This is a genomic window from Labedella phragmitis, assembly GCF_004078635.1.
Lineage (GTDB): Bacteria > Actinomycetota > Actinomycetes > Actinomycetales > Microbacteriaceae > Labedella > Labedella phragmitis.
The window spans coordinates 276001-990466 of the sequence record NZ_RZNB01000001.1 but is presented as its reverse complement, the minus strand read 5'-3'; the positions used below and the strand labels follow the sequence as shown (position 1 = coordinate 990466).

Sequence of the window (714466 nt, the reverse complement as noted above, 5' to 3'; positions counted from 1 at the left end):
CGTCGAAGGGCTCGAGTCGATGTTGGGTCGTCTGGGATTCGAGCCTCTCGAGAGGCCCAGGGAACTGAGGGGGTGTTCCCTGGGCCTTTCGAAGGGCTCGAACCGACGGGGTTCGGATCAGACGCGGTAGCCGCGGTGACGACGGATGACGGAGAAGAACATTCCGAGGGTCTGCAGGACCGTGATGACACCGAGGATCGGCCAGCAGACCCAGAGGATGAGCGATTGCACGTCGGTCGACAGCTGGAACCACACGAAGGTGAGGGCCGCGACCGTCGCGAGCAGACCGATGAGCGGCACGAGGTAGGCGTTACCCGAACCGCGCTCGGCCTTCGCCTGCTCCGCCCAGTTGTCGACCTGCTTGCGGCTCGCGAACTTCGTCCACGCCCGCAGGAAGTGACCGATCCGGATCCACATGTAGATCTCGGCCGGAGCGACCAGGAGGGCGAACAGGATGTCCTTCCAGTTGCGCGACTTCATCGAGATGGCGACGCGGAGGTTCAGGATCACCGCGACGACCGGTGGGATGAGCCAGAGCGGGCTGAAGACGAACGCGTCGATCGAGAGCGATGCGACGAGCAGCAGCACGAACATGACACGCGTGATGATGTTGACGAGCATCGAGAAGTGCTCGAACCAGCGCAAGCGGAGGTTCGGGTGGAAGGGCTGTCCCTTCGTGTCACCGCGCTGGCCCGGCCACATGAGTTCGATGGCGCCGAAGTTCCACTTGACCTGCTGAGCGTCGAGCGAGCGGAGCGTGTGCATGCCACCGACGTTGGCTCGCGCCTGAGCACTGATCTTCGTCAGGTAGCCGGCGCTCTTGATCTGTAAGGAGAGGAGGGAGTCCTCGACCTCGCTGTCCTTCACCCACGGGGTCTGCTGGTGGCTGTCCTCCATGACCTCACGGAGTGCTGTCGTGGAGAAGATCGAGAACTGGCCCCCGAGCACCGCCATGTTGCGGCCCTTGAGCATGTTCGACATGTTGAAGGCCGCGAACTGCGCCCGCTGTCCCGCGATGAGGAATGGGGACATCGGACCGTGAACGTCCGTGTCGTCGATGCTGTAGATCGCGGAGATACCGCCGATGCGGGTGTCGGAGGAGATCTCGTCGACGAGGTTCTGCACGGCGGTCGGGTCCGCCGTCGTGTCGCCGTCGACTCCGAGGAGGTAGTCGTAACCCTCGACGAGGTCGTAGCCGTAGTTGAGCGCTCCGACCTTCTTGTCCGGGTTGACGCCGATGTCGTGGACGAAGATCTCCGTCTCCTGGTATTCGTCCGGACCCGTGCGGCGGACGTGCGGTCCGGCGTAGTGGCTCGCGAACTCGACGGTCGCGTCCGTCGTGTTGTTGACGATGACGTGGATGACGTCGGGGAGACGCGTCTGCTGGAGGAGCGAGTCGAGAACGCTCGCGATCGACTCCTCCTCGTTGTATGCGGGGATGATGCAGCCCACGGTGGGGCGATACGTGGGGAGGGCCTCGACACTCTCGATGAAGTCGCTCGCGAATTCATCGAGATCGGGTCGTGCCGAGGGCCCCCCGACGCGTGCGGATTCGGTTCCGCGGGAGGCACTCTGCGCCGAGGCACTCGGGGTTCGGGTCCCTGCGCTCATGGCCATGTCCTTCCGCTTCCGATGGTGATTGTTGCTAGGTGTCCCGCACGATCTCTCGTGCGTTCTGAGATCAGTGAACACCGGCGACCTCAGGCGTCCCGCGGGGTACCCGCTGGTTAAGCTCAGGTTTTCCTCAAGATCTGCGCACGGAAAACACCCCGTGCGGCTCGGTCGCCCGTTTCACGCCCGTTTTCGGGTGGTTCGGGGCCCTCCTCACCTCGTGCTTGTCGTCCGATGCCCACCGCGGATGCCAAGATAAGGCCATGCGCATAGGGAGAATCGCGACCACCGCCGTGGCGTCGCTGGCCGTCGTCCTCTCACTGAGCGCGTGCGGGACACCGCCGTGGGAGACGCGGTCCACGAGGACGCCGACCCCCGTGGCGACGACCCCGAACCCCGTCGAGACGGTCGAGACGGTCGTGAACGAGCTCGCCTCCGGCAGCGCCGAACGACAGCTGACGGCCGGCAACATCACACTCACCGTCGACTACTGGTCGACGCTCTCGATGGACCAGTGGACGGCCGACGCGAACAAGCCGCTGAGCTTCTCCGCCGTCGCCGCTCTCGAGGACGGCGACAACCGCATCTATCTGTCGAAGGTGTCGATCGTGACCGCGGTCCGCGGTGACGGCGCTCCCCTGCCCGCTCCGGCCCCCCTCGCCGACAATGCGAACGTCGCGCCCGGGTACTTCATCTCCGCCCCGTACAGCTACAGTCAGAGTTTCGTGCTGCCGGCCGTCGACGAGTCAGCGACCTCCGTCCAGCTCACGATCACCTACGAGCTGCTGCTCCAGACGACGCCGACGTCGTCCGAGTACGCGAAGCAGACCGCTACCGATACCCTGACGATCGCCATCGCGCCCTGACGCCGTACACTCCCGAGCGCTCCCGCGACCGCTCGCGAGTCAGTCGAGCGCCGTCCGCGATCGATCGATTCGGCGTGGCACGGCCTGCGTCTGGACCGCCGCCTCGACACGGTTGCCACCGGCTTCCCTCGCCCGGTCCAGAGCGTCGAGAGCCGCGTCCCGCAGCTTGTCGAAATCGAACGGGACCGTGAAGGTGTCGGAGACGCCGATCGAGGCACTCAGGCGGATGTCGTTCGTGCCCTCGACGCGGCCCTCCGTGATCTCGGCCAGTATCGCCTCGGCGATCTCGCGGGTCGCTTGCGGCTCGGACACCATCACGAGGACTCCGAAGTGCGAGGATTCCTGGCGTCCGAGGATCGACGACGTGGGCGTCACCTCGCGGAGGACGGTCGCGACCGTCTGGAGGGTGGCGTCCCCCGTGCCGCGCCCGAACGCCGTGTTGATCTCCTTGAGACCGTCGATGCGAATGAGAAGGAGCGCGACCGAACTGGACCGTCGTCGGGCGCGATCGATGCGATCCTTCGCGCCGTCGTCGAAGGTGTCGCTCGCGAGGACCCCGAGCGTGAACGAGCGGACGGCATTCCGAGCGAGAGGATTCGCTCCACCGCCGAGCGAACGCTCCACCTGGAGGCTCGTCATCGCGACCGATGAGGAGATCAGGAAGAGGATCGTGACGAAAGTCGCGAGATTGGTGCCGAAGTACGTGCGGAAGAGGTCGCTGTAGGGACCGTAGAGGAGGAAGACCGCGCAGCGCGCGAGGTAGAACCCGGCGACCACGAGCATCACGACGGCGAGGGACCGGGCGTTGACGCGGGAGCGCATCTGGCCCGTGAGGCCCTCGACGCCGGCGAGCAGGGCGAACAGTCCGACGCCCGCGAGCATCGCCCATCCCCCGGCCCACTCGCCGCCTTCCGGTCCACGGACGACGACGGCGGCGGCAACGGCGACCGTGACGACGACCACGACGACGAGCCACGGCTTCCTCCCGTTGTAGGCGCGGCACCCGGCCCACACGAAGCCGATCGCCGCGGTGATGGCCGCGTTGCCCACGGCCACGGTGACCCACAGTCCCGGGTTGATCGCGTCGAAGCCGTAGGCCAGGGCCGCGAGCATGCCGTTCGTGAACGCGACGGTCCAGAGCCTCGAGACGAGGTCGAGCCGTTGGATGGAGGTGTTCAGTATGAACGACGCCCCCGCGAGGATGGTGACGAGCGCGCTCATCACCATCAGGGTGCTGGTGTCAAGAAACATGACCGTCCCGTCCTTGTCTCACGGCCAGGGCGGCCGCGGTTCGACGCTCTTTCGGAAGGGTTACGGTGAACGTCGTCCCGGCCCCCTGTTCGCTCTCGACGGCGACGGACCCGCCGTGCTCCTCGATGATCTCGCGCGCGATGTTGAGGCCGAGCCCCGTGCCGTGGATCGACGTCTGCCGCACGGAATCCGTCCGGTAGAAGCGCTCGAAGAGGCGCTCCTGCTCGTCTGGACGCATGCCCCGACCCGTGTCGCGCACGGTGACTCTGACGTCCGCTCCGACATCCGTCACGGTCACGAGGACGGACCCGCCGTCGTTGTTGTACTTGATGGCGTTCGACACGAAGTTGTCCATGACCTGACGGAGCCGGAACGCGTCGCCCATGACGACGACATCGCCGCTCGAGCGGACGTCGAGCGTGATACCGCGCGCTCCGCCGGCGACGCGGGCCGCCTCGATCGATTGGGCGGCGATCTCCGTGATCTCGCACGGTGCGAAGTGCATGACGAACCGATGCGAGTCCCCGCTCACGGTCGCGAGGAGGTCGCTCACGATCTGGAGAAGCCGCTCGGAGTTGTCGAGCGCGATGCCGACGAGTCGGCGGGACTCGTCGTCGAGACCCGGACTGTCCACGACGAGATCGAGGTAGCCGAGGACGGATGTCAGTGGGGTGCGCAGTTCATGGGAGACGGACGCGACGAAGTCGTCGCGCGCCTCGACGGCGGCGAGTTCGGGCGTGACGTCGCGCGTGATGATGATGCAGCCCTGGCTCTCGCCGTCCTCGTCGAGGAGCTGGCGTGCGGAGACGGCGAGGGCGATGCGCCGCTCCCCCGGTCGGCCCTGCCAGATGATCTCGTTGTCGAACACCTCCCCGCGCATCGCGCGGCGGTACGGGCGTCGGCTCTCCGGGATCGGCGTCACGCGGTCGGGCAGGTACACGAGTTCCTGCACGAGGGCGTCGTTGAGGTCTCCGAACGGTTCCATGAGCGCTCGGTGCGCCTGGTTCACGAGCACGACGTTGCCGCGGTCGTCGTATCCGATGACGCCGAACGTCACGGCGTTGATGATCTCGTCGAGGGTCTCCTGCTGCCGTCGCACGCCGGCGACGGCGCCTTCGAGGAGGCGCGACTGCTGACGGAGCAGGACCCGGTGCGCCGCACCTCGGCGAGCGGCCTGGAAGGCGGCCGTCGCGAGGAACATGAAGGTGATCGGGAGCACGAACAGCGTCGGGACGTCCGAGACCGTGAGCGTCTCGCCGCGCCACCAGATCGACATCCACAGGAGCACCGAGCAGATCGCGGGTCCGAGGAGCGCGATCCACGCGGAGAAGTGGCTCGCGAGCCAGAAGATCGGGAACACGAAGAACAGGCTCGCGGCGACGGCGGGCTCGCCCTCGCGCACCAACATGATTGCGGCGATATCGAGGAGCGGGACGAGGGCGATCGTGTTGTGGGGTACTCGCGCCCATGGGACGGCGGCCGCGACGGCCGTCGCGAGGAACATGATCGCGAGGCCCGTGACGTACAACGCGTCGGTGACGGCGACCGGCGAGAACAGGTACGTCACGACCGTGAGCGCGAGGACGGACGTCGCCGCGAGCATCTGCATGCGGAAGACGCTGCGCTCGAGGCGCTGTGCCGCGGCATCGCCAACGCGCGCCATCACTCGAGCCATGGATCGAGAGTAGCAATGGGTCCGACGGGCGCCCCGCCGGACACGATCACGCTGCCGGCTGCTTGGCCGCGATGAGCTCCGCGATCTGCACGGCGTTGAGCGCGGCGCCCTTGCGCAGGTTGTCGTTCGAGATGAAGAGCGCGAGACCGCGGCCGCCGGGAACGCTCTGATCGGTGCGGATGCGTCCCACGAAGGAGGGATCGCTCCCCGCCGCCTGCAGCGGCGTGGGGACGTCCGACAGCTCGACCCCGGGCGCTGCGGCGAGTAGTTCCTCGGCGCGCTCCGGGCTGATCGGGGAGGCGAACTCGGCGTTGATGGACAACGAATGGCCCGTGAAGACGGGGACACGGACGCAGGTGCCGGCGACGAGCAGCTCGGGGAGCTCGAGGATCTTGCGGCTCTCGTTGCGGAGCTTCTTCTCCTCGTCCGTCTCGCGCCCCCCGTCGTCGACGATCGAGCCGGCAAGCGGGATGACGTCGAAGGCGATCGGCCGGACGTACGTGGTCGGCTCGGGCATCGACACCGCGGCACCGTCGTGCACGAGACCGAGCACGTCCTGCTCCGTCGCCGAGCGGACCTGGGAGGCGAGCTCCTCCGCACCGGCGAGTCCCGATCCGGACACCGCCTGATACGTGCTGACGATGAGCCGTTCGAGGCCGGCTTCGGCGTCGAGCACCTTGAGCACGGGCATGGCGGCCATCGTCGTGCAGTTCGGGTTGGCGATGATGCCCTTCCGCGCCTCGTCGATGGCGTGCGGGTTCACCTCGCTCACCACGAGGGGTACGTCGGGGTCCATCCGCCACGCACTCGAGTTGTCGATGACCGTGACGCCGGCCGCCGCGAAGCGCGGGGCGTGCGCTCGAGAGCCAGTGGCGCCGGCCGAGAAGAGGGCGATGTCGAGGCCCGAGGGATCCGCGGTCTCGACGTCTTCGACGACGACCTCGCGGCCGCCGAACTCGATCGTGCGACCGGCCGAGCGTGCCGTCGCGAAGAAGCGGATCTCCACGATCGGGAACTCCCGCTCGAGCAGAAGCCGACGCATGACCGTGCCGACCTGACCTGTGGCGCCCACGACTCCGACGCGCATTCCGTCACTCATGACTGTTCCTCTTCCCGTCTCGGCGCTCAACGACCGGTGCCCGCGTAGACCACGGCGTCGACGTCGCCGTCGAGACCGAAGGCGGTGTGTACGGCTCGCGCGGCTTCGGCGATCGTGTCCGCTCGCGTGACGACCGAGATCCGGATCTCGCTCGTCGAGATCATGTCGATGTTGATCCCGGCATCGTAGAGCGACTCGAACAGGCGGGCCGAGACGCCCGTGTTGGTGCGCATCCCCGCACCGACGAGAGCGAGCTTGCCGATCTGGTCGTCGTGCTGCAGCGAGGCGAACTGCACGTCGTCGCGTTCGTTCCGGAGAGCGGTCAGGACCGACTGCGCCTCCGACTTGGGCAGCGTGAAGGAGATGTCCGTGAGCCCTGTCGCTGCCGCCGAGACGTTCTGGACGATCATGTCGACGTTCGCATCGGCTCGCGCGATGATCTTGAAGATCTGGGCGGCCTTTCCGGGGACGTCGGGAACGCCGACCACGGTGATCTTGGCCTCGCTGAGGTCGATGGCGACCCCGGTGACGATGGGCTGTTCCACTGTCTCACCCTCTTTCGGGTTGATCACGAGGGTTCCCTCGTTATTGCTGAACGACGAGCGCACATGCAGCGTCACGCCGTGGCGTCGGGCGTACTCGACGGCGCGGATGTACAGGACCTTCGCGCCGGCGGCCGCGAGCTCGAGCATCTCCTCGCTCGTGATCGAGTCGATCTTGTGCGCTTTCGGGACGACGCGGGGATCCGAGGTGAAGATGCCGTCGACGTCGGTGTAGATCTCGCAGATGTCGGCGCCGAGGGCTGCGGCGAGGGCGACGGCCGTGGTGTCGGAACCGCCCCGTCCGAGCGTCGTGATGTCCATGGTGTCGCGGTTGAATCCCTGGAAGCCCGCGACGATCGCGATCGCCCCGGCGTCGAGCGCCTTCCGCACGCGGACGGGGGTCACGTCGACGATCCGCGCCGCACCGTGGTGCGCGTCGGTGATCATGCCGGCCTGGCTCCCTGTGAAGGACTGCGCCTCGTAGCCCATGCCCTTGATGGCCATGGCGAGGACCGCCATGGAGATGCGTTCGCCGGCGGAGAGCAGCATGTCGAGTTCGCGCGGCTCGGGGAGCGGCGTGACGAGGTGGGCGAGGTCGAGCAGCTCGTCGGTCGTGTCGCCCATCGCGGATACCGCGACGACGACGTCGTGACCGACCTTCCGCGTCTCGACGATGCGTCGTGCGACGCGCTTGACGCTCTCGGCGTCGGCGACGGACGACCCGCCGTATTTCTGCACGATGAGACTCACGGGATGACTCCTGGATGGGGTGACGGGCGAAGCCCGGTCACCATTCTAGGGTTCGCCGCATGACGGCCCGGCAATGTGACGAAAGGGGGTGTGTACCTCCGCAGAGTCAGTTCGAGACGATCGTGCGCCCCTCGAACGCGCGGCCGAGGGTCACTTCGTCCGCGTACTCGAGGTCGCCGCCGACGGGGAGACCGGACGCCAGCCGCGTGACCCGGATCTCGAGCGTCTGCAGGAGGCGGCTGAGGTACGTGGCCGTCGCCTCGCCCTCGAGGTTCGGGTCCGTCGCGATGATGACCTCCTGCACCGTGCCGTCGGCGAGACGCTGGAGCAGCTGCCGGATGCGGAGCTCGTCTGGACCGATCCCGTCGATGGGGCTGATCGCTCCGCCGAGCACGTGGTACAGCCCGCGGAACTCGCGAGTGCGCTCGATCGCGACGACGTCCTTCGCCTCCTCGACCACGCAGATGAGCGTCGGGGTGCGGCGCGGATCGCGGCAGATGGAGCACGTCTGCTGCTCGGCGACGTTTCCGCAGATCTCGCAGAAGTGGACCTTCTCCCGCAGCTCTGTGAGCAGCTCGGCGAGCCGGGACACGTCGAACGTCTCGGTCTGCAGGATGTGGAATGCGATGCGCTGGGCCGACTTCGGACCGATGCCCGGCAGGCGGCCGAACTCGTCGATGAGTTCTTGGACGATTCCCTCGTACATGGCCTACCCCTCGTCCGTCACGGTGTGAATCTCGAGGGGGGCGTGTACGGCTGCTCCTCGATGAATCGGGCGCCGAGGATCTCGCGTACGACGGCCTCGCCGTAACGCCCGTTCTGGCGATTGGACGGGTCGGGTGCGACGAACGGACGAACGGTTCGCGGAGCGGGTGCGGTCGTCTCACCCTCGGAGGGCGCGTCGGCCGGGCGGGTCGGAGCCGCCGTTCGCGGTTCGGGGATCTCGACGACGGGAGCGATCGTCGCGGCAGGCGCCACGCTCGGCGAGGCGCTCTGCTGCGGTTCCGTCGGGGACGGCGACGCGGCGGACGTCGCCTCATCCGAATCGGCGGCCGGACGGTCGGCGCCCGGGATGGCGACGACGTGCCAACCGGCGGCGTCCGTCGACGACGTGTGCGGCGGAGCAGCCGACACCGCTCCGGCGCTCGGACGGCTCGGGGCCGCTGAACCCGGAGGGGCCGGGTCGTCCGACGCGGTGTTCCGCGATGCGGTCGTCGGCGATCCCGGACGCTGGGTCGGCGTCGTTTGCGCGGCGTTTCGCTGCGACGACGACTGCGGAGCCGATCGCCCGGCGGCGGGCCCCACCGGACGCTGACCGGCGGCGGAGGGCCCGCGCGTCGGAGAGGAGCGGACGGGCCGTTCGTGGTCCTCGAGAGGCGGCGGAACGGAGTCGTCCGGCGGAGCGTCCTCGTCCGAGAGAGGGGGGACGTCGTCGTCGATGGGGGCGACGTTGGCAGGTGCCGGACCGGTCCTCCGATCCTGGCGAGGAGCAGGGCGACCACCCCTCGTCGTGCCCGCGACCGTGCTCGAGGCGGCGGTCGACCCGTTCGATCCGGTCCTCGACCCGCCCACGCCGTCGCTCGAGGTGTCGGGCTGGGGTGCGTCCTCGGTCACCGGCATCGCGCTCATCACCGCGGGAGCGGGCGCCGGGGGCGCCGAGACGGGGGCACCATCGACGCGCGCGATGTACTTCACGCGGATGCCCAGGACGTCGAGGATGGCCTGCCGGACGTACTCGCTCACGCCGTGGCCGGCGTTCAACTGCTTGAAGCTCTCGACGTCGTGCTGGCTCGGGAAGGTGAGCGTCAGCACGTCTCCCTCGAGGTTGCGCACGGTCGCCGTGACGGCGACCATCCACGCACCGCGCTTCACGGCCCCCACACGCTCGAGCACCTCGGGCCACGCGTCCTTGAGCTGCTGCAGCGAGACGGCTCCCGTGGGCGCGGTCACCGGTCGTGCGGGCGAAGCCTGCGGATCCGGAGCGCTGGGAGCGCGCTTCTCGATGTTCTCGGACCGGACCGCCGGCGTGGAGGGCGAGCCGCTCGATTCCGAGCGGCTCGCGGCCGGGGCGGTCGCCACGACCGCCGGCTCGGAGGAGGCGGGCCCGGCGACGACGGGCGTCGTCCGTGCCGGTGACGGTGCGACGGCCGACGCGTCGGACGCAACGGAGGGCGCGACCGGGCCGGACGGCGCGGTGGCGCGCTGAGCGTCCGCGCCGCTCGAGGACGCCGCGGACACGCCAACCGTCACGGGACCGCCGTCGACGCCGACGCGACGCTCGAGCCGCTCGACGCGCGCGAGCGCTCCGCGCGCCGTGGCGTCGGCCGCCGGCACGAGGATGCGCGCCATCATCAGTTCGAGGTGGAGGCGCGGCGACGTGGCGCCGGACATCTCCGTGAGCGCTCGACCCACGAGGTCGGCGGAGCGGGACAGTTCCGCCTGGCCGAACGCCGACGCCTGCCGCGACATGCGGTCGAGCTCGTCTTGCGGGATGCCCCGCATCACGGCCGCTGCGCCGTCCGACGTGGCCGCGACGACGATGAGGTCACGCAATCGCTCGAGGAGATCGTCGACGAAGCGGCGCGGATCCTGACCGGTCTGGATGACGCGGTCGACAGCACCGAACACCCCCCCGGCGTCGTTCGCCGCGAGGGCGTCGACGACCTCGTCGAGGAGCGCGGTGTGCGTGTACCCGAGCAGGGAAACGGCTCGTTCGTAGTCGACCGACGCGCCCTCCGACCCCGCCATGAGCTGATCGAGCAGTGACAGGGTGTCGCGAGCGGAACCTCCACCCGCTCGCACGACGAGCGGGAGCACACCCGGCTCGACGGCGACGCCCTCCGCCTCGCAGAGCTCGCCGACGTAATCGAGCATCTGTGCCGGCGGGATGAGCCGGAACGGATAGTGATGGGTGCGCGAGCGGATCGTGCCGATGACCTTGTCCGGCTCGGTGGTCGCGAAGATAAACTTGACGTGCTCCGGCGGCTCTTCGACGATCTTGAGCAGCGCGTTGAACCCCTGGGGCGTCACCATGTGCGCCTCGTCGAGGATGAAGATCTTGTAGCGATCGCGCGCCGGGGCGAAGATCGCCCGCTCGCGCAGGTCGCGCGCGTCGTCGACGCCGTTGTGGCTCGCAGCGTCGATCTCGACGACGTCGAGGGACCCGCCGCCGTCGCGCGAGAGCTCGACGCAACTGTCGCAGACACCGCACGGGGTGTCCGTTGGGCCCTCCGCACAGTTGAGGCAGCGGGCGAGGATGCGTGCAGAGGTGGTCTTGCCACACCCGCGCGGACCGCTGAACAGGTAGGCGTGGTTCACACGATTCGTGCGCAGTGCCGTGCGGAGCGGATCGGTCACTTGAGACTGGCCGATCATCTCGGCGAATGTCTCGGGCCGGTAGCGGCGATAGAGGGCGGTGACCACGGACTCCATGGTAGTCGCCACCCCCGACACCCGGTCCGGTCGTGGCACCTTCCCTCGACGGACGGGAGATCGCCTCGCCCTCGTTCGGCCGGGAGCCGCTGATCCTGCGGTCAGCCCACCGCCGACAGCGTCTGGATGGCGATCTCGAGCTCCTCGTCGGTGGGCACCACGAGCACGGCGACCTCCGAGTCGTCCGTCGAGATGACCGAGATCTCGCCTCGACTCACGGAGCGGTTCCGCTCATCGTCGACGCTGATGCCGAGCCGTTCGAGGCCGGCGAGGGACTCCGCCCGGATACGGTGGTCGTTCTCTCCGATGCCGGCCGTGAACGCGATCGCATCCACCCGCCCGAGCTGCGCGTAGTAGGCGCCGATGTAGTGACGCAGGCGGTGCACGTAGACGTCGAGGGTCTCGCGGGCATTCGTGTCTCCTGCGGCAGCGCGCTGACCGAGGTCGCGCATGTCCGACACCCCGGACAGGCCGAGGACACCGCTCCTCTTGTTGAGGAGGTCGTCGAGATCGTCCGCCGACATCCCCGCGCGCCGCATGAGGTGGAGGAGCACGGCGGGATCGATGTCGCCCGAGCGGGAGCCCATCACGAGACCCTCGAGCGGAGTCATCCCCATCGACGTCTCGACCGATCGTCCACCGGCGATGGCCGCGACGGAGGCGCCGTTGCCGAGGTGGAGCACGATCTGATTGAGGTCGGCGAGCGGTCGGCCGAGGAACTCGGCGACGTGCTCCGAGACGTACTTGTGCGATGTGCCGTGGAACCCGTAGCGCCGGATACGGTGCTTCGCCGCGAGCTCCCGATCGATCGCGTACATGTAGGCCGCCGGCGGGAGCGTCTGGTGGAACGCCGTGTCGAAGACCGCGACGTGCGGGATGTCCGAGAACGCCTTCTGCGCGGCGTCGATGCCCTGGACGGCTGCGGGGTTGTGGAGCGGTGCGAGGTCCGAGAGGTCCTCGATGTTGATCTTGACGAGGTCCGTGATGACTGTCGGCTCGAAGAAGCGACGCCCCCCGTGCACGACACGGTGTCCGACGGCCACTGGCCGGTTCTCGTCGAGGGACGGTCCGTGCTCCTCGAAGCTCGCGATCATCTCACCGAAGCCGGCCGTGTGATCGGGGATATCGACCTCGCGCTCCCAGACGGCGTCGGGATCGTCCCGGGTTTCGTCGCGGTGCTCCACACGACCGGTGCCCTGGCCGATGCGCTCGACGAGGCCCGAGGCGAGAGCCGCGCGGTCCTCCACGTCGATCAGCTGGTACTTGAAGGACGACGATCCCGAGTTGACGACGAGGACGGTGCTCACGACGCCGCCTCCACCGCTGCTCGCGCCCCGGCTTGGATGGCGGTGATCGCGACGGTGTTGACGATGTCCTGCACGGTCGCTCCCCTCGAGAGGTCGTTGATCGGCTTGTTGAGCCCCTGGAGCACCGGGCCGATGGCGACGGCTCCGGCGGAGCGCTGCACGGCCTTGTAGGTGTTGTTGCCCGTGTTGAGGTCGGGGAAGATGAACACGGTCGCGCGCCCCGCGACGTCCGAGCCCGGCATCTTCGTGGCCGCGACGGCGGCGTCGGCTGCGGCGTCGTACTGGATCGGACCCGCGACCCGGAGGTCCGGCCGGCGTTCACGGACGAGGGCCGTGGCCGCACGCACCTTCTCGACGTCGGCGCCCGATCCCGACTCCCCCGTGGAGTAGGAGAGCATCGCGATGCGCGGATCGATCCCGAACTGTGCCGCGGTGCCCGCTGACGAGATCGCGATGTCGGCGAGTTGCGACGAGTCGGGATCCGGCACGACGGCGCAGTCGCCGTAGACGAGCACGCGGTCCTCGAGAGCCATGAGGAAGACGCTCGAGACGACGTTCACGCCCGGCGTGGTCTTGATGATCTCGAAACCCGGCCGGATGGTGTGTGCCGTGGTGTGGATCGCGCCGGAGACCATGCCGTCGGCGAGCCCCATGTGCACCATGAGCGTTCCGAAGTACGACACGTCGGTCACGACGTCCTTGGCCTGATCGAGGGTGACTCCCTTGTGGGCGCGCACTCGCGCGTACTCCTCCGCGAACTTGAGGGCGAGCACCGGGTCGTGGGGCGAGAGGACCTCGGCGCCCGCGATGTCGAGGCCGAGCTCTATCGCCCGCGAGCGCACCTCGAAGGGCTCCCCGAGGATCGTGAGCCGCGCGACGTCGCGCGCGAGCAGCGTGTGGGCGGCGCGGAGGATACGGTCGTCCTCACCCTCCGGGAGGACGATGTGCCGGTCGGCGGCGCGCGCCTGCTCGAGCAGTCCGTACTCGAACATGAGCGGCGTCACGACGGACGTCCGGCTGACCTGGAGCCGGTCGACGAGAGTGGCCGTGTCGACGTGCTGCTCGAAGAGCGCGAGTGCCGCGTCGTACTTGCGCTGCGAGTCGGCGGCGAGGCGCCCTCGCGTCGAGGTGATCGCCACGATCGTGTCGTACGTGCCGAGCCCCGTACGGATGATCGGAAGGGTCTGCGGGAGGCCGTCGAGCAGGCGCTCGATCGGCTCGGGGAGATCGAAGCCGCCGTTGAGGACGATGCCGGCGATGGACGGGAAGGTGCCGGCGGCCTGCGCCATGAGCGCGGCGAGCAGGACCTCCGTGCGGTCGCCCGCGACGACGAGCACCGCGCCCTCCGTCAGACGCGGAAGCACGTTGACCATGCCCATGCCGGCGACGACCACGCCGAGCGCCTCGCGCTGAAGTAGAGCGGGGTCGCCCTTCAGGAGCTCGCCGTCGAGCGACGACATGATCGAGCCCATACTCGGGGCGACGAGGTACGGGTTCTCGGGGATCGCCCACACGGGGACGCCCGGCTTCGCGCCCTCGATGCCGGCGACGATCGCGGCGGTGTCCGTGTCGTCCGCGCGATTCGCGATCACCGCGAGGAGCGTCGCGTGCGCGTTGCGGAGCTCCCCGAGGGCCAGCTCGGCGATCTGCTTCATGTGCTCGGGGCTCCGCGACCTGCTCTGTCCGAGGCGCTCTCCGGATCCCTGGCCTTCGCGCCCGCCGAGCACGAGGAGGACCGGAGCACCGAGGTTCGTCGCGATGCGGGCGTTGAAGCCGAGCTCGGTCGGGCTGCCGACGTCGGTGTAGTCGGAGCCGAGGATCACGACGGCGTCGCACTTCGCTTCGACCGACTTGTAGCGTTGCACGATGCGCGAGAGGGCGAGCTCGGGACCGGCGTGCACGTCGTCGTAGCCGACGCCGATGCATTCGTCGTAATCGAGGTCGACACCGTCGTGCTGGAGCAGGAGTTCGAGGACGTAGTCCCGCTCCTCCACCGATCGCGAGATGGGGCGGAAGACACCGACACGCTTCACCTCGTGGGAGAGCAAGTCGAGGAGCCCGAGGGCGATCGTCGACTTCCCGGTGTGTCCCTCCGCCGATGTGATGTACACGCTCGTGGCCACGATCATCCTTCGGTTGTCCAAGGGGTCGTGTCCCACGCTACAGGAGCCGGGTGACACTCTTCTACGCTGTGTCGAAAAGCGGTCGGACGTGCATCGTTCCGCCCTCCGCATACGCCGGCGAGACGTGACCGTCGACATAAAAAAGGACCCCCCGCGCACCCGCCAGAGCCCGGTTACCCTTGCTGCGTTTCCGCCCTGGGGGAGTTGGCCTGGATGGCGCCACGCGGGGAGCCGACCACAATCCTACAGCGCCCGCCGAGTCGTCGCCACGCACCGCCTGGTTAGGGGCCGCGGTGGCGCCGGCCTGTCGCGCGACCCGGTAGGATGTTCAGGTCGCGGTTCGCCGCGTCCGTCAGGAGGATTCGCCTAGTGGCCTATGGCGCACGCTTGGAAAGCGTGTTGGGTGCAAGCCCTCGGGGGTTCGAATCCCCCATCCTCCGCCGAAGAACCACCTGCCGAAGAACCGCACGCGCACCAGGTGCGCTCACAACCACACCACCGGGGCTCGAATCGTGAGCGTGAGACCGAGCACTCCCCCCGACGCGCTCCGGCTCGCCGGGGTCGACGAGATCGGCGAACGCGTCTATCGCCAACTCCTGTCGGTCGACGTCGCGCACACAGACTCTCTCGCGATCGCGCTCGATTTCTCCCCCGACGTGGTCGCCGAGCGGCTGGCGATCCTGTCCGACGCAGGTCTCGCCGTACAAGTGGCGTCCGGCGGGTTCACGGCTGTCGACCCGCGCGCATCGCTGAGGTCTCTCGCAGACGGTCACGCGCGCCGGGTCGACGCCCTTCGCTCCGTCATCCCCGAGCTGGCAGAGGCGTTCGACCTCAATCGACGGGAGGGTGCGCGATCCTCGCGCACCCTCGTCATCACCGGTCCGGAGGCGATCGGCGACTGGTACGGTCGAGTGAGCCTCGGAGTCGAACGGGAGATGCTCGCGTTCGACAAGCCTCCGTACGTGGTCGGGGTGCAGGACCGGCTCCAAGGCCTCGCCCTCGCGAGGGACGTCGACTGGCGCAGCCTCTACGGGCGGGAGAGTTTCAACAGACCGGGGCGACTCGACGAGGTGCTTCAGGACATCGCGGGAGGCGAGCAGGCGCGGCTCACGGAGTCCGTCCCGGTGAAGCTCGCCCTCGCCGACCGCAAGCGTGCCATCCTGTCCCTCTCCCTCAACGAGCGGGAGCCCGAGGCGCTCGTGACGCGGTCCCCGCAACTCATCGACGCTCTCGTCGCGCTCTTCGAGCTTTACTGGGATACCGCAGAGCCCCTCGTGGGCGGCGGGAGCGCCGGCCCGCGGATCCGCACCCCCTCGACCGGTCGCCGGACGGGACGACCCCCGACGCCGGACGAACGCACGCTCCTCACGCTGCTGTCGGCCGACCTCAAGGACGAGGTCATCGCACGCGAGTTGGGCGTGTCCACACGCACGCTCCGGCGGAGGATGCAGGACGTCTTCACCGAGCTGGGCGCCATGAGCCGGTTCCATGCCGGTGTCGAGGCGGCGCGGCGAGGCTGGATCTAGTCCTCTCCACCGCGGTGCCGATGTGTCGAGCGCGTTTCCCCGCTGTTGCGGCTCTATGAACGGGGGCGTCCGGAATCGGACAGCGCCGTTATCGGACACGCGGTCGATTGACGCGGAACCCGTGGCATCGGTAGCAACGGAGGAGGGACTCTCCGGTTGCGCATCGTCACCGGGAGGACCCGTCCCCTCCCGATGTCTCAAAGGACCCTCAGTGAAACTCAGATCACCTCGGCCTGCCCCAGCGCATCGACGACCGGCGCGCATCCTCGCGGCCGCTCTCGCGCTCGGCGCCGTAACCGTCTCCCTCGCCCTCCCGTCGACGGCATTGGCTCTCGAGCCGATCGTCGCCCCGTCCTCGGCCACCGAATTCTCGACACCGGCGGGGGACGCGGGGACAGAGGAGACGAAGACCTACGTCGTCGTCCTGAGGGACCAGGCTGCCGCGGCTCGATCGGGTTCGCGCTTCGACGCCGCATCGAGACGTGTCGCCGACTACACCCGCGGGCTCGAGGAGACCCAGTCCCAGGTGGCGGAATCCGTCGGCGCGGACATCCTGATCGGATACACGCTGGCGACCAACGGCTTCGCCGCAGACCTCACCGACGCGCAACTCGAGAAGCTGCGCTCAGACACTCGCGTCGCGACCGTCGTCGAGAACGAGATCCTCAGCGTCTCCGACGCCGGCACGTCCACCGGCTACCTCGGACTCGAGGGCGACGACGGCGTCTGGTCCTCGCTCGGGGGGTCCGACGAGGCCGGGGCGGGCATCGTCGTCGGCATCATCGACACCGGCATCGCGCCGGAGAACCCCTCGTTCGCGGGCGAAGCCCTCCGCTCCACCGCCGGCGGGGACCCGTATCGCGATGGCGACGCCATCATCTTCGAGAAGACGGACGGGTCACAGTTCCGCGGCACGTGCGAGACGGGAGACCAGTTCACGGCCGACGACTGCTCCACCAAGCTGATCGGAGCGCGATACTTCGTGAACGGGTTCGGCGCCGACCGCATCGGCACCACCGCTACCGGCGAGTACCTCTCGCCTCGCGACGGAGCGTCGCACGGTTCCCACACGGCTTCGACCGCTGCCGGCAACGCGTCCGTCGACGCCGTCACCGCCGGGCCGGTCATCTCGGGCGTCGCGCCCGCCGCGAAGCTCGCCGTGTACAAGGCCTGCTGGGAGGGCCCGGACCCCGCGGCGACGACGGACGACGGTTGCGCGACGGCCGACCTGCTCGCGGCGATCGACGCCGCTGTCGCCGACAACGTGGACGTCATCAACTACTCCATCGGAGGCGGCGCGGCCGAGACGACGAACTCCCTCACGGATCAGGCCTTCATGCGGGCGGCCGAGGTCGGCATCTTCGTCGCGGCGGCCGCCGGCAATGCGGGGCCGAATGCCTCGACGCTGGACAACGCGTCGCCGTGGATCACGACGGTCGCTGCCTCCACCATTCCCGCACCGGAGGGCACGGTGCGCCTCGGCGACGGCACCGCATTCCTCGGTGCGACGACGACGGTGCCGAGCGCCGGCGTCGCCGGTCCGTTCGTGTCCGCAGCGGACGTCGCGCTCGCCGGTGCCACGTCCTCCGCACTGTGCGGCCCAGACTCCCTCGACCCGGCTCGAACAGCCGGAACGATCGTGCTCTGCGACCGCGGCGAGGTCGACAGGGTAGCGAAATCGGCCGAGGTTGCGCGAGCCGGCGGCATCGGTATGGTGCTCGTCAACACCTCGCCCGACTCGACGGACCTCGACGCGCACAGTGTCCCGACGATCCACGTCGACTCCGCCGCTCGCGACGCCCTCGTCGCCTACACCGCCACCGACGGAGCCACGGCGACGCTCGAGAACGGTAACACCGCGGGTGAAGCCCCCGCTCCGACTCCCCAGGTAGCGGGCTTCTCGAGTCGCGGCCCCGTGCTCGCGGACGGATCCGACCTGATCAAGCCCGACGTCGCCGCCCCCGGGGTGAACATCCTCGCGGCCACCGCCAACGCCGATGAAGCCGACCCGACATGGGGATACATGTCGGGAACCTCGATGGCTTCTCCACACGTCGCCGGCCTCGCTGCCCTCTACCTCGGGGAACACCCGACGGCGTCGCCGTCGGAGGTGAAGTCGGCCCTCATGACTACCGCGCGCGAAACACTCACCGACATTGGCGAACCGTTCGGTGACCCCTTCGGGCAGGGCAACGGCGAGGTGGTTCCCCGCGACTACCTGTCCCCCGGTCTTCTCTATCTCAACGACGTCACCGACTGGACCGCGTACCTGCAGGGCATTGGCGAAGAGCACGGCGTCGATCCGATCGACCCGTCGGATCTCAACCTCCCGTCCATCGGGATCGGTGGACTCGCCGGTTCTCAGACCGTGACCCGGACCGTCACCGCGACGGCGTCGGGCGAGTACACCGCGTCCGTCGAGGGGCTTTCGGGCGTGTCGGTGACGGTGTCGCCGAGCACACTCAGCTTCGATGCCGCGGGCGAGGAGCGCGAGTTCACAGTGACCTTCACCCGCACCGACGCCGAACTCTCGCGGTTCAGCACGGGATACCTCACGTGGGCGAACGATCGGTTCGCCGTGCGGAGTGCTCTCGCGATCCAGCCGGTGGCACTCGACGTGCCGACCGAGGTGGCCGGCACGGGCACGACCGGCGAGGTCGGGATCCCCGTGAGCGTCGGAGAGGCCGGTTCGATCCCGTTGAGCGCCGACGGTCTGGCCCGGGGCTCGCGCCAGACCGGTACAGGCACGGTCGGAGCCTCCTCCGACCGCTTCGCCATCACGATCCCGGCGGGGACGACGTTCGCGCGCTTCGACCTCGACGCCGCGGACGACTCGGCCGACCTCGACCTCGTGGTCTCCCGCCGGAACCAGAACGGCGGCTTCTCTCAGGTGGGGATGTCCGCGACGGGCAGCGCCGACGAGCGTGTGGACCTCGGCTCGGTGCCGGCGTCCGGCGGCACCTACCTCGTGGACGTGAGCTTCTACTCCGCCGCATCGGACGGGTCCACGTCCCTCGACTACACGCTCACGACGTTCGCCGTCGATCCCGCGGCGGCCGCCGGGGAGTTCACGACGGAACCCGGTACCCTCTCCGGGGCCGTGGGCGACACCCCGATCGTCCGCGCCGCGTGGTCGGGACTCGACGGCGGGACCTATCTCGGTGTCGTGCGCTTCGGTGACACCGGACTCACGACGATCGTGACCGTCGACGCCGGCGATGAGCCGGTCGCCGCTCCCGGGCTCGCGGCCCTGGAGGTCGGCCCCGAGTGGGTCGGTCTCGGCGGCGATCTGCGCGTTTCGGCGACCGGGCTCGTTGCGGGTGAACGCTACTCGGCGTCGATCGACGGCATCGGCGTGGTCAGGGTCGGCGTCGCTCCGCCGGGAGGAGCGATCGACTGGTTCGTCACCGTCCCGAACGACACGACTGCGGGGGCCCACGAGTTGACCCTCGCGGGAGGTGGAGCCGAACTCAGCGCGCCGTTCAACGTCACACCCGTCACGATTCAGAACGCGTGGGGCTACCCGACGGTCGCCTTCGACGGCACGCCGATGTCGCGACTCGCGATCACGTACTCCGGCCACGGCACGATTCACTACACGATCGAATCCGTGGCCTCCGGTGAACGTTTCGCGGATGAGACCCTGAGGGTCGGCGAGGTCACGGGCCTGCCGTCCCTCACGATCGACACGACCACTGTGGAGGTCGCGGCCGGCGAACTCGTTGGGGTCATCGCGGTGGTGTTCGAGGACGGGTCGGAGGGCCCGTCGTACACGACCGAGGTCTTCACGGCTGAGACCTCCGGTCCGAGCTCCCTTACGATCACGCCGACCATCGCGGACCCCGACGTCGTCGACGTCGCCGTGGACAACCGCACTGGCACGACCATCGTCGAGATGCTGCGCTACGTCGGCTGTGACGGCCGTCTCGTGGTCGCATCGGAGTTCTTCGACGGCGGGAACGCCACACGGACATGGGACCTCACCGGTTTCGTCAGCGTGGAGGTCTTCGATGAGGCCACGGCGACGACGATCGCCAGCTTCGAGAACACGGCCGACGGCCGCTGTGATACGGCGGGCATCTCCATCTCCCAGAACTATTGGGGCACGATGACCGTCGGCGACGAAACCGACGAGGAACGGCCTCTCACGCTCGAGGTGAGCAATCGGTACGCTCCGTACAGCGGCGGCTTCGACCTCGTGGTCGGCGAGGGCGAGCAACGCTTCGAACGGGACCCCTTCTTCTATGAGGCGATCCCCGTCGAGGAGATCACGGAACGCGGGCCCGTGATCAGCCGGTCGATGCCTGTGCGGGAGGAGACGCCGCTGTGGGCGGTGACCGGGTGGGAGGCGACAGTCCCGCCGGGCATCCACCTCATCGCGCAGACCTGGATCAACATCCCGGGTGTCAGCACGGAGGACCTGCGGCCGGGTGCCGAGGGGCCGACCGAACCCGGCGAACCCGGCGGACCCGGCGAACCGGGCGATCCCGACGAGCCCACACCGGGCCCGCAGCCGAGCGAGATCCCGGGTGACCCGGACGAACCGGACGCATCCGACAGCGATCCCCTCGCCTCGACCGGAGCGGCTGGCGCAGCAGCCCTGATGCTCGCCGCGGGCACGGCCATATCCCTCGGCGCGTTCGCTCTCCTGCGCGGGCGTCGCCGGAGAGGAGGCGCCTCCACCGTCGACTGACTACCCTCCGTCGTGCGGTGCTCCCGGCCCGGCAGCCGGGAGCACCGCATCACTCGGCGCAGCGCATCGTCTCACTCCGTCTCCTTGTCCTCCAAAAGGTGGATGGTGAACAGGCCTCACACTCGGGCAGACTGTACGCCGGGGAGAGGGGCACCATGCTGAAGACCGTGACGACGGGATCGTCGATCACCGTGCACGTGCGCCGCCGTCTGCTCGGCCAAGGCCTCGTGGCGGTCGCGTCCCTCACGGTCCCCATCCTGCTCGTGCTGTTCTGGCTCACCGTCCCGGACGGGCCCTGGATGTGGGTCGCCACCGCTGCCGCCGTCGTCCTCCTCCTCGTCGCGTACGGCGTCTACCAGTACTTCCGCGTCGCCGTCACCGTGACGCCCACCCACCTCATCGAGAAGACGTTCTTCGGCGGCGTCAATCGTGTCCCGGTCGAACGCGTCGCTCGTGCTGTTCTCCTCGACCTGCACCGGACGCTCGCCGCCGAACCGCGTCGCCAGCTCTTCGTCCTCGACGCCGACGGTCGGGTTCAGTTGCGCATGCGCGGCGACTACTGGTCGACGGCCTCGATCCACAAGGTCGCCGAACACCTCGTGACCGTTCCCGTCGAACACATCGAGAATGCGCTCACACTCGATGAGTTACAGCGAACCAACCCTCTGATGCTCTACTGGTTCGAGCGGCGCCCCACCCGACTCGGCTGATCCTCGATGCGACGAGCGAAGACGATCGACTCCCCCGGCACCGTTCCGCGGTCCTCGATCATCTCCGTGAAGCCCGTACGACGGTAGAACGCGATCGCGGACGCGTTCGACTCGCCCACGACGAGGTGCACCCCCGGCACTCCGCGCTCCCGCAGCTGCTCGGCGGCGGCCTCGACGAGCCGTCGCCCCATCCCGGCTCCGCGCACCGATTCCAGCAGATCGATGTGCAGGTGAGCGGGGAACTCCTCGACGCACGAGACGAGCATCCTCTCGGGGTCGGCGGCCGCCGACAGGAGCGACGGATCCGCCGCAGTCCTCGCGACACGCGCCGTCGACACGGACGGCCACCACTCCTCGACGAACCAGCGGGAGAACGCCACGGTGTCCGTCGTCCCGAGGAGATACCCCTCGACACGACCGGTGTCGTCGACCGCGACGACACCGAAGCCGGTCTCGTGCTCGACGTAGGGGGTCGCGTACACATCGGCGAGGACCTCGTCATCGACGTACTCCCCCGTCGCGTCATCACCACCGCGTCCCGTGAGCAGACAGATCCGGGCGACGGCCGCCCGATCACGCGGCTCGAGGGCCCGGATGCCGAGGGCGGTCATCGTCGTCGCCTCGTGCCGAAGATCCCCTCGACGACCCCGGTGAGGATCGTGCGGGTCGCCCGGGACCCGAGCACCTGCTCGAGCACGCTCGTCGATGACGTGCGGGACGACGGTCGTCGCGTCGGGGACGCGGTCTCCCTCATCGTTCGCTCGTACTCCCGTTGCGCCTTCTTCTCGGCGGCGGAGGTCGCCTTGTCGATCGCCGCCTTCTGCTTCGCGTACTCGGCCTGGGCCTTCGCGGCGGCCACGTCCTCCTCGGCGCGCCGGGCAGCGGCCGCAGCCGCCTCGAGCCGAGCGGTCAGCAGCTCTCTCGCGGACTCCCGATCGACGGCGGCGCCGTAGCGGGCCTGCAAGGGCGAGGCGGACACGGTGCTCTCGACGACGGCGGCCTCACTCGGGGACATGAGCGCCTCCGGAGCGCGCAGCCGCGTCCAGGCGACGGGAGTCGGTGCGCCGTCCTCGCTCATCACCGTCACGATGGCCTCGCCGGTCCCGAGACTCGTGAGGACCTCGGCGAGGTCGTACGACGACGTGGGATAGGTGGTCACGGTCGCGGCGAGCGCCTTGGCGTCCTCGGGCGTGAAGGCGCGCAACTGGTGCTGGATGCGCGAACCGAGCTGCGCGAGCACGTCCGACGGGACGTCCTTCGGCGTCTGCGTCACGAAGAACACCCCGACCCCCTTCGAGCGGATCAGGCGGACCGTACGCACGACCTGCGCGAGGAACTCCTTCGAGGCGTCGGCGAAGAGGAGGTGCGCCTCGTCGAAGAAGAAGACGAGCTTCGGCTTGTCGAGGTCGCCGACCTCCGGGAGATCGTTGAAGAGGTCGGCGAGCAGCCACATGAGGAACGTCGAGTAGAGCTCGGGCCGGTCGGCGACCCCGGGCACCTCGAGCAGGCTGACGATCCCGCGACCGTCGGGCGCCGTGCGGAGGAACTCCGCCGAGTCGATCTCGGGCTCGCCGAAGAACGTGTCGGCACCGCGGTCGGCGAACGCGATGAGTTCGCGGAGGATCACGCCGACCGTCGCGGACGAGAGCCCGCCGAGGCCACGGAGCTCCGCCTTGCCCTCGTCACTGACGAGGAAGGTCAGGACGGCGCGGAGGTCCGCGAGGTCGAGGAGCGGTAGCCCGGCGTCCTCCGAGTAGTGGAAGACGAGTCCGAGGCTCGACTCCTGGGTGTCGTTGAGCCCGAGCGCCTTCGAGAGCAGCAGCGGCCCGAAGCCCGCGACGGTGGCACGGATGGGGACACCCGTCCCGTGACCACCGAGCGAGAAGAACTCGGTCGGGAACGACTGCGGCGACCAGTCCTGTCCGATCCCGGCCGTCCGTTCGAGCAGCTTCGGGCTCGACGTCCCCGGGGTCGCGATGCCGGACAGATCGCCCTTGATGTCGGCCGCGAAGACCGGGACGCCCGCGGCGGAGAGCTGCTCCGCGAGCACTTGCAGCGTTCGGGTCTTCCCGGTACCCGTCGCTCCCGCGATGAGCCCGTGTCGGTTCGTCATCGCGAGCGGGATGCGCACCTGTACGTCCGGTACGGCCCGACCGTTGACGACCGCTCCGAGTTCGAGAGCTGCGCCTTCCGTCGCGTAGCCCGAGCGGATGCGGTCGAGATCCTCGGCCGTCAGCGGGCCGGAACCGCTCGCGCCGGTCGCGCGTGGCAGCGCGCTCACATCTGCCGCTGCCGCGGCGGCGGCCGCGAGAGCGAGTTCGGCATCCCTCGCCGCCTCCTCGGCGACGCGCGTCGCCTCGTCGGCGGCCGCCTTCGCCTTCTGTGCGACGGCGGCGAGCTCCTCGGCGCGCCGTCTCGGATCGGTACCGACGTCCGGTCGTGCTGCGTCGCCGCCGCTCCTCATGTCCGTCATCCTATGATCGCGTGAAGACGCGCGGCTCCGCGACGGCCCAGCGCTCGACGAGCTCCGTCCGGACCGTCACGCCCGAACCAGGACCGGTGGGGACGGCGAGGTAGCCGTCGTCGAGGACGAACGGCTCCGTCAGGTCCTCGGCGAAATAGCGACTCGACGCGCTCGTGTCGCCGGGGAGGGCGAAGCCCGGAAGTGCCGCGAGCGCGATGTTCATCGCCCGCCCGATCCCCGTCTCGAGCATGCCTCCGCACCACACGGGGACGTCGAGCGCGCGGCACGCGTCGTGGATGGACACCGCCTCGAGGTAACCGCCGACCCGGCCCGGCTTGATGTTGACGATGCTCGTCGCGCCACGCTGGATCGCGTCGATCGCGATGCCCGTCGACGTGATCGACTCGTCGAGGCACACGGGGGTGTCGATCGAGTCCGCGAGCAGGGCGTGCGCCGCGATGTCCTCCTCGACGAAGGGCTGCTCGATGAGGAGCAGCCCGTACTCGTCGAGTCGCCGTAGATGGTCGACGTGATCGAGTGTGTACGCGGTGTTCGCGTCGACCTGGAGGGGCAGCGTGCCGATGCGCTCCCGCACACGAGCGACGGGCTCGAGGTCCCACCCCGGCTTGATCTTGAGCTTGATGCGCCGATACCCGGCTTCGACGTAGCCGTCGACCTCCTCGAGGAGGGTCTCGATGTCGGGACTGATCCCGACGGAGACGCCGCACTCGACCCGGTCCCGGACGGCGCCGAGCCGCTCCCCGAAGGACGTGCCCGTCGAGCGCAGTTCCGCGTCGAGAACAGCCGCTTCGAGGGTCGCCTTCGCCATCCGGTGGCCGATGACGCCGGCGAAGAGCTCGTCGAGGCCGTCGGCCGTCACATCCGAAGCGGCGAGGAGGGCCGGGACGAGGAAGCGCTCGATGATCGCCGCGCAGCCTGCGACGTACTCCGAGCTGTAGTCGGGGGTCGTCCCCGCCACGCATTCTCCCCAGCCGTCGACGCCGTCGCCGACGACGTGCGCGAGCAGGACGTCGCGCTCCGTCTGCCGTCCGAAGCTCGTCTCGAAGGGACGCACGAGCGGCATCCCGATGGTGTGCAGTTCGACGCGTTCGATCCTCATCGTCGTTCCCTCTCTCTCGTCGCGGTCGGGCGGTCGAAGATGTAGCCGGTGCCCGTGAACTTGACGCTCGAGCCGGCGTCGAGCGCCTCCGCGAAGGACTCGCGACTGCTCTCGCGCAACCGTGCGGCGGCGGCGGGATCGTCGCCACGGAGGGCCTCGAAATCCGCAGGCAGGGCGACATCGTCCTCCCTGTCGTCGACGTCGCGAGGAACACCGTCGAGAGCGAGCTCGACCTCCGGTGCGTCGAGCCGCCACGACACCTCGAAGCGGTCGCTGCGGTCCGACCCGTTGATGGCGTCGTCGAGCACCCCGTAGAAGTCCGGGCGGAAGGCCGACACGTCCGCTCCGAGCTTCCAGAGGTTGAAGCGCGCGTTCCGCCTGATGAGCGGGTCGTAGGTCCAGCGCACCTCTCGCACTCCGTTGTCGAGACACAGCGCACGCTGGGCGAGTTTGAGGGCGAAGCCGACCCCGGTCGAGCGCGTGTGCGGATCCACGGCCGTCATGTGCGAGTGGACGTGCAGTCCGCCGTGCCAGCCGAGGAAGGAGAAGAGCGCGCCGAGCACGGCATCGCCCCGACGGGCGATGAGGACCGGGTTCCCCGCGTGCGCGAGGGCCTGGAGGGTCGACGCGTCGGCTCCGCGCCCCTCTCCCCACGTCGCCGAGAACACTCGCTCGGTCGCGAGTGCGCCGGCGGGGGTCAACGCCTCCTCCACAGAAACACCGGCGCGATCCGCCGCTCGCTCCGCTCGCGCTCGCGGGCTCATGGCCTCAGCCACGGGAGCGCCGTCCGAGCGGTTCCCGGCGGAGGAGCGGTCGCGCGAGGCCCGCGACGATGAGTGCGACACCGATCCCGACGAGCGCGCCGCCCCCGACGTCGGTGGCCCAGTGCGCGCCGAGCAGCAGTCGCGAACCCATCATCGCGACGAGGTAGAGCACGAGAACGACCCGGAGCGCGACCGAGCGGAAGGCGAGGAAGAGGACGGCGACGAGCACGGCCGCATTCGATGCGTGGCCGGAGGGGAATGACCCGAAGTCGCTCTGCACGAGCATGTCTTCGGGGCGATCCCGGGCGACGATCGACTTCAACACCCTGGTCAGCCCCCAGGTGAGCGCGGCCGCCACCACGATCACGGCGGCGGACCACGGCCGACGCGCGACGAGGAGCACGACGACGAGGGCCGCCGGGACGACGAGTGTCGCCACGAGCCCGCGGCCGAGGGCGTTGAATCCCTGCGCAACAGCGATGGTCGCTGGAGAGCGGATCGACGTCGCGACACCCGACCACCACGCGTCGACGACGTTGGGCTCGGGGAGCACACCCGCCGCGATGAGGACGCCCGCGACAGTGACGACCAGGATGAGCGCGACGCCGACACCGACCATGATGCGGACGGAGCGCGCGCGGGATGCCATCACCCCACGGTAGCGGCCGGATCTCGCCGACCACCACGCCCGCCGCGCGCGCCGATCAGTTCGAGAGCTCCGGCACGGTTCGCGGTCGCACGATGACCCAGATCGAGAAGGTCGCGATGAGCGCCGTCCCGAGCATGACCGATCCCATGGCCGTCGCGGAGATGCCGAGCACGCCGACGATCGGCGAGATCACGCCGGCGAGGCCGAAGTTGAGCGCGCCGAGCAGTGAAGCAGCGGTACCGGCCTCCTTCGCGTGGTTCGCGAGTCCCAGGACCTGCACCGCCGGGAACGAGAAGCCGCACGCGGTGATGTAGAAGAACAGCGGCACCAGGATGCCGATGAGCCCGGCGTCCGTCTGGGCGAGGAGGATGATCACCGTCGCCGAGGCAACGTGCACGGCCGTCGTGAACGCGAGGATCCACTGCGGACCGTATCGCCGCATGACGCGCGACGAGATCTGGACGCCCACGACGACCCCCACCGAGTTGACCGCGAAGAGCAGCCCGTACTGCTGGGCGTCGAGCCCGAAGTGCTGCTGGAACAGGAAGGACGACGACGCCAGGTAGGCGAACAGGCCGGAGAACGTCATGCCACCGATCAGGGCGACGCCGAGGTAGGCGCGGTCAGTGAAGAGGGCGTGGTAGCGCTGACCGATGGTGCTGTGACCAGCCTCGGCGCGCCGGGCGGGGGGGAGCGTTTCGACGATGAACACCGCGACCGCCGTCACGACGAGCGCGCCGTACACGGCGAGGAAGACGAAGAGCCCTTGCCAGTTGACGAAGCGCAGGAGCTGAGAGCCGATCACCGGGGCGAGGATCGGGGCGAGGCCGTTCACGAGGGCCAAACGCGACAGCATGCGGACGAGTGGTTTCCCGCCGAAGAGGTCGCGCACCATCGCCATCGCGACGACTCCACCGGCCGCCGCTCCCGCGCCCTGCATCACGCGGAAGACCCCGAGCCATACGATGTCCGGCGAGAAGATGACGCCGATCGACGCGGCGATGTGCACGCTCGTGGCGATGAGCAGCGGCAGGCGACGACCGACCTTGTCGCTCCAGGGGCCCATGAAGAGCTGACCGACCGCGAATCCGATCGTCGTGCCCGTGAGCGTGAGCTGGATGAGGGCGGCGCTCACGTCCAGTTCGTCCTCGAGGACCGGGAACGCGGGCAGGTAGAGGTCGATGGTGAACGGCCCGAGCGCCGTGAGGGCGCCGAGGACGAGGATGTAGACGACGCGCTGTCGACGGGACAGGGCATCGCCGGGATGAACGACGGTCGTCACGTCACGGCTTTCGAGCTGGGGATGGATGAGGAGCGGATGCAGCGGCTCGTCGCCTCGGGGCGCGGAGCGGGCCAGTGCTCGTGCACAAGCCTATCGAATCGTTTCGAACCGGCGTCACACCCTTGACGCGTCGAAAATGCGAAAACCGTGGAGCACAGGCGCTCGTCCGTGCTCCCCGGTTTCCTCGACCGCGCGGATTCAGTGCTGCTTGACGGCCTTCGCGAGAGCACGGTCGACGTCGGCGATGAGTTCATCGGCGTCCTCGAGGCCGACGGAGAGCCTCACGACGTTCTCGGGCACCGCGAGCTCCGTTCCCGCGACGGACGCATGCGTCATCGCGGAGGGGTAGTTCACGAGCGACTCGACACCGCCGAGCGACTCGGCGAGCTGGAAGACGCGGGTCTTCTCGGCGAATCGACGCGCGACCCGCTCGCCGCCGGCGACCGCGATCGAGAGCATCCCGCCGAAGCGCGACATCTGCGCCGCAGCGATCGCGTGCCCGGGGTGCGACGAGAGACCCGGGTAATAGACGGTCTCGACGCTCGGGTGTCCGTCGAGGAACTCCGCGAGCTTTCCGGCGTTCTCGGAGTGCCGCTGCATCCGGACGTCGAGCGTCTTCAGACCGCGCGTCGTGAGCCACGCCTCCATGGGCGCGGCGATGGCACCGGCGGCGAACTGCAGGAAGCGCACCTTCTCCTCGAGTTCGTCGTCGTTGAGGACGAGCCCTCCCCCGATCACGTCGGAGTGGCCGCCGATGTACTTCGTCATCGAGTGGACGACGACGTCGGCTCCGAGCCTGAGCGGTCGCTGGAGCGCCGGCGAGGCGAACGTGTTGTCGACGACCGCGAGGATCCCCGCGGCATGCGCGATCTCCGTGAGCTCCGCGATGTCGCTGATCTTCATGAGCGGGTTCGACGGCGTCTCGATCCAGAGCACCTTCGTCCGGGGCGTGACCGCCTTGCCGACGGCGCGCAGATCGGCGAGGTCGACGACCGTGTGCCCGATGCCCCAGTCGCCGAAGATCCGGTTGATGAGCCGGTAGGTGCCGCCGTAGACGTCGTTTCCGATGACGATGTGGTCGCCGGGTCGCACGACGGCACGCAGGAGCGCGTCCTCCGCCGCGAGTCCCGACGAGAAAGCGAGGCCGTGTCGGCCGCCCTCGAGCGCGGCGAGCTGGATCTCGAGCGCCGTGCGGGTGGGGTTCGCGCTCCGACCGTATTCATAGCCGCTGCGCAAGCCGCCGATGCCGTCCTGGACGAACGTCGACGACTGGAAGATGGGAGGGATGACGGCGCCCGTTGCGGCGTCGTGGTCCTGGCCGGCCCGGATCGCGAGTGTCGCGAAGGCGCCGGCGGACGTGGACTTGTGCTTCTTCGCCATGGGGTTCTCCTGACTCGAGTACCGACGCTCTACTCGCCGAGGAAGGCGAGGAGGTCGTGACGGGTGATGACGGCGTGCGGCTTGCCGTCGAGGGTGACGAGGAGCGCGTCGGACGTGGCGAGAGCCGCTCGCGCGGCGGCGACCGACTCACCGGATCCGATGATCGGCAGCGGATCCGCGACGACCGTCGAGACGGCATCGGACATCTTCGAGTCTCCCGAGAACACGTTCTCGAGCAGGGAGCGCTCGGAGACGGCGCCCATGACCTCGCCCATGACGACGGGCGGTTCCGCCGTGAGCACGGGCAGCTGCGAGACGCCGAACTCGCTCATGACGGAGATCGCGTCGCGCACCGTGTCGGTCGGGTGTGCGTGCAGGAGCGCCGGGATCGCGCCGTTCTTGCCCGACACGATGTCGGCGACGGTCGCGCCCTTGTCCTCTTCGAGGAAGCCGTAGGAGCGCATCCACTTGTCGTTGAAGATCTTGCCGAGGTAGCCGCGGCCTCCGTCCGGGAGCAGAACGACCACGACGGCGTCGGCCGGCAGCTCGCGCGCGGCGCGCAGAGCGGCGACGACGGCCATGCCGCTCGAGCCGCCGACGAGGAGCCCTTCCTCGCGGGCGAGGCGACGCGTCATGGCGAAGGACTCGGCGTCCGTGACGGGGATGACCTCGTCCACGACGGTGGGGTCGTAGGCGCCCGGCCAGAAGTCCTCGCCGACCCCCTCCACGAGATACGGGCGACCGGTGCCGCCCGAGTAGACGCTTCCTTCGGGGTCGGCGCCGATGATGCGCACGGCGTCGCCCGCGACCTCGCGGAGGTAGCGACCGGTGCCGGAGATCGTTCCGCCCGTGCCGACGCCCGCGACGAAGTGCGTGAGACGCCCGTCGGTGTCGCGCCAGATCTCGGGTCCGGTGGTCTCGTAGTGGCTGCGAGGACCGTTCGGGTTCGCATACTGATTGGGCTTGAAGGCTCCCGGGATCTCCGCAGTCAAGCGATCGGAGACGCTGTAGTACGACTCGGGGTGCTCGGGTGCGACGGCCGTCGGCGTCACGACGATGTCGGCGCCGTAGGCCGTGAGGACGTTGCGCTTGTCCTCGCCGACCTTGTCGGGGAGGACGAAGATGCAGTGGTAGCCCCGCTGCTGCGCGACGAGGGCGAGACCCACGCCCGTGTTGCCCGACGTCGGTTCGACGATCGTGCCGCCGGGCTTCAGGAGTCCCTCTTCCTCAGCGGCGTCGATGATTCGGCTCGCGATGCGGTCCTTCGCGGATCCGCCGGGGTTCATGTACTCGACCTTCGCGAGCACCGTGGCGGCGATGCCGTCGGTGACCGAGTTGAGTCGGACGAGGGGGGTGTCGCCGACGAGATCGAGAATGGTGGCTGCGTACTTCATACCGGTGTCCTTGCGTAGCTGTCTGTGAGGTGCCCTCACCCGGGCGGGGTCGTTCTCTACGTGACTAACGACAGCGGCAACAGGGGAAGGAGGACGACACCCCTCCACTCTAGACGAGTGACAGGACGATCGCCCGGGGTGACGTCGCGGTCCATTCGAGGGAATACACAGCGCGATCCAATAGGTTGGACGTCACGAGTACCCGTGATCGAGAGGCCCCCGTGACCCCCAATCAGCAGTCGCCGTCCGGCGCGAACCTGCCACCGTCGGTGAAGAAGCAGACCGTCAAGGAGCAGCGTGCCACGCAGCGCGCCGAGAAGGTCGAGGCTTACAAGAAGGAGCAGGCCCGCAAGGCGCGCAATCGCCGGATCGGGATCTGGTCCGCCGTGATCGGAAGCGTGGCGATCGTCGCGCTCGTCGTCACGACCATCGTGCTCACGGCTCCGCGCAGCGCCTCCTACACGGCGGGCAGCTCAGGAGCGGAGATCCAGGGCGTCGAGACCTTCGAGAACACAGCCGGACACGTCGAGGGCGCCGTGACGTACGCGCAGACCCCTCCGGCCGGTGGCGAGCACAACCCGTACTGGCTCAACTGCGGCGTCTACAGCGAGGTCGTCCCCAACGAGAACGCGGTGCACTCGATGGAGCACGGCGCCGTGTGGGTGACGTACGACCCGGACACGAGCGAGGAGGACCTCGCGACGCTCCGTGAGAAGCTGCCCTCGACCTACGTCATCCTCTCCCCGTTCGAGGACCTCCCGAGCCCCGTCGTCCTGAGCGCGTGGAACGCTCAGCTCCAGGTCGACTCCGTCGACGACTCGCGCATCGCCGAGTTCTTCGAGGAGTACTGGCGCAGCGACAAGGTGCCGGAGCCCGGCGCCTCCTGCTCCGGTGCCGTCGACGGCCCTGGGAAGGTGAGCTGACCGCATGACGATCGGCGACGGGACCGACGACTCGGATGTCGCGCCGGGGCAGGCCACAGCGGCCGCTTCCGGCTCGCGTCGCCGCTCCCCCGTCGCCGTCGCGATCATCGCGATCCTCGTCCTCGTCGCCGTCGCAGCCGTCGCTTTCTCGGTCGGTCGGCTGTCGACCCTCGGGGAGGCGACGCCGACCGACACGAGTGCCGAAGCCGGGTTCGCCCGCGATATGCAGACCCACCACAATCAGGGGGTCGAGCTCGCGCTCATCGTCCGCGATCTCACCGACGCGCAGGACGTCCGCACGCTCGCCTACGACATCACGACGACGCAGGCCACCCAATCGGGCATGATGTACGGCTGGTTGCAGGAATGGGGCCTGTCGCAAGCAGGCTCCGAGCCGTCGATGACGTGGATGACGCGGCCCGGTCTCGACGGGACCGGCCACGAGCACGGCGGAGACGGTGCGTCGGCGCACGAGCCGGGGGCGCCGATGCCGGGTCTCGCCACGAGCGACCAGATCGCCGAATTGAAGACGCTCTCCGGCGAAGACGCAGAGGTCTACTTCCTCCAGCTCATGATCGCGCACCACCGAGGAGCGGTCGAGATGGCCGAGGCCGTGCTCGATCGCAGCACGAACGAGACCGTCACGCGCTTCGCGAACGGCGTGGTCGCGAGCCAGGAGTCCGAGATCGACCTCATGGAGTCGATGCTCGCCGACCGCGGCGCGACCGACGAGCTCTGACCGCCCCTGCTCTCCTTGAGTTGTCGCATATCCGCGGTCCTGAGCCCTGATGACCGCTGATATGTGACAACTCGAGCGTCGACCCGTCGACCACTCACGGCGACTGTCGACGTGGCTCCACATAGTGGCCTCGGCTCCGAGCACCTCTCACGGGTAGCCTGCACTCTCATCGGATGCATCGACGACCGCTCCCCAACGATCCGCCGGACGTCTTCGTGGTGTCACAGGCCCTCGCCCTCGGCGCCAATTGGGATCGACTGAGTCGGTCCGACCTCTCGGCCCCATTCCACGGCGTCCGGGTGAGATACGCGTGGGACCCCGGCGACGAGGCGGAGGCCGAACTCGCCCATCGGGCGCGGCACTATGCGGCACGCATGCTGGAGGAGGAGTTCTTCGGTCACGAGACGGCAGCGCGGCTCTGGGGTCTTCCCCTCCCGCCGGATCAGGACGTCACGCCCGTACTCCATGTGACCGTACCGGCGCCGCTGCGCGCTCCTCGGTCACACCGCTCATGCCCCACGCTTGACGCGCATCCGCGGTCTGCCGGCCCCCAGACCGCGGAACTGCGCCATCCGCGCGATACCGATTCGTTCGATGGACGCGAATCCGCTATGAAACGGGGAGGGGACAGCTGATGTGTGACAAGTCAAGAAGAGAGGGGTCCGAGGGGGCGCCGTCGATCAGACGGCACCGGTGCGCTGCTCCGCGTGCATGCGCGCGTAGATGCCGCCGTGCGAGATCAGGTCCGCGTGGGCGCCGCGCTCCACGATGCGACCGGCGTCGACCACGAGGATGACGTCGGCGTCCACGACCGTGGACAGGCGGTGGGCGATCGCGATCGTCGTCCGCCCCGCCGATGCGGCCTCGAGCGCGTGTTGAACGACTCGCTCGGAGATCGAGTCGAGCGCACTCGTGGCCTCGTCGAGCACGAGGACGGCGGGGTCCTTGAGCAGGACCCGCGCGATCGCGATGCGCTGCTTCTCCCCGCCCGAGAGCCGGTAGCCGCGCTCCCCCACGATCGTGTCGTAGCCGTCGGGGAACGACACGATCGTCTGGTGGATGTTGGCGGCGATCGCGGCGGCCTGCAGTTCCTCGTCGGTCGCGTCCGGCTTCGCATAGCGGAGGTTCTCGGCGATGGACGCATGGAAGAGCGAGGTCTCCTGGCTCACGATCCCGATGTGGGAGACGAGCGAGTCCTGGGTGAGGTCGCGCACGTCGGCCCCCGCGAAGGAGACCGTCCCGCTCTCCGCGTCGTAGAAGCGAGGCACGAGGTACGACACGGTCGTCTTCCCCGCTCCGCTCGGCCCGACGAAGGCAGCGAACTGGCCGGGCTCGATGCGGAATGAGACGCCGTCGAGCGTCGGGCGCGAGTCGTCGGCCGCGTCGGGATAACGGAACGAGACATCCCGGAATTCGACGAGACCGAGCGGACCCGGCGCCTGCTCGACGGTGATCGCGTCGGGCTTGTCGGTGACGCGCGGGCGGAGGTCGAGGTACTCGAAGATGCGGGCGAACAGGGCGCCGGACGTCTGCACGTCGAGTCCCACGCGCATGAGCGCCATGAGTGGGAACAGCAGACGGGACTGGACCGTCGTGAACGCGACGATCGTTCCCGCCGTCACGCCGTCGTTCCCGCCTACGAGCAGCCAGCCCGAGACGAGGTACACGATCGCGGGGATCGAGGACAGGAAGATGTTGACCATCGCGAAGAACCACTGGCCGCTCATGGCCTGCCGGACCTGCAGCGTGATCTGCGTCGCGTTCGCCGTGCGATAGCGCTCGATCTCGCTCTCCTGGCGGTTGAAGCTCTTCGACAGCAGGATGCCCGATACGCCGAGCGTCTCCTGCGTGATCGCGGTCATGTCGGAGAGCGACTCCTGCGTCTGGGTCGCGATGCGCGCCCTCACCTGACCGACGCGTCGCTGCGCGGCGACGAGCGCGGGCATGAGGACCAGAGCGACGATCGTCAGCCGCCAGTCGATGAGCACCATGGCGACGATGGCGGCGAGCACGTTCACGGTGTTGCCGAGCACGCTCGAGACGGTGTTGGTGAGGACGCTCGCGACACCGCCGACGTCGTTCTGCAACCGCGACTGGATGATGCCCGTCTTCGTGTGGGTGAAGAAGCTCAGCTCCATCGATTGCAGCTTGGCGAACAGCTCGACGCGGAGGGCGCCCATCACACGATTACCGACCGTCGCCGTCAGGTAGCTCTGCCAGACCCCCAGACCGCTCGTCAGGATGAAGATCACGATCATGATGACCACGATGCGCGAGAGCGAGCCGAGATCGGGGCCGCCCGCGGCCGGGAAGAGCCCCACGTCGAAGGCCTGCTCGACGAGCAGTGGCGGGACGACCGAGAGTCCGGCGGCGAGGACAACGAGCACGGCTGTGACGACGAGCTGCGCGCGGTACGGTGCGAACAACCCGGTGATCCGCCGGAAGAGGTTGGGGATCCTCGGCGCTTCGGCGTTGAGCGCCCGCTGCATCGACTCGTCGCTCGCGCTCACGCGCGCTCTGGGCCCACCGTGCCCGCCGCCCCGCATCGTCATGACCTCACCCTACGACCGCACCCGGAGGCCTCCGGACGGTTGCGCCGAGGGCGTACGAGCGCCCTCGACGGCCCGCCAGGGACGCGGCGGGGACGACGGACGGCGGCGGACTCCCTTGTCCACCGCCGTCGTCCGAGGGCCCCGTCGGTCTCCGTCGATTCACACCGAGGGCGACCCGTGTTCCTACCCCTTGGTCGATCCCGCGAGCAGTCCGCGCACGAAGTACCGCTGCAGGCTGAAGAACACGATGAGCGGGACCAGGATCGAGATGAAGGCGCCGGCCGTGAGCAGGTGCCAGTCCTGACCTCGGCTTCCCGTGATCTCGGCGAGCAGCTTCGTCATCGGGGCGACGGAACCGTCCGCGAAGATCAACGCCACCAGAAGGTCGTTCCACACCCACAGGAACTGGAAGATCGCGAAGGACGCGATCGCCGGCATGGTGAGCGGGAGGACGATCCGGAAGAAGATCTGCCCGTGACCCGCGCCGTCGACGCGAGCCGCCTCGATCACCTCGGCGGGGATCTCCGCGATGAAGTTGTGCAGCAGGAAGATCGCGAGCGGCAGCGCGAAGATCGAGTGGGCGATCCAGACCTGTGCGTAGCCCGCCTGACCGAAGGCCGCGATCACGGGGAAACCGAAGATCTCCCCCCGCGAGAACAACTGGAGCAGCGGGACGAGGGCCATCTGGATCGGCACGATCTGCAGCGCGAACACGGCGATGAAGAGCATGTTCTTGCCGCGGAAGTCCATCCACGCGAAGGCGTAAGCCGCGAGCGACGCGATGACGAGCGGGATCGCCGTCGCCGGGAGCGTGATCGCGATCGAGTTGATGAACGCGCCGGCGAGCGTGAGCTGACTGTTACCCGACTGCAGCACCGTCGTGTAGTTGTCGATCGTGAAGCCCCAGTTGCTGAGGATCGTCCACCAACCGGTGGTGCGGACCTCATTGGCGGGGCGGAACGACGAGACGAAGAGACCGAAGGTCGGAATCGTCCACAGGATGGCGATCACGAGAGCGGCGATCGTGGCGCCGCGAGACGTCAGTCGGCGCTTGGTGCCCTTCGCGAATCCGCCGCTCTCGACGCGACGCTCGCCTCGAGCGAGCGTCTTCTTCTGGTCCTCGTCGACGGGAAGGTCGATGGGGGTGACGGCACTCATCAGCGGATCTCCCTCTGCTTCTTGATCTGCCGGGCGTTGTAGATGACGATCGGCATCACGAGGAGGAACAGCACGACCGCGAAGGCCGCGGACCGCCCCTGCTCGAAGTTCTTGAACTGGGTGTACATCTCGTTCGCGATGACCGAGGTGTTGTTCGCGCCGGCCGTCATGGTCCTGACGATGTCGAAGACCTTGAGCGAAGCGATCGAGATCGTCGTGAGGACGACCACGAGGGAGGAGCGGATGCCGGGGACCGTGACGTTGATGAATCGCTGCCACGCGTTCGTCCCGTCGAGTTCCGCGGCCTCCATCTGCTCGGCGGGGACGCCCTTGATGGCTGCCGAGAGGACGACCATGGCGAAACCTGTCTGCACCCAGATGAGCACGACGATGAGGGCGAGGGTGTTCCACGGGTCGGCCGAGAGGAAGGTCACCGGCTGACCGCCGAACCACACGACGATCTGGTTGAGCAGACCGATCTGCTCCTGGTCGGCCGGGCGGGCCGTGTAGACGAAGCGCCAGATGATCGACGCACCGACGAAGGAGATCGCCATCGGCATGAAGACGAGGATCTTGAAGTACTTCTCGCCGCGTGATTTGTCGATGAAGACGGCGTAGGCGAGTCCCGCGATGGTCGACACGACGGGGGCGATGAGCACCCACACGATCGTGTTGAGCACCGTGCGGATGGCCTGGGGCTGCGTGAAGATCCAGATGAAGTTGTCGAGACCGACGAAGCCGTCGCCGCGCGCGTTCTGGAAGGCCTGGATCGTGGTCTGGATCGTGGGGACGACGAGACCGATCGCGAGCAGGACGATCGCCGGGGCGAGGAAGCCGAAGAGCTGGAAGAGATAACCCGCTCCGGCCGACGACCGGTAGTCGAGCCAGAAGAACAGGAGCCCGAGCACGCCGGCCGCGATGATCGCGATCGTGTAGGACTCGAGCGCCGCGAGGATGAGGAGCGGGATGAGGACGCACGCCGCGAGTCGCAGAATCGTGTAGATCCTGCCGCGACGGGGTGCGATCTCGATGAAGAAGATCAGGATGCCGATCAGGACGACGAACGCCGCGATGATGACCGGGACTTGCGCGAGGGCCGGCAGGGTGCTCAGCCACGTGAGGAAGGACGACATGGACGCCTCTCGAGTGCGACGGTGGACTCAGTGCTCACCATACGCGGTGTAGCGGGTCGGGTGGGTGGTGCGGTGCAGAGGTGGGGAGAAGGGCCGCCGGGACGTTGTCGGTCCCGGCGGCCCCGCCCATCGGCCGACTATTCGGATGGCCAGCCGGCCTCGATCTGCTCGAGGACTACCGGCGTCTCGGTTCCGTTGATCCAGTCGATCATGCCCTTCCAGAAGGAACCGGCACCGACGGCGCTCGGCATCAGGTCGGACGCGTCGAAGCGGAACGTGGTCTCGGGGTCCTGGAGGATCTCGATGGCCTGCGTGAGGATTCCGCTCGAGGCGTTGGCGGGGTCGAGTCCGGTGTTGGCGGAGATGACACCACCGAGCTTGACGCGGCTGTTGGCCCACTCGGGCGTGGAGAGGTACTCGAGCACGGCCTGCGTGTCGGCGTCGTCGCTGAACGCGCCGACGATCTCACCACCACCGGTGACGGCCTGCGAGCCATCGATCGACGGCGTCAGGAAGGCCCAGACGTCGCCGTCCTCGGCGACCGTCGCACCGGCGTCGGTGATGAAGCCGTCGAAGAACGAGGCCTGGTGGTGCAGGGCGCACGTACCATCGGCGAGAACACCGGCGACATCACCGAACGGCGTCGTGTTGATCGAGGCCACGTCTCCGAGGCCCGCGTTCACGTACTCCGGGTTCTTGAGGATCTGGCCGACGGCGTCGAAGGCCTCGGCGATCTGCGGGTCCGTGAAGGGGATCTCGTTCGCGACCCACTGGTCGTAGACCTCGGGGCCCGCCTGACGGAGGACGAGGTCCTCGATCCAGTCCGTTCCCGGCCAACCGGTCGCCGCGTCCGAGCCGAAGCCGGCACACCACGGAGCGGTGCCCGTGGTCTCCTGAATGGTCGCGGTCAGGTCGACGAGCTCCTGGTACGTCGTGGGCACAGCCCACCCGTTCTCCTCGAACTGCGACGGCGAGTACCAGACGAAGCCCTTGACGCTCGCCATGAGCGGCGCGCCGTAGAAGGTGTCGTCTACGGTGCCGTACGCCTTCCAGTCCTCGGACCAGTACTCGTCGACGTTGTCCTCGACGGCTTGGGGAGCCGGCTTGAGGAAGTCGCGCGACGCGAGGTCCGCGAGCAGACCGGGCTGCGGGAAGATCGCGATGTCGGGGGCGTTTCCGCCCTGCGCGCGAACGGAAATCTGCGTCTCGAACTCCTTGGAGGCTTCGTAGACGATGTCGATGTCGTTCTCTTCCTCCCAGTCCTTCCAGGATTCTTCGAGAAGCTCGGCCTCGGTGTCGGCGATGGTGCCGTAGACGGTCACCTTGCCGTCGCCCTCGCCGCCTCCGCCGCCCGTGCCAGGGCCGCCGGGTCCGCCGGAACATGCCGTGAGGGCCAAGCCCATCACGCCGATCGCGGCGATGGGTGCGAGAACTCGCCCCCGTGAAGTGATTCGCATCAAGTGCCTCCTCGTTGAGTGTGTGCGCCACGACGCGTAGGGCCGCAGGCTCGGGTCGATCTCCGAACGGGTCGGGAACCGGTTCCATGCACACGCTATGGCACGGCAGACCATTGCACAACGTTCGAAGATCACAAAACGATATACCTGTGGATAAACGCTGAGAGCGCTCTCAGCGTGCTAGGGCGGCGACAGGATGGTGCGCTCGCGCGATTTCGGGAGAGCGCTCTCATTCGAACGCTCGCGCTACGATCGGGAACCGTTTCCATTCTGGGTCGAACGTGCGTTAGCCTCAGGTGCCGACCCAAAGGAGGGATGCACGACGATGAGCGGAATATCGGACGTTGCGCGCATCGCCGGGGTCTCCAAGTCCACGGCGAGCCGAGCGCTCACCGGCGGCGGATACGTCTCGGAGGCGACTCGTCAGCGCGTCCTCGACGCCGCCGCCCGCATCGGCTACGTCGCCTCCACCAATGCGGCGAGCCTCGTGACCGGCCGCACGAAGAACGTCGGCGTCATCATCCCGTTCGTGAACCGCTGGTACTTCGGCGAGGTCCTCGAGGGTGTGGAGGACGCGCTCCTCGCGTGCGACTACGATCTCACCCTGTACAACGTCCGACCGGGAAGCGCGAGTCGATCGCGCATCTTCGAACACTTCCTCGCACGCAAGAGGTTCGACGGCATCATCACGATCGGGCTCGATCTCTCCCCCGCCGAACTCGAGCGCTTGCGCTCGCTCGACCGACCCGTCGTGTCGCTCGGCGCCCAGGTCGAGGGCGCCAGCTCTGTGGCGATCGACGACGTCGCCGTGTCGCGGCTCGCGACGGAGCACCTCATCGGCCTCGGGCACACGCGAATCGTCCACATCGGCGGAGGCCGCTCGGAGGACCTCCACGGAACCGTCCACGGCCGACGATTGCGCGGCTATCTCGACGCGATGGAGGATGCTGGGCTCGGCGCGCAGACGCTCCACGTCCCGAGCGAGATGACGCTACCGGGCGGCTACGCCGCCGGCGTCCAGGTCGTTAGCAACCTGCGCTCGCGACCCACCGCCATCTCCGCCGCGTCGGACGAGGTCGCCGTCGGCGCGATCGTCGCCGCCCGGCGCACCGGGGTGCAGGTCCCGGCGGAGTTGAGCGTCGTCGGGGTAGACGGCCACGAGTACGCGGAGATGTTCTCCCTCACGACCGTCGAACAGTCGCCCCGAGAGCAGGGCGTCGCCGTCGTCGAACTCCTCATGGACGCCCTCGAGGGCCGACACGCATCCCCGACGACGCTCCTGCATCCCACGCGTCTCGTCGTCCGGAGCACGACGGCCCGACCGAGGGAGTGACGACGGCGACGCGTCAGGCGTCTCCCGTCCCGACGGCCTCGGCCTCCTCGATCGGGTCCGTCACGGGCGCGTCGACGCGGCCGAGCGAGCGTCGACCGAGCAGCAGGACGACGAGCGCGAGGACGGCCGAACCGGCCGCCGTGACATACGGAGCGGGCGTGCCGACGAGGCGGGCGAGCTCGGCGGCGGCGGGCGGGGCGACGGCGCCTCCGAGGAAGCGGACGGCCGAGTAGGCCGACGATGCGACCGAGCGCGGCAGGTCGGTCGCCTCCATGACCGCTTCCGTCAGCACGGTGTTGATGACGCCGAGCACGAGTCCGCCCACGACGACGCCGACGACGATCCCGGCGAGCGATCGGGTCAGGAGCGCGATCGCCACGAGGTCGGCCGCGAGGACGACGAACCCGGCGGCGAGCACGGTCGTCCGCCTCACTCGACGCGTGAGGACGGGCGCGAGGGCCACGCTCGTGATCGCGAGGGCGACGCCCCACCCGAAGAACACGAGCCCGAGGGTGAACGCGTCGTCGACCCCGAGCGCTTCGAGCGCGAACGGCGTGTAGGCGAGGAGCACGAAGAAGGCGATGTTGTAGAACAGCGCCGTGACCGCGAGCACGGCGAGGGCCGGGACGCGGAGGGCGCGGAACGGCGCCGAGAGCGGTTGCGGCGCCGGGCGCTCCCCCTCGGACCGGAGGAGGGTCGTGATCGCGATGAACCCGACCGCCATGAGGACCGCCGTTCCGAAGAAGGGACCGCGCCAACTGACGGAACCGAGCAGGCCGCCGACGAGGGGGCCGATCGCGATCCCGAGGCCGAGCGCCGCCTCGTACAGGACGATCGCGGCACCGGTGCCTCCCGACGTCGCGCCGACGATCGTCGCGAGAGCGGTCGAGATGAAGAGTGCGTTGCCGAGGCCCCAACCCGCACGAAAGCCGATGACGGCCTCGACGGAGTTCGAGGCGCCCGCGGCGACGGCGAAGACGACGATGAGCGCGAGCCCGAGGAGGAGCGTACGCTTCGCGCCGAGCCTGCTCGAGAGCCAGCTCGTGACGAGCATCGCGAGTCCCGTGATGAGCAGATAACTCGTGAAGAGCAGAGAGGTCTGCGTGGGAGTGGCCTGCAGATCCGCGGCGATCGCCGGCAGGATCGGGTCGACGAGACCGATGCCCATGAACGCCACGACGCACGCGAAGGCGACGGCCCAGACGCTCCGGGGCTGTCGGAGGAGCGACCCGGTGGCGGCGCCCCCCGTCACGCGATCTCTCCCTCGAACGCGGCGGAACCGTCGAGGGCGGCGCGTTCGTCGAGGATCTCCACGACGCGCTGCATGGCGGCGAGATCCCCGGCGTCGAGTCCGGAGAAGTGGGGCAGGAGCGCGCTCGCGAGGGTGTCCCGCCATTCCGCGAGCGCCGCGAGGCCCTTCGGCGTCGCGGCGATCAACCACGCCCGCTTGTCCTCGACGTCGACGATGCGCTTGATCCAGTCGAGGTCGTCGAGGTTCCGGACGATCTTGGTCATGGTCGGCTGGGTGACGCGGCTGAGGCGCGCGAGCTCCCCCAGGCGGACGGGTCCATAGGACGACAACGCACTCAGGGTGCGCCAGACGGCGGGCGATCGCTGATCGTCTGTCGCCGTGGCGGCGAGGCGCGTGAGTCGGTGGCCGCTCGAGACGAGCGCGCCCAACAGGGTCTTGAGGTCGGTGTTCTCTTCTGTACTCACGTGAATCCATTTTACATAGCCCGGCTATGCAATGGTGCAGTTCGACGAGAGAACGGCGGTGCCGCGCCCACGCGACACCACCGTTCTCATCGTTCTCAGCGCAACCAGAAGGTCGACGAGGGGTCGAGCTGGCTGCGATGCATACTCGGCGGGTGTGCCGAGCGGGCGTCGACCTGGACCGCTGTGGCCGTGAGGTGACCCGCACGGCTCATCGCGGAACCGAGGACGCGCCACGGGGTCCTGCTGTTCATGATGATGCTTCTTTCTTCTGCCCCGACCGGCCGGTCGGATTCGATCCCCGGCGGAGCGGGGAGGGAGGAGGCCCGGGAGGGCCGCAGAGCATCCTGAACGCGGGACCGTGTGCACGGACGAGCCGGTTAACGCACGGAAGGGCGTCGCCCCGTTTCGGGGGCGACGCCCTTCACGGATGCGGAATGCTCTGTTCGGATGCCTGGCATCCGGACGAGGAGTCCGCATCCATCAGCGTCGGAACCGACTCATCACGAGTCGATCGCCATCGCACCTCTGGAGATCCCCCGAAGGGGACGACTCACTTGAGGGTGACGGTGGCGCCGGCCTCTTCGAGGGCGGCCTTCGCCTTGTCAGCGGTCTCCTTGTTGGCGCCTTCGAGCACAGCCTTGGGGGCTCCGTCGACGACAGCCTTGGCCTCACCGAGGCCGAGCGAGGTGAGCTCGCGAACGGTCTTGATGACCTGGATCTTCTTGTCACCAGCAGCCTCGAGGATGACGTCGAAGGAGTCCTTCTCCTCAACCTCTTCGGCGGGCGCGCCACCGGCAGCAGCCGGACCGGCAACGGCGACGGGGGCGGCAGCGGTGACCTCGAAGGTCTCCTCGAACGCCTTGACGAACTCGCTCAGCTCGATGAGCGTGAGCTCCTTGAACTGCTCGAGCAGTTCCTCAGTTGACAGCTTTGCCATAGTTTCTTCTCCTTGTGTCGTTTACTCACCGCTTGTGAACCGCCCGGAGGACGATTACGCAGCGGACTCCTGCTTCTCGCGCAACGCGTCGACCGTGCGAACGGCCTTCGAGAGCGGTGCGTTGAACAGATATGCGGCTCCGAACAGCGAGGCCTTGAAGGCGCCGGCGAGCTTGCCGAGCAGGACTTCGCGGGACTCGAGGTCGGCGAGCTTGCCTACCTCTTCGGCGGTCAGCGGGTTACCGTCGAAGTAACCACCCTTGACCACCAGGGAGGGGTTCGCCTTGGCGAAGGCGCGCAGGCCCTTCGCGACGGCGACAGGGTCACCGTGCACGAAAGCGATCGCGGACGGACCGGCGAGTTCGTCGTCGAACGACGAGATGCCGGCGTTGTTCGCCGCGATCTTGGTCAGCGTGTTCTTCACCACGGCGTACGTTGCGTCCGCACGGATGTCCGTACGCAGCTGCTTGAGCTGCGCCACCGTGAGGCCGCGGTACTCGGTCAGCAGAACGGCGGTCGAGCTCTGGAACAGGTCCGTGAGTTCGGCAACCGAGGCTTCCTTGTTCGCCATGGCCACTCCTTGATTGTCATGTCACGCGTCACGGTAGTGACGCGCCCGATGACCGCCCGGCACATGAAAAAAGGCCCCGGCGCAAGCGCGCGGAGCCTGGAAGCACGAGAATCGTGAGATTCTGTGAGCAAGAACTTCGTCACACCTGCGCAGGTCGCCCCCGACAGGACGTGAGTCCCGTTCAGAGCCTTCGATCGACTGGCGCTTTCGCGCACGTCGATGACCGGCGGTCTTCGGTATGCCTCCACCGTAGCGCACGCGGGATCGAGTGACAACTCGGGCGTGTCGCGGCTTCCACGCGCAGGGTCGACTGTCGGCGGCCTCCTGCTGGCATCATGATCTCGACGCTCGCCGTGGCCGGCTACCGATCCATCCGCGATCTCGTGATCCCCCTCGGCGGCCTCGACGTCGTCACGGGCCCCAATGGTTCGGGCAAGTCGAGCATGTACCGGGCCCTACGGCTGCTCGCGAGCACGGCGGGTGGTGCTACGGCGGACGGAGGGCCGACGGGCACGGGAGTGGTCGGGGCATCGCTCGCGAGGGCGGGTCGGCATCGGCGCTCTGGGCCGGTCCCGAGCAGTTCTCGCACGCCGTGATCTCGGGCGACGCCCCCTCGAGGGCGTCAGGAGGGCCGGCTCCTCTCGGTCCGTCTCGGCTTCGGCGGCGACGAGCTCGGCTACCTCGTCGACCTCGGCATCCCCCGCCCCGGTTCCTCCGCCTTCTCGAACGACCCGGAGATCGGTTCTACGACCACCTGCGGACGGACTCGGAGGCACCCTCGCCGGGGCCACGGCCACGGCCACGACCACGACCCAGCTCGTCGTCACGCACCTTCGCGCGCTCGTCGACGCGATCGGCAGGTGTGCGGACGTCGCCGAGCACCGGCTCGAGAAGCGCCTCGGAGAGACCGCGTCGAGAGCCAGGGGATGCTCGACGCTCCCCCGTGGCACTGGCCGACACGCTGACGCATCCGGCGTGCCGGGCCGCCCGGTTCCTCAGACTCGTTCCGGTAGGTGAGCTGTCGCGGTCGACGCGGCGAGCGGCAACTCGACGCTGAAGCACGTTCTCCCCGGCTCGCTCTCGACGTGCACCGATCCGCCGTGCACCTCCGTCACGGCCTGGACGATGGCGAGCCCGAGGCCCGTGCTCCCGGTCGCGCGCGAGCGCGAGCTGTCGCCGCGAACGAAGCGCTCGAAGACCCGCTCACGGATCTCGGGGGCGATGCCGGGTCCGTCGTCGGTGACGGCGACCTCGAGCCGAGCGGGCGCTTCGGCCGCCGCCACCCCGTGCGGCACCGGTGCCAACCCGCCCGATGTTGCCGGGACACTCCGCAGCGTCGTCGTGACGCGGGTGCCCGGCGGCGTGTGCACACGCGCGTTCGCGAGCAGGTTCGCGACGACCTGGAAGAGGCGCGACGCGTCTCCCTGCACGATCGTCGGTTCGTCCTCCGGCGGCACCTCGACCGACCAGTCGTGATCGGGCGCCGACACGCGCGCGTCGTTGACGGCGTCCGTGACGAGCGACCGCACGTCGACGGGTTCGCTCTCGAGCGCGCGCCCCTCGTCGAGCCGGGCGAGGAGGAGGAGATCCTCGACGATCGTGGTCATGCGTCGCGCCTCCGACTCGATCCGACCGAGCGCGTAGGCGGCGTCCTCCGGAAGCTCCTCCGGGGACATCCTCGTGAGCTCGGCGTACCCCCGGATCGACGCGAGCGGTGTGCGGAGCTCATGACTCGCGTCGGAGACGAATCGCCGCACCTTGTCCTCGCTCGCCTGTCGCGCGGACAGCGCACCGGCCACGTGGCCGAGCATGCGGTTGAAGGCGGCACCGACGCGGCCCACCTCCGTGCGCTCGTCCGCATCGACGTCCGGAACACGGACCGACAGCGGAACGTCGCCGCGCTCGAGCGGGAGAGTCGACACGGCCGTCGCCGTCTGCGCGACCCGTTCGAGCGGTCGTACGCTCGCCCGCACGATCAGGTACGCGACCGCCGTCGCGAGGCCGATGCCCCCGACCGTGACCGCCACGACGATCCAGACGAGTTGCGACACCGTCTGCTCGAGCGCCGCCATCGGCAGGCCCACCACGAGGGTCGCGCCGCCCTCCGTCTCGACGGCGACCACGCGGTACCGCCCGAGCCCGTCGGCCCCGACATCGACCGTCGTCGGTACGCCGATGCGCGCCTGAGAGGCGAGCGCCGCGGCCGCACCGGCATCGATGTCCCTCCGTGCGCCCTGTTCGTCGAGGAAGCCGGCGTACGTCACGAGGCCACCCTCGATCTGCACGCCGAGCGTTCCGGCCGACTGGCCGAGAATGCCGATGATCTGCCCCGGCCCCGGCTCGTCGTCGGGCTCCCCCGGCGGTGGGTACGCGTGATACCCGCTCGGCGCCCTCGCCGCGCGCTCACTCGCGGACGCGAGCTCGGAGTCGAGGCGCTGCGTGAGGATGCCCCTGACGCTCACGATGCTCACGAATCCGATCACGAGGGCCGCGATCGCGATGAGCACGACCGTCGCCATCGTCAGTCGACGACGGAGCGACCAGCCGCCGAGCGGTGCGGCGTTCACGAGCCGGAGGCCTTGATCATGTAGCCGGCGCCGCGCACGGTGTGGATCATGGGTTCTCGTCCCGCGTCGATCTTCTTGCGCAGGTAGGAGATGTAGAGCTCGACGACGCTCGCCCGCCCGTCGAAGTCGTAGCTCCACACGCGGTCGAGGATCTGCGGCTTGCTGAGGACGCGCCGCGGATTGCGCATGAGGTAGCGCAAGAGCTCGAACTCCGTCGCCGTGAGCTCGATCTGCGTCCCGTCCCTGTACACCTCGTAGCTGTCCTCGTTGAGCTCCAGGTCGCCGACCGTGATGATGGGCGAGTTGGCCGCCGAAACCAAGGCCGTCCGACGAATGAGGCCACGCAAGCGCGCGACGACCTCCTCGAGGCTGAACGGCTTCGTGACGTAATCGTCCCCTCCGGCCGTCAGACCCGCGAGTCGGTCGTCGAGCGAGTCCTTCGCCGTGAGGAAGAGGACGGGGGTGTCGTCGTTCTGCGCCCGCAACCGGTGCAGGACCTCGAGGCCGTCGAGGCCCGGCATCATCACGTCGAGCACGAGGGCGTCCGGCCGGAACTCCCGCACGATCCCGAGAGCGGCCTGCCCGTCGGCCGCCGTGCGCACGTCCCAGCCCTCGTAACGCAACGCCATCCTGAGCAGGTCGGTGAGGCTCTGCTCGTCGTCGACCACGAGCACGCGGATGGGTGATCCGTCGGGCTTCGTGAGCGGGGCGGGGCGGGAGGGGGTACGGCCGGAGGGCGTCATGCTCCTCATTATCGACATCGACCTATGCGCGACCTATGGGTGGCGTCCGCGGCCGATGAGGAGTGGAGTGTCCTGACGCGTGACGAGCCGCGAGAATGGAGCGTCCGCCCGCCACCTTCTCCACCCCACCTTCGCCGAAGGAGCACCACCATGGGTTTCCTCTCCAGCCTCGCCCGCACGAAGAGCATCGAGGCGTCGATCGCCGACTCCCGATCCGAGGGACGCACCCTCACGCGCTCGTTGACGTGGTGGGACCTCGCCATCATGGGCGTGGCCGTGGCCGTGGGAGCCGGCATCTTCTCGGTGGGGGCGAACGCCGCAGCGAACTATGCCGGTCCCTCCATCTCGATCGGGTTCGTCCTCGCCGCCGTGACATGCGCGCTCGCGATCATGGCGTACGCCGAATTCGCGTCCTCCGTCCCCGTCGCGGGGTCCGCCTACACGTTCACGTACGCGACCCTCGGCGAGGGGCTCGCATGGATCATCGGCTGGGACCTCATCCTCGAGATGCTCACGGCCGCTGCGGTCATCGCGAGCTACTGGGGCGTCTACCTCGACCAGGTCTTCCGGATCTGGGGCTGGAACATCCCTCCGGAGATCCCGGTCCTCGGACTCGACGTCAACTGGGGCGCGTTCGTGATCGTCGCGATCTTCACGACGCTGCTCGCCCTCGGCACCAAGCTCTCCGCCCGGGTCAGCTCCGTCTTCACCGTCATCAAGGTCGCGACGGTCCTCTTCGTGATCGTCGTCGGCGCGTTCTTCGTGCGGCCGGAGAACTTCTCCCCGTTCATCCCGCCGGCGCAGCCCACGGAGGGCGGCGGCTCGGACGTCTGGGCCCAATCGCTCTTCTCGTTCCTGTCGGGAGCCGCTCCGGCGACCTACGGCGTCTTCGGGCTTCTCGCCGGCGCGTCGATCGTGTTCTTCGCCTTCATCGGCTTCGACGTCGTGGCCACGAGTGCCGAGGAGGTCAAGAATCCGCGCCGGAACCTCCCGCTCGGCATCTTCCTCGGCCTCGGGATCGTCACGGTCCTCTACATCGGGGTGAGCATCGTCCTCACGGGCATGGTGCCGTACACGGTACTCGCCGAGGCCGAGGACCCGTCGCTCGCCACGGCCTTCGTCGCGGTGGGTGCTGACTGGGCCGCCCAGGTCATCTCCGTCAGTATCCTGCTCGGGCTCACGACCGTCATCATGGTGCTCCTGCTCGGCCTCGCGCGCATCCTCTTCTCGATGAGTCGCGACGGACTGCTGCCGCGTTCGTGGAGCAAGACCTCCGCGACGCGGCACACACCGGTCCGCCTGCAGATCGGGGCCGGCGCCGTCGTCGCGCTGCTCGCGGGACTCACCGACGTGGGGATCCTCGAGGAGATGATCAACATCGGAACGCTCTCGGCCTTCGTCCTCGTGAGCATCTCGGTCATCGTGCTCCGGAAGAAGTACCCGAACCGCGATATCGCCTACCGGATGCCCTGGTCCCCCGTGCTCCCGACCATCTCGGCAGCCCTGTGTCTGTGGCTCATGCTCAACCTGACGACCCTCACCTGGGTGCGGTTCCTCGTGTGGCTCGTGATCGGCGCGGCGGTCTACCTCCTGTACGGGCGTCGGCACTCGCGACTCGCGCAGGCCGAGGCGTCGTGAGCGCCGCCGAGTCCCCGGCGCGGCGCGGTTAGGCTCGACGCGTGGACCTCCGCGATTCTCTCCGCCGGCTCGGCGACCCTCACAGCACCGAATTCGGTGTCGTGTCCTCCGTCGCACTCGGCGCGCTGTCCCTCATCGATCCGGCGGCGCTGACCCCGGGTCGGCGCGCGGCCTACAGAACGGCGCTCGCGGCCGTCACGGGAGCGATGACGTGGATGGCCGCGCGCTCGGAGTTCGCCTCGCTCGAGGCCCGCGTCGGCACGACCGTCGGCGCCACCGGGACCGTTCTCGGTCTCGCGGAAGCGGGAGAGGCCGTCGACGCCCGCATGCAGCGCGGACTGGTGCGGATGGGCATCCGCCGGCCGAGAGCGGTGATCGCGGCGACCTCCGTCGCCTTCGCCGCGGCGACCTTCCTCGCCGATCGTGCGTGGAGTCTCAGGGCGGTGCCGGATCCGGAGGCGCTCGGGTGGGAGGACCGGATGCTCCCGGATCCGGTCCGCGTCCTGACGTCAGCCCTCCTCGCGCGCACGGACGCATTCGGTGCGCCGGAGCTTCGCGCCCAGCTCGAGACCGCGCGCGAGCGAACCTTCACGGACGAACGCTTCCAGTCGCCCTCCTTCGTGCAGTTCGTCGTCGCCGACGACGCACCTCTCGCGGTGCCCGGCAACGCGGCCTTCCCCGTCACTGCGCGCTTCGCCGCGCCCGACGGAACCCTGTACGTCGTGACCCTCGCGATCGGCGAGGGCCGCCTCGCCTCCCTCGAGGTTGTCGAAGTGACCGACGACGGCGAGGAACCGACGAGCGAGATGGACCGGTGGCCGGAGGCGCACGAGGTCACCCTGCACGTCGAGACGCCGCACGGCACCGTCCCTCTCGGCTGACCCCTCGCTCGCTCACCCGGCATCGCCCGCCGTCGCGAGCGCTGCACCATCGCGTCGAGCACGCCACGCGCACGCGGGCACGCGCCGGGTGGACCCGCCTACTGGTTGCTGAACGCCGCGTCGAACGAGGCGTCGGGGCGTTTCCAGAGCAGCGAGCGGATGTAGCCGACGGCCTCCTTCGCGCCGTGGACGCGATCCATCCCGGCGTCCTCCCACTCGATCGAGATCGGGCCGTCGTAGCCGATCGCGTCGAGGGCCCGGAAGGCGTCCTCCCACGGCACGTCGCCGTGCCCCGTCGAGACGAAGTCCCAGCCGCGCCGCGGGTCGCCCCACGGCAGGTGGGAGCCGAGGATCCCGGGCCGACCCGTGTTCGGCCGGAGGCGGGTGTCCTTGCAGTCGACGTGGTAGATCCGGTCCTGGAAGTCCCAGATGAAGCCAACGGTGTCGACTCCCTGCCACATCATGTGCGACGGGTCCCAGTTGAAGCCGAACGCCTCACGGCGGCCGATGGCCTCGAGAGTGCGGACGCTCGTCCAGTGGTCGTAGGCGATCTCCGACGGGTGCACCTCGTGGGCGAAGCGCACTCCCTCGGCGTCGAAGACGTCGAGGATCGGGTTCCAGCGGTTCGCGAAGTCCTCGTAGCCCGCGTCGATGACATCGGCGCCGACGGGAGGGAACATCGCGACGTACGGCCAGATCTTCGACCCCGTGAAGCCCACGACCGTGTCGACACCGAGCTTCCGGGCCACGCGTGCCGACCGCTTCATGTCCTCGGCCGCGCGCTGCCGGACGCCCTCGGCGTCGCCGTCGCCCCAGATGTAGGGGCGGAGGATCGCCTGGTGTCGGAAGTCGATCGGATCGTCGCAGACGGCCTGGCCGCCGAGGTGGTTCGAGATCGCCCAGACCTTGAGTCCGTATCGGTCGAGGATCTCGAGCCGACTCGTCAGGTAGGCATCGTCCTCGTCCGCGCGCTCGAGGTCGAGATGGTCGCCGGAGGCGGCGATCTCGAGACCGTCGTAGCCCCACTCGGAGGCGAGGCGAGCGACCTCCTCGAACGGCAGGTCGGCCCACTGCCCGGTGAACAGAGTGACGGGATGGGCGGACTCGGTCATGGTGATCTCCTCGGTGAGTACGAGCCGGCCCGGCGGGGCCGAGCGGGGCAAGTGCCCGATCAGGGCAGGGGGACGTCGATCCAGGTGCCGGCGTCGGCGGCGTCGAGGACGGCTTCCGTCACCACCGCGGCGCGGAGCCCGTCGGAGAAGACCGGGAGCCCGTCGCGCTGCTCGCCCCGGACGGCCGCGTACGAGTCGGCGACGAACGCGTTGAACGCGTCCTGGTAGCCCTGCGCGTGACCCGACGGAACCGTGACGAGGCGAGCGGCGTCGGGCGAGAGCTGGTCGGCGTCCCGCGGCACCACCGTCGTCCCGACCCGGCGACCGAGCCACAGCGTCTCCGGCTGCTCCTGGTCGAAGACGAGCGACTCCGCCGCTCCAGCGATCTCGACGTGGAGGCGGTTCTTCCGTCCGGGAGCGACTTGCGACACGAGGACCGTGCCGATCGCGCCCGACGCGGTCTCGACGGTCGCCGCGACAGCGTCCTCGGTCGTGACGGCGCTGTGCTGCGCACGCTCCGAGAAGAAGGTCCGCGTGTTCGCAGCGACCCGTGTGACCCTGTCCCCCGTGACGAATTCGACGAGGTCGACGAGGTGCGATCCGATGTCGGCGAACGCGCGCGACCGGCCACCCGTCGCCGAATCGACGCGCCAGTTGTCGTCGGTCTGCTCGAGCAGCCAGTCCTGCAGGTACGACGCGGCGAACGTCAGCAGACGGCCGCTCCGACCGTCGGCGACGCGGGCTCGCGCCTCCCGCACCATCGGGTGGAAGCGGTACACGAACGGCACGCTCGCGACGACCCCAGCGGACGCCGCGGCCTCCGTCAGGCTCGTCGCATCGGCGATCGTGGTCGCGAGAGGCTTCTCGCACACCACGTGCTTGCCCTCTGCTATGACGCGTTCCGCCTGGTCGGCGTGCAGGGCGTTCGGCGTGCACACGTGCACGACGTCGACGAGGGGGTCATCGAGAAGCGCATCGATCGACGCGTAGCCGCGCTCGATGCCGAGCCGGTCCGCCGCGTCCGCTGCGCGAGCGGCCGACGACGACGACAGGCCGACGAGTCGGGCACCCGCCGATCGGGCGGCGCGCGAGTGGACGTCCGCCATGAATCCGCCACCGACGATGCCGATCCCGAGTCCCGTCGCGAAAGCCACGGTCAGAGCGTCCTCTCCGACGGGTCCCAGTCCTCGGGGAGCGGCGGCACGATCGCGACCGTGCTCCCGACGTCGACGGGTCGACCGCTCGAGCCCGCCTCGATGGTCGACTGCATGACGTCGAGGACGTGGAACGCGAGTTCGCCCGATGCCCGCTCCGGAACACCGGCGCGAATCGCCCGAGCGAGCTCGACGACACCCGTGCCGCGCGAGAAGGTCGAGCCCGTCGCCGGTACCGTGTGCGGCTCGGGCTCGTCGCCCTGGACCACGAGGTCGCCGTCGAAGGTGTTGGGGTCAGGAACGGTGAGCGTGCCGTCGACTCCCGCGACCTCGAACTGCGTGCGCTTGAGCTTGGAGTCGAAGCTGTAGACGGATTGCGCCGTCTGACCGCTCTCGAACTCGAGCAACGCGGCGACGTGGGTCGGCACGGTCACCTCGAACGTCTCGCCGGCCCGCGGGCCGGAGCCGATCGTCCGTGTCTCCTTGGCCTTCGACGTGACGGCCGACACCCGCTTCACGGGACCGAAGAACTGCACGAGGGCCGTGATGTAGTACGGGCCGATGTCGAAGAGCGGCCCGGCGCCCTCCTGGAACAGGAAGTCGGGGTTCGGGTGCCACGACTCGGGGCCGGGGCTCTGCATGAGCGTGAGCGCGGTGAGCGGCGTACCGATCGCTCCCGACTCGACGAGGCGACGGGACGACTGGATCCCGGCCCCGAGGAAGGTGTCGGGCGCCGTCGCGACCCGCAGCCCGGCGGCTTGGGCGGCTTCGAGCAGCGCGCGGCCGCTCTCGCGCTCGAGCGCGAAGGGCTTCTCGCTCCAGACGTTCTTGCCTGCCCGCAGGACCTGCATGGCGACCTCGACGTGGACACGCGGGATCGTGAGGTTCACGACGATCTCGATGCCGTCGTCCGCGAGGAGTTCGTCGACCGTTCCCGAACCCGGGACGCCGAAAGCCGCGGCCTGCGCTGTCGCCCGCTCGAGGTCGAGGTCGGCGATGAAGCGGACCTCCACGTCGGGGAAGACCGTCAGGTTCTCGAGGTACTGCGTGCTGATGACTCCGGCGCCGATGATGCCGACGCCGACGGGACCCGCGCTCATTCGGCGTCTCCCTCGGCGAGGGCGGTGAGGAAGGCGAGGCTCTCGGCGATCGCCTCGAACCGGTCGCCGTGCGAGTCGTCGAGTTCGACGACGTGGAGGGCGTTCGGCGCAGCTGCCACGATCTCGGCGATCGGCAGTCGACCCGAACCCACGGCGACCTGCTCCTTCACGTCGGTTCCTCCCGAGCCGTCCTTCACGTGGATCGCGACGACGCGATCTCCGAGGCGACCGAGCAGAGCGACCGGGTCCTCCCCGCCGACGACGACCCAGTAGGTGTCGATCTCGAGGACGACGGCGTCGTCGAGCAGAGCGGCGAAGAACTCGATGGCCGTCTCGCCGTCGATCTTCGCTTCGATCTCGTGGGCGTGGTTGTGGTAGCCGACGCGGACGCCGTGCCGGGCGGCGACCGAGGATGCGGCGTTCAGAGCCTCGGCCGTCGCACGGACGTCATCCGCCGTCTGCCATTTCTCCGCGGGGACATGGGGATCGATGACGGTCTCGATGCCGAGCGCTGCCGCCTTCGAGAAGACCTCGTCGAGCTCGGCCTCCCCCCGGCCGATGAACCCCTGGTGAGTCGTCGGTGCGCGGAGGCCGGAAGCGCGGAGCGCCTCACCCAAGGCTGGACCGAAGCCCACGAAACCGTAGGGCTCGATGAGCCCGTACCCGAGGTCGGCGATGCGCTGGAGGGTGGTGCCGAGGTCCTCGGCCGCTTGCTCGCGCACCGTGTAGAGCTGGACGGAAATGCTGGGGGAGGTCACTCGTTCTCCTCGTGATCGGATGTTCGCGTCGATGCGGGCGCACCGGTGCCCTGACCCCAACATGCCATGAGCTTTTGACGCCTGTCAATCAAAAGTCGACTCTGGTCGCACGTTAGTCGCGTGTGGTTTACTCAAAACATGGTCGAGTTCACTCGCCCCGCGTTGACGCGGGCCTCCGGCGTCGGTGAACTCCTGCAGCTCCTGCGCGACGGGGTTCCTCGCACGAAGGCCGAGATCGTCGAGCTCACCGGGCTCTCCCGCTCGACCGTCTCGAGCCGAGTCGAGACGCTCATCGGGATGGGACTCGTCGGTCCTGCCGGAGAAGCGGCGTCATCGGGCGGACGCCCGCCCGCTCGCATCGCGTTCCTCCCGTCCTCGCGCGTCGTGCTCGCGATAGACCTCGGAGCCACCCACGGCACGGTCGCGATCACCGACCTCGCTGGGACCCTGCTCGATCACACCACGGCGACGATCGACATCGCCGAGGGCCCCGGCCCCGTGCTCGATTGGGCGACGGAGACGGGTCTCGAACTGCTCGCGGCGAGCGGCCGCCCGGAATCGGACCTCATCGGCGTGGGCGTCGGCGTCCCGGGACCCGTCGAGCACGAGACGGGACGCCCCATCAACCCGCCGATCATGCCCGGCTGGGACCGCTTCGACATCCCGGCCCGCCTCCGAGCCGCTTTCGATGTACCCGTCCTCGTGGACAACGACGTCAACATCCTCGCCCTCGGGGAGCACGCGACCGTGTGGCCGGACGCGGACGATCTCGTCTTCGTGAAGGTCTCGACCGGAATCGGCGCCGGCATCGTGTCGAGCGGCATGCTGCAGCGCGGCGCGCAGGGTTCCGCCGGCGATCTCGGCCACGTCCACGTGCCGTGGCATCCCGGTACGGCGCGGGCGGCCGACGATGATCGCGATCTCGAGGGCATCGCGAGCGGACCGGCGATCGCCGCTCTCCTGCGCGAGCGGGGCCTGCCCGCCGAATCGAGCACCGATGTCGTCTCGCTCGTGCGGCAGGGCAACCGCGAGGCCCTCGACCTCGTTCGTCAGGCCGGTCGCGAGATCGGTGCGGTCCTCGCTTCGCTCGTGAACCTGCTCAATCCGTCCGTCATCGTCATCGGCGGCAGCATCGCGCGAGCGGGCGAGCAGCTCATCGCCGGGATCCGCGAGACGGTCTACCGGCGCTCGATCCCCTTGGCCACGCAGCACCTCACGATCGTGGAGTCCCGATCCGACGAGACGGCCGGCGTCACGGGCGCCGCGATCCTCGTGATCCAGGACGCCCTGTCGCCGGCATCGTCGACGTGGAGCGCCGTGGGGCCCGACCCGACGCCCGCGGCGGCCCGTGCCGATTGACGACGTCGCCGGTCCTCGAGACCGCATCACCAGTACCCGACCGGAACAGACCAGAACCACATCAGGAGGACACATGACCACGAACTCACCACCGCTTCGCGTCGGCGTCGTCGGGCTCGGCTGGGCCGGGCAGCAGCACATGGAGGCGTACGACGCCCTCGAGGGCGTCGAACTCGTCGCGATCGCCGGCATGGAGGAGGGCCCGCGGGCCGAACTCGCCCAGAAGTTCAACGTGCCGAACGCCTACGGGGACTGGAAGGACCTCGTCGCCGCCGGCGGACTCGACGCCGTGAGCGTCGCCGTCCCCACGTTCCTGCACGCGCCGATCACGATCGGAGCTCTCGAGGCCGGCCTGCACGTGTTGTGCGAGAAGCCGATCGCCCGCACGGCTCAGGAGGCGAACGGCATGGTCGCCGCCGCGCGAGCCGCCGGACGGGTCCTCGAGATCGCGTTCAACCACCGCCGTCGCGGCGACGTCGAGGCCCTCAAGGCCGCGATCGACGAGGGTACGATCGGTCGCCCGTACCACGCGCGCGCCACATGGTTGCGCCGCTCGGGCATTCCCGCCCTCGGCAGCTGGTTCACCAACCGCGAGATGGCGGGAGGCGGCCCGCTCATCGACCTCGGCGTGCACGTCCTCGACTATGCACTCCACCTCTTCGGCGAGCCCCGCGTCCTCGCCGTGTCCGCCGTGACCCACTCGGAGCTCGGGCCGCGGGGCCTCGGCGGCGCCGTCTCCGACAAGCAGCAGGTGGGCTCCGCCTACGAGGTCGAGGACCTCGCGAGCGTGCTCCTTCGCCTCGAGGGCGGTGGATCGCTCGTGCTCGAGACGAGCTGGGCCGCCTTCCGCTCGTCCGGCGACGAGTTCGGCATCACGCTCTACGGCACGGACGGCGGAGCGGACCTGCGCGTCGTCGACTACGCGCCCGTCGGCGAGCTCACCCTGTTCACCGGTCAGGCGGAGACCGAGACGGACGTCCGAGTCGAGGCCGACCCCGGGCGTGGCCACGCCGCCGTCGTCGACACGTTCCTCGAGCACGTCGCGGACGAGTCCTCGTGGGCGACGCACGACGGGTCTCTCGCCCTCGGTCGCGCGCGCATCATCGACGCGTGCTACGAGTCCGCCGCGAGGGGCGTCGAAGTGCGCCTCGACCACGACCTGCAGATCACCGATAAGGAGGAGACCCGATGACGATCCGCGTCCTCGTGTGGAACGAAGGGGTCCACGAGAGCACCCAGCCCGATATCGCCGCGATCTACCCCGCCGGCATCCACGGCGCGATCGCCGAGGGTCTCACGGAGGTGCTCGGCGACGACGTCGCCGTGCGCACCGCGACTCTCGCCGACCCCGAGCACGGCTTGAGCGAGGACACCCTCGCCCAGACCGACGTCCTGCTGTGGTGGGGCCACATCGCGCACGACCAGGTCGACGACGAGGTCGTCGCGCGCGTGCAGCGTCACGTCCTCTCCGGCATGGGCCTGCTCGTCCTGCACTCCGGGCACTTCTCGAAGATCTTCACGCGACTGCTCGGGACGACGTGCTCGCTGAACTGGCGCAACGAGGGCGAGCGGGAGCTCGTCTGGACGGTCGCGCCGACGCACCCGATCGCCGAGGGCGTCGAGCACCCCATCGTCATCGAGCACCAGGAGATGTACGGGGAGCTCTTCGACATCCCGACGCCGGACGACCTCGTCTTCATCAGCTCGTTCACGGGCGGCGAGGTCTTCCGATCGGGAGTGACGTTCACGCGTGGCCATGGCCGGATCTTCTACTTCAGCCCGGGCGACCAGGAGTACCCCGTGTACTTCCACCCGCAGATCCGCCGCGTCCTGGCGAACGGGGTGCGGTGGGCGAACCCGGCGGCGCGTCCCGCCGTCGACCGGTCGATCCCGGCCGTCGCCAACCCCGACCGGGAGTGGTACCTCTCGCGGTGATCCCCGTCCCGCCCGCCCCGCTCCTCCTCGACGGCGTCGCCGGGGCTGCGGGCGGGCGGCGCGCGGCCGGGCTGGCGTGTCGGTCGGAACGTCGGTGGAGCGGAGGCAGAATAGACGAGTGCCATGGACCTACCGCGAACGACTCGTCGCCGACTCGACGGATCGCGTCGCATGGTTGCGGGCGCGGTCGCGGGGCATCACGGCGACCGACGTCGCCAAGCTCTCGACGCCGCGGTCCATCGACGTCGCCGCGACGGCGAAGCTCTACGGCACCAATTTCGGCGGGAACGCCTACACCGATCACGGCCGCATGCGGGAGCCGGAGATCGCCCGCTGGGTAGCCGCGACCCACGGGATCCGCCCCTCGACCGCGCTCTACCACGCCGAGCAGGAGCGCCGTCACCTCGCGACGCCCGACGGACTCGCGGAGTCGACCGACGGCCGGCTGCTGTTGTGCGAGATCAAGACGACGGCGAAGGCCTGGCGATCGATCCCCCGCCACTACCTCCGGCAGGTGTGGTGGCAGCAGTACGTCCTCGGCGCCGAACGCACGCTCGTCGTCTGGGAGCAGCACGACGGCTTCGTCCCCGTCGACGACGAGCCGCGCTGCGCCTGGGTCGACCGCGACGAGCGGGAGATCCACGCGCTCGTCCACCTCGCCTCGGCACTCATCGACGAACTCCACCGCCGCACGACGCCGCCGGAGCAGCGCGCGGTCTGACCGCCCCCGCGGTGACCGACCATCGTCCGCCTCCGCCGTGCGGTCAGGACGTGGAGGACTCCTCCTCGACCAGTTCTCGGTACAGGTCGGCGATCCCGGTGAGGAATCCGGCGATGATCGCTTGTTCCTCGGCCGTGTAGGTCGCGGCGACGTCCCCCACCCCCGCGATCATCGGTGACAACTCCTCGAACGCGCGCCGAACCGATGCCGGTGCCGGCGTGACCGTGATCTTCCGCCGGTCTACGGGGTGCGGGTGCCGCTCGACGTGCCCGACGGCCACGAGCCGATCGATCACGTGGGTGGTCGCGGCCGTCGACATCTCGAGCCGCGTCGCGAGCTCGCTCGGCGTCATCGGCCCGCGCTCCATGAGGTGCTCCATCGCCGAGAGATCCGTGGTGTTGACGTCGAGGGCGGCGGCGAGACGACGCTCGAAGCGCTGCTCGAGCTGGAACACACGGCGGACGAGGAGCGGGATCGGCGAGGGCGGAGGGAACCCGTCCGGGAGATGCTCGGCGTAGCGGTCCCGGATGGGCGTGGCATGCGCGACGCCGCTCGTGCCGTCGCCCGGCTTGCGTCCATCCACCATGTCAGACATGCTAATACCTGCGATAGCTAAAGCTTTTGGTTATTAGATGTAATGAGGTAATCGATGTCGGCGATCGCGGGTTTCCTGACCGGACGCGTCACAGCGTGGGTCACTCTCGCGCTGTCCGTCGTGATCGTCGGACTGCTCTTCGCTCTCGTACCGGCGGGAGACTCCGACTCCTTCCCGGACGCGGGCCTCCCCTCGACGACCGAGTCTGCTCGCGTCTCCGATCTGCTCGACGACTTCCCCTCCGCCGACGGAACTGTGGGCATCCTCGTATGGTCGAAAGAGGATGGCGGCGAGTTGACGACGGACGACCTGGCGGCCGTCGGGGATCGAGCGACCGGCCTCGCGGATCTCTCCACGACCCCCCAGGCGGTCGTTCCGCAGCCGAGCGAGGACGGACTCGCCGCCATCGTCGCGGTCCCCCTCGACGCGGCGGACGTCGAGGGGGACCTGTCCGGAACCGCAACCGAGCTCCGCGACGTCGCGAGCGACGGCCTCTCCGACGGCCTCGAGGTGCGACTGACCGGCCCCGTCGGGTTCCAGGACGACATCTCGAACGCCTTCGCGGGAGCCGACTTCCGACTCCTGCTCGTCACCGTCATCGTCGTCGCGGTCCTCCTCATCGCGACCTACCGCAGCCCCGTGCTCTGGATCGTCCCGCTCGCGGTCGTCGGCACCGCGGACGGCCTCGCCCGCATCGTCGTGACGGCCCTCGCCGACGCCGTGGGCATCACGATCGACGCATCGATCGGCGGGATCCTCTCGGTCCTCGTCTTCGGGGCCGGGACGAACTACGCGCTCCTCCTCGTCGCCCGCTACCGCGAAGAGCTCCTCGTCGAGGAGGATCGCCACCGCGCCATGACGACGGCGGTCCGCAGCGCGGGGCCGGCGATCGCGGCGAGCGGCGGCACAGTCGCACTGAGCCTCCTGACACTGCTTCTCGCCTCCCTCGCGGGCAACCGGGCGCTCGGTTTCGCGTGCGCCATCGGCGTCGTCATCGCCATCGCCTTCGCCCTCGTCGTCCTGCCGGCGGCCCTCGTCGTGTGCGGCCGGGGACTCTTCTGGCCGTTCGTTCCGCGTATCCGAGACGGCGACCACGTCGGCGCTCCACCCGGCTTCTGGACGCACCTCGGGCGCGGCGTGCAGAAGCGCCCGGCGATCGTCGCCATCACGGCCGTCGCCGCGATCGGCGTGCTTCTCCTGGGACTCCGCGGGTACACGGTCGGCCTCTCGCAGACGGACCAGTTCCTCGGTGAACCCGATTCAGTCGTCGCCCAGGAGATCATCGACGAGTCCTTCTCGGCCGGACTCACGAGCGAGACGACCGTGCTGACGGACGACGAGAGCGTCGAGGACACCGTCACCGCCGTCGAGGACGTCGACGGGGTCGAATCGGTCCGTCCGGGTGAGAGCCACGACGGACGGACGGCGATCTCGGTGACGCTCGATGCGGAGCCCGAGAGCGAAGCGGCCTTCGCGACGATCCGTGCCCTGCGGGCCGACCTCTCCACAGCCGACGGCGTCACCGCTGACGCGCTCGTGGGCGGTTCAGACGCCACCGCGCTCGACACGAACGACGCAGCGGCCGCGGACCTCGCACTCATCGTCCCGATCATCCTCGCGATCGTCTTCGTGATCCTCGCGCTCCTGCTGCGCTCCGTCGTCGCTCCCGTGCTCCTCATCGCGAGCGTGCTCGCCACGTTCTTCGCGAGCCTCGGCGCGGGCAACTGGATATTCCTCAACGTCCTCGGTTTCCCCGCGTTCGACGCCAACGTCACCCTGTACGCGTTCCTGTTCCTCGTCGCCCTGGGCGTCGACTACAACATCTTCCTCACGACGCGGGCTCGCGAGGAGCGTGCGCGGTTCGGAACCCGCGAAGGCATGGTGCGCGCCCTCGCGTCGACCGGAGGCGTGATCACGAGTGCCGGCATCCTGCTCGCGGCGGTCTTCGCCGTGCTCGGCGTCCTCCCCGTCGTGGCGCTCACCCAAGTGGGAGTCATCGTGTGCATCGGTGTCCTCCTCGACACCCTCGTGGTGCGCACGGTGCTCGTCCCCGCCCTCGTCTTCCTGACGGGCGACGCCTTCTGGTGGCCGCGAAACACGCCCGAAATGCGAGAGTTCTCCGCGAGTTGACGCCGCCGTAACACCCCCGAATCATTGCCTGAGTTGACTGATGTCGACCTCGTCGGAGGTCGCCGATCGCCGTCGTGATCGGGTGGAGTTCGGGGAGAGTGCAGGCGATGCGGCTTGGTGTGAGGGATGCGTGGCAGGCCAGACCGACGGGAGGGCCGCTCGATGAGATCCCCGAGTCCATGACCGCGGCCGTGATCGATGCGACGGGCTCGCCCGCAGTTCTCCGGACCGCGACCGTACCGGTCCCCCACCGCAGTGGTTCGGAGTTCATCGTCCGGGTCGTCGCCGCCGGGGTGAATCCGATCGACGCCAAGACGCGAGCCGGCGGTGGCGTCGCCGCCGAGCTGCCCGGCTACCCCGCCGTGCTCGGCAACGACTTCAGCGGTGTCGTCGTGCGATCGCCGTACGAAGCGCATCCGCTCCAGCCGGGGACCGAGGTCTACGGGATGGTCCCCGTGCCGCGCTACTCCGGGTCGTACGGGCAGTACATCGCCGTCCCGAGCCTCAGCATCGCCCGGAAGCCGCCGACGCTCTCGCACGTCGAGGCCGCCGCCGTCCCGGTCGCCGCCCTCATGGCGTGGGGGATGGTCGTCGAACTCGCGAAAGCGCACGACGGTCAGCGCGTCCTCATCCACGCGGGGAGCGGAGGGGTCGGCCATTTCGCCGTCCAGTTCGCCAGGTACTTCGGTGCCCACGTCACCGCCACGGGGTCGACCCGCAACCTGGAGTGGTTGCGTGAACTCGGCGCGTCCGTCGCGATCGACTACACCACGACGCGCTTCGACGAGGTCGTCGGCGAAGTGGACGTGGTGATCGATCTCGTGGGCAACGTCCACGACGACACGGGCTCCCGGTCGCTCCGCGTTCTGCGCCGCGGCGGGCTCATCGTCAACGCCCCAACGGGCAGCTGGCCCACCATGTCGGCGGAGGCGGAGGCGGCCGGCGTGCGGGCGACGACCTACAAGGTCGCACCCGACGGCGACACCCTCTCGACGATCACGCGGCTGCTCGAATCCGGTGATGTGAAGGTGTTCGTCGATGGCGTCTTCGACCTCGACAAGGCTGCGGAGGCGCATACCGTCCTCGAGGACGGTCACACGCGCGGGAAGCTCGTCCTCAAGCTCGCCGACAGCTGAGCCGCACGGTACCTCTCCCCCGCATGTCCGGACGGACGATCCCGTTCAGGCGCGTGCGACGCGGGCCCGGCGTATGCGCCGGACGACGCGCCTCATCCGCCGGACCACCCGGCGTGCGGGGATAGCGATGGCTGCCGCGACGGTTCCGGAGATCGTGTGGTCGTCGTCACCGAGCATCCGCTTCCGCTCCCACGCCCGCCGCAGGCCCCACCCGATCCGGTTGAAGCGCTGTGGGAGGATGTCTGTCCGCGCGAGGTCCTCCCGCCGGACGAGGGACTCGAGCACGTCGATCCAGTCGTCGTGCGAGCGACCGTGCAGGTAGTTGTCGGCCCGCCACGCGGGGTCCGGGCCGGCGAACCGACCAGCGACGAGAGCGTCGGAATCGGCGAGGAGGCCGCTGTCCTCGAAGACGAGGTTGATGAGACGGGCGTTCACACCGAAGTCGGACGGCAGCAGGACGGGCACCTCCGCGGCGACGGCCTCGAGCGCCGCCGTCGAGCTGACCGTCACGAAGGCCTCGGCTCTCTCGAGGTGCTCCGACATCGCCCCGTCGGCGACCACGACGTTCGCAGGAACGGGACCATCGGCGAGCTCCCGGAGCTCCGGCGCCTCGAGCAGCGAGGCGTAGTCCCACTGCTCCGGGTGAGTCTGAGCTTCGCCCGCGCGCGCCCGCACCTTGATCACGACACGGGAGTCCGGTCGGGACCGAGCGAGTCTCACGAGCCACGACAGGAGGAGCAGCCGGTTCGCACGTGACGACGGCACCTTGGCCTGCGTCGCGAACACGATGGCATCGCGGCGGACACCGTCCTCCTCTCCCCGGGGAACCGCGTCGGGGATGAACGGGAACGTCGCGAGCCCGAAGCGCGTGCGCACCCCGAGCGATCGCGCGTTCGTCTCGAATTCGCGGACCTCACGCCGACTGTGCAGGACGACGAGGTCGGCCTGCTCCCGGTAGACGACGGCCTTGATCGCGGCGGGGATCGTGATGCCCGGGAGACCCGAAACGACGACCGGGCGCCATGCGCGCGAGACGACGCGGCGAACGATCACCCTGACCATCGGCCCGCGCACCGAGAGCAGGACGGCGTCCGGTCTGGTCGACCGGACGAGCGGGCCGATCTCGTCGAGAGTTACGTCCCGCGCATCGTCCGGCTCGAACCGGCTTCCCGCGAGGGCCGACGCGAGCTGCCGATCGCTCGGTCGCATCGGGTTGCGGACGACGACGAGCTCGGCGTCCCATTCCACCGGGAGCCTCGACGCGAGCGCCGCTCCCCACTTCACGTACGAATCCGTGTCGCCGATCACGAGCAGGGTGCGTCGGCGCGCCGATGCACCTCCCGCGCTCGTCGGCCCGGGGTGGTCGGCGCTCCTCACACGAGGACTCGACGGAGCTTCGCCATGGGTGCCTGCTCGCCCGGGAAGACGCGCTTGACGCCGTCGCCGAGAGCCTCCTCGACGGTGCGGATACCCTCGACGAGCTGGGCGAAGTCGCCGGGCTCGAGTGAGGCGGAGTGGTCCGACCCCCACATCGCACGGTCGAGCGTGATGTGGCGCTCCACGACGCAGGCGCCGAGCGCGACGGCGGCGAAGGAGATCTCGAGTCCCGGCTCGTGCCCCGAGTAGCCGATCGGCAGCGTCGGGTAGCGGTGGCCGAGCGTCCGGATGGTCCGAAGGTTCGCCTCCCCGGCGGGCAGCGGGTAGGTCGAGGTCGCGTGCAGGAGGACGAGGTTCTCCGGGTCGAATACGGCGACGGCAGCGTCGATCTGCTCCATCGTCGACATGCCGGTCGAGAGGATCACGGGCTTGCCCGTCGCGGCGAGCGCGCGCAGCATCCCCAGGTCCGTCACGGACGCCGACGCGACCTTGTGCGCCGGCACGGCGAGGTCCTCGAGGAACGCGACGGCGGGCTCGTCCCACGGCGACGCGAACCAGTCGAGGCCGCACAGGGTCGCGTAGTCGCCGATCTCGATGTACTGGTCACGGTCGAACTCGACCCGCCGCCGGTAGTCGAGGTACGTCATCGTGCCCCATGGCGTGTCGCGCGGGGTGCTCTTCATGTGCTCCGGCGTCGAGATGTCCGGCGTGCGCTTCTGGAACTTGACGGCTTGGGCGCCGGCCTCGGCAGCGACCTCGATGAGGTTCTTCGCGAGCTCGACCGAGCCGTTGTGGTTGAGACCGATCTCGCCGATCACGTAGACGGGGTGGCCGTCGCCGATCTCCGAGCGTCCGATGGTGATCGTCACGATGATCTCCGTTCTTCTGTGGGATGTCCCGCGGGTCGCGGGCGGTTCGCGGGCCGCCGAGGGGCGGCGATGACACGATCGGCGAGCTCGCGCACGGCGCCGTCGCCGCCGCGTGAGGCGAGGACGACGCGAGCAACGGCGAGCACGGCGGGGTGCGCGTCGGCGACCGCGATCGGCCAACCGACGAGGCGGAGGGCGGGGAGGTCCCCGAGGTCGTTGCCGACGTAGGCGACGTGGTCGAGGGCGATGCCGAGCCCGTCCGCCCAGGCGCCGAGCACGTCGCCCTTGTCACCGCGGGCGTCGTCTCCGTCGACACCGTGGATCACCTCGACGCCGAGCTTGGCCCCCCTGGCCACCACGACAGCGTTGCGCTCGGCGGAGAGGATGAGGACGGGGATCCCGGCATCGCGCAGCAGACGCACGCCGTGGCCGTCCGCCCGGTTCACGCGCACGATCTCACGTCCGTCGCCGTCCACGAAGGCCGAGTCGTCGGTGTGCACCCCGTCGAAGTCGGTCACGACGGCGTCGACCGGGATGGGCTCCGCTGTCCGTCGCCCTGACGTCTCCTCGTCGATGGCCGCAATAGCGCGAGCGAGTTCCAGGTCGGCGGGGGTGTCGATGTCGAGTCCGTGGCGCTCCGGAACGAGGTGCACGCCGACGCGACCGAAGAACCGGTGACCGGCCGATCGGAACCCTGCGGCGTCCATGACGTAGAAGGCTCCGGTCTCCCGGTATTCGGGAGCGCGGTCCTGACGACGAGGGCGCGACGAGCGGTCGTGGTTCACGCCGACGACGCCGACGGACGCATCCCCGTCTCGCCAGAGGAACGCGTGCGTGGCGATCGCGGAGAAGACGACGTCCGCTTGCCGTCCGACGACGCGCTCGACCGCTTCGTCGAGGTCGAGAGGGTCGATGAGCGGGGAGGTGGCCTGGATGAAGACGAGGACCACCGGTTCGTCGCCGTCCTCGGCGAGCACGTCGAGCGCGTGGAGCAGTGCGGACTCGGACGACGCGTCGTCTCCGGCCAGACCGATGGGGCGGTCGACGATCACCGCACCGGCCGCCGCTGCTGCTGCCGCGATAGCGGGGTCGTCGGTGGAGACGACGACCGTGTCGATGCTCCGGGCTCCGCGAGCGGCCGCGACCGCTCGTGCGACGAGGGGGACGCCTCCGACGGCGCGCAGGTTCTTGCGCGGGATGCCCTTCGATCCGCCACGGGCGGGGATGACGGCGACGACGTTCCGGCGCGACATCGCGCGCGGATCATCCGCGGATCGCGTCGGTCGCCCAGTGTCCATGGGCCGACGCTAAGCGCGTCGGGTAGACGTGAGATGGCCGCTCGGTGAACGCGCCCCTCCCCGCGGGCGACGATTGAGCGTCACCTCTCGGCCCGGTGACGGCGCGAGCTTCTCCGGTTGCCGACCCGATCGGCAACCGGAGAAGTCGCTTACGAGGAGTTGCTCCTCGGATCCGAGACGGCGGTGGACGCAACCCCCCGGTCCGTCCACCACGCCTCGGACATCTGGCCTCGCACGGCGTCTCGATGCGACGTCGGCGAGTCGATCCACGATGCCCCGATTCCGGCCGGAGCCACGGTCGACGGGCTTGAATTGGTCCCCTCTGTGGTCCTCACCGAGGACATTCGTCGGGTCGTCTCACCGGTCGAGGAGTCCCCGAGCGATCGCCGCGATCGCCGCTTCCTCACGCGTCGTCGCGCCGAGCTTGCGGTAGATGCTCGCGCGCTGCTTCTTCACCGTGTTCGGCGACACGACGAGCTGGCGCGCGATCGCCGACACGCTGAGTCCCGACACGAGCAGCGTGAGCACCTCACGCTCCCGAGCGGTTAGCTCCACGATGGACTCGAGCCGAGTGAACAGGGCCGGGACAGCGTCGAGTTCCTCGAGAAGAACCCGCGGCGCGAGCTCCGCATCCGCGGCGAGTACCGAGAGCGCTGTTCGATCAGGAGCGACGAGGAACAACCACGGAGTGCGCAAGCGGTTCCCGTCGAGGATCCTGAGCGCCTCGGAGAGGTCGTGGATCGCCGCACGTTCGCCCCCGAGCCGCAGGGACGCCGCGGCGCGGGCGAGCAGCAGCTCCGCGCGATCGCGCGGTCGCAACGAGGGAGAGGAGAGCGCGTCGCTCGCCGCGGCGACCGCCTCGAGGGCCTTGTCCTCGATGAGGGCGATCTGGGAGCGGGCGATGGCCGAAGCGGGATCCGACTTCTCGAACGACCGGATCGCTGACTTCGCGTGCGCGAGAGCGCCGACGGCGAGATAGAGCACGACGATCGATCGGTTGAGGGAGGACCGGACCGCCGGCGGGACCGCGATCCGATCGCGATCGAGGATCGTGTCGGCCACCGTCGCGATGCTCGTGAGCGACCGCCCCATCGCGGCGTCGACAAGCGCCCGCAGCGGGATGGAGTGCAGTCGCATCTCCGGGCCGGACGACGCGACGAGAGCGTCGGCCGCTCGCACGGTCGCCTCGAGATCGGGCGACTCCAGTAGGATGACGACCCCAGCGAGCTCGGCCCAGGACGATCGCGTGACGACTCCGGTCCGCCGCCGCGCCTCGAGGTGCCCCTCCGCGAGGGGGAGAGCTCCAGCGGCGGCGTGGGTCGCCGCGAGGACGCCGTGGATCGCCGACACCGACTCGGGCCGGATGCCGGGCACGGCGAGCGCCCGATCCGCCGTTCGGAGCGCGGAGCCGTGCTGCCCGGCGTCGAGGAACGTCAAGGCCGCCTGCAGAAGGGTCGACGCGAGCACGTCGGGCGTGTGGCTGCGGCGGTCGACGTCGACCCGCTCCGCCGCCGCGCTCACGTCCGTCGCCACCGAGAGGGCCGGAGCCCAGCGCCCGTCGTATCGCAAGGCGATGAGCCGGACCGCGAGCATCGCGAGCCGCTCGTCCCCCGAGACCTCGGTCATCCTCGAGCGGGCGAACTGCTCGGCGCTCGACAGGTAGGCGGAACCGACGGCGCGACCGTTCCCGACTCGCGCGTGGGCGATCCCGAGGAGCGTCGTGAGGAAGGGGAACCGGCGGAGCTTCGACGTCGCAACGGCGAGGAGCGGCTCGAACGCCGCCGGCATGTCGTCGGCGACGACCGAGAAGGACTCGCGCAGGATCCGCTCCGCGAGGGGCAATTGCTCCGTCCGGATGGCACGGGCCCAGGCGGCGCGCGCGTCACCCCTGCTCCAGAGGACCTCCGCAGCGGCCGCTTCCGCATTCGCCGTGCGGGCGCGTCCCGACGGGATGGCGCTGCGCTCCAGCACACGAGCGGTGATGGGCACGAAGTGGAATCGCGGCTCGGCGCCGTCCGACTCCCAGAACCCGAAGCCGAGCGAGCGGGCCCGGTCGAGCCAGTCGCGAGCCGCCTCGGGTGCGACGCCGCCGAGTCGCGCGGCTTCGACGGTCGTGACTCCGTCGAGGAGCGACGCGCGCTGCAGGAAGGACCAGAAGTCCGCCTCGTCCGGGCTGCCCGGCACTCCGGCCGACGTCACGAGCGCTTCCGCCACCCGGCTGATGACGAGATCCGTCTCCCGCGAGGTGCTCAACCGGTTCGTGCCGTCGAGCAGTTCGGCGACGAGTCGCGTGGCGAGCGGCATCCCACCCGCGATGGCGTGCACCTCCTGGGCCAGTTGCGCGTCGACCGTCAGAACCGATCGCACGATCACGAGGGCGCATTCGCGGGCTGTGAAGAGGAGGCGGCGCGGCTCGATCTCGGCGATGTCGAGCTCGCCGCCCTGCTCGCGCCTCTCGAAGGAACTGGTGCCCCTCGTCACGATCACGACGCGCAATCGGTCGGTGACCCGGAGCATGGCCCGGAAATCGTCCTCGACCGCCGTGTCGCCGAGGTCGTGAGCGTTGTCCACCACGATCGCGAAGGGGCCTTCGAGGTGCGACGCGAAGCGGACGAGGAGTCGACGGAGGTCGCCTCGAGTCGTCAGCTGCTCGGGAGTCGGGATCCAGCGCCCCGCGAGCGGGGCGTCGCCGGCGTCCTCCACCATCGCGAACAGCCGTGCCCAGAAGGACACCCGGTCGGCGGCATCGCCGTCGACGTCGATCCACACACCGGTGCTCCCGGCGCGAGCCGCCCACTGCGCGACGAGCATCGTCTTGCCGAACCCGGAACCCCCGCGCACGATCGTGACGGCGTGACCCGCGTCGAGATCCGCGACGAGATCGGGCCGCCGGATCGTCCACGACGGCTCGATCGGCGCACCGTACACCGAGCTGTCAGAACCTCGCCCATCCCCCGATGAGTCTTCGAATGACACGGTCTCCTGTGATTCCGCCACGTCCGCCCCCGTCTTCCGGCCGAGCGAGCGACGCCCGGACAGGAACACCCTGACGAAGCCGGTGCCCCTGACCAGCGGTTCGGACCATAAATGGTCCATCAGATGGTCCGCGCGGACACCCCGGTGACGACCCACCACCATGCCGGTCGGCGGGCGTCGAGCGGGACGGAGGCGCTACCGGACCCCCACGACGAGGGCCACCAGACCGAGCCCGAGTGACGCGGCGAGAGCGGCCGAGGCGAGCAGCCCGACGCCGTATGCCGCGGCGCTCCACCCCCGGCCCGCCAGCACGAGCCGAGCGATCTCCACACTCGCGGCCGAGAAGGTCGTGTAGCCGCCGAGAAGACCCGTGGCGAGTACCGCCACGAGCTCACCGGACACCAGGGATGCCGCCGCGAGCCCGGCGACGAGGCCGATCAGGAAGGATCCCGAGACGTTGACGACGACGGTGCCGAGCGGGATCCCGCGCGACCACCGTGCGGCGACCGCCGTGTCGACCGCGAGTCGGACCGCGGAACCGGCCCCGCCGGCGAGTGCCACGAGTACGAACGTCACCGCGGTCATCGACGCCCTCCGCTCGCGACCGTGTTTCCCATGACCATGCCGAGCACGGCTGCGGCGGCACCGATGATCACCGAGGCCAACGGATAGACGACGGCCTCGATCAGGGAGCCCTCACTCGCGAGAGCGACGGTGTCGGCGGCGAGGGCGCTGTAGGTGGTGAAGCCGCCGAGCACTCCCGTACCGAGGAGCAATCGGAGATTCTCGATACGACGCGAACGAGTCGACCGCGCCACGACCATCACGAGAAGGCCCAGGAGGAAGGAGCCGAGGGCGTTGGCGACGAAGACGCCGAGCGGCCAGGTCGCGTCGTACGGTACTGCCGCGAGCAACGCGGCCCTCGCCGCCGTGCCGAGCGTGCCGCCGACGAACACGACGCCGGCGGAGCGCCGATGCGGCCAGGTGATGCCGCGCGTCGGCGCCGGAGGAGAGTGATCGCCGGAAGGCTCCGTCACCCCTCCGCCCACGGCAGGTCGTCCCCCGCTCGGACCGGCGAGAGGGGGACGACGATGACGGGCTGTCGCTGTCGGTGGGCGAGATGCGCCGCAATGGATCCCGTGAAGAACTCCTGCAGCCCGGCTCGGAAGCCCGGCTCGCGCGTGCCGACGACGATCGATCCGACCTGCTCACGGTCGGCGATCGAACACAGTCCCGCCGAGGGCTCTCCCTCGCCCGTCACGACACGCCACGGCACCCCCGAGGTCGCGAGCACGGGTCGCACTTGCGCGTCGATCCACTCGGAATCGATCTCACTGTCGCCGTTGGCGTCGTAGGGCACGAAGGCCACGGATCCGTCTGCCCACAGGCCGGCGGTGTAGCGCGTCGCATCCACCCACGCGACGATGAGCTCCGCGCCGAAGGCCGCAGCATACTCGGCGGCCGTGCGGAGCACGGCATCCGGTTGCCCCGGGACGATGCCGACGAGGACGGGTCGGGACGAGGGTCGAACAGTCATGGCCTCAGCCTCCTCATGCGTGGAAATCGCGTCCCGCACACCTCCGCCGGAGCGGACCCGTGCGGTGCACGCTCAGCATATCCCCGTCGTCACTCGCGGACGATGAGCCGCGGCTCGACGAGGACGTGACCGGTTCCCGTGCGCGGAACGGAGGGGTCGACGGCCGTGCCGTGAGCCCCCATGAGGAGGTCGAGCGTCCCGACCGCCACGTCCTCCGGGCGCTGCTCGACGCTCGACAGCCCGAGCGCCTCCGACACCGGGGTGTTGTCGAAACCGATCACGAGCAGGTCGTGCACACCGGCGTCCATCGCCGCGAGGTGCGCCCCCACGGCGAGCGAATCGCTCGCGCATACGACTGCGTCGGGCACGGGGCCAGGCCCCCCGCCGGTCAGGACGCCCGCCATTGCGGCCCGGGCAGCCGTCAGATCGTCCTCGACGGCCCAGCGCAGCCCGTCGGGCGAGCGGCCGTGCGAGCGGAGGGCCCGAGCCCATCCGCGGGCGCGATCGTCGCCGGTTCCAGAGGGGCTCGGCCACCCCAGGAAGCCGATCGCGCGGCGACCGGCGGCGATCGCGTGCTTAGTGGCGGCGGCGGTGCCGGCCGCCCCGTCGACGTCGACCCACAAGTGCTGCGGGTCTCCCAGATCGTCGTCGCCCCACGGTCGGCCGAAGGTCGCGAACGGCACGTCGTGCTCGAGGAGCCACCCGGTCCGGGCGTCGCCGTGGAAGGTGGATGTGAGAACGAAGGCATCGACGTCCGCACCGTCGGTGAGGCGCCGGAACTGCTCGATCTCCTCGTCGGGAGTGCGCGCGGTGTAGAGGAGGATGCGCATCCCGCGTTCGGCCGCGTTCTCGGTGAGGGCATGCACGTACCGGTCGAGCACTGCTCCCGAGATACCGCCGGCGAACGGGTAGAGGCGGATGCCGATCGTCGAGCTACGGCGCGTGCGCAGGCGACGTGCCGAGGCATGCGGGCGGTAACCGAGATCCGAGATCGCGCGTTCGACGCGCTCCCGCGTCGCCGTGCGGACGATGTCCGGCGCGTTGAGGACATTCGACACCGTCTGACGGGACACGCCGGCGGCGAGCGCGACGTCGCTGACGGTCGGTTGTCTCGCCATCCCGTTCCTCCCCGTCGTTCCGCCTCGTCCGGCATCCTCGATCGGTGCGGGTTGAGCTCCTGGTCGCGTCATCGGCCATGTCCCGATCAACCGTCCGAGCGTACTCCTGCAGTCGATCTTGACATGTCAGACCAGCGCGATCTACGGTGAAGCGACGCCTTGATTTGATCGATCAAATAGGCGACTCTCAGCACCTCACAGCACGCGCTGGTCACGCGCACCGAACACCCTCGCCTCCGCGGGGCACTATCGAAGGAGATAGGACATGCAGTCACGACAGCACCGCCGGACCTGGGCGGCCGGGGCCCTCGCCGCCGTGGGAGCACTCACCCTCGCCGGTTGCGGCACGGGCTTCAGCGGTGGATCGTCCGACGAGGGCGGGAGCGGCGGGCTCACCTCGTCCGACGACTCGCTCTCCATCCTCATCGGCTCGAGCGGCGACGCCGAGACCACGGCCGTCGAGGACGCCGTCGCGGCGTGGTCGGAGGATTCCGGAATCGACGCCGAGGTGTCGGTCGCCAACGATCTCCCCCAGCAGCTCTCGCAGGGGTTCGCAGCGGGCGAGCCCGCGGACGTCTTCTACCTGTCGACGGACTACCTGGCGGGGTACGCGGGCAACGGCTCGCTCCTCGCCTACGGCGACGAGCTCTCGAACGCCGACGACTTCTACCCGTCGCTCGTTCAGAACTTCACCTACGAGGACGACTTCTACTGCGCACCGAAGGACTTCTCGACGCTCTCCCTCATCATCAACACGCGACTGTGGGAGGAAGCGGGCCTCACGGACGCCGACGTCCCCGCCACGTGGGACGAGCTCGCCGACGTGGCCGGCCGCCTCTCGACCGACGGTCGCGTCGGTCTCGGCATCGGAGCCGAATACCAGCGGGTCGGCGTCTTCCTGGCCCAGGCCGGCGGCGGACTCGTGAACGAGGACGGTACGGAGGCCATCGCCTCGAGCCCCGAGAACCTCGAGGCTCTCGAGTACGTCCAGCAGCTCATCACCGACGGCTCGCTCGCGTTCGCTCCCGCGCTCGGCGCCGGATGGGGCGGCGAGGCCTTCGGCAAGGAGCTCGCGGCCATGACGATCGAGGGCAACTGGATCACGGGAGGTCTCTCGGCCGACTATCCCGACACCGAGTACACGGTCGCGGAGCTTCCCGCCGGCCCCGCCGGTCAGGGAACGCTCCAGTTCACCAACTGCTGGGGGATCGCCGCCGACAGCCCCAACCAGGAGGGCGCCCTCGATCTCATCGAATACCTGACGAGTACCGCGTCGCAGCTCGCCTTCTCCGAGGCGTTCGGTCCGATGCCGTCGACCGAGTCCGCCGCTGCAGACTGGACCGAAGCGAACCCCGAGCTCGCCCCGTTCCTCGCGGGCGCCGACTACGCGCAGGGCATGCCGACCGCGGACGGCAGCATCGACGTGATCACCGACTTCAACGCGCAACTCGAGACCCTCGGCGACGCCGACATCGAGGCGCTCCTCGAATCGGTGCAGTCGAATCTCGAGGCCGTCGTCGGCTGACATGACCTCCTCGACACCCGCACCCGGCACAGGTGCCCGGGTTCGCCGCGAACGGACCCGGGCCACCGGGCTCCGCCGCGGCGACGCCGCCGCCGGCTGGCTGTTCACGGCCCCCGTGATCGTCATCCTCGGCGTCTTCCTCGCGGTCCCCGTCCTCATGGCGCTGTGGGTCAGCTTCTCCGACTGGGGCGGCCGCGGCAGCCCCTTCTCGGGCGACGTCGACTTCGTCGGCTTCGACAACTACACGGCGATCCTCGCCGGGGGCGGCCTCGCGGAGCGGGACTTCGGCATCGCACTGCGCAACAACGCCTGGTACGTCCTGCTCGTCGTCCCCCTCCAGACGGCGTTGTCCCTGTTCCTCGCCGTCCTCGTCAACCGGGCGATCTTGCGCGGACGTGGCTTCTTCCGCACGGCCTTCTACTTCCCGTCCGTCACGAGCTCCGTCGCCATCACGGTGCTGTGGCTCTTCCTGTTCTCCGCGACGGGCGTCGTCAACAAAGTGCTCGCCGCCGTCGGGATCGCCGGACCCAACTGGTTCAACGACCCGACGGGTGTCGTCCACAACCTCCTCGGGGTCATCGGCATCACCTCGGGACCGACGGCCCTCACGGACGCCGATCTCCTGGGCGTCTCGTTGTGGGACTGGCTCGCCGGTCCGTCCGTCGCGATGAGCGCCTTCGTCCTCATGGCGGTGTTCACGACGAGCGGCACGTTCATGCTCCTGTTCCTCGCCGCGCTCCAGAACCTCGGTGGAGACGTCACCGAGGCCGCCATGATGGACGGCGCGAACGGCTGGCAGCGGTTCTGGCGTGTCACGCTCCCCCGGCTCAAGCCGACGCTCTTCACCGTGCTGACGCTCGGCCTCATCGGCTGCTGGCAGGTGTTCGACCAGATCTACACCGGGACGCAGGGCGGTCCGAGCAAGACGACGCTCACACCGGCCTATCTCTCCTACACGGCGGCGTTCAATTCGCAGGACTGGGGTCAGGGTGCCGCGATCGCGTTCATCCTGTTCCTCATCATCGTCGCGTTCACGCTCATCCAGCGGTGGATCCTGCGCGACCGACCGGTCTCGAAGCGGCGGGCCGCCGCCTACCTCCCGAAAGCGACCAAGACGACCGACGGGATGACACGATGACGACCTCGACCCTCGCCGATCGCACGATCGGGGGCACGGACGGCGGGTCCCGTCCGACCCGTCGACGGCGGCCAACGGGCACGATCGCGGCGCAATCTGTCCTCTACGCGATCCTCGTGGTCCTCGCGGTCGTGTACATCTTCCCCTTCCTCGTCCAGGTGGCGACGTCGTTCAAGACCGACGCCGACGCCGCCGCGAATCCCGTCTCGCTCATCCCGGGCACGTGGTCCGCCGCAGCCTACGAGCGCTTGTTCGCCGGCTCGGACTTCCCGGTCTGGTTCGCGAACTCGGCGCTCGTGACCGTGTTCGTCACCCTCGGGCGGGTGTTCTTCGACTCGCTCGCCGGCTACGCGCTCGCCCGGCTCCAGTTCCGTGGCCGCAACGTTGTGTTCGCGGCGCTCGTGGCCGTGATGTCGGTGCCTCTCGTCGTGCTCCTCATCCCCAAGTTCCTCGTGATCAACCAGCTCGGCATGTACGACTCCTACGCGGGCATGATCCTGCCCCTGCTCGTGGACGCCGCCGGGGTGTTCATCATGAAGAACTTCTTCGAGTCGATCCCGACGAGCGTCGAGGAGCAAGCGCGCATCGACGGCGCCGGGACCTTCCGGGTGTTCTGGTCCGTGGTGCTCCCGATGGCGCGCCCGGCCCTCATCACGATCATCATCCTGTCGTTCCAGGGCTCCTGGAACGAGCTGTCGCACTTCATCGTCGCGACGCAATCGCCCGAGCTCACGACCCTCACGAAGGGTGTCGCGTCGCTCGCGTCGGGACAATTGAGCCAGGGCACGCAGTATCCGTTGAAACTCGCGGCCGCGGCGATCATGACGATCCCTGTGGCCGTGATGTTCTTCATCTTCCAACGACGCATCATGAACGCCAGCGAAGGGGCCGTGAAGGAATGACAGCAGAGCAGCAGGCGAACGACCGTACGCCCGACGCGGCGAGCGCCGTGGACGACGCGGCGAGCACGGTGCCCACGACGAGCATCGCGAGCGCGGGAAGCCCGGTGAGCACGGGGGACGCAGCGGGAAGCACTGTGCACCGCGGCGGCTCCCCGCGCGACCGTCCGATGCAACCACTCCTGCACGACTCCGTGGTGGTACTGCGGGCACCGACGCAGTCATGGTCGGCAGCCGACGGCGACATGGGCGCGTCGGCCATCCACGGCCTCTACCACGGCGACACGCGCGTGATCCGCGGCCTCCGGCTGCGCGTCGGCGAGAGCGCGCCGGAGGCGATCAGCGTCGCCCAGCGCGGAGCGACCGGCGCGACTTTCGTCGCTCTCACTCGGAGGATCGACGACCGCGGGGCCGATCCCCGCGTCCGGCTCGAGCGTCACCGCGATGTGTCGGCCGGCTCGCTCTCCGAGCGCGTCGCGCTCGTCTCCCGGGTCGACCACAAGATCGAGACGAGCATCACCCTCGAGATCACCCCGGATTTCGCCGCGATGCAGCAGGTCAAGGCGGGCACGTCAGCGAACTCCGCGTGGGACATCCGTGAGGAGCCGGATGGCGTGACGATCTCGAGCGGGCCGACGACCATCAGACTGAGCGCTCCCGGCGCTGTCGCCACGTCGACGGGCGACGGCGTCACCGTGGCCTGGTCGGTCACCCTCGCACCGCACGCGACGGAGTCACGGGCCCTCGAGGTCGCCGTCGAGGACACCTCGCTCGTCGTCGCGGCACCGCGTCGAGAGGTCGCCTGGCGTTCCCCTCTCGGCGTCGTGCCGGACAGCCGACTCGAGCGCTGGATCGATGCGGCGCTCACCGACCTCGACGCGTTGCGGCTCGCGCTTCCCGATCACCCCGACGACGAATTCCTCGCGGCGGGGGCTCCGTGGTTCTTCACCCTGTTCGGTCGCGATTCGATCTGGGCCGCGCGCTTCCTCCTCCCCGTGACGACGGACGTCGCGGCCTCAACGCTGCGCGTGCTCGCGCGGCTGCAGGGAGTCGCGCACGATCCGGAGTCCGCGGAGCAGCCCGGCAAGATCATGCACGAACTCCGCTCGGCGCCGCTCTCGATTCCCGGAGAACAAGTCACGCTGCCGCCGGTGTACTACGGCACGGTCGACGCGACGGCGCTCTGGGTCGCCCTCCTCGCCGACGCTCACGCCGCGGGGATGTCGGAGTCGGCCGTGACCGAGTTGCTTCCGGCACTCAGGGGATGCCTCGACTGGATCGTCCGGTGGGGCGACAGCGATGGCGACGGTTTCCTCGACTACGTCGACCTCACGGGTCACGGCCTCGCCAATCAGGGCTGGAAGGACTCGGGCGACTCGATCCAGTGGCGCGATGGGACCCTCGCGGCGGGGCCGATCGCCCTGTGCGAGGTGCAGGCCTACGCGTACGAGGCCGTCGTGGCCGGTGCTCGCCTCCTCGACGAACTGGGCGACGGCCGAGACGACACCGACGCTCTCCGTGTGTGGGCCGCCGACCTCAAGAACCGCTTCCGCGAGGCCTACTGGGTCGAGACCACGGAGGGCCGTTATCCCGCCGTCGCCCTCGACGCCGAGAAACGGCCGGTCGACTCCCTCACGAGCAACATCGGCCATCTCCTCGGCACGGGGATCCTGGATCCCGATGAGGAGGACGCAGTCGTCTCGCTGCTCGTCGCGCCGTCGATGGCCTCCGGATACGGTCTCCGGACCCTCTCGACGGAAGCGGCCGGGTACTGGCCCCTCAGCTATCACGGCGGCAGTGTGTGGACGCACGACACCGCCATCGCGATCGCCGGTCTCGTCCGCTCCGGTCACCTCGACGAGGCCCGGATCCTGTCCGAGGGGCTGCTCGCCGCGGCCGAGCGCTTCTCCTTCCGCATGCCCGAACTGCACTCGGGCGACGCACGCGCCGAATTCTCCGCACCCACGCCGTATCCCGCCGCGTGTCGCCCGCAGGCCTGGTCGGCCGCCGCGGTGTTCCCCGTGCTCTCAGCGCTGACCGCGGGTGACGACGCCTGACGCAGGGCGGTTTGACTCCCGGCAGTGCGATCAGGGTGACATGATCGGCTCCACGACCGCCGTCCGCGGCACGGCGGTGGAGCCGACGCTTCGGCGGGCCGATCCGCGCTACGGCTTCGTGGTGACGAAGTCGAGGAGCGACAACGTGGTCGGGTTGGGTCGGCCGGAGTAGAAGTAGACGCCGATCGTTCCGGGCGCCTGCAGAGCCGCCTTCGTGTCCGTCTTCGTGACCTGCCATGAGGTCGGCTCCGCCGAGCCCGTCCAGGCCTTCGCTCGGAGAGTCGTCGTGCCTGTCCCGGTGACCTGCAGCCTCACCGTGACGACCTTGCCAGCGGCGAAGGCGAGACTCGGCAGAGCGACCGAGGCGATCGTGACGCCCGTGACCTGAAGGTCGAGTCGGGCGGTCGTCGGATCGATCACGACGCGGGCGGTGTAGCGCTCGGAGCCGACGGATCTGCCGATCGCACTGACGTAGTGGGCCGACGTGCCGGCAGGCTGATCGAGACTGAACGACATGACGGTGTCCGTGTCGGTCGCCTTCACACCCGACAGGGTCTGCGTGCGCGACTCCGTCGGGCTCAACGCGAGACGACCGGTTCCCGACGCGACACTCGACCTCGAGTCGGCGGAGGACCACGCCCCACCGACGGAAGCGCTGCCCCAACCGGTGGTGACCGAGCGCTCGAAATCATCCCGTGCGATGACCGTGGGAACGGGAGTCGTCGCCTCGGTCACCGTGACCGACTTCGACGCGATGGCCGAACTGGCGCCGTCGTTGTCGACGACCCGGAGCGTCACCGTATAGGTCCCGGCCGCTGAGTAGGCATGGGGCGCCGTGCGCCCCGTTCCGGTCGCCCCGTCACCGAAGGTCCACGCATAGGACGCGACGGTGCCATCGGGATCGCTCGAAGCAGACCCGTCGACCGTGAGCTGCAGACCGGAGCCGCTCGCGGTGAACGAGGCGGTTGGCGCCGCGTTCGTCGGAGTGGACTGCGGAGCAGCGGCGAAGTGCGCTGCGACGGATTGCGGGGTGAGCACCGTCGGGTACAGGGCGACGTTGTCGATCGCGCCGTCGAGGAAGTCGCTCGTGGGTGCCGACGTCCATCCGCCGAGCGAGTTGCCGCCGACGTTCCAGTACCCGTCGAAGACGCCGGCGAGCGTGTCCTCGGTGCGCGAGCCCACGAGGACCCCGTCGACGAAGAGCTGGAGGCCCTTCGGCCCGAGCGTCGTCACGACGTGATGCCACCGCCCGTCGTTGTAGGACGCGGATGACGCGACGGTCTGGGCGCTGTCCGTCCAGACGCCGAAGATGATCTTGCCCGCGTCCGTCATGTAGACGTGGCGGTCGTGCGCGTTGTTCGTCGCCGCTCGCGTGTGCCCGAACCCGAGGATCTGGCCGCCCCGCGTACTCGTCGTGGAGACCCACGCCTCCGCCGTGTACGTGGTCGGAGCCGCGATGCTCTTCTCCTGCGACACGAACTGGCTTGCGCCGTCGAAATCGGCGGCTCTGCCCGTGGTCATGGACTCGATCCCGTCGATTCGTGCAGCCACGCTCGACACGTCGTTCGTGCCGGCCCAGTCACGGCCCGCCGCCCCGGACGACTCGTTGAAGGGATAGTACGAAGCGGGCTGATCGCCGAGGACGGCACGGTCGTAGTCGGTGAGCGGACCGGCGACGCCTGTTGTCGCCGTGTAGGTGACAGGCGCGCTCATCGTGGCGTTGCCGTCGGGATCGATCGATCGCACCTGGTACGTATACGTCGTTCCGGGAACGAGGCCGGCGTCGGCTCCCCGCACGGTGGGCTTCTGCCAGAAGGTCGAGCCGATCCAGGACGTCGAGAAGACCGGCTTCGCGGTGTTCCCATCGCGAATGATCTCGTACCGGAGACGAGAGCTGTCGCGATCGTCGTTCGCCGGCCAACTGAGCTTCACCCCCGTGCCCTGGAAGCCCTCGAGGGTCGGCGTGAATTTGGTGCCACTCAGGCGCGGAGGGTTCTTCTGCGGAGCCGCCGGCGGCGCCGCGAAGCGTGCGAGTCCGGTCTGCTTGACGCCGTTGACCGAACGGAACTCCCCGCCGTAGAGGACATAGCCGCCACCCGTCGTGACGTCCCACGGACCCTGGTTCGACCCTGTGAACAGTCCGGTGTCGAAGGCGGGGAACCAGTGGAGCAGGGAGGGTGCCGGCTGACCGGCATGGCTCCAAAAGGTGGTGTTCTTCGCGAGCACCTTCCCCGTCGCGGCGTTCGAGAACGCGAGGCCGCGGTACTGGCCCTCCGGCTCGACGTAGTCGCCGAATCCGCTGACATTGCTGCAGTCGTGGTGGTGGCTCGCGGTGTAGACGACGTCGCCGAGCGGCTGCACGGAGTAGTTGTCCCCGCGGCAGTCCTCGAGCCACTGGATGGCTCCGTCCGCAGCTCGCGCCTTGAACGTCCCCTCGAAGTTGCCCGTGCCGTAGGCCCACCCGGTGCCGTACACGGAGTCGCCGGCGGTCGCGAGGCTGTAGATGCCGGAGGATCCGGTCTTGCCCGTCGCCGGGTCTGTGATGTCCTCACCGTTGCGGATGACGCCGCCGACGGCCCACGGCTGCAGCGCCGCCGTGTCGGGAGCGACCGAGGCGAGCCCCAGGGCGTCCTTCCCCGCAGAGGTGAGGAAGCGCCCACCGAGGACGACGCGCGTTCCTCCGCCCGCTATGACGATGGCCTTGACCTCTCCACCCGTGAGCTTCGGGTCCCATGGGAGCAGTGCCCCGGTGCCGGGGGCAACGGCTGCGGCCTTGTAGCGCACCGTCTTCTGCGCCGCCGTGAACGTGCCGCCGAGATATACCGCGGAGGCCGAGGCCGCCACGGCGTTCACACCCCTGTTGAGGACGGGAGCGAACGAGGGCACGAGCGAACTCGATGCCACCTCGAAGGCTGCCGCATACGTCCGCGCCGCGCCGTTGACTCTCGTGAAGTCGCCGCCGGCGTAGAGGGTCTTGCCGTCCGGCGAGATCGCCAGCGAGCGGACGGGGGCGTTGAAGACGGGCGCGAACGGCAGGAGCTTCCCGGTCGTCACGTCGTACGCCAGCATGTGGTTCCGGGTGACGATATTCTGGCCGACTCCCGAACCCGCGGGTCGCGCCTTCGAGAACGCCCCGGCGACGTACACGGTGTTGCCGACGACGAGCTGATCCCAGACCACGCCACCGTTCGTCACATCACCCTTGGCCGCGGTGGTTCCGTCGCCGATCTGCGGCGTCGGGAGGACGTCCGCCGTCACCGTGGCGGGAGTGGTGGGATCGGTGGGGTCGACCGGTCGGGCTTCCGCGTTGGCCGCCCCCGCCGGCGCGAGCGTCGCCGCAACGAGAGCAGTCGCGGCGATCGTAGGACCGAGGAGGGCCAACGCAGCGCGAGCGCGGGACCGATATCGCCGCGCACGCCCCCCGACCTCACCGTCCGTTGCCGATTCGTCGGCCAAGAGTGTGCGCGTGCGAGATGTCGCCATCGAGCTGTTCCCCCCGGAATCATGATGCGGACTCATGAGAGTGACTCACATATCTCACCCATTCTGGGGGCCTGTGGAAGAAGACGGGTCCGAGGGCGTCCGATCCTGTGGAGAAACGGAACGGGCGGGCCGGAGATCCGGCCCGCCCGTTCGCGGTGCTAGGTGCTGCTGTGGTGCAGGAGACGCAGATCAGCCTTCGGCGATCGGCCCGAGGGTCGGGTCGTTGGCGTAGGCCTCGGCGGCGTTCTCCTTCGTCACGATGACCGGGGGAAGCAGGAAGGACGGAACGACCTTCGAGCCGTTGTCGTAGGACTCCTCGTCGTTGACGTCGACATCCTCGCCCTTCTGGAGCTGCTGAGCCATCTCGATCGCCTTCGCGACGAGGGCGCGGGTGTCCTTGTTGATGGTCGAGTACTGCTCGCCCGCCATGATCGACTTCACCGACTCGACCTCGGAGTCCTGACCGGTCACGACCGGGATGTCCTTACCGGCTCCCTTGACCGACGTGATGATGGCCCGCGCGAGGTTGTCGTTCGGGGAGAGGACGCCGTCGAGCTGCGTGTCGCCCGTGTAGGTGCTCGTGAGGAGCGAGTCCATACGGCTCTGCGCGTTCTCGGCCTCCCAGCCCTGCGTGGCGGTCTGCTGGATGTCCGTCTGACCGGAACCGACGACGACGTCGCCGCTGTCGATCGCGGGCTGGAGGACCTCCATGGCGCCGTCGAAGAAGACCGCCGAGTTGGCATCGTCCGGCGATCCGGAGAAGAGCTCGATCGTGTACGGACCATCACCCTTCGCGGCCATGCCGTCGAGCAGGGCCTGGCCCTGGAGACGACCGACCTCGGCGTTGTCGTACGCGACGTAGTAGTCGAGGTCCTCGGTGTTGAGGATGAGGCGGTCGTACGCGATGACGGTGGCGCCGGCTTCCTTCGCCGCGGCGACCTGCGTGCCGAGCTGCGAGCCGTCGGCCGCACCGATGATGATGACCTTCGCGCCCTTCGTCACCATCGACTGGATCTGCGACTGCTGGTCGGCGACCGTGCCGCTCGCTGCCGCGTACTGGACGTCGGACTCGAAGCCCGCGTCCGCGAGGCCCTCGGTGAAGAGGTCGCCCGCGAGGACCCAGTTCTCGGAGGTCTTCGCCGGGAGGGCGACACCGACGAGGGAGTCCGCTGCGAAGCCGGCTTCTTCGCCGCTTCCACCAGCCGTCTCGTCAGCGGTCCGGCTGGAGCAGCCGGCGAGGACGAGCGCAGCAGCCGAGGCCAGGGCCACGGTTGCGAGTGCTGTTCTGCGCATTGTTTTCACTTTCTCTTGGGATTCAGGGTGGGGATTGGACAGGTCTAGTTGTTGACGGTGACGGCGCCGGGCTTCGCCGTGTCGGGCGTTCCCGTCGTCGGCGTCGGGGTCTGATCCGAGGGTCCGCTGCGACGCTTCGGGCGGAAGATCCCGATGATCGAGAAACGGCCCTGCGAGCGGTTGTAGACGTCGATCGCCACGGCGAGGAGGAGCACGAGGCCCTTGACGATCTGCACGAGGTCGGCGCCGGCACCCACGAGCTGGAGGCCGTTATTGAGGAACGCCATGACGAGACCACCGATGATGGCGCCGATCACGGTTCCGACACCGCCGGCGACCGCGGTGCCGCCGATGAAGGCGGCAGCGATGGCGTCGAGCTCCCAGCCGTTACCGTCCTGACCGCCGGACGCACCGGCGCGAGCGATGAAGATCATGCCGGCGAGACCCGCGAGGATCGACATGTTCATCATGACGAAGAAGTTGACGCGCTTGGACTTGACGCCCGACAGCTCCGCCGCGTGCGAGTTCCCGCCGACGGCGTAGATGTGACGACCGATGATGGTGTTCCGGGTGAGGAACGAGTACGCGATGACGAGCGCGACCAGGATGAGGCCGGACACGGGGAAGCTCGTGCCGACGCGGCCGCCGGCGAAGAGGAATGCGGCGTACAGGACGACGGCACCGATGATGACGACTCGGGCGATCGACACCCACACGGGGGCCGTCTCCGAGCCCATCTCCGCCTGCGTGCGACGAGCGCGCCACTCGCGCCAGGCGAGGGCGACGACGGCCAGGAAGCCGAGGACGAGCGTCAGGTTGTTGTAACCGGTGTCCGGGCCGATCTCGGGGAGGTAGCCGGCACCGATGGCTGTGAAGCCCTCGGGAACGGGGACAGCGGTCGCCGCGCCGATGTACTGGTTACCGCCACGGAAGATGAGCATGCCCGCGAGCGTCACGATGAACGCAGGCACACCCACATAGGCGACCCAGAACCCCTGCCAGGCGCCGATGAGGGCACCGACGACGAGGCCGAGGACGATCGCGAGCGGCCAGGGAAGGTTGAAGTCCGCCATCGCCTTGGCGACGATGATGCCCGTGAACGCCGCGACCGAACCGACCGAGAGGTCGATGTGGCCGGCGATGATCACCATGACCATGCCGATCGCGAGGATCAGGATGTAGGAGTACTGGTTGACGACCGCGATGAGGTTGCCGGGCGTCAGGGTGAGGCCGTTGGTCCAGAACTGGAACACCAGGACGATGGCGACGAGACTCAGGAGGATGCCGGCCTGACGGGCGGTCGACGTCGTGCCGCCCCCGAAGATCTTCTTGACGTCGGAGAATCCGCTCATGCTGCTTCAGCTTTCTTGCTCGTGGAGGTCATGCTCTTCATGAGCATCTCCGGCTCGGCTTCCGCCGACGTGAACTCGTTGGTGATCTGGCCCTCGAAGATCGTGTAGATCCGGTCGGAGAGCCCGATGAGCTCGGGAAGCTCGGAGGAGATGACGATGACGCCCTTCCCCTGAGCGGCGAGCTGCTGGATGATGCCGTAGATCTCGAACTTGGCTCCGACGTCGATCCCGCGGGTCGGCTCGTCGAGGATGAGCAGATCGGGGTCCGTGAACATCCACTTCGCGAGGACGACCTTCTGCTGGTTCCCGCCGGAGAGCTTCGAGACGCCCTCGTCTACCGTCGGGGTCTTGATGCGGAGGCTCTTGCGGTACTCGTCCGCGATCGAGTGCTCCTTGAAGTCGTCGACGACCTGACCGCGTGAGATCTTGCCGAGCTTCGCCGACACGACGGAACGCTTGATGTCGTCGAGCAGGTTGAGACCGAGCGACTTGCGGTCCTCGCTCACGTAGGCGAGGCCGTGATCGATCGCCTCGCTCACGTTGCGGAGCTGAATCTCCTTGCCGTCCTTGAAGACCTGGCCGTCGACGAAGTTGCCGTAGGAGCGGCCGAAGATGCTCATCGCGAGCTCCGTGCGACCGGCGCCCATCAGTCCGGCGAAGCCGACGATCTCGCCCTTCCGCACGGTGAAGCTCTCGTTCTTGCAGACCAGGCGCTCGGTGACGAGCGGGTGCTGCACCGTCCAGTTGCGGACCTCGAAGAAGACCTCGCCGATGTGCGGGGTGCGGTCGGGGAAGCGCGACTGCAGGCTCCGTCCGACCATGCCGCGGATGATGCGGTCCTCGTTGACGTCGCCGCCACGGACGTCGAGCGTCTCGATGGTCTTGCCGTCGCGGATGATCGTGATCGAGTCCGCGATCTGCTCGATCTCGTTGAGCTTGTGGGAGATCATGATCGACGCGATGCCCTTGCCCTTGAGACCAACGATGAGGTCGAGCAGGTGCTGCGAGTCGTTCTCGTTGAGGGCGGCCGTCGGCTCGTCGAGGATGAGGAGCTTGACGTCCTTGTTCAGGGCCTTCGCGATCTCCACGAGCTGTTGCTTGCCGACGCCGATGTCCTTGATGAGCGTGTCGGGGTCGTCGCGCAGACCGACGCGGGCGAGCAGCTGGACGGCGCGCTTCTTCGCTTCCTTCCAGTTGATCACTCCCCCGCGGCCCGGCTCGTTGCCGAGGAAGATGTTCTCGGTGATCGAGAGCTCGGGGATGAGCGCGAGTTCTTGGTGGATGATGACGATGCCCGCGGCCTCGCTCGAGCGGATGTCGCGGAATCGGACTTCTTCGGCCTGGTAGACGATCTGGCCCTCGTAGGTGCCGAACGGGTAGACGCCCGACAGCACCTTCATGAGCGTCGACTTGCCGGCGCCGTTCTCGCCGCAGATCGCGTGCACTTCTCCGGCGCGCACCGCGATCGAGACGTCCGAGAGCGCTTTGACGCCGGGGAACTCCTTCGTGATGGATCGCATCTCGAGGATGACGGGTCGATCAACCATGCGACTGCACCTCCCGAACGAATCGGGTTTCGGCGCGACGGGTTCGCATTCACTGCCTCCACTTAGGACGTCGTTGTCGTGGCGGGCCGGTCGGTCCGTCAGAAACTCGGGCGAGGACCGATCTCTATGTGACCGTTCACATGCCCGCGATCACGATAGGCCCGAGTCGAGCCGGTGTCAACTGGCATCGCACGTGCTGCTCGCGACCGCGACCGGGTCGTGATCCGACGGCCGATCCTCAGCGCCATGCCGATGGCGGCGGCGCCGTCGACTCACGCACCATGAGCGTTGGTCGGATGAGCTCGAGTTCACCGAGCGTGCCCGAATCGATCGCGCCGATGACGATCTCGACCGACCGCCGACCGACGGCGGCGAAGTCCTGACGGACCGTCGTGAGCGGCGGCAGGTAGTGCGCGGCATCGGGGACGTCGTCGAACCCGATGACGCTCACGTCGTGCGGCACGGAGAGACCCTCGTCGCGGAAGGCGTGGAGGAGGCCGAGGGCCATGTGGTCGTTCGCGGCGAACACCGCGGAGAAGTCCCGTCTACGCACGAGTTCGAGGCCCGCTCGATACCCGAATTCCGCCGAGAGTTCGCCGAGGATGGGCGCCCGCACGGACAGGTCGTGCTCGCCGAGCTCGAACAGGAAGCCCTGCATGCGCTCGTCGGCCTCGATCCAGTCCTGCGGGCCGGCGACGTGGATGATCGATCGGTGGCCGAGTTCGATCAGATGCCGCGTCGCCATCCGGGCGCCTTCGTACTGGTCGACGGCGAAGCTGTGCGTCCGCCCGGGGCGCTTGTTGTGGATCGACGAGTCGAGCGTCACGAGCGGGAGATCGAGGGAGCTGTCCTCGATGGCCTCGAAGACGCTCACCTTGGGTGCCACGACGATGACGGCCTCGACCGCCTGGCTCTGCAGCCGCTCGAGTGCTTCCACGATCGACGCGGGCGTCGTCCCCGTGGTGACGACGGCCAGACTGTACCCCGCGGCGGCCGCCGCGACCTCCATCGCGTGCACCATCGTCTGCGGCCCGAAATGCGCGTGCTGATGCGTGGAGAGGACGCCGATCGTTCGCGAACGGCTCGTGACGAGCGCACGAGCCGCCTGGTTCGGCCGGAAGCCGCTCTCCTCGATCGCCTCGAGGACGCGCTGCTTGGTCTCCGGCCTGATCCGCTCGCTGTCATTGAGCACCCGGGACACCGTCTGGTACGAGACTCCCGCGAGTGCAGCGACGTCCCGGATGTTCGGAGCGCGCCCCTTTCCAGCTTCCGGCGGCATTGCGCTCCAAGAATCAGGGTCGATGTGTACGTTCACACGACGGCGGTCGCCCTCATTGTACGCATACGCCGGGCGCTCACCGAGAGCGCCGATGCCGTGCGCACGGCCACGACTCCAGGGCCGCCGTGGTAAGCTTCGAGGCAGTCTTAGTCGTTCTCTGGTTGATGAAACCTCCGGTTCACCGCATCGAGAATCCCTGACCCGCAGAGCATGCTCCGTACGGCACGTCCGTCCGGTCGAATCATCTCCCCGGAGCTCAGTCGATTCCCGCCTCGGGAGCCGGTCACCGAATCGTAAGGGGGTCTCGCATGGGGCGTGGCCGTCAGAAGGCAAAGCACACGAAGATCGCGCGGGAGCTGAAGTCCTACAGCCCCGACGTGAACTACGACGCGCTCGAACGCGAACTCACGGGTCATGCGCACGACCCGCACGTCGAGGACGAGATGTCCAAATGGTCCGAGTACGCCTCGGACGGTTTCACCGACGAGTCGAAGCGCGCCTAACTCCCCGGGCACGAGCTCGGGGAAGCCGCACGGCGTCGCGCGGAGGTCGCTTCTCGAGCACCGACGGCGTGAGCGGCTTGTTCGCGCCGACTTCGGAGCAGCGTCGGGACATGGCCGGGATCGTCGGCACGCGGCGTTCGCGGTGCCGATCGGAAGCCGCTGGTCAGCGCACCGTCGTCGCTCCGGACCGTCGGCGATTCCGCCACCATGTCCAGAAGCGGGCGAGCATCCGCTTGATGACTGCAGCGAGCCGTCGTGCCCAGGCGAATTCCGTTCCGAGCACGGCGAGCCCGAGGAAGACCACGAGCCACCCCGGTCCGGGAAGCGGGACCAGGGCGAGCCCGACGAGGGTGAGCGCGGCGCCGAGAAGCGCGACGATGGAGCGATAGAGGACGCGGAGCCGTGGGCGTCCGTGGATCCACGATCGCAGTCGGCCGAGCACCCTCCGCACCGGGTGGCGCGGATCTTCCCCTGCGGCGATGCCGACGGCGACCTCCGCGGCCGTTCCGTCGCTCGAGTCGCGACTGTCGGGGGCTGCCGTCCGATCAGGGGGATTCGTCCTGCTCGCCATGCGCTCACGATAGGGTCCATAGCTGGGCGACGGGTGCGAGCGATGCTCGGGCCTGCAGATGAACTCAGGATGGAGACGAACATGCGAGGAGTCGACGAGCCGGATCGGCGCGGAAGGACCGGCCTCGATCGGGTCGGACGCGACCTGACGGGAAATCCGAGCGTCCGGGTCGTCGACGTCGAGGTCCTGTCGAGCGATTGGCACGTGACGCGGGCTACGACGCTCGAGGTCCGGAACGACGACGGAACCTGGAGCACGCAGCGCCGGGAGACCTACGACCGGGGCAACGGGGCAACCGTCCTCCTGTACGACCGGGAACGCCGGACGGTCCTCCTCACGCGACAATTCCGCTTCCCCGCCTATGTCAACGCGCACCCGGATGGCATGCTCGTCGAGGCCGTCGCAGGGCTCCTCGATGAGGACGCGCCGGAGGTCGCCATCCGGCGGGAGGCGGAGGAGGAGACCGGGCTCGTCCTCGGCGAGGTCGAGCACGTCTTCGACGCGTACATGAGTCCCGGATCGGTCACCGAGCGCCTGCACTTCTACGCCGCGCCCTACACGGACCCCGGACGCGGAGGCACCCGTGCCGGTCTCGTGGCCGAGGGCGAGGACATCGAGGTGGTCGAGTTCGACATCGACGAGGCCGTCTCGGAGATCGGCCGCACGATCATCGACGCGAAGACGATCATGCTCCTGCAGTGGGCCGTGCTGACGGGGCCCTTCGCCCCCTGATCTTCCCCTGACCCCCCTGAAAATCCCTTCTGTGCACGAGATTTCGTGCACAGAAGGGATTTTCAGGGGGGTGAGAGGGGGGGTCAGGAGAGCTGGGTGCGCTCGACCCAGTCCAGGTACTCCTGCGTGACCGTTCCCGTGACGTACTCGCCGGTGAAGCAGCTCATCTCGAGCTCCGTGATCGACGACCCCTCGAGGATCGCCGACTGCATGTCGTCGACCTCCTGGTAGATGAGGTGGTCGGCGCCGAGCTCGCGAGCGATGTCCGGGATCTTGCGGCCGGCCGCGACGAGCTCACGCCTCGTCGGCATGTTGATGCCGTACACGTGGGGGTAGCGCACAGGCGGCGCGGCGGAGGTGAAGGTCACCTTGTTGGCACCGGCGGCGCGCGCCATGTCGACGATCTCCTTCGAGGTCGTGCCGCGCACGATCGAGTCGTCGACGATGAGGATGTTCTTCCCCTTGAATTCGCTCGACATCGCGTTGAGCTTCTGACGGACGCTCTTCTTGCGCTCCGACTGCCCCGGCATGATGAAGGTGCGACCGACGTATCGGTTCTTGTAGAAGCCCTCGCGGTACTCGACGCCGAGCTTCTGCGCGACCTGCATCGCGGCGGGACGCGACGAGTCCGGGATGGGCATGACGACGTCGATGTCCCCGGCCGGCGCGTAGCGCGCGATCGTGTCGGCGAGACGGTTGCCGAGCCGCAGTCGCGCCTCGTAGACGGAGATGCCGTTCATGACGGAGTCGGGACGGGCGAGGTAGACATACTCGAAGGAGCACGGGATGAGCCGCGGCTCCTTGGCGCACTGACGCGAGTAGAACTCGCCGCTCGTCGTGACGAAGACGGCCTCGCCGGGCGCCACCTCGCGGACGACCTCGTAGCCGCTCGCCTCGAGCACGAGCGACTCGGAAGCGACGATCCACTCGTCGCCGACGAGGCCGGCGGCCCGCCGACCGAGGACGAGCGGACGGATACCGAAGGGGTCACGGAAGGCGAGCAGTCCGTGACCGGCGATCATCGCGATCGCGGCGTAGGAGCCCTCGACGCGCTCGTGCACCTGCGACACGGCGGCGAACACCTGGTCGGGATCGAGGTCGAGCCCGGAGATCTGGCCCTGCAGCTCCGTCGCGAGGACGTTGAGGAGCATTTCGGTGTCGCTCGTCGAGTTCACGTGCCGTCGGTCGACGTGGAAGAGGTCGTTCGCGAGCTCGCGCGTGTTCGTGAGGTTGCCGTTGTGCACGAGCACGATGCCGTAGGGCGCGTTCACGTAGAACGGCTGCGCCTCGCTCTCGTTGGCGGCGTCGCCCTTCGTCGCGTAGCGGACGTGGCCGAGTCCGACGTTCCCGAGCAGCGAGCGCATGTCACGCGTGCGGAACGCCTCCCGCACCTGCCCTTTCGCCTTCTTGATGTGGAAGGTCGACCCGTCGGCCGTCGCGATGCCGGTGGAGTCCTGGCCGCGGTGCTGGAGGAGGAGGAGGCTGTCATAGACCTGCTGATTGACCGGCTCAGGCGAGACGATACCGACGATGCCGCACATGCTGGGCGCTGGCTCCTGGGGGTTCTGTGAAGTGTCCGAGTGGACGTTCCTAGTCTCGCACACGAGACGATGAGGGCGTCCCGGCCGAGCGTCGCCGATCAGCCCGCGTAGCTCCCGACGAGACGCACGGCGCCACCGTCGACGCCCTTGGCACCCTGCTCGAATCCGCCGAGGTCGCGCCTCGACATCGAGACCGTCCCGACCGGCCACGTGCGGATCCCGAGAGCGGTGAGCCGCTCCGCGACGAGACCTGCTCGCGCCGCATCGACCACGGCGAAGAAACCCACGCCGAGGTTCCAGGTCCCCTCGGAGCTCTCGAGAGTCGAGCCCGCGATGCCGCTGAGAGCACGGAACACCGGCGGCGGCGACCATGTCGAGCGCTCGACCTCGACCCACGAGCCGCGCGGAAGCACTCGCGCGAGGTTGGCGGCGATGCCGCCCCCCGTCACGTGGGAGAGGGAGTGCACGGCGCCGGCGGTGGATGGCCCCTCGAGAACCGTCAGCAACGGAGTCGTGTAGAGGCGAGTGGGCTCGAGGAGGACGTCGGCGACGATGCCGCCGAGGTCGTCGGAGTGGTCGGTGAGCGCGATGCCGGCCGACGAGAGGATGTGGCGGACGAGCGAGAATCCGTTGGAGTGGAGGCCCGACGACTCGAGCCCCAAGACCACGTCGCCGTCCTGGACCCGCTCGGCTCCGAGCACCGCGTCGGCCTCGACGACGCCGGTCGCGGCTCCCGCGACGTCGTAGTCGTCCGGCGCCATGAGTCCCGGATGCTCGGCCGTCTCGCCACCGACGAGGGCCGTGCCCGTCTCGGCGCAAGCCGTCGCGATCCCGGTGACGATCGACGCGACGCGCTCCGGCACCACCCGACCGCACGCGATGTAGTCGGTCATGAAGAGTGGCTTCGCCCCCACCACGACGATGTCGTCGACGACCATGCCGACGAGGTCCTGGCCGATCGTGTCGTGGCGGTCGATCGCCTGCGCGAGCGCGATCTTCGTGCCGACGCCGTCGGTCGAGGTGGCGAGCAGCGGCGAACGGTAGCGCGTGATCGCCGAGGCGTCGAAGAGACCGGCGAAGCCGCCGACGCCGCCGAGCACCTCGGGACCGTGCGTCGCGGAGACCGCCGACTTCATGAGTTCGACCGCGCGGTCACCCGCCGCGGTGTCGACGCCGGCGTCGCGATACGTGTCTGCTGAGCTCATGATCGTGGAGAGTCCTCGTTCGGCGTGGCGTCGGATGGGAGGTCGTCGGTCGTGTCGCGATCACCGGGGAGGTCGGGAGCCGCGGCCACGTCGATCCTATCGACGTCGACCTCGACGGCCCGGCGGGACAGCACCCTGTCGAGGACGATCGCGGCGAGCGCTCCGAGCGCGGCGCCGATCGGGACGAGGCACACGAGCAGGAAGCCGAAGACCTGGGTGAGACCGAAGGCCGTCCCGTCCTCCGTGACGGTCGGACCGCCGTCGGCCGGGCGGAAGGCGAAGGTGAGCACGAGCGCTGCGACCACACCGATGATCGCTCCGAGGGCGAGGAAGCCCCACACCTTCGGCGCCCGCCGGACCGTGACGCGCTCGCGGATCGGGTCCGCGTCCTGCGGATCGACCGGGGAGGGCTGTTCGAGACTCACGAGTCCATTGTCCCTCACGTCGGACGCCGGCACTCACGCTGTGGTGACCCCGGGCTTCCGCGTCCGCGCGGGATCGCCGTTCAGAGTGGGAGACGGAGCGGAAGCAGCATGCTGAGGTCGGCGCGCGAACCGGAGGCGTGAACGGAGCCGGCGGCACGGGCTTCTGACCAGCCGAGTGTCCCACGAGCGAGGGCGAGCCACGTCACGGCATCCATCTCGACGACATTGGGCGGCGTGCCGCGCGTATGCCGCGGGCCCTCCACGCACTGGACAGCCGCGAACGGGGGAACCCTCACCTCGACGGTGTGGCCGGGGGCGATGTCCGCGAGGTGCTGAAGCGTGTAGCGGACGGCCGTCGCCAGGACCGCCCGATCGGCGTCCCCCGCTTCGGCCTTCGCGATCGCCGCGAGGCCATCACCGTCAGCGATCCGTGCTCGAGCCATGACCAATAGGCTAGTGGCCGTGAAGATCCTCGTCCTCGGCTCCGGCGCGCGCGAGCACGCCATCGTCCTCTCGCTCCTCGCGGAGACGACCGACCACGACATCGTCGTCGCCCCCGGGAACGCGGGCATCGCAGCGTCCGTCCCGGTGGTCGCCCTCGATGCGAACGACCCCGTCGCCGTGGCAAACCACGCGATCGCCGAAGGCGTCGAGCTCGTGGTGATCGGACCGGAGGCCCCCCTCGTGGCCGGCGTGGCCGACGAGTTGCGCGAACAGGGCATCGCCGTCTTCGGGCCCGGTCGCGAGGCCGCGGAACTCGAGGGATCGAAGTCGTTCGCGAAGCACATCATGGAGGAGGCGGGGGTGCCGACGGGCCGGGCGGTGCGTGCCGGTACGTCCGCCGAGGTCGAATCGGCCCTCGACTACTTCGGACCGCCATACGTGGTGAAGGCCGACGGACTCGCAGCGGGCAAGGGCGTCATCGTCACCGACGACCGCGCGGCGGCCGTCGACCACGCTCAGTCGTTCCTCGGAGCCGGGAGCGTCCTCGTCGAGGAGTTCCTCGACGGCCAGGAGGTGTCCCTCTTCTTCGTGAGCGACGGCCACACGGTCGTCCCCCTCTCCCCCGCGCAGGACTTCAAGCGGGCGGGTGACGGCGACACCGGCCCCAACACGGGCGGGATGGGTGCGTACTCGCCGCTTCCCTGGCTCGACGAGGACTTCGGATCGGAGGACGATTTCGTCCGCGAGGTCACCGACACCATCGCGCGACCGGTCGTCCGGCAACTCGCCGATGAGCAGACGCCCTTCATCGGTCTGCTGTACGCGGGGCTCATCCTCACGAGCAAGCGGGACCGCGAGGGTGATCGCGGCATCCGTGTGATCGAGTTCAACGCGCGCTTCGGGGACCCCGAGACGCAGGTCGTCCTGCCGCGTCTCATCTCTCCGCTCTCTCAACTGCTCTACGCCGCAGCCACGGGCACTCTCGGATCGATCGAGCCGCCCGCGTTCTCACCCTCGGCGGCCGTGACGGTCGTCGTGGCGAGCGAGAACTACCCGGGCACGCCGGTGACGGGTCGCCCGATCACGGGTCTCGACGCGGCCTCCGCCGTAGAAGGCGTGCACATCGCACACGCCGCGACCGCCGACGGGGACGGCGGCCTGATCGCGACGGGCGGTCGCGTCCTCAGTGTCGTCGCGGTGGGAGACGACTTCGCCACTGCCCGCTCGCGGGCGTACGAAGCCGTCGACCTCATCGGACTCGAGGGCTCCCAGCACCGCACGGACATCGCGGCGCGTGTCGCCGATTGAGCGCCGGTTCGACCGTCAGCCGACCGTCGAACCGAAGACCGGCTGCGCCACGAGCGGCCGGATGCGCTCCTCGAAGCTCCCCTCCGTGAGATAGGTCTTCAGAGCGTCGCCGGTGAGGGCGTTGCCCACGGCGGCGAGGACCATCGACTGGTCGAGACTCAAGTAGGTGGGCGCGACACGTCGGCTCTCGACCTCCACCGCGTCGTAGAAGCCTCCGGCACCGTACATGCCGAGGTCCGCGTCGAGTCGTCCGAGGTTGTCGAGTGCGCCTCTCGCGTCATACGGCAAGGCCAGGAACGACGCGTGCGGAGTGACGACGGAGTCCGACGGGCCGTCGAGCTCGTCGGTGTGCGGCCGGGAGTGGGACGAGGCCGGGAGGTCGACGGCGTTCGTGACTCCCTCGCGGTTGCGGTCGTCGGACGACACCGCCGTCGACTCGATGCTGAGGGCGCTGATGCCGTACTGGCCGTACCCGCCCTCCGGGTCAGCCGACGGACTGAACCCCCAATAGCCTGTGGTCGTCTCGTGCAGACCGTGATGCTTCTGCGCCGCGACGGTGGCCGGATGGTTGACGCCCCACGAATCGGGACCCCACTCGGCCTCGGGGACGAGGAGATCGGGCATGAGGGCTTCGAACATGCTGCCGCCCCAACTCGGGACGATCCGCATCCCGCTGTAGTCGTAGGTGCTCTCGACCACCGAGACCCCCTCGTACTGCCTCCTGTCGCCGGACGGCGCTCGCATCCATCCGGTGCCGGATCCGTTGGCCGCCCCGGTGCGCGAGGGCGCGAAGTAGGAACTCGTCGGCAGCTGACCGTTCGCGATGCCCATGTACGTGGCGATGCGCGCCTCGCTCACTGCGGTTCCGTACGTGGAGCACGTCACGAACACACCGGTGGCCCGGTCCGTCCCGTCGGCCCGCTCGGAGCACTCGTGAGACGGCCGATCCGGCCAGAATCCGACGCGATTGAGTCCTGCTCCGCCCATCGCGGAGGAATCGAGGAACCAGCCGAAGTCCATGGAATCCGACAAGCGCTCGGCCTTGGCGCCGAGGGCCGGTTCGGCCACAGCGACGATGCGCAGGGCCGCCGCGAGCCAGCCGTTGTCGACACTCGAGACGAACGGCTCGATCGGCTCGTCACCTCCCGGCCAGGACGTGAGTTTCTCGCCCGACCGGGGCGAGTACCAGTTGTAGAACATGCCGCTCGCGTCGTGCCGCTCGAGGCTTGAGATCCCGGAGAGTGCGGCGTCGATCCGGGAACGGGCCTCGTCGGCCGGGATGACGCCGAGGTCGCGGACGACGACGGTCGACCAGAGGTACCCGGCGAGGTTCGTGGGCGAGGTGTAGGTGCTCGGATCATTCAGATCCGGCCCGATGTGGTCCGCGACGAGCCCCGTTCCCTCGTCGACCATCGCGCTCATCGAGGTCCACGTGTCGTTCGCGTAACGCCGGAGCGTCGCCTGGTCCTCGGCACTGAGGACCGAGCCGCCGACACCGGCGCCGGCACCGTCGGCGCCGGCCTCCGGCCCGTCGGCCGCTGGGGGCGCACCGTCGTCGTCGCTCGGCTGAGGCTCCTCGGGAGACCGCACGGGCGGAGGCGTCACCTCTGGGCGAGTCGACTCCGTCGGGGAAGGAAGCGGGGTCGTGGTGCGCTCGGATCGTGACGGCTCGAGTTCGGACAGATCATCGCTCGAAGCGGACGGTCCCGCTGATTCCGACGGGTCCGCGAGCGCATCGCCTCCCGATGACGGCACCGGTTCGTCTCGGTGCGGCCCCACGGTGGTCCCGCACGCGGAGAGCAGGACGGAGACCACTGCGGCCGACGCGATCACGGGGATGCGCCACCGCCGATCGACGGACTGGTGTGCGATGGCGCGACGAATCATCGAGAACGGCTCCCCCTGCGCGGGCATGGAACCGCGCAGGACGAGTCGATCACATTCGTTAGTCCCGGAACCCCCGGCGACCCCGTCTGGGGATAAGTCATCGGGGATTCCGGCACCGTCACCGGCCGGCGTCAGGGTTCCGTCGTTCCGAACACCTGTTGCGCCACGAGTGGCTTCACGATCCTCTCGAACGACCGGTCCACGAAGTAGTCCTTGATCGAATCGCCATCGAGCGCGTTGCCGATCGCCGCCATGATCATCGACTGGTCGAGACTCAGGTACCGCTCGGCGGCCGTCGCCGAGTCGGTCGAGACCGCATCGAAGAACCCACCGGGACCGTAGGCGTCGAGGTCGTTCTCGATGCCGTCGAGATTCTCGAGGACTCCGTCGGAATCGTACGGGAGGGCGAGGAACGACGCGTGCGGCGTCACGACACCCTCGCCGAAGGTCGGCTCGGGGTCGGTCGCCTCACGGCAGCCCTCGTAGCCGCGATCGACGTTCGTCGCGGGTTCGTCGCTCGCATAGCCGTCGGAGCTGATGCCGAGTCCCTCGACGCCGTACTCGCGATAGCCGCCGAAGGGATCGCTCGCGGGGCTGAAGCCCCAGTATCCGTAGTCGGCCTCCTCGAGACCGTGGTACTCCTGCGCAGCGACCGTCGCGGGGTGGTTGAGGCCCCACGAGCGCGGTCCCCACTGCGCCTCCGGCACGAAGAGATCGGGCATGAGCGCCTCGAACATGCTGCCGCCCCACGCGGGAACGAGGCGCTGGCCGCCGTACTCGTACGTCCCCTCGAAGACGCTCACGCCGTCGTACTCCCGTGTGACGCCCTCGGGCTTCTGCTCCTGCCACGCGAACGCGCAGCCCTCGGCTGGCATGGTGCGGAGCGTGCCGTAGTAGGCCTCCGGAGGGATCTGACCGTTGGCGATCCCGAGGTACGTCGCGATACGCGCCTCGCTCACAGTGGTGTCGTACCAGTGGCACGTGTAGAGGACATCCGCCGCATCCGCCGATGCGTCGCCGTAGTTGCCGGAGACGGTGCACGTGTCCCCGGGCCGGTCGACCCAGAAGCCGCCGCGATTGAGACCGGCACCGTCGGCGGCCTCGGTGTCGTGGAACCATCCGAAGTCCATGGAGTCGTAGAGCGCATCTGCTTGCTTCCGCAGCGACGGCTCGGCTTCCGAGACGACGCGCAAGGAGGCGGCGAGCCAGCCGTTGTCCACGGTGGAGAGGAACGGGTGGACGACGTCGCCGCTGTCCGGCCATGTCGTGAGCTTCTCCCCCGTCCCGGGCGAGTACCAGTTGTAGAACATGCCGCTCGGCTCGTGCCGCTCGATCTCCGAGAGCGTGCCCAGAGTCGTCCGGATGCGCTCTCGCGCCTCCTTCTTCGAGACGACGCCGAGGTCGCGGGCGACGACTGTGGACCAGAGGTAACCGCCGATGTTCGTGGGCGACGTGTACTCGCTCGCCGTCCCGAGCTCTCCGTCGATCTGGTCGGCGACGAGACCCGTCTCGTCATCGGCCATGGCCGCCATCGATGCCCAGGTGTCCTCGGCGTAGCGGAGGAGCGTTTCTTCCTGGGCTCCGGAGAGGCCGGATCCCCCGCCGTGCCCGTGCCCGTGGCCGCCGCCGTGGCCGTTCCCACCACCGTGGCCCTGGCCGCCGCCCGCCCACGCGGCCGTGCCCGCCGGAACGACGAGCAACGCCGCGAGCCCGACTGCGAGGAGTCCACTCACCGTCGGCGATGGCCGGAGTCCCCTCGCCCGTTTCGCGTTCGCCGACTCCGTCGGCGCTGCGGTAGCGCCACTTCCACTCCATCGAGCCATCGGAACTCCCTTGTTCGGACCCGGCGCACGCCAATTAGCTGTATGCGCATACATCTTCGTTCGCACCAGCATGACAGAATCCGGACGGAGTCCGGAACCCGAGAACGCGGCCTTCACACGGAACTCCCAACCTCGTGTGCACGAGCCTCCCGTCGACATGATGACGGTCCCGCCTCGAGAGGCGGGACCGTCATCGGAGGTCGCGTCGGAAGACGCCGTCGTCACTCGGCGGGCGTCACCGAGTACTCGGAGAACGCGACGGTCGTCGCCGTCGTCGCAGAGGCGGAGAGGTAGAACGTGAGGCCCACGGCGCCGGGCTGTTGCAGCGCCGGAGTCGCATCGGACGCCGTCACCTGCCACTCAGCCGGTTCCGCGGTCTCGGACGCGACCCAGGCCTTCGCCGACACGGCGGTCGCCGAACCGCTCGGAGCAAGCTCGACCGCGAGCGTCACGACGTCGCCGCGCTCGTACGCCACCTGCGACAGGTTGACGGCTCTGAGGGTCGTCCCGGATCGCTGCACCTGCAGCTGCAGGACGCCATCGGCCTGGACGCGGACGCGCGCGGTGTATTTGTCGCTCCCCACCTGGCGGGCGTTGAGCTGCACGTACTGACCGCCGCCGACCGGGAGTTGGTCGAGCGCGAACGAGACGCGGGACTCGGACGCGCCGACCGCCACCCCGTTGAGCATCGCCGTGCGCGTCTGCCCGGGTGTGTTGGCCATCCGCCCGGAGCCGTTCGCGACCGAGAAGCCCGAAGCCCCGCCTGCCACGGTCCACGACCCTCCGGTGGAGGCCGCACCCCATCCGCCGGTCTGCGACCGTGCGAAGTCGTCGGCCGCGACCGGCGTCGGACCAGCGGGCTCCTCGGGTTCCTCCGGCTCCGGTGCCACGACGGTGACGGTCTCCTGGGCGGTCGCCGAGGCGCCGTCGGCGTCGGTGACGGTGAGGACGACGTCGTACGTGCCGGCCGCCGAGAAGGTGTGCGTCGCCGTGACGCCGGAGGCCGTGTTGCTCTCCGTCTCGGCATCGCCGAACTCCCACGCGTACTGGAGCGTCGAGCCGTCGGGGTCCGTCGACGCGGCTGCGTCGAACGCGACCGTGAGGCCGGTCGCGCTCGCCGTGAACGATGCGGTCGGCGGGACGTTGACGGGCTCGGGCTCCGGGTCGACCGCCACGTCGCCGGCGATCGCGGCGGTATGGGCGGCCACCTCTGGCGCCGTCAACTGCGTGCGGTAGACGGCGACGTTGTCGATGGACCCGGTGAAGGAGTCGCTCGTCGGGCGGTCGGGCCAGCCGGAGAGCGAGTAGCCACCGATGGCCCAGAAGCCGGAGTACGACTGCGCGCTGTACGTGTCCGTGCGGGAATCGACGAGGTCGCCGTCGACGAAGAGCTGCTGTCCACCCTGCCCCAGGGTGGCGACGACGTGATGCCACGCTCCGTCGTTGTACCGCTCGTCGGAGTCGACCATGCGCACGGAACCGGGGTACACACCGAAGTGCAGTCGGCCGTCGTTGCCCATGTAGAGCAGCCGATCGCGGTTGCCGCCGTTGGCGTTCGACGCTCCGATGATCAGCCCGCCCGTCGTCGTGGTCGTCTTGATCCAGGCCTCGAGACTGACTGTGTTCGAGAGCGGCTCGACGGGTCCGGACGTGGTCCGGGCCGTGCCGCCGAATCGCGTCGCGGCTCCGGAGCCGTCGGTCTCGGCACCCGCGACAGCGCGCTCGACGGGCGAACCCTGGATCGTCTGCGTGGACGCTCCTGCCCAGTCCGCGGCCGTGAGGCCGGCCGGTTCGTTGAGGGGCCAGTAGTGGCTCGGGACGTCCGCGAGGATCGCGGCGTCGTACGACGTCGCGGGCACGGAGTCCGTCTCATCCGCGTCGGCCATCGTGAACGACACCGTGCCGCTCGAGGTCGCGTTGCCGAAGGGGTCGATCGTGCGCACGCGGTACGTGTGCGTCGAGCCGGGCTCGATCCCCTCGTCGAGGAACGAGAGGGTCGGTCGATCGTAGAACGACGACTCGGCCGTGACGGTATAGCGGGGTTCGGAGCGACCGTCGCGAATGAGCTCGTATGTGAGGGACGCGTTGTCGACGTCGGTGTTCGCGGGCCAGGAGACGCGTGCCGTGCCGTCACCGACCACCGACACCGTCGGGGTCATGGTCGATCCGGAAAGCTGGGGGCCCTTGGCGTTCGGTGCGACGTCGGAGGTGGCGAACCGGGCGAGACCCTGCTGCTTCGTGCCGTCGATCGAGGTGAACTCGCCGCCGTAGAGCACGAAGCCGCCTCCGGCCGTGACGTCCCACGGCCCCTGCGTGAGCCCCGTGTACGTTCCGGCGTCGAAGTCCGGGTACCAGTGCAGCACATTGGTGGCCGGGTTGCCGGCGAAGTTCCCGTAGGTCCAGCCCGCGGGCGGCTGATTGTGGATCGTCGTTCCGTAGCTCGACTTCGAGTAGGCGACGGCGCGGTGGTACGCGTTCGGGTCGTTCGGGAATCCGCCCGTGTTGTCGCACGCGTGATTGTGGCCGGCCGTGTAGACGACATCACCGACCGCCTCGACGGAATAGGTGTCGCCGTGGCAGTCGGCGAGCCACACGAGGGAACCGTCGCTCCACGACGCGCGGAAGGTGCCCTCGGTCGCCTGACCGCCCTGGCTGTGCTGGTAGCCGACGCCGTACACGCTGTCGCCGTCGGAGGACAGGTCCATGAACGATGACTTGGTGCCGCCGTTGCGGAGGATCGAGTTCATCTTCCAGGGCAGCGACGCCCCGGTGTCGGCGGTCACCGCACCGATCCCCAGTCCGGGGTTGTTCGAGCCGTTGAGGGTCGTGAAACTCCCGGCGAGGACGAGCTTCGATCCGTCGGGCGAGATCGCGATGGCCTTCGAGGTGCCGCCGACGACGGCGGGAGCCCACGGAAGGAGGGCGGCGTTGGAGGGCGCGAGCGCCGCCGCGCGGGCCCTCGTCTCCTTCTGGACCGTGCCGAAGACGCCCGTGATGTAGACGGAGTCCGCCGTGACCGCGACGGCCTCGACGGTCGCACTGATGGTCGGGCGGAACGAGGAGACGAGCGTCATCGACGGCAGGTCGAATGCGGCGAGGCGGTACCGGGTCTGGCCGCTCACGCTCGTGAACGAGCCGGCCACGTAGAGGCGCTTGCCGTCGGGCGAGGCGGCGAGCGAGCGGACCTGGGCGTTGAACGACGGTGCGATGTCGGTGAGGAGCGCTCCCGTATCGAGGTCGTACGCGAGGAAGTTCGACCGCGGCACTTCACCGGTTCCCGCCGGAGCGCCGAAGGGTCGGGCGCTCGAGAATTCGCCCGCGACGTAGACCGTGTCTCCGACGACGAGCTGGTCCCAGACGACGCCGTTGATCTGCGGCGTCGGCAAGACGTCGGCCGTGACGGTCTCCGGAGTCCGCGGCGACGCCGGGTCGACTGGAGCGGAGTCGGCGAAGGCCGCGCCCGTCGGCAGTAGAGCGGCTGCCGTGACGGCGAGTCCGGAGAGAAGCGCGACCGTGCGCGTGAGTCGGGGGGACCGCCGGGTCGGGAACGGTTCGGGTTGTCCTGCTCGGGTGCGCACTGTACTCCACTCGTTTCGACCGTGGCCACGCGCGCCCGGCGATCGACGTGGCGATCGAACCGAGGGGCGTGGACCCGAAGATGACTGATCCTCACATCGAGGCTGCCAGTCACCCGGCGTTCGCACCAACTCGTGCGTACCCCCAATAGGGGGGTCACGAGGGGATGGATGCGGGAGGACGAGCGCTCATCGACGCGATGAGCGAGCCCTCGACCACCGCTCTGACCGGGACACGGCGGCAGAGGCATCTCCGCGATAATGGTCGGGTGACCTCGACTCCCCACGAACTCCCCGGTTGGACGCACGTGTATTCGGGGAAGGTCCGCGATCTCTACCGCCCAGACCCCGCGTCGGGAATCCCGACCGCTCCCGAGGGAACGATGCTCGTCGTCGCGAGCGATCGCGTGAGCGCCTTCGACCACGTCCTCTCGCCCGGCATCCCCGGGAAGGGCGAACTGCTCACGACGCTCAGCCTGTGGTGGTTCGACGCGCTGTCGGACGTGCCGAACCACCTGCACGCGGATCACGCCATCGACGACGCGGCGGAATCGGGTGCTCGGAGTCTGATCCCGTCGGAGGTCGCCGGCCGGTCGATGCTCGTCCGCGCCCTCGACATGTTCCCGATCGAGTGCGTCGTCCGCGGCTACATCACGGGCACGGGGTGGCTCGAGTACCAGGAGAGCGGCACTGTCTGCGGCATTGCCCTCCCGTCGGGCCTTTCCAACGGCGATCGACTCCCCGAGCCGTTGTTCACGCCGGCCTTCAAGGCCGAGCTCGGCGAGCACGACGAGAACATCACCTTCGAACGCGTCGTCGAACTCGTGGGCCGGGAGGACGCCGAGGCGCTCAGGGCACTGTCGCTCTCCGTGTACGGGCGGGCGGCGGCGATCGCGGAATCGCGCGACCTGATCCTCGCGGACACGAAGTTCGAGTTCGGACGGGACGCCGCGTCCGGCGTCATCGCCCTCGCCGACGAGGTCCTCACGTCGGACTCGTCCCGCTACTGGGACGCCGCTGCCTGGAACTCCGGCACGACGCCGTCCGAGCGGATGGCGAGCTTCGACAAGCAGATCGTGCGCGACTGGCTCGCCGCCAACTGGGACAAGACCGGCACTCCTCCCGAGCTCCCAGAGGAGATCGCCGAGCGGACCGCGGCGCGCTACCGCGAGTTGCTCGAGCGGGTCACCGCAGCCTGACCCCTCAGCAGCCGGGATCGTCCGGGTTCTCGATGCAGTCGCCGTCGACGAGGACGGTCCTCGCCGTCCCGACGTAGGCGCCGATGGTCGCGCCCGTCGCGACGGTACCGGCGACCGTCGTCCAGGGCGCGCCGCCGAGGGAGTACTCGACTCGGTAGGAGATCTCGAGGGATACCGTGACCGTTCCTCGCTCGTCGTAGACGTGGGAGGTGGCGGTCTCGGTGAATCGCGGGACGCCGAGCTCGTCCCACGTCCGCCCGGCCGTCGCGACGGTGTCCGAGGAGCCATCGCCCCACGACCACGTGTACGAGGTCGGCGTGAAGCGCACGGAGATCGGTCGCTCGAGCAGCCTTCCCTCGGTCTCCTCGGAAGCGGCGCGGCCCGCCGCCGTGTCGGCGATGAAGTTGGCGGGAAGCCCCGTGAGCATCCAGCCGGACGGCTCCATCCGGATGACGGCGGCGCTCGGCGAGAAACTCGCGAGATCGGCCAGGGTGACTGGATGGTCGGGCGCCTCTTCCTCGGTGCACTCCGCCGCTACGGGACAGCCGTCGAGCACGTCTACGATCTGGCGCGGGTTGCCCCCGAGACCATCTCCTCCGATGCTCGGTTCGCTCGCTCCCGGTGCGACGCCGGCGGTTCCGTCGGAGGGGGCCGTCGGGCTCGAGCGGTCCGGTTGCGACCGCCCCGCGCCACCGCCCTCGCCCGTCAGATCGACCGAAGAACCATCCGTGTTCGAACAGAGACCCATTTCGAAACCGGTATCAACACAGGAGGACGCGGCATGAGCCGGCAATGCTGCGGACGTCCCGACCGCCAGAAGTAGTGTCAGACCGATTGCTGTCAGAGCTCGCACGAGGCGTCCACCGATGGTTCCGAGCCGGCAACGAGGAGTGGAGCAGAAGGGTCGACACGTTGAAGCGTGACCATCACGGCGAAGCGATCATCACGCTCCTTCGGCGTCACGTCGGTTCCCTGGGCGTCGAGCACGCGGACGCGGGAGACGTCACGGCAGACCTGCAGGACGACCTGGTTTTCGGACTCGTTGACGAGCTGTTGGGAATCGAATGACGTCGACCCCCTGGACCTCCAGGAATTCACCGCGAACACGTCATCGGCCGCAAGGCCCCGCAGGAAAGAGGGAGTGGCTAGGCCTTTTAGTTCCTCGAATTCTCCGTCGCCGTTGGCCAGCGCGAGATCGAGCGCCGCGCTGTAGCGGGTGTAGGCGTCGACGGCTTTCGCAAGAATCGCATCGTCCGGCTCGGTGGCCACCGGGGAAGGGACGGGTGACGATGCTGTGGGATGCGGCGTCGAGCAACCGACGGTGGTCGCGGCGAGAGCGAGGCAGACGCTGAGAGCGCGCAGCCGCTTCCGTCGTTCCATGTGATGTCCCCCCATCGCGGACACCCTACGGGAGCGGGAAGTTCCCGCGTCGAGCCCGTCCACAAGCGTGCGGTCCGCGGATGTCCGAGTCACCGGGATCAGCGCACCCACGGACCGACGGTGAGGAATGTCGCGGGCGGGGTGGCGGTTGTCGGGAGCATGGTCACTCCCGGGGCCTTCTACTTCACGGACCCCGAGGGCAACGGCGTCGAGCTCTACTGGGATCGCGCGCGAACGTCGTGGAGCTGGGTCCACGGCCGCGTCGAGATGGACACCCTCTACCTCGACCCCAACGCCTATCTGCGGGAGCACCTCACGGAGGAGGATGCAGCAGAGCCACCCGGCGGCGCCCAGGTCGGTCACGTCCACCTTTCCGTCGGTGACGTCGACACCGCGCGCGACTTCTACGTGTCGACGCTCGGCTTCGACGAGACGGCGGCCTTCGGCGGCTCAGCCGTGTTCGTGTCGGCGGGCGGCTACCACCACCACATGGCGATGAACGTCTGGAACTCCCGAGGCGCCGGTCCGCGGACGCCCGCGCTCGGACTCGGTCGCGTCGACATCGTCCTCCCGAGCACCGACGGCATCGGCGAGCTCGGCGAGCGCCTCGCGCATTACGGCGTGGCCACTCGCGACGACGGCGCTTCGGTGTCGTTCGACGACCCGTGGGCGAACCGAATCAGCGTCGCCCGCGCCTGAGTATCCGCGAGTCCGCGCAGGGGCGGAACCGGTGTCCGGTGGGTCAGGCGTCCGCGGGACTCCGGCGCAGCATGCGGTGGTAGCTGTCGAGGTCGACCGGTCCGGCCGCGAGGGATCCGCGGGGAGAGCCCGCCGGGCGGAGGCCGTCGAGCACGATGTCGAGCTGGCGCCGCCACTGGGTGATGTATTCGTCACCGTAACGACCGATGGACCCGAGCATCGTCGCGAGCAGGACGATGTCGATCGCCGTGACGTCCTTCCGCAGGTCGCCGTCGGCCTGGGCCTGCGCGACGAGCGCTGTCGTCGCGCCCGTGAATCGCATCGCCGGGCGGCGATCCGGGTCGATGATGCCGATGCGCGTCACGATCGTCGGCATCGCGGGGTCCGCGAGCAGCCAGAGGCCGAGTCGGTCCATGAAGTTGACGAGCGACTCCCACGCCGTGTCCTCGCCGCCGATCTCCGCGAGCAGCATGTCGACCTCGTCCATGGACCGCTCGAAGAGCGCCTGGACGAGCTCGTCGCGGCTCGCGAAGTTGCGGTACAACGTCGCGATGCCGACGTCGGCCCGGCGAGCGATCTCCTCGAGGGGAGCATCGATGCCCCGCTCCGCGATCACCGCTCGGGCCGCAACCAGCAGCTTCTCGTGGTTCTGAACTGCGTCCCGCCTCTTGGGCACGTGGAACCGGTCTCCTTTCGCCCCCTGAATGACGTCGCCCCCGACTGACAACCCAGTCTATTAGGCCCGGACGAAGGCACTTTTTTCTCCCTGTCCCCCATCCGCGTGACACGCCGTCGCCCGGATCCCGTCCCGCACCTCGGAAGGACCGGCCGGGAGTCAGCGCGACGCCGTCTCGATCCCGACGCGCACGGCGGGCGTGTCCGACGCGGCCCGGAGCGCCACATCGAGTCGTTCGAGGGGGTACCTCTCGGCGACGAGCCGCTCGAACGGGAATCGGTACCAGGCGTTGGAGATGAAGCCGACGGCCGCGGCGAGATGACGAGGGTCCGGGCGGTCGACGATCGTGATCGCGCCACCGGTGGCGGCTCCGGTCGAGATCACGACGGCGTCGTGGGAACGCACGGCGGCGTGCGGTCGAGCGGCCTCCTGGCCGCCATCGGTGTCGACGACCGCCGCGATGACGCGCCCGTCCGCCGCGGCGGCCGTCAGATCGCACACCGCCGAGACGGCACCGAACTTCACGGCACGCGATCGCCGCACGGCATCGGCCTCGACCATCACCACCCGGGCGCCCTCGTCGGCGAGCATCGCGGCGATCGTCAGCCCGACGAGTCCCGCTCCGACCACGACGACGCTCTCGCCGTCCACCTCCGTCGCCTCCGCGACGATCTCGAGAGCGGCAGCGGCGAGTGCCGTGGCGCACGGCACGGGAGCGAGGACGGCCGCCGGCACGATCTCAGGCACCGTGATGATCGCCGTCCCGGCGCGGACGAGGACGTGCGTCGCGAATCCCCCGCTCAGTTCCCACCCCCGCCGCAACCGGTCGGAGCCGTACTCCCGCGCGGTCGCGCAACCGCTCGGCGACCCCGCCCGGCAGGCGTCGCACTCCCCGCAGCCGATACGGCGCGACCAGACGACACGCATCCCCACGATGAGTCGGGCTCCGTCCGCCGTCTCCGCACCGTCGCCGATCGCGGCGACACGCCCTACCTGCTCGTGACCGAGGACGAGAGGAACGTTCGCCGTCCCGTCACCGCGGACGGTCGCGGCATCGACGGGGCAGACGGTGGCGAACTCGACCGCGACGAGGACATCGCCCGAGCCGAGGGACACTCCCGGAACCGCGATCGCGGCGTGCGGCGAACCGGGACCCTGCCAGACCATCGCGAGGGGGACGGGGCGCACGATGACGTCGCGGCGCTTCGGGCCGGCATCGTCCGGAGGCATGACGGGGGCAGCCGGACGTCGTGTCGCACGCATCGTTCCCCCCATCTCCCTCGTCGGCGAGCGGCGGTGCTCCAGCAGACGCCGCTCACGCTAGCCAGCGGGCCCCAACGGGTGGTGGACCGCCGGTGGACGGCGGGTGAACGTGCGGAAGCCGTCGCGGCCCGAGCGTCGGAGGCACCCGATAGGATGAGGGAGTTCCCGTCCCCCACACTCCAGGGAGTTCACCGGTGCCCACGATCGTCGTCGAGGTCATGCCGAAGGCCGAGTTGCTCGACCCACAAGGCAAGGCCGTCGCGGGAGCACTCACCCGCCTCGGTAACACCGACATCACGGGGGTGCGAGTCGGCAAGCGCTTCGAACTCACGACCGCAGGCCCCGTCGACGACGCGACGCTCGAGCAGGTGCGCGGCGTCGCCGTCGACCTCCTCTCGAACTCGGTCATCGAAGACGTCGTGGGCGTGAGCGTCGTCGACGGTCCCACCGTCTCCACCGAGTCGGCGCCGACCGAGACGGTCGCGCCGTGAGGATCGGCGTCATCACCTTCCCGGGGTCGCTCGACGACCGCGACGCGTTGCGCGCCGTCCGCCTCGCGGACGCCGAGCCCGTCGCCCTCTGGCACGGTTCGCACGATCTCGAGGGCGTCGACGCGCTCGTCCTGCCCGGCGGTTTCAGCTACGGCGACTACCTGCGTGCTGGAGCGATCGCGGCGCACGCACCGATCATGTCCGAGGTCATCGACGCTGCGGCCAAGGGCATGCCCGTGCTCGGTATCTGCAACGGCTTCCAGATGCTCACCGAAGCCCACCTCCTCCCGGGTGGACTCATCCGTAACGACGTCGGCACCTTCGTGCGCCGCGATCAGGCGCTGCACGTCGAGCAGACGAACACCGCGTGGACGAACGGCTTCACCGCGGGCCAGGAGATCGTCATCCCGCTGAAGAACGGCGAGGGCGGCTTCATCGCGTCGGACGACGAATTGGACCGCATCGAGGGCGAGGGCCGAGTGGTCTTCCGTTACCTCGGTGTCAACCCCAACGGCTCGCTCCGCGATATCGCGGGCGTCTCGAACGAGCGCGGCAACGTCGTCGGGCTCATGCCGCACCCCGAGCACGCGACGGAGCTGGGCTTCGGTCCCGACACGCGCGACGCGATGCGGTCGGGTACCGACGGGCTCACCTTCTTCACATCGGCTATCCAGGCACTGCAGGCCGTCTGAGTCGTTCGGGACGTGCGGATGCGACGAGTTCTCCCCCCGGTCACCGTCGCCGCCGTCGCCCTGGTCGCTCTGTCGGGCTGTGCCGGTGTGCCCGGTGTCCGCGACATCGGGATCGCCTCGCGAAGCTACAGCGGACTTCCCGACGGCATGGATCCGTTCACGGACGTGACCGTGGCTCCCACGATGGACCCTCCCCTCGTGTCCGTCGAACCCACCGACCTCGATCCCGCGCCCGAGACCGTCTCGCCCGAGGACCTCGATCCGACGGCGATTCCCGATACGGACTTCTCGCCGCGCGTCGCCTGGCTCTCCGACGAGACCCTCGCGATCGTGACGTTCGGCAGCTCCTCGTGCCCGGCCGCACCGGCGGCGCTCGATCTGATCGGCCCGGACGCACTCGACATCGCACTGAAGCGCACCGGCGGCGACGCGTGCACGGCGGACCTCGGGCCGACGACCTTCGAGATCGACGACCCGGAGGGTCTCGATCCATCGACGACGTACACGGTGACGTTCGACGGCCGATCGGCGAGCGTGCTCGAGCCGCTCTCCTGACCGTTCGACGGTTCCGTCGAACTCGCTCCACGTCGAAACCGTCGGGCGCGCACCTGCTCCGCAACCCACTCCGAGCATCCGGATTCCGGGAGATGATGAGGTCGTGAATCATGCGTCGACGGGATCCCCTGCGCATCCCGCGACCAGCGGCGATGCCCGCACTGCGGCGACCGCGCCGCGACCCGCGGGCGGCGGGCACCCCGGTGGGCGGCCCGGACATCCGGGCCAGGGAGGCCTCCCGGGCGGTCACCCCGGTGGACGACCGGGGCATCCTGGTGCTGCGGATGCGACACCCGTCGATCCTCGCGTGCTCGCCGCGACAGCGCGCTCGGCGGCCGTTGTGCCGATCCTCCTCGCGCTCGTGTCGGCCGCGGCCCTCGCCGTCTTCTTCGTGCTCGTCGGCCACGTGCTCGACGCCATCGTCTTCCGCGACGCACTGACGGGACCCGTCGTCACCGGACTGATCCTCCTCCCCCTCGTCGCGGTCGCCTGCACCCTCCTGTCGTCGCGCTTCTCGGCGCGAGCGACGAGCGCGACGGAACGCCGCTTGCGGGGGCTCGTCCTCGGCCACGTCTTCGGGCTCGGCGTGATGCGGCGCCCGGCGGCCGCGTCCGGACGACTGGTCTCGGCGGCGACGACCGACGTGGAGAAGGCCTCGGCGTACCGCGCCGGTTTCGTGGGCCCGATCGCGGGAACCATGGCGGGCCCCGTCCTCGTGATCGTGGTCATCGGTCTCGCGGTCGACGTCGTCTCCGCGCTCTGGCTCGCGATCGCGATTCCCGTCATCCCCCTCGTGGTGGGCGGCTTCCAACGCGCCTTCCGGACGGTGAGCGGGTCGTACCGCCGGAGCACGGCGATGCTCTCCGGCGCGTTCCTCGAGGCGGTGCAGGGCCTGTCGACCCTCGTGCTCCACCGTGCGGAGGGCCGCACGGGCCGCGATCTCGCCGCTCGCGGCGAGGACAACCGACGCCAGGTCATGCGCCTGCTGGCCGTGAACCAGCTCCTCATCCTCGTCGTCGACGCAGCCTTCTCGCTCGGGACGCTCGCGCTCGCGGCGACCCTCGCCGTCGTGCGGCTCCTCGACGGGACCCTCACGCCCGGAACGGCGGTCGCCCTCGTCCTCCTGTCGACGCTCCTCACCGGACCCGCGGACATCGTGGGTCAGTTCTTCTACATCGGCGCCACGGGGCGCGCGGCCGAGCGCGGCCTCTCCGGTGTCCTCGCGGAACGCCCCTCCCTCCCCGCCGGCAGCGCCGTGCGCGTCGACCGCCCGTCCGTCGGCGGCCTGCCGATCGAGCTCGACCGTGTCACGGCCGGTTATGGCGACGGCGCTCCGGCGCTCCGCGACCTCTCACTGTCGATCTCCGCCGGCGAGCACGTCGCCCTGGTCGGACCGAGCGGCGTCGGCAAGTCGACGGTCGCCGCGCTGTTGAGCCGCCACCTGCTGCCGGAGTCCGGAGCGGTCCGGGTCGGTCCTCTCGACACCCGTGACGCGTCGGGGGAATCCGTGCGGAGCCTCATCGCCGTCGTCGACCAGCAGACGACACTCTTCACCGGCTCCATCGCCGACAATCTGCGCGTCGCGAAGAGCGACGCAACCGATGCGGAACTGGTCGCAGCCGTCGACGCGGCCGGCCTCGGTGCCGACGTCGCGCGGATGCCGCTCGGCCTCGACACGCCCGTCGGCGAGCGCGGGCTCTCGCTCTCCGGGGGTCAGGCTCAACGCGTCGCGATCGCGCGGGCGCTCCTGCGCGACACCCCCATCGTGATCCTCGACGAACCCACTTCGCAGGTCGACCTCGCCTCCGAGGCCGCCATCATCGAGGCCCTCCGCACCCTGTCGCGGGACCGCACCGTCATCACCATCGCGCACCGCGCGAGCGCCATCCGCGACGTCGACCGCGTCATCGAGCTCGGGGCGTCCTCGTGAGCGCCGCCGCTCCCCGCCGTCGCGATCTCGCCGCGTGGCTGCTCCGTCACACCCGCGGTCTCCTGGCGCCGCTCCTCCTCGCGATCGTCCTGCGCATCGTCGGGCAGCTCGTCGGAATCGCCCTTCTCGTCGTGGCCGTCAGCGGCGTGATCCGGGCGACCGCCGCGGACACCGCGGGTGCCGTCGGATCGATCGTGCTGCCGACGGTCGGCCTCCTCGTCGGTCTCGCCCTCGTGAAGGCCGTGCTGCGCTATCTCGAGCAGTACTCGGGGCACTACGTCGCGTTCTCCGCCCTCGCGTCGCTGCGGCGTCTGTTCTTCGACCGTCTCGCCCCGCAGTCACCGGCCGCGACCGACGGGGCGGCGAGCGGTGACCTGAGCGCTCGTGCCACACGCGACATCGACCGCGTCGAGGTGTTCTTCGCCCACACCCTCCCTCCCGCCACCTCCGCCGTGGTCGTCCCCCTCGTCGCCGTCGTCTGGACGGCCGTCGTGGTCGACCCGGTCCTCGCGCTGGTGATGCTCCCGGTCCTCGTCCTCGTCGTCGCCGTCGTCCCATTCCTCTCCGGCCGGCGCACGTGGCGGGCCACCGAGGAACGCGCCCGTGCGAACGGCCGGATCGCCCAGCACGTCTCCGATTCGGTCGCCGGCGTGCGCGAGATCGTCGCGTTCGATCACACGACGGAACGACTCGCCGGGCTCGATCGACTCGGTCGGGAGGCGGCACGGTCCGCGGAGCGCGTCGGCACCGTCGCCGGGGTCCGGGCGGCCCTCGTCCAGGTCGTGCAGTTCGGCGGCCTCGTCGTGCTGCTGCTCGTCGGCGCCGCGCGTGGGGCCGAGGGCACCGTCGGCTGGCCGGAGGTCGCGACGGCGATCGCCGTGCTGATCGGGATCGCCGGCCCGGCTCGAGCCGTCGACGGCTTCGTCGCCGACCTCGACGCGTCGTTCGCGAGCGCCGCGCGGCTGTTCGAGGTGCTCGAGCGCTCCCCTGTCGTGTCCGACCCGGAACCGGCCGTTGCGGCGACCTCGCGAGACGGCGGCGCTCCCGACGGAGCCGCCGTCCGCTTCACGGATGTCGAGTTCACCTACCCCGGCTCGCTCGAGCCCACCGTCACGGGGGTGACGTGGAGCGTCCCGATCGGTGCGCACGTCGCGATCGTCGGTGTCTCCGGCAGCGGCAAGTCCACGCTCACCTCGCTGCTCGCCCGGGTCTGGGACCCGCAGTCCGGTTCAGTCCATCTCGACGGCGTCGACCTCCGCGACCTCCCGCTCGAGGACGTACGCAGCCGCGTCGCGATCGTGAATCAGCGACCGTTCGTCTTCGGGCGATCCATGCGGGAGAACCTCGTGCTCGGCGCGCCGGACGCGACGGACGAGGACGTCGCGTCGGCGCTGCACGTCGCGGCCCTCGACGAGGTCGTCGCCGCACTGCCGCAGGGCCTCGAGACGCCCCTCCGCGAGCGCGGTGCCCGCTTGTCCGGCGGACAGTTGCAGCGCCTCGCACTCGCCCGCGCCGTCATCACGGATCCGGAGGTCCTCGTGCTCGACGAGTCCACCGGAGCGCTCGATCCGGCGACGGAGCGCACCGTCCGCGAGCGACTCGCCGTCTGGGCGGGCGGGCGCCGGACCATCGTCGAGGTCACCCACCGCGTCGACCAGGTCATGGGCGTCGACCGTGTGCTCGTCCTCGACCGCGGCGCCGTCGTGGAAGACGGGGCGCCGGCGGATCTCGCCGGGGCGGACGGCCCGTTCGCCGCCCTGCTCGCGCGCGTCTGACGCGTCGCACCCGCCCCGTCCCGCTCGCCTCGTGCTCGGTCCTGTTCCTCCGTGCCCCGTGTGCGGACCGTGGGAGTTGCCGCAGAGAGGGGACGATCCGGTTGATCTCACCGCCCGACCGCGGAATCGTAGCTGCACGAACGAGAACGAACGACCAACGTCAGGAGACGAATCTTGCTCACCATGACCGAAACCGCCAGCACGCTCGTCCGGACCATCACCGACCAGTCCGTCGGAACGACGGAGGGCGGCTTGCGCATCAGCCAGGCCGACAGCACGACGGACTTCGCCGTCGACGTCGTTCCCGCCCCCGAGGCCGCCGACCAGATCATCGAGCGCGAGGGCGCCAGGGTCTTCCTCGAGGAGAACGCGGCGACCGCACTCTCGGACCGCATCCTCGACGCCCAGCTCGACGAGAACAACGCGGTGCGCTTCTCCCTCGGACTTCCGGCCTGACGTCACACCTCAGTCGGACGGACGACGCCCTCGCCTCGGTGATCCCGGAGCGGGGGCGTCGTCCGTGTCGGCGGCAGTAGGATTGGCGGGACAGCTCGTCATCGCACCAGCCCCCTTCCGCATCGCGAAGCCCGCCCGTACCGAGGAGCCCCAAGCGCCGTGAGCACCCCCGCGTCCCCCACCGCCGTCGCAGACACCGTCGAGAACGCGAAAGCCACGCCCGAGAAGGAGCAGCCGTACGGCGCCCTCGGACTGAAGCCCGACGAGTACGACCGCATCAAGGAGATCCTCGGTCGCCGCCCCACATCGGGCGAACTCGCGATGTACTCGGTGATGTGGAGCGAACACTGCTCCTACAAGTCGAGCAAGATCTACCTCCGGCAGTTCGGCCAGAAGGTCACGCCCGAGATGACGAAGAACCTCATGGTCGGCATGGGAGAGAACGCCGGCGTCGTCGACATCGGCGAAGGCTGGGCCGTCACCTTCAAGGTGGAGAGCCACAACCACCCCTCCTACATCGAACCCTTCCAGGGCGCCGCGACCGGCGTCGGCGGCATCGTGCGCGACATCATCTCGATGGGAGCGCGCCCGGTCGCCGTCATGGACCAGTTGCGCTTCGGCAAGATCGACGACCCCGACACGGCACGTGTCGTCCACGGCGTCGTGTCCGGTATCTCCTTCTACGGAAACTGCCTCGGACTCCCGAACATCGGCGGCGAGACCTACTTCGACCCGGTGTACCAGGGCAACCCGCTCGTCAACGCCCTTTCCGTCGGTGTCCTCCGCCACGAGGACCTGCATCTCGCGAACGCGTCCGGCGCGGGCAACAAGGTCGTGCTCTTCGGCGCCCGGACGGGCGGCGACGGCATCGGCGGGGCCTCCATCCTCGCGTCGGACTCGTTCGACAGCACGGGACCGACGAAGCGCCCCGCCGTCCAGGTCGGGGACCCCTTCGCCGAGAAGGTCCTCATCGAGTGCTGTCTCGAGCTCTACCGCGACGGCCTCGTCCAGGGCATCCAGGATCTCGGCGCCGCCGGCATCTCGTGCGCCACGAGCGAGCTCGCCTCGAACGGCGACGGCGGCATGCACGTCGAGCTCTCCCACGTCCTGCTGCGCGACCCCTCGCTCACTCCCGAGGAGATCCTCATGTCGGAGTCGCAGGAGCGCATGATGGCGGTCGTCGAGCCCGAGAAGCTCGACGAGTTCCTCGCCGTCACGGCGAAGTGGGACGTCGAGACGAGCGTGCTCGGCGAGGTCACCGAGACGGGCCGTCTCGTGATCGACTGGCACGGCGAGGAGATCGTCAACGTCGACCCGCGCACCGTCGCCGTCGACGGCCCCGTGTACGAGCGCCCCGTCGCGTACCCGACGTGGATCGACGCGCTCAACGCCGACACGGCCGCCGTCCTCCCCCGGCCCGAGTCGAGCGAGGACGTGCTCGCGCAGTTCCTCTCCCTCGTCGCGTCGCCCAATCTCGCGTCGAAGAACTGGATCACCGACCAGTACGACTACTACGTGCTCGGCAACACGGCACTCAGCTTCCCCGACGACGGCGGCATGATCCGCGTCGACGAGGAGTCCGGGCTCGGATTCGCGATCGCGACCGACGCGAACGGCCGCTACTGCCAGCTCGACCCCAGCCAGGGAGCGAAGCTCGCCCTCGCCGAGGCGTACCGCAACGTGGCCGTGTCCGGCGCCGTCCCCGCGGCCGTCACCGACTGCCTCAACTTCGGCTCTCCCGAGAACCCCGAGGTCATGTGGCAGTTCTCGCAAGCCGTCGAGGGCCTCTCCGACGCGTGCCTCGAACTCGGCATCCCCGTCACGGGCGGCAACGTGTCGTTCTACAACCAGACGGGCGACACCCCGATCTTCCCGACGCCCGTCGTCGGCGTCCTCGGCGTGATCGACGACGTCGCGCGCCGCGTTCCGTCCGGCTGGCAGGACGAGGGACACAACATCTACCTCCTCGGCACGACGCAGGAGGAGTTCGACGGTTCGGCGTGGGCAGCAACCGTTCACGGCCACCTCGGCGGCCGTCCGCCGGCCGTCGACCTCGACGCGGAGAAGGCCCTCGCCGGTCTCCTCCACGCCGCGTCGCAGCAGTCGCTGCTCGCGTCGGCGCACGACCTCTCGGACGGCGGGCTCGCCCAGGCGGTGGCCGAGAGCGTCATGCGTTTCGGCGTCGGCGCACGCGTCTGGCTCGGCGAGGTCATGCAGCGCGACGGCATCGACCTCACGACGGCCCTCTTCTCCGAGTCGACGGGTCGCGTCATCGTGTCCGTCCCGCGCGAGGACGACGTGCGCTTCCAGGCGTTGTGCGACGTGCGCGGCTACCCCGTGCTGCGCATCGGCGTGACGGACGGCACGGCGCTCGAGGTCCAGGACGTCTTCACGATCGAGGCCGAGGACCTGCGCACGCGGTCAGCCGCGACGCTGCCCGAGCACTTCGGCTCCGCCACCGTCTGATCGACGGATCATCACGGATCCCCGGGGGAATGCGATTCCCACCGGGGATTCGTCGTCTCGCGGCGCATCGCCGGTGCGCGACCGGAGGTCTATCGTTCCGCGACACGCTTGTCCACCCTCGCCCCCACGACCGACGACGCGACTAGCGTGTGCGAGTGGCTGAACAGACGGACAACACAGACGACACCCGCTTCACCGTGAGAACACCCTACGGCCGACGAGCGGTCGTGCTCTCCGTCGCGGCCGCCGTCGGTGGTTTCCTCTTCGGCTTCGACAGCTCCGTCATCAACGGCGCGGTCGACTCCATCGACGGGAACTTCGAGCTCGGCAGCGCGCTCACCGGTTTCATCGTGGCCGTCGCCCTCCTCGGCTGTGCACTCGGCGCGATCGTCGCCGGCGGGCTCTCCGACCGTTACGGCCGCCTGCGCGTCATGTTCATCGGCGCGATCATGTTCTTCGCGAGCTCCATCGGCTCGGCGCTCACCTTCAGCCCGTGGGATCTCGTCGTCTGGCGCATCGTCGGCGGTATCGGCATCGGTATCGCCTCCGTCGTCGCTCCCGCGTACATCGCCGAGATCGCGCCGCGTCAGATCCGCGGGAGCCTCGGCTCGCTCCAGCAGCTCGCCATCACGCTCGGCATCTTCGCGGCGCTCCTGAGCGACGCGGTCCTCGCCAACACGGCGGGCGGCGCGTCTGAGCAGCTCTGGTGGGGTCTCGAGGCCTGGCGCTGGATGTTCCTCGTCGGCGTCGTCCCCTCCATCGTGTACGGGGTCCTCGCCTTCACGATGCCGGAGTCGCCGCGTTACCTGCTGGCGAAGGGGCGCACGGACGAGGCACGGGCGATCTTCGCGCGCCTCGTGCCGGAGGACGATCTCGATCGTGCGGTGCGCGACATCCAGACCGCGATCGACGAGGACAAGAAGCACGCGAACGCGTCGCTCCGCGGTAAGGCATTCGGTCTGCAGCCCATCGTGTGGGTGGGCATCACCCTGTCGGTGTTCCAGCAGTTCGTGGGCATCAACGTGATCTTCTACTACTCGACGAGCCTCTGGAAGGCCGTCGGCTTCAGCGAGTCCGACTCGCTGCTCGTGAGCGTCATCACGTCCGTGACGAACGTGCTCGTGACGATCGTGGCGATCGTGCTCGTCGACCGCATCGGGCGGAAGCCCATCCTCCTGAGCGGCTCAGCCCTCATGACGCTCTCGCTCGCGGCGATGGCCCTCGCGTTCTCGTTCTCGGAGGGCTCGGGCGACGACGTGTCGCTCCCCGGGGCGTGGGGTCCTGTCGCGCTCGTCGCCGCGAACCTCTTCGTCGTCGGATTCGGCGCGTCGTGGGGTCCGCTCGTCTGGGTGCTGCTCGGGGAGATCTTCCCGACCCGGATCCGCGCGAAGGCCCTCGGTGTCGCCGCCGCAGCCCAGTGGATCGCTAACTTCCTCGTGACGGTCTCGTTCCCGCCGCTGTCCGACTTCTCCCTGCCGTTCACGTACGGCATGTACGCGGCGCTCGCGTTGCTCTCCGGCCTCTACGTGTGGCGGAAGATCCCCGAGACGAACGGCATGGAGCTCGAGCACGCCGAGACGCTCTTCGCCGACTCCGACAAGGCGAGGGCGAAGGCCAAGGCCGACAAGTCGCGTTCCTGAGCCGGTCGACGGGACTGCCGCTCCCCCGCGACCGGCGCAAGTCCCCGCGCGCGACGGCGGGGCATGCCTAGGGTGAAGGGATGCAGCCTCGCACGCCGCCGGACCCGGACGACTACGCCCCCCTGCGCGATTACGCCGTGATCGGCGACGGCCGGACGGCCGCCCTCATCCGCTCCGATGGTCGGATCGACTGGATGGGCGTGCCCGCTCTCGACGGCGTTCCCGTGTTCGCGTCGCTGCTCGACGAGACCGGCGGCGGCCGCGTCGAGTTGCGACCGGTCGGCGACTTCCGCTCGTCCCGTCGCTACGTGCGGGGGACGAACGTGCTCGAGACGACCTTCACGACCGACACGGGGACCGTGCGTGTCACCGACGCCCTGGTCACCGGGATCGCGGGGCCGCTGCCGTGGACCGAACTCTCCCGCCGGATCGAGGGGTTGTCGGGCACCGTCGACATGCGATGGGCGGTGCGCCCGGGGACCGCCCTGGGGACGGCGTCCCCATGGGTCGAGGATCTCCCGTCGAGAGCTCGTGACCCCGAGGCGGAGGAGGGGAACGTCGGTGGTGCGGCGTGCACGGTGCTCCACGTCGACGGCGCGTCCCTCGCCGTCTCCGGTGAGGGGCATGGCCCGCACGACCGGACGGGACCGGAACCCGGGCGGCAGGCCGGCGCGGATGGTGACGGCATGCCGACGGGGTCCTTCACGACCTCGGACGGGTCGACGCACGCACTGATCATCACGGGCACGCTCGACGAACCGCTCCACGTGGCGGAGCCCGGGGCGGCCGTCCGCCGCGTCGACCGCACGATCGAGGAGTGGCGGCAGTGGTCGCGCACGTTCGCGTACGACGGGCCATGGGCCGACTCCGTCCACCGCAGCGCCCTCGCGCTCAAGCTCCTCATCCACAGCCAGACGGGCGCGATCGCCGCGGCGGTGACGACGTCGCTCCCGGAGAGCCGCGGCGGCGGCAAGAACTGGGACTACCGGTTCGCGTGGGTGCGCGACCTCGCGTACACGACGCGAGCGCTCGTGCGTTTCGGGCTCCGCGAGGAGACGCATTCCGCGCTGTCCTGGATCCTGCGAGCCGTGAAGTCCGACGGCGCCCGCCTCCGCGTCTTCTTCGACCTCCGCGGCGAGGACCCTGAGGCACCCGTCGAGCACAACGCCCCCGGGTGGCGCGGTATGGGACCCGTCGTGTCGGGCAACCCCGCGGGATCGCAACTGCAGCTCGGCGTGTACGGCGACCTCATCGACATCGCGCGCCAGCACGTCGCGGGCGGGAATGTGCTCGACGTCCCCACCCGTCGGCTCCTCGCGCAGGTCGCCGACGTCACGTGCGACCTGTGGCGGCACCCGGACTCGGGGATGTGGGAGCTCCCGGACCTCCGCCGCCACACGTCGTCGATGATGGGTTGCTGGCAAGCGCTCGACGGCGCCGTCCACCTCGCGGACGCGGGTGGCCTCACGGGAAGCGTCGAGCGGTGGCGGACGGAGCGCGATCGCATCCACGCGTGGGTGTGGGAGAACTGCTGGTCCGAGGAGAGGCAGGCGTGGACGATGCACCCGGGTGGCGACGAGCTCGACACCTCCGTGCTCCTGCACGCGCCGAGCGGCTTCGACCGCGGTGAGCGCATGTCGTCGACCATCGACGCGATCCTCGCGGAGCTCGGGACGGACGGTCCGCCGTACCGCTATACGGGCATCGAATCCGAGGAGTTCCCCTTCGTGGCGTGCGGCTTCTGGGTCGCCTCCGCCCTCGCGTGCGTCGGTCGCGGCGACGAGGCGCACGCCTTCATGGAGCGGATGATCGCCCTCGCGAACGACGTCGGCCTCTACTCCGAGATGATCGACCCGGATACGGGCGAGTTCTGGGGCAACCTGCCGCAAGGGCTCAGCCACCTCGCGCTCATCAACGCCGCCATCACGATCGAGGAGACCACGAGATGACCATGCGCACCTTCCGCTCCACCGGGGCCGAGCTCGTCGAGAGCCTCTACTGGGACGCCGGTCGGCGGGCGATCTGCTGGGTGGACATCCCTGCCGGCAGGCTCCACGTGAGCCCGATCGATGGGCCGACCGACGGCTCCGCTGACACCGTCGTCGACCTCCCGCCCCCGGTGTCCGCCGTGCAGCCGCGGCGTGGGGGTGGGTTCGTGGTCGCGGGCGACCGCAATCGCGTCCTCCTCCTCGAGGAGCGGGGCGCGATCGAACGCGAGCTCGCCGTGCTGCCCCTCACCTCCGGGTCGGTCCGCGTGAACGAGAGCAAGGTGGACCCGTTCGGCGACTTCATCGTCGGCGGGGTGAACGAGGGCGGCGACGGCCCGATCGCGGAGATCCACCGCGTGTCCCCCGACGGCACGGTGTCGCTGCTCGCGAGCGGTTTCGGCACCACGAACGGCTTCGAGTGGAACGACGACGGCACCGAGATGATCCTCACGGACAGCGACCTCTCGACGGTCTTCCGAGCGCCGTACCCCCGCACCGGTCCTCTCGGCGAGCGCGCGCCGTACCTCGAGGGCCGCCCGTCCGACGGCATCGTCCGCGACGTGGACGGCTACCTCTGGAACGGCCTCTACGGCGAGGGCGTCGTCGTACGCTGGGCGCCAGACGGCTCGATCGATCGGACCGTCGAGGTGCCGGCACCCAACGTCACGAGCGTGACGCTCGGTGGCGACGACCTCCGCACCCTCGTCGTCGGCACGGCCCGGGAGAACGTGTCGCCGGAGGACCTCGAGAGGAGCCCGGACAGCGGCGGGATCTTCACGCTGCAGGTCGACGTCCCGGGTCGCCCGGTCTTCGCGTTCGCGGGCTGAGAAGAAGACGCGCAGGAGAGCCGTCAGGTTGACGCGTCGATCCTGGATGTGCAACCCCCTGCGATCCCGGCGCGACCGGAGGAGGGTTGATCCGGGCGCATCGGGCGTCCGCGGACAGGAGTCGAATGGACCTCGGAATCACCGGACGCGTCGCCCTCGTGACGGGCGGCGACTCGGGGATCGGTTGGCACACGGCCCAGACCCTGCTCGCCGAGGGCGCCATCGTCGTGATCTCCGACCGGGAGCAGGGACGTCTCGACGAAGCCGCGGCGGCCCTCGACGCAGCCGAGGGGCGACTCTTCGCGTTCGCCGCCGACGTCACGAGCGTCGACGAGCTCGCCGCGCTGCACACGAAGACCCGCAAAGTCGTCGGCGAGATCGACATCCTCGTCCAGTCCTCCGGCGTCACCGGGGCCCAGGGCCTCTTCCACGAGATCGACGACGCCGGCTGGGTCGACACGATCGAGACCGACCTGTTCGGACCGGTGCGGCTGGTGCGCGAGTTCCTTCCGGATCTCCGCTCGGGAGGGTGGGGGCGACTCGTCCTCATCGCGAGCGAGGACGCCGTGCAGCCGTACGACGACGAGCTGCCCTACTGCTCGGCGAAGGCCGGGATCCTCGCCCTGTCTAAGGGCCTCTCCCGCAGCTACGCGTCGGAGGGACTGCTCGTCAACGCGGTCTCGCCCGCGTTCATCCACACGCCCATGACCGACGCGATGATGGAGAAGCGCGCGGAGCAGCGCGGCACCGACGTGGACGAGGCGATCGCGTCGTTCCTCGAGGAGGAGCGTCCGTACCTGGAGCTCGGCCGTCGGGGCCGCCCGGAGGAGGTCGCGAGCGTCATCGCCTTCCTCTGCTCGGATCTCGCCTCGTTCGTGAACGGATCGAACTACCGCGTCGACGCCGGATCCGTCGCCACCATCTGACCCACCGTCCCACCGACCACCACCACCGAAAGACGCCGCGAACGTCGCGGCACGAAGGAGAAGAAGGAATGACCGACACTCTCGAACGCACGACCACCGCTCCCGCCGACGCCGGCGGCAAGAAGACACGCCGCCAGAACGCCGAGAAGGGCTTCGTCGCCTCGAAGGAACTCACGGACTGCATGCAGGCCGTGCTCGTCGACCTCATCGAACTGCACCTCCAGGGCAAGCAGGCCCACTGGAACGTCGTCGGCAAGAACTTCCGCGACCTGCACCTGCAGCTCGATGAGATCATCGACGCGGCGCGCGAGTTCAGCGACGAGGTGGCCGAGCGGCTGCGCGCGCTGCATGCCGTCCCGGACGGCCGCAGCGACACCGTCTCGGCGACGACGACGCTTCCCGAGTTCCCGCACGGCGAGATCGACACGGCCGAGACCGTCGACCTCGTCGTCCAGCGCCTCGAGGCCGTCGTCGGCACGATGCGCGAGGTGCACGACACCGTCGACGAGAACGACCCGACGAGCGCCGACATCCTGCACGGCATCATCGAGAAGCTCGAGCAGTACGCGTGGATGGTGGGCGCGGAGAACCGCGTCGCCACGCGCGTCAGCTAGCGGCTGCCGACCCGCGTGCGGGCTCCGTCCTCCGCCTCTCAGGGGTGGAGGACGGAACCCGCACATCTGTGTGTCGTCACTCCTTCGTGAGCGACGACTCCTTGTGAGCGGCCTGCTTGCCGGACTTCTCCGACTCGACGATCCAGTACGGGTCGTCCTTCGTGGGCTTGAACGTCTGCCCGTCGAATTCGAACTCGCTCACGCGCTTGCGCACTGTCGTGCCGTACGTCGTGCCTTGCGAGGTGTTCCACGAGATCCTGTCGCCTTCGGAGAGTGCCATGCGGCAACGGTACGGCGGCGGCCGGGCGCTCCGGAACCCGTTGCGGAACCCCGAGAGCGCCCCGGACGGGGGTTCGTGAGGGGGCGGACAGCATCGGGCTTCACGGCTAGGGTGAGTGTCAGGTTCACCGAGGGCGGAGGAAGCATGACCGAGCACTCGCTCCTGCTGAGCTCTCCTCCCGGCGACGTCGACGACGTGCACGGCTTCCTCGAAGGCGTCTGGTCGTCGAACCCCGGAGTGGTGCCCACCGATCGCATGGCGTTCGAGACGGCCGTCATCGAACTCGCCTCGAACGTCATCCAGCATGCCGACGACGGTGGTGGCGTGACATGGCATCTCACGGTGACCTGTTCTCCCGAGTCCCTCACGGCCACCCTGTACGACGGCGGGGTCAGCGCCGACCTCTCCCTCCACGACCGCTCTCTTCCTGACCCCCTGTCGGAGAGCGGGCGCGGACTGGCGTTCGTGCAGATGCTCGTCGACACCCTCGACTATCGCAACTCGGAGCGCGGCAACGAGTGGAGCATCTCGAAGAGGCGCAGTGACACGCACGATTGACTCTCCCCGTGTGAGCCGTTCGCCACTGACAGGGTCCCTCGACCGGTGGTTCGCCTCGCCGTCCGCACTCCTGCGGCAGACGCCCATCACCGTCATCTTCGTCGTCGCGACGATCGCGAGCATCGGCATGCCGACCCTCGTCGTCACGAGCGTCCCGGGGCTCGTGTCCGGTCTCCTCGTCATCGGGGTCGCGACAGCGCTCGCCGCTCTCGTCTCCAGGCGACCTCAACTCTCGCGCTATCTGAGTATCATCCCGGCCCTGGATTTCATCGCGATCGGCGTCCTGCGGTTCGCCACCGGCGAGAGCCGGTCGATCTTCGTGTCCCTCGTCGTGCTCCCGGTCGTGTGGTTCGCCGTGGAGGCGGGCAGACGCTACGTCGTCTATGCGTTCCTCGGCGTCTGCGTCGTGCTCCTCCTCCCCTTCGTCCTGGGCGGTGACGAAGCGATCCTCCTGAGGGAGATCATCCGCAGTGCCTTCAGCGCGGTGTCGTTCGGCATTGCCGCCGCCATCATCAACGAAGTGTCGAAACAGGCCCGGCTTCGCCTCGAGACCGTGCGGGAGCGTGAGCGGGAAGCCTCGAGCGAACTCTCGAAAGCGGCCGACGTGCAGCAGTCGCTGCTCCCCCCGCCCCTCGACGCCCTCAGCGGGTGGAGCATCGCGGGCGCGTGCGTGCCGTCGCGAGCGATCGGCGGCGACTTCTTCGACTGGTATCGGACCGATGAAGGGCTCGCGTTCACGATCGGCGACGTCATGGGGAAAGGGGCGGGCGCCGGGATCATCGCGGCCACCGTCCGCGCCGTCGTACGGAGCGCTCGCACCGAGATCGACCCGACGGTTGCACTCGAACGGGCCTCGAACATGCTCGCGACCGAACTCGGCGACGCCGTCGTGTTCGCGACCCTCTTCCATGCACGTCTCCGGACCGACGCCGCAGTGCTCGCCTACTCGGACGGCGGGCACGGTCTCGGAATCATCGTGAGGGCCGACGGATCGTGGGAGCGGCTCGTGTCGGACGGTCTCCCGGTCGGCATAGCGCTCGACGGGGGCTGGTCGACGCGCGAGGTGAGGCTGCAGACCGGCGACATGGTCGTCGTGTTCAGCGACGGCGTCCTCGACCTCTATGACGACGCGCTCGAGGCGATCGAAGCAATCGCCGCACTCGCCGCTGACGCGCCGCATCCGCACGCTCTCGTTGACTGGGTGGCGGGAGAAGCACGCAGACAGCACCTCCCCGACGACGTGACGATCGTCGCGATCCGCCGGGAGCAGGAGATCGCCGGCTCCGTTCCGAGCGACCACGCGCACGCCGCAGGCACGCGCTGACTCACACCGCGATCAGTCCTCGGCCGGCTCCGTGACAAGGTGTACGTAGGCGACGATCGCATCGAAGTCGAGGGAGTCGCCCGTGCTCTCCGCACCGGTGGCGCCCTCGCCGACGAGCATCTGCTCCTCGGTGATGGCGCTCGAGAGCGCGATGAGCGTGCGCGAGATGAGACGGATGTCGCCGACGAATCGCAGCCCCGCGCCGAGGGTGATGGTCTCGAGCATGTCGCCGACGCGCTCGTTGAGGCGACGCGTGAAGTCGAGGTAGCGCGTCGCGATGTCGCCGTTGCGCATCGCGAGCAGGCGGTACTCGGCGACGATGCGGTGCCAGTTCGCCTCCCCCCTGACGAACTGGATCATGGTGCGCACGACCTCCGCGACGTCCTCGCCGTTCGGAGCGCTCGTGGGGAAGACCTCCCGAGCGATGTCGGTCGCTCGCGCGAGCGTCTTGTCGACCTCGCGATCGGAGAGCGCGAAGAAGAGTTCCTCTTTCGACTCGAAGTTGGAGTAGAACGCCCCGCGTGAGAAGCCGGCGCGTTCGCAGATGGCCTCGACGGAGGCGGTGTGCACACCGACCTCGGCGAAGACCTCGAACGCCGCGTCCATGAGGCGTTCACGCGTGCGGCGACGGCGCTCCGAGTCGGCGGCCGGAGGCGACACATCGACGTCTGTGGACATCTGAGCCTTTCCTGTGCGGGATTGCGATACACCAGTGTATCGAATACATTCGTGTATCGGATACGCCGGTGTATCGAAATCCTATCCATCCCTTCTTCAGGAGACCGCGTGTCCTCACTGTTGTACTCGCTCGGGCGCTGGGCGTTCCGCATGCGCAAGACCGTCGTCGCGATCTGGATCATCATCCTCGCGCTCGCGGGCGGATCCGCCCTCCTCTTCCAGCAGGGCACGGAGACGAGCTTCTCGATCCCGGGCACGGAGTCGCAGGAGGCGCTCGACAGCCTCAGCGCGACCTTCCCCCAGGTGAGCGGCGCGACGGCGCAGATCGTCGTCGTCGCACCCGACGGCAAGACGGTCGAGGACGACGAGGTGACGGGCGCGATCGAGGACGCCGTGACCGAGATCGACGACCTCCCGGACGTCGACTCCGCCGTCTCCCCCTTCGACGAAAACGTCGACGGGGCGATCTCCGAGGACGAGCAGGCCGCGATCATCCGCATCCAGTTCGACGGGCAGCGCGGGGAGATCGGACAGTCGACGATCGACGGCGTCACCGACGCCGCCGCGACGCTCTCCGACGACCTGCCGGAGGGATCGCAGGCGGCTCTCGGCGGCGAGCTCTACAGCAACGCCATCCCCGCACTCAGCCTCGTGGAGCTCGTGGGCGTCGGCGTCGCACTCGTCGTGCTCATCGTCACGTTCGGCTCCTTCCTGGCCGCCGGCATGCCGCTGCTGACGGCCATCCTCGGCGTGGGGATCACGATCTCCCTCATCCTCGTCTCGACCGCGTTCGCCGACATCTCGTCGACGACGCCGATGCTCGCGCTCATGCTCGGCCTCGCCGTCGGCATCGACTACGCGCTCTTCATCATCTCGAGGCATCAGGACCAGATGAAACGGGGGATGGACCCCGAGGAGTCCACCGCCCAGTCCGTCGCGACCGCGGGCTCCGCCGTCATCTTCGCGGGCCTCACGGTCATCATCGCGCTCGTGGGCCTCGCCGTCGCCAACATCCCGTTCCTGACGGTGATGGGCGTCGCCGCCGCCGTCGGCGTGGGGATCGGCGTCATCATCTCCCTCACCCTCATCCCGGCCCTGCTCGGCTTCGCCGGCAAGCGCGTCGTCGCCAAGAAGTACCGCTCGATCACGAACGACAACCTCGCCCACGCGTCCACGACCGACGATCCGGCCGCCGGCAACCGCTTCTTCCGCGGCTGGGTGCGCGCCGCCACCCGCTGGCCGATCGTGACCATCGTCGTCGTGGTCGGAGCCGTCGCACTCCTCGCGCTGCCCGCGATGGGGCTGCGGCTCGCGCTGCCCGATGCCGGCGCGCTCCCCCAGGACGATCCCGCGCGTGTGAGCTACGACCTCGCGTCGGAGCACTTCGGCGAGGGCTTCAACGGTCCCCTCATCGTCACGGGCACGATCGTCGAGAGCACCGACCCGCTCGGCCTCATGGACGATCTCAAGTCGGAGCTCGAGGACCTCGACGGCGTCGCCGCCGTGCCGCTCGCGACGCCCAACATGACGGCCGACACCGGCATCATCCAGGTGGTGCCGGAGGGCGCCCCCGACTCGGAGGAGACCAAGGCGCTCGTCGCGGAGATCCGTGACATGCACGACTACTTCCTCGAGGAGTACGACGTCGACCTGTCGGTCACGGGCTTCACGGCCGTCGGCATCGACATCTCCGACCTGCTCGGCCGCGCCCTGCTGCCGTTCGGCATCCTCGTCGTCGGCCTCTCGCTCGTGCTGCTCACGATGGTGTTCCGCTCGATCTGGGTCCCCGTCACGGCGGCTCTCGGGTACCTGCTGTCGGTGCTGGCGTCGTTCGGCGTCGTCGCGCTCGTGTTCGAGAACGGCGTCGGCGCGGACCTGTTGCACGTCGCGAACACCGGGCCGGTGATCAGCTTCATGCCGATCATCCTCATGGGTGTGCTCTTCGGTCTCGCAATGGACTACGAGGTCTTCCTCGTCGCCCGCATGCGGGAGGACTACGTGCACTCGGGAGACGCCCGGCGCTCGATCACGACGGGCTTCCTCGGCTCCGCGAAGGTCGTCACGGCCGCGGCGGTCATCATGTTCGCGGTGTTCGCGGCCTTCGTTCCCGAGGGCGACACGAACATCAAGCCGATCGCGCTCGGACTCGCGACGGGTGTCTTCATCGACGCCTTCGTCGTGCGGATGACGCTCATCCCGGCGATCCTCGCGTTGCTCGGCGAGCGAGCGTGGTGGATCCCGAAGCGGCTCGACCGTGCCCTCCCCCGCTTCGACGTCGAGGGCGAGGGCATCCACAAGGAGCTCGCCCTCCGTGACTTCGGCGGCGACGACATCGCGATCGCCGCGCAAGGCGTCCGCGTCGCGACGGACGACGCGACCATCCTCGACGATCTCTCTCTCATCGTGCCCGTCGGCGGATCCGCCGTGGTCTCGGGGTCGTCGCCCCACGAGGTCTCGGCCGCGCTCCTGGCACTGACAGGTCGACTCGAGATCTCGGACGGCCGCCTCAAGGTCGCGGGGCTCCCGCTCCCGGTCCGCGCGAGCGGAGTCCGCTCCCGCACCGGCTACGTCGATCTCGCCCGGTCTGAGGACCCCGTCATCGCCTTGCGCCGCAGTCTCGCGGAGCGGCCGTCGGTGCTCGCGGTCGACGGCGTCGACGTCGTGACCGATAGCGCCGAGCGGGGACGCATTTGCGATCTCCTCCGCGCCACGGCGACGGCCGAGTCGCGCTCGGGAACGGGCACGGCCCTCCTGCTCGGGACGACCGGGGACACGAGCGACGTGCTCCCGACACCGGGCATCACCCACCGGCTCTCGGGCTCCGTCACCACGCCGCCGGCCCCATCGACAGACTCTCGACACGCAGGAACGCAGGTACGCGCATGAGCACCCCCGTGAGCATTCTCGAACGCGCCGGCAGCCACCGCCGCATCGGCTGGCCGTCCATCCTCGGCATCATCCTCGTCCCCCTCGTGGTCGCGGGAATCCTCGTCTGGGCCCTCTGGAACCCGGAGGAGCGCCTCCCCCAGGTGACGGCTGCCATCGTCAACAACGACGAGCCCGTCGAGCTCGACGGCCAGCAAGTGCCCCTCGGCCGTCAGCTCTCGGCCGGTCTCGTGGGCAACGACGACCCGAACTACGATTGGGTGATCACCGACGAGGACGACGCCGACGCCGGCCTCGCGGACGGCAGCTACGTCGCCGTCGTGACGATCCCGGAGAACTTCTCCGAGGCGGCGACCTCGGTCGGCGGCGAGCCGGACGACGCCGAGCAGGCGACGATCGACGTCACGACGTCCGACCGAACGCGTCTCGTCGACGACGCCCTCACGGCGACCATCACGTCCACGGCGGCGTCGCTCACGGGTCGTGAACTCACGACGTCGTACCTCGAGAACATCTACCTCGGCTTCAACACGCTCGGCGACCAGCTCGGCGAGGCCGCCGACGGCGCGCAGCAGACCGCGGACGGCGCCGACGAGCTCGCATCGGGTGCCGACGAGTTGGCCACCGGAACCGGTGAACTCGCGACGGGCGCCGACGCCCTTGCGACGGGGGCTGACGGTCTCGCCAGTGGGGCTAGCGGGCTTGCCGACGGTGCGAGCCAGTTGAACGGTGGCGCGCAGCAGCTGGCGGGTGGGCTCGGCGATCTCGCCGAGAGCACGTCCGGGTTCCCCGATGACCCGGACAAGGCGAAAAGTGACGCCGCCGGCATCGTGAGCCTCGCAGGCAACACCACCGCTCTCGCTGCCGGGGTCAAGCAGCAGACGCAAGCTCTTCAGCGTCTCGCCGCCGGTTGCATCGAGGCAGGCGGGGATGTCGAATTCTGCGGACAGCTTGGCGCGATCGTGAACGGGACGCCCGGGTCCACGCCGGCCAACCCCGGTCTTGTCGGATCGTCCGCCGGCCTGAGCGCGATCGCGGGCGGCGTGGAGGATCTATCTGCCACCCTCCCCGCACTCGTGTCCAGCCTCCCCGCACTCAAGTCCGGCATTGCGCAGCTCGCCGACGGCGGCGCGCAACTCGCCTCCGGAACGAGTGAGCTCTCGAGCGGCGCGAGCCAGCTGTCGTCCGGTGCGTCGCAGTACGCGGATGGTGTCCACCAGTTCTCCGACGGCGTCACGCAGCTCGCCGACGGCACGTCGACCCTCGCGGAGGGCTCCGGCCAGCTCGCGGACGGCGTCGGACAGCTCGCCGACGGTCTCGACCAGGCCGTCGAGTCGCTCCCGACGTACGACGAGTCGGAGCGCGAGAACCTCGCGTCCGTCGTCGCGGACCCGGTCGCGACCGAGGGCGGCGACGTCGACTTCGGGTCGAAGGGCGCCCCGTTCTACGCGGTGCTCGCCTTGTGGCTCGGCGCGTTCGCCTCGTTCGTCCTGCTGCGTGCGGTGCCGACGACCCTCGTGGGCTCGACGCGATCGTCGGTCGGCCTCGTGCTCCGCTCCTTCCTCCCCGCGGGAATCGCAGGAGCGATCCAGGGCGTGCTCGTCGCGGGCGTGCTCCAGTTGCAGCTCGAGTTCGGCGTCGCGGAATGGTTCGGCTTCGCGGGGCTGCTCGCCCTCGCCGGGGTGGCGTTCGCCGCGGTCATGCAGGCCCTCATCGCGGTCTTCGGCGGCGCGGGTCGCTTCATCGCCATGATCGTCGCCCTCGTGACGCTCGCGACGGGCATCGTCGCGACGGTGCCGGGGGCCCTCGACGCGGTCTTCGGCTTCCTCCCGGTCGCTCCGGCGCAAGAGGCCATCCGCGGGATCGTCGCCGACACGTCGGGACTCGCCCCCGCGATCCTCGCCCTCGTGCTCTGGACGCTCGGTGCGCTCATCGTCTCGACGATCCGCGTCGCGACCGAGCGGACCGTCCCGGCCCGGCGCTTCGCCCCCACCCCCGTACATTGATTTGGCGATGGTGCGCGTAACTACGCGCACCATCGCCGCATCAATGGGGGGAGAGGGGGAGGAGGGGGGCGCCGGTCGCCCGTTCGCTCTCCGCCCAGATCGCGGCGGCCGTCGCGCGGTCGCGGACGACGCCCGCGGGCGTCTCGCGGACCGGAGCGCCCTTGACGAGGTAGCGCGGCCCGAACGACTCGCCGCCGTCGGCAGCCGGGTCGATCGCCGCGCGCACCGTCGGCCAGGCGCCGCGATCCTTCCCCTGCGTGAAGGACGCCTGCAGGTTGTCGACGAAGCGCTGACCGACCCCCGGTTCGTTCACGCCGCGCACGATCGGCGTGCGGCCGGTGATGGAGTAGCCCGGGTGGGCGACGAGCGCGCGCGTGCCGCGGCCGGAGGCGCGCAGGCGTCGGTCGAGCTCGAGTCCGAACGACCAAGCCATGATCTTCGACTGCGCGTAGGCGCGCCAGCCCGTGTACCGCCGCTCGAGCTGCAGGTCGTCGACGTCGAGCCGGACGAGTCGCGTCGCGATGCTGCCGAGCGTCACGACTCGAGCGCCCGGTGTGCGCTCGAGCACATCGAGCACTCCCCCGACGAGGGCGAAATGCCCGAAATGGTTCGTCGCCCCGACGAGCTCGAGCCCGTCGGCCGTGACGGTGCGCCCCCTCGGCGGATGCACCGCGCCCGCGTTCGTGATGAGCACATCGAGCCGGTCGAGCCGCGAGAGCTCGCCCGCCGCCTCCCTCACAGAGGAGAGATCGGCGGTGTCGAGGCGAACGACGTCGACCTGGGCCCCGGTCACCGCCCGACGGATCGCCGCGCGCGCGTTCGCCGCCCGCTTCTCGTCACGGCAGGCGAGGACGACGCGGGCACCGGCGCGAGCGAGCTGCAGAGAGGTGAAGAAACCGAGCCCAGCATTCGCACCCGTGACCACCGCCGTCCTGCCTGCTTGCGAGGGGAGCCGCTCGGGATCCCAGCGCTCCGACGGCGCCACGCTCACGCCCGTTCCGACGCGATCTGTTCGTGGTGGTGGATGACCTCCGCCACCACGAACGAGAACCACTTCTCGGCGAACGCGGGGTCGAGCTCGCTCTCCTCGGCGAGCGCCCTGAGCCGCTCGACCTGCTGCGACTCGCGCGAGGGATCGGCAGCCGGGAGGCCGTGCGTCGCCTTCAGGTGCCCCACCTCCTGCGTGCACTTGAAGCGCTCCGCGAGGAGGTGCACGAGAGCAGCGTCGATGTTGTCGATGCTCTTGCGCAAGCGGGTGAGCTGGGCTGTGACGTCGCTATCCGGCATACCGAAACCCTATCCGCCGGGGCGGGCGCTCAGCCGAGCGAACGCTCCGGATGTGCGAGCACGTTCGTGAGGATCGGCCGCGTCGCGAGGAGGGAGAGCCGCACGAGGGCGAGACCGAGGACGAAGCAGATCGCGATGACCAGGAGCGAGAGCGGAGCCATGATGAGCGTCAGTCCCGCGAGCGGGAACACGAGCAGCGCACCGAGGAGCGCCGAGCCGATCGCCACGAACAGGAGCGGCAGCATGACCGAGCGCACGCGCGCGGTGTCCATCGTCGAGACGGGCATGCCGACGCGGTCGAGGCTCACGTAGAGGTCCCGCCGGTCGAGCACGGCCGCCGCCTGACCGACACCGACGGAGCATGCGACCATCACGAACGAGGCAACGAGCGTGATGAGCACTCCCGTGCGGATGTCCGCGATGAAGAGCGCCTCGGAGGTGGAGTGCGCGGAGAACGACTCGAGGAGCGCCGTCCCCGTCCCGGCCACGACGGCGACGAAGCTCGTCATCGCCACGCCGCCGACGAGGCGCCACGCGGCCTTCGGCGACTCGAGGATCCCGCGGGCGGAGATGAGCTGCTCGGCGGTCTTCGCCCGGCGCAATCGCACCTTCGCGAAGATCGACAACGCGAAAGGACCGACGAGACCGAGGACGGCGACGGAGGCCGCGAACGCGCCGACGAGGGCTCCGACGAGGATCGCGACGTCGGTGATGACGCCGAGGCTGCTGAGCGTCGCGTAGGCGACCGCGACGATGATCGCTCCGACGAGCAGGCGCACCCACGACGTGTGCGGTGCGCGCTGCTTGAGCCGGACACCGAGCGGGGAGACGACGACGGCGCGGAGACCGACGACCGAGCTCACGGCAGCGAGGAGGGCGACCCCCACCACGACGCCGAGGATCGCGAGCGGGCCCGTCCAGATGGCGGTGGGTCCGATGGGACCGCCGCCGAACGGGATGAGTCCGACGAGCGGCATGCTGACGAGGTAGAGCACGACTCCGGCGATCGCGCCGAGGAACGCGAGCGCCGTCGACTCGACGACGGTCACGAGGGTGACCGTCCCGGTCGTTGCGCCGAGGAGTCGGAGCGTCGCCAGACGGTCGTCGCGCCGCCGCGCGGACAGCCGGGCCGCCGCTCCGCCGAGCGTCGCGAGCGGGACGATGAGGAGCGCGATGGCGAGCAGGCTCAGCATCTGGAAAGCGGGAGCGTTCTCGTCCGTCCGCTGCCAGAACATGAGCACGCCGCCGAGCACGATGAGGAGGAGCGCGGTCGTGACGGCGAAAGCGACGATCGGCAGGGCGACGGTCGCGGGACTCGCGGCGCCCGGACGCGCGAGCATCCACGCGAGACGCGCGATGGGAGCGCGCCCGGTCGGCCGGGACGACGCCGACGTGGGCGTGGGCGCTGGAGGGGCCATGGTGCTCATCGTCCGGACTCCCATCCGGCGCCGCCGAACGCGGGGCCGTCGGTCGTCGGCACGTGGGCGATCGCGGTCGTCGTCGTCGAGGCGGCGGCCGGACCGGCGAAGGCGCCGGGCGCCGGCACGGTCGATCGCGAGGACGCCGCTCCCGCCGAATCGCTCACGACCTGGCCGTCCGTGAGTCGCACGATGCGGGAGCACCGGGCGGCGACCTTCTCGTCGTGGGTCACGACGACGAGCGTGTGCCCTTGACCTGTGGTCGACCGCAGGAGCGCGTCCATGACGTCGACGCTCGTCGCGGAGTCGAGCGCCCCCGTCGGCTCGTCGGCGAAGATGAGGGTCGCGCCGCCGACCTGAGCGCGCGCGATCGCGACGCGTTGCGCCTGACCGCCCGAGAGCTCGCCGATGCGGCGTGCCTCCAGGCCGCGGAGTCCGAGGGCCGCGAGCCATGCGGCCGCGCGCGCCTCGGCGTCCGCTCGCGGGTAGCCGGAGAGGAGCAACGGCAGCGCGGCGTTCTCGACGGCGGTGAGCTCTGGCACGAGCAGTCCCTGCTGGAAGACGAAGCCGAACGCCTCGCGACGGAGGCGCGAACGCTCACCGTCCGACAGGGTCGAGAGATCGACGGTGCCCGTGGGCCCGGCGAAGCGGACGAAGCCGCCGTCGGGACGGAGGATGCCGGAGAGGCAGTGGAGGAGGCTCGTCTTGCCGGAACCGGACGCGCCCATGATGGCGACGGACTCGCCCTCCTGGATCACGAGGTCGACGCCCGCGAGGGCCGTCGTCGAGCCGTACCGGAGGACGAGGGACGAGGCATGGAGGAGTGGAGTGTTCATGCTCTCCAGCCTCGCGTCGGCCGAGCGATCGCGCGTCGCCCCACCGGCGCATCCCCGTCATCCCCCGGAGTGATCCTGGGTTGTCACGAATCCGCGGTCATCCGTCGCGAACACCGCTGATTCGTGACAACCAGCGGAAGCTCGGGCATGAGTGCGGCCGGGGGTCGGGTGCCGGGTGCTGGGTGCCGGGTGCCGGGGGTCGGGGGTCGGGTGCCGGGAGCCGGTTGAGAGCGGGTCAGGCGCCGCGCGGACGCGGGAGCCGGATGCGCTGCTGCGCGAGCAGGATGCCGAGGAAGATCACGAGGCCGCCGATCGGCTGGTTCCAGGAGAGCCGCTCTCCCAGGAGCACGATGCCGAGGACGACGCCCACGACGGGCGTGATGTAGGTGACGCTCGACGCGGGCGTCGGACCCCAGGCGTCGAACACGTTCATGTTCCACATGTACGCGACTCCCGTGCCGAGCACCCCGAGCGCGAGGAGACTCAACACGATCCAGACGTCGAGCCGGACCGGCGACCACGCCACGACAGGGGTCAGGACGACCATGATGAGCGCCGCGATCGAGATGTAGAGGAACGCCGCGGTGATCGGCTGGAGGGCGTAGGGGCTGAGGAAGCGGCGCATGTACCCGAAGGTGAAGCCGTAGCAGGCGACGGCACCGAGGCACGCGAGCTGCCCGCCGAGGTCACCGACGAGCGCCCCGACCTGCCACGGCGCGACGATCACGATGACGCCGACGAAGCCGAGGACGACCCCGACGACGCGACCGGCGTCGAACTTCTCCACCCGGAAGAGCAAGGCGGCGAAGAGCGCCGTCATGAGCGGCGTGATCGCGTTGTAGATCGAGGCCAGGCTCGACGAGACGTACTGCTCGGCCCACGCGAAGAGCTGATGCGGGATGACGGCGTAGAAGATCGCGACGACCGTGAGGTGGCCGTAGACCTTCGGGGAGCGCGGAAGTCGGACGCGCATCACGAGCGCGATGACGGCGAGGGTGAGCGCACCAAAGACGAGGCGTGCCCACGCGACCTGACCGAACGAGACGCCGTCGAGGGCGACCTTCATGAAGAGGAAGCTCGATCCCCAGACGAGGCCGAGGGCGAGGAACTGCACGGTGACGATGACGCCGGCGCGGCGGCCGGAGACGGAGGGGGCTGTGGCTGTCGGGGAGGTGTTCGTGGTGCTCACGGGACGACGCTACCGGTCGGCGCCGTGCCGCACCGGCGGCATTCGGTCACGGAAGCGCCACTTCCCGCCGCGGCGGGAAGTGGCGTCGGGGCCGAGCCGGTCTTGCCGCAGCGTACCGCGGCGAGCGTCAGCGGATCGGAAGCGGGCGGGTGTCGGCGGCGAGGCGGCACTCGAGGGCGGCGCGCACGTCGGGCCACTCCTCGGACAGGATCGAGTAGACCGCGGTATCGCGCCAGGATCCGTCTGCGCGGACGCGGTCGTGGCGGAGGACGCCCTCGAAGACGGCGCCGAGCTTGGCGATCGCCGCGCGCGACCGGGCGTTCCGCGCGTCGGCCTGCAGCTTGACACGGTCGAAGCCGTGGGAGAACGCGAGACCGAGGACGAGCAGCTTGCTCTCGACGTTGACCGACGTCGCCCAGACGCGCGGGTCGTAGGCCGTCCACCCGACGTGGGCCCCGCGGTTCACGACGTCGAGGTCCGCGAGCGACGTCGTGCCGAGGACGACGCGAGGGTTCTCGGGCGTCGACACGGTCGAGACGAGGAACGGGATGCCCGACGTCCACGGGTAGTACGCCTCGGCGAAGTCGAGGAACGCGGGCAGATCCTCGGGAAGACCGGCGGGACCGCCGCCGTATCCACCCGCGAACACCTCGGGGTGCGCGATCGCCGCGTGCAGCTCGGGCAGGTCGGAGCGGGTGAGCGGGGAGAGGACGACCGAGCGACCGGTCAACGTCTGCGGTTCGGGGAGACGAGCGTTCACGGCGCCAGTCTCCCACGTGGCCACCGGGGGGCGAGGCGCCCACCCCGTCGTGCGGCGTCAGGAGAGCGGGACGGGCTCGTTCTGTGTGATGCAGTGGATGCCGCCTCCGCGCGCGAAGATCGGCCGGGCGTCGACCGCGACGACCTCGCGGCCCGGGTACGCCTCCGCGAGCAGTTCCGCCGCGACGGCATCGTTCGGGTCGCCGAACACGCACGCGATGACGCCGCCGTTCACGGGCGTGTGGTTGATGTAGCTGTAGTCGACGAATCCCTCGTCGTCGCGCAGTGCGACCGGTGCGGGGACGCGCACGATCCGATACGCCTTCCCGTCGGCGTCGACGGCGTCGCCGAGCACCTCCATGACGCCGCGCATGATGGCGGCGTCCGGGTGCTCCTCCGACCGCTGGTCGTGCACGAGGAGCGTGCCGGCATCCGCGAAGGCGGCGACGATGTCGACGTGGCCGCGGGTGCCGTAGGTCTGGGCGTCCCGGTACAGGCCGCGGTCGAGCCAGATCACCCGATCGACGCCGAGGGTGCGCGCGAACTCGCGCTCGATGTCCTCCTCCGTGAGCCCCGGGTTGCGGAACGGATCGAGCTGGACCGAGCGGGTCGCCAGCACGGTGCCCCGCCCGTCCACGTGGATGCCGCCGCCCTCGTTGACGATGGGCGACGAGACGACCGGCACGCCCGCGAGCTCCGCGACGCGGCGCGCGGTGTGCTGGTCCTCCTCCCATCGGATGTCCGGCTGCTGCCCCCAGCCGTTGAAGCGCCAGTCCACGGCGGCGACGGTCCCGTCGGCGGCATGCACGAAAGTGGGTCCGCTGTCCCGCAACCAGCCGTCGTCGATCGCCACCTCGGCGATCTCGACGGCCTCCGACAACGCGCGGCGGGCGTCCGGGACGAACGCGGTCGGGACGAGCATCGTCACGGGCTGGAAGTCGACGATCGCGTTCGCGACGCCCGTCCACGCCGCGACGGCCGCCTCCGCCTCGTCCGCCCCCTGGCCGAAGGTCTCGGCCGGCGCCGGCCAGCCCATCCACGTCCGGACCTGCTCACCCGCCTCGTGGGGCATCCGCCAGGCGCTCACGCATCCACCCGTTCGTCCGCCCCGATGACAGGGACGCCGTCGACGAGGGTCAGGAGGACGGCCGAGGCGGCGAAGTCGTCCGGGTCGCTGTCGAGCGGATCGACAGCGAAGGCCGTGAGGTCGGCCGGGGCGCCGATGGCGAGTGTGCCGCCGACCGCTCCGATCGACGCGAAGGCGTGTGTCGTGTACCCCTCGAGGGCCTGCAGCGCCGAGACCGCCTGGTCGGGAAGGACGGGGGCGACGTGCGGCTTGAGAGCGGGGCGGCGCAGGATCGCATCGGCGATGGAGGCGCGTGCATCGTACGGTGCGACGGGCCAGTCGCTCCCGAGGGCGACCGTGACACCCGCGGCGCGGAGGTCCCCGATCCGCCACGCGCGATCCGCCCGCTCCGGACCGAGCCGCACCGACCAGTTATCGGTCTGGTCCGCGCGCGTGTAGTGCGTGCAGTGCGTCGGCTGCATGCTCGCGGCGATACCCGCCTCCGCGAACACGGCGAGCACGTCGTCCGGCAGCGTCTCGACGTGCTCGACGCGATGCTGGACCCCGGTGCGCGGGAGGGCGGCGAGCGTCCGCACGACGACCTCGATGGCCTTGTCGCCGATCGCGTGCGTCGCGGTCGGGATCCCCCGGTCGTGCAGCTCGGCCACCCGCCCTGCGTACTCGGCGGGGTCGAGCCACAAGGAGGCCGTGGACTCGCCGCGCGTATCGGGTTCGCGCAACCACGCCGTCCCATTGTCGATCGTGCCGTCGATCATGAGCTTCACGCCCTCGATCGCCCACCGGCGGCCGCGGCGACCCTGCAGGGAGACGAAGGCGTCGAACTCGACGTCGGTCATCCCGGGCACGCACATGGGCGAGATGCGGAGGCGGATGGGCAGCTCACCGCGCGCCTCGACGGCCTCGAGCACCGCGATGGCGTCGTCGTCGTGCATGTCCATGACGTGACCGGCCGTGATGCCCGTCCCGGCCATCCCCTCCAGCACCGCGACGAGGTGCGCGACGCGCTCGTCGAACGATTCCGTCGGCTTGATCGACTCGACGAGGCGCATGGCCTCGTTCTCGAGCAGGAGACCCGTCGGGCTGCCAGAGGCGTCGACGACGATGCGGGAGGCGTCGGAGAACTCCCGTTCACCCGCGATGCCCGCGCGATTCAGGGCCGCACGCGAGACGATCGCCGAGTGCGCGTCGAAGAGCATGACGAACGCAGGTCGACCCCCGAGCGCGTCGTCGAGGACGCCACCGTGGGGTTCGGTCGTGCCGAAGACGTTCGGGTCGAGCCCCCAACCGGAGACCCAGTCGTCGGCACCGACGCCGGCAGCGGCCTCGGCGAGAGCGACCGCGACGGCGTCGAGGTCCTCGCATCCGCTCAGGTCCACACCGCGAGCGAGTTCGAGTCCGGAGATCGGGTGGAGGTGGGCGTCGACGAGCCCCGGCGTCACGGCGGCGTCACCGAGATCGATGACCCGGACTCCTCCGTCGGCCCACGTCTCGGCGACGTCCCGACCGCCGGCCGCCACCACGACGCCGTCGCGGATCGCGAGCGCCTCGACGTCGCCGAGTTCGGGATCGAGCGTGTGCACGACGCGAGCGACGACCACGAGGTCGGGCCGGGTCCCGCCCGAGATCGTGGTGGAGTGCTGCTCGGGCGCTGGGGTCACGGCGGTCTCCGTCGTCGTCTAGGTGCCTGAATATCCGCTTCGTGCACGTATTTTCGAGCACATAGGGGATTTTCAGGGGTGGAGGCGGGCGAGCGTGGCCGCTCTCGGGGCGGGCCGGAGCGACGGTGGGCGATCCTCACCCTCGGGAATGGCGGGCCGCCAGCTCGCCGTCGCTCCGAACCCCGGGTGACGATTACGATACATCCGCACGGGTTTGAATGCCAGAGTCGGTTGCGAAAAAGGCGTCGCACCACGGAATCCGTTGAATCGACCGGTCGCGGGCTGAGTCTCGCGCGACTCGCGGAGTCGCGTCCGGCGCCAGGGCCCGTCCCCGTCGGTTCGCGCCCCTGGCGGGAACCGACGTGTGGGCGACACCGAGGGCGAATCAGTCTGCCACCACCCATGTGGCGACGGCCGGGGCGTGCGGCCGCCGCCCGCGGTCATTCCGTCGCCGGCGCGGCAGTCGCGCGCTCTCCTGTCGCGCCTCCCGCTACAGACGCGGGCGTGAGGCACGTCGGCGAGCCGACCTCCACGCGTCCCACGCGGCGGGCCGGGACGCCCGTCCTCTCGTCGATCTCGAATGAGTCGATCGTTCCCGACCCCTGATTCGCGACGTGCAGGACGCCGCCGTCCTCGGCGTGGTGGCGAGGCACGGCTCCTCCGCTGTCGACGTCGCCGACGGCACGGAGCTCGCTCCCGTCGCCTCGGATCTGCAGCGTCGAGATCCGGTCGCTGCCGCGCACGCTCGTGTGCAGGTGCTCGCGCGATCCGACGACCGTGAGCTCGGCGGCCGAGTCGCCGTCCTGCGCTCCGTCCGAGGTCGCCTCGACGCCGGCGACCACCGAGAAGCGGCCGTCGTGGCCGGCCCGCAGCGTGAAGACCTCGATCGAGTACTCGGTCACCACATGCAGGTGTCCGCTCTCGTGCCATGCGAGGTGACGCGGGCCCACTCCGCGCGGCAGGGTCACCTCATGGTCGAGGACGAGGGGCGCCGTCGACGATGAGCCGCGGCGCCAGAACCGAACGAGGTCGAAGCCGAGGTCCGTCGTCGCGAGGCGACCGTCGGAGAGCCAGCGCGACGTGTGAGCGCGCGACTGCCGAGGGTCGACGTCGGTCGACGCTGGCTCGGTCGGGTCGGTCGCGGAGTCCGGAAGCAGCAGTCCACCGCGAGCGAGCGTCGCCGACGTCGGCACGACGTACGGATCGACAGCCGGCGCGAGCTCGACCGGCGTGCGGAAGAGGCTCCCGTCGGGCGCGAGCGCGAGCACGACGACACGGCCGTCGCCGTAGCACGACGCGATGAGCGCGTCACCGCGGGAGGCCACAGTGAGGTGGCACACGATCCCACCCACCTCGACGGGATCGCCGAGAGGCGTGAGCGTGCCGTCCGGCGATGCACGGAACGCCACGACGAAGCCGGAGAACTCCTCGGCAGCGTAGACGACGGGGAGGGTCGGGTGCTGCACGACCCACGACGGCGAGTCCGCCTCGACGTCAGCGATGGGCACGAGTCCGCCGGACTCCTCACGACCGAGCGCTCGGACCCCGACGCCGGTGCCGTCGCCGGCCCCGTCCGCCCCGGGGGTGTAGCTGCCGAGCCAGAAGGCCACCGCGTCGTCGTCCATCTCTTCAGTGTGCCAGCCCGCCGTGCCAGCATGGTGCCATGGTGAGCATCGATCGCTTCCGGGCAGCGTCAGCCCTCTTCGTCCAGGTCGTCGAGTCGGTGCCGCCGGAGGCATGGTCGAGCCCCGGTCTCGGAACGTGGGACGTCCGCGGTCTCGTCGGTCACACCGCACGAGCGCTCATCACAGTGAGCGAATACCTGGGACTCGACGAACCGGGCTCCGTCTCGATCGACACGGCGGCCGACTACTACGGCACGCTCTACCTCGTGTACACCAATCCGGAGGCGATCCAGCGCCGAGGTGTCGAGGTCGGGGAGTCGCTCGGCGACGATCCTGTCGCCCGCGTCCGCTTACTCCGCGACCGCGCGATCGCACTCGTCGAAGCGCAGCCGCCCGGCCGCGTCGTCTCGATCGGAGGGCTCGGCATTCTGCTCGAGGAGTACCTGCACACGCGCGTGTTCGAGCTCGTCGTGCACTCCATGGACATCGGCAGGGCGCTCGGCGTCCCGGTCACCGTTCCCGCCGATCTCGTTGAGGCCACGGCGACTCTCGCCGCCGGCATCGCCGCCCGCACCGGCAAGGGCGAGCAGCTCCTCATGGCCCTCACGGGACGCGCCGCGCTCCCCCCGGACTTCTCCGTCGTCTGACCCCATTAATTCGGCGATGGTGCGCGCGATTACGCGCACCATCGCCGAATTGATGTACTAGGGGAGGAGATTGTGTCGGACGACGACCTCGTCGCGGCCGGGCCCCACACCGATGACGGAGATCCGCGAGCCGCTCATCGACTCGAGCGCGAGGACGTAGTCCTGCGCGTTCTTCGGAAGCGACTCGAACGTCCGGCAACCGGTGATGTCCTGCTTCCAGCCCGGGAACTCCTCGTAGATGGGCTTCGCGTGGTGGAAGTCGGACTGCGAGACCGGGATCTCCTCGACCCGCACGCCGTCGACCTCGTAGGCGACGCAGACGGGGATGGTGTCGAGGTCATCGAGCACGTCGAGCTTCGTGAGCACGAAGTCGGTCACGCCGTTGATGCGCGCGGCGTACCGCGCGATGGGAGCGTCGTACCAGCCCACGCGGCGAGGACGCCCCGTCGTCGTGCCGAACTCGAAGCCCGTCGCGCGGAGGTAATCACCCGACTCGTCGAAGAGCTCGGTGGGGAACGGTCCCGCGCCGACGCGCGTCGTGTACGCCTTGACGATGCCGATCACGCGGTCGATTCGGTTGGGCGCGACGCCCGACCCGGTCGACGCCCCACCGGAGGTCGCGTTCGACGACGTGACGAAGGGGTACGTCCCGTGGTCGACGTCGAGCATCGTCGCCTGGCCGCCCTCGAAGAGGACGATCTCGTCGCGCTCGAGCGCCTCGTGGAGCTCGAGCGCCGTGTCCGCCACCATCGGTCGGAGCCGCTCCACGTAGGAGAGCAGGTCGTCGACGATCTCGTCGACGGCGATCGCGCGACGGTTGTAGATCTTGACGAGCATGTGGTTCTTGACGTCGAGCGCGCCCTCGACCTTCTGCCGCAGGATGTTCTCGTCGAAGAGGTCCTGCACGCGGATGCCGACGCGGTTGATCTTGTCGGCGTAGGCCGGGCCGATGCCGCGACCGGTCGTACCGATCTGGCGCTTGCCGAGGAAGCGCTCCGTGACCTTGTCGATCGTGCGGTGATAGTGCGTGATGATGTGCGCGTTCGCGCTCACCCGGAGCCGGGACACATCGACGCCGCGGGCCGTGAGTGCCTCGAGCTCGTGGAAGAGCACTTCGAGGTCGACGACGACACCGTTCGCGATCACCGGGGTGACGCCCGGAGTGAGGATTCCGGACGGCAGGAGGTGCAGCGCGTACTTCTCGTTGCCGACGACCACGGTGTGGCCGGCGTTGTTGCCGCCGTTGAACTTCACGACGTAGTCGATGCGACTTCCGAGGAGGTCCGTCGCCTTGCCTTTTCCTTCGTCGCCCCACTGGGCGCCGACGATCACGATTCCCGGCATGCTCGATGCCCTTTCCTTCGGCCGAGCGGGTGCTCGGTCAGTTCAGTGCGCGGCCGGTCAGTCCAGGCCGCGGATGACGAACGCCTCGGTGGAGGGCGACGGGTCGTCACGGTTCTCACCCAGCGACTCGATCCGCGCGACGGCCGTCTCGTCGGCGCCGCGGAGGAACTCGTCGAGGCGCGTCACCTCGTCCGTCTCGCCGATCGCCGCCGCCGCCTTGCGCAGGGCGTAGAGCGAACGGAGGACCCCGCGGTTCGGCTCGTGCGACCACGGGATAGGACCCTGTCCGCGCCAACCGGCCTTGCGGAGGGCGTCGAGTCCACGGTGGTAGCCGACCCGCGCGTACGCGTACGCCTGCAGGGCCGACGCGGGGTGGAAGCTGTGCTCCGCCAGCAGGGCCCACGCGAGCGAGGAGGTCGGATGAGCGCGGACGACCGCTTCGATGTCGTCGATCGTGGTCGCCGACGCGAGCGCCGCGACGACCTCCGGTTCAGCGGGGAGCCGCGTCTCGGGGGTCCCCAGCAGGTCGTGTCCAGTCACATGTTCCAGCCTACCGCTCGTGCCTCCGCATCACATCCGAGGTCGTGCCGCGAGGGCTACAGATGCGACTCGAGGGCGCCAGGTGCACCTGGCGCCCTCGAGCGGGTGTAGCACTTTGGTTACTGGAAGAGGTCCTTCTCGGCCAGCCAGTCGGTCGCGAGAGCGCCGGGCGAGGCCTTCTCGTCCCCCTGGTTGCGACCGTTGAGCTCGATGAGGTCCTCGGTCGTCAGTTCGGCTGACACGCTGTTGAGGATCTCGGCGACCTCGTCCGTGGCGGCGTCGGACGCGATGAGCGGGACCACGTTCTGCGGGAGGATCATGTTCTCCGGGTCCTCGAGCGTCACGAGATCGTTGTCCGCGATCGCCGGTGTCGTCGTGTAGATGTTGGCGATGTTGACGGTGCCGTCGAGGAGCGCCTGGACCGTGAGAGGTCCGCCCGAGTCGCTGATCGGCTCGAACTGGACGTTCGAGGGCGAGACGCCGTAGATCTCCTGCAGGCCGATGGGGCCGTAAGGGCGCTCGGCGAGCTCCGGGTTACCGCCGATGATGAGCGGCCCCTCGACCGTGACCAGGTCGGCGAGGCTCGTGAGACCGTACTGGTCGGCGAACTCCTTCGTGACGTTGTAACTGTCCTTGTCCTCGGCCTCGGCCTGGTCGAGGACCTCGTAGCCCTCGGGAAGGGCCTCGCCGAGCGCCGTGTAGACCTCGTCGCTCGTGACGGCCTCGCTCTGGTCGTCGTAGAACTGCAGGAGGTTGCCGGTGTAGTCGGGGACGAGGTCGATCGACCCGTCCTCGAGAGCGGCGACGTAGGCGTCGCGCTGGCCGATCTGCATCGTGCGCTCGACCGTGTAGTCGTTCGCCTCGAGGGCCTGGGCGTAGATCTCGGCGATGATCTCGGACTCGGCGAAACCGGCCGATCCGACCGCGATCGTCCGCGGGTCGTCGGAGCCCGCCTCGTCTCCACCGCCACCGCCGCCCGTGATGGGGTCGGAGCTGGAGCACGCGGCGAGCGTGAGCGCCGCGCCGGCTGCGAGCAGCCCGATCGTCAGTCGCTTGCGTCGATTCGTGAACATGGGACTTCCTTTACTGTGTGGGGTGAGAGGACGTGGGGGCGGCCGGGACGGGGTCCGGCCGGTCACCGGGCGGGCCCGGTGGAGCATCGCCGTCGAGCGAGCCGGCCGCGAGCTGTATGCGCTCGGCGCGACCGATGCCGCCGCGAGCGGCGGACGATCCCTGCAGGATCCGCACCCCGCGCGGGACGGCGAGCCGCTGGAGGAGCGCGAAGACGCCTTCGAGGACGAGGGCGAGCAGGGTGACGAGGATGGCGCCGGCGAACACCGGCTCGAAGCGGCGCAATGTCAGGTAGTCGAAGATGTAGCGCCCGAGCCCGCCGATCGGCAGGTAGGCCGCGATGGTCGCCGTGGCGACGACCTGCAGGACGGCCGAGCGCAGCCCGCCGACGATGATGGGGAGACCGAGCGGGATCTCCACGCGCGTGAGGATCTGCCACTCCGTCATGCCCATGGCGCGGGCGGCGTCGATCGTGCTGCGGTCGACGGACTCGACTCCCGCGTACGCGCCGGCGAGCAGCGGCGGGATCGCGAGGACGACGAGGACGATGATGACCGGCCCGAGTCCGATGCCGAGCCACAGCGCGAAGAGCACGAGGAGACCGAGCGTCGGCAGCGCCCGAAGCGCGCCCGTCGTGCTCACGACGAGGAACGACAGTCGACCGGTGTGCCCGATGTAGAGACCGAGCGACACCGCGATGAGCGCCGCGACGAGGACGGCGATTCCCGTGATACCGAGATGCTCGAGGAGACGGACGGGGATGCCGCGCGAACCCGACCAGTTGACCGGATCCGTGAGCCACGCGAGGGCGCCGAGGAGGGAGTTCACGCGACCGCCCGTCGTCCACGTCGTGCGCTCGGACGTGCGTCGCGAGCCCACGGCAGCAGCACGCGCCCGATGAGGACGAGGAACAGGTCGAACACGACGGCGATCACGATGACGCCGACGATCCCCGTGAGGATCTCCGTCGGGAACCGGCGGTTGAGCCCGTTGAGAAAGAAGTATCCGAGGCTCGAGACGCCGATGAGCGATCCGATCGACACGAGACTGACCGTGCTCGCCGAGACGACGCGTAGTCCCGACAGCAACACCGGCCCGGCGAGCGGAAGCTCGACGACGAAGAAGCGGCGGATGGGACCGTAACCCACGGCGACCGACGACTGCCGCACGTCGTTCGAGACGGCGTCGAACGCGTCGGCGGCGGTGCGCGCGAGCAGGGCGACGGCGTAGATCGTCATACCGACGATGACGTTGATCGGATCGAGGATGCGGGTGCCGAGGACGACCGGGAGGGACAGGAAGAGCGCGATGCCGGGGATCGTGTAGAGCAAACCGCTGACCGTGAGGACGATGCCGCGGGACGGACGGTAGCGGTGAGCGAGCCACCCCAGCGGCACGGCGATGAGGAAGCCGAGGATGATGGGCGGCACACTCAACGCGACGTGGTCGAGGGTGAGCCGCCAGATCTGCTCGAGATTGGCGAGGACCCACGTCATGACGATGCAGCCCCGTGGGAGCTGGCGATGCCGGGTTCGTCGCGCAGGATCCCGACGACGCGGCCCGTGCCGTCGACGAGCACACGCTCGCCGCGCGCGAGGTCGCCGTGCTCGGCGTCGACGTGAAGGGACCTCTTGCCGCGATCGGCTCCGATGAAGCTCGCGACGAACTCGTCCGCCGGGTTCGCGAGGATCTCCGCCGGGGTGCCCGCTTGCGCGATCACGCCGCCCGTGCGGAGGATGACGACCTGGTCGCCGAGGAGGAACGCCTCGTCGATGTCGTGCGTGACGAAGACGACGGTCTTCGAGAGCTCGCGCTGAATGCGCAGCAGTTCCTGCTGCAGTTCGTCGCGGACGAGCGGATCGACGGCGCCGAACGGCTCGTCCATGAGCAGGATGTTCGGGTCGACGGCGAGACCGCGCGCGACCCCGACGCGCTGCTGCTGGCCGCCCGAGAGCTGAGCGGGGTAGCGCTTCGCAAGGCCGCGGTCGAGCCCCACCGTGTCGAGGAGGCGGAGTGCCTGCTCGTGCGCGACGGACTTCTTGACGCCCTCGAGAATCGGGACCGTCGCGACGTTGTCGATCACCGTGCGGTGCGGGAGGAGCCCCGAGTTCTGCATGACGTAGCCGATGCGACGACGGAGCTTCACGGGCTCGAGGCCCGCGACGTCTTCGTCGTCGATGAGGATGCGGCCACCCGTCGGGTCGACCATGCGGTTGATCATGCGCAAGAGTGTGGTCTTGCCGCTGCCAGACGACCCCACGAGAACCGTGGTGGATCGGGACGGGATCGTGAGCGAGAAGTCGTCGACGGCCACGGAGCCGTCGGGGAATCTCTTAGAGACACCTTCGAAGGTGATCATGCGTACCGGGCTCCCCTCGTGTGGATCGACGTCCGGTTGTCTGTTGAGAGTAGGCGCTACCCCCGACACGGCGCCACGGGTCGTGTCAGGTGCCGTAACCTCCGCCACGTGCTTGGCATTCCACGTTCGGTGCTGTATTACGACCGGATTGCGTGAGTCCGGACCCACTCGTGCATGACGATCGCCGCTGCGGCGGACGCGTTGATGGACCGCGTCGACCCGAACTGGCGGATCTCGACGACGCGCTCGGACGCCGCGATGGCCTCGGCGGAGAGCCCGGGGCCTTCCTGCCCGAAGAGCAGGACGCACCGCTCGGGGAGCGGCTCCTCGTCGATCGGGCGTGAACCCGGGACGTTGTCGACGCCGATGATCGGGATGCCGCGCTCGGCGGCCCACGCGACGAGATCGGACACGTCGGCGTGGTGGAGGACGTGCTGGTACCGGTCCGTGACCATCGCCCCGCGCTTGTTCCACCGCCGACGCCCCACGATGTGCACGGTCTCGGCGAGGAACGCGTTCGCGCTCCGCACGATCGAGCCGATGTTCATGTCGTGCTGCCAGTTCTCGATCGCGACGTGGAACGGGTGCCGCCGCGCATCGAGATCCGCGACGATCGCGTCCATCGACCAGTACCGGTAGCGGTCGATGACGTTGCGGGAGTCGCCGTCCTCGAGGAGTTCCGGGTCGAAACGCGGGTCGTCCGGCCGGTCGCCCTGCCAGGGTCCGACGCCGTGCGTCGTGAGCTCCGGGCTCGGGTTCGCGTCGTCGACCGGCTTCTGCTCCACGACCTCAGCTTAGGACGCAGCGGTGAGGCCGGGACCCCGGCTCCGGTGCCGCGGGAGCTAGGCGCAGGGGATCAGGGCGTCCGTCGGCTCGGGGACCTCCGGCGTCTCGCCCCAGGTGAAGGTGACCTCGGCGTCGCCGCGGGGGTCCGCCGCGACGAGCCGGAGGGGAACGGCGGGACCCGTCGTCGCGACGACGAGGGAACCGATGGGCGATCCGGCGGATCCGATGACGAACTCGACGGAATCGGTGACGGCCTCGGGATCCGTCGCGGGCTCGAGGGTCACGCCGGCGGCCTCGCCGGCGGCCTCGCCGAGCATCGATTCGAGGAGGTCTGACGGGGAGAGAGCGGGGGCCCACGCGGTGACGCGCGGGTCGTCCGCGGCGACGCACACGAGACCATCGGAGGCCTCGGGGATACCGAGCAGCGCGGCGAACGGCGGGTTCCCCGTGAGGTAGGCGCGACCGTCGACGACGACGGCGGTGACGGCGACGTCCGCCGCCGCGATGTCGGCGCGGAAGCGCGACTCTGTGCCGGTGAGCGAGACCTGCAGGCGGCGCGTCGGACCGCCGCTGTCCTCGTCGGGCCGCTCCTGGAACGAGCCGACGGCCGTCACGGCGCCCGCATCGTCCATCCCGGAGAGGACCGCGTCGAGGGCGTCCTGACCGGACAGGTACTCGACGCCGTTGCGGTCGACGTCCGTGACGTCGACCTGCGAGAGGTCGACGTTCGTCGGGGTCGGCGCCGGGGTGGGTTCCGCCGCCGCTGTGCAGCCCGAGAGCCCGAGAGACGCAGCGAGGACGAACGCGGTGACGCTCAGGAGACGCCGATCACTCATCGGCGTCGGTCATGCACACGCTCGCGGCCCCCTGCTCGTCGAGCGCCTCCGCCGCGAGCGAGACGTCCCCGTCGAGGCTCGACGCGCGGACCACGAAGCACGACGCGTCGTCGTAGTACCCGAACGCGCGCGGCATCCAGATGTCGCGGCCGCGCACTGCTTGCGAGACGTCGAGGACGTCGGTGCCGTCGGTGCCGTCGCTCACGACGAAGACGTCGTACGGCACGTCCGGACCGTTCCACGACAGGGCGACACCGCCACTGCCCGCCGTGATGTCGAGTCCCGTCACGCGCGGCGGGCCCTCCGCGAGGGCCGTCATGATGATGAGCGTCACCGCGACACCCACGGCGATGAGCGTCGTGATCATCGAGACGATGAACGCGGGGTGCTTCCAGAGCTTGCGCGGGGCCGGAGGCGCCTCGGTGATCTCGGGCAGGACCGTCGCGCCCGAGACGAGGCCGCGCTTCACGGGCGCCGCAGCACCGACGGTGTCGGCGGACAACGCCGGTTGCCCCGGTTCCCAGCCGAGCCGCACGCCCGCGGCATCCGAGGTCGGCGGGCTCGACGGTGACGGCGGCGCCGCGGGAGCTCCCGCCGGAACGGCGGGTTGCCGCTCCGCGGCGGCCGCGACGGCAGGACCCGGCGAGGACGAACCACTCGGGGCGGAGAGCGTCGACGGGTGATCGGGCGACGGCGCCCACGTGGCCTCGGCCGCCGGGGGGATCGCCGATGCCGAGACGACGACCTCGCGCTCCGGGTCCCACCCGATCGTGTCGCCGTCGACGGCGGCCCCCGCGGACACCCCGGACGCAGCCTGCGACGAGTCGGGCGGTGACGTGTCGCCCGAGCCCCGGGCGTTCCGGCGGTCCCGGCGGAACGACGACGCGGTGCTGTCCATGCATCCCCTCGGCCGACGGGCGGCGACCTCGTGGTCGGCCATGACTGTCCCGGTCGGACGGCACGACCTAGCATAGTGGCGACGGCCCCGCTTACTCGGAGGGGACCGAAGGGGGACAACCGGGCATGAGCGACAGAGCGACGACGCCGACCCGGCGCGTCTCGCGCGCCCGCCGTCGGCTTCCGCTCGTCCTCACCCTCGTCGTCTCGCTCCTCCTCGCCGTCGTCCCGGGAACCGCCCTGGCGGCTCCCGCGATCGCTGCGACGAGCGGCGTGACCGTCGTCGACATCCCCTACCGGTCGACCGCCGACGTCGCGCCAGCCCAGGGCTGGACGATCGCCGATTGCGGCGCGATCACGGCCCCCGCCGGCATCGGGGTCGCGTGCGAACCGTCGAAGCTCACCTTCTCGGCTCCCGACTACGACCCGGAGCTCCCGCGCCAGGACGTCGCGGTGACCCTCACGACCGGCACGACGACCCTCGCCGTCGTCTACAGCGTGGGACTCGCCCCGCCGGAGCCGCCGGCGCTCGCGTCGACCGTGTACCCCGTGCCCTTCGCGCAGGGTTCCCGCGTCCTCGTCCCGCTCTCCGACCTGCGCGTCGCGTGCACCCTGTGCTCCGCCGAGGGCGAGACGCGCATCGAGGCCGTCGGCGTCTCCCCGCGACGCGCCGGGACGCTCGGCGTGACGTCGACGCACCTCGAGCTCGCCGCAGCTCCGGACTTCACGGGCGAGGCCGAGCTGAACGTGCGCGTCATGGACGACCTCGGGCACCCCTCGGAGACGGCGACGCTCACCGTCTCCGTGTACCCGACGGGACCGTCCACGCTCCTCGCACAGCACACGGTCGTCGAGGCGGAACGGGACGGCTCGACGACGATCGATCTCGCGTCCCTCGTCGCGTCGAGCGATCCCGACGAGACACCGATCGTCACCGGTTGCGGTGCCGCCGTCCGCGGCACCGCGGTCTGCGCGGGCGAGGGCACGGCGGAGTTCCGCGCGAGCGACGCACCCGTCGACCAGTTCTCGTTCACGGTCGTGACGGAGGACGGCGAGCACGCCGTGGGGAGCGTGACCGTCGTCGCCGCAGGCCTGGCCGACGCCCCGCTGCCTGGTCCTCTCACCGCGGACGCCGCTCCGGAATCACGCGTGATCGTGCCGTCCCGGATCCCCGTCGAGGACCCGCCGGCCCCCGAGCCGAGCCCCTTCGACGCGCTCATCGGGCTGCTCGACAGGGCGAGCGGATGACACGCAACGCCGCGATCCCTCTCCTCTTCGCCCTCGCCACCCCCACGGATGGAGCACCCTCCTCATGGCCCTTCGACTGAGCGTTCGGAACCCGCACTCCGGGACGGCGGGATCGTGGCTCCTCAAGGTCGACGAGTCGACGACCGTCGCCGAGATCGCCGAGTCCCTCAAGGTCGCGCCCGGCGAGCTCGTGCAGGCGTCGCCCGACGCGTCGCTCGCCGAGGCCGGCGTGCTGAACGGCGCCGTCCTCACGGGGACGGCGCTCCCCCAGGCCGACGCGCGCGACCTGCCGGCCGGGTGGCCGCGGCTCGAGGTCGTCGGCGGTCCGTTCGCGGGCGAGACGATCGCCTTGACCCCCGGGGTCCCGGTCTCGATCGGCAACGGGGCGACGGCCGACGTGAGGATCGCGGACCCCTGGCTCGGAGAGCGCGATGCCGTCATCACCCTCGACGCCGGCGACGAGAACCGGCGCGGCGCGCTCCTCGCGACGCTCACGACCTCGGCTCCCGTCTGGGTCAACGGCGAGGAACGGTCCGGCTCCGTCACGCTCGTCCCCGCCGACCTCGTGCAGCTCGGCAGCGGGCTCTTCCGCATCGGTGTCGGCCCGGCATCCGACGCCGACATCGCCCCGGACGGCCGGGGCATGCGCGCGTTCAACCGGCCGTCGCGCATCCAGCCGCAGCGGCCGCAGCCGATCGTCCAACTGCCCGGGGACAAGCCGGAGGAGACCGACGCCTCTCCCCTCCCGTGGCTCTCCGCGGTCATCCCCGTGATCCTCGGCGTCACGATGGCCGTGCTGTTCCAGCGGCCCGTCATGCTGCTCATGGCCGCGGCGTCGCCCGTCATGGTGATCGGCTCCTTCCTCACCAACCGCCGGCTGCAGAAGCGGAAGGGCGAACGCACCGAGGCGCAGTGGGTCCAGGACGTCAAGGACACGAAGACGCGGATCGAGACGCTCGTGAAGGACCAGCGCCTCGACTCCTGGTACCGGCGGCCCGACCCCGTGGTCGTCCGCGACATCGTCAACCGCCCCCTGTCCCGGTTGTGGGAGCGGCGCATCGCGGACCCCGACGCGCTCGAGGTGCGCATCGGCGTGACGGAGGTGGACCTCGACGTGCGCTTCGAGGGCGGCTCCCAGAAGGACCGCACGACGGAGCGCCGCGTCGGGGTCTCGCCCGCTCCCGTCGTCGCCGATCTCAAGGCCGGGGTCGTCGGTATCGCGGGACCGGACGACGTCACGCGCAGTACCCTCCGCGCGATGCTCACGTCGCTCGCGGCCCTCCGCTCCCCGCGCGACCTCCAGCTCGTGGTGCTGTGCGACGGCGACAGCGCGTCCGAGTGGGGCTGGGCGCAATGGCTCCCCCACCTCCAACTCGGGGAGAGCGTCGTCTCACTCATCGGCAACACCGACGACACGCGCCGGGAGCGCCTCCGCGAGGTCACCGCGATGCTCGAGGCGCGGATGCGTGCCGGGACCCGCGGCGCGTTCGACTCCCACGTCGTCGTCGTGATCGACGGCGCTCGCCGCTACCGCATGCTGCCCGGCATGGTCCAGCTGCTCGCATCCGGGTCGGCGTACGGCATCCACGTCGTCGCGATCGACTCCGACCGCTCGCGGCTCCCCGAGGAGTGCGCGACGGTCGTCGCGGTCGATCCCGGCGACCACACGCTCGCCCGCCTCGAGACCGACGACGTGTACTACCCGAGCGTCCTCCTCGACGGCGTCTCGCTCTCCTCGGCGGAGACGATCGCCCGGAACCTGTGCTCGATCGTGCACGTCAGCGGAGCGGGCGACGAAGGACTCCTCCCGACGAGCGTCCGCTACACGGAACTCCTCGGCGTCGACCTCGACGACCCGAGCGTGCTCGTGAACCGCTGGCGAATCGCGCCGCGTCAGACCTACGTCGTCGTCGGCGCCGGCGCCGAGGGCGAGTTCGCGCTCGACATCGTGCAGGACGGTCCGCACGCCCTCGTCGCGGGAACGACGGGGTCGGGCAAGTCGGAGTTCCTGCAGGCGCTCGTCGTGTCGCTCGCCCTCGCGAACCGGCCCGACGCGCTCAACTTCGTCCTCGTCGACTACAAGGGCGGCTCGGCCTTCGCGGACTGCGAGCGCCTCCCGCACACGGTCGGCATGGTCACGAATCTCGACGCGCGCGAGACGGAGCGCGCCCTCGCCTCCCTCGACGCCGAGCTGAAGCGGCGTGAGCGCGTCCTGCGCGATCTCGGCGCGAAGGACATCGACGCCGCGTGGTCGAAGGACGCCGACGCGGCGGCCCGGAACGGCCTCGCCCGCCTCATGATCGTCATCGACGAGTTCGCGGAGCTCAAGACCGAGCTGCCCGACTTCATCAACGGACTCGTGCGCATCGCGCGCGTCGGCCGTTCGCTCGGCGTCAACCTCGTGCTCGCGACGCAGCGGCCGTCTGGCGTCATCACGCCGGAGATGCAGTCGAACATCAACCTGCGCGTCGCGCTCCGCGTGACCGATCGCGGCGATTCGACCGACGTCCTCGGCAGCGGTGAGGCCGCGCTCATCAGCGCGTCGACGCCCGGTCGCGGGTTCGTCCGGACGGGTGCCGGCCTCGCGCCGGTGCCGTTCCAGACCGCTCGTGTCGCGGGTGTCCGGCCCGGCGTGCAGCGCGTCAGGAAGGTGCTGCCGCCGCACGCGGAACTCGATTGGCACACGCTCGGGTTCCCGCCGCGTTTCGCGACCGACGCCTCCGTTCCCTCGGCGATCCTCGACCAGGACGACACCGATCTGCGCGCACTCGTCAACCTCATCGGCGACGCGAGCGCGGCGATGGGCGTGAAGAAGAACCCGTCCCCGTGGCTCGTCCCGCTCCCGACGCAGCTCACGCTCGACCGTTTCACCTCGGAGGCGCGAGCGGACGGCGAGATCGTCCTCGGAACCGAGGACGTCCCGGCGCAGCAGACGCAGCGCACCCTCACGTGGAACGTCGCGACGGACTCGCACCTCATGTTCTTCGGCGGCGCACTCTCCGGGCGCACGACGGCGCTCCGCACCCTGCTCGCGCAAGCGGTGCAGACCTTCACGCCCGCCGACCTGCACCTCTACGTCGCCGACTACGGCAACGGCGCGCTGCTGCCGTTCGCCGACGCCCCCCACGCCGGGGCCGTGGTGACCGCTCTCGAGCAGGGCCGCCTCCCACGCCTCATGTCGCGACTCGTCGAGGAGCTCGGGATCCGGCAGAACACGCTGTCGCGCGCGGGCGTCGGCAACATCGTCGAGCAGCGCCGGCTCGTCGATCCCGCTGAGGCCCTGCCGTTCGCGCTCGTCGTCGTCGACGGCTGGGAACGGCTCGCCTCGACGCTCGGACCCGATGAGCTCGTCTCCTTCCGCGACCAGTTCATGCGGGTGCTGCGCGAGGGGCCGGCCGTCGGCATCCGCGTCGTCGTGACAGCCGACCGGAGCATCTCGGGAGACAAGATCGCGAGCTTCATCGACACGCAATACGTGCTGCCGATGCGCGACGTGAACGACTACCGGTCGGCGGGCATCATGATCCGCGAGGTGCCCCCGAACATGCCGCCCGGCCGTGTGCTGTTCGGAGCGAACGGCACGGAGGCGCAGCTCGCGCTCGTTTCGCGCGATTCGAGCGGCGAGGGGCAGACGGCGACGGTGCGCGCGATCGTCGACCACGTCACGCGTCACTTCGCCGGGTTCCCGGAGCTGGCCGAGCTCCCGCAGCCCTTCCACGTCGACCCGTTGCCCTCGTACGTCCCGCTCTCGTCGGCGTATGCGCTGCCGCGTGCCGTGGGCTCGAGCGCCGAACTCCCCGTCATCGGCGTCGGCGGGGACACGCTCTCGCGCTTCACGCTCGACTGGCCGGGGGACGGCGGCTTCATCGTCCTCGGAGATCGCGGGACGGGACGGTCGTCGGCACTCGCCGCGATCGTGCATCAGCTCGCCTGGTCGTCTGCTCCCGTCGCGGCCGTCGCGACGAAGGCGTCGGTGCTCACGGAGGTCGCGGCGGGGCATTCCGTCCCCGTGCTCTCGGACACGTCGGCCGGCCCCGAAGCGGTCGCGGCGGTGCTCGACACCGTGCCCGACCGCCCCATGACGGTCGTCGTCGACGACGCCGAGGCGCTCCGCGACTCCCCCCTCGAGCACGCGCTCATCGGAGCCAAGCGTGACCTCGTGTTCATCGTCTCGCTCTCGACCGAGTCGGTGTCGAGTGTGTTCGGCGGCCCGTACGTCGAAGCGAAGCGCGCCCGCAGAGGGCTCGTGCTCTCGCCGTCGAACGCGATGACCGGCACGCAGGCGTTCGCGACGCAGATCCCGAAGTTCATGCTCGGCAAGACCGCGGCGGGCGGCGGCGTGCTGTTCCGCGACGGCGTCTACACCCCGGTACAGGTCCCCGACATCCGCGCCTGACCCCCTCCCCCTCCTCAGTCGACGCCGTGCACACGCGTTCGCGCCGGAATCACGTATCGTTGTCGACGCCCGACTTCGAGTCGGGGTGGTCGAACCGCGGCGAGCGCCGCGTCGATCCGGGCTGGAAACCCCGTTGCTCCCCCTCCAGTCCCGATCGAAAGGTCCCCAATGTCCACGCTGCCTGTAGCGACGACCACCAGCCACCGCTGGTGGGTCCTCGTCAGCCTCTCCCTCACCCAGCTCGTCGTCGTTCTCGACGGCACGATCGTGAACGTCGCTCTCCCGCAAGCGCAAGTGAGCCTCGGCCTGACCGACACCGAGCGGCAGTGGGTCGTCACGGCCTACGCGCTCGCGTTCGGCGCGCTCCTGCTGCTCGGCGGTCGCATCGCCGACTACGCCGGCCGCAAGCGCACCTACCTCGTCGGCATGATCGGCTTCGGCCTCGCATCCGCATGGGGCGGCTTCGCCGGCGGCGCCGTCGACCTCATCGCCGCACGCGGACTGCAGGGAATCTTCGCCGCGCTCATGGCGCCCGCGGCCCTCGCGCTCCTCACCGTGACCTTCCCGAGCGGACGCGACCGCAACACCGCCTTCGCCGTCTTCGGGTCGGTCGCCGGTGCGGGAGCGGCCGTCGGTCTCGTGCTCGGCGGGGTCCTCACCGAGTTCGCCGATTGGCGCTGGTGCCTCTGGGTCAACGTGCCTATCGTTATCGTGACCGTCGTCGCCGGCGCCCTCCTGCTACGCGAGAGCCGCGCAGAGGGCGACAACCGCTACGACATCGCCGGCACCCTGACCGTCGCCGCAGGCCTCGCGAGCCTCGTCTACGGCTTCACCCTCGCCGAGAACGGCTGGGCGCGCCTCGACACGATCGGATTCATCGTCGCCGGTGTCCTCCTCCTCGCTCTTTTCGTGTGGATCGAGTCGCGCGTCGCGCAGCCGCTGCTGCCGCTCCGCGTCATCCTGCACCGCGTCCGCGGCGGCGCGTTCCTCATGCAGGCGGTCGCCGGGAGCGTCATGATCGGCGGCACCCTCTACCTCACGTTCCATTTGCAGATCGTGCTCGGATTCTCGCCGCTCCTCGCGGGCCTCGCGTCCCTGCCGCTCACGGTAGCGATCGCGGTCGTCGCTCCCATCGCGACGAAACTGCTCCCCGCCATCGGACCGCGCCCGCTCATGATCGCCGGTCCGCTCGTCGGCGCAGTCGGCCTCCTGCTCCTCAGCCGGATCACGCCGGACGGCGCGTACCTCACGGAGGTCCTGCCCGGGCTCGTCGTTCTCGGCGCCGGTATGGGGATGCTCTTCGTGCCGCTCCAGAACCTCGCGCTCACGGGCGTCGCGCCGCACGACGCGGGAGCCGCGAGCGCCACGGCCAACGCGACGATGCAGATCGGCGGCTCCCTCGGCCTCTCGATCTTCACGACGATCTACGCCGCGGCATCGGGACACGCGACGGGAGCCTCATCGCCCGCCGCGCTCGTCGACGGCTACTCGGCGGCGTTCGTCGCGGCCGCGGTCGGCCTGCTCGTCGCCGCGGTCGTCGCCGTCGTCTTCATCCGTGGCCGCAAGGAGGACCTGCTCCCGAGCGGCGAGCACGTCATGGTGCACGCCGGCTGACCCGGTCGCTCGTCAGCGGGCGGAACGGGCCCAGTCGTCCTCGAGGCTCCGGGGGCGCGCGACGATGCTCCCCGTCACGAGGATCGAGCAGACCGTCACGAGGAGGAAGACGAGCGGCGCCGTCCAGCCGCCCGTCACCTCGTGCAGGACGCCGAAGAGGAGCGGTCCGATCGCGCCCACGACGTAGCCGATGCCCTGCGTGAAGCCGCTGAGGGCCACGGATCCCGCGCCCGAGCGCGTCCTCAGATTGATGAGCACGAGTGTGAGGGGGAAGAGCAGCGGCCCTGCCCCCGCGAGCGCGACCCACAACCACGTGAGCGTGTGTGGGAGCAGCAGAAGCCCGAGATACCCGGAGACGTAGAACACGAGGCCGGCGCCGAGGAGCGGCCACACGGTCCGCAACCGCACCGCGAGCATGGGCACGATGATCGACGCGGGCAGGCCGACGGCCGCATACAGCGAGAGCAGGGAACCGGCCTCAGCCGGCGTCACGCCGGCATCCTCGATGAGGAGTTGCGGGAGCCACGCGAACAGCGCGTAGACGTTGAGCGATGTGGTCCCGAAGAGCACCGCCATGCCCCACGCGAGCGGCGAGCGCCACGTCCTCCCCGCGACCGTCGGGGGCACGATGGCGATCGACGCGGTGTCGTCGGTGGGCGCGGCGCGCTCGCGCCCACGGCGCTCGCGCAGCAGGAGTCCGACCCACGGAACGACGGCGGCGATCGCGAAGACCGACCAGAGCCCGAGCGACACCCGCCACCCCGCCGCGTCGGCGACCGGGACCGCGATGAGCGGGGGGACGAAGGTCATGAGCGAGAGCACGGTCGCGTAGAGCGACGTCATGAGCCCGATGCGGTCCGGGAAGTACTTCTTCACGACCGGCGGCAGGGCGACGTTCGCAACTCCCATGCCCGCGAACGCGAGAGCACTGCCGATCGCGAGCATCGGGAACGATGGAGCTGCGGCCCGCACGAAGTGCCCGAGCACGACGAGCACGAGCGGGACCACGAGCAGTGTCTCGAGCCGCACGCGGGCTTGGAGGACGGGTGCCAGCAGGCCGAAGACGGCGAAGCACAACGGCGGCAGAGTCCCGAGAAGTCCGAGACCGATCGAGTCGAGCGGGATGTCGTCGCCGATCTGGGCGACGATCGGAGAGAGAGCGGCGACCGCCGTGCGCAGATTGGCCGCCGCGAGGACGACACCCACAACGGCGAGCGTCCGCCCGGCCCAGAGCGGGGCAGCGGGAAGGGTCGTCACTCATCGAGTCTATGAGGGCCCCACCCCCGCACGGGGAACGTCCCCACGCGGAGGGGGGTGGTCGTCCGGCCGTCTAGACTCGGTCTCGCCGAGATCGCGAGCACCATCGACCGGGGGAAGATCACATGTCCGCGCGCTGCCAGTTCTGCGACGAGGAGCTGCGTCCGAACAGCATGTTCTGTGCGAACTGCGGCCAGCTCGTCGCCTCCGTGCCGCCTCCCTTCGGCGCTCACGTCGCCGGCGCCGCGCCCGCTCCCACCACCGCCGCACCCGCTCCGGCTTCCGAGAAGAAGAAGCGGCGGATCGGCCGAGTTCCGCTCCCCGGGACCTTCGGCGCCCCCGCACCGGACGAGGCGGCTCCGGCGGACCCGCCCGCTCCCCCGTCGCGATCGACGCCGACTCCCGCCCCCGCTCCGGCTGTCCCGTCCCCCGCCCCGACACCGAGCCCCGCGCCTCGCCCGGCCCCGACACCGCCCGGCCCGTCCTCCGTGCACGTGAAACTCAGCACGGGCTCCACCATCGCCATCATCGCACCCGCGATCGTGGGCCGGAACCCCGGCGTCGTGGCGACCGACGCGCGCATCGCGGGAGTGCAGATCGACGACCCCTCGCGCTCGGTGTCCCGGGCGCACATCCGGATCGAGCCGGCCGACGGCACCCTCGCCGTCGTCGACCTCGGCTCCGCCAACGGCACCGAGGTGGAACGCGGAGACAGCACAACACCCCTCGTGACGAACCGGGCGTTCCCGCTCGCCGTCGGCGATCGCGTCTGGATGGGCGCCGACTACTACTTCGACGTCATCGGGTTATGAGCGGCTGGCCCGTGGGCTGAAGCAGCCTCGTCGCGAGGATTCTGCAACCTCATTGACGGATCAGGCTCGTAGCGCTCACTTCACACCGTCGAGGAAGAAGTCGTTGAGGAGACCGACGTACTGGTCAGGCTGATCGAGATGGACGACGTGTTCCGAATCAACCCGCGCATACGTCCCGTCCACGAGCAATGACATGGCCTTGTCGGCCTCCTCCTGATCCATCGCTCCGTCGAGGAGCCCGTCGTCGGTGGTCGAGAAGTTGGCGTGGATGAGCAGCGTCGGCGCGGTAATCGCCTGCAACGCCTCGGCATGATCGAATGCCTCGTTCCAGGTTCCGTCGTAGAACGCTGCGCCGAAGCGGGGGTCGTACTCCTCGAGCCCTCTCATCAGCAGGCGCACCGTGTCATCCGAGATGAAGCTGAGCTCGACGGGCTCGCCGGGGTTCGCCTCACGATAGGAGGTGACGAAGTACGTGATCACCGCGGTCGAGCCGGGGAAGACGTTCTTGTCGAAGAACGCGGAGTTGTACTCGAGCCAGTACATGAGGAAGTCCTCGTTGCCGGCGTCACTCATGGCGACGTCGTAACTGCTCTTGAAGGCCTTGATCGCGACGGTGTTCTGGATCTCCGGGTACTCGGACGAGAAGAGCGGCGGGTCCTCGAGCGCGACCGCCCGGACGGCGTCGGGGCGGTTGGCCGCGAGCCAGGTCGTGAGAAGACCGCCGGACGAGTTGCCGCTCACGAAAGCCGGCTCCCCGATCTCCTGATCCATGAACGCGCCGAGGTCGGTGCCGATCTGATCGGCGGTCATCGCGTAGTCGTCCGGGTAGGTCGTCTCGCCGTGGCCCTGATAGTCGACCACGAAGACGTGGTAGCTCTCGGCGAGCTCCGGCATGACGCGGCTGTAGTCGAACCAGTCCATGAGCTGCGCATGCAGGAGCATCAGCGGCGGTCCGTTGTCCGGGCCCTCGACGTAGCTGAAGTTCACATCGTTCACCCGCGCGGTCTTCTCCTCGTAGCCGGCGTCCGCGACCTTCTGAATCCATGGATCCCTGTAGGTGTCGACGGAGTGCTTGACGACGCCGAATGTCACGACTGCGGCAAGCATGATCACGACGACGACGGCACCGATGGCCATCCACACCTTCTTCGTTCTCGATCGCGGTCGGGGCGAACGGCTCGTCTCTTCCGTCGATGTGGCCGACATGCCATCCTCACTTCCTTCTGGATCTCGGGACCGTTGCTGAGGCCGCGCCGCAGCAACGGGTTGAACTGACGTGTCTATTATTCATGAATAATCTTCGATCGTGAGTCCGCGTAGATTTACAGAGACCCCGGCAGACGGAGAGAACATGCCCCCCACACGCAGACCGCGGTCGGAGTCGGTGCCACGCGCCGAGACGATCGCGGAACGAATAGCCGAGCGAGCCCGGGAAGCAGGGCCTCGAGCACGTCTGGGCAGCCGTCAGGAACTACGCGAGGCCTACGGGGTGTCGATCGGCACACTGCACGAGGCGTTGCGCTTGTTGCAGTCGACCGGCGAGATCTCCGTGCGCACCGGGCCGGGGGGTGGCGTCTTCGCCGGGGAGAGCTCGGCGCTGTCCGACCTCGTTCGGTCCCTTCACCCGCTGAACATCGACGGGCCGTTGTATCCCCAGACGGCGCGGGTGCTCGAAGCCCTTCGCCCGCTCGTCTTCGCCGACGCGGTCGACGGAATGACCGCGGCCGGCGCGATGTCCCTCCGTCAGCGAGTGACAGCACTGACGGCAGCACGCGACGGTGACCTCCAGACGTTCGTCCGGTCGAGCCTCGAGGTATTCGCCACGATCGTGTCGATACCACCGGCCGGGATCCTCACCGCGGTCGCGGGGTCGATCCTGCGGACCCAGATGGACACGCTCCGCCATCTCTCGGGTCCCATCGATCCACAATGGCGGGCCGATGTGGACCGCCACCACGACGCCGTGTCGGACATGGTCGGCGCCCTCATCGAGCGAGACGCCGATGGCGCCCTCGGCCGCGCGAGCGACCCCGCATTCATGGGACTGTTCGCGGCGGTGGCCGCGCGAGCCACGCCATGAAGGCGATGCGCCCCGCTGCCGGTGCCGAGCCCGCGAGCGGAGCGACCGAACGTGCCACCTCCCGGACGCCCCCCAATGCGAGGCATGGGTACCTCTCCACCTTGTTGCCGTCGGAGGGCCACTTTAGGCTCGACCCAGTTGGAGATGCCGGATCGGCGGCGCAGGGGGACCAGCAGGTCGCCCGCGCATCACGACCGTCGGGTTCTCCGTCGTCATTCGAACACGAGGAGGATCGTCATGGCCGACATCAAGGTCACATCAGAATCGCTCGCCGGCGTCGCGAGCCAGTTGTCATCCGGCTCGCAGTCGATCGAGTCGCAGCTCCAGAATCTGAAGGGACTCGTCGACGGTCTCGTCGGCGGCGACTGGTCGGGAACGGCGTCGCAGAGCTTCAACGAGCTCTACAGCCAGTGGGACCAGTCCGCACTGCAGCTCAAGGAGTCGCTCCAGGGCATCAGCGAACTGCTCAACCAGGCCTCTCTCACCTACGAGGACTCGGAGCAGTCGATCTCCGGTCTCTTCCGAGGCTGATCGGCGGGTCCCGCCGTCACCTCGCGCTGGTCGTGGCGGCGGGATTCCCGCGTCCCCTCCCGGCGCGCAACCGCGCCCTCGACACCCACCGATTCCGTCTCTCGATCTGAGGATCCGCCATGGTGCAGTACCGCGTCCGCGCGAATTCGCTCGGCGAGGTGTCCACTCTCCTGGACACCGTCGTCGCGACCTTCGACAGCAACCTCGCCGAGGCGAGCGCAACGGTGTCGAGCGTCGCGGGGAGCACCTGGCAGGGTGAGGACGCCGACAAGTTCGTCGAGCTCTGGGGTCAGTGGCAGGACGGAGCGCTCATGGTGCGCGCCGCTCTCACGGGACTCTCCTCGCAACTGCGGATGGCGGAATCGGGCTACATCTCCACGGAGGTCGGCCTCTCCGGCGGTTTCGCGAACCGGCGTCAGTCGACGGTCTCGGCGGCGAACGGCTCGGCGGCGATGGCCCAGCGCGTGGCCGCGAACCGCCAGGGCGTCGAGGAGCGCGAGGAGGCCGAGGCGGACGCCGAGCTGCAGTCCTCCGGCTACGCGTCGTTCGTCACGGGCGGCTCGATCGCCGCCCGCCAGTCGAACGACAAGGGAGAACAGAAGAACGCCGACGCCACGAGCGACGGCGCCGAGACGAGCGAGGCCGCCGATGTCTGAGCAGCAGGTCGATCTGGCCTCCCTCGAGCAGCTCGTCACCCAGATGGAGACGCTCGTCACCTACTGCGAGGCCCTCCGGCAGGGTGCTGGCGGCTTCGCCTACATGCTTCCCGCCGATTGGCAGGGACCCGCGATGACGACGTTCCTCGCGAGCTTCGAGGCCTGGTCCGTCGGGGCCCAAAGTCTGCGTGACGGCGCCGACGGCCTGCACGAGCTCGCGAAAGCCGTCCACACCGCTTACTCGACGACCGTCGAGAGCCTCGACACCGCGTGGGCCGACACCCGCGCGAGCCTGGCCTAGGGAGACACCGTGTCCGTGTTCGTCCGTGTGACCCCGTCGCGCCTCGCCCTCGACGGCGACGACCTCTACCGCGTCGCGACACAGCTCGAATCCGCAGCGCGCGCCGCCCAGTCCGCCCTCGCGAGCACCGGCGGCATGGCCGGCAACGAGGACGCCGCGCAGGAGTTCATCGACGGGTACGGCGACGGCGCCACCAACACCCTCAACGCTGCCGGCTCGTACGCCCAGACGCTCCGCCGGCTCGACACGCTCCTCCAGGACACGGCGAACGCCTACACGGACGCCGGAACCGTGGGAACGCTCGTCGCCGTCCCCGCGCGGTCGCCGTCGAGCACGCCGGGGTCCGCCGAGACCTACTCCGTTCCGAGCGCGAAGGCGCCCGGCCCCACGACGCCGCTCGGCGAGTTCGGGGAGTTCGTCATGGACGCCCTCGCGCAGATCGGCGTCGTCCTCCCGGACGCCGACACGGGGAAGCTCGGCGATGCGGCATCGGCCTGGTCGTCCTTCGGCACCTCGATCACGAGCGCCGCGAACGAGCTCGACGGAACGCTCACGAACCTCGCGTCGATGGACATCCCTCAGGCGAACGACATTCGCACCTCGCGTGACCTCGTCGTCCAGAAGCTCCGCGACATCGCGAAGGCCGCCGACGGTCCCGACAGTCTGAGCGACTTCTGCACGAAGCAGAAGCAGGCGGTCGAGGCGATGTGGGAGGAGATCGGCTGGTTCCTCGGCCAGATGGCCGCCGAGATCGCGCTCGACCTCGGCCTCGGCGCGCTGCTCTCCGTCGCGACCGGCGGCCTCGCCGCTCCCGCGGTCGTCGCGAAGATCGCGACGACCGTCATGCGCTGGGTGATCAAGATCGCCCAGCTCGTGCAGAAGCTCGTCGCTCTCACACGCATGAACGCGCTTGCGGCGAAGCTGCTGCTGCGTGCCCTCGCGGAGGGCACGCAGAGCGCCGTCGCGACCGTCACGGTCCAGGCGGCCGTCAACCAGATCCGCGGACCCGAGCACGCGCAGAGCCTGTTGGCGGTCGGTCTCGGCTCGTTCGCGGGTGGTGGCATCGCCGGGCGCTTCGGCGACGGTGGCGCCCACGTCCTGCGCATCAACGCCCGCACGGGCGTCTCCCGTGTCGCGTCGAACGCCGCCGTCGGTGTCGGCGAGGGAGCGATCGACGGGCTCACCGACGGTGTCGTCCAGGCCGCGGTCCAGGGCGACATGTCGACCTTCGACCCGATCGCCTCCGGCGTGATGGGCTCGCTCATCGGAGGGGCCGCCCGCCCCACCGGCGGCGGAACGCGTCCCAATGCCCCGTCGACGGGCAGCGGCGGCGGCGCGAACACGACCTCCCCGGGTGTCGACGTGCCCTCCGCCGGCTCGCCCGACGCGCCGAGCACGCCCTCGTCGGTCGATGCGCCGAGCGCGCCGAGCGTCGAGGCGCCGACAGCCCCCACCACGGGTGGCGCAGCGCCGTCGAGCCCCGCTCCCGTAACGGGCGGCGGCACGAACACCGATGCTCCCGACGCCCCCGTGGTCGACGGCGCCGCCGACGCCTCGACTCCCGTCGACGCATCGACCTCGGTGGACATCCCGTCCGGCGACGCCCCGACGGGTGCCGGCGGCGACACGTCGTCGCCCTCCGGCGGCGGCGCGAGCGTCCCCGACGTCTCCGTGCCCGATGCACCGGCCCCCGGTGGCGGCGGATCGCCGGCGACGCCCGAGTCGAGCGTTCCGTCCGTTCCGGACTCGAGCACGCCGACGACCCCGGACACGAGCGCCCCCTCCACCCCCCCTCCACCCCGGACGTCACGCCCGACGCGAGCACGCCGACGACCCCGGACACGAGCGCCCCCTCCACCCCGGACGTCACACCCGACGCGAGCACGCCGACGACCCCGGACAGCTCCGCCCCGCCCGTGCCCGACGCGGGGTCGCCGTCGACCCCGGACGCCTCGACCCCTGATGCGGGCGCACCGTCGGTTCCCGACATGTCGAGCCCCGCCACCGGATCACCGTCGACCACCGACGCCTCGACTCCGGACGGCTCGACCCCGGCGGACGGAACGCCCGCGGGATCCGCTCCGGTCGGTGTCGGCGCCGCGGCCGCCTCCCAGGCACCGTCCTCGGCCACGACGAGCACTCCGGACGCCGACTCGAGCGCCTTCGAAGCTGCCGTCGCCGCCGACGCGGCCGCGGCCGATGCTGCCGCTGCGACGGACACTCCGGACGCGTCGTCGCCCGACGCCTCGACCCTTGAGGCGGACGCCACCGACGACCCGGACACGATCGACGCGGACGACGCGATGGCGGCCGGCGCGATCGCCGCCGGAGCGGTCGGCGTCGTCGGACTGCACGCGGGAGCGAGCGGAGGGAAGGCACCGACCGCTCCGTCCTCCTCGACCTCCGCGTCGGCACCCGGCTCGTCGTCGGCCCCCGCTGCCGCAGGCACCCCGGAGGCGAACTCGCCCGACGCCGAAACCCCCGACGCCGAAACCCCCGACGCCGACACTCCCGACGCCGACACCCCCGACGCCGACACCCTCGAGGCCGACACACCCGACCCCGCGCAGCCCGACACGGGCACCAACACGACCGACCGGACCACGGCGGAGATCGACGCGGCCCTCGCGGCGATCAACCCGAACTTCGACCCGTTCGACCCGACCAACGGCTACGCGACCAACTGCGGCAACACGTCGAGCATCCTGAACGACTTCCTCAACGGGAACCCGTCGCGTGAGGCCCCGACCGGCACGCTCACGGTCCCGGAGATGGAAGCCCTCACCGGTAACCCGCAGACGCCGATGACGCCGGACCAGATCGCGGACTCCCTCCGCGGCATGGGCGCCGGGTCCCACTGCGTCGTCGGGATCGACCGCTCGACGGGCGACGGCCACTGGTTCAACGCCTACTTCGACGGCACGACGGTCTGGTCGATCGACGCGCAGACGGGCACGCGGTCGCCCTGGCCGCCGAACGAGCCGAACGCGACCGTGTGGGACGCCTCCATCCGACCGGAGGACGTCGCCGATCCGAAGACACCGGACACCGACGTGCAGAGCGGTGACGCGTCGTCCTCGGGCGGCTCGATCCCGGCCGACGGCTCGTCGGCGCCCGCCACACCCGACTCGGACCCGTCGACGCCCGACGTCGCCGACGCGATTGCTCGCGACGGCGAGTCCCCGGCGTCACGGGGCGCGGCGCCCGACGCCGCCGATCCGCGCCCTCGGATCCCCGAGTACTCCGTCGAGTTCACCCCCAACATCGACCACGACCGCGTCGAGTTCGAGCGTCAACTCGACCTGCAGGAGACCGGACTCAACGAGTTGTCCATCGCCGAGTTCCTCGCCAACAGGGAGGCCTACCTCGAGCGGGCGGAGAACGGCGAAACGGGCCGCGATCCCGCTGCAGCCGCCCTCCAGCAGGAGGCCCGCGACATCGCCATCTCCGACTGGACGGCGGCGCGCACGGACGAACTCATGGCTTCCGGCCTGGACTTCGAGGAGGCGTACGACCGGGCGGACCGCGAGGCGAACGTCTGGGCGGCGACGCAAGCGGCGCTCCACTCGCCCGATCAGGTGGCGGGAGGCTTCGCCGACAGGATCACGGGTCTCGGAGACCTTCGCGTAAACTCGTCGATCGGCGCCCAGTGGAAGTACCGCATCGCGACCCTCGAGGCCGCCGTGCGGGCCGCCTCCGAGGGTATGACTCCGCAGGAGCTCTCGAACACCCTGCTCAATATCCGGCTGACGATCGCCTCGTGAGGATGCACATGGACGACCCCAAGGCACTCGTGCCCGGCCCCGCAGTGGACCCGGCGACGATCGATCGGTACGCGGGAGCGATCCCCGACGCCCTCCTGTCGGTGTGGCGGGAGCACGGTCTCGCGACGACGGCGAGCGGATTCGTCCGCCTCGTCGACCCCGCCTCCCTGCTCGATCTCGTGGCCGAGACGACGGAGCGGTTCGGGGACTCGATCCCTCTCTTCACGACGGCTCTCGGCGATATCGGAGTAGTGAAGGATGGGCACATCCAGATCCTCAAGTACCGGCACGGCCGTGTGAGCACCGTGACCAACCGGCCCGAATGGCTGTTCAAGATCATCGGCACGACCACCGGGCGGGAGGACTCCCGTCACCTCGACTGGGCGCCCTACCCGGAAGCGGTGGAGCGGCTCGGCGTCCCCGCACGCGACGAGTGCTTCGGGTTCACGCCCCTGCTCGTCCTCGGCGGGCCCGAAACGGCCGACGCCCTCCAGGTCGTGAAGTTCCGGGAACACGTGCTCCTCATCACGCAGTTCGCCGGCCCCCTCCCCTGACGATCATTCGAACGTCGACGACCACTCGAAACAGACAGGTGCCACTGTGACCGACGAGACCACGACGTCGCGGCTCTCCGCCGTCGCCGCCCGCTACTTCACGCAGCTCGCGCCCGACGCCGAGCTGCGCACCATCCCGCTCGAGGGCGAAGCGGGGGTGTGCGTCGTGCACGCGGCCCGCGGCGGCGGCAAGATCTACGTGGCGCCGGACGAGAGCGTGCTCTTCGTCGGATCCGCGATGGACTTCGACGCCGGACTCGCCGCGTTCCTCGCGGGGACGCGCACGCCACCGGAGAAGTTCATCCGTCCCACCGCGTGAGTTCGCACGGGGGGACCGACCGCCGTCCGCGTCAGGTGATCGTCAGAGCCCGGCCGGCCACTTCGGATCGAGGAGTCGCCCGAGCGTCTTGACGTACTCGGCGCTCGACCGGGGCGTGATCACGGGTACCCCGTTCAGGATCGCCGCCGTGACGACGGCCTCAGTCAACGCACGCATCGATGCCTCGTCGAGCAGCGGGTCGAGGATGAGCGATACGTCGCCCTTCCGCGCCGGATCGGTCTTCGGACCCCACAACCGCACGAAGCCCCGCTCGCGCTCCTCGCGGATGCGCGCTCGTACGGCCGATCCGTCGTGCAGAGCGAGCGAGAGCCCTCGCGCACCGTTGCCGGCCTTCATCGACATCCGCGCGCCCCACCCGAGCACGGGGATGCCGAGAGTGCGCCGCAGTCGCGCGCTGTCGTCGAAGACGATGACCGCGAGCACCTCGCTCCAGGCGATCCGCTCGACGAGGCCGAAGGAGACGCCGTCCCGCGAGACACGTGCGAACACGCCCTGGCCAGCGTCGAGGCGCCGCAGCCGCTTCCCGACGCTCACGATGGTCGGCAGGGTCACGAGCATCGCGACGAGACCGAAGAGCCCGAGCACGATGAGCAGTCGCGTGAAGCCGCCGCCGAAGATCACGAGGACGAGGCAGAGGAGGAGACTCACGACGCCGATCACGACGAGCACGGTCGCCGTCGCGCGATTGCGCGCGAGGTACCGAGCCGCGGAGGCCCTGTCGTAGACGGCGTCGTAGTGGTGGCCCCGATCGAAGGCCGCCGCCCAGTGCTGCAGCTCGGCGGGGACCGGTGCGCCCGTCACGATGCAGGACCGGCGGGGCCGGACGGAGCGGCGGGAGATCTCGGCCCCGGGGCAGCCGGGCCGCGACCTCCGGGCGGCGACGCCTTCGTATCGAGACCGGCGGTGAGCGCTGCGGAGAGAGCGTCGTACGAGGCACCCGTGAACGGGACGGGCTCCGAGTAGCTGAGCGTCTTCCCGCCCTGCCCCTCGTGGAGGGTGAGGGTCGCGAAGCCGAGCCTGTCGTCCGCGGCGGTCCAGAACTCGATCTCGACGTCGGCGTGCGACGGCTGCGGCGGGAGCGGAGTGAACCTCGACGGATCGCCCGTGCGGAGCCGAGCGAGCAGGTCATCGAAGAGGGCGCGGCCGCCCGACATGCTGCGGTAGTGGCGGCGACGGAGCCGAGTTCCCGTTCCCGCGAGCGACCACACGCGGCCGAAGCGCACGGCGGCGAACACGAAGCCGATCGCGAAGAGCGGCAGGACGATCGGCGCGGCGATGAGTCCGATCCGCTGACCCGCCACGTATCGGGCAGAGCCGCTGGCGTCCGCGGCGTTCGATTGGAGCACCGCGAAATTGACGAGCGTGTAGACGAGGGCGATGACGCACGCGAGCGCGAAAGCGAGGATCACGAGGGTCCTCGGCCACGACCGACCCCGGACGAACTGCTCCGGGCGACGTCTGAACTCCGGATCGTACGCGGCCATGACCCTGCTTCCCTCGGCGATCGGGACTCCGCGGCCCCGACGCCCGATTCTACGGGGACGCGTCACCCGGTGCAGCTAGGCTCGGAGTCGGACATCATCGACCGACGGAGGGGCCATGACCGACGTTCTCGCCGACCGCTGCGAACAGGTGCGCCAGACGGTGCTCGAGCTGACCCAGGCGGTCATCGAATCGCTCGGAGCACCCTCGAAGCTCAGCCGCATCATCCCGCTCCTGTCCCACCTCCGCTCCGTCGTGCACCTCGGTACCGAGGGGATCGACGACCCCGCCTACATCGCCTGGGTCCGCGGCGCCGAGGCGAACCTCGACCGTATGGAGGAGGCTGCGCTCGCCGGCGACGCGAAGGCGACGCACGCGGCGTTCTCGGACCAGCAGTCCGGAGTCGCCCTTCTCGGAACGGCCTGTGCGGGCAAGCCCGGCTGGTAACGCCGCCGTCGCCGCCCGTTCGACGACGACCGCCGGTCATACACTGGGAACGACCCGACCCGACGACCCCCAGGAGGATCGATGTCGAACCGCAGCGAGATCGAGTGCTGGCTCACCGACATGGACGGCGTGCTCGTCCACGAGAACCACGCCCTCCCCGGAGCGAGCGCGCTGCTGCAACAGTGGACCGATCTCGGGAACCCGTTCCTCGTCCTCACGAACAACTCGATCTTCACTCCGCGCGACCTGAGCGCCCGGCTGCGCGCCTCCGGGCTCATCGTGCCCGAGGAGTCCCTCTGGACCTCCGCACTCGCGACGGCCGACTTCTGCGCGAGCCAGGTGCCGGGCGGTTCCGCCTTCGTCATCGGCGAGGCGGGTCTCACGACAGCGCTGCACGAGGTCGGGTTCATCATGACGGAGACCGCACCGGACTACGTCGTGGTCGGGGAGACGCGCAACTACTCGTTCGACGCGATCACGAAGGCGATCCGCCTCATCCGCGACGGGTCCCGGTTCATCGTCACGAACCCCGACGCCACGGGTCCGAGCGCCGAGGGTGTCCTTCCCGCGACGGGCGCGATCGCCGCGCTCATCTCGAAGGCCACAGGGCGTGAGCCCTACGTCGTCGGGAAGCCGAACCCGATGATGTTCCGCTCGGCCCTCAACCGCATCGGTGCCCACTCCGAGAACACCGCGATGATCGGCGACCGCATGGACACCGACATCGTCGCGGGCATCGAGGCTGGCCTCCACACGATCCTCGTGATGACGGGGATCAGTGACGAGGCGGAGATCCGCAAGTACCCGTTCCGCCCGGACGAGATCCTGTCGGGCGTGCACGAGCTCCTCATCGACGGCCCCATCGAGACGGACACCCTCTGATACCTGAACACGTCCTTCGTGCGCGAGTTCTCGTTCGCGCACGAAGTGTTCAGGAGGGGGAGGTCAGTGGGCGGTGGCCACCGAGGCCGTGAGGGGCTCACCGGAGGAGCGGCTCGCGAAGCAGAAGTAGTCGCGATCTCCCGCCGCCCACTGTTCGCCGCTCACGGGATACGCGCCCTGCACCTGGAGGTCCGTGAACGGGGCAGCCGCGCCGAAGTCGACGACGCCGGGCGCACTGCACAACAGACCGATCTCGCTCGCGATGACGTCCTCCCCCGGGAACGGCAGGGCCGGGTCATCGGTGTACGGCGCCGTGAACACGAGCTGGGCGGCGTGGGGCTCAGCGCAATCGACGACGGTGAACTCCTCCGCCCACGGCGACTCGTACGGCTCGAGGCACTCGCCGCCGCGGAGCTCGTCCCACGCGTAGGTTCCGGCCGCGAGCGGTCCCGTCGCGGGCGCCTCGGGCGTCGGGGTGGGCGTCGGCGTCGGCGTCGGCGTCGCACTCGCCTCGGCCGCGGGAGATCCGCCGAGGATGAGGGGCAGGCGAGTGCCGAGGTAGAAGAGCGCGACGAGAGCGAGCACGATGACGACGCCGGCGCCCACGAGGCCCAGCAGTCGCGTGCGATCGGCGGGGTCGGAGGGAGCGCGTCTCGACGCGGTCCCTCCGCGTGGACGGTCCTCGTCGAGATCGGAGACGGCGCCGTCCGGGAAGACGGTGGTCGCTCCGCCCGCCGCGCCAGCCGACGACACGGGGACGTGTTCGACGCTGCCCGCTGCCGCACGGGCCGCGGAGACCGGGAGCCCCGTCGTGCCGAGGGACGCTCGATCCGCCCCCTCGACCTCGTCGTCGGGGTCGTCGGGATCCTCGTCGGCCGGAAGGGCGTCCATCGCCGCTGTCGCCGGGAAGCGGTCGTCGAGGTCGGGCCGCGACCACGCGGGCCGGTCGGCTTCGGCGGAGGACGGAGTGCTCGCCGGAGCGCTCGACGCGGCGGCGGCCGACGTGGGCCCCGATTCGTCGCGGGTCGCTTCCTGCAACGGAGTTCCGGCGGCCGGGGTCTTCGAGTCCCCCGCCCCGACGTCCGGAGTCGTACCCATCGCGACGGTAGCGGGGAATGCACCGTCCGGCCCGGTGCCGGGGTCGGGGGCCGCCGCCGGTGCGTCCGGGAGCGGAGGCTTCGGCGGGATCCCCGGAACGGCGGTCGTCGCGAGCCAGCCGATGCCGTCGGTGTCGACGGCTTCCGGCACCTTCCGTGGAGCCTCATCCGTCGGCGTCGGCGTGGTCGCGGCGCGGCTCGCCGAGGCGCGCTCGGTCTCCGCACGGTCGGCGTCGGCGGCGGCGCGGCGGGCGGCCTCGGCAGCGAGCCGCTCGCGCTCGAGTTTCGGGTCCGGCTCGTCGTTCGCGACGAGGGACCACGTGAACGCACCGAAGGCGATGTCGCCCGTCTCCGCGGCGTCGGTCGAGGCGGCGCCGACCGGGCGCTGTGCAGGATCCGGAGTGCTCGGGACGCCGTTCGTGTCGGAGGGCCGCGCACCGTGCGAGGTCGTCGCGTCCGATTCGTCGAGGTCGTCGATCCCCTCGGACGGCGCGAACGGCACGGGCTCCTCGACCCGCGTCGGAACCTCGATCCGCTCGGACGGCTCGACGTCGGACGGCTCGATCCGCTCGGAGGGCTCGAGCTCGGGCCGCTCGCCGTCGTTCGATCCGACGTGTTCCGACGCCTCGATCGGGTCGTCGTCTGATCCGCGGGCGCTGCTCGGCTCGGCGGGCATGGCTGGAGTGGGAAGCGGGGGACGCGGCGGCAGCCCCGGGATCACGATCGCGTTGGGATGAGCCGGCCGCGCCGAGCGCGGCGCGAGGTCGGGCGGTGACTCGTCGACGGCCGAGCCATCGGCGCGACGGTCGTCGACATCGTCGCCGTCGTCGGCTCGGGAAGCGGTCGCCGCGCCGTCCGGCTCGGCCCCGAAGCCCGGCCACTCGGCCGCCTGCTCGGCCGGCGAGGGTTCCTCGCGAACGGGCGGCGGCGCGTCCGCCTCTCGACGACCGCGTGGCGACACCGGTCCGACGGGTGGCTCGGACGCGCGGGGGTGGGTGAGCGGGGGCTCAACCATGGGCTCCGACACGGCCGACGAGGACGGCTCCGACACGGCCGGGGTCACGAGCGTCGGCGGCACGGCTGCATCGGAGCCGCGCGGTGCGGAGGAACCCTCGCTGTCGTCCACAGACGCTTCGGCCGGCACCTCGGTCGAATCGGTGTCTCCCGCCGCGGCGTCGACCGACTCGGCGCTCTGCGATTCGGCGCGCTGCGACTCGGCGTCCTCCTGCGCGGCTACGATCGGCAGTTCGGTCGTGTCCGGCGGCAAGGCCGCGAGTTGCGACGCGAGCCAGTCGGCACCGTCGTCGACGATCTCGATGCCCTCGGTCTCGGGGTCCGGTTCCTGTCGGCGCCCGCGACGCAGGCCCTCGTCGGCTTCATCGCCGTCCGAGGGAAAGCGCCCGCCCGTGCCGTCCGACATCTAGCTGAGTCCGAGGTCGTTCAGGTCGATGGCGGCCAGGTACCGGTAACCGGCGTCCTCGATGACCTCGCGCGCACCCGTGTTGCGGTCGACCACGACGGCGACACCGGCGATCTCGGCCCCGACGGCGCGCAGCGCCTCGATCGCCGCGAGCGGGGAACCGCCGGTGGTCGACGTGTCCTCGACCACGATGACGCGCTTGCCCGCGAGCTCGGGCCCTTCGACCTGGCGACCCCGTCCGTGGTCCTTCGGCTGCTTGCGCACGACGAAGGCGTCGTATGAGCGGCCGGCGGCGACGCCCTGGTGCAGGATCGCGGACGCGATCGGGTCGGCGCCCATCGTGAGCCCGCCGACGGCGGCGACGTCGGGGACGTCGGCGATGAGGTCGAGCATGACCTGGCCGATGAGCGGGGCGACGCGGTGGTCGAGGCTGACCCGTCGCATGTCGACGTAGTAGGTGGCCTTCTTACCGCTCGTGAGCGTGAAGTCGCCGTGGAAGACGGCGTCCTTCGTGATGAAGTCGATCAGTCGTTCGCGTGCATCGGTCACGGAAACCGAGTCTAGCGGGGCGTTTCCCCCGATTCGGAGCGGTTGCGCCACACACGCCGACGTGCGGGCCCCTTCGCTCTGTTGACCCTGGGAGCGACGGGACCCGCACGGCGGGGGCTTCGGTTCAGACGAGGTTGAAGGTGCGCTCGGGGACGCGGCGGTAGCCGTCGCGAGCGACCGTCACGATGGTTCCCGCGATGGCGGAAACGGAGACGAGACCGAGGGCGAGGAGGAAGACGGTCATGGAAGTGTCCTTTCCGGGAGGGAACCGTTCGTACGTTCTTATTAAGCGCCCGTCGACCGTCAACGACAAGCGAATAAAACTGCGCTCACTGTGTAGCATCTCTACATGGATGTCCGACGCCTCGACCTCCTCCGCGAACTCGCCGAGCGGGGCTCGATCCACGCCGTCGCGACGGCCACACACCGTACGCCGTCCGCCGTTTCGCAGCAGCTCAAACTGCTCGAGCGCGAAGCGGGGATGCCCCTCACCGAGCGGAGCGGACGCGGCATCGTCCTCACGGACGCCGGCCGATCCCTCGCGGCGAGCGCCATCGACGTCGCGGCGGCGATCGCGCGGGCACAAGCGACGTGGGACGAGTACATCGGGGATCCCACCGGGCACGTCTCGGTCGCGACCTTCCCGACCGCCGGCCAGACGTTCGTCCCGCCCGCCGTCGCCGCGCTCATGCGCCTGCCGGGTCTCACCGTGGAGCTCACCAACCGAGACGCCGACATGACGGACTTCCCGAGCCTCACCGCCGACTACGACATCGTCATCGCCTACTCCCTCCCCGGGCAGCGGTCGTGGAGCGGCCGGGGGCTCCGCAACATCTACCTCCTGAGCGAACCCCTCGACGTCGTCCTCCCCGTCGGGCATCGTCTCGCCGGCAAGAGCGAGCTCACGCCGGACGACCTCGTGGGCGAGCCGTGGATCGGCGTGCCCGAGCAGTTCGCCTTCGACCTCCTGCTCCACGAGCTCGAGGCGGTGACGGGAAGCGAGATCGAGGTCGTGCAGCGCATCTCGGACCATCTCATCAGCGAGGCGCTCGTCGCCCAGGGCATCGGCGTCGCCTTCGCGCCGCGGTTCACGGCATCCGGCCCCGAGAAGGGCATCGTGACGCGACCGCTCTCGGGCGTCGAGGCGTTCCGCCACGTCCTCATGCTCATGCGACCGGACAAGGCCGAGCGGCTCGCCGTGCGGACGGTCGCCGACACGATCCGAGAGCAGGCGGAGGCTCTCGCCGCGAGTCACACTCCTCCGGAGGAGCCGCCGCTCGTCGGTCCTCGCTGGCTGTGAGCACCCCGGAAGATGGCGGCGCCGCAGGCGCGAGGGCGTCGCTCCGGGGCGTCGGCGGCAGCCGGTAGCGTTGTGGCATGCGGATCGCCACCTGGAACGTCAACTCGATCAGAGCCCGATCGGCGCGCGTCGTCGACTGGCTCGTGAACGCGGACATCGACGTGCTCGGCATGCAGGAGATCAAGTGCCGTCCCCACCAGTTCCCGATCGAGGCTTTCGAGGCTGCGGGCTACGAGGTCCATCTCCACGGCCTGAACCAGTGGAACGGCGTCGCGTTCGCCTCACGCCTGCCGATGACCGACATCGTCACGAGCTTCGACGGCATGCCCGGATTCGGCAAGCCGGCGACGCCGGGCCCCGACGGCGTCGGCCCCGAGTTCGACGCGAAGGGCCTGCCGCTCGAGGCGCGCGTCATCGGCGGCACGGTCGACGGCATCCGTCTCTTCAGCCTCTACGCGCCGAACGGACGCGCGGTCGGCGATCCCCACTACGACTACAAGCTCGAGTGGTTCTCGCGCCTCGAGGCCGACGTACGGTCGTGGCTCGCCGCCGAACCCGGGTTGCCGCTCGCCCTCATGGGCGACTTCAACGTGGCGCCGCTCGACGAGGACATGGGAGACCCGAGCCACATCGTCGGACTGTCGACCCACATCTCCCCCGCCGAGCGGGCCGCGTTCGCGTCGCTCGAGAGTGCGGGCCTTGAGGATGTGGTCCGGCCGCTCGTTCCGACGGGCTACACGTTCTGGGATTACAAACAACTGCGGTTCCCGCGCAACGAGGGCATGCGGATCGACTTCATCCTCGGCTCCCCCGCGTTCGCCGAGCTCGTCACGGGCGCGTCCATCGAGCGCGAGCAGCGCAAGGGCGACGCTCCGAGCGACCACGTTCCCGTCGTCGTCGATCTCGACGTCGAGCCGGAGGACGACGACGACCGTCCCATGATCTTCGGCTGAGTGGTCGGCGACCGATCGGCCGCTACCTCATCCGGGGCGCATGGGAAAGCCCCCGCCGGCGGCCCCGGCGCTCCGTAGGGTCGGTCGGGTGATCCTCCTCTTCGGCACCCGGCTCAGCTCGACGATCGTCACGATCGTCTCCTTCGTCTGCCCGTTCTGTTCGAAGGACGTGGCGCAACGGGTCATCAAGCTCGTCAACAGTTTCACGCTCTTCTTCGTGCCGCTGTTCCCCGTGTCGACCCGGTACATGAACGAGTGCACGAACTGCGGTGGCCGAACGGCGATCTCCCGCGAGCAGGCGGACAACGCCGCGGCGTGGGCGGCGACGCGTCCCCTCGCCTGATCAGCCCTCCCCCAGCGCTCTCCTCGTCCCGGCGAACCCTGGGTGGTCACATCTCGGCGATGCGCATCCGCCGACCGTGGACGGGCGGCGGATGCGCGGCGGATCGGCGGCGGCGACGCTAGGCGAGCAGCGCGGCGATCACGACGATGACGGGCACGGACGCGAGCGTCGTCGCGAGCACCGTGTCGCGCGCGAGCACGACTCCGCGGTTGTAGCGGCTCGCGTAATTGAAGATGTTCTGCGCCGTCGGAAGCGCCGAGAGCGTCACGACGGCGAAGAGCTCCACTCCCGTGAGTCCGAAGCCGAGGTGCGCGACGAGCCACGCGACGACGGGCATGACGACGGCCTTGAGCACCGAGGCCACGACGATGCGGGAGCGGCCCTCCGACGCCGCGAACGGCCGCTGGCCGTAGAGGGACATCCCGAAGGCCATCAGGATGAGCGGTACCGCCGCTCCCCCGAGCAGTTCGAACGGCGCCATCACGGGCGCCGGCACGTCGATCCCGAGCAATGCGATGACGAGCCCCGTGAGCGAGGCGATGATGAGGGGGTTCCGCACCGGTTGGCTGAGGATGCCGCCGAGAGACGCGGAGCCGCGTGCCTCGATGTCGAGGAGCGCGAGCCCGATCGGCGCGAAGATCACGAGCTGGATGACGATGAGCGGAGCGACGTAGTGCGCGTCGCCGAGCACGTAGACGGCGACCGGCAGCCCGATGTTGTTCGCGTTGACGTAGCCGGACGCCATCGAGCCGATGGTCGCGCGACCGAGGGGATCCCGCCAGAAGAGGAGATTGATCGCGAGGTAGATCACCGCCATCGAGACGGCGGAGATCAGGGCGACGAGGAGCGGCACGGAGAAGACGTCCGCGACGTCGGCGCGCGCGAGCACCGTGAAGAGGAGGGCGGGGCCCGTGACGAAGAAGGCGATGCGGTTGAGGACGAACCCCGCCTCCGGGCCTCCGATGCCGAGCCGGGCGGCGACGTATCCCACGGCGATGACGAATCCGATGATCCCGAACCCGAGCAGCACGCCTCCCATCCCTCCAGCCTAGGGGGGCACCTGCGGACGTCCGCGACGACAGGGCCTCGCGACCGTGCCTCCCACGTGGAATGATGATCGCGGCGATGAGGCCACCCGCCCCTCGCCGAGCGCTCGGACCCGAGCATGACGACCCCCACGAGGAGCTGCGATGACCCCCCAGACCACTACCGCCGAACGACCCGTCGACATGGGTTCGACCACCCCGCCAGAGGGGATGGAGGCCCTCGCGCACGAGCGCGTCGTCATCTCCCACGGCGAGCGCTCGGGACTCACGATCATCGTCGCCGTGCACTCCACGCGGCTCGGTCCGGCACTCGGCGGCGCGCGCGTCTGGACGTACCCGACGTGGCGCGACGCGGTCGACGATGCGCTGCGACTCTCGGAAGGCATGACGCTCAAGAACGCCTGCGCGGGACTCGCGCACGGCGGAGGGAAGGCCGTCGTCCATGTTCCACTCGGCACCCGGCTCGATGGCGATCGGCGCCGCGCGGCCATGCTCGACCTCGGAGACGTCGTCGAGTCGCTCGGCGGACGCTACGTCACCGCCGAGGACGTCGGAACCTCGTCCGCGGACATGGCGATCGTCGCCGAACGGACGACGCACGTGACGGGCCTCCCGTCCGAACAGGGTGGCGTCGGCGAACCGAGCGAGGCGACCGCGACGGGTGTCGTGGCCTCCATCCGCTCGGTCGCCCGCTCGCTCTTCGGCTCAGCCGAGCTCTCCGGACGCCGCGCGACGATCTCCGGCCTCGGCCACGTCGGTTCGCTCGTCGCCCGCTCGCTCCGGTCGGAGGGCGTCGACTTGAGCGTCACGGACGTCGACCCCTCACGCCGCGCCCTCGCGGAGGAGCTCGGGGCGATGTGGGTCTCCCCCGGTTCGGAGCATCTCGTCGAGTCCGACTTCTTCGTCCCGTGCGGCGTGGGCGGCGCCCTCACCGACGACGTCATCTCGAGTCTCGCCGCGGTTGCCGTCGTCGGGGCGGCGAACAACCAGCTCGCGGAACGCTCGGGAGCCGAAGCGCTGGCCGCGCGTGGAATCGTCTGGGCGCCCGACTTCATCGTCAACGCCGGCGGGGTCCTCTACCTCGCGTGCGACGACACCGGGCGACCGGGACTCGCCGCCCATCTCGCCGGGATCGGCGACACCGTCGCCGAGGTCATCGATGCGGCAGCACGGGACGGCGTGACGACCCTCGTCGCGGCGGAGCGACTGGCCGCCACGCGGTTGTCGCGACCGGCTGTCGACCGGGACGTCTGAGCCGGGAGTCTCCGCGTCGCCCCGGCCGCGTCACGGCCGGGGCGCCTGAAGAGCGTGGGCGGGTACCTCCCCGCTCAGTCCCGCGCCGATCCTCAGACCGGGGCCACCACCCGGAAGCTGTCGAATCGGACACCGATCGGCCCGTTCGTGGCGCTCCCCGACAGGTAGCCGTTCACTCCCGTGACGCCGGCGGCTTGCAGGCCCGCCGTGGTGTCCGTCACCGTGAGTTGCCAGCCCGTCGGTTCGGCGCCTCCCACCTTCCAGGCCGAGGCGGAGATCGTCGTCGGCGAGGCACCCGTGACGCGGACTCGTACCGCGAGCCGGTCCCCGGCGGCATAGACGAGGCCCGGGACGTTGAGGGTCGCGAGCGCGGTCGTCCCCTGCATGATCTGGAGCCGGACGGCCCCTGTCGCGGAGATCACGACACGCGAGGTGTACGACAGGGTCCCGACCTGGCGGCCGACGACCGTGACCGTCGTCCCTCCGCCGTCGGCGACGGTGGAGAGACCGAGGATCGCCGTCACGTCGGAGTCCGTCGTGCTCACGTCCGCGAGTCGGGCCGTACGCGTCGCGCCGGGCGTGAGCGTCATGACGCCGGCACCATCGGTGACGGCGAAGCCCGTCTTCCCGCCGGCGACCGTCCAGGCGCCACCGACGTCGGCGGCTCCCCACCCGTCGACCGCGGTGCGCGAGAACGTGTCGTCCGCCAGGAACCCGGCCGGAGCGACCGTGACGTCGACCGTCGCGGTCGCCGTGGCACCGTCGTCGTCGGTCACCGTCACCGTCACGCGATACGTGCCCGCTGCGGCATACGTGTGCTCGGTCGTCGCTCCCGACGCGGTCTCGCCATCTCCGAAGGACCACGCGTAGTCGACGATGCTGCCGTCGCCGTCCGTCGACTCGGAGGCCGAGAGCGAGACGGTCATGTCGTCCACCTCGTTGTCGAGCACCGCGGTGGGGGCGACGTTCGGGATCGTCGATCCGACGCGATGGTGAGCGGCGATCTGCTCGGTCGAGAGGACCCGCGGGTAGACGGCGACGTTGTCGATCCGCCCCGCGAGCGCGTCGGACGGAGGGCGGTTCGCCCAACCGAGGAGGCTCGCCGAGCCGACGCGCCAGTAACCGCTGAGCGACGAGGTCCGCGCCGGCAGGTCGGAGGCCGCGGCCACGAGAGCTCCGTCGACGTAGAGCTGCAGCGCTCCGGCGGTGACGGTCGCGACCACGTGATGCCATGCGCCGTCGTTGTAGGAGGCAGACGAGCGCACGGCGCTGTTCACACCGCCTGTCGCACCCCAGTTGAGACGGCCGGAGCCGTCGAGGTAGGCGGCGAGATCGGTGCTGCCGCCCGTTCCCGTCGCGGTCGAGTACCCCGCGACGAGGCCGCCTCGCGTGGTCGACGTCGAGAACCAGGCCTCGACGGACGCGGTCGACGGTGCCGTCGCCTTCGTCGCCCCGTGACCCGACCCGGAGGTGACGCCCGGGAACGTCGCGCTCACGCCACCGCCGGTGACCTCGGCCCCTTCCGCTCCACGCGTGACCCCGGCGGTGAGCCGCAGATCGTTCACGACGCGCCAGTCGAACGCTGTCGTACCGCTGCGCTCCGAGAGGGGCCAGTAGGTCGACGGGACGTCACCGAGCACGACGCGGTCGTAACCGGTCGCGGCCGTCTCGACGCCCGTCGTCGCCACGAAGGCGACCGGGTCGCCGACGCTCGCGTTCCCGAAGGGGTCGATGCTCCTGATGCTGTACGTGTAGGCCTGGCCGACCACGAGACCGGTGTCGACCGCGTAGAGGGCCGGCTTCGTCCAGAAGTTGCTCGTCGCACGATTCACGGCGATCGGCGTCGCGACGCCGTCGCGCAGGACCTCGTACCGGAGGTCGCTGTTGTCGCGGTCGTAGTTCGCGTTCCATTTGATGCGGACGGCGCCGGAGCCGATCGCGGTCGTCGTCGGCACGAAGTCGGGGCCGGAGAGGCGAGGTCCGTCACGGTTCGGTGCGAGGTCCTTCGTCGCGAAACGCACGAGTCCCTGCTGTCCGCGCCCGTTCACCTGGGTGAACTCGCCGCCGTAGAGCACGTAGTCGCCCGCCGTCGTGACGTCCCACGGTCCCTGATTGGACCCCGTGAAGAGTCCCGTGTTCATGTCGGGGAACCAGTGCTGGAGCGTCGGGGCCGGTTGGCCCGTGAAGCTCGCGTAGGAACCGACCTTGTTGGCCGTGAGCGTTCCCGTCGCCGTGTTGGTGAACGCGAGACCTCGGTACCACTTGCTCGGAGCGACGCGATCGGGGAAACCGCCGGTCGAGAGGTTGCCGCAGTAGTGCGGGTGACCCGCGACGTACGCGAGGTCGCCCTTCGGCACGACGGCGTACGTGTCGCCGTGGCAGTCCTCCATCCACGTGATCGCTCCGTCCGTCCACGCGGCGCGGAACGCGCCCTCGAAGTTGCCGCCGGAGCCGTAGACGTAACCGGTGCCGTAGATGCCGGAGGCGTCGCCCGTGAGTGAGGTGATTCCGGCGTTGAGGCCGCCGTTGCGGACGACGGAGTTGACGGCGAACGGGAGCAGCTCGCCCGTCGTCGTGTCGAGGGACGCGAGCCCGTAGCCGGGGTTGGACGATCCGTTCACGGTCGTGAAGTTGCCACCGAGCACGATCCGCCCGCCGGTCGCGTCGAGGGCCAGTGCCCGGACGTCGCCGCCCGCCGGCGTCGGCGCGAACGGCAGGAGGGCGCCGTTCGCAGCGGAGAGCGCCGCGATGCCCGTGCGGGCCTGCTTCTGGGCGGAGCCGAAGATCCCGCCGATGTACACCGTCGCGTCGGTGGCGACGACCGCGTTGATCCGCGAGCTCACCGTGGGATTGAAAGCCGTGACGAGCGTGCCCGTCGCGATGTCGAAGGCGGCGACGCGGTAGCGCGTGCGCCCGTCGATGGAGGTGAAGGAGCCCGCGGCGTAGAGGCGCGTGCCGTCGGGGCTTGCCGCGAGCGAGAGGACTTGTGCGTTGAACGCGGGGGCGAAGGTGTCGAGGAGCGCGCCCGTCGTGAGGTCGTAGGCGAGGAAGTTCGAGCGCGGGACGGTGTTCTCGCCGGCCTTCGAACCGGCCGGCCTCGCCGTCGTGAAGGCACCACCGACGTAGACGACGTCGCCGACGACGACCTGGTCCCAGACGACGCCGTCGATCTGGGGCGCGGGCAGGGAATCGGACGAGACCGTCTCGGTCGTGCCCGTGACGGGCGGCGCGGTGTCGGCGGCCGCCGGTGCGGAGACGTCCGTGAGCGTCCCGAGGGTGAGGGCGGCGGCGAGGAGACCCACGACGGCCCGACGGGCGGTCGACGCTCTCGATCGACCGGGTCCTGGATCGGGTACGGAGGTGAGCGGTGGGACGGCGGACGCTACTGCGGTTCCGGGCGCGCGCGTAGGCATGACACAACCTCTTCTCCGCCCGTTGTTCGGGTTCGGGCGGCAGCCGAGGGGCTAAACATGACCATCCCTCAGCTTCTGCCCGAAGGCTAGAACTTCACACGCCCACCGTCAAGACCTCCGCCCCGAACGGGGGGGGGCTACGGGGTCGCAATATTACGTAGTCTTTCGCCCGGTCCGAGGCTCCACGGGCACGCGCCCTAGCGTGGATGCAGCACCACTCCGTTCCTCCGCACCCGACGAGAGCTTCCCGTGACCACGACAGCCCCCCGGCAGAACGCTCGCGACGTCAGCCGCGCCGTGTCGATCGACTTCGACGGGGTCGGTCGCGCGTTCGCTCCGGAGCGGGGTTCCGGTGCTGCCCGGCCCGTGCTGCGCGACATCGATCTGCACGTGGAACCGGGCGAGGTCGTGGCGATCCTCGGAACGAGCGGGTGCGGCAAGTCCACACTCTTGCGCATCACGGCGGGCCTCGACGCCGCGTCGGCGGGTCGCGTGCGGATCGACGGCTCGCCCGTCTCGGGCATCGACGCGCGCACGGCCGTCGGGTTCCAGGAGCCGCGACTGCTGCCGTGGCGGACCGTGCACGACAACGTCGCGCTCGGACTGCCGCGCGGGACGCCCCGCTCCGAGGGCGCCGTACGCGTCGAGAAGCTCATCGACCTCGTGGGCCTCGGCGAGTTCGCCGGGCACCGGCCGCGGGAGATCTCCGGCGGGATGGCGCAGCGCGCCTCGCTCGCGCGCGCTCTCGCCCGGAACCCCGGCGTCCTCCTCCTCGACGAGCCGTTCGGCGCGCTCGACGCCCTCACCCGGTTGAAGATGCAGGACCTGCTCCTCGACATCCTGTCTGCCGAGCCCACGACCGTTCTGCTCGTGACGCACGACGTCGACGAGGCGCTGCAGCTCGCCGATCGCGTCGTGCTGCTCGCTCGCGACGAGGGCGGAGAGCCGGGCGCGACCATCGCGCAACTGCTCACCGTTCCCGGGGCCCGGCCCCGCGACCGCGGGTCCTCGGAACTCGCCGAGCTGCGAGCGAGTCTTCTCGACGGTCTCGGGATCGACCGGCACGGCGACGGCCGGCAGCCTCTCGCCAGCGCGACCGCACCCCGATCCCTCTGATAGCCGGGGCGAGGACCGCCGCAGCTTTCAGCCACACCACAGCCAGCCCGACGCACCGACCACCAGGAGCACTCATGAGCACGATCCGACCCCGAACCCTGTCGGCCCTCACCGCCGTCGCCGCGGCGAGCGCCCTCGTGCTGAGCGGCTGCGCGGCCGGCGAGAACGCACCCGCCGACGATGCGTCGAGCGACGGCGGCCAGACGACCGGCGGCGAGCTCAACATCGACTTCGCGACCTACAACCCGCTGTCGCTCGTGATCAAGGAGAACGGCTGGCTCGAGGACGCCCTCGACGACCAGGACGTCACCGTCAACTGGGTGCAGTCGGCCGGATCGAACAAGGCCAACGAGAACCTCCGAGCCGGCGCGATCGACGTGGGGTCGACCGCCGGGTCGGCCGCCCTTCTCGCGCGGTCCAACGGCTCGCCCATCCAGACGATCGACATCTACTCGCAGCCCGAGTGGTCCGCCCTCGTCGTGGGTGCGGACTCGGACATCACCGATGTCGCCGACCTCGCGGGCAAGAAGGTCGCCGCCACGAAGGGCACGGACCCCTACTTCTTCCTCCTCCAGTCGCTCGAGGAGGCGGGAGTCGATCCCGCCGACGTGACGATCGAGAATCTGCAGCACGCCGATGGCGCGACGGCGCTCTCGAACGGCTCCGTCGATGCGTGGGCCGGCCTCGACCCGATCATGGCTGGAGCCGAGGAGGACGGCGCGAAGCTCGTCTACCGCAACGTCGACTTCAACAGCTACGGTTTCCTCAACGCGACGGAGGAGTTCCTCACCGAGAAGCCGGACGTCGCCCAGACCGTCGTGAACGCCTACGAGAAGGCGCGCGAGTGGGCGCAGGAGAACCCCGAGGAGACGGCGCAGATCCTCGCGGACGTCGCAGGACTGGACCTCGCCGTGGCCTCGACCGTGGTCGAGGAGCGCTCGAACCTCGACGTCGACAACGTCCCCGGCCAGGCGCAGCTCGACGTCCTCTCCGTCATCGGTCCGATCTTCGTCGAGTCGGGTGATGTGGCGTCGCAGGACGCCGTCGACGAGGCGCTCGATTCGCTCCTCGAGCCGACGTTCGCCGAGGCCGCCGACCCGTCCGCGATCGCCGACTGAGCCGACAGGACCGCACAGTACCGGCAGGACCGCGACGGCCCGGAAGGAGGAAACCGTGACATACCAGAGTGAGCGCGACGAGCGTGCCCCGGGAGTCGTGAGCGTGCAGGGCGCGTCCTACGACACCACGGAGGCGCGGCCCGGGCGCGCGTTCCTCGCGCGGGGAACGGGACGACTGACGTCGAAGACGTGGTTCGTCCTCGTGGCGGGCGCGATCCTCCCGATCCTCGCCCTCACGACGTGGACGCTCGTGAGCGCGAACGACCTCGTGCCGTCGTCGCGTCTCCCGTCCCCTGCCGACGTGTGGTTCGCCGGAGTCGACCTCGCCGAGCGCGGACTGCTCGCGTCGGACGTCGCGATCTCGGTGCAGCGCGTCCTCCTGGGCTTCGGGATCGGTGCGGCGCTCGGGCTGTCGGTCGGCGCGATCGTCGGCCTGTCGCGCATCGGCGACATCCTGCTGTCCCCGTCGCTCGCCGCACTGCGCGCCGTGCCGTCGCTCGCGTGGGTCCCGCTCCTCATCCTGTGGTTCAAGATCGGCGAGGACTCGAAGGTCATCCTCATCGCGATCGGCGCCTTCTTCCCCGTCTACACGACGGTGTCGGCGGCCCTCCGCCACGTCGACCGGCAGCTCGTCGAGGCGGGTCGGGCCTTCGGACTCGGCGGACCCCGCTTGTTCGCGACCGTGCAGCTCCCGGCCGTGATCCCCTCCGTCATATCGGGGCTCCGCCTCGCCCTCGCGCAGGCGTGGCTGTTCCTCGTGGCCGCCGAGCTGATCGCGTCGTCGATGGGGTTGGGATTCCGACTCGTCGATTCGCAGAACAACGGCCGCATCGACCGCATCTTCTTCGTCATCATCCTGCTCGCCGTGCTCGGGAAGCTCTCCGACTCCCTCGTCGGCCTCTTCGAACGCTGGATCAAGCGCCGCTGGACCTGACCCTGTGACATTGATGTGGCGATGGTGCGCGTGACTACGCGCACCATCGCCGAATCAATGTCCCCCCTGTGCTCGCGTTTTCGTGCCGACGGGGAGTTTCAGGGGCACGGGGAGGAAACGTGCGCAGCGGGAGCGATGTGCGCAGCGGGCATGCGCGAGAGGCAAAGAATCGCCTCGACTCCCCCGGATACGCTCGGCGAGAGGACGCTCGTCCTCGCTCAGCCCACGCACGCCCGAGGAGGGATCCATGACCATCGAACGCAGCACGCAGGCGATCATCGGCGAGCCCGAGGTCGTGGAGGACACCCGTGCGACGGGTGACCAGATCGTGGCGACGCCCGCGTGGCAGCGACTCAAGTCCGCCGCCACGGCGATCCGCGCCCACCAGATCGCGGACGGCTCCATCCCCGACGCCGAGGCGCACGACGCCGCTCGGAGCCACGTCGCCGACATCGTGGCCTCGGTCCGTGAACTCGCCCCGTTCTTCCCCGCCGACCGCTCCTACCTCGACGCCGTAGCGGTGGATTTCGAGCGCTGGGCCGATGCGGGGTTCGGCGTGCCGGACTTCCTCGACTCCCTCGTGGAGTTCCAACCGCAGATGTCGCGGCGCGACGGCGAACTCCACCTCGTCGTCTTCCCGATGTACACGCAGAACGGGTCGACGGACCGGCTCGTCGAGGCGGTCGTCGTCGAGGTGGTCTGGCCCGAGTTCGTCGGCGCCCTCGAAGCGGGCGACTACTCGAACGCGCTCTTCGTCCCCATCCGCTTCGTCGACTTCACCCCGGGCTACGACACCAATTCGGCCGTCCTCTTCCCCGAGACGGTCGCGATGCGGAGCATCCCGACGTTCACGTGGGGCGCGATCTTCGCCGATCGCGAAGCCGCGCGGTTCCGGCGCGTCGTGCGGAAGGCGGCGGAGATCACGAAGCTCGAGCTGCCCGCCGACGCTCAGGAACTCCTCGACGACCAGCGACTCGCCGAAGAGACGTTCGTGATGTGGGACCTCATCCACGACCGCACGCACATGCGCGGTGACCTGCCGTTCGACCCGTTCATGATCAAGCAGCGCATGCCGTTCTTCCTCTACTCGCTCGAGGAGCTGCGCTGCGACCTCACGGCGTTCCGCGAGTCGGTGCGGCTCGAGAAGGACCTGTCGAGCCGCGAGCGCAGCGAGCTCTCGGACGCCGAGGCGGAGACCCTCCGACACGCGCGTCTCGTGCAGTACGCCGTGATCTTCGACCGCATCTTCCGCTTCACCCTCACGGGGTCGCGCGTGCGGAACTACGACGGTCTCGGCGGCCAGTTGCTCTTCGCATGGCTGCACCAGCACCGCGTCCTGCACTGGACGGACACGTCGCTCGCGATCGACTGGGACGCCGTGCCCGACGTCGTCGTGCAGCTCGGCGACGCGATCGACGAGCTCTACTGGCGGTCGATCGACCGTCCGAAAGTCGCCCACTGGCTCGCCGCGTACGAGCTCGTCTCGGCCGTCGTCGAGCCCCACCCCGCCTCGGTGTGGAAGCGCGGATTGCCGGACGAGGTGCTGCTCGGGGCCCCGCGGGGCATGACCGATCTCGTCCTCGACGACGAGTTCCCGCTCTCGATGTTCTACGAGGCGCTGCAGAAGAAGATGGGGGACGTGATCGCGTCGACCGCCGGGATCACCGGGCGCGACTGATCCGGCTCCGCGCACCGGCCGTCGCCCTCCCGGGGCGGCGGCCGACCGCGTCATGCGCCATCGGCGCGGGCAGTCCCTGTGCCAGGATGAAGGCGATCCCGAGCCGGAAGAGACACCGATGTCGACAGAGCTGCCAGCCCCCCGCTTCCCCGACCCGCGCGACGCCCCGACCCTGCGTTGGGGGATCCTCGCCCCCGGAACGATCGCGAACGACTTCGTCGACTCGCTCCGCCGGCACACCGATCAGCGTGTCGTCGCGGCGGGATCCCGCACGCTCGAGCGGGCCCAGGAGTTCGCGAGGACACACGACATCGCGAACGCCTACGGGTCGTACGAGGAGCTCGTCGCCGATGCCGACGTCGACATCGTCTACATCGCGTCGCCGCACAGCCTGCACGAGGAGCACGCGCTCCTCGCGATCGGCGCCGGCAAGCACGTGCTCATCGAGAAGCCGATCGCGCCGACGGCCGACGCCGCTCGTCGCATCGTCGACGCGGCTCGAGCAGCGGGCGTCTTCGCGGCCGAGGCGATGTGGACGCGGTACAGGCCCCAGAGCGACGTCGTGCGACAACTCGTGGAGTCGGGCGCGATCGGCGATGTCCGGATCGTCTTCGCCGACTTCGGCGGCGCGGCGGATTTCGACCCGTCGAGCCGCCTCTTCGACCCGGCCCTCGCGGGCGGCGCCCTCCTCGACCTCGGCGTCTACGTCGTCGCCTGGTCGTCGTTCCTGCTCGGCGCTCCGGCCTCCGTCACGGCTCGCGGCGCGCTCGCCCCGACGGGGGTCGACGCGCAGGCCGCGCTCATCCTGAGCTCGCCGGACGGGGCGCAATCACTCCTGAGTGCGAGCATCAACGCGCCGACGCCCGCCGACTCGGTCGTCTCGGGGACGGCCGGCCGGATCGAGGTCGATTCCCCCTTTTGGAACGCCGACACCGTGCGGCTCTACGACGCGGGCGGTTCACTCGTCGGCTCGTGGACGGACGAGGCGGACCGCCCAGTCCGTCAGTCGCTGTGCTACCAGGCCGCTGCCGTCGCGCGGTACATCGACGCGGGACTCACGGAGTCCCCTCTTCACGACCTCGACGAGACGATCGCGATCATGGAGACGCTCGACGAGGCCGCTCGTCAGGTGCGGGAGAGCGTGTGATGCGCGGACGGGACGAGCGACCGGGGGCGGCATGGCATGCCGGGGAGTCGACGACGGATCGGGCACGGTTCGGGACAGGGTGCGCATGAACGGCACGACGAGGGTCGCCGTCGCGGGCGGCACGGGCACGGTCGGGCGTTTCGTCGTCCAGGCGCTGCTTCGCGACGGGCACGACGTCGTCGTGCTCACCCGATCGACGGGCGTCGATCTCGTATCCGGAGCAGGCCTCGCGGGCGCCCTGACCGGCGTCGACGCGGTCGTCGACGCCTCGTCGGTGCAGACCCAGTCGGCGCGGGAGTCCGAACGGTTCTTCGGCACCGTCACGAGGAATCTGCTCGACGCGGAGTCGCGTGCGGGCGTCCGCCACCACGTGACGCTCGGCATCGTCGGGAGCGATCGCGCTTCCCACGGCTACTACGCGGGCAAGGCTGTGCAGGAGCGCCTCGTGGAGGAGGGCGCCGTGCCCTGGACGATCCTGCGAGCGACGCAGTTCCACGAGTTCGCCCGACAGGTCCACGGGCAGGTCCGGCTCGGCCCCGTGGTCCTGGTGCCCGTGATGCGATCCCGACCCGTCGCGGCCCGCACGGTCGGCGACCGTCTCGCACGGCTCGCGGTCGCGGACCCCGCCGGTCGTGTCCCGGACCTCGCCGGGCCACGGGAGGAACGCCTGCCCGATCTCGTGCGCAGCCTCGCCGCCGCGACCGGGCTGCCCGGCCGTGTCGTCGCGGTTCCGCTGCCGGGCGGATTCGGACGCGCACTGCGTGACGGGACGATCCTCCCGGGCCGCGACGCCGTCATCGACGGCCCGACGTTCGACGAGTGGCTGCGCGGCGGCTGACGGCGCCGCCGTACGCCCGTCTCCGTCGCGCGGCGGAGGCGGTCGACGGAGCGACTTTATAGGCTCGATGCATGGCTGAGGATCGGGACGGACGACCGGGCTCGATCGAGCGCCCCGCAGCGGATGACGCCGGCCCTGCGGCCGCCGCCTCCCACGAACTCGATCCCGAGGACCCGTGGTGGCGTCGGCCGCCCGTCGACCGCACCGCTGTCCGCAACGACTCGGTCCTCGCGGTCGCCCTCTTCGTGGCGTGCGTCTTCAGCATCATGCTCTACCGGACGGCAGGCTTCTACGAGGATCCGGCACCGCTCGGCCTCAGCATTCTCTGGGCCGTCGCGATGACGCTCCCGCTCGCCCTTCGCCGACGGTTCCCGTGCTCCGTCGCCCTCGTCCTCTCCGCGGCGTTCATCGTCGGGCAGACCGCGCTCGTGCCCGAGCTGCTCATCTCGAACATCACGCTCTTCCTCGGGATCTACACCGTGGGAGCGTGGGTCACCGACCGCCGCCGGGCGTTCCTCACGCGCGCACTCATCGTGCTCGCGATGTTCACGTGGCTCGTCATCGCGATGTTCATCCAGGCCACCGACCCGGACTCGCTCGCCGGGTTCTCGCGTGCGGGTGCGTTCTCGCCTCTCGTCGCGTTCCTGCTCATCCAAGTGCTCACGAACCTCCTGTACTTCGGCGGCGCATGGTTCTTCGGTGATCGCGCCCTCGCAAGCTCTCGCGAACGCGCCCTGCTCGAGCGACGGACGCGGGAGTTGGAGCTCGAGCGCGAACTCACGGCGGCTCAAGCGGTCACCCTCGAGCGGGTGCGCATCGCTCGCGAACTGCACGACGTCGTCGCGCACCACGTCTCCGTGATGGGGGTGCAGGCGGGGGCCGCGCGCACGGTGATGTCCTCGGATCCCGCGGCGGCGAAGGACGCGCTCTCGAACGTGGAGATCAACGCGCGGAGCGCGATCACGGAACTGCACGGCCTGCTCTCGACGCTCCGCGATCCCGGCGGCGCGGCCGATCCCGCGGCGACGAGCGCGTCGACGCTCGGCCTCGAAGCGCTACCGACCCTCGTGGACGACTCCACCGCCGCCGGCCTGCCGACGACGCTCGACGTCATCGGCGACCCGCGGCGCGTGCCGGCGGGAGTCGGGCTCAACCTCTACCGGATCGCGCAGGAGTCGCTCACGAACGCGCGGAAGTACGGCGGGAGCGCCGCGACCGCCGACGTCCGCGTGCGCTACCTGCCTGACGCCGTCGAGCTCGAGGTCAGCAACACGTGTCGTGCCGCCGGGGGTCGCTCGAACCCCGGCGGTCTCGGGCACGTGGGGATGCGCGAGCGCGCTGCCGCGTCGGGGGGCACGATCGACATCGGCCGCACGGGCGACGGACGGTTCGTCGTGCGCGCGCGTGTACCGGTCGCAGCGGCCGAACGATCGGACGCCGCCGCACCGATGACGACCCCTGCAGCGGACGGCCTCGGCTCCGATCACGCCACGATCGACGCCGGTGCGGCGTCGGGAGATGGAGACACCCCATGACGACTCGCGTCCTGCTCGCCGACGACCACGAGATGGTCCGCGCCGGGTTCCGCATCATCCTCGGCGCCCAGCCCGACATCGAGATCGTCGGAGAGGCGTCCTCCGGCGCTCAAGCCGTCGAACGCGCCGCGGCCATCGACCCCGACGTCATCTGCATGGACGTCCAGATGCCCGGCATGGACGGACTCGAGGCGACCCGCCTCATCGTCGCCGACTCGTCCGTGCACGCGGCCGTGCTGATCCTCACGACCTTCGACCGCGACGACTACCTCTTCGAGGCGCTGCAGGCCGGCGCGAGCGGCTTCCTCCTCAAGAACTCGACGCCCGAACAGCTCGTCGACGCAGTACGCGTCGTCGCCGCGGGAGACGCCCTCCTCGCACCCGCGGTCACGCGACGCGTCATCGAGCGCTTCGGCACGACGCCGCCCTCCGCGACGGAGTCGGGCTCGATCGTCGTGCCCGCCGAGGTGCAGGAGCTCACGGAGCGCGAGTTCGAGGTGCTCGGTCTCGTCGCGCGCGGCCTCTCCAACGCGGAGATCGCCTCGCAGCTCTATGTCGGCGAGGCGACGGTCAAGAGCCACGTCTCGAAGGTGCTGCAGAAGCTCGGCGTGCGCGACCGCATCCAAGCGGTCGTGTACGCGTACGAGAACGGCATCACGGTCCCGGGCAACTGACGCGGTGAGGGGACCCGAACCGCTAGCGGAGCTCGGGAGGCAGATCGTCGCCCGTCGCGGCGGGCGCGGCGACGAGGAGCGACGCGGGGATCTCCGCCGAGGCGAGCGGACCCGTACCGTCTGGTCGGTACTGCGGCTCGTCGAAGACGACCTTCCACACCTGACCCTTGAGCCGCGGGATGCCGACGACGCCGTCGGGCCGGGAGTCACCGAGCGAGACGATGACCCCCGTCGGCTCGCCCTCCCAGTGGTCGCTCGTGCCGGGCGACGACTCGACGACGTGCACTTGGACCCCGACACCGAGGAGGCCGACGCCGTCCGTCGTCGTCCCGGCCGGCTGCTCGTCGCGTCTGCGTCTCCACACGCCTAGCATCATCGCACGCGCGACCGACTCCCCCCGTGCCGGCCGGCCGCGCGTCTCCTCCCCCGGGCGGACCCGCTTAACCCGCCGCTCGGCGGATGCCGGAGGGGCCGCCGCGACCATAACGTTGAGCCATCGACCAGGGAGGCCCTCCAGATGCTCACACTCACGGATGTGACCAAGACGTACGGCTCACGCCGCGCGCTCGACGCGGTCTCGTTCGACGTCGCGCCCGGGCGCATGACCGGCTTCGTCGGGGGGAACGGCGCGGGGAAGACGACCGCGATGCGCATCATCCTCGGGGTGCTGTCCTCCGACTCCGGCGACGTCACCCTCGACGGCCGCGCGCTCACGCCCGAGTCGCGCCGTCGCTTCGGCTACATGCCGGAGGAGCGCGGGCTCTACCCGAAGATGAAGATCGAGGAACAGCTCGTCTACCTCGCCCGCCTGCACGGCTTCACGGCGTCGGCGGCGCAGAAGAAGGCCGAACGCCTGCTCGAACGCCTCGGACTCGGCGAGCGCCGCGGCGATCTCGTCGAGAGCCTGTCCCTCGGCAACCAGCAGCGTGCGCAGATCGCGGCGTCGCTCGTGCACGAGCCCGACGTCCTCGTTCTCGACGAGCCGTTCTCGGGTCTCGACCCCATGGCCGTCGACACCGTCGTCGGTGTGCTGAGCGACTACGCCGCATCCGGCATCCCCGTGCTGTTCTCGAGCCATCAACTCGACATCGTGGAGCGTCTCTGCGACGACCTCGTCATCATCGCGGGGGGACAGATCCGCGCGAACGGACCGCGCGACGAGCTACGCGAGCGGCACTCGTCGCGACGCTACGAGCTCCACGTCGCGGGCGACGCCGGCTGGGTGCGGGACGTCCCCGGCGTCACCGTCGTCGACTTCCACGGAGGAGACGCCGTCTTCGAGGTCGACTCCGACGACACCGCCCAAGCGGTCCTCCGCGATGCTGTCGCTCGCGGCCCCGTCGTCTCGTACACGCGCCAGCGCCCGTCGCTGGCCCAGATCTTCAAGGAGGTCGTCGCATGACCACGACGAACACGACAGGCGCCGTCGTGCGCGACGGTGCGGCACCGGCGACGCCGAGCTTCCTTCAGAGCTCGTGGCTCGTCGCCGAACGCGAGGTGCGGATGAAGCTCCGCAGCAAGGCGTTCCTCATCTCGACGGGCATCCTCATGCTCTTCGTGCTCGGCGGGATCCTCATCGGCGGCCTCGTCGGCGGCAACGAGGAGGCGACGAAGGTCGCCGTGACGGCGGACAGCGCGTCGGCCGTCACGGGCCAGGAGGGACTCGACGTCACCGAGGTCGCCACTGCGAAGGACGCCGAGGCTCTCGTACGCTCGGGCGACGTCACGGCCGCGATCCTGCCGGACGACTCCACTCCGCTCGGCATCGTCGTCGTGGCCGACTCCGAGACACCGACAGGCCTGCTGCAGCAGCTCAGCATCACGCCTCCCGTGACCCTGCTCGACGGCGACACGCAGAACCCGTTCCTCGCCTACCTCGTCGCGATCGCGTTCGGCGTCGTGTTCTTCGCTTCCGCGATGACGTTCGGGTCGACGATCGCACAATCCGTCGTGGAGGAGAAGCAGACGCGTGTCGTCGAGATCCTCATGTCGGCCGTGCCCGTGCGAGCGCTGCTCGCCGGGAAGGTCCTCGGGAACTCGATCCTCGCGTTCGGCCAGATCGCGATGATCGCGGCCCTCGCGATCATCGGGCTCACGATCACGGGACAGAGCGAGCTGCTCTCACTGCTCGGCGCCCCCGTCCTGTGGTTCGTGGTCTTCTTCGTGCTCGGCTTCGTGCTGCTCGCTGCCCTCTTCGCGGCGACCGGGTCCATGGTGTCGCGCGTCGAGGACATCGGGTCGACGACGACGCCCGTGACGATGCTCGTGATGATCCCGTACTTCCTCGTGATCTTCTTCTACGACAACCCCGTCGTCCTCGGGATCATGTCGTACGTGCCGTTCTCGGCTCCCGTCGGCATGCCCGTCCGGCTGTTCCTCGGCGACGCGCAGTGGTGGGAGCCGCTGCTGTCGCTCGTGATCCTCGCCGTGACGGCGCTCGGCACGATCGCGCTCGGCTCGAAGATCTACGAGAACTCGCTGCTGAAGCTCGGCGGCACCGTGAAGTGGCGCGACGCCCTCACCCGCTGACTCTGAGGCATCAATTCGGCGATGGTGCGCGTACATACGCGCACCATCGCCGAATCAATGTTCCGGAGGGGTGGTTGGATGGGAGGGTGACCTCCGTGCTGCACGACCCCCGATTCCGCGCCTTCGCTTCCGACAACTACGCCGGCATCCACCCCGAGGTGCTCGCCGCGATCGCCGACGCGAACGGCGGCCACCAGATCGCCTACGGCGAGGACGCCTACACGGAACGCCTCCAGGAGGTCGTGCGCGACCACTTCGGTGCGCAGGCCGAGGCCTTCCCCGTCTTCAACGGCACCGGAGCGAACGTCACCGGACTGCAGTCGATGCTCCCGCGCTGGGGAGCGGTCGTCGCGGCCGCGACCGCCCACATCAACACGGACGAGAACGGCGCCCCCGAGCGTGTCGGCGGCCTCAAGATCCTCACGGTCGAGACGACCGACGGGAAGCTCACGCCCGAGCTCGTCGACCGGCAGGCGTGGGGCTGGGGCGACGAGCACCGCGCGCAGCCGCTCGTCGTCTCGATCACGCAGTCGACGGAGCTCGGCACGATCTACACTCCCGAGGAGATCCGAGCCCTCGCCGACCACGCGCACGAGCGCGGCATGCGCCTGCACATGGACGGATCACGGCTCTCGAACGCCGCAGCGTCGCTCGGGGTCCCGCTCTCCGCGATCACGACCGACGCCGGTGTCGACGTCCTCTCGTTCGGCGGCACGAAGAACGGCCTCCTGCTCGGCGAGCTCATCGTCGTGCTCGACCCAGCGGCGTCGGACGGCCTCGTCTTCCTGCGCAAGGTGAACATGCAGCTCGCGTCGAAGATGCGGTTCCTCTCGGCGCAGTTCATCGAGCTCTTGAGCGGCGACCTGTGGAAGCGATCCGCTGAGCACGCGAACGCCATGGCCGCACGCCTCCGCTCGGGTCTCGAGGCCGCGATCGCCGACGGGTCGGCTCCGGGCCTCCGGTTCACCCAGGCGACTCAGGCGAACGCGATCTTCGCGACGCTCCCCGCCGACGCGGCCGCTCGCCTGCACGAGTCGTTCCGCTTCTACGACTGGGACGCCGCTCGCGGCGAGGTGCGCTGGATGTGCTCGTGGGACACGACCGAGGAGGACGTCGACGCGTTCGTCGACGGCATCCGGGCGGAACTCGCCGCCTCGGCCTAGGCCGCACCGCCCTCCGAGCGCGTCCGGTCCGACGACGGACGCCGGGCGCGGGGCGCCGACGGGCGCACCCCTGCCCGCTCGAGCGCAGCGGCGATCCATCCCGCGAGCCGCATGACGCCCAGGTACGCCGCCACCCTCAGGACGAGCAGCGTCACCACGAGGGCCGGCGTCACGATCTCGGCGGGGATCACGACGAACGAGATCGCGAAGATCACGACGCCGCCCGCGACCGCACCGGCGTAGACTCCGAGCGCCCTCCCGCGTGGACGGACGAGCATCGCGACGACGTCCATCGCGAGCGCCGGGAGGACGAGGGCCGGGATCAGCAGGAGTCCGAGCACCGAGAAGGACATCGACAGCAGACCGGCGAGGAACGCCGTCAGGGTCGCCGCCCACGGCAATCCGGTCCACCGCAGCGCGACCATCGGCGAGAGCAGGTTGAGGGATCCGACCACGGCGTAGAGGGGCGCGCTCGCCACGGCCACCCACGTGCCGACGGGACCCAAGAGGATGATGAGGACGCCTCCGGCCGCCGCGATCGCCGCGCATTGCAGCAGGCTTCTCGTCGAGTATGTCGTCACCGTCGCGTCCTTCCGATCCGTCCGACCCGTCCGACGTGTGTGCACGCATCGGCCACGTCATTCTGCCAAGCGGAAGGCGAGAACACGGGGATCCGGCCTCCGTGTCGACGGTGACCGGCACGACGCGGCGCCGGCGGAGCGGTACTCCGCTCCGCCGGCGACGATGCACGACCGGAGCGGGGGGCGATCGCCCGGGTCGTACGCATCTGCGAAAGGGCCCGGCCGCAGTTCGGGTCTGCGCAGGGCCGTGGATCAGCTTACGATCCGGGCGAGAACCCTCCCGCGTTGTCACCCTCCGCTGTCATCCCGCCTCGCACGGGCTCCGACGATCAGAGCAGGTCGTGCTCGACGGCCGCGCGTGCGGCGTCCGCCCGGTTGTCGACGCCGAGCTTGCGGTAGACGCGCGCACGCTGCGTCTTGACGGTGTTCGGGGAGACGCCAGAGGCCTTCGCGACCTCCGCGACCGTCGCCCCCGCGACGAGTTGCGCGAGGACCTCCTGCTCCCGCGGCGTCAACCGCTCGATCCGCCCGGCGGCGCCGAAGACCACGGGCATCCTGTCGAGCGCATCGAGGAGGCCGGCGGGGATGGTTTCGTCCCCCACGATCCGGACGACGTCCGCGCGTTGCCTCGCGCCGAGCAGCAGCCACGGAGTGGTGAGCCCGCTCGCGTCGAGGAGCGCGAAGGCCGAGTTGGCCGGGCGGGCCGCGGCCTCCTCCTGTCCCGCGGCCGCGAGCGCCGCTGCCCGTACGAGCAGGGCGCCCGCGCGAGTGCGCGGTGACGCGCTCCCGTCCCCGAGGACGTTGCGCGTGAGGCCCGCCGCCTTGAGTGCGTCGCCGTCGTGCAGGGCGACCATCGCGTCGGCGAGCCACAGCAGAGGGCCGGGGCGCGACACGTTGCGCAGGACCTTCTGAGCCGTCCGCGTCGGCCTCCCGGCGAGTGACAACAGCCCGAGGAGCACGAACATCACGTCGCGGGTCGCGGTGGCCTGGCGCGGAGGAGCGTTCGCCATGAGTACCGTCTCCGCCCGCTCGATCGCCGAGTCGAGGCGCCCGTCCCCGACATCGTCCATCAGCCGGACGACGAGGTCGATCGGCCAGTACTCCCCGTTCGCGAGGTCGTGGTCGAGCTCGTCGACGAGAGCGCGTGCCGCCGCGAACTCGCCCCGCTCGATCGCGGCGAGGGCGACGGCGGTCGTCTCCCACACGTGATGGAAGGCGCTCTGCCGCGGCGGATGGGTCATCGCCTCCGCGAGGGTCTCCGTCGAGAGGAGCATCGATCCCTCGATCGCCTGAGCGGCGGCCGCGAGCGTGAGGGCGGGGTGGATGCCGCGGTCCTCCCCGAGATCGGGCGGTACCGGGACGGCGAGCATCCTCTGCGCCGCACCGACGCCGCCTCTGATGTCTCCCGCGAAGAGCAGCGTGTGAGCGACCTGCCAGAGGAAGTGGCGGCTGAGGCTGCTCAATCGGTCCTGCTCGTCCACGGACAAGCGGTCGAATCGCTCGAGGAATTCGCGCGCCGTCGGCACGGCCTTGTCGAACCGCCCCTGCATCCGCGTCGTCGCGCTGCGGACACCGATCATGACGGCGCGGTCGTCCGCGGAGGAACTCGCCTCGGACGCGCGCGCGAGCTGCTCGGCCAGTCGGAAGTGCAGCATCGCGGCCGCGTGGCCGCGGGAGGACTGCATGTGGAGGATCGCGATGAACAGCACGAGGAGGGGGTGTCGGCGCAGTCGCGCGAGCGGGATGCGCTTGAGGCGGCGGAGCAGCCCCGGTGTGTCATCGCGAGTGAGCACGAGGAACGAGCGCTTGCCGATCGCGGTCGCGAGGTCGAAGTCCTCGGCGTCGAGGGCGAGACCGAAAGCGCTCAAGGCATCACCGCGACGGGCGAAGAGCTGAGCGAAGCGTGCCGCGGTGCTCCGACGTGCTGGCGCGTCCATGTCGTGCACGAGCTCGCGGCGGGCGGCGAGCGAGACGATCGGCGCGAACGCGAAGCGCTCACCCTCGAACGTGTCGATCCACGAGCCGATTCCCCGATCCGCCGCCGCGTCGAGCAGCGTCACCACGATCTCCTCGGACCACCCGACGAGGTCGGCGGCCTCGGCGACGCGCATCGTCGCGAGCGCTGCGATCATGAGGGCCGCCGAAACGGCGCCGCTTCGCACGGGAGGCGGCGCCCCTGATGCGGCCGTCGCCAGGTCCTCCTCGACCAGCGAACCCACCTCCGCGATCCAGGGCTGCAGCAGTTCCCGCGCCTCCGGACCGCCCGCCGGGTCCTTCACGCTCGAGGCGGCGATCCTCGTCGCGAGACCCGCGACACCGCCCGCCAAGCGGTGAACGTTCTCCGGCGCGACTCGCGCCGCAGAGCGATACCCCACGAGTCGTGCGGTCTCCTCGACCGAGAATCTCAAATCGTCGCTCGTGAGTCGCGACTCCGTCACGTCGGAGGCCATGAGGGTCGGGCGGAAGCGGCGGCGGCGATCGGCGACGTAGAGGTGCGAGGCCGTGGCGAAGCGGACGACGGCGACGAGGTCCTCGGCGATCGCATCGAGGTCCACCGCCTCCGCCGTGTCGATGATGAGGACGAACGGTCCGGTGAGGCTCCGCGCGAACGCGGCGACGGCGGCGGACACGTCAGCGTCGCCGCCCAGGGGCCCATCCGGGACCACAGCTTCACGGAGAACCGCCGAGTCCGTCCGCGCCGCCGCTTGCGTGACGACCGCGAACACGTTGTTCCAGAACGACGCCCTGTCGCCGCGCCCGATCGATCCGTCGACCCACACGCCCGGACCGTCGTGCGTCGACGCCCAACTCGAGAGGAGCGTCGTCTTCCCGAAGCCGGCACCCGCGTCGATCGTCGTGATCATGGCGTCGTCGTCGAGCCGCTGCTCGAGGGCCGGACGGGGCACGAGGTCGGGTGCCACTCGGGGCACACCGAAAACTCCTGAGTGGCTCACATCATCCTCTTCGAATGCCGGACCGCAGTGAGATTACCCATCGGACCGGACGCCGTCCAGCGAACGGGTCCGCCGGACGACTCTTTCACGGACGCAGCAGCACCTTGATGGCTCGACGCTCGTCCATCGCGGCGTAGGCCTCCGCGACGTCGGAGAGCGGGAGCTCGAGGTCGAAGACGAGGCCCGGTTCGAGCGCTCCCGAGAGCACCTCCGGCAGCAGCTCCTCGATGTAGTTGCGCACGGGGGCGACGCCGCCGCGGACGCCGACGTTGGTGCTGAACATCCGACGCATCGGCAGTTCGGGACCCCCGTTCGGAACACCGACGAAGCCCACCTGGCCGCCCGGTCGCGCGGAACGCAGCGCCTGGTCCATCGATTCCTTCGTCCCGACGCACTCGAGCACATGATCGGCGCCGACGCCGTCGAAGAGCTCGTGGATCCGCTCGACGCCCTCGTCGCCCCGTTCCGCGACGACGTCGGTCGCTCCGAACCGACGCGCGAGAGCCTGCCGGTCGGCGTGGCGCGACATCGCGACGATACGCTCGGCGCCCAAACGCTTCGAGGCGAGGACGGCGCACAGGCCGACGGCGCCGTCGCCGACGACGACGACCGTCGAACCGGGACCGACACCGGCCGAGACGGCGGCGTGGTGTCCCGTCCCCATGACGTCGGCGAGCGTCAGCAGATGCGGGATGAGCGCGTCGTCGGGGCGCCCGGGGGTCGCGACGAGCGAGCCGTCGGCGTGCGGGACCCGGACGCGCTCGCCCTGGCCGCCGTCGGCGAAGGCGCCCGAGCGGTCGTCGGCACCCCACCAGCCGCCGTTCAGGCACGACGTGCTGAAGCCGTTCCGGCAGTTGATGCAGGTGGAGTCGCAGTCGTAGAACGGGGCGATCACGAAGTCGCCGACCGCGATCGTGGACACGTCGGGGCCGACCTCTTCGACGATGCCGACGAATTCGTGGCCGATGCGTCTCGGCTCGTTCGTCTCCGTGACCCCACGGTACGGCCAGAGGTCGGAGCCGCACACGCAGGACGCGGCGACACGCACGATCGCATCGCCTCCCGTCGAGAGGACGGGGTCCGGAACGGACTCGAAACGGACGTCGTGAGCGGCGTGGATGACGGCGGCATGCATACGCCGAGCCTACGACGCGTCCGTGTGGATTCGTCCCACGTGGCCGAACCGGCGTCCGTCCCGCGACTATCACGAGGCCTCCCGGTGGAGTCAAGCGCTGGGAGCGGCGGACAGACCCTGCTTAGCGTGGAGGATACCCGGCACGACCGCCGGGATGATCGATCCGATGGAGGTGCATCATGAGCGAACGCGGCAACACGACGCATAGCGCCCGGCTCGACGAGGAGCTGAAGCACGAGACGCAGAGCATCGTGCAGGGCCACGGCCCGAGCCATGTGGAGGAGTTCCGGCAGACGGAGCCGCTCCCCGACGACACCGACGACGCCGAGGTCCTCGAGGCGTCCGGCGTGGACGGGGGGTTCATCGACGCCGACGACCCGATCGTGCACCGCTCCCCCGCCGGCGCGGACGACGTCGACACCGACGTCGTCGACGAGGCGGAGGAGGAGCGGTGACGGACACGACGGACACCGTGGGCGGGAGCGATCTCGCCGGCCTGCTGCGATCGACAGAGCCGGTCTCGGTCGTGTACACGGACGCGTCCGGCGACCAGGAGAACCCCGGCCGCTTCGCGGAACTGCGAGCGCGCGGGATCGCCGCACGGCTCGAGGACCACGGTGCTCCGCACGCCGACATCGAGGCGGTCGAGGACCTCCTGTCGCGCACCACGGGTGCTCCGAGCCCTGTCTCACGCTTCCTCGTCGTGAGGGGCGGGGAGGTCCTCGTCGACGAGGTGCTCGCCGGCGAGCCGGTCGTGCCCGAACGCGTGGCATACGGGCCGGTTCCGGACATCACGCCGCTCGTGCGGCACCGGCCCGCCGACATCGCCTTCGTGGTCGCCGAGGTCCAGCGGGATTCCGCGACGATCTCGCTCCGCCGGACCGCTCGCGTCGGCGCGGTCTCCGAGGACCGCCTCGAGGGACGAGAGGACGCCGTCCACAAGTTCGGGGGCGGCGGCTGGTCGCATCTGCGCTACCAGCGGCACAGCGAGGAGGTGTGGCGCCAGAACGAGGCGGAGGTCGCGGAGCACATCGAGAAGCTCGTCGCCGAGCATGCGCCGGCGTTCGTGATCGTCGGCGGTGACGTCCGCGCCGTGCAGAAGCTCGAGGGCGAGCTGACGGAGCCGTCGGCCTCGCTCACGACGACCGTCGTCGCGAACATCGCGCCGGAGGGTTCCTCCGACGACGTCCTCGAGTCGGAGATCGACCGGCTGATCGGCGAGCACGTCGAGCGCGACCTCGCGGCGGCGCTCGATCTGCTCCGGGCCGGCGGGCCCGGAAGCCGCACGTCCGCGACGGGCGTCGGCGAGGTGGTCGCGGCCCTCCAGCAGTCGCAAGTGGAGATCCTCATCCTCGGCGCCCCGTCCGGGACCGACTCGACGGTGTTGGCCCTCGACGGCGCACCCTGGGTGGCGACGGCGCCGGAGGAGACGTTCGGTGCCGCCGTCCTCGCCCGCGCGCCGACCGACCTCGGCCTCACGCGCGCAGCACTCCTCACCGACGCCCGGGTCCTCGTGCTGACCGACGACGACCGACCGCGCGACGACGACCGATTGCGTGCCGAGAGCTACGCGGCGGAGGGCGCCGACCCGGACGTCGACGCCGCCCGGCCCTCCGACGTGCGCACCCCGGCGGCCGTGCTCCGCTGGGCGACGGGACCGGACACGCCGGCCTGACCACCAGACCAGACACCGACCGACGACAGACGACAGAAGGAGAATCATGACGAGCGACACGACGAACAGCGGGCCTCAGGACTCCGGCGACCTCGACGCGGAGGACGAACTCCTCCGCGAGCACGCGATCCAGACGGTCGCGACGGACGGCGTCGCGGGGGAGACCGTCCTTCCGGGCACTGGCGACGGCAACAACGGTCCGACGGGAGGCGCGCCGCGCGAACCGGAACCCGGATTCGCGGAGAACGACCTGGCGGGCGAGGAGATCGACCTCGACGAGACGGCGGGCTGAGCGACCACGTGGTAGGTGTCGAGACCGGCGGACGGCGAACGCGCGACCTGTCACGCTCACCGTCCGCCGTCAACCGCCTGGCTCCCGGGCCGCCGCCTTCGTACTCTGGGCGGAGTCGAGATCGCACTCGACCCGACACGAGGAGGACCCGATGGTTGCCGACACATCGCACGACGAGACCCAGGATGCCCCGATCATGGACGGCGCGAAGGAGGAGTGGGCCGCCAAGCGCGTCGAGGACGCCGAGAAGGGCCCCGGCGAGCACCTGGGTGGATCCGGCGGGCTGAGCGAGCACGTCGGCGAGGACGGTGACGGCGGAGCGCCCATCTACGAGAGCCGCTCGACGGACCACACGACGGACCACACGGACGTCCGCGACGCGGCGGTGGACGACCCGATCGAGGCGGCGAGCCTCGATCAGTCGCGGCCCGGCAGCGAGGACTCGGAACCGCACGAGCCGGCCCGGCCCGGTCCCGCCGTCGAGCACTCCACGGACGACGGCTCCCTCGAGGGTCCCGACGTCGAGACGCACACCGACCCCGACATCGACCCGGAGCCGCGCCAGTCCTGAGTTCTGCGCATCACTGCGCCGTACCCGGCACCCGTCGTCCACAGCGGACGGCGGGTGCCGCTGTTACGCGACGTTTCGGCTCCGCCGGGACCGACTGGAGCAACGCCGTAGCGTTGACGACGTGACGAACGCGACCTCCCCCGACCCCACCATCGCGAACCTCCTCGACGAGACGCGGGAGTTCCCCCCGCCCGCGGCGATCGCCGCCCGCGCCAACGTCGACGCCTCGTGGTCCGAGCGCGCCGCTGCCGATCCCGTCGGGTTCTGGGAGGAGCAGGCGCGTCGACTCGACTGGCACACGCCGTGGCACACCGCCACCGTGTGGGAACCGGTCCGGCTGCTCGACGACGGCTCGTTGAGCGTCCCGCGGACGGAGTGGTTCTCGGGCGGTACGCTCAACGTCGCCGTCAATTGCGTCGATCGGCATGTCGCGGCCGGGCGTGGCGAGAAGGTCGCCCTGCACTTCGAGGGCGAACCGGGCGATCGCCGCAGCATCACGTACGCGGAGCTCGAGCGCGAGGTCAAGAAGGCGGCGAACGCGCTCACGGCACTCGGCATCGGGCGGGGTGACCGCGTCGTCGTCTATCTCCCGGTCATCCCGGAGACGGTCATCGCGACCCTCGCGATCGCCCGCATCGGAGCCATCCACTCCCTCGTCTTCGGCGGCTTCTCGGCCGACGCGCTCGCCTTCCGTGTTCACGACACGGGAGCGAAGCTCCTCATCACGACGGACGGGCAGTTCCGTCGCGGCGCGGCCGTCGCGGTCAAGGAGAACGCCGACAGTGCGGTCGCCGACGCTCCCGCCATCGAGCACGTCCTCGTCGTGCGGCGAACGGGAGACGAGACGCCCGAGATCCCGTGGACCGACGGACGCGACGTCTGGTGGCACGACGCGGTCGGATCGGCTTCCGAGCAGCACGAGCCCGAGTTCTTCGACGCCGAGACGCCGCTCTTCATCATCTACACGTCGGGCACCACGGGTCGCCCGAAGGGCCTCGTGCACACGTCCGGCGGCTACCTCACGCAAGCGTCGTTCACCCACTGGGCGATCTTCGACGTGAAGCCGGACGACGTGCACTGGTGCACGGCCGACCTCGCCTGGGTCACGGCGCACACCTACGAGATCTACGGTCCGCTCTCCAACGGCGTGACGCAGGTGATCTACGAGGGTACGCCGCAGACGCCGCACCCCGGTCGGCATTTCGAGATCATCGAGCGCTACGGCGTCACCACGTACTACACGGCGCCCACCCTCGTGCGCACCCTCAGCTCGTGGTTCCCCGACGGCGTCCCCGAGCACTACGACCTCTCGAGCATCCGCCTCCTCGGCTCGGTCGGCGAGGCGATCAACCCCGAAGCGTGGATCTGGTTCCGCGACAACATCGGAGCGGGCACGGCACCGATCGTCGACACCTGGTGGCAATCGGAGACGGGAGCCGCGGTCATCGCGCCGCTCCCCGGGGCATCCACGCTCAAGCCCGGCTCCGCCACTCGAGCGCTCCCCGGCGTCGGGGTACGCATCGTCGACGAGAGCGGCGAGACGGTCCCGTTCGGCTCGGGCGGCTACCTCGTCGTCGACCGGCCGGGTCCGTCGCTCGCCCGCACCGTGTGGGGCGACCCCGAGCGCTACCGCGACGCCTACTGGACCCGCTTCTGGCAGCAGGGCTACTTCTTCTCGGGTGACGGCGCCAAGTGGGACGCGGACGGCGACATCTGGGTCCTCGGCCGCGTCGACGACGTCATGAACGTCTCGGGTCACCGCTTGTCCACGATCGAGATCGAGTCGGCGCTCGTGTCGCACCCCGAGGTCGCCGAGGCCGGCGTCGTGGGCGTCGCCGACGCGGTCACGGGGCACGCGATCGCCGCCTTCGTGATTCCCTCGACGCGCGACGCCGATCGCGTGGACGACGCCGCGTACTGGCGGTCGCGCTCGAGCGAGCTCGCCGAGCGTTTGCGCTCCCATGTCGCCGACGTCATCGGGCCGGTCGCCAAGCCACGGACGGTCCTCGTCGTACCGGACCTGCCGAAGACACGATCGGGCAAGATCATGCGCCGACTTCTCGTCGACATCGCCGACGGACGCCCTCTCGGTGACGTCACGAGCCTGCAGGACGACTCCGTCCCCTCGACCATCCGCACGATTTTCCATACACAGGAATAGAGATGGTGCCGAGTCGCGTTGCGACGACCGAGGACGACGAAGTCCGGTCATCGTCGGATCGACAGGAAGCACAGACCGTGAGCATCACCACCACATCCCCCGATCGCCTCGCCGACACGCGCGTTCCCATCAGCGACGTCATCGCCGCGCGGTGGAGTCCGCGATCCTTCGACGCGACCGCCGAGATCGACGAGACGGCGCTCCTGTCCGCCCTCGAAGCGGCCCGCTGGGCGGCGTCCGCCAGCAACACGCAGCCCTGGCGCTTCATCGTGGGTCGGCGCGGCAGCGAAACCTACCGCCTCATCTCGGAGAACCTGCTCGGCTTCAACGCCGCGTGGGCGTCCACGGCCGCGGCTCTCGTCGTCAACATCGCCGAAGCCGAGACGGCTGACGGCACGCCCTTGCGCTGGGCCGAGTACGACCTCGGTCAGGCGGCCGCGACCTTCGCGCTGCAAGCGCACAAGAACGGCCTGGTCACCCACCCCATGGGCGGATTCGACGTGGACGGCATCCGTCGGGCGTTCGGCCTCGACCAGCGCTTCGTCCCGGTGACCGTCACGGCCGTCGGCGTGATCGGCTCGCCGGAGGCGCTCGAATCCGAGGTGCTGCGCTCGCGCGAAACGGCCCCGCGCGTCCGCAAGTCCTTCGAGGAGGTCGTCCTCATCGACAACTGAGGTCCCACGCGGATCCGCTCCCCCGTTCCTCAGTGCCCGAGCGGATTCGTCCAGCAGGTTTCCAGCACGTGAAACCTGGGGACCGTCGATGCGGATCCGGAGCCGCGCCGCCATACTGGGAAGACGGCGCGGCGCGGATCCGATTCCATCGGGAATGACGGAGCACCCTCGCCGGTTCTGCTCTCGTATGCGCACGGGCACGGCCCGATCGACGCGACGACTCAGCATCAACGAAGCGCGGCGGCGGGACCGATCTCCCGCCCGGCCGCCCGACACGACGACGGACTCGAGGCACCAGATGACGGAACAGACCACTCTCCCCCCCAGATCCACGACGACGGAGGGCGGGCTCTCCGCTCGTGACCGCTCCGTCATCACCCTCCTGCTCGTCTCGGCATTCGTCGTCATCCTCAACGAGACCGTCATGGGCGTCGCCCTGCCGGTCCTCATGGAAGACCTCGGCATCGAGGCGCACGTCGGTCAGTGGCTCACCACGGCGTTCCTGCTCACGATGGCCGTGATCATCCCGATCACCGGGTTCCTCATCCAGCGCTTCACGACCCGGACACTCTTCGGCACCGCGATGACGCTCTTCAGCATCGGCACCCTCGCGGCGGCGCTCGCGCCGACCTTCGAGGTGCTGCTCCTCGGCCGCATCATCCAGGCGAGCGGCACGGCCGTCATGATGCCGCTCCTCATGACCACGGTCATGACGCTCGTCCCGCCGGCCAATCGCGGCCGCATGATGGGCAACATCTCGATCGTCATCTCCGTCGCGCCCGCCGTCGGCCCCACGATCTCGGGCATCATTCTCAACTCGTTCGACTGGCGCTTCATCTTCTGGCTCGTCCTCCCGATCGCCGTCGCGTCGCTCATCCTCGGCCTCAGCCGGATGAAGAACGTCGGTGAGCACACGGACTCGCGCATCGACGCGCTCTCCGTCGTGCTGTCGGTCGTCGGTTTCGGCGGCATCGTGTACGCGCTCAGCTCTCTCGGCGAGGGGGCGAGCGGCACGGCCCTCATGCCCGTGTGGGTCCCGTTCGTCGTCGGCGGTCTCGGCCTCGCCCTGTTCATCGGCCGTCAACTGCAACTGCAGCGCGCGGACGCAGCACTGCTCGACCTCCGCACGTTCCGGTCGGGCACCTTCTCGGTCACGGTCCTGCTCATGGCGGTCATGATGATGGCGCTCTTCGGCACGCTCATCCTCGTCCCGATCTACCTGCAGTCGGTCCTCGGTCTCGAGCCCGTCCAGGCGGGACTCCTGCTGCTCCCCGGCGGTCTGCTCATGGGGCTCGCCGCGCCCTTCGTCGGTCGAGCCTACGACCGCGTCGGCGCCCGCCCGCTGCTCGTGCCGGGAACGATCATCGTGGCGGCCGCCCTCTGGGCGCTCGCGTTCGGTGCGACGGAATCGACGCCGGCCTGGGTCATCCTCGCGGTCCACGTCGCGTTGTCCGCCGGTCTCGCGCTCACCTTCACGCCGCTGTTCACCTCGGGCCTCGGCGCGGTCGTTCCGAAGCTCTACTCGCACGGAAGCGCGATCGTCGGGACGGTCCAGCAGCTCGCCGGAGCCGCCGGCACGACGCTCTTCGTCTCGGTCATGACGGTCGGCACGACCGCACTCCTCGCCGACGGCGCGAGCCCCGTGATCGCGACGGCGGGCGGCGTGCACACGGCATTCCTCTACGGCGCGGTCATCTCGACGCTCGGCATCGTCGGCGCGTTCTTCGTGCGCGCGGTCCCCGCGGCCGACGGCGCTCCCGCTCCCGCCCACCACTAGGGTCCTGCTCCGCTCCACGTCCCGCGTCGACCCCTCCCCCCCCCCCCCCCCATTAATTTGGCGATGGTGCGCGTAGCTACGCGCACCATCGCCAAATTAGGGGGGGAAAGGGGGTCAGGCGGCGTGCGGCACGAGGGCCCTCACCGTCAGCACGTCGGCTGCGGGGTCGAGGTCGACCCGCACGATGTCGCCGTCGCGAATGCTCCCGTCGAGGATCGCCGTCGCGAGGCGATCGTCGATCTCGCTCTGCATCAGCCGACGCAGGGGACGAGCGCCGTAGATGGGGTCGTAGCCGCGTTCGGCGAGCCACGAGCGCGCATCCGGCGTGACAGCGAGCTCGAGCCGCCGCTCGGCGAGCCGGCCCTGCATCCGGTCGATGTAGAGCTCGACGATCTGCCCCAGCTCCTCCTGCGAGAGGGCCTGGAAGACGACGATGTCGTCGAGGCGGTTCACGAACTCCGGCTTGAACGCCTGGCGCACGAGGCCCTGCACCGCCGCCTCCTTCTGCTCGAAGGGGACCGTGGGGTCGACGAGGACCTGTGAGCCGAGGTTCGAGGTGAGGATGAGGATGGTGTTGCGGAAGTCGACCGTCCGGCCCTGGCCGTCGGTCAGCCGCCCGTCGTCCAGCACCTGCAGCAGGATGTCGAACACCTCGGGGTGGGCCTTCTCGACCTCGTCGAACAGGATCACCGAGTAGGGGCGGCGCCGCACCGCCTCGGTGAGCTGCCCGCCCTGCTCGTACCCGACGTAACCGGGAGGGGAGCCGACGAGCCGCGACACCGAGTGCTTCTCGCCGTACTCGGACATGTCGATGCGGATCATGGCCTTCTCGTCGTCGAAGAGCTGCTCGGCGAGCGCCTTCGCGAGCTCCGTCTTACCGACGCCGGTCGGTCCGAGGAAGAGGAACGAACCCGTCGGTCGGTTCGGGTCGGAGATCCCGGCCCGCGACCGCCGGACGGCGTCCGCGACCGATCGCACCGCGCGCTTCTGCCCGATGAGCCGCTTGCCGAGCTCCGCTTCGAGGTGCAGCAGCTTCTCGGTCTCGCCCTGCAGCAGCCGCCCGACGGGGATGCCCGTCCATGCAGCCACGACCTCGGCGATGTCGCTCTCGGTCACCTGGTCGCCGACCATGCGGTCTCCCGAGGGCTCCGCCTCGGCGCGCTCGGCGTCGACGATGGCCGTTTGTGTCGGGCGGATCTCCTCGTACTCGATCCGCGAGGCCTGCTGGTAGTCGCCGTCGCGCATCGCGCGGTCGAGCCGCACCTTCGCCTCGTCGAGGCGCGTCTTGAGGTCGCCGAGCTTGTTGAGCGAGGCACGCTCCTGCTCCCAGCGCGCCTGGAGTCCTGCGAGTTCCGATTCGCGCTCGGCGAGGTCCTCGCGCAGCTTCGCGAGCCGCTCCTTGGAGGCTTCGTCCTTCTCCCGCTTGAGCGCGAGCTCCTCGAGCTTCAAACGGTCGACGCTGCGGCGCAACTGGTCGATCTCGACGGGCGCGGAGTCGATCTCCATGCGGAGCCGGCTCGCCGCCTCGTCGATGAGGTCGATCGCCTTGTCCGGGAGCTGCCGAGCGGGGATGTAGCGGCTCGACAACGCCGCGGCGGCGACGAGGGCGGAGTCGGCGATCGCGACCTTGTGGTGCGCCTCGTAGCGCTCCTTGAGACCGCGGAGGATCGCGACGCTGTCCTCGACGCTCGGTTCGCCGACGAAGACCTGCTGGAAGCGCCGCTCCATGGCGGCGTCCTTCTCGACGTACTCGCGATACTCGTCGAGCGTCGTGGCGCCGATGAGCCGGAGCTCGCCGCGCGCGAGCATCGGCTTGAGCATGTTCGACGCCGCGACGGATCCCTCGCCCGCTCCGGCGCCCATGAGGATGTGGAGCTCGTCGACGAACGTGATGATCCGGCCCTCGGCCTCGTTGATCTCCTTGAGGACGGACTTCAGCCGCTCCTCGAACTGGCCGCGATACATCGCTCCCGCGACGAGGGCCGCCATGTCGAGCGCGACGATCTCCTTGCCCTTGAGCGACTCGGCGACGTCGCCCGCGACGATCCGCTGAGCGAGCCCCTCGACGACCGCGGTCTTTCCGACGCCCGGCTCGCCGATGAGCACGGGGTTGTTCTTGGTGCGCCGCGTGAGCACCTGGCTGACTCGACGGATCTCGGCGTCGCGACCGATCACGGGGTCGAGCTTGCCGTTCCGGGCGACCTCGGTGAGGTTCACGCCGAACTGCTCGAGGGCGCTCTTCTGCTCCTCCTGGGGAGGCTGCTGGCCCGGTTGCATGTGTCTGGTTTCTCCTTGACTGAAGTTGAGTCCAACTGACTCAAGTTTATCGCTTCACCGAGAGAAACGCCACGGGGTGCCCTCGGCATTCCCCGCAGCGGGCGTGAGAATGGATGAGTGCGCAGCATCGAACTGACCCTCGACGAGTCGACCGATGCGGCCGTGCGGGCGGAGTGGCGCACCCTCGCTGAGCACGGACTCCCGAGTCTCGCCTCGCACACGGCGGCGAGCAACGCGCCACACGTGACGGTCGCAGCGGGAGGGCGGCTCACCGCGGACACCGTCCCCGTCGAGGCGTTCGGGGTCCTCCCCCTCGCCGCTCGGTTCAGCGCCCTGTCGACGTTCGCGGCGGCGCGGGAGCGTTTCGTGCTCGTGCGCACGATCGTCGTGACCGCCGAGCTCCTGGCCCTCCACGCCGAGATCCTCGCGACGACGGCCGAGCCGGTGGAGACGAGCCGACCGGGGGCTTGGACCCCTCACGTCACGCTCGCGCGGCGGCTCACGGCCGAGCAGGTCGGAGTGGCCCACGCCCTCCTCGGATCCCCCGACGATGGCACGTTCACGGCAGCCCGCTTCTGGGACGGCGATACGAAGACGATCACGCCCCTCGCCCCCTGACGCGCGGGCCCGTCCGGGGTCAGATGTCGAAGAGGCTCCGCGGCACGGCACGGGGCGGCGCCCCGGCGAAGCGCGCGAGGCCGAGGCTCGCGACGTCGTCGTCCGGCGCGCGTCCCTCCGCGAGATCGGCGAGCACGAGCCCCATGACGGCGGAGAACTTGAACCCCGAACCGGAGTCGCCGCACGCGATCACCACTCCCCCGTCGAGCGTGTCGACGACGAACCGCCCGTCCGGCGACGCCGTCCACGAACACACCGCCGCGTCGAGCGCGTGCGGAGCGATCCCCGGGAAGTCCCGGCGAACCCGCTCGACGGTCTCACGCGTCCGCTCCTCGCTCGGAGTCCGATCGAGATCGTCCTCCGCCCAGTCCCGGATCGCCTCGTCGATCCCGATCTTGTAGCCGATCCCGGGTGTCGGCATCGCGTAGATCCCGGGCTCGCCCCCTCGCGGCGCGTCGATGAATCCCGGGAGCGCGTCCGTCACGTGCGGAGAAGCCGCGTCGCCGACGTGCACGACCTGCTCGAGCACCGGCAGCAGGGGTAGGTCGAGGCCGAGCCCCGCGAGGAGCGGAGCGGCGCCGGGGCCCGGTGCCAGCACGACGACATCGGCCGACAGCGTCGCGCCGTCGGAGAAGACGACGCGGGGCGATGCGCCGGAACGCTCGACCCGCACGACGGTGCGGCCGACGACGGCCACTCCGCCGTGGGCGTCGAAGAGGGCCCACTGGGCGGCGAGCGATTCGGAGGCGAGCACGGAACCGCCGTCGGGGGCCCAGACCGCGGCGCGGCCGTCCGGCCGGAGTCCGGGGAAGTAGCGGCCCACGTCGCCGCCATCGACGATCGTGTGATCGACGGCCTCGTCCGAGAGGGTGCCGACGAGTCGACCGAGTCCCGCGTCGTCCCGCCACAGCAGCCCGCGGCGGATGAAGACGCGACGACCCGAGCGCGCCTCGAGCCGCTCCATCGCGTCGAGGCCCCGCCTCATGAGCCGCACCTTCACGGGGTCCGGGTCGGCGAAACGCCACAGTCTCGTCGGGCCAGACGACGACGCGAGCGTGTTGCCCACACCGTAACGGTCGACGAGCGTGACGTCGTGGCCGCGAGCCTGCAACTCCGCGGCGGCGGGAAGCCCCCACGCCCCCGCTCCGACGACGATCGCTCTCATGTGCCCATCCTGCCGCCTCACCCCGGCCCCGACGGCTCGGCGCGCCTCGACGCGCTTCCCGTGGTCGAGGCCCTCGGCGTCGCTCGACGGTGGTAGCGTGCCGATGAAGGCGAGCCGCGCCTCGATCGTCCCCCGGAGGAACGGTGTCCGCCTGGTTCCTGCTCGCCGCCGCCATCGCCGTCGAGGTGACGGCGTCGTTGTCGCTCAAGGCGGCACTCGACGCCCCAGCGTTCTACGTCGTCGTCATCATCGGCTACATCGCGTCGTTCGTCCTCCTGGGCCTCGTGCTGCGCGCAGGGATCCCCCTGGGCGTCGCGTACGGCATCTGGGGAGCGCTCGGTGTCGCCGCGACGGCGCTGCTCGCCGCGGCACTCTTCGGTGAACCGCTCACGCCCGTGATGCTCGCGGGACTCGCACTCATCGTCGTCGGGGTGCTGTGCGTCGAACTCGGGTCCCAGCGGGCGCAGCGGAAGCGGGAGGCGTCGTGACCGCGTGGCTGTTCCTCGTGGGGGCGATCCTCACCGAGGTGACCGCGACGCTCTCGCTCCGGGCGGCGGTGGGCGAGCGCGACGAGTCCGCCGCCACCAGGAACCCCGGCCGACGCCGCCGCCGCCGGTGGTACGTCATCGTCGCCGTCGGTTACGTGTCGGCGTTCTCGCTGCTGTCGCTCTCGCTCGGCGCGGGCATGCCGCTCGGCATCGCCTACGGCGTCTGGGCGGCCGCGGGCGTCGCGATCACGGCGGTCGCGAGCGCCGTGATCTTCAAGGAGCCTTTCACGGTGCTCATGGCGACGGGCATCGCCCTCATCATGGGCGGCGTCCTCCTGGTGGAGCTCGGCGCTTCCCACTAACCCAAAGAGCTACACCCGCACGAGGGCGCCATCTACGGCAGGGGCGCTCGCCACCATCCTGCCGCCCTCGCACGTCCGGCCATCTGTGGGCACGCTGCACTCACATGAACTCGTCCCTCGCGGTCGGCGCCGTGCCGGACGTCGTGTACGCAGGATCGACGGCGCCACGAACGCACCGAGGGCGCCAGCCGAAGCTGGCGCCCTCATACGGGTGTAGCTGTTTGGTTACGTACGACGCTGACGCTTCTCCCGCACGCGCATGTTGACCTGGATCGGCGTGCCCTCGAAGCCGTAGATCTCGCGGAGCCGTCGCTGGATGTACCGGCGATAGCCGGGGTCGAGGAAGCCGGTCGTGAAGAGCACGAATGTCGGCGGCCGGCTCGAGGCCTGCGTGCCGAACAGGATGCGCGGCTGCTTCCCGCCGCGGAGCGGGTGCGGGTGCGATTGTGCGAGCTCCGCGAGGAACGCGTTGAACTTGCCGGTCGGCAGCCGCGTGTCCCACGACTCGAGGGCGAGCTCGAGCGCCGGGACGAGCTTCTCCATGTGGCGTCCTGTGCGAGCCGAGATGTTGACGCGCGGGGCCCACGAGACGTGCGCGAGGTCCTGCTCGATCTCGCGCTCGAGGTACCGTCGGCGCTCGTCGTCGAGGAGGTCCCACTTGTTGAACGCGAGGACGAGGGCGCGACCGGATTCGAGCACGAGGTCGATGATGCGCACGTCCTGCTCGCTGATCGGTTCGGTCACGTCGATGAGCACGACGGCGACCTCCGCCTTCTCGAGCGCGGCCGACGTACGGAGCGAGGCGTAGAAGTCCGCGCCCTGCTGCAGGTGAACGCGGCGGCGGATTCCAGCGGTGTCCACGAAGCGCCAGAACTTGCCGGCGATCTCGACCTGCTCGTCCACCGGATCGCGCGTCGTACCCGAGAGTTCATTGACGACGACGCGTTCTTCACCGGCGGCCTTGTTGAGGAGGCTCGACTTGCCGACGTTCGGGCGACCGAGGATCGCGACGCGACGCGGACCGCCGACCTCCTCCTTGGCGACGGCCGAGACCTCGGGGAGCGTCTTCATGAGCTCGTCGAGAAGGTCGGCGACACCCCGACCGTGCAGCGCGGAGACGGGTTTCGGCTCGCCGAGGCCGAGTGACCACAGCTCGGCGATGTTCGGCTCCTGGCGGACGTCGTCGACCTTGTTGGCGATGAGGAACGTCGGCTTCCCGGCGCGGCGCAGGAGCTTCACGACCTGCTCGTCGGTGCTCGTCGCTCCCACGTTGGCGTCGACGACGAAGAGGACGAAGTCCGACAGGTCGATCGCGACCTCGGCCTGAGCGGCGACGGACGCGTCGATGCCGCGCGCGTCGGGCTCCCAGCCGCCCGTGTCGACGAGGGTGAAGTGCCGTGCGTTCCACTCGGCACGGTACGAGACGCGGTCACGCGTCACTCCGGGGGTGTCCTCGACGACGGCTTCACGGCGGCCGAGGATCCTGTTGACGAGCGCCGACTTGCCGACGTTCGGCCGACCGACGATCGCCACGACGGGCAGCGCCGGAAGGTAGCGGATCGCGTCGGGGTCGTCGGAGACGGCATCGAGGACCGCGAGGTCCTCCTCGTCGAGCTCGTAGTCGGCGAGGCCGCTCCGGAGGGCGGCGGTGCGCTGCGCGGCGAGCTCCTCGTCGAGCCCTCCGAGCTTCTCGGCGAGACCGTCGTCGGTCGTGTCGGGCTCGTCGTAATCGTCAGCCATGGGAGGTCCTTGTCGTTTCGCGCGCGATCACCTCGAGCACGGCATCGACGGTCTGGTCGAAGTCGAGGTGGGTGGAGTCGACCGTCACGACGCCGTCCGCGGCGGTGAGGAAGTCCACCACGCGGGAGTCGGCCCGGTCACGGGAGCGGAGCTGCTCCCCGACGACAGCCGCCGACTCGGTCGTGAGCTCGGCGGAGCGTCTCGCCATTCTAACCTCTTCGTCCGCCGTCAGCAGGATCCGGGCCTCGGCGTCGGGCGCGACGACCGTCGTGATGTCGCGGCCCTCGACGACGATCCCCGCGTGCGGGGCCGCGTCGATCGTCGATCGGAAGATGCCCGTGACGAACGTGCGCACCTCCGGGACGCGAGCGATCGCGCTCACGACACCGGAGACGCGGGGCTCGCGGATGGCGTCGGTGACGTCCGTCTCGCCGACCATGACGACGGGCTCGCTCGGATCGATCGAGATGGAGTAGTCGAAGGCGTCGAGCGAGGAGAGGACGGCCTCGCTGTCCTCGGGAGCGACTCCTCGGTCGAGCACGAACCACGCGAGGGCGCGGTAGGCGGCCCCCGTGTCGAGGTAGTCGAACCCGAGTCGGCGGGCCGCCGCCTTGGAGACGCTCGACTTCCCGCTGCCGGCGGGACCGTCGATCGCCACGATGATGTCGGCCATACTGCTACACACTCGCAATCCGCCAGCCGCGTGCTTCGAGGTCGTCGACCGCGCGCTGCTGGACTTCGGGGAGGACACTGATCTCGGCGAGACCGATCTGCGCGCCGGGCGAATGCTCGAGCCGCAGGTCTTCCATGTTGACACCGATCTCGCCGAGCTCCGAGAGGAGCCGGCCGAGTTCGCCGGGGGTGTCGTCGACCATGACGACGATCTGGGCGAAGCGTCGGTCCTGACCGTGCTTGCCGGGCAGGCGGGCGACACCCGCGTTGCCCGCCGCCATCACATCGGCGATCTCGCGGCGAGAGCCCGGGGCGTCGGGGGACCGCAGCGCGTCGGCGACGTCGCGAAGGTCGTCGACGAGCCGATCGAGGACCTCGACGACGGGACCGCCGTTCGCGGCGAGGATCTGGACCCACAGCTCGGGCTGGCTCGACGCGATCCGGACCGTGTCGCGCAGCCCCTGACCGGTCAGACGCACCGCGGCGTCGGGAGCCCGCACGAGTTGCTTCGCGAGGGCGCTCGCGACGATCTGGGGCACGTGGGAGACGAGACCGACGCTCGCATCGTGCTCCTCCGGCGTCATCTCGATGGGGACGGCCCCGAGGTCGAGTGCGAGGTCCTCGATGAGGGCGAGAGCCTCGACGGGAGTCTCGTGATCGCGGCAGATCACCCACGGCCGGCCGAGGAAGAGATCGGCACGCGCGGAGATCGCTCCCCCACGTTCGCGACCCGCCATGGGGTGCGAACCGATGTAGCGCACGAGGTCGACGCCGCGTTCCTGCAACTCGTGGAGCGGCGCGAGCTTGATGCTCGCGACGTCGGTGACGACGGCGTTCGGGAAGCGCGCGAGCTCCGCCGCGACGACGTCGGCGACGACGTCGGGCGGCACGCATACGACGATCATCGCGGGGTCGTCGTCGTCGCGCTCCATGCGGCCGGCGCCGTAGTCGACCGCGAGACGCAATTGGCTCGGCGACGCGTCGGCGAGGATCGCGTCCACACCGTTCGCGCGTACGGCGAGGCCGATACTCGCCCCGAGGAGGCCTGCTCCCACGACGCGGATCTGGCCGGACAACCGCGGCGCTCGCTCGTCGAGGCCCTGGACGATCGTCATCGCGCGCTCCGCCCGCCGCGGGTGCGCGGAGCCTCGGGGGTCGCGGCGGACGCCGCCTCTCCCCCGCTGCGAGCGATCGTCAGGAGCGCGCCGAGCTCCTCGCGCGTCAGTTCGCGGACGGCGCCGGAGCGCAGCGTTCCGAGGTGGAGCGGACCGAACTGCCGGCGCACGAGGTCGATGACCGGGTGGCCGACGGCCGCGAGCATGCGGCGCACGATGCGGTTCTTGCCCGAGTGCAGCGTGAGCTCGACGAGAGACGACCCGTCCGATGCACCCGAGCCGGCCGCGAGCACGCGCGCGGCGTCCGCGGATGTCGTCCCGTCCTCGAGTTCGACACCGTTCTTGAGCCGCTGGATGGTCTGCGCCGAGACCGCACCCAAGACCTTCGCGACGTAGGTCTTCGAGACGCCGAACGACGGGTGCGCGAGGACGTGGGCGAGATCGCCGTCGTTCGTCAGCACGAGGAGGCCGGAGGTCTCCGCGTCGAGTCGGCCGACGTTGAAGAGCCGCTCCTCGAACGCATCGGTGTAGGTGCGGAGATCGGGGCGACCGCGCTCGTCGTTCATCGAGCTCACGATGCCGCGGGGCTTGTTGAGCATGAGGTAGCGCTTCGACGTGTCGAGCTGCACGGCCTGGCCGTCGACGGCGACGAGATCCGTCTCGGGGTCGATCCGTCGCCCGGGTTCGGTGACGAGCTCGCCGTTCACCGTCACACGGCCCTCGGCGATCATCTGCTCGGACACGCGACGCGACGCGACCCCGGCGGCCGCCATCACCTTCTGGAGCCGCACGCCCTCCGGCTCGGCGAACGGGTCACCGGACATCGACATCGAATCCCTCCTGTCCATCCGCGAGCAGCGGCGAGATGAGCGGCAGCTCGTCGAGGGAGTTGATCCCCAACTGATCGAGCAGCACCTCGGTCGTCCCGTAGTTGATCGCGCCCGTCTCACTGTCCGTGAAGAGCTCCGTGATGAGCCCGCGCCCGAGGAGCGTGCGGACGACGGAGTCGACGTTCACAGCGCGGATCGACGCGATCGCACTGCGCGAGATGGGCTGCTTGTAGGCGATAACGGCGAGAGTCTCGAGCGCCGCTTGCGACAGCCGCGACGGGTTCTGCTGGTTCACGTAGTCCGAGACGAGGGTGTCGTAGTCGGCGCGCACGTAGAAGCGCCATCCGCCGCCCACCTCGCGCAACTCGAAACCGCGCCGCACCGTGCCCTCCACCCCGTCGAAGTCACGCGCGAGCCGCTCGACGGCGTCGCGCACCTCCCCGACGGGCCGGCCGAGGGCCGTCGCGAGGCCGACGACGCTCTGCGGCTCGTCGGCGACCATGAGGAGCGCCTCGATGGCACGGTCGACATCGACGTCCGGCGGCGCGATCGCGACGGGCGCCTCGGTCTCCGCCGCCTCCGCGACCACGGCGTCGATCGTCGACTCCGGGATGGGCGTCCGCGTGGACTCATCCGTCATAATCAGCTCCCAGGTTGGCGAGGTTGTCGTCCGTCCAATTCTCCGCGGTCCAGCGCACGGTCAACTCCCCGAGGGGTTCGAGTTGCTCGAACGAGATGGACGCGTGGCGGTAGAGCTCCAGGACCGCGAGGAACCGCGCGATCACGACGCCCTTCTGATCCGCACCGGCGACGAGCTGCCGAAACGTCAACGTCTCGCCGTGCCGCAGCATCGCGACGACGTGCGCCGCTTGCTCGCGGATACTCACGAGCGGAGCGTGCAGGTGGTCGAGCCCGACGACGGGGATCTCGCGCGGCGTGAGGGCGAGCGTCGCGAGGGCCGCGAAGTCCTCGAGCGTGAGGGTCCAGACGAGTTCGACGGTGCGCTGCCGGTACTTCTCCTCGAGGCGGACCGACCGCGCGTGCCGCGTGGACTCCGCGTCGAAGCGCGACTGGAACCACATGGACGCCTCCTTGAAGGCGCGGTACTGCAGGAGCCGCGCGAAGAGGAGGTCGCGCGCTTCGAGGAGCGCGACGTCCTCGGCGTCGACGAGCTCGCCTTGCGGCAGCAGTCCGGCGATCTTCAGATCGAGGAGCGTCGCCGCGACGACGAGGAACTCCGACGTCTGGTCGAGATCGACGTCGTCGCCGAGAGCGCGGAGGTAGGACAGGAACTCGTCGGTCACGACCGAGAGCGCGATGTCCGTGATGTCGAGCTCGTGCTTCGTGATGAGCGAGAGCAGGAGGTCGAACGGACCCTCGAAGTTCGCGAGCTCGACTCGGAAGCCGTCCGATTCGATGCGCTCAGGCGACGGCGCCACGCGCCACCAGTTCCCTCGCGAGCTGCCGGTAGGCCTTCGCGGCGGGGTGTTCGGGAGCGAACGACGTGATCGGGGTGCCGGCGACGGACGCGTCGGGGAACTTGACGGTGCGCCCGATGACCGTCTCGAGGACGTCGTCACCGAACGCCTCGACGACCCGCTCGAGCACCTCGCGGGAGTGCAGGGTCCGCGAATCGAACATCGTCGCGAGGATGCCGTCGAGCTCGATCGCCGGGTTCAAGCGATCCCGCACCTTCTCGATCGTCTCGATGAGGAGCGCGACGCCGCGGAGAGCGAAGAACTCGCACTCGAGCGGGATGAGGACGCCGTGGCTCGCGGTGAGCGCGTTGACCGTGAGGAGGCCGAGGGACGGCTGGCAGTCGATGAGGACGACGTCGTAGTCGCCCGTGACCTGCCGGAGGACGCGGGCCAGGATCTGCTCGCGCGCGACCTCGTTCACGAGGTGGACCTCGGCGGCCGAGAGGTCGATGTTCGCGGGGATGATGTCGAGACCCGGGATGCGCGTCTGCTGGATGGCCTCGGACGCCGGCCGCTTCGGGTTGAGCAGCAGGTCGTAGATCGTGAGGCCCTCGTGCGTGCCGATGCCGAGACCGGCGGAGAGCGCGCCCTGCGGGTCGAAGTCGATGACGAGCACGCGACGACCGTATTCGGCGAGCGCGGCGGCGAGGCTGATCGTCGTCGTCGTCTTGCCGACGCCGCCCTTCTGGTTGCACAGCGAGACGATGCGGGCGGGACCGTGGCCCGCGAGCGGCGGCGGCGTGGGGAAGTCGTGGAGCGGACGACCGGTGGGCCCGAGCTTCGGCGTCGCCGACGAGTCGGTCGACGCGAAGAGGGCGGTGTCGTCAGCTCTGGCCACGGGCGGCTCGCTCCAATCGGTTCTGGTGCTTGGCTCTCGATTGTAGTCGTCGGAAGGCCACGGGCTCGGCGGGCGCGCGGGGGCGAACAGGTGCTCGGCTCTCCGCCATCCGCACGTCGTCCGATGGACGCCGGCTCAGCGGGCGCGCGGGTGCGCCGACGTGTAGACGTCGCGCAGCGAGTCCGCCGTCACGAGGGTGTAGATCTGCGTCGTGGCGACCGAGGAGTGCCCGAGGAGCTCCTGGACGACCCGGACGTCCGCTCCCCCCTGGAGCAAGTGCGTCGCGAACGAGTGGCGCAGGGTGTGCGGCGAGACATGGGCCGTGAGCCCGGCCCGCTCGGCGGCGGCCTGGAGCACGAGCCACGCGCTCTGTCGCGACAAGCGTGCGCCGCGCATCCCGAGGAACAAGGCGGGAGTCGCGGCCCCCACGGCCGACAGCACGGGGCGGCCGCGAACCAGGTATGCATCGATGGCCGTCCGTGCGAAGCGACCGAGCGGCACGATGCGCTGCTTGTCCCCCTTGCCCGTCAGCCGGACGATGTCCTCGTCGATGACGTCGTCGACGTTGAGGCCCACGACCTCCGAGACGCGCGCGCCCGTCGCGTAGAGGAGCTCGAGGAGCGCCCGGTCCCGCAGAGCGGCGACATCCTCCCCCTCGGTCGCCGCGAGGAGCCGCTCGACCTGTTCGATCGTGAGCGCCTTCGGCAGCCGACGGCCGAGCTTCGGCGGGCGGACGTCGCGGGCGACGTCGCCGTCGACGTCACGCTCCTCGAGCAGGAACCGGTGGAAGCCGCGGACCGACGACAGCACGCGCGCGAGGGACGACGGTCCGAGCGGCCGCTCCTCTCGCGTCGACAGAGCCCGTGCGTAGCCCGAGACGTGCTCCGCCGCGACGTCGCGCGGCTCGTCGACGCCCTCCCCCGCGAGCCACTGCACGTAGCCGGCGAGATCCCGGCGGTACGCCGACACGGTGTTGGCGGAGAGGCCGCGCTCGATCTGCACGTGCCGGAGGTACTCGTCGACGGCGCGCGCGAGCGTCACCGGGACGGACGGAGCTTCGGGTGGCGGTCCCACGGGCTGTCGGCGGGAGCGAGCGTCGCCCACGTGCGAGCGCGCGACGCGTGAGCCGCGAGCACCCCGATCGCGAGCGACGGGTTCTGCAGCCGGCGCGCGAGCACCGCGTCGACGACCTCGTCGAGGGCGACCCACGCGACCTCGATGTCGGCCTCCTCCTCGGCGCGCTCGAAGGAGCCGTGCGTCGCGCTCACGTCGCGCGCGAGGTAGATGCGGATGACCTCGTTGTTGCCGCCGGGGCTCGTCGCGAACTCCGAGAGGACGTGCCAGTCGCTCGCGCGCAGGTCGGCTTCCTCCTCGAGTTCCCGCTGAGCCGCCGTGAGCGGGTCCTCCCCCTCGACGTCGAGCAGTCCGGCGGGGAGCTCCCACTCCCTGAGCCCGACGGGGTGGCGGTACTGCCGGATGAGCAGGACGCGGTCGTCCTCGTCGAGGGCGAGCACCGCGACGGCTCCCGTGTGATCCATGTACTCACGGACGACGGGGCTGCCGTTGTAGTCGAAGGTGTCCCGGCGGATGTCCCAGACGAGGCCGTCGAACACCCGCTCGGACGCCGTCACGTCGACGGGGAACGGGGTGTCCTCGAGAGGCGAGTCGGTCATGGCGTTCCCTTCAGATGATCGAGGACGGGCGGCGGCCCGGCGTCCTCCGCGCGGCGACGACTCAGGCGTCGACGACGTCCTCGTCGAACAGCTGGCTCGCCTGGTGACGCTCGAGGGCTGCCCCGACGAGTCCCGCGAAGAGCGGGTGCGCGTGGTTCGGACGCGAGCGCAGCTCGGGGTGGGCCTGCGTTCCGACGTAGAACGGGTGCTCGGACCGGTCGAGCTCGACGTACTCGACGAGCCGGCCGTCCGGCGAGGTGCCCGAGAACCGGAGACCGGCATCCGCGATGCGCTCGCGGTACTCGTTGTTGACCTCGTAGCGGTGGCGGTGGCGCTCCGAGATCTCGTTCGCGCCGTAGAGCTCGGCGACGAGCGAGCCCTCGGCGAGCGCCGCCGGGTAGAGACCGAGACGCATCGTGCCGCCGAGGTCGCCGCCGGCGATGATCTCGACCTGCTCGGCCATCGTGGCGATGACGGGGAACGTCGTGTCCGGGTCGAACTCGGTCGAGCTCGCCCCGTCGAGTCCGGCTTCGGTGCGGGCGTACTCGATCACCATGCACTGGAGGCCGAGGCACAGTCCGAGCACGGGGATGTCGTTCTTCCGGGCGAACGTCAGCGCGCCGACCTTGCCTTCGATGCCGCGGATGCCGAAGCCCCCGGGGATGCAGATGCCGTCGACGGCGCTCAGCACGCGAGCGGCACCCTCCGGCGTCTCGCACTCGTCCGACGGCACCCACACGATCTTGACCTTCGTGTCGTGCGCGAACCCGCCGGCCTTGAGGGCCTCGGTGACGGAGAGGTAGGCGTCGGGGAGATCGATGTACTTGCCGACGAGACCGATCGTGACCTCGTGCTTGGGGTCGTGCACCGTGCGGAGCAGCCCCTCCCAGCCGGACCAGTCGACGGCGGACGCGTCGAGGCCGAGGGCGTCGATGATGTAGGCGTCGAGACCCTGGTCGTGCAGCATCGTGGGGATGTCGTAGATCGACGGCACGTCGACGGCGTTCACGACGGCGTCCTCGTCGACGTCGCACATGAGCGCGATCTTGCGCTTGTTCGACTCGGTGACGGGGCGGTCGCTGCGGAGCACGAGGGCATCGGGCTGGATGCCGATCGAGCGCAGCGTCGCGACGGAGTGCTGCGTCGGCTTCGTCTTCTGCTCACCTGATGCGCCCATGAACGGGACGAGCGACACGTGCACGAAGAAGACGTTCTTCCGGCCGAGTTCGTGACGCACCTGACGCGCCGACTCGATGAACGGCTGCGACTCGATGTCGCCGACGGTACCGCCGATCTCGGTGATGATGACGTCGGGCTGCGGGTCCTCCGAAGCCTGCAACCGCATGCGGCGCTTGATCTCGTCGGTGATGTGCGGGATGACCTGGACCGTGTCGCCGAGGTACTCGCCGCGGCGCTCCTTCGCGATGACGCTCGAGTAGATCTGACCCGTCGTGACGTTGGCCGCCTGGCTCAGGTCGATGTCGAGGAACCGCTCGTAGTGCCCGATGTCGAGATCGGTCTCCGCACCGTCATCGGTCACGAAGACCTCGCCGTGCTGGAACGGGTTCATCGTGCCCGGATCGACGTTGAGGTAGGGGTCGAGCTTCTGCATCACGACGTGCAGCCCTCGCGCGGTCAGCAGGTTGCCGAGGCTCGCGGCGGTGAGGCCCTTGCCGAGGGAGGAGACCACTCCGCCGGTCACGAAGATGTGCTTCGTCGTGCGGCCGGACCCCGCAGAACCGCCGGATCCCGAGGACCGGGAGGAGCCGCCTCGCGCGATCTCGACGGAGTCGTCGACCGATCGGGAAGGAGCGTCAGGAGAGGAAAAGGAACCCGCGTTATTAATGTCCGCCACGGGCTTCTATCCTAACACCTGGGAATCGTGCGCGGACAGAGCGAGGAGCTCCTCCGCGTGGGCGAGACCGGACTCGGAGTCCGGGAGACCGGAGAGCAGTCGTGCCATCTCGGAGACGCGCTCGTCGCCCTCGAGCCGCACGACACTCGACGACGTCACGGATCCGTCGCTCTGCTTGCGGACGCTCAAGTGGTTGTTCGCGAACGCGGCGACCTGTGCCAAGTGCGTCACCGCGATGACCTGCGACGATTCCGCGAGCCGCGCGAGGCGACGGCCGATCTCGATCGCCGCGGCGCCGCCGACGCCCGAGTCGACCTCGTCGAACACGAACGTGGGCACGGGATCCGTGCCGGCGATGACGACCTCGATCGCGAGCATCACGCGAGAGAGCTCTCCTCCCGATGCGCCGCGGGCGAGGGCACGCGGCTCCGCGCCGCTGTGGGGCCGGAGGAGGAATCGCACGTCGTCGCGCCCGCTCGTGGTGAAGTCGCCGTCCGACTGCACGTCGATCGTGAGCCGGGCGTCCGGCATCGCGAGCGCGGTGAGTTCGTCGCTCACCCGCTCACCGAGGTCGGCCGCCGCCGCGACGCGCGCAGCGCTGACCTCGCTCGCGAGCCGCTCGACGAGTTCCGCGTCCTCGGCGACCTGTCGAGTCAGCTCGTCGATGCGCTCGTCGTCGGAGTCGAGTTCGAGCAGGCGGGCGCTGCCCGAGTCGAGCACGGCGATCACGTCGTCGAGCGTCGGTCCGTATGCACGCATGAGTGCTGTGAGGGTCGCGCGGCGCTCGTTCACGATCTCGAGTTCCCGCGCCCCGTCGGCGTCGACCTCGGCCAGGTAGCTCGAGAGCTCGGCGGCGACGTCGGCCGCGAGGTAGCCGATGTCGGCGAGCTGCTCCCCGATCGCCGCGAGAGTCGGGTCCGCGCCGCTGACGTCGTCGACGAGTCGACGGGCCGCGCCGACGAGACCGACGACGTCGATTCCGTCGGGTTCCTCCGCCGACAGCGCCTCTCGGGCACCAGCGGCCGCGAGCCTGAGCGCCTCGAGGTTGCCGAGTCGCGTCGCGCGGACGGCGAGCTCCTCGTCCTCCCCCGGCTGCGGAGCGGCGACCTCGATCTCGGCGATCGTCTCGCGGAGCGTCGCCGCCTCCGTCGCGCGCGTCTCGCGCTCCGTCGTGATCGTCTCGAGCTCGGAGCGATTGGCGCGCCAGCGTGTGAAGGCATGCGTGTAGTCGGCGAGCAACCCGGCGAGGTTCGTTCCCGCGAACCGGTCCAGCGCCTCGCGCTGCGCCGTCGCGGACCTGAGCCGCAACTGCTCCGACTGGCCGTGCACGACGACGAGTCGCTCACCCAGCTCTGAGAGGATGCCGACGGGAGCCGCTCGACCGCCGACCGCGGCACGACTGCGTCCCTCCGCCGACACGGTGCGCCCGAGGGTGAGCTCAGCCCGGCCCTCGCCGAAGGGATCGACGTCACCGCCCGCCTCGCGGACACGCTCGGCGACGGGCCCGTCTTCGGGGACGACCCAGCGACCGTCGACGCTCGCGCGGTCCTGGCCCGAGCGGACGGTTCCGCTGTCGGCGCGACCTCCGAGCAGGAGGCCGAGCGCCGTCACGACCATGGTCTTGCCCGCGCCGGTCTCGCCGGTGATGGCGGTGAAACCCGGTCCGAGCGGAAGCGTGGCCTCGGCGATCACGCCGAGGTCACGGATCTCGATCTCCTCGATCACCCGTTCGGCCCCCTCCAGCCCTCGACCGGCAGATGGAACTTGTGCACGAGGCGATCCGTGAACGGCCCCTGGTGCAGGCGGGCGAGCCGTACGGGAACGCTCGATCGGCGGAAGACGACCCGCGCGCCCGGGGGCAGCTCGTGCGCCCGGCGACCATCGGCCCACAACACTCCCGAGCCCTGGTTCCGGGGGATGACCTCGACGGCGAGCGACGATTCGGGACCGACCACGAGCGGACGGGCGAAGAGTGCGTGTGCGCTGAGCGGGACCATCGTGATCGCCTCGACCGTCGGCCACACGATGGGCCCGCCGGCCGAGAAGTTGTACGCGGTCGATCCCGTCGGCGTCGACACGACGACCCCGTCGCACCCGAACGCCGAGAGCGGGCGGCCGTCGACCTCGATGACGACCTCGAGCATGCGCTCACGACTCGCCTTCTCGACCGTCGCCTCGTTGAGAGCCCAGGTCTCGTAGACGACATCACCGCCGTTCTTGACCCGGACGGAGAGCGTCATCCGCTCCTCGACGAGGTAATCGCCCTCGATCGCCCGGCGGACCGCCTCGGCCAGGTCGTCCCTCTCGCTCTCGGCGAGGAAGCCGACATGGCCGAGGTTGACGCCGAGGAGCGGGGCGGAGAATCCGCGCACGAGTTCGGCGGCACGCAGGATGGTGCCGTCTCCACCGAGAACGATCACGAGCTCGAGGTCCGCGGCGTCGATCTGCTCGCCGAGGATGGCGGTGTTGCCCGGGAGGACGCACGCAGCGGCGATGTCCTCCCACTCCTCCCGGCGGAGCACCGGGGTGGCCCCTCCCGCCGCGAGCTCTTCGATGACGGACACCGCTGCGTCGATCGAATCCCGCCGCCCCGTGTGGGACACGACGAGGATCGCGCGTTCTGGTCCGGTCATGAGTCTCCTGCTCCAGCGATCCGTCGGATCTCGTCCGTCCATTCTGACGGATGGCGACCCGAGTTCGGACTGAGATGGACGAGGTACTCGTGATTTCCGTGCAGTCCCGTGATGGGGGATGACAGGACCGCGACGGTGTGGAGACCGCTCTCCTCCGCGACGGCCAGCACTCGCTCGATGCTCTCCGCACGAGCCACGGCGTCGACGACGATCCCCTCCTTCACGAGGGTCCTGCCCACCTCGAACTGCGGTTTGACGAGGAGCACGAAGTCGGCGTCCGGGGACACCGACGCGCGCACGGGCGGGATGACGTGGGTGAGGGAGATGAAGGAGAGGTCGCCCACCACCAGCTCCGGAGCCCAGTCGGCACCACTCGTGGATGCGAGGAGTTCGGGCGTGAGTTCGCGTGCGTTGACCCCCTCGACGACCGCGACCCGCGGATCGGAGCGGACGGGGTTGACGAGCTGGCCGTGGCCGACGTCGAGGGCGATGACGGCCAGGGCGTCGCGGCGCAGCAGCACCTCGGTGAACCCGCCCGTCGAGGCGCCGACGTCGAGCGCGCGGACTCCGCGCGGGTCGATGCCGAACGCATCGAGAGCGTGCACGAGCTTCGCGGCGGCTCGGCTCACGTATCCATCGGTCACCTGAACCTCGACGAGGTCGCCGTCGTCGACCGAGAGCGACGGCTTCGTGACCACCTGTCCCGCCACACTCACGAGACCGTCGGCGATGAGACGCGCCGCGTGGCTGCGTGATCGGGCCAGCCCGCGCGCGGCGAGGGCGGCGTCCAGTCGGGAGGCGGTCATCCCGCGGTACGGTCGGCGCTGTCGAGCACGGCCTTCAACTCGGCGTGCAGAGCCGAGTAGGCCTCCGCGCGCTGCTCGAGCGGCTGGTCCTCGATGACGCGGAGCCGGGACACGAGTCCGTCACCGTCGGCGGGGATGATCGAGTCGCCCGGCTCGGGCGCTCGATCGGGGACTTCCTCCGGCGGGTTCGACACCACTCCAGGCTACAGTCCCGACTCCTCGTGCAGCCGAGGGGGAACGGTGAAGCCGAAGATCGCGCGCCCACTGGCCCAGATGACCGCGGAGGCCGCGCGCAACCGATCGATCGCGGAGTCGCCGTCCTGCACGACGACGACATCGGTGCCGGAGATCTTCACGACGGAGCGGCCGACCGTCGCGGTGGAGCGGTCAGAGCTGAAGGTCGTCGCCGGGTACGGCTCATGGAGCCCGCGCAGGTCTTCGAGGATGTAGGTGGGTCGCGAACTCGGGTCCGCCGCGAGAACGTGCTTCGCCCGATCGATGCCCGTGAGCACGAGGACCGAGTCCATGCCGGCGGCGTTCGCGCCCTTGATGTCCGTGTCGAGACGGTCGCCGATGAAGAGCGGCTTCTCGGCCGAGAATCGAGCCCTCGCCTCGTCGAAGATCGGGACCTCGGGTTTCCCCGCGACGATGGGCAACCGTCCGACCGCCGTGTGCACGGCCGACACGAGCGTCCCGTTGCCCGGGGCGATGCCTCGCGCTTGCGGGATAGTCCAGTCCGTGTTCGTCGCGATCCACGGCAGGTCGTTCGCCTCGCGACCGGTCTGGAGAGCGAAGGCCGCCTCCGCGAGCTGCGTCCAGCCGACCTCGGGAGCGAAGCCCTGCACGACCGCGGCGGGACCGTCTTCGGCGCTGCGCGTCACGACGAAACCGGCTTTTTCGACTTCGGACACGAGCCCCTCACCACCCACCACGAGAATGGTCGCTCCGGGAGCCGCGTGGTCTCGTAAGAGCCGCATCGCGGCCTGCGGGCTCGTGACGACGTCCGTCGCTGACGGACCGAGTCCCAGTTCCCGGAGGTGCGCCGCGACGGACTCGTCGGTGCGCGAGGCGTTGTTCGTGATGTAGCCGAGCCGCCGCGTCTCCCCGGCACGGTTGAGGCTGTCGACGGCGTGAGGGATCGCGTTCGGCCCCGCGTAGACGACGCCGTCGAGGTCGGCGAGGACCACGTCGACCCCGTCGAGCGGAGTGGAGTCAGTCTTCCTGCGGCCGAACAACGCCATCCTCGTCCTCTTCCTCTTCCTCTGGACCGTCATCCTCGGCACCGTCTTCCTCGACGCCGTCCTCCTGGGCGGCACCGTGGTCCGTCACCGCGGCATCAACCGGATCGCCACCATCGGCGTCCCGTGCGTCGATCTCGTCCGCGGGTGTGACAGCGGGGCCGGCCTCGATGTCGGCCACAGAGACGTCGTCATCACGGTCTTCGCCTGCATCCGAAGCGTCGTGGGCGTCGGCGGCACCGACGTCGGCGTCGGCGTGGGCGTCGGCGTCATGAGCATCGAAAGCGTCATCGCCACCGGCATAGACGTCGTCGGGATTATCGAGATCGTCGGCGAGGTCGCCACCTTCTTCGTCGATCTCGTCGAGGTCGTCGTCGTTGTCGACGTGGTCCGCCTCCGACTCCGGCCCCGTCCCGGCACCGTAACCACCGTCGGCGGTGTCGGCTCCGGCATCGGGATCCTGATCAGCCTCCTCGAACCCCTCGATCTCCTCCTCGACGATCTCGATCGTCTCGGATTCGTTCGGGTCGCCGAGCAGTTGCAGAGCGACGGCCGCACGCTTGCGCCACACAGCCGCATCCTCGACGCGACCGAGCTCACTGAGCACTTCGGCGTAGGCGTCGTAGAGTGCGGGGCTGTAGCTGAAGGCACGTTCCGGATCGAGCTGCGGGATCTCGAGCTCGCCGAGCGCCAACTCGGGGGAGCCGAGGTCGAGTCGCGCGCCCGACATCGCGATCGCGAGCGACACCTGTGTGGCCGGGGTGAGCGTCGAGCGCTCGACGGAACGACCGAGCTCGAGCGCCTTCTCGGGCCGGCCGACGCCGCGCTCACTGTCGACCATCAACGGGAGCTGTTCGTCCGAGCCGCTGATCCGACGGAAGGTCCGCAGCTCGCGGAGCGCGAGAGCATAGTCGCCGGTCTCGTACGCCGTGATCGCGAGAGTCTCGCGCACGACGGCGATGCGGCCCGCTCGGCGGGCGGCGCTCAACGCGTGGAGGTGGGCGAGCTCGGGGTCCTCGTCGATCAGGCGCGAGGCCATCACGAGGTGTTTCGCAACCCAATCGGCGTTGTCCTTCGACAGCGACTTCAGCTCGTTACGAGCGACCTTGTCGAGGTCCCGTGCTTGGACGTCCTCCGGAACCTCCGGGTCGTCGTGCCGCGGACGGACCGACCGGAGTTCGCGCTGGAGCTGCTCCTCCTCGGTGAGCTCACGCTCGAACCGGTCGTCGCGGAGCGGGCGGTCGTTACGCTCAGGTCGACCCCGCCCGGCGCCACCACGGTCGCCGTATGTCGGACGCCCGGCGTCACGACCGCCAGAGCGCGGACCACCACCGCCGCCCCGTTCGCCGTCGCGCGGAGGTCGTGGCGACCATTCCCGGCCGGCGCCCGAGGCCTCGCGTCGCGGTCCGCCGTCACGAGGAGGACGTGGCGACCATTCGCGGTCGGTGCGAGACGGACGGGATCCACCCTGGTCGCGGTCGGTGCGAGACGGACGGGATGCGCCGCTAGCGCGATCGTCGCGGTTGTACGCCGGCCGGTCCCCCCGACGGTCGCCCCCCTGATCGCGGCGGTCACGGCCGGCGGTACCCGGGCGTCCGCCGCGACGGTCACCGCCCTCGGAGGGGCCGCCTCCCTGACGATCAGTCGACCATGGCTGTCGCTCGCTCGACCCAGCGCCCCGAGACTCGCGGTCACCGCGGTCGGCTCCACCACGAGGGGTGGCGCCGGGACGGCCGCCATCTCGCGTGGACCGAGGAGCAGCCGACGGACGTCCGCCGCGGTCGGCGTATGGACGCCGGTCGCGATCACCCGCAGGGCGTCGGTCACGTTCGCCGGAAGGACGACGGTCGCGATCACCGCCAGGACGTCGGTCATGTTCGCCGGAAGGACGACGGTCGCGGTCGCGTGCGCCGCGACGGTCGCGATCGCTGAAGCCGCCGCGCTCACCGTCTCGAGGTGTGCGCCGGTCGTCGGGGCCGCCCTGGCGGCCCCGACGATCGGCGCCGCTCTGGTCGCGAGAGGCTCCATTCGGCCGTCGATCGCGTCCAGCGCCATCACGCGGGGACCTGGAGCGGCCATCCCGCTCGTCGTCGGTTTCGCTCATGTCGTTCCAGGATCCTTCTCGCTCGTGTAGCGCAATCGACCACGGCCGGGTCGCTCGCACGGACGTATTCGGCGGGCGTGCTCCCTCGAGCATGGTCTGTTAACGCAAAATGGCCACCCAACAATGGGTGGCCATTTCAACGAAGAAGTCCGGCGGTGTCCTACTCTCCCACAGGGTCCCCCCTGCAGTACCATCGGCGCAGAGAGTCTTAGCTTCCGGGTTCGGAATGTAACCGGGCGTTTCCCTCTCGCTATGGCCGCCGAAACACTATTGATGTATCAAAGTGAACGTACTAGCTGTTAGCTAGATCAGTTCTCGACCGTACATCGAGAACCACTCAGTGGACGCGGGCATCAGGCCACTCATACCAGCCTTACAACAGTATGAGTGTAGTGATTATCAAGTCATCGGCTTATTAGTACCGGTCAGCTCCGAGGGTCTTTAGTCCCCTCTTCCACGTCCGGCCTATCAACCCAGTAGTCTGGCTGGGAGCCTCTCACCCGAAGGTATGGAAATCTCATCTTGAGGCCGGCTTCCCGCTTAGATGCTTTCAGCGGTTATCCATCCCGAACGTAGCTAATCAGCGGTGCTCCTGGCGGAACAACTGACACACCAGAGGTTCGTCCAACCCGGTCCTCTCGTACTAGGGTCAGATCCTCTCAAATTTCCAACGCGCGCAGCGGATAGGGACCGAACTGTCTCACGACGTTCTAAACCCAGCTCGCGTACCGCTTTAATGGGCGAACAGCCCAACCCTTGGGACCTACTCCAGCCCCAGGATGCGACGAGCCGACATCGAGGTGCCAAACCATGCCGTCGATATGGACTCTTGGGCAAGATCAGCCTGTTATCCCCGAGGTACCTTTTATCCGTTGAGCGACAGCGCTTCCACAAGCCACTGCCGGATCACTAGTCCCGACTTTCGTCCCTGCTCGACTTGTCAGTCTCACAGTCAAGCTCCCTTGTGCACTTACACTCGACACCTGATTGCCAACCAGGTTGAGGGAACCTTTGGGCGCCTCCGTTACTTTTTGGGAGGCAACCGCCCCAGTTAAACTACCCATCAGGCACTGTCCCTGAACCGGATTACGGTTCTAAGTTAGACATCCAGAGTGACCAGAGTGGTATTTCAACAACGACTCCACCGACACTAGCGTGCCAGCTTCACAGTCTCCCACCTATCCTACACAAGCCACACCGAACACCAATACCAAACTGTAGTAAAGGTCACGGGGTCTTTCCGTCCTGCTGCGCGTAACGAGCATCTTTACTCGTAGTGCAATTTCGCCGAGTTCGCGGTTGAGACAGCTGGGAAGTCGTTACGCCATTCGTGCAGGTCGGAACTTACCCGACAAGGAATTTCGCTACCTTAGGATGGTTATAGTTACCACCGCCGTTTACTGGGGCTTAAATTCTGAGCTTCGCCGAAGCTAACCCTTCCTCTTAACCTTCCAGCACCGGGCAGGCGTCAGTCCGTATACATCGTCTTGCGACTTGGCACGGACCTGTGTTTTTAGTAAACAGTCGCTTCCCACTGGTCTCTGCGGCCATACAGCGCTTCCCGGAGTAAATCCGTTCACGCCTCAGGCCCCCCTTCTCCCGAAGTTACGGGGGCATTTTGCCGAGTTCCTTAACCACGATTCTCTCGATCTCCTTGGTATTCTCTACCTGACCACCTGTGTCGGTTTGGGGTACGGGCAGCTGGAACCTCGCGTCGATGCTTTTCTTGGCAGCATAGGATCATCGGATCTTGCACTTATCGTGCTCCCCTTAAGTTCTCAGCCTATGTGAGAGACGGATTTGCCTATCTCTCGGCCTACAACCTTGGCCTAGGACAACCATCGCCTAGGACCGACTACCTTCCTGCGTCACACCTGTTAATACGCTAACCGCACCAGACGGGTTCGAGCGTTAGACCGGATGCGTCATCCCCGAAGGGAATCAGTCGTCCGGGTTAGGACTCTTAGCACTACTGGATTGGCTTGGGCGGTTCTTCGCCGGTACGGGAATATCAACCCGTTGTCCATCGACTACGCCTGTCGGCCTCGCCTTAGGTCCCGACTTACCCAGGGCGGATTAACCTGGCCCTGGAACCCTTGGTCTTTCGGAGGACGGGTTTCTCACCCGTCTTTCGCTACTCATGCCTGCATTCTCACTCGTGTGGCGTCCACGGCTGGTTCACACCGCCGCTTCACTCGCCACACGACGCTCTCCTACCCATCAACACGGCTGGACCACGAAGGCCTACCACTAATGTCAATGCCACAACTTCGGTGGCGTGCTTGAGCCCCGTTACATTGTCGGCGCGGAATCACTTGACCAGTGAGCTATTACGCACTCTTTCAAGGGTGGCTGCTTCTAAGCCAACCTCCTGGTTGTCTGTGCAACTCCACATCCTTTCCCACTTAGCACGCGCTTTGGGACCTTAGTTGGTGGTCTGGGTTGTTTCCCTCTCGACAATGAAGCTTATCCCCCACTGTCTCACTGCTGCGCTCTCACTTACCGGCATTCGGAGTTTGGCTGACGTCAGTAACCTTTTGGGGCCCATCGGCCATCCAGTAGCTCTACCTCCGGCAAGAAACACGCAACGCTGCACCTAAATGCATTTCGGAGAGAACCAGCTATCACGAAGTTTGATTGGCCTTTCACCCCTATCCACAGCTCATCCCCTCAGTTTTCAACCTAAGTGGGTTCGGTCCTCCACGACGTCTTACCGTCGCTTCAACCTGGCCATGGATAGATCACTTCGCTTCGGGTCTAGGACATGCGACTGAATCGCCCTATTCAGACTCGCTTTCGCTACGGCTTCCCCTCACGGGTTAACCTCGCCACATATCGCTAACTCGCAGGCTCATTCTTCAAAAGGCACGCTGTCACCCCTACAAGGAGGCTCCAACGGTTTGTAAGCAAACGGTTTCAGGTACTATTTCACTCCCCTCCCGGGGTACTTTTCACCTTTCCCTCACGGTACTTGTCCGCTATCGGTCATCTGGGAGTATTTAGGCTTATCAGGTGGTCCTGACAGATTCACACGGGATTTCTCGGGCCCCGTGATACTTGGGATACTCTCCGCACGATTGCGACATTTCGACTACGGGGTTGGCACCCTCTATGACTGGCCTTTCAATACCATTCGTCTATATCGCGTTCTAATGCTGACCGCTTATCAGCGCGGTCTGGAAAGTCCCACAACCCCGAACATGCAACGCCTGATAGCTATCACACATGCTCGGTTTAGCCTGTTCCGATTTCGCTCGCCACTACTCTCGGAATCACTGTTGTTTTCTCTTCCTGTGGGTACTGAGATGTTTCACTTCCCCACGTTCCCTCTACCCGCCCTATATATTCAGGCGGGAGTCACTGGGTCACCTTGCGGGCCCAGCGGGGTTTCCCCATTCGGAAATCCTCGGATATAACGCTTGTTTATCAGCTCCCCGAGGCTTATCGCAGATTACTACGTCCTTCTTCGGCTCCAGATGCCAAGGCATCCACCGTTTGCTCTTAGAAACTTGAAATCACATGAGTTTGAATCGATTTCTCTAAAGAAATTGACCAATGATCTACGACCCTCCGAAGAGGGTCTTTGATCTTTGTGATCCAGAGTCGAAACTCTGAATCTAAGATGCTCGCGTCCACTGTGTAGTTCTCAAAGTACGGGCGGTGCCCTTCGTGCCGGCAAGTGATGCCGACGACAAAAGGCCCAGAGGTGCAGTCCGGATCTTGCGATCCTTCCCGGTCCCTCAGGACCCAACAGCGTGCATGTGAAGCGGTTCCGAGTTCGATCGTTTCCAACCGGCAAGCCGGCGTACTGAGATCTCGCTGTTCAGCGCTTCACCAATGTCAATGTTCCACCCATGAGCTTCCAGTCGAGGACATTCGCCTCGATGCTGGCTCTGGACTCGACCACCGGAGTGACCGAGTCAGATGCTCCTTAGAAAGGAGGTGATCCAGCCGCACCTTCCGGTACGGCTACCTTGTTACGACTTAGTCCTAATTACCGATCCCACCTTAGACAGCTCCCTCCAAAAGGTTGGGCCACTGGCTTCGGGTGTTACCGACTTTCATGACTTGACGGGCGGTGTGTACAAGGCCCGGGAACGTATTCACCGCAGCGTTGCTGATCTGCGATTACTAGCGACTCCGACTTCATGAGGTCGAGTTGCAGACCTCAATCCGAACTGAGACCGGCTTTTTGGGATTCGCTCCACCTTACGGTATTGCAGCCCTTTGTACCGGCCATTGTAGCATGCGTGAAGCCCAAGACATAAGGGGCATGATGATTTGACGTCATCCCCACCTTCCTCCGAGTTGACCCCGGCAGTCTTCCATGAGTTCCCACCATTACGTGCTGGCAACATAGAACGAGGGTTGCGCTCGTTGCGGGACTTAACCCAACATCTCACGACACGAGCTGACGACAACCATGCACCACCTGTATACCGACCTTGCGGGGCGACTATTTCTAGACGTTTCCGGTATATGTCAAGCCTTGGTAAGGTTCTTCGCGTTGCATCGAATTAATCCGCATGCTCCGCCGCTTGTGCGGGCCCCCGTCAATTCCTTTGAGTTTTAGCCTTGCGGCCGTACTCCCCAGGCGGGGAACTTAATGCGTTAGCTGCGACACGGAGACCGTGGAATGGTCCCCACATCTAGTTCCCAACGTTTACGGCGTGGACTACCAGGGTATCTAATCCTGTTCGCTCCCCACGCTTTCGCTCCTCAGCGTCAGTTACGGCCCAGAGATCTGCCTTCGCCATCGGTGTTCCTCCTGATATCTGCGCATTCCACCGCTACACCAGGAATTCCAATCTCCCCTACCGCACTCTAGTCTGCCCGTACCCACTGCAGGCGCGAGGTTGAGCCTCGCGTTTTCACAGCAGACGCGACAAACCGCCTACGAGCTCTTTACGCCCAATAATTCCGGACAACGCTTGCACCCTACGTATTACCGCGGCTGCTGGCACGTAGTTAGCCGGTGCTTTTTCTGCAGGTACCGTCACTTTCGCTTCTTCCCTGCTAAAAGAGGTTTACAACCCGAAGGCCGTCGTCCCTCACGCGGCGTTGCTGCATCAGGCTTTCGCCCATTGTGCAATATTCCCCACTGCTGCCTCCCGTAGGAGTCTGGGCCGTGTCTCAGTCCCAGTGTGGCCGGTCACCCTCTCAGGCCGGCTACCCGTCGTCGCCTTGGTGAGCCGTTACCTCACCAACTAGCTGATAGGCCGCGAGTCCATCCTTGACCGAAGTTCTTTCCAACCGCAGGAGATGCCTCCACGGTTCATATCCGGTATTAGACGTCGTTTCCAACGCTTATCCCAGAGTCAAGGGCAGGTTACTCACGTGTTACTCACCCGTTCGCCACTGATCCAGAGGAGCAAGCTCCTCTTTCACCGTTCGACTTGCATGTGTTAAGCACGCCGCCAGCGTTCGTCCTGAGCCAGGATCAAACTCTCCGTAAATGTTTATTTGCACGGACGCGAACGTCCGGCACATTTTGTGTACCGTCCCACCGGAATGGGTAGGAGCGATACGAGTTCGAAACTGACAGAACAAATCATTACTGACTTGCTTTGTTGTTCAATATTTTTCCAAAGGAATCTCACGACTCGCCGACCGAGGTCGACGACTGACTTGCGTCAGTGCAGTTCACTGTCCTCAACGAAGTTGAATCTGATGAACACAGTCACGAGGTTTTTGGCATTTGACATTGTGCACGCTGTTGAGTTCTCAAGGATCGGGCGCTCCCGACTGCTTGCCTTCCGGCAGCCGTTCGAGGCAACTTGCCTAACCTACCACTTCATTTCGCTGTGTCAAATTCGCTTCCGAATGACATGGAGACATTCGAGTGGGGCATTTGACTGCTCCGGGAGTGGATTTTTTATCTTAGTCATGTGAGGCGATCACTACAAGAGGATCAGCGTTTTAGACTTCGATGTGGCTGCTACATGGGGTCCGGATGCTGAGCTGGTCTGTGAGTTTTTCACTCACTCGCCGCTTCCCGCTTTCCGTTCCGCTCGGGGCAACAAGGAAGACATTACGTGGGTTCCGGGAGTCGTGCAAATTTCACCTGCATCCCGGGCGTGTCGCGCCTCGGTTCCGCGGAAACACGGGGAAGGGTGCCCGCCGACGGGATCAGGCACTCGAGGGCCCGGCCGCGATGACGCGCTCGTAGATCCCGATCATGCGCTCCGTCTGCATGCTCTGAAGAAGCGCCGTCCCCGCACCCTGCGGCACGCGACCCCCGTCACCCGACTGCAGTGCCTCCGCCACGTCGGCGATCGTGGCCGCGAGCGCGCGCACGGAACCATCCCTCGGCTGCCAGTACGACCCGTCGGGCAGCTCGGCCGCGATCGCCGGATCGCTCACGATCGAGCGGGTCCCGACGACGGTCGCCTCGAAGACGGTCATCCCCTGCGTCTCGAAACCGATCGACGTCTGCACGAGTGCATCCGCCTGCGCCATCGCCTCGAGTGATTCCCGGTACGGCACTCGGCCCACGAACACGACCTTGTCGCCCAACCCGTGGCGGGCGACGAACGACTCGGCCTTCCCGAGCAGCAGTCCGGCGCCGTACAAGCGGAACTCCGCGTCCGCACCGGAGAGACGCACGGCCTCGAGGAACTCCATGAGCCGCTTCTCCGCGCTCATCCGACCCATCCAGAGGAAGACGGGTCGCGCACGGTCGGCTGACGGGCGCACGACCGCGGCGGTCACCTCGTCGACGAGGTCGTCGTCGACGCCCGTCGATACGACCTCGATGCCGGGGCCGATCCCCCTGCGCTCGAGCAGCTCCGCGAAGTGTCGGCTCGGCGCGACGAGCGCCGAGGCCCTCTTCGCGTACTCGTCGAGGAAGCTCCAGGCGCTCGGTCGCAACTCCGACCGGCGGGGCCGAAGCACCAGGCGCTGCGCCCACAGCATCACGCGGACGGCGAGCCTCGGAGCTGGAACCACCTGCTCGATGCCGAACTCGACGTGATTGTGGAAGGAGTGGACGACGGGGATCCCGTGCCGCGCGGCGAACCGGTACCCGACGACGGCTTGCCAGAAGTCGGCCTGCACGTGAACGACGTCCACCCGAGGACGCGCCGCCATGGCGCGGTCGAGCGCCTTGTCCGTCCAGGGCCCGGGGAAGGACGCGGAGTACTCGCGGTCGAACGTGATGGGGATGGACGCCGTGTCCACATCGTGCGGGTCGGTGCGATGGGGTGCGTGCATGCGCGGCGCGCACACCGTCACGGTGTGGCCGGCCCGCTCGAGGAACCGCGTCTGGAGGCGGATCGAGACCTGCACTCCCCCGGCCGACTCGGCGTGCTGGTCACTCAGCATCAGGATGTGCATGATGCCTCCAGGCTACGGGGCAGGGATCACCGGCCCGTGGACGCCGGGCCGGATTCGTCCGCGCTCGTCGATCCCGCGTCGACGACGTCCTCGAGCGCCGCGACGAGGAGCTCCTGCACGTACCCGACCCAGTCGAAGAGACTGCGCGTGAGCAGCTCCTCCTCGGAGAGCGCCTCGGGGTCGGGCTCCTCGTCGAAAGCGGCGGCGTCGTCGACGACACCCAGCCGGGCGGCGAGGGTCAAGCGGAGATCGGTGAGGTGCCGCAGCCAGGACCAACCGTCCTCGACACTCAACGCGATCCCCTCCCGGCCATCCGGCAGGACGACGCCGACCGACCGTTCCGCCGTATCGGCGAGCGCAGCCTGCACACGCTCCGCCGTCTCGACCTTGCGAGCCGCGAGGTCGTGCTGCGTGTAGCGCCGGAACTCGTTCGACGCCGCGGCATCGTCACGGTAGGCGTCGGGGAACAAACGCGCGATGGCGGGATCGAGGAGCTGGGAGGGATTCCCGACATCCGCGAGGAGCGCGCAGAACTGCCGAGACAAGGACAAGAGAACCTCGAGTTCCGACTCGTCGAAGTGCGCGAGGACCCGGCCGTCCGTCGTCGCGAGGAAGGCGCTCACGCGTCGGCCTTCGCGATGCTCGCCCACAAGCCGTACCCGTGCATCGCCTCGACGTGCCGCTCCATCTCCTCGCGATTCCCGGTCGCGACGACCGCTCGACCATCGTTGTGCACGAGCAGCATGAGGCGCTCGGCCTCGCCACGGGAGAAGCCGAAGTAGCTCCGGAAGACGAAGGAGACGTAGGACATCAGGTTGACCGGGTCGTTCCAGACGATCGTGACCCACGGCGACGCGAGCGCCGACTCGTCGCGGAGTTCGGCGCTCCTCGAGAGGTCGGTGTCGGAGAGGGTGTGGGTCACCCCTCAAGCCTGTCACGGTGCCACCCCGGATGCACGTCGACGACCGGCCACTGCTCCGGGCGATCGCTCAGGTTGGATCCCTACCGTGGTTGCCGCAAGGGGAGTAATCCACCTCCGGCGTTTTCGTCAATACGGACCCATCGCCGGGTCCCGGAACGCCGGCCTCCGAACATCGCTCGAGAAGCGGCACGCCGCCGTCGCGAGCCGGGGGCGGATGAGACTTTGGTCCTCATTCGTCGACCCAACGGAGACCCCCCACGTGAACGTCACCCCTGCCGTCTGGCTGATCACCATCGCCGTCACCATCGCCTTCTTCGTGTACGAGTTCTTCGCGCACGTCCGCAAGCCGCACGAACCGAGCATCGGCGAGTCCGCCCGATGGTCGGCCTTCTACATCGGTCTCGCCCTCCTCTTCGGCGTCGGCATCGGCGTCGTCTCGGGCTGGGGGTTCGGCGGCGAGTACTTCGCCGGCTACCTCACCGAGAAGGCCCTCTCGATCGACAACCTGTTCGTCTTCCTGATCGTCGTGAGCGGATTCGCCGTGCCGAAGGCGTACCAGCAGAAGGTCCTGATGATCGGTATCGTCATCGCCCTCGTCCTCCGCGGCATCTTCATCGCCGTGGGGGCCACACTCATCGACAACTTCTCCTGGATCTTCTACATCTTCGGGGCTCTCCTCCTCGTGCTGGCCTACCGTCAGGCGTTCAGCAGCCACGAGAGCGACCCGGCCAACGGTCGCGCCGTGAAGCTCGCGCGACGCATCCTCCCGATCACGGACGCCTACCACCGCGACCGCATCGCGGTGAAGGTCGACGGCAAGCGGTTCTTCACACCGATGCTCCTCGTGATCATCGCGATCGGCGTCATCGACCTCGTCTTCGCCGTCGACTCGATCCCCGCGATCTACGGTCTCACCGAGGAGGCGTACATCGTCTTCACCGCGAACGCCTTCGCGCTCATGGGGCTGCGGCAGTTGTTCTTCCTCATCGGTGGGCTGCTCGAGCGTCTCGTCTACCTCGCTCAGGGCCTCGCGGTCATCCTCGCCTTCATCGGTGTGAAGCTCGTGCTCCACGCCATGCACGTCAACGAGTTGCCCTTCATCAACGGAGGCGAGCCGATGCTCTGGGCGCCCGAGATCCCGATCTGGTTCTCGTTGCTCTTCATCGGCGCGACGATCGCGGTCGCGACCGTCGCGAGCCTCGCCACGACGCGCGGTCAGGGTCACGCCGGTCCTCCCACGGGGGAGGATGAGCGCGAGATCGCCGAGGCGTCCATCGACCGCTAGCGCGTTCGAGCCGGAACCGGACGGGCCGAGGGCCGCACGATTCCGTGCGGCCCTCGGCCCGTTTCGTGTCCCGCGCGCGACGCCGACGGACGTTCAGCGGTCGTCGGGCGGCGGGGCCGTCGGTTCCCTCGGCGGATAGACGAACGTGACGAGGACCACCGAGATCATCATCAGGAGGAACCAGGCGACGAGTTTGGTGACCGGCACCATCTCCCACCCCGTCTCCTGGTGCGGGTAGATCCAGGCGCCGGCCGCCGTCGCGATGTTCTCGGCGAGCCAGATGAAGATCGCGACGAGCAGGAAGGCCAGCAGGATCGGCATCCGGAACGTGGAGCGGAACACACGGAAGTGCATGATCGTCCGCGCGTACAGGACGACGATGCCCGCGAGCAGGAGCCACCGGGCGTCCCACACGAAGTGGTGGGTGAAGAAGTTGACGTAGATGAGCCCCGCCACGAGCGCTGTGCCCCAGACGCGCGGATAGCGCGCGAAGCGTAGGTCGAACAACCGGTAGACCCGCACCATGTACGAGCCGACGGCCGCGTACATGAAACCGCTGAACAGCGGAACGGCACCGATGTGGAGGACGCCGCCCTCGTCGTAGCTCCAGGAGCCGACGTCGGTCTTGAACAGCTCCATGATCGTGCCGACCACGTGGAAGAGCACGATCACCCAGAGCTCTCGGCCGGACTCGAGCCGAGCCACGAGCATGAACACCTGGATCGCGAGGGCCGCAATCACGAGGGCGTCGTTGCGAGCGATCGCGGCGTCGTCCGGGTACCAGAGCCGCGCGGCGACGATCGCGACGAGGAGGAGAGCCCCGAAGACGCACGCCCACGCCTGCTTCGCCCCGAAGACGAGGAACTCGACGAGTCGGGCCCGAGCGCCATGCTCGGGCGCTTCAGCGAGGAGGCGATGCGCGAGCGCGTCGATGCGCTGCTCGAGCGGCGTGAATCTCGGCATGTCTCCCCCTGATGGCCGCGGTCGGCCTGATGACCGCGGTCAGATTATCGACCGACCGCACCCCGGATCGTCCTCCGCGAGGCGGATCCCACGAGGGACCGCTCAGCGGCGGCGGGACACCGTGACCGTGAAGGTGGCGTTCCGGGCGATCTGCTCCGTCGGGCCGACGTGGCGTTCGAGGGTATCCCGGTAGCGCAGACCAGAGTTCCACACCGTCCACAGTTCCCCTCCCGGGACGAGCACCCGACCGGCGGCGACGAAGAGCTTCTCCGCGATCCCTCCGTGCACCGCGTTGCCGATGTGGAACGGAGGGTTGAGGACGACGAGGTCGACCGAACCGTCCGCGAGCGCCGATGCCGCATCGTCCCTGACGACCTCGATCCGCTCGGCCACGCCGTTGGCCTCGGCGGTCGCACGCGTCGAATCGACGGCGGACGCCGACTGGTCGCTCGCGATCACCCGCAGTCCCGGTCGGGACCGCGCGAGCACGGTCGCGATGACGCCCGTGCCCGAGCCGAGGTCGAGTGCGACGCGGGCCTCCGGCGCCATGCGGGGCAACGACTCGAGGAGGAAGCGTGTGCCGACGTCCACGCGTGCACCCGCGAAGGCGGCGCCGAAGGACCGGATCTCGAGGTCGAGCGCGTCGTCGTGCGCGCGCACCGGCCAGGACCGTCCGGCGGCGTCGGCCCGCGGCGATCGGGCGACGAGAGCTCGCGACTTCTGACGCCCGAGGGTCGCGGAGACGTCCTCGAAGTACCGTGCGAGGACGTCGTTCATCCCGCGCGTCATGTGCTTGACGCGACCGCCGGCGAGGAGGACCACATCGGGTTCCGCGGTACGGGCGACGAGTCCCGCGATCTCGTCGAGGGCGTCGAGCGATCGCGGCAGTTGCGCGAGCACGACTCGAGCGCCACGCGTGAGCGCCACGTCGAGAGGGAGCGATCGCACCTCGCCGTCGAGCCCGGCCACCTGTGCGTTCCGCGCGAGCGCCAGCTCCCCCGACAGTGCGTCCTGATGAACCCGTACCGCTCGTGCCCCGTGCAGGGCGACGGCGCCGAGGGCTATCGCGCCGTAGTGGTCCCCGATGACGGCGACTTCACCCGGCCCGGCTTCGGCGAGCGCCGTCGCAGCCTCGTCGAGCAGCAGCCTGTCGGTCGCGTCGACGGCCACGAGGTCGGGCGCCTCCACGTCGGGGAAGCGTCGGAGCGCGTCGAAGTCGAAGGAGGGCATCCCCTCAGCGTAGGGGGCTCGCGCGGATGACGGTCGGCCGGCGCGAGCGGACGCACGGCAGGCGAGTTCGTCAGGCGGACGGGCGGGACGCGTCGAGCGAGTCCGAGAACGATTGCGCGCGGTCGACGAGCCGCGCGACGTACCCCGTGAATGCGACGATGTCGGCCTCGTCCCAGCCCGCGAGCAGTTCGTCCATCATGTCGTCGCCCGCGGCATAGAGCTCGTGCGCGAGTCGGCGGCCATCGTCGGTGAGTCCCACGTCGTGGGCGCGCGCGTCATGCGCGTCGCGATCGCGCACGACGAGCCCTCGCTGCTCGAGCTTCGCGACGGTCTTGCTCACGGTCGGAGCCCCTGTGCCGATGAGTTCGGCGAGGACGGATCCCCGCATGGGGCCGCGCGATCCGATCGTCCAGAGCACCCGCACCTCCATCGAGGAGAAGCCGTGGTCCCGGACCCGCGCCATGCGGCGTCCGAAGGCCGGGTCGGACCAGATGTTCTGCAGGCGCGTGAGCGACTCGACGAGCTCGGATCGGTAGTGCAGGTCCTCGCTCGATGTCATGGCGTCAACGGTACTCGTCCGGCCTGTCCCGTCCCGCTCGGTGGATTCGCGGGGGCCGACGTGCCCGCGAAGCTCCTCGCGTGGCTCGTGAGCGAGGAGAACCCGCACCTCTGCGGGCAGGTCGTCTTCGTGGACGGCGGGAGCGACGCCGTCACCCGCCACGACTCGCCCCGGTGATCCGCCGTCTCTGAGGGCGTCGGATCAGCCGTGCCCCTCGAGGAGGACGCCCGCGGCGGCGTCCACGAGCAGCACGACGTCGTCGTGTCCGTGGAGCGCCGTCGCGGGCAGGGCCTCGGTCGGGCCACTCGCGAGCACCTGGGCGACGATGTGCGCCTTGCCCGCCCCCGTCGCGATGACGACGATGGAGCGTGCACGGAGGATCGTCGCGATCCCCTGCGAGAGCGCCGATCGCGGCACCGCGTCGATGTCTCCGCCGAAGAACCGCGCGTTGTCCCGCCGGGTCGATCCACCGAGCGTCGCGACATGGGTCCGCTCGTCGAAGGACGTGCCGGGCGCGTTGAACGCGATGTGCCCGTCCGACCCGAGCCCGAGGAGCTGCACCCCCACTCCGCCCGAGCGCTCGATCGTCCGGTCGTAGGCGCGGCTCGCCTCCGCGAGGTCGACGGCGTCGGCGTCCGGACCGTGGACCCGGCCGGACGGGATCCCCATCGCGTCCGTGAATTCTCTCCGGATCACGGCGGCATAGCGCTGCGGGTGATCGGAGGGCAGACCGATGTACTCGTCGAGGAGGAACGCCTCGACGTCGCGGTAGGCGCTCGTCGCGTCGCCCCCATGGCGGCGGACGAGTTCGGCGTATGTCTCGAGCGGGGACGAGCCCGTCGCGAGGCCGATGACGCGCTCGCCCCGCTCGAGGACGGCGGCATCGACGAGATCGGCGGCCGCCCGGCCGACCGCGGCCGGGTCGACGAAGCGATGCACGGAGATCATTCGCGCACGGCCCCCTCGATCATCCCCGTGATGAAGTGCCTCTGGAGGAAGATGTACAGCACGACGACCGGCAGCGCGACGAGCACGGCGCCCGCGGCGAGCAGCGCCGTCCCTTGCGTGTACTGGCCCTGGAAGAACGCCAGACCGAGGGGCGCCGTCCGCACCGTGCCGCTCGGCGACATCACGAGCGGGATGAGGAACTCGTTCCACGTCCACATGAAGGTGAGCAGCACGAGGGTGAGGATCGCCGGTCGCCCGATCGGCACGAGGATCTGCCACAGAATGCGGAACGATCCGGCACCGTCGAGCCGCGCCGCCTCGATGATCGAGAGGCTCGCGGAGCGGAAGTACGCACGCATCCAGTAGGTTCCGAAGGCGATCGACATCGCGGCTTGCGGCAGCGCGACACCCCACACGGTGTTCGTGAGCCCGAGGGAGCGCATGTCGAAGAAGAGCGGCACGATGAAGGCCTCCGTCGGCACCATGATGCCGAGCAGGAAGAGCGCGAAGAGGAACCCGGAGCCGCGGAAGCGCATCACGCCGAAGGCGTAGCCCGCGAGGATCGAGCACGTGACGGCGATGACCACGACGATCGCCGCGACGATGACCGAGGACGTCATGTACTCGCCGAAGCGGCCGACCACCCACGCCTCCGCGAAGTTCTCGACGTGCAGCGCGAAGCCCTCGCGAGCGACCGACGCGCTCTCCGGCCCGAAGGCGAGCGAGACGATGACGCCGATCGGCCCGAGCACGACGAGCGCGAAGAAGACGAGGACCACGTAGTTGGTCGCGCGTTCGAGCGCCGAGACCTTCACGATCGGTCTCCGATGCGATTGACGACGGCCGTGATCACGAGAACGACGGCGGTGAGCACCACTCCGACGGCGGTGGCGAGGCCGACGTCGCCCGTTTCGAAGGCGCGACGGTAGATCTCGTAGCTCGGCACGGTCGTCGAGGTCCCGGGACCTCCGCGCGTCGTGACGTAGACGAGGTCGAAGGTCTTGAGCGCCGCGATGATCGTGAGGGTCAGGGCGACGGTGATCTCGCCGCGGACGGCCGGGAGCGTCACCGCGAGGAACTCACGGAACGCGCCGGCACCGTCGAGGCGAGCCGCCTCGTAGTGCTCACGCGGGATCTTCGTCATCCCCGCGAGCATGAGGACGATCACGAGCCCCGTCGCGACCCACGTGCCGACGAGACCGACGGCCGGGAGCGTGAAGGCGTAGTCGCCGAGCCACGGCCGCGCGAGGTGCCCGAGCCCGAGTGCCCGCAGTGTTCCGTTGAGCACGCCGTCGGGCGCGTAGATCTGGCGCCACGCGACGGCGACGACGACCATCGCGATGACCTGCGGCAGGAACAGGACCGTGCGGAAGAAGCCGAGACCCTTCACCTGCGCGCGGTTGAGCACGCCCGCGACGAGGAGACCGATCGCGAGAGGCAGGACGGAGAAGAAGAAGATGAGGACGAACGCGTGCCCGAAGGCCTCGAGGAGCCGCCCGTCCTGGAAGACCGTCACGTAGTTGTCGAGTCCGACGAACGTCGAGGCGCCGAGACCGTCCCATTCGAAGAGGGAGAACTGCGCCGCGCGACCGATCGGGAAGAGCAGGAACACCCCGTAGACGAGGAGGGCGGGCGCGAGGTACGCGTACGGCACCCACGCCCGGCCGGAGCGACGGGTGCTCCGGCCGGGCACGGCGGTCCTACTCATCGCCGGAGGTGAATCCCGCGTAATCGGTCTCGAGCTGCTCGGTGAACGCCGCGGGGTCGACACGACCGTCGATGAGGTCCTGGAGCGCCTGACCCAGGGTGTCGCCGAAGGTCGGAGTCGCGTAGTCGAGGTACGGGAGGAGCTCCCCCGACTCGGTCACCTCGCCGAACACGGTGTAGACGTCCGCGAGGACGCCGTCGCTCGGCGCGAGCTCGGCCGTGCGATTCACCGGCAGGTTGCCGGTCTCGGCGAGCACGTCCATGGCGTCATCGCTCGTGATGAAGTCGATGTACGCCGCGGCGACGTCGCTGTTCTCGGCGGCCGAGGTGATCGTGAACGGGAGACCGGTGCCGCCCGTCGTCGCGATCGTGCCGTCATCGCGCGAGGGGGCGAAGAAGCCGACGTCGTCGCCCATCGCGTCCTCGAGGTCCGCGGCGAGCCACGATCCGCCCATGAGGAAGGTGCCGTCACCCGATCCGAAGGCCTGCCATGCCGCGTCGTAGTCCGTGCCGTTGACGCCATCGTTGAAGTAGCCCGCGTCGACCCACTCCTGCAGCTCCGCCGCGGCGTCCTCGTTCTCCGCGCTCGTCCAACTCGCGCCGGCGTTGCCGAGGCCGAGGGCCGTGATGTCCGCGGGGTCGACGTGCTGGCCCTGGATGGGGCCGAAGACGTGTCCGGCCGGCCACTGGTCGATGTTGCCGAGCTGGAGCGCCGGCCCGTCGGCCGAGGCGGCCTCGAGAGCCGACGTGAAGTCCGACCAGGTCTCGGGGACCTCGAGGCCGAGATCCGCGAGCTTGCTCTTCGAGTAGAAGACGCCGACGACCTCTCCGACCTGGGGAAGGCCGTAGAGCTCACCCTCGCCGAAGACGGCACCCTCCTCGCCGTAGGTCGAGTACTGCAGCACGTTGTCCGAGTAGCGGTCCGTCCAGCCGTACTCCGCGGCGTAGTCGTCGAGCGGGCGCAACTGACCGGCCTCGACGAAGGCGCCCATCGAGTTACGACCGTTGTTGGCCTGCACGACGTCGGGGGCGTCGTTGTCTGTGAGCGCGAGGCGCAGAGTCGTCCCGAGGTCCTCGAAGGACTGCGAGTTCCGCTCGATCGTGATGTTCGGGTACTTCTCCTCGAACGCGGCGTTGAGCTGCTCCATCTGCTCGTTCTGCCCGCCGCGGACCTCCTGGTCCCAGACCGTGAGCGTCATGTCCTCGACGCCGCTGATGTCCGTGGAGATCTCTCCCGAATCGGTGTCCGAGGCCGAGCCGCCGCCGGTTCCCGGTGCGCAAGCGGCGAGAGCGACGACGAGCGTCCCCGCACCGATCCCTGACAGCAGCGTGCGATTTCGTCTATTCATTGCCGTGGTTCCCTTCCAAGCGGGTGGGTGGTGCGGTGAGGGGGCGATCGGGGTGCGGAATGGTCTCGATGACGTCGTCGGGCCACCGGAACGTCGCGTCAGCGCGGCGCACGATGTGGGAGACACCTGCGGGAACGGCGTCGTCGAGGAAACCGTAGCGGCGCACGAGGTCCGTATCGCCGACGGCACGCGTTCGGGACCACCAGTCGGCGATGTCACCCCAGCCCGGCGCGGCGAGCGACCCGCCGAACTGCTGGACGGCGAGGGCGGAGCAGAGCGCGGAGAACGCGAGCCGCTGCTCGAGCGGCCAGGAGCGCAGCGTCCCGAGCACGAACGAGGCCGCGAAGACGTCGCCGGCTCCCGTGGCGTCGAGGAGCGTGACCGGCACCGGGGGGACGACCGCCTCGACGCCCGACTCCGCGTCGATCGCGAGCGCCCCGTCCTCCCCGCACGTCACGACGACGAGCGGGACCCTCTCCGCGAGGACGCGGGCGGCCGCGAGGGGCGAATCGGTGCGCGTGTAGGCCATGGCCTCGACCTGGTTGGGCGTGAATGCGTAGCAGGAGCTCAACGGATCGAGGGTGGCGGGATCCCACACGCCCGTCGAGTCCCATCCGACGTCCGCGAAGACTTTCGTGCCCCGGGCCGCCGCGCGACGCCACCACTCCTCGTGCTCATCGCCCGCGGCCATGCCGCTCAGTTCCGCGAACGCCGCGGCGGAGGACACCGGTTCTGACAGCAGGTCGTCGGCGCCGAGCGGGCTGTCGTGGCCGTGCGTGATCATGCTGCGGTCGCCGTGCTCGGCGATCGAGACGGTGACGGCGGTGTGCCAGTCCTCGAGGCACCGGGAGCGGCTGAGGTCGATGCGCTCGTGCTGCTCGAGCACGCGCCAGCACCAACGGCCGTATGCGTCGTCGCCGAAGGTCGAGGCGAGGGCCGTGCGCAAGCCGAGGCGGCTCGCGGCGACGGCGAGGTTCGCCACGCCGCCGGGGCTCGAGCCCATTCCCGTCGCCCACACCTCGGTACCGGGAGCGGGCGGGGCGCTCAGCCCGGTGAGGACCATGTCGAAGAACATCGATCCCGCGAGCACGACGTCCACATCGTGATCAGCGTTGCTCGGAGCCATGGGGAGTCCTTCGTCGTCGAGTGGAGCTGTTGATTGAACATACTGGTTAATGATCGAAGTTGCGTCAAATCATGCTCGGAAGTGACTGATATGCTCGCCCCATGCTTACAGCGACGCGCCAGGCGAAGATCCTGGACTCCCTGCGCATGGAGGGGGAGGTGTCCGTCGAGTCGCTGGCCGGCCGCTTCGGCGTCTCCGCCTCCACCATTCGACGCGACCTCAATGCGCTGAGCGCAGACGGTTTGCTTCGTCGGGTCCGGGGCGGCGGCAACGTCGAGCCGGACCGCGTGCCGTTCAGCGATGTCGAGCGTGTGCGCAGCGCCGAGAAGGAGCTCGTCGCAGCGCGAGCCGCCGCGCTCGTCGAGGACGGCGACGTCGTACTCATCGACATCGGCACGACGACCGCCCTCCTCGCACGCCACCTCCGCGGCCGTCGCCTCACCGTCGTCACCTCGAGCCTCGCCGTCATCGATCAGCTGCGGGACGACGACGAGGTCGAGCTCATCGTGCTCGGGGGTGCCGTGCGCAAGAACTACCACTCGATGGTCGGCGTCCTGACCGAGCAGGCGCTCGCGCAGATCCGCGCATCCGTGTGCTTCCTCGGAACGAGCGGCATCCGCGCCGACGGGACGATCGCCGACACGACCGGAATGGAGGTCCCCGTCAAGAAGGCCATGATCGAATCGTCGAACCGCATCGTCGTGCTCGCCGATTCCTCGAAATTCCCCGGTGTGGGTCTCCTCAACGTCTGCGGTCCCGACCGCTACTCGACTGTCGTCACGAACGACGACGCCGACCCCGCCACACTCGACGTCCTCCGGTCCGCCGGAGTGGAGGTGCTCACAGCATGAAACTCACCATCATCGGCGGCGGCGGGTTCCGTGTCCCGCAGGTCTTCGAGGCCGTCGCCGCCGCCGGGGCTCCCGTCGTCATCGACGAGCTCTGCCTCTACGACACGTCGACCTCGCGGCTCGGCACCATCCGCGCCGTGATCGATCAGTTGTCGGAGTCGACGGCGCGGCGACCCGTCGTCAGCACGACGAACGATCTCGACGAGGCGCTCGCGGGCGCCAACTTCGTCTTCAGTGCCGTGCGCATCGGCGGCACCGAGGGCCGCATCCTCGACGAGCGCACAGCGCTCGACCTCGGCGTGCTCGGTCAGGAGACCGTGGGACCCGGCGGCCTCGCGTACGCTCTCCGGACGGTGCCGTTCATGGAACGGTTGGCGCGCCGCATCCGCGAGGTCGCTCCCGAGGCCTGGGTGATCAACTTCACGAACCCCGCCGGCATCGTCACGGAGGCGATGCGCTCCATCCTGGGCGATCGCGTCGTGGGCATCTGCGACACCCCGATCGGGCTCATGCGCCGCGCCGCCGCGGCCGTCGCGCCCCTGGCGGGAACGAGCGACGCTCCGCTCCGCTTCGACTACGTGGGGCTCAACCACCTCGGCTGGCTCCGGTCACTCGAGGTGGGCGGTGTCGACCGGCTGCCCGACCTGCTCGCCTCGGATTCGGCCCTCGCCGACATCGAGGAGGCCCGCCTCATGGGCTTCGACTGGGTCCGGGCCATCGGCGCCCTCCCCAACGAGTATCTGTACTACTACTACTTCACGCGCGAGGCGACGGAGCGCATCTCGGCGTCCGAGGCCACGCGCGGCCAGTTCCTCGACGTCCAGCAGCGCGCCTTCTTCGACGCTCCGGGCGACGATCCGCTCTCCTCCTGGCTGCGCACGCGCCACGAGCGCGAGTCGAGCTACATGGCGGAGAGCCGGCCGGAGGGCGAGGAGGGCGAGCGTCACGCGTCCGACGTCGACGCCGGCGGGTATCAACAGGTTGCGCTCGACCTCATGGCGGCGCTCGCGACGGGTCGATCGTCGACGATGATCCTCAACATCGCGAACGCCGGACTCGTCCCGGCGCTGCCGGACGACGCCGTGATCGAGGTCGGCTGCACCGTCGACGCCTCCGGCGTGCACCCGTGGCCGATCGCCGACGTGACGGGCGAGATGGCGGGGCTCATGACGACGGTCAAGTCGGCGGAGCGCCTGGTCATCGAGGCCACGCGGGCCGCGGGCGGCCGGTCCCGGGAACTCGCCTGGCGTGCCTTCGCCGCGCACCCCCTCGTCGACTCCGTCGGCGTCGCGAAGTCGCTCGTGCAAGACTACGGCGAGCGCTTCGACTCGATCGGTCGCCTGTTCGACGGACGCTGAGTCCGTCCTCGACCAGCCTGAGCTTGTCGAGGGATGTCGAACTCCCGAGAACTCGAGACGTGTCGACGAACTCAGCGGCCGTGGATTGTGTCTTTCACCGTCACGGCGTCAGGGTGGATGCTGCCGGTCAGTCGTCGGCGTCGACGTCGTCCGCGTCGACGGCCGATGCGTGCTCGGCGAGCGGCCTCCAGACGACGACCTCGGTGCGGCGCTGCGCACGCATGCCGTGCCGGAGCGGCACGACGTCGCCGTGGGCGCCGGCCGCGTAGACGAGTCGACCGGACGAGCGCAGCATCTGATCGGCGAGCGTCGCCTCGAGGTCTCGGACGCGCTTCGTGAGGTCTGAGACCTGATTCTCGAGCGCGAGGACCCGGGAGATCCCCTCGAGACTCACGCCCTCCGAGCTGAGCCGCGCGACCTCGCGGAGCTGCATGACGTCGCGCATCGAGTAACGGCGCGACTTGCCCGCCGTGCGCGTGGGGCTCACGAGCCCGATGCGGTCGTACTGACGAAGCGTCTGCGGGTGCATGCCCGCGAGTTCGGCGGCCACGGCGATCGCGAAGACCGGGGTCTCCTCATCCATCGAAGGTCACCGTCCTCCCGCGGCCGCCGGGCCGCCGATCCGTCGTGCGTTCGGTGCGCGGCCGATCAGCCGCGCGCGCGGCTGATGAGGTCGACACGAGGATTCTCGTGCGGCCCCACTTCCGCGAATCTGTTGAGTGCCTCGAGCGCCTCGGCGCTCAAGTGCGAGGGCACCGCCACCTGGACGACGGCGAGCAGGTCGCCCGTGCCCTTCGAGGTCGTGACGCCTTTGCCCTTCACGCGCAGGACGCGACCCGACGGCGTGCCCGGGGCGACCCGCAGCTTGACGGGTTCACCGCCCAGGGTGGGAACCTCGATCGTCGCGCCGAGAGTCGCCTCGACGAACGTGACCGGAACGGTCACGCGCAGGTTGAGGCCGTCGCGCTCGAAGACGGGGTGCTTGCGCACCGACACCGTGAGCACGATGTCGCCGGCCTCGCCGCCGTCTGGCGAGGGCTGTCCCTTGCCCCGCAAGCGGATCTTCTGCCCGTCGGAGACACCGGCGGGGATCTTCACCTTGATGGTGCGCCCCTCCGACGTCTGCAGGCTCACGGTGTCGCCTTGCGTCGCCGTGATGAAGTCGACGGTCGTGGATGCCGTGACGTCGCGCCCCTTGCTGGGGCCGCCGAAGCCGCGGAAGCCGCCGCTCGGCGAGCCGAAGCCCGCCTGACGGCCCCCGCCGGCACCGCCGAACATGCCGCCGAGGATGTCCTCGAAACCGGATTGCTGGTAGCTGTACTGCTGCCCCCGCGACCCGCCGCCGAACATCCCGCCGAAGACGTCCTCGAAGCCGCCGTTGCCCGCACCGCCGCCGCCGGGAGCCGTGAAGCGCGCGCCGGACCCCATGGCCCTGACCGCGTCGTACTCCTTGCGCTGCTCGGGGTCGTTGAGAACGGTGTACGCCTCGCTGATCTCCTTGAAGCGGGCCTCGGCCGCCGCGTCGCCCGGGTTCGAATCCGGGTGGTACGTCCGCGCGAGCTTCCGGTACGTCTTCTTGAGGTCGGCAGCCGAGACGTCCTTCGACACACCCAGGACTTTGTAGAAGTCCTTGTCGAACCAATCTTGACTTGCCATCTGTCCGTTATCCCTTAGTTCGCCGGCACCTGCACGACGACCTTGGCCGCGCGCAGGAGCGTCCCTCCAACGAAGTACCCCGTCTCGACGACGTCGAGGATCGACTCGGCGGTCGCCTCGGGACTCGGCTGCTGGAAGATCGCCTCGTGCATGGTCGGGTCGAACGGGTCGCCCGCCGCGCCGAAGGGGCGCAGGCCGAGTCGCTCGACGGCCGACCGGAGCTTCGCGGCGATCTGCGCGAACGGCGCGTCTCCCGCGAGGTCGCCGTGCTTCTCGGCGCGATCGAGGTCGTCGAGGATCGGCAGCAGGAGCTTCACGACGTCTCCCGTCGTGCGCTCGCGCTCGGTCTCGCGGTTGGCCTCGGTGCGCTTGCGGTAGTTCGCGTACTCGGCCGTGACCCGGAGGAGGTCCTCGAGGTGCTCGGACTCGGGACCGGCGGCAGCCGATCTGTCCGCGTCGCCCTCGGGCTCCGCCTCGCCCTCGGCCTCAGCGGCGTCGAGGATGTCCTGAACGGTCAGCTCCTCCTCGTCGACGGGCGCGCCGTCCGACTGGCCGGCGGTCTCCCCGTCCTGCGGCGCGGGGCCGGAGGCGGTCGCCTCCGGCCCCTCGCCGGCGGAGAAACCGTCGCCCTGGGGTTCGCTCTCGTGATCCTGTGGGTTTCGGTTCTCAGTCATTACTTCTTGTCGTCCTCGTCATCGACCACTTCGGCGTCCACCACGTCTTCGTCGTTCGACGCGTCGGCGGGCTGCTCTGCACCCTCGGCGGGAGCGGCCTGCTCCGCCTGGGACTGCGCGTAGATGGCCTCGCCGAGCTTCGTCTGGCTCGTGCTGAGCTTATCGAAGGCGGTCTTCACGGCGTCCTCGTCCTCGCCCGCGAGAGCGGACTTGAGCGCGTCGACGTCGCCTTGGACCTCGGACTTCACGTCCTCGGGGAGCTTGTCCTCGTTGTCCTTGATGAGCTTGTCGGTGCTGTACGCGAGCTGCTCGGCGCTGTTGCGCGTCTCGGCCTGCTCGCGGCGGCGCTTGTCCTCGGCCGCGTGCTCCTCGCCCTCACGGACCATGCGCTCGATGTCCTCCTTGGAGAGGGCCGAGCCGCCCGTGATGGTCATGGACTGCTCCTTGCCCGTGCCCTTGTCCTTAGCGGACACGTGCACAATGCCGTTCGCGTCGATGTCGAACGTGACCTCGACCTGCGGGATGCCGCGCGGCGCCGGCGCGATGCCGGTGAGCTCGAACGTCCCGAGGTTCTTGTTGTCACGCGTGAACTCGCGCTCGCCCTGGAAGACCTGGATCGCGACGGACGGCTGGTTGTCGTCGGCCGTCGTGAAGGTCTCCGAGCGCTTCGTCGGGATGGCGGTGTTGCGCTCGATGAGCTTCGTCATGATGCCGCCCTTCGTCTCGATACCGAGAGCGAGGGGGGTGACGTCGATGAGGAGGACGTCCTTGCGCTCACCCTTGAGGACACCGGCCTGCAAGGCGGCGCCGACGGCGACGACCTCGTCGGGGTTGACGCCCTTGTTGGGCTCCTGACCGCCGGTCTCCTGCTTCACGAGCTCGGAGACGGCGGGCATACGCGTGGATCCACCGACGAGCACGACGTGCGCGATGTCGCCGACCTTGATGCCGGCCTCGCGGATGACGTCCTGGAAGGGCTTCTTCGTGCGCTCGAGCAGGTCCTTCGTGAGGTCCTCGAACTTCGCGCGGCTGAGCGTCTCGTCGAGGTTCGCGGGGCCCGACTCGGTGAGCGAGAGGTAGGGCAGCGTGATGTTGGTCGACGTCTGCGAGCTCAGTTCCTTCTTCGCCTGCTCGGCGGCCTCCTTGAGGCGCTGCTTCGCGATCTTGTCGTTCGAGACGTCGACACCGGTCGACTCCTTGAAGCGGGTCGCGAGCCAGTCGACGATGCGCTGGTCCCAGTCGTCTCCACCGAGGCGGTTGTCACCGGCGGTCGAGCGGACCTGGATCGTGGAGAAGTCGTCGTCCTTGCCCACCTCGAGGAGGGAGACGTCGAAGGTTCCACCACCGAGGTCGAAGACGAGGATGAGCTCGTCCTCCTTGCCCTTGTCGAGGCCGTACGCGAGAGCGGCGGCCGTGGGCTCGTTGATGATGCGGAGCACGTTGAGGCCCGCGATCTCGCCGGCCTCCTTCGTGGCCTGACGCTCGGCGTCGTTGAAGTAGGCGGGGACGGTGATGACCGCGTCGGTGACCGTGTCGCCGAGGTACTGCTCGGCGTCGCGCTTGAGCTTCGCGAGGATGCGGGCGGACACCTCCTGCGGGGTGTACTTCTTGCCGTCGACGTCGAACGTCCAGTTCGTGCCCATGTGGCGCTTGACCGACGCGATCGTGCGGTCGACGTTCGTGACGGCCTGGCGCTTCGCGGTCTCGCCGACGAGCACCTCGCCGTCCTTCGTGAAGGCGACGACCGAGGGGGTCGTGCGGAGACCCTCGGCGTTCGCGATGACGGTGGGCTCGCCGCCCTCGAGGACGCTGACCACCGAGTTGGTGGTTCCGAGGTCGATTCCTACTGCTCGTGCCATGGTGTGTTTCTCCTTCTCGGGCGTTCCGCCCGTACGGGTGCCGCGCCTGGAGGAGCGGCCCGAAGTCGGGGTCGGCGCCGTCTCGGCTCGAGACTTGAGCGCCTGCGACTCAAGTTTACTCGGCATGGTTCGGTCGTCAAGTCGGGCGACTGAAAGTTGAGTGGGAAAGACTCAACCCGAATCGAGGAGGGGGGTTCTCCCCCTTCGAGCCGCGAGGTCCCGTCGGTAGGATGTGGGCATGTCCGACAACAACCAGCCGCCCGTCCCGCCGCAGGACCCGATCGTCCCCCCTCAGGACGGCACCGTCCCGCCGCGGCCGACCGACGCCCAGCCGTCGTTCGACGCCGCTCCCCCGGCCCCCGAGGCGCCGACGTTCGCTCCGTCGTCGTCGCCCTCGTACGGGGAGACCACTCCCCCGGCGCCCGGCGGACAGAACCCCTACGGCCAGGCGCCGCAGCCGCCCGCTCCCGGCGAGGTTCCGCAGCAGCCCGCGTACGATCCCGGACCGTACCAGCAGGCGCCGCAGTACGATCCCGGTGCCTACCCGCAGCAGAACCCGTACCCCCAGCAGGACGGGTACCCGCAGCAGACCGGTTACCCCCAGGACGGCGGTTACGGTGGCGGCTACACCGGCGCCCCCGGCTACGGCCAGGCGCCCGGCGGCTACAACCCCAACCTCGACCCGAACGCGAAGAGCCGCGTCGTCGCCGGCATCCTCGGCATCCTGCTCGGCGCGTTCGGCGTGCACCGCTTCTACCTCGGCTACACCGGCATCGGCATCGCGATGGTCTGCATCACGGTGATCTCGTTCGGCACGCTCGCGATCGTGTCGTCGATCTGGGGCCTCATCGAGGGCATCATGATCCTCACGCGCTCGCAGAGTTTCCAGACCGACGCGAGCGGACGACCGCTGCGCGACGGCTGAGCGCGGCCGCTACGTCGACGGCCACGAGGGAGCCCTCGTGGCCGTCGACGTATGTAAAGAGGACGGCGCGTATTTGCGCGAGGACCGCGCGCGACCGAACGCGTCGCCGCCCCGCTTGCTCGCCACCCGGCCGTTCACCGGTCGGCTACCGCTCAGGGATACGCTGAGCGCATGAGCGGCACGACAGAGCCCTCCGTCCCGGCCGCGCCGTTGGTGGAGTCCCCCGATCGCACCAACACCCGACGCGTCATCGCCTGGGGGCTGTGGGATTGGGGCTCGGCCTCGTTCAACGCCGTCGTGACGACCTTCGTCTTCACGGTCTACCTCACGACGGCCGAGGGATTCGGTGGAGAGACGCTCGTCTCCCAGTGGCTCGCCTGGACCCTGAGCGCCGCCGGCCTCGTCATCGCGGTCCTCGCACCCGTGACCGGGCAGCGCTCCGACACCTCGGGGCGACGGAAGTTCTGGCTCGGCGTCAACACCGCGCTCGTCGTGCTCGCGACGGCGCTCCTCTTCCTCGTCGCGCCCGACGCCGCGTTCCTGCCGCTCGGGCTCCTGCTGCTCGGGGCCGGCAACATCTTCTTCGAATTCGCCGGCGTCAACTACAACGCGATGCTCTCGCAGGTCGCGACCCCTCGGACGATCGGCCGGGTGTCGGGCTTCGGCTGGGGCATGGGCTACCTCGGCGGCATCGTGCTCCTCCTCATCGTCTACTTCGGCTTCATCTCCCCCGAGGTCGGCCTCTTCGGCGTGACGGGCGACGACGGCATGGACGTACGGGTCTCGATGCTCGTGTCCGCCGCCTGGTTCGGGCTCTTCGCACTGCCCGTCTTCTTCGCCGTTCCGGAGTACCAGGGCCGCGGAGCGCGCCGGGAGCGCGTCGGCTTCCTCGCCTCGTACGGCCGACTCGGCACGAGCATCGCGCGCCTGTGGCGGACGAACCGCCCGCTGCTCGGGTTCCTCGCGGCGAGCGCTGTCTTCCGCGACGGGCTCGCGGGGGTGTTCACCTTCGGGGGTGTGCTCGCGGCGGGAACGTTCGGCTTCTCCGCCGGGGAGGTCATCATCTTCGCGATTGCGGCGAACGTCGTGGCCGGGATCTCCACGATCACCGTCGGCCTTCTCGACGATCGCCTCGGCGCAAAGCCCGTCATCATCGTCGCCCTCATCGGCCTCGTCCTCGCCGGTCTCGCCGTCTTCGTCCTGCACGACGGCGGTCAGACGGTGTTCTGGATCTTCGGCCTCGCGCTGTGCCTCTTCGTCGGCCCCGCCCAGTCGGCGGCGCGCAGCTACCTCGCGCGCATGGTGCCGGCGGGCGAGGAGGGCGAGATCTTCGGCCTCTACGCGACGACGGGTCGTGCCGTGTCGTTCCTCGCACCGATGGCGTTCGGGATCTTCGTCGCGATCGGCGGTGCGCAGTACTGGGGCATCCTCGGCATCGTCACGGTGCTCGCGGTCGGGCTCGTCCTCCTCCTCTTCGTCCGCCCGCCTCGGACTGACCATTAATTTGGGGATGGTGCGCGTAACTACGCGCACCATCCTCAAATTAATGGGGCAGGGTGGTGAGTAGCATCGGAGGATGGCTGTCACCGACGAGGCGATCCTCAAGATCAAGGGGATGATCACGCGAGGCGAGCTCGGCCCCGGCGATCGGCTCCCCCCGGAGAAGGAACTGTCGGAACGGCTCGGGCTCTCACGCAGCTCCATGCGTGAGGCGGTCAAGGCCCTCGAGGTGATCCGCGTCCTCGACGTGCGTCGCGGCGACGGCACCTACGTGACGAGCCTCGAGCCCCGACTCCTCCTCGAGGCCATCTCGTTCGTCGTGGACCTGCACGATGACGACTCGGTCCTCGAGCTCTTCGCCGTCCGTCGCATCCTCGAACCGGAGGCCGTCGCCCTCGCGACCGCCCGCGCGACCCCCGAGTTGACCGAGCGCCTGTCCGCGCAGATCGAGTCCGTTGACGGATCGACGAGCGTCGAGGGACTCGTCGATCACGACCTGGAATTCCATCGCACGATCGCTGACGCGGCCGGGAACCGCTACCTCTCGAGCCTCATCGACAGCCTCTCGAGTTCGACCGTCCGCGCCCGCATCTGGCGCGGGCTGACGCAGGAGAACGCCGTGGAACGCACGCTCGCCGAGCACCGCGGCATCGTCGCGGCGCTCGAACGCGGCGACGCGGAACTCGCACGCGCCCTCACCCTCGTGCACGTCTCGGGCGTCGAGGCCTGGCTGCGTGAGTGGACGGAGACCGCGACGTCCTGAGCCCTCGCGGGAAGCCGTCGGGCCGCGGTCGTCAGGGTGAAGCCCGTCAAACCGCCGTGGACACGCGCTCGAACTCCGCGGCGGACGACTCCGAGACCGGGTGCACCATCATGTCGAGCAGCACCGGGACGTTCGCGGTGAGGTGGCGGATCCCGGCGAGCGCGAGCTGCTCGGCGGCCTCGACGCTGCGCACGCTCGCGACGAGCGACCGCGTGCCGCTTCCCGCGAGGACGGCGTCCATCCGCGTGACGAGCGCGAGCGGATCGGCCACGGCGTCCGCGAGCCGTCCGTAATACGGCGCGATGTAGGACGCTCCGATCGCGGCGGCGTACACCGCCTGCGCGACGCTGTAGACGGCGGTCACGAGGACCTTCGTCCCATCGGCGACGAGCGCGGCACCCGTCGCGAACCCGGCGGCCGTCGCGGGGACCTTCACGACGAGTCGGTCGCCGAGGCCGACGAGGGACTCCGCGTCCGCCCGCATCGCATGCTCGTCCGCCCCCACCGCTTGCAGGAAGATCTCTCGGGCCCCGGCCTCGATGAGGCGATCGAAGACCGTTTCCCGGTCGGCGCCCGTGAACCCGTCGCGGTGGAGGATCGACGGATTCGTCGTCACCCCGGCCACGAGTCCCGCCTGGACGAGAGGGATGACGACATCCAAGCGCGCACTGTCCGCATACAACTTCATGGCATTCCTTTCGGCGAGCGACTTCCAGCATGACGAGCGAAAGCTCACATGAGAAGATTGCGCTCGTATGAGCATGCGCTCGACGGGAGACAAGGGGGAGGCGAATGAGCGAGAACCTGCTCGACGCCGCCGTCGTCGCGCGCCGCTTCTACCTCGACCGGCAGCAGAAGAGCGAGATCGCCGCGGAACTCGGCCTCTCGCGATTCAAGGTGGCCCGATTGCTCGATGCCGCTCACGCCGCCGGCATCGTCCGCATCTCGATCGACGTGCCCGACGACATCGATGTCGGACTCTCCGACGCGCTCGTCGAACGGTTCGGTCTGCAACGCGCGATCGTGGTCCGCGCCGCGGATGCGACGGATCCGGGAAGGATCGCGTCGACCCCGCTTCACGCCGTAGGACTCGCTGCGGCACGATTCCTCGCCGCACACCTCCGGCCGCACGACATCGTCGGCCTCTCCTGGGGTGCGAGCGTTTCGCACGTCGTCGACGCGCTCGAGGGAGTCAGCGTCGCCGAGGTGGTCCAGCTCGTCGGCGGCGTGCGACCGGCGCCCCTCGGGGATCGGTCACCGGGGCGGCCCGCCCGCAGCGGTCTCGACCTCGTGGAGGAGTTCGCCCGCCGAACGCGAGCGACCGCGGTGCCGCTGCACAGTCCTCTCGTGCTCGGCTCGGCGAAGACCGCCGCGCTGCTGCGCGAGGACCCGAGCGTCGCCGACACGACTCGTCGTTTCGAGGCCGTGACGACGGCGGTCGTCGGCATCGGCTCGTGGGAACCGCCGTCGTCCTCTCTCCTGGACCTCGTCGCCGCCGACGATCGCCGCGAGCTCTGGCACGGGCGCGCGACGGCCGACGTGTGCGGCATCGTGCTCGACGCCTCGGGACGCGTGGTCCGCTCGTCTCTCGCGGATCGCACGATCGGCATCTCCCCTGAACGGCTCGGCGCCGTCCCGACCGTCGTGGCCGTCGCCGGCGGCGCCTCGAAGGCGACGGCGATCGCGAGCGTCCTGCGCAGCGGCCTCATCGACGTGCTCGTGACCGACGAGGCAGCCGCCCGCTCGATCCGCTGATCCTCCGACCGGCCCGCTGACAGCGGACGCGGACTAATGTAATGACAGGTTCAGGTGTCAGCGTCGGCGGACCGGCGCTTCCGCGAACCGTCCGCCGCCCGACCGAAAGGCCACCGATGTCCCCTCACGGCGATCCCACCGCCGCGCCCGCCTCGACGGACCGCTCCGGCGTACTCATCGTCGGCAGCGTCACGGCCGACCTGACGACGTTCTCCGGCCGACTCCCCGCTCGCGGCGAGACGATCCTCGGCGACGACTTCACGCTCGTGCTCGGCGGCAAGGGAGCGAACCAGGCCGTCGCAGCGGGTCTCGCGGGTGCGCCCGCCGTGATGGTCGCGTGTGTCGGCAGCGACCTCTTCCGCGACCTCGTGACCGAGGGGCTCGTCGACGCCGGCGTCGACACGACGTTCGTGCGTTCCGTGGAGGGGCCGACCGGGATCGCGCACATCCGCGTCGACGCCTCGGGCGAGAACGACATCGTCATGGTCCCGCTCGCCAACGCTTCGCTCGACGAGCACCACATCGACGAGGCCTTCGCGGCGTCGGCTTCGACGTGCTCCGTCCTCCTCACACAGCTCGAGACGCCCTACCGGCTGACTCACCACACGGTCTCCGCCGCGAAGCGACTCGGTCTCACGGCCGTCCTCGATCCGGCCCCGGCGCAGGCCCTCGACGACGCGATCTGGCCTCTTGTCGACATCGTGACGCCGAACGAGACCGAAGCCGCGATCCTCACCGGCATCTCGGTCGTCGACGACGCGACCGCGACCGCCGCCGGACGGTGGTTCCTCGACAGAGGAGTGACGCACGCGATCGTGACGCGAGCGGGCGACGGTGTCACGATCGTCTCGGACGACGGCGTGACCCACCTGCCGGCGATCCCGGTCACGCCGGTCGACACGACCGCGGCGGGCGACGCATTCGCCGGCTATCTCGGCGCCGCGCTCGCGGCCGGTTCCCCGCTCGAGGACGCCGTTCGCGTCGCGACAGCCGCCGGCGCGATCGCCGTCACACGCCGGGGAGCGTCGCCGAGCCTGCCCTCCCGCGCGGACGTCGACGCCCTGCTGTCCACGGCCGGCGCCACCACCGATGCTGCCGTCGACCCCGCCCGAATCGCCGCCGAGAACGGAGCACGGCCATGAGACGCACCGCCACGACCATCAACCCACAGCTCTCCCGCGTGATCTCGGAGACCGGCCACACCGACGGCATCGTCGTCACCGATGCCGGGCTGCCGATCCCGCCAGGGAGTGAACGCATCGACCTCGCGTACCGCCCCGGCGCCCCTGCCTTCCTCGACGTGCTCGACACCGTGCTCGCCGAGATGGTCATCGAGGGCGCGACGGTCTCCCGCGAGATCGCCGAGCGCAGTCCCGGCATGCTCGCCGCGCTGCGCGAACGGCTCGAGCCGCTCGGCGTCGAGATCGTGTTCGTGCCCCACATCGAGTTCAAGGAGCTGACCCGTTCGGCGCGCGCCTTCGTGCGGTCCGGCGAGTTCACGCCATACGCCAACGTCATCCTGACGGCCGGCGTGGCCTACTGAGGCGCGAGATGACCTCCGCCGCGACGACCATCGATTCCGAGGGCTTCGACGCCCCGGGAGCTCCGGCGCGCGCGGCCCGCTCGGCCACGCGGCCACGCCGCGCACGCGGAGCCCCCGTCACGGGCGCGATCGACCGCGAGGCCCCTGTGCCGATGTACCGGCAGCTCGGCGCCCGCATCATCGAGACGATCGAGCAGCGCGGGCTCGGCCCCGGCGATCTGCTCCCCGGGGAGCACCGCTTGTGCGAGGAGTTCGGGGTGTCGCGGACCGTCGTCCGGCAGGCGCTCGCGCAACTCGAGCACCAGGGCGTCATCGAGCGGGTCAAGGGCAAGGGCACGTTCGTCGCCCACCAGAAGACGCCGGAGAGCCTCGTCCACACCCTCGCCGGCCTGTACGAGGAGGTCGCCGCGCGTGGCGGCCACGTGCACAGCGAAGTGCGCCGCCAGGAGTTCGAACCGGCGGACGAGGACATCGCGGCGCAGTTGCGCGTCCCCGTCGGCGCCCGGGTCCTCGTGATCGAGCGACTGCGCTTCGTCGACGGGGAGCCGTGGTCGCTCAGCACGACGTGGCTGCCCGAGGCGATCGGCGTGCACGCCGAGTCGGCCGACCTCCGCGACCGATCCCTCTACGGCCTGCTGGCCGAACACGGCATCCGCGCCGTCGAGGGCGTTCGTTCGGCCGAGGCGACCATCGCGGACGAGACGCACGGCCGGCTCCTCAAGGTCGGGGTCGGCCAACCGCTGCTCGTGCTGCGGAGCGTCAGCATGGACGAGGACGGGCGGCCCATCGAGGTCTTCGTCGCGTACCACCGCGGCGACCGGAGCCGCTTCGAGTTCCAGCTGCGCGCGTCGGCGGGCGACGTGAGCACAGCGGAACTGCGTCACACCGGGCTGTGATCAGCCGGGGCGCTCCGCTCCGCCTGGTCGCTCCACTCCCCCGCGGTCTCATCCACACGGCGGATGTGCAACGTCGGGTGTCCGGAGTACGCTCGCGGGTGCTGCTCCGCGGCATGATCAGAACGGACCGACCCGTGGCTCTTCTCTCCATCTCCTTGCGCTACGCGAAGCCCTACACGCGCTTCGTCGCGGCCGTGTTCGTCTTCCAATTGCTCTCCACCATCGCGGCCCTGTACCTCCCGAGCCTCAACGCGGAGATCATCGACCGCGGAGTCGCCCGTGGCGACACCGATTTCATCTGGGCCACCGGCATGACGATGCTCACGGTGTGCGTCGTGCAGGTCGTCACGGCCGTCGGCGGTGTCTACTTCGGCGCGCGTACGGCCATGGCCGTCGGGCGCGACCTGCGGCGCGACGTCTACCGCAAGGTCGACGAGTTGAGCGCGCTCGAGATCGGCGGCTTCGGCACGGCGACCCTCATCACGCGCGGCACCAACGACGTTCAGCAAGTGCAGATGCTCGTGCTCATGACGCTCAACTTCATGGTCTCGGCCCCCATCATGTGCGTCGGCGGCATCATCATGGCGCTGCGGGAAGACGTCGGGCTCTCGTGGCTCGTGTGGGTCTCCGTGCCCGTGCTCTTCATCATCGTGAGTGTGCTCGTCGGCATCCTGCTCCCCCTCTTCCGCCTCATGCAGGACCGCATCGACGGCATCAACGGGGTCCTGCGCGAGCAGATCACCGGTATCCGCGTCATCCGCGCCTTCGTGCGTGAGCCGTACGAATCGGAGCGCTACCGCACGGCGAACGAGAGACTCACCCGCGTCTCGGTGCGCGTCGGCAACGTCTTCGTCCTCATGTTCCCCGTCATCATGATGGTGCTGCACCTCGCCACTGCCGCCGTGTTGTGGTTCGGCGGTCAGCGCGTCGAGGCCGGCGAGATGCAGGTCGGCTCGCTCACGGCATTCCTCCAGTACCTCCTCCAGATCCTCACCGCCGTCATGATGGGCGTCTTCATGGTCATGATGATCCCCCGAGCCGTCGTGTGCGCCGAGCGCATCCAGCAGGTCCTCGGCACCGAGACGGCGCTCACGGCACCGCGTGGGGACGCCAGGACGCCCACGGTCGGGCGCGTGGAGTTCCGCGACGTCACCTTCGGGTACCCGGGGGCGGAACGGCCCGTGCTCGAGAACCTCTCGTTCACGGCGGAACCGGGCAAGACCACGGCGATCGTGGGGTCGACGGGAGCGGGGAAGAGCACCCTCGTCACCCTCATCCCCCGGCTCATGGACCCGCAGTCGGGGTCGATCACGATCGACGACGTGCCCGTCTCGCAGCTCTCGCGCGAGCAGATCGCCTCGGTCGTCGGCCTCGTCCCGCAGAAGCCGTACCTCTTCTCCGGAACGGTCGCGTCCAACCTGCGGTTCGGTCGCGACGACGCGACGGACCCGGAGCTGTGGGAGGCGCTCGGCGTCGCTCAGGGTGCCGACTTCGTGAACGCGAAGCCCGAAGGACTCGACACCCCGATCTCGCAAGGCGGCACGAACGTCTCGGGCGGGCAGCGGCAGCGGCTCTGCATCGCGCGTGCCCTCGTCGCGAAGCCGCGCGTCTACCTCTTCGACGACTCCTTCTCCGCACTCGATGTCGCGACCGACGCGCGACTCCGGGCGTCGCTCGGCGAGGCGACGGGAGGCGCGACCGTCATCATCGTGGCCCAGCGTGTGTCCACCATCCGCGAGGCGGACCAGATCCTCGTCCTCGACGCCCGTCGCATCGTCGCACGGGGAACCCACGACGAGCTGCTCGAGTCGAGCGACACCTACCGCGAGATCGTCGAGTCGCAGTTGAGCGTGGAGGGGGTGGCCTGATGGTCCGCCGGAAGAAGACCGACGCCGAGACGGGCGTCACGGGAGCCGCGGCCACGGCCGTCGCCGACGAGGAGTTCCAGCCGACCGAGGCCGACGGCGACATGTTCGGCGGCACCCCGCCGCGCAAGGCACAGCAGTTCTGGCCGTCGGCGAAACGACTCTTCGGGCTGCTCGCGCCGGAGAAGGTGAAGATGTGGCTCGTCGTGGCCCTCGTCACCGTGTCCGTCGTCCTCACCGTGATCGCACCGAAGGTTCTCGGCCAGGCGATGGACGTCATCTTCAACGGCGTCATCGGGTCGCAACTGCCGGAGGGCGCCCCCCTCGATCAGGTCGTCGAGCAGGCGCGTTCGGACGGTCGCGGAGACTTCGCCGACCTGCTCGAGAAGGCGCAGATCGTACCGGGTCAGGGCATCGACTTCACCGAACTGGGTCGCCTGATCCTCATCGTGCTGTTCCTCTACATCATCGCGTCGACGCTCATGTGGGCGCAGGGCTTCATCCTCAACGCGCTCGTCATGCGCGTGGTCTTCCGGTTGCGGCAGGACATCGAGGCCAAGCTCAACCGGTTGCCGCTCAGCTACTTCGACACGCGACAGCGCGGCGACATCATGTCGCGCGTCACGAACGACGTCGACAACATCCAGCAAGCACTGCAGCAGGCGTTCTCGCAACTCGTGCAGTCGGTGCTCACGATCATCGGCATCGCGGCGATGATGTTCATCGTCTCGTGGCAGCTCGCGCTCATCGCCCTCATCTCGCTTCCGCTCTCCGCGATCATCGCCGGCGTCATCGGTGTGCGGTCGCAGAAGCTGTTCGCGGCGCAGTGGAAGAACACGGGATCGCTCAACGGCCACATCGAGGAGTCGTTCTCGGGCCTCGAGCTCGTTCGCGTGTTCGGTCGCGACCGCGAGATGCTCGCCGAGTTCCACGACCGCAACGAGAAGCTCTACCGGGCGTCGTTCGGCGCCCAGTTCGTCTCGGGCATCATCATGCCGGCGATGATGTTCGTGTCCTACCTCTCGTACGTGCTCATCGCCGTCGCAGGCGGCCTGCGCGTCGCGTCCGGTCAGCTCACGCTCGGCGACGCGACCGCTTTCATCCAGTACTCGCGCGAGTTCTCCCAGCCGGTCAGCCAGCTCGCGGGGATGGCGAACATGCTGCAGTCGGGTGTCGCGTCGGCCGAGCGCACCTTCGAGCTGCTCGATGCGGACGAAGAGACGCCCGAGTCACCGACCTCGACGCTCCCCGGTCGCACGAACGGGCACGTGGAGTTCGAGGGAGTGACCTTCCGCTACGCGGAGGACAACCCGCTCATCGAGGACCTCTCGTTCTCGGTGGAACCGGGTCAGACCGTCGCGATCGTCGGCCCCACGGGGGCCGGCAAGACCACGCTCGTCAACCTCGTGATGCGGTTCTACGAGTTGAACGGTGGGCGCATCCTCCTCGACGGCATCGACGTCACGACGCTGTCGCGCGCCGATCTGCGCTCGCAAGTCGGCATGGTGTTGCAGGACGCGTGGCTGTTCGAGGGCACCATCCGCGAGAACATCCGGTACGGCCGACTCGATGCGACGGACGACGAGGTCACCGAGGCGGCGAACGCCACAATGGTCGATCGCTTCGTCCGTCAGTTGCCCGACGGCTACGACACCGTCATCGACGCGGACGGCGGCACCATCTCCGCCGGGGAACGACAGCTGATCACGATCGCCCGCGCGTTCATCGCGCAACCGTCACTGCTCATCCTCGACGAAGCCACCTCGTCCGTCGACACACGTACGGAGCTCCTCGTCCAGCACGCGATGGCCGCCTTACGCACCGATCGCACGTCGTTCGTGATCGCGCACCGGTTGTCGACCATCCGTGACGCGGACACGATCCTCGTGATGGAGAACGGTCGCATCGTCGAGCAGGGCAACCATGAGCGCCTGCTGGAGCGCCGCGGCGCCTACTACACGCTCTACATGACGCAGTTCCGGGGCGGAGAGAGCGAGGAGCACCGGCCGGAAGTCACGGCGTCCTCGCCGGTCACGGTGTCACCCCTGGACGGCGACCGAAAGGCCTGACGACCGGAGACCGAGCTCGGCGTCGTCGCACCGGCCGATGGAGGATGCACGTTCGCCGGACGCGCCGATAGGCTGGTCGGCTCGACAGTCGAGCGGAATGACGAGGTCGCTCATGTCGGAACCATTGGGGCTTCACCGCGAGGCCAATCGCGCCAACTGGGACGATCGCGCCGCCGTCCACGCGCAGGAGGGCGGTCTCGGGTACGGCATCGACCGCTACGTCTCCGACCCGGGAGCGCTGTCCGACGTCGTGAGCTTTGATCGCGAGCGGCTCGGTGACGTCACAGGTCTCCGCACCGCGCACCTGCAGTGCCACATCGGCACGGACACTCTGTCGCTCGCCCGGCTCGGCGCTCGCGTGACAGGCCTCGATTTCTCCTCCGTCTCCATCGAGAAGGCACGCGACCTCGTCGCGCGCACGGGCGACGAGGTCGACTTCGTCGAGAGCGACGTCTACGCGGCGACGGACGTGCTCGATTCCGGGAGCTTCGACCTCGTCTACACGGGCATCGGTGCGCTCTGCTGGCTTCCGAGCATCGACCGCTGGGCCGTGACGGTCGCCGCGCTGCTGCGACCCGGCGGCCGGCTCTTCATCCGGGAGGCGCACCCGATCCTGTGGTCGATGAACGAGACGCTCGACGACGACCTGCACCTCCGCTTCCCCTACTTCGAGCCGGACGAGCCTCTCGAGTGGGACGACGACTCGACATACGTCGCGACGGAGCGCCCCCTCACCGCGACGACGACGTACGAGTGGAACCACGGACTCGGGGAGATCGTCACGGCGCTCCTCGACCACGGCCTCCAGATCACGGGGCTCGTCGAGCACCGGACCGTGCCGTGGGAGGCACTCCCCGGCCAGATGGTCGACGCCGGCGACGGCGAGTACCGGCTCGCGAGGCTCGACGGCGTCGCACCGCTCTCGTACACGCTGCAAGCGGTCAAGCCGGGGGAATGACGACGGCCCGCTTGTAGGCTCGCCGCGTGGACAAGGACGAACGGGCGCGGCGGGCCGCCGAGCAGGAGGAACGTGCGCGGGCCGCGATCGAGGCGATCATGAGCGGCGGCGACCTCGGTCGCGAGACGCAAGCGCTCTCGAACGAGTTCAGCGATCGTCAATGGGCGCGACTCACCGCCGCGATCCGCCGCATCCTGCGACGACCCGATGCGACCGACGGCCCGACCACGAACGTGTGACGACATGCGCTGTTGAGCCGGACGTCCGGTGGCATTCCGGAACACGGCTCCCTCGGCCCGCGCCACCTCCCGCGGCCGCGGGCCCTCATCGCGCACGAGGTCGTCGACACGATGCTCGTGTCGAATCCCGCGCGCTCCCTGGTCTCGTCGCGCTGACCGCTAAGCCGTCACGGTCACGCCGGGGCGAGGGCCTTGAGCGTCGGGTGCTCGAGGAGAACGCCGTCGGGGGCCGTCGCCATCCGGGCGATCTCCCGACCGAGCGCGATCGCGCGGACACGAGCGCCGATGAGGTAGCGGCGGGCGATGGCGACGTCGGACTCCGTGACGTCCCACTCGAAGCCGTCGCCCAGGTGGGCGATCTGTTCGGCGGGGAGCCGGTTCAGGAGCCGGTCGGCCTTGAGCGCGGTGGTCCAGACGCTGCACTCGTCGACGAGGATGTTCATGGTTCGGTGTCCTTTCGGGTTCTCACCTGAGAGACCCCGGGACCCGCGCGTCATGACGGCGCGGCTCCGGCTCCGGTCCGCCCCCTTTCAGGTTTCACGACCGGTCGGGGGGTGACGTTTGATCAGCGGCGACGGCCACGTAGGTCGACCCGGAGGGAGTGCGCTCGAGCAGCTCGTGGTCGACGAGGTAGCGGCGCAGCACGGCGACGTCGTCCGTGAACCGTTCGAGGCGCTCGTTGACGTCGCCCTCGGTGAGCTGGGCACCCGGCTCGAACGCCTCGCCGACGACCCACTCGAGGAGTTCGCGGCGCTCGCCGGCCGACGCGGGGTATTGCTCGATGCGCCCGTCGCGGAGGAAGCGGTCGACGCCCGTGGCCCGCTGGACGGGCTCCGCCGCGAGCATCGACCGGAACATCTCGCCGGACGCGACGAGGGCTCCCTCGTCCTCGCTCACGAGGCCGCTGTCGACGAGGTTCGCGAGCACACGACCGAGGCGGCGCTCACGCAGACCGGTCGCCTCCTCCGTGACGGGTTCGCCGAGGACGATGCGCGCGTAGACGCCCCGGGCCTCGTCGTTCGCGAGGATCCCGACGATGCGGCGCCACGCGTTCAGCTCGGAGTGGGCGCGTTGCCGGGCGCCCGGCGATGACGCGTTCTGACGACGTTCCGATCGGCTGAGCTCACTCACGCATCCACGCTAGTACCCCGGTCCGACACCGCGTGCGTCGTCGTCCCCTCGGCACGTGAAAACGGGGGTGGTGCGCGTCGAGACGCACACCACCCCCGCCCTCGGGTCTGACGGACGGCCTACTCGTAGAGGACGGCCGCGATCTCCTCGTCCTTCATGTTCTCCGCGTCGTAGAAGAAGTAACCGGTGTCGATGACCTCTTCGGGCGTGTCGCCGTTGATGGCGTCGTACGCCGCCTGGACGGTCTCCGCACCGATGCCGATGGGGTTCTGCGTGATCGCACCAGCCATGAGACCGTTCGTGATCGCGTCCATCTGGGCCTTGCCGGAGTCGAAGCCGATGACCGTGAGGTCGTCGCCGTTCATGCCGAGCTCGGTGAGCGCGTTCACGACGCCGACGGCCGAGCCCTCGTTCGTGCCGTAGATGCCCTTGAGGTCGGGGTGGGCCGCGATCATCGCCTTCGCGATGTCAGCCGACTTCAGGTGGTCGCCGTCGCCGTACTGGATGTCGACGATCTCGATGTCCGGGTACTCGGCCTCCATCTGCTCGACGAAACCGTCACGACGCTCGACACCCGTCGAGTTGATCTGGCTGTGGCCGACGATCGCGACCTCGCCCTCCTCGCCGATCAGCTCGGCCATGTGGTCGGCGGCGAGGGCGCCGGCGCCCAGGCTGTCGGTCTTGGCGATGCTGAGGGGCACGTCGGAGTCGCAACCGGCGTCGAACTGCACGACGGGGATCTCTGCGGCACCGGCGGCGTCGATGAGGGGGATGCAGGCCTCGGGGTCGAGGGCCGCGTAGGCGATCGCGTCTGGGCTCTTGTCGATGGCCGCCTGCAGCATCTGCAACTGCGCGTCGACCTCGGTCTCGGACGCGGGCCCCTCGAAGGTGATCTCGACGCCGAGCTCCTCGGCGCGCTCCTCGGCGCCCTGCTTCACGGCCTGCCAGAACTGGTGCTGGAAGCCCTTGGAGATCATCGCGATGTACGGCTTGTCGCCGCTGCCCGCGTCGCCACCGCTCCCGGCGCTGCCGCCCTGAGCGCATCCGGCGAGGGCGACCACCGCGATGGCTGCGGTCGCGAGGACCGACATTTTCCTAGCGTTCTTCATCGAAACTCCATTGTTCTCGGGTCCCAGCACCTCTGCTGGGCTCTTTACGGTATTCGGGGGTGAGGCGTTGTGGTGGGGTTGAGCCATGTAGATACAGGATCGTTACCTCGCCCGGATCGGCGCGGGTGTAACCGATTTCAGTATCGGACGGAATCCGGCCGCTCGGCGCCTCGCCGATCGGCCGTTCCGAGTGGGAGGGGTCAGGCTTCGCGACGCCGACGGAGCGAATCGGTGAAGACCGCCACGAGGATCACGATTCCGACCACGACGTTCTGCCACTCCGTCTGGATCGACAGGATGCGCAGGCCGTTGATGAGCACGCTCATGATGAGCGCGCCGATGAGTGTTCCGAGGATCGAACCACGCCCGCCGAGCAGCGACGTGCCGCCGATGATGACGGCCGCGATGGCCTGCAGTTCGTATCCCGTGCCCAGCTGCGGCTGCGCCGAGCCGAGCCGGGCGGCGATGACGACACCGGCGATGCCGGTGAAGATGCCCGCGACCGTGTAGATGAGGATCGTCCACTTGCGCGTGTTCACGCCGGAGAGACGCGTCGCCTCCTCGTTGGAGCCGATCGCGAACGTGTAGCGACCGAGGATCGTCTTGCTCAGGACGACGTACGCCACGATGGCGCACGCGAACAGGATGAGCACGGCGTTCGGGAGCCCCGGGATGAGCGTCCCGAGAGCGATGTCCTTGAACGCCTGCTCCGCGAAGTAGATGGGAGCGACGCCCGAGATCACGAGCGCGAGTCCCTGGGCGATGAGCATCATCGCGAGGGTCGCGATGAAGGGCGGCAGGCCGAGGAACGTGATGTTGAGGCCGTTGATGAGCCCCATGAGGGCACCCGTCGCGATGCCGCCGATCACACCGACGACGAGCGGGAGACCCATATCCGTGATGAAGACACCCGTCATGACCGCGCACAATGTCATGCCGGTACCGATCGACAGGTCGATTCCGCCCGTGATGATCACGAAGGTCGTGCCGACCGCGAGGATCCCGATGACGGCCGTCGAGAGGAGGATGCCCGAGATGTTGCTCACCGTGAAGAAGCTGCTGCTCGAGATCGAGAAGAAGATGATGAGCACGACGAGCGTCGCGAAGGCGAGGGACTGCTGCAGCTGGCTGCGCAGCACCTGACCGATCGGGCGACGCTCGGTGCCCCCGGGCGGATTGATCTGCTCGGGGTTCTTCGCCGACGCGGTGGGGGTGGGGGGCGTGGAGGTGGTCATCGGTGAGCTCTCTCTCCAGGGACGGCTGAGGTGGCGTTGGTCGCGCTCGAGGCGCGGGGTCGGGTGGCACTCATTCGTGGCCTCGCGTCGCGAGTTCCATGACGGAGTTCTGGGTGGCCTTCTCGTTGTCGAGGAAGCCCGTGATGCGCCCCGTCGCCATGACGGCGATGCGGTGCGAGAGGCGGAGTACCTCGGGCAGCTCCGAGGAGATCACGATGATCGACTTGCCGCGCGCCGCGAGATCGTTGAGGAGCGCGTAGATCTCATCCTTGGCACCGACGTCGATGCCGCGCGTCGGCTCGTCGAAGATGAGGATGTCGCAATCGCGTTCGAGCCACTTGGCGATGACGACCTTCTGCTGATTGCCGCCGGAGAGGAGCTTCGTGACCTGCTGGACGGACGGCGTCTTGATCTTCAACTGGTCGACGTAGCGCTTCGCGACGTTCTTCCCCTTCGCCGGTTGCACGAAGCCGAGCGGGTTCGTGAAGTTCGGAAGCGACGGCAGCAGGATGTTCTCGCTCACCGTCTGGCCCAGCAGGAGACCGAGCGCCTTCCGGTCCTCGGAGAGGTAGCCGATTCCGTGTCGCACGGCGTCCGTCGGTTTCGAGATCGAGACGACCTTGCCGTTGATCGTGATCGTGCCGCTCGACTTCGGGTCGGCGCCGATGATGGCGCGCGCCACCTCGGTGCGACCGGCACCCATGAGGCCGGCGAACCCGAGGATCTCGCCCCGCCGCAGCTCGAAGCTCACGTCGTTCACGACGTTGCGCGTGCTGAGGTTCTCGACCTTCAGGACGACGTCGTTGCCGTGCGTGTCGATCACGGCGGGCCGCGCGTTCTCGTCGATGTGACGACCGACCATCATCTCGATGATCGTCGGGACGTCGAAGGAGCCCTTCTCGAGGGTGCCGACGTAGCGGCCGTCGCGGATGACGGTGACACGGTCGGCGATGCGGCCCAGTTCCTCCATGCGGTGCGAGATGTAGATGATGCCGGTGCCGTCGGCCTTGAGGCCCTCGATGAGCCGGAAGAGCGTCTCGCTCTCGGAGGCGGTGAGCGAGGAGGTCGGCTCATCCATGATGAGGACTTTGGAGTCGACGGAGAGCGCCTTCGCGATCTCGACCATCTGTTGCTTCGCGACGGTGAGCTCGCCGACCTCCTGGCGGGGATCGAGGTCGATGCGCAGCCGCTTGAGAAGCTCCGCCGCCTTCTTGTTGAGCGCGCGCTCGCGGAGCACGAAACCACCGAGGCTGCGGGGCTCGCGGCCGATGTAGATGTTCTGCGCCACCGTGAGGTGGGGCATGAGGTTCATCTCCTGGTGGATGATCGAGATCCCGAGGGCCTGCGCGGCGCGCGGCCCGTCGATCTCGACCTCGTTCCCCTCGAAACGGATCGTGCCCTCGTCCTTCGTGTAGATGCCCGAGAGGATCTTCATGAGGCTCGACTTGCCGGCGCCGTTCTCGCCGACGAGCGCGAGGACCTCACCGCGATCGAGGCGGAACTGGACGTCTTTGAGTGCCTGGACGCCGGGGAAGCTCTTGCTGATGCCGTCGACGTCGAGCAGATGCGTGGTCACGATGCTCCCTGCTTCGTTGGAGAGATGCGAGTCCGGTCCGAAGACTCCGACGGGGTCACGCGACACGATCGCGCTCACTCGTCGGGGCCTCGGAGCCAAAGTTGTACCTAAATGTATCTAATGGGGTCGGAAAAGAATAGTGTGGGCGGGAACCACCGACGTTCCCCCGGATCAGTGACGATCCCCGAGAAAGGACCACCCCGTGCAGATCGGCGTCCACGCCCTCGTTTTCACCGGAACCTTCGACCGAGACGGCATCTCGCTCGCCGTCGAGAAGACCGCCGCGGCGGGCTTCGATCTCATCGAGTTCCCACTCATGGACCCCTTCGCGTTCGACCGCGAGCACGCCGCGAAGGAGCTCGCCGCGCACGGTATCGCGGCGACGGCCTCCCTCGGCCTCAGCGACGCGACCGACCTCACGAGCGACGACCCCGCCGTGCGCGCCGCCGGCGAGCGACTCCTCGAGGAGTGCCTCGACATCGTGCACGCCCTCGGGGCGACGAAGCTCTGCGGCGTCCTCTACAGCGCCATGAAGAAGTACGTGACCCCGCCGACGGCCGAGGGCCGTGCCGCGAGCGCCGCTGCGATCGGACGACTCGCCGAGAAGGCCGCCGACCTCGGCATCGACCTCTCGCTCGAGGTCGTCAACCGCTACGAGACGAACCTCATCAACACCGGTCGACAAGCGCTCGGGTTCCTCGACGAGATCGGCCGTGGCAACGTGTTCGTGCACCTCGACACGTACCACATGAACATCGAGGAGTCGGATCTCATCCAGCCCGTCCTCGACGTCGACCGTCGCCTCGGCTACGTCCACATCGGCGAATCGCACCGCGGCTACCTCGGCTCCGGCACGGTCGACTTCGACTCCTTCTTCCGGGGCCTCGCCCGCGTCGGATACGACGGACCCGTCGTCTTCGAATCGTTCTCCTCGACGGTCGTGAGCGCGACGCTCAGCAACACGCTCGGCGTGTGGCGCAACCTGTGGGACGACGGCGACGACCTGGCGGCGCACGCCAACCGCTTCATCCGCGACGGCCTGCGCACCGTCGAGACGATCGCGCTGCACTGAGAGCACCGCGGCGGTCACGAGCCGACCGCCGACGGGTGCCCGACGACACCCTTCCGAAGGATGGCGTTGCCGTACTTCCGCGTCTCCCCTGTGCGAACGACGAGGTAGGCGGGCGCTGCGACGTCGTAGAACTCGAAGCGCTCGACGAAGCGCACGTCCTCGTCGGTCGCGCCCGCCGCGGCGATGAGCTCGCGCTGCACGTCGAGGACGTCGCCGTCGGCAGAACGCATGAGGTCGAGGCCGGGAGCGTCGTCGAGGGGGACGACCGAGCGGATCGCGGCGAGGACCCGAGGGGATGCGAGGGTCGGCAGGTCGACGACCCTCGTGCCGATCCGGTGCGCGGGGAAGTGCGCGTCGGCGACGACGACGGAATCCGAGTGCCCCATGCTGTCGAGGTGGAGCAGCAGTTCGCCCGTCAGGACGGGATCGATTCCTTCGAGCACAATCACTCTCCTTCGAGCGGTCGGATGTTTCCGATGATAGATGGGGGGCGGGGCGGATTTCAGGGCGTTGCACGGCGGAAGATCACGATTAGACATCGGATGAGGCGCAAGCGGAGTGGAGGCTCCGCCTCCCTTCCCCGTGTGGTCCCTGTGCTTGTGCACGGGCCACGAGTTCTGCAGAACGGGAGGGCTGGAGGTTCCGCTCGTGTCGACGGGCGACGACGTCAGGCGAACGGAAGACCCGTCAAGCTCAGGGACCGTGGGGGAACACGAGACCGTCCTCCTCGAGTCGCGCCCACAGCCCATCGGGAACGGGAGCGAGGATGCGCTCGGCGTTCTGGCGGATCTGCTGCGGACGGCTCGCACCCACGACGACCGCGCGGACGAGCGGGTGACGGTGCACGAAGTGCAACGCGACCTGCGGCAGCGAGACGCCGAACTCGGCGCACACGGCCGCGATGGCCGTGACCCGCTCGAGGACGTCGGAGGGGACCGAGCCGTATTCGTAACGACCGTCGCGGCTCGGGTTCTCCTGCGCGAGCAGCCCCGAGTTGAAGACGGACGCGGCGACCACGCCGACGCCGTTGCGCTCGCACGCCGGGAAGACGTCGGACGCGGCGGGCTGCTCCGCGAGCGTGAACCGGCCCGCGACCATGAGGAGGTCGATCGCGCCGGTCTCGGCCGACGCCGTGAGCGCCTCGGTCGTCATCGCTCCGACGCCGACGGCCGTCACGGCACCCTCGTCACGCAAGCCGGCGAGAGCCGGGATCGCCGAATCGAGCCCCTCCCGGAGCGAGTGCCGCTCGGGGTCGTGCAGGTAGAGGACGTCGACGCGGTCGAGACCGAGCCGGTCGAGGGACTCCGCGACGCTCCGGCGGATGCCGTCGCCGGACAGGTCCCACTCGCGGCGGAGGTCCGTCGGCACGTGGAAGTCGTTGTCGAGGTCGAGCCCGCCGTCACCCTCGGGATCCGGCCGGAGCAGTCGTCCCACCTTCGTGGAGACGACGAAGGAGTCACGCGGCTTGGTGCGCAGAAAGGCGCCGAGTCGGCGCTCCGAGAGCCCGAGTCCGTAGTGCGGCGCGGTGTCGAAGGAGCGGACGCCAGCCTCCCACGCGGCGTCGAGGACGGCGAACGCCTCGTCGTCGGTGAGCGCCCGGAAGAGGTTGCCGACGTTCGCGGCCCCGTAGGTGAGGTCGCCGAAGGGCACACGCGTCGCCGCGTCGCGGAGGGCCGTCACCGGGCGATCACCTCGCGCGCATCGGCCATCGGCGAGAACGTGAACTCCTCGCGCGTGCTCGCGAGCATCTCGGCGCCGGCGCCGGGAGCGAGCGGAGGCCAGTAGGCGCCGTCGTGCACGTCGACGGGCGTCACGAAGTGCTCATGCAGGTGGTCGACGAACTCGATGACGCGTCCCGACGTGTCGCCCGAGAGGGCGACGGCGTCGAACATCGAGAGGTGCTGGACCGCCTCGCACAGGCCGACACCGCCGGCGTGGGGGCAGACGGGCACGCCGAAGCGGTGGGCGAGCAGCAGGATCGCGATGTTCTCGTTGACGCCGGCGACACGTGTCGCGTCGATCTGCAGCACCTCGAGCGCCTTCGCCTGCAGGAACTGCTTGAACATCACGCGGTTCGCGCCGTGCTCGCCGGTCGCGACCGGGATCGGCGCGACGCCGCGGGCGATCGCGGCGTGTCCCAGAACGTCGTCGGGATTCGTCGGCTCCTCGATCCACGCCACGTCGAATGGGGCGAGGGCATTGACCCACTCGATCGCGTCGGCGACGTCCCAGCGTTGGTTGGCGTCGATCGCGATGCGGATCTCGGGACCCACGGCCTCGCGTGCGAGACGCATGCGGCGGACGTCGTCCTCGAGGCTCGCGCCGACCTTGAGCTTGATCTGCGTGAAGCCGTCGGCGACGGCCTCCTTCGCGAGGCGCACGAGTTTCTCGTCGGAGTAGCCGAGCCAGCCGGGCGTCGTCGTGTAGGCGGGGTACCCGCTCGCGAGCAGGGCGGCCTCGCGCTCGGCGCGACCCGGTTCCGCCGCGCGGAAGATCTCGAGGGCGTCGGCCGGCGTGATCGCGTCGCTCAAGTAGCGGAAGTCGACGAGTTCGACGAGCTGCTCCGGCGTCATGCGGGCGAGAAGTTGCCAGAGCGGGAGTCCCGCCCGTTTCGCCTTGAGGTCCCAGAGCGCGTTCACGACGGCCCCGATCGCCATGTGCATGACGCCCTTCTCCGGGCCGAGCCAACGGAGCTGGGAGTCGTAGACGAACTCGCGCCACGTCGCACCCATGTTCTCGAGCAGGTCCTCGACGTCGCGTCCGATGAGGTGGTCGCGGAGGGCGTGGATCGCGGCGACCTGCACGTCGTTGCCGCGGCCGATCGTGAAGACGAAGCCGTGCCCCTCGAGTCCGTCGCCCGCATCGGTGGAGATCCGGAGGTACGCGGCCGAGTAGTCGGGGTCGGCGTTCATGGCGTCGGAGCCGTCGAGTTGTTGCGAGGTCGGGAAGCGGATGTCGCTCGTGTCGATGGCAGTGACGATGCTCACGGACGGTTCTCCTTCGTTGGATGCTGTGAGCATAAACATCGGATGTCTATAGTGTCAATTGCGCCGCTGGGGGACGGCAGGGCTGACCCGGGTCGTTTCTCCCCGCTAGAGTTCTGATGTTCCCTCGCGACAGCGACGTCCCCCTGGAAGGAATCGCACGATGAAGTTCGCCCGCCTCGGCCCCGTGGGCCAGGAGATCCCCGTCCTCCTCGACGGCGACGCCACCTTCGATCTCCGCTCGCTCACCGCCGACATCGACGGGGCCTTCCTGTCGGGCGAGGGCATCGCTCGCGCCGCGGAGGCCCGGGCGAACGGCCAGCTCCCGGAGATCGAGGACGCGGCGTCCCTCCGGATCGGCGCCCCGATCGTCCGCCCCAGCGCCGTCGTCTGCATCGGCATGAACTACGCCGCGCACGCCGCGGAGTCCGGCTCAGCGCCGCCCGAGGTCCCCGTCGTCTTCCTCAAGGTGCCGAACACGGTCGTCGGACCGAACGACCACGTGCACATCCCGCGACGCAGCGTGAAGACCGACTGGGAGGTGGAGCTCGGCATCGTCATCGGGGAGCGAGCGAGTTACCTGGACTCACCCGACGACAGCGTCGGCCACATCGCCGGGTTCGTGACCGCCAACGACCTCTCCGAGCGGACGTTCCAGCTCGAGGAGTCCGGCGGGCAGTGGTCCAAGGGCAAGATCGCGCCGGGCTTCAACCCGACGGGGCCGTGGCTCGTGACCCCCGAGGACGTCGACTACCAGAACCTGCGGCTGCGCAGCTGGGTGAACGGGGAACCGCGACAGGACTCCTCGACGGCGGACCAGATCTTCGGCGTCGACCACATCGTGTGGCACCTCAGCCAGTACATGACGCTCGAGCCCGGCGACCTCGTGCTCACGGGCACTCCCGAGGGAGTCGCCCTGTCCGGCCGGTTCCCCTACATCCAGCCGGGCGACGTCGTCGAGATCGAGATCGACGGTCTCGGCCGGCAGCGCCAGGAGTTCAGCGCCGCTCCCTGAGCGACGCCTTCCACCATCGACGTAAAGGACAACAGGGATCATGGGTGATTTCGACGGACTCGTGGCCGTGGTCACGGGCGGAGCATCCGGCATCGGTGCGGCGATCGCCGCCCGGCTCGCCGAGGGAGGGGCGCGCGTCGGCGTCCTCGACCTGGCCGACTCGAGCGACGAGCGGCACCTGTCGGTGCACGCCGACGTGTCGGACGACGCCTCGGTCCGCGCGGCGGTGCAGCGGGTGGTGGACGAGTTCGGGCGGCTCGACATCGTCGTGAACAACGCCGGGATCGGGGCCCAGGGCACCGTCGCGGACAACGACGACGCCGAGTGGGCGCGCGTGTTCGACATCAACGTCATCGGGATGGCGCGCGTGGCACGGGCCGCGCTCCCGCACCTGCGGGAGTCACCCTCGGCCGCGATCGTGAACACGTCGTCGATCGCCGCGACGGCCGGGCTGCCCCAGCGCGCCCTGTACAGCGCGTCGAAGGGCGCCGTACTCGCGCTCACTCGCGCGATGGCCGCCGACCACGTCCGCGAGGGCATCCGCGTCAATTGCGTGAATCCGGGCACCGCCGACACCCCGTGGGTCGGTCGCCTGCTCGACTCCGCTTCCGACCCACAGGCGGAGCGCGCGGCGCTCGAGGCGCGCCAGCCGCACGGCCGGCTCGTCTCCGCCGACGAGGTCGCCGACGCGGTGGCCTACCTCGCGAGTCCGCGGTCCGGTTCCACCACCGGTGTCGACCTCGCGGTCGACGGCGGCATGCAGACGCTTCGCCTCCGCCCCGCCCAGTGAGTCCCTCTCCCTCACCCTCCTGAGAATCCCTTCCGTGCTCGAAGCTCGTGCACCACGGGGTTTTTCAGGGAAGAGAAGGACGTACGGCGCTGCGGCTATCGAGGGATGCGCCGCGCCACCGCAGGGTGTCGGTGCTGCCGCGTAGAATCGGCCGAAGAAGGGGGCATCCATGACGCACATCGAAAACAGCGGTCGACGCGAACGATCCGTACTCACCGTACGACGGACATCCGAACTCGAGGGCGCACGGAGCACCGACGCGACGAGACGGGATCAGGACGCCTATGTTCGAGGGGAGATCGACGTCGATCAACTCGGCGAGAGAGTCAAGGCCCGTTACGGCATCGCGTGACTGACCCTCGCCCCTGGGAGGACGGCGACGCCGAGGCTCGATGGGACGGATATTTCGCGGAACCCGGATCACCGGTGCTTCGGAACCTCATCGGGGCGACCTCGGTTGAGGCACTACGTGATGCCGAGAACGACCTCGTTGAGTTTCGTCTGCTCGAAATGCATGAGCGCCCTGGCCTTGTGAAGCGAACGTTCGATCTCGCGCATCTCCAACGGATTCACCACCATCTGTTCCAGGACGTCTACGAGTGGGCGGGGCGGCTTCGGACCGTCGGACTGGCGAAAGGCGATGGAGAGTCGTTCATGCCGCCCGCGGACATCGTCCGTCCGGTCGGACATGTCGCCGCCCGCATCCGAGAGATCGATTTTCTCCGCTCAGTAGAAGGAGTCGACGTGGCCGCCGAAGTGGCCTATCTCTACGATTACCTCAACTTCGCTCACCCTTTCCGAGAGGGCAACGGCCGGGCGCAGCGTGAATTTTTCTCGGATCTCCTGGAGGTGTCGGGGCGGGGAATCGACTGGTCCGGCACTGACCGCGAGGAACTCCATGCGGCTTGCCATACCGCGAGGAACGAATCCGACCTGGAACCGCTCCGGATCATCTTCGCGCGGATAGTCCTCAACGGATCGAGCCATGGCTGAGCCGCGGATCGCGTCGATCGTCCGGTACCCGGTGAAGGGGCTGCCCGGCGTAGTCGCAGAGGGAGACGTCGCGCTCCGGCCCGGCAGCGGGCTGCGATGGGACCGGAGTCACGCAATCGAGAACGGGCGCGTGCGCGTCGAGTCGCCGGCCGCATGGAACTCGCGCGAGGCGTACTTCCACGTCGCACGCTACGAGGAGATCGTACGGTTCGGCGTCGCGCTCGACGCGGCCGAGGGTGACGCACCCGTCCTCACGCTGACCGCTCCGGACGGCCGCTCGGCGAGCGCTCCCGTCGACGAGGCCACCGATCACGCGTTCGCCGTGACCGCTCTGCTCCGGGGCGCTCTGGATGCCGGTCCCGCGGGCCCCGTCCGACTCATCCGCACGGGCGTCGCCGGGCTCTGGGACTGGCCCGACGCACACCTCTCGTTCATCAACCTCGCGACCGTCGCGGCGCTCGAGGGAGAGGCCGGAGCGACGGTCGACCCGCGTCGGTTCCGCGGCAACGTGCTGCTCGAGGGCCTGCCCGCGTGGGGCGAGCTCGACCTTCTCGGCCGTCGGGTGCGTGTCGGGGACGCGGTGCTCGAGTTCTTCCAGCCGACCGACCGCTGCCGCGCGACGACGATCGATCCCGTCGCCGGAGTGTCGAATCTCAACGTGCCCGCGCTGCTCGCGAGTCGCTACGGGCACATGTACTGCGGCGTCTACGCCCGCGTCGTCTCGGGCGGCACCGTCCGTGCGGGCGACGCCCTCGAGGTCGTCGGCGACACGGAGGTTCTCGAAGACACGACGTCGACGCCCTCCATCCTCGACGGCGAACCGGGCTGGCCGCGCACGGGCCGTGTCGTCGAGCGCGAGCAGTCGGGCGCCCGCTCCGTCAGCTACTGGGTCGCGGACCCGACCGGCCTCCTCGGCGACGCCCGGCCCGGTCAGCACCTCCGCGTCCATCTCGCCGGCGAGGATGCGCCGAATTGGCGCTCGTACACGATCTCGGCGACAGCTCCGGGACGTGCCCGCATCACGGTTCGCCGCGATGGGCGCATCTCCTCGGCGATGCACGAGCGACTCGAGCGAGGGGATCCCCTCGTGATCACCGGCCCCTTCGGTGACGTGACCCTCGACCGAGCGGACGAACGTGACGTCGTGCTCGTGAGCGCCGGGTCGGGCATCACTCCGACGGCCGCGATGCTCCGGGGTCTCGCGGATGCGCGCTCGTCACGTCGCGTCCGCGTCCTCCATGTCGAGCGGACGGCGGCGGACCTCGCGCTCTGGGAAGAGGTGGCGGAGTCGTGCTCTCGCCTTGCGGACGCGTCGCTCGGGTTGCACCTCACTCGGGCCGCCGCCACGGCCGCGCCGGACGCGTCGTACGTCGATGCCCGCACCGGGCGTCCGACGGCCCGCGACGTGCTCGCGACCATCGAGGGCCTCGACCCGGCGGCCGTCGACGCCTTCGTGTGCGGTCCCGCGCTGTTCACGGCGGAGGTCCGCTCCGCGCTCACGGGCGCGGGTGTCCCGGCTCGACACGTGCACGCCGAGGTGTTCTACTCCCCGACGACGGCCGAGCTCACGGCGCCGCGTGAACCCTCGACGACAGGGCCGCACCGCGTCCGTGCGGGTACGGCGGAGACGCAGTGGCGACCCCGGTCCGGTTCGATCCTCGACGCGATGGAGGGCGTCGGCCAGGACTGGCCGAGCGGATGCCGGGTCGGGGCGTGCGGCACGTGCGTCCGCGGACTCCGCAGCGGCACGGTCGAGTACCTCGTCGACCCCCTCGTGCCGCCGCCCGTCGGCTCCGTTCTCGTCTGCTGCTCCGCGCCGACGAGCGACGTCGAACTCGACGCCTGACGATCCGCTCGTCGCGGTTCCGAGGGGCCGGGGGCTAACCCCCGATCGGTCGGGGAGTGGGCCGGATTGGGGGCGGTCGTCCCTCGCGGGAGGCTGGAGTCATCCCCGTCGAGCCGCTCGTTTCCGGGATGATGGACGTGCTCCGTCGTCCCGAACAGGCATCCCGCTCGGCCGCCGTGAACCGAGGAGAACCGCCATGAGCACCGAAACGATCACCGACGCGGCACCACCCGCCCCACCCCACGACGGACATCCCGGTGAACGCCCGTTCACCACCTACGGCAGGCTGTGGCGAGCGGTCCCCCGGGAGCTCGGCTTCCTGCTGCCGAACCTTCCGATCGTCATCCTCGGCAACATCATTGCGGTCACGCTCTTCGCCCTGGGCGTCGGCACGATCGTCATCTACCTCGGAGTGTTCGTCCTCTTCGCCACCCTCTACGTCGCTCGTGCCTTCGGTTCGTTGGAGTTGATGCGGCTGAAGGCAGCGGGAATGCCGGAGATCGAGGCCCCGAGGTGGCCGAACCGGCCGGCCGAGGGATTCTGGCGCACCTTCTTCCGCCCCTTCGCCGACGCCCACTCATGGCTGCATCTGATCCACACCGCGATCGTCAATCCGATCGTCGGAACCCTCACGTGGGGTGTCACGATCAGCTGGGTATTCGGTGGCCTCGGCGGTGCGCTCGCATGGACGTTCCCGTGGTGGCTCGACTCCGACGAGCGGAACGAAGGGCTCAGCTCTGTCGTCTGGCCCGGGCTCACTCCTGCGCTCGGGGGGCAGGCGCTCGACATGGTGCTCAACGTCGTCGTGGGCGTGATCCTGCTCGTGACGCTGCCGTTCGTGCTCCGCGGACTCACCCTCGCCCACTACGGGATCGCGAAGCTCATGCTCGCGCGGTTCCGCAGCGAGGACCTCGAGGAGCGTGTCGCGGAGGTTCAGGCCACCCGGACCGCGGCCGCCGCGGCAGAGGGCGCCGCCCTCCGTCGCCTCGAGCGCGACATCCATGACGGACCGCAGCAGCGCCTCGTGCGCCTGCAGATGGACATCGCGGCCGCCGAGCGTCAGCTCGACACCGACCCCGAGCGTGCTCGCGCCCTCCTCGCGGAGGCCGCCGGCCAGTCGCGGGAGGCTCTCGACGAGTTGCGCGCCTTGTCTCGGGGCTTCGCGCCGCCCATCCTGCTCGACCGCGGACTCGTCGCGGCTCTCGATTCGCTCGCCTCGCGCAGCACCGTTCCGACGGAGGTACGCGCGTACCTGCCGGCCGAGATCGTCGTGCCCGACGAGGTGCAGCGGGCGGCGTACTTCGTCGCGAGCGAAGCGGCGGCGAACGTCGCCAAGCACGCCGGCGCCCGGCGGTCGTCCATCACCCTCGAGGTCGTTCCCGGCGCCGCCGGGAGCCGCTGGCTGCGACTCGTGATCGGGGACGACGGCCGCGGCGGCGCCCGACCGGTGGAGGGCCACGGTCTCGCGGGACTCGACGAACGGACCCGCGGCGTCGGCGGCCGCCTCGACGTGTGGAGCCCGACCGGCGGCCCCACGACCGTCACCGCCACCCTCCCCCTCCCCGCTTGACTCCCCCGAACCCCTGCCTGCCCCCCCCCCCCCCTGAAAATCCCTTCTGTGCACGAAAACTCGTGCACAGAAGGGATTTTCAGGTGTGGGAGGGTGGGGGTGTGAAGCGGGAACTGCGGGTCATCGTCGTCGACGACTCGGTGTTGCTGCGCGAGGGACTCGTGCGGCTCATCGACGAGGCCGGGCATCGTGTCGTCGGTGCGGCCGGGTCCGGCGACGAGTTGCACGCGCTGCTCGCCGACACGGAGGCGGACATCGTGCTGCTCGACGTCCGGATGCCGCCCACCTTCCGTGACGAAGGCGTCACCGCTGCATTGCGCGTCCGCGCCGAGCATCCGTCCGTCGGGATCCTGCTGCTGTCGCAGTACGTCGAGGGGCAGTACGCGCGCGAATTGCTCGGGAGCGGGAACGGCGGCGTCGGCTATCTGCTCAAGGACCGCGTCTCCTCGCTCAGCGAGCTCGAGTCGGCGATCGAACGAATCGCGGACGGCGGGACCGTGCTGGATCCCGAGGTCGTGTCGCAGCTCCTCGGTCGGCGCCGCGATCCGCTCGACTCGCTCACCGAGCGCGAACGCGACGTGCTCGAGCTCATGGCGCATGGCCGGACGAACCAGGCGATCGCCGCCGCCCTGTTCGTCGGTACAGGTGCCGTCGAGAAGCACGTCACGTCGATCTTCCAGAAGCTGGGCCTCGAGGACTCCGGAAGCGACCACCGCCGCGTCCTCGCGGTCATCGCCTACCTCCAGCGCTGACCCCCCTCTCCCCCCATCAATTTGGCGATGGTGCGCGTAACGACGCGCACCATCGCCAAATCAATGTCCTAGAGGGCGTTGCGGCGGGCGACCTCACCGAGCCACGCGAGGCTCGGCTTCGGGTGGCGCTCGAACGTCGAGCGGTCGACGCCGATGAGGCCGAACGTCGGACGGAACCCGGACGCCCACTCGTAGTTGTCGAGCGCGCTCCAGTGCAGGTACCCGCGCACGTCGATTCCGTCGGCCATCGCCGCGTGGAGGCCTCGGAGCGCGCCGTCGGTGTAGGCGACCCTGCGGGTGTCGTCACTCGTCGCGATCCCGTTCTCCGTCACGAGGACGGGGACGCCGCCGGTCAGTTCCCACGCGCTCCGCACGCCGAGCTCGAGCGCCGGAGGGAAGAACTCCCAGCCCGTGAGTGTCGTCTCGACGTCGTCGGAGACCGGCAGGGGCCCCTCCGGACCGATGTACGTCCGCGTGTACGCCTGCACGCCCACGAAATCATCGCCACGCGCGGCCTCGAGGTACCAGTCGTCGCGCGGGTACCCGTACTCACGGAGCTTCTCGTCCGCTCCCGGCTCGCCCGTGGAGTGGAACGCCTGCGTCGCGACCGTCCACCCCGACCGGATCTGTGGCAACTGCGACAGCACCGACCGCGCCCGGGTGTGGGAGTCGAGGAGAGCGTCCGCGACGCCGAGGTCGGGGTTCGGGAGACCGAACGCGACGAGGTTGGCCGCGTCCTCCCCTCCCGCGAGCATCGCGGCGATGTTCGGTTCGTTGATGGTGCACACGTACCGGACCCCATCGGAGACGATCGGGATGGCCGTCTCGACGAAGCGCTCGAACAGCTCGGGCGCTTCGGGGTTCCGCCAGAAGCCGGCTTCGAACATCCACCGAGGGACCGTGAAGTGGAGGAGCGAGACCACCGGCTCGAGATCGACCTCGATCGCCGCGTCGACCATCCGGCGGTAGTGGTCGATCGCCGCGCGCGAGATGAAACCGCGCTCCGGCTCGATGCGCGCCCACTCGATGCTGAAGCGGTACGACGTGAGACCGGCGTCGGCGAGGAGCTTCATGTCCTCGCGGTAGCGGTGGTAGTGGTCGACGGCGTCGCCGGACGGCTCGACGATCGTCGTGCCGGGCGCGTGCTCCTTGAGCCACCAGTCGTTCGAGACGTTGCCGCCCTCGACCTGGTGCGCGGCGGTGGCGGCACCCCAGAGGAAGCCGTCGGGGAACTGGAGGTACTGGGACATGGATGACTTTCGGTTGTCGGGCTCTGAGGGAAACAGGGTCAGTTGACGGCGAGCGAGGAGAAGAAGGAGTCGAGGGCCTCGAGGGTCGCCTCCGGCGCCTCGGCCTGGGGGGAGTGCGCGCCTCCGGGAATGACGACGTAGCGGGCGCCGAGGCGCTCCGCCATGTCCCGCTGCCAGTCGATCGGCCACTTGTCGTCGTGCTCGCCGTGGGCAACGAGCACCGGGACGGCGGTCTCGCGCAGCGCGTCGGTCGTGTCGTCCTCCGAACGCAGGATCGAGGCACCCTGGAGGAGGTTCTGATCGGCCGTCGCCGCTGCGCGATGTCGGAAGAACGCCTCGAAGGCGCCGATCTCCTCGTCGGTCGCGTCGACCTTCTCGGGGTTGTCCCGTTCCCAGAGGCCGATGCTGCCCGCTTGCGCGACCGTCTCGGTCGTCGCGTCGTGGCGACCGGGCCAGCCCTTCGGGCCGCTGCACAGGAGCGTGACGCTCGTGAACGCCGACGGGTCGCTGACGACGGCCGCCCGGGCGACCACTCCGCCGAGGCTGTGCCCGATGAGGTGCACGGGTGCGCCGCCGCCCACGAGGCGAGCGACCGCGACGGCGTCTCCCGCGAGCGCGTCGAGCGAGTAGTCGTCGTCGACGGGTTGTGCCGAGTCGGCCTGGCCGCGCTGGCTGTACGACCACGCGTCCCAACCGGTGTCGGCGAGGCGCGGGAGGATCTCGTGCGCGTCCTCCTTCGAGCCGGTGAAGCCGGGCACCCAGAGCACGACGCCGCGAGCGGCACCGGTCGGGTGCGCGCGCAGCGCGGTCAACCGCCCGACGGGCAGCTCGAGCGCGACCGCCTCGCTCCCCGGTCGCATCGGCAGCCCGCCGAAGTGCGGGATCGGCGTCCCACAGGGCGAGTCGCCCGACCTCTCCCCTTGGGTTGTCGCAGATCGGCGGTTCTCCGCAGAATCATCGCCGATCTGCGACAACCCGGGGAGGGAGGGGTCGCATGGAGAGGCCGGAGAATCCGGAAGCGCCGACATGTCCTCGGTCACGCGACGTCCCCCCGGAGACGGCGCGGGTTCGGCACGGCATCGAGCAGACGGACCGTGTAGTCGTCCTGCGGGTTCCGGAGCACGTCTGCCGTGACGCCGCGTTCGACGACCCGGCCGTCGTGGAGCACCATGATGTCGTCGGTCACGAGTCGCGCGCTCAGGAGGTCGTGGGTGATGTAGAGCAGGCTCACCCCCCATTTCTCACGCAGATCCTCGAGGAGCGCGAGCACACCGGCCCTCAACGACACGTCGAGCATCGAGACGGGCTCGTCGGCGATGAGGACCTGCGGGTCGCTCGCGAGAGCGCGCGCGATGACGACGCGCTGCCGCTGACCGCCGGACAACTGGTGCGGCAGCTTCTGGGCGAAGGTCTCGGTCGGCGTGAGGCCGACAGTCTCGAGCAGCTCGTGGAGTCGCGCTCGCGCCTCGTCGCCGCGGAGGTCCGTCATGTTGCGGATCGGCCGCGACAGCGTGTACTCGACGGTGTGCAGGGGGTTGAGCGCGGCGTACGGGTCCTGGAAGACCATCTGCACGTTGCTGCGCAGATCACGCAGCCCCTTCGCCCGCAGCCGTGTGACGTCGACGTCACCGAAGCGCACGGCTCCCTCCGTCGGCCGCTCGATCCCCGTGACGAGCTTCGCGAGCGTCGACTTGCCGCTTCCGGACGCGCCGACGAGGGCGAGCGACTGCCCGGGCTCGAGCGTGAACGAGACGTCGTCGAGTGCCCGGACCGGCTTCTCGCCGCGCCGCGGCGGCGGGTACACCTTCGAGACGTGATCGACCACGATCGCCGAGTCGGCGGAACGGACGCTGCGGGTCACGACGGTCGGTTCGCTCGTCGCGGACTCCGCTCGAGTCCTTCCGGACGCCGCGCGGGACTGCCGATCGGGGAAGCCCGGCAGCTCCACGACCTCGGCGCGCGGGTCGGCGTAGTGGCTGAGGAGCATGCGGGTGTACTCGTCCCGCGGCCGTTCGAGGATGTCGCGGCTCGAGCCGTCCTCGACGATGCGGCCCTCGTGCATGACGAGGACGCGCTGCGTCGCCTCGAGCACGATGCCGAGGTCGTGGCTGATGAGGATGGCCGTGAATCCCTCCGACTGCTGCAACGCCTGGATGGTGTCCATGACGGCGTGCTGCACGAGCACGTCGAGCGCCGTCGTCGGCTCGTCGAAGACCATGAGCTGCGGCTCGAGCGAGAGCGCGAGCGCGATGGAGACGCGCTGCCGCATCCCGCCGGAGAGCTCGCCGGGATAACTCGCGAGGACCGACGGGTCGAGCTCGACCTTGCGCACGAGCTCGGCGGCACGCGCCTCGCGGTCGGCCGCCGCGACGTGACCGTGCGCGCGGAAGATGTCCATGAAGTGGTTGCGGATGGTGCGCACGGGGTTGAGCGCGTTCATGCCGGACTGGAGCACCATGGCGAAGCCGCCCTGGCGCTGCCTGCGCAGCGCCTCGGTGTCGAGTTCGCGGATGTCGGAGCCGTCGAAGACGATGTTGCCGCCGTTCGTACGGGCCGGCGGCTTCTGAAGTCGCGTGAGCGCGAAACCGAGGGTCGACTTGCCCGAGCCCGATTCGCCGACGAGCCCGACGAACTCGCCGCGCCGGAGGCTGAAGCTCACGTGGTCGACCGCTTGCACGGGCGCGGCCCCGGGGCTCTCGTAGATGACGGAGAGGTCCCGCACGTCGAGGAGCACGTTGTCGGTTGCTGAGGTTGCCTGCACTGAGCCTGTCGAATGTGCCGAAGCACCGAGAGGCTCAGGGACCGTATTGTCGGTGGAGGTCACTTCTTGGCCTTCCCTTCGCGGAGGCGCGGATTGCTCACGGCGTCGACTCCGAAGTTGATGAGCGTGAGGCTGAGCGCGAGCAGCGCGATGCAGAGACCGGGGGCGAACAGGAGCGCCCACTGGCCGGTGAGGAGCGCGTTCGAGTTCTGCGCCCAGTAGAGCATCGTGCCCCAGCTGACGATGCTCGAGTCGCCGAGGCCGAGGAACTCGAGCCCCGCCTCGGCGAGGATCGCGGCCGTCGCCGCCCCGAAGAGGCTGCCGACGATGAGCGACGTCATGTTCGGGAGGATCTCGCGGAAGACGATGCGCGGGGCGCGCTCACCGGAGAACTGGGCAGCCGTCACGAAGTCGCGGCTGCGGAGCGACTGGGTCTGGCTGCGGAGCACGCGAGCACCCCACGCCCAGCCCGTCACGACGATCACGGCGATGATCATGAGGATGCCGCCGTTCTGCAGGTAGGCCGCGATGACGATCATGAGCGGGAGGCCCGGGATCACGAGGAAGAGGTTGACGATGAAGCCGACGACCTCGCTCGAGAGTCCTTTGAGGTAGCCCCAGCTGAGCCCGATCGCGACGGCGATGAGCGTCGAGAGCACACCGGCGGCGAGGCCGACGAGGATCGAGATCTGCGCGCCGAAGATGAGCTGGCTGAGCACGTCCTCCCCCGCCGCCGTCGTGCCGAGCCAGTGGGCGCCGTTCGCGTCGAGGTTGCGCTCGAAGGACGTGTCCTTCGGGTCGTATGGAGCGAGGAGCGGCGCGAAGACCGCGACGAGCACGAACAGCGCGAGGATGACGATGCCGACGCGCGCCTTGCCGTTCGACCACACCACTCCGAGCGTGCGGCCGAAGGAGCGCCACCGGCTCGGCGCCGCGACGGCCCCGTCCGCTGCGCCCTCGGCGGGGATTCTGACGTTCTGCGTTGAAGTCATCGGCGGGTCCTTGGGTCGAGTGCGCCGTACAGGATGTCGACGAGGAAGTTGGCGACGAGCACGCTCACCGTGATCATCAGGAAGAGGGCCTGCATGAGCGGGTAGTCCTGCCCGATCACCGCGTTGAACAGCAGGTACCCGATGCCCGGGTATCCGAACACCTGCTCGACGAGGATCGACCCGCCGACGACACCGCCGAGCGCGAGACCGAAGCCCGTGAGGTTGGGGAGGATCGCATTGCGGGCGGCGTAGCGGACGGCGACCGTGCCGCCACGGAGTCCGTTCGCCTCGGCGAAGGTCACGTAGTCGTCGCCGAGCGTGTTGATCATCGCGTTGCGCATGCCGATGATCCAGCCGCCGAGGCTCGTCACGAGGATCGTGAGCGCCGGGAGGGCAGCGTGGAGGAGCGCGTCCCCGATGAACGCCGGCGTGAACGCCGGGGTCGTCGTGGCCGAGTAGGCGCCCGTCGTCGGGAACCAGTGCAGCACGTAGCCGGCGAAGAAGAGCAGCAGGAGCGCGGTCCAGAAGTAAGGGAAGGTGCTCATGAAGCTGCCGCCGAGCGTCGGGAGCGCGTCGAGCCACGTGCCCCGCTTCCACGCGGCGGCGACGCCGATGAGCGTTCCGAGGATGAAGGCGACGATCGTGACGATGCCGACGAGGATGATCGTGTACGGCAGCGCCGTGCTCACCATGCTCGACACCGTCTGCGGGTAGAAGGTGTACGAGACGCCGAAGTCGAGCGTCACCACCTGGCGCAGGTACGAGACGTACTGCTCCCACAGGCTCCCGTCCGGGACACCCAGCTGGGCCTCGATCGCGGCGCGCGTCGCCTCGGTCACGGGGCCGTTCTGCGAGAGCTTCGCGATTGCGGCGTCCGCGGGGGAACCCGGCATGAGGCGCGGGAGGAAGAAGTTGAGCGTGACGGCCGCCCACAGCGTCAGGACGAAGAGGCCGAGCTTTCCGGCGATGTACTTCACTGGTCGTCTCCGTTCGCGAGCTTCAGGCGCGTGAAGATCATCAGCGGCGCGGAGTCGTAGTTCTGCGGGGCCATGTAGGGGTCCTCTTCGCTCGGCCAGCCCGTGAACTTGGCGTCGTTGAAGAGCCCCCACGAGCCGCCGTAGTACATCCCGATGACGGGCAGGTCGTCGTAGACGATGTTCTGCAGCGCGTGGCTCAGTTCGAGCTGCCTCTCGGGGTCGGGCGTCGCCTTGAGCTCGGCGAGCAGCTCGTCGGCCTCGGGGTTCCGGTAGCGGGCGAAGTTGTTCGCCGTCGTCTCGCCGACGGGCACGTAGAACTCGCTCGACAACAGGCTGTTGTACGCCTGGTAGACGTAGCCGCCGCCCATCCCGCCGAGTGCGACCTCGAAGTCGCCGTTGGAGATCGCCTGCTGGTAACCGGCGGGCTGCGGCAGGCTCAGCTTCACCTCGATGCCGACGCCGCGGAGCTGGCGCTGCACCTCCTGCGCCGCGCGGGTCCAGTCGGAGTAGCCGTTCGCGCTCGTGAGCGAGAAGGAGAACTGCTCGCCGTCAGCGCCGACGAGCCGGTCGCCCTCGAGCGTGTAGCCCGCCTGCTCGAACTCCGCGAGGGCGGCGTCCGTGTCCTGCTCGATCATGCCGCCGTCGGGGATGCTCGGGTCGAGCTGGTCCTCCTGGTTGGGGAGGATGAGGCCCGTCTGACCCGCCGGTTCCATGTAGCCCTCGGACGCGGAGTCGGCGATCGCTCCCCGCTCGAGAGCGAGGGAGATGCCGCGGCGCACGTGCACGTCGTCGAACGGCGCGACCTCGTGGTTGGGCATGAGCCCGATGATCCCGATCGGCGGGAACCAGAATCTGTTGCTGTCGCTCGCGGCTCCCCACGTGCCCTCGACGTCGGAGATGAAGGAGTACGCCCAGTCGTAGCCGCGTGTGACGGTGTCGAGCTGCGTGTTCGTGGCGGGGAGGATGAGGTGCTGGATCTCGATCGAGTCGGCCTGCCAGTAGTCCTCGTTCTTGTCCATCGAGTACTGCTGCTGGTTGTAGTTGCCGAGCGTGAAGGGGCCGGACCCGATGGGGTCCTCGTTGCGCCACGTGCTCGGGTCCTCGACGTCGGACCAGATGTGCTCCGGCACGATGTACGTCGCGCCGATGATCGTGAGCGCCGGGACGTCGTCGGTGAGGAGCTCGAACGTGATCGTGTCGCCCTCGACCTCGATCGACTCGATGTGTTGCCACGCGCCCTTGATGTCGATCGCCGGGAACTCCTCGAGCATCTCGAACGTGAAGGCGACGTCGTCGGCGGTGAGTGGCTCACCGTCGCTCCACTCGGCGTCGTCGCGGATCGTCATCTCGATCGTGTCGGCGTCGGGCAGGGACCACTCGGTCGCGAGCCACGGCGTCTGCTCGTTGTCGAGCGGATTGATCATGATGAGCGGCTCGTACATCCACCGCGACGCCGTGCGGGTGTTGGTGAGGTACGGGTTGAAGTTGCGGTCGAAGAGCGGGTTGCCGCGGTCGGCGTTGATGAGCATCGTGTCGTCGGGGATCGTCGGATCCGGTTGCGACGTGACCTGGATGCTGCAGCCGGTCGCCACGAGCATCGCGGCCGCGCCGACGGCCAGCGCCGAGAGCGCTCGCCGGGCACGGCGTCGGGGGGTCCGCTCGGGCCGAGCGGTGGGAGAAGTGAGTGACACGGTGTCGAATCCTCATGTCGTCGTCGTCACGAGGCAGTCCGGGGGCTGCGCTGCGCCGGACGGGGATCCGTCCGTGGATGACCCCACTGTATGCGCATACATCCTTTTCCGCAACCACCAAAGGGCTACACCCGCACGAGGGCGCCAATTGTGGATACCGCCCTCGACACCGAACTAGAGCCCTCACATCGCGACCCACGAACCGGTTGGGGGCGGTCGGTACCACTGACGACTCGCTCGAAGGCGCTCGCTTCGCAACGAGGGCGCCAGGTGCACGTGGCGCCCTCGTGCGGGTGTAGCACTTTCAGGGGGCGGTGCTCTCCCGGACGAGAACACTCACCGGCAGTCGGAGCGTCACGGGCGGCTGCGACGGGTCGCCGAGTCGGCCGGAGAGCACGTGTACCGCCGCGCGCCCGAGATCCTCCATCGGCTGACGCACCGTCGTGAGGCGAGGAACCGAGTGTCGCCCGGCGTCGATGCCGTCGAAGCCCGCCACGAGGACCCGACCGGGGACCGCGATCCCGTGCGCCTGCAACGCGTCGAGCACGCCGAGCGCCATCTGGTCGTTCGCGCAGACGATCGCATCGGGGATGTGACCGGAGGAGACGAGCGACGTGGCGACGTCGCGCGCCCGGTCGCGCGAGAACTCCGCGCTCACGACACTCACGCCCGGCCGTGTCTCGATCGGATGCGCGGCGATCGCGTCCTGGAAGCCCTCGTAGCGCTCGATGTCGTCGGGCGTCTCGATGCTGCCGCGGATGTAGAGCATGCCGTCTGCCTCGCGCGCGGCGAAGACGTGCTCGACGAGCGCGCGCATGCCGGCACGGTTGTCGACGCTCACATGGTCGAAGTCGTCGTCGCGACGAGGACCCGCGATCAGGACGACGGGGATCCGGCGCGCGATGTGCTCGAGCATCTCGTCCGGCACGCTCCCGGCGAGGACGGCGAGACCGTCGACCCGACCGGCGATGTCCGACACGATCGTGTGCGAATCGGCCCCGCGACCGACCCCGACGAGCAGGACGAAGCCGTTCCGCCACGCCTCGATCTCGGCGCCGCGGAGCACCTCGTCGAAGTAGAGGAGGTCGGAGCCGGCCGCGCCGTCGTCGTCCGACGCGTGGTCGCGCACGACGGGAACGGTTCCGCTCCGGTCGGGGACGAACGACGTCGTCTCGCGCATCGCGTCGAAGTCCGGAAAGAAGAGGCCGACGACACCCGTGCGGCGGGCAGCCAGACCGCGTGCGCTCGCGCTCGGGACGTAGCCGAGGGCGCGCACGGACGCGAGGACGCGCTCGCGTGTCGCCTCGCGGACGTCGGCGGGGCGGCGCAGAACGCGCGACACCGTCGCGATCGACACTCCCGCGTGCTCCGCGACGTCGTACACCGTCGGGGCCTTCGCGCTCATCGCACCGTCCCCCTCCGTCGCGTCCCGCTCATCCGCCTCATCCTAGAACGCGCTTCTCCCGTCCTGGCCCCCCTGAAAATCCCCTCCGTACTCGCAATTCGATGCACGTAGGGGATTTTCAGGCACCGAGGGGGTGGAGAGGGCGTACCAGATGAGGAGCATCGTCACGAGGAATCCCGTCAGGAAGTTAAGCCAGAGGAACCGCTTCCAGCCACGGTTCGCCGACTCCGCCGTCTCGTCCGTGACGTTCCAGAACGGCGCGACGTTCGCGACGTACGGCAGCACGAGGAGGGCGCCGAGCGGTCCCGGCCACGTCGTACCGAGGAGCAGCAGGCCCCCGATCACGTAGGCGAGGAGCGCGAAGCGTGCGGTGGCCCTCGCTCCGAGCACCGTGCCGATCGACGCGATCCCGCCGGCTCGATCGGCGATGACGTCCTGCACGGCACCGAAGGCGTGGCTCGCGATCCCCCACAGGAAGTAGCCGGCGAGCAGGGCGACGAGCGAGGGCTCGACGACGACGCCCGCGAGCGCCAGCCCGTACGCCGCCGGCGACACGAAGTGCGTGCTCGACGTGATCGAGTCGAGGAAGGGCACCTCCTTGAATCGCAGCCCTTTCGCGCTGTACGCGACGACGGCGAAGAGACTCACGGCGAGGACGAGCCATGACACCGGGGAGCCGAGCAGCACGAGCACGACGACGAACGGGATGTTCGTGACGAGCACCGCGATGATCGTCGTCCGGTGGAGGGTCCGGTCGAGCACGGCGCCCTCCACGCCGCCCTTCCGCGGATTGCGCAGATCCGACTCGTAATCGAAGATGTCGTTGATCCCGTACATCGCGAGGTTGTACGGGATCAGGAAGTAGATCGTTCCGAGCCAGAACGTGACGTCGAGCTCGCGCGTCGCAAGGTAGTACGCCGCGGCGAAGGGGAACGCCGTATTGATCCACGAGAGCGGCCTCGACGAGAGCAGGAGTTGTTCAAGCGTGCGCACGGGGCCTCCGACGGGACGGGCGGAGCAGGCTCCACAACGACGGCAGGACGACCGCCGCGAACACAGCGTAGGAGAAGTCCTCGATCGGGGCGATTCCGACGAAGACGCCCGACAAGTGCTCGGGCTCGTACGCCACGAGTCCGATGCCGATCATCACGTTGTCGAAGACGGCGGTGAGCGCGAGGACGACGAGGAGGGTGAGTCCGAGGCCGCGGAGGAAGCGGCGGCGATCGGATGCGCGGACCGTCGCGACGAGAGCGAGGGCGGCGGCCGGGACGAGGAACGCGAGGTTGAGGAGCGTGTACGTCATCGTCGTTCCTCCCTCGTGTCACGGCCGACGCGGGAGACCGCACCGAAGACGTTCATGGACAGGTAGCAGAGCAGGACGAGGAAGAAGATCTCCTCGACGGGGACCTCCGGCGCCACGAGCACGCCCGTCATGAACGGCGTCTGCCCGCGGAAGAAGATGCCGAGGCCGATGCCGAACAGGTCCCAGACGAGGAAGACAACGACGCCGGCCGCGAGCACGACCGCCGCGCGCCGTGCATCGGACCAGAAGAAGAGGCCGAACCTCCGGTCGAGCACGACCATGCCCGTGATCGACACGAGCAGGGCAGCGAGGTAGACGAGGCTCACTCGCGCCCCGTCGGGAGGGGGACGGGGAGCGCCTCCGTCGACGTGTCGCCGTTCAGCCGCTTGACCACGAGCTCGGCGCTGATGAGGCACATCGGGAGCCCGATGCCGGGGATCGTCGACCCGCCGGCGTAGACGAGGCCGTCGACCCGTTTGCTGACGTTGCCCGCGCGGAAGAGCGCAGACTGGGCGAGCGTGTGCGCCGGGCCGAGCATCGTTCCGCGCCACGCGTTGATCGACTCGACGAAGTCCGCCGGCCCCACGTCGTGGCGGGCCGTGATGCGCTCGGTGAGGTCCGGGATGTCCGCCCACTCGGCGATCTGGGCGATCGCACGATCGCCAGCGGCGCGGATCGTGTCGCTCGAACCACCCCCGAGGGTGGGGTCCGCCGGGATGGGGACGAGCACGAACAGGTTCTCGTGCCCCTCCGGGGCGACGTCGTCGGTCGCGCTCGGCTTGCAGACGTAGAGCGATGCCGGATCGGGAATGTGCGGAGACGATCCGCCGATCGCATCGAAGTTCGCGCGCCAGTCTGTCGTGAAGAAGAGGGTGTGGTGGAGGAGCTGCGGAAGCTCACCGCGGACACCGAGCGAGAGCAGTACGGCTCCCGGTCCCGGCGTCTTCTTGTCCCAGTAGGACTGCGGGTAGGTCCGCAGCGCGGGAGGAAGCAGTTTCGTCTCGGTGTGGTGGAGATCGGCTGCCGACACGACGACCGACACCTCCTCGACGTGTGTCGCGCCCGCGGCGTCGGTCCAATCGACGCCCGTGGTGCGGGCTCGGCGCCGCCCCACGGACTCCGTCCGGATGCGTCGGACGGTCGCGCCCGTCTCGATCCGCACACCGGCTTCACGGGCGAGGCCGGCGATCGCCTCGATCACACGGGCGAAGCCGCCGCGCGGGTAGTACACGCCGTCCTCGAGATCGAGGTGGCTCATGAGGTGGTACATGCTCGGCGTGGAATAGGGCGACGACCCGAGGAAGACCGCGGGGTAGCCGAGGATCTGACGCAATCGCGTGTCGGACACGACGGAGCCCGCCGCCGAGTCGAGGTCGGTGCCGAAGAGCTTCGCGAAGCGGGGCAATTCCCGGATCACGTCGGCGGCGAGGAGCGGCGTGAGCGATTCGAAGGTCGTGTAGAGGAAGCGCTTCTTCGCGAGCTCGTACACCTCGCCGGCGGAGTCGAGGTAGCGCTCGAGGCGCGCTCCCGATCCGGGCTCGATGGCCTCGAAGAGCGCGACGTTCTCGGCTCGCGTCGCGGCGATGTCGATGGGGTCGGCGTGGCCCTCCGAGAAGACGCGGTAGCCGGGCTCGAGCCGCACGAGATCGAGCTGCTCGGCCGACGACGTGCCCATGAGCCGGAAGAAGTGATCGAAGACCTCTGGCATGAGGAACCAGCTGGGACCGAGGTCGAAGCGGAAGCCGTCCCGTTCGAGCAGGCTCGCGCGGCCGCCGAGCTCGTCGTTCTTCTCGAGCAGGGTGACGTCACGGCCGCTGCGCGCGAGCAGGGCCGCCGTCGCGAGCCCGGAGATGCCGCCGCCGATCACGACCGTGCGCTCGGGCGCCCCGTGTCGCGGTCTCATCGGGTCCGCGCTCCCCTGGCTGCGTTCACGGCGATCCTCATCTTGACGGGGTTGGGGACGCGCACGCGCGTCGTGACGAGTTCGGAGGCCGACGTCGAACGGATGCGACGGGAGAGCTCCGCGAAGAGGTCGTGCGCGAGCACGACCGCGCGACGCGACGACGCCGGGAGACCCGCGATCGTCGCCGCCGACGCGGCGAGGTCGGCGTCGATGTCGTCGAGAAGCCGCGTCTTGTCGGCCTCCGAGAACGCGTCGACCCTGATGCCCGGGAAGTAGCTGCGCCCGAGTCCCGCGAAGTCGGCGGCGAGGTCGCGAAGGAAGTTGACCTTCTGGAAGGCGGCGCCGAGCCGCCGGGCGCCCTCCTCGAGCCGCGCCGTCTCCGCCGCGTTCTTCCGCTCGCCCACGAGGAACACCCGCAGGCACATGAGGCCGACGACCTCCGCCGAGCCGTAGACGTACGCGTCGAAGCTCTCGGGCGTGTGCTCGACATCTGTGATGTCCGCGCGCATCGAGGCGAAGAACGGCCGCGTCAGCGACGCGTCGATCCCGGCCCGGCGGGCGGTGAGCGCGAACGCATGCACGACGAGGTTGGCGCTGTAGCCGATCGCGATCGCGCGCTCCGTCTCCGTCTCGAGTTCGTCGAGGGTTCGCATGATCGATGCGTCGTCGAGGCCCGCGTCGCTCGCGGCGCCGTCGACGATCTCGTCGGCGATGCGCACGAGGGCGTAGATGCTCCGGACGTCTCGGCACACGGACGGTGACAGCAGTCGAGCGGCGAGGCCGAACGACGTGGAGTAGCGGCGGATCACGAGCGCGGCGGCCTCGACGGCGACCGCGTCGTACTGCCGTCCTCCCGTCACCGCGTGCGCTCCAGCACCGCGCGGACCACGGGAGCGAGCTCGTCGCGCGTCGAAGCGGGGACGGCGCCATCGGCGAGCGCCTCCCATGCACGATTCGCGTAGTCGGCGGCGAGCAGCTCCGCGAACGTGCGAGCGCCGCTCGCGGCGATCGCGTCGCGCAGACGCGCGGCGCCGTCGTCGTCGAGCGCCGGATCGCCGAAGAGCCCGCGCACGGTGTTCCATTCCGGGCGGGTCGCTGCGTGCGCGATGAGCACCGTCCGTTTCCCCTCCCGGAGGTCTCCGACCGAGCTCTTGCCCGTCACGCCCTCCTCGCCGAAGACGCCGAGGACGTCGTCGACGATCTGGTAGGCGATACCGATGTTCCGTCCGAAGACGCCGAGCGCGTCGATCGTGGGCAGCGACGCCCCGGCCAGCACTGCTCCGGCTTGGAGCGGCGCCTCGAAGGAGTACCACGCGGTCTTGAGGCGCTCCATCTCGACGATGTCGTCGACCGACGGCATCTCGACGTGGAGGGAGAAGTCGACATCGGCGTACTCCCCTGCGGCTGCGGCGGAGACGGCGTCGTCGAGGATTTCGATGAGTCGACCGCGCGTGAGTTCGTCGGCTCCCGCCTCGTCGACGAGCCGATAGGCACCGGCGAGTGCGAGATCACCCGCGACGACGGCGACGGACATGCCGCGGTGCTCGGCGAGCGGGAGCGGGATCCCGGCGGTGGTCGCGCGGTCGCGATAGCTCCCGGACACGTTGGGACGACCCCGGCGGACGAAGTCGCGGTCGATGACGTCGTCGTGCACGATGAGCGCGGTGTGCAGCAACTCGTACGCGGCGGCGACGCGGGCCGCGACGTCGATGTCCGTGCCTCCGAGGCTCTCGTAGGCCGCGAGCACCATGCGGGGTCGGAACCGCTTCCCGCCCGCGGTGTTGCGTCGGAGGCTCTCGATGATGTGGACGTAGCGCGACCCGAAACGACCGGCGCGCGCGGCGGCGACCTCGAACCAACCGTCGAGCACCTCGTCGACGCGGGGCAGTCGTCGGCCTGCGACGACCACGAGATCGTGGGAGTCCATTGCTCGACCATAACCGACGGGTCCCGATCGTTGAAAGTTTTTACTAGACCGTCTAAGTATGTTGACAAGAGCGAGACGGTGCCCTCGGGCCACGACATCCCGAGAGTGACGGAGAATAGAGGCATGACCGTGGAACGAGTAGTCCTGTTGAGCGAAGACGGCACCCCCATCGGCGTCGCGGACAAGGACACGGTGCACACCGACGCGACGCCCCTGCACCTCGCATTCTCCTGCCACGTCTCCGACCCCGACGGCCGTATCCTCGTGACGCGCCGGGCCCTCTCGAAGAAGACCTGGCCCGGCGTCTGGACCAACTCCTTCTGCGGGCACCCCGGACCCGGCGAGGACATGGACGCCGCGGTGCACCGACGCGCCCGCGCGGAACTCGGCATCGAGCTGGACTCGCTCACGCTCGCGCTCCCCGACTTCCGGTACCGCGCCGTCGACGCCGACGGCACCGTCGAGTACGAGATCTGCCCCGTGTACCGCGCGACGACGTCGAGCGCCGTGCTGCCCGAGCCCACCGAGGTCGTCGAGTGGTTCTGGGCCGAGCCGGCGTCTCTCGACACGGCGATCGCGGCGACGCCGTGGGCGTTCAGCCCGTGGCTGACCCTCCAGCTCCCCCTGCTCGCGACGGTCTGATCGAGCGTCCGAGGTCGACCACGACCATGACGGAATCCGTCCTCATCGGCCCGGTCGCCGCTCCGGAGCTGCACGTCATGACGTTCAACGTGCGTCGTCCCGTCGCGCAGTTGTCGTCGCGCAGCCCCGACCGCTGGGAGACCCGTCGGCCCGCCGTCGGTGCGCTCCTGCGCGCAGAGCGGCCGTCGCTCCTCGGCGTGCAGGAGGCGATGCCCGAGCAAGCGGCTTTCCTCCGCCGCGCGCTCGGTGGCGGATACCACTCGGTGGGGCGCGGGCGGAAGTCGGACGGCACGGGTGAAGGCTGCCCCATCATCTTCGACGCCGAGCGACTCGACCTCGAGGCCTGGACGCAACAGTCCCTCTCCGATAGCCCCGACACCCCGGGATCGACGAGTTGGGGCAGCCTCGTCCCGCGAATCCTCGTCGGCGCCGTGTTCCGGGACCGCGAGACCTCGTCACGCTTCCTCGCGGTCAACACCCACTTCGACCACCTCTCACGCCGCTCGCGATTGCGGTCGGCGGAGCGGATCCGCTCGCTCGTCGCGGCGCAGGGCCTCCCCGCGATCGTGACGGGTGATCTCAACACCGGCGAGCACACCGCGCCGATCCGCGCCCTGCTCGCTCCGGAAGACGACGACACCCCGACGCTCGAGGACGCGTGGTCGGTCGCGGGCGAGCGCCTCACGGCGGAGTGGGGCACGTTCCCGAACTATCGGGCGCCGCGCCACGACCGCAAGCGGATCGACTGGATCGCGACGTCGCCGCGCATCGAGGTCGTGCGAGCCGGCATCAACACTCGGCGACCGGCGGGCGTGTGGGCGTCCGATCACCTCCCCGTTCAGGCCGTGCTGCGGATCCCCGCCACCGAGGACACCGCGTGATCGAGAACTTCCTGCGGCGACCGCACGGCCGGACGGCCCTCGCGGCCGACGTCGTACGCGTCCTCGGTCTCCTGAGCGTCGTGGCCGCCGCGGTCTGGTGGAGCGCGACGGACGCCGGCGTGCTCGCCCTCGTGCTCCCGGCGCTCCTCCTCCCCCGCTTCATCGCCGCGCGGCCGCTCGTCGACCTCGTCTACGGCATCGTGCTGCTCGTGGCCGCCTGGAGCAACGTCTTCGATCTGTACACGAGCATCTCCTGGTGGGACCTCGCGGTCCACCTCGCATGCACGGGCGTCGTGGCCGCGATGCTCTTCCTCCTGCTCACGCGCGTGGAGATCATCACGGCACCCGCGTCCGGCCCCGCCGCGGCGGCCGTCCCGATCGTGCTGACCGCGCTCATCGGGCTCGCGGCGAGCGCCGTATGGGAGATGATCGAGTGGCTCGGTAAGGCGTTCGTGAGCGACGACATCTTCGTCGCCTACGACGACACGATCGCGGACATGGCGATCGGCGGGCTCGGGGCCCTGCTCGCGGGAGTCGCACTCGCGAGCATGCGTCGGCAGCCCTGGTCGGACAGCGTGCCGGCGCCCGAGGAGACGCGGGGCGCCGCCGTAGGCTGAGCGGATGACCCACCACGTCGCCATCGTCACCGGCGCGAACCACGGCATCGGTGCCGCGATCGCGGAACGCCTCGCAGCAGACGGCCTCGCCGTCGTCGTCACCTACCTGTCGGTCGACGAACCCGAACGCGAGGGGACGCCCGACCGCCTCCGCGAGAACCACCGCCTTGACGCGACGGCCGTGATGGAGCGCATCCATGCCGCCGGTGGCCGGGCGATCGCCATCTCGGCCGACCTCCTCGACACCGCCGTGATCCCCCGCCTGTTCGATGCTGCCGAGGAGGCGTTCGGCCCCGTCGACGTGCTCGTGAACAACGCGACGGGCTCCCTCAGCGACACGTTCCGGGCGGAGGAGCTCGATTGGGCGGGACGGGCGCTCTCACCCGTGACCGCCGAGTCCTTCGATCGCCAGTTCGGCGTGGATGCGCGCGCCGGCGCCCTCCTCATCGCCGAGTTCGCGCGGCGGCTCCAGCAGCGCGGCGGTTCGTGGGGCCGGATCATCTCGATGACATCGGGAGGCGAGAAGGGCTTCCCCCAGGAGGTGTCGTACGGGGCGGCGAAGGCCGCGATCGTCAACTACACGATGTCGGCGAGCCTCGAGCTCAGCCGCTTCGGCGTCACGGCGAACGCCCTCCACCCGCCCGTGACCGACACGGGCTGGGTGACCGACGAGGTGCGCGGCTTCGTCGCGCGGGACGACGCGTTCTTCGACGTCGCCGAACCTCACGAGGTCGCGGACGTCGCCTCCTTCCTCGTGTCCGACGCGGGCCGACGTGTCACCGGGAACGTCATCCGTATGGGGTGACGAGGACCGCGTCGCGACCGACCGACCGACGACCGACCGACCGACCGACCGACCGACCGACCGGGAATGCTGTCAGACGGTGAGCGACGTTCTCGTGAGCCGCTCGGAGAGCTCCCACACGCGCGCCGCCTCCTCGGGACTCCGGAGGGTGGGGTACAACCTCTGCTCCGCGGGAGCTCCGGACGTGCGCCCGAGGCCGCGCGGGCTCACGAGCGATCCCCCCGCCACGTCGGGAGACGTCGCCGCGAGCAGCGCGGGGAGCCCGGCGCTCGCGACGGTGCCCGCGAGGACACCGTGAGCGGAAAGCCACCGGATGGCGCGCACCTGTGGCGTGTCTCGGCCGCGACCGAGTTCGGGGCGCGCGGCGAGTAGATTCGTGGGCGCGACGCCGGGATGGGAGAGGACGCTCGTGATCCCCCAGCCGCCCGCAGTGCTGCGGCGGTCGAGCTCGAGCCCGAAGAGGCCGAACGCGATCTTCGACTGGCTGTACGCGCGCATGCCGTCGTAGCTCCGCTCCCAGTTGACGTCGTCCCAGTTGATGCGACCCGACCGCGCCGCGACGCTGATCTGCGACGTGACCCGGGCGCGTCCCGCCTGAAGCAGGGGGAGGAGCTCCGCGACGAGAGCGAAGTGCCCGAGGTGGTTCGTGCCGAACTGCACCTCGAATCCGTCCGCCGTCGTCTGGCGGCTCGGAGGCGTCATGACGCCGGCGTTGTTGATGAGGATGTGAATGGGGTCGCCCTCGCGCCGGAGCGTCTCGCCGAGAGCGGCGACGGACTCGAGCGACGAGAGGTCGAGGCCGCGCAGCACCACCGTCGCGGACGGCGCCGCAGCCCGGATCACGGCGAGCGCCGTCTCCCCCTTCAGGCGGTTCCGCACGGGCAGGACCAGCTCGGCTCCGGCCGCCGCGAGGCGCCCGGCCATGACGAGACCCATCCCGTCGCTCGCACCCGTGACGAGCACGCGTCTCCCGCTGAGGTCCGGGAGGGTGATGTCGATCGTTCTGCGTGGCATGGTGTCGCTCCTGACGTGTCGTGGTGGCTCTACGTTCGCTCCGACCGCCCGTGCGAGCCAGGGCCTGCCGATCCGCTGTTGCGGAGACCGCCCCGATCGGGGCCGATCGATCCCGAGGGGCGGATCGGGAGGCCGTGGCTCGGCGGGCGGCGAACACGGTAGACAGGGGTGAGGCACGAGAAGGAGGAACCGTGATCGATCGCACCGGACTGGCGGAGTTCCTCCGCGTGCGACGCGAGGCGCTGCAACCGGAAGACGTGGGGCTGCCGCGCGGTCCGCGACGGCGCACGGCGGGGTTGCGGCGCGAGGAGGTCGCGCAGTTGTGCCACATGTCGACGGACTACTACGCGCGCCTCGAACGGGAGCGCGGACCCCAACCCTCCGAGCAGATGCTCGCCTCGATCGCCCAAGGCCTCCACCTCTCCCACCAGGAACGCGACCACCTGTTCCACCTCGCCGGGCACACGCCGCCCCCGATCGGCGCGAACAGCGAGCACATCAGCCCCGGGCTCCTGCGTGTGCTCGACCGGCTCGAGGACACACCGGCGGAGATCGTCACGGAGCTCGGCGAGACGCTGCGGCAGTCGCGACTCGGGGCCGCCCTGCTCGGAGACAACGTGTCACGAGAGGGACCGGACCGCAGCCTCGGGTTCCGCTGGTTCACCGATCCGGACGTGCGGCACTTCTACGCCGTCGAGGAACACGCGTTCTTGAGCCGCCTTTACGCCTCGGGGCTGCGCGAGATCCTGGCGCGCCGCGGTCCCGGGTCGCGCGCCGCGCACCTCACCGATCTGCTGCTCGATCGCAGCGAGGAGTTCCGTGCCCTCTGGGCCGCGCACGAGGTGGGTGTCCGGCCGAAGGAGACGAAGCGTTTCGTGCATCCCGAGGTCGGAGCGCTCGAGCTGCACTGCCAGCGCCTCGTCGACCCCGACCAGTCGCACGCGTTGCTCGTGTACACGGCGGTGCCGGGAAGCGAGAGCCACGAGAAGCTGCGCCTGCTCTCCGTGCTCGGCACGCAGTCGCTCCGCTGACGGAGGAGAGACGCGGTCAGGCGATGCGCGTGCCCTCGTTGTGCTCCGCGAGCCACCAGGTCTTCCCGTCGTCGTCGGAGACGTAGCTCTCCCACGTGTACGACGACTCGGTGATGTTCGAGAAGTTCCAGCGGATCGCCTTGCCGTCGTTGCGGGTGCCGTCCTGGCGGATACCGTCCTTCCGATGGCCCGTCGCGAGGAGGTTGCAGTACTCGCCGCGCACGGGCTCGACGTAGGACACGCGCCAGAGTCCGATGTCGGCGTCGTACACGCGGAGGGCCGTGCCGATCGTCTCGGCGCCCTCGGCGGTCTCGCGCACGGACACGTCCTGCACGGCCCGACCGTCGAGGATGTAGGCGACGTGCCACGTGAACTCGCTCGGCGCCCAGGCGCCCGAGGTCTCGTCGAGCCGCGAGGCCGATACGCGCCAGGAGCCGACGAGTCTCCCGAAGCGGGCGATGCGCTTCGGGTGGGCGGCGGCGGGCTCGGCGGCCGTGAGGGCGGCGGCGAATCGTGTCTGCGCGTCGGTCATGGCGGCACCTCTTCCGGGGATCGCGGGTCGTGCACCGGCCGCCTTCGCCCGATGGGCTGATCCCAGGGTACCGGCGTGCGGTGGCAGCGGGCCATGCCCACACGCGCCCGGTTCGCAACCCTCGGTGGTCGCCGGTCCCTCGTGGCAGACTCGCCTCGATGTCCGATTCCCCGGAGACGAATCCCATCGTCATGTCGACGTCGAGCACCGAGTCCTCCACGCGGCGCTCGGCCTTCGTGCTCGCGATCCGCCGCGCCGTCCGGCCCGCTCGACTGCTGCACGCGGCGAAGACCGCTATCGCGGCGACGATCGCGTGGCTCCTCGGCGGGCTGCTCCCGGGCGACCTCGCGGACTACGCCTACTACGCGCCTCTCGGCGCCCTCATCAGCATGGCCCCGACCCTCATGGACTCGGTGCGCTCGAGTATCCAGACGGTGGCGGGTCTCGCGCTCGGGGTGCTCGTCGCCTGGGGGCTCATCGCGATCGCCGCCCCGCCGTTCGTCGCCGTGCCAGTCGCGATCCTCGTGGGTACCGTGCTCGCGGGACTGACCGTGCTCGGTCCGGGCAAGGACTACATCCCGATCGCCGCCCTCTTCGTGCTCATCATCGGCGGCGCGAACGCCAACGACTTCTCCATCGGTTACGTCGCGCAGATGGGGCTCGGCATGGTGATCGGCATCGTCGTGAACCTCGTCGTCATGCCGCCGCTCCGGGTCGACGACTCCGCCATCGCCCTGTCCGCACTGCGTCGCACGGGCGCTCGTACGCTCGAGGCCATGGCCCAGTCGCTCTCGACGGGCGGCGACGGCTCCGACTGGGAGCGTGAGCTGCTGACGTTCGAGTCGCGGCTCGCCGAGGCGGCGACCGCGGTGCGCGGCGCACGCGAGAGTCGGCGTGCCAATCCCCGAGCCCGACGGATGAATTACGACGTCGACGAGGACCTCGACGACCTCGCGGCGCTCCGACGCGCTCGCGTGCACCTCGAGGCGATGGGTGCCGTGCTCCGCGGATCGGAGCATGAACGTCCGCTCGGCGAGCTCGCGGGTGCCGAGACGCTCGCGCCCGCCGCCGAGTTGCTCGGCGGGCTCGGGCGCCTCATGGAGCTCTGGAACGAGGAGCGGGCCGGAGCGCCGACGCCGGAGAACGGCGACGGCGCCGAGTCACGTGACCCCGCAGAGGTCGAGCGTGAGCTGCGCGAACGGACGGAGTCCCCGGACGCTCAGCCTCTCGTGAGCGCCATCGCCGTGGCCGCTGGGCGGATGCGCGAGGACCTCGAGGAGCGGCGGTCGTCGCGCGTCACCGGATCGACACGAGCGGCGACGCGCGACGGACGGTCGGCCCCCTAGATCCCGGCGCCCTCGTCGAGCGACGGGTGCTGCACGACCAGGTCGTCATCCGGGTCGTCGTCAGCGTCGAGCGCCTCGGCCATGTCCGCGTCGAGCTCCGCGTTGATGCTCTCGTCGGACGACGGGCCGGCGCCGTGAGAGCCGTCCTCCCGGTCGGCTCCGTTGTGCGAGGGGTTCGCTGCTGTGGGGTCGCTCATCTCGGTTCCTCTCGTGGCGGCGAGCGGGATCCTCGCCGGTGGATCGAACCTAACGGTGTGCACGCCCCTCGTCGTACCCGTACCGCAGCCCCTCGCCGCGTGCTAACGCGGATCGCCGACGCCACCACACGATCGCAGGGCCTCTCGAAGCGTCTCGACCGCTCACGGAGCGCACGATCGGTCGCTGACTACAGCTCGCGGGAGCCGACGTCCGTCCGGTGGAAGTTCTGGAACGACCGCGACGCGGTCGGGCCGCGCTGCCCCTGGTAGCGCGACGAGTAGGCCGCGGACCCGTAGGGCTGCTCCGCCGGCGAGCTGAGACGGAAGAAGCACATCTGCCCGATCTTCATGCCCGGCCACAGCTTGATCGGCAGCGTCGCGACGTTGCTGAGCTCGAGCGTCACGTGCCCCTCGAAGCCCGGGTCGATGAAGCCCGCGGTCGAGTGCGTGAGGAGACCGAGGCGACCGAGGGAGCTCTTGCCCTCGAGACGCGCGGCGACGTCGTCCGGCAGCTTGACGCTCTCGAACGTCGAGCCGAGCACGAACTCGCCGGGGTGGAGGATGAACGGCTCGTCGGGCTTCGTCTCGATGAGGCGTGTGAGCTCCGGCTGGTCCTCCGCCGGGTCGATGAAGGGGTACTTGTGGTTGTCGAACAACCGGAAGAAGCGATCGAGGCGTACGTCGATGCTCGACGGCTGGATCATCTCCGGCTCGTACGGGTCGAGCGCGATGCGCCCGGTGGTCAGTTCGGCCCTGATGTCGCGATCGGAGAGAAGCACACGGTCAGTGTAGTGGCGGCGTGCGGCATGTGACGGCGGCGTTTGCTAGGCTGGCGGGGCGCCTTCGGGCGTACGCGGATGTAGTTCAATGGTAGAACTTCAGCTTCCCAAGCTGATAGCGCGGGTTCGATTCCCGTCATCCGCTCCAGTTCTCAGCCGGTTGGCGTCCACCGGTAGGCGCGTGTCGGGTTCTCCGGGTCGTGCACGTCGCCGTCGGGGTGGCGCACGAAGCCGTGGCGCTCGGCGAAGCGTTCGGATGCCGTGTTGCCGGGGACGATGTGGGCGTCGATCATCGTGACGCCGAGGCCGTCGGTCGCGACGCGGATGATCTCGCGAACGGCCTCCGAGGCGAGCCCGAGGCCCTCGCGGTCGCGGCGCACGACGTAGCCGATGTCGGCGTGACCGTTCGCGCCGCGGCGCAGATCGACCTCGCCGATCACCCGGCCGGTCGCGATCTCTTCTATCGCGAGGACGAGCCAGTCCCCCTCGGCGGGCGCGCGGTGCTGTGAGAGCTTCTTGAGAAGCGCCGTGCGGGTGTCGTCGCGGGAGCGCACCGGCCATGGGAGGTAGCGGACGGTGCGCTCGTCGCCGTGGAAGAGCGCGAGGTCGTCGAGGTCGGTCTCACGATGCTCGCGGAGGAGGAGTCGCGGGGTGCGGAGCGGGAGTTCCGGGGCCCAGTCGCGTCGGCGGCGGTCGTCCATCAGGGGCCCAGGGTATCGGGTGCCCCGCCCTTCGACAGGCTCAGGGACCGCGGGCGATCCGGGCCCCGCCCGCACGGCCGCTGAGCCTGCCGAAGCGCGGCGCGGCAGTCCGCTCAGCGGGTGATGTCGCGAATCGTGCCCTTCTCCAGTCGCAGCCGACGCGACGCGCGCCGTGCGACCGCCGAGTCGTGCGTCACGACGATGAGGGTGAGCCCGTCGTCGTTGAGCGCCTGCAGGAGGTCGAGGATCTCGTCGCGCATGCTCTCGTCGAGATTGCCCGTGGGCTCGTCCGCGAGCAGCACGCGGGGCCGCTTGGCGATGGCCCGCGCGATCGCGACGCGCTGCTGCTGCCCGCCCGACAACTCACCCGGACGGTGATCGGCGCGATCCGCGAGACCGACATGAGCGAGCGCGTCGGCCACGCGGACTCGGCGCTCAGCGGCGTCGAGCCCGAGCGGCTCGAGACCCATGTCGACGTTCTCGCTCGCCGTCAGCGTCGGGATGAGGTTGAAGCCCTGGAAGACGAAACCGATCTCGCGAGCGCGCACCGCCCCGAGGGCCGTGTTGCTCGCGCCGGCGAGGTCGGTGTCGCCGAGAGTCATCCGCCCGGACGTCGGTCGGTCGAGCGCGCCGAGCAACTGCAGCAGTGTGCTCTTACCACCACCGGTCGGGCCCTGGATGGTGACGAAGTCGCCGCCGCGGATCTCGAGGTCCACCCCCGTGAGCGGCTTCACGACCCGCTTCTTCTGCTGGTAGGTCTTCGCGACTCCCGCGAGGCGGTATATCGGCTGGGCGGCCGAATCGGTCGGGTCGATGTGGGGCCGGGTGATGGTCATGGTGCTCGCTCCTGTCGGGGAAGGGGATGGGGTGGCGGAGACGCGGGTCATGCGACGGACCGGAGGGCCTCGGCGGGGCTGAGTCGCGCCGCCCGCCAGCCGCCGAACGCTCCCGCGACGAGGCCGGCGGACACCGCGAGACCGACGGCAGCGACGAGGACCCACGGAGTGAGCGGAGCGCTCAACGTGATGTCGGTCGCCGTCTGAACGGTTGAGGCGAACCGCCCGCCGCCTGGACCACCTCCGGCACCGGCCTCCGTCGCTGCGGGAGCCGCGGAGATCGTCGGAGCGATGATGTTGATCGCGAGGATGCCGCCGAGACCGATCGCGAGACCGATCGCCCCGCCGATGAGCCCCTGCACCATGGACTCGCCTGCGACCTGGCGGATCACGCGGCCGTTCGACCAGCCGATGGCCTTCAGCGTCCCGAACTCGCGAGTACGCCGCGAGACGCCCGACATCGTGAACAGCACCGCGAGGACGACCGCGACGGCGAGCACGAGGATCGACAGCCACGTTCCGAGGTTCGTGATGAGCGACGTCGCGCTCGAGAGCGAGCCGGACACCGTCGAGGCGAGGTCGGACTGCGAGCTCACCGTCGCGTCGGGCACGGCCGATTCGATCTCACTCTGGACAGCGGCGATTCCGTCGGCCGTCGTCGCCTGCACGTAGACGGTGGAGACGACGTCCCCCACGCCCGCGAGCGACTGCGCGACGTCGAGGGGGATGTAGACGTTCGAGGCGGTGTCCGTCGAGCTGGAGCTCGACGAGACGAGCCCGACGATCTCCATCGCCGTGCCGCCGACGTCGACGGTCCCGCCGACGGCGAGGTCGTTCGACGTGGCGTAGGTCGCGTCCAGGACGGCGACGTTCTGACCGGCGTCATCGGCGTCGAGCGCCCGTCCGTCGGTCACGGACACGGACGACAGCGGACCCACCGTCTGCACGGCGGGGTCGATGCCCAGCACCGTGAAGGAGTCGACGTCGAAGGAACCGCCGCCGAATCCGCCGCCGCCCTGCGGAGCGTCGTCGGCGGGCGCGGAGCCGGCCTCGCCCGCAGCATTCGTCCCGCCATCGGCGGGCATCTCGGGGAGCTCACCGGAGAAGGTCGAGTTCGTGAGACTCAAGGCGCCGGTCGCCGAGGAGACACCATCGAGGGCGGAGATCGTGCCGACCGTCGCCGCATCGAGAGTGGTGCGCCCGCGATCGGTGCGAAGTTGCGACTGCGCGAGCGTCGTCGTGCCGTCTTCCGCCGTCGCGCCGCCGTCCTCGCCGAAGTCGAAGCGCGAGCCACCGTCCTCGCCCGGCTCCTGCTGGGCGCCGGCGACCGTGAGGTCGGTGCCCACGCCGTAGACCGATTCGAGGGCCTGCGTCTGCGCGTCGCGCACTCCCGCGGTGAGGGCGTTGACGATGATGACGAGCGCGATCGCGATCGCGAGCCCCGCCGCGACGATGGCCGTCTGTTTCGTGCGTCCGCTCAGTTCGCGGCGCAGATAGGTGAGGTACATGGGTCTCCTTCTCCGGTCGGTCCGACCGGTCGATGAGACGGTACGAGCGCGTCCTCTCGACGCGTCATGAGCCGACTAGGAGCTGGCTATGACCCGGCTGACGACTCGATCGGGGACTCGGCGTCGATCCTGGGTACCCCACTCCGCGGTCGCTGAGCCTGTCGACGTGCGCCGCGGCGGAGGAGCAGGGAACGCGCGGCTGACAGGCGGAACCGGAGGCTGCCCGCCCTGCAGCGGTCAGCCGCCGAGCTGGGTGAGGAGCGGGTCGCGGAGACCGACGCAGTCGTTCGTCCAGAACGGCTCCGCGTACACGAGCCGACCGCTCATCCAGTCCTCATGACCGTCGATCAGGGCGACGTGGAACGCCTGCTCCGGGATCCGCAGACTCGGACGCTCGAACCCGAGCGGCTCCGCGGCGGCGAAGCCCTGGCGCGAGTAGTACGCAGGATCGCCTTCGAGGAAGATCGCGGGCATCGCGAGCTCCTCGGCCGACGCGAACGCCCCGCCGAGCAGCGCCCCGCCGATGCCGCGCCGCTGGAAGCGCGGCGCCACCGCGAGCGGGCTCAGCACGAGCACGTCGACGAGCGCCGCACGCGCATCGAGCCACGAATGGCTGAGCATCACGTGCCCGACGACCTCGTCGCCCACCTCGGCGACGAGTTCGGCGCGAGCATACGAGGGACGCAACGCATCGACGAGACCGAGGACCTTCTCGCCGTCGTCCCCGAATGCCTCGAGGACGACGCGATCGATCGACTCGAAGTCGGCGTCCTGCGCGGCGCGGACGATCACATGCTGATCCACGCGACTACTTTACGGGTCCGATCCTGCGGTTCCCGCCTCCCGCGCCAGCTCATCGTCGCACCGCTCCACGGCCTTCCGATACGCGGGGAGCGATCGCGGGCATCCAGGTGCTCTGGGTAGCCTGGTGGCTCACGACGTTCCGCGGGTCGTTCGTGTTCGGGTACGTGCACTACGTGATCTTCGCAGCCGCCGGCGCCTTCTCCGCGGGCATCGAGGTCGCGATCGACCACGACACGCATCAGGCCGACCTCGAGGCGGCCGTCGCGGCCGCCACGACGACCGTCCCCGTCGCACTCTTCGTCCTCGGGATCTGGTTCCTCGCTCTCCGCGACACCCTGCCGAGCTGGGCGAACGCGGCCGTCGTGGCCCTCGCGGTCGGCATCGGGGCGAGCGCGCTCGGGCCCCTCAGCCTCGTCGTCGCGGCTGTCGCGATGGTCACGATCGTCGTGGTGCTGGAAGTGACGGAGAAGCGGCCGGCCGCGCGAGACGACTAGAGCGAGCCGAGCGCCGTCGCCGCCCCGAGGCCCAGCAGGTCGAGGTCGCTCGACACCGAGACGAAGTCCGCTCCGTGATCGACGAAGCGCGGAGCACGGTCCGGCCGGCCGGCGAAGGCGCCGAAACGGATCCCCGCCGCGCGACTCGCCGCCGCGACGCGGGAGAGCGGGTTCCCCTCGGAGTCGTCGTCGAGGAGCGCGTCGACCGTCGTCCCGAGGGACGCGGACAGGTCGAACGGACCGACGAACAGCATGTCGACGCCATCGAGCGCTGCGATCTCGTCGACCTCGGCGAGCGCGCCGGGGGTCTCGATCATGAGGGCGACGACGATGCCGCCGTTCGCCGCCGCCACGTCGTCCGCCGCACCGAACGGCGAGCGGATGGGGCCGAAGCTGCGGTGACCGAGCGGTGGGTAATAGGAGGCCCCGATCACGCGGCGGGCGTCCTCGACGCCATCCACCATCGGCACGATCACTCCGGCGGCGCCGGCATCGAGCGCACGACCGATGAGACCGAAGTCGGCGGCGCGCGGACGCACGAGGACGCGTGCTGCGCCGTCGCGGCCCGTCGCACTCGGACCGAGCAGGTCGAGCGCCGCGAGGATCGAGCGATCGTCCCACCGCCCGTGCTGCGCGTCGAGGCAGACCCACTCGAGGCCCGATCGGCCGAGCGTCTCGACGAGCGCGGGCGAGTCGATGAAGCTGAACGCTCCGTACTCCGGCGCCGTCGCCGTCACGATGTCGTCCCCACCGGATCGGCCGGGGCCGAGGCGAGCTCTCGCGCGCGGGCGAGACCCGCATCCGCCGCGTCGATGACGATCGACCCGAGATCGCGGTCCTCGAACACCTCGACGGCGTGATGCGTGACACCCCGGAGGCTCGTGATCCGTCGTCGCAGCTCCGCCGGTGAGCTCCTCGAGTCGGCGAGCAGCGCCCCGGCGCCCACGAGCACGGCACGCGCGATGCGTTCGGCGTCGTGCGGCCCGAAGCCCTGGTGCTCGGCGGCCGCCGCGAGCTTCTCGGCGAGCAGGAACGCGAAGGCCGGGCCGGAGCCGGACAGGACGGTGAGGGCGTCGAGTCCGTCCTCGTCGACGTCCATGACGTCGCCGAGTTCGGCGAACAGCTCGCGCACGATCCCGACGAGGGACGCGTCGGCACCACCCGCGACGATGCCGGCGAAACCCGCGTTCACGTGCGACGGCGTGTTCGGGAGCACGCGCACCACGTCCACCGTCCCGAGCAGGTCCCTGAGCCGGGCGAGGCGCACTCCCGCGAGCACCGACACGACGATGGTGCCGGGCTGGAGCGCCGCGCCGACCGCCGGGAGCACGTCGTCGACCATCCACGGCTTCACCGCGATGACGACGACGCGGGCCGCCGCCGCGGCCGATGCCGCCGCATCCGGGTCCTCCTCCACCGACAGCGCCGTCACGCCGTCCGCGCGCAGTTCGGCGGCACGAGCCGCCGTCAGGGACACGGTCGTCACGGCGGGGAAGGGCACCCCGGACCGGCGCCAGCCCGCGAGGAGCGTTCGCGCGAGCGAACCGGCTCCCACGACCGCGAGCGCGGGCGCCTCCGCGACCGTCACCCGCCCGCCGCCACTCGTCGACCCCGACTGACGACGGTCCGCCCCCTCGACTCGTCGGAGATCACGGAGATGTCCTCGAGAGGATTCCCCGACCAGACGACGAGGTCGCCGAGCGCGCCATCGCGGAGGCGACCGAGGTCGGTCCGCTGGAGGAGCGCGGCGTTGGCCGACGTGAGCGACCGGAGCACGTCGAGCGGACTCGACGCCTCGGCCTGCAGCCGGACGCCGACGAGCTGGTCCGAGGCGAGGTCGCCCATGAGGTCCGACCCGAAACCGACCGTGACCCCCGCGGCGAGGGCGTGCCCGACGGCGTACTTTCCCGCCTCGAGCACCTCCTTGTTCTTCGCAGCCGAGACGGGCGAGAGGCCGACCTCGTCACCGCGCCGATCCATCGCGTCGTAGGCGGCGAGCGTCGGCACGAGCACGGCGTTCCGCTCGGCCATCGCCGCTGCGGTCCCCGGGTCGAGGAGGTTTCCGTGCTCGATCGACCGGACACCGTTCTCGATCGAGTGCCGGATGGACTCGGGCGAATAGGAGTGGGCGGCGACATAGCTGCCGCGACGTGCGGCCTCGTCCGTGACCGCGCGGATCTCCTCGGCCGAGTACTGCGCCGGCCGCAGCGGATCGGTGAGCGAGGCGACCCCGCCGGACGTCATGACCTTGATCGCGTGCGCGCCGTGGTGGAAGCGCGACCGTACGGCGACGCGGAGGGCGTCGACGCCGTCGACGAGGTCGCACATGTGGCCGCCGTGGAAGCAGAGGTCGTCCTCCGCGCCACGGTGATCGCCGTGCCCGCCGGTCTGGCTGAGCGCCGCGCCCGTCCAGAAGTACCGCGGCGACGGGATGAGTCCGCGGTCGATCGCGGCCGACAGCCCGGCGTCGCCGCCCGCCACGTCGCGCACGGTCGTGAAGCCGCGCCGGAGGGCGTCCCGCAACCGGTGCGACGCCGCGAGCGCGAGGTAGCTCAGGTACGAGTTCTCGATGCGGCTCGTGATCATCGAGATCGCGTAGGCGTGGAAGTGGGCGTCGATGAGGCCGGGGGTGACGACGGCGCCGCGAGCGTCGATCGTGTCCTCCCCGGCGGTCACGTCGCCGATCTCGACGATGCTCCCGTCGACGATCCGGACCCCGCCGTCGACGAGCTCGGCGGACTCCCCGTCGAAGATCAGCGCGTTCAGGACGGTGAGGTCCCCGCTCATCGTGTACCCGCCGGAGCGGCACGGCGTTCGGCCGTCGCCGACTCGTCGATGTCGAATCCGCCCGGTCGCAGGACGACGCCGTACGACTCCGCCGCCGCCTCGCGCGAGACGAAGCCGTTGCGCACATCCGCCGCGACCGCGAGCGGGTCACGTTCGAACGCCGGCCCCCACCCGCCGCCGCCGCCCGTCGCGTTGACGAGCACGTCTCCCGGTTCGAGGTGGCTGTACTCGCCGGCGCCGCGGCGCTCGTCGGGTCGTCCGGGGTTGATGGTCATGCCGTTCGGCACACCCTCCTCGCCGCCCGCGACGGCCCACGGCGGGCTCGTCTTGTACATGAGGCCGATGCCGACGGAGGGCGCGGTGAACCGGTAGGCGCGGCTCACGCCGACGCCGCCGCGGTGCTTCCCGGCACCGCCCGAGTCGGGCCGGTAGCCGTAGTGGTCGATGATCATCGGCGACTTCGTCTCGAGCACCTCGACCGGGTTGTTGCGGCACCCCGGCTCGGAGAAGTGCATGATGCCGTCCTCCCCGTCGCCGTCGGCGTGGCCGCCGTAACCGACGGCCTCGTTCGTGGCCTCGAGCCACGAGTCGCCCGTGCGGGGGTTCACTCCGAGGCCCATCATCGAGTTGACGTCGCCTCCCGATGATGCCGGCATCCACTCGGGCATGCCTTGCGCGAGCGCCTTGAGCACGACCTCGCCGGCCAGCAATCCGGTCCAGAGCGTGAACGTCGGCATCGGCGGGACGGCGTGCATGACGCTACCCTCGCGGGTGATGACGCGGAGCGGCGCGAAATTCCCCGCCACGACGGGACTGTCCGGCGTCGTGAGCGACTTGAAGACGAGGCTGCAGAGCGCCTCCGTCTGTCCCGGCGGCAGGTTGATCGGGCCGACGACGCCGAACGCGCTGTCGCTCCAGTCGATGATGAACTCGTCGTCGGTGATCGTGACGACCGCGTCCATCGCGACGGGGGTCGACTTGTCGATTCCGTCGCTGTCCATGAAGTCGCGCGCGTGCCATGTCCCCTTCGGGAGCTTCGCGAGACCGATCCTCGCGAGCTTCTCGCCGTGCTCGTTGATCGCCTGCATGGCATCGGCGAGCGCTTCTACCCCGTACTTGTCCGCGATCTCGCGCGTTCGCGCTGCGCCGGCGTGAACCGCCGACACCTGCGCCTGCAGGTCGCCGATCGTCCGCTCCGGCATCCGGCTGTTGAAGCGGATGATGTTGAAGACGTCGTCGCACTGACGCCCCGCCTGGTAGAGCCGGGTGCCCGGGAAGAAGATGCCCTCCTGGTACATGTCGGTGGAGTCGAGCACGTAGCCCGCGTCCTTCTGCATGAGGTCGAGCACGTGGATGCGCACGGAGGCGTAGCCGATGAGCTCGCCGCCGCTCGCGTGGATCGGCGCGAAGACGAGCGTGTCGAGCGTGTGCGCCGACGACCAGTACGGGTAGTTGAGGAGGAACACGTCGCCCTCGCCCATCGCGTCGACCCCGAGGAACTCGATCGCCTTCTTGATGCCGTAGTCGTTGCCGCGGGTGAAGATCGCGATGCCGGGAGCGTCCGCGACCACGTCGCCGTTGACGTCGTGGATGCCGACGCCGTAATCGTGGATCTCGTAGACGACCGTGTTGTAGGCGGTTCGGCACAGGTTGTGCGCGACCTCGGCCGCCGCGGCGATCAGGCCGTGACGGATGACTTCGATCGTGATGGCGTCTCTCATCGGACGGCTCCTTCGAGTGCGGGGGAATCGGTCGACGGCAGGGGCTCGGTCTCAATCGCGATGACGAGTTCCCCGTACGTGCCGACGGTGAGCACGTCGCCGGCGTGCATGACCGTCGTCGCGGTGTGCTCGGTGATGACGGCGGGGCCGACGATGCGGTCGCCGGCGAGCAGCTGCTCGCGCGAGTAGAGGCCGTAGACGACCTGCTCGTCGTCGCCGAGGTGCACGACGCGGTCGCCGAGCCGCTCGGGGGTGCCATCGGTGCGAGCCGCCATCGTGGGGAGCGACGGCTTGTCGATCACGCCGATGCCACGGACGCGGAGCGTCGTGATCTCCACCGGGTCGCTCATGGTGTGGCCGTACTGTCGCTCGTGGAGTTCGGCGAACGACACCTCGACGGCGGCCGTGAAGCCTTCTCCGAACGGCGGGCACGCCACGGTCACGGCGTGCTCCTGGCCCATGTACCGCACGTCGATCGTCCGGACGAGGTGCTGCTCGGCGTCGCCGAAGCCGTCGGTGCTGAGCGCCGCGGTCGCGGACGATTCGAGCTCCGCGAAGGACGCGGCGATGACGTCGGCGTCGACCTCGAGCAGCGGGGTGATCGACGTGCGGGAGAAGTCGTGCTGCACGTCGGCCATGAGCATGCCGAGCGCCGAGAACGCTCCCTGACCCGGCGGCACGACGACCGTCGGGATGCCGAGCTCGCGAGCGACGTCGACCGCGACGAGTCCCCCGCCCCCGCCGAACGACAGGAGGGCGAAGTCCTTCGGGTCGAGGCCGAGCTCGACCGTGATCCCGCGGACGGCGCCGACGATCTTCGTCGTGGAGATGCGGAGCATTCCGCGGGCGAGGCCGCGCTCGGTCATCCCCAGCGGTTCGGCGATCGTCGTCAGCGCGTCGAGGGCACGCTGTTCGTCGAGGACGAGGGTGCCGCCGAGGGGCGTGTCCGAGCCGAGGTAACCGACGGCGAGCGCCGCGTCCGTGAACGTCGGGCGCGTGCCGCCGCGGCCGTACGACGCGGGGCCCGGCATCGCTCCGGCGCTCTGGGGGCCGACCTGGAGGGCGCCGGCCGCGTCGAGGTAACCGAGCGATCCGCCGCCCGCCCCGATCGTCTGGATGTTGAGGGACGGTGTCGTGATGGGCAGGCCCTCGAATTCGGCGCCCTGGTGCATGAGGGGCTCGTGATCGAGGACGAGCGACGCGTCGAGGCTCGTCCCTCCCATGTCGATCGTGATGAGGTTCGGGGAGCCGATGAGCTTCGAGAACGCTGCGGCGCCGATCACTCCGCCGGCCGGACCCGAGAGGATGAGGTTGACGGGCTGCTCCTTCGCGGCGGTCGCCGTCATCGCGCCTCCGCCCGAACGCGACATGAGGAAGCGGCCCTCGAATCCGTTCGACGCGAGCTCGCCCTGGAGAACGTCGAGATAACCGCGCACGATGGGCTTGATGTAGGCGTCGAGCACCGTCGTGCTCGTGCGCTCGTACTCCCGGTACTCGCGAGCGAGCTCGTGCGAGAGGGTGACGTCCACGCCAGGGGCGACCTCGGCGAGGATCTCGCGCATGCGCGACTCATGGTCCGAGTTGGCGTAGGAGTGCAGGAACGCGACGGCGACGGACGCGTACCCTCCCGCCGCGATCTCCGCGGCGACGCGGCGCGCGTCGTCCTCGTCGAGCGGCGTCGCGACGGTGCCGTCGAAGTAGCTCCTCTCGATCACCTCGAAGGTGTCGGCGCGCTCGACGAGCGCGGTCGGCTTGCGGTAGCGGATGTCGTACATCGCGGCCCGGTCGGTGCGGCCCAGCAGGTAGACGTCGCGGAAGCCCGCCGTCGACACGATCGCGGTGCGCGCCCCTGTGCGCGTGAGGAGGGCGTTGAGACCGAGGGTCGTGCCGTGGTTGAACATCACGATGTCCTCCATGGCGGCCTCGGCCTTGCGGAAGCCGTCGAGGACGCCCTCCGTCGGTGCCGACGGAGTCGTCGGCACCTTCTCGAAGCGCAGTTCGCCCGACGACGGCGTCAGCTTCACGACGTCGGTGAAAGTGCCTCCGACGTCGATCGCGACGCGGACTCGTTCTGACATGGTGGGTCCTTTCGAGGGGGAGATGCGGGTCAGCGACGCTTGATGCCGGCAGCGGCGAGGCCGACGGCCGCGAGGATGATGGCGCCCGTCACGAGGTCCTTGATCTGCGGGTTGAACCCGAGGATGTCGAAGCCGTTGCCGATGAGGGCGATGAGGAAGACGCCCGCGACGGAGCGCCACACGGCGCCGACGCCGCCGTAGATGCTCGTGCCGCCGAGGATGATCGCGGCGATCGCGTCGAACTCGAGCCCGGCACCGGCCTGCGGCTGTCCCGACGCGATGCGTGAGACACCGATGGCCGCAGCCATGCCGGCCGCGAGCCCGCTGAGGGCGAAGACCATGACACGCGTGCGGTCGACGCGCACACCGGACAACTGGGCGGCGTCGGGGTTGCCGCCGACGGCGAAGACGTGGCGGCCGAAGACCGTGCCCTTGAGCACGAACCACATGATCGCGACGAAGACGATGAGGATGACGACGGTGTAGAAGACGCCGCCGATGCGACCGCGGCCGAGTTCCGAGAAGCCGTCGAGCGAGACCTGGATGAGCGCCCCGCCCGTGATCAGCACGGCGATCGCCTGGAAGATGAGGCTCGACGCGAGCGTCGCGAGGAACGAGTGCACGCGGAGGACGGTCACGGCGAGGCCGTTGAACACACCGAGTGCGAGTCCGATGACGGGCGGTGCGAGCAGACCGAGCACGACGTTGCCGGTCTCCATGGCGACCCACGCGGCGGCGACGCTGCCGACGGCGTAGATCGCGGCCGTCGAGAGGTCGAACGAGCCGGAGATGATCACGAACGTGCCGGCGACGGCGATGAGGGCGAGGGGGGTGTTCTGGTTCACGATGTTGACGAGGTTCGCGAACGTGAAGAACGACGGGCTCGCGATCGCGAGCACGATGAGGAGCGCGGCGAGGAGGATCAGCACCGCGTAGTCGCGGAGGAACGCGAGGGCCTTGGCCGGCGTGATCCGCGGCGCTGTGGTGCGGGCGGTGGTGCTGGTCATGCGATGGCTCCGATTTCCTGTTCGACTGAGAAGAGATGGGCGAGCAGGTCGCTCACGCCGAAGACGGCGGGATCGACCTCTCCCGCGATGCGTCCGTTGCTCACCGTGTACGCCCGGCTGCTGAGTGCGAGCACCTCCTCGTGCTCGGACGAGATGAGGAGCACACCGACGCCGCGGTCGGCGAGGTCCGCGACGAGTTGGTAGATCGTCGCTTTCGCTCCGATGTCGACGCCGCGTGTGGGCTCGTCGAGGATCACGAAGGCCGGGTCGCCCACGAGCCACTTCGCGAGTAGCGCCTTCTGCTGGTTGCCGCCGGACAGACCGCCGATGTCGAGACCGATACGCGGCGGTCGCATGCTGAGCGCCTCGGCGAGCGCGCCGGCCTCCTTCTTCTCCGCGGCCGGCCGGATGACGCCGGCGGTCGCGAACCGGTCGAGGAAGGCCAAGGAGATGTTCTCGCGCACGCTGCGCTGGAGGATGAGGCCTTGCGCGTGACGGTCCTCCGGAACCATGACCAGTCCGCTCGCGATGGCACGACGCGTGGTCCACCGGCGGCACTTCTCGCCACGGAACGTGATCGACCCGGCCGTGATCGGATCGGCACCGGCGATCGCCCGCGCGATCTCCGACCGGCCGGATCCGACCAGGCCGAGCAGACCGACGATCTCTCCGGGACGCACGACGAGCGACGCCTCCTCGATGCCGGTCTCGGTCGTGATGCCGTCGACGACGAGAAGCGGCTCGGTCGAGGCGTCCGCGCGCGGTCGGCGCTCGGGGAACGTCACCGCGAGCTCACGACCGAGCATCGCCTGGACCATGGTCGCCTTGGTCTCGTTCGCCACGGGACCGGTCCGGACACGCTGACCGTCGCGCATGATCGTCACGGTGTCGGCGACCTCGAGCACGGCGTCGAGGAAGTGCGAGACGTAGACGATGCTCCTCCCCTGCTCACGCAGTTGCGCGATGAGCCGGTGGAGCCGCTCGGTCTCGTGCGCCGTGAGGGACGACGTCGGTTCGTCCATCACGATGACGCGAGCGTCACGAGCGAGCGCCCGCATGATCTCGACCTTCTGCTGGTCCGCGATCCGCAGGTCGCCGACCTTCGCCGATGCGTCGAGGTCGAAGTCCGCGAGGGCGCGGAGCGTCTCGAAACACTCCGCGACCCTGCGGTGGAGGACGCCGAGGGTGTTGGCCTCCACGCCGAGGAAGACGTTCTCGAGCACCGTGAGGTCGTCGACGAGCGAGAGCTCCTGCGCGATCATGACGACGCCCGACCGTTGGGCGCGGACCGGATCCCACTTCGAGACCTGCTCGCCGTCGACGCGCAGCTCGCCCGTGTCGGGGGCGTAGAGCCCCGCCACGATCTTGCCGAGCGTCGACTTCCCCGCGCCGTTCTCGCCGACGAGGGCGTGCACCTCACCGGTGCGCAGCTCGAGGTCGACGGTGTCGAGCGCCTGCGTTCCGCCGAAACGTTTCGAGACGCCGGAGAGTTCGACGAGGGGGGTACTGGTGTCCATGGGATCCGATCCGTCCTGAGGGGTGCGTGGAGTGGGGGCCTAGCCTTCCCACTCCCCGACGTAGTCGGGTGTCTCGTCGAGCGTCTCCTTGGTGGCATACGGCTCGATCTCGCCGACCTCGTCGGCGTTCACGTAGCTCTCGACGTCTGCGCCCGTGAGGGCGTTGTAGAGCTGCTCCATCGCGGCAGCGCCCATGGAGACGGGGAAGTTGATGTAGTCCGCCTTCCAGATGCCGTCGCGCACGTTCTGGATGGACTCGGTCGTCCCGCCGCCACCGGTGAGGTAGACGGTCGACGGGTCGATGCCCGCGTCCTCGAGTGCGATCTGCGCGCCCTTCGTCTGCTGGTCGGCGTTCGAGAGGATGACGTTCACGTCGGGGGTCGACTGGAGGACGTTCGTGATCGTCGTCGCGGACTGGTCGGGGTCGTAGTTGCCCTCCACCGTCGTGACGATCTCGATGTTGTCCTCGGCCTCGAGGACCTCGCGGTAGGACTCCTCGCGCGTCACGTCCAGGGGCGCGTTGAGCTGGCCGACGAGCAGGACGACCTTGCACGGGTCGAGGTCGGCGCAATACGTGACGACGTCCTCTGCCTGCTTCGCGGCCGCCTCGCCGGCGGGGACGGCGACCGTCGAGACGACGCCTTCCACTTGCGGCTCCATCTCGCTCAGGTCCGGACCGATGGGGTTGAGGACCGAGGTGACGGGGATGCCGTTGCCGAGCGGGAAGGCGGCGGCGAGGGCCGGACCGTCGAACGGAACCACGACGACGCCGTCGTACTTGTCCCCGACGCCCGCCGTCTCCATCTGACTGAGCTGGGTGTCGGCGTTGAACTGGCCGTCGAGCAGCGTGAGGTTGATGTCGGCGTCGAGTTCGTCGGCCATCTCCTGGACGCCCTTCGCGACGGCCTGGTTGTAGCCGTTCTGGCTCGACGACAGCAGCACGGCGATCTCGTAGCCGTCCTCGGATCCGGCTCCGGCGCTGCCGCCGTCCCCGCTGCACGCGGTGAGCGCCGTGGCGCCGAGGAGTACGACGGACGCCGTGACGGGGAGTCGCCACGAGCGAAGCTTTGACTGGTGCAACTGCTACCTCCATGTGGTCTTCAGCGGGATGCCGGGATGACTCTCGCCGTGGTGCTTGTCCAGTAATATGTCACACTTCGCATTACAGCGGTTTATCTCTTATGTAACGGACGCGTTTCGTCTGTCGGCCGATGCGTCGCGATGACCGGTAGGACGCGGCACGAATCGCACGGTCCGCCGGGGGACGCCGATAATGGAATCGACGACCGGGAGGACCGATGGCCGAGCAGGACACCGCCGGATCCGACGCTGCCGCGTGCTCCCCTTCGCACCCTCGGGAGTCGGTGTACCAGCGCGTCCTGGGCGCGGATTACGCGTCCCTCGACCCACGCCTGCAGCGGTACTTCGGTCCGATCCCGGCGGGGAGGGTGGGATCGGGATCCGGCGTCTACGGTGTCGCGGGATCGCGACATCGATTCCTCCGCCCCGTACTGGCCGTGATGGCGTGGCGGCACGTGCTCTTCCCCGAACTCGGGCACGATGTGCCGTTCCGGGTCACCAACACCCCGACCACGGGCGGCGGGCTCGGAGCCGTCCGCACCTTCGAGTTCGGCAGCCGCACCCGGATCATGCAGGATGCCATGATCGTCCGGCACGGTGTGCTCTACGACAGACTGGGCAAGCGCGGAGGGCTCGGCGTCGCGATCCGCCTCTCGGTCGTGTCCGGCGCCCTTCACATGACGTCCACCGGCCTCGCCCTGCACGTCGGCCGCGCGCGGATCCCGCTCCCGCCGTTCGCGACCATGCGCCTCCGCGAGCACGTCGAGGATGCCGACACGACCCGTCAGCACGTCGACGTCCGGATCGAGGCCCCGATCCTCGGCGAGCTCTTCCGGTACACCGGCTCCTTCACCTACGCGGTCACCCCGACGAGCTGAGCACGAGGGGCAGTTTCTGGGCTGGCCCGGTCGGCTACCTCGAGACCGCGTGATCCACGACGTAGAGCCGGGCGGCGCCGACCTCGACCCCCTCGAGGATCGCGACGAGGCGCTCGTTGCGTCGGTTCGGATGATCGAGCCACTCCTGGTAGGCGTCCGGGTCGGGCCAGAGCGCGGTGACGACCATCTCGCCCGAGCCGTCGACGGCGACGGAGATCTCCGACGCGACGGCGCGCGACTCGTCGAGCGAGAACTGCAGAATGTCTGCGTCACGATAGACCGCCAGGACGTCGGCCACGCGATCCGGTGCCGGGTAGAGAGACAGGATGCTGCGAATCACGCGCCCACCCCCTGCCCCCGCGCGCTCGAGAGCGACCCCCACGTCGACGATTCGCCGGCGGGAGAGCGCTTCTGCGGCACGCCCCACGGGTTGTCGTCGCGCAGCGCCGGCGGGAGGATCGCCTGCGGAGCGTCCTGGTAGGTCACGGGGCGGAGGAAGCGCGAGACGGCGGCCGTGCCGACGGACGTCCCCCCTCCCCCGACGGTCGCGGGGAACGGACCGCCGTGGGTCATCGCGGGCGTCACGGCGACGCCCGTCGGCCAGCCGTCGACGATCACGCGACCCGAGTGCGCCGCGATCGCCGCGGCGAGCGCCGCGTAGCCCGCCGGATCCTCGTCCGGGGCCGTCTGGATCGTGCCCGTGAGATTACCGGGGAAGAACTCGGCGACGAGCGCCGGCAGTTCGGCGGGGTCGTCGTAGTCGACGACGATGGAGAGCGGCCCGAACGCCTCATCGAGCACGCGCTCGCGCTCGCGCCGCAACGTCGCGACGTCGGTCCGGGCGAAGGTCGGGCGCACCCACACGTCTCCGTCGTCCTCCTCGCGCACCTCGCCGTCGACGAGCGACTCGACGCCGTTCGTCCCGAGGATCTCCTCGCGGCGCGTGCGGAAGCCCTCGGCGATTCCCGCGTAGAGCATCCGGTGCTCGCCGATACTCCCCGCCGACTCCGCGACCGGCACGTCGGCGCCGCGCGGCACGAAGAGGAAGCCGGATTTCGTGCACAATTGCCCGGCCGATCCGCTCACGCTCGCGACGAAGGCCTCGGAGAGGGCGTCGAGCCCCGCGTCGGCCGCGGCCGGCGTGACGAAGACGGGATTCACACTCCCGAGTTCCCCGAAGAAGGGGATGGGGTTCGGGCGGGACGACGCGATCGCGGCGAGGGCGATCCCGCCGCGCGTCGACCCGGTGAATGCGGCTGCAGCGATGCGTGGATCGCGGAGCGCCGTCACACCGACCTCGCGGCCGAAGATCACTGAGAGGGTTCCGACGGGGAGACCGGCGGTCGTGAGTGCGTCCGCGACGATGTCGCCCGTCCGCCTGGAGAGTTCCGGATGACCCTCGTGCGCCTTGACCACGACGGGCGAACCGGCCGCGAGGGCGGCTGCGGTGTCACCGCCGGCGACGGAGAAGGCGAACGGGAAGTTGCTCGCCGCGAAGTTGAGCACGGGGCCGACCGGCGCGAGGACGCGCCGCAGCTCGGGGCGCGGCCCGAGCACGAAGTCCGGGTCGGCGTCGTCGATGCGCACGTCGAGGAACGCCCCGTCGGCCACGACCTCTGCGAACAAGCGCAACTGCACGCTCGTCCGCTTCGACTCGCCCCGAAGACGGGCCTCGGCCAGTCCGGTCTCACGCATCGCGATCGGGACGAGTCGGTCGACCGCCGCGTCGAGCGCATCGGCTGCGGCGACGAGTGCCGCAGCACGTTCGCGGGGAGCCGTCGCGGCGAGGATCGGGGCGGCCTCGGCCGCGGTACCGATGATGCCGGCGAGTTCGTCCGGTGAGGTGTCGTTCATGGGTCCTCCAGGTGTGGCGATGATCAGAACTCGAAGCCCTGCGGGAACGGGTCGGACGGATCGAGCATGTACTGTCCGATGCCCGTCACCCAAGCGCGGCCCGTGATGGTCGGGACGACGGCGGGTATCCCCGCGATCTCGGTCTCGCGCACGAGCCGACCGATGAAGGTCGACCCGATGAACGAGTCGTTGCGGAAGTCCCGGTCGAGTGGCAGCTCGCCGCGGGCCCACAGCTCGGCCATGCGTGCGGACGTGCCGGTGCCGCAGGGCGACCGGTCGAACCAGCCCGGGTGGATCGCCATCGCATGGCGAGAGTGCACGGCGTCGGAGCCCGGCGCGATGAACTCCACGTGGTGGCAGTGGTCGACGCCGTCGATCGTGGGGTGGGCCGGCGGGTCCTTCTCGTTGATCGCCGCCATGATCGCGAGGCCGGCGGACAGGATCTCCTGCTGGTGCGAACGGTCGAAGGGGAGCCCGACGGCGTCGAGGTCGACCATCGCGTAGAAGTTGCCTCCGAACGCGAGACTGTACGGCACGGTGCCGAGCCCATCGACCTCGATCTCGGCGTCGAGGCGCACCGGGAACGACGGCACGTTCTCGATCGTCACCGAATCGGCGTGCCCGTCCGTCACCGCCACTCGGGCGGTCACGAGCCCCGCCGGGGTGTCGATGCGGATCTCGGTGACCGGCTCGACGACCTCGACCATACCCGTCTCGACGAGCACCGTCGCGACCCCGATCGTGCCGTGCCCGCACATCGGCAGGCAGCCCGAGACCTCGATGAAGAGGACACCGACGTCGGCGTCCGGTCGCGTGGGCGGCTGCAGGATCGCACCGCTCATCGCGGCATGGCCGCGCGGCTCGTTCACGAGCAGCTTCCGGATGTGGTCGAGGTGCTCGATGAAGTACAACCGGCGTTCGTTCATCGTCGCGCCGGGGATCACGCCGACGCCGCCTGTGACGACGCGCGTCGGCATGCCCTCGGTGTGCGAATCGACCGCCGTGTAGAGCCGGGACGACCGCATGTCAGACGAGCGCCGGCTGACGCGCGGCGAGGTAGTCGATCGCGCGCTGCATGTCGGCGCGGACCCCGGCCTCGTGCTCCGGCGTGAGCGGGCCGCGCGGGGGACGCGACGGTCCGCCGTATCGGCCGACCATCTCCATGCTGAGCTTGATCGCCTGCACGAATTCGGTGCGCGAGTCCCAGCGGAAGATCGCGACGAGGGCCTTGTACAGCTCACGCGCCTCGTCGATGCGACCGGAGCGCACGAGGTTGTAGATCTCGACGGACTCGGCGGGGAACGCGTTGGGGAAGCCAGCGAACCAGCCGACGGCTCCGTCGAGCAGCAGCTCGAACACGACGTCGTCCGCTCCCGCGATGATGTCGATGTCGCACAGCTCGGAGATCTCGAACGCGCGGCGGACGTCGCCGGAGAACTCCTTGATGGCGACGACGTTCTCGATCTGGGCGAGCTCGGCGACGAGGTCCGGCACGAGGTCGACCTTGGTGTCGATGGGGTTGTTGTAGGCCATGATCGGCAGGCCCACCTCGGAGATCGCGGTGTAGTGGTCGATGACTTGCGAACGGCTCGCGCGGTACATCGTCGGCGGCAGAGACAGGACGCCCTTCGCGCCGTCCTCCGCCGCGAGCTCCGCCCAGTGCTTCGCCTGGTGGGATCCGGGGCCGTGCACGCCGGCCACCACGATGCCGCGGTCGCCGACCGCCTCGACCGCCACCTGGATGACGCGACGGCGCTCGGCGTCGGTGAGCGACGAGTACTCGCCGAGCGAGCCGTTCGGGCCGACGCCGTCGCACCCGTTCGAGACGAGCCAATCGCAGTGCTCGGCGAAGCGGTCATAGTCGACGGCGAGGCCGGCGGGAGCGGAGGAGTCCTCCTTGTACGGGAGAGCTGTGGCGACGATGACGCCGCCGAGGATGCTTCGGGGTTCCATGGTGTTCGTGTCCTTTCGGGGTGTCACGGGGATTCGGGGCCGTCACCGAGCGACGCGAGATCGCCGAGCCGCTGGGGCGCGACGATCGGGCGGCGGTCGGTGCTGACCGAGTCGAGGAAGCGGTCCCCTGGTGAGGCCGCGACGAGCAGCTCCTCCACGGTCCGACCGCAGATGCGGCCCTGGCAGATGCCGAGGCCGGCGCGTGTGCTGAGCTTGAGCGAACGGAGCCCCTCGGCGTCCGTCGAGGCCGCCGTCGAGCAGAGCCGCCCGTAGCCCACCTCTTCGCAGCGGCAGACGATCGTGTCGTCGTGCAGCCAGTGGTGCCAACCGGAGCGGATGCCGTGCGCCGCGCTGATGCGCCCGGCGAAGTCGGAGAAGACGCGGCGACGGCGGACGGCGTTCCGGCTCGGAGTCCGGCCGGCGGCGGCGGCTCCGGCGACGGCGCCCTCCGCCATCGCGAGGTCGACACCGCCGATGCCCGTGATCTCCCCCGCGGCGAAGACGTGCGGCACGGTCGTCTCCTGGGAGTCGTCGACGACGACGAAGCGGCGCTCGTCGAGGGCACACCCCGCCGCGATCGCGAGCTCGAGTCGCGGGGTGAAGTCGTGGCTGACGCAGACGGCATCCACCGCGACGCGTCGCTCGGTGCCCGGGATCGGCCGCCAGTCGGTGTCGAGACGAGCGATCGTCACGGCTTCGACGCGATCGGTCCCGTGGGCGGCGACGACGGCGGCTCCCATCCGGTACGGGATGCGATGGCGGAGGAATCCGGAGACGTAGCCTACGAGTTCGCCGACCTTCGCGCGTGCTCCGAGCAACCGCCAGGGCTTCGGCGCCCACCCGCGGACGATCCGCCCGAGACGGTTCGCCTCGACGACCTCGATCACCCGCGCGCCCGACTCGGCCACCGATTCGGCGACGGGCAGCAGGAAGGGTCCGGCTCCCGCGACGACGACGCGCTCACCGACGCGCACGCGTTCGCCCTTCGCCAGGGCCTGAGCGGCCCCGCCCGTGAACACGCCGGGCAGCTCCCAGCCCGGGAACGGGAGGGTGCGGTCGTGGGCTCCGGTCGCGAGCACGATCGCCTCGGGTTCGAGGGCCGACATCGCGGCCCGGGCCGCATCGACCCGACCCGTCGCCACATTGACCGTGAAGCCGCTTCCCGCGGCCGCGGAGCGCTCGACCGACCACACCGCGGATCCGAGCAGCACCGTGCACGCCGCGTCCCCGACGACGCGGTCCCGCAGCCTCTCGTAGCGCGCGAAGCCGTGGTGCAGTCTCGCCTCGTGCTCGCCCGCGCGCTCCTCCGGCAGGTGACGCCAGTACTGGCCACCCGTCGCGTCGGAGGCGTCGAGGAGCGTGACCCGGGCGCCCGCGTCGAGGGCGGCTTCGGCCGCCGCGAGTCCGGCGGGACCGGCACCGATCACGAGCACGCCCACCGGGGTCCCGCCCGTCACGATCCCGCTCCGTCGCTCGTGGCCGTCGGCGGATCCTCGTCCTCGACGGGCACCGGAAGCGCGTCGTGCTGCGTGCGAAGCTCGTCGCCGTCGGCGGCGCGGCGCTGGCAGAGCCGGACGTCGCGCTCTCCGTTGACCTCGGCGATGCAGTCGAAGCACACACCGATTCCGCAGAAGACTCCGCGGGGCGATCCCGCGACCGACGTGGTCCGCCAGCTGAGGCGGCCCGAGCCGAGGAGCACTCCCGCGAGGGTCTGTCCCTCGAGCCCCCCATACCGCTCACCGTCGAGCGTCACCGTGATCTCGGCGGACGGGCGCGGGCGCACGGGGTCCTGCGAGGCGGGGATGCGGCGGGCGCTCATGCGGCGACCTCGGCGAGGAACGGGGCGAGCCCGGCGCGCGACACGGAGAACGGAGCGGCGTCGACGGGTGGGGTGCGGCCGGCGATGAGCGCAGCGAGCAGGGCCGCGGTGCCTGTCGCGAGCCCGATACCGGCGCCCTCCTGGCCGTTGGCGTGCCAGAGTCCCGGCAGCCGCGGGTCCTCGCCGATGACGGGGACGTGATCCGGCATGTAGGGACGGAAGCCGCTGTAGCTGCGCATGAGTGAAGCGGACGAGAGGAAGGGGAACAGGAGGATCGCCTTGCGCGCGAGTTCCGCCACGATCCTCGTGCTGAATTCGTCGCGGAAGCCGACCTGCTCGCGGGACGATCCGATCAGGACGGTGCCCGACGCCGTCGACTCGACGACGCTGCTCGTCTGGAGGTCGGCCGACGACGACTCGACGGCCCCCACGTAGTCGGCGTCGTACACCTTGTGGAAGACACGATGCGGCATCCGCGTCGTGACGAGCACCACGCCGCGACGGGGGCGGACGGGGATCGCGGCTCCGAGGACCTCGCTCACGGCCGCACCCCACGGACCCGCGGCGTTCACGACCGCGTCGGCGGGGAATGACCGCGTCACACCGTCACGGGATCGAACGTCCACCCCGGCGAGGGCTCCGGCCGAATCGAGCACGGCGCCGATGACCTCGTGCCCCGTGAGGACACGCGCTCCGGCGAGGCGGGCGGAGCGGAGGAAGGCCTCCGTCGCGACGACGGGTTGGATCTGCGCGTCCTCCGGGTAATGGATCGCGGCCGTCGTCGCGTCGGTCAGGTGGGGTTCGAGGCTCTTCGCCGTCGCGGCGTCCACGACGTCGGCGCGGACGCCGGCGGAGCGCTGCGCGGCGGCGAACGCCAGGAGCGGCGCGGCGCCCGCTGCCGTGGTCGAGACGACGAGCCCGCCCTTCGGCTCGAACTCGATGGCGGGGAAGCTCTCACCCAGTTCTTCTCGGAGCTCGCGGGCGACGGTCGGCCACAACGAGCGGGAGAACCGCGCGAGATCGAGCTCCGGTCCGGGGCCCTTGTCGCTCACGAGGATGTTGCCCTCCCCGCGTCCGGACGTGCCGGACGCGGCCGCCGACCGCTCGACCACCGTCACATCGTGACCGTCGCGGGCCAGCTCGCGCGTGATCGCTGCACCGATGATCCCGGCGCCGACCACGACGATCCGTCCCATGCGTGCACCTCCCCGATCAACGTGTGCGTCACAGTAATATGTCACACATCTTGTTTCACCGGTGTTACGGATCGGAGAATTCGCCGGCGGGCTGTCAGACGGTGGCTTCCGGCGCCTCCGGCCGACCCGCCCACCAGCCGATCACGTGGGCGATGTGGCGATGCATGAGCTTCTCCGCCTCGACTCCCTTGCCGTCGCGGAGCAGGCTCAAGAGCTCGAGGTGCTCGTTCGCCGACGCGGCGAGTTCCTCGGTCGCGAGGAGTCCGGCGAGCCCGGGGAGGCGCGTCTGCGATCGCAGTTCGGTGATGAGCTCGCCGAGCCTCGGGTTCTCGGTGAAGGCGGTGACCGCCGCGTGGAAGACCCCGTCCGCCTCGAGATACTCGGTGAGGCTGCCGCGTGCCGCGCTGTCCACGATCCGTTCGGCGAGAGCGTGGAGCTCCGGGTAGGCCTCCTCGGGGATGCGGCCGGCGAGCCGACGGGCGATGGGCGGCTCGAGGAGCTGCCGTACCTCGACGATGTCGTGGAGATCCTTGTCACTCACCCCCGTGACCCTGAAACCCTTGTTGCGCACCGTCTCGACGAATCCCCGCTTCTCGAGGTTGAGCATCGCCTCGCGCACGGGTGTCGCCGAGACGCCGAAGCGCGTGGCGAGGGTCGGGGCCGAGAACAGCTCGCCGGGCGGCATCTCGCCGGATCGGATGGCGGCGGCGAGCGCGGTCTCCACCCGCTCGCGCAGGCTCGAGGCCGGGGCGATCGGAGTGACCGTGAACTGAGAAGACATGGGGACCCATCGGCGCTGAGAGTGGACATGGACTCGACGGGGCCGGTTCGGTCGCGTCGGTGCACCGCGTCGCCGCAGTGCAATGCGACGTTGCACTTGGGGACGAAGGTACTTCATTCCGCCCCGTGTGACGAGCGTCTTCCCGATGTGCGTTGCGGCGAACGGCCGCGCGACGCAATCGGCTGCTCGGGCGTTGGGACGATATTCGAACCTCGCGACGCTGGACCTCGCGACGCTCGTCGGCATGGCTCTCCGGGGGGCAGGCCGTGGGATCGTCAGGCAGCGCGCGTCGGTCGCACCTGGAGGTCCCCGCCGCAGTTGGGGCAGGCCCGGCGCGGAAACCCATCGGCGCATCCGCTGCACCAGGTGCACTCGTACGAGCAGATGAAGGCGAGACCACCCTCGGGGGTCGGAGCGCCGCACGCTTCGCAGGTGTCGCGCATCTCGAGAGCCATACGTCGACGGTAGCGCCGGCCATTCCGAGAATCCGTCGAGATCGTGCCACGCACCGTCGCTCCACCGCCGAATGCCGCCTGCTGGGATACGCGTGTGGCGCGCCGCCCGAAGGCGACGCGCCACACGTGGTGTGGTCGGTCGGCTACGCCCGCGCGCGCTTCCGCGCGATCAGGACGACTGCGCCGGCGAGAAGCAGCAGGAGCGCGAGAGCCGCGATCGGAGCGGCCGTCGTTCCCGTGACGGCGAGACCGTCATCGGAACCGGATCCACTGCCGTCACCGGTTCCCGACCCGTCATCCGAGCCGCCATCGCCGTCTCCGTCGCCGGGAACCTCGTCCGCGACCACGGTGATGTCGGTCCAGCCGATCACCTCGTTGGCTGCATCCGTCACGGCGATGAGGTGTTCTCCGGCGGTCGCGTCGAGCGGGATCGTCGCCGAGACGGCACCGGTCGCCGACACCTGCTGCCAGTCGGCGATGAGCGTCGGCGCCGAGTACATCCACACCGCGACCCACTCGCCGGCACGCTCCGTGCCGACGAAGACCGAGACCTGCTGGCCCGGCTTCACGACGTCCGGAGACACCGAGATGGCGCCCTCGAGGTCGGCCGGCAGGTCCTCCGAATCGACGCCGACAGGCGCCTCGGTCGGCTTCTCCGGTTGAGGCTCCGGTTCCTCTTCGGCATTCACCGAGACGGGCACGCGGAACATCGTGCCGGACGGCTGTGCCGTGAGGAGGATCTCACTGTCCGCTGCGGCGTCGGCCGGAACGGTGACCGACAGCGATGCGGCGCCGTTCACGACCGTGACCGGCTCGAATGCGGCCTCCGAACCGACCCACTCCGCCGTCAGCGACGTGTTCTCGGGGCTGCCGAGCGAGGTGAGGTCGAGGGAGGACACGTCGAACGAGACGGTCGAACCCGGCTCCACGACGTCGGTCGGCGCGCCTGCGACCGACACGCTGTGGCGGTCGAACTCGGGCGAGAGACCCGGGTTCTCCTGGAGGTACGCGATCCATGCGTCGCGGTCGAGCAGACCCGAGTCGCGCGTCTCATCACCCTTCGCGAACGCCCGGAAGTTGTCGCCGCCCTGAAGCAGGAAGCTGAACGACCCGACGCGATAGTCCTCGGCTGCGACGATGGGCTCACCGTCGACCCAGATCCCCGTGACGCGGTCGCCCTGTGCGCGGGATGCATCGAAGGTGTACTCGACGTTGTCCGACAGGCCGAGCTTCAGGAACGGGCGCGACGGGACGTTGCCGTCCGCGTCCGTCTGCCATTGCTGCTCGAGTGCCTCCTTGAACTCGGCGCCCGTGAGCGTCGTGGTCCAGAGGTTGTTGAGGAACGGGAGCACCGCATTGGCTTCGGAGTAGGTGATGACGCCGTCCTCGCCGTAGAGCAGCTCGGCGCGCAATCCGCCCGAGTTGACGATGCCGATCTCGGCACCGCCGCGCTCCTCCGACTGGAGGATCGACTGCAGCGCGTCGGCCACGAGGTTACCCAGGGTGGACTCGCTCGCGCGGTCGTCGCGCTTCCCGCCCGTCCAGACCCCGTCGACGTACGAGCCGCCGCCGAAGGCGGTCGTGATGTCGGCGGTGACCGATCCGACCGGCTGGTTGCCGATCACTTCTGCGGCTGCGAGGGCCTCGTCCACGATCTTCTTGACTTCGGCGACACGCGGGTACTGGGCCACGAGGACGTCGTCCGCCACGGTCGTGCGCGGGACGTTGCGGGCCGTGTAGGACTCGACGTCACCCGTCTCCGGGTCGAGGGTGAGGACGACGTTGCCGACGTTCTCGCCGTAGCTGCCGGTCTGGAGGATCGGACGGGTCTCGCCCTCGACCCCGGGGATGGGGCCGTCCCACACGTACTGCTTGTGCGAGTGACCCGTGAAGATCACGTCGACGTCGGCGGAGGTCTCCGTGACGATGTCCGCGAAGACCCCGCCGTCGGCGACTTCCTCCTCGAGCGTGGCGCCGTCGGGTGTGCCCGCGCCGGCCCCCTCGTGGTACGCCGCGATGATGACGTCGGCCTCGTCGTTGGCGGCGTCACCGTCCGTCAGCTCACCCGTGACGCGGTTGACCGCCTCGACCGGGTCGCCGAACTCGACCTCGGACACGTTGTCGGGCGACACGAGCGTCGGGGTCTCCTCCGTGACGACACCGATGACAGCGACGGTCAGGCCCTCGACCTCGTGCAGCGAGTACTCGGGCAGTGCCGGAGTGGTCGTGCCCTTCTCGTAGACGTTGGCGCCGAGGTAGCTCCAGTCGGCCGACGGTTCGAGGCGATCGGTGATGTCGCTGAAGCCCTGGTCGAACTCGTGGTTGCCGACCGCGCTCGCGATGAGTTCGAGTGCGTTGAGCACGTCGATCGTGGGCTGGTCCTGCTGCGAGGACGACGCGAACACCGACGCTCCCACGTTGTCGCCTGTCGACACGAACAGCGAGCTCTCCTCGCCGCCCTCCGCACGGAGCTGCTCGACCGTCCCGGCGAACTTCACCGTGTTGGCGTCGATGCGGCCGTGGAAGTCGTTGGTGTCGATGAGGTTGAGGTCGACCGGCAGGGGCTCGACGGAGTAGCCGACGAGGATCGGGTCGTGGTCGCTCGAGCGGAAGACGCTCTGGTCGTAGAAGTTCGTCGCGTTGTAGTTGTAGCGGCTGTACTCCTTGGCGATCGACTCACCGGCGTTGATGTTCCAGATGTCGACGCCCGTGACCTTGCGGTCGGCCGCCGGCGAGGCGTAGACGTGGTCGAGCGACCCGCTCTGCCCGCTGAAGGAGTAGCTGTACTCGCCCGTCTTCGAGCCCTGGTCGACGTAGCCGGCGTCCATGATGACGACCGACGGGTCCTCCTGCGTGTAGGCGTTGAAGTCACCGATGAGGAAGACCTCGTCGGTGCCGAGCGCCGTCTGCAGGTCGTTCGAGAACGCGACGAGGGCGTTCGCCTGAGCGACGCGGGAGGCGTTGGAGCCGCCCTGGCCGTCGCCCTGGTCGGCGTCCGCTCCGGAGCCCGATCCCTTCGACTTGAAGTGGTTCACGATCGCGATGAACGTGCCGTCGGCGTCGGTGACCTCGAACTCCTGGGCGAGCGGCTGGCGCGCGTTGTTGAAAGCGGGGTCGAGCAGGACCCGCGAGTCACCCACGGGGCTGACGGCGTCCTTCTTGTAGATGAAGGCGTTGCGGATGACGTCCTGCGCGGCGACGGAGGGGAGCTCCGACGCGTCCGGCGAGGGCACGAATGCCCAGACGTCGTCACCGGCGGCCTCGTTGAGTGCGTCGACGAGGATCGAAAGCGACTCGTCACGGTCGGCACCGAACTTCACCGAGTTCTCGATCTCCTCGAGCGAGACGACCTCGGCACCGAGGGCGTTGATCGCCGCGACGATCTTGGCCTGCTGGCGCGCCAGGTCCTCGTCCTCGGCGGCGCCGCGGGCATCACAACCGGAATCGACGGTGACCGGGTCGCCGTCACGGTCGGCGTAGAAGGTGCAGCCGTTCAGCTCGTCGCCCGTGGTGGTGAAGTAGTTGAGCACGTTGAACCCGGCGATCTGGATGTCGCCGCCGACGCTCTTCGGTTCGGTCTCGCGCACGTCGCTGAACGTCGCGGGGAGTGTTTCGTCCGCGGTGAGCTGCGTCGTGGGCTGGAACTTCCACGCCGAGTTCCGGTAGTCGAGAACGACCGGCTGGGTGAATTCGACGGCGGAACCGACCGTGATGGCCGAGTTCTGCGTGAGGTACGGAAGCGGGATGTCCTTGTTCGCGTCGGCTCCGAGGAAGTTGATCGATGCTCCGTCGTCGAGCGTGACGGCGCGCGCAGCGTTGTCCGCCACGGCGCTCGCATACTCGGACGATCCCGGGCGGGCGATCTCCGTCGGCGTGATGAGCGGGGAGTCGCCGGAAGCGAGCCCGATCTCCGCGTACTGGTTGGTCGAGTACGTGTTGCTGACCGTGAAGCCGCCCTGCGGGTCGACGATCATGCCCTCGAGCGACTCACGCTGGCTTGCGCTCGTCGGGTAGGCGACGAGCGCGGGCGTCGGCGCCGTGACGGTCGCCTTGTCGAGCTTCGTGAGCCCGCCGACCGTGGGGACGACCACCTGCGTGAGCCCGTTGAACTCGGACGCCGTGCCGGTCACCTCGACGTAGTCGCCCAGGGCGACCGAACCGACCGTGGCCGCCGAGTAGACGAAGACGCCGTCTGACGCGGTGTGTGTAGCGAGGTCGATGGCACCCCCCGTTCCCGGTGTCTGGATGTAGTAACCGTTGAATCCACCGGTCGGGTAGGTCGCGGTGACGACGCCACGCGTGGTCACCGTCTTCCCCGAGAGCGGGGTCGCCTCCCCTGTACCCTGGATCTCCGCGATCGTGATCGGCTCCGCGGGGGTGCCTGGTTCCTCGGGCTCCGGCTCGGGCTCGGGCTCCTCAGGGACCTCGGGCGTCGTGCCCGCGGCGTTCGTGGGCGTCGGAGCTCCGGCGACGAAGTCGGCGGAGTTGACGTCGGTGTCCGCTCCGGCAGTGCGGGCGATGGAGGTCGTGACCGAGGCAGCCGGGGCGACCGTGGTCTCGAACGTGTTGGACGTGCCGTAGCCGAGGAGGTCGACGATCGCCGGGTCACCGACGATGGAGCCCGTCTTCGGCGCGACGAGGGCCGTCTCCTGGTTCGCGAGGAAGATCGTCCCGCCGCCCCCGCCGATGTTGAAGCTGCCGGGCGCGACGACGTCGGCGGTCGGGATCGTTCCGCCGTTGGTTCCGTTCGACGCGCTCTGCACGAGGTAGTGGCCGTTGGCGGGGATGCTCCCCGTGAGCGGTGCGACGCCCGTCGGGTTGGCGTCGCCACCGGCCGACCGGTATTGGAGCGACATGCCCTCGAGCGACACGGCCGCGTCGGTGGGGTTGTAGAGCTCCACGTACTTGTGCGTGTACGCAGCGCCGTTGCTACCCCCGTTGAGGTAGGCCTCACTGATGACGACACCGTTGCCGTCGACGGCGGCTGATGCCGGGGCCGCCACCCCGATGAGAGGAGCAGCGACGAGCGCGCCCCCGAGAAGCGTCGCGAAACCCGCCCTGACGGGTCTCGTGGCTGACTTGGACAAATGGATCTCCCTCGGATCACGACAGACGAACTCGGTCAGGCTACGTGGCACATCCGACGTTGAGAAGATCTGCAGGTTTCATCGAGGTGAACTCTGCCGAAGTGAGAGCGACGACCCCGGATCATGGCACGTCGACGGGGTGGTCAGACACTCCAGGCCTGCCCGGTCTCGGTCGACGAGAGCCGTTCGAGCAAGCCGGCGGCGGAGCGTTCCGGCGTGATGAGCGCACCCTCGTCGTGCAGGCGGCGAAAGCTCGCGGGGAGGCCGGTCGCGACCTCCCCGTCGGGCCGCGAGCGCAGCCACTCCTGCATCCCGGTGTCGACGACGCCGGGGCGGTAGACATTCACGGTGACGCCCGAGTCCGCGTACTCGGCCGCGAGGTTGCGGGCATGCGCCTCGAGTGCGGCCTTCGTCGTCGTGTACGCGTTCGCGCCGATCATCGCGTCGTTCCGCACGGCGACCCCGCTCGAGACGTCGACGATGCGACCCCACCCGGCGGCGAGCATCCCGGGCAGGACCCGGAAGGACAGCACGGCGGGCGCGACGACGTTGAGGCGGAGTGCGCGCTCGAACGCATCGAGGGGGACGTCGGTGCTGCGTCCGAGCGGGTCGACGATCGCGGCGTTGTTGATGAGGACGGCGACCGGTCCGCACGCCGCCTCGACCTCGTCGACGAGTCTGTCGCGGGCGCCGTCGTCGAGCAGGTCACGGACGAAAGCGGTGGCGAGTCCGCCGGCGGACTCGATCGCGGCGACCACCGCGTCCAGTTCGTCGGAGGATCGCGCGACCAGGGCGACGTGCGCTCCGCGAGCGGCCAGGCCCTCCGCGATCGCGCGCCCGATGCCGCGCCCGGCTCCCGTGACGAGGGCGACGCGTCCGGCGAATTCTGCGGTGTCGATGCTCATGCCTCGATTCTCCCGGAGCGAAAGAGATGGCCCCATCCGGACCGGATTGCGACCTCAGCCCGTCACGACGACGGCACCAAGGAGCGAGAGACCGCCGAGGACGACGGTGGAGACGCCGCCGACGGCGAGTCCACGACCGCCCGTCTTGACGAGCCGGGGGATGTCGATCCCCGTCCCGAGCCCGAACATGGCGGCGGCGAGCAGCCAAGTCGCGAGCACGGAGCCGGCCGCGACGACCCCGTCGGGCACGAGACCCGTCGACCGCACGAGCACGAGCGCGAGGAAGCCGACGACGAAGAGCGGGACGATGGGGGGCCGTGACCCCGTGCGAGCGGACCCCTCCGCTTCGACGCGCCGAGCGTCATCGGTCGCACCACGATCGCGGTCCGCTCGGCGACGCTCCCCCAGCGAGACGAGCGCGGCCATCGGCGCGAGCAGGACCACGCGACCCAGCTTGACCACGGTGGCGACGGCGAGCGCGACGGCGCCCGCCGTGCTCGCGGCCGCGACGACCTGCGCCACCTCGTGCACGGCGAGCCCCGCCCAGATGCCGAAGGTCTCCGGCGACAGGCCGAGCGCCGTGCCGACGAGCGGCAGCGCGACGATCGAGAGGGATCCGTACAGCGTCACCATGGCGACCGAGGTCGCCACCTCCTCGTCGTCAGCGTCCACGACCGTCTGCATGCCGGCGATGGCCGACGCGCCGCAGATGGAGAACCCCGCTGCCATGAGCATGGCTCCTGCACGGCTCAGGCCGAAGCGCACCCCGACGAACATCGTGACGACGAAGCTCACGGCGACGCACACGAGGATGAGGGCGAGCACCGGTAGCCCGAGGGCCCAGATCTCCGGCAACGACAGCTGGAGCCCGAGCACGACCACGCCGATGCGCAAGAGCCTCTTGGTGGCCACCTGGATGCCCGGCCGGATGACCGGGTGGAAGAGCCCGAGGTTCCGGACCAGCACCCCGAGCGCGAGCGCGATCACGAGAGCGCCCACCACGTTCTGCAGTCGACCGAGCACGACGGCGACCGTCACCACGAGCGCCATCACGGCGATTCCGGGAGCGAGCCGTGTGACGCTTCTCGCGAATGTCGTGGTCATGCATCCTCCTCAGGGCCGGCGGCGCGCCCCGCCGAATACACCGGCACGCCCCGCCGCCACACCGTCTCGACGATCGGGACCCCGGGCCTGTACGCGAGATGGACCACCGACGGCGCGTCGAGGACGACGAGATCCGGTCGCTTTCCGACCGCGAGCGAGCCGACGTCCTCACGGCGCAACGCCGCCGCCCCTCCCGCGGTGGCCGCCCAGACCGCCTCGGCCGGCGTCATCCGCATGTCACGGACGGCCACGGCGATACAGAAGGGCATGCTCGTCGTGTAGCTCGACCCCGGGTTGCAGTCGCACGCGAGAGCGACGGTCGCGCCGGCGTCGAGCAGCCGGCGCGCGTCGGGATACGTCGCTCGCGTGGAGAACTCGGCTCCCGGAAGCAGGGTCGCGACCGTCGACGAGCCGGCGAGCGCCTCGATGTCCTCGTCCGTCGCGAAGGTCACGTGATCGGCCGACGCCGCTCCGACCTCGACGGCGACGCGCACGCCGTCGCCGTGACCGAGCTGGTTGGCGTGGATTCGGGGCAGGAGCCCGCGCGAGATGCCCGCGGTGAGGATCTCCCTCGCCTGGTCGCCGTCGAATGCGCCGCGGTCGCAGAACACGTCGATCCACTTCGCATGCGGAGCGCACGCGTCGAGCATCTCGCCCGCGACGAGCGACACGTAATCGTCCGGGCGACCCGCGAACTCCGCCGGAACGACGTGGGCACCGAGGTACGTGGACTCGGCGGTGACGGAGCCGATCGCACGAAGGCTCCGCCGCTCGTCGTGCACCGTCAGTCCGTACCCCGATTTGCTTTCGATCGTGGTGATCCCGGAACGCAACGCCTCCGCCGCGAGCCGACGCGCGTGCGCGGTCAGCTGCCGGTCACTCGCCGCACGCGTCGCCGCGACGGTGCTGCGGATGCCGCCGGCACCGTACGGCTCCCCTGCCATGCGCGCGGCGAACTCGTCCGCGCGGTCCCCTCCGAACGCGAGATGGTTGTGGCTGTCGACGAACCCGGGCAGCACGGCGCGTCCGTCGACGTCGACGATCTCGTCCGCGAGCCCCTCGGGGACGTCGGCGGCCGCGCCGACCCACAGGACGCTCTCGGCGTCGAACGCGATCGCGGCGTCGCGCAGCGCGCCGAGGAGCCCGACGTCGTGCTCCGGGTCGTTGGTGATGAGCTCTCCGACGTTCGTGACGACCGTGACGGTCACGCGCTGATCTCCTCTGTCACTGCGGCGATCGATCTCCGGAGTTCTCCAGCGACGTCGGGCAGCGCGATGTGCCGCCCACCACTGACGACGATACGACCCCCCACGACGACGTCGCTCACATCGGCGGCCGTCGCCGCGAAGGCGACGGTCTCGAGCACCGAGTCGGGCGCATACCCGGCGGTGCGCACCGAGTCGAGCCGCACGGAGACGAAGTCCGCCACCATCCCGACGGCGAGTCGTCCCGCGTCGTCCCACCCGAGAGATCCGGCGCCGTCGAGCGTCGCGGCCGTGAGCAGCTCCGCCGCCGTGAAGTGGCCGCGGTTCCGGCTCACGAGTCTCTCGTCGAGCTCGACGCCCCTCGCCTCCTCGAACAGGTCGATGACGGCGTGGCTGTCACTTCCGAGAGTGAGCGGCACGCCGTGAGCGGCGAGCTCCACCGACGGGCCGACACCGTCTGCGAGATCCCGCTCCGTCGTGACGCAGAAGCACACGCTGGTGCGCTCGCGCGCGATCAGCTCGACGTCCTCGTCCGTGAGGTGCGTCGCGTGCACGGCCGTGGTCGAGCGGCCGAGCACCCCGTTCTCGGCCAGGTGTCGAGTGGGCGTGCGCCCGTACACACGCTCGCAGTCGGCGTTCTCCGCCGGCTGCTCCGACAGGTGCACGTGCAGGGGCGCCTCGTGCTCGCGCGCCCACGCCGCGACGACGGGGAGCTCGAGCCCGGGCACCGCGCGCACGGAGTGCACGGCGGCGCCGACGCGCACGGTCGCGCTCGTGAACCGCTCGCGCGCCGACGACGCGCGCACCGCCCACCGCTCGGCCGTGCCGTCCCCGAAGCGGCGCTGCTCGGCCGACAAGGGCACGTGGGTGGTGTCGGTGCCGAAGCCACCCGTGAGGTAACAGGTGTCGAGGAGCGTCAGGCGGATGCCGGCCTCGTCGGCGGCTCGCACGATCGCGTCGCCCATCGCGGCCGGATCGTCGTACGGGGCGCCGTCCGGGCGGTGGTGCACGTAGTGGAACTCGCCGACGGTCGTGATCCCCGCGAGCAGCATCTCGGCGAAGGTCGCGCGGGCGAGCCGATGGTAGCTCTCCGGATCGAGCCTCGTTGCGACGGCGTACATGCGCTCGCGCCACGTCCAGAAGCTCCCGCGGTCGGCTTGCGTCCGCCCGCGCAGCGCACGGTGGAAGGCGTGCGAATGGCCGTTCACGAGGCCGGGGAGGACGAGACCGTCGAGTCTCGAGACACCGTCAGGAGGCGAGTCGACACCGGACGTGACGGCCACGATCCGGTCGCCGTCGGTCTCGATGAGGACGCCCGGTTCCGCGCGCTCGCCGCCGAGCCAGGCGAACTCCGCCCACCAGGTCGTCATCGTGCCGCACTCGCGAGGGGGCGGGTGAGCAGATCCTGAAGCACCACGGCGAGCGCGGCGACGCCCTCCACACAGTCCGCCTCCGTCGCCTGCTCGAGAGCACTGTGGCTCACCCCTGTCGGGTTCCGCACGAAGAGCATCGCCGTCGGCACGGTCGCTGCGAGGATGCCGGCGTCGTGACCGGCCGCCGTGTGCATCACGGGCGAGTCCATCCCGGCATCGGCGAGCGCCCCAAGGAGCCGGCCGCGCAGCCCCGCGTCGAAATCCACGACTCCCGTCCACGACTCACGCTCGATCGTGAGCCGCACCCCGTGCTCCGCCGCGAGCGTCTCCGCTTCCGCCGTGGTCGCCGCGATCACGCGGTCGACGTCGTCCCGTGTCGCACCGCGCGCGTCGAGCCAGGCGTCGACGCGCGTGGGGATCGCGTTCGTGCCGTTCGGCTGCACTCTGATGCGGCCGAAGGTCGTGACGGCGTCGGTCTGCGCCGCGATGGCGCGGGCCGCCGACACGACTCCGGCGAACGGCAGCATGGGATCGCGGCGATCGGCGATGGCCGTGGTTCCGGCGTGGTTGCCTTCGCCGTCGAAGCGGAGGTGCCAGCGTCCGTGCGGCCAGATACTCGTCGCGACGCCGACTGGGGCGTCGCCGAGCGCGAGGTGCCGACCCTGTTCGACGTGGAGTTCGACGAACGCTCCGATGCGACGGGTCGCCTCGACATCCGCGCCCAGGCCCCGCGGGTCGATCCCCGCACCCGCGAGCGCCTCGGCGAGAGTGACGCCGTCGTCGTCGGCGAGCGCGAGCGCCTTCTCCGGCGCGACGGCACCGGTGAGGAGACGGGAGCCGAGGCACGCGAGGCCGAACCGGGATCCCTCCTCCTCGAAGAAGTTGACGATCGCGAGAGGGCGAGAGGGACGCACGCCCGACGCGATCATCGTGTCGAGGGCGAGGAAGGCGCTCACGACGCCGAGGGGGCCGTCGAATGCGCCTCCGCCCGGCACACTGTCGAGGTGGCTGCCCGTGACGATCGCGTCGTCCGACGGGCTCCCCCACCACGCCCATTGGTTGCCGTTGCGATCGACCTCGACGCCCATGCCGCGGCGTTCTGCCTCGGCGACGAACCATTCGCGCAACTCGAGGTCGACGCGCGTCCACGCGAATCTGTTGTAGCCGCCGGTCCGGCCGTCGCGGCCGACCGGCTCGAGCTCCGCCCAGGTCCGGTCGAACGCCCGGCGGGACCGCGTCAGGACGGACTCAGGACTTTCCCGCACGCGTCCGCCCCTCGTTCATGGGGATGCGCACGCCGCGCTCATGCGCCACATCGGCTGCACGGTCGTAGCCCGCGTCGGCGTGTCGGATGACGCCCATGCCCGGGTCGTTCACGAGCACACGGGAGAGCTTCTCCGCCGCGAGGGGCGTGCCGTCCGCGACGATGACCTGGCCAGCATGGATCGAGCGCCCCATCCCCACGCCGCCGCCGTGATGGATCGAGACCCAGCTCGCGCCCGATGCGACGTTGACCATGGCGTTGAGGAGCGGCCAGTCGGCGATCGCGTCCGAGCCGTCGAGCATCGCCTCCGTCTCACGGTAGGGCGACGCGACGGAACCCGAGTCGAGGTGATCCCGACCGATCGCGAGAGGGGCCGAGAGCTCTCCGGAGGCGACCATCTCGTTGAACCGGAGGCCGGCGAGGTGGCGTTCGCCGTAGCCGAGCCAGCAGATGCGCGCCGGCAGTCCCTGGAACGCGACGCGCTCACCCGCCATCGTGATCCACTTCCGCAACGACTCGTTCTCGGGGAAGAGCTCGAGGATCGCTCGGTCGGTCGCGGCGATGTCGGCCGGGTCGCCCGAGAGCGCCGCCCAGCGGAACGGGCCCTTGCCCTCCGCGAAGAGCGGGCGGATGTACGCGGGCACGAACCCGGGGAAGTCGAAGGCGCGCTCGTAACCCGCCGTCTTCGCCTCGCCGCGGATCGAGTTGCCGTAGTCGAAGACCTCGGCACCGGCATCCTGGAACCCCACCATCGCCTCGACGTGCTTCGCCATCGATGCTTGCGCACGACGCGTGAAATCCTCGGGATCGGCCGCGGCCTCCGTCGCCATGTCCTCGAACGCGGTTCCCACCGGGAGGTACGACAGGGGGTCGTGAGCGGAGGTCTGATCGGTCACGATGTCGATGGGCGCGCGGCGCGCGAGAAGCTCGGGCACCACGTCCGCCGCGTTGCCCAGCACTCCGATCGAGAGCCCGCGCTTCGCGTCGCGCGCCTCGACCGCGAGCTCGAGCGCCTCGTCGAGGCTCGACGCTGCGACGTCGAGGTAACGGTGTTCCACCCGGCGGTCGATGCGGGACTGGTCGCAATCGATGCAGATGGCGACGCCGTCGTTCATGGTGACAGCGAGCGGTTGAGCACCGCCCATGCCCCCGAGCCCGGCGGTGAGCGTGATGGTGCCGGCGAGCGTGCCGCCGAACCGCTTCGCGGCGACAGCGGCGAAGGTCTCGTACGTGCCCTGGAGGATGCCTTGCGTGCCGATGTAGATCCAAGAGCCCGCGGTCATCTGGCCGTACATCGTGAGCCCGAGGTGCTCGAGCCGACGGAACTCCTCCCAGTTCGCCCAGTCGCCGACGAGGTTGGAATTCGCGATGATGACTCGCGGGGACCACTCGTTCGTCCGGAAGACGCCGACCGGCTTGCCCGACTGGACCAGCAGCGTCTCGTCGTTCTCGAGCGTCGTGAGCGTGTCGATGATGGCGTCGTACGCATCCCAGCTCCGAGCGGCTCGGCCCGTACCGCCGTAGACGACGAGGTCGTCGGGGTGCTCGGCGACCTCGGGGTCGAGGTTGTTCATGAGCATCCGCATGGCCGCCTCTTGCGGCCACCCCTTGCAGGTGAGCTCGGGGCCACGGGGGGCGCGGACGGGGCGGGCGGTACCGGAATCCTTCGGCAGTGTCATCGCGGGACTTTCGTGTGGTCGTGGTTCGGGGTGGATCGATGCGGGCTCCGATGACGCGCGCGGGGACAGGAGATCCGGAGCCCGCGCGCGCCATGGAGAGTGTGGATCAGAGGAGGCCGTACTCCGTCAGGAACTCGGTCGCGACGCTCGCGCTGTCCTGCTTGTCGACCTGGACCTTCGCGAGGTACTCCGTGAGGTTCTCGGTCGTGAGCGCCTCGGACACACCGTTGAGCGCCTCCTCGACCTCGTCGGTCAGCTTCGATTCACGGATGATCGGCACGATGTTCTCGGCGAGATAGAGGCTCTTGGTGTCCTCGAGGACGACGAGTCCCTCGGTCTCGATGGCCGAGTCCGTCGAGAAGATGTTCGCGACATCGGCCTCACCACTCAGGAGGGCCTCGAGCGTGAGGGGTCCTCCTGCGTCGAGGGGCTTGAACTCACCGAACTCCACACCGTAGAGCTCCTTGAGTCCGATGAGCCCGACGTAGCGCTCCGCCCATTCGGGCCCGGCCGCGATGCTCAGCTCTCCGGCCACGGGCTCGAGGTCCTCGATCGTCTCGAGGCCGTACTGCTCGGCGGTCTCGGCTGTCACGCTCAGTGTGTCCTTGTCCTGAGCCTCGGACTGCGGAAGCGTCACGATGCCGTCGGGCATGACGTCCTGGAGCGCGTCGTACACGTCCTCCGGCGATGTGACGCCCTCCGGCGCCCCGCCATCGACGAGCGCCGAGAGCAGCGCTCCGTTGTATTCGGGGAGCAGGTCGATGGATCCGTCCTCGAGCGCTGCGAGGTAGAGCTCGCGCGCACCGATGTTGAACGTGCGTTCGACCTCGACGCCCGCCGCCTCGATCGCCTGCGCGTACATCTCGGCGAGCAGTTCGCTCTCCGGGAAGTTGGCGGAGCCGATGGCGATGGTCCCCGAGTCGGGCTGCGACGAGGCGCCCTCGTCCGACGCGAGCGGGTCGCCCGCACAACCGGAGAGGGCGACGCCGATGGCGCCGGCGAAGGCGATGGCGGCAAGGAACTTCTTCGACATGGAGCTGTGCCTTTCGATCGACGGTCTCACGCGGCGGTGCCGCTCGAGACCTCTGTGAGGGGGGACGGGTGTGCCACTCGCGCACGGCGGGTGACGGCGCGGCCAGAGACTCCTGGCGAGACCACGACGCGCTGAAGGAGCTCAGCGAGAAGATCGATGAGGATCGCGAGCGCCGCGACGAGGACGGCGCCGGCGACGACGCGGTCGTACTGATTGAGGGCGAGTCCGTCGACGAGCAGTCGGCCGAGCCCACCGAGGCCCACATACGCCGCGACGGTCGCCGTGGCGACCACCTGCAGCGCGGCGTTGCGCAGTCCGCTCATCATGAGCGGGAGCGCCATGGGCACCTCGACGGTGAAGACGGTCTGGAGCTCGCGCATACCCATTCCGCGCGCCGCATCGACGGCCGCCGGGTCGACGGCCCGCAGACCGGCGTACGTCGACGTGAGGATGGGCGGGATCGCGAGGATCACGAGGGCGATGAGCGCCGGGAACAGTCCGCCACCGATGAGCACGACGAGGAAGCTGATGAGGCCGAGGGTCGGAAGGGAGCGCCCCACGTTGCCGGCGTTGATCGCGACGAACGCGAGCCTGCCGGTGTGGCCGATGAACAGCCCGACGGGGATCGCGATGGCCGCCGCGATCACGAGGGCGAGGGCGGTGTAGAGGAGGTGCGTCCCGATGAGCTCCGGGATGCTCGTCACCGCGGAGTCCGTCCAGTTCTCGGGATCCAGGAGGTATGGAGTGTCGGTCGCGAGCCGCACGATCATGAGCGCCCCTTCACTCGGGTCCAGGGCGTCAACCGGCGCTGCACGAGGACGATGACGAGGTCGCACAGCACCGCGAGGAGTACGGAGAGCACGATGCCGACGATGATGGGGTCGAGGTAGCGCAGCTGGAGTCCACGCGTGAAGAGGGCGCCGAGCCCTCCGACGCCGATGAGGGCGCCGACGCTCACGAGGCTGATGTTCGCGACGGTCGCGACACGCAGGCCCGCGAGCATGACGGGAAGTGCGATGGGCAACTCGACCTCGAAGAACCGGCGGATCCTCCGGTACCCCATCGCGGACGCCGCCTGCGTGACGATCCCGTCGACGGAGCGGAGCCCGTCGGCGACGACGCGCACGAGCAGCGCCACCGTGTAGACGGTGAGGGCGACGATGATGTTGATCGGCGAGAGGATCTTCGTCCCGATGATGCCGGGGATGATGAGGAAGAGGGCGAGGGACGGGATCGAGTAGAGCAGGCCGCTCACATTGAGGAGCGGGTGGTAGAGCCAGCCGTACCGCACGGCGAGGAACCCGATCGGCAGGGCGATGAGCGCTCCCAGCACGATGGGCACGAGGGCGAGCATGATGTGCTGGCTGAGCGCGGCGAGGATCACATTCTCGTTCGCGATGACGTAGTCGATCATGCCGTCGGCTCCGCGCGACGTCGTCGGCGCTCGTCGAGCTGGCGGACGAGGCTCGTGTGACGGATGACCCCGACGGCCGCACCGTCGACGTCGACCTGGACGGCGATGCCGACCGGGGACGAGATCGCGAGATCGGTCACGAGTCGCAGCGAGTCGCCGCGAGTGAACGTCCCGCCGTGCGGGATCGGCGCTGAGGTGTCGCCGAGGCCGGGACCCGCCCAGCCGACCGGCCGGCCCGCGTCGTCGAGCACGAGGATCTCTCCGCCCGTTGACACGCTCGCGACGGAGTCGATCACGAGTTCGTCGGCGGAGTCGAACGACAGGCTCCGGAACCCCCGATCGCGGCCGACGAAGTCGGCCACGAAGTCGTTCGCGGGCTTCTCGAGCAGCTCTTGCGGTGAGCCGAACTGGGCGAGATGCCCGCCCTCGCGGAAGACCGCCACCATGTCGCCGAGCTTGATCGCCTCGTCGATGTCGTGCGTGACGAATGCGATGGTCTTGCCGAGTTCGGCCTGTAGCCGGAGAAACTCCGCTTGGAGACCCTCGCGCACGATCGGGTCGACGGCACTGAACGGCTCGTCCATGAGCATGACGGGCGGATCGGCGGCGAGAGCCCTCGCCACGCCGACGCGCTGCTGCTGTCCGCCGGAGAGCTGTACGGGGTATTTGTCGGCGAGGCTCTCCGAGAGACCGACGCGGCGGAGCAGGTCGATCGCCGTCGCCCGTGCTGCCTTCCTGCCCACTCCCGTGAGCCGCTGCACCGTTCCGATGTTCTCGACGATCGTCCGGTGCGGGAACAGCCCGGCGTGCTGGATGACGTAGCCGATCCCTCGGCGCAGGAGCGCCTCGTCCTGCGTCGTGACGGGTACGCCGTCGATGAGGATCTCGCCGCTCGTGGGCTCGACCATGCGGTTGATCATCCGCAGGGACGTCGTCTTCCCGCACCCGGACGGACCGACGAAGACGGTGATCTTGCCCGTCGGCAGCTCGAGGTGGAGATCGTCGACGGCCACGGTCCCGTCGGGGAAGACCTTGCTGACTCCGTCGAAGGTGATCACGACTGGGCTCCCGGGTTCACATGATCCGGATCGGATCGGGCTGAATAGGTTGATTCATAGTGGACCGCCCGTGAATAGGGGGTCAACTTTTTCGCGCTAGTTTTACGTGAACGAAACATCGACGAGAGACGGTGACGTCATGAGCCCATCGATTCCGCCCCCGCCCGCGACACCCGAGATCGTGCTCGACGGCACCCGCCTCACGGCCGCGGAACTCGCCGCGATCGCGCGCTCGCGGGCCTCCCCCCGCGTCGATCCGACCGCATGGGAGCGCGTCGCGGCCGCGCATGAGGGCCTCGTGAGGGCGCGACGCGACGGGGCCGTCTACGGGGCGAACACGGGTGTCGGCGCCAACCGCGGTGTGAGCATCGGCGACGCCTCGGACGCCGTGACGGCGTCCGCGCACGCGAAGCGGCTCCTCGGAAGCCACTGCGCGGCGGTCGGGCCCATCGAGAGCGACGACGTCGCCCGCGGCGCGATGGTCGTCCGACTCAACCAGATCCTCGCCGGCGGCTCCGGCGTGAGCTCGGCACTCGCCCGCGGGCTCGAGGACGCCATCCTCGCGGACTCGGTGCCGACGCTGCACGGGTGGGGAGCGATCGGGACGGCCGACCTCTCCGTACTCGCCGAACTCGCGTTGACCCTCACGGGTGACCGGCCGTGGGCGCAGCGTGGCATCGCTCGCGTCGCCCTCGCGGACTCGGACGCGCTCCCCTTCATGAGCTCGAGCGCCCTCACGATCGCGACGGCGGCGATCGCGGCCGCGGACGCCACTCGGCTCCTCCGCGCGAGCCTCGTGGTCGCCGCGCTGACGCACATCGCCCTCGACGGAGCAGCGGAGGCGTACGACGCAGCCGTGCACACCGCGGTCCGGAGACCCGGGCAGGCTGAGGTTGCGGCGATACTCGCCCGGCTGACGTCGGGGTCGCGGGGCGGGGCGCCCGCTCGATTGCAGGACCCGTTCGGGTTGCGCGTCGTTCCGCAGGTGCACGCCCCGGCGTCCGAGTCGCTCACGGCCCTCATCGCGCTCGTCGAGGCCGAGGCGAACGGCGCCGCCGAGAACCCGCTCGTCGGCCCTGACGCGGTCCTGCACCACGGCCAGTTCCACCTCGCCGCGCTCGCGGCGGCGCTCGACTCCGCCCGCACGAGCCTCTACCCCGTCCTCACGCTCTCCTCCGCTCGGCTCGGTCTTCTGCTGCGACCGGAGGTCAGCGGCTTGCGGCCGTTCCTGTCGTCCGTCGACGCCGGGAGTTCTGGACTCATGATCACCGAGTACGTCGTGCAGGACGTCCTCTCGACGCTGCGCACCGATGCCGCGCCCGTGAGCGGCGGAAGCGTGAGCATCTCCCTCGGACTCGAGGAGCATGCGAGCTTCGCCACCCAGGGCGCGCGTGCTCTCGGGCGGATGGTCGCCGCGGCGCCGACGGTCGTGGCGGTCGAGGCCGTCGCCGCGGTCAGGGCTCTTCGCAACGCACCGGAGAGAGTCGTCGGGACGCCCGTCGAGGGCGCATACGAGCAGCTCGCAGACGCCCTCGACCCGGAGGAGACCGATCGCCCGCTCGGTCCCGACATCGAGCGGGCCGTCGCGCTACTCGGCGGACTCGCCGATTTCGCTTGAGTCGCGCTGCAGAGCGCGGTAGTTCTCGATGACACTCACGTCGTCCATCGGACGCAGCTCGTCCGCGTAGCTCACGGACTTGCGGCGCATCACGCCGTTCCGGCCGATGGCGTACTGCCCCATGCGCCAGAGCGGCGGAGAGTACGCGTGGATCGAGACCGACCCGTCGACCGCTCCGCTCATCCGGTGGATGTGGTCGGGGCCGAACGTGAACACGCGGCCGGCCTCGACGACGCGCGAGACGGGCTCGCCTCCCATGCGCGGGTTCGCCTCGGTGACGGCGCCCTGAGCGACCGCGACGGCGCCGGAGGAGATGTCGTGGTCGTGCCATCCCGTGTCGTCGCTCGTGTCCCAGCACAGGAGCCACACGTCGATGTTGCTGTCGCGGTAGAGCGATGCGAAGTGCCGCTGTCCGCCGCCGTGCGCGACGTAGTCCTGCCACAGGTCGGGACGTTGGGCGAGCTCCTGCGCCCACACCTTCAGTTCGGACCTCGTGAGGATCCTGTCGGGGACGGAGGGGACCTGCTCGGCGGAGAGGACGGCGCTGCTCGGGGTCTTCGCAGCCGTCGACGTGGTCGCGGTGGTCGATTCGGAGATGGTCATCTGTGTGCTCCTGTCAGAAGGTGGAGTGGATTGGCGGAGAAGAGGGCGTGCGTGAACGCGTGCCCGAGGCCCGGATCGACGGGCCGCGCGTACGGCCGATCCGATCCGTGGACGAGCGGGTCGACGCCGACGACGCGGATCGTCGCATCGATCGCCCTCGTGTCGTACGAGGACGTCTCGTAGTACACGAGCGGATCGATCGAGCCGAATTCGCCTCCCCTGGCACCGAGACGCTCGTGGTGGAGCGGCGCGAGGCCGGCGAGGGCCACGAAGGCGATGCGGAGCCGCGGGTGTCGAGAACGGCCGGCCGCATGCCAGGCGAACCAGGAGGCCTGCTGCTGTGCGACGTAGGGGACGAGCGCTGGCCACCACCCGGGTGCATCACCGAGGGGCTGGGCCGGTCCGGGATGCACGAGCACGGGCTTCGCGGCCCGCTCGACGACGTCGAGCACGGGACCGAGCCGCTCGACGTCGGCGGGGCTCGTCATCGCCGTCGCCGGCAGCTGCAGGCCGACGATGCGCGGGTGGCGCAGGATCTCGCCGAGACCGTCGAGGTCGAAGTCCTCGACCGGGGTCGCAGCCCAGACGCGGAAGGGATCGCCGAGCAGGACGGCGGAGTCGTGCCAGATCGAGATGAGGTCTCGAGCCTCGTCGGCGGGGAGGTGCTCGATCCCGAGGGGGCTCGAGAGCGAGACCAGGACCTGATCCTTGCCCTCGGCGAGCTCGACGCGTCGACGCGCGTCGACGTCGTGGGCGACGGGGTCGACGGCGTATGGGGGCTCTCCGGCGAGAAGCAGCTCCCAGTCGCGGAGCATCGGCACGGCCGTCCTGCTGCGCAGCGCGTCGATGAAGGCCGCCGGCCACACGTGCTGATGGCAGTCGATTGTCACGCGGTGTCCTCTTGTCGAGCGCGACGCCGAATGCGTCGTCGTGTGAAGTGAACCGGTTCACAACACGTCGTGTCAAGTACGCGACGTTTCAGCCGTGTAAAACCTCCTGACGACGATCGGAGCAGGGGAGCCTATGCTTGTCGCGTGACAGCGGCGCGGCGGACCACCCTCCAGGATGTCGCGGACGCCGCAGGGCTCTCGAAGGCGGCGACATCATATGCTTTGCGCGGCATGCGCGGATCCCGTGAGACGCAGGAGCGGGTTCGCGCGGTCGCGGCGGCGCTCGGCTACACCGTGAATCCCGTCGCCAGAGCCCTCGCGAGCGGCCGCAGCGGGACGGTCGGCATCGCCGGATCCCTCGGAGACATGTGGCAGCAGGGGCTCACCGTCATGCTCTCGAGCGCGCTCCGCGACATCGGCCAATCCTCGTCGATCGCGGATATCGACGCGTCTCCCGAGCGGGAGTCCGCGGCGCTCACCGCGTTCGCGGCGCAACGTGTCGACGGCATCATCACTCTCCCCGCCGGACCGTCGGGGTCGTACTGGGCAACGGTCCCCGGCGACGTCCGGGTCGTCTCGATCGGCGACTCCCTCGCCGCCAGGCCGCGGTCGGCCAGCGTGCTGTTCGAGAACGAGTACGGCGTGTCGACAGCGCTCGGCCGCTTGGCCGACCTTGGTCACCGCTCCATCGGTGTCCTCGCTCCGGCGCTCCCGACGACGCCGGGTCGTCCCGCCGCACTCCTCGCGCAGACCGTCGGCCGCGCTCTCGGAGTGCGGGTCGTCGTGACGGCGTCGCCCGCGTCGGTCGCGGGCGCGGCGCAGACGGCCGGCGGCATCCTCCGATCCCAGCCGACCGTCACGGCACTGTTCTGCCTGAGCGACTCGATCGCGTTCGGCGCCTACAGGGCCGCGCGCGAGGCGGGCCTCGACGTCCCGACGGACCTCTCCATCCTCGGCTACGACGACAGCGAGCTCGCTTCGCTCGTGAGCCCCCCGCTCACCACGTTCGCCTGGGACGAGCAAGCGATCGTCGACACGGCCCTCGGCTTCCTCTCGAGCGACGACGGCGAATGGTCGCCTCGAACGACCACGTTCCGCCCGGATTTCGTCGAACGCGACTCGACCGCCCCTGCACCGGCGCGCACCTGATCACGGCGATCAGCCGGCTTCCCCGGAATCGCTTCCCCATCCGCTCGCGAGCAAGCGCGTGAGAGCGGCGATGTCGCGTCCGAACGGACGATCGACGACACCGTCCGCCACGACGGCGTCAGCCGCGGCGAGCGGGCCGTCCGGGTCGGTGTCCGCTCCCGAGAGCCGCACGGCGTGCACGACGGCGAGCAGCTCGGACGCGATCACATCCCGGACGAGCACGATGGCATGCGCCGCCTCGACGGCCGCTGCGACCGAGTGGCTCTGCACGTCCTCCTGGCCGAGTGAGGTCTCGCGAGCGCCTATGCTCACGGGGGCGGCGCGGCGGTGGAGCTCGTGCACGACTCCGACGGCGTGCTTGTGCACCACGACCATGCCGGCGTGCGCGCCGGGGTGAGCCGAGAGTTGCCGGGCGAGGCCCGTGACCCTGTCGTCGAGGAGGCGGTGCAGCCGCGCCACGGAGAGCTCGGCGAGGTGCACGAGCGCGACCCTCAGCGCGTCCAGGTCCGCCGCGAGCTCGAACCCGTCGAAGCCCGCCGTGCCCACGAAGCGGCCGCCGAGATACGCAGGCGAGTCGGTCACACCCGTCAGCGAGCGCTCGATCGCCGCGTCGAGAGCGTCGGTCGCCCTGACCAGGTGCGCGAGCGCGCTGCCCACGACGCGGAACGACAACGGCGCCTGCAGCGCTCGCGGCGCCGCGCCGTCGCGCACCCGGGACCTGATCGCCGCGAGGACACGCGCGAGTACGTCGTCGCCGCGTGCCACCTCGGGGGAGAACGTGTCGAGCGACGCCCCGATCACGCCGAGTGCCCCGGCCACGACGACCGTCGTCTGCTCGGCGACCATCCGGGCGTCCGCGGACCGCAGGGCCGCGAGGGCCGTCGTGACCGGGACGCCCTCCAGCATCGCCACCCCCTCCTTCGGTCCCAGAGCGAACGGGGCGAGACCGACGGCGGCGAGCGCGGTCGCCGCCGAGAACGAACCGCCGGCCGAGCCGGGGTCGAGCACCTCGCCGGAACCGGTGACTGCCCCTCCGAGGTGCGCGAGCGGGATGATCTCCCCCGCCGCGCCGATGCCCGATCGCGGGATCGCGGGGAGTATGTCGCGGTCGAGCATCTCGACGAGCCGATCGACGAGCTCGGCGGAGACGCCGACGTCGCCGAGGAGGAAGGTGCCGATCCGCGCGACGAGGACGGCTCGTGTCTCGCGCGCGCCGAGCCACTCGCCATGCCCAACGGCTCGCGCGAGCATGAGGTTCTCCTGATGCTGCGCCTGCTCCGCCGCCGTCAGACGGATCTCGCTCGCGGCCCCCATCCCCGTGGTGACGCCGTAGACCGGACCGCCGGACTCGAGTGCGGCGAGGACCTCGGCGCGACGCGAGCGCAGCGCCTCGCGCAGCTCATCACCGATCGTGAGGCGTGCGCCGTCAGCGACGGCGAGCAGCGCGCGACGGTCGAGGTCGTCCGCCGCGCGCACCACAACGTCGCCCATCGGGCTTACCGGTACCGCAGCATCGTGCCGACATCGGCCTGCTGCGCTCGATCGAGGATCAGATGCGCGAGTGCGACGTCGAGGATGGAGAGTCCCCGATGCCAGAGCAGGATGCGCTCATCATCGCTCTCGCGTCCGGGCTTCTGTCCGCTGACGATCTCGCCGAATTGCGCATAGAGCGTCTCCTCCGAGAGCCTCCCGGTGTCGACGTGGGCGCGGAGCGCACCGAACCGGCCGGAGCGCGCCTCACGCCAGTCGTCGACGACGACCTTGTCCATGACGTCGAGCAGATCGAGTTCCACCGCGCTGATGGTGCCGTAGGGCACGACGAATGCTCCAGCCTTGACGACATCGGTGCGCAGAAGCGGGCTCGGCTCGGTGAGCCGAGTCGCCTCCACCAGGATGTCGGCGTCGTCGAAGGCCTCGTCCGCGGTCTCGACGACCCGCACGGGAGTGTCGATCTCGGCCCTCAGCCGCTCAGCGAACGCCTCGCGAGACTCGGGCCGCTTGCTCGTCACTCGGATCTCGTCGAGGTCGAAGAGGCTGTCGAGCATCGTGACGTTCGAGAACGCCGTACCGCGGGCGCCGACGTGGCCGAGGATCTTCGAGCCTGGCCGCGCGAGGTGCTTCGCGCCGACCGCCGTCATCGCGCCGGTCCGCGCTTCCGTGATGAGCGTCGCATCCATGACAGCCAACGGGACGCCCGTGGTCGGGTCGAAGAGAGTCGCCATCGCGAGCTCGCTCGGCAGGCCGAGCGTGTAGTTGGGGACGAAGTCGCCGACAACCTTCACGCCGCTCACGCCGTGGTCGCCGAGCGACGACACGTGGCCGCGGAGCACGTTGAAGTGGCCGATGCCGCCGTTGTCGGGCATGAGGTGCATGCGCGGCTCGAAGACCGTCTCTCCGCGACCGTGCGCTGCCATGACGCCATCGATCGCCGCGATGATCTCCGAGCGGGTGAGCTCGAGGCTGTCAATGTCCGGACCGGAGAGGAACCGGAGCCAGATCTCGCGTTCGTGTGTACCGGCCATGGGAACTCCGTCTCTGCTCGCGGTGAAATCGACGCGTGCGAACCACGGCGCGCCACGCTGTGAATTATTCCATACACTATGTGTCGAGCATGTTTCATTTTATTCAGTTCGGGCGCGGTGATACGTTCTCGCCCTCGACGGCAGGGAGAATAGCTCCGTGAACGACCGACCGGCCATCGAGCGCACGCGAGCGTGGCTGCTCGGGCTCGTGCACGAGAACCGGCTCTCGCCGACCCAACGACGCACCATCCACTACATGCTGGATTCGCTCGCAGACGTCGCGTTCGCGTCGACCGTCGACGTGGCTGCCGCTGCCGGCGTCAGCCAGCCGACCGTCACCCGCCTCGCCACGGCGCTCGGCTTCAGCGGCTACCCCGAGTTCCGCAGTGCGCTGCGCGATGAGCTGTTCGACCCCACCGACTCGGACCAGGATGCGCCCGTGCTCTCGTCGTCGTCCGCGGCCCTCGCCTCGGAGCAGGACAACATCGCGAGCCTCGAGCACACCCTGTCCAGCGAGCGGATGACGAGGGCGGTCGACGTGCTCGCCGGAACGCAGCCGCTCGGAATCGTCGGCCTGCGCGCGTCGTCGGCCCTCGCCGAGTACTTCGGGTACTTCGCTCGCCGAGTACTCCCCGACGTGCACGTGCTCAACGAGGCGGCGACCCTCGACGACGGGATCCTGCAGCTGCACCGCAACGGCGCGAGCGCTGTGCTCGCCTTCGTGATGCCGCGTTACCCGTCCGCAACCGTGCGGGCCCTCGCGGATGCGAAACGGCTCGGGATGGCGACCGTTGCGATCGTGGACACGCCGCTCGTGTCGTTCGCCGACGACGTGGACTCCCTCCTCGTGGCGCCCGTCGGCACGGACCTCGTCTTCGACAGCCACGCCGCTTCCATCGTGCTCGCGATCTCGCTGCTCGACGCGATCGCCGGCCGCGACGCACGCCGCACGCAGGAGCGACTCGAGGAACACGAGGAGCTCGTCGAGCGCTGGGCGCACCCGGAGCGCTGACCCCTGCCCCGCCGGGTGCCCGGTCTCTCCGTCGGAAGCGGCGTCACGTCCTCGAGTACATGCGGCGGAGCGGAGCGGAGCATGATGCTGCTTTCCTCGCCTCACGCCAATGCCGATCGAGACGGTACGCGCACCCGATGACCCGCGATGCGCGCAGCCTGATCGCCTCCGGCTCATGGACGGGGTCCACCACACACCGCCGCGTCCCGAACGGCGTACGCGAACGTCCGCGCCGCCTGCCAGGCCTCCGGCATGACCTAGTGAACGGGCGCATGGCCTCCCCCTCCCCCTCCTCCGCAGCGACCCGCCGTCCCGCCGGTCGGTCGATCCCGACGCAGAAACCGACCATCCGCGCAGGCCTGGGCAGCGCAGGTCCGGTCGGCGAGACGGAAACTAGGGCGATCCGTCGTGGCGGGCACGTCGACGGGATCGACGGGACGCGCCCCAGAGAACTGAGCCGCCGAGGAGCAGGGCGGCCGCCACCGTGAGTGCCCACGCCGTCATGGTCGAGCCCGTGACGGCGAGGTCGCCGCCGGGGGTCTCGCTTCCCTCGCCGGAACCCGGAGGCTGCGGGTCGCCCGGGTCCGCGCCAGGCGGTGGCGTCCCGGGCGGTGGCGTCCCTGGCGGTGGGGACGGCGAGGGCGACGGCGACGGCGCTTGCAGTCGATTCGTGATCACGAGTTGGGTGTCGCTACCGAGTTCCGCGGTGAACGACTCCCCGAGCGTGTAGGACTGTGGCGGGCCGCCGTCGACGATCAACTCCGCCGTCGTCGTGACGGCCACTCCTTCGGCCGCCCCGGATGCCGATTCCGTGACGATGCAGTCGACGTTCCTGTCGATCACCGCGATCCCGCTGTCGCCCGCACCGCGTCCCGCCGGGATCGAGAACGGGCCGCCGATTCCGTCGGTGCACGCCACGTCGATCTCGGCCTCACCGGGCCGAAGCTCCTCGTCCGGGGTGGTGTTCTTCACGACGGAGAGCGTCCCGTACGGCTGATAACGGTTCACGAAGTGACACGTCGCATGGGGGTTCGACGGCGTCAAGGCGACGAGGACGCCTGCTCGCCGAAGGTCGACCTGGATCGAGTTCGGGCCGCAATCCGCCGACGCGAGCTGCCAGAACCCTCCGGCGTCCGGGGCGGGCAGTGTCTCGCGGATGAGGTAGCGCGACCCCGGCGCCGCCGAGACCCCCGTGATCGACGGGGACGCCGTGACCGGTTGTCCCGGGCTGGTCGTGACAGCGGCGGGCGCGCCGACCGCCTCGAGGTTCGCGTTCGGGGAGATCACCGAGAACTCGAACCGCCCGGTGCCGCCCTCCGACGTCTTCACGATGTCGATCGACCCCGAGGGAGTGAAGGAGTTCGTGAAGAGACAGGAGACGTCGCTTCCCGGAACGGCCGTATAGCTCGCCGTGGCCGAGGTGGGCTGATCGGACGGCGTGTTCACGACGGGCACGGACGCGCCGTTGCAGACGGCCGAGGTCATGCGCCATGTCCCGGGGCCGGTGCTGCTCGTGTCCGTGGGCATCGTCTCCGTCGCCGTGTACGCGCCGGACGGCGCGCCGTCCGAAGTGGCGAAGACCACCGGCGTACCGGGGGTGGTTGTCACGGCCGTGACGTCCTGCTCCACACCGGGACCGGCGATGGTGAAGGGGAAGCTCCCCACACCGCCGATCGTCTGCTTCCCTGTCGCGCCTTGATCGCCACGTGCCGCACATGGTCGGGGTAGTCGTGCGTCGCGTCCGCTTGAATCGGCATGAGAGCCCGAGCGATCGAATCCATATTCGATCACCACGTCGCGAGCTCGAGCGTGCGCTCGCACGTACGTGGACTTGCCCGACGCCGGCGGCCCGATGACGACGACGATCGACGCCCCCCCCCTAGCCGCTCATGACCCGGTTCTGACGCTTCGAGTTGCACGCCTTGCATGCCGGCCTGTAGTTCTCGAGCACGTCGGCTCCACCATGCGAGTAGGGCACGACGTGATCCTTCGTCGTCGCCACCCTCGTACAGCCCTTGAGGCGGAGGTGGCACTCACGGCCGTACGTCTCGAGCACCAGTTGAGCCACGCGCCGAGATGCGGGGCCGCCGCGCCTGCTAGCAGCCATGACGGTCGCCCTGCAATGATGAGCCAATGTCAGCTAATAGCACTCGTGCCGAGCGGTCCACGCTTCTCGCTCTATGGGCCTGCGCGGTCGCCGTGTGGGTGCTTACGCTGATTGTTTTCTTCTGGGTTGAACCCGGCACCTTGGGGCAGTTTCTATGCTTCGTCCTCATAGCGGTGGGCGGGCTCCCAGTCACGATCTTTCGCCAGTTCACGAAGCGCCCGCGCGACGAATAACGCCCTCAGTGCCGCTTGAGCGGCCCTCGAGGCACCAGGCGTGCACGTCCGCCCAGGTGTAGCGACCGATTGCCCCACTTTGATGAACTTCGGCCCCGGCCGGTCTTGCGGAGCTTGGCGAGCCGCTCGGTGGTGACCTGTAGCCAGTCGGCTACCTCCTCGGGTGTCGCGAGCATATTGGCGGCCATTTTCTGGCTCCTTCCCCCACCGGATCTTCACGTCGAGGTGCCGTCGGGCGTCTCGTGCTCGCAGGACGAGCCACGCGATGGTGAGCACGCCACCGGCGATCCATGCGAACTCCGGGGCATCGTCCCGGGGATCACTGGCCCCTCAGTTCACGGTGGCGGATCGACTGCGCAAGGCGCGCGAGCTCACGGGGCTCGATCAGGGCGAATTCGCCGCGCGTGCCGGCTTCGCGAGGACGACGGTCGTCAACTACGAGCTCGGGCACCGCGTGCCTCGCGCGCTTTACTTGCGCGCATGGGCGGACGCCTCAGGCGTCGAAGGCCCCGTCCGAGGACGGGGCCGAACCTTCTACTGTCTCAACCAGTGTGCGCCCGGAGGGATTCGAACCCCCAACCTTCTGTTCTGTAGTCCCTGACCTCGGCGCAGACGACGTACGAGCTATCTGGGCGGCTGAGGACGCAATGGCTGGCCGGGCAGCTTGATGTTCGTAGACCTGGGTGGTGGCGGCGGGGGTACGAGCCGTCGAGTAGAGCGCACCTTGCCCCGACTCGTTTTGCGCCACTCGATGGTCACCGTCTCGTCATCGGTCCCGTACCGACGCGCAGCAAAAGCCTTCACCTCATCACCCGGCGCAACTCGCTCGAACCGGTTGGGTTTTCCCCCGTCCGACCAATGCTGCGGAAGTTTCACCGTGACGTCGAATGCGTCACGGGGCTGCCGGTTCCTCAGCGTGTACGCATCACCGTCGAAGTGCTCGAAGTCCCATGTTTCGAGTAAGCCGAGCGCCCTGTCCGTCCGCCAGGATCGATATGCGCCGTACAAACCCCCAAGCACTGCTACCGCCCACGCAATCCACCCATACCACTCCATGCCGTCGAGTATGACGGTGCATGGGCGAGTCGACGGCGACACGCGAGGCCGAGCCCTGTATTGGGGGGCATGACGATGCGGAGGAGGGAACGGCCCGTCCGGTTGGATGGAACGGTGATAGCGCATTCATGGCGAGGGGCCATCGACGACTATCTTGACGCGCAACGTGCCGGGGCCTACCCGGCGACGACGGTGAATGCGCGTCGACAGCACCTCGAACACCTCGCCCGTCGTACCCATGTTGATCCCTTCGAGCTCACCCCGCGCGAGCTCATCGCGTACGCCGCAGCGCAGTCATGGATGCCCGAGACGCGGCGTAGTCGGCGCAATACACTGCTGTCGTTCTACAGGTGGGCGATCGCAGACGGCCGCGCCGTGACGAATCCCGCCGAGGCATTGCCCCGCGTCAAGGCGATCATCCCGCCGGCACGGCCGATCCCAACGCCTCTCTACGAGGCCGCTCTCCGAAAAGCAGACGAGCGGACTGGGCTAATGCTGCGCCTCGCGTACGACGCCGGCCTCCGGCGTGGCGAGATAGCCGTCGTCCACTCCGACGACCTGATGCAGGACCTCGACGGGTGGTCGCTACTCGTACATGGGAAGGGCGGGAAGCAACGCATCGTGCCGCTCACTCGCCGCCTCGCCCTCGATCTGCGAGCGGCTGGCTACGGCTACGTCTTCCCCGGCGCGATCGACGGGCACCTATCCCCGCGGCGCGTCAGCGAGCTCGCCGTCGATGTCCTGCCCACACCGTGGACCATCCACACTCTGCGCCACTCGTTTGGCACGAGGACGCACAACCTCGCCGGTGACACGTTTGTCGTGCAAGAGCTCCTAGGGCACGCCTCCCCGGCGACCACGAGACGCTACGTTCTGACGGATCGTAGCCGGCTTCGGGCGACCGTGGATGCGGCCGCCGGCTACTCGAGCTCGAGCCCGTATGGGCGAGAGTCGAGGTCGGCAGCCTCGTCCATTGGGAGTCGATAGGGTCCTCTGGCTGCTCGGTCAGACGCTCACGACGATGGCCACGATCGCCGCCCCGAGCGATGCCAGACCGATCGCGAGTGAGCTCCACGAGATGATGCGCGAGTGACGTTCGCTTTTCTCTGCGGCTTCCTGGGCACTCTTAGCAATCGCGAGGTTTTGCTCCATAGCCGTGAGCAGAGACGACAGCCGCTCTGCCGACTCTTCGGCGGCCGTGGCGGCGCGGCGCGCATGCGCGACCTGTTCTGAATGCCGCTGAGACTCCGCCGAAGCCCGGAGCACCGCGGGGTCCACTGGGTAGTAGGTCATGGCTCCATAGTGCAGCACCGGAACGCGCCGCCATAGCGTCTTAGTCGCCTACCGCTTGGCGTGCCGCCCCGCTGACGGCGTGTTCGCCGGCGCGGCGTAGGTGATGCCGAATCCGGCGAGCACGCCGAGCCCGACGAGGCACCAGTCGACCGGTGACATGGCCCCGTCAGCGAGAGCCGTCACGGCCGCCGTGAGGCCGCCAGCGAGCCCACCGCCGATCGCCTTCGATACCTTGTTGATCTGTTCCATTTCGGTATTCCTCCAATTGGTGTCGCGGGATGGTGTCCTCGAGCTCGCGCCGAATCTCGCGATCCGCGCCGCGGAGCTCTCCGATGTCGGATCGGAGCCCGCGAATGTCGCGGCCGTGGGTCTGCTGCACGTCCTCGAGACGTTCGACGGCGGCGTGCGTGGTCTTGCTCTGCGCGAGCACGGTGTCGAGGTCGTCACGCAGGTTGCTGCTGTGGTCGTTCTTCACTTGGTGTCGGATGGCGTTGACCTTGCCGTTGAGCAGAGCTCCGAGCACGAGGGTGACGACGCCGTTGACGAGGCCGATGAGAGCGACGAGTACGGCGTCGCTCATGAGCTACGAGGCGGCGCGGATGATCGCCTTGCGAGTGAACGCCGAGACGGTCTTGGGCTCGGGAAGCTTCTGCCCGTGCTGTTCCTCCCAGACGCCACGCCATGCGTCGTAGGACTCGCGGCTCGGGAATGAGTGCTTCCATCCGCCGCCGGCCACGGTGATCGTCTTGCCGTACTGAATGATGAGGGGCATTTCTTCGTCTTCCTTGTTGGGGGTGGTCGGGTTGCTCGGGGCGGGCGCTGACAGTGCCCCCCGCTCGATGTAGGCGGCGGGATCGACGGCGACGCCGTTGACACGCACCGTGAAGTGCAAATGCGGCCCCGTGGTCGCGGACCCGGTGCTACCGACGTGACCGATCGTCCGGCCCTCCTTGACGACGGCTCCGGGCTTGAACGCGGGCTTTTCTCTGAGGTGGCAACCGCCGAAGGTGTCGCCGTTGGGCCGGCGGCACGTGATCCACCATCCGCCTTTGTCCGTCCAGAACACGCTCTGGACCACGGCGTCCGCAATCGCGAGGAACGGCGTGCCGGCGCCCACGGGGTAGTCCTGGGCGGCGTGGAACGTGGACGCGCCCTCGGTCGGTGCCTCGCGAGGGCCGAAGCCGCTGCCGGCGAGCTCGCCGCTCGGTTTGCGGGGCGGGCTGGGGACGGGATGACGCATGGGGTGTCTCCTTCTCAGACGGGTTCGGCGTACTTGACCGTCAGCCGGGGCAGGGTGAACGGCAACGCCGTGGTGGTGTCGTGGAGCGCGACGATCTTGATCGACTCGCCGGGCAGCACGACGACGGTGGTGGATAGGGGCACTTCCATGCCGGACCCCGTGTAGGCGGTGTTTCGGGGAATGTCCTGGCCGTAGGCTCGGCCGTTGACCTCGGCCCTGAACGCGCGCGTGGTGCCCCCTGAGCGGCCCGTGAACCCGACGCGAGCCGAGATGTCGTAGACACCGGGGAACGGTGGGGTGATCGAGTCGTCACCGAAGGACCACCCGCCGTGGTTCACGAGGGGGCTTTCGGCCATGCGGAACATGCCCGTCTTGGGCGTCCAGACGTTCGGGTCCATTGAGGTCGTTGTCACCACGGCGTTGTCGAGGACGGGAACGCGGCCGGCGACCGGATACCAGCCGGCTTGACGCGCTCCGCCGGGGTTGGTGCTTGCGTTGTAGAGCGCGAAGTAGCGTTCCGTCCATCCGCGGTCCGTGCGGATGGCCGACGCGCCGCGCCGCTGCAACGCGAGCTGCGAGGCCGATGTCGTCGGCACGCCGAAGTGCGCGTCTCGAGCGGCCGCGGTGGCGGCCACGATCGCGTCCGGGTTGGTGGCCGCGGGGACGCCGGCGGCCCTGAGGGCGGCCTCGACGCCCTCAGCCAGCGCTTGCATGAATCCGGGGAGTCTGTACGCCTTGTCGGCGGGACCTGGATAGGGGATTCCAAAGAGGGGTGTGGGCATGGTCAGGCTGCTCCTGTAGCGGTGTGCTCGAGGTCGGAGAATGAAATGTTGGGGTCGATCTGCGAGAACGACGGGTTGACGTTGGTGATCCACGAGGCGACGGTCACCGGGTCTGGGTCCGGCGCGGCGACGGCCGGCGCGAACTTGAGGTCCGACGCATACCAGCCGCCATCGGAGTATCCGAACCGGCCGCCGATGAGCATGAACATGGGGCCGACGTAGCGGAGGCCGGCGTATTTGAGGCCGGTGAAGTACCACGTCATCCCGTTGCGCTGCGCGGGCGTCGTGAGCGTCGTGACCATCGCCGTCCCGAGCGCTTCGACGGTGGACGGGTCGCGGAGGTTCGCGGCGAGGGCCGGCAGCCCGATGCGGCCGTTCATCCCCCGGATGTTGGCGACGGTCGCGCCGTCCTCGGTGCTCGGGTCGGTGAGGAACGCGTCGAGTGCCGCGCCCGGCACGTTGCGGCTCCACCCGCTGGGCGCGGTGCGATCGCGGGTGTAGTACCAGAGTTGCGCGTCGAAGTCGAGACGGTTCTCGACCAGGCGGCCGGGGATGGTCTCGACGCCGGCGACGTACTCGGTGAGCTCGTGCTTTTCCACGAGGTAGTTGTTGTCGTAGCGCTCGAGGTGGTTGCGACTCACAGTGAATCGGATGCTGTTGATGCTCTTGCTGAACGTCGATACGAGGTCCGGGTTGCGCTGTTCCATCTCGAGGTACGCCGCCGGCACGACGTCGGTGCTTCCCGCGCCGACGAGGACGACGCGCCCACCCGTGTAGGTCAGCGCGAGAGCGCCGGCGGTGGACGGGTAGCCGCGCCCCACGCGGTCGGTGTCGGGGCGGTAGAACGGCGCGCCGGGTCCGGGGAGGTAGTACGCACGGCGGATGAGGTCGAGCGCGGTGTCTCCCATCGGCACGGGGGCGGAGCGGACGCTCGTGCCCGTGTAGCCGCCGCTCAGTCCGCCCGGTACGGCGGCACGAATGCGGGCGTCGGAGTTGTAGACGTCCTCGACGCGGTAGGACGGGTGTTGGAGCCGCCAGAAGTTCGGGCCGTAGAACTCCGTCATGCCTTCGCGATCCTCGACGGCGTCGGCGGGGTCAGGACCGGGGCCGGTCGGGACGATCTTGGCGAGGATGGCAAGCGGGTCCACCGCGAGCAGTGTGGTGGACCACAGATGCACGGTCTCGCCGTCCGGGCTGAGGATCGTAGCCTCGCGGGTGGCAATCTCATCGACGTCTCCGCGGTAGACGCATCGGTCGTCGTACCACACCGTGATCCGCTCGCCGTAGCGAGCCGGGTCGCTCGACCATGTGCCATCGGGGTCGAGCACGCGGAGGGTGAGCTTGGCCGGCGGCACGTCGTCGTACACGCTGTCGCGGCCCCAGTCGATGTAGAGGTCATCGAGGGCGGCCGGCTGTGACGCGTTCCACGACTGCGCGAGCTCAGTGCCGCCGATCGTCACGCGGATGCCGGCCATTAGCGGTTACCCCCGGCCGCCACGATCCCGTTCCGGCGATCGAGCCGGCGGAGCACGGATTCCATCTGGCGGGCCACCGCGTCGGGGTCGATTGCGCCCTCGACGGTGATGTTGTAGACGTTCTGCGCGGGGGCGCTCGAGCTCGAGCTCGAGCTCGAGCCGATACTCGACGGGGCTGGCATGGCCGCCGCGGTCGTCGTCATCGTCATGGGCTCGGCCGCGAGGGTGGCAGAGTAGCGCGCGGCGCTGGCGAGCATGGTGTCGGCGGTGGGAGTGGTTATCGCGCTGCGCGCCATGAGTTGCGACGAGTCGCGGCCGCCGCTTCCGCCGGTCCATCCGTCGCTCACGCCGATGAGCCGGCCGAACCAGTCGATGGCCTCGCGGATCCAGTTGATGACCGGTCCGAAGGTGTCGTCCGCCCACCTCCCGATCGACGCGAACCAGTCGCCCACGGCTTGCGCACCGGTCTCGATCGCGGCGCATAGCTCGTCCCAGTTGTTGATGACGACGATGATGATGGCGATGAGCAGCCCGATCGCGGCGACGATGAGCAGCACGATCCAGGTGACTGGGTTGGCCAACCATGCGGCGTTGCTAGCCCACTGTGCCGCCGTCTGGATCGCCTGGGCGGCCGCGTACACGCGCATCGCGCCGCTGATGAGCAGAACGCCGCCGGCGAGCACGCCGATGCCGGCGGCGAGGACGGTGACGAGCTCGCTGTTGTCGCTGATCCAGCCGGCGAAGTCCGCGAGGACGAGTGCACCCTCGGCCATGAGCGGAAGCAGTTGCTCTCCGAGCTTGGCTTGGGCGTCCTCGAACGCGGCGTTGGCGATCTGCTGGGAGCCGGCGGCGGTGTCCGCCTCGCGGGCGAACTGTCCCTGGGCGGCCGCTGTCTGCTCGGTGAGCAGCGCGAGGGTGGCTTGCGTCTCGGCGGCGCGGGCGGCGTCACCTGTGAGCCCGGAGAGGCCCATAGCTGCGACTCGGGCGCTCACGTCGGCGGCCTTGATCGATACGCCGTAGCGCTCGATGGGGTCGCGTTCGCCACGGAGCAACGAGGACAGTGCACCCACGGCGTCCGACGTCGTGCCGCCGAACATGGCCGCGAGGTCCGAACCGAGCCCGATGAGACTGTTGGTTTGGCCGCTCACCTCATCGAGGCTGAACCCCATGTTCTTGAGCTGAGCTCCGAGCACGGCGGACAGCTGCGAGTATTCGGCCCTCGCGAGTCCGACGTCGGCGGCGGACGTCTGGGCGTACTCGTGGACGCGGGCAGCGTACTGCCCGAATACCGAGTCCACCGCGCCCGTAGCTTGCTCGAGCGAGCTCGCCGCGTCGCCGGCGGCCATCGCCGCCGCGCCGATGCCGGCGAGGGCGACGGCCGAGCCTGCGGCGGCGCGGTCCAGGTTCTGTTGCATCCGGCCGGCGGAACCGTCCACCCGCTCGAGGGACGTGACTGCCGAGGTGGCGTCTCCGATGATGCGGATAGCCAGGATGGCGGTTCTACCCATTGGATTCCTCAGCAATCTTGTCGAGCAGGTGGACGGTGGTGGCGTAGTCCTCGAGGGTTGGGGTGGCCTCGCCGCGCCACGCCCACGGGGTGGTGTTCGTCTTGAGAGCGAGGGCTACCGAGAGGTAGTGGAACGTCCCCGCCTCGTACCTTTTCCCACGCCCTCCACCTCGAGCTCGCCCTCGTCGTCGGACCCGGGCTCGCCGTCGTCGTCCTTGACGGTCTCGACGTCGAGCGCGGCCGTGTCGCCCTTCGTGAACTGGTCCCACGTGAGCTCGATGTCACCGTTTCGGTGAGCGGCGGACCACGCGAGGAACGGCTCGAGCTTGAGGGCGTTGTCGGACAGCGGCCCCCAGCCCTTGTTCTTACGGAGCGTCTGCTCGAACTTGAGCCGGTCCTCGAGGGTCGGTTGGACGTCGAGCTTCTTGCCGTCGTGGAGGGTGATGCGGAGCTTGCGAGCGGTCATAGTCAGGTTCCTTTGATCTTGTCGAGTGCGGCGTCGGTGTACTGCTCGTAGAGCGGGACCCACCGGGATTCGGTGGCTTGTGCGCCGGCGCTGGCGAACGGGTTGTCTTTGATGTGGCGTCGGAACCAACCCCAGTGAATGGGGCCGGCGTATCGGACCGAGGTGTTATTGCCGACGCGGACAATGCCGGCGGTCTTGGTGCCGGCGGCGCGGATCGTGTTGGCGAGGCGGTTGGACCGCCGGGGGACTCGAGCTCGAGCCCCCTCGGCGGCCACGCCGGCAGCGGCGCGGTGGACGGTCTTGAGGTCGGTGAGGTCGTCGCCGGCCTCGCGGAGCCCCTTACGTAGTGCGCGGCCGCCGCGCACCTCGTAGACGGGGCCGGCCACTATGCGACTTCGCCGGGGGTGGGCTCTCCGACGATCGGGAACTCGGCGTCGGACGTGTTGCGCTTCTTGACGTCGCCGCCGATGTTCACGGGTCGAATGCGGACGGTTCCCGACCAATCGATGCCGCCGGCGTTATTCGGGGTGAACACGAACGGGAGCTCCTTGCCGCGGTTCGCGAAGCAGAACATCTCGAGGCTGTCGAACTCGTAGTTCTGCTGCAGCGTGAGGGCGAGCACGTAGGCGTACGTCTCTTCGCCGGCCTGCTCGGACCCGTCGAGCATGGGCGTCGGGTCTTCCGCCGACGTATCGACGGTGATGGCGCACTTGCTGAGCTCGCCGGCCCACTCGCGGGCGCTGGCCGTCTCCCCGATCTTGAGCGAGCCGGGGCCGAGGGTACGTGTGGACATGGGGTCTCCTAGTCGAGGGGGTGAGTGGTGAGCGTGTACGCCGGCAGGGCCGGCCCTTGCGTCGGCTGGAACTGTCCCGGCTCGGCGCTCTTGAGGTTGATGTGGCCGGCCACGAGCGCGTCGATGATGGTGTCGATGCGCTCCCACGCGGCGAGGTAGTTGTCGGGCGGGCCGGCGATGATGTGGAGTTCCCACGACGCCGTGGGGTCGCCCCACGAGCTTGAGAAGTCGAGCGTCGGGGGCGACACCACGACGACGCCGTGTCGTGCGCCTGACGGCACCTCGAGGGCGTTGAGGGTCGCTCGCGCGTCCTCGAGGCCGGCGGCCTCGAGCGCATTCGTGATGTCCGCCACGAGCTCGTGGGCGGCGGTGATCCGGTCGGACATCACAGCCCCATCACGAGGTACGGCCGCAACAGCGGGTAGGCGGCGGTCATGGGGTCGCGGTTGATGCGGAATGGCTGAGGGCCGGTGCCCTCGAGGCCGACGACGCCGTTGCGGCTCGCCTTCCGGTAGTACAGGTCCGCGCCTACCTCGAGCACGGCGCGCGCCACCACGTCGGCGGGCACCTTGAACGGGTTGTCCTCACCACCGATGAACTCGTGCACCATCGACGTCGCCGTGGCCGCCGAGGCAGCCGCGAAGTCGGCGTCCTCTCCGATGGCGTTGACGTACCACTCGAGGGTGGTGTCGGTGGCGTCGCGCGCCGTGCTGTCGGTCATTACGCGCCCGCGCCGATCTGGACCGGCACGAGGGCGTCGGGGAACTGCGACGCCGAGGCGAGGTAGCCGTACTTCGAGAACGCGGCCGTGAGGTTGAGCACGTTCTCGTCCTGCAACTGCCAGGGCGCGCCCGCGCTCTCCCACGTGGTGATCGCCACCGGGTCGTAGAACGACATCGTGCCGGCGGCCGCGCCGGGGAGCAGCTTGAACGCCACGCTGGCGAGGTTCCCCTCGATGTTCCGGAGGTCGAGCTCGCCCACCTGGTTGACGCCCTGCCCGTAGACGCGCATGAGGCTGTTGCCGTTGGTGTCCTCGAGGCGGAGCAGCTTCTTGAACACGTCCTTCGACACGAGGCTTCCCTCGAGGACATAGCCGCGGTCGTCGTAGAGCTCGGCGGCGTCCACGATGAGGTCGAGCCAGTCGTATGCGTCCGCGTCGACGGCGATGCTGAGCTTGTTGCCGGCGGTGATCTGCTTGGCGATCGCGGCCGCGAGCACGTCGCGGACGGCGCCCTCCGTCGCCTTGGCGTACTCGATGTCCATTGCCTTGAACGCCGTGCTGAGGTACGCGGCGTTGGCTCGGTCGATGACCTGGCGGGTGACTTCCGTGTATCCGCCGTAGGTGTCCACGCTGGTCGAGTCGCTCTCGAGCACGACCTTGCCCGTGGGGAGGTCGTCGCCTTCCTTCGCCTGCTTGCCGACCGTGATGCTGTTGGACTTCAGCTTCAGGTACTCCATCGTCATGCCCTTGGCCGGCAACGGCTCGACGGTGAACGTGTTCAGCACCTTGCGACGCTTCTCGATGAGCTTGATTGCGTCATCGATCCACGTGTTGCCCTGCTTGTTGTCCGCGGACGACGAGCCCGTGTAGGCGAGCTCCTGGTAGAACGTCTTCGCGTCCTCAGCGCCGGCTGCGAGGTCGATGACGAACGCACCGAACGACGCCCACGTGGGGCCGGTCGAGGGGCCGGCGGTGGCGAGGTGCGCGAGCCGCGTCTCGAGGGTGCGCTCGAACGTCTCGGTCTGCTGCTGGAACCGCTGGTCGAGGTCGTCGGCGGTGAGCGTGTCGGTCACTGTGGGGGTCTCCTGTTCGGTGGATGGTGCGGCGTAGGACGCGGCCACTTGGGTGACCGCGGCGTTTTGATAGGCGGGGATCGCGCACAGGCTCACCTCTACGAGCTCGGCGGCGTGCACGTGGTAGGTGTTGTGCTCGGCGTCGTACGTGAACGCGCCGTCCTCATCGAGCACCTGGATGCCGACCGACAGCCCGTCGCGGAGCCCGTTGGCGGCGTCCTCGAGGGCCTTGTCGCCGGCCTCGCCTGGCGGCAGCTTGAACGCGGCGTTGCGCGTGTCGCTTGAGAGCTCCGTCATGAACCCGACCGGCTGGCGCTGGTCGTGATCGATGAGCATTTTGACCCGCTTGAGCGGCTGGCGCGGGCGGAGTGCGCCCTCGTGCAGCACGATGCGGCGGTAGTCGTTCGTCGGGACGCCGAACTCGGTAATGACGCCGCGGATGGTGCGGCTCTCGCGGTCGAGTTGGATCGTGGGCGCAAGCGCCTCGAACGTGATGGGTCCGGTCACTGGGCGGGCTCCTTGGTCGGGGTCGAGGTGGGGGCGGTCGCGCGCCGGCCGGCGAGCTCGGCTCGCTGGGCGTCGGTGAGTGGGGCGTCTCCCTCGAGGGCACGCACCTCGTCGGGGGTGCGCCATCCCTTCACGGGGTCGAGGCTGATGGCGTGCGCCTCGTACCGGGATTTGGTGTCTGAGCGGAGCAGTGCGTCGAGCTTGAATCGGGCGACCTGTCGGCCGGGGAGGAGGTCGCTGAATGCTTCCTCGATCTCGCGGAGCGCTTTCATGAGGCCGAATCGGACGTATCCGATCCACTCTTGCTCGACGTTGCTGTAGGTCTCGGAACTTCCCTCGACGGCAACGAGCATGATCGACGCCGGCGCGCCGATGAGTCGGGCCATCTCGATCGTGCTGAACTGCTGCGTCTCGAGGAACTGCACGTCGGACGGCTTGAGCAGCAGCGGCGAGTACGTGAGGCCTTGTCCGAGGACGCGAAGCTTCTCGTTCGGGCCGAACGCGGCGTCGCTCTCGCGTTTGGAGCCGTCCGGGTTGCGTCCGTACCAAACGTGCTTGTACTTCTCGGCGGCCCCGGGCGGGAGCTCCTGATCGGTCGTGAGCACGCCGTCCGGGATGTTCGAATCGGAGAGCCAGAGCGCGCCGTAGTCGCGTGCGTCGAGCGCGCCGCGTACCTCGATCTGCGCGGCCTGGATCGGTCCGAGTCCGCGGTGGAGTCCGGGGATGCGAAGCAGCTTGAGATGGGCCATGCCACGCCGGTCGTACTGCTTGCCGCGGTAGTGGTAGGTGATCTTGTCGATGCCGAATCCGTCGCGCTCAACCTTGACCGTCACCTCGCTGGGGTTGACGGCGGTGAGGTTGACGACTTCGCCCTTGCGGCTCGAGCCGTCGTCGGCGCGGGTGATGAGCCAGAACGCGTTGCCGTCGATGTAGAGCGACACGGTGGTGTACTCGAGGAACGCCGATCGCGTCTCATCGATGTCCGGCTTCTCTACGAGCGTGGGGGTGGCCTCGAGGGTGACGCCGTTGCGCTCGACGGCAAGCGAGAGTTGAGAGACCGACGTGGCGTGAATCTGGACGCCGCGATACAGGGTTGAGAGGGTGAGGGCGCGTTCCGCCGTCACGTCGGTCTCTCGGAGTCGCCGGCTCGGCATGATGCCCGCCGGGGTCGTCGCCACGGGGGCCGGCTGCGGCGCGGCGTCGAGTCCGAGGACGGACTCGATTTGCGAGTTGAGGCGTGACCAGAACGACATACGGGAGAGCTTGAGGGGCGCTCTCCCGGCTTCCCAAACCTCGCGGTACGTTCGCGGCCACTGAGGGCCGTTCGGGGCCGCTGAGGGCCGGCTATGCGAGTTGCATTGCGCGCACGGGTGGCATGTGGTGGATGCCGTACGATCCGAGGTTGCCGGCCTCGAGGGCGCTGATCGATCCGACTGATGCGCGCCGGCCGAACAGCCACGTGCCGTCCCCGGTGAATCGCTTGGTGGCGAGCTCGGCCGCCCGGTCGAGCGCGGGGTGCGGCTTGTAGCGCCACGTCGGCTCGGTGGGGTGCGTGATGCCCGCGAACGTGTTCTGCGTGGCCGCCACGACGTCGCCGGCCCCGATCGGCACGAGGCGGAGTTCGGCGCGCTCTGCGGCGTCGTGGAGCGACGCGGAGGGGCCGTACTTGTCGATCGCGAACGCGGCCGCGGGGTACTTCGCTTGGAGCTCCTTGAGGCGGTCGAGAGCCCACGTGGTGCCGGGGCCGTGGCCGTCCTTCACCACGGCGGTGAGTGTGCCGGCCCCGTAGAGCTCGGTCGCGGTGATGGTGGTGTCCACGCCGTCAACGCCGTGGGCCGCTCCGAAGCAGATGGGACCGGGGGCCGGCGCGTCGCCGTTCCACTGCGCGGCCGTCCACGCGGGCGCGGGGATGACGCGCTCGGTGGCTCCGGTCCTGCGGTTGCCAAACGCGCGCGCGAACTCGCCGGGAGAGTCCGCGAACTGGGCGCGGAATCCTTCGAGGTCGGTGAGCTCGAGCAGGTAGCCGGCTCCGGGGTGACGCGCAAGCACGCGGTCGAGGTCGTCGGGGTCGTCGTCGGGCTCGAGGCCCCAGTCGAAGAATGCCGTTGAGGGGTCGGGGGTGTCCGACCGGGCTTCCTCGAGCAGCATGTTGAGTGCGGTGCTCTCGATCGTGCCTTCCGTCGAGAGCAACCAGTTTTGCGGCCGCTGTCCGGTCACCATGCGTCGCGTCGTCTGGGTCGGGCCGTAGCTCTGCCGCATGAGCGAGTATTGCGCCGCGGTGTGGAACCAGAGCTCATCCATCGTCGTCCGGTCGGACTGCTTGCCGTCGAGAGCGCCCTCGAGCGGCGGGAACGGTCGGATGGTCGAGCCGTTGACGAACCCGAGTGCCGCGGAGCCGTTGGACCGGCGTGTGTGAGGCGCAAGCGCTTTGATGTTGGATGCCTCCCAGGTGTCGGCCATCTCGAGGAACTTCTCTGTGGCGTGCCCTCCGCTCTGCGCGGTGTACCACGCCCGTCGCTTTGGTCCCATGAGCATGTTCTGAACGCCGGCGGCGAGGTCGAGGGTGGTCTTGCCGGCCTGGCGCTGCACAGTGATGAGCACGGTGGAGTAGACGAACAGCCCGAACGAATCCACCTCGAGGGCGACGTCGCACACGTAGCGTTGCCAGGGCAACAGCGGCTGGCCCATCTCGGCGGCCACCGCGGCGACCTTCGCACCGTGCGTCGCCCGGTCGTAGTTACGCGGGGTGACCTTCCGGGGCGGGGTCAAGTTGGGCGGGAGCAGCAAACGCATCGAGCAGCCTTCTCAGTTCGGGCGACAGGTGGGAATCATCGATCTGTTCCGTCTCGGGTGGCGCGAGTTGCTGCATCATCGCGAAGAGTTGCGCGGCCTCGTTCGCGATCGCGCGCCCCTTGTTGTTGCCCTTATCGATCGACTGGGCGAGCGAGATGCATAGCTGCTTGATGGTGCGTTTCGGGCCGGTGAGCGGGCCGGATTCGTCCTCGAGCTCGGCAATCGCGGCCCGCGTCTCGGCTTCCGTGGCTCCGACACCGAATCCGCCGTGAACCACACGAGAATCGGCCGTTTTTTCGAGGCCAGGGAGCTCGATTTCAGCGCTCATCAGGGCGTACCTTTTTTCTTTTCTGAGCCGGATTGGGGAGAGGGGGACGGTGGACGCGGGGCTTCCGCCGCGAGCTCGTCGGAAATTTGGGGGTCGTCATCGGCTCACCAATCCGGTTCCGACGAGCTCGAGCTCGAGGCGACCGGCATGGGGCGAGGCTCGATCACCGGCGCGCCGTAGGTCGCGTACCACCGGGCCACGTGCTGTTGCATGATGGGCGGCCTCATCGTGCGAGCTCGAGACTCGACCACCTCGCGGCCGGGGTCGATGATGATGATCTGCCACCCGAGCCGCTTGTAGTCCGCGAGGTCATCGGGGCGCGGGATGGCGTGGATGAGCCACACGGTGATGCGCTCCTTGAGACGGGTGGCCGCGTGTACGGCAGCCTGTCGAGCCTTGATGGCGACGTGTCGCACGTGCTCGGGGTAGGTGTGGGTGGCGTCCGGCTGCACGGGCATGAGTGCGCGCGCGATCGCGTCCATATCGATCACGACGTCGTGAGCTCGCGCGTGCTCGAGCACGTATGTGGACTTGCCCGATGCGGGCGGCCCGATGACGACGACGATGGACGCGCCGTAGCCGCCCATCACGCGGTTCTGACGCTTCGAGTTGCACGGCTTGCACGCCGGCCGGTAGTTCTCGAGGACGTCGGCGCCACCGTGCGAGTAGGGCACGACGTGATCCTTCGTCGTCGCGACCCGTGTGCATCCCTTGAGCCTGAGGTGACACTCGCGCCCGTACGTCTCGAGCACGAGTTGGGTCATGCGCTGCGAGGCGCGGCCGCCGCGGTTACCGGCCATTCGGTGCAGCCTCGAAGACGTGGTGGACGCTGAGTGCCCGCATTGGGATACTCAACAGACCCGACCCTTGGAGGCACCCATGACGAAGTACCTGGTCTCTTACGACCTGTCCAGACCGGGACAGGACTATTCGAAGCTCATTGAGCACATGAAGTCCTACGGCACGTGGGCTCATCCCCTCAAGAGCGTGTGGGTGATCGTGACCACTAAGACGGCCGTCGCGGTTCGCAACGATGCATCGGCGTACCTGGACGCGAACGACAAGATCCTCGTCGTGGAGCTTGGCCACCCTGCCGCCTGGCGCGGGTTGAGCGACGAATTGACCCAGTGGCTCAAGAACAACCTCTAGGGGCGACCGCACGCAACTCCGCTCGATCGTCACTTCGTCGCTCCCGGCGTTCTACTGGTGCGCGTCTGTAGGCACCATGCGTGAACGTCCTTCCACGCGTATCGCACCTCGCGGCCGATCTTGATGAAGTGAGGCCCGCGGCCGGTCTTGCGAAGCTTGGCGAGGCGTTCGGTGGTGACCTGGAGCCACGCGGCCACCTCGTCGGGCGTTGCGAGCGTGCTATTCGCCATCGTCGGCCCCCTTGCCCCACTGGATCATCACGTCGAGGTGTCGGCGGGCGTCACGAGCTCGTAGGACGAGCCACGCGACGGTAAACACGCCGCCGGCGATCCACGCGAGCTCCGGGGGCATCGCTTCGTGGTTCACTGGGCGGCCTCCGAGCTCTCTCGGCGGGCGAGGCGAGAAGCGTGCACGGCGTCCATATCGCGGGTTTCCCAGACGCTCAGCATCCGCCGGCCGGCGTCGAGCCAGGACAGCGCGAGCGCGATGTAGTCGGGGTTGCCGGCGAATGCGAGCGTGGCGACGAATGCGACCTGAGTGGCTGCTCGTAGGCGCTCCTCGTGGTCGGTCACGAGCTCGGCGCGGTCGGCGGCGTCGAGCATGTCGTGGCGCATCGCGTTGAGCTCTTCCGCGAGCTCGCGGGGCGTGCGGGTGTCCGGGGTGGTGGCGTACACGGTTCAAACTCCGATCGTGAGTGAGATGAGCGCGCTCACGAGCGCGGCGATGGTGACGAACAGGACCGAGACGGCCACCTGTGTCCTCATCGGCGCGTTCTGGACGCGAGTGGGCTGGTAGGTGGCTCGTTTGCGGGTCATGTGCTCCTGCTTCCCGGTCGTTACGGTGGGAGCATGTTTGGTGACCTCGCCCCGTCCGTGTCCGTCCTGCTGGCTTCCGTGGTGGGGGGTCTGTTGGCGCTCATCGTGAGCTTGTGGGTGTCGTGGGCGATCATCCGCGGCGCGGTGCTGTCGGCTCTCCGGAAGCACTCCGACGAGCAGCGCGCTCACGAGCGTGCCTCGAGGGGCGGGCAGCCCATCTCGCAGTGACGATCCGTCACCATGCGGTGCGTGCATCCGGTAGACGCGCTAGCGGCTCTAGGGGTCGCGCCGTAGGCGTCCGACTCTGCCTCGCGCCCGCGTTCAGGTACGTAAGTTTCTTCTCTAGATGAGTAGGGGTGGTTGGAGGACGGTTCGGGTGTCGCTCGCGACACCCCTCCCCTGTCGGAAGCGACACCCCCTGTCGGAAGCGACACCCCTGTGGAGAACTCGAGTCCCGGCAGCGGCTCGCGGGTCCGGTGAGCGCTCGATCGATCGCACGTCGGCGGGCACTTGAGCTCGAACCGATAGAGGTTCGGTCGTGCATGGTCGGGCGTACGGTGAGTACCGCCCTGATTGGCCAGCCGCTTGACCTCTCCGAGCTTCACGAGGACGTCAATGGCCTTCTGCACGTTGCGCGGCGTCACGCCGGCGTAGCGAGCGAGAGTGGCGACCGAGGGCCACGAGCCGCCGTCGCCGTCGTGATTCGCGATCCCGATGAGGACGAGCTTGGCCGTGCCGCTCGTCTGCGAGTGGTTGAGCGCGATCGCCATTGACTCGACGCTCACTCGTCGCCCTCGAGCTCGTCGGGGTTGAACAGGTAGTAGCCATTGCGGAGCACGATCGCCGGCTCGAGGCGCTCCTCGCGCACGGCCTTGCTGATTGCCTGTTTCGTCACTCCCCGCGCGGCAGCAAGCTGCGCCGTGGTGAGGTAGGGCCCGGTCGTAGTCACGTGCCTACGATAGACATGAATTACACGGTTGTCATTTGACTACGTATGGGCGTGTCGTACGAAGTTGTCGCTCTGCAACCAAATGTGGGACGATGACGCTATGACGATGATTAGCGCACGGGGCGTCGTCCCCGAGTTCACGGTGGCGGATCGGCTGCGGAAGGCGCGCGAGCTCACGGGGCTCGACCAGGCTGCGTTCGCGGCGAAGGCCGGTATGTCTCGACAGACAATCTCGAACTACGAATCGGGCTTCCGCGAGCCACGCCGGCTCTACCTGCTTGGGTGGGCTGAGGCGTCCGGCGTTGACGTAGGCCCCGTCCGAGGACGGGGCCGAACCTTCTACTGTCTCAACCAGTGTGCGCCCGGAGGGATTCGAACCCCCAACCTTCTGATCCGTAGTCAGATGCTCTATCCGTTGAGCTACGGGCGCAGTTGTCGGCTGTCGAGACGATTTCCCGCCCGCAGACCGAGATAGAGCCTATCAGGCACACGCGTCGGGACGCCAATCGAGGCGGGAGTCAAGGGGACGACCGGACACGATCCGCCGCGTGGGGCTTTCCGTGGACAACTCGAACGTGAGGAGCACTCGCTTCCCTAGGCTTCGACGCGAGTCGGCCGCCAGGCCGCCCCGACGATCGGAGACCACCACCCATGAAAGTGTCCACCTTCCGCAGGATCGCCTCCTCGGCGGCCCTCACCCTGGCCGTCACGGGCGCCGGCATCGTCGCCGCCTCCCCCGCCTCGGCACTCGACGCGTACCCCGACCTCCAGTCGACGTCCGACGCCTGGACCGAACCGCAGCGCACCGGCGAACGCACCCGCGCTCAAGCGGTCGCGTCCTCTCCCGTCATCCTTCCGAACGCTGTCGAGCGCGTGCTGCCGGCGATCTCACCCGCGGGCTCCAACGACTTCTCGTGCACCCCGTCGGCGGCGCATCCCGAGCCGGTCGTCCTCGTGCACGGCACGTTCGACAGTTCGCGGCGAAGCTGGTCGCAGCTCGCTCCCCAGCTCGCCGACCAGGGTTATTGCGTCTTCGCCCTCGACTACGGCGGGTACCGCAGCATCCCCACGAAGGGCATCCGCGACATCCCGACGAGCGCGGCGCAGTTGCAGATGTTCGTGTCGAGCGTGCGCCAGGCGACCGGTGCGGGCAGGGTCGACCTCGTCGGCTTCTCGCAGGGAGGGCTCATGGCCCGTTACTACCTCGGTCCCCTCGGCGGAGGGGCGGACGTGGATCAGCTGGTCGCTCTGGCCCCGTCGAGCCACGGCACGAGCACGGCGTCCTACTCGCTCCTCGACTCCCTCGATCAGGGCTACGGATGGACCGCCTTCGTGTGCGCCGCGTGCTCGCAGCAGCGAGCGGGGTCGAACTTCCTGACGACCATGGCGGCGTGGCCCGACACCGTTCCCGGTGTGCGCTACGAGGTCATCGCGAGCACCGTCGACCAGGTCGTCGTGCCCCACACGAGCGCCTTCCTCACGGGAGACGGTGTCGTCAACCGAACGGTGCAGGATGCGTGCCCAGGCAACGTCACGATCCACGACAGCCTGCCGTACGACGGCGTCGCGTCGCGACTCATCCTGAATGCACTCGACCCCACGACGGCGGTCACGCCGACCTGCTGACCACCCGGCGCCGCCTGGTCGCGGGTGTGTCCCCCGGGGAACACACCCGCGACCACGTCACTTGACCGCGCCGGCGGTCAGGCCCGTGACCAATCGTCGTTGCAGGAACACCGCCGCGGCGAAGACGGGGACGACACCGATGAGCGACGCCGCGGCGATCTTGCCGAAATCCTGCACCCGCTCACCGAGGAGCAGCGAGAGCACCACCGGCACGGTCTGCGCGTCCGGTCCCTGCGTGAGGAACGTCGCGAACAGGAACTCGTTGTAGTTGAGCACCGCCACAATCACGCCCACAGCAACGAGAGCGGGAGTCAGCAGCGGCGTCACGACGCTCACGAGCACCCGCCACTCCCCGGCGCCGTCGAGCTGAGCCGCCTCGTCGAGTTCGACCGGAAGCCGTCGGACGAACCCCTCCAGGAGCCAGATCGCGACGGCGGTGTTCGCGAACGCGTACACGACGGTGAGCCCGACGAGCGTGTTGTTGAGGCTCAGGACCCGCAACAGGGTGAAGAGCGGGACGATCGCCACGATCGGCGGCAGCAGCCACGGGCTCAGGACGAGACCGGCGAGTGATCGGCCCCCGGTACGGTGGCGCGCCATCGCCCACGCGGCGGGGAGCGCGAACACGAGCGTCAGGACGGCGCCGCCGAGCGACCCGATCACCGAGTTCAGCACGGCGCGGGGAAGACCCGTCTCCGTCAGCGCAGCAGTCCAGTTGCCCCAATCCGGCGGTGTCGGTACGAGCGATCCGGCGGAGATCTGCCCCTGACTCATGAGCGACACCGACACGAGGTAGGCGAGCGGGACGAGCGCCGCGAGCAACGACAGCACCACCCACACGCTCGCGGTCACCGATCGACCGCTCGTGCGACGCCGCCGTCCGCCGGATCGCCAGCGCGAGGTCGAGGTCGAGGTCGAGGTCGAGGTCGAGTGTGTCGTCGCTCGATTCGACGACCCGTCGCCGGACGCTGTGGGAGCGGACGGCGGCGGAACCGTGGCCGTCGATGCCGTGTGCGGGGCCGCAGCGAGGCGCAACGGGAACGCGTCAGTCATTGTGGAGCCTCCGGGTGATGGCCACGACGGGCAGCGTCACGATCGTGACGACGGCGGCGAGCAGGAGGGTGATGACGGCCGCTCGGCCGACGTCGAACTGCTGCAGGGCCGCTTGCCAGATCACATAGGCGGGCAGGGTCGTCGCTTGCCCTGGCCCGCCCGACGTCATGATGTAGACGAGGTCGAACACCTTGAAGGCGAGCACGAGGCGGATGAGGAAGGCCGCACCGATCGTGCCGGCGATCGCGGGGAGCGTGATGCTCGAGAAGAGCCGGAAGCCGTGAGCGCCGTCGAGTGCCGCGGCCTCCCCCACCTCCGTGTCCTGCCCGATGAGGGCGGCGAACACGAGGAGGACGATGAGCGGCGTCCACTCCCACACGTCGGCGAGGGCGATCCCGGCGAAGGCGAGGACGGGGTACGACAGCACCGACACGGGGTCGGCGCCGGGGAGGACGAACCGCAGCGCCGTGTCGACGAGTCCGCCCGACGGATTGAAGACGAGCTTCCAGAGGATGCCCACCACGACGGGCGGCGTGATCATCGGCAGGAGTAGGAGCGTGCGCGTGACCGAGCCTGCCCGCACCGATCGCCAGAGCGCGACCGCCGTCGTGACGCCGAGGACGACGCTCACGAGCGCGACGAGGACCGCGTAGACGACGCCGCGGACGAGGGACGCGACGACGTCGGCGTCCCCGAGCACGTCCTCGACCGTCGCCGTTCCGACGAGCTCCTGGAACGGCCGACCGAGGCTCGATTCGGTGACAGCGGCGAGGGCGATGAAGACGAGCGGGTACGCCCCGAGGACGACGAGCGTCAGGATCGCGGGCGTCACGAAGACGCGGCGCGGCCAGGTGGTGCGGGAGCGGCTGCGTTCTGCAGGACGATCCCGACTACCGGAATGTTCACTCCCTGAGCCTGTCGAAGGGCGCGTGGCCGACTCCGTCACCCGAAGAGGTCTTCCCACTCGGCCTGCACCCGGTCGAGGGTCTCCTGGGCCGTGCCGCCTTCGCCCGCCAGCAGCTTGGCGAGTTCATCGGTGAGGACCTGCGCGGCTTCCGTCGAGTTCTCGCCGGTCGGCCAGGCGAGCGCACCGTCGAGCGTCGCCCGGTTCGCCTCCTGGATCTCGGGGAACTCGGTGCCGTAGGTCTCGTCCTCGAGCGACAAGATGCGGTTCGGATCGATCCCCGTCGGCGGCAGCTCCGTCAGCAGCTTCGCGTTGACCTCGCTCGACGCGGCCCACTCGATGAACTCCTGGGCGAGCTCCGTCTTCTGCGTGTTCGCGGCGATGACCCAGCTGAACCCGGCGACGAGCGACGCGCGCGATGCGGTGTTGTCGCCACCCGTCGGGAGGAACGTGACACCCCACTGGTCGACGACCTCGGAGCCGCTCTCCGGGTCCTGCGACCGGACGCCGAGGTCGGTCCAGTTCTCGATGAAGCCGACCTTGCCCGCGAACCAGGCGCTGTTGCCGGCGCCGAAGTCGGTCTCGGCCGGAGTCGGCAGCGCGTAGTCGTTCACGTCCACGAGAGCCTGTGCCGCGGCGACCGCCTCCGGGGTGTTGATCGTGGGCTCGCCGCTCTCGTCGAGGAATTCCCCGCCGAAGCCCGCGAGCCGGTTGGCGAAGCTCGCACCGAGGATGAGAGGCGACTTCTGACCGAAGATCGCCGCGCCGTAGACGCCGTTGGCGCTCTCGTTCTCGGTGATGGTCTTCGTCTGCTCGAGGTACTCGTCCCACGTCGCGGGCGGAGCGTCGAAGCCGTTCCGCGCCAGGATCTCCGTGTTGTAGAAGAGGACGTGGGTGTCACCGTCGAACGGCAGTCCGTAGGTCTTGCCGTCGACCTGGCTGTACGGCTCCCAGATCGAGGGGATGAAGTCGTCGACGTCGATGTCGTCGTCGCCGTCGACCCACTCGGTGAGGTCCTGGATGGCGCCGTCGGCGGCGAGATCGCCGAGGGAGACGTACCAGGGCGCTGCGACGTCGATCGTGTTCGCTCCCGACTGCTGGTCGAGCGCGAGCTTCGACCCGATCTCGTCGTAGGGGACGATGACCGGATTGATCTTCGCCCCGGTCTTCTTCTCGAACTCCGTGGAGAGCCACTCGGAGGCGCCCTCGTGCGAGGAGATGAGGAGGACGGTCAGTTCCTCGCCGCTGAAGTCACCGTCGGCGTTCGCGCCGCTCGCCGCCCCTCCCGCGCACGCGGAGAGTGTCATTGCCACGGCGGCGGCTCCGGCGACGAACGCGGCGCCGCGGCTGCGGCGTCCGAACGGGGATCGGGTGCTGGTCATGGTGGTCTCCTGGTGTGCTGAGGGAGGGTGCTGGTAGCCCGACGACCGGGCGGCTCCTCGAAATGTAGGAGTGGTCGACACCCGACGGAAGGCCCGACGTAAGACGACGACACGGTGTGACGAAGTGTGTCCTCCGAACGTTTCGCCGTGTGTCGACGGCCCTTCCGGGGCGCCCGACGGCTTCGGTAGCGTCGGCGGACCACGGCCCCCCGGGGCGCCCGATCAGGAAGCGGAGCAGAGCCAGATGGCATCGCGCATCATCCTCAACGCGTTCGACATGAGCTGCGTCACCCACCAGGCCCCCGGCCTGTGGAAGCATCCCGACAACCAGGCGCACCGGTACAACTCGCTCGACTACTGGGTCGATCTCGCGAAGCTGCTCGAGCGCGGCACCTTCGACGCGCTCTTCATCGCCGACGTGGTCGGCGTCTACGACGTCTACCGGCACTCCGCCGCGACGGCGCTCGAGGACTCCGCGCAGATCCCCGTCGGCGATCCCATCGTGCAGGTCTCCGCCATGGCCCACGCCACCGAGCACCTCGGCTTCGGAGTCACCGTCGCCTCGACGTACGAGCTGCCCTACGCGCTGGCGCGCCGCTTCTCCACGCTCGACCACTTCACGAAGGGCCGGGTCGGCTGGAACGTCGTCACCTCGTATCTCGACTCGGCGGCCCGCAACCTCGGCCTCGGCACGCAGATCGGGCACGACGACCGCTACGGCATCGGCGACGAGTTCCTCGACGTCACCTACAAGCTGTGGGAGGGGTCGTGGGAGGACGACGCGGTCGTGATCGATCGTGAGCGCGGCGTCTACACGGACCCGACGAAGGTGCACCCGATCGGCCACGTCGGCGAGCACTTCCAGGTGCCGGGGGTCCACTTGTCGGAGCCGAGCCCCCAGCGCACACCGGTCATCTTCCAGGCGGGGGCGTCGTCGCGCGGTCGCGAGTTCGCCGCGAAGCACGGCGAGGCCATCTTCATCAACGGACTCAAGCCGGAGTTGACGCGACGCATCACCGACGACATCCGCGACCGCGCCGAACAGATCGGTCGTCCGCGCGACAGCGTCAAGATCCTCACCCTCGCGACGGTGATCGTGGCGGACACGGACGAGGAGGCGCAGCAGAAGTACGACTCCTACCGCCCGTACGTGAGTCTCGACGGCGCCCTCGCCCTCTACGGCGGCTGGTCGGGACTCGACCTCTCGCAGTACGACCCCGACGTCCCGCTCACGTACGTCGACACCGACGCCGCACGATCGGCCCTCGCGATCTTCACGCAGTACGACCCCGAGCGGAAGTGGACGCCACGCGACATCGCGCACTACGTCGGCATCGGGGGCATCGGTCCCGTGATCGTCGGCAGCGCGGCGACAGTCGCCGACGAGCTCGAGCGGTGGATCGAGGTGGGCGGCATCGACGGGTTCAACCTCGCCTACGTCGTGACCCCCGGCACCTTCGAGGACGTCGTCGAGCTCCTCATCCCCGAGCTGCGCCGCCGTGGCCGCGTGTGGGACGAGTACCCCGAGGGGACGCTGCGCGGCCGGCTCAACGGCACCGGCTCGCCCGACGTGCCGGCGTGGCACCCTGCGCATGCCTACCGCGGCGCGTTCGCCGACGGTCCCAGCGCGGCCGACGATACCGCCCCTTCCCTCTTCGGCTCGGCAGCCGACCTCGAACCGCAAGGAGCCTGACGTGACGGACACGACGACGCAGACGATCGACACGACCCGCTCCCCGTGGAGCGGCACCGCCTCACGCGAGGAACTCGCGCACTGGCGCGGCGTCGCCGAAAGCGTCGCGGCGACACTCGGCGAGGACGCCCTCGCCCGGGACCGCGCGAACCTCGACCCGACGACGGAGCTCGACCTCCTCCGCGACAGCGGCCTCGTGAACCTCCTCGACCCCGCGGAGTTCGGCGGCGGAGGCGGCCACTGGGAGTCGGCGTTCCTCGCCGTCCGCATCCTGTCACGGACGGACGCGTCGATCGCCCAGATCCTGGCATACCACTACATCAACTCGGGCAACATCGGCTTCAACACCGACGCGGCGAAGCGCGCCGACTGGTACCGGCGGACCGTCGAGGGGCGCTGGATCTGGGGCGACTCGGTCAACCCGACCGACCCGAACCTCGAGCTCGTTCCCGACGGCGACGGGTACCGTCTCAACGGGCTCAAGCGGTTCTCGACGGGGGCATCGGCGGGAGACGTCGTGCTCGTCAACGCGATCGTGAGGGGCGGAGAGCTCGACGGACGTTTCCTCTTCTTCGCGCTCGATCACGACCGTGACGGCGTGACGTACCTCGGCGACTGGGATGCGCTCGGACAGCGCCTCTCGGCAAGCGGCTCCGTGCGGTTCACCGACGTCGTCGTGACGCCCGACGACGTCCTCGGCATCGGAACGGATGAGCCGTTCTCGACCCTCATCACCCCGGGTATCCAACTCGCTTTCGGGAACCTCTACCTCGGGGTCGCGGAGGGGGCACTCGCGCAGGGACTCGACCTCACGCGTGCCCGACCGGCGGCCTGGTTCCTGAGCACGGCCGACACATACCGCGACGACCCGTTCGTGCAGCGCGTGGTCGGCGAGTTCGCGTCGAAGATCGCCGCGGTCGAGGCGCTCGCCGATCGCGCCGGTCGCGCGTTCGACGAGGTCATCGCGCTCGGCGACGACGTGACGGCGGAGATCCGTGGCGAGATCGCGATCGAGATCGCGAAGCTCAAGGTCGTCTCGACCGAGGTCGGCATCGAGGTCGCGAACCGCATCTTCGAGATCACGGGATCGAGCTCGGCGAAGTCGTCGACGGGCCTCGACCTGTTCTGGCGGAACGTGCGCACGCACTCCCTCCACGACCCCGTCGACTACAAGAAGCTCGAGGTGGGCGCGTACGTGCTCAACGGCGAACTCCAACCGATCTCGCTCTACACATAGGGACTCCCGATGACGCACACGACGACGACCAGCCCCACGGCTCCGAATCTTCTCGAAGGGCGCAGCAGCCCGAAGGCACTCGACGAGGTGCTCGCGCGGCTGCGGCCCGTGTTCGCGCGCATCGCCGACGGTGCCATCGCGCGTGAGCGGGAGCACGTGCTCCCGTTCGAGCCCGTGCGCTGGTTGGTCGACGCGGGCTTCGGACGCCTACGGGTACCGACCGACTTCGGCGGCGACGGCCTCACGATCCCCGAGCTGGCCGAGGTCCTCGTCGAGCTCGGCGCCGCCGACGCGAACCTCCCGCAGATCTTCCGCGGTCACATCGCGTTCGTCGAGGACCGACTGCAGGCGGTCCCCGGGGGCGAGCGCGACGCGTGGTTGCGGCGCTTCGCCGCCGGCGAGATCGTCGGCAACGCGTGGAGCGAGACGGGCAACGGCGCCCTCGGGTCGTCGCAGACGCGCCTCGAGCGACGGGGCGACCGCTGGGTGCTCAACGGCCGCAAGTTCTACACGACGGGCAGCATCTTCGCGGACTGGACCGACGTGACGGCCGACCGCGACGGCGAGTCCGTGACGGTGCTCGTGCGGACGCGGCAGCCGGGCGTCGCGATCTCGGACGACTGGGACGGATTCGGCCAGCAGCTCACGGGGACGGGCACCATCGTCTTCACCGATGCCGAGGTCGAGGACGCGCACGTCTCGCTCTTCGACGACAGGTTCCGCTACCAGACGGCGCTCTACCAGCTCGTCCTGCTCGCCGTGCTGGCGGGGATCGCGGCGGCCGCCGAACGGGATACGGCCCTTGCGATCCGTGAGCGGACGCGCGTCTACAGCCATGGGGTCGCGTCACTCGTGCGCGACGATGCGCAGATCCAGGCCGTCGTCGGCGAGATCTCGTCCGTCGCGTACACGGCCGTCGCCCTCGTGCGCGGTGTCGCGGAGGCCGTGCAGGCGGCCGCCGACACGACGCACCTGCGCGACAGCGAGGAGGACGTCGCTGCGAACGTGCTCGCGGAGATCCGTTCGGCTCAAGCGCAGGTCGTGCTCTCGGAATCGGTCCCGCGCGCCGCAACACTCGTCTTCAACACGCTCGGCGCCTCGGCGACGAGCCGAGCGAGAGGCCTCGACCGGCACTGGCGCAACGCCCGCACGGTGGCCTCGCACAACCCGGTGATCTACAAGGCGCGCATCGTGGGCGACTGGTCGATCAACGGCATGCCGCCGCCCTTCATCTGGAACATCGGCACCGCCCCCACGAACCCCTCTCCCTGACCCCCCCACCCCGAAGGGGCTACTGCCGTTCGAGGGCTACACGTACAAGGGGCGCCCTCGACACGAAACTGCAGCCCTCGAGCCGCAGTAGGGCCGACGGGCGCACGCTGAACGAGCGGACCAGAGGACGAACGCCCACCCTCGGACCGCGCTCCGAGACCGACCGGACGACGCGCTATCGATTCACGATCGGCGCGCGAGAAGCAACGGATCGCCCATGCTCGACCCCCGTAACGCACGCATCCACCACCTCACCCCTCGTTCTGGGGGCACCTCCGTGAATGCCGGGTCACGCGACTGACACACCGGCGAAACAAAGCCTCCATAGGTTGAGCACACAGCCTCCCTCCGGCCATCCCGGCCACCGAACGCACCGCCGTCGGCGCATCCATCGACGTCCGAGTGCGTCGTCCCGTCGTTCCATCGCGCCTTCGAAACGGAGAAGCCTTCGTGGTCAATCGTGTCGTGGCCGGAGCGAGCAGCGTCATCGTTGCCGCAACGGCCGTGTTCCTCTCCGCCCCAGCGGCAACCGCCGCTGAGGGCGTCCTCGACGCTCCATCCCTTCCCATCGTCCGCACCGACGGCGGCGTCGCCTTCCCCACGAGCTACCCGGTGCAACCGACCCTCACGGAGGTGCCTGCCGACGCCGCCGACGCCTCGATCGCTCGCGGCGCACTGCCCTTCGCCGACATCGCGCCGGCCCTCAACGACCTCATGGCGGAGAGCGACTACGTCTCCGCCCAGGTCATCGGGAAGTCGGAGCAGGGTCGAGACCTCTACCTCGTCACCGTGACCGCTCCGGAGTCCGCGACCGAGACCGCGCAGCAGACCGCCTGGCGGGACGCGATCAAGCACGCCCCCACCGCGGCAGCTCAAGACGCCGCGATCGCCGAGGGCTACAAGCTGCCGATCTGGTTCAACGCGAACATCCACGGCAACGAGTGGGAGGGCACCGACGCGACGATGAACTACATCGAGCAGCTCGTCGAGACCGCCGACGAGCCCGAGGTCGCCGACCTCCTCGACACCACGCGCCTCTACTTCACGGTCACGGCGAATCCCGACGGCCGCTTCAACGGCACTCGCGCCACCGCGAACGGCTACGACCCGAACCGCGACTTCATCACGAACGCGACCAACACGACGACGGCCCTCCGCGACATCACGGGCCTCATCCAGCCCACGTACTTCGTCGACATCCACGGCTACACCGGCATCCTCCAGGTCGAGCCGTGCGGTCCGCCCCACGGCGAGAACTACGAGTACGACCTCTTCCTGCCGCACGCCTACTCCGCCGCTCTCGCGGTCGAGGAAGCCGTCGCCGCCGCGGACATCCCCGGCAACACGTACGACGACGGCGCGGGCAACCCGACGACGGAGAACACCGGCAAGATCCTCATCCCCTATCGCGACATCCGCTCCGGCTGGGACGACTGGCCCCCGATCTTCGCGCCGCAGTACGTCGCCTACCAGGGCGCGATCACGAACACCGTCGAGCTCCCGCTCGGCCGCGTGAACAACAACCCGGCGCAGAACCAGTTCAACTCCGCCGTCGACACCGAGGTGGCCGAGGTCGTCATCGACTCGATCATCGACTACGTGGTCGAGAACCGCGACCCGCTGCTCGAGAACCAGATGGAGATCTTCGAGCGCGGCATCACGGGCGCCGAGCAGACCCCCATCCCCGCGGACGTCGCTCCCGAGGACCTCGAGCCCGGCGTCCCCACCGAGTGGACCGACATCTGGGACGAGACCGACATCTACAACGCGACGTTCCCGCGCGCCTACGTCATCCCCGTCGACGGCTCGCAGCGCTCGCGCTCCGACGCCGAGCAGCTCGTCGAGCAGCTCCTCGTCAACGACATCGAGGTGACGCGCGCCACCGCGCCCTTCACGGCGGGCGGCACGACCTACGGGGCCGGGACGTTCCTCGTGGACATGCACCAGCCGCTGCGTGGGCTCGCGAACGTGCTGCTCGCCGACGGCACCGACATCTCGGACCGGATCGACAGCATGTACGACATCTCCGCGTGGAGCCTCTCGCTCCTCTGGGGTGCCGACGTCGTCTCGGTAGGCAACACGACCGACCCGGCCCTCTCGGTCGCCGTCGAGCCGGTGACGACCGCCGACCTCGGGGGTTCCGTCGCCGAGGTCGGCCCCTACCTCTCGCTCGAGCCGAGCGGCACGGCCGAATGGCAGGCGATCACGGCGCTGCTCGATGCGGGGATCCCGCTCTCGCAGCTCGACGACGGCACGGTCGTCCTCGGGAAGGATGCGGCGAGTCGCGCCGCCGCCGAGGAGGCCGCCGAGCTCTTCGGCGTCGACTTCGCCGCGACCGACGGGCTGGCCCTCCGCGACGAATCCACGACGTCGCTGCGCTCGCTCCGCGTCGGATACACGACGACGGACGACCGCGACGCGCTCCTCAAGCTCGGATTCGACGAGCCCGTGCTCGTGAGCGCCGCGCTCATCACGTCGGGAGCCGTGGACCTCACCACTCTCGACGTGCTCTTCCTCGGCGGCAACCTGTCCTTCTCCCCGGCGCAGGCGAACGGTGCCGCGGCGCTCACAGCCTTCCTCGCGCGCGGCGGCGACGTCGTGGCGCGCGGAAGCGGCGGCGCGACGTTCGGTGCGACCAACGGGCTCGCGCAGCTCACGGCGACCACGGGCACGAGCGGCTCGAATGGCATCGTGCGCGTCGACACTCCCGAGGGCAGCCTCTTCGCGCCGAGCGCCCAGGACACGGCGTTCATCTACCCTGCGACGTGGTTCACGGGACTCGGCGAGGGCGTCACGGTCGAGCAGTCCTACGCGGCCGACCCGTTCGTGTCGGGCCACTGGGCGGCCTCCGCCGGTCGCGCGCAGGCCGACGCTGCCGGGAAGCCCTCGGCGGTCTCCGCCGAGACGGCTGCGGGCAACCGATACTTCCTGTTCGGCACCTCACCGACGTTCCGCAACCACCCGGTCGGAGCGTTCGGTGATATCGCCCGCGCGCTCTACTGGGCCGGCGGCCCGGGGACCGCGGTCGTGCCGCCGATCACCGAGGACGACCTGACGGACGAGACGAAGACCGGCGTGAGCGTGCCGGAGACGGCGACCGCCGGCGACACCATCACGGTGACCGTCGACGCATCATTCGCGGGCCAGGACCTCACGACGACGCTCTTCTCGGAGCCCGTCGGACTCGGTACGCGCACGGTCTCGGCCGAGGGCACCTTCGGGGTCGTCATCCCCGCCGACACGACGGCGGAGCTCCACCGCGTCGCCGTCGAGGACGCAGCCGGCGCCCTCATCGGCTGGGACGACATCACGATCCTCGCCCTCGAGGTCCCGGGCGAGGAGCCGGGCGAGCAGCCGGGCACGGACGAGCCCGGCACGACCGATCCCGACGGCGCCGGCCCGGCCGCTCCGGGTGACGACGTCGCAGTGACGGGTGCGAACGACCCGCTCCCGCTCATCGGCCTCGCGGGTGCGCTCCTCCTGCTCGGCGCGTGCCTCGTGGTCGCGAAGCGCATGCGGAACACCGCCGCGGAGTAACCGCACCGACGCACATGAGGGCGCCACCCGGATCGGGTGGCGCCCTCATCGTCGTTCCCGGCCCGATCTAGGCCGGGGCGGCGACCCCGACGACGTTGCCCGCCGGGTCCTCGAAGTGACCGACGATCACTCCGCCCTTCGCGTTGAGCGCCGGTCCGAGGAGTCGTCTCCCGCCGAGTCGCTCAGCGGTCGTGAGGGCGACGTCGACGTCCGTGACCCCGGCGTAGAACATCGCGCGGGAAGAGAAGGACGGACCACCACCGACCCCCGCCGGAACGGCTGCGGCGCCCGCTCCCGGCTCGATGAAGGAGTACGCGCCCGGGTCGGAGATCTCGTGTGCGACGGGGCCCCAGCGTCGGCATCCCAGCCGAACAGCTTTCTATAGAAGTGGCGCAGCGCATCCGGGTCGGGCCCGATGATGTCGACGTGCACGATCGGATTGCCCATGCGTTCCTCCTCGAACAGGTGAGTAGTCAATTACCCGACGCAGGGTGACCCGCCGCGGCAGTCGGTGACATCGACGCGACGACGGGGTGCGCGTCGAGCGCCGCGACCTGCCGTTTGAGTGCGACCTGGCGATACGACGCATCGATGAGCTCGGCGATGACGGTCCAATCGGTCCTCGGCGACTCATCGACGTCGATACCGATCCAGCCGGCGGGCCCGAAGTACGGCGGAACGAAGACGCGGGGCAGCTCGAGAAGCGCCCTCCGCTCCTCGACGTCGGGCTTCACGACCAGCGAATGCGGCCGGTCCATCGAGGAGCCGAGCGTGACGAAGATCACCGGGTGCACGCTCCCTCGCCGAGGGCGACAGTCCGGTACCCAGGGCGCTACGTCTACCTAGAGCCCTCGTGCGGGTGTAGCCCTTTGGGTCAGGCGCTCGCGAGCGAGTAACCCGCCTCGAGGATCGCGGCCTCGACGTCCGTCGACGCGAGGGGTCGGGTGCTGACGACATCGACGCGGGAGACGCCGCCGTTGTGCAGCTCGACGTCCACGCTCTGGACGCCGTCGATCGCGGAGATCTCCTCGGTGACCGCGTGCACGCAGTGTTCGCACGTCATACCCGAGACGAGGTACTGCTCGTGCACGGGCGAAGCGGAATCGGCGGTGGAGCTCATGATGCACCTCTTGGTTCGGGGGCACTCGAACGAGTACCCGGGTGGGGTATCCACGATACGCTGACGTCCGCCCCCGAGCAACGCCGCCCCCGAACGCGCCTGGCGCTCGGGGGCGGCGTCGTCCGCTGGTGATCAGAGGGTGGCGCTGCTCCGACGACGCGCGACCACGACGGCCGCCCCGAGCGCCAGGAGGAGGAACGCGAGCGCACCGGCCGACCAGATCACGGCCCCATCGGCACCCGTGACGGCGAGTCCGTCGCCGTCCTGCCCGCCGCCCGGCCCGGCAGCGAGCGTGAACTCGGCCCAGCCCAGCAGGTCGCCCCCGGCGTCGAGCACGGCGATGCGGTGCTCGCCCGCCTCGAGGCCCGACGGGAGCGTGACGGTCGCGCTGCCCTCTGCGTCGGCGTGCACCCACCCGAGCGCCGTGGGCGTCGAGTATACGTAGACGTAGTGCCACGCGTCCGGCTCGAGCCCGCCGAGCGTCGCGACTCGACCGGAGACCGTCACCGTGATGCGGTCCTGGAAGGCGTCGGGCAACTCGTCACCCGTCTCGGCCGGAGCGGCCGGCGTGAACGAAGGCGCTCCGGGGTCGGTCGGATCGGTGGGCGGATCCGTCGGGTCCGTCGGCGGGTCGGTCGGATCGGTGGGCGGATCCGTCGGGTCCGTGGGATCGGTCGGGTCCGTCGGCTCGGTCAGCCCGTCGATCGCCGCGCGGAGCCCGTCGAACGCACCGACGTACGTCTCGTACGATGCGCCGTCCTCGACCGCGCGCGCCGTCTCGATCGCAGCGACGAGGGCCGCGACGGATTCGGGCGTGTACGGCGCCGTGTCGATCGCCCCCGCTTCCGAGATGAGCCCCGGGAGCTGACGCACGACCTTCCACTCGAGTTGATCGGTCGCAGCGGTCAAGATCCGCAGCGCCGCGTCGACCTCGTCCTGGCGCACCTCCGGCGTCGCCGCCACGTCCTCGGCGGCCTCGAGTGCCCGGCGGAACGCGGCGAAGTCGATCGCGATGTACCGCTCCTCCTGCTCCACCACCGTCTGCGCGTCCGCGATGGCAGCCAGCAGCTCCGTGAGGTCCGCCGGCGTCACCTCGCCCTCGGCGGGCGCGAACTCGAACCAGTCCAGGTTGGAGACGTACTGGTACTGCTGCCCGGCAACGGGGTCGGAGTGCATCACGACGACCAGTGTGTGACGTCCGGAGACGGGCTTCTCGAGATCGACCGTCGTGGTCACGTAGTTGCCCCAGCCGCCGGTCTTCGGCAGCGCGACGTCAGCGACCCTGTTCGCCTCGGTCGGCTCGTCGAGGTAGAACTCGAGACGGGGGTTCGCGCCGACGCGCTCATCCCGGGTGGACGTGCGAACCGTGAGCGTGCTCTGTTCCCCGGCGCCGAAGTCCACGTCCGCGTAGGTCAGTCGACCGCCGTCGTACGTGCCACCGACGTTGCCCGACGGGCTCGCGCCCTCCGCCACGAGCGTCCCGCCGCTCGAGCCCGTGAAGCCCTCGGCCTCGATCCGTACCGGCTCGACCGGAGCGGCCTCGGTCGCCGCGAGGAGCGTGACCCGGTCGATCTCGATCGTTCCCGTGTCGAGTCGGAGGCTCAGGGTGGGATCCCATGCGGCGAGCTGCTCGACGGTCACGGCGGAGGTGAGGACACCCGAGCGGAGCTTCCGCCAGGAGCCGTCCTCCTCCATCCACGACGTGATCACGCCGTCGGCGACGACGGTCGCGAACCGGTCGCCGGGGTTCCACTGCACTCCTGTGAGCGAACCGGCACCGCTGTCCTTGCCCTGACCGTCGACCCAGAAGTCCATGCCGGTCTCGGCGCGCGTGTTGTTGAACCAGCTGTGCGCGCGGTTCGTGGGCCCGTCGGTGAGACCGATGAAGAGACTGTCCTCCGGAGCCTTCGTTCCGGCGAAGCTCTTCGGCTCGACGACGAGGGCGAAGTCATCCCCGCCACTCACCGGAAGGGCGACGTGGCTGAAGCGGCGCCCGTCGGCCTCGGCCGTGAGGGTGCCGGCTGCGGTGTCAACGGAGACGTCCGCGGAGGACTCGGTCACGTCGCCGAACACCGTGTACTCAGCCGAGCGATCCGTCGAGAAGTCGTCGTCGAACAGGACCTCGCCGTAGAGCGTGTCGCCGAGGCGCACCTCGTCCGACGGGTCGGCGATCGTGAGCGCCGCGGCCGCGCGGGTCAGCGTGCTGTAGGCGGACTGGAGCTGCTCGTCCGTCGCCTCCTCGTCCGCGAGCACGGCCTTCGCCGCGTCTCGCGCCGAACTGAACACCGCGAACGAGCCGGCCGTGTAGCCACCCTCCACGACGAGGTCGGCCTCCTCGACGAGGGCGGTGAGCTTGGCGCGCCACTGCTGGTCCACCGCGATCGTGAAGGTACCGAGTCCGGAGATGCCGTCGCCGCTCAGTTCCGTGGCGCGTACTCCGGAGAGCGCCGCATCCGTGAAGGCGAGGGCGAACTGAGCCCGCTGGGCGTCACCGAGCGAGCCGAGCAGTCGCAGATCGACCGTCTCGTCGTTCCGCTTCACGGCCGTCGCCCTGATCCCGTCCGGAAGTCCTGGCACCGCGAGGTCGCCGTCCGCGACGAGGTCGCGTCCCGCGGCTCCCGCGAACGTCGCACCGCTCAGCGTGAGCGCCACCGTCGTGTCGACCGTGCCGTCGGCGGACGCCGTCAGCGTCGTGTCCCCGGCCTGCAGCGCGGCACCGTCGAACGTGACCTTGAACGCGAATTCACGCGACCCGGTCGACGGCTTCCGACTGAACGCCGCATCGGCGATGCTCAGCTCGAGGTCGTCGATGCTGTCGAGTATGCCGTGGTCGTCGGCCTGGCCGACGAGGGACAGGGCGACGCCGCGGTCACCGGTGCGCTTCGCCACGAGGCTCAGCCCGGCGGGCAGGTTCGCAGCGGAGATCCCACCGTTCGCGGCGAGGTCGTCGCCGTTCTTGCCCGCGAACGTGCCATTGGTGATCGTCAGGGCGATCTCGTTCCCGATGGAACCGTCAGAAGCATCGGACTCGGAGAACAGCCGAGAGGAGACGGCGATCGCGCCCGTCTTGTCGTAGACCGAGCTCGGGAGCACGTCGCTCAGCGACGACGGCGCGACACCGTCGGCCGCCCAGTCGGACGCGTCGTCGCCCATCTCGAAGGCGAGTTCACCACCGGCCGTGAGCTGGTCGTACGTGATCCACGTGCGCTCGAAGTCCTGCCCGTTGAGGGCGGCCGACTGGATGTAGTAGTCGTCGGGCGAGACGCCGTTCGCGCTGATGTCGAACGAGCGGCCCGACTCGTAGCTGATGTGCACGTTCTCGAAGAACGGCGTGCCGATCTGGTATTCATCGGAGCCCGCCTGCACCGGGTAGAGGCCGAGCGCCGCGGCGACGAACGTCGCCGACATCGCACCGGTGTCGTTGTCCTGCGTGGGCAGGAAACCCTGAGGGGCGTTCTTGTAGACCTTCGTCTTGATCGGCGGCCGGAACTCCCCGCCGCTCGTCGGATACTCGCCCGTCGACCCGGTCGCGATATACCGGTTCCAGGTCTCCTTCGTGTAGAGGTCGCGCACCCACTTCTGCGTCTTCGACGGCGCACCAACGTAGTTGAAGAGGTACGGCACTTGCAGGTCGGTCTCGTTCGCGCTCGAGAACAGCATGCGTCCGCCGTCGTTCGGCGCCTGCTCTCCGAACATGAAGCTGAGCGCCGAGAGGGTCTCGTCCTCTCCGCCCATGAGGTCGATCATGCCGCCCATGTCGCTCGCGACCGTCCAGTTGTACTGCCACAGCGTCCCCTGGTAGACGTTGCCGGCTTCGAACGCCTCCGGATTCGCGTTCACCCAGTTGCCGTTCGCGTCCTTCGGGAACACGAGGCCGACGGTGTCGCCGTCGGCGACGGTCACGGCGTCGTCCTTGTAGAGGTTCGTCCAGTTCGCCGCGCGCAAGCGGAAGCTCTGCGCCTCGTCCGTCTTCCCGAGCGCGTCGGCGATCGTCGCGAGCGCCGTGTCGTCGTACGCTGCGCCGAGCGTGTCGTCGACCTCGTTCGCGATGTAGCCGCGCTTGACGTTGTCGGGGTTGCTGTAGCCGCCGGCCGACTGGGAGACGAGCGCCGGCCACGCATCCGCGAGCCCGCGCAGCTCCGCTCCCTTCGCGACGGCGTCCGCGATCACGACGACCGCACGCTCGAAGCGGACGGTCGGCACGGAGTGCACGGCGCCCGAGAGGGAGTTCTTGCCGCTCTTCGCGAACGTGCCGAAGAGATCGACGAGCGACTGCGCCTGGTCGCGGAAGACCTCGGGGTACCCGATCGCGAGGACCTCGAACTTGCGGAAGTCGTCCCACGTGCCCCAGCCGTCGTAGTGCGTGTAGCCGTCGGCCTCGTAGATCTCACCGTCGAGCCCGCGGTAGGTGCCGCTCGTGCTCGTCGCATTCACGGGCTGCCCGAAGAGGCGGTAGAGGTGCGTGTAGAACAGCTTCGCGAGGTCGCCGTCGGGGTCGCTCGTCTCCGAGGCGGAGACGGCGAGGCGCCCGAGGATCTCGTTCCAGTCGGCCTTCGTGTCCGCGCGGACGTCCTCGAAGGTGCGGTCGCCCATCTCGACGGCGAGATCGCTCTTCGCCTGAGCTGCGCTGATCGGCGAGACCGCGACCCGGAGGCCCACCTGCTGTCCGGCCGTCACGTCGAAGTCGAGGATCGCGCCGAGGTTGGTGCCGTCCTGGTGCGTCGCGGTCCCGAGGGTGCCGGAGGCTCCCCAGGTACGGGCGTTGGCGACGGCGGTCGTCGTCTCCGCGTAGTAGTACATCGCGTAGTCGTAGCCGTTGAAGTGGCCGCCGATCGTTCCCGAGAGGGCCACGCGACCGTCACCGAGCTTCGCGACGTCGAGCGACGCGTCGTTGCGGCGGGTGAAGTTGTTGCGCAGGTCGACGACGAGCGAGGCCTTTCCCGCCTGCGGGAAGGTGAAGCGGTCCTGGCCGGTACGGACGTCGGTCGTCGCCTCCGCGAGGATCGGGCCCTTGTCGGTCTCGAGCTCGACGCCGTAGTAGCCGGGCTCGGCCTCCTCGGCGTCGTGACTGTAGTCCTTCGCGTACGACGCCGTCGTCGGCACACTCGAGTAGGAAGTGTAGGTGGGGACGACGAGCAGGTCGCCGCCGCCACCCGAGCCGCCGACACCGTCGAGGTTCGTGTGCGTGAAGCCCGCGATCTGGTCCTCGGCGTAGTCGTAGCCGCTGTGCGAGCGGCCCGGGGTCGTCATCGGGTTGATCTTGACGATCGAGCTCGGCGCCGATGCTCCGGGCATGTCCTGGCCGAAGTCGTCCTCCGTCGACACGAAGGAGTTGACGAGTTCGGTGAAATCGGTGGCCGCGGCCGTCGACTCGACGGCGGTCGCGGCGCTGGCCGGCGCGATCCCGGAACCGAGGAGTGCGGCGAGCAGTCCTCCGGCGACGAGACGGAGGGAACGGGATGACGTCGACATGCGTGTGGGGTTCTCCGGGGGTGTTGTGAGCAGGGCACGGCGAGGGGGGCTTCCGCCCGAGGGCCGTCGGGGACCGGCGTGAGCCGGTCCCCGACGGTTCTGCGTCAGCGGTCGGTGACGCGGTTGCGACGGGCGATCAGCAGGGCGCCGCCGCCAGCCAGGAGGAGGGCGCCGAGTGCGACGGCTCCCCACGCACCGGCCGCATCCGAACCCGTCACGGCGAGGCCGTCGGGGTCGGAGGGGTCGGCGGCCGCGAGGACGAGGACGTCCCAGCCGACCAGCTCACCCTCGGCGTCGAGCACCGCGACGCGGTGGGAACCGGCCGTCAGTCCGGTCGGCAGGGTCGCGCTGGCGCCGCCGTCGGCATCGGCCTGCACCCAACCGAGTCCCTGGGGAGCCGAGTAGATGTAGACGTAGTACCAGTCACCGGCGGTGAGACCGTCGATGTTCACCGTGCGGCCCGAGACCGTCACCGTCACCTGGTCGCGCAGCGACTCCGGCAGGTCGTCACCCGATGCCACCGGCGGGGACGGGGTGAAGGAGGGCTGACCGGGGGTACCGGGCTCCGTCGGGGGGTCCGTCGGGTCCGTGGGCGGGTCCGTCGGGCCGTCGGCGGGTCCGTCGGCTCCGTCGGCGGGTCCGTCGGCTCCGTCGGCGGGTCCGTCGGCTCCGTCGGCGGGTCCGTCGGGTCCGTCGGCGGGTCCGTCGGGTCGGTCGGGGCGACGACCGTGACGATGCGCTCTTCGGTGGTCACGTTGCCGCGGCCGTCCTCGACCGTGTAGGTCAGCGTGTAGTCGCCAGCCGTCGACGTGTCGACGGTTCCGTCGACCTCGATCTTCTCCGTGAGGTCGCCGTCGACGTTGTCGGTCGCGGAGACACCCTCGAGGGGGTCGAACTCGGAGCCCTGAGCGATCTCGCCGTCGGCCGGCACCGTCAGCTCGGGCGCCGCGTCCTTGGTGAGGGTGACCTCGTCGACGACGCTGTTCACGGGCTTCTCGGCACCGTTCTGCTGGCTGCGGAGCGTGCGGACGGAGATCTCGTCGTCCGTGACGTCGAGCACGGTGTAGTTGCGCACCCTCTCCTGGTTCCAGACGGAGGCCCACCAAGCGTCGGGGTTCTCGGTGTCGTAGTACTTCGATCCGCTCGCGGAGTTCGCGGTCACGTACATGACCTCGCCGTCCTTCGCCTCGACCTTGACGGCGGCCGGGACCTCGTTCTCGTCGGCCTTCTGGCCGTTCTTGATGAGGTAGGTGCGGGCGTAGTTGTGGTCGTGACCCATGAGCACGAGGTCGATGCCGAGCTCGGAGATCTTCTCCGGCATCGTGCCGCGACGATCGATCACGTCGCCGTCGTCCTGGTGCGGTCCGACGGAGTAGAGGGAGTGGTGGAACGCCACGGCCTTCCACTTCGCCTTGTCGCCCTGCTCGGCGATGACCTTGTCCATCCACGCGTAGTGCGAGGAGTAGTCGCGGCTGTTCGAGTTGAGGTTGAGGAACAGGACGTCCTTGTAGATGAACCAGTAGTCGCCGCCCGACGAGGTGGCCGATCCGGCGCCCGCCGAGAGGTCCTCGTTCGGGAGGTTGAAGTGCTGCTCGTACGCCTTCGATCCGACGTCGTGGTTTCCGTTGTTCGCCACGAACGGGAGCTCCCGCAGGTGGTCGGACTGGAGGAAGAGCTCGTACTGCGACTCGTTCGAGGCGCTCTCCACCTGGTCGCCAGAGGAGTAGAGCAGTTCGGCGTCCGGGTAGCTCTGCGTGGCCACGTCGAGCGTGTCCTTCCAGCCGGCGGCATCGCGAGCCGCGTCGCCGGAGGCACCGAGCTGCGGGTCGCCGAAGAAGAAGAAGGAGAAGTCGCCAGAGAAGTCCTGCGTGCGGAACGTGTAGACGTCCGACCAGCCCTTCTCGTCACTGCCGACGCGGTACGCGTACTCGGTGTTCTCCTGGAGGCCGTCGAGCGTCGCGTCGCGGAAGAACTCGCCGCTCGTCGTGCCGCCGGTCTTCGTCGTCTCGATCGTGCGGGCCGACGCTGGGAACGCGCCGTCGACGACGTCGGACGCCTTCGCGAGCTGCGCGACCTGCGCGACGTCGACGTCCGAGTACCAGGCGAGCGTGCGCTCGGCCTCGGTTGCACCGACACCGAGCACGAGGTCGGAGATCTTCGCCTCGGTGGGCTCGGGGGTCGGCAGCACGGGTGCGAGCGAAGCGAAGTCGAGGTAGATGTCGCTGCTCGTCGCGCGGTCCTGGTAGAGCGCGATCGCGATCGTGTTCTCACCGGCCTGGAGGGCGTCGGCGGGGATCTCGAAGCTGCTCGTGACGGGGTCTCCGCCGCTGTTGCCCGCGTAGGTGAGGTTCTGGTTCGCGGCACCGTTCACGCGGTCGTCCGCGAAGCCCGCGACCTTCTCGCCGTTGACGTAGACGCGCACGGCGTCGTCGTAGGTGACGGTCGCCTTCAGCGCGTCGATCTGCGCGAGTTCTCCGGCCGAGACCTCGAACTCGTTGCGGAAGTGGTAGGTCTCGACCGTGTCGGTCGATCCCGTCTTCGCGTACTGGATGAGCGTCTTGGCGGTGAAACCGCCGCCGAGGTCGGCGGCGCCGCGCTTCGAGCCGAACGAACCGACGGCGCTCTTCCAGGCGGCGTCGTCGAAGTCGGCCGTGGTCCACGACAGCGAGCCGTTGCCCGACGGGTCCGTGCCGTTGTCGGAGTAGCTCCAGGCGTCGGCCGACGTGAGGTACGTCGCGGGCAGGGGCTCTGGGGCGAACTCGAAGTAGTCGAAGTTGCCGACGTAGGGGTGGCTGGCGTCCGCCGTCACGTGCATCACGACGATGAGCGTGTGGGTGCCGGAGACCGCCTTCGCGAGGTCGACGGTCGTCGTGCTGTACGACTGCCAGTTGCTCCCGGTGACGGGAAGGGCCGTCGTCGCGATCTTGTTGGCCTCGGTCTTCTCGTCGAGGTAGAAGTCGAGCGACGGGTTCGCGCCGACGCGACCGGAGTTGTTCACGTAGCGGACCGTGAGAGAGGACAGGGGCGCCGCACCGAAGTCGACGGCCGCGTAGGTGAGCTCGCCGCCGTCCCAGCTGCCGCCGACGTTGCCGAGCGAGGCGCCGGTCGAGTCGCTCGACGTCTCCTTCTTCAGGCCGTTGCCGTTGTCACCGGTGTAGTCCTCCGCCTGGAGACGGAAGGGTTCGGCGGCGATACCGACGGCGGCGGCGGCCACGGTCTGCGTGACCGCTCCGGCCGGCAGACTCGCCATGGCGAAGCCTCCGGCGGTGAGGGAGAGGAGGAGGAGACCGGCGACGCCGCGTCTCCCGTTCCTGATCGTGCGTGGCTCGGCCGCGGGGGCCGACGCCTCATGGGTGGTCAACAAGAAGTCACAAGCCAATCTTGAGTTCGACAGGGGATGGGGACGCCACACGGGTGCCCTAGGCAACCTTCGGGGCTGCTCGTGACGCGCTCGCGACCGTTCGGTGAACGACGCGTGTCCCGCCTGTGAAGCGTGACGCTCGACCGATCGGCGACCATCCGTTTCCACGCGATCCGGAGGGAGGCCGCTCGAACGACGTCAGTCGAGGCTCAGGACCACGCCCGTCACGCCGGCGCGGACGCTCGTGACTCCCACGGTGAAGGCGTCGAGCCCGCGCTCGACCGTCATGCTCTCATCGTCGGTCGGCTCACGCGCCGTCGCTCCGGGCCAGATCACGGCGGTCACGTTCTCCGTCGGCTCCGCCAACTGGCCACCGATGACGAGGACCTCCTGATGGAGGACCTTCCCCGTCTCGAAGTCGAACACGCCCACGACGCCCTCGCCGAGGCCGACGACGACGTCGGCATCCGCGTCGAGCGCAGCGGCGAGCGCGTTCCCGATCGGGTCGTCGCCCTCCACGGCGGCGGCGAACTCGACGAGCTCCGCTCCGCTGTCGTCGGCGAACGCGCGTGCGGCGGTCAGGAGCGTCTCCGAGGCCTCCGAGTCGTCGGGGACCACGACGGCGATGCGGTAGCCACGCAGCTCCGCGATCGCCGACGGTGCCGCCTCGATCGTGCGCCCGGGCGCGGGGACGACGCCGGCCTCGTCGCCGGACGGCGTCGAACCTCCCGCGACGCATCCGACGAGCGTCACGGCGAGCGCGGCGGCCGCGGCGAGAGCGCCGGCTCGGCGGAGGGGACGAGGAGAGGTCGGCACCGCGTCAGTGAACAGGGGGCCGGCGTCGGAGAGGTGACGTGCGGGTGACCGCGCGGTGAACGACTCGCCGACGTCGGAGCGAAGACGACGTGCGTTTCCCCGGCGTTGGCCACCCGTTCACCGTTCGACGACAGAGTGCCGTGGGGCTCGGGACGAACGACCGCGCTTCCAGTGAAGGAGAACAATGTCATCCCCCCGTCCTCGCCGTCGCCACCTCACGGGCCCCCTCGCCGCGGCGGTCGCCGTCGGCGCCCTGGCGCTCGGTCTCGGTGTACTCGGCACGGCGCCCGCGTCCGCCCACGGGATCTCCTCGGTGGTTTACGCGGACATCGCGGAGGGGGCCGAGCCGGGGCACCTCGATGTTGAGCTGCAGCTCGAGTACGACCTCTTCGTCGTCTCGGCGGCCGACTCGGAACAGGTCGACCCGCTCTTCCAGGACGGCACGGAGGCATGGGAGTACGGTGACGCCGCCGAGCAGGCGACGACGCTCGACGCCTACGCCGACACGGCACTCGCCTACGTGGTCGACCGGTTCAGGGTGTCGTCGGGCGGGGAGGTCTGCGCGCTCGTCCCGGACGGTGAATACGACATCACCGAGCAGCAGGGCGTCCCCTACGCGATCCTGTCCCTCGACGCGGAGTGCACGGAGGGCGAGGGGGAGATCACCGTCACGAGTTCGCTCTTCCCGGACGACGAACTGTACGTCCAGGGCACGGAGACCATCCTGAGCTACGACCTCGCCGGCGGGTCCGGCAGCGCCGTGATCGACGCGGACAATCCCGAGTTCTCGGTCGGTCAGAGCACGGGGGTCCGCCTCTGGGAGTTCTTCGTCCTCGGGGCCGAGCACCTGCTCTTCGGTGTCGACCACATCTTGTTCCTCCTCGCGCTCATCGCGGGGTCGCGCCGCTTGCGCGAGATCGTCCTCGCGGCGACCGCGTTCACGATCGCGCACTCGATCACGTTCATCCTCGCGGCGCTGCAGGTCTTCACGCTTCCGGCCGCTGTCATCGAGCCGATCATCGCCCTCTCCATCGCGATCGTGGCGGCGTGGCCGCTCGTGCGGTTGCGGCGCCGCCGCGGCGACGCGACGGAGGAGGAGACGGCGCCGCGTGGCCCGCTCGGGATGGACCGCGGCGGTTGGATCCGCCTGGCCATCGTCTTCGCGTTCGGCCTCATCCACGGCATGGGCTTCGCGTCCGCTCTCGGAATCGACGAGCCGTGGTCCTGGTCGCTGCTGTGGTCGCTGCTCGTCTTCAACGTCGGCATCGAGGCCGTCCAGGTCGCGATCATCCTGGTCGTCTTCCCGCTGCTCGCTCTGCTGCGTCGGCGGTCACCGCGCGCAGCCCTCTGGGTCGCGGCGATCGTGAGCGCCGGCGTCGCGGTCTTCGGCCTCGTCTGGTTCGTCCAGCGCATCTTCGGCTGGGAGTGAGTACGGCGGGCAGTGATCGAGGCGCCCACAATCTCTCGAGGTGCCCACCGCGGACTGATTGACGGAGCAGTCATCGGCGGGTGACAAGGGCTCCCGAATCCGGGCACCCGTGGTCAGCGAGCCTGCGGCCCCCCCGACGCCGCAAGGCAGAGCAAGAGAAATTTGCCGTAGGCACGTGCCAGTTCCTGTCGAGCAGGCTTGGGCGAGGTGTGCGCTCGCCACATGGACCACGTCACGTGGACAGCCCTCTCAGCGCTCCGAACATGATCGATCGTCGTGAAACGTACGGGATCATAATCGTTGCTGTAGTCCGCTTCATGCCTCGCGTTCTGCAAGTCGATAAAGGCTTCCGCCACCGCGAGAAGCTCCGCGGGCACTCCACTTCCGCCGCCGCGGAGCAGCCTCACAGCAGCGCGATCCTCCTTCTTGGACGGCTTCGGGGAAGCCGCCGCCACGACCCACCGCGATGCCTTCGCGACTCCTGCATGACTGAACCAGCGACTCACGTTGGCGACGTCATCCTCAGTTGCTTCGGGGACCGATTGGAGACTCGCATGACGCAGTATCTGGTGGAACAAGGCATAGTAGGCGGTCGAAGTTCCCCGGCGAAGGTCACTCAGAGCGGGCCGGCCAGCCCCGCTTCCGGTTGCAAGCCGATCGGCTGTGACGAGCATCTTCGACGCCCAGATGGGAGAGGTCATCGTCCGACGGACGTGTCGCTGTCATCGTCCGCTACCGCCGTTTCGCCATCCTCCGGCTCCTCCGACTCCGCCACATCTTCGATATCGACTGACTCACTCAGCGTCGATACGTCCACATATGCCGGCGGAGCCTCGGGCTCGTCTATCGTCGCCAGTTCATACTCCTGGCGCGCCCGCCGCTTCAAAGCCTGGGTCGAGGAGACATCCCAGCCCTGCCGAGACTGCGGAGCAGAAAGATAGAGCGTGATCTTCCATCCCTCCTCGCCAGCGGGAAAGGTACGGGGATCCAGGTGAACGTCGCGAATCTCCACCTCACCCTCCCGCGCACCAACAAGTGGCGCTCGAAGGGATGCGAGAAGTTCGGTCCTACTATCGCCAGTCATAGTCGATTGTCCCATCCGGGCACCCTAACCCGCATCAGCCCTTCAGCAGCATCTCTCCACAGACCAGATAGGTGAAGAGATGCTTCTGCAGTCGCGGACGCGCGATCAGCCCCCCCCCGATGGAGTAGCCGGCCTCGGTGATGGCGACCTCGACGGCGGCGGAGTCGAGGGGACGGTTGACGGTGACGTCCACGCGCGAGACGCCGCTGGCGTTGAGGTCCACCGCCACGCCCTGGACCCCGTCGAGGGCAGAGAGTTCCTCGGTCACTGCCGAGACGCAGTGGTCGCACGTCATTTCGGCGACGAGGTACTGCTCGTGGAGAGCCGCGGCGCAGGACTCGGTCGTCGGTTCATTTCGGGGTTGATCGGTCGGACGAGTGAATACCCGCCCGGGGTAGCCACGGATATGCCTAACTCCCGTCAGTGGCAACCGAGGGCACTGTTCGATCAATGCTCCTCAGTCACGATCGATCGCCACGGCAGCTTCAGCGAGCAGGGCCCGCGCCGCCATGCCGATGACGGCACTGTAGGTGGGGTAGGCGAAGCGGACGTTCGCGAGCGTCCCCACGTCGACGCCAGCGGCCATCGCCGTCGTGACCGACTGGACGACCTCGATCGCGTTCTCCCCCACCGCGTGGGCGCCGAGGATGAGTTCGCGGCGACGGTCCGCGATGAGCAGGAGGAACCCGCTCTCACGATCGTCGATCACGGCGCGGTCGACGTTCGAGAACGGCACGCGCGCGACAACGCAGGCCGGGTCCTGCTCGCGCGCCTGCTCCTCCGTGAGACCGACGCCCGCGTAGTCGGGGTCGGTGAACCCGCCGGCGGGCAGGAGGTGGTGCGGCGTCCGCCGGTTGGCCTCGAGCACGGCGTTCTCAGCCGCGGCCTCGCCCTCGAACTGCGCGGCCTGCACGAGCATGTCACGGCCGTTCGCGTCGCCGACGGAGAACACGTGCGGGACGCTCGTCCGGAAGTACCGGTCGGCGGGCACCGCGGAACGGACGACCTCGATGCCCGCGTTCTCGAGCCCCAGGTCCTCGACGTCGGCCGGCCACCCCGTCGCCATGATGACGGCGTCGACGTCGCGCGTGAGCGACTCCTCGCCCTGCTTCCAGGCGAGCGTCAGCGTCCCGTCATCGGCGCGTTCGATGCTTTCGACGGTGGAGATCCCCGTCCGGACGTCGACGCCCTGCTCGATGAAGGCCGCCGAGACGGCCTCGGAGATCGAGGCGTCCGACGCGATGAGGATGCGCGGGGCGACGTCGAGGAGCGTGACCTCGGAACCGAAGGCGTTGAAGACCGTCACGAGTTGCGCACCCGTGTTGCCCGCGCCGATGACGGCGACGCGCTTCGGCAGCTCGGACAGCGTGAGCACGTCCTCCGGGACCGTCGCGAGCTCGGCGCCGGGGACGGGCAAGCGGCGAGAGTGGCCGCCCACGCAGATGACGATCGACCCGGCAGAGACGCGTCGACCGCTGTCGAGGACGAGGGTCGAGTCGTCGACGAAGCGCGCTCGCCCCTCCTGGATCAGCGTCACGCCCGCCTCGGCGAAGCGCTCACTCTCGCGCTTGATCGAGCGCACGGCGTCGACGCGCTCGCCGACCCGCTCGACCGTGGCCGCCCAATCGATCGAGGGAGCACCTACCGTGATGCCGTAGTCGCCGGCCGCACGCGTCTCGCGCATGAGCCGGGCGGTCTTCGCGAGGACTCGCGTGGGCACGCACCCGGTGTTGACGCACGTCCCGCCCAGCCGCCCGGCCTCCAGGACGACGACCGATGCGCCGAGTTCGGCCGCGCGGAGAGCCGCGGCCGTGCCCGCTGGACCGGCGCCGATGACGGCGACGTCGTAGTGGTCTTCATCGGAGGGACGGGCGGGCGACTGTCGATCGGTCATGCGCCGATTCTCCTCCGTCCGAGCCGCGCCGTCGGAGGGGTTGCGGAGGACCACCGACCGGCGCGTTGTTTTGAGTCATTCACGATTACCCGCTAGCGTGGAGACATGCCCACCGACCTCGCCGACGACATCCGGGCCGCCGGCCTGCGGGTCACCCGCGGTCGTCTCGAGGTCCTCGAGCTGCTCGAGAACGCTCCTCACTCCGACGCCGAGAGCATCCACGGGCTCCTCCGCGACGTCGACCCCGACATCTCGATCCAGTCTGTGCACAACATCCTCTCCGCGCTGGCCGCGGCGGGCCTCGTGCGCCGGATCGAGCCCGCGAGGTCTCCGGCCCGCTACGAGCGCCGCCTCGGCGACAACCACCACCACGTCGTCTGCACCGAGTGCGGAGCGATCGAGGACGTCGATTGCGTCGTCGGTCACGCCCCCTGTCTGACGCCGTCGTCGACGAGCGGCTTCGCGATCGCGACGGCCGAGGTGAACTTCTGGGGCGTCTGCCCCGACTGCGCCATGGTTGCCGAGACTCCCGCCGCCTCCCCCGTCGCATGATGCGACCCCTCATCGTTTCCGACCCCATCACCATCCCCGACACCAGGAGTCCATCTGTGACGAACCACACCACCACCAATTCCGGAGCCCCGGTCGGTAGCGACCAGCACTCGCAGAGCGTGGGAGCGGACGGCGCCATCGCGCTGACCGACCACTACCTCGTCGAGAAGCTCGCGCAGTTCAACCGCGAGCGGGTCCCGGAGCGCGTCGTCCACGCGAAGGGCGGTGGAGCGTTCGGCACGTTCACGACCACGCACGACGTGAGCATGTACACGCGCGCCGCGCTCTTCCAGCCCGGCGTCGAGACCGAACTGCTCACGCGCTTCTCCTCCGTCGCCGGCGAACTCGGCAGCCCGGACACGTGGCGCGACCCGCGCGGCTTCGCGATCAAGTTCTACACGAGCGAGGGCAACTACGACCTCGTCGGCAACAACACCCCCGTCTTCTTCATCAAGGACGGCATCAAGTTCCCCGACTTCATCCGCTCGCAGAAGCGCCTCCCCGGCAGCCACCTGCGCGATCACAACATGCAGTGGGACTTCTGGACCCTGCAGCCCGAGTCGGCCCACCAGGTCACGTGGCTCATGGGCGACCGGGGCCTCCCGTCCTCGTGGCGCCACATGGACGGCTTCGGTTCGCACACCTACCAGTGGATCAACGCCGAGGGCGAGCGGTTCTGGGTGAAGTACCACTTCCGCACGGCGCAGGGACACGACACCCTCACGCAGGCGCAGGCCGACCAGATCGCGGGCGAGGACGCCGACTTCCACATCCGCGACCTGCACGAGGCGATCGACTCGGGAAACTTCCCGAGCTGGGACCTCTCCGTCCAGGTCATGCCCTACGCCGACGCCGCCGAGTACCGCTTCAACCCCTTCGACCTCACGAAGGTCTGGCCGAAGAGCGACTACCCGCTCATCCCGGTCGGCCGCATGACGCTCGACCGCAACCCGGGCAACTACTTCGCCGAGATCGAGCAGGCCACGTTCGCACCCTCGAACTTCGTTCCCGGCATCGCCGCGAGCCCCGACAAGATGCTGCAGGCGCGCATCTTCAGCTACGCCGACGCTCACCGCTACCGGGTCGGCACGAACCACGCCGAACTGCCCGTGAACCGCCCCCACACGGAGACGAACAGCTACTCGAAGGACGGCGCGATGCGGCACGGCTACCGGTCCCCGCAGGAGCCGGTGTACGCGCCCAACTCCTTCGGCGGCCCGCACGCCGACCCCGCGGCCCACGGTGACGACCGCGGCTGGCAGAACGACGGTGAGCTCATCCGTGCCGCCGCGACACTTCACCCGGAGGACGACGACTTCGTGCAGGCGCGCACGCTCGTCAACGAGGTCCTGGACGACGCGGCGCGCGACCGCCTCGTGTCGAACATCGCGGGCCACGTGTCGAAGGTCACGATCCCGGAGCTGCGCGAGCGCGTCCTGCTCTACTGGAGCAACGTCGACGTCGTGCTCGGCCGCCGTGTCGCCGAGGCCCTGCCGCCCATCGCGGAGCCGCGCACGTCCCTCGTGGGAGAACCGGCCCCCGTCTCCCGCTGACGCGCGCCTCCTCCCTCCCCTGAGATACAGCTTTCGAGCGTCGTTGCACCGGTATACCGGTGCAACGACGCTCGAAAGCTTTTTTCGGTGGGGATGGGGAGGGAGAGAGGGCGATGCGTCACACCGCAGGATCGGAGGGCGGCCGAGGCCGGCAGGGCGCGGCGCCTACCCGAAAGGTTCGCAGCCCCACCGGCCTCGGCGGCCGTTCGATCCTACGGGGTAACGAGGCGCGGACAGTGGAGCATCGTGCGCGGTCCGGAACGGTCCACGACGTGTTGCGACATCGGGGCGCCGCAGAGAGGACAGGCCGACGCCGTACTCGGCGCCAGCGGTGCCTCATCGTACGGGCCCACTGGGGGCGGGCCGATGTACGGGAAGAGCATCGCGTTCAGCCAGTTGGTGAAGCCCACCTCGCGGATGCTCGGACGGGGCGGCCGCTCGTCGCTCGATCTCCTTCGTGCCATAACCTTTAGTGTACTCAGGAAATCCGGGTAGAGTGACGATCATGGTCACATCGGATGCCGCTTTCGATCCAGAACCCGTCGACTCCACCGTCACCCCGGATCTCCTCGCGCTCGAGAATCAGGTCTGCTTCGCCCTGGTCGTCGCGTCGCGCAGCGTGTTGTCCCTGTATCGCCCGGTCCTCGAGCCACTCGGGCTCACGCATCCGCAGTACCTCGTGATGCTCGCGCTCTGGAGCCAGGACGAGCGGTCCGCGGGCGACCTCGCCACGACGCTCGCCCTTGAGCCGGCGACGCTCTCGCCCCTCCTCAAGCGACTCGAGACCGCCGGCCTCGTGAGCCGTCGACGGAGCGAGGCCGACGAACGCGTCCTCGTCGTCTCCCTCACCGAATCGGGTCGCGACCTGCGCCGCCAGGCGGAGTCCATCCCCCAGCAGATCGTCGCGCAGCTCGGCATGGCGATGGATGAACTCGCCTCCCTCCGCTCCTCGCTGCACGCCGTCACCGCCGCCGCAGCCGCCTCCCCAACCCCGTGAGGTGTCAGCTTTGGTCGCCTCGGGGGCCCTGGAAGCGACCAACGCCGACACCTCACGGCTCTGCGGAGGGCCGGTATACTCGGGGACGCGAAGGGGAGTAGCTCCGAGCGCGACGCCTCCACGGTCCGGTCGAACCGTTCCAGGAGACGAAGCGCAGCGGTCTGTCGACATACTGGAGCCGTTCACGACGATCGGCCCCCGGCAGCCCACCCGGGGACGGGCGAGCGAGACCTTCGGCCACAACGTCCACCGTGGCCGGTCCTCCCTCGCGATCACCGGCCGCCCGAGCGGAAGCATCGCCGTGACCGAACACCCCACCCCGACCCGCATCGATGAGAACGGCGCCGCCGTCTCGCCCACGAAGGCGCAGGTCCGCCGTTGGCGCCGCTACCTCGCCGACGAGCGCGCCGAGGCCGCCGTGTACCGAGATCTCGCCTCGCGCCGCGGCGGCGAGGAGAAGCAGATCCTGCTCGGACTCGTCGAGGCCGAGGAACGGCACCAGCAGCACTGGATCGAACTCCTCGGCTCCCGCATCGGGCGCCCGATCCCGAGCGACCTCCGGACCCGCGTCCTCACCTTCTTCGCCCGCCGTTACGGCTCGGTCTTCGTGCTCGCGCTCATGCAGCGGGCGGAGTCGCGATCGCCGTACGAGGACGACGTGGACGCTTCGCCCGCCATGGCTGCGGACGAGCGCATCCACGGCGAGGTCGTCCGCGGCCTCGCCGAGCGGGGGCGCTCGCGTCTCTCCGGAAGTTTCCGCGCCGCGGTCTTCGGTATGAACGACGGCCTCGTCTCGAACCTCGCCCTCGTCGTCGGGATGAGCGCGACCGGCGTCGGGACGTCGGTCGTCCTCGCCTCCGGAATCGCCGGGCTCCTCGCCGGCGCCCTCTCGATGGGCGCAGGTGAATACGTGTCGGTGCGGTCGCAGCGCGAGCTGCTCGAGGCGTCGACACCCGATCCGGACGCACGGACGGCGCTCCCTCATCTCGATGTCGAGGCCAACGAGCTCGCCCTCGTCTATCGGGCGCGCGGCATGACGGAGGAGGAGGCGTCGGAGCACGCCCGCGAGGTCCTCGACCGGATCGCCCACAGCGCCGACGGCCCGCCCACAGGGGCGATGAGCATCGGGCACGACGCCGAGCTCGCGGACGCCCATGAGTCGATCGGGACCGCGTGGAGCGCCGCCATCACGAGCTTCTTCCTCTTCGCCGCGGGCGCGATCATTCCCGTCCTGCCGTACCTCGTCGGGATGTCCGGGCTCCCGGCGGTCGCGGTCGCCGCCGCGCTCGTCGGCGTCGCGCTGCTGCTGACGGGAGCCTCCGTCGGCATCCTCTCGGGGGCGTCCCCCCTCGCCCGCGCGCTCCGCCAGCTCGCGATCGGATTCGGTGCGGCCGCCGTCACGTACGCGCTGGGACTCCTGTTCGGCACCGCGGTCGGCTAGCGCCGGACCCGCCACCGAGTCGGCGTCCGCGCGTCAGGCTTCCGGTTCGTAGCCGATGAGCCAGCGCAGACCGTAGCGGTCGACGACCTGTCCGTCGGTCGCTCCCCATGGGCGCATCTGCAGCGGGTCGACCGCGTCACCACCGAGCGCGAGCGCTTCGTACCATTCGTGCAGGACGCCCGGCGATGCGGTTCCGAGGAGCGAGAGCAGGAGGCCGCGCACCGCGACGGGATCCTCGCCGGTCGCCGCGTCCGCTCCCCCGAGCGAGACGACACCGTCGAGCGTGCCGTGCGCGATCGCGTCGGGGTCTCCGTCCTCCCGTCCGAACTCCGCGAAGGTGTGGAGGGTGAGCGGCCCGCCGAATACGTCGGCGTAGAAGCCGAGCGCCTCGCGCGCGGTCCCGGGGAACGTGAGGTACACGAGCGGCGCTGCCATGCGCCCACGCTAGTCCGTCACACTCCCCCGCAGCGAGCGCTGACGAGAACCAGTCGAGGCGACCAGGGTCAGATGTCGATGTCAGGCAACTCGGGCGGAAGCAACAACTCACCATCGGCGAGGATGCTCTCGACGATCGTGGTCGCCCGATCGGGGAGAACGTCGCCCGGGTAGAACTCTTCGTACAACTCCCCAACCGCTACGACGGTCGACAGGGAACACAACGCGAGAAGTCGGCGGATGTCCCCCGTATCGCGCCCTGGGCGGTTCGCGCGCAGCTTCATTGCCAGCATCGCCTCCTTCGACGCGACCTCGATGACGATTCCGTCCCGGTCGTAAAGCGTCTCCCACTCGACACGACGTCCCATCGTGGGGAGCGCATCGGCCCGAGTGACGGCGAAGTTCAGCCAGTTGTCGTCCCACCCGAAGCCGGCGGCGACCCGCGCCGCCGCAGCAGCGACCGCCTCGTCCGATCCCGGATTGACGTGCAGAGAGTCGAGATCCTGCGTCGTTCCGCGATCGAAGTAGCGCAGGGCGAGAGCGGCACCACCGACGATGCGAATTCCCGCCACCTCACCCGCACTGCGTAGTTCGAGGATGAGCTCGCGAAGCCCTCGCACGAGTGCTTCGCGATCCAACGCCGTGGCCACGTCAGACGCTCTCGAATGTCTGACGCCACGCGAGTACCCCGCGGCGCAGGAACTGTTCCGGCACCTCGGACGGTGGCGGCACGGGATCCGCGGGATCGACGTCGAGCACACGCGCATCGGGCAGCTGCCGCGATTCAGCTTCGACCCAGTCGGGCGTCGGAAGTCCCTCCTCCGTGAGGCGCCACGCCACGAGCGCCGCGAGTGCCGCATCCCACACACGGTCGCCTGTCGTTTCGGGCTCCGCGAGACCGAGTACACCTCGGACGAGGCCCTGTTCCGCAATCAGATCGTCATTCAGCTGAATCAGCGCACGCAGTGCGCGCTCCTTGTCCCCGCCGGCGAGCCGTCGTCGGATTTCGGCGGCAACGGCGGCGGCATCGTCGCGACGTGTCGGAGCCGAGTAGAGCCGATGGCCCGCTCCGCCGAGCAATCGAGCAATCGTCGCGAACTCCGCATCTCGTCCTCGCTCGGCACGCGAAACGCTCGCTTGATCCGAGCGGACGCGCTCAGCCAGCTCGACCTGCGTGAGCCGCCGACTCTTTCTCGCCGCCCGGACGAGTGCCCCTGTGTCGGTCATGTGGACCTCCAATATGACGCTGAGAACATAATAGCATCGGGGCCTGTGGCCCGAGTCACCGCGATACGGCGCGTCAGGCGCGGAAGGCGCCGCGGTGAGCCGCGGCCGGGTGCGTCGCGGGCAGGAGCGGACCGGCGCCCGGGAAGAGGCGCTCGCGCAGTGTCTGCTCCTCGTACGCGGTCCGGTACCGGCCCCGGCGCTGCAGCTCCGGAACGAGCAGCTCGACGATGTCCTCGAAGGTCCCGGGCGAGAGGTACTGCACGACGTTGAACCCGTCGACGCCCGTCCGCTCGACGATCTCCTCGAGCCGGTCCGCGACCTGTTCGGGCGTGCCCACGACGTGGAACTCGTCGCTCCACGGATCGCTCAGCGAGTCGATGATCGCCTTCGCCTTGCCGCCCTGCGCCTCGGCGAACTCCTTCTCGCGCGACTCGATGTGGCCGCGCCCGGAGAAGGTGACCCCCTCGTCCCCGGCGAGCGCCGCGACGTCGATGCCGGTCCCTCCGCCGAAGTGCACGAGGTAACCGTCGAGGTCGCGGTAGCCGAAGAGGTCCTCCGCCTTCCGCCGGGCCTCCGCCTCGGTCTCGCCGAGGACGATGTTGATCGACGTGAAGGCGCGGATCGCGTCGCGCCCCCGACCGAAGCCCTCCGCGCGGTCCCGCAGGTCGCGCACATCCGCCGCGACCCGGTCGAGCGTGCGCGACGAGACGAAGACGCCTTCGGCGTGCCGCGCGGCGAGGTTCTTGCCCGAGTCGGAACTGCCCGCCTGGTAGATGACGGGGGTGCGCTGCCGGCTGGGCTCACTCAAATGCGGGCCGTCGACGGAGAAGAACCGGCCCTCGTGGTGGATCTCGTGGACCTTCGTGGGATCCGTGTAGATGCGCCGTTCACGATCGAGCACGACGGCGTCGTCGTCCCACGATCCCTCCCACAGCTTGTACGAGACGTCGAGGAACTCCTCCGCGACCTCGTACCGCACGTCGTGCGTCACCTGCTCGCGGAGCCCGAAATTGCGTGCCGCATCGGGGAGATACCCGGTGACGACGTTCCAGGCGATCCGCCCCTTCGTGAGGTGGTCGAGCGTCGACAGGCGACGCGCGTTCCCGAACGGCGGCTCGTACGTCGTCGAGGCGGTCACCGCGAAACCGAGGTCCCGCGTGACCGCGGCCATCGCGGGGACGACGAGGTAGGGATCGTTGTTGGGGATCTGGATCCCGCGCTCGACCGCCGGATCGCGGCTGCCCCGGTAGACGTCGTACGTCCCCACCACGTCGGCGATGAACATCGCGTCGAACAGGCCGCGCTCGAGCAGTCGCGCCGTCTCGGTCCAGTAGTCGATGTCCGTGTAGCGATGGCGCTGGTTCTCGGGGTGCACCCACAAGCCGTGATTGATGTGGCTGGGGGTGTTCATCTCGAAACCGTTGAGGTGGATCAGGGAGCTCACCCGGAACACGCTATCGCGGGATCGAAACGGCGGTGACGACGGTGATGGGGAGTGACGTTCACGCGCCCGGCCCGGACTCCATCCGCCAGCCCGGGCCCGCCTTGAGCTGGAGCCGGAGGGCGGAAGCCGCGGCCTTCGCCTCCTCGATGGTCGGCGCCTCCACGTCGATCGCGACGGGGAGCTCGTCACCGAAACCGGCGACGGTCACGGACGCCCGCGCGTTCATCGGCAGCGGCACGGACGCACTCGCGGACCCGGCGCCCTCCACGTGGGACCGCACGGTCTTGGCGATCATCACGAGCGCCTCTGGAGCGGTCGAGACGACGTGGGCGACGATCGTGACGGAAGGCATGCGGCCACGGTAGCCGCGGCGACGGGGCGGCCGACCGGGGTTGCGGTCGTGGCCGTCGAGGTCACGCGGGCCCTGCGGTAGCGTCGAACGATCATGACCGAGGGACCGAACGACCGCCGGATCGACGCCGCGCTGCTCGATGAGAGGCTCGTGCGCGCACTCGTCGCCGAACAGTTCCCGGAGTGGGCCGGACTCCCGATCCGCCGTCTCGAGCGCGGGGGCAACGATCACCGCATGTTCCGCTTGGGACACGAGCTCGTGGTCCGCCTCCCGAGCGCGGACGACTACGTCCCACAGGTCGCGAAGGAGCAGGCGTGGCTGCCGCGCCTGCGATCGCAGGTCCCACTCCCCATCCCCGAGGTGCGGGGCGCAGGCGCCGCGAGTGCCCACTTCCCCGCCCCGTGGTCCGTCTACGACTGGATCGACGGCACGCCGCTCGCCGCCACACGTCCCGACGACCCCGTCGTGTTCGCCGCCGATCTCGCATCGTTCCTCGTCACCCTGCGCGTGGCGGAGACGACCGACGGCCCCATCCCCGGACTCCACAGCGCGTTCCGCGGCGGCCCGGTCACGCACTGGGATGCGGAGATGCACGACATCCTCGACCTCCGACGCGAACTCGACCTCGACGACGCGACGTGGGCGCGCGGTCGCGGGTGGGCGGTGTGGAAGGCGCTCATCATGATCACGAACGAGCCAACGGAGCAGCGCGCCCTCGCCCGTCACGTGCTCGACGAGCTGGCCGCCGGGGTGTGATCGCCGCGCGTCAGCGGGCCAATCGTTCGATGATCGTCCTCGCCGGGTCGAGTTCGTAGCGCTGGAGAGAGCTCGTCGACAAGAATCCCATGTGCGGTGTGACAATGGCGCGCGGGTGCGACCGCAGCGGATCGTCGGCAGCGGGAGGTTCGCCGTCGAGGACGTCGGCGGCGTAGCGCGAGACTCGGCCTGATTCGAGCGCGTCGAGGACCGCTGCGGAATCGACGATCTCGGCGCGGGAGGCGTTCACGAGCAGTGCACCCGGCCGCAGGCGTGCCATGGCTCGCTCGCCGATGAGCCGGCGGGTGTCCGCGGTCGCGGGAAGATGCAGGGACACCACGTCGGCGACATCGAGCAGCGTGTCGAAGGCCATCAACTCGACGCCGTTCTCCGATTCCGTCACGAACGGGTCCGTTGCGACGATGCGCTCGAACAGTGGTCGGGCGAGTCTGGCCGTCTCCCGCGCGATCCGCCCGAAGCCGACGAGGCCCAGCACCAGCCGGCCGACGTCCGGCGGAGTGACGGTCAGCTCGGAGGTCCAACCGCCGCCGCGGACCACGTCCACCCCGGCCTGCAACTCCCGCAAGGAGGTGAGGATCAGCGCGAGCGTGTGCGTCGCGACCTCCCGGGTCGCAACGCCGCCGAGCCCGACGACCTCGATGCCGCGCTCCGCCGCCGCGCGCTCGTCGACCATGTCGACCCCCGTCGAGGTCGTCGCGATGAGTCGCAGGGCAGGGAGCCGATCCATCTCCGCGGCCCCGAAAGGGGCAAGGCCGATGATGGCGGCGACCGCGTTCCGCCATCCCCCGCCCGACCGCGCGGAGCCACTGCTGAGCGGGAGCGCGCCCGTCAGCACGACGACCTCGAAGCCGTTCTGCTCGAGCAGCGCGACCCCCGCCCCGGGGTCGACGTCCCCGCTCTCGGTCATGACGACGACGGGACGCTCGTCGGTCTCGGCCGTCACGCGACGGGACCCGACGGACGGCCGAGATGCGTCGGAGCGAAGAGGGCGATGCGTTGCGGGAGCACCACGACCGACGGCCCCGGTGTCGCGAGCGCCTCGGCGAGGTCGTCGGCCAGCCGCTCGACCGTCGTGGACCGCGCGTAGACGCCGAAGGACGCGGCGAGCGCCACGAAGTCCGGCATCGCGAGGGACGTCGCGGTCGCGACTCCGAAGGCACTCGTCATGTACTCCTCGAGGATGCCGTAACCGCCGTCGGCCACGATGAGCCAGGTGACGTCGAGGCCGAGCTGCACGCTCGTCCCGAGCTCCGAGATGCCGTACATCGCCCCGCCGTCACCCGAGACGGCGAGCACCGCACGCGACCGGTCTGCGAAGGCCGCCCCGACCGCCGCGGGAAACGCGTAGCCGAGGCCACCCGCTCCTTGCGCCGTGGCGAATCTCCCGTCCCTCCCGTCCCAGGCCGACCAGGCCCAGTACGCGATCATCGTCATGTCCCAGAAGCTGTCGGCGTCGTCCGGCAGCGCGTCGCGGATGGCTGCGATGATGGCCCGTTCCGCCTCGAGGCCCTGCCCGTCGAGGCGGGCCTCGACCGTCGCGTGAAGGGCGGTGATCTCTCCCCTCCGCGTCGCTCGGCGCGTCACCTCGGTCGTCGACTCGAGGGCGTCTCCCATCCGCTCGAGAGCGTCGCGCGCATCGCCGTGGAGGGCGAGGACCGGATGATTGGCTCCGAGGACGTCGAGGTCGGCGTCGATCTGGATGATGGTCCCGCGCGGGCGCAGGGTGAAGTAGTTGCTCGACAATTCACCGAGTCCGCTGCCGACGACCAGGAGGACGTCCGCGTTCTCGAGGTACTCCGTCGTGGCGATGTCCTCGAGCCAGCTGCCGGCCGCGAGGGGGTGCGACGCCGCGATGGCGTCACGACCACTGAAGGTCGAGAAGACGGGCGCGTCGATGGCCTCGGCGACGTGCTCGAGTGCGATCCGTGCTCCCGAACGCGCCGCGCCCCCGCCCGCGAGCACGACGGGTCGCGTCGCGGCATCGAGGGCGCGTGCTGCCGCGATGATCGATTCGTCGCGCGCCCGGACGGCGCGCGGTTCCGACCGGACATCGACGACGACGGGTACGGTGTCGCCGACCTCGGCCAGAAGGATGTCCTGGGGGATCTCCACGAGGACCGGACCGCACGGCGCCGTCTCCGCGAGCTCCCACGCCGACCGGATCGCCGACGGTATCTGCACGGCCGTGCGCACGGTCCAGCTGCCCTTGACAACCTGTGCGAAGACCGCCGACTGGTCGTCGAGCTCATGGAGATGCCCGTGCCTCGCCCCACCGAGTCCGCTCACGGGAACCTGTGCGGACAGTGCCAGCACGGGGATGGAGGAACCGGCCGCCTCCATGAGCGCCGGCAGAGACGTGAGCGCGCCGGGACCGGTCGACAGCAGGAGGGGCGCGACGGTGCCACCGACCCGGGCGAGGCCGTCCGCCATGAAGCCGGCGTTGTTCTCCACGCGAGCGGGCAGCAGCTCGATTCCGCCGCGCCGCAACGCGTCGAAGAGTCCGAGCGCGTGCTGTCCCGGCGTCCCGACGAGACGCTCGACCCCGAGCGCCCGCAGCGTCTCGACGGCGACGTCCCCACCCGTCCGAGCCATGGCGGGGGTCATCTCCCCTCCCCGATATCGCCGATGGCCGCGTCGAGGTCGCCCGCGGCGACCCTGACCAGCACCGCGGTGAGGACGTCGAGACCGGCGAGCATGTCGGCGTCGGAGGTGAATTCCCGCTCGTTGTGGGAGATTCCGTCGACGCTCGGAACGAAGAGCATCACGGTCGGGACGATCTCCTTCATGTTGGTCGCGTCGTGCCCCGCGACGGTGGCGGAACGGCGGTGGCTGTAGCCGAGCCTCTCCGCTTCGGCAGCGGCCAGGAGAATCCCCTCTTCGAGGAACGGACCGCTCGACCATTCGACGACACCGCGGATCTCGATGTCGACCCGAGCGCGTTCCTCGATCGCGCGCATCTCCGACCGCAGCCGATCGACCGCCGTCTCGAGGAGCGACCGGTCCGGGGAACGCACGTCCACGAGCATCCGTACCTCGCGGGCGATGGCGACGGGCGAGTTCGGGTCGAGGTACATCTCGCTGACGGCCGTGTGCAGTTCCTCGGGTTCGAAGCCGTCGATGAGTCGACGCACCGCGACGATCAGCTCCGCGGCCCCGTAGAGGGCGTCGCGCCGGTCCGCCATCCGCGCCGCACCGGTGTGCGACTGCTCTCCGCGCACGACGACCTCGAGCTTGTGGGCCGTCCATGTCGTGGCGACGAGGCCGATGGTGGTTCCCGTGTCCTCGAGCTCTCGTCCTTGCTCGACGTGGATCTCGAGGTACGCAGCCACATCCAGGGGAGCGGCCTTTCCGCGTCCACCGATCGTGTCGAGCGCATCGGCCACCGACGTTCCGGTCGGATCGGTCGTCGCGAGTGCCACCTCGAGCGGAAGCCCTCCGGTGAACACGGCACTGCCCATCATGCTGGGCTTGAACCGACTGCCCTCCTCGTTGAACCAGTCGACAACGGCGAGGTTGAAGACGGCCGGACCCTCGGCTCCAGTGGCGGCCCGAACCGCGTGGGCACCGGCGAGCACGCCGTACGCCCCGTCGAATCGCCCGGCGAGCGGCTGACTGTCGAGGTGGGAACCCACGACGACGTAAGGGGCGCCCGGGATCCGCTCGATCAGTCCGAAGATGTTGCCGATGGCGTCGACCCGGACATCGAAGCCGTTGCGCTCGAGCCAGTCGGTGAACCACGCGCGGTTCTCGCCATCGGCGGCACTCGCCGCCTGGCGTTCGACACCTCCGCCCGGAGTGGCGCCGAAAGCCGACATGGTCGCGAAGTCGTCGAGGAACGCGTCCATCGCGGCGTCAGCTCCAATCCCGCTGGAGTTCCATCGTCGAGCAGTGCAGCCCGCCACCGTTCTTCAGCATCTCTCGGAACTCGATGGGGACCACCTCGACCCCGTGGCGACTGTTGAGCAGTTCCGCCGTACGTTCGAGGTGTGCCGGCATGATGACGCGCCGCCTGTCGAGGACCAGCAGGTTCGTCGACCACTCCTCGTCGGGGTGCACGTCGACCGTCTCGATGCCGAGGTCCCACAGCGCCGACATGTAGTCGTAGGGCGCGAGTCGCGGGTTCACGAGAGCCAGGTCGTCGTCGAGCATGACGGAGCACATGTCGAGGTGGATGAGATATCCGGGAAGGCTCACACGCTGCACCTCGATGCCGAACGGTTCGAGGATGCGCGCGAGTTGACGGCCGCCTTCGGGATTGCACCGCACCGAGGAGCCGTAGAAGGCGAGGTCGCGACGCACCTTCACGAAGCTCCCGCCCTCCGCGAGCCCCGATCCCGTGACGGTTCCGAGGATCGGCATGCCCGCTGCGGCGACCGTCGCCGCGATCGACTGCTCCTCTCCGCGACGCATGCGCGGCGCGAGCCGCCCGATCACGGCACCGCCCGGAACGGTGACGAGCGGGTCGCGGGTGTAGACGGCCTTCGTGTAGTCGGCGGGCAGCTCGGGTGCGAACACGATCTCGACACCCTCCGCCTCGAGAGCCGCGACGAAGCCCTCGTACTGCTCGGCGACGGCGTCGAGGTCGGGCAGGTCTGACCCCGTCCAGTACCAGCGGCGGTCGGGGTCGACGAAGGCGTCCATGTCCGCGTCGTAGGCGTCGGTACGGACGGCGCCGAGGCCGGCACTCGGACGACGCATCAGCACGGATCGCAAGCGACTCACCTCGTCGGCGGCTCCCCAGCGTCGACCCCATGTCCCTTCCAGCTCGCCGAGCTCGTGGAATGCGGGGTACGCCTCCGGCCCCATGAGGGCGTGGAAGCGCCCGTCGGCGACCTCTTTGGTGGAATCGATGATGTTGTTCACGCGCGTGCTGTCCTTCTGGTCTCGGGGGCGGGGGCCGTGGCTCCGGCGGAGCCTGCGGCGAGTCGGGTCACGATGGACGACCGGGCGTCCCAGTGCAGGGTGACGGGCTGCTCGACGCTCACGTCGAGCGGCCGGGCAGCGTCCTCTCGTGCGATCAGCTCGGTGCCGGAGGCGGTCGTGACGATGATCTTGCGGGAGTCGCCGGCGTAGACGATTCCGCTGACGCGGCCGTCCACGCGCGAGTGCGCCTCCGGGGCGCTTCCGACGGCGGTGATCCGGACCAGGGAGGGGCGCACCATGACGGCGACGCGTCCCGATCCGACGGCGGAGCCGTCGACGAGAGACGGCGGGGAGAAGACGACGCCGTCCGCGCCGTCGAGCGTTCCGTCGTCGCGGACGGACCCGCGGAAAAGGTTCGACTCTCCGACGAAGGCGGCCGCCGTGTCGTCGACGGGACGGTGGTAGAGGTCGTCGGGGGTAGCGAATTGCACGAGCCGACCTCGATCGAGGAGGGCGATCCGATCGCTCATGGTCAGGGCCTCCTCCTGGTCGTGCGTCACGTTGACGACCGTCAGGCCCAACTCGCGACTGAGTCGGCTGATCTCGAGCTGCAGCGCATCGCGCAGGTTGCGGTCGAGGGCACCGAGGGGTTCGTCCATCAGCAGCAGCCGCGGACGGCTGACGATCGCTCGAGCAAGAGCGACGCGCTGCTGCTGCCCCCCGGAGAGTTCGGTGATCCGACGACGACCGAAGGTCGGCAGGTGCACGGCCTCGAGGGCCTCGGCGACGCGCCGACGGCGCTCGGGGCCGCGCATCCCGCGCATCCGGAGCGGGTAGGCGACGTTCTGTTCCACGTTCAGGTGAGGGAAGAGCGCGTAGTTCTGGAACACCATCCCGATGTCGCGCCGATGGACGGGCACCGAGCGCAGCTCCTGACCGTCGACGAGCAGCGAGCCCTCATCGGCGTCCGCGAATCCCGCGATGATCCGTAGGAGTGTCGTCTTGCCGGAACCCGACGCGCCCAGGAGGGTCACGAACTCGCCCGCCCGGATGTCGAGGCTCACGGCGTCGACGGCCGGCGTGTCGCCATATCGCTTGGTGATGGAACGCACGTCGAGCGCTGCGCCCGGTGCTCTGTCGGTTGCTGTCGGACTCATAATCTCGAGCTCCTTCTGGCGAGTCGGGCACGGATGGGACCGACGGCGAAAACGGCGAGTGCGATGGCGAACGTCACGACGGTGACGATGAGCGACACGGCCGACACCGAGGGCTCGACGCCCGATCGGATCTGGCTGTACATCAGCACGGGGAGAGTTTGGAAGCGCGCGTCGCTCAGGAACGTCGCCACGACGACCTCGTCCCACGACGAGACGAAGGCGAGGAGGCCTCCCACGACCGTCGCGGGGGCGAGGAGCGGGAGCGTGACCGTCGCGAGCGTCGTGAGATGTCCGGCGCCGTGAACCCTCGCGGCCTCCTCGATGCGCGGGTCCAGCGTACGCAGGAGAGCGAGGACGTTGACGAACACGTACGGCAGTCCGAGCACGCCGTGTGCGAGCGCGAGGCCGAGCACGTTCCCTGTCAGGCCGAGCCGCGCGTACACGAGGTAGAAGCCGATGGCCCCGACCACGAGCGGAACGATCATCGGCAGGACCGAGATCGCGGTGAACACCGATGCGATCGCCCCGCGGGCGCGGGCGGCGCCGAGGGCGAGCGCCGCTCCGGCGACCATCGAGAAGAGGGCCGCGAGCAGGCCGACGGCGAACGAGTTGCCGAACGCGCGCGTCCAGCGGCGGTCCCCGAGGACGTCCTCGATCCACCGCAGGGAGAAGCCCTGCGGTGGGAACGAGACGGCGGAGCCGCTCGTGAACGCGGTCGCGCAGATCACGATCGTCGGAACGACGAGCAGCACGGCGATGACGATGCCGACGATGCGGACGGTGAGTCCGGTCTTCATCGGTCGCTCCTCTCGGTTGCGAGTCCCAGCACGCGGCCGAGACCCAGGAAGCGGGCCGCCACACCCAGGATGACCACGACGATCAGGAGCAGGATCACGGCCATGGCCGATCCGACCCCGGTGTTCAGGAGAGCATTGGTCTGCTCGACGATCGACTGACCGATCACGGGGTTGCCCGCGCCGCCGAGCAACTGGGGGGTCACGTAGTAGCCGAGCGTCAGGACGAACACGAGCAGGCTGCCGGCCGCGAGACCGGGCAGCGACAGCGGGAAGGTGACGCTCCAGAAAGCACGGGTGCGTGTCGCACCCAGACCGCGGGCGGCGATCGCGAGGTCCGGCGAGATCCCACGCAGCTGGGCGAAGATCGCGAGGATGGTGAACGGGACGAGGATGTGCGTCATACCGATGAGCGTCGCCGCCGGGGTCCGGATGAGCTGTAGGGGCTCGTCGATCACTCCGAGGAACTGCAGCGCCTCGTTGACGAGGCCCGTGTCGTTGAGGATCACCTGCCACGCGTAACTGCGGACCAGAAGACTCGTCCAGAACGACAGCATGAGGGCCGTGAGGAGTATCCGCGAGACCACGCGACCCGAGCGGGCCATGGCGTAGGCGTATGGGTAGCCGATCACGGCGGAGCAGAGCGTCACACCGACGGCGAGCACCGCGGTGTTGCCGAGCGACCGGATGAACGAGGCGGACGCGAGCGCGTCGGCGAAGTTGTCGAAACCCGCGTCGAGGCTGCGTTGCACGACCACGGCGAGCGGCACGACGAGCGCGAGGAGGACGAAGAGCAGGCCGAGGAGGCCGACGCTGATCCACCAGCGCCGGCCCCCTCCCTGGTTGGTCAGGACGCGACCCACTCGGAGACCGTCTCGAGCACATCGGCCCGGTTCTCGTTCCACCACTGCCAGTCGGCGACGATCGGGGCGTCGTCGCCGTCGCCCTCGTTCGCCGTGGGAACGTCGGCCGCGGCCTCGTCACTCACCTCGGCTGCGGGGTTGCCCGGACCGTAAGTGATGTAGTCCGCGATCTCGCCGGCGTGCTCGGTGGACGTGAGGTACGCGATGAGCGCCATGGCGGCGTCGACGTTCTGGCTGCCTTCGGGGATGGCGACGTAGTCGGCCGACTGGATCTGCTGGTTCCAGGACTGCGCGATCGGCTGCCCCTCGGAGGCGGCGAGGGTGACCCGGCCGTTGTAGCAGGCACCGACCGAGGCCTCACCGGACGTGACGAGGTCGATGCACTCGGACCCGCTCGTGATGAAGATCATGTCGTCCTTGACGGGCTCCATGATCTCGAGGGCGCGGTCGATGTCGAGGGGGTAGAGCTCGTCGCGGGCGACGCCGTCGGAGATGAGGGCCGCCTCGGCGAGACCGAAGAAGCCCTCGGCCGAGTTGATCGCCCGCTTGCCCGGGAAGGCCTCGGTGTCGAAGAAGTCCGCCCAGTCCTGCGGGGCGTCGGCCTCGCTGTACGCATCCGTGTTGTACGCGACGGTGGTCGAGTAGATGAACATGGGGACGCCCTTGGCGGTGACCTCCCAGTTCCCGTCGAACGCCGCGCAGTCGACGACGTCGCAGTCGATGTCGACCAGACCGTCGTTCGCCTCGGTGAGGTCGAAGTCGAGGCCGACCTCGACGACGTCCCACGTGACGTTGCCGCTCTCGATCATCTGGAGGAGCTTCGAGTTGTCCATGGAGGGGTCGAGGATCGCGTCGACCCCGGTCTCCTCCGAGAACGGGTCGAGCCATGCGGACGTGATGCTGTCGCCGCCGGCGCCGCCGTAACCGGCGAACGTGACCTCTCCGCTGATCTCGGAGCCCGACGCGGACTCACCGGAGCCGGAGTCGGAGTCGGACGAGCAGGCCGTGAGGGCGAGGGCGGCGGCGAGGGAGGACGCCGTCACGATGACCGCTTTGCGGTGTCGGATCATGGTGGACCTTTCGGGATGTCGGGAGATGCCGGTGAGGTGCGGGTGCCGACGGTGCGGCGGACCCGACGTCGGTCGTCGGTCGTCGGTCGTCGGGTGCAACGGGACAGTGTGCCCGGTCCGCCTATCCTGATTGAGGCCGGTCCCGCCGCGGAATTGGACGAATGGCCCGATTCGCGGCGTGGGGTTGGTCATTCCTCCAACGGGACGCTCGACTTGCGGACCATTGTTTCGGAGCCGTTACACATGGTGCCCCGAAGCGTTTCCCGGAGGTTTCGAGAGCCTGCATCCCGGATGGAAAGGAGAGCGCGTGAAAGTCGGTGAACTCCTCCGCGAGCGCGGACTGTCGCTCACGGTGGCCGTGCACGGCAACCTCGACGCGCCCATCGAATGGGTTCACGCGATAGACCGGTTCCCGGCGTCCGAGTTCATCTCCGCTGGCGATGTCGCCCTGACGTCCGGCCAATGGTGGCCAGCCGTGTCGGCGGACGCCTTCGTCCGGGACCTCGCCGATGCAGGGGTGCTCGCCCTCGGCTTCGGGCTCACGAGCACGGTGACCGACCTGCCGTCCCACCTCGTCTCCGCCTGCGAGCGCGCCGGTCTCACACTGTTCCTCGTGCCCGTCGAGGTCCCGTTCGTGCGCATCATCAAGTCCTTCGTCCAGGCGCAGCGCCGGGTGTGGGAGAGACCCCTCCGGCGTCACCTCGACTACTACGAGACCTTCGTCGCGGCTCTGCGGGAGGACCGGAGCCTCGGCTCGATGCTCGAGTCGTTGTCGGCCGGCCTCGCATCGCCCATCGGTCTCGTCGCCGACCGTGAGACCTTCGGCGTGCACTCCACCGACGACATGCACTCGATACCCCTGCTGAGCGAGGGTGTGCTCGACGCCGAGCTCTTCAGCGCCGTCGAGCCCGGCTCCTTCAGCGTCGAGCAACGCGCCGTGCTGTCCGTCGGCGTTCCCTTCATCGCCCTCGAGATCGAGCGGATCCGCTCGGTGCGGCGAGCGGTCGACGGCTACACGCGCGAGTTGTTCACGTGGCTGCGCAGCGGCGAGCAGGACGAGGTGTCGGTGCTCGCGCGGCTTCGATCCCTCGGGGTCGAGGAGGCCGAGGGGCTGGCCGTCGTGGCGATCTGGAACCCGGACCCGGAGGCGGTCCTCCTCGCGACGCGCCGCGCCGCCGGCCAGCGTGTGGCCGCGGCCCCTTTCGACGACGCCGTCCTCGTCTGCGTCTCCGGCGAGGACGTCGTCGACCGCCTGGTTCGCGGGCTCCCTCGGACAGCGTCGGCGGGAGTCGGATCCGCCGGCGGTCCCGGCCGTCTGCGTCTGTCCCTGATCCAGGCGGAGCACGCGCTGGGGGTAGCGCGGCGATCGGGACCGGGTAGCGTCGTCGGCGCCGACGAGCTCAACAGCCCGTCGACGGTGCTGTACTCGCAAGCGTCCGCACTCATGCGGGAGACGGCCACGGCCCTGCTCGCGCCACTCCGGGACTACGACACGGCGCGCGGCGGTCAGCTGATGCAGACGCTCGAGGTGTTCCTCCGGACGGGCGGACGGTGGAGCGTCGCTGCGAGCGAGCTCTACATCCACCCGAACACGCTGAGGCATCGCGTACAGGTCATCGAGCAGATCACGGGCAGGAGCCTCGACTCCACCCGCGACCGCACCGATTTCGACATCGCGATCGAACTCGCGGGTCAGAGCGGGTTGTGACGGGCGACGCTTTCAGAGAGTGCGTGCGAAGACGACGCTCGCGGCGAGGGCCGCGTCGTCGTCGCCCACCTCGAACTCGAGAGTGGCCGAACGGATTCCGGGCATCACGCGTAGTTGGTCCACAAGGCCGCTGACACCCGGCGAGGTCGCGAGGAGCGGCGTCCGCGTCGGCTCCGCGAGATGCACCAGAGTGATGACGTCCGCGAACCGCTGCAGGGAGGCGATCGGGTCGAGTTCCTCGTAGGCGAGATGGTAGACGTCGGCGACGAGGCCGACGCGATCGTCGTCGATCATCGACCGCAGCACGTCCGCATCGGCCAGCGAGTTCATGAGGAAGCTCTCCTCACGGCGGAGTCCCTCGAGCGCGAGGGACACCTCCGCCGGTGCATCGGCGAGGACCTCGGAGATGGAGTCCGCAGCGCGCTCGATGCCGCGCATCCGCGTCTCGTCGAGCGTCCAGGCGACCTTCCGACAGGCCGGGAGCGTGACGAGCTGGGACGCGCCGAGCTCGTGGGCGAGCTCGAGGGAGCCGAGCAGGTACCGCTGCGCCCGTCGGCGCGAATCGGCGTCGGGAGAGCCGAGCTCGTCTTCGCTGTTCCACGCCCAGCAGAGCGACGGAACGCTCAACTCCGCCTCGGTGAGCTCGTGCTTCAGACGATCGACGTCGACGCCGGGGGTCGCGTCCAGTTCGATCGCGTCGAATCCCGCGGCGCGGGCTCGGCGGAGAGCGGTGGGACGGTCCCCGAGGACCCATTCGCTCGCGCTGATCAGCATCGTGTCTCCTCGCCTGTGTTGCATCGTCCGTGCGCTGAAATCTTTACGAGTGTTCAGATTACGAGTACGCTCGGCGGTACGTCAACACCACTGATCGCCCTGCTCGAGGAGACCCATGCACACCCCGGAACCCGCCGACCTGCTCATCGTCGGAAGCGGCCTGATGGGCGCGGCGGTCGCCCGATGTGTGCGCGAACAACGGCCGGATGCGCGGATCGTGATGATCGCGGGCGGGCCGAACGTCGGTCCCATTGCCGGTCAGCACCTGCACGACGTCACGGATCCGGACGTGTGGGATCAGTACAACAAGCGGGTCGCCTCCGGGGTCCAAGCCTTCTACACCGGCGTCGCGCCGACCGCCGAGACTGGCGCCACAATGCGGGGAGTGACGCCCGGGATGTACCACCTCTCGTCTCTCGGCGAGGCGGCCGACGAGATGCCGAGCGCCTCCGTCGCCTGGAACGCCGGCGGCATGGGCATCCACTGGACTGCCGCAACACCGTTCCCGTGGGGCAGCGAGATCAACCCCCACATCGCGCCCGACGAGTGGGAACAGGACCTGAACCGGGCCGCCCAGCTACTCAGGGTGAACCCTGAGGCGTACCCGCAGACCGAGGCGGGTGCGGCCGTGGTGCGCGCCCTCGCCGCGCACTTCGACCCGCGCTCGGCACCAGGTCGCGGTGTGCAGGACATGCCGATGGCCGTCAACGCCGACGAGACCGGTCTCAAGATCCGGACGAGTCCCTTCGTCATCTTCCCTCCGATCGGCGCACCCGGGATCGACGGACGGTTCACGCTTGTCCCCGACACGATCGCGACGTCGATCCTTCACGAGAACGGCCGTGCCATCGGCGCGGAGTGCCGCGACATCGAGACGGGCGCGCTGTCTACAGTCCACGCCCGTCAGGTCGTGGTGTGTGCCGACACGGTCCGCACACCACAGCTCCTGTTCGCTTCGGGAATCCGGCCCGACGCCCTCGGCCGCTACCTCAATGAGCACTTCTTCCTCACCGGGATCGTCGACGCGGCACCCGATCGGCTCGGTTTCGACCTGACGACCCTCGAGCCGCCGACCGACCACGAGTGGGCGTCCGACTGCCTCTGGGTCCCTCACAGCGACGCGGAACAGCCGTTCCAAGTGCACCTCATGAATAAGGTCGTCGTCGACGACGAGAAGCGCCCGGTCGGCTACGGCGTCGGCATCGAGTACTACATCCGGACGGAGATCCAACGTGACAATCGGCTCGAGTTCTCCGACGACGAGGTCGACGCCACCGGGATGCCCCGGATCACCGTGCACTTCCGGTACTCCGATGCCGACCGCGCGAACCTCGAGCTCGCACGCGCCGACCAGGCGGCGGCAGCCCGACTCCTCGGCGACTTCGATCCGGAGACGCAGTCGGCGGTACTCGGCGCCGGCGGCTCCCTGCACCTCACGGGCACCGTGAGGATGGGGCGCGTCGACGACGGCACGAGCGTCTGCGATCTCGATTGCCGCGTCTGGGGGTTCGACAACCTGTTCGTCGCGGGGAACGGCGTCATCCCCACCGCCCTCGTGTGCAACTCGACACTCACGGGCATGACGACGGCGGTGCGCGCGGCGGCCGCCGTGGTGCGGGCGCTCGCATGACGAACGGCTCGCGTGGCCCCTATAAGTCCGGCGTCGAGTCCCGCCGGCGCCTCGTCGAGACGGCGATCCACGTCTTCGGGGAGCGCGGATACCGTGGCGGCTCGCTCCGGATGATCGCCGAGGCCGTCGACGCGCCCGCATCGCAGATCATCAATCTCTTCGGCAGCAAGGACGGCCTGCTCGTGGCGGTCCTCGACCGATGGGATGCGCTTCAGGTCGAGAACACGGAGTTGTCCGGGCTCCCCTACGTCGACGCCCTCCGCGCACGCATACGGTACAGCCACGAGAACCCCGCCTGGGTCGAATTCCTCATCACTCTGAGTGCCGAGGCGACGGCGCCCGGCCACCCGGCGCACGACTATTTCGTCGACCGGTACCGGCACATCACCGACCGCCTCCAGGAGGAGATCGCCCGGGCCGCCGAGACCGGTCAGATCTCGGCGTTGACCGGCCCCGAGGCCCGCGCCGAGGCCCACCGCCTCAGCGCCATGATGGACGGCCTCCAGTTGCAGTGGCTGCTCGACCGCGAGTTCGACCTCGTCGCCGCTTTCGACGGGTATCTCGATGCGCTCATCGCCCGTTGGCGCGGCGCCTGAGCGCCGACTCGCAAAACGGCATCACGTCTCTTCCGCACTCCACCCACCCCTCAGTCAGAAAGGTCCGTTATGGCCGTCGAAATCGGAATTCAGCTCTACTCGGTGCGCGACTCTCTCGCCGCCGACCCCGAAGGAACACTGAACGCGCTCGCCGACCTCGGCCTCACCCGCTTCGAAGGAGCCAACCATCGAGCGCTCACCGAGGACGGCATCGGTTTCGGCATCCCTGCCGATTTTCTCGCCAACCTCATGCGCGACCGCGGGGTGTCGATCATCGGTTGCCAGATCAATCCGCTGGATCTCGACCGGCTCCCGCAGGTCCTCGATTTCCAGGAGAGGATCGGCAACACCCGTATCGGTTGCGACCTCGAGTTCTACCCGTTCGGCGACGTCGACTACGTGAAGAGACGAGCGGAGTTCTTCAATGAGATCGGTCGAGTGAGCGCCGAACGCGGCATCGAGTTCTTCTACCACAACCACTTCCAGGAGTTCCAGCGCTTCGGCGATCGCACGGTCTACGACCTGCTCCTCGAGAACACGGACCCGGAACTCGTGAAGTTCGAGCTTGACACCTACTGGGCCTACCGCGGAGGCGCCGACCCTCTCCGGCTGTTCCGCGAGAACCCCGACCGGTTCATCATGATCCATCAGAAGGACTTCCCGTCCGGCCATGCACAGCCGCTGAATCTCTTCGACGGCGTCCTCGCCCCCGACGCGACGATCACCATGACGGAGTTCGACCAGGTCGTGACGCCTGACACGTTCACGGAGGTCGGAACCGGAATCCTTCCGATCCAGGAGATCATCGACGCCGTCGACGGGCTTCCGAACTTCCGATACGTGCTGATCGAACAGGACTACGCCCCGGGCGCTGAACTCGATTCCGTCGCGATCAGTTGCGAGGCGTTCAAGGGGTACTCGAACGTCTCCTGGTGAGCCGTCACTCGGGGAGCGGCACTCCCCCGGTCTGGCGCTCGGGACAGTACTGCGCGCCGCCCTTCGAGCCCGGGACGTCGAGGACCGTGCCGCCGCAGTCCGGGCACGGCTCGCCGGTCCGGCCGTGCACGGCCATCGCGGCGACCTTCGCTGCCTTGAGTTCGGCGGGAGGCACGTCGCGACGGGCTTCGACGGCGGAGCCGAGCACGTCGCGGATGGCCGCGTAGAGAGCCTCGCGTTCCTCCTCGTCGAGAGCGACCGCCTGCACGAGCGGCGACAACCGCGCCGCGAACAGGATCTCGTCCGAGTAGGCGTTGCCGATACCGGCGAGCGACTCCTGCTCCTGAAGCAGCGCCTTGAGCCGCTTGCGGCGGCCGACGACGATGCGGGCGAGCACTGCGGGCGTGAAGGCGTCGGACAACGGATCAGGGCCGAGCTTCGCGATCGCCGGCACGGTCGTCTCGTCGTCCACGACCGAGAGACCGAGGGAGAGCCAGTCGCCCGTATCCGTGACGGCGAGCTCCGCTCCGTCGTCGAAGAGGACGCGCGCGATGACGGGCGGCGCGTCGGGGCTGGAGGCGGCCGGGTCCTCGGGGCCGTCGGACCAGCGCGCCCAGCCGGCCCGGCCGAAACTCAGGAGCAGCAAGGGACCGTCGGTGTCGAGCACGAGGTGCTTCCCGAATCGACGGACGCCCGACACGGTGCGACCCTCGAGTTCCCGGAGCGGCCGTTCGCGCGTCTTGAGCGCACGGAACTCGACGAGGTCGACGGACGCGATGCGCCGCCCCACCGCGTGAGAGCGCAGGAAGGCGCCAAGCGCGTCAACCTCGGGAGACTCGGGCATGGCCTCATCCTGCCACCGGGCGATTCGCTTCTCGACCCGTGGAACGACGTGCGGCGTCGCGACGATGGTCTCGCCCGTCCCGTCGCCCTACACGGAGTCGGCGTGTGCAACCAAGCGGTCGAAGAGCTCGTCGAGTTCGGGGTCGACCTGCTGGAGCTCCGGGTGGGCGTCGTAGTGGGCCAGAATCCGGCGGGCACCCTCGTCGAAGGTGATCGTCGTGCCGAACTCCGGCGACAACTCGCGCACCCTCGTCGCGTCGAACACGACCGAGTGGGCCTTGTCGCCCAGCAGACCGGGGCCGAGGTCTGGCGCCGCCGTCGCGATCGTGTCGCTCGCGACGTGGACGAGGCTGGGGGCGTCCACCCCCGCCGCTTCGGCGAGCCAGCGGTAGATCTGATCCCACGTGGGCGCATGTGAGCCGGTGATCGTGAACGCCTCGCCGATCGCCGCGGGGTTGCCGAGGAGCCCCGTGAAGCCGACCGCGAAATCGTCGCTGTGGGTGAGCGTCCACAGGCTGCTGCCGTCGCCGTGCACGACGACGGGCCGGCCGGCGCGCATTCGCGCGATATCGGTCCAGCCGCCGAGCGTCGGCAGCAGCGTGTCGTCATAGGTGTGCGACGGACGCACGATGGTGACGGGCAGCTCGCGATCCCGGTGGGCCGCGACCAGCAGGTCTTCGCACGCGATCTTGTCCCGCGAATACTGCCAGAACGGGTTCCGCAGCGGAGTGGACTCGGTGATCGGCAGGCGACGCGGCGGCTTCTCGTAGGCCGAGGCCGAGCTGATGAAGATGTACTGACCGGCGCTCCCGCCGACCGTCGCGAGGGCCGTCTCGACGTGCGCGGGCACGAAAGAGAGGAAGTCGGCCACGACATCGAACGGGCGCTCTCCGACGACTGCGGCGACGGCGTCCGCGTCTCGCACATCGGCCCGGAGTTCGCGCACTCCTTCGGGAAGAGGACGGGTGCTCCGTCCGCGATTCAGGACCGACACGTCATGCCCGGCGGCCACCGCCGCGCGGACGCACGCGGTGCTGATCACGCCGGATCCGCCGATGAACAGGATGCGTCGTCGCAGAGTCATGCGATCGACCATAGCCGCGCCGACCACCCCGGACCAAGGGCCTCGACATGCATATGACGTGGCCCGGCAGACACAAGACGATCCGAATCGACAGGGCACGGCAGACAGCCGTTGACTCTCATCGGCACTGCGGAGACGGAGGGATTTGAACCCTCGGTCCCCATAAGGGGACTCCACCTTAGCAGGGTGGTGCACTCGGCCGGACTATGCGACGTCTCCATGTGCGACGGTCGAGCCGACGCACGGCCTCCAGCATAACGGACGCGCGGTGCACGCCCAACCACGGGAGTCCGGTCAGTTCTTGACGACGCAGCTCTCCTGCGCGGCCGACTGGCCCACGAGGCCGTCGATGACTCCCGACGCCGGGGGCGACGTCGTCGCTCCCGCGGACGGGGTCGTCGACGGGTCGGCCGACGGAGACGTGGACGGCGGCGTCTCGGTCTCCGGGTCGGCAGGCTCCTCTGTGCTCGTGTCCTCGACGCCGACGCGACGCGCATCGGGATCGGAGGAGAAGGACGCATCGGCGGCGATCGCCGCCATGAGCTGATCGGCCGTCTCCTTCTGAGGGACCACGCGGTTGGGATCGGACGGCGCCTCCCCCACCGGGTACTGCACGAGCTGGATGTTCTCCAGGTCGAGGTTCCTCACCGTGAGCGCCATCGAGATCATCGCGTTGATGTTCGCGAGGTTGCTCGAGAGCGACAGGCTCTCGGCGGCGACCTTCGCGATGCCGTAGAGCTTCGTGACGTCGCCCAGAGTGCCGTCGCTCTTGAGCTTCTTCACGAGCGACGACATGTACGTCTGCTGCAGCGCGATCCGCGAGAGGTCGCTGCCGTCGCCGACCGCCTTGCGGGTGCGCAGGAACTGCAGGGCCTGCTCGCCCTGGATAGTGCTGACGCCCTCATCGAGGTCGAGCCCCGAGAACCGGTCCTTGATGGGGTCGGCGAGGCAGACCTCGACGCCGCCGAGGGCGTTCGTCAACTGGATGACCGAGGCGAACGAGAACTGGGCCGCGTAGTCCACTTCGAGGCCCGTGAGCTCCTCGATGGTCTTCGCCGCACACCCGAGGCCGCCCTTCTCGCCGCCCTTCGCGAATGCCGTGTTGATCATGGCGGAGTACTGTTCAGCGTGCACCTCGCCCGTGTCCGGATCCGTGCACTCGGGGATCGGCACGAGCATGTCGCGCGGGAAACTCACGACGACGGCGCTCTGGTGGTCCGCCGCCACGTGCACGAGCATGTTGACGTCGTTGAGCGTGACATCGCGCTTGCCGTACGCGGAGGTGTTCTGGTTGGCGGAGTTGTCGGCGCCGATGACGAGCATGTTGAAGCCGCCCTCGAGTTCGCCGATCCCCGAGGGTGCGTCGGCGGTGTCCCCGCCCTGGCCGATGTCGACGGCGTTGCTCGCGATGCCGGCGCCGATCTCCCATGCCGCATAGGCGGCGACGGCCGCTCCGCTCACGAGCACGACGGCGAGGGTGAACGCGACGCCCCGGAGGACGGCGGCGACGGGACCCCGACGGCGCCCGCGAGCGTGTCGCGTCAGGGTCGGCTCGGGATTTCGGGTCGAACGGGCCATTCGTCGAGTTTAGGGGCCGTGCGCGCCGAGGCAGGTGAAGGCCCGCTCGACCTCAGTTATTGCCCTTCGAACACGTCCGGTCGTCCGCCGTCTGACCCTCGATCGAGTCGGGGAGTTCGACCGCCTCGTCGGCGGCGGGAGGCGGAGTGGTCGAGGGAGCACTCGCGTCCGCCGGCGGCGTGGTCTCCGGGGTCTCGGGCTCCACGGGGGTCTCCGTCTCGGCCGGGGCGTTCGGGTCGGTGACCGACCCCACTCCGGTCGTGCCCGTGATGCTCAACTTCTTGTCCGCCTTGATCGCGTCGAAGAGCTGCTCGGCGGCCGAATCGAGGGGCAGGACGCCCTGCTGTCCGCCGCTCGAGCCGTACGCGTTCGGGTACTGGAGGAAGGCGATCTGGTCGAGCGGGATGTCCTTGAGGGCCATCGCGACGGAGACCATCGTGTTGAGGTTCGCGAGGTTCGTCGAGAGCTGCATGTTGCCCGCGGCCGCCTTCGCGATGCCGAAGAGCTTCGTCGGGTCGCCGAGCGTCTCGGAGCTCTGCAGCGTGCGGACGAGGGACGACAGGAAGACCTGCTGGTTGCTGATCCGACCGAGGTCCGAACCGTCCCCGACTCCGTGCCGGGTGCGGAGGAACTGCAACGCCTCTTTGCCCTGCAGGGTGTGCGTGCCCGCGGCGAGGTAGGTCTGGGTGTAGTCGTCCTCGATCGGCTCGGCCACGCAGACCTCGACGCCGCCGACGGCGTTGGAGAGCGCGATGACGCCGTTGAACTGAACCTCGGCGGCGAAGGGGATCCGCAGGCCGGTGAGCGACTCGACCGTGAGAACGGTGCACGCGAGCCCGCCGTAGGAGAGCGTCGTGTTGATCTTCTGCGACGACATCGCGTCGAACGTGCCGCTGCCGTCAGGCTTCGGGCACTCGGGGATGGGGACGAAGAGATCCCGCGGGAAGGAGACGACGACGGCGCTCGTGTGGTCCTCGGAGATGTGGAGGAGCATCGTCACGTCGTTGAGGACGCCGGTCTCCTTGGAGGGGTCGCCGTACTCGGTCCCCTGGCCCTGCCGACTGTCGCTTCCCACGAGGAGCAGGTTCACGCCGCCCTCGATCGCGTCGATGCTCGGGATGTTCGGGTCCTGGCCGGCGAGGGTGACGGCGGGCTTCACGCTCGACACGACGTCCCAGAGCGCGTAGGCCGCGACGGTGCCGCCGCTCACGAGCAGCACGGCGAGGGCTCCGGCGACGAAGCGCAGGCCCGTCGCGAAGGGGTTGTGGCGCCGACGCCGCGCGTGTCGGCTGATGCTCGGGTCGGTGGCGACGCGGCGTGAGGACCGGGGGGTTTCGCTCACAAGGGTGCCTTTCAGGTCGCGCGACGGACGCGGGGTCGGGGGTGGAGAAGCGGGGGCTTCTGACGTCGTCGTCTCCGATGCGCTGGCCACGCGGTGCCGGGCGCCTCGCGTGCAGGGGTGGGCGGCGATCCGTCATCCGCGTCGCGGCGGCATGTCCCGTGGCCGGTGAATCTGTGGCGGAGGGCGTGGGATTCGAACCCACGAGACATTTCTGCCCACTGGTTTTCAAGACCAGCTCCATCGGCCGCTCGGACAGCCCTCCCGGAGAACGATCGTGCGGGCACGACCGGAGACCGAGTGTATCCGATGCGGTTCCCGCGATTCTGCCAGTGCGTTCTGGGAACGTGCTGGAACAGCCCCCGATCTGGGGGTGAATCGAGTCACTACCGCGCGATCAGATGCTCCCGCTCGGGGTGCTCGTCGAACCAGTCGGCGACGTACCAGCACATCGGGATCACGGTGCGTCCAGCCTTCTCCGCGTCGTCGACGGCGAAGGCCGTGAGCTCACCTGCGTAACCGTTGCCCCGGAACGGCGAGTTCGTGAAGGCCCGGGTGAACGCGACGGTGCGGCCGTCGTCGTTGTAATCGAGCGCACTCACGATGACGCCGTCGCGCCGCATGGTGTATCGGGAAGCGTCGCGTTCGTTCGCGAACTCGGTCGTGGCCATCCCCCTATTGTGCGCCCGTGCGAGCGGGTGCGGTCCACCTGCGACCCGCGGAGTCGCTCACTCGGTCGCTGAGTCTGTCGAAGCGTCGCACGTCGCGGTCGGCTCACCGCCCTTCGACAAGCTCGGGGACCGTACCGGCGGCGGTCAGAGGGAGTGGTGGCGGCCGATCGGGACGACGAGGGGGGTGCCCGTGACGGGATCGTCGATGACGCGCGACGCCATGCCGAAGACGGCCTCGACGGTCTCGGAGGTGACGACCTCACGCGGGGTGCCCGATGCGAAGATGCGGCCCTCCTTCACGGCGAAGAGGTGATCGGCGTAACGCGCCGCGAGATTGAGGTCGTGGAGCACGATGACGACGGTGGTGCCGCGGGCGCGATTGAGGTCGGTGACGAGGTCGAGCACGTCGACCTGGTGGGAGACGTCGAGGAACGTCGTCGGCTCGTCGAGGAGGAGGACGTCGGTCTGCTGCGCGAGGGCCATCGAGATCCAGACCCGCTGGCGCTGACCGCCGGACAACTCGTCGACGGGACGCTCCGCGAGTTCGAGCGACCCCGTCGCCTCGAGCGCCTCGGCGACCGCGGCATCGTCCGCCGCGGTCCAGCGCGAGAACAGTCCCTGATGGGGATACCGGCCACGACCCACGAGGTCGGCGACGACGATCCCCTCCGGCGCGATGGGCGTCTGGGGCAGGAGACCGAGCACGGTCGCGACCTTCTTCGTGGGCATCGCCGTGATGGGGGCGCCGTCGAGCAGGACCGATCCACTCGTGGGGGCGAGCAACCGCGCCATGGCGCGGAGCAGCGTCGACTTCCCGCACGCGTTGGCGCCGACGATGATGCTGATCCGGCCCGGCGGGACGACGAGGTCGAGGTCGTCGAGGACGACGCGGTCGCCGTACGCGATCGTCGCGCCGTCGACCTCGAGGGAATGGGACACGGTCACAGGGAGCCTCCCGAGCGGTTCGAACGGATCAGCAGGTAGAGGAGGTACGGAGCGCCGATGGCACCCGTGACGACACCGACGGGGAACGAGGTGCCGAAGGCGAACTGACCGAGCAGGTCCGCGGTGAGCACGAGGAGCCCGCCCACGAGACCGGCGGGGATCAGCAGCGAACGACCACCGCCCACGAGCCGCGCGGCGATCGGTCCCGAGAGGAACGCGACGAAGGCGATCGGGCCGGTGGTGGCCGTCGCGACGCCCGCGAGTGCCACGGCGACGACGACGAGCAGGAGCCGCGTCCGGTCGACGCGCACGCCGAGCGCCATCGCCGATTCGTCACCCAACTGGAGTGCCGTCAAACGACGCGTGAGCACGATGATGAGCGGCAGCAGCACGAGCAGGCTGAGCGCGAGCGGCGGGATGCCGTCCCAGAAGGCGCTGCCGAGGCTGCCGGTGAGCCACCGCAACGCCGCCTGCACCTCGAACGAGCTGGACTTGAGGAGGAGGTAGCTCACGACACTGTCGAGCATCGCGCCGACGCCGATCCCGATGAGGATGAGTCGCGCGCCCGAGAGCCCGTTGCGGTAGGCGAGCAGATAGATCGCGAGGGCCGCGCCGAGGCCGCTGACGACGGCGAGGATCGAGACGCCCGCTCCCCCCGCGCCGAGGATCGTGATCGCGAAGACGGCCGCTGCGCTCGCCCCTGAGGTGATGCCGATCACGTCCGGGCTCGCGAGCGCGTTGCGGAGCATCGTCTGGAACGTGACCCCCGCCAGCCCGAAGGCGACGCCCGCGAGGACACCCGTGATGGCGCGGGGCAAACGCAGCGTCCCCACGGTGAAGGACGCCCCGGGCACCTTCTCGCCGAACGCCACCCGGAGCACGTCGCCCGGAGGGTAGAAGGTGTTGCCGACCATCAGGGTCGTGACGAACATCGCGACGAGGGCCGCCGCGAGGGCGCCGATCACGAGCCGTCTGTGCCGCCCGCGTCGGCGGCGCGCGGCGCGAAGCGTCTCGGCGGCGGACGTGCCGACGGCCGGAGTGGACCCGGTCACCCCGACGGGTCGCGCGGCGACGAACTCTCGCGTCACGTCACAACTCCTTGATCTTCTGTCGGCGCACGACGGCGATGAACACGGGCGCACCGATGATCGCCGTGATGATGCCCACCTCGACGTCGCTCGGTCGCGTCACCACACGGCCGACCACATCCGCGAGCAGCAGGAGCACGGCGCCGAAACCGACCGAGTACGGCAGGATCCAGCGGTAGTCACTGCCCGTGAGGATGCGCGCGACGTGCGGCACGACGAGACCGATGAAGCCGATGGGCCCCGCGATCGCCGTGGCCGCGCCGCACAGCAGGACTCCTCCGAGCGCGGCGACGGCGCGCGCGACCTTGATGTTCCCGCCGAGCCCCGTCGCGAGCTCGTCGCCGAGAGCGAGAGCGTCGAGCGAGCGGGCGGACAGCAGCGACAGGATCGCGCCGACCGCGAGGAACGGGACGACCGTGGCCATCGACTCCCAGTTCGCGCCCCCGATCCCGCCGATCTGCCAGAAGCGGAAGACCTGGAGGGCGTCGACGCGCGGCAGCACGATCGCGCTGATGAGCGAACTGAGAGCGGCGGTCGTGGCCGCTCCGGCGAGGGCGAGCTTCAGGGGCGTCGCTCCGCCGCGACCGATCGATCCGACCGTGTAGACGAACACGGCGCTCGCGGCGGCTCCGGCGAGGGCGAGCCAGATGTACTGCGTGACGGTCGTCATACCGAAGAAGGCGATGCCGGAGACGACGAAGAGCGACGCCCCCGTGTTGACACCGAGGATGCCGGGGTCTGCGAGCGGATTGCGCGTGACCCCCTGCATGATGGCGCCCGCGAGACCGAGCGCCGCCCCGACGAGCAGACCGAGCACCGTGCGGGGCACGCGTGCTCGCACCGCCTCCTCGGCGAGGCCAGTGGCCGACTGGTCGGTGAAGGCGCTCACGACCTCCGTGAGCGAGACCTCACGCGACCCGATCGAGACCGACAGCACCACGACGACCACGAGCCCGACGAGGCAGGCGAGCAGTCCGAGCACCCGGCGACGACGACGGGACGCCGACCGGGCCCGCGAGGGTCTGGTCGGCGTCCCGACGACGACGGGTGCTGTGATCACTCGGCGTTCTCGGCGGCGTCCGCGAGCATCCCGACGAACTCGTCGAGCGACCACGGGATCGACAGGACCGTCGGCGAGAGGGCTGCGGCGATGGGGAGACTGTTGTTCATCACGACGACCGAACCGTTCGCAACGGCGGGGATCTGCGAGAGCAGCGGGTCCGCCTGCAGGGCCGGGAGCGTGGAGTCGTCGCCGTAGACGACCATGATGTCGACGTCGTCGAAGGTGTCGGCGTTCTCGGCGCTCACGCTGCCGAAGAACTCCTCGTTCTCCTCGGAGAGCTGCGCGAGGCTCTCGGGCGTCTCGAAACCGAAGTCCGCGAGGTACTTGTTGCGGGCATCGTCGGTCGAGTAGTAGCCGATGCTGCTGAGGTCGCCGGGGGTGAAGTACCCGACCATCGCGGTCTTGCCCTCGAGGGCCGGCTCGGCCGCGACGGCGTCAGCGATCTGCTTCTCGATGTCGGAGATGAGCGCGTCGGCCTCGTCGGCCATGCCGAGGGCCGCGCCGTCGAGCTCGGCCATCTCGCGCCACGTGGCACCCCACGGCACGTCGGGGTACGCGACCGTCGGAGCGATCTGCGAGAGGGTCTCGTAGTCCTCCTCCGTGAATCCGCCGTAGCCGCCGAGGATGACGTCGGGCGTCGTGTCGGCGACCGCCTCGAAGTCGAGCGCCGAGGTCTCGTCGAAGAGGACCGGGAGCTCGTCCGTGCCGCCGAGTTCGTCGAGCTTCTCGTACGTCCACGGGAGGATGCCGTCGCCGTCGTCGTCGCCGTAGGTCTGGGCCGGCATGCCGACGGGTACGACGCCGAGGGCGAGCGCGACGTCCTGGTTGGCCCACTGGACGGTGGCGACGCGCTCGGGCGCTTGCGTGATCTCCGTCTCTCCGAAGACGTGCTCGACCGTGACCGGGAAGCCGCTCCCTCTCGCTCCGCCGGAGGATCCGGACGAGGCGGTGTCGCTTCCGCTCGAGCACGCGGCGAGGCCGAGTGTGCCGACGGCCGCGAGGGCGACGAGGGAGAGGGTTCTGCGGGAAGCGCGCACGGAAGTCCTTCGAGACGTGGTGGGATTAGGCTTGCCTATCCTAAGCGCATCCTCGCCGTATCGAAAAGTGCATGCGGACGATCAACCTCCGCGACCGGGCGCGCGGCCGCACCCTCGCATCGCACCCCGCCGTCGCGGGTCGATCGCGGATGCGCCCCGACCCGCGCCCCCGAAGGCGCGGGTCGGGTTGACGCTCTGTTGCGCGCCTGGCGAGATCGACGAGGCGGACGAACCGGCGCCACCGGTCGCCCCCTCTCCGCGGCTGGTCGCCACGTACCCGAAACGCGTGACCTGCTCGGCGGAGAGTGTCGAAACATCGATCCCGAGGATGAGTCTCCCGCGGGCGTCCCCTGAGTACGCCACGTGACGGATAAATTCACCCCCCGGGTCACCCTCCCGTGCGGCTCATGCCCCCCGGACGGGTGACGATCACCGAAAATTCCCGGCGGTCGGCCGGCCACGACTTTCCGCTCGAGTGTCCGTCAGCGATCGACGCCTGCCTCCACAACGGGACCGGATTGTGCTAGTCCTGAGGGGGTCGACGGCGATACTCACGGTTGTGCCGTCGATGCGAGGTGAGGTCGATCGGTGGCGTTCACCTCGAGGAGGGGAGGTCGCGTGACAGCGAACGAAACCGAGCCACCGAGCCACGAAAGCCGCGGAACGCTCCGCGAGCGAGTGCTCGACGAGGTAGCCCGGAACGGCGCGCAAGCGGCCGCGGCCCTCATCGGGTCAGCGTGGGATCGCTACTCCGCCACCGCCCCGGCTGAACTCCTCGACGCCGTCCGAGCCCTTCCCGGCGAGATCCTGATCGACAATCCCGGCCTGATCGTGGCGGCGAACTATCTGCAGCAGCTCGTCGCCGAGACGGATCCGGATCGCGTCGAGCGGACCCAGCAGTTCTCGATCACTCCCGCGAGCGGGTCGACGCTCGCCCAACAGCTCGTGATCCTCACGGGAACGTCCGCGACACAACGCATGCGCGGCGACTTCGCGGATGCACGGGCATCTGCTGCGGACGCGCGACGACGGTTCGAGGCCGCCTCGGACGTCGAGACCGCGAAACTCCTGCAGCATCTCCCCCATCTGTTCGTGCAGTGGGGGAGATCGCTCGAGACCGCCGGTGACGGTCGAGGAGAGGCCCACCACGAGTACGAGGAGTCGTACCGGCTCGCCCTTCACACCGAGCAGCACCAAGCGGGGAGACGAGCCGCGGGACACCTCGCCTGGTATCTCGCCGAACGCGGGCGGCTGAGGGCGGCGCAGGACTGGTTGCGACGGGCTCGCGACACGGGCGAGGCTCAGGTGGGGTACGACGCGGTCATCCACCTCACCGCCGCCCTCATCCATACGGACGGGGGCGACCGCGGCGCCGCCGCCGTCGACCTCGCCAGGATGAGCGTCCACCCGATCGGCGACTATTGGGCGGCGGCCCTGTGGGTGAGGTCCACCCACGCCGCGACGGCAGAGGAACGCGCGCTCGTCGAGGCCGACCTGGAGGTCGAGCTCGCCCGGAGGCCGCCGGCCATCGCCGGAGGCGCGATGAACGCGCACTACCTGAGGGCCGCCGCTGTGAACCTCGGCCGTTTCGGCGTCGACGAGCGGGAATGGACCACTCCGGGCGATGCCGCGCTCAACGCCATCGCCGCGTACCGGCGGGGCGCCTTCCACGCCGTCATCGACATGACGCAGCATGCCATCGGACCGGAAGCGAGCCCGCGGATCCGCGCCGCTGCGCTCCTGCTTCACGCAGCGGCCGCGGCCGGGCTGAACCGGAGCAGTGCGGCTTCGGAGCACTTCGAGCGGGCGCGCGCGATCATCGATCGCGAGGGACTCTTCCGAACGTACGATCTGATCGACGTCGACGCCCTCGAGGATCTCGCCGGCAGCCGCGGGGTGCCCGTCTCAGCGTCCGTCGTCGGCGGCGGAGAGGCGGCACTCCTCTCGACCCTCAGCAAGAGGGAGCAGGAGGTCCTCGTCCAGCTCGTCTCCGACCGCTCGCTCGCCGTCATCGCGGGAGACCTCTTCGTGAGCCCGAACACACTCAAGACGACGGTGCGCCGGCTCTATCGGAAACTCGGGGTGAACTCCCGCCAAGAGGCGGCGGACATCGCGCACCGCGCGGGCCTGAGGCCACAGCCACCCCGGTAAGCGGTCCAGCGCCGGCGCAGGCCGGCGCGTCGCGGAAAGGCGCGTCAGCGTGCCACGGACGACTCCGGCGCTCCGGCGCCGAGGTGCTCCACGAGCGCTGCGGCGAGGCCGTCCTCGTCGACCGTGCCCGTGCGCGCGTTCGCTGCGGTCACGACCTCGTCAGGCGCCTGCCCCATCGCGACGGCCGTGCCGCCGCCCGCCACGGCCCACTCGAACATCTCGATGTCGTTGCGGCCGTCCCCCGCGACGAACACGTTGTCACGTGCGACGTCGAGGGCTTCGCGGACGTGCTCGAGCGCCGTCGACTTGTTGACTCCTTGCGGCGCGATGTCGAGCCAGGCCGTCCACCCGATCGAGTACGCGACCCGATGGAGTCCCATTCGCTCGACGCTCTCGAGGAACTCCTGCTCGCCCTGGTCGGGCGACACGACCACGACGCGGAGGACCGGCTCGTCCGAAAGCCGTTCGAACGGGACCTGCTCGGCGTTGTCGAGGTTCCAGTCGTCCATGCCCTCGGTGTACTTGCGGGACCCGTCCGGGAGCTCGACCATGTAGCGCCCGTCGTCGAGGTTCGTACGGATCGTCTCGAGCACCTCTGCCGCGTCGAACGTCTCGATGAGGTGACGGCGGTAGCCCGACGATTCGTCGGGGTCGCGCTTCAGCACAAGCGCACCGTTGGCGCACACGACATACTCCGGCTCGAGTCCCAGCATGTCGAGGACGGGCTTCGTCGAGTCCCAGCTGCGGCCCGTCGCGAGCGTGACGACGACGGCGTCGGACACGATCGAGCGCACCGCGTCGCGGACCACGTCCGACAGCGAACCGTCCTCCCCGAGGACCGTTCCGTCGATGTCGAGCGCGACGAGTCGCTTCGCACCGCTCATCGGACGGGCTTCGCGACGTCGAGGCCGCCGAGATAGGGGCGCAACACCTCGGGGATGATGACGGAGCCGTCCTCCTGCTGATGGGTCTCGAGGATCGCGACGAGCCAGCGCGTCGTCGCGAGGGTGCCGTTGAGCGTCGCGACGGGGCTCGTCTTGCCGTCCTCGCCGCGCGAGCGGATGCCGAGACGCCGAGCCTGGTACGTCGTGCAGTTCGAGGTGGAGGTGAGCTCGCGGTACGCGTCCTGCGTCGGCACCCACGCCTCGACGTCGAATTTCCGGGCGGCGCTCGAACCGAGATCGCCCGCTGCGGTGTCGATGACGCGGTACGACAGGCCGAGGTCCGTCATCATGCGCTCCTGATAGCCGAGCAGGCGTTCGTGCTCCGCCGCAGCGTCGTCCGGAGTGGTGTGCACGAACATCTCGAGCTTGTTGAACTGGTGCACGCGGATGATGCCGCGGGTGTCCTTGCCGTAGGAGCCGGCCTCGCGGCGGTAGCACGTCGACCAGCCGGCGTAGCGGAGGGCCCCGTCGGAGAGGTCGAGGATCTCGTCGGCATGGTAGCCCGCGAGCGCCACCTCGCTCGTGCCCGTGAGGTAGAGGTCGTCGTCCTGCAGGTAGTAGATCTCGTCCGAGTGGGCCCCGAGGAAGCCCGTGCCCGCCATGATCTCCGGCTTCACGAGCGTCGGAGTGATGAGCGGGATGAAGCCGGCCTCGAGGGCGCGATCGAGCGCGAGGTTCATGAGCGCGAGCTCGAGGCGCGCGCCGATGCCCTTGAGGAAGTAGAAGCGCGAGCCGGACACCTTCGTGCCGCGCGTCATGTCGATCGCGTCGAGGAGCTCACCGATCTCGAGGTGGTCGCGCGGTTCGAAGTCGAACGCCGGCTTGTCCCCCACCTCACGCAGGGTGACGAAGTCGTCCTCTCCTCCGGCCGGCACGCCGTCGAGCACGATGTTCTGGATCTGCGCGACGGCCGCGGCGTAACGCTCGTCGGCCTCGTTCTGCTCCTGCTGCGCCGCCTTCACCTGCTCGGAGAGGCCCTTCGCCTCGGCCACGAGAGCGGCCTTCTCCTCCTTGGGTGCTTGCGCGACGCGCTTGCCGTGGGCGTTCTGCTCGGCACGGAGCGTCTCGAACCGGGTGATGGCCGCGCGCTTGGCCGCGTCGGCCTCGAGCGCCTCCGAGACGACCTCGACGGAGGCTCCACGCGCCTCCTGCGAGCGTCGAACGAGGTCGGGGTTCTCACGCAAGAGCACTGGATCGATCACGCGGTCCAGTCTATGCGCCGGGTAGGTTGTCCTCATGGGTGCTGCGGGTTCTCGGTGGGCCGCGGTCGTCTACAACCCCGTGAAGATCGACGTCGATGCTCTGCGACCGATCGTGGAGCTCACGGCCGTCGCCGAGGGCTGGGGCGAGACGCGGTGGGTCGCGACGAGCGTCGAGGATCCGGGGGCCGGGCTCGCGCGGATTCTCGTGGAGGCCGGCGCCGGGCTCGTGATGGCCGCGGGTGGTGACGGCACGGTGCGTTCGGTTTCGGAAGCGCTCGTCGGGACGGGTGTCCCTCTCGGAATCCTGCCGTCGGGGACGGGCAATCTGCTCGCGCGCAATCTCGACCTCCCCCTGTCCGACGTCTCCCGCAGCGTCACGATCGCGTTCACGGGCGCCACTCGCGACATCGACATCGGCGAGGCGCGCATCGCGCGGGGCGACGGCTCCACGGATTCCCACGCGTTCCTCGTGATGGCCGGTGTCGGGATCGACGCGCAGATCATGGCGAACACGAATCCGGCGCTCAAGCGCGCCGTCGGCTGGCTCGCGTACGTCGACGCCGGTCTCCGGGCCATCCCGGTCTCGCGACCGTTCCGCGTGCGGTACCGCCTGCAGGGGCACAACGAGCACAGCGCGCACGTGTCCACCGTCATCGTCGGCAATTGCGGTCTGCTCCCGGGTGGGATCGAGCTGCTGCCGGGCGCTTCCGTCGACGACGGGCTCCTCGACATCGCGGTCCTGCAGCCGAAGGGCCTCGTGGGTTGGCTCCAGGTGTGGCGCCGCGTCTCCTGGCAGAACCGCGCGCTCCGCCGGTTCAGCATCGGCCGACAGATCATCGAGGCGAACCGGCGCGGGGGCGCCGGCAAGACCATCACGTACCTCCGCAGCGCCGGAGTGACGATCGGCCTCGACGACCCGAACGAGGTCGAGCTCGACGGCGACGACTTCGGTTCCGGGACGGCCGTCGCGTTCTCGACGCGACCGGGCGCCCTCGCCGTGCGCGTCCCGCTCCCCGTGGCGTGACCACCGCAGGGACCGGAGTCACGGTCGGGCCGGGCGTTGGGGCGACCACGTGAGCGCGAGGCCGGCTCCCGTCGCGACGGCGAGAGCGAGACCCGCAGCGAGGACGCCGGTGACGAGCCGCGGGATCCACGGCCTCGGCAGGGGGACGGGCGACCCCGTGCCCATCCCGCCAAACGATCCGTACGAGACGTACTGGTACCCGCTCTCGTCGACGAACACGAGTCCGTCGGGGTCGTCGATCGTCGTGCGGAAACCCGCTGCGTCGACGAACACGATGGAATAGCGCGGCAGCGGACCGTCGAGCGAGATCGAGTCGACGACGATCGTGCGGGCGACGATCTCCGGCGGTGTCAGCACGGGCGCCTCGTCGAGGGCCTCCGACTGGATGGCGATGCGCGTCGCGGCGGCGAGCCGGTCCTGCGCGTCCGCGAAGACGAGCACGATTCCGGCGCCGATGAGCACGACCGAGAGCACGGCGCCGACGACGCCGCCGATGAGCCGCCGCGCACCCGCGATCATCGTGATGCTCCCCGTCGGAACCGCACGGCCAGCACGGTCACCCCGACGAGGACCGAGAGGATCCCGAAGGCGATGAGGAGGGGGCCGACGGTCCACTCGACCTGCATGGCGACGAGGTCACGGGCCGCATCCCCGTCCTCGACGTCCGAAAGCCCGTGCGTGCCGCGACTCGTGAAATCCGAGTACACGACGTCGAGGGCGGAGCGGTACAAGCGCACTCCCATGGCGATGAGCGCGAACCCGCCGACGACGAGCACGACGACATGCGGATTCCACCGGGGACTCGGCTCGCGGCGTGAACGATCCCTCGGCCGACCGGTCGCGCCGTCCGGGACGGGCCGCTCGCCGCCAGCCGGTCCGTCGATATCGTCCATCGCCGCACCTCCCACCCTCGAGGGAGCGAGACGCGGGGCGGAGTCGCACTCCCGGATGTCCGTCGTCGACGACGTGCTGGCCACGACTCGCGAGGCATCTTCCGTCAGTATCCCTCAGGCCCTGCGGTGACGGAACTCCTCGCCAGGAGGTGGCGGAGTGTGCATCGCGGGGCGTCGACCGGCCCGTGGAGCACGGGGTCGGACGGGCGTGTGATGCGCCGCGGCGTCGAGTGTCAGGGCGATCCCGAGGACCACCCCGATGATCAGCGGCACGGTGACGAAGCGGGGTGACCACGGCCGCGGTCGCGGCGATTCGAACAGCCCCGTGCCAAACGCCCCGGCACGGATGAGGACGGCGTCGCCCTCCTGCACGATCGACACGCGCGGGGTGGTGTCGTTCACGAGAGCGTCGATGACTACCCACCGCCGGAACTCGGGGGTGTCGACGAGGTCGCGGTAGTACTCGACACCCGCCTGCTGCGACGTCGCCGAGCGGATCGTGGCTCCCACCGCGTCGATCCTCGCCCGGGCGTCGACCCAGACGAGGCCGACGCCGACGACGATGAGGACCACCGCGACGACGGAGAGGAACGACCGGCTGGAGATCCGGGTCACGATCGCGGTGAGCGCTCGCGCCGCGGACGAGGTGACCACGCTGCGGCCTGCAGCAGGACCACGAGGACGCCGAGGGCCGCTCCCGCCGCGATGGGCACGATCACGAGGCGCGGAGCCCACGGTCGCTGCAGCGGGAGGTAGGTGAAGATGCCGCCGAACGCGCCATACCGGGCGTCGCGGTAGTCCGCCTCCTGGTCGGTGAAGAGCACGGGTGTCGGCCCGTCGTTCGCGAGCGAGTCGGCCATCACGAGACGGGCGAGTCTGGCGGGCTCGCCCACGTCGTATCCCTCCTGCCCGCTGTAGAACTCGCGGAGCTCATCCACGACGCCGGTCGCGGCGGCCGCGCGCGAGCGGGCGTCGGTGGCCACGAGAGCGGCTCCGCCGAGGAGGAGGACGACCGCGAGGGAGGCCACCACGAGGAGGACGATCCGCCGGGACCTCACGGTGCGCCTCACGGTCGAGCGCCCGTCCCGTCGGTGTTCCCGTGAGACTCGTCGCCGCCACCGTCCGCGGCCGGGCCGCGCTCGTCCGCCCTCCCGACGGGACGCCAACGGACCGCGACGAAGATCACGACCGCGAGGATCGCCGCGAGCCCGACGACGAACAGGAGCGGACCGAGCGACCAGCCGAGCTGCATCGACACGAGTTCCGCCGTCGGGTCCGCGTCCTCGTCCGAGCCCGTGTCCCCGCCGCCGAAGATGAATCCCGTCTGGGCGAAGTCGACGTAGATCGTCTCGAGGGCGGCCCGGAACATCTGGAAGCCGGCGACCGCGAGGACCGCCCCGCCGATGACGAGCCCCAGGAGGTAGGGGTTCCGCCACGGCGCCGTCGGTGCGGCGTCCGTGTCCCTCGACTCCGTTCGGGGGTTCGACCGTGCCTCACCGGCGTCCGCGACCTTCGGCGCGCGCGCGAGGAAGTCCTCGGGCTCCTCCTCGGCGGGCGCGCCGGGAGGCGGCACCATGCGGGTCGGGCGCTCCGCGACGGGCGGGGGCAACGGGTCGTCGCTCCCCCACCTCGGCCTCGACTCGGGGGGAACCCCGCCCGGGGCCGCCGTTCCGCTCGCGTCCGGCGACTGGGAGGACGGCGGTGCGAAGAGGTCGAGGTCGGCATCCCGTCGTGCACGCGACCGCCGGGTCGACGGCACCGGCACCTCGTCCCGTGGGCCGCCGTGGACAGCCGGATCGTAGCCGCGCTGGAAGATCGGGTCGTGTCGCGGGTCGATGCCGCCCTGATCGGCCATGGGGTCCGTCCTTCTCCTCGCTACAGCACGTCGAGCCGGGGCGGGACGTCCGGCTCGCCGCTCACGATCGCGCGCAGCCAGTCGCGTGCGTCGATGAACACGTCGTCCGAGTATCGCGGGTCGAAACTCACACGCACACCGTCGGCTCGCGGGTAGGAGCCGAGGAAGATCACGCTCGGGCTGAAGCGCCGCACCCCGAGGAGCGCATCGGCGACGCGTTCGTCGAGGATGTGGCCGTCGGCGTCGATGATGAAGCGGTACCGGCCCAATTCGTCGCCGATGGGGCGCGACTCGAGCAGGCTCATGTTGACGCCGCGAGTGGAGAACTGCTCGAGCAGCTCGAGGAGCGCTCCGGCACGGTCGACGGGGAGTTCGGCGACGAGGCTCGTCTTGTCCGCACCCGTCGGTCGCGGCAGGTCGCGCGACGTCGACACGAGGACGAACCGCGTCACCGCGTTGGGATTGTCGATGATGCCGCGCGCGACGATCTCGAGGGCGTGGTGGTCGACGATCCCGGGAGGCGCGACGGCGGCGTCGGCGAGGCTGTTCTCGAGCAGACTCGCGGCAGCCTGGACGTTGCTCGATGCCGGAACGTGTGCGTGACCCGGGAGCGCACGATCGAGCCAGCCGCGGCACTGCGCGTACGCGACGGGGTGCGCGTTGACGACCTTCACGTCCTGGAGCCGCGTGCCGGGACGGACGACGAGGACGAAGTCGACGTGCACGAGGTATTCGCCGACGATGCGGAGCCCCGGCATCGTGGAGAGGGCGTCCTGGGCGACGGACACGCCGCCCTCGATCGAGTTCTCGATCGCGATCATCGCGGCCGTGCTGCGCCCCGTGATGACGTCGTCGAGGGCCTCGCCGACGTTGTTGACCGAGCGCCACTCCTGCCCGACGGCCTCCTCGACCTGCGCGAGCGCCGCCTCCGTGAACGTCCCGCGCGGCCCGAGGTAGCTGTACGTGCGGGTCGAGGGGACGGACGGTGTCGACATAGGGGAAGCCTACTGGCGACGATCCGCGGTGGGGGCGCGTTCCGACGCGAGCGCATGAGTCAAGAATTTAGCTAAAGCTAAATTAGCGTAGACTGCCCAGTATGTCAGACCTGATCAGGACGACTCGCGAACAGAAGGGCGTGCGCGCTCGTGATCTGGCGAAGCGCCTCGGCGTGACTGCCGGTGCCATTTCGCAGATGGAAGAGTCGGAGCGTTCCGAGACCATCAAGCTCCACACCCTGCGACGTGCGCTCGACGCCCTCGACGCCGCACCGGTCCTCACGACTCGGGACCTGCTCTGGACCGAGCGGGTGACACCGGCGGCGGTGGCGCGAGCCGTCGCTCGCGAACTCGAGGCGGGAAGAGAAGGCGTCGCCTTCCGCCTTGTCACGGACGGCGTTCGACAGCTCCGGTCGAATCAGACGGCGTTCTCTCGCGAGCAGCTGACCGAGCGTCCTCCGCGACTGCCGTCGAAACTCTGGGATACGTTCTTCGCCGCTCTGTATGCGCACGCACTCGGAGCGGAAGCGCCGGCGTGGGCGCGACCGAGGGCATTGGCTGAGCCCACTTACCTCTTCCCCCAGCCCTCACTCCAGCGACGAGCCGACGAGTCCACACCGAACTATCTGCGACGCGTCGGCGTCCTGATCGACGAACGTAGCCTCTCTCGTGCATGATCGCGATCTGCTCAATCGACTGATGTCCGATCTCGAGAGTCGTTTGCGCAATCGGGGTGTTGTCGGCTCAATGAAGATCGTCGGCGGCGCCGCCCTCGCGAAGCTCTACCCCGACGACGACGAGGTCCGGCCGACAGCAGACGTCGATGCCCTGTTCGAACCTGTCTCGGACGTCCTCATCGTCGCCGATGCGATGGCGCAGGACTATGCGCTTCGGCCCGACTGGTTGAACTCGGCTGCACGACCGTTCATGGCGCGTGGCCTCGCGGAATCGGCGGACGATTCCTTCCACGTCTATGCGGCTGAGCCGGAAGAACTCATCGCAATGAAGATGGCACGAGGCGCTCCTCAGGACATCGACGATCTGCGCATCCTCGCGCGACATCTCGGGATCACCTCTCCCGCGCGGCTCGTCCAGATCGCCTACACCGTGTACGGTGCCGATTCCGTTCATCTCCAGGACGGCGAGGACTCGTATCTCCTCTTCGCAGAGGACGTCCTGGGGACCTGACATCCGCCACGAGCGCGCGTTCCGAACGGAGCGCATGGCACGATCAGGTATGCGCCCACCGTCCCGATTCCGCCGCGCCATCGCGGCCGTCGGCGCTCTCGCGCTCGGAGGGTCGCTCGTGGCGTGCGGGTCGACGCCGCCGAGGTCCCGGAGGGCGACGGCCCTGTCGTCGCGTTCTACGGCGACTCGTACACGCTCGGCACCGGCGCGAGCGCTCCGTCGAAGCGCTGGTCGAGCATCGTGAGCGCGGAGCGCGGCTGGCGCGAGGTCAACCCGAGCGTCAACGGGCTCGGATTCGTCAACAACCGCAGCACGTACGGGGAGGGCAGCGGCGACCTGCCCGACATCGTCATCGGCGCGGATCCCGACATCGTCTTCGTCACGATGGGGCTCAACGACAACTTCAGTTACTCGTCTCGGGCCGATCGCATCCGGGAGCAGATCACGGCGGATCTCACCCGCCTGCACGACGCCATTCCCGACGCGCGCTTCGTCGTCGTCGAGCCGTTCTGGTACACCGACGATCGGCCGGAGTCCGTGGAGACGATCATCGGGTGGGTCGAGGCGGCCGCCGAGGAGATCGGTGCCGACTACGTCCCCGGCGCGAGCCGCTGGCTCGACGGTCACTATGCGGGTTCGGCGGACACCTGGATGGCCTCCGACGGCCTCCACCCGAACGACACGGGCTACGCCCACATGGCCGAGGAGATGGACGCGGCCCTCGCCGCCTTCAGCCCACCCCTCTGACCCCTCTCCCCCCTGAATATCCCCTTTGGGCACGCGATTTCGGGCACGGAAGGGATATTCAGGCGGGTCAGCGGGCGGCGGTGGAAGTCGCGAGGTGCGAGATGCTCGCGAACGGTGCGGGGTTTCAGTCCGAGGGGATCGTCGAAGCCGAACCCGTGACGACGAGTCCGCCGTCGACGGGGACGTCGACGAGCAGCACACTCGCTCGCGCGACGTGCCGGCCCTGGTGCACGACGAGCCGACCGGGAACCTCGATCGCGCCGAATTCGCGGACGTAGGCGCCGAGCGCCGCGGCCGCCGACCCCGTGGCGGGATCCTCAGTGATGGCCCCGACGGGGAAGAGGTTGCGCGTCTCGAACGTTCCGCGCTCGAGCTCGACGGCGGTCGTGACGGTTCCCGACCACCCCTGCTCGTCCATCAGCTCCCGCACCGAGGTCGGGTCGAAGACGAAACCGTCGAAGGTCGCGGCGTCCGCGAACACCAGGACCGGATGGCGGTTACCGGCGAACGCGACGCGCGGCGGCAGGTCCGATCGCAGGTCCGACCGGTCGACTCCGAGGAGCCGCAGCAACCTGTCGAGCACGTCCACCTCGATGGGCCCGACCCACGGAGCCACGCTCGTGAAGGACGCCCAGACGGCGCCGTCCCGCTCCCGCGTCTCGATGAGCACCTCGCCGACAGGGGTGTCGAAAGCGATCGCGCCCGTCCCGTCGCGTTCGGCGAGAGCGACGGCCGTCGCGACGGTCGCGTGTCCGCAGAAGGGGACCTCGGCGATCGGCGAGAAGTACCGGATGCGGTGCCTGCTCCCCTCGCTCGACACGCCCGATCCGATCACGAACGCCGTCTCCGCGTAACCGACCTCGGCGGCGATTGCCTGCATGTCGGCGTCACCGAGCGATTCGGCGTCGAGCACGACTCCGGCAGGATTGCCGCCCGTGGGATCGGCCGCGAAAGCGGAGAGTCGGAGCACGGTGCACCGGCGCACGACGCCGATCTGGAACGAGTGGCCCTCACGAGCGTCGAGGGCAAGCACTGGTTGCTCCGCGCTCCGCCCTGCCAGAATGACCCCATGACCGACCGTGCCGGAACACCCGCGACCGAATCAGACCTCGTCGACCTCGACGCTCTCCACGAGGCCTACTACGCCCTCAAACCCGACGTCTCCGTGCCCGAGCAGCGCGTGGTCTTCGGCACGAGCGGGCACCGCGGCTCTTCCCTCTCCACGTCCTTCAACGAGGACCACATCGCGGCGACGACGCAGGCGATCGTGGAGTATCGCGCAGCGCAGGGCATCACGGGGCCGCTCTTCATCGGCGCGGACACGCACGCCCTCAGCCGCCCAGCGCTCACGACGGCCCTCGAGGTCCTCGTCGGCAACGACGTGCGCGTCCTCACCGACCAGTACGACGACTTCGTTCCCACCCCGGCTCTCAGCCTCGCCATCATCACCTACAACAACGCGGGCAACGACGACGAGGCCGACGGCATCGTCGTGACGCCGAGCCACAACCCTCCCGCCGACGGCGGCTTCAAGTACAACCCGCCGCACGGCGGCCCGGCCGACTCGGACGCGACGTCGTGGATTGCGAACCGCGCGAACGAGCTCATCGCCGACGGGCTGCGCGACGTGAAGCTCGCCGAGCCGTCCGCTGTGGAGACCTACGACTTCCGGAAGGCCTACGTCGACGATCTCGCGAACATCATCGATTTCGACGTCATCAAGCAGGCCGGTCTCCACATCGGCGCCGACCCCCTCGGCGGCGCGAGCGTGCACTACTGGCAGGCCATCGCGGACACATACGGTCTCGATCTCACCGTCGTGAACCCCGACGTCGACCCGACCTGGCGCTTCATGACGCTCGACTGGGACGGCAAGATCCGCATGGACCCGTCCTCCGCGAACGCGATGGCGTCGGTGCTCGAGCACCGGTCGGAGTACGACATCCTCACGGGCAACGACGCGGATGCCGACCGGCATGGCATCGTCACCCCCGACGGCGGCCTCATGAACCCGAACCACTACCTCGCCGTCGCGATCGAATACCTCTACGCCAACCGCCCCGGGTGGAAGGACGACGCGGCGATCGGCAAGACCCTCGTGTCGTCGAGCATGATCGACCGGGTCGCCGAGTCGCTCGGACGTCGGCTCTGGGAGGTCCCCGTCGGCTTCAAGTGGTTCGTCCCCGGCCTCATCGACGGGTCCGTCGGCTTCGGTGGCGAGGAGAGCGCTGGAGCGAGCTTCCTCCGCTTCGACGGAACGGCGTGGACGACCGACAAGGACGGCATCCTGCTGTGCCTGCTGGCCTCGGAGATCACGGCCAAGACCGGCAAGACTCCGTCGCAGCTGTACGCGGAGCTCACGGAGCGCTTCGGCTCGCCCGCCTATGAGCGCGTCGACGCCGCCGCGTCGAAGGAGCAGAAGGCCAAGCTCGGCAAGCTCGACGGCGACGCGATCACCGCGACGGAACTGGCCGGCGAACCCATCATCGCGAAGCTCTCCGCCGCTCCCGGCAACGGCGCAGCGGTCGGCGGCCTCAAGGTCGTGACGGAGAACGCCTGGTTCGCCGCCCGCCCCTCCGGTACCGAGGACGTCTACAAGATCTACGCGGAGTCGTTCAAGGGCGCCGAGCACCTCCGTCAGGTGCAGGCCGAGGCCAAGCAGATCGTCGACGCCGCGATCGCCTGACCCCTCCCCCATCAATTTGGCGATGGTGCACGTAGTTACGCGCACCATCGCCAAATTGATGCCCCGGGGGTTAGGGGACCTGGTAGTACCAGACCGTCGAATTCGGGTGGTCGATCGTGATCGCCTCGTCGATGTCGCGGAAGTCGCGGTTCTCGTTGTGCCCGGCGACCTTGATCTGGAGTCCGTTCTCTCCCTGCACGATGTCGGAGACGATCATGACGTGGTCGGGATTCCCGTTGCCGTTCCAGTCGAAGAAGGCGATGTCGCCGAGCTTCAGCTGGTCGCGCTGGGAGTCGTCGAGTCGCGTGAGGTTCGGTCCCGAGTCGCTCGCGAGCCAGTCCTCGAGCGAGGGCGCGTAGACCCACGTCTTCGTGCCCTGCGCGTTGCGGTTCGACCAGGTGTCGTTCATCTTCCACCCGCGCGCGAGGAGGGTCTGCGAGACGAAGTTGGCGCAGTCACCGCCGCTCGGGTTGTAGTCGCCGAACTCGGGGTTGTAGTCCTGCCAGTGCGTGAGCGCATAGCCGAGCTGCTTGTCGACGGGCGTGAGAGTGGCGTAGGTGTACGTGTTCTGCCACAGCGACGGGAGCTGCTCCTCGCCCGCGAACACCTGGATCTCGACGGTCTTCGGCTGGAAGTCGGACGAGCGCGGCACGGCCGCCGTGACGCGCGTGTCGTCGACGACAGTGAGGGACGACGCCGGCGCTCCCCCGACGAGCACCCGGGTGACGCCCTCGAGGCCGAGTCCCGTGATCGCGATCTCGCCGCCACCGCTGACGGGCCCCTCGGGGGCGTCGACGTCGCCGACGACGCTCACCGACATGTCGACGGGATCGAACGACGGGACAGCCGCTGCCGCCGCCGGGTCGCCGGCGCATCCGCTCAGCAGGCACGTGGCGGCGACGACGGCGCCCGCCAGAAGAGCGGTCGCTCGACGACGGACGGAGGGCGCAGATGCTGTCACGACGATGCTTCCTTGTGGTGCGGGGGTCACTCCATGGTACGGGGATCGGCCGATGAGCTGCCGGACGCCGTCCCGTTCGTGTGGAACGCGCCGACCCCCTCGGCCGTCTCACGCCGTCGCATCGCCCACGTCGCCGTGAAGGGCACGCTCCCGGAAGGCCAGGAAGAGGGGGAGCGCGAACGCGAGCGCGACGAACGGAATCGCCAGCAGATAGAGCCAGACGCGGCGCATCCGGAGCCGACGCCCTTCGACGATCATGAAGACGACCGCTGCCACCGCGACGACGAGCAGATCCGTCGTGAGCGATGACACCGATGGACCGCTCCCGAACCAGTCACCGAGATAATCGCGGCTCTCGAGGATCGCGATGACGTTGTACGTCCACGTCCCGACGAACCCCACCCCCGCGAGGACGAGGTAGAGAACTGCTCGCGGCGTCCAGCGTCGCGTGGATGCCGCGGCCGCAGCCGGTGATGTCCGGGCGCTCATCGTCCCTCCTCCGATGCCGTCGGGGCGGCGGTAGCGCCACCGCTCGCAGCCGCGGAAGCGGGCACTGCGCGCTCCGGAGCGGTGGTCGAGCGACCATCGACACCTCCCCGAACGATCGCGACGACCGCTCCGGCGACGACCACGACCACGAGCGCCGCCCCCGCGGTGACCGTCGCCGCGTCGGGTGCGACGATCGACTGGCCGCGCAGCGCCTGCCAGAGCACGAGGCCGACCGTTCCCGCGAAGCCCACAGCTCCGACGAGGACGAGGCGGTACCGCACGGTCTCGCTCCGCAGCATGGCCACGCGCCGCGCGAGCAGCTCGAGCGCGATCACGAGGAGCGGGAGCACCTGCAGGGCGTGCATCCCGACGAAGTGCGGGATACGCAGATCGCCTCCCTCGGTGCTCCACCCCAGCAGGGGCAATCCGGCCCCGCCGTCTGCCACGCCGACGGCATGCGCTCCCGCGATCCCCCGGTAGTCGTTCAGCTGCGCAGCGGTCGGACCGGTCATGAGGAACGCGAGCGCCATGCCGACGAGGCCGATCACGAGGCCGGACCGGATCGCGAGGGCTCGTGCCCGGTCGCCGAGGGGCGATCGGAAGAGCACCACGGCGACCACGACGGTCACGAGCCACACGACGACGATCGACACCGCCATGAGCGTCCACACGAGGGCGGCGACGGGCGACGAGACGTTGAAGTGGCTCGTCGTGTTCGTGACGACGGCCCCCACGATGACGATCATCTCGAGCACGAGGGCGACGACGACCACACTCCCGAGCACGGAGAGGAGCCGACGGCGACGTGTCGCGAGTCCGATCATCCACGCGAGCGTCACGGAGTAGACGGAGAGCGAGACCGAGAACTTGAGCGGCTTCGCCCAAGCGGGCTGTCCGAGGATCTCGCGCGGATCGAGGAGCAGCGCAACGATGCAGACGGCGACGCCCACGGCGGACAGGATCGCGAGCACGAGGAGCGGACGGTGCAGGCGGCCCGCCGGGCGGGGCATCGTCGGGGGGCGGGTGGGCGGTGGGGTGCTGATCATGACGAGGTCTCCTGGTCTGACGACGGCGATGCGGGTGGCGAGGGGAAACGGCGCTCCCCCTCGGTCGCGTGCGCGATACGGCGCAGCGACTGGAAGACCACGTCACCGAGAGCTGTGCCCACGGCGGCGATGCGGGCTTGAGCGGCGGGATCCGATCGTTCCTCGAGCTCGTCGAAGTCCGCTCGCGCGACGATGGCTGCCGCTTCGGCGTAGCGCGCGAGCCACTTCTCGCTGAGAGGTTCCCCCACGACGGCGAACGTGTCGAGTGCTCGAGCGGCGATCGGGATCGCCGGGTGGAACCGACCGATGCCCTCCACGACGGCGAGAATGCGCTCGACCGCCTCCTCCGAGGGCTCCTCGGAGGTCGTTGCTCCCGCGAGGGGCACGGCCGCTTGCGCCACTCCGAACGCGTCGTTGAGCGGCATGCCGCCGTCGAGGGCTGCGGTGATCCGCTTGACGCCGGCGATGCTCACTCCGGCCCCCTCGACGAGTCCCCGGACGAGCCGGAGGCGGGCGGCGTGCGCGTCGCCGTACGTCGAGCGGTTCGGCCCGTCGACCTCTCCCGGCGCGAGGACGCCTTCGCGGATGTAGTACTTGATGGAGGCGATGCTGACGCCCGTCGTTCGACTCAATTCGGAGATGCGCACGTGGATAGCGTAGCTATCGGATAGCCGCGCTGTCTAGCCGCAGGTCCGATCCGTAGAATCGAGCTCACCGCTTGATCGACCCGAAGGACAGCCGCTATGTCGACGCCCATCGATCCGCCCCGCCAGCCGTACCCGGTGCCGCCGGCCGGCCAGAAGGGCGCAGCGGCGTGGGCGCTGGGCTTCCTCGCGTACGCCCCCATCCCGGTCGTCGCCCAGATCATGACGGGGCTCATCATGGCCGGCGTCTACCCCATCCATAAGAAGCGCGGGCCGATCGCTCATGCGAACGCTCGGAATGCGGCGAACTGGGGGCTGACCTACTCGGTACTCACGGTCGTCTTCTTCGGGATCGCCACCCTCTTCGCTGCGATCCTCACCAACGGGGGTACGACGACGGCGTCGGGCGAGACCACGCTCTTCCCCCTCATCCCGCTGGCGCTCTGGTGCCTCATGACGGTCGTCCACGTGATCGTGACGATCACGGGCACCGTGATCGCCTCGAAGGGAAGGGTCTTCCGAGTCCCCTTCGTGATCCGATTCATCTCCGACTAGAGCCGAGGTCTCCGGGATGCGAGCCGCCCCTCAGCCGTCGGACCGCAGCCGGTCGACCATGCCACGGAGGATGCGACGCGCCTCGACCTGATCGGCGGAGACGACATCCCTCCGAGCCGTCGGACCTCGATCGAAGGAACCGCGGCCGTCGTCGCCTCGAGGCGTTGAACGGCCCGTTCTGACGCACGTTCACCTTCGGCGACCCCGACGGCCACCACGTCACGATGCACGACAGCGCATGACCCAGCGAGAGCCTCCTGAGAGCGCTCTCTCCCACGGTAGGCTTCTGCGAAGACCCTCGATCCGCTGGAGCACCCATGAGCGACGACGCCCGCCGTTTCCCCGACCACTTCCTCTTCGGTGCAGCGACCGCGGCGTACCAGATCGAGGGCGCCGCCCACGAGGACGGTCGCACCGACTCGATCTGGGATGCCTTCAGCCGCGTTCCCGGCGCGGTCATCGACGGGCACAACGGCGACGTGGCGACCGACCACTACCACCGGTACCGTGACGATGTCGCGCTCATGAAGGACCTGGGGCTCCAGACCTACCGCTTCTCGACCTCGTGGTCCCGCGTCCGCCCCGACGGCGGCCCCGCGAACGCGAAGGGACTCGACTTCTACTCGCGGCTCGTCGACGAACTGCTCGGCGCCGGCATCAAGCCCTGGCTCACGCTCTACCACTGGGATCTCCCGCAAGCGCTCGAGGAGCGCGGCGGCTGGACCAACCGCGACACGTCCGAGCTGTTCCGCGACTACGCGATGACCGTGCACGAGGCCCTCGGCGACCGCGTCGGCGTGTGGACGACCCTCAACGAGCCGTGGTGCTCGTCGTTCCTCTCCTACACCGCGGGCGCGCACGCCCCCGGCCGTCAGTCCGTCGAGGACGGCCTCGCCGCCGCCCACCACCTCCTGCTCGGCCACGGCCTCGCGGTGCAATCCCTCCGCGCCGCCGACCCGTCGCTCGAGATCGGGATCACGCTCAACCTCACGGTCGCGAAGCCCGTCGACCCGACGAACGAGGGCGACCTCGACGCCGCTCGCCGCATCGACGGCCAGTTCAACCGCTTCTTCCTCGAGCCGATCTTCCACGGGGTGTACCCGCAGGACGTCGTCGCCGACGTCGCCGGCAACAACTTCGAGTCCTACGTGAAGGAGGGCGACCTCGAGATCATCTCCACCCCCATCGACGCCCTCGGTGTGAACTACTACCACGGCGAGCACGTGACCTCGACGCCCGTCGAGGTCGAGACGGGTGGCCAGGCGCCGACCGAGCGCCCCACCCGCTCGCCCTTCCCCGCCGCGGAGAACGTGCACTGGCACCCGCAGGACCTCGAGACCACGTCGATGGGCTGGGAGATCGAGCCCTGGCTCCTGCGCGACCTGCTGGTGCACGTCGACCGCGAGTACACCGGCCCGGCCGGCACGGCGATCTGGGTCACGGAGAACGGCGCGGCGTTCGACGACGAACTCGTCGACGGCGCCGTGCACGACGAAGGCCGCACGCGGTTCCTCGCCGGACACCTCGACGCGATCCTCGACACGATCGACGACGGCGTCGATGTGCGCGGCTACTTCTACTGGTCGCTGCTCGACAACTACGAGTGGGCCTGGGGCTACCACAAGCGTTTCGGCATCGTGCGCGTGGACTACGACACTCAGGAGCGCACCGTGAAGGACTCAGGGCTCGCGTATCGCGAGATCATCGCGGCACGGTCCCTGCCGGCGCAGGCGTAGCGGACGCGGCGGACCGACGATGCCGACCGTGACGGGCCACCCCGAGCGACACGCGCCGACGCTCGAAGCCGTCGCGGAGGCCGCCGGCGTGTCCCGTGCCACCGTGAGCCGCGTGGTCAATGGGTCGCCGAGCGTCCGCGGTGCGGTCGTCGAGGCCGTGCAGAAGGCGATCGCCGACCTCGGGTACGTTCCGAATCGCGCGGCACGGTCCCTCGCGTCGAGCCGCACCCACTCGATCGCCCTCCTCGTGCCGGAAGACGTGTCCCGGTTCTTCGGCGACCCGTACTTCGCGAGCTTCACGGGTGGCCTCGACCGGCGGCTCGCCGACACCGAGTACGTGCTCAACCTCGTCGTCGCGCGTGATGATCCGGGCCGGAAGGCCGTCCGTTACGTGCGCGGCGGCAACGTCGACGGCGCGATCGTCGTGTCGCACCACCGCGGCCACGACTTCCTGCGGCAGCTCGAGGGATCCGTCCCCATCGTCTACGGCGGGCGTCCGGACGTGGCCCTCTCCGCCGAGCCGGTCTTCGTGGACGTCGACAACGAGGCAGGTGGGCACCTCGCGACGCGACACCTCATCGAGAGTGGGCGCACGCGCATCGCGACGATCGCGGGGCCCGAGGACATGCCGGCGGCTCTCGACCGCCTCGCCGGATTCCGTCGTGCACTGCGCGAGGCCGGCCTGCCGGACGACGCCGTCGTGCACGCGAACTTCACGGCGTCGGGCGGCGCGGAGGCGATGCGGACGTTGCTCTCCCGCCATTCCGACCTCGACGCCGTCTTCTCGGCGTCCGACCTCATGGCGTCTGGCGCCCTGACGGCGCTCGCGAGCCGCGGGGTCGACGTCCCCGGCGATGTCGCGATCGTCGGCTACGACGACAGCCCGGCGGCGACGTGGGGCGAGATCGGATTGACGACGGTCCGGCAGCCGTCGGAGCTCATGGGGGCGACCGCCGTCGACGTGCTCCTTCGCCTGCTCGCGGGCGACGCCGATGTTCCTCACGAGAACATCGTGCAGACCGAGCTCGTGATCAGGGACTCGGCGTGACCAGGCGGCAGCGTGCCATGGGACTCATGGTCGTCGGCGCACTCGTGCTGCTCGTCGTCATTCTGGGGACGATCGCGCTGCCTCTGATGCTCGATGCCACCCTCGCGGCTGACTACTCGGTCTTACCCGCGGGCACCGAGGTGGTCATGACGAAGGAGCAATTCGAGCGCGGCCAGACGTTCCCGTTCTGGGGCTCGGCGTTCCTGACAGCGCTCCTCGCCCTCGCGGTCGCGATCTTCCTCGTGGCCCTGACGTGGTCGCGGGCGCAGAGAGGTGTGCCCACCGGCCCGCTTCCGTTCTGAGCGGGACGCGCGTGCGATCCTGGCAGGCCGACTCTCGGGAGGAGTTGCGAGTACAGCATCCCTCCCGAGGTGGAGAGTGATCAGCGTGCGTCGCTGCCCGCCTCGATGCGCTCGGCGATCACGACGACGTCATCGAGGCGCCCCTCGGCGACGTCCATGATGAAGTCATACGCCTCGTCGTTCGACCACACCAGTCGTCGACCGTTCACGCCCAGGAAGACGATGAGACCGGCGAGAGTGAGTCGCTTGTTGCCGTCCAGAAGTGGATGGTTCTTCGCGAGCGAATGCACGAGAGCGGCCGACTTCTCGGCGAGCGAGGGATAGGCGTCGGCACCGAGGACCGTCGTCCGAGCCCGCGCACATGCCGCCTCGAGGAGACCGGCGTCCCGGACCCTGACGTCGGGTCCGATCGCACGTCGCGCGATGCGCTCGAGGTCGCGGAGCGTGAGATAGATCACTGGGCGAGGCGCTCGAGCGCCTCGGCGTAGCGAGGCAGTTCCTCGTCGAGCACCCGGTCGATGAGGTCGTCGTGGCTGTGCCTCTCGACGTACTCACGAACCGCCTCCCGGGCGACGTCCTGCATCGAGCGGGATTCGAACTCCGCGCGTCGGCGTAGCGCGTCCGTCTCGGCGTCAGTGAGCCTCAAAGTCATCGCCATCCACTAATGGTATCAGTCCTGACACCACGACGGTGGGTCTACTGGTACGTGACGAGGTCGGGCTCCGGGGCGACGTCGCGCAGGGTCTGCTCCGGCGACAGCATCGGCAGGTCTTCGTCGTAGAAGTTCTTCCAGCCCCATGCCATCCCGGCGGGCGCGCCGTCGTGCAGCGCCCGCCACGTGGCCTGCTTGTCCGGCTGGCCGCCCTGACCGTCAACGTGGATCAGCAGTTCGAGCTGGGGGTGGGACATGTCGACGTCCTGACGATTCTGGATCATGTCGAGTCGGAACTGGTGCAGCACGAGCATCTTCGGCGGTAGTCCGTCGCGCTCGACGAGGTCCGCGAGCCATCGGGAGACGGCGTTGATCTCCTCGGCCGTGACCGAACCGATCTGCGTGAGGTGCTTCTCGTCCGGCTCCAAGCGCCACTCGGGGTCGAGCGCGAGCCCGACGTTCGGGCGCGCGAGCAGGCTCTCGTAGAGCTTCGCCTGCGTGAGGAAGTCGGTGCGGCCGGGCTGCAGGTCGATGACGACGTACACGCCCGCCTCGGCGGCCGCGTCGATGTAGGGGGTGAGCCGATCGGCCGGCAGCTCGTTCGAGTAGTTGCCGTCGTCGCCCTCCGCTCCCGCCGCGACCGTGGCGATGATCTCGAGCGTCGGCACGACCGTTCGATCGGTGAGCGCCTCGTAGGGAGCGGCCACCTTCCTCGCCCGATCGATGGTCTCGTCGACGCCCTGCTCACCGAGCACTCCGAGCACGGGGGCGTCGGGGGCTCCGTAGAGGGCGACGAACAGCCGGTCGGCGAAGAGGTGCTGACCGCCACCCGGCAGCTCCACGCCCGTCGCCGCCGCGCGCACCGACCAGGCGGGGTCGGGAAGTGTGGAGAAGGCCTCCCCGAGCAGGATGGTCGACGCGGCACCGGCCGCGGCCAGCGCGGCGATCGCGTCGGACGAGCGGAGAGGATCCGGCGACGCCGCGGGAAGTACGACCACGGGGACGCCGGCGGCACGAGCCGTGGCGAGCGCGGCGGCGTCGGCGGGCGCGTCGGTCGTGAGCGCCACGGTCGACTCGAGGGGCGCCGCGGGCTGGGGACGGGGGTCGAGGGGTGCTGCCGAGGCCGGCGCCGACGCCGCCGAGGGGTCCGACGCCGGATCCGGCAATCCCGCGATGCCGGCGATCGAGAGCGCGTCAGGGCCTGTCGCGACCTCGACGCCCGTGGCCTTTCCGAGAGCGGCCGGGTCGGCGTCGGTCGCGACGACATCGAGACCGGGAAAAGGCCCGCCGCCGAGGTTCCCGACCGCGATGACGGTACTCGCGCCGAGTCGATCGATCTCCTCGGCGACGGCCTCGTGGGAGGGCGTCGGCGCGTCCGCCGTCGACGCCGACGACGGCGTCTGTGCGTCGGTCGCCGACGCGTCCGGTGTCGGGGCGGCCCCCTGGGCGCCTCCGTCGTCCGGGGCGTCCATCGTGGCGGCGGTCTCGAGCAGGAGGGGGACGCCCAGGGTGACAGCGACCTGGGCCGAGAGGAACGTCGCGGTCTCATCGGCTGCCGGGGCGACGAGAACGGTCGGCGCGGATTCGAAGAGGAGTCTGCTCGCCTCGATGGCCCGGGCAGCGGGATCGGCGTCCGCGATGACCGTCGCACCCTGCGTCGGCTGCGTCGTCACGACCTCGGTGACGGCCTCCTCCGAGGCGTCGGTCGTGGTGCAACCGACGAGCGCGGCCACACCGAGAGAGGCGATGGAGGCGAGAAGGAACCGAGAGGTGACGCTGGAGGGCATCGATTCAGGCTAACCGATGCGACCGACCCCTCGTCCGGTCGCCGGCTCAGGCTGCGGCCGGGGTCGCGGCGTAGCGTCGCGCCCGCTCCACCTGACGCAGCGAGAAAGGAATCGCGATCGCGACCGCCGCCACGAGGACGATCGACAGCCCGAGCGGCACCGGCTCCGCGAGGCGCGGGATGTTCTGCGTCAGGAGGGCGGTGAAGAGGAAGACGTTCTGCGCGAGGTTCCACGCGGTGGCCTCGGCGGCGAGCGGCGCATAAGCGGTCGCGAGTTCGCTCTCCTCCTCCGACAACTCGATGTCACGACCGCCGAGCACGACTCGCCGGATCCGTCGATTTCGCTCACGGTCGCTCCCGAGCAGGTCGCGCGTGGGGCCGTAGAGGTTCATGGCGATCGTCGAGCACATGATGGTCGCGACGAGCGCCGCGAGGCTCACGGCGATGCTCACGGGGAACAGCACACGTTGCGCGTCGAGGAGCAGCAGCTCGTCCACGAGGACGGCCACGCCCACTCCCACGACGAGGACGATCGCGAACCAGAGCGCGACGTTGTCCGCGCGATGACGCGTGAGGACCTGGATCCAACCGTGTTCCGGCTCATCGATCCCGCGCGTCCTCGCGATCTCCTCTCGCCGTCGGACCCAGGTGGCGACGGCGAGGTTGAGCGCGATGTATCCGAGGCCGGCGACGGCCGACCCAGAAGCGGCACCGACGGAGACGGCATCCGTCGCGACCTGCGCGCCGAGCAACCCCGCCGCGAGCACGGCCACGACGATCGCCACGACGAGGAAGCGCCGATGATCACGGCTGCCGTCCGGCGTCGCCGGGTCCCACCAGTCTCCCGCGATGACGATCCCGGAGAACAGCCCGACCGCCCACACCACGACGACGGACACGAGCACGAGGGCACTCGCCGGGGGTCGCGCCTCGTCGCCGAGCGCGAACACCGTCGCGACGACCATCGCCGTTCCGAGCAGGGAGGAGACGGCGAAAGCCGTGACCCTCATCGGTCGTCCCCGGTCGTCCGTCGATCGTCCTCACCGCTGCGTGTCATCCATCGAGCCTAGCGAGAGCCCCTCGGGCCCTTCCCCCGGGGCGCCTCGGTCGCTCGCGTCTTCCCGTCACACGGCACCTCGACGTCAGATCCGACGGACAATGGAGGGGTGACGATCCACGACCTCTCCGAGACCCCTACGACCGGAGCCCCTCGCACCGACACGCTCGGCGATGAGGAGGCGCTTCGGCTGCGCGGCGACTTCCCCGCTCTGCACCAGTCCGTGAACGGGCACCCGCTCGTCTACCTCGACTCGGGGGCGACGTCGCAGAAGCCGTTCGTCGTGCTCGACGCGGAGCGCCGTTACCTCGAGACGACGAACGCCGCCGTGCACCGTGGCGCCCACGCGCTCGCGGCCGCAGCCACCGAACTGTTCGAGGAGGCGCGCGCGAGGGTCGCCGCCTTCGTCGGCGTCCGGGAGGACGAGATCGTCTGGACCTCGAACGCGACCGAGGGCATCAACCTCGTCGCCTACGCGTTCTCGAACGCGAGTGCCGGTCGCGGTGGCTCGGCTGCCGAGCGCTTCCGTCTGGGAGAGGGCGACGAGATCGTCGTCACCGAGGCGGAGCACCACTCGAACCTCGTGCCGTGGCAGGAACTCGCGTTCCGCACGGGCGCGACACTGCGCTTCGTGCCTGTCGACGACGAGGGTGTCATCACGGCGGAGGCCGCGTCCGAGGTCATCGGCGAGCGCACGCGCGTTCTCGCGTTCACCCATGTCTCGAATGTCACGGGGGCCGTGAGCCCCGTCGACGAGATCGTCCGCATGGCTCACGCGGTCGGGGCGCTCGTCGTGCTCGACGCGTGCCAGTCGGCGCCGCACCTCCCGCTCGATCTCGCCGCCCTCGACGTCGACTTCGCCGTCTTCTCGGGTCACAAGATGCTCGCGCCCACCGGCATCGGCGTCCTCTACGGCCGCAGCGGACTGTTGAACGCGATGCCCCCGTTCCTCACGGGCGGCTCGATGATCACGACCGTCACGATGGAGAGATCCGAGTACCTGCCCGCGCCGCAGCGGTTCGAGGCGGGAACGCAGCGCGTCTCGCAGGCGATCGCCCTCGCCGACGCCGTCCGCTATCTGCAGGCGGTCGGGATGGATCGGATCGCGGCGCACGAGCGTGCGCTCGGCGAACGCCTCCTCGCCGGGCTCGCGGACATCCCGGGGGTGCGCGTGCTCGGTCCGCTCGATGCCGCTCGCCGAACGGGGCTCGCCGCGATCGACGTCGACGGCGTCCACGCTCACGATGTCGGGCAGTACCTCGACGACCGGGGCGTCGCCGCTCGCGTCGGTCACCACTGCGCGCAGCCGCTCCACCGCCGCCTCGGTGTCACGGCCTCCACGCGCGCGAGCACGTACCTCTACAACACGACGGCAGACGTCGATGCGTTCCTCGAGGGCGTCGCGGGCGTCCGCTCCTTCTTCGGGGAGGCGTGATGGGCTCCCCAGAACTCGCGAACCTGTACCAGCAGGTCATCCTCGACCACTCGAAGCGGAAGAAGGGATTCGGCCTCGCCGAGGGCGGCGTCGCGGAGTCGCATCAACTGAATCCCACGTGCGGCGACGAGATCACGCTGCGCCTGCACCTCGCGGACGACGACACGATCGAGCGGATCTCGTGGGAGGGCGCCGGCTGCTCCATCTCGATGGCGTCGGCGTCGTTGCTCTCGGAGCTCGTCCCGGGGCTGACGCGCGACGAGGCCCGAGAGCGCATCGCGCTCTTCCGCGAGATGATGCGCTCGAAGGGTGCGGGTGTCGAGGACGACGAACCGCTCGGCGACGCCGCGGCGCTCGAGGGCGTCTCGCGCTACGTCGCCCGTGTGAAGTGCGCGATGCTCGGCTGGGTCGCGTTCGAGGACACGCTGTCGCTCTCCTCCTGAGGCGGCGGGGGAACGCCGTCCCGATCGCGGAGCCTGTCGGAGCGCGTCACGGGAGACCGCAGTCCCCACGTTTCAGGGACCGAGGACGGCGGATGCTTCTCGCGCGAGGAGCGCACGCTTCACGGGGATGCCCCACGCGAAGCCCGCGAGGCCGCCGGCGGAGTTGACGACGCGATGACACGGCACGAAGAGCGCCGGGGCGTTGCGGGCGCACGCACTCGCGGCGGCGCGGACGGCGCGGGGGTTGCCCGTGCGCGTCGCGAGTTCGGTATACGTGATCGGAACGCCCGCCGCGATCCGGCGCAGTTCCGCCCACGCGACGCTCTGCAGTTCCGTCCCGAAGTGCCGAACGGGCACCGTGTCGATCGCTCTCACCTCACCCGCGTAATAGGCCTCCACCGCGCTCACGTTCCGAGCGACGCCACGCGCGATCTCCGGCCGGTTCCGCACGGAGAGTCGCGCGAGCACCGCTTCCGCGGAATCCGTCCACCCGGATGAGAGCACCCGCCCGACCTCGTCCTCGAGCAGCGTGAACGCCCCATCGGGCGTGTCGATCGTGTGCACGACGGCTGTCGCGGTCATTCGATGTCCTTCCGTCGGGGTGGTGCGGGGCGGCGCGGCGGCGCATCCGCGGCCGCCCGCCAGAGATGCAGGGAGAAGTAGCTCCGCCACGGGGCGAAGGCGGCGGCGTCCGCGCCGAGCCCCCGGTCGGTGTCCGCGAAACCGAGGGCACGCGCGCCGGCACGGATCGCGACATCGCTCCGCACGAACACATCGGGGTGGCTCAGCGCCCGGAGGACCACGTAGTCGGCCGTCCAGGGGCCGATGCCGCGGATCGCGGTGAGGCGTTCGGTGACGTCGTCGCGCGTATCGGCGAGGCCGATGGCGAGCGAACCATCGGCGAGCGCTGCGGCGACGCGACGCACGGTGTCCGTCCGTGCAGCGGGTCCGCGGAGGACCTCGTGGGCGTGCTCCGCGATCGCCTGGGGCCGGGGGAACAACCGCCACGCGGTCCCTGTATCGCCGAGCGGCGCGATCGCCGCCGACACCTGCTCGCCGAGCGCCTCGACGAGCCGCGTGAGCTGCGTGCGCGCGGAGGAGACCGTCACTTGCTGGCCGAGGAGCGCGCGCATGAGCATCTCGCCCGCATCGAGCGCACCGGGCACGCGGATGCCGGGCACCCGCTCCACCGCGGAGCGCAGTCGTGCGTCTCGAGCGAGTACGTCGTCGACTGCGGCGGGGTCGGCGTCGAGATCGAGCAGGCGCCGGACCCGGCCGAGGAGGGCCGGCAGGTCGCCGAGGTTCTCGAAGCGCACGAGGGCGTCGATCCGCGGCCGGCCCGTGACGCGCTCGGGCGCGCTCAGGTCGACGAAGGCCGCGCCCTTGGGGAGGCGGACCGTGCGGGCGTACCGCCGGGCGGAGGAGAGCTCCATCCCCGGCACGGCGCGCGGCGTGAACCACCCGAAGAGGCCGTCGACGTCGAGCGGCGCGCGGTACGGCAGCAAGAGCCGGATCGATCCGGCCGCCTCTGACACGGCATTCCGCCCCGCGCTCGAGCGGGCTCGCAGAGCGGAGGGGGTGAGGCCGAAGACCTCGGAGACGGTGTCGTTGAACTGCCGGATGCTCGAGAAGCCGGCGGCGAACGCCACGTCCGCCATCGGCATGGTCGTCCCCGTGATGAGCGCCCGCGCGTTCTGAGCGCGCTGGGCGCGCGCGAGGGCGATGGGCCCGGCGCCGAGTTCGGCGACGAGGATGCGGTTGAGCTGCCGCGTCGAGTACCCGAGCAGGCGGGACAGACCGTCGACCCCCTCTCGCTCCACGACGCCGTCGGCGATGAGTCGCATGGCCCGGGCCGCTGCGTCCTCGCGCAGGTTCCATTCGGGGCTGCCGGGAGTCGCCTCGGGCAAGCACCGCTTGCACGCGCGGAAGCCGGCGAGGTGCGCGGCGGCGCTCGTGGGGTAGAAGGTGACGTTGGCGGCCTTGGGCGTGCGGGCGGGGCAGCTCGGGCGGCAGTAGATGCCCGTGGAGCGGACCGCGGTCACGAAGCGACCGTCGAACCGCGCGTCGCGCGACTCGATCACGCGATACCGCTCTCCGAAGTCCATGACCTCAGCCTGCCTCACACGAGTGTGCAGGGCTAGCGGAAATCGGACATCGCCTCTGAGCTCCTGCCACCGGCCACCGACTCACTCGGGAGCCGACCCTCCGTCGTCCTCGAGCGCTCGGTTTCGGAGATCCTGATTCTCATCCTCGAGATCGAGGACGCGCCGGATCCCGGCGATGTTGATTCCTTCGTCCCGCAGGTCGGCGACCCGGCGCAACCTCTCGAGGTCGTCGTCGCTGTACCGTCGCGTGCCGCCGGCTGTGCGCGACGGCTCCAGGAGCCCCTTGCTCTCGTACAGTCTCAGTGTGGCCTCGGGCACTCCGAGCAGGTCCGCCGCGACCGCGATGCCGTACACGGGGGCCGCCGGATCCCGATCCACCATTCGATACCCCTCCAGGACTTGCGTGGTTCTCGTTTCCGTCGTATAAAAAATCTGCAACCGAAAATACAGATAATCTCCATCATCAGCAAGGGAGCGGCCAGCTCCCGATCGCGTATCCGTACCGCACGGGCGCACCCGTGCACCGCATGAAAGGAGAATCCTCAATGGCACTGACCTTCGACCCGATGAGCCAACTGGATCGCTTCGCCGCGGCCGTCCTGGACTCCGTTCGGGCACCTCGATTCATGCCCGTCGATCTGTTCCGCGACGGTGACCGCTACGTCTTGAACGCCGATCTCCCGGGCATCGATCCCGGTTCGATCGATATCGACGTCGATGGCACCCAGCTGACCATCCGCGCCCAACGCACAGCCGACGGACGGGACGACGTCCGGTGGCTGGCTCGCGAACGTGGAGCCGGCTCATTCCTCCGCCAGTTCACGCTCGGCGACGGCGTGGATCTCGACGGCATCTCGGCGGCGTACGCGAACGGCGTCCTCTCGGTGATCATCCCGGTCGCCGAACGCGCGAAGCCGCGGAAGATCGCCGTCGAGACCGACGAGTCGGCGGCGCCGCAAGCGATCGACGCCTGACGCAGGCCGGCCCGGGGCCGCTCGGTCGACCGGCGCCCCGGGCCGGCCCCTTCTCCGCCACAGTCCTCCCCGTCCTCATGGCTAGCCACACGATCTCTATGACCACGATCACCACACAGACGAACACCCCTCGCGGACAGTCCTCCGCCCTGTCCCCTGCACGCAGCGCCTCCGGCAGTCTCCACCGATGGGCCCGGGAAGCGCTACGGCGCACGTTCACTCCCCCAACCACCCGATCGCGCGTGCGCGACGTTCTGACGGTGGTCGGTGGTTACGTCGTCGTGGTCGGACTCTCGGCCGTCCTGCTAACACTGTGGGCGCTGGTCGTGGCGCTCCTCGCCGGAATCCTGACGGTCGGTTCCCTCGATCTCTGACGACCTCAGCCGCGCTCCGGCGGAACGCCGCCGCCATCGCCACGACCCCCAGCCGGTGCCGAACCGGCTGTCGGAGTCGTGGTGGTGTCGACACGCACCGTGAGCGTGACCGTGTAGCCGGAGGACGGGTCTCCCGTAACGGTCGCGAGCTGTGACGCTCCCCCGTCGTCGCCGAAGACGTTGTCGGCGTCGAGGCTCACCTGCTGGAGGTTGCTCGTCGAGCCCGCGTACTCGTCGAGCACATACACATCGCGACACATGTCCGCGGGGAGCGCGACCTGCGATGTCGCGATCGCGTTCGCCGAGTCGGTGATCGAGTCGACGTCCGGGTACACCTCGAAGTGGATGTGGGGCCAGCGGCCCGTGTAACAAGCCGGGACGATCGAGGTGTACGTCACGGTGCCGTCGGCGCCAGCGACCTGGACGCCCCGGAGGTAGGTCTCGTTCTCGATCCCGTCCGAGTACATGGAGTACCCGCCTGCTGCGTCGCAGTGCCACACGTACACGGCGACGCCCTCGAAGGCCGCGTCCCCTCCGGCCATGTCGAGGATCGTGAGTGTGAGCGTCATCGGCACCCCGGCGGCCGTCGCTCCGCCGCCGATGCTCGAGCGGATGTCGCTCCGCACGATCCCGGAATCCGCGAGGACGTCCGGACCGTTCGACCCGTCTCCCGGGTACGGTCCTGCCGTCTCATCCGGAATCTCTCCGGCGGACGTCGTGCCCGACGTCGCCGATCCCGACGCCGATCCCGACGCCGTGGAGGCGGTCGACGATGCACCACCTCCCCCGGAGCACGCGGCCAGCGCGAGCGTGCCCGCTCCGAGGCCGAGAAATGCGAGCACGTTGCGGCGGGTCACGAGCGTTCCCACGTCGAAGCGCAATCCCTGGTCCACGACCTCCTCGTCCGGTCTGTCGAGGCTCCGCCCCTCGTATCGTGGTCCGTCGGGTGTCCGCTCCGGTTCCGGGATGCGCGCCATGAGGTCGTCCTTCCATCGTGCTCGTGTCCGTCCACCGAGTTTGGGCGAATCGGCTGTGGCGACTCCCTGCCGCGTCTAGCCGAACGCTATGGATCAACCGCGTCGAGGCCTTGCACCGGTTCGCGCACGGGTCGAGACTTGCCGAGGCGTCGTAGCTCCGGCCGCGCGCCGACCACGACGACAAGGAGCACGCATGCAGTACCGCACTCTCGGTGGCTCAGGAGCCGCCGTCTCCGAGCAGGCCCTCGGCACCATGACGTTCGGGGCGGAGGCCACGGAGGAGACGTCGCACGAGATCCTCGACGCCTACGTCGAGGCCGGTGGAACCTTCATCGACACCGCCGACGTCTACAGCGCCGGCGTCTCGGAGACGATCATCGGACATTGGCTGGCCGAGCACCCGACGGAGGCAGCCCAGCTCGTCATCGCGACGAAGGGCCGCTTCCCCATGGGCGACGGGCCGAATGACGTCGGCCTCTCGCGCCGCCACCTCCGCACCGCTCTCGACGCTTCGCTCTCGCGGCTCGGCGTCGACCACATCGACCTCTACCAGATGCACGCGTGGGACGCCCACACGCCCATCGAGGAGACGCTGCGCTTCCTCGACGACGCCGTGAGCGCCGGGAAGATCGGTTACTACGGCTTCTCGAACTACCTCGGCTGGCAGCTCACGAAGGCCGTGCACGTCGCGAAAGCGCACGGCTTCGCGGCCCCCGTCACGCTGCAGCCGCAGTACAACCTGCTCGTCCGCGACATCGAGCACGAGGTCGTGCCCGCAGCCCTCGACGCGAACATCGGACTGCTGCCCTGGTCGCCCCTCGGCGGCGGCTGGCTGAGCGGCAAGTACGAGCGCGACGTGCCCCCGACCGGTTCGACGCGACTCGGCGAGAATCCGACGCGCGGCATGGAGGCGTGGCAGGAGCGCAACGCCGACGAGCGCACGTGGAACGTCGTCGATGCCGTGAAGGAGATCGCGGACGGGCACGGCGTCTCGCCCTCGCAGGTCGCCCTGCGCTGGCTCGGCGACCGCCCGGCGGTCACAAGCGTCATCCTCGGCGCCCGCACGGTCGAGCAGCTCCGCGACAACATGGCCGCGACGGATCTCGTGCTCTCGGACGAGGAGACGCAGCGCCTCACCGACGCGAGCATTCCGCGGGTCGACGACTACCCGTACGGCACGGCGGGCGTCGCCCAACGCCACCGCGGCCTCTCGGGCGCCCACTGACCCCGGGTTGATCCACAGCACCGGTCGGGCACGGCGGGGAGCGCTCGCTCGATGAGGTCGACGACCTCCGCCGTGCTCGGTACGTGCGGCGAGTGAATGCCGTCGACGCCCGGCCCGCGGCCGTGGCCGAAGCCGCTCGCGGCGATGTCGTCGACGATCTGCATGCGGCTGCGCACCGCCTCGATGCTCGCCGCGCCGGCGTCGAGTCCACGGATCGCCTCGATGACGATGCCGAACTCGGAGTAGCAGAGGTGGGTGTGCATCACGGCTACTGGCCGCCTCCGCTGCCGCACTCGCCCGGGAAGCTGAACGGGCTAACCACAGCTCGAAACAACCCGTATGCTTGTACCCCTGGGGGGTACGCGCATGAGTGGGTATGTCGAGAACAAGAGCGATCTGACCGAGCGGCTCAATCCGGCCGAAGGACAGGTGCACGGGATCGTTCGCATGGTCGAGGACGACGTGTATTGCATCGATATCCTCACTCAAATTTCTGCCGCTACGAAAGCGCCCGAGAATGTGGCACTTCCACTCCCGAATGACCATCTCAGCCACTGCGTCGCGGAAGCCAGCGCCGAAGGCGGAGCGGTAGCTGAAAAGAAGCTCCATGAGGAGAGCGCTGCGATCGCGCGCCTCGTGCGGTCCTGACCGAAAGGAATAACACCATGTGCGCGACAGAACGAAACGATCTGGGACTGACAGACGCGAACTCGTCTTGCGTCTGCTGCGCGACGGATGCCGCTCCGGCGACATCGTCGGTCACTGCCGGCCCCGTGAGCGCCGAGGTCCTCGTCGACGGCATGACTTGTGGGCACTGTGTGCAGAGCGTCACCAAGGAGCTTGCGGGCATCGACGGTGTCAGCGGCGTGGACGTGAAGCTCAACGTCGGCGGTTCCTCGACGGTGACCGTCACGAGCACCGCTCCGATCACCGCTGATCAGATCAACGCCGCCGTCGCGGAGGCGGGATACACCGTTGCCACATCGCCCGCTTAGGCCCTCTCATCCACCTAGGGGCATTCTCGCGACCGACCGCGACCGGCGCGGACCGCCGCTGCGGATGCTGCCCACACCGTCTTTACACGTTCTCTCCATCAGTCGGACCGGTTTCCCGGTTCTGCACAGCACAGAAACCGACCGCGCCGTCAGCGGCGCTGGAAATCACCTGCACCCACTGAAAGAAGGAACACATCATGAACACGCGCAGAGTCGCTGTCGCATCAACCGCTCTCGCCACCGCTCTCGTCCTCGCCGGGTGCTCCAGCGCCGGGTCCGATGATGGGATGGCCGGCATGGACCATGGAAGCTCCTCCTCCCCCTCGGAGAGCGCCTCCTCGGCGGACGTCAACGACGCGGACACGATGTTCGCGTCCGCGATGGTCATGCATCACGAGCAGGCGATCGAGATGTCAGACGTTCTCCTGGAGAAGGAGGGCGTCAATGAGGAGGTCGCCGCTCTCGCGGAGAAGATCAAGGCAGCACAGGAGCCGGAGATCGAGAAGATGAACTCGTGGCTTGCCGACTGGGGCGTCGAGGGCATGGAGGGAATGGACCACGGGGGCATGATGTCCGAGGAGGACATGGCCGCGCTCGAAGCGGCGACCGGCGCCGAAGCCTCGACCCTGTTCCTCGAGCAGATGATCGAGCACCACCAGGGCGCGGTCAGCATGGCTCAAGGCGAAGTGGACAACGGCCAGAACGCTGACGCCGTCGAGTTCGCCGAGAAGATCGTCGCCGACCAGACCGAGGAGATCGTCATGATGCAGGAGCTCCTCGCGTCCCTGTAACAGACCCGCAGACCCGGTTCTCGGCTTTCCTCTCCGAAACGAGTCATCATCTCTCCGCCTCCGCGCGCCCTGCGCGCCACCACCGTTCTTACGGGCCCAGGAGTGATCACGGTGGACCCAACAGGTCAGCGCTCCTTCGTCACGGACGATCGCGGAATCAGCGTCACGTCCGACTTCGGAGCGACCTGGACACCCGTGTGGGATAGCTGATGAACTTTCGCCACGACTGACGTCGTCAGCAAGCCGGGACGGGGCCACCACATCATCTGCCGCCTCGATGTGGTGACCTCACAAGCCCTGTCGGGAACGTGTCTTCTCCTCGTACCCTCGTCGTGAGGCGGCAACCACACGACAGGAGAAGTGACAATGACGACCTTCATTGAGAACATGCTCAAGACCCACCCCGACGGCAGCAACGGTGTGGATACCGCGCTTCTCGCGGATTGCATCGCTGCATGCATCGAGTGCGAGGTCATCTGCACATCGTGCGCCGACGCCTGCCTCGCCGAAGACATGGTCGTGGACCTGCGCGAGTGCATCCGCCGCAACCTCGACTGCGCCGACGTCTGCGCCGCGACGGGAAAGGTCCTCGCCCGGCCCACCTCTGACACCGTCCTTATCCGGGCTCTTGTCGAAGTGTGCCGGGACGCGTGCGTCCGCTGCGCTGAAGAGTGCGAGAAGCACGCCGGCATGCACGAGCACTGTCGCGTATGCGCGGAGGCGTGCCGGCGCTGTGAACAGACGTGCAACGCCCTCCTCGCCGCCCTCTGACCGATAAGGGGGGTCCGCGAACGACGTTCGCCGGACACCAGGTCATTTTACCGGCAGCATTTGGGCCCTCGACCGTGATGATCATCCGGCGATGCTGAGCGTCAAGTCTTCTCAATCCCCGCCTACGGGCGGACTCGATGCCGGTGATCAGGACACGAGACGACGTACTAGGAGGGGACGGAACTACCGACCCCTTTTCACGGCCGTGCGCCCCACACTCCGACGAGCCGAAAGCATCACGCAGCGCCACCGAACGCCTAGGGCGTGTTGCTAAACGGCCATGCTCAGGACGATTTGGCGTGAATGGCTTCCAGCGTGGTCGTCTTCGATGCGGTGCATCCCGATCTTCGCGGAGATCCGCTCGGAGGCGCGATTGTCCGGGTGAATGATAGCGATCAGTTCCCGCGCCTCGACGTGTTCGATCACAAAGTCGCGGCATGCCGCAGCCGCCTCTGTCGCGATGCCGCCGCCTTGCGAGGCCGGGCTGACGTGATTTCCCACCTCGAGTTTGGTCAGCCCGTTGACGTCCTGCCATGTCAGGCCGCAGTCTCCGACGAAATCACCCGCGTGCGTCTCGATGATCCAGAGCCCAAAGCCGTGTTCGGCGTAGTTCCGTTGGTTCCATGCGATCCACGCAGCCGCCTGGTCGCGGGTCTTCGGCGCGGGGTAGTACCGCATGACCTCGGGATCGCCCAACAGCCGGGCCATCGCGTCCAGGTCGGACGGCACCATCTGTCGAAAGCGAAGTCTCGCCGTATCTCTTGGAAGCACCTCAGCACGATAGCGGACGCCCAAGGCGCCTCGATCTTACGTAGTGCCACTCTCGGTCGTGCTGAGCCAGTGGAGCGTCGCGGCAAGACAGAGACCGGCGTGGTAGTTCCGGCCGAGCTTGTCTGTCCTCATCGCGATGCCGCGCCACTGCTTGAGCTTGTTGAAGCATCTTTCGACCACGTTGCGGCCGCGGTAGCGGTCCCGCTGCTTGTCGCCGAACTCGATCGGCCGCCCGCGGCGTCTGCGGCGATGGGCGATCTGGTCGTCACGCTCGGGGATCGTCACCGCGATCCCGCGCTGGCGCAGCCACGCCCGGTTCGCCCTCGACGGGTAGCCCTTGTCTGCCATCACGCGGTCCGGACGCGTCCTCGGCCGACCCCGGCCGATGGGCACTCGGATCTGTTCAAGCGTCGCGGCCATCATGATCGTGTCGGCAGCCTGCCCCGGCGTCAGAATGAACGCGAGAGCGCGTCCCCTCCCATCACAGACGAGGTGGTTCTTCGTCGTCAAACCCCCACGGGAGCGACCGATCGCATGGTCAGGCGGCTCATCACCGAACTTCTTGTAGTTCGATCCCGCCCCCTGTGGTGCACGGGAGGGTCGCACCGTGCTGGTGCACGCGCACGATCGTGGAGTCGATCGAGGCCACCCAGTCGAGGTCCCCGGCTTGCTGCGCGAGCGACTGAGTCTTCTCCAGCACCCGCGCCCAGATACCTTGCTCGGCCCACCGATTGAAGTTCTTGTAGATCGTGTTCCAGTTCCCGAACCGCTCCGGCACGTCCCGCCATGGCGCGCCCGTCCGGAACCGCCACGCCGCCGCCTCGACCACCGTGAGCCGACCCACTGGAGGGCGGCCAGTGGTCTTCACCTCCGGGAACAACGGCTCGATCACAACCCACGCCTCATCCGAGATCACATCACGCGACACGACCCAAGACTCACCCGCGACAACCGAAGCGTGTTTCGCAACACGCCCTAGACCGCTGGCGCCTGAGCATGGCCGTTTAGCAACACGCACTAGACGGGACGGAGTTCTCGCGTGAGTCGCCAATCAATGCTCGTCGACGGCCCGTGGAGCGCCGGCTTCCTGTCCTCGCGAAATAGGCACAGGCTCATTCCAACTCAGGAGGATCTGCAGCTTCTCGGCCGAGGGCGACCCCACGTCGGCGGTGTAGGTGGAAAAGAACTGTCCGCCGGAGTCGGGGACATCGAACGTCTCGTAGTTGAGAGTCATTGTGCCCACGGTCTCGTGGAAGATGCGCTTGGCGCCGTGACCATGCTTGAACAGCCGGTAGCCGGCCCAGAACCGGGCGAAGTCCTCCGAGGCGACGGACAGCTCGCCGACGAGCCGTTCCAACGCCTCGTCGGGACGGCGGGGGTCGCGCGCGGCGCGGAGCGCTGCGACGGTCGGCGCGGCCACATCTTCCCAGTCCGGGTACTTCGTGCGTGTTGAGGAGTCGAGGAACAGCCAACGGGCGATATTGCGATCCGAGGGCGACATGGCGGCGAAGTCGGCGAGAAGGGTCGTCGCGGCGCGGTTCCACGCCAAGACCTCCATCCGCGGGCCTTGCAGGATCACCGGGATGGGGTCCATCGCTACGATCAGATCCCGGAGACTGCGGCGCACTCGCGTGGCTGGCGGCGCCTTTTTGCGGGCCTGCGCCGGTTCAGTGCGCACCAGAGCGCGCAGGTGATCGCGTTCGAGCGGGGTGAGTCCGAGGACATCTTCGATCGCAGTGAGGATCTGGTCGGAGACGTTGCCGATCCGACCCTGCTCAAGTCGGGCATAGTAGTCGACGCTCATGCCGGCCAAAGCGGCGACCTCTTCCCGGCGCAGACCTTTCCCGCGGCGGGCGGTCGCGGTCTCGGGAAGCCCCGTCGACGCCGGGTCGATTTGGGCGCGGCGTGACATCAGGAACTCGCGGAGGTCGTGAGATTCGGTCACACCACCAGTCTGCTCCTGAGCAGAGCCCGGCTCACGGGTCTAGCAGGTACTCGTGGTGCTAGGTGGACCAGTGCGGGCTAAGCCGGCACGGTCACCGGTCGGGGATGTTCAGCTTGTGAAGCACGCATTCAGTCCGACTACCGAAGGAAACCAACCATGTCCGAGAACCTGAACGGGGCCGTCGCGGTCATCACCGGCGCATCGAGCGGCATCGGCCGTGCGACCGCCCGCCGACTGTCCGCCGCTGGCGCCACCGTCGCCCTCATCGCCCGCCGCGAAGACCGCCTCCAGGAGCTCGCCACCCAGGTCCGGGCCGAAGGCGGCACCGCGCTGGTCATCGGCGCCGACCTCACCGACGCCGACTCCGCCCACACCGCGATCGAACGGGTCGTGACCGAACTCGGCCGCGTCGACACCCTCGTCAACGCCGCTGGCACCATGCTCAACGGCCCCTCCGACGAGTCGCCCCTGGAGGAGTGGGACCAGATGATCGACATCAATCTCCGCGGCCTGCTCTACGTCACCAAAGCCGCACTCCCCCATCTCCTCGAAGCCGCACAGAGCAACTCCCGCACCGTCGCCGACGTCGTCAACATCTCCTCCGTGTCGGGCCGGGTCGCCGCGGCCGGCGTCGCCGTCTACACCGCGACGAAGTTCGCCGTCACCTCGGCCACCGAGGCATGGCGTCAGGAGTACACCACCCGTAACGTCCGCTTCTCGGTCATCGAGCCGGGCCGCACCGAGAGCGAGCTGTTCGACCAGAAGGAAGGCGCCGCGGAGGGCTTCACCTCGATGTTCGGTGAGGTCGAGGCGCTGCACGCCGAGGACGTCGCTGAAGCCGCCGCGTTCATCGTGACCAGCCCCCGCCGGGTCGCGGTGAACGAGATCGTCATCCGCCCCACCGACCAGCCCTAATACTCCCGGAACCCGCACACGGCTGAAAGAAGCGACCATGCCGGACACCCATGCCACGGTGATGCGCGCGGTGAAGACCGTCAGCCTGGAATACCTCGACGTCGGCGAGATTCGCGGGGACGAGGTGCTAGTCAGGATCGAGTCGGCGGGAGCGCGGAGACAAGCCTGGGCAGGGCGCTGGGCTCTGGGATGACGTTGTTGTTGCCGTCGTAGTCGAACTTCTTCCCATTACCGGCGGCGTCTATGGAGGAGTTCGGCTGGAACTTCGTCCCGCCCGTGCCTGCGCGGCTCGTGCCCGTCGCGTAGGTGGCACTGGCCACCGCGCCCGTCGGAAGAGAGACGCTGGTGACGGTGCCGATTGCATCGTAGGAGTACGTCGTCGAGTTGCCCGGCGTCGGCCCGGAGGCGGACGCGTCAGTGGTCGTCGCGATGTAGCTGTTCGCCATCCACGCCGACCTGGATCGTAGACGCTCGCCATTCGCCGCGTCGATCCCTCCACGCCGAACCGGATTGCTTCGTGCCGTTCGGCGGTTGGCGGTCGGCGGTTGCGGTCGCAGTTCAGGGCAGGCGGGGAACGGAGTCGAGCAGGCGCCGCGTGTACGGGTGCCGCGGCTCGGTGAGCACCGAGCGCGTCTCGCCCTGCTCGACGATGATTCCGCCCTCGAGCACGGCGATGCGACGGCACAGCGCGGCCACGATCGTGAGGTCGTGGGAGACGAGCAGGAGCCCGATCCCCCGCTCCCGTGCGAGGCGCTGGAACAGCTCGATGACCTGCATCCGCACCGACGTGTCGAGGGCGCTCACGGGCTCATCAGCGAGGATCACGCGCGGCTCGGGTGCGAGGGCGCGCGCGATCGCGATGCGTTGACGCTGCCCTCCGGAGAACGCGTCAGGGTAGCGCTCGGCGGCATCGGCCGGGAGCCCGACCGACTCGAGGAGCTCGGTGACGCGAGCGGCCCGCTCGGTACGGCCGCCCGCGATCCCGAGGGAGCGCAGCGGCTCCGCGACGGAGTCCCCCACGCGCATGCGCGGGTCGAGGGAGGAGAAGGGGTCCTGGTAGACGGGCTGCACAGCCCGACGGAACGCCAGCATCGAGCGGGTGTCGCGACGGTCGAGCGCGTGTCCCTCGAAGCGGATCTCACCCGATGTGGGCGCGCCGAGCCCGAGCAGCAACCGGAGCAGCGAGGTCTTCCCGGCGCCCGACTCCCCGACGAGACCGACACTCTCACCCGGGACGAGTGCGAGCGAGACGTCGTGGAGCACCTCGGCCCCGCGACCGTAGGAGAAGCTCACGCGATCGGCGGCGAGGACGACCGGCGCGGCGTTCGCCTGCGCCTCACCGGGCGTCGCGGCGGTCATACTCGCCCTCCGTCGAGTGGCGCGGCGGGAAGCAGGTCGTCGAGTGCTCGCGAGGCGGCGACGAGCGTCCGGGTGTAGCCCTCCCGTGGCGCCGAGAGCAGCTGCCGCGTCTCCCCCGTCTCGACGACGCGCCCCGCCCGCATCACGACGACCCGGTCGGCGATGCCGGCGACGACGGGCAGGTCGTGACTGATGAACACGAGCGACATGCCACGCTCGGCGACCGACGACTGGATGAGCTCGAGTACTCCGGCCTGAACCGTCACGTCGAGCGCCGTCGTGGGCTCGTCTGCGATGAGGAGCCGCGGCTGAGCGGCGAGGGCGAGGGCGATCGCCACACGCTGGCGCTGACCGCCCGACACCTCGTGGATGAACGACCGGGCGATCCGCTCCGGTGCCGCGAGTTGCACCTCGGCGAGCGCGTCGAGCACGGCGCGACGGAGGGCGTCACCCCGGAGGCCGCGGTGACGCCGGAGCGGCCAGGCCAACTGGGCGCCGATGCGCATGAGCGGGTCGAGCGAGGCGAGCGGCTCCTGGAAGACCGCGCCGACGGTCGATCCGCGCACCCCGTCGAGGCGGCGTTGGCGGGCACCGATCACCTCGACGTCTCCCTCACCCGTCGCGAGTCGGATCGAACCCGTGGCTCGCAGGGGGTGCGCGAGCAGACGGAGCACGGCGAGCGCCGTGAGCGACTTCCCCGACCCGGACTCCCCGATCACGCCGAGCCGCTCGCCCTCGGCGACCTCGAACGAGACGTCGTCGACGAGCGGAGCCCCCGCGACGCCGTCGAGGTGCACGCCGAGGGAATCGACGGACAGCAAGGCGGTCATCGGATGCTCCGTCCCGCCGGATCGGCGACGTCGCGCAGACCGTCGGCCAGAAGGTTGACGCCGATGATCGTGGCGACGAGGAGGAGCCCGGGGAGGATCGCCGCCGACGGCGCGACGAGCACGGTGCTCTGCGCCTCCTGCAGCATGCGCCCCCACGACGCGTTCGGCGGCGGCGAGCCGAGGCCGACGTAGGAGAGCGAGGCCTCCGCGACCACCGCGCCGCCGAACTGCAGGGCGAGCGGCACGATGAGCGTCGGCCAGACGTTGGGGAGCACGTGCAGGCGGATGAGGCGGAGGGTGCCCGTGCCCGATGTACGTGATGCCTTCACGAACTCCTGCGCGAGGACGCGCGAGGCGGTCACGCGCGTGAGTCTCGCGATGACCGCCGAGCCCGCGAGTCCGATCGCGAGGATCGCGGAGTCGAGGGAGGCGCCACGCCACGCGACGACGAGCATCGCGAGCAGCAGCGTCGGGAAGGCGATCGCGATGTCGAGGAGGCTCGAGAGCGCGTCGTCGATCCAGCGGCCCGCCGTCGCGGCGACGAGGCCGACGACGACCCCCACGACCGCGGCGATCGCGACGGACCCGAGTCCCGTGAGCATCGCGAGGCGCGCGCCGATCATGAGTTGCGTGAAGAGGTCGCGGCCGAGCCGGTCCGTCCCCGCCCAGTGCTCGCCCGACGGCGGCTGCAGCCGACCGCCCGTCGTGTCGGACGGCTCGTACGGGAGCGCGAACAACGACAGGACCGCCACGGTGACGATGACGCCGAAGAGCACACCTCCGACGACGAGGTTGATCGACGTGCGACGGCGCGCGCGCCGCACGACGGGCTTCTGCTCAGCGGCGGTGGGAACGGAGACGGTCACGCGATCGCCCTCGCTCTCCGGTTGCCGGAGACGGACGCCCGCAACCGTGGATCGATGATCCGCTGCACGACGTCGGCGACGAAGCCGAGCAGCAGCACGAGAGTCGTCGAGACCAGCAGCACACCCTGCACGCTCGGAAAGTCCTGCTCCTGGATTGCCACGAGCAGCATGTCGCCGAGTCCCGGCAGCGCGAAGACCCGCTCGACGATGACCGCCCCGACGAACGTCGTCGACAGCTGGATCGCGAGGATCGAGATCACCGGCACGATGCCGTTGCGGATGCCGTGCCGCACGAACGCGCCTGCAAAGCTCTGACCGGTCGCCCGCGCCGCGCGCATGTACTGCTGACCGAGCACGTCGAGCGTCGCGCTCCGCACGTAGCGCGCGAGGTCGCTCCCCGAGACGATCGCGATCGTGAGCACGGGCAGGGTGAGTGAGAAGAGGGCCGCGCCGGGGTCCTCCCAGTCGCTACGCGGGAAGCCGCCGGCGGGGAAGATCCGCGCGTTCAGCGCGAGCGCCGTGACGAGCAGGATGCCGACCCAGAACACGGGCACCGCGCCGCCGAGCTGCGACACCGCCGAGAACGCCGTCCCGTACCAGGTGCGCGAGCGCCACGCGGCGATGAAACCCACCGGCACGGCGATGACGACGGAGAGGAGGAACGCGAGCACTGTGAGCGGCAGTGTCACGTTGAGCCGACGGAGGATCTCGTCGCCGACGGGCAGGTTGTTCGTGAACGACCTGCCCAGGTCGAGCCGTGTGAGCTGCAGCACGTAGTCGCCGAACTGCTCGAGGATCGGGCGGTCGACGCCGAGACGCGCGGCGGCGGCCGCGATCTCCTCGTCGGTCGCTCCGACACTGATGAGCGCGTAAACGGGATTGCCGAGCAACCGCAGCACGACGAACAGGATCACCACGGCCAGCGCGAACGCGAGCAGCAGCAATCCTGTCCGTCGGAGCAGATACCGGCCGATGGCCTACGCCTCCTGGATGTCGTACACGTAGAAGAGGGAGTTGAGCCCATTCTCGGGCACACCGGTGATGCCGTCGCGCACGATGCGCAGCTGCGGGTTGAGGTACAGCCAGACGCTCGCGGCGTCGTCGGAGATCTTCTGGTTCACCTGCGTGATGAGCTCCGTCTGCTGCTCCGTCGAGTCGGCCTGCTCGGCCTCGGCGAGCCAGCCCTGGACCTCGGCGTCGTCGTAGCCCCAGTAGAAGTCGGGGTTGCCGTAGAAGTTGATGTCACGATCGTTGACGTGGCCCTGCAGCGTCGCCTCGAAGTCGTGGTCCGTGTAGACCTTCTCGTACCACTCGTCGTCGGTGATGATGTTGATGTCGACCGTCACGCCGACCTTCGCGAGCTCCGTCTGGAGGAACTCCGCGACCGTCGAGTGGACGCCCGAGTCGGGGGTGTCGATCGTGAACGAGAAGCCGTCGGCGTAGCCCGCGTCGGCGAGCAGGTCGGCCGAGAGCTCGGGGTCGTACGGGTTGTTGTCCGCGAGGTCGAGGTACCACGGCTCCGACGGGGGGACCATCGAGCCGATGAGCTGGCCGCGGCCGTCCCAGATCGCGTCGAGCAGCTGTTCGCGGTCGATGGCCGAGTAGACCGCCTTCCGCACGTTCACGTCGTCGAAGGGAGCCACGCGGTCGTTGAACGCGAGCAGCTCCTTCGTCGTCGACGTGCCCTCGATGATCTCGTAGTCGCCCGATTCGAACTCGGCGAGGCTGTCGGGGTTCGACTGGCTCGTCACGAGGTCGACCGCGCCCGTGACGAGGGCGTTGTTGAGGGCCGTCGGGTCGGCGTAGTACTGGTAGACCACGCCGCCGTTGGCGGGCGCGTCGCCCCAGTAGTCGTCGTTCACCTCGAGGGTGATCGAGTCGCCCTTGCGGTAGTCGCCGAGGGAGTACGGACCGGTGCCGTCGGCCGCGGCCGTGAGGTCGCCCGCCTCCGGGTTGACGATCCAGACGTAGCCGAGGTTGTAGGTGAAGCTGATCGACTTGCTCGAGAGCGTCACTTCCACGGTCTTGTCGTCGACGGCCGTGACGGTGTCGATGACGCTCAGCTGGCTCTTGCGGGCCGCGATCGACTCCTCGCCGATGAAGCGCTCGAGGCTGTACTTCACGGCCTCCGCGGTGAGCGGCGCTCCCGAGTGGAACGTCGCGTCCTGCAGCGTGAACGTGTAGGTGAGGCCGTCCTCGGAGACCTCGGTCTCGGCCGCGAGGAGCGGCTCGACCTCGGCGTCGTCGGTGATCCTGAAGAGGCCCTCGTAGACGTTTCCGGTGAAGACCTCGGTGACGCCGGAGCTGCCGCCGAAGATCTGGTCGAGGTTCGTGGGTTCGTTCTGCGAGCCGACGATGATCTCGGCGTTCGCGTCGGGGGCGGCCCCGGTCGATCCGGCGCCTCCCGCGCAGCCCGCGAGGACGAGGAGGCTCGCGGTGGCGGCGGCGAGTGTGGCCGTGAGTCGGTTTCGGTGGTGGCGTGTGATCACGTCAGAGTCCTTTGCTGGGTGCGGGGACGCCGATCGCGTCCCCGGGGCGGCGGTGCCGCGGAGATGAGTGAGGAGGTGCGAGTGCGAACGGACGAATCCCGACGCCACAGCTGCGGACGAGAGTCCGTCAGATCGAGAAGCCGTCCGAGAAGCGCACTCGCTTCTCCCCCGCGCGGAGCGGGACCGGCAACCGGTTCTGCAGCGGCGGGAGCGGACAGTTCATCTGGTTGGAGAAACCGCACGGCGGCACGATGGCGCGATTGAAGTCGATCGTGATCGGGATGCTGTCTCCGGGGGCGAGGTCGCTCGTCGCTCCGGGGTGGTCGAGGAAGAGAAAGCGGCCGGCGCCGTAGCTCTCGCGACCGTTCGTCGTGTCGCCGAAGACGAGCTGCAGACTCGCGTGCCCGTCGTGATCGGTGTCGAACGCGGCGAAGCGGTACTCGACGCCGTCGAGGTCGAAGACGAGGTCACCCGAGACGGGGAGTCCGCGCGTGGCACCGGCGTCTCTGATGTGCTCGAAGGGCACGACGCGCTGCTCATCGACGAGTTCGAACCGGCCCTCGATGACCCACTCCGGCGCGTAGTCGTAGTACTCGATGCCCTCGAACGCCTGGTTCGCAGGAGAGTCGGCGCGCCAGATCCGGTAGCCCTCTTGCGGCTCGCCCGTGTCGATGTCGGTGCGCTGCAAGCGCGTGAGCACGGCGGAGTCGGGCTGGCCCTCGCGAGCGGTCGCGTCGTCGACGGCCGGGGCGCCTGCGGGGCTCCAGTGCGTGAGCACGAGCGCGAGGTTCCCGAGGGGCGCGGTCACGGCGTCGCGCCGCTTCTGCTGCCACGCCTCGTACTCGCCGATCGCGGTCTCGACCGTTGCGTTCATTCCCACACGCTCCACTTCATCAGAAACCAGACGCCGAGCGGTAACCTCATGTCGCTTTGTTGCATTCCCGATCCATCCAAATGGATCGACCCCATCCGGTGAGTTTTCGATCAGGCCTACGTCCTCGGAGCACGTCGACCTGGTGCGGGCGCGCTCCCACCCGCCCCATCGGGCGACCGGATCGGACCGCGATAGTAGGGTGCGGATCGGGTCCAACCGGAAGTGTGGAGACCGAAGGGAGCGCCGTGATCGCCGAACTGAACCGCCTGGTCGACCTCATCGAGGACCACCTGACCGACGACCTCGACGTGGCCGCGCTGTCGATGGGACTGGGCACGACGGAGTACCACCTCCGCCGCATGTTCTCGTCCCTCGCCGGCATGCCGCTTTCGGAGTACGTCCGCCGACGACGCATGAGTCTCGCCGCGCCGGACGTCCTCGGAGACGGTGATCTGCTGTCGATCGCGGTGCGCTTCGGCTACGGCTCGACCGAGGCCTTCGGTCGCGCGTTCCGATCGGTGCACGGTGCCGGACCGGGCGACGTGCGACGAGACGGCGGCCCCCTTCGCACGCAACCACAGCTCAGGTTCCGCCTGACCGTCGAAGGGAACACCACCATGGACACGCGCATCACCGACCGCCCCGCCTTTCGCCTCGTCGGCCACGCCGCACGAGTGCCGCTCATCCACGAGGGCGTCAATCCGCACATCCAGGCCCACATCGCCTCACTGCCCACGTCGGAGCACGCACGACTCAAGGGCCTCGGCGACACCGAGCCGTCGGGCCTGCTGCAGGTGAGCGCCGACGTCGACCCCGACTACGCCGAGGGCGGCGACTTGACCTACCTGCACGGCGTCGCCGTCACCGAGGCGGCGGACATCCCCGCCGATCTGGATGTGATCGAGGTACCGGCCGACACGTGGGCAGTGTTCCGCACGGAAGGCGACTACCCGGCGGCACTGCAGTCGGCGTGGGCCGCCACGGCGACCGATTGGTTTCCGTCGAACCCGTGGCGGCTCCGCCCCGGACCCTCGCTCGTCTCGATCCTCGACCGTGCAGAGGACTTCAGCACGGCGACGTGTGAGCTCTGGCTCCCTGTGGAACGCGCCTGATGCTCGCACTCGACAGGCTCAGCGACCGGCACCACGGTCCCTGAGGCCGTCGAAGGGCAGGCGACCGCCCGGGCGTCTCGCGCGTTCTCCTCTCAGGACGAGCCGAGGCGGTTCCCCATGACGGCGATGGCCGCCGGGTTCGAGTCGACGAGCACGTAGTGGCGGCCGAGCTCGGCGGCCGCCGCCCCCGACGTACCGCTACCGGCGAAGAAGTGGATCGAATCGCCCCCTTCCCGTCACGAGAGCATGCCGCGTCCTCCTCGGGGAGGAAGTGCGGAACCCCGGCGAACGAGCGGCCGTCATGCGTGAGGACGAATTGCCGTGCCGAAGCCCATCCGCGGCCTTCCGGGCGCGATTCCTGCAGCACGGTGGGAGGCATGACTCGTGACACTCCCCCGTTCGATCCCCGCCCACGAGCGGGGTGGGCCGACGTCGCGAAGGGTGTGTGCATCATCCTCGTCGTGCTGGCGTCACGGTCGCCGGCGCGGAAGCCTCTTGCTAGCGTCGGTCGGGAGGAAGGGCGGAAGCGCATGCGTCCATTGGTGCTGTCCGGCGGTCCCGCGGTCGGGAAGTCGACGTGCGGTCGCCGCCTGGCGGAGGAACACATACGAGGCGCCTTCATCGACGCAGACGACATCCGGCAGCTCGTCGTCGCCGGGGACGCGACACTGTGGAGTGGTGCAGAGGGTCGGGAGCAGCACGTCCTCGCCGCGCGCAACGTCGCTTCCCTCGCACGGAACTTCGTCGCCGCCGGTTTCGCCGTCACGATCGCCGACGTCGTGACCGCGGAGGCACTGGCCGCCTACCGCGCGGACCTACCCGGGTGCCTGGTGGTCCATCTCGCTGTCCCGCTGGAGGAAGCGCGCGTTCGCGCCGCGACGCGCACGGTCTACCTCACGGACGACGAGTTCGACCTCCTGCACGATCTCGTGTCCTCGCCGCCCGAGGTCGACGTCGTGCTGGACGTCACCGGTTTCACCATCGAGGAGCAGACCGACGCGATCCGAGCGGCATGGGCCTCTGCCGGTCCCGCGGCCGACTGAAACCGCCCGCGTACCCTACGCGCTCACCGCATCGGCAATGCGCCTCGCCGCCTCAGCAGGCGTGATCCGCGTCGTGTCGACGACCTCCGCCTCGTCCCGGAGCCAGGACTCGTAGGCCTCGGCGTACGGCTCGACGTACCGCATCCGGAACTCCGAGTACCCCATCACCGTGTCGTTCTCGATTCGGCCCCGGAGCGTGTCCTGGTCGGCGTGGAGCAGGAAATGGCGCACCGGGATGGAGTGGGCGGCGAGCCCGGCACTGATCTCGCGCCAGTAGGACTCGACGAGGACGGTCATCGGCATGACGAGTGTGCCGCCGGTGTAGTCGAGCACCCGCCGGGCCGTCTCGACGACGAGGGGGCGCCACGGCGCCCAGTGCTGGAAGTTGTCCGTCTCCGGCAGGCCGGGACGGATGTCCATCAGCGTCTCTCCGACCTTCTCCGCGTCGAACACCCGCGAGCCCGGAATCAGAGCCTGGACGAGCGCACTCGTCGTGGTCTTGCCGGCACCGTGGGTCCCGTTGAGCCAGATGATCACGGCACGAGGCTACCGCCGGGCTGTGAAGGACCGAGACAATGCCCTGGCTCACGCAGGGGACGGAGCAGAGGAAGCGCTACTCAACCGGTCTCCGTGAGAGCCACGTGCGACGAATCTCCGCACTCACATCGATGTCGAACCGTTCAGCGATCAAGAGGACGTGCGCGAGCACGTCGGCCAGTTCGGCTCGGAGATCAGCGCGCAGTTCGTGGTCGTCGCGCCCCTTGTCTCGCGCCTGACCCGAGCGAGCGAGGAAGGCCTGCGTGAGCTCGCCGACCTCCTCGTTGAGTTTGAGGAGCAACCATTCGTCGGTGCGATCGATTCCGTTCCGCTCCGCGTAGCTCACCGACAGCGACTCGACCTCGCGCCTCAGCTCATCGATCTGCATCCCGTCAGTGTGTCAGCGAGCACGGACATCGGGGCGGGACGGTCACGCGGGTCGCGGTTGCTGGAGTGAACCGACAAGAGGCGGATCGAACGCTGGCGCTGGTGAGCGGCAGCGGGCACGGTGGAGGAATGGAGACCACCGCTGTTCCACTCGCACTCGTCATCATCGCCGGCCCGCAGGCGTCGGGGAAGAGCGCTCTGGCGTCAGCCCTCGGCGTGGAGCTGCGCCGGCGAGGCGAACGCGTGGCGGTGGTCGAACTCGATCAGATCGCGGCGATGGCACTTCCCACGTTGCCGAGCTGGGAGGCAGCGCACCGCATCTTCGAGGTCACCGTGGGGCTCTGGGCACGAACCGACCTGACGTGCGTCATCGCGGAAGGCTCCGGCTCCGCAAACGAGGTGGCGCGCCTCCGAGCACAGGCGACGGACGACGCCGCCGTCATCGTGGTCGCGATCACGACGTCCTTCGATACCGCGTTCGCCCGGGCGCAGTCCGACCCCACGCGAGGGATATCGAAGGAGCACGCCTTTCTCAGCGACGTCTACCAGCACTGGACCGATGAGCTCGTCCGCATCGAGCCGGACCTGCTGATCGACACCGATCAGGTCACAGTCGACCAGGGCGTCCAGCGTGTTCACTCCGCGGCGGAGGCGGCACGGCATCGAGGAGACTGACGCCCACCTGCGGAGCCGATTGGACCCTCTTAGGTCGTCTCGGCGCCTCGGCCCGCGGCGTCGGCGATCGAGTCGATGGCCGAAGCGTTCCCGACGATGTCCGCCCCATCCGTCGCCGCCGGGGATCCCGCGGCCAGGGAATCGAGAAGCGCCCCGAGCTGATGGTCGTACGAGGTGCGGCCGGCGACCGTGAACGTGCGCGTCGGTTCGCCGCGAAGTGCCAGCGTGACCGAGTGGCCCAGGTGCGGCGCGATGAGGTTGTCGACGCGGAGCGTGCCGAGGCTCCCCTCGATCAGGAGTCCGTTGCCCTGGCGCTCCTCCGGGCCGAACGACGCGTAGAGGCGACCCTCGACGTCACCCGGGAAGAGCAACCGCGTTTCGATGGTCTCGTCGCCGCCGAGCGGGTTCCGCCGGGCTCGGGCATCGAGGACGCGGGGTTCCGAGCCCGCGAGCGTGCGCATCCAGTGCACGGCGTAGCACCCGGCGTGCAACAGCACGCCTCCCCCGGCAGCCGGGTCGTGGAGGATCGACCGCGGATCGAACGGCCGGGTGTCGCGGATCTCCGACGTCATCGACAGCAGGGAACCCAGGCGACCCGAACGGACGAGCGCGAGGACCTCCGCGAAGAGCGGGTGATGCCGATAGTGGAACGCCTCGACGAGCCGACCCGGCCCCGCTGCCGCCACCATCCGCGCCGCGTCCGTCGCGGACGTCGCCGCGGGCTTCTCGACGAGCACGTGCTTCCCCACGTCGAGTGCCGCGATGGCCCAGCGCGCATGGTCGCTGGCGGCGAGGGCGATGTAGACGAGGTCGACGCGATCGTCCTCGATGACCGCGTCGTAGTGCTCGACGGCCGTCTCGATGCCGTGCTCAACGGCGAACGACTCGGCGGCGCCGGGCCTCCGCGCGGCGACCGCGACGATCTCGGCATCCGAGCGTCGGGAAACGGGCCGGACCATCGCGTCCGCCGCGATCGTCGCCGCGCCGATGATACCGATCCGTACCGGTCGCCTGTCGCTCACCACGTCGCCTCCTCGCGTTGGTGACGTTACCAGCGCGCCGCCGCGACAGGTCCGAAGTCGTCGTCCGTTCCCTAGGACGCGCCGAGGCGGTCCCGCATGACGGCGATCGCCGCCGGGTTCGAGTCCACGAGTACGTAGTTGCGGCCGAGCTCGGCCGCGGCTGCACCGGTCGTGCCGCTGCCCGCGAAGAAGTCGAGCACCCAGTCGCCCTGTCGGCTCGACGCCTGGATGATGCGGCGGAGGACGCCGAGCGGCTTCTGCGTCGGGTAACCGGTCTTCTCGGACCCCGTCGGGGAGACGATCGTGTGCCACCAGACGTCCGTCGGGAGCTTGCCGCGCTCCGCCTTCTCCGGCGTCACGAGTCCCGGAGCCATGTACGGCTCACGGTCGACGGCCGTCGAGTCGAAGTGGTAGGCCGCGGGGTCCTTCACGTAGACGAGGATCGTGTCGTGCTTCGTGGGCCAGCGTGAGCGCGACTTCGCTCCGTAGTCGTATGCCCAGATGATCTCGTTGAGGAAGCAGTCGCGGCCGAAGAGCGCGTCGAGCAGGACCTTCGCGTAGTGGGCCTCGCGGTAGTCGAGGTGCAGGTAGAGGGTGCCGTCATCGGCGAGCAGCCGCCAGGCCTCGGTGAGGCGCGGTTCGAGGAACTCCCAGTAGTCGTCGAACGCGTCGTCGAAGACGCGCAGCTCGCCGCGGACGTGCCGATACGTCGCTCCCTTGAAGCCGGTGACGACGCGCGTACTGGGGTCGAGTGCGCCACGGCCGGGCGGAGTCTCGGGGGCATCGGTGTCGATCGGCGGGCCGGCCGGTTCGACCTCGGCCGGCTCGACGGCGGCCTCAGCGACGACGTCGTCGGTGTCCGCCTCAGGATCCGCCGGGAGGATCCGCTCGCTGCGGACGGACTGCCGCCGCTGCACCCGACCCGTGTTGAACGGTGGATCGAGGTAGACGATCGTGAACGCGCCGTCCGGAAGGGTCGCCGTCACCTCGAGATTGTCGCCCTCGATGATGGTGCTCGACTCGGGGAGTCGCCGCTCGTCGCCCGTCACGGAACGCGGTGGAGCCAGGCGTCCGACGCGAATTTCGACTCGGCGAGCTGCTCGGCGGCGGCGAACTCCGCCTCGGTGATGTGGCCCTCGCGCGCGCCCGTGAGGGAGCGGAACGACTGCAGCATGCGCTCGATGATCTCGGCGCGCGACAGTCCCGTCTGGCTCTTGAGCGGGTCGACGCGCTTCGCGGCGGACTTCGTGCCCTTGTCGCTCATCTTCTCGCGGCCGATGCGCAGCACCTTCGTCATGAGCTCGCCGTCGATGTCGTAGCTCATCGTCACGTGATGGAGCACGGCCCCGGAACCGAGGCGCTTCTGCGCGGCACCGCCGATCTTCCCCGCCGGGCTCGTGATGTCGTTGAGGCCCTGGTAGGTCGCGTCGATGCCGAGCGACTGCAGTGCCTGGAGCACCCACTCGTCGAGGAACGCATACGAGTCGGCGAAGGTCATGCCCTGCACGAGCTCGGCGGGCACGTAGAGGGAGTAGGTGATGACGTTGCCGGAGCCCATCATCATCGCGCCGCCGCCGGAGATGCGGCGCACGACGTCGAAGCCGTACCGTTCGGCGTTCTCGAGGTCGACCTCGTTCTTCACCGACTGGAAGCTGCCGATCACGACGGCTGACTCGTTCCACTCCCAGATGCGGAGCGTGGGGCCGCGGTGACCCTCGCCGACCTCGGCCGTGAGGACCTCGTCGAGCGCGAGGTGCATGCGTGGGGAGATGGCGCCGGAGTCGACGATCTCCCAGTCGAAGTCGCGCCAGTCGGCGGCGTTCGTGAGCGCGCGCCGGACGACGACTCCGACGGCCTCGGGGCTGAAGCCGAGGAGGGTCGCGCCTTCCGGCAGCGCCGCTCGCACGGCGGCCGCGATGCGCGACGAGTCGGACTCGGCCGGGAGCCCCTCGATGGCCGCGTTGATCGCGTCGAGGGCGTCGTCGGGTTCGAGGAAGAAGTCTCCAGCGATGCGGACGTTCGACAGCCGGTCATCGACGATGTCGAGATCGACGACGACGAGTTTTCCGCCCGGGACCTTGTACTCACCGTGCATGCGTCCAGACTATCCGCGCGCGGTCTACCCCCGGGCCCGCTCTCCGGTCCCTGAGCCTGTCGAAGGGCACTCGGTGCGGACGCCCGAGGACGCGGTTCCGCGACCGCGACGTGTTCAGTGGCCGATCGCCTCGCCGATCATCGGCCCGTAGTCCTCGGCGTCGACGGTCAGGAGCCGAGCGACGCCGTCGAGCGGCTCCCCGACGGACGGGACGCGCTTCCCGTTCGGGAGAAGGGCGTCCAGACCGGCGCCCAGACCGGGTTCGAGGAGGTCGACGGCCAACGAGAGGCGCCCGATGAGCGTCCACTCGGCGGCGTCACCGAGCCCCGCACGCGAGGCCGCAGCGGCGATCACCGTGCCGAGGTGCTCACCCGCCTCGCGCCAGATCCCTGCGGCGACGGCGTCGCCCTCCCTCGCGACATCGGCCACGTCCTTCGCGAACGACGCGACGACGGCGACCGGCGAGGTCGCCCCCGCGAGGAGTGCGGGGAAGTCGGCGACCGGGCCGAATCGTGCGACGAGCCGGTCGAGGAGGGGCGCCGATGCGCCTCGCCGACCGTCGGCCGAGCTGATGGCCGCGATGAGACCACGACGCCCGATCCACCACCCGGAGCCCTCGTCGCCGATCATGCCGCCGACACCGTCGACGCGAGCCGCTCCTGCCGGGCCGCGACCGAGGCCGACGATGCCCGTCCCGGCTGCGACCACGACCCCGTCATGGTCGCCGCGAGCACCCAGGAAGGCCGTGACCGCGTCATCCGCGACGACGACCCGCGTCGTGCCGAGGGTCTCGTGAAGCCGGCGCAGGACGTCGTGCACGTCGGAGACGTGGCCGTAGAGCCCGGTGCTCCCCACCGCTATGGCGCCCACGTGGTCCAGCCCGAGTCCCTCGGCGGACCGTTGCGCGATGTCGACGATCACGGTCAGGAGATCCGAGCCGTAGGCGAAGCCGTCGATCTCGACCTCCCGGCCCGGGACGTCCTCCGCAATGGTCCGGATGCGGGCCTGCGTCTGCCCGATGTCGATGGCGAGGTCGACCATGTCCTGCCGTTCGTCGAATGGCGCATCACGCCGCTGTGGCACGCTCACCGCGGCAGTCGGCCGTCCGCCGCTCGTGCGTCTTCTCGCTCGATGGCGTCGACGAACCACGAGGTGATCGAGGTGGGGTGGGTGATCGCCGTCCCCACGACGACGGAGTAGGCGCCCGCATCGAGAGCCGCCCGCGCCTCAGCGGGCGTGTGGATCCGTCCTTCGGCGAAGAGCGGGACGGTGAGGCGAGTGGAGAGCGCGTGCACGAGGTCGAGGTCGGGACCCGACGTGCGCGGTCGTTCCTCGGTGTACCCGGAGAGGGTCGTCCCGACGATGTCGGCGCCGGCGTCCTCCGCCGCGACGGCGTCGTCCACGCTGCCGGCGTCCGCCATCACGAGGACGTCCGTCCGTTGTTTGAGCTCCCGGATGGTCTGCTCGAGGGTGAGGCCGTCAGGACGCGCCCGACGCGTTCCGTCGATGGCGACGACGTCCGCGCCGGCGTCGACGACGGCGAGCGCGTGCTCGAGCGTCGGGGTGATGAAGACGCCGTCCGACCCGACCTTCCACAAGCCGATCTGCGGGACGGTGACGCGGCGAGCGATCGCCCGGATGTCGTCGAGACCTTGGGAGCGGATGGCGGCGGCGCCGCCGATGACGGCCGACTCGGCGATGCGCGCCATGGAGTCGGGGTCGCGCAGCGGCTCGCCGGGGTAGGCCTGGCACGAGACGACGAGGCGGCCGCGCAGAGTGTGGAGCATGTGGAGCTTTCTCTCGGTGATCTGATGTGGCGTCATTTGTCGTCCCGGGTGACGGCCAATTGGAACGTGTACCGGTCGGCCCGGTAGGTCGTGCGGGCGAATTCGATGAGGTGGCCTCGGCGTGAGGAGCTGACGCGTGTGACGGACAGTGCGGCGGAGCCGACCGCGACCTCCAGCAGGAGGCTGTCCTCCCTCGTCAGCGTGATGGCCTTGATCTCCTGTTCGGCGCGGTACACCTCGTGGCCGGCGAGGCGGAGCTGTTCGTAGAGCGACGCGCCGAGATTCAGCGATTCGGTCTCGAGCACCGTCGTCGGGAGGAAGACCTCCTCGAGCGCGATCGGCGTGTCATCCGCGAGGCGAAGTCGTCGGATCTGGGTCACAGCGTCCGAAGGCGTCAGGTTCAACGCCGTCGCGACGGCGTCAGGAGCGGCGATGCGCGCCACCTCGAGGACCCGCGACGAGGGCACCGATCCGCGACTGATCATGTCCTCGGTGAAGGACGTGAGCTTCGGCGTCTTCGAGAAGATGTCCGCTGAGCCCACATACGTCCCGGACCCGTGGACGTTGTACACGCGTCCCTCGTCGACGAGGACGGAGATCGCCTTCCGCACGGTCATCCGGCTCACCCCGTGGATGGCCATGAGCTCGCGCTCGGACGCGAGCGCGTCGTGCGGGGCGAGCGAACGGGCGATCGACTCCCGAATGCTGGCCGCGACCTGTTCGTACTTGTGCGCCATGAGTCCGTCCTTCCGAGGCCGTCCGCATCATCCCTTGACCGCGCCGGAGGACAGGCCACTGACAAGGTATCGCTGCGCGAAAATCGCGAAGAGCAGGGGCGGCAGTGTGGAGAGGACCGACGCCGCCGAGATGTCTCCCCATCGGATACCGGTACTCGTGATGAAGTTGGCCGCGCCGAGGGTGACGGGGGTCGCGCTGGACGTCGACAGCACGAGAGCGAACAGGTAGTCGTTCCAGCTGAAGATGAACACGAGGACCGACACCGCGACCATGGTGGGAGCCAGCAGGGGCAGGATGATCGACCCCAGGGTCCGGTAGATGCTCGCGCCGTCGACGGCGGCCGCCTCCTCGATCTCCTGCGGGATGTCGCGGAGTGCGGAGGAGAGCAGGATGATCGCGAGCGGCAGATTGAGGAAAGTGTTCGCCGCAATGAGGCCGGGGATCGTGTCCTGGAGGCCCAGGGTGGAGAACAGGATGAAGAACGGCACGACGAAGAAGATCGCCGGGAGCAGCCGGAGCCCCGACGCGCTGCTGATGATCCACCTGCCACCGAAGCCGAGTCGCACGACGGCGTAGGTCGCGGGGATGGCGATGACGAGCACGACGAGCACGGTTCCGACCGCGATCATCGCGGAGTTGAGGAAGAACCGGGGGAAGTCGTAGCCGGAGGCGTAGAGCACGTTGGCGTAATGATCGAGAGTGGGCGAGGCCGGCAGGGAGACCGGGTTCCTCGCGATCTCGCCGTCGGGCTTGAAGCTCACCAGGATCGCGTTGAGGAGCGGGACGTTCACGACGAGCGCGATGATGCCGGCGACGATCGTGAACACCCACGCCGTGGCGTGCCGACGCTTGGGCGTCCGCTCGGACGACGCGGAAGCGAGCGCTTCCGTCGGGTTCGGGGCCAGGGCGCTCACTTCTTGCCCTCCATTCCGGTCGAGGAGATGCGTCGGACGATGAACGGGACGAACGGCACGAGGCACACGAGGACGACGAGCGCTGCGGCCGCCGCCTTCCCGAAGTCGCCGGCCTCGAACGCCGTCTTGTAGATGAAGATGCTCAGCGTGGTCGTGCTCGTGCCCGGCCCGCCCGCGGTGAGCACGTAGATGACGTCGAAGGTCCGGATGGCATCGATCGCACGCAGGAAGAACGCCGCGAACAACACCGGTTTGAGCACCGGCACGACCACCGACGTCAACGATCGGACATAGCCGGCACCGTCCATCGCCGAGGCTTCGAGGAGCTCCTTGGGGAAGGACTGCAGACCCGCGTAGATGATCAGGAACGTGAACGGCGTCCACTGGAGCACGTCGAGGACGACGAGCAGCGGGATGACCGAATCCGGTGAGAACAGCGAGACGCTCACGCCGATGCTCTCGAGCAGCGCGGGAAGCGCTCCGATGTCGCCGTTGAGCAACAGCCGGAACATGATGCCGAGCAGGGCGGGCGCCACCATGATCGGCAGCAGCAGCAGGGTGAAGAAGAGCTTCTTGCCGGGGAACGCCCGATCCATCACGAGCGCGAAACCGAACCCCAGGACCATCTCGATCGCCACGACCACGGCCGAGAAGCCGATCGTGAAGCCGGCCGCCTTCGCGAACCCGTCGCTACGGAACAGGGACACGAAGTTGTCGACGCCGTTCAGCTCGTTCGCCTGATTGAGCAGCGTGCTGCTCTGGAACGCCGTGAGCGTGCCCGACGCGAGCGGGTAGATCACGAAGACGGCGGCGAAGAGGATGAGCGGCAGGCTGAGGACCGTCGCAGCGGTGGTGCGCTTGCGGCGCTCCCGTGCGATCGATCTCGTGCGTTCGACGGTGTGGGACATCTGGGGTCGACCTTCTCTTGCAGGGACGATGAACCGAGGGGCGGGCCGGCGACGACCCGCCCCTCCTGGCCCGATCAGCCGAGCAGCTCTTGCAGGTTGGCGTTCGCGGTCTCGAGCGCCTCGTCGACGTCCGTCTGACCGACCCACGCGCCGCTGAGGTCCTCGGCGATCTTGCTGTACGCCTGGAAGGTCTGCGGGAAGACGGGCTCGGAGAATCCGTTCTCCGCGATGGTCTGTGAGACCTGCTCGAACGCGGGGTTGATCGCAGTCTGAGCTTCGAGCACCTCGGGGACGGCGGGGATGCCGCCGGCCTCGGCGTACTGGGTCATCGCGTCGGCGGTGGCGAGGTACGAGAGGAACTTCTTCGCCGCCGCTTTGTTCTCGCTGTACTTGTTCAGCGAGACCGCGAGGGCATGGACGTGGGTCTTGCCACCGGGTACCGGTGCGATGGCGATCTTCCCCGCCACATCGGGAGACTGCTCCGGGTCGTTGAGCGCCGCGAAGGCCGCGGACCACTGGATGGCGAAGGCCGTGTCGCCCGACTGCAGAGCCGCCTGGGTCTCGGGGAACTCCGCTTGCGAGCTGTCGGGGGAGGTCCACTCGTTCTCGTAGATGTCGGCGTAGAGCTGGACGGCCTTCTTCGCCGCGTCACTCGTGAGCGCCGCTTCGCCGTCCTCTTCCCAGTTGCCGCCGTAGCCCCAGAGCACGTCGTTCCAGATCATCGTGTTGTAGAGGAGGTTCTTCGCCTGCAGGATCGTGCCGTACTCGGTCGGCGACGCCGGGTTCTCGCTCTGGGAGAAGTACGCGGCCGCGACCGTGAAGTCGTCGAGGTCCCACTCGTTCGGGTCCTTCGGGGCGCGGGCCTCACCGAGCACCGACTCGCTGATGCGCTCGTACTCGGCCTGGGCGGCGGGGTCGCTCAGCAACGCGTCGATGAGGTCCTTGCGGTACAGCAGGAAGTGGTTGCTCACGTCGAGGGGCAGCGCGTACAGCTCGTCCTCGTACGTGAGCCCTTCTGCCGCGACGGGGAAGTAGGCGGACGTGTCGATGTCCGTGAGGGGTTCGAGCGACGGCGCGAACTGGCCGATGTTGTAGGACGCGGTGAAGTAGATGTCGACGTCTGAGGACTTCGACGCCATGAGCGCCGCTTCCTTCGAGAACGTGTCCTGGCGCGACAGCAGGGTCAACTCGATGTCGATGCCGTCCTCCTCGCCCTGACCGGCGTTGTAAGCGTCGACGACCTCGGTCATCGCGTCGCCCTCCGGGCCCGGCCAGGCGACGAGCTTTACGGTGCCTTCGCCGGAGCCCTCGTCCCCGCCGGACCCCCCGGACCCTGCCGCGCATCCGGCCAAGAGCACAGCCGACATCATCATCGCGCCGAGCGCCATTGCTTTTCTACTCATGATTCCTCCAGTGGTACGGTCCAGTCGAGAACTCGACTCTCGCACCGATCCGGCGGAACAGCAGGAAAAGTTACGCACTCGAAACAATTGGTACGGTCCAGTGAGCGGTAGCGACGCTCAGCACCGATATTCCCTCCTCCGACGGACGGCGACGGTGAGGGCCGAGACGCCGCGTTCTCGCAGGAGGTACCCTGGCCCTTCGAACACATCGTGCAGTGCCCGCAGCCGACGGGGCCGTAGCGAGGTAGGCGTCATCCACAGGATCCGGAGACGATGGGGCGCCGGCTCCGATGCCTCTATCCTCCGTTTGTCGGATGAATGGGCAGCAACACAACCGCGCCGCTCGCTCCCGCGACCGTAGATGGCGTGAGCATCCGCCGGATAGGCTGACGACGTGAACCCAGCGCCGCCGATGTCATCCCGGCATGCTCCGCGCTGGATCCGAGTGCTCGACGTGGGTGGTTCGCACGTCACAGCGGCGATCCTCGTGACCGACGGCCGTGTCGCGCGGGTCGAGAACCGCGTCGATCGCGACATCGATCCGCACGCCGAGCGCATCGCGCTGCTCGACGACGTCACGGAACCGGCATACGAGCTCGCCCCGTCCGCTTCCGAAATCGTGGTCGCGATGCCCGGTCCCTTCGACGACGTCACCGGCATCGGCTCCTTCGACGGCGTCGCCAAGTTCGCATCGATCGCGGGACTCCCGCTCCATCACGAGTTCGCGCGCCGACTCGACCTGACTCCGGGCGACGTCGTCTTCCTCAACGACGCCGTCGCGTACGGGATCGGTGAGTGGGCGTTCGGGTCGGCGGAGCGCGCGCGGCGCTTCGTGTGCATCACCCTCGGAACGGGCGTGGGATCCGCCTTCCTCGACGACGGCGATCCCGTCACCGAGGGCTCGACGGTCCCCCGAGACGGCCACGCGTTCCGCATCACCGTCCACGGCGGTCCCCTCGAGGACACGATGTCGAGCCGCGCGATCATGAAGGCCTACGCCGAGCGGACCGGCGAGATCGCCACGGTCGCCGACATCGCCGCGGCCGCGCGCGCCGGCGATTCTGTCGCGAGCGCAGTACTCGACCACGCCGTCCACGCACTCGGAGTGGCCCTCGCACCCTGGCTCGCCCGCTTCGACACCGAAGAGCTCGTCATCGGCGGCTCGATCTCGCGATCGTGGGACCTCCTCGAGCCGTCGCTCCGACGCGGACTCGCGGACGGCGGCGGAACGCCAGCGCTGGTCCGGCGCTCCGAACTGCTCGCCGACGCTCCGCTCGTCGGCGCGGCCGCGTACTACCTCCGGTCGGAAGTCGACGTCGAGGACTCGTGACGACCCTGGATTGAGTACAGCAATCGCTGTACTGTGACAGCATGCCGACCGCCGAGACGACCGTCACGACCACCCACACCGCCGCGCTCGCACGGCTCGGCTACGCGCTGTCGGACGCGACCCGCACAGGCATCCTCCTCGCGCTCCGGAAATCGCCGGCCCGCCCGTCGGACCTCGCGGACGCCCTCGGCGTCTCGCGCCAAGTGATGTCCAACCAACTCGCGTGCCTCCGCGGGTGCGGACTCGTCGATGCGACGCGCGACGGGCGTCACACGCTCTACGTACTCACCGATCCGCACCTCGCGCCCGCCCTCGGCGAGCTCCTCGACGTCGTCCTGCACATCGATCCCGACTGCTGCTCCGGCGACGGGTGCACGTGCTCGTGACGTCCACATCGCCCCGGGCGGTCGGCGAGCGCCGCGAGGCGCTCGAACGCCGCATCCGCTGGATCGTGGCCGTGACGATCGGCTACAACCTCGTCGAGGCCGTCGTGGCGATCTCGGCCGGCACCGTCGCCTCCTCCGCGGCCCTCATCGGATTCGGACTCGACTCGACGATCGAGGTCCTCTCCGCCGCCGCCGTCGCGTGGCAGTTCACGCGACCCGATCCGGAGCGCTGGGAGAAGGGCACGCTGCGCGCGATCGCCGTCGCCTTCTTCGCACTCGCGGCCTACGTCACGTCGTCGTCGACCCTCGCGCTCGTCACACAGGCGGAGGTCGAGCACTCGAGGGTCGGCATCGTGATCACGGCACTCAGCGTCGTCATCATGCCGTTCCTCTCGTTCGCGGAACGACGAGCGGGCCGCGAACTGGGTTCGGCCACCGCCGTCGCCGACTCGAAGCAGACGCTCATCTGCACCTACCTGTCGGCAGCCGTCCTGATCGGGCTTGTCACCAACAGCCTGCTCGGCTGGTGGTGGGCGGATGCGGTCGCCGGTCTCGTCATCGCGGCCTTCGCGATCCGCGAGGGGATCGAGGCATGGCGCGGCGACGCCTGTGCGACCTCGGTCGGGATGCTGCTCGAGGACGAGCACGGCCACGACGAACACGGCCACGACGAACACAGCCACGACGAACACGGACATCAGCGCTGAGGCCCGGCGGCGGCGCGTCTGAGACGATGGCCTCTCGAACCCAGGAGGCCTGTTGTGAAGCTGTATTCGGACGTCCCGCGGCAACGGTGGGCGCAGATCCTCGGAGACGTCGTCGCCCTGGCCGTCCTGATCGGCGGCGTGATCGTCGCGTTGACGATCCACGGCGCCATCACCGCCCTCGACGCGATCGGGCGCAACGTACAGCAATCGGGGCAGGGCCTGTCGTCGACCATGAGCGACGTCGGCGAGGCCTTGTCCTCGACCCCGCTCATCGGCGAGGGCATCTCGGCCCCGTTCGACGCAGCGAGCGGAGCCGCCGCGGAACTCGCGACCGCCGGCGAGAACTGGCAGCTCGGCGTGCACACGCTCGCCGCCATCGTCGCATGGACGATCGTGGCCATCGTCGTCGCGATCCTCGCGTTCGGCTGGATCCGGCCGCGGCTCGTCGGAGCCGTCCGCCGCGGACGTCTCGCGCGCCTCGCGGGTTCCCCGAACGCCCTCGAACTGCTCGCGTTCCGCGCCCTCACCGAGCGCGAACCACGCGACGTCCTCGCCCTCGATCCGGCGGTCATGGACGCGTGGCGTCGCGGTGACCCCGGAGTCGTCCGCCGCCTCGCCGCGCTCGAACTCCGCTCCGCGGGAGTCCATTTCCCCCTGTGAAGTCGACGAGCGCCCACCGAGCAGGAGGGTGCGCTCGGCGCCGCCCGACCGCGCGATCCGCCTCCAGCCCCCTCAGTACTGGCCGAGCGAGAGCCCGCGCTGGAAGACGCGCTGCGTGAACATGAACAGGAGCGCCGTCGGGATCGAGACGATGAGCGCCGCCGTGAGCACGACCGTGTACGCGGAGCCGCCGCCCTCGGTGGACTGCAGTGCCGCGAGCAGCGGCATCACCGGCCGTGTCGCCGCGCTCTGCGTGAGCACGAGCGCGAGGAGCAGGTCGTTCCACACCCACGTCGCCTGCAGGATGAACACCACCACGAGGGCGCTGCGCGACATCGGCAGGTAGATGCGGGTGAAGATCCGCCAGGCGCTGGCTCCATCCACGACCGCGGCCTCGAAGACCGTCTCCGCGATGCCCGCGAAGAAATTGCGCATGACGAACGCGGAGAACGGCGTGCACACGACGGCGTAGACGAACGTCATGCCGACGAACGTGTCGAAGAGGCCGACCTGCGAGTAGGCGGCGAAGAGCGGGATCACCATGATCTGGAGCGGGAACACCGTCCCGCAGAAGATCACGAAGAACCAGAAGAAGCCGCGCTTCACCTTGAGCACGATGACGGCGAAGCCGACGCCGGCGCCGAGGATCACCGCGATGAATGGAGCGATCGTCGCGTAGAGGAAGGTCACGCCGAGCCCGGACGGCACGTCGGTCGTCGAGAACACCTCGCCGATGTTCGAGAGGAGCGCCGGCAGGTTGCCCGGCGACCACAACTCGGAACCCGAGTACTCCGAGGTGAGCTTGCTCGCGTTCGCGAGCAGCAGGTAGATGGGGAGCAGCCACAGGATGCCGAGCGCCCCGAGGACCACGTAGCGGAGGATGCGGGAGATCACTGACGCACCGCCTTCTTCACGGGATCACCGATCGCGAGTTGTCGCCGCAGGTAGATGATCGAGGCGGCGAGCGTGATGACGGTGAGGAAGAGGGCGACGGCGGCGCCGAGCCCGTACTCGCTGTTGAGGAACGTGTTGCGGTACATCGTCACGCCGAGGGTCTCGGACACGCGGTTCGGCCCTCCCTGCGTCATCGATTGCACGATGTCGAAGGTCTTGAGGCTGTTGACGATCGACAACCCCACGACGATCGTGGTCGACGGCCGCAGGAGCGGCCAGATCATGTGACGGAAGAGCCGCCAGCCCACCGCGCCGTCCACCTTCGCCGCTTCGAGCGGCTCCTTCGGGATCGACTGGAGCCCCACCGTGAAGAGGAGCGCGTTCACCCCGACGCCCTGCCACGCCGACGCGATGATCATCGCGAACGTGTTGAGGGGAGCGTCCTGCAACCAGCGCAGTTCGGAACCGGGCAGGTGCAACCACTCGAGCGCTTGCGACAGCGCTCCCCCGTTCTGCAGCACGAACGAGAACACGACGCCGACGGCGACGCCCGAGAGCGCATACGGCACGAGGAACGGCACCCGCAGCCACGCGCCACCCGGCAACCCGAAGGCGAGATAGGCGACGACGAGGCCGAGACCGACCGGGACCACGAGCGTGCCGACGACCCACAGCAGGGTGTTGACGATCGACGTGAGCACCGCGGGGTCGCGGAACATCCGCACGTAGTTGTCGAGACCGACGAAGTCCGGGTCGCCGAGTCCGTTGAAGTCCGTGAAGCTCAGATAGACGGTGTAGACGACGGGGAGGTGGAGGACGAGGACGACCGCCGCGACGCCCGGGGCCAGGAAGCCCCAGGCGGCGCGTTGGTAGTTCGTCGAGGAGCGGCGCGACATCCCGGTCGTCAGTTGCCGGCCCAGTACTCGTCGGCGACCTGCTGGATGCCTTCGAGGTACGGGGTCGGGTCGCCGGGGTTCGTCATGAACCCGGTGAACTGGTCGAGGGATGCGGTGAGGATCGGCGCGGGGGCCGCCTCGTACCAGCGCAGGTAGAACTCGTAGCTCGGGTCGGCGAACTCCGTCGCGATGGCCTGGAACTCCTCCGTCGACGCCTCGGCATTCGGGTTGTACGGGAGGTTTCCCTCCTGCTCGCTCCACGCGGTCTGCGCCTCGGACGACATCCACCACTCGGCGTACTCGAGTCCGACCTCCTTCTGCGGCGAGTTCTCGGCCGTGCAGGCCGGGGCGGTCTCGATGGCGACGGGTGTGGTCTCCTGCTCCGGGTTCACGTTCGGGATGGGGAAGACACCCCAGTCGGTGCCGCTCTCGAGGCCCACCGTCGTGAGCGTGCTCGCGTACCAGGTGCCGAACGGGATCATCGCGACCTCCTGGTCCTTCATCTGCGTCTCTGCGGCGACCTTCGAACCCGGGTCGGTGAAATAGCCCTTCTCCTTCATGTCGAGCCAGATGTTCATGACCTCGACGACCTCGGGATCGGTGAACTTCACGTCGCCCGTCGTGAGGCCCGTGTAGAGATCGAGATCGGTGCCGGCTGCGAGGATCTGGAACCAGACGAACGCCCACGGATTGCCGCCGGCGTTCCAGAACGGCGTGACGCCGTTGTCGACGAGCGTGTCGGAGACCGCCATGAGCTCGTCCCACGTAGTGGGCGCCGTGAGGCCGTACTCCTCGAAGGTGCGCTTGTCGTAGTACATGACCCAGTCGTCCACGCTGATGGGAGTGCAGTACTGCTCGCCGTCCACCGTGTAGAGGTCGCGGACCGACTCGGCGACGTCGCCGTTCTCGACGGCCTCCGTCCAGATGTCGGTCGTGGGCGCCACGAGGTCCTCGGCGACGAGTTCCTCGAGCTGCCCGCCCGTGTGCCACGTGAAGAGGCCCGGGCTCTTGTTGGTGCGGAAAGACTGTTTGACGAAGGCCTGGAAGGCCTCCTGGTCCGCGTAGGCGGACGTCTTCAACGCGATGTCGATGTCCTTCTTCGACTCCTTCGAGAACGAATCGAAGTCCCACGTCTTGTCGGTGATGAAGACGAGCTCGCCCGAGTCGGCGGCGGAGCCGCCGGTCGAGCACCCGGAGAGCGCGGCGGCGCCGAGCACGAGGACGGCCGCTGTCGCGGCGCTTCTGGAGAATCTCACGCTGAACTCCCTTGTTCGAGCAGATGGGGTGATGGCAGGTGCGGTGCATCCGGTCGGGGCCGGGTTGTTATCGTTACCAAACACACGCACAGTAACACGGGCCCTGAAGGGCCACAAGAGCGATTCCCGCCGGCCCGGCCCCGCCCCTTCGGTATACCGTGGCGCTATGACGACCTCGGAGCCCGGAGACGCGAAACGGCCCACCCGTCGCTCGTCGAATCCGACGGTGCACGACGTCGCGCTCGAGGCCGGCGTGAGCCCCATGACCGTGTCGCGCGTCCTCTCCGGCGGCAAGAACGTGCGGCTCGAAGTGCAGGAGCGCGTCGCCCGCGCGGTCGAGACGCTCGGCTACCACCGCAACGAGAACGCGCGCAGTCTCCGGCCGGGCCACCGCTCCGGGCTCGTCGGCGTGACCATCACGAACATCGCCAACCCCTACTACGCGGAGATGCTCCGAGGTGTCGAGGAGATCGCGTCGGCGCACGGTCGGCGCATCCTCGTCGGCAACTCGAACGAGGACGCCGACCTCGAGAAGCAGCTCGTCGCCGATTTCATCGGCCGACGCGTCGAGGGACTCATCGTCGTTCCCTCCAGTGCGGGTGACGCCGCCCACCTCCAGCTCGAACGACTCGGCGGCGTGCCGGTCGTGCTCGCCTCGCGCGCGGTCGGGGGCGTTTCGGCGGACACCGTATTGATCGACGACGTCGAGGGCGCTCGCACCGCGACGGCCGCGCTCCTCGCCGAGGGGCACCGCCGCGTCGCGTACCTCGGCCAGCGCTCGGTGTTCACGGGTCGCCGCCGACTCGAGGGCTTCACCGTCGCCCACGAAGCGCTCGAGCTGACGCCCGACGAGGAGCTCATCCGCGTCGGACAGCAGGACGTCGGCTCGGCCGAACGGGCGATGACCGAGCTCCTCGACCTGGCGGATCCCCCGACCGCCGTCTTCAGCGCGAACAACCGGAACACGGTCGGCGCGATCCGCGCGATCGTCGCACGGCGCCGCGCGACGGCCGGGACCGGGGCCGGTGGCGGCGGCGACGACATCCGCGTGGCCGGCTTCGACTCGTTCGACTTCGCCGACATCGCCCCCGTGCGACTCTCGATCGTCGACCACGACGCCGGCGACCTCGGGCGCCGCGCCGCCGCGATGCTCTTCGATCGGCTAGACGGCGGCGCACAGCCCGTCGAGCCGCGCGTCCTCGAACTCCCGGTCACCCTCCGCGACCTGTTCTGATCCCTCCGGCCCTCGAGCCCGCCGACCCTTCGACGGACTCAGGACCGTATCGAGCGCCGCGATCCAGATCGGTCTGGTGCGGTCACGCATCGACTGATATCGTTACCAACGCTTCGGGCCCGAGCGCCGACTACCACCCTCCGGCGACCACATCGACCCCGTCTCTTCAACGACGAAACAGGCGAAAGGGAGGCCATGGCTTCTCACCCATCCGCGCTCCGCCGCACGGCGGCGTACGACCCGCGACCGACGATCCCGCTCCCCGACGGACACGATGTCCGGCGCGGCGCCGACGCATGGGCGCGCATCGCGGCCGAAGCGGGCGACGGCGGATCGATCGCCGTCGACACGTACCCCGGCGTCGATCTCCCCGCCCTCCGGGCCGAGATCGAGCGGCACCTCCCGGACGCGACGATCTTCGACATCGAGGAGCTCGCGGCCCTCTCCCCCGAGCGCATCGACGCCCTCATCGACGGCAACCTCACCGACGACCGCGTCTTCGGCGTCATGAGTCACCACACGCTGCGCGACTTCTACGACCCGGCGGAACTCGACCGCGCTGCCGCTGACATCGAGGCCGCGAGCGGGCGCCGCATCGTCATCGGGTGGGGTGCGACGCTCGCGCCCGTGCCCTTCGACGTCGTCGTGCTCGCCGACCTGGCCCGCTGGGAGATCCAGCGCCGGCAGCGCGCCGGCGCACCGAACTGGCGGGCCCGCAACGGCGACGAGGACGCGATCCGGAAGGTCAAGCGCGGCTTCTTCGTCGAGTGGCGCGTCGCCGACCGGCACAAGCGCTCGCTCTTCGAGCGACTCGACTTCGTGCTCGACACGAACGACTCGGTTACCGAGGCCCGGCTCCTCACGGGCGACGGTTTCCGCGCGGCGCTCGAACTCGCCGTCACGCGCCCCTTCCGGGTCGTGCCCTTCTTCGATCCCGGCGTCTGGGGCGGGCAGTGGATGAAGGAGAACCTCGGCATCTCCGGCGAGGACAACCTCGCATGGGGCTTCGATTGCGTCCCGGAGGAGAACAGCCTGCTCATCGCGTCGGGAGAGGACACGGTCGAGATCCCCGCGATCGACCTCGTCTTCCGCCACCCGCGCGAGCTCCTCGGCGAGAAGACCTTCGCGCGCTTCGGCGCCGAGTTCCCCATCCGCTTCGACATGCTCGACACCGTCGGCGGCGGCAACCTCTCGCTCCAAGTGCACCCCCTCACCGACTACATCCAGAACACGTTCGGCATGCACTACACGCAGGACGAGAGCTACTACCTGCTCGACGCCTCCGACGATGCCGTCGTGTACCTGGGCGTGAAGACCGACGTGGACCGCGATGCGATGCTCGCCGACCTCCACGCGGCAGCGACGGGCTCCACCGGCTTCCCCGCCGAGACGTACGTCAACACGTTCCCGGCGCGGAAGCACGATCACTTCCTCATCCCCGCCGGCACCGTGCACTGCTCCGGCGCCGACTCGATGGTGCTCGAGATCTCCGCGACGCCCTACATCTTCACGTTCAAGATGCACGACTGGGGCCGCGTCGGCCTCGACGGTCGGCCCCGTCCCATCCACCTCGAGCACGCCGCCGCGAACATCCAGTGGGACCGCGACACCGAGTGGACGACGCACAATCTCGTCGACCGCGTCGAGCCGATCGGCGAGGGCCACGGCTGGGTCGAGGAGCGGACAGGACTGCACGAGTTCGAGTTCATCGACGTGCGGCGGCACTGGTTCACCGACGTGGTCCCGCACGACACGAACGGCACGGTCAACGTGCTCAACCTCGTCGAGGGGGACGAGGCGATCGTCGAGAGCCCCGTCGGCGCTTTCGAGCCCTGGGTCGTGCACTACGCCGAGACCTTCATCGTCCCCGCCGCGGTCGGCCCGTACACGATCCGGCCCCACGGCGAGAGCGTCGGACGGCGCCTCGCGACAGTGAAGGCCTTCGTCGCCGGTACGGGCACGACACCCGATTCCACCGCAACGCACGACACCACAGAAACGGAATGACATGAGCAAGGTAAAGGCACTCATCGCCGCTCGACCGTGGACCGACACGGGAGCACGCGCGGGCCTCTTCTCCGCTGCGGCCGCCGCGACCGAGGTCGTCGGTGGCGAGAACGTCCGCGTGATCCCGGAACAGCTCGTCCGCGCCGGGCGCGACGGCGCGCGCGAGCAGGCGATCCGCCTCGAGATCGGCGACATCCACCGCCCCATCTCGCTCGGATCCGCGGTGCAGCACGGCGGGATCGCCCTCGACGTCGAGGCCGGGACCGTCGACGACGCGACCGTCATCGACGTGAGCGGACTCACCCTCCGCACCGCGGACGGCGAGGACGTCGACGTCCGGGTCGAGGACGGCCCCCGCGGCGCCTACCGCCTCTTCGTGCCGGCCGTCGAGTCGGACACCGTCATGCGACTCGTCGTGCCGTCCCTCGACGCCGATACCGAGTTGACCTTCACCGTGCTCCCCGTTCGCGACTGGACGATCCACGTCGTGCACCACTCCCACTTCGACATCGGCTACACCGACCCGCAGGCGATCGTGCTCGCGCACCAGCGCTCGTTCCTCGACTCCGCGCTCGAACTGCTGCGCGACTCGGAGGGTGAGCTCGACGGCGAGCGCTTCCGCTGGGTCGTCGAGTCGATCTTCACGTTCGAGAGCTGGGCGCAGTCCCGGCCGCAGCACCTCGTCGACGAGTTCGTCGGCTACGTGCGAGAGGGGCGGGCAGAACTCACGGCACTCCCCTACAACCTCCACACCGATACGTGCTCGACCGACGAGCTCCACGAACTGCTGCGCACCGCACGACGGATCGCCGCGCAGTATGACATCCCGATCCCGTCCGCGATGCAGACCGACGTCCCCGGCACCGTCGTCGGCCTCCCAGACGCCCTCGCCGAGAACGACGTGAAGTACCTCGCCGTGGCCCACAACTGGGCGGGCCGCTCGATGCCACAGCTGAACGGCGGGCAGCTCCTCCCCCGGCTCTTCCGCTGGGCGGCGCCGTCCGGCAAGTCTGTTCTCGTGTGGCTCACCGACAGCCCGCACGGCATGGCGTACATGGAGGGGCCGCTGCTCGGGTTCCACCAGGACTACTCCGCCGTCGAGGACCACCTCCCCGTCTACCTCGAGTCGCTCGCCGCGAACCCGTACCCGTTCCCTCCCGGCGTCTTCGGCTGGCACGGCACGGCCCACGCGGTCGATCGCACGCCGTACCCGTGGGACGTCGTGCACCTGCGCACGCAGGGCTTCGTGGGGGACAACGCGCCGGCCCGCCGTCGCGCCGCCGACATCGCGCGCGAGTGGAACGAGACGTGGCTCTCGCCGTCCATCCGCATCTCCACCAACGCCGACTTCTTCGAGGACGCGGAGGCGCGCCTCGGCGACGAGATCCAGACCTTCGAGGGCGACTGGGGCGACTGGTGGGTCGAGGGAGTCGGATCGGCCGCCTATCCCATGACGCTCGTGCGAGACGCGCAGGCCAAGGTGACGGACGCGCAGACGGTGTCGGCCGTCCGCACGCTCCTCACGGGCGCCGACCTCCCGGGCGAAGCCGAGCAGTCCGAGGACGTGTACCGCACGATCTCGATGTTCAACGAGCACACGTGGGGCGCGGGCAACTCGTGGCGGTTCTCCGACCACGGCTTCGACTCGGGCGAGGTGCAGTGGCAGTGGAAGGTCGCGAACTCGATCGTCGCGCAGCAGAAGGCCGGCGAGTACCTCGAGCGCGCATCGGCGTTCCTCGGAGCGGACCTCGGGGTAGCGGACGGTGCGTGGGCGAGCTTCTACGCCGTCAACACGACGGCGATCGAACGCGACACCGCCGTGAGGATCTTCGTGCGGGAGAGCACGGTGCCGATGGCCACGTCGTTCACCCTCCACGACGGACGGACGGGCGAGTCCCTCCCCTACGTGGAGGAGGCGCAGAGCAACCACGAGCACCGCGAGGCGGGCCGGTTCGTCACGGCGCGGGTGCGATCCCTCCCTCCCGTCGGTCTCGTGCGCATCGATCTGCGCACGACGGACGGTGAGCCCGAGTCGGCGACAGCGGCATCGACGTCCGTCGCCGATCCGCTCGTGATCGAGAACGAGCACCTGCGGGTGCGTGTCGACCTCTCGATGTCGCGGATCGCGTCGATCGTCGAGCTCTCGACGGGCCGCGAACTCCTCAACCCGGATTCGCTCTTCGGCGGCAACGAGTACATCTACGACCTGTACACGAGCGCCGGCGGCTTCAATCACCAATCGAATAAGACGTCCACCTCCGACGAGCTCGAACTGCTCGGGGACCGGTGGCGCGCGCGTCCCGCCGCGCTCATCGAGCGCGAGTCGGACGCCGTGGAGGAGCGGCTCGTCTACGAGTACCCGGCGGCGGGAACCGAGTGGGTGCGCGTGACGCTGCGGCTGCGGCACGGCGAGCCGGCCCTCGTGATCGAGAACCGCGTCGCGAAGGACATGACGGACGCGAAGGAGAGCGCGTTCTTCGCGTTCCCGTTCGCGGGAGACGACCCGGTCGTGCGGTACGAGGTGAGCGGCGGCGTCACGGGCGACGGTCTCGAGCACGTCCCCGGAGCCCCGCAGCACATGCGCGCTGTCCGCGACTGGGTCACGGTGGAGTCGGCGGACGGCGCCGTCGCGTGGGTCACGAAGGACGTCCCGCTCGTCGAGCGTGGCGTGATCGCACTGCCGTACGCGCCGTTCCCCGCGAGCACGTCGCCGTACGAGCCGGGCACGATCCTCTCGTGGGTCCACAACAACGTGTGGGACACGAACTTCCCCGTCCGACAGGCGTTCGAGACGACGTTCTCCTACGCGATCGGCGTGAGCCCTGTGGGTTCCGGCGAGGCATCCACGTCGGTCGAAGAGGTTGCCGTCGCGGCGAGCGCCGCCCTCGTGCACCCGCCCGTCGTCGTGCAGGCGAACGCTCCCGCCGGGACCGGAGCGGAAGCCGTCGCGGAGCGATCGCTCCTCACGGTGAGTGACCCTCGCGTGAGACTCGTCGCGGCGCACGCGATCGGTGATCGACGTCTCCTCGTGCGGTTGCAGTCGTTCGTCGACGCTCCCGTCTCGGTGGGCGTCGAGGTGCCCGGCGGCATCACGTCCGCAATCCGCGCGACGTTCCTCGGCGAGGAGCGCGAACCGCTCGCGGTGAGCGGATCGACGGTGACGGTCGAGATCCCCCGGTTGAGCCCTGCGGCGGTGATCCTCACCCTGCCGTGACGACGTCCGGATCCCCTCCGCGGAACCGGGGACAGGGAGGGTGCGTGCGCGCGCACCCTCCCTGTTGCTAGGGTAGCGAAGGTAAGCCTCACCTAAGCACGCGCTGCACTGCGGACGCGTTCGAGGCGCTCTCCCTCACCCTCCCAGGAGTTCTCCATGCGTTCTCGTCATGTCTCCGCCGCTGCGGTCGCAGCGGCGGCCGTCCTTCTTCTCTCCGCGTGCGGCAGCGGCACGACCTCCGAATCCGAGGGCGCGGCGTCCACGGAGGGGTACCCGATCACGATCGAGCACGCCCTCGGCACCACGACGCTCACGGAGAAGCCCGAGCGCGTCGCGACGGTCCAGTGGGCGAACCACGAGGTCCCGCTCGCCCTCGGCGTCGTCCCCGTCGGCATGGCCGCCGCGAACTTCGGCGACGACGACGGCGACGGACTGCTGCCCTGGGTGAAGGAGAAGCTCGACGAGCTCGACGCGGAGACCCCCGTGCTGTTCGACGAGACCGACGGCATCGACTTCGAGGCCGTCGCCGACACGGACCCCGACGTGATCCTCGCCTCGTACTCGGGCCTCACGCAGGAGGACTACGACACCCTGACGGAGATCGCTCCCGTCGTGGCATACCCCGAGGCCCCGTGGGCCACGTCCTGGCGCGACGTCATCGAGTTCAACGCCAAAGGCATGGGCATGGAACAGGAAGGTGCGGAGCTCGTCGCGAGCATCGAGCAGGAGATCGAGGACTCCGTGGCGGAGCACCCGGAGCTCACCGGGAAGTCGACCATGTTCCTCACCCACGTCGACCCGTCCGACCTCAGCACCGTCAACTTCTACACCGCGAACGACACGCGTGCCGCCTTCTTCTCCGACCTCGGCATGACCACTCCCGCGAGCGTCGAGGAAGCGTCGGCGAGCGGCGAGTTCTCCGGCGAGGTCAGTGCCGAGCAGGTCGACGTCTTCGACGACGTCGAGATCATCGTGACCTACGGGGACGATGCGCTCGTCGACACCCTGGAGAGCGACCCCCTGCTCGCGCAGATGCCCGCCGTCGCCAACGGGGCCATCGTGTCGCTCGACGGAGCCGGACCCCTCGGCACCGCCGCGAACCCGACCCCCCTCGCGATCTCGTGGGTGCTCGACGACTACCTCGCCCTGCTCGCCGACGCAGCCGCCAAGGTCCAGTGACCCGGGCAGCAACCGAGAACGCGCGGGGCGTCGTCGTCGGACGGCGCCCCGCGCGCGTGCGGTTGCTCTGGTTCGGGATCGCGGTCGCCGTCGTGGCCCTCCTGGCGTTCGCCTCGGTCGTCATCGGCTCCCGTGACGTCAGCATCGCGGACGTCGTCGCGGCGATCGGCGGTTCCGTCGACAACACGAGTGAGGCCGCCGTCGCGAAGCGGCTGCCCCGCACCGTCCTCGCTCTCGTCGTCGGCCTCGCACTCGGCCTCGCGGGAGCGGTCATGCAGGGCGTCACTCGCAACCCTCTCGCCGACCCGGGGATCCTGGGCGTGAACATGGGTGCGTCCCTCGCGATCGTCGTGGGCATCGCGTGGTTCGGGCTGTCGACGGCGACGGGGTACCTCTGGGTGGCGACGGTCGGCGCCGGTGTCGCGGCCGTATTCGTCTACGCCATCGGCTCGCTCGGACGCGGTGGGGCCACGCCCCTCAAGCTCGCGCTCGCGGGCGCCGCGACCTCGGCCGCTCTCGCGTCCTTCGTCACCGCGATCTCCCTCCCACGCGGCGACATCTCGGGAACCGTGCGTTCGTGGCTCATCGGTGGCGTCGGAGGAGCCGGCTGGACGAGCATCGGCCAGATGGCCCCATTCCTCGCCGTCGGCGTCCTCGTCAGCCTCCTGTCGGCGCGACGTCTGAACTCGCTCGCGTTGGGGGACGAACTCGCGACGGGCCTCGGTGAACGCGTCGCCGTCACGCGCGCGGTCGCGGCCCTCGGAGCGGTCCTCCTCTGCGGGGCCGCCACCGCGATCGCCGGTCCGATCGCCTTCGTGGGGCTCGTCGTGCCCCACGCCTGCCGACTCCTCGTCGGCGTCGACCACCGATGGCTCCTGCCGTTCTCCGGTGTCGTCGGCGCAGGGCTCGTCGTCGCCTCCGACGTCCTCGGACGGATCGTCGCGCGGCCCGGCGAAGTCGATGTCGGCATCATCACCGCCATCCTCGGCGCGCCGGTGTTCATCGCGATCGTCCGCCGTCGGAAAGTCAGCTCGCTGTGACCGCGACGGCACCATCGCTCGACGCCGTCATCGCGAGCGTCTCGCGCTCGAAGGCCGTGCGGGCCAGGCGACGCGTCGTGGTCATCTCGATCCTCGCCGTGCTCATCATGGCCGTCGCTGCCATATCCCTCATGATCGGGAACACCGTCTACAGCGTGACCGACGTGGCCCGGGTGGTGCTCGGTCAGGACGTCGACGGGGCCTCCTTCACCGTGGGCAGGCTACGCCTTCCCCGCATGGTCCTCGCCATCGTCGTGGGCCTGAGCTTCGGGATCGCCGGGGTCACCTTCCAGACGATGCTCCGGAACCCGCTCGCGAGCCCCGACATCATCGGCATCTCCGCGGGCGCGAGCGCCGCGGCGGCTTTCGCGATCGTGGTCCTCGGGTTGAGCGGAACCGCCGTCTCCGTCTTCGCGATCACCGCGGGACTCCTCGTCACCCTGGTGATCTACGTCCTCTCACACCAGGCCGGGTCGGCCGGGACGAGGCTCATCCTGATCGGTATCGGCATCGCCGCGATGCTCGAGGCCGCCACGCAGTACGTCCTCTCCCAGGCCGGCCAGTGGGAGCTGCAAGCCGTCCTCCGTTGGCTGACGGGCAGCCTCAACGGAGCCTCGTGGGAGCAGACGCTCCCGGCACTCATCGCGCTCCTCGTCCTCGGCCCTGTGCTGCTCAGCCGTCGCCACGACCTGGATGCGATGAGACTCGGCGAGGATGCGGCCTCCGCGCTCGGCGTCCGGATCGAGCGGACGCGGCTCGTCGTCGTGATCGCCGCCGTCGGACTCATCGCCTTCGCGACGGCCGCGACGGGCCCCATCGCCTTCGTCGCCTTCCTCGCGGGGCCGATCGCGGCGCGCATCGTGGGCCCACACGGGTCGCTCCTCGTCCCGGCGGCGCTCGTCGGAGCACTCCTCGTGCTCTCGGGCGACGTCGTCGGTCAGAACGTCCTGAACCTGCGCTACCCGGTCGGCATCGTCACCGGGGTGCTCGGCGCGCCCTACCTCGTGTACCTCATCATCCGAACGAACCGCTCCGGAGAATCCCTGTGACGACCGCCCACGCTCTCACCGCCACCGATCTCACCGTCGGATACGGCGACACGACGATCATCAGCGACCTCGACCTCGACCTCGTCGCTGGGGCCATCACGGTCATCGTCGGACCGAACGCGTGCGGCAAGTCCACACTCCTCCGTTCGATGTCACGGCTCCTGCCACCGCGCAGCGGGCAGGTCGTCCTCGACGGCCGGTCCATCCACGGGATGCCCGCGAAGGAGCTCGCGCGGACGCTCGGACTTCTCCCCCAGTCGCCCATCGCACCAGAGGGCATCACCGTCGCGGACCTCGTCGGGCGGGGACGGCACCCCCACCAGGGCATGTTCACCCGCTGGTCGCGGGCCGACGATGTGGCCGTGGCGGAAGCGCTCATCGCCACCGACACCGCGGACCTCGCGGATCGCGCCGTCGACGAGCTGTCGGGCGGCCAGCGCCAGCGCGTATGGATCGCGATGGCCCTCGCACAGGACACCGACATCCTGCTCCTCGACGAGCCGACGACGTTCCTCGACGTCAGCCACCAGGTCGAGGTGCTCGATCTCCTCACCGACCTCAACCGGCGACGAGGAACGACGATCGTCATCGTGCTCCACGATCTCAACCTCGCCGTGCGCTACGCGGACCACCTCGTCGCGATGCGGGACGGGGAGGTGTACGCATCGGGTTCACCGGAGACGATCCTCACCCCGGAGCTGATCGAGAGCGTGTTCGGCATCTCCGCCGCCGTCATCACGGATCCGACCTCCGGAAAGCCGCTCATGCTCCCGATCGGCCGCCACCACATGGTCGACAGGGGCGGGCCGGATGCCGCCGACGGACCGGCGGGCCACCCCGCATCGGACTGACGAGACCCGCCGTCCTCGCGACCGACGCCCGTCCTCGTGTGGAAACATTGAGGAATCTCCGAAGGGACCCCACTCGATGTCGATCACCACTGACGCCCAGGCTCTCCTCCCCGATCTCGTCACGCTCCGTCGCGCGCTGCACGCCGCGCCCGAGGTCGGGCTCCAGCTGCCGAACACCCAAGCGGCGGTGCTCGCGGAGCTCGAGGGCCTCGGACTCGAGATCACGACGGGCACAGACACCACGTCGATCGTCGCGGTGCTCCGAGGGGCACACGAGGGACCGAACGTCCTCCTCCGCGGTGACATGGACGGCCTGCCCGTCCGGGAGGAGACGGGCCTCCCCTTCGCCTCGACGAACGGTGCGATGCACGCGTGCGGACACGACCTCCACACGTCGGGACTCGTCGGCGCCGCGCGCCTCCTCGCGTCACGCCGTGACGAGCTCCACGGCTCCGTCATCTTCATGTTCCAGCCCGGCGAGGAAGGTTACGGCGGCGCGAAGATCATGATCGACGAGGGCGTCCTCGACGCGGCGGGAGAGCGACCGGTCGCCGCCTACGGCATCCACGTGATCCCCGGCCCGAACGGCGTCTTCTCGATGCGGCCCGGCCCGGCGATGGCGTCGTCGAGCACGCTGCGCATCCGCATGATCGGCGAGGGCGGCCACGGTTCCCAGCCGTCGAGCGCGTTCGACCCGGTCCCCGCCCTCACCGAGACCGTGTCGGCGCTGCAGTCGATGGTCACGCGCCGCTTCAGCGTCTTCGACCCGGTGGTGCTCACCGTCACGCAGCTGTCGGCCGGCGAGGCGATCAACGTCATCCCGGACTCGGCGAGCCTCGGCGCGACCGTTCGGGCGCTCTCGGACAAGGCGCTCGAGACCCTCGCGACCGAAACCGAGCGGATCGCGTCCGGAATCGCGTCGGCCCACGGCTGCCGTGCCGAGGTCTGGTTCGAGACCATCTACCCCGTGACGGCGAACGACCCCGGCACGACCGCTGCGGCGATGATGACCCTGAGCGACGTCTTCGGTCCCGGCCGGGTCGAGACGATGCCGGAACCGCGGATGGGCAGCGAGGACTTCTCGTTCGTGCTGCACGAGGTGCCGGGAACGTTCATCTTCCTGCAGACGACCCCTCCGGAACTCGATCCCGCGACGGTCGCCTACAACCACTCGCCGCGGGTCCTCTTCGACGATTCGGTCCTCGGCGACCAGGCGGCGGCGCTCGCGGCCCTCGCTCTCTCGCACCTCGGGGCGAGCGCGGCCTGACCCGCCGGGGCGGACGCCCTCCAGCGCTCGGAAACGTCAAAACCCGCGGATTGCGGGCGCGAAGCGGTGACGAGTCATCGGATCCCACACCCCTCAGACGCGGGTGTCCCCCTCGACTTCTCGCGCTGGTAGTGTCTCTCGTCGTGACACCCGCTCTCACACCCCAGGACGATGCTGCGCGCCGTCACGATCCGGCCTTCCGTCCGTCTCCTCAGTACGAGGAGGCGTCGACGATGGGTGAACGCAGCGGAGACGCGGTGTGGATGGCGACGATGAAGGCCGACGCGCTGCTCGGGCACCTCTCGGACGAGTACCGGGTGCAGCTCGGGGCGCGCTTCGACTGGGAGGTCTCCGACGAGGACGTCCGCGTCGCGCAGGCGTCGCTCTCGGCGCAGCGAATCGACGCTCTCGTCCGCGGCCAACGCAAGTCGAGCGTCGCCTCGGTCTCGCCCGACGGCACCGGGCCGGCACTCGCCGGCGAATGGGACCTCACCTCGGACCTGCTCGCCCTCTGATACGCACGGCCGGCGGGCACCTCTCGCCGAATGGACGATGGGGCCGCTCAGGCCAGCCGGTAGTAGTCCGGTTCGATGTTCTCGCCACGGTCGAGCGCGTCGATCGCTGTCATGTCGTCCTCATCGAGGACGAAGTCGAACACGTCGAGGTTCTCGACGAGACGGCCCGGGTCCGCCGACTTCGGCACGGTGACGAGACCGGACTGCACGTGCCAGCGGAGCACGGCCTGCGCGACCGACACGTCGTGCTTCGCGGCGATGCTCGCGAGTCGCGGTTCGCCGAACACCCGGCCGCGCGCGAGCGGCGACCACGACTCGGTGACGACCCCGAGGGCATCGTGCACCGCGCGCTCTGCTGACCGGGTGTGGAAGGGGTGGACCTCGATCTGGTTCACGAGCGGCACCTCCCCGCCGAGTGCGACGAGGTCGTCGAGTTGCTCAGGCGAGAAGTTGGAGACGCCGATCGCGTGAGCGAGGCCCGCCTTCTTGGCCGCCTCGAGCCCCCGCCAGGCGTCGCGGTGCCGCCCACCCGCGCTGTACGGCCAGTGGATGAGGTAGAGATCGACGTGGTCGAGCCCGAGGCGCTCGAGCGACTGCTCCGCGGCGCGAACCGCCGCGACCTCGTCGTGCGCGTCGATCCAGAGTTTGGTCGTGACGAAGAGTTCGGAGCGGTCGATCCCCGAGCGTCGGATCCCCTCGCCGACGCCGAGCTCGTTGCCGTAGATCGCGGCCGTGTCGATCGATCGGTAGCCGAGCCCGATCGCGGTCGACACGATGCGGGCCGTGGTCTCGTCGTCCATGTCGAAGACGCCGAGACCGAGCAGCGGCATCCGAAGGATCGGGTGGACGGGGGCGACGATCGGGGCGGACATGGGACCTCCTCAGTTTTTTCGGACGAGCGTCCTAAAACAGATGTAGCACGCGGCCGCCTGTGACCGAGGGCGAGATGAGACATCGGCCGCGACATTAAACGCGCCGGTAACACGAGCCCACGCCCTGGAAACATGCAGAGTTTATTTTGGACCCATGTCCGATAACGTGCTGCTCGCGCCCACGGTCCCTGATGCCGCATCGGCCGACCCCGCTCCGCTCCTCAGCGTGCGTGATCTCACCGTCTCCTTCAGCACCGCGCGAGGGCGGCACACGGCCGTCTCGAACGCGAGCCTCGATCTCTCCGCGCACCGGACGCTCGCCGTCGTCGGCGAGTCCGGCTCGGGGAAATCCACCCTTGCGGCGGCGATCAACCGCTTGCTCGCACCCAACGCTCGCATCGACTCGGGCAGCATCCTCTTCGACGGGCGCGACCTCGTCACGGCGAACGCTCGAGAGCTCACGCGCGTGCGCGGGGCGGGCATCGGGCTCGTGCCCCAGGACCCCATGTCGAACCTCGACCCCGTCCACCGCGTCGGTGCGCAGATCGTCGAGGCGCTCGAAGCCCACGGCACGTCGTCGCGCGAGTCGAGGAAGCGGGCGATCGAACTCCTCGACCTCGTCGGGATCCCGGAGCCGAAGCGCCGGTTCCGCCAGTTCCCCCACGAGTTCAGCGGCGGGATGCGGCAGCGCGTGCTCATCGCCATCGGTCTCGCCTGCCGACCGAAACTGCTCATCGCCGACGAGCCGACGAGCGCCCTGGACGTGACGGTGCAGCGGAAGGTGCTCGACCGGCTCGACGAACTCACGGCGGAGATGGGCACCGCCCTCTTCATGATCACGCACGATCTCGCCCTCGCCGCCGAGCGGGCGAGCGAGGTCCTCGTGATGTTCCGCGGCACGATCGTGGAGCACGGTCCCGCGGCTCAGCTCCTCGGGGACCCGCAGCACGAGTACACGCGCAAGCTCCTCGATGCGGCGCCGGCCCTCGCTGTGCGCCGCGGCGTCCCGCGTGCCGTCACCCCGTACGCGGAATCCGGCGCGACGGGTGATCCGATCGTCACCCTCACCGACGTCGTGAAGGAGCACTCGGTGCGCGACTCGGCCTTCGGACGCCCGCGCACCTTCGCGGCCGTCGCCGGGTCGACCCTCGACATCCCGCGTGGGAGCACCGTCGCGATCGTGGGCGAGTCCGGATCCGGGAAGTCGTCGACGGCTCGGCTCGTTTTGGGGCTCGACGCACCGACCCGCGGCAGCGTCGTCTTCGACGGCCGTGACGTCGCGTCGCTCTCGAAGGTGGAGTTGACGGCATTCCGCCGCCGCGTGCAGCCGGTGTTCCAGAATCCGTTCGCATCGCTCGACTCGCTCTTCACGGTCGGCGCCACGATCGCCGAGCCGCTCGTGGTGCACGGCATCGGCACCGCTGCAGAGCGCGCCGAGCGAGTGCTCGCACTGCTCGAGGAGGTCGCCCTCCCCGCCGACACCGCGGACCGGTATCCGCACCAGTTGTCGGGCGGACAGCGGCAGCGCGTCGCGATCGCCCGCGCTCTCGCACTCCAGCCCGATGTACTCGTACTCGACGAGGCGGTGTCGGCCCTCGACGTCGTCGTGCAGGCGCAGATCCTCGACCTGCTCGCTCGCCTGCAACGCGAGCACCGCCTGACGTACCTCTTCATCAGTCACGACCTCGCGGTCGTCCGTCAGATCAGCGACTACGTCCATGTGATGTCGCGCGGCCGTATCGTCGAGTCGGGCACGCCCGACGAGCTCTTCGAGTCGCCTCGCGAGGAGTACACGCGCGAGTTGCTCGGAGCCATCCCGGGGGCGCGCCTCGCCGTGTGAGCGCTCCGGTCGGGTGCTTCAGGAAGCCGCCGTCTCCGTCCGCCGCGCACCGGTCGTCGCGCTCACGTGGAGCAGGTCGGCGTGCGGGACGTGCTCGCGGATCTCCTCCTCCACGCGGCCGACGATCGACTCGACCTCGTGGAACGGGGCATCGTCGACGCGCACGATGACGCTGCCGTGGACGCGGTGTCCGACCCAGCGCAAGCGGACGGCGTCGATCCCCCTCACACCGTCGACATGGCCTATCGCGTGTTCGGCGCTGTCGACCAGGTCGGGCTCGATGCCGTCCATGAGCCGGCGACCGACGCTCCGCACGGTCCCCCACAGCAGGACGACGATCGCGATGGAGATGAGGACCCCGACGATCGGATCGGCGAGCGGGAAGCCGAGCGCGACGCCGAGGGCTCCCACCACGACGGCGAGCGAGGTGAACCCGTCCGTTCGGGCGTGCACACCGTCGGCCACGAGCGCCGCCGAACCGATGCGCCTCCCCACCCGGATCCTGTAGATCGCGACGGCCTCGTTCCCGATGAACCCGATGACGCCCGCGACGGCGACCCAGCCGAGGTTCTGGATGGGCTGCGGGTCGATGATCCGCACGATCGACTGCCAGGCGGCGACGACCGCTGACAGCGCCACGACGATCACGATGAAGAGGCCGGCGAGGTCCTCCGCCCGCCCGAAGCCGGAGGGGTATCGTCGCGTCGCGGCCCGACGGCCGAGCACGAACGCGATCCACAGCGGCACGGCGGTCAGGGCGTCCGAGAAGTTGTGGACCGTGTCTGCGAGCAGCGCGACGGACCCGCTCACGAGCACGACGACGAACTGCAGGATCGTCGTCGCGAGCAGCACCCACAGGCTGATCTTCAGCGCGCGGACGCCCTGCACGCTCGACTCGAGAGCGTCGTCGACGGCATCCGAGGGGTCGTGCGTGTGCGGAACGAACAGCTCACGCAGGAACCCGCGCACGCCGTCGCCGTGCGAGTGCCCGTGCCCGTCGGCGTGTCCATGTCCATGTCCGTGATCGTGATCGTGATGATGGCGGTCGTCGCCGTGGCGATGCGGATCGATCACGCATCCACCTCCTCGCGGTGGTGGTGCGGTGTTCCGCCGAGCGCGTGTTCCGCCTGGAAGATCGCGTCGGTCACGAGCCGCCCTGCGTGCTCGTCGGTGAGGCGGTAGAACACGCGAGTGCCGTCTTGCCGCGTGCTCACCATGCGACCGAGCCGGAGCTTCGCGAGGTGCTGCGAGACGGCTGCGGGCGATTTGTCCACGATCCCGGCGATCGCGTTCACGGACAGCTCTCCGCTCTCCTTGAGGGCGAGGATGATGCGCACGCGCGTCGCGTCGGCGAGCATCGAGAACACCTCGACGGCGAGTTCGACGTACGGGCTCTCGGGCTTGCGACCGCACGCCTCATTATCTGCATCCATGCGCAGATATTAGTACGTCGATCGTCGACCGCGCTGCGAACGAGAACGTCACCACGCGGTCACTGAGCCTGTCGAAGCGGGGCGCGGAAGCCCGCGGTCACCACCCTTCGACGAGCTCAGCGACCGGTGGGCGTCCACCATGGGCACCGGCGTCCGTCTCCGAGCGGACGGACCGAGGGGCAGCGACTAGCGGCGCGCCTTCACGTCGAGGGCGTCGCGCAGGCCGTCACCGATGAAGTTGATCGCGAGCACGATCGAGACGATCGCGAGGCCCGGAGCCGCGGCGATCCACGGCTGGTAGAAGTTCTTCGCCCCCTCGGTGATCATCGCGCCCCACTCCGGCGTCGGAGGCAGCGCGCCGAGGCCGAGGAACGACAGTGACGCGACGAGCAGCACGATCTGGCCGAGGTCCATCGTCGCGTTCACGAGGGTCGGCGTCGAGGCGTGCGGGATGATGTGGCGGAACAGGATCCGGCTGCGGGACGCCCCGATCGCCACCGCCGACTCCACGTGTTCCCGCTCCTTGATCGAGAGCACCTGACCACGCATGAGCCGCGCGTAGATCGGCCACCACACGATGATGATCGCGACCCCGGCGTTGTCGAGCCCCGGGCCGAGCGCCGCTGCGACCGCCATCGCGAGGAGGATCGCCGGGAACGACATCGTGATGTCGGCGATGCGCATGATGATCGCGTCGACGAGACCGCCGACGTAGCCCGCGACGGCGCCGAGCACGCTGCCGACGAGCACCGACGCGACGATCGACACGAGCGCGATGGGCAACGAATACCGTGCGCCGTAGAGGGCGCGGCTGAGGACGTCGCGACCGAGCGCGTCCGTTCCGAACCAGTGCGCCGCGCTCGGAGGGGACAACCGCTGCCCGACCGAGGCGAGCGGATCGAACGGTGCGATCCACTGCACGGACACGACGAGGACGAGCCAGAACGCGACGATCACGTACCCGAACACCATCTGCGGCCTCATCCACGCCGAAGAGCGCACGGAGCGCAGCGCGGCGATCGACGTGGTGCCGAAACCGGCGATACCGGATGCTGCCGTCATGCGAGTCTCACTCTCGGGTCGATCGCGGCGTACACGAGGTCGGTCGCGAGGCTCGCGAGCAGGAAGATGACGCCGCCGAGGAGGGTGACGCCGTTGATGGCGGGGTAGTCGAGGCTTCGTGCGGCCTCCACGGCATACGAGCCGATCCCGTTCCACGAGAAGATCTGCTCGACGAGCACGGCACCCATCAGGAGCGAACCGAACGCGAAGCCGACGATCGTGACCACGGGAGTGAGGCTGTTGCGGAGCACGTGGCGTCGCATGACGGCGGACTCGGCGATGCCTTTCGCGCGCACCGTCCGGACGTAGTCGGAGTGAAGCTCGTCGAGCATCGCGGCACGCACGAGCCGGCTGATCGTTCCCATGAGTCCCCACGCGAGCACGAAGGCCGGGAGCAGGAGATGCGCCCAGGCGTCGACGAAGAGCGGGACGTTCCCGGAGAGGAGGGCGTCGATCGTGTAGAAGCCCGTGACGTGCGGAGGAGCCTCGACGCGCGCCGACAGCCGACCGGGCCCTGGCACGATCCCGAGTTGCGCGTAGAAGACGAAGAGGAAGAGCAGGCCCGTCCAGAAGACGGGGAGCGAGGAGCCGAGCAGGGCGAAGACGCGCGCCGCGTTGTCCGTGAAGGAGTCCTTCCGGCTCGCCGAGATCACCCCCAGGACCGTGCCGAAGACGGCGCCGATGACGAGGGCGAGGATCGTCAGCTCGAGCGTGGCTGGCAGGCGTTCGGCCAGATCGCTCGATACGGCTGCACGGGTCTGGAACGACGTGCCCATGTCACCCGTGAGCAGACGGCCGATGTAGCTGACGTACTGGACGACGACGTTCTGGTCGAGCCCCCAGCGCTCCCGAGCCGCTTGCACGACCTCGGGGTTGTTCATGCTGCGTTCGCCGACGATCGCCGCGATCGGGTCGGCCGGCATGAGGCGGGAGATCACGAACGCGATCGTCACGAGCCCGAGGAGCAGGAGCGGGACGATCGCGAGGCGACGGAGGACGAAGCGGGTCATGTGGTCTCCAGTGGGGACGGGGGAAGAGGCGGACGGAGCACTGAGGGGGTGCGCTCCGCCCGCCCGTCGATCAGCCGCTGAGGCCGAGCTGCCCGATCTCGAGGTTGCAGCACGGGCTGTATGCGACCCCGCTGATGTCGCTCGCGTAGGCGAGGATCAGTTGCGGGTTGACCATGGGGAGGACGAAGGCGTCGGCCGCCATCGACTCGGCGAGCGCCTGGTAGGTCGCGACGCGCTCATCGCCCGACTGGCTGAGCGCCTGGGCGAGCAGGTCCGTCTGCTCCTGCGACACCGAGCCGGTCCACGGGTTCACGAGGCCGCCCTGATCGATGTTGCCGAAGTACTGGATGTACTGGCTCGAGTCGGTGTGGTCTGGCGCGAAGTACACGGCCGTCACCGGGGTGCCCTCGCCGCCCATCGTGGAGGCCCACTGACTGAAGTCGGTGGGGTTGAGCTCGAGCGTGACGCCGATCTCCGCGAGGTCCTGCTGGATCGCCTGCATCTGCAGGTCGAGGTCGACGCCGTAGGCGACGAGCTTCGGGTAGGTCGCGCTGAGCGTGAAGCCGTCGGCGTACCCGGCCTCCTCGAGCAGCGCCTTCGCCCCGTCGAGGTCGTAGCTCGGCAGGGCGACCTCCTCGCTCCCCTCGAAGCCGTTCGGGATGGGCGAACCCTGGAGCTTGCCGTAGCCGGCGACGAGTGTGTCCACGAGGCCGTCGTAGTCGACGGCCATGCGGATCGCCTCGCGGACGCGCACGTCCTGGAGTGGTTCTCCGCCGGGCGCCGCCGGCAGCAGTGCGATGTAGGTGTAGTTGAAGGAGTCGACGATCTCGGTCGCGATGGCCTCGTTCCCCTCCAGCTGCGCGAGCGCGTCCGGCGAGATCTGCATCGCGATGTCGACGTCGCCCTGCTGCAACTGCTGGAGCTGCGAGCTCGAGTCGGTGACCTCCTTCATCTCGACGGAGGTGAACTCCGGCTCGTCGCCCCAGTACTCCTCGTTCGCGGCGAGCTCGACGGACTCTCCCGACGTGTAGTCGGTGAGCGTGTACGGGCCGCTGCCGGCGGAGTTCGCGAGGAACCAGCCCTCGGCGTCGTCGGTCGTCGCGGCGTCGGCCGCGGCGCTCGCTCCGTTCTCCTCGGCGACCTCGCTGTTGACGATGCCGAGGTACGGCGCGGCCACGATCGCGAGGAACGCGGAATTCGGGTTCTCGAACGAGACGACGACCGTCTCGGCGTCCGGCGTCTCGATGCCCGTGAGTCCCGCGAGCAGGAACGAGGCGGAGCCCTGCAGGTTGACGAGCCGCTCGAAGCTCCACTTCACGTCGGCGGCCTCGACGGGCGACCCGTCGGAGAAGACCGCGTCGGTGTCGAGGTGGAACGTGAATTCGGTGTTGTCGGCGTTGGCCTCCCACGACTCCGCGAGGCCGGGCAGGACCGTGGACGTGTCGGCCGGGTCGATCGTCACGAGCCGTTCGTACAGGGCGGTGTAGAGGATCTGGCAGGTGTCGCAGTAGCCGCGCTGCGGGTCGAGTGTCGTCAGGTCCATGGCCCGCGCGATCACGAGCGGACGATCGCCCGACGTGGCCGCGGGGACTCCACCGGCACAACCGGTCAGGGCGAGCGCGACGGCGACCGTCGCGGTCGCGACGGCCCTCCACCGGCGTCGGGTTCGCTGTGGTGCAGGGTTCACGGGTTACTCCTCGTCAGGTCGATCAGGTGCCGGTCGGGATGGAGCTGGTCGGGTGGAGCGGGGTGATGGAGCGAGGTGGCCGAGTGGGACGGTCGTCGTCAGCCGATGACGGAGCGCGTCTCCGCGAAGGCGTCGGCTGTGCGCTCGAGCGCCTCGGCGATGTCCGCTTCCGTGTGGGCCGTGGAGAGGAACCAGTTGTGGACGGGGTGCAGCAGCACCCCGCGGGCGGCCGCGGCGCCGGAGAACGCGAGCGCCGTCGCGTAGTCGGTGTCGCCGACGAACCGCAGGTACGGCATCACGGCGGGTCCGCTCTGCACGATCTCGAAGCCGTTCTCCTCCGCCTGCGCCTGCAGGCCCGTGCGGAACAGCGTGCCGACGTGGTCCATGTAGGCGGGCGTGTCGGTCTCGCGGAGCAGGCCGATGTTCGCGATCGCCGCGGCCATCGCCACACCCGAGTACCAGAACGACCCCGTCGCGTAGATGTCGGAGGCGGCCTGCGCGAGGGAGTCGATGCCCACGACGGCGGACAGCGCGTAGCCGTTCGCGATGGCCTTGCTGTACGCGATCAGGTCGGGGGCGACGCCGAGGGGCTCCCACGCGCTGCCCGTGACGAGGCGGAAGCCCGTTCGCACCTCGTCCATGATGAGGACGGCGCTGTTGCGGTCCGCGATCGCACGGACGGCCCGGGCGAACTCGACGTCGGCGAGGCGCTGGTCGTCGGCGGGCCCGTCGTGCTTGAACGGCGAGACGATGATCCCCGCGAGGTCGTCTCCGGCCTCGGCCGCCGCCGCCTCGAGCGACGTGATGTCGTTGAACTCGAAGTAGATGATGTTGGCGCGGTCCTCGGGGGTCGAGCCGAGCGGGTTCGGATTGAACCAGGCGTTGGCGCCGTGGTACGCCGTCGTGCCCTTGAGGATCTTGCGCTTCCCCGTCGCGGCACGGGCGATCGTGACCGCGAGGCTCGTCGCGTCGGTGCCGTTCTTGCCGAACATCGCCCAGTCGGCCGGGCCGACCGTGTCGACGAGCAGTTCCGCGAGCTCGACCATGCGGGGGGTGGGGCCTCCGAGGGCATCGCCCTCCGCGAGCTGCGCGGCGGCGGCCGCCTCGACGACGGGGTTCTTGTAGCCGGAGATCATCGGGCCGAAGCCGCACATGAAGTCGATGTACTCGTTGCCGTCGACGTCGGTGAGGCGGGCGCCGTCGCCCGAACGGTAGTACTGCGGGTAGGACGCGGGCAGCAGCGTCACGTTGAGGTGGCCGTACATGCCGCCGGGGATCACACGGGCGGCGCGTTCACGCAGGGCGGCATCGACGGGCTTGAGCAACGGCGTCATGGTCTCGATCGTCATGAGGGTCCTTCTCGCTGGGAGCCGGTCAGGGGGCGCGGCACTCCGCGTCGTCCGGTGCATCCAGTTTTTGGTACAGGCGTCCGAAATAGATTTCGATCCCGTTACGGGTAGGTTAAATAGGGCAAGCGTCCGAAAACACTTGCGACGATGGAGTCGCGTCGAACGCTGGCACAGGAGGGGAGGCACGCCGCATGCCGAAGATCGTGGACCATGACGAGCGCCGGGCGACCGTGCTCGAAGCGACGTGGCGGGTCATCAGCCAGCAGGGACTCGAGGCGGCGACCGTGCGCGAGATCGCGAAGGCCGCCGGCGTCTCGAACGGGGCACTCGCGCACTACTTCACGAATAAGGACGACGTGCTCATCCAGGCGCACAAGCTCGCCTATCAGCGCGTCTACGACCGCGTCGCGGAGCGGGCGGCGGGGCTCGACACGTTCGAACTGCTGAGCGAGATGCTGCACGAGGCGATGCCACTCGACGATGAGCGCCGGACCGAAGCGCTCATCGACCTCAGCTACATGGGGCGGGCGATCACGAACCCGGCGCTCGCCGAGGTGCGGGCGGACTCGATGGTCGTCGCACGCGGCTGGTGGACCGACGGCCTCACCGCCGCCCGCGACGCCGGAGCGCTCCGCGCCGACCTCGACATCACCCTCACCGTGAACGAACTGCTCGTCCTGATCGACGGCATCTCGGTCCAGGCCGTGCTCTACCCCGAGAACATGAGGCCGGATGTGCAGCGTTCGCTCGTCGACGCGTTCCTCGCCCGCATCCGCGCCTGATCGCAACCAGCGGCTGGCGGCGACCGAAACGTCACCCCCTGGTGCCGCTCCTCAGGGACCGTCGGCCGTCGGTGCCGGCGCTCAACGCGGCACGTGGGCGTCGAGCCAGGCGACGAGGTCGGCGACGATCTCCTCGCGGTTCGTCTCCTTGTAGATCTCGTGGCGCGCGCCCTCGTAGACGCGGAGGGTCACATCGGAGAGCCGTGACCGCTTCACGTACGCATGGCGCAGCAGCCGCATGCCGCGTGCCCCACCGAGGGGATCGTCCGAGCCGCCCTGGATGAGGACGGGCAGGTCGCGCGGCATCCGCCGCGGCGGCCGCCCCAGGAACGCGAACGCCTGGATCGCCGTCCACACGGGCTGCTGCGCGATGTCGAACGCCCGCGGATCCTCCGCGAAAGCCGCGCCGACCGCCGAATCACGCGACAACCACTCGAGCCCCGTGCTCCCGGGCGTCCGCCACTGCTTGTTGAGGTCGCCGGCATTGATGACGCCGGGCACCGCGAGGGATGTCCCCGACAGCACGAGCGCGGAGTACGGGTGCTCGCGTGTGACGATCTTCTGCGCCATGAGCGAGCCCCAACTGTGGCCGAGGAGCACGATCGGCACGTCGGGGTATGCGTCCGCGATCGCTCGACCGACGTGCAGGACCGAGCGGATCGCACCGCGCGTCGTGCCGTCGCCGAGACGTCCGAGCCCGAGGTGGTTCTCCCCCGTCGCGCCGTGTCCGCGGTGGTCGTCCGCGATCACGGTGAAGCCAGCGCCGTTGAGATCGGCGGCGAGCGCCGCATACCGACCGGCATGCTCCCCCGCGCCGTGCACGATGTGCACGATCCCGCGGGGATCCTCCACCGCCCACACGTAGTACCAGATGGTGACCCCGTCGCCGTCGACGAGGGTCCGCGTCTCGGGGGCCTCACTCACCCCCACACCCTACCCACGCCTCCCCCTCTCTCCCCCCTGAAAATCCCGCATGAGCACGAAAATTCGAGCACAAAGGGGATATTCAGGGGGGAGAGGGGGAGGCGGGAATAGTTAGCGAGGGTAATGAGTTACGCTAAGTAATATGCCTCGAACCATCGCCGAACAGAGTTCGGACCTGCGGATGGGCACGTTCCGGCTGGCTCGCCGACTGCGCGCGGAGAAGTCCGACGACGATCTCAGCGACGGCCAGTTCTCGGTCCTCGCCGCCCTCTTCACGCACGGTCCCCACACCCTCAGCTCCCTCGCGGAACGCGAACGCGTCTCCGCCCCCTCCATGAACCGCACCGTCGGTTTCCTCGAAGAACTCGGTTACCTCACACGTGTGACCGACACCGCGGACAAGCGACGCGTCACCATCACGCTCACCCCGAGCGGAACGGACACCGTGAAAGCCACCGTCAAGAAACGCGACGCCTGGCTGACGCACGCCCTCAAGGCGCTCAGCCCCGAAGACCGCGCGATCATCGCTGATGCCGCCGCCATCATGCAGAGGATGGCGGAACGATGAGCGCCATGTTCCGCTCGCTCTCCGTCCGCAACTACCGGCTCTGGTTCATCGGCGCACTCGTGTCGAACATCGGCAGCTGGATGCAGGCGACCACCCAGAACTGGGTCGTCCTCACCGACCTGACGGACAACGACGCCGTGGCCGTCGGCACGACGATGGCACTGCAGTTCGGTCCGCAGCTCCTTCTCGTGCCCATCACCGGACTCATCGCCGACCGCTTCGATCGCCGCAAGATCATCCTGGTCACGCAGTCGCTCCTGCTGCTACTGGGACTCGGCCTCGGCCTCCTCCTCATCCTCGGTCACGCCGAGCTCTGGCATCTCTACCTCTTCGCGCTCGCCCTCGGTCTCGTCAACGCCGTGGACGGGCCCGCCCGTCAGACGTTCGTCTCCGACCTCGTGGACGAGCACAACATGTCGAACGCGGTCGCACTCAACGCCGCGTCCTTCAATGCCGCACGCATGATCGGCCCGGCCGTGTCTGGCCTGCTCATCGTTCTCATCGGCGCCGGTTGGGTGTTCGTGCTCAACGCCGTGACGTTCGTCGCGATGATCATCGCGCTCGTGAACATCCGGACGTCGGAGCTGCGCCCGCGACCACGGGCCAACCGGTCGAAGGGACAGCTGGCTGAGGGCTTCCGCTACGTGCGCGGCCGCCCCGATCTTCTCGTCGTGTTCGCCGTCGTCTTCCTCATCGGGGCGTTCGGCATGAACTTCCCCATCTTCGCGTCGACGATGGCCGTGGAATTCGGTCGCGGCGCCGGCGAGTACGGTCTGCTGTCCTCGATCCTCGCGATCGGCTCCCTCACCGGCGCGCTGCTCGCGGCGCGTCGGGAACGCGCAAGACTGCGGGTCGTCATTCTCGCCTCGGCGGGCTTCGGCCTCGCGGCGATCACGTCGTCGCTCATGCCGACCTTCTGGACCTTCGGCGTCTCCCTCATCCTCATCGGCTTCGCGACCGTGACGATGCTGACGACAGCGAACGGCTACGTGCAGACGACGACGGAGCCGGCCGTGCGCGGGCGCGTGATGGCGCTCTACATGGCGATCCTCATGGGCGGCACGCCCGTCGGTGCGCCCATCGTCGGAGCCGTCGCAAACGCCTTCGGACCACGCTGGGCCCTCGTCGTGGGTGGCGTCGCGGGGATCATCGCGTCCGTGATCGCACTCACGTGGCTCGTCATCGCGAAGGACCTGCGCGTCCGGTTCTCGCGGCACGTACGTTTCGGCGTCGCGCTCGAGTACACGGGCAAGCAGCGGGCCCGGCCGACCGGGGTCGTTCCGGAGGACTTCTCGGAGCAGGTCGCCCTCACATCACCGATCCCGATCCCCCTCCCCGGGGCGACCACGCGTCACAACGTCGGTTCGAAGCGCACGCCGACGGGCTCCGTCCCGCAGCGCGCCCAGCGCCGCTGATCGCAAGACGACCCGCCGCCGCCCGCCCTACGCGTCCCGTTACGCCTCGAGCCGAGCGCCACAGATGATTCTGTGGCGCTCGGCTCAAAGGATGGTGCCGTCGGGTCGACGCGGCCTACCGGCGGCGGAAGATCCCGGTCAGTCGGTGATCGCGGCGCGGAGCTCCGCAGCGGCGGCCCCCACGTCGGCCGCGCCGTAGATGGCGCCGCCGGCGACGGCGACCCGCGCGCCGGCCTGCTGGACGGACGCGATCGTCGACGCGTTGATGCCGCCGGCGACCGAGAACGGCACGCCGGACGCCTCGCCGTCGCGCAACAGCGTGGAGAACGTGAAGCCCTCCTCGGCCTGCTCGTCGAGGCCCGCGTGCATCTCGACGAATTCGGCGCCGAGGGCGACGACCTCCTTCGCGCGCTTCGGCTTGTCGGCTACCCCGATGAGGTCGACGACGACGCCCTTGCCGTGCTTCCTGGCGGCGGTGACGGCTCCGATGATCGTGCTGTCGCCCGCGGAACCGAGGACGGTCACGAGGTCGGCGCCGGCGGCGAAGGTGATGTCCGCCTCGAGCTCACCGGCGTCCATCGTCTTGAGGTCGGCGAACACGATCTTGTCGGGGTGAGCAGCCTTGATCGCCGTGACGGCGGAGAGACCGGCGCTCTTGATGAGCGGGGTGCCGAGCTCGAGGATGTCGACGTGCGGCGCCGCGGCGGCGGCGAGTTCGAGGGCGGCTTCGGTCGTGAGGGTGTCCATGGCGAACTGCAGTTTCATGATGTTCCTATCCGTGTGATGAGGGGGAGAAGAGGTGGGCGTCATCCGACGTCTGAGTCACTCGAGGTTCGCGTGACGGGGCCAGAGATCGTCGGCGCTCGCGCCCGAGCGCTTCCAGAGGGCGTGGAAGAGGGCATCACCGAGAAGGACGACGATCTGCTCGAACAGGCTGCCCGCGTACTGAGCGGACGCCGCTCCCGAGCGGTCGCGCTTCTCGGCGGCCGGAACGACGACGACAGCGGTCGCGAGCGCCGCGAGTGGCGAATCGGAGACCGTGGTGATGACCGCGATCCGAGCCTCAGCACCGGCTGCCGTCTCCGCGGCACGCACGATGGCACCCGTCGTGCCGGAGCCGCTGGCCGTGAGGAGCACGTCGCCCGCCGTGATGGCGGGCGTCGTCACCTCGCCCACGACGTGCACGTCGAGACCGAGGTGCATGAGGCGCATCGCCGTCATCCGCAAGGCGAGACCCGACCGGCCCGCGCCGACCACGAAGACGCGATCGGCGGATGCGATGAGGTCGGCGACGGCCTCGAGCGGGTTCGGGGCGGCACCAGCGGCCGACTCGGTGAGCACCCGATCGACGAGGGTGTCGAGTTCGCGCCGGATCACGAGGAGGGCATCGGCGACGGACGTCTCGGGGGAAGTCATCTCTCCATCCTGCGCTCCGCGTCCCGGGCGGACGCTCCCCCGTTGGAACGGGTTCACCTACCCGAAAGAGTGGGATGGGTGGAGCGTATAGTCGGGTGATGATCGCCGACACCGTCCAGCTCGCCGCCGACCAGGCCGACCGTCACGCGGTGACGCTCGAGTCGATTCTCGCAGTGCTCCGCTCGCGACGTCTCGACGACCGCGCCGCGCGGACCATGGCCACGGACCTCGCCGCGGGAGCGCTCGTCGATTTGCGAACCGCGAGCGACGAGTTCCGGGACAGCCTCGTCGAGCCCGTCGTCGGAGCATTCGCCCGACTGCGGAACGATCTCAGGCCCCTCGTCCGCCACGGCGACCTCGACGTCCAGTTCGTCGAACCGCCTGCGACGGGCCGAGCGCTTCCCGGAGAGGTCGCGCATGCCGCGCGCGCCATCGTCCGGAGCGCCGTTCTGGCCTTCGTCGATCAGGGCGAGACGACCCGCGTCCGGATCCAGTGGGACTGCGACGGCCTCAACCTCCTCATCGACATCCGCGACGATGGGCGCGGCGAGCTGACGGCCCACGACGACTCGCTCCGGCCGATCGCCGAGCGGGTCGCGGCTCTCGGCGGTGAGCTCGGCGTCTCGTCGACCGCGGGGTGGGGTTCGGATCTCGCGATCCGTCTGCCGCTCGATCCGCCGGCGCTGCCCGAGTCGCTCGATAGCGTCGCGCTGAGCGCGCGCGAGCGCGAGGTGCTGCGCCTCGTCGCGTCGGGCGCTCGCAACCGCGCCATCGCGGGCGAGCTCGCGATCAGCGAGAACACGGTCAAGTTCCACGTGTCGAACCTGCTGCGAAAGGCCGGCGCGTCGTCACGATCCGAACTCGTGGCCCTCGCGACGCACTGATCCACCGGTCGGCTGTGCGGCGGCGCGTCTCGCTCGGGGCCACACCCGGTCAGCCCTTGCCCTGGCGGCGGTAGCGGAGCGGTGAGACGCCGTGGACGCGCTTGAACTGGCGCGCGAAGTAGAACGAATCGGGATACCCGACCGTTGCGGCCACCGTCGCGACCGGTTGATCCGTCGTGTCGAGGAGTTCTCGTGCCCGCGCCATCCGGACCTGCGTCTGATACTGACGCACGGGGAAGCCGAACCGGGCCTTGAACAGCGCGGAGAAGTGCGATGGGCTCACGCGGGCCATCGCGGCGAGGGCGGCGATCGACACCGGCTCGTCGACCGTCTCCCGGATGTACGCGGCCGCACGGTCGAGCACATCGTGCCGTGAGCCGGGAGCGCGGTCCGTCGCGAGCTGGGCCATGAGGTGCCACGCGGCGCCCGCCGCACCGAGCAGGCTCGCGGGTGACGTGTCGCGTTCCATCCACTCGAGGGCCTCTCCCACGAGGGCGACGGCGCGGTACACATCGGAGAGCGAACGGACCGGCGAGCGCGTCGTGATCCCGGCCGCCGTGAGGAACTCCGGCAGGTCACGGCCCTGTACGTGCATCCACCAGAGCGTCCACGGATCGTCCGGGTCGGCCCCGTACGCGTGGGGTCGTCCGGGCGGGAGCACGACCGCCTCGCCGGCGGACACGGTGAAGCGTCCGTCCTCCGTCTCGACCCAACCCCTGCCCCGCGTGCAGACGAAGACAACGGCCTGCGGGATCCCCGTCGCGCGCTCCCTCCCGTGGGATTCGGCCTCCGGGAAGTAGCCGCAATCGGTCACGACGAGGTGCGCCGTCCCGGGCCGCTGCAGCGCGTCCCGCACGAGCGGACGCGGGAGCACGAGCATACGCTGGCCGGGGAAGCCGTCGGGGATGGGCACGGGGCGATCATGCTCCCGGATCGTCGTTTTGTCCAGATTCCTCCGCGAATCCTGCTGTCGAGTCGCGCAGGAGCGCGCCTAACCTGAACGGGTGCTCGACGATCAGACAACGGTGTCGCCCTCGCGACTGACCCTTCCGCCCGTACCCGATTCCCTGGCGGACGCGGACGTGGCCGCCTGGAGCGAGCCGGTCACGATCGACACGTACCTCCCCGCCGAACCCGACGATTACCCGGCGTTCCTCGGCACGCGCGTCTACCAGGGCTCGTCCGGAGCCGTCTTCCCGCTCCCCTTCCACGAACGGATCGAGCAGGAGAAGAAGCCGCACGAGTGGCAGGCCGTGCACCTCGAGAACCGCTGGGTCCGCCTCATGATCCTCCCGGAGCTCGGCGGCCGCATCCACGTCGGGTACGACAAGGTCGCCGACTACGACTTCTTCTACCGCAACAACGTCATCAAGCCGGCTCTCGTCGGTCTCGCGGGCCCATGGGTGTCCGGCGGGGTCGAGTTCAACTGGCCGCAGCACCACCGGCCGGCGACGTTCCTCCCCGTCGATGTCGAGATCGAGCACGAGGACGACGGATCCGTCACCGTCTGGTGCAGCGACCACGATCCCATGAAGCGGATGAAGGGCATGCACGGCATCCGGCTGCGCCCCGACAGCACCGTCATCGAGGCGCGCGTCCGACTCGTCAACCGGACGGAGACGACGCAGACCTTCTTGTGGTGGGCGAACGTCGCCGCTGCGGTCAACGACGACTACCAGTCGTTCTTCCCGCCGGACGTTCATTTCGTCGCCGACCATGCCAAGCGCGCGATCGCGACCTTCCCGGCCGTCGACGGCGACTACTACGGAATCGACTACCCGGCGCGACGGACGCCGGAGCGGCCCGACGGCGATCGCCTCGACTGGTACCGCAACATCCCCGTGCCGACGTCGTACATGATCGTCGACACGGCCGAGGACTTCTTCGGCGGGTACGACCACGGTAAGGAGGCGGGTTTCGTCTACTGGGCCGATCACACGATCGCCCCCGGCAAGAAGCAGTGGACGTGGGGAGACGCCGAGTTCGGCCATGCATGGGACGCGAACCTCACGGACGGCGACGGACCGTACGTCGAGCTCATGGCGGGCGCCTACACCGACAACCAGCCCGACTTCTCGTACCTGACCCCCGGTGAGACGAAGAGCTTCAGCCAGTTCTGGTACCCGCTGCACGGGATCGGGCCCGCCCTGCACGCGACGCTCGACGCCGCGGTGCGCCTCGACGTGACCGCACGGGGCGACGAGGCCGAGTTGCGCGTCGGCGTCTCCGTGACGAGGGAACTGCCGGATGCGACGGTCGTCGTCCGCTCCGCATCGGGCCCACCACTCGTCGAGCACACCGCGACGTTGCGACCCGCCGAACCGCTCCTGCTCGACCGCGTCATCGCGGCTGCGACGACGGATCCGCTCACGATCGAGATCCGCGATGCCGACGGTCGGCTCATCCTCGTCTGGACCCAGCCGGCGCCCGAGGAGTCCCCCACTCCGCCGGCGGCCGCGACCGAGCCGCCCGCACCGGGCGACATCACGACGGTCGAGGAGCTCTTCCTCACCGGCCAGTACCTGCACCAGTACCGGCACGCGACCCGCTCGCCGGAGCCGTACTGGGCCGAGGCCTTGCTCCGCGACCCCGGCGACGTGCGCTCGTCGATCGCGCTCGCCGCCGTCCGCCACGACTCCGCTCGGTTCGCCGAGGCCGAGGCCCTACTGCGAAACGCCATCGCCCGGCTCGTGGATCGCGTGCCGAACCCGGCGGACGGCGAGGCGCACTACCGCCTCGGCCTGGCCCTCGTACGACTCGGCCGACCGGCAGAAGCGGTGCCCGCGCTCCGGAAGGCCATGTGGAACTCCGCCTGGCGGGCTCCCGCGGCGCTCGTACTCGCGCGCCTCCACTCCTCCGCCGGCGACCTCCCGCTCGCGCTCGAGCGACTCGACGAGGTCCTCGCCGTCGATGCGGAGAACCTGCAGGCCGGGGCGCTCCGGGCGGCCGTGCTCCGCGCCATCGGGCGCGCCGACGAGGCGGACGACGCACTTACGGCGATCCTGCGGGTCGATCCGCTCGACCAGTGGACCCGCCACCTCGCGGGCCGGACGACGTCCACGGACGGCCCCACCCTCCTCGACGTCGCCATCGAATACGCGTCGAGCGGCTTCCCCGACGATGCGCTCGACGTGTTCAGAGCGGCGGCGGAAGCGGCGGAGGAGACCGCGCTCGGACAAGTGCAGATCGCTCCGCTCGCGCACTACCACCGGGCCGCGCTGCTCGACAGGCTCGGTCGACACGCAGAGGCCGTCGAAGCCCGGGAGGAGGCCAGACACGCAGACGCACGCCACTGCCTTCCCTCACGACTCGAGGACGTCGCAGCGCTCGAGGCCGCGGTCGCCGCGGACACGAGCGACGCTCGCGCCTGGTCGCTCCTCGGGAGCTGGTACTACGCCGCGGGTCGCGCCGACGACGCCATCGCGGCGTGGAGCTCCTCGCTCGCCGCGCCATCGCGCGAGCCGCACGTGACGGCGTCGGCGCACCGGAACCTCGCGATCGCCGAACACAACGTCCGCGGCGACCTCGACGCCGCGCTCGCCCACTTCGACGCGGCGCGCGAGGCCGCCCCCGACGACGCGAAGCTCCTCTACGAGCACGACCAGCTCCTGGCACGCGTCGGGACGTCCGCCGGCGCACGCCTCGAGCGACTCGAGCGACGACTCGACCTCGTCGGTCGTCGCGACGACCTCTCCGTCGAGCTCGCCGGGCTGCTCACGTCCGTCGGCCGGTCGGACGAGGCGCTCGACCTCCTCTCCGTCCGCCGGTTCCAACCGTGGGAGGGCGGGGAGGGACGCGTACTCCGCGCCTGGGACGACGCGCTCCTCGCCCGCGCCGACCGCGCGATCGCGGACGGCGACGGGGACACGGCCGTGGCCGCCATCCAGGCTGCACTGCGGCCTCCGACGAGTCTCGGGGAGGCACGCCACCCGCTCGCGAACGTCGCCCGGCTCCACCTCGCTCTCGGCGACGCGCTCGCCCTGAGCGGGGAGGACGAGGGCGCCCGCGCTGCGTGGGAGACGGCGGCGGCATCCGTCGCCGACTTCACCGACATGAGCACGCGGACGTTCAGCCTCCACACCGTCAGCAGCATCACCGCCCTCCGGCGGCTCGGACGCGACGACCAGGCGGACGAGCTCACCGCGGGCTTCCGTGACTACATCGACGAACTGTCCGGCCGAGCCGGCACCATCGACTACTTCGCCACGTCCCTCCCGACGATGCTCCTCTTCCGCGACGATCCGGACGACGCACTCCGCGCCGAGGTCCGGGCGCTGCGGCGAGCGGTCGAGAGCCTCACCACCCCGACACACCCACAGCTCCAGCAGCATTGACGCCGCTGGCACCGAAGAGAATGAAGGACCAACGATGAACAGAACAACAGCAGGACGGCGACGTCGCGTCCTCGCCGCGGCGGGAGCGCTCGTCGCTCTCGTCGCGCTCAGCGCGTGCTCCTCCGGCATGGAGGAGGCCGGCTCCGGCGGCGGCGCCTCCGCCGGACCCAAGGACGGACCGCTCACGATCGCCTACCTGCAGAAGCAGGGCGACCAGCAGTACTTCGTCGACCAGGCGAACGGCGCGAAGGCGGCCGCGGAAGAGCTCGGGGACGTGACCATCAACGTCGTCGACCTCGGCACCGACTCCAATAAGGCCATCAGCGAACTCGACTCCGCGATCGCACAGGGAGTCGACGGCATCATCATCGTCGTCCCCGACCAGCAGATCGGCCCGCAGGTCATCGAGGCGGCCGACGCCGCGGGCATCCCGATCATGGCGTCGGACGACGTGATCGCGGGAGCCGACGGCACCGAGGCGCCGTTCGCCGGCTTCGACGGCACCGCGATGGGAACCGAGGTCGGTCAGGCCGCCGCGGATCTGTACCTCGAAGCGGGCTGGAGCGCCGCCGACACGCGCATCCTCTCCGGCTACAAGCAGGACCTGAGCGTCTGCCAGCAGCGCGTCGACGGTGCGGAGGCCGCGTTCTCCGAGGCCGTCGGCGAGGACATGCCGGAGCTCATCGAGATCGGGACCGACAACTCGGCGACCGACGCTCAGGACCAGGCCGGAGCGGTCATCACGGCGAACGCCGGGGTCGAGCACTGGGTCGTGTGGGGCTGCAACGACGAGAACGAGACCGGGATCGTGACGGCCCTCCAGAACTCCGGCGTGGCCGGTGACGACATCATCGGCGTCGGCCTCGGCGCCTACCTGACGTGCAAGGACTGGGCGGCCGGCCAGGACACGGGCAACAAGGCCGCGCTGTTCATCTCCGGCGCCGAGGTCGGCAAGGCCGCCGTGACCTCGATGGTCGCACTCCTCCGCGATGGCACTCCGCTGCCCCCCCAGTCGATCGCGAACACGGAGATCGTGGACGCGAGCAACTGGGAGGCCGAAGGCGTGGTCTGCACATAGTCGGCACCCCGCCGGGCGGCGACGCGAGTCGCCGCCCGGCTCCCTGCTCCCGAGCACCCATCAACGACGACGAGGAGAACGCATGAGCGACGAGCGGGCGGACATCGCGTTCGCAGCACGAGGGATCACGAAGAGCTTCGGCCCGGTCCGCGCGCTCCGCGGGGTCGAGCTCGAATTGCGGCGCGGCGAGGTCACGGCGCTCATGGGCGAGAACGGCGCCGGGAAGTCCACGCTCCTGAAGATCATCACGGGCGACTACCAACCGGAGGAGGGCGTCCTCGAACTCGACGGCCGCGCGGTGACGTTCGCCGGCCCGGGAGACTCCCGGGCGGCCGGTGTCCGGGTCATCGCGCAGGAGCCCGAGATCGTGCCCCACGTCTCGGTCGCGGAGAACATCTTCATCGGCGCGCTCGGAGGTGCTCGGTTCAACCGGTCCGAGCTCCTCGATCGCGCCGGCGAGGCCCTCGAACGCTGGGGGTTCGCACGGGTCATCCGGCCCGAGCTGATCGGCAGTTCCCTCTCCCCCGCTCAGCGACAGATCGTCGAGATCATGCGGGCGCTCGTCTCGGGGCCTGCCGTCATCTGCTTCGATGAGCCCACCTCCTCCCTCGGCGACGACGAGGTGGCCATCCTCTTCACCGTCATCCGCCGGCTCCGCTCGGAGGGTGTCGCGATCGGTTACGTGTCGCACCGGATGGCGGAGATCTTCCAGCTCGCCGACCGCATCACGGTGCTGCGGGACGGCGGCCTCGTCGGGACCGAGAAGGCCACGGACATCGACGACGACGGACTCGTGCGCATGATGGTCGGTCGCGATCTCAGCCAGTTCTTCCAGCGCGAGGCGATCCCGCCGGGCGACGTCGTCCTCGAACTGGACGGCGTGACGAACGACTTCGTCGACGGCATCAGCCTCACGGTCCGGGCCGGGGAGGTCGTCGGCGTCGCCGGGCTCGTCGGCGCCGGGCGCAGCGAGCTCATGAAGACGATCGTCGGCGACTTCCAGATCACTTCGGGGGAGCTGCGGGTCGGCGGCAAGCGCACGCGGTTCCGTAGTCCGGCGGACAGCGTGGCGGCGGGCATCGGTTTCGCTCCCGAGGAGCGGAAGGCGGAAGCACTGCTCCTGCAGCGGACCGTGCGCGACAACATGGCGCTCGCGATGCTGCGGAAGCTCTCGCGCTGGATCTTCGTGAAGTCCGCGGCGGAGAAGGCGCTCGCGGTCGAGTACATCGAGCGCATGCGCGTCCGCACGCCCTCGACCGAGCAGATCGTCGGCACGCTCTCGGGCGGCAATCAGCAGAAGGTCGTGCTCGCACGGTGGCTCGCCACGGGGCCGCGTGTCCTCCTGCTCGACGAACCGACGCGCGGCGTCGACGTCGGCGCCAAGTCGGAGATCTACACGATCATCGACGAGCTCGCCCGCTCCGGCGTCGCCGTGCTCGTGGTCTCGAGCGAACTGCCCGAGGTCATCGGCGTCTCCGACCGGATCTACGTGATGGCCCACGGCCACATCACCGGCGAGGTGCCCTCGCGGGGCGCCACTGAGGAGTCGATCCTCGCGCTCGCCATGGAAGAGGAGCCGACGTTCTCATGAGCACGACCCCCACATCACCCGAGCGGGACATCCCCGTACCTCCGCCGAGCACCGCCTCGACGCCGCACGAAAGGAGCACTCCGGTGCCCACCTCCACGACCAGGACCGCCGCCGCGGACTCGAAGGCCGCGAACCACCGGCCCGGTCCGCTGCGGCGCGCACTCTCCGCCGTCGGCGTGCAGAACGTCTCGCTGCTCATGGCGATCGCACTCGTCGTCGCGATCATCGGTTCGCAGAACCCGCTCTTCTTCACCGTCGCGAACCTCCGCGTCATCGGCACGGCGATCGCGATCTCCGGGTTGCTCGCGATCGTCCAGACGATCGTCATCATCCTCGGCGCGCTCGACATCTCCGTCGGGTCGATCGCGGGACTCACGTCGGTCACGTCCGCCATGATCTTCTCGGTGACGGGAGCCGCGGCGCTCGGCGTCGGCGGGGCGATCCTCATCGGGGTGGTCTGCGGCCTCGTGAACGGCTGCATCATCGTCTTCGGCCGCGTGAATCCGGTGATCGCGACCCTCGCGACACTCGCGGCCTACAAAGGCGTCGCCCAGCTCGTGTCGGACGGCCGCGCGCAGGGGTACACGGGCGCCGACCCGTTCTTCGTCTTCCTCGCCCGCGGTTCCATCGCCGGCGTCCCGACGCTCATCTGGGTGCTCATCCTCGTCGCGGTGCTCGCGCACATCGTGCTCCGCTACACGACCGTCGGTCGCAACATCTACGCGGTCGGCGGCAACGACGTCGCGTCGCGACTGGCCGGCATCGACATCAACCGGTACATCCTCGGCGTCTACATGGTGACGGGAGCCGTCGCCGCGATCGCTGGGCTCCTCATCACGGCGCGGACGGGCTCCGGTCAGCCCGTGTCGGGATCGGAGGGACTCGAACTCGAGGCCATCACAGCCGCCGCCCTCGGTGGAGCGGCGCTGAAGGGCGGCAAGGGCACCATTGCGGGAACGATCCTCGCGGTGATCCTCCTCGGCATCCTGACGAACGGTATGACGCTCCTCGGCGTCAACAGCTTCTGGCAGAACGTCGCGAAGGGCGCTCTGCTCGTCGTGGCCGTGATCATCCAGCAGCTCCGGTCGGGCGAGCGCCGGGTCGGATTGCCCGGCTAGTGCTCGAGGTCTCGGGCGGAGGCGTGCGACTGCGCCTCGATCCGGAGCACGGCGGGCGTATCGTGTCGCTCGTCGCCCTCGGTCGTGAATGGCTCACCGAGTCGTGGCCGGCCGCCCCCGGGGCGACGCGATTCGTCCACTCGGGCACGGGCGGCTGGGACGAGGCCCTGCCCACCATCGCACCCAGTGAGGGTCTCCCGGATCACGGCGACGTCTGGAACGTGCCGTGGTCGGTGTCGTCCGCGGGGAAGCACGAGATCGCGACCACCGTGCGCTCCGCCTCGAGCGGCATCGTGCTCGAGCGTCTCGTTCGACCGACGCCCGATGGTCTCGCGGTGCGGTATCGGGCCTCGACGACGGACCTCCGGCCGCGATCGTTCCTGTGGTCAGCCCACCCGCTGTTCTCGGCCGCCGACGGAGCGCACATCACGCTGCCCGGGGTCACCGAGGTGCTGCAGGAGTACCCTCGGGTCGACACCCACGCCCCGGTGCCGGGCGCGACAGCGATCGGCGGGGCCGGTGCCACTGTGGCACCGCGAGCGGTGAAGGCCTTCGTCGCGTCGCGGGCGCTCCGCTCGAATCCCGCAGGAGTCGGCGGCCCTCGATCCGTGCACGCGTCGATCGCCCTCCCCGACGGTCGGTCGCTCGGCATGACGTGGGATCCCGCCGAGATCCCCTGGCTCGGCGTCTACGCGGACTCCGGGGAGTTCTCGCGTGACCCCGTCCTCGCGCTCGAGCCGACGAGCACTCCCTCGGACTCGGCGGCGCAGGCGAGAGAACTCTGGACAGTCAGTGCTTCGTTACCGCGTGAGTGGTCCGTCCACCTGCACTGCTCGGAAGGACCGTCCGTCCCGGCCCGGTGACGCCGTGCACAGGTCACGCGATCCTGAGACCAAGAGGCCCTTCGACGAACTCAGAGACCGCGAAACCGCTGACGCAGCGATCGCCGACGCTCAGACCGCGGCGCGCAGTCCCTCGACGAGCGGGGTGGTCGGACGGCCGATGAGTCGGGCGAGGTCACCGCTCGTCTCCGCGAGCAGACCGTCCCTGATGTTGCCGTCGAGAGCGACGACGAATCCCGCGGTCCCCTCGTCGAGGCCCGCACCGGTGAGGATGGCGAGGTGCTCCTCCGTGCTCACGTTCTTCCACTCGACGGGCTTCCCCGTGATCTCGGTGATCGCAGCGGCGAGATCCGTGTAGGTCCACGCGACGTCCCCGGAGAGCTCGTAGACGGCGCCCTCGTGACCGTCGGTCACGAGCACCGCGGCGACGGCATCCGCATAGTCGGCGCGCGAAGCGCTCGCGACGCGGCCGTCCCCCGTGCTCGAGACGAGCACACCGGATGCGGCGGAGCGCGCGACGTCTGCGGCGTAGTTCTCCGTGTACCAGTTGTTGCGGAGGATCGTGCTCGCCACGTCCGCGCTTGCGAGGTACTCCTCCGTCGCCTTGTGCTCGGGGGCGAGGACGAGCGCCGACGTCGTAGCGTGGGGAGCGCTCGTGTAGACGACACGCGAGACGCCCGCCGCGACCGCCGCGTCGATCGCGTTCGTGTGCTGCTGGACGCGCTGCCCGACCTCGCTGCCGGAGACGAGCACGAGGCTGCCGGCGCCCGCGAAGGCGGCATCGAGGGAGGCTCGGTCCGAGTAGTCGGCGATGGCGGTGCGGACGCCCGTCGAGGCGACGCCCGCGAGCTTCTCGGCGCTGCGGCCGATGGCGACGATGTCGCCGGGTGCGACGCCGCGAGCGAGCAGGGAGTCGACGACGAGTCGACCGAGGTGTCCGGTGGCGCCGGTGACGACGATGGGGGTTGCTGCGACGGTCATGAGGATGTCCTTCCGTTCCGGAGTGTTCTCCAGTGCCAACCCGGCGGCCGCCTGATTCTTCCCGATCGACAGTACCCACTTTTCGGTAAGCTACCCACCTGATGGAGAGATTCATACGTCCCGACGGCCTGGCCGAGCCTGCCACTCTCGGCTCCCTCCTGTCCGGCCCGGGCACGACGGACGGCGTCTTCCCCGTCGCGTGCCCCACGCGCGTGGTGCTCGACCACGTGACGAGCAAGTGGGGAGTGCTCGTGATCGTCGCGCTCGCGGAACGGTCACTCCGCTGGGGAGAGTTGCGTCGCGGCGTCGAGGGCATCAGCGAGAAGATGCTCGCGCAGACGCTCAAGCTGCTCGAGTCCGACGGCTTCGTCCTGCGCGAGGCGCAGCCGACCATCCCGCCGCGGGTCGACTACAGCCTCACGCCGCTCGGTGAGGAGCTCGCCTCGCAGCTCCTCCCCCTCGTCTCCTGGATCGCCGACAACACGTCCCGCATCCTCCCCACCCCCTGACCCCCTGACCCCCTGACCCCCTGAGAGGTCGGGGGTCAGGACTCGCGGGTGATCTCGACGCGGACGAAGAGGGAGGACGTGAAGGGGCCGGCGTACACGCCGCGCAACGGCGCGACGTCCCGATAGTCGCGGCCGCGACCGACCAGGACGTGCCGGTCGCCGATCTCGATGAGGTTCGTGGGATCGTAACCGTGCCACGTGCCGGAGAACCACTCGACCCACGCGTGCGATTCGCCGGTCACCGTCTCCCCGACCGGGGCATCGGGCCGAGGGTGCAGATACCCGGAAACGTAGCGCGCCGGGATCCCGACGGAGCGCAGCGCGCCGAGTGTGATGTGCGTGATGTCCTGACAGACGCCGTGCTTCTTCTCCCACGCGTCCGCCGCCGTGGTCTGAACACCCGTCACGCCCTGCACGTATTGGACCTCGCGACCGATCGTCTCGGCGATCTCGAGGGCGGCACCGTACGGCGTCTCATGCCGCGACCGCACCTCGCGCGCCAGGGCGGCGAGGTCCTCCGGCGGACGGGTGCGGTGGGTCTGCTCGCTCTGCTCGACCGTCTCGACGCTGCGGCGCACGAGCTGGTCGAGCTGCTCCCACGTGATGGCGCTCTCGTGATGCGGTCGCGGCCGGACCTCGACGAGGCTGCTCGCGGTGAGTGACAGCTCGGTGTGCTTCGAGAGCACCTCGAACGCCGTCACCTTCGTGCCGAAGTAGTCGGTGTACATGTTCTGGCTCGCGCCCGGGGAGATCTCGATGCCCGCCTCGAGCACGAACTGACCGTCGGTCGTCGAGGGCAGCATGCGCGCCTCGTTGTAGGACGTCTGCACGTGACCCTCGTATGTGAAACCCGTTCGGTGCACGATCCGTAGCCGCTTCATGCGTTCTCCCCGATCCAGCTCGGCTCCGTCTGCGTCGGGAAGAAGCGCTGCCGCACGGCCTCCGACGTCTCGAGCGTGGCCCGCTGCACGTTGTCCATGTGGCCCGGCAGGTCGTCGAGGATCTGCGTGATCGGCGTGTACTCGAGCTCGCTGCGGATCTGACCGAGCAAGCGCTGCGACTGCCCGGAGACTCCCACACGGTCGAGTCGCGGCTCGAGATCGCGCACGCATTCGAGCGCCTGCACGATCGAGAAGATGATCGAGCGGGGGAAGAGCCGGTCGAGCAGGAGGAATTCGGCGGCGTTCCGCGCGCTCGGCACGCCGCGGTACGTGCGGAGATAGGCCTCGTAGGCACCGCACGAGCGGAGGATCGTCGTCCACGACGGACCTGACGCCTCCGTGAGAGAACGCGTCGCGAGCAGCCTGGCCGTCATGTCCGCGCGTTCGATGCTCCGTCCGAGGGTGAAGAACCGCCACGCATCGTCCCTGCTCGTCGCCGAGTCGACGATTCCCACCGCGAGCGCCGACCGCTCACGCACCCAGCGGAAGAACGAGTGGACCTGGTCGGGGTCGACGCGTCGCGGCATGCTCGTGCGCGTCGTGTTGAGGCACTCCCACAGTTCGCTCGACACGATCTCACGCGCCCGTCGCGCGTTCTCGCGCGCCGCGGTGATGGAGTAGGCGATCGAGGACGGGTGCGTGCGATCGACGGCGAGCCGCCGGAGCACGTCCTCGCGCGTGAGGGGGACGTCGACGTCGTGATCGCTGCCCATGACGCTCAAGAGCGAGTGGCACGCGGAGTTCTCGTCGATCCACGGGTCCTCGAGGAGCAATTGCAGGTGGACGTCGAGGATGCGGGCCGTGCCGTCGCTGCGCTCGATGTAGCGGCCGATCCAGAAGAGGCTCTCGGCGATCCGGCTCAGCATGCGTCGCTCCGCTTCTCGGCCGGTCCGTTCGAGCCGGTCGGGACGCTCGGGCGATCCAGCCGTGATTGCTGTTGCTGCTCCGACTGCTGGCCGCCGGGCCCGTCGTACGGCGAGTGCTGCTGCGCCCCGTCGGTCGCGGTTCCCTGTTGCTGCTGCTCCGCCTGATCCGCGCGCGTCGGCCGGTCGTAGGGGGAGTGCGCAGGCTCCGGCTGGTCGGCGTAGATGATCGGGATGGCCTGGGTCACGGTCGCCTGGTCGGCGACGAGACCCTGGATGTCGTGCGGGGAGTCCTCGGGGATGCCGCGCTGCTCGGCGGCACCGACGATCCACGTGTCCTTCGATCCGCCGCCCTGACTCGAGTTGACGACGAGCTGCCCCTCGGGGAGGGCGACACGCGTGAGGCCGCCGGGGAGCACCCAGACGTCCTCGCCGTCGTTGACCGCGAACGGGCGGAGGTCGGCGTGCCGCGGCCGCATGCCGTCCTCGACGAGCGTCGGGATCGTCGAGAGCATCACGACGGGCTGCGCGATCCAGCCGCGGGGATCCGCTCGCAAGCGGTTCCGGAGCTCGTCGAGCTCCTTCGGCGAGGCGTCCGGCCCGACCACGAGCCCTTTACCGCCCGAACCGTCGACGGGCTTCACGACGAGCTCGTCGAGCCGGTCGAGGACCTCCTCGAGCGCACCCGGATCCTCGAGACGCCACGTGTCGACGTTCTTGAGGATCGGCTCCTCGCCGAGGTAGTAGCGGACGAGGTCGGGGACATAGGTGTACACGAGCTTGTCGTCGGCGACGCCGTTGCCGACGGCGTTCGCGATCGTGACGTTGCCGAGGCGCGCCGCGAGCATGAGCCCGGGGGAGCCGAGCATCGAGTCGGCACGGAACTGCAGCGGGTCGAGGAACTCGTCGTCGACACGGCGGTAGATGACGTCGACGCGCTGGGGACCGCTCGTCGTGCGCATGAACACCTTGCCGCTCGCGCAGAACAGGTCGCGCCCCTCCACGAGCTCCACGCCCATCAGGCGGGCGAGCAGGGTGTGCTCGAAGTACGCCGAGTTGTAGACGCCGGGGGTGAGCACGACGACGTTGGGGTCCTCGACGCCGTTCGGCGCACTCGCGCGGAGCGCCTGGAGGAGCTTGTTCGGGTAGTCGCCGACGGGACGCACCTTCATCGAGACGAAGAGCTCCGGGAGGGTCTGCGCCATGACCCGGCGGTTCGAGATCACGTAGCTCACCCCGCTCGGGACACGGACGTTGTCCTCGAGGACACGCAGTTCCCCGTGCTCGTCCCGGATGAGGTCGATGCCGGAGACGTGGATCCGCACACCGTTGGCGCTCGTGATGCCCGCAGCCTGGCGGTGGAAGTGCTGCGACGAGGAGATGAGGCTCGCGGGGATGATGCCGTCGCGCACGGCGTTCTGGCGGCCGTACACGTCGGAGAGGAACCCCTCGAGCGCGCGGACGCGCTGCTTGATCCCAGCCTCGACGCCCGTCCACTCGCCCTGCTCGATCACGCGCGGCACGGCGTCGAGCGGGAAGGGACGCTCCTCACCGGCGAAGTCGAACGTCACGCCCTGAGCGAGGTACGAACTCGCGAGCGCGTCGGTGCGGCCTCTGAGCTCCTCCTGCGTCATCGCGGCGAGCGAGTTGTAGATGTCTCGGTAGCCGGCCCTCGCCTCGGCGGCGCCCGCGGGAGAGTCGACGTGCTCGAACATCTCGTCCCAGGGCGGGACCCCGGAGACTGTCTTCCGCGGAGCCAGAGTCGCACCGTACCCGTCGAAGAGGTCTCCCATGGGCCGAGCCTACAGCGGGCCGTGTTGCGCCCATGTTTCGTCGCCCGCTCCCCCACCTCACCCCCCCTGAAAATCCCTTTCGTGCACGGAATCGCGTGCACAGAAGGGATTTTCAGGGGGGTGAGGGAGGGGGTCAGGAGGAGGAGGCGTCGAGGGAGGCGAACTCCTCGGGGGTGAGGGCGACCGTCGCGGAGGCGAGCAGGTCGGGCAACTGACCGAGGCGGCTCGCGCTCGCAATCGGCGCGACCACCGTGGGCTGGTGACGGAGCCACGCGAGCGCGACGGTCGCGAGGCTCACCTCGTGAGAAGCGGCGACGGCGTCGAGCGCGTCGATGACCGCGTCTCCCCGCGCGTTCAGGTACTCGGAGGCTCCGCCCGCGCGCGGGCTGTCGACCGACGCTCCCCCGCGGTACTTGCCCGTGAGGAAACCCTTCGCGAGCGCGAAGTAAGGGAACACCCCCAGCTCGTAACGCTCCGCGCGTTCGCGCAGTGCACCCTCGAACCCGCGCTCGACGAGGTTGTAGTGCGGCTGGAGGGCCACAAGCTTGTGGAAGCCGTTCTCCTCCGTCACCGCCATCCACTCGTCGATGCGCTCCGCCGAGTAGTTCGAGACCGCGAACGTGCGGATCTTGCCCGCGTCGACGAGTCCGGAGAACGCCGCGACCGTCTCCTCGAGGGGCACGCTCTCGTCGTCGAAATGGGCGTAATAGACGTCGATGACGTCCGTGCCGAGACGCGCGAGCGACGCGTCGGCCGCCGCGCGGATGTTGGCGGGCGCGAGGCCCGAGAACTCCGGGTGCGTGCTGACCTTCGTCGCGATCACGAGGTCGTCGCGGCGACCCGTGCGGGCGATCCACTCCCCGATGATCGTCTCGGAGTCGCCGCCCGAGTTGCCCGGCACCCACGCCGAGTACCCGTCAGCCGTGTCGACGAGGTTGCCCCCGCCATCGGTGAAGGCATCGAGGATCTGGAACGAGGCGTCGCGATCGGCGGTCCATCCGAAGACGTTGCCGCCGAGGGCGACCGGGAAGACCTGGAGGTCGGAGCGGCCGATGGGCACGAGGTGGGTGTCAGGAGTCGTCATGATGGGGTCCAACCTACGCGCCGCCCGCTCGTATTCCTTGAACGTGCGACGAGGAGGCCAGCACGTTTGATGCGGTGGCGCCGCCTCCGAATAGTCCTCTCACCGGGAGATAAAGCGCGACGCCGTGGGGACTTCTGCCCATCGCCCCGGCACATCGGCGGCCGATACGGTCGAGACGATCCGACACGACACCGATCACCGTCATACGAAAAGAGACCTCATGCGTGACCGCCGTTCCCGCACCCTCACCGCTGCCGCCATCACCGGAATCGGACTCCTCGGACTCGTCGCTTGCTCGAGCGCCACCGAGGAGGCGCCGACCGATACGGAGCAGTCCGGAGAGTCGGAGCCGACCGAGGTCGAGGAGACGGAGGAGGCCGAGGCTCCGACCGCCACCAGTCAGCCCGCGTGGGCGAACCCCGTCACGGAGGGCGGCGAGCTCATCTCCACGATCGACCTCGACGGCATCACGGTCGAGGTGTTCCAGGTCGGCACCACGACGGCCACGAAGACCGGTCAGTTCGTCGATCCCGACACGAACGAGCCGATCATCGCCGAGGGCGACGAGATCGTGTTCGTCAACTACGTGGTCACGAACACCGGCGAGCCCGTCGATCTCGGCTCGAGCCTCGTCTCGATCGATGCCCGCTACGACGACTGGCCCTACATGCAGGGCATGGACTCGGTCGTCGACGATGAGCTGTTCATGGAGCAGGGCGTGAACGACTCGGGTCTGGCCGACGGCTCGTACGTCGACCCCTCCGTGTACACCCTCGGCACGGACGAGTCCTTCTCCTACGGCGAGAACTTCCCGTACCAGGCCGGATCGCCCATCAGCTTCGACGTCTCGGTCACGCCGGTGGACGCTGAGGGCGAGCTGCTCCACGACGATCGCGTGGAGGCCGAGGGCACGGGCACGATCGCCTGACCTCGAGCACGACCCACCGCGATGCGGCGACCGGGACGGCGGATGTGCGCGCGCATCCGCCGTTCCGCGTCTCGCGGGCTAGGACGTGTGGACGCGCGCGTACTCGTCGACGGTGAGCACGATCGTCTCGATCTTGCGGTTCACGACGCGGATGATCACGACGACGAGCCAGAGGCCGCCCGTGACGATCGTCAGCAGGAGGTTCCAGAACCAGCCGATGCGCTTCTTGCGCTGGAGCACGGCCGTCGCGCCGGAGACGGAGGACACGGTCCACCCGTTCTTCGCCCAGCGGGCGACGGCGGCGTCGAGAGCCGCGATGCGGACGGGATCGATGTTCGGCATGGGAACCTCCTCCGGGTCGATCCTCCGATGGTAGCGACGCAGCCTGGGGACGTGACCGAGGGGGCCGAAACCGTTGAGAACACGGCCCGGGTCGCGGGCCGACTCGTCGACGTACGACTGCTCGGCGGGGCGATCGGCCACGACGCGCACGTGAGGACCGCTGCCGCCCGCGCCGTCATGTGCTCGGCCTCAGACGGGACGGGCTGCCGATGACAGCGCCCCCGCTACGATGGCGATCGTCGCGAGGGAGCGGCGGGAACGGAGCATGAGCGCATGAGGATCGTCGACGCCCACCTGCACGTGTGGGACACCCATCGCCTCGATTACCCGTGGTTGCGGGAGGTGCCCGACCTCGACCGCCCGATGACGTTCTCCGAACTCGCGGCCGAGCGCGCGGGAGGCGCGGTCCACGTCGACGGCTTCGTGTTCGTCCAGGCGGACTGCCTCTCGGAGCAGGCCGTGGCCGAGGTCGACTGGGTGTCGTCGATCGCGGCCGAGGGACCGGTCGTCGGCATCGTCGCGTTCGCGCCTCTCGAGCAGGGCGACGCGGTCGCGGCCCATCTCGACGCGCTCGCCGAGCGGCCGCTCGTGATCGGTGTCCGGCGGCTCCTGCAGTCCGAACCGCGCGGCTTCTCGGGGTCCGACTCCTTCATCGCCGGCGTTCGAGCGCTCGCCGCCCGATCGATCGTGTTCGACGCGTGCGTCACCGAGGACCAGCTCGACGACGTGTCCGCTCTCGCGGACGCCGCTCCCGACCTCGCGATCGTCCTCGACCACCTCGGCAAGCCCGACATCGCCGCCGCTTCGTCCGAATCATGGCGGGCGAGCGTGTCCGACCTGGCGCGACGCCCGAACGTCGCCTGCAAGGTCTCGGGGCTGCCGCCGCAGACGGGCACCGCAGACTGGTCGCTCGACACCGTGCGCCCGTACCTCGACACGGTCCTTGACGCGTTCGGCCCCGACCGCCTGCTCTTCGGCAGCGATTGGCCCGCCTCGAGCGGCCACACCGGCTACGACCGCTGGCTCGACGCGGTGCTGGAATGGTCGGCTGCGATGTCCGGGGAGGAACGCGCGTCCCTCCTCGCCGGCACGGCCGACCGCGTGTACGGCATCCGGCCGCCCGCGTCCTGACGGGCGGTTCGCGAGCTTCGGGCCTCCGCTGCCGGGGACCGGTGCCCATCGACGTCTCCGCCGGTGCACCCGTACGCTCGGACGGGCAGCCCGGATCGAGAGGACCCCATGACCGACGCGTTCCCCACCACCCCGCAGAACACGCAGCACCTGGCCCGCTTCTTCGTGAAGCAGCGCATCACGGCGATGGTCAACCGCTACGAGATCCGCGCGGCGAATCCCGACGGGAGCGAAGGCGCCGTGATCGCGATGGCGCAGCAGAAGCGACTCGCGTTCAAGGAGCAGGTCACGTTCTTCGCCGACGAGGCGCGCACGCAGCCGGTCTTCTCGTTCCGCGCACGCCAGGCGATGGACTTCGCCGCGATGTACGACGTCGTCGATGCCGCCGGAACACCCATCGGCTCGTTCCAGAAGGACTTCAAGGCGAGCCTGCTGCGGTCGAGCTTCCACTTGTCGGGCCCTGGGTTCGAGGCGTACGGGCAGGAGCGCAACGCGGCGATCGCGATCATCCGCCGCTTCGTCGATTTGCCGTTCTCATTCCACTTCGACTTCACCGACAAGCAGTCGGGTCAGGTCGTCATGTCGAGCGAGCGGCAGTTCTCCCTGCGCGATCGCTACACGGTCGACGTGCCCGACCCGCGGGTCGACTTCCGGCTCGCCGCGGCGATGGCCGTGGGCCTCGACGCGCTCCTCCAGCGCTGAGGCCGGCGGCCTAGAACTCCTCGCCCGTGGGGTCCGCCGCGGCTTCGTCCTCGAGACGCGTGCCGCCGAGGGGGTCCTCGTGCCACGACACAGCCTCCCAGCCGTCGTCCGGCGAACCCTCGAGAGCCACCATGCCGGTGTTCGCGAGACCGCGCGTGCGCGTGTTCCCCTCGTCGAGGTTCCACGCGGCGCGCGCGCTCCATGCGCGGATCGCGGCGCCATGGCTGAAGAGCGCGACCGTGCCGTCGTGCTCGGCCGCGATGCGGGCGACGTCGGCGTCGTAGCGGTCGAAGAACTCCGTGCCGCTCTCGCCGATGCGCGCCTCCGGGTCGCTCCACCATGAGAGCAGCGTGCCCATGTAGGCGTAGACCGCTTCCATGTCACTGCGACCTTCGAGGTGACCGGCGCTGATCTCGTGCACCCCGTCGAGTTCGATCGTCTCGATTCCGAGCGCAGCGGCGAGGGGCGCCGCCGTCCGGTGCGTGCGGATCATGCGCGAGACGTAGATCGCGTCGATGCTCTCGCGCTCGAGAGCCGCGGGGATGGCGGCGGCCTGTCGCTCTCCCAGCGGGGTGAGACCGGGACCGGGGATCACCGTGCCGAGCGCGCCGACGACGTTGTCCGGGGTTTCGCCGTGGCGGATCAGCAGGAGCCTCATGCGCCCACGTTATCCGAGCGCGCTGGAGGATTCCGGATCGTGGTCGGCCGAGGGCGTCGCCGGGAGCGGTTTCGTGAGCGTCTCGAGCTCGATCGTGACTCCGGGGCGCACGTGGACCGTGTACTCCTCGGCGAGCGGCGTGATCTGTCCCGTGCGCCGGTAGCCGCGCCGCTCGTACCAGGAGAGCAGTTCGTCACGCGTCGTGATGACGGTCATGGTCATCTCCACCGCCCCGAGTCGGTCGCGGGCCATGTGCTCCGCCTCCGCGAGCACGGTCTTTCCGAGTCCGGACCCTTGGGCGTCCGGCGAGACCGCGAACATCCCGAAGTAGGCACGACCGCCGAGGTCCGTCACGGTGCAGCACGCGACGATCGCGCCGCCGTCGTCGGCGACGAGCAGGGTGTCGCGGGGCGAGGTCAGGATCGTGCTGACGTCGTGGGCGTTCGTGCGCGGGCCCTCGAAGAGGTGGGCCTCCGTCGTCCACCCCGGGTCGCCGCCCGTGCCGCGATACGCGCGACCGACGAGCGCCACGATCGCGTCGACGTCCGCATCCGTCGCCGTTCTGAGTTCCACCCCACAACGGTATCCGCAGTCACCACTCGCCCTTCGACGAGCTCACGGAACGGAGCGGCGCCCTAGCATGTCCGGGCGGCGAGCGGTACCGAGACCCGACATGGCCGGGGGTTCATATTCACGGGGATAAAATGAGTCCTTGCTGAAACGAGCGAGTGACGGCTCGTGCGACGGAGGATTCGTGACCGGAAATGCGACGACCCGCTTCGACAACGTATCCCTGTTGTCGGTGGCGAGCACACTGCCCACTCGAGTGACCACGTCGGACGACATCGAGGACCGCCTCTCGTCCGCCCTCAAGCGCTTGAAGCTCCGGAGCGGTCTGCTCCGACGCGTCGCCGGCGTCCTCGAACGACGCAACTGGGCGCCCGGAGAGGACTCGGACGACGCGACCGTGGCGGCCGGCAAGCGGGCCCTCGCCGAAGCGGGCGTCGACCCATCCGAGGTCGGCCTCCTCATCAACACCTCCGTCACGCGCAAGCACCTGGAGCCGTCCGTCGCCGTCCGACTCCACCACGGCCTCGGGCTTCCCAGCTCCGCGATCAACTTCGACGTCGCCAACGCGTGTCTCGGATTCGTGAACGGCATGAGCCTCGCGGCGAGCATGATCGAGTCGGGCCAGATTCGCTACGCGATCGTCGTGAACGGCGAGGACGCCGACGAGATCCAGACCAACACGATCGACCGCCTGCTCCGCGAGGACGTCGATCGCGAGGGCTTCATGAGCGAGTTCGCCTCCCTCACGCTCGGTTCGGGATCCGCCGCCGCCGTTCTCGGCCGTGCGGACGAGCACCCCGGCGGGCACCGCATCCTCGGCGGCGTCACGCGCGCGGCCACCCAGTTCCACGAGCTGTGCGTCGGGAGCGTCGACGGCATGTTCACCGACGCGAAGGCGCTGCTCAAGGGCGGACTCGACCTCGTCGTGTCCGCGTGGAAGGAAGCGTCGTCGGAGTGGGACTGGTCGAAGATGGACCGCTACATCACCCACCAGGTCTCGTCCGTCCACACGAACGCGATCGTCAAGGCCGCGAAGCTCGACAAGGACCGCGTGCCGACGACCTTCCCCCACCTCGGCAACGTCGGCCCCGCGTCCATCCCCATCACCCTCGCCGAGGAGCAGAAGTCGCTCAAGAAGGGCGACCGCGTCCTCCTCATGGGTGTCGGCTCGGGCCTCAACACGGCGATGATGGAGCTCGCGTGGTGACGGAGGGAGCTTCGCTTCCCCCGTCCGGCCTGCCCGGACTCGATCCGCGATTCAGCAGGATCCTGCGCGTCCCCGGCCGGGGCGTCGACGCGGGCCTGTCTCGCGAGTGGCACCACCTCGACACCGGCGACGAGCTCGCCAGCCGGGGCATCGCGACGGCCGGCACGATCCTCGCCGTGCACGGCAACCCGACGTGGTCGTACCTGTGGCGCGGCGTCGCTTCCGAGTCGCTCCGCGCAGCCGAATCGGGCCGCCCCGCGTGGCGCGTGGTCGCCGTCGACCAGCTCGACATGGGCTTCTCCGAGCGCACCGGCGTGCACCGCCCTCTGCACCAGCGGGTCTCGGACCTCGCGGCGTTCACCGAGGCGCTCGCGCTCGACGGTCCTGTCGTGACCCTCGGCCACGACTGGGGCGGAGTCGTCTCCCTCGGGTGGGCCGTCGATCACGCCGCATCGCTCGCGGGGGTCATGCTCCTCAACACCGCGATCCACCACCCGGAGGGCGTGCCGATCCCCGCACCGTTGCGGCTCGCGGGAGCGCGCGGCGTGCTCGCGGCGTCGACCGTCGGCACGACGGCGTTCCTCGACACGACGCTCGCCCTCGCGACCCCGTCGTTGGATCGCGACGTCGCGGACGCCTACCGCGCTCCGTATCGCACGGCCGAGCGGAGACGGGCGATCGGCGGCTTCGTCGCGGACATCCCCGTCGATGCACGGCACGAGAGCTTCGGCGAGCTCGACCGCATCGCCGGCGCAGTGGCCCGCCTCGACGTCCCGGCACTCATGCTGTGGGGGCCGAACGACCCGATCTTCAGCGACCGCTACCTCGACGACCTCGCCGATCGGCTCCCGCAGGCCGACGTGCACCGCTTCGAGGGCGCGAGTCACCTCGTGGCGGAGGACCGCCCGTACGCGGACGCCGTGCTCACCTGGCTCGAGGACAACGGCGAGCGACTCTCGGGGCTCGACCCGTCGTCCCCCCGGGCGGCCGCGTCGGCACGACGGACCTCGACAGGTTCCCCCGACGGACCGCCCTTCGTGCCCCTGTGGCGCGGACTGGACGAACGACGCGAGGACGACTCCGTCGCCGTCGTCGACATGGCGCCGCGCGGGAAGAGCGAACCCCGACGGGTCAGCTGGCGGCAGCTGGACGACCGCGTGCGCAAACTCGCCGCCGGCCTCCACCGCATGGGCGTCCGGAAGGGACAGCGCGTGTCGCTGCTCGTCCAGCCGGGGCCGACGCTCACCGCCGTCGTCTACGCCTGCTTGCGCATCGGCGCCGTCGTCGTGGTGGCCGACGCCGGCCTCGGCGTGAAGGGACTGACGCGTGCCGTCCGCGGGGCGTGGCCGGACGTCGTCATCGGCGAGGCGCTCGGGCTGACCGCCGCCCGCACCCTCGGGTGGCCGGGGCTGCGGATCTCGACCGCTCGACTCCCGCGCGTCGCTGCAGTGGCCCTCGGTGTCGAGTGCAGCCTCGCGGACGTCATCGAACTCGGCACCGGCGCCCCCGTGCCCGCACCGCCCGGTCCCGGCGACGAGGCCGCGATCCTCTTCACCTCGGGGTCGACGGGACCGGCGAAGGGCGTCGTCTATCGGCACGGTCAGTTGTCGGCGCTCCGCGACGTGCTCGCCGCGCACTTCGACGTGACGTCGGAGACGGGACTCGTGACGGGATTCGCGCCCTTCGCGCTCCTCGGTCCAGCCCTCGGCACGCGATCGGTCACGCCGAACATGGACGTGTCCGCGCCGCGCACGCTCACCGCGAGCGCCGTGGCCGCAGCCGTCCGCGAATCCGACGCCCGCATCGTCTTCCTCTCCCCTGCGGCGATCCTCAACGTCGTCGCGACGGCCGACGCCCTCACGACGACGGATCGCGCGGCGCTCACACACGTGCGGACCTTCCTGTCGACGGGCGCTCCCATCGGCGAGCAGCTGCTCGCGTCCGCCGCCGCGCTCATGCCGAACGCGACGCCCCACACGCCGTACGGGATGACGGAGTGCCTCCTCGTGACGGACGTGACGCTCGACGGGGTCCGCGCGGCGGCCGCTGCACCCGATCGCGGCGTGTGCGTCGGTACGCCCATCGGCTCGAATCGCGTGCTCGTGGCGGCTCTCGACGCGGACGGTCGGCCGACCGCCGCACCGAGCGACGAGGCGGGAGTGCTCGGCGAGCTCGTCGTCTCCGCTCCTCACCTGAAGGACCACTACGACCGGTTGTGGCTCACGGACCGCGCCGCGGAGAACGGCACCCCCTCGGGGAACCGTGGCGCCGCCGCCGGGGAGCGTTGGCACCGCACGGGCGACGTCGGGCACCTCGACGCCGACGGTCGCGTGTGGGTGGAGGGTCGACTGCCGCACGTCATCGTGACGGCGGACGGGCCCGTCGCGCCCGTCGGCGCCGAGCAGGACGTCGAAGGCGTCGAGGGCGTCCGCCGCGCGGCCGTCGTCGGTGTGGGCCCGCACGGATTGCGGCAGGCCGTCGCGGTCGTCGAGACGGTGCCGCCGACCTCCCGGCCGGGGCTCGCGACTCCGGAGCTCACAGCCGCTGTACGGGCGAGCACGGCGCTGCCGCTCGTGGCCGTGCTCGCTGTGCCGCAGCTGCCGACGGACATCCGGCACAACTCGAAGATCGATCGCTCCCGCGTGTCGACGTGGGCCGAGTCGACGCTCGCGGGCGGGAAGACGAGCGCCCCGTGATCGTCCTCGTGACGGGCGCGTCTGGCTTCCTCGGCCGAGCGGTCGCCGCGGAGCTCGTCGCGGCGGGGCACCAGGTCCGGACACTGCAGCGACGCCCCTCCGGTGTCCACGGCGTCACGGACGTCCTCGGTTCCGTCACCGATGTCTCGCTCGTCGCGCGAGCGGTCGACGGCGTCGACGGTGTGGTCCACCTCGCCGCGAAGGTCTCGCTCGCGGGCGATCCGCGGGAGTTCCATACCGTGAACGTGGGAGGGACGCGCCTGCTCATCGATGCCGCGGAACGCGCGGGAGCGACCCGCTTCGTGCAGGTCTCCTCCCCGTCCGTGGCGCACGCGGGCTCGGCACTGTCCGGCGTGGGCGCGGAGCCCGCCGACCCGGAGAACGCGCACGGCGATTACGCGCGAACGAAGGCCGAGGGCGAGTTGCTCGCGCTCGCTCGCGACTCGGCGTCCCTGCACGTCGTAGCTGTGCGCCCCCACCTCGTGTGGGGACCGGGTGACACGCAACTCGTCGAGCGCATCGTCGATCGGGCGCGACGCGGCCGCCTGCCGCTTCTCGACGGCGGAACGGCCCTCATCGATTCCACCTACGTCGACAACGCCGCCACGGGGATCGTCGCGGCCCTCCACCGTGCGGACACCGCTCACGGCAACGCCTACGTCATCACGAACGGCGAACCCCGTCCGGTCGGCGACCTGCTCGCCGGCATCTGCCTGGCTGCGGGCGTGACTCCGCCGCGGTGGAGCGTGCCGGCCGGTCTCGCTCGCGCCGCGGGCTCCGCGATCGAGCGGGTGTGGGCGATCCGGCCGGGTTCCGACGAGCCACCGATGACGCGATTCCTCGCCGAGCAACTGTCGACGGCGCATTGGTTCGACCAACGCGCCACGCGCCGCGATCTCGACTGGACCCCGACCGTCTCCCTCGACGAGGGCCTCCGTCGCCTCGCGGCCCACTACCGCGAGGCCTGACGGACCCCTCCCCTCCTCCGCACGCGCCACGTCCGTCCCCGACGACCGGGTGGGGTGAGGCGACGACGATCGGGAACACCCTCGTTCAGGCACGAGCGCTGGGATCCGTCACGGGGTCACTCGAGTCGATGCGGTCCCTCGTCGCGACGGTTCTCCCGCCGCGTCGCTTCAACCCACGCGACCGCTAGCACCGCCGGGTTCCCGCCGATGTGCGGGGGTGTACCTCGGTGAGGTGCCACCGTCTCTGGGGGATGCCGCGGCGAGACGAGTGCGGTGCAATGGCTTGAGCGCCACTCCACCATCCCGAGACTCGTGGCGCGCGACAGAGGAACCCCATGAGCATCGACCGCAGCGTTGCGACGACCACGACGGCGAGCGCGCCCGCCGTCCCGAGCGGGTGGCCCGCGTTCCGCTTACGGCGGCTTCCGGACGTCGACCTCTTCCTCGTCTGGACGGACCCGTTCGTCACAGGACCCGCGCGGACGCCGGTCGGTCTCACGCTCGGGAACGCCGGTCGTCGGAGCGCTGTGGCCATCTCGATCGACATCCCGACCGGTCCGCAGGTCACGAAGGCGCGGTTGCGCCGGAACGGCCGGATAATCGTCGCGTCGCTCGACGAGCCGGGATCGATCCAGGCCACGATCGCCGTCGGCCTCGTCTTCGTCGACTGGACCGATCGTCACGGTGAGCGCCGCTCCATCTGGTTGCGGGTTCCACCGGTCCCGACGCGATTCCGCTCGCTCGTCTGAGTCGACTCCGCGCACTGCTTGGCTCCGGTCGCGTGGGAGTCGGCAACGTCGAGGGCGCTACGTCGGGTGCGAGGGCGCTACTCGTACATGGCGCCCTCGTGCGGGTGTAGCCCTCTGGTCAGCCGCCGAGTTCGGGGCGGCCCTCTCGCCAGTAGCCCATGAAGGCGACGGAGCGGCGGTCGACGCCGAGCTCCGAGACGAGCAGTCGGCGGAGCGTCTTGATGACGCTCGCCTCGCCCGCCAGCCAGGCGTAGAACGGGGCACGGTCACCGAGGGCGGCACCGCCCGTCTCCGAGACGGGCACCTCCCACAGCAGCCCGGCGTCGATGTCGACGTCCTCGAGCGGAGCGTGCGCGATGCGTTCGGCGCGCGCGATGAGCTCGCACTCTTCGAGCACGCGCGGCGCGACGCGACGCAGTTCGGGCTCGAGCAGCGTTCCGACGGCGGCGTCGCCGCGAGCGAGCACGACGACCTCGACGTGCTCAGGCTTCGCGCCGATCACGGCGGCGTCCTCGGCATCGGGAACCTCGATGACGGCGACACCGCAGGCGTCGGCGGGAAGGCGCTCGAGGATACCGGCGATCGCGGGCGCCGCCGTCTCGTCGCCCGCGAGCAGGACACGGTCGACGCGCTCGGGCGCGTGCCAGTCGACGCCGCCGTGCACGTCGGGGTAGTGCGCGCACGGGGCGTTCACGATGATGCTGTCACCCGGCTGCGCGTCGAGCGCCCACGACGACGCGGGACCGATCCGGCCGTGCAACGCCACGTCGACGTCGAACTCGGCGAGTTCCGTACGCACCTCGCGGATCGTGTACGTGCGCATCGGCATGCGCTTGTCGTCCGGAAGTTCGCGCCAACGCTGGTACCAGTCGGTCGGCTCGAGGCCGAACTCGTCGAGCGGCATTCCCTCGGTGGGGAGCAGGAACTTGATGCGCTGGTCGTGCCGGTTGTCGGCGATGCCGTCGCACAACGGCCCCGTGAAGGTGATGCGACGATACGTCGGGCTGATCGCGACGACGCGTTTCACCGTGACCGCGAAGAGGCGGAACGGGATCGGTGCGGTGTCGGGCCTGGCGTCGAGAATCGTCATGGTAAGGAAAGCCTAACCTGAGGTGCGGCGAGAGGGAAGGGCGATCGGCATCTCGATGCCAGACGTCGGTACCCCTGCGAGCGGATCGGCAGCCGATGCTCGATCATCCGCCGGTCGTGCACCATCGCGTCCAGGTGCGCCTCTGCCGCCGCGGAGTCGAAGCGCTCGAGGAGCACCCTCGCCTCCCCGACCCCGGCAGAAGGTTCCGTTGCGCACGGAGCGGTGGACATCGGTCCACAGCTCCCCGCGAGCTAGCGATATGACGATGCCGCCTCGATCTCACCGCGGAACGCGCGGATCTCGGCGAGCATCGAGAGAGGCGCGCTGCCCCGACACCGAGAGTACGGTGCCCCGCCGGAGGAGCCGGCGGGGCACAGCGATCACTCGACCCGTGGGGCCTCGGGCGCTGGAGCCCCGCTCGTGCGACGTCGAGTCACGAGGAAGACGGCCGTTCCCAGGAGTACGAACGTCAACGCGGCCAACAACGAGGTCCACACGACGTCGCCACCGGTGACCGCGAGCGGCGGCGGAGTCGGCGACTCGTGCGAGGTGCAGAGTCCACTGCCTTCCGCGCAGATCGGTTCTTCACCGGTGACGGCGATCACGTTGCCGAGAACGTGGTCACCCTGGCGATCGTAAGCGGCCACCGTCACGGCATAGGTCACCGTCACGGTCTCCCCCGACGGGATCGCGCCGACGACGCGGATGGTGTCGCCCTCGACCGTCGCCGAGACCGCGTCGCTCGAGGATTCCGGCTGCCGCGTCAGAGTGGCGTCGTCGAGGACGTCGGCCATGTGATCGGTGTAGTCAATCGCGGCGTCGGCGGCATCCTCATTGGTCGAGACGTTGTCGAACGTGAGGGTGTAGGTCACCGTCGCGCCCTGCGCGATCGCGGTGCCCGACTCCGGATCGCTCGACTTCCACGGCACCACGTTCGAGACGTGGTTGACGGTGCAGTCGGCGCGTTCGCCGTCCGCGGGAGCACACTCGGTCGGCGGCTCCTCGCCCGCGTCGACGAGGACGTTGCCGAGGCGGTCGTCCCCGCGTGCACCGTCTTCTTTCACGGTGACCGTGTAGGACACCGTGACGATCTGGCCGGCGGCGAGGGTTCCGGTGACCGCGAAGCGGCCACCGGCGATCTCCGACACGGCCAGCGCGTCATCGGACGGCACGGGGGCCGTCGTCACGGTCGCGTCGTCGAGCACCTGCGTCAACACGTCCTCGCGGTCCACGTCCACGGGCGCCTCTCCGATGTTCTCGAAGTGGAGCGTGTACGTGACCTCCTGGCCGGCGCGGACCGTTCCGCCCGAGGCGGGGTCCACCGTCTTCCAGTCGTCGAGCTCGCCGATGGGGTGCGTCGTCGTGGGGGGCTCGAACGGGTCGCATCCGGCCTCGTCCTCCAGGCACAGGTACGGCGGGACGTCGGGCGACAGGACGTTGCGCGCCTGGTTGTCGCCGCGGTCACCGTCGGCGCGGATCGTGACGGCGTATGTGACCGTCACCGTCTCACCCGCGCCGATGGTGCCCGTGACGCGGATCGACTGGCTCGCGGGATCGAAGACGGCGCTCACGGCACCGGCGTGGGCGCCGTCCACGACGGGAGTGGAGGTCAGGTCGGCATCGTCGAGGACGCCCGAGAGGCCGTCCGTCGAATCCACCGTGCCCGGCGCCCTGCCGTCGTTGGTCCACGACAGCGTGTACGTCACCACGTCACCCGCAGCGACGCCCGCCCCGGACTCGGGGTCGGAGGCCTTGGCCGGGGTCACGTGCGGCAGCAGGATCTCGACCGGCGGAAGCGGGGGATCGCAGATCACGCCGTCGGCGCACACGGGCGAGGCGGCGTTCACGAGGTCGTGGTCGCCGCGGTTCGTGACCGTCACCGTGTAGGTGATCGTCACGGTCTCGCCGACCGCCACCGGTCCCGACCACCGTAGGACGGGCGAGGAGAAGGTCGGAGCCGGCACGGCGCTGCCGTCCGAGGCGATCGCCTCGGCGTCACCGTTGTACCCGGCGTCGTCGAGCACGTCGGTCATGTCGTCGACCATGCCAGCGGGGATCTCCGCGGTGTAGTCCGCCGCACCGTCGTTCGTCACCGTCACGATGTAGGTCACCGTGTCGCCGGTGGCGACCTCGGTCACCGGGTCGGCGGTCTTCGTGACCGCGACGTGGCGGATCGGGTTCTCGGTGCCGGGGCAACCGAGCGGCGGGCAGGTGCGGTCACCGAGGCTGAGCACGTTGCCGAGGACGTGGTTCGCCTGGTCGGCGTACGCGTCCACCAGCACGGTGTAGGTCACGGTGAGGGTCCGCCCGACGGGCACGCTTCCCGTGATCGCGAGCTCGTCGCCCGTGAGGACCGCGGTGAGACCCGCGTCGGCGGAGGGCGTCCCCGTCAGGGCGGCGTCGTCGAGCACATCCGAGAGGTCGTCGAGGTGGTCGACCGCGGCCGGCACGCGCCCCGTGTTCTGGAACGTGAGGGTGTATGTCACGCTCTCGCCCTGATCGACGGCGGTGCCGTCGGCCGGGTCGACCGTCTTCCCGATCACGAGAGCGGCGGCCGGGACCTGTACCGACGAGCAATTCGCGGCGGGGTCGACGGCCTCGGCCTCGGGGACGCACGCCGTGTTCAGCAGGAGGTGGTCGCCGTCCTCCGCGTCCGCGTCGTAGACCACGGTGTAGGAGATGACGATCGACTCCCCGACACCGAGGGGTCCGGACCAGGTCACCTGTTCGGCGTCCTCATTGAAGACGGCACCGTCGGCGGGGGCGAGGATCTCGCCGAATGAGGCGTCGTCCAGGACGTCGGGCAGGTCGTCCTCCATCGACGCGGGCGCACCCTCGGTGTAGACGCCAGGGCCCTGGTTGGTGACGGTCACCGTGTACGTCACCTCTCCCCCGTCGGCCGGGAGCTCCGTCACGTCGGAGGCCTTCGCGATCGTGAGCTTGGGCAGCTCGTTCTCGACGACGGCGCAGGCCTCGCCCGTGACGGGGTCGGTCCCGTCCGCGGTGCGCGGCTCGCACTCCGGCACCTGAGTGGGCGGCACGCCCGGGTCCGGCGGAGTGACGGGCTGCCAGGCGACGTTCCGCAGGGCGCCGTCCCCACCCGGGGTCAGCGTGACCGTGTAGGTGATGCTCACCGTCTCGCCCGCGGCGAGCGCACCCGACCAGGAGAGGAACGAGGGAGCGATGAAGACGGGGGCCGAGGCGTCGGACCCGTCGGAGATCACCGCCGCCGCGTTGCCGTCGTAGTCGGCGTCGTCGAGTACTCCGGCCAGGCTGTCGAGCACGACGGCGGGGTTCCGGTCCGTGTAGTCGCCCGTTCCCGCGTTCGTCGCCGTGACGGTGTAGCGGATGACGTCACCGGGACGGCTGTCCGCGGTCATGTTCGAGGTCTTCTCGACGTCGAGGTCGGGCTCGAGCACCGTCACCGGGTAGTCCTCGACCTCACCGCCGGCAGCGGTGCCCGTGGGCTGCGGATCGGCGACGGGCTCCGCGTAAAGCCGGAAGCGCGCATACGTGTCCGCCGTCGTGGAGCCCGGCGGGAAGGTGAGGGTGTAGTCCGCCGTTCCCGAGTTCGCGGGCACCGTGACGATCACACGCTCGGCGGGGTCGAAGACCCCGTTGCCGTCCAGATCGATCCAGCCGGCGAGGGTCGCCTCCGAGTCGGAGTCGTTCGTGGCGGACACGGTCACGCTGGCCGGCTCGTCGACGGTGATCTCGATGGGGCCGGAGATCCCGTCTTCGTCATCGGTCCCCGCGGCGTCGTCGCCGTCGGCGTCGCCGGTCGGCTGGCCGTCGGCCTCCGTGTCGCGCTCGGTGCCGAGGGTCGGGCCGGAGGCGATGTGGCCGGCGCCATTGCTCGCGATCGTGGTTCCGTAGGAGTCGGGGGCGTCACCGAATTCGCACACCGGCGAGAAGCCGACGTCGTCGATCGCGAGATCGTTGCCGTTGCCGCCGGGGCCGTTGTTCGCGACCTCGAGACGGACGGTCGACTGGGTGGCCTCGAACTGCAGCCCGTAGCGCTCCCACACCAGCGAGGGCTCGTTCGAGATGTCGCCTGTCTCACCCTCGGCGAGGACGGTGTCCGTCGCGGGGTCGACGACGCGGAATGCGACGTTCGGCAGCGTCGGCGATCCAGCGTTGTTGGCGTTGGTGATCCACGCGGAGAAGTCGTAGTCCGCGCCCGGGACGAGCTGGGTGAACGTCCGTTGGAAGAAGATGCCCTCGTCGAGGCTCGCGTTGATCAGCATCATCCGGCCGTCGGTGTCGTCCGTGTGGTCGAGTCCCGTGTGCCACCAGCTCCCGAAGGTTCCCGGAAGGCTCGACGGCAGGCCGTACTCGCCGTCCTGGACGACCCCGTCCTGACCGGGCTGCCGACCCTCGTAGATGTAGGTCGTCTGACCCGCCGGGAGGGGAGCACCGTATCCGGTGCCGGTGCCGAAGGTCTCGACGAAGGGCTCGACGCAGGAGATCGGCACGAGGGTCGCGACCTGGGCGAGGTGGTCCTCGACCTCGCCGTCCGAGGCACCGACCCTGGAGCGCTCGTCGACCGGCGTCGCGGTGTCGTCCGCGAGCGCATCGGTCGTCAGACGGAGGCGGAGGACGGGCGTCGACCCGTCGACCAGGGCGGAGAGGCCGGAGAAGGCGAGCTGCACGCTCGTCGCGCCGTCCGGCACCGCGACCGTGGCGGACTCGGACGCCTGGAAGACGCCGTCGCCGTTCGCGTCGATCCAGCCGTAGAGGGTCGCGGTCGTTCCGGTCGAGTTGGTCACGGGCACGGTGATCTCGGCCGCGGTCGCCCCGGGGTTGAGGACGACCGGCGTCGAGAACGCGTCCTCGTCGTCGATCCCCGTGGTGTCGTCGCCGTCGGCACCCGCGGTCGGCTGACCGTCCGCTTCCGCGTCGAGCTCGGTCCCGATCGTCAGGCCGGCCCCGATGACGTGGCTCGCGCCATTCGCCCCGGTGGTGCCGAAGCTCGCGGGGGCGTCACCGAAGTCGAACTGGGTCCCGGGGACCTCGACGGCCGCCGACTCGTCGACGGGCACGGAGGTCCAGTCGTCGATGACGCGGACGTCTCCCCAGCCGTTGAGCGAGGCGCAACCGGCCGGGGTCCACGAGTGCACACCGCCCGTGCTGTTGACGCCCGTGCGAGCGTCGAGCGGATTCGGCCGCGTGCCGCACGTGCCGGCCGTCGAGAGGCCCGAGTCGTTCCAGCGCAGGGTGCGGTCGCCCGCCCCGACGCCGTTGAGGCGCGTGACCTGCACGCCGCCGCCGCGGACCTCGACGTCCGTCTGGGTGAAGTGGATCTCGCCGGTCTGGGCGATCGACACCCGCACGGCCATGTCCTGGCCCGCCGGCACCGGGTTTCCGTCGGCGTCGCGTCCGTCGAACCGTACGGCGCCGGACCCGTCGATCGCGGAGCCGGGCAGACGCACGTCGTAGGTGCCGTCGTCGTCCGTGTCGATCTCCACGACGAGCTGCCCGGTGAAGTTCTCGACGTCGAACTCGATCTCACCCGCGCGCGTGCGGGCGTCGTCCGGGGTGAACGAGACGTTCGTGATCGACGGCGTCGGGGCCACGGCGGGCTTGAGCCAGTCCGTCTGGCCGTTGAAGAGGGTCGCCGTGGCGGGCAGGTCCGCCGCGGGGGCTTCGAAGAAGATCTTGTACGGGTCGCCGCACTCGCGGAACCCGGCGCTCGATCGGGTCGTGTCGGCCCCATCGATGCTTGCATACGCCGAGGTGCACGTGCCGTTGTAGCGGATGCCCGTCGCGTCGGCGTAGATCACCGAGTCCACGCCGTTGTAGTCGGTGTAGTCGGCGCGGTAGGTGTAGCCGAGCTCGCTCTGGTACCAGAGCGACATGTCGGTGGAGGCGGCGAGCGTCGCACCCTGGAACATCGTGTACCGCTCGGAGTAGACGCGCCCCGGGATGGTGGTGGTGCCGCGCTGGACGTTGATCGTCCACAGGTAGTAGTCGGCGGTCGACACGGAGACGTCGAACGTGATCGCCCAAACGCCGGGCGTCGCCGACGTCAGATTGGCGAACGTGCAGGCGGTGTTGGGGGCGTCGGTGGTCTGCTTGGTGCAGCTCTGCGTGATGCCTCCCGGGCCCCGGACGGTGACCGTGATGGGGGAGGCGCCCGCGAGCGAAGCGGATTTCAGGAACTGGACGTCGAGGTTCTCGCCCGCTCCGACGTAGGCGTAGAACGTGTTGTCCTGCCGGATGTAGGAGTCGCCCGGCGTCTCGGCTGCGGCTGCAGGTGCGCTCGGCACGACTGACGCGAGCACTCCCGCTACGAGCGCCGTCGTCACGAGAGCGACCGCGCTTCTGCGCGGCCGCATGACGATGTCTCGACGCGAGTCCGATCGTCCGTGGCGGCCGACTGCTTGCGCGAGTCTCGTGACGATCCCAGACAGACGACTCATCGAGCCCAACCTTCGTGTTGTAGTACGTAGCGAGGCGCAGACGCAGCCCGTCTCGCACCCCCCCGCCTCTCGGGCGACCACTCTTCCTATCAGCGAGTTCTCGGGGAGAAGGAGACGTCACCCCCCCCTTTCACCCCCCGTTCCACCCACGCGACAAGCGCAATCGGGTCTCGGACCGCGGCGGTCCTGTGCCGTCACGGCGCTTCCTGTCGGACCCCGCCCGGACGAGGACCGAGCGCGGAACCGCTCGGCGCGGGGAACCGACGCGTTCGATAGCGTGGTGACCGAAGGCGGGGGCGACACCGGCGCAGGCCGGCGCGCGGCATCGTGACCGCTGGGGTGACCGAGATCCAGGATCTCCCCGGGGTCACCTCGGTGATCTCCGAGCTCGAGCAGCGCATCCGGACACGGTCGGTCATGCGTCGGCATCTCCTGGGAACGGAGAACGGAAAGCCGGTGGGTGAGATCACCGTGGCTGTGGGTTACAGCATCGGCGCCGCAGTCGAGGAGCAGCGGGCCCGTGCGCACGCCATCGCGTCGTCCGCTGAGTCTCCGTCCCGGAGCGGTGGGGCTATCTGTGGTGACCCCACCGCTCAGGGCAGCTCCTACAGGGTGCTGGCGAAGGGATCGAAGTCGACCGGGACCGACGGAACCGGCGCGGAGATCGAGCTGTCCACGGTGACGAACTCGCCGCTCGCCACCGACTCCTGCGCCGAGAGCATGACATCGAGCACGTGGAAGCCGAGTTCCCCGGTGGCGACGTGCGGACGACCCTCGGAGATCGCGCGCACCATGTCGAGCAGCCCGAGACCACGACCGACGACGGTGCCCTTCTGCTCGATCTCGATCCACTCCTGCTCGCCCCAGTCGCCGTCGGCGAGCGACGTCCGAGCCCGGACGTAGGCGCTGCGCCCCTCGAACTGGTTCGGGTCGGGCACGATGAGCGAGCCCTCCGTGCCGTGGACCTCGAAGACGCCGTGGCGTTCGAGCGCCGAATCGAAGCTCAGGAGGCTCGACGCCTGCTGGCCCGCCGCGAACGACGTGAGCACCTGCAGCGACGTCGGCACCTCGACGGGGAAGGTCGTCCCCGCGTCGGGTCCCGAATGGATCTCGCGCACCTCGGCTTTCTTCCGCCCGAGCGCCGCGACCCGGTCGACCGGACCGAAGAGGCTCACGAGTCCGCTGAAGTAGTACGGTCCCATGTCCAGCAACGGGCCAGCGCCCTCGGCGAAGAGGAAGGCGGGGCTCGGGTGCCAGAGGTCGGGTCCGATGGTCTGGAAGGTCGTCGTCGCGAACATCGGTTCGCCGATGAGACCCTCCTGGAGGGCACGCTTCGCCGACTGGAATCCCGGTCCCAGGATCGTGTCGGGGGCCGAGCCCACGCGGAGCCCCTTCGACGCCGCGTCCGCCAGCAATCGCGCTCCACCCGCCCGGTCGAGGCCGAGGGGCTTCTCACTCCACACGTGCTTACCGGCGGCGATCGCGGCGGAGGAGATCTCGAGGTGCGCAGCGGGGATCGTCAGGTTCACGACGACCTGCACGTCGTCGTTGCCGAGCACGTCCGCAGCGGAACCCCATGCGGGCACGCCGTGCTTCTCCGCCTGGCTCTTCGCCCGCTCCTCGATGAGGTCGCCCACGATCACGACGCTCACGTCCGGGAAGGACCGGAGGTTCTCGAGGTAGGTGTCGCTGATGACTCCGGCGCCGATGACGCCGACTCCGACGGGTCCGCTCATGCCGCGTACCCACCCTTCACGAGGAAGTCGTAGCTCGCCTGGATGTCGGCGAACACGTCACCGGGGGCGTTGTCGTACTCGATGACGGCGTACTGGATGGCACCCTCACCCGCGGCGAGGGACGCGACGAGCGGAACGTCGCCCTCGCCCGGGCGGCGCTGGTCGAGCGTCTCCGACCCGAATGCCGCAGCGTCGGGGGCGAACGGGTTCTCCGCCGGCGCGATGCCGTCCTTCACGTGGACCGCGACGAGGCGCGAGCCGAGTTTCGACACGAGGTCCGGACCGTCCTGGCCCCCGGTGAGCGCCCAGAAGAGGTCGAGCTCGATGAGGACGCGCTCGTCCGTCGTCGCGACGAACCGCTCGAACGCCGTCTGGCCACCGAACGACGCGACGAATTCCTGCGCGTGGTTGTGGTAGCCGACGGAGAGTCCGAAGGTCGCGGCGACCTCGGCGGCCTTGTTGAGGCGGTCCGCGATGTCCGCGACACCGTCCTCCGTGAGCCAACGGTCGGCGGCGACGAACGGGTCGATGACCGTGGTCATGCCGAGCGTCGCGGCCGCCTCGAAGACGACCTCCGGAGCGGGAGTGGGGATGGAGCCGTCGGGCGTCCAGAGCTCGTCGGAGAGCAGCGGGGCGTGACCGGTCGGCGACGACAGGCCGCTCGCGTCGAGGGCCGCCCGGATCTCGGCGGGGCGACCGACGAAGTCGAACGCCTCGACGTTCTTCAGGCCGATGGCCGCGAGCTTGTCGAGCGAACCGTTCGGGTCCTCGGTGAACTCCTTGGCCAGCGTGTAGAGCTGGGCGGATGCGAGGGGAAGCGCCATGTGTGAATCACCTTTCGATCGGGGTCCGACGGGACCCCGCAACTAGCGGACCTTCTTGATGGGGAAAATGACGAGTGCTCCTACGATCGCAGCTACAGCGCAGACGGAGAACCAGAGGGCGTAATTGTTGCCGGTCGGGTCGCTCACGTAGACGAGGATTCCGCCGATGAGAGGCGCGATCGTCTGCGGGAGGGCGTTGGCGATGTTGAAGACGCCGAGGTCCTTGCCGGAGTTCTCCGGATCGGGCAGCACGTCGACGACGAGCGCGAGGTCGACGCCCACGTAGATGCCGAACGCGATGCCGAGCAGCGCCTCGAGCACGTAGAAGCCGCTCACGTCGTTCACGAAGATGAGGGCGAAGGTGCCGATCGCGAACAGCGCGGTCGAGCTCCAGACGAAGACCTTGCGGCGACCCAAGCGGTCCGAGAGCCAGCCGGCGAAATAGCTCGCGGCGATGAGGGCGATCGTGTAGATGAGCACGCTCGTCGTGATGACGGCAGGGATGTCCGCCTCCGGAACACCGATGTGGTTGAGGAGGTAGAAGAAGCGGAAGGTCGTGAAACCGAAGCTCGCGAACGTGATGAGGAACCGCGACCACCAGGCGAGCGCGTAGTCGGGATTCTTGCGGGGGCTGACCCAGAACGTCTCCGCCCAATCGCGCAGGGTGGCCCGAGGCGGCCGGACGGGCAGTCGACGGTCGGGCAGCACGACCACGAAGATCACCATGACGATGACCGCGAGAACGGCCGGTCCCACGAACATGATGACGAGCTGACCCACGAAGGCCTGCGCGACGTAGGTTCCGCCGAGGACGCCGATGTTCTGCGCGATGCCGAGCGACGCGGTGATCTTGCCGCGCTGGAACCTCGGTACCTGGTCGGCGATCGTCGCGATGAACGGCGCGAGGGCCATGTTCGCACCGAGCTGCGCGAGCGCCCAGCCGACGGTCGCCCAGAGGAGGTTGGGGGCGAGCGCCATGATGAGGAACGCGACGGTCATGATGACGGTTCCGGCGACGATCCAGATCCGTCGGCGGCCCCAGCGGCTCGTCGTGCGGTCGGACAGGCGCCCGAAGATGACGTTGGCGAGAGTGGCGAAGAGGGCGCCGACGCCGCCGAGCACGGCCGCCGCGCCGGTGGCGCCGTTCGCGGCGATCTCCCCCGCGTCGACGAGCGATTGGATCTTCAGGCCGATTCCGACGATCGCCGGGCCGAGGAGGGCGATGAAGAAGACCAGCTGCGCGATGAGCAGCCACGCGACGTAGCTGCGTCTCGCCGGTTCCGTCGGCTCATGGAACACCGCGTCGTTCTGCGCGGTAGCCGTGGCCACCGTCATGCCGGACGGCATCCCTGCGGCTGATCCACTCGATGTTGTCATTGCCGGTTCCTCTCACCCTTGAGACCTGGAGCACAGCGCCGGCGTTCGGATCTGAAAACCGATCACTGTGCGGGATCGAGTATGGAGTGAACGAACTGAATGCACAAGCATCAATTTCGTCGCATGACGGAAAAGGCCCGCGTGATCCGTCGGTCGGGGAGCAGGAGAGGCGAGCACCGCCGCGCACAATCCCCCGTCGGGCGGTCGAACCCGGGCGCTAGGGTCGAAGGCATGGCAGATTCCCTCGTCGTCAGCGTCCCCGATGCCCGCCTCGCGAACGCGGTGGGCGATCTCCCCGACTCGGTCGAACTCGTCGAGTGGGACTTCGAGGGGGCGCCGCCACGGTCGCGCATCGACCTCGTCGTGCCGCCGTACATGGGCGGGAGCAGTCGGCTCGGTCGGCTGGCGGAGGTCTCCAGCCGGCTCGTGCAGTCACAATCGATCGGGTACGACGGCGTCGACGAGCTCCTCCCCGAGGGCGTCACCTACGCCAACGCGAGCACCGTGCACGAGACGGCGACGGCGGAGCTCGCGCTCACCCTGGCCCTCGCCGCGCAGCGCGGTCTCCCGGAGTTCGTGCGGAACGCCGAGTCGGGCACGTGGAAGAGCCGGATGACCCCGGGCCTCGCCGACAAGAACGTCATGATCCTCGGCTATGGCGGCGTCGGTCGCGCGATCGAGGACCGCCTGCTGCCGTTCGAGACGACCGTCGTCCGGGTCGCCTCACGCCCTCGCACCGACGACCGCGGTGCCGTCCACGGTGTCGACGAGCTGCCGGAGCTGCTGCCCGAGGTCGACATCCTCATCATCGTGACGCCGCTCACCTCGAAGACGACCGGCCTCGTGAACGACGACGTGCTCTCAGCGCTCCCCGACGGCGCCCTCGTCGTGAACGTCGGCCGCGGACCGGTCGCCGACACCGACGCGCTCGTGCGCCACGCGACGGAGGGGCGCATCCGCCTGGCCCTCGACGTGACCGACCCGGAGCCGCTGCCCGAGGACCACCCGCTGTGGTCACTCCCGAACGTGCTCATCAGCCCCCACGTCGGCGGTGCGTCGGGCGCGATGCTCCCCCGCATGGTCGCACTCATTCGCCGCCAGATCGACCACCTCCTCGCGGACGAGGAACCGGAGAACATCGTCCTTCGGACCTGACGGGATGACCGACCCGCTGTTCCGGGTTCGAATCCCACCCACTAGGACAATGCGGCCGCCCGGTCGGGCGCGACCTCGTCATCGTCGAGGACACGGCGACGAAGAACGTGGCTCTCTCTCCACAGAAGATGGCCGCCGGTCCAGAGCAGCATGCCCGCGATCAAACAGAGGCAGGGGAAGAGGACGAGGAAGTCCAGCGCGGTGCCGATGGGCGGCGCGCCCGGCATGGCGGACCGCAGAGCGGGAAACGACAGCAGCGTCGCCGACAGCCAGATGACGTTCGAGAACTCCAACTGACGGCGCAGGATCGCACTGCCGATGGTCACCACGGCCATGAGAGTCGTGAGCAAAATGGCCAGAACGTAGAACATCACGAGGGTGATGGTCAGCACGTCCCGCGATCCATGGATCTGGATCGGATACAGCAGGCTCTCGTTGTCCTGATTCGCCTCCCCTCGGGCAGCGGTGAGCATCCACGGTCGAGCGGAATTCGACAGCTCGAGTTCGAACGCGACGGGACGGTCCGTATCGGTGTTCTCGACGGCGAGCTGGAAGTCGGCGAAGGGCTTGTCGAACGGGTAGTCGGAGTCGCCTCGTTCCAATGCGAGAGTGAGGGAGGTCGGGTCGACGATCGACTCGCCGGGCACGGCGACGACAGAGGTCGTCACACCGCCGCTGCGCACCTCGATGCGGAGGTTGGCGGCGATCTCGCCGGGCTCTGCACCCTCGAGCTCGCCGTGCGGAATGGGGAGCACGTTGGCCTGGATCACGCGATTGGTGAGGTCGACGTCTTGCGTCGACATCCGCAGCGTGAGGTAGTCATCGCTGCTCAGAGTGTTGTCGTCTCGCACCGCCACCTCGGTCGAGGTCTGCAGTACGCCCGAGAGTGCGACCACCGCGTAGTAGACGACGAGGAGCAGCGCGACGACGACGAGGATGATCGGGGCCGGATTGCGGCGGGTTCGGGGCGGCGTGGGTTCTGTCATGTCGGTACTCCCGGCTTGGTGGATGACGTACGCGTAGCCGCCGCCCGTCGCCGCTCCGTTTCGGACACTGTTGCGGCCAGAGCCAGCAGGAGCAGCGCGAGGAGTGGGACGAAGGCGTCGGGGAATGACGAGAGGTCGAGCGAGAAGGCGGACACCCAGTCGCTGGTGTCGCGGTCGAGGCTGACAGGTGTCGCTACCGTCATCGCGTTGTCCTGATCGGAGTCCGTCGACGAGACCTCGAACTGTTGGACGAGCCGGTCGGGAGCATTGAGAGCGTCCGGATAGACCCGGATGCGCACGTCGGCCGACTCCCCCGTATGCAGTGCGAACGAGCACGAGAACTCGGTGGCGCGCACCACACACGCGCCGGCATCGACATCCCCGAGCGTGACGTCGACGGAACGGTAGACCGCGCCGGCGGTCACCCGACCGGTGAAGGTGAGGGCGACGGTTGCACCGGTGGTATTGGGCCCGACGGTACCCCGCATCGTCGTCACCACGCCACGCGCGATGGACGTGGATCCGAAGCCGAGTGCCATCGATATGGCTTCATGGGTTCCGGCCGGAGCAGCCTCGGACGGTCCGGTCGGCGCGTCACGAGCCGGAACCGTCGGCGACGGTTGCACCGTCGGAGGAGGATGCTCCGTCGGGGGCGGTATCGGGGTGGGGACGGGCGCTTCGAAGACGACGTCGACGGCGAAGCCGCGACCGGACGCACTGTTCCCGAGAGCGTTCGTCGCAATGGGTGTCAAGACGTTCCGTCCTGCTGCGAGCGCGACTGTCGTGCAGGACCACGAGCCGGACGCGTTCGCGGTCGTCGTGCACACGGTCGTCCCGGATGCGTCCTCGACGGCCAGACGGGTACCGGGGTCGCTTCGCCCGGTGAGAGTGGGAGTGGTCGAGGTCGTCCGCGCGGGACCGGTGATCGTCGGCACAGCGGGCGGGGTGAGGTCGACGATGTAGGTGCTCGGCGCCGACGGGGGATAGAAGAAGCCGTGTGGATGCGTTTCAGTCGCCGTCAACAGGTGGGAACCCGATGACAGCGGGACGACCGGGACGCAGGACCACGAATGGTCGACCCTCACAGTCGCGGCGCAGACGATCCCGCCCGAGCGACCGTCGGTGACGGTGACGGTGTTTCCCGGTGACCCGGTCCCCACAATGGAGGGGGACACCTGGTTGGAGACGGAACCGTCACGAGGGGCCGTGAGGGTCGTAGCAGGCGCAGCCCACTCGATGATCGCGGTCCCGTCCGCGCCGGGCGCTCCGGCAGCGCCGGGGTGCGAGACCGCATCAATCACCCCTGGTCCGCCGACGTAGCCGGACCCTCCCCCTCCGCCGCTCGCCCCATTGGGCGACGGGGAGCCGACACCCCCGCCTCCGCCGTACCACCCGCCGCCGCCTCCGCCGCCGCCGGAGACGGCTGACCCTCCGGAGGCGCCGGTGAACCCGCTTCCACCGGCTCCGGGCGCGGTGGCGGTGCCGCCCGTCCCACCGGGGCCATCTCCCGGCGAACCGTCACCTCCGACCGGTCCGCCGCCGTCTCCACCGAACGCGTCGCCCGCTCCACGGCCACCGCCGCCTCCGGCGATGAGGACGGCGGCAGCGCGGACGAATGCCGAGTCGTTCGCCCACAGCCCCGTCAAGCCTCCACCGCCGTCACCGCACAAACCGTTGCCGGAGCCGCCGCCGGAGCATCCGCCGCCATCGCCTCCGCCCCCGTACCCGCCGTCGCCGGTGGCGAGGCCCTTACCGCCCACGGTTACCGAGAACACGCCACCGGCCGTCACCATCACGGTTCCGATCGTCCGCCCCCCGGTCGAGCCCGCGCCACCGGCACCGTCGAGGGTGACACGCATGCTCGTCACCCCTGGCGGAACGATGAACGACTGGGGACCGCCGGTGAACGTGAACCGAGCACAGTTGTTCATCCCCGGCGCATCCGTGATACACGCAGCGCCCTGGCCCTTCGCGTCCGCCGGCCCTGCGACGACGAGAGCCACGATCAGCGCGAACATGATCAGGATCGATCCGATGAGGCGACGTGGACGAAGCTCGCGCGCGGACACGCTCCGCCTCCGACGGTCAAACGTCGCGAACAGTCGACGGTCCGGTCCAATTCGGAGGACGAACCGTGACGCGAGGAGCCGGGGGCCTGTTCGTTCGTCGATGAGGCGGATCAGACCCTCGTTCTCCGCTTGCATGCGATCGATGCTCTGTGCATTCCTCTTCCTCAATCGCCGCGTGCACGCACCCGTTCCCGTGCTGCATTCCGCGTTTCCCCGTTCCTAACAGAGTGTTCACGACCGTCACAAGGGAGCACTCGACCGAACCACCCGCGACTCCACCCCGGTTGGGATGACTTGACAGCAGTCGAGAGACGATGTCATTTTTGATCAATAGATCTATTGATCAAGGACAGAGTTGACCATGGGCGCAGATTCAAACAGAGAGGACGACCTCGACCGTGCGTTCCTCGCCCTCGCCGACCCGATCCGCCGGCGCATCGTCGCGCGGCTGAGCCGGGGCCCGGCCACCGTCAACGAGCTCGCCGAACCGTTCGCGATCACGAAGCAAGCCGTCTCCCGGCACATCCAGGTACTCGAGACCGCCGGGATCGTGTCGCGCACACGCGACGCCCAACGACGCCCCGTGCACCTCGAGCCGGCGCGGCTCGAGGACCTCACCGCATGGATCGACCGGTACCGGCTCGCAAGCGAGCAGCGGTTCCGGTCGCTCGACGCCATCCTCAGCACCATCTCCTCCGACGCGACCGCGTCGACCGATCCGAGAGAACAGGAAGAACGATGACGAACTCACTCACCCTCTCCGTCCCCGAAGGCGTGCCCTTCATCGATTTCACGCGCGACTTCGACGCGCCCGTCGAGGCCGTCTTTCGAGCCCACCGAGACCCGGCCATCGTGGCGCAATGGCTCGGGCCGAACGGCTACGAGATGACCGTCGAGGAGTACGACTTCCGCACGGGCGGCCGCTACCGGTACGTCCACCACGACCCAAAAGGCGGCGACTACGGGTTCAACGGCGTCTTCCACGTCGTGCGCGAGAACGAGTTCGCCATCCAGACGTTCGAGTTCGAGGGGTTCCCCGACGTCGTGAGCATCGAGTCGCTGCGCTTCGAGGACCTCGGCGACGGGCGCACCCGCTTGAGCGGTCACGCCGTCTACCCGACGCAGGAGGCGCGCGACGGGATGGTCGAGAGCGGCATGGAGACCGGCATGAGCCAGGGCTACGAACGGCTCGAGTCCATCCTCGACGCGAGCTGAGGCCGGTCGTGGACTGGACCCTCGAGCTCGTCACCGTCCCGGTCGCCGACCTCGATCGGGCGATCGCCTTCTACCGCGATCAGGTCGGCTTCGCCCTCGACCACGAGATCCGGAACGACTGGATGGAGGCTGCGCAGCTCACGCCTCGCGGCTCGGGCTGCTCGATCCTGCTCGACGCCCGGCCGGGTGACGACAAGATGACCGCGGGCTCCGCGCGCGGTCTGCAACTCGTCGTCGCCGACGCGTACGCCGCGCGAGAGCAACTCGTGAGCCGCGACGTCGAAGCGGACGAGATCTCCGTCATCGACCCGCGCGACGGCGGGACCCTCTTCGGGTTCCGCGACCCCGATGGCAACGCCTGGGTCGTTCAGCAGATCGCCGCTCGCGCGGAGAAGCCGCTCCTCCCGCGCGACTGAGCGGACGGAGACGATGCTCGGGCACCTGGTCAGACCAGGTGCCCGAGCATTGCCCTATCCACCCCCTCGACACTGCATCCGGGGACACGAATCAGCCGTGACAACTTGTCACTGCGTCGCGGAACTCGCCGTCCTTCATGCGCTCTTTCACGGCCTCGGTGAAGGAAGCCGTCGGAACGACGGCGACCTCTACGAGGTCGGACTCCGGCATCCGTTCCTCGGAACTGCACGCGCTGACGACGGTCCAGGTGTCGTCGCTCAGTCCCTCGCGGTACGTCGCCTCCAACCCGACCACCAGAGATATGTCCTGAATCGACAGCGCGGCGTCTTCCGGCACTGCGGTCCGCGCGCTCTCCAGTGAGGTTCCGAGCAGTTCGCTCGCCACGTGAGAGTCACCGGAGCCAGAGCTCGAGCACGCCACGAGGACAAGCAGACTCGCACCGACTGTGAACGCCCGGACCGCGTTGCTCAGAGTCACGCGCAATGAATCCGGGTCGAACTGGGGTTGAACGCGTACAGATACGGGCTTGTCTGTGCTTTGACAAGAACCGCGTCCACGTAAGTGACCTTCTTGGCCTTGTACTTCCAGTAGTCCCCCACCGCCCAGGCCTTCCAAACCGAACCCTTCTTCATCCCAGGGGAGGTACATGAGACGCTCGTCGAGACGCTCTTACCACTACTGATGCCCAGACTCGACGCGGCGACCGACCGCGTGAGACCGAGCGACAGGCTGATAGTCCTGTCGGCTGTCTTGCCTCGTGAGATAGTGCACGTACCGCCGTCACGTCCGATCGAGCAACTTCCGATCGGCTTGGAGGATCGCGTCGACGAACTCAACTTCAGCTTGTTCGTGACCGTCGTCGCCTCCCACAACTGTTGCGTGTGCTGCCTGTCGTCTGCGTGGGCTGAGGCGCCAACGGCGACCGGAGCGATCATTCCGATTGCAACCGCAATAGCAAGGCCGATAGGTCTTTTCACGATGTTCCCCCTTGATGAGCGCCCGATGATCGTTCTGAGTGCGAGTGTTTGGCGACCTCAAAACGCCGATCCCCCGACCGGAGCGAGCGTGCATCCGACACTACTGATGGGCCCGTGTTCAGCGCAGTAGGCCGTTTGGTGGACGCCAGAGGAAGACCATGACGACGACAACCGACGTGTTACGCTGTGGTCTGACCATTATGGTCTGACCACAGCGTCGGGCCGTCGACCGAGCGAGGGGGCCCATGACCGACGACACGCGCGCGTGGCAGACGGTGCTCCGATCGGTCGAAGCGGACCTGCTCGCGGGTGTCCTCAAGCCGGGTGACCGCCTCCCCGGCGAACGCGCCCTCGCGACCGACCTCGGCGTCGGGCGGTCGAGCGTGCGGGAGGCGCTCCGCGTCCTCGAGGTCCTCGGGCTCATCCGCACCGCGACCGGCTCCGGCCCGTCGTCCGGCGCGATCATCGTGTCGACACCGCGCGGCGGCATGTCCGCCCTTCTCCGCCTGCAGGTCGCCGCCTCCGGATTCCGAGTCGCCGACATCGTCGACACCCGGCTCGTGCTCGAGACGTCCGTCGCGGCGACCCTCGCCGCGCGCGCGGCGGCCGGCGCGCCACTCGAGCTGACCGAGGCGGAAGCGCTCCTCGACGCCATGGAGGACGCCGCCCTCTCGCCCCCCGAGTTCCTCGCACTCGACGCACGCTTCCACGCGAGCCTCGCGGAGGCCGCGGGGAACCAGGTCGTCGTCGCGACGATGGCGGGACTGCGCGACTCGATCGAGGGCTACGTCGTCGCCGGCGTCCCGAACCTGCCCTCGTGGCCCGACGCCGTCGCCCGTCTCATGCGCGAGCACCGCGACATCCTCGCGGCGGTGCACGCGGGCGATCCGACGCGGGCGCGCGACGCCGTCCACGACCACATCGCGGGCTACTACGCCGCGACGGGGCTCTCCGAGTCCGCGTCCGCCCCGACTCCGAGCACCGACAGCACGACTCCCACCCCGACGGAAGGACCGATCGCATGATCGAGAGACGCATCCCCACGTGGCACGACTTCGCGCCGCTCATGCAGTTCAAGAGGCCGGAGCTCGACCCGAAGAAGCGTCGCCTCGACTCGGCCCTCACGATCGAGGACCTGCGCATCATCGCGAAGCGACGGACCCCGAAGGCCGCCTTCGACTACACCGAGGGCGCAGCGGAAGGCGAGATCAGCCTCGCCCGCGCGCGCCAGGCGTTCAGCGACATCGAGTTCCACCCCTCGATCCTCCGCGACGTCTCGCGCGTCGACACGAGCGTGGAGGTCCTCGGCGGCCGCTCGGCGCTCCCGTTCGGCATCGCTCCCACCGGGTTCACCCGCATGATGCAGACGGAGGGCGAGCGCGCGGGTGCGACCGCGGCCGGAGCCGCCGGCATCCCGTTCTCGCTCTCCACGATGGGCACGACGTCGATCGAGGACGTGAAGGCTGTGAACCCCGACGGGCGCAACTGGTTCCAGCTCTACATGTGGAAGGACCGCGACCGCTCGATGGCGCTCGTCGACCGCGCCGCGAAGGCCGGCTTCGACACGCTGCTCGTGACGGTCGACGTCCCCGTCGCGGGAGCCCGCCTCCGCGACAAGAGGAACGGCTTCTCGATCCCGCCGCAGCTCACGCCCGCGACCGTCGTGAACGCGATCCCGCGGCCGGCGTGGTGGATCAACTTCCTCACGACGGAGGCGCTGTCGTTCGCGACCCTCGACCGCTGGTCCGGCACGGTCGCCGAACTGCTCGACACGATGTTCGACCCGACCGTGAACTTCGACGACCTCGCGTGGATCAAGGCGCAGTGGCCGGGCAAGCTCGTCGTCAAGGGCGTCCAGAATGTGAGCGACGCGAAGCGCCTCGCCGACATGGGCGTCGACGGGATCGTGCTGTCCAACCACGGCGGGCGCCAACTCGACCGGGCACCGATCCCGTTCCACCTCCTGCCGAAGGTCGTCGCCGAGGTCGGGAATGACACCGAGGTCCACATCGACACGGGCATCATGAACGGCGCCGACATCGTCGCGTCGCTCGCGCTCGGCGCGACGTTCACGCTCATCGGCCGCGCCTACCTCTACGGACTCATGGCCGGCGGCCGCGAGGGCGTCGACCGTACGATCGGGATCCTGCGCGGCGAGATCGAGCGCACGATGCGCCTGCTCGGCGTCACGGAGGTGGCCGAGCTCGAGCCCGGTCACGTGACACAGCTCGCGCGCCTCGTGCCGCTCTCTGCGGCCGTCACGCACGCAGCCGCGCGCTGAGGGCGCTCGCTCGACGGGGTGAAGCACGAGGACGACGCGCGCCGCTGTCGCGCGCGCCGATCGCCCCGAGCGCATAGAGTCCAGGACTAGAGCCAGGTCTTCCGTGCGCCTCGCCTCGGCTCCACTGCGCACCCCTCTTCGACGTGATGGGCTGAACCGATGCCAGCACAAGAGCCCGCCCGACCGCCGGAGTTCCCGGCCCGAGCCGATGGTCGCCCGACGATCTCGGTCGTGATCCCGACCCTCAACGAGGCGAAGACGATCGGCCGATGCCTCGAGGCTCTGCAGCACGGGGACCTCGCAGAGGAGATCATCGTCGTCGACAACGGCAGCGATGACGACACCGTCGCGATCGCGCTGCGTTTCCCCCGCGTCCGCGTCATCGCCGAACCCCGACGCGGCATCAGCTTCGCGCGGCTCACGGGCTTCGACGCCGCGAGGGGCGACGTCATCGCCCGCATCGACGCGGACTCCGTCGTCCGATCCGACTGGGTCGACCGTCTCCGTTGCCTGTTCGCGGCGGACGGGGTCGACGCGGTGGGCGGGGTCGACGCGGTGGGCGGCGGTGCCGCGATCGGTGAGCTCTCGCCCGGACGGATGTTCTGGTTCGGCTGGTGGTACCGCTGGTTCCGTGGCTGGCACCAGCGCAGCATCGGTGTCCGCCCCATGCTCTACGGGTTCAACAGCGCCTTCCGACGCCGGGCGTGGGAGCGCGCCCGGCACCTCGTCGAGACCGACGACCAGGAGGTCAGCGAGGACGTCGACGTCACGATCGCCCTCCTCCGCACCGGTCACCGCCTCCAGCACGCGCCGACGCTCATGGTGAAAGCCCGGCTCTTCCGCTCGATCGACCGGGAGAAGCTCGCCCGCTACTACCGCACCGACAGCCTCACGCTGACCCGCCACGGGTACGGCAACCCGCGTCGCTGGGTCGGCGCACCCGCGACGGGCGAGGTGGCTTCATCCCTCGTCACGCCGCCCGCCCCGGTGTCGTCGGCTGATCCCGACCGGGTGCGGAGAGGGACCGCGTGAGCACGACCACCGCAACGCCCTCGTCTCGCGCGCCCTGGTACCGCTCGTTCCGGTTCTGGACGAGTGCGATCACGGCCGTCATCGTCGGGATCATCGTCTGGAGCGCCTGGCCGACGGTCGTGGACGCGGCCGAGAGCCTGCGCCGCGTGAACCTCTGGATCCTCGCCCTCCTCCTACCCGTGCAGCTCGCGAGCTTCGCGGCCACGGGAGAGGTGTTGTTCTCGTTCCTGCGCTCGCAGGGGGAGATGCGGAAGGTGCACCCGCTCACCGCCATGCGGATGTCCCTCGAGTTCAACTTCGCGAACCACGTGCTGCCGGCCGGCGGATCCGCCGGTCTCGCCTACTCCACGTGGAAGCTGAACACGCTCGGGGTCCGAGCGAGCCGTGGCACCTTCGCCCAGCTGGCCCGCTTCGCCGTGACGTTCGCCTCCTTCCTCCTGCTGCTCATCGTCGCCGCCGTGTGGCTCGTCGTCTCGGGCCACTCCGACCCGGGCGTGCTGCTGCTCGCCGGCGTGATCGGCGGTCTCGCCGTCGTCATCACGATCGCGGGCGTCGTCCTCCTCCGTCGGCGGCGGATGCTTCACCGCTTCGCCGGGCTCGTCGCGAGGACGCTCCGACTCGTCGCCCGACTCCTGCGACGCCCACCCGCCGCCGACACCGTCGCCCTCGTCCGCTTCTTCGACGGGCTCCACCTGGAGCTGCGCAGCCTCCTCGCGCGCCCGCGCGCCCTGTTGGCACCGTTCGCGTGGTCTCTCGCCGTGAATCTGTTCGACGCCGGACTGTTCTGGGTCGCACTCGCGGCGTTCGGTCTCACTCCCGACCTCGCCGTCGTCTTCGTGGCGTACGGCGTCGCGACCGTCGCGAGCATGGTCATCCTCACCCCCAACGGCGTCGGTGGATACGAAGTCGCCATGGTGGGAGTGCTCGTGACCGGAGGCGTGGATCCGGAGATCGCGATCGCCGCTGTCGTCCTCGCGCGGGTCATCCTCCTCCTCGGCACGGTCGCATTCGGCTGGCTCTTCTACCAGCACAGCATCTCGACGGCGGGCGCACCGCGCCTCGATCGCGAGCACTCCGCCTGACCGCCGTCCCACCCGTCGCCCACAGGGCCCGAGCCGCCGGAACGTCCGCGACGTGCTCGCCGCCGGGACCGGAGTCGGGGGCGACTGCGAGGATGGGGTCATGACCTCGACGAGCACGACGACCGACTCCCGCTCCGAGGCGCTCGACGCGCTTCGCGCTCTCACCGGCCACCCCGAGGCGGTCTTCCACGACGGTCAGCTCGAAGCCATCCTCGCTCTCGTCGACGACCGCCGCCGGGCGCTCGTCGTGCAGCGCACGGGCTGGGGAAAATCGGCGGTCTACTTCATTGCGAGTCTGCTGCTGCGTCGGCGCGGCGCCGGCCCCACCCTCCTCGTCTCCCCGCTCCTCGCGCTCATGCGCGACCAGGTCGCGGCCGCCGAGCGGGCCGGCGTCCGCGCCGTGGCGATCAACTCCACCAACGCGCACGAGTGGGACGACGTCCGCGACCGCCTCGCCCGTGACGACATCGACGTGCTCCTCGTCTCGCCGGAACGCCTCAACAACCCGCGCTTCCGCGACGAGCAGCTCCCCGATCTGGTCCGCCGCACGGGATTGCTCGTCGTCGACGAGGCCCACTGCATCTCCGACTGGGGCCATGACTTCCGTCCCGACTATCGCCGACTCGCCGACCTCATCACCACGTTGCCCGCCGGCGTACCCATCCTCGCGACCACGGCCACGGCGAACGCCCGCGTCGTCACGGACGTCGTGGAGCAGCTCGGGGGCGGCGCGGCCGGCCCCGATGCCGACGGCGATGTCCTCACCATCCGCGGATCCCTCGCTCGCGAATCGCTTCGGCTCGGGGTCCTGCGGCTCGGCACATCGCGGCAGCGACTCGCCTGGCTGCTCACGCACATCGGCGACCTGCGCGGCAGCGGCATCATCTACACGCTCACCGTCTCCGCTGCGGAGGACGCGGCTCGGCTGCTCCGCGGGGCGGGCCACGAGGTCCGGGCGTACACGGGCCGCACCGATCCCGACGAGCGCGAGGAGTCGGAGGGCATGCTCAAGCGCAACGAGCTCAAGGCCCTCGTCGCCACGAGCGCGCTCGGCATGGGCTTCGACAAGCCCGACCTGGGCTTCGTCGTGCACCTCGGTGCACCGTCATCACCCGTCGCCTACTACCAGCAGGTCGGGCGCGCCGGTCGAGGATCGATCGACGCCGACGTGCTTCTCCTCCCCGGCGAGGAGGACGAAGACATCTGGAGCTACTTCGCCACGGCGTCGATGCCCGACGAACGGCGCGCGACGGCGGTGCTCGAGGCCCTCGCCGACGCCACGGACGCGAAGCCGCTTTCCACACCGGCCCTCGAGGCTCGCGTGGACATCCGCCGCTCGCCCCTCGAACTCCTGCTCAAGGTGCTCGACGTCGACGGAGCCGTCCGGCGTGTTTCGGGCGGCTGGGTCGCGACGGGGCGGCCGTGGGTCTACGACCGTGAACGTTACGAACGCATCGCCGCCGCCCGACGCGCGGAGCAGCGCTCCATGCTCGACTACGAAAGCACCGGCACGTGCCGCATGGAGACGCTGCAGCGCGACCTCGACGACCCCACGGCGGCTCCGTGCGGGCGGTGCGACACGTGCACGAACCCCTGGTACCCCTCGGCGGTGGCCGAGGAGGCGACGGCCACCGCGAGCGCGTCGCTCGACCGGGTGGGGGTCCCGTTGGAGCCGCGCTCGCAGTGGCCCACCGGCGCCGATCGTCTCGGCGTCGCCGTGAAGGGGCGCTTGGCCGTCGACGAACGCGTCGAGGAGGGCCGTGCCCTCGCGCGACTCACCGATCTCGGGTGGGGCGGCGTCCTCCGCACTCTCTTCGCCGAGGGAGCCCCCGATGCGCCGATCGCACCGAACGTGCTCGACGCGTGCGTCCGCGTCCTCGCCGAGTGGGGATGGTCGGAGCGACCGGCCGCCGTGGTGAGCATCCCCTCCCGGTCCCGGCCGCAACTCGTGGAGTCCCTCGCGACGGGCATCGCCCGGGTCGGCAAACTGCCGTACCTCGGGGCACTCGAGCTCGCGAACGGCGGACCGACGGGCGGACCCGGAGGCAACAGCGCCTATCGGCTCGCGGGCGTCTGGGGCGGCTTCAGCGCCGGCCAGCAGCTCCGGGAGGACCTGGCCCAGCTCGGCGGTCGGCCCGTGCTCCTCGTCGACGACCGCGCCGACTCCCGCTGGACCGTCACCGTCGCCGGGCGGACGTTGCGCGACGCGGGCGCCGGTGCCGTCCTGCCCCTCGTCCTGGGTCTCGTCGGCTGACGCGACGAGGGGCCCCACCGATGGCGAGGCCCCTCGGCCGGCGTCGAGCCGGCACCGTCGATCGTCAGTCGCGCTCGCGGGGTTTCCGGGGCATGAAGAGCTCCTCCCGCACACGCTTCCGCAGCACCTTGCCCACGAGGGACCGCGGCAGCGAGTCCGCCTCGACGAAACGCCGCGGCACCTTGTAGCGCGCGAGCCGCGCCCGGCAGAACTCCTTGAGCGCGTCGGGGTCGAAGACCGCGCCGGCGTTCAGCACCACGGCTGCAGCCACATCCTCCCCACCGGAATCGCGAGCGAGACCGACGACGGCAGCCTCGGCGATGTCGGGGTGCGAGACGAGCACTTCCTCGACCTCGGAGGGAGAGACGTTGAAGCCGCCCGTGATGATGAGTTCCTTGACGCGATCGACGACCGTGACGAAACCGTCCGGCGACACCGTGACGATGTCGCCGGTCCGCAGCCAGCCGTCGGCGAGCAGCGTCTCCGCCGTGGCGTCCGGCCGCCGCCAGTAGCCCTGGAAGACCTGCGGACCCTGGACCAGCAGCTCGCCCGGCTCACCGGGGTCGCGATCGATCGTGGGATCAGCGGGATCGACGACCCGGATGCGCGTGCTCGGGAACGGGACGCCGACCGCACCGGGGCGGCGTGTGTGCCCCATCGGGTTGCCGAGCGAGACGGGCGACGACTCGGTCATGCCGTAGCCCTCGACGAGAAGACCGCCCGTCGCCTCCTCCCAGCGCGTCACCGTCGACACGGGCAGGCTCATCGCCCCCGAGATCGAGAACCGCACGTGCGAGAGGTCGAGCTTCGACTTCCCCGACGCCGTGCGTGTCAGCGCGTCGTAGATCGGGGGGACGGCCGGAAGGAAGGTGGGCGGCGAGGAGGTCGAGGCGTCCGCCACGAGACCCACGTCGAACCGCGGGAACAGCACGACTTTCGCCCCGATGCTCATCGCCGTGATGAGACACACGGTGAGCCCGTAGGCGTGGAACATGGGGAGGACGGCGTAGAACGTCTCGTCGCCCTCGCGCAGTCCCGGCACCCAGGCGCGGCACTGCATCGCGTTCGCGCGCAGGTTGCGGTGACTGAGGACGACGCCCTTCGGCGTGCCCGTGGTGCCGCTCGTGTACTGCAGTGCGGCGACGGCGTCGAGCGTGGGCCGGGCGTGCCGTCGCGAGAGCCGACGACTCTCGACGAGCGAACTCCAGGCGAGGAACCGGCGGCGCTTCGGCCGCTTCGTCATGGCCGCACGCAGCTCACGAGCCTTCGGCACGGGGAGGCGCAACGCGAGCCGCTTGCCGAGGGGCAACGCCTCCGTCATGTCGACAGCGACGATGTGGTCGACACCGATGTCGGCCGGGAAGCCGTCGACGGTGTCGTAGACCGCATCCCAGATGATCGCGACGCGAGCGCCGTGGTCCTCGAACTGGTGGCGCAGCTCGCGATCCGTGTAGAGCGGGTTGTGCTCGACGACGATCGCGCCGAGTCGGAGTACCGCGTAGAACGCGACGACGTGCTGTGGGCAGTTCGGGAGCACGAGGGCGACTCGATCGCCCTCCTTCACGCCCAGCTTTCGCAGCCCCTCCGCTACCCGCGAGACCTGGTCGGCGAGCTCGTCGTAGGTGGTCTGCGCCCCGAAGAACTCGACAGCGGTGCGGCGTCGATGGCGGGACACGACGCCGTCGAACATGTCGACGAGCGTCTCGGTCGGTTCCGGGATGTCGGCGGGTACTCCGTCGGCGTAGGCACGAAGCCACGGCCGGTCGTCGATGTGGGTCACGATTCCCTCTCGGCTCGGGATCCCCACGTTACCGGCGCCGGCATCACCCGACGGGCACGTTGCCACGGGCCTCCGAAACGCGTATGCGGTCGGCGCCATGACGTCATCGGCACCCTCGATTCCTCACCGGTTCCCCGCCGATTTCCCTTCCCGACCGGCGGCGCGCTACGGTGCTCCTATGCGAATGAGAATCATGCTCAATAGTGCCGTAATCGCCGGTGCTCTCGCCCTCACGGGATGCGCCGCCGGGCCGGAGAGCGCGAGCTCGAGCGGGGAGTCGCGATCCGCGGCCGGATACCCCCTGACCGTCGAGAACTGCGACACCGACGTGACGATCGAGCGCGCCCCCGAACGAGCGGTCTCGCTCAACCAGTCGGCGACCGAGATCCTCATCGCCCTCGGCCTCGCGGACCGGATGGCCGGGACGTCGTACGAGACGGACCCCGTCGCGGACGACGTCGCGGCCGACTACGAGTCGATCCCGCTCCTGACCGACGGCGTCCTCAAGCACGAGACGCTGCTCGAAGCGGAGCCGGACTTCGTCTACTCCTCCTTCGCGTCCTTCCTCACCGCGGAGAACGCCGGAGAGCGCGCCGAACTGCACGATCTCGGCGTGCCCACCTACCTCAGCGAATTCGACTGCACCTACCACGAGGCCATCGAGGGCGGCGCGACCTTCGACATGCTCTTCGACGAGATCACGACGATGGCGGAGATCTTCGGCGTCCCCGACGCGGGCTCCGCTTTGGTCGCCGAACAGCAGGCGATCGTGGACGACGGGCTCCGTATCGCCGAGGGCATCGAGGGGACCCCTCGCCTCGTCTGGTTCTACTCCACGGCCGCGTCCGCGTCGACGCCGTCGGTGGCCGGACCGGGCGGCCTGCCACAGACCGTCACGGAGCTGCTCGGTGCGGAGAACGCCTTCGCCGATGCGGCCACCAAGTGGCCGGAAGTGAGCTGGGACGAGGTCGCGGCCCGGGAGCCCGACGTCATCGTGCTCGCGGACCTGACACGCGGCTACCCGGGCGACACGGCCGAGGAGAAGATCGAGTTCCTGAAGAGCGACCCGCTCACCTCCACGATGGATGCCGTCGTCAACGACCGCTTCATCGTCGTCCCCGGTCAATACATGGATCCGTCGATCCACAGCGTCCAGGCCGTGCCGACCGTCGCCGAAGGTCTCGTCGAGTTCGAGGAGCAGCGATGACCGCGGAGACCCGACGGCTCGTCGAGGCCTGGGACGCGCAACAGGCCGCCTACATCACGCATCGCGAGGAACGCTTCGACATCATGCTCGATGTGCTCGCGCGGCTCTGCGCGGACACCGAGGGAATCGACGAGGAGGGTCTCGGTCTCACGGTCCTCGACCTCGCGTGCGGTCCGGGGAGCCTCTCACAACGCATCCTCGACCGGTTCCCGGGCGTCGCCGTCATCGGTCTCGACTACGACCCGGTGCTCCTGGCGATCGCGGAGGCCTGGCTCGGCGATCGCCACGGGTCCCGGTTCACGGCGCTCGACGCCGATCTCGCGACACCGGGGTGGTCCCGCGTCCTCCCGACGGATTCCGTGAGCGTCGCCGTGTCGTCCACGGCACTGCACTGGCTCGAGCCGGCGCAACTCGTCGCGGTCTACGCGGAACTCGGGGCGCTCCTGCCGAAAGACGGCATCGTGATGAACGCCGACCACTTGCGCTACGACCCGGCGACGCAGCCGTTCCTCTCGCGCGCCGCGGCCGCCGACGACGACCGGACCCAGCGGAGCGCCCACACTGCGGGGGCGCAGACCTGGGACGCCTGGTGGGAGGACGCGGTCGCCCTGCCGGCGTTCGGTCGGCACCGAGCCGAACGCGACCACCGCTTCGCCGACCGGCCGCCGACGGCCCACGCTCCTCTCGAACTCCACACCGAAGCCCTCCGAACGGCCGGATTCCGCGAGACCGGTGTCATCTGGAGGTACTACGACGACGTCGTGGTGTTCGCACGCCGGTGACGCGGCTCCGCACCCCCACTCTGCTCGTCGCCTTCGTCGGGCTCCTCCTCGTCTCGATCGTCGCGGCGTCGTTCATCGGCACCGCGAGCATCGAGGCGCAGGACGTGCTGAGCGTCGTGCTCCGGCGGCTCGGGCTCGCCGCCATCGCCCCCGGGCCGCCGGTGTCGCCGCTCGTCGATGCGTTGATCTGGGAATCACGCTTGCCTCGAGTGCTGCTCGCCGGCACCGTGGGGCTCGGGCTCTCGATCTCGGGCGCCGTGCTGCAGTCGGTCACGCGCAACCCGCTCGCGGAGCCGTACCTGCTCGGCGTGTCGTCCGGCGCCTCCACGGGAGCGGTCGCCGTGATGATCCTCGGCTTCGGCTCCGGCGCGGTGACTCTCTCCGCCGGAGCGTTCGTCGGCGCACTCGTGGCCTTCGCGATCGTGCTGCTCCTCATCGGCGGAGGACGTGTCTCGAACCCTGCCCGCGTGGTGCTCACCGGTGTGCTCGTCTCGCAGTTCTTCTCGGCGGTCACGTCGCTCGTACTCATGCTCGACGGCGACGCCGACGCGACACGGGGCTTCACCTACTGGTTGCTCGGCTCGGTGGGCGGCGCCCGATGGGAACCCCTCCAGGTCGCGGCGACCGTCATCCTCCTCGGCTCGCTCGCATGCCTCGTCTTCACACCGGCCCTCGACGCGTTCACGTTCGGCTGGGACACCGCGGCGTCGCTCGGCATCGACGTGACGAAGGCGCGCGTGACGCTCATGGTCCTCGCGGCCCTCATCACGGCCGCCGCGGTCGCGGCCTCCGGTGCGATCGGCTTCATCGGACTGCTCGTGCCGCACGTCGTACGACTCCTCGTCGGGCAGAGCCACCGACTCCTCCTGCCGCTCTCCGGTCTCGGCGGAGCCGTCTTCCTCATCTGGGTCGACACGTTCGCACGCTCCGCCTTCTCCCCGCACGAGATCCCGGTCGGTGTGATCACGGCATTGCTCGGGGCGCCCGTGTTCGCGATCGTCCTCCGCAAGGCGGCGCACCGATGACCACGACGGTGCTCTCGGCCCGCGACATCGCGTGGTCGGTGGGCGGGACCCGGATCCTCGAGCGGGTCTCCCTCGACGCCTACGCGGGCCGGGTGCTCGGGATCATCGGGCCGAACGGGGCCGGTAAGACGTCACTCTTGCGGATACTCGCGGGCCTCCGACGACCCGAGGCGGGCTCCGTCAGGATCGGAGGCGTCGACCTCGGACGTGTCCGGCGACGCGAGGTCGCCCGCCGCCTCGCGATCGTCGAGCAGTCCCCGGAGGTCCACGCCGACATCTCCGTCGAGGAGACCGTCGCGCTCGGACGGACACCGCACCGAACCGCCTTCGCCCCGCTCGACGGGAGGGACCGCGAGGCGATCGAGAGCGCACTCGCGCTCACCGGGATGGGCCTGCTGCGCAGTCGATCGTGGCAGACGCTCTCGGGAGGGGAGCAGCAACGCGTCCAGTTGGCGCGTGCCCTCGCGCAGGAACCCGATGTCATCGTGCTCGACGAGCCGACGAACCACCTCGACATCCGGTACCAGCTCGACGTCCTCGCCCTCCTCCGTTCCCTCGACGTGACGGTCGTGACGGCGCTGCACGACCTCAATCTCGCCGCGCGCTACTGCGATCAAATCGCGGTCCTGCACGACGGCGGTCTTCGTGCGATCGGCATGCCCGAGGCGGTCCTCTCGCCGGAACTCATCCGTTCCGTGTACGGCGTCGAGGCCGTGGTCGAGCACTCCCCGCACACGGGTTCCCCTCTCATCACTTACGTCCGCACGGTCTGAGAAGACCGTCGACGCCACGCGGGATAATGGATGGATGGCGTCCACCGGGGTTGAGCGGGTCACGCGCGGTGCCGCCGCAGCGGGCGTCTCGACGTTCGTGGCGCTCCTCTCCCACGTCGCGGGCGGCGGGATCGTTCCGGCCGTCGAGGGCGTCGCCGTCCCGCTCGTCCTGTCCCTCGCCCTCTGCACGGCGCTGGCCGGTCGCCGCCTCTCGCTGCCACGACTCATGGCCTCCGTCGTCGTGAGCCAGGTGCTCTTCCACGCGCTGTTCGTGCTCGGGTCGCCGACCGGCATCACGGCGACGGACGGGACGACGACGGCGGCACACGTCCACTCGATCGTCCTCGACTCAACCGCCGCGCACGGGCACACCGACGGGGCGGGCATGTGGTGGGCACACGCGCTCGCGGCTCTCGTCACGATCGTCGCGCTGCGGCGGGGTGAGCGCGCGACAGCGCATCTCCTCGGCGTGACGCGGATCGTCGTGGTGCGGCTCGCGACAGCGCGACTCGACCGCGCCCGGTCGATCGCGCCGGTCGTGATCGAGAGCGTCACTCTGCCCGTCGCGAGCGAGCACGACCGCGTCGACGCCCGGCGCGATCAGGCGACCGCCTCCACCCGTCGCGGGCCGCCGCTCGCCGCCGCGGCGGTCTGATCCCGCGTCCGCTCCGAACGGGTCGGCGACGGGATCGGAGACCGCCTGAGCGATCCCCTCCCGTTCGCCCGGTCCCATCGACCGATGCGACTCATCGAAAGCGAGAACATGTTCAGTCACACCTCCCCCGCACGCCCGCACTCGCCCCGCCGCCTCCGACTCGCCGCCGCCGCGACCGCCCTCGGTGTCCTTCTCGCCGCGGGCGCGGCCGCCGCGCCCGCATTCGCACACGACGAACTCGTCGCGAGCACACCGGCGGCCGATGACGCCCTCGACCCGGCTCCCACCGAGGTCACGCTCACCTTCTCGGACAACATCCTCGAGGTCGGAATCGAGGTGAGCGTCACCGACGCCACCGGCACCGAATACGTCGCGGACACTCCCGTCGTCGACGGCCCCACCGTGACCGTCGGACTCGAATCCGACATGCCGGGCGGGTCTTACCAGACCGATTGGCGCGTCGTCTCCTCCGACGGTCACCCGATCAGCGGCACGATCCCCTTCACCGTGACCACGCCGGTCCCCGCCGAGGAGCCCACCACGACGGCGACCCCCGATGCGGAGGAACCGCCCGTCGTCGCGACGCCGTCGGACGAGGCGAGTGAGAGCGCCGCTCCGCCGAACGAGGACGCGAGCACCGATGCTGGGCCCACGGGCGGCCAGATCGCCCTCATCGCCGGGATCGTTCTCGCCGTCCTCATCGTGATCGCCGCCGCGCTCCTCATCGTCGCGCGCCGTCGCGGAACCCCGTCCGACGTGGACCGTGACGCCCGGCGCGACGAGATCTAGTCGGCCGGACCGGCTCGCACCTTCCGGGGGCCGACGCCCTCCGCCGCTCGGACGGACACGGCGGTGATGAGCCGTTCGAGCGGCCCACGTCCGAACAGGAGCCGCCAGAGCGTGCAGAGCACGAGAGCCGTCACCGCGAACCAGAGCCAGGCCGACAGGGTCGGATCGTCGTCGGGGAAGAGCAGGGCGTAGGCGACCACGTGCAACGAGTAGGTGCTGAGCGCCGTCGCTCCCACCGACTCGATCGGGAAGAGGACGGGCCGCAACGGCCGCGCGACGAGCAGTGACGACCCGATGATCGCGGCCGCGACCCCCGACGACCCGACGATCTCGAAGGTCGTCCCCGAGTGCGCCTCCAATCCGAGGAGCAACGACCAGTCCGGCTCGAGGATCACTCCCTCCGCTCCGAACGACGCCTGGACGACGGGAACGGACGGATCCGTCGTCGCCACACCGAGCGCGTAGCCGACGACGGCGAGCCCGACGCCCACGCCGAGCAGGCGGACGGCGACCACGGGGGCGGTGAGGTCGAGCCGGCCGATGCCCATCCCGAACCACAGGAACGACATCCACGCGATCACGGGATACCCACCCGTGACGAGCAGTTCGACGAGCAGGTTCTCCTCCAGCCCGCCGTACGCCTCCGCGACCGTGCCGAGCAGCACCACGATCACCGGCGACACGATCGCCCATGCGCCCGCAAGGAGGAAGAGGCTCCGCGCCCGCCGACGCATCATCGGAACGGCGAGCAGGAACATGAGCGCGTAGTACTGGAGGATCACCAAGATGTTCGTGTCGAGCGCCGTGAGACCCGCACCGATCAGGAAGATGAGGAGCGCGCGGACGACGATACGGATGCGCGACCGGGCGCGCGCGGCGCCGACGTCCTCGCGGTCCTCGAACCGGGAGCGCCCTCCCGAGAGCAGGGCGATCGAGACGCCGGCGAGGACCGCGAAGAGGATCGATGAGCGGCCGTGCACGATCGCTCCCCAACTGGCGGGATCCGTGAGGACGAGATCGTCGGGGGCCCCGAGGTGGGCGCCGAACATACCCAGGACCGCGAGCCCTCTGGCGACGTCGAGCCCGAGGAGCCGCGACGGGTCGCTGATCGCTCTCACGGCATCACCCTAGACGCTCCGCCTGCGCGCCCGTCGCAGCACTCGGACCCGCTCCTCGCGACGCAGCGATCTCGTCTCGGCTGCGCCGCGAGGCGACGCTCAGCCCCGCGCGGCCTCGACGAGGCCAGGCAACGAGGACTCGTCGATGGGACTGCCGGGGAAGGCCGCGATGCGCTCGAGAGGCATCGACCCGAGCATCTTGGCGGTCTCCGGGTCGGTCAGCATGCCGGCGAGGCCGCTGCCCCCACCGGAGTCGAGGGCGGAGCGCAGCAGATCGCCTCCGCGCGGGTGGGCGAGCCACTCAGCGATCGTCGAGTCGCCCGCGAGCGGGACGTCGAGGTCGTCGCCCGCGATGTCGATCGTCGCCTCGAGACGGAAGTCGCGGCTCGACGCCCCGACGGACACGACGTACGTGCCGGCCTCCACCGTCCACTGGGCCGCCTGGGGATGGAAATACGCCAGCTCGTCGCGCGCGATGTCGATCGTCACCGTCCCCGCGCCACCGGCGGGGACGTCCGCGATCGCGAAGCCCGCGAGCGCGTGGGGCGCGCGCACCACGGTGGAACCGGGAAGCGCCGTGTACACCTGGACGACCTCGCGGCCGTCGCGTGAGCCGGTGTTCGCGACGGTCACCGTCACCCGCAACCCGCCGTCGCGCTCGACGACCGAGAGGTCGCGGTACTCGAACGTCGTGTAGGAGAGGCCGTGACCGAACGGGAACGCCACGGCGGTGCTGCTCGCATCGAAGCCGCGGTATCCGACGAAGATCCCCTCGCCGTATCGGACGTGGCCGAACTCGCCGGGGAACGACAGGTGCGACGGGCTGTCCTCGAGTCGGAGCGGGATCGTCTCGGTGAGTCGGCCCGACGGGTTGACCGTTCCGAAGAGGACGTCGGCCACGGCACCTCCACCGGCCTGGCCGAGCAGCCAGCCCTCGACGATCGCGGGCACACGCTCCTGCCAGCCGGAGGTCCGGACGACTCCGCCGTTCGAGAGCACGACGACGACGTTCGGATTGGCGGCGAGAACGGCCTCGAGCACGGCGGTCTGTGGTGCAGGGAGCTCGATGTGCTCCCGGTCGAAGCCCTCGGACTCCTCCTCGGCGGGCAGGCCCAGGAAGAGGACGACGACGTCCGCGGCTGCCGCCGTCGACACCGCCTCGTCGAGCAGGCCCGCGTCGTCCGACCCGTCGGTCGTGAAGCCCGCGGCGAACGAGACCCGGTCGCCCGCGATGACGCGAAGCTCGCCGAGTGCGTTGTCGAGCCGTGTCGGGTTGATGAGGGAGCTGCCGGCGCCCTGGTAGCGCGGCGTGCGGGCGAACTCGCCGACGACCGCGATACGGTTCGGGGCGGCGGGATCGAGCGGGAGCAGCCCGCCCTCGTTGCGGAGCAGGACGATGCTGCGTGCGGCGGCCTCCCGAGCGAGGGCGTGGTGCGCGTCCGCGTCGTAGGTCGCGTTCGGATCGGCGTTCGCGACGACCCGGTCGACGAGTTGGAGCGCCCGCCGCGCCGCCGTCGTGACGTGCGCCTCGTCGAGGTCGCCGGCACGGACGGCGGCGACGATCTGCGCGTCGGTGCGTCCGCCGCTCGAGGGCATCTCCAGGTCGAGCCCGGCGGCGACACCGGCGACGCGGTCGTTGACCGCGCCCCAGTCGGAGACCACGAGCCCGTCGTAGCCCCACTCGTCTCGGAGGACCGTCGTGAGCAGCCACGGGTTCTCCGACGCGTACACGCCGTTGATGCGGTTGTACGAGCACATGACCGTCCACGGCTGCTGCTCCGTGACGACGCGCTGGAACGCGCGGAGGTAGATCTCGCGGAGCGGGCGCTCGTCGACATCGGCGCTCACGCGGAGCCGGTCGGTCTCCTGGTTGTTGGCGGCGAAGTGCTTGAGCGACGCACCCACCCCTTGCGACTGGAGACCCGCGACGAGCGCGGAGCCCATCACGCCGCTCACGAGCGGGTCCTCGGAGAAGTACTCGAAGTTGCGGCCGCAGAGCGGCGAGCGCTTGATGTTGATACCCGGTCCGAGGAGCACACCGACGTTCTCGGCCTTCGCCTCCTCGCCGAGTGCGACGCCCACGCGACGGACGAGCTCCGGGTCCCAGCTCGATCCGAGCGCGACAGCGGGCGGGAAGCACGTCGTCGGCACACTGTCCGCCAGCCCGATGTGGTCGTTGCCCTCGCGCTGCTTCCGGACGCCGTGGGGGCCGTCGGTCATCATGATCGACGGGATTCCCGCCCGGTCGATCGCCTTGGTCGTCCAGAAGTCGGCGCCGCTCGTGAGCGAGGCCTTTTCCTCGAGGGTCAGATCGTCGAGGTGGTCGCTGTGGCTCATGAATCCCGTCCATTCCCGGCGGCTTCCCTGCCGCACACCCGAAAACCATACAACGTTCGATATTCGCGGACAAGGTCCCGGCAGGGCACCCCTCCGCCGTTCCGGAGCGCCCGACGTGCCCTAGCATCGAGTTCATGGCTGAGCGGGGGTCGTACGCGAAAGGCGTCGCGCGACGGGAGGAGATCCTCGCGGCAGCTCTCGATGTCTTCTCACGCGAGGGGTACCGCGGCACGTCCCTGCGGGAGGTCGCGAAGCAGGTGGGAGTGAGCCTCCCCGGCCTCATGCACTACTTCGAGTCGAAGGAGCACCTGCTCACCGCGATCCTGCAGAAGCGCGACGAGGTCGACACCGCGACCTACTCGTCGAACGACGACCTCATCGACGGCCTGGTCCGGATCATGCGCCACAACCGCGACGTGCCGGGCCTCGTCCAGCTCTTCATCACCCTCGCCGCGGCCGCCGAGGACCCGTCGCACCCCGCCCACCCGTTCTTCATCGATCGCTATTCGGTAGTCCTCTCGACCCTCGCCGACGCGATCAGGGACCGACAGGCGGCTGGCACGGCACGCGCCGACCTCGATCCGGAACACATCGCGCGCGTCCTCGTCGCCGTCGCCGACGGCATACAGATCCAGTGGGCCCTCGACCGCTCCGTGGACATGGCCGGCGACATCGAGCGGCTGTGGGCGGCCCTCTCCGCCTGACCGACGCCTCGCGATCCGCGATGTGCCGACTTCTGTCGCCTCAAGAGGTCCGGGAACCACGAAAGCCCGCACGTCCGCCGCCTGATGAGCGGAAGTGCGGGCTTTCGTCGTCCTCTCGGCCGGTTAGACGACCGATGTCCGCACGTCGGCGGAGAGAAGGGCCCCTAGGGGGCGTCGGCGGGGACCGGCGCGAGGTCGGCGAGGACGGCGCCGAGCTGCTCGACGGCCCAGTCGATGTCCTCTTCGGACACCACGATGGGCGGCGCGAAGCGGATGGTCGACCCGTGCGTGTCCTTTACGAGCACGCCGCGCGCCATGAGCGCGACGCACACCGCGCGACCCGTCGCGAGTTCCGGATCGATGTCGACGCCGGCCCAGAGACCCGCACCGCGAACTGCGACGACGCCGCGACCGACGAGGGAATCGAGCCCTGCGTGCAGCCGCGCACCGAGGACCCGTGCGCGCTCCTGCATCTCGCCGGTCGCGAGGAGGCGCACCACCGCGAGGCCCACGGCCGCCGCGAGCGGGTTCCCGCCGAACGTCGAGCCGTGCTCGCCGGGACGCAGCACGCCCACGATGTCGCGGTTGCCGACGACGGCGGAGACGGGGACGATGCCGCCGCCGAGTGCCTTACCGAGCAGGTAGAGGTCGGGGACGACGTCGACCAGATCGCACGCGAACGTCGCGCCCGTGCGGCCGAGGCCGGACTGGATCTCGTCGGCGATGAAGAGCACGTTGCGCTCGCTCGTGAGCGCGCGCACGGCCGGGAGGTACTCTGCGGGCGGCACGACGATGCCGGCCTCACCCTGAATGGGTTCGATGAGCACCGCGGCGGTGTTCTCGTCGATCGCCGCGGCGAGCGCGTCGATGTCCCCGTAGGCGACCGAACGGAAGCCGGGCGTGAAGGGACCGAAGCCGTCGCGCGCCGTCTCGTCGTCCGAGAAGCTGATGATCGTCGTGGTGCGGCCATGGAAGTTGCCGTTCGCGACGACGATGTTCGCCTGCCCGGCGGGGACCCCCTTGACGCGGTAGCCCCACGCGCGCGCGAGCTTGATTCCCGACTCGACGGCCTCGGCGCCCGTGTTCATCGGCAGGACCATGTCCTTGCCGGCGAGGGCCGCGAGCTCCGTCGCGAACTCGCCGAGGCGATCGTTGTGGAACGCGCGGCTCGTGAGCGTGACGCGGCCGAGCTGCTCCGTCGCCGCGGCGATGAGGTCGGGGTTCGAGTGACCGAAGTTGACCGCGGAGTACGCGGCCAGGCAGTCGAGGTAGCGGTTGCCCTCCACGTCGGTGACCCAGGCGCCCTCCGCGGTCGCGGCGACGACGGGGAGCGGGTGGTAGTTGTGCGCGACGTGCGCGTCCTCGAGGGCGAGAGCGTGGGCCGTTGCCTCGGCCGCAGTGCCGGCGGGAGCGCCGGTCTGTCCCACGGCGGTCATCGGCGGAGCTCCAGCGTGCAGCACTTCACGCCGCCGCCGCCGAGCAGCAGCTCGGAGAGGTCGACGCCGATCGGATTGTAGCCGCGCTCGCGCAGCTGCTTCTCGAAGCCGACGGCGCGCTTCGCGATCACGACGTTGTAGCCGTCGGAGATCGAGTTGAGCCCCAGGATCGACGCGTCCTCCTCGCTCACGAGAATCGCGTCCGGGTACCGCTCTTGGAGGATCGCGAGGCTCGGGGCATCGAAGGCGCTCGGGAGGTAGGCGATGTTCGCGTTCGCGTCGCCCGTGAGCGGGTCGAGCACGGCGATCGCCGTGTCGAGGTGGTAGAACGACGGGTTCGTGAGCGTGAGCGAGACGACCTCGCGGCCGTAGATCGACGCGATCTCCGCGTGACTGTTGGAGGCGCTCCGGAAGCCCGTGCCCGCGAGGATGACGTCGCCGACGAGGAGGAAGTCGCCCTCGCCCTCGTTGATCTCCTGGGGCTCGCGCACCTCGAAGCCGTTCTCGCGGAACCAGTCCATGAAGGCCGGGCCCTCCGGCTGGCGCTGCGGGTAGGTGAAGCTCGCGCCGTAGGCGACGTTTCCGATGACGAAGCCACCGTTGGCCGTGTAGACCATGTCGGGCAGGCCCTCGATGGGATCGATGAGGTGGACCGTGTGCCCGAGCGAGATGTAGGTGTCGTAGAGCGACTGCCACTGCTCGACGGCCTTGGCCGTGTCCGTGGGCTTCGCGGGCTCCATCCACGGGTTGATCTTGTAGACGACCGTGAAGAAGTCCGGCTTGCACATGAGGTACGTGCGCGGGGTCGCGGTGCGCTCGGGGACCGTTGCGGTGGTCGTGGTGGTGTCGGTCAAGGAGACTCCTCTACCGGCGCGGCGATCGCTGTGCCGGTGCGTCGAGGCCCAGGGGGCCGGTCGTGGTCGGGGGAGGCGGACCAGGTCACTCTTCCGAGCCCCGCCGGGGCGGGACGCCGCTTCCAGTCTGGCACAGGGCCTCGCGGCCGCGACGTGTCCCCGACGCACGAAATCGCCGATTCGAGCGACACGATTGCAACGATCAAGCGCCGAGTCCTACTACCCTGATCGGATGGACAACCTGGACCGCGGCATCATCGATCTCCTGCGTCAGAACGCGAGGGCCAGCTACGGAGACATCGGAGGATCCGTCGGCCTCTCCGCGTCTGCGGTCAAGCGCCGCGTCGACCGCCTCGTCGCCGATGGCGTCATCCGTGGCTTCACGATCCAGGTCGACCCCACCGTCGACGGCTACAACACCGAGGCCTACGTCGAACTCTTCTGCCGCGGCACCGTCGCGCCCGACGAACTGCTGCGGATCCTCTCCGGCGTGCCGGAGGTCGTCGACGCCGGCACCGTCACGGGCAGCGCCGACGCGATCGTGCACATGCGCGCACGCAGCATCCCCGCCCTCGAGGACGCTCTCGAGCGCGTGCGCATCGCCCCGAACGTCGACCACACGCGCAGCGCGATCGTCCTCTCCCGCCTCATCCACCGTACCCACGACTGAGGGTTCGCGCCCGTAATCGGCGGGCCTCAGAACCGGTCTTCGCGGTCGAGGAGGTCGGCAGTCGTCTCGCCCTTTCGCAGCACCAAGGGCGGCAGCGTCGTCGTCCCCAACGGTCGACGAGCCGGGCGGATGAGCTCGACGAGAGTCCCGTGGAGACGGAGTTTCATTGCCATTCGCCAGAGTAGTGCGGTGAAGCGATCAGGCGATTTTGTACCGAGGGTTGTGTTGAGCACTTTGTGTCGATACATTGTTTGTACCAACACAGAATGTCGGCGCCGGCAGGCCACCTCCCTCACCTGGGACCGATCATCGGAGGACAACATGAGCGACTTCTGGAACGTTCCGTGGGCTTTCGTCGCCGTCGCCGTGGCCATCGTCATCTCGGCCGCGCCGTTCGGCTTCGCGCGCTCGACGACCGCGCGCCGCAAGGCACTCGACCGGCTCGCCAAGAGCGTCAATCTCGCCGTTCCTACCGCGCGCGACGAGGACGAGCGCATCGGAGCACGACTCGCGACACGTGAGCGGTGCATCGCGATCGGCGGCGGCCTCGGCATCGTCGCGGCGATCCTCGCGTCCTTCTTCGTCCCCGGCTTCGGCGACTACGGATTCGCATCGATGGGTGTCTTCATCCTCGCCCTCGTCGGGGTCGCGGCCGGGGCCGCCGTGAGCGCGCTCTCGACCACGCGCGACCTGCCGAGCGACGTCCCCCGCATCGCGCGCCTCACGACACCGACGGTGCGGGACTACCTGCCACGACTCGAGTCCGTCAGCGCGACTGTCGCGGTCGCGCTCGCCGTCGTCGCCACGGTCGCGGCGATCGTGACGGCGACCACGACGATGGATGCGAACATCGGCGCCTTCGCCCTGCCGATCGTCATCACGGTCCTCGCCGTCGCCTCCCTCGTCGGCGTCGCGCTGGTCTCGCGGCGCATCGTCGAGCGCGGGCAGCGCGCGGGATCGACCCTCGAACTCGCCTGGGACGACGCGATCCGCTCGACCGCGCTGCGCGACCTCATCGGCGTCCCGCTCATCCTCGGTTTCGCCGGGGTCCTCGTGCCCATGGTCGTCCTCATCGAGGATGTACCGCTCAGGCAGCCCTACACGAGCGCGGACAACATCGTCGCGATCGTGGCGATGGGGGTCGTCGGACTTGTCGTGCTCATCGGCCTCGTCGTCGCGATCGTCTCCGTCGCGAGTCGCCCGCAGCAGTACTATCGTCGCCGCTTGTGGCCGCTTCCCGAGCGTACGGCGACCGCGGGAACGGGGTCGGTCCGATGATGCTCGTCGTCGATCCCTCGTCGCCCGTCGCCCCGTTCGAGCAACTCCGGACGCAGGTCGTCGAGGCTGTGCGGTCGGGCGCCCTCGCGGCGGGGACGAAGCTCCCGACGGTCCGACGTCTCGCTGAGGACCTCGGTCTCGCCGCCGGCACCGTCGCCCGGGCCTACCGGGAGCTCGAGCGTGACGAGGTCATCGAGACCCGAGGTCGCCACGGCACGTTCGTGGCGGCGAGCGGCGACCCGACGCAGCGTCAGGCGCAAGCCGCCGCTACCGCCTTCGCCGATCGGGCCCGCCAGCTCGGGCTGACTCCCGACGATGCGCTCGGCTACGCCCGCGCGGCGCTCGGGCTTTCCGCGACCTCCTGATCCCTCCCGACGACGCAGCATCGAGCGGGTCCGGGGGGATCAGGACGTCGCGGGCGGTCATCCCCGACGCGGCCCGTCCCCTCGATGAGCGCACTCTTGCCGCGAGCACGGCCGGCCGGAGGACTTCGCCGTCTGACCGCGTCTCCGATCCGCGGTGGGCTGATTAGCACGCGCCTCCCCGGTGGGCAATCGGTTCGCCGGCGAGCAGGGATGAGGCATCGTGGCACCCTGGTTGTCCGCACGAGCAGGAGGTTCACGAATGTCATCCGCTGAGAGCACGAAGCGAACGAGAACGCAGGACTCAGAGGAGCACCACGAGATGAGACGGATGTATCTTCGGTTCGGCGCGATGATCCTCACGTCGATCGTTGTGATGTATTTCGTGATGTTCGTCGGCTCGTGGGAGATCGGCCACGTGCGGTTCAGCGAGAGCCGGGTCTTCATGGCCATCACGATGGGAGGCACCATGGTGATCGTCATGCTCGCCTGGATGCTGAACATGTACAGGAACACGAAGGTGAACGTCGCGATCATCGCGGTCGGCCTGCTCCTCATCGGCGGTGGGATCACGCTCGATCGGAGCCAGGTCACCGTCGACGACACCGCCTACATGAACGCGATGATCCCGCACCACTCACTCGCGATCACGCGATCGGAACGCGCCGGTATCGAGGACCTGCGCGTCTGCGAACTCGCCGCTGAGATCAGCGCCGCCCAGCGGAATGAGATTCTCGAGATGGAGTGGCTCATCCGTGACATCGAGCAGCACGGCATCGTGACGACGACGGAGGAGGCCGAGGACCGTGCCGCCCCCGCCTTCGACGAAGCAGCCGAACGGGAGTGTTCAGCAGGGTGAGATCCCGGTCAGCGGCCGCCGCCGCCTCCGCCGCCCGAGCCCATTCCGGAGAAGCCGCCGCCCATCGATCCGCCGGTGTAGCTGCCCCCACCGCTGCCCGACCACGCGGCCGACGCGGGCGCGGCGCTGGCGCGGAGGGCTCCGAACGTCGTGAGGAAGTGGACGGATGAGAACGATGAGCCGTCGTACCAGCCGAGCGGAGCCCCCGTCTCCTGCACGCGCGTCTCGAGCACCTCGGCCCACTGCTTCTCGACACCCCAGATCACCGCGTACGGCAGCAGCTTCTCGTAGACATGCACGATCTGGAGCGGGTCGCCCGTGTCGATGCGTTCGGCCCCGTCGGGGCTCTGCAGCACGCGGAGGCGATCCGCCTCCGCGAGTGCGAGGTAGTCGCGCAGCCCCACGAGGTGGTCGCGCACGGGAGCACCCGCGTCGGTGATGCGATCGCGGTAGCGCCAGACCGAGATGGCGACGATGACCGCGGCGACGGCCGCGAGCAGCCCGACGACACCGGGCCACGAAGCAGCGCGTCCGATGATGGGCAGGATCATCGCGACGAAGGCCACGACGACGACGCCGATCGAGGCGTAGATCGCCGCCGAGGTCATGCGTTGCCGCGCCTGCTCGGTCAGCCCGGCGCTGCGCAGCGACTCCTTCGCGACGTCGGAGAGCGCCGCGAGCCGTGCCGCGAGTCCCTCCGAGTCGGCGCCGACTGTCTTCTGCTCGCCGGGCGACGCGTCCTCACCGAAGAGTGCGACGAGGACATCCTGCCGTTCGGCGTCGTCGCTCGGGCGGACGTACTCGAGCGTCACTCCGTCGGCCGTCTCCTCCCCTTCCGGAGCGAGGATGCGCACGTTGCCGGCGACCGCGAGATCGACGAGCGCGGCGGGCACGGCACTGAGAGGACGATTCGCGAGGTGGGCCGCCTGCATGACGGTGATGCCCCGGGGCGCCTCGTACTCGGGAACGATCGTGCCGCGACCCGGGGCGTCGCGCACGCGCCGTCGTCCGATGACCGCTCCGACGGCGGCGAGCGCGGCGAGCACGATGACCACGATCGACGCGCCCTGTGCGACGGGGGTCGATGCGAACGCGAACCGCTCGAACGCGTTGCGCTCGATCTCGCCCGGGACGAAGCTGCCCGGTTCGAAACCGACGACGAGCGACACGTTCTGCTCCTCCTCGAGGTCGCTCTCCGAGACGCGGACGACGGCCGATCCGTCCTCCTCCGACGTCTCGACCTCGCACTGATCGCTCGAACCCTCCTCGCCTCGATAGCAGGCCGCGTTGCCCGTGAGGTCGGCGGCGAGCTCCGGCGCCATCGTGAGCGTCGCACTCACCTCGCCGAACGGCTGCTCCCAGCCCGTGCCGTTGATGTCGCGCTGGAACTCGTCGGCGTCGGTGTCATCGAAGGCACGAACGACGTCACGCTGCGTGTACGAGATCACGTAGGTCCGCTCGCCGAAGACGAAGGCATCGGTGCCCGTGGCGACCTCGAGGAAGCCGCCGTCCTCGGAGAGCTCGAAGGGCACGGGTTCCCCGTTTTCGTCGGTCACGGACAGGACGTCGGTGTCGAGGGGCACGCCGTCGTAGTCGTCGGGGATCGCCCGGACGATGCCGCGGTTCTGCTCCCGGTCCTCGGGGAAGAGCGCCACGATCGTCTCGGTGACCTCGAGCTCGGAGTGCTCGTCGGCGTCGCGGATGAGCATCAGGTCGGCGTGGAAGGACTCGAACGTGAAGTCGTCGACGTCGGCGTGGGCGGCGGCGGGAACACCGAGCGCGGTGGCTGTGGCGAGCAGGATCGCGGCGACAGCGGCACCGCCGAGGGATCGTGGTCGCCTCGGCCGCCTCCGTCCCGAGGTCGCGGCGGACGGGTCGAAGGGGATCCGGGCTGCCATATCGGCAGCCTAATCAGCGCTCTCTGCGGATGAATCCCCCGCGCGACGGAGAGGAGGAAGCACTGCGCAGGCCCCGACGGCCGCTGAGAAGCTGTCAAGCCCGAGCCGGGGTGCGCCATCCGTCATAGCGTCGAGGGACACCCCAGGAACGAACGATGGAGGAGGACGACGTGACCGCAGAGAACGACCCCAGGACCGCCCACCACGACGAGGGCTTCGAGGAGCAGGAGCAGACCCAGCCCGGCCTCACGAGCGAGATGACGCCGACGCCGGACCACGGCGAGGAGAGCTACACGGGCTCCGGGCGGCTCGAGGGGCGCGTCGCGCTGATCACGGGAGGTGACTCCGGGATCGGTCGCGCCGTCGCGATCGCCTACGCGCGTGAGGGCGCCGACGTTGCCATCGTGTGCCTGCCCGAGGAGCAGGAGGACGGCGACGCGACGGGTGCGCTCATCGAGCAGGCCGGGCGTCGCTCGCTCGTCATCACCGCGGACATCCGCGAGGAGCAGGCGAACGCGGACATCGTCGAGCGCGTCGTGAGCGAACTCGGCTCTCTCGACATCCTCGTGCTCAACGCGGCGTTCCAGGACGTGCACGAGAGCATCGACAAGATCGAGACGGCGAAGTTCCGTCGCACCTTCGAGACGAACATCTTCGCGCAGCTGTGGATGACGCGCTCGGCCGTGCCGCACCTCAAGCCGGGATCGTCCATCATCGTGACGTCGTCGGTGCAGGCCGCGAGCCCGTCGCCGCAGCTCATCGACTACGCGATGACGAAGGCGGCGCAGGCGGCCTTCGTGAAGGCGCTCGCCCAGGAGGTCGGCGAGAAGGGCATCCGTGTCAACGCCGTCGCCCCCGGACCCATCTGGACGCCCCTCATCCCGGGTACGTCGTGGCCGGAGACGCTCCCCGAGTTCGGTCAGAGCACGCCGCTCGGACGGGCGGGACAGCCGGCGGAACTCGCCTCGGCGTACGTGTTCCTCGCGGACCCCGCGTCGTCCTACGTCTCGGGCGCGATCGTCCCGGTCACGGGCGGCAACCCGTTCTGAGCCGGCCGCGAGCGCGCCATCTTTCGCCGACCGCCACACGACCTCGTGGGGCGGTCGGCGTCTTTCTGTAGCGCTCGGCGGATCCTGAGGCGGTCGACGCTCACCGTCACCCCGAGGACGTGGCTCCGGGGAAGCGGATGACGAGCTTCTCGCCCATGCGTGGGAGGAGCGCCACCACCCGGGTGCCCGGACGGATCGCGGGAGCGAGCACCGAAGCCTCCTCGACGACGCCGACGATGTCGTAACCGGTGACGAAGCCGGGGAACGGGTGGAGCAGGTATCCGCCGGCCCCGAAGCGCTCGACGCGGAGGCGCCGGGCCTCACGCCCTCCGCTCATGCCTCGTCCGTTCGAGCATCGCTGGCGTCGCCGGTCGCGGACGACGACACACCCGTCGGCGGCGTCTTCGTCGGCACCGTGTCGGGAGCCGCCGGGTTGCGGATGCCGCACCACGAGACGATGCCGCCGAGCGCGAGAAGCACGGCGGTGACGACGAGCGCGCGGTGCAGCGCGCCGAGGTCGAGGGTCGACCCGACGACGAACCCGACACACGCGATGGCGATGAGGCCGGCGACGCGCGAGACGGCGTTGTTGACGGCCGACGCGATTCCGGCCTGTTCCGCGGGAGGTGCGCCGAGGATCGCGCTCGTGAGCGGAGCGACAGTGATCGCGAGGCCGAGACCGAACACGAGGAGGCCCGGCAGGATCTGCCACCAGTAGTCGACCGGATCGCCGATCGTGAGGAGGAGCACGTACCCGGCGGCGCCGACGAGTGGACCGACGGTCATGAAGAGGCGGGGTCCCAGCCGACCGGCGAGCGAGCCGATCCGGCTCGACAGGAACAGCATCACGAGCGTGGGCGGCAGCGTCGCGAATCCTGCGAGGGTCGCGGAGAAGCCGGCGACCTGCTGCAGGTAGATCGCCAGCACGAAGAACCCGAACGAGAGCGCCCCGTAGATGAAGGCCGTCGCGATGTTGCCCATCGAGAAGTTGCGGTAGCGGAACACGCTCGGCGGCAGCATCGGGTGGGGGATGCGCCGCTCCCACCAGAGGAACGCGATGAAGCTCGCGACCCCCACGACGAGACTCAGCCACACGGCGGGGTGGTCGAACCCGAGCCGAGGCTGCTCGATGAGAGCGAAGACCGGTCCCCCGAGGCCGACCGCACCGAGGATCGCCCCCAAAACGTCGATCCTCGACCGCGACTCGAGCACGGGGTCCTCCGGGATGCGGCGGAGAAGGAAAAGCGTCACGAGGATCGGCAGCACGTTGATGCCGAAGATGAGACGCCATGACGTCGTGTCGACGAGGATGCCGCCGAGGAGCGGTCCGATGATCGCGGCGGTTCCGGTCCACGCCGTCCACATCCCGATGGCGCGACCCTGCGCCGCACCGGAGAACGTCGAGATGATGATCGCGAGCGACGACGGGACGAGGAGCGCCCCCGCTGCCCCCTGCAGGGCGCGCGCCGCGATCAACAGCTCTCCCGTCGGGGCGGCGGCGCACGCGAGGCTCGTGATGCCGAACCAGACGAGCCCGATCATGAGGATGCGGCCGCGACCGAGCGCGTCCGAGAGCGAGCCTGCGAGCAGGATGAGGGCGCCGAGCGTGAGGAGATAGGAGTCGACGACCCACTGCTGGAGGGTGATGCCGCCGCCGAGCTCGTCGACGATCGCGGGGAGGGCGACGTTCACGATCGAGCCGTCCAGGAAGGCGACGAAGGACGCGAGGATCGCGACGACGAGCACGCGCCGCTGGGCCGTCGTGTCGACGAGGACGGGGCGGGGATCGGTCATGCTCTCAGTATCGGGGGTCGGAGTCCGCACGAGTCCCGATCCCGCCGGAGTGCGACCGTTCGACCCCACCCGCACCCGGACGCGTCGAGGGGCCGGGTCCCGTAGACCCCCCACCCTCCTTCGACAAGCTCAGGGACCGGGTACTCCCGTCGTCGAATAGGAGAGAACCGGAACGGGCAGGAACGGCGACGCCCCGGACTCAGCGGGCGGGCGCTGGCCGGATGCCGGCCAGGAGTATCTCGAGGAACGGTGCTCGGTCGCCGCTCGCGCCGAGGCGCACCGCGTACTCGATGCCGCAGATGAGGTGCTCGATCTGCACGATGTCGAGGTCGGCGCGCACGGCGCCCGAGCGACGGGCGCGATCGAGGACCTCATCGAAGGCCGCGAAGATCTCGCGCTTGAGTTCCGCCACCCCGGGTTCCTCGTCCGCCGGCGAGAGCAGGACGGTCTTGAGACCACCGTCGTCGAGCTGCAAGTCGAGGGCCGCTCCGAGGAACAGGGCGAACGCGTCTTCGTCCGAGCCTTCACGAGCCGCTCGCGCGACCTCCCGCATCCGTTCGAGGGTCTCCCGGGTGAGCGCCTCCGTGAGAGCGTGCGTCGTGGGGAAGTGCCGGTAGACCGTGCCGACACCGACGCCCGCACGTCGCGCAATCTCGTTGAGTCGCAGCTCCTCGCCGCGGCCGTCACGCGCGGCTGCGAGGATGCGCTCGCGGCTGCGCACGGCATCGGATCGGGGGCTCATCACCTCAGGTTACCGCCGGAAGCGGATTACTCATCCATTTTCGGTGTACGGTTAACCGGATTTGTTATCCGATTCCGGAAGGACCACTCATGACCTGGGATCCCCTCACCCTCCCCCGCTCCGACGGACGCACGTTCGCCGTCACGGGGGCGACCGCCGGCATCGGCTACTTCGCCGCCGAGCAACTCGCATCCACGGGCGCGCACGTCGTCCTCGTATCGCGGACGCCCGCGAAACTCGACCGTGCTCGGGCGACACTCCTCGAGCACGTCCGCGGGGCGCAGGTCGACACCGTCGTGCTCGACCTCACGTCCCTCGCCTCCGTCGCCGCGGCGGGCGCCGAGCTCGCCGCGCTGCCACGGCTCGACGGCATGCTCCTGAACGGCGGCACCATGACCATGGCGCGTGGAATGAGCACGAGCGACGGCCTCCCCCTCATGATCGGCACGCACCACGTGGCCAACGCGGCCCTCGCCGCCGCGGTCCTCCCCGCCCTCGCCCGGTCGGCCGTGGATTCCGGCGATCCCGCGCGGCTCGTGCACACCTCGACGGGGTTCGTCCGGCGTTTCCGCTTCGAGATCGACGACCTCCTCGACGCACCCCGCGTCGCGATCGCCGCCTACATCCACGCGAAGACGGCGACGGAGATCTTCGCCTTCGAGCTCGACCGGCGCTTGCGCGCCAGGAGCACCCCGGTGCAGTCCCTCGTCGTCCGCCCCGGGGTCGGCGTCGATGCGAAGACGCCGGAGCGCATCGGAGTGCGCGACTCCACGACCCCGTCCCAGCGCAATCCCGTCACGCCTCTCGCGCAGGGGAAGGATACCGCCGCGTGGTCGGCGGTCCGGGCGATGCTCGATCCGTCCCTGCGGAGCGGCGACTACGTCGGGCCGGCCGGCGCTTTTCGCGGGCTGCCGGTCGTCGTGGAGAGGAGCGCGCACACGGCGACGCCTCCCGGCGATCGGGCCGCACGACTCTGGGATCAGACGGAACGCCTCGGGGGCGTCACCCTGTCGCACACGGAGGGCCCCCTGTAACCAGGAGGCCCGTCGTCACCGGCTCGTGTGCGATCAGCGGCGAGTGTTGTCCACGTCGCGGTCGTAGTACTCGCGGCTGCCGGATTTGGCGAGCCCGCGCGAGACCATGTAGCCGATCGTGAGGAGGGTGGCGTAGAGCCAGACCTGGTCGGCCCCGAAGCCCTGGCCGTCCTCGTTCTCGTCGACGACGGCGGAGGCGATGAACATCGCCACCAGGATGACGACGTAAGCGATGAACTCCGTCGTCTTGAACGCGGCCTTGGTCTCTGTGGAAAGGCGGGCGACACGGCCCGTGTTGCCGGAAGTGTTGTTTGTCATGCCTCTACTGTCACAGGAGAAGTAGCTAACCCGGTAATATACTCACTCGGCTTGACTTCTGCCGGGGTATGGTGGGACCATCACGCAGATGCGCGCTCGCGCCTCCCAGGCGAAGGGTCACACGTGGCGGATCGACACTCCGATGTGGAGCTCGTGAAGCACCTCTACTCGGACTCGCCGCGGTCACCATCGGGCACGGCCGCGATAGCCGCGCTCCAGTCCCTGAGCCGCAATGCGCAGGAAGCGGAGGAACTCGCGCTGCGGCGCCTCGGAGTCGGCCCGCTCGATGCCCGCGCCCTCCTCTACCTCGTGCAGCGCGAGCGCGACGGCGCCGAGGTGAGGGCTCGAGACCTCATCTCCGCCCTCCGCGTCACGTCGGCGGCGATCACGAAGCTCATCGATCGGCTCGCCACAGCCGGACGCGTCGAACGCCGTCCGGATCCTGCGGATCGCCGAGCGACGGTCCTCACCGTGTCGGCGTCGACACGGGCGGAACTCGCCGAGGTCTACGGACACGTTCACGTTCCCCTCGTCACGGTGCTCGATGGATTCACCGACGAGGAGCTCGCCGTCCTGACGCGCTTCTCCACGCGACTCGCCGGCGCGCTCCGCGCCGAGACCCACGGCGATGACGCGACGACGGGACCGCTCAGGCCGATCGGCCTGATGGAGCCGCCCGTCCCCTCGGGCGACTGAGCCCGACGGCCGGTCGGCTCCGGGAGGTCAGATGACCTCGGCGCTCCACGCGTCGGGGTTGCCGAAGCGGTGGGCCGTGATCGAGATGGCCTGCTCGTGGAGGAACGGGAGCAGCTCGATGCGGCCTGCCTGCGTGACCTCGCCCGAGTAGATCGCGAGGTCCGGGTCGCCGTCCACGGCCCACGCGAGCGCCGCGTGCAATGCACGGCGTGACTCGGCCTCGCCGATGATGCGCGCGCGGGGCACGCGGGGCACGCGCTCCCCGCCATTGCCCGCCTCGTCGCGCGGCGCGCCCGCCGCGATGCGGCCGATCCACTCCTCGTCCGTCTCCACGGCGAGGACCACGTCGAGCGCACTGAGCGCCCGCAGGATCTGCGTCGGCAGTCCGCGCGCGACGCTCAGCGTGAACGCCGATCGCGACCGCACGGCCGCGACGACGATGCGCACGAGCTCCCCGAGTTTCGCGTCGGGCGTCGCCCGGATCGCGACCGGCACCGGCCGGTACCGGAGGATGTTCCGCTCGAGGCCGAGCCCGGACACGTCCTTGACCTCCCCGAACTCGGTGCCCCACGCGACCGCGTCGGACAGCGCCGACCGGCGCAGGACGTCGAAGTCCTCGTACGCGAGCGACGGCTGCGCCGCCTCGATGACGCTCGTGATGCGCGGGTCGAGCCCCCGCAGGTGCAGCGTGGAGCTCGCGGAGCCCACGGCGGAGCGCCATGAACCGAGACCCAGCAGATAGTTCGGCCCGCCGGCCTTCGTGCCCGCGCCGACAGACGAGCGTTTCCAGCCGCCGAACGGCTGACGCTGGACGATCGCGCCCGTCGTGCCCCGGTTGACGTACAGATTGCCCGCTTCGATTCCGTCGAGCCACTCCTCGAGGTCGACGGGGTCGAGGGTGTGCAGTCCGGCGGTGAGGCCATAGTCCACGGCGTTCGCCATCCGGATCGCGTCGGAGAGCGTCCGCGCGTGCATGATGCCGAGGACGGGACCGAAGAACTCCGTCAGGTGGAAGTACGACCCGGGCGCGACGCCGGAGCGGATGCCGGGCGACCACAGCTTCCCGGTGTCGTCGAGCTGCTTCGGCTCCACGAGCCACTCCTCGCCGACGCCCAGCTCCGTGAGCGCGTGGAGCAGCTTGCCGTGCGCGGGTTCGACGATCGGACCCATCTGGCTCGTCGGGTCCTCCGGGTAGCCGATGCGCAGCGACATCGCCGCGTCGACGAGCTGCCGGCGGAACCGGTCGGAGCGCGCGACGGAACCGACGAGGATGACGAGGCTCGCGGCCGAGCACTTCTGCCCCGCGTGACCGAACGCGCTCTTGATGACGTCGGACGCGGCGAGGTCGAGGTCGGCGCTCGGCGTCACGATGATCGCGTTCTTGCCGCTCGTCTCCGCGAGCAACGGCAGGTCCGTCTTCCACGAGCGGAACAGCTTCGCGGTCTCCCACGCACCGGTGAGTATCACGCGGTCGACGGCGTCGGAGGAGATGAGGTGCTGACCGAGCTCGCCCTCCTCGATGTCGACGAGCACGAGCAGATCGCGAGGGATGCCCGCCTCCCACAGCGCCTCGCACAGCACGGCGGCGGCACGACGCGCTTGCGGCGCGGGCTTGATGATGACGGCGGCTCCCGCGGCGAGCCCCGCGAGCACGCCGCCGGCCGGGATCGCGACGGGGAAGTTCCACGGCGGGGTCACGACGATGAGCTTCGGCGGCACGAACACCGCACCCTGAACACGGTCGAGTTGACGCGCGAGCGCCGCGTAGTAGTGGGCGAAGTCGATCGCCTCGCTCACCTCCGGGTCGGACTCGGCGATGGTCTTGCCGGTCTCGGCCGCCGAGACCTCGATGAGGCGGTCGCGGTGAGCCGCGAGCGAGAGCCCGGCGCGGTCGAGCATCTCCGCGCGATCGGCGGCAGGGGTGCGACCCCATTCGCCACCGCGGGCGCCGGCGGCGGAGATGATCCGCTCGAGCGTCTCCTCGTCGGTGACGCGCGCGTCGAGGATCGTGTCGAGACCGAGCGTCGACGCCGGCACGCGGTCGAGGATCGCGCGACCCCACGAGCGGTTGGCCGGGAGCGACGGGTCCGTGTCCGGCGTGTTGTGGAAGCCCGCTGCACCGAGTCCCGTGCGCTCGATCTTCTCGAAGCTCGCCGTGAAGACGCGTGTGGTCTCGAACGGGTTGTCACTGCGACGCTTGTCGCCGAGCGTCTCGACCTGGCGCGTGAGTCCGTCATCCGGCGCGACATCGTCGAACGGGGTCGCGGCCGCGAGCTCGGCGGCGGTGGGAGCGGCACCCGGGGCGAGCAGTGCGCGGAAGCCCGCGGACGGCACGGAGTCCTCCGACCCGGGCAGCGCCGGCATCGGCGGCGCCGCGACCCACTCGGCCGCACGGTTCTGCGTGCGGTTCGGCGTGGGGACCTCACCGCGCGTCTCGATGAGGCGATCGACGGACGCGAGGAAGCGGCGCTTCTCGCGCGAGAGCAGCGCCCCGTTGCGGTGCAGCTCGAACACGGCGGACATGAAGTTCTCCTCCGACGCGTTCTCCTCGAGCCGGCGGATGAGGTAGGAGATTGCGAACTCGAACTCGCGCGGGCTCACGACGGGCGTGTAGAGGAGCAGCTCCCCGACAGTGCGGCGGACCGCATCCGCCTGACCCGTCGCCATGCCGAGGAGCATCTCGAACTCGACGGCGGACGTGACGCCGCGCCGCTCGGCCAGCAACCACGCGAACGCGATGTCGAAGAGGTTGTGACCGGCGACGCCCACGCGGACGGCGTCGGTGCGCTCGGCGGTGAACGACCAGTCGAGGACGCGCTTGTAGTTGGTGTCGGCCTCGAGCTTGCTCGGCACCGTGGCCTGCTGCCAGCCGTGGACGACGGCGTCGACGGTCTCCATCGCGAGGTTCGCGCCCTTCACGAGGCGCACCTTGATGGGCGCACCGCCTTGCGCGCGTCGCGCCTTCGACCACGCCGTGAGCTCCTGCATCGCCCCGAGCGCGTCGGGCAGGTACGCCTGGATGACGATGCCGGCCTCGAGGTCGCGCAACTCGGGGTGCTCGAGCACGCGCGTGAAGACCGCGATCGTGAGGTCGAGGTCGCGGTACTCCTCCATGTCGAGGTTGATAAACTTCCGGCCACCGGCCTTCTCGGCGTCGGCGGCGAGGCGGTAGAGCGGCATCAGGCGCTCGACGACGCGCTCGACGGCCTCGTCGAACGACCACATCGACAGTTGCGACGCGATCGCCGAGACCTTGATCGACACGTAGTCGACATCGGGCCGGGCGAGCAGGTCGCGCGTGCCTTCGTAGCGCTTCGCCGACTCCTCCTCGCCGAGCACCGCTTCGCCGAGCAGATTGAGGTTCAGTCGTGTGCCGTCCTGGCGCAGCTTGCCGATGGCCGGCCCGAGGCGGGCAGGGGTCGCGTCGACGACGAGGTGACCGACCATCGCACGCAGCACGCGGCGGGCGATCGGGATGACGACGCCGGGGATGATGGGCGCGAAGAACCCGCCGGCCTGGATCGCCGCCTTGAGGTACCACGGCAGGAAACCCGGCGTGAGCTTCGCGACCTTCTGCAGGTTGTACCCCGCGACGAAGAGCGACTCCGGTCGCATGACGCCGTCGACGAAGCCGACCGTGAAGGCGAGCCCGTTCGGGTCCTTGAGGACACCGGCGAGACGCTGCGCGGACGGGTCCACGGGAGCGTCGGCGGACTCGGTGACCCAGCGCTCGGCGAGGATCGTCGCCTCTGTCGCGAGGGCTGTGAGGTCCTCATCGCCGACGTCGGCGGAACGATCGGGGGTCTGCTGCGGGACTGACGTCGACATGGTGGGTGAATCCTCCGGTGGGCGAGCGACTCGGCAGCCGCGTGAGTCCAGTGTGCGGGCCGCCACTGTTCGGGAAAAGTGCACGTTTCCGAACGGTTATCGTCAGTCTCGCCGAACTATAGGATGACGGCATGCTCGACATGCGGAGGTTGCGGCTTCTCCACGAACTGCACCTCCGGGGAACGCTCGCGGCCGTCGCCGAGGCTCTCCGCTACAGCCCGTCGTCCGTGTCGCAGCAGTTGGCGCTGCTCGAACGCGAGACGGGCGTCGAGCTGCTGCAGAAGAGCGGCCGACGTGTGCTGCTCACGCCGCAGGGCGAGTTGCTCGCGCGCCGCGCCGGTCGACTGCTCGACGAGCTCGAACTCGCGGAGAGCGAGCTCGCCGCGTCGCTCGACGAAGTGACGGGCACCGTTCGCGTCGCCGTCTTCCAATCCGCGGCGCACGCGGTCATCCCGCCGGCGCTCGCCCGCGTCGCGAGGGACGTACCCGACCTCCGCGTCGAGATCGTCGAGCGCGAGCCGGACATCGGTCTCTTCGAGGTCTCGGCCCGCGACTTCGACCTCGTCATCGCCGAGCAGTACCCCGGTCACACGCGCGTGCTGCGGCCGGAACTCGACCGGGAGCACCTGCTCACCGACGTCATCCGCCTCGCGGCGCCACCGGAGGGGCCGTGGCGCGTGGACTCGCTCGCGGACGCGGCGGACCTGCCGTGGGTGCTCGAGCCGCGCGGCACGGCGTCGCGCACGTGGTCGCTGCAGACGTGCCGAGCGGCGGGCTTCGAGCCCGACGTGCGCTTCGAGACCGCCGACCTCGTCGCCCACATGCGGCTCATCCGCTCGGGCGCCGCGGTCGGCTTCCTCCCGGATCTCGTGTGGGCCGGCGGACCGGCGGACGTCGCTCTCATCGAGCTCGACGGGTCGCCGCACCGCGAGGTGTTCTCGAGCGCCCGGCGGTCGAGCGCCGCCCGCCCCGGCGTCCTCGCCGTCCGCGCCGCGCTCCGCGACACCGTCGCGGGCTTCACCGCCTGAACGGCAGCGCGCGACCGCGGCACTCCGCTTCGCGGCAGATCGGACAGCGGAGTGGGGTGCGTCGCAAGCGATGATCGCCGTCCGGTCGCGGAGCGCCGGCCCGGACCCTCGATGACGGGAATCGGGGTAGAAAGAGGACATGGTCTTCACGGGGAACACCGACGTCGCCGCCGCCCTCGCCCGATGGGCGGCGGAGAAGGACGCCCGCACGTTCTACGACGTACTCCGTCGTTGCTCACGAGGCGAGCTGCTCTACGACGTAACCGGCTCCCACCTCACCGTCGAGGACGGCGCGATCGCCGCGGGCTCGACGCTCGGGCTCCGCACCCATGCCATGGACGACGGCTCGCAGTACCTGCTCGTCTTCACGTCCGACGCGGAGATCGCACGAACCCATCCGGAGGCCACGCGCGCATCCTCGCTCGTGCAGCCCGCGCTCGAAGCGGTCCGGTTCGGCGCGAGCGAGTCGTTCGCCGGAGTCATCCTCGACGCGGGGGCCGGGGCGGCGAGCTGCATCGTCACGGCGGACGAGATCCGACGCGGGCTCCCGACGGAGCCCGGCGTTGCGGTCGAGCTCAAGGACGCCCTCGCGGGACCGAGCCTCCCGGGCCGGCGCTCGCAGACCCTCGACGTGCTCGCACGGACGGCCGTCGTCTACATCCCCGTGCAGCACCTCGCTCCCGGGGGCTCTCCCGCTCGACCCGGCGAGCCGTCGTCGCCGAGCGTCCCCACGGCATCGGGCCCGGGCGGACGCACGCTCTCGGCAGCGTTCACGTCTCCGGCCGAGGTGTGGGCGTGGTTGCCGGGCGCCGAGGCGTACCCGACGTCCGTCCGGCAGGTCGTGCGCTCGACCCTCGACCAGGACGGTCACGCAGGGCTCATCGTGAACCCGGGCGGCCCGCCGCTCATCGTCACGCGGCCCGAGCTCGAGATGCTCGCGGGCTCCCTCGGTTGACCAGCGGACCATTCTGCGGCGGGAATCGCTCTGCGAGGAGACTGAGGACATGACGACCTTCCCCGCAATGGACATCTCCGCCGAGCTCGAACACGTGACCACGCACTGGACGCCGCGCGTGATCGGACGCGTGAACGATCAGTACGTCAAGGTCGCCAAGCTCCTCGGTGAACTCGTGTGGCACTCGCACGAGAACGAGGACGAGATGTTCCTCGTCGTGTCGGGGCACTTGCGGATCCAGCTCGAGGGCCGGGACGACGTCGAGCTCGACCCCGGCCAGTTCTTCGTCGTCCCGCGCGGCGTGCGGCACAACCCCGTCGCCGCCGAGGAGGTGCACATCGTCCTCGTCGAGACCGTGACGACGGCGCACACGGGTGACGTCACTGTCGACGGCACGGTCCCGATCGATCGACAGGTCGGCGATTTCGCTTGACCGCCTCCCCCGTGCTCTTGCGCGTCAGCCCGTCGATGACAAGGGGCTGCATCTCGGCACCGGAAGCGACCAGCATGGGGTCATGGGAAAAGCACTCGCGGTCATTCTCGGCGTCCTCTACGGCGGTCACGGCTTCCTCGGACTCTTCGTCGAGGGCAACCACCTCCTCGGCATCTTCAACGTCGACATCCTCGTCGACGTCCTCTACCTCACCCTCTCGGTCGCGCTCCTCTCGGTCGGCTTCTTCGCGAGCAGCGGCGCCGCCATCCGCGGGGTCCTGCTGATCTCGGGTGGCATCCTGATCCTGCTCGGCCTCGCCGGGCTCGCCGACCACACCGTCTGGGGGCTGTTGCCCACGGGTCTGACGCTCATGGACTTCATCGTCCTGTTCGCGCCGGGCGCCGTCGCCGTGATCATGGCGGTGATCCCCGGAACGGAGAAGCCGCTCGTCTCTGGCGGCGTCGCCATCAACTGACGCCGTCGGCGCCGACCCCGTCCCCCCTTCACTGGGGTTTCGTTTTCTCCCCGGATCGGCGTCACTATTCGGGGTGGCGGCCCTCTCTCCTCGTAGACGTACCCGTCGCAGGAGAAGGACACATGCCCACCGAGTCGAACCTCTCACCCCCCGCCCGTGCTGCTGTCGCACATATCGTCCACACTCGGGCGTTCCACGTGCGCCGCGGAGCCGTGGTCGTGGCGTTCGCCGTGGCCGCGGCGGTATTCGTCGTCGTCTGCGTCCTCGTCGGGGAATCGGTCTCGGCGCCGATGCGTGCCCGCGCGCACGGCGATGTGGCACCCGAGCTGCCTCCCGCAGGGACTCCCATCGGCATGATCGCCGTCCTGATGGCCGTCGGCCTGAGCCTTCTCGCTACGGTCGTCGTCGTTCGCATGCTGTTGCTGTTGTCGAACTCGTCGGACGAGGACGGGGCCGGGGAGTGCGACGGGGACAGCCGGAGTCCCGAGTAGTCGGCCTCTCGTCGGCCCGACCGCCGAGACCGCGGTGACCGTCGCTTCTTCTGGACTCGCCTGTGCGTCAGCGACCGAGCGGCGTCATGTCGGCGTAGCGGTCGCCGACCGGGGCGGGGAGCGCCGAGAGCCGCGCGACCTGGGCCTCGCTGAGGCGGAGTCCCACCGAGCCGACGTTCTCCTCGAGGCGCTCGACGCGCTTCGTCCCGGGGATCGGCACGACGTCGTCGCCCTGGGCGAGCAGCCACGCGAGGGCGACCTGGGCGGCGGTCGCGCCGACCTCGGCCGCGACGGCGTCGACCTCCTCGACGATGCGGATGTTCGCCTCGAGGTTGCCGTCGGCGAATCGCGGGTTGTTGCGGCGGAAGTCGTTCTCGTCGAGCGCATCGATCGAGCGGATGTCGCCCGTCAAGAAGCCGCGACCGAGCGGCGAGTACGGCACGAACCCGATGCCGAGCTCGCGGAGGAGCGGGAGCAGCTCGGCCTCCGGGTCCCGCGTCCAGAGCGAGTACTCCGTCTGGATGGCGGTGATCGGGTGCACGGCGTGCGCTCGTCGGATCGTGTCGACCGACGCCTCCGAGAGACCGACGTGCAGGATCTTGCCCTCCTGCACCAGCTCGGCGAGCGCCCCGACCGTCTCCTCGATGGGCGTGCTCGGATCGATGCGGTGCTGGTAGTAGAGGTCGACGTGGTCGGTCCCGAGCCGTTCGAGCGAGCCCTCGATCGAGCGACGGACGTTCTCCGGTGAACCGTCGACGACGCGGCCGCCATCCGGCGTCGCCCGGTTCCCGAACTTCGTGGCGATGACGACCTCGTCGCGGCGGCCGGCGAATGCGCGGCCGAGCAGCGACTCGTTGAGGTACGGGCCGTAGATCTCGGCGGTGTCGAAGAGCGTCACGCCGAGGTCGATCGCGCGGTGGAGCGTGCGGATCGACGCGTCGTCGTCGACTCCGGCGCCCGTGTAGTAGGCGGACATGCCCATGCAACCGAGCCCGAGCCGGGAGACGGTGAGTGGCGTCGATCCGCGCTGAGCGGTACCGAGGGTCGTGGAGCCGATGGGGGCAGGAGTCGTCGCGTCGGTCATACCGGCAGCCTAGGCGCCGATACCGAGTCCGCGCCGGTGAACGGCCGAACCTTGCCCTCGGTGGACGCGCGCGCACTCTCCCCCGCGTTCGTCCCTCGCGACGGCTGATGTGGGGTAGCCGGGCCGCTATCGACGAATGCTGCCTGCCAACCACGAATCCCGGAACCGAGAACGGCGCCGTGACGAGTCGTCACGGCGCCGTTCATGCGGTGTCGGGAGATCAGTCCCCGACACCGTCGGAGGCCCGACGGTGCTTCGGCGCGTCGGGCCCCTCGCGCACGGGGTTGGAGCCCGGGCCTGCTCCCGGCGTCTCGCCGCCGAGTCCGGCAGGCGCCCACGTCGAGCGATCCGGGATCGAGTCGGTGGACGTCGCCTTGTCGCGGGCGGCATCGTCGTCCGAGACGATCGCCATCATGCCCGTCTCGGAGGTCGTGTAGACCTTCGCGAACTCCTCGTCCACCTTCGGTTCGACCCACGCGAGGTCGTCCTTCGAGTGGTCGTACTCGGTGGGCACGAGCGCGAAGTCGTCGCCGTACTCCTCGAGGCCGGTCCGCACGCTGTGGCGGACCGCGCGCACCGCGTACGCGTCGCGCAGGATGAGCGGATCGCGCCGCAGGTCCTTCATGAACGCGACCATCATGCCCGCCATGATCACGCCGAACGGCAGCGCCGCGACGATCGTCGCGTTCTGGAGCGCCTGCAGTCCGTCCCCGGAGCCGTCGCCCGTGGCGAGCAGCACCGCCGCGATCGCGCCGACGAGCGCACCCCAGACCACGGTGATCCATCGCGACGGGTCGGGACGGCCCTGCTGCGAGAGCGTGCCCATCACGAGAGAAGCGGAGTCGGCACCCGTGACGAAGAAGATGGCCACGAGCACGGCGAGGAGGATCGTCGTGAAGCCCGCGAACGGCAGATTGGCGAGCACGCCGAAGAGCACGTTCTCGGGCGGTGACACCTCGAGCCCCGCTCCGTTCATCTGCTGATCGATCGCGGTGGTCCCGAAGATCGCGAACCAGAGGAACGACACGGCCGACGGCACGAGCACGACGACCGACACGAACTGGCGGAGCGTGCGACCACGCGAGATCTTCGCGATGAACATCCCGACGAAGGGGGACCACGAGATCCACCATGCCCAGTAGAAGATCGTCCACGCGGACAGGAAGGCCTGGGTCTCCTCGCCCTGCGAACCCGACCGACCGATGAGGTCGGGCAGGTCGCCGATGAAGTGCGCGGCGACCGACGGGATGATGTTGAGGATCAGCATCGACGGACCCACGAAGAACACGAAGAAGGCGAGGATGATCGCCATCACCGAGTTGATGTTCGACAGCGCCCGGATGCCCTTCGACACGCCGGAGACGGCGGAGGCGATGAATGCGGCGGTGAGCACGGCGATGACCCCGATGATGAGGCCGTTGCCGAGCTCGCCGAGCCCCGTGACGAGCTCCACGCCGTGCCCGATCTGCAGGGCGCCGAGGCCGAGCGACGCGGCCGTGCCGAAGAGCGTCACGATGATCGCGAAGATGTCGATGATCTTGCCAACGGGACCGTTCGTGCGCTGCTCGCCGAGGAGGGGCGCGAAGATCGACGAGATGAGCGGGGTACGGCCCTTGCGGTACGCGCCGTACGCGATCGCACCGCCGACGAGGGCGTAGAACGACCACGCCTGCGGACCCCAGTGGAAGAGGACCTGGACCTGCGCGGTGTGCATCGCCTCGATCGTTCCCGCCTCGACCGTTCCGGGAGGCGGCGACTCGAAGAAGGTGAGCGGTTCCGCCGCGCCCCAGAAGACCAGACCGATGCCCATGCCCGCGGCGAAGAGCATCGAGATCCAGGAGAAGACCTTGTACTCGGGCTCCTCGTCGTCGCGACCGAGGCGGATGCGGCCGTAACGGCCGAAACCGACGTAGAGCATGAAGATGAGGATGACCGTCGCGAGGGTCGTGAAGAAGAAGCCCATGTACTCGACGACCCACGCGAGCGCGCCGCTCGCCGTCGCGCCGAGACTCTCGCCGCCGAGGACGCCCCAGGCGATGAAGGCGACGGCGAAGCCGATCGCCACGCCGAAGACGACGCGGTCTGTGCGGAAGGCCCGGTTCGTCTGCTCGACGCCGAGGCCGGGGATGAGTGCGGGATGGATCTCCGTCGAGGCCTGATCGGTGCCTCCGGGCGTCGTCGCGCCCGTGGATTCACGCGTCTGGCTCATCCGCTGCTCCGATTGTGGAGTCGCTGCGGGGGTCGGATCCTTCGTACTTCGTGTGCCGTTCGAATCGTCCATGGTCGTCGATCCTCCCAAGATCTTCGCAATATGGCTAATCGAGGAGTATTTATGGTCCCCGCCGCGCCGCGTCCGCAGGCGGCGCGCGGACGACCGACGATGCCGCCTCCGAGCGAGCATATGACCCGATCAGGAGTCTCTTCGTCGGGCTTGCAATCGGAGGCGCTCGTGTGCTCGTGCGCGGACCGTCGCCCCGACGGCCCCGCGGTCGTAGGCTGAGCGCGTGACTGCCGCCGAGCGAGACCCCGACCTCTCCGAGCACACCCAAACCGTGTCATCCGACGCGCCGATGGGCGTCGCGTACGACTACGACGTCGTCATCGTGGGCGGCGGACACAACGCGCTCGTCGCCGCCGCCTATCTGGGGCGTGCGGGCAAGAGCGTGCTCGTGCTCGAACGGCTCTCGCAGGTCGGCGGAGCAGCCGTGTCGGCCGAGGCGTTCCCGGGGGTCGACGCTCGGCTCTCGCGCTACTCCTACCTCGTGAGCCTCCTCCCCCCGCGCATCATCGACGACCTCGGATTGCATCTCACGCTCGCCCGACGGCGCGTCTCCTCCTACACACCCGACCCCGCGACGGGAGGGGAGACCGGCCTGCTCGTGACGGTCGACGACGATGCGCGCACGGCCGAGTCCTTCGCCGCGATCGGAGCGCCCGACGACGCTCGGCAGTTCGACCTGTTCTCCGAGGACTGCCGCCAACTCACCGAGACGCTGTGGCCGACGCTCATGGAGCCCTTGCTCACGCGCAGCGAGGCACGTGACCGCGTGATCGCCGGCGGAGACGCGCGGGCCGACGAGGTCTGGGACGCGATGATCGAGCAACCGATCGGGGCGGTCATCGAGCGCACTCACGAGAACGACCTCGTGCGCGGCGTGCTCCTGACGGATGCGCTCATCGGAACCTTCGCTGGAGCGTTCGACGAGGACCTCGAGCAGAACCGTTGCTTCCTGTACCACCTCATCGGGCAGGGCGACGGCCGCTGGGACGTGCCCGTCGGTGGCATGGGCGCCGTCTCGGGTGAGCTCGCGCTCGCGGCACGTCGCGAAGGCGCGAGCATCCGGACGGACGCCGAAGTCATCGCCGTCACGCCCGACGGCCGGGTCCGCTTCCTCGAGGGGGCCCCTCGTGAGGAGCGAACCGTGACGGCCCGGTGGGTCCTCTCGGGCGTCTCCACTCCGACGCTCGACGCACTGCTCGACGCTTCCGGCTTCGAGCGGACCGCCCGCACCGGGACGCCCGGCGGCCACCCGCGCGAGGGTTCTCAAGTGAAGGTCAACCTCATGCTCACCCGCCTCCCGCGGCTCAAGGACGAGAGCGTCCGCCCCGAGGAGGCGTTCGCCGGAACCTTCCACATCAACGAGTCCTGGTCGCAGCTCGAGGAGGCTCGTCAGCAGGCTCTCGCCGGGTCGATCCCCTCACCGCTGCCGTGCGAGATCTACTGCCACACCCTCACGGATCCGAGCATCCTGTCGGAGGAGCTCCAGGCGTCCGGCGCACACACGCTCACCGTCTTCGGTCTTCACGTTCCGGACCACCTGCTCGACGGGATGGACGAGGGCGACGCCCGCGCAGCACTGACACGCGCCGTTCTCGAATCGCTCGACAGCGTATTGGCCGAACCGATCGAGGACGTCATCATGCGCGACCCGTCCGGCGCCCTGTGCGTCGAGACGAAGACGACGAAGGACCTCGATCACATCCTCGGGCTGCCGAAGGGCAACATCTTCCACGGTGGTCTCGACTGGCCGTTCCTCGAGGACGACGAGCCGCGCGAGACGCCGGCGCAGCGCTGGGGCGTCTCGACGGGCCACGACCGCATCCTGCTGTGCGGCTCGGGCGCGCGTCGCGGCGGCGCGGTGAGCGGGCTGGGTGGCCACAACGCGGCGATGGCCGTGCTCGAGGCGGACACCACCGCCGGCCGTTGAAACCGGGGCGCATCGGTCTCTGAAGGAGGCGGTACGTCAGTGGCGGCGGTGGTCCTGGATGGTGATGCGCGGCCCGCGACGCGGTTTGCGGATGCCGCTGCGCTCGATGAGTCGGAGGACGCGCTGACGCTGCCCGGCCCACGGCGCGAGCAACTCGAGCATGCCGTCGTCGTCGACGGCGGAGCCCGTGAGCGCCGTGCCGACCGTGGCGGCGAGGTGGTAGTCGCCGACGCTCACCGCATCGGGATCACCGTGCGCCCGGAGGGTGACCTCGGCGGACGTCCACACCCCGATGCCCGGAAGACTCTGCAGTCGACGGCCGGCCTCACCGGCGTCGACGTCGGCCGAGCGATCGATGGCCTCGGCGACACGGCTCGCTCGCACGACCGTCTGGGATCGGCGCGGGTCGACTCCGGCGGCGTGCCACTCCCAACTGGGGATGAAACGCCAGGCCTCGGCGTCGGGCGCGACGAACATACCCTCGGGAGCGGGCCCGGGCGCGGCCTCACCGTGGCGACGCACGAGTCGGCGCCATGCTCCCCACGCCTCCACGACCGTGACCTTCTGCTCGATGATCGCCGGCACGAGCATCTCGAAGACGAGGCCGCCCGCGGCCAGACGGATGCCCGGATTGCGGTGCAGCACCTCGGAGAGGAGCGGGCTCCTGGACACGTCGAGGGCGGACCAGTCGTCGTGGGCACCGAGGAGATGCGGCACGCGGGCGATCGTCCATTCACGCCCCGGCCCCCACGCGCGAGCGTCGATCTCGCCGCCGAGACCGTCTCCGCGACGCTGCCGGAGCCAGAGGGTCGCCGCCCCGTGAGGTGTGCGCATCGTGAGCCAGAAACCGGTCGAGTCGCGCCGAAAGCACGGACCGTCTCCGCCACGCGAGAACACCGACACGGTCGCGGCGAGGTCGAAGTGCGCGGACGGCCGGTAGACCGTGGAGAGGTGCGGATCAGGAGCCGGTCGTGACGACCTCTCGCGGCGATCGCCGGCAACCGGATGCGAGGGGGCCGGCGCCTCGGCGAGCGCCGCAGCGACCGCGCCGTCGAGCGAGCGCGAACCCACCGCTACCGCGGCGTCGACGGGGAGCGGCTCGATCGGCGCGGTGATGTCGGCGAGCTGCGGGAGCTCGGCGAGGCTGACGGGTTCGGACATTGCGGCAACCCTAACCCGACCCCACCGACATCGGGCCGGCGACATCGTTCACCGCCCCGTCACCCGGACGGCGCACACTGGCACCATGAGCACATCCGAACCCTTCATGCCCGCGCATGAACCCCGGCGCGACGAGGACCCCCGCGACCGCGAGATCGACTCAGACGTCGACTCCGACGTCAACGAGACGACGGGCGTCCCCGACGCCGTCGCCGATGCCGCTCTCGTGGCCGAGCCCCACGGCCGACCGTCGGCGCTCCGGACACCGTCGCCCGGGCATCGCCTCGGTCCCGAGGACCTCGAGCGCGAACTGAACGACTCGACCGACTGACGTCGGGCGCAGCTAGTCCCATTCGGACGGGGCGGCAGTGCGGGTCGACGGCAGCACGACGGACTCGGCCCAGCGCTCGATCCACTCCTCCTTGTGCAGTCTGCGCGGAGGCACACCAACGGCGTCGAGGACCTCCTGCATCGGGACCGGCCCACCGGTCTTCCTGAGAATGCGCGCGCGGATGATCGCGCGGGCGTACACCTCGCCCTTCACGACGATGCGCTGATCCATGAGGACGGCACGTTCGTCGTAGCCCACGATGCGCGACTCGATCGTGAAGCGCTGCCAGAGCGTGAGCGATTTCCGGAACGTGATCGTCTCCGACGCGACGACGGGGTACCACGAGTGCTTCTGGAAGATCGCGTAGATCCCGCTGCGGATCGTCAGCTCGAAACGGCCGAGGTCGAGCATCGAGAAGTAGACGCCGTTGTTCATGTGCCCGTTGAGATCGAGGTCCGTCGGCAGTGTGCGCAACCGCAGTCGCCCGACGTCGTAGTGCCCGATGGTCTTCCCGCGGCGGAAGAGCGACTGGGCGCGAGCGATCACGAGCAGCGTCCGGAAGATGAGGTGCATGCGGGAACGCTACCCGGCCGATCGTCGGAGAGGGCCGCCGTTGTGGCCGGTCGCCAAAGGGACGTGCCGTTAGGTGGTCTTTCGCATCCCCCTTCGACAACCCCGGGGACCGGAACTCGCTTGCTCGACTCCACCACACGGTCGCTGAGCCTGTCGACGCGCGACAAGCACAGGGACCCCGCCCCTAGAAGAGGCCGCGCGGGGAGACGTCGAGGAGCGCGGCGCCGCGCTGGATGGTGAGGCCACGGACCTCGTGCGCGTCGAGCTCCGGGAGCCGTTCGGCGAGGCCGAGGAAGCGCTCGATCTCCGTCTCCTCGAGCACACCGTGGGCGAGGGTGCGGAACTTCTGCACGTACTGCTCCCGCGCGAACGGGCGCGCGCCGAGCGGGTGGGCGTCCGCGACCGCGATCTCCTCGACGATCGTCGACCCGTCCGTGAGGGTTGCGACGAGGCGACCACCGAAGGCTTTCTCGGCCGGGTCCGTCGCGTGGTAGCGACGGGTCCACTCCTCGTCCTCTGCCGTCGTGATCTTGCGCCACAGTTCGACGGTGTCGGGGCGCCCGGCGCGCTCGGGGGTGTACGAGTCGACGTGGTGCCAGCCGCCGTCCTGCAGCGCGACAGCGACGATGTAGGGGATCGAGTGGTCGAGGGTCTCGCGCGAGGCGGCCGGGTCGTACTTCTGGGGATCGCCCGACCCCGAACCGATCACGTAGTGCGTGTGGTGCGACGAGTGCAGCACGATCGACTCGACCGCCGAGGGATCCGCGAGGGCCGGGTACGCGGTGTGCAGTCGGCGTGCGAGGTCGATCCAGGCCTGCGCCTGGTACTCGGCCGAGTGCTCCTTCGTGTACGTGTCGAGGATGCCGCGCTTGGCCTCGCCGGACTCCGGCAGCGGCACGTCGTACGTCGCGTCCGGTCCGCCGAGGAGCCACGCGATGACGCCGTCCTCGCCCTCCCAGATCGGTTCCGGCGACGTCTGTCCGCGCATCGCCCGGTCGATCGCCTCGACGGCCATCTTCCCGGCGAACGCCGGCGCGTGTGCCTTCCACGTGGAGATCTGGCCCTTGCGCGACTGCCGCGTCGCCGTCGTGGTGTGGAGCGCCTGATTCACCGCCTGGAAGATCGTCTCGACGGGCAGGCCGAGGAGCGTCCCGATTCCGGCGGCCGCCGACGGGCCGAGGTGGGCGACGTGGTCGATCTTGTGCGCGTGGAGGCTGATGGCCTTCACGAGATCGACCTGGATCTCATAGCCCGTCGCGATGCCGCGTACGACGTCGTGCCCGTTCGCCCCGACGTGCTGCGCGACCGCGACGATCGGCGGGATGTTGTCGCCGGGGTGCGAGTACTCGGCGGCGAGGAACGTGTCGTGGAAGTCGAGTTCACGCACGGCGACCCCGTTGGCCCATGCCGCCCATTCGGGAGAGACGCGGCGCGCGAGGTCGGGACCGAAGACGGTCGCGCCGTCGCCCCCGGTGGTCACGGGGTGCGCGAGCGCTTGCGAACGCGCCGCGACGACGGGCGCACGGTTGAGGGACGCGGCGGCGACGGCGGCGTTGTCGATGACGCGATTGATCACCATCTCCGCGACCTCCGGTGCGACCTCGACTGGGTCGGCGGCGACCTCCGCGATCGCCCAGGCGAGCTGCCCTTCTCGCGGCAGGTTCTCTGAACTCCGGTGGGTGCGGAGGAAGTGGGTCTTCACGGGGAGGGGTCCTTTCGACGCCTGATCAGTCTATTGAGCGGGTGGACGCCGCTTCGTCGGCTTGTTCGGAGCACTCGGTCCCGAGTAGGGGCGGTCGGCGCGTCTCACAGGGCGTCGTCGGTCGGGGCCGGCTGCTTCACGCCGAAGACGAGTCCCGTCGGGTCGGCGACGTAGGTCACGAGGCCCTCGCCGTGCAGCTCGTGGATCTCCCCGAGCGCTCGCCCCCCGGCCTTCTCGACGTCGCGGACCGCGTCGTGGATGTCCTCGACCTCGATCCACACGATGACGGACTGCTTCTGCTGCACGGCCGTCATGAGGGCGCCGTCGATCCCACCCCCTGCCCCGGTGTCGGCGGTCAGGTAGTCCTCGACGAACGCCGAGGGCGAGAACTGCCACCCGAAGGCACTGGAGAAGAAGTCGGAGGCGCCGTGGAGGTCGTCGGTCGTGAGCTCGACGTGGATGATTCGTCCCATGCGCGAAGCCTAGGAGACGCACCGACGCACGACGAGGGGTGGCGCGAGCGGCTCTCCTCCACACCCCGTGCCCCTCGCCTCCGTTTCGACGAGCCTCCGATAGTCTTGTCCGGGCCCGCAATCGTGCGGCACGTCCACAGCGAGCGGTTATGAGGGGATCGTCATGTCCGGCATCCGGTCCCTCGCGACCTACCTGTGGGAGCGGGTCCTGCGATACGCCGTCAAATTCGGCGTCGTCGGTCTGATCGGTTTCGCGATCGACGTGGGGCTCTTCAACCTGCTGCGTCTCGGGGTCTTCGGCACCGACCACTTCTTCCAAGGCGCCATCGGGGCGAAGCTCGTGAGCACGTCCGTCGCGATCGTCTTCAACTGGGTCGGCAACCGGTACTGGACCTTCCGCGCGCACCGGCGCCCGGACGTCTTCCGCGAGTTCCTGGAGTACGTCGTCGTCTCGATCGGCGGACTCCTCATCGGGCTCTTCTGCCTCTGGATCAGTCACCACGTCCTCGGTCTCACGAGCCTGCTCGCAGACAACATCGCCGCAAACGTCGTCGGGCTCGGGCTCGGCACCGTGTTCCGTTTCCTCCTCTATCGGTTCTGGGTGTGGGGGCACCACCGCACCCCCGGTCGCGAGTTGGACGAGCAGGAGATCGAGGAGCGCGTGCTCGCTGCGACGCTCGCCGACGCGCCGCTCGAGGACGTGGCCGAGGAGATCGACAAGGAGCAGGCCGACACGTGACGGACTCGAAACGAACACTCGTGATGATCCCGACGTATCAGGAGCGCGACAACGTCGAGCGGATCCTCGACCGCCTCCTGACGGCGTTCCCCGAGGCGCACGCCCTCGTCGTGGACGACGGCAGCCCCGACGGCACGGCCGACCTCGCTGAAGCGCGCTCCCGCATCGACCCCCGCGTGCACGTGCTCCGCCGCACCGAGAAGAACGGACTCGGCGCCGCCTACATCGCCGCGATGCACTGGGGTATCTCCCGCGGATACGACGTCCTCGTCGAGATGGACGCCGACGGGTCGCACCCGCCGGAGACGCTCCCCACCATGGTCGCCGCTCTCGACAGACCGACACGACCGGGGCTCGTCATCGGTTCCCGCTGGGTCGACGGCGGAAGCGTCGTGAACTGGCCGAAGAGCCGGGAGGCGCTCAGTCGGGCAGGCAACGCCTACGCACGCATCGCCCTCGGCATCGGTGTGAAGGACGCGACCGCCGGCTACCGCGTGTACCGCGCGGAACTCCTCGAGCGGATCCCTCTCGACGACATCGACTCCCACGGCTATTGCTTCCAGGTGGACATGACCCTGCGCGTCCTCGATGCGGGTGAATCGATCGTCGAGGTTCCGATCGAGTTCCGAGAGCGCGAGCACGGAGAGTCGAAGATGAGCCGCAGCATCGTCATCGAGGCGATGCTGAAGGTGACGCAGTGGGGATTCGCCCGCCGTGTCCTGCGGCGCGCGCGATGACCGCCGCCGTGACCGCCGCCGAGTTGTCCGACGAGCGCTCCGACGAGCGCCTCTCGCGCCGCTTCGTGCACCGGTGGGACGCCGTCATGCTCGGCCTCGTCGGCGCCGTCGTCGCGGGTTTCGGTTTCTGGATCCCCGATTTCTGGGCGGACGAGGAGGCCACGTACAGCGCGCTCGATCGACCGGTCGACGGCCTGATCACGATGGTCACGCAACAGGTCGATGCCGTGCACGCGGTCTACTACCTCCTCATGAGGGCCTTCTTCGGTCTGACGGCCATCGATCCGACGTTCCTCCGGCTCCCGAGCGCACTGCTCGTCGGGGTGGCCGTCGCCGGCGCCGTCGTCCTCGGACAGCGGCTGGTCGGACGCTCCGCGGGGATCCTCACGGGCCTCGTCCTCATGCTGCTTCCCGCCATCACGGACATGGGGGTCGAGGCGCGCTCGTACCCGTGGAGCGTCGCCGTCGCGACCTGGCTCACGGTCGTCTTCGTGACGGCACTGGAGGACGGTCGCAAGCGCTGGTGGCTCGGCTACGGCCTCCTCGCGAGTTTCATGGTCGCCCTCTTCCTCAACAGCGCTCTCGTCGTGGTCGCTCACGGACTCACGGTGCTCATCGCCCGCCGTGGTCTTCGATCCGTCGTGGGATTCGCCGTCGCCGCCGCGGGCGCCGCGCTCCTGGCATCGCCCATCGTCCTCCTGAGCGCTGGCCAGCGCGGGCAGGTGGGGTGGATCCACGAGGTGCGTCTCGAGACGGTCGGCGAGGTCATCGTCGAGCAGTGGTTCCGGACCGCCGCCGGCTTCGCCCTCGTGGCGTGGTCGATCGCGATCGTCGTCGTCGTCCTCGGCCTCACCCGGATGCCCCGGCTCCGCCCGATGCTCGTCGTGGCGCTGCCATGGCTGCTGCTGCCGACGACCCTGCTCGTGGCGGTGTCGCTCATCGAGCCCTTCTACACCCCGCGCTACCTCGCGACGGGCGCCGCCGCGATCGCCCTCCTGGTGGGGACGGGCCTGTCGCTCGTGCCGTGGCGGGCCGTCCGCGTCCTCGCGGTGCTGGGGCTCGCCGCGCTCACCGCCGGCTCGTACCAGGCGCAACGCGATCCGTTCCGCTACCAGAACGGCTGGCGCGAGACGGCGGCCTTCCTCGAGGACCGGTTCGAACCGGGCGACGCGGTCCTCTTCAACGACGAGGTCCGCGCGCCGTTCCAGTACACGCGCGGCACGAACACCGTCTACGGCGAGCAGTTGCGCGGCTACGACGACATCGCCCTCGAGGAGTCGCACCGGTCGAACGGTCGGCTCCGCGATGAGCTCGTGGAGCGCCCCGTGCTCGAAGAGCGCCTCCGCACCGTCGACGGCGTCTGGGTGGTGTGGCCAGACTCGATGGACTGGAACAGCAGCCGGACGCTCGACCTGCTGTCGCGCGCGGGATTCACGATGACGGACGCGGAGACGCTCGATTTCACCGAGCTACGCCGCTTCGAACGCCTGCCCTGACCCGCGAGCGCTGACGAGCGAGCACCGGTGGCCGAGCGCCGGCCGTCACGCGCTGACGCGTCGGCACGGCCTCAGACCCAGTCGTCGAAGTCCTCGATCTCGCCCCACGAGGTGCGGTGCGACGAGCGCAGCACGCCGAGGTCGACCTCGGCGACGAGGCGCATCCGCTCCGCGCGATCCTCCTCGTACCGCGGGTCGCGGGTGGCCGACTGCTGCTCGTTCCGGAGCCGCGCCTCGAGGGTCGCCGACACCTCGCGCCACGCGCCCTCCCTGGCGCTCTCCGCGATGTCCGCGATGACCTCGTCCTCGTCGGCGGCGCCCTCGAGGGCGTCGGCGAGTCGAGCGTAGCCGTCACGGCGTCGCTCGAGGATCGCGCGGTCGCGCGTGCGGTAGTCGTGCTGGTGCTGCGACCGGCCCGGGCGCGACGCGACCCGGCGGAGTTCCTCCTCCATGCGCGCGGCGTAGCCGCGCTGCTCCCGCGCGAATCGCACGAGCTCGTCGCGGATGATGCCGGTGTAGGCGTCGGCCACGTACACGCCGTCCTGTCGGAGGATGTCGATGAGGACCTGGTTCTTGACGCTCATGGCGATGGCGTGGCGCGCGATGGCCATGCCCTCCTCGACGACCTTCTCGATGGACGCGGGATCGCGCGTCTCGAGCGGGACGTACGGGTTGATCTTGCGGCGCTTCGGACGCCGGAACGGCGAGGGCGTCACCGCGGAGCCATCCGGATCGAGCCGTCGAGGCGGATCGTCTCTCCGTTGAGGTAGCCGTTGTCGATCGCGTGGAGCACGAGGGAGGCGTACTCCTCCGGTCGACCGAGGCGCGGCGGGAACGGGACCTGCGCACCCAGCGATGCTTGTGCGTCCTCTGGGAGCGCGGCCATCATCGGCGTCTCCATGACGCCCGGCGCTATCGTGACGACGCGCACGCCGATGCGGGCGAATTCACGAGCGAGCGGCAGGGTCATCGCTGCGACGGCGCCTTTCGACGCGGCGTACGCCGCTTGGCCGATCTGGCCGTCGAAAGCGGCGACCGACGCCGTCTGGACGATGACGCCACGCTCCCCGGCGTCGTCGGCTGGCACGGCCGCGAGCGCCTCGGCGGCGAGCCGCACGAGGTTGAACGTCCCGAGCAGGTTGATGCGGACGACGCGATCGAAAGCGGTGAGAGGCAGGACGCCGTCGCGACCGAGCACGCGACCCGGATCGGCGACCCCGGCGCAAGCCACGACGACGCCGAGCGGGCGCCCCGTCGGGACAGCCTCGAGCGCTACGCGAACGTCGTCCTCGACCGTGACGTCGCCCGCGACGAAGACCGCTCGGTCACCGAGCTCGGCCGCCGCATCGGCGCCGCGTGAGGACGGAAGGTCGAGCAGCACAACGTGGGCGCCACGAGCGACGAGCCCGCGAGCGGTCGCGAAACCGAGACCGGACACGCCTCCCGACACCACCGCCGTGCGATCAGCCAGATCCATGTCGCGCGCCTCCCCTTCGAGGTTAGCCGTACCGACCGACGACCGGAAGCGGGGGTGGACGCGCGGCGATCGCGGAGTAGCGTTGCCGACACAGGCGGAGAGGAGACCTCCGATCCGCTGTGCGCGAGGAGGAGGCCGCCGTGAAGACGCCGAGCGAACGCGCGAGGGCCACCGCTCGCGAGCACCGCGGGGCGTGGGTGTACGAACTCGACCCGACCGTGGCGGAGCCGGACGGCGAGGTGCCGCCGCACCTCATCGTCGGCGCCTGGCGCTCGGACGCGCGCGGCGAGATCGTCGGCGACTTCCGGCCGAATCCGGAGTATCGGCCCGCGGGGGCGATCCCCGACGACGCGAGCGAGATCCTCGACGAGGCCGCTGGACCGGCTCCGCTCGACGTCGCGGGCGAGTCGATCCTCACCCCGGCCGAGGAGGGGATCCGGCGCGGAATGATGGGGCTCGCACCCGTCTCCGACGTACTCGCGACGCTCTGGCGGAGCAACGGCATCATCCTGTCCGGCACCGTGACGACGGGCTCGATGGCGGAACTACAGCCCCTGTACGTCCCGAAGGGCGAGATCCGCATGCTCGCGATGTTCACGCACGGCGAGCGGGTTCCACCCGAGGCCGGAGAGGCGGCGCCCTATGCGTTGTCGATCCCCGTCTCGGCCCTCTTCCCGACCCTCGGCCCGCTCATCGGCGTGGTCGTGAACCCTGGATCGCGCTTGGGGCTCGAGATCTCGCCGGAAGGCGTCGCGGAGGCGATCGCCGCGAACGCGGCGGACTGACGCCTCACCTCGCGGGTTTCGGACTCGCTCGCACGTGCAGCCGCTCGCCCTGGGGACCGAAGAGGTTGAGCAGTTCCGCCGTCTCGGTGCCCGGGTTGCCGATCCAGTGCGGCACTCGTGTGTCGAACTCGGCGACCTCGCCAGGCCCGAGCTCGAGGTCGTGCTCGCCGAGGACAAGCCGGATGCGCCCCGACAGGACGTACATCCACTCGTAGCCCTCGTGCGTCTTCGGCTCCGGCTCCCCCGTCGACGGCGGCACGAGCTGCTTGTACGACTGCACACCGCTCGGACGCTTCGTCAGCGGGATGAAGGTGCGGCCATGTCGCCGAATGGGCTTCATGTGGATGCGCGGGTCCCCGGTCGCCGGTGCCGCGACGAGTTCGTCGAGCGGGACGTGGTGAGCGCGCGCGAGAGGCAGGAGGAGTTCGAGGGTCGGCTTGCGTCCCCCGGACTCGAGCCGGGAGAGCGTACTGACCGAGATGCCCGTCACGGCGGAGAGTTCGCCGAGGGTCATGTTCCGCCGTGTGCGCAGCGACCGCAGACGTGCGCCGACGCCGCCGAGCACCTCCTCCGTCGTGACGGCCGGGTCGATCGCCTGAAGATGGACGGCCGACGGACGGCTCGGTGCGTCGTGCGAGGAGTGCGATGTCATGTCCTCCAGCCTGCATGTCCGTTGCCGTTTCGGCAAGGAACCTTGTCAAAGACGCACACTGCGTCCACGCTCGAGCTGCGCGGCTGATCGCGCTCCCCGCGAGAGCGGGATCGAGGCATGGAGAGGCAGGAACATGGAATCGAACGAGACGGTGGATGTCGTGGTGATCGGCGGCGGGGCGACGGGGCTGAGCGGAGCCCTCGCTCTCGGCCGGTCGCGCCGGTCGGTGCTCGTCGTCGACTCGGGAGACCCGCGGAACGCGCCGGCGGGCCACGTGCACAACTATCTCGGTCGTGAGGGCACGCCGCCCCGGGAGCTCTACGCGATCGGTCGCGCCGAGGTGGAGCAGTACGGCGTACGCGTCCTCGACGGTGCGGTGACCTCGATCGATCGTGATGGCGAGCGCTTCCGGGTATCCGTCCGAGCGGACGGGAGCACCGGTGACCGGACCGTCGTCGCGCGGCGGATCCTCGCCGCCACCGGGGCGCGCGACGAGTTGCCGGATGTTCCAGGGGTCGCCGAGCAGTGGGGCCGCGGCGTGGTGCACTGCCCGTACTGCCACGGCTGGGAGGTGCGCGACCGCGTGATCGGCGTGCTCGCGACGAGCGCACTCGCCGCCCACCAGGTGTCGCTCTTCCGTCAGGTGAGCGAGCGGATCGTGCTGTTCCTCAACGACGCGTTCGAGCCGAGCGACGAGCAGTGGGAGGAGTTCGCGGCACGCGGCGTGGAGGTCGTGTCGGGTCGCGTCACCGAGCTCGTCTCGAACGGTGAGCAGATCGCCTCCGTCCGCCTCGAGGGCGGGACGCACGTACCGATCGAGGCCCTCGCCGTCGCGACGCGGGTCTGGGCCCGCGCCGACGTGCTCGCTCCCCTCGGTATCGAGACCGAGGAGTTCCTCCAGGGCGGCACGCTCTTCGGCTCGATCGTGCCGGTCGACGAGATGGGGCGGACGAGTGTGACGGGTGTCTACGCCGCCGGCAACGTCACGGAGTTCAAGACCCAGGTCGTCTCCGGCGCGGCCGCCGGTCTGCAGGCGGGAGCGGTGATCAACGCCGATCTCATTCAGGAGGACACGCGCGCGGCACTCGCCGCTCGCGCCTGATCCGCATCGACAAGCTCAGCGACCGTCACGACCGAACGTAGACTGAGACGTGGCCGTTCCCAAGATCCTGCTGTTCTACGCGTTCACACCGCTCGCCGATCCCGAAGCGATCCGGCTCTGGCAGCGGGAGCTCTGCGAGGCCAATGGGCTCCGCGGCCGAATCCTCCTCTCCACCGACGGCATCAACGGCACCGTCGGCGGCGACCTCGACGGTGTGAAGCGCTATCTCCGCCGCACCAAGGAGTACGCGCCCTTCCGAGACCTCGACGTCAAGTGGTCGGAGGGCACGGGCCTCGACGAGAACGGCTTGAGCACCGACTTCCCGAAGCTCAGCGTCAAGGTGCGGGAGGAGATCGTCTCCTTCGGAGCTCCGGACGAATTGCGCGTCACGGCAGAGGGGGTCGTCGACGGCGGAAAGCGCCTCAGCCCGGAAGAGCTGCACGCCCTCGCGGCGGAGCGCGACGACCTCGTCCTCTTCGACGGCCGCAACGCGTTCGAGGCCGAGATCGGTCGCTTCGCCGGAGCCGTCGTGCCCGATGTGGCGACGACGCGCGACTTCGTCGACGTCCTCGACTCGGGCGCTTATGACCACCTGAAGGACAAACCCGTCGTGACGTACTGCACGGGCGGGGTCCGCTGCGAGGTCCTCTCGAGTCTCATGGTCGCGCGCGGATTCTCCGAGGTCTACCAACTCGACGGCGGCATCGTCCGGTACGGCGAACGCTTCGGCGACGACGGTCTCTGGAACGGCTCCCTCTACGTCTTCGACAAGCGCATGTCCGTCGACTTCAGCGACCACACCGCCGTCATCGGCCGCTGCGTCGTGTGCGAAGCGGCGACGAAGGAGATGCGCAATTGCGACGATCTCTCGTGCCGGGAACAACTCGTCGTCTGTGGACGTCACGACCGGGTCACCTGCGACGCCCACGCGGTGGCCTGATCCGGGACGGCGACCGCCGACAGGGCGCTGCGCATGGTGGAGGCCGGGCCAGGTTCAGGGACTGGCGCGGCCTCCACTGGGGGGCGGAGAATGACCACGCGTTGGCCGACGCACCGGCCGCACCCCAGTCTGCTCGACTCGGCTCGTGCTGTGGGCCGGCGGCGGGGTGGTTCGGGGAGCCGCCGCGGGTGGTTCCGGGGCACGGCACCAAGACGGGAGACGACCGACGTCAGTTCACGGTCACCGGAGGCCAGATCGCCTCGCGAGGTCGGCGGCCTGCTGACGGGAGTTGACGCCGAGGATGCCGTAGATCTTCTTGAGCGCACTCTTGAGGGTGTTGACGCTGATGTACAGGCTCGCGGCGACCTCGGCGAGTGGCCGGTCATCCGTGAGAGCGCGGAGGATCTCCGTCTGCCGGGAGGTGAGGGAGCCGATCTCGGGCGCCCGCTGACCGTACGCGAGGGTGAGCAGACGTGCACCGACCTCCGCGGGCATCTGGTCGGCGAGCCGTTCGATCGAACCCGCGGGGAGCAATCGGTACGGGGAGTAGAGACGTCCTGAATCGATGAGCGCTTGCGCCTGGAGCCCGACGTCGACGGCGTGCGACGTCTGCTTGAGGCTGCTGAGCGCCGCGGCCCGCACGAGGAGGGCACTCGCGAGGCCACGGGGAGTGTGTGAGCGGTCCACCGCCTCGGCGCCGTGGACGGTGGACGTCCGGTAGGCCCCTCGGTGCAGTGCCTCGGTCGCGATCACCAGGTGGTCGAGGCTCGTCGAGGGATCGGGCGGGGACGCGCGATGGATCGAGGGGCGGAAGAGCGACAATCGCAGCCTCGCGGCGCGTAGATACCGGCGGTTGGCCGGCGCCTCCCTCTCCGCCTCCGAGTGCCGATCGAGCTGGCGGGCCAGTTCGGCGTGAAGGGGGACGGCCTCGACGGCCGACCGCACGCGCATCGACGAGACCCAGAGCGACGCCGCCCAGTACTCGCCGACCGGCAGCACGGACAGCCGTGCGAACTCCACGGCGGCGCTCTCGAACTCGTTGCGGTCGATGCATAGGAGCGCACGAGCGAGGTACAGAGGCGCGTCGTACCGCGGGTTGGACTCGAGCGCGCCGGCCCGTCCGATCCACGACTCGCCCACCTCGAGGTGACCCTGGCTGGTCTGCAACCACGCGAGATGGGCCGCGGCACGGCGCGCGACATGGCTTTGATCCGTGAGCTGTGCGAGTTCGTACGCCCGCTCGTATTCGTCGGCGGCACCCATCCGGTCGGAGACGTCCATCGCTCGCGCCCACTGCAACCGCAGGTGAGGAAGAGTCGGCCTCATGTGCGCCTCGTCCTCCGGGGTCGCGCTCGCCAGTTCCGCGCGAGCCGCCTCCACGACCGTCAGCGCGCGCTCGGTGTCCCCCGCACCGACGGCGGTCGCGATCTGGCCCGTCAGGAGGATGAGTCGCTGGACCAGGGGCGTGCCGGGCGATGTGGCGAGTTCATCCGTCCGGATGTCGTGGGAGAACCGGCTCGGGTCCCCGTCGATCAAGACACGCTGAAGATAGGTGGCCGCGACGACGAGGCCGGGCTCCTCGACCAGCGATGACGCGGGAAGGGAATGAACCGCATCGAGCAGCTCACGAGGAGCGGCGACCATGAGGTGGTCCCAGTGCCGACCAATCAGCTGCCTCGCTTTGGGCCATCCCTCGGTCGATGCCGTCTCTCGGATTCGACGAGTGAGTTCGCCGGGTTCGGTGATATCTCGATCTCCGGCATCGCTCTCGACTGGCACTGCGCACGCTACCCCTCGTAGTGGTCACACTCACTCCGCCCAGTTTAGGTACCCCGGACCACGAGAGCGTGGAGGGCGGCGTGCCTCGATCGGGGGGCAATTAGCCATATTGCGTGCTCAATCGGTGTGACCCGGTGTCGACAGCAGGACGAAATCCACAGCGTGCGCGGTCTGCACCGATCGACGGACAGTGAGCCATCGCGCGTGTTGCGGTCGACGTCCTGGCACAACGAGAAGCCCGCCACCGCAGATGCGATAGCGGGCTTCCCTGGCCGAGGGGCCCGACCGCTGCGCGATCGGGCCCCTCCTGTCACTCGACGGTCGAGCGGCGACGTGCCATCACGATCCCGAGGCCCATGGCGATGGTGAGGGCTGCGGCGAGGGCGGCGAGCACGAGGTCGAGGCCCGCACCCGTGACGGCGAGCGGAGGCTGCACGACGGTCGAGGAGACCGCGCAGTCCGCGTCATCCGACCCGGCGACGCAGTTCCCGCCGAGCGGCGTCACGACGGCGTTCGTGAGCGTTCCGTCACCCGTGGCCGATGCGTTGACCGTGACCGAGTAGGTCACGACCGCGTCCTCACCGACCCCGAGGGCACCGGACCACGACAGCACGGGCGCGGCGTAGGTCGCACCATTCGTCGCGTCGTCGTTGTAGGCCGCGTCGTCGAGCACGTCAGACATGTCGTCGGTGAAGGACGCCGGCGCGGCGTCGGTGTAGTCCGCCGTTCCGGTGTTCGTGATGGTGATCGTGTAGGTCACCGTCGCACCCGGCTCGATCGACGTGGCGTCGACGGTCTTGACGACCTCGAAGGAGCGAACCGGCGTCGTGGTGGAACAGCTGTCCTCCGTCGCGCACTCGCCGCCGGGAGACGTCGGGCGCACGAAGTTGGCGAGCGACTCGTCACCCTCGATGGGGTCGTCGACCGTCACCGAGTAGGTGATCTCGATCGTCTCGCCGACGGCGAGCGGGCCGGACCAGGTGAGTTCGTCACCCGACACGACCGCGCCGTTCGACGCGTCGTCGTTGTACGCGGCGTCGTCGAGCACTCCCGAGAGGTCGTCCGCGAACGATGCGGGGTCTTCAGCGGTGTACGCGGCCTTGCCGGTGTTGGTCACCGTCACCGTGTAGGTGAGGGTGCCGCCGGGCGTCGCCGTCGCATCGGAGGCCGACTTCGCCACCGTGAACGACTTCGCGGGGATCTCCACGAGGCACGCCGGGTCGTTGGAGCCGGGCTCGCAGTTGCCGCCGACGCCCGTGACGACCGCGTTCGGCATGACGCCGTCACCCGTCGCCGGGTCGTTGACCGTCACCGAGTACGTGATCGTCACCGTCTCGCCGATGGCGAGCGGGCCGGACCACGCGATCGTCGGGGCGGCGTACGTCGCACCGTTCGACGCGTCGTCGTTGTACGTCGCGTCGTCGAGGATCGCGGTCAGGTCGTCCGTGAAGGTCGCCGGCTCGGCGTCCGTGTAGGCGACCTCACCGGAGTTCTCGAGCACGACCGTGTAGGTCACGGTGTCGCCGAGGACGACCTCGTCGGTGTCGGCGGTCTTCGTCGCCGTGTACGACTGGACGAGGGTGCTCGTCTCGCAACCGCCCTCGGTCTCGCAATCGCCGCCGGGGCCCGTCGGGACGACGACGTTACGCAGGTCGTTGTCGCCGTTGACGGGCGAGGCGACCGTCACCGAGTAGGTGATCGTGACGACGTCGCCCACCGCGAGCGGACCCGACCAGGTCAGCGTCACACCGGACACCGTCGCACCGTTCGACGCGTCGTCGTTGTACGTCGCGTCGTCGAGCACCGCCGTGAGGTCGTCCGTGAACGAGGCCGGAGCCTCGTCCATGTACGCCGCCGTGCCGGTGTTCGTGACGGTCACGGTGTAGGTCACGACGTCACCCGGGTTGACGGTCGCGGCCGACGAGGTCTTCGCGACCGAGTAGGACTGCAGCTCGGTCGTCGTGGTGCACTCGCCGACGCACTCGCCGCCGGGTCCTGTCGGAACGACCGCGTTCGTGAGAACGCCGTCACCGGTTCCCGGGGCTGCGACGGTCACGGAATACACGATCGTTATCGCCTCGTCCACCGCGAGCGCGCCGGACCAGGTCAGCGTGGCCCCGTCGACGACGGCGCCGTTCGTCGCATCACCGTTGTACGTCGCATCGTCGAGCACGGCCGAGAGGTCGTCGTCGAATGCGGCGGGAGCCTCCGCCGTGTAGGCGGCAGCACCCGTGTTCGTGACGGTGACCGTGTAGGTGATCGTGTCACCGGGATTCGCCGTCGCGGAGGACGCCGTCTTCGTCGTGGTGTACGACGCGACCTCCGTCGTCGTCGTGCACCCGTCCTCGGGTGAACAGACGCCACCAGGACCCGTGGGGAGCACCGCGTTCTCGAGGATGTGATCCCCCGTGACGGGGTCGTCGACCGTCACCGAATAGGTGATGGTGACCGTCTCGCCGAGGGCGAGCGGGCCCGACCACGTGACCGTCTCTCCCGATAGCGTCGCGCCGTTCGAGGCGTCCCCGTTGTAGGCGGCGTCGTCGAGCACGCCCGAGAGGTCGTCCGAGAATGACGCCGGCTCGTCGGCCGTGTACGGCACGTTGCCCGTGTTCGTCACGGCGATGGAATAGGCGACCGTGCCGCCTTCCGTCGTCGTCTCGACGGACGAGGTCTTGGCGACCGTGTACGAGGGGGCGGGGCACAGCGCCACCGACTCGACCTCGGCGTTGAAGCCCTGAGCGGGAGACGCGCTCTTGACCTCGACCAGGATCGTGTTCAGGCCCGTCTGCCACGGGCCGTCGAGGGTCGTCGATGCGGCGTTCTCACGGAAGAATCCAGCACCGACGTAGGGCGCATCGGGGCTCTGCGGCAAGTTCGCGCCGGTCTGCGCCTCGTCGTTGACCCATACGCCGTTGACGCTGTTGTCGGCCATCCAGTTCATCCGGAGCTCGAACGACGTGGGCTCTACGGCGGCGTCGAGCTCGAACTGATACCGGTAGTACCACGTGCCGTACCCCGCGGACTGGTTCTGCCCTACGACATAATTCGCGGAGATCCACTGGGACTCGCCGGAGAGGCTGTCATCCCAGAGGGCGTTGCCCTTGCCTGCGAAAGCGGCCGAATAGGTCGTACCGGCGGGGGGAAGGGCCGCCGGTGATGGGCCTGCAGGGGGTGCCCCGGGCACGTAGTTGAGTCCGTCGACTCCGCCGGCCACCGTCCAGCGCTGGTCGAGAGCGCCGTCCGGGGTCTGTCCGCCGGTCGTGGCGTCGTGGCCCGTGTTGAAGATCACCGGGTCGGTGGTGCAGGTCACGAGCGGGATGTCTGCGTCGGCGACGGTGAGCGTCGACTCGCCGGGAGGGTTGAGTCCCGTGGTCGTGACGTTGTCGGGACCGTTCGTGTATGAGCCGGGTCCGTCGGGAGCAACGGTCACGGTCACCGTGCAGGAGGTCTGGCCGGCGTCCAGGTTGCCCGACACGGCGACCGAGTCGGCGCCGGGAGCAGCCGTGACGACGCCTGCGGAACAGGTGGTCGCCGCGTTCGATGGATCGGCGACGGAAAGACCCTCGGGCAGCGCGTCGGTGAAGGACCAGCCGTTCTTCGCCGCGAGCTCCTCGGTGTTCGTGACGGTGAAGGTGAGCGTGCTCGTCTGACCGAAGCGGATCGAGGTCGGGCTGAACGACTTGTCGAGTTGCGGGGTCACGTCGAGGACGCGGATGTTGTCGAAGGCCGCATCGTTGCCGATACCCGAACCGTTCGCGTTCGTCATACGGATGCCGAGAGTCGAACCCGTGAAGAGGACGGAACCGTTCGACGTGTAGGTGTCGACGTTGACGCTCCGCGCGGCGAGGTTCCCATAGGCCGGGACGGCGACGGTGTTCGAGGAGCTGCAGGCGTTGATCTGGCCACCGATGTTGGTCGCCGTGCCAGCCTCGTTGAGGAAGGCGAACTGATACTGCGGCGCGGACACCTGGCAGTTGACGGCCGCCGTGTCGACGCTGAAGGTCAGGAACCGTCCGGAAGCCGATGCGAGCGGAATGTTCGTCGCCGTCTGGAACTCGACGGCATTCGCTCCGGGGTTGTTTTCCGTGTAGGCCGCGACGACGCCATTCGCGCCGGGGTCGGCATCGCCGTTGTTCGCGCCGAGGGCATACGCGAGCTGACCGAGGTTCGACGTGTAGTTTTCGCTCGCGCAGTTCCCGAGAGTCGTCGACGGCATGTCGAAGCTGCGGATCTGGCCGTTGCAGTTGGTCAACCACACGGGGTCGGCCGTGTACTCCTGGCCGGTCGCGCTCGTGTAGTCGGTGAGGAGGACGGGCGTCGTTTCGACGCCGTACTCGAAGTCCTCCTCGAACGCGACCGAATTGGCCTGCGGCGTTCCCGGTGTTCCCGGCACGGCGCTGGCCGGCGCAGCGGCGACGGCGAATCCTGCCGTGAGGCTCGCGACCCCGAGCACGGTGCTGAGTAGAGCCGACAGGAAGCGGGACGGTCGACGCACAATCAACCGTCTCTCCCCGTCGACGGTGTGTGATGGCGTGCGATCCGGCACAGCGATTCCCTCCGATAGCGGCGCCGAGACACAGTCCTACCCTCTCGGCCATGTCACAGCTAACCCGCCCCCGCGCGGGCGGGCCTCGGTGCGAACGGCACGTTCACCCAGCCAGGGAAGGAAACCACCCCCCTCGACCCCTGAACAGGTGACACGCCCGCGCCGGGGTGACGCACCAGACGGATCGGTGTGCGGTGGCCCCTCCGGTGATCACCCCCGCCGTCGCGGTATCCCCCAATAGGAGGAGGCGTTCGCAGCCCCGTGTCCGGCAGACTGGGGCCACGACTTCCGGGCCCCCGACGAGCCCGAGATCGAGGAGGCGACCGATGACGGACGTGCGGACGATCGACGTGGAGGCGGTGACGAAGCGATTCGGAGCCGTCTCGGCGGTCGACGCGCTGAGCTTCCAGGTGCAGCCGGGCCGCGTCACGGGCTTCCTCGGCCCGAACGGCGCCGGCAAGACCACGACCCTGCGGATGCTGCTCGGTCTCGTGCGCCCGACCGCGGGACGTGCGACGTTCGGCGGTGTCTCCTACACGGACCTCGAGTCCCCCTTGCGCACCGTCGGCGCCGCCCTCGAGGCCGCAAGCTTTCACCCCGGGCGCTCCGCCCGCAGCCACCTCCGCATCGCCGCGACGGCCTCGGATATCGCCCGCTCGCGCGTCGACGAGGTGCTCGCTCTCGTGGGCCTCGCCGAGTTCGCCGACCGTCGCGTCGGGGGCTACTCGCTCGGCATGCGGCAACGGCTGGGGCTCGCGTTCGCCCTGCTCGGAGACCCGGGCGTCCTCGTGCTCGACGAACCCATCAACGGGCTCGACCCCGAGGGCATCAAGTGGATCCGGTCGCTCCTACGGGCCCTCGCGGCCGAGGGACGGACCGTGCTCGTGTCCTCGCACCTCTTGAGCGAGGTGCAGCAGAGCGTCGACGACGTCGTCATCATCGCGCGCGGGGTGCTCGTGCACTCCGGCACCCTCGCGAGCCTGTCCGCCGGTGACAGCGTGAGCGTCCTCGTCGACGCCCCCGACCGCGGCGCGCTCGCGGACGCCCTCACCGCCGCGGGATACGCCGTGACCCCCGCCCGCTCGGGCCTCATCGTCGCGGGAGTCGAGGCCGACGCCGTCGGCAGGACGGCATTCGACGCCGGCATCCCGCTGAGCGCCCTGCAACGCCAGTCGTCGGGGCTCGAGGACACGTTCCTGCATCTCGTGGAGGGGAACCGATGAGCACGTTCATGCGCACCATCCGCGCCGAGACGGCGAAGATCACGACGACGCGGATGTGGTGGGTGCTCGCGCTCGTCCTGTTCGTCTACGTCCTGTCCCTGTCCGGTGGGCTCGGCGCCCTCTTCGGCGCCGGCTCCACGGGGTCCCTCCCGGGCGGGACGACCGGCGAGATCCCGACCACGGGTCTCCCCCCGCTCCTGTACTCGTTCGCGAGCTCCGTCGGCTACGTCTTCCCCGTCCTCCTCGGCGCCCTCGCCGTGACGGGTGAGGTGCGCCATCAGACGCTCACGCCCACGTTCCTCGCCACGCCCCGCCGCGGGCTGGTGCTCGCGGCGAAGCTCGTCGTCCTGCTGGGCTTCGGAGCGCTCTTCGGCATCATCGGGCTCGTCGCCTCCGTGGGCGGTGGCGCCGGAGCCCTCGCGCTCTTCGACATCGACACGGAGCTCGGTTCGACCGACACGTGGGCGATGTTCGCACGCGTCGTGCTCGCGATGGCGTTGTGGGCGGCGGTCGGCATCGGGCTCGGTTCGGTCGTGACGAATCAGGTGGCCGTCATCGTGATCGTGATCGCGTTCACCCAGTTCGTCGAGCCCGTGCTCCGCTCCGTCGGCGCCCTCGCCGAGTGGATCGCCGACATCGTGCGGTTCCTCCCCGGAGCCGCGAGCGACGCCCTCGTCGGGACGAGCGTCTTCGGCATGATGGCTCCTGGCCAGGAGTCGCTCGACTGGTGGGTCGGAGCGCTCGTGCTCACGGCTATCGCCGCCGCCCTCACGATCATCGGTGCGTTGACGACCTGGCGCCGCGACGTGACGTGATTTTCAGGCCCGCCGCCGGGAGCGCGCCTGCGTAGGCTGAAGCCATGCAGAGGTTTCCCGCGTGGGTCGTCCGCCGTTCCGACGATGGAGCCGCGTCCACGGCCGCGCTCGAGACCCTCGACGCGGAGTTCCTCGACGCGCTCGGCGCACGCGAGGACGGACCGGCGCTCGACACCGTCGTGCGGGTGGAGTATTCGAGCGTCAACTTCAAGGATGCCCTCGCGCTGACGGGGAAGCCCGGTGTCGTCCGGCGCTCGCCCCTCGTCGCGGGCATCGATCTGACCGGCACGGTCCTTTCCACGACCCACCCCGACTGGTGTCGCGGCGACCTCGTGACGCTCAACGGCGCCGGGCTCGGTGAGACGCTCCACGGCGGCCTCGCGGGCCGCGCCCATGTGGACGGGAACCGGCTCGTGCGGGTTCCCGCGACCATGACGCCCCGCCACGCCGCGGCGCTCGGCACTGCAGGCTTCACCGCGATGCTCGCGGTGCTCCGCATCGAGCGGCACGGAGTGAGTCCGGCGGACGGTCCCGTGCTCGTGACCGGCGCGTCCGGGGGCCTCGGCTCGCTCGCCGTCGCCCTGCTCGCTCGAGCGGGTTTCGAGGTCACCGCCTCGACCGGTCGCACCGAGACGCAATCGGGCTTCCTGCGCGACCTCGGCGCCACGACGGTCATCGATCGAGGGGAGCTCGGCGAGCCGGGCAGACCGCTCCAGAGGCAGCGCTGGGCCGCTGTGATCGACGCCGTCGGCGGACCGACCCTCGTCAACGCCGTCGCCCAGTTGCGGCACGGCGGCATCGCCGCCGCGTGCGGGAACGCTCAGAGCGCCGACTACGCCGGGTCCGTCTTCCCCTTCATCCTGCGCGGTGCCACCCTGGCCGGGATCGACTCCGTGCAGGCATCGCGCGAGGAACGGCTGGCCGCGTGGGCGCGACTCGAACGCGACGTCGATGTCGCGGCGCTCGACGGGATGACGTCCGTCGTCCCGATCTCCGCCGCGCGCGAGGTCGCGGAGCGTGTGCTCTCTGGCGGCGTGCGCGGCCGGACCGTCATCGAGACGGGCGGCTGAACGAACCCAGCAGGTCGAGCGCGGACGTCAGTCCTTCGCGGTGGCGTCCTCGCCGGTCGCCTCCACGGCGGTCTGCTCGTCCGCCGTCTTCGCGTCTGTCGCCGTGGGCGCGACCGGCTCCGTCGAGGGCGCGGACGTGGCCTTGCGCGTGCGCGCCTTCGCCGGGGTCGTGACCTCGGGAGACTCTGCCGCCGTCTTCTTCGCCGTGCTGCCGCGCGCGGGCTTCTTCTCGCCACCCGTCGAAGCGGACGCCGACGTCGTCGCCTTCGTCGCAGCGCCGCGCGCCGCGGTCTTCTTCGTGACCGTCGCCCCGTCCGGAGGCGGCGTGGCGGAACCGGAGCCGGGGGTGTTCTCCGCGCTCGTCGCCCTCGATCGTTTCGCGGCCTTGGCGGGCGTGACCGCAACCGACTCGTCCGCGCCCTTGCTCGCCGCCTTCTTCGCGACGGAGGAGCGACCGCTCGACTTCGCGGCGTTGGCATCGGCCTTCGCCTTCGCGGCCTCGACCTTGGCGGCCTCGGCCTTGGCCCGCACGGCGATCGGTCGCGGGCTCACGGTGCGGACGCGCGTCGCCCGGACCTTCTTGGCCCGGACCTCGTCCTCGGCGAGGCGCAGCGCGGCGACGAGTTCGGCACCGTGATTGGTGGAGACGATGACGCGCGAGTACTCGGCGTCGACGACGTCGAGGACGACCGCCGGTCGGGACCCCTTCTTGATGACGAGGAAGTCCGTGCCGCCGTGCGACTTCCACTGGCCGACGGCGAGGGTGAGGGGAATCGCGGCTCCCTTACCGCGGACGCCACGGACCCAGATCCACGGGTCGTCCGTGAGCGTCGCCGAGCGGATGCTCGAGCGGGGGATCTCCACGTTGTCCCGCCGGAGCGAGAGAGCCTTCTCCGCCGCCGTCAATCGGATCTCGAGTCGATCGGAGTGGAGGTGGATGCTGGCCATGTTCCTAGTCTGCCGTGGCTGTGTTCGGGGCGCCGCTGTGAAAGCTCACAAACCCATAACGACGCCGCTGTATGCGGCCGTCGGAATGCGTGTCCAACCCTGCTCTTCTCAGCGGAGAGGACGCGCTCCCGCAGCGGCACGAGCCGCGTGGGGAAGAGCCTCGAGGATGCGTTCGACCGCCGCGTCATCGTGAGCCGCGGTCACGAACCACGCCTCGAACACGCTCGGGGGGAGCGAGACGCCATGGTCGAGCATGCTGTGGAAGAAGGCGGGGTAGCGCCACGCCTCCTGCGCCTGGACCGCGGCGTAATCGCGCGCGGGCTCGGCGGAGAAGACGAAGCTGAACAGGTTGCCGGCGCGCTGCACGACGTGCGCGACTCCGGCGTCCGTGAGGGCTTGTGACGCCGCAGTCGAGACGGTCGCGGCGACCGCGTCGAGCCGGGAGTAGACATCGGCGGTTGCAAGCCGGAGGGTCGCGAGACCTGCCGCGACGGCCACCGGATTCCCGGAGAGGGTGCCCGCCTGGTAGACCGGACCGAGCGGCGCCAGCAGGTCCATGATGTCCGCGCGCCCACCCAATGCCGCGAGCGGCATGCCTCCGCCGACGACCTTGCCGAACGTGAAGATGTCGGGCTGGTAGTCGACGGCATCCACGCGGGAAATACCCCAGTAGCCGGCCGGACCGACGCGGAATCCCGTGAGCACCTCGTCGATGATCACGAGCGCCCCGTGACGATGGGCGACGTCGACGATGAAGGCGTTGAACCCCGGCTTCGGCTGCACGACGCCCATGTTCGCCGGTGCGGCCTCGGTGATGACCGCCGCGATGCGATCCCCGTGCTCGGCGAAGACCGCTTCGAGCGCCGCCTCGTCGTTGTAGGGCACGACGAGGGTCTGTCGGGCGACCGCCTCGGGGACGCCGGCGGATCCGGGGAGCGCGAGCGTCGCGAGACCGGAGCCCGCGGCGGCGAGGAGCGAGTCCGAGTGCCCGTGGTAGTGGCCGGCGAACTTCACGAGCAGGTCGCGGCCGGTGGCGCCGCGCGCGAGGCGGATGGCCGTCATGGTCGCTTCCGTGCCGGTCGAGACGAGCCGTACTTTCTCGAGCGGCGACGGGCCCGCGTTCCGGAGGCGGCCGACGATCTCCTCGACGAGTTCCGTCTCCGTCGGCGTCGACGCGCCGAAGGACAGGCCGCGAGCTGCGGCCTCCTGCACCGCAGCGACGACCTGCGGGTGGGCGTGGCCGAGGATCGCCGGCCCCCACGACGCGACGAGGTCGACATACTCGCGACCCTCGGCGTCGACGACCGTCGCGCCGCGGGCCTCGACGAGGAAGCGGGGAGTGCCGCCGACCGAGCCGAATGCGCGGACGGGCGAGTTCACGCCGCCGGGGATGACCGTGCGAGCCCGGTCGAAGAGACCCTGGTTGATGTCGTTCACTTGAGCCATCCCGCGACCTCCGTCGCCCAGTAGGTGAGGATCGCGTCGGCACCGGCGCGCTTGATGCCGACGAGCGACTCCTCGATCGCGCGGTTGCGGTCGATCCAGCCGTGCGCGGCGGCGGCCTCGATCATCGAGTACTCCCCCGACACCTGGTACGCCCAGACGGGGACGTCGCTCGCGGCGGCGACGTCGGCGAGCACGTCGAGGTAACTCATCGCGGGCTTCACCATGACGATGTCGGCGCCCTCCTCGATGTCGGTGATCGCCTCGCGCAGGCCCTCCCGACGGTTGCCGGGGTCGAGCTGGTAGCTGCGGCGGTCCCCGGTGAGCTGCGAGTCGACGGCCTCGCGGAAGGGGCCGTAGAAGGCGGACGCGTACTTCGCCGAGTACGCCATGATGACGGTGTCGTGGAAGCCCTCACCGTCGAGCGCGTCGCGAACGGCGGCGACCTGGCCGTCCATCATGCCGCTCAGCCCGAGGACCTGGGAGCCGGCGCGCGCCTGGGCGAGCGCCATCTCCCGGTAGATCACGAGGGTCGCGTCGTTGTCGACGGCACCGCTGGCGTCGAGGACACCGCAGTGCCCATGATCGGTGAACTCGTCGAGGCAGAGGTCCGTCTGGACGACGATCGCGTCGCCGACCTCGGCGGCGACGGCCTCCGTCGCGACGTTGAGGATGCCGTCCGTACGGCACGACGCCGATCCGGTCGCGTCCCGGACCTCGGGGACGCCGAAGAGCATGACGCCGCCGACACCGGCCTCGGCCGCTTCGGCGGCCGTCCGACGCAGGGAGTCGATCGAGTGCTGGAGGATCCCGGGCATCGATCCGAGCGGGAGCGGCTCGGAGACGCCCTCGCGGACGAAGAGGGGCAGGACGAGCTCTGCGGGGTGCAAGCGGGTCTCCGCGACGAGGCGACGGAGCGCAGGAGTCGTGCGCAGTCGGCGCAGACGAGTCTCGGGAAAAGTCACCCCTCAAGCCTACGGCGGCAGGCTGGGCACGAGGTCAGTGCGCTTGGGGCTGGCAGCGACCTGAAGCAACTAACAAACACTCTTTTAGGTCCTTCGGTTTGCCTTTGTCCTACGGTTCCGTCCACACCGCGGCACAAAGAACCTAAAAGAGAGTCCTTTAGGTGTTTAGTATTCGTGTATGGCAGCAACTGCGCGAAATCCGTTCCGTCCGGGCGTCGGTCTTCAACCCGAATACCTGGCCGGCCGCGATGCGGCCATCGCGCAGTTCCGTCGTGTTCTTGCGGGAGCTCCAGAGATACCGGGAAACGCTCGAATAACCGGACTTCGCGGTGTCGGCAAGACGGTGCTTCTGAAACGACTTCAAGAAGTCGCCGAAGAAGTGGGATTCGCAACGATAGCCACTGAGCTGGAACCGCGTCATTGCAACGACTCGGCCTTCGAGACACTCCTGGCCCGTCAGCAAGCCGAACTTGCTAAACGCCTTTCGACGATAGAGCGTGTGAAGCGTGTTGCCGCGGACGCGGCGCAAGCCCTGCGGCGGATAGCCACTGTGACCTTCGAGGGTTTTGAATGGAGTCTCGCGGGAGACTTAGATCCAACCACGCATGACGTAGCTTCGACTCTCCTAGCTGCGGTCGAGTCGGCACTCGCTGCGGATAAGGCTGGACTCGTCCTCTTCTTCGATGAAGCCCAAGTGCTGGTCGACGACAAGGCAGCTTCCGGATCACACGCTCTCTCCTCACTGATTGCAGCGGTGTCAACTCTTCAGAAGCAGAACGTGCCCATCAGTCTCGTGCTGTGCGGTCTGCCCACGCTGACGGTGAACTTGTTGACGGCGCGGACGTACAGCGAACGAATGTTTCGGGGCTTCAAGGTCGACTCGCTCGGCTTCGAAGATGCGGCAAAGGCTTTCACTGAGCCCCTGTCAGCAGCTGCTGCTATTAAGGCTGACGACGACCTTGTCGAGCGGGTCGTGAAGGACGTCGAAGGTTACCCCTACTTCATCCAGCTATGGGGAGCGGAACTCTGGGACGCAACTCACGACGCTGGATCGGCACGCATGAGCATCGGTGTGCTCGAGGCTATTGAAGAGCGCATACATGAACGACTCGATCTCGACTTCTATGAACCTCGCGTTGAATCGCTCACTCCTGCGGAGCAGGACCTGCTCGTGGCATCAGCACAATGCCCGTATCCTCCTCTTGCCGTCGCTGACCTCAACGAAGCATCGAGCAAATCTAACGACAACGTAAACGTGCTGTTAGGACGGCTGGTGAAGGCTAACGTTCTCTACCGGCCGCGGAAGGGCCAGTACCTCTATACAGCGCCGAAATTTCGGGAGTACCTTCAGCGGCGTATCGAACTCGACTAGCACGAGCACGAGCACGCGAATCACGAACACCTGAGCTCATCAGGAGACGGTCGGGACCTCGCGGTCGGCGACCACCTCGACGATCGAGTCGATGAGGCCCGCGACCGTCTGCTCACGGGAGACGACGGCCACGTCGAGACCGACGGCGCGCGCGTCTTTCGCTGTGCGGGGGCCGATGGCCGCCACGACGGTCGACTCGGGCAGCGAACCGAACTGGGTCGCGACCTGCTCGGCGACGCTTCCCGAGGTGACGAGGATCACGCTGATGCGGCCACTGCGCACGTCCTCGACGACGCGGTCGTCGACGGGCTCGCCGATCGTGCGGTAGGCGACGACCGAGAGCACGTCGTGGCCTGCTTCCACGAGGCCGCGGGACAGCAGCGGCTTCGCGATCTCCGAGCGGAGGGTGAGGAATCGACGGGGATTCGGCTCGAGGGCGTTGAGCTCGTCGAGCATGCCGCGCGCCGAGTTGTCCCGCTCCGGCACGAGGTCGACGGCGTAGCCGACGGCCTGGAGCGCAGCGGCTGTCGTCTCTCCGACGGCCGCGATCTTCGTCGTGGGCGGGATGCGCACACCCTCCGAGTACAGGACGTCGACGGTCGTCGCACTCGTGACGGTGAGCCAGTCGAACTCGCCGGCGGTGAGCGCGTCGAGCGCTGCTCGCAGCGCAGCCGGGTCGTCGGTCGGCGCGAAGTTGATCATGGGGGCGACGACGGGTGACGCGCCGCGCGCCCGCAGGTCCGCCGCGACGCCGTCTCCCCAGGGACCGCCACGCGGGACGAGCACTCGCCACCCCTTGAGGGGTTTGCCCACGAGCGCGTGTGCCGTCATACGGTGGTCCTCACTAGGGTCGTGCTGCGAGGCCGGGGGCGCCGGCGCTGATCAGGGACGCGGCGAGCTCGAATCCGATCCGGCTCGCCGTCGCGATCCGCGCGTCGAGACCGGTTCCGTCGGGGTGGCTCGAAGCACTCGGATCGATGAGGTTCGGGAGGACCGCCTGCGCATCATTCTCCACGGAAGACGATCCGTCTCCAGCGTACACGCTGGCTGTGAGGCGGATACCGTGCTCCCCCACGCGGGCGGAGGCACCGACGGGAGCGGAGCAACCCGCCTCGAGTCCGGCGAGCACGGCGCGCTCCGCCTCGGCCGCGACGAACGCGTCGGCGTCGTTGATGGCGCGCACCGCACGCGCGGTCTCGCTGTCCCCGTGGCGGTCGAACGATGCGACGGTCTCGACGGCGAGCGCTCCCTGAGCCGGAGCGGTCGGCCACTCGTCGAGCTCGAAGATCTGCGTGATCGCGGCCGTGCGGTCGAGTCGGGACAGCCCGGCGACGGCGAGGACGACCGCGTCGAGCTCGCCCGACGTGACGAACCCGAGGCGCGTGTCGACGTTGCCGCGGATGTCGACGACGGTGAGATCGGGGCGCCGTGCGAGCAACTGGGCCGCGCGCCGTGGCGACCCGGTACCGACGCGCGCGTCGGCCGGCAGCTCCTCGAGCGTGAGTCCGTCGCGCGCGCAGAGGGCGTCGCGCGCGTCCGCACGCAACGGGACGGCCGCGATGACGAGTCCCGGGTACGGAGCGGTCGGGAGGTCCTTCATGGAGTGCACGACGATGTCGCACGTTCCGACGAGCAGGGCCTCGCGGAGCGCGGAGGCGAAGACCCCCGTGCCGCCGAGGCTCGAGAGCGACGCCTGGGAGACGTCGCCGTGCGTCGTCACGGGCACGAGTTCCGTCGCGATCCCCGTTCGCTCGGTGATGAGCTCCGCGACGTCACCGCACTGCGCGAGGGCGAGCGCGCTGCCGCGCGTTCCGATCCGCAGGGTCATGGCGCCAGTCCCGCGACGGCCGGCTTGAAGCCGAGGCGAGCGTTCTCGCAGCACCCCGGGCGGCACACGTCGTACCACGGGCCGAGCTCCGTGGTCGCCGGGCGTTCTTCCGCCGGCGTGCCGTTGACGCGCTCGAGGATGAGGTCGACGAGTCCGGCGACGTAGTCGTCGTGCGTGCCCGGCGTCGCGACGCGGACGGACGCGAGACCGAGCCGCTTGGCGGTGTCCGTCGCCTCGTTGTCGAGATCCCAGAGCACCTCCATGTGGTCGCTCACGAAGCCGATGGGCACGATGACGACGGCGCGGCGGCCCGCGGCGGGAAGCTCCTCCATGGCGTCGTTGATGTCCGGGTCCAGCCACGGCTGGCTCGGCGGCCCCGAGCGCGACTGGAAGACGAGCTGCCACGGCGGCACGCCGCCCTCACCGCGTTCGGCGCGCACGGCCTCCATGACGACGCCGGCGACGGCGCGGTGCTGGGCACCGTAGGCGCCGCCGCGCGGACCGAAGTCGCGGTCGCGAGGGCCGGAGCGCTCGGCGTCGCCGTCCGGGATCGAGTGCGTCGTGAACATCACCTCGACCTCGGTCGCCACGTCGAGTCCCTCGACCTGACCCTCGAGCGTCGTGAGAGCGTCGCGGACGCCGTCGATGAAGGGACCGACGAAGCCGGGGTGGTCGAAGAACTGCCGCACCTTGTCGATACGGACGGTGCCGGCGAGCTTCGTCTCGTCGAGCACGCGAGCGAAGTCCTCGCGGTACTGGCGGCAACCGGAGTAGGAGGAGTAGGCGCTCGTCGCGATCGCGAGCAGTTGCGTGTACCCGCGGTCGTTCGCTTCCGTCACGGCCTCTTCGAGGTACGGGATCCAGTTGCGGTTGCCCCACAGCACGGGGAGGTCGATGCCGCGGCGGGCGAGCTCCGACTCGAGGGCCGCCTTGAGCGCGCGGTTCTGGTCGTTGATGGGACTCACACCGCCGTAGTGACGGTAGTGGTGCGCGACCTCTTCGAGTCGTTCGTCCGGGATGCCGCGACCGCGCGTGACGTTGCGGAGGAAGGGGATGACGTCGTCCTGACCCTCGGGGCCACCGAAACCCGCGAGGAGGATCGCGTCGTAGGACGTCGGCTCGCTCACGTGCGGCGCACCGGACGAGGCGGCCGGTGAAGCCGACGGCACGAGCGGGGTCGCGGCGTCCTCCACCGCGAGCTCGGCGGTGAACGCGTCGAAGCTCCCGTCGGTACTGCCGAGGTTGCGGGCGGCCATCAGGACAGCACCTCCGCGACTTCGGCGGCGGGGATGCGGCGTCCCGTGAAGAACGGCACCTCCTCGCGGACGTGGCGACGCGCGTCCGTGGCGCGCAGATCGCGCATGAGGTCCACGAGGTCGACGAGGTCGTCGGACTCGAGAGGGAGCAGCCACTCGTAGTCACCGAGCGCGAACGAGGCGACCGTGTTCGCGAGCACACCACGGAAGGCGGCTCCCTTGCGGCCGTGCTCCGCGAGCATCGCGCGACGCTCCTCCTCGGGCAGCAGGTACCACTCGAAGCTGCGGACGAAGGGGTAGAGGCAGAGCCACTGCAGCGGCTCCTTCCCGCGGAGGAAGCCCGGGACGTGCTGGCGGTTGAACTCGGCGTCGCGGTGGACGCCCATCGCGTTCCACGTCGGCAGCAGATCGGAGAGCATCGTCGTACGGCGCAGCGCCCGGAGCCCGGCCTGGAGCGCCTCGGCGGTGTCGCCGTGCAGCCAGATCATGAGGTCGGCGTCGGCACGCATGCCCGAGACGTCGTAGAAACCGCGGATGGTGACGCCGTCGGCGTCGAGGACGTCGACGACCGATTCGAGTTCCGAAACCGCCGGTGCCGAGACGTCCGCCGCCCGATCCGGGTTGCGACGGAGGATCGCCCACAGGGTGAATCCGGACGGTCCGACGTCAGGTTCTTCGGTGTGGGGAGAGGGGTGGACTGCCTCGTCGGAGGCCGGGTGAGTCATGACTCCATCCTCCCTCTTAACCCTGAAAGATTTCAAAGCGCGGAGCCCCGCGGCCACATCGCTCGGTGAGGGGGAGACGACGAACCGCGCGGCCCCTCAGGGACCGCGCGGTTCGACGTGTGTGGGCGGGTGGCGCTTAGGGCTGCGCGGCCGCGTCCGCGGCGTCCGGGGTCGAGCCGGTCGCGCCGCCGACGGTGCCACCGCCGGCGCCGCTGCCGCCGCCGAGCAGGTCGCCGAGGCTCTGGCCGCCCGCGTCGCCCGAGCGCCGGGTGGCGCCGTTGAAGAGCTTCGTGAGGTCGATGCCCGTCGCGTCCTTGAGGAGCGTCGAGACCTGCGTGACGTTGTTGACGACGTCGTTCGAGAGCTTCGTCGCGCCGTCGGTCGAGATGACCGTGAGGTTGTCGATCGAGGCGTACGGGGCGGCGAGCTCGCGGGCGATCTGCGGCAGGATCTCGATTGCGCGCTGCTGCAGCAGAGCCTCGGACTCGTTGCGGAGCGCGGCGACGCGGAGCTCGGTCGCCCGCGCCTCGGCCTCACCCTTGGCGAGGATCGCGGCCGCCTCGGCCTCACCCTCTGCGCGCGTGGCCTCGGCCTCGGCGATACGGCGGTCGCGGTCGGCCTTCGCCTCGGCGACGACCTTCGCGGCGTCGGCCTCCGCGATCTGGCGGATGCGGTACGACTCGGCGTCCGCGACCTTGCGGACCTCGGCGTTGAGCTGCTGCTCGCGGAGCGCGGCCTCGCGGACGGCGGTGATCTCGCGCTGCTGGAGGATGCCCTGCTGCGCGGTCGCCTCGGCGAGCGGCTTCGCAGCCTCTGCTCGCGCGATCGCCTCGTCCGTCTCGGTCTTGATCGACGCGTTCTTCAGCGACAATTCGCGGTTCGCGTCGGCGATGGCCTCCGCCGCCTCGATGCGCGCCTGCTCCGACGCACGGGCCGACTGCGACTCCGCGATCTCGGCCGCCTGGCGGACACGGGCCTGCTCAGGGCGACCGAGGTCGGTGATGTAGCCCTTGTCGTCCGCGATCTCCTTGATCTGGAATGTGTCGACGTCGAGACCCTGGTTGAGGAGTGAGGTGCGGGCAGCCTCGAGCACCTGCTCGGCGAGGCCGGCGCGGTCGCGGATGATCTCCTCGACCGTGAGGTTACCGATCGACGAACGCAGCGAACCGGAGAGCACCTCCTGCGTGAAGGGCTCGATGTGCTGGTCCTGACCGAGGAAGCGCTGGGCGGCCGAACGGATCGCCCCATCGCTGTCGCCGACCTTGACGACGGCCACGGCCTCGACGCGGATGGTGACACCGTTGCGTGTCTGCGCGACGCCCTGGATCCCGATCGCGCGGGAGCGCAGGGAGAGCGAGAAGTGACGCTGCAGGAACGGCACGACGAAGACGCCGCCGCCCTGGACGACCTTTTGACCCGAGAGGTCCGTGATCGTGCGGCCGTCGGCGCCGACCGTCTTCTTCGCCTTGCGCCCCGTGACGATGATCGCCTCGTCGGGCTTCGCGATCTTGTACCGGCTCTTGATGAACAGAGCCAGGATGACGAGGATCACCACCACGGCGATGATGATGGGGATCGACGCGATGGCGAGCAGGTCCATGACACTCCAGAGTGTTGGTGGGCGGTGCCTTCACCCTATCGGGAGGCCAGGTTCCGGTATACGGGCAGTCCTCCCCCCGTGCGGGCGACTCGCCACCAGCGCCCCTCCGAACGCTTCACGCACAAGCGACCGCCGTGTTTCACGGTTCGACGAGGTCGTCTCCCCTGTGTGCTCCGTAGTACTCGGACTGCCGCCGCATCAGGTCCCTCATCGACGTCTCCCGCCCGACGCCGTAGACGGTCCCGCCGAAGTCGAGCTTCCGTTGGATCGCCCAGATCTCGTCGTGACGCTCGGGCGGCAGGATCGACGCCGGCGCACCGACAGCCACCCAGCCGATAGGGACGACGGCACCGGGCGCCACGACGGTGTTGACCTGCACGACGCCATTGATACGGACCTCGGCTCCCCGGCCGATGCGGCTGCCCGGGAACAAGGAGGCACCCGTGGCGATGAACGCCTCGTCCTCCACTGTGCTGCCGTTGATGTGGGTGTGAGGACCGATCATGACGGCCGCGCCGACACGGGCGGGATGGCCCGCTCGACCACGGATCAGCGCCTGCTCCATGACGACGGCGTCCTCGCCGACGGTGACCTCGCCGTCCTCCGCCGTGATAACGGCCCCGTGCAGGATCCGAGCACCCGGCCCGACCCGGACGTCTCCGACGATCACAGCCGACGGGGCGACGTAGGCGGTCGCGTCGATCGACGGCTCGACGCCGCGGTGTCTCATCAGCATCCGTCCGCTCCGATCCTCGCTCTCACCCTAGCGATGACCCGCCCTCATCCTGCTCCCCGGCTTCCGCAGAGTCCGGGCACGGTGACCCGTTCGGAAGAGTATCGAGCACTCCATCACGGACGCGCGCCATCGACGCCCATCATGAACAGCTCGCCCGCCCAGAGCACCTGGGCGACGGCGATGCCGACGCCGGATGCGAGCGCGACGGCGAGGACGGCGTAGACGAATCCCGTCCACCTCCGTACTCGCCCTCGTACGGCGACTATCGCGAGGAGCACGAGTCCGACCATGTGGGCGGCGACGAGCGGCACCCCTCCGACCACCGCGCCCCATCCCGCCATCGTGGACCCGGCGGAGACGGCCTTCGGCTGCTCCGTCATCTCCTCCTCGTGCGCCAGACCGAACCAGTTCCAGCCGACGATCATCACGATGACGCCGACGACGCTCAGCGCCCAGAGCCATCGTGCGTAACGGCGGTCGGCCCACCCCGTCTTCGTGAGATCGTCCGCTGCGCGTCGGCGTGTTGCCGCCCATGGCGGGTGCCTCGTCATGCGCGCAACACTAGCGGCGGGGAAACGTCCTCCTCCATCGGCGCCAGGGAGGAGCACGCCGAGACGTGGCTCACGTCACATGACGATGACGAGCTTCCCGGCGACACCGCCGCGGTCGAAGCGATCGTGGGCACGTCCGATGTCGTCAATACGGAACGTTTCGTGGACGACGGGCCGGATGTGGTTCGCGTCGACGAATGCGCTCAGTGCGGCGAGCTGCCCGGTCGGCGGCTCGCCCGCGAACATTCGGATCCGTCGCGAGCCGTGGATCGCGGACAAACCGACAGCGGCGAGTGCGCCGGCAGAGCCGACGGCCACGGTCGCCATGCGCCCGTTCCGGGAGAGCGCGCTTCGCCAGGCCGATAGCTGAGTGCCGACCGTGTCGAAGATCACGTCCGCCGAACCGACGTCCGATGGTGTCGCCGTCGCATAGTCGAAGACCTCTTGCGCTCCGAGAGAGCGAACGAGGTCGCCATTGCGCCGCGATGTAACGCCGATGACCTGGCCACCCAGTGCGGCGGCGATCGGAACGGCAGCACTGCCCACCCCGCCGGATGCCCCGCGGATGAGCGTCCGCGAACCGGGTCGAAGGCTCAACACGTCTCGGAAGGCCCGGAGAGCGGTGTACCCGCCGACAATGAGCGCTGCAGCCTCCGCATCACTCAGCGACTCGGGTGCGGGCGCCACTCGATGGGAGTGTACGACCGCGAATTCGGCGGCGAGGCCCGTCGATCTCCTCAGTCCGTCGGCTCCGGCTCGCATGGCCCAGACACGTTCTCCTTTGACGAATCCCGTCACGCCCGCGCCGACCCCCTCGATGCGGCCAACGGCGTCCACGCCGAGACCCTGCGGAAACCTCCGGCGTGTGATGAGACCGAGTTCTCCCGACCGGTGCGATGCGTCGACGGCGTTCACGCTCGACGCGGCGACACGGATCAGCACCTCGCCCTCGCCTGGGGTCGGCACGGCAGCGTCCACAACATCGATGACTCCCGGATCACCGAAACGAACGAACTGGGCCGCCTTCATCGAATCTCCTCGATCGTGTTCATAAGTGAAAGATAGCTTCCACTTCCTAGACAGTAGCAGAAGTGGCAATGATCTTCCACTTGCTAGGATGTCCGCATGGTGCTCCGTGTCGATGCCCGCCAAAATCGTGACCGTATCGTCGATGCCGCACAGGACCTCTTCGCTTCCGAGGGATTGGAAACGCCGATGTCCGAGATCGCGCGCCGCGCTGGGGTGGGGGCGGCGACACTCTCCCGCCGCTTCCCGACGAGGGAGTCACTCATCGACGCCGTGTTCGAACGGCAGCTCGGATGGTGGATGAGCGCGGTCGATGCCGTCGAGAAGGCCCCCGACGCCTGGGTGGCCCTCTCGGATCTTCTCGAGCAGGCATGCGTCGAACAGGCTCGCGAGCAGGTTTGCGCAGATCTGGTGGTTCGCGCCTTCTTCAACGGAACGAGCTTCGACGCCGAGAAGGCGATCCTTCGGTCCACGATCGAGCGGGTCCTCGACGCCGCGAAGGAAGCGGGAACGGTCCGCGACGATGTGGTGTGGGACGACATCGTCCTGCTCATCGAGGCGAACGCCGGCGCCGCTAACCTCGTACCCTCGGACTCCGAGGCGTCGGCGCGACGACTCGCCCAGCATTTCCTGAGGTCATTCACGACCTTCTCCGGCGGTCGTTGACCCGTCGTCCGTGATACCCCCTGCAGCCCTGACCGGGCGATCGAGATGCCGCCCCCTGCAATCCCGTGCCGGATCTCGTGGACAACTTCATGTCAGGGCACGACAAGTTCGGCGCGCACCTCTTCATCGCTCCAACCGTTGTCAGTACCGGTCATACTCGCGCGTCGCTACGCCGGTGTCGCGGTGCGGCCCGGAGCCACGACAAGCGGATCGCCGTCGATGACGCCCGTCTGGTGGATTCGCGATAGCCGAGGACGCCGTCTCACCGGCGGACGAACACCTGGCGATCCACGACGCGAACGACGGTCGCGCCGCGCTCACGCCGAACGATCTCGGCGACCTGTGCGAACGCTCGCTTCGCGCGCCGACCGACCACGAAGGCCATCACCAGCACGGCGATGCACAACACGAGGATGACGAGGGCCACGACGGGGATCGCGGGCACGTCGGCGAGGGCGGAGGCGAAGATCGCGGCGAGGAAGCCCACGGCGACGGCCGAGAACGTCGCGCCCAACAGCAGATTCATGGCACGCCGCCCGTGACCGGCCGCCGTAACCACCTCGGGAATGGAGGCGTTCAGCGCTTCGGTCGTCTCACGGCTCAACTGCGCATCGATGTCGTCCACGAGTCCACTAAGGCCGGTCCCCGGGCCCCGGTCGAGACCGATCTCGCTCAGGCCCACGGGGGACGGCGCCCATGCTGCAGGAGGTCTGCACCATGGACGCCGTCGTTTGCCCGGCTCGAATCCCTAGCGCTTGAGCACGGCGCGGGCCACGGCCCACACGCCGGCGCCCACGGCGAGGGCGACCGCGGCCACCCCGCCGACGAGTGCTTGCGGGTTCTCCTCGCGGAGCTCCGCGATCTTCGCCTTGGCGCGATCGGTCGCCTTGCCGACCTGCTTGGGGACGTTGAGCTTGTCCTCGATCGCGTTGAGGGTCGCCACGAGTTCGGCGCGCACCTCTTCGGCGCTCGGGTTGTCAGTGCCGGTCATACTCACCCACCCCTTTCACTGCTCGGATGTCTTTCTGGAATTCGTCGGACGGGCTCGGCCCCTCGCTGATCTTGCGGAAGAAGCGGAGGGCGATGAGCACGAGGACCCCCGCGATGAGCAGGAACACCACGAACACGATGAGCGCCGCGAGCCATGCGGGCATGACGAGCGCGAGCGCCAGGATGCCGACGGCCACGAGGGTGCCGAGCGCGAAGAACAGGAACATGAGCGCGACGACGACGAGGCCCGCACCGATGCCGGCGTTCTTGCCGATGTGGCTCGCCTTGCCCTTGAGGCCGTCGAGCTCGGCGGTGAGGAGTCTCTTGAGCAGACCCGGGATCGACGTGATCAGGTCGAGGAGCGGGACCTGCTCCTTCGAGCGCCGCGTCGGCGTCTCCGTGGTGTACCGGCTCATGATCGGCGGCTCAGCGGGATGACGACGAACCGTCGGCGATGCCGCCGAGCTCGTCCTTCACGTCGCCGACCTCACCGATCGTGTCGTCGAGCTTCTGACCGGGTGTGCGGCTGCTCGAGACGATCTTCACGATCGTCTTCGCTCCCGAGAACAGCGTGGTCGGAACCGCGCTCACGCGGGCCTTCGCGAAGCCCTGGACCGTGCGCACCTGCTTCTGCACCGGCTCGGTCTCGTACAGCTTCAGCCAGTTGGCCTTGATCTGCTCGTAGCGTCCGCGTCCAGCACGGGCACCGAGGACGTACCCCGTTGCCAGCCCCGTCACGAGGAGGATCTTGCCCTTCATAGCGTCTCCGTCCGATCGGCGTCCATCGACTGGCCCCACGGCGGACGTCACGCAGAAGCGGACGCGCCGGGGCCAGGGTTCCAGCGTATCCGCATCGGCGTCCGCGCGCCCACCCCTGCATTCCGCTCGTGGAATGCGGTAGGCGACGCGTCAGGCATCCGGCGCGGTCAGGTCGTGCGGATCGATCGGGTTCAATCCCCTCCCGGTACCGGGCAGGGGAGCTCGAGGGTGGCCGTCAGACCGGTGCGCATGACGAACCGATCGCCGGCTGCCGTCTCGAACGAAACGGTGAGCGGAGAGTCGGCCGGCGGTGTCTCGACACATGCTGGAGCCGTCGGCAACCGGAAGGTGAAAACCTTCGTCTCGGCCTCTCCGACGATCAGCGGGAGGTCGCAATCGACGAGTTCCTCCCCATCCGGAATTCGTCCGCAGAACAGACTCTCGGCCGGCAACCAGCCGTCGTGGAATTGGACCGCCGCCGTCGTCACCGATCCCGCGGACCGGCCGGCATTCGTCACCTCGACACGGATCTGCATCGACCCGTCGGCGTGCTCGCCCGCGCCGAACGTGCGCTCGATCCCCTTACCGTCCACTTCCCAGAGGTTTGCGGTGGGATAGTCGAGGACGACCTCCGCGACGCCGACGAGCACTGCACCGTCGACACGGTGCGCCTCACGCTGCGCCTCGAGTTGCTCGGTGAGGATCCGGTTCTGATTTCCCGTCACAACGACACCGACCACCGCGATCAGGGCACCCACCGCCCCCACCCATGCCACGAACCGATCGCGTCGCTCCTGCCGCTGCTTCCGCGCGAGGTCATCACGCTCCTGCTGGCTCCTCTTCTCCACCAGCTCGCGGTATCTCTTCCTCCGCTTCGATCCGAACACTCGACCCTTCCGTTCTGTCGGGAGACGCGTCAGTCCGCAGACGGCGCTGCGGCGTCCGGTGCCATCTCGCCGAGGACGCGCTGGGCGACGCGGTGTCGCACGCGACCGGCCGAAGCGAGCGCGTCGGGAACCACGGCGGCGAGACCCGTGCCCGCGAGCCAACCGCCCGTGACGTCGAGCCCGTCGATCGCGAGGATGCGCTCGCGCACGGACTCCGATCGGGCCCGTTGACCCGTGACCGCGCCGGGGAGGGAGCCGGCCCATGTCGTGCGCTTGGCGGCCACGATCGATGCTGGGTCGAGTTCGACGCCGAGCATCGTGGAGAGATCGCGGACCGCGAGCGCGACGAGCTCGTCGTCCCCCAGCTCGCCGACGGTGTTCTCACCCGCCTTGCCGAAGGACACCCGGAGGACGTGGCGGTGCGGGGCGAGCGCTCGCGCGTTCTCCGCGAGCCACGACCACTTCGCCGTCGCGTGCGTCATGGCCTTCGCGGTGAGCCCGGCGGTGGGCGCCACGAGCATGCCGGTGCCGCGGGGGTGCGCGTCGAGCCGGGAATCGTCGAGGACGAGCGTCACGAGATCGACGCGCGGCGGGTCGATGGGAGTGACGTCGGAGAGGGAGGGGTCGAGCCGGGAGAGCAGCCCGAGGGCCGGCGCCTCCGGTATCGCGACGATGACGTGATCCGCACGGATCGCGCTGTCCGTTTCACCGGTCCCACTCCCATCGGAGTCAGGGCCCGGGGTGTCGGTCACCGTGACGAGCCATCCGTCGCCGTCGCGCTCGAGCGCAGACACCGGGGTGTTGCGGTGGATCTCGACGCCCCAGGGGTGCTCGAGTTCACGCACGATCGCCTCGACGAGGACCGACATGCCGCCGACGATGCCCTCGACGTTCGAACCGGCACGCGAAGCCGCGCGCATCGTGGCGACAGCCCCGGAGAGCGAACCGGCCTTCGTCAGGGCGCGGTTGAGCCCGGGAGCGGCGAACGTGACGTCGAGCGCCTCGGGATCGGACGAGTAGACCCCCATCGTGACCGGGGCGACGAGGTTGTCCCGCACCGCGCGACCCATCCGGCGCGTCACGAGACCACCGAGGTCGTGCTCGGTGCCCACGGTGAGGACGGGCATGACGCGATCGAGGTACGCGCGCAGCGCTCCGCCCCAGCCGATCACGGCGCGCACATCGTCCGCGAGGGGACTGGAGGGGATCCCGAGGATGCCGGCCTTCGGGAGCGAAGCCATCCGCCCTTTCCCGGCCGCGACCCAGGCGCCCTCCGGGTTCGGCGTCACGATGCGGTCGCCGAGCCCGACGCTCTCGGCGAGCGCCCGGACCGTTCCACCTCGCGTCGCGAAGCTCTCGGCCCCGACCTCCACCGTCAGCCCGCCGATCTCCTCGGCGCGCAGGGCACCCCCGAGGTGGTCGGACGCCTCGAGCACCGTCACGCGGATGCCGACGCGCGCGCAATCGAGCGCGGCCACGAGCCCCGCCATGCCGCCGCCGATAACGACGACGTGCTGCGGCTCGAAACGGTCGCCGCCGGGAGCGCTCGCGTCGACCCCGGTCATGCGCCCTGACGCGTCAGGTCGTACCCGTGCACGAACTCGACGACGCGCGAGAGGACGTCGGGGTCCGTCTCGGGCGGAACGCCGTGACCGAGGTTGAAGACGTGGGAAGGGGCCGACGCACCGCGGTCGAGCACGTCGACGATGTGGGCCTCGAGGACCGGCCACGGAGCGGACAGGAGTGCGGGATCGGCGTTGCCCTGAAGGGGCACGATGCCACCGAGGCGGCGGTTGGCCTCGTCGAGTGGGATCCGGTAGTCGACGCCCACGACGTCCGCACCGATGTCGTGCATGGCTTTCAAGAGCTCGCCGGTCCCGACGCCGAAGTGTACGAGCGGGACGGATTGCGCCGCACCGCCGTCGAGCGGCTCGACGTGCATCGAACGCACCCGCTCGAGCGCAGCGGTCGACGCCGGCGCCACGAAGCGCGAGTAGTCGGACAGCGACAAGGCACCGGCCCACGAGTCGAAGAGTTGCGCCGCCGAGGCGCCCGAGACGACCTGCGCCTCGAGGAACCGGCCCGTGATGTCGGCCGTCCACGCCATGAGCTTCGCCCAGGCCTCCGGGTCGGCGTGCATGAGCGTGCGGGCGTGGATGTGGTCCTTCGACGGCCCGCCCTCCACGAGGTACGCGGCGAGCGTGAAGGGCGCTCCGGCGAATCCGATGAGCGGGGTGCCGTCGTGCTCGGTCGTGAGTTCGGCGACCGTGAGGCGCACGGCCTCCCGCACGGGTTCGAGCGCGTCGTCGAGCACGGCTGGATCGAGGGCGACGAGCTCGTCGACGTCGGCCGCGGTTCGCACGGCCTTCCCGAGCACCGGCCCCTTGCCGGGAACGATCTCGACGTCGACCCCCGCGAGCTTGAGCGGCACGACGATGTCGGAGAAGAAGATGGCCGCGTCGACGTGGTGCCGCCGGACCGGCTGCAGCGTGATCTCGCTCGCGAGCGATGGCGTCAAGCACGCATCGAGCATGCGGGTGCCCACGCGGAGCTCCCGGTACTCGGGCAGCGAGCGGCCGGCCTGACGCATGAACCACACGGGAGTCGCATCGGGGCGTTCGCCGCGGTAGGCGCGGACGAGCCGCGACGTACTCGTGCCGCCGGAGACGAGGGGGTGGTTCTGGTCGAGCTTCACGTCTCCATCCTCCCATCCCGACGCTCGGCGTCGAACCCGGGACGGCGGAGAGAAGGGGGGCACCGCACCCTTTCGACGCCGCGTAGAATGGTCGGGTGCTGATCTGTCTGACGGCGAATCACAAGAACGCCAGCTTCGACCTCCTCGAGAGGCTCGCCGTCGACCCGGGCACCATCGCGCAGCGCATCACGAGCCACGACGAGAGCCTCGCCGGCGCCGTCGTCGTCGCGACCTGCAACCGCTTCGAGGCCTACATCGACGTCGACGAGCCCGCCTCCGGTTTCGAGCAGAAGGCCCTCGAGGCCACGGTCGACGCGATCCGCCGCTCGACCGACCTCGAGAGCGACGAACTCACGGGCACGCTCGACATGCACGTGGGCCGCGGAGCCGCCGAGCACCTCTTCGCCGTCGCGTCCGGTCTCGAGTCCGTCGTCGTCGGGGAGGGAGAGATCGCCGGTCAGGTGCGCCGAGCTCTCGAACGCGCTCGCGCGGCCGGGACCACCTCCTCCGATCTCGAGCGGGCGTTCCAGCGCGCGTCGCAGACGTCGCGCGGGGTCAAGAACAGCACGCCGATCGGTCGAGCCGGTCGTTCGCTCGTGCGCCTCGCTCTCGATCTCGCCGAGTCGCGTGTCGAGGACTGGAGCGGCGTGCGCGTCCTCCTCGTGGGCACCGGCGCGTATGCGGGCGCGAGCCTCGCGGCGATCGCCGACCGGGGCGCGACCGACGTGGGCGTCTATTCGCCGTCCGGTCGTGGCGAGCGCTTCGCCGCCCGTCACGGCATCCGTCTCGTCGAAGCCGCCGATTTCGCTCGGGAGGCCGCTCTCGCCGACCTCGTCGTCACGTGCACCACGGCGTCCGGCTCCGTCCTCGACGCCACGATCCTCGAGCAGGGCCGCCGTGAGATCGGCGCCGAGCACGGGGGCGCTGCGGCACACGGTGACATCGCCGCGCCGCTCCATCCGGTCACCGCGTCCGTCACAGTCGTCGACCCGTCGACCGACTCGACGGTCGCGGAGGTCGTCCTCGACGACGACCCGGCACCCGTCGCAGCGGAGACCCACACGGAGGATGCCGCGTGCTCCGCGCACACCGCGCGGCAGCTCGTCATCGACCTCGGTCTCCCCCGCAACGTCGACCCCTCCGTCGCCTCGGTGCACGGGGTCGAGCTGCTCGACCTCGAGACCATCCGCATCCACGCTCCGCTCGAGGAACTGCAGGCCACCGACGTTGCGCGCCGCATGGTGAGCCGTGCCGCCGAGAAGTACACCACGGTGTCCGATGAGATCACGCTCACACCGGCGGTCGTCGCCCTACGGAAGCACGTCTTCGGGATCCTCGACGCCGAGATCGACCGCGCCCGCTCGCGCGGCGACGAGGACGGCCGCACGGAACAGGCGCTGCGGCACCTCGCGGGCGTCCTCCTCCACACCCCGATGGTGCGTGCGCGGGACGCGGCCCACGCCGGCGACCACGAGCGGTACGTCGACGCGCTCGACGCCCTGTTCGGCATCGATGCGAGCCTCTCGTCGGACGCCCACGGGGACGACGAGCAGGACGTCCGCCCCGCCTGACGCGCACAGACGCGGAAGCGCCCCCTGCGTCTGACGCAGGGGGCGCTTCCGGTGTTCCGGGAGGAACGATCACATCGAGTCGTAGGTCATCCCGGCGGTTCCGATCGCCGCGATGACGACGATGGCCCAGATGATGCCCAGCACGATCGCGATCGAGCTGATGATGATGCCGGCGAGGGCGAGTCCGCGGCCCTGCTCTCCCGTCTGCTTGATCTGCTTGAGCGCGATGATGCCGAGGATCAGACCGGCGAGGGAGAAGACGAAGGCACCGACGAGCGACAGGATCGCGAGAAGGTTGGTCTTCTGCGACTGCGGGGGCTGGCCGTAGCCCTGGGCAGCGCCACCCTGGTAGGGCTGAGCGGGCTGGTAGGACGGGGGGTTCGACGCGTTGGGGTCGGACATGGGTGTCTCTCCTTAGATGGGGGATTCCGGACAAGCGTGGCAGTTCCTGGGAATAGCTGTCAACGCGCCCGAATGGGTGGTAGTCCCCATGTGTGTGCACATTGATTTGGCGATGGTGCACGCAGCTACGCGCACCATCGCCAAATTAATGTAGGAGGTCAGGCGCCCCGAAGGCGCTCGGCGAGGTATCCGAAGAGGGTGTCGATGGAGACGCGCTCCTGCGCCATCGTGTCGCGGTCGCGCACCGTGACGGCGTTGTCCTCGAGCGAATCGAAGTCGACCGTCACGCAGTAGGGCGTGCCGATCTCGTCCTGGCGGCGGTAACGACGACCGATCGCACCGGAATCGTCGAAGTCGACGTTCCACTGGTCGCGGAGCGTCGCGGCGACCTCACGCGCGAGCGGCGACAACGCCTCGTTGCGGCTGAGCGGCAGGACGGCGACCTTCACGGGCGCGAGACGCGGGTCGAGCTTCAGGACCGTGCGCTTGTCGGTGCCGCCCTTGGCGTTCGGCACCTCCTCCTCGACGTACGCGTCGACGAGGAACGCCATGAGGGAGCGCGTGAGTCCCGCCGCCGGCTCGATGACGTACGGCACCCAGCGCTCGTTCTTCGTCTGGTCGAAGTACGAGAGGTCCTTGCCGGAGTGCTTCGCGTGGGTCGAGAGGTCGAAGTCCGTGCGGTTCGCGACGCCCTCGAGCTCGCCCCACTCACTGCCCGTGAAGCCGAACTTGTACTCGATGTCGACGGTGCGCTTCGAGTAGTGCGAGAGCTTCTCCTGCGGGTGTTCGAAGAGCCGCAGGTTCTCCGGGTCGATGCCGAGATCGGTGTACCAGTTCATCCGGTAGTCGATCCAGTGCTGGTGCCACTCCTCGTCCGTTCCGGGCTCGACGAAGAACTCGAGTTCCATCTGCTCGAACTCGCGCGTGCGGAAGATGAAGTTCCCGGGCGTGATCTCGTTGCGGAACGACTTGCCGATCTGACCGACGCCGAACGGCGGCTTCACGCGCGCCGACTGCAGCACGTTCGCGAAGTTCACGAAGATGCCCTGAGCCGTCTCCGGGCGGAGGTAGTGGAGGCCCGACTCGTCCTCCACGGGGCCGAGGTAGGTCTTCAGCATCATGTTGAAGTCGCGCGGAGGCGTCCACTCGCCGCGCGTGCCGCAGTTGGGGCAGACGATGTCGAGCATGCCGTTCTCGGGCGAACGACCCTTCTTCTCCTCGAAGGCCTCGATGAGGTGGTCCTCACGGAAACGCTTGTGGCAGTGGAGGCACTCGACGAGCGGATCGGTGAAGACGCCGACGTGGCCGGAGGCCACCCACACCTGGCGGGGCAGGATCACGGAGGAGTCGAGGCCCACGACGTCGTCGCGGCGCGTGACCATGTACTTCCACCACTGCTTCTTGATGTTCTCCTTGAGCTCCACACCGAGGGGCCCGTAGTCCCACGCCGAGCGCGAACCTCCGTAGATCTCTCCCGCCTGGAAGACGAACCCGCGGTGGCGGGCGAGGGCGATGACCGAATCGAGGCGGCTGGCTGAGGCCACGGGAGAACTCCTGGGGTTTCGGATGTGGTCGTGCCGCGGCCGGATCGCCGGGCAGTCTTGCCTCCCAGTTTAGACGGAGCCGGTCGTCGGCTTGAGGAGTCAGCGGGCTGAGATCGCTCCGCGCGCGCAAGAAAGCGGCCCGTTCGTGTCACAACACGAACGGGCCGCTTCTCACTCAGCTACGCGGCCTGCTTGCGGCGGCGGTAGACGAGGATTCCACCGAGCAGGAGAAGCATCGCGCCGAGGCCGAACGCTGCTCCGTCGACGTTCTGTCCCGTGACGGCGAGTGCGGAGCTGAGCCCCGGCACCGTCGGGCAGACGTCGTCGCTCGCGGTGTTTCCGTTGTGCTCGATCGTCGCCGAGTTGGCGAGACCGCCCCGACCACCCGAACCGGGCTCCGGGCACGTGGCCGCGCTGGGCGTGACCTTCCCGGCCTCCGCCGTGACCACGACGCGCACCTGGTAGGTGTGCGCGGCGTCGGACTCGAGCGTGACACCGGATGCGACCAGATTCGGTGCCGACGTCGCGTCGTCCCCGAGGCCCGTCCAGGCATCCTCGGGCGTGACGCCCTCCGGCGCGGTCACGACGTCGGCGGACTCGATCTCGATCCCGCTGCCGTAGAGCAGCTTGTCGTAGACCGCGTACTCACCGGCGGCACCACCGTCGTTGGTCGCGACGATGTCGTACACCACCGACCAACGGTCCCCGCCGAGCTGCGTCGGCTCAGCCGAGATCGTCTTCTCGATCGAGATGGACGGGATCTCGGCGCAGGCCTGGTCCTCCTCCACCGTGTCGGTCGGATCCGTCAGCATCGACACGTTGTTGAACGCGCGGTCGGCGGTGTCGCCGTCCTCTCCGCAACGGGTCGGGTCGTCCTCGCCTGAACCGGCGCCCTCCAGCTGGAGGGGCACGTCGGCGATCACGGTGACCTCGTAGTGGTGAGGCGCGTACAGCGCGTCGTCGAGCGCGAGCAGGGGCACGTCCGATGCGATTCGTACGTTGTCCTGACCGTCCCACTCGGGCTCGGCGAGGGTCAGGCCATCCGGCGCGACCGAGACGACGGCGGACGTGATCGTCGCCTGCTCCGTGAAGTGGAGCGTGTCGTCCAGGTCGTACGTCGTGGCGAACGGGTCCTCGTTGGTCACGTCGAGGCCGAAGATGACCTCCCACTGCCCGTCACCGATGGGCTCGGCAGAGATGAGCGACTTCTCGTGGGTCGGGTCGCCGACCATCTCGATGCCCGCCGGGTCGCAGTTGACCTGGACCGGCTCCTCGGAGTCCTCCGGCTGGTCGGCCGCCGCACAGGCGGTGTTGACGGAGGTCTGCTCGAGCGAGTCGCTTGCGACGATCTCGTACTCGTGCGTCTCGGTGCCCTCAGGCTCGAGTTCCTCGACGACGAACGCACCGAGCTCCGGCTGCTTGTCGTCGCTCACCGTCAGGTTCCGGATGGTGCCCTGGCCGGTGTTCTCGACCACGATGCGGTACTTGATCGTGTCGCCGATGCGGAACCGGGGGTAGTCCGCCGCGTCGTTCGCGTCGTGCCACTCACCGTTGATGTCCTGGACGTACTTCTTCAGCGAGGCCGAGTAGTACGTGCCCATCGTGAGCGGCTCGGACGTGCGCATGACGAGGCCGGTGTGCTCGGCACGGGTCTGCGCCCGGTTGACCCAGACGTCTCCCGGCTCCGCGCCGTCGGTCGCGATGTTCACCTTGAAGGAGAACGTCGTTCCCGGGTCCAGCACGCCGCCGATGACACGGACGGCCGTGGGGTTCGGCACCGGCGTGGTGGACCAGCCGATGTCGTTGCCGCTGGGGTCGCCGGCCGCACCGTTCGACTCGTGGGCAGGGTCGTCGTTGATCGTCGACGGGTCGGCGGTCGTGTAGTAGACCGTCGCGCCTGCCGGGACGTCGACCGACGTCACCTCATAGGTCCCCGTGTAGCTCGTGCCACGCTCGTCCCCGACATACGGGAGGACGTCGATCGTGTCGGTGTACGCCTGCGGCAGCGGGTCGACCGAGCGCAGCGACACGGTCCACGAGCCTTCGCCGTCGCCCGTTCCCTCGGGGTTCCCGATGAACCACTGGTCGGTCGTCTTCGCGAGCAGCGTGTAGCCGCTGCTGCTCGTCGTGACCTGGGCCGTCGCGGGACGGGAGGTCTCGCCGCGCAGCGTCGTCGTAACCGTGTTGGTCAGCGTCTGACCCGGCTCCACCGTGTCACCGGCGACCGACTGGTACGTGAGCACGTTCGGGGTGTTCGTCGGAACACCGTTCAGCACCCATGTGAGCACCTGGCGGCGCTGGGCGTCGGTCGTGATCGTCGGCTCAGGATCCGACGACCCGGCCACGTAGGTCATGCCGACGGGGAGCGTGTCCACGATGCGGTACCCGTCCACGGTGTCCGGGATCGCGCCCGAGCCGTTGGCGGAGTACGTGAGCGTGAAGGTGGCCGGTTCGCCCGGTCGCACGACCGAACGGTCGACCGCCTTGCGTACGCTCGGCACGGCGAAGATGACGTGCAGGATGTCGCGACCGTTGCGCGTGCCGGTGTACCGGTCGCCCGGCGTCGGCGTGAACACCTGGTCCTGGGGGAGCGCACCGCGCGCCGGGTAGTTCCACACGCCGTTGCGGATCATGGCACCCCAGGTCCAGATGTCCTGTCCGATGGGGGCGTCGGCCTCGATGCCGGCGAAAACCCGCAGTTGCAGGAACTGGTTGCCGAGATCACCGGTCGTGAAACCGGCCCAGCGCACGGCCTTGACCGTCGTCAGGTCCGCGGGCTCCTCGTTGACCCAGCCGGCACCGCCACCGCAGCCGCGGAAGGCGTCGGGGTTGTAGCCACCGGAACCAGGGGTGACGGTGGGGTCGTTACCGACGTACCACTGCATCTGGCCGGGGATGTCCGTCTCCGGCGTCCCGACCGGGTCGCCCGGGGTGTACATGAACACCCGCGTCGCCCGGTAGTCGACGTACGCGGTGTCGAGCGTGACGCACTCACCCATCGCCGTGTTGGCGGGGAGGTCCTGCTGGGTCAGGGTGTCGTTCGTGTAGTTGACCACCTGAGCCCCCGGCGCCATCTCGTAGGAGTTGTCCCACGAGGTGCCACCGGTCGTGCGCGACCACGCGTGGCTCCACGTGCCGGGAAGGACGAGCACCTTGCTCGACGTGTTGTTACCCGCGAGGTCCTGCGAGGTCTGCCCCGTGACCGAGCGATAGACGGGGGCCGTGGATCGCAGGTTCGCCGAGGTGCCCTCCGTGAGGTCTCGCACCTGCAGCCAGATCGAGCCGGAGGCGAGTGCCACCCGGTCCGCCGGCAGCGGACGACCCGCGGAGTCCTGCGTCGGGACCATCGTCTGCGAGTAGTCGATGCCCGTGAGCGTCATGCGGAACGTGTTCCGGCCCGTCTTGGTGAGCGTGCACTCGTCCACGAAGGGCGCCTGGCGCTCGCCGTACGCGTTCGGATTCTGGTGCGAATACGGGTGGCCGACGGCCGTGTTGCTCTGCGCGAAGTACCCGCACGGCTGGTTGAACGGCGCAGCGTTGTTCTGGACGCCGAGGAAGAGCTCCTTGTTGTTCTGCGTCGTGATCGTGAGGTCGTAGGAGACCGTGTCGGGCCCCTGGTCGCTTCCCGCGTCGGCGAAGAGCGTCCACTCGAAGTCGAAGTCGTGAGCGGCATCACCGCGTGGCAGCTGCGTGGCCGTCGGCGTGCCCCACAGCATGTCCATGCCGAACGTGTTGCGGATCGTGATGGGCGTGAGCTCCGCCGTCTGACCGTCGATCTCGGCCGAGCCGTTGATGATGTCGCCCGTGATCCCGTCGGCCACGACCGGGGTCTGAACGACGACCGCGGTGCCCTGGAGCACGGGGCCGAGGTTACACGTGAGCGTGAGCTTGTCGTCGGACAACGCGGAGACCGGGTCGACACCCGTGGTCTTGCAGAGGTCGGGGATGCCCTGGAACAGGCCGTGCTCGAGCGTCACCGTGAACGTGACGTTCTCCACGGGCTCATTTGCCGGCGCTTCGGCGTCGTCGTTGACGTTCACCCGCCATTCGGCATTGATCACGTCGCCCTTCGCGACCTCCGTCGGGGTGTTCTCCGCCCACCCGCCGGTGATCTCGTAGACCGTCGCGGCGGATGCCGGCGACGCGAGCGAGAGGGAGGCGGCCGCCATGAGAACCGTCGTCCCGGCCGCTATCGCCGACCGGAGCCGCCTCGTCCGGCGTAGCTCCGGGAGGCGATCCCGACCTCCGCCTCTCGTTAATTCCGTGACTCGTAATGACACGCGATCATCCCTCATCTCAATGCATGCGAAACTTCTGGTGATGTACGGGGACGACGCCCCGTAGTCACAGGCAACTGCTAGCGTCAGCCGCCCGACAAGCGCGCGGATCGAAACCCACCCGCGATTCAGCCCTGAGGTGGGTGCCGCCGAATATCCCTCACACCCCGTGGCGCGACGCTCTCGGACGGCGGAAAGCGGAGTCAGTACCCCTCGAACGGGGCACGCGCCGGGTGCCATGGGTGGGAGACGGGGTGGTTTCTACCCCTTGACACCGGACACCGTCCGGGCTTGTCCGAACATGGATTCCGTGTCTTCCTCCGTCCGTCCCGTCGTCGCTCGCGATCTCACCCATCGATGACGCGCACGCTCCGTGTCGACCGCTCAGCCCCGGGCGGGGTCGAAGACCTCGCCAGTCACGTCGCTGCGGTCTCGGCACGAGAGGGCTGGCGCCCCGCGGTCGGGATGATCTCGGCGCGCTGGGATCACCTCCTGGCGACCCGGCCCTCAGCCCTTCTCGCGGCGATCAACGCGCTTCCCGGCGAGGCGATCATCGCCATGCCGAGCCTCCTGATCGCGGTCAACTACCTGCGGCACGTCCTGAGGGGTGACGACTCCGGGCGTTTTCATGACCTCCCGTTCGACGCCTACGGGAGGGAGTCCCGGACGAGCGATCTCCTCGACGTCCTCGTCGCCGCGACCGGCCGAGCGGCAGGGCAACGAACGAGTGGCCGGTTATCTCTCGCCGTGGAGAGCGTGCGAACAGCGCGACGCCTGCTCGAGGAGGCGTCGGACCGCGCCAGGGCAGACGTGCAGAATGCTCTGCCTCAACTCCTCGCACGCTGGGGCCGGACGCTCGAGCTCGCAGACGTCGGCGGGGTGCGCGAATACGAGGAGGCGTGGGATCTCGGCGAGCTGACGGGGCAGGTTCAGATCGCGCGACGCGCGGCCGCCGCCCTCGCCTGGTTGCACGCCGACCACGGCCGGCTGTCCGAGGCCACGATCTGGGTGGAGCGAGCACGACGTACGGGCTCACGTTCCACCCGCCACGACGCACCCCTCCATCTCGCCGCCGCGCTCCTCTCCAACGACCGCCTGGACCCCGACGCCACCGACCGGCACCTCCTGGCGCTCGCGGAGGTTCCCAGTCGTGACTACTGGGCGGCCGAGGTGTGGGTGCGAGCGCTCGCCGCACACGAACCGCGCGAGGCCACACAGGTGCACGGGAGGCTGCACGCTGAGAAGCAGCGCCACCCCCTCTCATCGGTCCAGGACGGCGCCAATCGTCGGTACGTCGGAGCTGCGACTGTGCGAGTCGCCCTCCTCCAGAACTCCGCTGCACCGGCACCGCTCGAGCCGACGATCCAGACACCGTTCGACGGCGTCATGGCCGCGGCCGCCGCCTACCGGGCTGGACGGTATCGACCCGCGATCGGTCACGCCATGCCCGTTACAGGAGAAGGGGGAAATCCGCGGCTCCGCAGCGAGGCCTTAATGCTGATGGCGGCGGCGCGGCTCGGGTTGCGGCGGATGTCGTCGGCGGCCGTCGCTTTCAGCACCGCGCACTCGATCATCGAGGCGGAAGGCATGTACAGGGCCTACGCGAGCATCGATCCCGAGCATCTCCGAGCGCTCACCGGCCTGACCGGCCTCTCGAGCGCAGCCTCCCCCGACGCCCTCGGCCGCAGCACGTCCGGTGGACAGAGATCGAACGACATCGGCCGGCTCACGCGTCGTGAGCGCGAAGTCCTCGCGCTCCTGGCGTCCGACCGTTCCTTCTCCGACATCGCCTCGGCCCTCTACATCAGCGTGAACACCCTCAAGGGGACCACGCGCAGCCTCTACCGAAAACTCGACGTGCACTCGCGGGCCGAAGCCGCGGACCTCGCGGATCGCGCGGGGCTGGCCTGAGACGACGCCCACGACCTCCCCGAGCTCGACCGAGTCGACGGAACCCCTCGTTTTTCGACCTCGGAATCCACCCGCTGTTCTCTGGGATCCACCGAGCGCAGGCGCAACGATAGAGGCGGCCGGTGCGTCGGCCACTCGATGTCCCCCCTCGCGTCGAGCTCGGGCGGGCCGGCCTGAACCCGGCCCGCCCCCTTCCCCCTCGTGGGCCACGTCCAGCCCTCGATCGGGCGAATGAACGCTCCGTAGACTTCGGGCATGGGGATCACGCAGTCGGGCATGTCGTCGCGGCGACCCTCCGGCCGACGGCCCGCCCACGGGAACCGGCTCGTCCGCGGGTTCGTCCTGCTCGGGGCGTTCGTGGAGGACTACGCGATCGCAGGCTGGGTCCACGTCCGTGCGCTCGTGATCCGGAACGCACCCGAGCGGTATCGCCGCGGTGATCCGAGCAAGCCGACGGTCGTGCTCGTGCCGGGTGTCTACGAGACGTGGCTCTTCATGAAGCCGGTTGCGGATCTCCTCAACGAACGCGGCTATCCCGTCGCGGTCGTGCGGGGACTCGGCTACAACCGCCGCCCGGTGGTCGATACGTCGACGCGACTCGCTCGGGCGCTCTCCCGCCGTCCCGCCCCACCGGCCGGCCGCATCGTCGTCGCCCACAGCAAAGGCGGTCTCGTGGGCAAGCACCTCATGCTCACGGCGGGCACCCGGCTCGACATCCGCGGCATGGTCGCCGTGTGCACCCCGTTCGCCGGATCCCGTCTCGCCCGCTGGCTGCTCGACCCGAGCCTGCGCGCGTTCCTGCCGACCGACTCCACGATCGTGTCGTTGTCGAAGCACGCCGACGTGAACGCGCGCATCGTGTCGATCTATCCCCCGGCTGATCAGCATGTGCCCGACGGGAGCCAGCTCGCGGGTGCGACGAACGTCGAGATCGACGTTCCGGGCCACTTCCGCCTGTTGAGCGACCCGCTCGGGTTGGCGGCGATCCTCGGTGGAGTCGAGTCCCTCGCCGCCGAGGTGGCGTCGGGGCCGGAGACCCGCGCCGACTCCGCCGCGGGCTCATCGCGGACGGCGCCCGACGCGGCAGAGGTCCCCCTCGACGAGGAGGCGTCGAGCGCGGGCGAGGATGTCCGCTAGGTCAGTCCCGCTTGCCGCGGACGGCCGTGATCATGTTGGTGAGGAAGCGCGCGACGACGTCGATCTCGTGCTGGGACATGTCGTCGGCGACGCGCGCGAGGTCGGACTGCATCCGGCTGAGGGCCTCGCGAACCTCCCGCTCACTCCGTACGGTCGGCACGATCACCGTTGAACGCCGATCCGTCTCGTGGGGGCGCCGCTCGACGAATCCGGCTGTGGCGAGCCGATCGATGAGCGCCGTCGTCGAGGCGGTGGAGATGCCGAGGGACGAGCTGAGCGATCCCGGAGTCAGCCGGCGCCCCTCCGCCTCGGCTTCGACGAGCAGGCGCATGGCGATGAGATCGGTCTCCCCCATGGCCGTCTCCCGGCGGGACTCCCGCCGGGACGTGTTCTCGGCGGCGCGGTACTCGCGGAGGAGCGAGAGGACATCTGCGCTGCTCGCACGCCCGGCGCGATCGACCTCGTCGAAGAGTTCGCGGGCATCGTCCGGGGCGATGGTCGACGGATCCCGCCGATCGCTCTCGATGAGGTCGCTGGAAGCATCATCCGCGTGGAATCCGTCGTGGGGACGACGAGCTGACGGGAACTCGGGGTACTGCGCTTCCATTCGTTCCACCTCATCCTTTTGCTAGATTGTCTAGCGGCATGCCTAGAACGTCTAGCTACCCTAGCGCACAGTCCCGCAGGAATTCACCACTTTTCTTTTCTCGATGAACGTGAGTATGGTCATCTAAGTAGCTAGACGAACTACATACTCACCGGGCGAAGCACTGCGCAGTGAGCATCTACGCCCCCCGGATCACAGTTATGGAGAATCTCATGGCAACGCTTACTTACGGCCCCGACGCGACGACGGTGACGATCGAGGACCGCGCCCTGGCACACCTGCAGTACGTCATCTTCCAGCGCTTCCGTCGCCACGAGCCGTTCGTCATGACGCTCGTGACGGGAACCGGCGCGGACCGCCAGCGCCGCTCCACGTGGATGACGCCCGGCGCCCCCGTCTCCTTCTCCTACGACTCCGAAGCGTCGCAGCAGCTCGATCGCGAGTGGCTCGAGGATCTCATGAAGCAGTCCTACAGCGGCGCGGGGCTCACCTACGTCGAGGGCGCCGACGAGTCGGCCGACGTCGTCGCCGAAGCCGGCAAGATCGTCGACGCCGCAGCGGAGGCCGCGAAGGCGGCCCACCCCGCCCGCGGTCGTCAGCGCGCCACCGTCGCCGCCGCCTGATCCCGTCTCTCCCGCACTGACGCTGGAACGACGAACGCCCCGCGAGATCCTCGATCCCCGCGGGGCGTTCGGCGTCTCAGCCGAGCGAGACGTCGAGCTCCGTCGCGAGGGTGGCGAGTGACGTCGCTCCCGATTGCGAGAGCGCGAGCGCGAGTTCCGCGTCGAGGCCACGGAGGACGCGCTCGACACCCGCGGCCCCGGCCGTCGCGAGGCCCCACATGACGGGCCGTCCCACGAAGACCGCTCGAGCTCCGAGGGCGAGCGCGGCGAGCACGTGCCCACCGGAGCGCACACCGCTGTCGATGTAGACCTCCGCGCGATCCCCGACCGCCGCGACGACCGACGGTAGCGCGGAGAGCGACGTGATCGACGCCCCGGACCGGCGGCCCCCGTGCGTCGAGACGATCACGGCCGCGGCCCCCGCGTCCACGGCGCGCGCCGCGTCGTCGCCACGCAGCACACCTTTCACGACGACCGGAAGACCACCGCTCACCTCGGACAGCCAGGCGATGTCGTCGAGCGTCGCGGCGACCGTCGGCCGCCCCCCGAGAGCGACCAGCTCATCGGGTGTGAGATTGACGAGACGCTCCCGCTCGGGCCCCTCCGGCCATTCCGTCGGCTCGATCCCGGGAGCGCTCACGAGGAGCGCCGTCGTGTCGACGGTCAGGATGATCGCGGAGGCTCCGGCGACCGCCGCGCGTTCGACGAGGCGCGCCGTCGTCGCCCGCTCAGCGAGCGGGTAGACCTGAAACCACCAGTCGGCACCCGTCGCCCGGATCTCACCGAACGGCACGGCCGTGTTGGTCGAGACGCCCACGACGGTCCCGAGCGAGGCGGCGGCCGTCGCCGTCGCCCGCTCCCCTGCGGGGTGCGCCCCCACCTGCTGCGCCATGGGGGCGATGAGCACGGGCGACGCCACGCGTCGGCCGAGGACCGAGGTCTCGAGGGCGAGGGACCGCTCCCCCAGCAGCGTCCGCGGCGCGAAGGACACGGCGTCCCACTCGGCGAGGTGTTGCGCGGCACGAGCCGCCGATCCAGCCGTCGTCGCCACGTATTCGCGGATGTGCGGCGGCAGGGCCGCGTTCGCCTCCTGCTCGAGAACGTCGAGCCAGCCGCGGGAGATCAGCGGCGGGGCGATGAGAGGTGCGCCGTCGACGGCCTCGTCGGGCGCCGGCGTCTCCGTCATCGCGCCGTCCCGTGCACCGCGAACACGTCGATCCGCTCGAGGTACGTCTCCGGAATCCGCTCCTGTGAGAGGAAGCGGCTCGTCGCTGCGTCGTCCACGGGTCTCCTGTCTCGTCGGTGAGGGTGCTGCCTCCATCCTGACGTGTCGTCGGCGGCGGCGCGATCGGACGGCGCGATCGTCGATCGCGGCCTCTGGAACGGCGGATCGCGAGTGCTTATAATCACGTTGTCCGGCGGCATCGCCGCCGGTGCTCGAAAAAGGGGCACGCTGCCGCGCCGTCGACGACGACGGGTGCGCGAGACACATACGGCTCACTCCGTCATCGTCTCGAAAGGCTCCGCCATGCCCTCCGTCTCCGCCCACGTCGCCCACACCCTCGCCCTCCACGTGTCCCACGTCTTCGGTGTGATGGGCAACGGCAACGCCCACTTCCTCGACGCGATCGAACGCGGCACGGGAGCCGCGTTCACGGCCGTGCGGCACGAGGCCGGAGGGGTCGTCGCGGCCGACGCGTTCCACCGGGCCGGGGGCGGGATCGCCGCGGCCACCGCGACTTACGGGGCCGGTTTCACCAACACCCTCACGGCCCTCGCCGAGGCCGTGCAGGCGCACGTGCCCCTCGTGCTCGTCGTCGGCGACGAGCCGACGTCGGGTCCACGGCCGTGGGACGTCGACCAGATCGCGCTCGCGTCGGCCGTCGGCGCCCGCACCTATACCGTGGGCCGCGCCGACGCCGCGGCGACGACCGCGATCGCCGTGGAACACGCCCTCTCGTACAACGTGCCGACGGTCCTCGCCATCCCGTACGACGTCGCGAAGCTCGACGCCGGTCCCGTGCCGGAGGCGCCTGCGCCCCTCCGGCCCGCGCCGCTCCCCATCACCGGGGCGTTCGCGTCCGCCGCGATCGATGAACTCGCGTCGGCACTCGCGGCGGCGAAGCGCCCCCTCCTCCTCGCCGGTCGCGGGGCTTGGCTCGCTGACGCGGGGGCCGACCTCGGTCGGCTCGCCGACGCCACGGGTGCCCTCACCGTGAGTACGGCGCTCGGTCGCGGCGTCTTCCCGCGCGTCGAGTTCGATCTCGGCGTGGCGGGCGGCTTCGGAGCGGAGGGCGCGATGGAACTCGTGCGCGAGGCCGACGTCGCCGTCGTCTTCGGAGCGTCACTCAACCAGTTCACGATGCGCTTCGGTGCACTCTTCGCGCCCGGAACGCACATCGTGCAGGTCGACACAGCCCCGGCGGCGACGCACCCGCACGTCGGCGGTTTCATCCGAGCCGACGCCGCGATCGTCGCCCGCGCGCTCGTCGAGCAGCTCGCCGTGCTCGGCTCGACCCCGTCGGGCTGGCGGGAGTCGGTCGCCGTTCCGGCCGCGCGCGGCTACGAGCTCGGCGAGGGAACGGTGGGCGACGGGCGCCTCGACCCGCGCACCGCCGCTGCACGCATCGGCGAGCTGCTCCCCGACGACCGCGTCGTCGTCTCGGACGGCGGCCACTTCATCGGGTGGGCCAACATGTACTGGCCCGTCTCCTCCCCCGACCGCATGATCATGGTGGGGACCGCCTACCAGTCGATCGGCCTGGGATTCCCCTCGGTCGCGGGAGCAGCGCAGGCCCGCCCCGGATCGACGATCGTCCTCACGACGGGTGACGGCGGCGGGCTCATGGCGCTCTCCGACCTCGAGACGGCCGTGCGCGTCGCGGGGGGACGCGGCCTCGCGGTCGTGTGGAACGACGCGGCTTACGGTGCCGAGGTCAATCTGTACGGACTGCAGGGCCTCGCGAAGGCGCCCATGCTCATCCCCGAGGTCGACTTCGCCGGCCTCGCCGCGGCCGTCGGCGCCGAGGGCGTCGCCGTGCGCTCGATGGCCGACCTCGAGCGCCTCGCCTCGTGGGCCGCGACGCCCGTCGACGAGCGCCGCTTCCTCCTCCTCGACCTGCGCATCTCACCCGACGTCGTCGCGCCCTACCAGCAGGAGATCGTGCGCGTGAACTCGTGACGCCCGGCCGCGCCGCCTCCTCGGGCGGGCGCGGCCTCCCGTCGCGGTCGACGTCACGGTCGCCGACTCAGTCCCGTCGCAGCTCGAGCATCTGGCGGTCGAAGAAGGCGGCGAGCTCGTCGGTCGCCGACAACGGCAGCACATGGGCGACGTACTGGTCGGGCCGCACCACGACGACGCAGCCCGCCGTCCGGTCGATGCCGCGCTCCTCGAAGATGTCGACGTGCGGGTCCACCGCGAAGACCTTCTCGTAATCGGTGAGACCGAACGGCCCGGAGGGCGGGAGGAACACCCGCGGCACCCGAGTGATGTCGACGTCGACGTGCCGCTGTTGGTACACGGCCTTCACGTCGAAGACCGCGTCGAGGTCCGCTCCCTCCGGCGTGAACCGCACGACGGGCGAATCGGCGGAGGACGCGAGCCAGTCGGCCCATTCATCGAGGCCCCCCGGTCGGCTCACGTCGTCGCCCGCGAACGCGTAGATCCGCCAGCGCCCGTCCGCTCGCGCGTGGTGCCCGAGGTGGAGCGGGTTCGCGTCGGCGACACGCACGACGGGCACCGATTTGAAGCGCTTCCCGATGGGGAATCCCGTCGCGAGGCCCTGGTGGGTGTGTTCCCCGACGAGCATCGACGGCGGGTACTGCGTCCGGAATCCGGCGGGGAACTCGGCGGTCGTCACGTAGAACTCCCCCAGCTCGGCGGGGTCGTCGAACTCCTCGGGCTTCTTCGCCATGAGGCTCGACCACTCCTTGTCGAACTCGATGAGGTCGCGGGCGATCACCTGACGCTCGGCGGAGTAGGTCGCGAGCAGCGATTCCGGGGCCCGACCGTCGAGCACGTGCCCGAGCTTCCATCCGAGATTGAAGCCGTCCTGCATCGAGACGTTCATCCCCTGACCGGCCTTCGCGCTGTGCGTGTGGCACGCGTCACCGGCGATGAAGACGCGGGGCGTGCGGTCCTCGCCCTCCGTCACGTCGTCGAACGCATCCGTCAGGCGGTGCCCCACCTCGTAGACGCTGTACCAGGCGATGTCCTTCACATCGAGCGTGTAGGGGGGGAGAATCTCGTTCGCCTTCGCGATCGCCGTCTCCTTGGTCGTCTTCCGGACGGATCCGGCGTCGCCCTCCGGGACCTCGCCGAGATCGACGTACATGCGGAAGAGGTGGCCGCCCTCCCGCGGAATGTGGAGGATGCTGCCGTGGCGCGACTGGATGGCGCACTTCGTGCGGATGTCGGGGAAGTCGGTGACGGCGAGCGTGTCCATGACGGCCCAGGCGTGGCGCGCCTGATCGCCCTCGAGGCGTCGACCGATCGCCTCCCGCACGCCGCTGCGAGCGCCGTCGCAACCCACGACGTACTTCGCGCGGACGGTGCGCTCCTCGGCGTCGGCCCCCTCCTCCGCGGTGTAGCGCAGCGTCACCGTGACGGGGAAGTCGCCGCCCGCATCCGAGTGGTCGACCTCGAGTCCCACGAACTCGTAGCCGTAGTCGGGCTTCATGCGCGTGGGCGAATTCGCCATGACCTCGGCGAAGTAGTCGAGGACCCGCGCCTGGTTGACGATGAGGTGCGGGAACTCGCTGATGCCGTTCGGGTCGTCCTCGGCGCGCGCGGTGCGGACGATCCGCGACGGGTCCTGCGAGTCGGGCGCCCAGAAGCACATCTCGGTGATCCGGTACGCCTCCTGGACGATCCGCTCGGCGAACCCGAAGGCCTGGAACGTCTCGACACTGCGTGCCTGGATACCGTCGGCCTGCCCGATCGCGAGTCGGCCCGGCCGTCGCTCGACGAGGCGCGTCGTGATCCCGGGGAACTGCGACAGTTGCGCCGCGAGGATCATGCCGGCCGGGCCACTCCCGACGATGAGCACGTCGACCTCGCCGGGTAGGTCGGCCGGGCGGTCGACGCCCGTCCCGGCGGGTGGGCTGACGCGGGGATCGCCGGAGACGTACCCGTGGTGGTGGAACTGCATCGTTCTTCCCTCCGTCGACTGCGATGTCGAGAAAGCTGTACCGGGAGAACGTAGTGTTCTATAATCGAACACGACGTTCTACTATTGAAATCGATCGTAGACGTCGGCGTCTCGTGCGACAAGCACGCGCGACGCAGGGACGGGAGAATCGATGGCCGCTCAGAACGACACTCCGGCGCTGCAGACGCTCAGCCGGGGCATCCGTGTGCTCGAGCACCTCGCCGACGTGCGCGGGTCGTCGACGATCGACGAGACGGCTGCCGCCCTCGGCGTGCACCGATCGATCGCCTACCGACTCGTGCGCACCCTCGAACAGCACGGACTCGTCGCGCGCGACGAGTCCGGCCGGATCACCCTGGGCTCGCGCATGGCGGCGCTCGCCGCCGGCGTCGCCCATGACGTGCAGGCCGAGGCACTGCCGGAGCTCACCGCCATCGCGAACGAGCTCGGCATGACGTGTTTCCTCGCGACGCTCGATCGGGACGAGTGCGTCACGCTCGTGAGCGTCGAACCGCGGCACGCCGTGGCGGCCGTCGCCCAGCGTCCCGGCACGCGACACTCCGTCGCCGTCGGCGCTCCCGGCAAGGCGATCCTCTCGGCGGTCCCGACGTCCGACTGGCCCGACGGGGTGTCCGACGCCACGCGAGCGGAGGTCAAGCAGGTCGCCGAGGCGGGGTTCGCGACGAGCCACGACGAGGTGATCCCGAGCCTCCGCTCCGTCGCCGTCCCCCTGTCGGTCCGCGGCCGGGCGCCGGCGGCACTCGCGGTGGTCTACGTCGTGAGCGCCCACGGCGACGCGGAGATCGGGCGACGACTCGTCACGTCCGCCGACGCCATCCGGCACGCGCTCGGCGGCTGACCGGGTCGGTTGATCAGCCGCCGACCCGCGTCAGACCGAACGGGTCGCGTCGGCACCTGCCGCCACCGCGACATCGGCGCCGACGACCTCGCCGATGCCGTCGAGCCACTCCTGAGCCGCCTCCACGGGGTCGGCGCCGCTGCCCGCGTCGTGACGACCGTATTCGCCGACGCGTTCGGCGCCGCACGCCGCCAGCGCCTCGTCGAGCAGTTCGCTGCCCCGCGAGTACGTCTTCGTGTAGCTGCGGTCTCCCATCCCGAAGACGGCGTAGCGCAGGCCGTCGAGCCGGTGGGCGCCGCTCCGGAGCGCCGCATGGAACGGCCGCGCCGCCGTCGGGACCTCGCCGTCCCCGTACGTCGACGACACGACGAGGTGCAGTCGGGCGGGATCGAGGTCGTCCGGCCGGGCCTCCCCGAGATCGAGGACGCGGACGTCGGTGGTGGGCTCGAGCACCCGCCGCAGGTCGTCGGTCACGAGCTCGGCCCCTCCCGATTCGGAGGCGAAGGCGACCGTGACGGGAACACCGAACCCGCGTGCGGCCGCCGGCCCATCGTCGCGCGGGGGCAGCGCGATCGACTCGTCGCGAGCCGCCGCGAGCAGTTCCTCGCGCGACCGGAGCTTGCGCCGCTCACGACCCGGCACGGCGGCGAGCCGTTCCTGTAGGTCGACTCTCCGCCAGCCGTCGGCGTCGACGGCTGGCGCGAGGCGTTCCCACTCCCGGCGCGCGGGTCGATCCTCCGCCGAGGTGTGTGCGGCGAGGTCCTCGAGGATCATCGCGGCGAGGCCGCGAGCGTCGGCTCGCTGGTCGGGGATCGTCCCGCGCGGGCCGCGGCGGAGCCAGCCCGCCGTGTAGAGTCCCGGCTCGACACGGCCGGAGGCGTGCGCGGCGGGCTCGAGCGGTGACTCGGGGTCGGCCGCGAAGCCGACGGCCGTCACGACGGAATCGGCGGCGAGCCGCACCTCCCCGTCGGGCGAGGCGAAGACCACGGCCTCGGCGGCCGCATCACCCTCGATGCGCACGGGGCTGAGGCCGAACCACCACTCGACGGTCACCCGTTCCCGGTGACCGTCGCCGTCGCCCGAAGACGTCAATTCCCGCACGGCGTCGAGCCGCGCGTCCTTGCCCGCCGGAACCGTGTCGAGATCCGCGCCGTGGACGACGTGCCGCACGCCGGCGAGCCCGGCGAGTTCGCGGACCATCACGGGATCGAAGCGCGCGGCGGACGGCAGGCTCCGACCGACGACGTGGACCGTGCGGACGTCCCCCGCGATCTCGCGCAGCACGTCGTCGTCGATGTCGCTGCCGTCGTAATCCTGGGGGTCGCGCGAGAGAAGTCGCACGACGTCCATGGCGACGTTGCCGTGCCCCACGACGACGACGTTCTCGCCGAGGTGCGGCGTGCCCGCCTCGTCGGGGTGCCCGTTGGCGGCGCGCGTCAACGCACCGGCTCCCACGATCCCGGGCAGTTCGGATCCGGGCACGGCGAGTCGCACGTCGCTGTGCAGACCCGTCGCGAGCACGACCGCGTCGAACGACTCGCGCAAGCGCTCGAGGGTCACATCCGCTCCGAGCCGCACGTTGCCGTGAAAGCGGGTGTGCTCGGGGTCGAAGAGTCGATCGAACTGACGTGCGACCGACTTCGTGCCCTGGTGGTCCGACGCGACGCCGTAGCGGAGCAGACCGTACGGCACGGGGAGGGCGTCGAAGACGTCGATCTGCGCGTCCGGTGCGGCGCGGCGGAGGGCCTGGGCGGTGAAGCAACCCGCGGGACCGGCGCCCACGATGGCGACGCGTGCGGGGGTCGACGGCGTCGCCGTCTCGGTCGAGCCAGCAGTGGGAGCCGCAGCACCGTCGGCCGCGGCGCCGACTCCGGCAGCACCCGAATCCGACGACCACTGCACGGGCAGCTTCAACATGCCGCGGAAGACCCAGCCACCCACCTGGGCGGGCCGGTCTGCGACGAGGTCGAGACCGCGCAGTCGACCGAAGAGGCGCGGCAGTCCGATGTCGGCGACCTGCGAGCGCGCGACCCACGCGCCGAGGCACACGTGCACGCCCTTGCTGAAAGCGAGGTGCGGCTTCACCTCCCGGCGGATGTCGAACCGGTCGGCGTCATCCCACACGGATTCGTCGCGGTTGGCGGAGAGGATGCAGATGCCGAGCTTGGCGCCCGCCGGGAGGAGCACGCCCGAGAGCTCGACGTCGCGCGTCGTCTGCCGGGAGTACAGCCCGATCGGCGCGATCCAGCGGAGGCTCTCCTCGAACACCGCCGACCAGAGCGCGGGATCCTCCTCGACGGCCCGGCGCTGGTCCGGGTGCGACAGCAGCGCCCACGCGGCGACGCCGAGAGCGTCACGCGGCTCGTTGAGGCCGCCGCCGATCGTCATCTTGATGTTGGCGCGGATCTTCTCGATCGGCATGCGGTCGCCCGGCATCGCGAGCAGCGACGAGATGAGCGAGTGGTCGGGGTGCTTCACGTGCCACGTGAGCATCTCGTCGAGCGCGAGGTCGACCTCGTCGAACGACCGGCGCCCGAGCTCCCAGACGGCGGGATCGTCGGCGTAGTTCCCTGTCGCGTCGATGAGCGTCTGCGACCAGCGCTGCAGATCGGTCTGGTGCACGTTGTGGAAGCCGAGGATCTCACGCAGGTTCTCGGCGGCGAAGGGAGCGGCGAAGTCCCAGATGAGGTCCGCGTCCGGCCCCCGCTCGACGAGCTCGTCGATGTAGCGGTCGGCGTTTCGCTCGAAGACGGCCCGCCACGTGCGCTTCACGACACCGGGCCGCAGCACCGGTTGCCACGCCGCGCGCTCCGCGTAGTGCTCGGGGTCGTCGCGGCGGAGCATCGAGTGACCCATCGCTCGGATCTGCAGCGAACCCTCCTCGTTGGCCGAGAAGGTCTCCTGATCGAACTCGGTCGCGTGGACCGCGTCGTAACTCGTGATGAGGTACCGGCCGACCTGCGGCACCCAGTGCACGCCGCCCTCCGCTCGCAAGCGGTCGTAGATCGGGAACGGGTCGCGGTACAGATCCGGGATGGTCACCCAGTCGGCGACGGGAGCGGGGTTCGCGGTCATGGCACTTCCTCGTGTCCGGCACCGCCGTGGTGCCTCCCTCTCGATTGTGCGCTCGTCCATTGCGAAGCAAAAGCGGATATAGTCGCTCTACCTCTTCGGAAGGACCGGACATGGACGTCCCTGACATCCCGCCGTTCAGCCTGCGGCAGCTCGCGTACCTCGTCGCCGCAGCCGACGCCGGCACGATGGCGGCGGCCGCCGAGCGGCTGCACGTGTCGACCTCGGCCCTCTCGGACGCGATCACCGAGCTCGAGCGCGTGACCGGCACGCGCCTCTGCGTCCGCCGCCGAGCCCACGGGCTCACCCTCACGAGCGCCGGCGCCCACGTCGTCGGGCACGCCCGGCCCTTGCTCGCCGCGGCTCGCGAGTTGTCGATCTCGCTCGCGTCGCCCGACGGCGAACTCTCGGGGCCGCTGACGATCGCGTGCTACCCGACCCTCGCTCCGACCGTGCTCCCGCCGCTCCTCCACGATTTCGGAGCCGCTCACCCCGCTGTCGAGCTCCACCTGCTGGAGGTCACGCACGAGGAGCTCCGCGGCCGCATCGAGACGGGCGAGGTCGACGTCGCGTTCGTCTACGAGACGCTCGTGCCCGGCAATCCGTCCCGCGCCCGGCTCTTCGAGCTGCCGGCCCACGTGCTCGTCTCGGCGGGCGATCCGCTCGCCGACCGGGCGACGGTGCGGCTCGAGGACGTCGCCGATCGCGACCTCATCCTCCTCGACGCGCCACCGTCGAGCGAGCACACGCTCTCGCTCTTCGCGGCCCGTGGACTGACGCCGCGGATCCGGCACCGGACGTCGAGCTACGAGGCCGTGCGCACGCTCGTCGGGCGCGGACTCGGGTACGGCGTGCTCGTGCAGCGGCCCCTCAACCCCGCGAGCTACGAGGGCTACCCTGTCGTCATGAAGGAGATCGAACCCGCCGTTCCGCCCGTCGGCATCGACGTCATCTGGTCGTCGGACGCCGCGCCGACACCCCGGGTTCGCGCGCTCATCGACTTCGCCTGCTCGATCGACTGGCCGGGACGGAGCGCGTCGTGACGCACCTCGACTGGGGCATCAAGGAGACGCTCGTCGGCTACGTCACCGGCATGGCGGACGGCGAGGTCGCGACGGAGGACGGAGCCGGGGCCGTCGGGCGGAGTTTCCGGTTCCCGCTCGTCCGGCGCGACGGCGACGTCCTGAGCTTCAGCGGCCGTGTCGTCATGACGGGCCACGGCGGACTGCTCAACGTGGTCATCGGGGACCCCGCGATCGAACACGGTACGGACGGCTGGACGCTCACCATCGCGGATCCCGACGTCCCGGATGACCGTCTCGTCTTCGCGACCCTCGAGGGTATCGAAGAATCCGACGCGGGCCTCACCGTCGCCTCCGCCGCTCTCACCGAACCCGGAGCCGACCTCTTCTTCGGCCCCTACACACGCGGAACACCGCTCGACGCCCCGACCGTCGTGGGTTGACGCGAAGGGCGCCGAGGTTGAATTGGCAGAACGAGCCATGCTGTGGGGGCAGCTGAAAGGAGTCGTCGATGTCGGGTCAAGTTATAGTTCGGGCGTGAGTATAAACGCGTAATCGAAAGCCATTTCGGTCGTCCGGCAAAGCTGGGACGAATCATTCGCGTGTCCTTCGACCTCGATGAATAGAGGGGAAGCGATTCTCGACGGGATCGCCGAGGTCACGACGAGGGCCCGCTCAGCGCTTCCTCGTCCGCGGCGACGTTCTTCTGCACCGCGAACTGGGTCCGGTGCAGTTCCTCGTACCGCCCGCCCGCGGCCAGCAGTTCCTCGTGCGTGCCGCGCTCCACGATCGAGCCGTCCTCGACCACGAGGATCAGGTCCGCGCTGCGGATGGTGGAGAGGCGGTGCGCGATCACCATCGCCGTCCGCCCCTCGAGCGCCTCGCTGAGCGCCGCCTGCACGGCGGCCTCGGACGTCGAGTCGAGCGCCGCCGTCGCCTCGTCGAGGATGACGACGCGCGGCTGTGCGAGCAGGAGCCGCGCGATGGTCATGCGCTGGCGCTCACCCCCGGACAGTCGGTAGCCGCGCTCCCCCACCATGGTGTCGAGCTGGTCCGGCAGGGACCGGATGAGCGGCTCGAGTCGCGCACGGCGGACGGCGTCCCACACCTCGTCGTCGGACGCCTCCGGCCTCGCGAGGCGCAGGTTCGAGAGGATCGTCTCGTGGAACAGGTGGCCGTCCTGCGTCACCATGCCGAGGGTGTGCCGCATGGAGGCGAACGTGACGTCGCGGACATCCGTACCCGCGAGACGCACGGCGCCGCTGTCGACGTCGTACAGGCGCGAGAGGAGCTGCGCGATCGTGGACTTCCCGGCACCGGACGTCCCGACGAGGGCGACGGTCTGCCCCGGCTCGATCCGGAAGGACACACCGTGCAGCACTTCCTCGCCGCCGCGGGTGTCGAGCGTGGAGACCTCCTCGAGGGAGGCGAGGGACACCTTGTCAGCGGAGGGGTACGCGAAGCGGACGTCGTCGAACTCGACCGCCACCGGGCCTTCCGGGACGGCGACGGCGTCGGGCTTCTCCTGGATGAGCGGTTCGAGGTCGAGCACCTCGAAGACGCGCTCGAAGCTCACCACCGCGCTCATGATCTCCACCCGTGCGTTCGCGAGGCTCGTCAACGGCGCGTAGAGGCGGGTGAGGAGGAGCGCCAGGGTGACCACGTCGCCCGTCTCGAGCTGGCCGCCGAGTGCGAGGAAGCCGCCGAGCCCGTAGACGAGCGCGAGGGCGAGGGCGGAGACGAGCATCAGTGCGGTGAAGAAGACGAACTGCAGCATCGCGGTCCGGACCCCGATGTCGCGGACACGGGCGGCGCGGACGCGGAACTCCTCGGCCTCCTCGTCGGGCCGGCCGAACAGCTTCACGAGGGTGGCGCCGGGCGCCGAGAAGCGCTCGGTCATCTGCGTGCTCATGGCGGAGTTGTGATCGGCGGCCTCGCGCCGCAGGGCGGCGAGGCGGCTGCCCATGCGACGCGCGGGCACCAGGAAGATGGGGAGCATGATCACGGCGAGAACCGTCACGAGCCAGGACGTGCTGAGCATGACGATCAGGGTGAGGATCAGCGCCACGAGGTTCGTGACCACACCGGACAGCGTGCCACTGAAGGCCTGCTGAGCACCGATCACGTCGTTGTTGAGGCGGCTCACGAGGGCGCCGGTCCGTGTGCGGGTGAAGAACGCGATCGGCATCTTCTGCACGTGGTTGAAGACGGCGGTGCGGAGGTCCAGGATCACTCCTTCGCCGATCCGTGCCGAGTACCAGCGCGTCACGAGTGACGCGGCGGCGTCGGCCACCGCCACGAGCGCGATGACGACGGCGAGCCACACGATCGTGCCGGCCTCGCCCCGGGCGACGATGACGTCGACGACCTGGCCGGCGAGCACCGGCGTCGCGACCGCGAGGAAAGCTCCCACGACCGAGAGGGCGATGAAGATCAACAGCTGGGCCCGGTAGGGCACCGCGAACGTCATGATCCGCCGGACGGTCTCACGGGAGAAGCCGTGCTTGCCGTCCCTGGCGCTCGAGATCTTGTACAGCGAGCTCCAGGCCGCGCTCTCCATGCTCATTGCGGTTCCTTCCGTAAGCCCCAGCCCAACTTAGACTCCTCCGGAGCGCAGGAGGTCCCGGAAGGGCGAGGCCCCGCTGCCCCATCCGCCATCCCACCCCGCACCGCCGAGCACATCGACGCACCGTGAGTAGGGTCGAGAGGGTGACGAAACGAACGGTCCACGAGAATCCGTGGTTCTCCATCTCACTCACGGAGGCCGGTGAGCAGCGCTGGTATCGGGTCGAGCGGGCCGACAGCGCCCTCCTCATCGGCACCGGCGATCAGGGTCGGTTCCTGATGATCCACGGCGTGCGCGACACGACCGGCACGGAGCCTCTCTACGAGTTCCCGTGCGGCGGGATCGACCCGTCCGAGGATCCGGCGAGCGCCGCGGTGAGGGAGACGCGGGAGGAGACGGGGTGGGAGGCGACGGACCTCACCCCGCTCGGCTCGTTCGTCGAGGCGCCGGGGATCAGTCCGTCCCGGTGCTTCGTGTTCGCCGGCCGCGTGTCACCCGGCGGCGAAGCGAGTCTCGAGCCCGGCGAAGAATGGACGCCCGTCACGGTCTCGACGGAGCGGCTCAAGGCGCTCATCGCCGAGGGCCGAGTCCAGGACGCGGGAACGCTCGCCGCCCTCGCCCTCCACTCGGCCCGCGAGTCCGCCGACTCCTGGCGGACCCGCCGATAGCGGGACACAGCAGGAGGGGGTCACCGGTCGTCCTGGTGACCCCCTCCCTTCCGTCGCCCCGCGGGCTCAGCGGTGGCTGTGACCGTAGATGGGACTCGTCGTCTGCGCGGCCTCACCCTCGAGGCCGAGCGGGATGTTCGTCCGGTCGCGCAGGAGGAGCGTCGCGATGAACGCGACCGTCATGACACCGGCGATGTACCACGCGACGGCGTTCGACGTGCCCGTCATCTGCACGAGCCAGGCCGAGATGAGCGGAGCGAACGCGCCTCCGAGGATCGCACCGAGCGCGTACGCGATCGAGACGCCCGAGTAACGGATCGACGCCGGGAACAGCTCAGTGAAGTACGCCGCCTGCGGTCCGTAGGTGAGGCCGTTGCCGATCGTGAACAGGGCGATGCCGATGAAGAACAGGAACGCGTTGCCCGTGTTCACGAGGGGGAAGAGGAACCACACCGTCACGAGGAAGACGATCCAGCCGGCGATGTAGGTGTTGCGGCGCCCGATGCGGTCGGAGATCGCGCCGCCGACCGCCGTGAAGATCAACCACACCACTGCGGAGGCGGTGACGGCGAGCAGCACCGGCGTGCGCTCCATCCCGACGAGTCCGCCCTCCTCGACCGGGGTCGTGGCGTAGCCCTGGAGGAACCCGCCCGTCGTCATGTAGCCGGCGGCGTTGTTGCCCGCGAAGGTGAGCGCGGCGAGGATCACGAGCAGCCAGTGCTTCTTGAAGACCTGCACGATCGGGGTCTTCGTGCGCTCCTTCTTCGTTGCGAGTTCCGTGAAGACGGGGCTCTCCTCGACCGAGCGGCGCACGATGAAGCCCACGATGATGAGCACGAAGCTCAGCAGGAACGGGATGCGCCAGCCCCACTCGACGAACGCCTCACCGGGCGAGATGACACCCGTCATGAGCGCGAGGACGCCCGACGCGAGCAGCATGCCGAGCGGCACGCCCATCTGCGGGAAGGAACCGAAGCGACCCCGCTTGCCCTTCGGCGCGTGCTCGACCGCCATGAGGACGGCGCCGCCCCACTCGCCACCGGCCGAGAGGCCCTGCAGCACACGGAGGAGGACGAGCAGGATGGGGGCGAGGACGCCGATCTGCGCATAGGTGGGGAGGACGCCGATGAGCGTCGTCGCACCGCCCATGAGCACGAGCGTCCACACGAGCATCGCCTTGCGGCCGATGCGGTCGCCGAAGTGACCGGCGAGGAACGCACCGAGAGGGCGGAAGAGGAAGCTCACGCCGACCGTCGCGAACGATAGCAGGACGGCGGCCTGCGGACCGGCGGGGGCGAAGAAGAGAGAGCCGAAGATGAGACCGGCGGCCTGCGCGTAGAGGAAGAAGTCGTACCACTCGATCGTGGTGCCGATGATCGTCGCAGTGGCGACTCTCTTCATGTCGGCGCTGGCGACCGCGGGGGGCGCGTACTGGGTGGACACGGGTGTGCTCCTTGTCGTCGTTGACGGGGGCGGCGCCCGGGGGCTTCGCTGCCCGGGACGGACCGGGCGGTGGGGGATCAGCAGGCGCCGCGCTGAGACAGATGGTATACGATGTGAGATACGATGCAAAGAGGCGGAGTTTCCATGGATGACGCGACTGATCCGGGCCGAGAGGGCTTCGACACGGGCCGACACGGCGTTCCGGCCACTGGTCAGGCGCCGCAGGAGCCCTCCGAAACTGGTGCGTCCGCGCATGATGAGGCGGCCGGAACGGCCCCGTCGTCGGACCTCCGGTTCTCGGCCCTCCCCTCCCGGCCAGGCAAGATCATCGCCGTCCACCTCGCCTACACATCGCGTGCCGAGCAGCGTGGCCGCCGTCCCGCCGCCCCCTCGTACTTCCTCAAGCCGTCGAGCTCCGTCGCCGCGACCGGCGGCACCATCGAACGGCCGGCGGGCACCGAACTGCTCGCCTTCGAGGGCGAGGTCGCCCTCGTGATCGGCAAGCCGGCCAAGCGCGTCAGCGAGGCGGACGCCTGGTCCCACGTCGACTGGATCACGGCCGGCAACGACTTCGGGCTCTACGACCTGCGCGCGAACGACAACGGCTCGAACGTGCGGTCGAAGGGCGGCGACGGATTCACGCCCCTCGGCCCGGAACGGTTCCGGGCCGAGACCGTCGATCCGTCCGCCCTGCGGGTGCGCACTTGGGTCAACGGCGAGATCGCCCAGGACGACACCACGGGCGACCTGCTCTTCTCCTTCCCGCGCATCGTGGCGGACCTCTCGCAGCACATGACTCTCGAACCGGGCGACGTGATCCTGACCGGGACCCCGGCCGGTTCCTCCGTCGTGGGCCCCGGCGACGTCGTCGAAGTGGAGGTCGACGCTCCCGAGGCGCCCGGAGCTCCGACCTCCGGCCGGCTCGTGACGACGGTGGTCGAGGGCCGAGAGCCGTTCGATCCCGCCCTCGGATCGCTCCCCGCCGTCGACGACCGGCAACGCACGGAGGCGTGGGGATCACGCGAGGCCGCTGGCCTCCCGCCGCTCGGGCTCGATTCGGCACTGCGCGCGAAGCTCGAGGAGGCGCCCGTCGCCGGCCTCTCCGCCCAGTTGCGGAAGCGCGGCCTCGACAACGTCACGATCGACGGCGTGCGCGCGAACCACGCGGACGTCAAGCTCGTCGGCCTCGCAAAGACGCTCCGCTTCGTCCCCCATCGCGAGGATCTCTTCGCGAGCCACGGTGGCGGGTACAACGCCCAGAAGCGCGCATTCGACTCGCTCCGGGAGGGCGAGGTCGTCGTGATCGAGGCGCGTGGGGAGAAGGGGTCGGGCACGCTCGGCGACATCCTCGCCCTCCGCGCCCGGTCGCTCGGCGCCGCCGGCATCGTGACCGACGGGGGCGTCCGCGACTACGACGCCGTCGCGGCGCTCGGGATCCCCGTGTTCTCGAACGGCGCGCACCCCGCGGTCCTCGGCCGCAAGCACGTGCCGTGGGACACGGACGTCACGATCGCGTGCGGCGGGACGACGGTGCAGCCCGGGGACATCATCGTTGGCGACGGCGACGGCGTCATCGTGATCCCGCCGGCCCTTGCCGCGGAGGTCGCGGACGCCGCGATCGCCCAGGAGGCGGAGGACGCGTGGATCGCGGATCAGGTCGCGGCGGGCCACCCGGTCGACGGGCTCTTCCCGATGAACGCCGCCTGGAAGGAGAGGTACCGCCAATGGCGCGAGACGAACTGACCACGGAACGCACGAGGCGCACGACGCCGCGGGGCCCGAGCAAGTCGCAGCAGGCGTACCACTGGCTCAAGGAACGCATCGCCCGGCAGGAGTTCACTCCCGGCTATCGACTCGTCCTCGGCGCGATCGCGGGAGAACTCGACATGAGCGTCGTCCCCGTGCGTGAGGCGATCCGTCAACTCGAGGCCGAGGGACTCGTGACGTTCGAACGCAACGTCGGCGCCCACGTGTCGATGGTCGACGACTCCCAGTACCGCTTCAGCATGCAGTCCCTCAGCGTGCTCGAGGGAGCAGCGACGGCGCTCGCCGCCCGCGCCCTGACGCCGGACGACATCCGCGAGGCGCGCGCGATCAACGAGCGCATGATCGAGACGCTCGACGACTTCGACCCACGCGCCTTCACGGCCCTCAACCAACGCTTCCACGCGATCCTCTTCGCGCGCTGCTCGAATCCCCGGATGCTCGAACTCGTCGAGACGGAATGGGCGAAGCTCGGCCACCTGCGCGACTCGACCTTCAGCTTCGTGCCGGGCCGTGCCCAGGAGTCGGTCGCCGAGCACGAGAACATCCTCGTCCTCCTCGAGAGCGGCGCACCCCTCGGCGAGATCGAGAAGGCCGCCCGCCGGCACCGCGTCGCGACCCTCGACGCCTACATGACCCACGAGCACCCCGACGAAGCCCTCGGCGTCCTCGATATCTGACCACCCCAGCTCCACCGATCCCACCGATTCGACCTCCGGAGGAACAATGATGGACACGACGACGGTCGCAGCGACGCGACACGTACCGGCCGACCTGCCCACGCGCATCCAGCACTACATCGACGGCGAGTTCGTCGACTCGGCGGACGGCGACACGTTCGACGTGCTCGACCCCGTCTCCAACGAGACCTATCTGCAGGCGGCCGCCGGCAAGAAGGCCGACGTCGACCGCGCGGTCGCGGCAGCGCGCCGCGCCTTCACCGACGGGCCGTGGCCGCGCATGCTGCCGCGCGAGCGTTCGCGCGTGCTCCACCGCATCGCCGACATCGTCGAGTCCCGCGATGCGCGCCTCGCGGAGCTCGAGTCGTTCGACTCCGGGCTGCCCATCACGCAAGCGCTCGGACAGGCCCGCCGGGCCGCGGAGAACTTCCGCTTCTTCGCGGACCTGATCGTGGCGCAGTCGGACGACACGTACAAGGTGCCGGGCCGTCAGATCAACTACGTGAACCGCAAGCCGATCGGTGTCGCGGGCCTCATCACGCCGTGGAACACGCCATTCATGCTCGAGTCGTGGAAGCTCGCCCCCGCGATCGCGACGGGGAACACCGTCGTCCTGAAGCCCGCCGAGTTCACGCCGCTCTCCGCCTCGCTCTGGGCGGGCATCTTCGAGGAGGCCGGCCTCCCGCAGGGCGTCTTCAACCTCGTGAACGGTCTCGGCGAGGACGCGGGCGACGCCCTCGTGAAGCACCCGGACGTCCCGCTCATCTCGTTCACGGGCGAGAGCCGCACGGGGCAGATCATCTTCGCCAACGCCGCTCCCTTTCTCAAAGGGCTCTCGATGGAGCTCGGCGGGAAGAGCCCCGCGATCGTCTTCGCGGACGCCGACATCGAGGCGGCCGTCGACGCCACCATCTTCGGCGTCTTCTCCCTCAACGGCGAGCGCTGCACAGCGGGAAGCCGCATCCTCGTCGAGCGATCGATCTACGACGATTTCGTCGAGCGCTACGCCGCCCAGGCGAAGCGCGTCGTCGTCGGCTACCCGCACGACCCCGAGACCGAGGTCGGCGCCCTGGTGCACCCCGAGCACTACGACAAGGTCATGAGCTACGTCGAGATCGGCAAGAGCGAGGGCCGCCTCGTCGCCGGCGGCGGACGACCGGAGGGCTTCGACGAGGGCAACTTCGTGGCCCCCACCGTCTTCGCCGACGTCCCGTCGGACGCCCGCATCTTCCAGGAGGAGATCTTCGGACCCGTCGTCGCCATCACCCCCTTCGACACGGAGGAGGAGGCGCTCGCACTCGCGAACGGCGTGCGATACGGACTCGCCGCCTACGTGTGGACGAACGACCTGCGCCGCGCGCACAACTTCTCGCAGGCCGTCGAGGCCGGGATGGTGTGGCTCAACTCCAACAACGTGCGCGATCTGCGCACGCCGTTCGGCGGAGTGAAGGCCTCGGGACTCGGCCACGAGGGCGGCTACCGCTCGATCGACTTCTACACGGATCAGCAGGCCGTGCACATCACCCTCGGCGCAGCGCACAACCCCACGTTCGGCAAGAAGGAGACCCCGGCCGAGATGGCAGAGGATGCCGAAACGGCCGAGGGCTGACGAAGCCGAGCACGCGAACCACACGACACGGACACACGCACGACCATCGAGCAAGGACGCTTCATGACCATCATCACCCCCGACTCCCCCGAGCCCGTCGTCACGGACGGCGACCCCATCCAGGTCGCGAACCGCATCCCGACGCCCACCGCGTCGGCCCCCGACGTGCTGCGCTGCGCCTACATGGAGCTCGTCGTCACCGACCTCGCGGCATCGCGAGCCTTCTATGTCGACGTCCTCGACCTCATCGTCACGGAGGAGGACGAGGAGACCGTGTACCTGCGGTCCTTCGAGGAGTTCATCCACCACAACCTCGTGCTGCGGAAGGGCCCCGTCGCGGCTGTCGCCGCGTTCTCCTACCGGGTGCGGAGCCCAGAGGACCTCGACAAGGCCGTGGCGTTCTACACGGAGCTCGGCTGCCGCGTCGAGCGTCGCGCCGAGGGCTTCACGACGGGCATCGGCGACTCCGTCCGCGTCGAGGACCCGCTCGGGTTCCCGTACGAGTTCTTCTACGACGTCGAGCACGTCGAGCGGCTCGCGTGGCGCTACGACCTCTATACGCCTGGTGCGCTCGTGCGGCTCGACCACTTCAACCAGGTCACCCCCGACGTCCCGCGCGCCGTCGCCTACATGGAGGACCTCGGCTTCCGCGTCACGGAGGACATCCAGGACGGCGACGGCACGGTCTACGCCGCGTGGATGCGCCGCAAGCCGACCGTGCACGACACCGCGATGACGGGCGGCGACGGTCCCCGCATGCACCACGTCGCGTTCGCGACGCACGAGAAGCACAACATCATCGCGATCTGCGACAAGCTCGGCGCCCTCCGCCGCTCCGACGCGATCGAACGCGGACCCGGACGCCACGGCGTCTCGAACGCGTTCTACCTCTACTTGCGCGACCCCGACGGCCACCGCGTCGAGATCTACACGCAGGACTACTACACGGGCGACCCGGACAACCCCGTCGTCACGTGGGACGTGCACGACAACCAGCGCCGCGACTGGTGGGGCAACCCCGTCGTCCCGAGCTGGTACACGGAGGCGTCGCTCGTCCTCGACCTCGACGGCAACCCGAAGCCGCTCGTGAGCCGCACCGACTCGTCCGAGATGGCGGTGACGATCGGGGCCGACGGCTTCTCCTACACACGGAAGGACGAGGAGGACTCGCTTCCGACGTACAAGCAGGGCGAATACAAGCTCGGCAACCAGCTCTAGGCTGTGCCCACCGACCGGAGGAGACCCATGCTTTCCGAGGAGACCATCGCGGCGATCGCCGACGAGCTCGCGACCGCCGAGCGCGACCGGGCGACCGTTCCGCTCCTGACCGCGCGCCACCCCGACATGACCGTCGAGGATTCCTACGCGGTGCAGAACGAGTGGCGCCGCCGGGGGATCGCCGCGGGGCGCCGCCCCGTCGGCCGCAAGATCGGCCTGACGTCGAAGGTCATGCAGGTCGCGACGGGCATCACCGAGCCCGACTACGGTGCGATCTTCGCCGACATGGTGTTCGAGAACGGATCGGTCATCGAGCACGACCGCTTCTCGAACGTCCGCATCGAGGTCGAGCTCGCGTTCGTCCTCTCCGCGCCGATCGAGGGGCCGAACGCGACCGTGTTCGACGTTCTGCGGGCCACCGAGTACGTCGTCCCGGCGCTCGAGATCCTGTCGTCCCGCATCGAGATGCAGGGGCGAACGATCGTCGACACGATCAGCGACAACGCCGCGATGGGCGGAATGGTGCTCGGCGGCACGCCCGTGCGACCGGACGCCGTCGACCTGCGCTGGGTGTCCGCCCTGCTCTACCGCAACGAGACGATCGAGGAGTCGGGCGTCGCGGCGGCCGTGCTCAATCACCCCGCGACGGGCGTCGCGTGGCTCGCGAACAAGCTCGCGCAGCACGGCGATCGCCTCGAGGCCGGGGAGATCGTGCTCGCCGGCTCGTTCACCCGCCCGACGTGGGTGCATCCGGGCGACACCGTTCTCGCCGACTACGGACCCCAGGGGACGATCGCATGCCGCTTCGTCTAGCCCCGACGTTCCGCGAGCGGCTCGACGCCTCGCCCCGCCCGCTCGCCGGCATGTGGGTGAGCTCCGGCAGCCCCCTCGTCGCGGAGATCTGCGCAGGGTCCGGCCTCGACTGGCTGCTCGTCGACATGGAGCACTCGCCCAACGGCCTCGAGTCCGTCCTCGCGCAGTTGCACGCGGTCGCCGCGTATCCCGTGACGCCGGTCGTGCGCGTGCCGAGCGGAGACCCCGTGGGACTCAAGCAGGTGCTCGACCTCGGGGCGCAGAACATCCTCGTGCCGATGGTGTCGACGGCCGACGATGCGCGAGCCGTCGTCGAGGCGGTGCACTATCCGCCGCGGGGGCGACGCGGGGTGGGCTCCGCGCTCGCACGCTCGGCCCGCTGGAACCGCGTCGACGGCTACCTCGAGAACGCCGCGGAGCACGTATCGCTCCTCGTGCAGGTCGAGACGGCCGAGGCCGTCGAGAACGCCGCCGCCATCGCCGCGGTCGACGGGATCGACGGCGTCTTCGTGGGCCCGAGCGACCTCTCCGCCTCGATGGGGCTGCTCGGGCAGCAGACGCACCCGGACGTGACCGCCGCGGTGCTCCGGGCGTTCGAGGCCGTGGGGTCCGTCGGCAAGTCCGTCGGGGTCAACGCGTTCGATCCCGCCGCCGCGCAGCGCTACCTCGAGGCGGGCGCCTCCTTCGTCCTCGTCGGCGCCGACGTCGCACTGCTCGCTCGCGGTTCGGAGGCTCTCGCCGCTCGGTTCATCGCCGACGAGGGACACCCCGGCTCCGGAGACTCGAACGCCGGTGAGCCGGTGCGCCCTTCCTACTAGGTGGACTGCACCGACCACATCAGCGGCTAGCCCTCCCTCGGACCGAGCGCCACTCAGACGAGGACGAGCCGCGTCGTACCCTCGCGGGGCACGAACACGGACTCTGGGTCGAGGCCGAACTCGGCGAGGTCGGAGGCAAGGGCGCGCGCGTGGCCGACGCGCGCACCGACCCCGTCGAGGCCGCCGACTTCGTCACCGCGACGGGCGTCGACGGACTCGCCATCGCGATCGGGTCGTCGCATGCCATGGTCACGCAGTCCGCCGCGCTCGACCTCGAGCTGCTCCGCCGGATCCGATCCGCCGTTCCGGTCCCGCTCGTCCTCCACGGCACGTCGGGAGTACCGGACGAGCTCGTCGCCCGAGCAGTTGCCGACGGCATCACCAAGGTGAACGTCTCGACGCAGCTCAACCGGGCAATGACGGACGCCGTCCGTTCACTGCTGACGGCCGAGCCCGCGGTCGTCGATCCGCGCCGATACCTCGGCGCCGCGCGCACGGCCATCGAGCAGCAGGCGGCTCACCTCATCTCGCTCATCTCCCGCCCGACGGCCGCCGTGGCCGTCGGCACCACGTCCCCCGTGAAAGGAACGCCATCATGACCAACCCCCTCCCTCCGACACCCCTTCCGTCCGCCCCGCTCGGAACCAGCGGTCTCGACATCACTCGCGTGGGGCTCGGGGCGTTCGCGATCGGGGGATCGGCCTGGTCGTACGGCTGGGGCGTCCAGGACGACGACGAGTCCGTGCAGACCATCCTCGCTGCCGTGAACGCCGGCGTCGACTGGATCGACACCGCGGCGGTCTACGGCCGCGGCCACTCCGAGGCCGTCGTCGGCGCCGCCCTGCGACAGCTCTCGGACGACGAGCGCCCCCTCGTGTTCACGAAGGGCGGGCTCGTCTGGTCAGAGGACGACGCCCTCGACACGGGAGAGCGGAAGGTCGGCGACCCCGACAGCCTGCGCCGCGAGGTCGACGACTCGCTGCGGCGGCTCGGCGTCGACACGATCGATCTCTACCAGATGCACTGGCCGGCGGAGGACGGCACGCCCCTCGAAGAGTACTGGTCGGCGCTCGTCGATCTGCGGACCGCCGGGAAGGTCAGGGCGATCGGGCTCTCCAACCACGACGTCGACGAGCTGACCCGCGCCGAGGCGATCGGCCACGTCGACTCGCTGCAGCCCCCGTTCTCGGCGATCTACCGCGACGCCGCGTCCGACGTCATCCCCTGGTGCGCGGCGAACGGCACGGGCGTCATCGTCTACAGCCCGATGCAGTCCGGTCTCCTCACCGGCTCGTTCTCCGCAGAACGCGCCGCGGCCCTCCCCGCGAACGACTGGCGATCCCGTCACGACGACTTCCGGGGCGACGGCCTCGTCCGGAACCTCGCCGTCGCCGATGCGCTCACGGAGATCGCGACGACCCGCGGCGTGACGACGGCGGAAGCGGCCATCGGGTGGGTGCTCGGCTTCCCCGGAGTCACCGCCGCCATCGTCGGTGCCCGTCGCGGCGGTCATCGAACGGACCGGTGCCGGATCGGGCCCGCTCGCCCCGTGAGTCCGGTGTGCCGCTTCGCATTCCATCGAAGCGGCACACCGCCGGTCACCGGCGGAGCGGCACGGGGGCCGTCTCGCGGACCCGCTTCCGGAACCAGTCGACGAAGATGCCCTTCGTCGGGTCATGCACCGAGGAGTTCCACACGATGGTGGCGATCGACGTGACCGCGGGAGCGGCGATCGGCCGGTAGGCGACGCCGGTCAGCCGCACCGTCGCGAGTCGACTGGGCAGGAGACTCACCCCGAGCCCCGCCGCCACGAAGCCGATCTGGTCCGTGTACGTCGTCCCGCTGATCATCGTCCGACGGGGCGAGAAGCCCGCCGCGACGCACGCCGCGATCATGCCGTCGTACGCTTCCGGGGAGCCATGGCGCGGGAACATGAGCAGCTCCTCGTCCTGCAACTGACCCAGACCGACCTCGTCCTGCGCCGCGAGAGGGTGGTCCGATGGCAGCACCACGACGTACGGGTCGACGTACAGCTCCGAGTGGCTGAGAGCCTCGCCGCGGGGTTTCGAGTAGAGCAAGCCGACGTCCATCTGCGCCATCGACAACATGTCGACGAGATCGTTCGTGTTCTCCTTGCTCACACGGAGATCGATACCCGGGAACTGCGCACGGAAGCTCCGGACCATCGCGGGGAGGTCGCCGTAGAGGAGGGACGGCACGATCCCGATGCGGAGCCGCCCGACCCGACCGACGCGCGAATCGGTCACGAGAGCATCGATCTCCTGCAGGTCGTCGAGGAGCTTCCTGCTGTGGGCGAGCAGCTTGATGCCTGCCTGCGTGAGCTCGAACGGCGTGACCGAGCGGTCGATGAGCTTCGCGCCGAGGTCCTTCTCGAGTCGCTGGATCTGCTGCGACAACGCCGGCTGCGAGATGCGCAGCCGCGCAGCGGCATGACCGAAGCTCCTCTCCGAGGTGAGGACGACGAAATACTCGAGGCGCCTGGTCTCCATGGCGTCAGCCTAGGAGAGCGGGCTGCCGGCCGGTGCTCCGATGCTCGTGTCGCTCACGACGCGGTCGCCTCCTCCAGGCGGAGACGACGACGATCCGCCTGCACGACGGGATCGGGCACCGGGACCGCTTGGATGAGGCGGCGCGTGTACTCCTCCCGCGGGTGGTGCAGGATCTGACGCGTGTCACCCTGCTCCTCCACTCGGCCCCGGTTGAGGACGACGACACGTGTCGCGAGGCGCTCGACGACCGACAGGTCGTGACTGATGAAGAGGCAGGAGAAGCCGAGTTCCGCCTGCAGTTCGAGGAGCAGTCGGAGGACGGACGCCTGGACCGAGACGTCGAGCGCAGACGTCGGCTCGTCGGCGATGAGGACGCTCGGACGGACGGCCAGGGCGCGCGCGATCCCGACGCGTTGGCGTTGTCCTCCGGAGAGCTCGTGAGGGTACCGGTCGACCCAGTCGGCCGGGAGCCGCACGAGTTCGAGCAGCTCGCGCGCGCGCTCCGTGCGCACCCGCGCGTCCTTCTCGACGTCGTTCCAACGCAGCGGGGCCGCGATGCTGGCACCGATCGTCGCCCGCGGGTCGAGCGACGACGCCGGGTCCTGGAAGACGATCGACGCCTCCCGCCGGACGGAACGCATCTGAGTCCGCGTCGCACTCGCGAGGTCGACGTCCGCGACCCGGATCGACCCGGACGTCACGGGTACGAGCCCGATCGCCGCGCGACCGATGGTGGACTTGCCGGAGCCGGACTCGCCGACGAGACCGACGACGTCACCCCGACCCACGCGCAGGTCGACGTGATCGACGGCGACGAACGGCTTCTCGCCGAAGCGACCGGGGTAGCGGATGACGAGGTCCCGCACCTCGAGCACGGCGTCCCCGGCCTCGTCGCTCATCGCCTCCGGCACGTCGGGTTCGACCACGCTGATCGAGACGGTCGGTTGCCGCTCGACGATCTCGCTGCGACCGAGGAAGGGCACCGAGTCGAGCAGCTCCCGCGTGTAGGCATGCTCCGGAGCGGCGAAGAGTCGCGCGGTGGGTGCGTCTTCGACGACCCGGCCGTCCTTCATGACCACGACGTGCGTCGCCATGTCGGCGACGACACCCATGTCGTGTGTGATGAGGAGGAGGGCCATGTCGAGTTGCGCCTGGAGGTCGAGGAGCAGGTCGAGGATCTCGGCCTGGGCCGTGACGTCGAGAGCCGTCGTCGGCTCGTCGGCGATCAGCAGCTTGGGATCCCCCGAGATCGCCATCGCGATCATCGCCCGCTGTCGTTGACCGCCGGAGAGCTGGTGCGGGTACTGGCCGAGACGACGCTCCGGATCCGGGAGGTTCACGAGTCGCAGGAGATCGAGCGCCCGCCGATCCGCCTCGGACCGACTCAGTCGCCCATGCGCGCGCAAGACGTCCCGGAGCTGCGTCCCGATCGTGTAGACGGGGTTCAGCGCGGTCATCGGCTCCTGGAACACGACGCCGACCTCGCTCCCGCGCACGGCGCGCATGCGCGCAGCGCCCGTTCGGATCAGGTCTTCGCCCGACAGCTCGATCGTGCCGCGGCGGCGCGCGTTCCCGGGGAGCAGATCGAGGACCGACATCGCCGTCACAGACTTCCCGGAACCGGATTCCCCGACGAGAGCGACGGTCTCGCCCGCTCGCACGTCGAACGAGACGTCGTGCGTCACCGCCTTCCAGTCGGTGCCGGAGCCGAACTCGACGGACAGGTCACGGACTCGCAGCACGGCGGTCGACGCGCTCGGCGTCGGGTCGGTGGGTATGAGCTTCTCAGGCATGACTTCCCTTCCTCGCACGGGGGTCGAGCAGATCGCGCAACGCATCGGCCAGGAGTCCGAAGGACAGGATCGTGAAGACGACCACGATGCTCGGCACGAGGATCGTCGAGGGATCGTTCCCCATGTATCGCTGCCCCGACGCGACCATGCCGCCCCACGACGGCGCCGGCGCGACGACACCGAGCCCGAGGTAGCTCAGTCCGGATTCGAGCAGGATCGCCGAGGCCATGACGAGCGAGAACTGGACGATGATCGGGGCGGTCACGTTCGGGAGCACGACCCGGAAGAGCGCCGTCGACGTCCGCGCGCCGAACGCCTTCGCGGCATCGACGTATTCGAGTCGCTTGACCGAGAGCGTCTGTCCGTACACGATGCGTGCGAAACCGGGAGCGAAGAGGATCCCCATCACGGCGATGAGGGTCCACTCGCCCGGCCCGTAGATCGTGACGATCAGGAGCGCGAGGATGACCGGCGGGAACGCGAGGAGGACGTCGCTCACGAGCCGCATGGTCAGGAACTCCGCCACGCCGCCGAAGTAGCCTCCCACGAGCCCGAGCAGCGAACCCAACACCGCCGCCACGGCGCTCGCTCCGAAGGCGATGAGGAGCTCGACTCTGGCTCCGTTGAGGATGCGGGCGAGAACGTCCCTCCCGTACTCGTCGGTGCCGAGCAGGTGTCCGGGTGCGCCCGGCGGGAGCAATCGGTTGGCGACGTCCTGGGCGAGCGGGTCGACGGGAACGACGATCGGTGCGAGCACCGAGAGCACGACGAGGAGGAGGACGAAGGCGAGCGCCGCCCACCTCACGACGGTGAACGCGCCGGCGATCCGGCGGAATCGGGTGAGCACGGGGCTACCTCACTCTCGGATCGAGGAAACGGTAGACGAGGTCGACCACGATGTTGATCGCGATGAACAGCACCGAGATGACGATGACGATCCCCTGCACCACGGGGTAGTCGCGATTGACGACCGAGTCGACGAGGAGCGCTGAGAGCCCCGGGAAGTTGAAGACGCGTTCGGCGAGCACCGTCGAGCCGAGCATGATGCCGACCTCGAGACCGATCGCCGTCGCGACGGGCGTCATCGAGTTGCGCAGCACGTGTCTCGAGAAGACGCGCGACGGCGTCAGACCCCACGATCTCGCCGTCCGGACCCAATCCATCCGCGAGGTCTCCACGACGGACGAGCGCGTCATCCGCGCCGTCACGCCGATGAAGGCGATCGAGAGGGTGAGGGCCGGCAGGAGGAGCAGCCGCAGATGCGCGACCGGGTCCGCTTGCCAGCTCACGAAGCCGCCGGCGGGGAACCATCCGAGAGTGAGCGAGAACACGAGGATGAAGACCGTGCCGAGCACGTAGACGGGGACGGAGATGGCGAGACTCGAGAACGCCGTCACGAGCGAATCGACCCAGCCTCCGAAGCGACCGGCCGCCGCGCCGAGCGCGACGCCGACGATCGCTCCGACGAGGCAGGCCAGGACGACGAGCTCGATCGTGTTGGGGAGCCGTTCGAAGATCGTCGTGACGACGGGGCGGCTGTCGCGGAACGACGAACCGAGATCCCCCGTCACGACCCCCGCGAGGTAGTCGAGGTACTGCACCACGAGCGGCTTGTCGAGACCGAGCTGCTCGCGCAGCCGCTCGATGGATTCCGGGGTGGCCGTCCCGCTCGCTCCACCGGAGGCCAGGACGGCCGCCGGATCACCGGGCACGGCGTGGATGGCCAGGAAGATCAACGTCAGGACGACGAAGACGAGACCGAGGCCGACGCCGATGCGTTTGGCGATGAAGGAGATCATGGTCCTCCGATGGACGGGAGCGGGACGGTCGAGTCAGCCGGCGCTGATGCTCGTGGAGGCGAGCGTGTAGCCGGAGAAGAACGTGAGGAATCCGGGCAGATTCGAGAACCCGGTCACCGAGTCCTTGTAGGCGAACGCCTGGCCGCGCTGCACGAGGGGGACGAACGGCACGTTCGTCCCGATGAGATCGATCGCCTCCGAGTATGCCGCCTTGCGCGACTCGACGTCGGCGCCCGTGCGTCCGGCCGCGAGGGCTGCCATGATCTCCGGATCGTTCCAGCCGAAGCTCTTCGCGAGGTCGGGGCCCCCCAGGTAGGACTCCAGGTACGCGGGCTCGGACACGATTCCGCCCCAGCCGTTGATCTTCAGCTGGAAGTCACCGCTCGTGGCCTTCTCCATCCGTGTCGCCCAGTCCGGACTGTCGAGCTCGGCGTCGATGCCGATCTCCGCAAGGTCCGCCTGCACGGTCAGGGCCGTGTCCTGGTGGAAGACGTACTGGGAGGTCGTGAGGATCGTCGTGGAGAAGCCGTCGGGGTAGCCCGCTTCCGCGAGGAGCTCCTTGGCGTGCTCGGGGTCGTACTCCCACAGCTCCTGCGACTCGTCGGTGTAGTAGTCGCTCGACTCGGGGATCGGCGGGCCGTAGATCGCCTTGGCGTTGCCGAAGAAGGCGGCATCGACGACGCTGTCCCGGTTGACCGCGTACGCAACGGCCTCCCGGACGAGCGGGTCGGCGAACGGGCCGTCGGTGACGTTGAACTCGATGTCCATGAGCAGCCCGTTCTGGACGTCCATGGTCACGCCGTCGGTCGACTCGAGCGTCGAGAACTGTTCCCACGGGACGTAGTCGATGAGGTCGACGTCTCCGGACACGAGCGCGTTCGTCCGTGCCGTGCCGTCCGGGTAGAAGACGAGGTCGATGCTGTCGAGCGTCACGGCGTCGGCGTCGTAGTAGGCGTCATTGCGCGCGAGCACCAGCTGCACTCCCGCGTCGTCCTGCTCGATGACGAACGGACCGGCGCCGACCGTCGCGACGGCATCGGCCGAGAGGGCCTCGTCCGGTGCGATGAAGGCCGTCGAATCGGCGAGGTACGAGACGAAGTCGGCGTTGTTCTCCGAGAGGTGCACGATGGCCGTCCGCTCGTCCGGCGTCTCGACCTCCGTGATGTTGCGCATCGCGGCGAGGGTGCGTGCTCCGTTGGCCGGGTCCGCGAGGAAGAGGAGCGTGTTCTTCACGTTCGCACTCGTGAGCGGGGTCCCGTCACTGAACTCGAGTCCCTCCCTGAGAGTGAACGAGTACGTCGCCGGGTCGATCTCCTCGAAGCTCTCGGCGAGCGCGGGGACGAGTTCGCCGTCCACGTCGTACGCCATGAGGCCGCGGTGGATGAGGGCGTCGAGCGTGTAACCGGTCGAGCCCTGGTCCGCACCGACCTTCACGTCCTGCGGCTCGCCGGAGAGGCCGAAGCGCAACGTCTGCTCGGGTGCCGCTGACGAGTTCGGCGTCGACGAGGCGCACCCGGTGAGCGCGAGACCCGTCGCGAGGGTCGCGGCCACGACCGCTCGCGTGTTCCGTCGTGCGCCGGGCGACGATCGCCGTGGCTCTGTCCTGTGCAACATGGTTCCTCCTGATCGTGGTGCGTGGGTGTCACTGTCGATGGATGGTGCGGTGGTTGACGGCCGGTGGCCGTCGGATGCCGCGTCGCGTGTCTCCTGCCGGCGGCGCTGCCGGTCGGAGGTCACGCGAATCGCAGCGGGTCCATGAAGTCCGTCTCGACGACGCGTTCCTCCTCGGTCACGATGCGGGCGAGGATCTCCCCGATCGCCGTGGCGTGCTTGTAACCGTGACCGGAGCAGCCGCCGGCGAGGACGATCCGCTCGGCGCCCGGGGTGCGCCCCACGACGAACTGCTTGTCGGGACTCTCCGTGATCATGCACGGGGCGACCTCGTATGGCGCTCGTCCGAGCCCGGGAACGGCCCAGTCGAGCACGGCGGCGGAGCCGCCCCAGTCGCGGTCAGGCCGCACCGAGCGCTCGAGGTGGTCGGGATGCACGGCGATCTTCGAGCGCGGATCGTTCGAGAGACCGGCCTTCACGGGGATGTCCCCGATGCTGCCGTGGCCCCAGATCGTGTTCTCCTCGTCGTAGTGGCGGATGAACGCCGGGAACCGGTCGAGTTCGAAGTCCTCCGGCGACTCGGTGGGGCGCCACCAGAGCATCGGCGCGCGATACGCGGTGAGGGTGACGAGGTCCTGCATGATCGACATCCAGGGCCCGGCGGCCAGGACGACCTGACCGACGCGGAAGGTCCGGTCCGCCGTGCCGACGATCACCGTGTCGCCGTCCGGCTCGACCCGGGTCACGGCCGTCCGGTCGTACACCGTCGCTCCCGCCGCAAGCGCCGCGTCGACGGCCGCGACGAGGGCGTCCTCGACGAGGACGTAACCGGACTCCGCGTCCCAAATCCCCTCGTAGTGGTCGGGGAGTGCCGCGTGCTGCGGATACGTCTCCCGCAGTTCTCCGATCGTGCGCCATTCGGCGTCGACCCCCGATTCGGCGAGCGCCGTCGCCGTGTTGCCGAGAGCGCGACCGCCGCGGGGTCCGATGGAGATCGCGCCCGTCTGGTGCAGCAGTTCGGTGCCCGACGTCGCGCCGAGTTCGTACCAGAGGTCGCGCGCCAATCGAGCCACAGGGGTCAGCCCCGGATGCTCATGGCACGCGACCCGGAACAACCGGGTGTGGCCGTGGCTCGAGCCGTAGGGGTGGGCGATGCGGTTCGCCTCGAAGCCGATCACGCTCACTCCTCGACCGGCGAGACGCCAGAGCGCCGAGGCGCCCCAGGAGCCCAGACCGATCACGGCGACATCCGCATCGAGCGCGGTCACGCGGGACCCCCGGCGGTCTCGTCACCGGTGACGCCGTAGACGCGAGCCGCCGTCGCCGCATCGATGCGCTCCTCACGGAGGTCGCGTGCGACGACGTCCTTCGGACGACGCGCCGGGTCGCCGTAACCACCGCCGCCCGCCGTGATGGCGCTGATCGAATCGCCGCGCGACAAGAGCACGACGTCCCCCGTCGGCACCACGACGCCGTTCTTCTCGAGACGAGCGCTCTGCCCCGCCGTCCCTCCGAGAAGCCCCCACGGCCGGGAGAGCATCCGACTCATCCCCACCTCGCACTGGCAGTCGTCGTGCTCGACGCGGACCTGGCGGTGGATCCCCATCCCGCCTCGGTGCTCGCCCTCTCCCCCGGAGCCGTCAATGAGCGAATACCGCTCGACGAAGAGCGGATACTCGCTCTCGAGGGCCTCGACCGGCAGGTTGGACGTGTTCGTCATGTGCGCCTGGACGCCGTCGAGACCGTCGAAGGCGCAACCGGCGCCGTAGCCGCCGCCGATCGTCTCGAGATAGACGTAGTAGCGACCCGTGCGCGGATCCGTGCCGGAGAACTGGGTGCCCGTGACGGCTCCATTCGACGCCGCGATCACGCGCGAGGGAACCGCGTCGGCGAGAGCGCCGTGGACGAGGTCCACGACCCGCTGGCAGAGCTGGATCCGACCGTTCACGGCGGCCGGGGCGACGCAGTTGAGGACCGATCCGAACGGGGCCGACACCGAGATGGCCCGGCCGAGTCCGCCGTTCGCCGGGATGTCGGGTCCGACGACGGTCTTCGCCGCGTAATAGACGGTCGCGAGCAACGCGGTCTCCACCATGTTGATGCTCGCTCGCACTTGCTCAGGGGCCGTGAACTCGAAGTGCAGCTGTTCGTCGCTCACCGTCATGACCACGCTGAGCTGCAGTTGCTCGTCGAGCTCGTTGCAGTCGAAGGTGTCGGAGAACCGATACCGACCGTTCGGCACGTCGCGGATTCCCGCTCGGACCTTGCGCTCCGTGTAGTCGAGCAGCTCTTGACCCGCCGCCTCGATGGTCGCCGGCCCGTACTTCTCGGAGATCTCGCGGAAACGAGCGACGCCGAGACGATTGGCGGCCACCTGGGCGTTGAAGTCGGCGACACGCTCGGCGGGGACCTGCATGTTGGTGAGGATGAGGTCCATGACCTCCGGGACGTACGTCCAGTCGCGCAGGAACCGCACGGGCGGAATCCTCAGGCCCTCCTGGAAGATGTGCTCGTGACCGCGCTCGGCGTAGTCGGAGTGGTGCGCGAGGTTCGTCGCCCACCCCGCGAGAGCCCCCTCGACGAAGATCGGCGTGACGAGCACGATGTCGGGGAGGTGCGTGCCGCCGCCGATGTGCGGGTCGTTGCCCACGAAGGAGTCGCCATCATGGATGTCCTCGAGCGCGTAGCGGTCCGTGATGGCGTTGACGATCCCCATGAGGGACCCGAGGTGCATCGGGATGTGCTCGGCTTGCGCGAGCAGTTCGCCGCCCGCGTTGAAGATCCCGGTGGTGCAGTCGCGGCGCTCCTTGATGTTCGGTGAATAGGAGGTCTTCACGAGCGCCTCGCCCATCTCGTCGCAGATCGACTCGAGGGCGGACCCGATCACCTCCACCTGGACGGGAGTGAGCTCCGGCGCTGTCGCGGTCATGCGGACTGTCCTTTCATGCTGAGAATGCGCTCGTCCGAGGCGGCGGCGATCGGATGGTCCGATCCGCGCGAGGGGCGGGTCACGATCATGAGGTACTCGTCGACCACGGCCTCCTCGCCCGGGAGGACGAAAGCTGTCGTGTCGTACTGCTCGATGACGGCCGGGCCCGTGACGACGTTCCCCGCCCGCAGCTCGTCCCGCGCATACAAGGGCACGGAGACCCTCTCACCGACCTCCGGGAGGTACACGTCCCTCGTGCCGATCACGGCGGCCGACGCGTCCTCACCGACGATGGGCTCTCGGGGGAAGGCGGCTTGCGGAGCATCGCCGATGGCCTCGACGCGGAAGGTGGCCGCTTCGACGCGTTCGGCCGCCGTGCTGTACCCGTAGCGCTTCTCGTGTGCGTCGTGGAACCGGGCGGTGACCAGGGCGATCCACTCCTCGGTGATCTCCTCGACGGGCACCTCGATCCCGATCTCGTAGTTCTGACCGACGTAGCGGACGTCGAGCACCCACCGGAGGCTCCGATCGCTCTCGCCGAGACCTTCGGCGTCGAACCACTCGGTGGCCTGTGCTGACAACGCCTCGAAGGTCGACGAGAAGACGTGCATCTGTTCGGGAGCCACGAGCGTGATGCTGGTCCGGGTGTAATCGCTGCGCAGGTCCGTCATGAGCATGCCGAGCGCGGAGAGCGCCCCCGGCCGCTGGGGGATGATCGTGCGCTCCATCCCGAGCTCCTGCGCGAGCCGAGCGGAGTGGAGGGGCCCTGCGCCTCCGAAGGCGACGAGGGCGTAATCGGCCGGGTCGTAACCGCGCTGCACGGAGATGACCCGGATCGCTCGCGCCATGTTGGCGGTGACGACGCTGATGATCCCCTGCGCGGTGTCGAGCGTCGACATCCCGAGGCGGGCGCCGAGCCGTTCGACCGCCGCGTACGAGAGACTCGCATCGATCGGCATCGCGCCGCCGAGCAGGGATTCCTGGTTGAGGATTCCGAGGACGACGTTGGCGTCGGTCACCGTGGGCTCCGTCGTGCCGCGGCCGTAGCAGGCGGGGCCGGGGTCCGCGCCTGCGCTCTGCGGTCCGACCTTGAGATGGCCGCCGTCGTCGATCCAGGCGATCGAGCCGCCGCCGGCACCGACCGTGTTGATGTCGAGCATCGGGGCGCGCACGGGGCGCCCGTCGAGGTCCATGCCGGTCGCCGAGGTCGGTCGGGCGTCGGTGACGAGGGCGACGTCGGAGGACGTGCCGCCCATGTCGAACGTGATGATGTCATCGATCCCGGACTGTGCCGACAATCGCGCGGCTCCCACCACTCCCGTTGAGGGACCGGAGAGCACCGTCCGCACCGGCATCTTCTCGGCCGTGATGAAGGACATGACGCCGCCGTTGCTCTGGGTCACCTTCGGCTCCACGCGGAGCCCGTCGGCGGCGAGTCCAGCACGCAGGCGGGACAGGTACCCCTCCATCACGGGACCGATGAACGAATTGATTATCACCGTCGACAGGCGCTCGTACTCCCGGAATTCGGGCAGCACCTCGTGCGAGATCGACAGGAAGACACCGGGGAGCTCCTCCTCGAGGACGGCCCGGACGGCGCTCTCATGCGTCGGGTTGAGATAGCTGTAGAGGAAGCACACCGAGACGGCCTCGACGCCCGCGTCGCGCAGGGTCACCGCTGCAGCCCGCACCTCGTCGAGGTCGAGCGGAGTGTCGATCGATCCGTCGTATCGGATGCGCTCTGCCACCTCGATACGGAGATCCCGCGGAGCGAGGGCTGTCGGCTTCTGCGCCTCGAGGTCGTAGAGCTTCGGCCGGCGCTGGCGCCCGAGCTCGAGGAGATCGCGGAATCCCGCGGAGGTGATGAGGCCCGTGCGGGCTCCTCGTCCCTGGAGGAGGGCGTTCGTCGCGACGGTCGTGCCGTGTGCGAAGTAGTCGATCCGGGTCATCGCGTCCCCCGACTCGTCGTCGCCGACGATCCGTGCGATGAGCTCGGCCACTCCGTCACGAACGGCCTGGCCGGGGTCCGCCGGTGTGCTCGAGATCTTGCCGACGACGATCGCCTTGGATTCGTCGTCGTACAGGCAGACGTCCGTGAACGTTCCCCCGGTATCCACACCAACGCGCCAACTCACGTGAACTCCTCCTCGACCCTGCGTCCGTATCCGAACGGTTGCGAGTGAGTCTGGGCGAGGACGAGAGGAGGCGTCCAATACGGATTCTGAGCATCGACATAAGTATCCACTTATGACGCGATTCGGGACGCTGCCGACGGCGGTGCCCGTCACCCGCTCACTCGTCGCCGGGAGGGGTGCCCGCACCGCCCGACGCAGCGCCGCCCATACCCGCGGACTCCTGCTGCTCGACGCTCAGGGCGTAGTCGTTGCTCGGATCGCGGTAGATCGTGTGCACGTGACCCCAGCCCGAGGTCACGACGCCGTCGACGTCCGCGCCCGCCGATCCCTGCTGGGCCGCGAACTCGATGTAGACGTCCGGTCCCGAGATCTGAAACGAGATTCCGTCTCCCTGCGTCATGTCGTACACCGTCGCCCCCGACCAGTTCACGTACGTCTCATCGATGGTCGCCTCGATCGCGGCGAGCGCGTCGGTTGTCGTCTCCTCGTCGGCGAGCCCGACCCAGTTCGCGGCGACCGCGAGGAGGAGCTGCTTCTGCTCGTCGGTGAGGTCGGCCCCTGAGAGCCCTGTCCCCGTGGGGTAATCGCACGTCCCGCCGGGCTCGCACACCATCGCGGCGGCCTCCTCGCCCTGGTAGAGCTGGGCCTTCTGCTCGTCCGACAGGCTGTCGTAGAAGGCGAAGGCCGACTCGTAGATGTCCGAGAACGGCTGAACCTCGTTCCCCGCGGCGTCCGTGTAGACCGCGGGTTGGACCCCGAGGTGGGTCGGAGCGAAGGTGATCTCGTCGGCCGTTCCGTCGAGCGTCGCGTTGATGCCGAGGTGGTGCCCGCCGAACTGCAGCTCCCACGCGCTCGTGCCCGTCGGGTCGCCGAAGAACGCGATGTAGTACTGACCGAGCGACTCCTCCGTGCTCGAACTGTTCTCGAGCAGGTACTCGTCGCCGCCGATGATGCCCGTGACCGTCGCGTATCCCTCGTCACTCAGGAGGGCCTCGAGGACCGCCATGGCCGCTTCCTGCTGCTCCTCCGAGAGGTCCGTGAGGTTGAGACCCGCCCTCTCGACGAAGGTCACCGGGAAGTTCGACCACGACGTCGTCTTGGTCTCATCGTCGTACGCGTAGAGCACCTGCTCACGCTGTTCCTCAGAGAGGGTCGCGAGGAAGGCCTCCGCCGCCGCGGCGGTGCTCGCGATGGTCTCCGCCGTCGTCGAGGGGGTCGTGGTCTCCGACGTCAACGTTGAGATCGAGGCACTCGAGCCGGTGGCAGTCGTCGAGGCAGAGGTCGCGGCGGCCGCACAACCCGACAGGGCAAGGCTGGTCACGAGGAAGGTGGACGTGAGCCAGAGGGCCGGCGAGCGCTTCGCTCGTCGTGGGCGGGGCGAGTCGTGGGAGGGGGTCGTGTTCGTCATGTCCACGACGGTAGGGAGCGACCCTTTTCAGTTCCTATGCGTCCGCTACGCGCGACTGCTGCACGGGGTGAGCAAGCGCCGCGCGGCCGTCGAGCCCTGGCACCGAGGGGCCGAGCTCCCAGCGACGGCGGTTAGGCTGATCGGGATGATGACGCGCTCGACACGGACGGCCCTCCGGCTCGCCACGACCGCGACCCTCGCCGCGGCGGCCGCCTCGCTCCTCACCGGATGCGCAACCGCCGTGTCGCTCGACCCGGCCGACGCGGCGAACGATCCCGACTGCGCCTACGTGAGCGTCGCGCTCCCCCCGACGGTCGCCGACCAGCCGAAGCGCGACACCGACGCCCAGGGCACCGGCGCGTGGGGATCGCCCGCCTCGATCCTTCTCCGCTGCGGCGTCGACGTGCCAGAGCCGACGACCCTCGAGTGCACGACGGTCAATGGCGTCGACTGGATCATCGACGACTCGGATGCACCGAACTACCGCTTCACGACCTACGGCCGCGACCCCGCGATCGAGGTCATCGTCGACTCGGACGTGGTGCACGGCTCGACGGCGCTCGTCGACCTCGAGCCCGCCGTCTCGAACGTGCCCACCGAACCGTTCACCGCGTGCGTCGGCGCCGAGGACCTCGAGATCCCCGACACGACCGACTGACGCGACCCCCGCTCGTCCCGGAGGTAGCGTGATCGGGTGACCCTCCCCACGACCGACACCATCGTCCTGTACCCCGCCGGAACGCTCGTCTCCGAGGCGATCGTCCTCCACCGGCAGTCGCTCACCGACGGGCGGACGGGTCTCGTGCTCGACCGGACCGCCGTGCACCCCGTCGACGCGGCCTGGCCCGATCAGCCCGCCGACCGGGCATCCATCCGTCTCGTCGATGCAGCGGGCGGGGCGACGCCGATCGCTGACACGGTCGTGGGCGCGACCGACGGCAGCGCGCTCTTCGTCGGTTCAGAGGTGCCGGTCAAGAAGGGGACCGACGGATGGGCGTTCGTCGCCGTCCACCTGGTCGCCGACGACACGACGATCTCGGAGGGCGATGCCGTCATCGTCGAGGTCGACCCCGAGTACCGCCGCGCCCTGTCCGCCGGTCACACGGCCTGCCACCTCGCGTCGCTCGCGCTCAACCGCGCGCTCGCGGACGCGTGGCGCAAGGACGTCTCGACGGACGCCGCCGGCGCCCCGAACTTCGACGCGCTCGCGATCGAGACCTCGACGATCGTGCCCGACGGCTCCGTCGACGTGTACCGCATCGGCAAGTCGCTCCGTCGGAAGGGATTCGACCCGGAATCGCTGACCGACCTCGACGACCTCGCACGACGCGTCAACGAGACCGTGACCGTCTGGGTCGACAGCGGGGCGCCCGCTCGGATCGACCGCGTCGGCGAACTCCTCACCGACCGGCGGGAGTGGGTCTGCGAGCTCACCGATGGCCGCATCGCGATCCCCTGCGGCGGAACCCACATCGGCTCGCTCGGGGCGTTTTCCGCGATCGAGGTGCGATTCGAGTCGTCCACGACGGATGGTGCGAGCGTCCTCACGATGACCACGACCGGCATACCAATTCGCTGAAACGTGACGCTTCCTCAGTATCTGAACAGGGTCTATACCGCGGAGATCTCGCTGTCGGAACGGGGCGACGGCACCGCTTCCTCGGCGTAATTTTCCCGCCGTAAGTGGCTCTCGCCGGGGACGGCCACAGGGGGATGTGCTCGAGGGGAGGAGTGGCCATGGACAGCACCGCGTCGCGCCCACTCCATCTCGTGCGCCTCCTCCTCGTCGCGATCGGCACGGCTTTCGGGTTCGTGATCCTCTCCGTCGTCCTCTCGGCGACGAGCGCCTCGGCGAGCGAACGCTCCGGCCTGCTCGACGGCGTCGACGATGTCGTCAGCAGCACCGTCGACACCGTCGGAGAAACCGTCTCGAGCACGACGAAGGCGACGACCACCACCGTCGAGAAGACGGTCGAGAAGGTCGTCGCTCCCACGACGAAGGCCGTCACCGAGACGGTCGAGAAGGTCGTCGAGAAGACCGCTCCCGTAGCGCCGGCCCCCGCGAAGCCCGTGGTCGAGACCGTCGCTCCCGTCGTGACGGGAACGACCGACGCCGTCGACGAGACCACCGAGGCGACCGTCGAGGTCGTCGAGGAGGTCGTCGAGGACGTGGCCGAAACGGCCCCGTCGCCCGTCGCGACCGTCGTCACACCGATCGCCGGCATCGGCGACGAGCTCGTGACGAACCTCCCGATCGGCGGCGATATTGTCACGGGCGTCCTCGGGTCGAATCCCCTCACCGACGGGACCGACGGCACCGTCGACGCGATCGACGACCTCGTCGTCGGGGACGTCCTCGGCAGCATCCGCGAGGTCGTCTCGTCCATCGACGAGGTGACCGACGGCATCGTCGACCCGATCGGTGGAACGATCATCGACTCCGTGGACCCGCTGGTGCCGGGCTTCCCCGGGCTCCCCTGGCTCCCCACATCGCCCGTCTCCGGCGGCACGATCGGTCAGGCGGCCCCGACCGCGGCCCTCGCAGCCGCCGCCGGCGGTGGTCGACTGCTCAAGTCCCCCGCAGCGCTGATGGGCATCGGCCCGGCATCGGCGGTCTCGACGGACCTGACGCGGTCCCCCGACATGTCCTCGACCTCCGTCGAGAACGCCGACAGCCGTTCGACCTCACCGTTCGGAGCCCCCCTCTCGTCGCCCGCCGACGGATCCGCAACCGGATCGGTCGCCCCCGTCGGCGTCTTCTCGAGCGACGCCATCCAGCAGTTCGGTGCTCCGAACGCCGGTGCGTCGTCCTCCGCACGTCCCACCGACGAGGCACTCCCCTCGTCGCTCTCCTCCCGCACTCTCCCCTCCCCCGACTGATCGGGCCCCACCGTCCTCGACGACGGCACGGACCATCGCGCGACTACGCGCACACAACGATCAATCTTTGGAGAAGGAAAAGTGAACATCACCGTGAAGCGGTGCCTCTACGGGGCACTCATGGTCGGCGGGCTCTGGTTCGCCGGGACGACGGCGGCATCGGCCGCCGAGACATCGGGTGACGACGCCGTCGCGTCCGGCACCCAGGCGATCCTCGACGTCGAGGTACCCGTGACGATCGGCGGCAACTCCGTCTCGCTCACCGGCGACTCCTCGAGCGAGGGCTCGACGACCTCGGCACCCGCCGAGGCGCCGGCGAGCGAGCCCGCCACGACGAACGGAGACGACGGCGTCGGCTCCGGCACCCAGGCGCCCGTGACGATCTCCGTCCCGGTCACCATCGGGGGCAACTCGGTCGCCCCCGTCGGCGACGCCGACTCGGCGGACTCGAGCACCGAGGCCCCCGCACCGGCACCCGCCGGGGAGGCTCCGACGACGAGCGGAGACGACGGCATCGCGTCGGGCACCCAGGCGCCCATCGATGTGTCGGCGCCCGTCACCGTCGGCGGCAACTCGGTGTCGCTCCTCGGCGACTCCTCGTCGAGCGACTCCGCCACCACGACGGGAACCGACTCGTCCGCCACGGACGCGTCGGGTGCCACGACATCGGGCGATGACGGCGTGCTCGGCGGCACCCAGGTCATCCCGGGGATCGACGTCCCCGTCACCATCGGCGGCAACTCGGTGTCGCTCCTCGGCGACTCCTCGTCGAGCGACTCCGGAGTCTCGAACGAGACCGGCGGTACGACCGACGGAACCGACGGCCCGACCGACGGCAGCACGACCTCGGGTGACGACGGCATCGCCGGCGGCACGCAGGTCACCCCCGACGTCACACCGCCCGTCACGATCGGCGGCAATGCCGTCTCGATCATCGGCGACTCGGAGACCTCCGACTCCGGCACCACCACCGAGGCCGGCACCACCGGCACCGGCAGTGACTCCAGGTCGACGACCTCGGGTGACGACGGCATCCTCGGCGGCACGCAGATCGACCTCGAAGGTGACGTCCCCGTGATGACCGGCGGAAACGCCGTCTCCGTCATCGGCGACTCGGAGACCTCCGGCTCCGACGTGACCGGCGGCACGACCGATGGAACCGCCGCCCCGACCGACGGCAGCACGACCTCCGGTGACGACGGCATCGCCGGCGGCACACAGGTCACCCCCGACGTCACACTGCCCGTCACGATCGGCGGCAATGCCGTCTCGATCATCGGCGACTCGGAGACCTCCGACTCCGGCACCACCACCGGGGCCGGCACCACCGGCACCGGCGGGAACACGACCTCCGGTGACGACGGCATCGCCGGCGGCACACAGGTCACCCCCGACGTCACACTGCCCGTGACGATCGGCGGCAACGCCGTCTCCGTCATCGGTCACTCCGAGACCTCGGGCTCCGACGTGACGGGTGGCGCGACGGACGGCGACGCCGGATCGGGAGACACCACCTCCGGCGACGACGGGGTCCTCGGCGGCAGCCAGATCTCCCCAGACATCGGCCTCCCCCTCACGATCGGCGGCAACGCCGTCTCGGTGATCGGCGACAGCGAGGCGACCGACCCGACGGTCGTCGTCCCGACCGACCCGACCACGCCCGTCGACCCCACCGACCCGGTGGAGCCGACGGACCCGACCACTCCGGTCGACCCGACGGACCCTGCTGACGGAACCGACGGCACCGACGCGGCCGTCAGTAACGACGGCGCCGTCAGCACCGACGGAGCCGTGAGCCTCGCGGCGGGCGGCCCGTCCGCTCGGGCGGCCGACGATGGTGCGGAAGGCCTCGCCGCGACCGGATCGTCCGGCACGGCCCTCCTCCTCGGCCTGATGAGCCTGCTCATCGCGGCCGGTGTCGGTCTCCTCGCTCGGAGCCGCCACTCCCTCGACATCGAATAGCACGATCTGAGGAACCCCTCCCCCGGACCGGTCGGCATAGACCGGGCCCGGGGCTTCCTCGCGTCCGGAGGTCCGTGCCGATCCGCTCAGTCCTCCGGCGACGCGAGCCCCGCCCGTGTCCGTCAGTGGACGTATTCGAGGAGGTCGGCACCGATCGTCCGCATCCCGTCGATGACGGCGAGACGCGTGGGGAGGTCGGTGTCGGAGAACGACGCCGCGACGGCGTAGGCGACTCCCGCGCGCGGTCCGCGGAGCACGCCGGCCTCCGCGCGTACTCCGGCGTCCGATCCCGTCTTGTTGAAGAGGGTGAGGCCGTGATCGGACTGCAGATGGGCGAGGGGATCCAGCCCGAATGCCGAGGCGACGAGCGAGAGGTCCGCGTTGAGGGACAACCAGCCCACGACGCGGCGGCTCGTCTCGGCGTCGACGACCTCGCCGCGGGCGAGTTCGGAGAAGAGCCACGTGAGCTCCTTCATGGACCCGACGGAGAGCGTGGGCGCGTCGTCGGGCCCGCGGTGGTCGCGCACGAGATCGAGGAGGGCGAGCTTCTTGAGCCCCAGTTGCTCGGTCCGCGCGTGTACGGCGTCGAGCCCGACCGTGCGCACGAGCACGTTCGTCGCGAGATTGTCGCTCGTCGAGCCGATGAGCGCGGCGATGTCCGCGATCGGGAGCGTGGGCACCTGCAGGTGCTGCCACGTCCCCGAGTCACCGACTGCGCCCGTGACGTCGCGGTCGAGCAGGCTGAGCGCCGACATGTCCGGACCGCGGAGCCGTGCGGCCACTTCGACGAGGAGGAGCACCTTCCCGATCGACGCCGTCGGCATCACGACGTAGTCGTCAACCGAGAACAATTCGCGACCGCTCGCGAGATCGATCGCCCTTCCCGAGACCTGCACGCCGTTCCGGGCGAGGAAGCCGAGCGCTTTGAATCCGCGCGCGAACGACTCACCCGACTCGGAGGCCCGGTGGCGCGCCCGACGACGGGCTCGCTGCTGCACTCTGCCGTCCGACGGCGACGAGGAAGGGACCACGGGAATCACTCCAGGTGCGAACGCATGCACACGGCCGAACGCGGTCGGCCGTCGCCAGGGAGAACTGGCGTCCGGCACCATCGCTGGTGACGGGTGGCCGTCGAGTGCGGTTTCGGGGGAGACCGCACCCCCCGGGGTGCCGACCCCGGGTGACGCGACGTCGCGTGGAGATTGGAGAAGAACTTCGGCGGGCGGCTACCAGATGGTGACGCGCTCACTCGGATCGAGCCAGAGGGCATCCGCCTCGACCACGTCAAAAGTACCGTAGAAGACGTCCAGGTTCCTGACAATCTGGTTGCAGCGGAACTCGTTCGGCGAGTGCGGGTCGATCGACAGGAGCCGGATCACCTCGGCGTCGCGGCCCTTCTGCTGCCAGGCCTGCGCCCAGGACAGGAAGAAGCGTTCTCCTCCCGTGAGTCCGTCGACCACGGGCGGCTCAGCGCCCTCGAGAGACAGCACGTATGCCTTCCACGCGATCGAGAGCCCGCCGAGGTCGCCGATGTTCTCACCGATCGTGAGCGCGCCGTTGACGTGGTGGTCGGGGACCTGCGCTGGGGCGAGCGCGTCGTACTGGGCGATGAGGGCGCTCGTGCGCTCCTCGAACGCCTTCTTGTCCTCGGTCGTCCACCAGTCGGTGAGCCGGCCGTCGCCGTCGAACTGCGATCCCTGATCGTCGAAGCCGTGACCGATCTCGTGGCCGATGACCGCTCCGATGGCGCCGTAATTGGCCGCGGCGTCGCGCGTCGGGTCGAAGAACGGGAACTGCAGGATCGCCGCGGGGAACACGATCTCGTTGAAGCCCGGGTTGTAGTACGCGTTGATCGTCTGAGGGGTCATGAACCACTCGTCGCGGTCGAGCGGCTTGCCGATCTTGCCGAGCTCGCGATCGAACTCGAACGCGTTCGTGGCGATGACGTTCGCGACGAGGTCGTCGGCGGACACGGCGAGCGCCGAGTAGTCTCGCCACGTCGCGGGGTAGCCGATCTTCGGCGTGAACTTGTCGAGCTTCTCGAGGGCTCGGACCTTCGTCTCCTCGCCCATCCAGTCGAGTGCCTGGATGGACTGCCGGTAGGCCTCGACGAGGTTCGCGACGAGCTCGTCCATCTGCGTCTTCGACTCGGCCGGGAAGTGGCGCTCGACGTAGACACGGCCGACGGCCTCGCCGAGGGCGCCCTCGACGAAGGAGACGCCGCGCTTCCAGCGCTCGCGGATCTCGGGGGTTCCCGTGATCGTCGTGCCGTAGAAGTCGAAGTTGGTGTTCACGACCTCGTCGTGGAGGTAGGGCGCGAAGCTCCGCAGCACCTGGAACCGCAGCCAGTCGCGCCACGACTCGAGCGAGGCGTCATCGAGGAGCCCGGCGACGCCCGAGACGAAGCTCGGCTGACGCACCACGATCTCCGCGAAGGCGCCGTCGGGGGCGCCGAGGGCGTCGAGCCACCCGGCGAGGTCCGCTCCCGCGGCGAGCGTGCGGGCCTCGTCCCACGTCATGGGGTTGTAGGTCGCGTTGCTGTCGCGGCTGCGCACGTTGTCCCAGTGCTGCGACGCGATCGCGGTCTCGAGGGCGACGATCCGCTCGGCGCTCGCGCTCGCGTCCGGGGCGCCCGCGATCGCCATCATCTTCTCGACGAACGAGCGGTACGCGTCGCGCGTCTCCGCGAACTTCTCCTCGCGGTAGTAGGACTCGTCGGGCAGGCCGATACCGCCCTGCTCCACGAAGACGAGGTAGCGCTCGGGGTTCCCCGGGTCGTTGTCGACGAAGAGCTGGAAGAGGCCGCGCACACCGAGCCGCTCGAGGCGAGCGAGGGTCGGGAGCACGTCGGCGATCGTCGCGACCGAGTCGACCTCGGCGAGAAGCGGAGCGAGCGGCTCGAGGCGCACGGCCTCGATGCGCTCGGTGTCCATGAAACTCGCGAAGACGTCGCCGATCTTCCGCGTCTCCGTGCCCGGCTCGGCGTCCTGCGACTCCATGATGATCTCCCGCACGGCCTTCTCCGCCTCCTCGGCGAGGAGGTGGAAGGATCCCCACCTGGCCTTGTCGGAGGGGATCTCCGTGCGGTCGATCCAGCGGCCGTTCACGTGCCGGAAGAGATCGTCCTGGGGGCGGATGTTCGGGTCGAGTTCGTCGAGATCGATGCCGGATGCGCTCATCGCTCCAGCCTACGCCGCAGGGTCGCCCGGGCGCCGTGCGGCGGTCGCACGTGCATCCGCCGCCGGTACGGTGATCGCGCGGGCGGTTCGCGACCCGCCTCGTTCTTCTCCCCCTGCTCTCCCCCGACGAAACGGACGCCCCATGATCACCATCCACTTGCGCTACGAGATCGACGCCGATCGCCTCGAGGACTTCCGGGAATACGGACGACGGTGGATCGCACTCGTCGAGCGCTTCGGGGGCACCCACCACGGCTACTTCCTGCCGAGCGAGGGCGACAGCGACGAGGCCTTCGCGCTCTTCACGTTCGAGTCGCTCGCGGCGTACGAGAGGTACCGCGAGGACGCGGCCGTCGACCCGGAGTGCCTCGAGGCGTACCGGTTCGCTCAGGAGACGCGATGCATCCGCCGCTACGAGCGGCGGTTCCTCTCCCCCCTCTTCTCCGCGGAGTCGAGCGACACCGAGGCGACGACCGGCCGGTAGCGTGAACGGATGAGCGGATCGGGCGAGCGGAGCGTCACGCGCGGAGTCGATCGGGAGATCATGCGCCTCGCCGTCCCGGCCCTCGGCGCCCTCGTCGCCGAGCCGCTGTTCCTGCTCGCGGATTCCGCCCTCGTCGGTCACCTCGGCGTCGTCCCCCTTGCCGGCCTCGGCATCGCGAGCGTCGTGCTGCAGACCATCATCGGCCTCCTCGTCTTCCTCGCCTACGCGACGACGCCGGCCGTCGCGCGGAGGCTCGGGGCGGGCGACGAACGCGGCGGCGTATCGGTCGGGATCGACGGCATGTGGCTCGCGCTCGGACTCGGCGCCGTCCTCGCGGCGGGCGGCGCGCTGCTCTCGCCGACCCTCGTCGGTTTCTTCCGGCCGGACCCCGCCGTCGCGGAAGCCGCGACGACCTACCTCGCGATCTCGATGGCGGGCCTGCCTGCGATGCTCGTCGTCTTCGCCACGACCGGTCTGCTGCGCGGACTGCAGGACACGCGGACCCCGCTCGTCGTGGCGGTCGCGGGTTTCGGCGCGAACGCGGCCCTCAACGCGGTCCTCATCTACGGCGCCGGGTGGGGCATCGCTGGGTCGGCGGCGGGGACCGTGCTCGCGCAATGGGGCATGGTGGCTGCCTACGTCGTCGTCATCGTCCGTCACGCGCGTCGCACCGGAGCCGTCCTCCGGCCGCAACGCGAGGGCATCCGCACGTCCGCCCTGTCGGGAGGCTGGCTGCTCGTGCGTACGGCGGCGCTGCGAGCGGCCCTCGTGCTCGCGACGGTCGTCGCGACCGGCATCGGGACCGCCGAACTCGCGGGCTTCCACGTCGTCCTCACGGTCTTCTCGACCCTCGCCTTCGCGCTCGACGCGCTCGCGATCGCGGCTCAAGCCCTCGTCGGCAAGGGTCTCGGCGCCGCGGACGTCGACTTCGTCCGATCGGTCCTCCGGCGATGCCTCGTGTGGGGGGTCGGAGGTGGGGCGCTACTCGGTCTCGCCCTCGCGGCCGTGAGCGGGGGCGCCGGTTTCCTCTTCACGGGATCGCCGGAGACGGCGGCGCTCATCGCTCCGAGCCTCGTCGTCCTGGCCGTCGGAACACCGCTCGCCGGGTACGTCTTCGTCCTCGACGGCGTCCTCATCGGTGCCGGTGACGCGCGCTATCTCGCGGTGACGGGCCTCGTGAACCTCGCGGTCTTCGTGCCTCTCGCCATCGCCGCGGGTGCGTGGGGCGGGACCGGCGCCGAGGCGCTCGCCTGGCTGACCGCGGCGTTCGCGATCGGGTACATCGCCGCGCGCGCCGCGACGCTCGGCCTCCGCGCCCGCGGCACCGCCTGGCAGCGCACGGGTCTGTGACATGCCGAGGCCGTGGATGAGCCGGAGGAGGCGGGTCGCGCCTGCTTAGAATGATCGCGGCGTCCCCGACGCCCGATGCCATCGATCGAACGACAGCCGAGACGGACGCCACGTGAAACTCGTCATGACGCTCGTGGCCCGCGACGCGGAGGACGTGATCGCGCCGATGCTCGAGCATCACCTCGCCCAGGGGGTCGACCTGATCCTCGTCGCGGACGACGGCTCGGTCGACGGCACGCGCGCGATCGTCTCGAGCTACAGCGGAACCGGTCGCGTACTGCTCGCGGCCGACCCCGTCGAGAAGACACGCAGCGCCGTCGTCTCCCGTCTGGCGACCGCGGCGGCCGTCACTCACGGGGCCGACTGGGTGATGAACGCCGACGTCGGGGAGTTCTGGTTCGCCGCCGATCCGTCCCGCACGCTCGAGCGCGCTCTCGAGGACGTGCCCCGGTCGGTCGTGACCTTCGCCGTCCCGGTCCACGACCTCACCGGGACACCCGCGCGACGGGGCAGCGGCGTGCGCCGGTTGCGGTGGCGGGACGAGCGCAGCGCGCCGACGCTCTGGAGGCGCGCCGGGGTGGTCGCGGCGACGGAGCCCGCCGCGGTTCACGTCGGGGCGTCCTCCGTCTCGATCCGTGAGGGCTCCCGCCGCGTCTCGCTCACCCAGCGGGCCGAGCCGCCCCACGACTCTCGGCTCGAGGTGCTCCGGCTCCCGTGGCGGTCGTGGGAGCAGTACCGGAGCGAGATCGGGCGCGCCCGATCCGATGCCGCGAAGCCGCGGTGGGATGCCAGCGACACCGCGGCCCTCGACGACCGTCGCAACCGCGCCGAGCTCCTCGAACACTTCTACGTCTTCCGACACACGGTCTTCGACGGCGAACCGGTCGGCGCCTCGAGCGACGACATCGTGGCGGACGACCGTGTCGTCGACTCGCTCGCGGCGGTCCTGGCGTCGGGCTCCGCCGTGCGCCCCGATCTCCTCGAACGGGCTCTCGACGACTCCGACGACGAGCGCTACCGGTCCGCCGACTGGCGTGCGGCCGCAGCCGTCGCCCGACTCGTCATCCCGCTCGAGACGGCCTATCGCGACGACGCGCCCTCCTTGCGCGGTGCGCTGCAGGAGACGGGCCGCCGCTTGCGTGCCGTCCCGCCATCGGCCGTCGCGGCGGCCTCGCTGCAACGCGGGCGCTCACTCGTCGGGCGCATCCTCCGCCGACCGGGTGAGCCGAGGTGATCGTGTGAGTGCGCTCTCCTGGGCCGTCCCCACTTATCCCAAGCCCGACCGCGACGCCGTGGACGACGAGTCGGCGCACACCCTCGTCCTCTCCCGACCGGCCGTGACGCGCCACGGCACGGGACCGCTGCCGACCGTCGCGCGGTCGCCCAAGCGCTTCATCTCCGGCGCCGTCTACACATCGGCGGGCGAACTCGTGACCGCATCGCAACGCATCGGCGGCTTCGGCGGCGACCAGTACGTCTCCGCCGACCTCCCCCGCATTCCCCCGCGCCTTCCCGTGAGCCCCCTCGACCGCTTCGGCGGGGGCACGCCGTCGACGATGCTCGACGGGCTGTGGGCATACGGCGGGCACTGGATGGACCATTTCGGTCACTTCATCACCGAGACCCTCACGTCCGTGCCCACCGACCACGTGACCGACGAGGAAGTCCGCGGTCTCGTCATGCACCCGACCCTGCCGACCCGGCACGGCACGCCCGACGTGTGGAGGGACCGCCTCGCCGAACTCGCCGGACTGCCGGTCGCCCGCCATATCGTCGGCGGCGTCGACTGCTTCCCGGAACGACTCGTCGTCTCCCGCCGGCGCCTGTCCCTCAACGCGTTCGCCCGCCCCGGTGCGACCGTCCTGTGGGACCGCGTGACGAGGGCCGTCGTCCCGGATCCGCGCCCCGAGGACCGGGTCTTCTTCTCCCGTCGCCGATTCGAAGCCGACATGGCCGCCGCCGATCCGGAAGGCAGGAACAACCGCTCGGCGCTCGCTTGGGACCTCGACGCGCTCGAGGCGTCCTTCGAACGCGCCGGGTTCACCATCGTGCACCCGGAGACGATGAGCATCGACGAGCAGATCCGCACGGTCGCCAACGCCGCGGTGATCGCGGGCGGCAGCGGAACGGCCCTGCACCTCGCGGCGTTCGCGACCGCCGCGACGCGCGTCCTCGAACTCGGAGACATCCGGAGCGGCGCGAACCCCGTGCCCAACCAGCGCGTCGTATGCCGGGCGCGCGGCCAGGAGATGGCCTACATCGCGGCGGCTCCCGACTCCGAGCTGTCGCAGGACGAGCGCCTCGATCGCGCGTTCGCCGATCTGTTCTGAGCGGCAGCACGACCGCGCCGTGAACCGGCGTCGGGGGCTCGCGGGAGACTAGGGGGATGCACCTCGTCGTCCGTCGCCTCCCCGATCGCCGGGTGAGCGTCTCGAGGCTCGACGACACCGACGGGCTCTCCGGCGCGGAGACGGTCGACGCGCACGACTGGGCGGCCTTCGTGGCGCGCACCGAACGCGCGGAACCGAGCACACGGTGGGTGTGGGACGACACCGCGATCTGGTACCCGGAGCTGCTGCGAGCGGGCGTCCGGGTCGGTCGCTGCATCGATCTGCGACTCTGCCACGCGATCCTCCGGTCGTCAGTCGCCACGGCGTCCTCGGCGCTCGCCACCGCGCGGCCCGGGCCGTGGGACGTTCCCGTCGCGGCCCCACGCGATACCGACGTCGGCGCCCTCTTCGCCCTGGATGCGGAGCCCGGCGGCGGCGAGCGCGATCCCCTCGCGGAATTCGCCGCGCAGAGGGCGGCCGTCGCCGGGGCCACTCCGGACGCACGGTCCCGGCTGTCCTTGTTGATCGCCGCGGAGTCGGCCGGTGCTCTCATCGCCGCCGAGATGACGTTCGCGGGACTGCCGTGGGACGCGGAGCGACACGACGCCGTGCTCACCGAACTCCTCGGTCCCCGACCGGCACCGGGTGCCCGGCCCAGCCGGATGCAGGAGGCTCTCGCCGAGGTGGTGACGGCGCTCGACGTCACCCCGTTCTCCCCCGAGTCGCCCGGCGAACTCCTCCGTGCGCTCCAGAGCGCGGGGATCCCGGCGACGTCGACGCGGTCGTGGGAGCTCAAGCAGTTCGACCATCCCGCCATCGCGCCTCTGCTCCACTACAAGAAGATGGCGAGGTTGTTCACGGCGAACGGCTGGAACTGGCTCGACCAGTGGGTCGAGGACGGCCGCTTCCGCCCCACCTACGTGCCCGGCGGGGTCGTGACGGGTCGGTGGGCCTCGGACGGGGGCGGCGCGCTCCAGTTGCCGCACCAGGTACGACGAGCGGTCGTGCCCGACGACGGCTGGTCCTTCGTCGTGGCGGACGCGGCCCAGCTCGAGCCTCGCATCCTCGCCGCGCTCTCCGGCGACGCGGCCATGGCGGCCGCGGCGCGCGGCGTCGATCTGTACGACGGCATGGTCACCGCCGGCGCCGTCGACACCCGGGCGCACGCGAAGGTCGCCATGCTCGGGGCCATGTACGGGGCCACGACGGGAGAGAGCGGTCTGCTCCTCCCGCGACTCGCACGCGCGTACCCGCGCGCGATCGGTTTCGTCGAGGCGGCGGCGCGCGCCGGTGAGCGCGGCGAACGGGTGAGTACTCGGCTCGGGCGCAGCTCGCCGGTCCCGGGGCGTGGCTGGCGGGAACTGCAGGAACTCGCCGCGGGAGACGCCGCCACCGAGGCGATCGGACGTCGGGCTCGCACCGAGGCACGCAACTGGGGCCGGTTCACGCGCAACTTCGTGGTGCAGGGCTCCGCAGCCGAGTGGGCGCTGTGCTGGATGGCGTCACTGCGAACGCGGCTCACGCAGCTCGCCGACGGCACCCCCCTCACCGAGTCGGCACATCTCGTCTTCTTCCTGCACGACGAGATCGTCGTGCACTCCCCCATCGAGCAGGCGGATCGGGTGGCCCGGCTCGTCACGGAGAGCGCGGCGGAGGCGGGGCGGTTGATCTTCGGCGACGCTCCCGTCGACTTCCCCGTCACAGCCGCCGTCGTGTCGAGTTACGACCAGGCGAAGTGACCTGCGGCCGACGACGCGGCGCTCGCTTGTAGGCTGTGGCGATGCGGATCGTCGTCGCCCACGGATACCTCGCGGACCCCTCAAGGCACTGGTTCCCGTGGCTCGTGGAGCACTACGGCGCCGACACCGTCTCGGTGCTCGAGCTCCCGGACCCGGACGAGCCGGACCTCGAGCGCTGGGTGCACGCGGCGAGCGCCGGCATCGGCGACCTCGACGAGGAGACCGTCCTGCTCGGGCACTCGCTCGGGTGCGTCACGCTCCTCCACGTCCTCAATCGTCACGAGCAGCCCTGGCGACTCGGCGGTCTCGTCCTCGTATCCGGTTTCGTCGACCGGCTGCCGAACCTCCCGAAGCTCGATCCGTTCACGGAGGAGCCTCTCGACCTCGATCGTGTCCGCCGACAGACGCTGACCCGCCACGTGCTGCGGTCGGACGACGACGGCACCGTCGATCCGCCGTCGACCGATCGTCTGGCGGCGCTCGTCGATGCCCTCGTCACGGTCGTCCCGGGCGGCGGCCACTTCGTCGACCGACAGGGGCACCGTTCGCTCCCGGCACTGCTCCCGATCCTCGACCACCTCCTCGACCGCTGACCTGCGGCCCCCGTCGGCGGGCTCAGCGCGAGGCGAGGTGCGCCGCGAGCACGTCCTCGACGGTCGTCCACTCGCGATCCCCGTACCGGTCGTTGCGCACGTGCAGGAGCCGTCCCTGCCCGCTGAACATGCTCACGAAGTACTGCATGCCCTGCCACGCCGGGAACGTCTCGTCGGAGTCCTTCGAGAAGCGACGCATCGCCCCGCTCATCACGGAGAGCGAGCCCGTCGTGCCCGCCCACTGGAGGCGGAACGGCGTGCCGGTGAGCCGCGACATCATACGCGCGAGGTCCCGAGCCGTCACGCGGTCACCGGCGATCTCGACGACGCGTGGAGCGTTCACGTCGAGCGCGACGTGCGCCGTGGTCCATGCGACGTCGTCCTTCGTCGTGAAGTCGAGGATCTGGTCGGGCGACGACCAGTACAGCACCCGCTTGCCCCCGAACGCGATCATCGGCGCCTGCCCCGTGAGCATGTCCGTGAACGCGCCGCCGAGCACCGAGGTGGCGCGGATGTCCGCGGCGTCCACGTCGGCCGCGAACTCGCGTCGGAGCTCGAAGTTCCGGTTGCTGCCGATGGCGATGCGGCGGTAATCGGACGAGTAGTCGGAGGGGATGAACCGGGGGACGCCGGCCGCGACCGCGGCGGCGAGCAACGCGCGCTGGGCGTCGACGATCACGGGACGCACACCGCTGAGCGCGGAGACGACCGTCTCGGCACCCGCGGCTGCGGCTGCGAGCGCGGCCGGATCCGAGTACGCGGCTTCGACGATCTCGACCCTCTCGTCGTGTGCGCCCGTCCGCGCCGTTGTGCTCCCGGGACGGGAGAGGATCCGGACCTGCGTGTCGTGCAGCAGGAGTTCGCGGACGATGCGTCCGCCGAGGTCACCGGTGCCCCCGGCGACGAGGATGGTTGCGGTCATGGCTGGGGCTCGATTCGTGTGGGAACCGCCGGTGGCGGCTCGGGTAGGGGATCGGCGCAGCGCATCCGCCGTCGCCGGGAGCACGGGTCAGCGCTCGGCGGGTGGCGCGGTCGTCCCGCCGCGCTCGAACACCACGGGGAAGCAGCGGCTCTCGGGCTGCCCGCCGTCGAGCAACTCGACGACGGCGCGACCGGCCGCTGCACCCTTCTCCTGAGCCGGTTGCGAGACCGTCGTGAGGGGCATCGGCAACTCGTCGATGCGCACGCCGTCGAAGCCGACGACGCTCAGGTCCGCGGGGACGGACAGCCCGAGGTCCTGCGCCGCGAAGACCACTCCTGCAGCGAGCAGGTCGCTCTGCGCCATGATCGCGGTGGGCCGTGCGGAGGCCTCGACGTCGAGCAGCATGCGCCCGGCGGCCCGCCCGTCGGCGATCGTGCTGCCGCTCGCGATGATCCCCGGTGCGGCGGGGAAGACGTCCCGGGCGCCGTGGACCCGAGCCACTCCGGGACGCAGCGTCCCCGCCTCGAGCGCGGCATCGGTGAGGGGCGCGAGCTCGTCGCCGACGTCGAGGGCCAGCGTCACGAGTGCGACATCACGATGGCCGAGGTCGCGCAGGTGCTCGGCGAGCAGCCTCGTGCCGCCGCGGTTGTCGACGTCGATGTTCGCGACGCCCGCTGACGGTTCGCCCTCGATCGTGATGACGGGCACGCCCCTGCGGTGGAGGACCGCGATGGCCGCGGGCGAGGACACACCGCAACCCAGCAGCACGAGCGCGTCGATGGGGGCGGCCTCGAGCGAGACGCGATCCGTCTCGCGCGTCCGCTCGGACAGCAGCAGGAGACCCGTCCCGCCCTGACCCAGCTCCTCCGCGAGCCCGTCGAGCGTCTGGATGATGACGGGATCGCGGAACGACGTGCCGATCCGCTGCGGGATGAGCGCGCCGACGATTCCGCTCCGCCCGGTGCGGAGTGAGCGCGCGAGCGGATCGGGCCCCGTGTAGCCGAGCTCCTCGGCGGCCGCGAGCACGCGTGCCTTCGTCGCCTCCGCTACCGGGCCCTGACCGCTGAAGGCGATCGAGGCCGTGGAGGGCGAGACCCCCGCCCGCGCGGCGACGTCGGAAAGCGTCGCGCGCCCGTCCGCCTCGCCGTTGTCGCTGTGTCGGCCCATCGTCTCCCTGCCGTCCGGGTCGGGTCGGTCCCCTCGACGCCTTGACGCGTCCAGTCCGCCCGGGATAGCTTAGGCGGATTCGCCTCTCGAATCGATTCGATCCGCACATTCACGGGAAATTTGAACTTGTCATCACCACTGCGCACCAGCTCGTTCACCCGATCGGAACTCGTCGGGTGGCGGAACGCCATCTTCGTCCTGTTCGCCCTCTCCGGCCTGAGCATCGCGACGTGGGTGTCGCGGCTCCCCGCGATCCGTGACGGGCTCGGCCTCACGACGGGCAACGTCGGCGTCCTCATCTTCGGAATGTCGGCGGGTTCGATCCTCGGGCTGCTGCTGTCGGCGTGGCTCCTCAGCACGCTCGGCCCGCGACGCGGCATGGCACTGTCGATGATCCTCGTCGCGGTGGGCCTCGCGATCGTCGGCGTCGGAGCCGGCGTTCTCGTCTCGCCCGTCGTCGTGTTCATCGGTCTCGCGATCTTCGGGTACGGCAACGGCAGCGTCGACGTGATGATGAACGTCGAGGGTGCCGCGGTCGAGAAGGAGCTCGGCAAGACCGTGCTCCCGCTCATGCACGCCCTCTTCAGCGCGGGCACCGTCGCGGGTGCGGGGATCGGTGCGGCCGCGTCGGCCCTCTCGATCGACGTCACGTGGCACGCGATCGGGATGTCCGTCCTCCTCGTCGTGAGTGTGCTCGTCGCCGTGCGCTTCGTGCCGATCCGTCAGGACCTCGCGGCCGTCCAGCCGGAGAACGGGGCGCCGTTCCGGGAGCGCGTCCGCGAGAAGCTGCTCGTCTGGGCCGACCCGCGACTCGTCTTCATCGGCCTGATCATGCTCGGGATGGCGTTCGCCGAGGGCAGTGCCAACGACTGGCTGCCGATCGCCGTCGTCGACGGGCACGACCAGACCAACACGACCGGGGCGATCGTCTTCGGCGTCTTCGTCGGCGCGATGACCGTCGGACGCGTCGCCGGCGGTCCCCTCATCGATCGCTTCGACCGGGTCTCGGTGCTCCGCATCTCGGCCGCGACGGGCATCGTCGGTCTCGCCCTCTTCATCTTCTCGCCCGTCTTCCCTGTGGCGATCGTCGGCGCCGTGCTGTGGGGACTCGGATGCTCGCTCGGCTTCCCTGTCGGCATGTCGGCCGCCGCCGACGACCCCCGCCATGCCGCCGCGCGCGTGAGCGCCGTCGCGATGATCGGTTACTGCGCGTTCCTCGTGGGCCCTCCGCTCATCGGGATCGTCGCCGACCACGTGGGGATCCTGAACGCGTTGCTCATCGTCTTCGTCCTCATGATCGTCGCGGGACTGTCCTCGGGGGCGGCTCGCGAGCGCTCGGCCGCCGAGCAGTCGGCGGGCTGAGCGGGCGCGCCCCGTCCCTCCCTGCGCGGGCTAAACTCGCCGAGTGCGCCTCGTGATCGCGACCTGCTCGGTCGACTATGCCGGACGACTCACCGCTCATCTCCCTCTCGCGAAGCGGCTCCTGCTCGTGAAGGGGGACGGGAGTCTCCTCGTCCACTCCGACGGCGGCAGCTACAAGCCGCTCAACTGGATGAGCCCGCCGTGCACGCTCAGCATCATCGAGCCCGACGAGGTCCAGCGCTCGGCCGGTGTCTCCGAGGTGTGGAAGGTCACGCACACCAAGACGGCCGACATGCTCGTCGTCTCGATCCACGACATCGAGCACGACTCCGCGCACGATCTCGGTGTCGACCCGGGCCTCCAGAAGGACGGCGTGGAGGCGCACCTGCAGAAGCTCCTCGCCGAGCAGATCCACCTGCTGGGCGACGGGCACACCCTCGTGCGGCGCGAGTACATGACGGCGATCGGTCCCGTCGACATCCTCGCTCGGGACGCGTCGGGGGCGTCCGTCGCCGTCGAGCTCAAGCGTCGTGGGGACATCGACGGCGTCGAGCAGTTGACGCGTTACCTCGAGCTCATGAACCGGGACCCGCTGCTCGCTCCCGTCACGGGCGTGTTCGCGGCCCAGGAGATCAAGCCGCAAGCGCGCACCCTCGCCGAGGATCGCGGCATCCGCTGCCTCGTGCTCGACTACGACGCGATGCGCGGCATCGACGACGGCATCGCACGCCTGTTCTGATCGGATCCACTCGCGTATCGGACACCTGATCTGCCCGGTTGTCACACATCCGCGGTCGGAACGCGCTCACACCGCGGATATGCGTCCAGCAAGCGTCCGGAGAACATCGAGTTGTCACGAACCCGCCGTCCCGGCCGTCACCGAGCGGCGGTGCGGAGGCGCTCGTGTCGCCGATATGTGACGACTCGAACGGAACCCGGCGGGACACGAGCGTCGGCTACGATGCCCTGCGGGGCGCGACGAGGCGTCGCCCGGCGACCCGCCCGACCCCGCATCACCATCCCGAACGGACCACCATGACGACTCCCGACTCCGCAACGCTCGACTACGGCCAGACCCCGATCAGCCGCTCATGGTCGTGCATCCTGTTCGACCTCGACGGCACGATCACCGACTCGGCCCCCGGCATCGTGCACCGCCTGGCACTGACGCTCGCCGAGATGGGGGCGCCCGTGCCCTCGAACGCCGACCTGCTGCGATGGGTCGGTCCGCCCATCCTCGACTCGTTCCGCGACTTCGCGGGCTTCACGCCCGAACAGTCGGCGCAGGCCCTCGGCATCTACCGCCGTCTCGTCTCGGAGGTCGGCCCCTACAACGAGTCCGCCGTCTACCCCGGCATGGCCGGACTCATCCAGCGTCTGCACGAACGCGGCATCCCGCTCGCCGTCTCGAGCAGCAAGCCCGAGTCGCAGGTCGTCCCGATCCTCGACCACTTCGGGCTCTCCTCCTTCTTCACGGTCATCTGCGGAGCGAGCGACGACGAGACCCGCAGCGCGAAGGCCGACGTGGTCGCCGAGGCCCTGCGCCGGTTGCGCGAACTCGAGGTCGACACGAGCCGCATGGTCCTCGTCGGCGACCGCATCCATGACGTCGAGGGTGCTGCGGCCCACGGGATCCCCGCGATCATCGTGGAGTGGGGCTACGGCTCCCCCGCCGAGGCGGCCGACGCGATGGCCGTCGTCCACTCGACGGATCGGCTCGCGACGCTCCTCATCGGTTGAGGCCCGCCGGACGTTCCCCGAGGTCGAGACCGGTCGGCCGATAGACTCTGCGAGGATTTCCGCCACTCGAACGAAAGCCCTGGTCCCGCGACATGACGAACCTGAACCGCGAACTCGCGTCGATGACGAAGAAGGAACGCAAGGAGTTCCAGCGGGAGATCGCGCGGATCGAGCGCGAGCAGGAGCGCAAGCGACGCAAACGCCGCAAGATCACCGCGATCGTCATCACCGTCGTCGCGGTCCTCGCAGTGCTGGCCCTCGTCGCGTGGGCGATCCTCACGGCCGTCCGGTCCGCCAACCGCGGTCCGGACAACATGCTGAGCGACGGCATCGTGCTCACGGGTGACGGTTCCGCGATCACGGCGACGCAGACCGCGCCGCTCGAGTGGGGTGCCGAGCCCGTCGCGACCGAAGAGGGCATGGCCGAGAACCAGGTCAACATGCGCCTCTACGTGGACTACTCGGACGCCGACGCGGCCACCTTCTCGACGGCGAACCTCGAGCAGGTCCAGCAGTGGGTCACCGCCGGGTACGCGTCGCTCGAGGTGCACCCCGTCGCCCTGTCCGGCGACGGTTACGGACTGCGTGCCGCGAACGCCGCTGCGTGCGTCGCGTCCTTCGCGCCGGACGACTTCCTCACGGTGCACACGACGCTCATCGCGGAGCAGGCGGACGCGAGCGGCGGAACACCCACGAACGAGGACCTCGCGGCCCTCGTCGCCACTGCCGGCGCGACGATCGACGGCGTCGAGGAGTGCATCACGGACGGCCGCTTCACGGGCTGGGTCGAGGGCGCGACGGAACGCGCGACCACGGGCACGTTGCCGAACTCGAGCGCGACGCTCGAGTCGGGATCGCTCCTGCTCGTCAACGGCGAGGAGTACACCGGCGCGATCGACGACCCCGCCCAAGTGATCGCGTTCATCACACAGGTGCTCGCTCCCGCGGAGGGCGAGGGCATCGAGAGCGACGGCACCGAGGGCGACGGCACCGAGACGCCCGCGCCGACCGACGCGCCAACGCCGACCACGACCCCCACCCCCTGACGGACCGGATCCCGCGGTGGCCTCGCTTCACGTCGCCCGCTCCACACGAAGCGAGGCAGCCGTGAGGATCGTCGTCGCCATCGTCCGAGGTGCCGTCGCCGTGGCGATCGTCGCGGCCATCGTGGGTCAGCTCGTCACGAGCATCACCTTCTGGTCCACCGGGAAGCCCGACCTCCTCGGCACGACGCTCGGCAACTTCTTCAGCTTCTTCACGATCCAGTCGAACCTCGCCGCGGCCGTCACGCTCGCCATCGGCGCCGTGGTGGTCCTGAGGGAGCGGGGCCAGGACCCGCGCTGGTTCGCGATCCTGCTCACGAGCGTCACCACGTACATGGTGACGACGGGCATCGTCTACAACGTCCTGCTGCGGGGGATCGAGCTCGACTCCGGACTCACCCAGCCGTGGTCGAACGAGATCGTCCACGCCATAGCGCCCGCGTATCTCCTCATCGATCGGCTCGTCGCGCCGGGAGTCAGGGCGCTGCCCGCGAAGACGATCGGCGTCGTCGTGATCTTCCCGCTCGCGTGGGCGGCGTACACGCTCCTCCGTGCTCCGCTCGTGACGAGCCCCTCGACCGGCACGGCCGGGTGGTACCCCTACCCCTTCCTCGACCCGCGGCTCTCCGACAACGGCTACCTCTCGGTCGCCTTCTACGTCGTCCTCATCGCCATCGTGATCGCCGCCGTCGGCCTCGGCATCCTGTGGCTCTCACGGCGACGCGTGCACGCCTCTGCTCCCGAGCGGACCTGACCCGTCCAGCTGGCCCCACCCGACGCGCGGGTAGCGAGCCCGGACCCGTCAGCTGCGGTGCTCCGAGACGAGCACCGCGGCCGTGCCGGGCTCGAGGGCCTCGAACACGTGCGCGACATCGCCCGGATAGAGGACGTAGTCGCCCGGACCGATCTCGACGGCGTCGTCGGTCGGGCCCACGAGCGCGCGACCGACGCTGAGCACGACGTGCTCGAGAGTGCCAGGCAGGTGCGGCTCCGAGCGGCGGGGCTCGCCCGGTTGCGCCGTGATGAGGTAGATGTCGCGGCGCGTCTTCGCGGGCGACGCCGACAGGAGCGTCGCGATGTAGTCGGCGCTCTCCGACGACAGCGCCGGCCCCTCCCCCGCACGGATCACCTGAACCACCGGTTGCGGCGGATCGACGAGGAGCGAGAAGGGGACCTCGAGGGCTGAGCTCAGCGCCCACAGCGTCTCGATACTGGGATTGCCGGTTCCCGCCTCGAGCCCGGAGAGCGTCGATTTGGCGATGCCCGCGCGCCGGGCCACCTCGGCGAGGGAGAGTCCGATCCGGCGGCGTTCACGCTGGAGGGCGGCGGCGATGGCGGCGAGCGGTGCCCCGGCGTTCTCGGCCATGTGTTTGCCTCCTCCGAGGAGCGATCGTTCACTGAAGTGGCTTATCGTTCGACTTGACGAACACCTTACCAGCCGAGCACCATGACATCATGCTTGCTCTCTGGAGGGCGGTCGATCCGTCCACCGCCCGGTCGATCCTCGTCGTGTGCGCCGCCGACGGCATCGTCGGGTTCGCGTTCGGCGCGATCTCGATCGGCGCCGGCCTTCCGCTCTGGTTGCCGACACTCCTGTCCGTCGTCGTCTTCGCGGGAGCGTCCCAATTCCTCCTCGTGGGCGTGATCGCCTCGGGCGGATCGCTCCTCGCGGCCGTGGCCGCCGGCCTGCTCGTCAACGCCCGTCTGCTCCCCCTCGGCCTCGCCGTGGGTGACGCCGTGGGACGGGGGTGGTGGCGAACGCTCCTCGGCAGTCACCTCCTGACCGACGAGAGCGCTGCCTTCGCGCTCATCCAACCGCGTGGCGAGCATCGCCGAGCCGCCTTCTGGTTGTGCGGGGTCGCGCTCTTCCTCTGCTGGAACCTGGGGGTCGTGGCCGGGGCGGCCGTCGGGACGACGATCCCCGACACCGACGCCCTCGGACTCGATGCGGCGTTCCCCGCGATCATCCTCGCGCTCGTCCTGCCGATTCTCCGGTCGATCCGCGTGGGCCGAGCGGTCGCCGTGGGAGTCGTCGTCGCGCTCGTGACCTCGCCGTTCCTGCCCGCCGGGGTGCCTGTCCTGCTCGCCCTCCTCGGCGTGTTGGCAGGACTGCCGCCGCGGCGGTCGCCGGCCACGGTGATCGCTCCGACGGCGACGACGGACGGCACGACCGGCGTGACCGGCACGACCGAGTCCGAGACGGCTCGATGAGCGCCGTCACGATCGGCCTCCTCGTCGCCGCCGGCGCACTCGCGGTCGGGACGCTCGCACTGCGGCTCGTCGGCGTCCTCCTCCGGGCGCGCATCACGCCGTCCGACCGCGTTCAGGAACTCCTCGACACGGGAGTGGCGGTGCTCTTCTGTGCACTCATCGCGACAGCGACGCTCGTCGAGGCTCAGGAGTTCGTGGGCTGGGCCCGCCCGGCGGGCGTCGCGGTCGGCGGCCTGCTGGCGTGGCGTAAAGCCCCGTTCGTCGTGGTCGTCATCGCAGCGGCCGCCGTGGCCGCCGTCCTCCGACTCGTCGGCATCCCGTGAGCGGGAGCGGCTCGGACATCGGGCCGTGGCGGGAGCGCTCCTCCGCTGCTAGGTTCCGAGCACCATCACGATCGCGGCGACGAGGGAGACCGACATGACATCGATGAACGGGAGCGAGTTCGGCGGTCACCTGGGGTCCACCGCCGGACAGGTCCAGCCGAGCACGGGAGCCGCCGACGGCAGCGATCGGAGCGTCCGCGACACCCCCACGAGCAACCGACGGAACGCGGCGATCGCGGGCGTCGTCCTCGGCCTCATCCCCGTCCTCTCCATCGTCGGCCTCATCGTGAGCATCGTCGCCGCCCGCGGTCTTCGACGCGCGAACGAATCACCGACCCTCGCCGTCGTCGGCATCTGCGTGAGCGCCGCCGTCTTCATCACGACCGTGGTCGTCGCCCTCCTCCGGATCGCCTGAGGCCCCGGCACATCGAAGCGCCCAGGAGCGTCACGAGGAGCCGGCAGCCGACGATCGGCGAGCGCGTCAGGAACGGAAGAGTCCGCTGTAGGCGTTGAGGGCGAGCTGGCCCCCGAGGTGTGCGTAGAGCACCGTGCTCGAGGCCGGGATGTCCCGCGACTGCACGAGATCGATGAGGCCGGCGAGCGACTTCCCCTCGTAGACCGGGTCGGTGATCATCGCCTCGAGTTCGGCTCCCAGTCGCATCGCCTCCATCGTCGACTGCACGGGGATGCCGTAGAGGTCGCCGGCCCAGCCCTCGAGCACGGTGATCTCGTCGTCGCGGAGGTCACGACCGAGGCCAATGAGCTCCGCGGTGTTGCGTGCGATGCGCTCGACCTGCGCGCGGGTCTTCTCGAGCGTCGCGGAGGCGTCGATGCCGATGACGCGACGCGGCCGCTCCTGGCCGGCGAAACCCGCGATCATGCCGGCGTGCGTCGAACCCGTGACGGTGCACACGATGATGGTGTCGAAGAAGACGCCGAGCTCGCGCTCCTGCTGTTCGACCTCGGCCGCCCAGTTCGCGAAACCGAGGCCGCCGAGCTTGTGGTCCGACGCGCCCGCCGGGATCGCGTAGGGCGTTCCGCCGTCGGCGACGACTTCGTCGATCGCCTGCTGCCAGCTCGAGCGGATGCCGATGTCGAATCCGGCCGAGTCGAGCGTGACCTTCGCGCCCATCATGCGGGAGAGCTGGATGTTGCCCACGCGGTCGCTCAGCGGGTCGGGCCACTCGACCCAGTTCTCCTGCACGAGACGCGCCTTGAGACCGAGCTTCGCTGCGACGGCGGCGACCTGACGCGTGTGGTTCGACTGGTAGCCGCCGATCGAGACGAGCGTGTCAGCTCCCTGGGCGAGTGCGTCCGGGACGAGGTATTCGAGCTTGCGCGTCTTGTTGCCGCCGAAGGCGAGCCCGCTGCTGACGTCTTCCCGCTTAGCCCAGATCTGAGCTCCACCGAGGTGCTGACTGAGCCGCGGCAAGTGGTGAACGGGGCTCGGGCCGAAGGTGAGCGGGTAGCGGGGGAAGTCGGAGAGCGGCATGGATTCCTCGTCGATGGAGTGGTGGGGGAACGACGCGGGGGATTCCCGCACATCCAATATATTGCACGTCGACTGGTACTCTCGACACATGCCCGTGCCCTCCGCGAGCGCCGTCCACGTGCGCTCACTCCTCCGCGATGACGTCTACCTCTCCCTCCGCGAGGCGATCGTCGACGGCACCT

At 69.5% G+C, this 714466-nt stretch carries 644 protein-coding genes, 5 tRNA genes, 3 rRNA genes, 1 other RNA gene and 6 pseudogenes (1 of these 659 cut by a window edge); 266 read left to right on the top strand and 393 right to left on the bottom strand.

The genetic code is table 11. The features are described from left to right. Window positions 1-117: 117 nt before the first annotated feature. Complete coding sequence (locus ELQ90_RS04705) at window positions 118-1611, bottom strand: glycosyltransferase family 2 protein (RefSeq protein ID WP_128494063.1); 1494 nt, start codon at window positions 1609-1611, stop codon at window positions 118-120. Window positions 1612-1874: 263 nt separating this feature from the next. Between ELQ90_RS04705 and ELQ90_RS04700 the strand changes: the two genes are divergently transcribed. Beyond that, window positions 1875-2477: a hypothetical protein gene (locus tag ELQ90_RS04700; RefSeq protein WP_128494062.1), complete on the top strand. Its 603-nt coding sequence runs from the start codon at window positions 1875-1877 to the stop codon at window positions 2475-2477. Between the two features lie 39 nt (window positions 2478-2516). Here the strand turns inward: ELQ90_RS04700 and ELQ90_RS04695 are convergent, their stop codons facing one another. From ELQ90_RS04695 to ffs, 9 genes are all read right to left on the bottom strand, one after another. After that, entirely contained in the window at window positions 2517-3728 is a 1212-nt protein-coding gene (locus ELQ90_RS04695) for a GGDEF domain-containing protein (RefSeq protein WP_128494061.1), read from the bottom strand. Then, complete coding sequence (locus ELQ90_RS04690) at window positions 3718-5403, bottom strand: sensor histidine kinase (RefSeq protein WP_128494060.1); 1686 nt, start codon at window positions 5401-5403, stop codon at window positions 3718-3720. Before ELQ90_RS04690 ends, ELQ90_RS04695 begins: the two co-directional genes overlap by 11 nt. Window positions 5404-5449: 46 nt before the next feature. Next, window positions 5450-6502, bottom strand: a complete 1053-nt coding sequence (locus ELQ90_RS04685; RefSeq protein WP_128494059.1) for an aspartate-semialdehyde dehydrogenase — start codon at window positions 6500-6502, stop codon at window positions 5450-5452. Window positions 6503-6528: 26 nt separating this feature from the next. After that, complete coding sequence (locus ELQ90_RS04680) at window positions 6529-7794, bottom strand: aspartate kinase (protein WP_128494058.1); 1266 nt, start codon at window positions 7792-7794, stop codon at window positions 6529-6531. A gap of 106 nt (window positions 7795-7900) precedes the next feature. Next, on the bottom strand, window positions 7901-8500 hold the full coding sequence (recR, locus tag ELQ90_RS04675) for a recombination mediator RecR (protein ID WP_128494057.1): 600 nt from the start codon (window positions 8498-8500) through the stop codon (window positions 7901-7903). 17 nt (window positions 8501-8517) lie between these two features. After that, a complete protein-coding gene (locus ELQ90_RS04670; RefSeq protein WP_208020562.1) occupies window positions 8518-11217 on the bottom strand; it encodes a DNA polymerase III subunit gamma and tau in 2700 nt (899 codons plus the stop codon). A 110-nt stretch (window positions 11218-11327) separates the two neighbouring features. Next, complete coding sequence (locus tag ELQ90_RS04665) at window positions 11328-12533, bottom strand: acetate/propionate family kinase (protein ID WP_128494055.1); 1206 nt, start codon at window positions 12531-12533, stop codon at window positions 11328-11330. Further along, window positions 12530-14656: a phosphate acetyltransferase gene (gene pta, locus ELQ90_RS04660; protein WP_128494054.1), complete on the bottom strand. Its 2127-nt coding sequence runs from the start codon at window positions 14654-14656 to the stop codon at window positions 12530-12532. The genes ELQ90_RS04665 and pta overlap by 4 nt, the downstream gene beginning before the upstream one ends. Window positions 14657-14795: 139 nt before the next feature. Continuing rightward, window positions 14796-14892, bottom strand: an RNA gene (gene ffs / locus ELQ90_RS04655) — signal recognition particle sRNA small type. Window positions 14893-15011: 119 nt separating this feature from the next. Here ffs and ELQ90_RS04650 point away from each other — a divergent pair. The 4 genes from ELQ90_RS04650 (at window position 15012) to ELQ90_RS04635 (ending at window position 21585) form a co-directional block, all read left to right on the top strand. Next, a tRNA-Ser gene (locus ELQ90_RS04650) sits at window positions 15012-15096 on the top strand. A 78-nt stretch (window positions 15097-15174) separates the two neighbouring features. Then, complete coding sequence (locus ELQ90_RS04645) at window positions 15175-16182, top strand: helix-turn-helix domain-containing protein (protein WP_128494053.1); 1008 nt, start codon at window positions 15175-15177, stop codon at window positions 16180-16182. 211 nt (window positions 16183-16393) lie between these two features. After that, window positions 16394-20875 carry a S8 family serine peptidase gene (locus ELQ90_RS17085; RefSeq protein WP_166408834.1) on the top strand — a complete coding sequence of 1494 codons (4482 nt, stop codon included), beginning with the start codon at window positions 16394-16396 and terminating at the stop codon, window positions 20873-20875. A gap of 155 nt (window positions 20876-21030) precedes the next feature. Continuing rightward, window positions 21031-21585, top strand: a complete 555-nt coding sequence (locus ELQ90_RS04635) for a hypothetical protein (protein WP_128494051.1) — start codon at window positions 21031-21033, stop codon at window positions 21583-21585. Here the strand turns inward: ELQ90_RS04635 and ELQ90_RS04630 are convergent. The 8 genes from ELQ90_RS04630 to ELQ90_RS04595 form a co-directional block, all read right to left on the bottom strand. Further along, a complete protein-coding gene (locus tag ELQ90_RS04630) occupies window positions 21549-22196 on the bottom strand; it encodes a GNAT family N-acetyltransferase (protein WP_128494050.1) in 648 nt (215 codons plus the stop codon). The two genes, ELQ90_RS04635 and ELQ90_RS04630, sit on opposite strands and share 37 nt — an antisense overlap. Next, complete coding sequence (locus ELQ90_RS04625; protein WP_128494049.1) at window positions 22193-24049, bottom strand: helicase HerA-like domain-containing protein; 1857 nt, start codon at window positions 24047-24049, stop codon at window positions 22193-22195. Before ELQ90_RS04625 ends, ELQ90_RS04630 begins: the two co-directional genes overlap by 4 nt. Window positions 24050-24059: 10 nt before the next feature. Further along, window positions 24060-25169, bottom strand: coding sequence for an o-succinylbenzoate synthase (gene menC, locus ELQ90_RS04620; protein WP_128494048.1), 1110 nt, complete (start codon window positions 25167-25169; stop codon window positions 24060-24062). Beyond that, a complete protein-coding gene (locus ELQ90_RS04615) occupies window positions 25166-25933 on the bottom strand; it encodes a GNAT family N-acetyltransferase (protein ID WP_128494047.1) in 768 nt (255 codons plus the stop codon). Before ELQ90_RS04615 ends, menC begins: the two co-directional genes overlap by 4 nt. A 4-nt stretch (window positions 25934-25937) precedes the next feature. Next, entirely contained in the window at window positions 25938-26582 is a 645-nt protein-coding gene (locus ELQ90_RS04610; RefSeq protein WP_128494046.1) for a phosphatase PAP2 family protein, read from the bottom strand. A 55-nt stretch (window positions 26583-26637) separates the two neighbouring features. Further along, window positions 26638-27864 (bottom strand): multidrug effflux MFS transporter, encoded by a 1227-nt coding sequence (locus tag ELQ90_RS04605; protein WP_128494045.1) that lies wholly within the window; start codon window positions 27862-27864, stop codon window positions 26638-26640. Window positions 27865-28062: 198 nt separating this feature from the next. Further along, entirely contained in the window at window positions 28063-29244 is a 1182-nt protein-coding gene (locus ELQ90_RS04600; RefSeq protein ID WP_128494044.1) for a cystathionine gamma-synthase, read from the bottom strand. Between the two features lie 29 nt (window positions 29245-29273). Continuing rightward, the gene (locus ELQ90_RS04595) at window positions 29274-30638 is read right to left on the bottom strand and encodes a cystathionine beta-synthase (RefSeq protein WP_128494043.1); all 1365 of its coding nucleotides are present in this window, start codon (window positions 30636-30638) and stop codon (window positions 29274-29276) included. Window positions 30639-30859: 221 nt separating this feature from the next. On the opposite strand from ELQ90_RS04595, the gene ELQ90_RS04590 reads away from it, so the two are divergent. Then, window positions 30860-31561 (top strand): DUF3105 domain-containing protein, encoded by a 702-nt coding sequence (locus tag ELQ90_RS04590; RefSeq protein WP_128494042.1) that lies wholly within the window; start codon window positions 30860-30862, stop codon window positions 31559-31561. 4 nt (window positions 31562-31565) lie between these two features. After that, complete coding sequence (locus ELQ90_RS04585; protein WP_128494041.1) at window positions 31566-32300, top strand: DUF305 domain-containing protein; 735 nt, start codon at window positions 31566-31568, stop codon at window positions 32298-32300. Between the two features lie 680 nt (window positions 32301-32980). Here ELQ90_RS04585 and ELQ90_RS04580 read toward each other — a convergent pair. From ELQ90_RS04580 to ELQ90_RS04565, 4 genes are all read right to left on the bottom strand, one after another. After that, window positions 32981-34846, bottom strand: a complete 1866-nt coding sequence (locus ELQ90_RS04580) for an ABC transporter ATP-binding protein (RefSeq protein ID WP_128494141.1) — start codon at window positions 34844-34846, stop codon at window positions 32981-32983. A 189-nt stretch (window positions 34847-35035) separates the two neighbouring features. Further along, window positions 35036-36010, bottom strand: a complete 975-nt coding sequence (locus tag ELQ90_RS04575) for a carbohydrate ABC transporter permease (protein WP_128494040.1) — start codon at window positions 36008-36010, stop codon at window positions 35036-35038. Further along, on the bottom strand, window positions 36010-37143 hold the full coding sequence (locus ELQ90_RS04570) for a carbohydrate ABC transporter permease (protein ID WP_128494039.1): 1134 nt from the start codon (window positions 37141-37143) through the stop codon (window positions 36010-36012). Before ELQ90_RS04570 ends, ELQ90_RS04575 begins: the two co-directional genes overlap by 1 nt. A gap of 137 nt (window positions 37144-37280) precedes the next feature. After that, window positions 37281-38600, bottom strand: a complete 1320-nt coding sequence (locus ELQ90_RS04565) for an ABC transporter substrate-binding protein (RefSeq protein WP_128494038.1) — start codon at window positions 38598-38600, stop codon at window positions 37281-37283. Between the two features lie 325 nt (window positions 38601-38925). On the opposite strand from ELQ90_RS04565, the gene ELQ90_RS04560 reads away from it, so the two are divergent. Continuing rightward, window positions 38926-39933 carry a LacI family DNA-binding transcriptional regulator gene (locus tag ELQ90_RS04560; RefSeq protein ID WP_128494037.1) on the top strand — a complete coding sequence of 336 codons (1008 nt, stop codon included), beginning with the start codon at window positions 38926-38928 and terminating at the stop codon, window positions 39931-39933. Window positions 39934-39946: 13 nt separating this feature from the next. Here ELQ90_RS04560 and ELQ90_RS04555 read toward each other — a convergent pair whose 3' ends face one another. From ELQ90_RS04555 to rplJ, 5 genes are all read right to left on the bottom strand, one after another. Further along, entirely contained in the window at window positions 39947-41185 is a 1239-nt protein-coding gene (locus tag ELQ90_RS04555; protein WP_243695997.1) for an MFS transporter, read from the bottom strand. Next, on the bottom strand, window positions 41182-41649 hold the full coding sequence (locus ELQ90_RS04550; RefSeq protein WP_128494036.1) for a MarR family winged helix-turn-helix transcriptional regulator: 468 nt from the start codon (window positions 41647-41649) through the stop codon (window positions 41182-41184). The genes ELQ90_RS04555 and ELQ90_RS04550 overlap by 4 nt, the downstream gene beginning before the upstream one ends. 95 nt (window positions 41650-41744) lie before the next feature. Beyond that, window positions 41745-41900, bottom strand: a complete 156-nt coding sequence (locus ELQ90_RS16550; protein WP_166408832.1) for a hypothetical protein — start codon at window positions 41898-41900, stop codon at window positions 41745-41747. 299 nt (window positions 41901-42199) lie between these two features. After that, window positions 42200-42586 (bottom strand): 50S ribosomal protein L7/L12, encoded by a 387-nt coding sequence (rplL, locus tag ELQ90_RS04545; RefSeq protein WP_128494035.1) that lies wholly within the window; start codon window positions 42584-42586, stop codon window positions 42200-42202. A 54-nt stretch (window positions 42587-42640) separates the two neighbouring features. Beyond that, window positions 42641-43156, bottom strand: coding sequence for a 50S ribosomal protein L10 (gene rplJ, locus ELQ90_RS04540; protein ID WP_128494034.1), 516 nt, complete (start codon window positions 43154-43156; stop codon window positions 42641-42643). Between the two features lie 335 nt (window positions 43157-43491). On the opposite strand from rplJ, the gene ELQ90_RS16880 reads away from it, so the two are divergent. Next, on the top strand, window positions 43492-43752 hold the full coding sequence (locus ELQ90_RS16880; RefSeq protein ID WP_128494033.1) for an AAA family ATPase: 261 nt from the start codon (window positions 43492-43494) through the stop codon (window positions 43750-43752). A 399-nt stretch (window positions 43753-44151) separates the two neighbouring features. On the opposite strand, the gene ELQ90_RS04530 is transcribed toward ELQ90_RS16880, so the two are convergent. Beyond that, entirely contained in the window at window positions 44152-45723 is a 1572-nt protein-coding gene (locus ELQ90_RS04530; RefSeq protein WP_243695996.1) for a sensor histidine kinase, read from the bottom strand. Beyond that, window positions 45720-46466 (bottom strand): response regulator transcription factor, encoded by a 747-nt coding sequence (locus ELQ90_RS04525; protein ID WP_128494032.1) that lies wholly within the window; start codon window positions 46464-46466, stop codon window positions 45720-45722. Before ELQ90_RS04525 ends, ELQ90_RS04530 begins: the two co-directional genes overlap by 4 nt. 150 nt (window positions 46467-46616) lie before the next feature. Here ELQ90_RS04525 and ELQ90_RS04520 point away from each other — a divergent pair, with 150 nt between their 5' ends. Together ELQ90_RS04520 and ELQ90_RS04515 are read left to right on the top strand one after the other, a co-directional pair. After that, entirely contained in the window at window positions 46617-48104 is a 1488-nt protein-coding gene (locus ELQ90_RS04520; RefSeq protein ID WP_128494031.1) for an APC family permease, read from the top strand. 41 nt (window positions 48105-48145) lie between these two features. Continuing rightward, complete coding sequence (locus tag ELQ90_RS04515) at window positions 48146-48985, top strand: hypothetical protein (RefSeq protein ID WP_128494030.1); 840 nt, start codon at window positions 48146-48148, stop codon at window positions 48983-48985. 98 nt (window positions 48986-49083) lie between these two features. Here ELQ90_RS04515 and ELQ90_RS04510 read toward each other — a convergent pair whose 3' ends face one another. The 4 genes from ELQ90_RS04510 to ELQ90_RS04495 are packed head-to-tail and all read right to left on the bottom strand — an operon-like array spanning window position 49084 to window position 53109. After that, entirely contained in the window at window positions 49084-50097 is a 1014-nt protein-coding gene (locus ELQ90_RS04510) for a sugar phosphate isomerase/epimerase family protein (protein ID WP_128494029.1), read from the bottom strand. Between the two features lie 59 nt (window positions 50098-50156). After that, complete coding sequence (locus ELQ90_RS04505) at window positions 50157-51251, bottom strand: Gfo/Idh/MocA family protein (RefSeq protein ID WP_279432120.1); 1095 nt, start codon at window positions 51249-51251, stop codon at window positions 50157-50159. A 2-nt stretch (window positions 51252-51253) separates the two neighbouring features. Continuing rightward, the gene (locus ELQ90_RS04500) at window positions 51254-52351 is read right to left on the bottom strand and encodes a Gfo/Idh/MocA family protein (RefSeq protein ID WP_128494028.1); all 1098 of its coding nucleotides are present in this window, start codon (window positions 52349-52351) and stop codon (window positions 51254-51256) included. Beyond that, window positions 52348-53109, bottom strand: a complete 762-nt coding sequence (locus ELQ90_RS04495) for a sugar phosphate isomerase/epimerase family protein (protein WP_243695995.1) — start codon at window positions 53107-53109, stop codon at window positions 52348-52350. Before ELQ90_RS04495 ends, ELQ90_RS04500 begins: the two co-directional genes overlap by 4 nt. Before the next feature lie 138 nt (window positions 53110-53247). Between ELQ90_RS04495 and ELQ90_RS04490 the strand changes: the two genes are divergently transcribed. The 4 genes from ELQ90_RS04490 to ELQ90_RS04475 all read left to right on the top strand — a co-directional run bounded on the left by ELQ90_RS04490 (window position 53248) and on the right by ELQ90_RS04475 (window position 57124). After that, window positions 53248-54468, top strand: a complete 1221-nt coding sequence (locus ELQ90_RS04490; RefSeq protein WP_128494026.1) for an ROK family transcriptional regulator — start codon at window positions 53248-53250, stop codon at window positions 54466-54468. 73 nt (window positions 54469-54541) lie between these two features. After that, window positions 54542-55660 carry a Gfo/Idh/MocA family protein gene (locus tag ELQ90_RS04485; protein WP_128494025.1) on the top strand — a complete coding sequence of 373 codons (1119 nt, stop codon included), beginning with the start codon at window positions 54542-54544 and terminating at the stop codon, window positions 55658-55660. Beyond that, window positions 55657-56403 carry a ThuA domain-containing protein gene (locus tag ELQ90_RS04480; RefSeq protein WP_128494024.1) on the top strand — a complete coding sequence of 249 codons (747 nt, stop codon included), beginning with the start codon at window positions 55657-55659 and terminating at the stop codon, window positions 56401-56403. The genes ELQ90_RS04485 and ELQ90_RS04480 overlap by 4 nt, the downstream gene beginning before the upstream one ends. A 118-nt stretch (window positions 56404-56521) precedes the next feature. Further along, on the top strand, window positions 56522-57124 hold the full coding sequence (locus tag ELQ90_RS04475) for a YqaJ viral recombinase family protein (protein ID WP_128494023.1): 603 nt from the start codon (window positions 56522-56524) through the stop codon (window positions 57122-57124). Between the two features lie 43 nt (window positions 57125-57167). Here the strand turns inward: ELQ90_RS04475 and ELQ90_RS04470 are convergent, their stop codons facing one another. Next, window positions 57168-57710: a MarR family winged helix-turn-helix transcriptional regulator gene (locus ELQ90_RS04470; RefSeq protein WP_128494022.1), complete on the bottom strand. Its 543-nt coding sequence runs from the start codon at window positions 57708-57710 to the stop codon at window positions 57168-57170. A gap of 63 nt (window positions 57711-57773) precedes the next feature. Between ELQ90_RS04470 and ELQ90_RS04465 the strand changes: the two genes are divergently transcribed. Both ELQ90_RS04465 and ELQ90_RS04460 read left to right on the top strand, forming a co-directional pair. After that, window positions 57774-59849 carry an MMPL family transporter gene (locus ELQ90_RS04465; RefSeq protein ID WP_128494021.1) on the top strand — a complete coding sequence of 692 codons (2076 nt, stop codon included), beginning with the start codon at window positions 57774-57776 and terminating at the stop codon, window positions 59847-59849. 107 nt (window positions 59850-59956) lie between these two features. Beyond that, entirely contained in the window at window positions 59957-60985 is a 1029-nt protein-coding gene (locus tag ELQ90_RS04460; protein WP_424980794.1) for an NADP-dependent oxidoreductase, read from the top strand. Window positions 60986-61030: 45 nt separating this feature from the next. Here ELQ90_RS04460 and ELQ90_RS04455 read toward each other — a convergent pair whose 3' ends face one another. The 9 genes and pseudogenes from ELQ90_RS04455 to ELQ90_RS04420 form a co-directional block, all read right to left on the bottom strand. After that, on the bottom strand, window positions 61031-62362 hold the full coding sequence (locus tag ELQ90_RS04455) for a DUF6716 putative glycosyltransferase (protein WP_128494019.1): 1332 nt from the start codon (window positions 62360-62362) through the stop codon (window positions 61031-61033). Further along, window positions 62359-63231: an N-acetylneuraminate synthase family protein gene (locus ELQ90_RS04450; RefSeq protein WP_128494018.1), complete on the bottom strand. Its 873-nt coding sequence runs from the start codon at window positions 63229-63231 to the stop codon at window positions 62359-62361. Before ELQ90_RS04450 ends, ELQ90_RS04455 begins: the two co-directional genes overlap by 4 nt. Beyond that, window positions 63228-63509: an HAD hydrolase family protein gene (locus ELQ90_RS17180; RefSeq protein WP_424980796.1), complete on the bottom strand. Its 282-nt coding sequence runs from the start codon at window positions 63507-63509 to the stop codon at window positions 63228-63230. Before ELQ90_RS17180 ends, ELQ90_RS04450 begins: the two co-directional genes overlap by 4 nt. 573 nt (window positions 63510-64082) lie before the next feature. Continuing rightward, a pseudogene (locus tag ELQ90_RS17175) lies at window positions 64083-64484 on the bottom strand (acylneuraminate cytidylyltransferase family protein); the annotation flags it as partial. Window positions 64485-64886: 402 nt separating this feature from the next. Then, entirely contained in the window at window positions 64887-67505 is a 2619-nt protein-coding gene (locus tag ELQ90_RS04440) for a LuxR family transcriptional regulator (RefSeq protein ID WP_208020561.1), read from the bottom strand. Between the two features lie 195 nt (window positions 67506-67700). After that, complete coding sequence (locus tag ELQ90_RS04435) at window positions 67701-68090, bottom strand: fluoride efflux transporter FluC (protein ID WP_128494016.1); 390 nt, start codon at window positions 68088-68090, stop codon at window positions 67701-67703. Continuing rightward, complete coding sequence (locus tag ELQ90_RS04430) at window positions 68087-68542, bottom strand: fluoride efflux transporter FluC (protein ID WP_166408828.1); 456 nt, start codon at window positions 68540-68542, stop codon at window positions 68087-68089. The genes ELQ90_RS04435 and ELQ90_RS04430 overlap by 4 nt, the downstream gene beginning before the upstream one ends. Then, entirely contained in the window at window positions 68539-69042 is a 504-nt protein-coding gene (locus ELQ90_RS04425; protein WP_128494014.1) for a universal stress protein, read from the bottom strand. The genes ELQ90_RS04430 and ELQ90_RS04425 overlap by 4 nt, the downstream gene beginning before the upstream one ends. An 89-nt stretch (window positions 69043-69131) precedes the next feature. Next, window positions 69132-70160 (bottom strand): LacI family DNA-binding transcriptional regulator, encoded by a 1029-nt coding sequence (locus tag ELQ90_RS04420; protein ID WP_128494013.1) that lies wholly within the window; start codon window positions 70158-70160, stop codon window positions 69132-69134. Window positions 70161-70425: 265 nt separating this feature from the next. Here ELQ90_RS04420 and ELQ90_RS04415 point away from each other — a divergent pair, with 265 nt between their 5' ends. The 4 genes from ELQ90_RS04415 to ELQ90_RS04400 are packed head-to-tail and all read left to right on the top strand — an operon-like array spanning window position 70426 to window position 75779. Continuing rightward, complete coding sequence (locus ELQ90_RS04415; protein WP_128494012.1) at window positions 70426-71685, top strand: extracellular solute-binding protein; 1260 nt, start codon at window positions 70426-70428, stop codon at window positions 71683-71685. Between the two features lies 1 nt (window position 71686). Continuing rightward, complete coding sequence (locus ELQ90_RS04410) at window positions 71687-72823, top strand: carbohydrate ABC transporter permease (protein ID WP_128494011.1); 1137 nt, start codon at window positions 71687-71689, stop codon at window positions 72821-72823. Beyond that, the gene (locus tag ELQ90_RS04405) at window positions 72820-73725 is read left to right on the top strand and encodes a carbohydrate ABC transporter permease (RefSeq protein WP_128494010.1); all 906 of its coding nucleotides are present in this window, start codon (window positions 72820-72822) and stop codon (window positions 73723-73725) included. Before ELQ90_RS04410 ends, ELQ90_RS04405 begins: the two co-directional genes overlap by 4 nt. Then, window positions 73722-75779, top strand: coding sequence for a glycogen debranching N-terminal domain-containing protein (locus ELQ90_RS04400; RefSeq protein ID WP_341810214.1), 2058 nt, complete (start codon window positions 73722-73724; stop codon window positions 75777-75779). The genes ELQ90_RS04405 and ELQ90_RS04400 overlap by 4 nt, the downstream gene beginning before the upstream one ends. A 108-nt stretch (window positions 75780-75887) precedes the next feature. On the opposite strand, the gene ELQ90_RS04395 is transcribed toward ELQ90_RS04400, so the two are convergent. The 5 genes from ELQ90_RS04395 to ELQ90_RS04375 all read right to left on the bottom strand — a co-directional run bounded on the left by ELQ90_RS04395 (window position 75888) and on the right by ELQ90_RS04375 (window position 84733). Further along, the gene (locus tag ELQ90_RS04395; protein WP_166408826.1) at window positions 75888-79262 is read right to left on the bottom strand and encodes a LamG-like jellyroll fold domain-containing protein; all 3375 of its coding nucleotides are present in this window, start codon (window positions 79260-79262) and stop codon (window positions 75888-75890) included. 189 nt (window positions 79263-79451) lie between these two features. After that, window positions 79452-80555 carry a substrate-binding domain-containing protein gene (locus ELQ90_RS04390; RefSeq protein ID WP_128494008.1) on the bottom strand — a complete coding sequence of 368 codons (1104 nt, stop codon included), beginning with the start codon at window positions 80553-80555 and terminating at the stop codon, window positions 79452-79454. A 44-nt stretch (window positions 80556-80599) separates the two neighbouring features. Then, complete coding sequence (gene mmsB / locus ELQ90_RS04385; RefSeq protein WP_128494007.1) at window positions 80600-81907, bottom strand: multiple monosaccharide ABC transporter permease; 1308 nt, start codon at window positions 81905-81907, stop codon at window positions 80600-80602. Beyond that, a complete protein-coding gene (gene mmsA / locus ELQ90_RS04380) occupies window positions 81904-83454 on the bottom strand; it encodes a multiple monosaccharide ABC transporter ATP-binding protein (protein ID WP_128494006.1) in 1551 nt (516 codons plus the stop codon). The genes mmsB and mmsA overlap by 4 nt, the downstream gene beginning before the upstream one ends. Before the next feature lie 238 nt (window positions 83455-83692). Then, a complete protein-coding gene (locus ELQ90_RS04375; protein WP_128494005.1) occupies window positions 83693-84733 on the bottom strand; it encodes a LacI family DNA-binding transcriptional regulator in 1041 nt (346 codons plus the stop codon). Between the two features lie 308 nt (window positions 84734-85041). Between ELQ90_RS04375 and ELQ90_RS04370 the strand changes: the two genes are divergently transcribed. Further along, window positions 85042-85236, top strand: coding sequence for a DUF3073 domain-containing protein (locus tag ELQ90_RS04370; RefSeq protein WP_128494004.1), 195 nt, complete (start codon window positions 85042-85044; stop codon window positions 85234-85236). Between the two features lie 163 nt (window positions 85237-85399). Here the strand turns inward: ELQ90_RS04370 and ELQ90_RS04365 are convergent, their stop codons facing one another. Beyond that, window positions 85400-85807: a TIGR02611 family protein gene (locus ELQ90_RS04365; protein ID WP_128494003.1), complete on the bottom strand. Its 408-nt coding sequence runs from the start codon at window positions 85805-85807 to the stop codon at window positions 85400-85402. Between the two features lie 81 nt (window positions 85808-85888). On the opposite strand from ELQ90_RS04365, the gene ELQ90_RS04360 reads away from it, so the two are divergent. Further along, on the top strand, window positions 85889-86539 hold the full coding sequence (locus ELQ90_RS04360; RefSeq protein ID WP_243695993.1) for an NUDIX domain-containing protein: 651 nt from the start codon (window positions 85889-85891) through the stop codon (window positions 86537-86539). An 83-nt stretch (window positions 86540-86622) separates the two neighbouring features. On the opposite strand, the gene purF is transcribed toward ELQ90_RS04360, so the two are convergent. The 4 genes from purF to ELQ90_RS04340 form a co-directional block, all read right to left on the bottom strand. Beyond that, window positions 86623-88080, bottom strand: a complete 1458-nt coding sequence (gene purF, locus ELQ90_RS04355; RefSeq protein WP_128494001.1) for an amidophosphoribosyltransferase — start codon at window positions 88078-88080, stop codon at window positions 86623-86625. Between the two features lie 98 nt (window positions 88081-88178). After that, window positions 88179-89285, bottom strand: coding sequence for a phosphoribosylformylglycinamidine cyclo-ligase (gene purM, locus ELQ90_RS04350; RefSeq protein ID WP_128494000.1), 1107 nt, complete (start codon window positions 89283-89285; stop codon window positions 88179-88181). Then, window positions 89282-89710, bottom strand: a complete 429-nt coding sequence (locus ELQ90_RS04345; protein ID WP_208020560.1) for a DUF1206 domain-containing protein — start codon at window positions 89708-89710, stop codon at window positions 89282-89284. The genes purM and ELQ90_RS04345 overlap by 4 nt, the downstream gene beginning before the upstream one ends. Window positions 89711-89790: 80 nt before the next feature. Further along, complete coding sequence (locus ELQ90_RS04340) at window positions 89791-90153, bottom strand: sterol carrier family protein (RefSeq protein ID WP_128493999.1); 363 nt, start codon at window positions 90151-90153, stop codon at window positions 89791-89793. Window positions 90154-90172: 19 nt separating this feature from the next. On the opposite strand from ELQ90_RS04340, the gene purD reads away from it, so the two are divergent. After that, the gene (gene purD, locus ELQ90_RS04335) at window positions 90173-91462 is read left to right on the top strand and encodes a phosphoribosylamine--glycine ligase (RefSeq protein ID WP_128493998.1); all 1290 of its coding nucleotides are present in this window, start codon (window positions 90173-90175) and stop codon (window positions 91460-91462) included. A gap of 15 nt (window positions 91463-91477) precedes the next feature. Here purD and ELQ90_RS04330 read toward each other — a convergent pair whose 3' ends face one another. The 3 genes from ELQ90_RS04330 to ELQ90_RS04320 form a co-directional block, all read right to left on the bottom strand. Next, entirely contained in the window at window positions 91478-93349 is a 1872-nt protein-coding gene (locus tag ELQ90_RS04330; RefSeq protein ID WP_208020559.1) for a glucoamylase family protein, read from the bottom strand. Between the two features lie 131 nt (window positions 93350-93480). Then, window positions 93481-95082 (bottom strand): glucoamylase family protein, encoded by a 1602-nt coding sequence (locus tag ELQ90_RS04325; RefSeq protein WP_243695992.1) that lies wholly within the window; start codon window positions 95080-95082, stop codon window positions 93481-93483. A 311-nt stretch (window positions 95083-95393) separates the two neighbouring features. Further along, window positions 95394-98750: a LamG-like jellyroll fold domain-containing protein gene (locus tag ELQ90_RS04320; RefSeq protein WP_128493997.1), complete on the bottom strand. Its 3357-nt coding sequence runs from the start codon at window positions 98748-98750 to the stop codon at window positions 95394-95396. A 266-nt stretch (window positions 98751-99016) separates the two neighbouring features. On the opposite strand from ELQ90_RS04320, the gene ELQ90_RS04315 reads away from it, so the two are divergent. Beyond that, a complete protein-coding gene (locus ELQ90_RS04315) occupies window positions 99017-99946 on the top strand; it encodes a phosphoribosylaminoimidazolesuccinocarboxamide synthase (protein WP_243695991.1) in 930 nt (309 codons plus the stop codon). A gap of 4 nt (window positions 99947-99950) precedes the next feature. Here the strand turns inward: ELQ90_RS04315 and ELQ90_RS04310 are convergent, their stop codons facing one another. Both ELQ90_RS04310 and ELQ90_RS04305 read right to left on the bottom strand, forming a co-directional pair. Beyond that, window positions 99951-100694: a hypothetical protein gene (locus ELQ90_RS04310; RefSeq protein ID WP_128493995.1), complete on the bottom strand. Its 744-nt coding sequence runs from the start codon at window positions 100692-100694 to the stop codon at window positions 99951-99953. 92 nt (window positions 100695-100786) lie between these two features. After that, on the bottom strand, window positions 100787-101215 hold the full coding sequence (locus ELQ90_RS04305; RefSeq protein ID WP_128493994.1) for a hypothetical protein: 429 nt from the start codon (window positions 101213-101215) through the stop codon (window positions 100787-100789). 285 nt (window positions 101216-101500) lie between these two features. Between ELQ90_RS04305 and ELQ90_RS04300 the strand changes: the two are divergent. Then, window positions 101501-102025, top strand: a pseudogene (locus ELQ90_RS04300) (VOC family protein); the annotation flags it as partial. Between the two features lie 43 nt (window positions 102026-102068). Here ELQ90_RS04300 and ELQ90_RS04295 read toward each other — a convergent pair. Further along, entirely contained in the window at window positions 102069-102701 is a 633-nt protein-coding gene (locus tag ELQ90_RS04295; RefSeq protein WP_166408825.1) for a TetR/AcrR family transcriptional regulator, read from the bottom strand. Window positions 102702-102860: 159 nt separating this feature from the next. Next, window positions 102861-103964, bottom strand: a complete 1104-nt coding sequence (locus ELQ90_RS04290) for an alcohol dehydrogenase catalytic domain-containing protein (protein ID WP_166408823.1) — start codon at window positions 103962-103964, stop codon at window positions 102861-102863. A gap of 194 nt (window positions 103965-104158) precedes the next feature. Between ELQ90_RS04290 and ELQ90_RS04285 the strand changes: the two genes are divergently transcribed. From ELQ90_RS04285 to ELQ90_RS04230, 12 genes are all read left to right on the top strand, one after another. Beyond that, the gene (locus ELQ90_RS04285) at window positions 104159-104455 is read left to right on the top strand and encodes a phosphoribosylformylglycinamidine synthase subunit PurS (RefSeq protein WP_128493990.1); all 297 of its coding nucleotides are present in this window, start codon (window positions 104159-104161) and stop codon (window positions 104453-104455) included. After that, window positions 104452-105147, top strand: coding sequence for a phosphoribosylformylglycinamidine synthase subunit PurQ (gene purQ / locus ELQ90_RS04280; RefSeq protein ID WP_128493989.1), 696 nt, complete (start codon window positions 104452-104454; stop codon window positions 105145-105147). Before ELQ90_RS04285 ends, purQ begins: the two co-directional genes overlap by 4 nt. An 18-nt stretch (window positions 105148-105165) precedes the next feature. Then, entirely contained in the window at window positions 105166-105702 is a 537-nt protein-coding gene (locus ELQ90_RS04275) for a hypothetical protein (RefSeq protein WP_128493988.1), read from the top strand. A 307-nt stretch (window positions 105703-106009) separates the two neighbouring features. Further along, window positions 106010-107632: an ABC transporter ATP-binding protein/permease gene (locus tag ELQ90_RS04270; protein WP_128493987.1), complete on the top strand. Its 1623-nt coding sequence runs from the start codon at window positions 106010-106012 to the stop codon at window positions 107630-107632. After that, window positions 107629-109407: an ABC transporter ATP-binding protein gene (locus ELQ90_RS04265; protein WP_128493986.1), complete on the top strand. Its 1779-nt coding sequence runs from the start codon at window positions 107629-107631 to the stop codon at window positions 109405-109407. The genes ELQ90_RS04270 and ELQ90_RS04265 overlap by 4 nt, the downstream gene beginning before the upstream one ends. 183 nt (window positions 109408-109590) lie before the next feature. Continuing rightward, window positions 109591-109863: an iron-sulfur cluster assembly accessory protein gene (locus tag ELQ90_RS04260; RefSeq protein WP_243695990.1), complete on the top strand. Its 273-nt coding sequence runs from the start codon at window positions 109591-109593 to the stop codon at window positions 109861-109863. Window positions 109864-110022: 159 nt separating this feature from the next. Then, window positions 110023-112329: a phosphoribosylformylglycinamidine synthase subunit PurL gene (gene purL / locus ELQ90_RS04255; protein ID WP_128493984.1), complete on the top strand. Its 2307-nt coding sequence runs from the start codon at window positions 110023-110025 to the stop codon at window positions 112327-112329. A gap of 155 nt (window positions 112330-112484) precedes the next feature. Then, a complete protein-coding gene (locus ELQ90_RS04250; protein ID WP_128493983.1) occupies window positions 112485-113969 on the top strand; it encodes a sugar porter family MFS transporter in 1485 nt (494 codons plus the stop codon). Between the two features lie 80 nt (window positions 113970-114049). Then, window positions 114050-115918 (top strand): glycoside hydrolase family 15 protein, encoded by a 1869-nt coding sequence (locus ELQ90_RS04245; protein WP_128493982.1) that lies wholly within the window; start codon window positions 114050-114052, stop codon window positions 115916-115918. Beyond that, entirely contained in the window at window positions 115915-116784 is an 870-nt protein-coding gene (locus tag ELQ90_RS04240; protein WP_128493981.1) for an SMP-30/gluconolactonase/LRE family protein, read from the top strand. The genes ELQ90_RS04245 and ELQ90_RS04240 overlap by 4 nt, the downstream gene beginning before the upstream one ends. 125 nt (window positions 116785-116909) lie before the next feature. Continuing rightward, the gene (locus tag ELQ90_RS04235; protein WP_128493980.1) at window positions 116910-117710 is read left to right on the top strand and encodes an SDR family NAD(P)-dependent oxidoreductase; all 801 of its coding nucleotides are present in this window, start codon (window positions 116910-116912) and stop codon (window positions 117708-117710) included. Between the two features lie 68 nt (window positions 117711-117778). Continuing rightward, a complete protein-coding gene (locus ELQ90_RS04230; RefSeq protein ID WP_128493979.1) occupies window positions 117779-118324 on the top strand; it encodes a Dps family protein in 546 nt (181 codons plus the stop codon). Window positions 118325-118400: 76 nt separating this feature from the next. On the opposite strand, the gene ELQ90_RS04225 is transcribed toward ELQ90_RS04230, so the two are convergent. Further along, window positions 118401-118604: a hypervirulence associated TUDOR domain-containing protein gene (locus ELQ90_RS04225; protein WP_128493978.1), complete on the bottom strand. Its 204-nt coding sequence runs from the start codon at window positions 118602-118604 to the stop codon at window positions 118401-118403. Between the two features lie 144 nt (window positions 118605-118748). Here ELQ90_RS04225 and ELQ90_RS04220 point away from each other — a divergent pair, with 144 nt between their 5' ends. Together ELQ90_RS04220 and ELQ90_RS04215 are read left to right on the top strand one after the other, a co-directional pair. Then, the gene (locus tag ELQ90_RS04220) at window positions 118749-119162 is read left to right on the top strand and encodes an ATP-binding protein (RefSeq protein WP_128493977.1); all 414 of its coding nucleotides are present in this window, start codon (window positions 118749-118751) and stop codon (window positions 119160-119162) included. Between the two features lie 10 nt (window positions 119163-119172). Beyond that, a complete protein-coding gene (locus ELQ90_RS04215; protein WP_128493976.1) occupies window positions 119173-120486 on the top strand; it encodes a PP2C family protein-serine/threonine phosphatase in 1314 nt (437 codons plus the stop codon). Window positions 120487-120498: 12 nt separating this feature from the next. Here ELQ90_RS04215 and ELQ90_RS04210 read toward each other — a convergent pair whose 3' ends face one another. Beyond that, window positions 120499-121164 (bottom strand): TetR/AcrR family transcriptional regulator, encoded by a 666-nt coding sequence (locus tag ELQ90_RS04210; RefSeq protein WP_128493975.1) that lies wholly within the window; start codon window positions 121162-121164, stop codon window positions 120499-120501. Between the two features lie 108 nt (window positions 121165-121272). Between ELQ90_RS04210 and ELQ90_RS04205 the strand changes: the two genes are divergently transcribed. Together ELQ90_RS04205 and ELQ90_RS04200 are read left to right on the top strand one after the other, a co-directional pair. Further along, complete coding sequence (locus ELQ90_RS04205) at window positions 121273-124050, top strand: MMPL family transporter (RefSeq protein WP_128493974.1); 2778 nt, start codon at window positions 121273-121275, stop codon at window positions 124048-124050. Beyond that, complete coding sequence (locus tag ELQ90_RS04200; RefSeq protein ID WP_128493973.1) at window positions 124047-126056, top strand: YhgE/Pip domain-containing protein; 2010 nt, start codon at window positions 124047-124049, stop codon at window positions 126054-126056. The genes ELQ90_RS04205 and ELQ90_RS04200 overlap by 4 nt, the downstream gene beginning before the upstream one ends. Window positions 126057-126096: 40 nt before the next feature. Here the strand turns inward: ELQ90_RS04200 and ELQ90_RS04195 are convergent, their stop codons facing one another. From ELQ90_RS04195 to ELQ90_RS04155, 9 genes are all read right to left on the bottom strand, one after another. Continuing rightward, the gene (locus tag ELQ90_RS04195; RefSeq protein WP_243695989.1) at window positions 126097-127047 is read right to left on the bottom strand and encodes an SDR family NAD(P)-dependent oxidoreductase; all 951 of its coding nucleotides are present in this window, start codon (window positions 127045-127047) and stop codon (window positions 126097-126099) included. Next, a complete protein-coding gene (locus ELQ90_RS04190) occupies window positions 127044-127343 on the bottom strand; it encodes a chorismate mutase (RefSeq protein ID WP_128493972.1) in 300 nt (99 codons plus the stop codon). The genes ELQ90_RS04195 and ELQ90_RS04190 overlap by 4 nt, the downstream gene beginning before the upstream one ends. Window positions 127344-127372: 29 nt before the next feature. Beyond that, the gene (locus tag ELQ90_RS04185; RefSeq protein ID WP_128493971.1) at window positions 127373-128761 is read right to left on the bottom strand and encodes an FtsX-like permease family protein; all 1389 of its coding nucleotides are present in this window, start codon (window positions 128759-128761) and stop codon (window positions 127373-127375) included. Window positions 128762-128766: 5 nt separating this feature from the next. Continuing rightward, window positions 128767-129597, bottom strand: a complete 831-nt coding sequence (locus ELQ90_RS04180; protein ID WP_128493970.1) for an ABC transporter ATP-binding protein — start codon at window positions 129595-129597, stop codon at window positions 128767-128769. A gap of 235 nt (window positions 129598-129832) precedes the next feature. After that, the gene (locus ELQ90_RS04175; protein WP_243695988.1) at window positions 129833-130786 is read right to left on the bottom strand and encodes a DMT family transporter; all 954 of its coding nucleotides are present in this window, start codon (window positions 130784-130786) and stop codon (window positions 129833-129835) included. 127 nt (window positions 130787-130913) lie between these two features. Continuing rightward, on the bottom strand, window positions 130914-131546 hold the full coding sequence (locus ELQ90_RS04170; protein ID WP_128493969.1) for a GNAT family N-acetyltransferase: 633 nt from the start codon (window positions 131544-131546) through the stop codon (window positions 130914-130916). A 57-nt stretch (window positions 131547-131603) separates the two neighbouring features. After that, on the bottom strand, window positions 131604-132632 hold the full coding sequence (locus tag ELQ90_RS04165) for an agmatine deiminase family protein (RefSeq protein ID WP_166408821.1): 1029 nt from the start codon (window positions 132630-132632) through the stop codon (window positions 131604-131606). Then, window positions 132629-134290, bottom strand: a complete 1662-nt coding sequence (locus ELQ90_RS04160) for an amidohydrolase (protein WP_243695987.1) — start codon at window positions 134288-134290, stop codon at window positions 132629-132631. Before ELQ90_RS04160 ends, ELQ90_RS04165 begins: the two co-directional genes overlap by 4 nt. Before the next feature lie 440 nt (window positions 134291-134730). Beyond that, window positions 134731-135915 (bottom strand): lactonase family protein, encoded by a 1185-nt coding sequence (locus ELQ90_RS04155; protein WP_128493968.1) that lies wholly within the window; start codon window positions 135913-135915, stop codon window positions 134731-134733. A 38-nt stretch (window positions 135916-135953) separates the two neighbouring features. Between ELQ90_RS04155 and ELQ90_RS04150 the strand changes: the two genes are divergently transcribed. After that, a complete protein-coding gene (locus ELQ90_RS04150) occupies window positions 135954-136562 on the top strand; it encodes a maleylpyruvate isomerase family mycothiol-dependent enzyme (RefSeq protein ID WP_128493967.1) in 609 nt (202 codons plus the stop codon). A 57-nt stretch (window positions 136563-136619) separates the two neighbouring features. Here ELQ90_RS04150 and ELQ90_RS04145 read toward each other — a convergent pair whose 3' ends face one another. The 9 genes from ELQ90_RS04145 to ELQ90_RS16540 all read right to left on the bottom strand — a co-directional run bounded on the left by ELQ90_RS04145 (window position 136620) and on the right by ELQ90_RS16540 (window position 144396). Further along, the gene (locus tag ELQ90_RS04145) at window positions 136620-137906 is read right to left on the bottom strand and encodes an adenylosuccinate synthase (protein ID WP_128493966.1); all 1287 of its coding nucleotides are present in this window, start codon (window positions 137904-137906) and stop codon (window positions 136620-136622) included. A gap of 57 nt (window positions 137907-137963) precedes the next feature. Next, the gene (locus ELQ90_RS04140) at window positions 137964-138446 is read right to left on the bottom strand and encodes a DUF3151 domain-containing protein (RefSeq protein ID WP_128493965.1); all 483 of its coding nucleotides are present in this window, start codon (window positions 138444-138446) and stop codon (window positions 137964-137966) included. Window positions 138447-138565: 119 nt separating this feature from the next. Further along, on the bottom strand, window positions 138566-139519 hold the full coding sequence (locus ELQ90_RS04135; protein WP_128493964.1) for an ABC transporter substrate-binding protein: 954 nt from the start codon (window positions 139517-139519) through the stop codon (window positions 138566-138568). Between the two features lie 10 nt (window positions 139520-139529). Next, window positions 139530-140345: an ABC transporter permease gene (locus ELQ90_RS04130; RefSeq protein ID WP_128493963.1), complete on the bottom strand. Its 816-nt coding sequence runs from the start codon at window positions 140343-140345 to the stop codon at window positions 139530-139532. Beyond that, on the bottom strand, window positions 140342-141013 hold the full coding sequence (locus ELQ90_RS04125; protein WP_128493962.1) for an ABC transporter permease: 672 nt from the start codon (window positions 141011-141013) through the stop codon (window positions 140342-140344). Before ELQ90_RS04125 ends, ELQ90_RS04130 begins: the two co-directional genes overlap by 4 nt. Beyond that, entirely contained in the window at window positions 141010-141876 is an 867-nt protein-coding gene (locus tag ELQ90_RS04120; RefSeq protein ID WP_128493961.1) for an ABC transporter ATP-binding protein, read from the bottom strand. Before ELQ90_RS04120 ends, ELQ90_RS04125 begins: the two co-directional genes overlap by 4 nt. A gap of 137 nt (window positions 141877-142013) precedes the next feature. After that, on the bottom strand, window positions 142014-142661 hold the full coding sequence (locus ELQ90_RS04115; protein ID WP_128493960.1) for a TrmH family RNA methyltransferase: 648 nt from the start codon (window positions 142659-142661) through the stop codon (window positions 142014-142016). A gap of 57 nt (window positions 142662-142718) precedes the next feature. Beyond that, window positions 142719-143498 (bottom strand): hypothetical protein, encoded by a 780-nt coding sequence (locus ELQ90_RS04110; RefSeq protein WP_128493959.1) that lies wholly within the window; start codon window positions 143496-143498, stop codon window positions 142719-142721. After that, on the bottom strand, window positions 143491-144396 hold the full coding sequence (locus ELQ90_RS16540; protein WP_166408819.1) for a hypothetical protein: 906 nt from the start codon (window positions 144394-144396) through the stop codon (window positions 143491-143493). Before ELQ90_RS16540 ends, ELQ90_RS04110 begins: the two co-directional genes overlap by 8 nt. A gap of 125 nt (window positions 144397-144521) precedes the next feature. On the opposite strand from ELQ90_RS16540, the gene ELQ90_RS04095 reads away from it, so the two are divergent. From ELQ90_RS04095 to ELQ90_RS04085, 3 genes are all read left to right on the top strand, one after another. Continuing rightward, on the top strand, window positions 144522-145643 hold the full coding sequence (locus ELQ90_RS04095; RefSeq protein WP_128493956.1) for a hypothetical protein: 1122 nt from the start codon (window positions 144522-144524) through the stop codon (window positions 145641-145643). Window positions 145644-145707: 64 nt separating this feature from the next. After that, window positions 145708-150039: an FtsK/SpoIIIE domain-containing protein gene (locus tag ELQ90_RS04090; protein WP_128493955.1), complete on the top strand. Its 4332-nt coding sequence runs from the start codon at window positions 145708-145710 to the stop codon at window positions 150037-150039. Window positions 150040-150207: 168 nt separating this feature from the next. After that, window positions 150208-151653 (top strand): MFS transporter, encoded by a 1446-nt coding sequence (locus tag ELQ90_RS04085; protein ID WP_128493954.1) that lies wholly within the window; start codon window positions 150208-150210, stop codon window positions 151651-151653. A gap of 12 nt (window positions 151654-151665) precedes the next feature. Here ELQ90_RS04085 and ELQ90_RS04080 read toward each other — a convergent pair whose 3' ends face one another. Then, window positions 151666-152910 carry an MFS transporter gene (locus ELQ90_RS04080; protein WP_128493953.1) on the bottom strand — a complete coding sequence of 415 codons (1245 nt, stop codon included), beginning with the start codon at window positions 152908-152910 and terminating at the stop codon, window positions 151666-151668. A 125-nt stretch (window positions 152911-153035) separates the two neighbouring features. Between ELQ90_RS04080 and ELQ90_RS04075 the strand changes: the two genes are divergently transcribed. Further along, window positions 153036-153722 carry an FHA domain-containing protein gene (locus ELQ90_RS04075; RefSeq protein WP_128493952.1) on the top strand — a complete coding sequence of 229 codons (687 nt, stop codon included), beginning with the start codon at window positions 153036-153038 and terminating at the stop codon, window positions 153720-153722. A 75-nt stretch (window positions 153723-153797) separates the two neighbouring features. Here ELQ90_RS04075 and ELQ90_RS04070 read toward each other — a convergent pair whose 3' ends face one another. Beyond that, window positions 153798-154859, bottom strand: a complete 1062-nt coding sequence (locus ELQ90_RS04070; protein WP_208004218.1) for an alpha/beta fold hydrolase — start codon at window positions 154857-154859, stop codon at window positions 153798-153800. A gap of 352 nt (window positions 154860-155211) precedes the next feature. Here ELQ90_RS04070 and ELQ90_RS04065 point away from each other — a divergent pair, with 352 nt between their 5' ends. The 4 genes from ELQ90_RS04065 (at window position 155212) to ELQ90_RS04050 (ending at window position 157290) form a co-directional block, all read left to right on the top strand. After that, a complete protein-coding gene (locus ELQ90_RS04065) occupies window positions 155212-155802 on the top strand; it encodes an FCD domain-containing protein (protein WP_341810209.1) in 591 nt (196 codons plus the stop codon). Between the two features lie 237 nt (window positions 155803-156039). Then, entirely contained in the window at window positions 156040-156333 is a 294-nt protein-coding gene (locus tag ELQ90_RS16535) for a WXG100 family type VII secretion target (protein WP_166408817.1), read from the top strand. Between the two features lie 119 nt (window positions 156334-156452). Beyond that, a complete protein-coding gene (locus ELQ90_RS04055; protein ID WP_128493948.1) occupies window positions 156453-156989 on the top strand; it encodes a WXG100 family type VII secretion target in 537 nt (178 codons plus the stop codon). Continuing rightward, complete coding sequence (locus ELQ90_RS04050; RefSeq protein ID WP_128493947.1) at window positions 156982-157290, top strand: hypothetical protein; 309 nt, start codon at window positions 156982-156984, stop codon at window positions 157288-157290. Before ELQ90_RS04055 ends, ELQ90_RS04050 begins: the two co-directional genes overlap by 8 nt. Before the next feature lie 353 nt (window positions 157291-157643). Here ELQ90_RS04050 and ELQ90_RS04045 read toward each other — a convergent pair whose 3' ends face one another. Together ELQ90_RS04045 and ELQ90_RS04040 are read right to left on the bottom strand one after the other, a co-directional pair. Further along, window positions 157644-157865, bottom strand: coding sequence for a hypothetical protein (locus ELQ90_RS04045; protein WP_128493946.1), 222 nt, complete (start codon window positions 157863-157865; stop codon window positions 157644-157646). Window positions 157866-157868: 3 nt separating this feature from the next. Then, window positions 157869-159062 carry a hypothetical protein gene (locus tag ELQ90_RS04040; RefSeq protein WP_128493945.1) on the bottom strand — a complete coding sequence of 398 codons (1194 nt, stop codon included), beginning with the start codon at window positions 159060-159062 and terminating at the stop codon, window positions 157869-157871. A 216-nt stretch (window positions 159063-159278) separates the two neighbouring features. Here ELQ90_RS04040 and ELQ90_RS04035 point away from each other — a divergent pair, with 216 nt between their 5' ends. Genes ELQ90_RS04035 through ELQ90_RS04025 form a run of 3 tightly spaced genes read left to right on the top strand, consistent with a single transcriptional unit; the run spans window position 159279 to window position 161927 of the window. Next, complete coding sequence (locus ELQ90_RS04035; protein WP_128493944.1) at window positions 159279-161054, top strand: polymorphic toxin type 15 domain-containing protein; 1776 nt, start codon at window positions 159279-159281, stop codon at window positions 161052-161054. Window positions 161055-161062: 8 nt separating this feature from the next. Further along, window positions 161063-161608 (top strand): T6SS immunity protein Tdi1 domain-containing protein, encoded by a 546-nt coding sequence (locus ELQ90_RS04030; protein WP_166408815.1) that lies wholly within the window; start codon window positions 161063-161065, stop codon window positions 161606-161608. Between the two features lie 46 nt (window positions 161609-161654). After that, window positions 161655-161927, top strand: a complete 273-nt coding sequence (locus ELQ90_RS04025) for a hypothetical protein (protein WP_128493942.1) — start codon at window positions 161655-161657, stop codon at window positions 161925-161927. 42 nt (window positions 161928-161969) lie between these two features. Here the strand turns inward: ELQ90_RS04025 and ELQ90_RS04020 are convergent, their stop codons facing one another. Together ELQ90_RS04020 and ELQ90_RS04015 are read right to left on the bottom strand one after the other, a co-directional pair. Further along, window positions 161970-162749, bottom strand: a complete 780-nt coding sequence (locus ELQ90_RS04020; protein WP_128493941.1) for a hypothetical protein — start codon at window positions 162747-162749, stop codon at window positions 161970-161972. Further along, entirely contained in the window at window positions 162746-163432 is a 687-nt protein-coding gene (locus ELQ90_RS04015) for a hypothetical protein (protein ID WP_128493940.1), read from the bottom strand. Before ELQ90_RS04015 ends, ELQ90_RS04020 begins: the two co-directional genes overlap by 4 nt. 115 nt (window positions 163433-163547) lie before the next feature. Here ELQ90_RS04015 and ELQ90_RS04010 point away from each other — a divergent pair, with 115 nt between their 5' ends. Continuing rightward, on the top strand, window positions 163548-163877 hold the full coding sequence (locus ELQ90_RS04010; RefSeq protein WP_128493939.1) for a hypothetical protein: 330 nt from the start codon (window positions 163548-163550) through the stop codon (window positions 163875-163877). An 81-nt stretch (window positions 163878-163958) separates the two neighbouring features. Further along, window positions 163959-164759, top strand: a complete 801-nt coding sequence (locus ELQ90_RS04005; protein WP_128493938.1) for an HAD-IIA family hydrolase — start codon at window positions 163959-163961, stop codon at window positions 164757-164759. 63 nt (window positions 164760-164822) lie between these two features. Here the strand turns inward: ELQ90_RS04005 and ELQ90_RS04000 are convergent, their stop codons facing one another. Then, window positions 164823-167276, bottom strand: coding sequence for a hypothetical protein (locus ELQ90_RS04000; RefSeq protein ID WP_128493937.1), 2454 nt, complete (start codon window positions 167274-167276; stop codon window positions 164823-164825). Continuing rightward, window positions 167277-167825: an orotate phosphoribosyltransferase gene (pyrE, locus tag ELQ90_RS03995; RefSeq protein WP_128493936.1), complete on the bottom strand. Its 549-nt coding sequence runs from the start codon at window positions 167823-167825 to the stop codon at window positions 167277-167279. Between the two features lie 349 nt (window positions 167826-168174). Here pyrE and ELQ90_RS03990 point away from each other — a divergent pair, with 349 nt between their 5' ends. The 3 genes from ELQ90_RS03990 (at window position 168175) to ELQ90_RS03980 (ending at window position 170421) form a co-directional block, all read left to right on the top strand. After that, window positions 168175-169125 carry a LysR family transcriptional regulator gene (locus ELQ90_RS03990; protein ID WP_128493935.1) on the top strand — a complete coding sequence of 317 codons (951 nt, stop codon included), beginning with the start codon at window positions 168175-168177 and terminating at the stop codon, window positions 169123-169125. A gap of 77 nt (window positions 169126-169202) precedes the next feature. Next, window positions 169203-170078 carry an exodeoxyribonuclease III gene (locus ELQ90_RS03985; RefSeq protein WP_128493934.1) on the top strand — a complete coding sequence of 292 codons (876 nt, stop codon included), beginning with the start codon at window positions 169203-169205 and terminating at the stop codon, window positions 170076-170078. Window positions 170079-170166: 88 nt separating this feature from the next. Beyond that, window positions 170167-170421, top strand: coding sequence for a zinc-ribbon domain-containing protein (locus ELQ90_RS03980; protein ID WP_166408813.1), 255 nt, complete (start codon window positions 170167-170169; stop codon window positions 170419-170421). A gap of 118 nt (window positions 170422-170539) precedes the next feature. On the opposite strand, the gene ELQ90_RS03975 is transcribed toward ELQ90_RS03980, so the two are convergent. Continuing rightward, window positions 170540-171460, bottom strand: a complete 921-nt coding sequence (locus tag ELQ90_RS03975) for an AEC family transporter (RefSeq protein WP_128493932.1) — start codon at window positions 171458-171460, stop codon at window positions 170540-170542. A gap of 190 nt (window positions 171461-171650) precedes the next feature. Here ELQ90_RS03975 and ELQ90_RS03970 point away from each other — a divergent pair, with 190 nt between their 5' ends. Continuing rightward, complete coding sequence (locus ELQ90_RS03970; protein ID WP_128494129.1) at window positions 171651-172721, top strand: Glu/Leu/Phe/Val dehydrogenase dimerization domain-containing protein; 1071 nt, start codon at window positions 171651-171653, stop codon at window positions 172719-172721. 92 nt (window positions 172722-172813) lie between these two features. On the opposite strand, the gene ELQ90_RS03965 is transcribed toward ELQ90_RS03970, so the two are convergent. Further along, on the bottom strand, window positions 172814-176134 hold the full coding sequence (locus ELQ90_RS03965) for a PKD domain-containing protein (protein WP_208020557.1): 3321 nt from the start codon (window positions 176132-176134) through the stop codon (window positions 172814-172816). A gap of 249 nt (window positions 176135-176383) precedes the next feature. Between ELQ90_RS03965 and ELQ90_RS03960 the strand changes: the two genes are divergently transcribed. From ELQ90_RS03960 to ELQ90_RS03925, 8 genes are all read left to right on the top strand, one after another. Further along, window positions 176384-177250 carry an ABC transporter ATP-binding protein gene (locus ELQ90_RS03960; protein ID WP_166408811.1) on the top strand — a complete coding sequence of 289 codons (867 nt, stop codon included), beginning with the start codon at window positions 176384-176386 and terminating at the stop codon, window positions 177248-177250. A 74-nt stretch (window positions 177251-177324) separates the two neighbouring features. Next, window positions 177325-178368 (top strand): aliphatic sulfonate ABC transporter substrate-binding protein, encoded by a 1044-nt coding sequence (locus ELQ90_RS03955; RefSeq protein ID WP_128493930.1) that lies wholly within the window; start codon window positions 177325-177327, stop codon window positions 178366-178368. Between the two features lie 55 nt (window positions 178369-178423). Beyond that, window positions 178424-179302 (top strand): ABC transporter permease, encoded by an 879-nt coding sequence (locus tag ELQ90_RS03950; protein WP_424980793.1) that lies wholly within the window; start codon window positions 178424-178426, stop codon window positions 179300-179302. A 247-nt stretch (window positions 179303-179549) separates the two neighbouring features. After that, window positions 179550-180980 carry a DUF6421 family protein gene (locus tag ELQ90_RS03945; RefSeq protein WP_128493928.1) on the top strand — a complete coding sequence of 477 codons (1431 nt, stop codon included), beginning with the start codon at window positions 179550-179552 and terminating at the stop codon, window positions 180978-180980. Window positions 180981-181098: 118 nt separating this feature from the next. Then, complete coding sequence (locus tag ELQ90_RS03940; RefSeq protein WP_128493927.1) at window positions 181099-182127, top strand: Gfo/Idh/MocA family protein; 1029 nt, start codon at window positions 181099-181101, stop codon at window positions 182125-182127. Between the two features lie 85 nt (window positions 182128-182212). Then, a complete protein-coding gene (locus ELQ90_RS03935; RefSeq protein ID WP_128493926.1) occupies window positions 182213-182965 on the top strand; it encodes an SDR family oxidoreductase in 753 nt (250 codons plus the stop codon). A gap of 71 nt (window positions 182966-183036) precedes the next feature. Then, window positions 183037-184500: a sensor histidine kinase gene (locus ELQ90_RS03930; RefSeq protein ID WP_128493925.1), complete on the top strand. Its 1464-nt coding sequence runs from the start codon at window positions 183037-183039 to the stop codon at window positions 184498-184500. Beyond that, the gene (locus ELQ90_RS03925) at window positions 184497-185174 is read left to right on the top strand and encodes a response regulator (RefSeq protein ID WP_128493924.1); all 678 of its coding nucleotides are present in this window, start codon (window positions 184497-184499) and stop codon (window positions 185172-185174) included. The genes ELQ90_RS03930 and ELQ90_RS03925 overlap by 4 nt, the downstream gene beginning before the upstream one ends. 22 nt (window positions 185175-185196) lie before the next feature. Here ELQ90_RS03925 and ELQ90_RS03920 read toward each other — a convergent pair whose 3' ends face one another. Continuing rightward, window positions 185197-185538, bottom strand: coding sequence for a hypothetical protein (locus tag ELQ90_RS03920; protein WP_243695986.1), 342 nt, complete (start codon window positions 185536-185538; stop codon window positions 185197-185199). 153 nt (window positions 185539-185691) lie between these two features. Here ELQ90_RS03920 and ELQ90_RS03915 point away from each other — a divergent pair, with 153 nt between their 5' ends. The 3 genes from ELQ90_RS03915 (at window position 185692) to ELQ90_RS03905 (ending at window position 188866) form a co-directional block, all read left to right on the top strand. Next, complete coding sequence (locus ELQ90_RS03915) at window positions 185692-186576, top strand: ABC transporter ATP-binding protein (RefSeq protein ID WP_128493923.1); 885 nt, start codon at window positions 185692-185694, stop codon at window positions 186574-186576. Beyond that, window positions 186573-187703 carry an ABC transporter permease gene (locus tag ELQ90_RS03910; protein WP_128493922.1) on the top strand — a complete coding sequence of 377 codons (1131 nt, stop codon included), beginning with the start codon at window positions 186573-186575 and terminating at the stop codon, window positions 187701-187703. The genes ELQ90_RS03915 and ELQ90_RS03910 overlap by 4 nt, the downstream gene beginning before the upstream one ends. Window positions 187704-187789: 86 nt before the next feature. Next, on the top strand, window positions 187790-188866 hold the full coding sequence (locus tag ELQ90_RS03905; protein WP_128493921.1) for a threonine aldolase family protein: 1077 nt from the start codon (window positions 187790-187792) through the stop codon (window positions 188864-188866). Here ELQ90_RS03905 and ELQ90_RS03900 read toward each other — a convergent pair. The 3 genes from ELQ90_RS03900 to ELQ90_RS03890 all read right to left on the bottom strand — a co-directional run bounded on the left by ELQ90_RS03900 (window position 188863) and on the right by ELQ90_RS03890 (window position 193536). After that, window positions 188863-189447 carry a hypothetical protein gene (locus ELQ90_RS03900; protein WP_128493920.1) on the bottom strand — a complete coding sequence of 195 codons (585 nt, stop codon included), beginning with the start codon at window positions 189445-189447 and terminating at the stop codon, window positions 188863-188865. The two genes, ELQ90_RS03905 and ELQ90_RS03900, sit on opposite strands and share 4 nt — an antisense overlap. Before the next feature lie 329 nt (window positions 189448-189776). Then, on the bottom strand, window positions 189777-192401 hold the full coding sequence (locus ELQ90_RS03895; protein ID WP_166408809.1) for a LuxR family transcriptional regulator: 2625 nt from the start codon (window positions 192399-192401) through the stop codon (window positions 189777-189779). A gap of 85 nt (window positions 192402-192486) precedes the next feature. After that, window positions 192487-193536 (bottom strand): zinc-dependent alcohol dehydrogenase family protein, encoded by a 1050-nt coding sequence (locus tag ELQ90_RS03890; protein ID WP_128493918.1) that lies wholly within the window; start codon window positions 193534-193536, stop codon window positions 192487-192489. A 179-nt stretch (window positions 193537-193715) separates the two neighbouring features. On the opposite strand from ELQ90_RS03890, the gene ELQ90_RS03885 reads away from it, so the two are divergent. The 7 genes from ELQ90_RS03885 (at window position 193716) to ELQ90_RS03855 (ending at window position 200686) form a co-directional block, all read left to right on the top strand. Beyond that, window positions 193716-193991, top strand: coding sequence for a hypothetical protein (locus tag ELQ90_RS03885; RefSeq protein WP_128493917.1), 276 nt, complete (start codon window positions 193716-193718; stop codon window positions 193989-193991). Next, window positions 193988-195211 (top strand): baeRF2 domain-containing protein, encoded by a 1224-nt coding sequence (locus ELQ90_RS03880; protein ID WP_128493916.1) that lies wholly within the window; start codon window positions 193988-193990, stop codon window positions 195209-195211. The genes ELQ90_RS03885 and ELQ90_RS03880 overlap by 4 nt, the downstream gene beginning before the upstream one ends. A gap of 46 nt (window positions 195212-195257) precedes the next feature. Then, entirely contained in the window at window positions 195258-195503 is a 246-nt protein-coding gene (locus ELQ90_RS03875) for a hypothetical protein (protein WP_128493915.1), read from the top strand. Window positions 195504-195654: 151 nt separating this feature from the next. Continuing rightward, window positions 195655-196074, top strand: coding sequence for a hypothetical protein (locus tag ELQ90_RS03870; RefSeq protein ID WP_128493914.1), 420 nt, complete (start codon window positions 195655-195657; stop codon window positions 196072-196074). A gap of 121 nt (window positions 196075-196195) precedes the next feature. Then, complete coding sequence (acs, locus tag ELQ90_RS03865; RefSeq protein ID WP_424980792.1) at window positions 196196-198235, top strand: acetate--CoA ligase; 2040 nt, start codon at window positions 196196-196198, stop codon at window positions 198233-198235. An 83-nt stretch (window positions 198236-198318) separates the two neighbouring features. After that, entirely contained in the window at window positions 198319-198909 is a 591-nt protein-coding gene (locus ELQ90_RS03860) for a nitroreductase family protein (RefSeq protein ID WP_243696007.1), read from the top strand. A gap of 298 nt (window positions 198910-199207) precedes the next feature. Next, window positions 199208-200686 (top strand): MDR family MFS transporter, encoded by a 1479-nt coding sequence (locus ELQ90_RS03855; protein WP_128493912.1) that lies wholly within the window; start codon window positions 199208-199210, stop codon window positions 200684-200686. 114 nt (window positions 200687-200800) lie between these two features. Here ELQ90_RS03855 and ELQ90_RS03850 read toward each other — a convergent pair whose 3' ends face one another. Continuing rightward, complete coding sequence (locus tag ELQ90_RS03850; protein ID WP_128493911.1) at window positions 200801-202963, bottom strand: ATP-dependent Clp protease ATP-binding subunit; 2163 nt, start codon at window positions 202961-202963, stop codon at window positions 200801-200803. A 117-nt stretch (window positions 202964-203080) separates the two neighbouring features. Here ELQ90_RS03850 and ELQ90_RS03845 point away from each other — a divergent pair, with 117 nt between their 5' ends. After that, complete coding sequence (locus ELQ90_RS03845) at window positions 203081-203581, top strand: 2'-5' RNA ligase family protein (RefSeq protein ID WP_128493910.1); 501 nt, start codon at window positions 203081-203083, stop codon at window positions 203579-203581. Between the two features lie 19 nt (window positions 203582-203600). Here ELQ90_RS03845 and ELQ90_RS03840 read toward each other — a convergent pair whose 3' ends face one another. After that, on the bottom strand, window positions 203601-204746 hold the full coding sequence (locus ELQ90_RS03840; RefSeq protein ID WP_128493909.1) for an NAD(P)/FAD-dependent oxidoreductase: 1146 nt from the start codon (window positions 204744-204746) through the stop codon (window positions 203601-203603). Window positions 204747-204889: 143 nt separating this feature from the next. On the opposite strand from ELQ90_RS03840, the gene ELQ90_RS03835 reads away from it, so the two are divergent. Both ELQ90_RS03835 and ELQ90_RS03830 read left to right on the top strand, forming a co-directional pair. Then, window positions 204890-205234 carry a DMT family transporter gene (locus tag ELQ90_RS03835; RefSeq protein WP_128493908.1) on the top strand — a complete coding sequence of 115 codons (345 nt, stop codon included), beginning with the start codon at window positions 204890-204892 and terminating at the stop codon, window positions 205232-205234. Continuing rightward, window positions 205231-205596, top strand: a complete 366-nt coding sequence (locus tag ELQ90_RS03830) for a DMT family transporter (protein ID WP_128493907.1) — start codon at window positions 205231-205233, stop codon at window positions 205594-205596. The genes ELQ90_RS03835 and ELQ90_RS03830 overlap by 4 nt, the downstream gene beginning before the upstream one ends. Window positions 205597-205821: 225 nt before the next feature. Here the strand turns inward: ELQ90_RS03830 and der are convergent, their stop codons facing one another. The 23 genes from der to clpS all read right to left on the bottom strand — a co-directional run bounded on the left by der (window position 205822) and on the right by clpS (window position 230835). Next, window positions 205822-207336, bottom strand: a complete 1515-nt coding sequence (gene der, locus ELQ90_RS03825) for a ribosome biogenesis GTPase Der (protein WP_128493906.1) — start codon at window positions 207334-207336, stop codon at window positions 205822-205824. Further along, window positions 207329-208009, bottom strand: a complete 681-nt coding sequence (gene cmk / locus ELQ90_RS03820; RefSeq protein WP_128493905.1) for a (d)CMP kinase — start codon at window positions 208007-208009, stop codon at window positions 207329-207331. Before cmk ends, der begins: the two co-directional genes overlap by 8 nt. A gap of 4 nt (window positions 208010-208013) precedes the next feature. Next, window positions 208014-209123, bottom strand: coding sequence for a prephenate dehydrogenase (locus tag ELQ90_RS03815; RefSeq protein WP_128493904.1), 1110 nt, complete (start codon window positions 209121-209123; stop codon window positions 208014-208016). Continuing rightward, window positions 209120-209953, bottom strand: coding sequence for a pseudouridine synthase (locus ELQ90_RS03810; RefSeq protein ID WP_128493903.1), 834 nt, complete (start codon window positions 209951-209953; stop codon window positions 209120-209122). The genes ELQ90_RS03815 and ELQ90_RS03810 overlap by 4 nt, the downstream gene beginning before the upstream one ends. Continuing rightward, window positions 209937-210593, bottom strand: a complete 657-nt coding sequence (gene scpB, locus ELQ90_RS03805) for an SMC-Scp complex subunit ScpB (protein ID WP_128493902.1) — start codon at window positions 210591-210593, stop codon at window positions 209937-209939. The genes ELQ90_RS03810 and scpB overlap by 17 nt, the downstream gene beginning before the upstream one ends. After that, window positions 210583-211392 carry a segregation and condensation protein A gene (locus tag ELQ90_RS03800; protein ID WP_128493901.1) on the bottom strand — a complete coding sequence of 270 codons (810 nt, stop codon included), beginning with the start codon at window positions 211390-211392 and terminating at the stop codon, window positions 210583-210585. The genes scpB and ELQ90_RS03800 overlap by 11 nt, the downstream gene beginning before the upstream one ends. Beyond that, window positions 211376-212269 carry a ParA family protein gene (locus tag ELQ90_RS03795; RefSeq protein ID WP_128493900.1) on the bottom strand — a complete coding sequence of 298 codons (894 nt, stop codon included), beginning with the start codon at window positions 212267-212269 and terminating at the stop codon, window positions 211376-211378. The genes ELQ90_RS03800 and ELQ90_RS03795 overlap by 17 nt, the downstream gene beginning before the upstream one ends. A gap of 135 nt (window positions 212270-212404) precedes the next feature. Next, window positions 212405-213310, bottom strand: coding sequence for a site-specific tyrosine recombinase XerD (gene xerD, locus ELQ90_RS03790; RefSeq protein WP_128493899.1), 906 nt, complete (start codon window positions 213308-213310; stop codon window positions 212405-212407). Then, window positions 213307-213942: an NUDIX domain-containing protein gene (locus ELQ90_RS03785; RefSeq protein WP_128493898.1), complete on the bottom strand. Its 636-nt coding sequence runs from the start codon at window positions 213940-213942 to the stop codon at window positions 213307-213309. Before ELQ90_RS03785 ends, xerD begins: the two co-directional genes overlap by 4 nt. Before the next feature lie 61 nt (window positions 213943-214003). Next, the gene (locus tag ELQ90_RS03780) at window positions 214004-215650 is read right to left on the bottom strand and encodes a CTP synthase (RefSeq protein WP_243696006.1); all 1647 of its coding nucleotides are present in this window, start codon (window positions 215648-215650) and stop codon (window positions 214004-214006) included. A 153-nt stretch (window positions 215651-215803) separates the two neighbouring features. After that, window positions 215804-217522 carry a DNA repair protein RecN gene (gene recN / locus ELQ90_RS03775; protein WP_128493897.1) on the bottom strand — a complete coding sequence of 573 codons (1719 nt, stop codon included), beginning with the start codon at window positions 217520-217522 and terminating at the stop codon, window positions 215804-215806. After that, a complete protein-coding gene (locus ELQ90_RS03770; protein ID WP_128493896.1) occupies window positions 217519-218430 on the bottom strand; it encodes an NAD kinase in 912 nt (303 codons plus the stop codon). Before ELQ90_RS03770 ends, recN begins: the two co-directional genes overlap by 4 nt. Next, on the bottom strand, window positions 218427-219236 hold the full coding sequence (locus ELQ90_RS03765; protein ID WP_128493895.1) for a TlyA family RNA methyltransferase: 810 nt from the start codon (window positions 219234-219236) through the stop codon (window positions 218427-218429). The genes ELQ90_RS03770 and ELQ90_RS03765 overlap by 4 nt, the downstream gene beginning before the upstream one ends. After that, window positions 219233-219430, bottom strand: coding sequence for a hypothetical protein (locus ELQ90_RS03760; protein ID WP_128493894.1), 198 nt, complete (start codon window positions 219428-219430; stop codon window positions 219233-219235). Before ELQ90_RS03760 ends, ELQ90_RS03765 begins: the two co-directional genes overlap by 4 nt. Before the next feature lie 9 nt (window positions 219431-219439). Beyond that, on the bottom strand, window positions 219440-220477 hold the full coding sequence (locus ELQ90_RS03755) for an HAD-IIA family hydrolase (protein WP_128493893.1): 1038 nt from the start codon (window positions 220475-220477) through the stop codon (window positions 219440-219442). After that, a complete protein-coding gene (locus ELQ90_RS16875) occupies window positions 220449-221513 on the bottom strand; it encodes a hypothetical protein (RefSeq protein WP_243695985.1) in 1065 nt (354 codons plus the stop codon). The genes ELQ90_RS03755 and ELQ90_RS16875 overlap by 29 nt, the downstream gene beginning before the upstream one ends. A gap of 47 nt (window positions 221514-221560) precedes the next feature. Beyond that, complete coding sequence (locus tag ELQ90_RS16530) at window positions 221561-222532, bottom strand: hypothetical protein (RefSeq protein WP_166408732.1); 972 nt, start codon at window positions 222530-222532, stop codon at window positions 221561-221563. A 193-nt stretch (window positions 222533-222725) separates the two neighbouring features. Next, window positions 222726-222842, bottom strand: a 5S ribosomal RNA gene (gene rrf / locus ELQ90_RS03745). A gap of 131 nt (window positions 222843-222973) precedes the next feature. Next, window positions 222974-226093 (bottom strand): 23S ribosomal RNA (locus ELQ90_RS03740). 420 nt (window positions 226094-226513) lie between these two features. Then, window positions 226514-228034: ribosomal RNA gene (locus tag ELQ90_RS03735) — 16S ribosomal RNA — on the bottom strand. Together the 16S, 23S and 5S rRNA genes form the textbook arrangement of a ribosomal RNA operon. 673 nt (window positions 228035-228707) lie before the next feature. Then, entirely contained in the window at window positions 228708-229913 is a 1206-nt protein-coding gene (locus ELQ90_RS03730) for a glycosyltransferase (protein ID WP_128493892.1), read from the bottom strand. A gap of 26 nt (window positions 229914-229939) precedes the next feature. Beyond that, the gene (locus ELQ90_RS03725) at window positions 229940-230536 is read right to left on the bottom strand and encodes a DUF2017 family protein (RefSeq protein ID WP_166408807.1); all 597 of its coding nucleotides are present in this window, start codon (window positions 230534-230536) and stop codon (window positions 229940-229942) included. Beyond that, a complete protein-coding gene (gene clpS, locus ELQ90_RS03720; protein ID WP_128493890.1) occupies window positions 230533-230835 on the bottom strand; it encodes an ATP-dependent Clp protease adapter ClpS in 303 nt (100 codons plus the stop codon). The genes ELQ90_RS03725 and clpS overlap by 4 nt, the downstream gene beginning before the upstream one ends. A 259-nt stretch (window positions 230836-231094) precedes the next feature. On the opposite strand from clpS, the gene ELQ90_RS03715 reads away from it, so the two are divergent. Next, window positions 231095-232120: a TerC family protein gene (locus tag ELQ90_RS03715; RefSeq protein WP_166408805.1), complete on the top strand. Its 1026-nt coding sequence runs from the start codon at window positions 231095-231097 to the stop codon at window positions 232118-232120. Window positions 232121-232213: 93 nt separating this feature from the next. Here the strand turns inward: ELQ90_RS03715 and ELQ90_RS03710 are convergent, their stop codons facing one another. The 8 genes from ELQ90_RS03710 to ELQ90_RS03670 all read right to left on the bottom strand — a co-directional run bounded on the left by ELQ90_RS03710 (window position 232214) and on the right by ELQ90_RS03670 (window position 240002). Next, window positions 232214-233083, bottom strand: a complete 870-nt coding sequence (locus ELQ90_RS03710; protein WP_128493888.1) for a DUF817 domain-containing protein — start codon at window positions 233081-233083, stop codon at window positions 232214-232216. A 102-nt stretch (window positions 233084-233185) separates the two neighbouring features. After that, the gene (locus ELQ90_RS03705; RefSeq protein WP_128493887.1) at window positions 233186-234313 is read right to left on the bottom strand and encodes a class I SAM-dependent methyltransferase; all 1128 of its coding nucleotides are present in this window, start codon (window positions 234311-234313) and stop codon (window positions 233186-233188) included. Window positions 234314-234383: 70 nt separating this feature from the next. Next, complete coding sequence (locus tag ELQ90_RS03700) at window positions 234384-234872, bottom strand: MarR family winged helix-turn-helix transcriptional regulator (RefSeq protein WP_128493886.1); 489 nt, start codon at window positions 234870-234872, stop codon at window positions 234384-234386. 201 nt (window positions 234873-235073) lie between these two features. Beyond that, the gene (locus ELQ90_RS03690) at window positions 235074-235820 is read right to left on the bottom strand and encodes a glucosamine-6-phosphate deaminase (RefSeq protein WP_128493885.1); all 747 of its coding nucleotides are present in this window, start codon (window positions 235818-235820) and stop codon (window positions 235074-235076) included. After that, window positions 235817-236635 (bottom strand): carbohydrate ABC transporter permease, encoded by an 819-nt coding sequence (locus ELQ90_RS03685; protein WP_128493884.1) that lies wholly within the window; start codon window positions 236633-236635, stop codon window positions 235817-235819. Before ELQ90_RS03685 ends, ELQ90_RS03690 begins: the two co-directional genes overlap by 4 nt. Next, the gene (locus ELQ90_RS03680; RefSeq protein WP_128493883.1) at window positions 236632-237528 is read right to left on the bottom strand and encodes a carbohydrate ABC transporter permease; all 897 of its coding nucleotides are present in this window, start codon (window positions 237526-237528) and stop codon (window positions 236632-236634) included. Before ELQ90_RS03680 ends, ELQ90_RS03685 begins: the two co-directional genes overlap by 4 nt. Further along, entirely contained in the window at window positions 237521-238876 is a 1356-nt protein-coding gene (locus ELQ90_RS03675; RefSeq protein WP_128493882.1) for an ABC transporter substrate-binding protein, read from the bottom strand. Before ELQ90_RS03675 ends, ELQ90_RS03680 begins: the two co-directional genes overlap by 8 nt. Further along, window positions 238869-240002: a carbohydrate kinase family protein gene (locus tag ELQ90_RS03670; protein ID WP_128493881.1), complete on the bottom strand. Its 1134-nt coding sequence runs from the start codon at window positions 240000-240002 to the stop codon at window positions 238869-238871. Before ELQ90_RS03670 ends, ELQ90_RS03675 begins: the two co-directional genes overlap by 8 nt. Window positions 240003-240103: 101 nt before the next feature. Between ELQ90_RS03670 and ELQ90_RS03665 the strand changes: the two genes are divergently transcribed. Next, entirely contained in the window at window positions 240104-240853 is a 750-nt protein-coding gene (locus tag ELQ90_RS03665) for a DeoR/GlpR family DNA-binding transcription regulator (protein WP_128493880.1), read from the top strand. Then, window positions 240850-242211, top strand: a complete 1362-nt coding sequence (locus tag ELQ90_RS03660; RefSeq protein WP_128493879.1) for a family 4 glycosyl hydrolase — start codon at window positions 240850-240852, stop codon at window positions 242209-242211. The genes ELQ90_RS03665 and ELQ90_RS03660 overlap by 4 nt, the downstream gene beginning before the upstream one ends. Window positions 242212-242338: 127 nt before the next feature. Here the strand turns inward: ELQ90_RS03660 and ELQ90_RS03655 are convergent, their stop codons facing one another. From ELQ90_RS03655 to dnaK, 4 genes are all read right to left on the bottom strand, one after another. Then, entirely contained in the window at window positions 242339-242794 is a 456-nt protein-coding gene (locus ELQ90_RS03655; RefSeq protein WP_128493878.1) for a heat shock protein transcriptional repressor HspR, read from the bottom strand. A gap of 65 nt (window positions 242795-242859) precedes the next feature. Then, window positions 242860-243867 carry a DnaJ C-terminal domain-containing protein gene (locus ELQ90_RS03650; RefSeq protein ID WP_128493877.1) on the bottom strand — a complete coding sequence of 336 codons (1008 nt, stop codon included), beginning with the start codon at window positions 243865-243867 and terminating at the stop codon, window positions 242860-242862. A gap of 14 nt (window positions 243868-243881) precedes the next feature. Next, the gene (locus ELQ90_RS03645) at window positions 243882-244541 is read right to left on the bottom strand and encodes a nucleotide exchange factor GrpE (RefSeq protein WP_128493876.1); all 660 of its coding nucleotides are present in this window, start codon (window positions 244539-244541) and stop codon (window positions 243882-243884) included. Further along, on the bottom strand, window positions 244541-246400 hold the full coding sequence (gene dnaK / locus ELQ90_RS03640) for a molecular chaperone DnaK (RefSeq protein WP_128493875.1): 1860 nt from the start codon (window positions 246398-246400) through the stop codon (window positions 244541-244543). Before dnaK ends, ELQ90_RS03645 begins: the two co-directional genes overlap by 1 nt. Before the next feature lie 238 nt (window positions 246401-246638). Between dnaK and ELQ90_RS03635 the strand changes: the two genes are divergently transcribed. The 3 genes from ELQ90_RS03635 (at window position 246639) to ELQ90_RS03625 (ending at window position 249588) form a co-directional block, all read left to right on the top strand. After that, window positions 246639-247325: a TM2 domain-containing protein gene (locus ELQ90_RS03635; protein ID WP_128493874.1), complete on the top strand. Its 687-nt coding sequence runs from the start codon at window positions 246639-246641 to the stop codon at window positions 247323-247325. A gap of 171 nt (window positions 247326-247496) precedes the next feature. Continuing rightward, window positions 247497-248828: an MFS transporter gene (locus tag ELQ90_RS03630; RefSeq protein ID WP_128493873.1), complete on the top strand. Its 1332-nt coding sequence runs from the start codon at window positions 247497-247499 to the stop codon at window positions 248826-248828. Window positions 248829-248901: 73 nt separating this feature from the next. Then, complete coding sequence (locus ELQ90_RS03625; RefSeq protein WP_128493872.1) at window positions 248902-249588, top strand: FadR/GntR family transcriptional regulator; 687 nt, start codon at window positions 248902-248904, stop codon at window positions 249586-249588. Window positions 249589-249634: 46 nt separating this feature from the next. Here the strand turns inward: ELQ90_RS03625 and ELQ90_RS03620 are convergent, their stop codons facing one another. Then, window positions 249635-250276 (bottom strand): transaldolase family protein, encoded by a 642-nt coding sequence (locus ELQ90_RS03620; protein WP_166408803.1) that lies wholly within the window; start codon window positions 250274-250276, stop codon window positions 249635-249637. A gap of 104 nt (window positions 250277-250380) precedes the next feature. On the opposite strand from ELQ90_RS03620, the gene ELQ90_RS03615 reads away from it, so the two are divergent. The 8 genes from ELQ90_RS03615 (at window position 250381) to ELQ90_RS03580 (ending at window position 258913) form a co-directional block, all read left to right on the top strand. After that, window positions 250381-251343 carry a sugar-binding transcriptional regulator gene (locus ELQ90_RS03615; protein WP_128493870.1) on the top strand — a complete coding sequence of 321 codons (963 nt, stop codon included), beginning with the start codon at window positions 250381-250383 and terminating at the stop codon, window positions 251341-251343. A gap of 116 nt (window positions 251344-251459) precedes the next feature. After that, on the top strand, window positions 251460-252485 hold the full coding sequence (locus ELQ90_RS03610) for a ribokinase (protein ID WP_128493869.1): 1026 nt from the start codon (window positions 251460-251462) through the stop codon (window positions 252483-252485). After that, window positions 252482-252886, top strand: a complete 405-nt coding sequence (gene rbsD / locus ELQ90_RS03605) for a D-ribose pyranase (RefSeq protein ID WP_128493868.1) — start codon at window positions 252482-252484, stop codon at window positions 252884-252886. Before ELQ90_RS03610 ends, rbsD begins: the two co-directional genes overlap by 4 nt. An 8-nt stretch (window positions 252887-252894) precedes the next feature. Beyond that, window positions 252895-253782 (top strand): GntR family transcriptional regulator, encoded by an 888-nt coding sequence (locus tag ELQ90_RS03600; protein WP_128493867.1) that lies wholly within the window; start codon window positions 252895-252897, stop codon window positions 253780-253782. A 134-nt stretch (window positions 253783-253916) separates the two neighbouring features. Beyond that, a complete protein-coding gene (locus tag ELQ90_RS03595; protein ID WP_128493866.1) occupies window positions 253917-255650 on the top strand; it encodes an ABC transporter ATP-binding protein in 1734 nt (577 codons plus the stop codon). After that, complete coding sequence (locus ELQ90_RS03590; protein WP_128493865.1) at window positions 255650-257716, top strand: ABC transporter ATP-binding protein; 2067 nt, start codon at window positions 255650-255652, stop codon at window positions 257714-257716. The genes ELQ90_RS03595 and ELQ90_RS03590 overlap by 1 nt, the downstream gene beginning before the upstream one ends. A gap of 112 nt (window positions 257717-257828) precedes the next feature. Continuing rightward, entirely contained in the window at window positions 257829-258674 is an 846-nt protein-coding gene (locus tag ELQ90_RS03585) for a class I SAM-dependent methyltransferase (RefSeq protein ID WP_208020556.1), read from the top strand. 26 nt (window positions 258675-258700) lie between these two features. Further along, window positions 258701-258913 carry a hypothetical protein gene (locus ELQ90_RS03580; RefSeq protein WP_128493864.1) on the top strand — a complete coding sequence of 71 codons (213 nt, stop codon included), beginning with the start codon at window positions 258701-258703 and terminating at the stop codon, window positions 258911-258913. Between the two features lie 173 nt (window positions 258914-259086). Here the strand turns inward: ELQ90_RS03580 and ELQ90_RS03575 are convergent, their stop codons facing one another. From ELQ90_RS03575 to ELQ90_RS03555, 5 genes are all read right to left on the bottom strand, one after another. Further along, complete coding sequence (locus ELQ90_RS03575; RefSeq protein WP_128493863.1) at window positions 259087-259356, bottom strand: hypothetical protein; 270 nt, start codon at window positions 259354-259356, stop codon at window positions 259087-259089. A 94-nt stretch (window positions 259357-259450) separates the two neighbouring features. Then, complete coding sequence (locus ELQ90_RS03570) at window positions 259451-260044, bottom strand: DUF2087 domain-containing protein (protein ID WP_243695984.1); 594 nt, start codon at window positions 260042-260044, stop codon at window positions 259451-259453. Window positions 260045-260163: 119 nt separating this feature from the next. Continuing rightward, on the bottom strand, window positions 260164-261135 hold the full coding sequence (locus ELQ90_RS03565; RefSeq protein ID WP_243695983.1) for an ABC transporter substrate-binding protein: 972 nt from the start codon (window positions 261133-261135) through the stop codon (window positions 260164-260166). A 218-nt stretch (window positions 261136-261353) separates the two neighbouring features. Beyond that, the gene (locus ELQ90_RS03560; RefSeq protein ID WP_128493861.1) at window positions 261354-262388 is read right to left on the bottom strand and encodes an ABC transporter permease; all 1035 of its coding nucleotides are present in this window, start codon (window positions 262386-262388) and stop codon (window positions 261354-261356) included. 70 nt (window positions 262389-262458) lie between these two features. Continuing rightward, on the bottom strand, window positions 262459-263964 hold the full coding sequence (locus ELQ90_RS03555) for a sugar ABC transporter ATP-binding protein (RefSeq protein WP_128493860.1): 1506 nt from the start codon (window positions 263962-263964) through the stop codon (window positions 262459-262461). A 202-nt stretch (window positions 263965-264166) separates the two neighbouring features. Between ELQ90_RS03555 and ELQ90_RS03550 the strand changes: the two genes are divergently transcribed. Beyond that, on the top strand, window positions 264167-265036 hold the full coding sequence (locus ELQ90_RS03550; protein WP_128493859.1) for a sugar phosphate isomerase/epimerase family protein: 870 nt from the start codon (window positions 264167-264169) through the stop codon (window positions 265034-265036). 14 nt (window positions 265037-265050) lie between these two features. On the opposite strand, the gene ELQ90_RS03545 is transcribed toward ELQ90_RS03550, so the two are convergent. The 3 genes from ELQ90_RS03545 to ELQ90_RS03535 form a co-directional block, all read right to left on the bottom strand. Further along, window positions 265051-265479, bottom strand: coding sequence for an RbsD/FucU family protein (locus ELQ90_RS03545; RefSeq protein ID WP_128493858.1), 429 nt, complete (start codon window positions 265477-265479; stop codon window positions 265051-265053). A gap of 250 nt (window positions 265480-265729) precedes the next feature. Continuing rightward, window positions 265730-266716 (bottom strand): aldo/keto reductase, encoded by a 987-nt coding sequence (locus ELQ90_RS03540; RefSeq protein ID WP_243695982.1) that lies wholly within the window; start codon window positions 266714-266716, stop codon window positions 265730-265732. Then, complete coding sequence (locus ELQ90_RS03535) at window positions 266713-268023, bottom strand: L-fuconate dehydratase (RefSeq protein WP_128493857.1); 1311 nt, start codon at window positions 268021-268023, stop codon at window positions 266713-266715. Before ELQ90_RS03535 ends, ELQ90_RS03540 begins: the two co-directional genes overlap by 4 nt. A gap of 160 nt (window positions 268024-268183) precedes the next feature. Between ELQ90_RS03535 and ELQ90_RS03530 the strand changes: the two genes are divergently transcribed. The 7 genes from ELQ90_RS03530 (at window position 268184) to ELQ90_RS03500 (ending at window position 274986) form a co-directional block, all read left to right on the top strand. Next, window positions 268184-269035 carry a fumarylacetoacetate hydrolase family protein gene (locus ELQ90_RS03530; protein ID WP_128493856.1) on the top strand — a complete coding sequence of 284 codons (852 nt, stop codon included), beginning with the start codon at window positions 268184-268186 and terminating at the stop codon, window positions 269033-269035. Window positions 269036-269075: 40 nt separating this feature from the next. Then, window positions 269076-269825 carry an SDR family NAD(P)-dependent oxidoreductase gene (locus ELQ90_RS03525; protein ID WP_128493855.1) on the top strand — a complete coding sequence of 250 codons (750 nt, stop codon included), beginning with the start codon at window positions 269076-269078 and terminating at the stop codon, window positions 269823-269825. A gap of 169 nt (window positions 269826-269994) precedes the next feature. Beyond that, window positions 269995-270177 (top strand): antitoxin VbhA family protein, encoded by a 183-nt coding sequence (locus ELQ90_RS03520; RefSeq protein ID WP_128493854.1) that lies wholly within the window; start codon window positions 269995-269997, stop codon window positions 270175-270177. Next, window positions 270174-270818, top strand: a complete 645-nt coding sequence (locus ELQ90_RS03515; RefSeq protein ID WP_128493853.1) for a Fic/DOC family protein — start codon at window positions 270174-270176, stop codon at window positions 270816-270818. Before ELQ90_RS03520 ends, ELQ90_RS03515 begins: the two co-directional genes overlap by 4 nt. Continuing rightward, complete coding sequence (locus ELQ90_RS03510) at window positions 270811-272664, top strand: MOSC domain-containing protein (RefSeq protein ID WP_128493852.1); 1854 nt, start codon at window positions 270811-270813, stop codon at window positions 272662-272664. Before ELQ90_RS03515 ends, ELQ90_RS03510 begins: the two co-directional genes overlap by 8 nt. A 196-nt stretch (window positions 272665-272860) precedes the next feature. Next, the gene (locus ELQ90_RS03505; RefSeq protein ID WP_128493851.1) at window positions 272861-274234 is read left to right on the top strand and encodes a sensor histidine kinase; all 1374 of its coding nucleotides are present in this window, start codon (window positions 272861-272863) and stop codon (window positions 274232-274234) included. Between the two features lie 101 nt (window positions 274235-274335). Then, entirely contained in the window at window positions 274336-274986 is a 651-nt protein-coding gene (locus ELQ90_RS03500; protein WP_243695981.1) for a response regulator transcription factor, read from the top strand. 68 nt (window positions 274987-275054) lie between these two features. Here ELQ90_RS03500 and ELQ90_RS03495 read toward each other — a convergent pair whose 3' ends face one another. The 13 genes from ELQ90_RS03495 to ELQ90_RS03435 form a co-directional block, all read right to left on the bottom strand. After that, complete coding sequence (locus ELQ90_RS03495; RefSeq protein ID WP_128493850.1) at window positions 275055-276236, bottom strand: glycoside hydrolase family 1 protein; 1182 nt, start codon at window positions 276234-276236, stop codon at window positions 275055-275057. 38 nt (window positions 276237-276274) lie between these two features. Next, window positions 276275-277096 carry an alpha/beta fold hydrolase gene (locus tag ELQ90_RS03490; protein ID WP_166408801.1) on the bottom strand — a complete coding sequence of 274 codons (822 nt, stop codon included), beginning with the start codon at window positions 277094-277096 and terminating at the stop codon, window positions 276275-276277. A 176-nt stretch (window positions 277097-277272) separates the two neighbouring features. Next, window positions 277273-278997, bottom strand: a complete 1725-nt coding sequence (locus ELQ90_RS03485) for an ABC transporter ATP-binding protein (protein ID WP_128493848.1) — start codon at window positions 278995-278997, stop codon at window positions 277273-277275. Between the two features lie 59 nt (window positions 278998-279056). Beyond that, on the bottom strand, window positions 279057-279989 hold the full coding sequence (locus ELQ90_RS03480) for an ABC transporter permease (protein WP_128493847.1): 933 nt from the start codon (window positions 279987-279989) through the stop codon (window positions 279057-279059). Continuing rightward, entirely contained in the window at window positions 279986-280966 is a 981-nt protein-coding gene (locus ELQ90_RS03475) for an ABC transporter permease (RefSeq protein ID WP_128493846.1), read from the bottom strand. Before ELQ90_RS03475 ends, ELQ90_RS03480 begins: the two co-directional genes overlap by 4 nt. Further along, the gene (locus ELQ90_RS03470) at window positions 280963-282657 is read right to left on the bottom strand and encodes an ABC transporter substrate-binding protein (protein WP_243695980.1); all 1695 of its coding nucleotides are present in this window, start codon (window positions 282655-282657) and stop codon (window positions 280963-280965) included. Before ELQ90_RS03470 ends, ELQ90_RS03475 begins: the two co-directional genes overlap by 4 nt. A 304-nt stretch (window positions 282658-282961) precedes the next feature. Continuing rightward, complete coding sequence (locus ELQ90_RS03465; protein ID WP_128493845.1) at window positions 282962-284062, bottom strand: LacI family DNA-binding transcriptional regulator; 1101 nt, start codon at window positions 284060-284062, stop codon at window positions 282962-282964. A gap of 42 nt (window positions 284063-284104) precedes the next feature. After that, on the bottom strand, window positions 284105-285055 hold the full coding sequence (locus tag ELQ90_RS03460) for a prenyltransferase (RefSeq protein WP_208020555.1): 951 nt from the start codon (window positions 285053-285055) through the stop codon (window positions 284105-284107). Beyond that, window positions 285042-285365 carry a lycopene cyclase domain-containing protein gene (locus ELQ90_RS03455; protein ID WP_128493844.1) on the bottom strand — a complete coding sequence of 108 codons (324 nt, stop codon included), beginning with the start codon at window positions 285363-285365 and terminating at the stop codon, window positions 285042-285044. The genes ELQ90_RS03460 and ELQ90_RS03455 overlap by 14 nt, the downstream gene beginning before the upstream one ends. Further along, window positions 285362-285691 carry a lycopene cyclase domain-containing protein gene (locus ELQ90_RS03450; RefSeq protein ID WP_128493843.1) on the bottom strand — a complete coding sequence of 110 codons (330 nt, stop codon included), beginning with the start codon at window positions 285689-285691 and terminating at the stop codon, window positions 285362-285364. The genes ELQ90_RS03455 and ELQ90_RS03450 overlap by 4 nt, the downstream gene beginning before the upstream one ends. Continuing rightward, entirely contained in the window at window positions 285688-287268 is a 1581-nt protein-coding gene (crtI, locus tag ELQ90_RS03445; protein WP_128493842.1) for a phytoene desaturase family protein, read from the bottom strand. Before crtI ends, ELQ90_RS03450 begins: the two co-directional genes overlap by 4 nt. Next, window positions 287265-288128, bottom strand: coding sequence for a phytoene/squalene synthase family protein (locus ELQ90_RS03440; protein WP_243695979.1), 864 nt, complete (start codon window positions 288126-288128; stop codon window positions 287265-287267). Before ELQ90_RS03440 ends, crtI begins: the two co-directional genes overlap by 4 nt. Continuing rightward, the gene (locus ELQ90_RS03435; protein ID WP_128493840.1) at window positions 288125-289195 is read right to left on the bottom strand and encodes a polyprenyl synthetase family protein; all 1071 of its coding nucleotides are present in this window, start codon (window positions 289193-289195) and stop codon (window positions 288125-288127) included. The genes ELQ90_RS03440 and ELQ90_RS03435 overlap by 4 nt, the downstream gene beginning before the upstream one ends. A 123-nt stretch (window positions 289196-289318) precedes the next feature. Here ELQ90_RS03435 and idi point away from each other — a divergent pair, with 123 nt between their 5' ends. From idi to ELQ90_RS03415, 4 genes are read left to right on the top strand one after another with little or no spacing between them, the layout of a single operon-like run. Beyond that, window positions 289319-289837 (top strand): isopentenyl-diphosphate Delta-isomerase, encoded by a 519-nt coding sequence (gene idi / locus ELQ90_RS03430; protein ID WP_128493839.1) that lies wholly within the window; start codon window positions 289319-289321, stop codon window positions 289835-289837. Between the two features lie 26 nt (window positions 289838-289863). After that, the gene (locus ELQ90_RS03425; RefSeq protein WP_128493838.1) at window positions 289864-290718 is read left to right on the top strand and encodes an endonuclease/exonuclease/phosphatase family protein; all 855 of its coding nucleotides are present in this window, start codon (window positions 289864-289866) and stop codon (window positions 290716-290718) included. After that, window positions 290715-291335 carry a DUF2238 domain-containing protein gene (locus ELQ90_RS03420; RefSeq protein WP_128493837.1) on the top strand — a complete coding sequence of 207 codons (621 nt, stop codon included), beginning with the start codon at window positions 290715-290717 and terminating at the stop codon, window positions 291333-291335. The genes ELQ90_RS03425 and ELQ90_RS03420 overlap by 4 nt, the downstream gene beginning before the upstream one ends. A gap of 4 nt (window positions 291336-291339) precedes the next feature. Beyond that, window positions 291340-292140, top strand: a complete 801-nt coding sequence (locus ELQ90_RS03415) for an SDR family NAD(P)-dependent oxidoreductase (RefSeq protein WP_128493836.1) — start codon at window positions 291340-291342, stop codon at window positions 292138-292140. A 72-nt stretch (window positions 292141-292212) separates the two neighbouring features. Here the strand turns inward: ELQ90_RS03415 and ELQ90_RS03410 are convergent, their stop codons facing one another. Beyond that, window positions 292213-293154, bottom strand: coding sequence for an SDR family oxidoreductase (locus tag ELQ90_RS03410; protein ID WP_128493835.1), 942 nt, complete (start codon window positions 293152-293154; stop codon window positions 292213-292215). 191 nt (window positions 293155-293345) lie between these two features. Between ELQ90_RS03410 and ELQ90_RS03405 the strand changes: the two genes are divergently transcribed. Then, window positions 293346-294185, top strand: a complete 840-nt coding sequence (locus ELQ90_RS03405) for a helix-turn-helix transcriptional regulator (RefSeq protein WP_128493834.1) — start codon at window positions 293346-293348, stop codon at window positions 294183-294185. A 16-nt stretch (window positions 294186-294201) separates the two neighbouring features. Here ELQ90_RS03405 and ELQ90_RS03400 read toward each other — a convergent pair whose 3' ends face one another. Continuing rightward, window positions 294202-294717 carry a hypothetical protein gene (locus ELQ90_RS03400; protein WP_128493833.1) on the bottom strand — a complete coding sequence of 172 codons (516 nt, stop codon included), beginning with the start codon at window positions 294715-294717 and terminating at the stop codon, window positions 294202-294204. Between the two features lie 158 nt (window positions 294718-294875). Between ELQ90_RS03400 and ELQ90_RS03395 the strand changes: the two genes are divergently transcribed. After that, the gene (locus ELQ90_RS03395) at window positions 294876-296063 is read left to right on the top strand and encodes an FUSC family protein (RefSeq protein WP_128493832.1); all 1188 of its coding nucleotides are present in this window, start codon (window positions 294876-294878) and stop codon (window positions 296061-296063) included. Here ELQ90_RS03395 and ELQ90_RS03390 read toward each other — a convergent pair. Together ELQ90_RS03390 and dcd are read right to left on the bottom strand one after the other, a co-directional pair. Then, on the bottom strand, window positions 296060-296260 hold the full coding sequence (locus ELQ90_RS03390; RefSeq protein ID WP_128493831.1) for a hypothetical protein: 201 nt from the start codon (window positions 296258-296260) through the stop codon (window positions 296060-296062). The genes ELQ90_RS03395 and ELQ90_RS03390 overlap by 4 nt on opposite strands. A 188-nt stretch (window positions 296261-296448) precedes the next feature. After that, window positions 296449-297039: a dCTP deaminase gene (gene dcd, locus ELQ90_RS03385; RefSeq protein WP_128493830.1), complete on the bottom strand. Its 591-nt coding sequence runs from the start codon at window positions 297037-297039 to the stop codon at window positions 296449-296451. A gap of 74 nt (window positions 297040-297113) precedes the next feature. Between dcd and ELQ90_RS03380 the strand changes: the two genes are divergently transcribed. Next, window positions 297114-297187, top strand: a tRNA-Gly gene (locus ELQ90_RS03380). A 4-nt stretch (window positions 297188-297191) separates the two neighbouring features. Here ELQ90_RS03380 and ELQ90_RS03375 read toward each other — a convergent pair. From ELQ90_RS03375 to ELQ90_RS03360, 4 genes are all read right to left on the bottom strand, one after another. Then, window positions 297192-297740, bottom strand: a complete 549-nt coding sequence (locus tag ELQ90_RS03375; RefSeq protein ID WP_128493829.1) for a GNAT family N-acetyltransferase — start codon at window positions 297738-297740, stop codon at window positions 297192-297194. 113 nt (window positions 297741-297853) lie between these two features. Next, window positions 297854-298576 (bottom strand): ABC transporter ATP-binding protein, encoded by a 723-nt coding sequence (locus ELQ90_RS03370; protein WP_208020554.1) that lies wholly within the window; start codon window positions 298574-298576, stop codon window positions 297854-297856. A gap of 47 nt (window positions 298577-298623) precedes the next feature. Beyond that, complete coding sequence (locus tag ELQ90_RS03365) at window positions 298624-300084, bottom strand: ABC transporter permease (RefSeq protein ID WP_128493828.1); 1461 nt, start codon at window positions 300082-300084, stop codon at window positions 298624-298626. Window positions 300085-300321: 237 nt separating this feature from the next. Continuing rightward, entirely contained in the window at window positions 300322-300888 is a 567-nt protein-coding gene (locus ELQ90_RS03360; protein WP_243695978.1) for a GNAT family N-acetyltransferase, read from the bottom strand. Between the two features lie 107 nt (window positions 300889-300995). Between ELQ90_RS03360 and ELQ90_RS03355 the strand changes: the two genes are divergently transcribed. Then, a complete protein-coding gene (locus ELQ90_RS03355) occupies window positions 300996-301382 on the top strand; it encodes a low temperature requirement protein A (RefSeq protein WP_243695977.1) in 387 nt (128 codons plus the stop codon). Here the strand turns inward: ELQ90_RS03355 and ELQ90_RS03350 are convergent. The 8 genes from ELQ90_RS03350 to ELQ90_RS03315 are packed head-to-tail and all read right to left on the bottom strand — an operon-like array spanning window position 301379 to window position 311572. Continuing rightward, on the bottom strand, window positions 301379-302119 hold the full coding sequence (locus ELQ90_RS03350) for an HpcH/HpaI aldolase family protein (protein WP_166408799.1): 741 nt from the start codon (window positions 302117-302119) through the stop codon (window positions 301379-301381). The two genes, ELQ90_RS03355 and ELQ90_RS03350, sit on opposite strands and share 4 nt — an antisense overlap. Then, on the bottom strand, window positions 302116-302970 hold the full coding sequence (gene proC, locus ELQ90_RS03345; RefSeq protein WP_128493826.1) for a pyrroline-5-carboxylate reductase: 855 nt from the start codon (window positions 302968-302970) through the stop codon (window positions 302116-302118). Before proC ends, ELQ90_RS03350 begins: the two co-directional genes overlap by 4 nt. Next, window positions 302967-304169 carry a metal-dependent hydrolase family protein gene (locus tag ELQ90_RS03340; RefSeq protein ID WP_128493825.1) on the bottom strand — a complete coding sequence of 401 codons (1203 nt, stop codon included), beginning with the start codon at window positions 304167-304169 and terminating at the stop codon, window positions 302967-302969. The genes proC and ELQ90_RS03340 overlap by 4 nt, the downstream gene beginning before the upstream one ends. Then, window positions 304166-305890 carry a hydantoinase B/oxoprolinase family protein gene (locus ELQ90_RS03335; protein ID WP_128493824.1) on the bottom strand — a complete coding sequence of 575 codons (1725 nt, stop codon included), beginning with the start codon at window positions 305888-305890 and terminating at the stop codon, window positions 304166-304168. Before ELQ90_RS03335 ends, ELQ90_RS03340 begins: the two co-directional genes overlap by 4 nt. Continuing rightward, complete coding sequence (locus tag ELQ90_RS03330; protein ID WP_128493823.1) at window positions 305887-307968, bottom strand: hydantoinase/oxoprolinase family protein; 2082 nt, start codon at window positions 307966-307968, stop codon at window positions 305887-305889. Before ELQ90_RS03330 ends, ELQ90_RS03335 begins: the two co-directional genes overlap by 4 nt. A gap of 29 nt (window positions 307969-307997) precedes the next feature. Then, window positions 307998-308975, bottom strand: a complete 978-nt coding sequence (locus ELQ90_RS03325; RefSeq protein WP_128493822.1) for an ABC transporter permease — start codon at window positions 308973-308975, stop codon at window positions 307998-308000. Next, entirely contained in the window at window positions 308972-310492 is a 1521-nt protein-coding gene (locus ELQ90_RS03320; protein WP_128493821.1) for a sugar ABC transporter ATP-binding protein, read from the bottom strand. The genes ELQ90_RS03325 and ELQ90_RS03320 overlap by 4 nt, the downstream gene beginning before the upstream one ends. Before the next feature lie 39 nt (window positions 310493-310531). Then, complete coding sequence (locus ELQ90_RS03315) at window positions 310532-311572, bottom strand: sugar ABC transporter substrate-binding protein (protein WP_128493820.1); 1041 nt, start codon at window positions 311570-311572, stop codon at window positions 310532-310534. Window positions 311573-311790: 218 nt separating this feature from the next. On the opposite strand from ELQ90_RS03315, the gene ELQ90_RS03310 reads away from it, so the two are divergent. After that, window positions 311791-312450: a DUF4166 domain-containing protein gene (locus ELQ90_RS03310; RefSeq protein ID WP_128493819.1), complete on the top strand. Its 660-nt coding sequence runs from the start codon at window positions 311791-311793 to the stop codon at window positions 312448-312450. Window positions 312451-312484: 34 nt separating this feature from the next. On the opposite strand, the gene ELQ90_RS03305 is transcribed toward ELQ90_RS03310, so the two are convergent. The 20 genes from ELQ90_RS03305 to ELQ90_RS03210 form a co-directional block, all read right to left on the bottom strand. Then, window positions 312485-312790 carry an antibiotic biosynthesis monooxygenase family protein gene (locus tag ELQ90_RS03305; RefSeq protein WP_128493818.1) on the bottom strand — a complete coding sequence of 102 codons (306 nt, stop codon included), beginning with the start codon at window positions 312788-312790 and terminating at the stop codon, window positions 312485-312487. Next, the gene (locus ELQ90_RS03300) at window positions 312787-314304 is read right to left on the bottom strand and encodes an aldehyde dehydrogenase family protein (protein ID WP_128493817.1); all 1518 of its coding nucleotides are present in this window, start codon (window positions 314302-314304) and stop codon (window positions 312787-312789) included. Before ELQ90_RS03300 ends, ELQ90_RS03305 begins: the two co-directional genes overlap by 4 nt. Window positions 314305-314327: 23 nt before the next feature. Beyond that, the gene (locus ELQ90_RS03295; protein ID WP_128493816.1) at window positions 314328-315329 is read right to left on the bottom strand and encodes a proline racemase family protein; all 1002 of its coding nucleotides are present in this window, start codon (window positions 315327-315329) and stop codon (window positions 314328-314330) included. A 1-nt stretch (window position 315330) separates the two neighbouring features. After that, window positions 315331-316257 (bottom strand): dihydrodipicolinate synthase family protein, encoded by a 927-nt coding sequence (locus ELQ90_RS03290; protein ID WP_128493815.1) that lies wholly within the window; start codon window positions 316255-316257, stop codon window positions 315331-315333. A gap of 23 nt (window positions 316258-316280) precedes the next feature. After that, window positions 316281-317714 carry an FAD-dependent oxidoreductase gene (locus tag ELQ90_RS03285; protein WP_208020553.1) on the bottom strand — a complete coding sequence of 478 codons (1434 nt, stop codon included), beginning with the start codon at window positions 317712-317714 and terminating at the stop codon, window positions 316281-316283. Further along, window positions 317711-318076, bottom strand: a complete 366-nt coding sequence (locus ELQ90_RS03280; RefSeq protein ID WP_128493814.1) for a (2Fe-2S)-binding protein — start codon at window positions 318074-318076, stop codon at window positions 317711-317713. Before ELQ90_RS03280 ends, ELQ90_RS03285 begins: the two co-directional genes overlap by 4 nt. After that, window positions 318073-319272: an NAD(P)/FAD-dependent oxidoreductase gene (locus ELQ90_RS03275; RefSeq protein ID WP_128493813.1), complete on the bottom strand. Its 1200-nt coding sequence runs from the start codon at window positions 319270-319272 to the stop codon at window positions 318073-318075. The genes ELQ90_RS03280 and ELQ90_RS03275 overlap by 4 nt, the downstream gene beginning before the upstream one ends. A 94-nt stretch (window positions 319273-319366) precedes the next feature. Continuing rightward, the gene (locus ELQ90_RS03270; RefSeq protein WP_128493812.1) at window positions 319367-320053 is read right to left on the bottom strand and encodes a GntR family transcriptional regulator; all 687 of its coding nucleotides are present in this window, start codon (window positions 320051-320053) and stop codon (window positions 319367-319369) included. 275 nt (window positions 320054-320328) lie between these two features. Beyond that, window positions 320329-320496, bottom strand: coding sequence for a DUF1272 domain-containing protein (locus ELQ90_RS03265; protein ID WP_208020572.1), 168 nt, complete (start codon window positions 320494-320496; stop codon window positions 320329-320331). Between the two features lie 155 nt (window positions 320497-320651). Beyond that, window positions 320652-325595, bottom strand: coding sequence for an ExeM/NucH family extracellular endonuclease (locus tag ELQ90_RS03260; RefSeq protein WP_243695976.1), 4944 nt, complete (start codon window positions 325593-325595; stop codon window positions 320652-320654). 143 nt (window positions 325596-325738) lie between these two features. After that, on the bottom strand, window positions 325739-326500 hold the full coding sequence (locus ELQ90_RS03255) for an SDR family NAD(P)-dependent oxidoreductase (RefSeq protein WP_166408797.1): 762 nt from the start codon (window positions 326498-326500) through the stop codon (window positions 325739-325741). A gap of 54 nt (window positions 326501-326554) precedes the next feature. Continuing rightward, complete coding sequence (locus ELQ90_RS03250; protein WP_128493809.1) at window positions 326555-327604, bottom strand: YeiH family protein; 1050 nt, start codon at window positions 327602-327604, stop codon at window positions 326555-326557. Next, window positions 327601-328812 carry an imidazolonepropionase gene (gene hutI / locus ELQ90_RS03245; protein WP_128493808.1) on the bottom strand — a complete coding sequence of 404 codons (1212 nt, stop codon included), beginning with the start codon at window positions 328810-328812 and terminating at the stop codon, window positions 327601-327603. The genes ELQ90_RS03250 and hutI overlap by 4 nt, the downstream gene beginning before the upstream one ends. Next, window positions 328809-330179, bottom strand: a complete 1371-nt coding sequence (locus ELQ90_RS03240) for a formimidoylglutamate deiminase (RefSeq protein WP_128493807.1) — start codon at window positions 330177-330179, stop codon at window positions 328809-328811. Before ELQ90_RS03240 ends, hutI begins: the two co-directional genes overlap by 4 nt. Then, window positions 330176-331447 (bottom strand): allantoate amidohydrolase, encoded by a 1272-nt coding sequence (locus tag ELQ90_RS03235; protein ID WP_243695975.1) that lies wholly within the window; start codon window positions 331445-331447, stop codon window positions 330176-330178. Before ELQ90_RS03235 ends, ELQ90_RS03240 begins: the two co-directional genes overlap by 4 nt. Beyond that, a complete protein-coding gene (gene hutU / locus ELQ90_RS03230; RefSeq protein WP_128493806.1) occupies window positions 331431-333125 on the bottom strand; it encodes a urocanate hydratase in 1695 nt (564 codons plus the stop codon). Before hutU ends, ELQ90_RS03235 begins: the two co-directional genes overlap by 17 nt. 106 nt (window positions 333126-333231) lie before the next feature. Further along, window positions 333232-334158: an ABC transporter substrate-binding protein gene (locus ELQ90_RS03225; RefSeq protein ID WP_128493805.1), complete on the bottom strand. Its 927-nt coding sequence runs from the start codon at window positions 334156-334158 to the stop codon at window positions 333232-333234. Window positions 334159-334184: 26 nt separating this feature from the next. Further along, a complete protein-coding gene (locus ELQ90_RS03220) occupies window positions 334185-334928 on the bottom strand; it encodes an ABC transporter permease (protein WP_128493804.1) in 744 nt (247 codons plus the stop codon). Continuing rightward, window positions 334925-335572: an ABC transporter permease gene (locus tag ELQ90_RS03215; RefSeq protein ID WP_128493803.1), complete on the bottom strand. Its 648-nt coding sequence runs from the start codon at window positions 335570-335572 to the stop codon at window positions 334925-334927. The genes ELQ90_RS03220 and ELQ90_RS03215 overlap by 4 nt, the downstream gene beginning before the upstream one ends. Continuing rightward, window positions 335569-336630 carry an ABC transporter ATP-binding protein gene (locus ELQ90_RS03210; RefSeq protein ID WP_128493802.1) on the bottom strand — a complete coding sequence of 354 codons (1062 nt, stop codon included), beginning with the start codon at window positions 336628-336630 and terminating at the stop codon, window positions 335569-335571. The genes ELQ90_RS03215 and ELQ90_RS03210 overlap by 4 nt, the downstream gene beginning before the upstream one ends. Window positions 336631-336769: 139 nt before the next feature. Here ELQ90_RS03210 and ELQ90_RS03205 point away from each other — a divergent pair, with 139 nt between their 5' ends. Beyond that, the gene (locus tag ELQ90_RS03205; RefSeq protein ID WP_128493801.1) at window positions 336770-338248 is read left to right on the top strand and encodes an aromatic amino acid lyase; all 1479 of its coding nucleotides are present in this window, start codon (window positions 336770-336772) and stop codon (window positions 338246-338248) included. On the opposite strand, the gene ELQ90_RS03200 is transcribed toward ELQ90_RS03205, so the two are convergent. Then, window positions 338219-338851, bottom strand: coding sequence for a cysteine dioxygenase (locus tag ELQ90_RS03200; protein ID WP_128493800.1), 633 nt, complete (start codon window positions 338849-338851; stop codon window positions 338219-338221). The two genes, ELQ90_RS03205 and ELQ90_RS03200, sit on opposite strands and share 30 nt — an antisense overlap. Next, window positions 338848-339741, bottom strand: coding sequence for an amidohydrolase family protein (locus ELQ90_RS03195; protein WP_128493799.1), 894 nt, complete (start codon window positions 339739-339741; stop codon window positions 338848-338850). Before ELQ90_RS03195 ends, ELQ90_RS03200 begins: the two co-directional genes overlap by 4 nt. Before the next feature lie 144 nt (window positions 339742-339885). Between ELQ90_RS03195 and ELQ90_RS03190 the strand changes: the two genes are divergently transcribed. Next, window positions 339886-340890: a LacI family DNA-binding transcriptional regulator gene (locus tag ELQ90_RS03190; protein WP_128493798.1), complete on the top strand. Its 1005-nt coding sequence runs from the start codon at window positions 339886-339888 to the stop codon at window positions 340888-340890. A gap of 9 nt (window positions 340891-340899) precedes the next feature. On the opposite strand, the gene ELQ90_RS03185 is transcribed toward ELQ90_RS03190, so the two are convergent. Beyond that, the gene (locus ELQ90_RS03185) at window positions 340900-342381 is read right to left on the bottom strand and encodes an aromatic amino acid ammonia-lyase (protein WP_128493797.1); all 1482 of its coding nucleotides are present in this window, start codon (window positions 342379-342381) and stop codon (window positions 340900-340902) included. Between the two features lie 5 nt (window positions 342382-342386). Further along, a complete protein-coding gene (locus ELQ90_RS03180; RefSeq protein WP_128493796.1) occupies window positions 342387-343412 on the bottom strand; it encodes an ornithine cyclodeaminase family protein in 1026 nt (341 codons plus the stop codon). Window positions 343413-343569: 157 nt separating this feature from the next. On the opposite strand from ELQ90_RS03180, the pseudogene ELQ90_RS17170 reads away from it, so the two are divergent. After that, window positions 343570-343806, top strand: a pseudogene (locus ELQ90_RS17170) (MurR/RpiR family transcriptional regulator); the annotation flags it as partial. A gap of 1011 nt (window positions 343807-344817) precedes the next feature. Here the strand turns inward: ELQ90_RS17170 and ELQ90_RS16525 are convergent. Together ELQ90_RS16525 and ELQ90_RS17080 are read right to left on the bottom strand one after the other, a co-directional pair. Further along, entirely contained in the window at window positions 344818-346215 is a 1398-nt protein-coding gene (locus ELQ90_RS16525; protein WP_424980795.1) for a prealbumin-like fold domain-containing protein, read from the bottom strand. A gap of 88 nt (window positions 346216-346303) precedes the next feature. Next, window positions 346304-346531 carry an HNH endonuclease gene (locus ELQ90_RS17080; RefSeq protein WP_128493790.1) on the bottom strand — a complete coding sequence of 76 codons (228 nt, stop codon included), beginning with the start codon at window positions 346529-346531 and terminating at the stop codon, window positions 346304-346306. Between the two features lie 498 nt (window positions 346532-347029). On the opposite strand from ELQ90_RS17080, the gene ELQ90_RS17165 reads away from it, so the two are divergent. Both ELQ90_RS17165 and ELQ90_RS03140 read left to right on the top strand, forming a co-directional pair. After that, entirely contained in the window at window positions 347030-347365 is a 336-nt protein-coding gene (locus tag ELQ90_RS17165) for a helix-turn-helix domain-containing protein (RefSeq protein ID WP_128493789.1), read from the top strand. Between the two features lie 524 nt (window positions 347366-347889). Continuing rightward, on the top strand, window positions 347890-348807 hold the full coding sequence (locus tag ELQ90_RS03140; RefSeq protein ID WP_128493788.1) for a tyrosine-type recombinase/integrase: 918 nt from the start codon (window positions 347890-347892) through the stop codon (window positions 348805-348807). 18 nt (window positions 348808-348825) lie between these two features. Here the strand turns inward: ELQ90_RS03140 and ELQ90_RS03135 are convergent, their stop codons facing one another. From ELQ90_RS03135 to ELQ90_RS03060, 16 genes are all read right to left on the bottom strand, one after another. Then, a complete protein-coding gene (locus ELQ90_RS03135) occupies window positions 348826-349113 on the bottom strand; it encodes a hypothetical protein (protein WP_128493787.1) in 288 nt (95 codons plus the stop codon). A 166-nt stretch (window positions 349114-349279) separates the two neighbouring features. Further along, window positions 349280-349693, bottom strand: a complete 414-nt coding sequence (locus ELQ90_RS03130; RefSeq protein ID WP_128493786.1) for a DUF2746 domain-containing protein — start codon at window positions 349691-349693, stop codon at window positions 349280-349282. A gap of 3 nt (window positions 349694-349696) precedes the next feature. Continuing rightward, entirely contained in the window at window positions 349697-350353 is a 657-nt protein-coding gene (locus ELQ90_RS03125) for a M23 family metallopeptidase (protein WP_128493785.1), read from the bottom strand. A gap of 14 nt (window positions 350354-350367) precedes the next feature. Further along, the gene (locus tag ELQ90_RS03120; RefSeq protein ID WP_128493784.1) at window positions 350368-351066 is read right to left on the bottom strand and encodes a hypothetical protein; all 699 of its coding nucleotides are present in this window, start codon (window positions 351064-351066) and stop codon (window positions 350368-350370) included. Between the two features lie 71 nt (window positions 351067-351137). Further along, window positions 351138-352610, bottom strand: coding sequence for a hypothetical protein (locus ELQ90_RS03115; protein ID WP_128493783.1), 1473 nt, complete (start codon window positions 352608-352610; stop codon window positions 351138-351140). Further along, entirely contained in the window at window positions 352610-354118 is a 1509-nt protein-coding gene (locus ELQ90_RS03110; RefSeq protein WP_128493782.1) for a phage tail tape measure protein, read from the bottom strand. The genes ELQ90_RS03115 and ELQ90_RS03110 overlap by 1 nt, the downstream gene beginning before the upstream one ends. Before the next feature lie 114 nt (window positions 354119-354232). Next, window positions 354233-354583, bottom strand: a complete 351-nt coding sequence (locus tag ELQ90_RS03105; protein WP_128493781.1) for a hypothetical protein — start codon at window positions 354581-354583, stop codon at window positions 354233-354235. 2 nt (window positions 354584-354585) lie between these two features. Continuing rightward, complete coding sequence (locus ELQ90_RS03100; RefSeq protein ID WP_128493780.1) at window positions 354586-354969, bottom strand: HK97 gp10 family phage protein; 384 nt, start codon at window positions 354967-354969, stop codon at window positions 354586-354588. Beyond that, complete coding sequence (locus tag ELQ90_RS03095; RefSeq protein WP_128493779.1) at window positions 354969-355376, bottom strand: hypothetical protein; 408 nt, start codon at window positions 355374-355376, stop codon at window positions 354969-354971. Before ELQ90_RS03095 ends, ELQ90_RS03100 begins: the two co-directional genes overlap by 1 nt. Before the next feature lie 8 nt (window positions 355377-355384). Continuing rightward, the gene (locus ELQ90_RS03090; RefSeq protein ID WP_128493778.1) at window positions 355385-355762 is read right to left on the bottom strand and encodes a hypothetical protein; all 378 of its coding nucleotides are present in this window, start codon (window positions 355760-355762) and stop codon (window positions 355385-355387) included. Further along, window positions 355762-356097 carry a hypothetical protein gene (locus ELQ90_RS03085; RefSeq protein WP_128493777.1) on the bottom strand — a complete coding sequence of 112 codons (336 nt, stop codon included), beginning with the start codon at window positions 356095-356097 and terminating at the stop codon, window positions 355762-355764. The genes ELQ90_RS03090 and ELQ90_RS03085 overlap by 1 nt, the downstream gene beginning before the upstream one ends. Then, a complete protein-coding gene (locus ELQ90_RS03080; RefSeq protein WP_166408789.1) occupies window positions 356097-357677 on the bottom strand; it encodes an HK97 family phage prohead protease in 1581 nt (526 codons plus the stop codon). The genes ELQ90_RS03085 and ELQ90_RS03080 overlap by 1 nt, the downstream gene beginning before the upstream one ends. Next, window positions 357674-358930, bottom strand: a complete 1257-nt coding sequence (locus ELQ90_RS03075) for a phage portal protein (RefSeq protein WP_128493775.1) — start codon at window positions 358928-358930, stop codon at window positions 357674-357676. Before ELQ90_RS03075 ends, ELQ90_RS03080 begins: the two co-directional genes overlap by 4 nt. A gap of 91 nt (window positions 358931-359021) precedes the next feature. Next, window positions 359022-360470: a hypothetical protein gene (locus ELQ90_RS03070; protein ID WP_128493774.1), complete on the bottom strand. Its 1449-nt coding sequence runs from the start codon at window positions 360468-360470 to the stop codon at window positions 359022-359024. Continuing rightward, window positions 360415-360798 carry a hypothetical protein gene (locus ELQ90_RS03065; protein WP_128493773.1) on the bottom strand — a complete coding sequence of 128 codons (384 nt, stop codon included), beginning with the start codon at window positions 360796-360798 and terminating at the stop codon, window positions 360415-360417. Before ELQ90_RS03065 ends, ELQ90_RS03070 begins: the two co-directional genes overlap by 56 nt. 104 nt (window positions 360799-360902) lie before the next feature. Further along, entirely contained in the window at window positions 360903-361598 is a 696-nt protein-coding gene (locus ELQ90_RS03060) for an HNH endonuclease (protein ID WP_128493772.1), read from the bottom strand. A gap of 79 nt (window positions 361599-361677) precedes the next feature. Between ELQ90_RS03060 and ELQ90_RS03055 the strand changes: the two genes are divergently transcribed. Then, the gene (locus tag ELQ90_RS03055) at window positions 361678-361947 is read left to right on the top strand and encodes a hypothetical protein (protein ID WP_128493771.1); all 270 of its coding nucleotides are present in this window, start codon (window positions 361678-361680) and stop codon (window positions 361945-361947) included. A gap of 29 nt (window positions 361948-361976) precedes the next feature. Here ELQ90_RS03055 and ELQ90_RS03050 read toward each other — a convergent pair whose 3' ends face one another. The 3 genes from ELQ90_RS03050 to ELQ90_RS16515 form a co-directional block, all read right to left on the bottom strand. After that, window positions 361977-362177: a helix-turn-helix transcriptional regulator gene (locus ELQ90_RS03050; RefSeq protein ID WP_128493770.1), complete on the bottom strand. Its 201-nt coding sequence runs from the start codon at window positions 362175-362177 to the stop codon at window positions 361977-361979. Between the two features lie 132 nt (window positions 362178-362309). After that, window positions 362310-362621 carry a hypothetical protein gene (locus ELQ90_RS03045; RefSeq protein ID WP_128493769.1) on the bottom strand — a complete coding sequence of 104 codons (312 nt, stop codon included), beginning with the start codon at window positions 362619-362621 and terminating at the stop codon, window positions 362310-362312. Between the two features lie 3 nt (window positions 362622-362624). After that, window positions 362625-362762 (bottom strand): hypothetical protein, encoded by a 138-nt coding sequence (locus tag ELQ90_RS16515; protein ID WP_166408787.1) that lies wholly within the window; start codon window positions 362760-362762, stop codon window positions 362625-362627. A gap of 33 nt (window positions 362763-362795) precedes the next feature. On the opposite strand from ELQ90_RS16515, the gene ELQ90_RS03040 reads away from it, so the two are divergent. Further along, window positions 362796-362990, top strand: coding sequence for a hypothetical protein (locus tag ELQ90_RS03040; RefSeq protein ID WP_128493768.1), 195 nt, complete (start codon window positions 362796-362798; stop codon window positions 362988-362990). On the opposite strand, the gene ELQ90_RS03035 is transcribed toward ELQ90_RS03040, so the two are convergent. Next, on the bottom strand, window positions 362948-363547 hold the full coding sequence (locus ELQ90_RS03035) for a helix-turn-helix domain-containing protein (protein ID WP_128493767.1): 600 nt from the start codon (window positions 363545-363547) through the stop codon (window positions 362948-362950). The two genes, ELQ90_RS03040 and ELQ90_RS03035, sit on opposite strands and share 43 nt — an antisense overlap. Further along, window positions 363544-363711 carry a type IV toxin-antitoxin system AbiEi family antitoxin domain-containing protein gene (locus ELQ90_RS16510; protein ID WP_166408785.1) on the bottom strand — a complete coding sequence of 56 codons (168 nt, stop codon included), beginning with the start codon at window positions 363709-363711 and terminating at the stop codon, window positions 363544-363546. Before ELQ90_RS16510 ends, ELQ90_RS03035 begins: the two co-directional genes overlap by 4 nt. Window positions 363712-363793: 82 nt before the next feature. Between ELQ90_RS16510 and ELQ90_RS17160 the strand changes: the two are divergent. Then, window positions 363794-364006 (top strand): annotated as a pseudogene (locus tag ELQ90_RS17160) (helix-turn-helix domain-containing protein); the annotation flags it as partial. Window positions 364007-364068: 62 nt separating this feature from the next. Here the strand turns inward: ELQ90_RS17160 and ELQ90_RS03025 are convergent. Continuing rightward, window positions 364069-364141, bottom strand: a tRNA-Arg gene (locus ELQ90_RS03025). Window positions 364142-364362: 221 nt separating this feature from the next. Here ELQ90_RS03025 and ELQ90_RS03020 point away from each other — a divergent pair. Continuing rightward, window positions 364363-365337 carry an esterase/lipase family protein gene (locus ELQ90_RS03020; RefSeq protein ID WP_128493766.1) on the top strand — a complete coding sequence of 325 codons (975 nt, stop codon included), beginning with the start codon at window positions 364363-364365 and terminating at the stop codon, window positions 365335-365337. 57 nt (window positions 365338-365394) lie between these two features. Here the strand turns inward: ELQ90_RS03020 and ELQ90_RS03015 are convergent, their stop codons facing one another. The 3 genes from ELQ90_RS03015 to ELQ90_RS03005 all read right to left on the bottom strand — a co-directional run bounded on the left by ELQ90_RS03015 (window position 365395) and on the right by ELQ90_RS03005 (window position 368676). Next, window positions 365395-366390: a carbohydrate ABC transporter permease gene (locus tag ELQ90_RS03015; RefSeq protein WP_243695973.1), complete on the bottom strand. Its 996-nt coding sequence runs from the start codon at window positions 366388-366390 to the stop codon at window positions 365395-365397. After that, complete coding sequence (locus tag ELQ90_RS03010; RefSeq protein WP_243695972.1) at window positions 366383-367222, bottom strand: carbohydrate ABC transporter permease; 840 nt, start codon at window positions 367220-367222, stop codon at window positions 366383-366385. Before ELQ90_RS03010 ends, ELQ90_RS03015 begins: the two co-directional genes overlap by 8 nt. 110 nt (window positions 367223-367332) lie before the next feature. Continuing rightward, window positions 367333-368676 (bottom strand): ABC transporter substrate-binding protein, encoded by a 1344-nt coding sequence (locus ELQ90_RS03005; protein WP_128493764.1) that lies wholly within the window; start codon window positions 368674-368676, stop codon window positions 367333-367335. Between the two features lie 244 nt (window positions 368677-368920). Here ELQ90_RS03005 and ELQ90_RS03000 point away from each other — a divergent pair, with 244 nt between their 5' ends. The 4 genes from ELQ90_RS03000 (at window position 368921) to ELQ90_RS02985 (ending at window position 376415) form a co-directional block, all read left to right on the top strand. Further along, entirely contained in the window at window positions 368921-370369 is a 1449-nt protein-coding gene (locus ELQ90_RS03000; RefSeq protein ID WP_128493763.1) for an LLM class flavin-dependent oxidoreductase, read from the top strand. A gap of 1 nt (window position 370370) precedes the next feature. Further along, entirely contained in the window at window positions 370371-371606 is a 1236-nt protein-coding gene (locus tag ELQ90_RS02995; protein ID WP_243695971.1) for an acyl-CoA dehydrogenase family protein, read from the top strand. 9 nt (window positions 371607-371615) lie between these two features. Beyond that, a complete protein-coding gene (locus tag ELQ90_RS02990) occupies window positions 371616-372878 on the top strand; it encodes an acyl-CoA dehydrogenase family protein (protein WP_128493761.1) in 1263 nt (420 codons plus the stop codon). A gap of 465 nt (window positions 372879-373343) precedes the next feature. Then, window positions 373344-376415: a M14 family zinc carboxypeptidase gene (locus ELQ90_RS02985; protein ID WP_208020551.1), complete on the top strand. Its 3072-nt coding sequence runs from the start codon at window positions 373344-373346 to the stop codon at window positions 376413-376415. A gap of 67 nt (window positions 376416-376482) precedes the next feature. Here the strand turns inward: ELQ90_RS02985 and ELQ90_RS16790 are convergent, their stop codons facing one another. The 7 genes from ELQ90_RS16790 to ELQ90_RS02950 all read right to left on the bottom strand — a co-directional run bounded on the left by ELQ90_RS16790 (window position 376483) and on the right by ELQ90_RS02950 (window position 387184). After that, window positions 376483-376647: a VOC family protein gene (locus ELQ90_RS16790; protein WP_208020550.1), complete on the bottom strand. Its 165-nt coding sequence runs from the start codon at window positions 376645-376647 to the stop codon at window positions 376483-376485. 241 nt (window positions 376648-376888) lie between these two features. Further along, window positions 376889-377200, bottom strand: coding sequence for an MmcQ/YjbR family DNA-binding protein (locus ELQ90_RS02975; protein WP_243695970.1), 312 nt, complete (start codon window positions 377198-377200; stop codon window positions 376889-376891). Between the two features lie 89 nt (window positions 377201-377289). Next, on the bottom strand, window positions 377290-377535 hold the full coding sequence (locus ELQ90_RS02970) for a heavy-metal-associated domain-containing protein (RefSeq protein WP_128493759.1): 246 nt from the start codon (window positions 377533-377535) through the stop codon (window positions 377290-377292). Window positions 377536-377667: 132 nt separating this feature from the next. After that, window positions 377668-383007, bottom strand: coding sequence for a glycoside hydrolase domain-containing protein (locus tag ELQ90_RS02965; protein ID WP_128493758.1), 5340 nt, complete (start codon window positions 383005-383007; stop codon window positions 377668-377670). Window positions 383008-383111: 104 nt separating this feature from the next. Beyond that, window positions 383112-383528 carry a hypothetical protein gene (locus ELQ90_RS02960; protein ID WP_128493757.1) on the bottom strand — a complete coding sequence of 139 codons (417 nt, stop codon included), beginning with the start codon at window positions 383526-383528 and terminating at the stop codon, window positions 383112-383114. Next, complete coding sequence (locus ELQ90_RS02955) at window positions 383483-386371, bottom strand: immunoglobulin-like domain-containing protein (protein WP_128493756.1); 2889 nt, start codon at window positions 386369-386371, stop codon at window positions 383483-383485. The genes ELQ90_RS02960 and ELQ90_RS02955 overlap by 46 nt, the downstream gene beginning before the upstream one ends. A gap of 195 nt (window positions 386372-386566) precedes the next feature. Next, window positions 386567-387184 carry a hypothetical protein gene (locus ELQ90_RS02950; RefSeq protein WP_128493755.1) on the bottom strand — a complete coding sequence of 206 codons (618 nt, stop codon included), beginning with the start codon at window positions 387182-387184 and terminating at the stop codon, window positions 386567-386569. A 184-nt stretch (window positions 387185-387368) separates the two neighbouring features. Here ELQ90_RS02950 and ELQ90_RS02945 point away from each other — a divergent pair, with 184 nt between their 5' ends. After that, window positions 387369-388613, top strand: coding sequence for a HupE/UreJ family protein (locus tag ELQ90_RS02945; protein ID WP_128493754.1), 1245 nt, complete (start codon window positions 387369-387371; stop codon window positions 388611-388613). Window positions 388614-389310: 697 nt separating this feature from the next. Here the strand turns inward: ELQ90_RS02945 and ELQ90_RS02940 are convergent. The 3 genes from ELQ90_RS02940 to ELQ90_RS02930 all read right to left on the bottom strand — a co-directional run bounded on the left by ELQ90_RS02940 (window position 389311) and on the right by ELQ90_RS02930 (window position 391591). Then, window positions 389311-389625: a hypothetical protein gene (locus ELQ90_RS02940; protein WP_128493753.1), complete on the bottom strand. Its 315-nt coding sequence runs from the start codon at window positions 389623-389625 to the stop codon at window positions 389311-389313. Window positions 389626-389731: 106 nt separating this feature from the next. Further along, on the bottom strand, window positions 389732-389992 hold the full coding sequence (locus ELQ90_RS02935) for a heavy-metal-associated domain-containing protein (protein WP_128493752.1): 261 nt from the start codon (window positions 389990-389992) through the stop codon (window positions 389732-389734). A 162-nt stretch (window positions 389993-390154) separates the two neighbouring features. After that, a complete protein-coding gene (locus tag ELQ90_RS02930; protein WP_128493751.1) occupies window positions 390155-391591 on the bottom strand; it encodes a dihydrolipoyl dehydrogenase family protein in 1437 nt (478 codons plus the stop codon). A 105-nt stretch (window positions 391592-391696) separates the two neighbouring features. Here ELQ90_RS02930 and ELQ90_RS02925 point away from each other — a divergent pair, with 105 nt between their 5' ends. The 4 genes from ELQ90_RS02925 (at window position 391697) to ELQ90_RS02905 (ending at window position 396134) form a co-directional block, all read left to right on the top strand. Then, window positions 391697-392143, top strand: coding sequence for a Fur family transcriptional regulator (locus ELQ90_RS02925; RefSeq protein ID WP_128493750.1), 447 nt, complete (start codon window positions 391697-391699; stop codon window positions 392141-392143). Between the two features lie 56 nt (window positions 392144-392199). Continuing rightward, complete coding sequence (locus tag ELQ90_RS02920) at window positions 392200-393696, top strand: catalase (RefSeq protein WP_128493749.1); 1497 nt, start codon at window positions 392200-392202, stop codon at window positions 393694-393696. A 505-nt stretch (window positions 393697-394201) separates the two neighbouring features. Continuing rightward, window positions 394202-394693, top strand: a complete 492-nt coding sequence (locus ELQ90_RS02910; protein ID WP_128493747.1) for a MarR family winged helix-turn-helix transcriptional regulator — start codon at window positions 394202-394204, stop codon at window positions 394691-394693. 301 nt (window positions 394694-394994) lie between these two features. Next, window positions 394995-396134 carry a VIT1/CCC1 transporter family protein gene (locus ELQ90_RS02905; protein WP_243695968.1) on the top strand — a complete coding sequence of 380 codons (1140 nt, stop codon included), beginning with the start codon at window positions 394995-394997 and terminating at the stop codon, window positions 396132-396134. Between the two features lie 33 nt (window positions 396135-396167). Here the strand turns inward: ELQ90_RS02905 and ELQ90_RS02900 are convergent, their stop codons facing one another. The 5 genes from ELQ90_RS02900 to ELQ90_RS02880 form a co-directional block, all read right to left on the bottom strand. After that, entirely contained in the window at window positions 396168-396569 is a 402-nt protein-coding gene (locus ELQ90_RS02900) for a VOC family protein (RefSeq protein WP_128493745.1), read from the bottom strand. Window positions 396570-396637: 68 nt separating this feature from the next. Then, window positions 396638-397219, bottom strand: coding sequence for a hypothetical protein (locus ELQ90_RS02895; RefSeq protein ID WP_128493744.1), 582 nt, complete (start codon window positions 397217-397219; stop codon window positions 396638-396640). 1 nt (window position 397220) lies between these two features. Next, complete coding sequence (locus tag ELQ90_RS02890) at window positions 397221-397796, bottom strand: helix-turn-helix domain-containing protein (RefSeq protein ID WP_128493743.1); 576 nt, start codon at window positions 397794-397796, stop codon at window positions 397221-397223. A gap of 73 nt (window positions 397797-397869) precedes the next feature. After that, window positions 397870-399240 carry an LLM class flavin-dependent oxidoreductase gene (locus ELQ90_RS02885; RefSeq protein ID WP_128493742.1) on the bottom strand — a complete coding sequence of 457 codons (1371 nt, stop codon included), beginning with the start codon at window positions 399238-399240 and terminating at the stop codon, window positions 397870-397872. Window positions 399241-399298: 58 nt separating this feature from the next. Then, window positions 399299-399592, bottom strand: a complete 294-nt coding sequence (locus ELQ90_RS02880; protein ID WP_128493741.1) for a hypothetical protein — start codon at window positions 399590-399592, stop codon at window positions 399299-399301. Between the two features lie 93 nt (window positions 399593-399685). Between ELQ90_RS02880 and ELQ90_RS02875 the strand changes: the two genes are divergently transcribed. Further along, on the top strand, window positions 399686-400348 hold the full coding sequence (locus tag ELQ90_RS02875; protein WP_128493740.1) for a phosphotransferase: 663 nt from the start codon (window positions 399686-399688) through the stop codon (window positions 400346-400348). Window positions 400349-400358: 10 nt separating this feature from the next. On the opposite strand, the gene ELQ90_RS02870 is transcribed toward ELQ90_RS02875, so the two are convergent. From ELQ90_RS02870 to ELQ90_RS02835, 8 genes are read right to left on the bottom strand one after another with little or no spacing between them, the layout of a single operon-like run. Next, the gene (locus tag ELQ90_RS02870; protein ID WP_128493739.1) at window positions 400359-401312 is read right to left on the bottom strand and encodes an NAD(P)-dependent oxidoreductase; all 954 of its coding nucleotides are present in this window, start codon (window positions 401310-401312) and stop codon (window positions 400359-400361) included. Beyond that, window positions 401309-402973 carry a thiamine pyrophosphate-binding protein gene (locus ELQ90_RS02865; RefSeq protein WP_128493738.1) on the bottom strand — a complete coding sequence of 555 codons (1665 nt, stop codon included), beginning with the start codon at window positions 402971-402973 and terminating at the stop codon, window positions 401309-401311. The genes ELQ90_RS02870 and ELQ90_RS02865 overlap by 4 nt, the downstream gene beginning before the upstream one ends. Continuing rightward, window positions 402970-404214, bottom strand: coding sequence for a M20 family metallo-hydrolase (locus tag ELQ90_RS02860; protein WP_128493737.1), 1245 nt, complete (start codon window positions 404212-404214; stop codon window positions 402970-402972). Before ELQ90_RS02860 ends, ELQ90_RS02865 begins: the two co-directional genes overlap by 4 nt. 7 nt (window positions 404215-404221) lie before the next feature. Beyond that, entirely contained in the window at window positions 404222-405232 is a 1011-nt protein-coding gene (locus ELQ90_RS02855; protein WP_128493736.1) for a dimethylarginine dimethylaminohydrolase family protein, read from the bottom strand. Beyond that, window positions 405229-406389: an ABC transporter ATP-binding protein gene (locus ELQ90_RS02850; RefSeq protein WP_128493735.1), complete on the bottom strand. Its 1161-nt coding sequence runs from the start codon at window positions 406387-406389 to the stop codon at window positions 405229-405231. The genes ELQ90_RS02855 and ELQ90_RS02850 overlap by 4 nt, the downstream gene beginning before the upstream one ends. Beyond that, window positions 406386-407186 (bottom strand): ABC transporter permease, encoded by an 801-nt coding sequence (locus tag ELQ90_RS02845; protein WP_128493734.1) that lies wholly within the window; start codon window positions 407184-407186, stop codon window positions 406386-406388. The genes ELQ90_RS02850 and ELQ90_RS02845 overlap by 4 nt, the downstream gene beginning before the upstream one ends. After that, on the bottom strand, window positions 407183-408046 hold the full coding sequence (locus tag ELQ90_RS02840) for an ABC transporter permease (protein WP_128493733.1): 864 nt from the start codon (window positions 408044-408046) through the stop codon (window positions 407183-407185). Before ELQ90_RS02840 ends, ELQ90_RS02845 begins: the two co-directional genes overlap by 4 nt. Further along, the gene (locus tag ELQ90_RS02835; protein WP_166408783.1) at window positions 408031-409116 is read right to left on the bottom strand and encodes an extracellular solute-binding protein; all 1086 of its coding nucleotides are present in this window, start codon (window positions 409114-409116) and stop codon (window positions 408031-408033) included. The genes ELQ90_RS02840 and ELQ90_RS02835 overlap by 16 nt, the downstream gene beginning before the upstream one ends. 307 nt (window positions 409117-409423) lie before the next feature. On the opposite strand from ELQ90_RS02835, the gene ELQ90_RS02830 reads away from it, so the two are divergent. Continuing rightward, on the top strand, window positions 409424-410824 hold the full coding sequence (locus ELQ90_RS02830) for a PucR family transcriptional regulator (RefSeq protein ID WP_166408781.1): 1401 nt from the start codon (window positions 409424-409426) through the stop codon (window positions 410822-410824). A gap of 12 nt (window positions 410825-410836) precedes the next feature. On the opposite strand, the gene ELQ90_RS02825 is transcribed toward ELQ90_RS02830, so the two are convergent. Further along, complete coding sequence (locus tag ELQ90_RS02825) at window positions 410837-411598, bottom strand: sugar phosphate isomerase/epimerase family protein (protein ID WP_166408779.1); 762 nt, start codon at window positions 411596-411598, stop codon at window positions 410837-410839. 115 nt (window positions 411599-411713) lie between these two features. Between ELQ90_RS02825 and ELQ90_RS02820 the strand changes: the two genes are divergently transcribed. The 3 genes from ELQ90_RS02820 to ELQ90_RS02810 all read left to right on the top strand — a co-directional run bounded on the left by ELQ90_RS02820 (window position 411714) and on the right by ELQ90_RS02810 (window position 414760). Further along, window positions 411714-413228: a GMC oxidoreductase gene (locus ELQ90_RS02820; RefSeq protein ID WP_128493729.1), complete on the top strand. Its 1515-nt coding sequence runs from the start codon at window positions 411714-411716 to the stop codon at window positions 413226-413228. Further along, the gene (locus ELQ90_RS02815; RefSeq protein WP_128493728.1) at window positions 413225-413824 is read left to right on the top strand and encodes a TetR/AcrR family transcriptional regulator; all 600 of its coding nucleotides are present in this window, start codon (window positions 413225-413227) and stop codon (window positions 413822-413824) included. The genes ELQ90_RS02820 and ELQ90_RS02815 overlap by 4 nt, the downstream gene beginning before the upstream one ends. Before the next feature lie 69 nt (window positions 413825-413893). Beyond that, a complete protein-coding gene (locus tag ELQ90_RS02810) occupies window positions 413894-414760 on the top strand; it encodes a sugar phosphate isomerase/epimerase family protein (RefSeq protein WP_128493727.1) in 867 nt (288 codons plus the stop codon). A gap of 4 nt (window positions 414761-414764) precedes the next feature. Here the strand turns inward: ELQ90_RS02810 and ELQ90_RS02805 are convergent, their stop codons facing one another. From ELQ90_RS02805 to ELQ90_RS02755, 11 genes are all read right to left on the bottom strand, one after another. Further along, a complete protein-coding gene (locus tag ELQ90_RS02805) occupies window positions 414765-415604 on the bottom strand; it encodes a DNA-formamidopyrimidine glycosylase family protein (RefSeq protein WP_128493726.1) in 840 nt (279 codons plus the stop codon). Between the two features lie 87 nt (window positions 415605-415691). Then, window positions 415692-416687 (bottom strand): SDR family oxidoreductase, encoded by a 996-nt coding sequence (locus ELQ90_RS02800; RefSeq protein WP_128493725.1) that lies wholly within the window; start codon window positions 416685-416687, stop codon window positions 415692-415694. Between the two features lie 130 nt (window positions 416688-416817). After that, a tRNA-Ser gene (locus ELQ90_RS02795) sits at window positions 416818-416906 on the bottom strand. Between the two features lie 75 nt (window positions 416907-416981). Further along, entirely contained in the window at window positions 416982-418265 is a 1284-nt protein-coding gene (locus ELQ90_RS02790) for an LCP family protein (RefSeq protein WP_128493724.1), read from the bottom strand. A 52-nt stretch (window positions 418266-418317) separates the two neighbouring features. Beyond that, window positions 418318-419607 (bottom strand): LCP family protein, encoded by a 1290-nt coding sequence (locus tag ELQ90_RS02785; protein WP_128493723.1) that lies wholly within the window; start codon window positions 419605-419607, stop codon window positions 418318-418320. Window positions 419608-419781: 174 nt separating this feature from the next. Continuing rightward, window positions 419782-419869, bottom strand: a tRNA-Ser gene (locus ELQ90_RS02780). A 121-nt stretch (window positions 419870-419990) separates the two neighbouring features. Continuing rightward, window positions 419991-420275, bottom strand: a complete 285-nt coding sequence (locus tag ELQ90_RS02775) for a GNAT family N-acetyltransferase (RefSeq protein WP_128493722.1) — start codon at window positions 420273-420275, stop codon at window positions 419991-419993. Window positions 420276-420419: 144 nt separating this feature from the next. Beyond that, window positions 420420-421220: an ABC transporter ATP-binding protein gene (locus ELQ90_RS02770; protein ID WP_128493721.1), complete on the bottom strand. Its 801-nt coding sequence runs from the start codon at window positions 421218-421220 to the stop codon at window positions 420420-420422. Beyond that, window positions 421217-422272 carry a FecCD family ABC transporter permease gene (locus ELQ90_RS02765; protein ID WP_243696004.1) on the bottom strand — a complete coding sequence of 352 codons (1056 nt, stop codon included), beginning with the start codon at window positions 422270-422272 and terminating at the stop codon, window positions 421217-421219. The genes ELQ90_RS02770 and ELQ90_RS02765 overlap by 4 nt, the downstream gene beginning before the upstream one ends. A gap of 37 nt (window positions 422273-422309) precedes the next feature. Continuing rightward, window positions 422310-423365, bottom strand: coding sequence for a FecCD family ABC transporter permease (locus ELQ90_RS02760; RefSeq protein WP_128494109.1), 1056 nt, complete (start codon window positions 423363-423365; stop codon window positions 422310-422312). Continuing rightward, entirely contained in the window at window positions 423365-424408 is a 1044-nt protein-coding gene (locus ELQ90_RS02755) for an iron-siderophore ABC transporter substrate-binding protein (RefSeq protein ID WP_128493720.1), read from the bottom strand. Before ELQ90_RS02755 ends, ELQ90_RS02760 begins: the two co-directional genes overlap by 1 nt. 618 nt (window positions 424409-425026) lie before the next feature. Between ELQ90_RS02755 and ELQ90_RS16870 the strand changes: the two genes are divergently transcribed. Next, window positions 425027-426559, top strand: a complete 1533-nt coding sequence (locus tag ELQ90_RS16870) for a helix-turn-helix transcriptional regulator (RefSeq protein ID WP_128493719.1) — start codon at window positions 425027-425029, stop codon at window positions 426557-426559. Between the two features lie 44 nt (window positions 426560-426603). On the opposite strand, the gene ELQ90_RS02745 is transcribed toward ELQ90_RS16870, so the two are convergent. Together ELQ90_RS02745 and serS are read right to left on the bottom strand one after the other, a co-directional pair. Further along, window positions 426604-427443 (bottom strand): HAD-IIB family hydrolase, encoded by an 840-nt coding sequence (locus ELQ90_RS02745; RefSeq protein WP_128493718.1) that lies wholly within the window; start codon window positions 427441-427443, stop codon window positions 426604-426606. Beyond that, entirely contained in the window at window positions 427440-428705 is a 1266-nt protein-coding gene (gene serS / locus ELQ90_RS02740) for a serine--tRNA ligase (protein ID WP_128493717.1), read from the bottom strand. Before serS ends, ELQ90_RS02745 begins: the two co-directional genes overlap by 4 nt. A gap of 34 nt (window positions 428706-428739) precedes the next feature. Here serS and ELQ90_RS02735 point away from each other — a divergent pair, with 34 nt between their 5' ends. Continuing rightward, the gene (locus ELQ90_RS02735; protein ID WP_128493716.1) at window positions 428740-429729 is read left to right on the top strand and encodes a diacylglycerol/lipid kinase family protein; all 990 of its coding nucleotides are present in this window, start codon (window positions 428740-428742) and stop codon (window positions 429727-429729) included. Between the two features lie 18 nt (window positions 429730-429747). On the opposite strand, the gene ELQ90_RS02730 is transcribed toward ELQ90_RS02735, so the two are convergent. The 6 genes from ELQ90_RS02730 to pheA all read right to left on the bottom strand — a co-directional run bounded on the left by ELQ90_RS02730 (window position 429748) and on the right by pheA (window position 433472). Further along, complete coding sequence (locus ELQ90_RS02730) at window positions 429748-430248, bottom strand: hypothetical protein (protein ID WP_128493715.1); 501 nt, start codon at window positions 430246-430248, stop codon at window positions 429748-429750. Further along, window positions 430245-430622 (bottom strand): hypothetical protein, encoded by a 378-nt coding sequence (locus ELQ90_RS02725; RefSeq protein ID WP_128493714.1) that lies wholly within the window; start codon window positions 430620-430622, stop codon window positions 430245-430247. The genes ELQ90_RS02730 and ELQ90_RS02725 overlap by 4 nt, the downstream gene beginning before the upstream one ends. Before the next feature lie 114 nt (window positions 430623-430736). After that, complete coding sequence (locus ELQ90_RS02720; RefSeq protein ID WP_128493713.1) at window positions 430737-431276, bottom strand: hypothetical protein; 540 nt, start codon at window positions 431274-431276, stop codon at window positions 430737-430739. Further along, entirely contained in the window at window positions 431234-431680 is a 447-nt protein-coding gene (locus tag ELQ90_RS02715; RefSeq protein WP_128493712.1) for a hypothetical protein, read from the bottom strand. Before ELQ90_RS02715 ends, ELQ90_RS02720 begins: the two co-directional genes overlap by 43 nt. 8 nt (window positions 431681-431688) lie before the next feature. Then, window positions 431689-432477, bottom strand: a complete 789-nt coding sequence (locus ELQ90_RS02710) for a hypothetical protein (RefSeq protein WP_128493711.1) — start codon at window positions 432475-432477, stop codon at window positions 431689-431691. Between the two features lie 20 nt (window positions 432478-432497). Continuing rightward, window positions 432498-433472 (bottom strand): prephenate dehydratase, encoded by a 975-nt coding sequence (pheA, locus tag ELQ90_RS02705; protein WP_128493710.1) that lies wholly within the window; start codon window positions 433470-433472, stop codon window positions 432498-432500. 101 nt (window positions 433473-433573) lie between these two features. On the opposite strand from pheA, the gene ELQ90_RS02700 reads away from it, so the two are divergent. The 3 genes from ELQ90_RS02700 to ELQ90_RS02690 all read left to right on the top strand — a co-directional run bounded on the left by ELQ90_RS02700 (window position 433574) and on the right by ELQ90_RS02690 (window position 435407). Further along, complete coding sequence (locus ELQ90_RS02700; RefSeq protein ID WP_128493709.1) at window positions 433574-434149, top strand: helix-turn-helix domain-containing protein; 576 nt, start codon at window positions 433574-433576, stop codon at window positions 434147-434149. A gap of 70 nt (window positions 434150-434219) precedes the next feature. Then, window positions 434220-434660, top strand: a complete 441-nt coding sequence (locus tag ELQ90_RS02695; RefSeq protein WP_128493708.1) for a hypothetical protein — start codon at window positions 434220-434222, stop codon at window positions 434658-434660. Window positions 434661-434783: 123 nt separating this feature from the next. Next, entirely contained in the window at window positions 434784-435407 is a 624-nt protein-coding gene (locus ELQ90_RS02690) for an SGNH/GDSL hydrolase family protein (protein WP_208020548.1), read from the top strand. Window positions 435408-435531: 124 nt separating this feature from the next. Here the strand turns inward: ELQ90_RS02690 and ELQ90_RS02685 are convergent, their stop codons facing one another. Further along, window positions 435532-436440, bottom strand: a complete 909-nt coding sequence (locus ELQ90_RS02685) for a PhzF family phenazine biosynthesis protein (protein WP_341810193.1) — start codon at window positions 436438-436440, stop codon at window positions 435532-435534. Between the two features lie 36 nt (window positions 436441-436476). On the opposite strand from ELQ90_RS02685, the gene pgm reads away from it, so the two are divergent. Beyond that, on the top strand, window positions 436477-438093 hold the full coding sequence (pgm, locus tag ELQ90_RS02680; RefSeq protein ID WP_128493706.1) for a phosphoglucomutase (alpha-D-glucose-1,6-bisphosphate-dependent): 1617 nt from the start codon (window positions 436477-436479) through the stop codon (window positions 438091-438093). Between the two features lie 70 nt (window positions 438094-438163). Here the strand turns inward: pgm and ELQ90_RS02675 are convergent, their stop codons facing one another. The 4 genes from ELQ90_RS02675 to ELQ90_RS02660 form a co-directional block, all read right to left on the bottom strand. Further along, entirely contained in the window at window positions 438164-439054 is an 891-nt protein-coding gene (locus tag ELQ90_RS02675) for an amidase domain-containing protein (RefSeq protein WP_128493705.1), read from the bottom strand. A gap of 108 nt (window positions 439055-439162) precedes the next feature. Next, window positions 439163-439543 carry a DUF2834 domain-containing protein gene (locus ELQ90_RS02670; protein ID WP_128493704.1) on the bottom strand — a complete coding sequence of 127 codons (381 nt, stop codon included), beginning with the start codon at window positions 439541-439543 and terminating at the stop codon, window positions 439163-439165. Then, window positions 439540-440589 (bottom strand): hypothetical protein, encoded by a 1050-nt coding sequence (locus ELQ90_RS02665; protein WP_208020547.1) that lies wholly within the window; start codon window positions 440587-440589, stop codon window positions 439540-439542. Before ELQ90_RS02665 ends, ELQ90_RS02670 begins: the two co-directional genes overlap by 4 nt. Next, the gene (locus ELQ90_RS02660; protein WP_166408777.1) at window positions 440586-441236 is read right to left on the bottom strand and encodes a MerR family transcriptional regulator; all 651 of its coding nucleotides are present in this window, start codon (window positions 441234-441236) and stop codon (window positions 440586-440588) included. Before ELQ90_RS02660 ends, ELQ90_RS02665 begins: the two co-directional genes overlap by 4 nt. 96 nt (window positions 441237-441332) lie before the next feature. Here ELQ90_RS02660 and ELQ90_RS02655 point away from each other — a divergent pair, with 96 nt between their 5' ends. The 4 genes from ELQ90_RS02655 to ELQ90_RS02640 all read left to right on the top strand — a co-directional run bounded on the left by ELQ90_RS02655 (window position 441333) and on the right by ELQ90_RS02640 (window position 444874). Further along, window positions 441333-441788, top strand: coding sequence for a magnetosome magnetite crystal formation protein family (locus ELQ90_RS02655; RefSeq protein WP_128493702.1), 456 nt, complete (start codon window positions 441333-441335; stop codon window positions 441786-441788). Window positions 441789-442105: 317 nt separating this feature from the next. Then, window positions 442106-443524 (top strand): GH1 family beta-glucosidase, encoded by a 1419-nt coding sequence (locus tag ELQ90_RS02650; RefSeq protein WP_128493701.1) that lies wholly within the window; start codon window positions 442106-442108, stop codon window positions 443522-443524. A gap of 19 nt (window positions 443525-443543) precedes the next feature. Next, complete coding sequence (locus ELQ90_RS02645) at window positions 443544-444572, top strand: LacI family DNA-binding transcriptional regulator (protein WP_128493700.1); 1029 nt, start codon at window positions 443544-443546, stop codon at window positions 444570-444572. Continuing rightward, on the top strand, window positions 444569-444874 hold the full coding sequence (locus ELQ90_RS02640) for a hypothetical protein (RefSeq protein WP_128493699.1): 306 nt from the start codon (window positions 444569-444571) through the stop codon (window positions 444872-444874). Before ELQ90_RS02645 ends, ELQ90_RS02640 begins: the two co-directional genes overlap by 4 nt. Before the next feature lie 80 nt (window positions 444875-444954). Here the strand turns inward: ELQ90_RS02640 and ELQ90_RS02635 are convergent, their stop codons facing one another. The 4 genes from ELQ90_RS02635 to ELQ90_RS02620 are packed head-to-tail and all read right to left on the bottom strand — an operon-like array spanning window position 444955 to window position 448322. Next, a complete protein-coding gene (locus tag ELQ90_RS02635; RefSeq protein WP_128493698.1) occupies window positions 444955-445332 on the bottom strand; it encodes a type II toxin-antitoxin system death-on-curing family toxin in 378 nt (125 codons plus the stop codon). Then, window positions 445329-445532 carry a ribbon-helix-helix protein, CopG family gene (locus ELQ90_RS02630; RefSeq protein WP_208004211.1) on the bottom strand — a complete coding sequence of 68 codons (204 nt, stop codon included), beginning with the start codon at window positions 445530-445532 and terminating at the stop codon, window positions 445329-445331. The genes ELQ90_RS02635 and ELQ90_RS02630 overlap by 4 nt, the downstream gene beginning before the upstream one ends. A 38-nt stretch (window positions 445533-445570) precedes the next feature. Then, on the bottom strand, window positions 445571-447313 hold the full coding sequence (locus ELQ90_RS02625) for a hypothetical protein (RefSeq protein WP_128493697.1): 1743 nt from the start codon (window positions 447311-447313) through the stop codon (window positions 445571-445573). A gap of 46 nt (window positions 447314-447359) precedes the next feature. Beyond that, window positions 447360-448322 carry a hypothetical protein gene (locus tag ELQ90_RS02620; RefSeq protein WP_128493696.1) on the bottom strand — a complete coding sequence of 321 codons (963 nt, stop codon included), beginning with the start codon at window positions 448320-448322 and terminating at the stop codon, window positions 447360-447362. Between the two features lie 156 nt (window positions 448323-448478). Here ELQ90_RS02620 and ELQ90_RS02615 point away from each other — a divergent pair, with 156 nt between their 5' ends. Both ELQ90_RS02615 and sufU read left to right on the top strand, forming a co-directional pair. Continuing rightward, complete coding sequence (locus ELQ90_RS02615) at window positions 448479-449804, top strand: SufS family cysteine desulfurase (RefSeq protein WP_424980791.1); 1326 nt, start codon at window positions 448479-448481, stop codon at window positions 449802-449804. Next, window positions 449804-450247, top strand: coding sequence for a Fe-S cluster assembly sulfur transfer protein SufU (gene sufU / locus ELQ90_RS02610; RefSeq protein WP_128493695.1), 444 nt, complete (start codon window positions 449804-449806; stop codon window positions 450245-450247). The genes ELQ90_RS02615 and sufU overlap by 1 nt, the downstream gene beginning before the upstream one ends. A gap of 72 nt (window positions 450248-450319) precedes the next feature. Here sufU and ELQ90_RS02605 read toward each other — a convergent pair whose 3' ends face one another. The 3 genes from ELQ90_RS02605 to ELQ90_RS02595 all read right to left on the bottom strand — a co-directional run bounded on the left by ELQ90_RS02605 (window position 450320) and on the right by ELQ90_RS02595 (window position 452733). Further along, a complete protein-coding gene (locus ELQ90_RS02605) occupies window positions 450320-450829 on the bottom strand; it encodes a methylated-DNA--[protein]-cysteine S-methyltransferase (RefSeq protein WP_128493694.1) in 510 nt (169 codons plus the stop codon). Continuing rightward, window positions 450826-452352: a DNA-3-methyladenine glycosylase 2 family protein gene (locus tag ELQ90_RS02600; protein ID WP_128493693.1), complete on the bottom strand. Its 1527-nt coding sequence runs from the start codon at window positions 452350-452352 to the stop codon at window positions 450826-450828. The genes ELQ90_RS02605 and ELQ90_RS02600 overlap by 4 nt, the downstream gene beginning before the upstream one ends. Window positions 452353-452433: 81 nt before the next feature. Further along, on the bottom strand, window positions 452434-452733 hold the full coding sequence (locus ELQ90_RS02595) for a MerR family transcriptional regulator (RefSeq protein WP_128493692.1): 300 nt from the start codon (window positions 452731-452733) through the stop codon (window positions 452434-452436). A gap of 164 nt (window positions 452734-452897) precedes the next feature. Between ELQ90_RS02595 and ELQ90_RS02590 the strand changes: the two genes are divergently transcribed. Beyond that, window positions 452898-453326, top strand: a complete 429-nt coding sequence (locus ELQ90_RS02590) for an Hsp20/alpha crystallin family protein (protein WP_128493691.1) — start codon at window positions 452898-452900, stop codon at window positions 453324-453326. A gap of 242 nt (window positions 453327-453568) precedes the next feature. Then, window positions 453569-453700, top strand: a complete 132-nt coding sequence (locus ELQ90_RS17075; RefSeq protein ID WP_279432119.1) for a hypothetical protein — start codon at window positions 453569-453571, stop codon at window positions 453698-453700. A 5-nt stretch (window positions 453701-453705) separates the two neighbouring features. Here the strand turns inward: ELQ90_RS17075 and ELQ90_RS02585 are convergent, their stop codons facing one another. Next, entirely contained in the window at window positions 453706-454677 is a 972-nt protein-coding gene (locus ELQ90_RS02585) for an intradiol ring-cleavage dioxygenase (protein ID WP_128493690.1), read from the bottom strand. 193 nt (window positions 454678-454870) lie between these two features. Between ELQ90_RS02585 and ELQ90_RS02580 the strand changes: the two genes are divergently transcribed. Further along, window positions 454871-455902 carry an aldo/keto reductase gene (locus ELQ90_RS02580; RefSeq protein ID WP_128493689.1) on the top strand — a complete coding sequence of 344 codons (1032 nt, stop codon included), beginning with the start codon at window positions 454871-454873 and terminating at the stop codon, window positions 455900-455902. On the opposite strand, the gene ELQ90_RS02575 is transcribed toward ELQ90_RS02580, so the two are convergent. Continuing rightward, a complete protein-coding gene (locus tag ELQ90_RS02575; RefSeq protein WP_243696002.1) occupies window positions 455842-456165 on the bottom strand; it encodes a hypothetical protein in 324 nt (107 codons plus the stop codon). The two genes, ELQ90_RS02580 and ELQ90_RS02575, sit on opposite strands and share 61 nt — an antisense overlap. A gap of 103 nt (window positions 456166-456268) precedes the next feature. Here ELQ90_RS02575 and ELQ90_RS02570 point away from each other — a divergent pair, with 103 nt between their 5' ends. The 4 genes from ELQ90_RS02570 to ELQ90_RS02555 all read left to right on the top strand — a co-directional run bounded on the left by ELQ90_RS02570 (window position 456269) and on the right by ELQ90_RS02555 (window position 458459). Continuing rightward, complete coding sequence (locus ELQ90_RS02570) at window positions 456269-456550, top strand: metal-sensitive transcriptional regulator (RefSeq protein ID WP_128493688.1); 282 nt, start codon at window positions 456269-456271, stop codon at window positions 456548-456550. A 17-nt stretch (window positions 456551-456567) separates the two neighbouring features. Continuing rightward, on the top strand, window positions 456568-456897 hold the full coding sequence (locus tag ELQ90_RS02565; RefSeq protein WP_128493687.1) for a heavy-metal-associated domain-containing protein: 330 nt from the start codon (window positions 456568-456570) through the stop codon (window positions 456895-456897). Between the two features lie 197 nt (window positions 456898-457094). After that, entirely contained in the window at window positions 457095-457688 is a 594-nt protein-coding gene (locus ELQ90_RS02560) for a DUF305 domain-containing protein (RefSeq protein WP_128493686.1), read from the top strand. A 366-nt stretch (window positions 457689-458054) separates the two neighbouring features. Beyond that, entirely contained in the window at window positions 458055-458459 is a 405-nt protein-coding gene (locus ELQ90_RS02555) for a four-helix bundle copper-binding protein (protein WP_128493685.1), read from the top strand. Window positions 458460-458729: 270 nt separating this feature from the next. Here ELQ90_RS02555 and ELQ90_RS02550 read toward each other — a convergent pair whose 3' ends face one another. The 3 genes and pseudogenes from ELQ90_RS02550 to ELQ90_RS02540 form a co-directional block, all read right to left on the bottom strand. Further along, window positions 458730-459230 (bottom strand): GNAT family N-acetyltransferase, encoded by a 501-nt coding sequence (locus ELQ90_RS02550; RefSeq protein ID WP_128493684.1) that lies wholly within the window; start codon window positions 459228-459230, stop codon window positions 458730-458732. A 36-nt stretch (window positions 459231-459266) separates the two neighbouring features. Next, window positions 459267-460158, bottom strand: a pseudogene (locus ELQ90_RS02545) (IS5 family transposase). 123 nt (window positions 460159-460281) lie between these two features. Then, a complete protein-coding gene (locus ELQ90_RS02540) occupies window positions 460282-461175 on the bottom strand; it encodes a helix-turn-helix transcriptional regulator (protein ID WP_128493683.1) in 894 nt (297 codons plus the stop codon). A 156-nt stretch (window positions 461176-461331) separates the two neighbouring features. Between ELQ90_RS02540 and ELQ90_RS02535 the strand changes: the two genes are divergently transcribed. After that, window positions 461332-462090, top strand: a complete 759-nt coding sequence (locus ELQ90_RS02535) for an SDR family NAD(P)-dependent oxidoreductase (RefSeq protein ID WP_128493682.1) — start codon at window positions 461332-461334, stop codon at window positions 462088-462090. A gap of 131 nt (window positions 462091-462221) precedes the next feature. Here ELQ90_RS02535 and ELQ90_RS02530 read toward each other — a convergent pair whose 3' ends face one another. The 7 genes from ELQ90_RS02530 to ELQ90_RS02500 form a co-directional block, all read right to left on the bottom strand. Next, the gene (locus ELQ90_RS02530; RefSeq protein WP_128493681.1) at window positions 462222-462536 is read right to left on the bottom strand and encodes a hypothetical protein; all 315 of its coding nucleotides are present in this window, start codon (window positions 462534-462536) and stop codon (window positions 462222-462224) included. A gap of 112 nt (window positions 462537-462648) precedes the next feature. Continuing rightward, window positions 462649-463449: an ABC transporter ATP-binding protein gene (locus ELQ90_RS02525; protein ID WP_128493680.1), complete on the bottom strand. Its 801-nt coding sequence runs from the start codon at window positions 463447-463449 to the stop codon at window positions 462649-462651. Beyond that, window positions 463446-464279, bottom strand: a complete 834-nt coding sequence (locus ELQ90_RS02520) for an ATP-binding cassette domain-containing protein (protein WP_128493679.1) — start codon at window positions 464277-464279, stop codon at window positions 463446-463448. The genes ELQ90_RS02525 and ELQ90_RS02520 overlap by 4 nt, the downstream gene beginning before the upstream one ends. Further along, window positions 464276-465145: an ABC transporter permease gene (locus tag ELQ90_RS02515; RefSeq protein WP_128493678.1), complete on the bottom strand. Its 870-nt coding sequence runs from the start codon at window positions 465143-465145 to the stop codon at window positions 464276-464278. The genes ELQ90_RS02520 and ELQ90_RS02515 overlap by 4 nt, the downstream gene beginning before the upstream one ends. Continuing rightward, window positions 465142-466089, bottom strand: coding sequence for an ABC transporter permease (locus tag ELQ90_RS02510; protein ID WP_243695966.1), 948 nt, complete (start codon window positions 466087-466089; stop codon window positions 465142-465144). Before ELQ90_RS02510 ends, ELQ90_RS02515 begins: the two co-directional genes overlap by 4 nt. A 33-nt stretch (window positions 466090-466122) precedes the next feature. Next, on the bottom strand, window positions 466123-467634 hold the full coding sequence (locus ELQ90_RS02505; RefSeq protein ID WP_243695965.1) for an ABC transporter substrate-binding protein: 1512 nt from the start codon (window positions 467632-467634) through the stop codon (window positions 466123-466125). Between the two features lie 127 nt (window positions 467635-467761). Then, window positions 467762-468508 carry a DUF1684 domain-containing protein gene (locus ELQ90_RS02500; RefSeq protein WP_128493676.1) on the bottom strand — a complete coding sequence of 249 codons (747 nt, stop codon included), beginning with the start codon at window positions 468506-468508 and terminating at the stop codon, window positions 467762-467764. Between the two features lie 245 nt (window positions 468509-468753). Between ELQ90_RS02500 and ELQ90_RS02495 the strand changes: the two genes are divergently transcribed. Beyond that, window positions 468754-469620 carry an AraC family transcriptional regulator gene (locus ELQ90_RS02495; RefSeq protein WP_128493675.1) on the top strand — a complete coding sequence of 289 codons (867 nt, stop codon included), beginning with the start codon at window positions 468754-468756 and terminating at the stop codon, window positions 469618-469620. A gap of 92 nt (window positions 469621-469712) precedes the next feature. On the opposite strand, the pseudogene ELQ90_RS16865 reads toward ELQ90_RS02495, so the two are convergent. Continuing rightward, window positions 469713-469835: pseudogene (locus ELQ90_RS16865) on the bottom strand (site-specific DNA-methyltransferase); the annotation flags it as partial. Window positions 469836-469997: 162 nt separating this feature from the next. On the opposite strand from ELQ90_RS16865, the gene ELQ90_RS02485 reads away from it, so the two are divergent. Continuing rightward, complete coding sequence (locus tag ELQ90_RS02485) at window positions 469998-470663, top strand: nucleoside/nucleotide kinase family protein (protein WP_128493674.1); 666 nt, start codon at window positions 469998-470000, stop codon at window positions 470661-470663. 15 nt (window positions 470664-470678) lie between these two features. On the opposite strand, the gene ELQ90_RS02480 is transcribed toward ELQ90_RS02485, so the two are convergent. Together ELQ90_RS02480 and ELQ90_RS02475 are read right to left on the bottom strand one after the other, a co-directional pair. After that, entirely contained in the window at window positions 470679-471200 is a 522-nt protein-coding gene (locus tag ELQ90_RS02480; protein ID WP_128493673.1) for a P-loop NTPase family protein, read from the bottom strand. A gap of 76 nt (window positions 471201-471276) precedes the next feature. Continuing rightward, entirely contained in the window at window positions 471277-471588 is a 312-nt protein-coding gene (locus tag ELQ90_RS02475) for a MazG nucleotide pyrophosphohydrolase domain-containing protein (protein ID WP_128493672.1), read from the bottom strand. Window positions 471589-471716: 128 nt separating this feature from the next. Between ELQ90_RS02475 and ELQ90_RS02470 the strand changes: the two genes are divergently transcribed. Then, a complete protein-coding gene (locus ELQ90_RS02470) occupies window positions 471717-472262 on the top strand; it encodes a hypothetical protein (protein ID WP_128493671.1) in 546 nt (181 codons plus the stop codon). Window positions 472263-472291: 29 nt separating this feature from the next. Here the strand turns inward: ELQ90_RS02470 and ELQ90_RS02465 are convergent, their stop codons facing one another. The 9 genes from ELQ90_RS02465 to ELQ90_RS02425 all read right to left on the bottom strand — a co-directional run bounded on the left by ELQ90_RS02465 (window position 472292) and on the right by ELQ90_RS02425 (window position 481129). After that, window positions 472292-473284 (bottom strand): Gfo/Idh/MocA family protein, encoded by a 993-nt coding sequence (locus ELQ90_RS02465; RefSeq protein WP_128493670.1) that lies wholly within the window; start codon window positions 473282-473284, stop codon window positions 472292-472294. A gap of 71 nt (window positions 473285-473355) precedes the next feature. Then, window positions 473356-474333 carry a DNA-methyltransferase gene (locus ELQ90_RS02460; protein ID WP_243695964.1) on the bottom strand — a complete coding sequence of 326 codons (978 nt, stop codon included), beginning with the start codon at window positions 474331-474333 and terminating at the stop codon, window positions 473356-473358. Then, complete coding sequence (gene lplAB / locus ELQ90_RS02455; RefSeq protein ID WP_128493669.1) at window positions 474330-475379, bottom strand: lipoate-protein ligase LplAB; 1050 nt, start codon at window positions 475377-475379, stop codon at window positions 474330-474332. The genes ELQ90_RS02460 and lplAB overlap by 4 nt, the downstream gene beginning before the upstream one ends. A gap of 114 nt (window positions 475380-475493) precedes the next feature. Beyond that, the gene (locus tag ELQ90_RS02450; RefSeq protein WP_128493668.1) at window positions 475494-476468 is read right to left on the bottom strand and encodes an N-acetylglucosamine kinase; all 975 of its coding nucleotides are present in this window, start codon (window positions 476466-476468) and stop codon (window positions 475494-475496) included. Beyond that, a complete protein-coding gene (locus tag ELQ90_RS02445; protein WP_128493667.1) occupies window positions 476465-477166 on the bottom strand; it encodes an N-acetylmannosamine-6-phosphate 2-epimerase in 702 nt (233 codons plus the stop codon). The genes ELQ90_RS02450 and ELQ90_RS02445 overlap by 4 nt, the downstream gene beginning before the upstream one ends. A 32-nt stretch (window positions 477167-477198) precedes the next feature. Further along, window positions 477199-477903 (bottom strand): GntR family transcriptional regulator, encoded by a 705-nt coding sequence (locus ELQ90_RS02440; protein ID WP_128493666.1) that lies wholly within the window; start codon window positions 477901-477903, stop codon window positions 477199-477201. A 27-nt stretch (window positions 477904-477930) separates the two neighbouring features. Then, window positions 477931-478818, bottom strand: coding sequence for a carbohydrate ABC transporter permease (locus tag ELQ90_RS02435; protein ID WP_128493665.1), 888 nt, complete (start codon window positions 478816-478818; stop codon window positions 477931-477933). Beyond that, window positions 478815-479726: a carbohydrate ABC transporter permease gene (locus ELQ90_RS02430; RefSeq protein ID WP_128493664.1), complete on the bottom strand. Its 912-nt coding sequence runs from the start codon at window positions 479724-479726 to the stop codon at window positions 478815-478817. The genes ELQ90_RS02435 and ELQ90_RS02430 overlap by 4 nt, the downstream gene beginning before the upstream one ends. Before the next feature lie 74 nt (window positions 479727-479800). Then, on the bottom strand, window positions 479801-481129 hold the full coding sequence (locus ELQ90_RS02425) for an extracellular solute-binding protein (RefSeq protein ID WP_128493663.1): 1329 nt from the start codon (window positions 481127-481129) through the stop codon (window positions 479801-479803). A 394-nt stretch (window positions 481130-481523) separates the two neighbouring features. Here ELQ90_RS02425 and ELQ90_RS02420 point away from each other — a divergent pair, with 394 nt between their 5' ends. From ELQ90_RS02420 to ELQ90_RS02405, 4 genes are read left to right on the top strand one after another with little or no spacing between them, the layout of a single operon-like run. Next, entirely contained in the window at window positions 481524-482459 is a 936-nt protein-coding gene (locus tag ELQ90_RS02420; RefSeq protein ID WP_128493662.1) for an ROK family protein, read from the top strand. Window positions 482460-482500: 41 nt separating this feature from the next. Continuing rightward, on the top strand, window positions 482501-482845 hold the full coding sequence (locus tag ELQ90_RS02415) for an ArsR/SmtB family transcription factor (RefSeq protein WP_128493661.1): 345 nt from the start codon (window positions 482501-482503) through the stop codon (window positions 482843-482845). Beyond that, window positions 482842-483552 (top strand): cation diffusion facilitator family transporter, encoded by a 711-nt coding sequence (locus ELQ90_RS02410; RefSeq protein WP_128493660.1) that lies wholly within the window; start codon window positions 482842-482844, stop codon window positions 483550-483552. Before ELQ90_RS02415 ends, ELQ90_RS02410 begins: the two co-directional genes overlap by 4 nt. Before the next feature lie 54 nt (window positions 483553-483606). Continuing rightward, on the top strand, window positions 483607-484212 hold the full coding sequence (locus ELQ90_RS02405; protein WP_128493659.1) for a hypothetical protein: 606 nt from the start codon (window positions 483607-483609) through the stop codon (window positions 484210-484212). Between the two features lie 72 nt (window positions 484213-484284). Here the strand turns inward: ELQ90_RS02405 and ELQ90_RS02400 are convergent, their stop codons facing one another. Genes ELQ90_RS02400 through ELQ90_RS02390 form a run of 3 tightly spaced genes read right to left on the bottom strand, consistent with a single transcriptional unit; the run spans window position 484285 to window position 487258 of the window. Continuing rightward, complete coding sequence (locus ELQ90_RS02400) at window positions 484285-485106, bottom strand: carbohydrate ABC transporter permease (protein WP_243695963.1); 822 nt, start codon at window positions 485104-485106, stop codon at window positions 484285-484287. Beyond that, window positions 485103-486002, bottom strand: coding sequence for a carbohydrate ABC transporter permease (locus ELQ90_RS02395; RefSeq protein WP_128493658.1), 900 nt, complete (start codon window positions 486000-486002; stop codon window positions 485103-485105). The genes ELQ90_RS02400 and ELQ90_RS02395 overlap by 4 nt, the downstream gene beginning before the upstream one ends. Before the next feature lie 8 nt (window positions 486003-486010). Further along, the gene (locus ELQ90_RS02390) at window positions 486011-487258 is read right to left on the bottom strand and encodes an ABC transporter substrate-binding protein (protein ID WP_243695962.1); all 1248 of its coding nucleotides are present in this window, start codon (window positions 487256-487258) and stop codon (window positions 486011-486013) included. 166 nt (window positions 487259-487424) lie between these two features. On the opposite strand from ELQ90_RS02390, the gene ELQ90_RS02385 reads away from it, so the two are divergent. From ELQ90_RS02385 to ELQ90_RS02345, 9 genes are all read left to right on the top strand, one after another. Then, entirely contained in the window at window positions 487425-488492 is a 1068-nt protein-coding gene (locus ELQ90_RS02385) for a LacI family DNA-binding transcriptional regulator (protein WP_128493656.1), read from the top strand. Window positions 488493-488687: 195 nt separating this feature from the next. Then, window positions 488688-490499, top strand: coding sequence for a class I mannose-6-phosphate isomerase (locus ELQ90_RS02380; RefSeq protein WP_128493655.1), 1812 nt, complete (start codon window positions 488688-488690; stop codon window positions 490497-490499). Between the two features lies 1 nt (window position 490500). Then, the gene (locus tag ELQ90_RS02375) at window positions 490501-493713 is read left to right on the top strand and encodes a glycoside hydrolase family 38 N-terminal domain-containing protein (RefSeq protein ID WP_128493654.1); all 3213 of its coding nucleotides are present in this window, start codon (window positions 490501-490503) and stop codon (window positions 493711-493713) included. A gap of 156 nt (window positions 493714-493869) precedes the next feature. Next, window positions 493870-494892, top strand: a complete 1023-nt coding sequence (locus tag ELQ90_RS02370; RefSeq protein ID WP_128493653.1) for an iron-siderophore ABC transporter substrate-binding protein — start codon at window positions 493870-493872, stop codon at window positions 494890-494892. After that, on the top strand, window positions 494889-495932 hold the full coding sequence (locus tag ELQ90_RS16780) for a FecCD family ABC transporter permease (RefSeq protein WP_208020546.1): 1044 nt from the start codon (window positions 494889-494891) through the stop codon (window positions 495930-495932). Before ELQ90_RS02370 ends, ELQ90_RS16780 begins: the two co-directional genes overlap by 4 nt. Then, window positions 495929-496981: a FecCD family ABC transporter permease gene (locus tag ELQ90_RS02360; RefSeq protein WP_243695961.1), complete on the top strand. Its 1053-nt coding sequence runs from the start codon at window positions 495929-495931 to the stop codon at window positions 496979-496981. Before ELQ90_RS16780 ends, ELQ90_RS02360 begins: the two co-directional genes overlap by 4 nt. Then, complete coding sequence (locus ELQ90_RS02355; protein ID WP_128493650.1) at window positions 496978-497832, top strand: ABC transporter ATP-binding protein; 855 nt, start codon at window positions 496978-496980, stop codon at window positions 497830-497832. Before ELQ90_RS02360 ends, ELQ90_RS02355 begins: the two co-directional genes overlap by 4 nt. Window positions 497833-497908: 76 nt before the next feature. Then, a complete protein-coding gene (locus tag ELQ90_RS02350) occupies window positions 497909-499099 on the top strand; it encodes a M20 metallopeptidase family protein (protein ID WP_128493649.1) in 1191 nt (396 codons plus the stop codon). A gap of 233 nt (window positions 499100-499332) precedes the next feature. Next, on the top strand, window positions 499333-499614 hold the full coding sequence (locus ELQ90_RS02345; RefSeq protein WP_128493648.1) for a hypothetical protein: 282 nt from the start codon (window positions 499333-499335) through the stop codon (window positions 499612-499614). Window positions 499615-499661: 47 nt separating this feature from the next. On the opposite strand, the gene ELQ90_RS02340 is transcribed toward ELQ90_RS02345, so the two are convergent. After that, window positions 499662-500486, bottom strand: a complete 825-nt coding sequence (locus ELQ90_RS02340; protein ID WP_128493647.1) for an aldo/keto reductase — start codon at window positions 500484-500486, stop codon at window positions 499662-499664. A gap of 154 nt (window positions 500487-500640) precedes the next feature. Between ELQ90_RS02340 and ELQ90_RS02335 the strand changes: the two genes are divergently transcribed. Then, on the top strand, window positions 500641-502326 hold the full coding sequence (locus tag ELQ90_RS02335) for a dipeptide ABC transporter ATP-binding protein (RefSeq protein WP_128493646.1): 1686 nt from the start codon (window positions 500641-500643) through the stop codon (window positions 502324-502326). 18 nt (window positions 502327-502344) lie between these two features. Here ELQ90_RS02335 and ELQ90_RS02330 read toward each other — a convergent pair whose 3' ends face one another. The 6 genes from ELQ90_RS02330 to ELQ90_RS02305 all read right to left on the bottom strand — a co-directional run bounded on the left by ELQ90_RS02330 (window position 502345) and on the right by ELQ90_RS02305 (window position 508867). After that, window positions 502345-503400, bottom strand: coding sequence for a cation diffusion facilitator family transporter (locus ELQ90_RS02330; protein ID WP_128493645.1), 1056 nt, complete (start codon window positions 503398-503400; stop codon window positions 502345-502347). Continuing rightward, on the bottom strand, window positions 503397-503759 hold the full coding sequence (locus tag ELQ90_RS02325; RefSeq protein WP_128493644.1) for an ArsR/SmtB family transcription factor: 363 nt from the start codon (window positions 503757-503759) through the stop codon (window positions 503397-503399). Before ELQ90_RS02325 ends, ELQ90_RS02330 begins: the two co-directional genes overlap by 4 nt. Window positions 503760-503945: 186 nt before the next feature. Further along, entirely contained in the window at window positions 503946-504821 is an 876-nt protein-coding gene (locus ELQ90_RS02320) for an ABC transporter permease (protein WP_128493643.1), read from the bottom strand. Then, window positions 504818-505831, bottom strand: coding sequence for an ABC transporter permease (locus ELQ90_RS02315; RefSeq protein WP_128493642.1), 1014 nt, complete (start codon window positions 505829-505831; stop codon window positions 504818-504820). Before ELQ90_RS02315 ends, ELQ90_RS02320 begins: the two co-directional genes overlap by 4 nt. Window positions 505832-505901: 70 nt before the next feature. After that, window positions 505902-507518 carry an ABC transporter substrate-binding protein gene (locus tag ELQ90_RS02310; RefSeq protein ID WP_128493641.1) on the bottom strand — a complete coding sequence of 539 codons (1617 nt, stop codon included), beginning with the start codon at window positions 507516-507518 and terminating at the stop codon, window positions 505902-505904. Window positions 507519-507616: 98 nt separating this feature from the next. Next, window positions 507617-508867, bottom strand: a complete 1251-nt coding sequence (locus ELQ90_RS02305; protein WP_128493640.1) for an aminotransferase class III-fold pyridoxal phosphate-dependent enzyme — start codon at window positions 508865-508867, stop codon at window positions 507617-507619. A 191-nt stretch (window positions 508868-509058) separates the two neighbouring features. Here ELQ90_RS02305 and ELQ90_RS02300 point away from each other — a divergent pair, with 191 nt between their 5' ends. Then, a complete protein-coding gene (locus tag ELQ90_RS02300) occupies window positions 509059-509649 on the top strand; it encodes a TetR/AcrR family transcriptional regulator (protein ID WP_128493639.1) in 591 nt (196 codons plus the stop codon). A gap of 81 nt (window positions 509650-509730) precedes the next feature. On the opposite strand, the gene ELQ90_RS02295 is transcribed toward ELQ90_RS02300, so the two are convergent. Continuing rightward, window positions 509731-510573, bottom strand: a complete 843-nt coding sequence (locus ELQ90_RS02295) for an alpha/beta hydrolase (protein WP_128493638.1) — start codon at window positions 510571-510573, stop codon at window positions 509731-509733. Between the two features lie 142 nt (window positions 510574-510715). On the opposite strand from ELQ90_RS02295, the gene ELQ90_RS02290 reads away from it, so the two are divergent. Then, entirely contained in the window at window positions 510716-511141 is a 426-nt protein-coding gene (locus ELQ90_RS02290) for a MarR family winged helix-turn-helix transcriptional regulator (protein ID WP_128493637.1), read from the top strand. After that, window positions 511138-512556: an MFS transporter gene (locus ELQ90_RS02285; RefSeq protein WP_128493636.1), complete on the top strand. Its 1419-nt coding sequence runs from the start codon at window positions 511138-511140 to the stop codon at window positions 512554-512556. The genes ELQ90_RS02290 and ELQ90_RS02285 overlap by 4 nt, the downstream gene beginning before the upstream one ends. Window positions 512557-512694: 138 nt before the next feature. Here the strand turns inward: ELQ90_RS02285 and hxlA are convergent, their stop codons facing one another. Together hxlA and hxlB are read right to left on the bottom strand one after the other, a co-directional pair. After that, a complete protein-coding gene (gene hxlA / locus ELQ90_RS02280; RefSeq protein ID WP_128493635.1) occupies window positions 512695-513321 on the bottom strand; it encodes a 3-hexulose-6-phosphate synthase in 627 nt (208 codons plus the stop codon). Window positions 513322-513378: 57 nt separating this feature from the next. Next, complete coding sequence (hxlB, locus tag ELQ90_RS02275) at window positions 513379-513972, bottom strand: 6-phospho-3-hexuloisomerase (RefSeq protein WP_128493634.1); 594 nt, start codon at window positions 513970-513972, stop codon at window positions 513379-513381. A 98-nt stretch (window positions 513973-514070) separates the two neighbouring features. On the opposite strand from hxlB, the gene ELQ90_RS02270 reads away from it, so the two are divergent. Then, complete coding sequence (locus ELQ90_RS02270) at window positions 514071-514856, top strand: LuxR C-terminal-related transcriptional regulator (protein ID WP_243695960.1); 786 nt, start codon at window positions 514071-514073, stop codon at window positions 514854-514856. 49 nt (window positions 514857-514905) lie between these two features. Here the strand turns inward: ELQ90_RS02270 and ELQ90_RS02265 are convergent, their stop codons facing one another. Next, window positions 514906-515769 (bottom strand): AraC family transcriptional regulator, encoded by an 864-nt coding sequence (locus ELQ90_RS02265; protein WP_243695959.1) that lies wholly within the window; start codon window positions 515767-515769, stop codon window positions 514906-514908. A 91-nt stretch (window positions 515770-515860) separates the two neighbouring features. Between ELQ90_RS02265 and ELQ90_RS02260 the strand changes: the two genes are divergently transcribed. The 5 genes from ELQ90_RS02260 (at window position 515861) to ELQ90_RS02240 (ending at window position 523840) form a co-directional block, all read left to right on the top strand. Further along, window positions 515861-519190 carry a tetratricopeptide repeat protein gene (locus ELQ90_RS02260; protein ID WP_128493632.1) on the top strand — a complete coding sequence of 1110 codons (3330 nt, stop codon included), beginning with the start codon at window positions 515861-515863 and terminating at the stop codon, window positions 519188-519190. Between the two features lie 34 nt (window positions 519191-519224). Next, entirely contained in the window at window positions 519225-520268 is a 1044-nt protein-coding gene (locus tag ELQ90_RS02255) for a substrate-binding domain-containing protein (protein ID WP_128493631.1), read from the top strand. 82 nt (window positions 520269-520350) lie between these two features. Further along, on the top strand, window positions 520351-521859 hold the full coding sequence (locus ELQ90_RS02250) for a sugar ABC transporter ATP-binding protein (RefSeq protein WP_128493630.1): 1509 nt from the start codon (window positions 520351-520353) through the stop codon (window positions 521857-521859). An 83-nt stretch (window positions 521860-521942) separates the two neighbouring features. Continuing rightward, the gene (locus ELQ90_RS02245; RefSeq protein ID WP_208020545.1) at window positions 521943-522977 is read left to right on the top strand and encodes an ABC transporter permease; all 1035 of its coding nucleotides are present in this window, start codon (window positions 521943-521945) and stop codon (window positions 522975-522977) included. A gap of 23 nt (window positions 522978-523000) precedes the next feature. Beyond that, the gene (locus tag ELQ90_RS02240; protein WP_128493628.1) at window positions 523001-523840 is read left to right on the top strand and encodes an aldose epimerase family protein; all 840 of its coding nucleotides are present in this window, start codon (window positions 523001-523003) and stop codon (window positions 523838-523840) included. A 90-nt stretch (window positions 523841-523930) separates the two neighbouring features. On the opposite strand, the gene ELQ90_RS02235 is transcribed toward ELQ90_RS02240, so the two are convergent. Next, window positions 523931-524800 (bottom strand): SDR family oxidoreductase, encoded by an 870-nt coding sequence (locus ELQ90_RS02235; protein WP_128493627.1) that lies wholly within the window; start codon window positions 524798-524800, stop codon window positions 523931-523933. A 101-nt stretch (window positions 524801-524901) separates the two neighbouring features. Here ELQ90_RS02235 and ELQ90_RS02230 point away from each other — a divergent pair, with 101 nt between their 5' ends. Continuing rightward, the gene (locus tag ELQ90_RS02230) at window positions 524902-525309 is read left to right on the top strand and encodes a winged helix-turn-helix transcriptional regulator (RefSeq protein WP_128493626.1); all 408 of its coding nucleotides are present in this window, start codon (window positions 524902-524904) and stop codon (window positions 525307-525309) included. Between the two features lie 35 nt (window positions 525310-525344). Here the strand turns inward: ELQ90_RS02230 and ELQ90_RS02225 are convergent, their stop codons facing one another. The 4 genes from ELQ90_RS02225 to ELQ90_RS02210 form a co-directional block, all read right to left on the bottom strand. Continuing rightward, a complete protein-coding gene (locus ELQ90_RS02225) occupies window positions 525345-526190 on the bottom strand; it encodes a transglutaminase family protein (protein WP_128493625.1) in 846 nt (281 codons plus the stop codon). Beyond that, window positions 526187-527116: an alpha-E domain-containing protein gene (locus tag ELQ90_RS02220; protein WP_128493624.1), complete on the bottom strand. Its 930-nt coding sequence runs from the start codon at window positions 527114-527116 to the stop codon at window positions 526187-526189. The genes ELQ90_RS02225 and ELQ90_RS02220 overlap by 4 nt, the downstream gene beginning before the upstream one ends. Continuing rightward, on the bottom strand, window positions 527110-528906 hold the full coding sequence (locus tag ELQ90_RS02215) for a circularly permuted type 2 ATP-grasp protein (RefSeq protein ID WP_128493623.1): 1797 nt from the start codon (window positions 528904-528906) through the stop codon (window positions 527110-527112). Before ELQ90_RS02215 ends, ELQ90_RS02220 begins: the two co-directional genes overlap by 7 nt. A gap of 133 nt (window positions 528907-529039) precedes the next feature. Next, the gene (locus ELQ90_RS02210) at window positions 529040-529990 is read right to left on the bottom strand and encodes an aldo/keto reductase (protein ID WP_128493622.1); all 951 of its coding nucleotides are present in this window, start codon (window positions 529988-529990) and stop codon (window positions 529040-529042) included. Between the two features lie 220 nt (window positions 529991-530210). Between ELQ90_RS02210 and ELQ90_RS02205 the strand changes: the two genes are divergently transcribed. Beyond that, window positions 530211-530918, top strand: coding sequence for a hypothetical protein (locus ELQ90_RS02205; RefSeq protein ID WP_128493621.1), 708 nt, complete (start codon window positions 530211-530213; stop codon window positions 530916-530918). Window positions 530919-530996: 78 nt separating this feature from the next. Here the strand turns inward: ELQ90_RS02205 and ELQ90_RS02200 are convergent, their stop codons facing one another. Continuing rightward, window positions 530997-531401 (bottom strand): hypothetical protein, encoded by a 405-nt coding sequence (locus ELQ90_RS02200; protein WP_128493620.1) that lies wholly within the window; start codon window positions 531399-531401, stop codon window positions 530997-530999. 132 nt (window positions 531402-531533) lie between these two features. Here ELQ90_RS02200 and ELQ90_RS02195 point away from each other — a divergent pair, with 132 nt between their 5' ends. Continuing rightward, window positions 531534-532391, top strand: a complete 858-nt coding sequence (locus ELQ90_RS02195; RefSeq protein ID WP_128493619.1) for an amidohydrolase family protein — start codon at window positions 531534-531536, stop codon at window positions 532389-532391. Window positions 532392-532499: 108 nt separating this feature from the next. Further along, window positions 532500-533093: an LURP-one-related family protein gene (locus tag ELQ90_RS02190; RefSeq protein ID WP_128493618.1), complete on the top strand. Its 594-nt coding sequence runs from the start codon at window positions 532500-532502 to the stop codon at window positions 533091-533093. Window positions 533094-533103: 10 nt separating this feature from the next. Here the strand turns inward: ELQ90_RS02190 and ELQ90_RS02185 are convergent, their stop codons facing one another. After that, the gene (locus tag ELQ90_RS02185; protein WP_128493617.1) at window positions 533104-533751 is read right to left on the bottom strand and encodes a histidine phosphatase family protein; all 648 of its coding nucleotides are present in this window, start codon (window positions 533749-533751) and stop codon (window positions 533104-533106) included. Between the two features lie 9 nt (window positions 533752-533760). Next, complete coding sequence (locus ELQ90_RS02180; protein WP_128493616.1) at window positions 533761-534324, bottom strand: GNAT family N-acetyltransferase; 564 nt, start codon at window positions 534322-534324, stop codon at window positions 533761-533763. A 181-nt stretch (window positions 534325-534505) separates the two neighbouring features. Between ELQ90_RS02180 and ELQ90_RS02175 the strand changes: the two genes are divergently transcribed. The 4 genes from ELQ90_RS02175 to ELQ90_RS02155 all read left to right on the top strand — a co-directional run bounded on the left by ELQ90_RS02175 (window position 534506) and on the right by ELQ90_RS02155 (window position 539941). After that, window positions 534506-535528 carry a 3-oxoacyl-ACP synthase III gene (locus ELQ90_RS02175; RefSeq protein ID WP_128493615.1) on the top strand — a complete coding sequence of 341 codons (1023 nt, stop codon included), beginning with the start codon at window positions 534506-534508 and terminating at the stop codon, window positions 535526-535528. Next, window positions 535522-538224 carry an alpha/beta fold hydrolase gene (locus ELQ90_RS02170; RefSeq protein WP_243695958.1) on the top strand — a complete coding sequence of 901 codons (2703 nt, stop codon included), beginning with the start codon at window positions 535522-535524 and terminating at the stop codon, window positions 538222-538224. The genes ELQ90_RS02175 and ELQ90_RS02170 overlap by 7 nt, the downstream gene beginning before the upstream one ends. After that, window positions 538221-539192 carry an NAD-dependent epimerase/dehydratase family protein gene (locus ELQ90_RS02165; protein ID WP_128493614.1) on the top strand — a complete coding sequence of 324 codons (972 nt, stop codon included), beginning with the start codon at window positions 538221-538223 and terminating at the stop codon, window positions 539190-539192. Before ELQ90_RS02170 ends, ELQ90_RS02165 begins: the two co-directional genes overlap by 4 nt. Window positions 539193-539527: 335 nt before the next feature. Next, on the top strand, window positions 539528-539941 hold the full coding sequence (locus ELQ90_RS02155; RefSeq protein WP_128493612.1) for a hypothetical protein: 414 nt from the start codon (window positions 539528-539530) through the stop codon (window positions 539939-539941). A 118-nt stretch (window positions 539942-540059) separates the two neighbouring features. On the opposite strand, the gene ELQ90_RS02150 is transcribed toward ELQ90_RS02155, so the two are convergent. The 5 genes from ELQ90_RS02150 to ELQ90_RS02130 all read right to left on the bottom strand — a co-directional run bounded on the left by ELQ90_RS02150 (window position 540060) and on the right by ELQ90_RS02130 (window position 551390). Beyond that, the gene (locus ELQ90_RS02150) at window positions 540060-541031 is read right to left on the bottom strand and encodes a siderophore-interacting protein (protein ID WP_128493611.1); all 972 of its coding nucleotides are present in this window, start codon (window positions 541029-541031) and stop codon (window positions 540060-540062) included. A gap of 380 nt (window positions 541032-541411) precedes the next feature. After that, on the bottom strand, window positions 541412-547369 hold the full coding sequence (locus ELQ90_RS02145) for a DUF7927 domain-containing protein (RefSeq protein ID WP_128493610.1): 5958 nt from the start codon (window positions 547367-547369) through the stop codon (window positions 541412-541414). Window positions 547370-548058: 689 nt separating this feature from the next. Beyond that, window positions 548059-549189: a Gfo/Idh/MocA family protein gene (locus ELQ90_RS02140; protein WP_128493609.1), complete on the bottom strand. Its 1131-nt coding sequence runs from the start codon at window positions 549187-549189 to the stop codon at window positions 548059-548061. After that, on the bottom strand, window positions 549186-550013 hold the full coding sequence (locus ELQ90_RS02135; RefSeq protein WP_128493608.1) for a sugar phosphate isomerase/epimerase family protein: 828 nt from the start codon (window positions 550011-550013) through the stop codon (window positions 549186-549188). Before ELQ90_RS02135 ends, ELQ90_RS02140 begins: the two co-directional genes overlap by 4 nt. A gap of 42 nt (window positions 550014-550055) precedes the next feature. Beyond that, window positions 550056-551390: an MFS transporter gene (locus tag ELQ90_RS02130; RefSeq protein WP_208020544.1), complete on the bottom strand. Its 1335-nt coding sequence runs from the start codon at window positions 551388-551390 to the stop codon at window positions 550056-550058. A 231-nt stretch (window positions 551391-551621) separates the two neighbouring features. Here ELQ90_RS02130 and ELQ90_RS02125 point away from each other — a divergent pair, with 231 nt between their 5' ends. After that, window positions 551622-552545: a 2-hydroxyacid dehydrogenase gene (locus ELQ90_RS02125; RefSeq protein ID WP_128493607.1), complete on the top strand. Its 924-nt coding sequence runs from the start codon at window positions 551622-551624 to the stop codon at window positions 552543-552545. Window positions 552546-552586: 41 nt separating this feature from the next. On the opposite strand, the gene ELQ90_RS02120 is transcribed toward ELQ90_RS02125, so the two are convergent. Together ELQ90_RS02120 and ELQ90_RS02115 are read right to left on the bottom strand one after the other, a co-directional pair. Beyond that, the gene (locus ELQ90_RS02120) at window positions 552587-553531 is read right to left on the bottom strand and encodes a DUF4436 family protein (RefSeq protein ID WP_128493606.1); all 945 of its coding nucleotides are present in this window, start codon (window positions 553529-553531) and stop codon (window positions 552587-552589) included. Continuing rightward, a complete protein-coding gene (locus ELQ90_RS02115; RefSeq protein ID WP_166408774.1) occupies window positions 553528-555600 on the bottom strand; it encodes an Ig-like domain-containing protein in 2073 nt (690 codons plus the stop codon). The genes ELQ90_RS02120 and ELQ90_RS02115 overlap by 4 nt, the downstream gene beginning before the upstream one ends. 361 nt (window positions 555601-555961) lie before the next feature. Here ELQ90_RS02115 and ELQ90_RS02110 point away from each other — a divergent pair, with 361 nt between their 5' ends. From ELQ90_RS02110 to ELQ90_RS02100, 3 genes are read left to right on the top strand one after another with little or no spacing between them, the layout of a single operon-like run. Beyond that, window positions 555962-556342 carry an ArsR/SmtB family transcription factor gene (locus tag ELQ90_RS02110; RefSeq protein ID WP_128493604.1) on the top strand — a complete coding sequence of 127 codons (381 nt, stop codon included), beginning with the start codon at window positions 555962-555964 and terminating at the stop codon, window positions 556340-556342. Next, a complete protein-coding gene (locus ELQ90_RS02105) occupies window positions 556339-556815 on the top strand; it encodes an SRPBCC family protein (RefSeq protein ID WP_128493603.1) in 477 nt (158 codons plus the stop codon). The genes ELQ90_RS02110 and ELQ90_RS02105 overlap by 4 nt, the downstream gene beginning before the upstream one ends. Before the next feature lie 8 nt (window positions 556816-556823). Further along, complete coding sequence (locus ELQ90_RS02100) at window positions 556824-557231, top strand: VOC family protein (protein WP_128493602.1); 408 nt, start codon at window positions 556824-556826, stop codon at window positions 557229-557231. Window positions 557232-557322: 91 nt separating this feature from the next. Here ELQ90_RS02100 and ELQ90_RS02095 read toward each other — a convergent pair whose 3' ends face one another. Next, on the bottom strand, window positions 557323-557709 hold the full coding sequence (locus ELQ90_RS02095) for a hypothetical protein (protein ID WP_128493601.1): 387 nt from the start codon (window positions 557707-557709) through the stop codon (window positions 557323-557325). 745 nt (window positions 557710-558454) lie between these two features. Here ELQ90_RS02095 and ELQ90_RS02090 point away from each other — a divergent pair. The 5 genes from ELQ90_RS02090 (at window position 558455) to ELQ90_RS02070 (ending at window position 564858) form a co-directional block, all read left to right on the top strand. Then, window positions 558455-559234: a FadR/GntR family transcriptional regulator gene (locus ELQ90_RS02090; protein ID WP_128493600.1), complete on the top strand. Its 780-nt coding sequence runs from the start codon at window positions 558455-558457 to the stop codon at window positions 559232-559234. Beyond that, window positions 559231-560490, top strand: coding sequence for an alpha-hydroxy acid oxidase (locus ELQ90_RS02085; RefSeq protein WP_128493599.1), 1260 nt, complete (start codon window positions 559231-559233; stop codon window positions 560488-560490). Before ELQ90_RS02090 ends, ELQ90_RS02085 begins: the two co-directional genes overlap by 4 nt. Window positions 560491-560649: 159 nt before the next feature. Next, complete coding sequence (locus ELQ90_RS02080) at window positions 560650-561522, top strand: glycosyltransferase family 2 protein (RefSeq protein WP_128493598.1); 873 nt, start codon at window positions 560650-560652, stop codon at window positions 561520-561522. After that, window positions 561519-562604 (top strand): lysylphosphatidylglycerol synthase transmembrane domain-containing protein, encoded by a 1086-nt coding sequence (locus ELQ90_RS02075; protein WP_128493597.1) that lies wholly within the window; start codon window positions 561519-561521, stop codon window positions 562602-562604. Before ELQ90_RS02080 ends, ELQ90_RS02075 begins: the two co-directional genes overlap by 4 nt. Window positions 562605-562704: 100 nt before the next feature. Then, entirely contained in the window at window positions 562705-564858 is a 2154-nt protein-coding gene (locus tag ELQ90_RS02070; RefSeq protein WP_128493596.1) for a RecQ family ATP-dependent DNA helicase, read from the top strand. Window positions 564859-564922: 64 nt separating this feature from the next. On the opposite strand, the gene ELQ90_RS02065 is transcribed toward ELQ90_RS02070, so the two are convergent. Then, window positions 564923-566641: a long-chain-fatty-acid--CoA ligase gene (locus ELQ90_RS02065; protein ID WP_243696001.1), complete on the bottom strand. Its 1719-nt coding sequence runs from the start codon at window positions 566639-566641 to the stop codon at window positions 564923-564925. Window positions 566642-566831: 190 nt separating this feature from the next. Between ELQ90_RS02065 and ELQ90_RS02060 the strand changes: the two genes are divergently transcribed. From ELQ90_RS02060 to ELQ90_RS02035, 6 genes are all read left to right on the top strand, one after another. Beyond that, a complete protein-coding gene (locus ELQ90_RS02060) occupies window positions 566832-567845 on the top strand; it encodes an ABC transporter substrate-binding protein (RefSeq protein ID WP_208020543.1) in 1014 nt (337 codons plus the stop codon). After that, complete coding sequence (locus ELQ90_RS02055; RefSeq protein ID WP_128493593.1) at window positions 567842-568627, top strand: class I SAM-dependent methyltransferase; 786 nt, start codon at window positions 567842-567844, stop codon at window positions 568625-568627. Before ELQ90_RS02060 ends, ELQ90_RS02055 begins: the two co-directional genes overlap by 4 nt. Beyond that, a complete protein-coding gene (locus tag ELQ90_RS02050) occupies window positions 568624-569652 on the top strand; it encodes a FecCD family ABC transporter permease (protein WP_128493592.1) in 1029 nt (342 codons plus the stop codon). The genes ELQ90_RS02055 and ELQ90_RS02050 overlap by 4 nt, the downstream gene beginning before the upstream one ends. Continuing rightward, entirely contained in the window at window positions 569649-570425 is a 777-nt protein-coding gene (locus tag ELQ90_RS02045) for an ABC transporter ATP-binding protein (protein ID WP_128493591.1), read from the top strand. Before ELQ90_RS02050 ends, ELQ90_RS02045 begins: the two co-directional genes overlap by 4 nt. A 34-nt stretch (window positions 570426-570459) precedes the next feature. Beyond that, window positions 570460-571080, top strand: a complete 621-nt coding sequence (locus tag ELQ90_RS02040; protein WP_128493590.1) for a hypothetical protein — start codon at window positions 570460-570462, stop codon at window positions 571078-571080. Window positions 571081-571164: 84 nt separating this feature from the next. After that, the gene (locus tag ELQ90_RS02035) at window positions 571165-571869 is read left to right on the top strand and encodes a copper resistance CopC family protein (protein WP_128493589.1); all 705 of its coding nucleotides are present in this window, start codon (window positions 571165-571167) and stop codon (window positions 571867-571869) included. On the opposite strand, the gene ELQ90_RS02030 is transcribed toward ELQ90_RS02035, so the two are convergent. Then, complete coding sequence (locus ELQ90_RS02030) at window positions 571866-572987, bottom strand: heparan-alpha-glucosaminide N-acetyltransferase domain-containing protein (protein ID WP_128493588.1); 1122 nt, start codon at window positions 572985-572987, stop codon at window positions 571866-571868. The genes ELQ90_RS02035 and ELQ90_RS02030 overlap by 4 nt on opposite strands. A gap of 99 nt (window positions 572988-573086) precedes the next feature. Then, window positions 573087-575324, bottom strand: a complete 2238-nt coding sequence (locus ELQ90_RS02025) for a beta-glucosidase family protein (protein WP_128493587.1) — start codon at window positions 575322-575324, stop codon at window positions 573087-573089. A 134-nt stretch (window positions 575325-575458) separates the two neighbouring features. Here ELQ90_RS02025 and ELQ90_RS02020 point away from each other — a divergent pair, with 134 nt between their 5' ends. Beyond that, window positions 575459-576028 (top strand): TetR/AcrR family transcriptional regulator, encoded by a 570-nt coding sequence (locus tag ELQ90_RS02020; protein WP_128493586.1) that lies wholly within the window; start codon window positions 575459-575461, stop codon window positions 576026-576028. A 164-nt stretch (window positions 576029-576192) separates the two neighbouring features. Here the strand turns inward: ELQ90_RS02020 and rocD are convergent, their stop codons facing one another. Together rocD and ddaH are read right to left on the bottom strand one after the other, a co-directional pair. Then, window positions 576193-577464 carry an ornithine--oxo-acid transaminase gene (rocD, locus tag ELQ90_RS02015; RefSeq protein WP_128493585.1) on the bottom strand — a complete coding sequence of 424 codons (1272 nt, stop codon included), beginning with the start codon at window positions 577462-577464 and terminating at the stop codon, window positions 576193-576195. Next, a complete protein-coding gene (gene ddaH / locus ELQ90_RS02010) occupies window positions 577461-578318 on the bottom strand; it encodes a dimethylargininase (RefSeq protein ID WP_341810153.1) in 858 nt (285 codons plus the stop codon). The genes rocD and ddaH overlap by 4 nt, the downstream gene beginning before the upstream one ends. Before the next feature lie 232 nt (window positions 578319-578550). Here ddaH and ELQ90_RS02005 point away from each other — a divergent pair, with 232 nt between their 5' ends. The 4 genes from ELQ90_RS02005 (at window position 578551) to ELQ90_RS01990 (ending at window position 581487) form a co-directional block, all read left to right on the top strand. Further along, on the top strand, window positions 578551-578988 hold the full coding sequence (locus ELQ90_RS02005) for an Lrp/AsnC family transcriptional regulator (protein WP_128493584.1): 438 nt from the start codon (window positions 578551-578553) through the stop codon (window positions 578986-578988). A gap of 321 nt (window positions 578989-579309) precedes the next feature. Then, window positions 579310-580266 (top strand): hypothetical protein, encoded by a 957-nt coding sequence (locus ELQ90_RS02000; RefSeq protein ID WP_128493583.1) that lies wholly within the window; start codon window positions 579310-579312, stop codon window positions 580264-580266. Next, window positions 580263-580631 carry a GntR family transcriptional regulator gene (locus ELQ90_RS01995; RefSeq protein ID WP_424980790.1) on the top strand — a complete coding sequence of 123 codons (369 nt, stop codon included), beginning with the start codon at window positions 580263-580265 and terminating at the stop codon, window positions 580629-580631. The genes ELQ90_RS02000 and ELQ90_RS01995 overlap by 4 nt, the downstream gene beginning before the upstream one ends. A gap of 328 nt (window positions 580632-580959) precedes the next feature. Further along, complete coding sequence (locus ELQ90_RS01990; RefSeq protein ID WP_128493582.1) at window positions 580960-581487, top strand: DUF305 domain-containing protein; 528 nt, start codon at window positions 580960-580962, stop codon at window positions 581485-581487. An 8-nt stretch (window positions 581488-581495) separates the two neighbouring features. Here ELQ90_RS01990 and ELQ90_RS01985 read toward each other — a convergent pair whose 3' ends face one another. Beyond that, the gene (locus ELQ90_RS01985) at window positions 581496-583385 is read right to left on the bottom strand and encodes a DUF2207 family protein (protein WP_128493581.1); all 1890 of its coding nucleotides are present in this window, start codon (window positions 583383-583385) and stop codon (window positions 581496-581498) included. A 155-nt stretch (window positions 583386-583540) separates the two neighbouring features. On the opposite strand from ELQ90_RS01985, the gene ELQ90_RS01980 reads away from it, so the two are divergent. Next, window positions 583541-584434 carry an SDR family oxidoreductase gene (locus ELQ90_RS01980; protein ID WP_128493580.1) on the top strand — a complete coding sequence of 298 codons (894 nt, stop codon included), beginning with the start codon at window positions 583541-583543 and terminating at the stop codon, window positions 584432-584434. 106 nt (window positions 584435-584540) lie between these two features. Here ELQ90_RS01980 and ELQ90_RS01975 read toward each other — a convergent pair whose 3' ends face one another. From ELQ90_RS01975 to ELQ90_RS01965, 3 genes are all read right to left on the bottom strand, one after another. Further along, window positions 584541-584771 (bottom strand): hypothetical protein, encoded by a 231-nt coding sequence (locus ELQ90_RS01975; RefSeq protein WP_128493579.1) that lies wholly within the window; start codon window positions 584769-584771, stop codon window positions 584541-584543. Further along, window positions 584768-586228 carry an MFS transporter gene (locus ELQ90_RS01970; protein WP_128493578.1) on the bottom strand — a complete coding sequence of 487 codons (1461 nt, stop codon included), beginning with the start codon at window positions 586226-586228 and terminating at the stop codon, window positions 584768-584770. The genes ELQ90_RS01975 and ELQ90_RS01970 overlap by 4 nt, the downstream gene beginning before the upstream one ends. A gap of 199 nt (window positions 586229-586427) precedes the next feature. After that, on the bottom strand, window positions 586428-586970 hold the full coding sequence (locus tag ELQ90_RS01965; protein ID WP_243695957.1) for a TetR/AcrR family transcriptional regulator: 543 nt from the start codon (window positions 586968-586970) through the stop codon (window positions 586428-586430). A gap of 89 nt (window positions 586971-587059) precedes the next feature. Between ELQ90_RS01965 and ELQ90_RS01960 the strand changes: the two genes are divergently transcribed. Next, window positions 587060-588004 carry an SDR family NAD(P)-dependent oxidoreductase gene (locus ELQ90_RS01960; protein ID WP_128493576.1) on the top strand — a complete coding sequence of 315 codons (945 nt, stop codon included), beginning with the start codon at window positions 587060-587062 and terminating at the stop codon, window positions 588002-588004. A gap of 33 nt (window positions 588005-588037) precedes the next feature. Here the strand turns inward: ELQ90_RS01960 and ELQ90_RS16505 are convergent, their stop codons facing one another. After that, complete coding sequence (locus ELQ90_RS16505; protein ID WP_166408730.1) at window positions 588038-588322, bottom strand: hypothetical protein; 285 nt, start codon at window positions 588320-588322, stop codon at window positions 588038-588040. Between the two features lie 123 nt (window positions 588323-588445). Here ELQ90_RS16505 and ELQ90_RS01955 point away from each other — a divergent pair, with 123 nt between their 5' ends. Beyond that, on the top strand, window positions 588446-589018 hold the full coding sequence (locus tag ELQ90_RS01955; RefSeq protein ID WP_166408772.1) for a MarR family winged helix-turn-helix transcriptional regulator: 573 nt from the start codon (window positions 588446-588448) through the stop codon (window positions 589016-589018). 27 nt (window positions 589019-589045) lie between these two features. Here the strand turns inward: ELQ90_RS01955 and ELQ90_RS01950 are convergent, their stop codons facing one another. Next, window positions 589046-592846, bottom strand: a complete 3801-nt coding sequence (locus tag ELQ90_RS01950; protein ID WP_128493575.1) for a proline dehydrogenase family protein — start codon at window positions 592844-592846, stop codon at window positions 589046-589048. A 131-nt stretch (window positions 592847-592977) separates the two neighbouring features. Here ELQ90_RS01950 and ELQ90_RS01945 point away from each other — a divergent pair, with 131 nt between their 5' ends. The 5 genes from ELQ90_RS01945 (at window position 592978) to ELQ90_RS01925 (ending at window position 596228) form a co-directional block, all read left to right on the top strand. After that, window positions 592978-593874, top strand: a complete 897-nt coding sequence (locus ELQ90_RS01945) for a LysR family transcriptional regulator (protein WP_128493574.1) — start codon at window positions 592978-592980, stop codon at window positions 593872-593874. A 139-nt stretch (window positions 593875-594013) separates the two neighbouring features. Further along, window positions 594014-594829 (top strand): SseB family protein, encoded by an 816-nt coding sequence (locus ELQ90_RS01940; protein ID WP_128493573.1) that lies wholly within the window; start codon window positions 594014-594016, stop codon window positions 594827-594829. A 49-nt stretch (window positions 594830-594878) separates the two neighbouring features. Further along, a complete protein-coding gene (locus tag ELQ90_RS01935; protein WP_128493572.1) occupies window positions 594879-595262 on the top strand; it encodes a cupin domain-containing protein in 384 nt (127 codons plus the stop codon). 82 nt (window positions 595263-595344) lie between these two features. Further along, window positions 595345-595737 (top strand): hypothetical protein, encoded by a 393-nt coding sequence (locus tag ELQ90_RS01930; protein WP_128493571.1) that lies wholly within the window; start codon window positions 595345-595347, stop codon window positions 595735-595737. 122 nt (window positions 595738-595859) lie between these two features. Then, entirely contained in the window at window positions 595860-596228 is a 369-nt protein-coding gene (locus ELQ90_RS01925; RefSeq protein ID WP_128493570.1) for a hypothetical protein, read from the top strand. A gap of 67 nt (window positions 596229-596295) precedes the next feature. On the opposite strand, the gene ELQ90_RS01920 is transcribed toward ELQ90_RS01925, so the two are convergent. Together ELQ90_RS01920 and ELQ90_RS01915 are read right to left on the bottom strand one after the other, a co-directional pair. Then, entirely contained in the window at window positions 596296-597312 is a 1017-nt protein-coding gene (locus tag ELQ90_RS01920; protein ID WP_128493569.1) for an aldo/keto reductase, read from the bottom strand. A 220-nt stretch (window positions 597313-597532) separates the two neighbouring features. Then, the gene (locus ELQ90_RS01915; RefSeq protein WP_128493568.1) at window positions 597533-599593 is read right to left on the bottom strand and encodes a BCCT family transporter; all 2061 of its coding nucleotides are present in this window, start codon (window positions 599591-599593) and stop codon (window positions 597533-597535) included. 289 nt (window positions 599594-599882) lie between these two features. Between ELQ90_RS01915 and ELQ90_RS01910 the strand changes: the two genes are divergently transcribed. Continuing rightward, complete coding sequence (locus ELQ90_RS01910; protein WP_128494096.1) at window positions 599883-601520, top strand: phytoene desaturase family protein; 1638 nt, start codon at window positions 599883-599885, stop codon at window positions 601518-601520. A gap of 36 nt (window positions 601521-601556) precedes the next feature. Here ELQ90_RS01910 and ELQ90_RS01905 read toward each other — a convergent pair whose 3' ends face one another. Beyond that, the gene (locus ELQ90_RS01905; protein WP_208020540.1) at window positions 601557-602681 is read right to left on the bottom strand and encodes a DNA-3-methyladenine glycosylase family protein; all 1125 of its coding nucleotides are present in this window, start codon (window positions 602679-602681) and stop codon (window positions 601557-601559) included. Between the two features lie 85 nt (window positions 602682-602766). On the opposite strand from ELQ90_RS01905, the gene ELQ90_RS01900 reads away from it, so the two are divergent. Next, entirely contained in the window at window positions 602767-603012 is a 246-nt protein-coding gene (locus tag ELQ90_RS01900) for a hypothetical protein (RefSeq protein WP_128493567.1), read from the top strand. A 12-nt stretch (window positions 603013-603024) separates the two neighbouring features. Here the strand turns inward: ELQ90_RS01900 and ELQ90_RS01895 are convergent, their stop codons facing one another. The 3 genes from ELQ90_RS01895 to ELQ90_RS01885 form a co-directional block, all read right to left on the bottom strand. Then, window positions 603025-603585, bottom strand: coding sequence for an acyl-CoA thioesterase (locus ELQ90_RS01895; RefSeq protein WP_128493566.1), 561 nt, complete (start codon window positions 603583-603585; stop codon window positions 603025-603027). A 184-nt stretch (window positions 603586-603769) separates the two neighbouring features. Next, window positions 603770-605287, bottom strand: coding sequence for an MmgE/PrpD family protein (locus ELQ90_RS01890; RefSeq protein WP_128493565.1), 1518 nt, complete (start codon window positions 605285-605287; stop codon window positions 603770-603772). A gap of 104 nt (window positions 605288-605391) precedes the next feature. Then, window positions 605392-605760: a VOC family protein gene (locus ELQ90_RS01885; RefSeq protein ID WP_128493564.1), complete on the bottom strand. Its 369-nt coding sequence runs from the start codon at window positions 605758-605760 to the stop codon at window positions 605392-605394. Window positions 605761-605923: 163 nt separating this feature from the next. Between ELQ90_RS01885 and ELQ90_RS01880 the strand changes: the two genes are divergently transcribed. From ELQ90_RS01880 to ELQ90_RS01870, 3 genes are read left to right on the top strand one after another with little or no spacing between them, the layout of a single operon-like run. Then, entirely contained in the window at window positions 605924-606499 is a 576-nt protein-coding gene (locus tag ELQ90_RS01880; protein ID WP_128493563.1) for a GtrA family protein, read from the top strand. Between the two features lie 23 nt (window positions 606500-606522). Then, window positions 606523-607236 carry a polyprenol monophosphomannose synthase gene (locus tag ELQ90_RS01875; protein WP_128494095.1) on the top strand — a complete coding sequence of 238 codons (714 nt, stop codon included), beginning with the start codon at window positions 606523-606525 and terminating at the stop codon, window positions 607234-607236. After that, window positions 607233-608732: a glycosyltransferase family 39 protein gene (locus tag ELQ90_RS01870; RefSeq protein WP_128493562.1), complete on the top strand. Its 1500-nt coding sequence runs from the start codon at window positions 607233-607235 to the stop codon at window positions 608730-608732. The genes ELQ90_RS01875 and ELQ90_RS01870 overlap by 4 nt, the downstream gene beginning before the upstream one ends. A 71-nt stretch (window positions 608733-608803) precedes the next feature. Here the strand turns inward: ELQ90_RS01870 and ELQ90_RS01865 are convergent, their stop codons facing one another. Beyond that, complete coding sequence (locus ELQ90_RS01865) at window positions 608804-609448, bottom strand: hypothetical protein (protein ID WP_128493561.1); 645 nt, start codon at window positions 609446-609448, stop codon at window positions 608804-608806. Beyond that, window positions 609445-610209, bottom strand: coding sequence for an SDR family NAD(P)-dependent oxidoreductase (locus ELQ90_RS01860; protein WP_128493560.1), 765 nt, complete (start codon window positions 610207-610209; stop codon window positions 609445-609447). Before ELQ90_RS01860 ends, ELQ90_RS01865 begins: the two co-directional genes overlap by 4 nt. A gap of 140 nt (window positions 610210-610349) precedes the next feature. Between ELQ90_RS01860 and ELQ90_RS01855 the strand changes: the two genes are divergently transcribed. Beyond that, window positions 610350-610994 carry an SseB family protein gene (locus ELQ90_RS01855; protein ID WP_128493559.1) on the top strand — a complete coding sequence of 215 codons (645 nt, stop codon included), beginning with the start codon at window positions 610350-610352 and terminating at the stop codon, window positions 610992-610994. Window positions 610995-610998: 4 nt separating this feature from the next. Here ELQ90_RS01855 and ELQ90_RS01850 read toward each other — a convergent pair whose 3' ends face one another. Beyond that, window positions 610999-611646, bottom strand: a complete 648-nt coding sequence (locus ELQ90_RS01850; RefSeq protein ID WP_128493558.1) for a helix-turn-helix domain-containing protein — start codon at window positions 611644-611646, stop codon at window positions 610999-611001. A gap of 133 nt (window positions 611647-611779) precedes the next feature. Here ELQ90_RS01850 and ELQ90_RS01845 point away from each other — a divergent pair, with 133 nt between their 5' ends. Both ELQ90_RS01845 and trhO read left to right on the top strand, forming a co-directional pair. Further along, window positions 611780-612748, top strand: a complete 969-nt coding sequence (locus ELQ90_RS01845) for an NAD(P)/FAD-dependent oxidoreductase (protein ID WP_128493557.1) — start codon at window positions 611780-611782, stop codon at window positions 612746-612748. Between the two features lie 49 nt (window positions 612749-612797). Beyond that, window positions 612798-613688, top strand: a complete 891-nt coding sequence (trhO, locus tag ELQ90_RS01840; RefSeq protein WP_128493556.1) for an oxygen-dependent tRNA uridine(34) hydroxylase TrhO — start codon at window positions 612798-612800, stop codon at window positions 613686-613688. Between the two features lie 240 nt (window positions 613689-613928). Here the strand turns inward: trhO and ELQ90_RS01835 are convergent, their stop codons facing one another. Together ELQ90_RS01835 and ELQ90_RS01830 are read right to left on the bottom strand one after the other, a co-directional pair. Continuing rightward, the gene (locus tag ELQ90_RS01835; RefSeq protein ID WP_128493555.1) at window positions 613929-615332 is read right to left on the bottom strand and encodes a helix-turn-helix transcriptional regulator; all 1404 of its coding nucleotides are present in this window, start codon (window positions 615330-615332) and stop codon (window positions 613929-613931) included. Between the two features lie 445 nt (window positions 615333-615777). Next, on the bottom strand, window positions 615778-620013 hold the full coding sequence (locus ELQ90_RS01830; protein WP_243695956.1) for a DUF11 domain-containing protein: 4236 nt from the start codon (window positions 620011-620013) through the stop codon (window positions 615778-615780). A 326-nt stretch (window positions 620014-620339) separates the two neighbouring features. Here ELQ90_RS01830 and ELQ90_RS01825 point away from each other — a divergent pair, with 326 nt between their 5' ends. The 3 genes from ELQ90_RS01825 to ELQ90_RS01815 are packed head-to-tail and all read left to right on the top strand — an operon-like array spanning window position 620340 to window position 623121. After that, window positions 620340-621236 (top strand): ABC transporter ATP-binding protein, encoded by an 897-nt coding sequence (locus tag ELQ90_RS01825; protein ID WP_128493553.1) that lies wholly within the window; start codon window positions 620340-620342, stop codon window positions 621234-621236. Continuing rightward, window positions 621233-622051: an ABC transporter permease gene (locus tag ELQ90_RS01820; RefSeq protein WP_208020539.1), complete on the top strand. Its 819-nt coding sequence runs from the start codon at window positions 621233-621235 to the stop codon at window positions 622049-622051. Before ELQ90_RS01825 ends, ELQ90_RS01820 begins: the two co-directional genes overlap by 4 nt. A gap of 44 nt (window positions 622052-622095) precedes the next feature. Beyond that, window positions 622096-623121, top strand: a complete 1026-nt coding sequence (locus ELQ90_RS01815; protein ID WP_128493552.1) for an MDR family oxidoreductase — start codon at window positions 622096-622098, stop codon at window positions 623119-623121. Window positions 623122-623148: 27 nt separating this feature from the next. Here ELQ90_RS01815 and ELQ90_RS16775 read toward each other — a convergent pair whose 3' ends face one another. The 3 genes from ELQ90_RS16775 to hemB form a co-directional block, all read right to left on the bottom strand. Beyond that, window positions 623149-624069 carry a hypothetical protein gene (locus ELQ90_RS16775; protein WP_208020538.1) on the bottom strand — a complete coding sequence of 307 codons (921 nt, stop codon included), beginning with the start codon at window positions 624067-624069 and terminating at the stop codon, window positions 623149-623151. 108 nt (window positions 624070-624177) lie between these two features. Further along, the gene (gene hemL / locus ELQ90_RS01805) at window positions 624178-625515 is read right to left on the bottom strand and encodes a glutamate-1-semialdehyde 2,1-aminomutase (protein ID WP_128493551.1); all 1338 of its coding nucleotides are present in this window, start codon (window positions 625513-625515) and stop codon (window positions 624178-624180) included. Further along, window positions 625503-626477, bottom strand: coding sequence for a porphobilinogen synthase (gene hemB / locus ELQ90_RS01800; protein WP_128493550.1), 975 nt, complete (start codon window positions 626475-626477; stop codon window positions 625503-625505). Before hemB ends, hemL begins: the two co-directional genes overlap by 13 nt. A gap of 178 nt (window positions 626478-626655) precedes the next feature. Between hemB and ELQ90_RS01795 the strand changes: the two genes are divergently transcribed. Further along, window positions 626656-627849, top strand: coding sequence for an ATP-binding protein (locus ELQ90_RS01795; protein WP_128493549.1), 1194 nt, complete (start codon window positions 626656-626658; stop codon window positions 627847-627849). A gap of 39 nt (window positions 627850-627888) precedes the next feature. Here the strand turns inward: ELQ90_RS01795 and ELQ90_RS01790 are convergent, their stop codons facing one another. The 8 genes from ELQ90_RS01790 to ELQ90_RS01755 form a co-directional block, all read right to left on the bottom strand. Continuing rightward, the gene (locus ELQ90_RS01790; RefSeq protein ID WP_128493548.1) at window positions 627889-628680 is read right to left on the bottom strand and encodes a uroporphyrinogen-III synthase; all 792 of its coding nucleotides are present in this window, start codon (window positions 628678-628680) and stop codon (window positions 627889-627891) included. Between the two features lie 13 nt (window positions 628681-628693). After that, window positions 628694-629677: a hydroxymethylbilane synthase gene (gene hemC / locus ELQ90_RS01785; protein ID WP_128493547.1), complete on the bottom strand. Its 984-nt coding sequence runs from the start codon at window positions 629675-629677 to the stop codon at window positions 628694-628696. Continuing rightward, entirely contained in the window at window positions 629674-630933 is a 1260-nt protein-coding gene (locus tag ELQ90_RS01780) for a ferrochelatase (RefSeq protein WP_128493546.1), read from the bottom strand. Before ELQ90_RS01780 ends, hemC begins: the two co-directional genes overlap by 4 nt. Then, window positions 630933-631658 (bottom strand): hydrogen peroxide-dependent heme synthase, encoded by a 726-nt coding sequence (hemQ, locus tag ELQ90_RS01775; RefSeq protein WP_128493545.1) that lies wholly within the window; start codon window positions 631656-631658, stop codon window positions 630933-630935. The genes ELQ90_RS01780 and hemQ overlap by 1 nt, the downstream gene beginning before the upstream one ends. 136 nt (window positions 631659-631794) lie before the next feature. After that, window positions 631795-633258: a flotillin family protein gene (locus ELQ90_RS01770; RefSeq protein WP_128493544.1), complete on the bottom strand. Its 1464-nt coding sequence runs from the start codon at window positions 633256-633258 to the stop codon at window positions 631795-631797. 139 nt (window positions 633259-633397) lie between these two features. After that, entirely contained in the window at window positions 633398-633988 is a 591-nt protein-coding gene (locus tag ELQ90_RS01765; RefSeq protein ID WP_341810148.1) for a gamma carbonic anhydrase family protein, read from the bottom strand. A gap of 119 nt (window positions 633989-634107) precedes the next feature. Next, window positions 634108-634545 (bottom strand): hypothetical protein, encoded by a 438-nt coding sequence (locus ELQ90_RS01760; RefSeq protein ID WP_243695955.1) that lies wholly within the window; start codon window positions 634543-634545, stop codon window positions 634108-634110. Window positions 634546-634620: 75 nt separating this feature from the next. Continuing rightward, entirely contained in the window at window positions 634621-635574 is a 954-nt protein-coding gene (locus ELQ90_RS01755) for a quinone oxidoreductase family protein (RefSeq protein WP_128493542.1), read from the bottom strand. A 96-nt stretch (window positions 635575-635670) separates the two neighbouring features. On the opposite strand from ELQ90_RS01755, the gene ELQ90_RS01750 reads away from it, so the two are divergent. Further along, window positions 635671-636237 (top strand): TetR/AcrR family transcriptional regulator, encoded by a 567-nt coding sequence (locus tag ELQ90_RS01750; protein ID WP_128493541.1) that lies wholly within the window; start codon window positions 635671-635673, stop codon window positions 636235-636237. A 262-nt stretch (window positions 636238-636499) separates the two neighbouring features. On the opposite strand, the gene ELQ90_RS01745 is transcribed toward ELQ90_RS01750, so the two are convergent. The 7 genes from ELQ90_RS01745 to hemE form a co-directional block, all read right to left on the bottom strand. Continuing rightward, window positions 636500-636862, bottom strand: coding sequence for a hypothetical protein (locus tag ELQ90_RS01745; protein WP_128493540.1), 363 nt, complete (start codon window positions 636860-636862; stop codon window positions 636500-636502). A gap of 123 nt (window positions 636863-636985) precedes the next feature. After that, window positions 636986-637228 carry a DUF3618 domain-containing protein gene (locus ELQ90_RS01740; protein WP_128493539.1) on the bottom strand — a complete coding sequence of 81 codons (243 nt, stop codon included), beginning with the start codon at window positions 637226-637228 and terminating at the stop codon, window positions 636986-636988. Then, the gene (locus ELQ90_RS01735; protein WP_128493538.1) at window positions 637215-637643 is read right to left on the bottom strand and encodes a phage holin family protein; all 429 of its coding nucleotides are present in this window, start codon (window positions 637641-637643) and stop codon (window positions 637215-637217) included. The genes ELQ90_RS01740 and ELQ90_RS01735 overlap by 14 nt, the downstream gene beginning before the upstream one ends. Window positions 637644-637653: 10 nt before the next feature. Further along, window positions 637654-637986 carry a hypothetical protein gene (locus ELQ90_RS01730; protein WP_128493537.1) on the bottom strand — a complete coding sequence of 111 codons (333 nt, stop codon included), beginning with the start codon at window positions 637984-637986 and terminating at the stop codon, window positions 637654-637656. Between the two features lie 191 nt (window positions 637987-638177). Beyond that, window positions 638178-638834 (bottom strand): hypothetical protein, encoded by a 657-nt coding sequence (locus tag ELQ90_RS01725; protein ID WP_128493536.1) that lies wholly within the window; start codon window positions 638832-638834, stop codon window positions 638178-638180. 68 nt (window positions 638835-638902) lie between these two features. Then, window positions 638903-640438 (bottom strand): protoporphyrinogen oxidase, encoded by a 1536-nt coding sequence (hemG, locus tag ELQ90_RS01720; protein WP_128493535.1) that lies wholly within the window; start codon window positions 640436-640438, stop codon window positions 638903-638905. Further along, window positions 640435-641568, bottom strand: coding sequence for a uroporphyrinogen decarboxylase (hemE, locus tag ELQ90_RS01715; protein ID WP_128493534.1), 1134 nt, complete (start codon window positions 641566-641568; stop codon window positions 640435-640437). Before hemE ends, hemG begins: the two co-directional genes overlap by 4 nt. A gap of 95 nt (window positions 641569-641663) precedes the next feature. Here hemE and ELQ90_RS01710 point away from each other — a divergent pair, with 95 nt between their 5' ends. Beyond that, window positions 641664-643139: a glutamyl-tRNA reductase gene (locus ELQ90_RS01710; protein WP_128493533.1), complete on the top strand. Its 1476-nt coding sequence runs from the start codon at window positions 641664-641666 to the stop codon at window positions 643137-643139. A gap of 69 nt (window positions 643140-643208) precedes the next feature. On the opposite strand, the gene ELQ90_RS01705 is transcribed toward ELQ90_RS01710, so the two are convergent. From ELQ90_RS01705 to ELQ90_RS01695, 3 genes are all read right to left on the bottom strand, one after another. Then, window positions 643209-643541, bottom strand: coding sequence for a DUF4190 domain-containing protein (locus ELQ90_RS01705; protein ID WP_128493532.1), 333 nt, complete (start codon window positions 643539-643541; stop codon window positions 643209-643211). Between the two features lie 158 nt (window positions 643542-643699). After that, window positions 643700-645085, bottom strand: a complete 1386-nt coding sequence (locus tag ELQ90_RS01700) for a glycine--tRNA ligase (protein ID WP_128493531.1) — start codon at window positions 645083-645085, stop codon at window positions 643700-643702. 179 nt (window positions 645086-645264) lie between these two features. Next, window positions 645265-649254, bottom strand: a complete 3990-nt coding sequence (locus ELQ90_RS01695) for a DUF11 domain-containing protein (protein WP_166408770.1) — start codon at window positions 649252-649254, stop codon at window positions 645265-645267. 465 nt (window positions 649255-649719) lie between these two features. On the opposite strand from ELQ90_RS01695, the gene ELQ90_RS16860 reads away from it, so the two are divergent. Then, on the top strand, window positions 649720-651273 hold the full coding sequence (locus tag ELQ90_RS16860) for a helix-turn-helix transcriptional regulator (RefSeq protein WP_128493529.1): 1554 nt from the start codon (window positions 649720-649722) through the stop codon (window positions 651271-651273). 255 nt (window positions 651274-651528) lie between these two features. Further along, a complete protein-coding gene (locus ELQ90_RS01685) occupies window positions 651529-652410 on the top strand; it encodes an esterase/lipase family protein (RefSeq protein WP_128493528.1) in 882 nt (293 codons plus the stop codon). Between the two features lies 1 nt (window position 652411). On the opposite strand, the gene ELQ90_RS01680 is transcribed toward ELQ90_RS01685, so the two are convergent. After that, window positions 652412-653017: a MarR family winged helix-turn-helix transcriptional regulator gene (locus ELQ90_RS01680; protein ID WP_243695999.1), complete on the bottom strand. Its 606-nt coding sequence runs from the start codon at window positions 653015-653017 to the stop codon at window positions 652412-652414. Window positions 653018-653229: 212 nt separating this feature from the next. On the opposite strand from ELQ90_RS01680, the gene ELQ90_RS01675 reads away from it, so the two are divergent. Next, window positions 653230-653640, top strand: a complete 411-nt coding sequence (locus ELQ90_RS01675) for a DUF7882 family protein (protein WP_128493526.1) — start codon at window positions 653230-653232, stop codon at window positions 653638-653640. 76 nt (window positions 653641-653716) lie between these two features. Here the strand turns inward: ELQ90_RS01675 and ELQ90_RS01670 are convergent, their stop codons facing one another. Next, a complete protein-coding gene (locus ELQ90_RS01670; RefSeq protein ID WP_128493525.1) occupies window positions 653717-654826 on the bottom strand; it encodes an alpha-hydroxy acid oxidase in 1110 nt (369 codons plus the stop codon). Window positions 654827-655168: 342 nt separating this feature from the next. Here ELQ90_RS01670 and ELQ90_RS01665 point away from each other — a divergent pair, with 342 nt between their 5' ends. Continuing rightward, the gene (locus ELQ90_RS01665; RefSeq protein ID WP_128493524.1) at window positions 655169-656821 is read left to right on the top strand and encodes a thiamine pyrophosphate-binding protein; all 1653 of its coding nucleotides are present in this window, start codon (window positions 655169-655171) and stop codon (window positions 656819-656821) included. Between the two features lie 67 nt (window positions 656822-656888). Here ELQ90_RS01665 and ELQ90_RS01660 read toward each other — a convergent pair whose 3' ends face one another. After that, the gene (locus tag ELQ90_RS01660) at window positions 656889-658790 is read right to left on the bottom strand and encodes an FAD-binding monooxygenase (RefSeq protein ID WP_128493523.1); all 1902 of its coding nucleotides are present in this window, start codon (window positions 658788-658790) and stop codon (window positions 656889-656891) included. Between the two features lie 151 nt (window positions 658791-658941). Between ELQ90_RS01660 and ELQ90_RS01655 the strand changes: the two genes are divergently transcribed. Then, window positions 658942-659649, top strand: a complete 708-nt coding sequence (locus ELQ90_RS01655) for an IclR family transcriptional regulator (RefSeq protein WP_128493522.1) — start codon at window positions 658942-658944, stop codon at window positions 659647-659649. A 30-nt stretch (window positions 659650-659679) separates the two neighbouring features. Here ELQ90_RS01655 and ELQ90_RS01650 read toward each other — a convergent pair whose 3' ends face one another. Next, the gene (locus ELQ90_RS01650; RefSeq protein ID WP_128493521.1) at window positions 659680-662724 is read right to left on the bottom strand and encodes a cytochrome P450; all 3045 of its coding nucleotides are present in this window, start codon (window positions 662722-662724) and stop codon (window positions 659680-659682) included. A 110-nt stretch (window positions 662725-662834) separates the two neighbouring features. Between ELQ90_RS01650 and ELQ90_RS01645 the strand changes: the two genes are divergently transcribed. Both ELQ90_RS01645 and ELQ90_RS01640 read left to right on the top strand, forming a co-directional pair. Beyond that, a complete protein-coding gene (locus ELQ90_RS01645; RefSeq protein WP_128493520.1) occupies window positions 662835-663764 on the top strand; it encodes a LysR substrate-binding domain-containing protein in 930 nt (309 codons plus the stop codon). Then, the gene (locus ELQ90_RS01640) at window positions 663761-664186 is read left to right on the top strand and encodes an HtaA domain-containing protein (RefSeq protein ID WP_166408768.1); all 426 of its coding nucleotides are present in this window, start codon (window positions 663761-663763) and stop codon (window positions 664184-664186) included. Before ELQ90_RS01645 ends, ELQ90_RS01640 begins: the two co-directional genes overlap by 4 nt. Before the next feature lie 215 nt (window positions 664187-664401). Here ELQ90_RS01640 and ELQ90_RS01635 read toward each other — a convergent pair whose 3' ends face one another. Further along, the gene (locus ELQ90_RS01635) at window positions 664402-666309 is read right to left on the bottom strand and encodes an ABC transporter ATP-binding protein (RefSeq protein WP_128493519.1); all 1908 of its coding nucleotides are present in this window, start codon (window positions 666307-666309) and stop codon (window positions 664402-664404) included. A 143-nt stretch (window positions 666310-666452) separates the two neighbouring features. Between ELQ90_RS01635 and ELQ90_RS01630 the strand changes: the two genes are divergently transcribed. Next, window positions 666453-666977: an NUDIX hydrolase gene (locus ELQ90_RS01630; protein ID WP_128493518.1), complete on the top strand. Its 525-nt coding sequence runs from the start codon at window positions 666453-666455 to the stop codon at window positions 666975-666977. 66 nt (window positions 666978-667043) lie between these two features. Here the strand turns inward: ELQ90_RS01630 and ELQ90_RS01625 are convergent, their stop codons facing one another. Continuing rightward, window positions 667044-668378, bottom strand: coding sequence for an MFS transporter (locus ELQ90_RS01625; protein ID WP_128494091.1), 1335 nt, complete (start codon window positions 668376-668378; stop codon window positions 667044-667046). A gap of 186 nt (window positions 668379-668564) precedes the next feature. Here ELQ90_RS01625 and ELQ90_RS01620 point away from each other — a divergent pair, with 186 nt between their 5' ends. The 8 genes from ELQ90_RS01620 (at window position 668565) to ELQ90_RS01585 (ending at window position 677039) form a co-directional block, all read left to right on the top strand. Continuing rightward, the gene (locus tag ELQ90_RS01620; RefSeq protein ID WP_128493517.1) at window positions 668565-670163 is read left to right on the top strand and encodes a fumarylacetoacetate hydrolase family protein; all 1599 of its coding nucleotides are present in this window, start codon (window positions 668565-668567) and stop codon (window positions 670161-670163) included. Continuing rightward, a complete protein-coding gene (locus ELQ90_RS01615) occupies window positions 670145-670864 on the top strand; it encodes a GntR family transcriptional regulator (RefSeq protein WP_128493516.1) in 720 nt (239 codons plus the stop codon). Before ELQ90_RS01620 ends, ELQ90_RS01615 begins: the two co-directional genes overlap by 19 nt. A 49-nt stretch (window positions 670865-670913) precedes the next feature. Next, window positions 670914-672473, top strand: a complete 1560-nt coding sequence (gene hpaE, locus ELQ90_RS01610) for a 5-carboxymethyl-2-hydroxymuconate semialdehyde dehydrogenase (protein WP_128493515.1) — start codon at window positions 670914-670916, stop codon at window positions 672471-672473. A 63-nt stretch (window positions 672474-672536) separates the two neighbouring features. After that, entirely contained in the window at window positions 672537-673691 is a 1155-nt protein-coding gene (hpaD, locus tag ELQ90_RS01605) for a 3,4-dihydroxyphenylacetate 2,3-dioxygenase (protein WP_128493514.1), read from the top strand. A gap of 27 nt (window positions 673692-673718) precedes the next feature. Beyond that, a complete protein-coding gene (gene hpaH / locus ELQ90_RS01600; RefSeq protein WP_128493513.1) occupies window positions 673719-674504 on the top strand; it encodes a 2-oxo-hept-4-ene-1,7-dioate hydratase in 786 nt (261 codons plus the stop codon). After that, the gene (locus tag ELQ90_RS01595; protein ID WP_128493512.1) at window positions 674489-675322 is read left to right on the top strand and encodes an HpcH/HpaI aldolase family protein; all 834 of its coding nucleotides are present in this window, start codon (window positions 674489-674491) and stop codon (window positions 675320-675322) included. Before hpaH ends, ELQ90_RS01595 begins: the two co-directional genes overlap by 16 nt. Before the next feature lie 5 nt (window positions 675323-675327). Next, complete coding sequence (locus ELQ90_RS01590) at window positions 675328-675921, top strand: class II fructose-bisphosphate aldolase (protein ID WP_128493511.1); 594 nt, start codon at window positions 675328-675330, stop codon at window positions 675919-675921. Continuing rightward, window positions 675918-677039 carry an aldo/keto reductase gene (locus ELQ90_RS01585; protein ID WP_128493510.1) on the top strand — a complete coding sequence of 374 codons (1122 nt, stop codon included), beginning with the start codon at window positions 675918-675920 and terminating at the stop codon, window positions 677037-677039. The genes ELQ90_RS01590 and ELQ90_RS01585 overlap by 4 nt, the downstream gene beginning before the upstream one ends. Here ELQ90_RS01585 and ELQ90_RS01580 read toward each other — a convergent pair. The 9 genes from ELQ90_RS01580 to ELQ90_RS01540 form a co-directional block, all read right to left on the bottom strand. Further along, a complete protein-coding gene (locus tag ELQ90_RS01580; protein WP_128493509.1) occupies window positions 676921-677832 on the bottom strand; it encodes a LysR family transcriptional regulator in 912 nt (303 codons plus the stop codon). The two genes, ELQ90_RS01585 and ELQ90_RS01580, sit on opposite strands and share 119 nt — an antisense overlap. Window positions 677833-677885: 53 nt before the next feature. Continuing rightward, window positions 677886-679625 carry an ABC transporter ATP-binding protein gene (locus tag ELQ90_RS01575; RefSeq protein WP_128493508.1) on the bottom strand — a complete coding sequence of 580 codons (1740 nt, stop codon included), beginning with the start codon at window positions 679623-679625 and terminating at the stop codon, window positions 677886-677888. Next, window positions 679618-680472, bottom strand: coding sequence for an ABC transporter permease (locus ELQ90_RS01570; protein ID WP_128493507.1), 855 nt, complete (start codon window positions 680470-680472; stop codon window positions 679618-679620). Before ELQ90_RS01570 ends, ELQ90_RS01575 begins: the two co-directional genes overlap by 8 nt. Before the next feature lie 4 nt (window positions 680473-680476). After that, the gene (locus tag ELQ90_RS01565) at window positions 680477-681424 is read right to left on the bottom strand and encodes an ABC transporter permease (RefSeq protein WP_128493506.1); all 948 of its coding nucleotides are present in this window, start codon (window positions 681422-681424) and stop codon (window positions 680477-680479) included. 33 nt (window positions 681425-681457) lie between these two features. Next, the gene (locus tag ELQ90_RS01560; RefSeq protein ID WP_128493505.1) at window positions 681458-683038 is read right to left on the bottom strand and encodes an ABC transporter substrate-binding protein; all 1581 of its coding nucleotides are present in this window, start codon (window positions 683036-683038) and stop codon (window positions 681458-681460) included. 119 nt (window positions 683039-683157) lie between these two features. Beyond that, a complete protein-coding gene (gene solA, locus ELQ90_RS01555; protein ID WP_128493504.1) occupies window positions 683158-684303 on the bottom strand; it encodes an N-methyl-L-tryptophan oxidase in 1146 nt (381 codons plus the stop codon). Beyond that, on the bottom strand, window positions 684300-685964 hold the full coding sequence (locus ELQ90_RS01550) for a hydantoinase B/oxoprolinase family protein (RefSeq protein WP_128493503.1): 1665 nt from the start codon (window positions 685962-685964) through the stop codon (window positions 684300-684302). The genes solA and ELQ90_RS01550 overlap by 4 nt, the downstream gene beginning before the upstream one ends. After that, complete coding sequence (locus ELQ90_RS01545; RefSeq protein WP_128493502.1) at window positions 685961-688099, bottom strand: hydantoinase/oxoprolinase family protein; 2139 nt, start codon at window positions 688097-688099, stop codon at window positions 685961-685963. Before ELQ90_RS01545 ends, ELQ90_RS01550 begins: the two co-directional genes overlap by 4 nt. Window positions 688100-688256: 157 nt before the next feature. Further along, entirely contained in the window at window positions 688257-689507 is a 1251-nt protein-coding gene (locus tag ELQ90_RS01540; protein ID WP_128493501.1) for a DUF3500 domain-containing protein, read from the bottom strand. 145 nt (window positions 689508-689652) lie between these two features. On the opposite strand from ELQ90_RS01540, the gene ELQ90_RS01535 reads away from it, so the two are divergent. From ELQ90_RS01535 to ELQ90_RS01520, 4 genes are all read left to right on the top strand, one after another. Next, a complete protein-coding gene (locus tag ELQ90_RS01535) occupies window positions 689653-690165 on the top strand; it encodes a DUF3515 domain-containing protein (protein ID WP_243695953.1) in 513 nt (170 codons plus the stop codon). Window positions 690166-690201: 36 nt separating this feature from the next. Next, window positions 690202-691086 (top strand): alanyl-tRNA editing protein, encoded by an 885-nt coding sequence (locus tag ELQ90_RS01530; protein ID WP_128493500.1) that lies wholly within the window; start codon window positions 690202-690204, stop codon window positions 691084-691086. Window positions 691087-691244: 158 nt separating this feature from the next. Further along, the gene (locus ELQ90_RS16500) at window positions 691245-692387 is read left to right on the top strand and encodes a hypothetical protein (RefSeq protein ID WP_166408766.1); all 1143 of its coding nucleotides are present in this window, start codon (window positions 691245-691247) and stop codon (window positions 692385-692387) included. A gap of 81 nt (window positions 692388-692468) precedes the next feature. Beyond that, window positions 692469-694349, top strand: a complete 1881-nt coding sequence (locus ELQ90_RS01520; protein WP_128493499.1) for a beta strand repeat-containing protein — start codon at window positions 692469-692471, stop codon at window positions 694347-694349. Between the two features lie 122 nt (window positions 694350-694471). Here the strand turns inward: ELQ90_RS01520 and ELQ90_RS01515 are convergent, their stop codons facing one another. Then, entirely contained in the window at window positions 694472-695347 is an 876-nt protein-coding gene (locus ELQ90_RS01515) for a serine hydrolase (RefSeq protein WP_243695952.1), read from the bottom strand. A gap of 228 nt (window positions 695348-695575) precedes the next feature. Further along, window positions 695576-697528, bottom strand: a complete 1953-nt coding sequence (locus ELQ90_RS01510) for a M13 family metallopeptidase (RefSeq protein WP_128493497.1) — start codon at window positions 697526-697528, stop codon at window positions 695576-695578. A gap of 142 nt (window positions 697529-697670) precedes the next feature. Between ELQ90_RS01510 and ELQ90_RS01505 the strand changes: the two genes are divergently transcribed. From ELQ90_RS01505 to ELQ90_RS01475, 6 genes are all read left to right on the top strand, one after another. Then, entirely contained in the window at window positions 697671-698012 is a 342-nt protein-coding gene (locus tag ELQ90_RS01505; protein ID WP_128493496.1) for an NIPSNAP family protein, read from the top strand. A gap of 9 nt (window positions 698013-698021) precedes the next feature. Continuing rightward, entirely contained in the window at window positions 698022-699362 is a 1341-nt protein-coding gene (locus ELQ90_RS01500; protein WP_128493495.1) for an MATE family efflux transporter, read from the top strand. A gap of 112 nt (window positions 699363-699474) precedes the next feature. Further along, window positions 699475-700596: a glycosyltransferase family 2 protein gene (locus ELQ90_RS01495; protein WP_128493494.1), complete on the top strand. Its 1122-nt coding sequence runs from the start codon at window positions 699475-699477 to the stop codon at window positions 700594-700596. 4 nt (window positions 700597-700600) lie between these two features. Next, the gene (locus tag ELQ90_RS01485) at window positions 700601-701692 is read left to right on the top strand and encodes a glycosyltransferase family 61 protein (RefSeq protein ID WP_166408764.1); all 1092 of its coding nucleotides are present in this window, start codon (window positions 700601-700603) and stop codon (window positions 701690-701692) included. A gap of 56 nt (window positions 701693-701748) precedes the next feature. Continuing rightward, window positions 701749-703431: a bifunctional 3'-5' exonuclease/DNA polymerase gene (locus ELQ90_RS01480; RefSeq protein ID WP_128493491.1), complete on the top strand. Its 1683-nt coding sequence runs from the start codon at window positions 701749-701751 to the stop codon at window positions 703429-703431. A 41-nt stretch (window positions 703432-703472) separates the two neighbouring features. Further along, window positions 703473-704024: an RBBP9/YdeN family alpha/beta hydrolase gene (locus tag ELQ90_RS01475; protein WP_128493490.1), complete on the top strand. Its 552-nt coding sequence runs from the start codon at window positions 703473-703475 to the stop codon at window positions 704022-704024. A 22-nt stretch (window positions 704025-704046) separates the two neighbouring features. On the opposite strand, the gene ELQ90_RS01470 is transcribed toward ELQ90_RS01475, so the two are convergent. Next, window positions 704047-704946, bottom strand: coding sequence for an NmrA family NAD(P)-binding protein (locus ELQ90_RS01470; protein WP_128493489.1), 900 nt, complete (start codon window positions 704944-704946; stop codon window positions 704047-704049). A gap of 87 nt (window positions 704947-705033) precedes the next feature. Then, window positions 705034-706113 carry a LacI family DNA-binding transcriptional regulator gene (locus ELQ90_RS01465; RefSeq protein ID WP_128493488.1) on the bottom strand — a complete coding sequence of 360 codons (1080 nt, stop codon included), beginning with the start codon at window positions 706111-706113 and terminating at the stop codon, window positions 705034-705036. A gap of 126 nt (window positions 706114-706239) precedes the next feature. Between ELQ90_RS01465 and ELQ90_RS01460 the strand changes: the two genes are divergently transcribed. The 5 genes from ELQ90_RS01460 (at window position 706240) to ELQ90_RS01440 (ending at window position 711012) form a co-directional block, all read left to right on the top strand. Next, window positions 706240-707475: an MFS transporter gene (locus ELQ90_RS01460; protein WP_128493487.1), complete on the top strand. Its 1236-nt coding sequence runs from the start codon at window positions 706240-706242 to the stop codon at window positions 707473-707475. Window positions 707476-707518: 43 nt separating this feature from the next. Further along, window positions 707519-708214 carry an endonuclease NucS gene (nucS, locus tag ELQ90_RS01455; RefSeq protein ID WP_128493486.1) on the top strand — a complete coding sequence of 232 codons (696 nt, stop codon included), beginning with the start codon at window positions 707519-707521 and terminating at the stop codon, window positions 708212-708214. Between the two features lie 296 nt (window positions 708215-708510). Continuing rightward, complete coding sequence (locus ELQ90_RS01450) at window positions 708511-709215, top strand: HAD hydrolase-like protein (RefSeq protein WP_128493485.1); 705 nt, start codon at window positions 708511-708513, stop codon at window positions 709213-709215. 92 nt (window positions 709216-709307) lie between these two features. Next, complete coding sequence (locus ELQ90_RS01445; protein WP_128493484.1) at window positions 709308-710261, top strand: thioredoxin domain-containing protein; 954 nt, start codon at window positions 709308-709310, stop codon at window positions 710259-710261. Between the two features lie 61 nt (window positions 710262-710322). Further along, on the top strand, window positions 710323-711012 hold the full coding sequence (locus ELQ90_RS01440) for a Pr6Pr family membrane protein (protein ID WP_128493483.1): 690 nt from the start codon (window positions 710323-710325) through the stop codon (window positions 711010-711012). Between the two features lie 48 nt (window positions 711013-711060). Here the strand turns inward: ELQ90_RS01440 and ELQ90_RS01435 are convergent, their stop codons facing one another. Beyond that, a complete protein-coding gene (locus ELQ90_RS01435; RefSeq protein ID WP_128493482.1) occupies window positions 711061-711624 on the bottom strand; it encodes a helix-turn-helix domain-containing protein in 564 nt (187 codons plus the stop codon). A gap of 89 nt (window positions 711625-711713) precedes the next feature. On the opposite strand from ELQ90_RS01435, the gene ELQ90_RS01430 reads away from it, so the two are divergent. The 3 genes from ELQ90_RS01430 (at window position 711714) to ELQ90_RS01420 (ending at window position 713207) form a co-directional block, all read left to right on the top strand. Beyond that, a complete protein-coding gene (locus ELQ90_RS01430) occupies window positions 711714-712469 on the top strand; it encodes an AzlC family ABC transporter permease (RefSeq protein WP_128493481.1) in 756 nt (251 codons plus the stop codon). Beyond that, window positions 712466-712792 carry an AzlD domain-containing protein gene (locus ELQ90_RS01425; protein ID WP_128493480.1) on the top strand — a complete coding sequence of 109 codons (327 nt, stop codon included), beginning with the start codon at window positions 712466-712468 and terminating at the stop codon, window positions 712790-712792. Before ELQ90_RS01430 ends, ELQ90_RS01425 begins: the two co-directional genes overlap by 4 nt. A gap of 94 nt (window positions 712793-712886) precedes the next feature. Continuing rightward, window positions 712887-713207, top strand: coding sequence for a hypothetical protein (locus ELQ90_RS01420; protein WP_128493479.1), 321 nt, complete (start codon window positions 712887-712889; stop codon window positions 713205-713207). Window positions 713208-713273: 66 nt separating this feature from the next. On the opposite strand, the gene ELQ90_RS01415 is transcribed toward ELQ90_RS01420, so the two are convergent. Further along, window positions 713274-714284: a 1-aminocyclopropane-1-carboxylate deaminase gene (locus ELQ90_RS01415; protein ID WP_128494089.1), complete on the bottom strand. Its 1011-nt coding sequence runs from the start codon at window positions 714282-714284 to the stop codon at window positions 713274-713276. Between the two features lie 88 nt (window positions 714285-714372). On the opposite strand from ELQ90_RS01415, the gene ELQ90_RS01410 reads away from it, so the two are divergent. After that, window positions 714373-714466: the start of a GntR family transcriptional regulator gene (locus ELQ90_RS01410; protein ID WP_128493478.1), read on the top strand. The gene runs 560 nt beyond the window's last position; 94 of the gene's 654 nt are visible here — the first part of the coding sequence; its start codon is at window positions 714373-714375; the stop codon falls past the right edge of the window.

Bases quoted from the DNA above. Each gene is read 5' to 3' on its own strand.
- ELQ90_RS01885 (WP_128493564.1), bottom strand. From the start codon at position 605,760: ATGGGACGAATCATCCACGTCGAGCTCACGACCGACGACCTCCACGGC.
- ELQ90_RS01945 (WP_128493574.1), top strand. From the start codon at position 592,978: ATGCTCGACATGCGGAGGTTGCGGCTTCTCCACGAACTGCACCTCCGG.
- ELQ90_RS02745 (WP_128493718.1), bottom strand. From the start codon at position 427,443: ATGAGCGGTGCGAAGCGACTCGTCGCGCTCGACATCGACGGAACGGTC.
- ELQ90_RS03875 (WP_128493915.1), top strand. From the start codon at position 195,258: ATGACGAGCGACACGACGAACAGCGGGCCTCAGGACTCCGGCGACCTC.
- ELQ90_RS04490 (WP_128494026.1), top strand. From the start codon at position 53,248: ATGGTCGAGTTCACTCGCCCCGCGTTGACGCGGGCCTCCGGCGTCGGT.
- ELQ90_RS02600 (WP_128493693.1), bottom strand. From the start codon at position 452,352: ATGGACTTCGGAGAGCGGTATCGCGTGATCGAGTCGCGCGACGCGCGG.
- ELQ90_RS03310 (WP_128493819.1), top strand. From the start codon at position 311,791: ATGGCCGAGCAGGACACCGCCGGATCCGACGCTGCCGCGTGCTCCCCT.
- ELQ90_RS02385 (WP_128493656.1), top strand. From the start codon at position 487,425: ATGACGACCTCGGAGCCCGGAGACGCGAAACGGCCCACCCGTCGCTCG.
- ELQ90_RS16550 (WP_166408832.1), bottom strand. From the start codon at position 41,900: ATGAACAGCAGGACCCCGTGGCGCGTCCTCGGTTCCGCGATGAGCCGT.
- ELQ90_RS04480 (WP_128494024.1), top strand. From the start codon at position 55,657: ATGACGATCCGCGTCCTCGTGTGGAACGAAGGGGTCCACGAGAGCACC.
- ELQ90_RS04090 (WP_128493955.1), top strand. From the start codon at position 145,708: ATGGCCCTTCGACTGAGCGTTCGGAACCCGCACTCCGGGACGGCGGGA.
- ELQ90_RS04585 (WP_128494041.1), top strand. From the start codon at position 31,566: ATGACGATCGGCGACGGGACCGACGACTCGGATGTCGCGCCGGGGCAG.
- ELQ90_RS03365 (WP_128493828.1), bottom strand. From the start codon at position 300,084: ATGTACCTCACCTATCTGCGCCGCGAACTGAGCGGACGCACGAAACAG.
- ELQ90_RS03085 (WP_128493777.1), bottom strand. From the start codon at position 356,097: ATGACCGACAGCACGGCGCGCGACGCCACCGACACCACCCTCGAGTGG.
- ELQ90_RS04005 (WP_128493938.1), top strand. From the start codon at position 163,959: ATGTCGAACCGCAGCGAGATCGAGTGCTGGCTCACCGACATGGACGGC.
- ELQ90_RS03455 (WP_128493844.1), bottom strand. From the start codon at position 285,365: ATGACGTACACGCTCCTCAACCTCGCGTTCCTCGTCCCGGCCGCCGCC.
- ELQ90_RS03000 (WP_128493763.1), top strand. From the start codon at position 368,921: ATGGCATCGCGCATCATCCTCAACGCGTTCGACATGAGCTGCGTCACC.
- ELQ90_RS03075 (WP_128493775.1), bottom strand. From the start codon at position 358,930: ATGTCGTTCTGGTCACGCCTCAACTCGCAAATCGAGTCCGTCCTCGGA.
- ELQ90_RS01860 (WP_128493560.1), bottom strand. From the start codon at position 610,209: ATGGATCTGGCTGATCGCACGGCGGTGGTGTCGGGAGGCGTGTCCGGT.
- ELQ90_RS04690 (WP_128494060.1), bottom strand. From the start codon at position 5,403: ATGGCTCGAGTGATGGCGCGCGTTGGCGATGCCGCGGCACAGCGCCTC.
- ELQ90_RS04400 (WP_341810214.1), top strand. From the start codon at position 73,722: ATGACAGCAGAGCAGCAGGCGAACGACCGTACGCCCGACGCGGCGAGC.
- ELQ90_RS01475 (WP_128493490.1), top strand. From the start codon at position 703,473: ATGCGGATCGTCGTCGCCCACGGATACCTCGCGGACCCCTCAAGGCAC.
- ELQ90_RS04375 (WP_128494005.1), bottom strand. From the start codon at position 84,733: ATGCCGCCGGAAGCTGGAAAGGGGCGCGCTCCGAACATCCGGGACGTC.
- hpaE (WP_128493515.1), top strand. From the start codon at position 670,914: ATGGACACGACGACGGTCGCAGCGACGCGACACGTACCGGCCGACCTG.
- ELQ90_RS03690 (WP_128493885.1), bottom strand. From the start codon at position 235,820: ATGATCTCCGTGCATCGCTTCGTCGACCCGGCCGCGGTCGGCCGGGCG.
- ELQ90_RS04210 (WP_128493975.1), bottom strand. From the start codon at position 121,164: ATGTCCACAGACGTCGATGTGTCGCCTCCGGCCGCCGACTCGGAGCGC.
- ELQ90_RS03635 (WP_128493874.1), top strand. From the start codon at position 246,639: ATGTCCGACAACAACCAGCCGCCCGTCCCGCCGCAGGACCCGATCGTC.
- ELQ90_RS02445 (WP_128493667.1), bottom strand. From the start codon at position 477,166: ATGCTCCACACTCTGCGCGGCCGCCTCGTCGTCTCGTGCCAGGCCTAC.
- ELQ90_RS02345 (WP_128493648.1), top strand. From the start codon at position 499,333: ATGGGTGAACGCAGCGGAGACGCGGTGTGGATGGCGACGATGAAGGCC.
- ELQ90_RS01565 (WP_128493506.1), bottom strand. From the start codon at position 681,424: ATGATCTCCTTCATCGCCAAACGCATCGGCGTCGGCCTCGGTCTCGTC.
- purM (WP_128494000.1), bottom strand. From the start codon at position 89,285: ATGAGCTCAGCAGACACGTATCGCGACGCCGGCGTCGACACCGCGGCG.
- ELQ90_RS03560 (WP_128493861.1), bottom strand. From the start codon at position 262,388: ATGACCACCTCCACGCCCCCCACCCCCACCGCGTCGGCGAAGAACCCC.
- ELQ90_RS01480 (WP_128493491.1), top strand. From the start codon at position 701,749: ATGCACCTCGTCGTCCGTCGCCTCCCCGATCGCCGGGTGAGCGTCTCG.
- ELQ90_RS02875 (WP_128493740.1), top strand. From the start codon at position 399,686: ATGACCGAGGGACCGAACGACCGCCGGATCGACGCCGCGCTGCTCGAT.
- ELQ90_RS01445 (WP_128493484.1), top strand. From the start codon at position 709,308: ATGACGAACCTGAACCGCGAACTCGCGTCGATGACGAAGAAGGAACGC.
- ELQ90_RS02055 (WP_128493593.1), top strand. From the start codon at position 567,842: ATGACCGCGGAGACCCGACGGCTCGTCGAGGCCTGGGACGCGCAACAG.
- ELQ90_RS01920 (WP_128493569.1), bottom strand. From the start codon at position 597,312: ATGACCGACGCGACGACTCCTGCCCCCATCGGCTCCACGACCCTCGGT.
- ELQ90_RS03810 (WP_128493903.1), bottom strand. From the start codon at position 209,953: ATGTCGATGTCCGGTGACCCGTTCGCCGAGCCGGAGGGCGTGCGGCTC.
- hxlB (WP_128493634.1), bottom strand. From the start codon at position 513,972: ATGACTTCCCCCGAGACGTCCGTCGCCGATGCCCTCCTCGTGATCCGG.
- ELQ90_RS02205 (WP_128493621.1), top strand. From the start codon at position 530,211: ATGCGTGACCGCCGTTCCCGCACCCTCACCGCTGCCGCCATCACCGGA.
- ELQ90_RS01435 (WP_128493482.1), bottom strand. From the start codon at position 711,624: ATGGCCGAGAACGCCGGGGCACCGCTCGCCGCCATCGCCGCCGCCCTC.
- ELQ90_RS01560 (WP_128493505.1), bottom strand. From the start codon at position 683,038: ATGTTGCACAGGACAGAGCCACGGCGATCGTCGCCCGGCGCACGACGG.
- ELQ90_RS01660 (WP_128493523.1), bottom strand. From the start codon at position 658,790: ATGCAGTTCCACCACCACGGGTACGTCTCCGGCGATCCCCGCGTCAGC.
- ELQ90_RS03525 (WP_128493855.1), top strand. From the start codon at position 269,076: ATGGGTGATTTCGACGGACTCGTGGCCGTGGTCACGGGCGGAGCATCC.
- ELQ90_RS01965 (WP_243695957.1), bottom strand. From the start codon at position 586,970: ATGAGCCCCCGATCCGATGCCGTGCGCAGCCGCGAGCGCATCCTCGCA.
- ELQ90_RS03990 (WP_128493935.1), top strand. From the start codon at position 168,175: ATGGATGTCCGACGCCTCGACCTCCTCCGCGAACTCGCCGAGCGGGGC.
- ELQ90_RS02850 (WP_128493735.1), bottom strand. From the start codon at position 406,389: ATGAGTCCGACAGCAACCGACAGAGCACCGGGCGCAGCGCTCGACGTG.
- ELQ90_RS02820 (WP_128493729.1), top strand. From the start codon at position 411,714: ATGCACACCCCGGAACCCGCCGACCTGCTCATCGTCGGAAGCGGCCTG.
- ELQ90_RS04470 (WP_128494022.1), bottom strand. From the start codon at position 57,710: ATGGTGGATGGACGCAAGCCGGGCGACGGCACGAGCGGCGTCGCGCAT.
- ELQ90_RS04610 (WP_128494046.1), bottom strand. From the start codon at position 26,582: ATGGCATCCCGCGCGCGCTCCGTCCGCATCATGGTCGGTGTCGGCGTC.
- ELQ90_RS01510 (WP_128493497.1), bottom strand. From the start codon at position 697,528: ATGAGCGCATCCGGCATCGATCTCGACGAACTCGACCCGAACATCCGC.
- ELQ90_RS02250 (WP_128493630.1), top strand. From the start codon at position 520,351: ATGAGCGACGAGCGGGCGGACATCGCGTTCGCAGCACGAGGGATCACG.
- ELQ90_RS01760 (WP_243695955.1), bottom strand. From the start codon at position 634,545: ATGACGAGGCACCCGCCATGGGCGGCAACACGCCGACGCGCAGCGGAC.
- ELQ90_RS04070 (WP_208004218.1), bottom strand. From the start codon at position 154,859: ATGGCCATCGGTGCCGTCGTCGTCGTGATCATGCTTGCCGCAGTCGTG.
- ELQ90_RS01730 (WP_128493537.1), bottom strand. From the start codon at position 637,986: ATGAAGGGCAAGATCCTCCTCGTGACGGGGCTGGCAACGGGGTACGTC.
- ELQ90_RS04390 (WP_128494008.1), bottom strand. From the start codon at position 80,555: ATGCGCAGAACAGCACTCGCAACCGTGGCCCTGGCCTCGGCTGCTGCG.
- ELQ90_RS03270 (WP_128493812.1), bottom strand. From the start codon at position 320,053: ATGTCTTCTCAGTTCACGGTCACTCCGATCGCCCCGGCCTCGAGCCTG.
- ELQ90_RS04135 (WP_128493964.1), bottom strand. From the start codon at position 139,519: ATGTTCACGAATCGACGCAAGCGACTGACGATCGGGCTGCTCGCAGCC.
- ELQ90_RS04510 (WP_128494029.1), bottom strand. From the start codon at position 50,097: ATGACCGAGTCCGCCCATCCCGTCACTCTGTTCACCGGGCAGTGGGCC.
- ELQ90_RS02090 (WP_128493600.1), top strand. From the start codon at position 558,455: ATGACCGACGACACGCGCGCGTGGCAGACGGTGCTCCGATCGGTCGAA.
- ELQ90_RS03675 (WP_128493882.1), bottom strand. From the start codon at position 238,876: ATGAATAGACGAAATCGCACGCTGCTGTCAGGGATCGGTGCGGGGACG.
- ELQ90_RS03400 (WP_128493833.1), bottom strand. From the start codon at position 294,717: ATGACCGACGCGCAGACACGATTCGCCGCCGCCCTCACGGCCGCCGAG.
- ELQ90_RS03120 (WP_128493784.1), bottom strand. From the start codon at position 351,066: ATGCAAGCGCTGGCTGAGGGCGTCGAGGCCGCCCTCAGGGCCGCCGGC.
- ELQ90_RS04000 (WP_128493937.1), bottom strand. From the start codon at position 167,276: ATGTCGGACGGCACGGGCGGGCGCTTTCCCTCGGACGGCGATGAAGCC.
- ELQ90_RS03885 (WP_128493917.1), top strand. From the start codon at position 193,716: ATGAGCGAACGCGGCAACACGACGCATAGCGCCCGGCTCGACGAGGAG.
- ELQ90_RS02525 (WP_128493680.1), bottom strand. From the start codon at position 463,449: ATGACCGCCGCGACGCCCGGTGAGGCGCAGGCGAACGCCGCGCCGGTC.
- ELQ90_RS01770 (WP_128493544.1), bottom strand. From the start codon at position 633,258: ATGGACCTGCTCGCCATCGCGTCGATCCCCATCATCATCGCCGTGGTG.
- ELQ90_RS01845 (WP_128493557.1), top strand. From the start codon at position 611,780: ATGGAATCGAACGAGACGGTGGATGTCGTGGTGATCGGCGGCGGGGCG.
- ELQ90_RS01425 (WP_128493480.1), top strand. From the start codon at position 712,466: ATGAGCGCCGTCACGATCGGCCTCCTCGTCGCCGCCGGCGCACTCGCG.
- ELQ90_RS04405 (WP_128494010.1), top strand. From the start codon at position 72,820: ATGACGACCTCGACCCTCGCCGATCGCACGATCGGGGGCACGGACGGC.
- ELQ90_RS03325 (WP_128493822.1), bottom strand. From the start codon at position 308,975: ATGACCAGCACCACCGCCCGCACCACAGCGCCGCGGATCACGCCGGCC.
- ELQ90_RS02185 (WP_128493617.1), bottom strand. From the start codon at position 533,751: ATGAGGCTCCTGCTGATCCGCCACGGCGAAACCCCGGACAACGTCGTC.
- ELQ90_RS02475 (WP_128493672.1), bottom strand. From the start codon at position 471,588: ATGCAGATCGATGAGCTGAGGCGCGAGGTCGAGTCGCTGTCGGTGAGC.
- ELQ90_RS01695 (WP_166408770.1), bottom strand. From the start codon at position 649,254: ATGGCGGCCGCCTCCCTCTCGCTCGCGTCGCCGGCATCCGCCGCGACG.
- ELQ90_RS01740 (WP_128493539.1), bottom strand. From the start codon at position 637,228: ATGACCGGCACTGACAACCCGAGCGCCGAAGAGGTGCGCGCCGAACTC.
- ELQ90_RS03615 (WP_128493870.1), top strand. From the start codon at position 250,381: ATGAGCGAGAACCTGCTCGACGCCGCCGTCGTCGCGCGCCGCTTCTAC.
- ELQ90_RS02620 (WP_128493696.1), bottom strand. From the start codon at position 448,322: ATGAGGGTCACGGCTTTCGCCGTCTCCTCCCTGCTCGGAACGGCGATG.
- ELQ90_RS02290 (WP_128493637.1), top strand. From the start codon at position 510,716: ATGCCTCGAACCATCGCCGAACAGAGTTCGGACCTGCGGATGGGCACG.
- purF (WP_128494001.1), bottom strand. From the start codon at position 88,080: ATGTGCGGCATCGTCGGTATCGTCTCGCCTGAGCCGGTCAATCAGCAG.
- ELQ90_RS03090 (WP_128493778.1), bottom strand. From the start codon at position 355,762: ATGTCCGACCGGATCACCGCCGCCCACGAGCTCGTGGCGGACATCACG.
- crtI (WP_128493842.1), bottom strand. From the start codon at position 287,268: ATGAGACCGCGACACGGGGCGCCCGAGCGCACGGTCGTGATCGGCGGC.
- ELQ90_RS03630 (WP_128493873.1), top strand. From the start codon at position 247,497: ATGAGCGGCACGACAGAGCCCTCCGTCCCGGCCGCGCCGTTGGTGGAG.
- ELQ90_RS04565 (WP_128494038.1), bottom strand. From the start codon at position 38,600: ATGCGAATCACTTCACGGGGGCGAGTTCTCGCACCCATCGCCGCGATC.
- ELQ90_RS04310 (WP_128493995.1), bottom strand. From the start codon at position 100,694: ATGGGTCTCTGTTCGAACACGGATGGTTCTTCGGTCGATCTGACGGGC.
- ELQ90_RS17080 (WP_128493790.1), bottom strand. From the start codon at position 346,531: ATGGCTGCTAGCAGGCGCGGCGGCCCCGCATCTCGGCGCGTGGCTCAA.
- ELQ90_RS02315 (WP_128493642.1), bottom strand. From the start codon at position 505,831: ATGACCCGCTTCGTCCTCCGTCGCCTCGCGATCGTCCCGCTCCTGCTC.
- ELQ90_RS03930 (WP_128493925.1), top strand. From the start codon at position 183,037: ATGGCTGAGGATCGGGACGGACGACCGGGCTCGATCGAGCGCCCCGCA.
- ELQ90_RS03110 (WP_128493782.1), bottom strand. From the start codon at position 354,118: ATGGGTAGAACCGCCATCCTGGCTATCCGCATCATCGGAGACGCCACC.
- ELQ90_RS03265 (WP_208020572.1), bottom strand. From the start codon at position 320,496: ATGCGCGACACCTGCGAAGCGTGCGGCGCTCCGACCCCCGAGGGTGGT.
- ELQ90_RS01910 (WP_128494096.1), top strand. From the start codon at position 599,883: ATGGGCGTCGCGTACGACTACGACGTCGTCATCGTGGGCGGCGGACAC.
- ELQ90_RS03890 (WP_128493918.1), bottom strand. From the start codon at position 193,536: ATGCATGCCGCCGTCATCCACGCCGCTCACGACGTCCGTTTCGAGTCC.
- ELQ90_RS03275 (WP_128493813.1), bottom strand. From the start codon at position 319,272: ATGGGACGGATCGTCGTGGTCGGCGCCGGGATCATCGGTGCAGCGATC.
- ELQ90_RS01470 (WP_128493489.1), bottom strand. From the start codon at position 704,946: ATGACCGCAACCATCCTCGTCGCCGGGGGCACCGGTGACCTCGGCGGA.
- ELQ90_RS03300 (WP_128493817.1), bottom strand. From the start codon at position 314,304: ATGAACGACACCTCACCGGACGAACTCGCCGGCATCATCGGTACCGCG.
- ELQ90_RS03415 (WP_128493836.1), top strand. From the start codon at position 291,340: ATGACCCACCACGTCGCCATCGTCACCGGCGCGAACCACGGCATCGGT.
- ELQ90_RS04200 (WP_128493973.1), top strand. From the start codon at position 124,047: ATGAGCACCCCCGTGAGCATTCTCGAACGCGCCGGCAGCCACCGCCGC.
- ELQ90_RS04155 (WP_128493968.1), bottom strand. From the start codon at position 135,915: ATGGACGACGACGCGGTGGCCTTCTGGCTCGGCAGCTACACCCCCGGG.
- ELQ90_RS01935 (WP_128493572.1), top strand. From the start codon at position 594,879: ATGACGACCTTCCCCGCAATGGACATCTCCGCCGAGCTCGAACACGTG.
- ELQ90_RS04220 (WP_128493977.1), top strand. From the start codon at position 118,749: ATGACCGAGCACTCGCTCCTGCTGAGCTCTCCTCCCGGCGACGTCGAC.
- pgm (WP_128493706.1), top strand. From the start codon at position 436,477: ATGACCGACCGTGCCGGAACACCCGCGACCGAATCAGACCTCGTCGAC.
- ELQ90_RS16775 (WP_208020538.1), bottom strand. From the start codon at position 624,069: ATGGCCAGCATCCACCTCCACTCCGATCGACTCGAGATCCGATTGACG.
- ELQ90_RS02195 (WP_128493619.1), top strand. From the start codon at position 531,534: ATGAGGATCGTCGACGCCCACCTGCACGTGTGGGACACCCATCGCCTC.
- ELQ90_RS03015 (WP_243695973.1), bottom strand. From the start codon at position 366,390: ATGACTGACGCGTTCCCGTTGCGCCTCGCTGCGGCCCCGCACACGGCA.
- ELQ90_RS01905 (WP_208020540.1), bottom strand. From the start codon at position 602,681: ATGTCCGAACCCGTCAGCCTCGCCGAGCTCCCGCAGCTCGCCGACATC.
- ELQ90_RS01930 (WP_128493571.1), top strand. From the start codon at position 595,345: ATGGGAAAAGCACTCGCGGTCATTCTCGGCGTCCTCTACGGCGGTCAC.
- ELQ90_RS02155 (WP_128493612.1), top strand. From the start codon at position 539,528: ATGAGCATCGACCGCAGCGTTGCGACGACCACGACGGCGAGCGCGCCC.
- ELQ90_RS03130 (WP_128493786.1), bottom strand. From the start codon at position 349,693: ATGAGCGACGCCGTACTCGTCGCTCTCATCGGCCTCGTCAACGGCGTC.
- ELQ90_RS03375 (WP_128493829.1), bottom strand. From the start codon at position 297,740: ATGGACGACCGCCGCCGACGCGACTGGGCCCCGGAACTCCCGCTCCGC.
- ELQ90_RS04260 (WP_243695990.1), top strand. From the start codon at position 109,591: ATGACCGAAACCGCCAGCACGCTCGTCCGGACCATCACCGACCAGTCC.
- ELQ90_RS03710 (WP_128493888.1), bottom strand. From the start codon at position 233,083: ATGCCGAGATTCACGCCGCTCGAGCAGCGCATCGACGCGCTCGCGCAT.
- ELQ90_RS01835 (WP_128493555.1), bottom strand. From the start codon at position 615,332: ATGGTCGCCGCTCCTCGTGAGCTGCTCGATGCGGTTCATTCCCTTCCC.
- ELQ90_RS02370 (WP_128493653.1), top strand. From the start codon at position 493,870: ATGCGTTCTCGTCATGTCTCCGCCGCTGCGGTCGCAGCGGCGGCCGTC.
- ELQ90_RS03645 (WP_128493876.1), bottom strand. From the start codon at position 244,541: ATGACTGAGAACCGAAACCCACAGGATCACGAGAGCGAACCCCAGGGC.
- rplJ (WP_128494034.1), bottom strand. From the start codon at position 43,156: ATGGCGAACAAGGAAGCCTCGGTTGCCGAACTCACGGACCTGTTCCAG.
- ELQ90_RS02305 (WP_128493640.1), bottom strand. From the start codon at position 508,867: ATGACGATCGAGACCATGACGCCGTTGCTCAAGCCCGTCGATGCCGCC.
- ELQ90_RS03220 (WP_128493804.1), bottom strand. From the start codon at position 334,928: ATGATCGTGCGGCTCGCGACCGACACTCCATACCTCCTGGATCCCGAG.
- ELQ90_RS02005 (WP_128493584.1), top strand. From the start codon at position 578,551: ATGGACAACCTGGACCGCGGCATCATCGATCTCCTGCGTCAGAACGCG.
- ELQ90_RS03510 (WP_128493852.1), top strand. From the start codon at position 270,811: ATGGCTGAGCCGCGGATCGCGTCGATCGTCCGGTACCCGGTGAAGGGG.
- ELQ90_RS01650 (WP_128493521.1), bottom strand. From the start codon at position 662,724: ATGACCGCGAACCCCGCTCCCGTCGCCGACTGGGTGACCATCCCGGAT.
- ELQ90_RS02860 (WP_128493737.1), bottom strand. From the start codon at position 404,214: ATGGACGCGTTCCTCGACGACTTCGCGACCATGTCGGCTTTCGGCGCC.
- ELQ90_RS01465 (WP_128493488.1), bottom strand. From the start codon at position 706,113: ATGGGCCGACACAGCGACAACGGCGAGGCGGACGGGCGCGCGACGCTT.
- ELQ90_RS02230 (WP_128493626.1), top strand. From the start codon at position 524,902: ATGGAGAGATTCATACGTCCCGACGGCCTGGCCGAGCCTGCCACTCTC.
- ELQ90_RS01685 (WP_128493528.1), top strand. From the start codon at position 651,529: ATGGGGATCACGCAGTCGGGCATGTCGTCGCGGCGACCCTCCGGCCGA.
- ELQ90_RS02350 (WP_128493649.1), top strand. From the start codon at position 497,909: ATGTCGATCACCACTGACGCCCAGGCTCTCCTCCCCGATCTCGTCACG.
- ELQ90_RS03625 (WP_128493872.1), top strand. From the start codon at position 248,902: ATGGCTGTCACCGACGAGGCGATCCTCAAGATCAAGGGGATGATCACG.
- ELQ90_RS03610 (WP_128493869.1), top strand. From the start codon at position 251,460: ATGTCCCCTCACGGCGATCCCACCGCCGCGCCCGCCTCGACGGACCGC.
- ELQ90_RS04705 (WP_128494063.1), bottom strand. From the start codon at position 1,611: ATGAGCGCAGGGACCCGAACCCCGAGTGCCTCGGCGCAGAGTGCCTCC.
- ELQ90_RS04595 (WP_128494043.1), bottom strand. From the start codon at position 30,638: ATGAAGTACGCAGCCACCATTCTCGATCTCGTCGGCGACACCCCCCTC.
- ELQ90_RS03140 (WP_128493788.1), top strand. From the start codon at position 347,890: ATGACGATGCGGAGGAGGGAACGGCCCGTCCGGTTGGATGGAACGGTG.
- dnaK (WP_128493875.1), bottom strand. From the start codon at position 246,400: ATGGCACGAGCAGTAGGAATCGACCTCGGAACCACCAACTCGGTGGTC.
- ELQ90_RS02735 (WP_128493716.1), top strand. From the start codon at position 428,740: ATGGGTGCTGCGGGTTCTCGGTGGGCCGCGGTCGTCTACAACCCCGTG.
- mmsA (WP_128494006.1), bottom strand. From the start codon at position 83,454: ATGGTTGATCGACCCGTCATCCTCGAGATGCGATCCATCACGAAGGAG.
- ELQ90_RS01595 (WP_128493512.1), top strand. From the start codon at position 674,489: ATGCCGCTTCGTCTAGCCCCGACGTTCCGCGAGCGGCTCGACGCCTCG.
- ELQ90_RS03240 (WP_128493807.1), bottom strand. From the start codon at position 330,179: ATGACGACCTGGTGGGCGGAGTTCGCCTGGCTCGGCGGCGAGCGCGCG.
- ELQ90_RS04360 (WP_243695993.1), top strand. From the start codon at position 85,889: ATGCGAGGAGTCGACGAGCCGGATCGGCGCGGAAGGACCGGCCTCGAT.
- ELQ90_RS03840 (WP_128493909.1), bottom strand. From the start codon at position 204,746: ATGAGAGCGATCGTCGTCGGAGCGGGGGCGTGGGGGCTTCCCGCCGCC.
- ELQ90_RS03095 (WP_128493779.1), bottom strand. From the start codon at position 355,376: ATGTCCACACGTACCCTCGGCCCCGGCTCGCTCAAGATCGGGGAGACG.
- ELQ90_RS03480 (WP_128493847.1), bottom strand. From the start codon at position 279,989: ATGACTTCAACGCAGAACGTCAGAATCCCCGCCGAGGGCGCAGCGGAC.
- ELQ90_RS01735 (WP_128493538.1), bottom strand. From the start codon at position 637,643: ATGAGCCGGTACACCACGGAGACGCCGACGCGGCGCTCGAAGGAGCAG.
- ELQ90_RS02725 (WP_128493714.1), bottom strand. From the start codon at position 430,622: ATGGACGATATCGACGGACCGGCTGGCGGCGAGCGGCCCGTCCCGGAC.
- ELQ90_RS01950 (WP_128493575.1), bottom strand. From the start codon at position 592,846: ATGTCGACGTCAGTCCCGCAGCAGACCCCCGATCGTTCCGCCGACGTC.
- ELQ90_RS03925 (WP_128493924.1), top strand. From the start codon at position 184,497: ATGACGACTCGCGTCCTGCTCGCCGACGACCACGAGATGGTCCGCGCC.
- ELQ90_RS02565 (WP_128493687.1), top strand. From the start codon at position 456,568: ATGTGCGCGACAGAACGAAACGATCTGGGACTGACAGACGCGAACTCG.
- ELQ90_RS02140 (WP_128493609.1), bottom strand. From the start codon at position 549,189: ATGAGCGGACCCGTCGGAGTCGGCGTCATCGGCGCCGGAGTCATCAGC.
- ELQ90_RS01750 (WP_128493541.1), top strand. From the start codon at position 635,671: ATGGTGCTCCGTGTCGATGCCCGCCAAAATCGTGACCGTATCGTCGAT.
- ELQ90_RS04125 (WP_128493962.1), bottom strand. From the start codon at position 141,013: ATGACGTGGGTCCTCGCCAATCTCGAGCAGATCTGGCGGCTCACCCTC.
- ELQ90_RS02890 (WP_128493743.1), bottom strand. From the start codon at position 397,796: ATGACCGACACAGGGGCACTCGTCCGGGCGGCGAGAAAGAGTCGGCGG.
- ELQ90_RS04275 (WP_128493988.1), top strand. From the start codon at position 105,166: ATGCGACGAGTTCTCCCCCCGGTCACCGTCGCCGCCGTCGCCCTGGTC.
- ELQ90_RS02270 (WP_243695960.1), top strand. From the start codon at position 514,071: ATGATCGCCGACACCGTCCAGCTCGCCGCCGACCAGGCCGACCGTCAC.
- ELQ90_RS04035 (WP_128493944.1), top strand. From the start codon at position 159,279: ATGTCGAGCCCCGCCACCGGATCACCGTCGACCACCGACGCCTCGACT.
- ELQ90_RS03910 (WP_128493922.1), top strand. From the start codon at position 186,573: ATGACCACGACGAACACGACAGGCGCCGTCGTGCGCGACGGTGCGGCA.
- ELQ90_RS01580 (WP_128493509.1), bottom strand. From the start codon at position 677,832: ATGGAGACCAGGCGCCTCGAGTATTTCGTCGTCCTCACCTCGGAGAGG.
- ELQ90_RS02035 (WP_128493589.1), top strand. From the start codon at position 571,165: ATGCGACTCATCGAAAGCGAGAACATGTTCAGTCACACCTCCCCCGCA.
- ELQ90_RS03520 (WP_128493854.1), top strand. From the start codon at position 269,995: ATGACGCACATCGAAAACAGCGGTCGACGCGAACGATCCGTACTCACC.
- hxlA (WP_128493635.1), bottom strand. From the start codon at position 513,321: ATGAAACTGCAGTTCGCCATGGACACCCTCACGACCGAAGCCGCCCTC.
- ELQ90_RS02375 (WP_128493654.1), top strand. From the start codon at position 490,501: ATGAGCAAGGTAAAGGCACTCATCGCCGCTCGACCGTGGACCGACACG.
- ELQ90_RS04635 (WP_128494051.1), top strand. From the start codon at position 21,031: ATGCTGAAGACCGTGACGACGGGATCGTCGATCACCGTGCACGTGCGC.
- ELQ90_RS02805 (WP_128493726.1), bottom strand. From the start codon at position 415,604: ATGCCCGAGTCTCCCGAGGTTGACGCGCTTGGCGCCTTCCTGCGCTCT.
- ELQ90_RS03330 (WP_128493823.1), bottom strand. From the start codon at position 307,968: ATGTCAGAACGAGTCCGCGTCGCGATCGACGTCGGAGGCACTTTCACC.
- ELQ90_RS01895 (WP_128493566.1), bottom strand. From the start codon at position 603,585: ATGCACCTCATCTTCCGGACGCTGCTCGTGATCGCTCGCGCCCAGTCG.
- mmsB (WP_128494007.1), bottom strand. From the start codon at position 81,907: ATGAGCGGATTCTCCGACGTCAAGAAGATCTTCGGGGGCGGCACGACG.
- ELQ90_RS03700 (WP_128493886.1), bottom strand. From the start codon at position 234,872: ATGACATCGAGCGAGGACCTGCACTACCGATCCGAGCTCGTCGAGTCG.
- ELQ90_RS03985 (WP_128493934.1), top strand. From the start codon at position 169,203: ATGCGGATCGCCACCTGGAACGTCAACTCGATCAGAGCCCGATCGGCG.
- ELQ90_RS02650 (WP_128493701.1), top strand. From the start codon at position 442,106: ATGAGCGACGACGCCCGCCGTTTCCCCGACCACTTCCTCTTCGGTGCA.
- ELQ90_RS02235 (WP_128493627.1), bottom strand. From the start codon at position 524,800: ATGACCGTCGCAGCAACCCCCATCGTCGTCACCGGCGCCACCGGACAC.
- ELQ90_RS03680 (WP_128493883.1), bottom strand. From the start codon at position 237,528: ATGAGTAGGACCGCCGTGCCCGGCCGGAGCACCCGTCGCTCCGGCCGG.
- ELQ90_RS04225 (WP_128493978.1), bottom strand. From the start codon at position 118,604: ATGGCACTCTCCGAAGGCGACAGGATCTCGTGGAACACCTCGCAAGGC.
- ELQ90_RS02845 (WP_128493734.1), bottom strand. From the start codon at position 407,186: ATGAAGACCGGACTCACCGTCCGCATCGTCGGCATCGTCATCGCCGTG.
- ELQ90_RS01925 (WP_128493570.1), top strand. From the start codon at position 595,860: ATGCCCACCGAGTCGAACCTCTCACCCCCCGCCCGTGCTGCTGTCGCA.
- ELQ90_RS01430 (WP_128493481.1), top strand. From the start codon at position 711,714: ATGCTTGCTCTCTGGAGGGCGGTCGATCCGTCCACCGCCCGGTCGATC.
- ELQ90_RS04500 (WP_128494028.1), bottom strand. From the start codon at position 52,351: ATGAGCGCGGGTCCCGTCGGCGTCGGCATCATCGGCGCCGGAGTCATC.
- ELQ90_RS03410 (WP_128493835.1), bottom strand. From the start codon at position 293,154: ATGCCACGCAGAACGATCGACATCACCCTCCCGGACCTCAGCGGGAGA.
- ELQ90_RS03125 (WP_128493785.1), bottom strand. From the start codon at position 350,353: ATGCGTCATCCCGTCCCCAGCCCGCCCCGCAAACCGAGCGGCGAGCTC.
- ELQ90_RS02695 (WP_128493708.1), top strand. From the start codon at position 434,220: ATGAAGATCGTCGGCGGCGCCGCCCTCGCGAAGCTCTACCCCGACGAC.
- ELQ90_RS01635 (WP_128493519.1), bottom strand. From the start codon at position 666,309: ATGAGCATGGAGAGCGCGGCCTGGAGCTCGCTGTACAAGATCTCGAGC.
- ELQ90_RS02630 (WP_208004211.1), bottom strand. From the start codon at position 445,532: ATGGCGATGACTTTGAGGCTCACTGACGCCGAGACGGACGCGCTACGC.
- ELQ90_RS03335 (WP_128493824.1), bottom strand. From the start codon at position 305,890: ATGAGAGACGCCATCACGATCGAAGTCATCCGTCACGGCCTGATCGCC.
- ELQ90_RS01505 (WP_128493496.1), top strand. From the start codon at position 697,671: ATGATCACCATCCACTTGCGCTACGAGATCGACGCCGATCGCCTCGAG.
- ELQ90_RS02570 (WP_128493688.1), top strand. From the start codon at position 456,269: ATGAGTGGGTATGTCGAGAACAAGAGCGATCTGACCGAGCGGCTCAAT.
- rocD (WP_128493585.1), bottom strand. From the start codon at position 577,464: ATGACCGCCGTGGGACAGACCGGCGCTCCCGCCGGCACTGCGGCCGAG.
- ELQ90_RS01620 (WP_128493517.1), top strand. From the start codon at position 668,565: ATGGATGACGCGACTGATCCGGGCCGAGAGGGCTTCGACACGGGCCGA.
- ELQ90_RS01795 (WP_128493549.1), top strand. From the start codon at position 626,656: ATGGCAGCAACTGCGCGAAATCCGTTCCGTCCGGGCGTCGGTCTTCAA.
- ELQ90_RS02320 (WP_128493643.1), bottom strand. From the start codon at position 504,821: ATGACGGCAGCATCCGGTATCGCCGGTTTCGGCACCACGTCGATCGCC.
- ELQ90_RS02220 (WP_128493624.1), bottom strand. From the start codon at position 527,116: ATGCTGAGCCGGATCGCCGAGAGCCTCTTCTGGATCGGCCGCTACATC.
- ELQ90_RS02825 (WP_166408779.1), bottom strand. From the start codon at position 411,598: ATGCTGATCAGCGCGAGCGAATGGGTCCTCGGGGACCGTCCCACCGCT.
- ELQ90_RS02835 (WP_166408783.1), bottom strand. From the start codon at position 409,116: ATGATCCGACACCGCAAAGCGGTCATCGTGACGGCGTCCTCCCTCGCC.
- ELQ90_RS03965 (WP_208020557.1), bottom strand. From the start codon at position 176,134: ATGCCTACGCGCGCGCCCGGAACCGCAGTAGCGTCCGCCGTCCCACCG.
- ELQ90_RS03255 (WP_166408797.1), bottom strand. From the start codon at position 326,500: ATGAGCATCGACACCGCAGAATTCGCCGGACGCGTCGCCCTCGTCACG.
- ELQ90_RS03250 (WP_128493809.1), bottom strand. From the start codon at position 327,604: ATGACCACGACATTCGCGAGAAGCGTCACACGGCTCGCTCCCGGAATC.
- ELQ90_RS04425 (WP_128494014.1), bottom strand. From the start codon at position 69,042: ATGACTGTTCGACCCTCGTCCCGACCCGTCCTCGTCGGCATCGTCCCG.
- ELQ90_RS03945 (WP_128493928.1), top strand. From the start codon at position 179,550: ATGACCATCGAACGCAGCACGCAGGCGATCATCGGCGAGCCCGAGGTC.
- ELQ90_RS04615 (WP_128494047.1), bottom strand. From the start codon at position 25,933: ATGAGCCCGCGAGCGCGAGCGGAGCGAGCGGCGGATCGCGCCGGTGTT.
- ELQ90_RS02865 (WP_128493738.1), bottom strand. From the start codon at position 402,973: ATGACCCCCGCCATGGCTCGGACGGGTGGGGACGTCGCCGTCGAGACG.
- ELQ90_RS03940 (WP_128493927.1), top strand. From the start codon at position 181,099: ATGTCGACAGAGCTGCCAGCCCCCCGCTTCCCCGACCCGCGCGACGCC.
- ELQ90_RS01940 (WP_128493573.1), top strand. From the start codon at position 594,014: ATGGTCTTCACGGGGAACACCGACGTCGCCGCCGCCCTCGCCCGATGG.
- ELQ90_RS02040 (WP_128493590.1), top strand. From the start codon at position 570,460: ATGGCGTCCACCGGGGTTGAGCGGGTCACGCGCGGTGCCGCCGCAGCG.
- ELQ90_RS04340 (WP_128493999.1), bottom strand. From the start codon at position 90,153: ATGGCTCGAGCACGGATCGCTGACGGTGATGGCCTCGCGGCGATCGCG.
- ELQ90_RS02965 (WP_128493758.1), bottom strand. From the start codon at position 383,007: ATGTCGACGTCATCCCGTTCCCTCCGTCTCGTCGCCGGAGGACTGCTC.
- ELQ90_RS03180 (WP_128493796.1), bottom strand. From the start codon at position 343,412: ATGGCCGGTACACACGAACGCGAGATCTGGCTCCGGTTCCTCTCCGGT.
- hpaD (WP_128493514.1), top strand. From the start codon at position 672,537: ATGACCATCATCACCCCCGACTCCCCCGAGCCCGTCGTCACGGACGGC.
- hemC (WP_128493547.1), bottom strand. From the start codon at position 629,677: ATGACCCTGCGGATCGGAACGCGCGGCAGCGCGCTCGCCCTCGCGCAG.
- ELQ90_RS03340 (WP_128493825.1), bottom strand. From the start codon at position 304,169: ATGAGCGGGGACCTCACCGTCCTGAACGCGCTGATCTTCGACGGGGAG.
- ELQ90_RS01665 (WP_128493524.1), top strand. From the start codon at position 655,169: ATGCCCTCCGTCTCCGCCCACGTCGCCCACACCCTCGCCCTCCACGTG.
- ELQ90_RS03070 (WP_128493774.1), bottom strand. From the start codon at position 360,470: ATGCGTTTGCTGCTCCCGCCCAACTTGACCCCGCCCCGGAAGGTCACC.
- pheA (WP_128493710.1), bottom strand. From the start codon at position 433,472: ATGTCGACACCGTCCGTCCCCTCGACCCGCACGTACAGCTACCTCGGG.
- ELQ90_RS03770 (WP_128493896.1), bottom strand. From the start codon at position 218,430: ATGACCGGACCAGAACGCGCGATCCTCGTCGTGTCCCACACGGGGCGG.
- ELQ90_RS01755 (WP_128493542.1), bottom strand. From the start codon at position 635,574: ATGAAGGCGGCCCAGTTCGTTCGTTTCGGTGATCCGGGAGTCATCGAT.
- ELQ90_RS04435 (WP_128494016.1), bottom strand. From the start codon at position 68,090: ATGACCGCGGTGACGTTCGTACTCGTGGCACTCGCCGGCGGGGCCGGT.
- ELQ90_RS04330 (WP_208020559.1), bottom strand. From the start codon at position 93,349: ATGATTCGTCGCGCCATCGCACACCAGTCCGTCGATCGGCGGTGGCGC.
- ELQ90_RS04570 (WP_128494039.1), bottom strand. From the start codon at position 37,143: ATGTCGTCCTTCCTCACGTGGCTGAGCACCCTGCCGGCCCTCGCGCAA.
- ELQ90_RS04230 (WP_128493979.1), top strand. From the start codon at position 117,779: ATGACCGACACTCTCGAACGCACGACCACCGCTCCCGCCGACGCCGGC.
- ELQ90_RS03870 (WP_128493914.1), top strand. From the start codon at position 195,655: ATGGTTGCCGACACATCGCACGACGAGACCCAGGATGCCCCGATCATG.
- ELQ90_RS01420 (WP_128493479.1), top strand. From the start codon at position 712,887: ATGACATCGATGAACGGGAGCGAGTTCGGCGGTCACCTGGGGTCCACC.
- ELQ90_RS01960 (WP_128493576.1), top strand. From the start codon at position 587,060: ATGACCTGGGATCCCCTCACCCTCCCCCGCTCCGACGGACGCACGTTC.
- ELQ90_RS03135 (WP_128493787.1), bottom strand. From the start codon at position 349,113: ATGACCTACTACCCAGTGGACCCCGCGGTGCTCCGGGCTTCGGCGGAG.
- ELQ90_RS04520 (WP_128494031.1), top strand. From the start codon at position 46,617: ATGGGTTTCCTCTCCAGCCTCGCCCGCACGAAGAGCATCGAGGCGTCG.
- sufU (WP_128493695.1), top strand. From the start codon at position 449,804: ATGGGCTCCCCAGAACTCGCGAACCTGTACCAGCAGGTCATCCTCGAC.
- ELQ90_RS04685 (WP_128494059.1), bottom strand. From the start codon at position 6,502: ATGAGTGACGGAATGCGCGTCGGAGTCGTGGGCGCCACAGGTCAGGTC.
- ELQ90_RS04625 (WP_128494049.1), bottom strand. From the start codon at position 24,049: ATGAGGAGCGGCGGCGACGCAGCACGACCGGACGTCGGTACCGATCCG.
- ELQ90_RS02730 (WP_128493715.1), bottom strand. From the start codon at position 430,248: ATGATCGCGGGTGCGCGGCGGCTCATCGGCGGCGTCGTCGGCGCCGTG.
- ELQ90_RS02085 (WP_128493599.1), top strand. From the start codon at position 559,231: ATGATCGAGAGACGCATCCCCACGTGGCACGACTTCGCGCCGCTCATG.
- ELQ90_RS02070 (WP_128493596.1), top strand. From the start codon at position 562,705: ATGACCTCGACGAGCACGACGACCGACTCCCGCTCCGAGGCGCTCGAC.
- ELQ90_RS03590 (WP_128493865.1), top strand. From the start codon at position 255,650: ATGGTCCGCCGGAAGAAGACCGACGCCGAGACGGGCGTCACGGGAGCC.
- ELQ90_RS17165 (WP_128493789.1), top strand. From the start codon at position 347,030: ATGGTGAGCACGCCACCGGCGATCCATGCGAACTCCGGGGCATCGTCC.
- ELQ90_RS03290 (WP_128493815.1), bottom strand. From the start codon at position 316,257: ATGGAACCCCGAAGCATCCTCGGCGGCGTCATCGTCGCCACAGCTCTC.
- hpaH (WP_128493513.1), top strand. From the start codon at position 673,719: ATGCTTTCCGAGGAGACCATCGCGGCGATCGCCGACGAGCTCGCGACC.
- ELQ90_RS02145 (WP_128493610.1), bottom strand. From the start codon at position 547,369: ATGCGGCCGCGCAGAAGCGCGGTCGCTCTCGTGACGACGGCGCTCGTA.
- ELQ90_RS02000 (WP_128493583.1), top strand. From the start codon at position 579,310: ATGAGCGACTTCTGGAACGTTCCGTGGGCTTTCGTCGCCGTCGCCGTG.
- ELQ90_RS02020 (WP_128493586.1), top strand. From the start codon at position 575,459: ATGGCTGAGCGGGGGTCGTACGCGAAAGGCGTCGCGCGACGGGAGGAG.
- ELQ90_RS04055 (WP_128493948.1), top strand. From the start codon at position 156,453: ATGGTGCAGTACCGCGTCCGCGCGAATTCGCTCGGCGAGGTGTCCACT.
- hemG (WP_128493535.1), bottom strand. From the start codon at position 640,438: ATGACCGGGGTCGACGCGAGCGCTCCCGGCGGCGACCGTTTCGAGCCG.
- ELQ90_RS02555 (WP_128493685.1), top strand. From the start codon at position 458,055: ATGACGACCTTCATTGAGAACATGCTCAAGACCCACCCCGACGGCAGC.
- ELQ90_RS16790 (WP_208020550.1), bottom strand. From the start codon at position 376,647: ATGTTCTACGCCGGGGTCACGGACGTCGACGTCGCCCTCACGACCGCT.
- ELQ90_RS03655 (WP_128493878.1), bottom strand. From the start codon at position 242,794: ATGGATGAGGAGACCCCGGTCTTCGCGATCGCCGTGGCCGCCGAACTC.
- hemL (WP_128493551.1), bottom strand. From the start codon at position 625,515: ATGGCTCAAGTGAACGACATCAACCAGGGTCTCTTCGACCGGGCTCGC.
- ELQ90_RS03565 (WP_243695983.1), bottom strand. From the start codon at position 261,135: ATGTCGGTCCTCGCGACCGCAGCCATCGCGGTGGTCGCCCTCGCCGGA.
- ELQ90_RS03935 (WP_128493926.1), top strand. From the start codon at position 182,213: ATGAACGGCACGACGAGGGTCGCCGTCGCGGGCGGCACGGGCACGGTC.
- ELQ90_RS03530 (WP_128493856.1), top strand. From the start codon at position 268,184: ATGAAGTTCGCCCGCCTCGGCCCCGTGGGCCAGGAGATCCCCGTCCTC.
- ELQ90_RS16505 (WP_166408730.1), bottom strand. From the start codon at position 588,322: ATGACAAACAACACTTCCGGCAACACGGGCCGTGTCGCCCGCCTTTCC.
- hutU (WP_128493806.1), bottom strand. From the start codon at position 333,125: ATGACACTGCCGAAGGATTCCGGTACCGCCCGCCCCGTCCGCGCCCCC.
- ELQ90_RS03730 (WP_128493892.1), bottom strand. From the start codon at position 229,913: ATGCACATCCTGATGCTGAGTGACCAGCACGCCGAGTCGGCCGGGGGA.
- ELQ90_RS04150 (WP_128493967.1), top strand. From the start codon at position 135,954: ATGGTGAGCATCGATCGCTTCCGGGCAGCGTCAGCCCTCTTCGTCCAG.
- ELQ90_RS04120 (WP_128493961.1), bottom strand. From the start codon at position 141,876: ATGATCACCTTCGAAGGTGTCTCTAAGAGATTCCCCGACGGCTCCGTG.
- ELQ90_RS03970 (WP_128494129.1), top strand. From the start codon at position 171,651: ATGGGTTCGACCACCCCGCCAGAGGGGATGGAGGCCCTCGCGCACGAG.
- ELQ90_RS01825 (WP_128493553.1), top strand. From the start codon at position 620,340: ATGACGGACGTGCGGACGATCGACGTGGAGGCGGTGACGAAGCGATTC.
- ELQ90_RS03575 (WP_128493863.1), bottom strand. From the start codon at position 259,356: ATGAACATCCTCGTCGACGAGTGCAGCGTCTGGACCACCGCGCTCAAG.
- ELQ90_RS01880 (WP_128493563.1), top strand. From the start codon at position 605,924: ATGTCCGGCATCCGGTCCCTCGCGACCTACCTGTGGGAGCGGGTCCTG.
- ELQ90_RS04695 (WP_128494061.1), bottom strand. From the start codon at position 3,728: ATGTTTCTTGACACCAGCACCCTGATGGTGATGAGCGCGCTCGTCACC.
- ELQ90_RS16540 (WP_166408819.1), bottom strand. From the start codon at position 144,396: ATGGACAGCACCGCGTCGTCGTTCCGCCGGGACCGCCGGAACGCCCGG.
- ELQ90_RS01680 (WP_243695999.1), bottom strand. From the start codon at position 653,017: ATGGAAGCGCAGTACCCCGAGTTCCCGTCAGCTCGTCGTCCCCACGAC.
- ELQ90_RS01575 (WP_128493508.1), bottom strand. From the start codon at position 679,625: ATGCCTGAGAAGCTCATACCCACCGACCCGACGCCGAGCGCGTCGACC.
- ELQ90_RS04630 (WP_128494050.1), bottom strand. From the start codon at position 22,196: ATGACCGCCCTCGGCATCCGGGCCCTCGAGCCGCGTGATCGGGCGGCC.
- ELQ90_RS02395 (WP_128493658.1), bottom strand. From the start codon at position 486,002: ATGTCGCGCCGCTCCTCGACGAACTACCAACGCGCCGCCTGGGGCTTC.
- ELQ90_RS04235 (WP_128493980.1), top strand. From the start codon at position 116,910: ATGGACCTCGGAATCACCGGACGCGTCGCCCTCGTGACGGGCGGCGAC.
- ELQ90_RS01615 (WP_128493516.1), top strand. From the start codon at position 670,145: ATGGCGCGAGACGAACTGACCACGGAACGCACGAGGCGCACGACGCCG.
- ELQ90_RS04395 (WP_166408826.1), bottom strand. From the start codon at position 79,262: ATGGCGACATCTCGCACGCGCACACTCTTGGCCGACGAATCGGCAACG.
- ELQ90_RS03050 (WP_128493770.1), bottom strand. From the start codon at position 362,177: ATGGCGAATAGCACGCTCGCAACGCCCGACGAGGTGGCCGCGTGGCTC.
- ELQ90_RS03855 (WP_128493912.1), top strand. From the start codon at position 199,208: ATGACGGAACAGACCACTCTCCCCCCCAGATCCACGACGACGGAGGGC.
- ELQ90_RS03755 (WP_128493893.1), bottom strand. From the start codon at position 220,477: ATGGCGTTGTTCGGCCGCAGGAAGACTGACTCCACTCCGCTCGACGGG.
- ELQ90_RS02425 (WP_128493663.1), bottom strand. From the start codon at position 481,129: ATGAGTAGAAAAGCAATGGCGCTCGGCGCGATGATGATGTCGGCTGTG.
- ELQ90_RS03370 (WP_208020554.1), bottom strand. From the start codon at position 298,576: ATGACCATCACCCGGCCCCACATCGACCCGACCGATTCGGCCGCCCAG.
- ELQ90_RS03955 (WP_128493930.1), top strand. From the start codon at position 177,325: ATGAGCACGATCCGACCCCGAACCCTGTCGGCCCTCACCGCCGTCGCC.
- ELQ90_RS02325 (WP_128493644.1), bottom strand. From the start codon at position 503,759: ATGGATGCAGATAATGAGGCGTGCGGTCGCAAGCCCGAGAGCCCGTAC.
- ELQ90_RS01540 (WP_128493501.1), bottom strand. From the start codon at position 689,507: ATGACGAACACGACCCCCTCCCACGACTCGCCCCGCCCACGACGAGCG.
- rplL (WP_128494035.1), bottom strand. From the start codon at position 42,586: ATGGCAAAGCTGTCAACTGAGGAACTGCTCGAGCAGTTCAAGGAGCTC.
- ELQ90_RS02655 (WP_128493702.1), top strand. From the start codon at position 441,333: ATGTCGACGCCCATCGATCCGCCCCGCCAGCCGTACCCGGTGCCGCCG.
- ELQ90_RS03600 (WP_128493867.1), top strand. From the start codon at position 252,895: ATGACCTCCGCCGCGACGACCATCGATTCCGAGGGCTTCGACGCCCCG.
- ELQ90_RS01670 (WP_128493525.1), bottom strand. From the start codon at position 654,826: ATGACGGAGACGCCGGCGCCCGACGAGGCCGTCGACGGCGCACCTCTC.
- ELQ90_RS03670 (WP_128493881.1), bottom strand. From the start codon at position 240,002: ATGGCTCCGAGCAACGCTGATCACGATGTGGACGTCGTGCTCGCGGGA.
- ELQ90_RS02225 (WP_128493625.1), bottom strand. From the start codon at position 526,190: ATGAAGCGGCTACGGATCGTGCACCGAACGGGTTTCACATACGAGGGT.
- ELQ90_RS04460 (WP_424980794.1), top strand. From the start codon at position 59,957: ATGCGGCTTGGTGTGAGGGATGCGTGGCAGGCCAGACCGACGGGAGGG.
- ELQ90_RS02025 (WP_128493587.1), bottom strand. From the start codon at position 575,324: ATGAGCCACAGCGACCACCTCGACGATCTGACCCTCGAGGAAAAGGCC.
- ELQ90_RS02945 (WP_128493754.1), top strand. From the start codon at position 387,369: ATGTCATCCCCCCGTCCTCGCCGTCGCCACCTCACGGGCCCCCTCGCC.
- rbsD (WP_128493868.1), top strand. From the start codon at position 252,482: ATGAGACGCACCGCCACGACCATCAACCCACAGCTCTCCCGCGTGATC.
- ELQ90_RS01915 (WP_128493568.1), bottom strand. From the start codon at position 599,593: ATGGACGATTCGAACGGCACACGAAGTACGAAGGATCCGACCCCCGCA.
- ELQ90_RS02190 (WP_128493618.1), top strand. From the start codon at position 532,500: ATGACCGACGCGTTCCCCACCACCCCGCAGAACACGCAGCACCTGGCC.
- ELQ90_RS01765 (WP_341810148.1), bottom strand. From the start codon at position 633,988: ATGAGACACCGCGGCGTCGAGCCGTCGATCGACGCGACCGCCTACGTC.
- ELQ90_RS04370 (WP_128494004.1), top strand. From the start codon at position 85,042: ATGGGGCGTGGCCGTCAGAAGGCAAAGCACACGAAGATCGCGCGGGAG.
- ELQ90_RS02300 (WP_128493639.1), top strand. From the start codon at position 509,059: ATGCCGAAGATCGTGGACCATGACGAGCGCCGGGCGACCGTGCTCGAA.
- ELQ90_RS02045 (WP_128493591.1), top strand. From the start codon at position 569,649: ATGACCACGACGGTGCTCTCGGCCCGCGACATCGCGTGGTCGGTGGGC.
- ELQ90_RS16875 (WP_243695985.1), bottom strand. From the start codon at position 221,513: ATGGCCTCGCGCCTGATCGACGAGGACCCCGAGCTCGCCCACCTCCAC.
- ELQ90_RS03815 (WP_128493904.1), bottom strand. From the start codon at position 209,123: ATGACGATCGTCCAGGGCCTCGACGAGCGAGCGCCGCGGTTGTCCGGC.
- recR (WP_128494057.1), bottom strand. From the start codon at position 8,500: ATGTACGAGGGAATCGTCCAAGAACTCATCGACGAGTTCGGCCGCCTG.
- ELQ90_RS01645 (WP_128493520.1), top strand. From the start codon at position 662,835: ATGGACGTCCCTGACATCCCGCCGTTCAGCCTGCGGCAGCTCGCGTAC.
- ELQ90_RS04180 (WP_128493970.1), bottom strand. From the start codon at position 129,597: ATGAACACTCCACTCCTCCATGCCTCGTCCCTCGTCCTCCGGTACGGC.
- ELQ90_RS02605 (WP_128493694.1), bottom strand. From the start codon at position 450,829: ATGACCGCGACAGCCGTCGTGCACACGATCGACACGCCCGATGGGGCG.
- ELQ90_RS02880 (WP_128493741.1), bottom strand. From the start codon at position 399,592: ATGCCTTCCGTCACGATCGTCGCCCACGTCGTCTCGACCGCTCCAGAG.
- ELQ90_RS03020 (WP_128493766.1), top strand. From the start codon at position 364,363: ATGAAAGTGTCCACCTTCCGCAGGATCGCCTCCTCGGCGGCCCTCACC.
- ELQ90_RS02700 (WP_128493709.1), top strand. From the start codon at position 433,574: ATGTCAGACCTGATCAGGACGACTCGCGAACAGAAGGGCGTGCGCGCT.
- ELQ90_RS04095 (WP_128493956.1), top strand. From the start codon at position 144,522: ATGAGCGACAGAGCGACGACGCCGACCCGGCGCGTCTCGCGCGCCCGC.
- ELQ90_RS04575 (WP_128494040.1), bottom strand. From the start codon at position 36,010: ATGAGTGCCGTCACCCCCATCGACCTTCCCGTCGACGAGGACCAGAAG.
- ELQ90_RS03850 (WP_128493911.1), bottom strand. From the start codon at position 202,963: ATGCAACCGGGCCAGCAGCCTCCCCAGGAGGAGCAGAAGAGCGCCCTC.
- ELQ90_RS02150 (WP_128493611.1), bottom strand. From the start codon at position 541,031: ATGACGATTCTCGACGCCAGGCCCGACACCGCACCGATCCCGTTCCGC.
- ELQ90_RS04465 (WP_128494021.1), top strand. From the start codon at position 57,774: ATGTCGGCGATCGCGGGTTTCCTGACCGGACGCGTCACAGCGTGGGTC.
- ELQ90_RS01970 (WP_128493578.1), bottom strand. From the start codon at position 586,228: ATGACCGATCCCCGCCCCGTCCTCGTCGACACGACGGCCCAGCGGCGC.
- ELQ90_RS02665 (WP_208020547.1), bottom strand. From the start codon at position 440,589: ATGATCAGCACCCCACCGCCCACCCGCCCCCCGACGATGCCCCGCCCG.
- ELQ90_RS03185 (WP_128493797.1), bottom strand. From the start codon at position 342,381: ATGGGCGACGTTGTGGTGCGCGCGGCGGACGACCTCGACCGTCGCGCG.
- ELQ90_RS02625 (WP_128493697.1), bottom strand. From the start codon at position 447,313: ATGCCCTCCAGCGTCACCTCTCGGTTCCTTCTCGCCTCCATCGCCTCT.
- ELQ90_RS02710 (WP_128493711.1), bottom strand. From the start codon at position 432,477: ATGGCCGATCAGGGCGGCATCGACCCGCGACACGACCCGATCTTCCAG.
- ELQ90_RS16515 (WP_166408787.1), bottom strand. From the start codon at position 362,762: ATGACCCGCAAACGAGCCACCTACCAGCCCACTCGCGTCCAGAACGCG.
- ELQ90_RS16535 (WP_166408817.1), top strand. From the start codon at position 156,040: ATGGCCGACATCAAGGTCACATCAGAATCGCTCGCCGGCGTCGCGAGC.
- ELQ90_RS02210 (WP_128493622.1), bottom strand. From the start codon at position 529,990: ATGACGACTCCTGACACCCACCTCGTGCCCATCGGCCGCTCCGACCTC.
- ELQ90_RS04525 (WP_128494032.1), bottom strand. From the start codon at position 46,466: ATGACGCCCTCCGGCCGTACCCCCTCCCGCCCCGCCCCGCTCACGAAG.
- ELQ90_RS03765 (WP_128493895.1), bottom strand. From the start codon at position 219,236: ATGACCGCCTCCCGACTGGACGCCGCCCTCGCCGCGCGCGGGCTGGCC.
- ELQ90_RS02285 (WP_128493636.1), top strand. From the start codon at position 511,138: ATGAGCGCCATGTTCCGCTCGCTCTCCGTCCGCAACTACCGGCTCTGG.
- ELQ90_RS01415 (WP_128494089.1), bottom strand. From the start codon at position 714,284: ATGCCGCTCTCCGACTTCCCCCGCTACCCGCTCACCTTCGGCCCGAGC.
- ELQ90_RS02935 (WP_128493752.1), bottom strand. From the start codon at position 389,992: ATGACGTGCGACCACTGCGTCTCGGCAGTGACCGAGGAACTCTCTGCC.
- ELQ90_RS03225 (WP_128493805.1), bottom strand. From the start codon at position 334,158: ATGTCGAAGAAGTTCCTTGCCGCCATCGCCTTCGCCGGCGCCATCGGC.
- idi (WP_128493839.1), top strand. From the start codon at position 289,319: ATGACCGTGGAACGAGTAGTCCTGTTGAGCGAAGACGGCACCCCCATC.
- ELQ90_RS03705 (WP_128493887.1), bottom strand. From the start codon at position 234,313: ATGCCCTCCTTCGACTTCGACGCGCTCCGACGCTTCCCCGACGTGGAG.
- ELQ90_RS04485 (WP_128494025.1), top strand. From the start codon at position 54,542: ATGACCACGAACTCACCACCGCTTCGCGTCGGCGTCGTCGGGCTCGGC.
- ELQ90_RS04085 (WP_128493954.1), top strand. From the start codon at position 150,208: ATGTCCACGCTGCCTGTAGCGACGACCACCAGCCACCGCTGGTGGGTC.
- ELQ90_RS03915 (WP_128493923.1), top strand. From the start codon at position 185,692: ATGCTCACACTCACGGATGTGACCAAGACGTACGGCTCACGCCGCGCG.
- ELQ90_RS02430 (WP_128493664.1), bottom strand. From the start codon at position 479,726: ATGTCCCACACCGTCGAACGCACGAGATCGATCGCACGGGAGCGCCGC.
- ELQ90_RS01995 (WP_424980790.1), top strand. From the start codon at position 580,263: ATGATGCTCGTCGTCGATCCCTCGTCGCCCGTCGCCCCGTTCGAGCAA.
- ELQ90_RS03065 (WP_128493773.1), bottom strand. From the start codon at position 360,798: ATGAGCGCTGAAATCGAGCTCCCTGGCCTCGAAAAAACGGCCGATTCT.
- ELQ90_RS04240 (WP_128493981.1), top strand. From the start codon at position 115,915: ATGACCATGCGCACCTTCCGCTCCACCGGGGCCGAGCTCGTCGAGAGC.
- ELQ90_RS02485 (WP_128493674.1), top strand. From the start codon at position 469,998: ATGACTCGTGACACTCCCCCGTTCGATCCCCGCCCACGAGCGGGGTGG.
- ELQ90_RS03005 (WP_128493764.1), bottom strand. From the start codon at position 368,676: ATGACCAGCACCCGATCCCCGTTCGGACGCCGCAGCCGCGGCGCCGCG.
- ELQ90_RS02125 (WP_128493607.1), top strand. From the start codon at position 551,622: ATGGCAGATTCCCTCGTCGTCAGCGTCCCCGATGCCCGCCTCGCGAAC.
- ELQ90_RS02335 (WP_128493646.1), top strand. From the start codon at position 500,641: ATGTCCGATAACGTGCTGCTCGCGCCCACGGTCCCTGATGCCGCATCG.
- ELQ90_RS16500 (WP_166408766.1), top strand. From the start codon at position 691,245: ATGGACAGCACCGCGTCGCGCCCACTCCATCTCGTGCGCCTCCTCCTC.
- menC (WP_128494048.1), bottom strand. From the start codon at position 25,169: ATGAGGATCGAACGCGTCGAACTGCACACCATCGGGATGCCGCTCGTG.
- ELQ90_RS04420 (WP_128494013.1), bottom strand. From the start codon at position 70,160: ATGGCGAGACAACCGACCGTCAGCGACGTCGCGCTCGCCGCCGGCGTG.
- ELQ90_RS03280 (WP_128493814.1), bottom strand. From the start codon at position 318,076: ATGAGCGCCCGCCGCATCCCCGCCTCGCAGGACCCCGTGCGCCCGCGC.
- ELQ90_RS04015 (WP_128493940.1), bottom strand. From the start codon at position 163,432: ATGGCCGCGTACGATCCGGAGTTCAGACGTCGCCCGGAGCAGTTCGTC.
- ELQ90_RS02900 (WP_128493745.1), bottom strand. From the start codon at position 396,569: ATGGCAGCGCCGCTCGTGTACCTCACGTTCCCCGGGACCGCGCGCGAG.
- ELQ90_RS03495 (WP_128493850.1), bottom strand. From the start codon at position 276,236: ATGTCCCAGTACCTCCAGTTCCCCGACGGCTTCCTCTGGGGTGCCGCC.
- ELQ90_RS02990 (WP_128493761.1), top strand. From the start codon at position 371,616: ATGACGCACACGACGACGACCAGCCCCACGGCTCCGAATCTTCTCGAA.
- ELQ90_RS03055 (WP_128493771.1), top strand. From the start codon at position 361,678: ATGACGAAGTACCTGGTCTCTTACGACCTGTCCAGACCGGGACAGGAC.
- ELQ90_RS03785 (WP_128493898.1), bottom strand. From the start codon at position 213,942: ATGACCGACTCGCCTCTCGAGGACACCCCGTTCCCCGTCGACGTGACG.
- ELQ90_RS01875 (WP_128494095.1), top strand. From the start codon at position 606,523: ATGATCCCGACGTATCAGGAGCGCGACAACGTCGAGCGGATCCTCGAC.
- ELQ90_RS03425 (WP_128493838.1), top strand. From the start codon at position 289,864: ATGACGGAATCCGTCCTCATCGGCCCGGTCGCCGCTCCGGAGCTGCAC.
- ELQ90_RS02135 (WP_128493608.1), bottom strand. From the start codon at position 550,013: ATGGCGCTTCCCCTCGCATCCGCCCAGCTCTACACGCTGGCCAAGGAG.
- ELQ90_RS01780 (WP_128493546.1), bottom strand. From the start codon at position 630,933: ATGGCCGCCCGCAACCTCGGCAGTACCGACGGGAGCTTCGACGCGTTC.
- scpB (WP_128493902.1), bottom strand. From the start codon at position 210,593: ATGACGGATGAGTCCACGCGGACGCCCATCCCGGAGTCGACGATCGAC.
- ELQ90_RS04245 (WP_128493982.1), top strand. From the start codon at position 114,050: ATGCAGCCTCGCACGCCGCCGGACCCGGACGACTACGCCCCCCTGCGC.
- ELQ90_RS04365 (WP_128494003.1), bottom strand. From the start codon at position 85,807: ATGGCGAGCAGGACGAATCCCCCTGATCGGACGGCAGCCCCCGACAGT.
- ELQ90_RS02500 (WP_128493676.1), bottom strand. From the start codon at position 468,508: ATGAACGCAACGGTCGAGACCGCGATCGGCGAGTACGAGGCGTGGCAG.
- ELQ90_RS04600 (WP_128494044.1), bottom strand. From the start codon at position 29,244: ATGGCGAAGAAGCACAAGTCCACGTCCGCCGGCGCCTTCGCGACACTC.
- ELQ90_RS01990 (WP_128493582.1), top strand. From the start codon at position 580,960: ATGTATCTTCGGTTCGGCGCGATGATCCTCACGTCGATCGTTGTGATG.
- cmk (WP_128493905.1), bottom strand. From the start codon at position 208,009: ATGGCCGACATCATCGTGGCGATCGACGGTCCCGCCGGCAGCGGGAAG.
- ELQ90_RS01975 (WP_128493579.1), bottom strand. From the start codon at position 584,771: ATGAGCGGAGGGCGTGAGGCCCGGCGCCTCCGCGTCGAGCGCTTCGGG.
- ELQ90_RS04075 (WP_128493952.1), top strand. From the start codon at position 153,036: ATGTCCGCGCGCTGCCAGTTCTGCGACGAGGAGCTGCGTCCGAACAGC.
- ELQ90_RS02530 (WP_128493681.1), bottom strand. From the start codon at position 462,536: ATGGCGAACAGCTACATCGCGACGACCACTGACGCGTCCGCCTCCGGG.
- ELQ90_RS03620 (WP_166408803.1), bottom strand. From the start codon at position 250,276: ATGAAGTTGTATGCGGACAGTGCGCGCTTGGATGTCGTCATCCCTCTC.
- ELQ90_RS04010 (WP_128493939.1), top strand. From the start codon at position 163,548: ATGACCGACGTTCTCGCCGACCGCTGCGAACAGGTGCGCCAGACGGTG.
- ELQ90_RS03665 (WP_128493880.1), top strand. From the start codon at position 240,104: ATGCTTACAGCGACGCGCCAGGCGAAGATCCTGGACTCCCTGCGCATG.
- ELQ90_RS03650 (WP_128493877.1), bottom strand. From the start codon at position 243,867: ATGGCAAGTCAAGATTGGTTCGACAAGGACTTCTACAAAGTCCTGGGT.
- ELQ90_RS03585 (WP_208020556.1), top strand. From the start codon at position 257,829: ATGTCGGAACCATTGGGGCTTCACCGCGAGGCCAATCGCGCCAACTGG.
- ELQ90_RS02255 (WP_128493631.1), top strand. From the start codon at position 519,225: ATGAACAGAACAACAGCAGGACGGCGACGTCGCGTCCTCGCCGCGGCG.
- ELQ90_RS03115 (WP_128493783.1), bottom strand. From the start codon at position 352,610: ATGGCCGGCATCCGCGTGACGATCGGCGGCACTGAGCTCGCGCAGTCG.
- ELQ90_RS03390 (WP_128493831.1), bottom strand. From the start codon at position 296,260: ATGAGCGACCCCACAGCAGCGAACCCCTCGCACAACGGAGCCGACCGG.
- ELQ90_RS04045 (WP_128493946.1), bottom strand. From the start codon at position 157,865: ATGTCCATCGACGCGAGGTTCGTGAGCGTTCCGTCGAGCTCGTTCGCG.
- ELQ90_RS03435 (WP_128493840.1), bottom strand. From the start codon at position 289,195: ATGGACTCCCACGATCTCGTGGTCGTCGCAGGCCGACGACTGCCCCGC.
- ELQ90_RS04145 (WP_128493966.1), bottom strand. From the start codon at position 137,906: ATGCCGGGAATCGTGATCGTCGGCGCCCAGTGGGGCGACGAAGGAAAA.
- ELQ90_RS04030 (WP_166408815.1), top strand. From the start codon at position 161,063: ATGGACGACCCCAAGGCACTCGTGCCCGGCCCCGCAGTGGACCCGGCG.
- ELQ90_RS01705 (WP_128493532.1), bottom strand. From the start codon at position 643,541: ATGTCCGACCCCAACGCGTCGAACCCCCCGTCCTACCAGCCCGCTCAG.
- ELQ90_RS02440 (WP_128493666.1), bottom strand. From the start codon at position 477,903: ATGGCGCACAAGTACGAACAGGTCGCGGCCAGCATTCGGGAGTCGATC.
- ELQ90_RS02810 (WP_128493727.1), top strand. From the start codon at position 413,894: ATGGCCGTCGAAATCGGAATTCAGCTCTACTCGGTGCGCGACTCTCTC.
- ELQ90_RS01675 (WP_128493526.1), top strand. From the start codon at position 653,230: ATGGCAACGCTTACTTACGGCCCCGACGCGACGACGGTGACGATCGAG.
- ELQ90_RS04560 (WP_128494037.1), top strand. From the start codon at position 38,926: ATGAGCGGAATATCGGACGTTGCGCGCATCGCCGGGGTCTCCAAGTCC.
- ELQ90_RS02415 (WP_128493661.1), top strand. From the start codon at position 482,501: ATGCCGACCGCCGAGACGACCGTCACGACCACCCACACCGCCGCGCTC.
- ELQ90_RS02560 (WP_128493686.1), top strand. From the start codon at position 457,095: ATGAACACGCGCAGAGTCGCTGTCGCATCAACCGCTCTCGCCACCGCT.
- ELQ90_RS03295 (WP_128493816.1), bottom strand. From the start codon at position 315,329: ATGCGGTCGTCCCGGCTCTACACGGCGGTCGATTCGCACACCGAGGGC.
- ELQ90_RS03660 (WP_128493879.1), top strand. From the start codon at position 240,850: ATGAAACTCACCATCATCGGCGGCGGCGGGTTCCGTGTCCCGCAGGTC.
- ELQ90_RS02105 (WP_128493603.1), top strand. From the start codon at position 556,339: ATGACGAACTCACTCACCCTCTCCGTCCCCGAAGGCGTGCCCTTCATC.
- ELQ90_RS03505 (WP_128493851.1), top strand. From the start codon at position 272,861: ATGAGCACCGAAACGATCACCGACGCGGCACCACCCGCCCCACCCCAC.
- ELQ90_RS02380 (WP_128493655.1), top strand. From the start codon at position 488,688: ATGGCTTCTCACCCATCCGCGCTCCGCCGCACGGCGGCGTACGACCCG.
- lplAB (WP_128493669.1), bottom strand. From the start codon at position 475,379: ATGCACGGTGAGTACAAGGTCCCGGGCGGAAAACTCGTCGTCGTCGAT.
- ELQ90_RS02670 (WP_128493704.1), bottom strand. From the start codon at position 439,543: ATGAGCGCCCGGACATCACCGGCTGCGGCCGCGGCATCCACGCGACGC.
- ELQ90_RS02535 (WP_128493682.1), top strand. From the start codon at position 461,332: ATGTCCGAGAACCTGAACGGGGCCGTCGCGGTCATCACCGGCGCATCG.
- ELQ90_RS02970 (WP_128493759.1), bottom strand. From the start codon at position 377,535: ATGAGCTCCACCGCCGATTCCGCTTCGCCCGTGCACGAGCAGTACCTC.
- ELQ90_RS01980 (WP_128493580.1), top strand. From the start codon at position 583,541: ATGGAGGAGGACGACGTGACCGCAGAGAACGACCCCAGGACCGCCCAC.
- ELQ90_RS01790 (WP_128493548.1), bottom strand. From the start codon at position 628,680: ATGACGGCACACGCGCTCGTGGGCAAACCCCTCAAGGGGTGGCGAGTG.
- ELQ90_RS01535 (WP_243695953.1), top strand. From the start codon at position 689,653: ATGATGACGCGCTCGACACGGACGGCCCTCCGGCTCGCCACGACCGCG.
- ELQ90_RS03465 (WP_128493845.1), bottom strand. From the start codon at position 284,062: ATGAGCGCGAAGGCCCCGACGGTGTACGACGTCGCGGAGCACGCGGGA.
- ELQ90_RS02775 (WP_128493722.1), bottom strand. From the start codon at position 420,275: ATGGCCACGACCGAGTTCGCGAACGAACGCGACGCTTCCCGATACACC.
- ELQ90_RS04290 (WP_166408823.1), bottom strand. From the start codon at position 103,964: ATGCGTGCGACACGACGTCCGGCTGCCCCCGTCATGCCTCCGGACGAT.
- ELQ90_RS16860 (WP_128493529.1), top strand. From the start codon at position 649,720: ATGACGCGCACGCTCCGTGTCGACCGCTCAGCCCCGGGCGGGGTCGAA.
- ELQ90_RS02590 (WP_128493691.1), top strand. From the start codon at position 452,898: ATGGCACTGACCTTCGACCCGATGAGCCAACTGGATCGCTTCGCCGCG.
- ELQ90_RS02930 (WP_128493751.1), bottom strand. From the start codon at position 391,591: ATGACCGATCGACAGTCGCCCGCCCGTCCCTCCGATGAAGACCACTAC.
- ELQ90_RS04110 (WP_128493959.1), bottom strand. From the start codon at position 143,498: ATGAGTGATCGGCGTCTCCTGAGCGTCACCGCGTTCGTCCTCGCTGCG.
- ELQ90_RS02910 (WP_128493747.1), top strand. From the start codon at position 394,202: ATGGTCACATCGGATGCCGCTTTCGATCCAGAACCCGTCGACTCCACC.
- ELQ90_RS02470 (WP_128493671.1), top strand. From the start codon at position 471,717: ATGGAGACCACCGCTGTTCCACTCGCACTCGTCATCATCGCCGGCCCG.
- ELQ90_RS01655 (WP_128493522.1), top strand. From the start codon at position 658,942: ATGGCCGCTCAGAACGACACTCCGGCGCTGCAGACGCTCAGCCGGGGC.
- ELQ90_RS01900 (WP_128493567.1), top strand. From the start codon at position 602,767: ATGAGCACATCCGAACCCTTCATGCCCGCGCATGAACCCCGGCGCGAC.
- ELQ90_RS02580 (WP_128493689.1), top strand. From the start codon at position 454,871: ATGCAGTACCGCACTCTCGGTGGCTCAGGAGCCGCCGTCTCCGAGCAG.
- ELQ90_RS04700 (WP_128494062.1), top strand. From the start codon at position 1,875: ATGCGCATAGGGAGAATCGCGACCACCGCCGTGGCGTCGCTGGCCGTC.
- hemQ (WP_128493545.1), bottom strand. From the start codon at position 631,658: ATGACTCACCCGGCCTCCGACGAGGCAGTCCACCCCTCTCCCCACACC.
- ELQ90_RS03200 (WP_128493800.1), bottom strand. From the start codon at position 338,851: ATGACCATCTCCGAATCGACCACCGCGACCACGTCGACGGCTGCGAAG.
- ELQ90_RS01500 (WP_128493495.1), top strand. From the start codon at position 698,022: ATGAGCGGATCGGGCGAGCGGAGCGTCACGCGCGGAGTCGATCGGGAG.
- ELQ90_RS01625 (WP_128494091.1), bottom strand. From the start codon at position 668,378: ATGAAGAGAGTCGCCACTGCGACGATCATCGGCACCACGATCGAGTGG.
- ELQ90_RS02340 (WP_128493647.1), bottom strand. From the start codon at position 500,486: ATGTCCGCCCCGATCGTCGCCCCCGTCCACCCGATCCTTCGGATGCCG.
- ELQ90_RS01815 (WP_128493552.1), top strand. From the start codon at position 622,096: ATGCAGAGGTTTCCCGCGTGGGTCGTCCGCCGTTCCGACGATGGAGCC.
- ELQ90_RS02790 (WP_128493724.1), bottom strand. From the start codon at position 418,265: ATGGCCCGTTCGACCCGAAATCCCGAGCCGACCCTGACGCGACACGCT.
- ELQ90_RS03105 (WP_128493781.1), bottom strand. From the start codon at position 354,583: ATGACCGCTCGCAAGCTCCGCATCACCCTCCACGACGGCAAGAAGCTC.
- ELQ90_RS02110 (WP_128493604.1), top strand. From the start codon at position 555,962: ATGGGCGCAGATTCAAACAGAGAGGACGACCTCGACCGTGCGTTCCTC.
- ELQ90_RS03490 (WP_166408801.1), bottom strand. From the start codon at position 277,096: ATGCGACCGGGGAGCGAGGCGGTCGCGCTCGAGCTGCCCGTCGGGCGG.
- ELQ90_RS02815 (WP_128493728.1), top strand. From the start codon at position 413,225: ATGACGAACGGCTCGCGTGGCCCCTATAAGTCCGGCGTCGAGTCCCGC.
- ELQ90_RS01585 (WP_128493510.1), top strand. From the start codon at position 675,918: ATGACCAACCCCCTCCCTCCGACACCCCTTCCGTCCGCCCCGCTCGGA.
- ELQ90_RS01550 (WP_128493503.1), bottom strand. From the start codon at position 685,964: ATGACCGCGACAGCGCCGGAGCTCACTCCCGTCCAGGTGGAGGTGATC.
- ELQ90_RS02520 (WP_128493679.1), bottom strand. From the start codon at position 464,279: ATGACCGCCTTGCTGTCCGTCGATTCCCTCGGCGTGCACCTCGACGGC.
- ELQ90_RS04190 (WP_128493972.1), bottom strand. From the start codon at position 127,343: ATGCCGGATAGCGACGTCACAGCCCAGCTCACCCGCTTGCGCAAGAGC.
- ELQ90_RS01850 (WP_128493558.1), bottom strand. From the start codon at position 611,646: ATGACATCGCACTCCTCGCACGACGCACCGAGCCGTCCGTCGGCCGTC.
- ELQ90_RS01870 (WP_128493562.1), top strand. From the start codon at position 607,233: ATGACCGCCGCCGTGACCGCCGCCGAGTTGTCCGACGAGCGCTCCGAC.
- ELQ90_RS16880 (WP_128494033.1), top strand. From the start codon at position 43,492: ATGATCTCGACGCTCGCCGTGGCCGGCTACCGATCCATCCGCGATCTC.
- ELQ90_RS01820 (WP_208020539.1), top strand. From the start codon at position 621,233: ATGAGCACGTTCATGCGCACCATCCGCGCCGAGACGGCGAAGATCACG.
- ELQ90_RS03215 (WP_128493803.1), bottom strand. From the start codon at position 335,572: ATGATCGACTACGTCATCGCGAACGAGAATGTGATCCTCGCCGCGCTC.
- ELQ90_RS02215 (WP_128493623.1), bottom strand. From the start codon at position 528,906: ATGGGAGACCTCTTCGACGGGTACGGTGCGACTCTGGCTCCGCGGAAG.
- ELQ90_RS03395 (WP_128493832.1), top strand. From the start codon at position 294,876: ATGTCCGATTCCCCGGAGACGAATCCCATCGTCATGTCGACGTCGAGC.
- ELQ90_RS03205 (WP_128493801.1), top strand. From the start codon at position 336,770: ATGAGCCCATCGATTCCGCCCCCGCCCGCGACACCCGAGATCGTGCTC.
- ELQ90_RS02130 (WP_208020544.1), bottom strand. From the start codon at position 551,390: ATGACAACATCGAGTGGATCAGCCGCAGGGATGCCGTCCGGCATGACG.
- ELQ90_RS04410 (WP_128494011.1), top strand. From the start codon at position 71,687: ATGACCTCCTCGACACCCGCACCCGGCACAGGTGCCCGGGTTCGCCGC.
- ELQ90_RS02120 (WP_128493606.1), bottom strand. From the start codon at position 553,531: ATGACAGAACCCACGCCGCCCCGAACCCGCCGCAATCCGGCCCCGATC.
- ELQ90_RS02595 (WP_128493692.1), bottom strand. From the start codon at position 452,733: ATGGTGGATCGGGATCCGGCGGCCCCCGTGTACGGCATCGCGGTCGCG.
- ELQ90_RS02645 (WP_128493700.1), top strand. From the start codon at position 443,544: ATGCCGACCGTGACGGGCCACCCCGAGCGACACGCGCCGACGCTCGAA.
- ELQ90_RS02925 (WP_128493750.1), top strand. From the start codon at position 391,697: ATGCCCACCGACCTCGCCGACGACATCCGGGCCGCCGGCCTGCGGGTC.
- ELQ90_RS03975 (WP_128493932.1), bottom strand. From the start codon at position 171,460: ATGGGAGGCGTGCTGCTCGGGTTCGGGATCATCGGATTCGTCATCGCC.
- ELQ90_RS01985 (WP_128493581.1), bottom strand. From the start codon at position 583,385: ATGGCAGCCCGGATCCCCTTCGACCCGTCCGCCGCGACCTCGGGACGG.
- der (WP_128493906.1), bottom strand. From the start codon at position 207,336: ATGGCTGACGATTACGACGAGCCCGACACGACCGACGACGGTCTCGCC.
- ELQ90_RS02080 (WP_128493598.1), top strand. From the start codon at position 560,650: ATGCCAGCACAAGAGCCCGCCCGACCGCCGGAGTTCCCGGCCCGAGCC.
- ELQ90_RS02585 (WP_128493690.1), bottom strand. From the start codon at position 454,677: ATGGCGCGCATCCCGGAACCGGAGCGGACACCCGACGGACCACGATAC.
- ELQ90_RS04580 (WP_128494141.1), bottom strand. From the start codon at position 34,846: ATGCGGGGCGGCGGGCACGGTGGGCCCAGAGCGCGCGTGAGCGCGAGC.
- ELQ90_RS04415 (WP_128494012.1), top strand. From the start codon at position 70,426: ATGCAGTCACGACAGCACCGCCGGACCTGGGCGGCCGGGGCCCTCGCC.
- ELQ90_RS04185 (WP_128493971.1), bottom strand. From the start codon at position 128,761: ATGGCCCCTCCAGCGCCCACGCCCACGTCGGCGTCGTCCCGGCCGACC.
- ELQ90_RS02060 (WP_208020543.1), top strand. From the start codon at position 566,832: ATGCTCAATAGTGCCGTAATCGCCGGTGCTCTCGCCCTCACGGGATGC.
- ELQ90_RS03320 (WP_128493821.1), bottom strand. From the start codon at position 310,492: ATGGACACCAGTACCCCCCTCGTCGAACTCTCCGGCGTCTCGAAACGT.
- ELQ90_RS04050 (WP_128493947.1), top strand. From the start codon at position 156,982: ATGTCTGAGCAGCAGGTCGATCTGGCCTCCCTCGAGCAGCTCGTCACC.
- ELQ90_RS03060 (WP_128493772.1), bottom strand. From the start codon at position 361,598: ATGGCCGGTAACCGCGGCGGCCGCGCCTCGCAGCGCATGACCCAACTC.
- ELQ90_RS03040 (WP_128493768.1), top strand. From the start codon at position 362,796: ATGTTTGGTGACCTCGCCCCGTCCGTGTCCGTCCTGCTGGCTTCCGTG.
- ELQ90_RS02800 (WP_128493725.1), bottom strand. From the start codon at position 416,687: ATGACTCTGCGACGACGCATCCTGTTCATCGGCGGATCCGGCGTGATC.
- ELQ90_RS02575 (WP_243696002.1), bottom strand. From the start codon at position 456,165: ATGCACACCCACCTCTGCTACTCCGAGTTCGGCATCGTCATCGAGGCG.
- ELQ90_RS01450 (WP_128493485.1), top strand. From the start codon at position 708,511: ATGACGACTCCCGACTCCGCAACGCTCGACTACGGCCAGACCCCGATC.